Source organism: Sphingomonas sp. DBB INV C78, from assembly GCF_042693015.1.
Lineage (GTDB): Bacteria > Pseudomonadota > Alphaproteobacteria > Sphingomonadales > Sphingomonadaceae > Sphingomonas_E.
The window spans coordinates 502481-1425226 of record NZ_CP170544.1 but is presented as its reverse complement, the minus strand read 5'-3'; the positions used below and the strand labels follow the sequence as shown (position 1 = coordinate 1425226).

At 64.2% G+C, this 922746-nt stretch carries 830 protein-coding genes, 6 tRNA genes, 7 pseudogenes and 1 riboswitch (1 of these 844 running past the window's edge); of the genes and pseudogenes, 457 read left to right on the top strand and 386 right to left on the bottom strand.

Going from position 1 to position 922746, the window contains the following annotated elements; genetic code table 11:
* A protein-coding gene (locus ACFB49_RS06815; RefSeq protein WP_380877622.1) for a VOC family protein crosses the window boundary here: on the top strand, positions 1–175 show its 3' end. It extends 278 nt beyond the left edge of the window; the window shows 175 of its 453 coding nt (coding positions 279–453); its start codon lies beyond the left edge, outside the window; it ends in the stop codon at positions 173–175.
* A gap of 9 nt (positions 176–184) precedes the next feature.
* Here ACFB49_RS06815 and ACFB49_RS06810 read toward each other — a convergent pair whose 3' ends face one another.
* Complete coding sequence (locus ACFB49_RS06810; RefSeq protein WP_380877619.1) at positions 185–1444, bottom strand: hypothetical protein; 1260 nt, start codon at positions 1442–1444, stop codon at positions 185–187.
* Between the two features lie 231 nt (positions 1445–1675).
* Positions 1676–2845, bottom strand: a complete 1170-nt coding sequence (locus ACFB49_RS06805; RefSeq protein ID WP_380877617.1) for a sulfotransferase family protein — start codon at positions 2843–2845, stop codon at positions 1676–1678.
* Positions 2846–3237: 392 nt separating this feature from the next.
* Between ACFB49_RS06805 and ACFB49_RS06800 the strand changes: the two genes are divergently transcribed.
* Entirely contained in the window at positions 3238–5535 is a 2298-nt protein-coding gene (locus tag ACFB49_RS06800; protein ID WP_380877614.1) for an arylsulfatase, read from the top strand.
* A gap of 117 nt (positions 5536–5652) precedes the next feature.
* On the opposite strand, the gene ACFB49_RS06795 is transcribed toward ACFB49_RS06800, so the two are convergent.
* On the bottom strand, positions 5653–6786 hold the full coding sequence (locus tag ACFB49_RS06795) for a helix-turn-helix transcriptional regulator (RefSeq protein ID WP_380877611.1): 1134 nt from the start codon (positions 6784–6786) through the stop codon (positions 5653–5655).
* A 68-nt stretch (positions 6787–6854) separates the two neighbouring features.
* Here ACFB49_RS06795 and ACFB49_RS06790 point away from each other — a divergent pair, with 68 nt between their 5' ends.
* The 8 genes from ACFB49_RS06790 to ACFB49_RS06755 all read left to right on the top strand — a co-directional run bounded on the left by ACFB49_RS06790 (position 6855) and on the right by ACFB49_RS06755 (position 13622).
* On the top strand, positions 6855–7790 hold the full coding sequence (locus ACFB49_RS06790) for an alpha/beta hydrolase (protein WP_380877608.1): 936 nt from the start codon (positions 6855–6857) through the stop codon (positions 7788–7790).
* A gap of 154 nt (positions 7791–7944) precedes the next feature.
* Positions 7945–8733, top strand: coding sequence for an SDR family NAD(P)-dependent oxidoreductase (locus ACFB49_RS06785; RefSeq protein ID WP_380877601.1), 789 nt, complete (start codon positions 7945–7947; stop codon positions 8731–8733).
* A gap of 8 nt (positions 8734–8741) precedes the next feature.
* Complete coding sequence (locus tag ACFB49_RS06780) at positions 8742–9491, top strand: SDR family NAD(P)-dependent oxidoreductase (RefSeq protein WP_380879877.1); 750 nt, start codon at positions 8742–8744, stop codon at positions 9489–9491.
* 16 nt (positions 9492–9507) lie between these two features.
* Positions 9508–9963, top strand: a complete 456-nt coding sequence (locus tag ACFB49_RS06775) for a nuclear transport factor 2 family protein (protein WP_380877598.1) — start codon at positions 9508–9510, stop codon at positions 9961–9963.
* Positions 9960–11213 carry an NADH:flavin oxidoreductase gene (locus tag ACFB49_RS06770; RefSeq protein WP_380877596.1) on the top strand — a complete coding sequence of 418 codons (1254 nt, stop codon included), beginning with the start codon at positions 9960–9962 and terminating at the stop codon, positions 11211–11213. The genes ACFB49_RS06775 and ACFB49_RS06770 overlap by 4 nt, the downstream gene beginning before the upstream one ends.
* Complete coding sequence (locus tag ACFB49_RS06765) at positions 11203–11982, top strand: SDR family oxidoreductase (protein WP_380877593.1); 780 nt, start codon at positions 11203–11205, stop codon at positions 11980–11982. The genes ACFB49_RS06770 and ACFB49_RS06765 overlap by 11 nt, the downstream gene beginning before the upstream one ends.
* Positions 11983–12069: 87 nt before the next feature.
* Complete coding sequence (locus ACFB49_RS06760) at positions 12070–13152, top strand: DUF1214 domain-containing protein (protein ID WP_380877590.1); 1083 nt, start codon at positions 12070–12072, stop codon at positions 13150–13152.
* The gene (locus tag ACFB49_RS06755) at positions 13149–13622 is read left to right on the top strand and encodes a nuclear transport factor 2 family protein (RefSeq protein ID WP_380877587.1); all 474 of its coding nucleotides are present in this window, start codon (positions 13149–13151) and stop codon (positions 13620–13622) included. The genes ACFB49_RS06760 and ACFB49_RS06755 overlap by 4 nt, the downstream gene beginning before the upstream one ends.
* Here the strand turns inward: ACFB49_RS06755 and ACFB49_RS06750 are convergent.
* Positions 13588–14517 carry a LysR family transcriptional regulator gene (locus ACFB49_RS06750; RefSeq protein ID WP_380877585.1) on the bottom strand — a complete coding sequence of 310 codons (930 nt, stop codon included), beginning with the start codon at positions 14515–14517 and terminating at the stop codon, positions 13588–13590. The two genes, ACFB49_RS06755 and ACFB49_RS06750, sit on opposite strands and share 35 nt — an antisense overlap.
* Before the next feature lie 100 nt (positions 14518–14617).
* On the opposite strand from ACFB49_RS06750, the gene ACFB49_RS06745 reads away from it, so the two are divergent.
* Positions 14618–15700 carry a Rieske 2Fe-2S domain-containing protein gene (locus ACFB49_RS06745; protein ID WP_380877582.1) on the top strand — a complete coding sequence of 361 codons (1083 nt, stop codon included), beginning with the start codon at positions 14618–14620 and terminating at the stop codon, positions 15698–15700.
* A gap of 239 nt (positions 15701–15939) precedes the next feature.
* Here the strand turns inward: ACFB49_RS06745 and ACFB49_RS06740 are convergent, their stop codons facing one another.
* The 11 genes from ACFB49_RS06740 to ACFB49_RS06690 all read right to left on the bottom strand — a co-directional run bounded on the left by ACFB49_RS06740 (position 15940) and on the right by ACFB49_RS06690 (position 26528).
* Positions 15940–16704 (bottom strand): phosphoadenylyl-sulfate reductase, encoded by a 765-nt coding sequence (locus ACFB49_RS06740; protein WP_380877580.1) that lies wholly within the window; start codon positions 16702–16704, stop codon positions 15940–15942.
* Positions 16697–17122, bottom strand: coding sequence for a DUF934 domain-containing protein (locus ACFB49_RS06735; RefSeq protein WP_380877577.1), 426 nt, complete (start codon positions 17120–17122; stop codon positions 16697–16699). The genes ACFB49_RS06740 and ACFB49_RS06735 overlap by 8 nt, the downstream gene beginning before the upstream one ends.
* A complete protein-coding gene (locus ACFB49_RS06730) occupies positions 17115–18749 on the bottom strand; it encodes a nitrite/sulfite reductase (RefSeq protein ID WP_380877575.1) in 1635 nt (544 codons plus the stop codon). The genes ACFB49_RS06735 and ACFB49_RS06730 overlap by 8 nt, the downstream gene beginning before the upstream one ends.
* Positions 18749–19045, bottom strand: coding sequence for a DUF2849 domain-containing protein (locus ACFB49_RS06725; RefSeq protein WP_380877572.1), 297 nt, complete (start codon positions 19043–19045; stop codon positions 18749–18751). The genes ACFB49_RS06730 and ACFB49_RS06725 overlap by 1 nt, the downstream gene beginning before the upstream one ends.
* Entirely contained in the window at positions 19042–19830 is a 789-nt protein-coding gene (gene cobA / locus ACFB49_RS06720; RefSeq protein WP_380877569.1) for a uroporphyrinogen-III C-methyltransferase, read from the bottom strand. Before cobA (ACFB49_RS06720) ends, ACFB49_RS06725 begins: the two co-directional genes overlap by 4 nt.
* Before the next feature lie 84 nt (positions 19831–19914).
* Complete coding sequence (locus ACFB49_RS06715; protein WP_380877566.1) at positions 19915–20298, bottom strand: GtrA family protein; 384 nt, start codon at positions 20296–20298, stop codon at positions 19915–19917.
* Between the two features lie 2 nt (positions 20299–20300).
* Positions 20301–21299 (bottom strand): glycosyltransferase family 2 protein, encoded by a 999-nt coding sequence (locus tag ACFB49_RS06710; protein ID WP_380877564.1) that lies wholly within the window; start codon positions 21297–21299, stop codon positions 20301–20303.
* Positions 21300–21359: 60 nt separating this feature from the next.
* Entirely contained in the window at positions 21360–22883 is a 1524-nt protein-coding gene (locus tag ACFB49_RS06705) for a hypothetical protein (protein WP_380877561.1), read from the bottom strand.
* A gap of 55 nt (positions 22884–22938) precedes the next feature.
* Positions 22939–24354: a succinylglutamate-semialdehyde dehydrogenase gene (gene astD / locus ACFB49_RS06700; protein WP_380877558.1), complete on the bottom strand. Its 1416-nt coding sequence runs from the start codon at positions 24352–24354 to the stop codon at positions 22939–22941.
* Positions 24355–24510: 156 nt separating this feature from the next.
* Positions 24511–24903, bottom strand: coding sequence for a DUF2501 domain-containing protein (locus ACFB49_RS06695; protein ID WP_380877555.1), 393 nt, complete (start codon positions 24901–24903; stop codon positions 24511–24513).
* A gap of 227 nt (positions 24904–25130) precedes the next feature.
* Complete coding sequence (locus ACFB49_RS06690; protein WP_380877552.1) at positions 25131–26528, bottom strand: protein adenylyltransferase SelO family protein; 1398 nt, start codon at positions 26526–26528, stop codon at positions 25131–25133.
* A 37-nt stretch (positions 26529–26565) separates the two neighbouring features.
* Between ACFB49_RS06690 and ACFB49_RS06685 the strand changes: the two genes are divergently transcribed.
* Both ACFB49_RS06685 and ACFB49_RS06680 read left to right on the top strand, forming a co-directional pair.
* Positions 26566–27429 (top strand): alpha/beta fold hydrolase, encoded by an 864-nt coding sequence (locus ACFB49_RS06685; protein WP_380877550.1) that lies wholly within the window; start codon positions 26566–26568, stop codon positions 27427–27429.
* 61 nt (positions 27430–27490) lie between these two features.
* A complete protein-coding gene (locus ACFB49_RS06680) occupies positions 27491–27793 on the top strand; it encodes a plasmid stabilization protein (RefSeq protein ID WP_380877547.1) in 303 nt (100 codons plus the stop codon).
* Positions 27794–27801: 8 nt separating this feature from the next.
* On the opposite strand, the gene acs is transcribed toward ACFB49_RS06680, so the two are convergent.
* The 3 genes from acs to ACFB49_RS06665 form a co-directional block, all read right to left on the bottom strand.
* On the bottom strand, positions 27802–29742 hold the full coding sequence (gene acs, locus ACFB49_RS06675; RefSeq protein WP_380877544.1) for an acetate--CoA ligase: 1941 nt from the start codon (positions 29740–29742) through the stop codon (positions 27802–27804).
* Positions 29743–29808: 66 nt separating this feature from the next.
* A complete protein-coding gene (locus ACFB49_RS06670; protein ID WP_380877541.1) occupies positions 29809–30783 on the bottom strand; it encodes a bile acid:sodium symporter family protein in 975 nt (324 codons plus the stop codon).
* Between the two features lie 81 nt (positions 30784–30864).
* Positions 30865–31740 carry a class I SAM-dependent methyltransferase gene (locus ACFB49_RS06665; RefSeq protein ID WP_380877538.1) on the bottom strand — a complete coding sequence of 292 codons (876 nt, stop codon included), beginning with the start codon at positions 31738–31740 and terminating at the stop codon, positions 30865–30867.
* Positions 31741–31796: 56 nt separating this feature from the next.
* On the opposite strand from ACFB49_RS06665, the gene ACFB49_RS06660 reads away from it, so the two are divergent.
* The 9 genes from ACFB49_RS06660 to ACFB49_RS06620 all read left to right on the top strand — a co-directional run bounded on the left by ACFB49_RS06660 (position 31797) and on the right by ACFB49_RS06620 (position 37061).
* On the top strand, positions 31797–32549 hold the full coding sequence (locus tag ACFB49_RS06660; RefSeq protein ID WP_380877536.1) for a double zinc ribbon domain-containing protein: 753 nt from the start codon (positions 31797–31799) through the stop codon (positions 32547–32549).
* A gap of 55 nt (positions 32550–32604) precedes the next feature.
* Positions 32605–32862 carry a glutaredoxin 3 gene (grxC, locus tag ACFB49_RS06655; protein WP_380877533.1) on the top strand — a complete coding sequence of 86 codons (258 nt, stop codon included), beginning with the start codon at positions 32605–32607 and terminating at the stop codon, positions 32860–32862.
* Positions 32862–33689, top strand: coding sequence for a carbon-nitrogen hydrolase family protein (locus ACFB49_RS06650; RefSeq protein WP_380877530.1), 828 nt, complete (start codon positions 32862–32864; stop codon positions 33687–33689). Before grxC ends, ACFB49_RS06650 begins: the two co-directional genes overlap by 1 nt.
* Positions 33690–33723: 34 nt before the next feature.
* Positions 33724–34392 (top strand): NADPH-dependent F420 reductase, encoded by a 669-nt coding sequence (npdG, locus tag ACFB49_RS06645; protein WP_380877527.1) that lies wholly within the window; start codon positions 33724–33726, stop codon positions 34390–34392.
* Entirely contained in the window at positions 34392–35165 is a 774-nt protein-coding gene (cofE, locus tag ACFB49_RS06640; protein WP_380877524.1) for a coenzyme F420-0:L-glutamate ligase, read from the top strand. The genes npdG and cofE overlap by 1 nt, the downstream gene beginning before the upstream one ends.
* Entirely contained in the window at positions 35162–36082 is a 921-nt protein-coding gene (gene cofD, locus ACFB49_RS06635) for a 2-phospho-L-lactate transferase (protein ID WP_380877522.1), read from the top strand. The genes cofE and cofD overlap by 4 nt, the downstream gene beginning before the upstream one ends.
* 82 nt (positions 36083–36164) lie before the next feature.
* Positions 36165–36620: a DUF1178 family protein gene (locus ACFB49_RS06630; protein WP_380877520.1), complete on the top strand. Its 456-nt coding sequence runs from the start codon at positions 36165–36167 to the stop codon at positions 36618–36620.
* A gap of 34 nt (positions 36621–36654) precedes the next feature.
* A tRNA-Arg gene (locus tag ACFB49_RS06625) sits at positions 36655–36731 on the top strand.
* Between the two features lie 162 nt (positions 36732–36893).
* Positions 36894–37061 carry a hypothetical protein gene (locus ACFB49_RS06620; protein ID WP_380877518.1) on the top strand — a complete coding sequence of 56 codons (168 nt, stop codon included), beginning with the start codon at positions 36894–36896 and terminating at the stop codon, positions 37059–37061.
* Between the two features lie 6 nt (positions 37062–37067).
* Here ACFB49_RS06620 and ACFB49_RS06615 read toward each other — a convergent pair whose 3' ends face one another.
* From ACFB49_RS06615 to ACFB49_RS06605, 3 genes are all read right to left on the bottom strand, one after another.
* Positions 37068–38240: a sulfotransferase family protein gene (locus ACFB49_RS06615; RefSeq protein ID WP_380877516.1), complete on the bottom strand. Its 1173-nt coding sequence runs from the start codon at positions 38238–38240 to the stop codon at positions 37068–37070.
* 86 nt (positions 38241–38326) lie between these two features.
* Positions 38327–38521, bottom strand: coding sequence for a hypothetical protein (locus ACFB49_RS06610; RefSeq protein ID WP_380877514.1), 195 nt, complete (start codon positions 38519–38521; stop codon positions 38327–38329).
* 22 nt (positions 38522–38543) lie between these two features.
* The gene (locus ACFB49_RS06605; RefSeq protein WP_380877511.1) at positions 38544–38954 is read right to left on the bottom strand and encodes a low affinity iron permease family protein; all 411 of its coding nucleotides are present in this window, start codon (positions 38952–38954) and stop codon (positions 38544–38546) included.
* 279 nt (positions 38955–39233) lie between these two features.
* Here ACFB49_RS06605 and ACFB49_RS06600 point away from each other — a divergent pair, with 279 nt between their 5' ends.
* The 3 genes from ACFB49_RS06600 to ACFB49_RS06590 all read left to right on the top strand — a co-directional run bounded on the left by ACFB49_RS06600 (position 39234) and on the right by ACFB49_RS06590 (position 43887).
* Positions 39234–40697 (top strand): murein L,D-transpeptidase, encoded by a 1464-nt coding sequence (locus ACFB49_RS06600; protein ID WP_380879875.1) that lies wholly within the window; start codon positions 39234–39236, stop codon positions 40695–40697.
* Positions 40698–40711: 14 nt separating this feature from the next.
* Positions 40712–41041, top strand: coding sequence for a hypothetical protein (locus ACFB49_RS06595; RefSeq protein ID WP_380877510.1), 330 nt, complete (start codon positions 40712–40714; stop codon positions 41039–41041).
* A 155-nt stretch (positions 41042–41196) separates the two neighbouring features.
* A complete protein-coding gene (locus tag ACFB49_RS06590; RefSeq protein ID WP_380877507.1) occupies positions 41197–43887 on the top strand; it encodes a hypothetical protein in 2691 nt (896 codons plus the stop codon).
* Here the strand turns inward: ACFB49_RS06590 and ACFB49_RS06585 are convergent.
* Positions 43884–44489 carry a TetR/AcrR family transcriptional regulator gene (locus ACFB49_RS06585; RefSeq protein ID WP_380877505.1) on the bottom strand — a complete coding sequence of 202 codons (606 nt, stop codon included), beginning with the start codon at positions 44487–44489 and terminating at the stop codon, positions 43884–43886. The two genes, ACFB49_RS06590 and ACFB49_RS06585, sit on opposite strands and share 4 nt — an antisense overlap.
* Positions 44490–44632: 143 nt before the next feature.
* Between ACFB49_RS06585 and ACFB49_RS06580 the strand changes: the two genes are divergently transcribed.
* Complete coding sequence (locus tag ACFB49_RS06580) at positions 44633–46162, top strand: M20/M25/M40 family metallo-hydrolase (RefSeq protein WP_380877502.1); 1530 nt, start codon at positions 44633–44635, stop codon at positions 46160–46162.
* A gap of 7 nt (positions 46163–46169) precedes the next feature.
* On the opposite strand, the gene ACFB49_RS06575 is transcribed toward ACFB49_RS06580, so the two are convergent.
* Positions 46170–46562: a reverse transcriptase-like protein gene (locus ACFB49_RS06575; RefSeq protein WP_380877500.1), complete on the bottom strand. Its 393-nt coding sequence runs from the start codon at positions 46560–46562 to the stop codon at positions 46170–46172.
* Between the two features lie 154 nt (positions 46563–46716).
* Positions 46717–46845 carry a hypothetical protein gene (locus ACFB49_RS06570; protein ID WP_380877497.1) on the bottom strand — a complete coding sequence of 43 codons (129 nt, stop codon included), beginning with the start codon at positions 46843–46845 and terminating at the stop codon, positions 46717–46719.
* Positions 46846–46978: 133 nt separating this feature from the next.
* Here ACFB49_RS06570 and purU point away from each other — a divergent pair, with 133 nt between their 5' ends.
* Positions 46979–47842 (top strand): formyltetrahydrofolate deformylase, encoded by an 864-nt coding sequence (gene purU / locus ACFB49_RS06565; RefSeq protein ID WP_380877495.1) that lies wholly within the window; start codon positions 46979–46981, stop codon positions 47840–47842.
* Between the two features lie 2 nt (positions 47843–47844).
* Here purU and ACFB49_RS06560 read toward each other — a convergent pair whose 3' ends face one another.
* The 3 genes from ACFB49_RS06560 to ACFB49_RS06550 all read right to left on the bottom strand — a co-directional run bounded on the left by ACFB49_RS06560 (position 47845) and on the right by ACFB49_RS06550 (position 51561).
* Positions 47845–49146, bottom strand: coding sequence for an MFS transporter (locus ACFB49_RS06560; protein ID WP_380877493.1), 1302 nt, complete (start codon positions 49144–49146; stop codon positions 47845–47847).
* 26 nt (positions 49147–49172) lie between these two features.
* Positions 49173–49994: a 2-keto-4-pentenoate hydratase gene (locus tag ACFB49_RS06555; RefSeq protein WP_380877491.1), complete on the bottom strand. Its 822-nt coding sequence runs from the start codon at positions 49992–49994 to the stop codon at positions 49173–49175.
* Positions 49995–50073: 79 nt separating this feature from the next.
* The gene (locus tag ACFB49_RS06550; RefSeq protein ID WP_380877488.1) at positions 50074–51561 is read right to left on the bottom strand and encodes a UxaA family hydrolase; all 1488 of its coding nucleotides are present in this window, start codon (positions 51559–51561) and stop codon (positions 50074–50076) included.
* Positions 51562–51666: 105 nt separating this feature from the next.
* Between ACFB49_RS06550 and ACFB49_RS06545 the strand changes: the two genes are divergently transcribed.
* The 6 genes from ACFB49_RS06545 (at position 51667) to ACFB49_RS06520 (ending at position 58381) form a co-directional block, all read left to right on the top strand.
* Positions 51667–52695 carry a LacI family DNA-binding transcriptional regulator gene (locus tag ACFB49_RS06545; RefSeq protein ID WP_380877485.1) on the top strand — a complete coding sequence of 343 codons (1029 nt, stop codon included), beginning with the start codon at positions 51667–51669 and terminating at the stop codon, positions 52693–52695.
* Between the two features lie 140 nt (positions 52696–52835).
* Positions 52836–53672: a 5-dehydro-4-deoxy-D-glucuronate isomerase gene (gene kduI, locus ACFB49_RS06540; protein ID WP_380877483.1), complete on the top strand. Its 837-nt coding sequence runs from the start codon at positions 52836–52838 to the stop codon at positions 53670–53672.
* A gap of 9 nt (positions 53673–53681) precedes the next feature.
* Positions 53682–54437 (top strand): 2-dehydro-3-deoxy-D-gluconate 5-dehydrogenase KduD, encoded by a 756-nt coding sequence (gene kduD / locus ACFB49_RS06535; protein WP_380877481.1) that lies wholly within the window; start codon positions 53682–53684, stop codon positions 54435–54437.
* A 13-nt stretch (positions 54438–54450) separates the two neighbouring features.
* A complete protein-coding gene (locus ACFB49_RS06530; RefSeq protein ID WP_380877479.1) occupies positions 54451–55464 on the top strand; it encodes a PfkB family carbohydrate kinase in 1014 nt (337 codons plus the stop codon).
* A 70-nt stretch (positions 55465–55534) separates the two neighbouring features.
* A complete protein-coding gene (locus tag ACFB49_RS06525; protein ID WP_380877477.1) occupies positions 55535–56566 on the top strand; it encodes an aspartyl protease family protein in 1032 nt (343 codons plus the stop codon).
* Positions 56567–56650: 84 nt separating this feature from the next.
* Positions 56651–58381 carry an FAD-dependent oxidoreductase gene (locus ACFB49_RS06520; protein WP_380877475.1) on the top strand — a complete coding sequence of 577 codons (1731 nt, stop codon included), beginning with the start codon at positions 56651–56653 and terminating at the stop codon, positions 58379–58381.
* Between the two features lie 158 nt (positions 58382–58539).
* Here the strand turns inward: ACFB49_RS06520 and ACFB49_RS06515 are convergent, their stop codons facing one another.
* From ACFB49_RS06515 to ACFB49_RS06490, 6 genes are all read right to left on the bottom strand, one after another.
* Positions 58540–60759 carry a hypothetical protein gene (locus ACFB49_RS06515; RefSeq protein ID WP_380877472.1) on the bottom strand — a complete coding sequence of 740 codons (2220 nt, stop codon included), beginning with the start codon at positions 60757–60759 and terminating at the stop codon, positions 58540–58542.
* A gap of 385 nt (positions 60760–61144) precedes the next feature.
* The gene (locus tag ACFB49_RS06510; RefSeq protein WP_380877470.1) at positions 61145–62209 is read right to left on the bottom strand and encodes a cupin-like domain-containing protein; all 1065 of its coding nucleotides are present in this window, start codon (positions 62207–62209) and stop codon (positions 61145–61147) included.
* An 83-nt stretch (positions 62210–62292) separates the two neighbouring features.
* Entirely contained in the window at positions 62293–64992 is a 2700-nt protein-coding gene (locus ACFB49_RS06505; RefSeq protein WP_380877468.1) for a TonB-dependent receptor domain-containing protein, read from the bottom strand.
* An 80-nt stretch (positions 64993–65072) separates the two neighbouring features.
* On the bottom strand, positions 65073–66596 hold the full coding sequence (locus ACFB49_RS06500) for a hypothetical protein (RefSeq protein ID WP_380877465.1): 1524 nt from the start codon (positions 66594–66596) through the stop codon (positions 65073–65075).
* A 220-nt stretch (positions 66597–66816) separates the two neighbouring features.
* Positions 66817–67596: a PDZ domain-containing protein gene (locus ACFB49_RS06495; protein WP_380877463.1), complete on the bottom strand. Its 780-nt coding sequence runs from the start codon at positions 67594–67596 to the stop codon at positions 66817–66819.
* Positions 67597–67654: 58 nt separating this feature from the next.
* Positions 67655–69406: a DUF885 domain-containing protein gene (locus ACFB49_RS06490; protein WP_380877461.1), complete on the bottom strand. Its 1752-nt coding sequence runs from the start codon at positions 69404–69406 to the stop codon at positions 67655–67657.
* 425 nt (positions 69407–69831) lie between these two features.
* On the opposite strand from ACFB49_RS06490, the gene ACFB49_RS06485 reads away from it, so the two are divergent.
* The 22 genes from ACFB49_RS06485 to ACFB49_RS06380 all read left to right on the top strand — a co-directional run bounded on the left by ACFB49_RS06485 (position 69832) and on the right by ACFB49_RS06380 (position 92011).
* Positions 69832–71403 (top strand): hypothetical protein, encoded by a 1572-nt coding sequence (locus ACFB49_RS06485; protein WP_380877459.1) that lies wholly within the window; start codon positions 69832–69834, stop codon positions 71401–71403.
* Positions 71404–71577: 174 nt separating this feature from the next.
* Entirely contained in the window at positions 71578–72141 is a 564-nt protein-coding gene (gene efp, locus ACFB49_RS06480; protein ID WP_380877457.1) for an elongation factor P, read from the top strand.
* A 107-nt stretch (positions 72142–72248) separates the two neighbouring features.
* Positions 72249–73073, top strand: a complete 825-nt coding sequence (locus ACFB49_RS06475) for an inositol monophosphatase family protein (RefSeq protein ID WP_380877454.1) — start codon at positions 72249–72251, stop codon at positions 73071–73073.
* A gap of 61 nt (positions 73074–73134) precedes the next feature.
* Positions 73135–74289 (top strand): SMP-30/gluconolactonase/LRE family protein, encoded by a 1155-nt coding sequence (locus tag ACFB49_RS06470; RefSeq protein WP_380877452.1) that lies wholly within the window; start codon positions 73135–73137, stop codon positions 74287–74289.
* 182 nt (positions 74290–74471) lie between these two features.
* Positions 74472–74849, top strand: a complete 378-nt coding sequence (gene ndhC, locus ACFB49_RS06465; protein ID WP_380877450.1) for an NADH-quinone oxidoreductase subunit A — start codon at positions 74472–74474, stop codon at positions 74847–74849.
* A complete protein-coding gene (locus ACFB49_RS06460) occupies positions 74840–75385 on the top strand; it encodes a NuoB/complex I 20 kDa subunit family protein (protein ID WP_380877448.1) in 546 nt (181 codons plus the stop codon). The genes ndhC and ACFB49_RS06460 overlap by 10 nt, the downstream gene beginning before the upstream one ends.
* On the top strand, positions 75382–76044 hold the full coding sequence (locus tag ACFB49_RS06455) for an NADH-quinone oxidoreductase subunit C (protein WP_380877446.1): 663 nt from the start codon (positions 75382–75384) through the stop codon (positions 76042–76044). Before ACFB49_RS06460 ends, ACFB49_RS06455 begins: the two co-directional genes overlap by 4 nt.
* Entirely contained in the window at positions 76044–77270 is a 1227-nt protein-coding gene (locus ACFB49_RS06450) for an NADH-quinone oxidoreductase subunit D (RefSeq protein ID WP_380877443.1), read from the top strand. Before ACFB49_RS06455 ends, ACFB49_RS06450 begins: the two co-directional genes overlap by 1 nt.
* A gap of 53 nt (positions 77271–77323) precedes the next feature.
* Complete coding sequence (locus tag ACFB49_RS06445; RefSeq protein WP_380879873.1) at positions 77324–77629, top strand: nuclear transport factor 2 family protein; 306 nt, start codon at positions 77324–77326, stop codon at positions 77627–77629.
* Positions 77629–78297 (top strand): complex I 24 kDa subunit family protein, encoded by a 669-nt coding sequence (locus ACFB49_RS06440; RefSeq protein WP_380877441.1) that lies wholly within the window; start codon positions 77629–77631, stop codon positions 78295–78297. Before ACFB49_RS06445 ends, ACFB49_RS06440 begins: the two co-directional genes overlap by 1 nt.
* Positions 78288–79604, top strand: coding sequence for an NADH-quinone oxidoreductase subunit NuoF (gene nuoF / locus ACFB49_RS06435; protein WP_380877438.1), 1317 nt, complete (start codon positions 78288–78290; stop codon positions 79602–79604). The genes ACFB49_RS06440 and nuoF overlap by 10 nt, the downstream gene beginning before the upstream one ends.
* A gap of 4 nt (positions 79605–79608) precedes the next feature.
* Positions 79609–81612 carry an NADH-quinone oxidoreductase subunit NuoG gene (gene nuoG, locus ACFB49_RS06430; RefSeq protein WP_380877436.1) on the top strand — a complete coding sequence of 668 codons (2004 nt, stop codon included), beginning with the start codon at positions 79609–79611 and terminating at the stop codon, positions 81610–81612.
* A 160-nt stretch (positions 81613–81772) separates the two neighbouring features.
* The gene (gene nuoH, locus ACFB49_RS06425; protein ID WP_380877433.1) at positions 81773–82825 is read left to right on the top strand and encodes an NADH-quinone oxidoreductase subunit NuoH; all 1053 of its coding nucleotides are present in this window, start codon (positions 81773–81775) and stop codon (positions 82823–82825) included.
* Positions 82822–83307, top strand: coding sequence for an NADH-quinone oxidoreductase subunit NuoI (nuoI, locus tag ACFB49_RS06420; protein WP_380877430.1), 486 nt, complete (start codon positions 82822–82824; stop codon positions 83305–83307). The genes nuoH and nuoI overlap by 4 nt, the downstream gene beginning before the upstream one ends.
* A gap of 36 nt (positions 83308–83343) precedes the next feature.
* A complete protein-coding gene (locus tag ACFB49_RS06415) occupies positions 83344–83955 on the top strand; it encodes an NADH-quinone oxidoreductase subunit J (RefSeq protein WP_380877427.1) in 612 nt (203 codons plus the stop codon).
* Positions 83952–84257, top strand: a complete 306-nt coding sequence (gene nuoK, locus ACFB49_RS06410; protein WP_010127262.1) for an NADH-quinone oxidoreductase subunit NuoK — start codon at positions 83952–83954, stop codon at positions 84255–84257. The genes ACFB49_RS06415 and nuoK overlap by 4 nt, the downstream gene beginning before the upstream one ends.
* 7 nt (positions 84258–84264) lie before the next feature.
* Positions 84265–86319: an NADH-quinone oxidoreductase subunit L gene (gene nuoL, locus ACFB49_RS06405; RefSeq protein ID WP_380877425.1), complete on the top strand. Its 2055-nt coding sequence runs from the start codon at positions 84265–84267 to the stop codon at positions 86317–86319.
* 7 nt (positions 86320–86326) lie between these two features.
* Positions 86327–87865, top strand: a complete 1539-nt coding sequence (locus ACFB49_RS06400) for an NADH-quinone oxidoreductase subunit M (protein ID WP_380877422.1) — start codon at positions 86327–86329, stop codon at positions 87863–87865.
* Entirely contained in the window at positions 87865–89304 is a 1440-nt protein-coding gene (gene nuoN, locus ACFB49_RS06395) for an NADH-quinone oxidoreductase subunit NuoN (protein WP_380877419.1), read from the top strand. Before ACFB49_RS06400 ends, nuoN begins: the two co-directional genes overlap by 1 nt.
* Positions 89301–90014, top strand: coding sequence for a biotin--[acetyl-CoA-carboxylase] ligase (locus tag ACFB49_RS06390; protein WP_380879871.1), 714 nt, complete (start codon positions 89301–89303; stop codon positions 90012–90014). The genes nuoN and ACFB49_RS06390 overlap by 4 nt, the downstream gene beginning before the upstream one ends.
* A gap of 69 nt (positions 90015–90083) precedes the next feature.
* Positions 90084–91724, top strand: coding sequence for a ribonuclease J (locus tag ACFB49_RS06385; protein ID WP_380877417.1), 1641 nt, complete (start codon positions 90084–90086; stop codon positions 91722–91724).
* 11 nt (positions 91725–91735) lie between these two features.
* Positions 91736–92011, top strand: coding sequence for a DUF1467 family protein (locus ACFB49_RS06380; RefSeq protein WP_380877414.1), 276 nt, complete (start codon positions 91736–91738; stop codon positions 92009–92011).
* A 58-nt stretch (positions 92012–92069) separates the two neighbouring features.
* On the opposite strand, the gene ACFB49_RS06375 is transcribed toward ACFB49_RS06380, so the two are convergent.
* Positions 92070–92366 (bottom strand): YMGG-like glycine zipper-containing protein, encoded by a 297-nt coding sequence (locus ACFB49_RS06375; RefSeq protein WP_380877412.1) that lies wholly within the window; start codon positions 92364–92366, stop codon positions 92070–92072.
* A gap of 59 nt (positions 92367–92425) precedes the next feature.
* Positions 92426–93415: a 2-hydroxyacid dehydrogenase gene (locus ACFB49_RS06370; RefSeq protein WP_380877409.1), complete on the bottom strand. Its 990-nt coding sequence runs from the start codon at positions 93413–93415 to the stop codon at positions 92426–92428.
* A 106-nt stretch (positions 93416–93521) separates the two neighbouring features.
* On the opposite strand from ACFB49_RS06370, the gene ACFB49_RS06365 reads away from it, so the two are divergent.
* The 16 genes from ACFB49_RS06365 (at position 93522) to ACFB49_RS06290 (ending at position 107310) form a co-directional block, all read left to right on the top strand.
* A complete protein-coding gene (locus ACFB49_RS06365) occupies positions 93522–94013 on the top strand; it encodes an SH3 domain-containing protein (protein ID WP_380877407.1) in 492 nt (163 codons plus the stop codon).
* Between the two features lie 313 nt (positions 94014–94326).
* The gene (locus tag ACFB49_RS06360) at positions 94327–94713 is read left to right on the top strand and encodes a tetratricopeptide repeat protein (protein ID WP_380877405.1); all 387 of its coding nucleotides are present in this window, start codon (positions 94327–94329) and stop codon (positions 94711–94713) included.
* A gap of 89 nt (positions 94714–94802) precedes the next feature.
* Positions 94803–95570, top strand: coding sequence for a prepilin peptidase (locus ACFB49_RS06355; RefSeq protein ID WP_380877403.1), 768 nt, complete (start codon positions 94803–94805; stop codon positions 95568–95570).
* Between the two features lie 108 nt (positions 95571–95678).
* On the top strand, positions 95679–96524 hold the full coding sequence (locus ACFB49_RS06350) for a type II secretion system protein N (RefSeq protein ID WP_380877400.1): 846 nt from the start codon (positions 95679–95681) through the stop codon (positions 96522–96524).
* Positions 96521–98767 carry a type II secretion system secretin GspD gene (gene gspD, locus ACFB49_RS06345; protein WP_380877398.1) on the top strand — a complete coding sequence of 749 codons (2247 nt, stop codon included), beginning with the start codon at positions 96521–96523 and terminating at the stop codon, positions 98765–98767. The genes ACFB49_RS06350 and gspD overlap by 4 nt, the downstream gene beginning before the upstream one ends.
* Positions 98764–100299 (top strand): type II secretion system ATPase GspE, encoded by a 1536-nt coding sequence (gene gspE, locus ACFB49_RS06340; protein WP_380877395.1) that lies wholly within the window; start codon positions 98764–98766, stop codon positions 100297–100299. The genes gspD and gspE overlap by 4 nt, the downstream gene beginning before the upstream one ends.
* Positions 100292–101521 (top strand): type II secretion system inner membrane protein GspF, encoded by a 1230-nt coding sequence (gene gspF, locus ACFB49_RS06335; RefSeq protein WP_380877392.1) that lies wholly within the window; start codon positions 100292–100294, stop codon positions 101519–101521. The genes gspE and gspF overlap by 8 nt, the downstream gene beginning before the upstream one ends.
* An 8-nt stretch (positions 101522–101529) precedes the next feature.
* Positions 101530–101991 (top strand): type II secretion system major pseudopilin GspG, encoded by a 462-nt coding sequence (gene gspG, locus ACFB49_RS06330; protein WP_380877389.1) that lies wholly within the window; start codon positions 101530–101532, stop codon positions 101989–101991.
* A gap of 26 nt (positions 101992–102017) precedes the next feature.
* Positions 102018–102551 carry a GspH/FimT family pseudopilin gene (locus tag ACFB49_RS06325; protein WP_380877386.1) on the top strand — a complete coding sequence of 178 codons (534 nt, stop codon included), beginning with the start codon at positions 102018–102020 and terminating at the stop codon, positions 102549–102551.
* Positions 102538–102912 (top strand): type II secretion system minor pseudopilin GspI, encoded by a 375-nt coding sequence (gene gspI, locus ACFB49_RS06320; RefSeq protein ID WP_380877384.1) that lies wholly within the window; start codon positions 102538–102540, stop codon positions 102910–102912. The genes ACFB49_RS06325 and gspI overlap by 14 nt, the downstream gene beginning before the upstream one ends.
* Positions 102909–103532: a type II secretion system minor pseudopilin GspJ gene (gene gspJ, locus ACFB49_RS06315; RefSeq protein WP_380877381.1), complete on the top strand. Its 624-nt coding sequence runs from the start codon at positions 102909–102911 to the stop codon at positions 103530–103532. Before gspI ends, gspJ begins: the two co-directional genes overlap by 4 nt.
* A complete protein-coding gene (gspK, locus tag ACFB49_RS06310) occupies positions 103529–104515 on the top strand; it encodes a type II secretion system minor pseudopilin GspK (protein WP_380877378.1) in 987 nt (328 codons plus the stop codon). Before gspJ ends, gspK begins: the two co-directional genes overlap by 4 nt.
* Positions 104512–105615: a type II secretion system protein GspL gene (gene gspL, locus ACFB49_RS06305; RefSeq protein WP_380877375.1), complete on the top strand. Its 1104-nt coding sequence runs from the start codon at positions 104512–104514 to the stop codon at positions 105613–105615. The genes gspK and gspL overlap by 4 nt, the downstream gene beginning before the upstream one ends.
* The gene (gspM, locus tag ACFB49_RS06300; RefSeq protein WP_380877372.1) at positions 105615–106103 is read left to right on the top strand and encodes a type II secretion system protein GspM; all 489 of its coding nucleotides are present in this window, start codon (positions 105615–105617) and stop codon (positions 106101–106103) included. The genes gspL and gspM overlap by 1 nt, the downstream gene beginning before the upstream one ends.
* The gene (locus tag ACFB49_RS06295) at positions 106103–106822 is read left to right on the top strand and encodes a type II secretion system protein N (protein ID WP_380877370.1); all 720 of its coding nucleotides are present in this window, start codon (positions 106103–106105) and stop codon (positions 106820–106822) included. Before gspM ends, ACFB49_RS06295 begins: the two co-directional genes overlap by 1 nt.
* Positions 106819–107310, top strand: a complete 492-nt coding sequence (locus tag ACFB49_RS06290; RefSeq protein ID WP_380877367.1) for a hypothetical protein — start codon at positions 106819–106821, stop codon at positions 107308–107310. Before ACFB49_RS06295 ends, ACFB49_RS06290 begins: the two co-directional genes overlap by 4 nt.
* Here the strand turns inward: ACFB49_RS06290 and ACFB49_RS06285 are convergent.
* Positions 107307–108950 carry an MFS transporter gene (locus tag ACFB49_RS06285; protein WP_380877364.1) on the bottom strand — a complete coding sequence of 548 codons (1644 nt, stop codon included), beginning with the start codon at positions 108948–108950 and terminating at the stop codon, positions 107307–107309. The genes ACFB49_RS06290 and ACFB49_RS06285 overlap by 4 nt on opposite strands.
* Positions 108951–109269: 319 nt before the next feature.
* Here ACFB49_RS06285 and ACFB49_RS06280 point away from each other — a divergent pair, with 319 nt between their 5' ends.
* Positions 109270–109680: a hypothetical protein gene (locus ACFB49_RS06280; RefSeq protein ID WP_380877361.1), complete on the top strand. Its 411-nt coding sequence runs from the start codon at positions 109270–109272 to the stop codon at positions 109678–109680.
* Between the two features lie 58 nt (positions 109681–109738).
* Here ACFB49_RS06280 and ACFB49_RS06275 read toward each other — a convergent pair.
* Positions 109739–109828: transfer RNA gene (locus ACFB49_RS06275), tRNA-Ser, on the bottom strand.
* 118 nt (positions 109829–109946) lie between these two features.
* Between ACFB49_RS06275 and ACFB49_RS06270 the strand changes: the two genes are divergently transcribed.
* Genes ACFB49_RS06270 through ACFB49_RS06230 form a run of 9 tightly spaced genes read left to right on the top strand, consistent with a single transcriptional unit; the run spans position 109947 to position 118270 of the window.
* Positions 109947–111017, top strand: coding sequence for a lytic transglycosylase domain-containing protein (locus ACFB49_RS06270; RefSeq protein ID WP_380877359.1), 1071 nt, complete (start codon positions 109947–109949; stop codon positions 111015–111017).
* On the top strand, positions 111001–111777 hold the full coding sequence (locus ACFB49_RS06265) for a septal ring lytic transglycosylase RlpA family protein (protein WP_380877356.1): 777 nt from the start codon (positions 111001–111003) through the stop codon (positions 111775–111777). Before ACFB49_RS06270 ends, ACFB49_RS06265 begins: the two co-directional genes overlap by 17 nt.
* A gap of 41 nt (positions 111778–111818) precedes the next feature.
* Positions 111819–112994 carry a D-alanyl-D-alanine carboxypeptidase family protein gene (locus tag ACFB49_RS06260; RefSeq protein ID WP_380879869.1) on the top strand — a complete coding sequence of 392 codons (1176 nt, stop codon included), beginning with the start codon at positions 111819–111821 and terminating at the stop codon, positions 112992–112994.
* An 11-nt stretch (positions 112995–113005) separates the two neighbouring features.
* Positions 113006–113629 carry a dTMP kinase gene (tmk, locus tag ACFB49_RS06255; RefSeq protein ID WP_380877354.1) on the top strand — a complete coding sequence of 208 codons (624 nt, stop codon included), beginning with the start codon at positions 113006–113008 and terminating at the stop codon, positions 113627–113629.
* The gene (locus tag ACFB49_RS06250) at positions 113626–114612 is read left to right on the top strand and encodes an AAA family ATPase (protein WP_380877351.1); all 987 of its coding nucleotides are present in this window, start codon (positions 113626–113628) and stop codon (positions 114610–114612) included. Before tmk ends, ACFB49_RS06250 begins: the two co-directional genes overlap by 4 nt.
* 4 nt (positions 114613–114616) lie before the next feature.
* Positions 114617–116137: a methionine--tRNA ligase gene (metG, locus tag ACFB49_RS06245; RefSeq protein ID WP_380877348.1), complete on the top strand. Its 1521-nt coding sequence runs from the start codon at positions 114617–114619 to the stop codon at positions 116135–116137.
* The gene (locus ACFB49_RS06240; RefSeq protein ID WP_380877345.1) at positions 116137–116925 is read left to right on the top strand and encodes a TatD family hydrolase; all 789 of its coding nucleotides are present in this window, start codon (positions 116137–116139) and stop codon (positions 116923–116925) included. The genes metG and ACFB49_RS06240 overlap by 1 nt, the downstream gene beginning before the upstream one ends.
* A complete protein-coding gene (locus ACFB49_RS06235; protein WP_380877342.1) occupies positions 116922–117686 on the top strand; it encodes an MBL fold metallo-hydrolase in 765 nt (254 codons plus the stop codon). Before ACFB49_RS06240 ends, ACFB49_RS06235 begins: the two co-directional genes overlap by 4 nt.
* Positions 117683–118270, top strand: a complete 588-nt coding sequence (locus ACFB49_RS06230; protein WP_380877339.1) for a TIGR02281 family clan AA aspartic protease — start codon at positions 117683–117685, stop codon at positions 118268–118270. The genes ACFB49_RS06235 and ACFB49_RS06230 overlap by 4 nt, the downstream gene beginning before the upstream one ends.
* Here ACFB49_RS06230 and ACFB49_RS06225 read toward each other — a convergent pair.
* The 6 genes from ACFB49_RS06225 to ACFB49_RS06200 form a co-directional block, all read right to left on the bottom strand.
* Positions 118260–118784 (bottom strand): nuclear transport factor 2 family protein, encoded by a 525-nt coding sequence (locus ACFB49_RS06225; RefSeq protein WP_380877336.1) that lies wholly within the window; start codon positions 118782–118784, stop codon positions 118260–118262. The two genes, ACFB49_RS06230 and ACFB49_RS06225, sit on opposite strands and share 11 nt — an antisense overlap.
* Before the next feature lie 61 nt (positions 118785–118845).
* Positions 118846–119499, bottom strand: a complete 654-nt coding sequence (locus tag ACFB49_RS06220) for a DUF6975 family protein (protein WP_380877334.1) — start codon at positions 119497–119499, stop codon at positions 118846–118848.
* 185 nt (positions 119500–119684) lie between these two features.
* Positions 119685–121712: an RNA polymerase sigma factor RpoD gene (rpoD, locus tag ACFB49_RS06215; RefSeq protein WP_380877331.1), complete on the bottom strand. Its 2028-nt coding sequence runs from the start codon at positions 121710–121712 to the stop codon at positions 119685–119687.
* A 17-nt stretch (positions 121713–121729) separates the two neighbouring features.
* Positions 121730–123589, bottom strand: a complete 1860-nt coding sequence (dnaG, locus tag ACFB49_RS06210; RefSeq protein ID WP_380877328.1) for a DNA primase — start codon at positions 123587–123589, stop codon at positions 121730–121732.
* Positions 123586–123981: an endonuclease domain-containing protein gene (locus tag ACFB49_RS06205; RefSeq protein ID WP_380877325.1), complete on the bottom strand. Its 396-nt coding sequence runs from the start codon at positions 123979–123981 to the stop codon at positions 123586–123588. The genes dnaG and ACFB49_RS06205 overlap by 4 nt, the downstream gene beginning before the upstream one ends.
* A 110-nt stretch (positions 123982–124091) precedes the next feature.
* Positions 124092–124547, bottom strand: a complete 456-nt coding sequence (locus ACFB49_RS06200) for a GatB/YqeY domain-containing protein (protein WP_380877323.1) — start codon at positions 124545–124547, stop codon at positions 124092–124094.
* A 135-nt stretch (positions 124548–124682) separates the two neighbouring features.
* On the opposite strand from ACFB49_RS06200, the gene carA reads away from it, so the two are divergent.
* The 5 genes from carA to ACFB49_RS06175 all read left to right on the top strand — a co-directional run bounded on the left by carA (position 124683) and on the right by ACFB49_RS06175 (position 130742).
* Positions 124683–125855, top strand: coding sequence for a glutamine-hydrolyzing carbamoyl-phosphate synthase small subunit (gene carA, locus ACFB49_RS06195; RefSeq protein ID WP_380877320.1), 1173 nt, complete (start codon positions 124683–124685; stop codon positions 125853–125855).
* The gene (locus ACFB49_RS06190; protein ID WP_380877317.1) at positions 125852–126175 is read left to right on the top strand and encodes a ribonuclease E inhibitor RraB; all 324 of its coding nucleotides are present in this window, start codon (positions 125852–125854) and stop codon (positions 126173–126175) included. Before carA ends, ACFB49_RS06190 begins: the two co-directional genes overlap by 4 nt.
* Entirely contained in the window at positions 126175–129507 is a 3333-nt protein-coding gene (gene carB, locus ACFB49_RS06185) for a carbamoyl-phosphate synthase large subunit (RefSeq protein WP_380877315.1), read from the top strand. The genes ACFB49_RS06190 and carB overlap by 1 nt, the downstream gene beginning before the upstream one ends.
* A gap of 82 nt (positions 129508–129589) precedes the next feature.
* A complete protein-coding gene (gene greA / locus ACFB49_RS06180) occupies positions 129590–130066 on the top strand; it encodes a transcription elongation factor GreA (RefSeq protein WP_380877312.1) in 477 nt (158 codons plus the stop codon).
* A 13-nt stretch (positions 130067–130079) separates the two neighbouring features.
* On the top strand, positions 130080–130742 hold the full coding sequence (locus ACFB49_RS06175; RefSeq protein WP_380877309.1) for a rhomboid family intramembrane serine protease: 663 nt from the start codon (positions 130080–130082) through the stop codon (positions 130740–130742).
* A 117-nt stretch (positions 130743–130859) separates the two neighbouring features.
* On the opposite strand, the gene ACFB49_RS06170 is transcribed toward ACFB49_RS06175, so the two are convergent.
* The 5 genes from ACFB49_RS06170 to ACFB49_RS06150 all read right to left on the bottom strand — a co-directional run bounded on the left by ACFB49_RS06170 (position 130860) and on the right by ACFB49_RS06150 (position 138436).
* Positions 130860–132086 carry a dihydroorotase family protein gene (locus ACFB49_RS06170; protein WP_380877306.1) on the bottom strand — a complete coding sequence of 409 codons (1227 nt, stop codon included), beginning with the start codon at positions 132084–132086 and terminating at the stop codon, positions 130860–130862.
* Positions 132077–133039, bottom strand: a complete 963-nt coding sequence (locus ACFB49_RS06165) for an aspartate carbamoyltransferase catalytic subunit (protein WP_380877304.1) — start codon at positions 133037–133039, stop codon at positions 132077–132079. The genes ACFB49_RS06170 and ACFB49_RS06165 overlap by 10 nt, the downstream gene beginning before the upstream one ends.
* Before the next feature lie 42 nt (positions 133040–133081).
* Positions 133082–135142: a transglycosylase domain-containing protein gene (locus tag ACFB49_RS06160; RefSeq protein ID WP_380877301.1), complete on the bottom strand. Its 2061-nt coding sequence runs from the start codon at positions 135140–135142 to the stop codon at positions 133082–133084.
* 163 nt (positions 135143–135305) lie between these two features.
* Positions 135306–137123: a DUF885 domain-containing protein gene (locus ACFB49_RS06155; RefSeq protein WP_380879867.1), complete on the bottom strand. Its 1818-nt coding sequence runs from the start codon at positions 137121–137123 to the stop codon at positions 135306–135308.
* An 86-nt stretch (positions 137124–137209) separates the two neighbouring features.
* Positions 137210–138436 (bottom strand): cytochrome P450, encoded by a 1227-nt coding sequence (locus ACFB49_RS06150; RefSeq protein WP_380877299.1) that lies wholly within the window; start codon positions 138434–138436, stop codon positions 137210–137212.
* 146 nt (positions 138437–138582) lie between these two features.
* Between ACFB49_RS06150 and ACFB49_RS06145 the strand changes: the two genes are divergently transcribed.
* Positions 138583–139434, top strand: a complete 852-nt coding sequence (locus tag ACFB49_RS06145) for an SMP-30/gluconolactonase/LRE family protein (RefSeq protein ID WP_380877296.1) — start codon at positions 138583–138585, stop codon at positions 139432–139434.
* 35 nt (positions 139435–139469) lie between these two features.
* Here ACFB49_RS06145 and ACFB49_RS06140 read toward each other — a convergent pair whose 3' ends face one another.
* The 5 genes from ACFB49_RS06140 to ACFB49_RS06120 are packed head-to-tail and all read right to left on the bottom strand — an operon-like array spanning position 139470 to position 144436.
* Positions 139470–139934 carry a nuclear transport factor 2 family protein gene (locus ACFB49_RS06140; RefSeq protein ID WP_380877294.1) on the bottom strand — a complete coding sequence of 155 codons (465 nt, stop codon included), beginning with the start codon at positions 139932–139934 and terminating at the stop codon, positions 139470–139472.
* A gap of 11 nt (positions 139935–139945) precedes the next feature.
* Complete coding sequence (locus ACFB49_RS06135; protein WP_380877291.1) at positions 139946–140920, bottom strand: alpha/beta hydrolase; 975 nt, start codon at positions 140918–140920, stop codon at positions 139946–139948.
* A gap of 20 nt (positions 140921–140940) precedes the next feature.
* Positions 140941–142548 carry an acyl-CoA carboxylase subunit beta gene (locus ACFB49_RS06130; protein ID WP_380879865.1) on the bottom strand — a complete coding sequence of 536 codons (1608 nt, stop codon included), beginning with the start codon at positions 142546–142548 and terminating at the stop codon, positions 140941–140943.
* Positions 142548–142961: an acetyl-CoA carboxylase biotin carboxyl carrier protein subunit gene (locus ACFB49_RS06125; RefSeq protein WP_380877288.1), complete on the bottom strand. Its 414-nt coding sequence runs from the start codon at positions 142959–142961 to the stop codon at positions 142548–142550. Before ACFB49_RS06125 ends, ACFB49_RS06130 begins: the two co-directional genes overlap by 1 nt.
* Positions 142961–144436, bottom strand: coding sequence for an acetyl/propionyl/methylcrotonyl-CoA carboxylase subunit alpha (locus tag ACFB49_RS06120; protein WP_380877286.1), 1476 nt, complete (start codon positions 144434–144436; stop codon positions 142961–142963). The genes ACFB49_RS06125 and ACFB49_RS06120 overlap by 1 nt, the downstream gene beginning before the upstream one ends.
* Positions 144437–144588: 152 nt before the next feature.
* Between ACFB49_RS06120 and ACFB49_RS06115 the strand changes: the two genes are divergently transcribed.
* From ACFB49_RS06115 to ACFB49_RS06105, 3 genes are read left to right on the top strand one after another with little or no spacing between them, the layout of a single operon-like run.
* Complete coding sequence (locus ACFB49_RS06115) at positions 144589–145773, top strand: acyl-CoA dehydrogenase family protein (protein ID WP_380877283.1); 1185 nt, start codon at positions 144589–144591, stop codon at positions 145771–145773.
* A 34-nt stretch (positions 145774–145807) separates the two neighbouring features.
* Complete coding sequence (locus ACFB49_RS06110) at positions 145808–147358, top strand: AMP-binding protein (protein ID WP_380877281.1); 1551 nt, start codon at positions 145808–145810, stop codon at positions 147356–147358.
* An 11-nt stretch (positions 147359–147369) separates the two neighbouring features.
* Positions 147370–148218: an SDR family oxidoreductase gene (locus ACFB49_RS06105; protein ID WP_380877278.1), complete on the top strand. Its 849-nt coding sequence runs from the start codon at positions 147370–147372 to the stop codon at positions 148216–148218.
* A gap of 7 nt (positions 148219–148225) precedes the next feature.
* On the opposite strand, the gene ACFB49_RS06100 is transcribed toward ACFB49_RS06105, so the two are convergent.
* Entirely contained in the window at positions 148226–149140 is a 915-nt protein-coding gene (locus tag ACFB49_RS06100) for a DMT family transporter (RefSeq protein WP_380877276.1), read from the bottom strand.
* Between the two features lie 123 nt (positions 149141–149263).
* On the opposite strand from ACFB49_RS06100, the gene ccmC reads away from it, so the two are divergent.
* Genes ccmC through ACFB49_RS06065 form a run of 7 tightly spaced genes read left to right on the top strand, consistent with a single transcriptional unit; the run spans position 149264 to position 154069 of the window.
* Positions 149264–149980, top strand: a complete 717-nt coding sequence (gene ccmC, locus ACFB49_RS06095; protein WP_380877273.1) for a heme ABC transporter permease CcmC — start codon at positions 149264–149266, stop codon at positions 149978–149980.
* Complete coding sequence (locus tag ACFB49_RS06090; protein ID WP_380877270.1) at positions 149977–150108, top strand: heme exporter protein CcmD; 132 nt, start codon at positions 149977–149979, stop codon at positions 150106–150108. Before ccmC ends, ACFB49_RS06090 begins: the two co-directional genes overlap by 4 nt.
* Positions 150105–150566 carry a cytochrome c maturation protein CcmE gene (gene ccmE, locus ACFB49_RS06085; protein WP_380877267.1) on the top strand — a complete coding sequence of 154 codons (462 nt, stop codon included), beginning with the start codon at positions 150105–150107 and terminating at the stop codon, positions 150564–150566. The genes ACFB49_RS06090 and ccmE overlap by 4 nt, the downstream gene beginning before the upstream one ends.
* Entirely contained in the window at positions 150563–152488 is a 1926-nt protein-coding gene (locus ACFB49_RS06080; RefSeq protein WP_380877264.1) for a heme lyase CcmF/NrfE family subunit, read from the top strand. Before ccmE ends, ACFB49_RS06080 begins: the two co-directional genes overlap by 4 nt.
* Positions 152485–153024, top strand: coding sequence for a DsbE family thiol:disulfide interchange protein (locus tag ACFB49_RS06075; RefSeq protein ID WP_380877262.1), 540 nt, complete (start codon positions 152485–152487; stop codon positions 153022–153024). Before ACFB49_RS06080 ends, ACFB49_RS06075 begins: the two co-directional genes overlap by 4 nt.
* Positions 153021–153428, top strand: coding sequence for a cytochrome c-type biogenesis protein CcmH (locus ACFB49_RS06070; protein ID WP_380877260.1), 408 nt, complete (start codon positions 153021–153023; stop codon positions 153426–153428). Before ACFB49_RS06075 ends, ACFB49_RS06070 begins: the two co-directional genes overlap by 4 nt.
* On the top strand, positions 153428–154069 hold the full coding sequence (locus ACFB49_RS06065) for a tetratricopeptide repeat protein (RefSeq protein WP_380877257.1): 642 nt from the start codon (positions 153428–153430) through the stop codon (positions 154067–154069). Before ACFB49_RS06070 ends, ACFB49_RS06065 begins: the two co-directional genes overlap by 1 nt.
* 166 nt (positions 154070–154235) lie before the next feature.
* Here ACFB49_RS06065 and ald read toward each other — a convergent pair whose 3' ends face one another.
* A complete protein-coding gene (ald, locus tag ACFB49_RS06060; protein ID WP_380877255.1) occupies positions 154236–155330 on the bottom strand; it encodes an alanine dehydrogenase in 1095 nt (364 codons plus the stop codon).
* Between the two features lie 109 nt (positions 155331–155439).
* Between ald and ACFB49_RS06055 the strand changes: the two genes are divergently transcribed.
* The 10 genes from ACFB49_RS06055 to ACFB49_RS06010 all read left to right on the top strand — a co-directional run bounded on the left by ACFB49_RS06055 (position 155440) and on the right by ACFB49_RS06010 (position 165146).
* A complete protein-coding gene (locus ACFB49_RS06055) occupies positions 155440–155952 on the top strand; it encodes an Lrp/AsnC family transcriptional regulator (protein ID WP_380877252.1) in 513 nt (170 codons plus the stop codon).
* 116 nt (positions 155953–156068) lie between these two features.
* Positions 156069–157982 (top strand): potassium transporter Kup, encoded by a 1914-nt coding sequence (locus ACFB49_RS06050; protein ID WP_380877250.1) that lies wholly within the window; start codon positions 156069–156071, stop codon positions 157980–157982.
* 30 nt (positions 157983–158012) lie between these two features.
* Complete coding sequence (locus tag ACFB49_RS06045; RefSeq protein WP_380877247.1) at positions 158013–158585, top strand: PRC-barrel domain containing protein; 573 nt, start codon at positions 158013–158015, stop codon at positions 158583–158585.
* 176 nt (positions 158586–158761) lie between these two features.
* Positions 158762–159343, top strand: a complete 582-nt coding sequence (locus tag ACFB49_RS06040; RefSeq protein WP_380877244.1) for a hypothetical protein — start codon at positions 158762–158764, stop codon at positions 159341–159343.
* 407 nt (positions 159344–159750) lie between these two features.
* Positions 159751–160776, top strand: a complete 1026-nt coding sequence (locus ACFB49_RS06035) for an aspartate-semialdehyde dehydrogenase (RefSeq protein ID WP_380877242.1) — start codon at positions 159751–159753, stop codon at positions 160774–160776.
* A 14-nt stretch (positions 160777–160790) separates the two neighbouring features.
* Positions 160791–161429 carry a DUF2238 domain-containing protein gene (locus tag ACFB49_RS06030; RefSeq protein ID WP_380877240.1) on the top strand — a complete coding sequence of 213 codons (639 nt, stop codon included), beginning with the start codon at positions 160791–160793 and terminating at the stop codon, positions 161427–161429.
* The gene (locus ACFB49_RS06025; RefSeq protein WP_380877237.1) at positions 161426–161869 is read left to right on the top strand and encodes a GFA family protein; all 444 of its coding nucleotides are present in this window, start codon (positions 161426–161428) and stop codon (positions 161867–161869) included. The genes ACFB49_RS06030 and ACFB49_RS06025 overlap by 4 nt, the downstream gene beginning before the upstream one ends.
* 47 nt (positions 161870–161916) lie before the next feature.
* Positions 161917–162672: an alpha/beta fold hydrolase gene (locus ACFB49_RS06020; RefSeq protein ID WP_380877234.1), complete on the top strand. Its 756-nt coding sequence runs from the start codon at positions 161917–161919 to the stop codon at positions 162670–162672.
* A 64-nt stretch (positions 162673–162736) separates the two neighbouring features.
* Positions 162737–164563 (top strand): M2 family metallopeptidase, encoded by a 1827-nt coding sequence (locus ACFB49_RS06015; protein WP_380877232.1) that lies wholly within the window; start codon positions 162737–162739, stop codon positions 164561–164563.
* Positions 164564–164612: 49 nt separating this feature from the next.
* Positions 164613–165146 carry a 2'-5' RNA ligase family protein gene (locus tag ACFB49_RS06010; RefSeq protein WP_380877229.1) on the top strand — a complete coding sequence of 178 codons (534 nt, stop codon included), beginning with the start codon at positions 164613–164615 and terminating at the stop codon, positions 165144–165146.
* Here ACFB49_RS06010 and ACFB49_RS06005 read toward each other — a convergent pair.
* Both ACFB49_RS06005 and ACFB49_RS06000 read right to left on the bottom strand, forming a co-directional pair.
* Positions 165115–165522 (bottom strand): DUF3775 domain-containing protein, encoded by a 408-nt coding sequence (locus ACFB49_RS06005; protein ID WP_380877226.1) that lies wholly within the window; start codon positions 165520–165522, stop codon positions 165115–165117. The genes ACFB49_RS06010 and ACFB49_RS06005 overlap by 32 nt on opposite strands.
* Before the next feature lie 64 nt (positions 165523–165586).
* Positions 165587–166819 carry an NAD(P)/FAD-dependent oxidoreductase gene (locus ACFB49_RS06000; protein ID WP_380877224.1) on the bottom strand — a complete coding sequence of 411 codons (1233 nt, stop codon included), beginning with the start codon at positions 166817–166819 and terminating at the stop codon, positions 165587–165589.
* Between the two features lie 136 nt (positions 166820–166955).
* On the opposite strand from ACFB49_RS06000, the gene ACFB49_RS05995 reads away from it, so the two are divergent.
* The 3 genes from ACFB49_RS05995 to ACFB49_RS05985 all read left to right on the top strand — a co-directional run bounded on the left by ACFB49_RS05995 (position 166956) and on the right by ACFB49_RS05985 (position 168662).
* Positions 166956–167032 (top strand) — tRNA-Met (locus ACFB49_RS05995).
* Positions 167033–167332: 300 nt separating this feature from the next.
* Positions 167333–167593: a hypothetical protein gene (locus ACFB49_RS05990; protein ID WP_380877221.1), complete on the top strand. Its 261-nt coding sequence runs from the start codon at positions 167333–167335 to the stop codon at positions 167591–167593.
* Positions 167594–167699: 106 nt separating this feature from the next.
* Positions 167700–168662 carry a radical SAM/SPASM domain-containing protein gene (locus ACFB49_RS05985; RefSeq protein WP_380879863.1) on the top strand — a complete coding sequence of 321 codons (963 nt, stop codon included), beginning with the start codon at positions 167700–167702 and terminating at the stop codon, positions 168660–168662.
* Here the strand turns inward: ACFB49_RS05985 and ACFB49_RS05980 are convergent.
* Positions 168646–169629 (bottom strand): NAD(P)H-dependent flavin oxidoreductase, encoded by a 984-nt coding sequence (locus ACFB49_RS05980; RefSeq protein WP_380879861.1) that lies wholly within the window; start codon positions 169627–169629, stop codon positions 168646–168648. The two genes, ACFB49_RS05985 and ACFB49_RS05980, sit on opposite strands and share 17 nt — an antisense overlap.
* Positions 169630–169658: 29 nt before the next feature.
* Positions 169659–170924, bottom strand: a complete 1266-nt coding sequence (locus ACFB49_RS05975) for an aspartate kinase (RefSeq protein WP_380877218.1) — start codon at positions 170922–170924, stop codon at positions 169659–169661.
* Between the two features lie 71 nt (positions 170925–170995).
* Between ACFB49_RS05975 and ubiG the strand changes: the two genes are divergently transcribed.
* Positions 170996–171724, top strand: coding sequence for a bifunctional 2-polyprenyl-6-hydroxyphenol methylase/3-demethylubiquinol 3-O-methyltransferase UbiG (ubiG, locus tag ACFB49_RS05970; RefSeq protein WP_380877214.1), 729 nt, complete (start codon positions 170996–170998; stop codon positions 171722–171724).
* A gap of 51 nt (positions 171725–171775) precedes the next feature.
* Here the strand turns inward: ubiG and ACFB49_RS05965 are convergent, their stop codons facing one another.
* On the bottom strand, positions 171776–172963 hold the full coding sequence (locus ACFB49_RS05965; RefSeq protein WP_380877211.1) for a TIGR03118 family protein: 1188 nt from the start codon (positions 172961–172963) through the stop codon (positions 171776–171778).
* 231 nt (positions 172964–173194) lie between these two features.
* Entirely contained in the window at positions 173195–173866 is a 672-nt protein-coding gene (locus ACFB49_RS05960) for a glutathione S-transferase family protein (protein ID WP_380877209.1), read from the bottom strand.
* Between the two features lie 204 nt (positions 173867–174070).
* Between ACFB49_RS05960 and ACFB49_RS05955 the strand changes: the two genes are divergently transcribed.
* The 3 genes from ACFB49_RS05955 to ACFB49_RS05945 are packed head-to-tail and all read left to right on the top strand — an operon-like array spanning position 174071 to position 177122.
* Positions 174071–174892 carry an NAD(P)-dependent oxidoreductase gene (locus tag ACFB49_RS05955; RefSeq protein ID WP_380877205.1) on the top strand — a complete coding sequence of 274 codons (822 nt, stop codon included), beginning with the start codon at positions 174071–174073 and terminating at the stop codon, positions 174890–174892.
* A gap of 5 nt (positions 174893–174897) precedes the next feature.
* Positions 174898–176355, top strand: a complete 1458-nt coding sequence (locus tag ACFB49_RS05950) for an aldehyde dehydrogenase family protein (RefSeq protein ID WP_380877203.1) — start codon at positions 174898–174900, stop codon at positions 176353–176355.
* Entirely contained in the window at positions 176352–177122 is a 771-nt protein-coding gene (locus tag ACFB49_RS05945) for an SDR family oxidoreductase (protein WP_380877200.1), read from the top strand. The genes ACFB49_RS05950 and ACFB49_RS05945 overlap by 4 nt, the downstream gene beginning before the upstream one ends.
* A 4-nt stretch (positions 177123–177126) precedes the next feature.
* Here ACFB49_RS05945 and ACFB49_RS05940 read toward each other — a convergent pair whose 3' ends face one another.
* Together ACFB49_RS05940 and ACFB49_RS05935 are read right to left on the bottom strand one after the other, a co-directional pair.
* Positions 177127–178110, bottom strand: coding sequence for an LLM class flavin-dependent oxidoreductase (locus ACFB49_RS05940; protein ID WP_380877197.1), 984 nt, complete (start codon positions 178108–178110; stop codon positions 177127–177129).
* 14 nt (positions 178111–178124) lie between these two features.
* Positions 178125–179051 carry a helix-turn-helix transcriptional regulator gene (locus tag ACFB49_RS05935; RefSeq protein ID WP_380877194.1) on the bottom strand — a complete coding sequence of 309 codons (927 nt, stop codon included), beginning with the start codon at positions 179049–179051 and terminating at the stop codon, positions 178125–178127.
* A 237-nt stretch (positions 179052–179288) separates the two neighbouring features.
* Between ACFB49_RS05935 and ACFB49_RS05930 the strand changes: the two genes are divergently transcribed.
* The 4 genes from ACFB49_RS05930 to ACFB49_RS05915 are packed head-to-tail and all read left to right on the top strand — an operon-like array spanning position 179289 to position 184349.
* The gene (locus ACFB49_RS05930) at positions 179289–180113 is read left to right on the top strand and encodes an SDR family oxidoreductase (RefSeq protein ID WP_380877191.1); all 825 of its coding nucleotides are present in this window, start codon (positions 179289–179291) and stop codon (positions 180111–180113) included.
* Positions 180110–180478, top strand: a complete 369-nt coding sequence (locus ACFB49_RS05925; protein ID WP_380877188.1) for a carboxymuconolactone decarboxylase family protein — start codon at positions 180110–180112, stop codon at positions 180476–180478. The genes ACFB49_RS05930 and ACFB49_RS05925 overlap by 4 nt, the downstream gene beginning before the upstream one ends.
* A gap of 11 nt (positions 180479–180489) precedes the next feature.
* Positions 180490–182643 (top strand): molybdopterin-dependent oxidoreductase, encoded by a 2154-nt coding sequence (locus tag ACFB49_RS05920; RefSeq protein WP_380877184.1) that lies wholly within the window; start codon positions 180490–180492, stop codon positions 182641–182643.
* A complete protein-coding gene (locus ACFB49_RS05915; RefSeq protein WP_380877182.1) occupies positions 182640–184349 on the top strand; it encodes an FAD-dependent oxidoreductase in 1710 nt (569 codons plus the stop codon). The genes ACFB49_RS05920 and ACFB49_RS05915 overlap by 4 nt, the downstream gene beginning before the upstream one ends.
* A 1-nt stretch (position 184350) precedes the next feature.
* Here the strand turns inward: ACFB49_RS05915 and ACFB49_RS05910 are convergent, their stop codons facing one another.
* The 4 genes from ACFB49_RS05910 to ispH form a co-directional block, all read right to left on the bottom strand.
* A complete protein-coding gene (locus tag ACFB49_RS05910; RefSeq protein WP_380877180.1) occupies positions 184351–184986 on the bottom strand; it encodes a thioredoxin domain-containing protein in 636 nt (211 codons plus the stop codon).
* Complete coding sequence (gene rnhA / locus ACFB49_RS05905) at positions 184983–185444, bottom strand: ribonuclease HI (RefSeq protein ID WP_380877177.1); 462 nt, start codon at positions 185442–185444, stop codon at positions 184983–184985. The genes ACFB49_RS05910 and rnhA overlap by 4 nt, the downstream gene beginning before the upstream one ends.
* The gene (gene thrB, locus ACFB49_RS05900; RefSeq protein WP_380877174.1) at positions 185441–186400 is read right to left on the bottom strand and encodes a homoserine kinase; all 960 of its coding nucleotides are present in this window, start codon (positions 186398–186400) and stop codon (positions 185441–185443) included. The genes rnhA and thrB overlap by 4 nt, the downstream gene beginning before the upstream one ends.
* A gap of 107 nt (positions 186401–186507) precedes the next feature.
* A complete protein-coding gene (ispH, locus tag ACFB49_RS05895; protein ID WP_380877171.1) occupies positions 186508–187467 on the bottom strand; it encodes a 4-hydroxy-3-methylbut-2-enyl diphosphate reductase in 960 nt (319 codons plus the stop codon).
* Positions 187468–187578: 111 nt separating this feature from the next.
* Here ispH and ACFB49_RS05890 point away from each other — a divergent pair, with 111 nt between their 5' ends.
* The 9 genes from ACFB49_RS05890 (at position 187579) to ACFB49_RS05850 (ending at position 195253) form a co-directional block, all read left to right on the top strand.
* Positions 187579–188220, top strand: coding sequence for a hypothetical protein (locus tag ACFB49_RS05890; RefSeq protein WP_380877169.1), 642 nt, complete (start codon positions 187579–187581; stop codon positions 188218–188220).
* An 84-nt stretch (positions 188221–188304) separates the two neighbouring features.
* A riboswitch (glycine riboswitch) is annotated at positions 188305–188409 on the top strand.
* 164 nt (positions 188410–188573) lie between these two features.
* Positions 188574–189695: a glycine cleavage system aminomethyltransferase GcvT gene (gene gcvT / locus ACFB49_RS05885; protein WP_380877167.1), complete on the top strand. Its 1122-nt coding sequence runs from the start codon at positions 188574–188576 to the stop codon at positions 189693–189695.
* 3 nt (positions 189696–189698) lie between these two features.
* Entirely contained in the window at positions 189699–190070 is a 372-nt protein-coding gene (gcvH, locus tag ACFB49_RS05880; RefSeq protein WP_380877164.1) for a glycine cleavage system protein GcvH, read from the top strand.
* The gene (locus ACFB49_RS05875; RefSeq protein ID WP_380877162.1) at positions 190067–190834 is read left to right on the top strand and encodes a class I SAM-dependent methyltransferase; all 768 of its coding nucleotides are present in this window, start codon (positions 190067–190069) and stop codon (positions 190832–190834) included. Before gcvH ends, ACFB49_RS05875 begins: the two co-directional genes overlap by 4 nt.
* 1 nt (position 190835) lies before the next feature.
* Positions 190836–192203 carry an aminomethyl-transferring glycine dehydrogenase subunit GcvPA gene (gcvPA, locus tag ACFB49_RS05870; RefSeq protein ID WP_380877159.1) on the top strand — a complete coding sequence of 456 codons (1368 nt, stop codon included), beginning with the start codon at positions 190836–190838 and terminating at the stop codon, positions 192201–192203.
* The gene (gene gcvPB / locus ACFB49_RS05865) at positions 192200–193768 is read left to right on the top strand and encodes an aminomethyl-transferring glycine dehydrogenase subunit GcvPB (RefSeq protein ID WP_380877157.1); all 1569 of its coding nucleotides are present in this window, start codon (positions 192200–192202) and stop codon (positions 193766–193768) included. The genes gcvPA and gcvPB overlap by 4 nt, the downstream gene beginning before the upstream one ends.
* Positions 193769–193865: 97 nt before the next feature.
* Positions 193866–194249 (top strand): hypothetical protein, encoded by a 384-nt coding sequence (locus ACFB49_RS05860; protein ID WP_380877154.1) that lies wholly within the window; start codon positions 193866–193868, stop codon positions 194247–194249.
* A 38-nt stretch (positions 194250–194287) separates the two neighbouring features.
* Positions 194288–194713, top strand: coding sequence for a VOC family protein (locus ACFB49_RS05855; RefSeq protein WP_380877151.1), 426 nt, complete (start codon positions 194288–194290; stop codon positions 194711–194713).
* Between the two features lie 3 nt (positions 194714–194716).
* Entirely contained in the window at positions 194717–195253 is a 537-nt protein-coding gene (locus ACFB49_RS05850) for a GNAT family N-acetyltransferase (RefSeq protein WP_380877148.1), read from the top strand.
* On the opposite strand, the gene ACFB49_RS05845 is transcribed toward ACFB49_RS05850, so the two are convergent.
* The 15 genes from ACFB49_RS05845 to ACFB49_RS05775 form a co-directional block, all read right to left on the bottom strand.
* Positions 195250–196608, bottom strand: a complete 1359-nt coding sequence (locus tag ACFB49_RS05845) for a PQQ-dependent sugar dehydrogenase (RefSeq protein WP_380877145.1) — start codon at positions 196606–196608, stop codon at positions 195250–195252. The genes ACFB49_RS05850 and ACFB49_RS05845 overlap by 4 nt on opposite strands.
* A gap of 32 nt (positions 196609–196640) precedes the next feature.
* Positions 196641–197531, bottom strand: a complete 891-nt coding sequence (locus tag ACFB49_RS05840) for a hemolysin family protein (RefSeq protein ID WP_380877142.1) — start codon at positions 197529–197531, stop codon at positions 196641–196643.
* An 86-nt stretch (positions 197532–197617) separates the two neighbouring features.
* Positions 197618–198127 (bottom strand): rRNA maturation RNase YbeY, encoded by a 510-nt coding sequence (ybeY, locus tag ACFB49_RS05835; RefSeq protein ID WP_380877140.1) that lies wholly within the window; start codon positions 198125–198127, stop codon positions 197618–197620.
* A 12-nt stretch (positions 198128–198139) separates the two neighbouring features.
* Complete coding sequence (locus tag ACFB49_RS05830; RefSeq protein WP_380877137.1) at positions 198140–199135, bottom strand: PhoH family protein; 996 nt, start codon at positions 199133–199135, stop codon at positions 198140–198142.
* Positions 199136–199355: 220 nt separating this feature from the next.
* Positions 199356–200087, bottom strand: coding sequence for a transporter (locus ACFB49_RS05825; protein ID WP_380877135.1), 732 nt, complete (start codon positions 200085–200087; stop codon positions 199356–199358).
* Between the two features lie 135 nt (positions 200088–200222).
* Entirely contained in the window at positions 200223–201554 is a 1332-nt protein-coding gene (miaB, locus tag ACFB49_RS05820; protein ID WP_380877132.1) for a tRNA (N6-isopentenyl adenosine(37)-C2)-methylthiotransferase MiaB, read from the bottom strand.
* Entirely contained in the window at positions 201551–202285 is a 735-nt protein-coding gene (locus ACFB49_RS05815; protein WP_380877129.1) for a lysophospholipid acyltransferase family protein, read from the bottom strand. The genes miaB and ACFB49_RS05815 overlap by 4 nt, the downstream gene beginning before the upstream one ends.
* A 27-nt stretch (positions 202286–202312) precedes the next feature.
* Positions 202313–202735 carry a Fur family transcriptional regulator gene (locus ACFB49_RS05810; protein ID WP_380877128.1) on the bottom strand — a complete coding sequence of 141 codons (423 nt, stop codon included), beginning with the start codon at positions 202733–202735 and terminating at the stop codon, positions 202313–202315.
* Positions 202736–202914: 179 nt separating this feature from the next.
* Complete coding sequence (locus ACFB49_RS05805) at positions 202915–203328, bottom strand: MucR family transcriptional regulator (protein WP_380877125.1); 414 nt, start codon at positions 203326–203328, stop codon at positions 202915–202917.
* Between the two features lie 114 nt (positions 203329–203442).
* The gene (rimI, locus tag ACFB49_RS05800; RefSeq protein ID WP_380877122.1) at positions 203443–203931 is read right to left on the bottom strand and encodes a ribosomal protein S18-alanine N-acetyltransferase; all 489 of its coding nucleotides are present in this window, start codon (positions 203929–203931) and stop codon (positions 203443–203445) included.
* An 8-nt stretch (positions 203932–203939) separates the two neighbouring features.
* Positions 203940–204560, bottom strand: coding sequence for a tRNA (adenosine(37)-N6)-threonylcarbamoyltransferase complex dimerization subunit type 1 TsaB (gene tsaB, locus ACFB49_RS05795; protein ID WP_380877119.1), 621 nt, complete (start codon positions 204558–204560; stop codon positions 203940–203942).
* Between the two features lie 3 nt (positions 204561–204563).
* Positions 204564–205154, bottom strand: coding sequence for a malonic semialdehyde reductase (locus ACFB49_RS05790; RefSeq protein ID WP_380877117.1), 591 nt, complete (start codon positions 205152–205154; stop codon positions 204564–204566).
* Positions 205155–205179: 25 nt separating this feature from the next.
* Entirely contained in the window at positions 205180–205752 is a 573-nt protein-coding gene (locus ACFB49_RS05785) for a NifU family protein (protein WP_380877115.1), read from the bottom strand.
* A 48-nt stretch (positions 205753–205800) separates the two neighbouring features.
* Positions 205801–207111, bottom strand: coding sequence for a M20/M25/M40 family metallo-hydrolase (locus ACFB49_RS05780; RefSeq protein ID WP_380877112.1), 1311 nt, complete (start codon positions 207109–207111; stop codon positions 205801–205803).
* A gap of 210 nt (positions 207112–207321) precedes the next feature.
* Entirely contained in the window at positions 207322–207642 is a 321-nt protein-coding gene (locus tag ACFB49_RS05775) for a GIY-YIG nuclease family protein (RefSeq protein ID WP_380879859.1), read from the bottom strand.
* Positions 207643–208055: 413 nt separating this feature from the next.
* Between ACFB49_RS05775 and ACFB49_RS05770 the strand changes: the two genes are divergently transcribed.
* The gene (locus tag ACFB49_RS05770; protein WP_380877109.1) at positions 208056–209375 is read left to right on the top strand and encodes a DEAD/DEAH box helicase; all 1320 of its coding nucleotides are present in this window, start codon (positions 208056–208058) and stop codon (positions 209373–209375) included.
* 83 nt (positions 209376–209458) lie between these two features.
* Positions 209459–209668, top strand: coding sequence for a hypothetical protein (locus ACFB49_RS05765; RefSeq protein WP_380877107.1), 210 nt, complete (start codon positions 209459–209461; stop codon positions 209666–209668).
* A gap of 3 nt (positions 209669–209671) precedes the next feature.
* Here ACFB49_RS05765 and lepB read toward each other — a convergent pair whose 3' ends face one another.
* Positions 209672–210481 carry a signal peptidase I gene (gene lepB / locus ACFB49_RS05760; RefSeq protein ID WP_380879857.1) on the bottom strand — a complete coding sequence of 270 codons (810 nt, stop codon included), beginning with the start codon at positions 210479–210481 and terminating at the stop codon, positions 209672–209674.
* Positions 210482–210643: 162 nt separating this feature from the next.
* Here lepB and pgi point away from each other — a divergent pair, with 162 nt between their 5' ends.
* The 3 genes from pgi to cofH all read left to right on the top strand — a co-directional run bounded on the left by pgi (position 210644) and on the right by cofH (position 216624).
* Positions 210644–212146 (top strand): glucose-6-phosphate isomerase, encoded by a 1503-nt coding sequence (pgi, locus tag ACFB49_RS05755; RefSeq protein ID WP_380877104.1) that lies wholly within the window; start codon positions 210644–210646, stop codon positions 212144–212146.
* A 104-nt stretch (positions 212147–212250) separates the two neighbouring features.
* Entirely contained in the window at positions 212251–213597 is a 1347-nt protein-coding gene (gene gor / locus ACFB49_RS05750; protein WP_380877102.1) for a glutathione-disulfide reductase, read from the top strand.
* Positions 213598–213699: 102 nt separating this feature from the next.
* The gene (gene cofH, locus ACFB49_RS05745; protein WP_380877100.1) at positions 213700–216624 is read left to right on the top strand and encodes a 5-amino-6-(D-ribitylamino)uracil--L-tyrosine 4-hydroxyphenyl transferase CofH; all 2925 of its coding nucleotides are present in this window, start codon (positions 213700–213702) and stop codon (positions 216622–216624) included.
* Positions 216625–216628: 4 nt separating this feature from the next.
* Here cofH and ACFB49_RS05740 read toward each other — a convergent pair whose 3' ends face one another.
* Together ACFB49_RS05740 and ACFB49_RS05735 are read right to left on the bottom strand one after the other, a co-directional pair.
* Positions 216629–216985: a YbaN family protein gene (locus tag ACFB49_RS05740; protein ID WP_380877097.1), complete on the bottom strand. Its 357-nt coding sequence runs from the start codon at positions 216983–216985 to the stop codon at positions 216629–216631.
* A gap of 2 nt (positions 216986–216987) precedes the next feature.
* The gene (locus tag ACFB49_RS05735) at positions 216988–219456 is read right to left on the bottom strand and encodes a PAS domain S-box protein (protein ID WP_380877095.1); all 2469 of its coding nucleotides are present in this window, start codon (positions 219454–219456) and stop codon (positions 216988–216990) included.
* 100 nt (positions 219457–219556) lie between these two features.
* Between ACFB49_RS05735 and msrA the strand changes: the two genes are divergently transcribed.
* Positions 219557–220099, top strand: coding sequence for a peptide-methionine (S)-S-oxide reductase MsrA (gene msrA, locus ACFB49_RS05730; RefSeq protein WP_380877092.1), 543 nt, complete (start codon positions 219557–219559; stop codon positions 220097–220099).
* A gap of 312 nt (positions 220100–220411) precedes the next feature.
* Here the strand turns inward: msrA and ACFB49_RS05725 are convergent, their stop codons facing one another.
* Entirely contained in the window at positions 220412–221374 is a 963-nt protein-coding gene (locus ACFB49_RS05725; RefSeq protein WP_380877089.1) for an L-threonylcarbamoyladenylate synthase, read from the bottom strand.
* A gap of 52 nt (positions 221375–221426) precedes the next feature.
* Here ACFB49_RS05725 and ACFB49_RS05720 point away from each other — a divergent pair, with 52 nt between their 5' ends.
* Positions 221427–223151: an acyl-CoA dehydrogenase gene (locus ACFB49_RS05720; RefSeq protein WP_380877086.1), complete on the top strand. Its 1725-nt coding sequence runs from the start codon at positions 221427–221429 to the stop codon at positions 223149–223151.
* Between the two features lie 138 nt (positions 223152–223289).
* Here the strand turns inward: ACFB49_RS05720 and purB are convergent, their stop codons facing one another.
* The 5 genes from purB to ACFB49_RS05695 all read right to left on the bottom strand — a co-directional run bounded on the left by purB (position 223290) and on the right by ACFB49_RS05695 (position 230607).
* Entirely contained in the window at positions 223290–224603 is a 1314-nt protein-coding gene (gene purB, locus ACFB49_RS05715) for an adenylosuccinate lyase (protein ID WP_380877084.1), read from the bottom strand.
* Positions 224604–224906: 303 nt separating this feature from the next.
* Positions 224907–225407, bottom strand: coding sequence for a CAP domain-containing protein (locus tag ACFB49_RS05710; protein WP_380877082.1), 501 nt, complete (start codon positions 225405–225407; stop codon positions 224907–224909).
* Positions 225408–225449: 42 nt separating this feature from the next.
* On the bottom strand, positions 225450–226607 hold the full coding sequence (locus ACFB49_RS05705) for a hypothetical protein (RefSeq protein WP_380877079.1): 1158 nt from the start codon (positions 226605–226607) through the stop codon (positions 225450–225452).
* 208 nt (positions 226608–226815) lie between these two features.
* Positions 226816–228105: a class I SAM-dependent methyltransferase gene (locus ACFB49_RS05700; RefSeq protein ID WP_380879855.1), complete on the bottom strand. Its 1290-nt coding sequence runs from the start codon at positions 228103–228105 to the stop codon at positions 226816–226818.
* Between the two features lie 600 nt (positions 228106–228705).
* Positions 228706–230607, bottom strand: a complete 1902-nt coding sequence (locus tag ACFB49_RS05695) for a serine hydrolase (RefSeq protein WP_380877076.1) — start codon at positions 230605–230607, stop codon at positions 228706–228708.
* On the opposite strand from ACFB49_RS05695, the gene ACFB49_RS05690 reads away from it, so the two are divergent.
* Complete coding sequence (locus tag ACFB49_RS05690; protein WP_380877073.1) at positions 230606–231034, top strand: GAF domain-containing protein; 429 nt, start codon at positions 230606–230608, stop codon at positions 231032–231034. The two genes, ACFB49_RS05695 and ACFB49_RS05690, sit on opposite strands and share 2 nt — an antisense overlap.
* 281 nt (positions 231035–231315) lie before the next feature.
* Here the strand turns inward: ACFB49_RS05690 and ACFB49_RS05685 are convergent, their stop codons facing one another.
* Positions 231316–231801, bottom strand: coding sequence for an Lrp/AsnC family transcriptional regulator (locus ACFB49_RS05685; RefSeq protein WP_380877070.1), 486 nt, complete (start codon positions 231799–231801; stop codon positions 231316–231318).
* 118 nt (positions 231802–231919) lie between these two features.
* Between ACFB49_RS05685 and alr the strand changes: the two genes are divergently transcribed.
* The 4 genes from alr to mazG all read left to right on the top strand — a co-directional run bounded on the left by alr (position 231920) and on the right by mazG (position 235749).
* A complete protein-coding gene (alr, locus tag ACFB49_RS05680; protein ID WP_380877066.1) occupies positions 231920–233059 on the top strand; it encodes an alanine racemase in 1140 nt (379 codons plus the stop codon).
* Positions 233056–234315 carry a D-amino acid dehydrogenase gene (locus ACFB49_RS05675; RefSeq protein WP_380877064.1) on the top strand — a complete coding sequence of 420 codons (1260 nt, stop codon included), beginning with the start codon at positions 233056–233058 and terminating at the stop codon, positions 234313–234315. Before alr ends, ACFB49_RS05675 begins: the two co-directional genes overlap by 4 nt.
* Positions 234316–234340: 25 nt before the next feature.
* Entirely contained in the window at positions 234341–234688 is a 348-nt protein-coding gene (locus ACFB49_RS05670) for a RidA family protein (protein ID WP_380877061.1), read from the top strand.
* 278 nt (positions 234689–234966) lie between these two features.
* Positions 234967–235749: a nucleoside triphosphate pyrophosphohydrolase gene (gene mazG / locus ACFB49_RS05665; protein WP_380877058.1), complete on the top strand. Its 783-nt coding sequence runs from the start codon at positions 234967–234969 to the stop codon at positions 235747–235749.
* On the opposite strand, the gene hflX is transcribed toward mazG, so the two are convergent.
* The 7 genes and pseudogenes from hflX to dusB all read right to left on the bottom strand — a co-directional run bounded on the left by hflX (position 235706) and on the right by dusB (position 244880).
* Positions 235706–237004 carry a GTPase HflX gene (gene hflX, locus ACFB49_RS05660; protein WP_380877055.1) on the bottom strand — a complete coding sequence of 433 codons (1299 nt, stop codon included), beginning with the start codon at positions 237002–237004 and terminating at the stop codon, positions 235706–235708. The two genes, mazG and hflX, sit on opposite strands and share 44 nt — an antisense overlap.
* Positions 237001–237495: pseudogene (hfq, locus tag ACFB49_RS05655) on the bottom strand (RNA chaperone Hfq); the annotation flags it as partial. The pseudogene hfq and the gene hflX, both read right to left, overlap by 4 nt.
* A gap of 126 nt (positions 237496–237621) precedes the next feature.
* Positions 237622–239007 (bottom strand): sigma-54-dependent transcriptional regulator, encoded by a 1386-nt coding sequence (locus ACFB49_RS05650; RefSeq protein ID WP_380877052.1) that lies wholly within the window; start codon positions 239005–239007, stop codon positions 237622–237624.
* The gene (locus tag ACFB49_RS05645; protein WP_380877049.1) at positions 239008–241275 is read right to left on the bottom strand and encodes an ATP-binding protein; all 2268 of its coding nucleotides are present in this window, start codon (positions 241273–241275) and stop codon (positions 239008–239010) included.
* 70 nt (positions 241276–241345) lie between these two features.
* A complete protein-coding gene (gene ntrC, locus ACFB49_RS05640) occupies positions 241346–242794 on the bottom strand; it encodes a nitrogen regulation protein NR(I) (protein ID WP_380877046.1) in 1449 nt (482 codons plus the stop codon).
* Positions 242791–243906: a nitrogen regulation protein NR(II) gene (locus tag ACFB49_RS05635; RefSeq protein ID WP_380877043.1), complete on the bottom strand. Its 1116-nt coding sequence runs from the start codon at positions 243904–243906 to the stop codon at positions 242791–242793. Before ACFB49_RS05635 ends, ntrC begins: the two co-directional genes overlap by 4 nt.
* On the bottom strand, positions 243882–244880 hold the full coding sequence (gene dusB / locus ACFB49_RS05630) for a tRNA dihydrouridine synthase DusB (RefSeq protein WP_380877041.1): 999 nt from the start codon (positions 244878–244880) through the stop codon (positions 243882–243884). The genes ACFB49_RS05635 and dusB overlap by 25 nt, the downstream gene beginning before the upstream one ends.
* A gap of 83 nt (positions 244881–244963) precedes the next feature.
* On the opposite strand from dusB, the gene ACFB49_RS05625 reads away from it, so the two are divergent.
* Genes ACFB49_RS05625 through ACFB49_RS05615 form a run of 3 tightly spaced genes read left to right on the top strand, consistent with a single transcriptional unit; the run spans position 244964 to position 247231 of the window.
* The gene (locus ACFB49_RS05625) at positions 244964–246124 is read left to right on the top strand and encodes a bifunctional 2-C-methyl-D-erythritol 4-phosphate cytidylyltransferase/2-C-methyl-D-erythritol 2,4-cyclodiphosphate synthase (RefSeq protein WP_380877039.1); all 1161 of its coding nucleotides are present in this window, start codon (positions 244964–244966) and stop codon (positions 246122–246124) included.
* Positions 246121–246711 carry a hypothetical protein gene (locus ACFB49_RS05620; RefSeq protein ID WP_380877037.1) on the top strand — a complete coding sequence of 197 codons (591 nt, stop codon included), beginning with the start codon at positions 246121–246123 and terminating at the stop codon, positions 246709–246711. The genes ACFB49_RS05625 and ACFB49_RS05620 overlap by 4 nt, the downstream gene beginning before the upstream one ends.
* Position 246712: 1 nt before the next feature.
* Positions 246713–247231, top strand: coding sequence for a CinA family protein (locus tag ACFB49_RS05615; protein WP_380877035.1), 519 nt, complete (start codon positions 246713–246715; stop codon positions 247229–247231).
* On the opposite strand, the gene ACFB49_RS05610 is transcribed toward ACFB49_RS05615, so the two are convergent.
* Complete coding sequence (locus ACFB49_RS05610; RefSeq protein WP_380877032.1) at positions 247177–247653, bottom strand: type II toxin-antitoxin system RatA family toxin; 477 nt, start codon at positions 247651–247653, stop codon at positions 247177–247179. The genes ACFB49_RS05615 and ACFB49_RS05610 overlap by 55 nt on opposite strands.
* Positions 247640–248560, bottom strand: a complete 921-nt coding sequence (gene lipA / locus ACFB49_RS05605; RefSeq protein ID WP_380877029.1) for a lipoyl synthase — start codon at positions 248558–248560, stop codon at positions 247640–247642. Before lipA ends, ACFB49_RS05610 begins: the two co-directional genes overlap by 14 nt.
* Before the next feature lie 66 nt (positions 248561–248626).
* Here lipA and ACFB49_RS05600 point away from each other — a divergent pair, with 66 nt between their 5' ends.
* Positions 248627–249262, top strand: a complete 636-nt coding sequence (locus ACFB49_RS05600) for a carbonic anhydrase (RefSeq protein ID WP_380877026.1) — start codon at positions 248627–248629, stop codon at positions 249260–249262.
* Positions 249263–249341: 79 nt separating this feature from the next.
* On the top strand, positions 249342–249809 hold the full coding sequence (locus ACFB49_RS05595) for a hypothetical protein (protein WP_380877023.1): 468 nt from the start codon (positions 249342–249344) through the stop codon (positions 249807–249809).
* Between the two features lie 68 nt (positions 249810–249877).
* Here ACFB49_RS05595 and ettA read toward each other — a convergent pair whose 3' ends face one another.
* A complete protein-coding gene (ettA, locus tag ACFB49_RS05590; RefSeq protein WP_380877020.1) occupies positions 249878–251557 on the bottom strand; it encodes an energy-dependent translational throttle protein EttA in 1680 nt (559 codons plus the stop codon).
* A gap of 355 nt (positions 251558–251912) precedes the next feature.
* Here ettA and ACFB49_RS05585 point away from each other — a divergent pair, with 355 nt between their 5' ends.
* From ACFB49_RS05585 to ACFB49_RS05575, 3 genes are all read left to right on the top strand, one after another.
* Positions 251913–253286 carry a M28 family peptidase gene (locus tag ACFB49_RS05585; RefSeq protein ID WP_380877018.1) on the top strand — a complete coding sequence of 458 codons (1374 nt, stop codon included), beginning with the start codon at positions 251913–251915 and terminating at the stop codon, positions 253284–253286.
* A gap of 155 nt (positions 253287–253441) precedes the next feature.
* A complete protein-coding gene (locus ACFB49_RS05580) occupies positions 253442–253681 on the top strand; it encodes a hypothetical protein (RefSeq protein ID WP_380877016.1) in 240 nt (79 codons plus the stop codon).
* A gap of 116 nt (positions 253682–253797) precedes the next feature.
* On the top strand, positions 253798–255789 hold the full coding sequence (locus tag ACFB49_RS05575) for a S9 family peptidase (protein ID WP_380877013.1): 1992 nt from the start codon (positions 253798–253800) through the stop codon (positions 255787–255789).
* Here ACFB49_RS05575 and ACFB49_RS05570 read toward each other — a convergent pair.
* Positions 255764–257041 (bottom strand): amidohydrolase family protein, encoded by a 1278-nt coding sequence (locus ACFB49_RS05570; protein WP_380877010.1) that lies wholly within the window; start codon positions 257039–257041, stop codon positions 255764–255766. The two genes, ACFB49_RS05575 and ACFB49_RS05570, sit on opposite strands and share 26 nt — an antisense overlap.
* 76 nt (positions 257042–257117) lie before the next feature.
* Between ACFB49_RS05570 and ACFB49_RS05565 the strand changes: the two genes are divergently transcribed.
* The gene (locus tag ACFB49_RS05565; RefSeq protein ID WP_380877008.1) at positions 257118–258506 is read left to right on the top strand and encodes a M20/M25/M40 family metallo-hydrolase; all 1389 of its coding nucleotides are present in this window, start codon (positions 257118–257120) and stop codon (positions 258504–258506) included.
* A 39-nt stretch (positions 258507–258545) separates the two neighbouring features.
* Here the strand turns inward: ACFB49_RS05565 and ACFB49_RS05560 are convergent, their stop codons facing one another.
* Complete coding sequence (locus ACFB49_RS05560; protein ID WP_380877006.1) at positions 258546–259136, bottom strand: TetR/AcrR family transcriptional regulator; 591 nt, start codon at positions 259134–259136, stop codon at positions 258546–258548.
* 78 nt (positions 259137–259214) lie between these two features.
* Here ACFB49_RS05560 and ACFB49_RS05555 point away from each other — a divergent pair, with 78 nt between their 5' ends.
* Complete coding sequence (locus tag ACFB49_RS05555) at positions 259215–260399, top strand: aromatic ring-hydroxylating dioxygenase subunit alpha (protein ID WP_380877003.1); 1185 nt, start codon at positions 259215–259217, stop codon at positions 260397–260399.
* Positions 260396–262009, top strand: a complete 1614-nt coding sequence (locus tag ACFB49_RS05550; protein ID WP_380877000.1) for a phytoene desaturase family protein — start codon at positions 260396–260398, stop codon at positions 262007–262009. Before ACFB49_RS05555 ends, ACFB49_RS05550 begins: the two co-directional genes overlap by 4 nt.
* On the opposite strand, the gene ACFB49_RS05545 is transcribed toward ACFB49_RS05550, so the two are convergent.
* The 6 genes from ACFB49_RS05545 to ACFB49_RS05520 form a co-directional block, all read right to left on the bottom strand.
* A complete protein-coding gene (locus ACFB49_RS05545) occupies positions 261996–263297 on the bottom strand; it encodes an amino acid permease (RefSeq protein WP_380876998.1) in 1302 nt (433 codons plus the stop codon). The two genes, ACFB49_RS05550 and ACFB49_RS05545, sit on opposite strands and share 14 nt — an antisense overlap.
* Positions 263298–263331: 34 nt before the next feature.
* Positions 263332–265773 carry a TonB-dependent receptor gene (locus tag ACFB49_RS05540; protein ID WP_380876995.1) on the bottom strand — a complete coding sequence of 814 codons (2442 nt, stop codon included), beginning with the start codon at positions 265771–265773 and terminating at the stop codon, positions 263332–263334.
* A 118-nt stretch (positions 265774–265891) separates the two neighbouring features.
* Positions 265892–267805: a sulfotransferase gene (locus tag ACFB49_RS05535; protein ID WP_380876992.1), complete on the bottom strand. Its 1914-nt coding sequence runs from the start codon at positions 267803–267805 to the stop codon at positions 265892–265894.
* Positions 267806–267875: 70 nt separating this feature from the next.
* Entirely contained in the window at positions 267876–269195 is a 1320-nt protein-coding gene (gene hmgA, locus ACFB49_RS05530; RefSeq protein WP_380876989.1) for a homogentisate 1,2-dioxygenase, read from the bottom strand.
* 26 nt (positions 269196–269221) lie between these two features.
* A complete protein-coding gene (gene hppD, locus ACFB49_RS05525; protein WP_380876986.1) occupies positions 269222–270295 on the bottom strand; it encodes a 4-hydroxyphenylpyruvate dioxygenase in 1074 nt (357 codons plus the stop codon).
* 43 nt (positions 270296–270338) lie between these two features.
* Positions 270339–270788: a MarR family winged helix-turn-helix transcriptional regulator gene (locus ACFB49_RS05520; protein ID WP_380876983.1), complete on the bottom strand. Its 450-nt coding sequence runs from the start codon at positions 270786–270788 to the stop codon at positions 270339–270341.
* A 253-nt stretch (positions 270789–271041) separates the two neighbouring features.
* Here ACFB49_RS05520 and ACFB49_RS05515 point away from each other — a divergent pair, with 253 nt between their 5' ends.
* From ACFB49_RS05515 to ACFB49_RS05460, 12 genes are all read left to right on the top strand, one after another.
* Positions 271042–274131, top strand: coding sequence for a CHAT domain-containing protein (locus tag ACFB49_RS05515; protein WP_380876980.1), 3090 nt, complete (start codon positions 271042–271044; stop codon positions 274129–274131).
* Positions 274132–274135: 4 nt separating this feature from the next.
* Positions 274136–276181, top strand: a complete 2046-nt coding sequence (locus ACFB49_RS05510; RefSeq protein ID WP_380876977.1) for a CHASE2 domain-containing protein — start codon at positions 274136–274138, stop codon at positions 276179–276181.
* Positions 276168–276935, top strand: coding sequence for a hypothetical protein (locus ACFB49_RS05505; protein WP_380876974.1), 768 nt, complete (start codon positions 276168–276170; stop codon positions 276933–276935). The genes ACFB49_RS05510 and ACFB49_RS05505 overlap by 14 nt, the downstream gene beginning before the upstream one ends.
* Before the next feature lie 280 nt (positions 276936–277215).
* A complete protein-coding gene (locus ACFB49_RS05500; RefSeq protein WP_380876971.1) occupies positions 277216–279036 on the top strand; it encodes a ShlB/FhaC/HecB family hemolysin secretion/activation protein in 1821 nt (606 codons plus the stop codon).
* A gap of 53 nt (positions 279037–279089) precedes the next feature.
* Positions 279090–289088, top strand: a complete 9999-nt coding sequence (locus ACFB49_RS05495) for a hypothetical protein (RefSeq protein WP_380876969.1) — start codon at positions 279090–279092, stop codon at positions 289086–289088.
* 83 nt (positions 289089–289171) lie between these two features.
* The gene (gene cysS, locus ACFB49_RS05490; protein ID WP_380876967.1) at positions 289172–290704 is read left to right on the top strand and encodes a cysteine--tRNA ligase; all 1533 of its coding nucleotides are present in this window, start codon (positions 289172–289174) and stop codon (positions 290702–290704) included.
* Between the two features lie 127 nt (positions 290705–290831).
* Positions 290832–292481 carry an acetolactate synthase large subunit gene (locus ACFB49_RS05485; RefSeq protein WP_380876965.1) on the top strand — a complete coding sequence of 550 codons (1650 nt, stop codon included), beginning with the start codon at positions 290832–290834 and terminating at the stop codon, positions 292479–292481.
* 14 nt (positions 292482–292495) lie between these two features.
* Positions 292496–293932: an aldehyde dehydrogenase family protein gene (locus ACFB49_RS05480; protein WP_380876962.1), complete on the top strand. Its 1437-nt coding sequence runs from the start codon at positions 292496–292498 to the stop codon at positions 293930–293932.
* A gap of 160 nt (positions 293933–294092) precedes the next feature.
* On the top strand, positions 294093–295517 hold the full coding sequence (locus tag ACFB49_RS05475; protein ID WP_380876959.1) for a multiheme c-type cytochrome: 1425 nt from the start codon (positions 294093–294095) through the stop codon (positions 295515–295517).
* Positions 295517–297535, top strand: a complete 2019-nt coding sequence (locus ACFB49_RS05470; protein ID WP_380876956.1) for a heme-binding protein — start codon at positions 295517–295519, stop codon at positions 297533–297535. Before ACFB49_RS05475 ends, ACFB49_RS05470 begins: the two co-directional genes overlap by 1 nt.
* 6 nt (positions 297536–297541) lie before the next feature.
* On the top strand, positions 297542–299617 hold the full coding sequence (locus ACFB49_RS05465) for a hypothetical protein (protein ID WP_380879853.1): 2076 nt from the start codon (positions 297542–297544) through the stop codon (positions 299615–299617).
* A gap of 5 nt (positions 299618–299622) precedes the next feature.
* Positions 299623–303864, top strand: a complete 4242-nt coding sequence (locus tag ACFB49_RS05460; RefSeq protein WP_380879852.1) for a hypothetical protein — start codon at positions 299623–299625, stop codon at positions 303862–303864.
* 51 nt (positions 303865–303915) lie between these two features.
* Here ACFB49_RS05460 and ACFB49_RS05455 read toward each other — a convergent pair whose 3' ends face one another.
* On the bottom strand, positions 303916–304488 hold the full coding sequence (locus ACFB49_RS05455; RefSeq protein WP_380876953.1) for an XRE family transcriptional regulator: 573 nt from the start codon (positions 304486–304488) through the stop codon (positions 303916–303918).
* Between the two features lie 129 nt (positions 304489–304617).
* On the opposite strand from ACFB49_RS05455, the gene ACFB49_RS05450 reads away from it, so the two are divergent.
* Positions 304618–305265: a murein L,D-transpeptidase catalytic domain family protein gene (locus tag ACFB49_RS05450; RefSeq protein WP_380876950.1), complete on the top strand. Its 648-nt coding sequence runs from the start codon at positions 304618–304620 to the stop codon at positions 305263–305265.
* 312 nt (positions 305266–305577) lie between these two features.
* Here ACFB49_RS05450 and ACFB49_RS05445 read toward each other — a convergent pair whose 3' ends face one another.
* The 3 genes from ACFB49_RS05445 to glmU all read right to left on the bottom strand — a co-directional run bounded on the left by ACFB49_RS05445 (position 305578) and on the right by glmU (position 309315).
* On the bottom strand, positions 305578–305940 hold the full coding sequence (locus ACFB49_RS05445) for an EF-hand domain-containing protein (RefSeq protein ID WP_380876948.1): 363 nt from the start codon (positions 305938–305940) through the stop codon (positions 305578–305580).
* Between the two features lie 140 nt (positions 305941–306080).
* On the bottom strand, positions 306081–307904 hold the full coding sequence (gene glmS / locus ACFB49_RS05440; protein ID WP_380876945.1) for a glutamine--fructose-6-phosphate transaminase (isomerizing): 1824 nt from the start codon (positions 307902–307904) through the stop codon (positions 306081–306083).
* 46 nt (positions 307905–307950) lie between these two features.
* Positions 307951–309315, bottom strand: a complete 1365-nt coding sequence (glmU, locus tag ACFB49_RS05435) for a bifunctional UDP-N-acetylglucosamine diphosphorylase/glucosamine-1-phosphate N-acetyltransferase GlmU (protein ID WP_380876942.1) — start codon at positions 309313–309315, stop codon at positions 307951–307953.
* Between the two features lie 59 nt (positions 309316–309374).
* Here glmU and gph point away from each other — a divergent pair, with 59 nt between their 5' ends.
* The 11 genes from gph to ACFB49_RS05380 all read left to right on the top strand — a co-directional run bounded on the left by gph (position 309375) and on the right by ACFB49_RS05380 (position 320070).
* Positions 309375–310043 (top strand): phosphoglycolate phosphatase, encoded by a 669-nt coding sequence (gph, locus tag ACFB49_RS05430; protein ID WP_380876940.1) that lies wholly within the window; start codon positions 309375–309377, stop codon positions 310041–310043.
* 60 nt (positions 310044–310103) lie between these two features.
* Positions 310104–311405, top strand: coding sequence for an ATP-binding protein (locus ACFB49_RS05425; protein WP_380876937.1), 1302 nt, complete (start codon positions 310104–310106; stop codon positions 311403–311405).
* A 41-nt stretch (positions 311406–311446) separates the two neighbouring features.
* Complete coding sequence (locus ACFB49_RS05420; RefSeq protein ID WP_380879850.1) at positions 311447–312484, top strand: substrate-binding domain-containing protein; 1038 nt, start codon at positions 311447–311449, stop codon at positions 312482–312484.
* A gap of 60 nt (positions 312485–312544) precedes the next feature.
* Complete coding sequence (gene pstC, locus ACFB49_RS05415; protein WP_380876934.1) at positions 312545–313930, top strand: phosphate ABC transporter permease subunit PstC; 1386 nt, start codon at positions 312545–312547, stop codon at positions 313928–313930.
* Positions 313923–315200: a phosphate ABC transporter permease PstA gene (pstA, locus tag ACFB49_RS05410; protein ID WP_380876931.1), complete on the top strand. Its 1278-nt coding sequence runs from the start codon at positions 313923–313925 to the stop codon at positions 315198–315200. The genes pstC and pstA overlap by 8 nt, the downstream gene beginning before the upstream one ends.
* Before the next feature lie 65 nt (positions 315201–315265).
* Entirely contained in the window at positions 315266–316012 is a 747-nt protein-coding gene (pstB, locus tag ACFB49_RS05405; protein WP_380879848.1) for a phosphate ABC transporter ATP-binding protein PstB, read from the top strand.
* A gap of 14 nt (positions 316013–316026) precedes the next feature.
* Complete coding sequence (gene phoU / locus ACFB49_RS05400) at positions 316027–316731, top strand: phosphate signaling complex protein PhoU (protein WP_380876929.1); 705 nt, start codon at positions 316027–316029, stop codon at positions 316729–316731.
* A 5-nt stretch (positions 316732–316736) separates the two neighbouring features.
* On the top strand, positions 316737–317435 hold the full coding sequence (gene phoB, locus ACFB49_RS05395) for a phosphate regulon transcriptional regulator PhoB (protein ID WP_380876927.1): 699 nt from the start codon (positions 316737–316739) through the stop codon (positions 317433–317435).
* A 101-nt stretch (positions 317436–317536) separates the two neighbouring features.
* A complete protein-coding gene (locus ACFB49_RS05390) occupies positions 317537–317974 on the top strand; it encodes a nuclear transport factor 2 family protein (protein ID WP_380876925.1) in 438 nt (145 codons plus the stop codon).
* A 67-nt stretch (positions 317975–318041) separates the two neighbouring features.
* Positions 318042–318941, top strand: a complete 900-nt coding sequence (locus tag ACFB49_RS05385; RefSeq protein ID WP_380876924.1) for an SDR family NAD(P)-dependent oxidoreductase — start codon at positions 318042–318044, stop codon at positions 318939–318941.
* A gap of 64 nt (positions 318942–319005) precedes the next feature.
* The gene (locus tag ACFB49_RS05380; RefSeq protein WP_380876922.1) at positions 319006–320070 is read left to right on the top strand and encodes a hypothetical protein; all 1065 of its coding nucleotides are present in this window, start codon (positions 319006–319008) and stop codon (positions 320068–320070) included.
* Between the two features lie 52 nt (positions 320071–320122).
* On the opposite strand, the gene ACFB49_RS05375 is transcribed toward ACFB49_RS05380, so the two are convergent.
* The 4 genes from ACFB49_RS05375 to ACFB49_RS05360 all read right to left on the bottom strand — a co-directional run bounded on the left by ACFB49_RS05375 (position 320123) and on the right by ACFB49_RS05360 (position 322400).
* Positions 320123–320467: a DUF2794 domain-containing protein gene (locus ACFB49_RS05375; protein WP_380876919.1), complete on the bottom strand. Its 345-nt coding sequence runs from the start codon at positions 320465–320467 to the stop codon at positions 320123–320125.
* A complete protein-coding gene (epsC, locus tag ACFB49_RS05370) occupies positions 320467–321162 on the bottom strand; it encodes a serine O-acetyltransferase EpsC (RefSeq protein WP_380876917.1) in 696 nt (231 codons plus the stop codon). Before epsC ends, ACFB49_RS05375 begins: the two co-directional genes overlap by 1 nt.
* A gap of 76 nt (positions 321163–321238) precedes the next feature.
* Positions 321239–321760 carry a carboxymuconolactone decarboxylase family protein gene (locus tag ACFB49_RS05365; protein ID WP_380876914.1) on the bottom strand — a complete coding sequence of 174 codons (522 nt, stop codon included), beginning with the start codon at positions 321758–321760 and terminating at the stop codon, positions 321239–321241.
* A 94-nt stretch (positions 321761–321854) separates the two neighbouring features.
* On the bottom strand, positions 321855–322400 hold the full coding sequence (locus tag ACFB49_RS05360; protein ID WP_380876912.1) for a peroxiredoxin: 546 nt from the start codon (positions 322398–322400) through the stop codon (positions 321855–321857).
* Between the two features lie 108 nt (positions 322401–322508).
* On the opposite strand from ACFB49_RS05360, the gene ACFB49_RS05355 reads away from it, so the two are divergent.
* The 3 genes from ACFB49_RS05355 to ACFB49_RS05345 all read left to right on the top strand — a co-directional run bounded on the left by ACFB49_RS05355 (position 322509) and on the right by ACFB49_RS05345 (position 324652).
* On the top strand, positions 322509–323414 hold the full coding sequence (locus ACFB49_RS05355) for a hydrogen peroxide-inducible genes activator (RefSeq protein ID WP_380876910.1): 906 nt from the start codon (positions 322509–322511) through the stop codon (positions 323412–323414).
* A 129-nt stretch (positions 323415–323543) separates the two neighbouring features.
* Entirely contained in the window at positions 323544–324068 is a 525-nt protein-coding gene (locus tag ACFB49_RS05350; protein WP_380879846.1) for a fasciclin domain-containing protein, read from the top strand.
* 146 nt (positions 324069–324214) lie between these two features.
* Entirely contained in the window at positions 324215–324652 is a 438-nt protein-coding gene (locus ACFB49_RS05345) for a DUF6628 family protein (protein WP_380876908.1), read from the top strand.
* Positions 324653–324656: 4 nt separating this feature from the next.
* Here ACFB49_RS05345 and ACFB49_RS05340 read toward each other — a convergent pair whose 3' ends face one another.
* The 3 genes from ACFB49_RS05340 to ACFB49_RS05330 are packed head-to-tail and all read right to left on the bottom strand — an operon-like array spanning position 324657 to position 327201.
* A complete protein-coding gene (locus ACFB49_RS05340) occupies positions 324657–325400 on the bottom strand; it encodes a tetratricopeptide repeat protein (protein ID WP_380876906.1) in 744 nt (247 codons plus the stop codon).
* Positions 325397–326728 (bottom strand): AmpG family muropeptide MFS transporter, encoded by a 1332-nt coding sequence (locus ACFB49_RS05335; RefSeq protein ID WP_380876904.1) that lies wholly within the window; start codon positions 326726–326728, stop codon positions 325397–325399. Before ACFB49_RS05335 ends, ACFB49_RS05340 begins: the two co-directional genes overlap by 4 nt.
* Before the next feature lie 41 nt (positions 326729–326769).
* Complete coding sequence (locus tag ACFB49_RS05330; RefSeq protein ID WP_380876902.1) at positions 326770–327201, bottom strand: response regulator; 432 nt, start codon at positions 327199–327201, stop codon at positions 326770–326772.
* Between the two features lie 143 nt (positions 327202–327344).
* On the opposite strand from ACFB49_RS05330, the gene ACFB49_RS05325 reads away from it, so the two are divergent.
* The 3 genes from ACFB49_RS05325 to rsmD all read left to right on the top strand — a co-directional run bounded on the left by ACFB49_RS05325 (position 327345) and on the right by rsmD (position 330402).
* Positions 327345–328664, top strand: a complete 1320-nt coding sequence (locus tag ACFB49_RS05325) for a dicarboxylate/amino acid:cation symporter (protein ID WP_380876900.1) — start codon at positions 327345–327347, stop codon at positions 328662–328664.
* Between the two features lie 440 nt (positions 328665–329104).
* On the top strand, positions 329105–329854 hold the full coding sequence (locus ACFB49_RS05320) for a pseudouridine synthase (protein WP_380876897.1): 750 nt from the start codon (positions 329105–329107) through the stop codon (positions 329852–329854).
* A gap of 2 nt (positions 329855–329856) precedes the next feature.
* Complete coding sequence (gene rsmD, locus ACFB49_RS05315) at positions 329857–330402, top strand: 16S rRNA (guanine(966)-N(2))-methyltransferase RsmD (RefSeq protein ID WP_380876895.1); 546 nt, start codon at positions 329857–329859, stop codon at positions 330400–330402.
* On the opposite strand, the gene ACFB49_RS05310 is transcribed toward rsmD, so the two are convergent.
* Positions 330371–331645: an MFS transporter gene (locus tag ACFB49_RS05310; protein ID WP_380876892.1), complete on the bottom strand. Its 1275-nt coding sequence runs from the start codon at positions 331643–331645 to the stop codon at positions 330371–330373. The genes rsmD and ACFB49_RS05310 overlap by 32 nt on opposite strands.
* Positions 331646–331708: 63 nt before the next feature.
* On the bottom strand, positions 331709–332416 hold the full coding sequence (aqpZ, locus tag ACFB49_RS05305; RefSeq protein ID WP_380876889.1) for an aquaporin Z: 708 nt from the start codon (positions 332414–332416) through the stop codon (positions 331709–331711).
* A 135-nt stretch (positions 332417–332551) separates the two neighbouring features.
* Here aqpZ and ACFB49_RS05300 point away from each other — a divergent pair, with 135 nt between their 5' ends.
* Positions 332552–334813 (top strand): ATP-dependent helicase, encoded by a 2262-nt coding sequence (locus ACFB49_RS05300; protein WP_380876886.1) that lies wholly within the window; start codon positions 332552–332554, stop codon positions 334811–334813.
* A 6-nt stretch (positions 334814–334819) separates the two neighbouring features.
* Here ACFB49_RS05300 and ACFB49_RS05295 read toward each other — a convergent pair whose 3' ends face one another.
* Entirely contained in the window at positions 334820–335584 is a 765-nt protein-coding gene (locus ACFB49_RS05295) for an SDR family NAD(P)-dependent oxidoreductase (protein WP_380876883.1), read from the bottom strand.
* A gap of 144 nt (positions 335585–335728) precedes the next feature.
* On the opposite strand from ACFB49_RS05295, the gene ACFB49_RS05290 reads away from it, so the two are divergent.
* The 3 genes from ACFB49_RS05290 (at position 335729) to ACFB49_RS05280 (ending at position 340520) form a co-directional block, all read left to right on the top strand.
* Entirely contained in the window at positions 335729–336886 is a 1158-nt protein-coding gene (locus tag ACFB49_RS05290; RefSeq protein WP_380876881.1) for an LLM class flavin-dependent oxidoreductase, read from the top strand.
* Between the two features lie 183 nt (positions 336887–337069).
* Positions 337070–339307: a TonB-dependent receptor gene (locus ACFB49_RS05285; protein ID WP_380876878.1), complete on the top strand. Its 2238-nt coding sequence runs from the start codon at positions 337070–337072 to the stop codon at positions 339305–339307.
* 13 nt (positions 339308–339320) lie between these two features.
* Positions 339321–340520, top strand: a complete 1200-nt coding sequence (locus ACFB49_RS05280; RefSeq protein ID WP_380876875.1) for a hypothetical protein — start codon at positions 339321–339323, stop codon at positions 340518–340520.
* Positions 340521–340526: 6 nt separating this feature from the next.
* Here the strand turns inward: ACFB49_RS05280 and ACFB49_RS05275 are convergent, their stop codons facing one another.
* The 6 genes from ACFB49_RS05275 to ACFB49_RS05250 all read right to left on the bottom strand — a co-directional run bounded on the left by ACFB49_RS05275 (position 340527) and on the right by ACFB49_RS05250 (position 346971).
* Complete coding sequence (locus tag ACFB49_RS05275) at positions 340527–341066, bottom strand: nuclear transport factor 2 family protein (RefSeq protein ID WP_380876872.1); 540 nt, start codon at positions 341064–341066, stop codon at positions 340527–340529.
* A gap of 58 nt (positions 341067–341124) precedes the next feature.
* Positions 341125–343446 carry a TonB-dependent receptor gene (locus ACFB49_RS05270; RefSeq protein WP_380876870.1) on the bottom strand — a complete coding sequence of 774 codons (2322 nt, stop codon included), beginning with the start codon at positions 343444–343446 and terminating at the stop codon, positions 341125–341127.
* A 24-nt stretch (positions 343447–343470) separates the two neighbouring features.
* Positions 343471–344223 (bottom strand): glutathione S-transferase family protein, encoded by a 753-nt coding sequence (locus ACFB49_RS05265; RefSeq protein WP_380876867.1) that lies wholly within the window; start codon positions 344221–344223, stop codon positions 343471–343473.
* Positions 344223–344720 (bottom strand): SRPBCC domain-containing protein, encoded by a 498-nt coding sequence (locus ACFB49_RS05260; protein WP_380876865.1) that lies wholly within the window; start codon positions 344718–344720, stop codon positions 344223–344225. Before ACFB49_RS05260 ends, ACFB49_RS05265 begins: the two co-directional genes overlap by 1 nt.
* 185 nt (positions 344721–344905) lie before the next feature.
* On the bottom strand, positions 344906–345610 hold the full coding sequence (hutC, locus tag ACFB49_RS05255) for a histidine utilization repressor (protein WP_380876862.1): 705 nt from the start codon (positions 345608–345610) through the stop codon (positions 344906–344908).
* Positions 345607–346971, bottom strand: a complete 1365-nt coding sequence (locus ACFB49_RS05250; protein WP_380876859.1) for a formimidoylglutamate deiminase — start codon at positions 346969–346971, stop codon at positions 345607–345609. Before ACFB49_RS05250 ends, hutC begins: the two co-directional genes overlap by 4 nt.
* 71 nt (positions 346972–347042) lie before the next feature.
* Between ACFB49_RS05250 and hutI the strand changes: the two genes are divergently transcribed.
* From hutI to hutU, 4 genes are read left to right on the top strand one after another with little or no spacing between them, the layout of a single operon-like run.
* Positions 347043–348245, top strand: coding sequence for an imidazolonepropionase (gene hutI / locus ACFB49_RS05245; RefSeq protein WP_380879844.1), 1203 nt, complete (start codon positions 347043–347045; stop codon positions 348243–348245).
* Complete coding sequence (hutH, locus tag ACFB49_RS05240; protein ID WP_380876857.1) at positions 348242–349765, top strand: histidine ammonia-lyase; 1524 nt, start codon at positions 348242–348244, stop codon at positions 349763–349765. The genes hutI and hutH overlap by 4 nt, the downstream gene beginning before the upstream one ends.
* A complete protein-coding gene (gene hutG / locus ACFB49_RS05235; protein ID WP_380876854.1) occupies positions 349762–350580 on the top strand; it encodes an N-formylglutamate deformylase in 819 nt (272 codons plus the stop codon). Before hutH ends, hutG begins: the two co-directional genes overlap by 4 nt.
* Positions 350577–352241: a urocanate hydratase gene (gene hutU, locus ACFB49_RS05230; RefSeq protein ID WP_380876851.1), complete on the top strand. Its 1665-nt coding sequence runs from the start codon at positions 350577–350579 to the stop codon at positions 352239–352241. The genes hutG and hutU overlap by 4 nt, the downstream gene beginning before the upstream one ends.
* Positions 352242–352253: 12 nt before the next feature.
* Here hutU and ACFB49_RS05225 read toward each other — a convergent pair whose 3' ends face one another.
* The 16 genes from ACFB49_RS05225 to ACFB49_RS05150 form a co-directional block, all read right to left on the bottom strand.
* A complete protein-coding gene (locus ACFB49_RS05225; RefSeq protein WP_380876848.1) occupies positions 352254–352598 on the bottom strand; it encodes a DUF423 domain-containing protein in 345 nt (114 codons plus the stop codon).
* Positions 352595–354370, bottom strand: a complete 1776-nt coding sequence (locus tag ACFB49_RS05220; RefSeq protein WP_380876845.1) for a cation:proton antiporter — start codon at positions 354368–354370, stop codon at positions 352595–352597. The genes ACFB49_RS05225 and ACFB49_RS05220 overlap by 4 nt, the downstream gene beginning before the upstream one ends.
* Positions 354367–354810 (bottom strand): iron-sulfur cluster assembly scaffold protein, encoded by a 444-nt coding sequence (locus tag ACFB49_RS05215; RefSeq protein ID WP_380876843.1) that lies wholly within the window; start codon positions 354808–354810, stop codon positions 354367–354369. The genes ACFB49_RS05220 and ACFB49_RS05215 overlap by 4 nt, the downstream gene beginning before the upstream one ends.
* Before the next feature lie 31 nt (positions 354811–354841).
* Positions 354842–355366 (bottom strand): CvpA family protein, encoded by a 525-nt coding sequence (locus ACFB49_RS05210; RefSeq protein ID WP_380876841.1) that lies wholly within the window; start codon positions 355364–355366, stop codon positions 354842–354844.
* Between the two features lie 522 nt (positions 355367–355888).
* The gene (gene radA / locus ACFB49_RS05205) at positions 355889–357253 is read right to left on the bottom strand and encodes a DNA repair protein RadA (RefSeq protein WP_380876838.1); all 1365 of its coding nucleotides are present in this window, start codon (positions 357251–357253) and stop codon (positions 355889–355891) included.
* Positions 357254–357423: 170 nt separating this feature from the next.
* On the bottom strand, positions 357424–358719 hold the full coding sequence (locus ACFB49_RS05200; RefSeq protein WP_380876835.1) for a dihydrolipoamide acetyltransferase family protein: 1296 nt from the start codon (positions 358717–358719) through the stop codon (positions 357424–357426).
* Positions 358720–358724: 5 nt separating this feature from the next.
* Entirely contained in the window at positions 358725–359729 is a 1005-nt protein-coding gene (locus ACFB49_RS05195; protein WP_380879842.1) for an alpha-ketoacid dehydrogenase subunit beta, read from the bottom strand.
* Between the two features lie 23 nt (positions 359730–359752).
* On the bottom strand, positions 359753–361024 hold the full coding sequence (locus tag ACFB49_RS05190; RefSeq protein WP_380876832.1) for a 3-methyl-2-oxobutanoate dehydrogenase (2-methylpropanoyl-transferring) subunit alpha: 1272 nt from the start codon (positions 361022–361024) through the stop codon (positions 359753–359755).
* Between the two features lie 175 nt (positions 361025–361199).
* Positions 361200–362543 carry an ATP-binding protein gene (locus tag ACFB49_RS05185; protein WP_380876831.1) on the bottom strand — a complete coding sequence of 448 codons (1344 nt, stop codon included), beginning with the start codon at positions 362541–362543 and terminating at the stop codon, positions 361200–361202.
* The gene (locus tag ACFB49_RS05180; RefSeq protein ID WP_380876829.1) at positions 362540–363241 is read right to left on the bottom strand and encodes a response regulator; all 702 of its coding nucleotides are present in this window, start codon (positions 363239–363241) and stop codon (positions 362540–362542) included. Before ACFB49_RS05180 ends, ACFB49_RS05185 begins: the two co-directional genes overlap by 4 nt.
* Positions 363238–363879 carry a hypothetical protein gene (locus ACFB49_RS05175; RefSeq protein WP_380876827.1) on the bottom strand — a complete coding sequence of 214 codons (642 nt, stop codon included), beginning with the start codon at positions 363877–363879 and terminating at the stop codon, positions 363238–363240. The genes ACFB49_RS05180 and ACFB49_RS05175 overlap by 4 nt, the downstream gene beginning before the upstream one ends.
* Positions 363876–365084, bottom strand: a complete 1209-nt coding sequence (locus ACFB49_RS05170) for an ABC transporter permease (RefSeq protein WP_380879840.1) — start codon at positions 365082–365084, stop codon at positions 363876–363878. Before ACFB49_RS05170 ends, ACFB49_RS05175 begins: the two co-directional genes overlap by 4 nt.
* Positions 365085–365152: 68 nt before the next feature.
* Positions 365153–365854 (bottom strand): ABC transporter ATP-binding protein, encoded by a 702-nt coding sequence (locus ACFB49_RS05165; RefSeq protein ID WP_380876825.1) that lies wholly within the window; start codon positions 365852–365854, stop codon positions 365153–365155.
* Positions 365844–367544, bottom strand: coding sequence for an efflux RND transporter periplasmic adaptor subunit (locus tag ACFB49_RS05160; protein ID WP_380876822.1), 1701 nt, complete (start codon positions 367542–367544; stop codon positions 365844–365846). Before ACFB49_RS05160 ends, ACFB49_RS05165 begins: the two co-directional genes overlap by 11 nt.
* A complete protein-coding gene (locus tag ACFB49_RS05155; RefSeq protein ID WP_380876819.1) occupies positions 367544–369007 on the bottom strand; it encodes an efflux transporter outer membrane subunit in 1464 nt (487 codons plus the stop codon). The genes ACFB49_RS05160 and ACFB49_RS05155 overlap by 1 nt, the downstream gene beginning before the upstream one ends.
* A gap of 96 nt (positions 369008–369103) precedes the next feature.
* Positions 369104–370048, bottom strand: a complete 945-nt coding sequence (locus tag ACFB49_RS05150; RefSeq protein ID WP_380876816.1) for a LysR family transcriptional regulator — start codon at positions 370046–370048, stop codon at positions 369104–369106.
* 137 nt (positions 370049–370185) lie between these two features.
* On the opposite strand from ACFB49_RS05150, the gene wrbA reads away from it, so the two are divergent.
* The 4 genes from wrbA (at position 370186) to ACFB49_RS05130 (ending at position 373001) form a co-directional block, all read left to right on the top strand.
* Positions 370186–370785, top strand: a complete 600-nt coding sequence (gene wrbA / locus ACFB49_RS05145; RefSeq protein WP_380876814.1) for an NAD(P)H:quinone oxidoreductase — start codon at positions 370186–370188, stop codon at positions 370783–370785.
* Positions 370786–370862: 77 nt separating this feature from the next.
* Positions 370863–371216 (top strand): hypothetical protein, encoded by a 354-nt coding sequence (locus ACFB49_RS05140; RefSeq protein ID WP_380876811.1) that lies wholly within the window; start codon positions 370863–370865, stop codon positions 371214–371216.
* A 113-nt stretch (positions 371217–371329) separates the two neighbouring features.
* Positions 371330–371977, top strand: a complete 648-nt coding sequence (locus ACFB49_RS05135) for a PEPxxWA-CTERM sorting domain-containing protein (protein WP_380876808.1) — start codon at positions 371330–371332, stop codon at positions 371975–371977.
* 112 nt (positions 371978–372089) lie between these two features.
* The gene (locus ACFB49_RS05130; protein ID WP_380876805.1) at positions 372090–373001 is read left to right on the top strand and encodes a pirin family protein; all 912 of its coding nucleotides are present in this window, start codon (positions 372090–372092) and stop codon (positions 372999–373001) included.
* Positions 373002–373009: 8 nt separating this feature from the next.
* Here ACFB49_RS05130 and ACFB49_RS05125 read toward each other — a convergent pair whose 3' ends face one another.
* The 6 genes from ACFB49_RS05125 to fabD all read right to left on the bottom strand — a co-directional run bounded on the left by ACFB49_RS05125 (position 373010) and on the right by fabD (position 377880).
* The gene (locus ACFB49_RS05125) at positions 373010–373372 is read right to left on the bottom strand and encodes a DUF1622 domain-containing protein (protein ID WP_380876802.1); all 363 of its coding nucleotides are present in this window, start codon (positions 373370–373372) and stop codon (positions 373010–373012) included.
* Between the two features lie 77 nt (positions 373373–373449).
* A complete protein-coding gene (gene mltG / locus ACFB49_RS05120; protein ID WP_380876799.1) occupies positions 373450–374448 on the bottom strand; it encodes an endolytic transglycosylase MltG in 999 nt (332 codons plus the stop codon).
* 25 nt (positions 374449–374473) lie between these two features.
* Complete coding sequence (gene fabF, locus ACFB49_RS05115) at positions 374474–375733, bottom strand: beta-ketoacyl-ACP synthase II (protein WP_380876797.1); 1260 nt, start codon at positions 375731–375733, stop codon at positions 374474–374476.
* Positions 375734–375872: 139 nt separating this feature from the next.
* Positions 375873–376109, bottom strand: a complete 237-nt coding sequence (locus ACFB49_RS05110; RefSeq protein ID WP_010125011.1) for an acyl carrier protein — start codon at positions 376107–376109, stop codon at positions 375873–375875.
* 78 nt (positions 376110–376187) lie between these two features.
* Positions 376188–376928: a 3-oxoacyl-[acyl-carrier-protein] reductase gene (fabG, locus tag ACFB49_RS05105; protein ID WP_380876793.1), complete on the bottom strand. Its 741-nt coding sequence runs from the start codon at positions 376926–376928 to the stop codon at positions 376188–376190.
* A 16-nt stretch (positions 376929–376944) separates the two neighbouring features.
* Entirely contained in the window at positions 376945–377880 is a 936-nt protein-coding gene (gene fabD / locus ACFB49_RS05100) for an ACP S-malonyltransferase (RefSeq protein WP_380876790.1), read from the bottom strand.
* A gap of 184 nt (positions 377881–378064) precedes the next feature.
* Between fabD and ACFB49_RS05095 the strand changes: the two genes are divergently transcribed.
* The 4 genes from ACFB49_RS05095 (at position 378065) to rplI (ending at position 379878) form a co-directional block, all read left to right on the top strand.
* Positions 378065–378418, top strand: coding sequence for a hypothetical protein (locus ACFB49_RS05095; RefSeq protein WP_380876787.1), 354 nt, complete (start codon positions 378065–378067; stop codon positions 378416–378418).
* A gap of 186 nt (positions 378419–378604) precedes the next feature.
* Positions 378605–379030 (top strand): 30S ribosomal protein S6, encoded by a 426-nt coding sequence (gene rpsF, locus ACFB49_RS05090; protein WP_380876784.1) that lies wholly within the window; start codon positions 378605–378607, stop codon positions 379028–379030.
* 14 nt (positions 379031–379044) lie between these two features.
* Positions 379045–379269 carry a 30S ribosomal protein S18 gene (gene rpsR, locus ACFB49_RS05085; RefSeq protein WP_010125005.1) on the top strand — a complete coding sequence of 75 codons (225 nt, stop codon included), beginning with the start codon at positions 379045–379047 and terminating at the stop codon, positions 379267–379269.
* 12 nt (positions 379270–379281) lie between these two features.
* Positions 379282–379878 carry a 50S ribosomal protein L9 gene (gene rplI / locus ACFB49_RS05080; RefSeq protein WP_380876780.1) on the top strand — a complete coding sequence of 199 codons (597 nt, stop codon included), beginning with the start codon at positions 379282–379284 and terminating at the stop codon, positions 379876–379878.
* A 102-nt stretch (positions 379879–379980) separates the two neighbouring features.
* Here rplI and folE read toward each other — a convergent pair whose 3' ends face one another.
* Entirely contained in the window at positions 379981–380574 is a 594-nt protein-coding gene (folE, locus tag ACFB49_RS05075; protein WP_380876778.1) for a GTP cyclohydrolase I FolE, read from the bottom strand.
* A 269-nt stretch (positions 380575–380843) separates the two neighbouring features.
* Positions 380844–381428, bottom strand: a complete 585-nt coding sequence (locus ACFB49_RS05070) for a hypothetical protein (RefSeq protein WP_380880151.1) — start codon at positions 381426–381428, stop codon at positions 380844–380846.
* Between ACFB49_RS05070 and ACFB49_RS05065 the strand changes: the two genes are divergently transcribed.
* From ACFB49_RS05065 to ACFB49_RS05025, 9 genes are all read left to right on the top strand, one after another.
* Positions 381331–382548, top strand: a complete 1218-nt coding sequence (locus tag ACFB49_RS05065; protein WP_380879838.1) for a hydrolase — start codon at positions 381331–381333, stop codon at positions 382546–382548. The genes ACFB49_RS05070 and ACFB49_RS05065 overlap by 98 nt on opposite strands.
* Positions 382545–383561 (top strand): arginine N-succinyltransferase, encoded by a 1017-nt coding sequence (locus ACFB49_RS05060; protein ID WP_380876776.1) that lies wholly within the window; start codon positions 382545–382547, stop codon positions 383559–383561. Before ACFB49_RS05065 ends, ACFB49_RS05060 begins: the two co-directional genes overlap by 4 nt.
* 11 nt (positions 383562–383572) lie before the next feature.
* Entirely contained in the window at positions 383573–384826 is a 1254-nt protein-coding gene (locus ACFB49_RS05055) for an N-succinylarginine dihydrolase (protein WP_380876773.1), read from the top strand.
* Positions 384827–385056: 230 nt separating this feature from the next.
* Positions 385057–385500 (top strand): nuclear transport factor 2 family protein, encoded by a 444-nt coding sequence (locus tag ACFB49_RS05050; protein WP_380876770.1) that lies wholly within the window; start codon positions 385057–385059, stop codon positions 385498–385500.
* A 191-nt stretch (positions 385501–385691) separates the two neighbouring features.
* Complete coding sequence (locus ACFB49_RS05045) at positions 385692–386333, top strand: phosphoribosylanthranilate isomerase (RefSeq protein WP_380876768.1); 642 nt, start codon at positions 385692–385694, stop codon at positions 386331–386333.
* A complete protein-coding gene (gene trpB, locus ACFB49_RS05040; RefSeq protein WP_380876765.1) occupies positions 386330–387553 on the top strand; it encodes a tryptophan synthase subunit beta in 1224 nt (407 codons plus the stop codon). Before ACFB49_RS05045 ends, trpB begins: the two co-directional genes overlap by 4 nt.
* Positions 387550–388374, top strand: coding sequence for a tryptophan synthase subunit alpha (gene trpA, locus ACFB49_RS05035; RefSeq protein ID WP_380876762.1), 825 nt, complete (start codon positions 387550–387552; stop codon positions 388372–388374). Before trpB ends, trpA begins: the two co-directional genes overlap by 4 nt.
* Positions 388371–389219, top strand: a complete 849-nt coding sequence (gene accD / locus ACFB49_RS05030; protein WP_380876759.1) for an acetyl-CoA carboxylase, carboxyltransferase subunit beta — start codon at positions 388371–388373, stop codon at positions 389217–389219. The genes trpA and accD overlap by 4 nt, the downstream gene beginning before the upstream one ends.
* A 46-nt stretch (positions 389220–389265) precedes the next feature.
* Positions 389266–390594, top strand: coding sequence for a bifunctional folylpolyglutamate synthase/dihydrofolate synthase (locus ACFB49_RS05025; protein WP_380876756.1), 1329 nt, complete (start codon positions 389266–389268; stop codon positions 390592–390594).
* On the opposite strand, the gene ACFB49_RS05020 is transcribed toward ACFB49_RS05025, so the two are convergent.
* The 5 genes from ACFB49_RS05020 to ACFB49_RS05000 all read right to left on the bottom strand — a co-directional run bounded on the left by ACFB49_RS05020 (position 390591) and on the right by ACFB49_RS05000 (position 394897).
* A complete protein-coding gene (locus ACFB49_RS05020; RefSeq protein ID WP_380876753.1) occupies positions 390591–392075 on the bottom strand; it encodes a class I adenylate-forming enzyme family protein in 1485 nt (494 codons plus the stop codon). The two genes, ACFB49_RS05025 and ACFB49_RS05020, sit on opposite strands and share 4 nt — an antisense overlap.
* A 34-nt stretch (positions 392076–392109) precedes the next feature.
* Positions 392110–392421 carry a hypothetical protein gene (locus ACFB49_RS05015; RefSeq protein ID WP_380876751.1) on the bottom strand — a complete coding sequence of 104 codons (312 nt, stop codon included), beginning with the start codon at positions 392419–392421 and terminating at the stop codon, positions 392110–392112.
* 76 nt (positions 392422–392497) lie between these two features.
* Positions 392498–393661: an acyl-CoA dehydrogenase family protein gene (locus tag ACFB49_RS05010; RefSeq protein WP_380876749.1), complete on the bottom strand. Its 1164-nt coding sequence runs from the start codon at positions 393659–393661 to the stop codon at positions 392498–392500.
* A gap of 99 nt (positions 393662–393760) precedes the next feature.
* Positions 393761–394249, bottom strand: a complete 489-nt coding sequence (locus ACFB49_RS05005) for a hypothetical protein (RefSeq protein ID WP_380876746.1) — start codon at positions 394247–394249, stop codon at positions 393761–393763.
* An 18-nt stretch (positions 394250–394267) separates the two neighbouring features.
* Positions 394268–394897 (bottom strand): MarC family NAAT transporter, encoded by a 630-nt coding sequence (locus ACFB49_RS05000; RefSeq protein ID WP_380879836.1) that lies wholly within the window; start codon positions 394895–394897, stop codon positions 394268–394270.
* Positions 394898–395454: 557 nt separating this feature from the next.
* Here ACFB49_RS05000 and ACFB49_RS04995 point away from each other — a divergent pair.
* Positions 395455–396144 carry a formylglycine-generating enzyme family protein gene (locus ACFB49_RS04995; RefSeq protein WP_380876744.1) on the top strand — a complete coding sequence of 230 codons (690 nt, stop codon included), beginning with the start codon at positions 395455–395457 and terminating at the stop codon, positions 396142–396144.
* A gap of 393 nt (positions 396145–396537) precedes the next feature.
* Here the strand turns inward: ACFB49_RS04995 and ACFB49_RS04990 are convergent, their stop codons facing one another.
* From ACFB49_RS04990 to ACFB49_RS04955, 8 genes are all read right to left on the bottom strand, one after another.
* Positions 396538–397284: an SDR family NAD(P)-dependent oxidoreductase gene (locus tag ACFB49_RS04990; RefSeq protein ID WP_380876742.1), complete on the bottom strand. Its 747-nt coding sequence runs from the start codon at positions 397282–397284 to the stop codon at positions 396538–396540.
* Entirely contained in the window at positions 397284–398426 is a 1143-nt protein-coding gene (locus ACFB49_RS04985; protein ID WP_380876739.1) for an acyl-CoA dehydrogenase family protein, read from the bottom strand. Before ACFB49_RS04985 ends, ACFB49_RS04990 begins: the two co-directional genes overlap by 1 nt.
* Before the next feature lie 51 nt (positions 398427–398477).
* The gene (locus tag ACFB49_RS04980; protein ID WP_380876737.1) at positions 398478–399575 is read right to left on the bottom strand and encodes a 12-oxophytodienoate reductase; all 1098 of its coding nucleotides are present in this window, start codon (positions 399573–399575) and stop codon (positions 398478–398480) included.
* Positions 399572–401059, bottom strand: coding sequence for an FAD-dependent oxidoreductase (locus tag ACFB49_RS04975; protein ID WP_380876734.1), 1488 nt, complete (start codon positions 401057–401059; stop codon positions 399572–399574). The genes ACFB49_RS04980 and ACFB49_RS04975 overlap by 4 nt, the downstream gene beginning before the upstream one ends.
* 48 nt (positions 401060–401107) lie before the next feature.
* A complete protein-coding gene (gene dmpG / locus ACFB49_RS04970; RefSeq protein WP_380876732.1) occupies positions 401108–402142 on the bottom strand; it encodes a 4-hydroxy-2-oxovalerate aldolase in 1035 nt (344 codons plus the stop codon).
* A 118-nt stretch (positions 402143–402260) separates the two neighbouring features.
* Positions 402261–403202, bottom strand: a complete 942-nt coding sequence (locus ACFB49_RS04965) for an acetaldehyde dehydrogenase (acetylating) (protein WP_380876730.1) — start codon at positions 403200–403202, stop codon at positions 402261–402263.
* Between the two features lie 11 nt (positions 403203–403213).
* Positions 403214–403990, bottom strand: coding sequence for a fumarylacetoacetate hydrolase family protein (locus ACFB49_RS04960; protein ID WP_380876727.1), 777 nt, complete (start codon positions 403988–403990; stop codon positions 403214–403216).
* A gap of 77 nt (positions 403991–404067) precedes the next feature.
* Positions 404068–405276, bottom strand: a complete 1209-nt coding sequence (locus ACFB49_RS04955) for an acyl-CoA dehydrogenase family protein (protein ID WP_380876724.1) — start codon at positions 405274–405276, stop codon at positions 404068–404070.
* A 368-nt stretch (positions 405277–405644) separates the two neighbouring features.
* On the opposite strand from ACFB49_RS04955, the gene ACFB49_RS04950 reads away from it, so the two are divergent.
* Positions 405645–406496 carry an SDR family NAD(P)-dependent oxidoreductase gene (locus tag ACFB49_RS04950; RefSeq protein ID WP_380876722.1) on the top strand — a complete coding sequence of 284 codons (852 nt, stop codon included), beginning with the start codon at positions 405645–405647 and terminating at the stop codon, positions 406494–406496.
* Positions 406497–406590: 94 nt separating this feature from the next.
* Entirely contained in the window at positions 406591–407316 is a 726-nt protein-coding gene (gene mtgA, locus ACFB49_RS04945) for a monofunctional biosynthetic peptidoglycan transglycosylase (protein WP_380876719.1), read from the top strand.
* Positions 407317–407358: 42 nt separating this feature from the next.
* Here the strand turns inward: mtgA and ACFB49_RS04940 are convergent, their stop codons facing one another.
* Positions 407359–408060 (bottom strand): NAD-dependent deacylase, encoded by a 702-nt coding sequence (locus ACFB49_RS04940; RefSeq protein WP_380876717.1) that lies wholly within the window; start codon positions 408058–408060, stop codon positions 407359–407361.
* Between the two features lie 48 nt (positions 408061–408108).
* On the opposite strand from ACFB49_RS04940, the gene ybaK reads away from it, so the two are divergent.
* On the top strand, positions 408109–408582 hold the full coding sequence (ybaK, locus tag ACFB49_RS04935) for a Cys-tRNA(Pro) deacylase (protein WP_380876714.1): 474 nt from the start codon (positions 408109–408111) through the stop codon (positions 408580–408582).
* Positions 408583–408789: 207 nt separating this feature from the next.
* The gene (locus ACFB49_RS04930; protein WP_380876711.1) at positions 408790–410304 is read left to right on the top strand and encodes a PAS domain-containing protein; all 1515 of its coding nucleotides are present in this window, start codon (positions 408790–408792) and stop codon (positions 410302–410304) included.
* A gap of 132 nt (positions 410305–410436) precedes the next feature.
* On the opposite strand, the gene ACFB49_RS04925 is transcribed toward ACFB49_RS04930, so the two are convergent.
* From ACFB49_RS04925 to ACFB49_RS04910, 4 genes are all read right to left on the bottom strand, one after another.
* Positions 410437–410907, bottom strand: a complete 471-nt coding sequence (locus ACFB49_RS04925) for a phasin family protein (RefSeq protein ID WP_380876708.1) — start codon at positions 410905–410907, stop codon at positions 410437–410439.
* Between the two features lie 78 nt (positions 410908–410985).
* On the bottom strand, positions 410986–411162 hold the full coding sequence (locus ACFB49_RS04920; protein ID WP_380876705.1) for a hypothetical protein: 177 nt from the start codon (positions 411160–411162) through the stop codon (positions 410986–410988).
* Between the two features lie 47 nt (positions 411163–411209).
* On the bottom strand, positions 411210–411932 hold the full coding sequence (phbB, locus tag ACFB49_RS04915) for an acetoacetyl-CoA reductase (RefSeq protein WP_380876702.1): 723 nt from the start codon (positions 411930–411932) through the stop codon (positions 411210–411212).
* A gap of 101 nt (positions 411933–412033) precedes the next feature.
* Positions 412034–412708: a response regulator transcription factor gene (locus ACFB49_RS04910; RefSeq protein ID WP_380876699.1), complete on the bottom strand. Its 675-nt coding sequence runs from the start codon at positions 412706–412708 to the stop codon at positions 412034–412036.
* Positions 412709–413003: 295 nt separating this feature from the next.
* On the opposite strand from ACFB49_RS04910, the gene ACFB49_RS04905 reads away from it, so the two are divergent.
* Together ACFB49_RS04905 and ACFB49_RS04900 are read left to right on the top strand one after the other, a co-directional pair.
* Complete coding sequence (locus ACFB49_RS04905) at positions 413004–415139, top strand: TonB-dependent receptor (protein WP_380876697.1); 2136 nt, start codon at positions 413004–413006, stop codon at positions 415137–415139.
* Between the two features lie 10 nt (positions 415140–415149).
* Positions 415150–415980 carry an SDR family oxidoreductase gene (locus ACFB49_RS04900; protein ID WP_380876695.1) on the top strand — a complete coding sequence of 277 codons (831 nt, stop codon included), beginning with the start codon at positions 415150–415152 and terminating at the stop codon, positions 415978–415980.
* Here the strand turns inward: ACFB49_RS04900 and ACFB49_RS04895 are convergent.
* Entirely contained in the window at positions 415972–416631 is a 660-nt protein-coding gene (locus ACFB49_RS04895) for a TetR/AcrR family transcriptional regulator (RefSeq protein ID WP_380876692.1), read from the bottom strand. The two genes, ACFB49_RS04900 and ACFB49_RS04895, sit on opposite strands and share 9 nt — an antisense overlap.
* A gap of 225 nt (positions 416632–416856) precedes the next feature.
* Between ACFB49_RS04895 and ACFB49_RS04890 the strand changes: the two genes are divergently transcribed.
* Genes ACFB49_RS04890 through ACFB49_RS04880 form a run of 3 tightly spaced genes read left to right on the top strand, consistent with a single transcriptional unit; the run spans position 416857 to position 420367 of the window.
* Positions 416857–417630, top strand: a complete 774-nt coding sequence (locus ACFB49_RS04890) for a nuclear transport factor 2 family protein (protein ID WP_380876690.1) — start codon at positions 416857–416859, stop codon at positions 417628–417630.
* Positions 417630–419318: an FAD-dependent oxidoreductase gene (locus ACFB49_RS04885; RefSeq protein WP_380876687.1), complete on the top strand. Its 1689-nt coding sequence runs from the start codon at positions 417630–417632 to the stop codon at positions 419316–419318. Before ACFB49_RS04890 ends, ACFB49_RS04885 begins: the two co-directional genes overlap by 1 nt.
* Positions 419315–420367, top strand: a complete 1053-nt coding sequence (locus tag ACFB49_RS04880; protein WP_380876684.1) for a dihydrodipicolinate reductase — start codon at positions 419315–419317, stop codon at positions 420365–420367. The genes ACFB49_RS04885 and ACFB49_RS04880 overlap by 4 nt, the downstream gene beginning before the upstream one ends.
* A gap of 80 nt (positions 420368–420447) precedes the next feature.
* Here ACFB49_RS04880 and ACFB49_RS04875 read toward each other — a convergent pair whose 3' ends face one another.
* Both ACFB49_RS04875 and ACFB49_RS04870 read right to left on the bottom strand, forming a co-directional pair.
* Positions 420448–421047 carry a hypothetical protein gene (locus tag ACFB49_RS04875; RefSeq protein ID WP_380876682.1) on the bottom strand — a complete coding sequence of 200 codons (600 nt, stop codon included), beginning with the start codon at positions 421045–421047 and terminating at the stop codon, positions 420448–420450.
* Positions 421048–421112: 65 nt separating this feature from the next.
* Positions 421113–421604: a nuclear transport factor 2 family protein gene (locus tag ACFB49_RS04870; RefSeq protein WP_380876680.1), complete on the bottom strand. Its 492-nt coding sequence runs from the start codon at positions 421602–421604 to the stop codon at positions 421113–421115.
* A gap of 80 nt (positions 421605–421684) precedes the next feature.
* Between ACFB49_RS04870 and ACFB49_RS04865 the strand changes: the two genes are divergently transcribed.
* Positions 421685–422632, top strand: a complete 948-nt coding sequence (locus ACFB49_RS04865; protein WP_380879834.1) for a diacylglycerol kinase family protein — start codon at positions 421685–421687, stop codon at positions 422630–422632.
* Between the two features lie 105 nt (positions 422633–422737).
* Here ACFB49_RS04865 and metH read toward each other — a convergent pair whose 3' ends face one another.
* The 4 genes from metH to ACFB49_RS04845 form a co-directional block, all read right to left on the bottom strand.
* Positions 422738–425368: a methionine synthase gene (metH, locus tag ACFB49_RS04860; RefSeq protein ID WP_380876677.1), complete on the bottom strand. Its 2631-nt coding sequence runs from the start codon at positions 425366–425368 to the stop codon at positions 422738–422740.
* A 118-nt stretch (positions 425369–425486) separates the two neighbouring features.
* A complete protein-coding gene (locus ACFB49_RS04855; protein ID WP_380876675.1) occupies positions 425487–426533 on the bottom strand; it encodes a homocysteine S-methyltransferase family protein in 1047 nt (348 codons plus the stop codon).
* Positions 426530–427471, bottom strand: coding sequence for a methylenetetrahydrofolate reductase (gene metF, locus ACFB49_RS04850; RefSeq protein WP_380876673.1), 942 nt, complete (start codon positions 427469–427471; stop codon positions 426530–426532). Before metF ends, ACFB49_RS04855 begins: the two co-directional genes overlap by 4 nt.
* Complete coding sequence (locus ACFB49_RS04845) at positions 427468–428430, bottom strand: ArsR/SmtB family transcription factor (protein WP_380876670.1); 963 nt, start codon at positions 428428–428430, stop codon at positions 427468–427470. Before ACFB49_RS04845 ends, metF begins: the two co-directional genes overlap by 4 nt.
* Before the next feature lie 111 nt (positions 428431–428541).
* Between ACFB49_RS04845 and ACFB49_RS04840 the strand changes: the two genes are divergently transcribed.
* The 3 genes from ACFB49_RS04840 (at position 428542) to ACFB49_RS04830 (ending at position 430189) form a co-directional block, all read left to right on the top strand.
* Positions 428542–429444 (top strand): MlaA family lipoprotein, encoded by a 903-nt coding sequence (locus tag ACFB49_RS04840; RefSeq protein WP_380876667.1) that lies wholly within the window; start codon positions 428542–428544, stop codon positions 429442–429444.
* Positions 429445–429588: 144 nt separating this feature from the next.
* Entirely contained in the window at positions 429589–429828 is a 240-nt protein-coding gene (locus ACFB49_RS04835; RefSeq protein ID WP_380876666.1) for a hypothetical protein, read from the top strand.
* A gap of 139 nt (positions 429829–429967) precedes the next feature.
* Positions 429968–430189: a hypothetical protein gene (locus ACFB49_RS04830; protein WP_380876664.1), complete on the top strand. Its 222-nt coding sequence runs from the start codon at positions 429968–429970 to the stop codon at positions 430187–430189.
* 78 nt (positions 430190–430267) lie between these two features.
* Here ACFB49_RS04830 and groL read toward each other — a convergent pair whose 3' ends face one another.
* Both groL and groES read right to left on the bottom strand, forming a co-directional pair.
* Positions 430268–431920, bottom strand: coding sequence for a chaperonin GroEL (groL, locus tag ACFB49_RS04825; protein ID WP_380876661.1), 1653 nt, complete (start codon positions 431918–431920; stop codon positions 430268–430270).
* Between the two features lie 53 nt (positions 431921–431973).
* Positions 431974–432261 (bottom strand): co-chaperone GroES, encoded by a 288-nt coding sequence (gene groES, locus ACFB49_RS04820; RefSeq protein WP_380876659.1) that lies wholly within the window; start codon positions 432259–432261, stop codon positions 431974–431976.
* A gap of 270 nt (positions 432262–432531) precedes the next feature.
* Here groES and sppA point away from each other — a divergent pair, with 270 nt between their 5' ends.
* Positions 432532–434400 (top strand): signal peptide peptidase SppA, encoded by a 1869-nt coding sequence (sppA, locus tag ACFB49_RS04815; protein WP_380876657.1) that lies wholly within the window; start codon positions 432532–432534, stop codon positions 434398–434400.
* Positions 434400–434936 (top strand): arsinothricin resistance N-acetyltransferase ArsN1 family B, encoded by a 537-nt coding sequence (locus ACFB49_RS04810; protein WP_380876655.1) that lies wholly within the window; start codon positions 434400–434402, stop codon positions 434934–434936. Before sppA ends, ACFB49_RS04810 begins: the two co-directional genes overlap by 1 nt.
* Before the next feature lie 20 nt (positions 434937–434956).
* On the opposite strand, the gene ACFB49_RS04805 is transcribed toward ACFB49_RS04810, so the two are convergent.
* A complete protein-coding gene (locus ACFB49_RS04805) occupies positions 434957–436297 on the bottom strand; it encodes an SRPBCC family protein (RefSeq protein ID WP_380876652.1) in 1341 nt (446 codons plus the stop codon).
* Positions 436298–436447: 150 nt separating this feature from the next.
* Here ACFB49_RS04805 and ACFB49_RS04800 point away from each other — a divergent pair, with 150 nt between their 5' ends.
* Together ACFB49_RS04800 and ACFB49_RS04795 are read left to right on the top strand one after the other, a co-directional pair.
* Positions 436448–437857 (top strand): SRPBCC family protein, encoded by a 1410-nt coding sequence (locus ACFB49_RS04800; protein ID WP_380876649.1) that lies wholly within the window; start codon positions 436448–436450, stop codon positions 437855–437857.
* A 32-nt stretch (positions 437858–437889) separates the two neighbouring features.
* Positions 437890–438465, top strand: coding sequence for a TetR/AcrR family transcriptional regulator (locus ACFB49_RS04795; RefSeq protein WP_380876646.1), 576 nt, complete (start codon positions 437890–437892; stop codon positions 438463–438465).
* Positions 438466–438475: 10 nt separating this feature from the next.
* Here ACFB49_RS04795 and ACFB49_RS04790 read toward each other — a convergent pair whose 3' ends face one another.
* The 5 genes from ACFB49_RS04790 to ACFB49_RS04770 form a co-directional block, all read right to left on the bottom strand.
* Positions 438476–440848, bottom strand: a complete 2373-nt coding sequence (locus tag ACFB49_RS04790; protein ID WP_380876643.1) for a TonB-dependent receptor — start codon at positions 440846–440848, stop codon at positions 438476–438478.
* 258 nt (positions 440849–441106) lie between these two features.
* The gene (locus tag ACFB49_RS04785; protein ID WP_380876640.1) at positions 441107–441700 is read right to left on the bottom strand and encodes a carboxymuconolactone decarboxylase family protein; all 594 of its coding nucleotides are present in this window, start codon (positions 441698–441700) and stop codon (positions 441107–441109) included.
* Positions 441697–443037, bottom strand: a complete 1341-nt coding sequence (locus tag ACFB49_RS04780) for an SRPBCC family protein (RefSeq protein ID WP_380876638.1) — start codon at positions 443035–443037, stop codon at positions 441697–441699. The genes ACFB49_RS04785 and ACFB49_RS04780 overlap by 4 nt, the downstream gene beginning before the upstream one ends.
* A gap of 103 nt (positions 443038–443140) precedes the next feature.
* Positions 443141–443545 (bottom strand): nuclear transport factor 2 family protein, encoded by a 405-nt coding sequence (locus tag ACFB49_RS04775; RefSeq protein WP_380876635.1) that lies wholly within the window; start codon positions 443543–443545, stop codon positions 443141–443143.
* Positions 443546–443557: 12 nt separating this feature from the next.
* Positions 443558–446068, bottom strand: a complete 2511-nt coding sequence (locus ACFB49_RS04770; protein ID WP_380876633.1) for a TonB-dependent receptor — start codon at positions 446066–446068, stop codon at positions 443558–443560.
* A gap of 232 nt (positions 446069–446300) precedes the next feature.
* Between ACFB49_RS04770 and ACFB49_RS04765 the strand changes: the two genes are divergently transcribed.
* The 3 genes from ACFB49_RS04765 to ACFB49_RS04755 are packed head-to-tail and all read left to right on the top strand — an operon-like array spanning position 446301 to position 448700.
* Positions 446301–447104, top strand: a complete 804-nt coding sequence (locus ACFB49_RS04765) for an SDR family NAD(P)-dependent oxidoreductase (RefSeq protein ID WP_380876630.1) — start codon at positions 446301–446303, stop codon at positions 447102–447104.
* A 13-nt stretch (positions 447105–447117) separates the two neighbouring features.
* Positions 447118–447900 (top strand): SDR family NAD(P)-dependent oxidoreductase, encoded by a 783-nt coding sequence (locus tag ACFB49_RS04760; protein ID WP_380876627.1) that lies wholly within the window; start codon positions 447118–447120, stop codon positions 447898–447900.
* Positions 447901–447917: 17 nt separating this feature from the next.
* The gene (locus ACFB49_RS04755; protein ID WP_380876625.1) at positions 447918–448700 is read left to right on the top strand and encodes an SDR family oxidoreductase; all 783 of its coding nucleotides are present in this window, start codon (positions 447918–447920) and stop codon (positions 448698–448700) included.
* A 146-nt stretch (positions 448701–448846) separates the two neighbouring features.
* On the opposite strand, the gene ACFB49_RS04750 is transcribed toward ACFB49_RS04755, so the two are convergent.
* The 3 genes from ACFB49_RS04750 to ACFB49_RS04740 form a co-directional block, all read right to left on the bottom strand.
* On the bottom strand, positions 448847–449146 hold the full coding sequence (locus tag ACFB49_RS04750; RefSeq protein ID WP_380876623.1) for a putative quinol monooxygenase: 300 nt from the start codon (positions 449144–449146) through the stop codon (positions 448847–448849).
* Positions 449147–449193: 47 nt separating this feature from the next.
* Positions 449194–449616, bottom strand: coding sequence for a nuclear transport factor 2 family protein (locus ACFB49_RS04745; protein WP_380876620.1), 423 nt, complete (start codon positions 449614–449616; stop codon positions 449194–449196).
* Positions 449617–449691: 75 nt separating this feature from the next.
* Positions 449692–451203, bottom strand: a complete 1512-nt coding sequence (locus tag ACFB49_RS04740) for a fatty acid--CoA ligase (RefSeq protein WP_380876618.1) — start codon at positions 451201–451203, stop codon at positions 449692–449694.
* Positions 451204–451372: 169 nt separating this feature from the next.
* Between ACFB49_RS04740 and ACFB49_RS04735 the strand changes: the two genes are divergently transcribed.
* The gene (locus ACFB49_RS04735; protein ID WP_380876615.1) at positions 451373–452134 is read left to right on the top strand and encodes an SDR family NAD(P)-dependent oxidoreductase; all 762 of its coding nucleotides are present in this window, start codon (positions 451373–451375) and stop codon (positions 452132–452134) included.
* Positions 452134–452889 (top strand): ThuA domain-containing protein, encoded by a 756-nt coding sequence (locus tag ACFB49_RS04730; RefSeq protein ID WP_380876613.1) that lies wholly within the window; start codon positions 452134–452136, stop codon positions 452887–452889. The genes ACFB49_RS04735 and ACFB49_RS04730 overlap by 1 nt, the downstream gene beginning before the upstream one ends.
* Positions 452890–452908: 19 nt before the next feature.
* Here the strand turns inward: ACFB49_RS04730 and ACFB49_RS04725 are convergent, their stop codons facing one another.
* The 4 genes from ACFB49_RS04725 to ACFB49_RS04710 all read right to left on the bottom strand — a co-directional run bounded on the left by ACFB49_RS04725 (position 452909) and on the right by ACFB49_RS04710 (position 456438).
* Positions 452909–453532, bottom strand: coding sequence for a trimeric intracellular cation channel family protein (locus ACFB49_RS04725; protein ID WP_380876610.1), 624 nt, complete (start codon positions 453530–453532; stop codon positions 452909–452911).
* 210 nt (positions 453533–453742) lie between these two features.
* Entirely contained in the window at positions 453743–455152 is a 1410-nt protein-coding gene (gene ahcY / locus ACFB49_RS04720) for an adenosylhomocysteinase (protein ID WP_380876608.1), read from the bottom strand.
* A gap of 135 nt (positions 455153–455287) precedes the next feature.
* Positions 455288–455785 (bottom strand): hypothetical protein, encoded by a 498-nt coding sequence (locus ACFB49_RS04715; RefSeq protein WP_380876605.1) that lies wholly within the window; start codon positions 455783–455785, stop codon positions 455288–455290.
* A 92-nt stretch (positions 455786–455877) separates the two neighbouring features.
* Entirely contained in the window at positions 455878–456438 is a 561-nt protein-coding gene (locus ACFB49_RS04710) for a YqgE/AlgH family protein (RefSeq protein WP_380876602.1), read from the bottom strand.
* Between the two features lie 167 nt (positions 456439–456605).
* Between ACFB49_RS04710 and ACFB49_RS04705 the strand changes: the two genes are divergently transcribed.
* Both ACFB49_RS04705 and ACFB49_RS04700 read left to right on the top strand, forming a co-directional pair.
* Entirely contained in the window at positions 456606–457088 is a 483-nt protein-coding gene (locus tag ACFB49_RS04705; protein ID WP_380876600.1) for a peroxiredoxin, read from the top strand.
* Between the two features lie 122 nt (positions 457089–457210).
* Positions 457211–458656: an AMP nucleosidase gene (locus ACFB49_RS04700; RefSeq protein ID WP_380879832.1), complete on the top strand. Its 1446-nt coding sequence runs from the start codon at positions 457211–457213 to the stop codon at positions 458654–458656.
* Here the strand turns inward: ACFB49_RS04700 and ACFB49_RS04695 are convergent.
* A complete protein-coding gene (locus ACFB49_RS04695) occupies positions 458634–459077 on the bottom strand; it encodes a hypothetical protein (protein WP_380876597.1) in 444 nt (147 codons plus the stop codon). The two genes, ACFB49_RS04700 and ACFB49_RS04695, sit on opposite strands and share 23 nt — an antisense overlap.
* A 52-nt stretch (positions 459078–459129) precedes the next feature.
* Positions 459130–459816 (bottom strand): DUF2490 domain-containing protein, encoded by a 687-nt coding sequence (locus ACFB49_RS04690; RefSeq protein WP_380876594.1) that lies wholly within the window; start codon positions 459814–459816, stop codon positions 459130–459132.
* Between the two features lie 125 nt (positions 459817–459941).
* On the opposite strand from ACFB49_RS04690, the gene ACFB49_RS04685 reads away from it, so the two are divergent.
* Entirely contained in the window at positions 459942–460265 is a 324-nt protein-coding gene (locus tag ACFB49_RS04685; protein WP_380876592.1) for a YnfA family protein, read from the top strand.
* An 83-nt stretch (positions 460266–460348) separates the two neighbouring features.
* Positions 460349–461359 carry an aldo/keto reductase gene (locus ACFB49_RS04680; protein ID WP_380876590.1) on the top strand — a complete coding sequence of 337 codons (1011 nt, stop codon included), beginning with the start codon at positions 460349–460351 and terminating at the stop codon, positions 461357–461359.
* Here the strand turns inward: ACFB49_RS04680 and ACFB49_RS04675 are convergent.
* The 3 genes from ACFB49_RS04675 to ACFB49_RS04665 are packed head-to-tail and all read right to left on the bottom strand — an operon-like array spanning position 461356 to position 463509.
* Positions 461356–461673 (bottom strand): DUF3325 family protein, encoded by a 318-nt coding sequence (locus ACFB49_RS04675; RefSeq protein ID WP_380876588.1) that lies wholly within the window; start codon positions 461671–461673, stop codon positions 461356–461358. The genes ACFB49_RS04680 and ACFB49_RS04675 overlap by 4 nt on opposite strands.
* Positions 461663–463258, bottom strand: coding sequence for a PepSY-associated TM helix domain-containing protein (locus ACFB49_RS04670; protein WP_380876586.1), 1596 nt, complete (start codon positions 463256–463258; stop codon positions 461663–461665). The genes ACFB49_RS04675 and ACFB49_RS04670 overlap by 11 nt, the downstream gene beginning before the upstream one ends.
* Positions 463255–463509, bottom strand: coding sequence for an iron transporter (locus ACFB49_RS04665; RefSeq protein ID WP_380876584.1), 255 nt, complete (start codon positions 463507–463509; stop codon positions 463255–463257). Before ACFB49_RS04665 ends, ACFB49_RS04670 begins: the two co-directional genes overlap by 4 nt.
* 139 nt (positions 463510–463648) lie before the next feature.
* On the opposite strand from ACFB49_RS04665, the gene ACFB49_RS04660 reads away from it, so the two are divergent.
* The 6 genes from ACFB49_RS04660 (at position 463649) to ACFB49_RS04635 (ending at position 471590) form a co-directional block, all read left to right on the top strand.
* Positions 463649–465994 carry a TonB-dependent siderophore receptor gene (locus ACFB49_RS04660; RefSeq protein WP_380876581.1) on the top strand — a complete coding sequence of 782 codons (2346 nt, stop codon included), beginning with the start codon at positions 463649–463651 and terminating at the stop codon, positions 465992–465994.
* Between the two features lie 324 nt (positions 465995–466318).
* A complete protein-coding gene (locus ACFB49_RS04655) occupies positions 466319–466765 on the top strand; it encodes a nuclear transport factor 2 family protein (RefSeq protein WP_380876578.1) in 447 nt (148 codons plus the stop codon).
* A gap of 62 nt (positions 466766–466827) precedes the next feature.
* Entirely contained in the window at positions 466828–468960 is a 2133-nt protein-coding gene (locus tag ACFB49_RS04650; protein WP_380876577.1) for an FAD-dependent oxidoreductase, read from the top strand.
* 1 nt (position 468961) lies between these two features.
* On the top strand, positions 468962–469705 hold the full coding sequence (locus tag ACFB49_RS04645) for an SDR family NAD(P)-dependent oxidoreductase (RefSeq protein ID WP_380876574.1): 744 nt from the start codon (positions 468962–468964) through the stop codon (positions 469703–469705).
* A gap of 2 nt (positions 469706–469707) precedes the next feature.
* Complete coding sequence (locus tag ACFB49_RS04640; RefSeq protein ID WP_380876571.1) at positions 469708–470436, top strand: SDR family NAD(P)-dependent oxidoreductase; 729 nt, start codon at positions 469708–469710, stop codon at positions 470434–470436.
* On the top strand, positions 470433–471590 hold the full coding sequence (locus ACFB49_RS04635; protein WP_380876568.1) for an MFS transporter: 1158 nt from the start codon (positions 470433–470435) through the stop codon (positions 471588–471590). The genes ACFB49_RS04640 and ACFB49_RS04635 overlap by 4 nt, the downstream gene beginning before the upstream one ends.
* Here ACFB49_RS04635 and ACFB49_RS04630 read toward each other — a convergent pair.
* Positions 471587–472072: a nuclear transport factor 2 family protein gene (locus ACFB49_RS04630; protein ID WP_380876565.1), complete on the bottom strand. Its 486-nt coding sequence runs from the start codon at positions 472070–472072 to the stop codon at positions 471587–471589. The two genes, ACFB49_RS04635 and ACFB49_RS04630, sit on opposite strands and share 4 nt — an antisense overlap.
* A 67-nt stretch (positions 472073–472139) precedes the next feature.
* Here ACFB49_RS04630 and ACFB49_RS04625 point away from each other — a divergent pair, with 67 nt between their 5' ends.
* From ACFB49_RS04625 to ACFB49_RS04590, 8 genes are all read left to right on the top strand, one after another.
* Positions 472140–473255 (top strand): helix-turn-helix transcriptional regulator, encoded by a 1116-nt coding sequence (locus ACFB49_RS04625; RefSeq protein WP_380876562.1) that lies wholly within the window; start codon positions 472140–472142, stop codon positions 473253–473255.
* Between the two features lie 301 nt (positions 473256–473556).
* Positions 473557–475833 (top strand): TonB-dependent receptor, encoded by a 2277-nt coding sequence (locus ACFB49_RS04620; protein ID WP_380876559.1) that lies wholly within the window; start codon positions 473557–473559, stop codon positions 475831–475833.
* A gap of 10 nt (positions 475834–475843) precedes the next feature.
* Entirely contained in the window at positions 475844–477352 is a 1509-nt protein-coding gene (locus tag ACFB49_RS04615; RefSeq protein ID WP_380876557.1) for a carboxylesterase/lipase family protein, read from the top strand.
* A gap of 53 nt (positions 477353–477405) precedes the next feature.
* Positions 477406–477993 carry a HutD family protein gene (locus ACFB49_RS04610; RefSeq protein ID WP_380876554.1) on the top strand — a complete coding sequence of 196 codons (588 nt, stop codon included), beginning with the start codon at positions 477406–477408 and terminating at the stop codon, positions 477991–477993.
* A 12-nt stretch (positions 477994–478005) separates the two neighbouring features.
* Positions 478006–478082, top strand: a tRNA-Pro gene (locus tag ACFB49_RS04605).
* A 115-nt stretch (positions 478083–478197) separates the two neighbouring features.
* Positions 478198–480378, top strand: a complete 2181-nt coding sequence (locus tag ACFB49_RS04600; protein ID WP_380876551.1) for a molybdopterin-dependent oxidoreductase — start codon at positions 478198–478200, stop codon at positions 480376–480378.
* A 27-nt stretch (positions 480379–480405) separates the two neighbouring features.
* Positions 480406–480927 carry an acyloxyacyl hydrolase gene (locus ACFB49_RS04595; RefSeq protein ID WP_380876548.1) on the top strand — a complete coding sequence of 174 codons (522 nt, stop codon included), beginning with the start codon at positions 480406–480408 and terminating at the stop codon, positions 480925–480927.
* A gap of 63 nt (positions 480928–480990) precedes the next feature.
* A complete protein-coding gene (locus ACFB49_RS04590) occupies positions 480991–482607 on the top strand; it encodes a long-chain fatty acid--CoA ligase (RefSeq protein ID WP_380876545.1) in 1617 nt (538 codons plus the stop codon).
* Here the strand turns inward: ACFB49_RS04590 and ACFB49_RS04585 are convergent.
* The 5 genes from ACFB49_RS04585 to ACFB49_RS04565 all read right to left on the bottom strand — a co-directional run bounded on the left by ACFB49_RS04585 (position 482604) and on the right by ACFB49_RS04565 (position 487730).
* Positions 482604–483767, bottom strand: coding sequence for an acetyl-CoA C-acetyltransferase (locus ACFB49_RS04585; RefSeq protein ID WP_380876542.1), 1164 nt, complete (start codon positions 483765–483767; stop codon positions 482604–482606). The two genes, ACFB49_RS04590 and ACFB49_RS04585, sit on opposite strands and share 4 nt — an antisense overlap.
* Before the next feature lie 116 nt (positions 483768–483883).
* Positions 483884–484912, bottom strand: a complete 1029-nt coding sequence (locus ACFB49_RS04580; protein ID WP_380876540.1) for a 50S ribosomal protein L11 methyltransferase — start codon at positions 484910–484912, stop codon at positions 483884–483886.
* Complete coding sequence (locus ACFB49_RS04575; protein WP_380876537.1) at positions 484902–485618, bottom strand: SDR family NAD(P)-dependent oxidoreductase; 717 nt, start codon at positions 485616–485618, stop codon at positions 484902–484904. Before ACFB49_RS04575 ends, ACFB49_RS04580 begins: the two co-directional genes overlap by 11 nt.
* A gap of 67 nt (positions 485619–485685) precedes the next feature.
* Positions 485686–487059, bottom strand: coding sequence for a methyl-accepting chemotaxis protein (locus ACFB49_RS04570; RefSeq protein WP_380876534.1), 1374 nt, complete (start codon positions 487057–487059; stop codon positions 485686–485688).
* 8 nt (positions 487060–487067) lie between these two features.
* Positions 487068–487730, bottom strand: coding sequence for a methyl-accepting chemotaxis protein (locus ACFB49_RS04565; RefSeq protein WP_380879830.1), 663 nt, complete (start codon positions 487728–487730; stop codon positions 487068–487070).
* Positions 487731–488553: 823 nt separating this feature from the next.
* On the opposite strand from ACFB49_RS04565, the gene sdhC reads away from it, so the two are divergent.
* The 6 genes from sdhC to zapE are packed head-to-tail and all read left to right on the top strand — an operon-like array spanning position 488554 to position 493539.
* The gene (sdhC, locus tag ACFB49_RS04560) at positions 488554–488985 is read left to right on the top strand and encodes a succinate dehydrogenase, cytochrome b556 subunit (RefSeq protein ID WP_380876531.1); all 432 of its coding nucleotides are present in this window, start codon (positions 488554–488556) and stop codon (positions 488983–488985) included.
* Complete coding sequence (gene sdhD, locus ACFB49_RS04555; protein ID WP_380876528.1) at positions 488985–489374, top strand: succinate dehydrogenase, hydrophobic membrane anchor protein; 390 nt, start codon at positions 488985–488987, stop codon at positions 489372–489374. The genes sdhC and sdhD overlap by 1 nt, the downstream gene beginning before the upstream one ends.
* Positions 489374–491176 carry a succinate dehydrogenase flavoprotein subunit gene (sdhA, locus tag ACFB49_RS04550; RefSeq protein ID WP_380876525.1) on the top strand — a complete coding sequence of 601 codons (1803 nt, stop codon included), beginning with the start codon at positions 489374–489376 and terminating at the stop codon, positions 491174–491176. The genes sdhD and sdhA overlap by 1 nt, the downstream gene beginning before the upstream one ends.
* Before the next feature lie 9 nt (positions 491177–491185).
* Positions 491186–491971, top strand: a complete 786-nt coding sequence (locus ACFB49_RS04545) for a succinate dehydrogenase iron-sulfur subunit (RefSeq protein ID WP_380876523.1) — start codon at positions 491186–491188, stop codon at positions 491969–491971.
* A 12-nt stretch (positions 491972–491983) separates the two neighbouring features.
* The gene (locus ACFB49_RS04540; protein ID WP_380876520.1) at positions 491984–492430 is read left to right on the top strand and encodes a PaaI family thioesterase; all 447 of its coding nucleotides are present in this window, start codon (positions 491984–491986) and stop codon (positions 492428–492430) included.
* Positions 492427–493539, top strand: a complete 1113-nt coding sequence (gene zapE, locus ACFB49_RS04535) for a cell division protein ZapE (RefSeq protein ID WP_380876517.1) — start codon at positions 492427–492429, stop codon at positions 493537–493539. The genes ACFB49_RS04540 and zapE overlap by 4 nt, the downstream gene beginning before the upstream one ends.
* 161 nt (positions 493540–493700) lie before the next feature.
* Here the strand turns inward: zapE and ACFB49_RS04530 are convergent, their stop codons facing one another.
* The 3 genes from ACFB49_RS04530 to ACFB49_RS04520 all read right to left on the bottom strand — a co-directional run bounded on the left by ACFB49_RS04530 (position 493701) and on the right by ACFB49_RS04520 (position 497166).
* Positions 493701–495116 (bottom strand): SRPBCC family protein, encoded by a 1416-nt coding sequence (locus tag ACFB49_RS04530; protein WP_380876514.1) that lies wholly within the window; start codon positions 495114–495116, stop codon positions 493701–493703.
* Between the two features lie 68 nt (positions 495117–495184).
* Entirely contained in the window at positions 495185–496378 is a 1194-nt protein-coding gene (locus ACFB49_RS04525) for a cytochrome P450 (RefSeq protein WP_380879828.1), read from the bottom strand.
* Between the two features lie 20 nt (positions 496379–496398).
* Complete coding sequence (locus tag ACFB49_RS04520) at positions 496399–497166, bottom strand: SDR family NAD(P)-dependent oxidoreductase (RefSeq protein WP_380876511.1); 768 nt, start codon at positions 497164–497166, stop codon at positions 496399–496401.
* A 184-nt stretch (positions 497167–497350) separates the two neighbouring features.
* On the opposite strand from ACFB49_RS04520, the gene ACFB49_RS04515 reads away from it, so the two are divergent.
* Together ACFB49_RS04515 and ACFB49_RS04510 are read left to right on the top strand one after the other, a co-directional pair.
* Positions 497351–498529 (top strand): aromatic ring-hydroxylating dioxygenase subunit alpha, encoded by a 1179-nt coding sequence (locus ACFB49_RS04515; protein WP_380876508.1) that lies wholly within the window; start codon positions 497351–497353, stop codon positions 498527–498529.
* Positions 498526–499050 carry a VOC family protein gene (locus ACFB49_RS04510; protein WP_380876505.1) on the top strand — a complete coding sequence of 175 codons (525 nt, stop codon included), beginning with the start codon at positions 498526–498528 and terminating at the stop codon, positions 499048–499050. The genes ACFB49_RS04515 and ACFB49_RS04510 overlap by 4 nt, the downstream gene beginning before the upstream one ends.
* Before the next feature lie 154 nt (positions 499051–499204).
* Here the strand turns inward: ACFB49_RS04510 and ACFB49_RS04505 are convergent, their stop codons facing one another.
* The gene (locus ACFB49_RS04505; RefSeq protein ID WP_380876502.1) at positions 499205–502039 is read right to left on the bottom strand and encodes a TonB-dependent receptor; all 2835 of its coding nucleotides are present in this window, start codon (positions 502037–502039) and stop codon (positions 499205–499207) included.
* 280 nt (positions 502040–502319) lie between these two features.
* On the opposite strand from ACFB49_RS04505, the gene ACFB49_RS04500 reads away from it, so the two are divergent.
* The 3 genes from ACFB49_RS04500 (at position 502320) to ACFB49_RS04490 (ending at position 505047) form a co-directional block, all read left to right on the top strand.
* Entirely contained in the window at positions 502320–503684 is a 1365-nt protein-coding gene (locus ACFB49_RS04500) for a polysaccharide lyase family 1 protein (RefSeq protein WP_380876499.1), read from the top strand.
* A complete protein-coding gene (locus ACFB49_RS04495; protein ID WP_380876496.1) occupies positions 503681–504079 on the top strand; it encodes a cupin domain-containing protein in 399 nt (132 codons plus the stop codon). The genes ACFB49_RS04500 and ACFB49_RS04495 overlap by 4 nt, the downstream gene beginning before the upstream one ends.
* Before the next feature lie 209 nt (positions 504080–504288).
* A complete protein-coding gene (locus ACFB49_RS04490) occupies positions 504289–505047 on the top strand; it encodes an OmpA family protein (protein ID WP_380876493.1) in 759 nt (252 codons plus the stop codon).
* A gap of 91 nt (positions 505048–505138) precedes the next feature.
* Here the strand turns inward: ACFB49_RS04490 and ACFB49_RS04485 are convergent, their stop codons facing one another.
* From ACFB49_RS04485 to petA, 8 genes are all read right to left on the bottom strand, one after another.
* The gene (locus ACFB49_RS04485) at positions 505139–507151 is read right to left on the bottom strand and encodes an NAD(P)-binding protein (protein WP_380876490.1); all 2013 of its coding nucleotides are present in this window, start codon (positions 507149–507151) and stop codon (positions 505139–505141) included.
* A 387-nt stretch (positions 507152–507538) separates the two neighbouring features.
* A complete protein-coding gene (locus tag ACFB49_RS04480) occupies positions 507539–508603 on the bottom strand; it encodes a L,D-transpeptidase (RefSeq protein WP_380876487.1) in 1065 nt (354 codons plus the stop codon).
* 91 nt (positions 508604–508694) lie between these two features.
* Entirely contained in the window at positions 508695–509777 is a 1083-nt protein-coding gene (locus ACFB49_RS04475; RefSeq protein ID WP_380876484.1) for a Gfo/Idh/MocA family protein, read from the bottom strand.
* Between the two features lie 77 nt (positions 509778–509854).
* Positions 509855–510391 (bottom strand): adenine phosphoribosyltransferase, encoded by a 537-nt coding sequence (locus ACFB49_RS04470; RefSeq protein ID WP_380876481.1) that lies wholly within the window; start codon positions 510389–510391, stop codon positions 509855–509857.
* The gene (mtnP, locus tag ACFB49_RS04465; RefSeq protein ID WP_380876478.1) at positions 510388–511299 is read right to left on the bottom strand and encodes an S-methyl-5'-thioadenosine phosphorylase; all 912 of its coding nucleotides are present in this window, start codon (positions 511297–511299) and stop codon (positions 510388–510390) included. Before mtnP ends, ACFB49_RS04470 begins: the two co-directional genes overlap by 4 nt.
* A 2-nt stretch (positions 511300–511301) precedes the next feature.
* The gene (locus ACFB49_RS04460; protein WP_380876475.1) at positions 511302–512144 is read right to left on the bottom strand and encodes a cytochrome c1; all 843 of its coding nucleotides are present in this window, start codon (positions 512142–512144) and stop codon (positions 511302–511304) included.
* A gap of 14 nt (positions 512145–512158) precedes the next feature.
* Positions 512159–513445, bottom strand: a complete 1287-nt coding sequence (locus ACFB49_RS04455; RefSeq protein ID WP_380876472.1) for a cytochrome bc complex cytochrome b subunit — start codon at positions 513443–513445, stop codon at positions 512159–512161.
* Between the two features lie 11 nt (positions 513446–513456).
* Positions 513457–514023, bottom strand: a complete 567-nt coding sequence (petA, locus tag ACFB49_RS04450) for a ubiquinol-cytochrome c reductase iron-sulfur subunit (RefSeq protein WP_380876469.1) — start codon at positions 514021–514023, stop codon at positions 513457–513459.
* A gap of 189 nt (positions 514024–514212) precedes the next feature.
* Between petA and ACFB49_RS04445 the strand changes: the two genes are divergently transcribed.
* The 3 genes from ACFB49_RS04445 to ACFB49_RS04435 are packed head-to-tail and all read left to right on the top strand — an operon-like array spanning position 514213 to position 516097.
* Positions 514213–514662, top strand: a complete 450-nt coding sequence (locus ACFB49_RS04445) for a tRNA (cytidine(34)-2'-O)-methyltransferase (protein WP_380879826.1) — start codon at positions 514213–514215, stop codon at positions 514660–514662.
* Complete coding sequence (hemF, locus tag ACFB49_RS04440; RefSeq protein WP_380876466.1) at positions 514659–515501, top strand: oxygen-dependent coproporphyrinogen oxidase; 843 nt, start codon at positions 514659–514661, stop codon at positions 515499–515501. Before ACFB49_RS04445 ends, hemF begins: the two co-directional genes overlap by 4 nt.
* A gap of 5 nt (positions 515502–515506) precedes the next feature.
* Positions 515507–516097, top strand: a complete 591-nt coding sequence (locus ACFB49_RS04435) for a GNAT family N-acetyltransferase (RefSeq protein ID WP_380876464.1) — start codon at positions 515507–515509, stop codon at positions 516095–516097.
* Here ACFB49_RS04435 and ACFB49_RS04430 read toward each other — a convergent pair.
* Complete coding sequence (locus tag ACFB49_RS04430; RefSeq protein ID WP_380876461.1) at positions 516080–516874, bottom strand: hypothetical protein; 795 nt, start codon at positions 516872–516874, stop codon at positions 516080–516082. The two genes, ACFB49_RS04435 and ACFB49_RS04430, sit on opposite strands and share 18 nt — an antisense overlap.
* 107 nt (positions 516875–516981) lie before the next feature.
* Between ACFB49_RS04430 and lipB the strand changes: the two genes are divergently transcribed.
* From lipB to ACFB49_RS04415, 3 genes are all read left to right on the top strand, one after another.
* Positions 516982–517650 carry a lipoyl(octanoyl) transferase LipB gene (gene lipB / locus ACFB49_RS04425; RefSeq protein ID WP_380876458.1) on the top strand — a complete coding sequence of 223 codons (669 nt, stop codon included), beginning with the start codon at positions 516982–516984 and terminating at the stop codon, positions 517648–517650.
* A gap of 88 nt (positions 517651–517738) precedes the next feature.
* Positions 517739–518005 (top strand): hypothetical protein, encoded by a 267-nt coding sequence (locus ACFB49_RS04420; RefSeq protein ID WP_380876455.1) that lies wholly within the window; start codon positions 517739–517741, stop codon positions 518003–518005.
* 186 nt (positions 518006–518191) lie between these two features.
* The gene (locus ACFB49_RS04415) at positions 518192–518848 is read left to right on the top strand and encodes a hypothetical protein (protein ID WP_380876453.1); all 657 of its coding nucleotides are present in this window, start codon (positions 518192–518194) and stop codon (positions 518846–518848) included.
* Between the two features lie 62 nt (positions 518849–518910).
* On the opposite strand, the gene queE is transcribed toward ACFB49_RS04415, so the two are convergent.
* The 7 genes from queE to ACFB49_RS04380 form a co-directional block, all read right to left on the bottom strand.
* Complete coding sequence (gene queE / locus ACFB49_RS04410) at positions 518911–519558, bottom strand: 7-carboxy-7-deazaguanine synthase (RefSeq protein ID WP_380876451.1); 648 nt, start codon at positions 519556–519558, stop codon at positions 518911–518913.
* Positions 519555–520244, bottom strand: coding sequence for a 7-cyano-7-deazaguanine synthase QueC (queC, locus tag ACFB49_RS04405; protein WP_380876448.1), 690 nt, complete (start codon positions 520242–520244; stop codon positions 519555–519557). The genes queE and queC overlap by 4 nt, the downstream gene beginning before the upstream one ends.
* 254 nt (positions 520245–520498) lie before the next feature.
* The gene (locus tag ACFB49_RS04400) at positions 520499–520915 is read right to left on the bottom strand and encodes a DUF3617 domain-containing protein (protein ID WP_380879824.1); all 417 of its coding nucleotides are present in this window, start codon (positions 520913–520915) and stop codon (positions 520499–520501) included.
* A gap of 222 nt (positions 520916–521137) precedes the next feature.
* Entirely contained in the window at positions 521138–522073 is a 936-nt protein-coding gene (locus ACFB49_RS04395; RefSeq protein ID WP_380876446.1) for an Hsp33 family molecular chaperone HslO, read from the bottom strand.
* A gap of 124 nt (positions 522074–522197) precedes the next feature.
* The gene (gene argF, locus ACFB49_RS04390; protein WP_380876443.1) at positions 522198–523127 is read right to left on the bottom strand and encodes an ornithine carbamoyltransferase; all 930 of its coding nucleotides are present in this window, start codon (positions 523125–523127) and stop codon (positions 522198–522200) included.
* Positions 523124–524320, bottom strand: coding sequence for an aspartate aminotransferase family protein (locus ACFB49_RS04385; RefSeq protein ID WP_380876440.1), 1197 nt, complete (start codon positions 524318–524320; stop codon positions 523124–523126). The genes argF and ACFB49_RS04385 overlap by 4 nt, the downstream gene beginning before the upstream one ends.
* 132 nt (positions 524321–524452) lie before the next feature.
* The gene (locus tag ACFB49_RS04380) at positions 524453–525280 is read right to left on the bottom strand and encodes an ABC transporter permease (protein WP_380876437.1); all 828 of its coding nucleotides are present in this window, start codon (positions 525278–525280) and stop codon (positions 524453–524455) included.
* Between the two features lie 63 nt (positions 525281–525343).
* Between ACFB49_RS04380 and ACFB49_RS04375 the strand changes: the two genes are divergently transcribed.
* Entirely contained in the window at positions 525344–526027 is a 684-nt protein-coding gene (locus ACFB49_RS04375) for a GcrA family cell cycle regulator (RefSeq protein ID WP_380876435.1), read from the top strand.
* Positions 526028–526057: 30 nt separating this feature from the next.
* Here ACFB49_RS04375 and prsR read toward each other — a convergent pair whose 3' ends face one another.
* Together prsR and prsK are read right to left on the bottom strand one after the other, a co-directional pair.
* Positions 526058–527416 (bottom strand): PEP-CTERM-box response regulator transcription factor, encoded by a 1359-nt coding sequence (gene prsR / locus ACFB49_RS04370; protein WP_380879822.1) that lies wholly within the window; start codon positions 527414–527416, stop codon positions 526058–526060.
* Positions 527417–527421: 5 nt separating this feature from the next.
* Entirely contained in the window at positions 527422–529509 is a 2088-nt protein-coding gene (gene prsK / locus ACFB49_RS04365; protein WP_380876432.1) for an XrtA/PEP-CTERM system histidine kinase PrsK, read from the bottom strand.
* Between the two features lie 305 nt (positions 529510–529814).
* On the opposite strand from prsK, the gene ACFB49_RS04360 reads away from it, so the two are divergent.
* Positions 529815–530900: a mannose-1-phosphate guanylyltransferase/mannose-6-phosphate isomerase gene (locus tag ACFB49_RS04360; RefSeq protein ID WP_380876430.1), complete on the top strand. Its 1086-nt coding sequence runs from the start codon at positions 529815–529817 to the stop codon at positions 530898–530900.
* A gap of 80 nt (positions 530901–530980) precedes the next feature.
* Positions 530981–531250, top strand: a complete 270-nt coding sequence (locus tag ACFB49_RS04355; protein ID WP_380876427.1) for an osmoprotectant transporter permease — start codon at positions 530981–530983, stop codon at positions 531248–531250.
* 6 nt (positions 531251–531256) lie between these two features.
* On the opposite strand, the gene ACFB49_RS04350 is transcribed toward ACFB49_RS04355, so the two are convergent.
* Positions 531257–532648 (bottom strand): short-chain fatty acyl-CoA regulator family protein, encoded by a 1392-nt coding sequence (locus ACFB49_RS04350; RefSeq protein ID WP_380876424.1) that lies wholly within the window; start codon positions 532646–532648, stop codon positions 531257–531259.
* Between the two features lie 172 nt (positions 532649–532820).
* Here ACFB49_RS04350 and aceA point away from each other — a divergent pair, with 172 nt between their 5' ends.
* Complete coding sequence (aceA, locus tag ACFB49_RS04345) at positions 532821–534101, top strand: isocitrate lyase (RefSeq protein ID WP_380876421.1); 1281 nt, start codon at positions 532821–532823, stop codon at positions 534099–534101.
* 18 nt (positions 534102–534119) lie between these two features.
* Positions 534120–534272 (top strand): hypothetical protein, encoded by a 153-nt coding sequence (locus ACFB49_RS04340; RefSeq protein ID WP_380876418.1) that lies wholly within the window; start codon positions 534120–534122, stop codon positions 534270–534272.
* A gap of 69 nt (positions 534273–534341) precedes the next feature.
* On the opposite strand, the gene ACFB49_RS04335 is transcribed toward ACFB49_RS04340, so the two are convergent.
* Positions 534342–534773: an HIT family protein gene (locus ACFB49_RS04335; protein ID WP_380879820.1), complete on the bottom strand. Its 432-nt coding sequence runs from the start codon at positions 534771–534773 to the stop codon at positions 534342–534344.
* Entirely contained in the window at positions 534770–535831 is a 1062-nt protein-coding gene (locus ACFB49_RS04330) for a CDP-alcohol phosphatidyltransferase family protein (protein WP_380879818.1), read from the bottom strand. Before ACFB49_RS04330 ends, ACFB49_RS04335 begins: the two co-directional genes overlap by 4 nt.
* A gap of 178 nt (positions 535832–536009) precedes the next feature.
* Between ACFB49_RS04330 and ACFB49_RS04325 the strand changes: the two genes are divergently transcribed.
* Both ACFB49_RS04325 and ACFB49_RS04320 read left to right on the top strand, forming a co-directional pair.
* Positions 536010–537353, top strand: coding sequence for a lipopolysaccharide biosynthesis protein (locus tag ACFB49_RS04325; protein WP_380876416.1), 1344 nt, complete (start codon positions 536010–536012; stop codon positions 537351–537353).
* A 53-nt stretch (positions 537354–537406) separates the two neighbouring features.
* Complete coding sequence (locus ACFB49_RS04320; protein ID WP_380876414.1) at positions 537407–538525, top strand: serine hydrolase; 1119 nt, start codon at positions 537407–537409, stop codon at positions 538523–538525.
* Between the two features lie 3 nt (positions 538526–538528).
* On the opposite strand, the gene ACFB49_RS04315 is transcribed toward ACFB49_RS04320, so the two are convergent.
* The 4 genes from ACFB49_RS04315 to ACFB49_RS04300 all read right to left on the bottom strand — a co-directional run bounded on the left by ACFB49_RS04315 (position 538529) and on the right by ACFB49_RS04300 (position 544332).
* Positions 538529–539662 (bottom strand): helix-turn-helix transcriptional regulator, encoded by a 1134-nt coding sequence (locus ACFB49_RS04315; protein ID WP_380876412.1) that lies wholly within the window; start codon positions 539660–539662, stop codon positions 538529–538531.
* 212 nt (positions 539663–539874) lie between these two features.
* Positions 539875–541158, bottom strand: coding sequence for an amidohydrolase family protein (locus ACFB49_RS04310; RefSeq protein ID WP_380876410.1), 1284 nt, complete (start codon positions 541156–541158; stop codon positions 539875–539877).
* Positions 541155–542534, bottom strand: coding sequence for an amidohydrolase (locus ACFB49_RS04305; protein ID WP_380879816.1), 1380 nt, complete (start codon positions 542532–542534; stop codon positions 541155–541157). The genes ACFB49_RS04310 and ACFB49_RS04305 overlap by 4 nt, the downstream gene beginning before the upstream one ends.
* A 19-nt stretch (positions 542535–542553) precedes the next feature.
* Positions 542554–544332, bottom strand: coding sequence for a peptide MFS transporter (locus ACFB49_RS04300; protein WP_380876407.1), 1779 nt, complete (start codon positions 544330–544332; stop codon positions 542554–542556).
* Between the two features lie 129 nt (positions 544333–544461).
* Between ACFB49_RS04300 and ACFB49_RS04295 the strand changes: the two genes are divergently transcribed.
* Positions 544462–545049 carry a nitroreductase gene (locus ACFB49_RS04295; RefSeq protein ID WP_380876405.1) on the top strand — a complete coding sequence of 196 codons (588 nt, stop codon included), beginning with the start codon at positions 544462–544464 and terminating at the stop codon, positions 545047–545049.
* Positions 545050–545082: 33 nt separating this feature from the next.
* The gene (locus ACFB49_RS04290; RefSeq protein ID WP_380876402.1) at positions 545083–545424 is read left to right on the top strand and encodes a GntR family transcriptional regulator; all 342 of its coding nucleotides are present in this window, start codon (positions 545083–545085) and stop codon (positions 545422–545424) included.
* 88 nt (positions 545425–545512) lie between these two features.
* Here the strand turns inward: ACFB49_RS04290 and ACFB49_RS04285 are convergent, their stop codons facing one another.
* Entirely contained in the window at positions 545513–546364 is an 852-nt protein-coding gene (locus ACFB49_RS04285) for a DUF4394 domain-containing protein (protein WP_380876399.1), read from the bottom strand.
* 264 nt (positions 546365–546628) lie between these two features.
* Between ACFB49_RS04285 and leuB the strand changes: the two genes are divergently transcribed.
* Positions 546629–547672, top strand: a complete 1044-nt coding sequence (gene leuB / locus ACFB49_RS04280; protein ID WP_380876397.1) for a 3-isopropylmalate dehydrogenase — start codon at positions 546629–546631, stop codon at positions 547670–547672.
* A 16-nt stretch (positions 547673–547688) separates the two neighbouring features.
* Here leuB and ACFB49_RS04275 read toward each other — a convergent pair whose 3' ends face one another.
* Positions 547689–548234, bottom strand: coding sequence for a glutathione peroxidase (locus ACFB49_RS04275; protein ID WP_380876394.1), 546 nt, complete (start codon positions 548232–548234; stop codon positions 547689–547691).
* Between the two features lie 108 nt (positions 548235–548342).
* On the opposite strand from ACFB49_RS04275, the gene ACFB49_RS04270 reads away from it, so the two are divergent.
* The 3 genes from ACFB49_RS04270 to ACFB49_RS04260 are packed head-to-tail and all read left to right on the top strand — an operon-like array spanning position 548343 to position 550740.
* Entirely contained in the window at positions 548343–549551 is a 1209-nt protein-coding gene (locus ACFB49_RS04270; protein ID WP_380876391.1) for a trans-sulfuration enzyme family protein, read from the top strand.
* On the top strand, positions 549551–549955 hold the full coding sequence (gene apaG, locus ACFB49_RS04265; RefSeq protein WP_380876388.1) for a Co2+/Mg2+ efflux protein ApaG: 405 nt from the start codon (positions 549551–549553) through the stop codon (positions 549953–549955). Before ACFB49_RS04270 ends, apaG begins: the two co-directional genes overlap by 1 nt.
* Complete coding sequence (locus tag ACFB49_RS04260; RefSeq protein WP_380876386.1) at positions 549952–550740, top strand: LysR family transcriptional regulator; 789 nt, start codon at positions 549952–549954, stop codon at positions 550738–550740. The genes apaG and ACFB49_RS04260 overlap by 4 nt, the downstream gene beginning before the upstream one ends.
* A gap of 42 nt (positions 550741–550782) precedes the next feature.
* Here the strand turns inward: ACFB49_RS04260 and ACFB49_RS04255 are convergent, their stop codons facing one another.
* Positions 550783–551703, bottom strand: coding sequence for a DUF2171 domain-containing protein (locus ACFB49_RS04255; RefSeq protein ID WP_380876383.1), 921 nt, complete (start codon positions 551701–551703; stop codon positions 550783–550785).
* 136 nt (positions 551704–551839) lie between these two features.
* Between ACFB49_RS04255 and ACFB49_RS04250 the strand changes: the two genes are divergently transcribed.
* Together ACFB49_RS04250 and ACFB49_RS04245 are read left to right on the top strand one after the other, a co-directional pair.
* A tRNA-Ala gene (locus tag ACFB49_RS04250) sits at positions 551840–551915 on the top strand.
* A gap of 156 nt (positions 551916–552071) precedes the next feature.
* The gene (locus tag ACFB49_RS04245; RefSeq protein WP_380880149.1) at positions 552072–552290 is read left to right on the top strand and encodes a hypothetical protein; all 219 of its coding nucleotides are present in this window, start codon (positions 552072–552074) and stop codon (positions 552288–552290) included.
* A gap of 281 nt (positions 552291–552571) precedes the next feature.
* On the opposite strand, the gene ACFB49_RS04240 is transcribed toward ACFB49_RS04245, so the two are convergent.
* Both ACFB49_RS04240 and ACFB49_RS04235 read right to left on the bottom strand, forming a co-directional pair.
* On the bottom strand, positions 552572–553135 hold the full coding sequence (locus ACFB49_RS04240) for a DUF1993 family protein (RefSeq protein ID WP_380876381.1): 564 nt from the start codon (positions 553133–553135) through the stop codon (positions 552572–552574).
* Between the two features lie 307 nt (positions 553136–553442).
* On the bottom strand, positions 553443–553763 hold the full coding sequence (locus tag ACFB49_RS04235) for a hypothetical protein (RefSeq protein ID WP_380876380.1): 321 nt from the start codon (positions 553761–553763) through the stop codon (positions 553443–553445).
* Between the two features lie 584 nt (positions 553764–554347).
* Between ACFB49_RS04235 and ACFB49_RS04230 the strand changes: the two genes are divergently transcribed.
* Both ACFB49_RS04230 and ACFB49_RS04225 read left to right on the top strand, forming a co-directional pair.
* The gene (locus ACFB49_RS04230) at positions 554348–554671 is read left to right on the top strand and encodes a hypothetical protein (protein WP_380876377.1); all 324 of its coding nucleotides are present in this window, start codon (positions 554348–554350) and stop codon (positions 554669–554671) included.
* Between the two features lie 29 nt (positions 554672–554700).
* On the top strand, positions 554701–555297 hold the full coding sequence (locus ACFB49_RS04225) for a general stress protein (protein ID WP_380876374.1): 597 nt from the start codon (positions 554701–554703) through the stop codon (positions 555295–555297).
* A 79-nt stretch (positions 555298–555376) separates the two neighbouring features.
* On the opposite strand, the gene ACFB49_RS04220 is transcribed toward ACFB49_RS04225, so the two are convergent.
* The 4 genes from ACFB49_RS04220 to ACFB49_RS04205 form a co-directional block, all read right to left on the bottom strand.
* Positions 555377–556591, bottom strand: a complete 1215-nt coding sequence (locus tag ACFB49_RS04220) for an NAD(P)/FAD-dependent oxidoreductase (RefSeq protein WP_380876371.1) — start codon at positions 556589–556591, stop codon at positions 555377–555379.
* Between the two features lie 73 nt (positions 556592–556664).
* Positions 556665–558770: a catalase gene (locus ACFB49_RS04215; protein WP_380876368.1), complete on the bottom strand. Its 2106-nt coding sequence runs from the start codon at positions 558768–558770 to the stop codon at positions 556665–556667.
* 11 nt (positions 558771–558781) lie between these two features.
* Complete coding sequence (locus ACFB49_RS04210) at positions 558782–559174, bottom strand: hypothetical protein (protein ID WP_380876366.1); 393 nt, start codon at positions 559172–559174, stop codon at positions 558782–558784.
* 328 nt (positions 559175–559502) lie between these two features.
* The gene (locus ACFB49_RS04205) at positions 559503–560429 is read right to left on the bottom strand and encodes an NAD(P)/FAD-dependent oxidoreductase (protein ID WP_380876364.1); all 927 of its coding nucleotides are present in this window, start codon (positions 560427–560429) and stop codon (positions 559503–559505) included.
* A 284-nt stretch (positions 560430–560713) separates the two neighbouring features.
* Here ACFB49_RS04205 and ACFB49_RS04200 point away from each other — a divergent pair, with 284 nt between their 5' ends.
* From ACFB49_RS04200 to ACFB49_RS04165, 8 genes are all read left to right on the top strand, one after another.
* Positions 560714–561922, top strand: a complete 1209-nt coding sequence (locus ACFB49_RS04200; RefSeq protein ID WP_380876362.1) for a winged helix-turn-helix domain-containing protein — start codon at positions 560714–560716, stop codon at positions 561920–561922.
* Between the two features lie 361 nt (positions 561923–562283).
* Positions 562284–565148 carry a hypothetical protein gene (locus ACFB49_RS04195; protein ID WP_380876360.1) on the top strand — a complete coding sequence of 955 codons (2865 nt, stop codon included), beginning with the start codon at positions 562284–562286 and terminating at the stop codon, positions 565146–565148.
* Positions 565145–568597 (top strand): DUF6603 domain-containing protein, encoded by a 3453-nt coding sequence (locus ACFB49_RS04190; protein ID WP_380876357.1) that lies wholly within the window; start codon positions 565145–565147, stop codon positions 568595–568597. Before ACFB49_RS04195 ends, ACFB49_RS04190 begins: the two co-directional genes overlap by 4 nt.
* A complete protein-coding gene (locus ACFB49_RS04185) occupies positions 568594–571377 on the top strand; it encodes a hypothetical protein (RefSeq protein ID WP_380876354.1) in 2784 nt (927 codons plus the stop codon). The genes ACFB49_RS04190 and ACFB49_RS04185 overlap by 4 nt, the downstream gene beginning before the upstream one ends.
* Positions 571374–575558 carry a hypothetical protein gene (locus ACFB49_RS04180; protein ID WP_380876352.1) on the top strand — a complete coding sequence of 1395 codons (4185 nt, stop codon included), beginning with the start codon at positions 571374–571376 and terminating at the stop codon, positions 575556–575558. The genes ACFB49_RS04185 and ACFB49_RS04180 overlap by 4 nt, the downstream gene beginning before the upstream one ends.
* Position 575559: 1 nt before the next feature.
* Complete coding sequence (locus tag ACFB49_RS04175; protein ID WP_380876350.1) at positions 575560–577290, top strand: hypothetical protein; 1731 nt, start codon at positions 575560–575562, stop codon at positions 577288–577290.
* A 77-nt stretch (positions 577291–577367) separates the two neighbouring features.
* Positions 577368–578549, top strand: a complete 1182-nt coding sequence (locus ACFB49_RS04170) for a Rieske 2Fe-2S domain-containing protein (RefSeq protein ID WP_380876347.1) — start codon at positions 577368–577370, stop codon at positions 578547–578549.
* A 65-nt stretch (positions 578550–578614) separates the two neighbouring features.
* The gene (locus ACFB49_RS04165) at positions 578615–580939 is read left to right on the top strand and encodes a TonB-dependent receptor (RefSeq protein ID WP_380876344.1); all 2325 of its coding nucleotides are present in this window, start codon (positions 578615–578617) and stop codon (positions 580937–580939) included.
* Between the two features lie 36 nt (positions 580940–580975).
* Here the strand turns inward: ACFB49_RS04165 and ACFB49_RS04160 are convergent, their stop codons facing one another.
* Genes ACFB49_RS04160 through ACFB49_RS04145 form a run of 4 tightly spaced genes read right to left on the bottom strand, consistent with a single transcriptional unit; the run spans position 580976 to position 584152 of the window.
* Positions 580976–581425 carry an SRPBCC domain-containing protein gene (locus ACFB49_RS04160; RefSeq protein ID WP_380876342.1) on the bottom strand — a complete coding sequence of 150 codons (450 nt, stop codon included), beginning with the start codon at positions 581423–581425 and terminating at the stop codon, positions 580976–580978.
* On the bottom strand, positions 581422–582606 hold the full coding sequence (locus ACFB49_RS04155) for a sulfotransferase family protein (RefSeq protein ID WP_380876340.1): 1185 nt from the start codon (positions 582604–582606) through the stop codon (positions 581422–581424). The genes ACFB49_RS04160 and ACFB49_RS04155 overlap by 4 nt, the downstream gene beginning before the upstream one ends.
* A gap of 2 nt (positions 582607–582608) precedes the next feature.
* Positions 582609–583466 carry an SDR family NAD(P)-dependent oxidoreductase gene (locus ACFB49_RS04150; protein ID WP_380876337.1) on the bottom strand — a complete coding sequence of 286 codons (858 nt, stop codon included), beginning with the start codon at positions 583464–583466 and terminating at the stop codon, positions 582609–582611.
* 29 nt (positions 583467–583495) lie between these two features.
* The gene (locus tag ACFB49_RS04145; RefSeq protein ID WP_380876335.1) at positions 583496–584152 is read right to left on the bottom strand and encodes a TetR/AcrR family transcriptional regulator; all 657 of its coding nucleotides are present in this window, start codon (positions 584150–584152) and stop codon (positions 583496–583498) included.
* Between the two features lie 202 nt (positions 584153–584354).
* On the opposite strand from ACFB49_RS04145, the gene ACFB49_RS04140 reads away from it, so the two are divergent.
* The 6 genes from ACFB49_RS04140 (at position 584355) to ACFB49_RS04115 (ending at position 594518) form a co-directional block, all read left to right on the top strand.
* Positions 584355–585230 carry a VOC family protein gene (locus ACFB49_RS04140; protein ID WP_380876332.1) on the top strand — a complete coding sequence of 292 codons (876 nt, stop codon included), beginning with the start codon at positions 584355–584357 and terminating at the stop codon, positions 585228–585230.
* 14 nt (positions 585231–585244) lie between these two features.
* A complete protein-coding gene (locus tag ACFB49_RS04135; RefSeq protein ID WP_380876330.1) occupies positions 585245–585796 on the top strand; it encodes a nuclear transport factor 2 family protein in 552 nt (183 codons plus the stop codon).
* A gap of 5 nt (positions 585797–585801) precedes the next feature.
* Positions 585802–586590 (top strand): SDR family oxidoreductase, encoded by a 789-nt coding sequence (locus ACFB49_RS04130; RefSeq protein WP_380876327.1) that lies wholly within the window; start codon positions 585802–585804, stop codon positions 586588–586590.
* 240 nt (positions 586591–586830) lie between these two features.
* The gene (locus ACFB49_RS04125) at positions 586831–589332 is read left to right on the top strand and encodes an ABC transporter permease (RefSeq protein ID WP_380876324.1); all 2502 of its coding nucleotides are present in this window, start codon (positions 586831–586833) and stop codon (positions 589330–589332) included.
* A 141-nt stretch (positions 589333–589473) separates the two neighbouring features.
* Positions 589474–590568 carry a hypothetical protein gene (locus ACFB49_RS04120; protein ID WP_380876321.1) on the top strand — a complete coding sequence of 365 codons (1095 nt, stop codon included), beginning with the start codon at positions 589474–589476 and terminating at the stop codon, positions 590566–590568.
* 350 nt (positions 590569–590918) lie between these two features.
* The gene (locus tag ACFB49_RS04115) at positions 590919–594518 is read left to right on the top strand and encodes a hypothetical protein (RefSeq protein ID WP_380876319.1); all 3600 of its coding nucleotides are present in this window, start codon (positions 590919–590921) and stop codon (positions 594516–594518) included.
* Here the strand turns inward: ACFB49_RS04115 and ACFB49_RS04110 are convergent.
* Complete coding sequence (locus ACFB49_RS04110) at positions 594502–597594, bottom strand: ATP-binding protein (RefSeq protein ID WP_380876316.1); 3093 nt, start codon at positions 597592–597594, stop codon at positions 594502–594504. The two genes, ACFB49_RS04115 and ACFB49_RS04110, sit on opposite strands and share 17 nt — an antisense overlap.
* A 169-nt stretch (positions 597595–597763) precedes the next feature.
* On the opposite strand from ACFB49_RS04110, the gene ACFB49_RS04105 reads away from it, so the two are divergent.
* Positions 597764–598498 carry a Crp/Fnr family transcriptional regulator gene (locus tag ACFB49_RS04105; protein ID WP_380876313.1) on the top strand — a complete coding sequence of 245 codons (735 nt, stop codon included), beginning with the start codon at positions 597764–597766 and terminating at the stop codon, positions 598496–598498.
* Positions 598499–598563: 65 nt separating this feature from the next.
* On the opposite strand, the gene ACFB49_RS04100 is transcribed toward ACFB49_RS04105, so the two are convergent.
* On the bottom strand, positions 598564–598902 hold the full coding sequence (locus ACFB49_RS04100) for a UrcA family protein (protein ID WP_380876310.1): 339 nt from the start codon (positions 598900–598902) through the stop codon (positions 598564–598566).
* Positions 598903–599447: 545 nt separating this feature from the next.
* On the opposite strand from ACFB49_RS04100, the gene ACFB49_RS04095 reads away from it, so the two are divergent.
* Entirely contained in the window at positions 599448–601880 is a 2433-nt protein-coding gene (locus ACFB49_RS04095; protein WP_380876307.1) for a TonB-dependent receptor, read from the top strand.
* Here ACFB49_RS04095 and ACFB49_RS04090 read toward each other — a convergent pair.
* Both ACFB49_RS04090 and ACFB49_RS04085 read right to left on the bottom strand, forming a co-directional pair.
* Complete coding sequence (locus ACFB49_RS04090; RefSeq protein ID WP_380876304.1) at positions 601871–603178, bottom strand: mechanosensitive ion channel family protein; 1308 nt, start codon at positions 603176–603178, stop codon at positions 601871–601873. The genes ACFB49_RS04095 and ACFB49_RS04090 overlap by 10 nt on opposite strands.
* A gap of 148 nt (positions 603179–603326) precedes the next feature.
* Complete coding sequence (locus ACFB49_RS04085) at positions 603327–605423, bottom strand: TonB-dependent siderophore receptor (RefSeq protein ID WP_380876301.1); 2097 nt, start codon at positions 605421–605423, stop codon at positions 603327–603329.
* 241 nt (positions 605424–605664) lie between these two features.
* Here ACFB49_RS04085 and ACFB49_RS04080 point away from each other — a divergent pair, with 241 nt between their 5' ends.
* The 3 genes from ACFB49_RS04080 to ACFB49_RS04070 are packed head-to-tail and all read left to right on the top strand — an operon-like array spanning position 605665 to position 607819.
* On the top strand, positions 605665–605970 hold the full coding sequence (locus ACFB49_RS04080) for a hypothetical protein (protein WP_380876298.1): 306 nt from the start codon (positions 605665–605667) through the stop codon (positions 605968–605970).
* Complete coding sequence (locus ACFB49_RS04075) at positions 605967–607553, top strand: PepSY-associated TM helix domain-containing protein (protein ID WP_380876295.1); 1587 nt, start codon at positions 605967–605969, stop codon at positions 607551–607553. The genes ACFB49_RS04080 and ACFB49_RS04075 overlap by 4 nt, the downstream gene beginning before the upstream one ends.
* Complete coding sequence (locus ACFB49_RS04070) at positions 607550–607819, top strand: hypothetical protein (protein WP_380876292.1); 270 nt, start codon at positions 607550–607552, stop codon at positions 607817–607819. The genes ACFB49_RS04075 and ACFB49_RS04070 overlap by 4 nt, the downstream gene beginning before the upstream one ends.
* Before the next feature lie 227 nt (positions 607820–608046).
* Here the strand turns inward: ACFB49_RS04070 and ACFB49_RS04065 are convergent, their stop codons facing one another.
* Both ACFB49_RS04065 and ACFB49_RS04060 read right to left on the bottom strand, forming a co-directional pair.
* Positions 608047–608658 (bottom strand): class I SAM-dependent methyltransferase, encoded by a 612-nt coding sequence (locus tag ACFB49_RS04065; RefSeq protein WP_380876289.1) that lies wholly within the window; start codon positions 608656–608658, stop codon positions 608047–608049.
* 5 nt (positions 608659–608663) lie between these two features.
* Positions 608664–610298 carry a DUF6065 family protein gene (locus ACFB49_RS04060; RefSeq protein ID WP_380876286.1) on the bottom strand — a complete coding sequence of 545 codons (1635 nt, stop codon included), beginning with the start codon at positions 610296–610298 and terminating at the stop codon, positions 608664–608666.
* Positions 610299–610412: 114 nt separating this feature from the next.
* Between ACFB49_RS04060 and ACFB49_RS04055 the strand changes: the two genes are divergently transcribed.
* The 3 genes from ACFB49_RS04055 to ACFB49_RS04045 are packed head-to-tail and all read left to right on the top strand — an operon-like array spanning position 610413 to position 612830.
* Positions 610413–611201, top strand: a complete 789-nt coding sequence (locus ACFB49_RS04055; RefSeq protein ID WP_380876283.1) for an SDR family NAD(P)-dependent oxidoreductase — start codon at positions 610413–610415, stop codon at positions 611199–611201.
* The gene (locus ACFB49_RS04050; protein WP_380876280.1) at positions 611198–612244 is read left to right on the top strand and encodes a zinc-binding dehydrogenase; all 1047 of its coding nucleotides are present in this window, start codon (positions 611198–611200) and stop codon (positions 612242–612244) included. The genes ACFB49_RS04055 and ACFB49_RS04050 overlap by 4 nt, the downstream gene beginning before the upstream one ends.
* A gap of 13 nt (positions 612245–612257) precedes the next feature.
* Positions 612258–612830, top strand: a complete 573-nt coding sequence (locus ACFB49_RS04045; protein WP_380876277.1) for a VOC family protein — start codon at positions 612258–612260, stop codon at positions 612828–612830.
* A gap of 85 nt (positions 612831–612915) precedes the next feature.
* On the opposite strand, the gene ACFB49_RS04040 is transcribed toward ACFB49_RS04045, so the two are convergent.
* The 4 genes from ACFB49_RS04040 to ACFB49_RS04025 all read right to left on the bottom strand — a co-directional run bounded on the left by ACFB49_RS04040 (position 612916) and on the right by ACFB49_RS04025 (position 615712).
* On the bottom strand, positions 612916–613416 hold the full coding sequence (locus tag ACFB49_RS04040) for a nuclear transport factor 2 family protein (RefSeq protein ID WP_380876275.1): 501 nt from the start codon (positions 613414–613416) through the stop codon (positions 612916–612918).
* A 2-nt stretch (positions 613417–613418) separates the two neighbouring features.
* Positions 613419–614465, bottom strand: a complete 1047-nt coding sequence (locus tag ACFB49_RS04035; protein WP_380876273.1) for an NADP-dependent oxidoreductase — start codon at positions 614463–614465, stop codon at positions 613419–613421.
* A 106-nt stretch (positions 614466–614571) separates the two neighbouring features.
* Complete coding sequence (locus tag ACFB49_RS04030; RefSeq protein WP_380876269.1) at positions 614572–615276, bottom strand: DUF899 family protein; 705 nt, start codon at positions 615274–615276, stop codon at positions 614572–614574.
* Positions 615277–615346: 70 nt separating this feature from the next.
* Positions 615347–615712 carry a Rieske (2Fe-2S) protein gene (locus ACFB49_RS04025; protein WP_380876266.1) on the bottom strand — a complete coding sequence of 122 codons (366 nt, stop codon included), beginning with the start codon at positions 615710–615712 and terminating at the stop codon, positions 615347–615349.
* A gap of 138 nt (positions 615713–615850) precedes the next feature.
* Between ACFB49_RS04025 and ACFB49_RS04020 the strand changes: the two genes are divergently transcribed.
* Together ACFB49_RS04020 and ACFB49_RS04015 are read left to right on the top strand one after the other, a co-directional pair.
* Complete coding sequence (locus ACFB49_RS04020; protein WP_380876263.1) at positions 615851–616861, top strand: NADP-dependent oxidoreductase; 1011 nt, start codon at positions 615851–615853, stop codon at positions 616859–616861.
* Positions 616862–616989: 128 nt separating this feature from the next.
* A complete protein-coding gene (locus ACFB49_RS04015) occupies positions 616990–617697 on the top strand; it encodes a response regulator (protein WP_380876261.1) in 708 nt (235 codons plus the stop codon).
* A gap of 400 nt (positions 617698–618097) precedes the next feature.
* Here ACFB49_RS04015 and ACFB49_RS04010 read toward each other — a convergent pair whose 3' ends face one another.
* Positions 618098–618454, bottom strand: a complete 357-nt coding sequence (locus ACFB49_RS04010; protein WP_380876258.1) for an EthD domain-containing protein — start codon at positions 618452–618454, stop codon at positions 618098–618100.
* A complete protein-coding gene (locus ACFB49_RS04005; protein WP_380876255.1) occupies positions 618454–619560 on the bottom strand; it encodes an acyl-CoA dehydrogenase family protein in 1107 nt (368 codons plus the stop codon). The genes ACFB49_RS04010 and ACFB49_RS04005 overlap by 1 nt, the downstream gene beginning before the upstream one ends.
* A 212-nt stretch (positions 619561–619772) precedes the next feature.
* Between ACFB49_RS04005 and ACFB49_RS04000 the strand changes: the two genes are divergently transcribed.
* From ACFB49_RS04000 to ACFB49_RS03965, 8 genes are all read left to right on the top strand, one after another.
* Positions 619773–620633, top strand: coding sequence for a LuxR C-terminal-related transcriptional regulator (locus ACFB49_RS04000; protein ID WP_380876252.1), 861 nt, complete (start codon positions 619773–619775; stop codon positions 620631–620633).
* A 145-nt stretch (positions 620634–620778) separates the two neighbouring features.
* Complete coding sequence (locus ACFB49_RS03995) at positions 620779–621219, top strand: Zn-ribbon domain-containing OB-fold protein (protein ID WP_380876249.1); 441 nt, start codon at positions 620779–620781, stop codon at positions 621217–621219.
* Positions 621216–622364 (top strand): thiolase family protein, encoded by a 1149-nt coding sequence (locus tag ACFB49_RS03990; RefSeq protein ID WP_380876247.1) that lies wholly within the window; start codon positions 621216–621218, stop codon positions 622362–622364. Before ACFB49_RS03995 ends, ACFB49_RS03990 begins: the two co-directional genes overlap by 4 nt.
* Positions 622365–622369: 5 nt before the next feature.
* On the top strand, positions 622370–623578 hold the full coding sequence (locus ACFB49_RS03985) for an acyl-CoA dehydrogenase family protein (protein WP_380876244.1): 1209 nt from the start codon (positions 622370–622372) through the stop codon (positions 623576–623578).
* Positions 623579–623614: 36 nt separating this feature from the next.
* A complete protein-coding gene (locus ACFB49_RS03980; RefSeq protein ID WP_380876242.1) occupies positions 623615–624577 on the top strand; it encodes a thiamine pyrophosphate-dependent dehydrogenase E1 component subunit alpha in 963 nt (320 codons plus the stop codon).
* A gap of 17 nt (positions 624578–624594) precedes the next feature.
* On the top strand, positions 624595–625611 hold the full coding sequence (locus ACFB49_RS03975) for an alpha-ketoacid dehydrogenase subunit beta (RefSeq protein WP_380876239.1): 1017 nt from the start codon (positions 624595–624597) through the stop codon (positions 625609–625611).
* Positions 625612–625616: 5 nt separating this feature from the next.
* Positions 625617–627086 carry a 2-oxo acid dehydrogenase subunit E2 gene (locus ACFB49_RS03970; protein ID WP_380876236.1) on the top strand — a complete coding sequence of 490 codons (1470 nt, stop codon included), beginning with the start codon at positions 625617–625619 and terminating at the stop codon, positions 627084–627086.
* The gene (locus tag ACFB49_RS03965) at positions 627083–627736 is read left to right on the top strand and encodes an EthD domain-containing protein (RefSeq protein ID WP_380876233.1); all 654 of its coding nucleotides are present in this window, start codon (positions 627083–627085) and stop codon (positions 627734–627736) included. The genes ACFB49_RS03970 and ACFB49_RS03965 overlap by 4 nt, the downstream gene beginning before the upstream one ends.
* A 7-nt stretch (positions 627737–627743) precedes the next feature.
* Here ACFB49_RS03965 and ACFB49_RS03960 read toward each other — a convergent pair whose 3' ends face one another.
* Positions 627744–628184 (bottom strand): nuclear transport factor 2 family protein, encoded by a 441-nt coding sequence (locus ACFB49_RS03960; protein WP_380876231.1) that lies wholly within the window; start codon positions 628182–628184, stop codon positions 627744–627746.
* Between the two features lie 288 nt (positions 628185–628472).
* On the opposite strand from ACFB49_RS03960, the gene ACFB49_RS03955 reads away from it, so the two are divergent.
* The gene (locus ACFB49_RS03955; protein ID WP_380876228.1) at positions 628473–629315 is read left to right on the top strand and encodes a phytanoyl-CoA dioxygenase family protein; all 843 of its coding nucleotides are present in this window, start codon (positions 628473–628475) and stop codon (positions 629313–629315) included.
* Positions 629316–629660: 345 nt separating this feature from the next.
* On the opposite strand, the gene ACFB49_RS03950 is transcribed toward ACFB49_RS03955, so the two are convergent.
* From ACFB49_RS03950 to ACFB49_RS03930, 5 genes are read right to left on the bottom strand one after another with little or no spacing between them, the layout of a single operon-like run.
* Positions 629661–630458, bottom strand: coding sequence for a sugar phosphate isomerase/epimerase family protein (locus tag ACFB49_RS03950; RefSeq protein WP_380876225.1), 798 nt, complete (start codon positions 630456–630458; stop codon positions 629661–629663).
* Between the two features lie 3 nt (positions 630459–630461).
* Positions 630462–631262 (bottom strand): SDR family NAD(P)-dependent oxidoreductase, encoded by an 801-nt coding sequence (locus tag ACFB49_RS03945; RefSeq protein WP_380876222.1) that lies wholly within the window; start codon positions 631260–631262, stop codon positions 630462–630464.
* 14 nt (positions 631263–631276) lie between these two features.
* On the bottom strand, positions 631277–632038 hold the full coding sequence (locus tag ACFB49_RS03940) for an SDR family NAD(P)-dependent oxidoreductase (protein WP_380876218.1): 762 nt from the start codon (positions 632036–632038) through the stop codon (positions 631277–631279).
* A gap of 29 nt (positions 632039–632067) precedes the next feature.
* A complete protein-coding gene (locus ACFB49_RS03935) occupies positions 632068–632469 on the bottom strand; it encodes a nuclear transport factor 2 family protein (RefSeq protein ID WP_380876215.1) in 402 nt (133 codons plus the stop codon).
* A complete protein-coding gene (locus ACFB49_RS03930; protein ID WP_380876213.1) occupies positions 632466–633788 on the bottom strand; it encodes an SRPBCC family protein in 1323 nt (440 codons plus the stop codon). The genes ACFB49_RS03935 and ACFB49_RS03930 overlap by 4 nt, the downstream gene beginning before the upstream one ends.
* A 167-nt stretch (positions 633789–633955) precedes the next feature.
* On the opposite strand from ACFB49_RS03930, the gene ACFB49_RS03925 reads away from it, so the two are divergent.
* Both ACFB49_RS03925 and ACFB49_RS03920 read left to right on the top strand, forming a co-directional pair.
* The gene (locus ACFB49_RS03925; protein WP_380876211.1) at positions 633956–634705 is read left to right on the top strand and encodes an SDR family oxidoreductase; all 750 of its coding nucleotides are present in this window, start codon (positions 633956–633958) and stop codon (positions 634703–634705) included.
* A 96-nt stretch (positions 634706–634801) separates the two neighbouring features.
* Positions 634802–636859, top strand: a complete 2058-nt coding sequence (locus ACFB49_RS03920; protein ID WP_380876208.1) for a TonB-dependent receptor — start codon at positions 634802–634804, stop codon at positions 636857–636859.
* Here the strand turns inward: ACFB49_RS03920 and ACFB49_RS03915 are convergent.
* Positions 636856–638442, bottom strand: a complete 1587-nt coding sequence (locus ACFB49_RS03915) for a winged helix-turn-helix domain-containing protein (protein WP_380876206.1) — start codon at positions 638440–638442, stop codon at positions 636856–636858. The two genes, ACFB49_RS03920 and ACFB49_RS03915, sit on opposite strands and share 4 nt — an antisense overlap.
* 175 nt (positions 638443–638617) lie before the next feature.
* Between ACFB49_RS03915 and ACFB49_RS03910 the strand changes: the two genes are divergently transcribed.
* Entirely contained in the window at positions 638618–639370 is a 753-nt protein-coding gene (locus ACFB49_RS03910; RefSeq protein WP_380876204.1) for a PEPxxWA-CTERM sorting domain-containing protein, read from the top strand.
* Positions 639371–639388: 18 nt separating this feature from the next.
* On the opposite strand, the gene ACFB49_RS03905 is transcribed toward ACFB49_RS03910, so the two are convergent.
* Positions 639389–640006, bottom strand: coding sequence for a TetR/AcrR family transcriptional regulator (locus tag ACFB49_RS03905; protein WP_380876201.1), 618 nt, complete (start codon positions 640004–640006; stop codon positions 639389–639391).
* A 121-nt stretch (positions 640007–640127) separates the two neighbouring features.
* Between ACFB49_RS03905 and ACFB49_RS03900 the strand changes: the two genes are divergently transcribed.
* Together ACFB49_RS03900 and ACFB49_RS03895 are read left to right on the top strand one after the other, a co-directional pair.
* Positions 640128–642437 carry a TonB-dependent receptor gene (locus ACFB49_RS03900; RefSeq protein ID WP_380876198.1) on the top strand — a complete coding sequence of 770 codons (2310 nt, stop codon included), beginning with the start codon at positions 640128–640130 and terminating at the stop codon, positions 642435–642437.
* A gap of 23 nt (positions 642438–642460) precedes the next feature.
* Positions 642461–643774, top strand: a complete 1314-nt coding sequence (locus tag ACFB49_RS03895) for a serine/threonine protein phosphatase (RefSeq protein ID WP_380876196.1) — start codon at positions 642461–642463, stop codon at positions 643772–643774.
* Between the two features lie 54 nt (positions 643775–643828).
* Here ACFB49_RS03895 and ACFB49_RS03890 read toward each other — a convergent pair whose 3' ends face one another.
* The gene (locus tag ACFB49_RS03890) at positions 643829–645199 is read right to left on the bottom strand and encodes an MFS transporter (protein WP_380876194.1); all 1371 of its coding nucleotides are present in this window, start codon (positions 645197–645199) and stop codon (positions 643829–643831) included.
* Between the two features lie 133 nt (positions 645200–645332).
* On the opposite strand from ACFB49_RS03890, the gene cyoA reads away from it, so the two are divergent.
* From cyoA to ACFB49_RS03865, 5 genes are read left to right on the top strand one after another with little or no spacing between them, the layout of a single operon-like run.
* The gene (gene cyoA / locus ACFB49_RS03885; RefSeq protein ID WP_380876191.1) at positions 645333–646505 is read left to right on the top strand and encodes a ubiquinol oxidase subunit II; all 1173 of its coding nucleotides are present in this window, start codon (positions 645333–645335) and stop codon (positions 646503–646505) included.
* Between the two features lie 15 nt (positions 646506–646520).
* Positions 646521–648521: a cytochrome o ubiquinol oxidase subunit I gene (cyoB, locus tag ACFB49_RS03880; RefSeq protein WP_380876189.1), complete on the top strand. Its 2001-nt coding sequence runs from the start codon at positions 646521–646523 to the stop codon at positions 648519–648521.
* A gap of 2 nt (positions 648522–648523) precedes the next feature.
* A complete protein-coding gene (gene cyoC / locus ACFB49_RS03875; protein ID WP_380876187.1) occupies positions 648524–649159 on the top strand; it encodes a cytochrome o ubiquinol oxidase subunit III in 636 nt (211 codons plus the stop codon).
* Positions 649156–649527: a cytochrome o ubiquinol oxidase subunit IV gene (gene cyoD / locus ACFB49_RS03870; RefSeq protein ID WP_380876185.1), complete on the top strand. Its 372-nt coding sequence runs from the start codon at positions 649156–649158 to the stop codon at positions 649525–649527. Before cyoC ends, cyoD begins: the two co-directional genes overlap by 4 nt.
* 20 nt (positions 649528–649547) lie before the next feature.
* Positions 649548–650234 carry an SURF1 family protein gene (locus ACFB49_RS03865; protein WP_380876183.1) on the top strand — a complete coding sequence of 229 codons (687 nt, stop codon included), beginning with the start codon at positions 649548–649550 and terminating at the stop codon, positions 650232–650234.
* A gap of 3 nt (positions 650235–650237) precedes the next feature.
* Here ACFB49_RS03865 and ACFB49_RS03860 read toward each other — a convergent pair whose 3' ends face one another.
* Positions 650238–652394: a S8 family peptidase gene (locus ACFB49_RS03860; protein WP_380876180.1), complete on the bottom strand. Its 2157-nt coding sequence runs from the start codon at positions 652392–652394 to the stop codon at positions 650238–650240.
* A gap of 198 nt (positions 652395–652592) precedes the next feature.
* Positions 652593–652790, bottom strand: a complete 198-nt coding sequence (locus ACFB49_RS03855; RefSeq protein ID WP_380876177.1) for a hypothetical protein — start codon at positions 652788–652790, stop codon at positions 652593–652595.
* A 229-nt stretch (positions 652791–653019) separates the two neighbouring features.
* On the opposite strand from ACFB49_RS03855, the gene ACFB49_RS03850 reads away from it, so the two are divergent.
* The 7 genes from ACFB49_RS03850 to ACFB49_RS03820 all read left to right on the top strand — a co-directional run bounded on the left by ACFB49_RS03850 (position 653020) and on the right by ACFB49_RS03820 (position 660189).
* Complete coding sequence (locus ACFB49_RS03850; protein ID WP_380876175.1) at positions 653020–654828, top strand: DUF885 domain-containing protein; 1809 nt, start codon at positions 653020–653022, stop codon at positions 654826–654828.
* Positions 654829–655079: 251 nt separating this feature from the next.
* Positions 655080–655940 carry a cytochrome c oxidase subunit II gene (locus tag ACFB49_RS03845; RefSeq protein WP_380876172.1) on the top strand — a complete coding sequence of 287 codons (861 nt, stop codon included), beginning with the start codon at positions 655080–655082 and terminating at the stop codon, positions 655938–655940.
* Positions 655940–657685 carry a cbb3-type cytochrome c oxidase subunit I gene (locus ACFB49_RS03840; protein ID WP_380876170.1) on the top strand — a complete coding sequence of 582 codons (1746 nt, stop codon included), beginning with the start codon at positions 655940–655942 and terminating at the stop codon, positions 657683–657685. The genes ACFB49_RS03845 and ACFB49_RS03840 overlap by 1 nt, the downstream gene beginning before the upstream one ends.
* A complete protein-coding gene (locus ACFB49_RS03835; RefSeq protein WP_380876168.1) occupies positions 657682–658389 on the top strand; it encodes a heme-copper oxidase subunit III in 708 nt (235 codons plus the stop codon). Before ACFB49_RS03840 ends, ACFB49_RS03835 begins: the two co-directional genes overlap by 4 nt.
* Positions 658390–658408: 19 nt before the next feature.
* The gene (locus tag ACFB49_RS03830) at positions 658409–659107 is read left to right on the top strand and encodes a heme-copper oxidase subunit III family protein (RefSeq protein WP_380876165.1); all 699 of its coding nucleotides are present in this window, start codon (positions 658409–658411) and stop codon (positions 659105–659107) included.
* 10 nt (positions 659108–659117) lie between these two features.
* Entirely contained in the window at positions 659118–659486 is a 369-nt protein-coding gene (locus ACFB49_RS03825; protein WP_380876164.1) for a cytochrome C oxidase subunit IV family protein, read from the top strand.
* 4 nt (positions 659487–659490) lie between these two features.
* A complete protein-coding gene (locus ACFB49_RS03820; protein WP_380876162.1) occupies positions 659491–660189 on the top strand; it encodes a c-type cytochrome in 699 nt (232 codons plus the stop codon).
* On the opposite strand, the gene ACFB49_RS03815 is transcribed toward ACFB49_RS03820, so the two are convergent.
* The 7 genes and pseudogenes from ACFB49_RS03815 to putA all read right to left on the bottom strand — a co-directional run bounded on the left by ACFB49_RS03815 (position 660186) and on the right by putA (position 672660).
* Positions 660186–662003: a molybdopterin dinucleotide binding domain-containing protein gene (locus tag ACFB49_RS03815; RefSeq protein ID WP_380879814.1), complete on the bottom strand. Its 1818-nt coding sequence runs from the start codon at positions 662001–662003 to the stop codon at positions 660186–660188. The two genes, ACFB49_RS03820 and ACFB49_RS03815, sit on opposite strands and share 4 nt — an antisense overlap.
* Positions 662004–662033: 30 nt before the next feature.
* Positions 662034–662213 (bottom strand): annotated as a pseudogene (locus ACFB49_RS03810) (hypothetical protein); the annotation flags it as partial.
* Between the two features lie 96 nt (positions 662214–662309).
* Positions 662310–663095, bottom strand: a complete 786-nt coding sequence (cobA, locus tag ACFB49_RS03805) for a uroporphyrinogen-III C-methyltransferase (RefSeq protein ID WP_380876159.1) — start codon at positions 663093–663095, stop codon at positions 662310–662312.
* Positions 663088–665685 carry a molybdopterin-dependent oxidoreductase gene (locus ACFB49_RS03800; protein ID WP_380876157.1) on the bottom strand — a complete coding sequence of 866 codons (2598 nt, stop codon included), beginning with the start codon at positions 665683–665685 and terminating at the stop codon, positions 663088–663090. Before ACFB49_RS03800 ends, cobA (ACFB49_RS03805) begins: the two co-directional genes overlap by 8 nt.
* Positions 665685–666026, bottom strand: coding sequence for a nitrite reductase small subunit NirD (gene nirD / locus ACFB49_RS03795; RefSeq protein WP_380879812.1), 342 nt, complete (start codon positions 666024–666026; stop codon positions 665685–665687). The genes ACFB49_RS03800 and nirD overlap by 1 nt, the downstream gene beginning before the upstream one ends.
* 5 nt (positions 666027–666031) lie before the next feature.
* Complete coding sequence (gene nirB / locus ACFB49_RS03790; RefSeq protein ID WP_380876154.1) at positions 666032–668545, bottom strand: nitrite reductase large subunit NirB; 2514 nt, start codon at positions 668543–668545, stop codon at positions 666032–666034.
* A 242-nt stretch (positions 668546–668787) separates the two neighbouring features.
* Positions 668788–672660, bottom strand: coding sequence for a trifunctional transcriptional regulator/proline dehydrogenase/L-glutamate gamma-semialdehyde dehydrogenase (gene putA / locus ACFB49_RS03785; protein WP_380876152.1), 3873 nt, complete (start codon positions 672658–672660; stop codon positions 668788–668790).
* 154 nt (positions 672661–672814) lie between these two features.
* On the opposite strand from putA, the gene ACFB49_RS03780 reads away from it, so the two are divergent.
* The 4 genes from ACFB49_RS03780 (at position 672815) to ACFB49_RS03765 (ending at position 677668) form a co-directional block, all read left to right on the top strand.
* On the top strand, positions 672815–674440 hold the full coding sequence (locus ACFB49_RS03780; RefSeq protein ID WP_380876149.1) for a class I adenylate-forming enzyme family protein: 1626 nt from the start codon (positions 672815–672817) through the stop codon (positions 674438–674440).
* A gap of 27 nt (positions 674441–674467) precedes the next feature.
* The gene (locus ACFB49_RS03775; protein ID WP_380876147.1) at positions 674468–675766 is read left to right on the top strand and encodes a YceI family protein; all 1299 of its coding nucleotides are present in this window, start codon (positions 674468–674470) and stop codon (positions 675764–675766) included.
* 59 nt (positions 675767–675825) lie between these two features.
* On the top strand, positions 675826–676548 hold the full coding sequence (locus ACFB49_RS03770; RefSeq protein WP_380876144.1) for a glutathione binding-like protein: 723 nt from the start codon (positions 675826–675828) through the stop codon (positions 676546–676548).
* A gap of 157 nt (positions 676549–676705) precedes the next feature.
* Positions 676706–677668, top strand: a complete 963-nt coding sequence (locus tag ACFB49_RS03765) for an NAD(P)H-dependent flavin oxidoreductase (protein ID WP_380879810.1) — start codon at positions 676706–676708, stop codon at positions 677666–677668.
* A 33-nt stretch (positions 677669–677701) separates the two neighbouring features.
* On the opposite strand, the gene ACFB49_RS03760 is transcribed toward ACFB49_RS03765, so the two are convergent.
* Positions 677702–678259 (bottom strand): hypothetical protein, encoded by a 558-nt coding sequence (locus ACFB49_RS03760; protein ID WP_380876142.1) that lies wholly within the window; start codon positions 678257–678259, stop codon positions 677702–677704.
* Positions 678260–678435: 176 nt separating this feature from the next.
* Between ACFB49_RS03760 and ACFB49_RS03755 the strand changes: the two genes are divergently transcribed.
* From ACFB49_RS03755 to ACFB49_RS03745, 3 genes are read left to right on the top strand one after another with little or no spacing between them, the layout of a single operon-like run.
* Positions 678436–678867 (top strand): hypothetical protein, encoded by a 432-nt coding sequence (locus ACFB49_RS03755; RefSeq protein WP_380876139.1) that lies wholly within the window; start codon positions 678436–678438, stop codon positions 678865–678867.
* A 27-nt stretch (positions 678868–678894) separates the two neighbouring features.
* Positions 678895–680151: a hypothetical protein gene (locus ACFB49_RS03750; protein WP_380876136.1), complete on the top strand. Its 1257-nt coding sequence runs from the start codon at positions 678895–678897 to the stop codon at positions 680149–680151.
* A 2-nt stretch (positions 680152–680153) separates the two neighbouring features.
* Positions 680154–681563 (top strand): Dyp-type peroxidase, encoded by a 1410-nt coding sequence (locus tag ACFB49_RS03745; protein WP_380876134.1) that lies wholly within the window; start codon positions 680154–680156, stop codon positions 681561–681563.
* Here the strand turns inward: ACFB49_RS03745 and ACFB49_RS03740 are convergent.
* Genes ACFB49_RS03740 through ACFB49_RS03730 form a run of 3 tightly spaced genes read right to left on the bottom strand, consistent with a single transcriptional unit; the run spans position 681560 to position 687071 of the window.
* Entirely contained in the window at positions 681560–682738 is a 1179-nt protein-coding gene (locus ACFB49_RS03740) for a catalase family protein (protein ID WP_380876131.1), read from the bottom strand. The two genes, ACFB49_RS03745 and ACFB49_RS03740, sit on opposite strands and share 4 nt — an antisense overlap.
* Positions 682735–684582, bottom strand: a complete 1848-nt coding sequence (locus tag ACFB49_RS03735) for a GMC family oxidoreductase (protein ID WP_380876128.1) — start codon at positions 684580–684582, stop codon at positions 682735–682737. The genes ACFB49_RS03740 and ACFB49_RS03735 overlap by 4 nt, the downstream gene beginning before the upstream one ends.
* On the bottom strand, positions 684582–687071 hold the full coding sequence (locus ACFB49_RS03730) for a hypothetical protein (RefSeq protein WP_380876125.1): 2490 nt from the start codon (positions 687069–687071) through the stop codon (positions 684582–684584). The genes ACFB49_RS03735 and ACFB49_RS03730 overlap by 1 nt, the downstream gene beginning before the upstream one ends.
* A gap of 193 nt (positions 687072–687264) precedes the next feature.
* On the opposite strand from ACFB49_RS03730, the gene ACFB49_RS03725 reads away from it, so the two are divergent.
* From ACFB49_RS03725 to ACFB49_RS03710, 4 genes are all read left to right on the top strand, one after another.
* Positions 687265–689976, top strand: a complete 2712-nt coding sequence (locus ACFB49_RS03725) for a hypothetical protein (RefSeq protein ID WP_380876122.1) — start codon at positions 687265–687267, stop codon at positions 689974–689976.
* Between the two features lie 134 nt (positions 689977–690110).
* Positions 690111–691466, top strand: coding sequence for a patatin-like phospholipase family protein (locus ACFB49_RS03720; protein WP_380876119.1), 1356 nt, complete (start codon positions 690111–690113; stop codon positions 691464–691466).
* A gap of 16 nt (positions 691467–691482) precedes the next feature.
* Positions 691483–692697, top strand: a complete 1215-nt coding sequence (locus ACFB49_RS03715; RefSeq protein ID WP_380876117.1) for a clostripain-related cysteine peptidase — start codon at positions 691483–691485, stop codon at positions 692695–692697.
* Positions 692698–692859: 162 nt separating this feature from the next.
* Positions 692860–695313: a S8 family serine peptidase gene (locus ACFB49_RS03710; protein ID WP_380876114.1), complete on the top strand. Its 2454-nt coding sequence runs from the start codon at positions 692860–692862 to the stop codon at positions 695311–695313.
* Positions 695314–695392: 79 nt separating this feature from the next.
* Here ACFB49_RS03710 and ACFB49_RS03705 read toward each other — a convergent pair whose 3' ends face one another.
* The gene (locus tag ACFB49_RS03705) at positions 695393–695710 is read right to left on the bottom strand and encodes a hypothetical protein (protein WP_380876111.1); all 318 of its coding nucleotides are present in this window, start codon (positions 695708–695710) and stop codon (positions 695393–695395) included.
* A 95-nt stretch (positions 695711–695805) separates the two neighbouring features.
* Positions 695806–696519, bottom strand: coding sequence for a hypothetical protein (locus ACFB49_RS03700; RefSeq protein WP_380876108.1), 714 nt, complete (start codon positions 696517–696519; stop codon positions 695806–695808).
* A 112-nt stretch (positions 696520–696631) separates the two neighbouring features.
* On the opposite strand from ACFB49_RS03700, the gene ACFB49_RS03695 reads away from it, so the two are divergent.
* The 15 genes from ACFB49_RS03695 (at position 696632) to ACFB49_RS03625 (ending at position 716475) form a co-directional block, all read left to right on the top strand.
* Positions 696632–697633, top strand: coding sequence for a L,D-transpeptidase (locus ACFB49_RS03695; protein ID WP_380876105.1), 1002 nt, complete (start codon positions 696632–696634; stop codon positions 697631–697633).
* Positions 697630–698217: a M23 family metallopeptidase gene (locus tag ACFB49_RS03690; RefSeq protein WP_380876103.1), complete on the top strand. Its 588-nt coding sequence runs from the start codon at positions 697630–697632 to the stop codon at positions 698215–698217. Before ACFB49_RS03695 ends, ACFB49_RS03690 begins: the two co-directional genes overlap by 4 nt.
* 135 nt (positions 698218–698352) lie before the next feature.
* Positions 698353–699645 carry a putative porin gene (locus tag ACFB49_RS03685; RefSeq protein WP_380876101.1) on the top strand — a complete coding sequence of 431 codons (1293 nt, stop codon included), beginning with the start codon at positions 698353–698355 and terminating at the stop codon, positions 699643–699645.
* Between the two features lie 80 nt (positions 699646–699725).
* The gene (locus ACFB49_RS03680) at positions 699726–700916 is read left to right on the top strand and encodes a carbohydrate porin (protein ID WP_380876099.1); all 1191 of its coding nucleotides are present in this window, start codon (positions 699726–699728) and stop codon (positions 700914–700916) included.
* Between the two features lie 13 nt (positions 700917–700929).
* Entirely contained in the window at positions 700930–702003 is a 1074-nt protein-coding gene (locus ACFB49_RS03675) for a PepSY-associated TM helix domain-containing protein (protein WP_380876096.1), read from the top strand.
* Complete coding sequence (locus tag ACFB49_RS03670; RefSeq protein WP_380876093.1) at positions 702000–702593, top strand: FMN-binding negative transcriptional regulator; 594 nt, start codon at positions 702000–702002, stop codon at positions 702591–702593. Before ACFB49_RS03675 ends, ACFB49_RS03670 begins: the two co-directional genes overlap by 4 nt.
* A 90-nt stretch (positions 702594–702683) precedes the next feature.
* Complete coding sequence (locus ACFB49_RS03665) at positions 702684–704207, top strand: APC family permease (protein ID WP_380876090.1); 1524 nt, start codon at positions 702684–702686, stop codon at positions 704205–704207.
* 4 nt (positions 704208–704211) lie between these two features.
* Positions 704212–705177 carry an alpha/beta hydrolase gene (locus ACFB49_RS03660; RefSeq protein WP_380876088.1) on the top strand — a complete coding sequence of 322 codons (966 nt, stop codon included), beginning with the start codon at positions 704212–704214 and terminating at the stop codon, positions 705175–705177.
* Between the two features lie 157 nt (positions 705178–705334).
* On the top strand, positions 705335–707536 hold the full coding sequence (locus ACFB49_RS03655) for a TonB-dependent siderophore receptor (RefSeq protein WP_380876085.1): 2202 nt from the start codon (positions 705335–705337) through the stop codon (positions 707534–707536).
* A gap of 193 nt (positions 707537–707729) precedes the next feature.
* On the top strand, positions 707730–709160 hold the full coding sequence (locus tag ACFB49_RS03650; protein ID WP_380876083.1) for an amidohydrolase family protein: 1431 nt from the start codon (positions 707730–707732) through the stop codon (positions 709158–709160).
* On the top strand, positions 709157–710422 hold the full coding sequence (locus ACFB49_RS03645) for an amidohydrolase family protein (protein WP_380876080.1): 1266 nt from the start codon (positions 709157–709159) through the stop codon (positions 710420–710422). The genes ACFB49_RS03650 and ACFB49_RS03645 overlap by 4 nt, the downstream gene beginning before the upstream one ends.
* On the top strand, positions 710419–713679 hold the full coding sequence (locus ACFB49_RS03640) for an amidohydrolase family protein (protein WP_380876077.1): 3261 nt from the start codon (positions 710419–710421) through the stop codon (positions 713677–713679). Before ACFB49_RS03645 ends, ACFB49_RS03640 begins: the two co-directional genes overlap by 4 nt.
* Complete coding sequence (locus ACFB49_RS03635) at positions 713676–714098, top strand: hypothetical protein (protein WP_380876074.1); 423 nt, start codon at positions 713676–713678, stop codon at positions 714096–714098. The genes ACFB49_RS03640 and ACFB49_RS03635 overlap by 4 nt, the downstream gene beginning before the upstream one ends.
* Positions 714099–714103: 5 nt before the next feature.
* Complete coding sequence (locus tag ACFB49_RS03630; RefSeq protein WP_380876071.1) at positions 714104–715402, top strand: hypothetical protein; 1299 nt, start codon at positions 714104–714106, stop codon at positions 715400–715402.
* Between the two features lie 47 nt (positions 715403–715449).
* A complete protein-coding gene (locus ACFB49_RS03625; protein WP_380876068.1) occupies positions 715450–716475 on the top strand; it encodes an LD-carboxypeptidase in 1026 nt (341 codons plus the stop codon).
* Between the two features lie 11 nt (positions 716476–716486).
* Here ACFB49_RS03625 and ACFB49_RS03620 read toward each other — a convergent pair whose 3' ends face one another.
* Together ACFB49_RS03620 and ACFB49_RS03615 are read right to left on the bottom strand one after the other, a co-directional pair.
* The gene (locus ACFB49_RS03620) at positions 716487–717437 is read right to left on the bottom strand and encodes an alpha/beta hydrolase fold domain-containing protein (protein ID WP_380876065.1); all 951 of its coding nucleotides are present in this window, start codon (positions 717435–717437) and stop codon (positions 716487–716489) included.
* 66 nt (positions 717438–717503) lie between these two features.
* Positions 717504–718289 carry a helix-turn-helix domain-containing protein gene (locus ACFB49_RS03615; protein ID WP_380876063.1) on the bottom strand — a complete coding sequence of 262 codons (786 nt, stop codon included), beginning with the start codon at positions 718287–718289 and terminating at the stop codon, positions 717504–717506.
* 147 nt (positions 718290–718436) lie between these two features.
* Here ACFB49_RS03615 and ACFB49_RS03610 point away from each other — a divergent pair, with 147 nt between their 5' ends.
* Genes ACFB49_RS03610 through ACFB49_RS03600 form a run of 3 tightly spaced genes read left to right on the top strand, consistent with a single transcriptional unit; the run spans position 718437 to position 720911 of the window.
* On the top strand, positions 718437–718856 hold the full coding sequence (locus tag ACFB49_RS03610; protein ID WP_380876060.1) for a PDZ domain-containing protein: 420 nt from the start codon (positions 718437–718439) through the stop codon (positions 718854–718856).
* Positions 718853–719539, top strand: a complete 687-nt coding sequence (locus tag ACFB49_RS03605; RefSeq protein WP_380876058.1) for a winged helix-turn-helix domain-containing protein — start codon at positions 718853–718855, stop codon at positions 719537–719539. Before ACFB49_RS03610 ends, ACFB49_RS03605 begins: the two co-directional genes overlap by 4 nt.
* Before the next feature lie 10 nt (positions 719540–719549).
* Positions 719550–720911 (top strand): sensor histidine kinase, encoded by a 1362-nt coding sequence (locus ACFB49_RS03600; protein WP_380876056.1) that lies wholly within the window; start codon positions 719550–719552, stop codon positions 720909–720911.
* A 156-nt stretch (positions 720912–721067) separates the two neighbouring features.
* Here ACFB49_RS03600 and ACFB49_RS03595 read toward each other — a convergent pair whose 3' ends face one another.
* From ACFB49_RS03595 to ACFB49_RS03565, 7 genes are all read right to left on the bottom strand, one after another.
* On the bottom strand, positions 721068–721259 hold the full coding sequence (locus ACFB49_RS03595; RefSeq protein WP_380876054.1) for a hypothetical protein: 192 nt from the start codon (positions 721257–721259) through the stop codon (positions 721068–721070).
* 111 nt (positions 721260–721370) lie between these two features.
* A complete protein-coding gene (locus ACFB49_RS03590) occupies positions 721371–722549 on the bottom strand; it encodes a sulfotransferase family protein (protein WP_380876051.1) in 1179 nt (392 codons plus the stop codon).
* Positions 722550–722639: 90 nt separating this feature from the next.
* Entirely contained in the window at positions 722640–722864 is a 225-nt protein-coding gene (locus ACFB49_RS03585; protein ID WP_380876048.1) for a hypothetical protein, read from the bottom strand.
* A gap of 343 nt (positions 722865–723207) precedes the next feature.
* Complete coding sequence (locus ACFB49_RS03580; RefSeq protein WP_380876045.1) at positions 723208–725133, bottom strand: PAS domain S-box protein; 1926 nt, start codon at positions 725131–725133, stop codon at positions 723208–723210.
* Between the two features lie 278 nt (positions 725134–725411).
* Positions 725412–726080 (bottom strand): choice-of-anchor C family protein, encoded by a 669-nt coding sequence (locus ACFB49_RS03575; protein WP_380876043.1) that lies wholly within the window; start codon positions 726078–726080, stop codon positions 725412–725414.
* Between the two features lie 413 nt (positions 726081–726493).
* Positions 726494–726682 carry a hypothetical protein gene (locus tag ACFB49_RS03570; protein ID WP_380876040.1) on the bottom strand — a complete coding sequence of 63 codons (189 nt, stop codon included), beginning with the start codon at positions 726680–726682 and terminating at the stop codon, positions 726494–726496.
* Positions 726683–726833: 151 nt separating this feature from the next.
* Complete coding sequence (locus ACFB49_RS03565) at positions 726834–729077, bottom strand: arylsulfatase (protein ID WP_380876037.1); 2244 nt, start codon at positions 729075–729077, stop codon at positions 726834–726836.
* A gap of 89 nt (positions 729078–729166) precedes the next feature.
* On the opposite strand from ACFB49_RS03565, the gene ACFB49_RS03560 reads away from it, so the two are divergent.
* Entirely contained in the window at positions 729167–729808 is a 642-nt protein-coding gene (locus tag ACFB49_RS03560) for a TetR/AcrR family transcriptional regulator (protein WP_380876035.1), read from the top strand.
* Here the strand turns inward: ACFB49_RS03560 and ACFB49_RS03555 are convergent.
* The 3 genes from ACFB49_RS03555 to ACFB49_RS03545 all read right to left on the bottom strand — a co-directional run bounded on the left by ACFB49_RS03555 (position 729795) and on the right by ACFB49_RS03545 (position 733418).
* The gene (locus tag ACFB49_RS03555; RefSeq protein ID WP_380876032.1) at positions 729795–730703 is read right to left on the bottom strand and encodes a DUF2268 domain-containing putative Zn-dependent protease; all 909 of its coding nucleotides are present in this window, start codon (positions 730701–730703) and stop codon (positions 729795–729797) included. The genes ACFB49_RS03560 and ACFB49_RS03555 overlap by 14 nt on opposite strands.
* 63 nt (positions 730704–730766) lie before the next feature.
* Complete coding sequence (locus ACFB49_RS03550) at positions 730767–731474, bottom strand: Crp/Fnr family transcriptional regulator (protein WP_380876030.1); 708 nt, start codon at positions 731472–731474, stop codon at positions 730767–730769.
* A 321-nt stretch (positions 731475–731795) separates the two neighbouring features.
* Positions 731796–733418 carry a hypothetical protein gene (locus ACFB49_RS03545; RefSeq protein ID WP_380876027.1) on the bottom strand — a complete coding sequence of 541 codons (1623 nt, stop codon included), beginning with the start codon at positions 733416–733418 and terminating at the stop codon, positions 731796–731798.
* A 358-nt stretch (positions 733419–733776) separates the two neighbouring features.
* Between ACFB49_RS03545 and ACFB49_RS03540 the strand changes: the two genes are divergently transcribed.
* Positions 733777–734340, top strand: coding sequence for a MaoC family dehydratase (locus ACFB49_RS03540; protein WP_380876025.1), 564 nt, complete (start codon positions 733777–733779; stop codon positions 734338–734340).
* Here the strand turns inward: ACFB49_RS03540 and ACFB49_RS03535 are convergent.
* Genes ACFB49_RS03535 through ACFB49_RS03525 form a run of 3 tightly spaced genes read right to left on the bottom strand, consistent with a single transcriptional unit; the run spans position 734286 to position 737352 of the window.
* Positions 734286–734921, bottom strand: coding sequence for an FMN-dependent NADH-azoreductase (locus tag ACFB49_RS03535; RefSeq protein WP_380876023.1), 636 nt, complete (start codon positions 734919–734921; stop codon positions 734286–734288). The two genes, ACFB49_RS03540 and ACFB49_RS03535, sit on opposite strands and share 55 nt — an antisense overlap.
* Positions 734918–736081 (bottom strand): acyl-CoA dehydrogenase family protein, encoded by a 1164-nt coding sequence (locus tag ACFB49_RS03530; RefSeq protein WP_380876021.1) that lies wholly within the window; start codon positions 736079–736081, stop codon positions 734918–734920. The genes ACFB49_RS03535 and ACFB49_RS03530 overlap by 4 nt, the downstream gene beginning before the upstream one ends.
* Positions 736082–736140: 59 nt before the next feature.
* Positions 736141–737352 carry an aromatic ring-hydroxylating dioxygenase subunit alpha gene (locus ACFB49_RS03525; RefSeq protein ID WP_380876019.1) on the bottom strand — a complete coding sequence of 404 codons (1212 nt, stop codon included), beginning with the start codon at positions 737350–737352 and terminating at the stop codon, positions 736141–736143.
* A gap of 179 nt (positions 737353–737531) precedes the next feature.
* Between ACFB49_RS03525 and ACFB49_RS03520 the strand changes: the two genes are divergently transcribed.
* Positions 737532–738050 (top strand): VOC family protein, encoded by a 519-nt coding sequence (locus ACFB49_RS03520; protein ID WP_380876016.1) that lies wholly within the window; start codon positions 737532–737534, stop codon positions 738048–738050.
* 6 nt (positions 738051–738056) lie between these two features.
* Here the strand turns inward: ACFB49_RS03520 and ACFB49_RS03515 are convergent, their stop codons facing one another.
* On the bottom strand, positions 738057–738851 hold the full coding sequence (locus tag ACFB49_RS03515) for an SDR family NAD(P)-dependent oxidoreductase (protein ID WP_380876013.1): 795 nt from the start codon (positions 738849–738851) through the stop codon (positions 738057–738059).
* 270 nt (positions 738852–739121) lie between these two features.
* Between ACFB49_RS03515 and ACFB49_RS03510 the strand changes: the two genes are divergently transcribed.
* Positions 739122–740030: an SDR family oxidoreductase gene (locus tag ACFB49_RS03510; RefSeq protein ID WP_380876011.1), complete on the top strand. Its 909-nt coding sequence runs from the start codon at positions 739122–739124 to the stop codon at positions 740028–740030.
* Positions 740031–740068: 38 nt separating this feature from the next.
* Positions 740069–740827: an SDR family oxidoreductase gene (locus ACFB49_RS03505; protein WP_380876009.1), complete on the top strand. Its 759-nt coding sequence runs from the start codon at positions 740069–740071 to the stop codon at positions 740825–740827.
* On the opposite strand, the gene ACFB49_RS03500 is transcribed toward ACFB49_RS03505, so the two are convergent.
* Both ACFB49_RS03500 and ACFB49_RS03495 read right to left on the bottom strand, forming a co-directional pair.
* The gene (locus tag ACFB49_RS03500) at positions 740824–742182 is read right to left on the bottom strand and encodes an SRPBCC family protein (protein ID WP_380876006.1); all 1359 of its coding nucleotides are present in this window, start codon (positions 742180–742182) and stop codon (positions 740824–740826) included. The genes ACFB49_RS03505 and ACFB49_RS03500 overlap by 4 nt on opposite strands.
* A 147-nt stretch (positions 742183–742329) precedes the next feature.
* Entirely contained in the window at positions 742330–744432 is a 2103-nt protein-coding gene (locus ACFB49_RS03495) for a PQQ-dependent dehydrogenase, methanol/ethanol family (RefSeq protein ID WP_380876003.1), read from the bottom strand.
* 83 nt (positions 744433–744515) lie between these two features.
* Between ACFB49_RS03495 and ACFB49_RS03490 the strand changes: the two genes are divergently transcribed.
* Positions 744516–745076, top strand: coding sequence for a carboxymuconolactone decarboxylase family protein (locus ACFB49_RS03490; protein ID WP_380876001.1), 561 nt, complete (start codon positions 744516–744518; stop codon positions 745074–745076).
* 65 nt (positions 745077–745141) lie between these two features.
* Here ACFB49_RS03490 and ACFB49_RS03485 read toward each other — a convergent pair whose 3' ends face one another.
* Entirely contained in the window at positions 745142–747607 is a 2466-nt protein-coding gene (locus tag ACFB49_RS03485) for a TonB-dependent receptor (protein WP_380875998.1), read from the bottom strand.
* Between the two features lie 263 nt (positions 747608–747870).
* On the opposite strand from ACFB49_RS03485, the gene ACFB49_RS03480 reads away from it, so the two are divergent.
* Genes ACFB49_RS03480 through ACFB49_RS03470 form a run of 3 tightly spaced genes read left to right on the top strand, consistent with a single transcriptional unit; the run spans position 747871 to position 750097 of the window.
* Positions 747871–748167, top strand: a complete 297-nt coding sequence (locus ACFB49_RS03480; protein WP_380875995.1) for a putative quinol monooxygenase — start codon at positions 747871–747873, stop codon at positions 748165–748167.
* Entirely contained in the window at positions 748164–749804 is a 1641-nt protein-coding gene (locus tag ACFB49_RS03475) for a class I adenylate-forming enzyme family protein (RefSeq protein WP_380875992.1), read from the top strand. The genes ACFB49_RS03480 and ACFB49_RS03475 overlap by 4 nt, the downstream gene beginning before the upstream one ends.
* A complete protein-coding gene (locus ACFB49_RS03470) occupies positions 749801–750097 on the top strand; it encodes a putative quinol monooxygenase (RefSeq protein ID WP_380875989.1) in 297 nt (98 codons plus the stop codon). Before ACFB49_RS03475 ends, ACFB49_RS03470 begins: the two co-directional genes overlap by 4 nt.
* Positions 750098–750116: 19 nt before the next feature.
* Here ACFB49_RS03470 and ACFB49_RS03465 read toward each other — a convergent pair whose 3' ends face one another.
* Genes ACFB49_RS03465 through ACFB49_RS03445 form a run of 5 tightly spaced genes read right to left on the bottom strand, consistent with a single transcriptional unit; the run spans position 750117 to position 755657 of the window.
* Complete coding sequence (locus tag ACFB49_RS03465) at positions 750117–751496, bottom strand: 2-oxo acid dehydrogenase subunit E2 (protein ID WP_380875986.1); 1380 nt, start codon at positions 751494–751496, stop codon at positions 750117–750119.
* Between the two features lie 11 nt (positions 751497–751507).
* On the bottom strand, positions 751508–752518 hold the full coding sequence (locus tag ACFB49_RS03460) for an alpha-ketoacid dehydrogenase subunit beta (protein ID WP_380875984.1): 1011 nt from the start codon (positions 752516–752518) through the stop codon (positions 751508–751510).
* Positions 752519–752530: 12 nt separating this feature from the next.
* Positions 752531–753502, bottom strand: coding sequence for a thiamine pyrophosphate-dependent dehydrogenase E1 component subunit alpha (locus ACFB49_RS03455; RefSeq protein ID WP_380875981.1), 972 nt, complete (start codon positions 753500–753502; stop codon positions 752531–752533).
* A gap of 9 nt (positions 753503–753511) precedes the next feature.
* On the bottom strand, positions 753512–754843 hold the full coding sequence (locus tag ACFB49_RS03450) for an SRPBCC family protein (RefSeq protein WP_380875979.1): 1332 nt from the start codon (positions 754841–754843) through the stop codon (positions 753512–753514).
* A gap of 28 nt (positions 754844–754871) precedes the next feature.
* The gene (locus tag ACFB49_RS03445) at positions 754872–755657 is read right to left on the bottom strand and encodes an SDR family NAD(P)-dependent oxidoreductase (protein ID WP_380875977.1); all 786 of its coding nucleotides are present in this window, start codon (positions 755655–755657) and stop codon (positions 754872–754874) included.
* A 226-nt stretch (positions 755658–755883) separates the two neighbouring features.
* Between ACFB49_RS03445 and ACFB49_RS03440 the strand changes: the two genes are divergently transcribed.
* Positions 755884–756543, top strand: coding sequence for a TetR/AcrR family transcriptional regulator (locus ACFB49_RS03440; protein ID WP_380875974.1), 660 nt, complete (start codon positions 755884–755886; stop codon positions 756541–756543).
* Here ACFB49_RS03440 and ACFB49_RS03435 read toward each other — a convergent pair.
* Complete coding sequence (locus tag ACFB49_RS03435; RefSeq protein ID WP_380875971.1) at positions 756540–757271, bottom strand: ThuA domain-containing protein; 732 nt, start codon at positions 757269–757271, stop codon at positions 756540–756542. The genes ACFB49_RS03440 and ACFB49_RS03435 overlap by 4 nt on opposite strands.
* A 74-nt stretch (positions 757272–757345) precedes the next feature.
* On the opposite strand from ACFB49_RS03435, the gene ACFB49_RS03430 reads away from it, so the two are divergent.
* The 3 genes from ACFB49_RS03430 to ACFB49_RS03420 are packed head-to-tail and all read left to right on the top strand — an operon-like array spanning position 757346 to position 760089.
* A complete protein-coding gene (locus ACFB49_RS03430) occupies positions 757346–758554 on the top strand; it encodes a CaiB/BaiF CoA transferase family protein (RefSeq protein WP_380875968.1) in 1209 nt (402 codons plus the stop codon).
* Positions 758555–758557: 3 nt separating this feature from the next.
* The gene (locus tag ACFB49_RS03425) at positions 758558–758935 is read left to right on the top strand and encodes a Zn-ribbon domain-containing OB-fold protein (protein ID WP_380875966.1); all 378 of its coding nucleotides are present in this window, start codon (positions 758558–758560) and stop codon (positions 758933–758935) included.
* A 2-nt stretch (positions 758936–758937) separates the two neighbouring features.
* Positions 758938–760089: a thiolase gene (locus ACFB49_RS03420; protein WP_380875964.1), complete on the top strand. Its 1152-nt coding sequence runs from the start codon at positions 758938–758940 to the stop codon at positions 760087–760089.
* Here ACFB49_RS03420 and ACFB49_RS03415 read toward each other — a convergent pair.
* The 5 genes from ACFB49_RS03415 to ACFB49_RS03395 all read right to left on the bottom strand — a co-directional run bounded on the left by ACFB49_RS03415 (position 760086) and on the right by ACFB49_RS03395 (position 765352).
* Positions 760086–760637, bottom strand: a complete 552-nt coding sequence (locus ACFB49_RS03415) for a nuclear transport factor 2 family protein (protein WP_380875961.1) — start codon at positions 760635–760637, stop codon at positions 760086–760088. The genes ACFB49_RS03420 and ACFB49_RS03415 overlap by 4 nt on opposite strands.
* A 12-nt stretch (positions 760638–760649) precedes the next feature.
* Positions 760650–761300: a DsbA family oxidoreductase gene (locus ACFB49_RS03410; RefSeq protein WP_380875958.1), complete on the bottom strand. Its 651-nt coding sequence runs from the start codon at positions 761298–761300 to the stop codon at positions 760650–760652.
* Between the two features lie 109 nt (positions 761301–761409).
* Positions 761410–761598: a hypothetical protein gene (locus tag ACFB49_RS03405; protein ID WP_380875956.1), complete on the bottom strand. Its 189-nt coding sequence runs from the start codon at positions 761596–761598 to the stop codon at positions 761410–761412.
* An 87-nt stretch (positions 761599–761685) separates the two neighbouring features.
* Complete coding sequence (locus ACFB49_RS03400; RefSeq protein WP_380875955.1) at positions 761686–763062, bottom strand: TetR/AcrR family transcriptional regulator; 1377 nt, start codon at positions 763060–763062, stop codon at positions 761686–761688.
* On the bottom strand, positions 762977–765352 hold the full coding sequence (locus ACFB49_RS03395; RefSeq protein ID WP_380875952.1) for an arylsulfatase: 2376 nt from the start codon (positions 765350–765352) through the stop codon (positions 762977–762979). Before ACFB49_RS03395 ends, ACFB49_RS03400 begins: the two co-directional genes overlap by 86 nt.
* A 115-nt stretch (positions 765353–765467) precedes the next feature.
* Between ACFB49_RS03395 and ACFB49_RS03390 the strand changes: the two genes are divergently transcribed.
* The 5 genes and pseudogenes from ACFB49_RS03390 (at position 765468) to ACFB49_RS03370 (ending at position 773041) form a co-directional block, all read left to right on the top strand.
* Positions 765468–767246 (top strand): alkyl sulfatase dimerization domain-containing protein, encoded by a 1779-nt coding sequence (locus ACFB49_RS03390; RefSeq protein ID WP_380875949.1) that lies wholly within the window; start codon positions 765468–765470, stop codon positions 767244–767246.
* Positions 767247–767388: 142 nt separating this feature from the next.
* Positions 767389–769578 carry a TonB-dependent receptor gene (locus ACFB49_RS03385; protein WP_380875946.1) on the top strand — a complete coding sequence of 730 codons (2190 nt, stop codon included), beginning with the start codon at positions 767389–767391 and terminating at the stop codon, positions 769576–769578.
* A 277-nt stretch (positions 769579–769855) separates the two neighbouring features.
* Positions 769856–770195 (top strand): annotated as a pseudogene (locus ACFB49_RS03380) (LysR substrate-binding domain-containing protein); the annotation flags it as partial.
* 245 nt (positions 770196–770440) lie between these two features.
* Positions 770441–771541, top strand: coding sequence for a zinc-binding dehydrogenase (locus ACFB49_RS03375; RefSeq protein WP_380875944.1), 1101 nt, complete (start codon positions 770441–770443; stop codon positions 771539–771541).
* Between the two features lie 66 nt (positions 771542–771607).
* Complete coding sequence (locus ACFB49_RS03370) at positions 771608–773041, top strand: SRPBCC family protein (RefSeq protein WP_380875942.1); 1434 nt, start codon at positions 771608–771610, stop codon at positions 773039–773041.
* 176 nt (positions 773042–773217) lie between these two features.
* On the opposite strand, the gene ACFB49_RS03365 is transcribed toward ACFB49_RS03370, so the two are convergent.
* From ACFB49_RS03365 to ACFB49_RS03355, 3 genes are all read right to left on the bottom strand, one after another.
* On the bottom strand, positions 773218–774198 hold the full coding sequence (locus ACFB49_RS03365) for a DUF6473 family protein (RefSeq protein ID WP_380875940.1): 981 nt from the start codon (positions 774196–774198) through the stop codon (positions 773218–773220).
* Positions 774161–775225 (bottom strand): sulfotransferase family protein, encoded by a 1065-nt coding sequence (locus ACFB49_RS03360; protein WP_380875938.1) that lies wholly within the window; start codon positions 775223–775225, stop codon positions 774161–774163. Before ACFB49_RS03360 ends, ACFB49_RS03365 begins: the two co-directional genes overlap by 38 nt.
* Positions 775226–775326: 101 nt before the next feature.
* Positions 775327–777132, bottom strand: coding sequence for a molybdopterin-dependent oxidoreductase (locus ACFB49_RS03355; protein ID WP_380875936.1), 1806 nt, complete (start codon positions 777130–777132; stop codon positions 775327–775329).
* 198 nt (positions 777133–777330) lie between these two features.
* Here ACFB49_RS03355 and ACFB49_RS03350 point away from each other — a divergent pair, with 198 nt between their 5' ends.
* Genes ACFB49_RS03350 through ACFB49_RS03340 form a run of 3 tightly spaced genes read left to right on the top strand, consistent with a single transcriptional unit; the run spans position 777331 to position 779741 of the window.
* The gene (locus ACFB49_RS03350; RefSeq protein ID WP_380875934.1) at positions 777331–778485 is read left to right on the top strand and encodes a phosphotransferase; all 1155 of its coding nucleotides are present in this window, start codon (positions 777331–777333) and stop codon (positions 778483–778485) included.
* Positions 778486–778497: 12 nt separating this feature from the next.
* Positions 778498–779190 carry a hypothetical protein gene (locus ACFB49_RS03345; RefSeq protein ID WP_380875931.1) on the top strand — a complete coding sequence of 231 codons (693 nt, stop codon included), beginning with the start codon at positions 778498–778500 and terminating at the stop codon, positions 779188–779190.
* 32 nt (positions 779191–779222) lie between these two features.
* On the top strand, positions 779223–779741 hold the full coding sequence (locus tag ACFB49_RS03340) for a nuclear transport factor 2 family protein (protein ID WP_380875929.1): 519 nt from the start codon (positions 779223–779225) through the stop codon (positions 779739–779741).
* Positions 779742–779785: 44 nt separating this feature from the next.
* Here ACFB49_RS03340 and ACFB49_RS03335 read toward each other — a convergent pair whose 3' ends face one another.
* The 3 genes from ACFB49_RS03335 to ACFB49_RS03325 all read right to left on the bottom strand — a co-directional run bounded on the left by ACFB49_RS03335 (position 779786) and on the right by ACFB49_RS03325 (position 784824).
* Positions 779786–780310, bottom strand: coding sequence for a VOC family protein (locus ACFB49_RS03335; protein ID WP_380875927.1), 525 nt, complete (start codon positions 780308–780310; stop codon positions 779786–779788).
* A gap of 84 nt (positions 780311–780394) precedes the next feature.
* Entirely contained in the window at positions 780395–782518 is a 2124-nt protein-coding gene (locus ACFB49_RS03330) for an FAD-dependent oxidoreductase (RefSeq protein ID WP_380875924.1), read from the bottom strand.
* Positions 782518–784824 carry a TonB-dependent receptor gene (locus tag ACFB49_RS03325; RefSeq protein ID WP_380875922.1) on the bottom strand — a complete coding sequence of 769 codons (2307 nt, stop codon included), beginning with the start codon at positions 784822–784824 and terminating at the stop codon, positions 782518–782520. The genes ACFB49_RS03330 and ACFB49_RS03325 overlap by 1 nt, the downstream gene beginning before the upstream one ends.
* 135 nt (positions 784825–784959) lie before the next feature.
* Between ACFB49_RS03325 and ACFB49_RS03320 the strand changes: the two genes are divergently transcribed.
* Together ACFB49_RS03320 and ACFB49_RS03315 are read left to right on the top strand one after the other, a co-directional pair.
* Positions 784960–786021, top strand: a complete 1062-nt coding sequence (locus ACFB49_RS03320; protein ID WP_380875919.1) for a helix-turn-helix domain-containing protein — start codon at positions 784960–784962, stop codon at positions 786019–786021.
* A gap of 91 nt (positions 786022–786112) precedes the next feature.
* On the top strand, positions 786113–786367 hold the full coding sequence (locus ACFB49_RS03315; RefSeq protein WP_380875917.1) for a hypothetical protein: 255 nt from the start codon (positions 786113–786115) through the stop codon (positions 786365–786367).
* 215 nt (positions 786368–786582) lie between these two features.
* Here the strand turns inward: ACFB49_RS03315 and ACFB49_RS03310 are convergent, their stop codons facing one another.
* Complete coding sequence (locus ACFB49_RS03310; protein WP_380875914.1) at positions 786583–787635, bottom strand: glycosyltransferase family 4 protein; 1053 nt, start codon at positions 787633–787635, stop codon at positions 786583–786585.
* Between the two features lies 1 nt (position 787636).
* Positions 787637–789238, bottom strand: coding sequence for an alpha-amylase family glycosyl hydrolase (locus ACFB49_RS03305; protein ID WP_380875912.1), 1602 nt, complete (start codon positions 789236–789238; stop codon positions 787637–787639).
* A 644-nt stretch (positions 789239–789882) separates the two neighbouring features.
* Here ACFB49_RS03305 and ACFB49_RS03300 point away from each other — a divergent pair.
* Entirely contained in the window at positions 789883–790137 is a 255-nt protein-coding gene (locus tag ACFB49_RS03300; RefSeq protein WP_380875909.1) for a DUF6894 family protein, read from the top strand.
* Here the strand turns inward: ACFB49_RS03300 and ACFB49_RS03295 are convergent.
* Together ACFB49_RS03295 and ACFB49_RS03290 are read right to left on the bottom strand one after the other, a co-directional pair.
* The gene (locus ACFB49_RS03295) at positions 790115–790909 is read right to left on the bottom strand and encodes a Crp/Fnr family transcriptional regulator (protein ID WP_380875906.1); all 795 of its coding nucleotides are present in this window, start codon (positions 790907–790909) and stop codon (positions 790115–790117) included. The two genes, ACFB49_RS03300 and ACFB49_RS03295, sit on opposite strands and share 23 nt — an antisense overlap.
* 45 nt (positions 790910–790954) lie before the next feature.
* Positions 790955–791209, bottom strand: coding sequence for a hypothetical protein (locus ACFB49_RS03290; protein ID WP_380875904.1), 255 nt, complete (start codon positions 791207–791209; stop codon positions 790955–790957).
* A 478-nt stretch (positions 791210–791687) separates the two neighbouring features.
* Here ACFB49_RS03290 and ACFB49_RS03285 point away from each other — a divergent pair, with 478 nt between their 5' ends.
* Positions 791688–792476, top strand: coding sequence for an acetyltransferase (locus tag ACFB49_RS03285; RefSeq protein WP_380875902.1), 789 nt, complete (start codon positions 791688–791690; stop codon positions 792474–792476).
* A 389-nt stretch (positions 792477–792865) separates the two neighbouring features.
* Here ACFB49_RS03285 and ACFB49_RS03280 read toward each other — a convergent pair whose 3' ends face one another.
* On the bottom strand, positions 792866–793453 hold the full coding sequence (locus ACFB49_RS03280) for an FxDxF family PEP-CTERM protein (RefSeq protein WP_380875900.1): 588 nt from the start codon (positions 793451–793453) through the stop codon (positions 792866–792868).
* Positions 793454–794677: 1224 nt separating this feature from the next.
* Here ACFB49_RS03280 and ACFB49_RS03275 point away from each other — a divergent pair.
* From ACFB49_RS03275 to ACFB49_RS03265, 3 genes are read left to right on the top strand one after another with little or no spacing between them, the layout of a single operon-like run.
* Complete coding sequence (locus ACFB49_RS03275; protein WP_380875897.1) at positions 794678–795808, top strand: alpha/beta hydrolase family esterase; 1131 nt, start codon at positions 794678–794680, stop codon at positions 795806–795808.
* Between the two features lie 7 nt (positions 795809–795815).
* Complete coding sequence (locus tag ACFB49_RS03270) at positions 795816–796127, top strand: transglutaminase N-terminal domain-containing protein (protein WP_380875894.1); 312 nt, start codon at positions 795816–795818, stop codon at positions 796125–796127.
* Positions 796054–796599: a transglutaminase family protein gene (locus tag ACFB49_RS03265; protein ID WP_380875892.1), complete on the top strand. Its 546-nt coding sequence runs from the start codon at positions 796054–796056 to the stop codon at positions 796597–796599. The genes ACFB49_RS03270 and ACFB49_RS03265 overlap by 74 nt, the downstream gene beginning before the upstream one ends.
* A 670-nt stretch (positions 796600–797269) precedes the next feature.
* Here the strand turns inward: ACFB49_RS03265 and ACFB49_RS03260 are convergent.
* Positions 797270–797527, bottom strand: coding sequence for a GlsB/YeaQ/YmgE family stress response membrane protein (locus ACFB49_RS03260; RefSeq protein WP_380875889.1), 258 nt, complete (start codon positions 797525–797527; stop codon positions 797270–797272).
* A gap of 377 nt (positions 797528–797904) precedes the next feature.
* On the opposite strand from ACFB49_RS03260, the gene ACFB49_RS03255 reads away from it, so the two are divergent.
* The 3 genes and pseudogenes from ACFB49_RS03255 (at position 797905) to ACFB49_RS03245 (ending at position 800188) form a co-directional block, all read left to right on the top strand.
* Positions 797905–798174 carry a hypothetical protein gene (locus ACFB49_RS03255; protein ID WP_380875886.1) on the top strand — a complete coding sequence of 90 codons (270 nt, stop codon included), beginning with the start codon at positions 797905–797907 and terminating at the stop codon, positions 798172–798174.
* A gap of 99 nt (positions 798175–798273) precedes the next feature.
* A pseudogene (locus ACFB49_RS03250) lies at positions 798274–799605 on the top strand (DUF763 domain-containing protein).
* Between the two features lie 269 nt (positions 799606–799874).
* A pseudogene (locus ACFB49_RS03245) lies at positions 799875–800188 on the top strand (hypothetical protein).
* 422 nt (positions 800189–800610) lie between these two features.
* On the opposite strand, the gene ACFB49_RS03240 reads toward ACFB49_RS03245, so the two are convergent.
* Positions 800611–801057: a response regulator gene (locus ACFB49_RS03240; RefSeq protein ID WP_380875883.1), complete on the bottom strand. Its 447-nt coding sequence runs from the start codon at positions 801055–801057 to the stop codon at positions 800611–800613.
* Between the two features lie 315 nt (positions 801058–801372).
* On the opposite strand from ACFB49_RS03240, the gene ACFB49_RS03235 reads away from it, so the two are divergent.
* Together ACFB49_RS03235 and ACFB49_RS03230 are read left to right on the top strand one after the other, a co-directional pair.
* The gene (locus ACFB49_RS03235; protein ID WP_380875881.1) at positions 801373–802266 is read left to right on the top strand and encodes a Ku protein; all 894 of its coding nucleotides are present in this window, start codon (positions 801373–801375) and stop codon (positions 802264–802266) included.
* A 28-nt stretch (positions 802267–802294) separates the two neighbouring features.
* Positions 802295–802528, top strand: coding sequence for a hypothetical protein (locus ACFB49_RS03230; protein WP_380875878.1), 234 nt, complete (start codon positions 802295–802297; stop codon positions 802526–802528).
* Between the two features lie 4 nt (positions 802529–802532).
* On the opposite strand, the gene ACFB49_RS03225 is transcribed toward ACFB49_RS03230, so the two are convergent.
* Entirely contained in the window at positions 802533–802745 is a 213-nt protein-coding gene (locus ACFB49_RS03225; protein ID WP_380875875.1) for a KTSC domain-containing protein, read from the bottom strand.
* A 148-nt stretch (positions 802746–802893) separates the two neighbouring features.
* Between ACFB49_RS03225 and ACFB49_RS03220 the strand changes: the two genes are divergently transcribed.
* From ACFB49_RS03220 to ACFB49_RS03205, 4 genes are read left to right on the top strand one after another with little or no spacing between them, the layout of a single operon-like run.
* Positions 802894–803838, top strand: a complete 945-nt coding sequence (locus tag ACFB49_RS03220; RefSeq protein ID WP_380875873.1) for a GNAT family N-acetyltransferase — start codon at positions 802894–802896, stop codon at positions 803836–803838.
* Positions 803839–803886: 48 nt separating this feature from the next.
* Positions 803887–806394 (top strand): DNA ligase D, encoded by a 2508-nt coding sequence (gene ligD / locus ACFB49_RS03215; RefSeq protein WP_380875870.1) that lies wholly within the window; start codon positions 803887–803889, stop codon positions 806392–806394.
* Complete coding sequence (gene xth / locus ACFB49_RS03210) at positions 806391–807221, top strand: exodeoxyribonuclease III (RefSeq protein WP_380875867.1); 831 nt, start codon at positions 806391–806393, stop codon at positions 807219–807221. The genes ligD and xth overlap by 4 nt, the downstream gene beginning before the upstream one ends.
* Positions 807202–807861 carry a DUF6766 family protein gene (locus ACFB49_RS03205; protein ID WP_380875865.1) on the top strand — a complete coding sequence of 220 codons (660 nt, stop codon included), beginning with the start codon at positions 807202–807204 and terminating at the stop codon, positions 807859–807861. The genes xth and ACFB49_RS03205 overlap by 20 nt, the downstream gene beginning before the upstream one ends.
* A 768-nt stretch (positions 807862–808629) precedes the next feature.
* On the opposite strand, the gene ACFB49_RS03200 is transcribed toward ACFB49_RS03205, so the two are convergent.
* Positions 808630–809109: a pyridoxamine 5'-phosphate oxidase family protein gene (locus tag ACFB49_RS03200; RefSeq protein WP_380875862.1), complete on the bottom strand. Its 480-nt coding sequence runs from the start codon at positions 809107–809109 to the stop codon at positions 808630–808632.
* Positions 809110–809803: 694 nt separating this feature from the next.
* On the opposite strand from ACFB49_RS03200, the gene ACFB49_RS03195 reads away from it, so the two are divergent.
* A complete protein-coding gene (locus ACFB49_RS03195) occupies positions 809804–810337 on the top strand; it encodes a hemerythrin domain-containing protein (protein WP_380875859.1) in 534 nt (177 codons plus the stop codon).
* Between the two features lie 15 nt (positions 810338–810352).
* Positions 810353–811285, top strand: coding sequence for an NAD(P)/FAD-dependent oxidoreductase (locus tag ACFB49_RS03190; protein ID WP_380875856.1), 933 nt, complete (start codon positions 810353–810355; stop codon positions 811283–811285).
* 1 nt (position 811286) lies between these two features.
* Here ACFB49_RS03190 and ACFB49_RS03185 read toward each other — a convergent pair whose 3' ends face one another.
* Positions 811287–813503 (bottom strand): catalase, encoded by a 2217-nt coding sequence (locus tag ACFB49_RS03185; protein WP_380875854.1) that lies wholly within the window; start codon positions 813501–813503, stop codon positions 811287–811289.
* 270 nt (positions 813504–813773) lie between these two features.
* Between ACFB49_RS03185 and ACFB49_RS03180 the strand changes: the two genes are divergently transcribed.
* From ACFB49_RS03180 to ACFB49_RS03155, 6 genes are all read left to right on the top strand, one after another.
* Positions 813774–814520, top strand: a complete 747-nt coding sequence (locus ACFB49_RS03180) for a Crp/Fnr family transcriptional regulator (protein ID WP_380875852.1) — start codon at positions 813774–813776, stop codon at positions 814518–814520.
* A gap of 1 nt (position 814521) precedes the next feature.
* Complete coding sequence (locus tag ACFB49_RS03175) at positions 814522–814716, top strand: hypothetical protein (RefSeq protein ID WP_380875849.1); 195 nt, start codon at positions 814522–814524, stop codon at positions 814714–814716.
* Between the two features lie 467 nt (positions 814717–815183).
* Positions 815184–815729 (top strand): hemerythrin domain-containing protein, encoded by a 546-nt coding sequence (locus ACFB49_RS03170; RefSeq protein ID WP_380875846.1) that lies wholly within the window; start codon positions 815184–815186, stop codon positions 815727–815729.
* 194 nt (positions 815730–815923) lie between these two features.
* Positions 815924–816478: a PRC-barrel domain-containing protein gene (locus ACFB49_RS03165; protein ID WP_380875843.1), complete on the top strand. Its 555-nt coding sequence runs from the start codon at positions 815924–815926 to the stop codon at positions 816476–816478.
* Positions 816475–819591 carry a helicase-related protein gene (locus ACFB49_RS03160; RefSeq protein WP_380875840.1) on the top strand — a complete coding sequence of 1039 codons (3117 nt, stop codon included), beginning with the start codon at positions 816475–816477 and terminating at the stop codon, positions 819589–819591. The genes ACFB49_RS03165 and ACFB49_RS03160 overlap by 4 nt, the downstream gene beginning before the upstream one ends.
* Before the next feature lie 137 nt (positions 819592–819728).
* Positions 819729–819977 carry a hypothetical protein gene (locus ACFB49_RS03155; protein ID WP_380875838.1) on the top strand — a complete coding sequence of 83 codons (249 nt, stop codon included), beginning with the start codon at positions 819729–819731 and terminating at the stop codon, positions 819975–819977.
* A gap of 70 nt (positions 819978–820047) precedes the next feature.
* Here ACFB49_RS03155 and ACFB49_RS03150 read toward each other — a convergent pair whose 3' ends face one another.
* The gene (locus tag ACFB49_RS03150; RefSeq protein ID WP_380875836.1) at positions 820048–820614 is read right to left on the bottom strand and encodes a DUF4142 domain-containing protein; all 567 of its coding nucleotides are present in this window, start codon (positions 820612–820614) and stop codon (positions 820048–820050) included.
* A 191-nt stretch (positions 820615–820805) separates the two neighbouring features.
* Here ACFB49_RS03150 and ACFB49_RS03145 point away from each other — a divergent pair, with 191 nt between their 5' ends.
* Positions 820806–821219 carry a DUF3597 domain-containing protein gene (locus ACFB49_RS03145; protein ID WP_380879808.1) on the top strand — a complete coding sequence of 138 codons (414 nt, stop codon included), beginning with the start codon at positions 820806–820808 and terminating at the stop codon, positions 821217–821219.
* A gap of 10 nt (positions 821220–821229) precedes the next feature.
* Here ACFB49_RS03145 and ACFB49_RS03140 read toward each other — a convergent pair whose 3' ends face one another.
* The 9 genes from ACFB49_RS03140 to ACFB49_RS03100 all read right to left on the bottom strand — a co-directional run bounded on the left by ACFB49_RS03140 (position 821230) and on the right by ACFB49_RS03100 (position 828441).
* Positions 821230–821976, bottom strand: coding sequence for a DUF72 domain-containing protein (locus ACFB49_RS03140; protein WP_380875833.1), 747 nt, complete (start codon positions 821974–821976; stop codon positions 821230–821232).
* Between the two features lie 43 nt (positions 821977–822019).
* Positions 822020–822916 (bottom strand): iron-containing redox enzyme family protein, encoded by an 897-nt coding sequence (locus tag ACFB49_RS03135; RefSeq protein ID WP_380875830.1) that lies wholly within the window; start codon positions 822914–822916, stop codon positions 822020–822022.
* 191 nt (positions 822917–823107) lie between these two features.
* On the bottom strand, positions 823108–823410 hold the full coding sequence (locus ACFB49_RS03130) for a polyhydroxyalkanoic acid system family protein (RefSeq protein WP_380875827.1): 303 nt from the start codon (positions 823408–823410) through the stop codon (positions 823108–823110).
* A gap of 108 nt (positions 823411–823518) precedes the next feature.
* Entirely contained in the window at positions 823519–824505 is a 987-nt protein-coding gene (locus ACFB49_RS03125) for an ATP-dependent DNA ligase (RefSeq protein ID WP_380875825.1), read from the bottom strand.
* 53 nt (positions 824506–824558) lie between these two features.
* Positions 824559–825347: an SDR family NAD(P)-dependent oxidoreductase gene (locus ACFB49_RS03120; protein ID WP_380875822.1), complete on the bottom strand. Its 789-nt coding sequence runs from the start codon at positions 825345–825347 to the stop codon at positions 824559–824561.
* A complete protein-coding gene (locus ACFB49_RS03115) occupies positions 825340–826548 on the bottom strand; it encodes a zinc-dependent alcohol dehydrogenase (protein ID WP_380875820.1) in 1209 nt (402 codons plus the stop codon). The genes ACFB49_RS03120 and ACFB49_RS03115 overlap by 8 nt, the downstream gene beginning before the upstream one ends.
* A gap of 3 nt (positions 826549–826551) precedes the next feature.
* Positions 826552–827124 (bottom strand): SRPBCC family protein, encoded by a 573-nt coding sequence (locus ACFB49_RS03110; RefSeq protein WP_380879806.1) that lies wholly within the window; start codon positions 827122–827124, stop codon positions 826552–826554.
* Between the two features lie 378 nt (positions 827125–827502).
* Positions 827503–828099 carry a hypothetical protein gene (locus ACFB49_RS03105; RefSeq protein WP_380875817.1) on the bottom strand — a complete coding sequence of 199 codons (597 nt, stop codon included), beginning with the start codon at positions 828097–828099 and terminating at the stop codon, positions 827503–827505.
* An 18-nt stretch (positions 828100–828117) separates the two neighbouring features.
* Complete coding sequence (locus ACFB49_RS03100) at positions 828118–828441, bottom strand: hypothetical protein (protein ID WP_380875814.1); 324 nt, start codon at positions 828439–828441, stop codon at positions 828118–828120.
* A 234-nt stretch (positions 828442–828675) separates the two neighbouring features.
* On the opposite strand from ACFB49_RS03100, the gene ACFB49_RS03095 reads away from it, so the two are divergent.
* On the top strand, positions 828676–829806 hold the full coding sequence (locus ACFB49_RS03095) for a hemerythrin domain-containing protein (RefSeq protein WP_380875811.1): 1131 nt from the start codon (positions 828676–828678) through the stop codon (positions 829804–829806).
* Positions 829807–830117: 311 nt separating this feature from the next.
* Here ACFB49_RS03095 and ACFB49_RS03090 read toward each other — a convergent pair whose 3' ends face one another.
* The 3 genes from ACFB49_RS03090 to ACFB49_RS03080 all read right to left on the bottom strand — a co-directional run bounded on the left by ACFB49_RS03090 (position 830118) and on the right by ACFB49_RS03080 (position 832416).
* The gene (locus tag ACFB49_RS03090; protein WP_380875808.1) at positions 830118–830330 is read right to left on the bottom strand and encodes a hypothetical protein; all 213 of its coding nucleotides are present in this window, start codon (positions 830328–830330) and stop codon (positions 830118–830120) included.
* 38 nt (positions 830331–830368) lie between these two features.
* Positions 830369–831031, bottom strand: a complete 663-nt coding sequence (locus ACFB49_RS03085; RefSeq protein WP_380875805.1) for an Arm DNA-binding domain-containing protein — start codon at positions 831029–831031, stop codon at positions 830369–830371.
* Positions 831032–831522: 491 nt separating this feature from the next.
* The gene (locus ACFB49_RS03080; RefSeq protein WP_380875802.1) at positions 831523–832416 is read right to left on the bottom strand and encodes a LysR family transcriptional regulator; all 894 of its coding nucleotides are present in this window, start codon (positions 832414–832416) and stop codon (positions 831523–831525) included.
* A gap of 101 nt (positions 832417–832517) precedes the next feature.
* Between ACFB49_RS03080 and ACFB49_RS03075 the strand changes: the two genes are divergently transcribed.
* The 10 genes from ACFB49_RS03075 to ACFB49_RS03030 all read left to right on the top strand — a co-directional run bounded on the left by ACFB49_RS03075 (position 832518) and on the right by ACFB49_RS03030 (position 841876).
* Positions 832518–833042: a DUF3598 domain-containing protein gene (locus ACFB49_RS03075; protein WP_380875799.1), complete on the top strand. Its 525-nt coding sequence runs from the start codon at positions 832518–832520 to the stop codon at positions 833040–833042.
* Entirely contained in the window at positions 833039–834181 is a 1143-nt protein-coding gene (locus tag ACFB49_RS03070; RefSeq protein WP_380875796.1) for a nitrilase-related carbon-nitrogen hydrolase, read from the top strand. The genes ACFB49_RS03075 and ACFB49_RS03070 overlap by 4 nt, the downstream gene beginning before the upstream one ends.
* Positions 834178–834909: a hypothetical protein gene (locus ACFB49_RS03065; protein ID WP_380875794.1), complete on the top strand. Its 732-nt coding sequence runs from the start codon at positions 834178–834180 to the stop codon at positions 834907–834909. The genes ACFB49_RS03070 and ACFB49_RS03065 overlap by 4 nt, the downstream gene beginning before the upstream one ends.
* The gene (locus ACFB49_RS03060) at positions 834906–835568 is read left to right on the top strand and encodes a hypothetical protein (protein WP_380875791.1); all 663 of its coding nucleotides are present in this window, start codon (positions 834906–834908) and stop codon (positions 835566–835568) included. Before ACFB49_RS03065 ends, ACFB49_RS03060 begins: the two co-directional genes overlap by 4 nt.
* Positions 835565–837133 carry an FAD-binding oxidoreductase gene (locus ACFB49_RS03055; protein ID WP_380875788.1) on the top strand — a complete coding sequence of 523 codons (1569 nt, stop codon included), beginning with the start codon at positions 835565–835567 and terminating at the stop codon, positions 837131–837133. Before ACFB49_RS03060 ends, ACFB49_RS03055 begins: the two co-directional genes overlap by 4 nt.
* Positions 837134–837155: 22 nt before the next feature.
* The gene (locus tag ACFB49_RS03050; protein ID WP_380875785.1) at positions 837156–837530 is read left to right on the top strand and encodes a c-type cytochrome; all 375 of its coding nucleotides are present in this window, start codon (positions 837156–837158) and stop codon (positions 837528–837530) included.
* A 62-nt stretch (positions 837531–837592) separates the two neighbouring features.
* Positions 837593–838504 carry a DUF1838 family protein gene (locus ACFB49_RS03045; protein ID WP_380875782.1) on the top strand — a complete coding sequence of 304 codons (912 nt, stop codon included), beginning with the start codon at positions 837593–837595 and terminating at the stop codon, positions 838502–838504.
* A gap of 241 nt (positions 838505–838745) precedes the next feature.
* Entirely contained in the window at positions 838746–841136 is a 2391-nt protein-coding gene (locus ACFB49_RS03040) for a TonB-dependent receptor (protein WP_380875779.1), read from the top strand.
* A gap of 96 nt (positions 841137–841232) precedes the next feature.
* A complete protein-coding gene (locus ACFB49_RS03035; protein WP_380875777.1) occupies positions 841233–841538 on the top strand; it encodes a DUF1330 domain-containing protein in 306 nt (101 codons plus the stop codon).
* A gap of 32 nt (positions 841539–841570) precedes the next feature.
* Positions 841571–841876, top strand: a complete 306-nt coding sequence (locus tag ACFB49_RS03030) for a YciI family protein (protein WP_380875774.1) — start codon at positions 841571–841573, stop codon at positions 841874–841876.
* Between the two features lie 59 nt (positions 841877–841935).
* On the opposite strand, the gene ACFB49_RS03025 is transcribed toward ACFB49_RS03030, so the two are convergent.
* From ACFB49_RS03025 to ACFB49_RS02975, 11 genes are read right to left on the bottom strand one after another with little or no spacing between them, the layout of a single operon-like run.
* The gene (locus tag ACFB49_RS03025) at positions 841936–842781 is read right to left on the bottom strand and encodes an alpha/beta fold hydrolase (protein WP_380875771.1); all 846 of its coding nucleotides are present in this window, start codon (positions 842779–842781) and stop codon (positions 841936–841938) included.
* Positions 842778–843626, bottom strand: coding sequence for an alpha/beta fold hydrolase (locus ACFB49_RS03020; RefSeq protein WP_380875768.1), 849 nt, complete (start codon positions 843624–843626; stop codon positions 842778–842780). The genes ACFB49_RS03025 and ACFB49_RS03020 overlap by 4 nt, the downstream gene beginning before the upstream one ends.
* A 1-nt stretch (position 843627) precedes the next feature.
* A complete protein-coding gene (locus tag ACFB49_RS03015) occupies positions 843628–844533 on the bottom strand; it encodes a VOC family protein (protein ID WP_380875765.1) in 906 nt (301 codons plus the stop codon).
* Entirely contained in the window at positions 844530–845294 is a 765-nt protein-coding gene (locus tag ACFB49_RS03010; RefSeq protein ID WP_380875762.1) for an enoyl-CoA hydratase/isomerase family protein, read from the bottom strand. The genes ACFB49_RS03015 and ACFB49_RS03010 overlap by 4 nt, the downstream gene beginning before the upstream one ends.
* The gene (locus ACFB49_RS03005; protein ID WP_380875760.1) at positions 845291–846157 is read right to left on the bottom strand and encodes a polysaccharide deacetylase family protein; all 867 of its coding nucleotides are present in this window, start codon (positions 846155–846157) and stop codon (positions 845291–845293) included. Before ACFB49_RS03005 ends, ACFB49_RS03010 begins: the two co-directional genes overlap by 4 nt.
* Positions 846157–846990 carry an SDR family NAD(P)-dependent oxidoreductase gene (locus ACFB49_RS03000; RefSeq protein ID WP_380875757.1) on the bottom strand — a complete coding sequence of 278 codons (834 nt, stop codon included), beginning with the start codon at positions 846988–846990 and terminating at the stop codon, positions 846157–846159. The genes ACFB49_RS03005 and ACFB49_RS03000 overlap by 1 nt, the downstream gene beginning before the upstream one ends.
* A complete protein-coding gene (locus ACFB49_RS02995) occupies positions 846990–847295 on the bottom strand; it encodes an REDY-like protein HapK (RefSeq protein ID WP_380875755.1) in 306 nt (101 codons plus the stop codon). The genes ACFB49_RS03000 and ACFB49_RS02995 overlap by 1 nt, the downstream gene beginning before the upstream one ends.
* Before the next feature lie 16 nt (positions 847296–847311).
* A complete protein-coding gene (locus ACFB49_RS02990) occupies positions 847312–848628 on the bottom strand; it encodes an amidase (protein ID WP_380875752.1) in 1317 nt (438 codons plus the stop codon).
* The gene (locus tag ACFB49_RS02985) at positions 848625–849995 is read right to left on the bottom strand and encodes a phenylacetate--CoA ligase family protein (RefSeq protein WP_380875750.1); all 1371 of its coding nucleotides are present in this window, start codon (positions 849993–849995) and stop codon (positions 848625–848627) included. Before ACFB49_RS02985 ends, ACFB49_RS02990 begins: the two co-directional genes overlap by 4 nt.
* On the bottom strand, positions 849992–851299 hold the full coding sequence (locus ACFB49_RS02980) for an MmgE/PrpD family protein (protein ID WP_380875747.1): 1308 nt from the start codon (positions 851297–851299) through the stop codon (positions 849992–849994). The genes ACFB49_RS02985 and ACFB49_RS02980 overlap by 4 nt, the downstream gene beginning before the upstream one ends.
* Positions 851296–852540, bottom strand: a complete 1245-nt coding sequence (locus ACFB49_RS02975) for an MmgE/PrpD family protein (protein ID WP_380875745.1) — start codon at positions 852538–852540, stop codon at positions 851296–851298. Before ACFB49_RS02975 ends, ACFB49_RS02980 begins: the two co-directional genes overlap by 4 nt.
* A 38-nt stretch (positions 852541–852578) precedes the next feature.
* On the opposite strand from ACFB49_RS02975, the gene ACFB49_RS02970 reads away from it, so the two are divergent.
* Entirely contained in the window at positions 852579–853346 is a 768-nt protein-coding gene (locus tag ACFB49_RS02970) for a GntR family transcriptional regulator (protein WP_380875742.1), read from the top strand.
* Between the two features lie 4 nt (positions 853347–853350).
* Here ACFB49_RS02970 and ACFB49_RS02965 read toward each other — a convergent pair whose 3' ends face one another.
* The 6 genes from ACFB49_RS02965 to ACFB49_RS02940 all read right to left on the bottom strand — a co-directional run bounded on the left by ACFB49_RS02965 (position 853351) and on the right by ACFB49_RS02940 (position 858916).
* Positions 853351–854439: a CaiB/BaiF CoA transferase family protein gene (locus tag ACFB49_RS02965; RefSeq protein ID WP_380875739.1), complete on the bottom strand. Its 1089-nt coding sequence runs from the start codon at positions 854437–854439 to the stop codon at positions 853351–853353.
* 4 nt (positions 854440–854443) lie between these two features.
* Entirely contained in the window at positions 854444–855637 is a 1194-nt protein-coding gene (locus tag ACFB49_RS02960; protein WP_380875737.1) for a CaiB/BaiF CoA transferase family protein, read from the bottom strand.
* A complete protein-coding gene (locus ACFB49_RS02955; RefSeq protein WP_380875735.1) occupies positions 855634–856803 on the bottom strand; it encodes an acyl-CoA dehydrogenase family protein in 1170 nt (389 codons plus the stop codon). Before ACFB49_RS02955 ends, ACFB49_RS02960 begins: the two co-directional genes overlap by 4 nt.
* Before the next feature lie 14 nt (positions 856804–856817).
* Positions 856818–857327, bottom strand: coding sequence for a MaoC family dehydratase (locus ACFB49_RS02950; RefSeq protein WP_380875732.1), 510 nt, complete (start codon positions 857325–857327; stop codon positions 856818–856820).
* Positions 857320–858150 carry an HpcH/HpaI aldolase/citrate lyase family protein gene (locus ACFB49_RS02945; protein ID WP_380875729.1) on the bottom strand — a complete coding sequence of 277 codons (831 nt, stop codon included), beginning with the start codon at positions 858148–858150 and terminating at the stop codon, positions 857320–857322. The genes ACFB49_RS02950 and ACFB49_RS02945 overlap by 8 nt, the downstream gene beginning before the upstream one ends.
* An 85-nt stretch (positions 858151–858235) precedes the next feature.
* Positions 858236–858916 (bottom strand): hypothetical protein, encoded by a 681-nt coding sequence (locus ACFB49_RS02940; protein ID WP_380875727.1) that lies wholly within the window; start codon positions 858914–858916, stop codon positions 858236–858238.
* A gap of 129 nt (positions 858917–859045) precedes the next feature.
* Here ACFB49_RS02940 and ACFB49_RS02935 point away from each other — a divergent pair, with 129 nt between their 5' ends.
* From ACFB49_RS02935 to ACFB49_RS02905, 7 genes are all read left to right on the top strand, one after another.
* Complete coding sequence (locus ACFB49_RS02935) at positions 859046–861547, top strand: TonB-dependent receptor (RefSeq protein ID WP_380875724.1); 2502 nt, start codon at positions 859046–859048, stop codon at positions 861545–861547.
* A 106-nt stretch (positions 861548–861653) separates the two neighbouring features.
* Positions 861654–862901, top strand: coding sequence for an MFS transporter (locus ACFB49_RS02930; protein ID WP_380875722.1), 1248 nt, complete (start codon positions 861654–861656; stop codon positions 862899–862901).
* 1 nt (position 862902) lies between these two features.
* Positions 862903–864462, top strand: a complete 1560-nt coding sequence (locus tag ACFB49_RS02925) for an FAD-binding oxidoreductase (RefSeq protein ID WP_380875720.1) — start codon at positions 862903–862905, stop codon at positions 864460–864462.
* Between the two features lie 4 nt (positions 864463–864466).
* The gene (locus tag ACFB49_RS02920) at positions 864467–865522 is read left to right on the top strand and encodes a nitrilase-related carbon-nitrogen hydrolase (RefSeq protein ID WP_380875718.1); all 1056 of its coding nucleotides are present in this window, start codon (positions 864467–864469) and stop codon (positions 865520–865522) included.
* Entirely contained in the window at positions 865519–866718 is a 1200-nt protein-coding gene (locus tag ACFB49_RS02915; protein WP_380875716.1) for a class I SAM-dependent methyltransferase, read from the top strand. The genes ACFB49_RS02920 and ACFB49_RS02915 overlap by 4 nt, the downstream gene beginning before the upstream one ends.
* Positions 866715–867080 carry a hypothetical protein gene (locus ACFB49_RS02910; protein ID WP_380875713.1) on the top strand — a complete coding sequence of 122 codons (366 nt, stop codon included), beginning with the start codon at positions 866715–866717 and terminating at the stop codon, positions 867078–867080. The genes ACFB49_RS02915 and ACFB49_RS02910 overlap by 4 nt, the downstream gene beginning before the upstream one ends.
* Positions 867080–867811, top strand: a complete 732-nt coding sequence (locus tag ACFB49_RS02905) for a hypothetical protein (protein WP_380875710.1) — start codon at positions 867080–867082, stop codon at positions 867809–867811. The genes ACFB49_RS02910 and ACFB49_RS02905 overlap by 1 nt, the downstream gene beginning before the upstream one ends.
* A 27-nt stretch (positions 867812–867838) precedes the next feature.
* Here the strand turns inward: ACFB49_RS02905 and ACFB49_RS02900 are convergent, their stop codons facing one another.
* The 5 genes from ACFB49_RS02900 to ACFB49_RS02880 are packed head-to-tail and all read right to left on the bottom strand — an operon-like array spanning position 867839 to position 872194.
* Positions 867839–868285 carry a hypothetical protein gene (locus ACFB49_RS02900; RefSeq protein WP_380875707.1) on the bottom strand — a complete coding sequence of 149 codons (447 nt, stop codon included), beginning with the start codon at positions 868283–868285 and terminating at the stop codon, positions 867839–867841.
* The gene (locus ACFB49_RS02895; protein WP_380875704.1) at positions 868278–869711 is read right to left on the bottom strand and encodes an aldehyde dehydrogenase family protein; all 1434 of its coding nucleotides are present in this window, start codon (positions 869709–869711) and stop codon (positions 868278–868280) included. The genes ACFB49_RS02900 and ACFB49_RS02895 overlap by 8 nt, the downstream gene beginning before the upstream one ends.
* The gene (locus ACFB49_RS02890; RefSeq protein WP_380875702.1) at positions 869708–870622 is read right to left on the bottom strand and encodes a polysaccharide deacetylase family protein; all 915 of its coding nucleotides are present in this window, start codon (positions 870620–870622) and stop codon (positions 869708–869710) included. Before ACFB49_RS02890 ends, ACFB49_RS02895 begins: the two co-directional genes overlap by 4 nt.
* A complete protein-coding gene (locus ACFB49_RS02885) occupies positions 870612–871514 on the bottom strand; it encodes a polysaccharide deacetylase family protein (RefSeq protein ID WP_380875699.1) in 903 nt (300 codons plus the stop codon). The genes ACFB49_RS02890 and ACFB49_RS02885 overlap by 11 nt, the downstream gene beginning before the upstream one ends.
* On the bottom strand, positions 871514–872194 hold the full coding sequence (locus ACFB49_RS02880) for an isochorismatase family protein (RefSeq protein WP_380875697.1): 681 nt from the start codon (positions 872192–872194) through the stop codon (positions 871514–871516). The genes ACFB49_RS02885 and ACFB49_RS02880 overlap by 1 nt, the downstream gene beginning before the upstream one ends.
* 86 nt (positions 872195–872280) lie before the next feature.
* Here ACFB49_RS02880 and ACFB49_RS02875 point away from each other — a divergent pair, with 86 nt between their 5' ends.
* From ACFB49_RS02875 to ACFB49_RS02830, 10 genes are all read left to right on the top strand, one after another.
* The gene (locus tag ACFB49_RS02875; RefSeq protein ID WP_380875694.1) at positions 872281–873834 is read left to right on the top strand and encodes an alpha/beta fold hydrolase; all 1554 of its coding nucleotides are present in this window, start codon (positions 872281–872283) and stop codon (positions 873832–873834) included.
* A gap of 13 nt (positions 873835–873847) precedes the next feature.
* Positions 873848–874348, top strand: a complete 501-nt coding sequence (locus tag ACFB49_RS02870; protein ID WP_380875691.1) for a DUF3598 domain-containing protein — start codon at positions 873848–873850, stop codon at positions 874346–874348.
* Positions 874341–875723: a 3-isopropylmalate dehydratase large subunit gene (locus tag ACFB49_RS02865; RefSeq protein ID WP_380879804.1), complete on the top strand. Its 1383-nt coding sequence runs from the start codon at positions 874341–874343 to the stop codon at positions 875721–875723. Before ACFB49_RS02870 ends, ACFB49_RS02865 begins: the two co-directional genes overlap by 8 nt.
* Complete coding sequence (gene leuD / locus ACFB49_RS02860; RefSeq protein WP_380875688.1) at positions 875720–876337, top strand: 3-isopropylmalate dehydratase small subunit; 618 nt, start codon at positions 875720–875722, stop codon at positions 876335–876337. Before ACFB49_RS02865 ends, leuD begins: the two co-directional genes overlap by 4 nt.
* A complete protein-coding gene (locus tag ACFB49_RS02855; protein WP_380875685.1) occupies positions 876334–877263 on the top strand; it encodes a hydroxymethylglutaryl-CoA lyase in 930 nt (309 codons plus the stop codon). The genes leuD and ACFB49_RS02855 overlap by 4 nt, the downstream gene beginning before the upstream one ends.
* The gene (locus ACFB49_RS02850) at positions 877260–878390 is read left to right on the top strand and encodes a CaiB/BaiF CoA transferase family protein (RefSeq protein ID WP_380875683.1); all 1131 of its coding nucleotides are present in this window, start codon (positions 877260–877262) and stop codon (positions 878388–878390) included. Before ACFB49_RS02855 ends, ACFB49_RS02850 begins: the two co-directional genes overlap by 4 nt.
* Positions 878387–880111, top strand: a complete 1725-nt coding sequence (locus ACFB49_RS02845; RefSeq protein WP_380875680.1) for an acyl-CoA dehydrogenase — start codon at positions 878387–878389, stop codon at positions 880109–880111. Before ACFB49_RS02850 ends, ACFB49_RS02845 begins: the two co-directional genes overlap by 4 nt.
* Positions 880112–880901: 790 nt before the next feature.
* Positions 880902–881693 carry an aspartate/glutamate racemase family protein gene (locus ACFB49_RS02840; protein ID WP_380875677.1) on the top strand — a complete coding sequence of 264 codons (792 nt, stop codon included), beginning with the start codon at positions 880902–880904 and terminating at the stop codon, positions 881691–881693.
* Positions 881690–882679, top strand: coding sequence for a zinc-binding dehydrogenase (locus ACFB49_RS02835; RefSeq protein WP_380875675.1), 990 nt, complete (start codon positions 881690–881692; stop codon positions 882677–882679). The genes ACFB49_RS02840 and ACFB49_RS02835 overlap by 4 nt, the downstream gene beginning before the upstream one ends.
* Before the next feature lie 49 nt (positions 882680–882728).
* On the top strand, positions 882729–883286 hold the full coding sequence (locus ACFB49_RS02830; RefSeq protein WP_380875673.1) for a carboxymuconolactone decarboxylase family protein: 558 nt from the start codon (positions 882729–882731) through the stop codon (positions 883284–883286).
* Positions 883287–883527: 241 nt separating this feature from the next.
* Here ACFB49_RS02830 and ACFB49_RS02825 read toward each other — a convergent pair whose 3' ends face one another.
* Both ACFB49_RS02825 and ACFB49_RS02820 read right to left on the bottom strand, forming a co-directional pair.
* Entirely contained in the window at positions 883528–884697 is a 1170-nt protein-coding gene (locus ACFB49_RS02825) for a tyrosine-type recombinase/integrase (RefSeq protein WP_380875671.1), read from the bottom strand.
* A 325-nt stretch (positions 884698–885022) separates the two neighbouring features.
* Positions 885023–885113, bottom strand: a tRNA-Ser gene (locus tag ACFB49_RS02820).
* 101 nt (positions 885114–885214) lie between these two features.
* Between ACFB49_RS02820 and ACFB49_RS02815 the strand changes: the two genes are divergently transcribed.
* Entirely contained in the window at positions 885215–886096 is an 882-nt protein-coding gene (locus ACFB49_RS02815) for a peptidylprolyl isomerase (RefSeq protein ID WP_380875668.1), read from the top strand.
* 6 nt (positions 886097–886102) lie between these two features.
* Here the strand turns inward: ACFB49_RS02815 and ACFB49_RS02810 are convergent, their stop codons facing one another.
* Together ACFB49_RS02810 and ACFB49_RS02805 are read right to left on the bottom strand one after the other, a co-directional pair.
* A complete protein-coding gene (locus tag ACFB49_RS02810) occupies positions 886103–886822 on the bottom strand; it encodes a hypothetical protein (RefSeq protein WP_380875665.1) in 720 nt (239 codons plus the stop codon).
* Positions 886823–886923: 101 nt separating this feature from the next.
* Complete coding sequence (locus tag ACFB49_RS02805) at positions 886924–887550, bottom strand: class I SAM-dependent methyltransferase (RefSeq protein WP_380875662.1); 627 nt, start codon at positions 887548–887550, stop codon at positions 886924–886926.
* A 106-nt stretch (positions 887551–887656) separates the two neighbouring features.
* On the opposite strand from ACFB49_RS02805, the gene ACFB49_RS02800 reads away from it, so the two are divergent.
* Positions 887657–887977: an antibiotic biosynthesis monooxygenase family protein gene (locus ACFB49_RS02800; RefSeq protein WP_380875659.1), complete on the top strand. Its 321-nt coding sequence runs from the start codon at positions 887657–887659 to the stop codon at positions 887975–887977.
* Positions 887965–889239, top strand: coding sequence for an MFS transporter (locus tag ACFB49_RS02795; protein ID WP_380875656.1), 1275 nt, complete (start codon positions 887965–887967; stop codon positions 889237–889239). Before ACFB49_RS02800 ends, ACFB49_RS02795 begins: the two co-directional genes overlap by 13 nt.
* A gap of 127 nt (positions 889240–889366) precedes the next feature.
* On the opposite strand, the gene ACFB49_RS02790 is transcribed toward ACFB49_RS02795, so the two are convergent.
* Positions 889367–891688, bottom strand: coding sequence for a CDC48 family AAA ATPase (locus ACFB49_RS02790; protein ID WP_380875653.1), 2322 nt, complete (start codon positions 891686–891688; stop codon positions 889367–889369).
* A 292-nt stretch (positions 891689–891980) separates the two neighbouring features.
* Between ACFB49_RS02790 and ACFB49_RS02785 the strand changes: the two genes are divergently transcribed.
* A complete protein-coding gene (locus ACFB49_RS02785) occupies positions 891981–892868 on the top strand; it encodes a LysR substrate-binding domain-containing protein (protein ID WP_380875651.1) in 888 nt (295 codons plus the stop codon).
* Between the two features lie 70 nt (positions 892869–892938).
* Here the strand turns inward: ACFB49_RS02785 and ACFB49_RS02780 are convergent, their stop codons facing one another.
* Both ACFB49_RS02780 and ACFB49_RS02775 read right to left on the bottom strand, forming a co-directional pair.
* Positions 892939–893406, bottom strand: coding sequence for a peptidylprolyl isomerase (locus ACFB49_RS02780; protein WP_380875649.1), 468 nt, complete (start codon positions 893404–893406; stop codon positions 892939–892941).
* A 30-nt stretch (positions 893407–893436) separates the two neighbouring features.
* Positions 893437–894465: an LLM class flavin-dependent oxidoreductase gene (locus tag ACFB49_RS02775; RefSeq protein ID WP_380875647.1), complete on the bottom strand. Its 1029-nt coding sequence runs from the start codon at positions 894463–894465 to the stop codon at positions 893437–893439.
* Between the two features lie 231 nt (positions 894466–894696).
* Between ACFB49_RS02775 and ACFB49_RS02770 the strand changes: the two genes are divergently transcribed.
* The 3 genes from ACFB49_RS02770 (at position 894697) to ACFB49_RS02760 (ending at position 898307) form a co-directional block, all read left to right on the top strand.
* Positions 894697–896244 (top strand): DHA2 family efflux MFS transporter permease subunit, encoded by a 1548-nt coding sequence (locus tag ACFB49_RS02770; RefSeq protein WP_380875644.1) that lies wholly within the window; start codon positions 894697–894699, stop codon positions 896242–896244.
* A gap of 234 nt (positions 896245–896478) precedes the next feature.
* A complete protein-coding gene (gene mgtE, locus ACFB49_RS02765; protein ID WP_380875642.1) occupies positions 896479–897885 on the top strand; it encodes a magnesium transporter in 1407 nt (468 codons plus the stop codon).
* 23 nt (positions 897886–897908) lie between these two features.
* Entirely contained in the window at positions 897909–898307 is a 399-nt protein-coding gene (locus tag ACFB49_RS02760) for a DUF1489 family protein (protein ID WP_380875641.1), read from the top strand.
* Positions 898308–898314: 7 nt separating this feature from the next.
* On the opposite strand, the gene ACFB49_RS02755 is transcribed toward ACFB49_RS02760, so the two are convergent.
* Both ACFB49_RS02755 and ACFB49_RS02750 read right to left on the bottom strand, forming a co-directional pair.
* Complete coding sequence (locus ACFB49_RS02755) at positions 898315–899028, bottom strand: head GIN domain-containing protein (protein WP_380875638.1); 714 nt, start codon at positions 899026–899028, stop codon at positions 898315–898317.
* A gap of 81 nt (positions 899029–899109) precedes the next feature.
* Positions 899110–899730 (bottom strand): nuclear transport factor 2 family protein, encoded by a 621-nt coding sequence (locus tag ACFB49_RS02750; protein WP_380875635.1) that lies wholly within the window; start codon positions 899728–899730, stop codon positions 899110–899112.
* 130 nt (positions 899731–899860) lie between these two features.
* Here ACFB49_RS02750 and ACFB49_RS02745 point away from each other — a divergent pair, with 130 nt between their 5' ends.
* On the top strand, positions 899861–900496 hold the full coding sequence (locus tag ACFB49_RS02745) for a DUF4893 domain-containing protein (protein ID WP_380875633.1): 636 nt from the start codon (positions 899861–899863) through the stop codon (positions 900494–900496).
* A gap of 7 nt (positions 900497–900503) precedes the next feature.
* Here the strand turns inward: ACFB49_RS02745 and ACFB49_RS02740 are convergent, their stop codons facing one another.
* Positions 900504–901241: a sugar phosphate nucleotidyltransferase gene (locus ACFB49_RS02740; RefSeq protein ID WP_380875630.1), complete on the bottom strand. Its 738-nt coding sequence runs from the start codon at positions 901239–901241 to the stop codon at positions 900504–900506.
* Between the two features lie 120 nt (positions 901242–901361).
* Here ACFB49_RS02740 and ACFB49_RS02735 point away from each other — a divergent pair, with 120 nt between their 5' ends.
* The 3 genes from ACFB49_RS02735 to ACFB49_RS02725 are packed head-to-tail and all read left to right on the top strand — an operon-like array spanning position 901362 to position 904112.
* Positions 901362–902162, top strand: a complete 801-nt coding sequence (locus ACFB49_RS02735; RefSeq protein ID WP_380875628.1) for a nucleotidyltransferase family protein — start codon at positions 901362–901364, stop codon at positions 902160–902162.
* On the top strand, positions 902159–903079 hold the full coding sequence (locus tag ACFB49_RS02730; protein ID WP_380875626.1) for an FkbM family methyltransferase: 921 nt from the start codon (positions 902159–902161) through the stop codon (positions 903077–903079). Before ACFB49_RS02735 ends, ACFB49_RS02730 begins: the two co-directional genes overlap by 4 nt.
* On the top strand, positions 903072–904112 hold the full coding sequence (locus ACFB49_RS02725) for a phosphatidylserine/phosphatidylglycerophosphate/cardiolipin synthase family protein (RefSeq protein WP_380875625.1): 1041 nt from the start codon (positions 903072–903074) through the stop codon (positions 904110–904112). The genes ACFB49_RS02730 and ACFB49_RS02725 overlap by 8 nt, the downstream gene beginning before the upstream one ends.
* Position 904113: 1 nt before the next feature.
* On the opposite strand, the gene ACFB49_RS02720 is transcribed toward ACFB49_RS02725, so the two are convergent.
* Complete coding sequence (locus tag ACFB49_RS02720; protein WP_380875623.1) at positions 904114–904431, bottom strand: antibiotic biosynthesis monooxygenase family protein; 318 nt, start codon at positions 904429–904431, stop codon at positions 904114–904116.
* 259 nt (positions 904432–904690) lie between these two features.
* A complete protein-coding gene (locus ACFB49_RS02715) occupies positions 904691–906373 on the bottom strand; it encodes a thiamine pyrophosphate-binding protein (RefSeq protein WP_380875620.1) in 1683 nt (560 codons plus the stop codon).
* 159 nt (positions 906374–906532) lie between these two features.
* Here ACFB49_RS02715 and ACFB49_RS02710 point away from each other — a divergent pair, with 159 nt between their 5' ends.
* From ACFB49_RS02710 to ACFB49_RS02700, 3 genes are all read left to right on the top strand, one after another.
* Positions 906533–907243: a CoA transferase subunit A gene (locus tag ACFB49_RS02710; protein WP_380875618.1), complete on the top strand. Its 711-nt coding sequence runs from the start codon at positions 906533–906535 to the stop codon at positions 907241–907243.
* A gap of 335 nt (positions 907244–907578) precedes the next feature.
* Entirely contained in the window at positions 907579–908226 is a 648-nt protein-coding gene (locus tag ACFB49_RS02705; RefSeq protein ID WP_380875616.1) for an acid phosphatase, read from the top strand.
* A gap of 40 nt (positions 908227–908266) precedes the next feature.
* On the top strand, positions 908267–908902 hold the full coding sequence (locus tag ACFB49_RS02700; protein WP_380875615.1) for a 3-oxoacid CoA-transferase subunit B: 636 nt from the start codon (positions 908267–908269) through the stop codon (positions 908900–908902).
* Positions 908903–908930: 28 nt separating this feature from the next.
* On the opposite strand, the gene ACFB49_RS02695 is transcribed toward ACFB49_RS02700, so the two are convergent.
* A complete protein-coding gene (locus ACFB49_RS02695; RefSeq protein ID WP_380875612.1) occupies positions 908931–909161 on the bottom strand; it encodes a hypothetical protein in 231 nt (76 codons plus the stop codon).
* A gap of 210 nt (positions 909162–909371) precedes the next feature.
* Here ACFB49_RS02695 and ACFB49_RS02690 point away from each other — a divergent pair, with 210 nt between their 5' ends.
* Positions 909372–910100, top strand: coding sequence for a hypothetical protein (locus ACFB49_RS02690; RefSeq protein ID WP_380875609.1), 729 nt, complete (start codon positions 909372–909374; stop codon positions 910098–910100).
* A 22-nt stretch (positions 910101–910122) separates the two neighbouring features.
* Here ACFB49_RS02690 and ACFB49_RS02685 read toward each other — a convergent pair whose 3' ends face one another.
* Positions 910123–911100, bottom strand: coding sequence for a Rieske 2Fe-2S domain-containing protein (locus ACFB49_RS02685; RefSeq protein WP_380875606.1), 978 nt, complete (start codon positions 911098–911100; stop codon positions 910123–910125).
* A gap of 115 nt (positions 911101–911215) precedes the next feature.
* Here ACFB49_RS02685 and ACFB49_RS02680 point away from each other — a divergent pair, with 115 nt between their 5' ends.
* Positions 911216–911836, top strand: a complete 621-nt coding sequence (locus ACFB49_RS02680) for a TetR/AcrR family transcriptional regulator (RefSeq protein WP_380875604.1) — start codon at positions 911216–911218, stop codon at positions 911834–911836.
* Positions 911837–911840: 4 nt separating this feature from the next.
* On the opposite strand, the gene ACFB49_RS02675 is transcribed toward ACFB49_RS02680, so the two are convergent.
* Positions 911841–912107, bottom strand: a complete 267-nt coding sequence (locus ACFB49_RS02675; RefSeq protein ID WP_380875601.1) for a hypothetical protein — start codon at positions 912105–912107, stop codon at positions 911841–911843.
* 137 nt (positions 912108–912244) lie between these two features.
* Entirely contained in the window at positions 912245–913018 is a 774-nt protein-coding gene (locus ACFB49_RS02670; RefSeq protein ID WP_380875598.1) for a TlyA family RNA methyltransferase, read from the bottom strand.
* Between the two features lie 138 nt (positions 913019–913156).
* Between ACFB49_RS02670 and ACFB49_RS02665 the strand changes: the two genes are divergently transcribed.
* Positions 913157–913816: an RBBP9/YdeN family alpha/beta hydrolase gene (locus ACFB49_RS02665; protein WP_380875596.1), complete on the top strand. Its 660-nt coding sequence runs from the start codon at positions 913157–913159 to the stop codon at positions 913814–913816.
* Positions 913817–913840: 24 nt separating this feature from the next.
* Here ACFB49_RS02665 and ACFB49_RS02660 read toward each other — a convergent pair whose 3' ends face one another.
* The 4 genes from ACFB49_RS02660 to ACFB49_RS02645 all read right to left on the bottom strand — a co-directional run bounded on the left by ACFB49_RS02660 (position 913841) and on the right by ACFB49_RS02645 (position 917425).
* A complete protein-coding gene (locus ACFB49_RS02660; protein WP_380875593.1) occupies positions 913841–914383 on the bottom strand; it encodes a TIGR02594 family protein in 543 nt (180 codons plus the stop codon).
* A gap of 146 nt (positions 914384–914529) precedes the next feature.
* The gene (gene dxs / locus ACFB49_RS02655) at positions 914530–916455 is read right to left on the bottom strand and encodes a 1-deoxy-D-xylulose-5-phosphate synthase (RefSeq protein WP_380875591.1); all 1926 of its coding nucleotides are present in this window, start codon (positions 916453–916455) and stop codon (positions 914530–914532) included.
* Between the two features lie 88 nt (positions 916456–916543).
* Positions 916544–917011, bottom strand: a complete 468-nt coding sequence (locus ACFB49_RS02650) for a Fur family transcriptional regulator (protein WP_380875589.1) — start codon at positions 917009–917011, stop codon at positions 916544–916546.
* Positions 917012–917056: 45 nt separating this feature from the next.
* Entirely contained in the window at positions 917057–917425 is a 369-nt protein-coding gene (locus tag ACFB49_RS02645) for a MerC domain-containing protein (RefSeq protein ID WP_380875587.1), read from the bottom strand.
* 143 nt (positions 917426–917568) lie between these two features.
* Between ACFB49_RS02645 and ACFB49_RS02640 the strand changes: the two genes are divergently transcribed.
* The 6 genes from ACFB49_RS02640 to ACFB49_RS02615 all read left to right on the top strand — a co-directional run bounded on the left by ACFB49_RS02640 (position 917569) and on the right by ACFB49_RS02615 (position 921197).
* On the top strand, positions 917569–917976 hold the full coding sequence (locus tag ACFB49_RS02640; protein ID WP_380875584.1) for a GFA family protein: 408 nt from the start codon (positions 917569–917571) through the stop codon (positions 917974–917976).
* A 47-nt stretch (positions 917977–918023) separates the two neighbouring features.
* Entirely contained in the window at positions 918024–919076 is a 1053-nt protein-coding gene (locus tag ACFB49_RS02635; protein WP_380875582.1) for a COX15/CtaA family protein, read from the top strand.
* A 10-nt stretch (positions 919077–919086) separates the two neighbouring features.
* Positions 919087–919401 (top strand): divalent-cation tolerance protein CutA, encoded by a 315-nt coding sequence (gene cutA / locus ACFB49_RS02630; RefSeq protein ID WP_380875579.1) that lies wholly within the window; start codon positions 919087–919089, stop codon positions 919399–919401.
* Positions 919402–919520: 119 nt separating this feature from the next.
* On the top strand, positions 919521–920000 hold the full coding sequence (gene rplM, locus ACFB49_RS02625) for a 50S ribosomal protein L13 (RefSeq protein WP_380875576.1): 480 nt from the start codon (positions 919521–919523) through the stop codon (positions 919998–920000).
* On the top strand, positions 920000–920560 hold the full coding sequence (rpsI, locus tag ACFB49_RS02620; RefSeq protein ID WP_380875574.1) for a 30S ribosomal protein S9: 561 nt from the start codon (positions 920000–920002) through the stop codon (positions 920558–920560). Before rplM ends, rpsI begins: the two co-directional genes overlap by 1 nt.
* A 145-nt stretch (positions 920561–920705) precedes the next feature.
* Positions 920706–921197 carry a methylated-DNA--[protein]-cysteine S-methyltransferase gene (locus tag ACFB49_RS02615; RefSeq protein ID WP_380875573.1) on the top strand — a complete coding sequence of 164 codons (492 nt, stop codon included), beginning with the start codon at positions 920706–920708 and terminating at the stop codon, positions 921195–921197.
* A gap of 242 nt (positions 921198–921439) precedes the next feature.
* Here the strand turns inward: ACFB49_RS02615 and ACFB49_RS02610 are convergent.
* Positions 921440–921550 (bottom strand): annotated as a pseudogene (locus ACFB49_RS02610) (PEPxxWA-CTERM sorting domain-containing protein); the annotation flags it as partial.
* A 27-nt stretch (positions 921551–921577) separates the two neighbouring features.
* Positions 921578–922507: pseudogene (locus tag ACFB49_RS02605) on the bottom strand (NF038122 family metalloprotease); the annotation flags it as partial.
* Positions 922508–922746: the final 239 nt, after the last annotated feature.

Below are 922746 nucleotides of genomic sequence, written 5' to 3'. Positions count from 1 at the left end.
CGTGATCCTCGACGATATGGACACCGAGTTCGAGCGGCTGAAGCGCGAGGGCATGACCTTCGTCGCCGACCGGCCGGGGCATGAGGACGGAATGCGCGGCATCTATGGCGCGGACCCGGAAGGCAATGTCATCGAATTGCTGGAATTGCCGCCGGGGCATGTCTGGACGTTGTGACGCGGCGGTTTACGCCCGGCGAAGCAGGAATATGCCGCCACCCAAGGCGAGAACGGGGAGTGCGTGCCACCACGCCACTGGACTTGGCGCGGGATCAGGCGCTCGACATGTCGCCGGGTCGTCATCGCGGATACGTTGCGGAATTTGCGTGAATAACTTCGCAGGGTCGATAATTTCCAGGCTCGCGCCCGATGGTGCCAGTACCGTGCGGACACGATCGGCGTGCGCGGCGTCGGCGACAATCACGAGATCGACGTCCTTCAACTGGCCAGGCCGGATGCGGGATGCAATTCGTTCGATTTCCACGGTGAGGCGGGCAAGATCTGGCGAGCCGATCGCCCTGAGATCATGTTCAACCATCGCCTCTTCGGTAAGCGCATCTTCCAGCCACTTCACCGACTCTCGGAAATCGGCGGCACCGGCAAGACGGAGCACGGTGGTGCCTACACCCGGTGACTCATCGGACCATTTGGTCCGGTACTGGGTTTCGCGAAGATAGTCGTGCCAATCCCGCTCCTTCGCGGTCACTGGCGCGGAGATTGGCGCGTTCCATTTGCTGATCCACTCACGCTCGCTCGCACAGCTTTTCCGTGCCGTGGCGGCTGCTTCGTTCAGCGCGCTTTTCCATTTTACGCCTTCAAGGCCAACCGGAGCGCCGTCGCTCAGGCGGATCGCGAGATCGACCTTCCTGCCTTCACCGAGTGGAAATTCCTCGTCACTGGGCTGAACAACAGGCACGACCAATTCCGTGCCGGAAGTTCGAGGCTTTCCGCGCCAATGGATCGAACTGACGGAGCGCGGAAGCGCCGCCACAAACCAGTCAGGAAACAATTCCTGGAGTCCGAACTTGCGGACAAGACTCCCGTTGCGATCGTAGATGGCGATGGCATCCGGGCCATGGCCGACCGAATGCCAATTGTCGAATGTCGCAAAGCCCTGGCCGTTGTTGGCGACAATCACGTCAACCGGCGCGACTTCATTGTGCAGCGGCTTGCTCCAAGCCTTCGTCCAATGGCCCGAGGCATCACGCAGCTCCAGCGACGCGGTAGCGCTCGTTTGTTTCGAGCTTGCCGGCGCCCCCGCGGGTTCACGACCTTTCACCTTGTCGTCGAAATAGGCGTAGGCGCTTTCCAGATCGCGCGGCGTGACTGTCAGCCGCGCACTTTTGTCCCGCGAAAGGTAGGTTTCCTGCGAGGGCGGCATCCAACTGTCCGCCCAAGCGATGCTGCTCGACAGAAGAAGAACTATAAGAGCGGCGCGCTTGATCATTGGTTGCTTATCCCCCGATTGCGCAACCTAGCCGTCCGCCCAATGATCGCAATAGCCTGAAATATGACGGCGAATGGCTCTTGATGAACAACTGCGCCACTTTTGCTCGCCGAGCTGGCACTCACGGCCCGGTAGGCGGGATTCCGCAGTAAACTTCTCGTGAGTAACCTGAAATCAAAGGGCGCCGGCCCCCCGCGAAGCCGACGCCCCTTCACGTCCTCGTAATCGAAGTCAGGCCGGCACCTTCTCCAGGAACGCCTCGCGATAGGCGCGGAATTTTTCTTCCACCTGCGCGCGGGTGAGGCCGAAATCCTCGAGCGAATATTTGTGGGGCGCGCGGTCCTCGCGCTTGTTGGCTTCAATCCACTCGGCCATGCCGGCCTCGATCTCGGGCGTGACTATCACGCCGGCCTGTTCCAGCACGCGCCGGCCGACCTTGGTCGGTTCCGAAAGCTGCTCGGTATAAAGCACGTCGATGAAGTTGCGGCCGCCCACCTTCTCGCGCTCGGCCATGAAGGTGTCGAGCAGTTCGGCGAGACGATCAAGCCAGACGGCGCCGACCGCGTGCCGGTCCACATCGTCCGACGACATGCCGTAGAGATTGACCATCATGCTGGAATAAGACGGCACGGTCTGCACCGGATCGCGGTGCGTCATGACGATCTTGGCTTCGGGGAAGACCTCGATCACGCCGTCGAGACCCATCAGGTGGCCCGGCGTCTTGAGCACCCACTTGGCGCCCTTGCGGCTGGGATCGGACCATTGCAGCAGCTTCAGGATCTGCTTGAGGTCATGGTAAACGCGAACGCGGTCATGCTCCATCAGCCAGCGGGCGAAGCTGGGGACGAAGAAGGTGCCCTCGATCATCGTCGACGAGAAGAGCTGGCCCATGATGATGAGCTCTTCGTCGGGCTGGTCGATGTCCATCGGATGGATCGACATCAGATCGGGGATCGCCTGGCACATATAATCGAGCAGGACCTTGGCCTCGGCGCGGCGCGGTTCGGGATTGCCGCGCTCCTCGCCGGGGAAGGGGACGTAATTTTTGGTCTCGTACCAGCGGCAGCCGGTCATACCCGGCGCGGCCGCCAGCATCCGGTGGAGCATGGTGCTGCCGGTGCGCGGCAGGCCGACGACGACGGCCGCGACTTCCACCTGCTCGTCATTGATCTCGGGATGCTGCTTGAACATCTCGACGAAGCGCAGGCGGTTGACCAGCGAGGTGACGATGGTGTCCTGCGCATAGGCCGCGCCGGCGTCGCTGAGCTTTGCCTCACCGTTGAGCGCGGGGATCAGCGCGTCGATATGGGCGAAGAACCAGGTATCGCCGAAATCATCGAGCCCCGCTTTGGCCTTCGCCTCCGCGACCATTGTGTCGCGATCGGGCACCTTCGCCGTCATATGCTCTCCTTGCTCCGCATTATGTCAACTGCGGTGGTTGTAAATGGTGATCCTCGTAATCCTGTATGATGGAGAGTGCGCATAAGCGTCAACCGCGCGGTGTTCTTTGATCGGACGCGGATTCATTCTGGGGGACATGAAGGTTTTTGGCGAGTGGTAGCTTGTGCCGATAGAGCCATGGGCCCCAGCCTCCGCTGGGGCGACGGCGGGGGATGGGGTTGCCCTAAAAATAATCACGTCATGCCAGCCTGCGCTGGCATGACGGTTTGAGGGAGGGAAGGATGGTGCCCTTCCGGGAAATCACCCTTTGGCCTGCGGGTTTGCCCCGATGGACGGGATATGCGGCACGCCTAGTTTGGCGGCATCCCGTTTCCGTGGAGTGGAGGCTTGCCGTGCCCGTCGATCGTGCTGCCCAGACGCCCGAAATCCTGCCGCGTCCCGATTTCCATTTCACCGGGGAGGTGGGGCGGACCTTCAAGGATTCCGATCCGGCGACCTTCCCGCAACCGGTGCAGCCGCCCAAGGGCGCGCCCAACATCGTGCTGATCCTGCTCGACGATGTCGGTTTCGGCCAGTTTTCCACTTTCGGGGGCGGCGTGCCGTCGCCGACGATGGACCGGCTGGCGAAGGAGGGGCTGCGGTTCAACTATTTCCACACCACCGCCTTGTGCAGCCCGACGCGCGCGGCGCTGATCACCGGGCGCAACCATCATTCGACCGGGTTCGCCGGGATCACCGAGTTGGCGACCGGCTATGACGGCTATTGCTGCGTGCTCCCACGCAATTGCGGCACTATCGGCGAGGTGTTGCGCCAGAACGGCTATATGACCGCGTGGATCGGCAAGAACCATAATACGCCGACCTGGGAGACGAGCGCCGCGGGGCCGTTCGATCGCTGGGCCAATGGGCTGGGTTTCGACTATTTCTACGGCTTCAATGGCGGTGACATGAACCACTGGAACCCGTTATTGTTCGAGAATCGTGATCTTGTGCCCGCGTCGGACGATCCCGATTATCATCTGACCGAGGATCTCGCCGACAAGGCGATCCGCTGGGTGCGCAAGGTGAAGAGCATCGCGCCCGACAAGCCCTATTTCCTCTATGTCGCTCCGGGCGCCACGCACGCACCGCATCACGCATCGAATGAATGGGCGGACAAGTTCAAGGGCCAGTTCGACGCGGGCTGGGATGCTTATCGCGAGGCGACGATTGAGCGGCAGAAGAAATTGGGCGTGATCCCGGCCGATACCGAGCTGACTACGCGCTCGAAAGGTCTGCCCGCCTGGGACAGCCTGAACGACGACCAGAAGCGGCTCTATGCCCGGATGATGGAAGTCTTCGCCGGCTATGGCGCGCAGGTCGACGTAGCGATGGGCCGCGTGATCGATGCGGTGAAGGAACTGCCCGACGCCGACAACACGATCATCATCTACATCGCTGGCGACAATGGTTCGAGCGCGGAGGGTGGGATCGAAGGATCGCTGTGCGAAAACATGTTCTTCAACGGTTTTCCGGAGAAATGGGAAGACAATATCAAGGCCATCGATGAGCTGGGCGGGCCGAAGCATTTCAATCACTTCCCGTCGGCCTGGGCGCACGCGATGAACACGCCCTTCCAATGGACCAAGCAGGTTGCCAGTCATTTCGGCGGCACGCGCAACCCGATGATCATCTCCTGGCCGGACCAGATCAAAGACAAGGGTGGCCTGCGCGACCAGTTCATCCATACGATCGACATCGTGCCCACGCTCTACGAACTGTGCGGAGTCACAGCGCCGAGTGAGCTCAACGGCATCCAGCAGAAGCCGATCGAGGGCGTCAGCTTCGCGCATGTGTTCGATGACGCGGAGGCGGCGAGCCACCGGAAAACCCAATATTTCGAGCTGGGCGTCAACCGCGGGCTCTATCATGATGGCTGGATGGCATCGGCGCCGTCGTTCGTGCCGTGGCAGCCGGTCCGCTCCGAGGATTGGAGCCCCGACGATCAGGTCTGGGAGCTATACAAGCTCGACGAGGATTTCTCGCAGGCGAAGGATCTCGCCGCCGAACATCCCGACAAATTGCGCGAGTTGCAGGATCGGTGGTGGGTCGAGGCGGCAAAATATAATGTTCTGCCGCTCGACTGGCGCGCGACGATCCGCATGAATGCCGAAGCGATGGGGCGGCCGAGCCTTGTCGGCAAGCGCACCAGCGCGACCTACCATGAAGGCATGGTGGCGCTGCCCGACGCGGCTTGCCTGCCGATGCTCAACAAATCATGGACCATCACTGCCGAGATCGAACTGCCCGAGAAAGCCGAGGGCATGGTGATAACCCATGGCGGACTGGAGGGCGGCTATGGCCTCTATCTCCGCGAGGGCAAACCGGTGTTCGTCTATAATTTCCTCAGCATCGACCGGCCCACCTTCGCCGCGAGCGAAGCCTTGCCCGCGGGCAAGACCACGCTTGTCGTGGACTTCGACTATGATGGTGGGGGGATGGGCAAGGGCGGCAAGATCAGCTTGTCCGCCAATGGCAAGACGGTTGCCGAAGGGCGGCTCGAACGGACGGTGCCGATCCAGTTCTCGCTGGGTGAGGGGCTGGATATCGGCATGGATACCGGATCGCCGATCGACTTCACTTATAAGATGCCGTTCAAATTCACCGGCAAGATCGCGAAGGTTGAGGTGGAGGTGAAGCCGGGGGCTTGAGGGTGTGGTTTGCCCCAATCTCCCGCCGTCACCCTGAACTCGTTTCAGGGTCCATGTGAGCGATTGCTGCCGGTGGCATGCATGGATGCTGAAACAAGTTCAGCATGACGGTTGTGGTTAGGGCAGCCGCGCGTTCAGCAGGTGGACGAGCTGCGATTGCCGTCGCACGCCTGTCTTGGCGAAGATCGCGCGGAGGTGGCCGCGGACCGTGTTGTGGGTGACGCCGAGGCGATCGGCGGCGTCGATCAGCGATGCCCCGTTGGCAAGCGTTGCAGCGAGCTGGGCTTCGGCGGGGGTTAGCTGGAACAGGTCGCGGATTGCCTCCGGGCTGGGGCCGGTGCGGGCGCCGGGTTCGGTGACGAACAAGGCGAGTGCCGCGGCAGTGGCGCCGCGCATGAAGGCGGGGCCAGCGACGGGTTGCGCCACGATCGCGAAATCGCGTTCGCCGGATGGGCGTTCGATGCGCAGACGCAAGGGGGCGACCGCGCGGGGATCGCTTTCCACGTCCAGCGTGCGTAGCATCGCCTCCAGCGCCTTCTGATCGTCGCGGCCGCCCAGCACGAAGCGATCGCCGCTGCGGGAAAGACCGTCGGCACGGGCGAGGAGGTGATCGGCGCGGGCATTGGTGCGCAGGACGCGACCGCCATGATCGAGGATGATGGTGGCCACCGCCATCTGTTCGATCGCGCCCTGAAACACGCCCTGTTCGGTGCCGATCGTCGCCAGCCGCTCATAGAGCCGGACGGCGTTGCGGATGTGGGGAACGAGGCGCTGGAGCGTGTCGCGCTCGGTCCGTTCGAAATCGGGGCGGCTCTGATCGCGGGTGACGCGGATGCGCGCCTCGAAGCCCGATTGGGCGCGCAGATCGACGCCGAGGATCTGGTCTCCGCCTGCACCTTCGAGGAAATCGCGGTGGAAGTCGGCATTCTTGCGCGCCGTCCGGTCGACGAAATCGGCGAAGCGCATCACCTCGCCTTCGGGCAGGCCGATGAACGGATCGCTGGTGAAGAAGCTCGCCGAATAATCCTCCTGCACCTGCGGATCGGCGCCGGGGGTGAGCGTCATGCCGGGGCTGCTGGCGCCGGGAACGGTGAGGATGATCGTGGCGTAGGACGAATCGAGATAGGCCGCGAGCGCGCGGAGGAACGCCTCCCACGGCGTCGCATCGAGCAGGCCGCCATACAGCGCCTCCAGGAGTGCGGAGGGCAACAGCGTTTCGGCGGCGTCGTCCATTTGGATGGGGTTCATCATGGCGCGCTGTTCTATCCTACGGTGACTGAACGGCAAGCGACCGCGAACGAAAGGCGGAGGAGAGAAGAATGGCCCTGGATGCGATGACCCAGCAGATCCTGGAAATGATGAAACAGTCGCCGCTGTGCGTGCCGCCCTTCACCGTCGCCAATGCCCGCGTGGCCGACGATATGCCGATGCCGTTCCCCAAGGCCGATATTGCCGAGGTCAAGGACATCAGCCTGAGCCATGGCGGCCGCACGATGCCGGCGCGGCTTTATCATCCCGAGCCGGGGACGAAGTTGCCGGTGCTCGTCTTCTTCCATGGCGGCGGCTGGGTTTCGGGCAATCTGGAAACGCATGACCCGTTGACCCGCGCGATCGCGGAAGCCGCGCATGTTGCGGTGGTTTCGGTCGATTATCCGCGTTCGCCGGAAGCGAAGTTCCCCGAACCGCTGCTGGCCTGCCACGCGGCGGTGGCAGCGGTGGCCGAGGGGCAGGCCGGTGCCGATGTCGATGGCGGCCGGATCGCCGTCGGCGGCGACAGCGCGGGCGGCAACCTCGCCGCGGCGGTGGCGCTGAAGGCGCGCGAGGTGGGGCCGGCGATCGGCCACCAGTTCCTGCTCTATCCGGTGATCGATACCGATTTCGGCAATGTCTCCTACACCGAAAATGGCGCCGACTATTTCCTGACCGGGCCGATGATGCGCTGGTTCTGGGAGCAATATGTGGGTGCGGACGCGGTCGACAGCCCCGATCCCTTGGCGGCACCGATCCGCGCGGCGAGCCTGGCCGGGCTGCCGCCCGCGACGATCGTCACCGCAGAATATGATCCGCTGCGCGACGAGGCCGAAGCCTATGCCGAAAAGCTGGAGGAAGCGGGGAACACGGTGACGCTGCGGCGTGCCGACGGGATGATCCACGGTTTCGCCAGCATGGTCGGCGTGCTGCCGGCTTCGGCCGAAGCGATCGCGCTGGGCGCGACCGAACTCAAGCGATCGCTGGGAGAAGCCATCCCCGCCTGATTACGCAATAGCGACGCGAACATAATAGATCGCGCCACTTTGCGAATTTGTAACGCCAATTTTCTCGCGCATCCGCTTGACACTGCGGATGCGGCCGGGGAGGATCACGGCCAAGAGCCGGGGCCTATCCCGGCCGATTATGCGCGGAGGGATCATGGGAAGGCTTGAGGGCAAGGTGGCGATCGTCACCGGCGGTTCGCAGGGCATGGGCGAAGCGACGGCGCGGCTGTTCGTGGAACGCGGCGCCAAGGTCGTCATCGGCGACATCCTGGCCGAAAAGGGCGAGGCGCTGGCGAAGGAACTGGGTGACGCCGCGGTCTTCGTGAAGATGGACGTCCGCAACGAGGCCGACTGGGCGAATGCGGTGAAGACCGCAGTCGATCGGTTCGGCAAGCTCACCACGCTCGTCAACAATGCCGCCGTCGTCCACTACACCGCGATCGAGCAGGTTTCGGCCGATGACATCGACAAGGTGCTGTCGATCAACATCAAGGGCGTGATCCTGGGCGTGAAGCATTGCGCGCCGGCGCTGACGGCGAGCGGCAATGGTTGCGTCGTCAACATCTCCTCGGTCGATGGCTTGCGCGGCTGCAACGGCTTGACCGTCTACACGGCGTCGAAGTGGGCGGTGCGTGGCCTTTCCAAGAGCCTGGCGTTCGAGCTCGGCCCGCGCGGCGTGCGCGTCAATTCGGTCCATCCGGGCGCGATCAACACCGAAATGGGCAACCCGACCGGCAAGGCCGGCGGCGCCGAGAATGAGGGCATGGAGCGCATGCCGCTGCAGCGGATCGCCGGGCCGGAGGAAGTGGCGCGCGTGACGGCGTTCGTCGTCAGCGACGAGGCGAGCTATGTCACCGGCGCCGAATATGCCGTCGATGGCGGCTGGTCCTCGGGCTATTTCCAGCCGGTGTTGCCGGGCGCGCCGGCGGGGCTCGGCGCGTGAGCCAAGCCATGCTTGAAGGCAAGATTGCGATCGTTACCGGTGCGGGGCAGGGCGTGGGGCGCGGTATCGCGCTCGCGCTCGCCCGCAATGGCGCGAAGGTGGCGCTGCTCGGCCGGACGCTTTCCAAGGTGGAAGCGACGGCCGAGGAGTGCGGCAACGGATCGCGCGGCTTCCATGTCGACATCAAGGACGGTGAGGCCATCAAGGCGGCTGTCGCGCAGGTGATCGAGGCGTTCGGCGGCGTCGACATCCTGGTCAACAATGCGCAGGAAGTGCCGCTCGGCACGCTGGAGAGCGTGACCGACGAAGCGTTCCTCGCTGGCTTCGAAAGCGGGCCGATCGCGACGATGCGGACGATGAAGGCGTGTCGCCCGTCGATGACGGCGCGCGGCGGCGGGGTGATCATCAACCTCACTTCGTCGGCCACGATCCGCTGGGACATGGCGGGCTATGGCCCCTATGCGGCGGTCAAGAAGGCGATCCAGGCGCTGACCCGCGCGGCGGCGGCCGAATGGGGGCCGGATGGCATCCGCGTGCTCAACATCGCCCCCCATGCCGACAGCCCCGGCCTCAAATCCTGGATTGCGGCGCGGCCGGCGGAAGCGGAAGCCTTTTTCAAGACGATCCCGCTGCGCCGGATCGGCGCTTGCGAGACCGACATTGGCGAGGCGGTGGCGGCTTTGTGCGGGCCAAGCTTCGCCTATCTGACGGGCGCGACCATCCCGCTCGACGGCGGACAGGCGAATTTCGACGGATAATAAGGATAAGCGGGCCATGCATATCGACCGCATCTCCGACATATTGGAAATCCAGGCGCTGCTGACCGATTATGTGTTCGCGCTGGACACGCGGGAGATCGACAAGCTCGACCATGTGTTCACCGCGGATGCGGTGTGCGACTATCGCGCGACGGGCGGCCGGCAGGGAGACTGGGCAGAGATCAAGCCCTGGCTGGTCGAGGCACTGGGCGGCTTCGGCCTCAGCCAGCATCTGATCGGCCTGCCGCAGATCCGCTTCGACAGCCAGGACAGCACGCGCGCGACTGCGAACACGATGCTGTTCAATCCGATGCACATGCTGCCGGAAAAAGGCGGGCAGATCTTCTTCATCGGCGCGACCTATCAGGACGAGCTGGTGCGCACCGCCAATGGCTGGCGGATCAAGAGCCGCACCGAAATCGCGCCTTGGGCCAAGGATGTGCCGGCCTCCGTGCCGAAAGGTGAATCATGACCGTCGATCCTTTCTCTCCGGTCCAGATCGGGCCGATCACGATCCGCAACCGCTTCATCCGTTCGGGCGCGAACGAGACGAAGAACAAGGACATGAACCCCACCAAGGCGCTGCTGGAATTCCACCGCACCTATGCCGAGCATGAGCTGGGGCTGACGACGCTGGCCTATATCGCGGTGTCCAAGGACGGGCGGACGCTCCCCAATCAGGGCACGATGAGCGACGAGAGCGTGCCGCATTATCGCGTGATCACCGATGCGATCCACGCCGCGGGTGGCAAGGCTTCGGCCCAGATCACCCATGGCGGCAGCTTCTGCCAGATCAGGGATCTTTCGACGCCGCGGGCGATGTCCTCGTCCGGCGGCATCGACAAGATGGGCTTCCTGATGGGGCGCTTCTTCCAGCGGGCGATGACGCGCGCCGACATGGACATGGTGCGCGAAGAGTTCGTGGCCGCCGCGCTCCGCTGCGAGCAGGCGGGGTTCGACGCGATCGAGCTCCACATGGGCCATGGCTATCTGCTCAACCAGTTCATCTCGCCGCTGAGCAATTTCCGGCGCGACGAATATGGCGGTTCGGCCGAGAACCGGGCGCGCTTCCCCGCGGAAGTGCTGGCGGCGGTGAAGGCGGCCGTCGGCAGCCGGTTAGCAATCCTGGCCAAGATCAATCTGGTCGATGGCGTGCCGAAGGGCGCGACGATCCAGGACACGATCGTCACCGCGCGGGCATTGCAGGCGGCGGGCGCGGACATGCTGGTGCTCTCCGCCGGGCGGAACATCGAATCCACCTGGAAGATGTTCGGCAGCTCGCTGCCTTATGACGAGATGGCGACGCTGCAGACCAGCATTGCCGGCAAGCTGCAATTCGCCATCCTGAAGATGAGCGTGCCCAAGCTGCCGCCTTTCCATGAGAATTATCTGATGGAAGATGCGCTGACCCTGAAGGCGGCGCTGGGGCCGGACCGGACGGTGAAGCTCTGCTATCTGGGCGGCGTGCAGTCACTGACATCGGCGAAGGCGGCGCTCGATGAGGGCTTCGAGGCGGTGGCGATCGCGCGCGCGCTGATCCACGATCCGACGCTCGTCTCGCAATGGAAGGCAGGGACGGCCGACAAGTCCGGCTGCACCGCCTGCAACCGCTGCGTCGTCGTGATGTACGGCCCGTCGGGCACCTATTGCCCGGAAGTGGGCAATGCGATCGATCCCAAACTCAATCAGATATATGCAGGAGAGCCGGAACATGCTGCTTAAGGACAAGGTGGTCATCGTCAGCGGCGTCGGGCCGGGCATGGGCCAGGCGCTCGCCCGCATCGCAGCGGCCGAAGGCGCGAAGGTCGCGCTCGGCGCGCGCAGCAAGGGATTGCTGGAAGAAGTTGCCGCCGACATCAATGCCAAGGGCGGCAAGGCGATCGCGGTGCCAACCGACATTTCCGATGCGAAGGCCTGCCAAAACATGGCAGCGGCGACGCTGGAAGCGTTCGGGACGATCGATGGCCTCGTCAACACCGCTTACATTCACGGCGCATGGCTGCCGGTCGATCAGGCGGACCCGGAAGATTATGCGCAGGTGTTCGACGTGAACTGCCTCGGCGCACTCCGCATGACGCAGGCTGTGCTGCCGACCTTCAAGGCGAAGAAGGACGGCGCGGTGATCAACGTATCGACCATGTCGACGGTTAACCCGTTCACCGGCGAGGGCGGCTATGCCACCGGCAAGGGCGGCCTCAATGTGCTCAGCCGCCACATGGCGCGCGATTTCGGCCAATATGGCATCCGCGTGAACCATACGCGGATGGGCTGGATCGGCGGCAAGCCGGTCTATGACTTCATCGATCGCGCGGTGGCCGACGGTGCCGATCGCGACACGCTGGTCGGCGAGATCACCGGCCGCATTCCGCTGGGCATCATCCCGCATGAGGATGACTGCGCGAAGGCGGTTTTGTTCTTCCTGTCGGATTATGCCCGCGTCGTCACCGGCGCGGTGCTCGACGTCAATGGCGGCCAATATATGGCTCCATAGCCGCAACAGGGCCTTATCGGGGGCTAGCCGCCGCGCGCGCGCGGGTGCAGCGTGGCGGCCAAGCTGTTGAAATCGGGAGTGCGTGTGATGAGCGAAGACAAGGTCATGTCAGGCGAGGCCTGGCGGGACTTCTGCCGCAGGCTGGAGAAGGCCGGCGATGTGGTGCTGGGCGCCGATGCGGCCAATACGCCGCTCGATCGCGCCGAGGGCTATCGCTATTTGACGCGCCTGCTGCGCGTGGCGCTGGAGATGAACCTGGAGTTCGCCGACCCGGATTTCCCCGGTTTCTATCAGGCGAGCCACCAGACGGCGAAGATCGGCGCCGACAATCCCGACAATCATTATCTGAACGCGACGATCACGTCCGATCGCAGCTACCGGATCAGCGGCAAGCGCGGCACCGTGCCGATCCTCACCTTCGGCACGAAGGCCAACCGCTATGCCATTGATGGCACGATGGCTTCGACCGGCGAGTTGGATGTCGAGGATATGCTGATCGAGCCCGACGGCAGCTTCGAACTGATCGTTTCGCGCGAGCGGCCGGGCAACGGCAACTGGCTGCCGATCGCCGCGGATTCGAGCATGGTGCTGGTCCGCCAGACCTTCGGCGATCGCGCGAAGGAAGAAGCGGTCGACATCAAGATCGAGACGCTGGATGGACCACCGACGCCCGAACCGCTGACGCCCGCGCGTCTGGAAGCGGCGTTGGGCCGCGTCGCCGGCTTTGTCGAAGGCACGGCCAAGACCTTCGCGATCTGGACCGAGAAGTTCCGCGCCGAGAATATGAACGCGCTCGACACCGTCGACCAGAGCCTGTTCATCAGGGGCGGCGGCGACCCGATGATCCATTATCTCCACGGCGCCTGGGAATTGGCGCCGGACGAGGCGCTGGTGATCGAGACGAGCGTGCCCGAATGCCGGGTGTGGAACTTCCAGCTCGACAATTACTGGATGGAATCGCTCGATTATCGCTTCCACCAGATCCACTATAACAACACGACGGCCAAGCTGAACCCGGACGGCACGGTAACGCTGGTGATTGCCGCGCGCGACCCCGGCTTCGGCAATTGGGTCGACACTGCCGGTCACGCCCATGGCACGATGCTGTGGCGCTGGACCGACGCCAAGGAAAAGCCCGTTCCCAATACGAAGGTGATCAAGCTGCCATGAGTGACCTCGAAGCCCGTATCGCTCGCCTTGAAGCGGAGAGCGACATCCGCAAGCTGAAGGCGCGCTACCTGAACGCGTGCGACGCCAAGGATGTCGATCAGATCCGCGGCTGCTTCACGCCTGACGCGGTGATCGACTTTCCGCCGTTGGGCGAGTTCGGGGTGGACGGGCTGATCGGCATCTTCACCGAAATGGCGGTGAAGACGCCAATCACCGACGTCCATCACGGCCATAATGGCGAGATCGACATTGACGGCGACACCGCGAGCGCGCGGTGGAACCTGGGTTATGTGAATTATGACCCGCGCGAGGGCAGCTTCCGCCTGCTCGCGAACTTCTATGCCGACCGTTATGTGAAGACCGCGGACGGCTGGCGGATCAGCTATTCCAAGGCGATCCAGCGCGCGATCGTGACGGGCAAGATCACCGAGGACGTCAAGGCGGAGTGGGTGCCGATTCCGGGCAAATAAGCCGATCGAGGCGGGTCGTCATATCCTCCATGAAGGCCCGTGTCGGTCGATCCATCGGCACGTCGTCTCGCACCAATATCCAGAGATCCGCGCCGAGGCTGTCCTCCACCGGCGCCACTGCGGCGAGGTGGGGCAGCCGATCGGCGATGAAGGTCCAGAGATAAGCGACGCCGACATCGAGCTCCACCGCGCGGCGTAGCGCGGGCCAGCTATCGACCAGCGCCGCGACGCCGACATCGTCACCCAGCGCGGCGTCCCAACGCCGCATCGCCGGCAGGCGCGACCAGCCCGAGCAGCGGACCCAGTCATAAGCGGCGGCAGGCCGCCCATCGCCGTGCCGAGCCAGATAGGCTCTTGAGGCATAGGGTGCCTGGCGCAGCGTGCCGATCCGGCGGCCGCGCAGATGATCGGGCCGGTGATCGGTGAGGCAGAGCCCGATGTCGCTCTTGCGCTGGACGACGCTTTCGGCGGGATCGGCGGTCGACTGGATGCTGACCTGCACCGGGCGATCCGCGGCCGCCGCAAAGGCCGCGATATCGGGCATCAATTCGGTTTCGAGTTCGGCCGCGACCGCGATGCGCAAGCGATCCATCGGCTGCGATGCCTCATCGCGCAGCTCGCCCGCGAGCCCCTCGGTCAGCCGCTCCATCGCGTCCGCAATCTCCAGTGCGCGTCGGCCGGCGGCGGTGGGGTGGTAGCCTTCGGCGCCTTGCTCGAACAGCCGCACGCCGAGTTGGCGTTCCAGCCGATCGAGTTTGCGGCCGACGGTCGTGCGGTCGATCCGAAGCCGTTTTGCCGCTGCCGAATAATTGCCGGCATGAACGGCGGCGAGGAAGACGCGAAGATTGTCCCAATCCATGGCCGACACTGTCGCAGACGGATCGGTCTGCGTCATGTGCAAAAATGCACAGCATGGTGGGCGAACTGCGGGCTTGAGCGTCATGCCCGGAAGGATAATCCTTGCCCGATATCATAATCGCGAAGGAGAGCGGCTGGTGGCCGGTGCGCAGGATTACAAGCTTGGGGCTTTCGCCTTTCCGCGGGGCTGGTTCATGCTCGGCGATGCGGCGACCTTGGAGGCGAAGCCGACGACCTTGCATTTCTTCGGCAAGGACATGGTGTTCTACCGCGGGCAGAGCGGCAAACCGCACCTCGTCCACGCCTATTGCCCGCACATGGGCGCCCATATCGGCAAGAACACGACCTCCTATGTCGTGCGCGACGGCGAACAGGTGCAGGGCGAATCGATCCGCTGCCCCTTCCATGGCTGGCGCTTCGGCGAGGACGGGAAGTGCGACGATATTCCCTATTCGCCCAACTTCATCCCCAAGGCGGCGTGCTTGAAAACCTATCCGGTGATCGAGCGCGCGGGCATCATCTGGATGTGGCACGACCCGGAGGGCGGCCAGCCGGATCATGACCTGCCGGCCTTCGCCGCGTGGGACAAGCAGGATGAAGGCTGGGTCCGCTGGGTGATCGACGATTACGGGACGCTGCCGATCCACCAGGTCGAGATCGTCGATAACATGGCGGATTACGGCCACTTCGTGCCGATCCACGGCAGCCTCGACATCCAATATTTCGACAATGTGTTCGATGGCCATAAGATCGTCCAGCGCTTCGACGCGGGCCACCGCACGCTGACCAGCGCGGAGGCGCCGGTGCTGTCGCTGGACACCTGGTATGAAGGACCGGGCATCCTGCAATCCGAAATGCACGGCGCCTTCCCGTCGCACATGGTGATCGCGCACACGCCGGTCGAGGACGGCACGGTGCGGCTGTGGCACGCGCTGATGGTGAAGCTGCCCAATGCCGATCCCAGCCCGGAGCAACTGGAGATGGCGCGCGCCTTCCAGATCGCCAGCCGCGATGCGCTGGGGCAGGACGTGGAGATCTGGGCCAACAAGGAAGCCTGCATCAACCCGATGCAGATCCCGGCGGACGGACCCTATGGCAAGGTGCGCCTGTGGTATCGCCAGTTCTACAATCCGCTGGCGGAGGCTGAAGCGACCCACAAGCGGATCAACGGCACGGTCGTCACCTTCGGCGAGAAAAGGCCCGATCCGATCGCGGCGTAAGCCAGGGCGACATAATTCCCCTCCCTGGAAGGGAGGGGTTAGGGGTGGGTGGCGGAGCCGATGGGCTCAATGCACGTCGGCGTAGCTTTGCGCTTTCCGAGAGAAGCTCGCTCACGCTCGCGACCCACCCCCAGCCCCTCCCTTTAAGGGAGGGGAGGAAGAAGGGCGATACCCGCTTTCCTTAGAGTCACCGCTTGAAACCCCGACGGCCGTTCACCGTCAGAATCCGCCCACTAGGCCTAGAACACCGGTTCTTCGTCCGGGCCGGGCGTGCGGCCGCCGTGGATGCCGCATTCCACCTTGTCCCAACCGCGCCAGCGGCCCGCGCGGGGATCTTCGCCCGGCTTGACGATGCTGGTGCAGGGCGCGCAGCCGATCGAGAGATAACCCTGTGCCTCCAGCGGGTGGCGGGGCAGATCATGGTCGTGGAAATAGGCTTCCAGCTGGTCCTTGGGCCAATCGGCCAACGGATTGATCTTCAGCCGGCCCTCGTCGATCTCGAAACGGGGGAGCGCGATGCGGGTGCCCGACTGGAAGCCCTTGCGGCCTGAAATCCAGGCGTCGAAGGGGGCAAGCGCGCGGCGCAGCGGCTCGACCTTGCGAATCTCGCAGCAGCCGTCGGGATCGTAGGACCAGCGCAGGCCCGTCTTGTCCTGGTCGGCAAGGATGCGCGGATCGGGGCGGAAGACGCGCAGATCGACGAAGCCGAGCCGTTCGGAAAGTTCATCCCGATAGGCAAGAGTTTCACCGAACATCTTCTGTGTGTTGACGAAAATGACCGGCGTTTCGGTGTCAATCTGCGAAACAAGATGCAGCAGCACCGCCGATTCCGCTCCGAAGGAGGAGACGATCGCGGTGCGGCCGGCCAGTTCGCCGGTCAGCAACTCGCGCAGCATCGCGGACGCATCGACACCGTCGAAGCGCGCGTTGAGGCGCGCCGCATCCTCGGCCGTGAAGGCCGGAGCGGTGTCGATCGTGTCGACGCTGCGCGCCGCATCAGCCATGGCGCAGCGCCCATACCGGCGAACGTCCGTCCGCCGCCTTCTGATAGACATGATCGTAACGGCCGAGCGCGCGTTCGAGCGCGGCAGGATCGACCGAAGCCTCCGGCGCGAAGCTGTCGAAGCCGCAGCGGCGCATCAGGGGAATCTGATCGACCAGCACGTCGCCGGCGGCGCGCAATTCGCCCTGGTAACCGGCTTCACGCAGGATGCGGGCGGCCGAATAGCCCCGCCCGTCGCGGAACTTGGGGAAGGCGATCTCGATCAGCGCAAGCTGGCCGAGCTGGGGGATGAGCTTGCGCGCATCCTCATCCGATTCCAGCCGCACGGCGGTGGCGTTGGTTTGCCCCAGGAAAGCGTCGAGCGTGACGGCCGGCTCCTCATGCTGGGCATCATCGCGGAAGCGCAGGAAATCACCCATAAATCGCCTCCTTGAAGGGGTCCAAGCCAACGCGGCGGTAGGTGTCGAGGAAGCGTTCGCCATCGGTGCGAAGCTCGCGATATTTCTCGACCGTGCGCTCGACCGCGTCGACGATGCCGTCCTCATCGAAGCCGGGGCCGGTGATGCGACCGAGGCTGGCATCTTCGGCGCCGGACCCGCCGAGCAGGAGCTGGTAATTCTCGGTGCCCTTACGGTCGACACCGAGGATGCCGATGTGGCCCGCATGGTGATGGCCACAGGCGTTGATGCAGCCTGAGATCTTGAGCTTGAGTTCGCCGAGGTCGCGCTGGCGATCGAGGCCGGCGAAGCGCTGGGCGATCTTCTGCGCGATCGGGATCGAGCGGGCGTTGGCGAGCGAGCAATAATCGAGGCCGGGGCAGGCAATGATATCGCTGATCAGGTCAAGATTGGGCGAGGCGAGGCCATCGGCGTCGAGCTGCTGCCAGATCGCGTAAAGATCGGCCTTCTTCACATGCGGCAGGACGATGTTCTGCGCGTGGGTGACGCGAAGCTCGTCGAAGCTGTAGCGTTCGGCGAGGTCGGCCATCAGGTCGATCTGCGCGGAAGACGCATCGCCAGGAATGCCGCCGACCGGCTTCAAGCTGATATTGACGATCGCATAGCCCGGTTGCTTGTGTGCCTTGACGTTCTGATCGACCCAGAGCGCGAAATCGGGGTCCGAACGATCGAGATCGTCGGACAGGCCGGTTTCGAACGCCGGGGGCGCGAAGAAGGCGGCGATGCGATCGAACTCGCCCGGGGGCGGATCGAGGCCGAGCGTCTTCACATGCGCCCATTCTTCCTCGACCTGGCGGGCATATTCTTCCGCGCCAAGCTCATGCACGAGGATCTTGATCCGCGCCTTGTAGATGTTGTCGCGCCGGCCGTAGCGATTGTAGACGCGCAGGCACGCCTCGACGTAGCTCAGCAGATCGTCGATCGGCACGAACTCGCGGATCACGGGCGCCACCATCGGGGTGCGGCCCATGCCGCCGCCGACGAAGATACGCGCGCCGACTTCGCCCGCATCGTTGCGGCGAAGCTGGATGCCGATGTCGTGGAGTTTGACCGCGGCGCGATCTTCCTCGGCGGCGACCACCGCGATCTTGAACTTGCGCGGCAGGTAACTGAATTCCGGGTGGAAGGTCGACCATTGGCGGAGCAACTCGGCCCAGGGGCGCGGGTCCGTCACCTCGTCGGCAGCGGCGCCGGCGAACTGATCGGACGAGATGTTGCGGATGCAGTTGCCGCTGGTCTGGATGGCGTGCATCTCGACCGAGGCAAGGTCCGCGAGGATATCGGGCGCGTCGTCCAGCTTGATCCAGTTATACTGGATGTTCTGGCGGGTGGTGAAGTGCCCGTAATCCTTGTCGTATTTGCGCGCGATATGGGCGAGCATCCGCATCTGGCGGCTGTCGAGCGTGCCATAGGGGATCGCAACGCGCAGCATGTAGGCGTGAAGCTGGAGATAGAGGCCGTTCATCAGCCGCAGTGGCTTGAACTGATCCTCGGTGATTTCGCCGGCGATGCGGCGCTGGACCTGATCGCGAAATTCCTCGACGCGGGCGTCGACGATCGCCTGGTCATATTGGTCGTATTTATACATCAGATCACCCAGCTTCCTGCCGCGGGATCGGCGGGCTTGATGTTGAGATCGAGCCGCACGGTGGGGCCGGCGGCGCGGATGCGGTCCTTGATATGGGCGGGGCGGGGGCCGTTGGGCGTTTCCTCGGCATCGATCACATAAGGCGCGTTGACGCGGCGGGCGGCGTCCTCGGCGGCGGCGATCGCCTCGCCATGATTATCGACATCGACCGCGTCGGCGACGTGGCGCGACCAATCGCTGCCCGTCCACCAGACGACATCGCCTGTCCCCAGATCATTGCCCGTCAGTATCTTCAAGAGAGCGCCTCCGCCTGCTTTGCCAATGCCTTGAGCCGGTTTTCGGCATCCGACAGCAATACCACTTCGCCAACGACGATGATCGCCGGGCTTAACACTTTCTCCCGCTCCACCATGCCGCCGAGATCGGCGAGCAGGGTGCGGAGCGCGCGGGAGCCTTCGAGCGTGCCGCGTTCGAGCACCGCCACCGGCATGTCCGGCGCGACGCCGTCCATCATCAGCTTGTCGGCGATCAGGCCGGCGCAGGCGACGCCCATGTAGATGACGAGGGTGCGGCCCTGGCCGGCAAGCCCCGCCCAATTCTGTTCGGTCAGACCCTTGCACTGGCCGGCGACGAAGCTGACCGCGCTCGACCAGTCGCGATGGGTGAGCGGCAGCATCGCATCCGCCGCGCAGCCGAGCGCGGCAGAGACGCCGGGAACGACCTCCACCTTGAGGCCGGCGGCGCGGACGGCTTCCACTTCCTCGCCACCGCGGCCGAAGACGAAGGGGTCGCCACCCTTCAAACGGACGACGATCGCGCCGGTCTTCACGTGGGCGATGATGAGGGCGTTGATCGCCTCCTGCGGCAGCGTGTGCCGCGCGCGCTGCTTGGCGACCGAGATGCGCTGCGCAGTCGCCGGCGCGAAATCGAGCACGCGCGGATCGATGAGGCCGTCATGTACGACGACATCGGCCTGCCGCAGCGCATCGACCGCACGCAGCGTGAGAAGGCCCGGATCGCCCGGGCCTGCGCCAACAAGGATGACGCGGCCGCGCGCGTCGGGATCGAGCAAGGATGACATGAGGCGGCAGATGAGCCTTCATGCCTCTCCGTGCAATGGAAGGATGCTTTTGCGGCGGTTAGGAAAGCTTTGTGCGGCCCGTGATCAGGCGTCGGAGCGCTGCGGAAAGACGAAGCGGTTATGGCCGACGAAGCTGGCCAGGGGCACGAGGATGGTGGTGGTCGCGACGGCCACTGCAGGCGGCAGGCCGAACGTCACCGTGAGCAGGAAAGGGGCGGCGAGCGAAAGGCCCACCCCGAACAGGTTGACCAGCACGAACCGGGGCAAGGCTTCGCTATGCGGGCGGCGCGAGGCGAAGGTGAGGTGGCGGTGGCCAGCGTAGGAGATGACCATGCCGACAAGATAGGCCGCGAAAGAGGCCGCGACGGCATGCAGGCCCAACCGCCCGAAGCCGAGGGCGAGGGCGATATAGGCCAGCGTCGAGGCCCCGCCGACCAGGCCGAAAGCACCGATCTTGCGACCGATCATGATCAGGCGACTTCGGCCGTCCGCGCGAAGATATGCGCGGGCGCCTGGCGGGCTTCGCCGGTGTCGCGCGCAACGATGTAGAGCGGACGCTGCTTCACCTCGCGATGGGTGCGGCCGACATAGACGCCGACGATACCCGTCATCAGCAGATTGATACCCGAGAGGAAGGAAATCAGCACCGCGAGCGAGGCCCAGCCGCTGACCAGCCCGACGCCCAGGATCGCCATCGCGACGACCCAGGCGCCGTAGAGCAGCGACCCGAGCGACACGATTGCGCCTGTCCACAACGCGAGCCGCAAGGGCACGTCGGAAAAACCGACGACGCCGTCGAACGCCAGCCGGACCATGCGGCCCAGCGAATATTTGGTGACGCCGGCCGCCCGCTCGTCCCGATCGAAATCGACGACGGTCTGGCGGTAGCCCATCCAGCCGAACATGCCGCGGACGAAGCGATCCTGTTCGGGCATCGCCCTGAAGGTTTCCAGCGCGCGGCGATCGATGAGGCGGAAATCGCCGACATCGGCCGGGATATCGACATTGGTGAGCGCGCGCAGGCCGCGATAGAACAGGCTGGCGGTCCATTTCTTGAAGCGCGTTTCGCCTGCGCGGCTGCGGCGGCGGGCGTGGACGATATCATAACCGTCGCGCCAGCGCTGGATCAGTTCGAGCACGACTTCGGGAGGGTCCTGAAGATCGGCGTCCATGACGATGACGGCGTCGCCGCCGGCCAGTTCCATGCCCGCGGTGATGGCGGCCTGATGCCCGAAATTGCGCGAGAGGGCGACGTAGCGATAGCGGGGGTCAACCTGGGCACGAGCGGCCAGCATCTCGCCAGAGGCGTCGCGGCTGCCATCGTCGACCATCAGGATTTCGACGTCGCCACCGATGACGCTCATCAGCGCATCGAGACGGATGAACAGTGCCGGGAGCACCGCCTCTTCATTGAACACCGGAATGACGAGGCTGATTTTCGGGCGCCTCAGAGGGGTCATCTGGTTCATCATCTTTCCCTCGCCAGGGTTGGCGTTCGGCAGGATGGCGGCAGGATGGTTAAGAGCTGGTTAGCGCTCGATCCGATAGAGGATGCCACGCTTGCCCTGCCATACCGGCACCAGGCCCGGATCCCGAGGCTGATCCGCCACCGGAAAATCGATCAGCCAGAGATAGTCGAACGCCGCGCGCGGGAGTTTGGCGACGACATGTTCCAGCGTGATACTGTCGGACTGGAGGCACCGTTTCGGCCGTCGCATCTGCGTCGGATCGAGCGCGAAGCCCTTGGCAGCCTCATAGGTGACGGTCAGCAGGCGACCGCCAGGCATCGGCCATTGCCCGTTGACGAAGGCTTCGCGGCGGACGATCGCCATCTGGCCGAGATGCTCCATTCGCGACATGCCCCAGGCATCGAGACATTCGACATTCACCATCGCGAAGACGCGCGAGCCCATCGGGATATGTTCCACCGCCGCCAGTTGGGGCTGATAGCCGCGATCGAGCTTCCAATAGGTCCATGTCTGCACGCCGAGCCGGACAGCGAAGAACAGCAGCCCGGCCAGCGCGATGCGCCGTCGCCATTTGGGGTCTTCGGATTGGGGCGCCAGCGCGAGCACGGCGACTGCGAGCATGTAGGCCGCCAGCCGCATATCGGCATAGGCAGCGCTCATGACGATGCCGGGCATCAACAGGAAGGCGATGAACAGGATGAGCGCGGCGAAACCGAGCCGGGGATCCATCCGGAGCCCGGCGCGGCGCAAGCCCAGCAAGACCAGCGCATAGAGGATGAAGGCGCTGAGCGTGTCGAACCCCCGCGACGTGTTCCGCAAGACGGAGATCAAATGGTAGAGCTTCACCGTCCAGCGCCAGAATTGGCCGGTTCCGCCCTCAGAGCGGTTGAACCACCAATCGGCCATCAGCAGCACGGGCGGGGCAAGCGGCAGGCAGGCCACCCCGCCGCGCCACACGGCTTGTGGCCAGCGCTGCCCTGCCTTGCGCGCAGTCATGATTTCAATCGCGGCGATGATGAGCCCGAACATGCCCCAGGCGACGCTGTGGGCGATGAACAGGATGAAGCTGATCGGCACGAACAGGATGGCGCGCAGGCGCAACTTCCCAAGACGACCCAGCCGGAGCCACAGGCCCACGCCCAGGAACATCAGCGCGATCGCCAGCGTGAAATTGAGGAAGCCGAACTGGAAGGGGTAAGCGTAAGCGAGCGGCAGCGCGAACAATGCGGTCGGCGGAACCCGGCCGTGGATTTCTCGCGCGGTGAACAGCATCCCCGCCACCGTGAGCGGGGGGATGGCGATGGTGATGAGCTTTACTGCCAGCTCGAGCCCGAAGACCCGGGATAGCGGCACGACCAGCAAATCAACGCCGAGATTGCCGACCAGCGCCCAATGATAATCGAAATAATGCGAAAGAAAGGGCGACCGATCGATATCCAGCGCGACCTTGTACCGGCCCATATGGCCCGGGAGATCGGAAAGCGGGGGAAGCGATGGCCAGAGCAGCGGCAAGGCCGCCGCGACCATGAAGATAAACAAGGCGGTGCGGCTGGACCACCATTCTCGATTGCTCGTACCGATCATGGCAGATGCGGTACGACAAGGTGGTTAACGATCCTTTAGCCAGACGCTGGCGGCATCAGCTTTCCCGCAACCCCGTGGCGATCGCCGCGCGGGGCTGATCCGCCTCGACTGAGGTGACCGGATAGGCGCAATAATCCGCAGCATAATAAGCGCTGGGGCGATGGTTGCCCGACAGGCCGACGCCGCCGAAGGGGGCGTTGGAGGGGGCGCCGTTCGTCGGCCGGTTCCAGTTGACGACGCCCGCGCGGACATTGCCCCAGAAGCGATCATAGAGATCGGGGCTGCCCGAAATGAGCGAGGCGGAAAGGCCGAAGCGCGTGTTGTTCGCCTCTGTGATGGCCGCGTCGAAATCCGGCACGCGGATGATCTGGAGGACGGGGCCGAAAATCTCCTCGTCCGGGCGGTTGGCGATGCCGGTGACGTCGATCAGCGCCGGCGACAGGAAGGGGAGTGCCGGATCGGGGCGGGCCATCTGCTTGATCGCGCGGCCGCCCTTCATCATCAGATCGAGGAAGCTCTGCTGCACCTGATCGGCGGTGGCATTGTCGATCACCGATCCCATGAAGGGCTGCGGATCGGCATGGGGATGATCGACGATGATGCGGTCGATCAGACGGCCGATCTCCTCGGTCAAAGCCTCATGCGCGCCATCCTTGACGATCAGCCGGCGCGCCGCGGTGCAGCGCTGGCCGGCGGACATATAGGCGGACTGGACCGCGATCACCGCGGCCGACTGGATATCGGGCGTGTCCCACACGACCAGCGGGTTGTTGCCGCCAAGCTCGAGCGCGAGGATCTTGTTGGGCGTCTCGGCGAACTGGCGATGGAGGGCCATGCCGGCCCGTGCCGAGCCGGTGAAGAGGAGGCCGTCGATGCCGGGTTCGGACGCAAGCGCGCGGCCTTCATCCGGCCCGCCGATCAGCAGGCGGATGACGCCTTCGGGAACGCCGGCGGCGTGGAAGCAATCGACCAGGAAGGCGCCAGTGGCGGGCGTCTTTTCCGACGGCTTGAACACGACCGCATTGCCCGCGAGCAAGGCGGGAACGATGTGCCCGTTGGGCAGGTGGGCAGGGAAGTTGAACGGCCCCAGCACGGCGAGCACGCCATGCGGCTTGTGGCGGACCGCGCTCTTGGCGCCCATCGCCCCTTCGAAACGGCGCTGGGCGGTGCGTTCCGAATAGGCCGTCACCGAAATATCGACCTTGTTGATGACGCTTTCGACCTCGGTGCGCGCTTCCCACAAGGGCTTACCGGTTTCGCGCGCGATCAGATCGGCGAACTGATCCAGCTTGCCGCGCACGACATTAGCGAAGCGGCGCAGCGTTTCGATGCGGACGGCCAGCGGCTGCGCGGCCCAGGCGGGCCAGGCGGCGCGGGCGAGCGCCACTTCGTGCGAGGCATTGCCGACAGCGCCCTGCCAAAGCACGGCACCGGTGGCGGGTTCGGTGGAAATGATTTCGGACACGGACATGGACGATGCGGTTCCGTAACAAGATGGCGGGACGAACGCCCGCACAGGATAAGGGAATACATGGCCGTCCCGGCGATATTTCGCAACTCACCAGACGCGCGAATTCAGCCCTTGTGGCAAGGGCCGAACCGCCGCGTGCGGCCGCCATGACGTCGGTCAGATCAGCGACTTGGCGTGCTTGAGCACCATGTTGCAGGCCTTGGTTTTCATCTTGGGCGGTACGCTGTCCAGCGAGAGCGGCGATTTGCCGCTGGTGGCGATGGTGCCCGCTTCACCCAATTTGTAATCGTCCGATTGCTTGACGTCGGGCTGCTTGGTGAGGCCGCCCAGCACAGATGTTGCGTCGGTGCCGCCGAGCAGCTTGTTCTTCATGCAATATTCCAGCACGCCAGCGGCGTTGCCCGTGCTCATCGAGGACAGATCGGGTGTTCCGCCGAGCATCCCCGCCGCGCCGCCGGATGCTCCGGGAATAGTCGGCATCTGGGCTTGCGCCGGAGCGACGCCGATGATCGAGAACAATGCCAGGGAAATGAGGGTGCGACGGTCCATGATTGCCTCCGGTCCGGGCCTGGAGGGCCCGGGAGGCACAACTCGCGGGTGGAGTTAGCGTTCCCGCGGAAACCGAGCCGCGCTCCACTCCCTAAAAGGGAGGGGTTGGGGATGGGTGGCGAAGCCGATGGGTGCAATACCCGTCGGCGTAGCTTTCTGCCGGAACGAAGAAGCTCGCTCGCGCTCGCTACCCACCCCCTAATCCCCTCCCTGTGAGGGAGGGGAGACTAGGAAGCCATTGCCTCGCCCATGCGGCGGATCGCGGCGACCTTGGCTTCGAGCGCGCTCCAGTCGTCATCCTCGGCGATGCGGGACCAGATCGCTTCGACCTCCTCGATATGCATCGAGCAGGGATCGCGATCGGACCAATAGGGATGATCGGTCGTCGCGACCTTGGGGAAGGCGCCGAGCATCATGCCGAAGGCGGCGAAACTGTCGTGGCGGTAGGCTTCGTCCGCGGGCGAGGGACCGCGACGCTTGCCGCCGCGCCAATCGAAGAAGAAGCGATCGATGGTGACGTCGGTACTGTTGAGACCGCGCTCCATCGCTTCGAGCAAGGCCATGTCCGATTGTTCGTCGAGCGGGGCGATGCCGAGGCGCGCAAAGATGCCGTCGCGGAAGGCGGCCTCGTAGAGAGCCGGGAATGCCTCCAGCGGCGGCGTCAGCGCTTCGGCTTCGGCAAGCGGGCGCAGCGCCACCGCGAGCTGGACGACATCCCAGTGGATCGCCTGCGCCTGACGGCCGAAGGCGTAGAGGCCGTTTTCGTCGAAATAAGCGGCGGTGAAGCCGGGTTCCCAGCGCGGCGTGAAGCGCCACGGGCCGTAATCGAAGCTTTCGCCGGTGATATTGATATTGTCGCTGTTGAGCACGCCATGGACGAAGCCGGCGGCCATATAGGATGCGGCGAGCTTCGCCGTGCGATCGACGACGAGCGAGAGCAGGCGGATTTCCGGGTCATTGCCCGGCTGCTCGCCATAAAGCTCGGTCAGGCAATAATTGACCAGGCGGCGGATGGCGTCGGTCTCGCGAAAATAAGCGAGACGCTGGAAGGCGCCGATGCGGATATGGCTGTGGCTGAGGCGGACCAGCACCGAGGAGCGCGTGGGGGAGGGCTCGTCGCCGCGGTGCAACTGTTCGCCCGTCTCGATCAGCGAGAAGGTCTTGGAGGTGTTGACGCGAAGCGCCTCCAGCATCTCGGTCGCCAAGATCTCGCGCACGCCGCCCTTCAGGGTCAGCCGGCCGTCGCCGAAGCGGCTATAGGGCGTCTGCCCCGATCCCTTGGTGCCGAGATCGAGCAGGCGTTCGCCCGCATCGCGCATCTGCGCGAAGAGGAAGCCGCGGCCGTCGCCGATATCGGGATTGTAAACGCGGAACTGGTGGCCGTGATAGCGCAGCGCCAGCGGTTCGGGCAGATTGTCGGGCAAGGGCTGGAAGCGACCGAAATGCTTTATCCAGGCCGCATCGTCGAGATCGCCCAGGCCCACCGTGGCGGCCCACCGATCGTTGCGGAAGCGCAGCCGCGTTTCGGGGAAGTCGGCGGCCGCGACCGGATCGAAATAATCCGTCCCCAGTTGCAGGATAGCCGGATCGGGGCGGTAGGGTGATGCTTGCGGGCGCGTCGTCATGCGGCGATATGGGGGCGGCCACCACGGAGACGCAAGCATGGCGGAATATAGCGACGAATATTGGTGGTCGAAGGATGGCTTGCGGCTTCATTATCGCGACTATGCGGGTGGCAGCGACGGGCGACCGCCGATCCTCTGCATTCCCGGCCTGACGCGCAACGCGCGGGACTTTTCACCGGTGGCCGAACGGCTGGCGGGCGCGTGGCGGGTGATCGCGGTCGATCTGCGCGGGCGGGGCGACAGCGCTTACGCCAAGGACCCGATGACCTATGTGCCGCTGACCTATCTGCAGGATCTGGAAGCGCTGCTGGAGGAGTTGAAGGTCGGGCGCTTCGTGGTGTTCGGCACATCGCTGGGCGGGCTGCTGACGATGCTGTTGTCCGCCACGGGGCGTGACCGGATCGCGGGCGCTTTGCTCAACGATGTCGGCCCCGTTGTCGAGCCCGCGGGCCTTGCGCGCATCCGCACCTATGTCGGCAAGCAGGCGAACTGGCCGACCTGGCTGCACGCCGCACGCGCCATCCAGCAGACCAATTTCGCCGTCTATCCCGATTATGAGATCGAACAATGGCTGGCGATGGCGAAGCGGCTGTGCCGGCTGACGCCCGCGGGGCGGATCGTCTACGACTATGACATGAAGATTGCCGAGCCGCTGAAGCTGCCGGCGGGGGATGGGGCCATGGACATGTGGCCGGCCTTCGAAGCGCTGGGCGGGCGACCCGTCGGGCTGATCAGGGGCGAGCATAGCGATGTGCTGAGCGCTGCCACCGCGGCGGAGATGGCGCGGCGGGTGGACGGGCTCGATCTCATCACCGTGCCCGGCATCGGCCATGCGCCGGCGCTGGACGAGGATGCGAGCGTCGCGGCGATCGATCGCCTGCTGGAGCGCGTCGCGGGCTGAGCGGGAGCCTGGGCGGGCTCCGATCGTTTCCATCGCTGCGGGGGCAGGAAGGAGACGGGCCATGCCCCAGGGCGACAAGGACAAATATACCGACAAGCAGAAGCGCAAAGCCGAGCATATCGAGCAAGGATATGAGAAAAGCGGCGTATCCAAAAAGGAAGCCGAAAGCCGCGCCTGGGCGACGGTGAACAAGGAATCGGGCGGCGGAAACAAGTCCGGCTCCGGCCGCGGCAAGCCCGACACGCATGTGTCTTCGCGCAAGGGCGGGCGGAACGGCGGCCGCGCCTCCGCCAGCCGTCCCGCCGCAGACCGTTCGGCCGCGGCAAAGAAGGGCTGGGAGACGCGACGCCGGAAGGCGGGATGAACTGAGGTTCAGCCCACCCGGTTGGTGACGAGATCGTCCACTACCGACGGATCGGCCAGCGTCGAGGTGTCGCCTAGCGAGGAGATGTCGCCTTCCGCGATCTTGCGCAGGATGCGGCGCATGATCTTGCCTGAGCGGGTCTTGGGCAGGCCGGGTGCGAACTGGATCGCATCGGGCGTCGCGATCGGGCCGATTTCGGTGCGGACCCATTGCTTTAGCTCTGCGCGCAATTCCTCGCTGGCCTGGCAGTTCGCGTTGAGCGTCACATAAGCGTAGATGCCCTGGCCCTTGATGTCGTGCGGGAAGCCGACGACGGCGGCCTCGGCGACCTTGCTGTGCAGCACCAGCGCGCTTTCCACCTCGGCGGTGCCCATGCGGTGGCCGGAGACGTTGATGACATCGTCGACGCGCCCGGTGATCCAGTAATAACCGTCCTCGTCGCGCCGGCAGCCGTCGCCGGTGAAATATTTGCCCGGATAGGTGCTGAAATAGGTCTGGAAGAAGCGGGCATGATCGCCCCAGACAGTGCGCATCTGGCCGGGCCAGCTCCGCGCGATCACCAGATTGCCCTCGGTCGCGCCGTCGAGCAGCTTGCCATCGGCGTCGACCAATTGCGGTTCGATGCCGAAGAAGGGCTTGGTGGCGGAGCCGGGCTTGAGATCGATCGCGCCGGGCAGCGGGGCGATCATCGCCGCACCCGTCTCCGTCTGCCACCAGGTGTCGACGATCGGGCAGCGGCCTTCGCCGACGACTTCATGATACCAGCGCCATGCCTCCGGGTTGATCGGTTCGCCGACCGTTCCCAGCAGTTTCAGCGTCTTGCGGCTCGTCTTTGTGACGAACTCATCGCCTTCCTTCATCAGCGCGCGCAGCGCCGTGGGGGCGGTGTAGAGGATCTCGACCTCGTGCCGGTCGGCGACTTCCCAGATACGGCTGGCGGTCGGCCAGTTGGGGACGCCTTCATACATCAAGGTCGTCGCGCCGTTGGCGAGAGGGCCATAGACGATATAGCTGTGCCCCGTGACCCAGCCGATGTCCGCCGCGCACCAGTAGATCTGGCCGGGGCGGTAATCGAAAATCATCTCGTGCGTGAAGCTCGCCCACAACAGATAGCCGCCGGAAGTGTGGAGCACGCCCTTGGGTTTGCCTGTCGATCCGCTGGTGTAGAGGATGAACAGCGGGTCTTCCGCGCCCATCGGCTCGGGCGGGCAGGTGTCCGCCACTAGCGCCGCCATTTCATGGTGCCAGACGTCGCGGCCCGGCTCCATGTCCACGGCGCCGCCGGTCGCCTTCACGACGATCACCTTTTCGAGCGACGGGCAATGCGGCGCGGCCTTGTCGACATTGGCCTTGAGCGGCACCTTCCGGCCAGCCCGGCGGCCTTCATCGGCGGTGATGACGATCGTCGAATCGCAATCCTGGATGCGGCCGGCGAGTGCATCGGGCGAGAAGCCGCCGAACACCACCGAATGGACCGCACCGATGCGGGCGCAGGCGAGCAGGGCGAACGCTGCCTCCGGGATCATCGGCATGTAGATGGTGACGCGATCGCCCTTCTTGGCGCCGGCCGCCTTCAGCACATTGGCGAAACGGCAGACCTCGTTGTGCAACTCGGCATAGGTGATGCGGCGCGGTTCTTCCGAGGGCTCATCCGGCTCCCAGATGATCGCGAGCTGATCGGCGCGTTCCTTCAGATGGCGATCGATGCAGTTGGCCGAGACGTTGAGCTTGCCGTCCGCAAACCAGCTGATGTGGAAATCCTTCTCGTCGAAGGACCAGTCGCCGGCGATTTCGGGGCGCTTGATCCAGTCGAGCCGTTTGGCCTGTTCGAGCCAGAAGGTGCCGGGATCGGCGAGCGACCGGCCGTGGAGTTTGGCGTAGCCGGCGGCATCCACCTTCGCTTTCGCCTTCCACTCGGCGGGGACGGGATAGATCGCCGGATCGGTCACGCTGGCATTCTCCTGATCTCTGTGTGGCTGCTTCTTAGGCCGTGAAGGGGAGCGGTTGAAGCCGAATCATGCCCCTTCCGCCTCGTCCGTTTGGGCGGCGTAATGACGGGCGATCCAGGCGCAGGCCATCAACTGGAACTGGTGGAACAGCAGGATCGGCATCAGGATCAGGCCGACATCCGCCGGCGCGAACAGCACGCGCGCCATCGGCACGCCCTGGACGATCGATTTCTTGGTGCCGCAGAACATGATCGCAATCTCGTCCGCGCGCGAGAAGCCGAGCAGGCGGGCGATGCCGCGGGTGAAGAGGAGCGCGAAGGCCAGCAAGACGAGGCAGACGACGACGAGTATGCCCAGCACCGGCAGCGGCAGGCGGCTCCAGATGCCTTCGATGACGGCGGCCGAAAAGGCGCTGTAGACGGCGAGCAGGATGGCGCTGCGGTCGCTCAACGCGATCAGCGGTTTGTGGCGGGCGACCCAGCCGCCGATCCAGGGGCGGGCGAGATGGCCGGCCACGAAGGGCGCGAACAGCACGAGGAAGATGCGGCCGACGCCGGCGGTATCGACCGCACCGCCATGCGTATCGGCGAGCAGGCCGACCAGCGGCGGCGTGAGGAAAATGCCGAGCAGTTGCGATGCGGAGGATGCGGCGACGGCGGCAGCGACATTGCCCCGCGCGATCGAGGTGAAGGCGATCGCCGACTGCACCGTGCCGGGGAGTGCTGCCATGAACAGCATGCCCGTCCACAAGGGCGTCGGCAGCAGGCCGGGCGCCGCCCAGCGCGCCGCCAGCACCACTAGCGGGAACATGATGAAGGTAGAGCCGAGGATGACGAGGTGCAGACGCCAATGGGCCAGGGCCTCAATGATCGCCTCGCGCGGCAGCTTGGCGCCATGGAAGAAGAACAGCAGCACGATCGCGGCCGTGGCGAGAATGTCGACCACGCCCGCGAATCCACCGCTTGCGGGCACCAGGGTCGCCAACGCGACCGTGGCGAGCAGGGCGATGATGAAGGGATCGGGAATCAACCGGCGCAGCATCGGCGTGGGGCTTAGGCGACGGGGGCAGTGAATGCCAAGGCCGGAAACTGTTGGAGGTGGGCCAGATTTGCTTTCGGCGATTCAGCGCGGCCTTGGTTTCAGCGCATCCGCCAGTGAGGCTGTGCCGCTGCCGCGCCGCGCCGGTTGGGGCTGATCGGGGCCGGGGGACCAGGCGGTGAGGTGGATGATCTCGACCTCTTCGGTGACGCGGCCATCGGCGTCGGCCATGCCGGCGAAGGCATCGAACAGCGCGGCGAGGTGCGCGCGGGTCAGCGCAGGCGCGCGGCGGTCGCGCAGGATGTTGGTGGCGGCCATGCCGCGGAGATCGCCGATCAGCCGCAGTGGATCGCCATAACGAATCTGCGCATGATCGACATCGGCGACGGGCAAAGCGAAGCCGGCGCGCGACAGGAGATCGCCGGCGGCGCGCACGTCGATCTGCGGATGGATGCGCGCGGCGACGCCGCCGCTGGCCGCTTCGTCGGCGGCCATCAAGGCGGTGCGCAGCTTGGGGAGCGATCCCGCACCGAAGAAGGCGGCGAGGAACAGGCCGTCGGGGCGGAGGATGCGGCGGATCAACGCTAGCGCGCCGGGCAGATCGTTCACCATGTCCAGCCCCCCGGCCGAAACGACCAGATCGAAGCTGCCGTCGGCGAAGGGCATATGATCCTCGTCGCACTGCACGCCCTGGCCGGCGCGGGCGAAGGCGAACCCGGAATCGGCCGTGACCGTGCTGATGCCGCGCTGGCGGAGCGCGGCCGCAAGCGATCCGTCCGCGGTGCCGAGATCGAGCGCGCGGCCGAAGCTGCGCTTCACCGAATCCAGCCGGTCGACCAGATCCTCGACCATGCGATCGCGCAGGAAGGAATGGGCGGCAAAGCCCGTGGCCGCCCGATCACGACGCAGGCGGCGGACGCGGCGGTCGAAGATCTCGGCAAGGTCGGGCGGTTGGCTCATCGCGGGGGCTTGTGCGCCCGCGCGGCCGCTGGAACAAGAGGTGCATGAGGGGGCTCATGTCGATCGGTGGGAATGCCGCGTCGCGCATCATCGCGCTGGCGCTACCGCCGCGCTGCCCCGGCTGTGGCGCGATCACGCCCGACGACCATCGTTTCTGCCTCGATTGCTGGCAGAGCCTGGATTTTCTGGGCGAGGATGGCTGCGCGCGTTGCGGCGTCGCATTGCCCTTTGCGCCTGCCGGCACGATCTGCGCGGGCTGCATGGCCGATCCGCCAGCGCTGGATGGCGTGCGGGCGGCGGTCGTCTATGGGCCGGTCGCCCGCCATGTCATCATGCGCCTCAAATATGGCGGCCGGCCGGGGAATGCCGAGACCGTCGGCCGGCTGATGGAAAGGCTGGTGGGGGAAAGCGACGCGATCATCGTGCCGGTGCCGCTCCATCGCTGGCGGATCTGGCGACGCGGATATAATCAGTCGGCGCTGATCGCACGGGTTCTGGCGCGACGGCGTGGGCTGGCGCTGGGCGTCGCACTACTTGGGCGAACGCGGGCGACGCCGGTCCTGCGCGGGCTGGGGCGCAGCCAGCGGGCCAAGGCGGTGCGGGGCGCTTTCGCGGTCAAGCCGGCGCGCCGGCAGGACATCAAGGGGCACAATGTGTTGCTGGTCGACGATGTCCACACCACCGGCGCGACTGCCAATGCCTGCGCTCGCGCGCTGAAGGCAGCGGGTGCCAGGGAGGTGCGGCTGCTATGCTGGGCGCGGGTCGACCTCGATGGGGGTGGTGACGGGGGTGGCGATGTTGACAATTGACGCACCGCACCACAGGTCTTGGGGTAAATCGGAGTCCAGCAAGGGAAGGGCCCCAATGCCCAAGATCGAAATCTACACGAAGTTCCTGTGTCCTTATTGCACGCGCGCCAAGAAGCTGCTCGGCGACAAGGGCGTCACCTTCGAGGAATATGACATCACCATGGGCGGGCCGAAGCGCGCCGAGATGCTCCAGCGCGCCAATGGCGGCAGCACAGTGCCCCAGATCTTCATCAATGATCGGCATGTCGGCGGGTCCGACGATCTTGCCGCGCTCGAACGCGCGGGCAAGCTGGACGCGCTGCTCGCCGCCTGATGCGCGTCGCGCTGTTCCAGAGCTGCACGGGCATCGACCCGGAGGCGAACGCCGCGGCGATCGTCTCGGCGATCGATCAGGCCAAGGCGGGCGGCGCCGATATCTTGTTCACGCCCGAGATGAGCGGGCTCCTCGATCGCGACCGCACCCGCGCCGCCGACAATCTGGCCGATGAGGCGCATGATCGGGTGCTGGCTGCGGTGCGCGCGGCGGCGACCAAGGCCGGCATCTGGGTTCATCTCGGATCGCTGGCGCTGTCCGGCGAGCGGCGCGACGGCCGGCTGGTCAATCGCGGCCTGCTGATCGACGACGCCGGCACGATTCGCGCCCGATACGACAAGATCCACCTGTTCGACGTCGACCTGCCGAGCGGCGAGAGTTGGCGCGAGTCGGCCGCCTATGCGCCGGGCGGGCAGGCGGTGGTGGCCGGTACGCCCTGGGGGCGGATGGGCCTTTCCATCTGTTACGACCTGCGTTTTCCCGATCTTTTCCGCACACTGAGCGATGCCGGCGCGGTCATCCTGTCGGTGCCTGCCGCCTTTACCGTGCCCACGGGCCGCGCGCATTGGCATATACTGCTGCGCGCGCGTGCGATCGAGGCGGGCGCCTTCGTCATTGCCGCCGCCCAGGCCGGTGCCCATGCCGATGGGCGCGCGACCTATGGCCATTCGCTGGTGATCGACCCGTGGGGCGACGTGCTGCTCGACATGCAGGGCGAGAATGGCGTGGGGTTCGCCGATCTGGACATGAAGCGCGTCGCGGACGTTCGCTCGCGCATTCCGGTGCTCGCCCATCGCCGGCCGATTGCGCCAGCGACGCTTGCCTGACTAAAGGCAGCGCGACGCATCGACAGGAGAGATCATGGCAGAGGGTAAACCCACGCTCGCGGTTCTGGGCGGAACGGGCAAGGAAGGCAGTGGCTTGGCCGCGCGCTGGGCGGCCGCGGGCTATGAAGTCGTGATCGGCGGGCGCGATGCCGCCAAGGCCGAAGCCGCCGCTGCCGAACTGTCTGCCGAGATTCCTGGTGCGAAGATTCGCGGCCTCGATAATGCCGGCGCTGCCGCGGCGGGCGAGATCGTGGTGCTGGCGGTTCCCTATGCCGCGCAACAGGCGACGGCGCTGGGTGTCGCCGACGCACTCAAGGGCAAGATCCTGGTTGACGTGACCGTGCCGCTGGTGCCGCCCAAGGTGAACCGCGTGCAGCTTCCCGAGGGCGGATCGGCGGTCGTGGCGCTGCAAAAGGCGCTGGGCGAGGAGGTGCGGGTTGTCTCCGCCTTCCAGAACATCTCGGCGCACCATCTGCGCGATCTCGACCACGATCTCGACTGCGACGTGCTGGTGGCGGGCGACGATATCGACGCGCGCGAGCAGGTGATCGTGCTTGCCGAAGCGGCCAAGCTGCGCGGCTTCCATGCCGGCCCGCTGTGCAATTCGGTGGTGGCCGAAGCGCTGACGTCGGTGCTGATCTCGATCAACCAGCGCTACAAGGTGCCGTCTGCCGGTATCCGCATCACCGGCCTCCACGACTGATGGCAGAGGCCGCCCGCGAATTGCTGATCCGTGCGGTTCCGGGCGTGCCGCTGATCGCGGCCGGGGACGATCTGGCCGGGATCATCGCCGATGCGCTCGACGGCGCGGGGCTCGCCTTGCGCACGGGCGACGTGCTCGTGATCGCGCAGAAGATCGTATCAAAGGCCGAAGGGCGGCTGGTGCGGCTGGCCGAGGTGAGGCCCTCGGCTGAGGCGATCGAGCTGGCGCCCAAGGTCGACAAGGACCCACGGTTGGTCGAGCTGATCCTGTCCGAAACGGTGGAGGTGGTGCGGACCCGGCCCGGCGCGCTGATCGTGCGCGACAAACGCGGGCTGGTGCTGGCCAATGCCGGGATCGACCAGTCGAATGTCGACCATCAGGACGGCGAAGTTGCGCTGCTGCTGCCGGTCGATCCTGACGCGAGCGCGCAGCGGATCGCCGAAGGATTGGCCGAACTTACGGGCATCGAACCGGCCGTGGTGATCGTCGACAGCCTTGGCCGGGCGTGGCGGATGGGAACGGTTGGGACCGCGATCGGCGTGCATGGTTTGCCGGCATTGCTCGATCTGCGTGGGCAGGCCGATTTGCATGGGCGGTCGCTGCAAACTTCGGAGCTTGGGTTGGCCGACGAGATCGCTGCGGCAGGATCGTTGCTGATGGGGCAGGCGGATGAGGCTTGCCCGGTCGTGCTGATGCGGGGGCTGCCGGCAATGGCGCGCGGCGGCGCGGCGCGGGATCTGGTGCGGCCGGCGCATATGGATCTGTTCCGATGATCTTGGCTTTGGCAGGCGGCGTCGGTGGCGCGAAGCTGGCGGCCGGGCTGGCGGCGGTGCTGCCGCCGGAGGAACTGGCGATCGTCGTCAATACGGGTGACGATTTCGAGCATCTTGGGTTTGCGATCTCGCCCGATATCGACACGGTCACCTATACGCTGGCGGGGATCGCCAATCCCGAACTCGGCTGGGGTATCGCCGGCGAAAGCTGGGCGTTCATGGAGCAGCTTGGCCGAATGGGCGGCGAGACATGGTTCCGGCTCGGCGATCGCGACCTTGCGACCCATGTCGAGCGCACCCGACGGCTGCGCGGCGGCGAGAGCCTGACGACAGTGACGGCGGCGCTCGCTTCGGCCCATGGCATCGCCCACCGCATCGTGCCGATGGCCGACGATCCTGCGCCGACGATCGTCGATACTGATGAGGGCCGGCTCGCCTTTCAGGATTATTTCGTGCGGCGGCAATGCGCGCCCAGGGTGAAGGCGTTGCAGCTTGCGCCCGATGTCGGCCCGAGCGCTGCCTTCTCTGCCCTGATCGACGATCCGGCGCTGGAGGCAGTGGTGATCTGCCCGTCCAACCCCTGGCTCAGCGTCGATCCGATCCTGGCGTTGCGGGGCGTCCGTAGCCGCCTGCGGGCACGGGGCGTGGCGATCGTGGCGATATCGCCGATCATCGGCGGCAAGGCGGTGAAGGGGCCGGCGGCCAAGATCATGGCCGAACTGGGCGTTCCCGTCTCCTCGGCGGGCGTGGCGGCGCATTATGGCGATTTCATCGACGGGCTGGTGATCGACGTGACCGACCGTGAAGAAGCCATCAACGGGCCGCAATTGCTGGTGACAGAAACGCTGATGCGGTCCCCCGACGATCGCGCCCGGCTGGCGAGCGAGGTGATCGGCTGGGTGCGGCAGTGGAATTAGGCAGACGGAAACACCATTTCGGTGATGAAGGCGTGATGATGAAGCGGAGCATGATCCTGTCCGTGACGAAGCGGGGTGCGCGATGATCGTTTTCGATCTCGCCTGCGCTGGCCAGAACCATGTGTTCGAAGGCTGGTTCGGTTCGACCGACGATTATGAGGGGCAGCGCGCCAAGGGCTGGATCGTCTGTCCGATCTGCGGATCATCGGATGTTTCGAAAGCGGTGATGGCGCCGCGCGTCGCGGCCAAGGGCAATCAGCGCAGCGACGCCCGCCCGGTCGCGCTCGCCAATGACGGGCCGGACAAGATGCGCGAGATGATGCGCGTGCTGGCCGAGGCCCAGGCCAAGGCGCTCGAAGGGTCCGACTATGTCGGTTCGCGCTTTGCGGACGAGGCACGGGCGATGCACCTGGGCGAGACCGAACATCGCGCGATCCACGGGCAGGCAAGCGCCGACGAGGCCAAGGCGCTGATCGACGAGGGCGTTCCGGTGGCGCCGCTGCCGTTGCCGGTGCGGCCGCCCGGCACGGACAATTGACCGCGCCCGCGCGCTTCCCTAACCAGCAGCCAGCGCCCCGGTAGCTCAGCAGGACAGAGCAACGGTTTCCTAAACCGCAGGTCGGGAGTTCGAGTCTCTCCCGGGGCGCCAGACTTCCGTTTTTTCGATCGCATGCCCTGGGGCGGGACGTTACCCGTCGGGGACGACAGGATTCGCCAACGCGGCCCTTACCTGCCATGATGCAGGCCAAGGGGAAGCACGCCGGCAGGTGGCCCCGAGACCGGCCGCCGGCGCCTTCGCAGGAGGTTTGCAATGGCACATGACCGGGATTTCATCTGGCGTCGTTATCTTGAGGAATGCGCGGCCACGTCGGCGGCGAAGGGTAAGGATGCCCGGTCCTCGCACGAGCAGATCGCCAAAAGGTTCGAGGAGCAGATTCGCATCATGGGCACCGGTCGACCGCCCAATCTGGTGATCTGACGCGGTTTAGGCCCGTTCCGGCCAGACGCGCGCGCGATAGAAGGCGTAAGTTTCTGCGATCTCCGCTTCGTTGAGTCCGAAGCGATCGAGATCGTAGCGGTGCGTGGGCCGGCCGTCGCGCGCATTGCCGGCCATCCACGCCTGCATCGCCGCTTCGTCCTCCGGCGTCATCACCCGGCCGATGCGATCGAACACGCGGCGCGCCTGCGCCATCGGGTCCTTGACCGACTCATCGTAGCGGACATCAAGGAAGCGGGCGTCGATCGCCGGGTCTTCCCGCAGCGCATAGAGTTTGCGCAAGCCCGCCGCCCAGCGATCCTGCCAGTGACGGCCGATCGCGGCGAGATCGGCCTCATCCGAGCTCATCCGGTAGAGCGACGACACCATCGAGCAATAGGATGGCACGGACCGCACCGGATCGCGATGCGTCATCACGAAGGTCGCGTCCGGGAAGGCGGCGAGCGCGGCGGCGGTGGCGGTGACATGGTTGGGGGATTTCAGCACCCACACCTGATCGCGCCGGGCGGGATCCTGCCACTGCATATATTTGAGCCACAGGACGAGTTCCGCATAGGCCGGCGCCTGATCCGCCTGCTCGAGCCAGGCGGCGTAGCTCGGTATCCACAGGAAGGATTCGGCGGACGTGCCCATGAAGCTCTGATCGAGCACGGTCAGTTCCTCGTCCGGCTGATCGAGCGACATCGGGTGGATCGACATGAGATCGGGGATCGTCGCCAGCATATGATCGAAGATCTGCTTCGCTGCCGCGCGCCGATCGGACGGATCGCCGGGAACTTCGTCCGGAAAGGCCGCGGGATAATGGGTTTCGCACCAGCGCATCGCGGTGACGGCGGGGCTGGCATGGAGCAGGCGATGCAGCATCGTCGTGCCGGTGCGCGGCAGGCCGAGCAAAACGGCCGCGACCTTCAGGGGTTCGTCATGGATCTCGGGATGGCGGGCGAGCGCGTTGGTGATCCGCAGGCGGTTGGCGAGCGCCCCCACCAGCCGCGCCCGCTGGGTGACGGCGCCGGTTTCGGTGAGGCGGGCTTCTTCGTTGATCGAGGCGAGCTGGATGCGGAGCGGTTCGAGATACCAGTCGTCCTTGCCGAAATCCGAAAGGCCGGTCGCGGCGCGGGCCTCGGCCATCAAAGTCGCAATATCCGGCAAAGTCGCGGCCATCGGTGCCCTCTCGCTTGATTCGTTGGCGGGAGGGTAGGGCGGGCAAGCAGGCGCTCAAGCCAGGCTGCGCAACCGCCGCCCTTTCATCACACGATGTCCTTTCCGGTCACCAGTTTGGGGAGCGGGGAGGAGGGCATGTGCGTGCCGAGCGCACCCGCAAGGACCAGCCGGATCGCCTCGGCCCGCGATGGCCGTGGGTCGTCATGGCGATCGATCCACGCATCGAGTGCGGCGAGGTCTTCTGGATTCAGCGTGACGGGAATGGGGGCGGCTTCGCTCATGCGTCTCGATCCTTCCTTTGGGTCACATGCGTTCGATCAGCCGTTCGACGGTTCGGTGGCTCGCGTCCCGGTCGCTGGCGTCGGAGCCATATTTCTTTTCCAGCGCGTCGACGATCCGCTCCAGTTCCTGCTCGGTCAGATGCTCGATACCGATGAACTGGTTGCGGGCGCCTTCCAGTGCGCGGATCAGTTCGTCGAGCTTGGCCTGCATCGCTGCGGCGTCCCGATTCTGCGAATTCTGGATCAGGAACACCATCAGGAATGTGACGATGGTCGTCGATGTGTTGACGATGAGCTGCCACGTGTCGGAAAACTGGAACAGCGGGCCGGTCAACCCCCAGACGATAATGAAGGCCATAGCCAGCGCGAAGGCGAGCGGCTGCCCCGCAAAGGAGGCGATGCGCTTGGCCAGCGCGGTGAACAGACGATCCATATCGGGCGGGCCTTTCCTTATGGCGACGCCAATCGCCGCAAACTCAACGCTTCAGCCTAGTTGATCGTTTCCCTGCCGTCATGGCTGCCGCTATGGGATGCTTGACCGTGACACGGGCCGGCGGGCTAAATCAGCTTGCGTGAACCAAAGGCCGCGGCGTCGGTTCATCGTGGAGCAGGGTCACCTGGTCCAAGTGTAAAGCGAGTATTCGAAAGGGTGTGTATGGGGAGCAGCGGGGAAGATCGTCGGGCACGAAAGGGGCGGCTGGTGCGTGCGGCAATGCTGTTGCCGATCCTGTCCATCCTGTCCTTCCCGGCCGGTGCCCAGCGCGCCGCCGCGGTGGCGCCCAGTGTCGCGCCGATCATCACGCCGCCACCGGTGCCCCGCGCGCCCGTGCCGATCGCGGCACCCCCGGCCCCGGTGTGGCCGCAACTGACCGCCAAGCAGGCGGAACAACTCGCTGGGCTGCTGAAGCGCGATGCCGTGGCCCAGGGGCTGCGCGAAACCGAAGCCGATCTCAGCGCCGTTCGCGACAATGATGCGCTGGTCCGGGCGGCGCTCGATCATGCCCGCGCGGTGCATTCGGGTCGGCTCGACAAGCCCGATTTCCAGAAGAATTGGGGTCTGCGCCCCTTCTATGTCGATCCGCTTGCGGGCTTCACCGATGCGGTGAAGCGTGATCGGTTGGCGGATTGGGTCGCCAACCTGCCGCCGCCTTATGCCGGCTATGATGGGTTGCAGAAGGGCCTGGCCGATTATCGCAAGCTGGAAACTGCGGGCGGCTGGCCCACGGTTTCTGCCGGGCCGGACCTGAGCTTCGGCATGAGCGGCCCGCGCGTGGCCGAACTGCGCAAGCGCCTCGCGGTCGAGGACAAGCAGGTTTCGGCGCAGGGCGACAGGTTCGACAATGATCTGCTCGAAGCGGTCCGCCGGGCGCAGCGGCGCTATGGTCTGAACCCCAGCGGCCTCGTTTCGACCCAGACGCTCGCCGCGCTCAACGTGCCGGTGTCGGCGCGGGTCCGCCAGATCATGGCGAATATGGAGCGCTGGCGCTGGCTGCCGGCGGAACTGCCCAAGGATCGTGTGCAGGTGAATATCGCTGCCGCCGTGCTCACCGTATTCGATGGCGATGCGCCGGTCGCGTCGATGAAGGCAGTGACGGGGCGACCGGGCGACGAGACGCCGATGCTGGAATCGAACATCCACAGCGTCGTCCTCAATCCGCCCTGGAATGTGCCGACCTCGATCGCGACGGGCGAGCTGTGGCCCAAGGAGCGGAAGAATCCGGGCTATCTGAAGCGCAACAATTTCAAGGTGCTGGACGGCAAGCGGCTGCAACAGGCGGCAGGTCCGAGCAGCGCGTTGGGACGTTACAAGTTCGACTTCAACAACAACTTCTCGGTCTATCTGCATGACACGCCGACACAGGCGACCTTCTCCAGCTTCAGCCGGCTGGCGAGCCATGGCTGCGTGCGGCTGGAGAAACCGGCCGAACTCGCCAATCTGCTGCTGAACGACGATCCGGCCTGGAGCAGCGAGGAGATCGCGGCGACGGTGGCGCGCGGCAAGACGGTGCGGGCGCGGCTGCAGCAGCCGGTTGCGGTCTATCTGCTCTATTGGACGGCCTTCGCCAGCGCCAATGGCCAGATGAATTTCCGCGCCGATCCCTATAGCTGGGATAGCGTTCTGGCAGACAAGATCGCGGCGCGATCCGCCGCCCGGCAATCGCTCGCCGCACGTTGAAGAGGGGAAGGGGAATGGGAATGATGAAGATGGTGGTGCGTTCGGCGGCGGTGGCGACGCTGGTGCTGGTGGCTGCATGCTCCGGATCGTCGGACGAGGTCGCGCCGGAAGCCAATGTCGAGGAGAATGTCGTCAACGTCTCCGACGTGCCCGAATTGCCCGCCGACAATCAGGTCGCGCCCGAGCCCGTGGTCGAGACCAATACCGCAGACGCGACGCCGCCCGAAGCGCCGGTGCCGCCCGACGCCCAGATGCTTGACGATGCGGACGCGACCGGCATGACCGCGCGCGTGAACCGCGACGCTGCGGCCGAGAATGGCGCTGTAACGACCGAGGGCGAATAAGTAACCGAAGCGGCGGACCGCATCCCAAGTGTCGTCCGCCCGACTTTCAGGGTAAACCCCGATTGTCCGGGCCCTTGCGGGGGCCAATGATCCACTCGCCATGCGTCAGCGGCCATTGCTCGCGCTGACGCTCGCGGCGAGGGGAGACCATGGCGATGTCGAAGACCGTCTGGCGGATGATGGCGGCCACTGCGGCCGTCTGTGCTTTGGCACCGGGCGCGGCGGGGCAGGGGGCGCAGGCCGGACAGGCAACGCCCACCGCGACCACCACCGCCCCCAATGGCAAGACGATCGACGCGCGCGCCTGGCCGCGATCCTACGCCGTCGATGGCGTCGAATTCTCTATTTATCGGCCCCAGCTCGATTCCTGGACGGGCAATGTGCTGCAGGGCCGTTCGGTGATGGCGGTCAAGACCGGCGAGACTAAGGGGACGGACGGCAAGCCGATCGTTCAGCAGACCTATGGCGTGCTGTGGCTGACCGCGCGGACCGAAACCGACAAGGATGCGCGCGAGGTGGTGCTGGACGACCTGACCGTGCAGCGCATCAATTTCCCGACCGCCAAGGACAAGGAGGCGACCTATCTGGCGATCGCGAAGAAGGTGATGCCGACCACCGAACTGGTCGCCAGCCTCGACGCGATCGAGGCGCAGCTTGCGATCACCGACGCGCTTTCGGACACGCCGAGCGTCGCGGTGAACAACACGCCGCCGGAGATCATCATCTCGCTGCAGCCGGCGGCCCTGGTGCCGATCGATGGCGAGCCGGTGTGGCGGCCGACTGCCGTCAGCGGCGTCGAGCATGTGCTGAACAGCACGGCGATGATCCTGCGCTATCAGAACAAGGTCTATATCGGGCGCGCGGGCCGCTGGGCGACGGCGGCGTCGCTCAACGACACCTGGGCGCGGGCGACGAGCGTGCCAAAGCCCGTGACCGATGCGCTCAACAAGCTGCTGGCCGGCAGGGCCGCACCACAGGGCGGGATGGCGGAACCGGAAGCGACCAAGTTCGCGGCCATCTATGTGCGGACCAAGCCCGCCGAACTGATCGTCATCGACGGCGATCCGCAGTTCGACGATATCGAGGGCACGGGCCTCAGCTACGTCACCAACACGCCGGCCGACATCTTCCTCGACCAGAGCAACAATTGGTATGCTCTGGTCTCCGGCCGCTGGTTCAAAGCCCAGTCGACCAAGGGGCCGTGGACTTACGTGGCGCCCGACAAGTTGCCCGCGGGCTTTCAGAAAATCCCGAGCGATGGCCCCAAGGGCGCGGTGCTCGCGTCGATCGCGGGCACGCCGGAGGCCAAGGAATCGCTCGTCGCCAATTCGGTGCCGCAGACGGCCACGGTCAACAAGAAGGAAGCAAGCTTCAACGCGCAATATGACGGCGCACCCCAATTCGCGGCGATCGAGGGGACGGCGCTGAGTTCGGCACGGAACTCGCCGACCGCGATCATCAAGATCTCCGCCAACAGCTATATGGCGCTCGATCGCGGTGTCTGGTTCACGTCGACCACCGCCACCGGGCCATGGGCGGTCGCGACCGAGGTGCCGGCGGTGATCTACACCATCCCGGCCTCATCCCCGATCCATTACGTCACCTATGTGCGGATCTACGGATCAAAAGGGGACGAGGTCTATGTCGGCTACACGCCGGGCTATTATGGCACCGCGGTCAACAATGGCGTGGTAGTCTATGGCACCGGCTATACCTGCCAGGCCTGGACCGGGAGCGAATATTATAGCTGCCCGTCAACCTACGGCTATGGCGCCTCGCTGGAATATAGCGAGGTCGGCTGGTCGGTCGCCTATGGCTATGGCTGGTACGATCCCTGGTATTATCCCTATTGGGGTCCCTGGTATTATCCGGGCTATTATCCCGGATATTGGGGCGGCTACGCTTATGGTTATGGCAATGTCTATGGCCGCTGGGGATCGAGCGTGATCGCCGGCAGCGGCGCCGCCTGGGCCAATGCCTGGACCGGCAATTATGGCCGCGGCTATCGCGGCGGATATCATAACATGGCGACGGGCGGGCGCGGCTATGGCTATGCCGGGTGGAACTCGAACGTCTACACCGGCAACTCGGTCGCGGCGGCAGGCGGCATCCGTTACAATCCGCAGACCGGGCGCGTCGTCGCCGGGCGGGGCGGGGCAGCCGGCAACATCTATACCGGCAATGCGGTGGCAGGCGGCAGCCGCACCGCGGTCAACACCGATACGGGCCGGGTGACGAAGTCCGCCGGCGCGATCGGGCGGACGGACCAGGGCGCGGGCGCCGCCGGTGGCTTCAACACCACCGGTCAGGGCGGCGACGCCAAGGGCGCGGGTTATGTCCATTACGATCGCAATACCGGCGACATTTCCAAGGGCGGCGTCGTCGACGTCAACGGCAATGTCTATGCCGGCAAGGACGGCAATGTTTATCGCTACGACAAGGAAAGCGGCAGTTGGGAGTCGATGGGGCAAAGGCCGAGCGGTGAGGGCGAACCCAAGTCCGGGCCGCCCAAGCCTGACTCCACCGGCGATCGCGGCGACCGCGCATCCCGTGGGGATTCGGCAGTGGGTAGGGATGGCCCTCGGACGTCGGACTCCGCGAGCAATCGCGGCGGTGGAGATTCGGTGGTGGGCAGAGATGGCCCCCGCGCCCCGGAATCCTCGCTCAACAAGGAGCGTGCCGCACGCGATCGCGGGTTCGAGAGGGATTCCATGTCCGGTCGCGGCTTCGAGAATCCGGGCGCCAGCCGGCCATCCTATGATCGCGGTTCGTGGGGTGGTGGCTATTCGGGCCGGATGGGCGGCTTCCGCGGCGGCGGCTTCCGGGGCGGCGGGCGCCGCTTCTAGGCGTCCGTTGCTGCCAGTCCGCCGATCAGGAAGGCGACGACCTGGCGCGTGACGCTCGCGACTTCCAGCGGTACGCCGTCGCTGATGTGGCGCAGCGCAAGCTGCTTGATACCGCCGAAGAAGATGTCGCGGACAAGGCGCGGATCGAGTTTGCCCGACACCTTGCCTTCCTCGACCCCTTTGGCGAGCACGCGCAGGAAGACCGAGGAATAGACATGGTTCAGCCGGTTGCCGGCGGAGTCCGCATGGTCATCGAAATTGCGAATTTCGGCGATGAACAGCCGGGAAAGATCGGGATCGTCGGCGAAAGAGTGGACGTGGCGATCGACCAGCACGGTCAGCATGCCGCGGAAGTCCGTCTGCTCTGCAATAGCGCTTTCGGTGCCTTCGATCAGGTTGCGATAGACGCTGTCGATAACCTCGACCAGCAACCCCTTCTTGCCATCGAAATAATGGTAGATCAGTCCGTCGGACGTGCCGGCAATCTGGGCGATATCGTTGATCGCGCTCTGCTCATATCCCTTTTCGGCGAAGACCTGGCGTGCAGCGGCGATGATGGATGCGCGGCGATCCTGCAGCCGCTCTTCGGTAATTCGTGGCACGCAATTCTCTTCTTGGTTCGATCGGCGCGGACCATGAACGCGGTTCAGTATGGCGTCAACCGAAGCGGCGGGGCCAATCCGCTTGATCGCCGGCCATTTCCCTGAGACTTGGGCACAATATTTCGATCGAGGGAATTGAAGATATGCGCGTGCGCGTGGCGATCATGGCGGCAGCGGCTTCGCTGGCAATGGCGGGGCCGGTCTGGGCAAAGACGCCGAGTGCCGAGGCGCGTGCCTATCGCCAGGCGCATGAGGGGGCGATTGTCACCCAGCTTGTCGATCTTGCGCGCGTGCCGAGCGTCGCCGCCCAGCCTGCCGGATTGCACGAGGCGGCAAACATGCTGGCCGACCAGCTCAAGCGGCGCGGCTTTGTCACACGGCTGCTGCAAGGCGGGGAGGGGGCGCCGAAGGTGGTGTTCGGTCAGCTCGACACGCCGGGCGCGAAGCGGACCGTGACCTTCTACGCCCATTATGATGGGCAGCCGGTGACTCCATCGCAATGGGCGTCCGATCCGTTCGTGCCGGTGATGCGGTCGGGTCCGCTGTCCACCAAGCCCGTGGACGTCGACTGGAAGACCGCAAAGGCGCCGCTCGATCCGGAATGGCGCCTGTTCGGTCGTGGCGTCAGCGACGACAAGGCTTCGATTGTCGCCTTTCTGGCGGCGTTCGATGCGCTGAAGGCGGCGGGGCGCAAACCCAGCGTCAATATCCGGATATTCTGGGAGGGCGAGGAGGAAGCGGGCTCGCCCCATCTGGAGGCACTGCTCAAGGCGAATGCGCCACTGCTCGCGTCCGATCTGTGGCTGATCGGCGACGGGCCGGTGCATCAGTCACGCGGGCGGACGGTCTATTTCGGGGCGCGCGGCATGATCGGTTTCGACGCCATGATCTACGGCCCCGTGCGGCCGGTGCATGACGGCCATTATGGCAATTGGGTACCGAACCCGGCGGCGTTGGCGGCATCGCTGATAGCCGAGATGCGCGGCGAGGACGGCGCGATCCGCATCCCCGGCATTGCCGAAAAGGTGCGGCCGTTGACGGAGGGCGAGCGCGCCGCGGTCGCAGCGCTGCCGCCGGTCGAGGCGGGCCTGCGCAAGGAACTGGAGATCGGCCGCAGCGAAGCGAGCGACGGCCTGACCGCCAGCACCTTGCGGCCGGCGCTAAACATCCGCGGCATCCGATCCGGTCAGGTTGGGGCGGCGGCAAACAACGCCATTCCCGTCGATGCTGAAATCTCGATCGATTTTCGGCTGGTGCCGGACCTGACACCCGCCGACGTTCAGCGGAGCACCGAGGATTTCCTGACCGCGAAGGGCTGGACGATCGTTCGCGAGGCGCCCGACGCCGCGATGCGTCAGGCCCACCCGAAGATCATCAAGATCGAATGGGAGCCCGGCTATCCGGGGCTGCGAACCGACATGAACCTTCCGGTCTCGCGAGCGGTGCTGAAGGCGGTGGAGCGGTCGTCGGGCAAGCCGGCGCTCAGCTTGCCGATGATGGGCGGCAGCGTGCCCATCTATCTGTTCGAGGATGTGCTGAAGGCGCCGGTGATCGGCCTGCCGATCGTCAATCACGACAACAGCCAGCACGCGCCCAACGAAAATCTGCGGCTGCAGAATCTGTGGGACGGGATCGAGACCTATGCGGCGCTGATGGCCGATCTCGATTGGTAAGACGGCTTCAGAGGCCCGAATGCAGGCGAGCGAGCGCGATGCCGGCGAGGTTGTGCGAGCGTGCGACATGGCGGATGCGGACGCGGGCAAAGCCGGACGTGAGGCGCTGAAATTCGGCCAGATGGGCTGCACTGGTGCGCGTGCGGCATTTCGCGGCGCCCTTGGCCTGATTGATGACGGCGAGCGCGTCACCGACAAATTCCACGTCGCTGGCGCCGGAAGCGATGGCGATATGGGCGGCGTGGAGCAATGCGAGCCATTCGGCGTCATGGTTGCTGCCGTGGCCCGCATCCGTCTGCAGATGGGGGATGCCGCGCACCACGACTGCGGTTTCCATCGCGCCGGGATTGGGCCGGCAACCGCCATCGAAATAGAGTTTCAGCCGTTTGGAAGCCGTCATGCCGAACTCGTTTCGGCATCCATGTGAGCGCTCACGAGCCCGGACGGCGCTCGCTTTCCAATCCGAGCGCCCGCGGCAGGCGGCGCGCATGGACCCTGAAACAAGTTCAGGGTGACGGGAGGTGAGGAATCCGTGAGGTGAGGAGGCAACGGCATCAGCAGCGCGTCGCCAGCCAGATGACATTATGGGCGCTGGCCAGTCGAGCACGGGCGATCCGCGCCAGTTCCTCTTCCGAGCCACCGCCGGGAATAAGGGCCGTGTCGATCAGGATGCGCGGAACCATGCGCTCCCCTTACAGGCAAATGGTTTCTGCGCGGCCAAGAATATATTGGGTGTGCGGCGGCGCCATTTATCCGATGGGGCGTGCGAAAGGGCAGGGGCGAGAGGGCGTTTCTGCGCGGCGGGAGATTTGAGTGGTGAAGAGCGCCCATGTGTTGACCCTGTCCTGCGCGGACCGGCCGGGGCTTGTCGCGGCGGTGGCCGGGCTATTGGCGACGAATGGCGGCAACATATTGGAGTCGCAGCAGTTCGACGATCTAGAAACCGGTCGCTTCTTCATGCGCGTGGTGTTCGATCTGGGAGCGGCGAGCATCGATGCGGCGGAATTCCGGCAGCGTTTCGGCGAGGAGATCGCGGCGCCTTATGCGATGGACTGGCGGCTGCGCTGCATGAGCGAGCGGCAACGGGTGCTGCTGCTGGTATCGAAATTCGATCATTGCCTCGGCGATCTCATCTATCGAAATCGCATCGGCGAACTGCCGATGGAAATTGCCGGCGTCATATCCAACCATCCGCAGGATGTGCTGCAAGTGGCGCTGCCCGAAGGCGTGCCTTTCCATCACCTGCCGGTTTCCAGCGACACGCGCGCGGTGCAGGAGGCACAGATCAAGCGGATCGTCGAGGAGACGAAGACCGACCTGATCGTGCTCGCCCGCTACATGCAGATATTGTCGGACGATCTGGCGGCCTATCTCAGCGGCCGCTGCATCAACATCCATCACAGCTTCCTGCCGGGCTTCAAGGGCGCCAAGCCCTATCACCAGGCCCATGCGCGCGGCGTGAAGATGATCGGCGCGACCGCCCATTATGTGACCAGCGATCTCGATGAAGGGCCGATCATCGCGCAGGACGTTGAGCAGATCAGCCACGCCGACACGCCCGACGCGCTGGTGCGCAAGGGGCGCGACATTGAACGGCGGGTGCTGGCCCGCGCCGTCCAATATCATCTCGAGGATCGCGTGCTCGTCAACGGTGCGAAGACGGTTGTGTTTCGCGACTGAGATCAGCCGATCGCCACGCGGTCCAATCGTGGCGACAGCCAGTGGACCAGCAGCAGCGCGACCAGATAGGCGCTGCCGGCGACCGCGAACAACGGCGTATAGGTGCCGAAGCTGTCGAGGATGAAACCGGCATATTTGGCCATCAGCATGCCGCCGATCGCGCCCACCGTGCCGCCGATGCCGACGACGGAACCCACGGCGCCCCGCGGAAACAGGTCTGACGGCAGCGTGTAGAGATTGGCGGAAAATGCCTGGTGCGCGGCGGTCGCGATGCCGATCACCAGCACGGCGAGCCACAGGCTGTCGATATACTGCGCGAAGAAGATCGGCAGCACCGCGAGCGCGCAGACCAGCATCGTCGCCTTGCGGGCATAATTGACGCTGCGCCCCGCCTTCATCAGCCGCGACGACATCCAGCCGCCAAAGACGCTGCCGACGTCGGAAAGCAGGTAGATCGCCACCAGCGGCGGGCCAAAGCTGACGAGATCGAGGCCGTAACGCGTGCCGAGATAGCCGGGCAGCCAGAAGAGGAAGAACCACCAGATCGGATCGATGCAGAATTTGCCGAGCGCATAGGCCCAGGTTTCGCGAATGCCGATCAGCCGCTTCCACGCGATCGGTTCAACCGGATCGGCCGGGTCCTGCTCGATCCAGGCGACTTCGGCTGCCGTGACCTTCTTATGCTCGCGCGGGCGGCGATACATCGCCCACCAGACGACCAGCCAGACGATGCTGAACGCACCGGTCAGCACGAAGGCCATACGCCAGCCATAAGTGAGGGTGAGAAAGGGGACGAGCAAGGGCGTGATGATCGCGCCGACATTGGCGCCCGCGTTGAACACGCCGATCGCGAACGCGCGCTCTCGCGCCGGGAACCATTCGGTCACCGCCTTGATGCCGGCGGGGAAATTGCCGGCCTCGCCAATCCCGAGGCCGAAACGGACCGCGGCGAATTGCATCACCGAATGGACGCCGCCATGGGCGATATGCGCGGCCGTCCAGATGATGAAGGCGACGGCATAGCCCAGCCGCGCGCCCACCACATCGACGAAGCGGCCGAAGCCGATGTAACCGATCGCGTAAGCGGCCTGGAACCAGAAGATGACGTTGGCGAAGTCCGTCTCGTTCCAGCCGAGTTCGGCTGAAAGCGTCGGCTTCAGCACGCCGATCATCTGTCGATCGATATAATTGATGACAGTGGCGAAGAAGAGCAGGGCGACGATCGCCCAGCGATATCGTCCGACCCGTGCGGCGGCCCGCTCGACTGCGGCCGTGCCGCCGGCGTCCCCCTCCAACATGCTCATCCTCGCCCTCCAGCTTATTTTATGGCTTATTCCCGATCGCTTGTCGCGGCGCTGATCAGGCATTCCAGCCGATGATCGCTGCCGAAGAAAGTTTCGACCCGCGCGCCGGGCACGACGCGGTGGACGCCGGTGACGGCGCCCGACGAAATCCACTGGCCGGGCTTGGCCTGAATGCCGCGTTCGGCCAGCAGTTCGAACAGGAAGCGCGCGGCGCCGATCGGGCCGTCGGGCATGGCATCGGCGCTGGCTTCACCGGCCTCCACACCGTCGATCATCAGGCGCACCGGCCATGCGGCGAAATCGAGCGAGCGCCAGTCGGGGATCGCGGCGCCGACGACCAGGCCGTTATTGTTGCCGAAATCGGAAATGGTGACCGCGGGGCCGAGATCGTTGATCGCGCCCAGCGGCGAACTGGCGATCTCGATCCCGACATGAACGGCGTCGATCAGGGCGGCCGCCTCGTCGAGCGTGAAGCTGGTCTGCGCGGGATCAGGCGCGGTGCCGACACGCAGCAGATATTCCGCCTCCGCCGCGCCAAATCCGGCATCGAAGACAGCCATGGAAACCGGTTTCCCTTGGGCATCAAAAAAAATCGTGCCGTCGAAGATCGGCCCGGCCAGGCGGTTGGCGCCATATTGGCCGGCGAGCGGGGGCATGATGCGGCCGACCTTCCAGCCAAGAATATCGCGGCCATCCAGCGCAATCGCTTCATCCTGAATGCGATAGGCCTGATCGAGCGAGGTCGGGATCGCGCCGGGATAGCTTTCCAGCCCCCGCGCGGCGCGGCGCGCCGACACGAAGGCTTCGGCGATATGCCGCGACTCGTCCCGGACGGTCGTTTCGCTCACGTTGGCCTCTCCCTACTGGCTTCCCCGAAGCTCTATTGGAAACCGGTGTCATAGGCAAGATGGTTGCTGTGCGGGGGCGCTAAAGCGTCACGCCGCGCTTCCAGATCGCGATTTCCCGTTCGTCATTCCGTTCCGCGGCGGTGGGCTCACCTGAAGCGATGACGGCGAGGCGGGCGATCAGGTCCGTGGCCATGGCGTCGAGGCCGCGGGTGAGGGCGGGACCGGCGTCGAAATCGATCCAGTGTGCCTTGCGGTTCGCTAGATCGCTGTTCGACGCGATCTTGATCGTCGGGACCGGGAAACCGAGCGGGGTGCCGCGTCCGGTGGTGAACAGGATCGCGGTCGCGCCCGCGGCGGCCAGCGCGGTGGAGGATACCGCGTCATTGCCCGGCGCTTCGAGCAGGGTGAGGCCGGGCCGATGCGCATGGCCGCCATAATCGATCACGTCGGTGACGATCGCATGGCCCGCCTTCTGCACGGCGCCGAGCGATTTTTCCTCGAGCGTGGTGATGCCGCCGGCGATGTTGCCGGGCGACGGATTTTCCGAGACCGGCTCGCCATATGCGATGAAGTAGCGTTTGAAGCGGTCGACGAGGCCGAGAATAAAGTCGGCCACTTGGCCGTCGGCGGCGCGTGCGACCAGCAGATGTTCGGCGCCGAAAATCTCGGGTATTTCGGTCAGGATAGCGGTGCCGCCGCCGCGCGTCACGGCGTCGCTGACGCGGCCGACAAGCGGGTTGGCGGTAAGGCCGCTGAAGCCGTCCGATCCGCCGCATTTCACGCCGAGGACGATGTCGGCGAGCGGCAGGCTTTCGCGCTGCGCCTCTCCGGCAATCGCGACCAGTTCGTCGATGAGCGCCAGGCCCGCGGCGACCTCATCCTCGACGCCTTGGGCGGCGAGGGTGCGGATGTGGCCGCGGCGATCGGGCGGGATCAACTCGACAAGTTCGGCCATCTGGTTGGATTCGCAGCCCAGCCCAAGGATCAGCACGCCGCCGGCGTTGGGATTCTGCGCCAGCCCGGCCAGGATTGCGCGGGTGGCCTCGAGATCGGCGCCAAGCTGCGAGCAGCCGAAGGGGTGGGCGAAGGCATGGACGCCGTCGATCCGCCCGGCGTGGCGGTCGCGCGCGGTGGCGGCGATCTTCTCGGCGGTACGGGCGACGCAGCCGACTGTCGGCAGTATCCAGATCTCGTTGCGTGTCGCGACCCTCCCGTCCGGACGGCGATAGCCGAGGAAATGTGGCGCTGCCGCGGCCGTGCCAGCCTGGTCGCCTGCTACCGCACTTATTTCGGTTGCGGTGCCGCTTAGCGCGGTCGTGACATTATGGGTGTGGACATGCGCGCCGGACGCGATCGGCGCGAGGGCAATACCGATCGGAAAACCGAACTTCAGCACCGGTGCGCCGGCTTCGATCGGGGAGAGCGCGAACTTGTGGCCGCGGGCTATCGCTTCGATCGTACGGACCTGCTCGCCGTCGATCGTGACGATTTCATCCGCTGCGATGCCGCGCAGTGCGATGGCAACCGAATCACGCCTGTCGATGCGGATCGCCGCGGGAAGCTGCATCAGTTCGCTTTCGTAATGGAAACCGGTATCATAGCATGGGCGGGCCAAGCATTTTGTGCAAGCCGGGCATTGGCGGGCCCGGACTTCTGCGGTATGGCGGGGTTAATGAAGAAGAGCGCTCAGCCGACGATCAACGACGTCGCCCGCTTGGCCGGTGTCTCCAAGAAGACAGTCAGCCGCGTCATCAACCGATCGCCTTTGTTGAACGACGACACACGCAAGCGCGTGCTCGAGGTCATTGGCGATCTTGGTTATATTCCCAATCCGCAGGCGCGCGCGCTGGCGCTGCGCCGCAATTTCCTGATCGGCCTAGTCCACGACAATCCAAACGCCCAGATGGTGCTCAATGTCCAGCAGGGCATGCTGGAAGTGCTGCGTTACACCGAGTTCGAACTGATCGTCCGGCCGGTCGATCGCGGATCGCCGTCGATGCTCGAAGATGTGCGTCATTTCCTCGAACGGCAGCGCCCGTTCGGCGTGATGCTGCTGCCGCCGATTTCGGAAGATCCGTCGTTGGCCGCGCTCTGTGACGAGATCGGCGTGCGCTATGTCCGCATGGGGTCCGCACCGCTGGACGGCGAAGATCATATGGTCGCGTCGAACGATCGCGAGGCGGTGCGCGACGCGACAAATTATCTGATCGAGGCTGGGCATCGGCGGATCGGCATGGTGGCGGGACCGCGGGGTTTCCGTTCGGCGCACGAACGGCAGACCGGGTTTGAGGAGGCGCTGAAGGGCGCCGGTATCACTCCCGATCGCGGCCTGGTGATTCATGGCGATTATACCTTTGCGTCCGGCATCAAGGCGGCCGAGCGGCTGCTCGATCTTTCGCCGCGGCCCACCGCCATCTTTGCGTCGAATGACGAGATGGCGGCCGGCGTGCTGCACGCGGCGCGGCAGCGCGGGCTGGAAGTGCCGCGCGACCTTTCGATCGTCGGCTTCGACGATACCGCGATCGCGAGCCACCTCTGGCCGCCGCTTACCACCGTGCGCTGGCCGATCCAGTCGATGGCGCGCTCCGCCGCGATCAAGCTGGTCGGCGGCGCGGATGGCGGCGTCGAGGAAAATGAAAGCGCGTCGCTGTTCCTGTCGACCTTGATCCGCCGCGCCTCAGTCGCACCACCGCCCGCCTGATCTTCGCTGCGCAGCATGAGCGAAAAATCAGACATGCCTTGTCTCTGCTTCTGACACCGGTTACCAATGTTTCGACTTCGGTTGCCGGTGGGAGAGGCGTATCTCCCTCGCCGCGGCCTGACGACATCACGGAGCCCGACATGTTCGACAAGACCTTCCACGCCACCCACCCGGACATGATGGACGGCGTCGACAACCAGCAATTGCGCGATCGCTATCTGGTTTCGGGGATGTTCGTGGCGGGCGAGGTGCGCCTAAATTATTCGCACAATGAGCGTTTCGTGATCGGTGGTGCGGTGCCCGTGGGCGCCGATGCGCTGCGTCTGCCCGACCAGATCGAGCCGGCGAGTGCTGCGGGCCACGCCTTCCTGGAACGGCGCGAGATGGGCGTGGTCAATATCGGTGCTCCGGGCAGCGTGACGGTGGATGGTCAGCGCTTCGATCTCGCCAACAAGGAAGCGCTTTACGTGCCGATGGGATCGAAGGAGGTGCTGTTCGCTGGCGATGGTGCGCGCTTCTACATGGCCTCGCTGCCCGCGCATAAAGTCTGCCCGATCAAGAAGATATCAATGGCGGAAGCCAATCCGCTGGCGCGCGGCGATCTCGCCAATTCCAACCAGCGGACGATCTACCAGCTAGTAATCCCCGGCGTGTGCGAAAGCGCGCAATTGCTGATGGGCCTGACGGTGCTGGAAACGGGCAGCGTCTGGAACACGATGCCGCCGCACCTCCATGATCGCCGGTCGGAAATCTATCTCTACTTCGATCTCGAAGGGAATGACCGGGTGTTCCATTATATGGGCGAGCCCGAGGGCATGCGGCACATCGTGATCGGCAATGAGGAGGCGGTGATCTCGCCCCCCTGGTCGATCCACATGGGTTCCGGCACCAAGAGCTATGCCTTCATCTGGGCGATGGGCGGCGAGAATCTCGATTATACGGACATGAACGTCCTCGATATCTGCCAGCTCAAGTAAGGCACCGGCATGGGCAACGCATTCGACCTTTCCGGCAAGGTGGCGATCGTCACCGGCGCCAATACCGGCATCGGGCAGGGCATCGCGATCGCGCTTGCCGAGGCCGGCGCGGATATTGCGGCGGTCGGCCGCAGCACCGCCGACGAGACGGTCGAGCGTGTCCGCGCGATGGGCCGGCGTGCGATCAACATCTCCGCCGATCTTGCGACGATCGAGCCGGTCGGCCGGATCGTCGAGGAGAGTGTCGCGGGGTTGGGCGGGGTCCATATCCTGGTCAACAATGCGGGGATCATCCGCCGCGCCGACAGCATCGACTTCACCGAGGCCGACTGGGACGCGGTGATCGACACCAATCTGAAATCGGCCTTCTTCCTGGCGCAGGCGGCGGCGCGGCGCATGATCGCGCAAGGGCACGGCAAGATCATCAACATCGCGTCGATGCTGAGCTTTCAGGGCGGCATCCGCGTACCGAGCTATACCGCGTCCAAGAGCGGTATCGCCGGTCTCACCAAGCTGATGGCAAACGAGTGGGCGGCGAAGGGTATCAATGTGAACGCGATCGCGCCCGGCTATATCGCGACCAACAATACCGAAGCGCTGCGCGACGACGAGAAGCGCAATGCCGAGATATTGGGCCGCATTCCGGCGGCACGCTGGGGCGATCCGGCCGATCTGGGCGGCGCGGCAGTGTTCCTTTCCTCATCGGCGGCGAATTATGTCCATGGGCATATTCTCGCGGTCGATGGCGGTTGGCTCGCGCGCTGAGGGAAGGGCAGGAATGACTGGCCGCACCGCATTCTTCGGCGAATTGCTGCTGCGGTTGACCGCGCCTGGGCGGGAACTGCTGCTGCAATCGGGGCGGCTCGACGTCCATGTCGGCGGGGCGGAGGCCAATGTCGCGGTCGGCCTGGCGCGGCTCGGCCATGCGACGCGGATGGTGAGCGTGGTGCCCGAAAATCCACTGGGCGATGTGGCTGTGACCTTTCTTCGCGGCCATGGCGTCGATTGCACGCATGTCGTGCGGGGCGAAGGGCGGATGGGGCTCTATTTCCTGACCCCCGGCGCGGGGCTGCGCGCGTCTGAGATCGTCTATGACCGGTCTTATTCGGCCTTTGCAATGGCCGATGTCGACCGCTTCGACTGGCCGGCGTTGCTGGAAGGATGCGATCGGCTGCACCTCTCCGGCATCACCCCGGCGTTGGGGCCGGTCATGGCCGAGGCAGCGATAAGAGCGGCGGAGGCGGCACGGGCGATGGGGCTTTCGGTCTCCTTCGACGGCAATTACCGCGCCCGGTTGTGGGAAGCATGGGATAGCGATCCTCGCGCCGTGCTCACCCGGCTGGTCGGGCTGGCGGACATATTGTTCGGCAATCATCGCGATATCGCGTTGCTGCTCGACAAGCCCTTTCATGGCGACGGGCCGGAGCGGCGGCGCGAGGCGGCGGAGGCGGCCTTTGCCGCTTTCCCGAACCTCAAGCTGATCGCATCGACCGCGCGGCAGGTGGTCGATGCCGACCATAACCGCATCGCCGCGCGCATCGACACGCCGGCGGGCGCGCACCAGACCGCGGAGGTGACGGTGACCGGCATCGTTGACCGGATCGGCGCCGGCGATGCCTTCGCGGCGGGCGTGCTGCACGGCCTGGCCGATAGCGGCGGCGACATGGACCAGGCGGTCCGCACCGGTCTGGCGCTCACCTGCCTCAAGCATTCGCTGCCCGGCGATGCGAGCCTGTTCGGCCGCGCGGACATCGACGCTTTCCTGAGCGGGGAGATGGACGTCCGCCGCTAAACCGGGGGGGCGCGACGGGAGGGCCAAGCCTTCTCGCCCGGATGCTGATAAACTGCGGCGCATGAAGAGGATGCGCTGGCTTCTGTGCCCGGCTTTTGCGCTATTGTTCGGCGCTGGTGCGGCCTGTGGCAAGCCGCCTGCCGTGCCGCCGACCAGGATGCCCGCGCTGCCGCCTGCCATAATCGACGATACGCTCGATATCGGCGGCGATGACATCAACGCGCGCAAGGTGCGCACGCGCATGGCCGTCGAGGTGCGGGTGAACGGCCAGGGACCGTATCGCTTCGTCGTGGACAGCGGCGCCGACAGTTCGGTCATCGGCCAACGCGTGGCTCGCGCCTTGCAGTTGCCGCCGGGCACTCCAGTCACCCTGAACGCGATGACCGGCACGAGCAGGGTCGATCGCGTGCTCGTGGATGAGCTGTTGATCGGGCAGAGTACGGTAAGGGGGCTGGAATTGCCTGTGCTGCAGGAGGTCGATCTGGGTGGCGACGGCATGATCGGCATCGATGCGCTGGTCGAGCAGCGCCTGATGATGGATTTCGAGAAACGGCTGATCAAGGCTGAGGACGCGCGGTTGCCGGCCCCCCGTTATGATGGGGAAATCGTCGTCACCGCGCGGCGACGGCGTGGGCAATTGATCCTGACCGAGGTCCGAGCGGCGGGCCTTCCGGTCGATGCCGTCGTCGACACGGGATCGGAGATCACGATCGGCAATCTGGCACTGCGGAACAAGCTCATCCGCGGAAACAAGGACAAGTTCAGGACGGTCGCGATAAGCGGTGTCACCGGCGTGACCATCAATCTCGAACTGGCCTATATCCGTGAGCTCAAACTGGGTTCGGTCACGCTGCGCCATGTGCCGATCGCCTTTGCCGATGTTCCACCCTTCACGGTGTTCGGCCTTGCCGACACGCCATCGCTGATGCTGGGGACCGACCTGCTGGAGACATTCCGCAAGGTCTCGCTCGATTTTCACAAGCGCAAGGTGCGCTTCCAGCTCAAGCGATGCGGATCGAGCGGAATCATCATCAACACGTCGCCTGCCACGTCGATCACGCGGCTCTCCTCGGGCGACAATGCGCAGGTATGCAGCCGTTAACGGTTCCTGATTTCATCATACCCATTGACCATACTATCAGTCTGCCAATAATCCGGACGCGAAGCAGCAGCGCGCCGGAGGCATATGAGCGAGTGGGACGTCATCGTTGTGGGATCGGGCGCCGGAGCGCTGACAAGTGCGATCCGTGCCCATGATCTCGGCCTGTCGGTGCTGGTGATCGAGAAATCCGACCGCTTCGGCGGCACCTCGGCCTTGTCGGGCGGCGGTATCTGGATCCCGATGAACCCGCAGATCGCGGGGTTGGGCGGCGAGGATAATTTTGCCGACGCATGGACCTATGTGACGACTGCGACCAGGGGCATGGTTTGCGAAAAGCGACTGCGCGCCTATCTCGAAACAGGGCCGAAGATGCTGGGCTGGCTGGCCGAGAAGACGCGGCTGACCTTCAAGGCCTTGCCCAAATATCCCGATTATTATCCTGATCTTGCCGGTTCACGGCCCGGCTATCGCACGATGGAGCCGAGCTTCTTCAACGCGGCCCGTTTGGGCGAGCATTTCGACGAGCTGCGCCCGCCGGCGATCGGCACGCTGCTGCTTGGTCGTGTATCGATGGGGCAGGCGGAGGCCGGTGTCCTCTTTGCCCGCGCGCCCGGCTGGATGGTGCTGACGGCGAAGCTGCTCGCGCGTTACTGGACCGACCTTCCGTCGCGCCTGCGCGGGCGTCGCGACCGGCGGCTGGCGCTGGGGCAGGCGCTGATGGGTGGGCTGCGCGCATCGCTTGCCGACCGCGACATTCCCTTGTGGCTTAATACGCCTTTCACCGGGCTAGTGATGGAGGAGGGGCGGGTTGCCGGTGTCATTGTTCAGCGGGACGGACGCAGCGAGCAATTGACCGCGCGCCGGGGCGTGATCCTTGCGGCGGGCGGGTTCGAGCGCAATCAGGCGATGCGCGAGCGTTATCTGCCCAAGCCCACGCAAGCGACGTGGACGGCCGCGGGGCCGAGCAACACGGGCGACGCGATCGAGGCGGGGATGGCCGCTGGCGCCGCGACCGAGTTCATGGACCGGGCATGGTGGTCGCCGACGGTGCCGATGCCGGGGCAGGACACCAGCTGGGCGGTGATGGTGGAGCGATGCGCGCCGGGCTGCGTGATCGTCAACGCGCAAGGCCGCCGCTTTGCCAATGAGGCGATGCCCTATCTGGAATTCGGCGAGGCCCAATATGCCGACGATGCGGCGGGCCATGGCGCCGTTCCGGCATGGATGGTGTTCGATGCGCGCTATCGCTGGAAATATGCCGCCGGCCCGCTGCTGCCCGCGCAGATATCCCCGGATCGCAAGCTTCCGAAGGAATGGGAGGGGAGTATCTATTTCAAGGCGGACAGCCTTGAGGCGCTTGCGGCCCGGATCGGCGTCGATGCGGCCGGCCTTGCCGCCACGGTGGAGCGCATGAACGGCTATGCGGCGACCGGCAAGGATCTGGAGTTCGACAAGGGCGGCAATGTCTATGATCGCTATTATGGGGATCCGACGAACCAGCCCAATCCCTGCCTTGGCGCTTTGACCAAGGCGCCATATTACGCGCTGAAGCTCAATCCCGGCGATATCGGCACCAAGGGCGGGTTGAAGGCGGACGAACATGCCCGCGTGCTTTCGACCAAGGGCGCCGTCATTCCGGGACTATACGCCATCGGCAATAGTTCTGCGGCGCTAATGGGACCTTCTTACCCCGGTCCCGGATCGACGCTCGGGCCGGCCATGGTGATGGGGTTCCTTGCGGCGGCGCATATCGCGAATGGCTCTGAGGGAGATGCGCGTGTTAGCCGAAGTGAATGGGAAAATTCGGCCGCTTGATGTCGGATAGCTGCGGGGTCCGACCTGAAGCTGCCTGACAGCAGCAATTCAGCAGATAAGGTGAATATCATCCGCCGTTGCGACGGCAGGTTCAATTAGCGCGCAGGCGCGCGGAAATCGACAGGCCCCCGTCGTCGGACGAGGGCCTGCCTGATCCCTCACACTATCTCGAGCGCGAAGGATGCCGTCTCGTGATAGTCATAGGCGTCGATGAACGATCCGCCATTATGGTGCTTTGCATCGACGTGGAGATGCACCGAGAAGGTGCAGCGCCGGTGGGCGTTGTTGCTGGGCGGGAACGGCCCGAGCAGGGTCGCGAAATCCATCGTGTTGGATTCTTCGACCGCCAGTTCGCCCTGATCCGCCGTGCCGGTTTCCAATATGCCCGACGGCCCGTTCAACCCGCGCTGCCATGTCAGCGTATAGCCGCGCATGAAGGAGTTGGTGTCGGTGGGACCGCCGCCGGTCGTCACGCCATCTTCATGATAGGCCCGGAAGCCGACCGAGAAGAGCGTGGTGCCCGGCCCGGACATGAACTGGCATTCGTCCGTGCTGGGGGCGTGGTTCTTGCGCAGATCGAAAATGTCGCCAACCACCGGCGTGTTGTTGACGTTGAAGATGTGCGCACAGTCCGCAAAGGGCACGTTGGCGGTGTCATCCGGCGCTTCCCAGCGGCGGAACTGGAACGCGGCGGCCGCTCCCGGATCCCCCGCGGGCGATCCGTTGGGCTTGATCCGCGCGCCGCCGGGGCCGAACAGCTCGATGATGAGCATGTAGCGGCCATCAGCGAAGTCCGTGGTGTTCCAGCTCTGGTGGAATTGGCCCGACAGCCAGTTCATGCCGTTGCTCCAATAGGGAACGGTGAACAGGCCCGCTTCGCCGCCGACATCCGCCGGATTGGCGGCAAGGCCGGTGGAGGTAGTCTTCACATCGCCGCCGATGAAGACGTAGCGGGACCAGGCGACGGGCGCGTCGAGCACGGTTGGCGTGCCCACCGGATCGCCCGCCGCATCGACCGCGACGACCTTGAGCCGGTAATAGACGACGGTCCCGTCCAGCGACGGCGAGAACCACAGACGGAGACCGAGGCCGCCGCCCCATGGGGCATCGGGGACACCGGCAAAGTCATAGAGGCCGGAGTCCGCGACGAGCGAGGCGACATTCGACAAGCCGGTCTGCACCGGGAAGTTGAAATGGTGGGTGCCGGCGCCGGTGACATGTTCTAGCATGACGAAAGGAATGCCCTCGCCCGGATCGGGCGGTTCCGGTCCGTCGCCGCAGGGCCGCGCCGCGGGATGCGAGGTGTGGAGATCGGCTTCCTCGCCCTCCGCGAAATAATCATGGCCGGCGACGCCGTCATAGACGGTGGTCCAGATACCGTTGATCTGTTGCTTCACGCGATAGGCGAAGGTGGTGAAGCAATGGTGATAGAAGGGCTCCAGCCGGCGCGGGCGCCAGTAGCAGAAATCGAATTCGCCGCCGGGCTGGATGAACACCTCGCCAACCTTGCGCACATTACAGTGGCAGATGAAAGCGCTGAGATAGGGGCGGTCGAGGACGAAGGATTCCACCTCGCTCGGATGCAGGCGGAGCAGCGCCTGATAATCATGATAGACGCGTTCCGAGACGGTGGTCTCTTCGAGCGGAAGCTTGTTCGGAGGGGGGAATGCCGTGCGGAGCGAACCGCGACGCAGCGCCGCCGAGTGGAGCGCGGCGCGCAGCGGTGCGCGGGTGGCGAGGCCCCGCAACGGTCCGGGATCGGGATCGGGCGGGTTCGGCCCGTCGATCGGCACGGGAATGCGTTCCAGCACGTCGCGCAGGCGATCGAGCAGATCATCATAGACGATATGATGGCAGCAGCAGTGCCGTTCATAGACCTCCACCTTGCCATCGCAGAGCGGCAGGCAGCGGAAGGGTAGGATGATGCTCTGCGCCGAGAGATCGCCGACGCGCTGGAGCGCTTGGCGGCGCTGGACGCCGAGCTTGGCGGTGGCGACGGTGGTAACGGCGAGATCATACCACCACGGCCGGCATTTGCGGACGCGGCCGCTGACGCAGATGATGTCGCGCAACAGCACCGACCAGCGATCTTCGGGGATGAAGAGGCCCCGTTCCAGCCAGTCCTGCGCCACCTGATCGGCGCGATAATGGATCAGTGTCGCGGGATCGATGCCCGCGGGATTTTCGACATCGGGGCCGATCGCGATCCGCGAGCCCTTCAGACGGCCGGGATCGACGCCCAGCAGGCCATTGTCGATCGTAGCGACCTTCTTGGTAGGCAGTCCGCCATCATCGATCAGGTAAAGCGCCGCTGCGGGCGCAGGCTCATTGTCACCAAGCCCGACGAAACGGACGGTGATCCCACTCTTGCTGGCCATGGTTCAGGCCTCCTCGCCTTGGGGTTGAAGGCGCGCGGAAGCAGGGCAGGGCAGCTCTATCGCCAGTCTCGACAGATTTCATGGCACGCGCACACCCACGATACTTCACGCACGATGCGGCCCTTGCGACGTGATTTCGGGAGTTGCCCCTGCATGAGTCGCGGGTTGAACTATGAAGGAAATGCAATTCTTCAGTAGTTTCCGTCGACCATCGTGACGTTTGACGCGACGAATGCGTCAGAGAGATATTGCGGATATATTGGTCGTATCGACGCTATATTTATGAAGAATTTCGAATGAGCGGCGGAGGTTGATGACGAAATCGTCGATCGCCGCTCGTGTCAAAATGGATAATGTGGAAGATGATCGCGCCGCAACGCGCCCGTCACATCGCGCCATAGCTTTGGTAGCTGGTGTGAAAATCATTGTCCCACACGAAGTTGGTGAAGGACATGCCGATCGTCGTGTCCAGCCCTTCGACATGATGCCACCAGCCTACCGGAATGAAGAGTGTGTCGCCGGGATGGATGTCGCAGGTGACGGTGGTCGGTCGCTGCGCGTCGGGCAGCGTCGCGAAGGCATCAGGGCCGGGCCACTGGCTGTAGCAGTGGAGATGGTTGAACATGCGCTGCGTTTCCCAGATCGGCACCAGGGTCACGCGCTTGGTGCCGGCGATCTGGACGAGGAAATTGTTGGTGAGATCGTGGTGGAAGGGCGTGATCGTGCCCTTCGGCCCCATCCAGAAGAAGCCGTCGCGGATCGTCGCGGGATCAAGGAAGCCGGGCATGTCACCGATTTCGTCCCACAAAGGTGAAAGTATCAGGCGATTGTGGCCGCCATTATTGGCGGTGACGTAATAATCGTTGCTGGGCTCGCCCGAGCGCAGCCGATCGAGCAGGCGGGCGAGCGGCATCCGCGTCTTGTGCTTGTCCGACCGGATCTCATAGTCGGGGTCGTTCTCGCGGCCGGTCTGCACCTCGATCTCGATATCGCGGAGCGTCTCAAAGCGATCGAGCGTCCAATTGCGCGCGGGCCAATGATCGATCAGCCCACGGATCACGACTGGGCGGCTGGCGGCATAATGATCGCGCAGGAAGGCATCCGGCTCGGGCCGGTCGATCACCGGCACTTCGCGCGGCAGCGCCATGGCGGCGAGGCGGGCCATGGAATCGAGCACCCAATCGCGCTTGGCTAGCCGCGCGGCGACGGTGTTGCCGGCCTGATAGTATGGACTGGTCGATGCGGCGCTGAGTTCGGCCGCGATCACCTCGGCCGGGGCGCCCAGTTCGGCGAGGCGCGTCGCGATCGGCTCCACCGCGGAGCCGAGCAGCAGGTTTTCGGCGATCCAGCGCTGCCATTCATCGTTGATCCGCGGCGTCGGCGCAGTGCCGACGAGCTGGCCGGGACGCTTGGCAGCACTACGCGCCGCCTGACGCTTCAATTTCCGCATTCAGAAAAGCTCCGTCATCATCGCCTTCCCCTGATAGGCGATGATGACGTTACAGTGACAGTCGGCAGGGGAGGCGGCGCCAATCAGAGCTTGATCGTTGCGCCGAGCGAGAAGGCCCGGCCCACATCATAGCGGTTGAGGTAGATCTTGTTGTCGCCCGACTGCTGATATTCCTGATATTTGGTGCCGGTCAGGTTGCGGGCCTCGAACTTGATCTCGAAGTTGGAGCCGAGGAAATCGACCTCCTGACGGGCGACGAAATCGAGGCGGAAGCCGGGCTTTTCGACGATATCCGGCTGGCGCAATTCGCCCTGGATCGGACCGCGGTTGGTGACGCGCTTGCTGGCATAGGTCAGCATGATGGTCTGCTGCGACAGGCCGTCGGTATCCTCGAAGCCGATCTGCAGGTTGGCGATATGATCGGACTGGCCGGTCAGCGGCGCGCCATCCTCGAACAGCACGTTCGCGGGGAGCGGGTTCTGCTGCGGACCGAACACCGTCTCGTCGCCGACCTTCAGCTTCGACTTGGTGTAGGTGTAGTTGCCGGCGATCAGCAGGCGGCGGCTGACCCAGAATTCGCCCTCGCCGAAGATACCGTCGAGCGGGAAATATTTCTGGATGTCGAATTCGGCACCATAGAGTTCAGCCTTCGGTGCGTTGGCGAAGCCGGTGCGCAGCGCGCCGCCGCCGGCGAAGAAGGCCACCGTCTCGATCGGATTGTCGATCTGCTTCCAGAAGCCGGCGACCGTCACGCGCTCCCCACGGCCGAAATAATATTCGTAGCGGGCTTCCGCGTTGATCAGCTCGCTGTCGACCAGCAACGGGTTGCCGGTGAACTGGCGATCGGATTCATAATCCTGGTAGATTTGCTCGGCCAGTTCGCGGAACTGCGGACGCGCGATCGTCTTCGACGCGGCCAGACGAAGCTGCATGTCCTCCGCGAAGTTCCAGGTCAGCGTGCCGCCGGGCAGGAAATAATCATTTTTGAGGTTGGTCTGAACGAGGCCAGGGCCGATCGGCAGCACGGTTTCCTTGGCGTCTTCATAACGGACGCCCGCGGTGGCCGAGAAGCCGCCGCCGAAATCCGCCTCGCCCTGGATGTAGCCGGCGTTGATTTCCAGCGTGGCATCATAGGCCGCAGCGCCCTCCGACGAGGAAACGTCGCGGAGCTGGATGTTGTAGGTGTAGATATTGTAATCGGACACCAGATAATCGGGCCGTTCCTGCGCCACCACGAGCGGCAGCGCGCCATCCGGCCGGAAATATTGATACTGGTAGCGCGACGAGGTGCGATCCGTCTTGGTGTAGGCGTAACCCGCCGTGACGCTTGCCTTCATCGCCGTCGGCAGCGTGTAGGTGAGATCGGCCGCGCCGGCATAGACGTCCTCGTTGAGGTCGCTGAAGGCGATGTCGGCGGACTGGCCGCCCGAGGTGAGGTTGTTCACATAATCGCCGGCAACCGCGCTGTAGGCGTAGTTGAAGCTGCGCTCATAAGGCGACTTGCGCTTCGAGTTGGCATAGGTGCCGCGGACGTCCAGGCCGAAATTGCCGAACTTGAACTCGCCGACAAGCTGGGTGTCGATGAGCTGCCGTTCGAACCAGTAGGTGTTCTGCTGGATCAGCGAGGCAGGCTCGCCCGCGACCGGATCGGAGACATTGCGATCGAAGCCGGCCGAGAGGCGTCCCTGCTTCAAGGTGTCGCGGATATAGAGGTTGGTCCAGCGGATCGCCTGGCCGTCGCCGAATTCATAGCCCAAACCGAGCAGACCGTTCAGCAGGATTCGGTTTTCGGTGATGACCGTCTGGAAATCGGACTGCGGGATGCCGGCGAGATCGGGGTCGAGCGAGCTCTGCTGCAGCACGTCGCGCGTGCGCCAGCTATTGTTGTAGGAGGCCGCCGCGATCAGGCCGAGCTGGCCGTCACCCACGTCCCACGCCTTGCCGCCCGACAGATCGACGCCGAAATTGGCGGGGATATTGTGGTTGCGCTGGAGCAAAGTGGTCGAGGCGTTGCTGAGGCTTGCCGTGATGTTCTGGAGCTCGGCCGCGGTGTAGTTGCCGCCATTGAGCGGCTTGTTGTTCTTGATCGCGCTCTTGATGCCGGCGGGCACGTCGCGGGTGCCATCGTCGAAGCCGGTCCAGTCCGTATCGGAGCCATAATAGGTGTAGCCGAGCTGGCCGGTCGTTTCGGTATCACCGCTGATGCTGACGCCCATTTCGAAGAAGGGCTTGGTCGGCACCGCCTTGGTGGTGAGGTTGATCACGCCGCCGCCGAATTCGCCGGGATAATTGGCGGAATAGCTCTTCTGCACGAGCGCCGAGGCCAAGGCGTTGGTCGGGAAGATGTCGAGCGGGACGACGCGCTTCAGCGGTTCCGGCGAAGGCAACGGGGAGCCGTTGAGGAGCGCGGCCGAATAGCGATCGCCAAGGCCGCGCACATAGACGAAGCCATTGCCGACCACGGAAAGGCCCGTCACGCGCTGGAGCGCGCCGGCGATGTCGCCTTCGCCGGTGCGGGCGATTTCCGCCGTCGACAGCACGGCGACGACTTCCGGCGTGGCGCGGATCGGTTCGGGGATATAGCGGCCGGTGACGACGATGTCGGGGCCGCTGCCGCCGCCGGGGATGGAGACGTCGACCTTCTCCTGATCGCCGCCGTCATCGGCCGGTGCAGGAGCATTGGTGGTGGCCGGAGCTTCCGGGGTCGTCTGCGCAAGCGCGGCCGGCGTGACCAGCGCCGTGGTGAGCAGGAGCATGCTCCCGATGGTGAGCGGCTTTTTCATATATCCCCCGGAATTCCCGATAATCAGTCGGGGGCGGCAACCGTGCGGCGCCGCCCCCTTTGTCAGAAGGTGCGCCGGCCTTAGAGCGCGGTGCAGGAGCGGCTGGTGCTGCCGAACGAGACGTAGCCCGCGTTGCAGGTCCAGCCGGCATACCAGGTGTCGGTCGCGTCGCGGACGGCGCCGATATAGCTGGTGTTGACCATGAAGGTGCCCAGCGTCGAGGCGTTGAACGCGGTGACTGCGGCTTCGTTGGCGCCGTTGATGAACACGCTCGTCAGCGTCGGCGTATAGGCCGAGTTGTTGTTGTTGGTGCCGCTGCCGAAGATCGTGGTGATATCCGTCAGGGCGACGTTGCCGTCGTCACGGAACGGCGCACCGCAAGCCATCACGACCGAGCGGAAGACCGGCGGGCCGGCTTCATCCTTGGCAGCGTCGGCCGGCTGGATCGTCGTGCCCGCCGTCGCGTCGATATCGAGGCAGTTGTTGCCGCCGGTGACGACGCCGTTGACCATCGTATAGTCCGTGCCGCCGCGCAGCAGCATGGTGTTCAGGCCCTGGACGGTCGAACGCTGGACGAAGGTGAAGTTGGCGAGACGCGTGTTCTGACGCGGCTGCGCATCTTCATTGCCGTTCGAGTCGGCTTCGATCATCGAATCGCCGTTGTTGGCGTCGCGCTGCACGCCGATCACGAACTGGATGAAGCCCTTGTAACCGAGATCGGTGTCGAGGCCGTCATCGTCCGCGCCGGTGATGACCAGATATTTCAGGTTCGGACGGCCGCCGAAGATTTCGATGCCGTCGTCCGAGCTGTTGTGAACCTGGATGTGATCGAGCGTGGTGCCCGAGCCGACGCCGCCGAGGGTAAGGCCCTGAAGCTCGTTGCCCGGTGCGATCGCGAAGCCCGAATAACGGATCTGGACGTAGCGGACGACGCCGCTGTTGTCGGTGGCCGTGGCGCCGCCATAGAGGCCGTTGGACGTGCCCTCGACGACGTTTTCGCAGCCGACCGAGCCGCCCGGAACCGCCGCGCTGCAATCGCTGATCGGCGCGCGGCCGAGCAGGATGACGCCGCCCCACAGGCCCTGGCTGCTGTCGGTGGCGGTGCCTTCGATGTTCGAGCGGGCGGTGAAGATGATCGGATCGGTCGCCGAACCTTCGGCGAAGAGCTGCGAACCGCGGTTCACGACCAGATAGTCATTGCCCGAAGAACCGAAGACGGTGACGCCCGGCTCGATCGTCAGGATGGCGGCTTGGCCGCCGGCCTTCGCGCCATCGCCACCGACATCGGTGCCGACATCGACGCGGCCGGAGAGCGAGTAGACGATGCCCGCGGTCTTGCGCAGGATCAGGTTGGACGAGATGCGGCCCTGAAGCGCGCAATTGCGCAGATTGTTGACGATGCCGACATTGGTGGTGCCGGTGGGGCAATCCGCCGGGGTGGGCGTCGGGGTCGGCGTCGGAGTCGGGGTGGGCGTCGGGGTCGGCGTGGGCGTCGGGGTCGGCGTGATGATCACGCCGTCACCCGGCGAGGCGACATCGTCCGCGCCGCACGCGACGAGCGAGAGCGCGCTCCCGAGAAGGAGGATATTCCGGAGATAGGTCATGGGTGCCCCTTTGTAATGGCCAGGTCGCCGGCGTCCCCGAGTCCTAAAAAACCTGACTCGTCAGTGCCGTTGCGAGGTCGCCCTAGAGGCATAAAATGATAGTAATATTACAGACGTTTTAGGATATTTGATGATTTTATACTGTCATATAACTGATATTTTACAGACATAAAATCGAAACATGTTTGAAATTTGAATGTAATCAAATTGTAATACGTAATTACATGTTGGAAGAGTCCATGCGTGCCTCGGCACGCTTGCCGTTGCGTTCATATTCGAAGACGACGGTCGACGAGATCGCGATTTCTCCGGCGAGCTTGTTGACCTCATCCTCGCTGGCGAAAGCGCGGCCGTTAATGCCGGTGACGACGTCGCCGGGCTTCAAGCCCGCCTTGGCGAAGGCGGGCATATCCACGCCGGGACGGATGGCGAAGCCGGTGATGCGACCATCGTCGCGCTTGCGGGCGGTGAGGCCGGTGCGGAAGGCGATCGTCTGGTCGGTGCTGCTCGCGGCCGTGCGCTTCGCGGGTGTCGGCCGCGCGAGGCTGGCGATCTCGGCGCCGGGAAAGGCGATGCGGACTTCGGAGCCGTTCGCAGAGAAAACAGCGGATTGCGGCTCGATGGCGGTGAGCTTCACGCCGGGAAGCACATCGCGGCCGACGGCAAAGCTGCCCTGACGGCCGCCGGGAAACTCGACGATCACCGCGCCAATATCGGCGGCGCCCATCACCCCGCGCAGGACGAGGCCGGAAATGTCGCCGGCTGGCTGGGCTTGTGGGGCGACGGGTGTCGGCGGGGGCGGTGGGGCCGGGGGCGCCATGATCGCGCTGTCCGGTGCGGGAGCCTCGGTGAGCGCGGCGGATTCGTCGGGCGCGGCGGGGCGCAGCAGCGCCACCAAGCCCGCGGACAAAACGATGCCGCCTGCCGCCGCGATGATCCATTCGCGCGCCGACCCATTCGGGCGACGACCGGCGATGGCGGGGAGGGCAGGCGAGCGCATCGCTACCGCTTATGGCGATGCGGTTACAATGGCGTGACAATTGGGAGGGGGTGAGCCCTTACTTTCCGCCTGCCGCAATGAATTCGTGGATGCGCTGCTCGAGCACCGGCAGCGGCACGCCGCCAAGCGCGAGGATCGCGTCGTGGAAGGGACGCTGGTCGAACTTCTCGCCGAGCTTGTCCTCGGCTTCCTTGCGCAGGCGCCGGATCGTCATTTCGCCGAGCTTGTAGGCGAGCGCCTGGCCCGGCCAGCTGATGTAGCGGTCGACTTCGGTCTCCACCTCATGTTCGGAAAGCGCGGTGTGGTCGCGCAGATAGGCGATCGCCTGATCGCGGCTCCAGCCCTTGGAATGGACGCCGGTATCGATCACTAGGCGCGCGGCGCGCCACATCTCGTAGGAAAGCTGGCCGAACTCCTCATAGGGCGTTTCGTAGATGCCGAGCTTGCCGCCGAGCCATTCGGTATAGAGGCCCCAGCCTTCGCCATAGCCCGAGAAATAGGTCTCCCGCCGGAAATCGGGGCGCTCGGGCGCTTCGAGCGCGAGGGCGGCCTGGAAGCTGTGGCCCGGCGCGCATTCGTGGAGGGTGAGGGCGGGGATGTTGTAGAGCGGCCGCGACGGCAGATCATAGGTGTTCATCCAGCACGCCTCGAGCCCGCCGCGGCCTGCCGTCCAGAAGGGGGCGATCGCATCGGGCACCGGCAGGATGGTGAAACGGTAACGGGGCAAGAGGCCGAAGGCGTCCTTGAGCTTGCCGTCCATCTTCTTGGCGACATAGGTCGAATAGCTGACCAGCTCGCGCGGGGTCTTGGCAGTGAATTGGGGATCGGTGCGCAGGAATTTCAGAAATTCGGGGAAGCTGCTCTTGAAGCCGGTTTTCGCCATCACCTTGCGCATTTCAGCGTCGATACGCGCGACTTCGGACAGGCCGATCGCGTGGATCTGCGCGGCGGTGAGATCGAGCGTCGTATATTCGCGGATTTGCGCAGCATAATAGGCCTTGCCGTCGGGCATCGCCTCGGCCGCTAACGTGGCCCGCGCCTTGGGCATATAGTCGTCGCGCATGAAGGCGAGCAGCTTGGTGTAGGCTGGGACCACCGCTTCGTTGAGCGCTGCCTCGCCCTGTTGGCGCAGCTCCTCGCGCGTCGCGGCCGGAATGGTGTCGGGTATCTGCGCGAAGGGGACCATGAAGGGGTTCTTCATGGGATCGGCGCCGATGAAGGAAGCGATCGAGGCGTCGCGGCCGGCGAGCGTCGCGCGCGGAACGCTGAAGCCGCGCTTCAGGCCGGCGCGCATATTGGCTTCATGCTCGGCGAAGTAACGCGGCACATCGCGCATGCGGGCGATGTAGCGGCGATATTCGTCTGCGGTACGGAAGCCGCGGCTGGGGGCGAGATGCGCCCAGAAGCTCGAATCGCTGTTGAAGGGCATTTCATAGCCCTTGAAGCGGACGTCGTTGGCCAGCGCCTCCACACTGGTGCGGAAGACGGCGTAGTTGGTGCGTTCCTCGGCAGAGAGCAAGGATGGTGAGAGGCCGTCGAGCTGCTTCAGGACGTTCGTCCAGTAAACCAGGCGCGCGGCCTGGGTGGCCGGATCGACCCGGGGAAGGTGATCGTCCGTGGCGTTCCAGCCGCTTTCGTCTTTCAGCATGGCGAACTGGTCCATCCGCCAGTCCCATTCGACCGTATATATAGCGCGGAGCCGGGCGTCGGCCTCGGCGCTCCGCGGCGGCGCCGGCACTGTTGCAAAAGCGGGGAGTGGCTGCAGGGAAAGCGTGGCAAGCCATGCAGCGAGCGCGACCGTGCGGATCATGCGGATAAGGCTCCGATAGAAGGACTGCGACGCTTTTAACGAAAAGCCCGGATGCTCCAAGGGGCGGCAGGACCGGCGCGGCCCCGCTGGCGATTCGCCGGTCCGGCGGCAACTTGCGATATTCTACAGGTAATCGGCCGCATTACTTGCGCCCGTCTTCAGGCGGGAAAGTTCCGCGATCCGTCTCTCCATAATACCGGCTCACCGACAATCGTCCTTAAGGCAAGGTGAACAGCCAAACTTTAACCACTCGTTATGACCTGGGCCGGCATTCACAGGCTTCCTGGCGAGTGGGGGCGCCGCCCGGATAGAGGTGATCAATAAAAATGGCACGAGTCGCATCCCAATCCGCTAAAAAGGCGGGCCGTGTAACTATCGGTTCTATATCAGCATTTGCCGTTATTGGCATTGCCTCCGCTGCTACTTTGACTTTGTCCGGCCTGACGGCATCGATTTCTCTGCCGTCACTTAAGCCGACAAGCTCGCCTGTCACGAAGGTTCCGACCGGGAACAATGGCAGCACCCAGCCGACCCCGCCGACGCCGACCGAGCCCGCACGGCCCGATCCTTCCGCGCTGGGCGTCAACCTGTCGTCGCCGAACTATTACATGCAGGACCGCGCGCTGATGAACCTGGCGCAGGGGGCCAGCTTTGGCAGCCAGCGTCCGGGTATCTCCGGCTGGCAGACCTTCAATCCCGCGCAACTCGATGCCAATGGCAACGTCATTTCGCTGCTGACCGGCGAATATGCCCATCTGATGCTTGTGCCGCCGGAAGGTGCGATGGGGGCCAGCGCGACGCGCATCCGCTGCACCTGGACCGGCAAGGGCACGCTGACGCCAGGCGGCTCGGTGAGCGGCATCGCGCGCTCCACCAACGCCTTCGAATTCGATTGGGCGCCGTCGGGCGCCGGCAAGGCCAAGACGGTTTGGGTGTCGATCACCCAGACGGACAAGGCTGATCCGATTCGCCAGATCGATTGTCGCGAGAAGGATGCGTCGGCAACGGCCCTGTTCTCGGCGCAGTATCTGCAGCAGTTGCAGGGCTACAAGATCCTGCGCTTCATGGATTGGCAGAACACCAACGCCAATGCGCCCGTGACCTGGGCGACGCGCGTGACGCCGCAGACGCTGAACCAGGCCGGCACGCTGGGTGTCTCGGTCGAATATATGGTGGCACTCGCCAACCAGACCGATACCGATGCCTGGTTCTCCATGCCGTGGAATGCGGACGAGGACTATATCCGCCGCTTCGCCACCTATGTCCGCGACAATCTCGAGCCGGGCCGCAAGGTCTATGTCGAGATGTCGAACGAGGTGTGGAACTGGGGCTTCAAGGTAACGCTGCAGGCGCGCGACGAAGGTCTCGCCATGGGCCTGTCGACGTCGCCCGGCGACGCCGCGATGTACCGTTACTCGCAGAAGACGTCGTGGATGCAGAAGATTTGGACTGACGTGTTCAAGGCGGACCGGTCGCGGCTGGTTCGCGTGGTTTCGAGCCAGAACGCCAATCCGTGGGTGGCCGAACAGATCCTGAAATATGGCGACACCGCCCAATATGTCGACGCGCTGGCGACGGCACCCTATTTCGGTGGCGGCACCTTCGGCGGCACGCGGGCGACGATCACCGACCTCAACAACATCTTCGCCTATCTGAACGCGGACGTCGACGCGACGATCGCCAAGGCGATCGAGAACAAGGCGGTCGCGACCCGGTATGGCAAGCGTTACATCACCTATGAAGGTGGTCAGCATGTCGTGCATTCGGGCAATGTCGCGCTCGTCACCGCCATCAATCGCGATCCGCGGATGTATGGTCTTTACAAGAAGTATCTGGCCGCGTGGCGGACCCAGGGCGCGGACGCGATGACCTTGTTCAACTCGACCGGCCCGATCAGCCAGTATGGTGCCTGGGGCATGCGCGAATATGCCGGCCAGCCGATGGCCGAGACGCCGAAGCGCCAGGCCGCGGCGGACTATCTCGCCAAGGCTTACTGATGGGGCCGCCCGATCGGGCGAATCCATGACCGAAACTCGATGGCGGCCGGGCGAAATCCCGGCCGCCTTTTTCTCATGCGCAAACGGCCGCCTTTATGCGGCGCTTGCCGGAAAAGCCGCGTGAGGCTAAAGGCCGCGCCTGCTCTTTCAAATCCTGAACACGAGACCTGACCCATGAAGATCAGCGGCGTCGATATCCGTCCCGGCAATATCATCGAATATGAAGGCGGCATCTGGCGTGCGGTCAAGATCCAGCACACCCAGCCCGGCAAGGGCGGCGCCTATATGCAGGTCGAGATGAAGAACCTGCGCGACGGCCGCAAGAACAATGTCCGCTTCCGCTCGGCCGAAACGGTGGAGCGCGTGCGTCTCGACACCAAGGATTTCCAGTTCCTGTTCGCGGATGGCGATACGCTGACCTTCATGGACAAGGAAACCTATGACCAGATCACGCTGCCGCGCGATCAGCTGGGGGATGCCGCCGCCTTCCTGCAGGACGGCATGGACGTGGTGATGGAGCTTTACGAGGAAGAGCCGATCAACGTGCAGCTTCCCGATACGGTTGAAGCGACGATCGTCGAGGCTGACGCGGTGGTGAAGGGCCAGACCGCTTCTTCCAGCTACAAGCCGGCGCTGCTCGACAATGGCGTGCGCGTGATGGTGCCGCCGCATATTTCGAGCGGCACGCGCATCGTCGTCGATGTCTACAGCCAGGAATATGTTCGCCGCGCGGACTGATATTTGCCTTCTTCGGTATCCGGAAGTGGGCGTCCGCATGAAGCGATCGCCCACTTCTTTGTTTATTGCACAGGAACCTTCCGGCAAGCTGGCGGGTGGAGATTGAAATGGTTGCCCATTCCGGCCTGATCACTGTCATGGAACGCGCCGCCCGCAAGGCCGGCCCGCGCCTGCGTCGCGACTTCAACGAAGTCCAGCAGCTTCAGGTGAGCCGCAAGGGCCCGGCCGACTTCGTGTCGATGGCCGACCAGCGCGCCGAACAGACGCTGTATGAGGAGCTGAAGAAGGCCCGGCCCGACTGGGGCTTCGTGATGGAGGAGCGCGGGCTGGTCGAGGGCGATCCCGACAAGCCGCGCTGGATCGTCGATCCCCTCGATGGCACCTCCAACTTCCTCCACGGCATTCCGCATTTCGCGATCTCGATCGCGGTCGAGGATCCGCGCGGGGCGGGCGGCAAGACCGAGATCACACACGGCCTGGTCTATCAGCCGCTGACCGACGAAAGCTTCTGGGCGGAAAAGGGGCGCGGCGCCTGGCTGCAGGATCGCCGGCTGCGCGTTTCGGCGCGGCGTGATCTGCTGGACGCATTGATCGCCACCGGCATTCCCTATGCCGGCCATGGCGACATGAAGCAGTGGAGCGCGATCTTTGCCGCGGTGGCGCCGGAAGTGGCCGGTGTCCGCCGCTTCGGCGCGGCGTCGCTGGATCTCGCCTGGGTGGCGGCCGGCCGTTTCGACGGCTTCTGGGAAAGCGATCTCGCCGTGTGGGATGTCGCTGCCGGCATGTTGATGGTGCGTGAGGCGGGCGGCTTCGTCACCGATTTCCGCGGCGGTGACCGCGCGATCGATCGCAGCGAATTCCTGGCCGCCAACGACACGCTCCATTCCAAGCTGCACAAGCTGGTGGGCGGCGCGCTGAAGGCTCCACGCTGAGATGCGGCGCAGGCTGATCGGGCCTGCGCTCCTGATATTGGGGGCCGTTTGCCTTGGCGCCATGGCGTCAGGTTCACGGGCTCCCTGGCCGGATTCGCCTGCCGAAGCGGCGGACCCCGCGCATTTTCCCGAAAGCGCGATGGTGCTGCGCGGCGCGATCGGCGACGCGATCGAGAAGGGCGACAAGCAGGCCGTTGCCAAGGGCGCAGCCACGCTGGCCGCGATGGGTAGCGGCTTGAGGCCGGAAAGCCGCGCCCGCATCGCGCCCTTCCTTGACCCCGAACAACGGGATGCCCTGTCGCGGCAGTTCGACGACAATGTCGATGCGGTGACCTTGAGCGTGCTGGAGGCCGAGATTCCGGCCGAGCATCGCATCGTCGAAGGCGTGGCGTGGGACGCCAAGACCCAACGCCTGTTCGCGAGCACGGTGATCGACGGGCGGCTGCTGGTGCGCGAGGGCAAGACCTGGCGGACGGTGCCGTTGCAAGGGCCGGTCGGTGGGCTGTTCGGCATGGCGGTGGATGCGCCGCGGCGTCTGCTATGGCTGACATCGGGGCTGGCCGAGCAGGTAGCGAAGCCGGAAAAGGCGTTTCGCGGGCTGATCGCAGTCGATCTCGACCGGCTGACGGTGGTTCGCCGCGTGCCGATTGCCACGGGATCTCCCGGCGACCTGGCGGTCGCGGCCGATGGCTCCGTCTATGTCAGCAATGGCGAGACGGGCGCAATCCATGTCTGCGCGCCGGGTTGCGACAAGGTTCAGGATCTGCTGCCGCCGGGCCGTTTCCGCAGCCCGCAGGGGCTGGCTTTCTCCAGGGACGGCAAGCTGCTCTACATCGCCGATTATGGCTATGGCATCGCCGTCTATGATCTACGGCGCAAGGCGCTGAGCAGGCTCGCCGCGGCCAAGCCGGCGATGCTGGACGGCGTGGATGGGCTGGTGCGCCACAAGAGCGATCTGATCGCCATCCAGAACGGCACCAATCCGCGGCGGATCATCAGGCTGCGGCTGGGATCGGACGGGCTCACCGTTCGTGCGATCGAGATTCTCGGGCGGTCGAATCCCGACTGGCCCGAACCGACCTTGGGCGTGATCGCGGGCGACAACCTGCTTTTCGTCGCCGACGGCCAGTGGGAGCGGTTCGGATTGAAGGGCGTCCCCATCGGCAATGCGCCGCCAAAGCCCACTCCCATCCGGGCGCTGCGCCTGCCGAATTGAGCGCGACGCTGCCGCGACGGAATTGCGAATCATTCTCAGGGCTTCGGAGCCTTGCTTCGCGAGTGCAGCGTGCCTAGAAGCCGGGCCGAAAGGCCGGATTCCGGCCGGTTTTGATTTTTGCCGCGATTTCCGCGCTGACGGTCGCTCCGTCGGATACGGAATCGCACAAGCGGAGATGAATGATGGCGTCGGTTGCCGCCGGATATCTGCCGATCCTGCTCTTCCTGGGCGTCGCGATCGTGCTTTCCGCCGCCTTCGTGTTCCTGCCGATCGTGGCAGCGAAATTCACGGGAGCGGACAAGCCCTATCCCGACAAGCTCACCGAATATGAGTGCGGGTTCCCCGCGTTCGAGGACAGCCGCGCCCAGTTCGACGTGCGCTTCTACCTCGTCGCGATCCTGTTCATCATCTTCGACCTCGAAGCAGCCTTCCTGTATCCGTGGGCGGTCTCGCTGGGCGCGATCGGTTTTGCCGGCTGGCTGGCGATGATGATCTTCCTCGCCGAACTGACTATCGGCTTCATTTATGCGTGGAAGAAGGGAGCGCTGGAATGGGAGTAGAGCTTTCGGCCCAGACCGGCGGCGCTGTGGTGAAGCAGCCCGATCAGGACTTCTTCGTCGATCTGCAGAGCCAGGTGAATGACAAGGGTTTCCTCGTCACCTCGACCGAGGAACTGTTCCAGTGGGCGCGTACGGGTTCGCTGTGGTGGATGACCTTCGGCCTTGCCTGCTGCGCGGTCGAGATGATCCACGTCAACATGCCGCGCTATGACATGGAGCGTTTCGGCGCCGCGCCGCGCGCGTCTCCGCGCCAGTCGGACGTGATGATCGTCGCGGGCACGCTCTGCAACAAGATGGCCCCGGCTCTGCGCAAGGTCTATGACCAGATGTCCGAGCCGAAATATGTCATCTCGATGGGCAGCTGCGCGAACGGCGGCGGCTATTATCATTACAGCTATTCGGTGGTGCGCGGCTGCGACCGGATCATCCCGGTCGACATCTATGTTCCCGGCTGCCCGCCGACCGCTGAAGCCTTGCTCTATGGCGTGATGCAGTTGCAGCGGAAGATCCGTCGCGAAGGGACGATCGAACGGTGAGCCTGTCCTTCCCGAAATATGCGTCCAACGCGGGCGTGGTCGATGCGGCGAAGGCCGCGCTCGGCGATCGCCTGGTCCATGCGCGCGAGGAAGTGGGCGAGATCGCGCTCCACGTCCGTGCGGAAACGCTGGTCGAGGCGATGATCATCCTGCGCGACGAGCTGGCCTATCAGCAGCTCATGGAGATCGCCGGGGTCGACTGGCCGGACCGCAATCCGCGGTTCGAGGTGGTCTATTGCCTGCTCAGCCTGACCAAGAACCACCGCCTGCGCGTGCATGTCGCCTGTGACGACGTGACGCCGGTGCCGAGCGTGACGGGCATCTGGCCGGTCGCCGGCTGGCTGGAGCGTGAGGTTTACGACATGTACGGCGTGCTGTTTGCCGGCAATTCGGACCTGCGCCGCATCCTGACCGACTATGGCTTCCGCGGTCATCCGCAGCGCAAGGATTTCCCGCTGACCGGCTTCGTCGAGCTGCGTTATTCGGAAGAGCATAAGCGCGTCGTCTATGAGCCGGTGAAGCTGGCGCAGGACTTCCGTAGCTTCGACTTCATGAGCCCGTGGGAAGGTGCGGAATATATCCTGCCCGGCGACGAGAAGGCGCAGCCCGAAGCCAAGGGCGCGCCGACGCCGCTGAAGGCCGATGAGGTCAAGAAGTGATGGCCACGACCTATGATGATCTGACCCCGGACACCGCCCAGACGGTCGGCGACCTGGAGATCCAGAACTACACGATCAACTTCGGCCCGCAGCATCCGGCCGCGCACGGCGTGCTGCGCCTGGTGCTGGAGATGGACGGCGAAATCGTCGAGCGCGCCGATCCGCATGTCGGCCTGCTCCATCGCGGCACCGAGAAGCTGATCGAATATAAGACCTATCTGCAGGCGCTGCCCTATTTCGACCGGCTGGACTATTGCTCGCCGCTCGGCATGGAGCACAGCTATGTGCTCGCGATCGAGAAGCTGCTGGGTCTCGAAGTGCCGGAACGCGCGCAATATCTGCGTGTGCTGTTCGCGGAGCTGACGCGCATCTGCAACCACATGCTGAACCTCGGTTCGCACGTCATGGACGTTGGCGCGATGACGCCGAACCTGTGGCTGTTCGAGATCCGCGAGGATTGCCTCGGCTTCTTCGAGCGCGCGTCCGGCGCCCGCATGCACGCGGCCTGGTTCCGCCCCGGTGGCGTCCATCAGGACGTGCCGCTGAAGCTGTTGACCGACATCGGCGACTGGCTCGACACGCGGCTGCCGACCCTGCTGGAAGATGCGATCAGCCTGGTCGCGGACAACCGCATCTTCAAGCAGCGCAACGTCGACATTGCCGTCGTTTCCAAGGAAGACGCGATCAAGTGGGGCTTTTCCGGCCCGATGATCCGCGGCTCGGGCATCCCCTGGGATATCCGCAAGAGCCAGCCTTACGACGCCTATGACAAGGTCGAATTCGACGTGCCGGTGGGCACGAAGGGCGACTGCTACGACCGGTTCATGGTGCGCGTGGAGGAGGTCCGCCAGTCGGCGCGGATCATGAAGCAGTGCCTCCAGCAGATGCCGGAAGGCCCGATCGCTTCGCTCGACCGCAAGGTGGTGCCGCCCAAGCGGGCTGAGATGAAGCAGTCGATGGAAGCGCTGATCCATCACTTCAAGCTCTATACCGAGGGCTTCCACGTCCCCGCGGGCGAAGTTTACGTCGCGACCGAAAGCCCCAAGGGCGAGTTCGGCGTCTATCTGGTCGCTGATGGCACCAACAAGCCCTATCGCTGCAAGATCCGGCCGACCGCGTTCAGCCATCTGCAGGCGATGGACTTCATGGCGAAGGGCCACATGCTCGCCGACATCACCGCCATCCTTGGCGCGATGGATATCGTGTTCGGGGAGTGCGACCGGTGAGCGACGTCGCAACCCTCCTTTCTGCGGACGAGCGTATCGCGATCGCGACCCGTATGATCGAGGTCTATAATGCTCAGGATGCCGACGCTTACGTGACGTACATGACCGATGATGCCTGCGAGGCGGGCTATCGCGGGGCGGTGTTGCGCGAGGGCAGGGAAGGCGTGCGGGCGGGGCTGAAGGCCATGTTCGCGCAATTCCCGCAGAACCGGGCGGACATCATCGGCAGCTGGTGCCTCGGCGAGACCGTGGTGCTGCACGAGAAGGTCGAACGCGCGCCCGATGGCGACAAGTTCGAGGTCATGTCTGTCTATTCGTTTGAGGGCGACAAGGTGTCGCGCGTGGAGTTCATCCGTTAATGGCTGACGCAGCCCATATCCCCGACGAAGCCGAGACCCGCGCCCGCTGGGGCGATTTCGCGTGGTCCGAGGTCAACGAGGCCAATGCCAAGGGCATCATCGCGCGCTATCCGCCGGGCCGCCAGCATTCGGCGATCATGCCGCTGCTCGATCTCGCCCAGCGCCAGGTGGGTGCGGAGACGGATACGCAGGGTTGGCTGCCCGTGCCGGTGATCGAGTTCGTCGCGAAGCAGATTTCGATGCCCTATATCCGGGCGTTCGAGGTCGCGACCTTCTACACCATGTACAATTTGGCGCCGGTCGGCCGCTATCATGTGCAGGTCTGCGGCACGACGCCGTGCATGCTGCGCGGATCGGACGATGTGCTCGACGCCTGTTACAAGAAGGGGTTGAAGAAGGGCCACACCACGCCCGACGGCCTGTTCACGCTGACCGAAGTCGAGTGCCTGGGCGCCTGCGCCAACGCGCCGATGGTGCAGATCAACGACGATAATTTCGAAGACCTGACCTTCGAGACGACGACGGCTGTGCTCGAAGCGCTGGCCCGTGGCGAGAGCCCCAAAGCGGGTCCGCAGATCGACCGGCAGACGAGCTGCCCCGAGGGCGGACCGACCTCGCTTCCGGAGATGGTGTCCGAAAACCACGATTACCGGGGGGAATGGGCATGACCGGCATCACGCCCCTGGCGGACAAGGACCGCATCTTCACCAACGTCTATGGCTTCCAGCCGTGGAACATCGACGCGGCGATGAAGCGCGGCGACTGGGACAACACCAAGAAGCTGCTCGAGATCGGCCAGGACGAGATCATCGAGCGGATCAAGGCGTCGGCCCTGCGCGGCCGCGGCGGCGCGGGCTTCCCGACCGGCATGAAGTGGAGCTTCATGCCCAAGGAGAGCAAGGACGGCCGCCCGAGCTTCCTGGTCATCAACGCCGACGAATCCGAGCCGGGTTCGTGCAAGGACCGCGAGATCATCCGCCACGATCCGCACAAGCTGATCGAAGGCGCGCTGATCGCCGGTTTCGCGATGCGTGCGCGTGCCGCCTACATCTATATCCGCGGCGAGTTCATTCGCGAGGCGGAGACTTTGTTCGCGGCCGTGGCCGAAGCGTATGCCAAGGGCTTCATCGGCAAGAATGCCTGCGGTTCGGGCTATGACTTCGACGTCTTCGTCCATCGCGGGGCAGGGGCCTATATCTGCGGCGAGGAAACTGCGCAGATCGAAAGCCTTGAGGGCAAGAAGGGCCAGCCGCGCCTGAAGCCGCCTTTCCCGGCGGGTGTCGGCCTCTATGGCTGCCCGACGACCGTGAACAATGTGGAATCGATCGCGGTTGCGCCGACGATCCTGCGGCGGGGTGCTGCCTGGTTCTCGTCCTTCGGGCGCGAGAACAACAAGGGCACCAAGCTGTTCCAGATCAGCGGCCATGTGAACAAGCCGTGCGTCGTCGAAGAAACGATGGGCATTAGCTTCCGTGAACTGATCGACCGGCACGCCGGCGGCATCCGTGGTGGCTGGGATAATCTGCTCGCCGTGATCCCGGGCGGTTCTTCGGTGCCGCTGGTGCCCGCTGCGCAGATCATGGACGCGCCGATGGATTTCGACGGCCTGCGCGATCTCAAGTCGGGCCTCGGCACGGCGGCGGTGATCGTGATGGACAAGTCCACCGACATCGTCCGCGCCATCAGCCGGATCAGCTATTTCTACAAGCATGAGAGCTGCGGCCAGTGCACGCCGTGCCGCGAAGGCACCGGCTGGATGTGGCGCGTGATGGAACGGCTGCGCCAGGGCAATGCCGAGCTTTCCGAGATCGACATGCTGGAAGAAGTGACGCGGCAGGTCGAAGGCCACACCATCTGCGCGCTCGGCGACGCGGCGGCCTGGCCGATCCAGGGCCTGATCCGCCATTTCCGCCCGGAAATCGAGCGGCGCATCTACGAAGCCAAGGGCGTCGCCCTTCCCGTGGCGGCGGAGTAAGAAAATGCCTAAGCTAACCGTCGACGGGATCGAGGTCGAAGTCCCCGCGGGCGCCACCGTGCTCCAGGCCTGTGAGGCTGCGGGCAAGGAGATTCCGCGCTTCTGTTATCATGAGCGGCTGTCGATCGCCGGCAATTGCCGCATGTGCCTGGTCGAAGTGAAGCCGGGGCCGCCCAAGCCGCAGGCTTCGTGCGCGCTGCCCGCCGCCGACAATCAGGAAGTCCGCACCGACAGCGCGATGGTCAAGAAGGCGCGGGAAGGGGTGATGGAGTTCCTCCTCATCAATCACCCGCTCGATTGCCCGATCTGCGACCAGGGCGGCGAATGCGACTTGCAGGACCAGTCGGTCGCTTATGGCCGCGGCCATTCCCGCTATGACGAGAACAAGCGGGCCGTGACCGAGAAATATATGGGCCCCATCGTCAAGACGGTGATGACCCGCTGCATCCAGTGCACGCGCTGCGTGCGCTTCGCCGAGGAAGTGGCCGGCGTCGAGGAAATCGGCGCGATCGGCCGTGGCGAGAATATGCAGATCACCTCCTATCTGGAGAAGGCGGTCACGTCCGAGCTTTCGGGCAATGTCGTCGATCTGTGCCCGGTGGGCGCGCTGACAGCCAAGCCTTACGCTTTCGAGGCGCGGCCGTGGGAGTTGAAGAAGACCGCGGGCATCGACGTGATGGACGCCGTGGGCACCAACATCCGCATCGACAGCCGCGGCCGGCAGGTGCTGCGCGCGTTGCCGCGGATCAATGACGACGTGAATGAGGAATGGGCGTCGGACAAGACGCGCCATGCGGTCGACGGCCTCGTCCGCAGCCGCCTCGACAAGCCTTATGTCCGCAAGGGCGGCAAATTGGTGCCCGTCACCTGGGGCGAGGCGTTCCAGGCGATTGCGGCGGTGAATGCGGGGGCAAGCGTCGCGGCGATCGCCGGTGATCTGGTCGACTGCGAAACCATGTATGCGGCGAAGACGCTGCTGACGGCGATGGGTTCGGACATTCTCGAGGGCCGACAGACCGGCCTCGATTATGACTGCACCAATCTGGCGGCGGTGAATTTCAACAGCACGATCGCCGGCATCGAGACGGCGGATGCGATCCTGATCGTCGGTTCGAACGTCCGCTGGGAAGCACCGCTGGTCAACACGCGCATCCGCAAGGCGGTGAAGGCCGGCGCGCCGGTGTTCGTGATCGGCCCCGAAATCGACCTGACCTATCCGGTGACGTGGCTCGGCAATGATCTGTCGTTGCTTGGCAATCTGCCGGCGGAAGTGACCGATGCCTTCACCAAGGCCCAGCGCCCGGCGCTGATCCTGGGTGGCGGCGGCCTGAAGGCCGGTGCGCAGGGCGCGACGCTCGCGCTGGTCGGCCCGCTCGGGCTGATCAAGGATGGCTGGAACGGTTATAACGTCCTCCACATGGCGGCTTCGCGCATGGGCGGGCTGATGCTGGGCTATGCGCAGGCGGGCGGCATCGCGGCGGTTGCCGCGAAGGCGCCGAAGCTCGTCTTCCTGCTGGGCGCTGACGAGCTGAGCGAAGATCGCTTCGCCGGCAGCTTCAAGGTCTATGTCGGCCATCATGGCGATCGCGGTGCGGCTCAGGCTGACGTGATCCTGCCGGCGGCCGCTTACACCGAGAAGAGCGGCACCTATGTGAACCTGGAAGGCCGGGTGCAGCGCGGCGATCGGGCGGTATTCCCGCCGGGCGATGCGCGCGAGGATTGGGCGATCTTGCGCGCCCTTTCCGACGTGCTGGGCCATACGCTGCCGTTCGACACGCTCGACGCGCTGCGCGCGGCGATGGCGGCGGACGTGCCGGCGCTGGGTGCGCTTGGTCTTGCCGCTTATGACTGGGCACCGCCGTCGCTCGACGCTGCGGCTGCGGGCGAGGTTGGCTATCCGATCGCCGACTTCTACCTGACCAACCCGATCGCGCGGGTGAGCGAGACGATGCAGCGCTGCTCGGCCGAACTGATCCACGGCCAGGATTTTGCGGAGGCCGCGGAATGAAGGCGGTTTTCCTTCCCACGCCGTTCTCAGGTGGCTCGATGAGCCGGGCACAGGATGCAAAGGGTGAGCGGAGCGTGTCTCGACTTCGCTCGACACGATCGGGCTTGTCGATGGCGGGCCTGAAAATGCCGGAGTGGATTTTGATGGGGGTCGGTGCGCGATGACCGCTTGGTTCCAGGGCGTCCTCGGCTACGGCTTCGGCTGGTTTGTCGCGACGCTGATCCTGATCCTGATGATCGCGCTGCCGCTGATGCTGGCTGTCGCCATGATCATCTATGCCGATCGCAAGATCTGGGCGGCGATGGCGCTGCGCCGCGGCCCCAACGTCGTCGGCCCGTTCGGCCTGCTCCAGTCCTTCGCGGATGGCCTGAAGGTGTTCCTGCAGGAAACCATCATCCCGTCGGCGGCGAACCGGGGCCTGTTCCTGCTCGCGCCGATAATCACCTTCACGATCGCGCTGATCGGCTGGGCGGTGATCCCGTTCGGGCCGGACATGGTGCTCGCCGACATCAATGTCGGCCTGCTCTACATCCTCGCGGCGTCGTCGCTGGGCGTCTATGGCGTGATCCTGGCGGGCTGGGCGTCCAACTCCAAATATCCCTTCTATTCCGCCATCCGCGCCGCTGCGCAGATGGTGAGCTATGAAGTGTCGATCGGCTTCGTGCTGATCTCGGTCGTGCTGTGGGCCGGGACGTTCAACCTTTCCGGCATCATCGATGCGCAGCGCGCCCACGTCTTCGGCTTCATCAACGGCTTCGGCTTCAACCCGCTGCTGTTTCCGATGGCGGTGGTGTTCCTGATCTCCGCCATGGCCGAAACCGCGCGCGCCCCGTTCGACCTGACCGAGGCCGAGAGCGAGATCGTCGCCGGTTACCAGACCGAATATTCGTCGATGGCGTTCGCGCTGTTCTGGCTCGGCGAATATGGCAATGTGCTCTTGATGTGCGCGCTCAACGCCGTGCTGTTCTGGGGCGGCTGGTTGCCCCCGATCGACTGGGCGCCGCTTTACGCCATCCCCGGCATCTTCTGGATGTTCGCGAAGATCCTGTTCTTCTTCTTCGTGTTCAGCTGGGTGAAGGCGACGGTGCCGCGCTACCGCTATGACCAGCTGATGCGGCTGGGCTGGAAGATCTTCCTGCCGCTGTCGCTGCTGTGGGTGTTCATCATCTCCGGGTGGCTGATGCTCACCCGCTATTCGGGCGTGCTGTCATGAGCCTCGCGCATTACGTCAAAACCTTCACCCTCTGGGAGTTCGTGAAGGCGCACTGGCTGACCTTGAAATATTTCTTCAAGCCCAAGGCGACGATCAACTACCCGTTCGAGAAGAACCCGCTGTCGCCCCGCTTCCGCGGCGAACATGCGCTGCGCCGTTATCCGAATGGCGAGGAGCGCTGCATCGCGTGCAAGCTGTGCGAGGCCGTGTGCCCGGCGCAGGCGATCACGATCGAGGCCGAACCGCGCGACGACGGCAGCCGCCGCACCACGCGCTACGACATCGACATGACGAAGTGCATCTATTGCGGCTTCTGTCAGGAAGCCTGCCCGGTGGACGCCATCGTCGAGGGGCCGAATTTTGAATATGCCACGGAGACGCGCGAGGAGCTGATCTACGACAAGGCGAAGCTGCTTTCGAACGGCGACCGGTGGGAAAGTGCCATCGCCGCCAACCTTGCCGCCGATGCTCCATACCGTTAATCCGCCGCACGAATCCTTGAGGGGCCGCGCAAAACCGTGATCCAGACGATCGCCTTTTATCTGTTCGCCATCATGGTGATCGCCGCCGGCGCGCTCACCGTGACGGCGCGCAACCCCGTGCACTCGGTGCTGTGGCTCATCCTCGCGTTCTTCAATGCGGCGGGCCTGATGGTGCTGGTGGGCGCCGAGTTCATCGCGATGCTGCTCGTCATCGTCTATGTCGGTGCGGTCGCGGTGCTGTTTCTGTTCGTCGTGATGATGCTGGACATCGATTTCGCCGAACTGCGCAGCGGCTTTTCCCGCTACTGGCCGTTCGGCGTGCTGCTGATCTTCGTGCTGCTGGCGGAAATCATCTTCGCAACCGCGGCGTGGAAGGCCGGTGGCATCGAAATGGCCCGTGCGGCCGCCCCGATCCCGGCCGAAGTGCCGAACATCGAGGCGCTCGGCACCGTCATCTACACGCGCTACCTCTACATCTTCGAAGCGGCCGGCCTTGTGCTCCTGGTGGCGATGATCGGCGCGATCGTGCTGACCCACCGCGCGCGTGGCGGCACTCGCCCGCAGAACGTGACCCAGCAGGTCAAGCGGCGTCCCGAGGACGCGGTGCGCAATATCAACCAGCCCATCGGGCAGGGGGTGGAGCTGTGATCGGCATCCAGCATTATCTGGTCGTTTCGGCGATCCTGTTCGTGATGGGGGTGTTCGGCATCTTCCTCAACCGGAAGAATGTCATCATCATCCTGATGGCGATCGAACTGATCCTGCTCAGCGTCAACATCAACCTGGTGGCCTTCTCGGCCTTCCTCGGCGATCTTGTCGGCCAGGTGTTCGCGATGTTCGTGCTGACGGTGGCCGCCGGCGAGGCGGCGATCGGGCTCGCGATCCTCGTCATCTATTTCCGTGGCCGCGGCACCATCGCGGTCGACGATATCAACCGGATGAAGGGGTGATCATTCGGTGATCAAGCTCATCGTATTCCTGCCGCTCTTGGCGGCTATCGTCGCGGGCCTCGGCAACCGCATGATCGGCAATGTCGCTGCGAAAGCGGTGACGACGGGTGCGCTGTTCGCGGCCTGTGCGCTTTCCTGGGTGATCTTCATCGGTTTCCTGGGCGGCCATTCGGTAGCCTATGTCGAACCGGTGCTGACCTTCATCCAGTCCGGCGACATGCTGGTCGATTGGGCGCTGCGCGTCGACACGCTGACGGCGGTGATGCTGGTGGTCGTGACCACGGTCTCCAGCCTCGTCCACCTGTATAGCTGGGGCTATATGGCCGAGGACGACAGCCAGCCGCGCTTCTTCGCTTATCTGTCGCTGTTCACCTTCGCGATGCTGATGCTGGTCACGGCCGACAGCCTGGTCCAGATGTTCTTCGGCTGGGAAGGCGTGGGCCTTGCGTCCTATCTGCTGATCGGTTTCTGGTATCACAAGCCGACCGCCAAGGCGGCCGCGATCAAGGCGTTCGTGGTCAACCGCGTCGGCGATTTCGGCTTCTCGCTCGGTATCTTCGGCACCTTCCTGGTGTTCGGCACCGTCTCGATCCCCGCGATCCTGGAAGCGGCGCCCGGCATGGCCGGTTCGACCATCGGCTTCCTCGGCTATCGCGTCGACACGATGACCTTGCTCTGCCTGCTGCTGTTCGTCGGCGCGATGGGCAAGTCGGCCCAGCTTGGCCTCCACACCTGGCTGCCCGACGCCATGGAAGGCCCGACCCCGGTGTCGGCGCTGATCCACGCGGCGACGATGGTGACGGCGGGCGTGTTCATGGTCTGCCGCCTGTCGCCGATGTTCGAAACGAGCCAGACGGCGCTGCATGTCGTGGCCATCGTCGGTGCGGCGACCTGCTTCTTCGCGGCGACCGTCGGCACCTGCCAGAACGACATCAAGCGCGTGATCGCTTATTCGACCTGTTCGCAGCTCGGCTACATGTTCTTCGCCGCGGGCATCGGCGCCTATGGCGCGGCGATGTTCCACCTGTTCACGCACGCCTTCTTCAAGGCGCTGCTGTTCCTGGGTGCGGGCTCGGTGATCCACGCGATGCACCATGAGCAGGACATGCGTTATTATGGCGGCCTGCGTAAGAAGATCCCCTTCACCTTCGCGGTGATGCTGATCGGCACGCTGGCGATCACCGGCCTCGGTATTCCGGGCGTGATCCTGGACATCCCGGCATTCGGCTTTGCGGGCTTCTTCTCGAAGGACGCGATTTTGGAGGCGACCTACGCTTCCGGCGGCAATGGCCCGATCATCTTCGGCGTCGGCATCATCGCCGCGATGCTCACCAGCTTCTATTCGTGGCGGCTGATGTTCCTGACCTTCTGGGGCAAGCCGCGCTGGGCGGAGTCCGAGCATATCCAGCACGCCGTGCACCATGAGCATGAGGATCGTTCGGAGCCGGACCATGGCCATGAACTCGATCACCATGCGCCGCTGCCGCATGACGGCACGGCGGGCTATCATCCGCATGAAAGCCCGCTGAACATGCTGATCCCGCTGGCGGTCCTCGCGACCGGTGCAGTGTTGGCAGGCCAGGTCTTCCACCACGCCTTTGTCGAGGTGGCTGGCGGTGTGCAGTTCTGGGGCGGCAGCATCGCGTTCAACGAGCATCTGATGCATGCGATGCATGAGGTGCCGGCGTGGGTGAAGTGGGGGCCGTTCACGGTGATGGCGATCGGTTTCCTGATCGCGCTGCGCGCCTATATCTTCGACACGACGATCCCGGCGCGCTTCACCGAGACTTTCCGCGTCCTCTACGACTTCGTCTACAACAAGTGGTATTTCGACCAGCTGTACGATTTCCTGTTCGTCCGCCCGGCCTTCGCGCTCGGTCGCTTCTTCTGGAAGCGCGGCGACGAAGGGACGATCGACCGCTTCGGCCCCGACGGCGTCGCGCATGTCGTGGTTGGCGGTGGCGCGCTCACCCGCCGGCTCCAGTCCGGCTACGTCTATACCTATGCGCTGGTGATGCTGCTGGGCCTTGCGGCCGCGGCGACCTGGGCGATGGCGGGCTGATAAGAATATGACCGGCTTTCCCATCCTTTCCCTGATGATCGCGCTGCCGGCAGTGGCCGCGATCGCCTGCCTGTTCCTGAGCGCGCAGGGCGCACGCTGGACGGCGCTGGCAACGACGCTCATCCTGTTCGTGCTCGGCATCGTCCTGTGGGTCGGTTACGATCCCGCCGGCGCGCAGTGGCAGTTCGTCGAACGGACGCAGGCCAATGTGTTCGGGCGCTTCTCTTGGGCGCTCGGCATCGACGGCATCGCGCTGACGCTGATCATGCTTTCCGTCTTCCTGATGCCGATCTGCATCGGCGCGTCGTGGGAAGCGATCGAGAAGCGCGTGCCCGAGTATATGGCCGCCTTCCTGCTGATGGAGGCGCTGATGATCGGCGTCTTCGCAGCGCAGGATCTGTTCCTGTTCTACATCTTCTTCGAAGCCGGCCTCATCCCGATGTATCTGATCATCGGCATCTGGGGCGGGGCGGACCGGATCTACGCCAGCTATAAATTCTTCCTCTACACGCTGCTCGGATCGGTGCTGATGCTGGTCGCGATGCTGTGGATGGCGCAGGAAGCGGGCACGACCGACATCCCGACCCTGATGGCGCATGACTTCCCGGTCCATGCCCAGACCTGGCTGTTTCTGGCCTTCTTCGCGAGCTTCGCGGTGAAGATGCCGATGTGGCCGGTCCACACCTGGCTGCCGGACGCGCACGTGCAGGCGCCGACCGCAGGTTCGGTGATCCTGGCCGGCGTGCTGCTGAAGATGGGGGGCTACGGCTTCATTCGCTTCTCGCTGCCGATGTTCCCGCAGGCGTCCGCCGAACTGTTCTGGCTCGTCATGGGCCTCAGCATGGTGGCGGTGGTCTACACCTCGCTCGTTGCCCTGGTGCAGACCGACATGAAGAAGCTGATCGCCTATTCGTCGGTCGCGCACATGGCGTTCGTCACCATCGGCCTGTTCGCCTTCAACCGGCAGGGCCTGGAAGGCGCGATGCTGGTGATGCTGAGCCACGGCCTGGTTTCGGGCGCGCTCTTCCTGTGCGTCGGCGTGATCTATGATCGTCTGCACACTCGCGAGATCGCGCGTTATGGCGGGCTTTCGGACAATATGCCGAAATATGCCCTGCTGTTCATGCTGTTCACCATGGCCTCGGTTGGTCTGCCCGGCACGTCCGGCTTCGTCGGTGAGTTCCTGGCGCTGGTCGGCGGCTACAAGGCGAATAGCTGGGTGGCGTTCGTCGCGACGACGGGAATCATCCTCGGCGCGGCTTACATGCTCTATCTCTATGCGCGGGTTTGCTACGGCAAGCTCGACAAGCCCGATGTCGCTGCGATGCCGGATCTGTCGGCGCGCGAAATGGCGCTGTTGGCGCCGATCGCCGCGGCCGTGCTGTGGATGGGCGTCTATCCCGAAAGCTTTCTGAAGCCGATCCGCCGCGACATCGGCATGCTTGTCGCCCGTGTCGAACAATCGGGCTTCCAGGGCGATGCCCATGTCACCGCCGGTAAGCCTGTCATTCCTGCTGCCGCCGCGCACGAGGGGGCGCACCACTGATGTCGTTCATCCACTCCCTCTCGCTGACCCTGCCGGAGCTCATCCTCTCGGTCGGTTCGCTCGTGCTGCTGATGGTTGCGGCCTATGGCGGCGACAAGATGACCAAGGCGATAAGCTGGGCGGCGGCGGCATTGTTCGTCGCGGCGGCCTTCGCGCTGCTCGGCCCGGCCGGCCATGGCGGCGACGCCTTCGACGGCCTCTATCGTGCGGACGCCTTCGCGGCCTTCGCCAAGGTGCTGATCTACATCGCCGCGGCAGTGACGATGGTGATTGCCCCCGCATTCTTCGAGCGGAGCGGTTATGTCCGCGCCGAATATCCGATCCTGATCCTGCTCTCCGCCGTCGGCATGGGCATGATGGTTTCGGCGGCCGACCTGCTTACGCTCTATGTGGGCCTCGAGCTGCAGAGCCTTGCCGCTTATGTGCTGGCGAGCTTCATGCGCCGCGATACGCGCTCGGCCGAAGCGGGCCTCAAATATTTCGTTCTCGGCGCGCTCGCCTCGGGCATCCTGCTCTACGGCATCTCGCTGCTTTACGGCTTCACCGGCACGACCGCGTTCGCCGGCGTGGCGGAAGGCTTTGGCGACGGCCTGAGCATGGGCGAAATGTTCGGCCTGGTGTTCGTGCTGGCGGGCCTGGCGTTCAAGATCTCCGCCGTTCCGTTCCACATGTGGACGCCGGACGTCTATGAAGGCGCGCCGACCCCGGTAACGGCTTTCTTCGCCTCCGCCCCCAAGGTCGCGGCGATGGCGCTGCTGGTCCGCGTCGCAGTGGAAGCCATGGGCGGTGCTACCGATGCGTGGCGCCAGATCATCATCTTCTCGGCGCTCGCCTCCACCATCCTCGGCGGCGTCGCGGCGATCGGGCAGACTAATATCAAGCGGCTGCTCGCTTATTCGTCGATCAACAATGTCGGCTTCGCGCTGTTCGGCCTCGCCGCCGGCACGAAGGAGGGCGTGGCGGCTGTGATGACCTATATGGCGGTCTATGTCGCCATGACGGTCGGAAGCTTCCTCTGCGTGCTGCAGATGCGCGACGAAAGCGGCGAGCCGGTAGAGACGATCGCCAGCCTTTCCGGCCTGTCGCGCACGCGGCCGGCGCTGGCGGCGGCTTTCGCGATCTTCATGTTCTCGCTGGCTGGAATCCCGCCGCTCTTCGGCTTCTGGCCGAAATTCCTGGTGTTCGATGCGCTGGTCAGCGTCGGCCAGTGGCCGCTCGCCATGATCGGTATCGCCACCTCGGTGATCGGCGCCTTCTATTATCTGAAGATCGTCAAGACGATGTACTTCGATGATCCGGCGCCGGCCTATGCGCCGATGGAGAGCAAGGTCGAAGGCGGGCTGATCGCGATTTCGGCGCTGTTCGTCTCGCCGCTCGGCTACCTGGCCATTCCGGCGCTGGGCGCCGCGAGCATGGCGGCAGCACGGGCGCTGTTCTGATCCACACCATCCGTTCGGTAACGTCGACGGCGTCGACCAACGACGATGTCGCCGCCCTTGCCCGGGCGGGCGAGGCGGAAGGTTTCTGGCTGCGTGCCGAGACGCAGACGGGCGGGCGCGGGCGGCATGGCCGCGCCTGGCAATCTCCGCCCGGTAATCTCTTCGCCAGCACGATCATCCGTCAGCGCATCGGCGATCCGCCGCCGGCGACGTTGGCGATGGTGGCGGCGCTCGCGCTCCATCAGGTCGCCGCGGCCTATGGCGATGCGAGCCGCATAACGCTGAAATGGCCTAACGATCTGATGCTCGACGGCGCCAAGCTATCGGGCATCCTGCTCGAAGCCGTGGGCGATGCGATCGTCATCGGTTTCGGCGTCAACCTCGCCCATCGGCCCGAGGGGCTGGACCGCGCGACGGCCAGCTTCGCGGCTGCGGGGCTGGGCGCGCCGGACCCGGCAGCTTTCCTTGAGGATCTGGCCCAGGCCTTCACCTATTGGGTGGGCCGCTGGCGTGGTGAGGGGCTTTCGACAATCCGCCGTGAATGGCTGCTGCGTGCGCATGCGATTGGCACGCCGCTCAGAACCACCGGCGCCGACGGCCAAAGCGTCGAGGGGCTTTTTGAAGGTCTCGATGAAAATGGCGCGCTGCGGCTGCGATTGGCGGACGGCACCATCCATATCCTCCACGCGGGGGACGTTTTCCTGATATAGACGGCCGCGCCGCATGCGCTGCCCGACGCCGGCGATGCCGTGCGCCTTGAGTGATTGGATCCGATTTACGTGACGAAGCCCGGTAAAGAACTGCTTTTCCTCGCCCTTGGCGGATCGGCCGAGATTGGCATGAACGTCAATCTTTATGGCTGCGACGGCAAATGGGTCATGGTCGACCTCGGCCTCACCTTCGCCGACTCCGCGTCGCCGGGGATCGACCTGATCCTGCCGGACCTGGAATTCATCGAGGAGCGGGCGAAAGACCTGCTGGGCATCGTGCTGACCCACGGGCATGAGGACCATATCGGGGCGATCCCCTATCTCGCCGCCGATCTCGGCGTGCCGCTCTATGCGACGCCGTTCACTGCCGGGCTGATCCGCGGCAAGCTGGACGAGGAGGGGCTGGGCAACAAGGTCAAGCTCCACATCATCGATCAGGAAGGCAGCTTCCAGCTCGGCCCGTTCGGTTTCACTTACGTGCCGCTGGCCCATTCGATCCCCGAGGGCAATGCGGTGCTGATCGACACGCCCTATGGCCGGATATTCCATACCGGCGACTGGAAGCTGGACGACGAGCCTTTGCTGGGTACGCCAACGACGGCGGGCGAGCTGGAGGCGATCGGCGATAAGGGCGTGCTGGCGCTCGTCTGCGATTCGACCAATGTCTTCAATGAGGAAGCTTCGGGCTCCGAGGCTGCCGTGCGCGAAGGGCTGGACGGCGTGATCGCGGCGGCGCGGGGCAGGGTGCTCGTCACCACCTTCGCGTCCAATGCGGCGCGGGTGCAGACCTTGGGCCAAGTGGCACTCGATACCGGTCGCAAGCTCTGCGTCGCGGGGCGTTCGCTCGACCGCATCGTCAAGGTGGCGAAGGCCTGCGGCTATCTGAAGGATTTCCCGGAGACGATCGATTTCGACACGGCGATGCGGCTGCCACCGTCCGAGGTGATGATCATCGCCACTGGCGGGCAGGGCGAATCGCGGGCGGCGCTGGCGCGGATCGCGTTCGACAGCCACGCGATCAAGCTGTCGAAGGGCGATACCGTCGTCTTCTCGTCCAAGCAGATACCCGGCAACGAGATCGCGATCGGCCGCATTCAGAACAAGCTCGCGGAAATGGACGTGCTGATGGTCACCGACCGTCAGGCGCATGTCCACGTCTCCGGCCATCCGGGCCGACCCGAACTGGAACTGATGTATAAATGGATCCGGCCGGAGATCATCCTGCCGGTGCATGGCGAGATGCGGCACATGGCCGAACAGGCCCGCTTCGCGCGGTCCTGCGGCGTGCCGCGGAGCATCGTCCAGCAGAACGGCCAGGTGATCCGTCTCGCCCCGAACGGCCCAGAGCTGATCGGGCATGAGCGGACCGGCCGGCTGGTGCTCGACGGCGATGTGATCCTGCCCGCCGACGGCGCGACGATGAACGAACGTCGCAAGATCGCTCTGCATGGCGTGATTGCCGTGACCGTGGTGCTCGACCAGAAGGGCCAGGTGCGGGGCGAACCCGCGATCGCGCTGCAGGGCGTGCCGGTGGAGGAGGACCGCGAGGATTTCCTGGCGGAGGCGAGGGGGGCTGCGGCCGAAGCGGCGTCCAGCGGCGTCAAGGACGAAGCCAAGCTGCGCGAAGGCATCCGTCTGGCAGTACGGCGGCGCGCGACGCAATGGACCGGCAAGAAGCCGATCGTCGACGTTTCGATCATCCGTATCTGAAGAGGGCAAGGATGAAGTTCACATCTGCATTGGCGATCTATTCGCTATTCTGGGCGATGAGCTTCTTCTTCGTCCTGCCGTTCAGGCCGCGATCAAAGGGCGCCCCCGAGCCCCGCGTGCCCGGCCAGGCCGACAGCGCCCCGACGCGCTTCAGCTTCGCCAAGGCTTGTTTCTGGACGACGATCGTATCGGCGGTGCTGTTCGGGCTGTTCTACGCCAATTACCTTTACGGCTGGATCGGCACGCAGCAGCTTGATCTGTTCTCGACGCCCGATCGGCGCGTCTAAAAGAAAGCCCGACGCTCTATGGAGCGCCGGGCTTAAGGCATCCTGTGCTTCTTATTCGCTATCTTTTGTAACGGCGCTGGCCGTTCTTATCGATATAATATTTCCGGCCGTTGCGGTCGGTATAATATTTCTTGTCCTTGTCGAGCGCGCCGACGACGGCGCCGCCAGCAGCACCGATCAGGGCGCCTTCGCCCGTCGAAAGACCAGGGACAACAGCGCCGACCACGGCGCCGCCAGCGCCGCCGATCAATGCGCCCTTACCAATGTCCTTCACGTCGCCCGCCTGGGCCGGCGCGGCGAAGGCCAGCGCGACCGCCAGCACAGTACCGCCGGTCGTCAGGTGGAACTTCTTCATCGTCAGGCTCCTATTGCCAATGGCTTAGCAACGGATCGGGAGCCTGAACGGTTCCGCGGTTAGACCCAGCCTTCGAGCACTTGGTCGGGTGGGCGGTGCCCGTCCCACCAGGCGCGGATATTCGCGATCACCTTCTCGCCCATCGCCTGTCGGCCTTCGAACGTGGCCGATCCCATGTGCGGCAGCAGCACGACGTTAGACAGACCGAGCAGGCGCGGATCGACCGCGGGCTCATGTTCGAACACATCAAGGCCGGCGCCGGCGATGCGATCGTGCTCCAGCGCCGCGATCAACGCGGTTTCGTCGACGATCTCGCCGCGGGCGATGTTGATCAGATAGACATGGGGGCGGAGCAGCGCGAGCCGCCGGGCATCGAGCAGATGGTGCGTGGCGGGCGTGTGCGGGCAATTGACCGAGACGATGTCCACCGCGCGAAGCATATCGTCGAGCGCTTCGTGAAAGGTCGCGCCCAATTCCTCTTCGATCACGGCGGGGAGGCGATGGCGATTATGATAATGCACGGCGAGGCCGAAGCCGCGCGCGCGCCGTGCGATCGCCTGGCCGATCCGGCCCATGCCGATGATGCCGAGCGTCTTGCCGCCGATGCGGTGGCCGAGCATGCCCGTGGGGCTCCAGCCGGTCCACTGGCCCGAGCGGACGAGCTTCTCGCCCGCCGCCAGCCGACGCGGCACCGAAAGGATCAGCGCCATCACCATGTCGGCCGTGTCTTCGGTCAGCACGCCCGGCGTGTTGGTGACGATGATGTTGCGGGCACGGGCGGCTGCCAGATCGATATGATCGACGCCATTGCCGAAATTGGCGATCAGCTTCAGCCCTGGCCCGGCGGCGGCGATCAGGTCGGCGTCGATCTCATCGGTGACGGTGGGGACGAAGACGTCGCAATCCGCCATCGCCGCGATGAGCTGGGCGCGATCCATGGCTGCATCGGTGCGATTGAAGGTCACATCGTACAGATCGGCCATGCGGGCTTCCGTCTCGGGCAGCAAGCGACGCGTGACGGTGACCTTGGGGCGGGCGGGATCGACCATGGCCTCCGCTTGGCCCCGGTGGGCGTACTCGTCAAGCGTCGGTGCTTGATGGCGTGGCCGGCGACGCTAAAACAGGCATTCAAGGGACCGAATGGCGGGGGTGGCAATGCGTAAAATGAAGCGGATCGCGATTGCGGGGATGGCGGCGGTTGCGCTGTGGCCGACGACGGCCTTGTTCGCCCAGTCGAAGAAGGCGGTGCCCTATTGGGTATCCATTTCCGCGCGCGAGGCGCTGCTGCGCACCGGCCCCGGCACCAATTATCCGGCCACCTGGAAATATGTCCGTCCCGGCCTGCCGCTGCGTGTGGTGCAGGTTCATGAGGATTGGCGGCGGGTGGAAGACCCGGAAGGTGAGCGGGGCTGGGTGAAGTCCATCCTCCTTTCGGAACAACGGACCGCGATCGTCGTCGGCGGGGTCAGCCCCTTATATGCCAAGGCCGATGCCAATTCCCGCGTCGACTGGCGGGTCGCGCCAGGCGTTGTCGGCAAGATCGGCCACTGCGCCAGCGGCTGGTGCGAGTTCGACGTGAAGGGGCGCACCGGCCACATCGAGACTCGCCATCTGTGGGGCGTGGCCGAGGATGAAGCGGTCGAATGAGGCAAACCACGCTTCGAGTGTAAGGCGCTCGCCGGCGCCGGAACCACAATATTTCACTCTGCGAATCGTTTTGCGGCGGATTGTCACAAAAGGGCAGGCCGTTTCGCGCGTGGCGGCCCGCCAATTCGCATGGTCGATCGTCGCGGAGCTTGATCTGTAAAAATCAAATAAAATCAGGCGAATACCTTGGAAATACCGAAACGGTCTCGTTCGCATGCGCGCCCGATTGCAAAGTTGGAAATCGGCGCGAGAGCCAATTGTGTGTGTGTGTCATAAGCGTGTAACAATCTTCCCTATCATAAGAAGGTTTTGCATGGAGAGAATGATGCGCGCTTTGCTGCTGCTCCCGCTCATTGCGATGGCCACCCCAGCTCTGGCTGCCGATCGTCATGCCGCACGGATGGAAACAGGCTTCGAGGTTGGTGCCTTGGGCCTTTCGGCCATCGATCGCGGCGATTGGGCCACGGCGGAGCGTCAGTTGAACGCAATGCGCGGCGTTTCCGCCGACGATCCCGCCCGTCTGATCAATTTGGGCCGCGTCTATGCCGCCACGGGCCGCCCAGAAATGGCCGCCGCCGCGTGGCAGCAGGCGATCAATTCACCGCACCATTATCAGGTCGAACTCGGCGACGGCACGGTGTCCACGACCGACGCGGTGGCTCGCAAGGCGCTAGCACAATACAGCTTCGCCGCCCGCTGAGCGGCGATCCGTAAAAATTCATTGGGACGCGACGGCGCGCTGTAATAGGCGCGCCGTCATGATTCGCACGCTCATCGACGATTATTGCGGTGGCTGAGCTGTTGGCCGGCCAGACGATCTGGCCGTGGGCGCTCGCCGGCCTGCTGCTCGGGGCGATCTTCGGCAGTTTCCTCGCAACGCTCGTCATCCGCTGGCCGGAAGGGCGTTCGGTGCTTTCGGGCCGGTCAAGCTGCGATGGCTGCGGGCGTGTGCTCGGTCTCGTCGATCTGCTGCCGCTGGCGGGATACGCACTGCGCAAGGGGCGCTGTGCGACATGCGGCGCAAGAATCGATTTCCGTCATCCTGCGATCGAGATCGCCTGTGCTGGCATCGGCGCGATTTCCCTCAGCGTAGGGCCCGGCATCGAAGGGTTGCTCGGCGCAGCATTCGGCTGGCTGCTCGTTGCGCTGGCGGCGCTCGATGTCGAGCATTTCTGGCTGCCTAACCCGCTGGTCGCGCTACTCGCCCTGATGGGCTTGGCCGGTGGTATCGCGGAGGTCGGGGTCGATCTGCCGGCGCGATTGTTCGGCGGGTTGGCCGGCTTTCTTTCGCTGGCGATCATCGCGCTCAGCTATCGCCTGCTTAGGGGAAAGACCGGAATGGGCGGCGGCGATCCCAAGTTGCTAGGGGCGATCGGCCTGACGCTCGGCTGGCAGGCGCTGCCTCTCGTCATCCTCGGCGGGGCACTGACCGGCTTCCTCCTTCTCGGACTTCGCCATTTCCGCGGTGCCGCGGTTCGCCGCAATCAGGAGGTGCCGTTCGGCGCGTTGATGGCGCTGGTCGCATGGCCGCTGTGGCTCGTCGCGCCGCTGGGTTGACGAGGGCGGTCAGGAATCGTCAATCATCCTCGGTTATCCCGTGGTTAACACGGGGTCACGGACCTGTCATAAAGCGACTGTAGCGGGGCCGGGGGAACGGAATATTTGATGCAGCTTTCTTTCGACCGGCGGGCACAGCGGTTGTTACGCCGGTTGCCACGATACACGGCTTATACTGTTGCGGAGGTGGTGCTGATCGCGCTGCTGGCCATCCAGTCGGCGCGTCTGATCTATGCCGTGGTGACACCGGTCGATCCGGTGGGTGATTGGCGGGCCGAAGATCAATCCACGGCGCCGACCGCCCCTGCAACGATACTCGGCAGCTTTGATCCTTTCTTCCGGCTCAGCGATACACAGGGGCCGGTGGTGGTCACCCAGCTCAACATCACGCTGTTCGGCACACGTGCCGACCAGGCATCCGGCCGCGGATCGGCGATCGTCGGCTTGCCGGACGGCAGCCAGGCGAGCTTCGCCGTCGGGGAAGAGATCATGCCCGGCGTGACGCTGAAGGCGGTCGGTTTCGACAGCATCACCGTGCAGCGCGGATCATCCGAGGAAATGGTCTATCTGGACCAGTCGACGCCGGCGGACGGCGTTGCGCCGGTCAACCCCGCCGGGGCGCCGGGGCCTGGCCTTGCGGGCGTGCCGCCGGGGCTTCCCATGCCGGGTGGGCCGCCGCAGGCGTTGTCGCTGATGGATGAGACGCAGGCGACGCCAAGGCTTCAGAACGGCGCCGTCACCGGCGTGGTTCTGCAACCCAAGGGCGGGGGAGCCGCGTTTAAGGCCGCGGGGCTGCAGCCGGGCGACGTATTGATTTCGGTAGATGGCCAGCGCGTTGCGGATGCCGGCGCGGCCGGCCAGCTCCAATCCAAGCTGGCGCAGGGCGGTGAGACCGCCATAGAAGTGGAACGGGGCGGCCGCACGGTCTCCCTGCGGGTGAAGGCTGGTCAATGAAGCGTTTGATTCTGGTTTCTGCTCTGGCTCTTGCGCTTGCCGCCCCGGTTCCCGCGCAGCAGATGCTCAACCTTCGTGATGCCGATATCCGCGCATTCATCCAGGATGCAGCGCGCGTCACCGGCCGCACCTTCATCATCGACCCCCGCGTGCAGGGCAAGGTTTCGGTGGTGACCGATCGGCCGCTGTCGCGGGCGGAATATCTGGAAGTCTTCCTGTCGACCTTGCGCGCCAACGGCCTGGTCGCCGTGCCGACATCGGGCGGCAGCTTCCGCGTCCAACCGCTCGACACCGCAGCGGCGCAGCCGGGAAGTGTCGGCGCTCGGGGTGCTTCCAACAACAGCTTCGTGACCGAAGTCTTCCGTCTGCAGACGATCGACGCCGCATCGGCGATGGAGACGATCCGCCCGCTCGTCAGCCGCGAAGGATCGGTGACCGCGAACCGGACGGGCAATGCGGTGGTCGTTGCAGACTTCGCCGACAATATCCGCCGTATCCGCGATCTGCTGACCCGGATCGATCGGGATTCCTCCACGACCAGAGTGGTCGCGCTGCGCAACGCCGGCGCGCGCGAGATCGCACAATCGCTGCAGCAACTCGTGGGCGGCCGCGGCGGAGGCGAGGGTGCCGCTGCGACAGCCGGCCCCGGCGTTTCGGTGGTGGCGATCGACAGCTCCAATTCGATCGCGCTGCGGGGCGACCCTTCGACAGTCGCGCGGCTCAGCCAGATTGCCGAGGAGCTGGATCGCCGGGCGGCGAGCGGCAGCGAGATCCGGGTGATCTTCCTGCAGCATGCCGACGCCGGGCAATTGCTGCCCGTGCTGCAACAGATAGTGGGCCAGCCAGTAACGCCGGCGAGCTCCGGTTCGTCGCGATCCTCGTCACGCGGGATGAATGGCGGCAACGGGGGCAGCAACAACGGCGGCGGCAATGGCGGCGGGGGGGACGTCTCGGTTGCGCCGGCGCAGGCAAGTTCCGCCCCGGTCGGTCGCGGTCAGCCCGTGATCGCGCGCTTCGAGGGCGCGAACGCCATCGTCATCGCGGCGACCAGCGACATGCAGCGCACGCTGGGCGAGGTGATCCGCCAGCTCGATACGCGGCGCGAGCAGGTGCTGGTCGAGGCGATCATCGTCGAGATTTCCGACAATGCGGCGCGCAAGCTGGGCGTGCAGTTCCTGCTGGGCGGCGTCGAAGGCAGCGCCATTCCCTTCGCGGCGACCAATTATTCGAACACCGCACCCAATCTGCTGACGATCGCCGGCGCGGTGGCGGCGCAGAATAATGCCCCCAGCGTGACCACGGTGGCGCCGGACGGCACCAAGACCACCGTGCAAGGATCGAGCGACCTCGCCGATCAGCTTGCGCAGGCGGCGGTGAGCTCGATCCTGGGTGCCGGCGGCGGCTTCTTCGGCATCGGCGGCCAGACGGACAACGGCGTCGTATTCGGTGCGATCATCAACGCCGTCCAGAACGACACCGAGTCCAACATCCTGTCGACGCCGTCGGTGCTGACGCTCGACAATCAGGAAGCCAAGCTGCTGGTCGGTCAGGAAATTCCGGTCACCACCGGAGAATCCCTCAGCGACAATTTCGACAATGCCTTCCGCACCGTGCAGCGCCAGAATGTCGGTATCCAGCTTGAAGTGAAACCGCAGATCAACGCGGGCGGCGCGATCAAGCTGTTCCTGCGACAGGAGGTCAGCTCGGTCGCTGGGCCGGTATCAAACGACAATAGCGAGTTGATCCTCAACAAGCGCGAGATCGAGACCACCGTCACGGTCGACGATGGCGAGATCATTGCGCTTGGCGGGTTGCTGGACGACAATGAGCGCAAGACGATCGAACGGATTCCGCTGCTGAGCGATATTCCGGTGATAGGCGAGCTTTTCAAATCCCGATCGCGGTCGCGGGTGAAGACCAATCTGATGGTGTTCATCCGTCCGCGTATCCTCCGCAGCGTCGAGGACGCCCGCGCGCTGGCGACCCAGCGTTACGGCTATATCCGCGGCATGCAGGCGGCCCAGCAGCCGGAATATGAGCCGAGCATCGACGAGTTGGTGCGCGACTATATGGGCGCGACGCCGCCGATCCCCGCTTCGCCGGCGATCGGATCGAACATGCCCGCGCCGGAGCCGGGCACCGCGCCGCAGATCATCACGCCGTCGATGAAGTCTTCGTCAGAGGTCATCCGTCCAGTGCCGATGCCCGATTCCAAGAAGCAAAAGTTCAAGGAAGGCGAATGAAGATCGCGCGTGGCGAGGAGCCCGATGAGGCACCACCGCCGCCGATGCCGGCGCTGACCCCGGTCGCGATTCCCTACGGCTTTGCGCGGCGGTTCGGCGTGGCGCTGACCGGGGCGGCTGATGGGCCGCTGACGGTTGCGTTGAAGGATGGTGGCGATCCCCGCTCGCTGATCGAATTGCGGCGCTTCTTCGGCCGGCCCTTTGCTGTGCAGAAGGTGGCGGCGGACCGTTTCGACCGTATCCTTTCCGAAGCCTATGCCATGGATGGGCAGGCGGCGGCCGATGCGGCGGGATCGCTTGGCCTGGGCGACGAACTGGCGATGCTGGCGACCGACCTGCCGACCGCGGACGATCTGCTCGATTCCGCGGATGATGCACCCGCGATCCGGCTGATCAACGGCATCATCGCCGACGCTGCGCGGCAGGGTGTGTCGGACATCCATATCGAACCCTATGAGACGGGGCTGGTCGTCCGTATGCGCATCGATGGTGTGCTGCGCGAAACACTGCGCATGCCGCCGCATGTCGCGCCCGTGGTCGTCAGCCGCATCAAGGTGATGGCGCGCCTCGACATAGCCGAGCGGCGCGTGCCGCAGGACGGACGCATCGGCCTGACGCTCGGCGGCAAGCTGCTCGACGTCCGTGTCTCGACCTTGCCGAGCCGGGCGGGCGAACGCGTGGTGCTGCGTATTCTCGACAAGGAGAATGCGGGGATCGAGCTCGACGTGCTGGGCATGCCGCCGGCGATCCTCGATCTGTTCCGGGAGGCGATCACCGAGCCGAACGGCATTATTCTCGTCACCGGACCGACCGGTTCGGGCAAGACGACCTCGCTTTATGCGGGCTTGCGCCTGCTCAACGATGGCAGCCGCAATATCCTGACGGTGGAAGATCCGGTCGAATATGCGATCGAGGGGGTGGGCCAGACGCAGGTCAATTCCAAGGTGGGACTGACCTTCGCCGCGGGCTTGCGCGCGATCCTGCGTCAGGATCCGGATGTCGTGATGATCGGCGAAATTCGCGATCGCGAGACTGCGGAGATCGCGGTGCAGGCTTCGCTGACGGGGCATCTCGTGCTTTCCACCGTCCACACCAATGACGCGGTCGGTGCGATCACCCGGATGCGCGACATGAAGGTCGAGCCATTTCTGCTGGCATCTACCTTGCGCGCCGTGATCGCGCAGCGGCTGGTGCGGCGCCTGTGCCAGGTCTGCCGTCATGCCGTCCCCGCAAGCGACTCCGTGGCGGCGCTGATCGGCGTTGCGCCGGGCACCACTGTCTATGAGGCGCGCGGCTGCGAGGCGTGCAACCAGACCGGCTACAAGGGTCGGATCGGCGTCTATGAAGGCGTGCGGATCGACGATGTGGTTCGCGGCCTGATCAATGCGGGCGCTGACGAAACCGCCATTTCCGCGCATGCCTTCCGCCATTCGCAGACGCTGACCAGTGCGGCGCGCGCGCTGGTCGCCGGCGGCATGACGACGGCGGAGGAGGCGGTGCGCATCACCCGCCGCGAGATGGTCGATGCCTAGCTACGATTATGTGGCGCTGGATACCGGCGGCCGCGAACGGCGCGGCAGCGTCCGCGCCGAAACGCCGGTCGAAGGGCGCGCCAAGCTGGAGGCGCGGCGGCTCTATGTCGTCCGCATGGAACAGGGATCGGACTCCGCGCCGTCGCCGTCGCTGCTGTCGCGCGCCGGTACGACCGGGCTGAAGCGGCGGCTTTCGGCCAAGCAATTGACATTGTTCACGCGCCAGATCGCTACCCTGGCGCAGGTGTCACCATTGGAAGAAGCGCTGCGCACCATTGCCCGGCAGTCGGAGCAGCCGCATGTCCGCCGGGTGCTGGACGCCGTCCATTCCGGTGTGGTGGAGGGGCGCCGCCTGTCCGATTCGATGGGGCGGGAACCCAAGAGTTTTCCACCACTCTATCGGGCGATGGTTGCCGCAGGCGAAAGCTCGGGAACCTTGCCGACGATCCTCGATCGTCTGTCGGAATTGCTCGAACGGCAGGCCGTGGTGCGCGCCAAGGTGCTGACGGCCATGGCCTATCCGATCATCCTGGCGGTGGTCGCGGTGGGTGTCGTGTTTGCGCTGATGGTGTTCGTGGTGCCGCAGGTGGTGGCGCAGTTCGACAGCGTCGGCCAGGCGCTGCCGCTGCTGACCCGGATCGTTATCGCCATCTCCTCCTTCCTGCAGGGATGGTGGTGGGCGCTGCTGATCGGGCTGGCAGGGCTGGGCGCGATCGGGTGGCGGGCGATGAAGGAACCGCATATCCGGATGGCGGTGGACCGGTTTACGCTGCGCATACCTTTGATCGGGCGGCTGGTCCGCGATCTGCACGCGGCGCGGATGGCCCGGACGCTTTCGACCATGGTCGCCAGCCGCTTACCATTGCTGGAAGGCCTGACGCTCACGACGGGCACGATCCACAACCGTGCCTTGCGGGCGGCGTCGGCCGATATCGTCGAGGCCATTCGCGGGGGCGGCAGCCTTTCGGTGGCGCTGCGCCGGGCGGGAGTATTCCCGCCGCTGCTGGTCTATATGGCAGCGTCGGGCGAGGCGGCGGGCAAGCTCGATATCATGCTGGAGCGCGCCGCCGACTATCTGGAGCGCGAATTCGACGCCTTCACCAGCGCGGCCCTGTCGCTGCTGGAGCCGGCGATCATCGTGCTGATGGGCGGCATCGTCGCGATCATCGTTCTCGCCATTCTTCTGCCAATCTTGCAGCTCGACACGCTTGCGGGCGTATGAGGATATCCATGGAACATATTGAACAGAAACCCGAAAATATCCGCGGCAAGCGCAAGGACGAGGAGGGTTTCACGCTCGTTGAGCTGATGGTCGTGATCGTCATCATCGGCCTGCTGACCACCATCGTCGCGATCAACGTGTTGCCGAGCGGCGACAAGGCGCGCGTCGAAAAGGCGAAGGCGGATATTGCGCTGCTGGAACAGGCGATGGAGATGTACCGGCTCGATAACCTGACCTATCCGGCGACGGCCGACGGCATCCAGGCACTGGTTGCGCCGCCCGCGTCGCTGACGAGGCCGGAGCGCTATCGTCGCGGTGGCTATGTGAAGAAGCTGCCCGAGGATCCGTGGGGCAATCAGTATCAATATGCCTCGCCCGGCCAGCACGGCGCATTCGACATCTACAGCTATGGCGCCGACGGCCGCGAAGGCGGCGAGGCCGACGATGCCGATATCGGCAACTGGAAATAAGCCGGGGCGCGGAAAGGGATAGGCCGGTGAGGCGGTCCGCCGAGCAGCATATGCGGCGTTCCGCCGAACACGGCTTCACGCCCGTGAGGCGTTTCGCCGAACACGGCTTCACGCCCGTGAGGCGTTTCGCCGAACACGGCTTCACGCTTGTCGAACTGATGGTCGTGATCGCGATCATCGCCTTGCTGACGGGCGCGGTGGTGCTCGCCATGCCCGATCCGCGTGGCGACCTGCGCACCGAGGCCGAACGCTTCGCAGCGCGGGCGCGGGCGGCGCAGGATGCGGCGGTGATCGAGGCGCGGGAAATGGCGCTGTGGGTGTCCACCGACGGCTATGGCTTTGAGCAGCGCGATCGGCGGGGCTGGCGCCCGCTCAACGAAAAGCCGTTCGAGGATCGCGATTGGGAAAGCGGCCAGGCGATCGTCGGCGATGTCGGCCGGGCGCGGGTGATCTTCGACACGACCGGCTTTTCCGAGCCGCTGGACGTGACGCTGGTGCGGGATTCCGCGCGGATTACGGTTCATATCGAGGGCGATGGAACGATCAATGTCGGTTCCTGATCACCTCTCCGAACGTGGTTTTACGCTGATCGAGCTGATGGTCGCGCTCGCGGTGTTCAGCATCGCCGCGCTCGCGCTGCTGCGGCTGGAAGGAACCACGCTTGCCAGCACGGCTACGCTTGCCGATCGCACGATCGGGCAGATCGTCGCCCATAATCTGGCCGTGGAGGCGCTGACCGATCCGGTCGCTCCCAGCTTCGGCGATACCAAGGGGCAGGAAGAGAATGCCGGGCGCGTCTGGCAGTGGACGCGGCGTTCGATCCGCGCGACGCAGCTCAATCTGCAGCAGATCGATATCGCGGTCGTTGACGATCAAGGGCAGCCGGCCGGTGCCCTGACGGTATACAGGCCGATGCCATGACCGCGGATTTCACGCCCGTGAGGCGTTCCGCCGAACACGGCTTCACGCTTGTCGAGCTGATGATCTCGCTGCTGATCTTCGGCATGCTGGCGGCGGCAGGCGTGGGGCTGCTGGCGTTCAGCGTCCGCGCGCAGGAAGCGACGCAGGAACGGCTGGACGAAGTGGCGTCGATCCGCCGCGTGGGTGCCATCATGACGTCGGATCTCGCGCAGGCGAGCCAGCGAATGGTGCGCGACACCAGCGGCGTCCGCATGGTCGCTTTCACCGGAGAGGGCGGCGCGCCGGGCGGGGTGGCGCTCGGGTTCGTGCGGCGCGGGTGGAGCAATGGCGGGTCGGCGGCCCGCGCTTCGTTGCAGCGCGTGGAATATCGTCTGGTCGAGGATCGGCTGGAGCGGCAGACCTGGCCCATGCTGGATGGCGCCGAGCCCGTGCGGCCGGCAATCGTGATGCGCGGGATCACGGCGATGACGGTGCGCTATCGCCGCAAGGGGGAATGGCGCGATCGCTGGGATCCCGAGCGCCCCGATGCCATGCCCGATGCGGTGGAAGTCGTGCTCGATGTCGAGCGTCTGGGTTCGATCCGGCAGCTCTTCGTGGCCGGTACGGGGAACGGCCCATGAGGCGCCCGCCCGAAAAGGAACGTGGCGGTGCCCTGCTGACAGTGCTGCTGCTGGTCGCGATCATGTCCGCTCTGTCGGTCGTCGCGCTGGAACGGCTGCGCCTGTCGACCCGGCTTTCCGCCAATGGCGCTGCGGCGGACCAGGCGCGTGCCTATGCGATCGGCGCCGAGGCGATGGCGCTCGACAAGATCGCGGTGCTTTCAGGCCGGGACACCGGCATGACCACGCTGGCGGGCGGCTGGCACGGCCGGCCCTTTGCGGTGCCGTTGCCGGGCGGGATCGTGACGGCAACGCTGACGGACGGCGGCAACTGCTTCAACCTGAACAGCGTGGTGGAGGGGCTGGTCGCCGGGGATTATGCCCCGCGCGAGGTCGGCATCCGGCAATTCATCGCGCTTATGCGGGCGCTGGGCATCGAGCCTGCCGAGGCGCGCCGTGTGGCGGCATCGCTGGTCGACTGGATCGACGCGGACAGCGCGCCGAATCCCGATGGCGCGGAAGACGATTATTATATGCAGGCCGCCACGCCCTATCGCGCGGCCAACACGTTGCTGGGCGATGTCAGCGAACTGCGTGCCGTGGCTGGGGTTACGCCCGAAATCTACAAGCAGCTTCGCCCGTGGATCTGCGCGCTGCCGAATACCGAACTTTCACCGATCAACGTCAACACCCTCTCGCTGGATCAGGCTCCTCTCGTTGTCATGCTCATTCCCGATCAACTCGATATGCCGCGTGCCCGGCAGATATTGACCGAACGGCCCGCGGCCGGCTGGTCCAGCACCGTCGATTTCTGGAAGCTGCCGGCGCTGGAGGCGCTGACCCCCGACATGGAGGTGCAGAGCCAGACCCAGCTTCGCACGCGCTGGTTCAACCTCGCGCTTGACGTCGAAATCGGGGGCGCGCAGGTGAACGAGACGGCGTTGATCGACGGGGGGCTCGTGCCGGCACGGCTGGTTGCGAGGAAGTGGGGGAGCGACGAATGAGCGACGATCGCTACCTGCTGCTGTTTCCTGGTGACGAGGGCGAGCCGCTGGGCGGCTGGCTGCGGGTCGCAGATGGCCAAGTGGTGGCGCGCGGCCATGATGTTCCGGCGATCGGTGAAGGTGATGCAGACGAGCGCATCGTCGCCGTGGCGCCGGGCCCGGATGTCGCGGTCCACTGGGTCGATCTGCCAGATCTTTCGCAGGCTCAGGCCGTAGCGGCCGCCCGGTTGTTGGCCGCGGATGTGACGGCGGAACCGCTGGATCAACTGCATGTCGCGGTGGGGCCAGCCGCCGATGATGGCTGGCGGGCGATGGCCCTGGTTTCGGGCGCGCGGATGGCTTCGTGGGTGGCGGGCCTCCAGTCATTGGCGCTCGATCCGGATTCGGTGGTTCCGGAAACCTTGCTGATCCCGGCCAATGCGGCCCATGCACGGCGCTGGGCACGGGGCGACCTGCACCTGGTCCGCGGGGAACGCATGGCCTTTGCGGCCGAGGCCGGGGTGGCCGATGTTCTGGTCGAAGGGCCGTCGGTGGAGATCGACGACGCCGCGGTCGAAGCCGGCCTGGCCGAAGCGCTGGCCACCGTGCCGGTCGATCTGCGGCAGGGTTCCTTCGCCAAGCGGCGGCCATGGGCGATCGACTGGAAGCTGGTGCAGCGGCTCGCCTGGATGACGCTGGGGCTGTTCCTGCTCGCCATGGCGATCAACGCTGCCTTGATCCTGCGTTACACCGTCGCGGCCGACGCGCTGGAGAATGAGGTCGAACTGATCGCGCGCAAGGCCTTGCCGCGGGCCGAGCGGATCAACAATGCGCCAGCGCAGTTATCCGAACGGCTTGCGGAACTGCGCGGCGCGGGCAGGGGTTTTGGCGCGACGGCTGCGGCGCTTTTCGCGGCCGTGCGGGACACGGCGAACGTGGAACTGACAGCGCTTCGCTATGATCGCGACGGCAGCGTGCGGGCGACGGTGAGCGCAAGCTCGGCCGGGGACATCGCCGCGCTCCAGCAGCGTATCTCGGCACACGGCTTCACCGCCAATGCCGGCGACGCGCGATCCGGCGGCGGCCGGCAGATCGCCGAACTGACGGTGCGGGGACAGTGATGACCGTGATGGAACGCTTCCGCCCCTGGTGGTCCACCCGATCCCCGCGCGAACGCATATTGCTGTTGGTGATGGGCGGGCTGTTGGCGGTAACGCTGGGTTGGCTGCTGCTGGTCCGGCCGCTTGGCGATGCCCTGGCCGATGCGCGGTCGCGCCATGACCGCGCCATCGTTGCCCGCGCGCAGGCGGGCGCGCAGGTCGATGCCATCGCCGCGCTCGAAACGAGCGGGCCGAAAGCGCTGCCGGCCCCGATCGACGTCTATATCGGCCAGAAGGCGAGCGAGGCGGGCTTCACCGTGGCGCGCGTCGATCCGGTCAGCACGACGCAGGCGACCGTCGTGATCAATGTCGTGCGTCCGCAGGCCTTCTTTGCCTGGGTCGGCGATCTCGAGCGGCGCGATGGGCTGATCGTCGAGGGGTTGAACGCGACCACCAACAATGATGCGACGCTTTCGGTGGAAGCGACCTTCCGGGCGCGGACGAAATGATGCGGATCCGGTTGTCGATGCGCCGCGCGGTGCTGTTCCTGGCGCTGCTGCTGCTGGCATTGATGCTGCTGTTTCCGATGCGGATCATGGTCGGTGCGCTCGGCCTCGGCGATGCGGGCCTGTCCGCGCGCGAGGTGCGCGGCAGCGTCTGGTCCAGCGAGCTTCAGGAAGCGCGGTTCGGCGCGGCGGCGTTGGGCGATGTTCATGCCCGTCTCAATTTCTTTCCGCTGATCGCAGGGCGCGCGCGCGTCAATCTGACCCGCACCGAGGATGGCCCCGGCGCGCTGAACGGGGCTATCAGCGTCACGCGCCATACGCTCGGCATCGACGATGTGACGGTGCGCCTGCCCGCTGCGGCGACGTTCGCGCCATTGCCGGTGAACGCGATCGACCTCGGCGACGTCAGTGCGCGGTTCCGCCAGGGGGCCTGCGAGCGCGCGGACGGCCTGGTCCGTGCCGAACTGCAGGCGGACGTGCCGGGGCTTTCGCTGCCGGGCGGGATGAGCGGCAATGCGCGCTGCGACGGGGCGAAGCTGCTGCTGCCGCTGCAGAGCCAGAGCGGCATGGAGACGCTGGCGCTGCGTATCGATCGGGCCGGGGGCTATACCGCCGATTTCGTCATCCGCAGCTCCGATCCGGCGATCCAGCGGACGTTGCAGGCGAGCGGCTTCGCGCCTTCGCCTGACGGGCTGAAGCTCTCGGTGGCGGGGCAGTTGTGAGGGGCGGGCTGGCCGCCCTGGCGCTGGCGCTCGCCATGACGGGCTGCACCACCGACACCCCGAACCATCGACCTGCCCAGAAGACCTCGCGCGCGGCACCTGCGGCTCAGCCCGACGATGGGTTGCCGCTCGGCACTTTGCCGCGGCAGGATCTGGCTGCCGGGCAATGCGCTCTCTTCCTGTGGAAGGCGGGTAATGAGGCGCGGCTGGTGCTGATGGCGCGAACGGCCCCTGCGGTCGCACGGATCATGCTTGGCGGCCGACTGATGGACCTGGCCCGCACCAACGGCGTGGGCGAAAACCCCGACGGGCTGTTCGCGAACGCGGTTTACAGCGATGGCGCCACGACGGTGACGGTGGAAGCGACGCTCGAACGCCGTCCCAACCTGCAAGGCGGTGCGGTGGTGACGAACGGATCGCTGCGGCTGGACCAGGCCAGCGGCGAGAGCTTCGTGATGCCCGCCGCCGGCCTGCTCGCCTGCCGTTAGGCCTCCAGCGGCCGATCGCGGGTTTCGGGCACCAGGAAGATCGTCGTCAGCACGCTGATCGCGGTGAAGATCACCGGATACCAGAGGCCGGCATAGAGATCCCCCGTCATCGCCACGATCGCGAAGGCAGTGACGGGCAGGAAGCCGCCGACCCAGCCGGTGCCGACATGATAAGGCAGCGACATCGCGGTGTAGCGGACGCGTGCCGGGAACAGCTCGACCAGCATCGCCGCCATCGGCCCGTAGAGCGCGGTGGACGCAACGACCAGCAGCAGCAGGATCGCGGCGATGCCGGCGAAGTTCATCCGCGCGGGATCAGCCTTCAGCGGATAGCCGGCAGCCTTTAGCGCAGCCTGTATCATTTTGGTCTGTTCGGCCTTGAGCGTCTTGAGCTGGTCGGCCGACAGCGTGGCGCCATTGGCCGGGATGATCACGTCATTGCCGATACGGACTTCGGTCGTGGTGCCGGCGGGCAGATCGGCGCTGCGATAGGGAATGCCGCTCGATGCGAGTACGCTCTTGGCGATGTCGCACGCGCTGGAGAATTTGGCCGCACCGACGGGATCGAACTGGACCGAGCAGCTTGCCGGATCGGCTGCCACCACCACCGGCGTGCGGGCGCGGGCATCGACCAGCGCCGGATTGGTGAAGCCGGCCAGCGCGTGGAAAGCGGGGAAGAAGGCGATCAATCCCGCCAGCATGCCGGCCAGCATCACCGGCTTGCGGCCGATCCGGTCCGAAAGCCAGCCGAAGAAGACGTAGAACGGAGCCGAAACGAGCGTCATTGCCATCACGAAGATGTTCACCGTGGTTGGCGCCACCTGCAGCGATTTTTCAAAGAAGACCTGGATATAGAAGAAGTTGCAGTACCAGACGGCCCCTTGCGCACACATCACGCCGAAGAAGGCGAGGAAGACCAGACGGACATTGCTCCACTGGCCGAAGGCCTCGGACAGCGGCGCCTTCGATACCTCGCCCTCGGCCTGCATCTTCTGGAAGGTCGGACTTTCGGTGAGCTTGAGCCGCATCCAGATCGAGATGGCGAGCAGGCCCGCGGATACCAGGAAGGGCACGCGCCAGCCCCAGCTTGCGAACGCTTCCTCACCGATCGAGGTGCGCGTCACGAGCACGACCACCAGCGCCGCGATCAGGCCGAAGGCGGCCGACGCCTGGATCCAGCCGGTCGAATAACCGCGGCGACCCGGCGGCGAATGTTCCGCGACATAGATCGCGGCCCCACCATATTCGCCGCCCAATGCCATGCCCTGGAAGATGCGCATGAGGATCAGCAACGCCGGCCCCCAGATGCCGGCCTGGGCATAAGTCGGCAGCAGGCCGATCGCGAAGGTGGCGCCGCCCATCAGCGATACGGTGATCAGGAAGGCGCCCTTGCGGCCGAGCCGATCCCCCATCGTCCCGAAGATCAGCGCGCCGAGCGGGCGGAAAGCGAAGCCCGCTGCGAACAGGCCGAGCGCGGCGACAAATCCCGCAGTCTCGGTCAATCCCGCGAAGAAGACCTTAGCGATGACCGGAGCAAGCGCGCCGAAGATGAAGAAATCATACCATTCGAACGCGGTGCCGGCAGCGGACGCCACCACCACCCGCTGCATCGACGCCTTCTTGCCGGTCACTTCATGCATTCAGCCATCCCCACCGATCTTTTGCTCTCTCTGCGCAGGTCCGCGGCTCCATGCAAGGTGCCGGATCTATAGGGGATAGGCAGCCAAGCGCTGTGACCCACCGGCATCGAGCCAAAAAGTCGTTAGATCCTCATCATGGAGGATGGGGATCGCTTGACGATCGTCATGACAAGCTAAATCTTCATAATATTTATCAAAAATCCGTTGAGCCGAAATAAATATTCGGATCGCTTTCAAATAAATCAGAAAGGGTGGATATTGCGACTGTCCTGTTCAACGTAGCTTTGCATCAATCACTCGATATTGCGGGAGATGTTGCATGCGAAAGATCTGTTCGGCACTTCTAGTCGGCGCCGCAATCATGTCGGCACCCCTCCATGCCCAATCGAGCGCACCGCGTTCCATCGTGAGCATTTACCGCGCGGCCCCGGGGCAGCAGTTGGCGCTTCTGAAATGGATCGCGCGGCAGGACGAGATCGCCAAGGCGGCCGGGCAGCCGGCCTCGCAACTCTATATCCATCAGGACGGTGCGAGTTGGGACTATGTCTATATCCAGCCGGCACCAACCCCCGAGCAGGACAAAGCCTTCGATGCGGCGGCGAAGAAGATGGGCGTCGACCCCGGCCCGAAGATGGGCCTCGAACTGCGCCAATATATCGCCGAGCACAGCGACACGATCTCGGTCGGCCCAACGACCGCGGCGGATTATCTGAAGCAGGTCGGCAACTAAGTTCGATGGGAAGGGCGGTGTCCCGGCGCCGCCACTCCTCGATCGCAGATGGGCAAAATGGCGGATGGGGTGGGATTCGAACCCACGGTGAGCGTGAACCCACGGCGGTTTTCAAGACCGCTGCCTTAAACCACTCGGCCACCCATCCGGCGGCGCGCTTATCTCCGCGCGGGGGCGTTTGTGCAAGCGGGTGGATCATATTCTCGACAAAGGGGATTCACCATCGCGTCCGGCTGTGGCACGAAGGGACCATTAAGGGGTTCATTATGCGTGCTTCGTTACCGGTCCTGGCGATGATCGCCATGCTTGCCACCTTGCCAGCCGGCGCCTTGGCGCAGGAGGTTGCGGGCCCGGCCGCCAGTGCGGCGGCGGATGAAAATGCCGGTTTTCAGGCCTTTCTGCAGAGCATTCGCGGCCGCGCACTGGCCGCCGGCGTGCGGCCGGCGACGTTCGACAGCGCGATTGCCGGACTGACGTTCAACCCGCGCGTCGTCTCGCTCGATCGGGCGCAGCCGGGTGGCAATCCCAACGCGCCGGCCGCGTCGATCCCGCGCTTTGCCCCTTACAAGGCCAAGCATGTCGATGCCGATCGCATCAATCGCGGACGCAAGCGTTACCAGGATCTCCGCCCACGGTTGGAGAGGATCGAGCAGCGGACGGGCGTTCCCGAATCGATCATGATGGCGATCTATGGGCATGAGACCGGTTACGGCACTTATGTCGGCGATTTCGATCTGATCCGGTCGCTCGCCAGCCTCGCTTATGATGGTCGGCGGCGCGAATTGTTCACGGCGGAACTGATCGCGACGATGCAATTGCTGGATCGCGGCATTCCACGTTCCAAGCTCAAGGGAAGCTGGGCAGGGGCCACGGGCTATCCCCAATTCCTGCCGAGCATGTATCAGCGCCTCGCCGTCGATGGCGATGGCGACGGCCGCGTCGATATCTGGTCGAGTGAGACGGACGCGCTGGCGTCGATCGGCAATTATCTCGTCAATGCCGGGTGGAAGCCGAATGTGCCCTGGGGTGTGGCGGCGATCGTGCCGGCGAGCTTCGAACGCAGCGCCGTGCGGCCGCTGGCGAAATCGCCGCGCTGTCCGCGCGTGCATGATCGCCACAGCCGCTGGCTGACCATCCGCGAGTGGAAGGCGCTGGGCATCACGGTGACGGGCTGGCCCGCGCCGTCGGACAATGAACTCGCGACCCTGCTGGAGCCGGATGGCCCCGGCGCTACGGCCTATCTGCTGACGAACAATTATCGCGTCATCCTCGATTATAATTGCTCCAATTTCTACGCGCTGTCGGTGGGCCTGCTGGCCAATGAAGTGGCGCGCTGAAGCCGCCCTTCTGGCTGCGGCGGCCCTGCTGTCGGCCTGCGCCTCGACCCGGCCGATCAGCGACGGATCGGTCAAGATCGGCAAGCCCTACAAGGTCAATGGCCGCACCTATGTGCCGCGCGACGACCGTGATTATGACCAGACCGGCATGACATCCTGGTATGGGCCGGGCCATCACGGCCTGGCGACTGCCAATGGCGAGCGGTTCGATATGGACGCGCTGAGCGCCGCGCATCCGACCTTGCCGCTGCCATCCTATGTCGAGGTAACGGCGCTCAAGACGGGTAAGACGGCGCTGATCCGCGTCAATGATCGCGGCCCCTTTGCGTCGAATCGCATCATCGATCTGTCGCGCGGCTCTGCGCGGGCGCTGGGCGTGGAGCGGGACGGTGTTGCGAAGGTCCGCGTCCGGCGCGTCTATCCGTCCGAGGCCGAGCGGAACGCGCTGATGCGGGGGCGTGCGGTGCAGACCGCCGCGCGGCCGGTGCCGTCACCCGTGTCGGTTCAGCCCACTCCTGCTACGCCAGCACCGATTGTGGGCAATCGCTACATCCAGGTGGCTGCCTTTGGCGATGGTGATCGCGCCGACGCCACCGCCGCGCGTCTGCGCGATGTCGCATCATCCTCGGTCGCGCCAGGTGGTGATCTCTACCGCGTCCGGCTCGGCCCTTTCGTCGATGACGATGCCGCCTCAACGGCGCTGGCGGAGGTGCGCCGGCGCGGCTATCAGGATGCACATATCGTCTCCGCTTATCCGTGAATCGGATCATCCTTCGAAAGAGCACTGCCGGAATGACCGCGATGACCCGCCATCTTCTCCTCGCCGCCACCGCAACCGCCATCCTCGCCGTGCCGGCTCCCGCCGCGGCGCCGCCGTTCCAGACGGACGCTCCGGTGGCTTATATGAAGGATCTGTCGTCGGGCGCGGTGCTCTACGCCAAGGATGCCGATCGGCGGATGCCGCCGGCGTCGATGGCGAAGATGATGACGGTCTATGTCGCCTTCGATCTCATCAAGAAGGGCGAGTTGAAGCTCGACCAGATGATCACCGTGCGGCCGGAAACCTGGCGTCAGTGGCACGGGCCGTCGGCAGGGTCGACCATGTTCCTCTCGCCCGGCGAGCAGGTGAGCGTGCAGAATCTGCTCCACGGCATCGTCACGCTTTCCGGCAATGACGCCTGCGTCGTGCTGGCCGAAGGCATTGCCGGCACCGAACCTGCCTTCGTCGCGCTGATGAACCAGCGTGCCAAGGCGATTGGCCTCTCCAACTCCAACTTCGGCAATTCGAACGGCTGGCCGGACGCCGGTGTCACCTATGTGACGGCGCATGATCTGGGTGAGCTGGCCGCGCGGACGATCCAGGACTTCCCCGATCTCTACAAGGCCTTCTACAGCCAGAAGGAGTTCACCTGGGGCAAGACGCTGGGTTCCGGCGCGGACATCACCCAGCAGAACCGTGACCCATTGCTCGGCCGCGTCGCCGGTGCGGATGGCCTCAAGACCGGCCATACCGAGGAAGCCGGCTATGGCTTCACCGGATCGGCGGAACAGAATGGCCGCCGTCTGGTGATGGTCGTGGCCGGCCTCACCAGCTTCAACCAGCGCATCGAACAGTCGGTGGCGTTCATGGACTGGGGCTTCCGCGCGTGGAAGGCCGTGCCGCTGGTCGCCAAGGGCAAGAAGGTACAGGACGCCGAGGTTCAGCTTGGCGACGAGCGCAGCGTGGGCCTCGTCGCGCCGCGCGATCTCGCCGTCACCCTGCCGGCCGGCACCACCGGCAACATGAAGGTGACGGTGGTCTATAACGGACCGATCAAGGCCCCGATCAAGCAGGGCCAGCACATCGCCGATCTCGTCGTCCAGACGGGCGACACGCCGTCGCAGATGATGCCGCTCGTCGCCGAAAAGGCGGTGGAGGAAGCGGGCTTCTTCGATCGCATCGCCGCGGGCTTCCGCTGGCTGTTCGGTCTCGCCTGATCCGGGCTGGGGTGGCACGCGGTCGTTTCATCAGCCTCGAAGGCGGGGAAGGGGTAGGCAAGTCGACGCAGTTGCGGGCGTTGGCGGCGGCTCTCCGCGCGCGAGGCCATGACGTCATCGAGACACGCGAACCCGGCGGCAGCGCCGGGGCGGAGGCGATCCGTGCGCTGCTGTTGGATGGCGATGCCGGGCGCTGGACACCGGCGGCTGAAGCTTTGCTGTTTGCTGCCGCGCGCGCCGATCATGTCGCCAAGACGATCCTGCCTGCCGTGGAAGCGGGGACGTGGGTGTTGAGCGACCGCTTTCTCGATAGCTCGCTCGCTTATCAGGGTGGAGCGGACGGGATCGGGGAGGCCGTGATCCGCCAGCTTCATGCGGTGGGTAGCAATGGCTTCCTGCCCGATCGTACCTTGTTGCTGGCTCTGCCCGAGGCAGAGGCTGCGGCGCGGGCGGCGGCGCGGGATCGTGGCGGCGCGGATCGTTTCGGTGCGCGTGACGCCGCTTATCATGGTCGCGTTGCGGCCACCTTTGCCGCCATCGCGGCGGCTGATCCCGATCGTTTCCGGGTCGTCGATGCCAGCGGCAACGCCGAAGAGGTGACGGCTCGCCTGCTGGCAGCGCTGGACGGGCTATGACGCCGATCGGTCATCGCGACCAGATCGCCGCCTTCCGCGAAGCGATGGCGCAGGGGCGGATGCACCACGGCTGGCTGCTCGCGGGGCCGCAGGGTGTCGGTAAGGCGATGTTCGCCGAGGCTGCGGCTGCGCGCTATTTGGCCGACGCCACCGATCGCCCGCCGACGGCGCCGGGCCTCGACGTGCCCGAGGATCATCCGACGACGAAGCTGATCGCCGCCGGCAGCCACCCCGATTATCGGCAACTGGCGCGACTGGCGCGGGACAAGACGGGCGATCTCGCGCGTAACATCACCATCGATCAGGTGCGTGGGCTGCAGCCCTTCTTCTCAGTCACGCCCAGCATGTCGGCGCGGCGTGTCGTCGTCATCGACGCGATCGACGATCTCGAGCGGCCGGCTGCCAACGCACTGCTGAAGAATCTGGAAGAACCGCCGACGGACACGCTGTTCCTGCTGGTCAGCCACGCGCCCGGCCGGTTGCTGCCCACGATCCGGTCGCGCTGCCGCCTGCTGCGCTTCGGCCCGCTGGCAGATGCCGAGATGGCAGTCGCGATGCGGCGGCTACTCCCCGACGCATCCCAGACGGAGATCGAGTCCCTGGTGGCGAGCGGCGGCGGTGCTCCCGGTCGCGCGCTCCGCTTTGCGGGTCTCGACATTGCCGGGCTGGACGCTGCCTTTGCCGCGCTGGCGCGCGAGGGCGACCCTTCGAATGCGGGGCGGATGGCGCTCGCCAAGGCGCTGTCGCTGAAGGCCGCGCAGCCACGCTATGAGGTGTTTCTCGAACGCCTTCCCACCTTCATCGCCGCGCAGGCAAAAGGGCGGAGCGGTGCAGCGCTGACGGCTGCGATTGCGTCTTGGGAAAAGGCCCGCGCGCTGGCCGAAAGCGCCGTGCGGCTCTCGCTCGACCCACAAACCACGGTTTTCGAACTGGCCGGCCTCGTCGCGGCGCTTGCTCCGGGAGCGGACCGCGCTAAAGCCTGAGCGCATGGCTCAACCATTCTACATCACCACCGCAATCTCCTATCCCAATGGCCGTCCGCATATCGGCCATGCCTATGAAGCGATCGCCGCCGATGCGATCGCCCGCTTCCGGCGGATGGAGGGGCGCGACGTTTTCTTCATGACGGGCACCGACGAGCATGGTCTGAAGATGGACCAAGCCGCCCGCGCCCGCGGTATCAGTCCGCGGGAGCTTGCTGATGAGATGTCGGGCTATTTCAAGGAAATGGTCTCGGTTCTCAACATCTCGAACGATCGTTTCATCCGCACCTCCGAACCCGCCCATTATGAGGCGAGCCAGGCGCTGTGGCGCGCGATGGTCGCCAAGGGCGACATCTATGCCGGCCGTTATGAAGGCTGGTATTCGGTGCGCGACGAGGCTTTCTATGACGAGAAAGAACTGGTTGCGGATGAAAGCGGCCAGAAATTCTCGCCGCAGGGCACGCCCGTTGAATGGACGGTCGAGGAAAGCTGGTTCTTCCGGCTGTCGGCTTATGCCGATCGCCTGATCGCGCTTTACGAGAGCAATCCCGATTTCATCCGCCCCGAGGGGCGCCGCAACGAGGTGATGAGCTTCGTGAAGGGCGGGCTTTCCGACCTGTCCATTTCGCGCACCAGCTTCGATTGGGGCGTGCCGGTGCCCGATGCGCCGGGGCATGTGATGTATGTCTGGGTCGACGCGCTGACCAACTATCTGACGGGTGTTGGATATCCAGAAGATACAGAGGCTTATCGGAAATTCTGGCCAGCCGATCTGCACATCATCGGCAAGGATATCGTCCGCTTCCACGCGGTCTACTGGCCGGCCTTCCTGATGTCGGCGGACCTGCCGCTGCCAAAACAGGTGTTCGGCCACGGCTTCCTGCTCAACCGGGGCGAGAAGATGTCGAAGTCGGTCGGCAATGTCGTCGATCCGATGGAGATGGCCGCCACCTATGGCGTCGATCAGCTCCGTTACTTCCTGCTGCGCGAAGTGAGCTTCGGCCAGGACGGCTCCTACAGCCATGATGCGATCGTCACGCGGTCCAATGCCGATCTCGCCAACGGCCTCGGCAATCTGGCCCAGCGCTGCCTGTCGATGATCGCCAAGAATTGCGGTGGCGTGGTGCCGGGCAAAAGCGCGCCGGCTGCCGTGCTGGACGCGGCCGACCTGCTGGCGCGGATCGAGGAGGCGATGGAAGGGCTGGTCATCCACCGCGCGCTGGAGATCATCTGGGAAGGCGTGGCCGAGGCCAATCGCTATTTCGCCGACAGCGCGCCCTGGGCGCTGCGCAAGACCGACCCCGAAGGCGCCGACGCCATCCTCCACGCGACCGCAGAGGCGATCCGCGTGCTGGCGACTCTCGTTCGCTGGGCGATACCGGAGAGCGCGGACAAGCTGCTCGATCAGCTCGCCCAGCCGGCGGATGCCCGCGACTTCGGGGCGCTTGGTACTCCCATCGCGGCGGGCACCGAATTGCCGGCACCGCAGGGCGTCTTCCCGCGTTGGGTTGAACAGGAAGGCTGATGTTCGTCGATAGCCACTGCCACCTGAATTACTCCGGCCTGGTCGAGGATCAGGCGGCAGTGCTCGGCCGTGCCCGCGGGGCCGGGGTGACGACGATGCTCAACATCTCGACCCGCGAACGCGAATGGGGCGAGATCATCGCGACGGCCGAACGCGAGCCCGACGTCTGGGCCTCGGTCGGCATCCACCCGCATGAGGCGGACGCGCATCCCGAGATCGACACCGCTGGCCTGGTCGCGCAGGCCGCCCATCCGCGGGTCATCGCGATCGGCGAAACCGGCCTCGATTATTATTACGACCATTCGGATCGCGACCGGCAACGCGCCAGCTTCCGTTCCCACATTGCCGCCTCGCGCGAGACGGGCCTGCCGCTGATCGTCCATACCCGCGATGCGGAGGAGGACACGGCGGAAATCCTGCGGGACGAGATGGGGCAGGGCGCTTATCCGGGCGTGATCCACTGCTTCACCGCCAGCGCGGATTTCGCCCGCATCGCGCTCGACCTCGGCCTCTATATTTCGATCTCGGGCATTGCGACGTTCAAGAATGCCAAGGACTTGCAGGCGACGGCTGCCACCATTCCTGCGGATCGACTGCTGATCGAGACCGACGCGCCGTTCCTGGCGCCCGTGCCCCATCGCGGCAAGACCTGCGAGCCGGCCTTTGTGGCGGACACCGCCCGCTTCCTCGCCGGGCTCCGCGGCGTCAGCGTCGAGGAACTGGGCGCAACGACCACCGCCAACTTCTTCAAGTTGTTCGGCAAAGCCCAACATTGGGCGAACGGGTGAGGGCGCGACTACTCGGCTGTGGCACTTCTTCGGGCGTTCCCCGTATCGGCAATGATTGGGGCGCCTGCGACCCGAGCGAACCCAAGAACCGGCGCCGCCGCGCCTCGATCCTGATCGAGACGGCGAGCACCCGCCTGCTGATCGACACCAGCCCGGACCTGCGCGAACAATTGCTCGATGCCGATGTGGTCGACGTTGATGCGGTGATCTGGACCCACGACCATGCCGATCATTGCCATGGCATCGACGATCTCCGCCAACTCTTCCATGCCCGCAATGCGCCGGTGGCGGCCTATGCGCGACCGTGGACATTGACCGCGCTTGCGGGGCGTTTCGCTTATGCTTTTGAAGGGAAGGAGGGTTATCCTCCGATCGTGACCGGACACGATCTGCCCGACCGTCTGACCATCGGCGATATCGCCATCACCTGTGTGGACCAACCCCACGGATCGATCACATCGGTTGGCTTTCGTTTCGAGCATGATGGCAAATCTATTGGATATGCTACTGATTTCAATGAAATAACTGAAAAGATGAGAGCAGCTTTCCGCGGACTCGACCTTTGGGTGGTCGACGCGCTGCGGCGCCGGCCGCATCCCACGCACCCGCATCTTGGCCAGACGCTCGGATGGATCGACCAGCTCGGCGTCCGCCGGGCAGTGCTGACGCATATGGACCAGTCCATGGATTATGCGGGGCTGATCGCGGAACTGCCGGCGCATATCGTGCCCGGGCATGACGGGATGGTGGTGGAGCCGTGAACAGCGATCAGGCGCTCCAGATGGTCGCCGCAGGCATGTGCCTGGTGCTGGTCCTGAGTTCGCTCATCGCGCGGCGCCAGCCATTGGGCTCGACCGTCAAGATGGCGCTGGCCTGGTTGGCGATCTTCATCGTCGCGCTGCTGCTTTACTCTTTCAAGGACGATGTCGGCGAGCGGCTGCGGATGGCGCTCTATCCCGAAGATGGCGTGACCAGAGGCGAAACCTTGCGCATTCCGATGGCCGATGACGGCCATTTCTGGGTGAACGCCGATGTGAACGGCGTGGAGACACGCTTTCTGGTCGATAGCGGCGCGACGACAACGGCTCTGTCGCTGAAGACCGCGCGTGCGGCCGGGATCGACCCCGCCGAGGACAGTTTCGGCACCCCGATCACCACCGCCAACGGCACGGTGATGGCGCGGCGCGTGCGGATCGATGAACTGCGCGTCGGGCCGATCCGCCGGTCCGACGTCGGCGCGACGACGGCGGCCGAGTTCGGCGACATGAACGTGCTCGGCATGAACTTCCTGAGTTCGCTCGATAGTTGGGGTGTCGAAGGGCGGACGCTCGTCCTCAAACCCTGAAGCTATCCGGCAGCACATCGTAGGAGGCGTCCGTCGGCCATTTCGCGCCGGATGCGAGGCCCGCCGCGGCGGCGCCCGGCTGGTGCGGCCGTTCGTGGCTCCAGTCGATCACGCGCGTGCGATGCGCGATGCGCCAGCCGGTCTCTGTCCGACGGAAGCGATCGAGATACCGGCCGCCGGCGATATAATCGCGTGCTTCACCGCTCTCCGGCCGGATGACATGGCTGTTGATCGCATAGGTTTCGCCGGTCGCTTCGTCGCCCTGGACGGCGAACAGGCGGTTGCCCATGAAATGATGGCTGATGATCGCCGGCATGGTTCGGCCAATGAAGGCGGCGAAATCGTCCGGATTGCCATGGAACATCGCGCCATGATCGTGAACGGCGTCGTCGGTGTAGAGGCTGCGGAGCAGGGCCAAGTCGCACCGGTCGACAGCGCGGGCATAAGCATCGATCAGGCGTGACAGCGCCATCTGGTCGGCGGTTTCGCGCAACAGCGCCAGATCATCGTTCATTGGAGCCCTCCCGGTCGGGGCGGACTTTGCCGAGGGAGCAAGCGACTGAAAAGAGGGCGCGTCAGCGGCGCGCCTGTTCCCGGCATTCGAGGAGATCCCACAGCCCGCGCTGCTGCAGGAACAATTGCCCGGCGCCAAAGGCGACGGCGCGTTCGAGGGCCGGCGGGATCTGCGCTGCGAAATCGGCGATCGCATCGGCGTCGGGCAGGTTGCAGCGCAAGGGCGGAGCGCCGAGGCGGTCCGCCGCGAGATCGAGGACGACGCGCACCACCTGCCAGTCGAGCAGCATGGCGAGCGCCGCGCCGGTCGCGCAGCCGGCGCGTTCGGAGGTGGCGAGCATTTCGAGCGCATGGCGCTGGGCGAGGACCGCAGCCTCGCATTCCGCCTGGCCCGGCGTGCTGGGAAGCGGCGGGGCGGCCACGGCCAGCCGGGTGATATAGGCGCGTTCCTCGGCAAAGGTCGCGGCGGCCGAGATCATCCACGCCGAAGCCTCGATCGGCGATCGTTCGATGGCGAGATCGATCAAGCCGGGCAGGCGCCCGTGCAGCAGGCAGAGATGGTGGATTACATCGGCCTGGTTGCGGATCGAATCGGCGCCGTCGAGCAGTTCGACCGAGCGGACATAGGGGTGGCTGACGCTGCCGTCGCTCGCCGCGCGGGCGAGCAGCGTGTCGGCAAGCCGGCTTCGTCCCGTGTCGATTGCTGGAAGGGCCATGTCATACTCCTGAAGCCGCGGAAGATCCGCGAACTCCGTCCTGACAGGCGATGTATAGCAAAGGGCGTAAAGGCGAGGTTTATGCCGCGTTAGCCATTCGGATAAGTAGGTTAACATGCCCCCGAAACGAAAACGCCCCGGCAGAGCCGGGGCGTTCGTGGTTCAGAGACAGGTTGAGACAGGAATCACTGGTCGAGGAAGCTCCGCATCTTGCGGCTGCGTGACGGATGTTTCAGCTTTCTCAATGCCTTGGCTTCGATCTGGCGGATACGTTCGCGGGTCACGCTAAACTGCTGGCCGACCTCTTCCAGCGTATGATCGGTGTTCATACCGATGCCGAAGCGCATGCGCAGCACGCGCTCCTCACGCGGGGTAAGGCTGGCGAGGACGCGGGTCACCGTCTCCTTGAGGTTCGCCTGGATCGCGGCGTCCACCGGGATGATCGCGTTCTTGTCCTCAATGAAGTCACCGAGATGGCTGTCCTCCTCGTCGCCGATCGGCGTTTCGAGGGAGATCGGCTCCTTGGCGATCTTCATCACCTTGCGCACCTTTTCGAGCGGCATCGAAAGCCGCTCGGCCAGTTCCTCCGGCGTCGGCTCGCGGCCGATCTCGTGCAGGATCTGGCGGCTGGTGCGGACCAGCTTGTTGATCGTCTCGATCATGTGGACCGGGATGCGGATCGTGCGGGCCTGATCGGCGATCGAGCGGGTAATCGCCTGCCGAATCCACCAGGTCGCATAGGTCGAGAACTTGTAGCCGCGGCGATATTCGAACTTATCGACCGCCTTCATCAGGCCGATATTGCCTTCCTGAATAAGATCAAGGAATTGCAGGCCGCGGTTGGTATATTTCTTGGCGATTGAGATCACGAGGCGGAGATTGGCTTCCACCATCTCCTTCTTGGCGATCCGCGCCTCGCGCTCGCCCTTCTGCACCATGTTGACGATGCGGCGGAATTCAGGAAGCGACATGCCGGTCGCCTGGCCGATCTCGGCGATCTCGCTGCGGATGCGCTCGACGGCGGAGGCTTCCGCTGCCGCATAGGCCGCCCACTTCTTGTCGAGACCGGCGACGCGGTCGAGCCAGCCTTCCTCGGTCTCGTGCCCGACATAGGCATCGAGGAACGCCTTGCGCGGCACCTTGTGGCGTTCGGCCAGGCGGAGCATCTGCCCGCCCAGCGCCATCAGGCGACGGTTGAACGAATAAAGCTGGTCGACGAGATATTCGATCTTCGCGCCGTGGAACTGGACGCTTTCCACCTCGGCGGTCAGGTCTTCGCGCAGGTTCTGATACTTGCGCTCCTCCGCCGCCGGCAGTTCGCCACCGGCGCCCATCGCCTCGAGCCGGGCGACCTGCATCTTGTGGAACTTGCGGTACAGGTCGGTGATGGTCGCGAACTTCTCCAGCGCCATCGGCTTGAGCTGTTCTTCCATCTGCGCGAGGCTGAGGGTGTTGTCCTCCTCCTCGTCATCGGACGGACGGGGCGCGCGGCGCTCCGTCATCGAATCCTCGTCCTCGTCGGCCGAAGCTTCCTCAGGCTCTTCCTCTTCCTTGAAGGACGGACCGGCGCTCTCTTCCGAGATTTCGCCATTCTCGTCCTCGGCGCCTTCCACCTGCTCGGCAGTCGGGCCCTTGGAGAGCATGGCATCGAGATCGAGGATCTCGCGAAGCTGCATCGTGCCTTCGTTGAGCGCGGTCGACCAGTCGATGATCGCGTTGAAGGTGATCGGGCTTTCGCACAGGCCGAGAATCATCGTGTCGCGGCCGGCCTCGATGCGCTTGGCGATGGCGATTTCGCCCTCGCGCGACAGAAGCTCCACCGCGCCCATCTCGCGCAGATACATGCGGACGGGATCGTCGGTGCGATCGACCGTTTCCTTCTTGGTGATCTGGGTGAGGACCGGGCCGCCATCGCCCTCGTCGACGCCGACGACCTCGTCGTCGGTCTGCTCCTCGGGCTGGTCGTCCTCGCTCTGCTCTTCATTCTCGATGACGTTGACGCCCATCTCGTTGAGCGCGGACATCACGTCCTCGATCTGGTCGGTCGACATTTCGCCGACCGCGCCGTTGAGCTCGTCAACGGTGATGTAGCCGCGCTTCTTGGCGCGGGCGACCAGCTTCTTCAGCGACGCCTCGTTGAGGTCGATCAGCGGCGCATCACTGTCGCCCCCGCCGCCAGCCGTCGTCGTATCACTGCCGTTCGTCTTCGCCATTCCGACCAACCTTAAAATTACAACGCGCCGTCTTCGCCCGCTGCGAGCATCGCCAGCGCCTGATCCGCCTCGTCCCGCGCCGCCCGGAGGCGACGCTGTTCCGCAAACCCGGCCTCGTCTGGCGAAGCCATCAGCCGCGCCGTTACCGCTGCCAGCGCCGAGTCGAGCTCGGGCCGTGCCGCCAGCGCCTCAATCACTGCCGCGAGATCGCGCCGCGCGCGCCCCGAATCGGCATTGCCGCGCAGGAAGGAAAAGGCAAGTCTGTTTGGCGCACGAAGCGCTTCCGTCGCTCCAGCCAGACCCACCTGAGCCAATATGGTTCCCAATGCGTCCGAATCAAGCATATCGCCACCAAAAGCGGCGTCGAGCATCGCGTCGCGCAGGCGGGCGAGCTCCGATTCGCTGAAACGCAGCGCTGAAATCGCCTCGGCCAGATCGGCGATCAGCTGGGGGTGGCGATACAATCCCGCAAGCACGGCGCGCCCGATCATCGGATCGAGCCCACCAGTGCGGATCGAGTGCGCCGCGGTCGATGGCGGCGGTTCGGGTGGTTTGCCGCGTTGAAAGAAGCCACGCCCACCACCGCCGCTGCGGGGCTGGAAGCGCTGGGCAGGGGCCGCACGCTCGTAAAGCGCATCGAAGCGCCGGCGGAAATCCGCGAGATATTGGCCGCGGACATCGCCATGGCGGATCGTCGCCGCGTGATCGGCGAGCCGCTTGCGCAGGCCCGCGCGTGCTTCCGGAGTATCGAGCGGGGCGACAGCAAGCTCATGCTTCCACAGCCGTTCGACGAGCGGTTCTGCGGCCTCCAGCACTTCTTCCATCGCCGACGCACCACCCGAGCGGACCAGATCATCGGGGTCCTGGCCGGCGGGCAGGGTCGCGAAGCGCAAGGTGCGCCCCGGTTCGATCATCGGCAGCGCGCGGAGTGCCGCGCGGATCGCGGCCTTCTGCCCCGCCGAATCGCCGTCAAAGCAGAGGATCGGCGTTTCGGCGAGCCGCCACAGCCGTTCGAGCTGCCCTTCGGTGAGCGCCGTGCCGAGCGGGGCGACCGCATCGCCGATGCCCGCCTGGGCGAGCGCGATCACGTCCATATAGCCTTCGACGACGATCACGCGCCCGCTCTTGCGCGTCGCCGCGGCCGCCTTGTCGAGGTTGAAGAGGGTGCGGCCCTTGTCGAACAGGGGTGATTCGGGAGAATTCAGATATTTGGGCTCGCCCGCGCCGATGATGCGGCCGCCAAAGGCGATCACCCGCCCCCGCGGATCGCGGATCGGGATCATCAGCCGGCCGCGGAACCGGTCGTAGGGCTCCTTCTCCTCGACCGAGATGAGGAGGCCCGCTTCGACCAATTTGTCGTCGCCGAAACGGGCGAGCGCGGCCTTCAGCTTGCCCCGCGAATCGGGGGAAAAGCCGAAGTCGAACGCATTGATCGTCGCCGCGCTGAGCCCCCGCTTCTGGAGATAGGCCCGCGCTTCGGCGCCGGCGATGCCGTGAAGCTGTTCGGTGAACCAGGTTGCGGCCTCCGCCATCGCCTCGTGCAGGCCCGATGCGCGCTCAGCCTTCTCGGCGGCGCGCGGATCGGCGGCGGGCACATCCATGCCGGCGGCGGCGGCGAGCTCCTTCACCGCGTCCATGAAGGGCAGGCCCTTATTATCGGTCAGGAAACGGATCGCATCGCCATGCGCACCGCAGCCGAAGCAATGGTAGAAGGCCTTGTCGTCGTTGACGTAGAAGCTTGGGCTCTTCTCGTTATGGAACGGGCAGCAGGCGCGAAATTCGCGGCCGGCGCGCTCCAGCTTCACCGATTTGCCGATCAGCGCCGACAGCAGGGTGCGCGAACGGAGTTCGTCGAGCCATTGAGGGGAGAGGCTCATACCGCTTCGCTCCCCTCCCGCATGCGGGAGGGGTTGGGGGTGGGGCGTTCTGCAAGAGCGTCGCTGATAATCGTCAAAACACCTTCGATCCGCTTTTCGATATCGGCATTGGTGAATCGTATCACGCGATAGCCGGCCGCTTCCAATGCTTCGGTTCTGCGCTCATCATGAGTGATCCGGCCGTCATGGCTGTGACCGTCCACCTCGACGACCAACCGGGCGGAGCGGCACAGGAAATCGCAGATATACGGACCGATCGGCATCTGCCGGCTGAACTTGTAACCGTCGAGCTGGCTGCGGGAGAGATGCTGCCAAAGCGCGCGCTCGGCAGGCGCGGCAGCGTTGCGCAGGTCGCGTGCCCGATTGGTCTGGCGCGGCTTGAATATCGGCATCCCCACCCCCGACCCCTCCCGCAAGCGGGAGGGGAGATTATGCGCCCGACATTCCCCTACCGCTTGCGGGAGGGGTTAGGGGTGGGGATTCGCGCCCCATTCGAGGAAAATCACCCCGCCAACGCCCCCTTCACCAGCCCGCTCGCCTTGCTCATGTCGAGCTGGCCGGCCAGCCGCTCCTTCACCGCGGCCATCACCTTGCCCATGTCCTTGACCGAGGTCGCGCCCAGTTCGGCGACGATCGCGGCGATGGCGGCCTTGGCTTCGTCCTCGTCCATCTGCGCGGGGAGGAAGCTTTCGATCACGGCGAGTTCGGCCTTTTCGGCATTCGCCAACTCAACCCGGCCGCCTTTTTCGAACATCTCGATCGATTCGCGGCGCTGCTTGCCCATCTTCTGCAGTACCTCCATCACGACGACATCGTCGTCGGACGATCCGGCACTGGTCCGCATTTCGATGTCGCGGTTCTTGATGGCGGCCTGGATCAGGCGGATTGCTGAGGTTTTTTCGGCGTCGCGCGCCTTCATCGCGGACACTAGGCCCGCCTTTATGTCGTCACGAATCATGGAGCCTCGGGAAGGTTTCCGGGAAAGCGATCAGCATAGCCTCGCTGGCAGAATTTTAATAGATTGACCCTGCCAAGCCACCCCCCTAGGAACCCCGCCGTTTACCCGCCGCCCAAGCATAAGGAGAGCCCACCAGTGGCCGAGACCGATCACGCGCGTCCACCAGAAGGAGCGACCGGCGTTTTGGTCCTTGCCGATGGTTCCGTGATCTGGGGCAAGGGCTTTGGCGCCGAAGGCGATAAGGTCGGCGAAGTGTGCTTCCACACCTCGATGACCGGCTATCAGGAAATCATGACCGATCCGTCCTTTGCCGGGCAGATCATCAACTTCGCCTTCCCGCATATCGGCAATGTCGGTGCGAACCATGAGGATGTGGAGGCGACCAACCCGCACGCGCTGGGGCTGATCGTCCGCGAGGATGTGACCGATCCGTCCAACTTCCGCGCCGCACTGCATTTCGATGCCTGGTTGAAGTCCAATGGCCGCATCGGTCTGTCGGGCGTCGACACCCGTGCGCTGACCCGCGCGATCCGCATCCAGGGCGCGCCCAACGGCGTCATCGCCCACAATGCCAAGGGCGAGTTCGACATTCCCGCTCTGCTTGCCAAGGCGAAGGCCTGGCCGGGGCTGGAGGGGATGGACCTCGCCAAGGAGGTGTCCTCCACCCAGAGCTATAAGTGGGATGATGGGCTGTGGACGCTGGGCGAGGGTTATGCGACCCACTCCGCGAACCCCGCAGGCCCGCATGTCGTGGCGATCGATTATGGCCTCAAGCGCAACATCCTGCGCAACCTGGTGGCCGCCGGTGCGCGGGTGACGGTGGTGCCGGCGACGGCGACCTTCGACGAGGTGATGGCGCACCAACCCGACGGCGTGTTCCTGTCGAACGGCCCCGGTGATCCCGCCGCGACCGGCGCCTATGCGGTGCCGGTGATCCAGGAACTGCTCAAGGTCGGCAAGCCGCTGTTCGGCATCTGCCTCGGCCACCAGCTCCTCGGCCTCGCGATCGGCGCCAAGACCTACAAGATGCACCAGGGCCATCGCGGCGCGAACCATCCGGTCAAGCGTTCGGATGACGGCCGGGTCGAGATCACCAGCATGAACCACGGCTTCGCGGTCGATGCCGATACGCTGCCGGCGAACGCGCGGACCACGCACGTCTCGCTGTTCGATGGATCGCTCGCCGGCCTCGAACTCACCGACAAGTCCGCGTTCAGCGTGCAATATCACCCCGAAGCCAGCCCCGGCCCGCAGGACAGCCATTATCTGTTCGAGAAGTTCGTGGCGGCGCTGGGGACGAAGGCGTGAACGCCTCTAGCCGCGATCGGGATACCGCCACCCTCAAGGCGTTGCACGAGCACGGCGATGCCGCTGTTATTATGCGGCCGGTTTTCATCTGGATATATGGCGAGGAGGCGGATCTTCGAAAGGTCGCATCCAGACTGGCTGCAACTTGGCAGGATGTAGAGCCGGAGCAAGCCAATTCGGGGTGGGTCATTCGCGCTCAACGTGAGCAAGAAGCAACGGAAGAGGCCATCTTCGCCATGTCCGACGAGATCAACGCCGCTATCGAAGACACCGACGCTGAATTCGATGGCTGGGAAACTTCTGTGGAACGCAGCAACTAATGCCCAAACGCACCGACATCTCCTCCATCCTCATCATCGGCGCGGGTCCGATCGTTATCGGCCAGGCGTGCGAGTTCGATTATTCGGGCACGCAGGCGTGCAAGGCGCTGCGCGAGGAAGGTTATCGCATCATCCTCGTCAACTCGAACCCCGCGACGATCATGACCGATCCGGACATGGCCGACGCGACCTATGTCGAGCCGATCACGCCCGCGGTCGTGGCGAAGATCATCGAGAAGGAGCGGCCCGACGCGGTGCTGCCGACGATGGGCGGGCAGACCGCGCTCAACACCGCGCTGGCGCTGTTCAACGACGGCACCTTGGAGAAATATGGCTGCATCATGATCGGCGCCGATGCCGATGCGATCGACAAGGCCGAGGATCGCCAGCGTTTCCGTGAGGCGATGGACAAGATCGGGCTGGAAAGCGCGCGTTCCGCCGTCGCGCACACGATGGAGGAGGCGCTCGCCGCGCTGGAGCATACTGGCCTGCCGGCGATCATCCGCCCGAGCTTCACCATGGGCGGCACTGGCGGCGGCATCGCTTATAATCGCGAGGAGTTCATCCAGATCGTCACGGGCGGTCTCGATGCCTCGCCGACCACCGAGGTGCTGATCGAGGAATCGCTGCTCGGCTGGAAGGAGTATGAGATGGAGGTCGTGCGCGACAAGCACGACAATGCCATCATCATCTGCTCGATCGAGAATGTCGATCCGATGGGCGTCCACACGGGCGATTCCATCACCGTCGCGCCGGCGCTGACGCTGACGGACAAGGAATATCAGATCATGCGCAACGCGAGCATCGCTTGCCTGCGCGAGATCGGGGTCGAGACGGGCGGATCGAACGTCCAGTTCGCGGTCAACCCGAAGGACGGCCGCCTGATCGTGATCGAGATGAACCCGCGTGTGTCGCGGTCGTCGGCGCTCGCCTCCAAGGCGACCGGCTTCCCGATCGCCAAGGTCGCGGCCAAGCTGGCGGTCGGCTACACGCTCGACGAGATCACCAACGACATCACCGGCGCGACGCCGGCGGCGTTCGAGCCGACGATCGACTATGTCGTCACCAAGATCCCGCGCTTCGCCTTCGAGAAGTTCAAGGGCGCCGAGCCTTTGCTGTCGACGGCGATGAAATCGGTCGGCGAGGTGATGGCGATCGGCCGCAACATCCACGAATCGATGCAGAAGGCGCTGCGCGGTCTCGAAACCGGTCTTGCCGGCTTCAACTTCATCGATGCGCTGGTGGGCGCGCCGCGTTCGGTGATCGAGGCGGAGCTAGCCCGCCCGACGCCCGATCGCCTGCTCGTCGCCGCCCAGGCGCTGCGCGAAGGCTTCACGGTGGAGGATATCCACCGCATCTCCAAATATGATCCCTGGTTCATCGAACGCATGGCCGAGATCGTCGCCGCCGAGAAGAAGGTCGCCGACGAAGGGCTGCCGCGCGATGCCGCGGGCCTGCGCAAGCTCAAGGCTATGGGCTTCTCCGACAAGCGCCTCGCTTATCTGGCGCTTCAGTCGGCGCATCTGCGCGGCATGGAAAGCGCGCACGCCCATGGTTCGGGCCTGGTCCATGATGTCGTGACCGCGATGACCGGCGGCGTGACCGAGAAGGAAGTCCGTGCGCTCCGCCACCGCCTCGGCGTCCGCCCCGTCTTCAAGCGGATCGACACCTGCGCCGCCGAGTTCGAGGCGAAGACGCCTTATATGTATTCGACCTATGAGGCGCCGAGCTTCGGGGTGCCTGAGTGCGAATCCAACCCGTCGGACCGCAAGAAGGTTGTCATCCTCGGCGGCGGCCCCAACCGCATCGGCCAGGGCATCGAGTTCGATTATTGCTGCGTCCACGCCTGCTTCGCGCTGAATGAGGTCGGCTACGAAACGATCATGGTCAACTGCAACCCGGAAACGGTGTCGACCGACTATGACACGTCCGATCGCCTCTATTTCGAGCCGCTGACCGCCGAGGACGTGCTGGAGATCCTGCATGTCGAGATGTCGAACGGCACGCTGGCCGGCGTGATCGTCCAGTTCGGCGGGCAGACCCCGCTCAAGCTGGCGCAGGAACTGGCTGATGCCGGCATTCCGATCCTCGGCACCAGCCCGGATGCGATCGACCTTGCCGAAGATCGCGAGCGTTTTGCCGATCTCGTCACCCGGCTCGGGCTCAAGCAGCCGCGCAACGGCCTCGCCCGCAGCCGGGAAGAAGCGCTGATCGTCGCCGAGCGCGTCGGCTATCCGGTGCTGATGCGCCCGTCCTATGTGCTGGGCGGCCGCGCGATGGAGATCGTCGAAAATCCCGCGCAGCTCGAAACCTACATCACCACCGCGGTGCAGGTGTCAGGCGATTCGCCGGTGCTGATCGACCAGTATCTGCGCGACGCGATCGAGGTAGACGTCGATGCGATCGGCGATGGCACGGACGTCGTCGTCACCGGCGTGATGCAGCATATCGAGGAAGCCGGCGTCCATTCGGGCGACAGCGCCTGTTCGCTGCCGCCCTACAGCCTGTCGGCAGAAATCGTCGCGGAAATCGAACGGCAGACCGACGCGCTGGCGCGCGCGCTCGAGGTTCTCGGCCTCATGAACGTCCAGTTCGCGGTCAAGGACGGTGAAGTCTATCTGATCGAGGTCAATCCACGCGCCAGCCGCACGGTGCCGTTCGTCGCCAAGGCGATCGGCGCGCCCATCGCCAAGATCGCCGCGCGCGTGATGGCGGGCGAGAAGCTCGCCGACCTGCCGAAGATCGATCGGAACATCAGCCATATCGCGGTGAAGGAAGCGGTGTTCCCCTTCGCGCGCTTCCCGGGTGTCGATCCGGTGCTTTCACCGGAAATGAAGTCTACCGGTGAAGTCATGGGAATCGATAAGGATTTTGAAACGGCCTTCTTCAAGGCGCAGTTGGGCGGCGGCACGTTGTTGCCGTCCGGTGGCACCTTGTTCGTTTCGGTGAAGGACAGCGACAAGCCGGCGATCGGCCCGGCGGTGGCCCAGTTGATCGAGCGCGGCTTCAAGGTCGTCGCGACCGGCGGCACCGCCACCTATCTCAAGGGCATCGGCCTGGATGTGGAGACGGTGAACAAGGTCCAGCAGGGCCGGCCGCACATCGTCGATCGCATCAAGGACAGCGGCGTCCAGCTCATCTTCAACACCACCGAAGGTTGGCAGTCGCTTCAGGACTCCCAGTCGATCCGCGGATCGGCGCTCACCGGCAAGGTGCCGTACTTCACCACGGCGGCTGCCAGCGTCGCCGCGGCGAAGGCGATTGCTGCGCTGCAAGAACGAGACCTTGAAGTAAGGCCGCTCCAATCATATTATTCCACTTCGCACGACTGATCCCCACATCATCGATGGACGTGCGGGCGGCGCCGGTTTGGACCGCCCGGGGACAAGAGTTTTACTGAAGGGGTTTTCGCTGATGGCGACCGTCGAGAAGCTGCCGATGCTGGCAGAAGGCTTTCGGATGCTGGAGGAGGAGGTCGCGCGCCTCAAACTCGAGCGGCCGCAGGTCATCGACGCGATTGAGGAAGCGCGCGCACACGGCGATCTTTCGGAAAATGCCGAATATCACGCCGCCAAGGAGCGTCAGGGCCAGATCGAGGCCATGATCAGCGACATTGAGGATCGCCTGAGCCGCGCCCAGGTGATCGATCCGACCACGCTTTCGGGCGACAAGATCGTGTTCGGCGCGACCGTGCATCTGTTCGACGAGGACGACAAGCCGGTGAAATATCAGATCGTGGGCCAGACCGAGGCGGACGCCAAGTCGGGCCGGATCTCTTACAACTCGCCGCTCGGCCGCGCCCTCATCGGCCGCAAGGTCGATGACGAGATCGAGGTGACGGTGCCGTCGGGCGATCGCTACTACGTGGTTTCCAAGATCGAGTTCATCTAAGGAGCCCCGGCGGATGCGCATGCCGCCAGCGCGCGCAACGCTGACCATCCTTGCCGTCACCATCGCCGCCTGGGCGATCGTGACGGCGACGGGTTATGACCAGATTGCGGGCTATGCCGGGGGCTTCATTCCCGCGCGCTTCTCAGGCGAGGCGGTGCCGCCGACGCTTGAGATGATGGTCCGCGGCATCGGTTTCGTGCCGAAATGGCTCACCCCGCTCACCGCGACCTTGCTGCATGGCGGCGCGCTCCACATCGCGTTCAACATGCTGATCATGGGTTTTTGCGGCCGCTTCGTCGAAGCCGCGATCGGCGCCCGCGGGATCATCATCCTTTACATCGCCGGCGCCTATGTCGCGGCACTTGGCCATTATCTCGCGGGGCCGACCGAGGCCTTTCCGATGATCGGCGCCAGCGGCGCGGTTTCGGCTGTGATCGGCGCTTATGCGCTGCTCTATGGCGAGAAGCGCCGCAATTTCGAAAATCGCCGGCTCAACCAAATCGCCAATGTCGCCTGGCTCGCCGGCGCCTGGGTGCTGCTGCAACTCATGGTCGGCTTTGCGGCCTGGGGGGGCACGGGTGGCGGCGGCATCGCGATTGCGGCCCATATCGGCGGCTTCTTCGCGGGGTTGGCGCTGGCCCAGCCACTGTTGCTGCTGCGCTACCGGCGGGCTTGATCCGGCCCATCTCCAATAACCCGTTGGTCCCGAGCGCAGTCGAGGGATCTGCCGCAAGCGTCACGACGACGTGTCTCGACTTCGCTCGACACGAACGGCTCAGGTTTTGTGCCGAGCTTAGCCCAGCGCCCGGCCGCCCTTGATCGTCCGCAGCACCTTGCCCTGAACCGGAAGGCCGTCGAACGGCGTATTGCCGGCCTTGGCCGCCATCCGGTCGGCATCGATCTTCCACGGCGCATCGGGATCTACGAGGATCAGGTCCGCCTCGTCGCCGATCGTGAGCGTGCCGCCGGGCAGGCCCAGCAGGCGCGCGGGGTTGGTCGACAGCAGTTCGAACAGCCGCGGCAGGCCGATCACGCCGTCGCGCACCAGGGTCAGCGACAAGGTGAGCAGCGTTTCGGCGCCGGCCATGCCGGGTTCGGCATCGATGAAGGGCAGGCGCTTGGCTTCGGGCCCTTGCGGGTCGTGCGCCGAACAGAGGATGTCGACCGTGCCGTCACGGACCGCCTCGATTGCAGCCAGCCGATCGCGTTCCTCACGCAACGGCGGGGAGAGGCGGGCGAAGGTGCGGAACAGGCCGATCGCGGTATCGGAAAGCAGCAGATGCGCCGGCGTGATGCCGCAGGTGACGCGCACGCCCCGCCCACGCGCCTTGCGGATCAGATCGAAGCCGGCGGCGGTTGTCACTTGGTGGAAGTGGATGCGCGCCCCGGTTTCTTCGGCGAGCATGAGATCGCGCGCGATTGCCATCGCCTCGGCAATGGCCGGTGCGGCGGACAGGCCCAGCCGCGTCGCGGTTTCGCCGGCGGTGGCGACGGCGCCAGCGGTGAGTGCAGCGTCCTCGGCATGGACGATCACGGCCATGTCGAGTGCGGCGGCGTAACCGAGCAGACGATACATCACGCCCGAATCGGCGACCGAGCGACGCCCGGTGGCGACGGCGCAGGCGCCGGCGGCCTGCATCAGCCCGATCTCGGCCAGTTCTTCGCCGGCAAGGCCGCGGGTTGCAGCGGCGATCGGGTGAATCCACACGTCGGGCTTGCCCGCGGCTGCGGCGCGCTGAACCAGCGCCGCATCGTCGAGCGGGGGCGACTGATCGGGCATCAAGGCGGCGCGCGTGATTCCGCCCGCCATGAAGGCTGGCAGATCGATCGCGAAGCTGCCGACATCGACGATGCCCGGTGCGATCAATGCACCCTTGGCGTCGATGATCTCGGCATCGCCGGCATCCATATCGCCAATGCTGGCTATCACGCGATCGCGGATCAGCACGCCGCCGCGCGTTTCCTGCCCGGCGGGGTCGACGATGCGGCCGTTGAGGATGGCGAGCGGTTTCAGTTCCATCCCGGCACTCCCCGGCGCGCGCGGGTCAGCACGTCAAGGCAGGCCATGCGCACGGCGACGCCCATCTCCACCTGTTCGGTAATGGCGGATCGATCGGGATCGTCTGCGACCGACGAGGCGATCTCGACCCCTCGATTCATCGGGCCGGGGTGCATCACCAGCGCATCGGGCGCCGCGCGCTGCAACCGTTCGGGTGTCAGCCCGTAGAGCGCGTGATATTCGCGTGGGCTCGGCACGAACCCTCCGGCCATGCGCTCGCGCTGGAGGCGGAGCATCATCACCACGTCCGCACCGTCGAGCCCGGCATCGAAATCGGTGAAGGCGGTGACGCCCATCCGCTCGATCGCGGGCGGCAGCAGCGTAGGCGGGCCGACGACGCGGACCTCGGCATTGAGCGCGGTCAGCGCCAGGATGTTGGAACGGGCGACTCGGCTGTGGAGCACGTCTCCGCAGATCGCGACGCGCAAGCCATCGATCCGGCCCTTGCGGCGGCGGATGGTGAGCGCGTCGAGCAGCGCCTGGGTCGGATGCTCGTGGCGGCCATCGCCGGCGTTCAGCACCGGGCAATCGACCTTGTCGGCGATCAACTGCACCGCGCCCGATGCTTCGTGGCGGATGACGATCACATCGGCGCGCATCGCGTTCAGCGTCACCGCCGTATCGATCAGGGTCTCGCCCTTCTTCACGCTCGATTGCGCGACCTGCATGTTCACCACGTCGGCGCCGAGGCGCTTGCCGGCGATCTCGAACGACAGCAGCGTGCGGGTCGAATTCTCGAAGAAGGCGTTGATCAGTGTCAGGCCGGCCAGCCGGTCATCATGCTTGGCCGCGGCCGCGCGATTCAGCGCGATCCACTGTTCGGCTTCATCGAGAAGAAAGGAGATTTCCCACGGTTGCAGGCCGTAGATGCCCGTCAGATGACGGTGCGGAAAGGGGTGCGGATCGCTTGGCATTCCCCGAGCGAATAGAGGGCCGCGCCCACAATCTCAAGCATGTCACTGCCCTTCGGTGGGCGGTTCCGGCTCGCGGGTGGCGGGGGGAAGTGGCGCGATCGTTACGCTTGGGCCTTCATTGGCCGGGGCCCCGCCATTGCCGGCAGGGTTGGCGGACACGGTGAGGCCATCGGGACCGACGGTCAGGCCGACATCCACGTCGCCGATCGTGCCTTCAAGATCGACGGCGATATTGTCGAAGACATCGGGTTCCGGCTCAGGCTCGCGCTCGACTCGGGGCGGGGCTGCGCCGTCGACCACGCGGCTCATGAAATCGCGCCAGATGCGCGCGGGCAGGCCGCCGCCGGCGATGCCGCCCAACGGGCTGTTATCGTCATTGCCGACCCAGACGGCGGCAACGAGATCGCCCGAAAAGCCGACGAAGATCGCGTCGCGATTGTCCTGCGTCGTGCCCGTCTTGCCGAATGCGTCGATCGCGAGCGTCGCCGAACGGCCGGTGCCTTCGCGCACTGCTGCGCCGAGCAGATCGAGCAGCATCGCCCGCATCTCGCCATCGAACTCGCGCGGACGATCCCAGAAGGCGTCGTACCAGCTCTTTTCCCCCTCCGGCAGCGGATGGGGTTTCACAGGATATTGGCCCGCGGCGATCGTCGCATAGGCCGATGTCAGCTCGACCAAAGTCACGCCCGAGGTGCCGAGCGCCAGCGTGGCATCGTCGACGGCGAGCGGGCTGGTGATGCCGAGATCGCGGGCGGCGCGGATCACCTTGTCCATCCCGACTTCGCGGGCGATGCGGACGGCGGCGACATTGCTCGATCGGGCGAATGCCTCGCGCAGCGTGATCTTGCCGCGATAGCGCCCGTCGCTGTTCTTCGGCGCCCAATCGCCGACGGTCAGCGGCTCATCCTCGACAAGCGTATCCGGCGTCATCCCTTCGCGCAGTGCCGCCAGATAGACGAACAGCTTGAAGGTGGAGCCGGGCTGCCGCCGCGCCTGGGTGGCGCGGTTGAACGGGCTGTCCGCATAATTCTTGCCGCCGACCATGGCGACGACGCTGCCGTCCGGCCGCATCGCCACCAGTGCGACCTGGGCCTTGCCGAGGCCTGCGCGACGGACGGCAGCCTCGGCGGCGCGCTGCATCCGGCTGTCGAGCGTGGTCTTCACCTCCTGCTCGGCATAGACGGCACCGGCAGTGTCGCGCGCGCCGGGCAAGGCCCAGTCGGCGAAATAGGTGCCGCTCGGCAGCGTCTTGATCGGCCGCAGGTTGAGCCGGGCGGGCTGGACGGTCTTCGCCTCCGCCTCGGTGATGAAACCGGCGTCGGCCATGGTGGCGACGACCAGCATCTGCCGTTCGCGCGCACCCTTCAGGTTCACGCTCGGCGCCAGGCGGGACGGCGCCTTGAGCAGGCCCGCCAGCATCGCGGCCTGGCCAACCGTCAGCTTCTCGGGCGGACGGTTGAAATAATGGAGCGCCGCGGCGCGCAGCCCATAGACGTTATCACCGAAATAGACGTTCGACAGATAGCGCTGGAGGATCTCGTCCTTGCTGAGCCGCGCTTCCAGCCAGAAGGCGATCAGCACCTCGCGCAGCTTGCGCGCGGCCGTGCGGTCGGAATCGAGGAAGGCGACCTTGGCGAGCTGCTGGGTGATCGTGCTGCCGCCTTCGCGCACGCCGCCGGCGACGGTATTCCGCCACGCGGCGCGGGCGATGCCGCGCGGATCGATCCCCCAATGGCTGTAGAAGCGGCGATCCTCGATCGCCATGAACGCCTGCGGCACATGTTTCGGCAGGTCGGCGATCACTACCGGTTTGTCGATGATCGCCCCCTTGCGGGCGATCGGCTTGCCGTCCGATGAAAGCAGCGTGATGCTGGGCGGCGCGATCGGTTTCAGCGAGCGCGACAGCGGCGCGGTGACCGCGAGCCAGGCGACGAGAGCCACGAACAGCAGCGCGCCCGCCTGGATCGCACGTTTCCAGAACTTCCAGCGTTTCCAGAAAGGCCGGGCCCTGCCGGCCAAATCCCGGGATTCCGCCGCGGAGTCGCGTCGGTCGTCCTCGGGATCGGTCCACTCAAAATCGTCTTGGTCGTCGTCGCGCATCATCGCCGGATCTTGCTGTCATAGCCAGCTAACACAGGCGATGATGCGCGTCGAGAGACCCGTTCCGTCATGCCAGCGAAGGCTGGCATCTCCCTGTTACGGAGCCGCGGCCAAAGCGGGAGATCCCAGCCTTCGCGGGGATGACGGCGATATTTGGGTGGTTGGATCAGGCCTTCCGCGCCGCGATCCGCTCTTTCACCCGCGCTTCGAGCACGGTGAGCGGCATGGCGCCGTCGAGCAGCACATCGTGGAACCAGGGCAGGCTGAACTTGTCGCCCAGTTCCGCCTCTGCACGCTTGCGCAATTCGACCCACTTGTTGTGGCCGACCTTGTAGCTGCAGGCCTGGCCCGGCCACACGCAATAACGCTCCACCTCGCGCTGCGAGCGCGGGCGCGGGAAGCCGGTGTTGGCGACCATATAGTCGGTCGCCTGTTCGCGGGTCCAACGCTTGGAGTGAATGCCGGTGTCGACCACCAGCCGCACGGCACGGAACAGCAGGGATTGCAGGCTGCCGGCGATGCCGAGCTTGTCGTCTCCATAGGCGCCAAGCTCCTCGGCCAGACCCTCGGCATAAAGCGCCCAGCCTTCGCCATAGGCAGAGAAGTAGCTCTGACGCCGCAAAATGGGGATGCCCTTGGTTTCCTGCGCGATGCTGCCCTGCAAGTGATGGCCCGGAACCGCTTCATGATAGGTCAGCGCCGGCAGGCCATATTTCGGCCAGTCATGTGTGTCCTTCAGGTTGATCCAGTAGATCGCGTCGCGCGATCCATCTAGCGCGGCAGGGTTGTAATAGCCGTTGGCGGCGCCATCCTGGATGAAGGGCGGCACCCGGCGAACCTCGATCGGCGCCTTGGGCAAGGTCGAGAAGGCCTTGGGCAGCAGTGCGCTCACCTTCTTGATATCGGCATTGAGGCTGGCGATCAGCGCGGCGCGCCCTGCATCCGTATTATCGTAAAGCTGCTTCGGATCGGCGTTGAGTGCGGTCAGCCGCTCGCCGACGGTGCCGGTCGTCATGCCCTCCGCCTTCAGGATCGTGTCGATCCGGGCGGTAAGGTCCGCCACCTGTTCCAGGCCGATCTGGTGGATCTCGTCGGGCGTCATCGTCGTGGTGGTCGCCACGTTCAGCGCCTCGACATAATAGTCCGATCCGCCGGGCACCTTCCACACGCCTGCGTCCGAGGTCGCCTTTGCGCGCAATTCCTTCACCAGCGCGATCTGTCGGTCGAGCGCCGGGAAGACTGAGGAACTGACGATCTTCTCCGCCTGCGCGGCCCAATCGCCGGATATGCCCTTCTCCTTGGTGCGGCGGACGAGCGATTCCACCAAAACCGTCTCGGCGGCCGGCTTGCCGCGGAGCGCGTTGAGCTGGGCCAGCGTCAGATCGAGCGAGAAATCGGGGGCGACGGCGCCGACCTTGGCATCCGCGCGCTGGCGGGCGCTGTCATTGTCGAGCGCGGTCGCGAAGCCCGCCAGTCGGGCGAGATAGGCATCTGCATCGGCCTTGGTTTCGATGCCGTGCTGCGAATCGAGGAAATCGGGGACGGCCGCGTAGGAGCCGGTCATCTGGCTCAGCGTGTAGGGCGACCAGATGCCGTCGACCGAACCGTAGGAATATTTGGTCAGCCCCTCGATGGGCTTGGCGAGCATATATTTGGTGACGTCATAATTGATCCGCCCCAGCGAGGAGAGGGCGGTGCGATCCACCTTGGCGAGCCGCGCGGCGCGATCCTTGAGGGTCACGAGTTGCTTGGCGCGGCCGGCGATCGAATTGTCGCCGAGCTTGCTCTTCAGCCCCGCGCGCTCGCCCTTGTCGAGGCCCGCGCTGGTGGCGGATTCGGGATTGTCTTCCAGCCCTTCGTAGAAAAAGGCATCGAGCAGCTTGGTCAGCTCCGCATCGGCATCCGTCTTGGCGAACAGCGGTGCGGGCAGGGCGGCAGCAATGGCGACAGCGCCGCTCGACGCCAAAAAGGCGCGGCGGTCCAAAGGCTTGGTCATGTTGTGGGCGACTCCGTGGTCATGAAGGCGCGAGCCTGCATGTTTCACGTCGCGGCGCCAAGTCGTTGGTCGGCTCAGCTCGTGCGTTCGTCGAAAGCAACCCGCAATGACTTGAAACCGTCAAGAAAGATCGACCGCGCCGGCGCCGGCTCTTCAAGCAGCCGCGGATTGTCGATCCGCCGCGCGATCTCGCTCAGCATCACCGTCAGGTTCATCTTCGCCTGCTGGATGCCCAGGCAATAATGCGGCCCAGCGCCAAAGGTGCGCATGTGGCGGCGCGCCAGATTGGGCGGGCGCGTGATGTCGAAACGGCCCGGATCCTCGAACAGTGCGGGATCGCGGTTGGGTGATCCCAGCAGGCAGACCACCTTGTCGCCGGCCTTGATCGGCTGGCCTGCCACCTCCTGATCGCAGCGCGCCGTGCGACGCAGATAGACGACCGGATTGCGGAAGCGCAGGATTTCCTCGACCGCGCCCGCCACCAGCTCCGGATCATTCTGCAGCAGCCGATATTGGTCGGGGTGGCGGATGAACTCGACCATCGCCCAGGCCAAAGTGTTGCGCGTCGTCTCGATCCCGCCGACGATCAGATTGTTGAACAGACGTCCGAATTCGCGGTCGGAGATGCGGTCGCCGTCGGCTTCCGCATTCAATATGTCCATCGTCGTGCTGTCGCGCGGATGGACGCGATGGTCGGCCGCCAGCCGTTCGCCGAACGCGATCAACTCCATCGAAGCGGCAAAGCCCGCTGCGCGATTTTCAGCGAAATCCGGGTCGTCGGCCAGCGCGAGCGTATTGGTGAGATCGATGACACGCGCGAAGTCCGCCTCGTCGACGCCCAGCACATGATACATCACGCGCATCGGCAACTGCATCGCGACCTCGGTCACGAACTCGCATTCGCCCTTGGGCACCACGGCATCGAGAATGCGGGTCGCGACGTCGCACATCATCGGCTCACGCGCCTTCAAGGCGGCCGATCGGAACGCATATTCGACCAGCCCGCGCCAGCGGCGGTGCCGGGGCGGGTCCATGAAGGTCAGGCTCTGCTGCTGCTCAGCCAGGGCCTCGGGCGGAAAATCCTCCAGCAATGGCCCCTGGCTGTTGGTGAACAGGTCGGGGCTTTGCAGGACATGATCGATATCGGCCTGCCGGAACAGCAGCCAGTGGCCGCCCGTCGCATAATCGTCCGGCTCCCACAGGATGCGGTGTTCGCTGCGCAGCGCGTCGATCTGGTCGCGCGGCGTGCCTTGGGCGAAATTGTCGAGATCGAGCAAAGTCCGGTGCGGGCAGTCCGCCATAATCCTCTCCCCGGCCGGATTTTCCGGCTCTTGAAGGGACGTGTATCGCATCCCGGCCGCGCGTCATCGTCCGACTGGACGGTGGCGCTTGCTTTTTGTCCCTATCGCCGGAGGATGCGGTGGCCGAGCATGGAGAGGAGCGGGCGATGATCAGGGAACATCGGGCGATGCCGCTGGCCGACGGGTTCGTCTTCCTCGAAGGGCCGCGCTGGCATGACGGTGCCTTGTGGGTGTCCGACATGTGGGGCCACGAAGTTCTGCGCGTGACCGAGGATGGCCGGCGCGAGACCATATGCGCCGTTCCCGGTCGCCCCTCCGGCCTGGGCTTCCTGCCCGATGGCACGCCGCTGGTCGTTTCGATGGAAGATCGGCGGGTCATGCGCATCGTCGATGGTGAACTCACGCTGCATGCCGATCTCACCGAACTGGCCGGGGGCGATTGCAATGAGATGATCGTCGACGGGGCGGGCCGCGCCTATGTCGGCAATTTCGGCTATGATCTCTTCGGCGGCGCGACGCCGGCCAAGGCCGATCTGCTGATCGTCGAACCTGACGGTCGCGCGCATGTCGCCGCCGCCGCGATGGAATTTCCCAACGGCATGACCCTGGTCGAGGAAGGGCGGATGCTGGTGGTCGCCGAAAGCTGGGCCGGCCGGCTGATCGCCTTCGATCGCCACGCTGACGGCAGCCTTTCCCACCGTCGCGTCTTTGCCGGGCTGGGCGAACGATCGCCCGACGGCATCTGCGTCGATGCGCGGGATGGCGTGTGGGTGGCGTGCTATGACACCAACGAATTCATCCGCGTCCGCGAAGGCGGGGCGATCACCGATCGGGTGCCGGTGGGCGACCGCCACGCGATCGCCTGCATGTTGGGCGGTGAGGATGGTCGCACCCTGTTCTGCTGCACCTTCGCCGGTGATTTCGGCGCGATGGGATCGGGCGCCCGCAATGCCGCGATCGAAACCGTGCGGGTCGACGTGCCAGCGCCGGGATTTTGAGGATCAATCCTCCCTGAGCTTGTCTCAGGGAGGATTTAAGAGGCCCGCGGCCCCGTCACGCCCGCGGGGCCTTGCGAAATATAACATTTGTAGACGCGCGCCTTGACGCGCCAGCCGTCGGCCGTGCGGACCAGATCGTCCTCATACTGTCCCCACATCGAATAAAGCTCGCCGGGATAGTCGCCCTGGCCGCGATGCTCGGCATAATAATGGACCTTGGCCTTCGCCGTGTCGCCATTCACCTGCACGCGAAAATTGCCGACATTATGGTGGGTCGGTCCGCAGTTCGAGTTGGGGCCGAGATTGGCGTGCATCGATGCGATCAGGCTCGCCCGGTTCGGGCTGATCACGCCGGGGCCGAGCGCCTGGGTATAATCGCCTGTCGCGTCCTCGACGAACACCTCGTGCATGTCGTCGAAGGTCTTGCTGTCGACGATCTCGCAATAGCGGATATAGACCTGCTCGATCGCATCCTTGTCGATAAGATATTGCAGCGACATCAATGAGTTCCTTATTCGGCGAGCGCGCGGGCGAGAGCGGCGAGGGCGGCCGCGTTGAAGGAACGGGAAACCTTCGCGTCCGGTGAGAAGCCGTTGAAGCCATGATAGGCACCCGGCACCACCAGCAGTTCGGTGGGCACGCCGGCGGCGATCAGGCGCTGCGCATAATCGATATTCTCGCCGATGAAGAGGTCTAGCGCGCCGCAGCCGATGAAGGCGGGCGGCAGGCCGGACAGATCCTGCGTCCGCGCCGGCACGGCATGGAGCGGCGGTTCGCCCGTGCCGGCGGGGTGGCCGAGCAGCGAAGTCCAGCCGAACGCATTGGATTGCGCGTTCCAGACGAAATCGCCGGCAAAGGGCAGCGGTGGCAAGGTCGATCCCGTGCGATCGTCGATCATCGGGTAGATGAGCTGCTGGTGGCAGATGCGATATTCACCACGGTCGCGCGCAACCTGCGCCAGTGAAGCGGTATGGCCGCCGCCCGCGCTTTCGCCGCCGATGGCGATGCGTTCATGGTCGACGCCGAGGCGATTGGCATTGGCATGGAGCCAGGCGAGCCCCGAGTAGCAATCCTCCACCGCGCCCGGCCAGCGAGTTTCCGGCGCGAGGCGATAATCGACCGACAGGATCACGCAGCCGAGCGCCGCGGCCGTTTCGCGGTTCGAAAGCTCGCCCATCGCCGCATCGCCCAGCACATAGCCGCCGCCATGGATGTGGAGATAGGCGCCGCTCGACCCCGACCGGTTGGGCGGAATGAAGAGATAGCAGGGAACGTCCGGCGAACCGTCATGCGATGGAATGACGATGCGCCCGACCGACACGTCCGCCGCGGCCCCCTGCGGTTTGGGCTGCTCCATGCCGATGCCCTGCGCCCGCATCACCGGCAGCAGTTCGTCCGACAGCGAGAAAGTGGGGAATACGGCCAGCCCGTCGCGGAGCTCGGGATCGACGAGATGCTGGCTGGCGGAATGCGTCTCGACGGTCATCGCGGGTCTCCGGTTCGGTTCTACAATCGGAAGACGCCGTAATGCGGCTCCTCGATCGGCGCGTTGAGCGCTGCGCTGATGGCTATCCCGAGCGCGTTCCGCGTGTCCACAGGATCGAGCAATCCATCGTCCCAAATTTCGGACGTGGCATAATAAGCGCTCTGTTCCTGTTTATAGCCTTCGATAACGGGATCGCGGATAGCATCGATCTGTTCGGTCGTCAGCGTCTCGCCATGGCGGGCGAGCTGACGAATCTTGATGTCTGTCAACACGTTGGCGGCCTGTTCCGCCCCCATCACCGATGTCTGGCCCTGCGGCCAGGTGAACATGAAACGGCTGTCGAAGGCGCGGCCGGACATGCCATAGACGCCGGCCCCGAACGCGCCGTTGCAGTTGACGGTGAATTTGGGGACGGACGCGCCCGACACCGCCATGATCATCTTGGCGCCGTCCTTGGAAATGCCGCGCCGTTCATATTCGCGGCCGACCATGAAGCCGGTGATATTCTGCAGGAAGATCAGGGGCGTGCGGTTCTTGTCGCAAAGCTGGATGAAGTGCGCGCCCTTCAACGCGCTGTCGTTGAACAGCACGCCGTTGTTGGCGAGGATGCCGACCTGATAGCCCCAGATCCGCGCGAAGCCGCAGACGAGCGTCTCGCCATAACGCGGCTGATATTCGTGGAAGCGGCTGCCATCGACGATCCGCGCGATCACCTCGCGCATGTCGAAGGTAGTCCGCGTGTCCTGCGGCAGGATGCCGTATAGCTCGTCCGGGTCGTGATGCGGCGGCTCGGGCTCGGCCCAGTCGATATTGGTCTTTTCCGGCCGGGTGAAGCGGCCAACGATCTCGCGGGCGATCGCGATGGCGTGATGTTCGGACGAGGCGGGATAGTCCGCCGTGCCCGACACGCTGGTATGCATGTCGGCGCCGCCCAGTTCCTCGACGCTCACTTCCTCGCCGGTCGCGGCCTTCACCAGCGGCGGCCCGCCCAGGAAGATCGCGCCGGTGCCGCGGACGATGACATTATAGTCGCTGAGCGCGGGGATATAGGCGCCGCCCGCGGTGCAATGCCCCATCACCACGGAGACCTGCGGCACGCCCATCTTCGACAGGATCGACTGGTTCCGGAAGATGCGGCCGGCATGGTAGCGATCAGCGAAAAATTGCGCCTGTAAGGGTAGGAAACCGCCCGCGGAATCGCAGAGATGCACGACTGGCAGGCGGTTCTCGATCGCGATATCGAGCGTCCGGACGATCTTCTTCACTGACAGCGGATACCAGGCGCCGCCCTTCACCGATGCGTCGTCGGCATGGATGATGACTTCACGACCGGAGACGATGCCGATGCCCGAAAGCTGGCCCGCGCCGGGCACGTCGCCGTCATAGGCCATGTTCGCGGCGAGGGTCGAAAGCTCCAGGAATGGCGTGCCGGGATCGAGCAAGGCTTCCAGCCGGTCGCGCAAGAACAATTTGCCCTGCCGTGCCAGCCGGTCGAGATCGCGCTGGGGCCGTTCCTGCCGCGCGGCGTGCTGCTTCTCGCGCAACTCCTCCGCCAGCCGCAGATTATGCTTGCGGTTGGCGAGATAGGTCGGGCTCATCTTGTCGAGCTTCGAATGGATGCGTCGCATCATGCCGCCAGCTCCAGGCTGACGAGCGCGGCGTCACGCTCGAAGGTCTGGCCGACGGCGACGTGGACCGCATCGACCACGCCGTCTCTTGGCGCCTTGATCGCCGTTTCCAGCTTCATGCTTTCGATGATCATCATCGTTTCACCGGCCGCGACCGCATCGCCTGCGGCCACCGCCACCTGGATCACCGATCCCGGCATGGGCGCGCGCGCGACATCGTCGGCGCTGCCGCCGGCTTCCTCCTCATAATGGGTGATCGCATCCTGCCAGACGAGTTCGTGCGTCTCGCCGTCGAGATGAACCCAGATATGATCGCCATCGATTGCGACGGTGACGCCAGCGACGTCGAAAGCGGCGCCCGGAAGCAAGGCAGCGGGATGCGCGATGCCGTCGATCAGGAAGAAGCCGGGCATCAGTTCCTCCACCCCCCGATGGCCGCATGAAGCGCCGGCACCTCGGCAGCCTCGCGCACCAGTTCGGGCACATGCTGCGCGGCGATCGCGACCAGCCGGGCCAGCAATCCGCCCTCGGGTGCCGGATCGGCGGCAAGTTCCGGCCGCTCGGCGATCAGCCCGGTGTGCATCTCGCCCGCGGCGACACCAGCATCAGCGATCAGCCGGCGGAGATAGGCGCTGTTCGTCTTTAGGCCGAGCAGCACGAGATCGCGCAGTGCCTTGTCCGCCTTGCCCAGTGCCTCGGCCCGGTCGGCGCCATGGACGATCAGTTTGCCGATCATCGGATCGAAGGCCGCCGAAACGCGTCCGCCCTCGCTCACCCCGGCGTCGAGCCGCGCACCTGATGGCGGCACCAGCTTCAGGACTGGCCCGGTGGTCGGCGCAAAATCACGGGCGGCATCCTCCGCATAGATGCGCAGTTCGATGGCATGTCCTTGGCGGGTCACCTGCTCCTGCGTGAACGGCAGCGGCAGGCCGGCTGCGACGCGAAGCTGCTGCTCGACCAGATCGAGCCCGGTAATCTCCTCCGTCACCGGATGTTCAACTTGAAGCCGCGTGTTCATTTCGAGGAAGTAGAATTCGCCGCGGCCGTAGATGAACTCGACCGTGCCGGCGTTCACATAGCCCGCGGCGCGGGCGATGCCGGCCGCTGCCTCGCAGATATTCGTGCGCTCCGCGTCGGACAACGCGGGGGAGGGCGCCTCCTCGACGATCTTCTGGAAACGGCGCTGCAACGAACATTCACGCTCGAACAGGTGGACGACATTGCCGTGCGCGTCGCCCAGCACCTGCACCTCGATGTGGCGCGGCCGTTCGACATAGCGTTCGACGAACAGGCGGCCGTCACCGAAATAGCGCTGCCCTTCGCTGCGGGCACGAACGATCTCCTCGTCCAGCAGCGCCAGATCGCGGACGATGCGCATCCCCTTGCCGCCGCCGCCGGCCGAAGGCTTGATCAGCAAGGGCGCGCCGACCGCCCGCGCACGCTCCACGAAGGTCGCGGGATCATCATCCTCGATGGCGGATGGCGCCACTGGAAAACCGCGCTCCGCCACGAAATTGCGGGCGCGAACCTTGTCGCCCATCAGTTCTATCGCATCGGGGTGCGGGCCGACGAACACGATCCCTGCGGCGGCAACAGCGCGCGCAAAGGCGGCATTTTCGGACAGGAAGCCATAGCCGGGATGGATCGCGCCCGCGCCCATATCCTGCGCGGCGGCGATGATCTGGGCGCTGTCGAGAAAGGCTGCGACCGGCGTCGGCCCATCGATCCAGCGCACATCTTCGGCGATCGCAAGTGCCGGTGCGCCCTCGTCGATGCGGTGCGCCACCAGCAGCGCGCGCAACCCCAGCGCCTTCACGGTGCGGAGGATCCGGGCGGCGATTTCCCCCCGGTTGGCGACCATCACCGAATCGAATGGAAAGGTCGTCATGCGGTGCGGACGATCCGATTAGCGCCTGTCATCACCCCTCCATCGCGCGCCCTGACAAGATTTTCCGGCGCTTCGTTGACACTACAGTGAATGGCGTTCATTTTGTCGTCAAGTGCCCTTGCGAACAGAGAGGGCCGGCAAGGGAGACGGACTTGAGCCTCGGAAATGCTTCGGGCGCCTTCGCGCTGACGGCCGAACAGCAGGAGATTCTCGACACGGCCGACGGCTTCGCGCGCGATCATTTCTGGCCGCTCCAGCAGAAGATGGATGATGAGGAGTGGTGGCCGCCGCAGGCGATGCCCGAACTCGGCCGGATGGGCTTTCTGGGCGTCACCGCGCCGTCGCGCTTCGGCGGTGCGGACAGCGACATGTTCACCGTCGGCCTGATCACGCAGGGGCTTGCACGCTGGAACCATTCGCTGGCGCTGAGCTACATCGCCCACGAAAATCTCTGCCTCAACAACATCGCCCGCAATGCTTCGGATGCGCTGAAGCAGCGCTATCTGCCGGGGCTGTGCGATGGTTCGGCGATCGGCGCCCTGGGCCTCACAGAACCCGGCGCCGGTTCCGATGCGATCGGATCGATGGCGACGACCGCGCGGCGTGAGGGCGACAAATATATCCTCAACGGGCGCAAGCTCTACATTACCAACGGACCCGTAGCCGATGTGCTGCTGGTCTATGCCAAGACCAACAAGGATCGCGGCAGCAAGGGCGTTTCAGCCTTCATTATCGAAAGGCATTTCAAGGGCTTCAAGGTCGCCCAAAAGCTCGACAAGATGGGCTTCCGCGGATCGACCACCGCTGAACTCGTGTTCGACGATTGCGAGGTGCCGGCCGAAAATCTGGTGGGAGAGGAGGATCGCGGCGTCGGCATCGTGATGAGCGGGCTCGATCTGGAACGCGCCGTTGTCGCCATGATCAACCTGGGCATGGCCGAACGCGCGCTCGATCTGGCGGTGGATTATGCCAAGACGCGCCAGCAGTTCGGCAAGCCGATCGCCGAATTCCAGATGGTGCAGGCCAAGATCGCCGAGATGTATGTCGGTGTCGAGACGATGAAGGCGCTCTGCTACCGCACGCTGGCCGCCTGCAACGAGGTAGGCGAAGACGGTGGCGGCCGTGGCGAGATCCACAAGCTCACCGCTGCGAACATCCTCTATGCCGCCGAAACCTGCACCAAGGTAATATCCGACTCGGTCCAGATCCACGGCGGCGTTGGCTATATGCGGGAAGCGGAGGTCAATCGGCTCTATCGCGCATCCAAGCTGCTGGAGATCGGGGCGGGCACCACCGAGATCCGCAAGATGATCATCGCCGGCGAATTGCTGCGTTAAGGCCCGGGAGGCGTATCATGAGCGCAGGCGCATCATGGGGGTAGGCGCATCACTGGCACGCGCGGCGCAGGTCCGCCCCCGCCATCCGGCGACCATCTGCGGGGATCGCACGCGGACCTGGGGCGAGGTGGGTGATCGGGTTTCGCGGATCGCGGGCGCGCTAAAGGCGATGGGCGTGGGCGACGGCGATCGTGTCGCCATGCTCGGCCTCAACAACGATCGTTATTTCGAGTTGTTTCTCGCGACACCCCATGCTGGCGGCGTGGTGGTGCCGTTCAACAGCCGGTGGAGCGAGGCCGAACTGGCCGACGGCATTGCCGATTCCGAGCCGCTGATTCTGGCCGCCGATGATGTGTTTCTACCGATGGCGCGCAGGCTCGCCGCTGGCCGCCCCGGCCTGAAACTGCTGGCAATCGGCGAGGAGCGGCCGGGCGACATTCCGCACCATGAGGATCTGATCGCGGCAGACCCGATCCCCGACACGGGCCGCACCGGCGACGATCTGTACGGCATCTTCTACACCGGCGGCACGACGGGGCGGTCCAAGGGCGTGATGCTCAGCCACCGTAACGTGCTGCGCGGCGCCAATATCGCCCATTGCGAGGGCTATTATCGCGACGATGCGACCTATCTGGTCGCGGCACCCTTCTTCCACGCGTCTGGAAGCTGGCCGATGATCGGCATTACCGCGAGCGCCGGCACCGCCGTCATCCTGCCGGGCTTCGATGCCGGCGCGGCATTGGCCGCGATCGAACGCTATCGCTGCACCGAATCGCTGCTGGTGCCGACGATGGTGCAGATGCTGATCGAGCATCCGAACTTCGCGACCACCGATATGTCGAGCTTTACGACCATCATCTACGGCGCGAGCCCGATTACCGAGGCTTTGCTCGATCGCGCACTCGTAGCATTGCCGCACGCCCGCTTCATCCAGGCCTATGGCATGACCGAGCTGTCGCCGCAGTGCGTGGCGCTGCCGCACGAATGCCTGTCAGGCGATTATCGCGCGCGGGGCGTCCATCGGGCCGGTGGGCGCGCCTGTTACGGCGTCGAGATGCGGATCGTCGACGAGGACGACAATGAAGTGCCACGCGGCCAGGTCGGCGAGATTTGCGCGCGTGGCGAAAGCGTGATGCTCGGCTATTGGCGCCGGCCGGAGGAGACCGCGGCGGCGCTCCGCGGTGGCTGGATGCACACCGGCGATGGCGGACGCATGGACGATGAAGGCTTCGTCTATGTGGTCGATCGGGTGAAGGACATGATCGTCTCGGGTGGCGAGAATGTCTATTCGATCGAGGTGGAAAGCGCGCTTTCGACGCATGCAGCCGTGCGGTCTTGCGTCGTCATCGGCGTGCCCCATGAAAAATGGATCGAACAGGTCCACGCCATCGTCATCCTGCATGACGGCGCCGCGGCCTGCGAGGCGGACCTGATCGCGCATGTCCGCGCCCGGCTCGCCGATTACAAGGCGCCGCGCTCGGTGGAATTCCGCACCGCGCCTTTCCCGCTGTCGCCGGCCAACAAGATTTTGAAGCGGGAGATTCGCGCGCCTTACTGGGCAGGGCGGGCGAGCAGCATCTGTTGAATGGAGTGACGATGACGGAGGTTTACGGCCGCAGCGACGAGGAACTGGCAACGATCCCGATCGCCCTCGCGCCCGGCCTGTTCGATGGCAAGGTCGTCGTGGTCTCGGGCGCTGGCAGCGGCATCGGCCGCGCGACGGCGCACTGGTTTGCTCGATTGGGTGCCAAGGTCGTGCTGTGCGGCCGCAAAATAGAGAAGCTGGAGGCGACCGCAGCCGCGCTCGCCCGCTATGGCGCCGAGACGATGGTGCATCCGCTCTCGATCCGCGATCCCGAAGCGGTGGCGGCCTTGTTCGATGCGGCGTGGGATCGCTTCGGCCGGGTCGATGTGCTGGTCAACAATGCCGGTGGTCAGTTCCCGCAGGCGGCGATCGATTTCGCGCCCAAGGGCTGGGCGGCGGTGATCGACACCAATCTCAACGGCACCTGGTATATGATGCAGGCCGCCGCGCGGAAATGGCGGGATGCCGGCTTGCCGGGATCGATCGTCAATGTCGCCACCGTCATCTGGCGCGGCATGCCCGGCGTCGCCCACACCTGTGCTGCGCGCGCGGGGGTGATCTATGGATCGAAGACGGTCGCGATCGAATGGGCGCCGCTCAACATCCGCGTGAACTGCGTGTCGCCCGGCATCATCGCGACCGAGGGCATGGCCGTCTATTCGGACGAGGCCCGCGCAGACATGCCCAACACCAACCTGCTGCGCCGCTTCGGGCAGGTGGAGGATGTCGCCAACGCCGTCTGCTATCTGGCAGGCGATGCGGGCGGGTTCATCACCGGCGAGGTGTTGACCGTCGATGGCGGCAACCAGATCTGGGGGGATCAATGGACGATCCCCAAGCCGGATTTCTTCCGCGTCTGATCCCAGATCAGCCCTGCGGCGTGGCGGCGACCGATTCGCGGCGCAGACGATGCTCGCGATAGGCGGTGTAGAGGCCGCTGCCCGCGATCAGCGCCGCGCCCGCGATCGTCGCCAGCGGCGGCGCGGTCGACCAGATCAGCCAGCCGAGCGCTATGGCGATCAGGATCTGCAGATAATCGAAGGGTGCGACCGTCCCCACCGGCGCCGCGCGGAGCGATGCGGTCATCAATATCTGCCCCGCCGCGCCCGACCCGGCGCCGATCAGCAGCAGGCCGAAGGTCGCGGCGTCATGCATCTGGCCCCAGATCGCGGTGCCGATCCCGCCTGCGACCGTGCAGCCGATGAAGAACCAGAAGACGATCGAACCGGTCGATTCGGTCGCGCCGAGCTGGCGCAGCGTGATCTGGACCCCCGTCGTGCCGAGCGCGCCGAGCAGCGCCACGACGATGCCGATCGCGGGCAGGCTCGCCGATCCGCCGGGGCGCGTGATCACCACCACGCCGATAAAGCCCACCACCACGGCAGTCCAGCGATGCGGGCCGACATGCTCGCGCAGCAGCATGGCCGAAAGGATGGTAGCGAAAATCGGCGCGGTGAAGCCGATCGTCGTCGCATCGGCCAGCGGCAGCATGATGAGGCCCGTGAAATTGAGGACAATGCTGGTAAGGCCGATCGCGGATCGCCAGACATGGGCCATCGGCCGTCGCGGGCGGATGGTGGCGAGGCCGGGGCCAGCGGCGATCCAGGCAAGGACGATCGGCAGGCCGAACAGCCCGCGATAGAAGACCATCTCGATCGCCTTGGCGCCGTTTTCGCCGGCCAGTTTCATCGCGGCCCACATGAAACCGAACATGATGACCGATGCGATCCGATACAGGATGCCGGCGATCGGCGTATCGGCGGGGGCAGGGCGGGCAGTCATCGGCCGGGCCTTAGGTGGCGGGTGGCCCAAGGGAAACAGATAAAAGCGGCCATACAGCATGATTTGTCACGCGCACGCCCGCTTCCCCCGCGCGGCGACCTGTTCTAATAGCACGCTCGAAACATGCATATCTTCGCCAATCCCAATCGGTTTCTTGGAATCGCCCGTCCGTTGACTCCCTGGCTGGCCTGGGGTGGCGCGCTGCTGGTTGCGATCGCCCTGATTTCCGGCCTGTTCCTGACGCCGCCCGAGCGACTTCAGGGCGAAAGTGTCCGCATTCTCTACGTCCACGTCCCCGCCGCCTGGCTGGGGATGGGGGGCTGGACGGGCATCGCCGTCGCCAGTCTGATGCAGCTTGTATGGCGGCATCCGCTGGCCGCCATCGCGGCGCGCGCGGTCGCCATGCCCGGCGCGCTGTTTACCGCCATCTGCCTCGCCACCGGTTCGATCTGGGGGCGGCCGACCTGGGGTACCTATTGGGTGTGGGACGGGCGGCTGACGTCGATGCTGGTGCTGCTCTTCCTCTACATCGCCTATATCGCGCTCGCCGGGGCGACTTCGGACAAGGGCGGCAACAGCCGCGTCGCGGCGATCTTCGGCGTCGTGGGGGCGATCAACATTCCGATCATCAAATATTCGGTCGACTGGTGGAACACCCTCCACCAGACCGCGAGCATTTCACTGACCAAGAACACGATCGACCCGTCGATCCTGTGGCCGCTGCCGATCGGCGTGATCGGATTTTCGATGCTGTTCGGCGCCATCGTGCTGATGCGGATGCGAACCTTGCTGGCCGAGGCGCGGATCGAGGCGCGGCTCAAGCGGATGGCGGAAGCATGAACCACTGGCCCTTCATCATCGCCGCCTACGCCATCACCGTGGCCGGGCTGGTCGGGCTGACCGTGGCGAGCTTCGCCGCGATGCGCCGTGCGGAGCGGGCTGCCGACGCGATCAGGAAGAAATCATGAAGGCGAAGCATCAGCGGCTGATCCTTGCGCTCGTCGCCGTCGGCGCAATCATCGGCGCGGCATTCCTGGCGATGTCCGCGCTCAAGGATACCGCCGCCCTGTTCCGCACGCCGAGCGAGGTCGCCAAGGGCGACGTCCCGGTCGGCAAGCCGCTGCGCCTGGCCGGCATGGTGGTGCCCGGTTCGATCAAGCGCGATCCCGACGGCGTCACGATCAATTTCGTGCTGACCGACGAGGGCGCGACCGCGCCCGTCACCTTCCGTGGCATCACGCCCGATCTGTTCAAGGAAGGGTCGGGCGCGGTGGCCGAAGGCAAATTGGGCGCAAACGGCGTGTTCGTGGCCGACAATATCCTGGCCAAGCATGACGAACGCTACATGCCGCCGCAGATGGAAAGCGCGATGAAATCCGCAAAGGACCAGTCCGCAAAGGATAAGGCCGCCGAGGCCCGCCCATGATCGCAGAGGCAGGGCTTGCCGCGCTGTGGCTGGCGGCCGCGCTCGCCGGTTTCCAGCTGCTGATGGCGGCCATGGGCCTGACGAAGGGCCGCGACGCGCTGATGAACGGGGTGCGGCCGGTGGCGGTGGTGCAGGGCGTGCTGACTGCGATCGCCTTCGTTTGTCTGATCGTCGTGTTCGTGCAGGTCGATCTCAGCGTGAAGCTTGTCATCGCCAACGATCATTCGGCAAAGCCCTTGCTCTATCGCTTTGCGGGCGCGTGGGGGAACCACGAAGGCTCGATGCTGATGTGGGTGACGATCCTCGCCGTCGCGGGTGCCGCCGTCGCCTTGTTCGAGCGTCGCCTGAACGAACGCACCCTGATCGCGACGCTCGCCGCACAGGCCTTCATCGGCCTCGGTTTCTATGCCTTCCTGCTCTTCGCCTCCAACCCGTTCGAACGGGTGTTTCCGGCGCCGGCGGAGGGTAATGGCCTCAATCCGCTGTTGCAGGACCCAGGCCTCGCCTTCCATCCACCGACGCTCTACCTCGGCTATGTCGGCCTTTCGGTCGCTTTCTCTTTCGCGGTCGGCGCTCTGGTGACGCGCGACGTCGGGCCGGCCTTTGCCCGCGCGATGCGGCCCTGGGTGCTCGCGGCCTGGATATTCCTGACGCTCGGCATCACTGCCGGCAGCTATTGGGCTTATTATGAGCTCGGCTGGGGCGGCTGGTGGTTCTGGGACCCCGTCGAAAACGCCTCGCTGATGCCGTGGCTCGCCGCCACTGCGCTTCTGCATTCGGTGACGGTGCTGGCGACCCGCGACGGGCTGCGCGCCTGGACGGTGATGCTGGCTGTTGTCGCCTTCTCGATGAGCATGGTGGGCACCTTCCTCGTCCGATCGGGCATCCTGACGTCGGTCCACGCGTTCGCGGTCGATCCGCAGCGCGGTGCGTTCATCCTCGGCCTGCTCATCATCTATATCGGCGGTGCGCTCACCTTGTTCGGGCTGCGTGTCGGCACGGTGAAGGAGGGTTCGCAGTTCGAGGCGGTGAGCCGTGAAGGCGCGCTCGTAGTCAACAATCTGCTGCTTTCGGCGATCCTGGGCGTGGTTCTGGTCGGCACGCTCTATCCCCTCATGGCTGAGGCGATGACCGGCGAAAAATTGTCGGTCGGCCCGCCTTATTTCAACTCGGCCGCCGGGCCGATCGCGTTGCTGCTGATCGTCTTCATGGCCGCCGGTCCGCTGCTGCGCTGGCGCCGGGATGATCTGAAGCCGCTGTTGATGCGCCTTGCTCTGCCGGCATTATTGACGGCGCTGGCATTGCTTGCCTTTTCGATCTTCGGCCCGCCGATCGGCATCTTCCCGCTGCTCGGCCTGATCCTAGCCGCCGGTGTAGCAGCAGCGAGCGTCGCGCCCTTGTGGAAGCGCAAGCTGCGCCGCACGCCCTTGTTCATCTGGGGCATGGTGATCGCGCATCTCGGCATCGCGGTCGCTCTGGTCGGTATGGCGTCTGAAACCGCCTTCACCAAGGAAACTTTGGTGGCCGCGCGGCCGGGCGAGACCCACACGGTCGGCCCCTGGTCGGTGCGTTTCGACGGTGTCGATCCCGTCGCCGGCCCGAACTGGACTGCGGTGCAGGCGACGCTGACGGCGACGCGCGGCAACTCCGCACCCAGGACGCTGACGACCGAAGCGCGCATGTTCTACGCCCCGCCCACCGAAACCAACGAGGCGTCGATCACCTCCGTCCTCGACGGGCAGCTCTATGTCGTGTTGGGCAATGCCGACGATCAGGGACGGTGGCAGCTCCGTTTGTGGTGGAAACCCTGGGTCACGTTGATCTGGCTGGGCGGCGGCCTCGTCGCGCTCGGCGGCGCGTTGTCGCTGATCGGCCGCGTCCTGCGCGAACGCCGCAGCCATCAGGCGGAGGCTTGGGCATGAACCTCCGCACCGTGCGCATCATTCTCTGGGTGCCGCTGATCCTGTTCCTGATCTTCGTCGCGACCTTCGCGACCGGCCTGATCAAGCCGGAAAGCAAGATCATTCCGTCGAAGATGGTGGGCAAGCCGCTGCCGCAATTCGCTTTGCCGTCGGGCGCGCCGGGGATGGAAGGCCTGAGCAGCGCCGATTTCGCCAAGGGCGAGCCACGGCTGCTGAATGTCTTTGCGAGTTGGTGCGTCCCCTGCGCGGCGGAAGCGCCGCAGCTTGAGCAACTGGCCGCGGCCGGCGTGAAGATCGAAGCCATCGCCATCCGCGATCGGCCGCAGGATGTCGCCGGTTTCCTGCAACGCTGGGGCAATCCCTATCAGCGGATCGGCAGCGACACGCAGAGCAGCGTCCAGATTGCCATGGGGTCGGCGGGCGTGCCCGAAACCTTCGTGGTCGATGGCAAGGGCATCATCCGTCACCAGCATATCGGCGAAATCCGGCCGGAGGATGTTCCCGCCATCCTTGCCGCGGTGAAGGCAGCGCAATGAGGCGGCTCGCCATCCTCGCCGCCTTGATGGTGGCCAGTCCCGCGATCGCGGATTCGGTGTTGCCGCCGGCCGAGCTTGCCTACACCCAGCTTCCCGACGCGAAGCAGGAGGAGAAGGCGACGGCGCTCATGAAGACGCTGCGCTGCCTCGTCTGCCAGGGCCAGTCGATCGCGGATTCGGATGCGGAGATGGCCGGCGACATGCGCGCTTTGGTGCGGAGCAAGATCGCCGCGGGCGAAAGCCCCGATCAGGTCCGCCACTGGCTGATCGAACGCTACGGCAATTGGGTGACTTATGATCCGCCGCTCGACCGGCTGACCTGGCCGCTCTGGGCGCTGCCGGCGCTGCTGATCCTGGTCGGCGCCTTTCTGGCGCGGGGACGGTTCAAGAGAAGGAAGCACTGATGGGCTGGGCGATCATCGCGGTGATGGCGCTCCTCGCCGTGGGCGCCTTGTGGAAATTCGGGCGGATGCCGCGCGGCACGCTGGAACTGCTCGGCGCTGCCATCTTCCTGGGGCTTGCCGGCTATGCCTGGCAGGGTAGTCCCACGCTCGCCGGCAGCCCGACCCCGCCCAAGGCGGCGGCGAAGCAGCCCGACACGGCGACGGCCGAGGAACGCGCCAAGATGTTCCCGGAGGTCGGCGGCGACGCCATGGTGCTAGAGGCGGCGCAGAACCTGCACGATCAGGGCCTCGACGCTTATGCCATCGCGACCTTGAAGGCGGGGCTGAACAAGAACCCCCGCAGTGCCGATCTGTGGGTCGGTCTCGGCAACGCGCTGGTCGTCTATGCCGATGGCCAGATGTCGCCCGCCGCCAAGCTCGCCTTTGATCGCGCCCAGCAGATCCAGCCCGATCATCCCGGCCCGCCCTTCTTCCTCGGCCTCGCCTTCGCGCAGGCCGGGCAAATCGATCAGGCGGAAGCGGTATGGCGCGGCCTGCTCGACCGCAGCCCCGCCGATGCCCCGTGGCGCGCCGATGTGGAACAGCGCCTCGCCCAGCTCGACATGATGCGCGCGCAGATGGGCGGGGCGTCGGGGCGGTAAATTATCTCGTCGCAATTTCGCCCGCCATTTAATCAATCACCACCGTCACCCTGAACATGTTTCAGGGTCCACTTCTCCACTTGCGACGACGGCGCTTGTGGTGCGGTGGATGCTGAAACAAGTTCAGCATGACGAGGTGATTTGAGTAACGACCGGGCGGTTTCAATCAGTTCAGCGGCAAATCCAGCGCTTCCGCGACCGCGGCGTGGCGGATCTTGCCGGCGGAGACGTTGAGGCCGTTGGCGAGGTGCGGATCGGCCGCCATGGCCGCTTCGGCGCCCATATTGGCGAGCCGTAACGCGAAGGGCAGGGTGGCGTTGTTGAGCGCGAAGGCCGAGGTGCGGGCAACCGCGCCCGGCATGTTGGCGACGCAATAATGGATGATGCCGTCCACCTCGAACACCGGGTCGTCATGCGTGGTGGCATGGCTGGTTTCGAAGCAGCCGCCCTGATCGATGGCGATGTCGACCAGCACCGAGCCACGCTTCATCGTCTTCAGCATGTCGCGGGTGACGAGCTTGGGCGCGGCGGCGCCGGGCACCAGGACGGCGCCGATGACGAGATGGGCGTTCTTCACCGCCGCCGCGATCGCTGCCTTGGAGGCATAGGCCGTCTTGATCTGGCTGGAGAAGAACATGTCGAGTTCGGCCAGGCGATCATTGTTGATGTCGTAGATGGTGACGTCGGCGCGCATGCCGACCGCCATCTGCGCCGCGTTCACGCCGGAAACGCCGCCGCCGAGGATCGCGACGCGCGCCGGCGCCACGCCGGGGACGCCGCCGAGCAGCACGCCGCGGCCGCCTTGCTCCTTTTCGAGATAATGGGCGCCCACCTGCACGGACATGCGGCCGGCGACTTCGGACATCGGCTTCAACAGCGGCAGTCCGCGATTGGCCGAGGTGACGGTTTCATAGGCGATGCAGGTCGCGCCCGACTTCATGAGGCCTTCGGCCTGGGGCTTGTCGGCCGCGAGATGGAGGTAGGTGAAGAGCAGGTGGCGCGGTTCGAGCAGCGCGATCTCGCTCGCCTGCGGCTCCTTCACCTTCACGATCATGTCGGACTGGGCGAACACCTCGGCGGGCGTCGCGACGATGCGGGCGCCGGCTTCGACATAATCCTGGTCGCTGAAATCGATGCCGCCACCGGCCTTGGTCTCGACGATCACCTCATGCCCGGCGGCGGTGAGCTCCGCCACGGACGGCGGCGTCAGGCCGACGCGATATTCGTGATTCTTGATTTCCTTGGGCACCCCGACGCGCATGACCGTCTCTCCATCGTGCATTGCGATGGACCGAGAATATAACTCGATATGGCCGGCAAATCCGTGCAAATATGGGGGTTCATATCCATATCTGACGCATGCTTTCCACATGAAGGCACCCAAAATCGGCGGATTGATGCAAGGAAGCGCGGATGGCCGCGCGGACCGAGTCGATCGGGGCATCATGAAGATGCTGGCGGCCGATGCGCGCACCTCGGTGAGCCGCATCGCCGAGCGGGTCGGGCTGTCGCAATCAGCCTGCACCCGGCGCATCCAGGCGATCGAGGCATCGGGGCGCATCACCGGCTACGGCGTCCGTTTCGGCCTGCGCCGCATGGGTTTCCGCGTCACCGCGCTCGTCGATATCCGCCTCAACACCCAGGCGGAGGAGGATCTGGCGGTGTTCGAACGCGCCGTCGCCAACATCATCGGCGTGGTGGAATGCAATCTGGTATCGGGCGCCAACGACTATCGGTTGAAGATCGTCTGCCGCGACCTTGACGATTATGAACGCATCCACCGGGAACATCTGGGCAAATTGCCCGCTGTGAGCATCATCAACAGCAGTTTCGTGTTAAGATCGATTCCGACGAGGAGCGAAGCGGATGCGTTGCTTGGCTGATCCGGTGGGGGCCGTTGCCCGGATGATTGCCGCGTGCTAGGGCGCCCGCCGATTGCGCACCGCGGGGGCAACGGGGTGGACATCGGTTCCATGGACAGAACAGGGTCCATCCTTCAATGAGCAGCGAAGCCGTTCAGCATCATGCAGGCCATGGGCACGCCCAGTCGGGCCTGCTGAAGCTTTCGCTCGGCGCGATCGGCGTCGTCTTCGGCGATATCGGCACCAGCCCGCTTTACGCCTTCCGCGAAACCTTCGCCGGGCATCATCCACTCACGCCTGACGAACTGCACATTCTCGGTGTGCTCAGCCTCATCTTCTGGTCGATGATGCTGGTGGTGACGATCAAATATGTCTCGATCATCATGCGCGCCGACAACAAGGGGGAGGGCGGCAGCCTCGCGCTCCTCGCGTTGATCAACCGCACCGCGCAGAACAAGCGCTGGACCAAGGGCATCATCCTGCTCGGTGTGTTCGCGACCGCCTTGTTCTTCGGCGATTGCATGATCACGCCGGCGATGTCGGTGCTGTCGGCGGTCGAAGGTCTGACGGTGGTCCAGAGCGGGTTCGAGCCGCTGGTGATGCCGATCTCGGTCGGTATCCTGATCGCGCTTTTCATGATCCAGGCGCATGGCACCGCCCGCGTCGGCATGTTGTTCGGCCCGATCATGGCGGTCTATTTCCTCGCGCTCGCGGTGCTCGGCCTGTTCCATATCGTTGCCGATCCCACGATCCTGCGCGCGCTCAACCCCTGGTATGCCGTCCAGTTCTTCCTGACCGACGGCTTCAAGGCCTTCCTGGCGCTGGGCAGCGTCGTGCTGGCGGTTACGGGCGCCGAGGCGCTCTATGCCGACATGGGCCATTTCGGCCGCAACCCGATCCGCGTTTCGTGGATGGTGTTCGTGCTGCCGGCGCTGATGCTCAACTATCTGGGGCAGGGCGCGATGATCCTGAGCCTCGACGCGGCGACCGCGGCCGAGGCGATCAAGAACCCCTTCTTCCTGCTCGCGCCCGATGAGTTCCGCCTGCCGCTGGTGCTGCTCGCCATGGCCGCCACGGTGATCGCCAGCCAGGCGGTCATCACGGGTGCCTTCTCGGTTACCCAGCAGGCGATCCAGCTCGGCTTCATCCCGCGCCTGCGCATCACCCACACCAGCGCCAGCACGGCGGGCCAGATCTACATCCCGGTCGTCAACTGGACGCTGATGGTGATGGTGATCCTGCTGGTGCTGACCTTCCAGACCTCGTCCAACCTCGCCGCGGCCTATGGCATCGCGGTCACGGGGGCGATGCTGGTCGATACCTGCCTGCTCGCCGTGGTGCTGTTCAGCCTGTGGCACTGGAACAAGCTGTGGGCCGGATTCCTGGTCGCGCTCTTCTTCATTGTCGACATCGCCTATTTCAGCGCGAACCTGACGAAGGTGCCCGATGGCGGCTGGTTCCCGCTGTTCATCGGCTTCGTCGCTTTCACCCTGCTCACCACCTGGGCACGCGGCCGCTTCCTGATGATCGAGCGGATGCGCGAAGCCGCAATGCCAGTGAAGGTGTTCGTAAAGTCAGCGGTAAGCTCCGCCACCCGCGTCCCCGGCACCGCCGTGTTCATGACCTCCACGCCAGAAGGCGTGCCGCACGCGCTGCTCCACAACCTCAAGCACAACAAGGTGCTGCACGAGCGCGTGATCCTGCTGACCGTGAAGATCGAGGACGTTCCCTTCGTCGAAGATGGCGGCCGCGTTAAGCTGGAGGATCTGGAGCAGGGCTTCTTCCGCGTCGTCCTGCGCTTCGGCTTCATGGAGGAGCCGGACGTGCCGACCGCGCTTGCGGCCACCACGGGCTGCGGCCCGCAGTTCAAGATGATGGACACCAGCTTCTTCCTGGCGCGCCAGACATTGCTGCCGTCGTCACGGCCGGGCATGGCGATCTGGCGCGAGAAACTGTTCGCCTGGATGCTCCGCAACGCCGAAAGCGCGATGGAATTCTTCAAGCTGCCCACCAACCGTGTCGTGGAACTCGGCAGCCAGGTGGAGATTTAACCCGCACCGAGCGTGCGGGAGCAGATCAGCATGGAAGATATCGCCGGGTGGGTCGCGCCGATCGCGACGATGATCGCGGCGATGATGACCGCCGCCAATCTCGGCCCCCGCGTCACCGGCTGGGGTTTCGTGGTCTTCTCCGTCGGATCGATCGCCTGGACAGTGGTGGCGTTGGCGACCGATCAGCAGAATTTGCTACTGACCAACCTGTTTCTTGCGCTCGTCAACATCGTCGGCATCTGGCGCTGGCTGGGACGTGAAGCGAGGCTGGAAGACGGCGCGGAAGCCGCGCAGCGGCGAAGCCGGCTTTCGTCACTGCCCGATCTGTTCCCGCTGAATGCGCTGGAAGGCCGGGCGATCGAAGGTCCGGAGGGCGAACGGATTGGCACCGCCGCTGGCGCAATGGCAGAGGCCGATAGCGGACGGATCTCCTATGTGGTCATTCGTACCGGCGGACTGGCAGGCGTTGGGGAGACCTTGCACGCCATGGGATGGGGCAAGCTCATCCCCACCGCGGATGGCTTCAAGACGACACTGACATTGGCGCAGCTGATCGACCTTCCGGCGATCGATCCGGCTGATTGGCCGGCACGGGCCGGCTAGGAATGCGACCGGCCGGCACCCTGCTGTTCCGGCGGGGAGCTCGCGCCGCGCAATGTTAAAGTCAGGTTTCGGAATGACGCCAAAACACGTTAAGTGAACGCATGCGAATCGAAGGTAACTATCGGGAAAAAGGGTATGCGACAGTCAGGGGTTTGATCCCTCCGGAAGTCGCTTCGATGCTCTTCAATCAGATTCAGCTCGACCTGTCTGCGTCGGGAAAATCTTTCGACGCCTTCGCCAAGTCGCATCCCCTGTCACGGCAGCAGACCGTCGACATCTCCGGTCATTTCTATCGGCCGCTGACGACTTTTTTGTGGGGGCTCACGCCGATTGTGAGCGAGCTTACAGGAGCCGACCTGCTGCCCAGCTACGACTATTTCCGTATCTATCAGAAAGGCGATATTTGCCGGGTCCATTCGGACCGCCCGTCCTGTGAGCACAGCATGTCGCTCACGCTCGTTTATGGCGATGGTTTGCCCTGGCCCCTGGAGGTCGGGTCCGTACCGGTGAAGGGTGAAGGGCCATGCTTCGACGGTTTCGGAGACGAGCCCTTTTCCGCGGTCGAAATGCAGCCCGGCGATGCCGTCCTGTATCGCGGGATCGATCTGCGCCACGGTCGAACGCAGCCCAATCCCAATCAGTGGTCCGCACATCTCTTCCTGTTTTGGGTGGAGCGGGGCGGCCCATTCGAGCAACATGCATTCGATGCGCAACGCCTGAGGTCGGAATTGAAGCGTGTCAGCAACCTGGATACCTGAAGGGGCGCGCAGATAGCCGTCATCCAAGTCTTTCCATGTAGGACTTTATCAGTTCTAAACTGACGGATGAAAGCACGCTCCCGTCATTTCCAGGCAACTCCGGCGCGGACCTGTGGCCCAATAGGCGCCTCATTGTCATCTTCGTGCCGCGTCATTGTCGCTTTAATGTCGCTCGGGTGTCGCGTTGCTGTCGCGCCGGTGGCGCGTTGCGGTCGCTTCGACGGTGCTTCGCAGGCGCAAGTCGCGCCAAATGCGCCCGCAACCCTCAACTTCCTCAACTTCGTCGTGCGGACGAGCAGCCAAGCTCCGCTATCGCATCCGATAGGCTGACAGGCTGGACAAACGCGCGCGCTTCCCTAAACCCCGCCGGCCGCATGTGCGGTTGAAGTCCAACTGGAGCGAGTAAAATGGCCTATCGGGTAGTCGTCGTCGGAGCCACCGGGAATGTCGGGCGCGAGATGCTCAACATTCTGGCCGAGCGCGAGTTTCCGATTAAAGAGATTGCCGCGGTGGCATCCTCCCGGTCGACCGGTGACGAGATCGACTTCGGCGAGACGGGCCAGAAACTCAAGGTCAAGAATCTCGAGCATTTCGATTTCGCGGGCTGGGATATGGCCCTGTTCGCTGTCGGATCGACCGCAACCAAGGAATATGCGCCCAAGGCCGCGGCCGCCGGCTGCGTGGTGATCGACAATTCGTCGCTCTACCGCATGGACCCGGACGTGCCTTTGATCGTGCCGGAAGTGAACCCGGACGCGATCGACGGCTACAAGGCGCGCAACATCATCGCCAATCCGAACTGCTCGACCGCGCAGATGGTCGTCGCGCTGAAGCCGCTGCACGATGCCGCGAAGATCAAGCGCGTCGTCGTCTCGACTTACCAGTCGGTGTCCGGCGCCGGCAAGGAAGGCATGGACGAGCTGTTCGAACAGTCGCGCAACATCTTCGTCGGCGATCCGGCCGAACCGAAGAAGTTCACCAAGCAGATCGCCTTCAACGTGATCCCGCACATCGATGTCTTCCTGGATGATGGTTACACCAAGGAAGAATGGAAGATGGTGGTCGAGACCAAGAAGATTCTCGATCCGAAGATCAAAGTGACGGCGACCTGCGTGCGCGTGCCGGTGTTCGTCGGCCACTCCGAATCCATCAATATCGAGATGGAGGAGGAGCTTTCGGCCGAGGACGCGCAGAAGATCCTGCGCGAGGCGCCGGGCGTGATGCTCGTCGATAAGCGCGAGAATGGCGGCTATGTGACGCCGATCGAATGCGTCGGCGATTTCGCCACCTTCGTCAGCCGCGTCCGCGAGGACCCGACCGTCGAAAACGGCCTGGCTTTGTGGTGCGTGTCCGACAATCTGCGCAAGGGCGCCGCGCTCAACGCCGTCCAGATCGCGGAGCTGCTCGGCCGCCGTCACCTCAAGAAGGGCTGAGGAAGCAAACTCAAGTGACCGGTTATCGCGCCGCATGGGCCGCGATGCCGGTCGCCCAGCGCTGGATGATGGCGCTGCTCGGGCTCGCCGTCATCCTCGCCAATATCGCGCAACCCTATCCCTCGGTCGCGCCGATCCACCATATCCCGACGGTGCTGCTGGTCACCGCGGCGCCGTTGCTCCTCCGGCGCTGGCCGCTGTCGAACCGCGCGGTCGCTTTCCTCTTGGCCTTCTGGCTGCTCCACACGCTGGGCGGGCGCTACACTTACTCGAACGTCCCCTATGACGATTGGGCGATAGCGCTGACCGGCAAGTCGATCAGCGACGCGTTCGGCTTCACCCGCAACCATTATGATCGGCTGGTCCATTTCGCCTTCGGTGTCACGGCGACACCCGTGATCGTCGAGACGCTGCGACGTCATGGCTTCTCATTGCGCGCGTCGCTCTACGTCGCCGTCGAATTCACCCTCGCCGTTGGGGCTGCGTACGAGATCTTCGAATGGTGGCTGACGCTTGTGATGGCCGGCACGGATGCTGATCTCTATAACGGCCAGCAGGGTGACATATGGGATGCGCAGAAGGACATGGCACTCGCCATGTTGGGTGCGCTCCTCATGATCCCGATCGAGATCCGGCGCGCGAGGCGAGCATGACGCAGACGATGACCGGCGGCTGCCAGTGCGGCCGCATCCGCTACGAAGCGGAAATCGACAATGACGAAGCCTATCTATGCCATTGCACCTTTTGCCGGCGGGCGACGGGAGGTGCTGCCGCCGCCTTCAAGAACCTGCCGCAAGCCAGGTTGAAATGGTCGCATGAGCCGGAATGGTATCGCTCCTCGCCGATCGGCAAGCGTCCCTTCTGCTCAAGCTGCGGCACCTCGCTGGGTTATGCCTATGTCGATGGCGAGAATATCGACCTCACCATCGGCTCGTTCGATGATCCCGGCTTCTTCCGCCCCACATCGAACTTCGCGGTGGATACCAAGCTGGCCGCGTGGGAGGATACCAGCCACCTGCCGGGATTGCGGGCGGACGAACATCAATCGCTCACGGATCGCTGGATCGCCGCGACGGGCAAGCTTCCCGATTGAAGTTCGCGGGGCTACAGGGCTCCCGAGATCATCAGACCGGGTGACGCATGACGGAAGTGAAGCAAGAGCGATTCCTGGCCGACGACGAGGTGGAACTTGCCTGGCACGAAATGGGCGAGGGTCGGCCGCTGGTCCTGATCCACGGCTATTTCTCCAACGCCTTCACCAACTGGGTCCGCTACGGCCATGCGAAGCTGATCGCCGACGCCGGCTTCCGCGTCATCATGCCCGATCTGCGCGGCCATGGCGAAAGCGGCAAACCCCACGAAACCTCCGCCTATCCGCCGGACGTGCTGGCGGCGGACGGGTTCGCTTTGGTCCGTCACCTCGGCCTCACCGATTATGATCTTGCCGGCTATTCCTTGGGCGGGCGCACCACCACGCGGATGCTGGTGAAGGGCGCGACACCGCGCCGCGCCGTGCTGTGCGGCATGGGGCTGGACGGCATCCTCGATACCGCCGGCCGCGGCACCTATTTCCGCCACGTCCTCACCAATCTCGGCAGTTTCGAGCGCGGATCGAACGAATGGCTGACCGAGGCCTTCCTGAAGACCACCAAGGGCGATCCGGTCGCGTTGCTCCATATCCTGCAGACCTTCGTCGATACCAGCCGCGAGGAACTGGCAGCGATCGGCCGGCCCGTCCTGGTCGTCACCGGCGCCGAGGATGACGATAACGGCTCCGGCGAGGCACTGGCCGATGCGATCCCGGGCGCCCGCTTCCAGTCGATCCCCGGAAACCATATGAGCGCGGTGTTGAAGCCCGAACTCGGCCAGGCGATCCGGGACTTCCTCGCCGCTTGACCGCGGCCGTGATCCGGGTTTCACCTGCACTCAATCAAAAATCAGGATTGAGGGGCTCCATCCGATGAAATCCACGTTCCGCGCGGCCGCTTCCGCTCTCGCGCTCGGCATGGTGGCGCTGTCCGCCGTCGCCATCGCTGCCAAGGATTCTGCGCCCAGCGCCGCGCAGGCCGATCGCTTCGTCGCGGAAGCGGAAAAGGAATTATATGATCTGTCGTTGCCGACCGCGCAGGTCGCCTGGGTCAACGCCACCTACATCACCGACGACACCGATGCGCTGAATACGCTGTTCGGCGCCAAGAATACCGAAGCGTCGGTGCGCCTGGCCAAGGAAGCGGCCAAATATGACAAGGTCGCGGGGTTGAAGCCGGATACCCGCCGCAAGCTCGATATTCTCCGCCAGGGCATCGTCCTACCCGCGCCGTCGACCGCCGGCGCCGCGACTGAACTCAACGCGCTCTCCACCCGGATGAGCTCCACCTACGGCAAAGGCCGCGGCACGTTCGACGGCAAGGAGATCAACGGCTCCGACATCGAGGAGAAGATGGGCACGGTCCGCAACCCGGCCCAGCTTAAGGAGATGTGGGCGAGCTGGCACGACAATGTCGGCAAGCCGATGAAGGGCGATTATGCCCGCATGGTCCAGATCGCCAACCAGGGCGCCAAGGAGCTCGGCTACAAGGATCTGGGCGCGATGTGGCGCTCCAACTATGACATGCCGCCGGAGGAGTTCGCCAAGCTCACCGACAAGCTTTGGCTGCAGGTGAAGCCGCTCTACGACCAGCTTCATTGCTACACGCGAACCAAGCTCAACGAGAAATATGGCGACAAGGTGCAGCCCAAGGCCGGCCCGATCCGCGCCGATCTGCTCGGCAATATGTGGGCGCAGGAATGGGGCAATATCTATGACGTGGTCGCGCCTCCGGGGGCGGGCGACATCGGCTACAGCACCACGGAGCTGTTGAAGGCCAAGGGCTATGATCCATTAAAGATGGTCAGGCAGGGCGAGGGTTTCTTCTCCTCGCTCGGCTTCGCGCCGATGCCGGAGAGCTTCTGGAAGCGTTCGCAGTTCGTGAAGCCCGCGGATCGCGAGGTGATTTGCCATGCGTCCGCCTGGGACGTCGACAATAAGGACGACCTGCGCATCAAGATGTGCATCAAGGTGAATGGCGAGGATTTCACCACCATCCACCACGAGCTTGGCCATAATTATTACCAGCGCGCCTATAACAAGCAGTCCTATCTCTATCTGAACGGTGCCAATGACGGCTTCCACGAAGCGATCGGTGATGCGATCGCGCTGTCGATGACACCCGAATATCTCGTCCAGATCGGCCTGCTAGATCCGGCGCAGGTGCCGTCCGCGGACAAGGACACCGGCCTGCTGCTGCGTCAGGCGATGGACAAGGTGGCGTTCCTGCCGTTCGGTCTGCTGGTCGACAAATGGCGCTGGAGCGTCTTCAACGGCACCATCAAGCCCGATCAGTATAATGATGCATGGACGGCACTCCGCCTGCAATATCAGGGCATCACGCCGCCAGTCGAGCGCGGTGCCGACGCCTTCGATCCGGGCGCCAAATATCATGTCCCGGCGAGCACGCCCTACACCCGTTATTTCCTCGCCCGTATCCTGCAGTTCCAGTTCTACAAGGCCGCGTGCGATCAGGCCGGATGGAAGGGGCCGCTCCACCGCTGCTCCTTCTACGGCAACAAGGAAGTCGGCGCGAAGCTCAACGCGATGCTCGAAATGGGCATGTCCAAGCCGTGGCCCGACGCACTCGAGGCGTTCACCGGCAGCCGCGAGATGGATGGCACCGCGATGATCGCCTATTTCCAGCCGCTGATGACGTGGCTGGAAGAGCAGAACAAGGGCAAGACCTGCGGCTGGTGATCGGCCTTTGAACCGGGAGGGCGGCGGGGCAGGGGCCTCGGCGCCCGCCTTGCCGGCATCGGCCCCGATCATCGTGACGGCCTTGTTCGGGGCTGCCGACGCCGCCTGGCTCGATGGCCTGCGCCGGACCCATTATCCGCCTGAACGGAACCAGGTGCCGGCGCACCTCACCTTGTTCCAGCATCTTGCTCCATCGCTTGTGGAGGAACTGGGACGGCGATTGACGGCGGAGACGCGGGGAGACCAAGCACCGGCCGCCCGGATCGCCGGCATCATCAAATTCCCAGAAGGAACGGCGCTCAGGGTCGAGTCGCCCCAGCTTGAGGCGATCCGCGACCGGTTGGCCGACGCCTTCGCTCCTTACCTCCGCCCGCCGGACGCGGCACCTTGGCGACCGCACGTCACCATCCAGAACCGCGTGGATCGCACGGTCGCAAAGGCGTTGCAGGTGCGGATGGCGGCCGATTTTCGTCCACGGCCCCTAGAGATCATCGGCCTTGCCTCATGGGCCTATCGTGGCGGGCCATGGCAGCCGATCGGCCGCCATTTGTTCAGTCGATCTGGCCGATCCCCTCGCAACTGAGATCGAAGGCGGCGAGACCGGCGTCGAGATAGGCGGCGAGCATCGGCATTTCGAACAGATCCTCGACCGGATTGGCTTCGTCGCCGGCGGCTTCCTCCAGCGCCTCGTCCCACTCGCTCGCCTCATATGTGCCGCGGCCGACCCACGCGAGCGCCAGAACCTCCGCGATCTCGTCCTCGGCCAGGTCCTCGAGGAGGGTGCGGACCTCCTCCTCGACCGCGACATTCGCCTCGTCCTCCAGCACTGCCATCGGATCGTCCGAGTCGGTGGGGTCTTCGCTATCGTCCTCGGTATCGTTCATCGGCACCTGGGCTTCGAGTTCCCGGGCGCGAACGATCAGCCGGCAGACCGTTTCCAGGGGAACCGACAACTCCATGACGACCTCCTTGCGACGCAATGAGCCGGGAACGAGGGGAGAGGCGGGCGGTTCCCCGTGGAAATCAGGCGACGAGCGATTTCAGCGGCACTTCCGTGTCTGCCAACTGGTCGAGCGTCGGAGAGAGGCCGCCGACCACCAGCGCGCGACCCTGGACATAATCCTTGGTCGCGTTGACGCAGTCGAGCGCGATCACCTTGCCCCCCTTCAGATAGACGATCGAGAAGCTTCGCGTCGCGGGGTCGCCGCGCGTCACGATCGCGTCATGGCCGGTCGAAAGACCCACCGTCTGCAGGCGGAGATCATATTGGTTCGACCAGAACCATGGCACGGCGTGATACTGCTCCTCGCCGCCCATGATCGCCTTGGCGACGATGGTCGCCTGATCATTGGCGTTCTGCACCGATTCGAGGCGGATATGGGCGCCGTCGGCGAAATGATTGTCATGCGCGGCGCAGTCGCCGATCGCGAAGATGTCGGGCAGGCTGGTGCGGCACTGGCCATCGACGTCCACGCCGTTGCCGCCCGCGGCGCCCGCCGCCAGCAGCGGCTCGACCGCGGGGATGATGCCGATGCCGACGATGATCATCTCGGCCGGCAGGACGGTGCCGTCCGCCAGCCGCACGCCGGTCGCGCGACCGTCCTTCTCCAGGATGCAGTCGACCGAAACGCCCAGCCGCACGTCGACACCATGGGCGCGATGCTCGGCCTCGTAGAAGCGGGAAAGCGGCTCACCGGCGACACGCGCCAGGACGCGGTCCAGCGCTTCGAGCACCGTCACCTGCTTGCCGAACTTGGCCAGCACCGCCGCCGCCTCCAGCCCGATATAGCCGCCGCCGATCACGACGACGCGGTTGGTCGCTTGGAGTTCGGTCATCATCTGGTCGACGTCGGCGCGGGTGCGCACCGCATGGACGCCTTTCACGCCATGGCCTTCGCAGGCCAGCCGACGCGGCGAGCCGCCCGTCGCCCAGATCAGCTTGCCATAGCCGATGCGCATCCCGTCGGTCAGCGTCACCTCATGCGCAGCCGGATCGACGGCATTGACGCGGCGGCTGAGCAGCAGATCCACATTGCGCTCGCTCCAGAAAGTCGCAGGGCGGATCAGGATGCGCTCGAACGCCTTCTCGCCCGAGAAATAGTCCTTGGAGAGCGGCGGGCGCTCATAAGGCGGCTCGGGTTCGTCGCCGAGCAGGGCGATGCTGCCCTCGAACTTCTGCTGGCGCAGCATCAGTGCTGCCTGGGCGCCGCCATGGCCGGCACCGACAATCAGAACGTCATAATGGTCCACGCTCATCCTCAACCCCGTCCCGTCGATTCTCGGGAAAGCCTGTATCGTGCGATGATGCGCGACGCCAGTTGACCCGTGCCGCGGGCCTGCCTATAGGCCCGCCACGCCCGGCGAACTTCGCTTCACCGGAGGCCCGATCTGGGGCGGAGTAGCTCAGCTGGTTAGAGCAGCGGAATCATAATCCGCGTGTCGGGGGTTCAAGTCCCTCCTCCGCTACCATTTCATTTTAATGACGATTGTATCTGATTATCGATACCTTCGTCCGCTTATTGCAGAACATCGCCTGCATATGATGTCTGCAAGCAAGTATTGGCATCTATTTTTCACGACCTCGTTGCCGAACTCCATTCATCGGATCTGTGCAACGGAATGTCGAATTGGCTTTGGATGTTGATATAACGGGTGCGTGCTAAGATCACGATTTAGAAAATTTTTGTTGCGTGATGCAGCGCGATCGGTGAATGATGCTTGTGCCCGGCGCCGGGGTGGTTTGCGGCGATATTTTCTAGGGAGGAAGATATGCGCTTACCGCGCCTACTAGGATTGCTGGCAGCGACCGCCTTGGTGGCGTCGCCGATCGCCGCTCAGGCTGCACCGAGCAGTGCAGCGAAGCTTTCGCTTGCGTCGGCCACCGGCCGCGCTGGCGCACCGATGCAGAATGTCAGCCGCGGCGAGGGCAATATGACCTGGCTGATCGTTGGCGGCGTCGTTGCCGCTGGCGTTCTGCTCTGGATCATCCTCGATGATGACGGCGGCGATGATGAGCCGGTGAGCAACTAAGAATTCGAGCCCCGGCCTCAACGCCGGGGCTTTTCTTTTGGAACGTCCGTCCATTTCGGTTGAGGCGTTTCATGATTCCACTTGGCGCCTTGGCTAGGGGAAGAGGCTGATCCGCTTCGCCCAGATAGAGCCTACGACGCGCTGCAATTTCACGTGCGGCTTCTGCGTCGGCAGGCACATGCCTCAGCGCGACCTAGCGTGGGATGATTTTCAGGCTTTCCTCCACGCACATCCCGACCTCCGGCATGTCGAATTGCAGGGGGAGGGCGAACCGCTGCTCCATCCCCGCTTCTTCGATATGGTGGCGGCATGTCGCGCGCGGGGCATTCTGGTCAGCCTGATCAGCAATGGCAGCCTGTTGAGCGACGAGATGATCGATCGCCTGCTTGCGGCGGACCTTCGATCGATCCACATCTCTCTTGAAAGCGCTGATCCGGCGCGCTTCCAGCAGATACGCGGCGGCAAGTTCGCCAAGGTCGAGGCCGGGCTGCGGGCTTTGGCGCTACGCCGCGACGAATTGGGTCTCGTTCATCCGAACATCGGCCTTGCTGTCACGGTCCTGCGCGATACGATCGACGATATTCACGCCATCTATCGTTTTTATCACCAACTCGGGCTGGATGGCGGGATCGCCGTCCAGCAATTGCAGGGTATGCCGGCCTATGCCCGCAGCTACGCTCCCACGATGGCTGCGCAGCAGCTTGGCGACGAGATGACACCGCGTTTCAACGCGATGCGCCAAGCGCTCGCTCAGGGCGCACCGGTGCGCACGGCCGAAGGCTTTTTCTACTTCGCTTTGTTCGCCGGCTTCGATCCGGCGCGGCAGACATGCCCCTGGCTAGAGCGGGGGGCGTATCTCGCCAGCGACGGCCGCGTCACGGGCTGCTGCTTCATGAAGGACGAGGCCTCGGCCTTCGGCCATATTCGCGCCGATTCACCCCAAAGCGTCGCGGCACGCCGACACGCACTCATCGCCGAGATGGAAGCTGGAAAGGTGCCCGCGGACTGTGCCGGCTGTCCCACCGGCCACGCTGTCGCGCGAGCACGGAGCCTCAGCCCCGCGCGGTAAGAGCCGCTTCAGCCTCCCCGGCCAGCGCCGCGATGATCTCCGTGACGGGCTCTTCCTTAGTCACCATGCCCACCGACTGCCCGGCCATCACCGAACCATTCTCGACATCGCCGTCGATTACGGCGCGGCGAAGGGCGCCCGCCCAATAATGTTCGATCTGCAGTTGTGCCTCGGCCATCTCGACCCGGCCCTCGTCGAGCGCCTGAGCGACTTCGCGCTGTTTGGCCGTGAACAATTCGGTCGATGAATTTTTGAGCGCGCGGACGGGGATTACGGGCAAGCGGGGGTCGATCTGCACGCTTGCAGTGGCATCGCGTGCCGATGCGCGGATGAATGCCTTCTTGAAGTTGGCATGCGCGATCGATTCGTTGGCGCAGACGAAACGGGTGCCGAGTTGGACACCGGCCGCACCCATTTCCAGATAGGCGGCGATCGCCTCGCCCCGGCCGATGCCGCCGGCAACGAACACCGGCACCTGTTCTGCCACGCTGGGCAGGATTTCCTGCGCCAGCACCGAGGTCGAAACCGGGCCGATATGGCCGCCCGCTTCCATGCCCTCGATCACCAGGGCGTCGACGCCGGAGCGGATCAACTTTTTCGCCAGCGAGAGCGCGGGCGCGAAGCAGACGACCTTGGCGCCGCCGGCCTTGATCTTCTCGATCGCGCCACCCGGCGGCAAGCCGCCGGCGAGCACGACATGGCCCACCTGATGCTTGCCGCAAACCTCGATCAGTTCCTGAAGATCAGGGTGCATGGTAATGAGATTAACGCCGAAAGGCTTCTTCGCGAGCGTCTTGGTGCCGGCTATCTCTGCGTCGAGCAGCGCTGGGGTCATCGCCCCGCACGCGATCACGCCGAACCCGCCCGCGTTGGAGATCGCCGCGACAAGGTGGCGTTCCGACACCCACGACATGGCACCCGCCATAATCGCATATTCGGTGCCCAGGAACGCAGCCCCGCGGGCCATCAGCGCGTTCAGGCGCGGCGTGGAAAGGCTCACGCGTCGGCTTCCTCTTCGGCGTCGAGCCCATAGGCCGTGTGCAGCACGCGCACGGCAAGCTCGGTATAATCATCCTCGATCAGCACGCTGACCTTGATCTCCGACGTGGTGATAGCCTGGATGTTGATGCCGCGATCGGCGAGCGCCTTGAACATCGTCGCCGCGACGCCGGCATGGCTGCGCATGCCCACGCCGACGACGGAGACCTTGCAGACGTTGGTTGCGTGCAGCACGCGCTCGAACCCGATCACCGGCTTCTGCTTTTCCAGCACGTCCAGCGCGCGGGTCAGTTCGGCCTTGGGCACCGTGAAGGTGACGTCGGTCGATCCCGTTTCGTGCGCGACGTTCTGCACGATCATGTCGACGTTGATGCTGGCGTCCGCCAGCGGCGTGAAGATGGTGGCGACTGCGCCGGGGCGGTCGGGCACGGCGACCAGGGTCACCTTCGCCTCATTCTTGTCGTGGGCGATGCCCGTGATGAGCTGACGTTCCATGCTTCCCTCTTCGATCTCGTCATCGCCGACGATCAGCGTCCCGCGATGCCCCTCAGTGTCGTGGCTGTCGTCGAAGGACGAGAGCACGCGCACGCGCACCTTCTCCTTCATCGCCAGGCCCACGGAACGCGTCTGCAGCACCTTGGCGCCGACGCTCGCCAGTTCCAGCATCTCCTCATAGGTGACGCGGCTGAGCTTGCGGGCGCGGGGCACGATGCGTGGGTCGGTGGTGTAGACACCGTCGACGTCGGTATAGATGTCGCAGCGGTCAGCTTTCATCGCCGCCGCCACTGCCACCGCCGAAGTGTCCGAACCGCCGCGGCCGAGTGTCGTCACCCGGTCGCCATCGGCCATACCCTGGAAACCGGGGATGACGGCGACTTCGCCGGTGGCGAGCGCCGCGTTGAGGCGTTCGGTGTCGATGTCGGCGATGCGGGCCGATGCGTGTGCGTCGGACGTGCGGATCGGCAACTGCCAGCCCAGCCAGCTGCGCGCATTTACGCCCATCGACTGGAGGACGATGGCGAGCAGGCCGCTCGTCACCTGTTCGCCGGACGCGACCACCACGTCATATTCGCGGGGATCGTAGAGCGGCGAGGCTTCGCGGCAGAAATTGACGAGGCGATCGGTCTCCCCCGCCATGGCCGAAACCACGACGGCAACCTGATTGCCGGCGTCCACCTCATGCTTCACGCGATTGGCGACATTGCGGATACGTTCGATGCCGGCCATCGACGTGCCACCGAACTTCATGACGATACGGGCCATGGGCAGGATTTCTAGCTCTATCAGGAACCGGCTTGGCGCGCGGTGTGGCGGCCTGATAGGGAGGTGAGGTGATGAACGCAAGCACACCCGACACGATCGACCCGGCCGAGGCGGCCCATTTCGGCGCAATGGCGGCCGATTGGTGGAACCCCAAGGGCTCCTCCGCGATGCTGCACAAGCTCAATCCAGTACGGTTGCGCTATATTCGCGATGCCGTGGACGCGCATTGGCCCGGTGATCCCACAAGCTTCAAGCCGCTGGCGGGAAGGCGTGTTCTGGATGTGGGATGCGGCGCTGGCCTGTTGACCGAACCGCTCGCTCGGCTGGGCGCGGCCGTGACCGCGATCGACGCCGCGCCGGAGAATATCGCCGTCGCGCGGAGCCACGCCGAAGGGCAGGGCCTCGCGATCGATTATCGTGTCGGCGGCGTCGAAACGCTGGCAGGCGAGAGCTTCGATCTCGTCATTTCGCTGGAAGTGGTCGAGCATGTCGCTGATCCGGCTGCCTTCATCGCCGGCCTCGCTGCCGCGCTGGCGCCGAGCGGGTTGATGATCCTTTCCACCCCCAACCGCACGCCGATGTCGCGCCTCGCCCTCATCACCGTCGGCGAGAGCGTCGGCGGCATCCCCAAGGGCACGCACGACTGGCACAAGTTCCTGACGCCGGACGAACTGAAGGCCTTGGTCCAAGGCGCCGGCCTGACGGTCTCGGATATTACCGGCCTGTCCTTCACCCCGCTCCAGGGCTTTCACCTGACCGACAACACCGCGATGGATTATCTGCTGGCCGCGCAAAAATAGGACGGAAGCGGCGCCGATGCATCATCGGCGACGCTTCCATGTTGGTGTGTGTCAGGCGAACTGGACCCTGATCGTGTGGCGCCGTCGCATCGATATGCCGATGGCCCCCATACCGACCAGCATCAGCGCCCAAGTGGCCGGCTCGGGTACCGGTGTTGCATTATCGAACCGGCCGAACAAACCATGCTCCTCATCGCCAATTCCCGCGGTGAAGAAGATGGATTTGGCAGCGTTGCTGCTCGATCCCGGTGCCAGCGCCCACAAATATGGAATGGTGATGGCGTTGCCGTCTGTTCCGAGCAGCGGACCCAGCGAGGACCCGTCCGTCAGGCTGAAAGCGTTGATCTGGCCGAACTCCTCGTTGAAATTGCCGACCAGCAGCGCGCCGGCCAGATCGCCGAAGCTGTCAGGCGCCACCGCCAATCCCCATGGCGACGCGAGCGGACCACCGTCGGTGAGCCTTCTCACGAATGTGCCGTCAAGGTTGAACTCGCTTACAAAACCGCTGCCGAGCTCCGCCTCGTCGCTTTCGGGGCCGGCGATTGCGTAGGTTACGAACAGCCGGTCGCCGATATTGGCAACATTGAAAGGCACCAACCCTTCCGGATTGTCTCCTGGATCGACGAAATTTCCCGCCAGCGTCGTCGGAACGAAGTTGCTGTCGAACACGTCGATCTGTCCGGTCGCGCCGTTGGCGGCATAAAGATGGCCGCTGCCGCCGATCGATCCGAGCGCAAGGCCGGTATAGATTGCGCTGCGTGCATTGGACGCGGCTGGCACCATAACTGTTGCCGCGGTCCCGCTGGATGGGTTCCAGCCCGCTATCGAACCGTCGAGATTGGCGAACAGGAACCGGGCGCTGCCGCCGGTTGGCAGGTCAAATCCACTGCCGCCGTTGAAGACCTGGCCGGTAGGTCCGGTAGGTCCCGTGGCGCTGCCGGGGATGGATACCACCAGCGAAAGCGGCTGACCCGTAGGCTGGTAGAGCGTAGATGTCGCGTCTCCTTGATTTGAAACCCAGAATGGGCCGTTTGGCGCCGCGGCCATGCCCCAGGGATTGATGAGGTGCGGATCGACGAAGCTCGCTGCGGTGAAACCCAGTCCGGTCAGAACCGACTGGTCATCAGTGGCGAGATTGATCTGCGTGAATTGCGCTGCCGATGCCGGCCCGATGGAAAGGCAAAGGGCCGTGCCAAGCGACAGCGCCACCAGCATATGCTGGCGTGACGCCTTGTTCATGGTGATCTCCTGCTACTTGCGGATGGGGCTGGGGTGGGTGTGGTTGCCGCCCCGAGATCAATCGCGCGCACGTCAGCCGCCGCGCGCAAAACCAAATATACGCGCGAAGGTTCCCTTGGCGGCGGGCGGGCAAAACGCCCTTTTTGGCCAAGTTATTGGGGCGGCTCGATTGCCGATTTCGGCTTTGCGCCAGCCCGTTGTTGGTGCGTGATCGACCGTGCTGTCAGGTGATCAGAAGTCGACCTTGTCATAATGCTCGGGCGGACTGACGATCTCCATCCGCTCGGACAAAAGCGGCCGGAAACTCGGCCGTGATTTCAGCGCCGCATACCATTCCTTGGTACGGTCATGTCCGCGCCAGTCGATGCCGCCCAGATAATCGGCGACCGACAGATGCGCCGCGGCGGTGAGGTCCGCCAGGCTCAGCACCGGGCCGCCGATCCAGCGGCGGTGGTCGAGCAGGTAATCGACATAATCGAGATGGCTGTTCGCCGCCTTCATCGCCTCGCGCAGTGCCTTGGCGTCTGGCGTCATGCGGTGGACGATGCGCTTCAGCATCCGCTCGTGCATCAGCGGTGCGACGACTTCGGAATACATGCGCTCATCGAACCAGGCGACCAGCCGGCGGATTTCCGCACGGTTGGCGGCGGTGCCGGGCAGCATCGAAGCCTTGTCGATGGTTTCCTCGAAATATTCGCAGATCGTCGACGAATCGATCAGGATCAGCCCCGCGGCGGAATCGGCCATCACCGGCGTCTGGCCGGCGGGATTCATGTCGACGAATTCGTCGCGCTGCATCCACGGCGATTCGCGGACAAGCTCGTAGCCGACCGCCTTCTCACCCAGGAGAAGCCGGACTTTGCGGGAGAAGGGGCAGAGGGGGAACTGGTACAATTGCCACATGATCGGCCCTTGTTACGGACGCGATGGCGCGGGCGGAAGATGCCAGTTGGCAATTAGAGTAAATAATTCGTCCATCTTCGGGTTTGGGGCCAAATCGTCACATCTGGCCATTTGTTCGATGCCCCTCATTCTCGGATTTCCCTGCCTTCGTTACTGTTTGCCGCGATGAAGGGCGAAATGCCCCCGGGGACGAGAGGAGCGGGCATGACGACGCGGGTGGGCTATATCGGCCTCGGGAATATCGGCTTGCCGATGGCCGAGTGGCTGCTCGCCCCCGGCCTCGATCTCACCGTCTATGACGTGGCGGATGCGGCCGTTGCGCCGTTCCGCGGCAGAGCTGGAATCGCCCCGTCGTTGGCCGATGTCGGCCGCGCGGCTGACCTGATTGGCGTCTGCGTGCGCGACGATGCCGATGTCCAGGAAGTGGTGACGGCGCTGCTCGAAACCATGACATCCGGGCTGATCGCCATTCACAGCACGGTGCGCCCGGCGACGATCGTCGAACTGGCCAAGGTCGCGGCTGACAAGGGCGTGGCCGTGATCGACGCGGCCGTCACCGGCGGGGCGGAAGGCGCGCGCAGCGGCCGGCTGACGGCCATGGTCGGCGGCGAGGCTGCGGCGATCGATCAGGCGCGACCGCTGTTGTCGGCCTATTGCTCCAACATCGTCCATGCCGGGCCGGTGGGGCAGGGCATGACGCTCAAGATCGTCAACAACCTCGTCACCTACATCGAACTGCTGGGTGCGGTGGAGGCATATCGGCTCGCGGCCGCGGCGGGGCTCGATCCGGCCAAGCTCAGCGAGGTGATGACCGACAATGGCAATCTAACGCCCGCAATGCGCGCTTATGTCGGCTTTCGCGGGACGATGAACTCCGATGTCTTTGCCGCGAGCCAGGCAGCATTGTCGACGCTGGCCGAAAAGGATCTGTCGCTGGCCGCTGCACTCGCGGCCGAGAGCGAAGTTTCCGCACCTTTGGGCGAGGCAACCGCCCGCCTGTTCCGCGAATCCGTAACGAGGATCTGAACCCGATGGCCCTATTCCCGACCTCGCAGCTTTATGTGGATGGCGTGCTTCGTGATGCCGAAGCCGGGCGGACCTATGACAATATCGGCCCCGCGACAGCGGCCAAGGTGGGGGAGGCGGCGGATGCCTCGGCCGCGGACATGGATCATGCGATCGCTGCCGCACGCCGCGCCTTCGATGAAAGCGACTGGTCAGCCAATCACGATAAACGACTGCAATTAATTGATAAATTTCGAGTTGCGCTGTTGGAATTGGCGGACGATCACCGCGCCCGCATCTCCGCCGAAACCGGCGCCACCATCGGCGTCACCCGCGGACCCGGTCTAAACCTGCCTATAAACTTCATGGAATGGACCATCGATCTCGCCCGCCGCTACGAATGGCAGCGCGACATCGGCGTCACCTCGACGATGGGCACGCCGACGCGGCGGCTGGTGCTGAAGGAAGCGGCCGGCGTGGTCGGTGCGATCACGCCCTGGAACATGCCCGTCCAGATCAACCTGGCGAAAGTCACGGCCGCGCTGGCCGCAGGCTGCACAATCGTCCTGAAGGCCGCGCCCGACACGCCCTGGGCCGCGACGCTGCTGGGCGAGGCCGCAGCGAAGGCAGGGTTGCCGGCGGGTGTCATCAACATCATCACCGGCGCCGACAAGGCCGGCCTTGGCGAGCAGCTCGTCGCCGATCCCCGCGTCGACATCATCTCCTTCACCGGATCGACCGCCACCGGCCGTCGCATCATGGAAGCCGCTTCCAAGACGTTGAAGCGGGTGTTCCTGGAGCTTGGCGGCAAGTCGGCCAATATCGTTCTCGACGACGCGATATTCCCCGACGCGCTCTATTCGTCACTCGCCGTCTGCTACCATGCCGGCCAGGGCTGCTCGCTCCCCACGCGCATCCTGCTGCCGCGCTCGCGCTATGAGGAGGCTGTCGCGACGATCGCCGCCATGTATGACGCGATGCCGTTCGGCGATCCCAATGCCGAGGACCAGATCCTTGGACCCGTGGCGTCGAAGGCGCAGTTCGATCGCGTGCTCGGCTATATCAAGCTTGGCAAAGAGGAGGGCGCTCGCGTCGTGGCGGGTGGCGCCGCGGCGGGCATCAATGGCGGTTATTATATCAAGCCCACCGTCTTCGTCGACGTCCGCAACGACATGCGGATTGCGCAGGAGGAGATATTCGGCCCCGTCCTCGTCGCAATCCCCTATGAGGACGATGAGGATGCCGTGCGGATCGCCAACGACTCGATCTATGGCCTGGGCGGCGCAGTCCAGTCGGCCGATCCGGCGCGGGCGCTCGCCGTGGCGAAGCGCATCCGTACCGGCACCGTGAACGTCAACGCCGCCAATATCTTCGCGGCAGATTCGCCCTTCGGCGGCTACAAGCAGAGCGGCATCGGCCGCGAGATGGGTGTCGAGGGCTTCGAGGAATATCTGCAGACCAAGACGATCGGGGTCGAGGCATGAGCGCGGCGGGCAAGGTCATCATCGTCACCGGCGCCGCCCGCAACATGGGCTTTCACACCGCGCTTGCCTTGGCGCGGCGCGGCGCGAAGGTCGCGATCTGGGGGCGGAGTGCCGATGCGCTGGCGGAGGCTGCGCAGGCCATCGGTAGGGAGGTTCTGCCGCTGGCGGTGGACATCACCGACGCCACAGCGATTGGTGCCGGCATGGCGCAGGTGGCGGAGCATTTCGGCGGCATCGACGGCATCGTCAACAATGCCGGGGTCGCCTATCCCAACCTCGTCGAAAATCTCGATATCGAGCAGTTGAACGAGCAGACCCGGATCAACTTCCTCGCCCCGATCATGACCTGCCGGGCGATCATCCCCTATCTGCGGGCGCGGGGCGGCGGGCGGATCGTCAACGTCTCCTCTGCGACGGTGCATCGCGAAGGCGCATTCAGCTTTCTCTCGATATACGGCGCGACCAAGGCCGGGCTCGAGCGCTTCACCGATGAACTCCGGCATGAGGTGCAGAAGGACGATATCGCCGTCACCACCTTCATCCCCGGCGATACCGGCACCGGTTTCGGCCAGGGCTGGGACGAAGCGGTCGTGGGTGCGGCTTATGCCGACTGGCTTGAACGCGGCCCGTATTGGAATGGCATGATGCAGGTGGAGGCGGTGGCCGAGCAGATCGCCCACTGCTTCGACCTGCCCGACAAGGCCGCGTTCGAATTCGTGATGATGCGTCCCGTCGGCCGCGAACCGAAGATTCTCGAAGGCGGCTGACCGCCTAGAGCTTGTTCAGCACCTCGTTCACAAACAGCGTCATGCTTTCCCACCCGCGTTCCGGCGCTATCCCGCCGGCCAGCGGGTGCAGGATCGGCCGATAGGGCCGGTCGAGCGCACGGGCGCGGGCAAGGCATTCTTCGGGCGTCAATATCTCGTAGGTGCCGGCGCTCCGCAGCGCCTCGATCGATCCGCTGCCGGCGTCATAGACCCGCTGCACGCCGGCCTTGGTCCAGCGCGCATATTGATCGACTTCCTTCAGGAAATAGGGGCCGAGCTCCGCCCACGCTTTGTCCGGGTCGCGATCCACGAACAGCATCGCCATGTCGGTGAATGTCTCGACGCGGGCGATTTTCCCCAGCTTCTCGCATTCGGCGACGTAGATCGCCTCGATTTCCGGCATCGGCTGGCCGGGAAGGAAAGGCAGCCCCCAGCGCGCCGCCCGCTTCGCCGCCGCAGGGCTCATACCGCCATAATAAAGCGGCGGATGCGGGCTGGTATAGGGCGGCGGCGATACGTGGATGGTCCGGCCTTCATGGTCGAAGGGCTCGCCGCTCCACGCCTTCAGCAACGTATCGATCAGCTTGTCGGTATCGGGCCCGCGCGTTTCGAAGTTGCGGCCCATCACATGATATTCGCTGGGCCGATAGCCCTGGCCCAGCACCATCAGGAAACGGCCCTTGCTCACCAGATCGAGCATAGCGATGTCTTCGGCCAACCGCATGGCATCATAAAGCGGGGCGAGCACCGCCGATCCGCGGATGATGATCTGCTCGGTCCGCGCCGCGATCATCCCGGCCAGAAGGAGGGGGGACGGCAGCCAGCCAATCTCCGCGTCGTGATGCTCCTCGACATTGACGACGGCAAAGCCGGCCTTGTCGGCATATTCCGTCATCGCGATCGCCGCGCGATAGCGATCCGCCTCGGCCGCGCGCGTATCGGCGCGGCCGCTCATGTTCAGCCGCAGGACCGGCTCGATCGTCGCCATTCAGGCCGCCGCGTTCAGGCGGCCATCCTGGTGACGCTTGCGCACTCTTCCGGCGCGCCCGGCCGCATCCGCTTGCGGAACGACTTGGGCGTTTCGCCGCAGGCGCGACGGAAGGCGACCGAGAAGCTGCTGGAACAGGTGAAGCCCAGCTTGAACGCGATGTCCTTGATCAGCAGATCAGTGTCGGCGAGCATGTTGGAGGCGCGATTGAAGCGCACCTGCTCGACATAGTCATAGATCGTCTGGCCGGTGGTCTGCTTGAACGCGCGGCTGAGATGCCGGCGGCTCAAACCCGTGAGCTTGGCGAGATCGCTGAGCGACGGCGTGCCGTTCTGCGTTTCGACATATTCGATGATCTGGCGGTGCGTGCGCCGTGCCAGGCCGCCGCGCTGGATCGTCGAACGCGGCTGCAGATCGTTCACATAGCGCGCGATTTCGACCATCAGCGACGTGCCGAGCGCTTCGGCCAGCACGCGCGAGGCGAAACCCGGCGCTTCGGCTTCATTGGCGAGCCGCGCCAGCGTGTCGGTGATCCGCGGGCTCTTCACGTCGAGGCAGCCGACCATCTCGTTGGGGTGGACCAGTTCGTCGAGTCCCGTGATGCGGGCATAGGCATCCTGGCTGAAGATGCAGCGCACTGCCTGAGTCGGGCCGCCTTCGGCACGAACCTGCAGCGGCACATTGGCGGGGATGACGAGCACCCGGCCGATATCCTCGAACCGCTTTTCGGCGCCTTCCATTAGGTAGCGACCGGACGAGAAGGATTGCTTGCGCTGACGCTGCATCGCGATCGTGTGATGCGGTTCGACATGAGCGAATTCCGCCGGCGATGGGTGAATCATGCTCACGATCTGGATCGTGCAATTGGGGGCGGAAATTGCCGCCTCCACATGGGCCGGGGACGATTGGATGTCCCCTTGCTGGGTTTCGATCAAATGCATGGCGCCTCTCTCCGTTACCCGATCTCCGTTTCCGCATTTTATCGTTTGGACCGTTCGGTCTCTTTGCTATGCGTGGTATGGTCATAGCATTGCTGCGCATCTGATAGAAAGAGGGAAGATGTGCGGTCGAGTTTTCGTCCGTTATGCGAAAATTGTCCCCTATTCATAACATCGATCGCTCGCCGCGGTCGGAGGGCGATGGGAGGATGAGGCGGATAACGGATCAGGAGAGAGCGGATGTCGGTTTGGTCCCACGCGGGCAAGAAAGTGCTGGTTGTCGGCTGTTATTCCGGCATCGGCCGCGCGACGGCGGTGGAACTCGTGCGGTTGGGCGCCGAGGTGCATGGCATGGACTGGAAGCCGGTCGATGGCATCGGCCTATCCGCGTTCAGCTTATGCGACTTGCGCGACCCCGGTTCGATCGACTCCGCGCTCGCGGAGGTGAAAGGGCCGATCGACGCGATCTATTATTGCTCCGGCCTCCCGCAGACGCACCCGGCGCTGGACGTGGTGAAGGTCAATTTCATCGGCGTCCGCTATTTCGTTGAAAAGGCGCGCCCGCTGGTGCGCGACAATGGCGCGATCGCGATCATCGCCTCGACCGCTGGCAATGGCTGGATCATGCGCGCCGATGTGGTGACGGAGTTCGTGACCACGGCGGACCATGCGGCCGCCGTCGCCTGGGCTGAACCTCGCCTGGCGGGGCTGGGCGATCCCTATTCCTTCTCCAAGGAGGCGGTGATCGTCTGGGCCATGCGGGAATCGGCGCGGATCACCGAAAATCGCGGCATTCGCCTTAACCTGCTCAGCCCTGGGCCGACGATCAGCGGCATGACCCCGGATTTCGACAGCTTCGCCGGCCCGAAGATCATTGATGTCTACACCCAGCCGCTCGGCCGCCGGTCTTCGCCGGAGGAGCAGGCCTATCCGCTGATCTTCCTCAATTCGGACGCGGCGACCTACATCAACGGCTGCAACTTCATCACCGACGCCGGTTTCACCGCTGGCATGGCGACCGGCCAGATCGCGCTCGATCAACTGCTGGCCGAGGCAGCGGCATGAGTGGCGGGGATCGCCGCGAGGCCGGCGAGGCCATGTTCGCCCGCGTTTATGGCCCCGTGGTGCCCATTCCGCCGCGGGAGAAGCGCGACGCCTTCATCGACAATACGATTGACCATCTGTTCGGGGAGATCTGGACCCGTGACACGCTCGCCATCCGCGATCGCCGCCTGATGATCCTGGGCGCGGTGCTGGCACTGGGCGAGACCGGCATCCAGGAGGTGCAGCTTCGCGCCGCGCTCGCCAATGGCGAACTGACGGCCGATCAGGCGCGGGAGATCTTGGTCTTCATGGTCAATTATGTCGGCTATCCGCGGGCATCCGGCTTTCAGCAGGTGCTCAACCGGGTGCTGGCGGAGCAGGCTTGAGGAGAAGGCGCATGGCGACGACCGAGCATATCTCCTTCTGCCGGATCTGCATGGGCAGTTGCGGAACGATCGTCACCCTCGACGAAAATCGCCGCATGGTCAGCATCCGCGCCGATCGCGAGGATCCGCAGACGCTCGGTTTCGCCTGTTTCAAGGGGCTACGCGCGGTGGAGGCGCACAACAATCCTGAGCGGATACTTCATCCGCTGAAGAAAATGCCCGATGGCAGCTTCGCGCGGATCGGTATCGAGCAGGCGCTGGACGAGATTGCCGAGAAGTTGAAAACGATTGTCGCCGAAAGCGGGCCGCTTTCGGTCGCCGGCTACAAGGGCGGCGGTGCCTTCTTCACCGCATCGGCGGTGATGATGTTGAACGACTGGCTGCGGGCGCTCGGATCGCCCAAATGCTACAGTTCGGTGACGATCGACCAGTCGGCCAAGATGGTCGCCGCGGGCCGGCTCGGCATCTGGCAGGCGGGCAAGATTCCCGCCCATCGCGCCGATCTGATGATGCTGGTCGGCACCAACCCGATGGTTTCGGTCAACCCGCCCTTCGACACGCGCAATCCGGTGAAGCGGATGAAAGCCGCGCGGGAGAGGGGCATGAAGCTGATCGTCATCGATCCGCGCCACACCGAGACCGCGTCCTTTGCCGATCTCGTCATCCAGCCTCTACCGGGTGAAGATCCCACGCTGATAGCCGGCATCCTCCATGTCGTGTTGGCGGAAAACTGGCACGATGCCGATTTCTGCGCGGCTAATGTCGCCGATCTCGAAGAATTGCGCGCCGCGCTCGCGCCGTTCGACCCGGCTTACGTCTCGGCCCGCGCCGATGTCCCGGAAGCACAGATCAGGGCCGCAGCACGAATGTTCGCAGTCGAAAGCCGTTCGGGCATCACCGGCAGTTCCACTGGGCCGGACATGGGCCCCCATTCCAACCTGGCCGAACATCTGCTGGAGACGCTGAACATCGTCTGCGGGCGAATGCAGCGCGCAGGCGATCGGGTAGACAATCCCGGCATGGTGCTGCCGCGCTATCCACGCCGCGCGCAGGCGATGCCGGCGCCGCGCTGGTGGGAGGATGGGCCGAAAAGCCGCATCCACGGCTATGGTGCCATGAACGACGAGATGATGACCGGCGTGATGGCCGACGAGATACTCGAACCCGGTGCCGATCGCGTTCGCGCGCTGATCGTCCACGGCGGCAATCCGGCCTCCTCAGTCCCCGATCAACGGCATGTCGTGGACGCGCTGCGCAAGCTAGACCTGCTCGTCTGCATCGAGCCAACCATGGGTGCGACGGCACGGCTGGCCGACTATGTCCTGCCGCCCTTCATGCAATATGAGCGGCCGGACCTGCCGATCTGGCCCTACGAATATATGCTGTACCCGGATCAGCCTTACATCCGTTACACGCCCGCCGTCGCCGCGCCGCCCGAAGGCGCCGAACTGGTCGAGGATGCCTATGTCTTCTGGGGCCTGGCGAAGCGGCTCGGCCTGCCTTTGACCTATCTGGGCGAGCTGCTCGATCTGACGCGGGCGCCCTCGACCGATGAGTTGCTGGCGATCGTCACCCGTAACGTTCCGGGCGGGTTCGACGCGCTGAGGGCCGAGGAACGCGGTCTCGTCGATGAAAGTGCCGAGCAATATGTCGAACCGGCCGAGGAAGGCTGGGAAGGGCGCTTCACCCTGATGCCGGACGATGTCCGCGCCGAAATCGGGACCGTCGCGGCCGAGGATTGGCAGGCGTTGGACCGCAGCCACCGTCTGGCCGTCCGGCGTCTTCGCGAGGTCTTCAATTCCGTCGGACGCGATCTGCCGACCACGCGCAAGCGGGTGCCCTACAATCTCGCTTTCGTGAACCCGGACGACATGGCCGCCATCGGCGCCGTCGATGGCGACGAGGTCGAGGTCGAGTCGGATCGTGGTGCGATCATGGCGGTGATCGAGGCTGACCCCACTCTGCGACGGCGCGTGGTTTCGATCGCGCATGGCTTTGGCGGCCTGCCGGACGAGGCGAGCAACGAGGGCTATTATCAGCAGGGCGTTTCGACCAACCTGCTGCTTGATGCCAGCCGGCGCGAGGCGATCAACGCCATGCCGCATATGACGGGTATTCCTATTTCGCTGCGCAAGGTGCGGCAGGTTCAAAGGGTGAGTGCATGATGGAGGGGAAGATCGCGACCAGTTGGGATTATGAAACCGACGTTCTGGTCGTGGGATCGGGGGCGGGCGCGCTGACTGCGGCGATCGTCGCGGCGGACAATCATGCCGACGTGCTGGTGATCGAAAAGGGCGAATTGTTCGGCGGCACCAGTGCCACGTCGGGCGGCGTGCTGTGGATACCCAACAGTCATCTCGCCAAGGCGGCGGGGCAGGAGGATACGCGCGAGGAAGCGATCCAATATATCTCGGCGCTCGCCGGTGAGGTCGATCCCAAGCGGATCGAGGCGTTCGTCGATACGGCGCCCGCCATGCTGCAATATGTCGAGCGCGAAGCCGACGTTCGCTACAATTCGATCCCCTACACCGATTATCATGCCGAATTGCCCGGCGGTAAGCTTGGCTGGCGCAGCCATGATCCGGTGCCGCTCGATGGCCGCCTGATCGGTGAGGATCTGAAATGGATGCGGCCGACCCACGCATCGGCCATGCTGTTCGGCAAGATTTCCTGGACCGCCGCCGAGGCCGCTCCGATGATCACGCGCTGGCCGGGTTGGATCAAGAGCCTGATCAAGGTGCTGTGGCGCTATTATTCGGACGTGGGTCAACGGCTTAAGTCGGATCGTTCGCGCTTCCTGACCGGCGGCAATGCGCTCGTCGCGCGGCTGAAGCTCGCCATGGATCGCCGTAAGGTGCCGCTGTGGCGGAAGGCTCCGTTCGAGGATCTGATCGTCGAGAATGGCCGGGTGATCGGTGCCGTCGTCAACAAGGACGGCCGTTCCCAGCGCGTCCATGCGCGCAAGGGCGTCATCCTTGCGGCGGGCGGGTTCGAGCGGAATGCCGAGCTTCGCGCCGCCAATCTCCGCCGCTCGCCTGATCCCGACGTGAGCGGCGGCCAGCCCAACAATACGGGCGACACGCTGGCGGCCGCCCAGAAGCTGGGCGCGGCGGTCGAGCGGCTGGATTCGGCCTGGTGGGCGCCGACGATCAAGGTTCCGGGCGAGGATCGCGCGCGGCCCTTGTTCTTCGAACGCTCGCTGCCGGGTTCGATCATCGTCAACCAGGCGGCCAAGCGCTTCACCAACGAGGCGGCTTCCTATCATATCTGCGGGCAGGAGATGTTCGAGAAGAACCTGCCCGGTGCGGAGACGACGCCGGCTTATGTGATCTTCGACGCCACTTTCCGGAAGAAATATCCGATGGGGCCGGTGATGCCGGTGTTCCCGGACTTCACGATGCGCGGCGAGGTGAAGGAGATCCTGACCAAGGCCGACAGCATCGCCGAACTGGCGGGCAAGCTGGGCTTGCCGGTCGACGCGCTGGTTGAGACCGTCGAGCGCTTCAACGCCAATGCGCGGCGCGGTGAGGATCCCGATTTCGGGCGCGGGCATCAACCTTATGACCGTTATTATGGCGACCCCAAGGTCCAGCCCAATCCCAACTTGTTGCCGCTGGAAAAGGCACCTTTCTATGCACTTCCGGTCAATCCCGGAGACATTGGTACAAATGGCGGGCTCGTGACAGACTGCGACGGCGCGGTGCTGAACCAGGCGGGCGAGCGCATTCCCGGCCTCTATGCGATCGGCAACACCGCGGCATCGGTGATGGGCCGTTCCTATCCGGGCGCAGGTGCCACGATCGGGCCCGCGATGACGTTCGGCTATGCCGCCGCCCGCGACGTGACGGGGGCGAACCAGCCGGCGGGCTGACCTACTTGGCGGCCTCGCGGAGCGCCCGGCGAAAGCCGGCTTCGTCGAGGCCGCCCCGCACCAGCACCGGGCCGATGAGATAGGCCGGCGTGCCCTGCAGGCCGAGCGCGAAAGCCTCCGTCGATACGCGGGCGAGCGCCGCGTCGATGCGTTTCGCATCGGTGGCGAGATCGGCCTCGATCCGCGCCCAATCGCCACCCGCCTGTTCGATCGCGGTGCGTAATTCCGCTTCGTCGAGACGACCGGAGCGCCGCATCAGCCGGTCGTGGACCGGCGCATAAAGGCCCTGTTTGTCCGCCGCGAGTGCCACTTTTGCAGCGCGCAGCGAACGAGGGCCGAGCACCGGCCATTCCTTGTTGAGGATACGGACATCCTTTCGGCCGGCTATCGCATCGGCCATGGCGCCATAGGATTGGCGGCAGATCGGGCAATCATAGTCGGTATAGACAATGATCGTGATCGCCGCGTCGGCGGGGCCGGTGCGTGGCGCATCGGGATCGGCCAATATGCTTTCGACGGTGGGTGTTTCGCCGACCTTCTCGCCGATCGGCCGGAAATACTGGAAAGTCAGCGCCGCGCCCGAACCGACAAGCAGGGCGGCGACGAACTGGAGCGTGTCGCGCCGCCGCCACGTCATGCCGATCGCCGCATTCCTCCGGCCGCGATCGCGGCATCGCTGGCGAGCTTGTCCGCGCGCTCATTGTCGGGGTGGCCGGCATGGCCCTTCACCCACACCCATTTGATCTGGTGCGGATCGGCCGCCGTGATCAGGCGCTGCCAGAGATCGGCATTCTTCACCGGTTTGCGATCGGCGGTCTTCCAGCCGTTGCGCAGCCAGCCCTTGATCCACTTGGTCAGCCCATCCATCACATAGCGGCTGTCGGTGTGGAGCGTGACGCGGCACGGGCGCTTCAGCGCCTCCAATCCCTGGATCGCCGCCATCAATTCCATGCGGTTGTTCGTGGTCAGCGGCTCGCCGCCGGAAAGATCGCGTTCCGTGCCCACCGCGCGCAGCACGACGCCCCAGCCGCCGGGGCCGGGATTGCCCTTGCAGGCGCCATCGGTGGCAATTTCTACATGCGTGATGTCATTCACAAACCAATCGTCTCCGGAAGGGCGTCGCGATAGAAGTCCAGGCGGCGCAGGAAGGCAAGGGGGTCCTTGCGCGTCACCAGCGCATCGGCCGGTGTATTGAGCCAATCCCAGGCGCGTGTCAGCAGGAAACGCAGGCAGGCGCCACGCGCCAGCGCCGGGAAGGCGGCGCGTTCGGCAGGCGAGAGACCGAAGCTCTCCTCATAGCCGGCGATCAGTGAGTGGGCACGAGCGGCATCGAAGCCGGTTCCGTCATTTTCGAAGCACCAGGCCGCGTGGGTGACGGCGACGTCCCAGGCACGCACCTCATAAGCGGCGAAATAGAAATCGATGATCCCGGAGATCTCGTCGCCCAGCATCAGCACATTGTCGGGAAACAGGTCCGCATGGATCACGCTGCGCGGCAGATCATGGGGCCAATTGTCGGATATGTAACGCAGCTCCTCATCGGCTCGCGCCTTGAGGCCGGGTGCAATCGCATCAAGATCGTCGCCACATCGCGCCGCAAGCTCCGCCCATCCTTCCGGCCCCAGCGCATTGGCGCGGCGACCGGAGAAATCCACGAGCGCGCCGTGCATCCGGCCGAGCGCCGCGCCCGCCGCGCGCGCCTGCGCCGGCGTGGGATGGCTGACCGAAACACCGTTCAGGAACTCGATCAGGCACGCGGGTCGTCCGCATACCGATTGCAACTGCACGCCGTCCTGGTCCTTGATCGTCCGCGGAACGGGCAGGCCCTTATCTGCCAGATGATCGAGCAGGGCGAAGAAGAAGGGCAGGTCGCCCGCGTCCACGCGCTTTTCGTAGAGCGTTAGGATGAAACGGTTTGCCGTCGTGTCGACCAGATAATTGCTGTTCTCCACGCCTTCGGCGATGCCCTTGGCGGAAACCAGCGTGCCCGCATCATAGCGCCCGAGCAGCGCGTCCATCTCCTCGGCGGGCACATGCGTGTAGACGGCCAAAATCTATCCCCCAGTCGAAGCGGCCGATCGGCCCGCGGGGCCTCTCTTCCCGGCGCCGGCGGAAAAGGCAATGCGAGGCCGGCTTGGGCCGGCGCAACATCGGCTATTCAGGCGGCGGCGAGGATGCGGGGAAGCTTGAACACCATGTTTTCGCGGGCAGTTTCCACCTGCTCCTCGGTCACGGTAAAGCGGGTCGCGATAAGGTCGACCACTTCACGGACGAGGATTTCGGGAGCGGAGGCACCCGCGGTGATGCCCAGCACCGATACGCCTTCGAGCCAATCGAAATCGATGTCGGTCGCACGCTGGATAAGCTGCGCCTTGACGCCGGCGCGCTCGCCCACCTCCGCCAGCCGCAGCGAGTTGGACGAATTGGGCGCGCCGATCACCAGCAACGCCTCGCACTGGGCCGCAATTTCCTTGACGGCAGCCTGGCGGTTGGAGGTCGCGTAGCAGATATCCTCGCCGCGCGGCGCCTGGATTGACGGGAAACGGCGCTGCAGCACGGCGATGGTGGCGGCGGTGTCGTCCACTGAAAGGGTCGTCTGCGTCAGGAAGGCAAGAGCTTGCGGGTCGGCCGGCTCGATCGCTTCGGCATCGGCAACGGTCTCGACCAGGGTCATGCGGCCTTCGGGCACCTGACCGAAGGTGCCGATCACCTCGGGATGCCCCTTATGGCCGATGAACAGGATATGGCGGCCATCCGCCACCAGCCGTTCGGCCTGGCGATGGACCTTGGAGACGAGCGGGCAGGTGGCGTCGACATATTCAAGGCCGCGCTCTTCCGCCTTGTGTGGCACCGCCTTGGGCACGCCATGGGCGGAAAAGACCACGGGAACGCCATCGGGCACCTCGTCCAGTTCCTCGACGAAGATCGCACCCTTCGCCTTCAGGCTATCGACCACATAGCGGTTGTGGACGATTTCATGCCGTACATAAACCGGTGCACCATATTTCTGGATCGCGAGTTCGACGATGCGGATCGCGCGGTCGACGCCGGCGCAGAAGCCGCGCGGCGCTGCGATCAGCAGGCGGAGCGGGGGAAAGGGAGCGGAAGCTTCGGCCATGTCGTGCGCTCTACGCGATTGCTTGCCTGCGCGGAAGGCGCTTCCTATGATCCGCGCCGGCCCGTTCGCGGCCAATCGCCGCCGGCCCATAGATTGCAGAGGATTGCCCCCTTGTTTCAACCCAAGACGATCGCCATCAGCCTCGTCGCGCTGGCGCTGGCCGGCTGCGCCAACGGAGCGGAATTTGACGAGACCGGCGGCATCAAGTCCGTTCGCTCTTCCTGCCCCGCCGTGGCGATTCCGGTGAATACCGGTGACGTGACCCTGTTCAACCCGCCGACGAGCCGCGATTCCCGCGCGATCGATGTGGTTGCCACGATCACTAACCTGCGCAACACCTGCGCCGAACAGGGCGATCGCATCGTCGCCGACGCGACCTTCGAGATCCAGGCCCGCCGCAGCGACACCAGCGGCGCGCGCGAGGTGGTGCTGCCTTATTTCGCCACCGTCACCCGCGGCGGCACCCAGATCGTTTCCAAGCAGATCAGCCGCGTTGTGCTGCGCTTTGCCGATGGCGAGGCGCGCGCGACGGCAGCCGGTGGCGGCAACGCCAATATCGCCATGTCTGCTGCCACGCTGCCGCCGGAGATCGAGCAGCAGATCCGTCGCAAGCGCAAGCCCGAGGATGCCGATGCGTCGATCGATCCGCTGGCCGATCCCGCGGTGCGCGCCGCCGTGCGTCAGTCGAGCTTCGAGTTGCTGATCGGTTTCCAGCTTACCCAGGACCAGCTTGCCTATAACGCCACGCGTTAAATTTGCCGCGATGCAGCGCGACCGGCGTTGACTCGGTCGGCGGCTGGGGCCAAGGCTCGATCAGCCGCCGAGGAGAGATTCTCGGACGATCGCGCGGGAGAGTGTGCGGGGTTCGTTGATAGCGAATCTCACACCGCCGAAGGAGCAACCGCCCCGGAATCTCTCAGGCCACGGGACCGCGTGATCGATAAGGCACTCTGGAAAGCGCTCTGGCTTCGGCTGGGGCCACCGAAGGGGTAACCCCGGACTTGTGTGATCCGGGGGAAAGCTCTCAGGTTCCGTGACAGAGGGGGCGACAGGTGCGAAGGCCATCGCGGCCGCTCGCCTTGTCGGCCTTGGCACGGGAGATCCTGATGAGCGACGAATCCACCGACGAAATCCCGCAGACGCTGCCGCTAGATGCCTGGCATCGCAATCGCGACGGCCGGATGGTTCCGTTCGCCGGCTACTGGATGCCCGTCCAGTATGAAGGGATCATGGCCGAGCATCTGTGGACCCGCCAGTCCGCCGGCCTGTTCGACGTCAGCCATATGGGTCAGTTGCTCGTTTCCGGCGAAAATGCCGACGAAGCGCTCGAAGCCTTGATGCCGGGCGACATCAAGGGCCTGGCCGAAGGGCGGATGCGCTATTCGCTGCTGCTGAACGACAGCGGCGGCGTGCTCGACGATCTCATGGTCACACGCACCAAGGGCGACCTCTATGTCGTCGTCAACGGCGCGACCAAATATGACGACATCGCCCATATGCACGAGCAACTGCCTGAGCATGTGACGCTCAACCATATGGACGAGCAGGCGCTGCTGGCGCTGCAGGGGCCGAAGGCAGTCGACGCGCTGTCGCGGCTGTCACCGGGTGTCGAGAAGCTGGTGTTCATGACCGCGGGCGCCTTCCGCTTGGGCGGCGTTTCCTGCTGGATCAGCCGTTCGGGCTATACCGGCGAGGATGGCTTCGAAATTTCGCTGCCGGCCTCGGCCGCTGAAGCGATCGCGACCCTGCTGTGCGAACAGCCCGAAGTGAAGCCGGTGGGCCTGGGCGCCCGCGACTCGCTGCGGCTTGAAGCGGGCTTGCCGCTCTACGGCCATGATCTGGACCCGGACACGACGCCGGTCTCGGCTGATCTCGGCTTCGCTATTCCCAAGCGAAGGCGGGAGGAAGGCGGCTTTCCGGGCTATGAGCGCATCTCGATCGAACGCGCCGAAGGCCCGGTGGTGAAGCGCGTCGGCCTGATCGTCGAAGGCCGCCAGCCGGTCCGCGAGGGCGGCACCGTGCTCGATGCGGAAGGCAGCGAAGTCGGCCGCGTCACCTCGGGCGGCTTCTCGCCCAGCCTGCAGGCGCCGATTGCGATGGCCTATGTGCCCGCATCGCTCGCCGAGGCCGGCAGCGCCGTCACCCTCCAGCAGCGGGGCAAGCTGTTCCAGGCGAAGGTCGCACCCATGCCCTTCGTCCCCCATAATTATGTGCGCAAGGGAGCCTGAGCCATGACGCTCTATTTCACCAAGGATCATGAGTGGATTTCGGTCGAGGGCGATACCGCCACGGTCGGCATCACCGATTATGCCCAGTCGCAGCTTGGCGACGTCGTGTTCGTCGAGGTCCCGCCCGCCGGCACGTCGGTCGAAAAGGGCAAGGAAGCCGCGGTCGTCGAATCGGTGAAGGCTGCATCGGACGTCTACGCGCCGGTTTCGGGTGAAGTGATCGAGGGTAATGCCGCGGTCGAAGCCGATCCCTCGCTCGTCAACACCGCGCCGGAAAGCGATGGCTGGTTCTTCAAGCTCAAGCTGACGAATACCGCCGAGTTGGACGGCCTGCTCGACGACGCCGGTTACAAGGCGTTCGTGGAGACGCTGTGAGCGTCAACCCCACCAGTCGCTGGGAAGCACGGGACTATGCGACGAACGCGGCTTTCGTGCCTGCGCTCGGCGCACCGGTCCTGGCGCTGCTCGATCCGCAGCCGGGCGAGAGGATTCTCGACCTTGGCTGTGGCGACGGTGTGCTGACCGAGAAGATCGCAGCGGCCGGCGCCAGCATATTGGGGATAGATGCAGCCGACACGATGGTCGCGGCCGCGTTGGCCCGCGGGCTCGACGCCCGTGTCGTGGACGGCCAGGCACTGGCCTTCGGGCCGGAGTTCGACGCCGTCTTCTCCAACGCCGCGCTCCACTGGATGCTCGATGGCGCGGCGGTCGCGGCGGGCGTGTTTCGCGCGCTCCAGCCCGGCGGCCGCTTCGTCGGCGAGATGGGTGGCCACGGCAACATCGCGAAGCTGCGCGCGGCGCTCTACGCCGAACTGCGCGAGCGCGGCTACGCGCTGCCGGATGGCGCGCCGCAATGGTATCCGACGCCGGAAGAGTTCTCGGCAGTCTATACCGCGGCCGGCTTTGTCGACATTGAAGCCCAGCTCATCCCCCGCCCGACGCCGCTTCCGGCCGGTGTCGCGGGCTGGCTGCGCACCTTCCGCGCCGGCTTCATGGACGCCGCCGACGTCCCCGATGCCGAACAGGCCGAAGTGGCCGAAGCCGTCGAGAAGCGGCTTGAACAAGATTTCCTGCAGCCCGACGGAAGCTGGGTTGCCGATTATGTCCGCCTGAGATTCAGCATGAGGAAAGCCTCGTAACATGCGCTATCTGCCTCTAACCGACGCCGATCGGAGCGCGATGCTCCGCACCATCGGCGCGCAGACCATTGACGACCTGTTCGTCGACGTTCCCGAAGCCGCCCGGCTTTCCGCGCCGATCGCGGGCCTGCCGGCCCACGCTTCCGAGATCGCGGTCGAACGCCAGCTCAAGGAACTGGCCGGGCGCAACCTCGCCGCTGGCGACGGCCCCTTCTTCCTCGGCTGCGGCGCCTATCGCCACCATGTCCCGGCGAGCGTCGATCATCTCATCCAGCGCGGCGAGTTCCTGACCGCCTACACGCCCTATCAGCCGGAAATCGCCCAAGGCACGCTACAGGTCTTGTTCGAGTTCCAGACGCAGGTCGCGCGCCTGCTCGGTTGCGACGTCGCCAACGCCTCGATGTATGACGGGTCTACCGCGTGCTGGGAGGCGATCGTCATGGCGCGCCGCATCACCAAGCGTGCCAAGGCGCTGATCTCGGGCGGCGTCCACCCGCATTATGTGTCGGTCTGCACGACGATGGCGAAGTTCACCGGCGACGTGCTGGAAACCGCCGTCCCCGAACTGACCGTTGGCGCGCCGGGCGATGACCTCGCCAAGCTGATCGCCGCCGTCGACAAGGAGACGAACTGCGTCGTCGTCCAGAACCCCAACATCCTCGGTCATGTCGCGGATTTGTCCGAGCTTGCCGCGCGCTGCCACGAAATGGGCGCACTGCTGATCGCCGTCGTGACCGAACCGGTCGCTTTGGGCGCGATCCGCTCGCCGGGCGAGATGGGTGCGGATATCGTCGTGGGCGAGGGCCAGGCGCTCGGTGTCGGCCTTCAGTTCGGCGGGCCTTATGTCGGCCTGTTCGCAACCCGCGACAAATATGTCCGCCAGATGCCGGGCCGGCTGTGCGGTGAGACCGTCGATGCCGAGGGCAAGCGCGGCTACGTGCTGACGCTTTCGACGCGCGAGCAGCATATCCGCCGCGAGAAGGCGACGTCGAACATCTGCACCAATTCGGGCCTTTGCGCGCTGGCTTTCTCGATCCACATGACCTTGCTCGGCGAACGCGGCCTGCGCGATCTCGCTGCGCTCAACCACGCCAAGGCGGTCGCCGCTGCCGAACGGCTGGCAAAGGTGCCCGGCGTCGAGCTGGTCAACGACGCCTTCTTCAACGAATTCACGCTGAAGCTGTCGAAGGAAGCCCGCCCCGTCGTCCGGGCGCTCGCCGATGACGGCATTTTGGGCGGCGTTTCGCTCGGCCGTCTCTATCCGGGCGTCGCCGCACTGGAGAACGGTCTCGTTGTTGCGGTCACCGAAACCACGACCGACGAGGATGTCGAAGAATTGGCCGATGCGATTGAGGAGGCGCTGCGATGAGCATCAACCAGAGCGGATGGCGCCCCGAAATGGCGTCGAGCGAAGCCGGCAGCAGCGTCGCGACCTTCACCGGCAACAAGGGCCTGATGCTGGAAGAGGCGCTGATCTTCGAGATCGGCGACACCGAACGCACCGGCGTCGACCTGCCGGAAGCGCCCAAGGTGGCGAGCCGCCTCGGCGGCCTCGAACGCAATCGCTCGTTCGGCCTGCCGGGCCTGGCCGAACCGGAAGCGGTGCGCCACTACACCCGCCTCAGCCGCCAGAATTATGCGATCGATCTCGGCCTCTTCCCGCTGGGAAGTTGCACGATGAAGCATAATCCGCGCCTCAACGAGAAGATGGCGCGGCTCCCCGGCTTCGCCGACATCCATCCGCTGCAGCCGGTGGATTCGGTGCAGGGCGCGCTGGAACTGATCCATCTCATCGGCGAATGGCTGGTCAAACTGACCGGCATGGCCGCGGTTTCGATGAGCCCCAAGGCGGGCGCGCATGGCGAACTGTGCGGCCTGCTCGCGATCCGTTCGGCGCTGGAAGCTCGCGGCGATGCCCGCAAGGTGATCCTGGTGCCCGAAAGCGCCCATGGCACCAACCCGGCGACGGCCGCCTTCTGCGGCTATGCGGTCGAGAATATCCCGGCGACGCCCGCGGGCCGCGTCGACCTCGAAGCGTTGAAGGCGCGGCTGGGGCCGGACGTGGCGGCGGTGATGATCACCAACCCTAATACCTGCGGCCTGTTCGAGCCGGATATGAAGAATATCTCGGATGCGGTCCACGCGGCGGGCGCCTTGGTCTATTGCGATGGCGCCAATTTCAACGCCATCGTCGGCCGGGTGCGGCCGGGCGATCTCGGTGTCGATGCGATGCACATCAACCTGCACAAGACCTTCTCCACCCCGCATGGCGGCGGCGGGCCGGGGTCGGGGCCGGTGGTGTTCTCCGATCTGCTCGCACCTTATGCCCCGCTGCCCTTCGTCGAGAAGCAGGGCGGCCATTATGTGTTGGTCGAGGAAGAGACGGCGGGCGAGCATCATGCGTCCTCCTTCGGCCGCATGGTCGCCTTCCACGGCCAGATGGGCATGTTCGTCCGTGCCGCGGCCTATATGTTGAGCCACGGCGCGGATGGTCTGAAGCAGGTGTCCGAAGATGCCGTGCTCAACGCCAACTATATCCTGCGCAGCCTGGAAGATGTGCTCGAGGCGCCGTTCGCGGCGTCCGGCCCTTGCATGCACGAGGCGCTCTTCTCGGACGATAATCTGCCCGAGGGTTTCTCGACGCTCGATATCGCCAAGGGACTGATCGATGAGGGCTTCCACCCGATGACGGTCTATTTCCCGCTCGTCATCCATGGCGCAATGCTGGTGGAGCCTACCGAGACCGAGAGCAAGGCGGCGCTCGACCAATTCATCGGCGCGCTGCGTTCGGTGGGTGAACGGGCCAAGGCCGGCGATCCCGCGCTCAAGGGCGCGCCGCATCTCGCCCCGCGCCGCCGGCTCGACGAGACGCTGGCCGCGCGCAAGCCGGTGCTGGTCTGGAAGGACGCAGAGGCCGCCGAAGCCGCCGAGTAAGGGAAGGGCGTGGCTGGTGGCGCCGGCCACGCTTTCCAAAGCGGAACAAGGCGAGCATCCTTGTCGTTGAGCCTGCGCTCGATGGCAGGGATGATCGATGAACCACTGGTCGATCGGATTGATGGTGAGCCTGGGCGCCGGCATCCTGTGCGGTGTCGCGGGCGGCTCATTCGCGGTGCGTGGCGCCACACCCGATTATATCCGCCTCGCCGAGGCACGATCCGACACGCTGGAGCCATGGCGCGGCCGTTACGTGCCGGAGCCGCGGGCGGTCGATGCTTCCGAATATGCGCCCCGCGCCCGTAGCGTCGCTTATGATCCGGTCGTGGCCGACTGCCAGGGCTGTTCGGAATATGAACTCGGCTATCGCTGGGCGGCGAGCGGAGCTGCAACCAGCACCGCGGATTGCGAAGCCTATAGCTGGTCCTATGAGCGGGGCTGCATCGCCTGGCTGCGCGAAGGCCGCGACCGCGGCACCTGACGCTTCGCAAGACGGATGGCTTGGGCTATCCGGGCGGCATGGCTGAGCTTCGTCCCTTCCACATCGCCTTTCCCGTCCACGATCTTGCAGCCGCGCGCGCCTTCTACGGCGGCATCCTCGGCTGTTCCGAGGGGCGGAGCGCGCCGGAGTGGATCGACTTCGATCTCTACGGCCACCAGATCGTCGCCCATCTCGATCCGACGATGCGCCGTGTGGAAACGAGCAACGCGGTCGACGGCCATGATGTGCCCGTGCCCCATTTCGGCGTGGTGTTGACGATGGCCGACTGGCAGGCGCTGGCCGCACGGGTGGAGGCGGCCGGCATCCCCTTCGGCATCGCCCCGCACATCCGCTTCAAGGGCGAAGCCGGTGAACAGGCAACGATGTTCTTCCGTGATCCTTCGGGCAATGCGCTCGAGTTCAAGGCCTTTGCGGATCTCGCACAACTCTTCGCGACCGCCTGAGCAATGGCGACCAGCCTGCATCCCCGCCTGCGCGTCTGGCGCGAGGAGGATTTCGCGGCTTATCGCGCACTCCATGCCGATCCGCAGGTGGCCTATTGGTTGGGCGGTGCGCTGACGACCGAGGAGGCGCGGTTGCGTTTCGATCGGATGCGGAGCCGGATGGCCGACAACGGATGGGGCATATGGGCGATCATCGGTGATGATAACGTGCCTGTGGGCGCGGCAGGATTGCAGCCTGTGCCCGAAATCCTACCCTTCGCGCCGGCCATCGAAGCGGCGTGGCGGCTTCGGAGCGATGCGCAGGGCAGGGGCTATGTCACCGAGACGATGGGTCCGGTGCTGGCCGATGGGTTCGCACGGCTCGGTGTCGACGAGATCCTCGCTTTCACCGCCACCTCCAACAGTCGATCGCGCGCGGTGATGGAACGGCTCGGCTTCCGGCACGACACGCCGGGCGACTTCGATCACCCGGCGCTGGCAGAAAGCCATCCGCTGCACCGGCATGTGCTCTACCGGCTGTCGCGGACGGCTTTGCTTTAGGAAGCAGGCTTTGCCGGTGCCGCCACCGGCACGGCAGGCGCCTTCGCGCTCACCCGCCAGATGACATTGCCGACATCGTCTGCCACCAGCAGCGCGCCCGTCCGGTCGGCGACAACGCCCACGGGGCGGCCGCGCGCCTGTTCCTTTTCATCGAGGAAGCCGGTTAGCACGTCGATCGGCTTGCCCGCGGGTTGGCCCTTGACGAAGGGAACGAAGATCACCTTGTAGCCGGAGAAAGGCCGACGGTTCCACGAGCCATGCTGGCCGATAAAAGCGCCGTCAGCGAATTGGGTGCCGAGCTTTGCGTCTTTGGCGAAGCTCAGGCCCAGCGATGCGGTGTGCGGCCCCAACGCATAATCGGGGCGGATCAGATACTGGCGCTGGTCGTCGTCGGGCTGCTCGACGCGCTTATCAATGTAACCGTGCCAGTAATAATAGGGCCAGCCATAGAAGCCGCCCAGCTCGACATGCGTCAGATAATCGGGCGCAAGGTCCGACCCGAGCATGTCGCGTTCGTTGACGACCGTCCAAAGCGCGTTGCTGGTGGGTTCCCACGCCATGCCGACCGGATTGCGCAGGCCATAAGCGAAGACGCGATGATCCTTGGTCTCGGCGTCGATCTCCCAGATCGCGGCGCGGCCTTTTTCGACGTCCAGTCCATTGTCGGCGATATTGGTCGCCGATCCCACCGCAACATAGAGCTTGGAGCCGTCAGCATTGGCGACGACGTTGCGGGTCCAGTGACCGGGCGGATCGAAGGGCAGGTCGACGATCTTTTCGGGCTTCGCATCGATCTTCGTCTGGCCCGGCTTGAATGGCACGCGCACCAGCGCATCGACATTGCCGATGTAGAGATGCTCGCCCGCCAGGGCCATGCCGAAGGGCGAATTGAGCCCGGAGATCAACACGCTGCGCTGTTCGGCCACGCCGTCGCCATCCGCATCGCGCAACAGGATGATACGGTTGGGCGAGGGGACGTCGGCCCCACCGCGGCCCATCAATTGCCGCATGACCCAGCCGCGAACGCCGCCAACCTTGCGCGGCGGGCTGTTGCTTTCCGCCACCAGCACGTCGCCATTGGCGAGCGGCAGCATCCAGCGCGGATGATCGAGCCCGGTTGCGAACGCCTGCACTGCCAGGCCGGCGGCCGGCACCGGCGCCTCGCCCGCCTTCCAGCCGACCGCCTTGGCGACCTTCATCGTCGGCAGCAGCGTCTTCTTGGGCTCGGCGATGGTGGGCTTGTCGCCCATCACCGCTTCGACGCTCAGGTCTGCATGTTCGTTGGTGAGCGCCGTCCAGCCGGCAAAGGCCGCACCGGCGAGCAGGATCGGGATCAGGATAAGGCGTTTTTTCATGACCCTAGTCTAGGCGATGAAAAAGCCGCCCGCTACTCCTCCTCGACGACAGCTTCGACCGGCGGATGCAATCGCAGGCGGGCGACGCGGCGCGCATCGCCGTCGGTCACTTCGAGCCGCCAGCCGCTCCCATGCTCGACGATCTCGCCGATCTGGGGGACATGGCCCGCCAGCACCGAGGCAAGCCCGCCGAGCGTGTCGACATCCTCCTCGATCTCCGCGAGGCGTGGGTCGATCGCTTCGGCTATGTCCTCCAACTCGGCGCGCGCATCGGCATCCCAGATGCCGTCGTCGAGCGGCACGAACAGCGCCTGCGTTTCCTCGTCATGCTCGTCGTCGATCTCGCCGACGATTTCCTCGACGATATCCTCGATGGTGACGAGGCCCTCGGTGCCCGAATATTCATCGAAGACGATCGCGAGATGCGTGCGCGTAGCGCGCATCTCCGCCAACAGATCGAGCACGCCCATCGATTCAGGCACATAGCGGGGCTGACGGATCAGGCTTTCGGTCGTCGCCGGCGGACTGGTGCCCGCAGCGAGGATCGCGAACACGTCTTTGACGTGGACCATGCCGACGATCTCGTCGAGATTTTCGCGATAGACGGGCAGGCGGCTATGGCCGGCCTCGGCAAAAGTCTGCACCAGATCGGCGAAGCTGATTGTCTCCGGCACGGCGATAATGTCCGCCCGCGGCACGCCCACATCGCCCGCGGTCCGCTCCCCGAAATGGAGGAGGTTGCGCAGCATCTGCCGCTCGATCGGCGTCAGATCGCCCTTGGATGGCGCCCCGCCTTCATGCTCCTCGATCGCTTCCTCGATCTGGTCGCGAAGCGTAGGCTCGCTATCTTCGCCGAATAACAGGGCCCGAAGGCCGCTCCACAATCGGCCGCTACTGTCGCCGCTACTGGAATCGTCGGGCATGATGTCGGTGTTTCGGTCCCCTTGGTGTGGGGACAAGATAGCCGCCGGATCGTTACCGAGTCGAGATGTATATCCCGGTCGGCGTCTCAGGCTTCTTCGACGGCATAGGGATCGGCAATGCCGAGCGATGCCAAGGCTGCCCGCTCGATCGCTTCCATCGCCTCGGCCTCGCCCTCGTCGATATGGTCGAAACCGAGCAGATGAAGCGTGCCGTGGACGACCAGATGGGTGGCGTGGATCTCGGTCGCGACCCCCTTTTCCTCGGCCTCGCGCACGCACACGCCATGAGCGAGGATGATGTCGCCCAGCAGCACCTCTCCATCGTCGCTATTGGAAAGGCCCTCGAGCAGGTCGGCCTGCACCATCGGGAAGGACAGCACGTTGGTCGGCTTGTCCTTGCCGCGATAGGCGGCGTTCAGTTCGCGCACCTCATCGTCTTCGGCATAGCGCACCGACACCTCGATCGTGACTGCGTCATCGACCAGCGGCCCGTTAGGGCTGTGGCGAAAAGCCGCGAGCACGGCGTGCTCGGCCAGCTTCTCCCAATCCACTTTCTCGGTCCAGGCAGGTTCAACCTGCACGGCAGTTTCGATCACCAGGGCATCCGATCAGTCATTCTTGCCCTCATAGGCCTCGACGATCCGGCCGACCACCGGGTGCCGCACGACATCGCTCGTGTCGAAGCGGACCGTGGCGATGCCTTGAATGCCTTCGAGCTTGGCGACGGCATCGGCAAGACCCGAACTTCCGGGCACCGGCAGGTCGACTTGCTTGGGATCGCCGCACACCACCATCCGGCTGTTCATGCCGAAGCGGGTGAGGAACATCTTCATCTGCGCGGGCGTGGTGTTCTGCGCCTCGTCGAGGATGATGAACGCTTCCGCCAAGGTGCGGCCGCGCATGAAGGCGAGCGGCGCGATCTCGATCTCGCCCGACGCGATCCGTCGCTCGACCTGCTCGGCCGGCAGCATATCATGCAGCGCGTCGTAGAGCGGGCGGAGATAAGGATCGACCTTCTCCTTCATGTCGCCGGGCAGGAAGCCGAGCTTCTCGCCAGCCTCCACCGCCGGGCGCGACAGAATCAGCCGGTCGACAGAACCATTGATCAATTGCTGCACCGCCTGCGCGACGGCCAGATAGGTCTTGCCGGTGCCCGCCGGGCCGAGGGCGAAGATGATGTCCGACGATCCCAGCGCCTCCATATAGCGGATCTGGGTGGCCGATCTCGGCACGATCGTCTTCTTGCGCGTGCGGATCATCACCGCCGGCGGCTGGCTGACGTCGGTGCGGATGATACCGTCGAGCGTGGGTTCGGCCGACATGGCGATCACCGCGTCGACCGCGCCGGCGTCGATATCCTGGCCCTGGACGATACGGTTGTAGAGGCCGGTCAGCACCTCGCGGGCGCGGGCCGCGGCCTGGGCCTCGCCCTCGATCTGCAAGCGATTGCCGCGCGCGGCGATATAGACGCCGAGGCGGTTTTCGATGGCGACGAGGTTCTGGTCATATTCGCCGAAAAGGCGGCCGAGGAGCTGCGGCTTGTCGAAAAGGATCTCGAGGCGGGCACGGTCGCCGGCCTGGGCGGGTACGGGCTTACGCGACATAAATCTCCCTGTGCGGTCCAGCCGACGCGGCGGGACTCGGCACGGATCAAGGTGGCGATTTCCACATGGATCGGCAATGGGCGATATGCGGCAATGCGCCGCTGCATCCGAACCGATGCAACGGCGCATCACCTGCGCGGGCAAGGCCGGCGAGGTAGCGTCGCTCGATGTGCCGACACCGCCTTTCGAACGCGATAGGGCACGTTGGGCTTGGGCGACGTCAATCGTGGAACGCCAGGCTCATATAGAATGCGTAGCGCCCCGTGGCGTCGCGATGTTCCAGCATCGGCCCGCCGGATGCCAGGATGCTCCACTTCTCGTTGAGGTCGTACACCATGCCGAGCCCCAGGCCCGTGCCCGGCTTGCCGCCAACCTCGTCGGCGGTTTCGTGGTAGATTTCGGCGCCCAGATTGAACTTGTCGGTCAGTTGCCGGGTGATCGCGTAGCCGACCAGCCAGCTATCCTTCGCATCCTTGTTCGGATTGATCGCATAGCCGCCGCCGCCGAACATGCTCCAGGCGCCGATATCCTTCTGCGCCCAAAGCGGAAAGAAAGCGCCGACCTTGCCGCTGCCCAGGCCGTGATGGGCCGTTGGCAGCGTCATCGTCGGGTAGAAGCTGATGTCGGGTACGACAGTGCCATCCTGCTGATGGATGAACATATATTTGGCGCCAAGTTCCACATCGCCAAGGCCGCTCCGCATTTGCCCATCTTCATGTTCGATGGCCACGGGCAGCACAGTCGTGACCTGAAGATCCTTCGCGGCCCCATAATTGATGTCGAAGCCGGTTTCGGCTTCGTAGCTGTGGCTGCGGAAGCGCGTCCCCTCGCCATAGGCGAAGACTTCCCACTTGCCGAGATCGGTCGGCTCGGGATCGTCGGTAACATATGGCGGCCCTGCCAGTGCCGGCGTCGCGACAAGGACAAGAGCGAAGGCAAAAGTGGCGCGCATGAGACTGCTCCTGCCGGAATCAGGGCCGGCTGTTCGCTGCGCCAGTGGCACGACCTATCGGTAGCGACAATCGCCGCCCAGCCTGCGAACCCGTTCGAGAAAGCAATTGGCCCGATCGAACGATCCGCAGCGATTTCAGGCCGCTGCGGACACCCTCGTCAGCGCGCCGACAAGGCTGTTCGGGCCAGAGGAGACGATTTCGACCTCCACCAGCGTGCCGATGTCGGGCCCATCCTCGACGATGACCGACTGGAGCCAGGGCGATTTGCCGATCCGCTGGCCGGGCCTCTTGCCGTTACGTTCGATCAGAACCTTCAGCGTCTTGCCGAGCGTCGCGCGGTTGAAGGCGTGCTGCTGCTCGTTGAGCAGGCCCTGCAGCCGCTGGAGCCGCTCGTCCATCACGGCCGCGGCGATCTGATCATCCATCACGGCCGCTGGCGTGCCGGGGCGCGGCGAATATTTGAAGGAGAAGGCCTGGGCATGTTCGACGCGGGCGATCAGCGCCAGCGTCGCAGCGAAATCTTCCTCGGTCTCGCCGGGGAAGCCGACGATGAAATCGCCGGAGACGGCGATGTCCGGCCGCGCCTCGCGCACGCGATCGATGACGCGCAGATAGCTGTCGACGCTGTGGCTGCGGTTCATCGCCTTGAGGATGCGGTCGCTGCCGGCCTGCACCGGCAGATGGAGGAAGGGCATCAGCGACGCAACTTCCTTGTGCGCGATGATAAGATCATCCCGCATGTCATTGGGATGACTGGTCGTATAGCGGATACGCTCCAGCCCCGGCAGCTTGTCCAGCGCGCGGATCAGTCCGCCCAGCCCCTGCGTGCGGCCGGCCTCGTCCTCGCCTTCCCAGGCGTTGACGTTCTGGCCAAGCAAAGTGATCTCCCGCGCGCCGGCGTCAATCAGCGCCTTCGCCTCATCGACCACCGCAGCCCACGGCCGCGATACCTCGGCGCCGCGCGTATAGGGCACCACGCAATAGGTGCAGAATTTGTCGCACCCTTCCTGAACGGTCAGGAAAGCGGTCGGCCCTTGGCGCCGCCGCGCGGGCAGCGCCTCAAACTTCGATTCCGCGGGCATGTCGGTATCGACCGCCTTGCCGGTTCGTGCGGCGCGGACGAGATCGGGCAGGCGGTGATAGGCCTGCGGCCCGACGACGATATCGACGCTGGGGGCACGGCGGGGAATCTCGGCACCTTCGGCCTGCGCGACGCAGCCGGCAACGGCGATCATCGGCGTCGTGCCGTCCTCGCGACGCAGGCGGCCAATGTCGGAATAGACCTTTTCCGCCGCCTTTTCACGGATGTGGCAGGTGTTGAGGACGACGAGATCGGCTTCGTCGGCGCCAGCAGCCGCGCTGAGCCCCTCGGATTCAAGCAATTCGGTCATGCGCGCGCCGTCATAGACGTTCATCTGGCAACCGAACGACTTGACGTGAAATGTCCTGGGGGCGGGCTTGTTCATGGCGCGGCGCTATAGAGCAACGTGCCGCTTTCCAAAAGTGCGGCCTCGATTTCGGCGCGTGCCTTCGCCGCAATCAGCTTGCGGCCGAGCGCGGGATCGATCGGATCGAGGAAGTGCAAGGTAACGGGAATGGGGCCGGGGGCGGAAAGCACACGGCGGGCATTGGCGCCGGCGCCCTCGCAATCGGTCCAGGCGATTTGGGTCGCGACCGCACCATAGTCGATCGCGACAGGCTGCACGACGACATGCGGCGGCGCGCGATCGAGCGAGGCGAAGAGCGAGGCGCGGAAAGGGAGCAGCGTGGCCCCGTCACCCGTCGTCCCTTCGGGGAACAAGGCCGCTGGCCTGCCCGATGCGAGTGCCGCGCCCAGCGCGTCGGCTTGGCCTTTCACCGCGGCGCGATCGGACCGACTGACGAAAATCGTCCCGCCAATTCGCGCAAGCCCACCGACGATCGGCCAGCGGCTGACATCATCCTTGGAAACGAAGGCTGCGCCGGTGGCACCGCCCAAAGCCAATATGTCGAGCCACGACATATGGTTGGCGGCATACAGCACATGATCGCGCACAGGATTGCCCGCGATCGTCACCCGTAGCCCGAAGGAACGCCCGGCCATCGCCAGAAAGCGGGGAACCCATGGCGATGGCGCCCGGCTTGTCAGGCGGTGGAGCCCATGGCCCGGCAAACTGCCAAGCAAGGCCGCGGTCGCCAGGGCGATGCGGCGTTGCATGCGGAAGGGCATGGGCAAGCTTGCGCGTCAGTGTGGACGGTCGATCGAGACGCCGTAAAGTTCCATCCGGTGATCGACCAAACGGAAGCCCAGCTTTGCAGCGATCTTACGCTGCAATTCCTCGAGTTCGGGATCGACGAACTCGATCACCCGCCCGGTCTCGACATCGATCAGATGGTCGTGATGCGTTTCCGCCGCCGCCTCGTAACGGGCGCGGCCGTCGCCGAAATCGTGGCGTTCGAGGATGCCGGCCTCCTCGAACAGCCGCACCGTCCGGTAGACGGTGGCGATCGAGATGCCCGGATCGATTGCCGACGCCCGGGCGTGCAGCGCCTCCACGTCGGGATGGTCCTCCGATTCCGAAAGCACGCGCGCGATCACGCGGCGCTGTTCGGTGATGCGAAGTCCTTTTTCAGCGCAGAGCGCCTCGACGTCGATCTTCCGCGTCATGATTCCTCTTGGATCTTCGTGGCGCCACAGTGCGGCGCGGTAGGTACAGGACTAGACATTTTTGCCGTGCGGGGAAAGGGCGCAGGCATTATCGCCGCAAGCAACATGGGCCCAAAACAAGATCGGCCGGGAAAGGCACTTTGCCCGTCCCGGCCGATCCTTGCCAAGGGGCGTCGTTATCAGCGCTTACGGCGCTTGGTGCCGAGGCCGATCTTCTTCGCGAGGCTGCGGCGCTGCTCCGCATAGTTGGGGGCAACCATCGGATAATCCGCTGGCAGATTCCACTTGGCGCGATACTGTTCCGGCGTCATCTGATAATGGGTCATCAGGTGGCGCTTGAGCATCTTGAGCTTCTTCCCGTCTTCCAGGCAGACGATATAGTCCGGCTTCACCGAAGCGCGGATCGAAACCGCCGGTTCCTGCTTGACCTCAGGCTCCGCGACTTCGCCGCCCAGGCCGGACAGCGCGTTGTGGACGTTCTGGATCAGGGCGGGAAGATCGGACACCGCGACGCTGTTGTTGCTCACATGGGCCGAGACGATATCGGCGGTAAGCGTGATCAGAGTCTCGGCGAGACCGTTCTCTTCGTTCATTTTGCGAGCCCTTGAATCGAGTTTAACTGGCCGATCGATTTGTGCCGGCCATTACATTTCCATGTAATAAGAACTTTGGGAATGCAACTCGTTTTCGATGAATAACATTCAGGTTTAATCGCTGCGCAATGCTCTGGTCAGGCTTAGGGCATCCAATAGAATGCCGTCGCGTCCCCGATAATAATTGCTGCGATGTCCGACCTGACGAAATCCGTTGCGATGATAGAGCGCAATGGCGTCATTTCCTTGTCGAACTTCCAGGTGAAGATGATGAACATCGCGTGAACCTGCAGTTTCTATCACACGATCGAGCAGGGCTTGGCCGATACCGCGCCTGCGGAAGCGCGGTGCTACGCCAATTAACAGTAGCTCAGCTTCGTCTAGGATCGCGCGGCAAAGCGCAAAGCCCGCGGGCTTGCCGTCTGCGGCCGCGAGGATCAACCACACGCCCGGCATGTCGAGTATGCCCAGGCATTGCTGTGTGTTCCACGCCTCGCCGAATGCAGCGTCGAACGCGGCGTCCATCAATTCCATGACCATGGCGATATCGAAGGCGCTCCCTTCGCGGAGCGTGACAGCGTCCTGGATCGGCGCGGTCGACATGCCGCCGTTCAGGCCGGCGGACGCGCATCGGGCGCGCGGCCGTAGATGGGGGTAGGGGGGCGGGCCGTCAGTTCCGCCGGCAGACTGACGAAGTTTGCGGCTCTCGCTTCGGCCACGCGGGCTTCACCCGATCCCCGGGCAGCGATCACCTGCTCCGCCGCGCTCCCGGCAATTACCGCTTCGGACAGCGTCTCGGCGGCAATTTCGAGTTTCAGGGATGCAACCTCGCTTGCGGGCCGCAGCGGCGCGGTCGCAAAGCGCTGGACGAACAGCTCGCCATGGCCGCCGCCAATCGCCACGGCCAGCGTTGCCGGCGGATCGGCGACATCGGCTGCGATCAGCGCCAATGAAGAGAAACCGGTGACAGGCACGCCCCATCCTAACCCGAGTGCGCGGGCCGCCGCCAGCCCGACGCGCACGCCGGTGAAGCTGCCCGGTCCGCAATCCACCCGGATCGCATCGGCGCGGCCGCCATCGGGAAGCTCGGCGATCATCGGGATCAGCCGCTCGGCATGGCCACGACCGACGACCTCATGGATCTCCGCCACTAGCACTCCGTCCTGCAGCAGCGCGACGGAGCAGGCTGCCGTGGCAGTCTCGATAACCAGTTCTGTTCCCGACTGCGCCAAGCTTCAGACGATCTTGTTGAAATCCTCGAACTCCGGCCGCGGCGATCGGCCGAAGATCGTTGCGGGATCGCCGTAGCCGAGCGTCGAGATGAAGTTGGATTTCACCTTGGTGCCCGCGAAGAAGGCCGCGTCCACGGCATCATTGTTGAAACCCGACATAGGGCCAGTATCGAGGCCCAGGGCACGCGCCGCCATGATGAAATAGCCGCCCTGGAGCGAGGAATTGCGGAACGCCGAAACCTCGGTCAGCTTGTCATTGCCCTTGAACCAGCTGCGCGCATCGGTGTGCGGAAACAGGCGGGGGAGATGCTCGTAAAATTCCAGGTCCATGCCGATAATCGCCGTCACCGGCGCGGCAAGGATCTTGGGGCCATTGGTGCCGGAAGCCAGCGCCGCCAGCTTTTCCTTGGATTCCTGGCTGACGCACCAGACGATCCGGGCGGGCAGCATATTGGCCGATGTCGGCCCCCATTTCATCAGATCCCAGATCGCGCGAAGCTGGTCTTCGCTGACCGGACGGTCCTGAAAACCGTTATAGCTGCGCGCGGTACGGAAGAGGAGGTCGAGGCCCTCCTCCGAAAGCATTTCGGCCATGAACTACTCTCTTGGTCTGGAAGGATCAGGCGGCGCGGACTTCGGTCACTTCCGGAACATAATGCTTCAGAAGCGTCTCGATACCCTGCTTCAGCGTGGCGGTGGAGGACGGGCAGCCAGAGCAGGCGCCGTGCATCGCCAGATAGACGGTGCCCCTGTCGAAGCCGCGATAGACGATATCGCCGCCGTCGCGCGCCACCGCCGGGCGGACGCGCGTCTCGATCAGATCCTTGATCTGCGCGACGATGTCCGCATCCTCGGGATTGTCGGCGAAGCTTTCGTCGTCAGGAATGTGGATGCCGGCCGCGGACCCGGCCGCGAACAGCGGCGCCCCGCTGGCGAAATGATCGAGCAGCACGCCCAGCACCTGCGGCTTCAGGTCGCGCCATTCAGTGCCGGGGCCTGCCGTTACCGAAACGAAGTCGCGGCCAAAGAACACGCCCGTCACGTCGCCCAGGCTGAACAGGGCGGCGGCGAGCGGTGACGCATCCGCCTCATCCGCATCGGCAAAGTCGCGCGTGCCGGCGGTCATCACCGCCTGGCCGGGCAGGAACTTCAGCGTGGCCGGATTCGGCGTCGTTTCGGTTTCGATCAGCATGATGCGCATTTGGGGCCGATGGGCACGCGGATCAAGGGCGAAAGCGGGTCAGCGCTTCTCCCGGCTCAGCCGCGTCATCAGGATTGCCGCGCGCTTGGCCTGTGTCACCATGCTCGGCAGGTCGACCGTTTCGCCCGGCGCGTGGTCGCCGGTGCTGTAGGGGCCGAGGCCGGCGAGGCCGTCGACATCCTTGGCGACGAAGCTGATATCGCCGGCGCCGCGCTTCAGCGGGTCGAGCTCGGGCATTTCAGCCAGGCCGAGATCGCGGTTGACGCCGTTGAGGCTCGCCAGGATCGCGCGGTTACCGGCGGTCGGCGCCATCGAGGGATAACCTTCGTCGAAAGTGATCTTCGCGTCGGTCAGCGGCGCGTGCTGGCTGACGATCGCCTCCATCTTCTGGCGGACGCGGGCGGTCTGATCGTCGGAAAGCGTGCGGAAATCCCCCATGGCGATGGCGACGGCGGGGATGATGTTGGTCTTGCCCGAAGCGGACACGCGGGCGCCGTCTGCCGCTGCCTCGGCAGTCGCACCGCCTGCGATCAACCCGACATTGAAGGTCAGGTTGGGCTCAGGCAATTCCTTGCGGAAGGCGGCGATGATCCGCGTCAGTTCATAGACGGCGCCGTCGCCATATTCACTGTTGAAGATCAGGCTGGAATGGCCCGTCTTGCCCGTCGCGGTGACCGTCCAGCTATTGGAGGAGCGCCGCGCGATCGATCCCATGTCGCGACCATTGTCCCGCACCAGCCCCTCGAAATCGAGCGCTACGTCCGCCCGCTTGCCGGCGGCGACCAGATCGGCGCGGGCGATCTCGATCGGGCTGCCCGACTCCTCCTCGTCGCCGGTCAGCACGATTTCGATATCGGCGGCCTTGAGCGTTCCGGCCGCCTGCATCGCCCTGAGCGCCGCGAGCATCACCACCATGCCGCCCTTGTCATCGCCCACGCCCGGCCCCTCGGCCTTGTCGCCCTTGCGGACGAAGGTCTGGAAGGGGGAATGCGGCTCGAACACGGTGTCGAGATGCCCGATCAGCAGCAGGCGCTTGCCCTTGCCGTCGCCCTTGTGCGTGGCGATGATGTGGCCGGCGCGCCCGGCAGCGGCCATCGGCACCCACTTCACCGTGAAGCCCGCGGCTTCGAGCTCGGTGCGCATCATCTGCCCGACTTGCTCGACGCCCTTCAGGTTCATGCTGCCCGAATTGACGTTCACCAGCTTCTCCAGCAGCGCGATCGACCGCTCCTGCTCGGCCTCGACGGTCGCAGCCATCCTGGTTTCGGCCGCCGAAAGGCGCGCGAAGGCGGGCGAGGGCAAGGCGGCAACGGCAAGCAGCAGGGCGCAACGCAGGGAAAGAGACGACATCGGGGCTTCCTGTGAGGTGGAGATTGCAAGCCTTACAGCGACAAAGCGGAACGGCAAGGCTGGCGATGCGACGCTAGGCCGCGTGAACAATCTTCGAAGGTGAACAACTGTCTGATTTCGGGGCGGCGGTTTTAAGCGCGGAAGGTCAGAAAAGTCGGGGGAAGCTGACATCCCCTCTTCGTCACCCCGGACTTGTTCCGGGGTCCACCGTCACGCGGGCGACGCGGCCAGAGGTTCCAACCCGAACGCTACAGCCAGATCATTCCATGAGGGATTGTCCCGTTCGATCAGGTTCCGTTTCCAGTCCCGCCGCCAGCGCTTGATCTGCTTCTCGCGCAGGATCGCAGCCTCCATCGTGCCTGCCGCCTCCCAATAGACCAGGCATTTTATGCCATATCGCTTGGTGAAGCCGTCAAACATGCCTTCACGATGCTGGGCGACATGGCGAAGGAGATCGAAGGTTACGCCGACATACAGCGTTCCGTTAACGGAGCTGGCGAGGATGTAGACGCAAGGCTGTCGCTCGATCATCGACATCAATGAGTGCCGCACGGTGGACCCCGGAACACGTCCGGGGTGACGAGGGGAGTTCGTATCGTCGACGGCGTCCGCTATGTCGCGTGTCCCGACAGGCAGCAATTGAGCGGAAAACTCCAACAGCGGCCACGGTCCAAATTTGCCCGCTCCCTAGGGTCATGAAAAGTCCCGCCCTTGCTTTGTGACAACGCTTAACCTATGTGCGGCGCAGCGTCGGTATATGGATTGCCATATATCCGGACTGGAGCAGCGTGATCTCCTGCCGCTTCCAAATGGCAGGCCGGCTCCCTCCCTCGAGACGCCCAAGCCCGAGGCTTCCCTATTCACGCGGGTCGTCATGAGAACCCGCTTGCCACTCGTGCGCGCCGATTGCGTCACGGGTGCTTGCTTGATTTGAAAGCAATATTTTGACCCAATTCACCGATCTTGGCCTGCCTGAGCCCATTTTGAAGGCGCTCGCCGCCAAGAATTATTCCACCCCCACGCCCATCCAGTTGCAGGCGATCCCGCCGCTGCTCGACGGGCGCGATCTGTGCGGCATCGCGCAGACCGGCACCGGCAAGACGGCCGCCTTCGCGCTGCCGTCGCTCGCCATTCTTGCCAGCAATCCCAAGCACCGTCCGCCGCAGGGCTGCCGGATGCTCGTGCTGTCGCCGACGCGCGAACTGGCCAGCCAGATCGCCCAGAGCTTTGTCGATTACGGCAAGTTCCTGCGCCTTTCGGTGATGACGGTGTTTGGCGGCGTGCCGATCAACCGCCAGATCCGGCAGCTCCATGCCGGTGTCGACATTCTCGTCGCGACGCCGGGGCGTCTGCTTGATCTGATCGACCAGCGCGCGCTGAGCCTCAAGAATGTCGAGATCTTCGTGCTCGACGAGGCCGATCAGATGCTCGACCTCGGCTTCATTCACGCGCTGAAGCGGATCGACCAGCTCCTGCCCAAGAAGCGGCAGAGCCTGTTCTTCTCGGCGACCATGCCGAAGGCGATTTCGGAGCTTGGCGATCGTTTCTTGAGCGATCCGGTGAAGGTGTCGGTCGCCCCGCAGTCGACGACGGCCGAGCGCGTCGAGCAGTTCGCGACCTTCGTCAATGCGGCGGAAAAGCAGGCGCTGTTGACGCTGCGCATCCGCAGCGAACCGATCGATCGCGCGCTCGTCTTCACCCGCACCAAGCATGGCGCCGATCGCGTCGTGAAACACCTCAAGGCCGCCGGTATCGGCTGCGAGGCGATCCACGGCAACAAGAGCCAGCCGCAGCGCGAACGCGCGCTGGGCATGTTCCGCACGGGCGAGATCAAGATCCTGGTCGCGACCGATATCGCCGCGCGCGGCATCGACGTCGGTGGCGTCAGCCACGTCTTCAATTTCGAGCTGCCGAACGTGTCGGAGCAATATGTTCACCGCATCGGCCGCACCGCGCGTGCGGGCGCAGCGGGCATCGCCATCGCCTTCGTCGCCGATGACGAGCGCCCTTACATGCGCTCGATCGAGAAGCTGACGCGGGTAAAGATGGAGATCCAGCCGCTGCCGGAAAACTTCATCGCCGAAAAGGCGAAGCTGCCCAAGCCGGCCGCGTCGGCGCCTTCGGACAACCGTGGCGGTAACCGCCAGCCGCGCCGTCATGATGGCGAGCGGACGGGCGAGGAGCGGCCCCGCCGCTTCCCGCCCAAGCGCTCCGGCAGCGTCGGTCGCCATGCCGGGGCGGTTCGTCGCACCGGCGGACGCTGATAAAGAAATCAGGGGCTTGCGAACTGGTTTCGCAGGCCCCATTTCTTTTGGCGGGAGGGCGTCTCCTGAAAGGAGGCCGCCAGATGTTGATCCGGGATGAGGTGTTGCAGGCCGCCGCCATGGCGCTGAGCGACGCGGCGCGCGGAGAAAATATCTATCTCCCCTTCGCCAAGGCCCGCCGCATGATCGAGCCCGCGCTCGAAGCGGCCGTCACCATCGCCCGCCAGCATGGCGGATCACCGCGGATGGAAAGCGTCCGTTCGCTGGTCCGCAACAAGGCGGATCATCACTGATCCTCAGAAGCCGCCGGCGATCCGCGACCAGCGCGTCGCGCTGACCCAGGTCCACGGTTTCAGCCATTCGGCATCGCCATCGGTCGAGAAGAAGACGACCAGCGCACGGCCGACGATATTCTCTTCCGGCACCATCCCGATCGCCCCGTTGAGCTGGACCGGATAGCGGCTGTCTGCCGATCGGTCGCGGTTGTCGCCCATCAGGAAATAATGGCCCGCTGGCACCACATAGGTCGCAGTGTCGTCCGCATAGGGAATATGACCAAGGTCGAGCACGTCGTAGCTGCGGCCGTTGGGCAGCGTTTCTCGATAGCGCGGATAGCGGCAGACGCTGCTGCCGTCGGCGACTTTGTCCTCGACGATGTTTAGCGACGGCTCCGGGCGGCAGGGGCTGTTTCCGGTGATCGGATCGATGAAATCGGCGACGCGCACCCGCGGCACCGGCGTCCCGTTGATAATGACCTGCCCGCCCTGAATCTGGATGATGTCACCCGGCAGGCCGATGACGCGCTTGATATAGTCGGTGCTGTTGTCCGCCGGCGTCTTGAACACCACCACGTCGCCGCGTTCTGGCCCACCGCCGAGGATGCGGCCGCTGATCGGCACCAATCCATAGGGGAAGCTGTAGCGCGAATAGCCATAAGGCCACTTCGCGACGAACAGATAATCGCCCACCAACAGGCGCGGCAGCATGGATTCCGACGGGATGTTGAACGGCGCCACGATCAGGCTGCGCAACAGCACTGCGAAGACCAGCAAGGTCACCAGGAAGCGGATGTTCTCGGCGAGACCGCCCTTGGATTTCTTCGGCATGGCGATCGCGTTGCTGGAATCGGAGGCTGGGTCGGGCATGTGCGGGGTGTGCTGCGCGGCCGCTTTCCGGTCAAGCGTTCAATCTTGGCATGGCTGCGGTGAAACGGGTGGCGGGGGCTCGGCGCAACCTGTATCGATTCACCATCAAGGGAGACTGGCTTCATGGTCGATACGACAACGGCTTGGCACGCAATCGAAGGCGCGGCGCGGCCGAAATTGGTCGATCTGTTCGCGGCGGAACCCGATCGCCTGTCGCGGCTGGTGATCGACGAGGCCGGCATCCATTTCGATTTTTCCAAGACCCATCTCGATGCGGCGCTGATCGAGCAGTTCGCGGAGCTGGCCGAAGCGGCAGGTTTCACAAAGGCGCGCGAGGCGCTGTTCGCAGGCGAGGCCGTCAACACGACCGAGGGGCGGGCGGCCGAACATAGCGCCGAGCGCGGGCAGGGCGCCCCCGACAGCGTGGCGCGCGCCCGCCATTTCCACGCCCGGATGCGCGCCCTACTCGACGCGATCGAAGCCGATGCGCTGGGGCCGATCCGGCACGTCCTGCATATCGGCATCGGCGGATCGGCGCTGGGCCCGGATCTGCTCGTCGATGCGCTGGGCCGCGAGGCCGGGCGCTATGATGTGGCGATCGTCTCCAATGTCGACGGCTCGGCGTTGGAGGAAGCGTTTCACCGCTTCGATCCCGCCGCGACGCTTTTGGTCGTCGCCTCCAAGACCTTCACCACCACCGAGACCATGCTCAACGCCCAGAGCGCGCTGACGTGGATGGCCGAAGGCGGCGTCGAGGATCCCTATGGCCAGGTGATCGCCCTTACAGCATCGCCTGACAAGGCGATCGAATGGGGTGTCGACGAAACCCGCGTGTTGCCCTTCTCCGAAAGCGTCGGCGGCCGCTATTCGCTCTGGTCGTCGATCGGCTTTCCCGCCGCTTTGGCGCTGGGCTGGGATGCGTTCGAGACCTTGCTCGAAGGCGCGGCGACGATGGACCGCCATTTCCGCCTCGCGCCGCTGGCACAGAACGCACCCGTGCTCGCCGCCTTCGTCGATCTTTATTACGCCGTCGTTCGCGGCGCCGAGACGCGCGGTGTCTTTGCCTATGACGAGCGGCTCCGCCTGCTGCCCTCCTATCTCCAGCAGCTTGAGATGGAATCGAACGGCAAGGGCGTGAAGCTCGATGGCTCGCCCGTCGGCCGACCGACCGCGCCGATCACCTGGGGCGGCGTCGGCACGGACGCGCAACATGCCGTGTTCCAGTTGCTCCATCAGGGCACCCACCTCGTTCCGGTCGAATTTGTCGCCGCGATCGAGGCTGGCGACCTGCTGGATGAGGCGCATCACCGTGCTTTGCTGGTCAACGCCTTCGCGCAAGGCGCCGCTTTGATGGCCGGCAAGCCGAGCGAGGATCCGGCGCGGGCCTATCCGGGTGATCGCCCCTCGACCACGATCCTGCTCGACCGGGTCGATCCGGCCCGGCTGGGTGCTCTGATCGCCTTCTACGAACATCGCGTATTCGCCAACGCCGCGATCCTCGGCATCAATCCGTTCGATCAGTTCGGGGTGGAATTGGGCAAGGAGATCGCGAAATCGATCGAGGCCGAGGGCACCGACCGTTTCGATCCGTCGACCAGGGCCTTGATCGCTCGCGCATTCGGTTAAGCACGCACGTTCGGCTAAATCGATTAGAGCGATAGTGAGAAGACATTGGCCTTGGCGCCGATGCATCCCTATCTGCGAGCCCGAAACGACCCAGCGGAGCATTTATGGCGAGCTACGACTATGACCTCTTCGTCATCGGCGCGGGATCGGGCGGCGTGCGCGCCTCCCGCGTGGCCGCCGCCCATGGTGCAAAGGTGGCAATAGCGGAGGAGTATCGCGTCGGCGGCACCTGCGTGATCCGCGGCTGCGTTCCCAAGAAACTGCTCGTCTATGGCGCGCATTTCGCGGAAGATTTGCAGGATGCCCGCCGCTTCGGCTGGGACGTTCCCGATTGCCGGTTCGATTGGCCGACCCTGCGTGACAATGTGCTGGCCGAGGTCGATCGGCTGAACGGCCTCTACGAAAACACGCTCAACAACAACAATGTCGAGATCGTTCGCGAACGCGCGACCGTCGCCGGCCCACATGAGGTGAAGCTTGCATCCGGCCGCACCGTGACCGCGGGCAAGATCCTGATCGCCACAGGCGCCTGGCCGACGGTGCCCGATTGCCCGGGTGCGGATCTCGGCATCACTTCCAACGAGGTTTTCCATCTCGAAAGCCTGCCGAAGCGGATCGTGATCGCCGGCGCGGGCTATATCGCCAATGAATTTGCCGGCATCTTCCACCAGTTCGGCAGCCATGTGACGTTGATCAACCGCTCCGACCAGATCTTGCGCGGCTATGACGAGCAGATCCGCGATCGCTTGCTGCAGATCTCGATGACCAAGGGCATCGAATTCCGCTTCAATGCTGCGTTTGAAAAGGTCGAGAAGGTCGCCGACGGTTCGCTGCTGGTCCACGTCACCGGTTGCGATCCGATCCCCGCCGATGTGCTGCTCTATGCGATCGGCCGCACGCCCCACACCAAGGGGCTCGGCCTCGAAACCGCCGGCATCGAGCTCAACGAGCGTGGCGCGATCAAGGTGGACGAGGATGGCCGCTCGAGTTGCGACAGCATCTTCGCGGTCGGCGATGTCACCGATCGCGTGCAATTGACCCCCGTCGCGATCCGCGAGGGGCAGGCTTTCGCCGACACGCAGTTCGGCAACAAGCCCAGCCGGGTCGATTATGGCTGTATCCCCTCCGCCGTGTTCAGTCATCCGCCGCTCGCCGGCGTGGGGCTGACGGAGTCGGAAGCGCGCAACCGCTTCGGCAATGTGAAGGTCTACACGTCCGATTTCCGGCCGATGAAGAATGTCCTGGCCAACCGCAACGAACGCGCGCTCTACAAGATGATCGTTCATTCGGAAAATGATCGCGTGCTCGGCCTGCACATGATCGGCCCCGATGCACCGGAAATCCTGCAGGCGGCCGCCATCGCGGTGAAGGCTGGCCTCACCAAGCAGGCATTCGACGATACAGTGGCCCTTCATCCGTCCATGTCCGAAGAACTGGTGCTGATGAAATAGCTCTGATCCCCTACTGCAAGCTATTGCACCTGCGTTTGCCGCTTGCTGGCGCAAGGTGCATTAGAGGTTCCGTAGGAGGAACCGAGGAAGGGTCGGGCAAGGATGGCGTTTCGGGCTGAAGCCGATATCTGGGCGGTCGTGCCGGTGAAGCGGCTAGATCAGGCCAAGGGGCGCCTTGCCGAGCTACTGGGCGCCGCCCGCCCGGATTTCGCGCTGGAGATGGCCTGCCATGTGATCGCGACGCTGGCGGACAGCGCCGCATTCGCCGGCGTGCTGGTCGTCACGTCGGATGCGGCCGTGGCTGGTGTGGCGCGGGATCTCGGCGCCGAGGTCGTCGACCAGACCGATTCCGGGCTCAACGCCGCCATGTCCGCGGGAATCGCTGCCGCACACGCAATGGGTGCTGGCCATGTGGCGCTCGTCCCGGCCGATCTGGCACTGGTTGATGTGACTTCGGTCGAAAAGGTGCTGGACTATTATCGGCGCGGTGCCGGCGTCCTGATCGTGCCCTGCGCGCGCGGCAACGGCACCAACATGATGGTCATGCCGACGGATACGGCGATCGAGCCGTCCTTCGGCCCCGGCAGCTTCACCCGCCACCGCGAAGCCGCCGACCAGGCCCGTATCCTTGTCGATGCCGCCATCGGTCGGGACATCGACGCTCCATTGGATTTCGCCATCGCTTCCGGCCAGCTTGCCGGTGAGCAAGGCGCGCTGGCCGCCATGTTCGCCGACTATGAGGCGGCGGCATTGCTCGCCTGCGATCCCGTTGAGTTGCAGGAGGCCGCGGCGGCCCTGCGCGACGCCGGCCATGGCGACATCGTCACGTATTCGCCCAAGGTGTTCCTGCCGCTCACGATGCTGTGCCGCGACGTCTGCCGTTATTGCACTTTCGCCAAGACGCCGCGCAAACTCGCCAGCCCCTACATGTCGGTCGACGAGGTTGTCGCGATTGCGGAACGCGGCGCGGCGATGGGCTGTCGCGAGGCGCTGTTCACGCTCGGCGAGAAACCGGAACTGCGCTACGCGGCCGCGCGCGAATGGCTGGATGCCAACGGCTTTGCCAGCACGCTCGATTATGTGGCGCACGTCGCCGCCGCGGTGCGCGACCGAACCGGCCTGCTGCCGCATATCAATGCCGGCTGCATGACCGATGAGGAGGTGGCGGCGCTGCGCTCGGTTTCGGCCTCGATGGGCCTTATGCTGGAAACCATCGCCGATCGCCTGGGTGAACCGGGTGGGCCGCACCATGGATCGCCCGACAAGGTGCCCGCAGTTCGGCTCTCCACGATCGAGGCTGCGGGGCGGCAGGCCGTGCCCTTCACCTCGGGCATCCTGATCGGCATCGGCGAAACCCGCGCCGAACGGATCGCGGCCATCGCCGCGCTGCGCGATCTCCATCGCCGCCATGGCCATTTGCAGGAAGTGATCGTCCAGAATTTCCTGCCGAAGCCCGGCACGAAGATGGCAGCCGCGCCGCCGGCCGACGCCGACGAGTTGCTGTGGACGATCGCCGTCACCCGGCTGATGCTGGGGCCGGAAATGAGCATTCAGGCGCCACCCAATCTGGCGCCCACAGAGCTGCCGCGTCTCATAGCGGCGGGAATCAACGATTGGGGCGGCGTCTCCCCGCTCACTCCAGATCATGTGAACCCGGAGGCTCCGTGGCCAGAGATCGACCTGTTGCGGGCGGCGACTGCGACCGCTGGCAAGGTACTGGCCGAACGCCTGACCATCTATCCCGCCTTTGCGCGCGATGCGGACCGCTGGCTCAACCCCGCGATGCGTCGTCCGGTGCTCGAACATAGCGATGCCGGCGGACTCGGACGCGAAGGCCATTGGCGCGCCGGCCGGTCCAGCGACATGGCACCAGTGCCACGCGGCGGCATCGTGACACGCGGGCATATCGCCGCCACGGTCGATGCCGTGCTGTCAGGGCAGGGGAGTGCCCTCGCCATCACCGACATTGCTGCGCTCTTCGATGCGCGTGGGGCTGACTATCACGTGGTCTGCGAGGCCGCGGATCATCTGCGCGCTAAGGTGATTGGCGATGTCGCGACCTACGTCGTCAATCGCAACATCAACTACACCAACATCTGCACCTATCGCTGCAATTTCTGCGCTTTCTCGAAGGGCAACCGCAAGGCCGCGGGCAACGAGGCTGCCTATCTGCTCGATATGGAAGAGATCGCGGCCCGCGTCATGGAGGCGCGCGATCGCGGCGGCACCGAGGTCTGCTTGCAGGGCGGTATCCACCCCAGCTTCACCGGTGAGACCTATCTGGAAATCCTGCGCGCGGTAAAACGTGTCGATCCGGCCATGCACGTCCATGCTTTCTCGCCGCTGGAAATCAGCCATGGCGCCAGCACGTTGGGCATGGCCTTGCCCGATTATCTGGCGCTGCTGCGTGACGAGGGGTTGGGCAGCCTGCCGGGAACGGCGGCGGAGATCTTGCACGATCCGGTGCGCGCCATTCTCTGCCCGGACAAGCTCAACACCGGCCAATGGCTGGAAGTCATCGAAACCGCGCACGAACAAGGCATTCGCACTACCGCGACGATCATGTTCGGCCATGTCGACACCTATCGGGATTGGGCGATCCATCTTGCAGCGCTGCGGGACCTTCAGGTGCGGACGGGTGGTTTAACCGAATTCGTGCCGCTGGCCTTCGTCGCCCATGAAGCGCCGATCTACCGTCGTGGCGGGGCACGGCCGGGGCCGACCGCGCGCGAGGCGGTGCTGATGCACGCCGTGTCGCGCCTCGTGCTCGGCTTCGACAATATTCAGGCGTCCTGGGTGAAGATGGGCCGCGAAGGGATGCGCGCCGCGCTCCGCGCCGGGGCCAATGATCTTGGCGGGACGCTGATGAACGAAAGCATCACCCGCGCGGCCGGCGCGACGCACGGCCAGGAAATGACGGCGGCCGATATGCGGGCAATGGCGGCCTCGCTTGGCCGGACGCCCGTCCGCAGGACCACACTCTATGGTCTTGCAGACGCTGCGGAAGACTGCATCGCCGCCGAATAGGCTGCTATTCGCTCGGCCGTGTCCAGATCCAGGTGCCCGTGGAAAGCGCGACGGCCGCGGGCAGCATCGACCATGGCCATTGCAGCAGAAGCAGGCCGCCGACCGCGCTTGCCCCGAGCATCGTCAGCGCCAGATATTTGGCGCGCAGGCTGATCGCGCCGCGCTCGCGCCAGCTCCGGATATGATGGCCAAAGTGGGGATGGTCCAGCAGCCTGGCTTCCCAGGCGGGATTGCTGCGGCCGAAGCAGAAGGCGGCGAGGATGTAGAAGGGCACGGTGGGCAGCAGCGGCAGGAAGATGCCGATCGTGCCCGTGGCGAAGGCGGCAGCGCCTGCCACCAGATACAGGTTTCGGCGGACCATGATCAGCTACGGCGCAGCATCGCGCCGATGCGGCTCGCCAGCATCGCCCCGCCAAAAGGTTTGGTGATTAGCGCCATGCCCTCGCTTAGAAATCCCTCGGGGCGGGCGGCGGCATCGGCATAGCCGGTCATGAACAATATCGGCAGTTCGGGCCGCAGCCGGCGCGCCTGTTCTGCGAGTTCCTGCCCATTCATCCCCGGCAGGCCGATATCGGTGATCAGCAGCGCTACCGCTTGGTCCGAACGCAGGATTTCCAGCCCCGGCGCACCGTCTTCCGCGGCGATCGAATGGTAGCCGAGCTCGTCGAGCAGTTCGACGATCAGCGCCCGCACCACGGGCTCGTCCTCGACCACAAGCACCGTTTCGCCCTTGCCGACCGCGGCCTCCGGCTGCGCCTCCTCCGTGGGAGTATCCGCCACCTCGCCGTCATGGCGGGGTAGGAACAGGGTCACCGTCGTGCCCAGCCCGGTTCCGCTATGGATCACCGCCTTGCCGCAGGACTGGCGGGCGAAACCGTAGATCATCGACAGGCCCAGCCCCGTTCCCTGGCCCGATGGCTTGGTGGTGAAGAATGGCTCGAACGCCCGCGCCATGACATCCGTATCCATGCCGCCGCCCGTATCCACCACCGATACTCGCACATAGTCGCCGGGAGCCAGATCCGGCGGCAACGCCCGGCGCTCGCCGTCTTCCGCGACATTGCCCGAGACGATCGTCAACGTCCCGCCCTCGGGCATCGCGTCGCGCCCGTTGATCGCGAGGTTGAGGAGTGCGCTTTCCAGTTGGTTGGGGTCGCAACGCGTGCCCCACAAATCGGGATCGAGCCGATAATCGAGCCTGATCCGCTCACCCAGCGTCTGTTCCAGCAGGCTCCGCATCGAATCGATCAGGCGGTTGGCGTCGGTCGCTCGCGGATCGAGTGGTTGCCTTCGCGCGAAGGCCAGCAGGCGGTGCGTCAGGGCCGACGCGCGATCCGCGGATTCGGCCGCGCCCTGAAGGAAGCGCTCCGCATCTGCCGCCCGGCCGTCCGCCAGCCGCCGTCGCACGATATCGAGAGATCCGGTAATACCCTGCAGCAGATTATTGAAATCATGCGCGATACCGCCGGTAAGTTGCCCCACGATCTCCATCTTCTGCGCCTGATGGAGGGCCGCTTCGGTTTCGGCGAGAACGCGCGCCGCCTCGCGTTCGGCAGTGATATCGCGCGCCACGCCATAGATCAGCCCGTCGATCAGAACCGATGTCCAGGACAGCATCCGATAGCTTCCGTCGCGCGCTTGGAGCCGGCATTCGAAGCGTCCGCTGCTCTCGCCCCGGCCGAGCCTTCCGACCTCGTCCAGGATGGTCTGTCGGTCATCTGCGTGGATGAAGTCGGCCGACGGCGTCGAGAGCAGTTCTTCCTCGTTCCAGCCCAGCGCGAGCGTCCAGGCCGGGTTCACCGCCAGCCAATGGCCGTTCCGGTCGGCGACGAGCAGCAGATCGCGCGAGACGTTCCAGATCCGGTCGCGCTCGCGCGTTCTGACCGCGACATTCTTCTCGAGCGCGGCATTGCGCTCCAGCAGCGCGTCGGCCTGTCCACGTTGGTCGTGAATGTCGGTATTGGTACCGATCCAGCGCACCACCTCGCCTTCGGAGTCGCGTGTCGGCAGCGCGCGGGCGAGGTGCCAGCGATATTGGCCCCTGGGGTCGAGCAGACGATAGGTATGCTCGAACGCGCCCTGATCGGTCAGTGCGACCTGCCAGGCGTCGAGCATCTCCTCGCTGTCTTCGGGATGGACCAGCGGCACCCATTCGCCATTCAGTTCCACGCCATGGGGAGAGCCCACGAAATCATAGACGCGCGAATTGAACCAGCTGAAATTGCCGTCCGCGTCCGCCATCCAGATATGGTGCGGCACGGCCTCCGCGAGCGTGCGGAACTGCTCCTCGCTCACCTGCAACGCACTTTCCGCCGCCTTGCGCTGCGTGCAGTCGATCGCCGTGCAGAGCACTCCCTCGATCACTTCCGCACCGCCAAGCGGCGCGTAATAGAGGTCGAACCACAGGGGCTCTGGCCTGCCGCTGCGCTCGATCATCAGGCACTGGTCGAGTGCCGCGATCGACTTACCCTCGAACACTTGGGCGAAGACCTCACTGCACCAGATACCCCACAATTCGGGCCACACTTCGCGCGCCGTCCGGCCGATCGCCTGCGGGTGCCGGTCGCCCAGTATCTCGGCATAGGCCTGGTTGTAGATCATGTGCTGGCGGGCGACGTCCCACACCACTGCCATCGGCATCGGTGAGGCGAGGATCACGTCCACTGTAGAGCGGAGGAGGGGAGGCCAGCCCGCCATCGGCCCAAGCTCTGTCGCAGCCCAATCCTTGGCGCGGACGAGCCCTGTTGTCTCGCTTTTATCCAGGCGACTGCCTTCAGGCGCTTTCACATCGCCCACCCCGGTCGCGGCCGACCACGTTTTACGCTGCCCCACATCCGTCTGCATAGTGATGCAGCGCGGCCATTTCGGCAATGACATTGATCAATCTGCAAGCATGACTATTTCGCGTCGGAAAGACGGAAAGGAAATATCGGTGGCCGAACAACTTGCGACATTAGCGGGCGGATGCTTCTGGTGTGTCGAAGCGGTTTTTGACGATGTTCTGGGCGTAAGCGCCGTCGAAAGCGGTTACATCGGCGGTCAGACCGCAAATCCCACCTACAAGCAGGTTTGCGGCGGGGACACGGGGCATGCCGAAGCGGTTCGCCTCCATTTCGATCCGGATATGATCAGCTACGGCGATCTGCTGGACATCTTCTTCCATGTCCATGATCCGACCCAGCTCAACCGTCAGGGCAATGACATCGGCACCCAATATCGCTCGGCGATCTTCCCGCATTCGCCCGAGCAGGAAGCCGAAGCCCGCGCCGCGATCGCCCGCGCGCAAGTAGAGCAGAACAAGCCCGTGGTCACGACGATCGAGCCGCTTGCTCCCTGGTATGTCGCCGAGGATTATCACCAGGAATATTTCGAGCGCGAAGGCTCCTCCAACCCCTATTGCATGGCAGTGGTGGCGCCCAAACTGCAGAAATTCCGCAAGAGCTACGCCGCGCGGCTCAAGAGGCAGGAGGCGTGAGCCCCATAAACGACGTCAAATGAGACCCCGACTTTCGCCGAAATGATGGCTATTTAGTCGGTGTGGGCATTAGTCCGTGTGGGTAAATTCCGATGGTGAACGCCCGTCGGTTTGGATCGCGAAACCGCGGCTATGTCGGGGGAAGCGTCGTTCTGTTCCTCCCCGAGCTTGTCTCGGCGAGGGGGACCATGCGCAGCATGGTGGAGGGGTAATTCCACCGTTGCGTCATGCCCTTCCACCGCCCTTCGGGCAGTCGCCCTCCCCAAGCAAGCTTGGGGAGGAATTTTATGTCGCCCCTGGAACGCTCCGTCATCAATCGCGCGGCGCGGCGGCGCGGTGGAGGCGATCGTTTATGGCGAGCCCGAGGCCCTCGTCCGGCACGGGCGCCACCGCGATCGCGGCGCGACCCGAAGCATCGGCCTCATGCAGCGCGGCGAACAGTCGAGCGGCCGCCTCGACCAGATCGCCCGAGGCGGAGAGCGTAGCATCACCCAAGATTGCGCCAAAGCCGATCAGCCATTCGCCGTCGCGACGCTCGGTCGCTTCGAGCCGCAGCGGTCGGCTCGGCGCATAATGGCTGGCGAGTTGGCCCGGCGCCTCGATCCGATCCGATCCCGACGCAATCACCGGCCGACCGGCGACCTCGGCAATCTCGTCCGGTGAAATCGGGCCGGGGCGCAGCAGGCGGATACCCTCGTCGCCCACGGCAATGATGGTAGATTCGATGCCCCGCGCCGTCGGGCCGGAATCGACGACCAGCGGGATACGACCGTTGAGCGAGGCGGCGACATGCGCCGCGGTGGTTGGGCTGATCGATCCGCTGGCATTGGCCGAGGGCGCGGCGAGGGGCCGATCGGCGGCTTCCAGCAGAGCCCGCATTGCAGGATGTGCCGGCATTCGCACCGCCACGGTCGGCAGACCCGCCGTCACCAGCGGCGCGACAGGCGATCCGGGGGCGAGCGGCAGCACCATCGTCAGCGGCCCCGGCCAAAAGGCATCGGCGAGCGCAAGGGCAACCGGGCTGAGTTCGGCCACTACCGCGGCGGCCTCCAGCGTCGATACATGCACGATCAACGGGTTAAAGCTCGGCCGTCCCTTGGCGGCGTAGATGCGCGCCACCGCCGAATCGGATGTGGCGTCGCCGGCGAGGCCGTAAACTGTTTCAGTGGCGATCGCGACCGGATCGCCGGCCCGGATCAGATCCGCCGCCCGCGCGATGGCGTCCGTGCCGTAGCGGCAGGTTTCGGTCTCGATCGGCGGGTTTTGCTGGCTCACGAGAGGGCGCTATAGCCGCCGGCGGAAACATACAAGCTACCGAGTGAGAGCGATGACCTACACGCCCGTCGTCAACGAGCAGCGCTTCCTGATGCAGCATGTCGTCGGCATCGACGAACTGGCCGCGCATGAAGCCTTCGCCGCCGCAAGCCCCGATCTGGTGGATGCCATCCTCGAAGGGGCAGGGGCCTTCGCCGCGGGCGAATTCGCGCCGTTGAACCGCACCGGCGATACGATCGGCGCCAAATGGACGGCCGATGGCGTGAAGATGCCCGAAGGTTTCCACGCCGCCTATCGCGCTTATGTCGAAGGCGGCTGGGGATCGCTCGCCGCCGAGCCGGAACATGGCGGGCAGGGGCTCCCCTTCGCCTTGGCGACCGCGGTTCTCGAAGATCTCGGCACCGCCAACATGGCCTTCTCGCTGATCATGATGCTGACCCCTGGCGCGGTCGAGGCGCTCACGACCCATGGTTCGGCGGAACAGCAGGAAGTCTGGCTGCCGAAGCTCATCACCGGCGAATGGAACGGGACGATGAATCTCACCGAGCCGCAAGCGGGATCGGACGTGGGCGCGCTCCGCACCCAGGCGACACCGGCGGGTGACGGAAGCTGGCGGGTCAAGGGCACGAAGATCTTCATCACCTTCGGCGATCATGATCTGACCGACAATATCGTCCATCTGGTGCTGGCCCGCACTCCAGACGCACCGCCAGGAACGCGCGGCATCTCTTTGTTTCTGGTTCCGAAATTTCGTCTGGATGGCACCGTTAACGATGTCCGCTGCGTATCCATCGAACATAAGCTCGGCATCCACGCCTCGCCCACCTGCGTCCTCTCGTTCGGCGATCAGGATGATTGCCATGGCTGGCTGATCGGCCCCGAACATGCCGGCATGCGGGCGATGTTCACGATGATGAACAATGCGCGCCTCAATGTCGGTCTGCAGGGCGTGTCGCTGGCCGAGCGGGCGACGCAAGCGGCGGTGGCTTATGCGCGCGAGCGGGTGCAGTCGGCGCGGGCAGGGGGCGCATCGCGCGATCCCGTCGCCATCATCGAGCATCCGGACGTCCGGCGGATGCTGCTCCGCATGAAGGCGCTGACGATGGCCGCCCGCGCGCTCATTTATTACGCCGCCGGGCAGGCCGATCGCGCCCGGCTCGGCGACGCTGCGGCGCAGGCGCGGCTCGATCTGCTGACGCCGCTCGCCAAGGCTTATGGCACCGACGTCGGCTGCGAGGTGTCCAGTCTCGGCGTGCAGGTCCATGGCGGCATGGGCTTTATCGAGGAAACCGGCGCCGCCCAGCATTTCCGCGATGCCCGCATCACGCCGATCTATGAAGGCACCAACGGCATTCAGGCCGCCGATCTGGTCGGCCGCAAGCTGGGGCTGGAAGGGGGCGGGGTGTTCGCCGCGCTGCTGGCGGACATTCGCACCGAGGCGGCCGCAGAGGCCCGGCTGATGGCGCTGGTCGATGCGGTGGAGCTGGTGTCGGCGCGTCTTGCGGGTGCCAATGCGGACGATCGCCTCGCGGGCAGCTATCCGCTGTTAACCATGCTGTCGGTCGTGGTCGGCGGTTGGCTGCTGGCGCGGCAGGCCAAGGCGGCCGAGGCGGCCGAGGCGGAAGAGGGGCTCGACCCGGATTTCCGCGCCATGAAGCTCGCCGCAGCCCGCTTCTATCTCGATCGGATCGTGCCCGAGGCGATCGGCCTAGCCGAAGGCGCCACGGCCGGGGCCGAGGCACTCTATGCGGTGGGAGTGGAGGCGTTCGCGGCCTGAGCCGCGTCCCGGCCCCAATCCGTCATCCCAGCGAGAAGAAGTCGACCGTAGGTCAACGCTGGGATCTCCCTCTCTTGTAGCGATTAACAGCGGAGAGAGATTCCAGCTTTCGCTGGAATGACGGGATAATGGGGTGTCTTAGCTGCCGAACACCCGATCGAAGATCGTATCGACATGCTTCAGGTGGTAGCCGAGATCGAACTTCTCCTCGAGCTCCTTCGCGGAAAGCTTCGCCGAAACCTCGGGATCGGCCTTGAGCAGTTCCAGTAGCGAGAGCTGGCCGTCCGATTCCCACACCTTCATCGCGTTCTTCTGGACGAGGCGGTAGGAATCCTCGCGGCTGATGCCCGCCTGGGTCAGCGCCAATAGCACGCGCTGCGAGTGAACAAGTCCGCCCATCTTGTTGAGATTCTTGTCCATCCGCTCCGGATAGACGAGCAGCTTGTCGATGACGCCAGTGAGGCGGGCGAGGGCGAAGTCGAGCGTGATGGTGGCATCCGGGCCGATATAACGCTCGACCGAGGAGTGGCTGATATCGCGTTCATGCCATAGCGCCACATTCTCCAGCGCCGGCGTCACATAGCCGCGGACCATGCGGGCGAGGCCGGTCAGGTTCTCGGTCAGCACCGGGTTGCGCTTGTGCGGCATGGCCGACGAGCCCTTCTGGCCGGGCGAGAAATATTCCTCCGCTTCCAGCACTTCGGTGCGCTGCAAATGGCGGATCTCGGTGGCAAGGCGCTCGATCGACGAGGCGATCACGCCCAGCGTCGCGAAATACATCGCGTGGCGGTCGCGCGGGATCACTTGGGTCGAGGTCGGTTCGACAGAAAGATTCATCTTTTCAGCGATATGCGCCTCGACCTTCGGATCGATATTCGCGAAGGTGCCGACTGCGCCGGAAATCGCGCAGGTGGCGATGTCGGCCCGTGCCGCTATCAGCCGGGTGCGGTTGCGGTCGAACTCGGCATAGGCTTGGGCGAGCTTGAGGCCGAATGTCACCGGCTCGGCATGGATGCCGTGGCTGCGGCCGATCGTCGCGGTCAGCTTATGTTCGTAAGCCCGGCGCTTCAGCACTTCGAGCAACTTGTCCATGTCGGCAAGCAGCAGGTCGGTCGCCTCGGCCAATTGCACCGCAAGGCAGGTGTCGAGCACGTCGGACGAGGTCATGCCCTGGTGCATGAACCGCGCTTCGTCGCCGACATTCTCGGCGACCCAGGTCAGGAAGGCGATCACGTCATGCTTGGTTACGGCTTCGATCGCGTCGATCGCGGCCACGTCGATGGTCGGGTTGGTTTTCCACCAGTCCCACAGCGCCTTGGCCGCGCTCTTGGGCACGACGCCGAGTTCGGCCAGCGCTTCGGTCGCATGGGCCTCGATCTCGAACCAGATGCGGAACTTGTTCTCGGGGGTCCAGATGGCGACCATTTCGGGCCGCGAATAGCGGGGGATCATGCCGGGCGTCCTGCGTTGGGGATTTCGTCGCGCGGTTAGCAGAGGCAGCGCGCGGCATCAAATCCGGCGATCCTTCTGCCGAGATTTCCGGCGGGGGAGCTTGTTTCCTCTGTCTCGACCCAGGATAGTCCCACCGCGGAAACCAATCTATATTTTACATAATGTATATTATCAGACTTTGATTTTCGAGAGGCTTGGCCTGATCGTCGAATGAACGACATGTCGGCGCGTGCGGTCGGGCGCATCGTTCCCAAGGGGCATCGTGCCGAGGCGCAGGTAAGCGAACACCAAGCTACTGTGCCCTCAAAACGGCTTTACGCCAACGACGTTTCCGCCCTCCATGTAGCGGCATACCATGACCTCATCACCGCCAGTGGCATCGGCGACGGCACAGCCGACGAGCCTTGTCGTGCTCCACACAAGCTGCGTGTAATGGCCCACATCTTCAAAGTCGCCGGTGATACTCGCATCGGGAACGGCGTGACCATTGAACGCCTTTTTCTCGTCGATCCACAGTTCGACCATATCTTCCGGGGTGTAGGAACCTTTGGTTCCTCGCCATAGATTCTCCCCCTCCACATCGATCGAATTGTCATGCTCCAGATCTGGCAGCATCGCGAGGTGGGCAGCCCATTTCGATGCGTTGGCCTCAAGCGCATCGCTCCAAATCAACTGATGCAACCCGAGCGAGGCGCGCTCCCCGTTGTGCACGGCGAGCACCCGCCCCTTGAAATCGGCGAGCCTCGTGTCCGGTGAAGCCGCCGACAAAGCGCTGCCCAACGAGCACGCGGCGCCCGCTGCCACAAACGCTCCTCTCAGCAATCGTGTTTTATCCATAGCTCGACCTCATCCAGTCCGGTCGCGACGGCCCTTCTTGAAATTTTCGAGGAGATATTGAGAGGTCCAGCCATTGCTGGCTCCAATCGGGTACCGGATCTTCCTGCGGCTCGCGAACATGAGCTGTCGTGAGAGCCCGTCCGCGAGCGCCGCGCCTGCAGCAATCTGATGCGGATTGAATATGCTGCGGATCGTCGATCGGATTTTGAGCAAGGAAGCGCGCTGTGTTTGCGTCAGGTCGTCCGGGACGATCCCGTAGGGAGTGCCTGCTTCGACAAAACTTCTCATCCGGGCAAAGGCATCAGGAGAGAAGTCAATCCACCGGCGATTTGCCACGATCTCGTGCGGATACAGAATGACCGCCGCAGCCCTGACGATGTTCCCGGTCAGGACAACGTCCGGCATCTTGAGCGTTGCCGCGATCTCCTGCGGTCGAGATGCCAGCGAGGTGAAAACAGCATCTGCATAATATTCCGCTGCGCGGGCCGGGAAATCGAACGTGCGCACGTCGGGCCACCGCGCCTTTACCGCCGCCGCCAGCGTCTTTGTCCCAAAAGGTACAGAGACGTCGAAATAGCGCCCCGCCCTTCCCGGATGGTCGAAAAAGCCGCCCCGGCTATTGCCGCCACCGATCTCCAGCTGGAAAACTTGGCCGCGTAGCCGAGGAGGGACGACCCAATCGAACTGAAGCCGTCCCTGCTCGCGCGCGCTGAGCAGGTGGAGATCGACGCCGGTTCGAAGGCGCAGCATATCGCCCAACTTCGCGACCAGCTGTCCGGCGAACGCATCAAGCCCGCTAGAGACCAGTACGATAATATCAGAGCGTGAGATCCCCCTTGCGAGTAGCACGTCGACGCGTGAAGCGATGATATCGGCGGTCGAAGCAACCGTCGTTTCATCAGCTCCAGGGACCAGCGGGGTTCTGATCGGCGCCGGTATGTCCGCGACACGGATCGGATCGAGGCGCTCATATCCGCTTAGCTGACCCGCATCAGCGAGCATTGTCTGGGAAAGTTTGTACTCCGACACGGTCAGCCCGTTGGTCGAGAAAGCGATCAGGCCGAAGCGTTTCACATCTGATGCTGCGGCCCAGTGGGATCGAGACAGCCATGCGCTCACGCCGCAAAAGGCGAGGTTTCGCATGATGTCTCGGCGATCCAGGAGCATGGCCCACCCCGGTGCGCATATGATACGCTCCTGCAACGATACAGCGCGCCGCCGGCTCCCGCAACGGCGCTGTGGCTGACCTCGCAATGGAATGAGGTTCAGTCACGCACCCAAAGCAGTTGCGAGCGCTGCCTGTAGCAGCGGCAAATCTCGGCAGCAGTCCCGTGCGGGAAATGACTGAAAGTGGGTAGACGTCGCCGCTGGCCGTCTATTCGGCAGCAACCTTCGTTTCGGGGGTCAGATGCCAAACGGGGGCGATATCGCTTTCGCGCAGCCGGGCGCTTTCCTCGTACATGCAATCACGTGTCATCGGAATGGCGTCGCGCCGCTTCACATACTGGATCTGCCAGTTGACCATGCCGCCGTGCCGGAAGGCCTGCTCCGCCCCGGCAAGATAGAACTCCCACATCCTGTAGAACCGCTCGTCGTACAGACCGACGATCCTTTCACGGTGCAACTGGGTGCGGCGATACCATTCCTCCAGCGTGTGCGAGTAGTGAAAGCGCATCGCCTCGACATCCATGATCTGCCAGCCGGCCTTCTCGCTTTCGGTCACCAGCTCGGAGAGAGCCGGAATATAGCCTCCCGGAAAAATATACTTCCGTGTCCAGGCGTCGGTCATGCCCGGCCCCTTCGCGCGTCCGCAGCAATGCGAGAACATGACGCCGTCAGGCTTGAGCAACCTATGGGCATGCTGAAAAAACACAGGATATTGCGGCTTGCCGACATGTTCGAGCAGCCCGACCGAGGTGATCCGGTCAAACGCTCCCTCGACATCGCGATAGTCCATCAGCTCGAACTTCACCCGATCGGCCACACCTTCGGCCCTGGCTCGTTCGCGGCAGAATTCGATCTGGTCCGGCGCCAGCGCCACGCCGAGCACATCGACGTCATAATGGCGGTGCAGATAGAGCGCGAGCCCACCCCAGCCGCAGCCGATATCGAGCACGCGCATGCCCGAGCTCTTCCCAGCCTCGAGGTTCAACTTGGCGGCGATATGAGCTTTCTTGTCGAGTTGTGCCTGCTCCAACCCATTCGCGGGATCGCGATGGTATCCCATCGTGTATTGCCGGTCCTCGTCGAGAAACAGCTCATACAGTTCGCGCGTGAGATTATAGGTGTGCTCGGCATTTCGGCGAGCGGAGCGACGATCATTGTAGCTGTCGAGACGCGCGGCAGCGCGGACAGCGAGCTTTCTCCAGGCTCCATGCGGTCCAAGATTTGCCCTTCCCTCTCCTTTGCCGTTTCCAGTGATGAAGAGCACGAGATCGCGGATATCGTGTGGCGGCTCAACGACCAGTCGACTGTCCATATAAGCCTCGCCGGCACCCACCCGTGGATCCTTGGCGATGTGGAAGCTGGCCCCCTTGTCGGTCAGATGAACGCGGATCGGATGATCGGACCCCGGCCCGTAGCGATATGCCTTGCCGTCATAATCAATAATTATCAGTTCGCCCGTGCGGACCACTTTCCTCAACATCTTGTCGAGCAGCCACATCGCCATTTCTCCCCAGGCTCCGAACCATGACCATGCACGCCACCATACAAGGAAGTTGAGTTTTATCGTGCGGAGCAAAGGGAACTGTCAACCAAAAGCATTATGCATATCCCGGGCGGCGATTTCTGCTTCTATCAACGAAGAGATGTTGATCAAATCCGATGAGATGCGACGGTGAATTGAATAGAACCCGTCTCAGCAAGAGCGATTTGGCAAATCTTGCAAATTCCAGCGGTCAACCGGGCCATGCCTTGCATTGAAACTATATGCGGCGTGGGTCCGTCGCCCAAGAACGGGTAAGAAACGGTTAACGCACGCAATTCTCGGGATGTAGACCAAGTAGTCCTAGGCAGATTTGAACCGTTCAGGCCGCCGCCGTCTGCTTGGGCCCAGCTGCCCCATTCAATCTGAACGGGCGACAGCTTTGGGGACTTGTCGAAGGCCGCCTCACTCGCTCACTCGAGCGGGTTCAACAGCGTTGTCAGCCGAGCGCGAAAATTGGTGTCAACCCAGCAACCGTTCGGCGGCAAATATGGCCTGCGCCTCGAAGGCGAACAAGGGATCGCTGCCTCTGCAATGACGCCTCCCCTCTGTTCGAATCTACCGCACCGGGACCAGCTGGAGATGCTGAAAATCGAAACTGAAATCGGCCAATGGAGAGAGCGCCTTCATTGTGACCGACGAGATGCGGCCGGCTTCGATTTTGAACTGGACCACGGCATCCTCGCCCACACCCGGGGCGAAGCGGGTGCGGAACGCATCTTTGCCCCAGGGTTCAAGCGCGCTCTTGAAGGCGGGCGTTCTGGTGAAGTCGATCGAAAGACCGTTCGCGGTGCGCATGACCACCACATCGCCATACCATGGGTCGCGGTAGCGGCCGGCATAAACGTCAAGCGCGAGGCTGGGGCCGCCGGGCGGTGGCGTCCGCAGTGCGGCGCCCATTTCCTTCAACGCTTCGCCTTGCTCCTGCGCGACATCCTTTGCACGTGCCGCGACCCAGTCAAAAGCGGGGGCGCCGAGCAAATGATCCAGGATCGCATTGCGCAAGGCGCGGGCGGTCCGCTCCTCGACATTGGAATAGACTGCGACACCAAAGCCACGGTCGGGCAGCAGCGCATGTTCGGTGGCCTGCCCGGTCAGCCCGCCCGAATGCGAAATGAGGCGCTGGCCTCGATAATCATGGACGCCCCATCCCAATGCGTAGGCACCGAGCACCGACCGGCCCGGGTTCGACAGGTCGGGTCCTTTGCCGTTGCCATTGAGCAAGGTGCGCGGAGTCCACATGGCGTCGGCCTGGGCTTCACTGAACAACCGCTTTCCGTTTGAGAGGCGGCCGCGATCGAGCTGGAACTGCAGCCAGGCAGCGGCGTCGTACGCGCTGGCGTTGATTCCTCCGGCAGCGCCAATCTTGTCCTGTTCATCCGGCGCGACCCGTTGCATCGGCCCCATGCCGCGCAATGGCGGGCCAAGTCGCGCGTGGCGTCCCGCGACATTAGCGGTACGGATGCGCGACAAGACGGGGACGCTATCGGCCATGCCGAGAGGCCTCAGGATACGCGCCGCGATGAAATCTTGCCAGCTCATGCCCGAGGCGCGCGCGATCACCTCGCCAGCGACAATATAGAGGACATTGTCATACGCGTAGCGGGTGCGAAAACCCGTTTCGAGCGGCAGGTAACGCAGACCATGCACGATATCCGCGATCGAATGGGTGGTTTCCGGAAATTGCATCAGGTCGCCCGCGCCGAGCGGCAGACCACTGCTGTGGACCAGCAGATCCCGCACCGTCATCATCGCCGTGACCGCCGGATCGCTCATGGCGAATTCGGGGATATAGCGCGTGACCGGCGCTTCCCATTCGACCTTGCCGTCATCAACCAGCATGGCGAGCGCCGTGGCGGTGAAGGCCTTGCTGTTCGAAGCGATGGCGAACAGCGTGTGCTCGTCGACCTTATCGGTCTTGCCTAAGGTGCGAATACCATAGCCGCGCGCGATCGGTGGCTTACTGGGGCGGAGGATGGTGATGCCGAAGCCGGGGACATCGAAGCTATTCATGAAATGTCCGACCAGCGGGTCTAGCCAGGAAGCATCGTCATAGATGTCGGCAGCGATGGCGGGAAGAGCGAAAGATGCGATAGCTCCTGCGCTGGTGAATTTTAGTATTTCACGTCGATCGATCGTCTGAGCCATATCTTCCCCCTCATGATCAAATGCGGGTGTAATGGGATAGGATGGTCCTGTCATTGGAGATATTGGGCAATGCCGATTGGAGCGGACTTTATTGGATGGCGTCGCCGACGCAGGCTTGAACGACCGGAATGGCGGCGACAACTGCCAACCCTCATATCGTTGCCTTGCTGGCCCAATGGCAACGCTGGACATTGCGCCCTCGGGGCTCCAAGCGAAGAGCATGCAGGACAGCCTGAATGCACAGTCCGTGGTAGACGGGGATAGTGATGCAATTCGCGAGATACTCGCGGATGTATGTCGTCTTACCGACATGGGTTTCGCCGCCGTCGCGCGGGTCACCGAAGACCGATGGATCGCTTGCCAGGTGCTCGACAAAATCGAATTCGGGCTGACTCCCGGCGGCGAGTTGCAAATCGCCACCACCATTTGCAGTGAGATCCGCGGAAACGGACTCGCTGTCGTGTTCGACGACGCGACGATCGATTTGGAATGGCGCACCCATCCCGTCCCTATCCTCTATGGATTCAAGAGCTACGCCTCTTTCCCGATCCTCCTGTCGAACGGCGAATTCTATGGCACGCTTTGCGCCATCGACCCTGCACGCCGGAAAGTGAGCACGCCGGAAGTCGTGGCGACGTTGCGCGACTTTGCTGATCGAGTAGCCCAAATTCTCGAGCGCCGAATGGCAACGCGACCCGCCGGCCGATTGCTCTCTACAGATGATCGATCCGCAGGCTGATGCGACAGCATCGCGATGCAACGCTCGCCAATCGCCTGCATTTTCTCAACACCTTGGAAATCGGACCGCAAGAAAGGCATTCTGGTCAGGTCCGCGCTTGCGTCTGACCGACGGCGCGAGCCCTGACACGCTCGCCCTATGCCCTCGCCGGGAAAAGCGGACTCAATTGTCTGTCGATCAACTCCCCCGCAATTCGGATCGATAGCGGTCGAAACAGCGCGCACCGCATGGATGTCGGCTATGGCGGTGGCCCCCGCCCCCGCTGCATTCCCTAGACCGTGCTATCGGGCCTTACCGCTATGCAATCGCCCCGACGAGCTCACCGGGTGCAACACGTTCCGCATCGCGATGCTGGAATGAATCCGCACCACGCCCGGCAGGCGGGAGAGGATTTCCTTATGTATCGCCTCATAAGCAGCGGCGCTGGGTGCGGAGGCGCGCAGGATATAGTCGGCGTCTCCCGTCATCAGGAAGCACTCCTGAATCTCGGGATGTGAGCGGACGGCGGCCTCGAAGCGGTTAAGGTAGGCTTCGGTCTGTCGTTCCAGCGTGATCCGGACGATGGCGATGATGCCTTCATCCGCGGCGCCGGCGACGATGGCGGTATAGCCGCGGATGACGCCGCTCGCCTCGAGATTGTTTATTCGACGCAGGCACGCCGACGGCGACAGCCCGACCTGCTGCGCCAATTCGCTGTTGGGCATGCGGCCGTTGAGACGCAGCAACCGGATGATGTTGCGATCGATGGCGTCAAGTGACACAATCATTCTCCATTTGATACGCATATTATTGCACTGAAGGAGAATTTTTGAAATCTCCTATCAACAAAATGCCATTTCTTCGAACGATGATGGCCTAGCCTCCAGTCCCGGAGGGTTTAGAGCGATGTTCGACGATGACGGCTCTGCGATTGCGGGAGGGCGGCTGCGGATAGACCTGCGGGCGCTGGTGGAAAATTACAGTACGCTCGCCGCGCGCGTGGCGCCCGCGCACCTTGCCGCCGTGGTGAAAGCCAACGCTTACGGGCTGAGCGCTGCGCGGGTCGCGCCAGAGTTGTTCGAAGCTGGTTGCCGGAATTTCTTCGTCGCGCATTTCGTCGAGGCGCTTGAACTGCGTCCCTGCCTGCCCGACGCTGCGACGATCTGGGTGCTCAACGGATTGATGCCCGGCAGTGAAACGGCCTGCGCGCGTAGCGATATTGTCCCCGTCCTCAATTCGCTGGACCAAGCTCGCCGATGGCAGGAAATCGCCCGATCTTTGGGGCGCTCTCTGCGTGCGGCTCTGCAGGTGGATACCGGCATGTCAAGGCTGGGGCTCGCACCACAAGAAGCTATCGGACTTGCCGCCGACGCGCGCTTCGGATCAGACGTGTCGCTGGAACTCATCATGAGCCATCTCGCCTGCGCCGACACACCCGATCATCCGGCGAATGCGGCGCAACTCGCCCGTTTCGAGGCACTGGCAAAGCATTTTCCGAACGTACCCCGATCGCTGGCAAATTCCGGCGGCGCATTCCTCACGGCAGGCTTCCATTTCGATCTCGCCCGTACCGGCGTCGCACTCTATGGCGGCGCGCCCGATGACGCGGCGGAGAACCCGATACGTCCCGTGGTGACCCTGGAGGCCCGTGTGATCCAGCTGCGCAATATTCCTGCGGGTAGCGGGGTCGGCTATGGCCTCAGCTTTAGCGCGGAACGCCCGTCCCGGGTCGCTACTATCGGCGTCGGCTATGCCGATGGGCTGCCCCGTTCGCTGGGCAATCGGGGCGCGGCCTGGTTCAACGGTCATCGGCTGCCGATCGCGGGGCGCGTGTCCATGGACAGCATTACCCTCGACGTCACGGAACTGGCGGAAGGCGAACTCGCCCCCGGTGACTGGATAGAACTGATCGGCCCCAATCAATCGATCGACACGCTCGCGCGTGACGCAGGTACAATTTCCTATGAGATCCTGACGAGCCTCGGTGCGCGCTATCATCGCAGCTATTGCGAGACCGTCGGAGCCTCCGAAGCGAGGGCTGCATGAAGATTGTAATTCTCGGCGGTGGCGTCATCGGCGTCACATCGGCCTGGTATCTCGCAAAGGCCGGGCATGAGGTTGTCGTCATCGACAGACAGGCCGGACCGGCGCTTGAGACCAGCTTCGCCAATGCCGGCGAAGTCTCACCGGGCTACGCGTCTCCCTGGGCAGCGCCGGGTATTCCGCAAAAGGCGATCAAGTGGCTGCTCATGGAACATGCCCCGCTGATCCTGCGTCCGCAGATCGACCGCGAGATGCTTGGCTGGCTGTTCGCTATGCTCCGCAACTGCACGAGCGCGCGCTATGCCGTGAACAAGGGCCGCATGGTCCGCCTCGCCGAATTCAGCCGCGACCGGCTGATCGACCTGCGCGCGGAAACCGGCATCGCCTATGACGAGCGGATGCAGGGCACGCTTCAGCTGTTCCGCACCCAAAAGCAGCTCGACGGCATCGCCAAGGATGTCGAGGTGCTCCGCGCCGGCGGCGTGCCGTTCGAGATACTCGATGCGGCCGGCTGCGTTGCTGTCGAACCGGGCCTCGCCAGCGTCCAGCACAAATTGACCGGCGGCCTGCGTCTGCCCAATGACGAGACCGGCGATTGTTTCAAGTTTACCAATGCCCTTGCCGGGCTGGCGGGCTCCAAGGGCGTTGCCTTCCATTATGGCGTGAACATCGAGGCGATCGAGACCGCAGGAGGCAAAGTGATTGGTGTGCGGACCGACCGCGGCCACTTTGTCGCCGACGCCTATGTCGTGGCGCTTGGCAGCCATTCGGCGCGGCTGGTGCGACCGTTGGGTATGGGGCTCCCAGTCTATCCCGTGAAGGGCTATTCGATAACCGTCCCCATCATCGATGCGGCGCGCGCGCCCGTCTCAACGCTGATGGACGAGACCTTCAAGATTGCGATCACGCGGCTGGGTGATCGCATCCGCGTCGGCGGCATGGCCGAGATCTCCGGCTACAATAATATCCTGCCCGAACGCCGCCGCGCGACGCTCGCTTATTCGGTGGGAGACCTGTTTCCCGGCGCCGGCGACATTGCGGCGGCGAGCTACTGGTCCGGTCTGCGGCCGATGACACCCGATGGAACGCCGGTCATCGGACCGACTGCGCTTCCCAATCTCTTTCTCAACACCGGCCATGGAACGCTTGGCTGGACGATGGCATGCGGCTCCGGACATGTGCTCGCCGACATCGTCAGCGGCAAGGCGCCGGCGATCGACACCGATGATCTTTCGATCGCGCGCTATGGCAGAGCCTGAACTCCCAACCCGAAAGGAAATAAAGATGACCATCCGCCGCCTTGAAGCTGGCCCCCGCATGAGCCAGGCCGTCATTCACGGCAACACCGTCTATCTCGCCGGTCAGGTCGGCGCGCCGGGCGAAAGCGTGACCATTCAAACCCGGGCGGTGCTCCGCGAGATCGACGATCTGTTGGCCGAGGCCGGCACCGACAAGTCGAAGATTCTTTCTGCCACCATCTGGCTCGCTGATATGGCCACATTTGGCGAGATGAACGCGGTGTGGGACGCGTGGGTCGATCCGGCCAATGCACCGGCACGGGCGACCGGAGAGTCGAAACTGGCGACGCCCGATTACAAGGTCGAGATCATCGTCATCGCGGCGCTCGACTGACGTCTTCGGTCGGATTGCATGTCGGAGGATGGCGGGAGGCTTCCGCCTCCACAAGCACGGCATCGTTGATCGAGAGTCCTGGCCACGATCGATCAAACCGATGCGCAGGGCTCCATAGCGCCACCGCCGCCAGCGCTTTGATCCGCGCGTCGGTGGTGGCATGGAGGTTTCTTGAAGCGTTGCGCTCCCAAGCAATTGGCTTGAGAGTCTCATTTCAAAGTGGCGCTAACAGATTTGTCGCGATCCAACCAAACTCGACCAAAACAGGTGCTTGTCCCATGCTCGATCGTCTCGTCGCCATCATGGAACGCCTCCGCGATCCCGAAACCGGCTGCCCCTGGGATCGGGTACAGACCTTCGAGACGATCGCCCCTTACACGATCGAGGAAGCCTATGAAGTGGCCGATGCCTGCGCCCGCGAGGACATGGCATCGCTCAAGGACGAACTCGGCGATCTCCAGTTGCAGGTCGTCTATCACGCCCGCATGGCCGAGGAACGCGGCGCCTTCGCAATTGATGACGTTATCGCCGCGATCTGTGACAAGATGATCCGCCGCCATCCCCACGTCTTCGGCGACAGCGCTTCCCCCGGCTGGGAGACGATCAAGGCCGAGGAAAGAAAGGTTAACAGCGATGGATCGGCGCTCGCCGGCGTCGCGCTCGGCCTGCCCGCCTTGCTCCGCGCCGAAAAGCTTCAAAAGCGCGCCGCCCGCACCGGCTTCGACTGGCCGGATACCGACGGCCCCCGCGCCAAGATCATCGAAGAACTGGAAGAGGTGCAGACCGCGCCCGACGCTGAAGCACTGACCGAGGAATTCGGCGACCTGCTCTTCGCGGTGGTCAATTGGGCGCGCCATCACGGCGTCGATGCCGAGGCCGCACTGCGCTCAGCCAACGCCAAGTTCGAACGCCGCTTCCGCGCCATGGAGGCGATCGCTGGCGCCGGGTTCGAAAGCCTCGATCTCGAGGGTAAGGATGCGCTGTGGGATCAAGCCAAGGCGGCTGAGCGCGGCGGGATCAGCGCGCCTGGAAGCGCGCCCAGTCGGGCTCGCTCAGCTTGACCTCAATCGCCAGCCTGTCGTCCTGCAATTCCTGCGACAGCACCTCGCCATGCGCATGCAGCCAGGCGATCGCGCTGCCGTCGGCTGGGTCGACAAGCAGGCTGTAACGGCGACTTCCTGCGGTCAGCCGTGATGCGATCGTGCGGGCGAGACTATCGACGCCCGCCCCGGAAAGCGCCGAAATAGCGACGACATCTTCGCGACGGGCAGCCTCCGCCTGCACGCGCTCGACCTCTTCCGGCGGCAGTGCATCGATCTTGTTCCAGGCTTCGAAGACGGGGACGCCCCCTTCCCCGCCATTGATACCGATCTCCTCCAGCACCGCCGCGACATCCGCCGCCTGCGCTTCGCTGTCGGGATGCGAGATATCGCGGACATGGATGATGAAGTCCGCTGCCGTCACCTCTTCCAGCGTAGCGCGGAAGGCCGCGACAAGCTGGGTCGGCAGATCGGACACGAAACCCACCGTGTCGGACAAAATGGCCTTGTCGATGCCGGGCAGCGAGATCTGTCGCATCGTCGGGTCGAGCGTCGCGAACAGCAGATCCTCCGCCATCACGGTTGCGCCGGTCATCCGGTTGAAGAGCGTCGATTTGCCGGCGTTGGTATAGCCGACCAGCGCTATGATCGGCCAAGGCGCGCGCTGGCGCCGCGCGCGGTGGAGACCGCGGGTGCGCGTGACATGCTCCAGTTCGCGCCGCAGCTTCGCCATCCGGTCGCGGATCAGGCGACGGTCGGCCTCGATCTGGGTTTCACCGGGGCCGCCGAGGAAGCCGAAGCCGCCGCGCTGGCGCTCAAGGTGGGTCCAGCTCCGCACCAGCCGTCCCGCCTGGTAATCAAGGTGCGCAAGTTCGACCTGCAACCGCCCCTCGGCCGTCGCGGCGCGCTCGCCAAAAATCTCAAGGATCAGGCCGGTACGGTCGATCACCTTGGCGTCGAGCGCCTTTTCCAGATTACGTTGTTGGATAGGCGTCAATGCGCCATCGATGATCACCAGTTCTGCATCGGCCATGCGCCGTGCAGTGGCGATCGCCTCCACCTGGCCCGAACCGAACAATGTCGCCGGCTTCGGATCACGCAGGCGGAACGCCAGCTTTTCGATGACATCGACACCGATGGCGGCGGCAAGCCCTGCGGCTTCTTCCAGCCGAGCATCGGCGTCACGCCCCGTGCCTCCGCCGCGATCGGGCAGAGCCACGATCGCCTTGGCGCCGCGGCTCAGCCCGTCGTCTTCATCGCGATTGAATACGCTCAATCTTCATCCGCATCATTGTCGACACCGCTCAGATTGAGCGGATTTGCAGGCTGCACTGTCGAGATGGCGTGCTTATATACCAACTGGCTCATGCCGTCGCGACGCAGCAGCATGCAGAACAGGTCGTAGGCCGCGATTTCGCCCTGCAGCATCACGCCATTGACCAGGAACATGGTGACCGGTTCGCGAGTCTTTCGCACCGCGCTCAGGAAAATCTCCTGAAGCAGCGTCGCCTTGCGCTCCTCGGCGAACGTCTTGTCGATCTCCGAAAGATCGAGCGGATGGGCCGGCATCACGGTCGAGATCGCGTGCTTGTAGATCAGCTGCGACTGACCGTCGCGGCGGAGCAGCACGGAAAAATTGTCGAACCAGGTAATGATGCCCTGCAGCTTCACGCCCTTCACCAGGAACATGGTGACAGGGGTTTTCGACTTGCGCAGCGTGTTGAGGAAGATGTCCTGAAGGTTATTGACCTTGTCGGCCATAAGTCCGGTCTCCGGATTCGTGGCGGGACATTACCCGCGTGAGCGCCTTGGCCGGCGTCGTGCTCGCCCGCCGATCGCGGGCTTAGAGAGACTTACCGCAGGTGCGAAGAGAGGTCCATGCCTCTCTTGCCGTCATTCCTCCCCATCTTTGGGATCGGCCAGGCCCAATGTCTTCAATTTGCGATGGAGCGCTGATCGCTCCATGCCGATGAAGGTGGCCGTGCGGGAGATATTGCCCGAGAAGCGTCGAATCTGGACACGCAGATATTCCCGCTCGAACGTCTCGCGGGCTTCCCGGAGCGGCGTTCCCATGATCGACTTGGCCGCATTGCCCGGTACGATCCGTTCCTGATCGCTCAGCACTTCGGGCGGCAGCATATCGACATCAATCACCCGCAGCCGATCGCCGGGCGCGAGAATGATGGTCCGTTCGACGACATTGCGAAGCTGGCGGACATTGCCCGGCCATTCATAGGTCTGGAGCGCCGCCACCGCCTCCGGCGACACCGCGGGCGTCGTCACGCGGCGCTCCGATGCGAAGCGCGCAACGAAATGGTCGACCAGCGCCGGAATATCCTCGCGCCGCTCGGAGAGCGCCGGCAGATGTACCGGCACGACGTTCAGCCGGTAATAGAGATCCTCGCGGAACCGTCCTTCGGCGATCTCGACCGCCAGATCGCGTGCGGAGGCCGAAACCACGCGAACATCGACCTTCACCGTCCGGGTGCCACCGATCCGCGAAAAGCTCTGATCGGTGAGCACGCGCAGGATTCGGCCCTGGGTGGTCATCGGCATGTCAGCGATCTCGTCGAGAAACAGCGTACCGCCATGGGCCTGTTCCAACAGGCCGGGACGGACAAGTTCGCCGCCCTCCTCCACCCCGAAAAGCTCTTCTTCGACACGCTCCGGCGTCATGCGGGCCGCAGACACGACGATGAAGGGAGCCGATGTGCGGGGACTCCACATATGCAGCAGCCGTGCCGCAACCTCTTTGCCCACGCCCGCAGGACCGCTGATCAGCACCCTGCTTCCCGTCGGTGCCACGCGCTTCAGCGTTGCGCGGATGGTGTTGATCGCCGCCGAATTGCCCGTGAGTTCGTCCTCCTGCCCGATCTGCGCCTTGAGTGACGCGACTTCGCGGCGCAGGCGTTCGGTTTCGGTGGCGCGGGCAACGAGCAGCAGCAGGCGCTCTGCCTCGAACGGCTTTTCGATGAAATCGGTGGCACCGCGGCGGACGGCGGCGACGGCGGTGTCGATATTGCCATGGCCGGAAATGACGAGCACCGGAATGGAAGGATCGCGACGCTTGATTTCCTCAAGCAGATCCAGCCCATCGAGGCGCGAACCCTGCAACCACACGTCCAGCAGCACCAGCGAAGGGCGCCGCTCGGTCAGCGCCGCAAGCGCGCTGTCGCTGTCGGCGGCCGTCCGCGCCTCATACCCCTCATCCTCGAGCACGCCGGCGACCAGTTCGCGAATGTCCTGCTCATCGTCGACGATCAATACGTCCAGGCTCATTTATCCATCACTTTTCTGGCGGGTCAGGGCAGGAAGCGCCGCCGCGTCACGGTCGGCAGGTTCGACATCATTGGCATGGTCGAGCGGCAACAGGATCGCCAAGTCGAAGCCGAGGACAACCACCGTGCCCCCACCTTCACGATCCGAAAATGTAATTGTTCCAAAATGTTCCTCGACGATCTTGCGAACAATCGCGAGACCGAGACCGGTCCCCCGCGCGCGCGTCGTCATATAGGGTTCGGTGATCCTTTCGCGTTCTGGCGGCAGGCCGATGCCATCGTCGGCGACGCTGATCGAAAGCCGCCCGCCGTCTTCCGAGATGGCCATCACGATCGCCCCGGGCGTGCCCTCCCCCTTCGCGTCGATCGCTTCGACGGCATTCTTGACGATGTTGGTCAGCGCCTGCCCCAACTGGCGTCGATCGCAGACCATGATCAAGGCATGATCCGGCGCGTCGAGCGTGAAGCGGATCGCAGGATGCGCCACCTCATGCAGGAAGAGCGCCTGACGCGCGATATCGACGACGGAGTCGGACCGGAAGATCGGCTTCGGCATCCGCGCGAAAGACGAGAATTCGTCGACCATCCGGCGAAGGTCGCCGACCTGCCGGACGATCGTACCCGTCAATCGCTCGAACACGGCCTTATCGGACTGGACTTCCTGGCCATAACGGCGCTGGAGCCGCTCGGCCGCGAGTTGGATCGGCGTCAGCGGGTTTTTGATCTCATGCGCGATACGCCGCGCGACATCCGACCAGGCGGCGCGGCGCTGATCGAGCAATTGCTGTGTGATGTCATCGAAGGTCAGCACCTGCCCATTGTCGGTACGCACCAGCTTGACGGCGAGCGTCCGGGGTTCGCCGCCGCTGGCGAACTGGATCACGGCCTCGCGGTCCTTACCGTCCAGCAGATCCCCGAATTCGGGCGCAACATCCGAAATCGGCCGGCCCACCGGGCTTTGCTCGCCGGTCTTGAGGAGTTCGGCGGCGGAGAGGTTGACCAGGCGAATGATCCCCTCGCCGTCGACCGAGATCACCCCGGCGCTAACGCCCGACAGCACAGCTTCGGTGAGTGCGCGTCGGTTGTCGAGCAATTGGTTGGCGGAAACCAGCGCACCCGTCTGCTCCTCGAGCTTTCGCGTCATGCGATTGAACGCGGCGGCGAGCGTGCCGATTTCATCATGCGATCGTGGCAATGTCACCCGAGCAGAAAGATCGCCCGCCGCCACCTGCCGCGCCGCGCCGACCAGATCGGCAACTGGCCGCACAAGTCGATCCGCCACCTTCAGGGCGATAAAGATCGCCGTTGCGACAATGAGCAGCGAGACGACGAGAAGCGCCGCATTGAACTGGAGTTGCAGCGACCGCGACCGAGCGAGCAACGAGGCATAGTCGCCCCGCGCGCTTCTCGCCCGCGCCACCGACTGCAGCACCGTGGGATCGACGCCGCGCGAGGCATAGAGATAGACCTCCGCCTCCGGATCCAGACGCACCACGGTCTCCACACGATCGCCAGCATCGGTGACGACACGAGCGCGCCCCTGCCGCAGTTCGGCAATGGAGGCCGCGGGCAAACGAAGTTCGAGCGGTCGATCGTCGAGATTGGCCCCTGCGATCAGCCGTCGAGTGCCATCGGCGCCGATGGTCACGACTGCGGCTTCCGATAGATTTCGCGCCGATACCTGCCATGCCAGGCCTTCGGCAAAGCGGGGTGAATCGATTCCGAATTCGGTGGCATAGCCATTCACGTCGCCGCCCATGGCGACGACGTCCGCGACGATGCGCTGCTTGTTCTCCTCGACATAGGCCTGGGCCACGCTGTCGGCATTTTCGAGAACCGTACGCGCGCGATCGGAAAACCAGAATTCGACGCCATATTGGAACAATAGCGATGCGAAGATCACGACCAGCAGTGTCGGAACGCTGGCGATCACTGAAAATACGGCGACCAGACGGACATGCAGGCGGCCATTGCCGCCAACCGGGGAGCGTGCGGCCCTGCCCTTCGCAATCCGACGCGCCAGCAGCACCAGCAACGCCATCACCGGTACCAGATTGGCAACCAACAGCAGTGCCACCAGCGGCGGCGTCAGCAATCGCGCCGGCGTCCCTCCACCCGTGATGATGAAATAGCTGACGGTGGCGATCGCGATGGCGGCGGCCAGTGTCGCCATCTCGATGAACGGCATCAGCCGGCGGCGCGTCAGCAGGCCGGCGCGCCTTATCCAGGCGGAACCTTCGTTGCGAGTTGGAACCGACGACGCTGGCATCGTGGCATCACTACCACGATCGCGTTGCATTCAAAACACAGTTACGACATTTGCAATCGCTGGGCCGCCGCTATCCCATTTTCCGTAAATCGGAGGGGTCGATCCCACGCTCGGTGAGCTTTTTGCGCAACGTATTACGGTTAATTCCGAGAAGCTTCGCCGCTTTGAGCTGGTTGCCCTTCACCGCCGCCAGTGCCAGCGTCAACAGCGGTCGTTCCACTTCCGCCATGACCCGATCGAACAGTCCGTCGGGCGGAAGGTCGCGGCCGAAGGTTGCAAAATAGCGGGCCACATGATGCTCGACAGCGTCCGCCAGGCCGCCCGCCGTGGCGATCGCCGGAGCCAATCCATCCATGGTGTCACCGCCGAACTGCTGATCGATAGCGGCGGCGGTGATCCACTCGTCGCGGCTAAGGGCGGCCAGACGGCGCATCAGATTCTCGAGCTCACGGACATTGCCGGGCCAATTGTGCTGCCCGAGTCGTTCTACGGCGGCGCCATCAAGGCGCTTGCGCGGCAGGCCATCGGCGACGGCGCGATCGAGGAAATGATTGGCCAATTCGCCAATATCCTCGATCCGCTGGCGCAGCGGCGGCAGGCGGACCGGGACCACGTTCAGCCGGTAATAAAGGTCTTCGCGAAAGGCATTGTCGGCGATCAGCCGCGGCAGATCCTTATGGGTAGCGGCAATGATGCGGACATCGGTGCGGATCGATCGGGCGCTGCCGACGGGATTGATTTCGCCGGTCTGGAGCACGCGCAGCAGCCGCGTCTGCGCCTCGAATGGCATGTCGCCGATCTCGTCGAGGAAAAGCGTGCCGCCCTGGGCCTGCTCGAAACGTCCCGCCGTTCGCGCCGCCGCGCCGGTAAAAGCACCCCGTTCATGGCCGAACAATTCGCTTTCGATCAGTTCACGCGGGATGGCCGCCATGTTGATCGCGACGAAAGGCTTGCCTGCGCGGGAGCCGAGATCGTGGATCGCGCGCGCAACCAGTTCCTTGCCGGTGCCCGATTCGCCGAGAATCAGCACGGTAAGATCATTTGCCACCACCCGCGCGATGGTCCGATACACCTCCTGCATCGGCGCCGATCGACCGATCAGCGGGAGATCCTCACCTTTCCCGGCCTCAGCTGTGTCACGCCCCGCCGCCGCGCGTGCGGCAAGCGCATCGCTGACAGCTCGCGCGAGCTCTCCGAGATCGAACGGCTTCGGCAGATATTCGAAGGCACCCTGTTCAGTCGCACGGACGGCGGTGGTCAGCGTATTCTGAGCCGACAGCACAATCACAGGCATGCCCGGATTGGCTTCCAGCATCTCGGGCACGAGATCGAGACCGTTGCCATCGGGCAGCACGACGTCGGTCACCAGCACCTGCGGCATGAAATCGCGCATCTTGCGGCGCTGCTCGGCGACGGTCGCCGCGGTTTCGACATTATGGCCTTCGCGACGCAGCGCTTCGCGCACGACAGTGCGAATCGCAGCGTCATCGTCGACGACGAGGATGCGGCCGACGGTCATGATTGCCCCGCGCGCGGCAGCAGCAAGCGAAATACCGTTTTCGGCGGCGTGCCCTCGCGCGAATATTCGATCATCCCCCCCTGGTCGGCGACCAGCTTGGCGACCAGAGCAAGCCCGAGGCCTCCCCCCGATGGCTTGCTGGTCACGAAAGGCTCGAACATATGATCGGCAATCTCCTCCGGCGCGCCCGGCCCTTCATCGATCACACAAACCTCGATCGGCAGTGAGCGTTTGCCGTCGCCGCCGCGCAGCCGCACTGAAACGCCATGACGATAGGCCGTTCGTAAGGTGATAACATTCCCTTTGTTTTTCATGGCTTCAGCGGCATTTTTAACCAGGTTTATAAGAATTTGCACCAGCGAGTCGCGGTGACCGAGGACGGGCGGCAGCGAAGGATCATAATCCTCGCGAATCGTGAAATCGCTGGCAAAGCCTTGTACGGCCAGCTCGCGGGCGTGGCCCAGCAAGGCGTGGATGTTCTGCGGGGCCAGAACAATCTGCCGCGTATCGGTAAAGCCTTCCATGCGATCGATCAGCGCGGCGACGCGATCTACCTCGTCGCGGATCAGACGCGTCAGATCGCGCGCGCCCTCATCCACCGAGGTTTCAAGAAGCTGGGCAGCCCCTCTGATCCCTGAAAGCGGATTCTTGATCTCGTGGGCGAGCATCGCTGCCGCACCGATTGCGGACAGGGCTCCGCCCTCGCGGTCACCGCGTCGGCCGATCAGATGAGCGGGAGGAAGCCCGTGGATGGTCAACACCCGCCACCCAACACGATCCGGCATCGGCCCAACCATCAGGTCAATGCGCTGATGCCGATCCGGCGGAAGAACCACCTCCAGGTCGTAGGCGGCAAAGGGCGCATCGGCGGGCATCGATGTCAGCGGATGGCCTATCAACGCTTCGATCTCGCGGCCGATGATCGCGCCACGGCCAAGGTTCAACAGCGTTTCGCCGGCGCCGTTGACATCGCGCACGATCCCCTGCCCATCGATCACCAGCATTGGCGTTGGCAGTGCCGCGATCTGTTCCGCAGGATCGGGTTTGACGGCGGTCGGCTGTTCGGCGGCGCGACGGCCGAACCGGATCAAGCCGCTGCCCGGCAGAGCCATGGCGCGTAAAACTCTTCGAGCATCGCCAACACGGTGGCGGCTTCGGGTTCCTGGTTCACGCGATTGCGGAACTCGGCCGATCCGGGCAGCCCCTTGGTGTACCAGCCGATATGCTTGCGGGCCATGTTGACACCGGTAAACTCGCCATAATGATCGAGCATGTCACGATAATGCTTTGTGATAACGCGATATTGTTCGTCGATGGAAGGATCGGACACGCGTTGTCCCGTCTCCAGCCAGCGCATTACCTGGTGGAGCAGCCACGGCCTGCCATAAGCGCCGCGGCCGATCATGATGCCGTCCGCGCCTGACTGTTCGAGCGCCTTGTCGGCATCCTCAATCGAGCAGATGTCGCCATTGGCGATCACCGGGATCGAAACGGCGTCCTTCACCTTGCGGATGAAGGCCCAGTCCGCCGATCCCTTGTACATCTGGCAGCGGGTGCGGCCGTGGACCGTGATCATCTTGATACCGACATCCTCGGCGATCCGGGCCAGTTCGGGCGCATTGAGGCTGTTATGATCCCAGCCCATCCGCATCTTGAGCGTCACCGGCACCTTCACCGCGCCGGCCACGGCCTTGACGATCGCAATCGCCAGATCAGGCACGCGCATCAGCGCAGAGCCGGCATCGCCGTTGACGACCTTGCGGACGGGGCAACCCATATTGATGTCGATGATTGCGGCACCGCGATCTTCCGAGAGCTTGGCGGCCTCGGCCATCTCCACCGGGGTGCAGCCGACGAGCTGCATCGACACCGGCTCCTCGATCGGATCCCAAGCGGCCTTCTGCACCGACTGACGCGTCTCGCGGATCGCCGCCTGGCTGGCGATCATCTCGGTGACGTTGAGCCCCGAACCATATTCGCGAACGACCTTGCGGAAGGGTAGATCGCTGACACCCGTCATCGGCGCCAGGATCACCGGCGTGGCGATAGTGACGTCACCGATCTGGATGGGGTTGAGCCGCGACATTCTGCAATCTGCCTAAAAAACCGGCAGTCGCCCTACTAGCAAAGACGCTGGCGGGCAAGGCCGCGCTCGGCTAACGGGCCGCCATGACCGGAGGCACGCATATCGTCGCGCTGATCGTCGCCGCCGGCAAAGGCGAGCGCGCGGGCGGGGATTTACCCAAGCAATATCGTATGATCGGCGGACAATCGGTGCTGGCTCACGCGGTTGATGCCTTCCTTCGCCATCCGGTGATCGATGAAGTTCAAGTCGTGATTGGTGCCGGCCAGGACGAACTCTATCGCACCGCCATCGGCGATCGTCCGCTTCAAAAGCCAGTGATCGGCGGTGCCACGCGGCGCGAATCGGTGCAGCGCGGGCTCGGCGCGATCGCCAAGGCGAGTCACGTGCTGATCCACGACGCAGCCCGCCCTTTCGTGTCCGGCGTGGTGATCGATCGCCTCGTGGCGGCGCTCGACGATCGTCCTGGCGCGATCCCCGCTCTGCCAGTGGCGGACACACTGGCTCGCGCCGGGGATGCGTTGGGCGATGTCGTGCCTCGCGACGGCCTTGTCAGAGTGCAGACACCACAGGCTTTCCGCTTCGATGCGATCCTTGCTGCCCACAATGTCTGGCCGGAGGGGCAGGACGCCACCGATGACGCCCAAATCGCCCGCGCGGCCGGGCATGCGGTGGCGATCGTCGCGGGCGATCCAGCGCTCGACAAGATCACTTTCGGGGAGGACGTCATGACGGCGGAAGACCGCCTCGCGGCGCGGATGATCTCGCGCACCGGCCTCGGCTTCGACGTCCACGCTTTTTCCGACGGCGCGGAACTGTGGCTGGGCGGCCTGCGCATCGATCATCCACGCGGGCTTGCCGGGCATAGCGACGCCGATGTCGCGCTCCACGCCATCACCGATGCGCTGCTCGGCGCGGTCGGCGATGGCGACATCGGCAGCCATTTTCCGCCGTCCGATGCGCAATGGCGCGGTGCCGCCTCCAGCCGCTTCGTCGATCATGCGCGGGATCTGATCGCGGCGCGCGGCGGCATCATCGATCATGTCGACCTGACGATCATCTGCGAGGCCCCCAAGATCGGCCCGCATCGGGACAGCATCCGCGCACGCGTGGCCGGCCTGTTGCGAGTGCCCGAAGCCAGGGTTAGCATCAAGGCGACGACGACCGAACGGCTCGGTTTCACCGGCCGTGGTGAGGGCATCGCCGCGCAGGCCGTCGCGACGGTGCGGGTGCCGGCAGATCTATGAATTTCAAGGCTGAAAGGATCGACGTGCGGACCACCCTCGCCACGCTGACACTGATGCTCGCCATCGCCGGCGCCACTCCGGCGCTCGCCGAGAAGGTGACGCGGCAACCGGCCCCGGCCAAACCCGGCACGCCCGGCACCTGCATCACGCGCCCGCAGCTTGAGGCGTTGATCACCTATGCCTTGCCCGCGCTGATCGATGGCGTCGCCGACAAATGCTCCGCGACGCTTGCCCCCGATTCCTTCCTCACGCGTTCGGGCCCTGGGCTGGCGCAACGCTATCGCGCCGAAAGTGATCGGCATTGGCCTATGGCGCGCAGCGCCGTCGCCTCCATGGCTGGTGAGGAATTGGGCCGACTTGGCGAAGCCACGCAGAAGACGATGGTGTCGACGCTCGTCGGTGCCGCGATCTCCGAGGCGATCAAGCCGAAGGACTGCCCGGCCGTAAACGAAGCCGTGGAACTGCTGAGCCCCCTGCCGGCCGACAATCTCGGCCGCCTGACCGCGATGCTCGCGATTCTGGGCTCCAAGGACGATAAGCCGGGCGAAAGCCCCTTTCCCATCTGCCCCGCGCCGGGAGCCCCCTGATATGGTCGATACGACCCTCCCTGCCGAGCTTGTCGAGGCAGCCCGACGCGTGATCGACGCGAACCGCGCCGCCGGCAAGACGGTCGCGGTGGCAGAAAGCTGTACCGGCGGCCTGGTATCGGCAGCGCTGACGGAAATTCCGGGTTCTTCGGACGTGTTCCTCGCCGGCTTCGTCACTTATTCCAACGAGGCCAAGCTGGGCGTGCTGGGCGTTAGCCTGGATGTGCTGGAAACCTTTGGCGCGGTGTCCATCGCCGTCGCCTGGGCGATGGCGCGCGGCGCTCTGGAGCGCGCCAATGCCGACACCGCCGTTGCCATTACCGGCATTGCCGGCCCGGATGGTGGTAGTGAGAAGAAGCCCGTGGGCACCGTCGTCTTCGCGCGCGCCGAAAAGGGCGGCGATGCGAAGGATGTGACCGCCGACGCCCACGAATTCGGCGATCTCGGCCGCGGCGGCATCCGCCTTCAGGCGGCGCTGGTTGCGCTCGAACTGCTGATGCCGGATGCAGCCGTCCCGTAAAGCTGGGCGGCCCGTTCCTCGAAAGCGTTGATCATCTTGCGGAGCGCACGATCGAACACCTGCCCCGCCAGCATCTCGAAGATGGCCGATCGGAAGGCGAAATCGACCGAAAAATCGACGAACGTACCGCCCTGCCCATCTGGCCGGAACGTCCAGTCGTTGTGGAGATATTTGAGCGGCCCATCCACATATTCGACGCGGATGGAATCCGGCCGCTTCTTGTGGACAAGCGACGTGAAATTCTCGCGCAAGCCTTTGAAGCCCACAACCAGATCCGCGACCATTTCGGTATCGCTGTCGGAGCGCACCCGAACCGCCGCGACCCAAGGCAGGAAATCGCGATAGCGCGGCACATCGGCGACCAGCTCGAAAAGCTGCTCCGATGTGTAGAGCAGGTGACGCGTCTCGCTATGCTTTGGCAAGCTGGGCCTCGCGGGCAGCGCGGAGCTTCGCGAAATCATCGCCGGCATGATAGCTCGACCGCGTCAGCGGGCTCGCTGCGACCAGCAGGAAGCCCTTGGCGCGCGCGATCGCGGCATAAGCCTGGAAGGTCTGCGGCGTCACGAACTCCGCCACCTTCGCATGGCGCGGCGTGGGTTGCAGATATTGACCGCAGGTCAGGAAATCGATCCCGGCCGAACGCATGTCGTCCATCACCTGGTGGATTTCCATCCGCTCCTCGCCCAGGCCCACCATCACGCCGGATTTGGTGAAGATGGACGGATCGAGCCGCTTCACCGTTTCCAGCAGGCGCAGCGATGCATAATAACGCGCGCCCGGCCGGATCGTCGGATAGAGCCTGGGCACAGTCTCGAGGTTATGGTTGTAGACGTCGGGCCGCGCGGCGACGATCGACTCGATCGCTGCATCCGCCTTGTTGCGGAAATCCGGCGTCAGGATTTCGATCGTCGTATTCGGCGTAGTGCGGCGCAGCGCTTCGATCACCTTTACGAACTGCGAAGCACCGCCGTCGGGAAGATCGTCGCGATCGACCGAGGTGATGACGATATGTTCGAGGCCGAGCTCGGCAGCAGCATCGGCGACATGCTGCGGCTCCGTCGCATCCACCGCGCGGGGCATGCCGGTCTTCACATTGCAAAAGGCGCAGGCACGCGTGCATGTATCGCCGAGAATCATTACGGTGGCGTGCTTTTTCGTCCAGCACTCGCCGATATTCGGGCAGGCGGCTTCCTCGCACACGGTAGCGAGATTCAGACGCCGCATAAGCTGGCGCGTCTCCGAAAATGCCTCGCCCACAGGCGCGCGAACGCGGATCCAGTCAGGCTTGCGGGCACGGGGCGAAGCGGCGGAAGCGAGCGGCTCAGTCATGCGTCGCCAGATAGCGATGCTTGGCCGGACTTGCCAGCCCTCACGTCTGGACGCTACGGCGCAGGCATGAGCGACTTTCAGAACATGATCGAGGGCTATCGCCGCTTCAAGGCGGGTGAATGGTCCCGCGAACGCGAACGCTGGGCGCAGCTTGCCGAAGGCCAGAGCCCCAAGGTGCTGGTCATCGCCTGTTCGGACAGCCGGGTCGATCCGACCCGAATCTTCGATACCTCACCCGGCGAGATGTTCGTCGTTCGTAACGTCGCCAATCTGGTCCCGCCGATGGAAATCGGCGGTGGCCATCATGGCGTTTCGGCTGCTTTGGAGTTCGCGGTCACGCAGCTCGAAGTCTCTGAAATCGTGGTGATGGGCCATGGCGCCTGCGGCGGTTGTTCGGCATCCCTCAGCCAGCGCTTCAAGGATATGCGTCCCGGCGAGGGCGGGTTCATTTCCGACTGGATCGATCTGCTGCGTCCCGCCCGCGATGCGGTGGTGGCCGAACATGGCGCGGAAGGCCCAGCAGCCCACCGCGCGATGGAGGAAGCCGCCGTCAAGGTGAGCCTCGCCAATCTCCGCACCTTTCCCTGCATCCGGTCGCGCGAACGCGAAGGCCGTCTGCGGCTCCACGGCGCCTATTTCGCCATAGCCGATGGCGTACTTCACATCATGGATGCCGAAACCGGGCAGTTTCGGCCGGCCTGAACCCTTCGGAACGGCGACGGCCGCGAATCGTTCTTTTCTCCTGCCATCCGCGGTCGAGCGGGATGGAAGGAGAGAAAGAATGTACGGAAAAGTTTCACTTATCGGGCTCGCCGCGATGCTAGCGCTGCCCGCTGCGGCGCAGGTCGCCACCACCCCTTCCCCGCCGTCGACAGATCCTGCGCGCGAGCTTCCTTATGACCGGGGCTATGACAAGCAGACGCCCAAGCATGACGCAGTGGACGCCGTCGAGAAGCCGGTCACGGAGCAATTGAACACCGGCGCAGCGGTCGAGGCGTCCGGCAATCGTGCGGCGACGGAAACGGTCAATGCCACCAACGAGGCGCAATATGAGGCGGACATGGCCGCGTATCGCGCGTCGGTGCAGAGCAAGGCACAGGTCGCGGCGGCCGACGAGGCGCGCTATGAGACACAACAGCGGGCCTATGCCGATGCGATGGCGGTTTGGCGCGAACAGAAACGCGCCTGTGATCGCGGGGTGATGAAGGCTTGCAAAAAGCCCACGCCCAACCCTGCCGAATTCTATTGAGCCGCTTCAGCCTGCCAGAATGACGGCACGATCCGAAGGGTTTCCTCGGATCGTGCCGCATCGAATGGTCAGCGGGTCAGCTTCTTGTAAGCAAGCGCGGTCGGACGATCCGCCGCGTCGCCCAGACGGCGGCGCTTATCTTCTTCATAGGCTTCGAAATTGCCCTCGAACCATTCGACATGGCTGTTGCCTTCGAAGGCGAGGATGTGCGTCGCCAGACGATCCAAGAAGAAGCGATCGTGGCTGATCACCACGGCGCAGCCCGCGAAATTTTCGATCGCCTCTTCCAGCGCGCCCAGCGTTTCGACGTCGAGATCGTTGGTCGGTTCGTCGAGCAGCAGCACGTTGCCGCCGCGCTTCAGCATCTTGGCGATGTTGACGCGGTTGCGCTCACCGCCCGAAAGCTTGCCGACATTCTTCTGCTGGTCCGCGCCCTTGAAATTGAACGCGCCGACATAGGCACGGGTCGACTGGTCGTGCCCGTTGATCTTCATGTAATCGAGCCCGTCCGAGATTTCCTCCCAGACGTTCTTTTTGGGATCGAGGTGATCGCGGCTCTGGTCGACATAGCCGAGGCGCACAGTGGACCCCAGGTCGATCGTGCCGGTATCCGGCTTTTCCTGGCCGATGATCAGCTTGAACAAGGTGGACTTGCCGGCGCCGTTAGGGCCGATCACGCCGACGATGCCGCCCGCGGGCAGCGTGAATGAGAGATTCTCGAACAGCAATTTGTCGCCATAGGCCTTCGAGATATTGTCGACCTCGATCACCTTGCCGCCGAGGCGCTCGGGCACCTGGATGACGATCTGGGCCTTGCCGGGCGTGCGGTTCTTCTGCTGCTCGACGAGCTGCTCGAACTTGGCGATACGCGCCTTGGATTTGGTCTGGCGCGCCTTGGCGCCCTGCCGAATCCATTCGAGCTCGTTCTTGATCGCGGTCTGGCGGCCCGATTCCTCGCGCTCCTCCTGCTCGAGGCGCTTCGACTTCTTTTCGAGATAGGTCGAGTAATTGCCCTCGTACGGGAAATATTTGCCGCGATCGATCTCGAGGATCCAGCCCACCACGTTATCCAGGAAATAACGATCGTGGGTGATCATCAGCACCGCGCCGGCATATTCCTTGAGGTGATTTTCCAGCCATTCGACGCTCTCGGCATCAAGGTGGTTGGTCGGTTCGTCGAGCAGCAGGATCGAGGGCTTCTGGATCAGCAGCCGGGTAAGCGCGATGCGGCGCTTTTCACCGCCCGACAGGTTCGCGACCGGCCAATCCGACGGCGGGCAGCGCAACGCTTCCATCGCGACTTCGAGCTGGTTGTCGAGCGTCCAGCCATCGACCGCATCGATCTTGGCCTGGAGATCGCCCATTTCCTCCATCAGCGCGTCGAAATCGGTGTCCTCTTGTGGGTCGCCCATTTCGGCCGAAATCGCGTTGAAGCGGTCAACCAGGTCGGCCGTCTCGCGCGCGCCTTCCTTGACGTTCTCCAGCACGGTCTTGGTCGGATCGAGCTGAGGCTCCTGCTCAAGATAGCCGACGGTGATATATTCGCCAGGCCACGCCTCGCCGGTGAAATCCTTGTCGACGCCAGCCATGATCTTCATCAGGGTCGACTTGCCGGCGCCGTTGGGGCCGACGATGCCGATCTTGGCGCCCTGATAGAATTGCAGGTTGATGTTGCTCAGCACCGGCTTGGGGGCGCCGGGGAAGGTCTTGGTCATGTCCTTCATGACGAACGCGTATTGGGCGGCCACTGGGAGGTCTCCGGATATTCGGTCAAAGCTGCTGAAAAATTCCCGCCGCACCTAGCCGAGCGGCGGCCGCTTGGCAAACCGGCTCGGGCGTTGGGGCGTTGTCGGAAAAGTTTACATTCAGATGGGATGAGCTCGCCCATAATCAAGCAGTTGCGCCGCTGGCACAGGATTTGCTCGATCCAATTCGTCCTTTTCGGACCGCGGCAGCGCGCGGCCTGTTGATCGCATATCGGCAGGATCGCAGCACGCCCGACGGGGTCCCGGCTCTTGGGGGCGAGCCGGGGCCCCTATTGTTTTACGGCCCCCATTCCGTCACTTGGCAGTATCAACGGATCGCCAAGGAGCAACCCCACTTATGCGCCTGCCCGTCGCATTGCTTGCCGCCACATTTTTAGCATCCCAGGCCTCGGCCCAATCGGTCGACGTCGCCGCGCTGCGCGATGCGGCGCTGAAGGATGAAATGGCCTGGGACATCACGGAGGGGTTGACGACCGAGGTCGGCCAGCGCCTGGCCGGCACCGAGGCCGAGGCGCGCGCCCGCACATGGGCGATCGCGAAGCTGAAGGCGATGGGCTTCTCCAACCCGCGCATCGAACCGTTCGACATGCCCGTCTGGGTGCGTGGCGAAGAAACGGCCGAAATCGTCGCGCCCTTCCCGCAGAAGCTGGTGCTGGCAGCGCTCGGCAATAGCGGCGCCACGCCGGCCGAAGGCATCACCGCGGAAATCATCGGCTTTTCCTCTCTCTCCGAGCTCGAGGCGACCGACAGCGCCAAGGTTCGCGGCAAGATCGTCTTCGTCGATCATGCCATGGGCACCACGCAGGATGGGTCGAGCTATGGCGCGTTCGGCGGTGCCCGCCGCAAGGGACCGTCGATCGCCAGCAAGAAGGGCGCGCTTGCCATCGTCATCCGCTCGATCGGCACCGACTTCCACCGCAATCCGCATACCGGCGTGCAGCAATGGTCGGACGGCGCGACGCCCATTCCTGCCGCCGCGCTCACCCTGCCTGATGCGGAGCAGCTCAAGCGCATCCTCGCCCGCGGCAAGCCGGTGAGGATGAAGCTCGTGCTCACCCCGCGCAATATCGGCACCCGCCAGTCGGGCAATGTCATGGCAGAAGTGCCTGGCCGTGATCCGAAGGCCGGCATCGTCCTGGTCGGATGCCATCTCGATAGCTGGGATCTCGGTACGGGCGCGATCGACGATGCCGCGGGCTGTGGCATCGTCGCAGCCGCGGCGAAGCGGGTGATGGACGCCGGCAAGCCGCTGCGTACGATTCGCGTCGTCTGGTTCGGCGCGGAAGAGGTCGGAATCCTTGGCGGTGCGGCCTATCGCGACGCTCATAAGGGCGAAAATCACGCCGTTCTTGCCGAATCCGATTTCGGCGCCGACCGCGTCTATCGGTTCGATACTTACGTGAACCAATCGGCCAAGCCGGTCGTGGGCCGACTGGCCGAGGTGCTGGCCCCGATCGGCATCGCCAAGGGCAATAACGAGGCGCGCGGCGGCTCCGACATCGGGCCGCTGGCGGCAACCGGCGTACCTGTGATCGCGCTCCGCCAGGACGGCACGCGCTATTTCGATCTGCACCACACACCCGATGACACGCTCGACAAAGTGGATCGCAGCCAACTCGCGCAGAACGTCGCCGCCTGGACTGCGATGATAGCCACAGTGGCAAATGTAGAGAGTGAACTTGGGCCTGTTGGGCCGCCGCGGGACGATTGATCCTACGAAAATCACTTGTGCGAAGCAGTTCCAATCGGCAGAACTGCTTAACCCTCGCTGAATTTTGGCGTTGACGCTGACGGGGGCGACGCTAATGGGGGCCGCTGGGACGGCGTTCGGGCCGGCCCCTGATAAGAACTATGGGAGCTGCTCGAATGAAGAAGCTTAGCTTTGTTCTCGCTGCCGCCGGCCTGATGACCCTGGCCGCGTGCAACAACTCGGCGACGGAAACGGCCGTCGAGAATGCGGCTGACAATGCCGTCGAGACGATTGAAGCCACCGCGGACAACGCGACGGCCGCCGTCGAGGCGACTGCCGACAACGCGACCTCGGCTGTCGACAACGCGGTGGATAACGCTGCCGCCGCCGTCGATAACGCGACGAACGCGATGTAATTCGCTTATGCGCTCGGTTTTCCGGGCGTATGCGAAAGTGGCGGGCGCTCCTTTTGGGGCGCCCGTTTTCTTTTGAACCACTTGCGCAGGACCCGAGCTGCGGCAAATCTGCCGGAATGAAGCCGATTCACCTGCTCGCATCCGCGGCCCTGGCCGCTCTTCCCGCCAATCTCGTCGCTGCCCCATTCGTCCCCGCGGACATTGCCCGCGACGAAGAGATCGCAGCACCGGCTTTCTCCCCAGACGGCCAATGGATCGCCTACAGCCTGGAAACGGCCGATCCGAAGCATGATGAGGCAAACACGGACATCTGGGTCACGCCCTGGCGAGGCGGGCCGGCCAAGCGCCTGACGCGCACGCCCGATATCAGCGAAAGCCGCCCCACCTTCACCCATGATGGCAAACGCATCGCTTTCCTCAGCGATCGCGGCAAGGACCAGGAGACACAACTCTGGGTGATGCCCGCAGGCGGCGGTTCGCCGCGTCAGCTGACGCGAATCGCCGGCGGGATCAGCGACTACAGCCTCTCGCCCGATGGCCGGAGCGTGGCCGTCGTCGCCGAAATCGGCGGCCGTGTCGGCGCCAAGGATGATCCGACGCCGCCGCCGATCGTCATCACTCGCTTCCAGTTCAAGGAGGACGGGCGCGACCGGCTCGACGCCCGCCGCACCCATCTTTTCCGGATCGACATCGCCAGCCGCAAGACCATCCAGCTTACCAGTGGCGATTTCGACCATTGGCTGCCGAGCTGGTCTCCGGACGGACGATCGATCGCCTTCGTTTCCCGCCGCGACAAGGATGCCGATCGCGGCTTCAATTACGACGTCTTCGTCCTGGCGGCCGAAGGCGGCGAACCACGACGGATGGGCGCTTTCTCCGGCGCCGATCAAAACCCGGATTGGGAGGCCGGTCGCCCCGAATGGTCGCTTGATTCCCGCCGGCTTGCCTGGGTTCGCGCCGGCGATGACAAATGGCTCTGGTATACGCCCCACCAGCTAGCAATCGGCGACGTCGCGACCGGGACTGTCACGCTGCCAGCCGATATCGATCGCTGGACCTACAAGCCACGCTGGACGGCGAACGGCCAGATCGTCGCGCTGATCGAACTCGATCGCGATACCTTGCCGGCCAGAATCGATCCGGTGAGCGGCCAGATCAGCTATCTCGTGCAGGGACCGCGCTTCGCCAGCGATTTTACGCTGGGGCCGGATGGCAAGATCGCCCTGCTCGACGGAGATGTGCGGACGCCCGCGGCGTTGCGCACCTCGGATGGAAGAACGCTGACCAGCCACAACGCCTGGCTCACCGATCGTACGCTGGGCGAAAGCCGCGACGTGAGTTGGTCGAGCGGCGGCACGACTATCCATGGCATATTGACGCTGCCAACCGGCTATCGCACCGGCCAGCTTTATCCGTTGATCGTCCGCCTGCATGGCGGCCCGGTCTATCAGTTCAGCCACGAATTCATGGCCGACTGGCAGGTCTATGCGGCAGCGGGTTATGCCGTTCTCGCGGTCAATCCAAGGGGTTCGTCCGGCCGCGGCTTCGAATTCGCGAACCCAATCTTCGCCGATTGGGGCAATGTCGACGTCGCCGACGTCAAGGCCGGCATCGACCATATGATCGCGAGTGGGATTGCCGATCCCAAGCGCATCGGCGTCGGCGGCTGGAGCTACGGCGGCATCCTGACCAACTATATGATCGCCAGCGATCCCCGCATCCGCGCGGCGGTGAGTGGCGCGGGCATCGCCAACATCTTCGGCGGCTACGGCGCGGACCAGTATAGCCGCGATTATGAGCTGGAACTGGGCACGCCCTGGGCCAATCCGGACGTATACGCCCGCGTCAGCTTTCCCTTCCTCCACGCCGACCGGATCAGGACGCCCACCCTGTTCCTTTGCGCGGAAAAGGATGTGAACGTCCCCTGTCTCGGCGGCGAGCAGATGTTCCAGGCGCTCAGATCACGCAATGTGCCTACCGAACTGGTGATCTATCCCGGCGAAAATCACGGACTGACGGTGCCGAGCTACCGCGTCGACCGGATGCAGCGGCATCTCGACTGGTATGCCCGTCATCTCGGGCCTAGCGCACCAATTCCCCGCCCTTAATGACATGCTGTACCTTTTCGAGCAGGCGGATGTTGGCGATCGGGTCGCCCTCGACCGCGATCATGTCGGCGAAGCGGCCAGGCGTGATCGCGCCGACATCCTTTTCCTTGCGGATCAGCCGGGCGGATTCGATCGTCGCCGACTGGATCGCCTGCATCGGCGTCATGCCGTTGGCGACCATATAAGCGAACTGCCGGGCGTTGAGCCCGTGCGGATAGACCCCTGAGTCGGTGCCGAAGGCAATTTTCGCACCGGCAGCGACGGCCTTGCGAAAGCCCACCCGCTGCTCGTCGGTGGTTTCCCGGTTCTTGCGCAATATGTCCGCGGGCCAGCCCTCCTTGGTGCCCATCTCCTCGATATAATCGCCGTTATAGACGTCCATGACGAGCCAGACGCCCTTCTGCTTGGCAAGCGCGATGCCTTCGTCATCGATCAGCGAGGCGTGCTCGATCGAACGGACGCCCGCACGGATCGCGGTCTTGATGCCCTCCGCGCCGTGGGCGTGGGCGGTGGCATAGCCGCCGTTGCGGGCGGCTTCCTCCACCGCCGCACGGATCTCCGCCTCGCTCATCTCCAGCGCGCCCGGCTCGGTGCCCTGCGCCAACACCGCGCCGGTGGCGATCAGCTTCAGGAAATCCGCGCCGTGCTGGAAGATGTAACGCGCTTTCTCGCGCACCTCGTCCGGGTTGCGGGCGACGCCGCGGCGCATGTCCTCCGGCACCTGCACGTCGGGTGCAAAGCCCGTCACTTCGCCGCCGCCGCCAGGGACGGTGATATAGGCACCCGCCACCGTCATCCGCGGGCCTTCGACGATCTCCTTGTCGATCGCATCGCGCAGCGCGACATCGCCGAAGGCGCGGAACACGCCGACATCGCGCACGGTCGTGAAGCCGGCGCGTAGCGTATCGCGGGCGTTCTTGCTCGATAGCAAGGCTGTCTCCGCCACCGAATGCAGCAGCGGTTCGGCGAAATTGTTGGTCTGGCCGAAGTCGGCGAGATGAGTGTGCATGTCCATCAGGCCCGGCAGCACCGTATAACGGGACCAGTCCGTCACCATGCCGTCGGCAGGAGCGTTCTTATAGGGCTCGACCGCGGTGACACGACCATCGACGATGCGAATGAGCTGATCGTTCAATACCTTGCCCTGCACCGTATCGACCAGCTTGCCCGCGCGGACATAGCTTGTCTCGGCAAGCGCGCCCGTCGGCGCCAGCAAAAGCAACAAAGCGATGACGCGCAAGCGGATGGTCATTTCTGGGTCCCTTGTTATACATCCGAATAACAAGCGATGATGTGCCATCGCTGGGTCGCCAACGAAAGGACAATTGATGCGGCTTGGATTGTTTGCCTCCACCCTTCTCCTCGCAGCCACGGCCATGCCCGCCGTCGCCGCCCCCGCTGCGCAGGGAGAGGCGGCCCAGAATAGCGCGGCGCTCGATATTCTCGTCAAGTCGATCGGCTACCGCACCGTCGCCGGCCAGGGCCAGGTGCCGGCCTATGCCGAATATCTGGCGGGCGTCCTGAAGGCTGCGGGCTTCCCGGCTGAGGACATCACGATCCAGCGCCGGGGCGAGACCGCCACGCTGGTCGCGCGCTATCGCGGCACGGGCAAGGGCAAGCCGATCATTCTTTCCGGCCATATGGATGTGGTCGAGGCCAAGCGCTCCGATTGGGAACGCGATCCCTTCGTTGCGGTTGTCGAGAACGGCTATGTCTATGGCCGCGGCTCGATGGACAACAAGGCCGGCGTCACCGTGATGGTGCAGACGCTCGCGCGGCTGAAGCAGGAAGGCTTCCGCCCCGGCCGCGACATCATCCTCGCGCTTTCAGGCGACGAGGAAACCGGCATGGAGACCACTGCCGCGCTCGCCAAGGAACTGGCCGGCGCCGAACTCCTGATCAACAGCGATGCCGGCGGCGCGCTCCTCGATGAGGCGACCGGCAAGCCGCAGGTCTATGGTATCCAGGCCGGTGAGAAGACCTATGCGGACTTCCGCATCGCCTTCACCAATCCCGGCGGCCATTCGAGCCGGCCGTCGAAGAGCAATGCCATCTACGATCTCGCCAAGGCGATCGATGCCATCGCGGCCTATGATTTCCCGGCGCAGATGAACGAACTGACCCGCGCTTCCTTCACTGCCGCTTCACTCAAGACGCCGGGAGCCACGGGTGACGCGATGAAGCAGTTTGTCGCCAACCCTGCCGACACCAAGGCGGCAGCGACGCTCTCCGCCGATCCCGAGTGGATCGGCTGGGTGCGCACTACCTGCGTCGCGACAATGCTGCAGGGCGGCCACGCGCTGAATGCGCTGCCTCAATCCGCTGGCGTGGAAGTGAACTGCCGTATCTTCCCCGGCGTCGAGGTCGAGACGGTGCGTGCAAAGCTCGCCGAACTCGCCGGCCTCAATGCGACGATCACCGTGCTCGGCCATCCGCGGTCCAGCGATGCCTCGCCGCTTCGGCCTGACGTCATGGCGGCAACACGCAAGGCGATCGACGCTCGCTCGCCCGGCGTGCCGATCGTCCCGCATATGTCAGCGGGCGCCACCGACAGCCTCTATTTCCGGGCCGAAGGCGTGCCGAGTTACGGCCTCGGCGTTACCTACATGAAACCGAGCGACGATTTCTCGCACGGCCTCAACGAACGCGTGACGGTGGAATCGATCACCGGCGGCCTGAAGCAGTGGTATGTGCTACTGAAGGAACTTGCGAAGTAAGCAGCCATGCAGCGATCCTCCCCCTCGTGGGGAGGATCCTTACAGAAGCGCGTCCAGCCAACGCTCGGCCATCTCCGCCGCTTCGTCTGCAGTGAAGGCGTCGGGCGCGAGACACAGTTCCAGCCACAGCCCGTCGACCAAAGCGGTGATCGCAACCGCCTTCATCCGCCGATCGGCCGGGGCCACGCCATTTTCGGCGAGCAGTCCTTCGATGCCGTCGCGATAGCCGCTGTAGATGTCGCCATGGAGGGTAGCGATGCCGGGATCGCTTTTCACCAGGCTCCAGAAGGCGATCCAGGTGGCGAGCAACGCCGGGTCCGCGATCGGCGGACGGAAGCTGGCGACGACATAGGCCGACAGCCGCGTGCGGGGCCCCTCCCCAGCCTCCTCCACCGCGGCAGCGAGCGCAGTCGCGACGCGTTCGCCAACGGCCTGATAGGTGGCACCAATCAGATCGTCGATGCCCTCGAAATAATGGCGGAGCAGTCCGGGGGAGACTCCCGCCTCCGCGCAGATCGCGCGCACCGTCGCGCCGGCCACGCCGTCCACCGCCAACCGGGCGGCACAGGCATCGATCAGGCTCTGGCGACGGGAGTCCGCTTCCTCGCGGGTGAAAGTGGCGCGCGTCATTGCCTCTGCCATAATGCAAGGCCGCTTGCGGCGATACCCCGCTTGTTATACATTCGTAAAACAACAAGGGATCGCGACATGGCTACCGCATATAAGACGACCGCCCCGTCGGCCGCCGCCGGCGACGACAATCTCAGCCTGCCGGCATGGCTCTATAATGACCCGGAATTTTTCGCGGTCGAAATGGAACGTGTGATCCGGCCTTCCTGGCAGGTCGTCTGCCATGTCAGCGATGTGCCCAATCCGGGCGACTATCACGTCCTCGATTATATCGGCGAAAGCGTGATCGTGATTCGCGGCGACGATGGCGAGATCCGCGCCTTCGCCAATGTCTGCCGCCACCGCGCCTCGCGCCTCGTCGATGGGCCCAGCGGCTGCGCGAAGAAGCTCGTCTGCCCCTATCACGCCTGGACCTACGACAATGACGGTCGCCTGACCGGCGTGCCGATGAAGAGCGACTATCGCGGGCTCGATCAAGGTGCCCACGGCCTCGCCCCTGTGGATATCGATCTCTGGCGCGGCTTCATCTTCGTGCGGCTGGCGGGCGATGGCCCGCGCGTCGCCGAGATGATGGGAGACTATGACGCCGAATGCGCACCCTATCGTTTCGAGGACATGCGCGCGATTGGCCGCGTCACGCTGCGCCCCCGCACCGTGAACTGGAAGAATATCGCCGACAATTATTCGGACGGCCTCCACATTCCGGTCGCCCATCCGGGGCTTACCCGCCTGTTCGGCCGCGACGGCTATCGCATCGAGGCCGCTCCCCATGTCGACAAGATGTGGGGCGTGGTGGTCGATCGTCTCTCGTCCAACCCGTCCGAGCGCGCTTACCAGACCATGCTTCCCAAGGTGGATCATCTGCCTGACGAGAACCAGCGGCTGTGGCTTTATTACAAGCTGTGGCCGAACTTCGCGTTCGAGATCTATCCCGACCAGATCGATTTCATGCAGTTCCTGCCGCTGACGCCGACCACGTCGCTGATCCGCGAGATCAGCTATCGCCTGCCCGATGACAACCGCCGCGAGATGCGCGCCGCACAATATCTCAACTGGCGGATCAACCGGCAGGTCAACAGGGAGGACACGCAGATCATCGAGCGCGTCCAGCAAGGCATGGCATCGCCCAGCTACACCGTCGGCCCGCTTGGCGAGAGCGAAGTCTGCCTCGCCAGCTTCGCCCGCAAGCTCCGCCATCTGATCCCGGAGGCGAGCCTCCCCGAACCGCCGGCTGCGGGCTGGAGCCGGAAGGACGCAGCATGACCCAACGTTACGACGCAATCATCATCGGCGGCGGCCATAACGGCCTGGTCTGCGCCTTCTACCTCGCCCGCGCCGGCCTGAAGGTCCGTGTGCTGGAACGCCGCCATATCGTCGGCGGCGCCGCGGTTACCGAGGAATTCCACCCCGGCTTCCGCAATTCCACCGCCAGCTACACCGTCAGCCTGCTCCGGCCCAAGGTGATCGCCGACATGCGGCTCCACGATCACGGCTATCGCGTGATCGAACGGACGATCAGCAACTTCTTCCCACATGAAGACGGCTATCTGAAGCTCGGCGGCGGCATGGAGCGGACGCAAGCCGAATTCGCGCGCTTCTCCAAGAAGGACGCCGAAACCTTCCCGGCTTATGAGGAAGCGCTGGAAGGCGTGGCCGAAGTGCTGCGCGATCTCGCGCTCAAGACCCCGCCCAACGCCGGCGGCGGCATCCATGCGTTGCTCGCCGCCGCGACGCAGGGCCGCCGGCTTGCCAGCCTGACGGTCGAACAGCAGCGCAACGTGATGGACCTGTTCGCCAAGAGCGCGCGCAGCTTCCTCGATAGCTGGTTTGAGAATGAATATGTGAAGGCCGCCTTCGGCTTCGACACCGTGGTCGGCAATTATGCGAGCCCCGATACGCCGGGCTCCGCCTATGTCCTGCTCCATCACGTCTTTGGGGAGGTGAACGGCAAGAAGGGCGCGTGGGGCCATTCCGTCGGCGGCATGGGCGCGATCACCCAGGCGATGGCGGCCGCCTGCACCCAACTCGGCGTTGAGATCAGCCTGGAGGCGCCCGTCGCCAAGTTGCTCGTCGATGGCGGCAAGGTTTCCGGCGTGCGGCTGGAAAGCGGTGAGGAGATCGTCGCGCCGATCGTCGCGGCCAATGTCGGCCCTGCTTTGCTCTATCGCCAGCTTGTCGATCGTTCGGATATGCCGCAGGAATTTGCGCGGCGGATGGACCATTACAAGGCCGGCTCCGGCACCTTCCGCATGAACGTGGCGCTCTCGGAATTGCCCGATTTCACCGTATTGCCGGGCAAGGAGAAGGCCGAGCATCATAGCTGCGGCATCATCATCGCGCCGACGCTCGATTATATGGATCAGGCGTTCACCGATGCGCGGGCCTTTGGTTGGTCCAAGCAGCCGATCGTCGAAATGAAGATTCCCTCGACCGTGGACGACAGCCTTGCGCCTCCGGGGCAGCATGTCGCCAGCCTGTTCTGCCAGCAGTTCGCGCCCGTGCTGCCCGACGGCCGCAACTGGGATGATGAGCGCGAGGCGGCGGCCGACCTCATCATCGATACGGTCAATCAGCATGCCCCCAACTTCAAGGCATCGGTGATTGCCCGGCAGATCCACTCGCCGGTCGATCTGGAGCGCAAGTTCGGGCTGATCGGCGGCGACATCATGCATGGCCATATGTCGCTCGATCAGCTTTGGGCCGCGCGGCCGATGCTGGGCCATGGCGATTATCGCGGGCCGATCAAGGGGCTCTACATGTGCGGCGCCGGCACCCATCCGGGCGGTGGCGTCACCGGCGCGCCCGGCCACAATGCCGCGCACGAAATCCTCGCCGATCGGTCGGTGATCGGGCGGCTGTTCAGGCGGGCGTGACGGCCCGGCGGCGATTGACGATCAGATAGATTGGGAGCCCGGCGAGCAGCAGCACGCCGCCCCATTTGATCGCTTCCTGGCCGCAGCCATAGAGCGTCCACAGCGCGAAGATGGCAGCCAGCGGGGCGATGATCTTGATCAGCCGATCCTGCGGCAACAGCTTGAGCGCGGCGATCGCCGACGCGAAGTAAGCGATCAGGCCCGCGGCGATCGACACCAGGGCGATAAACGCGAACAGGTCCGACATCGACCGGCTGTAATTCATCAGCGTCACCACCGTCAGCAACGTGCTTGAAACGAGATGCGCGCGCGCTGGGGTGCCGCGCTTGCTGCTCTTGCCGAGCCAGGCCGGAAAGACGCCGCCACGGGCCATGGCCCAGGGCATTTCGCCCTGCACCAGGATGAAGCCGTTGAGCGTGCCGAAGGCGCTGATCGCGGCGAACAGCGCGATCACGTCGGCCGCATTGCCGCCGAAGCGCAGGCCGACAAATTCCGCGATGGGTGCAGGGGATTTGGCCGCCACGTCCGCCGGCATCAGCAAGGTCACGGCCGAGCAGACGAGGATATAGACCAGCCCGGTGAACGCCGTTCCCCACAGCGTCGCGCGGGGGATGACATTGCCGGCATCCTCTACCTGATCGGCCGGAACGGTGGCGGATTCGAGACCGAGAAAACCCCAGAAGGTGAGTGCGGCGGTGGCTGCAACCGCGCTGATACCGATCTGTTCGGGATGCCAGGGCGCAACGGCGGCCGTCCCGTCGCTCGACAGGATCATCAGCGCGACGATCACCACTGCCACCATCGGCACAAGTTTCAGGATCGTCGTCACCACCTGCACGCGGCCAGCAGCGGCCACACCCCAGATGTTGATGCCGGTAACACCCCAAACTAGGGCAACCGCCATCAGCGCGGGCAAGCCGGGCGTGGCTCCGATCTGCGGCACCAACAGCCCGATGCTGCTGACGACCGCGACGGCGATCGCGCCATTGCCGGCCCACAGCATCACCCAATAGCTCCAGGCGACGACGAAGCCGATTGTCGGCCCGAAGGCGGCGTCCGCATAGGCATAGGGACCGCCCGCCCGTGGCATCGCCGCCGACAGCCGGGCAAAGACGAAAGCGAGGCAGAGCGCACCGGCGATGGTGACGAACCAGCCGAACAGTGCGTTCCAGCCATAAGGCGCCAGGCTCGCCGGCAGCAGGAACACGCCCGAGCCGATCAGATTGCCGACGACGAGCGCCAGGCACATCCAGAAACCAAGCGCGCGGGAGGATGGGCGTGTCGTCATGCGCCCATCCCTAGCCCGCTTTCCGTCGAGACTGTCAGAACTTTGTGCCGACCTTCAGGCCGATCGTCCGCGGCTGCGTCGGGTAGGTATAGATCTTGCCGCCGATCGTGGTCAGGCCATCGGGGTCACCGCAGACGAATTCGCCGCACTGGATGGTCTTGCCGACCGCGCCATTCACGTCGAACAGGTTGCGGACGAAGGCTTCCACCGAGAACCGCTTGCTGTTCGCGCCAAAGCTGAAATCGACCGTCGTATAGTCCGGCAGATCGCCGACGATCGGACGGACGGCGGTGCGCAGATCGGTTGTGCGCTTGCCTTCATAGACCGCACCGGCCTGGAAATAGGCATTCCAGTCGCCGCTGACCGGGAAGTCGTAGCGCGCGACGATATTGCCCTTGAACTTGGCGGTGATCGGCAGTCGCGTGCCGGCCGGCGCCAGCAGTTCGTTCGGATCGCCAATGCCGTCAGGATCGCCGTCCGGGCCGGTGATGTCGGGGCCGGGGATCGAACAATCGAAGGCAAGGTTGGCGAACTTGCAGAAATCCTCGGTTATCTTGGCATCGTTATACGATCCGCCCGCGCTGATCGTCAGGCCGTCGATCAGCTTCAAGGCCAGGTCGAACTCGGCGCCGCGAATGCGGGCGTTGCCGGCGTTGCGGATTTCGGTGAGGCCGTTGGCGCCGAGGAAGCTCAGCTGAATGTCCGTCCAGTCGAGCTGATACACCGCCAGGTTGAAGCGCACCTTCCGATCGAACAAAGTCGATTTCAGGCCGATTTCATAATTGTCGATGAAGTCGGGCTGATAGGGCGGCAGCGTACCGCGACGGTTGATGCCGCCGGGGCGGAAACCGCGGGAAACCGTACCATAGACCAGAACATCGTCGTTGAACTTGTAGGTGACGTTGATCCGGTGCGTGAAATCGGTGTCCTTGGTGCCCTTGTCGAGATTGGTGCAGGGCGAACCCGATACGACGGGCGGGCCGAAACAGGCTGCTTCGCCTGTGCGGGAACTATAGCCCGCCGCATAGCCGAAGAATCCGACCAGATCATTGTCGTAGCGGAAAACGCGCGCGCCGAGCGTGACGGTCAGCTTGTCGGTCACGTCCGCGGCAATCTCGCCAAAGATCGCATAGTCGCGATCGGTGCGAAGCTGCTTGGTCAGCCAGATATTGCTGTCGGTCCCGCTGACGGTGATCGAATCGGCAATATTGTCGATGATATAATTCTGTTCGATATTATGCTTCTGGATCTGATAGAACAGACCACCGATAAACCGGACGCGATTTTCCGCCGGCGAAGAAAAGCGCAATTCGTGGCTTTGCTTGGTAAAGGCGTCCGTCGAAACAATATACTGGTTCGGGTTCACCAGATTACCGTCATTGTCGACGAAATAGGCGCCGTACCCGGATAGCGCATCATAGAAATAGGCGTAGTCGGAATAATCCGACTGACCGTCGACGGTGCGCTTCAGATAGGATCCGGCATAGGTCATATCCCAGCTGCCGATCTTGCCTTCAAGGGTCAGTGAGGCCTGGTACCAGCGGTCATTGAACCGCTCGGGGTTGAACTGCTGGACCTGCAACTGCTTGAGGCCCGACTCTTCGGCGAAGAAGCCGTGGCTGACCTGCTTCTGGCCCATGATCTGGGGGGTGACCGTCCAATTCTCGTCGAGATCGATCTTCAGCGCGGCGCGGCCGCCATAGGTTTCGACGTCGTTATAATCCTTCTCGACGAACTCATCATTGTTCATCGTGATGCCCGATGACGGGAAGGTCAGCGATCCTGGGATATTGTCGATGAAGCCCGCATCCTTCTTGTACCAGCCGACGACGCGGATGGCCGCATTGTCGCTGATCGGGGCGTTGATGAAGCCTTCGCCGATATAGCCTTCGCCGCCATGGGCGACAGTGTTCACTTCGAGATCGGCGCCGCCGTAGAAGGATCCGGTTTCGGGCTTGTTGGTGATGATGCGGATCGTGCCCGCCTCGCTCGATGCGCCATAGAGCGTGCCCTGGGGCCCGGCCAGCGCCTCGACGCGGGCGATATCATAGATATGGATGTCGAGCGCGCCCTGGATCGTCGTGATCGGCTGCTCGTCGAGATAGGTGCCGACCGACGGCAGCGATGCCGAGTGGTTGGCGATTTCGCCCGAGGCGACACCGCGGAAATAGACGTTCGATCCGCCCGGACCGGTGGTCTGATAGGAAAGACTCGGCAGGTAACGGGCATAGTCGTCGAAATCGGTGACCTGCAGCTGTTCCAGCTTCTCGGTGCCGAACGCAGTGATGGCGATCGGCACGTCCTGAAGATTCTCGACACGCTTCTGGGCGGTCACGACGATCTCGTCGAGCGCCGCCGGCGCGGCCGCCTGTTGCGCCATTGCCGCAGGGGAAAGCATGGTCGACGCGAGCAGTGCGGTGCCTGCCGGTACGCCCTTCACAAAGATATGATTCAGCCGCGAAACGCCGATGGCCATCGTCTCTAACCCCCAATGCTTGAGCCGACTATGTGCTGCTTTAAGCGCAGCTTTATGGGGGGAAGCTCCATCTTTAATCGACGGTCGTCAATCACCCTTTGTTGCAGGGCAGCAACAGTCAGATGACAATCTGGGGATAAGTATCCGCAAGCCCGCCCAACGCCGCCCGCAACGGGCCGAGATGCCGGTCGAACGCCTGCCATTGTTCGACGCCGGAACGGAAGATGGGCTGCCGCACCTGCTCCGAACTCGCGGTGCGGACGGCGCGATCGGTCTCATGAAAATGCAAGCAAGCGGGATCGAACGGAACGCCGATATGGTCCAGCAACCGCCGCACTTCGGCCTCGGTGTCGTCGACCATGGTCTCATAATGGACGCGGTGCACCCGCCCCGGCAGCGCGGCGTCGATCGCCGCCATCAGCCGCACATAATCCCGATAATATCGGCCCATGTCGTCGAGTGAGTAGCTGAAGGCCTGGCCGCGGGCGAAATGCTGCTTGAAGTTCGAAAAACAGCAGCCGAGCGGATGACGCCGCGCATCAATGATCTTCGCATTGGGCAGGATGAGGTGGATCAGCCCCGCATGCAGCCAGTTGTTCGGCATCTTATCGATGAAATAGGGCCGGTCGGTCTTGCGGTGGATGCGGGTGCGTTCGAGATATTCCTCGCCCAGCGCCGCGAGTGCTGCGGCATCCAGATCGGCAAGTATTTCCGGGTAGCGCCCCTCGCTCGATCGGATCTTATCGCCACCGATACGGCGCGCCATGCTGATGATATCGGGAAGTTCCTGCGTGCCCTCGATCAGCGGGTGGCTGGCCAGGATCTGCTCGATCAAGGTCGATCCCGCGCGCGGCATGCCGAGCACGAAGATCGGGTCGGGCGCAGTGCATCCCTGCCCTGCCCTCGCCGCGAAGAAGTTCGGCGTGAACATCGCAATGCACCGATCCACCGAAAGGCTCGTTGCATCGACATCATAATCGAGCTGCTCGCGCCGCAGCCGATTGCCCTCCGCATAATAAGTGAAGGCCTGGTCGGCGTCGCCGGCATCCTCATGCGCCTTGCCGAGCGCGAAGTGGAGGTGGAGGCGATCGTCCACCGCCAGTGCTTCGGTTTGCGCCGCTGCCTCCATCGCCGCGACATCAGCCGCATCGAAGCGCACCGTCTTCAGATTGGCGAGGCTCCACCATACCTCGCCCAAGGTCGGCGCCAGTGCGAGACTGCGACGATAAGCCGCAATGCTGTCGGCCTGGCGCCCCACCGTCTTCAACGAATGGCCGTAGCTCATCCAGATCTTCGGCTCGTCGGGGCGGGCCGCCAGCACAGCCTCAAAGTGGATCAAGGCATCGGCATAATCTCCGATGCGGCCAAGTGCCGCGCCCTTGAGATTGCGATAGGCGGGATTGTCGGGCTCAGCGACAAGCAGATGATCGAGCTCCGCAATCGCCTCGACCGGCTTGTTCTGGCGGTAGAGCACGGTTGCCAGGTTGAAGCGCGCCGCGGTGAATCCGGGCGCCAGCTCCACCGCTCGGCGGAGCAGGTTTTCGGCGTCGCCATAGCGGCCGATCCGCCCCGCCAGTTCGGCCAGCATTCTGATGGCGGCAACGTCGGTGGGGAATTGCTTGAGATGCGGCTTGAGGATGCGTTCGGCGACACCCAACCGATTATCGCACAGCGCCTCGGCCGCCTCGCGCAGCCGCGGGTCGTTGATCGACGACCGAATGTGCTGCGCATAGGCCGCATCCGCAGCCTCATTGTCGCCCGTCAGGATATATTGGTCGCCCAGCGTCCGCCAGGCATCCGCCGAACCACGATCGTGGACGACCACGCGGCGCAGAACCGCAATCGCGTCCTCGCTACGACCCAGTGAGGCCAGCGCACGCCCAAGCAGCGTCAACGCCTTGGGATGCTCCGGCACCACTTCCAAGATCGCTTCCGCCTGTTCGGCCGCCAGCGACGGGTTGGAGCGCAGCAGCTCGCGGCCATGGGCGAGTGCATCCCCCAGCTTCGCCGTCGATTGCACTGCGCTCGCCATACCCGGTCAGCCCCTCATCCCGTCCAAGGCATGAGTTGTGGCGGGAAAGATGTCGGGCTTCAAGCGGCGCTCAGGGGAGTTTCGCCTTGGGAAAGCCCTGCCAGCAGGCGTCATAATCCTGCTGGAGCGTGTCCAGCTCCATCGCATGGGCCGTGGGCGCGAAGGGCCAGCGGCTTTCGAACATGAAGGCCATCGTGCCGTCGATCTTGTGCGGCGCAAGCACTGCCTCGCTCGCCGCAGCCCAGCTCGCAACGTCAGGCCCGTGGCTCGACATCAGATTGTGGATGCTAAACGCGCCCGGCGCGAAACCTTCGGCCTTGGCGTCATAGGCACCGTGGATCAGGCCCATGCACTCGCTCATCACGTTGCGGTGGAACCAGGGCGGGCGGAACGTATCCTCCGCCACCATCCAGCGCGGCGGGAAGATCACGAAGTCGCAATTGGCTGTGCCGGGCGTGTCGGACGGCGCCGTCACGACCGTGAAGATCGACGGATCGGGATGATCGAAACTGACCGTGCCGATCGTATTGAAGTTCGCCAGATCATATTTCCAGGGCGCGAGATTGCCGTGCCAGGCGACCACGTCGAGCGGCGAATGATCGAGCGTCGTCATCCACAATCGCCCACGATATTTCTGGATCAGTTCGAACGGCTCGTCGCGATCCTCGAACCAGGCCTGCGGCGTCAGGAAATCGCGTGGATTGGCAAGGCCGTTCGAGCCGATCGGCCCGAGATCGGGGAGGCAGAAGCCGGCCCCATGATTTTCGCCGACATAGCCGCGCGCCGCGCCATCCGGCAGTTCGGCCCGAAAGCGCACGCCCCGCGGGACAAGGCCGATCTCGCCCGGCGCCAGATCCAGCATGCCAAGCTCGGTCAGCAGTCTCAGCCGCCCCTGCTGCGGCACGAACAGCATCTCCGCATCGGCATTGAAGAAGGCCCGCGCGGCCATGTCGCGATCGGCACGATAGAGATGGACCGTCACGCCATCCATGCCCGCCGGATCGCGATTTGCCGCCATGGTCGTCATGCCGTCGATCAGGTCAGCGCCGACACCGTCGACCGGCAATGGCGACCAGCGGAGCCGATTGGGTGCCAGCGGCGCGTCCCAGCCGTCGATGGTGAAGGCGCGCGCGCCCGTGTAAGGCCGATAGGCGCCATGCTCCCCGCTCGGCCGCAGCCGATACAGCCAACTCCGCCGGTTTTCTGCCCGCGGCGCGGTGAAGGCCGTGCCCGAAAGCTGCTCGGCATAAAGCCCAAAGGCGGGCCGCTGCGGCGAATTGCGCCCGTCCGGCAACGCACCGGCCACGGCTTCGGTGCTGAAATGATTGCCGAAGCCAGGCTGGTAGCTGGCCGTCACCACTGCACCGGCACGCTCAACCTGCTTAAGCATCCATTCCTCCACGTCGGCCGCGCTCGTCAGGCCTCGACCTGCCCAGGGATCACACCGCGGCGGATCTGGTCGAGTTCCAGGCTTTCGAACAGCGCCTTGAAATTGCCCTCGCCGAAGCCATCATTGCCCTTGCGCTGGATGATCTCGAAGAAGATCGGCCCCACCATATTTTCAGTGAAGATCTGCAGCAGCAGGCCGCCGCCCGTCTCCGGCGCGCCGTCGATCAGGATGCGGCGCTTGCGCATCTCCTCGACATCATGGCCGTGGCCCGGCAGGCGCTTGTCGATCATGTCGAAATAGGTATCGGGGCTGTCCTGGAAGCGAATGCCGTTGGCGCGCAGCCGATCGACCGTCGCGAAGATGTCGTCGGTGGCGAGCGCGAGGTGCTGGATGCCCTCGCCCTTATATTCCTTCAGGAATTCCTCGATCTGGCTGTGCTCGTCCTGGCTTTCGTTGAGCGGGATGCGGATCTTGTCGTCGGGCGCGGTCATCGCCTTCGAGAAGAGGCCGGTCGCCTTGCCCTCGATGTCGAAATAGCGGATCTCGCGGAAGTTGAAGATACGCTCGTAGAATTCGGCCCAATGCGCCATGCGGCCGCGATTGACGTTGTGGGTCAGGTGGTCGAGCGTATGCAGCCCGACCGAGCGCTCATCGCGCTTGGCGCCCGGCACCGGCTTGAAATCCACGTCATAGATTTCCTGCGCACCATAGCGATCGACGAGATAGAGGTTCGATCCGCCGATCCCTTCGATCGCCGGGATGTTGAGTTCCATCGGCCCGACGGGCCCCACAACCGGCTTCGCGCCGCGCTTCACCGCTTCCTCGAACGCTTGGGCGGCATCATGGACGCGGAACGCCATGGCATTGGCCGACGGGCCATGCGCCTCGCGGAAATCGGCGACCTGGCCGATAGCATCCATGTTAAGCAGAAAGTTGATGTCGCCTTGCGCATAGCGCCGGACATTCTTGGAGCGGTGATCGGCCAGATGGGTGAAGCCCATCGCCGTGAACAGGGCCGCTAGCGCTTGCGGATCGGGGCCGGTGAACTCGACGAATTCGAACCCGTCGAGACCCAGCGGATTGTCATGCGCGTCGGCCATATCACTCACTCCTGAAACCAGACCAATATCGTATCAGTTGAAACTATGCACCACAAGCTTCGGCGGCGGCTTCCACCCGGCGAAGCAGGCTTTCCAGCGCACCGCGTTCCCACTCGGCAAAGCCTGCCAGCAACCGCGCTTCCAGCGCCAGCGCCTCGGGCGCAACGGTCTCGTAAAGCGTGCGGCCTTCCGGCGTCAGCATCAGGCGGTGCGATCGCTGATCGCTGTCGTCGGCGGAACGCGCGATCAGCCCCCTATCCTCCAGTGCCTTGGCGGCTCGACTCACCGTCACCTTGTCCAGTTTGGCACGTGAAACGATACCGCGCGGGGCAAGCGGAGCGCCTTCGCCGAGGATTGCGACCACCCGCCATTCCGGGATGCTGATGCCGAAACGGCGCTGATACAGCGTGGCGATAACCGCACTCGCCGCATTCGCCGCCACCGACAGACGATAGGGTATGAAGCTGTCGAGCTGGAGCGGTTGCGCGGCCATGAACCCATCATGCCTCAATCATCTTATAGTTTCAATTGAAACATTATCAGGGTTAAGCGGCCCTAGCCCTTCGACACGGGCGCAACCCGGCTGTATCTTGTTGGCGATTCGGGAAAACATGCAGGGTCGCGCCGCATCGCAACGGATCATCGCCGCAACCCGCGGTCCGACTAATCCGTAAATGGCGTAACAGGCGCACAAGCGCGCCCTGAAGCGATCCGGAGGCCCGATGGGCTGGGGTGGGGAGACGGAATTGCGCAGCTTTCTTGGGATTCGTTCGGTCCTCGGCGCGGGGGCGGCGCTGGTTGCGCTCGCCTCCCCGGCACTCGCGGCGCCCGGTGGCCGGCCCAGCCTGCAGGACAGCTTCCGCCTGGGCGGCCAGCAGGGCGCGTTGTGTCAGATCCAGTCGACTGCAGTCGATCCTGCCATCGTCGGCATGTTCGATCGCGCTTACGCCATTGTCTGCCGCGATGCCGCGACCCCCATCGGCCGCATCTATGCGCTGCGCACCAACGAGGGCGATCCTGCCGCCCGCCTCCAGAAGATCCGTGCGGAACGCAGCACCTGCGGGGCGGCGACGGGCCAGGCGACACTCGACGATGTCGGCGCGGTTTCGGTCAGCGATTGCAAGCTCAAGGACAATGATGTCGAATATCGCGTCTATTCGGCGCCGCGCGCCAAGACGCTCTACGTCGCCGAGGGCCTCACCGGCTATGACAGCGCGCTGACGCTGGGTCTGCGCACCATCGCGACCGACCGGATGATCGAAGGCACGGTCGACGTCGCCACTACCGCCGTTTCCGATCCCGCGGCCTTCGCCCGCGTCCAGGCCGGCACGCTCGATCTCGAAAGCGCGTTGGCGGAAGGCTATCGCCGAAACAATAGCGGCTCCTATGCCGAGGCCGCGGAGTTCTTCGACGCGCTCCTCCAGCGGGCCGAAGGCGGCAAGATCAGCCAGGCCGCGCTCGGCGAATATGTCATCAATCGCGCGCTTCAAAAATCCAACCTCGGCGAATTTGCCGAGGCCGATGCGCTGTTCGATCAGGCCGCCAAGATTCCGACGTCCGATCCGGTCCAGCTTCGTCTGCGCCGTAATTTCATGGCGATGCATCTGATCAACCAGCGCAAGCTCGCCGAGGCCACGGCCGAACTCGAACGCCCGCTAGCTCCGGTCGGTCGCGCGCTCACCGTCGCGGCGCCGGGCGAGATCGACGTCGACGCAGCCGCCGAGCTCAACAGCGGCGTACCGCTGGTGCGGCAATTGGGCGGCACCGAGGCCACCACGCTTACCCTCGCGGAAAAGGCTGCGATCCTCGACGCCCAGGCACTGCAACTGCGCGGCACGGTGCTGCGCCTGCAGGGACAGCCCGGCCTCGCGCGCGAAGCGTTCACCACCACGCTTGCGCAATTGATGGCGATCCGCGAGGGACGCGTCACCTCGATCACCCGCCTCCGCGCCCAGACGATGGCGGAGCTGTCCGCCGTGGCCGAAGCCGCCGGCAATTATGGCGAGGCAGAAGCCTTGCTGCGCGACGGGCTTGGCCTGTTGCGCGCGGAATATCCCCGCTCGATCGCCGTCTCCGCGTCCGAAGCGCGGCTAGCCGCTTATCATACGCGTCGCGGACAGAATGACACCGCACTCGGTCTCTATCGCGACGTCATCAACTCCGTCACCGAAAATGGCGGCACGACGTCGGGCTTCGAAAATCTGCTCGGTCCCTATTTCGCGCTGCTCGCGGGCCTGATCCCCAAGCAGCCAGCGTTGGTCGAAGATTTCTTCCTCGCGAGTGAAACCCTCGTCCGCCCCGGCGTTGCCGACACGCAAGCCATTCTCGCCCGCGAATTGAGCGGTGGCAGCGACGATGCCTCCCGCCTGTTCCGCCAATCGGTGACGCTGACCCGCGATATCGAGCGGGCCCGAGTCGAATATGCCCGCCTGGCCTCGCTTGCGGCGCCGACGCCCGACGATCAGGCGCGGATGGCGACGGTGCAGGAAAGTCTGCGCGCGCTGGAGGCCGATCAGGTCGCGACCCAGGCGAAGCTTGGACAATATCCGCGCTATCGGGCGGTTTCGACGCAGGCCATGGCGCTCGGCGAGTTGCAGAAGGCACTGCGGCCCGGTGAGGCCTATCTGAAGCTCGTGCTCGTCGGTAATGCACTCTACGGCATCTGGGCAACGCCGACCGAGGCTACGGCCTATCGCGCCGGGGTGAGCGCCAGCGATCTCGACCGCAAGGTCGATCGGCTGCGCAACACCATCTCGGTTGAGGAGAATGGCGAGCGGCTGACCTACCCGTTCGATCTGAAGCTGGCCCGCGAACTCTATGTCGAGTTGATGTCCCCGATTGGCGATCGCCTCACCGGCGTGAACCATCTGGTCTTCGAGCCAGCGGGCGCGATGCTGCGGCTGCCGCCCTCGCTGCTGGTGACCGAGCAGGCCGGGGTCGATGCCTATTATGCGCGGCTGAAGAAGCCCAAGGCCGACGATTTCGATTTCCGCGATGTCGCCTGGCTGGCGCGCAGGGCGGAAATCAGCACCGCGGTCTCCCCTCGTGCATTCCGCGACGTGCGCGCCGCTGCCCCGTCGGCTGCGAAGCATGAATTTCTTGGGCTCGGCCAGAATGCTCCGGTCAATCCGTTCGTCCAACTGACGTCCAGCCGCAGTGTCTCGGCCGAAGGCGCGGTCAATTGCGATTGGCCGCTCGAAGCGTGGAATGCGCCGATCAAGGCCACCGAGCTCAAGACAGCGGAATCGATCATCGGCGGCGGCGAGTCGGCGGTCATTACCGGCGCGGCCTTTTCCGACACCGCGGTGCTCGCGAAGCCCGATCTCAACCAGTATCGCATCCTCCATTTCGCGACGCACGGCTTGGTCACCGCGCCGCGCCCGGAATGTCCGGCACGCCCGGCTTTGCTCACCTCCTTTGGCGGGGAGCAGTCCGATGGCCTGCTGACGTTCAAGGAAATCTACGATCTGCGGCTCGATGCCGATCTCGTGATCCTTTCGGCCTGCGACACCGCCGGCAAGGCGACCGTGGCAGCCACGCGGGAGGCGGGCGTCACCAGCGGCGGCGGCAATGCGCTCGACGGGCTGGTGCGCGCCTTCATCGGCGCCGGCGGCCGATCGGTTCTGGCGAGCCACTGGCCCGCGCCCGACGATTTCCAGGCGACCGAACGGTTGATCGCTGGCCTTTACGAGGCCAAACCCGGCACCTCGATCGCCGGCGCGCTCAAGACTGGCCAGTTGATGCTGATGGCGGATGCCGCGACATCGCACCCATATTATTGGGCGGATTTCGTCATCATCGGCGACGGCGCCCAGCCCGTCCTCAAACCGCGCTGACGGCATGGCCACCGGGGGGGATCTGGCCGCGGCGGGCGCGACCGAACGGCTGACGCGATCGGCGTCCGGCCTGTTCACGCGGCTGCGCCAGAGCCTGCGCAAGATCGGCCCTTGGCGACTGGCCGTTACCTTCCTGATCCTCGGGTTGGCGCTGTTCATCGCACGCTATAGCTGGGAAAAGGTGCCGCTTGCCTCCGACATTGAGCGGATGCTTTACGACGTGCGCGCCACATCGTCGGCGCCGCGCACGGAGCAGGATGATCGCATCGTCATGGTCGTGTTCAACGATCAGACGCTGATCGAAACCGGCCGCCGATCGCCGCTCGATCGTGCGACGCTCGCAAAGGCGCTGGCCAAGCTCGATACGCTCGGCGCCAAGGCGATCGGCATCGATATCCTGATCGACCAGGCTACGCCCGAGGACAATCAACTCGTCGATGCGTTCAGGGCGCTCAAGACGCCGACCTATCTCGCGCTGGTGTCCGCCGAAACCAATCCCGATTTCGTGGAATATGGTCAGGAGGAATTTCTCCGCGCCTTCCAGCAATCGATCGCCGGTGGCGCCGTCAAACCGGCTAGCGTGCTGTTCGAATCTGATCTGTCGGACAATGTGATCCGCGGCTGGCCCAACCAGCCGGCCAGCCTGCCGCCGCTGCTCGCCAATGCGCTGACACCCGTCCACCCCGAGTTCCGCCAATATACCGGCGCGATCCGCTTCCGTTATCCGGTCGATCCCGAACGGCCCGTCTTCGCCAAGCTGCCGATCCAGCTCTTCACCGGCGATTTTCCGGCCGAGGCGCTGCGCGATCAGATCGCCGGGCGCTATGTTCTGATCGGTGGTGACATATTCGATGTCGACCAGTTCGAAACACCGGCCACACGCGTCATCGGCGGCACCACGATCGGGCTGGAGGTCCACGCCCATATGCTCGCCCAATTGCTCGATGGCGCGATGTTCAAGGGCGTGCCGTCCTGGATGCTGTGGGCGGCCGCGATCCTGGTGGTCGCCGCGGGATCGCTGACCGCGATGCTCGACGTGCGGCCCTGGCTGCTGGCGCTGATCCTCGCCATCCAGATCGCGATCATCCTGCTCATTCCCTACTGGGCGCAGGCGCAGGATGTGGACACCCAGCATCTGCCGGTCTTCGGCTGGATTGCCGGCTGGTTCCTTGCCTTTGCCGCCGTCGGCACCGCGGCGCGCGCGGTCGGATCGGAGCAGCGGCGTTTCGCCCAGTCGGCGCTCGGCAAATATCTGCCGCGCGACGTCGCCAACCAGATCATGCGCGATCCCGATCAGCTGGCGCTGCATGGCGAAAAGCGCGAGATCTATGCCCTGTTCACCGATCTCGAAGGCTTCACCAAGCTCAGCCACGCGATTGCGCCGGAAATGGTCGCCTTCCTGCTCAACCGCTATCTCGATGTGTTGAGCGAGACGGTGCTGCGCCATGGCGGGACGATCGACAAGTTCGTCGGCGATGCCGTCGTCGCTTTCTGGGGCGCGCCGATCAGCCGGCCCGACGACCCCGATCGCGCAGTCGCTGCCGCGCTCGCCATGTATGAGGTGGGCGAGGAGTTTCGCCGTTCCGCCCCCGAAGGCGTGCCGCCGATCGGCTGCACGCGCGTCGGCCTGCATTTCGGCGAGGCGATCGTCGGCAATTTCGGTGGCGAGGGCCGCATCCAATATACCGCGCTCGGCGACAGCATGAACACCGCCGCGCGGCTGGAAAGCGCCAACAAGCAGTTGAAAACCACGGTGCTTGTCAGCGAAACCGTGGCGAAGCGATCGAAATTTTCGCACTTTCGTCCGATGGGGCGCGTCGCGGTACGCGGCCGATCGACCCCCTTCTCCGTATATGAACCAGTGCCGCATCTCTCCGAAGATGATGTGGCGCAACTCGCTGCGCTGGTCGCACGGTTCGATGAAGGAGATGAGCGTGCGATCGATGAGTTGGAAAGATATGCGTCAGACCATCCGGAGGATGCGGCAATCGCCAATCTGGTGTACCGTCTGCGTGAGGTGGGACCGGGAGGTAACTTTGTCTTGGACTGATTTTATCAAGCCATCAGCGGCGGTTGCGGCGCTGGTGATAGCGACTTGCGGTGTCGGTGCATCGGCGGCCACTCTGGTCGTCCGGTCCAGCGGCCCGTCTGCCAAGGCCTATCCGGCGGGCAAGCAACTGGCCGATAACGGCCAGATCGCGCTGAAAGCTGGCGACCAGGTCGTCATTCTCGACAGCAAGGGCACGCGCACGCTCAAGGGGCCGGGCACGTTCAGCCCGACGGTCTCGTCCAACCAGGCGAGCGACTCGCGCGAGACCTTCGCCCAGGTTTCCAGCCGACGGGCTCGCCCGGGGGCGACGCGCGGCATTCCGCCGCAGGCCACCGCCGTCGCGCCGGCCTCCACGGATGCGGCGCGCAGCCCCAACATCTGGTTCGTCGATGTCGAGCGCTCGGCAACCGTATGCGTAGCCGATCCGGCGGCGGTGACGCTGTGGCGTCCCGAAGGCGGGGCGGCGGGAACCGCGACGCTCACCAACGTCGGCACCGGCAAGGCTGGAACCGTGCAATGGACGCAGGGCCAATCCAAGGCCCCGTGGCCCGCGTCGCTGCCGGTTTCCGAAGGTGCTCGCTACAAAGTTAGCTGGGCCGGACAGGCGGCGCCGACCGAGTTGCGCTTTGCGCTGCTGGGCGCCGAGACCGCTGGTCTTGAGGACATGGCGTCGAAGCTGATCACCAAGGGCTGCACCGCCCAGCTCGATATGCTGATCGAAATGGTCGCGATCCCGGACTCGCCGGCCAGCTAATCGCGGTTTTACGGCCCGGTCGCGCTTGAAATGGCGGGGCCGGGCTGGTAGCCAAAATATTGTACGGGATGGGGGAAATCCCCGGCCGCGGCATGCCTCGGGCGTGGCTTGCCGATATGCACAGGCCGGGTGATCCCGTCTTCGTGCTGAGCCATGACGGCAGCATGCCGCTTCGAATTGACCCGGCTTTTTCGGCATCGTCGAAGGGACGGTTCGGGCGGCGTTTCTGCCGGCCGGGGGATAACCCTCGGCATTGTCAGGATGCGCAAGGGGAGCGCGGATGAAGGCCTTGGGCGGATCTACAGGATCGCTTCTCGTTCTGGCACTGCTCGCTACGGCAGCGCCGGCCTCCGCACAGGTGCGGGCTGGCCCGACGCGGGAGGAGATCACACGCCCGCCGGTGGCGCCCGTGCCCGCCGCACCCTCGCGGCTGACGGTCGAGGGCGGGGTCGAACGGGCCCCCTGCCCGCTCGCCGACGAGAAGTTCAAGGACATCACCGTCCAGGTATCGGAGGTCCACTTCGACAATCTGCGCGTCGTGGCGCCGGGAACGCTGCGGCCCGCTTATGAGGCCTATCTCGGCAAGACCGTGCCGATCGCCACCGTCTGCGAGATTCGCGATGCGTCCGCGACGATCCTGCGGCGCGCCGGCTACCTCGCCGCCGTGCAGGTGCCACCCCAGCGCATCGAAAATGGCGTCATCCATTTCGATGTGCTGATGGCGAAACTGGTCGCGGTCCAGGTCCGGGGTGACGCCGGCAAGGCCGAAAAGCTGATCGCCGGCTACCTCAACGAGATCAAGGGGCGCGAAGCCTTCAACGAGAAGGAGGCCGAACGCTATCTCCTCCTCGCGCGCGACCTGCCCGGCTTCGACGTCCGGCTGATGCTCCGCCCCGCCGGCACCGCTCCCGGCGAGGTGATCGGCGAGGTTTCGGTCGAGAAGATTCCCTTCGTCATCGACGCCAGCGTCCAGAATTTCGGATCGCATGATGTCGGCCGCTGGGGCGGCCAGTTGCGCGGCGAATTCTACGACCTCCTCGGCCAGGGCGATCGCGCGACCCTGGGTTTCTACGCGACGCCCCAGATCGACGAGCAGCGCGTGCTCCAGCTCGGCTATGATCTGCGCATCGGCAGCGAAGGGCTGACGCTCGGCGGCCGCTTCACTTATGCCTGGTCCGAACCCGATCTCGGCGACGATGTTAATGGCCGCATCAAGTCCGAAACCATGGTTGCCGGGCTGGAGCTCGGCTATCCGCTTGTCCGCCGGCAGGATAGCAATCTGCGCGCGGCGCTGGGCTTCGAACTGATCGACCAGGACGTCCGCTTTGGTAACGATAGCGGCTTCCTGCCGCTGACCCGCGATCGGCTGCGCGTGCTTTACGGGCGGCTCGATTTCGACATGATCGATCCGCAAAGCCTGATGAGCGTCGGCGGTTTCAGCATCGGCGAGCCCCGCTGGCGTTTCGCCGGCTCGCTGGAAGTCCGCTTCGGTCTCGACATGTTCGGCGCGTCCGAGGGGTGCGGCGGACCTCCTTATCTCTCCTGCTTCCTGAATGGTGCCACCCCGCCCAGCCGTATCGAAGGCGATCCCACCGCGTCGCTGGCGCGCTACACGATGGTCGGCGAATTCCGGCCGGTGCCGAACATCACCTTCTCCTTGTCGCCACGGGCTCAGTTCACCAACAGCGCGCTCCTCAGTTACGAGGAATTCTCGGCCGGCAATTATACCGTCGGCCGCGGCTATGATCCGGGCGCGCTGATCGGCGACACCGGCGTCGGTTTCCAGGCCGAGCTCCGCTACGGCCGGATGGCGCCCAATGCGCGGGACGATCTCACGTTCCAGCCTTTCGTCTTCTTCGACAAGGCGTGGATCTGGAACCGTGATCAACCGACCGCGCCGTTCGTGGCCGATCCGCAGGAATTGTCCTCGGCGGGCGGCGGCGTCCGGCTGGTTTACGGCGATCGCGGGCGGCTCGATGTGACGCTCGCCAAGGGGCTGGAGAAGATCCCGACGGCCACTTCGGCGGGCATTGCGCTGCACAAGCCCGACGCTCGCCTCCTCATATCGCTGACGACGCGGCTTTACCCCTGGCTCCAGTGATCATCTGCTGAAGCCATAGACGTAACAGAGTTCGAAAGTTCGAGAGGTTGATTATGTCCGGTACGGTTTTGCATCCGCAAGCACACCGCAGGCAGTCGCGCCTCCCGCTGCTTTCGTCCTGCGCGCTGGGCACGGTGATGGCGGCGCTCGGCCATCAGCCAGCCGTGGCGCAATCCTTTCAGGGCAGCGTCATCGGCACGCCGACCGGCGCGACGGTTTCCACCGCGCCGGGGCAGACGATCGTCACGGTCAACGCGCCCAACGCCATCGTCAACTGGCGGCCTACGGACACCGGCGGCGGCACAGCCCCCATCCAGTTCCAGCCGGTCGATACCACCGCCACCTTCGAAAGCACGGGTGGCAATTACACCGTGCTCAACCGCATTCTGCCCGGCGGCGCCGCGGCCGGCAGGTCTGTGTTGCTGAATGGCGGTATCGAAAGCTTTGTCGGCAGCCGCGATGGCGGCCCGCGCGGCGGCGCGGTGTGGTTCTACAGCCCGAATGGCCTCATCATCGGATCGCAGGCGTCGATCGACGTCGGCAGCCTGCTTCTCACGACGCGCGATCTTTCCGACGCCGATTTCCTGGATGGCAACGGCATCTATAATTTCGGCGCGACCGATAACAGCCGCTCCACGATCAACATTCAGGCCGGCGCGACGATCAACGCCCTGCACGATGCCGATCTTGCGACCAGTTCCTACGTGGCTCTCGTCGCGCCGCGCATCGTCCAGGGCGGTGACGTCCGCGTCGATGGCTCCGCCGCTTATGTCGCGGCCGAGCAGGCGAGCATCACGATCAACGGCAGCCTGTTCGACATTCAAGTGCAGAGCGGCAGCGACGCATCGGCCGGCGATGACGTCACCCTCGATCACACCGGCTCGACCGGAGGTGTGGCATCGACCGGAGCCAGCGATCCGCAGGCGATCTACATGGTCGCCATCCCGAAAAATGTGGCGATCACCATGCTGGTGGGCGGCAATGTCGGCTATGATGCCGGTTCTGCCGGGATCGACAACGGCGTGGTCGTGCTGTCCGCCGGCCAGAATGTCGGCCAGACCACCGGCATCACCGCAGGGCCGGCGAGCGGTGTCGGCGCGAACTTCACCGTCACCGCCCAGCAGCTTTCGTCCGACACCACCATCGTCGCCCGCACCAATGCGCTCGTCGATGTGGCGGACCTGTCTTCGGGCACCGATCTTGTCGCGGGCAATCTCGTCATCCAGGGCGGTGCGAGTTCCACGCTGCAGATCCGCGACGGGGCGTCGGCGCAGTTCATCGTCCCCGATACCGACTTGGACGGCTTCGGCCTCATCGTCCGAACCTCGAATACCGACGACAGCAGCGTGCGCATCCGCGGAACGGCCGCGGTCCAGCTCGGGACGAACGCATCGCTGGAAACAGATCGCGGGCTGAACATCTCCGCCCGCGTCGACGATAATGGCATTGCGCGGGGCGGCTTCGCCAATCTGACCGCGGGCACCGGCTCCTCGATCCTGGTGGATAACGGCCTGTTCATCGACGCCGCCGGTTCCAGCCAGCAGGCCGATGCATTTGGCGGCAATGTCCAGGTGCAATTGACCGGCGCGACGCTCACCGCCGGCTCGCTCTTCGTCGATGCGTCCGGCGGGGCAGGCTTCGGCCCGAATGGCGCGAACGCTACGGGCGGCACCGTCACGGTCTCCGTCAACAATTCGACGATCAGTGCCGTCAACGGCATCGTGATCGACGCCGGAGGCTTCGGCGGCGGCGCATTTGATGGCGGCGTGGGCGGTATCGGCCGGGGCGGCAGCGCCAACCTGACCGTCAGCGGTGCGGCGAGCTCTATCAGTTCGCTCGCCAATCTGGAGATCAGGGCGGCCGGCTTCGGCGGCGGGGATGCCACCGACGGGTCGGGCAACGGCATAGCCGGCGGCGACGGTTTCGGCGGATCGGCAAGCTTCATCCAGCAGGACGGCTCGGTCTCTGTCGACACGCTCGTGGTCGACGCCGCCGGTCGCGGCGGCAACGGGGTGGATTCGGAAGATCTGGCGGTCCGTGGCGGCGCCGCAGGGCAAGGCGTCGGCGGCACCGCGACCCTTACCACCACCGGCGGATCGCTGGCGGCAGACACGTTCGACATCCTCGCGTTCGGCGAAGGCGGCGATGGCGGTGCCGGCGTCGAGGCTGGCGAAGTCGGCTATGGCACCGGCACCAGCCCGGACGGCGGCGATGCAGGTGCGGCAACCGGCGGCACGGCGATCGCCTCGATCGGCAGCACGCTGAATGGCGTTGTCCTCAACGTCAACGCGAACGCCATCGCCGGCCAGGCAGGTTCGTCTGACTTCGGCGACGTCGGCAATGGCGCAGACGCCTTTGCAGGCGGTGCGGCGGGCGCTGGCGGCGCGACCCTGGCCTTCACCGGCAGCACGACGACGACGCTGACCGCAACCAACGTCACCGCCAGCGCCGTCGGCAGCGGCGGGCTGCGCGGTGGCACGGCATTGGGCGGCGATGCGGTGATTTCGCGCGCTGGCACCGGCGTCGCCCGCCTCGGCACGACCAGCTTCGACGTTTCAGCGACCGGTGGCAGTGCATCGCTTGATGGCGCGCAGGCAGGTGACGCTTCGGCCGGTGAAGGTTCGATCCTGGTCAGCGGCGGTCTGCTCGAGTTGGATACGCTCGATTTTCAGGTGGATGCTGTCGGCGGGTCGACCTTCTTTGGCGGCGCTGGCGGGATCGGCGGCGACGCCACCGGCGGCATTGCCACGATCGACGTCGCCGGCGGCTCCTTCACGCTTGCGACCAGCCTTGCCGTCCAGGCCGACGGCCAGGGCGGCGGCGGCGTCACTGCCGGCTTCGGCCGCGGCGGGCGCGTCGATTTCGCGGTCGGGCCGGGCGGCTTCTTCTCGCTCAACGATGCCAGCGATCTTCTTCTCACGGCATCGGGCACCGGCGGCAACGGATCGGGCAGCCAGATCGCCCGCCCCGCCGAAATCGGCGGTGATGGCTTTGGCGGCACGGTTACCTTCCAGGTCGCGTCCGCCAGCATCGACATCACCGATGATCTGCGCTTCGACGCATCGGGCATCGGCGGCTCGACGACGGGCACCGGCGGCAATGCGACCGGCGGCACCATCACGGCGTCCGTGGTCGGCGGCGGATCGGTGACGGTCGATGGCGAACTGGTCGTCAATGCCGTGGCGATCGGCGGCAATGCAGTGATCGGCGGTTCGGCCGATGCGGGCGATATCGACCTGTCGGTTTCCAGCAATGGCATCTTCCAGGTCGCCGATTTGACGACCATCCGCGCGAGCGGCTCCGGCGGCCTCGGCGCCTATGATGGGGATGGCGGCGCGGGCAGCGGCGGCAGCTTCGCGATCACCGTGGCAAGCGGCTCGACCGGCAGCTCGATTGCCCTCGATGGCGGCCTGGATGTGGCGGCAAGCGGCTTTGGCGGCGGATCGCAGCAGCAAGGCTTCAGCGGCACCGGCAATGGCGGCCAGGGCGGTCTCGGCACAGGCGGATCGATCAGTCTGCGCAATGCCGGCGGCTCGCTCTCGGTCACGGATGTTACCACCCTGCGCGCTGAGGGTTTTGGCGGCGACACCCGCGATATCGGCGATGCCGGCGCGGGTGCCGGCGGCTCGATACTCGTCGATGCTGCCGCCGGCACGTCGGATCTCGACAGTCTCCTCCTCAGCGTATCCGGGTCAGGCGGTGTGGCCGGCGAATTCGGCTATGGCACGGGCGGAAATGGCGGAACGGGCACGGGCGGCAGCGCGGTCATAACCGTCGGCACCGGCAGTCTCGGCACGACCGGGATCACCCTTGCCGCCGGCGGATTCGGCGGAGACGGCGGCAGCGGCGATCTGGACGGCACGCTCGGCCTGATCAATGGCGGCCGGGGTGGCGATGGAACGGGCGGCACCGCCAGCATCACCATTGCCAGCGGCACCTTGACCAGCGGCAGCGTCAACCTCTCGGTCGATGGCGATGCAGGCAATGGCGGCAATGGCTTCAGCGGCGCGACCGCCGGTGTCGGCGGTGTCGGCACGGCCGGCGGCTTTGGCGGCGGTCCTGGCGGCGCGACGCTGGCGATCACCGGCGGCGGATCGTTCGAATCGAGCGATCTCTTCCTCAGCGCCTTGGGATCGGGCGGCGGCGGCGGCTTTTCCGATGTTATCCAGCCGGATCTGCCCAGCGGTGCCGATGGCGGCGCGGCGTTTGGCGGCCTTGCCCGCATCACCGTTTCGGATGGCAGCCTCACCACCACCTTTACGACGCTGGACGCCCGCGCCTTCGGTGGCAATGCCGATTTCGGATCGTCCACAACTCCGCCGGCGATCGGCGGATCGGCTACCGGCGGCACTGCGGAACTGCTGGTCGGCGCCGCCGGCAGCGCAAGTTTCGACAGCCTGTCAGCGACATCCTTCGCCAGCGCCGGGGGCTTCTTCTTCACGCGCATCGGCAACGCACAGGGCGGCACGTCCCGAGTTTCGATCGACGGCGGCACGCTTGTCGTCACCAGCTTCCTGGATTTGAATGCTGGAGCGGAAGGGGAACGCGGTATCGGCCTTGGCCCCACGATCGCCGGCGGCACCGCGATATTTGAAGCGTTGAACGGCGCGACCGTCGATTATAGCGGCAACCTGCGGATCGACGCTTCGGCGACAATCTTCTCCGGTGAAGGCGGCTTCTTCCAGGCGCTTTCGGGTGACGACATTGGCATACTCGGCGTCGGCGACGGCACGGCGGTGGGCGGCACCGCCACCATGACGCTGGATGGCGTCAGCCTCGATCTGGGTGGAGACCTCACCCTCGATGCCAGCGGCTCGGCCCAGGCGCCGGGGGCTTCGGCGCAGGGCGGCACGGCGACATTGGTCGTCCGCAATGGCGGCGCGCTCACGGTGGGCGGTGATACCGAACTCGACGCCTCCGGCTTCGGCGCGGATGGGGATAGCGGCGGCAGCGGTATTGGCGGCACCGTCACGCTGCGCGCGGACGCCGGCACGATCGCGGCGGGACAGATATTCCTCGATGCCAGCGGCACGGGCGGTTCCTCGTTCGTTGCCGCGCCCGGCGGTTCGGCCAGTGGTGGCGCAATCCTGATCGACATCGCCTCTTCGGCCACCCAGGCCGGATCGATCAGCGCCGGCAGTCTCAATGCGTCGGCTGGGGCAGAGGGCGGATCGGGCGATATCGATACGTTCGCCGACACTTCGAGCACCAGCGGCGGCGACGCCACCGGCGGCTCGATCACCGTCACGGCCGCCGGCGCGCTGACGGTTACGGACGGCATCATTCTCGACGCAGCGGGCAACGGCGGCGCGGCTTTTGCCGGCGGCGTCGGCGGCACCGGCACGGGCGGCACGATCGCCATCACGACGAGCGTCAGCGGGGCCGGCGTCGGCAACATCAGCGCCGCCGCGATCGATCTCGCTGCGTCCGGCACCGGCGGCGTCGCGATCGATCCGAGCGAATTTACCGAATCCGACCTCGATCTCACCGCGGCCAGCGGCGGCACCGGTATCGGCGGCGGAGTCACGCTCACGCTTGGCGGCGGCTCGATCACCGGCGCCATCAATGCGTCGATCAGCGGCACCGGCCAGGACGGTGCGGCATCGCTGGATGGCCAGGGCGGCGCCGGTGGTAGCGCGACCGGCGGTTCCTTCGCGCTCATTCGCAGCGGCGGAACGCTTGCAGGCGGCTATACGGCGGATATCGGCGCGACAGCCGGCAATGGCGGCGTCGGGCGTCTTGGCGGCGCGGGGGGCGCCGGCGGCAGCGCCGTGGGCGGCTCCTTCAATTTCAGCCTGATCGGCGACGGGCAGAGCTTCACCCTCGCCGATCCGCTCAACCTTATCCTTGCAGCCGTGGGCGGCGCGGGTGGCGACGCCATCGACGGCACTGTAGCCGGCGGCGCGGGTGGCGCCGGCGGCTCCGCAACCGGCGGCAACCTGATCCTGGCGGTCAGTGGCGATGGCGCAAGCCTGACGCTGGCCGGCCTCAGCCTTGATGCCACCGCAACCGGCGGCGTCGGCGGCAATGGCGGCGGCGGAACGCAGGGCGGCGCCGGTGGCGCTGGCGGTCTCGCGACAGGCGGTACAGCCCTGCTCTCGGCCGATCTGGGAACGCTCACCATTGCTGATGGCGGCCGTGGTACGACCATCGATGTCAGCGCGACCGGCGGCCTTGGCGGCACTGGCGGCAGCGCTACCGATGGTTCGGGCAGCGTCGGCGGCACGGGCGGCAATGCGCTCGCCGGCAATATCGACGTTCGCGCGACCGGCGGCAGCATCGTGGCCGACACGCTGGCCCTTACATCGGTCGGCCGTGGCGGCGATGGCGGCGTCGGCGGCACCGGCGGCGCGTCGGGCACCGGCGGAGCCGGCGCGGGCGGCAGGATCAGGCTGGCGACGCTCGACGACAGCGATACCGGCGCCACGGGTTCGATCACCGCCGGCTTCACCAATCTGGTCGCGTCGAGCATCGCCGGCAGCGGCGCCCTCCCCGGCCAGGAGACGGCCGGCCGCATCGAAATCTACCAGCAGAGTGCCGCTGCAAGCGGCTTCATCCAGTTCGCCTCGCTCAATGCGACCGCTCAAGGCACGTCGCTCGACAGCGCGGTTTCGGCGATCGACCTGCTTGCGGATGGCGGCACGATCCGCGTGACCGACTCTGCCTTCCTTGATGCCGGCGGCTATGTCTTCCTGCGCGCCAACGGCGCGGGTGTGATCGTGGGCGATCTGCTTGCCGTATCCTCCGATCAGTTCATCGTCGGCAGCCACAGCCAGCCAAGCGGATCGGGCGATACGATCCGCGCGCGCCAGGCCTTCTTCTCCGCCGTTACCGATGTCGATCTTGGCAACGGCACGACGGTCCGTGCCGGCGATATCACCGCCTCCGCCGGCCGCAATATCGTGCTGGCAACGGCCATTGCAGATAATGACATCGATCTCTCCGCCGCCGGCGCCATCACCGCCACGACGTTGCGGGCGGGTGACGATATCATCGTCAATGGCGGCAGCATCGCGATCGGATCGGCCACCACGACCGGTCTCGGCGTCGATGACGAAACCGGCTATGGCGGCGATGGGCTCGGCAATGTCTACCTCACCGCCACCGACGGTATCCTGTTCGACGCGAGTGCCGGCGATGGCGTGGATGTCGACGCCTTCGGCCAACTCCTGTTGTCGAGCGGCGGCGATACCGCTTTCGGCGAGCTGGTCTCGGCCGACGCAGGCATGGATATCATTGCCCAGGGCCGTATCGACGGCGCGGCAGCGTCGCTCGTCACCGGTGGCGCGGCGCGCTTCTATGTCGGCGATGGGAATCTCACCCTCACCAGCCTTGACGCGGGCAGCCTCGCGACGCTTGATGCCGAGGGCGGCGAGATCGTCGGCAACGGGCTCGCCCTTGCCGGGGCGGTCACCATCACCGATCTGCTCAGGCTGCGGAACGGCGACATCCTCGTGTCAGCCGATCAGGGCATCACCATCGGGCGGGCAGAGGCGCAATCGGGCGCAGCGCTGACGCTCGCTTCCGCCAACGGCACCGTTTCGCTGACGTCCAACGGCGCGATCGGCGGCGGCCTGCTCGAAGCCATCTCGATCACGGGCACCTCGATCTCGACGGGTGATCTCGCCGCGGCGGACAGTATCGCTATCACGGCAACGGCAAGCGATTATACCGCCGGCAGCCTGACGACCGCCACGGGTGACATCACCGTGCAGGCCGCGGGCCTCGTCACCCTCGATACCGTCAGGGCGGGCGGCGACGTGTCGCTCACCTCCACCAACGGCCTGGTGGCCGTGACCACCGATCTTTCGGCGGGTGGCCAGATCGATGCCATCGGCACGTCCGTCACGCTCGTGTCGCTTGGCGGCCTCAATATCGATACGCTGCGGGCGACCGATGGCGATATTCTCGTCCAGGCGGGCGGCGCGATTGCGCTGGGTGATCCGCAGGCGACCGGCAACATCACCATCACCAACGGCGTGGGGATGGAGGGTGATCCCGACGCAGCCCTGACGATCACCGCCAATTCGCTGAATGCCGGCGGCAATGTGCTGGTGAGCGGCCAGGGCGACATCGCCGTGCAGAGCGCCAATGCCGGCGGCGATGTCGTGCTGAGCACCGCGTCTGCCGCCTCGCTCGACAGCGGCACCGCGGGACGCGATCTCGTGATCAACGTCCAGACTGCGATCGCCGCGGGTGATCTCGTCGCGGGCCGGGATCTCGAACTCGTCACCCGGCTTGCGGGCGGCGACACGCGCATCCTGCCGCGCAGCATCACGCTCGCCTCGGGCCGGGCCGGCGACGACATCATCCTGGCGGGCTTCGGTCAGGTCGAGGCGGGCACGCTCGTCACCACGGGCACCGGCGAGGATGCCGGCGGGCTGCAATATGGCAATCCAGTCGGCAGCAGCGTCTACATCATCTCCGAAATGGGCACCGCAATCCAGGTCGTGAATGCCGCGGACAATATCGAATATTTCAACACCGCGGAGACCCGCGACGGCTTCATGGTGTCCGACGGCAGCGGCGGCATCACCGTCGGCCGCCAGACGGCGGGTGGCAATATCCGCGCGCTCAACACGCATAGCGGCATCGACTTCCAGGACGTGATCGCAGGCGGCACCATCTCGCTCGATGCCGGCCAGTCGCAGGCCGCCGACGTCCGCCTCGTCACCGCGCAGGCGGGCCAGTCGATCGGCGTCACCGCCCGCGGCCTGGTGACGCTTGGTGGCGATATCGCCGCGCCAGATATCAGCGTCGCGTCGCACGACATCACGCTTTTCTCCGGTGAAGGGGGCACGCGTATCGGCATTGATACCGACACGATCACGCTCACCAATATCGGCCCGCGGCGCAGCCAGATCGGCGGGGCTGCGGCCGGCGATGCCTGGTCGCTCTCCAATGACGAATTCGGCCGGCTGAGCGCGCACACGATCACGCTGGCCGCCGATACCAGCGACATCACTGTCGGGCAGCTCGATATCATCGGGTCCGCCGGTCAGGACACCGCCACACGGCGCCGCAACCTGACCGGCAGTGATCTCGTCATCCGCTCGGAAGGCGTCGTGCTGGTGAACGGCGCCGTATCACTGATCGGCGCCGGCGCCGACGACCGACTGACCCTCAGCGCGGGCAACCGCGTGATGGTGGATACCGCCGGCGGCTCCGTCAGTCTGACCGGCCAGGGCGGCGCCCTTGGCGGCACACTGATATTCGATGCCGGCACCATCTTCGTCGGCACCACGCAGGCCTGGGCGGACATACAGGGCATGAGCGATATCAATGCCAAGGACGAGCGGCTGGGCAATTCGGACGGCATCAACAATCCCGAAGGCTTCATTCGCGCCAATGGCCTGGAATTCCGGGCCAGCAACGGTGTCTATATCCAGAATACCGGCACGGATCGGAATCCTTCGGGCGAACGCGCCGGCTTCACCGCGGGCTCGGGCGGCGTCACCATCGTCAGCAAGGGCGATGGCGCCCCGATCGAGATCGTCATCAACGGTCGCCAGCTTCTGGCCGACGGCAGCTTCGCCAGCGGTGCCGATCTTATCCCGCTGCTTATCCTGCGTGGCGAAGGCGACGCGACGATGGCCAGCTTCAACCCGCGCTCCACGGCCAATGGCTGTCTGATCGTTGGTTTCAGCTGTCGCTTCGATCTGCCCGAACGCATCGGCATCCCGCAGCAGGACATCATCACCGCACTCGATCCGGAGGAGGATTTCGACGGCGAGACCGGGCTTGTCCGCGCGATCAACCAGCCGGTCATCCAGTTTGCCGAGGCCACCGGCCTTTCCAGCGAGCCGGTGATCGAGGAGCCGGTGACCGGATCGGGCAATGAGGATCTGTGGACAGGCGGCGGCGCCGATGGCGGCACCGAGATCCAGCAGCAGGTCACCGGCACGCGCAAGGATGACGAGGATGAGGGCGCCGACGACGCCTCGACCGTCAACCAGCAGGTCACCGGCACCCGCAATGAAAATCTGGACGAACAGGTGACCGGCACGCGCAACGAGGCGCAGGACGATGAAGAGCAGCCGAAGCCGCAATGACGCGGGATTGGCGGAGGGGCGATCGATAGGTTAGGAGCGCCCTTCCCCCTTCACGGGCTCAAGCTTTCCGGGTGATCCGTTCGATGTCGCATTCCGCCCCCGCCGGCCAGCCGCTGGTCCTGTTCAACAGCGTGACGCGCGCGACCGAGACGTTCGCGCCGATCGATCCGGCGATGGCGAAAATCTATTCGTGCGGGCCGACCGTCTATAATTTCGCCCATCTCGGCAATCTGCGGGCCTATGTGTTCACCGATACGCTGCGTCGAGTGATTAACTGGAAGGGCTGGAACGCCACCCATGTCATCAACATCACCGATGTCGGCCATCTGACCTCCGATGCCGATGAAGGTGACGACAAGATGGAACTGGCGGCGAAGGCCGCGGCCCGGACGATCTGGGAAGTCGCCGCTTTCTATACCGACGCCTTCAAGAACGACATCGCCCGGCTCGGCATCCTTTCGCCGACGATCTGGAGCGTCGCCACCGATCATATCCAGGACATGATCGCCTTCGGCCGCCGCATCGACGATGCGGGCGCGACCTATGAGCTCGACTCGGGCCTCTATTTCGACGTCACCAAGGTGCCCGATTATGGCCACTTGGCCGGCGCACGACCGGATGAGGTGGTGGGCCGCATCGAAACGGTGGAAGGCAAGCGCAACTCGGCCGATTTCGCGATCTGGCGCAAGTCGCCGGACGACAGCACCCGCCAGATGGAATGGGCATCCCCCTGGGGCGTCGGCGCGCCGGGCTGGCATCTCGAATGCTCGGTGATGAGCATGAAATATCTCGGCGAGCAGTTCGACATCCACACCGGCGGCATCGACCATCGCGAGATCCATCATTGCAATGAGATCGCCCAGAATCAGGCTTTCACCGGAACCTCAAAGACCGGCGCCAACATCTGGATGCACAATAATTTTCTGGTCGATCGCGGCGGCAAGATGTCGAAGTCCAAGGGCGGCTTCGCGACCCTGCAATCGCTGGTCGATCGCGGCGTCCATCCCCTCGCCTACCGCCTGCTCTGCCTGTCGGCGCATTACCGCTCGGAACTGGAATTCTCGCCTGAAAATCTGGGCGCGGCGCTCACCCGGCTAAAACGCCTGCTGATCTCGGTTGCGCAGCTTCGCGACAAAGCCGGCGAACTGCCGTGGGCGCGCGTCGTGACCGATGCGGCGATGACCAAGGGCGCTTCGCTCGCTTATCAGCGCAGCGTGATCGAGGATGGCCTGCCCCCCGACGCGACCGCGCTCGTCGCCCGCTTTGACGAGGCGATCTCCGCCGATCTGATGATCCCCCAGGCGCTGCCGATCCTTGAGGAAGCAGTGGCGAAGAAGGCCTGGTCGGCGGACGTCCGCCTGCGCCTCGTCGCAACCTTCGATCTCGTCCTCGGCCTCGGTCTGCTGACGCTCGCGCGGGAAGATCTGCGCGTTCGGCCCGCCGATATCGCGATCGAGGATGCCGATATCGAGGTCCAGCTCGCCGATCGCCAGGCCGCGCGCGCGGAGAAGGATTTTGCCAAGTCCGATGCCATCCGCGACGCGCTGGCGACACAGGGTGTCGAACTGATGGATGGCGATCCGCTGCGCTGGGAATGGCGGGTCTCGCTAAGCTAGTTTCGCCTATGCCGCGGCCCGCAAATGCCGTAGCAAGTGCAACGAAAACATAAATGGTCGCGTATATTAGTCCGGAATTCGGAGGTTAGCGGCACAAGGCCGTCGCCTCCAGTTGGGGGAATGCGACATGGCTACGAAGGCGTCCGATCTTTTCATCCAATGCCTGGAAGAGGAAGGCGTCGAATATATCTTCGGCGTTCCGGGCGAAGAAAATCTCGACATGCTGGACAGCCTCAGCCGATCCAAGAAGATCAAGCTGATCCTGACGAGGCATGAGCAAGGCGCGGGCTTCATGGCCGCCACCTATGGCCGTCACACCGGCAAGACCGGCGTCTGCATGGCGACGCTCGGGCCGGGCGCGACCAATTTTGTCACCGCCGCGGCCTATGCTCAGCTTGGCGGCATGCCGATCCTGATGGTGACCGGGCAGAAGCCGATCAAGAAATCCAAGCAGGGCCGGTTCCAGATCCTCGACGTCGTGTCGATGATGAGCCCGATCACCAAATATACCCATCAGCTCGCCAGCGCCGACAATATCCCGAGCCGCATCCGCGAGGCGATCCGCCTCGCCGAAGAGGAGAAACCCGGTGCCACCCATCTCGAATTCCCCGAGGATGTCGCCGACGAGCATACCGACAGCAAGCCGCTGAAGCCGAGCCTCGCCCGCCGCCCCTCCGCCGAGCCGAAGGCGGTGCGTGCCGCGGTCGAGAAGATCGAAAAGGCCAAGGCGCCGATCCTCGTCATCGGCGCGGGCGCCAACCGCAAGCTCACCGGTCGCATGCTCCTCCAGTTCATCGAAAAGACCGGCATTCCCTTCCTCACCACCCAACTCGGCAAGGGCGTGATCGACGAGAACCACCCGCTATTCCTGGGCTGCGCGGCGCTATCGGCGGGCGATTTCGTCCATCGTGCGGTCGAGGCCGCGGACCTCATCGTCAATGTCGGCCATGACGTGATCGAAAAGCCGCCTTTCTTCATGCAGAATGGCGGAACGCAAGTGATCCACGTCTCGACCCGCTCGGCCGAGGTCGATCCCGTCTACTTCCCGCAGATCGAGGTGATCGGCGACATCGCCAACGCCTTCTGGCAGATGAAGAATGACATCGTGCCGTCGGGCAACTGGAACTTCGATGCGATGCTCAAGGCGCGCAAGGCGGAGCTCGACCATACCCATTCGATCGAGAACGATGCCCGCTTCCCGATCTTCCCGCCTTTCCTGGTGAAACAGATCCGCGATGCGATGCCGGCGGACGGCATCATCTGCCTCGACAATGGCGTCTACAAGATCTGGTTCGCCCGCAATTATTGCGCGCGCCAGCCCAACACCGTGCTGCTCGACAATGCGCTCGCCACGATGGGTGCAGGCCTGCCGTCTGCCATGGCATCGGCGATGGTCTATCCCGATCGCAAGGTGATGGCGATCTGCGGCGACGGCGGCTTCATGATGAACAGCCAGGAGATGGAAACCGCGGTCCGCTTGGGCCTCAACATCACCGTGCTGATCCTCAACGACGGCAGCTACGGCATGATCCGCTGGAAGCAGGCGAATATGGGCTTCGAGGATTGGGGCCTCACCTACGGCAACCCCGATTTCGTGAAATATGCCGAAGCCTATGGCGCCAAGGGCCACCGCGTCGAAAGCGCAGACCATCTGCCGAAACTGCTCAAGGAATGCCTCGACACGCCCGGCGTCCACCTGATCGATTGCCCGGTGGATTATTCGGAGAACGATCAGATCCTGAACAAGGACATCAAGGAACTGAGCAAGAAGTTCTGATTGCGAGGCGCGTGATGCAGTTGAAGCCGACCTACCCGCTCTACCTCGCCAACGAGGCGCAGCAGCCCAACACCGACCTTGCCGTGACCGACAAGTTCACCGGCGAGGTCGCAACCCGTGTGGCGTTGGCCGATGCCAAGACGATCGAAGCAGGCATTGCGGCTGCCACCGCAGCGACCGAGCCGATGGCGCAGATGGCGTCCTATGAGCGGCAGGCAGTGCTCCAGCATTGCGTCGATCGCTTCAAGGAGCGGGCCGACGAACTGGCTTTCGCGCTCTGCATAGAGGCTGGCAAGCCGATCAAGGACAGCCGCGGCGAGGTCGGCCGTCTGATCGACACCTTCCGCATCGCCGCCGAGGAAAGCGTGCGGATGACCGGCGAGGTCCAGCCGCTCGACATTTCGCCCCGCGCGCGGGGCTATCAGGGCATCTGGAAGCGCGTGCCGATCGGCCCCTGCTCCTTCATCTCGCCCTTCAACTTCCCGCTCAACCTGGCCGCGCACAAGGTGGCGCCTGCCATCGCGGTCGGCTGCCCCTTCGTGATGAAGCCGGCGAGCCGCACGCCGCTTGGCGCGATCATCATGGGCGAGGTGCTGGCGGAGACCAATCTCCCCAAGGGCGCTTTCTCGGTGCTCCCGGCAAGTCGCGACGGCGCGGACCTGTTCACCACCGACGATCGCCTGAAACTGCTCTCCTTCACCGGATCGCCCGACGTGGGCTGGGATCTGAAGGCGCGCGCCGGCAAGAAGAAGGTGGTGCTGGAACTCGGCGGCAATGCCGCGGTCATCATTGATGCCGACGCCGACCTCGACGATGCGGTGGATCGCACCGTGTTCGGTGCCTTCTACCAGTCCGGCCAGTCGTGCATCGGCGTCCAGCGCATCCTTGTCCACGACAAGGTCTATGAGGCGTTCCGCGACAAGTTAGTGGCAAAGACAAAGACCTTGATCGCCGGCAACCCGCATGACGAGGATACCTTCGTCGGCCCGATGATCGACGTGAAGGAAGCGACCCGGCTCGATAACTGGATTCAGGAAGCCACCGCCAAGGGCGCGACCCTGCTGTGCGGCGGCAAGCGCGATGGCGCGATGCTCGAAGCGACTTTGCTCGAAGGCGTGGCGCGCGAAACCAAGCTCAATGTGGAGGAAGCCTTCGGCCCCGTCGCCTTCCTGATCCGCTTCTCCGAGTGGGAAGAGGCCGTCCACATCGTCAACGACAGCAAGTTCGGGCTGCAAGCCGGTGTTTTCACGCGCGATATCTTCAAGGTGCTCGATGCGTGGGATCGGCTCGATGTCGGCGGCGTAGTCGTCAACGATGTGCCGAGCTATCGCGTCGACAATATGCCTTATGGCGGCGTCAAGGATTCCGGGCTGGGCCGCGAAGGGATTCGCTTCGCGATGGAGGACATGACCGAGATCCGCAATCTGGTGATCCGTCGCCGCGCGCCCTGATCTGCGGCCAAGTGCTATCATTGTCGAAGGAAATCGCAGATTTGTCGCATTGGCGACTTGCCTAGATTGGCAATAACGAACATAAATACGGGCAAATAATAAAGGTCGCGTCACAAGGGGTAGAACAGCGATCCGGCCAGGAGGCCGGCGAGGGAGCGCCATGTCAGGGGGAACGTTGGCGGGCAGATCTGCTTGGCTGGTGAGCACGCTTGGGCTTGCTGCACTGGTTGTAGCGGTATTTGCCCTGCTCGTGCTGGGGATCGGCGGAGCCGGCGTCAGTGCGCCCGCAGTGGCATCCACCTCATCGCGATCGAGCGCGGCCATGCATCTTGGCGTGGCGTCCTGTTCGGGCTCCACCTGCCACGGCCGCAGCGAGAATGACGGCACCGTCGTCCGCCAGGACGAACTCATGCGCTGGCAGGAAGAATCCTCCCCCTCGGGCGCGCACAGCCGCGCCTATCGCATCCTTTCCGAACCGCGCAGCCAGGCGATCGCGCAGCGGCTCGGCCTCGGCTCGGCGACGAGCGCCCCGATGTGCCTCGGCTGCCATGCCGATCCCGCCGCTGCCGGCCAGACCGGCCCGCGCTTCCAGATCGGCGACGGCGTCGGCTGTGAAGCCTGCCATGGCGGCTCGTCCAACTGGATTTCGAGCCATTATGCCGTCGGCGCGACCCATCAGGGCAATGTCGCGGCTGGCCTCTATCCGCTGACCAACCCACGCGCGCGCGCCGAAAAATGCCTCGATTGCCATTTCGGCAGCGACCGCCCCGGCCAGTTCGTCAATCACCGCATCATGGCCGCCGGCCACCCGCGCGTGTCGTTCGAGCTCGACCTCTTCTCGACGCTCCAGCAGCATCATGACGAAGACGCCGATTATGTCCGCCGCAAGGGCAAGGTCAGCAATGTCCGGATGTGGGCGGTCGGCCAGGCCGCGGCGCTCCAGCGCGCGCTGTCGCTCTATTCCAACGCCAAGATCGGCCAGGACGGCATCTTCCCCGAATTCTATTTCTTCGATTGCCACACCTGCCATCGCCAGATTTCGGACGAGGCGAATTTCCGCGCGACCTGGACGCCCAATCCGGGCCGCCCGATCCCGTCCGGCATGCCCGCCTTCAACGACGAGAACATGATCATGCTGAGCGCCGCGGCGCGGGCGGCAGCGCCCTCGCTCGCCGGCCGGCTCGATGCCGAGAGCCGCGCCTTCCACGCCGCGCTCGCCACCGATCGCGCCTCGGCCATCCGCGCCGCCGCGAAACTCCGCGCCACCGCCGAGGCACTGGCCAACAGCTTCGCCGGCACCGAATTCACCCGCGCGCAGACCTTCGCGATCGTCGATGCGGTCACCTCCAATGCGATCGCCGCGCGCTACACCGATTATGAAGGCAGCGTGCAGGCGGTGATGGCGACGGACACGTTGCTCAACGCGCTCGTCAATTCCGGCCAGGTGGGTGCGGGCTCGGCCACCGCCATCCGCGGCGACATCAACCGCGCTTATGCGGCGGTGCGCGATCCCAATGCTTACCGTCCCCTCGAATTCCGCGCCGCGCTTGGCCGGGCTGCCGGTGCGATAAGGGCCCTTCGCTGATGCTTCGTAGCCGTGTAACCGCGTTCCTCGGCGGCGCCTCGCTGCTCGTTTCCGCCTGTGGCGGCGGCGGTGGCAGCAGCACGCCCACCCCGACACCTACCCCCACGCCGACGCCCACCCCGACGACAAATTATGACGTGCCGGCGCAGGAAGCGCTGACGACGGCCGACGTCGAAGGGATATTGGCGCGCGCGATCGAGGAAGCCGCGGCGCGCGGCAAGCCGGCTGTGATCTCGGTCGTCGATCGCGTCGGCAATGTGCTCGCGGTCTATTCCATGGCCGGCGCACCGACGAGCCTCCAGATCAAATCCCCGCCCGGCGGCCGCACCGTCGCGCAGACCGATGTCGAGGACCGCACCTTCGCCAATGCCATCGCGGCGGGCGCGATCGCCAAGGCCGTCACCGGCGCCTATCTCTCGTCGGGTGGCAATGCCTTTTCGACCCGCACGGCCAGCGACATCGTTCAGGAGCATTTCCCGGTCTCGCCGGCGACGATCGGGCTGGAAAGCGGCCCGCTGTTTGGCGTGCAGTTCAGCCAGCTTCCCTGTTCCGATTTCTCGTCGCGCTTCACCGGTGCTGCCGGCGCGAATGCGATGATCGGGCCGAAGCGGTCGCCGCTGGGCCTCGCCGCCGATCCCGGCGGCATTCCGCTCTACAAGAATGGCGTGCTGGTGGGCGGCATCGGCGTCATGTCCGACAGTCTCTACAGCTATGATCCCAACTATCAGGATATCGACGCCGACCCGGACGAATTCATCGCGCTGGCGGCAAGCACCGGCTTCGCCCCGCCCGCGACGCTACTCAGCGGTCGCTTCACCCGGATCAGCGTCGACGGCACGCTCCTGAAATTCTCGGACGCGCTGGCGGCAGGGCTGCAGTTCACCGGCACCGCCCGCTCCTTCGCGTCGCTCAACGTCCCCGCCATCGGATCGCTGACCGCGGTGACTGGCTACACCAACGGCACGATCATCGCCGGCACGCCCTATGGCGCGGAAGCGTCGGGCATCCGCAAGTCGACGACGAGCGAGTTCAGCAACCCCGACGCCTTCGTCTTCACCGATGGCGCCGGTGGATTACGCTATCCGATCAAGGCCGCCACCGATGCCGGCGACGTCGCCCAGCCGCTCACCGCGGCCGAGGTGCGCGCGGTGCTGGAAGAAGCCTTCCAGATCATGACGCGCGCCCGCGCCCAGATCCGCAAGCCCGATGACAGCCGCGCCCAGGTCTCGCTCTCGGTAGTCGATACGCGCGGTTCGATCCTCGGCATCGTCCGCTCGCCGGATGCGCCGATCTTCGGTTCGGACGTGTCGGTGCAGAAGGCCCGCACCGCCGCCTTCTTCTCCAATGCGCAGGCCGGCGCCGATCTGCTGGCCGAACCCGGCCCGATCTCGCCGGCGGTAGCGCCCAACGTCACCGATGTCCGCTCCTATGTCGGCGCCGCGCGGACCTTCCTCAATGATCCGACCGCGCTGACGGGCAAGTCCGCCATCTCCGCGCGCTGGTTCGGCCTCCTTACCCGCCCCTATTTCCCGGATGGAGAGGTCGCCAAGCCGAACGGCCCCTTCTCGCAGCCGATCGGCAATTACAGCCCCTTCTCAACCGGCTTGCAGACGGCGTTGATCTTCACCAATCTCGCCCAGCATGTCCTGTTCGTGACGGGTCAGTCGGGCACCGACACCGCCCAGCGCTGCACCTTCCTGCCCGATCACGGGCCCAGCCAGAACCGGTTGCAGAACGGCATCCAGATCTTCCCCGGCGGCGTGCCGATCTACCGCGGCAATGTGCTGGTCGGCGCGGTCGGCATTTCGGGCGACGGTATCGACCAGGACGACATGATCTCGTTCCTGGGCACGCATAATGCCGGCCTGCGGGTCGGCGGCATCGGCAACGCGCTGCCCGCCGCACGCGCCAGCGCCATACCCTTCCCGTCCACCGGCGGCGGCTTCCTGCCTTATGTCCAGTGCCCGTTCGCACCTTTCCTGGGCAGCCAGGACCAGAATGTCTGCCAGGGGAAATAGCCGGTGGTGCTGATCTCCGCCTCGCTCGTTCAGTTTGCCGCGGTGATGGCCGGTGCCAACCCGCCGACGCTGCCGCCTGTCGATGCGTCGGGCGGGGACAATGGCCCGGCGGAGGTCAAGCAGACCGAGCCCGTGCTCGAACTGACCCAGGCGATGGTGGAAACGGCGCCCGGCGCGGACGCGCCCGCGCCGGTGGCGGAAGATCCGTCGGCCCCGACGCCGGAAGCTGCTGCCACGGAACCGCCGCCCACCGATGCCGCCAAGCCCGAGACTTTGGTGCTGACGCCGCAGGACAAGGCGGCGCTCGATGCGCAGGCCGGCATCAATGCCGAAGACGCGCTGATCGACGGTCGCCGCCGCCCCGGCATCCAGGAAAAGCTGCCCGAAGCGATCGTCCAGGAAAATGAAGGCGCGGTCCGCCCACCGCCGCCGGAAGCCTTTCCGGTCGATCAGTTCCCCGTTCCCGATCGCTGGCGGCTTGTGCAGGCGCTCTGCCCAGACAAGAATTTTCCTGGTGTTCAAGTTACTTGTAAGTCGATCTTCGACCCATATAATCAGAATTTCCTGAAGGGCGATCGTCCTATCGACTTGAAGTCGAAGCCCAAATGGCTGCCGATCACCGGCGATGACTGGTTCTTCGTGGTCAACGGCATTTCGGACACGGTGGTCGAGCCGCGCTCCTTCCCGCAGCCGATCAACCGCCAACTCAACGATCATCCGAACAATAATGACGTGTTCGGTCGCACCGAGAGCATCGTCGCGTCGCAGACCTTCATTTTCGGCGCATCGCTCGTCAAGGGCTCGACCGCTTACAAGCCGCCGAACGTCGAATATCGGGCGATTTTCGCTTACAATATCAACTATGTGAATGTCGGCGAGCGCCGCGTCCTCAACGTCAAGCCGTCGAAGAAGAGCGATCGTCTCGATTCCTTCCTGGGCGTCCAGGAACTCTTCATCGACTATCACTTCCGCAACGTATCGGACCGGTTCGATTTCGATTCCGTCCGCGTCGGCGTGCAGCCCTTCAACTTCGATTTTCGCGGCTTCCTGTTCCAGGACAACCAGCTCGGTGTCCGCTTCTTCGGCAACCGCGATAATAACCGCTTCCAATATAATATCGGCGCAATCTGGCGGCTGGAGAAAGACACAAATTCCGGCCTGAACAGCCTGATCGATTCGCCGCGCCAGGATTATATCTTCTACGCCAATGCCTTCCGGCAGGATTTCCCCCTGCCCGGCATCACCAGCCAGGTCAGCGCGACGCTCAACATCAATCGCGAAGACGAGCTGGAGATCGACGATAACGGCTTCCCGGTGCGCCCGGCCCTGCTCGGCACGCTTCGCCCCCGCCATTATGATGTCAGCTATCTCGGCTATTCGGCCGATGGGCGCATCGGCCGCATCAACGTCTCGGCCTCGCTCTATGGCGCGCTCGGCGAGGATCGGAACAGCATCTTCACCGACAAGCCAGCGGACATCCGTGCCTTCTTCGGCGCGGCAGAGCTTAGCTATGATTATGATTGGATGCGCTTCCGCCTGTCCGGTCTCTACGCCTCGGGCGATGGCGATCCTTATGACAATAAGGAAACCGGCTTCGACGCGATCTTCGAAAATCCGCTCTTTGCCGGCGCGGACACCAGCTACTGGATTCGCCAGACCATTCCCTTCGCGGGTGGCGGCCGCGTCATCGGCATCCAGGGGCGCAACGGCATCCTCAATTCGCTGCGCTCGTCCAAGGAACAGGGCCAGTCGAATTTCAACAATCCGGGCACGATGCTGCTCGGCGTCGGCGGCGATTTCGATCTGACCCCGCAATTCCGCGTCTCGGCCAACGTCAACCATCTCTGGTTCGAGAATACCGCGACACTGCGCGCGCTGCGCATCGAAGGCAGCATCCCGAAAGAGATCGGGTTCGATTATTCACTGGCCGCGATCTGGCGCCCGGCAGCGGTGCAGAATGCGGTGTTCCGCCTGTCGGGCGCAATCCTCGATCCGGGCAAGGGCTTTTCCGATCTCGTCACCAACAATCAGGGCGACAACCGTTATTATTCCGTCCTGTTCAACGCGATTTTGACATTCTGATGGGCATGGGGGCGAACATCCTGACGCGCGCGTCAAACCGCATGGGCCTGAACCGCATCGGCCTGGGGGCACTCGCGCTCGCCGCGGCCGTCGGCCTCTTCGGCGCCGCCCAGGGCCTCGCCTCTGAAGGCGAAAAGCCCCGCAACATCAAATATGCCTTCACGCCCCCGGCCCCGCAGAACCAGGGCTGGCCGGAAGCGGACAGCAAGAGCGCGGGCTGCGTCTCCTGCCACACCGCCAGCGATCAGAAGACGATGCACCGCTCGCCCGCCGTCGTGCTCGGCTGCGTCGATTGCCATGGCGGCGATGCGACGGTGATGGGCAATGCGGCGCTGCCGCACAATGCGCCCGAGTATGTCGCCGCGCGCGACAAGGCGCACGTCCTGCCCCGTTATCCGGAGAGCTGGCACTGGCCCTCCTCGGCCAATCCCAAGCGCAGCTACACGCTCCTCAACCGCGAAGCGCCGGAATATGTGCGCTTCGTCAACCCGTCCGACTATCGCGTCGCGCGTGAGGCGTGCGGCGCCTGCCACATGGAAGTCATTGAGGCGGCCGAACGCTCGCTGATGGCGACGGGCGCGATGCTGTGGGGCGGCGGCGCCTATAATAACGGCATCGTCCCCTACAAGAATTACATGTTTGGGGAGGCTTATACGCGCGACGGCCAGCCCGCGCAGATCAAGTCGCCCGGCTCGCCCCCCGGCACCGTGACGGAGGCCGAGGCCAAGCGCGGCGCGATCGCCACCATGTATCCGCTGCCGACCTGGCACGTCATCCCGCCGGGCGACATCTTCCGCGTGTTCGAACGCGGCGGCCGCAATATCGGCACGCAATTCCCGGAAATCGGCCTGCCCAATATCGGCGGCACCATCCAGCGGCTCGAGGAGCCCGGCCGCCCCGATCTTCGCCAGTCGAACCGCGGCCCCGGCACGGGTCTGCGCGTGGCGATCCCGGTGCTCAACATCCACAAGACGCGTCTCAACGATCCGTTCATGTGGTTCATGGGCACCAACGATCAGCCGGGCGATTATCGCAACTCGGGCTGCGCGGGCTGCCACGTGGTCTATGCCAATGATCGCGAGCCGCGCCACAGCCTGACCTGGGCGAAATATGGCCGCGACGGCCAGACCGCGACGGTCGATCCGACGATCGCCAACAAGCTCGAGCCCGAGCATGGCGATGACGGCCATGGCGGCGGTCATGGCGATGCCAAGGCGGCCGAACATGGCGAGGACCACAGCGCGCTCAAGACCAAGGCGAACAAGGGCGGCGGCGCGGACAGCGTGCCGCATCCGATCGGCACCGGTGCCAAGGAGAAGGGTCACCCCATCCAGCACGCCTTCACACGCGCGATCCCGACGGCGCAGTGCATGAACTGCCACATGCACCAGCCCAACATCTTCCTGAACTCCTATCTCGGCTACACGATGTGGGACTATGAGTCCGACGCGCCCCTGATGTGGCCGAACCCGGAAAACCCGCTGCCGCCTCCGCACGGCAAGCCCGCCGACTATTACAAGAAGCAGAAATATCCGACCGCGGCCGAGGTTCACGCGGTGCTCGATCGCAACCCGGAGGGCGCGTCTCCCCGCGGCCTGTGGGCGGACGTCGATTTCCTCCGCAACGTCTATGACAATGTGAATTTGCGGGCGAAGGACACCCAGTTCGCCGATTATCACGGCCATGGCTGGAACTTCCGCGCCATCTTCAAGCGCGATCGCGAAGGCAATCTGCTCGACGCCTCCGGTAACATCGTCAAGTCGGACGATCCGGAGAAATTCCGCCTCTACCGCAAGAATGCGGGCGGCCAGTTCGTCGACGAACATGGCAATGTCGTCGATCCGTCCGATCCGGATCTCGATCTCAAGGCCAAGAAGCTCTTCGCCGATGTCGGCGAACAGCCCGGCAAGGCGATCCACATGATGGATATCCACGCCGAAAAGGGCCTGCAGTGCGCCGATTGCCACTTCGCGCAGGACAGCCACGGCAACGGCCTGATCTATGGCGAGGTCGCCAACGCGATCGAAATCGGCTGCAAGGATTGCCACGGCACCGCCGACGCCTATCCGACCCTGCTCACCTCTGGCCCCGCCGCGCGGCCGGGCGGCAATAATCTGTCGCTGCTCCGCAATTGGGATGGCAAGCGCCGCTTCGAGTGGGTGGAGAAAGGCGGCCAGCGCGTCCTCATCCAGCGCTCGATCGTCGATCCCAAGCTCGAATGGGAAGTCAGCCTCGTCAAGGATGCGGTGACCGAGGGCAATCCGCATTTCAACCTGAAGGCCGCGCGCGCCAAGCTGATGTCGAAGGAAGGTGCCGAAACCGGCAAATATGCTTTCGGCCCCGGCGTCGCGATGGAGGATCGCGCGCACAAGGACCCGGACATGGCCTGCTTCACGTGCCACCTGTCCTGGACGACATCGTGCGGTGGCTGCCATTTGCCGATCGAGGCGAACTGGAAGACCAGCAGCCACAAATATGATGGCATCGAGACGCGCAACTTCGCTACCTACAACCCGCAGGTCGCGCGCGACGAGATGTTCCAGCTCGGCCGCCACCAGACCACCAAGGGCAACCAGATCGCGCCGGTCCGGTCGACCTCCGCGCTGGTGCTGTCGTCGACCAACATCAATCGCGAGCGGATCTATATCCAGCAGCCGCCGATCTCGGCGATCGGCTTCTCGTCCCAGGCCTTCGCCCCGCACTTCCCGCACACCGTGCGCAAGAATGAGACGAAGACCTGCACCGACTGCCATTTGTCGGCCGCGAACGACAATAATGCGATCATGACGCAGACGCTGCTGCTCGGCACCAACTTCGTCAATTTCGTCGGCATGAACGCATGGACGGGCCTCGAAGGCGGCTTCCAGGCGATCCGCGTGACGGAGTGGGACGAGCCGCAGGCGGTGATCGGCTCCTACCTCCACAAATATGCCTATCCCGATTACTGGAAGGCGCATCAGGATCATGGCCGCGAACTGATCGAATGGCGCCGCGGCAAGCGCTTCGACAAGAAATTGTCGGGCGAGACCCACGCCATGGAGGAGTTCGCCAACACCCACCAGGGCACCTCGGATGGCGTCCGCTGCCTCCAGCTCCGCGGCGAATATATGTTCGTGGCACAGGGCAAGGGCGGGTTCGAGGCCTATGACGTCGCCTCGATCGCCAACAAGGGCTTCTCCGAACGGATCATCCGCGCGCCGGTCTCGCCGCTCGGCCAGGATCTCCAGATCAAGTCGCCCAATGCCACCTGCATGGCGATCCCGACGATGCAGGCGATCGCGCCGACCCGGAACACCGAGGAGCTGCGCAAGCTCAACCAGGAACAGCCCTTCCACCCGATCTATCACTATGCCTTCGTGACGGATGCGGTGGAGGGCCTGATCGTCGTCAATGTCGACACGCTGGCCGATGGCGAGCCGCGCAACAACTTCTTCAAGCGCGATGCGGTGTGGAACGAGAATGGGGTGCTGAAGGGCGCCCGCCACATCACGCTCGGCGGCCATTACGCTTATATCACCGCCGATGCCGGCCTGGTCGTGGTCAATATCGACGATCCGCTGAACCCGAAGCTTTCGGCGGTGCTACCGGTGCGCGACGCCCGCGCGTCCGCCATCCAGTTCCGCTACCTCTGGGTGTCGAGCGCGGACGGCGTGCTGCTGTTCGATGTCACCAACCTCGCCTTGCCCCGGCCGATCCCGGAAGCAACGGTGCCGCTCGCCAACCCGCAGCGCATCTATCTGGCCCGCACCTATGCCTATGTCGCGGCCAAGCAGGACGGGCTCGTCATCCTCGACATCAAGAACCCGGAAAAGCCAGCGATCTTCCAGAAGGTCACTTTCGCCGGCACCGCGCACGAACTGAACGATGCTGAGGATGTCGTGGTCGGCACCACCAACGCCTCGCTCTTCGCTTATGTCGCGGACGGGCGGAACGGCATGAAGGTGCTGCAACTCACCTCGCCGGCGAGCCAGCCCAATTTCTACGGCTTCTCGCCCGCGCCGGTGCCGGAACTGATCGCCTGGGCCAAGACCAATTCGCCCGCGCTCGCCATGTCGAAGGGCCTCGATCGCGACCGCGCTGTCGATGAAAGCGGTGGCCAGATGGCCATCTTCGGCCGCTTGGGCTCGCGCCCGTTCACCCGGCCGGAGATGGAGCGGCTGTTCCTCAACCGGAAGGGCTTCCCCTACAAGGTCGTCGACACGCCGTCCTTCACCGATTGGCTGCCGGTGCGACGGGCGGCGCGCTAACTAAATCGAGACGGCGGGAGCAGGTTTGCTCTCGCCCCGCTCCCTCAGCGCCTAGGCCGCATCCTCGTCCGCCTCGACGATCCTTGCGTGGGCGAGGCTGTCTCCCTGCGTATGGATCAAAGCGACGCGCTTCAATCGCTTGTGGCGGAATGGCGCCTCGTCGCTGTCCAGCGATGGGTCCGCAATCATGATCAGCGCATCGAACGCGCTGCGGGCGCTGCGCAATTCGTTCAGGATCGACAGCAGTTCGCGCGACGTGATCTTCGTCCCGCCCTCACTGTCGGGCGACTGCTTCTCGATGATCCGGTGGAGCGCCTCGACGATCGCCAGGGTCGGGTGCAGTTTCTCGATCGACGAAGTGACGGGATGGGATCGCGTGCCGGCCAGCGCCAGGAAGGGATCGATCGCCCCCGGCCCAAAGGCCCGCTCGACATTGGCGAGCGTCACGGCATCCATATTGGTCGCCCGGTTGCGGGCATTCTTGACCGTCCCGGCCGAACAGGAGATCCGCTCCGCCAATTGGCTGTCGCTCAAGCCATGGGTCTGCTGGATTCGCCGGACGATCAGTGAAACCGCCTCCCGATAGGCGCTGTTGGATACCGGCGATCTGGCGCTGTCTCGCATGCCACCCTCCGCAAAGGCCCTCGCCGTCAAGGCATGACGGCAGGTCGAGCGCCGCGCAAGACTTTGCGCGATGATCCGGACATCCGGCAAAGACCTTATCCCGCCCTGGCAGCTATTGCGCCGGGCACTATGGATCTTGATCGCCGCCGCTTTCTGTTCGCATCGTCCGCGCTCCTCGCGGGCGCAGTCGACACCGCCTGTGAGTCCGCCTCGATGCTGGCGCAGACCGCAATGCCGGCAACGCCTCCTGTGGTGAAGCTTCCCGCCGGCCTTGCCCCGGATCTGCTGGCTCAGGCCCGCGCCGCGATGGATCGGCACAGCGAAATCCGCAACCGCAATCGCCTGGCGCTGGTCGATTTCAACGCCGCCTCTTCGGCACCGCGCTTCCACCTTGTCGATCTGATCAGCGGAAAGACCGACTCCTATCTGGTCGCCCATGGCAGCGGATCGGACCCCGATCATAGCGGCTGGCTCGAACGCTTTTCGAACCAGCCCGGATCGAACGCGTCATCCTCCGGCGCGTTCGTGACAAGCTCTTATTATGTCGGAAAGCACGGCCCGTCGCAGCGCCTGATCGGCCTCGACCCCACCAACAACAACGCCCTTTCCCGTGCGATCGTCGTTCATGGCGCATGGTATGCGGAACCGGGCATCGCCACGGCACGCGGCAAATTGGGTCGAAGCCAGGGCTGTTTCGCCGTCGGCGACAGCGTCAAGACCGAAGTCATGGCCAAGCTGGGCGAGAACACGCTGATTTACGCCAGCAAGCTCAGCTGAATTAGGCGGCATGAACGAATTCGGGTAGCGACTGCCGGGGCTGCATCCGCATAATCTGCCGAATTCCTGCCTGTCGGGACGCAACGGCTTTGCAGACATCCATCCCCGTTTCCGTCATCCCGGACTTGTTCCGGGGTAAGTCCGGGGTGACGAAAAGGTCGTGTCCGCCTTCCCCGGCTAAGCCGAGGTTAGACGCTCCGGCACGGCCTCCCGAAACCCGACGGTCGATCACCATCGAAATTCCCACCCCGCCTAGAAAAAACTCAAGGAACCCGCCCCGGCTGGCGGGACGGGCTCCTTCCAAAGTCAGGCCTAGGAACCCTTCTTCGCGGCCATCGCCGCATGATGCTCGGCCTGCGAGATCGTGCCGTCCTTGTCGGCGTCGGCCTTTGCAAACCAGGCTGATTTCTTGGCCATATATTCGTCCGCGGAAATCTGGCCATCGCCATTGGTGTCGGCCGATTTCCACTTGGCCGCATGATCGCCGGCTTCGGCGGCCGAAATCTGGCCGTTGCCGTCCTTGTCCATCTTGGTCCAATCGGCCTTGGCCGAGGCATCGAATTCGGCCTTGCTGACCTTGCCGTCGCCATTGGCGTCGGCGGTATTCGCGTCACCAGCCAGAGCCGGAACGGCCATGGTCAGGGCGGCGCAGGCAAGGATCGCTGCATATTTCATGTGTCTCTCCTGTCGATAGATTGGTCGCAGGCCGCGCATTTCCCTGCGCGATTTTCCACACGACCCCGCATCAACCAGCGGAGAGCGCAAAATATCCTATAATTCGTGTCGGCGAACGCGAAATCGCCTGCCGGCGCCGATCACTCCACGGTGACGGACTTGGCGAGGTTCCGCGGCTGATCGACATCCGTGCCCTTCGCGACCGCGACATGATAGGCCAGCAACTGCACCGGCACGGCATAGACGAGTGGGGCGATCAACGGATGGACCAGCGGCATCTCGATCGTCGCGACAGTGCCCTCGCCCGCCGCCGCGATGCCCGCCGCGTCGGAAATCAGCACCACCTTGCCGCCGCGCGCCTGCACCTCCTGCATGTTCGACACGGTCTTGTCGAACAGCGGCCCTGAAGGCGCGATCACGATCACCGGCACATGCTCGTCGATCAAGGCGATCGGCCCATGCTTCATCTCGCCCGCCGCATAACCTTCGGCGTGAATGTAACTGATTTCCTTGAGTTTTAGCGCGCCTTCCAGTGCCATCGGATAATCCGGCCCGCGACCGAGATAGAGCACGTCGCGCGCCTTGGCGATCAGCGGCGCCAGCGCCTCGATATCCTGGTCATGGGCGAGTGCCGCGTTCATCGCCGCCGGTGCCTCGGCAAGATGGCGGACGATCTCCTGCTCGTCTTCCTTGTTCATCCGCCCCTTGGCGCGGGCGAAATTGGCGGCCAGCGCGGCCAGCACCGCCAACTGGCAAGTGAAGGCCTTGGTCGAAGCCACGCCGATCTCCGGCCCGGCATGGGTGGGCAGCAGCAGGTCCGCCTCGCGCGCCATCGAACTCGTCGGCACATTGACGACAACGGCAATCTTCTGCCCGGCAGATCGGGCGTGTCGCAGCGCCGCAAGCGTGTCCGCCGTCTCCCCGGACTGGCTAATGAACAGGGCCAGCCCGCCTTCCTCCAGCACCGGCTCGCGATAACGGAATTCGGATGCGACATCGAGATCGACCGGAACCCGCGCAAACTGCTCGAACCAGTATTTTGCGACCATGCCAGCGTAAAAGCTCGTCCCGCAGGCGACGATCGTGACGCGGCGGATCTGGGCGAAATCGAATTCGGGGATCGGCAGCGCCACTTCGCCGGCCAGCGGGCGGAGGTAGGAGCCCAGCGTCTGCGCCACCACCACCGGCTGCTCAAAGATCTCCTTCTGCATGAAATGGCGGTGATTGCCCTTGTCGATCAGCGCCCCGGTCAAGCCGGAAAGCGTCGCCTCGCGCTTTACCACCTCGTTGTCACGGTCATGGATCGTCACGGCGTCGCGAGTCAGCACCGCCCAGTCGCCCTCTTCCAGATAGGCGATCTTCTGGGTGAGCGGCGCCAGCGCGAGCGCATCCGACCCCAAATAGGTCTCACCCTCGCCATAGCCGACAACCAGAGGCGCACCGAGCCGGGCGCCGATCAGAAGGTCGGGGTGGCTGCGGAACAGGAAGGCAAGCGCGAACGCGCCATGCAGACGCGGCAACACCACCTTCACGGCTTCCTCGGGGCTCACGCCGCGCTGGAGCTCGCGGTCGACCAGATGGGCCACCACCTCGGTATCGGTCTGGCTGGCGAAGGTGCGTCCCTCCGCTATCAGTTCGTCGCGCAAAGGCTTGAAATTCTCGATGATACCGTTGTGGACCAGCGTCACCTCGCCGACGATGTGCGGATGCGCATTGTCCTCGGTCGGCGCGCCATGCGTCGCCCAACGGGTGTGGGCGATGCCGACGGTTCCAGTGAGCGGCGTCGCCGCCAGCTTCTTCGCCAGATTGTCCAGCTTGCCCTCGGCACGCTGTCGATCGAGCACGCCATCATGCACCGTCGCGATGCCGGAAGAGTCATAGCCGCGATACTCCAGCCGCCTCAGCCCGGCCAGCAGCCGGTCCGCCACATCTTCACGCCCGATGATACCGATGATGCCGCACATAGATGCTCGCTCGTCCCCGCATTCTTGATTGTAACCAGGCGCGGCGTCAGCCGGCCTTCTTCTTCGCCATGGCCGCGCGGAACCTTGCCGCCCAGCCCGGCTTCACCTCCTGCGCCCCGCGCGCCACGCCCAGCGCATCGGCGGGCACGTCGCGCGTCACCACCGATCCCGCGCCGATGATCGCGCCGTCGCCGATCGCCACCGGAGCCACCAGCGCGCTGTTCGATCCGATGAACGCGCCGGCGCCGATCTTCGTCGGATATTTGAAATATCCGTCATAATTGCAGGTGATCGTGCCCGCACCGATATTGGCGCCCTCGCCAACCTCGGCATCGCCCAGATAGGTAAGGTGGTTGGCCTTTGCACCCTTGCCGAGCTTCGCCTTCTTCATCTCGACGAAATTGCCGACCTTGGCCTTTTCACCCACGTCAGCACCAGGGCGCAGCCGGGCATAAGGTCCGATCTCCGCGCCCTCGCCCACGGTCGCACCCTCGATATGGGAAAAGCCGTGGATGCTGACGCGATCGCCGATCGTGACGCCGGGACCGAAGAAAACCTGCGGTTCTACAACCACATCACGGCCGATCTTCGTATCATGGCTGAACCACACCGTCTCCGGCGCAATCAGCGTGGCGCCATCGGCCATCGCCAGTGCACGCCGCCGCTGCTGCCATTCGGCCTCAACCGCAGCCAGTTCGGCGCGACTGTTGACGCCGGCGACTTCCCAGGCCTCGGCCTCGATCACCGCCGAACGCCGCCTGTCGGCCAACGCCAGCATCACCACGTCGGGCAAATAATATTCTCCCGCTGCATTGTCGTTGCCGACGCGCGCGAGCAGTGCCCACAGATCCTTGGCGCGAACCGCCATCAGGCCGGAATTGCAGAGCGTTACCGCCCGTTCCTCGGGCGTCGCATCCTTATATTCCACCATCTTGGCGATCACGCCGTCGTCCGCGATGATCCGGCCATAAGCCAGCGGATCGGCGGGGCGGAAACCCAGCACCACGCATGCCGGCGCATCGGCCGCATCGAGCCGGTCGAGCATCCGCGCCATCGTCTCGGGCCGCACCAGCGGAACATCGCCGTAGAGCACGAGAACGTCACCGTCGAAATCCAACAGCGCCGGCTCGGCCTGTTGGACTGCATGGCCGGTGCCGAGTTGCGGCTCCTGCACCACCACCGCGATTTCAGTCTCGACCTGGCTCTCGACCTGCTCCCGCCCTGCACCGACGACAACCACCTTCGCCACCGGCCCCAACGCATCCACCGAAGCCAGCAAATGGCTCAGCATCGGCCGCCCCGCGATCGGGTGGAGCACCTTGTGAAGATCGGATTTCATCCGCGTCCCCTTGCCGGCGGCAAGGATCACGGCAGCGAACGGGCGGGATGACGCGCGGGCAGTGTCGATCATGGCCGCTCCCTGCCACAGCATGCTTGCCAACGCCATAAGCCTCAGGCGAAAGGGATCGCATGACCGATTTTCCCTTCGCCGTCGTCGCCTTCGATCTCGATGGCACGCTTGCCGACACCGCGCCGGATCTCACCTCCGCGCTTAACCACGCGCTAGGCCAACTCGGCCGCCCGCCGATCGCGGCGGAAGAGGTGCGCCACATGGTCGGCCACGGCGCCCGCGCGCTGCTGCGCAAGGGGCTGGCTGCTACCGGCGACGTCAGCGAGGATCTGATCGAGCAGGGTTTCCCTATCTTCCTCGAATATTATGAAGCGCATATCGCCGATCACACCCGCCCCTTCGAAGGGCTGGAGGCAGCGCTGGACCAACTCGCCGCACGCGGGGTGAAGCTCGCCGTCTGCACCAACAAACTCGAAGGGCTGAGCCGCGAACTGATCGACACGCTCGGCTGGAACCACCGTTTCGTTTCGCTCGTCGGGGGCGACACGCTCCCGGTCCGCAAGCCTGATCCGGCTCCCTTGTTCGAGGCGATCGCCCGCGCCGGCGGCGGCCGCGCTGCCTTTGTCGGCGATTCGATCACCGACACCGATACAGCGCGCGCGGCCGGCATCCCCTGCGTCGCCGTGACCTTCGGTTTCTCGGATCGCCCCGCTAATCAGCTTGGCGCGGACGCGCTGATCGACCATTTTGATGATCTGATACCGGCACTTGAGCGCCTCGGCGGTTAAAGCGCAGCAATCTTAATTCACTGAATGGCACGTGTAACAAACCCGCCATAGGATGCGGACATGCCTGCACCTGCACCGATCCGCATTCTCTTTTCCCTTCTCGCTGCCGGTGCCGGATTCGGCCTGGCCTGGGCGCTTGGCGCCGGGGGTGAGCCTGCCGGGCTGACGGCCGCCATTGCTGCGCTGGGCGCATGGTTCGCCTGGCACACCTCCACTCCTGAAAGCACCCGTCAGCCGGAGCCGGAGGAGACGCCGCAACCCAGCCTCGAAGAGGTGATGGAGGCGATCGACGATCCCATGCTGCTGGTCAGTGGCCAGATCGTCACGATCGCCAACAGCGCTGCCCGTCTGATCCTCGGCGATCATATCGTCGGCGAAGACGTCCGCCTTGCCATCCGTCATCCCGCTGCCACCGATCGCCTGACACTGCGGGGTGCCGAGACCGACGCCGTCGATGAAGCACCGGTCGAACTGATCGGCCTCGGCGAGCGCGAACGGCGCTGGGAACTCGTCGTCCACCCCATCTGGGGCCGCGGGTTACTGGTCCGCCTCGCCGACCGCACCGGTACCCACGCCGCGGAAAAGATGCGCGTCGATTTCGTCGCCAATGCCAGCCACGAACTCCGCACCCCGCTCGCCACCCTGCTAGGCTTCATCGAGACGCTGGAGGACGGAAAGGCGGCCGAGGATGCCGCCACCCGCGGCCGCTTCCTAAAGATCATGTTTGGCGAGGCCAAGCGGATGCAGCGGCTGGTCGAGGATCTGATGTCGCTGTCGCGGATCGAGGCGGAGAAATATTCGCTGCCGCAGACGCCGATCACTCTCACGCCTTTGATCGCCGAAGTACGCGGCGCGCTCCACAATGGCATCCAGCCCGATGAGGAGCGCGTGATCGTCGAGGTCGCTGCAGATGTCCCGCCTATTGCCGGCGATCGGGCGCAGATCTCGCAACTTCTCCACAACATCATCGGCAACGCCCTGAAATATGGTCGCGCCGGTTCGCCGGTCCGCGTCTCGGTCAAGCCGGCATCCGGCAACATGGTCCGTGTGTCGGTGCGCGACGAGGGCGAAGGCATACCTACCGAACATATCCCGCGACTCACCGAACGATTCTATCGAGTCGATCCTGGTCGCAGCCGCGCGCTTGGCGGCACCGGACTCGGCCTCGCCATCGTGAAACATATCGTCGAGCGTCATCGCGGCCGCCTGGAAATCCACAGCGAAGTTGGCCGTGGCACCGTCGTCAGCGTGCTTCTGCCTGCTGCAACCGCTCCCGCGCCAGGGGGCGTGTCATCAAAGAGTCACGCAAGTGTCACAGAGGGCACGCCGAACCGCACTAGCGCGCAAATCGACCCGGCTTGATGCCGGCTTCGAGGGAGGACGAATTGGCCAGAGTTCATTTCATGATCGGGATCGCCGCACTGGCGCTCGCCGGTTGCCAGAATCAGGGTGATACGGGCGGTGACGCCGGCGGCGCCGCGCGCGACCAGATCCGCGCCGTGGGCTCGTCGACGGTCTATCCGTTCACGACCGCCGTCGCTGAACAGTTCCCCCGCAAGTTCCCGTCCTTCAAGGCACCGATCGTCGAATCGACTGGCACCGGCGCGGGCCTGAAGCAGTTCTGCGAAGGCGTCGGCGCGCAATTTCCGGACGTCGCCAATGCCTCGCGCCGGATCAAGAAGTCCGAGCTTGAGGATTGCACGAAGAACGGGGTGACCGAGATCGTCGAGATCCAGGTCGGCATCGACGGCATCGCGTTGGGCGAAAGCAAGGCGGGCGCTGAAATGGCGCTGACCGAAGAGGATATCTACAAGGCGCTCGCCGCCAATCCCTATGGCAAGCCCAACACCGCCAAGACCTGGAAGGATGTGAACCCGGCATTGCCCGCGATCGCGATCAAGGTGTTCGGCCCGCCGCCGACCAGCGGCACGCGCGATGCCTTCGCCGAACTCATCCTCGACAAGGGCTGCAACGCCAATGCCGAGATGAAGGCGCTCAAGGACAGCGACAAGGACAAGCACAAGGAATTGTGCACCAAGGTCCGTGAAGACGGCGCCTATGTCGAATCGGGCGAGAACGACAATCTGATCGTGCAGAAGCTCGTCGCGAATCCGGATGCGCTCGGCATCTTCGGTTACAGCTTCCTCGAGGAAAATCTCGACAAGGTCCGCGGCGTCAAGCTGCAGGGTGTCGAGCCGACCTATGAGACGATCGCCAGCTACGAATATCCGGGCGCCCGCCCGCTCTACATCTACGTGAAGAGCGCGCATCTGAAGGCGATCCCGGGCCTCAAGGAATTCGTCGGCGAATATGCAAGCGCCTGGAACCCCGACGGCTATCTGAAGCGCCGCGGCCTCATCTCCGCGCCGGACGATGTCCGCGCGAAGAATCTCGAGATCGCGACGAAGCTGACGCCGATGGACCCGGCCTCGGTCAACTAAGCTCAACTCCGCTCCGGTTTCGGCCGGGGCGGCCCTTGTCACGATAGGGAAGGCCGCGCCTTGTCCACCCTTGCCATCCTGTTCCTGGTGTTGGGCCTCGGCCTCGTCGCGTGGTTTACCGCGCGTGCGAAGGCGGCGGGCTTCCAGCCGGTCAACGGGATCCGGCCGCACAGCCGGCCCAATCATCATGGCTGGTATGTCGCCCTCTGGGCGCTCGCACCGGCGCTGATCTTCATCGCGACCTGGAGCAATATCGCGCCGGGCCTGACCATGCGCGCGGCAATCGAAAGCCCGGCGGGCGCGGAACTGCCGCCGCCCGGCATGGAGCGCGCGGCGATCCTGTCCGAACTGCGCGGGCTTGCCGTCGGGCGCGTTCAGGGTGGCTTCTATCCGCAGGCGCAGGAGATGCTGCCCACCTACAAGGCCGCGCAGACCCGCTATGGCCTTGCCGGGGCCGCGCTCGCGGTGATCCTCGCGCTGGCCGGTGGGGCCTATGCCTTCACGCGGCTGCGCCCCGATTTCCGCGCCCGCACCCGCGTCGAACGCGTGGTGATGATCGGTCTGTTGGTCGCCTCGCTGATCGCGATCCTGACGACGATCGGCATCATCGCCTCGCTCCTGTTCGAAACCATGCGCTTCTTCGCCAAGGTGTCGCCGGTCGAATTCCTGTTCGGCACCACCTGGAGCCCGCAGACCGCGATGCGCGCGGATCAGGTCGGTTCGTCGGGTGCCTTCGGGGCGATCCCGCTCTTCTGGGGCACGATCTTCATCGGCGCGATCATCGCCATGATCGTCGCGATCCCGCTCGGGCTGATGAGCGCGATCTATCTCACCCAATATGCCGCGCCCAAGGTGCGTGCCTGGATGAAGCCGATCCTGGAGGTGCTCGCCGGCGTTCCCACCGTCGTCTACGGCTATTTCGCCGCGCTGACGGTGGCCCCCGCGATCCGCGATTTCGCCGCCTTCGTCGGCATCCCCGGCGCGTCATCGGAATCGGCGCTGGCCGCCGGTCTCGTCATGGGCATCATGATCATCCCCTTCGTCTCCTCGATGGCGGACGATTCGATCGCGGCCGTGCCGCAGGCGATGCGCGACGGCAGCCTGGCGATGGGCGCCACGACCTCCGAGACGATCCGCAAGGTGCTGGTCCCCGCCGCTCTCCCCGGCGTCGTCGGCGGCGTGCTGCTCGCCGTCAGCCGCGCGATCGGCGAAACCATGATCGTGGTGATGGCCGCCGGCCTTGCCGCCAACCTCACCGCCAATCCCTTCGCCAGCGTGACGACGGTGACGACCCAGATCGTCCAGTTGCTGACGGGCGACCAGGAATTCGACAGCCCGAAGACGCTTGCCGCCTTCGCGCTCGGCCTCGTCCTGTTCATCGTCACGCTGCTGCTTAACATCGTCGCACTGCGCGTCGTGAAGAAATATCGGGAAGCCTATGAATAGCCCCCTGCCCGCGACCGCGTCGCCGCGCGTGCCGACCGACTGGAAGGGCGCCGTGATGCAGAATCGCATCCGCCGTCGCTACGCCGCGGAACGCCGCTTCAAGCTGCTCGGCCTGTTCTCGATCCTGCTGTCGGCCGCCTTCCTCGCCTTCCTGCTGATCGTCATGGTCGGCAATGGCGCGCGCGGCTTTACCCAGACAGAGATCAAGCTGCCGATCGACTTCCCCAAGTCGTCGCTGATGCTCGACCCTGCCGCCCTCAAGGGCTTCGGCGCCGATAATGCACTCGCGGGTGCCGATATCGAAGGCGCGGTCGCCGGCGCGGCGGATGCGGCCTTCGGAGAGGGCGGTTCGCGCCTGCTCTCCGATGGCGCCTGGCTCACCGTGCGCAACGCAATCAAGGAAAAGCCCGAACTGCTCAGCGGCAAGGGCGATTTCTGGGTGCCCGCCGCCACTTCGATCGACCTCGCCGCCAAGGGCGATGCCACACCGGAGGCCGAGGCCGCGTACCAGAAGCTTAAGACAGCCGATGCGGTCAAGACGAGCATCAACCTCACCTTCCTGACCGCGGCCGACTCCACCGATCCGACGCTGGTCGGCATCTGGGGCGCACTCAAGGGATCGCTGGTGACGATGTTCGTCACGATCCTGATCGCCTTCCCGATCGGCGTCCTGTCCGCGCTCTATCTTGAGGAATATGCGCCGAGGAACGCCTGGACGGACCTGATCGAGGTTTCGATCAACAATCTCGCCGCGGTGCCGTCGATCATCTTCGGTCTGCTCGGCCTGGCTGTGTTCCTGAACTTCATGCACCTGCCGCGCTCGGCTCCTTTGGTCGGCGGCCTGACTCTGGCGCTGATGACGATGCCCGTCATCGTCATCGCCGGCCGCAACGCGATCAAGGCCGTTCCGCCGTCGATCCGTGATGCTGCGCTGGGCATCGGGGCGAGCCGCGTCCAGGTCGTGTTCCACCACGTCCTGCCGCTCGCTCTGCCCGGCATCCTTACCGGTACGATCATCGGCATGGCCCGCGCGCTGGGTGAAACCGCGCCGCTGCTGATGATCGGCATGCGCGCCTTCCTCGCTTCGCCGCCCGGCGGCATCACCGATCCGGCGACGGTGCTGCCGGTCCAGATCTTCCTCTGGTCGGACGAAGTCAGCCGCGGTTTCGTGGAAAAGACCTCCGCCGCCATCATTGTCCTGCTGGTGTTCCTGCTCGCCATGAACGGGCTCGCCATCTATCTCCGCAATCGCTTCGAAAGACGCTGGTAATGAACGATCATTCTCTCAACGAGATCGCTGCGCATCAGCACGTGGCGGATGGCGAGACGCTGAAGATGACGGCGCGCGACGTCAACGTCTTCTATGGCGCCAAACAAGCCATCAAGAACGTGTCGATCGACGTCACGCAGGAAAATGTGACTGCCTTCATCGGCCCGTCGGGCTGCGGCAAGTCCACCTTCCTGCGCACCTTGAACCGCATGAACGACACGGTTTCGTCGGCGCGGGTGGAAGGCGAGATCACGCTGGATGGTGAGAATATCTATGCGCCGTCGATGGACGTGGTGCAGCTCCGCGCCAGGGTCGGCATGGTGTTCCAGAAGCCCAACCCTTTCCCCAAGTCGATCTATGAAAATGTCGCTTACGGCCCCCGTATCCACGGGCTCGCCACGGCCAAGGCCGACATGGACCTGGTCGTGGAAAAATCCCTGAAGCGCGCCGGCCTGTGGGACGAGGTGAAGGACCGCCTTACCGACAGCGGCACCGCGCTTTCAGGTGGCCAGCAGCAGCGCCTCTGTATCGCTCGCGCCATCGCGGTCGATCCGGAAGTGATTCTGATGGATGAACCCTGCTCGGCGCTCGATCCGATCGCCACCGCCAAGATCGAGGAACTGATCCACGAACTGCGCGGCCGCTACGCGATCGTCATAGTCACCCACAACATGCAGCAGGCGGCCCGCGTGTCGCAACGCACCGCCTTTTTCCATCTCGGCACGCTCGTCGAATATGGCGACACGTCCGAGATCTTCACCAATCCCCGCGAAACGCGGACCAAGGATTACATCACCGGCCGTTACGGCTGAGGAGAGGCAGGCACATGGCCACTACCGGGCATACCGTTAAGGCATTCGACGAGGATCTCGGCCAGCTCCGCGCATTGGTCGCGGAAATGGGCGGCCGCGCCGAGGCTGCACTTGCTGGCTCGATCCAGGCGCTCGTGCGGCGCGACCTCGACGCCGCTGCGAAAATCGTCGAGGACGACAAGAAGATCGATACGCTCGAAGCCGAGATCGAACGCCAGGCGATCCGCCTCATCGCGCTGCGGGCGCCTATGGCGGACGATCTGCGCGACGTTCTCGCCGCGATGAAAATCTCGGGCGTGATCGAACGGATGGGCGATTATGCGAAGAATATCGCAAAGCGCGTCCCCGTCCTCAGCGACACGAAGGGGATCGAGCCGATCTCCATCCTGCCGGCGATGGCACGCTCGGTATCGGACATGGTTCATGCCGTGCTCGACGCTTTCGCGCGGCGCGATCCGGAAGGTGCGCTGCACGTCGCCGAAAGCGATCGCACGGTGGATGATTTCTACAACAGCATCTTCCGCGCGCTGCTCACGCACATGATGGAAAATCCGCACACCATCACCGCGTCCACGCACCTGCTGTTCATCGCGAAGAATCTCGAACGCATCGGCGATCACGCCACCAACGTCGCCGAGATGGTTTATTACGCCGCGACCGGCCAGCAGATGGCGGAACGCGCCAGGGGCGGCGACCCTCTCGCCGCCGAGGAGGAGTGATAAGCATGGCCCGTGCCCGCCTGCTGCTGGTCGAGGACGATGCCGCCCTCGCCGAATTGCTCGTCTGGCATTTCGAGCGTGAGGAGTTCGAGGTCGAACATACACCCGATGGCGAGGAAGCTTTGCTGCTCGCCCAGGAAAGCCCGCCCGATCTGGTGCTGCTCGACTGGATGATCGAAGGCCTGTCCGGCATCGAGGTCTGCCGTCGCCTGCGCCGTCTGCCCGATACCGCCAATGTGCCGATCATCATGCTCACCGCCCGCGGCGAGGAAGAGGATCGGGTCCGCGGTCTCGAAACGGGCGCCGATGACTATGTCACCAAGCCCTTTTCTCCGCGCGAGCTGGTCGCCCGCGTGGGTGCGGTGCTGCGCCGTGTCCGCCCGGCGCTCGCTGGTGAACGGCTGAACTATTCGGACATCGAGATGGACACAGTGAGCCACAAGGTCCGCCGCGACGGCGCGACCGTGCCGCTGGGGCCGACCGAGTTCCGCCTCCTCAAGCATTTCCTTGAGCATCCGGGCCGCGTCTTCTCGCGTGAGCGGCTGCTGGATTCGGTCTGGGGCCGCGACAGCGACATCGAGCCGCGCACGGTCGACGTCCACATCCGCCGCCTGCGCAAGGCGATCAACGATGGCGGTCGCCCCGACATCATCCGCACCGTCCGCTCCGCCGGTTACGCGCTGGACATGGAAGGGGCGCTCTGATCGCACTTCGCGTAGTCATATCATAACGCTGCTACGCATATCATCGACAGCCAGCTTCTCCTCATGCTAGCCCTCGGCTCAAAGGCATAAGGAGAGCTGGCATGAAGGCGACACCGGAACAGGTCCGCAAGGGGCTGGAAAATTATATTCGCGCCTGGGCGACCAAGGATAAGCAACTCCTCCTCGATACCTTCGCCGAAGATGGCGTGCTGGAAGATCCGGTCGGTACGCCCCCCTTCTCCGGCCACGCCAATATCGGCCGCTTCTGGGACTTCGCCTGGTCGGATAGCAGCCGCAAGGTGACGCCGGTGCTGGAGGAGATCCGCGCCTGCGGCGATCAGGGCATACTGCGCTTCACCATGCAGGTCCGCGTGCCCGATCAGAATGCCGGGCTCGACCTTTCCATCATCGAGCACGCCCAGTTCAATTCCGAAGGCAAGCTCTGCCATCTGCGTGCATTTTGGGACGAGAATTCCGTAGGACAGCCCGAAGGCATGGCCCTGTTCGCGCCCAATGTCGACGAAGCCTATCAGAGCTGACCGCCCCCTTCCCTTCACGTCAACCTTCGATTAGTTGACGTTCACGTAAGGCACGGGAGAGAGCGGAATGACCATCAGTTTTGAAGGGCGGGTTGCGATTGTCACGGGCGCCGGCGGCGGCATCGGCCGCGGCTATGCGCTGGAATTGGCGAAGCGCGGCACCAAGGTGGTCGTGAACGATCTCGGCGGTGCGCGCGACGGGACGGGGACGTCGGATTCGGCGCAGAAGGTCGTCGAGGAGATCCTCGCCGCTGGCGGAACCGCCATGGCCAATGGCGGCAGCGTCACCGATTCCGCCCAGATGGAGGAAATGGTCGCCAAGGCGAAGGAAGCCTGGGGCGGCGTCCATATCCTCATCAACAATGCCGGCATCCTGCGCGACAAGAGCTTCACGAAGATGACGATGGACGAGTTCCGCTTCGTCGTCGAAGTGCATCTCAACGGCTCGGCGGTGGTCACCAAGGCCGTCTGGGATATGATGCGCGAGCAGAATTACGGGCGCATCCTGATGACGGCGTCGTCGACCGGGCTTTACGGCAATTTCGGTCAGTCGAATTACGGCGCGGCCAAGCTGGGCCTCGCCGGGCTCACCAAGACGCTGCATCTTGAAGGCGCGAAATATAATGTCCGCGTCAACACCATCGCACCGGCGGCCGCGACGCGGATGACCGAGGACATCCTGCCGCCCGATTTCCTCTCGGTCTTCGCGCCGGAAAAGATCGCTCCAGCGGCGCTTTACCTTGTGTCGGAGGATGCGCCCTCCAACATGATCGTCAGCGCGGGCGGCGGCGTCGTCCAGGCCGCTTATATCACGCTAACCCAGGGTGCGGTGCTGTCGCCCGATCAGCAGACGCCCGAAGGCGTCGCCGCGGCGTGGGACAAGATCATCGATCGCACCGGCGAGATCGTTCCGCAGAATGGCCTCGAACAGTCGATGCTGATCGCGTCTCGCCTTCAGAACGGCTGAACCGCCTTACCGTATTGCATCACTAATACACGAGTGCTACCTTCCTGCCTGGGAGGTAGCCTGTATGTATACCGACACTGACATTGACGGCGCGGTAGAGCGGGGGATCTTCACCCCCGCCGCCGCGACCGCGTTCCGCACCTATGTCTCCGGCCAGCGCCATACCTCGCTGGTTGATGAGGAGCATTTCCGGCTCATCACGGGTTTCAACGACATCTTCGTCACCATCGCGGCGGTGCTGCTGCTGGCGGCGGTGGCGTGGATCGGCCATGCGATCCCCTTCGTCCGGGCGATCGAGGGGCCGAGCCTGCTGAGCGGCTTGTTCGTGGCGATCGCGGCCTGGGGGCTGGCCGAATTCTTCACCCGCAAGCGGCGCATGGCGTTGCCCAGCATCGTCCTGCTGCTCGCTTTTGCCGGCGGCGTCTTCGTCACGATGATCGCGGCCGTGGGCAACGGAAATCACGAGGGCTTCGATCGCGGCGTAGCGCTGATGCTGTCGCTGGTGACCGCCGTGACCGCCGCCGCCACCTGGCTGCACTGGCGCCGATTCCACGTGCCCATCACCGTTGCGGCCGGCACGCTCGCGCTCGTCGGCCTCGCGATCGGGCTCCTGCTCGCCGCGATACCTGTAATGGGCGACTGGCTCTATGCCGTGCTTCTGATGACCGGCATCGCCGTCTTCGCCTTCGCGATGCGGTGGGACATGAGCGATCCGACCCGCACCACCCGCCGCTCCGACGTCGCCTTCTGGCTGCACCTGCTGGCAGCGCCGCTGATCGTCCATCCGATCTTCGCGTTGCTAGGCCTGCTCGATGGCGGCGCAAATGTTGGAGAAGCAGCGGTCGTCCTCGCCCTCTATGTGATGATGGGCCTGGTCGCGATCGCGGTCGACCGCCGCGCGCTGCTCGTCTCCGCTTTGGCCTATGTCCTCTATGCGTTGAGCACATTGTTCCGGGAGTTCGGCGCAGTCAGTCTGAACCTGGCACTCACCGCGCTGGTGATCGGCTCGGCCCTGCTGCTGCTCTCCGCCTTCTGGCACAGCGTCAGAATCCGGGTGCTGGCGATGCTGCCGGTGGATCTGCGGCATCGGCTGCCCAATTCGGATCAGGGGCTCGCCGCCTCAACCTGACGCACAACCAGAACGGATTTCACTGGGGCGGGCCTGATGGTCCGCCCTCTTTCTATTCGCTGACCAGTTTCAGCAGCCGCCGCTCGATCGGTGCCAGCAACGGCACGAGTTCATGGCCGCGTTTCAGCACCGCACCATGCTCCCCGATCAGCGCCCACATGCCCTGGCGCTGGCGCAGCGCCGGGCGCTTCTCAATGCAATATTCGGGGCGTTCGGCCGCCCGACGAAAAGCCGAGAAGGACGCCGCCTCGCGTTCGAGCGCGATGGCATAATCCCGCCAATGCCCTGCCGCGACCATGCGACCGTAAAGGTCCAGGATGCGCGTCAATTCATGCCGATCAAAGCCAATCTGCGTCGGGCGCGTGACGATGGCAGGGAACGGCGTGACGACGCTCATCAGGCGCAGTCGCGCTCCTCGTCGCCGCTCTTGGTGCCGCGCTGTTCGATGAGTTCCGCAAGCTTGGCGCGCAACGATTCCACCTCGCACTTGAGCAGTTCAAGCTGTTGGGTCGCCGGATCGAACCGTTCCGAGCATTGCGTGCCATAAGGCAGGAAGCTCTTCTGATAATCGGCCGCCTCTACCAAAGTGGGCCGCGCGGGGATTCCGACCATCGACGCGCCCTCGGGCACATCCTTCGTCACCACCGCATTGGCGCCGATGCGCGATCTCCGTCCGACGACGATCGGCCCCAGCACCTGCGCGCCCGATCCGATGATCGCATCATCCTCGATGGTCGGGTGGCGCTTGCCGGGGACGCCGTTGGCGGGGTTGGTCCCACCCAGCGTGACACACTGGTACATGGTGACATTATCGCCGATGATCGCCGTCTCGCCGATCACGCTGAAGCCATGATCTATGAAGAAATTGCGGCCGATCTCCGCGCCGGGATGGATGTCGATCGCGGTCAGGAAGCGGGAGATATGGTTCACCGCCCGCGCGAGGAAATAGAGCTCGCCCTTGAACAGCCAATGCGCGATGCGATGGAAACCCACCGCCCAAACGCCCGGATAGAGCAGGATTTCCCAACGCGTCCGGGGCGCGGGGTCGCGCGCCTTGATCGAGTCGAGATATCCGACAAGCGCGTCGAACATGCATTATCCCCAGGTCGGTCTTATCTGTTTGTCGGCCGAATGTAAGCCGCCGACCCGGGGATTTCCAGTAGGGGCGTCAAACTGCCGTGGCGTGGACCGTCGCGACAGCTTTCAGGATCGCACCGACACGCGCCGCGGTCTGGATCACGTCGGTCGCAACGCCGTGGCCGCGCAGCACCTTTTCGTGGCTGTCGATGCACATGCCGCAGCCGTTCATCGCGCTAACCGCCAGGCTGAACAGTTCGAAATCATCCTTCTCGATGCCGGGTGATCCGATCACGTTCATGCGCAGCTTCGCGGGCAGCGTGCTATATTCCTTGTTCGAAGCGAGGTGGACGAAGCGGTAATAGACGTTGTTCATCGCCATCACGGCAGCGGAAGCACGGGCGGCATTCGCCGCTTCGGGCGAAAGCTTGCCCTCGGCCTCGGCTTCGGTCGCATCGACGAGCGGCTTGTAGCCCGTGCCATGGGCGCAGGCGAGCAGCAGGCCATATTTGCGCTGGTCGGAAAGCGTCTGGTCATTCAACAGCGATCCGACGTTCAGCCGGATGTCCTTGGCATAATCGGGCAGCGTATCGGCAAAGGCCTTCAGCGACATGAAAAGCTCCTGATCTGGTCAAACAAAAGGGCGCGGAGGATTTGACCCTCCGCGCCCCATGTGCCGCACATCATGCGGCGTGGCGGGTGGAGGCTCAGGCCGCCGGCTTGAGGACTTCTTCGCCTGCCTTCCAGTTGCAGGGGCAGAGTTCGTCGGTCTGCAGTGCGTCCAGCACGCGGATCGCCTCGGCCGGGTTACGACCCTGGTTGAGGCCGTTGACCGTCACGTGCTGGATCACATTGTGCGGATCGACGATGAAGGTGGCGCGTAGCGCAACACCGGCGTCCTGGTGGACGATGCCGAGCGCATCCGCGAGTTCCTTCTTGTTGTCCGCGATCCACGGGAAATCGCAGTTCGCCAGACGCTCGTCCGACTTGCGCCACGCGAAGTGGACGAAATCGGTGTCGGTCGACGCGCCGATCAACACTGCATCGCGATCGGCGAAATCCTTCACGAGGTCACCATAGCCGATGATCTCGGTCGGGCAGATGAAGGTGAAGTCCTTCGGCCAGAAGAACACGACCTTCCACTTTCCGTCCGTCTTCGACAGGTCGATCGTTTCACCGGCCGGAAGCGCGGAAACACCCTGCTGAACCGGAACTGTGATGCCGGGGAACTGATCGCCAACGGTAAGCGCCATAAAACACTCCTTCGAGAGGTGGTTGGAAACTGACGAGGGCCATATGAGGGGATGGCATAAAAAGAGCAAATAGATTATTTGCCGTTCATTGATCGATTGAGGCGATGAATGAGCACCTATCTTCCAACACTCAAGCAGCTTCAATATCTCGTGGCCCTGCGCGACCATGGCCATTTCGGTCGGGCGGCGGAGGCCTGCTTCGTTACCCAGTCCACCCTGTCGGCGGGCCTGCGCGAACTGGAATCGCTGATCGGCATCATGCTGGTCGAACGCACCCGGCGCGTCGTCCGCTTTACCCCGCTTGGATTACGGATTGCGGACAAGGCGCAGCGCGTGCTTCGCGAGGCGGAGGAACTTGCCGATCTCGCCCGCGCGGCGGGCAAGCCGTTGTCGGGCGAACTGCGCATGGGGGTGATCCCCACCATCGCTCCCTTCCTGCTACCGCGAATCCTGCCCCGACTGCGCACCGAATGGCCCGATCTCAAGCTCTATCTGCGCGAGGAAACGACAAGCGCCGCCTGCGATTCGCTTCACCGCGGCCATGTCGACTGCGTGCTGCTCGCCCTCCCTTATCATTGCGGTGACATCGAATATGAGGATCTATTCGACGACCGGCTCTTCGTCGCCTTCCCGGCCGGCGAGGCGCCCAGCGCCAATGGTGATGTCGAAGCGAATGTAATCGACGAACGTCGCCTGCTGCTGCTCGAAGATGGGCATTGCCTGAAGGATCATGCTCTCGCCGCCTGCAATCGCCCAGAATTGCGGGCGGAGGCGGCGATGCTCGGCACATCGCTCCACACCCTCGTCCAGATGGTCGACAACGGGTTGGGCGTCACTCTGCTGCCGGAAATGGCGATCGAGTCCGGTATTCTCGACAATACCAACATCGTCGCCCGCCCGCTCGATGCGGAGAATCCCGCCCGTCGGATCGCCATGGTCTGGCGCAAGGGATCACCGCGCGAAAAGGAATTCCGCCTGCTCGCTGCCGCGCTCTCAAAGAGCCACAGCGACTGACGATTTCATCGCGGATGCAACGATCCTGACGGGCGCTGCGTAACTCCCACAGCCGCGAACGCGCTTTGCGGCTTCTAGGGAGAGAATTTCATGACAAGCCAGTTCCGCCGCGGCGCCATCGCAGCCGCCATGTTCGTCATGGTCGGCGGCCTTTCCGCTGCCAATGCCAAGACGGACTATCCGATGGTCGGCGGCGCCGCCATGTATCCGACCAAGGATATCGTCGATAACGCCGTCAATTCCAAGGACCACACGACGCTGGTTGCCGCCGTCAAGGCCGCGGGCCTGGTCGATACGCTGAAGGGCACCGGCCCCTTCACCGTCTTCGCGCCCACCAACGCCGCGTTCGGCAAGCTTCCCACCGGCACCGTCGACACGCTGGTCAAGCCCGAGAACAAGGATCAATTGACGTCGATCCTGACCTACCATGTCGTGCCCGGCCGCATGACCGCCAAGGATATCGCCGCCGCCATTGCCGCCGGCGGTGGCAAAGCCGAACTCACGACCGTCCAGGGCGAGAAGCTGTGGGCGAGCATGATGGGTAAAACGATCATGCTGACCGACGCCAAGGGCGGCACGGCCCATGTGACTCAGGGTGATGTGATGCAGTCGAACGGCGTGATCCACGTCGTCGATACGGTGCTGATGCCCTGAGCCCGCGGGGCGGCGGCTGTCCCCTTGCCGCCGCCCCGGAATATCCTGTTTCCGTAGCGTAGCTTATCCCAATAGTCATTTATTGCGATTGACTTGCAATAGCGTCAATGCTTTCCTCCGACTCCCTGACGCCGGGAGAGGAACGCATGGCCCACAATCTCGTCGACCCGACCGAACTGCTGCCCCACGCCGCGCCTGCCACAGAAAGTGCGCGATTGCTGCTTTTCACGATGCGGCGCGTGGCGGCGCATGGCCTCGACGATGCGCATGCCGCGCATGCCATGCTCTGCGCCTTCGGCATGAGCTTCCGTCGCCCGCTGGTGCTGCTGCGGGCGTTGATGGCGGAGGCTTCGCGGGTTTCCAGTCGGCGCATCCTTGTCGCCCCCTGCTGCTGCCCGCGTATGACGGATGCAGAGGCAAACCTGATCGGCGCGGTCGCCATCGCGCGCCGCGACGCGCATGGCGCTCATGCGATGTTGAACGGCATCCTCGGCGTGAACGACTGCCTCGGCGCGCTGAGCAGCGCCCAGGCGCTCGGCCAGGCATTTGAGGATCTGGGAAAGCCGTTGGCCGAACTGGCCTGACCCATCAGGCTCTCAATTCTTGAAGAGTGCGCTCGGCCCAGTCGTACATATCGGCCTCTGCCGCGCGGCGCGCCCGATCGAGTCGGCGCATCCGCTCCTCCACCTCGGTCAGCACGTCACGCGCTCGTTCTTTGGCGCCCAGGGAAATCAGCAGAGCTGCATAACGGCAGCGCGCCTCTTCGCCGGGGAAGCGCGTGACGATATCCTCATAGATGGCCAGCGCTTCCGCGTTGCGCCCCAGATGCTCCAACGCACGAGCGCGGAGCAGCGCAGTCCGATCGGCATCGCCGATCGTCGAAGGAGCCGGAAGCTTTTCGATAATGGCGAGCGTGCCCTTAGCGTCACCCGCTTCGAACAAGGCGCGTGCCAGCTTCGCTTCGGTCCGGTGATCAGCCGGAAAGCGATCGAGCGCCTCGCGATAGATGGAAATCGCCTCGTTCCAGCGTTCGAGCCCGGCGAGCGCATCGCCCACGCGGATGCGCGCATCCACCGTATCCGCTAACTCGAGACGATCGCGCGCGACACGCAATTCACGTTCGGGATCGATCGCATGAACCGCAGCCGCCCTGGCGGCGCGCACATGGCGATTGCCCATCATCGCCGGTGCGACTTCCATCAGGAAATAGGCCAGGCCGCCCGCCAGCGGCAGCATCATGATCGCCATGATCCAGGCCTTGTTGCGGCCCCGCTTCACGACATGGGCAATACACAGAATTTGAACGAGAAGAATGAAAGCGAAATAGATCATCCAGCCTCCCCCGAAGCCTCCGTCCCCGCAGTGCCGATCGACTGATCGATGAGCCCCGCCCGCATCATCATCCAGAAAAGCAGGATACCGGGCAATGCCAGAAGCGTGGTGAGCAGGTAGAAGTCGACATAACCCATAACTTCCACCATCCAGCCGGCGCCATATTCGGGATTGCCCGTCAGCAGCCGCCCGACGATGCTCGCCGCCGCGGAGATCAGCGCATATTGCGCGGCCGTGAAACGGAGGTCGGTCAGCGCCGAGAAATAGGCGACAACGCAGACGCCGCCGACGCCGCTCGCGAAATTCTCGAAGCCGATCGCCCCTGCCATGCCGATGTTGGAGTGTCCGGCCGATGCAAGCAGCGCGAAGCTGAAGTTGGAAACGCCCATCAGGATCAGACTGACCAGCACCGATCGCTTGAGCCCCAACCGTGCGTAGAGCAAGCCGCCGACGAATATCCCCACCATCAGCGCCCAGAAGCCCACGCCGATATCGTAGATCGCGATCTCATCATTGCTGTAGCCGAGATCGTTGAACAGCAGGCGGAGCGTAAGGTTGGCCAGCGTATCGCCGATCTTGTGGATCAGAATGAATAGCAGGACGAGCCAGGCACCCGCACGCTGGAAGAATTCCACGAATGGCCCGATGATCGCCTGACCCAGCGCACCGATGGATTTGCGTTCGGCAACTTCGCGATGGCGCTCCGGCTCGCCATACAGCAGCGCCACAATCATCGCGGGCAGTGCGAAGACGGCGCAGACAATATAGGCGACGGACCAGCCCATGCGAGCCGCCACCACAAGCGCAAGGGCGCCCGCCGCCGCAGATCCGATCCGCCATCCATATTGCGACATACCGGCGCCTACGCCGAGCTGGCGGGGTTGGAGTTGCTCGATACGATAGGCGTCGATCACGATGTCGTAGGTGGCGCCGGCCACGCCCACCAAAATGGCGGCCATGGCGGTTGCGAAGATGTCGGCCGCGGGATCGACCAACGCCAGGTTGATAATGGACGCGATCACCAGTGAACCCGCGAACAGCATCCACGAAACTCGCTGCCCCAGCCGACCGATCAAAGGCAGTGGCACACCCTCGACAATCCACGCCCACAGGAATTTGAAATTATAGGCCAGGAAGACCAGTGCGAACGTCGTCACGCTCTTCTTGTCGATGCCATCCTGCGCAAGTCGCGTTGTCAGCGTCGCGCCGATCATCGCGTAGGGAAAGCCGGACGACATGCCGAGAAACAACGCCGCCAGTGGCGCGCGTTCGAAATAAGGTTGCATGGAAGCGAGCAGGCCGGGCCGCGGCGAAATGGTATTGGTCATCGCGCGGACAATAACGCCACATCCGTCCGCGCAAAGCGGATTCAGGCGTCCGCGCCGTAGAGCGTCAATCCCGCCGGCACGCGCTTGCGCTTCGCACCCTGCAGCCGTCCTTCCACCGCCTCGATCGCGGCGCGCAGGCTACGGTGCGAATGGGGTTTGGCGAGGCAGGCAACCGCCAGGTCACCAACGTCGAGGGGTGGCGTGCCGGTGACGATCAGGACGGGGATGCCCTGCGTGGTCGCAGCCCGGGCGACATCCAGGCCATTGCCGCCCCCCGAAAGCTTGATGTCGGTCAGCACGAGATCGACCGGTTCACGCCGCAGCACGGCCATTGCGTCGGCGACGCTATCGACGGTCGCGACCACGGTGTAGCCAGCCTCGACCAGAAAATGCTCATTGTCGAACGCAACCAACGGCTCATCCTCGACGAGCAGCAACCGTCTTATCGTCCGATCCCGCTTGCCGAAGAGCATCGCGCCCATTCTCCCTGTCGAATGACAATAATGACGCAGGATGGCGGTGCGTTCCATCGGGAGTCGCACGCATGGCTTGACCGCGTCACACTTTCCGTCAACGAGTGGCCGCTTTACCTCACCTGGACTACCTGGAGATAATGGTGGCCAAACGCCTCACCCTGTTCATTCTCATCGCCATGGTCGCCGGCATCGTTGTCGGCCTCGCTATCAACGCGATGGTGCCGGATAAGGCCCAGGTCGCCACCATCACCGGCTATTTTTCGATCGTGACGGATGTTTTTCTCCGCCTGATCAAGATGATCATCGCGCCCCTCGTCTTCTCCACGCTGGTCGCGGGCATCGCCCATATGGGTGACACCGCCGCGCTCGGGCGTGTTGGCGCGCGCACGATCGCCTGGTTCCTGTGCGCCAGCCTCGTCTCGCTCACGCTAGGCCTGATTCTCGTCAACATCTTCCAGCCTGGCGCCGGCCTCGCTCTGCCGCTGCCGGACGTCACGGCTGCCAGCGGCGTCGAGAAGGGCGCCTTCACGCTCAAGGATTTCATCACCCACTTGGTGCCGAAGTCGATCTTCGAGGCGATGGCGACCAACGAGATCCTGCAGATCGTCGTCTTCTCGGTCTTCACCGGCGTCGCGATCACCGCGATCGGTGAGAAAGCGGCGCCGCTCGTCCGCGGCATCGAGGCGCTCGTCCAGGTGATGCTGCAGATCACCGATTATGTGATGCGCTTCGCCCCCTTCGCCGTCTTCGCTGCGGTGACGAGTGCGCTCGCCAAGGAAGGCGCGTCGATCCTCATCACCTTCGGCTATTTCATGGGCGGCTTCTATATCGCGCTCATCCTGCTCTGGTCGCTGCTGTTGCTGGCCGCCTTCGCGATCGCCGGTGGCCGCGCGAAGCTGCTATTCCAATATATCCGCGATCCGATCCTGCTCGCTTTCTCCACCGCCTCGTCCGAAGCCGCTTTCCCGCGGACGCTGGAGGCGCTGGACCGCTTCGGCGTGCCGCGGCGTATCGCCAGCTTCGTCCTGCCGCTGGGCTATTCGTTCAACCTCGACGGCACGATGATGTATTGCACCTTCGCGACGATGTTCATTGCGCAGGCCTATGGCATCGATCTGTCGATCGGGCAGCAGGTGACGATGCTGCTGCTGCTGATGGTGACGTCGAAGGGCGTGGCCGGCGTGCCGCGCGCCAGCCTGGTGGTCATAGCGTCCACGCTGGCCTTCTTCGACATTCCCGAAGCCGGGCTGCTGCTGATCCTCGCCGTCGACCATTTCCTCGATATGGGCCGATCCGCCACCAACGTCGTAGGCAACGCGGTGGCGAGCGTCGTCGTCGCCAAATGGGAGGGCGCGATCGAGATGATCGAATCGCCGATCATCGAGCCGGCGAAGGCGCCGAGCCATACGCCGCATCACGGCACGCAAGGGCTGGAGATCGATCCGGACGCCAATCGCTGACGGCAATGCTGGCTTGAAAGCGCGAACGGGGTTAGGGGGACGCGATGCGATCTCCCCGCCCTCCTCGCGACACCGGCCGTCCCGGCCGCCCCGCCCGCGCCAAGAGCCCGTCGGCATCGGCGCGTGACGCCCGGCGCGCCGCCGACCATGCGTTGCTTACCGGCAAGCCCGTGAGCAAGGCTGGAGGCAAGCCCACAGGCAAACCCCGAAACGAAGCCGCGCCGACCGAGCGTGCTGAGCGCCCGTCCCGTGATGGGCAACCCATTCGTGCCAAACGGCCGCACCAAGACGCGCGCCCCGCTCGCAACGAACGTACGACCAAGGTCGAGCGCCCTGCTCGGCCGGCCCGTGACGAACGACAGAACCGGGATGAGCGTCCCGCACGCGTCGAACGGCCGCGCCGGGGTGCCGGCCGACTAGGCCCGGCGCCCGCACGGGCCATGATCAAGCCGACCGTTCCCGTTGCGCCCGGCGAAGGTGAGCGCTTGGCCAAATTGCTCGCGCGCGCCGGCATCGCCTCGCGTCGCGAGATCGAGCGGATGGTGGCCGAAGGCCGCATCGCGATCGGTGGCGAGGTGATCGAGACCCCCGCGACGATCCTCAAGTCGCTGGCAGGCGTCACCGTCGACGGCAAGCCGGTCGCTCCTCCCGAACATGCGCGCCTTTTCCGCTTTCACAAGCCGACTGGACTGCTGACGGCCGAGCGCGATCCCAAAGGGCGCCCGACGATTTACGATCGCCTCCCGCGTGACCTGCCGCGCGTCGTGCCCGTTGGCCGACTCGACCTCAATACCGAGGGGCTTTTGCTGCTCACCACCGACGGTGGCCTCAAACGTCAATTGGAACTGCCCGCCACTGGCGTCGAGCGCACCTATCGCGCCCGTGTCTTCGGCGAAATCACGCAGGCCATGCTCGAGGATCTGATCGAGGGGATCGAGATCGAAGGTGTGCGTTACGGATCGATCGACGCCAATCTCGAACGGCGCACCGGCCGCAACGCCTGGGTTGAAATGAAGCTGCGCGAGGGCAAGAATCGTGAGGTTCGTCGCGTTCTCGAACATCTGGGGCTTCAAGTCAGCCGGCTGATCCGCACCAGCTACGGCCCGTTCCGGCTGGGCGATCTTGCCCCCGGCGACGTCGCGGAAGTGCTCCAGCACGATCTTGTCGCCTTCCGCAAGACGCTGAAATAGTCATGCGGATCATCGCGGGAAAATGGCGTGGCCGCCCGATCTCGGCACCGGCGGGGGATTCGACCCGGCCGACGAGCGATCGCACGCGCGAAGCCCTGTTCTCCATGCTGGCGAGCCGGCTGGGCAGCTTCGAAGGGCTGCGTGTTGCGGATCTGTTCGCAGGCTCCGGCGCGCTGGGGCTGGAAGCACTGTCACGTGGCGCCGCTTATGCCACCTTTGTCGAACAGGACCGCAAGGCGAGCGACGTGCTGCGCGCCAATGCCGCAAAGCTCGGCGCGACCGTCGATGTGCGTACCCAGGCCGTCGCGACGCTCGGCGCTGTCACCCAGCCCTTCGATCTGCTGATGTTCGATCCGCCCTATGGCAGCGGCGGCGCCGGTGCGCTGCTCGAACGCCTTAGCAGGCTTGGATGGGCGGCGCCGGGGGCCTGGGCCAGCGTCGAAACGGAGCGGGATGAAGACGTCTCCGCCCGCGGCTGGACTGTGGATGCGGAACGTACCCACGGCAAGGCCAAGCTCAGTCTGCTGCGGCGCGACGCAGCGGAATAAGCCCGATCAGGCTGACCAGCGCCGCGGCCGCCAGATAGAGGCCGACCGGCACCAACCCATGCCGTTCCGACAGGCCCTGCGCCAGCGCGGGGGTCAGCCCACCGCCGATGATACCGCCGACATTGAAGGCCATCGACGCGCCGGTATAGCGCACGCGCGCCGGGAACAAACCGGGCAGCCAGCCGCCGAGCGGGCCGTAGACGAAGCCCATCACCCACAAAGCGAGCGCCAGAAAGGCACCGACCAGCCACAGATTGCCGCTGCCGAACAGCGGCGCCATCAGCAGGCCCGTCGCCACGGTCGCAACGCACCCGCCCATCAACACCCGCCGCGCATCATAGAGATCGGCCAGCCAGGCCGCGGCGACAATCCCGCCCGCCATGAACAGGATCGCAACAAGCTGCACGCCGAGAAATGTCTCGCGGCTATAGCCAAGCGTCGTCGTGCCATAACCCAGCGCGAAGGCTGTCGTGAGATAGAAGATGGCGAAGCAGGCCACGGCCGCGAGCGTGCCGCCGATCGTTTCGACGGCGTGATTGCGGAACAGCTCAGCGATCGGCACGCGCGGTGGCGGCGCTTCCTTCAGCGATGCGGCAAAAGCCGGCGTCTCGGTAAGCTTCAACCGAATCCACAGGCCGAGCGCCACCAGCGCGGCGCTGGCGATGAAGGGGATACGCCAGCCCCAATCTTTGAACTGCTCGGGCGTCAGCGTCAGGCCGAGCAGAAGGAACAGGCCGTTAGCAGCTATGAAACCGACCGGAGCGCCAAGCTGCGGCGCCATGCCGAAGCGCGCGCGCCAGCCTGGCGGCGCATTCTCCACCGCCAGCAGCGCCGCCCCACCCCACTCCCCGCCAAGGCCGAAGCCCTGACCGAACCGCAGCAGGCACAGCAAAGCCGGCGCGACCCAGCCGATCATCTGATAGGTCGGCAGGAAGGCGATCGCGGTCGTCGAACCACCCATGATCAGCAGCGATGCGACGAGCGTCGACTTTCGCCCCACACGATCGCCGAAATGGCCGAACGCCACGGCGCCCACAGGCCGCGCGACGAAAGCGACGGCAAGGCTCGCCAGCGACAGCAATTGCTGGATGCCGGGATCGGAGGCTGGAAAGAAGAGCGGACCAAACACCAGCGCCGCGGCCGTCGCGTAGATGTAGAAATCGTAGAACTCGACCGCCGTGCCGATTAGGCTCGCCCCCAGCACTCGCCGCGCCGAGGGTGTATTCACCAGCATTCCCGTCATTCGGCCCATCCCGTCTTAAGCGGGCGGGGATTGGGCCTTGATCGGGATGGCGTCAAGCCATGGTCAACGCACCGGTGGAACGCCGGCAACGGCCCGATAGACGAAGCCGCCCAGCAGGCCACCTATGATCGGCGCCACCCAGAAGACCCATAGCTGGTGGAGCGCGAGGCCGCCCACCAGCAATGCCGGGCCGGTGCTACGCGCAGGGTTCACCGACGTATTGGTCACCGGAATGCTGATCAGGTGGATCAGGGTCAGTGCCAGGCCGATGGCAATCGGCGCGAAACCGGCCGGCGCCCGCGTGTCCGTCGAACCCATGATAACAAACAGGAAGCCGAAAGTCAGCACGATCTCGATGACAATGCCCGCCCCCAGCGTGTAATGGCCGGGCGAGTGTTCGCCGACGCCGTTCACGGCAAGCCCGGTCGGCCCGAGTTCGAATCCCGGTGCGCCGCTGGCGATATGCAGCAGGATGAAGGCTGCGATCACCGCACCCACCACCTGAGCAACGATATAAGGCAGGATGTCCTTGGCCGGAAAACGCCCGCCCGCCCACAGTCCGATCGTGACAGCCGGATTGAAGTGGCCGCCGGAAATATGCCCCACCGCATAGGCCATGGTGAGCACGGTAAGACCGAAGGCCAAACTTACGCCGAGCAGGCCGATGCCCACTTCAGGAAAGGCGGCTGCAAGAACCGCGCTGCCGCAGCCCCCGAATACCAGCCAGAAAGTGCCGATCAGTTCCGCCACAAGTCGTTGAGTCAAAGGCATCTCGACCCCCATTTGCCGTCCTGGGTGAGCGGGAGGCTATCATTGTTCACCGGCCGCACCATCGGGAAATACCCGCACTAGCCATTGCCCCGGCGCACGCCGTTCCCTAACTGTTCACGGGTGAATCAGCCCATCATGACACCCGCTTCCGAGCCTCCCTATCTGCGCGGCCTCAACCCTCCGCAGCGCGATGCCGTGCTGACGACCGAAGGTCCCGTGCTTGTGCTCGCCGGCGCAGGCACAGGAAAGACCGCCGCGCTGACTGCGAGACTGGCGCATCTTGTCGCGACCCGTCTGGCCTGGCCGTCGGAAATTCTGGCCGTCACCTTCACCAATAAGGCCGCACGCGAGATGAAGGAGCGCGTAGGCCGCATGCTGGGTGATGCGGTGGAGGGGATGCCCTGGCTCGGCACCTTCCATGCAATCGGCGCGAAGATGCTCCGCCGCCATGCCGAACTGGTCGGCCTGCAATCCAATTTCACCATCCTCGATACCGACGATCAGCTTCGCCTGATGAAGCAGCTCATCACCGCCGCCGATCTCGACGAGAAACGCTGGACGGCGCGGATGCTCGGCGGGTTCATCGATCGCTGGAAGAATCGCGGCTGGACGCCGGCGGACCTGGACGCCGGCGAGAACGAGCTGTTTGCCAACGGCCGCGGGCAGGAACTCTATCGCGCCTACCAGGACCGGCTGCGCGCCGTGAACGCCTGCGATTTCGGTGATCTTCTGTTGCACATGCTGGTGATCCTGAAGACGCACCGCGACGTGCTGGAGCATTATCAGCAGCGCTTCCGCTACATCATGGTGGACGAATATCAGGATACCAACAGCGCCCAATATCTCTGGCTTCGCCTACTCGCGCAGACACGCAAGAATATCTGCTGCGTCGGTGATGACGACCAGTCGATCTATTCCTGGCGCGGCGCGGAGGTTGCCAACATCCTGCGCTTCGAGAAGGATTTTCCCGGAGCCAAGATCGTCCGGCTCGAGCAGAATTACCGCTCGACGCCGCATATCCTGGCCGCTGCCGGCGGCGTCATCGCGCATAATGGCGGTCGCCTCGGCAAGGAATTGTGGACCGAGGTGGACGAGGGCGAGAAGGTCCGCGTGATCGGCGTGTGGGACGGGCCCGAGGAAGCCCGCCGCGTCGGCGACGAGATCGAGGCGTTTCAGCGCGGCGGCGGCAGGCTGGAGGACACCGCGATCCTCGTCCGCGCCCAGTTCCAGACCCGCGAGTTCGAAGATCGCTTCATTGCGATCGGCCTGCCCTATCGCATCGTCGGCGGCTTCCGCTTTTACGAGCGCGCGGAAATCCGTGACGCGCTCGCTTATCTGCGCGTCATCCATCAACCCGCCGACGACCTTGCCTTCGAACGCATCGTCAACACGCCCAAGCGCGGCCTGGGTGACAAGGCGGTCGCCAAGATTCACCAGCTTGCGCGCGCGGAAGGCATCCCGCTGACGCTGGCCGCCGCGCGCATTCTCGATACGGACGAGATGACGCCACAGGCACGACGTGCGCTCGGCAATCTGATCGGCGACATCGCCCGTTGGCGCGACCGGCTGAACGATCTGCCGCATGCCGAACTGGCGCGGCTGATGCTCGATGAATCCGGCTACACCGCGATGCTTCAGGCGGAGCGGACGACCGAAGCCTCCGGCAGGCTCGAAAATCTGGCCGAACTGGCCCGGGCGATGGAGGAATATGAGACCCTCCCCGCCTTCCTGGAGCATGTCAGCCTCGTCATGGACAATGACGCCGACCGGGAAACCGAAAAGGTGACGGTCATGACGATCCACGCCGCCAAGGGTCTGGAATTCGACACCGTCTTCCTGCCCGGTTGGGAGGAGGGGGTGTTCCCCTCCCAGCGCGCACTCGATGAAGGCGGCATCGCCAGCCTGGAGGAAGAGCGCCGCCTTGCCTATGTCGCGATCACACGCGCACGCCGATTGGCGACGATCATCCACGCCGCCAATCGCCGCATCTACGGCCAATGGACCTCATCCATCCCGTCCCGTTTCGTGGCCGAACTGCCGCCCGAGCATATCGAAAGCGAGACGACGATGAGCGGCGGCGAGAGCCTGTGGCGGGCGCAATGGTCCGAACAGAGCGATCCGTTTCATCACGTCGGGCGCGGCATGGGTCGTGGCCCCGGCTGGCAGCGCGCGGCGGCTTCGGGCTACGATCTCACGCCCAAGCGGGTTGTCGAAGTGCGCGCCTCAGCCGCCACCTATGCCGCCAAGCCGCGATCCGACATCAGCGTCGGCCAGCGCGTGTTCCACACGAAGTTCGGCTATGGCGCGATTGCAGAGATCGAAGGCAACAAGCTGGAGATCGATTTCGAGCTGTCCGGCCGCAAGCGCGTGCTGGACAGCTTCATCACCCCGGCCTGAGCGGCCTCATTCGGGGTTGGACTCTCCGAAATCCGCGGTGAAGGCCGCGTCCACGGGAACGGCAAGGCCGTTGATGCCTGCAGCGCGACGGCTGGCCAGGAACAGCGCCACCTCGGCAATATGCTGCGGATGGAGATCGCCACGATAGGGTGGCGCTTCCAGCGTATCGGGATCGACCAGCGGCGTGGCTTCGGTGACGCCCACCATTGGAGTCAGCACGCTGCCGGGGCAGACCGCATTCACGCGCAGGCCATGGCGGGCATAGGGCGCCGCCAGCGACTTCACGATGCCAAGCAGGCCATGCTTGGCGGTCGAATAGCCAATCGCGGGCGGCAGGCCGAGGAGACCGGCCAGCGAGGCCGTCACCACCGCCGCCCCTCCCGGCCGCAGCACCGGCATCGCCGCCTTTAGCCCAAGGAATGTGCCGCGGAGATTGACCGCTAGCATCCGATCGAACGAAGCCGTCTGATATTCCTCGAACTCGGCCCAATTATCGAGAATGCCGGCGTTGAGGAATGCCGCATCGAGACCGCCGAAGCGGTCACGGCAGGTCGAGAACAAGACCTGATTGGCTTCATCCGACGCGATGTCGACCGCCACGGCGGCGGCCTTGCCACCGGCGGCGATGATGGCGCCCGCGACGCGCTCGGCACCGGCGATGTTGAGATCCGCCACGACGACGGTCGCACCTTCCTGTGCGAAGCGCAGCGCCGCCGCTTCGCCGATGCCCGATGCGCCGCCCGTCACCAGTGCCGTCTTGCCGCCGAACATGCGCCCTCCTTTTCATCGTCAATTGGTTCGCCGCCACCCTGCCCGGCCCGTCCTTTTGGAACATGGTCCAAATGGACGATGCCCGCCACCGCGCCCGGTCCCATCATCCTCGACAAAGCCCATGTGGAGAGAGGAACGAGTCGAATGAAATTCTCGATCATTTACGAAGCGCAGATGGCGGACCCCTCGCGCGAGTCCGAGCGTCGCTGCTTCGAGGAGATCGTCGAGCAGGTGTTGCTTGCCGAGGAAATGGGCTTCGACAATGTCTGGGCGGTCGAACACACCGCGCTCACCCAATATGCCCATATGTCGGCGCCGGAGACCTTCCTCGCCTACATCGCCGGCCGCACCACGCGGATCGGCATCGGCCATGGCGTCGTCTGCCTGCCGCCGGCGATGAACCATCCGGTGAAGGTTGCGGAGCGTATCGCCACCCTCGACATCCTGTCCGGCGGCCGCGTCCATTTCGGCATGGGCAAGGGCGGCACCCAGCAGGAAGCGGGCACCTTCGGCTATGACCTCGCCGAGTTGCAGCCGATGATCGACGAGAGCATGTACCTCATCCCGAAGATCCTGAAGGACGGTCATGTCGAGCATGACGGCACCTACATCAAGATCCCGTCGCGTCCGATCCACCCGAGCCCGGTTCAGGATCCGCACCCGCCGATCTATTATGCCTGCACGCGTGAATCGACGCTTCAGTTGGCCGGTGACCGCGGCATCGGCGCGCTCGTCCTCGGCTTCTCGGGCCCCGATGAAATCGCCCGCAAGAATGCGATCTACCGCGAGCATTTCAAGAACCGTAAAGCCGAGGATCAGGTCGGTTTCCGTCCCAACGAGCATCTTGCCGCCTTCTGCGCCGCCTGCGTGCTCGACGATCGTGACGAGGCGCGCCGCATCGGCCTCAAGGGCCAGCGTTTCTTCGCTGAAGCCATCTCTTATTGGTATCAGGGTGGCCCGAAGCCGACCGCGCATATCGAGTCCGCTGAGGATAATGAGGTGGCGCTGGGCCAGGCCCGCGAACATGTCGTCGCCTATATTTCCGAAGAAAAGATCGTCGACGGCGCCGACGCAATGACCAGCAACTACACCGTCGCGCAGGACGCCTATGGCAATGCCGACGATTGCATCCGCTATGTGACGCGGCTGGAGGAAGCCGGTGCCGACGAGGTGCTGTTCCTCTTCCAGATGGGCACCGTGCCGCATGCCGCGATCCTGGAGACGATCCGCAACATCGGCCAGAAGGTGATCCCGCACTTCCGCGCCAAGGCGGCGGAACGCGAAGCCATCGCAGCCGAGTAAGCTTCTTCGACCCTCCCTCCTCACGGAGGGAGGGTCGAAATACCGCTTATCTACATCAATTGACATTTAGCGACGCAAAGTGAGTGCATGACGTTCTCGTCATGTTGATCAACAGTCGCTGGAAGGCATAGCCCTGTCCCTGCAAAGACGGCGCAAAGCCGCTGACTTTCAGGGGAGGTTACCATGACGATCCGCACGCGCGCCTTGCGCGCCGCTTTCTTGATCTCCGTTTCCGGCACCGCCTTCACCATTCCCGCGACCGCTCAGGCACAGGATAGTGCCGTCGCCGAAGACAGCACGGACATCGTCGTCACCGCCCGCAAGCGCGAGGAAAAGCTGCAGGACGTGCCGATCGCCGTCACCGCGGTGAACCAGGCCGGGCTCGACTCACGCGGATTCGATGCCGTGACGGACGTTCAGGAAATCGCCCCCAACCTCAATTTCACGCCGGGCCAGGGCGGCAATAGCGGTGGCATCGCCGCCTTCATCCGTGGCGTCGGCGAGAATGATTTCATCATCACCGCGGACCCCGCCGTCGGTCTCTATATCGACGGCGTCTATGTCGCCCGCACCTTCGGCGCGACGACCGAACTGCTCGGCATCGACCGCATCGAAATCCTGCGCGGACCGCAGGGCACATTGTTCGGAAAGAACACCATCGGCGGCGCGATCAGCGTCGTCAGCCGCATCCCAGACGGCACCAACGTACTGCAGGCCGATCTCCGCTACGGCTCCTACAACACCGTTCGCGCCCGCGCGAATGTCGAGGCGCCGCTTTCCGATGGCCTCTCGATCGGCGTGTCCGCGCTCGGCGAGTGGGGCGAAGGCTGGCAGAAGATTCCGTCGGGCGACAATCTCAGCAACAAGAATGTCGTCGCCGGTCGGGTGACGCTGCATTACGATGCCTCGCCCTTCGACGCCGTGCTCACCGTCGATGGCCTGCGCCGCCGCCAGAATGCGCGCGCGCACTCGATGCTGAGCTTCACGCCGACCTTCTTCTCGGGCCTCCAGTCCGCTTTCCTGGCGCCCTGCTGCACCGCGCCGGACCGCATTGACCGCACGGACAGCACGCCGGAGCTCAACCACGACAACACCGACGCCGCCAATGTCGGCCTGACCCTGTCCTATGACGTCGGCGAAGGCACCATCAAGTCGATCAGCGCCTATCGCTGGGTCGAGGCCCTGTTCGGCCGCGACGGCGACGCATCGTCGACCATCAACTACGCCGGCGACATTCACGACGAAAAGGCCGAACAGTTCAGCCAGGAACTGCAATATGTCACGCCGCTATTCGGCGACCGCGCCAACCTGTTGGTCGGTGCCTATTATTTCCGCGAAAAGACACGCGACAACACGACGCTGTACGTCGCCGACGGTCTCTATCCGGCGCTGATCGCCGCGGGCTTCGATCCCGCGTTGGCGACTGCGCTCGATTTCAACATCGATTTCCGCAACCGGCAGAAGACGACCAATTATGCCGCCTTCGCGAACCTGACCTTCGATCTCACCGACGCGCTCAACCTCGAGCTGGGTGGCCGCTACACCTATGAGAAGAAGACCTTTACCCAATCGGCGACCCGCATCTACAGCCAGCAGCCACTGATCCCAGGCTTCAACCCCTACACCCTGTCGGACAATTGGGATGCGTTCACGCCGCGTGCATCGCTGTCCTACAAGTTCACGCCCGACATTCTGACCTATGCCTCCTTCTCGCGGGGCTTCCGCAGCGGCGGTTTCAACGGGCGGCCGACCGTGGCGGCAGAGATCGGCTCCTATGATCCTGAATTCCTGAACGCCTACGAAGTCGGCCTGAAGACCAGCTTCGACGGCCTGGTGACGATCAACGTCGCCGCGTTCCGCAACGACTATAAGGATCAGCAGTTGCTGGTCTCCAGCGTCGGCGCGGGCGGCATTCCGGTCGTGACCATCCAGAACGCCGGCAAGTCGCGCATCCAGGGCCTTGAGGTGGAATTCGACGCGCGCGTCTCGCCGCAGTTCCGCGTCAGTGGTTCGATCGGCCTGCTTGACGCCAAATATCTCGAATATGAATCGGGTGGCATCGACCTCACCTTCCGTGAGCCCAAGCAGGCGCCGGAAATGACAGGTAGCCTCAGCCTCGTCTACACCGCGCCGATCACCGACGAACTCGACGCCGTTTTCCGCGCGGATGGAACGTATCGCAGCAAGACCTTCATCGACGTCGAAAATTCGCCACTCCGCTCACCCGATTATGCTTTGCTCAACCTGAGCGCCGAGTTCGACCTGCCTTGGCGGGGCACCTCGGTTCGCTTCGCGGTCGACAATGTGACCGACAAGCAGGTGCTGGTGGCAGGCTATGACGGCTCCGGCGCCTTCGGCTTCATGGAGGGCTTCTTCAACGATCCCCGGCGCTATTCGGTCACGCTGGCGATCCGACGCTAGAAACGAGGGGCATATGGACAGGCGGCACTTCATCGGATCCTTGGGAACGCTGGGTGCCGCCGCACTGGCACCCGCGACGGTCGGGGCCCAGACGGCGCCCGCAGCGCTGCAGACGCAATCGCGGGTCGCCTTCGGCGAACTCATCGCCCTCCTCCAGCAGCTCGACCATGATTATCTGAGCCCAGCACGTCGCATCGCCGGCGTGACCGACATTTCGGACGGGCACCGCCAGATCCTCCACCACCTCCATGTCGCCTTATCGCTGATTGCGGAGGCCGATCCGGACCGGCCGGCATTCCGCCGCACCGCCGATATGGTGACCAAATTCCTCGGCGATAATCCCGACGCACTCTATTACACCGCCTTCATCGACCCGGCCCGCACCTACCGGATCAGCGGCAATGTGGGCGGCGCAGACTTCACCTCGTTCAGTTTCGAACGTGCGGGCGTCGATGGCGTACCGTCGAAGGGCGTAGCGCTGGTCGTCGACGATCGCGCCATGAAGATTTCGCGCGACGGCGACTTCGAATTCCTCGTCGGCCCCGATCAGAAGTTCAAGCTAGAGCCCGGCGTCGGGATGATCCAGACGCGCCATTTCTTCGAACGCGCAAAACCCATTTGCGCAGACCCCGTAAAGCAGATCCCGCTCCGCATCGAAGCGGTGGAACCTGCCTCACCGCGCCCAGCACCCGACGACGCCTGGATCGCAGCGTCGATCCGTCGCGTCATCACCTTCCTGCGCGAAACCACGATCGGCATGCCGATGATGCAGCCTGACAAGATCCCCGCCTGGGTCTCGATCATTCCCAACCGCTTCAATCCGGCCCAGATTCCGGCGGGCGACATCGGCTTCGCCAATCGCAGTTCGGCCTATTCCATGGCGCCTTATGCGCTTGCGCCCGATCAAGCCTTGGTGATCGAGGGACGCTTCCCCAAATGCCGCTTCGCCAATGTCGTGCTGTGGAACCGTTTCCTGCAGACCTACGACTACGAAACCCACACCATTTCGCGGAACGGCAAGTCGACGAAATTGCTGCCTGATGGGCGCTTCCGCATGGTGCTGGCGCATCGCGATCCGGGCGTGCCGAACTGGATCGACACGCAGGGGCGGCCGACCGGCATGGTCTATTGGCGTTTCGTGCTGCCCGAGGAGACGGTAGCGCCACTCGAAGCGCGGGTGCTGCCGTTTGCCGATCTCAAGGCACTCGGCTGAAAGCGCTCAGGCTCCGCGTTTGATCAATCGGAAGAAGCCATAGGATGGATCGGCCGGCCCCGGCTTGCCGATCTTGGCGCCCTCCAGGAAGGGATGTTCCAGGTCGATGATCGACGGCGAATGGATATTGGCCCAGTCGGCCACGATCGCGCGGTGCAGGAATTTCCAGCGCCCGTCACGCTTGGCATATTTGTCGAAGTAGCGGCCGCCCACCAGCACATCCATCGGCCCGTCCGGCGTCTTGGCGCGGTGGAGCGCGAGCAGATAGACCTCGCCTTCCGCATAATCGCCGTCAATCGCGAGGTTGATGGTCGTCACATTATGGTGGAGGATTTCCATCGGTGCCTGGATTTCCGGCAGCTTGTCGATGAACTCCATCGCGGGCCCGCAGAACATCGCGCCATGATCGTCGATCGCATCCTCATGATAGAGGGTGCGCAGCTTCTCATGGTCGTGCCGGTCGGACGCCTGGCAGTAGACGGTGATGAGCTGGCGGATCTCCTCGCGGTCCAGCAATTCCTGCAGGCGGGCTTCCCGGTCGCTCATATCGTCCTCGTCAAATGAAAACCCCTCCCTGGATAATCCAGGAAGGGGCTTGTCGTCCTTAGAACTTGATGCCGGCAGTGATGCCGAAGGTCCGCGGATCGGGGTAGTAGGCGACCGTCAGGCCGCCGAAGCTCGGTCCGAAGTCGATGAAGTTCTGCGGGTTGTTCTCCTTGAACAGGTTCTTCACCCACAACGAGAATTGCGCTTCCACGCCACCCAACGGCACTTCCGAAACCACGCCGCGCAGGTTGACGATCGTGCGGCCCGGCGACTGCGTCGTCTTCGCCGTCTGGTCCGAAGGATTCGGCACATCGATGGCGAACGGATAGGTGTAATATTTGGAAACGTAGCTCAGGTCGCTGATCAGGTTGAACCGACCCCAATCACCTTCAACGACACGCCAATCCATACCCAGCGAAGCCGAATATTTCGGTGTGTGCGGGAAAGCGCGGTTGTCGGCGACGTCCTGGCCGCCATCGAGATAGCTCTTATACTTGGCGTCGAGCAGCGCGAACGAGCCGTTGACCGTGAACCAGTCGGCCGGGCGTGCCAGCCACTCAAGCTCGAGACCGCGGATACGCGCAGCAGCCGCATTGAACACGACCGAGCCAGCAGCACCGGAACCCCGGAATACCGAAAGCTGGATGTCCTTGTGATCATCCCAGAAGGCGGCAAGGTTGAGCTGCAACTTGTTGTCGAGAAGGCGCGACTTGAAGCCGATCTCGTAGCTGTCCACCTTCTCCGGCTTATACGGGTTGCAAAGCTCAACCGCACCGGAGGGGCACTCCGCCGTCGCCGGAAGCACCACGTTGGTTTCGCCGTTGAAACCGCCCGACTTGAAGCCCTTGGCATAGCGCGCATAGACGTTGATGCGATCGGTGATCTCATAACGCAGCGTCGCCGCCGGGCTGACATCATTATATTTCGCGTCGGGCACGTCGCCATAGCCAACGTCGATCTGGGTGGCTTCAGCCGGCGTGCCGGGCTGGGCAACCAGAAGGCGCATGATGTCCTTCTTCTCATGCGTGTAGCGGATGCCGCCCGTCAGGATCAGCTTTTCGGTGATCTTGAAATCAGCCTGCGCATAAGCCGCATAGGCTTCCGTATGCGAACCATAATCGGATTCGAACGTGCTCGCCCCGAAGAAGAAGGACTGCGGTCCGAGTGTCTCGGCCTTGTCCTTGAAGTAGTAGAGACCGGCGACATAATTCAGGCGATCGTCGAACGCCGTGCCGGTGACCTGCAATTCCTGGCTGAACGAATGATAATCGGTGTCGCGGCCCGTGACGGCCACTGGCAGCGGCGATCCATCGAGATCGAGCAGATCGTTGAAGTCGAGCGTGCGATAGGCGGTGATCGACTTCAGTTCGGCGTTGCCTAGGTCCAGAGCGATGGTCAGCGCGTGGCCCATCGTCTTCGTGCGCTCGAACACGTCGGTGTCGAGCGTCGCCGTGCTCTGGCGATCCTTGTTGGCGTAGAGGAACAGCGGAATGCCGGAATAATTGGCCGAATTCGGGTCGAAGATGTCGCCCGGCTGGCCATTCTGGTTGACGCTGTAGAGCTGCGCATAGTCGGGGCGTTGATCGAACTTGCTGTAATCGAAGGCATAATCGATCGTCAGATTGTCGCTCGGCTGGGCACGGACCTGCACCATGAAGCTCTTGTTATCGAGATCATTGGTGTCCTTGAGCGGCGGATTGGTGCCGATGAAATCGGGCACCACCTTGATGAAGCCGTCGCGCTTCTGGATCTGGCCGGAAACCTTGGCCGAGAAGATCCCCATCTGCGGCAGATCGAGGATGGCCTTGGCCTTCCAATAATCATAGTCGCCATAGGTGATCTCCGCGGAACCGCCGAGCTCACCCGACGGCTTCTGCGTGACGAGATTGACGGCGCCCGCCAGCGTGTTGCGACCGTAGAGCGTGCCCTGCGGGCCACGCAGAACCTCGACGCGCTCCAGATCGGCAATATCGAAAATCGAGCCCTGCGCCTTGGCGATATAGACGCCGTCGACATAGAGGCCGACCGCCGGCTCCCAGGTGATCGCGGGGTTGATCGTCACCGAGCCACGGATCGCGATCTGGGTGATCGTCTTGTTGGACGGCGCGCGCTCGATCTTCATGTTCGGCGCGATCGTGCCGAGTTGGTCGATCGAGGTGATGCCGCGCGATTCGAGATATTCGGAGCTCACCGCGGAAATCGCGATCGGCACTTCCTGAACATTTTCGGCGCGCTTCTGCGCCGTGACGACGATGTCCGCGATGCCGCCGGTGTCGGCCGGTGCTTCGGCAGCAGCATCCTGCGCCAGCGCGGGCGCCGAGCCGATCATCAGCGACAGCGCGAGCAGGCTCGCGCCGCGATTCAAACGGGTGATTTGCACTTGGTCTTCCTCCGGGGCAGTCGTTCAGGCCGTCGTTGCGGCACTCAGATTGGCGGCGTGGTCATGACGACCACGTCCGCAGAAACGGTCAATTGCATCGCCATCGGCGCGGCCGAAGGCGGCAATGTCATCGGGCAGCAGGCCATCGAGCGCCGCGATCGCGCGCTGCGATGCCGGGCGGGCAAGGCCGGCGTCGAACCAACGCCGCAGCGCCGGGAACTGTGACCAGTTCCCTTTGTCCTGGAACAGCGGAAAGATGCTGTCCGCCGTGCGGATCCACGGCAAAGTCGCGACATCGGCCAGCCCATAATCCTCGCCGGCGATATTCGCGCTCTCGGCCAGCCGCCGCTCGAGCACGCCAAGGATACGCGCAGCCTCGCTCTGATAGCGACGCACGCCATATTCCCGCTCGCCTTCAGGCGCGTAACGGAAGAAATGGACATATTGGCCGAACATCGGGCCGACGGAAGCCGTCTGCAGCATCAGCCAAGACATCGCACGCGACCGCAGATGGGCATCGGTCGGCATCATCTTGCCCGATGTTTCTGACAGATAGAGCAACGCCGCCGCGCTCTCGAATACCGCGAACGGCTCCGCACCGCGATGATCGATCAGCACCGGCACCTTGTTATTCGGGCTCATCGCCAGAAAGGCGGGATCGAACTGCTGGCCGGCGAACACGTCGACATGCCGCAGGCGATAGTCGAAGCCGCATTCTTCCAGCATCAACACCAGCTTGAGCACATTCGGGCTGCTCATGCCGAGAACTTCAAACATCACGCGGCCTTCCGCGCGGCATAAAGCGCCTCGGCCCGCGCCTTGAGCGCGATCGCCGTGTCATCGAAGGCGCGCTTCACCCAGTCACCGCAGAAGCGCATAACATGCGTGCCGACCTCGCCGAAAAACGCATCCGTGCTCAGATAGGCACAGCGGTCTTCACCCAGTTTCTCGATGATCTGGTCACGGCGTGCCGGATAGGGCCAGATCTCCATATAGGGGAGTTCCCAGGAGATCATGCGCTCGGGCTCAATCGCGCAGATATATTCCACATTCTCCACGACCTGGCCGGGCATGGTGTAGCTGGCGAGCTTCATGTTCACGGCAGCGCCCATTTCGAGCTTGCTGTCGCATTCGATGCAAAATGGGTTCCACGCCTTGTAATTGGTGAAATCGGTCAGAACTTCCCAGACGACGCGCGCGGGTGCATCGATCTCGATACGCTCCGATCGCACGATATTCGCGGGATCGAGGGCCATGCCGTCGGTCTGGGCCATATCCGTCTCCTGATAGATATTGGCCCTTCTTGTTCGCCATGGCGTGGGGCCTCACCTGCCCTCTGGCAGCGAAACCCCGGTCTCGTCAATGCCCATATTACGCAAACTGACGTTGCATAATACGAAATATGTCAGCTTGCGGATCGACTGTTGCCGATTTGCCATGCGGAACGTCTGCGGCGAAATCAGGATTTCGGCGTGAACCGCGCGACCAGATCATAGTTCGAGCCGGGGAATATCTGCCGGACATGGGTGACGTCCATATCCTCCTTCCAGGTCCGCCGCTCGATCGCGAGGCAGGCGGTGTGCGGCGGCACATCGAGCAGGCCCGATACATGCGCATCTGCGTTGATGGCGGCGATGCGATGCTCCGCTTCGGTCCAAGGCACCGCATCGAGCAGCCAGGTGCCGGGCGGGATTTGGCTGAAATCGACATCGACTGCAGCGGGCGCGGCCGCCAGCCCGATCAATCGCTCCTCCAGCGCGAACGGTCGATCGTCGGCGAGATGCAGGCATTCCAGCACCAGCAAATGGCCGTCTCGCGCCAGTTGCCCCTCGATCGGGCTGTGGTCCAAGGCTTTCCGACATTTGCGCGACAGCAGGCGGAGGCCGTAACGCTGCCCTCGCGCCTCCACCTCTGCGCGAATGTCCGGCACCGCCAGCACCGGCGCATGAACCCTCGGTTCGGCCACAAACGACCCGCCGCGACGACGACGCACGATCAGGCCGGCGTCGACCAGCGCCGCGATTGCCTTGTTCACCGTCATCCGCGCGCAGCCGAACTCGGCCATCAGTTCATGTTCGAACGGGATACGGTGCCCCGGCGGCCACGCGCCCGAAAGTATGCGTTGCTCGATATGCTCGCGGATTCGTCGGTTGAGTGTCGTCATGCGGTGAGCAGTCGTTGCATCACCGCAATATAACGCGCGGTTACCACGTCGCGGTGATGATGAACGCCGCCCGTCACCAACCGTCGCCCACCTAGCCACACGCCATCAATGAGACGTCGGCCCGCGGCAAAGATGAAGCTGTCTAGAATCGCGTCACCGGTGCGGCCCACAAGCGCCGGATGATCGGCATCGAGCGTGATCCAGTCCGCCGGCAGGTCAACCACCAGGCCCGCTTCCGCCCCCAGCGCGCGTGTCCCACCTGCCAGTGCCTCAACGAACAGCGTCCGTCCGACCGAGCCGTCGACCTCCGCCAGCAGGTTGCGGCCGCGATGGTGGAGCCGCTGCCCATATTCCAGCAGCCGCAACTCGTCGGCGAGGTCGATCGCCACATTGGAATCCGTCCCGGCACCCCATGCACCGCCGGCCTTGCGATAATCGACCGCCGGAAACAGGCCATCGCCAAGATCTGCCTCGGTAACAGGGCACAATCCCGCCACTGCGCCCGATGCGGCAAGACGAGCGCTCTCCTCGGCCGTCATGTGCGTCGCATGGACGAGGCACCAACTCGCATCGACGGGCGCATGATCGAACAGCCACTCGACCGGACGTTGCCCGCTCCAGGCGACACAATCCTCAACCTCGCGCACCTGTTCGGCGATGTGGATGTGGATCGGATGGGCATCCGCCAGCGGCAACACCGCCGCCAGCGCATCGGACGTCACGGCGCGAAGGCTGTGCGGCGCGATCCCGACGATCGCGCCAGTCAGCGGTGCCATCGCCCTGCGGCTCGCCTCGATCAGACGGGTATAGCTGTCGGGATTGGTCAGGAAACGCGTCTGCCCCTCGCCCGCCGGCACACCGCCGAAGCCGCCTTGGGCATAGAAGACCGGCAAAAGGGTGAGGCCGATGCCTGCGGTCTGCGATGCGGCGCCGATACGCACCGCCATTTCCGCGGGATCGACGAAGGCGTGACCGCCAATATCGTGGTGCAGATAATGGAACTCGCCGACCCGGCCATATCCGGCTTCGACCATCTCGACATAAGCCAGCGCCGCGATGGCCTCGACATCATCCGGCGTCAGCTTGGCGACAAAGCGATACATCCATTCGCGCCATGTCCAGAAGCTGTCCGCACCCGGCCCGCGCAGGCCGGTCAGCCCCGCCATCGCGCGCTGGAAGGCATGGCTGTGCAGATTGCCCATTGCCGGCAGGCCAATCGCGATTCGCTCGTCGCTCGGCTCAGGCGCGACGCCGATATGGACCGCCGAGATCGTCCCGTCGGCCACGCTCACGCGCACGTCCGAATGCCAGCCCTGCGGCAGCAGGGCAGTTGCGAAATGGAAGGCGGTGCTTTCGACCACTGGACAGGCTCCCTCGTTCACGAATATGTATAGACATTATTGAGGACAGACGGAAGGAGGCGAATGTGACGCTGTGCGATCGCATCTGGCGCAATGCTCGCCTTGCCACTCTTGCGTCCGGCAACTCCGGCCTCGGCGAGGTGGAGGACGGACTGATCGCGGCCCGCGACGGCATGATCGTCTATGCCGGCCCGGCCTCCCAAGCGCCCACACTCGACGCCGCGGAGGTCATCGATTGCGAAGGCCGCTGGATCACCCCCGGTCTGATCGATTGCCACACCCACCTCGTTTACGGCGGCGATCGCGCGCATGAGTTCGAGCTCCGACTTGCTGGCGCTTCCTACGAGGAGATCGCCCGCGCCGGCGGCGGCATCATCTCGACCATGAAGGCGACCCGCGCCGCCAGCGAGGCCGAATTGGTCGCTGCCACCCTTCCCCGTCTCGACGCGCTCATTGGCGAGGGCGTCACCACGGTCGAGATCAAGTCGGGCTATGGCCTGTCGCTGGTGCATGAGGCGAAACAGCTTCGTGCCGCCCGCGCGCTTGGCGACCAGCGACCTATATCCGTCCGCACCACTTTCCTCGGCGCGCACGCCTTGCCGCCCGAATTTTCCGGCGACCCCGACGCCTATATCGCCGAAATTGCCGACAGGTTGATCCCCGCCTTTGCGGCGGAAGGGCTGGCCGACGCCGTGGACGCTTTCTGCGAAGGAATCGGCTTCACGCCCGATCAGGTCCGCCGCGTGTTCGAGGCCGCCCGTGCGCAGGGCCTGCCGATCAAGCTCCACGCCGAACAGCTTTCCAACCTTCACGGTGCAGCGCTCGCAGCCAGTTTCGGTGCCCTTTCCGCCGATCATCTCGAATTTCTGGACGAAGCCGGCGTCGCGGCGATGGCGAAATTCGGCACGGTTGCCGTGCTACTACCGGGCGCCTTCTACTTCGTCCGTGAGACAAAGCTGCCGCCGATCGAGGCATTACGCGCTGCTGGCGTTCCGATCGCACTCGCCACCGACTGCAACCCCGGCACCTCGCCCCTCACCTCGCCGCTGCTGGTGATGAATATGGCGGCAACCTTGTTCCGGCTGACCGTGCCCGAATGCATCGCCGGCATAACGCGGGAAGCCGCCCGCGCGCTTGGCCTGCTCGATCGCATCGGCACGCTCGAAGCCGGCAAGGCCTGCGATCTTGCGATCTGGGACGTGGAACGCCCCGCCGAACTGGTTTATCGCATGGGGTTCAACCCGCTCCATGCCCGTATCTGGAGTGGTCGATGACCGAAATCATTCTCAAGGCCGGCGAAGCGACGCTGGCCGACTGGCGCGCCATCTATCACGGCGCGAGCGCGCGGCTGGACACTTCGACCGCGCCCGCCATCGCGGCCAGCGCCGCGGCGATCGAACGGATCCTGGCCCACGGCGCCCCGGTCTACGGCATCAACACCGGTTTCGGGAAGCTCGCCAGCGTCCGCATCGAGGCGGAGGATCTCGCCACGCTTCAGCGCAATATCGTGCTGAGCCACGCCGCCGGCGTCGGCGAGCCGATGCCCGTGCCGATCGCGCGACTGATGATCGCGTTGAAACTCGCAAGCTTCGCCCATGGCGCATCGGGCGTGCGGCCTGAGACGGTGGCGATGCTGGAGGCAATGCTGGCGAAGGGGCTGACGCCGCTCATCCCCTGCCAGGGTTCGGTCGGCGCCAGCGGCGACCTCGCCCCGCTTTCGCATATGGCCGCGGCGATGATCGGCGTGGGCGAAATCTATGTTGGCGGCAAAGTATTGCGCGCATCCGACGCCTTGACGTCAGCCGGTCTCGTGCCCCTTACGCTCGGCCCCAAGGAAGGGCTGGCGCTGCTCAACGGCACGCAATTCTCCAACGCCAATGCGCTCGCCGGGCTGTTCGAGACGGAAAACCTGTTCCGTTCCGCCCTCATCACCGGTGCGCTTTCCACCGAAGCGGCCAAGGGATCGGACGCGCCCTTCGATGCCCGCATCCACCAGCTCCGCCGTCACGCCGGCCAGATCGAGGTGGGGGAGGCGTTGCGCGAACTGATGGCCGGCTCCGCCATCCGCGCCTCGCACCTCGAAGGCGATGCGCGCGTGCAGGATCCCTATTGCCTGCGCTGCCAGCCGCAGGTGATGGGCGCGGCGCTCGATCTGCTGCGTCAAGCCGGCCAAACGCTCGCCACCGAAGCCAATGGCGTGTCGGATAACCCGCTGATCTTCGCCGATACCGACGAGGCGCTTTCCGGCGGCAATTTCCACGCCGAGCCGGTCGCCTTCGCCGCCGACATGATAGCGCTCGCCATCTGTGAGATCGGGTCGATTGCCGAGCGCCGCATCGCCATGTTGGTCGACCCTGCACTGTCCGGCCTGCCCGCTTTTCTGACGCCGCATCCGGGGCTCAATTCGGGCTTTATGATCCCGCAGGTGACGGCCGCTGCGCTCGTCTCCGAAAACAAGCAGCGCGCTTATCCGGCGAGCGTCGATTCGATCCCGACCTCGGCCAATCAGGAAGATCATGTGTCGATGGCCGCGCATGGTGCTCGGCGGCTGCTGGCGATGGCGGAAAATGCCCGTGCGGTGATCGGCATCGAATATCTGGCGGCCGCGCAGGGTTGTGATTTCCACGCGCCGCTCACCTCCAGCACCACGCTCGAATCCGCCCGCGCGCTGCTGCGCGGCGTGGTGCCGACCCTGGGCGAGGACCGCCATTTCCATCCCGACATCGCCGCTGCCACCGCATTGGTCGCGGACGGCAAGGTCGCCGCCCTCGCCGATCTACCGGGCATCGCATGAGCGACTGGCTGGAAATCCACCGCGGCACCGCGCCGCTGATCGTCAGCTTCCCGCATACGGGAACTGATATCCCGGCGGATATCGAAGCGACGCTCGCCGATGCGTGGCTGGCCCGCAAGGATGCCGATTGGTGGATCCACAAGCTCTACGCCTTCGCGCGCGATCTCGGCGCGACGACGATCCGCACGCCCTTCTCGCGCACCGTGATCGACGTGAACCGCGATCCTTCGGGCGTGTCGCTCTATCCCGGTCAGGCGACCACCGGGCTTTCCCCAGTCGAAACCTTCGACGGCGAACCACTTTATTCTGGGGCCGCGCCGGACGAGGCGGAGATCGCGCGGAGGCGCAGCCTCTATTTCGATCCCTACCACGCGGCGATCCGCGCGGAGATCGAGCGGCTGCGCGGGCTGCATCCCGCCATCACTCTCTACGACGCCCATTCGATCCGCAGCCACGTGCCGCGCCTGTTCGACGGTGAGCTGCCGCAGTTCAATATCGGCGATAATGGCGGCACAACCTGCGGTCCGGCCCTGACCGCCGCTATCGAAGCCGCCTGCGACGCCTCTCCCTTCAGCCGCGTCACCAACGGCCGTTTCCGGGGTGGCTGGATCACCCGCCATTATGGGCAGCCGGAAAAGGGCGTGCACGCGATCCAGATGGAGCTCGCCTGCCGCGGCTATATCGACGAACCGGCTGAACCCTTCACCCCCGCCAACTGGCCGACACCCTTTGACGCCGCCCTCGCCGAGCCGCTCCGCCACGTCCTCAAAACCGTGCTCACGGCCGCCATTGCCTTCGCCAAGGAACAAGCATGACCCGCATCGACAATAGCCGCGTCATCCGCCCCGCCACCGGCACGGAACTGTCCGCCAAGAGCTGGCTCACCGAGGCCGCGCTGCGGATGCTGATGAACAATCTCCACCCCGACGTGGCGGAACGACCCGAGGAGCTGGTCGTCTATGGCGGCATCGGCCGTGCCGCGCGCGATTGGGAAAGCTATGACCGGATCGTCGAGACGCTGAAGCGGCTGGAGGACGATCAGACCCTCCTCGTCCAGTCGGGCAAGCCGGTCGGCGTGTTCCGCACCCACGCCGATGCGCCGCGCGTGCTGCTCGCCAATTCGAACCTCGTGCCGCATTGGGCGACGTGGGAGCATTTCCACGAGCTCGATCGCAAAGGCCTCGCCATGTACGGCCAGATGACCGCCGGATCGTGGATCTATATTGGCAGCCAGGGCATCGTTCAGGGAACCTACGAAACCATCGTCGAGATGGGCCGCCAACACCACGGTGGATCGCTAACGGGCAAGTGGCTGCTCACCGCGGGCCTCGGCGGCATGGGCGGCGCGCAGCCGCTGGCTGCGGTGATGGCCGGCGCATCCTGCCTCGCCGTGGAATGCCAGCCCTCGCGGATCGAGATGCGGTTGCGCACCGGTTATCTCGATCATGCCGCGACGACCATCGAAGAAGCGATGGCGATCATCGACAAGGCTTGTGCCGAGAAGAAGGCCGTCTCGGTCGGCCTGCTGGGCAATGCTGCCGAGATCCTGCCCGAACTTTACGCCCGCGGTATCCGCCCCGATCTGCTGACCGATCAGACCTCCGCCCATGATCCGGTCAACGGCTACCTCCCCGTCGGCTGGACGCTGGAGCAGTGGGCCGAGGGTCGCGAGCGCGATCCCACCGGGGTTGCGGCGGCGGCCAAGCAGTCGATGGCCACCCATGTCCGCGCCATGCTCGATTTCCAGGCGGCCGGTGTGCCAACGGTCGATTATGGCAACAATATCCGCCAGATGGCGCTGGAGGCCGGCGTCGCTAACGCCTTCGACTTCCCCGGCTTCGTGCCCGCCTACATCCGCCCGCTCTTCTGCCGCGGCATCGGTCCCTTCCGCTGGGCAGCGCTCTCGGGCGACCCCGAGGACATCTACAAGACCGACGCCAAGGTGAAGGAGCTGCTGCCGGATAACGCGCACCTCCATAACTGGCTCGACATGGCGCGCGAGCGCATCCACTTCCAGGGCCTGCCAGCGCGGATCTGCTGGGTGGGCCTGGGCGATCGCCACCGGCTTGGCCTCGCCTTCAACGAGATGGTGGCTAAGGGCGAACTCAAGGCGCCTGTCGTCATCGGCCGCGACCATCTCGACAGCGGATCGGTCGCCAGCCCCAATCGCGAGACCGAGGCGATGGCCGACGGATCGGATGCGGTGTCGGACTGGCCATTGCTTAACGCGCTTCTTAACACCGCCTCCGGCGCGACCTGGGTGTCGCTCCACCATGGCGGCGGCGTCGGTATGGGCTTTTCGCAGCATGCCGGCATGGTGATCGTCGCCGACGGCAGTGAAGCTGCGGCGAAGCGGCTCGAACGCGTGCTGTGGAACGATCCGGCAACCGGCGTGATGCGCCACGCCGACGCGGGTTACGAGATCGCCAAGGACTGCGCCCGCGAAAAGGGGCTCGACCTGCCCGGCATCCTTTGAACGCCGGTGGCGCTACTTCCTGAGCGCCACCAGAGCAAGCAGCAGCCAGCCCGCGATCATCCCCAGCCCACCCAGCGGCGTCACTGCGCCCAGCCAGCGCGGGGCGCCGAACGCCATCGCGTAAAGCGTGCCCGAAAAGATCAGTGCGCCGAGCAGCATCAGCAGCGCAGGCCCCCGTCCCCTCGGCAGCGTCAGCGCCGCGATGGCGGCGGCGGCATGGACAAGCTGGTAGGTCGCCCCGGTCCGCAGCCATTCGGCCGCTTTGCCCTCCGCCCCGTGCGCGCCGAACGCGCCCGCGGTCACCGCAACCGCGCCGGAAAGCCCCGCCAGCGCCGCCACTCGCCCAACCCGCTTCATTTCTGTTCCAGTCCTTCCATGGGATTGCCCGGCCGAAACATCATGTCCCTAGCCGTGCGGAGATCGCCGGACTTGCTCTGCAGCTCCAGCCGGATCGTGTCCCGCTCGCGATATTCATGCTCGATACGGTCGACATCTTCGGGCGAGGCGCCCACCGCCTCCAGCGCCTTGCGCCCCATCAGCACCGCGGATTCGAACATTTCGCGCACCGATCCGGCGATATCGAGGCCATCAAGACGCATCAGCGATTGACGATCATAAGCGCGGACAAGGATCGCCGCCTGCGGGAAGGCCGCCATGACCTGTTCGAGCATATCCTTGCCAAGCGTGCGATCGTCGATGCAGAAGATGATCGCGCTCGCTTTCTCAGCGCCCGCCTGCCGCAGCAGATCGAGGCGGAGGCCGTCGCCATAATAGACCTTCATGCCGAAATCGACGCCGCGCTCGATCGTCGAGGGCGCATTATCGATCAGCGTCACATCGACGCCCTTCGCCATGAGCATCTGCGCGACCGTCTGGCCGAAACGCCCATAGCCGACAAGGATTGCCTCTCCCTCTGGGCCCGCGGACGGCCCTTCCAGATCGGTGCGCTCGACCGATTTCTCCTCGGTGAAACGCCGCGAAAGCTTCATCAGGAACGGCGTGCTCGCCATGGACAGCGTCACCACCGCGCCGAACAGGCTTGCGGCCTCCGGCGCGACGAGTTGCGCCTCCGCCGCTTGGGCGAACAGCACGAAGCCGAACTCGCCGCCCTGACTCAGCAATAGGCCGAGCGCGAAGGCTTTGCGTGTCGAGAGGCCAAACAGCCGCGCGAGGCCGAATATGACGCCGGTCTTGATGATCACCACCGCGGCCGCAAGCGATAGCACGAACACGGGCCGCGTCATGACCGCGTTCAGATCGAGCAACATGCCGACAGCCAGGAAAAACAGGCCGAGCAGGATGGTGCGGAACGGCTCGATATCTGCTTCCAGCTCGTGCCGGTAAGGCGAATCCGCCAGCATCATGCCGGCGATGAACGCACCCAGCGCGGTCGACAGGTGGAGCGCCTCCATCACCGCCGCGGAGGTGATGACGGTGAACAGACCGGCGGCGACGAACAACTCGCGTTCGCCGAGATTGCCGATCAGGCGGAATAGCGGATTGATGATGAAGCGCCCCGCCAGCACCAGCCCGACGATCGCGGCGACCGTGTAGATCGCGAGCAGCCAGCCCGGCGGCGCGGAGGGGTCCGCGGGTGCGCGGGAAAGTGCTGCGATGATCGTGATCAGCGGCACGATCGACAGATCCTGGAACAGCAGGATCGAGAAGCTCTTTTCCCCGAACGGCGTGTTAAGGCGACCTGCCGACCGCAGCATCGGCAGCACCTGCGCGGTCGAGGACAAAGCCAGCGGCAGGCCGAGCGCGATCGCGGCGGCCGGGGAAAATTCCGTCGCAACGGCTAGGAAAGCGGCCACTGCGACGCCGCACAGAACGACCTGGGCAAGCCCCAGTCCGAAGATATCCCGTCGCAGGCGGATCAACCGGGCGGGATTGAGGTCCATGCCGACGATGAACAGCAGCAGCACGATGCCCAGTTCGGCGATGCCGAGCTTGCTTTCGGCGTCGCCGACCAGACCCAGCCCCTGCGGCCCAATCAGCGCGCCCGCGACGAGATAGCCGAGCACCGCGCCCAGCCCTAGGCGGCGGAAGACGAGGACGAGGACGAGCGCCGCGCCGAGGAGAATCACGCCATCCTTCAGCAGCAATGTGGTGACATGCTCCTCGTTCACGCCACCGCCTCCGAAGCGCGGGCGGCGGCCTCCGCCACGGCTTCGAAGGCGAGCCGGATCGATGCGTGTCGCGCCTTGTGCGGGCGCGCCGGCGCGAAAATGCCGAGTCCCGGCCAGTCGCCGGGATCGTCCCGTTCTCCTGCCAGGAAGGCCGTCAGCGCATCGCGGGCATTCGCGAGTTCGTCGACGCTGCGGCCGATGGCATGCCCACCCATCAAGGCGGCGGATGCCTGGCCGAGCGCGCAGGCGCGCACTTCCTGGCCCAGAGCAGCGACCCTGCCTTCTGGGTCCATGCTGACGTCGACGGTGATACGGCTGCCGCAGACGGGAGAGCGCCGTTCCGCGCTCGCCTGTGGCTGATCGAGCCGTTGCTGGTGGGGGATGGCCGTCGCCAGCCGGAGGATTTCGGTATTGTAGAGCGCGCCGGACATGGCCCCCATTTAGGCGGCGATGACGCCCGGCAACACCCCCTTAATCACCGGATTTCTTTTCTGCGGCCTTGGCCCGCATCTCGACGAAATCGACGATAGCGCGGCTGCTGGCGTTGAGCAGCGGGAAAGTTCGCGATGCGCGCAGCCATTCGGGCCGCTCCGCCGACGCGCCATACCAGACATCGCTCGCAAGGTTCACGGCCAGGAACAGCAAGGCCGACAGAATCAGGCCCTTGATGCCGCCGAATCCGAAACCTAGCGCGCGATCCACCGGCCCGAGCACCGATTGGCGCATCTGCCGCCCCATCCTGACCGCGAGCAGCTTGCCGGCCACGAACACCAGGATGAAGATCAGCGCGAAGGCCAGCACCGCTGCGCCCATATGCGTTCCCACCGGCCCTTCGAGCACCGCCGTCACCGGACCATGACCGATCTTCACCGCCAGGATCGCGGCCACCCAGGCGAACAGCGAGAGCATTTCCGCCGTGAAGCCGCGAAAGGCGCCCAGCACGGCCCCGCCCCCCATCAGCAGCAGGACGACAATATCGAGCGCAGTCAGATTCATGACGGGCTTGCTAAAGGACAATGAGGGTTGGGGAAACAGGCTCTTTGATACTTGTGCGGTGAGTTGTGGAGAAGCACCCGCAATCGGCCGAAGTTGAGGAAGTTGAGGGTTACCAGCGCATTTTTCCACTTCCTCGCAAAATGGCGATCCCACGATGGGAAGGAGCTGAGAACGGCGAAAATCCGCGCCCTTCGCATGATTATACGGATTTGAGGCGCTGTAGGACAGCGTGAGGCGAACGCCACAGGCGCGCGACACTGACGCGACGGCATCGGAACGGGAAGCGACCGCCACGCGACGATAAGGCGACGGTAGCGCGCCAGTGAAGCAACAATGCCGCCTCGACCACAAAACCGTCATGCCAGCGTAGGCTGGCATCCATGGCTTTCTCCATCTGCGTTACCGTTTGCCGTGATAGCCATGGACCCCAGCGTAGACCTACGGTCGACTTCGTCTCGCTGGGGTGACGGTTTAGGGAGGTAAGCGAACGGAGCGCTATGCGCTGTTCCGCTGGCTGGTGCCCTACCCCCGCCCCAACATGTGATCGACCAGCGCGCCGAGCGTCGTGAACGCCGATAGCCGCAATTGATCCGCCTCCACGCCGCGCGGGACAAGGCCGCGTTCGAAGCCGAGCTTGGCGGCCTCCTTCAGGCGGAGATTGCCGTGGGCGACGGGGCGGACCTCACCAGACAATGCGACTTCGCCGAAGATGACGGCATCGGGCGCCACGGGCCGCTCGGCGAGCGCGGAGATGAGCGCGGCGGCGACGGCAAGGTCCGCCGCAGGATCGGACAGGCGATAACCGCCCGATACGTTGAGATAGACTTCCGCGGTCGAGAAGCTGAGGCCGCAGCGTGCCTCCAGCACCGCGAGGATCATCGCCAGTCGCCCGGAATCCCAGCCTACCACCGCACGGCGTGGCGTCGCCCCGCTCTGCAGGCGGACGACGAGCGCCTGGATCTCGACCAGCACGGGCCGCGTGCCTTCCATCGCCGGGAAGACGGTGGCGCCGGCAATTTCCTCGCCGCGATGGGTGAGAAACAGGGCGCTCGGATTGGCAACCTCGTCCAGCCCCTTTTCCGCCATCGAGAAGACGCCGATCTCGTCAGTGCCGCCGAAGCGGTTCTTGATGGCGCGGAGGATGCGATATTGGTGGCTGCGCTCGCCTTCGAAGGCGAGCACGGTATCGACCATATGTTCGAGCACGCGGGGGCCGGCGATCGTGCCGTCCTTGGTGACATGGCCCACAAGGATCAACGCGGTGCCGCGTTCCTTGGCGAAGCGGATCAATTCCTGCGCCGACGCGCGGACCTGGCTGACGGTGCCGGGCGCGCCTTCGATCAGGTCCGAATGCATCGTCTGGATCGAATCGATCACCAGCAAAGCCGGCGGCGCGCCTTGCGACAGGGTCGTCAGGATGTCGCGAACCGAGGTCGCAGAAGCGAGTTGGACGGGCGCGTTGCCCAACCCCAGCCGGCGGGCGCGCAACCGCACCTGATCGGTCGCTTCCTCGCCGGAAATATAGGCCACGTCGCGGCCGGCCAGCGCCAGCTTCGCCGCGGCCTGAAGCAGCAGGGTCGATTTGCCGATGCCCGGATCACCGCCGATCAGCGTGGCGGAACCGGATACCAGTCCGCCGCCCAGCGCCCGATCGAATTCGGCAATGCCGGTCGCCATCCTCGGCGGCAGCGCGACTTCCGTATCCAGCCCGACCAGTTCGATGGAACGGCCACCGCCGCGCAGATCATGCTTGGCGGAAAAGACCGTGATGTTCGACAGTTCCTCGGCAAGCGTGTTCCACTCTCCGCAATCGACGCATTGGCCCTGCCACTTGCTGGTGGCACTGCCACAGGCCTGACAGACATAGCGTTTTTGCGGTTTGGCCATGGGGCTCCGATCCTGAACAGATCGGGAACATAGCGATGAGCACGAGCGAGGGCAATGGCCCCTTTCCCGTCATGCTGAACTTGTTTCAGCATCCACCGCGTCACAAACGAGGACTTCGCAAGCGGTAGGGTGGACCCTGAAACAAGTTCAGGGTGACGGAGTGGACTTGGTCAGTCGACGAACATCAGCGCCGGCGTTTCCACCAGCCGCTTGATCGCCTGGACGAAGCTCGCTGCGTCCCAGCCATCGACGACGCGATGATCGCAGGAGATGGAGAAGTTCATCAGCTTGGCGACCGCGATCTCGCCATCGCGGATCACCGGGCGTTCGACCACCTTGTTGGGGCCGAGGATAGCCACTTCGGGCCGGTTGATGACCGGCGTCGTCGCGATACCGCCCAACGGCCCGAGTGAGGTGAGCGTCAGCGTCGAGCCCGAAAGCTCCTCCGATTTCGCCTTGCCGGTGCGGGCGGCCTCCGCCAGCCGGCGGATTTCAGTCGCAAGCTGCCAAATGTTGCGGCTTTCGGCATCGCGAATCACCGGCACCATCAGCCCCGCATCGGTTTGCGTCGCGATGCCGAGATGGACGGAGCCGTAGCGCGTCACCACGCCCGCTTCGTCATCATAGCGCGCGTTGATCATCGGAAATTCGGGCAGCGCCTTGCAGATCGCGACGATCAGCAGCGGCAGCATGGTGAGCTTCGGCCGGTCCCCGCGCGTCGCGTTCAGGTCGCCACGCAGATCCTCCAGCTTGGTGACGTCGAACTCCTCGACATAGGTGAAGTGCGGGATGTGGCGCTTGGACGCGGCCATATTCTCGGCGATGCGACGGCGCATACCGATGACCTTGATCGCCTCGTCCGCACGCTTGCCCGCGGCCGGGCGATAGGACTGGTTGTAGCTGAGGAAGGCATCGAGATCGGCATGGCGCACGCGATCGCCCTGCGCGGGCTTCACCTGCGCGAGGTCGACGCCGAGAGCCCTGGCGCGTTCGCGGACGGCGGGGGATGCGAGGACGCGACCTTCTCCCCTCCCTGAAAGGGAGGGGTCGGGGGTGGGTTGTGAGCGTAGCGAACTTTCTTCGGTCGCCGCGGGACCGTCGCTTGCAGCGACGGAACCCACCCCCAGCCCCTCCCTGTCAGGGAGGGGCACGGGCTCCGGCTTCACCACCTGCGCCGCCTCATTGGGCGCGACTTCGACCACCGGCTCCTCAGCCGCATCGTCGCCTTCCGTCGCAAAGACGGCCAGCGCCGATCCGATCGGGATCATGTCGCCAACGGCACCGGCGATCTCCAGAACCTTGCCGGCGACAGGCGCGGTCATCTCGACAGTTGCCTTGTCGGTCATCATGTCGGCAAGCGGCTGGTCCTCCTCGACCACATCGCCCACCGCCACATGCCAGGCGACGATCTCCGCCTCGGCAATGCCTTCGCCGATGTCCGGCAGCTTGAACGTGAAGCGTCCCATCATCCTCAATCCTGCATGACGCGCTTGAGCGCTTCGCCGAGCCGCACCGGCCCCGGAAAATAAGCCCATTCGAGCGAATGGGGATATGGAGTGTCCCAACCGGTGACGCGCTGGATCGGCGCTTCCAGATGATGGAAGCAATGTTCCTGCACGATCGCGGAAAGTTCCGCGCCGAAGCCCGACGTCTTGGTCGCCTCATGGACGATGATGCAGCGGCCGGTCTTCTTCACCGATGCCGCGATCGTCTCCATGTCGAGCGGAACCAGCGTGCGCAGGTCGATCAGCTCGGCGTCGATCCCTTGGTTCTCGATCACCGCGGCGGCGACATGGACCATCGTGCCATAAGCGAGCACCGTCACGTCCTCGCCCGGCCGGACGATCGCGGCCTTGCCCAGCGGCACCTTGTAATAGCCCTGCGGAACCGCGCTGGTCGGATGCTTGGACCAGGGCGTCACCGGGCGATCATAATGGCCGTCGAACGGGCCATTATAGATGCGCTTCGGCTCGAAGAAGATGACTGGATCATTGTCCTCGATCGCGGAGATCAGCAGGCCCTTGGCGTCATAGGGGTTGGACGGGATCACCGTCTTCAGCCCGGCGACATGGGTGAAGATACCCTCGGGCGATTGCGAGTGCGTCTGCCCGCCGAAGATGCCGCCGCCGAAGGGCGAACGCACCGTGATCGGCGCGGTATATTCGCCCGCGGAACGATAGCGCAGACGCGCCGCCTCCGAGACGATTTGGTCCAACGCCGGATAGATGTAATCGGCGAACTGGATCTCCGGCACCGGGCGGAGGCCATAGGTACACATGCCGACAGCGACGCCGATGATGCCGCATTCGGTGATCGGCGTATCGAACACGCGGGTCTTGCCGTGCTTGGCCTGCAGCCCTTCGGTCGCCTTGAAGACGCCGCCGAAATAGCCGACGTCCTCGCCCAGCACGACGATGTCCTGGTCGCGACCCATCATCACGTCCAGCGCGCTATTGATCGCCTGGATCATGTTCATGGTCTTGGTTTCGGTGGCGTCGCTCATATGCCGGCCGCCTTCCGCTCGGCGGTCATCTGCTCGAGCTGTTCCTTCAGGTGCCAGGGCATTTCCTCGAACACATCCTCGAACATGCTGTCGAAAGGCTGCTTGAGGCCGTCATGCAGGATGCCGAGCTTCTCGGCCTCCTTCTGCGCGGCCCGAACTTCCTCGGCGACTTCCTTGTCCATCGCGGCGTGGCGCTCCTCGTCCCAGGCGCCGATCGCGATCAGGTGCTGCTTCAACCGCGCGACGGGATCGCCCAGCGGCCATTTCACATTCTCTTCGGCCGACCGGTATTTGGTCGGGTCGTCGGAGGTGGAATGCCCCTCGGCGCGATAGGTGAAATGCTCGATCAGGGTCGGGCCATAATTGCTACGCGCCCGCTCCGCCGCCCATTCTGTCGCGGCATAGACCGCGAGGATATCGTTACCGTCGACGCGAAGGCCAGCGATGCCGTAGCCGATCGCGCGGGCCGCAAACGTCGTCGCTTCGGCCCCGGCAAAGCCCGAAAAGGACGAGATCGCCCACTGGTTGTTGATGACGTTCAGCAACACCGGCGCGCGATAGACGGAGGCGAAGGTGCAGGCCGAATGGAAGTCGCCCTCGGCCGTCGATCCTTCACCACACCAGGCGGCGGCGATGCGGGTGTCGCCCTTGGCCGCGCTTGCCATCGCAAAGCCCACCGCCTGCGGATATTGGGTGGCGAGATTGCCGGAGATCGAGAAGAAGCTGGCGCCCTTCGCCGAATACATGATCGGCATCTGCCGGCCCTTCAGCCGATCGCCCTTGTTCGAATAGACCTGGTTCATCATGTCGATGATCGGCCAATCCCGCGCGATCAGGATGCCCTGCTGGCGATAGCTGGGGAAAACCATATCATCACGGTCAAGGGCGTAAGCCGCGCCGATCGCGGTCGCCTCCTCGCCGGTGCATTTCATGTAGAAGCTGGTCTTGCCCTGGCGCTGGGCGCGATACATGCGGTCGTCAAAGGCCCGCGTCAGCGCCATATGGCGGAGCATCCGGATTAGCCGTTCGGGCGCGAGCTTCGGGTCCCACGGGCCGACGGCCCTGCCCTCCTCGTCCAGCACGCGGACCAGCGTATAGGCATGGCCCGCCATCGCCGTCGGGTCGGCATCGATCTCCGGCCGCGCGACCGATCCGGCCGCCGGAATATCGAAATCACCGAAATCAACTGCATCACCCGGCCGGTATTTCGGCTCGGGCACATGCAGGCTCAGGGGCCGCAAATTGGGCCGCCCGTTTTCGCTGCTCATCCTCGTCCCATCCTTCGTCCGGACTCGGCGCCAGGAAGCGCGCGCCGGCATGGTCCCCTTGCTTCGCCGCGCCGTCAACGCCGCGGACGAATATTATCAGGATGTGTAATATAATTTCTCGGACGCTGACAAGTCCCCAGAGCCGGACGGCCGCAAAAAGAAGCGTTATGGCGCCTCAGTCGCGCGTTGGAATATGGCAGACAGCCTCAAGCCCGCCGCCCGCGCGGTTGCGCAAGGCGAGCGTGCCGCCATGTTCCTGCACGATCGAACGCGCGATCGTCAGCCCCAACCCGATTCCCCCGGTTTCGCGGTTGCGCGAAGGATCTCCCCGCTCGAACGGCTGAAACAGGCGCTCGATCTGATCGTCGGGCAGACCGGGGCCATGGTCCGCGATCGTGACCACGGCATCGCGCCCGTCGCGCACCGCCGACAGCTCGACGCGACCGCCATAGGCCACGCCATTGTCGATCAGGTTCTGGAACAATCGGGCCAGCGCCAGCCTGTCGCCGCGGACGCGGAGTGGATCGATCTGTCCGACGGTCACGGGGCGGCCCATATCGACCTCTTCCCGTGCCAGCCCTGCGATCAGCGCGCCCAGATCGACATCCGTCGCCTCGTGGCTGCTGGTCGATCCGCGAACGAAGCCGATGGTCGCCGCGATCATCGCGCGCATCTGTTCGATATCCGCCTGCACCTTGTCGCGAACTTCATCCGGCGCGCCTTCGATACGGAAGGCGATGCGGGCCAGCGGTGTCCTGAGATCATGGGCGATCGCGCCGATCATGGCCGTCCGTTCGGCGACATAGGCGGCGATCCGCTCCTGCATCAGGTTGAGCGCATGGGCGGTCTGGCGCAGCTCGGCGGGCCCCTCTTCGGCGACCTGGGGTGCCAGCGGATCGCGTCCCATCCGTTCGGCGGCATCGGCGAAGCTGCGGATGGGGCGCGTCAACCGCCGCGCAAACCACCAAGCGAGGGGAACGAGTGCAAGTGCCGAAAGCGCGAACCACAGCAGCATCCGTTTCTGCCAGCCCGCGATGAGCGGGCGGGGCGGAGTCTTGACGACGCGCCAACCGTCCGCCGTCTCGATGCCGGCAATCACGGTATTGAAGAAGATCGGTTCACCGCGTCGCAGCGGAACGAGCCGGTGGTTATGCCGCCGTCGATCGTCGCCAAAGGCGGCACGTTGATCGGGTTCGAAATACAGGCGCACTTGTTCTACCGGCTGGCCGACGCGCTCTGCCAGCCGACGGGTGAAGGCCGGATCGCTGGTCATACCTTCGCCCGGCGCTGGCGCTTCTCTGGCCTGCCGCACAAGCAAAGCCCGCTCGCGTTGGCCGCGCTCACCACGGCCGCCCACCAGAGCATCGGCAACGTCGCCCAGGCGGTTGAAGTCCGGCCGTGGCGGGTCCATCACCGCGAACATCGCGATCGTCACAAGCTGCGACGCAGCAAGGCTGGCGAGGACCAGCAGCAATGTCTGCCAGAAGATCGGCAGTCCCCGCGGCACGCCGAGCTTCATTCGTCGCTGACCTTGAGCGTGAACATATAGCCTTCGTTGCGGATGGTGCGGATCGGGTCGTCCGGCCCCAATTTCTTGCGCAACCGGCTGATGGTGACGTCGATCGCGCGATCGAACACGTCGCTGTCGATGCCCTTGCCATGTTCGATAAGCTGGTCGCGGCTCAGCACCCGCTGTGGCCGATCGAGAAAGGCGTTGAGGGTGCGGAACTCCGCGTCTGTCAGCGGCGCGGATGAATGGCCACGCCGGCCGACGCTGCGTTCGACCAGATCGAGTGTCCAGTCGCCGAAGCGGCGCACCGGCCCCGTCGCGGCGCCCGATTGCTCGGCCCGGCGGCGCAGCACCGCGCGGACACGGGCCAGCAACTCGCGCGGATTGCAGGGCTTGGGCAGATAATCGTCCGCGCCGACCTCCAGCCCGATGATCCGGTCGGTATCCTCACCCATGGCCGAAAGCATGATGACGCCGGGGCCGCCGGGTTTGCGGAGACGCCGCAGGATCGAAAGTCCGTCCTCGCCCGGCATCATCAGATCCAGCACGACGAGATCGAAGCGCCGCTCGGCCATCAGCGCGTCCATATCCTGCCCGTTGGCGGCACTGGCGACATCCATGCCGTTCGCGCTCAGGAAGTCCGCGACGAGCGTGCGAAGCTCGGCATCGTCGTCGACGACGATGATGCGGGGCGCCGTTTCGGTCATCTTGGTTGCTCCTCCGGCGGCGGCACGACCATACAATTGACGGCCGCGGCCTGCCTCGGCGTCATCGGCAAATCTGCCAGCGTCGGCGTTCCGCCCTTGGCGATTTCCGTGAAACGCTCGCTGGCGGCCGCCCGAAACTCAGCGAGGGTCACTCCGCGATTGAAGTCCGTATCGGCGGCAACCACGGGTTGCGGAATATTGGTGAAGGACCAGCGGCCCGCACCGATCGGCTCGCCATAGGCCGGCGCATCCTTCAGCTTCTTGATCGCCTTCCGGTCCATCGTCTTACGCTCGTAAAGACGGATTTCCGGCGCGATATCGCGTTCATAGCGGATCACCTCGCCGGGGATGATCTCGCCATCCTTGTCCTCGTCCAGCACCGCGAAGAAGCGGTCGGCATCGGCCACCACCTCCGCCTGCGTCAGCCGCCCGTCATGATCCTTGTCCGCCTGGGCGAACCAGCGATCGACCGGATAGGGATCATCCGGCCCGGCGCGAAACGGCTCCCCCATGGGCGAGATGAAGAGTTGCGGTCCCTTGGGCGGACAAGGCGGCAGCTTAGGCTTCGCAACCGCCGGCATGACGATCACCATCAATGCGGCCGCTGCCGCCACGCCTGCCGTCCGCTTTTTCGTCATTCATGCCTCAACGCGTCGATCGGATTGAGCGATGCCGCCCGTCGCGCCGGGAAATAGCCGAAAATCACGCCGATCGCCGCCGAAAAGGCGAAGGCCAGCAGGTTGATCTGCGGATCGAAGAGGAAGGGCACCTGCAGTACGGGCGCAAGCACGAGCGTCGCCGCCAATGCCAGCAACAGACCGATCACCCCGCCCAGGCAGGCCAGCGCGACGGCTTCCACCAGGAACTGCATCAGCACCTCTCGCCCGACCGCACCGATAGCAAGGCGGATGCCGATCTCGCGTGTGCGCTCCGTAACGGACACCAGCATGATGTTCATGATGCCGATCCCACCGACGAGCAGGCTTACCGCGGCAACTGATCCAAGCAGCCCGGTCATGATCGAACTGGTGCTTTGCAGACTTTCGGAAATCTGCGCCGTATCGAAGATGTTGAAATCGTCCTGCTTGGCGCCGGTGATGTTGCGGCGTTCGCGCAAAAGCTGCGAAATCGAACTCTGCACTGCTGCCGAATCATAGGCATCGTCGACCGAAACCATGATGTTGCGGACGTCGCGGTTGCCGGTGAAGCGGCGCTGCACCGTCTTGATCGGCATGATCACGACATCGTCCTGGTCGTTGCCGAAACCGCCCTGCCCGCGCGTCGTCAGCGTGCCGATCACCTCGCACGACACATCCTTGATGCGGAAGCGCTGGCCGATCGCATCCTCGCCACGGAACAGGTTCTGCACCACCGTATTGCCGAGGATGCAGACAGCCTTGCCCGCCTGCTCCTCGGCCGGCGTGAAAATGCGGCCCTCGTTCAAATTCCATTGCTGGGCGGTGAAATAGTCGCTGGTCGTGCCGTTCACCGTGGTCGACCAGTTGGCCGCATTGCGGATGGCGACGCCGGAGGACTGGGCCTGCGGCGCAATGGCGCGGACGCCCGCGATCTGGGTGCGGATCGCCTCGACATCCTGTTCCTTGAAATCGGGCGGTTGCGGCCCACCGCCGCCACGGCCGAAGCCCTGGCCGGGACGGATCTGGAGGATGTTGGCGCCGAGGCTGGAGATGCTTTCCTGCACCGCCGCCGACGCACCATTGCCCAGCGTCACCATCGTCACCACCGACATGACGCCGATGACAATGCCGAGGATAGTGAGGAAGGATCGCAGCAGATGGCGGCGGATCTCGCGCACCGCCAGCGTGATCGAGGTGCCGAGCAGCCGCAGCGGCCCACGGGACCGCTGGCGAAGTTCGGTCGCAGCGCCTGTGATGTCAGATGTGTGCAGGTTCACGCCACCGCCCTTTCGTCGATCCGCTCGACCAGGCCGTCCTTGAAGTGGACGATGGTGCGGGCAAAGGCCGCCATGTCAGGCTCGTGCGTCACCATCAGCACCGTGATCCCGCTCGATCGGTTGAGATCGCTCAACAATTCCATGATCTCGATCGAGCGTTCGCTGTCGAGATTGCCGGTCGGCTCATCGGCCAGCAGCACATCCGGATGCGTGACGATGGCGCGGGCGATCGCCACGCGCTGCTGCTGCCCGCCTGAAAGCTCGGCCGGGGTATGATCCCACCAGTCCGCGAGGCCGACCTTGTCGAGCGCGGCCATGCCCAGCGCGTGCCGCTCCTTCTTGTCCTCACCGCGATAGAGCAAAGGCAGCTCGACATTTTCGAGCGCCGTCGTCCGCGCGAGCAGGTTGAAGCCCTGGAACACGAAGCCGAGATAGCGTCGCCGCAACAGTGCGCGCTGGTCGCGACCAAGCTGCTCGACATGATGGCCGCGGAACAGAAACTCGCCGCTCGTCGGCACATCCAGGCAGCCGAGGATGTTCATCGTCGTCGACTTGCCAGATCCCGATGCCCCCATCACTGCGACGAAATCGCCGGCATTGACCTCCATGTCGACGCCCTTCAGCGCTTGGAACGCAGTCGGGCCGTTGCCGAACGTCTTGGTGACGTTGCGGAGCTGGATCAGCGGTTCACTCGCCATTTGCGCCGCCTGCCGCTTCGCGGGCCGCCCGCCGTTCGGCCCGGCGCTGTTCGCGTTCTTCAGGGGACATGGATTCCCACTGCGCGCGGCGCTCCGCCCGCTCCTCGGCCGTCATCGATGCTTCGCGTTCAGCGCGGCGTGCGGCACGATCGCCGTCGGCGGCATTGGCGGGCGCAACCTGTGCCGCAGGTGCGGCAGGGGCCGCCCGCGGAACATTGCCGGTGCCGGCGGGAACTGCGGTCGCAGCCGCCGGGGCTGCCGCATTGGTCGGCTGCGCCTCATTGCCGCTGCGATCGCCGCCGCGGTCGCGCCCTTCGCCACGATTGCCCCGCTCCCCGCGCTTCTCGTTGGTCTGGCCGGCGGCGAGCTGGCCGGTGATGACCTCCATACCCTGCTTGACGTCGGCGCCCGTTACCTCGGTCTCGCTGCCATTGGTGTCGCCCACCGTCACGCGGATCGGCTTCGGCTTGCCGTCCTCGCCGACGATATAGACGGTCTGCTGGCTGCCACGGCCGATCGAAACCTCGCGATTGGCGCGGTTGCCACGCCGGGGCGGCGACGGCGCGAAGACGCTGCTCAGTCCACCGCGCTGGCCGCTGCCGCCCGATGCGCGATCGGGGGAGAAGCGGAGCGCGGCGTTGGGGACGAGCAATACGCCCTGCTTCTCGGTCGTCACGATATCGGCCGTCGCGGTCATGCCGGGACGCAGCAGTTCCTGGTCGTTGGATACGGTCAGCCGCGCAACATAAGCGACGACGCTGCTGGCGCTCGACGTGCTGGACGAACTCGACGACGACGAAGACGAGGTCGCGCCATTCGCGCCCAGATCGACGCGTTCGATCGTCGCCGGGAAGGTGCGCCCGGGGAAGGCATCGACCTGGAAGCGGGCACTCTGACCCTGCTTCACTTGGCCGACATCGGCCTCGTCCACCTTAACCTCCAGCCGCATCTGGCGGAGATCCTCAGCGATCTGGAACAGCACCGGCGCGTTGAGCGAGGCGGCGACCGTCTGGCCCGGCTCGATCTGGCGCGACAGCACCACGCCGTTGACCGGTGAAACGATCAAGGCCTTGGAATATTGCGTCTGATCGGACGAAAGTTGCGCGCGCGCCTGTGCGACCTGCGCCTCAGCGGTGCGGACGCCCGCGATCGCGCGAGCATTGGCCGCCCGTGCAGTGTCGAGCTCGGTGGCCGACGGCACCTTGCCGCCCGACAGGCGATAGACTTCCTGGAAGCGGGTGAGATTAGCACGACTTTCCTGCGCGGTCGCCTGCGCCTGCATCACGCTCGCCTGCGCCGACGCCAGCGATGCCTTGCTCTGGTTGACGGAATCCTGAAGCCGCGAGGTATCGAGGCGCGCGAGCACCTGGCCCTTGGTCACGCGATCATTATTGTCGACGAAGACCTCGGTGACGGTGCCTGACAATTCCGAGCCCACGTCGACCTGATTGGTGGGTTGCAGGTTGCCGGTAGCGGATACCGTGACGGTCAGGTTGCCCCGCCGCACCGTCTCCGTCGCATAGTTCACGGCGGTGCCGCCGCTGGTGAACAGCCGCCAGACGATCCACAGGACGATCAGCGCCGCGACGCCGATGGCGCCCCATTTCAGATATTTCGCCCGCTGCGACGGCGGCTCGATGCCGAGGAACTCGTCGATGTCATTGGGAGCGGCGGTGGTCGGCTGGTCCATCATGGCCTCATCGAAAGGGCGGTTGCGGGCATCGGCGCGGCTTCCCAGCCACCACCCAGCGCCTTGTAGAGTTGCACGGTCGCAGTCGCCCGATTGGCGCGCGCCTGCGCACGATTGTCCTGCGTGACGAGCAGGCTGCGTTGGGATTCGAGCAATGCCTGGAAGTCGATCAGCCCGGCGCGATACTGGCTTTGGGCAAGCGTGACGGCGTTCTGCGACGCTTCGGCCGCAGCGATCACCTCACGCTCGCGCCGCTCGGCGGAGGTGAGCGTCGTCAGCGCATTCTCCACTTCCTCGAGCGCGGTCAGCACGGTCTGGCGATAGGTGGCGAAAGCCGCATCGGTCGATGCGCGCTGCCCCTCGATCTGGGCGCGGATCTGCCCGCCGTTGAAGATCGGCGCGGTGATGCCGGCGACCAGATTGCCGACCATCGCATCGGGCAGCGCCGACAGGGACGTATCCGATCCGCTGAACGATCCGCTCAGCCGTAGCGCGGGATAGAGTTGCGCCGTCGCCACGCCGATCCGCGCCGTTTCCGCGGCCAGCGTGCGCTCGGCCGCGGCAATATCGGGGCGACGCTGGACGATCTCGGCCGGAATGGCCGCGCCGACAGCCTGCGGCGGCAGCGGCACAGGCTGCTTGGCCTGCATCAGTTCATTCACTGCGCCGGGCGCCTCGCCCAGCAGCACCGCGATGCGGTTGACCGCACTCGCATAGTTGGTCTCGATATTCGGGATCGTCGCGGCCGTATTGGCGCGAAGCTGCTTGGCCTGCTCCAGATCGAGCGAACTCACCAGCCCCGCCTGCACCCGCCATCCGACGATCTGCAGCGTCTCGTCCTGAGAAGCGAGGTTCTGGCGCGCGATGTCGAGCTGCTGCTGCGCGAGCCGCGCCGTCAGATAGTTGAGTCCCACTTCCGCCGCGACGCTCACCTGCGTGAAGTGCAGGTTCGCTTCGCTGCTTTCCATATTGGCGCGATCGGCCTCGATCGAGCGGCGGATGCCGCCGAAAATATCGGCTTCCCAGGATGCGTCGAAGCTGGCGCGGTAAATCTTGGTGTCGCCGCCGCGCGAAACGGCCTGGCCGGTCGTCGGATCGATGAAGACCGATCCTTCATTGCCGATGCTCTGCGAAACCGATCCGCTGGCGCTCACCTGCGGCAGCGCCGAACCCTGCGACTGGCGCAGCGACGCGCGCGCCTGCCGCAGCCGGGCGCCCGCCGCATCGATGTCGAGATTGGCGGCCAGCGAACGCTCGACAAGCTGGGTCAGTACCGGATCGTCGAAGCTCGTCCACCAGCGCGCCAGATCCACCTCCGCGCCCGGCCGATCGGCGACGAAGCGTTCGGGCACCTTGAGCGTGGCGGTCGACGGGGGACGATAATCGGGGCCGACGGTGCAGGCGGACAACAGCGCCAGCACCGTCACGGCCCCCATCGGCCGGCAATAGGATCGCATGGTCATGATCTTCCCACTGATCGCCCTTCTTTGCGGGCATGTTTCAGCATTGAAACCCAATGTCTGCCGATGGCGGGCCGAGCCGCCTTCCGATTGCGTCCGTTACTCATGTTCCTCGGTTGCTTCGTCCGCCAGCCCATGCGCCCAGGGTGCGCGAAGGAAACGCTTGGCAAGGAAATCGATCAGCGCGGTGACACGCGCGGGCCGCAACGATCCCGGTGGCGTCACCACATGCAGCGCGGCCAGCCGCCCCGACCAGCCCGGCAGCAACTCCACCAGCTTGCCCGATCTCAGTTCGTTCCAGATCAGAAATTCGGGCTGCTGGGCCATGCCGATACCTGCCAGGAGCGTCGGCATGATCACGTCGCCGTTATTCACCATCACGCGGCCATTCACCCGCACCGTCACGTCGCCTTCGAGCGGATGGCTGAACTGCCACAGGCTCGGATTGGCGAGGTGCGAATAGAGGATGCCGTGATGCTGTTCGAGGTCGCGGGGGTGCTGCGGCATTCCGTACCGCTTGATATAGGCCGGTGACGCGACCAGCGGCAGGCGGACAGCGCACAAACGCCGCGCCCGCAGTGAGGAATCGGCGAGCACGCCGATCCTGAGGGAAACGTCGATCCCCTGCGCCACCAGATCGATATGCTCGTCGCTCAGCCGTACATCGATCGAAACCTCAGGATATTTCTCCAGAAATTCGGGAAGAATCGATCCGAGATGCTTGATTCCGAACGACATCGGCGCGGCTAGCTTGATCAGCCCGCGGGGTGCCGCGGACCGCTCCGAAATCTCCTCCTCTATCGCCTCGCCCTCGGCCAGGATGCGCGCCGCGCGTCCCAGCGCACCCCGGCCGCTTTCGCTCAGCGACAGTCGCCGCGACGTGCGGTGGAACAATTGCGTACCCAGCCGCAACTCCAGCCGCTGCACCGCCTTGGACACGGTTGCCTTGGATAGATTGAGGTCGGTCGCCGCCGCGGAGAAGGAGCCGAGATCGGCCACCTTGGCGAAGATCGCCCAGGCCTCGAAGTCGGGCAGATAGGCCATGACGAATCCTCAATTCAAAATTCTGAAACGATGCGTTTCGATCATCGCGATTTTCGCAATGATGAAAAGCTCTATGTTCGGTCGGGACAGGGCCGCACCCCGCGACCCACACCAAATGTGATCCCAGGGAGGCTTTTATGGCTAAGGTACTGGTTCTCTATTATTCCACCTACGGCCACATGGAAGTGATGGCGAACGCGATTGCCGCCGGCGCGCGCGAAACCGGCGCCCATGTCGACGTCAAGCGCGTGCCGGAAACGGTCGCCGAAGAGCGCGCCCGCGCCAACCATTTCAAATATGATCAGGACGCCCCGATCGCGACGGTCGAGGATCTTGCCGAATATGATGCGATCATCATCGGCTCCCCCACCCGCTTCGGCCGCATGTCCTCCCAGATGGCAGCCTTCCTCGATCAGGCAGGCGGTCTGTGGGCATCCGGCAAGCTCAACGGCAAGGTCGGTGCGGCCTTCACGTCGACCGGCAGCCAGCATGGCGGCCAGGAAACCACGCTTTTCTCGATCATCACCAACCTGCTTCACTTCGGCCTGGTGGTCGTCGGCCTGCCCTACAGCTTCCAGGGCCAGATGAAGATCGACGAAGTGACCGGCGGCGCGCCCTATGGCGCCACCACGATCGCCGGTGGTGACGGTTCGCGCCAACCGAGCGAGAACGAGCTCGACGGCGCCCGCTTCCAGGGCCGTCATGTCGCGGAAGTCGCCAACAAGCTGTTCGGCTGAGAAGCCGGATCGCGGGCCTGCGCCACTCCCCTCCCCCCATGCGCAGGCCCGCCCCCTTTCCTTCGATGGAGCATGCCATGAACGCGATGACACGGATGGCAGCGGGTTCGGGCAGCCTCGCGCTCGACAGGCTAGAATGGCAGGCACTCGCCATCGGCCTGCGCGAAGCCGAGGCGTGTGGTTGCGGCGGCGTTGCCCCGCCCTCGCGCCTCTCGCGACTCTGGACCTTCCTCACTGGCCGCGAAGCGATCCGCCCGCTGGCCGATCCTCGGCTCGAAACGCTGCGCCGCTTCGTCTGCCGCCTCCACTGGAATTCGCCCGACACCGAAGCGATCGGCCGGGAACTGGTGGCCATGGGTTATAGCCGCAACCAGGTGACAGCCATTGCCGCGCTCGACGGCAGAATTAACATAGATTTATCAAATGCTTGACTGCAACAAAGCTGTAGTTTCAGAGTCATTGCGCTTTCGCCGAGCTGACGGCCAACCGTAGCATTAAGCCATTATTAACCCTCGTTTATTCGGTTCAAACGAGGAGCAACAAGATGAAGAGGGCTTTGATGATGGCTGCCACGCTGGCGGCGACGGCGGTTGCGGCACCGGCTTATGCGTCAACCGTGATCGATTTCGACAATTTCGGCACCTATGCAGGCGGCGCCTATCATGAGGACGGCTTCGTTCTCTCGGGCAATTTCTGCAACAGCACCACCGGCAAGTGCCTCAACGCAGTCGCTCCGGGCAGCAGCATCGATAGCGACGGTGTTTCGGTGCAGAAGGCGAGCGGAGCCGCCACCACCTTCACCATGCAGCGCGAAGACGGCGCCGCCTTCCAGTTCGGATCGCTGGAGTTCGGCAAGCTCAGCACCGCCGGCAGCACCTATTCGTCGACCTATCAGTTCTTCTTCACGCTGGCCGACGCCGACCAGACGGTCGTGACCAAATATTTCACTTTCCTGCACAGCAACCCGACCCCGATCACCGCCCATCTGGCGACCTTCGACGGCTTGGGCGACATCCTGAAATTCACCTTCCGCAACCAGAGCACGGCGGGCCAGTTCGACAATATCACGCTGCTGCCGGCGACCGCCGCGGCGGTGCCCGAGCCCGCCACCTGGGCGATGATGATCAGCGGCTTCGGCCTGGTGGGTGGCGCCATGCGCCGCCGCGCCAAGGTGCAGCCGCTCCACGCATAAGCCGCACACCATCGACAAGGGGGCGGCGGGTGCGAATCCGCCGCCCTTTTCATTGGGCAGAAGCCGGTTCAATTGCGCTAGGATAAGCAAGCGCGTCGCAATGGAGCAAAGCATGACCGACCTGCCCGATATCGAACATGTCATCCTGCCGCCGGTCCGCGACCTCGGCGACGGCTTCCAGGTCCGCCGTGCGCTGCCGTCCGCCAAAAAAAGGATCGTGGGATCGATGGTCTTCTTCGATCAGATGGGGCCGGCGACTTTCAACGCCGGTGACGGCCTGGACGTGCGGCCCCATCCGCATATCGGCCTGTCGACCGTCACCTATCTGTTCGACGGCGAGATTCTTCATCGCGACAGTCTCGACTCGGTCCAGCATATCCGCCCCGGCGCGGTGAACTGGATGACCGCGGGTAGCGGCATCGTCCATTCCGAACGCACGGGTGATGAGGTACGCACGTCGGGGGGCTCGCTCTACGGCATCCAAACGTGGGTGGCGCTGCCGAAGGCGCTGGAGGAAACCAGCCCAGCCTTCTCGCACCATCCCGCCGACACCATTCCGCAAATCGACGGGGACGGCCTGACGATGCGCCTGATTGCCGGTGCCACCGAAGGTATCCGATCGCCCGTGCCGGCGCTGACCGACATGGTCTATGGCGATCTGCAGATGCAGGACGGGGCACGCTATTCCTTCCCCACTGAGCATATCGAACGCGCGGTCTATATCGTTTCAGGCAGCATCTCTGTTGCCGGGCAGGACGGCCGCTTCGAGGAACATCAACTCGTAATCTTCCGCCCCGATGCCGAGATCGTCGTCACCGCCCATGGCCCCACCCGACTGATGATCGTCGGCGGCGAGCCCTTCCCGGAAAAGCGCTACATCTACTGGAACTTCGTCTCGTCCGATCCCGACCGGATCGAGCAGGCCAAGGCCGACTGGCGCGAACGGCGCTTCGCCGACGTGCCGGGCGAGACCGAGTTCATCCCCCTGCCGCCGGAACCGGAAGCGCGCGTGCGCTATCCATAATCAGCCACTCAATCCTTGGCCTCTTCCGCGCGCACCTTTCCCCGCTCGCGCAGAGTCTCCATGTCGCGGTCGAGAAAGAAGTTGAGCGCGGTTCGAATCGCGGCGATCGCCGCCAGCTTGCCGATATCGTCCCAGCTTGGCGCCAGCGTCGTCTCGACGATGTCGGCGGCAAGCTGGAAGGTCAGGCCAGCGACCAGCCACCGCCCGAAGGCAAGCCATACGGGGCGCAACTCGTCTTCGTGCGCCTTGAACAGCAGGAGCCGGCAAAGGCCGATCGCGCCCTGGACCGATCCGATGGCGATGGCGCCAATCGCGAGGATATTGACCCCGAGCGCGATATATTCCGCCAGCGCATGTGCGATTTCCGCCACATCCCATCCTCTTGCCCAGGGGAGGAAAGGTGGAGGCGGCTTTAACGCCTGCCAATCAGGACAATTGCTGAGGCGAACTACATCTCACCGCGTTCGCGGCGGATCTTGTACCACTTCTGCACATTGGAATTGTGCTGTTCGAGCGTGTCGGCGAACACGTGGCCGCCCTTACCGTCGGCCACGAAATAGAGCGCCTTGCTCTGCGCCGGATCGAGCACTGCCTCAATCGACGCGCGGCCGGGATTGGCGATCGGCCCCGCAGGCAGGCCAGCAATCGCATAGGTGTTGTAGCCGTTAACAGCGCGCAGTTCCGACTGGCGGATGCGGCGGCCGAGCGGCTTGCCCTTGGTGATCGGATAGATCGTCGTCGGGTCTGCCTGCAACCGCATGCCGATCCTGAGGCGGTTCGAATAGACCGCCGCCACCGTCCGCCGTTCGGATGCAACCGCGGTTTCCTTTTCGACGATCGAGGCAAGGATGATCGCCTCGCGCGGGCTCTTGACGACCGTGGTCGGCTTGCGCGCCTTCCACGCCTCCGCCAGCGCCTCGTCCATCGCCGCCTGCATCCGCTTCAGCACCGCCGCGCGCGTCTCGCCGCGCTGGAAGGCATAGCTGTCGGGCAGCACCGATCCCTCGGCCGGGACGGCAACCTCGCCCGTCAGAAGGTCTTCCTTCATCAGCCGTTCGCGCACGAGGATCGACGGCATGCCTTCGGGGACCGTCACGAAGCGCTGCTTGACCTTGCCCTCCTGGAGCATCTCCAGGATCTGCGCGCCCGTGGCATGGGCCGGCACTTCGAACTCGCCGGTCTTGATCGGCGCGTCGGATCCGAACAGCTTGGCGAAGCGCAGGAATGTAGAGGCGGAACGGATCGCGCCCTTTTCCTCCAGCGCCTTTGCGGCGGCGGTAAGGCTCGATCCTTCGGCGATCGTCACCGCGACCGGCTTTTCGGCCGGGCCACGAATGCCCCAGTCATACCAGAAATAGCCCGCCGTCCCGATCGCGACGGCGAGAACGATCAGGAAAAGGCAGCCGATCCGACCGCCGCCGGAGGAACGCTTGCGCTTGCGGGCCATGCCCTTTTCCTCCGGCGATCTTGGGTCAGACGGCGCGCATCACCAGCGACGCATTGGTGCCGCCGAAGCCGAACGAATTGTTCAGCACCGCCTTCACCGACCGCTTCTTGGCGACATGCGGCACCAGGTCGACGCCCTCGCAGCTCTCGCTCGGATTATCGAGGTTGAGCGTCGGCGGCACGATCTGGTCGCGCAGCGCGAGGATGCAGAAGATCGATTCGACCGCGCCGGCGCCGCCCAGCAGGTGGCCGATCGCGGACTTGGTCGACGACATCGACAGACCGTTGATCGAATTGCCAAACAGGCGGCGAACCGCACCCAGTTCCAGCTCGTCGCCGAGCGGGGTCGAGGTGCCGTGGGCGTTGATATAGTCGATGTCCGACAGCGCCAGGCCAGACTTCCGCATCGCCATTTCCATCGAACGGAACGCGCCCGAGCCCTCGGGATGCGGCGCCGTCACATGATAGGCATCGCCCGACAGGCCGTAGCCGATCACTTCGGCATAGATCTTGGCACCGCGCTTCTTGGCCCGCTCATATTCCTCGAGCACGACCACGCCGGCGCCCTCGCCCATGACGAAGCCGTCGCGATCCTTGTCATAGGGGCGCGAAGCCTTTTCCGGCGTGGCGTTGAAGTTGGTCGATAGTGCCCGCGCCTGCGCGAAACCGGCGATACCGATCGGGCAGACCGTGCTTTCCGATCCGCCGGCCAGCATGACATCGGCATCGTCCATCGCGATCATGCGCGCGGCATCGCCGATCGAATGCGCGCCCGTCGAGCAAGCGGTGACGACCGCGTGGTTCGGGCCCATCAGGCCATATTTGATGCTGACCTGGCCCGAGATCAGGTTGATCAGGCGGCCATGGACGAAGTGCGGCGAAACGCGGCGCGGCCCTTTTTCATAGAGCACGATCGATTCGCTCTCGATGCCCGGCAGGCCACCGATTCCCGAGCCGATCGAGCAGCCTGCGCGGAAGCGTTCTTCCTCGCTCATGTCGGTAAGGCCGGCATCTTCGAGCGCCTGGCCGGCGGCGTCGATGCCGTAGACGATGAAGGGATCGACCTGGCGCTGGACCTTATGGTCCACCCGCTTGCCCGGATCGAAGCCATAGGCATGGTCGGCGGGCTTCACCTCGCACGCGATCGTGCAGGGAAATTCGCTGGCGTCGAAACGGGTGATCTGCCCCGCGCCCGATTTGGACGCGATGATATTCGCCCATGCCGTTTCGACATCCGCGCCCAGCGGCGTCACGAGCCCCAGTCCGGTCACCACCACGCGCCGCATGGCATCCTCCACAAAAACGTCAGAAAAACGAAGCGGCTCCGCGCCCCCTTGTGTCAATACCCGGGGTCGGGGAGCCGCTGCTTGTCTCGGCCTAGCCGGATCGATCCGGCCGGTTCCGCTGGCTCAGCCCAGCCGGGCCTCAGCCCTTGTTCGCGTCGATGTAGCTGATCGCGTCCTTGACGGTGGCGATCTTCTCGGCCGCATCGTCGGGGATCTCGACACCGAACTCTTCTTCGAACGCCATCACCAGCTCAACGATGTCGAGGCTGTCGGCGCCCAGATCGTCGATGAAGCTCGCTTCTTCGTTCACCTTGTCGGCTTCGACGCCGAGATGCTCGACGACGATCTTCTTCACGCGCTCGGCGGTCTCGCTCATATTCCCAACCTTCCTTAGGGTCTGTTTGCCGCTGCCTAACCGGGCGGCTGCAAGCTTGCAAGCTTGCTTTGTTCACATTCAGATCATCGCCATGCCACCATTGACGTGCAAAGTCTGTCCGGTGACGTATCCGGCCTCCTTGCTGGCAAGGTAAACCACAGCCGCGGCGACATCGCCACCTTCGCCCAGCTTGCCCGCCGGGATCTTGCCGAGCAGGGCTTCTTTCTGCGCATCGGGCAGCACTTCGGTCATGGCGGAAGCGATGAAACCGGGCGCAACGCAATTTACCGTGATGTTGCGGCTGGCAAGTTCCTGCGCCAGCGCCTTGGACATGCCGACCAACCCCGCCTTCGACGCAGCATAGTTCGCCTGGCCCGGATTGCCGGTCTGTCCCACGACCGACGTGATGGAGATAACACGGCCGAAGCGCGCCTTCATCATCGGCTTGGCCGCGGCGCGGATCAGTCGGAACGCGGCTTCCAGATTGACGCGGATCACCTGATCCCATTCCTCATCCTTCATCCGCATGGCGAGATTGTCGCGCGTCACGCCGGCATTGTTGACGAGGATGTCGAGCTTGCCGCCCAGTGCCTCGACTGCGCTGGGCACCAGCCCGTCGACAGCTGCCGCGTCCGAAAGATTGCAGGGCAGTGCGACATGATCGCCGCCCAGCTCCGCGCGAAACGCCTCCAGCTTCTCGACATTGGACCCGGAAACCGCGAGCCGGGCGCCTTGCGCCGCAAGCGCCTTGGCAATCGACGAGCCGATCCCACCCGAAGCGCCGGTCACCAGCGCAGTCATGCCTGTCAGGTCGAACATGTTCTTTTCTCCGTTCTCAGATCGACTTCAGCAGCGCTTCGATATCGTCCATCGATATCACGCTCGTCGCAGTGGCGTCCGGTGCGATGCGCTTGACCATGGGGCCGACGACCTTGCCGCCAAATTCCACGAAATCATGCACGCCGGCGTCGAACATCGCCGCGACGCTCTCGCGCCAGCGCACGGTGCCGGTCACCTGCTCCACCAGCAGCTTGCGAATCGTGTCGGGGTCGGCGACCGGCGCGGCGGTGACATTGGCATAGACGGGCACCAGCGGCGCACGCAGATCGGCCGCGGCGAGCGCCTCAGCCATCGCATCGGCGGCGGGCTGCATCAGCGGACAGTGGAAGGGCGCGGACACCGGCAGCAACACGCCGCGCTTGATGCCATGCTCCTTCACCAGCGCCACCGCGCGATCGATCGCGCCCTTGTGGCCGGAAATCACGACCTGGCTGGGATCATTGTCATTGGCGACGGTGCAGACTTCGCCCTCGGCCGCCACATCCGCCAGTGCGCGTGCCTTTTCGACATCGGCGCCGAGCAAGGCCGCCATCGCGCCCTCACCCACCGGCACCGCCGCCTGCATGGCCTGGCCGCGCAGCTTGAGCAGCTTCGCGGTGGTCGCAAGGTCCAGCGCCTCGGCCGCACAAAGCGCCGTATATTCGCCAAGCGAGTGGCCGGCGACGAAATCGGCCTTGTCGGCCAGCCGTATGCCACCTTCCCGCTCCAGCACGCGCAGCGTCGCGATGGCATTGGCCATGATCGCCGGCTGGGCATTTTCGGTAAGCAGCAGATCGCCTTCGGGCCCTTCGGCCATCAGGCGGAAGAGGTGCTGGCCCAGCGCCTCGTCGATCTCCTGGAACACCTCGCGCGCCACCGCGCTGGCTTCGGCGAGCGCCTGGCCCATCCCGACAGCCTGGCTGCCCTGCCCCGGAAAGATGAATGCGCGCATAGCGTGCCCCCTGTTCTGCTATATTCTCGATGCCGCCGCGTTAGAAACTGCGCCGCTCCCATGCAAGGCCGGACGACATATCTGCATGGTTCGTCGCATCGCCATGCCCTTCATTATCAGTGCCATGCATTTGCCATCCACATCTGTTAGAAGCCTCCTGGCGGGGGCGCAGTGGGAGAGTCTGATGGCCAGCTACCGCCTGTTCCTGTGGTCCAGAACGGAAAACCGGCTCCGCGAGAGCGATCTTGCCGCCGAACCCGGCGCAGACGGTGCGGAGCTGCTCGAAGCCTTCGATCATGTCGGCCGCTGCGCGCTCCACGCATCGGGCAGCGAATTGCCGGAACTCGATAACCTGCCCGTGTTGAGCAAGACGGCCCGCGCCCGCCAGCATCTCCGCGCCGCCCGGCGGCTGCTGGAGGATCTCGGCGAATATGTGCTGGCGGCCCGCACCGCGGTCCCGCTCGCGGAACTCAACCGCCGCGGCTCGGACGACGGCGATCGCGACCAGCCCCGCTTGCTCCCGCATCTGCCAGCCTGACCTCGGCACCCGGATATACCGGCTCCGCCCCCGCTGACTTGCGTTTCCGGCCGATCTGCGTCATAGGCGCGCCAACGATGCGGGCGGAGGCTTGTCCTTCCGCCCTTGTTGTTTTCAAGAAAGCCGGAGGGGCGGTCGCGATGGGCGCGGTCGTCAGCGATCGGCAGAAACTGAAGGACACGCGACATGCCTCTGTACGAGCATGTGTTTCTCGCGCGTCAGGACCTCGCTCAGGCGCAGGTCGACGCGTTGGCGGAAACCGCCACCAAGATCATCGAAGAAGGCCAGGGCAAGGTCGTGAAGACCGAGACCTGGGGCCTGCGTGGTCTCGCTTATCGCATCGCGAAGAATCGCAAGGCGCACTATGTCATGCTCGAATTCGACGCGCCTGCGCCCGTCGTCGCCGAGCTGGAGCGCCAGACCGCGATCAACGAAGACGTCATCCGCTACATGACCATCAAGGTCGATGGCCATGAAGCCGGCCCGTCGGCGATGATGCGCCGCAACGAGCGTTCGGAGCGCGACGGCCGCCGTGGCGACCGTGGTGATCGTCCGCGCGGCGACCGCGAAGACCGTCCCCGTCGCGACCGCGACGATCGTGACGCGGCCTAAGGGAGAATAGACACATGGCACGCCCCTTTTTCCGCCGTCGCAAGAGCTGCCCCTTCTCCGCGAAGGACGCTCCCCGGATCGACTATAAGGATGTCCGTCTGCTCCAGGGCTTCGTGTCCGAGCGTGGCAAGATCGTCCCGAGCCGCATCACTGCGGTTTCCGCCAAGAAGCAGCGCGAACTCGCCAAGGCGATCAAGCGCGCCCGTCACATCGGGCTTCTCCCCTACATCGTGAAGTAAGGAGCTCCGAACATGGAAGTCATCCTGCTCGAGCGCGTCGAGAAGCTGGGCGCAATTGGCGATGTCGTCACCGTCAAGAACGGTTACGCCCGCAATTTCCTGCTTCCGCGCAAGAAGGCGCTCCGCGCCAACGAAGCGAACAAGAAGGTGTTCGAGGCGAACAAGGAACGCCTGATCACCGAGAACGCCAAGCGTCGTGAAGGCGCCGAGGCCGATGCGAAGGGCGTCGACGGCAAGACCGTCCAGCTCATCCGCCAGGCTTCGAACGTCGGCCACCTCTATGGCTCGGTCGCCGCGCGTGACCTCGCCGAGGCCCTGGAAGCCGATGGCGTCAAGATCGCCAAGAGCCAGATCGTGCTCGATCGTCCGATCAAGACGATCGGTCTGCACGAAGTGAAGATCGCGCTCCACCCGGAAGTGTCGATCACGATCAAGGTGAACGTCGCCCGCAGCCCCGAAGAAGCGGAGCTGCAGGAACAGGGCGTCGACGTCATGGCCTCGATGTTCGAGCGTGACGCCGCCGGCTTCACCGAAGATTATGATCCCAATGCCGAGCCGGGCGAAATCGCCACCGACGAGGCTCCGGCCGAGGAAGAAGCGGAGGGCTGAGCCTTCCGCTTCGGCACCGACCGATAGAAAAAGGGCCGTCCGGAGCGATCCGGGCGGCCCTTTTCTTTAGCTTTACGATCTGAGCCGTAAACGCCCGAAGGCTCAGTAGCCCATCAACTTCAGCACTTCCGCGCGCGACCGTTCGTCATCGCGGAACACGCCCATCATCCGGCTAGTGGTCATCACCACGCCTGGCGTCTGCACGCCGCGCGCCGTCATGCACGCGTGGGTCGCCTCGATCACCACGGCCACGCCATGCGGCTGCAGATTGTCCCAAATGCAGTCCGCCACTTCCGCCGTCAGCCGTTCCTGCACCTGCAATCGACGCGCGAACCCGTGGAGCACGCGGGCGAGCTTGGAGATCCCGACCACCCGGTCCTTCGGCAGATAGGCGATCGCCGCCTTGCCGATGATCGGTGCCATATGATGTTCGCAGTGCGACTGGAACGGGATGTCCTTCAGCAGAACGATCTCGTCATAACCGCCCACTTCCTCGAAAGTGCGGCTGAGATGCTGGGCGGGATCATCGCCATAGCCGGCGCAATATTCCTTCCAGGCGCGCGCAACGCGCTTCGGCGTATCGATCAACCCTTCGCGCGAAGGATCGTCACCGGCCCAGCGGAGCAACGTGCGGATGGCGTCTTCGACATCGTCGGGCACCGCGATCTTCGCGGGGGGTTCCATCATCTCGCCCATGGCGACTCCTATCCTCGCTTCGCTATCCTTGCGGACGCGCCTTGCGGATAGCGCCTAGACAGGCAGGCTGCGCTTGCCAAGCTTTGCGAAACGGTCCTTCCGCCCCGAAGCCATAGAAAAAGACGCAAAGTGAAAAGCTTTCACTCCGAAGCCGCCATAGCCTGTTCGCAACGAAACGCGCTCAGCCGCCGGTGGAAGTCACACGAAACCACCTTCGGGGAGGAGCGGCAATTGCTATGACTCAGCGCTCAACCGGGGCTCGCAGCGAATCAGTCGATTCGCGCAACCTGCAGCGTTTCGGCAGGCATTACGCGGGCAAGATCGGTGCTGATGCGGCGTGCGCCCGCCTGGTTGCCACCCACGGCGCGGATCAGTTCGGGGCAGCCGACGACGATGGTCTGAAGTCCACCCGCTTCGGCGCGAACGCGCGCCAAGCCGTCTTCGTTTTGCAACATTTGCTTGGAAATTGAGCCGGTTGCGGCCGGCTCCCCGAGACGATCTGCAACGACATGGCGGACAGCGATGGCGTCGACGCCATTTTCGACAAGGAGGCGATAACCCTGATCCTGCGCTGATGCAGGCGCCGCAAGCGATGCCGCCGCGGCACAAATCAACAGTCCACCGATCGAAGCAATGCGCATCCCGTAACCCTCTCTCCACACCCATTGACGCTTTGCGCTCTTTTGGGTTCCTGGAACCTGCACCGAAGGCAGGGGGTGACGCAAGCCCGCACGACAAGCTAGGATCGCCGCCGTGATGAATGTCGCCGCGATCGCCCCAGATGAAGCCATGGCGTTGGAACACGCGACCGCGGCTCCGATGCTGGCCCAGGTGGAGCGCTGGGCGGCGATCAACAGCGGCTCGCGCAACCTTGCCGGCCTTGCCGCCATGGCCGGCGAACTGGCAAATGCCTTCGCGACGCTTCCGGGCGATCTTTATCTCCTCGATCCCACCCCTGTCGACGCCGTTGCGCCGGATGGCGCCCGCGTCGATCTCGCCCACGGCCGCAACCTGCATCTCAAGGTGCGGCCGGAAGCGCCGGTGCAGGTGCTGCTCACCGGCCACATGGATACGGTGTTTGGCGTGGATCATCCCTTCCAGGGGCTGAATTGGATCGATGCCGGCACGCTCAACGGCCCCGGCGTCGCCGACATGAAAGGCGGCATCGCGGTCATGCTTGCCGCCCTTGCCGCCATCGAAGCGAGCCCGCTGTGCCGGCGCCTCGGCTATGAGGTCGTCCTCAACAGTGACGAGGAAGTCGGCTCTCCCGGCTCCGCAGCCCTGATCGCCCAGGCCGCGCGCGGCAAGGTCGCCGCCCTTACCTACGAACCCTCCGCTTTGCCCGATGGCACGCTTGCCGGCGCGCGGCCGGGCAGTGGCAATTTCTCGATCATCGTCACCGGCCGCGCCGCCCATGCCGGGCGCAACCCGGAAGACGGCCGCAACGCCCTCGTCGCCGCGGCCGATCTCGCGCTCCGCCTCGCCCGCACCGCCGGTCCCGGCCTGTCGGTCAATCCGGCGAAGATCGACGGCGGCGGCCCCAACAATGTCGTGCCCGATCATGCCGTGCTCCGCGTCAACATGCGACCGATGACGCCGGAGGATGAGATCCGCGGCCGCGCCGCGCTTGATGCCGCGGTCGAGGAGGTGGCAGCACTCCATGACGTCAGCATCCATGTCCATGGCGGGTTCGGCCGTCCGCCCAAGCCGATGGATGCCGCGGCCGAGCGCCTCTACATATTGGTCAAGAATTGCGGCGCCGAACTTGGCCTGCCGATTGGATGGCGAGCCACAGGCGGCGTGTGCGACGGAAATAATATCGCTGCCTGCGGGGTGCCCGTGGTCGACACCATGGGCGTCCGCGGCGGCGCAATACATTCGGGGGAGGAATATCTGATCGTCGAGTCCTTGGGCGAACGCGCCCGCCTGTCCGCACTCGTGCTGCTTCGTCTCGCCGCCCGGGGCCGGCCATGAGCTTCGTCATCCGGCCATCGCGCCCCTCCGACATCGATTCGCTCTATGACATGGCGAAGCTCACCGGCGGCGGCTTCACCAACCTTCCGGCGGATCGCCCGTCACTGACCGACAAGCTGGCCCGCTCCGCCGAAGCCTTCGGCAAGACGGAGGAAAGCGGCGGCGACGATCTCTACGTTCTGATCCTGGAGGATGTATCGACCGGCAAGGTCGCGGGCACCGCCCAGATCTTCTCGCAGGTCGGGCAGCGCTGGCCCTTCTACAGCTACCGCCTCGGCGTGCTCAGCCAGACGTCCAAGGAGCTCGACCGCACCTTCCGCGCCGAGATGCTGACGCTCACGACCGACTATGAAGGCTATTCGGAAGTCGGCGGCCTCTTCCTCCACCCGCGCGAGCGCGCCGGCGGCCTCGGCCTGCTGCTCGCCCGCAGCCGCTATCTCTTCATCCGTCAGCATCGCGCCCGCTTCGGCAATCGCGTGCTTGCCGAGCTGCGCGGCGTCATCGACGAAGCCGGGGGATCGCCCTTCTGGGACGGACTCGCGGGCAAATTCTTCGGCATGAATTTTCAGGAGGCCGACGCCTTCAACGCGGTCCACGGCAACCAGTTCATCGCCGATCTGATGCCCAAGCACCCGATCTACACCGCCATGCTGCCCGAAACCGCGCGATCGGTGATCGGCCTGCCCCATCCCAGCGGGCGCGCGGCGATGCGGATGCTGGAAAATGAAGGGTTCCGCTACGAAGGCTATATCGACATCTTCGATGGCGGGCCGACCATGGCGGCTTCGATCGACGACATCCATGCGATCCGCGACGCCGCCGATGCGACAGTTGTAGGCACCAACGCGCAGGAGGGGCTGAACGTGCTGGCCGCCACCGGCCGCCTCGCCGATTTCCGTGCCTGCTACGCGCTCGCCGATGTGGATACGGACGGCAAGGCCGGCGTCGACCGCGCCGCCGCCGATCTGCTCGGCGTCAATCCGGGTGACACCATCACCTTCGTCGCACGCTGAACGGGCCGGATATGCAACTGACCGAAATCAACTTCGACGGCATCGTCGGCCCCACCCACAATTATGCCGGCCTCAGCCTGGGCAACCTCGCCGCCACCAGCAATGCCGGCCAGACCTCGCAGCCGCGTGCGGCAGCACTTCAGGGCATCGCCAAGATGCGCGCCAATATCGCGCTGGGGCTGCGGCAGGGCGTGTTCCTGCCCCACCGCCGCCCGGACGGCGCCTGGCTGGAGACCCTCGGGACGCGCGCCGAGGATGCCGACGCGGCGCTGCTCGCCAACGCCTTGTCCGCATCGCCGATGTGGGCGGCCAACGCCGCTACCGTCTCGCCCGCGCCGGACACGGCGGACGCGCGCTGCCATCTGACGGTCGCCAACCTCGTCACCATGCCGCATCGCAGCCATGAGTGGCAGGGAACGCTTGCCCAGCTTCGCCTCGCGTTCCACAGCGAAACCCATTTCGTGGTGCATGGCCCCATCCCCGCCCCCTTTGGCGACGAGGGCGCCGCCAATCACATGCGGCTTGCCGCCGGCCACCGTTCGCCGGGGATCGAGATCTTCGTCTATGGTGAGAAAGGCGGCCCCTTCCCCGCCCGCCAGCATGTCGAGGCGAGCCGCGCGGTCGCCCGCCGCCACCAGCTCGATCCCGGCCGCGTGCTGTTCGTCGCCCAGTCGGAAGAAGCGATCGCCGCCGGCGCCTTCCACAATGACGTGGTTGCGGTCGCCGACGGCCGCGTGCTCTTCGCCCACGAACAGGCCTTTGCCGACAAGGACCGCTTCTACGCCGATCTCCGCCGCGTGATGCCAGACGTCGAGATCGTCGAGGTTCCCGCCAATCGCGTCAGCCTGGCCGACGCCATCCGCTCCTACCTTTTCAACGCCCAGCTTGTGACTCTGCCGACGGGCGAAAGCGCGCTGATCCTGCCGACCGAGGCGCGGGAAACGCCCGCCGTCTGGACCTGGCTCAACGAGATGGTGGCGGGCAACGGGCCGATCCGCCGGATCGAGTTGGTCGACGTGCGCGAATCCATGTCGAACGGCGGAGGCCCAGCCTGCCTGCGCCTCCGCGTCGTCGCCGATCCCGCGACGATCGACCCGCGCTTCCTGGTCGACGACGCGAAACTCGATGCGATCGCTGCCGTCATCGCGCAGCACTGGCCCGATACCATCGCCCCCTCCGACCTCGCCTCGCCGGAGTTGTGGAAGCAGGCGGCCGAAGCGCGCGCCGCACTGCTCGAAACGCTGGGATTGGGTGAACTGATCTGACTTCTCCCTCTCCCGCTCTCGCTCTCGCGGGAACTTCGGGTCGGTCATGCCCCCGGCATGACCTGAACAGCACGGGGTGCTGTTCACCCGATGTTGGTCGGGGTGAGAGTCTTCTTCTTGAATCCGGCACACCGTTCTTGAACGCGGCACCCAGCCTCGACAGGAAGAAAGAAGACCCTCATCCAAACCTTCTCCTGCGAAAGCGGGAGAAGACTTCAGAAGGCATACCCATGTCCGATCTCCAAACCCTGCTCGATGAGCGCGCCATCTACCGTCAACTCTGCCGTTTCGCGGAGGCGATGGATCGGCGGCAATGGCAGTGGCTGGATGATGTGATGCTGGCGGATGCGCAGGCGGATTACGGCATCGGCCGCCGCTTCGGCCGCGCCGCGATTGTCTCCGAGATGCGGAGTTTCCTCGATGATTGCGGGCCGACACAGCATCTGCTCGCCAATGTTGTCATCGACGTGGCGGGCGATCGTGCGACGAGCAGCGCCTATGTCGCGGACATGCATGTCGGCACAGGCGATCGCGCCCACCTGACCTTCCGCACGCTCGGCGACTATCAGGATCGCTGGGTCCGCACCCAAGCCGGCTGGCGGATCGAGGAGCGGATCAAGCACAACCGCGCCCATGTCGGCGACATGGCAGTGCTGGGATCGGGGCCGGACTGAGCCCATCTCTCCTTCCATCGTCATGCTGAACTTGTTTCAGCATCCACCCTGCCACCAGCAAAGGCTTCGCAAGTGGAGGAGTAGACCCTGAAACAAGTTCAGGGTGACGGAGAGAAAATTCGCAGGACACTCCAGCTTGGCTTCGTCCAGTCCTTGGCTTACGGCACCGGTCTTCGACGAAGGACCAGCCCTTGCCCGTTCAGACGAAGATTTGCGGCCTTTCGACGCCTGAAACGCTGGGCGCGGCGATCCGCGGCGGCGCGAGCCATGTCGGCTTCGTCTTCTTCGCCAAGAGCCCGCGCAATCTCGATTTCGACAAGGCGGCCGCGCTGGCGGCGCTCGTCCCCGCCCATGTCCGCAAGGTCGGCGTGGTGGTGAATGCCGACGACGCCTTCCTCGATCGCGCCATCACCGTCGGCAAGCTCGACGCACTCCAGCTTCACGGTTCCGAACCACCCGAGCGTGCCGCCGCCCTGAAGGCACGCCACGGCATAGAGGTCTGGAAGGCCATCCCGGTCAAGACGCGCGCCGATCTCGCCGCCGCCGCTCGCTATCGGGCTGCCGTCGATCGTATCCTTTATGACGCCAAGACGCCCGATTCGGCCGATCTACCCGGCGGCATGGGGCTGCGCTTCGACTGGAAATTGCTCGACGGTTTCGCCCACCCGCTCCCCTGGGCCTTGTCCGGCGGGCTCGACGCGCGCAATCTGGCCGAAGCCGTCCGCATCACCGGCGCCCCGCTTGTCGACACATCCTCCGGCGTCGAGAGCAGTCCGGGCGTCAAGGATGTGGACAAGATCGCCGCCTTCCTCCAATCGGCATCGCAGCTATGACCGCAGCCCCGACCCTTCCCAACTCGCTCCGCACGCAGCCCGATGCGCGCGGCCATTTCGGCCAGTTCGGCGGACGCTATGTCGCCGAAACCCTGATGCCACTGATCCTCGATCTTGAGCGCGAATATCGCGCGGCCAAGGCGGACCCCACCTTCCAGGCCGAATTCGACGATCTGATGAAGCATTATGTCGGCCGTCCGAGCCCGCTTTATTTCGCGCCGCGCCTGACCGAGCATCTCGGCGGCGCGAAGATCTACCTCAAGCGCGAGGAACTGAACCACACCGGCGCGCACAAGATCAACAACTGCATCGGCCAGATCCTGCTTGCCAAGCGTATGGGAAAGACGCGGATCATCGCCGAGACGGGCGCAGGCCAGCACGGCGTTGCCACCGCAACGGTCGCAGCGCGCTTCGGCCTGCCCTGCACGATCTTCATGGGCGCGGTCGACGTCGCCCGCCAGCAGCCCAACGTGTTCCGCATGAAGCTGCTGGGGGCGGAGGTCCACGCCGTCACGTCGGGCGCGCAGACCTTGAAGGACGCGATGAACGAGGCGCTGCGCGATTGGGTCGCCACCGTCGACAACACCTTCTACATCATCGGCACCGCGGCGGGTCCGCATCCTTATCCTGAGCTTGTTCGCGATTTTCAGTCGATCATCGGCAACGAAACCCGCGAGCAGATCATGGAGGCTGAGGGCCGCCTGCCCGACACGATCATCGCGCCCGTGGGTGGCGGATCGAACGCGATCGGCATCTTCCATCCCTTCCTCGACGATGCAGAGGTTAAGCTCATCGGTGTGGAGGCAGCCGGCGAAGGGCTGGAAACGACCAAGCATGCCGCCAGCATTGCCGGCGGCGTGCCCGGCGTGCTCCACGGCAACCGCACCTTCCTGCTCCAGGATGAAGACGGCCAGATCACCGAGGCGCACTCGATTTCCGCGGGCCTCGATTACCCCGGCATCGGCCCCGAACATAGCTGGCTGCACGAAATCGGCCGAGTGACGTACGAACCCTGCACCGATGCCGAGGCGCTGGCCTCCTTCCAGACGCTCTGCAAGCTCGAAGGCATCATCCCCGCGCTCGAATCCGCCCACGCGCTCGCCGTTGCCGAGCGGATCGCGCCAACCATGGGCAAGGACCAGATCCTCGTCGTCAATGTCAGCGGCCGGGGGGACAAGGACATCTTCACCGTCGCCAAGGAACTGGGGGTGGAGCTGTGAGCCGCCTCACCGCCACTTTCGCCGCCTGCGCCGCGCAGGGCCGCGCCGCGCTCGTCACCTTCGTCACCGGCGGTGATCCGACGCCGGCTGCCACGGCCGCGATCCTCGATGCGCTGGTCGCCGGCGGTGCCGACGTGATCGAACTCGGCATGCCCTTCACCGATCCGATGGCCGATGGCCCCGCGATCCAGCGCGCCAATCTGCGCTCGCTGGGCGCCGGCACGACGACAGCCGACATCGTCGCCATCGCCCGCGATTTCCGGGGCCGTCATCCGAACGTGCCCTTGGTGCTGATGGGCTATGCCAATCCGATGGTCCGCCGCGGGCCGGAATGGTTCGCACAAGCCGCCGCCGAGGCCGGCGTCGACGGCGTGATCTGCGTCGACATTCCGAGCGAGGAGGATGACGCACTCGGGCCGGCGCTGCGTGCGGTGGGCATCGACCTGATCCGTCTCGCCACGCCAACCACCGATGCCGCGCGGCTGCCCGCCGTGCTCGAAGGCGCATCGGGTTTCCTTTATTATGTCTCGGTCGCGGGCATCACTGGCCAGCAGCAGGCCGCGCAGGCGAGCATCGAGGCGGCCGTCGCCAAGCTCAAGGGCGCCACGAAACTGCCGATCGCCGTCGGCTTCGGCGTGCGCACGCCCGAGCAGGCAGCCGCCGTCGCGCGCGTCGCGGATGGCGTCGTCGTCGGCTCGGCGATCGTCGAGGCGGTGGGCGCCGCGGCTGCGGATGGCCGTGCGGCGGAAGTAGACGTAATCAATATTATCAAAGATTTGAGCGCCGCAGTTCATAATGCGCGGCAGGAGCAGGCAGCATGAGCTGGATCGATCGCGTCCGCAAATCCATCCCCTTCATCGCCAAGCGCGAGACGCCGGACAATCTGTGGCACAAATGCCCCGGCTGCGGGCAGATGGTGTTCCTCAAGGAATATGAGGAAAACCAGTCGGTCTGCCCGAAATGCGATCATCATGGCCGCATCGGCCCCGACGCGCGTTTCAACTCGCTGTTCGATGGCGGCATGTATACTTTGCTGCCCGCGCCGACGGTGCGGGAAGACCCGCTGAAATTCCGTGATTCCAAGCGCTATACCGATCGCATCAAGGCCGCCCGCTCGGCGACCGGCGAGCAGGACGCGCTGGTCAACGCCAAGGGCCAGATCGAGGGCAAGCGCGCCGTCGTCGGCGTGCAGGATTTCGCCTTCATGGGCGGATCGATGGGCATGGGCGTGGGTGCCGCCTTCGTCGCTGGCGCCGAGGCCGCGATCGCCGATCGCTGTCCCTACATCATCTTCACCGCCGCGGGCGGCGCGCGGATGCAGGAAGGCATCCTGTCGCTGATGCAGATGCCCAAGACCACCGTTGCGATCGAGATGCTGCGCGAGGCCGGCCTGCCCTATATCGTCGTCCTCACCGACCCGACGACCGGCGGCGTCACCGCATCCTATGCGATGCTGGGCGATATCCAGATCGCCGAGCCGGGCGCGCTCATCGGCTTTGCCGGCCAGCGCGTCATCGAACAGACCATCCGCGAGAAGCTGCCCCCCGGCTTCCAGCGCGCCGAATATCTGCTCGAACATGGCATGATCGACATGGTCACTCACCGCCACAAGTTGCGCGAGACGCTGGCGACTTTGATCGACTATCTGGTGCCGGTGGCAGCCTGATCGCATTTGCCCTCTCCCGCCAAACGGGAGAGGAAGAAGGAACCCAATGGCCGATCATGCCGTCTCGACGGATCCGGAGGTCCAGCGCCAGCTCGATCGGCTGGACAAGCTGTCGCCGGGCCGCGACGTGTTGGGGCTGGAGCGGATCACCACCCTGCTCGATCGGCTGGGCAATCCGCAGCATGATCTGCCGCCCGTCTTCCATGTCGCCGGCACCAACGGCAAGGGATCGACCTGCGCCTTCCTGCGCGCCGCGATCGAGGCGGCAGGCCATTCCGTCCACGTTTATACCAGCCCACATCTCGTCCGTTTCAACGAGCGTATCCGCGTCGCCAGCCAGTTGATCGAGGATGCGGTGCTGGCCTCCCTGCTCGCCGAAGTGCTCGATGTCGCGGACGGCATAGAGCCCAGCTTCTTCGAGGTGACGACCGCGGCTGCCTTCCTCGCCTTCGCTCGCACGCCGGCGGATGCCTGCATCATCGAAGTGGGCCTGGGCGGCCGGCTCGACGCCACCAATGTCATCGAAAAGCCGGCAGTCTGCGGCATCGCCCAGCTCGGTATCGATCATCAGGCATTCCTGGGCGACCGGATCGAGGACATCGCCGCCGAAAAGGCGGGCATCGCAAAGCCCGGCGTAACCGTCGTCACCCAGCATTATCCCGCGCCCGTCGCCAATCGTATCGGCGAAGTGATCCGTGGCAGCCTGGGCCATTGGTTGCCCAAAGGCAGCGAATGGGATTCGGTCAGCTACCAGAACCGCATCCATTACAAGGATAATATCGGCAAGCTCGACCTGCCCTTGCCACGCCTGCCCGGTAGCCACCAGGCGATGAACGCCGCACTGGCGATCGCCATGCTCCGCCATCAGGATGCGATCCCCGTGCCGACATCCGCGCTGCGGGCGGCGATGGGCTGGGCGGAATGGCCCGCGCGCCTGCAGCATCTCACCAACGGTGCCCTCGTCGATCGCCTGCCCGCCGGTTCCGAACTCTGGCTCGACGGCGGTCACAACCCCGCCGCAGCGCGCGTAATCGCCGATTTCTTCCGCGGCCGCGTGCCGGCGGGCCGCCCCTTCCACGTCATCCTCGGCATGCTGGAAAACAAGGACCCGATGGGCTTCCTGAAACCCTTCAGTGGCCGCACAGCCACCTTCCACGCCGTTCCCGTCCCCGGCCATCCCCATCACCAGCCGGCCGCTTTGGCCGCGGCCGCGCGATCCGCGGGCCTCGGCGCGATGACCGCGAGCGATCCGGTCGATGCCTTGTCCTGGATCGCCCGCCACGCCGACCGCGCCAATCCGCCGGTCGTGCTGATCGCCGGCTCGCTCTACCTCGCCGGCACCGTGCTCGCAGCCAACGGCACCCTGCCAAGTTAAGCCGCGAATTCCTCGCGGATGACGCGACGGAGCAGTTTGCCGGTTTCGTTATAGGGCAAAGCTTCGACGAAACGGATCGCCTGCGGCACGCGGCTCGATCGCAACCGGCCGCGCACCAGCGCCTGCAATTCCTCCACGCTCACCTCCGCGCCCACCGCGATCACGACCGCCGCGGCGACGCCCTCACCCCATTCGGCGTCAGGCATGGCGACGACCGCACATTCCGCCACCGCCGGATGGCCGCCAAGCACATCCTCGATCTCGCCGGGGGAGATATTCTCGCCGCCGCGGACGATCACATCGTCGGCGCGGCCGTCGAGGAAGAGATAGCCTTCCTCGTCCACCCAGCCGCGGTCGCGGGTGGGGAACCAGCCTTGCGCATCGGTCTGGCTGCCCAGCCCATGATATTCGCCCGCCACCTGATCGCCGCGCACGAACACCAGCCCCGCCTCACCGGGGCTGACGGGTCGTCCATCCTCATCACGGATCACCAACTCGATCGCCGGCAGCGCCCGCCCGACCGAACCAAGCCGCCGCCGCACTGCGGGATCGTCGGAAGCGACAGCCGCGCGATGCGCCGCGGGGTCGAGCAGGCAGATCGTGCTGCTCGTCTCCGTCAGGCCGTAGGCGTTGGTGAAATCCACGTCCGGGAACAGCGCCATCGCCCGCTCGATCACCGCAAGCGGCATCTTGCCCCCGCCATAGGCAAGCGCACGCAGCGCCGGCAGCGCCGCCGCACCATCGCCCGCATCCAGATGCTCGACGATACGCTGCAGCATCGTCGGCACCAGGAAGGCATTGGATATGCCGTGCCGCCGCGCGAGATCGAGCCAGGCGCCGGGCTCGAAATTGGGCAATTGCACCATCCGCCGCCCGGCATAGACCGAGCTCAAAACCGCCGAGATGCCCGCAATATGATAGGGCGGCACGGTCACGATCGCGGCGTCGCCCTCGTCCGCGCCCATGAACTCGACCGAACCCAATATGTAGGCGAGCAGATTATCGTGCCGCAGGATTGCCGCCTTGGGGACGCCGGTGGTGCCGCTGGTGAACAGCTCGACCGCGATGCCGCGATCCTCATCGGGCGCGACCAGATCCTCGCCGCCGCCAGCCTGCGCCCTCGCCAGAAAATCGGCCGGCGTGATGCGGCTGATACCTGCAGGTGCCTCACCGCTCTCACAGATCAGCAGGGCCGGGCTGACGCGTTCGAGCAAAGCCGCGATCTCGGGCGCGGTCAGCCGGTAGTTGATCGGCACATAGGGAATGCCCGCCAGCGCTGCGCCGAACAGAGCGACCGGCGCCGCAAGCCCGTTGATGTCGAGGAAAGCAAGCCGCAACGCCCCGCTCGCCTGCGCCAACGCAGCAGCCCCGCGTGCAGCGACCAGCAGTTCGCCATAAGTGAGGCTCGCATCGCCCGAAACCACGGCCACGCGATCGCCCATGGCGTCCGCCGCCATTTCCAGCATCATGAAGATGTTCATCGGTCGATCCCCACCGAAATCTCAGTCGCCGAAATCAATCCGACGAAGGCAGCGCCTTGGCCTGCTTGATGCCGATCTCGCGGCCGGCGACGGTGATCGTCCCCTCACCACCCTTGGTGCAGAGAAACTCCATCGTCTCGTCCGCGTCGGTGTAGCGCTTGCCGGTCAGCGATCCACCCGCCAGCGCCGGATCGATGGTTGCGCCGTCGCTGCTTTCATCGCTCACCAGCACGGCCGCGCCGCCGATGCGGATGTCGAGCGGATCGGCAGGCACGCGCAGCACCATGATCTGCGTGTCGCAGACCGCGCTCTTGAGCTTCATCCCCGCCTTGAACTGCCTCTCCATCCTCGCCTCTCACTCAAACTGAATCGGATTCAGTGTAGGCGCGGCAGCGACGGGGTCAAGGGGGCTTCAGGCGCCCCTAGAGGTCGCCCCGCGGCTCCCGCGGCAGGCCCAGCCCGCGCTCAGCGATGATGTTGCGCTGGATCTGGCTGGACCCGGCATAGATCGTGTCCGAACGGCTCATCAAATGGGCGTGGACCAGCCCCTCATAGCGATAATCCTCGCCACCGATCTCGCCCGCAATCCCCAGCACATCCATCGCCAGATCGCCGAGATCGCGGTGCCAGCGCGACCAATAGAGCTTGGACGTCAGCGCCGCATCCTCAAGCTGCTGGCTGCCCGCATCGCTCAACATCCGGAGCGCGTTGAAGCGCATGATCGAAAGCCCGATCCAGGCGTCCGCAATGCGCTGGCGGAGCAAAGGATCGCCACCGCGGCCATTGGCCTTCGCCGCCGCGATCAACTGGTCCATCTCGGTCTGGAAATGCATCTGCTGGACGAGCGTCGAAACGCCGCGCTCGAAGCCCAGCAGCCCCATCGCCACGGCCCAGCCATCTCCCGGCCGGCCGATCATATCGGCATCGGCCGCCACTGCGCCGTCGAAGAACACCTCGGCAAACTCACTCTCGCCGGTCATCTGGCGGATCGGTCGCACCGTCACGCCCGGCTGGTCCATCGGCATCAGCAGAAAGGACAGGCCCTTCGGCCCCTTGCTCCCCTCCTCGCTCCGCGCGACGACGAAGATCCAGTCGGCGATCGACCCCATCGAGGTCCAGATCTTCTGGCCATCGACGATCCATTTGTCGCCATCCTTGCGGGCACGCGTGCGGACATTGGCAAGGTCCGAACCGGCATTGGGCTCCGAATAGCCTTGGCACCAGATCGCCTCGCCATTGGCAATCCCCGGCAGATGCCGCGCCTTCTGCTCGTCACTGCCATAAGCGATGATGGTCGGGCCGGCGAGTTCGATACCGATATGGCCGATCCGTGACGGCGCATGGGCGCGGGCATATTCCTCGGCAAACACCACCTGTTCGGCGATCGAGGCGTCCCGGCCGCCATGTTCGCTCGGCCAGCCGATACAGGAAAGCTTCGCGCGGCCCAGTTCCTGTTCCCAGGCGCGGCGCTCAGCGATCGCATCGACATGGTTGTTCAGACCGCGCAGCGCCTTGAACGGCCCGCTCAGTTTTTCTTCCAGCCAGGTCCGCGTCTCTTCCCGGAAATTTTCAAGCGAAACCGCCATCAAACGCCTCTCGATACCGATGCCATTTTGCTCGAGCGATGCGGCATCCCATACGCCTTGTCAAATCCCGACCACGCTATGCGTAGCACATCTTGCCCATCATTCCGCAAAGCGATGCTTGACCGGTGGGAACACCAGATCCCTACACTGCTTTTCCGCCAATGTTGCCGGAGGCGCGGTCTCGCCTTCCGGAATGGCGCGAGCGAAGGTGAAAGTGGCCAGCAACGGGGGCTTCTTCTCGTCGAATATGTCCTCGGGATAGGCATGGACGTCCGCAACCACGTCGATCGCGGCGGGCGGATAAAGCGATCCCGCTATCCCCCACCCCGATTTCGGCTCGCCCGCGGTAAGCCCGAACGTGCCGCTGGACGGGGAGTTGAAATAGCCCGATCCGTCGCTCAGCCCCTTGCCGCCGATGGCGTAGAGGAAGGACACATCTTCATCGGCCTCGAACCAGAGCTTCACGCCCCGCGTCTGTTCGTCCTCGGCGCCCTCCAACGTCTCGACCATCCAGGCGCAGAAGCGCGTGGCGTGCGCGGGCATCGCTGCGAAAAGGATCGGTATCAGCAACAGACCGAAGGTTCGCATGGCCCCCTCTCCGCGCGATCAATTATGCGGGATGTTGTAGAAGTCGCTGATCCCGGTCAGCAGGAATTGCATGCCGATGCTGATGAGCAGGAAGCCGAAGATCCGCGTCATCGCGTCGATACCCGCGGCCCCCATGAAGCGCATCATCGCGCCCGCGGCCCGAAGCACGAGGTAGGAGAAGACCAGGGTCAGCGCCATGCCGACGACGACCCCGGCAAAGACCACCTGCCACTCCTGCGGAAAATGGCTGCGGATCTGCGCGGCCGAGCTCAACACCACGGAGATCGATCCTGGGCCCGCCAGGCTCGGCATGGCGATCGGCGTGAAGGCTACATCCTCATCCTGCGCCGCCAGTTCCGATCCCGGTGCCGCCACCGGTGGCGGGCTGGGGAACAGCATGCGGAAGCCGATGGTCGAAATGATCAGCCCGCCCGCCACGCGGATACCGGGAACCGAGATGCCGAAAAACTGGACGATCGCCGATCCCAGCAGCAGGAAGGTGACGAGGATTCCGAAGGCATAGATGCAGCCCATGATGGCCTGCTGCTTGCGCCGCCTGTCGTCCATCCGCGTCGTCAGCGACACGAACAGGGGCGCCGTGCTGAACGGGTTCATAATGGGGAGAAGCGAGCCGATCGTCAGCGCGATCGCATCAAGAAAGATTTCGATGGCTTCCTCCTGTTACAGCGAGGGCATCGGGACCATCATCTTATGTTCTGGGGCTTGCAAATATCATCGCGGCAAGGCCGGGCCAATCAGGCAAAACCCCCATTCCTCTTGCATCCTTGCCCCGGCGCAGGCCGCGTCCGATTTCAGAAGTTGCGGTCGGCTGATTCGATTACGAAAAATCCAAGGCTTGTGGTTGTCGTGGCTCATGAAGCCGATGACAGCTTCCGCGACCATTTATCGAAAAGCGGACTGTCGGGACGCGCCGACTTAGCGGACATAAACCCTTGCGTTTTCCTCTCTGCCGCTTCCATCCTGATCAACGACAATGCGATAAGGCGAGGGGGCACGTCGATGGCGATTTGCGCTCTGACGAACGGGGGGTGTTAGTGAAGCTCGCGATTAGGTTGCTAGCGATTGCGATTTCAATTCAATCCGCTCGACCCGCGTTCGCGGAAATATCTGCGGAATCATCTCTAGCCCCTTTAGAAGCAATAAAAGACTGTCCCGAATGTCCCGCGATGGTCCGATTGCCACCAATGACCTACGCAAATGGAACCAAACATTCTTTTTATGCCGCCCGCACAGAATTGACTTGGCGAGAATATTTGCTTTCCGCTCAAGATGGCACGTGCAAAGCGCCCTACGCCGACTATCCGAAACGGCTACACGATGTAACCGATGCAAAATTGGCGGATAATCATCCTGTTACTGGCGTTCCGATTGCTGCGATCAATTGCTACGTCGGCTGGCTAAAACAAAAAACAGGGAAGATATACCGCCTACCCACTAGCGATGAATGGGAATTTCTCGCTAGGGCGGGCGCTCAAACGCAATATCCTTGGGGCACTGAATTGGGAAACAACAATGCCATTGTAGAAAAGCATTTTGATCGCATCCGATTTCGAGCCCCAAACTGGTCGGTCAATGACCCGCGTATGTCGGTATGGTCTGGCTTGGTCTACCCCGTTGCTCAGTTGCCGCCTAATGCGTGGGGACTTTACGACGTGGTTGGCAATATAAGCGAAGCTACGACTGAGCGCGTGCCTGCCACTGAAGGATGCCTTAAGCGCGCCCCGAGACTAGGCCTGAGTCCTGCGGACTGTGAACTCGTCGTGGCGCGAGGGGGGGACACATGGGTGCTCAAGTCCGACGCAAATCCATTTGAATATCGCGTCAAATGGCTGGCCGCCTCGCCGACATTCGGCTACCGGCTCGTTCGCGATTAGCCCGGCGAGGAGTGCCCGCTTCCCCCCGACTTTTCGGTCGTTGCCATGGCTGTGGGGGCACCCCGATTCCGGACAGGCAGGAATTAGGCGGGCGGAGGCCAGCCCGGTATGGCCCAAAGGTCGGGGTTAGCGGACGTTAGCCTCTCTTCCTCCCCTCCCTGGAAGGGAGGGGCTGGGGTGGGTTGCGAGCGACAGCGAGCTTCTTCCAGCGAGGCGTAAAGCTCCGCCGACGGGCATCGAGCCCATCGGCTCCGCTACCCACCCCTAACCCCTCCCTTCCAGGGAGGGGAATTAGGTCCGCAATGTCGGCGTGTCCTGACAGTCAGGAATTCGGCAGAAAATGTGGATAACCGCCGTTGCCGCGGCCAGTTGAATTTCCTCACAAGTCTCGCCCTATCGGCAGACGGCAGCCCCATCCACCGCCATACTCTCCCCGCTGACGAAGCTCGCCGCGTCGGAGCAGAGCCACACCGCCGCCGCCGCAATCTCTTCCGGGCGGCCCATGCGGCCCATCGGCACGGTCGAATCCATCAGCTTCTGTCGTTCGGGATCGCCGCCGATCGACTTTTCCATCATCGGCGTCAGCGTCGATCCGGGGCAAACGGCGTTCACGCGGATGCCGCGCGTCGCATATTCCTTGGCCGCCACCTTGGTCAGCCCCAGCACGCCATGCTTCGATGCGGTGTAATGCGGCATCCCCGGCGCCGCGATGAAGCCCGCGCCGGACGAGATGTTGCAGATCGCGCCGCCGCCCTGTTTCAGCATGATCCGCGCCTCATGCTGCATGCACAGGAACACGCCCGTCAGATTGACGGCGATCACGCGATGCCATTCGTCGAGGGGAAAATCCTCGAACGCGCCCCAATTGCCGCTGACGCCCGCAGCATTGACTGCGCAGTCGATGCGGCCGAAGCGGGCTAGCGAAAGGTCGAACAGTTCGGCGACGGTCGCCGGGTCGGAGAGATCGCCACCGAAGGCGAGGCCCCTCTCCCCCAGCTTCGCCGCGGCTGCTTCCGCTGCTTCGCCGGAAATATCCGCGACGATCACATTCGCGCCCGCCGCGCCGAATTGCTCGACGCAGGCCAGGCCGATGCCGCTCGCGCCGCCCGTCACCAGCGCCGTCTTGCCCGCGAAGGTCATCAGATCGACCGCGACACGACCAGCTTCATGATCTCGCTGGTGCCGCCATAGATGCGCTGGACGCGGGCATCCCGCCACAGCCGCGCGATAGGATATTCGTTCATGTAACCGGCGCCGCCATGGAGCTGCAGGCAGGCGTCGACCACCTCCCACTGCATCTCGGTGTGCCAGAGCTTGCTCGCCGCGCCCTCATATTGGTCGAGTTCGCCGGCGACATGGCGCTTCAACGCCCAGTCGAGATGTGCCCAGCCCACCTGCAGCTTGGTCTTGATGTCGGCGAGGACGAACTTGGTGTTCTGCTGATCGAAGATCGTCTTGCCGAACGCCTCGCGTTCCTTGACATATTTGACCGCCTCGTCGAACGCGCGCTGCGCCGCCGCCTGCGCGCCGATCGCGACCGACAGCCGCTCCTGCGGCAACTGGTTCATCAGATAGACAAAGCCTTGCCCCTCCGCGCCGATGCAGTTGGTGATTGGCACGCGGACATCCTCGAAGAACATTTCCGACGTGTCCGCGCTATGCTGGCCGATCTTGTCGAGGTTGCGCCCGCGCTTGAAGCCTTCACGGTCGGCTTCCACCAGGATCAGGCTGATGCCCTTGGCACCGATCGTCGGATCGGTCTTGGCGACGACGATGATGAAATCGGCGTTCTGGCCGTTGGTGATGTAGGTCTTGCTGCCGTTGATGACATAATGGTTGCCATCCCTGCGCGCCGTGGTGCGCACGCCCTGCAGGTCGGAACCCGCACCCGGCTCGGTCATCGCGATCGCGGCGATCGCCTCGCCCGACACCATCTTGGGCAGCCACGCCTGCTTCAGTTCCTCGGACGCATAATCGACGAGGTAATCAGCGGCGATGTCGGTGTGGAGCGGCAGGCCGGCGGTCGACCCTGAATACCACAATTCCTCGTCGACGATCGCGGCATAGCCGAAATCGAGGCCCAGCCCGCCATAGGCTTCGGGCACCTGTGGGCAGAGCAGCCCCGCCTCCCCGCATTTCAGCCAGAAATCGCGGTCGACGATCCCGTCCGCTTCCCAGCGATCGAGATTGGGGGTCAGTTCGCGCTCGAACAGCTTGCGCACCGTCTCGCGGAACTGCTCATGCTCGTCAGTATAGGCCGTGCGCCCGGCGACAGTCAGCATCCCATCCACTCCTGCTTTTCCACGCTGGACTGAATTGGATTCATTTTGCTGTCAATGCAGCGCGGCCATATATTTGGGATCGAAGCCGACAAGCTCCGCCGCCCGACCCTCGCGCACCTTGTTCGCCCAGTCGGGATCAGCGAGCAGCGCGCGGCCAACCGCGACCAGATCGAACTCGCCCGCATCCAGCCGCCGCTCAACCTCGTCGAGCGCGCCCGGCGCGAGTGTAGCGAACAAAGGCGCCTTGGCCGGCACGTCGAGACCGACGGTGCCCACCGCAATCGTCGGCAAACCGCTGATTTTCTTGACCCAGCCGGCGAAGCTCAGCTCCGAACCCTCAAACTCCCGCCGGCTGAACCGCGCACCGGAACAATGGAAGATGTCGATTCCAGCCTCAGCCAGGGGCTCAACCAGCAGCCCGAGTTCCGCTGGGCTATTCGCCAGCCGGATCGACCCATCGGGCGACTTGTCCTGCGAAATGCGGATCAGGATCGGGAAGTCCGGCCCCACCCCGGCACGCATCGCCTTCACCACCTCAAGGCCGAAGCGCGCGCGCTCTTTCAAGCTGGGGCCGTTCCAGCCGTCGCTGCGCAGGTTCGTCGCGTCCCACAAGAACTGGTCGATCAGATAGCCATGCGCGCCGTGGATCTCCACCGCGTCGCAGCCCAGCGCCTTCGCGTTGGCCGCGCCCTCGGCATAAGCCGCGATGGTATCGGCGATCGCGGCATCGGTCATTGGTTCGGCCACCGTCGTTCCTGGCCACGGCATGCCCGAAGGGCTGTCGATCGGCGCGTCGGGCAATTCCTTGGTGGTATCATCGCTCCGCGCGCCGACATGCCAGAGCTGCGGCGCGAACCGCGCGCCCGTGGGCTTCACGCCGTCGACGACGTGGCTCCAGCCAGCCAGCGCCTCATCCCCGAAGAAATTGGGGACCGACTTGTGCGTGCGTGATCCGTTGCGGCGGATGCCGACACCTTCGGACAGGATCAGCCCGACCCCGCCTTCGCCCCGCCGCCGATAATAAGCCGCGACATCCTCGCCCGGTATGCCGCCCGGCGAATGCTTGCGCGTCATCGGCGCCATGACGATGCGGTTGCGCGTCTTGAGCTTGGGGTGATCGAACGGCCGGAACAGCGGGGAATCGCTCACTCCGCGGCCTCCACCAAAGCGGCCGAACCGGCGGTCGCCGCCTGCCGTCCTGCCTGCCGGCCAAAGAAGGTGCAGTCGGCCAGGCTCATGCCCGAGCTGTAACCATGCCCCCAGCGCGGCAGGCCCGAAGTGGCACGGCCGGCGGCAAACAGCCCTGGCACTGCCTTGCCCGCGCTGTCCAGCACCTCGCCCGTGGGCAGCGTGCTCAGGCCGCCGAGCGTGAAGAAAGAGAAATAGCTGTCCCGGAAATTGAGCTCGAGCGCCACGAACGGCCCTTCGTTCAACACCTTCAGCCATTGCGGATGCTTGTGGAAAAGCGGGTCCTGCCCTTCGGTCGCATAACGGTTGAAGGTGTGGACGGTGTGGGCCAGCGTGCCTTCCGGCATCCCCAACTCGCTCTCCACTTCCTCCCAGGTCTCGCCCACTGCCGCGATTTCGATGCGGGCCAGGTCGATCGGCCGCTCGAAGATCGCATTGTCGGCGAGCAGGAAGACGCGATCGCCCGGCTGGTCGATCATCGTCCGGCTGACGCGGCCGTGATAGCTGTCCTCGTTGATGAAGCGCTGGCCGCGCTCGTTGACGAAGATGCCGTAGACCAGCGACGGCGGCATGATCCACGGGCAGGTCGTGAAGAATTCGTCCATATGGATCGCATCGCCGCCCGCGCCCATCCCCATCAGGATGCCCGATCCATTGTCATTCTCGCCGATCGGATCGGAGAGGCGCAGCGCCTGCGGTGCATAGCGGCGCAGCATGTCCTGGTTCATGCAGAAGCCGCCGGTGCAGAGCACGACGCCCTTGGTCACGCGAACGAACAGCGGCTTGTTGTCGATCTTCACGACTAACCCGGTGATCGTGCCGGACCGATCCGCGATCAAAGACAGCACACGCGCATCGCAGCGCACATCGACGCCCAGTTCGCGCGCCTTGGCCTCCAGCGTATCGACCAGCCGGCGCCCGCCGCCCCAGCCCATATGCTGGATCACATGGCCTCGCGGCGCGGGCTTTGCCTGCTCGCTGAACGGCCAGGCTTCCTCGCTGCCCGACCAGATCAAGGTGTCGTCGGTCGTCGGCTCGATGATCTTGCCCGGAACGAAGGTGCCTTTGTAGGGCACGCCCTGATCCTTGAGCCACTGGAAGTGGTTCAGGCTTTCGCGCGCGTAGAGCGAAACCTTGGCGGCATCCGCGGCCGGGCCGCCCGCCGCCATCAGATAGGCTTCGAGCGCTTCTGCGCTATCCTCGAACCCCGCCGCCTGCTGCGCATCGGTGCCGCCGCCGACATAGATTTCGCCACCTGAAAGCGCCGAAGCGCCGCCGCTGCCCGATCCCATCTCGAAAATCGTCGTCCGCGCGCCAGCGGCCGCCGCCTCGATCGCGGCGCTAGCGCCGCTGGCCCCGAACCCGACCACCGCAACGTCGGTTTCCATGTCCCAATGGGCCACGTCCTCATGGGCGAACGGACGGGCGGTGGTGAAGTCGGTCATGTAAGCAATCCTCCCGGGCCCGTGCCTTTTGGCCTCGGGCGATCATCTTCAAGCGGCGTCGCGGGCCTTGATCATGTCGAGGGCAACGTCGACGATCATGTCTTCCTGCCCGCCGACCATCTTGCGACGGCCGAGCTCGACGAGGATCGCGCGGGTATCGAGGCCGTAATCGGCTGCGGCCTTCTCGGCATGACGCAGGAAGGACGAGTAGACCCCGGCATAGCCCAGCGCGAGCGTCTCGCGATCGACGCGGACCGGGCGGTCCTGCAGCGGGCGCACCAGATCCTCGGCGGCGTCCATCAGCTTCATCACGTCGCAGCCATGGTTCCAGCCCTTGCGGTCGACCGCGGCAATGAACACTTCGAGCGGCGCATTGCCCGCGCCCGCGCCCATGCCGGCGAGGCTGGCATCGATGCGGATGCCGCCTTCCTGCACCGCGACGATTGAATTGGCGACGCCCAGAGACAGATTGTGGTGCGCGTGCATGCCGCGCTGCGTCTCGGGCTTGAGCACCCGGTCATAAGCCTGGAAGCGCGCCCGCACACCATCCATGTCGAGTGCGCCGCCACTGTCCGTCACATAGACGCACTGCACGCCATAGCTTTCCATCAGCAGCGCCTGTTGGGCGAGCTGCTCCGGCTCGATCATGTGGCTCATCATCAGGAAGCCCGACACGTCCATGCCGAGATCGCGGGCGATGCCGATATGCTGCTTGGAAACGTCGGCCTCGGTGCAATGCGTCGCGACGCGCACCGAACGGACACCGAGATCATAAGCGCGCTTGAGTTCCTCGACCGTGCCGACACCCGGCAGGATCAGCGTCGTCAGCACCGACTTGGTCAGTACCTCGGCCACGGCCTCCAGCCATTCCCAGTCGGTGTGCGCGCCGAACCCATAGTTGAAGCTCGCGCCCGAAAGGCCGTCGCCATGGGCGACCTCGATCGCGTCGACGCCCGCTTCGTCCAGCGCCTTGGCGATCGAACGGACATGATCGAGACCATACATATGGCGGATCGCGTGCATGCCGTCGCGCAGCGTCACGTCCTGGATATAGAGCTTGGTGGTGGTGGGATCGAAGGTCATTGTCTGTCTTCCCGACAAATATTCTAACTCGTCATCCCAGCGTAGGCTGGGATCTCAGGCGAATTTGCCGCGCGCCTGCCGCACGAGATCCCAGCTTTCGCTGGGATGACGCACTGGCTTACGCCGCCGCCCGCCGATCGAGCAGCTTGCGCGCCATCAGCTCACCGGTCGCCTTGGCGGCGGCGGTCATGATGTCGAGATTGCCCGAATAGCTCGGCAGATAATCGCCGGCGCCCTCGACCTCGAGGAAGATCGAGGTCTTGATGCCGGTGAATTCGCCGCGGCCGGGGATCTTCAGCTTGTTGTTGTCGCCATAGCGCTCGAACTGCACTTCCTGCTTCAGGCGATAGCCCGGCACATATTCCTGCACCTTGGCGACCATCGCCTTCACCGAGGCGCGGATCGTCTCTTCATCCGCACCTTCCGACAGCGTGAACACCGTGTCGCGCATGATCATCGGCGGTTCGGCGGGGTTGAGGATGATGATCGCCTTGCCCTTCTCGGCGCCGCCCACCTTCTCGATCGCGTTCGCGGTCGTGCGGGTGAATTCGTCGATATTGGCGCGGGTGCCGGGGCCGGCCGAGCGCGACGAGACGGAAGCGACGATCTCGGCATAATGGACCTTCGCCACCTGGCTGACCGCCGCGACCATCGGGATCGTCGCCTGTCCACCGCACGTCACCATGTTGACGTTACCCTGGTCGAGATGCTCTTCCATGTTGACCGGCGGGATCGTGAACGGGCCGATCGCGGCCGGGGTCAGATCGACCACCAGCTTGCCGTCGGCACGCAGAGCGGCATCATGCACCTTGTGGGCATAGGCCGAGGTCGCGTCGAAGACGATGCCGATCTCGGGATAGACCGCCATCGCCTTCAGGCCGTCCAAACCCTCATGCGTGGTCGCAACGCCGCGTTCGCGCGCCATCGCCAGGCCTTCGGACTTCTCGTCGATGCCGACGACCGCCACCAGCTCCATATTCTGCGGATATTTGATCATCTTGATCATCAGATCGGTGCCGATATTGCCCGAACCGATGATTGCCGCCTTGACCTTGGTCACGCCTTCACTCCTCATACGAACCGGGCGACGCAGCGCCCGATCCCATGTAGTTCCATCTCGAAAACATCGCCCGCGACGGCCGGTGCCAGCGGCACGAGGCTGCCCGACAGGATCACGTCGCCGGCATTGAGCGTCACGCCGTGCGCGCCGAGCGTATTCGCCAGCCACGCCACCGCTTGCGCCGGCGAACCCTGCACCGCCGATCCATAGCCTTCGGACAGCGGCTCGCCATTCTTGGTGACGGTGACATGCAGCGCCGGCAGGTCATGATCCCGCGGATCGGCGCGCGCATCCCCAAGAACGAACACGCCGCAGGACGCATTGTCAGCCACCGTATCGACGATGCCGATCTTCCAGTCCTGGATGCGGCTGTCGACGATCTCGAAGCAGGGCGCGATGCTCTCGGTCGCGGCCAGCACGTCCTCGGCGGTGACGCCGGGGCCGTTGAGATCGGACTTCAGGATGAAGGCGATCTCGGCCTCGGCGCGCGGCTGGATCAGCCCTGTCGCCGCGATGTCGATATCACCTTCCACCCACATCCGGTCGGTCAGGAAACCGAAATCAGGCTGATGGACGCCCAGCATGTCCTGCACGGCCTTGCTGGTGACGCCGATCTTCTTGCCGACCACTTTCTCGCCATCGGCCTGCCGCCGGGCGAGCGCATCGAGCGAGATCGCATAAGCGTCATCGATCGTGAGCGTTGCGTCGCGCGCGATCAGCGGCACAACCGTCCGCCGTTCGCGCAACGCCGCGTAAAGTTCCTGTCCGTATTGCTCAGCCTTGCTCAAATTCCGACCCTCTTCAGCCGCCCGTCCCGGCGGCCGGATCGTGGCGCGGCCGCCGTCGCGATGATTATGCTCCGCCCTTACAGGAAGAAGAAGCTCGGCCCTTCACCCAACAGCCCATTGGTGAGATCGGGGCCCATATTGTTGGGGTCGTTCGCAACGTGCGCACGCGCCGCGTTGAGGTCGAGCCAAGGCTGAACAATCGGGCTCGAATTATAGATCGCCCGGCCGCCCAACAGCGGCATCAGATCGTCGACCAGATCGGCGCAGCGCCGTACGACGCTTGACGACTGGAAGCGATAGAGCGTGCGCTTGTCCATCGGGATCGGCTCGCCCTTTTCGGCAATCGCAATCAGATCGTCGAAGTTGCGGCGCAGGACGAGCTCCATCTCGTCGAGCTGGGCAAAAGCCTTGGCGATCGCGTTCAGCAGCACCGGATCGCTCTTGGATGACTTGCCGGTGTTGGTCGACACGCGATCCTTGGTGATCTGCACCGCCGCGTCGATGCCCGCACGCGTACCGCCAAGCGCCGCCGATGAAACCAGCCGCAGAAACACCTGCGCCCAGGGCAAGCGATAGAGCGGGCCGTCATTCTCGACCTGGCCGGGGTTGGTGCACATGAAGCCGTCGACCGACTTGTGGGTGCGATGTTCCGGCACGAAGGCGCGATCGACCACGATGTCGTGGCTGCCCGTGCCCTGCAGGCCGAACACGTCCCAAGTGCGTTCGATTGTGTAATCGGTACGCGGCACCAGGAAAGTGCGCATGTCGGGCGCACCCCCCGCCTCCGCCGGCGGGATCAGCGCGCCAAGCAACACCCACTGGCAATGTTCGCTGCCCGAGGAGAAACCCCAGCGGCCGGACAGATAGAAGCCGCCCTCGGCGCGCTCCACCTTGCCCACCGGCTGATAGGAGGAGGAAACCAGGATGCTGTCATCCTCGCCCCACACGTCCACCTGCGCCTGGTTGTGGAATAGCGCCAGCTCATAAGGATGGCCGCCGACGACGCCATATACCCAGCCGGTCGACATGCAGCCCTGCGCCAGCAGCTTCTGCACCTCGAAAAAGACATTGGGGTGCATTTCATAGCCGCCCCAGCGCTTCGGCTGTAGCACACGGAAGAAGCCCGCCTCCTGCATTTCGGCGATCGTCTCGTCGGGTATTTTCCAGTCCGCCGTCGCCTGCCGGGCGCGCGCCTTGAGCGCTGGAATCATCGCGCGGGCGCGTTCGATCAGCTCCTCGGGTGTCGGAATCACAGCGGAGCCTTTCGATTTCAGTGCGGTGGCCATTCAACTCTCCAAAAGCACCCGTCGGGAGAAGCAGGCGTCCGCCAGCGGGTTTCAGCTTATTCGTAGCGAAACTAGCAGCGATTTACGCAAGTCGTCAATACGACCAGCTTTTGATTCGCTCCACTGGCGAACGGAATGGCGCGGACGCACATATTGCGCAACAAGCCCATGAGTTTCGCAGGCTTCCGGCCACGGCTCCGCGCCGATCCGGCCCCTGTCGCCGCCCCATCGCAGTTGCGGAACGATCCGGGCGACCGTCCATGCAAATCGGGCCATGATTCCATATGCGCAAAGATTCGCTCTTTACGTTACGCATCCTCTATGTTGTGTGACGCCCCGAAAAGCGGAAACATCAAGGAGATTGAGGCATGGCTGACAAGGTCGCGGTCGTCACCGGCGCGAGTCGGGGTGCTGGCGCAGGTATCGCACGGGCGCTGGGTGCCGCTGGCTACAAGGTCTATGTCACCGGCCGCACCACCAAGGATGGAACGGCCGAATTCCCCGGCACGATCCACAGCGTCGTGAAGGAGATCGAGGCCGCCGGCGGCAAGGCCGTCGCGGTCGCCGTCGATCACGCCAAGGACGATCAGGTCGAAGCTCTGTTCAAGCAGGTCGAGGCCGACGAAGGCCGTCTCGACATCCTCGTCAACAATGTCGCGCACATCCATGACGAACTGATCACGCCCGGCGGCTATTGGGAACGGCCGCTCGGCCTGGTCGACATCCTCAATGTCGGGCTGCGCTCGCAATATGTCGCGAGCTTCTACGCGACCCCGCTGATGATCAAGACGGGCGGCGCGCTGATCGTCTTCACCTCCTCCTTCGGCAGCGTCTGCTACATGCACGGGCCGGCCTATGGCGCGCAAAAGGCCGGCGTCGACAAGTTCGCCGCGGACATGGGCGTGGACCTGAAGGACGAGGATGTCGCCGCGGTCGCGGTCTGGATGGGCCCGCTCGTCACCGAACGCACCCGCCGCGCCGCCGACGAGCGCCCGGACCAGTATACCGAGTTCCTGAAGATCGGCGAAAGCCCCGAATTCACCGGCAAGGTGATCGCCGGTATCCATCAGGATCCAAAGCGCATGGAGCTTTCCGGCCAGACGCTGATCGTCGCCGAACAGGCGCAGGTCTATGGCATCGAGGACAATGGCAAGACCCCGCCCTCCTATCGCGAGATGCTCGGCGAGCCGCGCATCCCACATCCGGCGATCGTCCGCTGATAAATCCTCCCCGAGCTTGCTCGGGGAGGGGGACCGCTCGCAGAGCGGTGGAGGGGCATTGCCACGCTGCCTCCTCCCCCGCTAAGCGGCGAAAATGGCGCGGGCGAAACGGACAAAAAAGCGAACATCGACAGGGCAGAGCTGGCCACGGCGCATCTGGCGCTGGATGTGGCGCGGCGCGGTCGCGTTCGTCACCATCTCCTTGCTGTGGGTTTTGATCTACAAGTTCGTGCCGCCGCCCGTCACCTTCACGATGATCGGCAATGCGATCGGCGGCAACGGCATCACGAAGGACTGGATGAGCCTCGACCGCATGGACCCGGACATGGCCCGCGCCGCGATCGGCGGCGAGGACTGGAATTTCTGTTCGCACCACGGCTTCGACTTCAAGGCCATCCAGCAGGCCATGAAAGAAAATTCCGATGGCGGCCGCATCCGCGGCGGCTCCACGATCAGCCAGCAGACCGCCAAGAACGCCTTCCTCTGGCAAGGCGGCGGCTATTTCCGCAAAGGGCTGGAAGCCTGGTTCACCGTCCTGATCGAGCTGATCTGGGGCAAGGAGCGGATCATGGAGGTCTATCTCAACGTGGCCGAGACCGGCATCGGCACCTATGGCGCGAACGCGGGGGCGCAGCGCTATTTCAAGCATGACGCCTCGAAGCTGTCCGCCACCGAGGCCGCCCGCATCGCCGCCGTTCTGCCCCTCCCCAAGAAGCGCGAGGCGATCTCCCCCGCCGGCTTCACCCGCCGCCACGGCAACAAGATCGCCGGCCGTATCGGCGTGGTGCAGCGGAGCGGGCTGGATCGCTGTTTGCGGTAAACGCCTCAACCGTCATCCCAGCTTTCGCTCGGATGACGCCAGTTAACTCAAAATCTCCGCCACCCAAGCCGGCACCAATTCCCCCGCCGGCCCGATCCGCGTCTCGTGGAAGAAATGGCTTCCGGCCGAAGGATCGAGGTTCAGCTCCAGCGTCCGCGCGCCATAATGCCGCGCCGTCTGGACGAACCCTGCCGCGGGATAGACCGCGCCCGACGTGCCGATCGAAACGAACAGGTCCGCATCCTCCAGCGCCGTCTCGATCCGCTCCATCTGGTAGGGCATCTCGCCGAAGAAAACGATGTCGGGCCGCAGCCCGCCCGATGACGCGCATTCCGGGCAGGTGGGTCCGTCGATCAGCGTCGCTTCCCACGCCGATCGCCCGCCGCAACGCCGGCAGAGCGCCGATTTCAGTTCGCCATGCATGTGGAGCATGCGACTGGCCCCTGCCCGCTCATGCAGGTCGTCGACATTCTGCGTGACGATCAGCAATTCGCCCGGCCATTCCGCGTCGAGCTTCGCCAGCGCGCGATGCGCGGCATTGGGCTCGACGGTCGCCAGCGCGGCGCGGCGCGCATCATAAAAGGTCTGCACCAGCACCGGATCGCGCGCGAGCGCCTGCGGCGTGCAGATGTCCTCCACCCGATGCCCCTCCCACAGCCCGTCAGGCCCACGAAAGGTAGCCAGCCCGCTCTCGGCGGAAATGCCGGCGCCGGTGAGGATGACGATATTCTCGATTTCGCGCATGCCGGCCGTCCCTCGCTTTGTCGACGGCACCGCAATAGAAGCCGGGCCATGTCCAGGTCCACACCCGCCACGACCGCGCTCACCAAGGCCGGCATCGCCTTCGAGCTTCACACTTACGATTATGATCCAGACGCCGCGAAGGTCGGCCTTCAGGCGGCGGAGGCGCTCGGTGAACCGGCCGACCGCGTGTTCAAGACGCTGATCGCCCTGCTCGACGGCAAGCCCGTCTGCGTGATCGCGCCGTCCGACAGCGAGGTCAGCATGAAGAAGCTCGCGTCCGCACTCGGCGGCAAAGCGGCGAAGATGATGCCGCCCGCCGATGCGGAACGGATCACCGGCTACAAGGTCGGCGGCGTCAGCCCCTTCGGCCAGCGCCGCAAGCTTCCCACCGCGATCGACGAAAGCGCGCTGAGCCAGCTTTATATCTTCGTCAATGGCGGCCAGCGCGGATTGCAGATCCGCTTGTCTCCCGATGACGCCCGCATAACGGCCGCAGCGGTGGTGGCGTCTCTCACGGCGTGAAAGCGGTTACGGACCAAAAATGCCGGCGAGTTCGCGCAGACATTCAATTCCCACGGACAATCTCGATTTTCCGGCAGATTCGATAACGGCCTTTCGCCGGCACGAACCTCGCGGAATCTTGCCCCTGACGCAGCCTCCTCGTTTGCAACCAGGCCCTCCACTCCCCACCTGCTTCAAAGTTGTGCAAAGGAGCGGAGGATCGTCGACATGTCGTCAATCGCGCCTTCCGAAAACTGGACGCAGGCCCCCGATTCAAAACGCCTTCTGGAGACGCTCTCGGTCGCGGTCTATGTCACCGACGAGCAGGGGCGACTGACAGGCTATAATGGAGCGGCCGTTCGCTTATGGGGGCGTGCGCCCTCTCTGTTCATCCGCGACTGGTGGACATCGTGGCGACTGTTTCGTCTCGACGGCACGGACCTGCCTTTCGAACTTTGCCCCATGGCCCTTGCGATCCGTGAAGGTCGTTCGATTCGCGGCGAGGAGGCGATCATGGAGCGCGCTGACGGCTCGCGTGTGCCTTTTCTCGCCTTCGTCGAGCTATTTCATCAGTCGGACGGGACTGTGGGCGGCGCGGTCAACACGCTCGTGGATCTGACGGAGGCGCGACAATCGGCCTTGGCCCTCCGGGAGCGAGACGAACATTATCGTCACGTGGTCGACCTCAATCCGCAATTGCTTTGGGTATCGGACGCCAGAGGGAGTGTGATCGATGTGGGCGGACGATGGCTGGCCGCGACGGGCCTCGATCGATCCCAGGCGCTGGGCGATGGCTGGCTCAGCATTTGCCACCCGGACGATGTTCCACGTATCAGCGAGGTGCGACAGCGCGCGTTTGCTGCAGGCAAGCCGTTCGATGCCGAGTATCGGGTCCGGACCGCCAAGGGCGAATATCATTGGGTCCACTCGCGTGCATTTCCGCGTCGCGACAGCCATGGCGCAATCATCTGCTGGTACGGCACCACTGAGGACATCGACACGCGAGTGCGCGCCGAACTGAAGCGCAATCAGCTCGCGATCGAGATACGCCATGCGACCCGTGTCAACGCGATGGGCCAGATAGCCGGCATGCTCGCCCACGAACTTTCCCAGCCGCTCGCGGCGGCCGCCAACTATGTCGACGGCTGCGAGCGCCTGGTCTCGGCGGGTGCGAAGGCGGCATCCGACAATATATTCCAGGGTTTGCACCAGGCCAGACGGCAGATCGACCATGCCGCCGACATTGTCAGCCGCCTGCGTCTGTTCATGCGCAATCAGGCGCCAAAGGAGCAGCCGACAAGACTGAACCAGGCAGTCGCCGACGCCGTCCAGCTGGCGACCGTCGGCAATGCAAATCGAATGGGAATCTCCCTCGCACTCGACCTCGATCCGCGTGATCCTGTCGTCTGCGTCGATGCGGTCGAAATCCAGCAGGTCGTCTTCAATCTCGTCCGCAATGCTATCGAAGCCATGGAAGACCAGCCCATGCGGCATTTGCATGTCGCAACCCTGATGCAGCAAGATGCGGCGCAGATCATGATCCGTGACACGGGGCCCGGCTCCGCCATGGGGCTGGACGAGATGTTCGAGCCGTTCCTCACGACCAAGCCGACCGGGCTCGGCCTTGGCCTTGCCATCTGCCGGCGGATCGTCGAGCGCTATAGAGGTCGTATCTGGGCAGAAGCCAACGGAGATCGCGGCATCACGATGCGGGCGAGCCTCCCGCTCGTGGACGCAGAATGAGGGGACAGCCCGTTCGGGACGATCTTACCAGATAAAAAAATACCCCGCGGCTTCGGTCCGCCCCGGCAGGCGGGTCGCAATGTCTGCCGGGGCGGATCGGAGGCCACTGGCGGGGTCAGGTAAGCCCGGGGGTCAGGCGCGTGCGCCAGCCTTCTGAAAATGCTCTACGGTCGCAAGTAAGGGATCCGACCAATGCGCAATCAGGTCCTGGCTGGTCTTGTGAATAAGGTCGCCGGCCGTCGACAGGCTTGTCGCCAGCACCGCGGCATAGGCGCTGAACAGGCTCTGCTGCGAGGCGAGAAACTGCTCTGGCGTCCTGGCCTCTAGCGCGCGGCCGACGCCTTCTACCGTGCTTTCGAAAAGCTTCCGGGAATCCTCGGCGGTTTTCTGGACGAGCACTTGGGCGCTTCGGGTCGCAACTCCGCCAGCCGCCAAAGCCACTTTGGCGTTTTTCTGAAGAAGCGTGCCGGCTTCGGCAAAGGCCCGCGAGTTGCGATCGAATTGCGCGGAGAGAAGTGCAGCCCCATTCGGTGATGCTGGCGCGGTTGCGGCGACATCTTTGGCCGGGGGCGCAGGCGGAATGTCGCTGGCAAGATTTGTCATTGGGTCAATCCTCTTTCTGGTTCGAAGAGCGCATCGGCCTGGCCGGGCACCGGCCCGGACGCCGGCAAGGGATGATGATCAAACAATCGGCACGAAACGGCGCCTGCTGGCGTCCCGCCAGCGTTGCGTCGAGATCGCTGCCGGCTGCGCGAAGAGCTCGCCCGCGGCCGTAATCCTGTGGCCGTAGACAGCTTCCGCCGCGCAGCGGAGGGAGACCGGATATTTCCGGATATCCCCCTGATCGGGGTTGGACATCGGACTCTCCTGAAGTCGTGATCGTTGTGAAACGGCCGCCGGACCGTTCAGTACATGTGCTGGCCGCCGTTGATCGACAGCGTCGATCCCGTGATGAAGCCGGCCCGTTCGGTGCACAGGAATGACACGCCGTCCGCGATCTCCTCGGCGCGGCCCAAACGGCCGACCGGAATGCGCGAAACAATTTTCGCGAGCACGTCAGACGGCACCGCGGCGACCATGTCGGTATCGCAATATCCTGGCGCCACGGCATTGACCGTGATGCCGAACCGGGCGCCTTCCTGGGCGAGTGCCTTGGTCAGACCATGGATGCCTGATTTGGCCGCCGCATAGTTGCTCTGGCCGTACTGCCCAGCCTGGCCATTGACCGAGCCGATATTGACGATGCGGCCGAAGCTGCGCTGCTTCATGCCCTCGAACACGGCCTTGGCCATATTGAAGCAACCGCCCAGATTGGTCTCGATAACACGGCGCCATTGCTCATAGGCAAGCTTCAGCAGGGTGCCGTCCTGGGTGATGCCGGCGTTGTTGACGAGCACATCGACTGGTCCAACCTGCTCTTCGACCTTGCGGACACCTTCGAGGCAGGCCTCATGGTCCGCCACATCCCATCGGAATACCTTGATCCCCGTCCGCTCTGCGAACTCATCGGCATTGGCGTCGTTGCCATTGTAGGTGGCCGCGACGGCCATGCCCATTTGCTGAAGCTTGCACGAGATCGCCTGGCCAATGCCACGCGTTCCACCAGTCACTACCGCTACACGCGTCATTCAGTACTCCCCACAGATGGACTGAAACGTCGTCGTCGCCGGCGCATTCTGGACTTGCGCCTGCTCTCACGATGCTAAGGAGCGACCGCATTCAGCGATACTTAGGGCTGGCCCTTACGTTGCAATGCACTATTTCTATTAAACGAGCGACTTAGCTCCGTCGCCGTTTGAGCCATCAGGCCGACGCGCAACATTTCCGAAAGCGTTGACGCGCCGAGCTTGGCCATGATTCGGGCCCGGTGGACTTCTACCGTCCGCGGGGAGATTTGAAGATCGATCGCGATCTGCTTGCCAAGCTTTCCGGCAAGGAGCTCGTCGAACACTTCCCGTTCGCGCTGTGTCAAGGCTTCGACACGAAGGGTGGCAGATGCTGCCTCCCGCCTGAGGTGGGACTGCCGGCCCGCATCATCGAGCGCGTGTCGGACGGCGCTCGCTATGGCACCACGGGCAAATGGCTTCTCGATAAAGTCCTTCGCGCCAAGCTGCATGGCCTTCACCGCCAGCGAAACGTCTCCCCGCCCCGTGACGACGACTGCTGCCAGGTGATGGCCACGCGCAGCAATTCCCTGGAGCACTTCAAGGCCCGACATGCCCGGAAGGTTGACATCGATAATTGCGCAGCCTTCGGCTTCGGGGGGCACGCCACCAAAAAAGGCCTCGCCGGTTTCGTAGCCGGTGACATCATAGCCGTGCGACTGGAGCTGAAATATCAGCGAGGCGCGCAAATCGAGTTCGTCCTCGACAACATATATCCTCTGGTCGGATCTTCCGCGCACGCGCCGAACCTCCCGCTGAAGACAACATACCAAATCGGACGGGCACCGTCTCGCTTCGGATCGTTCAAATCATGCGCGAGATGAATTTTCAGGGCGATTGTGCACAATTATCCGCGACCTAGGTTAGGTGCGGTGCGTCATAACGGACGACATCCCTCTTGCCGCCAAGGATACTCACAGCCGCAATGGATTGATCGTGCACGACCATCGCACCGACGACACGCCCCGCATTCTCTCACATTCTTATTGACCATTTAAGGCATATTTGGTCATATAGAAAAAAGGGGAGGATTAGATGCCTGGACCGGACATGCGCCGCTTGAAGGCGCGGTACGCACACTTTCTTCTGCCCTGCCTCGCTCTGGGGCCGGCGGTCGCTCAGGCGCAGGAAGGCGAATTGAGCGAGATCATCGTCACAGCCGAGCGCAAGGCCGAAAGTCTACAGGACGCGCCGATCTCGATCATCGCCCTCGACAGCACGGCACTCGCCAAAATCGGCGCGACAGGCCTGTCGGACATCACCAATTCCGTCCCCAATCTGCAGCAGATCACGTGGGGCGTCGGCAACACGACGCTTCGCTTCTACATCCGTGGCGTCGGCCAGACGGACAACCAGCTGCTCGCCGATTCCGCGGTCGGCGTATATGTGGACGGCGTCTACATCGCCCGCACTTCGGGCCTTGCCACCAACATTCCGGATATCGATCGCATCGAAGTGCTGCGCGGCCCTCAAGGCGCACTCTATGGCCGCAACACGACCGGCGGTGCGATCAACATCATCACCAAGCGGCCCAATGATGAATTGTCGGCGCTGCAGACTCTGCGGCTCGGAAACTACGGCTATGTGAAATCCACGACCGTCGTGAACCTGCCTTTGGCTGAAGGCCTCGCGGTCCGGGGATCGTTCCTGTTCGACAAGCGCGATGGCACGACCACGAATGCCGGCGTCGGCAACGACTTCAATGAGCGAAACAACAAGGCCGCGCGTTTCGATGCCCGCTGGCAACCCACGTCCACGCTGACTGCTGACTATGCCTATGACTATTCGAAATATCGCTCGACGGCGGATCTCTATTATATCGACGTCGTCAGCCCCGGCTTTGCCGGCATCCTTCCGGAACAGAAGCATCGGGTCAGCGTCGCCCAGCTTCCGTCGCCGGTGCAGGACAGCCATACCAAGAGCCAGGGACATGCGCTGACCTTGACGCTCGACACAGACGTCGGCACGCTGAAATCGATTTCCGCCTATCGCAAGCTCAATTTTCAGGCCTATCAGGACTATTCTGGAAACTCGTTCCTGAATATCTTCCGGAACCTCGACCTTCGCAGCAAACAGAAGCAGTTCACGCAGGAAGTCAATCTTGTCGGCGAGACGAAGGACGGAGCTTTCAGCTATGTGGCCGGGCTATATTACTTTCGCGAGACCGGCGAGGAATTCGCAGTCGACGAAATCGGCCTCATAAACCTGCTGTCACCGCGTCACATCGGAGCGCGCAACACGGCGTATGCCGGCTATGCGACGCTCGGCTGGCGCCCGAATGGCACCTCTCCCTTCTCGATTACGGTTGGGGGGCGCTATACCAAAGACAAGCGCGAAGCGGACAATCACATCGTTCCCGAGGTTTCCAGCAGCTACAGCAAATTTACGCCGTCGATCGTCGTCGATTATCAGATCGCCGAGAACGCCTCGGTCTACGGCAAGATCGCGACCGGCTACAACGCTGGCGGATACAATATGCGCGCGGCCGATTTCACGAGTCCGTTCGGCCCAGAATCGCTGACATCCTATGAACTGGGCCTCAAATCCGAACTGTTCAATCGAAGGCTGCGGGTCAACGCCGCTGTTTTCTATTCGGATTACAAGGATATCCAGTTCACCATAACCGTTCCCGATCAACCCGATCCGGCCTTCACCCAAACGCTGAACGCTGGCAAATCGGCGATCTATGGCGCCGAACTGGACGTCAACCTGTTGATTACCGACGATTTGATCGCGTCATTCTCCTACGGCTATCTCGGATCGGATTATAAGCAGGTCCCGCTGGGCGACAGTACCGATCTCTACCACGCCGCCAACGCGCCTAAACATTCCCTGCGCACTTCGCTCGACTGGAAATTGCTGCACCTCGACGATGGCGAGGTGAGTCTATTCATGGACTACACCTGGCAGGACAAGACTCACACCAGTCCACGCGACGCCTTTCCAGGGGTTGATCTCATCCCCGCTTACGATCTCGCCAACGCGCAAATCCGGTTCGATCGGGACATCGGCGCGAAAAGCAAGATCAGCTTTTCGCTGTGGATGAAGAACATCTTCGATCAGGAATATTACGTGGATTCGCTGAACATCTTTCAGGCGCTCCACGCCTACAGCATGGTCCGCTACGGCGATCCGCGTACTGCGGGCATCGAATTCGAGTTCCGCTTCTGAAAGGCAGATAATGACTGGGGTCACGGGAAACGGCAGGCTCGCGGGCAAGGTCGCGCTCGTTACCGGCGCTGCGCAAGGCACGGGCGCCGGCATCGCCGAACGCTTCGTGGAAGAAGGCGCCAAGGTCGTTTTGGGCGATATATTGGTCGATAAGGGCGAGGCACTGGCCGCGAAGCTTGGGCCGTCCGCCCGATTTGTCCGCCTCGACGTGTCGAATGAAGCGGACTGGGAGGCGGCCGTTCTGGCAGCGCGGGAAGCGTTTGGCGACGTTTCGATCCTGATCAACAATGCCGCCGTGCTGGTAATGGCTTCGATCGAGAATACGCCGCTTGCCGACTATGAAAGGGCGGTTCGGATAAACCAGATCGGCCCATTCCTGGGCATCCGCACGGTAGCGCCGATCATGAAGGCGGCAGGCGGCGGATCGATCGTCAATATAGGCTCGACCGATGGCGTATTTCCGGGCGACCAAGGCCTCATCGCTTATGCTGCGACCAAATGGGCGCTGCGCGGCATGACCAAGGTCGCCGCGGTGGAGTTGGGTCGATACGGCATCCGCGTGAATGTCGTAAATCCCGATGCGGGCAACCCGATGATCGGGCGCCCCTTCCTCCCGCCCGAGGTGAGCGACGCGGATCTGATCAAGCTTGGCGACGCCATGGCCTATCGCATCCTCAAGCGCCTCCATCCCGAGCGCAAGCGGATCGATGAGGTGGTGGCGATGGTGCTGCTGCTGGCATCAGACGAAGGCTCGGGCTGCACCGGCGGCGATTACGCGGTGGACGGCGGCTATAGCGCTGGCACCGTCGGACTCGCCGATTTTCTCAGCCTGTCAGATTGAGGGCGGGTCAGCAGGCCCGGATGCGGGGTCAAGCAGACCGCGCAGCATCAACTGCAACGCTGCCTCCATGCGCTTGGCATCATATTCGACGCCATCATTCTGGATCATTTCCTCCAGATACAGGCTCTGGATGTCGTGAATGATCCGCGACGTCAGGAACGGATCGATATCGCGCCTGAAGACGCCCTGGGTGATCCCCCGCTGCAGCACATTGGCGAACCGGCCGCGCCAGTCGCGGACGATGCGGGGCAGACTTTGCAGGCGCTCCTGGATCGCCCGGTCCTGCTTGTCCATCAGCACCCGCAGCATCGGCGAATGTGTCGCGAACTCGAATGAGCCGCGGAACATGCTCGCCAGTTCCAGCGCCGGATCGTCCTGATATTGCGCAGCCTGATGCTCGGCGAAGCCGGTCCAGGTGACAAGGGTCTGTTCGATCACCGCATCGTACAGCCCGTCCTTGTGACCGAAGAAGGCGAACACCAGGCCCTTCGAAACGCCCGCCTCCTCGGCGATGAGGTCGACGGAGGTCTTGCGGAAGCCGCTGGTGCCGAACGCCTTGTTCGCGGCTGCAAGGATACGGCGACGGCGCTCCATCGACTGGAGCTGGCGCCTGTTCTGCACTGAAGATGGTTCCGGGGTTCTGGTCTTCATGTGTCGCCAGCAACTCCATCGAGACGGCAGGTCAAGCGATCCAAAGCAATCGCCCCACGAACGTCGTTCGCCCGCCATTGGCCACCCGTCCGGTCCGTGTCAATCGTCGGCCAACCCGTTCCGACCAGTTCGCCGACCACCATAACCCTTCCAGTGTCTCCAACGTGATATTCATTGACCATATATGCATTTTATAGTCAATTAGAGTAAATGAAGGGGCGAGTGGTGCATCATACCGACGAAGATTATCGCCACCTCGCAGTGGTGCAGGCACATCTTTCACTTCTCGCTGCGGTCACGCGCGATCCCTCCCGGACGGACGAGCTCGCGGCCCTGCTGGCGGAGGATTTCACCTGGCAGACCCCTTCGATCGATCCCGCCCGCGGCCAGACGAGAGATCGCGCGTCCTATCTCGCCCTGTTCGCCAACCCCGCCCTGGTGCCTGCGGCGGAACGTCTCGTCGAACTGGAAGTGGAACTCCTCGCCGTTACGGTCCAGGGCAAGCGCGTTGCTGGCGAAACCCTGTCATCCGGTCGGCGAGGCGACGGGATTGCCTACGGCAACCGCTACCACCAGCTCTGGCTGTTCGACGATAATGGCCAGATCGCGGAATATCGCATCTATGCGGACACCCTTCAGGTCGCCGCGCTTCACACCGCCGGCCACGAGCTTGTCGCCCGTCGCTTGATCGACGGACTGGCGTGCGGCTCCGCCGACCGGGTTGTCGATATTCTGGGTGCCGGGCTGCGTTGGCAAATCCACCGGCCCTCGGGCGAGGTGGAGATATTTGACCGGACCGCCGCTTTGTCCCGCATCACCCACGAGCCACTGATAAGCCTCGCACCGATCAGGGACACGATCCTCTCCCAGGGCGAGACAATGGTGGTCGAGACCGCCCTTCCCTCGGGGCAGCTTCACCTCTTCTTTCTGACCTTCGAAGCCGGCCTGATCGCCGTCGTCCGCGAATATCAGCTCCAGACCACGGGTAGGGCCGTTTGATGCCTGATCATCAGACGGACGTCCTGGTCATCGGGTCGGGCGCCGGCGGCCTAACCGCCGCCCTCGCGGCGGCACAGGCCGGCCTTAAGGTGATCGTCGCCGAAAAGAGCGCTTGGTGGGGCGGTGCCTCGGCAACATCGGGCGGCTTCATCTGGATCCCCGCAAGCCCGATGGCCGCGGCAGCAGGTTCCGACGATAGTGTCGAGGAAGCCTTCGTCTATATCCGCGCACTGACCGACCCTGACGTGCCAGACGCCAATATCCGCGCCTTTCTCGATAACGGACGCGAGATGTTGGCCTGGCTGCACGGTTCCACCGAGGTGCGCTGCCGCTCGCTCCAATATGCCGATTATCGGCCGGGCAGTCCCGGCGCGAGGCTGGGCTTCCGCACGCACGATATCCTACCGATGGACGGCCGGCGGCTGGGTGCCGAACTGAATAGGATGCGCCCCTCAGCTCCTGCCGCTCTGCTATTCAACCGCCTCGCCTTCACGATGGAGGAGGTCCACCCATTACTGCATCGCACGCCGGGTTGGCCGCTGGTCCTGGCGAGGGTGCTCGCCCGCTATTATCTCGATATCGGTCAGCGGCTGCGTTCGCCCCGCAATCGTTTTCTCGCCGCAGGCAATGCGCTCCTCGGACGCCTCAGATTGTCGATGGCGCCGGATGAAGTACCTATCTGGTTGAACTCCCCTCTCGTAAAATTACTCGCCGATGCGGAAGGCACTGTCATGGGCGCGGTGCTGCGGCGCGATGGACAGGATGTCGAAATCCGCGCCCGTGCGGTCATCCTGGCCAGCGGCGGTTTCGAGGCAAATGCAGATCTCCGTCGGCAGCATCTTCCCGGCGCGTGGGAAACGACCGCCAGCGGTTCGATCGAAAGCAATTCCGGCGATGCTCTTACCATAGCCGCGGCGGTGGGGGCGGCGACGCGCAATCTGGATTCGGCCTGGTGGGGCCCGATGCTGAAGCTTCCCGACGAACGCCGCGCACGCCTGCTCACCTTCGAACGTGCTCTACCCGGCAGCATCATCGTCAACCAGGCCGGCCGGCGTTACATGAACGAAGCGCTGGCCTATGATCTCGCCGGCAAGGCGATGATCGACGCAGATACCCCGCGGGCGCGCACGACCCCTTCTTACTTCCTGTTCGATGAGCGCTATCGGCAAAAATATCCGATCGGCCCGATCAATCCGGGCATTCCGTTATGGATGCATCAGAAAGGCGCGCGACAGATGCTGATCCGCGGCAGCACCTGGCAGCAAATTGCGCGGGCAGCGGATCTTCCGCCGGGTGAGCTCGAAGATACCATCACCCGCTTCAACACCTCCGCCCGTAATGGCGCAGACCCTGAATTCGGCCGTGGAGATAGCGCCTATGATCGCTTTTACGGTGACCCCAAAGTGACGCCCAATCCCACTCTGGCGCCGCTCGATCGGCCCCCTTTCTATGCCGTGCCGATCGTTCCGGGCGATATCGGCACCAATGGCGGGCTTGTTACCGATGCAGATGCGCGGGTGCTCGACAGTTCCGGGGAGCCGATCCGCGGCCTCTATGCCACAGGAAATGTCACGGCCAGCGTGATGGGCCATTCCTACCCCGGCGCCGGCGCGACGCTCGGCCCGGCGATGACCTTCGGCTATATCGCGGCCCGCCACATAGCGAGATCGAATGGAGATCCGATATGACCTTGCGTGTGGTTCATTGCGGCACGGGCAATGTCGGCATCGAAGGGCTGCGCGGCGTTCTCCATCATCCCGATCTGACATTGGTGGGGCAGTTCGCCCGCTCTCCGGAAAAGATCGGGCGCGATGCCGGTGAGATCGCAGGGGGCACTCCGGTCGGCATCGTCGCCACCGACGACTGGGAGGAACTGCTCGCACTCGACGCCGACTGCCTCTGCTATTGCGGCAACAGCATCGGCCGGGAAATGGATGCGATCCTGGACATATGCCGCTTTCTGGAGCGCGGCACCAATGTCGTGACCATCGCCAATTTCCCCCTCGCCTTCCCGCCCGCGGTTCCCGAAAAATATCGGGCACCGATCGAGGCGGCATGCAGCAAGGGCGGCTCCAGCGTGCTCTTCACCGGTATCGATCCCGGCTGGGCCACCACCGATCTTGCGATCAACGCGCTGGCATGTGCGGATCGCGTCGATTGCGTGAGGGTAATGGAACTCGGCTGGTGGGGCGATTACACAGCCGAATATCTCTGCCGCGAATATTTTGGGTTTGGGCAGCCGCCTGGCTATCAGCCGCTCCTCGTCACCGGCGGTTTCATCCAGGAAATGTGGGCGCCGACGCTGCTTCATATCGCATCTCACCTCGATGTTCCGGTGGAAAGCTGGGTGACGCTTTACGAAACGGATTCGCTCGATCACGATATCGAAACCGGCTTCGGCACGGTTTCCGCTGGAACGGCGGCCGCAGTGCATTTCGAACTACAGGCGATCTCGGGCGGCAAGCCCATCGCGATCGTCGAGCATGTCGATCTCGTCGGCCGCGGCGCCGGCAAAAAATGGGCAGCCCCATTCGGCCCCAAGGAACTCGCCTACCGCATCGAGATCGAAGGCGACCCCAGCTATTCGCTGGAACTGAATTTCGACTATCCGGCGAGCGGAAAGGTGTCCGCCATGCCAGCGGTCAACGCGATCCCAGCCCTCTGCGCGGCCAGGCCCGGATTATTGTCTGCCTTTGACATTCCCCGCTATTGGAGCCGCAATATCCGGCGCGGCTAAAGGCTGGACAGTTCAAGACCAAGGTGGACGGATGGCAGCACGCCCGTTCGTTTCCGGCTCGGCCCCACTTTTCCCGGCGATCAACGCGCGTTCGGTGGCGTCTTGTATGGCTGGCGAAGCGCTACGAAGGCACGGACGAACTTGTCGACCGCCGCCTGCGATTCCTTGAGCCGGCCCTGCGGGAATTCGACGCGGCCGCGCACGCTCCAATAACCGCGGTCGAAGGTCCAAAGGCCGATGCCCACCTTCTGCCCTGCGTCCTCCGCATTGAACATGCCCATATAGCCATCGACACCCTTGCCCGGTCGTTCATAGGGGCCGGCAGAAACCTCCTCCACATTGGCGAGGTCTTTCAGCACCAGCGGCTTGGCGATGATGAAATGCTCCATGGCGGTCATGCCGACGATGTGGACGATCGCGATGCGGATCGTCACCGGCGAGCCATCGTCCAATGCGCCACGATAAGCGACGCCGACATATTCGCCCGAACCATCGAACGCCGCCTGCCCGGTCCGTTCGAATCCACCCAGTTTCTTAGGGAAGCGGGTACCGCTCTCTACATGCACCAGAGTCCGCCCGTCCGGCGCCGTCGTGAAGGCGCTGGGCACCGGCGCGGGGGCCGATTGCGCCGCCACGTTCAGCATCAGCAAGGGGGCCAGGCAGAGGGGCAGTAGGCGCATCACTCATCTCCCGCTACGAACAATCGGACGTCTAGCAGCCGTCGGCCCGAACGGAAATGCTTCCTTCACAACCAGCCAGGCGCCTCATGCCCCGCCCCCCGCGGCGTCGCGCCCAGCGGATAATCAGCCCCTTCGATAACGGCGGGATTGCCCTCCGCCCACAAGGCGGTGCCGGTGCGCAGCGTGATACGCCAGCCATCCGCTGTGCGGACAAGATCGTCATCATACCAGCCGCCGATCATCAGGCCGGTCGGTGCCGGCGCCAATGCGTTGCGGACATGGTTCGCCATGAAATAGCAGCGCGAATGCGCGCGATCGCCCTCCACCGCAATCGCCGGCAGGCTGAGATGGTGGAGCGTCGCGTCCAGTTTCGGCAGCGCGTCCCGGCCCACGGCGATGTAGGAATCGACCGTCAGTTCCGGCAATCCCGCCAGCCGGATCGCGGCATCGGGTGTAAAACAGTCTCTTAACAGGTCCGGCGTCCGCGTATCGATCGCGATCACATAGCGCGCCAGGATCTGCTGGATTGCAACGACGTCCTCTGCGGTGCCAGCCATGTCTCTCTCCCTCGTTTCCCGGCGAGCCTATGGGCCGCTCCGGCCCTCGACAAGGAAAGTGCATGGGTAAGCTTGCACTTATGGCGCTTCTCGTGCGTTCTGGCCCGGTGACCGAAGCCGTGACCGAACCCATATCCGCCAGCCGGGCCCTGCCGCGCTCCGCCGTCCTCGTCGTCAACGCGAAGTCCCGTAAGGGCCGCAAGCTGTTCCGCCGCGCGGTACAGGGGTTGCGCGCGGCCGGGGTGGAGATCATCGCCGCCCACGCGATCCGCAAGCCGAAGCTGCTCGCCCCCACCATCAAGCAGGCCGTCGAATCGGGCGCGCCGATGGTGATCGTCGGCGGCGGCGATGGATCGCTCTCCTCATCGGTCGACTATTTCGTCGGCAATGATTGCGTCTTCGCGCTGCTGCCGCTCGGCACCGCCAACAGCTTTGCGCGCACGATGGGCGTGCCCCTCGATCTGGAAGGCGCGATCGAGGTGATCGCGACGGGTCAGCGCCGCCGCATCGATCTCGGCATGATCGATGGCGATTATTTCGCCAATTGCGCGGCGATCGGCATTTCGCCGCTGATCGCGGAGACCGTGCCGCACGGCTTCAAGGCGTGGGCTGGCCGCGTCGGCTATCTCAGCTGGGCGATGCTGATGATGTTCCGCTTCAAGCCCTTCAAGCTAACGGTGGGCGAAGGCGATACGGCGGAGACGATCGACGCGCTCGAAGTCCGGATCGCCAATGGGCCCTATCATGGCGGCACCGAACTGGTGGACGACGCCGCGGTGGATAGCGGCGAGATCGTCGTCCAGGCCGTCGTCGGCCGCGCGATCCCCTATCTCGGCTGGAGCTGGCTCACCAGCATACTCCGCCTCCCCGCCCGCCGCCACACAACCCGCGAATTCCACGGCAAGGCGCTCCGCGTCGTCACCGATCCGCCTTTGGCCATTTCGATCGACGGCGAGGTATTGGCGAAGACGCCGGTAATGGCTCGAGTGGCTCAGGGCGTGATCGAGGTGGCAGCGCCGGCTTCCTAACTCTCCATCCGCAGTTTGTGTCGAGCGAAGTCGAGACACGGCCCCAAGCGTGGTCTCAACGTGTCTCGACTACGCTCGACACAAACGGGAATGGAAGTGGACGCCTCAATCCAGATTCGGCCGCAGCCAGCGTTCCGCCGTTTCCAGATCCACTCCGCGCCGCACGGCATATTCCTCAAGCTGGTCGCGGCCCACGCGCGCCACGCCGAAATACTGGCTGTCGGGATGGCCGAAATAGAAGCCGGAGACCGCCGCGGTCGGCAGCATCGCGAAGCTTTCGGTCAGCGTGATGCCGGTATTGTCGGTCGCCTTTAGCAGATCGAACAGCATCGGCTTTTCGCTATGGTCCGGGCAGGCCGGATAGCCGGGCGCCGGGCGGATACCGCGATATTGCTCGCGGATCAGCGCTTCGTTGGTCAGTTGCTCGCCCTCGGCATAGCCCCACAGCTCGGTCCGCACATGCTGATGCAGGCGCTCGGCAAAGGCTTCCGCCAGGCGATCGGCCAGCGCCTTCAGCAGGATGTCGCGATAATCGTCATGATCCGCCTTGAAGCGGGCGAGATGTTCCTCGATCCCGTGCCCCGCCGTCACCGCGAAGCCGCCGATCCAGTCGCCGGCAGGATCGATGAAATCGGCCAGGCACATATTGGCGCGGCCTTCGCGCTTGGCGATCTGCTGACGAAGGAAGGGCATTCGCACCTCCGCTCCGTCGACCTCGATCACCACGTCATCGCCCTCGCGCCGGCACGGCCACAGCGCGGCGACACCCTTCGCGGTCAGCCATTTCTCGGCAATGATCGTGTCGAGCATGGCATTCGCGTCGGCGAACAGGCTGCGAGCGCTTTCGCCCACCACCTTGTCATCCAGGATCGCCGGATAATTGCCCGCCAGTTCCCAGGCGCGGAAGAAAGGCGTCCAGTCGATATAGTCGCGCAGATCCTCAAGCGACCAATCGGGGAACACATGGACGCCGGGCTTCTTCGGTGCCGGCGCTTTCTGGGCATAGTCGGTCGGGAAAGCATTGGCGCGCGCCACCTCCAGCGTCACCAATTCGCTCTGGCCCTTGCCTTCGCGCGCCTTCCGAACCGCATCATAGTCCGCCGCCGTCTTCTCCACGAAAGCGTCGCGCTGGGTGTCCGACATCAAGGTGGAAGCCACGCCAACGGCACGGCTCGCGTCCAGCACATGCACCACCGGCCCCTCATAGGCCGGCGCGATGCGAAGCGCGGTGTGAACTTTTGAGGTCGTCGCCCCGCCGATCAGCAGCGGCATTTCCATGCCGGCACGCTGCATCTCGGCCGCCACCGTCACCATCTCGTCAAGCGAGGGCGTGATCAGGCCCGACAGGCCGATAATGTCGGCGTCATTCTCGTTGGCGGCCTTCAGGATTTCCATCCAGGGCACCATCACCCCGAGATCGATCACCTCATAGCCGTTGCACTGGAGCACGACGCCGACAATGTTCTTGCCGATATCGTGGACGTCGCCCTTCACCGTCGCCATGACGATCCGGCCCTTGGCACGCGCCCCGGCCTCTTTCTGCGCCTCGATGAAGGGCAGCAGATGCGCCACCGCCTTCTTCATCACGCGGGCCGATTTCACCACCTGAGGCAGGAACATCTTGCCCGAACCGAACAGATCGCCGACGACGTTCATGCCGTCCATCAACGGCCCTTCGATCACCTCGATCGGCCGCGCGAACATCTGGCGCGCTTCCTCAGTATCGTCGACCACATAGGCGTCGATGCCCTTGACCAGCGCATGTTCGAGCCGTTTGACGACGTCCCAGCCACGCCATTCCTCGGCCGCCTTTTCGGCCGCCGCGTCCTTGCCCTTATATTTCTCGGCGATCGTGATCAGCTTTTCGGTCGCGTCGGGATGGCGGTTGAGGATCACATCCTCGCACGCTTCGCGCAGTTCCGGGTCGATCGTGTCATAGACGTCGAGCTGGCCGGCATTGACGATGCCCATGTCCATGCCCGCGGGAATGGCGTGAAACAGGAATATGGAATGCATGGCGCGCCGCACCGGCTCATTGCCGCGGAACGAAAAGCTCAGGTTGGAAAGCCCGCCGGAAATATGGACATGCGGGCAGCGTTTGCGGATCTCGCGCGTCGCCTCGATGAAGTCGACGCCGTAATTGTTATGCTCCTCGATCCCCGTCGCCACCGCGAAGATATTGGGATCGAAGATGATATCTTCGGGCGGAAAGCCGATGCCGACCAACAACTTGTAGGCGCGCTCGCAGATTTCGATCTTGCGCGCCTGCGTGTCGGCCTGGCCCACCTCGTCGAACGCCATGACGACGACCGCAGCGCCATAGGCCATCACCTTGCGGGCGTGCTTCAGAAACTCTTCCTCGCCCTCCTTCATGCTGATCGAATTGACGATCGGCTTGCCGGAAACGCATTTCAGCCCCGCCTCGATCACGCTCCACTTGGAGCTGTCGACCATGATCGGCACGCGGGCGATATCGGGCTCGGCAGCAATCAGCTTCAGGAAGGTGGTCATCGCCACCTCCGCGTCGAGCAACCCTTCGTCCATGTTGACGTCGATGATCTGCGCGCCGTTCTCGACCTGCTGGCGCGCAACCTCGACCGCCTTAGTATAGTCGCCCGCCATGATCAGCTTCTTGAACGCCGCTGAACCCGTGACGTTGGTGCGCTCGCCGATATTGACGAAGGTGGCGCTGGCGGGCGCGGGTGTCTCGTCGGGGGTGATCGCTGCGGTTGCCACTATCTTCTTTCTTTCTCGTCACCCTGAACCTGTTTCAGGGTCCACCGTGCAGCGGGAGAGGTCGTGCCGGTGGATGAGTGGATGCTGAAACAAGTTCAGCATGACGTTGATTCTGGGACTACGCCGCCAGCACCATCGGTTCCAGCCCGGCCAGCATCGTCCGCACCGGCGGATTGGCCAGAGCGCGCGGCGTCGCGCCATGCACCGCGTGCCGCATCGCCGCGATATGGCCCGGCGTCGTGCCGCAGCAGCCGCCGACCACGTTGATCAGACCGGTATCCGCCCATTCGCGAATGAAGCCGCCGGTCGTGTCCGGCTCCTCATCATATTGGCCGAGATCGTTGGGCAGGCCTGCGTTCGGATAGACCATCACCAGCGTATCGGCGAGGCTGGAGAGCGCCGCGACATGCGGACGAAGCTGCGGCGCACCGAAGGAGCAGTTGAGCCCGATCGTCAGCGGCCTGGCATGGCGCACCGCCGCCCAGAACGCCTCGATCGAATGGCCGGAAAGGTTGCGGCCGGACATATCCGTCACGGTGAAGCTGATCATCAGCGGCACTTCCACCCCGCGCGCATCGCCTGCCTCGATCGCGGCCATGATGCCGGCCTTGGCGTTCAGCGTGTCGAAGATCGTCTCGATCAGGATGAAATCGACCCCGCCATCCAGCAGCGCATCGATCTGGTCGCGATAGACGTGCTTCAGTTCGTCGAACTCGATCGCACGATAGCCCGGATCGTTCACGTCCGGGGACAGCGACAGGGTCTTGTTGGTCGGGCCGATCGCGCCCGCCACGAAGCGCGGACGCCCGTCCTTGGCTTCGGCAGCGCGAGCGGCGTCGCGCGCGATCTGGGCGGCCGCGACGTTCATGTCGCGCACCAGATGTTCGGCGCCATAATCCGCCTGGCTGATCGTGTTGGCGTTGAAGGTGTTGGTCGAAACCATGTCCGACCCCGCGTCCAGATAAGCCTCGGTGATCTCGGCAATGACATGCGGCCGCGTGAGCGCCAGCAGGTCGTTATTGCCCTTCTGGTCGAAGCCCAGCTCGAGCCCGCCGCGATAATCCTCCTCGGTCAGACGATAGCCCTGGATCATCGTACCGAAGGCGCCATCGGTCAGCAGAATGCGCTTGGCGGCTTCTGCGCGGAAACGGTCGGCGGCGGTCATGCGGCCTTCTCCTGGGATTTGCTGGCGGGCCTGAGGCCCAGCAGATGGCAGATCGCGTAGCTCAGCTCGGCGCGATTCAGCGTGTAGAAATGGAAGTGGCGCACGCCACCGGCATAAAGCTTGCGGCACATCTCGGCCGCGATCGTCGCGGCGATGAGCTGGCGGGCGGCCGGATGATCGTCCAGCCCCTCGAACAACCGGTCCATCCATGGCGGGATGGCGGCGCCGCACATGGCCGCGAACTTGCGCGTCTGGGCGACGTTGGAAACCGGCAGGATGCCCGGCACGATCTCCGCATCGATGCCTGCCGCCTCTGCGGCGTCGCGGAAACGGAAAAAGGCCTCGGGCGAGAAGAAGAACTGGCTGATCGCCCGGTTCGCACCGGCGTCGATCTTGCGCTTGAGGTTGTCGAGGTCCGCCGTCACGTCGGTCGAATCCGGGTGGCATTCGGGGTAAGCGGCGACCGAAATCTCGAACGGCGCGACCGATTTCAGCCCCGCCACCAGCGCGGCCGCATTCTCGAAGCCCTGCGGGTGCGCCACGAAACTCTCGCCCATCCGCGGCGGATCACCCCGAAGTGCCACGATGTGCCGCACGCCCGCCGCCCAATATTCGCGGGCGACGTCCAATATCTCCTCACGGCTCGCATCGACGCAGGTGAGGTGCGCAGCAGCCGGAATGCTGGTCTCGCGGGTGATGCGGGCGACGGTCGCGTGCGTGCGCTCGCGCGTCGATCCGCCGGCGCCATAGGTGACGGAAACGAAACGCGGCCCAAGCGGCGCCAGCGTTTCGATCGCGCTCCACAGCGTCTCTTCCATCTTCTCCGTCTTGGGCGGGAAGAATTCGAAGCTCACCTGGCAGTCGCCGGCAAGGTCGGCGAACAGCGGCGCATCGAGCGCGCGACGGGCCTCCTCCATCTGGGCGAGTGAAACGCTCATGCCGCAATATCCTCATGGTCCTCGGCGGAGGCGCGGCGCCCCAGCCATAATTTCACGGTCAGTTCGCCACCGTCGAGCGGCTCGACGGCCTCCATGTCGAGGCCCGCTGCCGCGAACCATCCCGCCATCTGCTCATCGTCGAAGCCCAGGCGGACATGCGCGTCGCGCGTGCGAAGATCTTCCCTCTCGTGGCGATCGAAATCGACGATCAGCAACCGGCCGCCATTGCCCAGCAGTCGCCCAGCCTCGGCAATCGCCGCCGCCGGCTGGTGCGCATAATGCAGCACCTGATGGATGATCACGGTATCCGCCGATCCGCTGGGGAGCGGCAGCGCATACATATCGCCCTGACGCAACTCCGCCCGGTCGAGCCCCGCTTCGGCCAGTTTCGCGCGGGCCATGCGCAACATTTCCGGGCTGCGATCGACACCGAGCGCGCTGGTTGCACTCGTGCCCACCAACTCGATCATACGCCCGGTGCCTGTGCCGATATCCACCAGGCGACCGATTGGCGCCGTGCCCAGCACGCGCTGAATAGCGATCTCGACCGCACTCTCGGCCACGTGCAGCGAACGGATGGCATCCCATTCCACGGCATGGGCGGCGAAATATTCTTCGGCCGCCGCGGCGCGGTCGGCACGCACCGCTGCCAGCCGGGCGATATCGGCCACCGCCCAATGATCCCCCGGCTCGTCGGCGGCCCATGCGTCGACCGCAGCCAGCAGCGGCGCAACGCGCCTCTCATCGCCCAGGGTCAGGAAAACCCAGCTTCCCTCCTTGCGGCGATCGGCCAAACCGGCATCGGCAAGGATCTTCACATGGCGCGAAACGCGGGGCTGGCTCTGGCCGAGCACCTGTGCCAATTCGCCGACCGAAAGCTCCATTGCGCGCAGCAAGGCAATGATCCGCAACCGCGTCGGATCCGCCAAGGCGCGGAAGGTATCGAGCATCCGTCTCATAAGGAATAAGGATATAAAGATATCTTTATATCCGTCAAGCAACTTGTTCCCCCGCCGCCCCTATGGCAGGCGCTCCTCAAGGGCGGAGAATCGTTGCAAGAGGCCGTTTCCATGCGTGTTTTCGTTACTGTCGCCGCTGCTGCGCTGCTCGCCGGCTGCGCCACCACGCAAAGCGCTGATCCAGAGGCTCAACGCGATCCGCTGGAAGGTTTCAACCGCGCCGCCTGGGGCTTCAACGATGCGATCGATACCGTCGCGCTGAAGCCGGCGTCGGTCGTCTACCGCACCGTCACTCCGCGCGCGGCGCGGCGCGGCATCCTCAATCTGTTCGACAATCTTACCGAGCCATGGTCGTTCATCAACAATCTGCTGCAGGGCAAGCCCGATCGCGCGATGAACAGCCTTGGCCGTTTCGTGATCAACACCACGATCGGCGTCGGCGGCCTCGCCGATCACGCCAGCGATCTCGGCCTCAGGCCGACGCGTGAGGATTTCGGCCAGACACTTGCCGTCTGGGGCGTGAAGGACAGCGCCTATCTCGTCCTGCCGCTGGTCGGCCCCTCCACCGTGCGCGACGGCGTCGGCGTCGGCGTCAACTTTCTCGCCGATCCGGTTGATATGTGCCTGCGCCGCTGCACTGACCTCACCTTTTGGGAACGGCAGATCCCGCGCGCCGTAAACCTCGCCAGCCAGCGCGCCTATCTGACCGATTCCGGCGCGGATACCTTGCTCAAGACCAGTCTTGATCCCTATGCGGCCGCCCGATCGGCCTTTTTCCAGCGGCGCGCCGCGGAAATCGCGGATCAGGAAGAATCGATGGAAGGCGGCAGCGACGCCGATGTCGATGCCGCGATCAAGGATCTGGAAGCCGAGGTTCCGGTCGAGACGCCGGACGATGCCGTGCAACCGCCGGAGGCAGCTTCTCCGGAAACGCCCACGCCCCAGCCGGAAACTCAACCCGAGCCGCAGCCGGACGGCGCCGAAACGGCCCAGCCGGAAACTGCGCCGAAATGATGAGTCTACCGGAATAAGAGAGATTGCGTGCCCCATTGGAACTCGATAAAGGATGCGTCGCTGGTTTCGGGGGAAACACGCCTGATCGTTGATTAAGCGGCATCCACGCATCCATCAGCTATTGCCACCTGGAGGGTTTAGCCCATGAAGAAGATCGTTGTTCTCTCGCTCGCCGCCGTTGCTTCGCTCGGTCTCGCCGCCTGCTCGAAGGAAGAGGCCGCTGTTGCGAACGACACGGAAGTCACCAACGCTGTCGACGCCAATGCGACCGTCGAAGAAGCCGTTGCTGACGTGAATGCGACTGCGGACAACGCCGTGGCCGACATCAACGCCACCGTTGAGAACGCCACCAACGCTGTCGAGAACGCCACCAACGCTCAGTAATGGCGTTTTTCGCGCGCCGTCCGCGGCGCGCGATGGCACATCGAGATCAGGGGCCGTATTCCTTCGGGGATGCGGCCCCTTTTCTTTGGGCATCAGCCGGAGCTAGATTCCGCGCAGTTCCAGGCTTCGGAGCAGGCGCATGTCGGGATTGGTTCGACCATCAACCTTGATCGCAGCGGCGCTGGCGCTTGCCGCGTGCAGCTCATCCACTTCGCCCACACCGGCCGTGGACAATCTGACGCAGGCTACTCCGCCTGAAATCGAAGACGTATCGTCGGACGGCCTCACCCTCTCGCCGAACAGCATTCACGACCGCGAGAGCATGGGCGCCATCAACAACAATGGCGAAGACGGCCGCTAGATCCTGATCCTCGCCGCACGCAAAAAGGGCCGGGAATCACTCCCCGGCCCTTCTTGTCTTGGTGATGGAAGCCCGGACTTAGAAGTCCATGCCGCCCATGCCACCCATACCGCCCATGCCACCGGGCATGCCGCCCATGGCCGGCTTGTCTTCGGGCACGTCCGAGATCGCCGCTTCGGTGGTGATCAGGAGACCGGCCACCGAGGCCGCATCCTGAAGCGCGGTGCGGACGACCTTGGTCGGATCGATCACGCCGGCCGCAACCAGGTTCTCATACACGTCGGTCGACGCGTTGAAGCCCTTGGTCTCGTCATTCTCGCGCAGCAGGTTGCCCGAAACGACCGCGCCATCATGGCCCGCATTCTGGGCGATCTGGCGGACCGGGGCAGTGATCGCCTTGCGGACGATGTCGATGCCACGGGTCTGGTCCTCGTTCGCACCAGTCACGCCCTCGAGCGCCTTGGTGGCGTAGAGGAGAGCCGTGCCGCCGCCGGGAACGATGCCTTCTTCGACAGCCGCGCGGGTGGCATGCAGGGCATCGTCCACGCGATCCTTGCGCTCCTTGACCTCAACCTCGGTCGCACCGCCGACCTTGATGACGGCAACGCCGCCAGCAAGCTTGGCCAGACGCTCCTGGAGTTTTTCGCGATCATAGTCGGACGTGGTGTTCTCGATCTGCTTGCGGATCGCTTCGACGCGGCCCTTGATCGCATCGGCATCACCGGCGCCATCGACGATGGTGGTGTTGTCCTTGTCGATCGTGACGCGCTTGGCAGTGCCCAGCATGCCGACGGTAACGGTCTCGAGCTTGATGCCGAGATCTTCCGAGATCAGCTCGCCCTTGGTCAGGATCGCGATGTCCTCGAGCATCGCCTTGCGGCGATCGCCGAAGCCCGGCGCCTTGACGGCCGCGACCTTCAGGCCGCCGCGCAGCTTGTTGACGACGAGCGTGGCGAGAGCTTCACCCTCGATGTCCTCGGCGATGATCAGGAGCGGGCGGCCCGACTGCACAACCGCTTCCAAGATCGGAAGCATCGCCTGCAGGTTCGACAGCTTCTTCTCGTGGATCAGGATGTACGGGTCGTTCAATTCGACCTGCATCTTTTCCGGGTTGGTGATGAAGTAGGGCGACAGATAGCCGCGGTCGAACTGCATGCCTTCGACGACGTCGAGCTCGAAATCGAGACCCTTCGCTTCCTCGACGGTGATCACGCCTTCCTTGCCGACCTTTTCCATGGCTTCGGCGATCTTCTCGCCGACTTCACGGTCACCGTTGGCGGAGATGATGCCGACCTGGGCGATCTCGCTCGTGCCGGCAACCGGCTTCGAACGCGACTTCAGGTTCTCGACCACCTTGGTCACGGCGATGTCGATGCCGCGCTTGAGGTCCATCGGGTTCATGCCGGCCGCGACCGACTTCATGCCCTCACGAACGATCGCCTGGGCGAGAACGGTCGCAGTGGTGGTGCCGTCGCCAGCGACGTCGTTGGTCTTCGAGGCCACTTCGCGCACCATCTGGGCGCCCATGTTCTCGAACTTGTCCTTGAGTTCGATCTCCTTGGCGACGGTCACGCCGTCCTTGGTGATCCGCGGAGCGCCGAACGACTTGTCGATGACGACGTTGCGGCCCTTCGGGCCCAGGGTCACCTTCACCGCGTCGGCGAGGATGTCGACACCGCGCAGGATGCGCTCGCGGGCGTCACGCGAAAACTTGACGTCTTTCGCTGCCATGATCTGTGTTCCTCTAATCTAATTGAATCTGGAAAAGGTCAGTCGAACTATCTTCAGCCAACGATGCCGAGGATGTCCGATTCCTTCATGATCAGCAGGTCTTCACCGTTGATCTTGACCTCGGTGCCGGACCACTTGCCGAACAGGATGCGATCGCCGGCCTTGACGTCCAGCGGGGTCACCTTGCCATCTTCCGACTTCGCGCCGGCGCCGGCGGCGACGACTTCGCCTTCCTGCGGCTTTTCCTTGGCGGTGTCGGGGATGATGATGCCGCCGGCCGTCTTTTCTTCGGCCTCGACACGACGAACCAGCACGCGATCGTGCAGCGGACGGAAACTCATTGCGCGTCACCCTTTCAGGTCTGGCGCCCACGGAACCCGCCTCCCTGAGGTCGGTCGAATCCGCGGTGCGCGGTGGGAACGAATGATCTGTTAGCACTCACGCGTGGTGAGTGCCAGCCGCCATATGGGGCAGCCATTTCCACCGTCAAGCACGACCGGGGAGATTTTTTCCACCGCCATTCCGCCACCTGTGTCCGGCTTGCGGCAATCGCCCCTTTCAAGCGGGCAACGAACAGGATAGCCCCTGCATGTTTCAGCTTGGGGACGATGATGCGGTTGCTGCGCGGCTTCTGGAAGATTCTTGTTGGAGTCAAGGACGCGCTCGTCCTGATCTTCATGCTGCTTTTCTTCGGCGGCCTATATGCACTCATGTCTGTCACGCCCAAGCCGGTAACGGCGGGCAGCGGCGCACTGGTGATCGATCTCGACGGGCGACTGGTGGAACAACCCGCCCAGCCCGGCACGCTCGATGCGCTCACCGGCGGCGGGCCGGAATCACGGGAATACCGCCTCCGCGATGTGATCCGCGCACTCCATGCCGCCGCGAAGGATTCGTCGGTGAAGGCCGTCGTCCTCGATCTCAACAATTTCTCCGGCGGCGGACAGGCGACGCTGGCCGCCGCCGCCAAGGCGCTCGACAAGGTGCGCGCCGCCAACAAGCCGGTGCTGGCCTATGCCACCGGCTATAGCGATGACAGCTACCAGCTCGCCGCCCATGCCAGCGAGGTGTGGGTCGATCCGTTTGGCGCGGTGCTCCTCACCGGCCCAGGCGGGTCAAACCTCTATTACAAGGGGCTGCTGGACAAGATCGGCGTCGAGACCAAGGTCTATCGGGTCGGTGAGTTCAAGTCGGCGGTCGAACCCTATACCCGCACCGATCAGTCGCCGGAGGCGCGCGCCGCCAATCAGGCGCTTGTCGATGCGCTGTGGGCGACCTGGCAGGCCGATGTCATCCGCGCCCGCCCCCGTGCGCGCCTGGCCGCCTATATCGCCGCACCTGAACAGGCGATCGCAAGTGCTGGCGGCGATATCGCCACGGCCGCGCTCAAAGCGGGGCTGGTCGACAAGGTCGGCGACAGCGTCGCGTTCGGCAAGCGCGTGGCGCAGCTTGCGGGCGATGCCGATGATCGGGAAGCCGGCGACTATAAGGCGATCCCGCTCGATAGCTGGCTCGCTGCCAATCCCGAGGCATCGTCCGGCCAGATCGGCGTACTGACGATCGCGGGCGAGATCGTCGATGGCGAGGCCGCGCCCGGCCGCGCTGGCGGCGACACCATCGCCAAGCTGCTGCTGGACGAACTTGCCAAGGATCGCATCAAGGCGCTCGTCGTCCGCGTCGACTCGCCCGGCGGCTCGGTTACCGCGTCGGAGCGGATCCGCGAAGCGATCATGGAGGCGAAGCGGAAGAAGCTGCCGGTCGTCGTCTCGATGGGCACCTATGCCGCATCGGGCGGCTATTGGGTCTCTACCCCCGCCGACGTCATCTTCGCCGAGCCCGCCACTGTCACCGGATCGATCGGCGTGTTCGGGCTGCTGCCCAATTTCTCGGGCACGCTCGCGAAGGTCGGGCTGACGTCCGATGGCGTGAAGACGACGCCGCTCTCCGGCGAGCCCGATCTGATGCGCGGCACCTCGCCCGAATTCGATCGGCTGATGCAGGCTGGCATCGACAATATCTACCGCCGATTCACCGGCCTGGTCGCGCAGTCCCGCAAGCTGCCCGTCGCGCGGGTGAACGAGATCGGCCAGGGCCGCGTCTGGGCCGGCAGCACCGCGCTCGGCCTGCGCCTCGTCGACAAGACCGGCGGCCTGGAAGACGCCATCGCCGAAGCCGCCCGTCGCGCGAAGGTCGCGCCGGAGGATGCCCGCCCGCTGTTCATCGAACGCAACGCCAGCTTCCTGAGCTGGCTGCTCGCCGGCATGGTCCAGGGCGAAGAAGCCGCCGAGCCGCGCGACGTCTACACCCGCGTCGCCCGCGCGCCGGAACGGCAGATGCTACGCGCGTTCCACGATCTCAAGGCGATGGCCGAAGGCCCGGTGATCCAGGTCCGCTGCCTCGAATGCCCGCTGGGCGACGCCCCCTCCCCGCGCACGCGATCGGGCTTCGTCGAACTGTTGCTGGCCCGCCTCGGCTTCTGATGGGCGATCTTCGCCTTCGCGCCGTCACGCCCGACGACGCGGAGGCGATTGCGGCGATCTACGCTTACTACGTCACCGATACCGCCATCACCTTCGAGGAGGAGGCACCGGACGCCACGGAGTTTCGCCAACGAATCGCGGCCGTGACGACGCGCTTCCCCTGGCTCGTGGCGGAACGAGACGGCGCGATCCTTGGCTATGCCTATGCCGATCTGTTCCGCACCCGCGCCGCCTATCGCTGGGCGGCGGAAACCACCGTCTATCTCGCACGGGGCGCAGAAAGGCAGGGCATCGGCCGCGCGCTCTATCTACCTTTGCTCGATGCTATCCGGACACAGGGCTATGTGACGGCCATCGGCGCCGTCACCCTCCCCAACCCGGGGAGCGCGGCGCTACACGAGGCGCTCGGCTTCCGCCGGATCGGCACGTATCACGGTGTGGGCTACAAGCTCGACCGCTGGCACGATGTCGGTCTCTGGCAATGTGACCTGACCCCGCGGCCTGCTATGCCCAAGGAGCCGATCGCACAGGTTTGATGCCTTTGCCTTTCGCCGGCTTACCGCCTTCCCTCCACATAATCGTTCAGCACCTCGTGGAAGCGGCGGACGCGGCCTTCCTGGCCGCTGAGATAGGGATCGGAATAGCCGCGCGAGTGGAAGCCCTGTTGCTGCGCCACCGCGACGGAGAGATCCTGGTCGATGAAGTCGCCGAGATGGTGGCCACCGGAGCTTTCGCCATAGGTGGAAACTTCATGCTCCGCCTCCTCATAAGGCCGCATTCCATAGACGGTCGCCACCTCGTCGCGGCCGGCGATCCGCGGCACGAAATACCAGTAGTCGAAGGTGCACCATTCGGGGTCGCTCGCCAGCGGCTCGGTTCGGAAGAAATGGACACCGTCGGGGGTGCCGGTGATCGTCACGTTCGGGAAGATGGTGTGGTGGAAATAGTCCGTCAGTTCATCGTCCGCGAGACGATCGAGATAGGCCATGCCGCGATCCGCCGCGCCTTGCCGCTTGGCCGCCTGCAGCGCCAGCCGGCCATCGCGGGCGCGGCCTTCATAAGCGGCGGGATCGAGCCCCCATTCCTCCAGCATCATCTCCCACACCGGCTCCACCATGTTGGGAAAGTCGGCGCGCATAGAAGGCTGACCGCGCTCGATCATGCGGTTGTGGCCGTTGGGAAACATGTCGAAGACGGTGTTCTTGTAATCCTCGTCGATCATCTGCCGCATCTGCGGATGGACCGTCGGCAGGTGATAGCTCTCGTTGAAATTGTCGGGCGAGAATTTCCAGTTGGTGTTGACCTTCACCGTCCGCCAGACGACGCGGACGAGATCGTCGAGGCCGCGGCCCGCCAGCAGATCCGGGATGGGATGGAGATAGTCCAGCAGCGGCTTGGCTTCCGGGTCCATCGAATACCAGACGAAGCCGCCCCAGACGGCGCAGGGCACTTCCTTCAGCTTCAGCTTGCCGCAGGGTGAGCCTTGCGGAAAATCGTCCGGGTCCTGCGCGTCGAGCAGCACGCCATCCAGCCCCCAGAGCCAGCCATGATAGGAGCAGGCGAGGCCGCGAGCGACGCCGCCCGCCTCGCCCCAGACCAGCCGGTTCCCGCGGTGCTGGCAGCTATTGTAGAAGGCGCGGACCGATCCGTCCTGCTGGCGGACCATGACCACCGATTCCTTCAGGAAATTGTGGACGATGAAATCACCCGGCTCCTCAAGCTGGACCATCCGGCCGCCGATGTGCCAGACGCGCGTCCACATTTTCTGCCATTCGGCATCGGCCCATTCAGGCGAGAAATAGCGTTCCGCGGTGATCGGATCGCCGCGTAGCTCGATCACGCCGCATTCGGGCACGGTGGGATATGAGGCGGCTTCCGGCGGCGTGGTCTGCAGCATGGCTCTCTCCGTCTCGCCGGCTATCGCGGCGCTCCGACAAGCTTAATCGTCCCAACCGGATCGACGAACAACTCCACAAATCACCAGCTTTTCAGCCGTCGAGTTACATGACATTTGTCATAAAAAGAGATAGCCCGACGGAGAGACGCGATGAATGCACCCGAACGCCTGCATACCCCCGACCTCAGGCCCGGCGACGCCCGCTGCCCCGGCGCGCCCACCGTTCAGGAGGTACTGCGCGCCGATCCTGACGCCGATCGGCAGCCGCCATCCTATCGCATCGATTCCTACCGCTTTCTCGGCGACGCCGACATTCCGTTCGAGCGCTATACCGATCCCGCCTTCTTCAAGGCCGAGATGGACCTGATGTGGCCGCGGGTGTGGCAATGGGCGTGCCGAGAGGAGCATATCCCCGAAGCGGGCGACTTCTACGTCTATGATATCGGCCCATGGTCTCTGGTCATCACCCGCACCGAAAGCGGGGAGATCAAAGCCTATTACAATGCTTGCCTGCACCGTGGCACCAAGCTGAAACCCTCCTTCACCCAAGGGTGGAGCCCCAAGCTCGCCTGCCCCTTCCACGGCTGGACCTGGGATCTCGACGGCAAGCTGATCGAACTGCCCTGTTCCTGGGATTTCCCTCATGTCGATCACGACAAGGCGCGACTGCCGGAAGCCCGAGTCGGCACCTGGGGCGGCTTCGTGTTCGTCTGCATGGACGATGATGCGCCGTCGCTGGAGGAGTATCTTGCACCCCTGCCCGATCATGCCGCCCATGCCGAGCTCGCCGACCGTTATGTCTCGCTCCACATCCAGAAGGAGCTGCCGTGCAACTGGAAGGTGGCGTCAGAGGCGTTCCTCGAATCCTATCACACCCATGTCACCCACCCGCAGCTTCAGAACGGCACGGGCGACACCAACACGCAATATGACACGTTCAGCCCGCACATTAACCGGCTGGTGAGCCTGGCGGGCGTCGCCAGCCCCTATAGCGGCGGCAGCGTATCCGAGGAGGAGATATTGGAGACGATGGTGCTGGGCGATCGCAGCTCGCTCAGCGAGCCGCTGACGGTGCCCGAGGGCGGATCGGCCCGCAGCGTGATGGCCGATTATTTCAAGGCAGCGATCAAGGCGGGCGGCAAGGATCTCGACGATCGCAGCACCGCCGAGATCATTGATACGGTCGGCTATTTCGCCTTTCCGAACGGGCACTTCTTCTTGGCCCCGTCCTTCCCGATCATCTACCGTTTCCGGCCGTTGGGGATGGATCATACCCGCGCGCTGTTCGATCTGATGCTGCTCGCACCGATCCCGCCGGGCGGCAGGCCCGATCCCTATGAGCCGGTGCGGATCGGCGTCGAGGACAGCTATGGCAGCGTGCCCGGCGTCGATGCGTCGCTGGGTCAGATCTACGATCAGGATACCGGCAATATGGGCTGGATGCAGGAAGGCATGGGCGCCGCCAAGAAGCGCAGCGCCACCTTCGCCAATTATCAGGAATCGCGCATCCGCCACATCCACCAGACGATCGACATGTATCTCGGCCTCGCAACAGGATGACGAAGCGAGATCAACGCGCTAACTGATCGGCGATGCCAAGGATCGTCGACCATGAAGCCCGTCGTCGCGATGTCGCGCGGATCGCCGCGCGGCTGATCGCGGCCGCGGGCCTCGACGGCGTGACGGTGCGGGATATCGCCCGCGAGGCCGGGTTCAGCACCGCGGTCGTCTCGCATTATTTCCAGAACAAGCGCGAATTGCTGCTGTTCGTCTATCGCAATGCGATGCTGGAAACGGTGGTCCGCGTCCGCAAGCGGCGCGACCGCGGCAACGATATCCAGAAATGCCTGGAGGCGATCCTGCCGCTCGATCGCAGCCGGCGCGACAATTGGAAGGTCTGGTTTGCCTTCTGGGGCATGGCGCTGGAAGACGCGCATTTCATGGCCGAGCAGTTGCAGCGCGGGCGCGAGGCGCGGCAACTGATCTACGAACTGCTGGAAACCGCCTCCAACGTCCCTGCCCGTTCGCCCGAGGAGCGCGACATGCAGGCGCGGCGGCTGCTCGCGACCGTCACCGGGCTTTCGAGCCAGTCGACCTATGACCCGGTCGACTGGCCCCGCGCGCGGCTGTGCGCGCTGCTGGCGGCGGAGATCGCCGCGCTCGGCTGAAAGGCCTGCGTCAGAATTCGACCTTCACCGACGCGCCATATTCGCGCGGGGGCGCATAGTTGGTGAGGCCGAGCGTCCCCGGAGAGTCGAACACGCTGGCGATGTAGCGGTTGTCGAGCAGGTTGCGAGCCCAGAGACCGACCGTGAAGGTCTCGCCGGTCGGCATCCAATCGAGGTTGGCGTTGACGAGATGGGTCGGCTGCACCCGTGCGCGTGGCGTATCGACGATCGACGTCAGCAGCTTTTCGGACGTGTAGCTGTAGAGGACGTTCGCGCGAACCGATCCCTGGCCGACATCGAACTCATAGGTCGCGCCCGCGGCGGCCGCCCATTTCGGCGCGTTCTGAAGCCGCTCGCCATCAAGATCGAGGGTCGAACCGTCGGGCTGCGAATAAGGGAAATTCTTATATTTCGCATCGAGATAGGCGACCGATCCGGTAAGCGTCAGCCCATCGACCGGCAGCGCCGTCACATCCAGTTCGAAGCCCTTGATGCGGGAGCTTGCGGCATTGAGGATGGTGTTGCCCTGCACCAGGCTGGCGCCCGATCCGACGAAATAGATCTGGGCCAACTGCATGTCGCGATAATTGGTGTAGAAGACCGCGAGATTGGTGCGTAGCCGGCGATCGAGGAAGTCCGCCTTTGCGCCGACTTCGAACGTGTCGACCTCTTCCGGATCATAGGGGCCAAGATCCTGAGGGATGCCGATGCGGCCGGTGAAGCCGCCCGACTTGAAGCCGCGCGCCCAATAGCCATAGATCATTGCGCCGGGCGCCACCTCATAATCGAGGCCGATCTTCCAGCCGACATTGTCCCAGCTCTTGGAATCGCGCGGCGGCGCGACATTGCCGATCAGGATGTTGGGCGTGCCATCGGGCGCAGTGCCATCGAAGGTGGTGACGCCACCCGGCGCCAGCGTGGTCAACGTCGACGCCTCCATCGTCGTCTTTTCATGGGTGTAGCGGATGCCGGCCTGAAGACGGAGGCTGTCAGTCAGGTCGATATAGCTCTGGACGAACAGCGACCCCGACCAGTTATCCTGATCCTGCAGATTCTTCTGGAACAAGCCCGGCAGGCCCTTGGTCACTGTATCGGTGGCCAGATCATAGGTGACGCCGCCCGCGAAATCGATCCGAAGATCCTGATAATGCTTGTAATGATCCTTGAGGTAGAAGCCGCCGACGATGACGTTGATGGAATCGGAGAAGTCGATCGACGTCCGCAATTCCTGGCTGAACTGCCAGCCCTTCGTCCCGCGGCGCGTATCGATCAGGAAGACGGGCGTGCCGTCCTGATCGGTAAATTCGAACAGCTTGAAATCCTTGTAGGCGGTGATCGACGTGATGTCGCCGATGCCGGTGTTCGCCCAGTTGATCGTGAGGCCGGCGCGGAAGGTATCCATGTCGCTCTTGTCGGGAACGCTGTCGTTGGCGGACAGATATTTGTCCGGCGCGTCGCAGCGCGTGCCCGGAGGCAAGCAGGGCGATTCATACATGTTGCGGAAGCCCGCGGGCACAAACTCCGCCTCACCCGGAATATCGCCCGCCACCACGATCGGCGATCCGTTGCGAGCCATGACATATTCGGTCATCAGCGTCGCATCGAGATCATCGGTCGGCGCGAATTTGAGCGCGGCGCGGAACTGCGTCACATCGCGCTTGCCCATGTCGGAGCCGTCGACGACATTCGTCACCCAGCCATCGCGCTGATCATGGTTGAAGACGAAGCGGCCGGCGAGTGTATCGCTGAACGGCGTGTTGACCGCGCCACCGATCGTGAGATGGTTCCAATTGCCGTAGCTGGCGTCGAACTTGCCCGCAAACTTGGTCAGATCGGGCTGGACGGTGACGACGTTGACGACGCCACCGGTCGTGTTCGCGCCAAACAAGGTGCCCTGCGGGCCGCGGAGAATTTCGACGCGATCAATGTCGTAAACGTCGAGCAGCGCACCCATCGAGAAATATTGCGGCACGCCATCATAGACGATCGACACGGTGTTGCCGGCATAAGGGTCCGGCTCGATGATGCCGATGCCACGGATCGTGAAAACGGCCGTGTTCGGCGTATTGGAAAAATTGTTGATCTGGATGTTGGGCGTGACGCCCTGCAAGCCTTGCAACGTCGCGATATGCGCGTCGGCGATGGCCTGGCCGGTCACGGCGCTGACGGCGATCGGGACGGTCTGGAGATTTTCGGACTTCTTCTGCGCGGTGACGATGATGTCCTCCAGGCCGCCTTGGCTTTGCTCGGCACTCGCGGTCTGCGGTGGGGCGGCGGGCTCCGGCGGAGGCGTTTCCTGCGCGTGAAGCGGGCCGATGGCGGCAAGACCTGCCAGCCAGCTTGAAGCCAACATACGCGTCGACAATCGCGAAATGCGAGACATCTCTCCACCTCCCCAGCGACCGAGCCACCCGGTCAATTCGATCCGGCAGACTCGCCAGATCGGTTGGAACGACTGCCCTTTGGACAGTTCTTTTTCTTACGACTGTCACATTACGGACGGAGGGGATCGAGACGCACCTGTTACTTTGCGTAGTCCCCTTTTCCGCTAGGGAAGACGTGCCTCGCGGGCATCGTGGTCCGCCGATCACAAGCGTCGGAAATGGACGGACAACCAGCCCATTTGGCTATCCGGCCAGGATCAGCGAACGATGACGGGCTCTCCGCTCCAGGGGGTGATCGGCGCGCCGCCGCGGGCACGATAGGCTTCGGGCAGTTCCTCCACCATGTCCCATGTCGCGCCGAGCCGGCCGAAACCGACACAGAAGGCGACCCAGCACCCGAGTTCGACGATCTGACCCTCGTCGAAATGCTCGCGCAGCCGATCATGCACGCCATCGTCGATCGACAGATGGTCGGTTGCGAAGCGATCGGCATAATCGAGCGCGGCCCGTTCGGCGGGCGTGAGATCGGGCGCGTCGGCCGGGCGCTCCAGCGAGCAGACCAAGGCCTCGTCCACTCCGTCCGCCACGGCATCGCGATAGCGGATCGCCAGGCAGCTCCGGCACTGATTGTGCCAGGCGATGCGCAGGCGGACGAGCTCGATCAGCCGTTCGGGCAAGGACCGATCCTGCTTGATGCCGGCGCCCAGCGCGATGATGCCATTTGCGATCGCGGGGCGGTGCGCGAACATCCGCATCGTCCCCTGCTCCAGCGGCGTCGCCTGATCGGCGGCGAAGGTCTCGCGCAGCTCGGCGTCCCATTGATCGACGCCGAGCTTGGCGATCCGGCTCACCGGCGGCCCTCGATATAGTCGTTGAGCACCTCGTGGAAGAAACGGACGCGGGTTTCCTGGCCGGTCAGATAGGCGTCGCGATAGCCGCGCGAATGCATACCGCGCTGCTGGCCTTCGGCGAGCATCATGTCCTGATAGACGATCTGCCCCTCGATCTCCGGCACGCCGCGACCATTGTCGAAGGCGCGATGCTCGAACTCGGCTTCGCGCATGGGGCGCGGGCCGGCCATGATCGATTCCACCTCGGTCTGCCCCGCCACCGGGAACGCCATGCACCACAGATCGAAGGTGCATTTGTTGGGATCGTCCGGGTGCGGCTCGGTGCGGAAGAAGATGAGATTATCGGGCAGGAACGAGATGGTGACATTGGGAAAGATCACCGTGTGCGGGCTGTCCGTGATCTCCTCATCATCCATATGCTCGTAATGGAGGTAGCCCCGTTCCTGCCACAGCCGACGCTTGGCGGCCTTGAGATCGAGCCAGCCCTGCATCGCCCGGGTTTCGTAATCGGGGTAGGAATCGGGATCGATATCCCACTGCCGCAGGATGAAATCGAACGGGTGCGGCACGCCTTCGGGCAGGCGATCGGATAGCGAAGGCCGCATCGGCTGCACCGTCCGGCCATGGCCGCCCGGATACATTTCATGCCGCGCGGTATCGACATCCTGATCGATCCATGGCGGCACCTGCGGATGCGCGGTGCGGGTGTGGTAGCTCTCGCTGAAATTGTCGGTCGCGAACTTCCAGTTGGTGTTGAGGTCGATCTTCATCCAGAAGACGCGGACCGCGGTATCCATCGGGTAATTCTTGTAGATTTCGGGCATCGGCGCGAGGAAATCGGCCAGCGACGGCGCATCCTCGCTCATCGTGTACCAGACGAAACCGCCCCACGTATCGCAGCGCAACTCACGAAGCTTCAATTTGCCGCAAGGGTTGCCCTGGGGGAAATCATGCGGGTCTTGCGCGTCCTTCAAGACGCCGTCCTTGCCCCACAGCCAGCCATGGTAGGGGCATTGGAAGCCCCGCATCACGCTGGCGCTGTCCCACACCAGCCGCTGCCCGCGATGGCCGCAGACATTGTAGAAGGCCTTGATCGATCCATCCTCCTGCCGGACGCAGAAGACGGATTCGTGCATGAAATCATGGACGATATAGTCGCCGGGCTCCTCCAGCTCGGCGGTGCGGCCAGCAACGTGCCAGATCCGCGTCCACATATGATCCCATTCCTTCCGGGCGAAGTCCTGCGACCAGTAACGGTCGCCGGTGATGGGATCGCCGCGCAGATTGGCGGCATCGCGGCCATCAAGCGTGAGGGGATGGGGAATGGGGGTGGTCACGGGCATGGCCTCCGAACGCGAAACGGCAGGATCGGGGCTATCCTGATCCTGCCGCCTGCCCTTCGAAACTGGCGCATTCGCCAGCCTCGCAACGTAACGAATTTCAGGCCGCCTCGACTGCCGGCCCGGCAGCCTGCGCCACTTCCGCGGTATCGAAATAATAAGGCGTGATGCCGCTGATCTTGTCGCCGCGCAGATGGAACACCTCGGCCACCTTCATCGCCAGCCGCTGCCCCGTATGGCGGGACGTGGCGTTGATGGTGAGCAGGCCGATCGCATTGTCGGCCGAGGTGACGATATCGTGCATCTCAATCGACGGATCAGCCCAGAACGCGAACACCTTGGTGTAAAGCCTCTGCAGCGCATCCTTGCCTGCGTAGGTGCCGCCAAAGGGCAGGCTGTTCGCCTCGACGATCTTGAAATCGTCGGTGAGCTGCGCCTCCACCTCATCCCACTTGCCCGCAGCGGTGAGCGCGTAGAGATTTTCGATGCGTTGCCGGGTATCCATGCGCTTCTCCAATCAGAATTTGGTGCTGACCTGCAGCATCACCGTGCGCGGCAGGCTGCCGAAGCCGAGCTGATCGGCATGCAGCCCCGGGGGCGAACCCGCCGGCGGCGTCGACGGACCATCGACCACGCCGGTCACGTAGAACTGGTTAGTCAGATTCTTGCCGATCAGCGCCACCTGCCACTTTTCGTCCTCAGAACCGAAGCGGATGCTGGCGTCGAACGTCGCATAGCTGCCCTGCTTCGAATCCGGGTTGTTGAAGGCAGAGGCGAGATAGGAGTCGCTGTAGCGGACATCCGCCGAGAGGCCGAGCTTGTAGCCGTCGCCGATCAGCGTGTCGTAACCGACGCCGAAATTGCCGGTCCATTCAGGTGCGACCGACAGCGGCGCGCCTGAAAGATCCTGGCGGGTGAAGGTGCCGGTGGGATCGGTGACGACGATGTTGCAGCCCTCCGCCGCGCTCTGGCCCGCATAGCAAGGCGCCGCCGGGAAGCTGGTGTAGCGGGCGCGGTTATAGTTGATCGAGCCGTGGACGTTCAGGCCGTCCAGCGCGTGCGGCGCATATTCGAACTCCAGCTCCACACCCTTGGTCCGTGCATCGGCCGTGAGCGTCTGGAAGGCGAAGATTGGCGAGTTGAAGAAGTCGACCTGAAGATCGCTATATTTGTAGGTGTAGGCGGTCAGGTTCAGGCGCAGCTGGCGATCGAGCAGGGTTGTCTTGACGCCGACTTCGAAACCGCGCGCCTTTTCCGGATCGAAGGTGAGATCTTCGACCGGCGAGGCCGAGAATTTCGAGTTGATGCCGCCGTTGGAGAAGCCGCCCGACTTGTAGGCGGTCTTGTAGGCGCCATAGACGAGAATATCGTCCATCGGCTTCCAGGTGATCGTGGCTTCCGGCGACCAGTTGTTGAAGGTCTGGTTGGCCGTCACCTCGCCAAGCCCGTCCGGATCGTTCTGATCGCGGAAGATGCTCTGGACCGCGATGTTGTTGTACGGCTGGGTGAAGAAGCTGTCCTTGGTTTCATGCGTGTAACGCACGCCCGCCCCGACTTCGAGCGTGGGCACGACCTTCCACGTCACCTGGCCGAACCCGGCCAGCGTCTCGCCATCGGTGAAGCTGGTCTTGGTCGTCGCGAGATAGCGATAGGAGTCGGCAACCCGGCTGTCCTCGATATTCGCGAACATGATATATTGTTCGAACTTGCGCTTGGTCTTCTGGTAAAGGCCGCCGACCATCAGGTTGATCGGGCCGTCGAAGGTGGTGAGCGCGCGAAGTTCGCTTGAAAAGGCGTCGAACGACGAGTTCTCGGTCGCCCAGGTCCCGGCCGCGCTCGACTGGAAATCGCAGGCGCAGGCCCAGCGATTGTTGTTCCAGTTATAGTTGGTGACGGACGTTATCGTCACATCATCCATCTCGTAATTGATCGTGCCCGTCGCGCCCCAGGACCGATAGAGATTGTAGAGATCGCCATCGGACTTCGAGAAGGGGAAGGTCGCGGCAATATCGGTCGGGATATTGTTCTGGTGGGTGACGAAATCCTTTTTGCACTCGAAACCGTTGAGCTGCGATGATCCCGTCGGGCAGGCATAAGCGACGTAATTCCACGAGGAATTGTTGACGCTGTTGCGATCGACGGACGCCTTCAAGGTCGCGGTGAGGCCGTCGACCGGCGCTTCCCACTTCAGCGTGACGCGGCCGATGAACTCCTCCTCGCCCGGAGCATCGCGCGCGGCGGGTGTTGCGACATGCGGCGTGACGGCGCCGGTCGCGATGTCCAGGGTCGAATACGTGACCGGATCGGCGACATTCTTGTAATAGCCGCCATACATCTTCGATGCGCGTACCGCGACGCGCACGCCCAGCGTGTCGGTCAGCGGGCCGGAGGCGATGCCTTCAAGCTGGATCTGCTCCGCATTGAATTCATACGACGCCCGCGCGCGATATTCGATTTCGTCGGTCGGATCGGCGGTCGTCAGCGAAATCACGCCGGCTGTGGCGTTCTTGCCGAAGAACAGCGCCTGCGGCCCCTTCAATATCTCGACCCGGCCAAGATCGAAAAAGCCTTCGTTGATGATGCGCCCTTGGCCGTAATAGACGCCGTCCACGACGATCGCGACCGACTGTTCGATGCCGATCGACGTCGAGGACGAACCGATGCCGCGCATCGTGAGCTGGGCGCCCGAGCCGTTCGAGGCGCGGCCGACGGTGAAGTTCGGCGTGCGCGCTGCGACTTTCTCGAGGCTGGTGAGATCCTGTTCCTGGATCGTCTTGGCCGAGATCGCCGTCACGGCAACCGGAATGTCCTGCACGCTTTCCTGGCGCTTGCGGGCGGTGACGACGATATCCTCAAGCCCACCCGTAGTGGGCGCTTCCGCGGTGGCGGGCGCGGCAGCCGGCGGCGGGGCCGCGGCCGGATCGGCAGGTGGTGTCTCCTGCGCCGCAGCGGGGTTGGCCCCTGCCAGCGCAAGAGCGATCACGCTGCTCGCGCCGAACCAGAGCGGAGAGACCTTACCATGATGCATTAGATTGCCCTTCTCCCTGTATCCGCGGCGTCTATCGGCGCACGGATCATCCAGCCTGAGGTCGCCCCTCTTCTTTCAACATGCGTGGAGGCTGTCCTTTGCCGTTCAATGCGCCCACGGTCCGATCGCGTCACCCTGTCGAATCCAGCAGGTGTGAAGTGGCCGGCCGAGCGGGAAAACAGCGTCGAGATAGAACGCCGCCGCCGGGCGCCGCTGCGAAGAGGATGGATAGATGGGCAGAAGGCTTGAGGGGCGGACCGCCCTGGTTTCGGGCGCATTGCGAGGCATCGGCCGCGCGATCGCGGAATGCCTGGCGGCCGACGGCGCCACGACGATCATAACCGATCTGGATAATGAGGACAGCGCGGACGCGACCCAGGCGACCGCCACTATCGAGAATGCCAGCTATATCCGCCTGGACGCGACCAGCGAGGGCGATTGGCAGGCCGCGCGGGACCGCGTCGCAGCGCAGTTCGGCCGGCTCGACATATTGGTCAACAATGTCGGCGCCGACCTGACCGGCAAGGTGCAGGATCTGGCGCTGGAAGACTGGCGCCGGCTGATGACGCTGAATGTCGACACCGTCTTCCTCGGCACCAAAACCTTCCAACCGCTGCTGGCGAAAAGCGGGGCCACGACGCCTTATGGGTCGAGCATCATCAACATCAGCTCGATCATGGGGTTGGTGGGGATGAGCGAGGTTTCCGCCTACAACGCGTCCAAGGGCGCGGTGCGGTTGCTGACCAAATCGAACGCGCTCGAATTCGCGGACGACGGCGTGCCGATCCGCGTCAACAGCGTGCATCCGGGCTTCGTCGAGACGCCGTTGCTGCACAAGGGCATGGCCCGCTGGGCCGAGCGGGACGGCACGGTCACCGCGCAGCAATTGATCGATGGCATGGCCCAGACGACGCCGATTAAGCGGCTGGCCCAGCCGGTCGAAATCGGCAAGGTCGTCGCCTTCCTGGCGAGCGACGATGCGAGTTACATGACGGGCAGCGAGGTCGTCGTCGACGGCGGCTGGACCGCACGCTGAGAGGGAAACAGGCATGTCCATCTTCGATCTTTCGGGCACTGTCGCCCTCGTCACCGGCGCGACCGGCGGCATCGGCAGCGCAACCGTGAAGGCGCTGGCCGATGCGGGCGCCAAGGTGATCGCATCCGATATTGCTGCGGAGGCGATGGTTGCCGGCGCGGCACAATATAAGCGGCTCGACGTGACTGACGAGGGCCAGTGGACCGACCTGATCGCCGGCATCGCCGCGGAACATGGCCGGCTCGATATCCTCGTCAACAATGCCGGCATCTCCGTCACCAACAGCATTGCCGAAACCAGCCTTGCCGAATGGCGCAAGTGCCAGGCGGTCAATGTGGAGGGGCTGTTCCTCGGCACCAAGATCGCCGCCGATCTGCTGCGGCAGAGTGGTGGAGCCCGCAAGGGCGGCTCGTCGGTCGTCAACCTTTCGTCGGTCGGCGGCCTCAATGGATCGGCCTATATGGCGGCCTATTGCGCCAGCAAGGGCGCGGTGCGGCTGTTCACCAAGAGCGCGGCCGTCGAATATGCCATGCTGGGCTGGCCGATCCGGGTGAACTCGGTCCATCCGGGCGGCATCGACACCGGGATGATGGACACGATCTACGCCCGCTATGTGGAAGCGGGGCTGTTCCCCGACGACAAGACGGCGCGGGCGACAGTTTCGGCCGGCCATGCAATGGGCCGGATGGGCGAGCCGGACGAGATCGCCAGCGGCATCGTCTATCTCTGCACGCCGGCCGCAAGCTTCATGACCGGATCGGAACTGGTGATCGACGGCGGCATGACCGCGCAATAGGACGAGGACAAAAGAACATGACGCAAAGGCTCGCAGGCAAGGTCGGGCTCGTCACCGGCGGCACCAACGGCATTGGCGAGGCGGCCGTGCGCGGCTTTGTTGCGCAAGGTGCGAAGGTCGTCTTCACCGGCAACAATCAGCAGGCCGGTGACCGGATTGCTGCCGAAACCGGCGCAACATTCGTGCAACATGCGGTGCAGGATGTGGACGGATGGGCGCGGGTTTCGGCTGCCATCCGCGACACTTATGGCCGGCTCGACATCGCCTTTGCCAATGCCGGCACGAATAGCGGCGACAGCGATATCGAAACCGTGACGATCGACGGCTGGCGCAACATCGTCGACATCAACCTGACGGGTTCGATGTTGACCTGCCAGAATGCGATCGCGCTGATGAAGGCCAATCCTGAAGGGTCAAGCGGGTCGATCATCATCAACAGCTCGATCAACGGCATCCTCGCGCTGGCCGGCGACGTGACCTATTCGACAACCAAGGGCGCGCTAAGATTGCTCGCCAAGTCGGTCGCGGTGCATTGCGCCAAGGCGGGGCTCAACATCCGCTGCAACACGATCCATCCCGGCGTCATCGAAACGCCGCTGATCCTGGGTGCGATCGCCGGCGCCCCCGATCCTGCGGCGGCGCGGACGATGCTGGAGAATGTGGCGCCGATGGGCCGGCTCGGCCGCACCGAGGAGGTGATCGCGCTGGTCACTTATCTCGCGTCCGACGATGCCAAGTTCGTGACCGGGGCCGAGATGGTGATCGACGGCGGTTCGACCGCGGGGTTGCCGGGGGTTTAACAACAACTCGTCGCCCCAGCGTAGGCTGGGGCCCATGGCTCTCTCCATTTTCGATGCCATCGCGGGCTGAGAGAGCCATGGATCCCGGCCTGCGCCGGGATGATGTGCTTTTTTGGGGGCTGGTGTTTCGAGACAAACAGGCCCGATCAGACCGCCATCTTCTGCGACGACGACACCTCGTGAATGGTCACATCGTTGCGGAACTTGCCGTCGAAATCGGCGAGCAGCTTGGCGATCGACGGCAGCGAAAGATGCTTTTCGAGCGCCGCCTGATCGCGCCAGCCCTCCATGGCCATGATGGTGCCGTTCGCTTCATCCTCCATCGCCATATGGTAGAAGATGCAGCCGTCCTCGGCGCGGGAGGGTTCGCATAGCGACTTCAGCCGCGAATAGAGCGCAGGCAGGGTTTCCTGATCGGTGAAGATCTGGCCAGTGATGACGATCATGGTCGGTCCTTGTGCAATTGGTCGGAATGTCGGGCAGCAGAGCCCGATCAGGTCTGGTGGACGATGTTGAAGATGCGGCTCTGCAGGAACCATTTGCCGTCGCGCTTGACGAGCTTGTCGCGATAACAGGCGCGCGCGCGCTTGTCCTTGAGCGTGCCGGGCTCCTCATAGACTTCGGAAAACCAGGTCCGCGCTTCGGCCTTGTCGCCGTCGACCTTGATCGAGCCGATCGTAACGAGAAAGCTCAGCTTCGGATAAGCGGGCATGGACTGCGCCCACATGTCGACGATGGCCTTCTTGCCCTCGACGATGCCGATTTCGGGATAGTGGGAGAGATCCCAATAGCTGTCTTCGACCCACAGGGAGGCCCAGGTTTCCTGATCGTAGCAATTGACCGCGTCGGCATAGGTTTCGATCACCTCGCGGATGGCGACGCGATCTTCCAGCGGTCCGGTGAAATTGACGGTCATGCGCCTCTCCGGTTGTCCTATCTGGTTCGAGGCTAGGCCGTTCGCGGCGGCGGCGGACCTGCCGAAAAGGCGAGGTCAGCGATATTCGTCGCGCAGCAGCCGGCGGAGGATCTTGCCCGAGGGATTGCGCGGCAGCGTGTCGCGGAAATCGACCGACTTGGGCGCCTTGTAAGCGGCGATCCGCTCCCGCGCCCAGGCGATCAAATCTGCGGGATCGGGCTGCTCGCCATCTACCGGCACCACGATCGCCTTCACAGCCTCGCCCCACTTCGGATCGGGCACGCCGATCACGGCAACGTCGCTCACCTGCGGGTGGCTGTAGAGCGCATTCTCCACCTCGGCCGGATAGACATTCTCGCCGCCGGTGATGATCATGTCCTTCATCCGGTCGGCCAGGTAGATATAACCGTCCGCATCCATGCTGCCGGCGTCGCCGGTGCGCAGCCACCCTTCCGCGTCGATCGTCTCCGCGGTCGCGGCGTCATTGTTGAAATAGCCGGCCATGTTGGCGGTGGAGCGCGCGGCGATCTCGCCCACCTCCCCGCGCGGCACTTCATTGCCCTCGGCATCGACGATCTTCACCTCGACACCGGGCAGCGGCCGGCCGACGCCGCGCATCCGGGCATTGCCGGCGGGGTCATGATCCTCGGGCGGCAAGCCGACGATGGTGCCGGCGGTCTCCGTCATCCCGTACATCTGCGCAAAGCCGCAGCCGAACACCGCGATCGCCTGGCGCAGCAGATCGAGCGGGATCGCCGATCCGCCGTAACAGATATATTTGAGGAAGCTGAAATCAGTGCCCGCCGCAGCGGGATGATCGCAGACGATGCGCATCGCCGTCGGCACCATCATGATCTTGGTGATGCGATAGCGGGTGATGAGATCGAGCACCTGATGCGGATCGAATTCCCGCACCACCACGCCCTTCGCGCCATGCTGCAGGGTCCACAGACCCCAGCCCGCCCCGCTGATGTGGAAATTGGGCATGGCGATCAGGCTGACATCGTCCGGCCCCCAGCGGTTCCATTCCGCCACCTCCTCCGGCGAGCGCCCCGTGCGCAGCGAAAGCAGGCTGCGGTTGGTGAGCATCGCGCCCTTGGGATGGCCGGTCGTGCCCGATGTGTAGAGCTGGAGCACCGGATCGTCATAACCGGCGTCGCGATGCGGATCGCTGTCGGACTGAGCGTCGCGCCATGCGGCGAACTCGTCCGAGCTCAGGACGCGATAGCCCTGCCCCTCATCCAGCCGATCGAGGAAATCGGCGTCGCTCAGCACGAATTTCGGCGTGCAATTACCGATCACATAGGCAACCTCCGGCGGAGCGAGCCGCCAGTTGACCGGCACCAGCACCAGCCCCGCCTTGGCCGCGCCGATCCAATATTCGAAATAATGGTCGCTATTCTTGCCGAGGAAGGCGACGCGGTCGCCCTGCTGCAGCCCGGCCGCGATCAGGCCATTGGCGATCTGGTTGGTGTGGCGGTCGAAGTCGCGATAATTGGTCTCGCGCCCTTCGAAGATCAAAGCCGTCGCTTGAGCGCGCTCGGCCGCCTGCTTGCGGACCATATCGGCCAGAACCGGCTGCTCCATGACGTGCCCCAAGCGCTCCTCTCCAGTCTTCTTGGCAACGGGATAATGGAGCGCGTGCCTCCCCGCCCCTGTCAATTCCCATAAGTCGGGCCGCCACTGACGGAAACGCCAGTGCAGATTGCCGCGCCCAGGCTTAAATTGCCGTCCACGAAACGAAGAGGAGGACGCCATGGATCTCGGGCTCAAGGGCAGGAAGGCCATATTGGTCGGCGCGAGCCATGGCATCGGCCTCGCGACTGCAAAGGTGCTGGCGGGTGAAGGCTGCGACATCGCGCTCTGCTCGCGCTCCCAGGAAAGCGTCGATGCGGCCGTCGCGGCCGTGGGCCAGGCGGGCGGCAAGGTCGTCGGCGGCGCGGTCGACGTGATGGACGGGCCGGCGCATAGCGCGTGGATCGCCCAGGCGGCCGATCAGCTTGGCGGCTGCGACATCTTCATCCCCTTCACATCCACCAATACCGGCGTCGATGACGAAGCCGGCTGGCGCGCGGTGTTCGAGGCCGATTTGCTGCCGCTCCAGCGCGGCGTGCAGGCGGCGCTGCCTTTTCTCCAGAAATCGGACGCCGCATCGATCGTGACGATCTCCTCGACTGCGGCGCTGGAGGAATTCATGGGGCCGGGCGCCTATAATGCGCTGAAGGCCGCGGTCATCAACTACACCGCTGCGCTGGCCCAGAAGCACGCGCCCCAGGGCATCCGCGCCAACTGCATCTCGCCCGGCCCGATCGAGATGGAAGGCCGCGCCTGGGACCAGATCAAGGGCGCGATGCCCGATTTCTACAAGGGCATCCTCGCCCAGATCCCGACTGGACGGATGGGCAGCGGCGAGGAGGTCGCGCGCGCCATCGCCTTTGTCGCATCGCCCGCCTGCCGCTTCATGACCGGCGCGAACCTGCTGATCGACGGCGGCTTCACCAAGGGCGTGCAATACTGATGGCTGCGGACCAGCCCAAGCGCATCAACTGCGTGCTGATCGCAGGCGGGCTCTACCACGACTTCGATTTCGCACGGCTGGAGCTGCTAAAGCTGCTCGGCGAGGACCAGCGCGTCCGCACCCGCGTGTTCGAGGATTATTCAAATATCGAGGCGATCCGCGCCGCGGATTTCCTGATCACCTACACCTGCGACGTCACCCCGCCGCTCGACGTGCAGGAGGCGTTGCGGGATTGGGTGAAGGGCGGCGGCCGCTGGTACGCGCTTCACGGCACCAATTCGGTGCTGCGACTGTTCGACAACGGCCTCTATGGCAGTCCGCGCTGGGCGCCCTTGTTCATGGAGACGCTGGGCAGCCAGTTCATCGCCCACCCGCCGATCGCCCCCTACCCCGTCACCGTCGCCGATCCGGATCATCCGCTGACGCAAGGTATCGAGCCGTTCGAGACAACCGACGAACTTTACCTGATGGAGCGCCACGGCGACCTCCATGTCCTCCTCAAGACCGAATTCGGCGGCGCCGCCACCGGCTTCGACGAACATGAGTGGGAACATGACAGCCATCCCGTCCTCTACATCAAGAAGCAGGGCGAAGGCGCCGTCCTCTACAACACGCTCGGCCATTGCCGCGGCCATTATGACATGCAGCCCGCGCTCGACTGGTGGCCGAGCGTTGACCGCTGCGCGTGGGATCTGCCGGTGTTCTACGAATTGCTGCGACGGGGTATCTCGTGGGCAAAGGAGCCGGCGGCCTAGGAGCTCGAAGTCTCCCCTGTTATCCCCGATAGCTCGGCAGCCCCAGTCCCCGCGCGATTGCCGCAGCCCTCAACGCAAAGCCCGCAACCGCACCGACGCCCGCCGCTATCGGCAGCCCGACGCCCAGCAGCATCAGCCCGACGAACAGCCCAGCCGCCAGCGCGGCCGCGGTCACATAGATTTCCGGGCGCAGCAGGATCGAGGGCTCGCCGGCCAGCACGTCGCGGATGATGCCGCCGCAGCAGCCCGTCACCACCCCCATCATCGCCGCCTGCAAGGGTGGCACGCCGAACGCCAGCGCCTTGGACGCGCCATAGACGGCATAGGCCGCCAGCCCCACCGCATCGAACCAGTCGAGCGCGCGCGGCCGCCACCAGCGCACCGGCGTCAGCCATACGGCGGTCGCCATGATCAGGCAGACGGCGAGCGCGCGATTGTCCTGCATCCAGAAGACCGGCGCGCCGATCAACAGGTCGCGCAGCGTTCCTCCGCCCGTCCCCGTAATCACCGCGAAGAAGGCGAAGGTGACAAGCGTCTGCTGCGCCCGCGCCGCCGCCAGCGCACCCGATGCCGCGAACACCGCGATGCCGGCCAGATCAAGCCATTCCGGGGCCTGGGCAAGGATGGGCGTGTTGATCGGCATTGCGGCTCCGTTGGGTGACGCCGCATGCGGCCTTGGCAGTCCCTAGCCCAACACAGCCAAACTCGTCATGCTGAACTTGTTTCAGCATCCACCGTGCTACATGCGACGCAGCGCGAGAGGAAAGGTGGACCCTGAAACAAGTTCAGGGTGACGTAAAAAAAGGGCCGCCAACCTGTTGGTCGACGGCCCCTTTTGGAATGTCCTGTCGGATCAGTAGCGATAATGATCCGGTTTGAACGGGCCTTCGGCGGAAACGCCGATATAAGCGGCCTGCTTCGGCGTCAGCTTGGAAAGCTTCACGCCCAGCTTGTCGAGGTGGAGCGCCGCCACCTTCTCGTCGAGATGCTTCGGCAGCACATAGACGTCGTTCTTGTAGGTTTCGGACTTCGTCCACAGCTCGATCTGCGCCAGCACCTGGTTGGTGAAGCTGGACGACATCACGAAGCTCGGGTGGCCGGTCGCGCAGCCCAGGTTGACCAGGCGGCCCTTGGCGAGGACGATGATCTTCTTGCCGTCGGCGAACTGCACTTCGTCCACCTGCGGCTTGATCTCGGTCCACTTCATGTTGCTGAGGCCGGCAATCTCGATCTCGCTGTCGAAGTGGCCGATGTTGCACACGATCGCCATGTTCTTCATCGCGCGCATGTGATCGACGGTGATGACGGCTTCGTTGCCGGTCGCGGTGACGAAAATGTCGGCGCGGGTGGCCGCTTCTTCCATCGTCACGACTTCATAGCCTTCCATCGCCGCCTGCAGCGCGCAGATCGGATCGATTTCGGTCACAAGCACGCGCGCGCCGCCGTTGCGGAGCGAAGCGGCCGAACCCTTGCCGACATCGCCGAAGCCGGCGACGACCGCGACCTTGCCGGCCAGCATCACGTCCGTGGCGCGGCGGATCGCGTCGACCAGCGATTCCTTGCAGCCATAGAGGTTGTCGAACTTCGACTTGGTGACGCTGTCGTTGACGTTGATCGCCGGGAAGGGAAGCTTGCCCTTTTTGGCGAGCTCGTAGAGGCGATGGACGCCGGTGGTGGTCTCTTCCGACACGCCCTTGATCGCCTTGACCGTCTCGGTCAGGTAGCCCGGACGCTCGGCCAGGAAGCGCTTCAGGGTCGCGACGAAGATTTCCTCTTCCTCATTGCCGGGCGTGAACAGTTCCTCGCCCGCCTCGACGCGCGCGCCCCACAGCGCGAACATGGTGGCGTCGCCGCCATCGTCGAGGATCAGGTTACAGGTCGTATCACCCCAATCGAAGATGCGGATGACATAATCCCAATATTCCTCCAGCGTCTCGCCCTTCACGGCGAAGACGGGGATGCCGGCGGCGGCGATCGCGGCGGCGGCGTGATCCTGGGTGGAGAAGATGTTGCACGAAGCCCAGCGGATTTCAGCGCCGAGCTCGATCAGCGTCTCGATCAGCACCGCGGTCTGGATCGTCATGTGCAGCGAACCGGTGATCCGTGCGCCCTTCAGCGGCTTGGCCGTGCCGAATTCCTCGCGCAGCGCCATGAGGCCGGGCATCTCGGTCTCGGCGATCTCAATCTCCTTGCGGCCGAACGCGGCGAGCGAGATATCGTGGACCAGATAATCGGTGAAGCTTTCGGCAGGCAGGGTCGCCACGTCGGTTCTCCTTGGGGGACACGTAAAGGCCGCGCGAAAAGGCCACGCGACGGATTGCCGGCGCGTTTACCCGCGACCGGCTCCCAAGGCAATTCCAAATATAAAGATTTCTTTATGTCCCGTATTCGGATCGCTTCAGCGCGCCGCCACCTTGACTGCGCCGGTGGGGCAGACTCCACCCGGAAGCGGCGGTGTCAGCTTGTTGCGGTCGGCAACCGCGAGCAGTGCCGGCACCGATCCGCCCGACGTCGTCGCCTCGCGCGCCAGCATCGCCACCTGCCCGCAATTTTCCGTGACCACCGGCACGCGGGCATATTGCCCTGCCACTGCGTCGAGGAAGCTGTCCAGCCGGGCACGCCCCTGTTCCGGGCCGTAAGCGGTGAAGAAGCGCGCCTTCAACCGCTGGTTGGTGGCGGAAACCGCACCGCGATTGGCAGCCGCATAAGCCTCATACGCCTGAGCGCCGACAAGCCCCGCTGCCACGCAGCGCTGCGACAAATCGGTCAGCAGGATATCGAGGTCGCGCACCTTGGCCGCGGCCGTATCCTCCCGGCTCCAGCAAGCAGGCGCGGCATGGCCCGGCATGGGCGACACCACGGCCAGCACGGCGGACAGAAAGACGATCTTGCGCATCACGGGCATCCTTGCAGACTCACCCCGTAACGATCCTCCTCCGAAGTGGGTAAGCAGCCGGTGAAGCGATGCGGTTAACCCGCCGCTAGCCTTCAGGCGTGGCCGATTTCCGGGGCGAGCAATCGCACATCGACACCGGCCGAGGCAAAGGTCGCGGCCCAGCGCTGGTCCACCGGCGTATCGAACAGCAGCGACTCGGTGCCGTGCGTCGCGAACCAGGCGTTGCCGGTCATCTCCTCGTCAAGTTGGCCGGGCGCCCAGCCGGCATAGCCCAGCGCTACCAGCCAGCGCGAAGGCCCCTTCCCCTCGGCGATGGCGCGCAGCACGTCCAGCGTGGATGTCAGTCCCCAGCTGTCGCCGACATGCAGCGTGTCCTGCCCGCTCCAATCCAGACCGTGGAGCACGAAGCCGCGTTGCGGCTCCACCGGTCCGCCCATATGGATCGGCGCGTCTGGCGCGAGGCCCGGCTCGATTTCGAGCTGTTCGAGAAGCTTGTGCAGCCGGATTCGCGGCATCAGCTTGCCGATGCCGATGCCCAGGGCGCCTTCCTCATCATGCGCGCACATTGCGATGACGGCGTGGGCGAAGCGGGGATCGCCCATGCCGGGCAAGGCGAGCAGCAACTGGCCGCTGAGATAGACGGGATCATCCATCCCCTCATCATAGATGGCGGCGATGGAAGGTCCACCGTCCCCGCGTCGATCCGGCGCATCTTCCGCACCGATGGCGCGCTTGTGCCACACTCCACCCGACCGCGCTTCAAACTGCCATCGCACTCGCGTAGAGGGTTGCGACTCTCAGGCCAGAAAAGGATGCCCATATGACGATCAAGGCAGGCGACACGCTTCCCGAGACCACCTTCACCAAGCCGACCGAAAGCGGGCCTGAGGCGGTTACGAGCAGCGATTTCTTCAAGGGCCGCAAGGTCGCCCTCTTCTCCGTGCCGGGTGCGTTCACGCCCACCTGCTCGGCCAAGCACCTCCCCGGCTTCATCGAGAAGGCCGCCGAGCTCAAGGCCAAGGGCGTCGACGAGATCGCCTGCACCGCCGTCAACGATGCGTTCGTGATGGGTGCGTGGAGCAAGAATGCCGGCGCGGGCGAAACCGTGACGATGCTGGCGGACGGCAATGGCGAATTCGCCAATGCGATCGGCCTCACCATGGACGGCAGCAAGTTCGGCCTCGGCACCCGCGGCCAGCGCTTCTCGATGATCGTCGACAACGGCGTCGTCACCGAACTCAACGTCGAAGCGCCGGGCGAATTCAAGGTCAGCACTGCGGAGCATATGCTCGGCCAACTCTAACATCCCCGACCTCCGTTCGTGTCGAGCGAAGTCGAGACACGCAGACGCGCCGGCTGCGGCACGTACCTCGACTTCGCTCGGCACGAACGGAAGGGTTGATTGGCCAGAACGGAGAAGCCCACATCGCCACCAATGCGAGCCTCGCCATCGTCGACCAGCTCGACGCCCTTTATTCATCCTCGGTCGAAGCGTTGCGTGCCGCGCTCGGCCGCTACATCGCGAACGGCGAACGGCCGGATGCGGCCGCCCGCGCGGCTGGCGCATTCGCTTACCCCGAACTGCATCTTCATTATGACGGCGGCTCGGCACACCATCCGATGCGCGCCTTCGGCCGGCTCACTGCCGCCGGCCATTATGCCGTCAGCGTCACCCAGCCGCGCATGTTCCGCGAATATCTCGCCGAACAGATCGACCTCCTCGTCGCCGATTTCGGCGCGCGGGTGGAGGTTTCTCGCGGCCGGCAGGAAATCCCCTACCCTTATGTCCTCGATGCGGGCCACGACGTCGATCTGACCGGCGCGGCAGCGACCGAGCTTGCCCGCATCTTCCCGTCCAACGAACTGGTCCATATCGGCGACGAGGTGGCGGACGGTCTGTGGCAGGCCGACATTGGCGGCGCGCGGCCGCTGGCTTTGTTCGATGCGCCGCGGGTCGATTTCTCGATCGCGCGCCTGCGCCACTATACCGGCACGCCGACCGCGCATGTCCAGAACTACATCCTGTTCACGAACTATCATCGCTATGTCGATGAATTCGTTCGCTGGGCCTGCACCCAGCTGAGCGAGGACGGCCCGTATCGCCGCTTGAGCTGCGCTGGCGGGCTGGAACTGACCGCGGCCAATGCCGATCCTGATCGCGCGATCGCCGATAGCGCCTGGCGCAAGCACCAGATGCCAGCCTATCACCTCGTCGGCCCGAACCGCTCCGGCATCACCTTGGTCAATATCGGCGTCGGCCCGTCGAATGCGAAGACGATCACCGATCACCTAGCGGTGATGCGGCCGGAAGCATGGCTGATGATCGGCCATTGCGGCGGCCTGCGCCCCAGCCAGCGGATCGGCGATTATGTTCTCGCCCACGCTTATCTGCGCGACGATCATGTGCTCGATGATGTGCTGCCACCCGAAATCCCGATCCCGGCCATCGCCGAGGTTCAGGTAGCGCTGAGCGCCGCCGCCGAGCAGGTCTCGGGCGAGCCGGCGGAACAGCTCAAGCGGCGCCTACGCACCGGAACCGTCGTCACCACCGACGATCGCAACTGGGAACTGCGCTACACCCGCTCCGCGCTCCGCTTCAACCAGAGCCGCGCCGTCGCGATCGACATGGAGTCGGCCACCCTCGCCGCTCAGGGCTATCGCTTCCGCGTCCCCTACGGCACGCTGCTGTGCGTCTCGGACAAGCCGATCCACGGCGAGATCAAGCTGCCCGGCCAGGCCAACCGTTTCTATGAACGCGCGATCAGCGAACATCTCCGCATCGGCATCGCCGCCATCGACGAACTCCGCCGCACCGGCGAGCGGCTCCACAGCCGCAAGCTCCGCGCCTTCAACGAGCCGCCGTTCCGGTAAAACCCACTTGGCTGCCGTTCTCGACCGCCGCCTTCCGCCCATGGCGCCACCAGGATCGCGCAGCCGTGGCGCCGCTTATCCCCCCGATCAACGCCATCATCGGCGTCGCGCCGTATCGCGACAGGGCGATGATCGCCAACGGCAGCAGGAAACCGATCACAGCCCCGCTCCAGCGATAGGCTGCCTCGCTTTCCCGGCCCGCCCTCCGCAACAGCAAGGCGACGGGGATGGCCAGCAACAGCATCGAAAACAGCGCGAAGGCCAGGCTGCCCGCCAATATGATGAGCACGGCCCCTCCGGCCATCTTCACGGCATTCTCGGCAGGCGACGAAGACAGGATGCTTATCGGCAGGAATAACGCCGGCAAAATCGCCGCGGTCAGCGCCCACACCAGCGTCGCGCGCAGGAAAGCCTTGAGCATGCGTCGATGGTGCACCGACGCGAGGTGGACGGCAATAGCCCCACACGCATCGTCAATGTCGCAGGAACAGGCTCACCGACAGCACGTGGTTCACGCGCTGCTGGCCGCCGCGCTGGTTGATGAGCTGATTCAGATAGCCAAGCTCGATCGTCGACGCTCCTCGCAACCCGATCTCCGCGCCTGCAAACACCCGCAATTGATCGAAGCCGCTCTTGGCGCCCCAGTCGGTACTGTTGAGCGCGACGAAGCCTTCGGCATAACCCAGCGCCGCGGTTTTACCGCCGGCGGCCAGCGGCACTTCCAGCCGCGCCATCTCGCGCAACCGCCAGCCCATATCGTCGCCATCCGATCGCCAGCGTTGCTCCAGCCGCGTGCGGCTGGAAAACTCACCGCCCCAGGGCCGCGCCACGATCCAGCTCAGTTGCTGGAAGCTACGATGCTCGCGAATGTCGGCACCGTCATCGACCGGTGAAATCACCCGCGCATAGCCCTGATAGGCGGTGAGATTCGGGGCGAGCTTCCACCCCACCGCGGGGCGCAGCAACAACTGGTCCAGCCCGTCCGCCCGATCCCCCAGGCGCGGCTGGATCTCCGCAAAATAGACGAGCTTGCCGCTAATCGACCCCTGCGCCGTCAGGTTTACCCAGAGCTGTGCATCATGATTGGTGCGCGCCGCGGCGGGCATGGCGCCAAGGCAGAGGATCGACGCGGCGAGCATCGCCAGCGGCATTTTCAACATCACGGAAACGGAACACCTGTCGAAGCAATATGGAGATGCCGCTGCTATCCCGTCCGAATGTCTGCTCCATCGCCGGACGGCATCGAACTATTGCCGCCCTCGCCGTTCGGTGCGAGATCAGGTTGATGACCGCCATCGCCTATCTCTGTGCAGCGATTGCCGAAATCGCCGGATGCTTCGCCTTCTGGGCGTGGCTGCGGCTCGATAAATCGCCATGGTGGATCGCGCCGGGCATCGCCTCGCTCTGTCTGTTCGCCTACCTGCTCACCCTGGTCGATGCCGAACATGCCGGTCGCGCTTATGCAGCCTATGGCGCCGTCTATATCGCGGCGGCCATCGGCTGGCTGTGGGTCGTCGAAAGCGCGAAGCCCGATCGCTGGGATCTGATCGGCGCCGCGATCTGCCTGCTCGGGTCGGCGGTTATCCTATGGGGGCCCCGGCCCGCATGATACCAGATGCCGCCTCCATTCCCGTAGAACTGGAATGCAAAGTCGAACGCACCAGAATCTGAAGATCAGCCGGAGTTGACGTCATGACGCTTCCTACCCGCCGCATCGGCCCGCTCACCGTCTCCGCGATCGGCCTCGGGTGCATGAACCTGAGCCACGCTTATGGCCGCATGCCCAGCGAGGAGGACAGCGCCCGTCTCCTCAACCACGCGCTCGATCTCGGCATCACCTTCCTCGACACCGCCGCGCTCTACGGCCATGGCGGCAATGAACGGCTGATCGGCAAGCATGTGATGCACCGCCGCCGCGAATTCACCCTCGCCAGCAAATGCGTGCTCGACATGTTCAACGGCCAGCGCGGGCTGGATGGCCGGCCGGAGGCGATTGCCAGCACGCTCGATCAGGCGCTCGGCCGGCTCGGCACGGACCATATCGATCTTTATTATCTCCACCGGCTCGATCGGAACGTCCCCGTGGAGGATTCGGTCGGCGCGCTGGTCCGCGCCAAGGAAGCCGGCAAGATCGGCGCGATCGGCCTGTCGGAAATGTCCGCCGCCACCATCCGCCGCGCGCACGCCGTCCACCCGATCGCCGCGATCCAGACCGAATATTCGCCCTGGGTCCGCAACCCGGAAGTGGCGGTGCTCGACGCCTGCCGCGAACTCGGCATCGGCTTCGTCGCCTTCTCGCCGGTCGCGCGGGGTTTCCTGGCCGACGCGATCAGCAGCGACCGTTATGAGCAGGACGATATCCGCGCCGTCATGCCGCGCTTCGTCGAACCGCAACTTTCGCACAATCTGAAACTGCTCGATCGCTTTCGCGAGCTTGCCGCCGCCGCCGGCTGCACGCCGGCCCAGCTTTCGCTCGGCTGGGTGCTGGCGCAGGGCGGCGACGTGGTCCCCATCCCTGGCACCCGCAGCATCGCCCATCTCGAGGAGGATGTCGCCGCGGCGCATATCCGCCTCGACGACGAGATCATCGCGCAGGTCGACGCGATCTTCACACCCGGTGCGGTCGCCGGCCCGCGTTACTCGCCCGCAATGCAGGCGATGATCGACACCGAATTGCTGCCGGAAGAGCTGGAGACGGCCTAAAAAGGCGCGGACAGGACGGCCAGCACGATCGCCGCGACCCCCGTTCCCAAAGCGGCACGGGGCCAGCGCGAAAGCAACAGGAGCAGCACGATGCCGGCAAGGCTCAGCATGCCCGCCCACGCCACCCAGCCCTGATAGGGCCCGAAATGCCGCACCGCCCGCCAGGCGGCGACGCCCAGGATCACCACGGCCGCCACCCGCAGCACCGTCGCTGCCGGCAGACCGGACATGGCGACATTCCGGCGCAAGCGGGGCGTCGACAAGGCCCAGCAGGCCAGCCCGGCGTAGGAGATCAGTGCCGGCTCAAGCTGCATCGGCCATCTCCCGCAGGCCCGCGACCGGAGCGTCGCTGCGCCTCTGCGCGCGCGCCGCCTTCGCCGTCTTCACCGCCACGCGCCACGCCGCAAAAGCGAGCAAAGCCCCCGTCGCTAGCATGGCGATGTCGAAGGCGACGAACAAACTGTCCCCCTTGGTGATCGAGGCGAACAGCCCGCGATCGGTGGTGAGCGCATTAACCAGCGGGATTGCGAAGAAAGCCGCCGCGGACAAGCCCAGCGTCTCGATCCAGGCCCGCCGTATCGGCCGCAGGCAGGCGAGCGCCGCCAGCCCGAACCACACCCAGAACATCGCGCTCACCTCCAAGTCGCTCCGCCCCGGCATCGCGGCGGGCAGCAGCCGGTTGGCGAGCAGGAAGGCGGCCATGCCCGCCGGCAGGCAGGCGACCGCCCCGACATTCAGCCGCTCGACGAGCCTGATACCGAAGAAGGGCGCAGCATTGGGCCGCTTGCGCTTCACCGTCCACAGCACCAGCCCGGTCCCCACCATCGCCGTGCCGGCCAGCCCCAGCAGGAAATAGGTCCAGCGCAGCACCGGCCGGGCGAATTCGCCCATGTGCAGGCCAAGCATCACCGATGCGGTCTCGATCGCCGGGCCCTGCGGCGGCGATGCCGAAAGCTGGCGGCCGTCCACACCCGAATAAGTGATCGATCCACCCCGCGCGCCGAGCGTGTCGCGGCCGCTGCGGATCAGCTTGATCGTCGCATTCGTATCATTGGGATTGCGGATGACGACGGTCGCTGGCGGCGTCCCGCCCCATATCCGCGTGGCATCCGCAATGATGGGCGCGACCGCCACCAGCACCGCCGCCCGCCCCGAAGCCTTCACGTCCGGCGCCTCGCCATAGGCCGCGGCATCGAAGGTCGCCGGATCCTTGTAGGTCGCGTTGATCGGCCACGGCATATACATGAACATCAGTGTGATCAGGCCGGTGTAGGTGATCATCGCGTGGAACGGCAGGGCGATCACCGCCGTCACATTATGCGCGTCGAGCCAGCTCCTCTGCCCCTTGCTCCAGCGCAGGGTGAAGAAATCGACGGAGATGCGCTTGTGGGTGATCACGCCCGAGATGATCGCGGCGAGCATCGCGATCGCGCACAGCCCCGCAAGCCAGCGCCCCCAGGGGTGCGGCAATTGGAGCTGGAAATGGAAGCGGTAGAAATGCTCGCCTCCCTTCGTCTCGCGCGCTTCCAGTCTCTCTCCGGTCTCCGGGTTCAGCCGCAATTCCGGGCGGCGCGGCTTGGGTGTCGCCTTGGGATCGGGATTGGGCCGTTCGCGGATGAAGATCCGCGTCGCTGCGGTGCGATCGTCGGGCAGATAGATGAACCATTGCTCGGCATCAGGCGCGACCTTCTGCAGATGATCGACCGCCACCTTCGCCGCCGTCGCTGCCGGCACGCGTGGCAGATCAAGCTCGGGCTGCATCCAGCGCGTGATCTCCGGCCGGAAATAGCTCGCCGTGCCGGTCAGGAACATCGCGAACAATATCCAGCCGGCCAGCAGGCCCAGCCAGCCGTGGATCCAGGCCATAGACTGGCGCAGGCTCGGCACTTCGGGCGTCATGCCGCGGTCCCGAGCAGCCAGGTGCTTCCGCCCGCCAGGATCGCCACGCCCCAGATCACCGCCATCACCCGCAGCAGGCGACGTTCGTGGAACGCCCACAGCAGCAGCCCGGCATAGATCAGGAAGGACAGGATCATCGCCCAGACCACCGCCTCGGGACGGCTGATCGGCGCCAGCCGCGCGGCCAGCGCAGCCATGCCCGCTACCGCCGCATAGCCGCCGACGAATGCCGTCACGACACGCGCCGTCATCACGCCATGTCTCGTCCCTCGCACGCTCGCCATATGCCCCTTTCACGCAGACTCGGCCGCTAAGTCCCTTGCCCTAATCACTTTGCCCGACTAATCGCAACTGCGAATCTATCGCATTAGCAAAAGGGGCACAATCATCATGCGTTTCTCCGCCGTTCTCCGGCGCCGCCATCATGCGGCCTTGTTCGGTCTTTCGCCACTGGCGCTGGCCGCAGCGGCGGCGATGATCGCGGCCCCGGCTTATGCCGAAGATGCAGTGGCGGAAGCGGCGGAAGCCGAGAATGCGGCCGACACCATCCTCGTCACCGGCGTCCGCGAAGAGGGTGTCGCCTCGGGCACCAAGACCGGCACGCCGCTGATCGAAACCCCGCAGGCGATCACCGTCATCGACGGACGGGAACTGGAGCGCCGCAACGCCATCTCGCTCAACCAGGCGGTCGGCTATGTCGCCGGCATCTCCGCCAACCAGCGCGGCGGCACGGTTTCGCGTTATGACCAGATGTTCCTGCGCGGCTTCGCGCCCGGCCTGTATCTCGATGGCATGCGCCTGATCGCCGGCCCCTATTCGACCCCGCAGACCGATTTCAACCGCATCGACCAGATCGATATCCTCAAGGGCCCGGCCTCGGTGCTCTACGGTAACGGCACGCCCGGCGGCCTCATCAACCTCACCAGCAAGATGCCGGAGGCCGAGGCGTTCGGCCGGTTCGAGGGGCAGATAGGCAATTATAACAGCCTGCGTGCCGTGGGCGACGTCAACCAGCCGCTCGATGCGGACGGCAAGTGGCGCGCGCGCGTGGTGGGCGGCTGGCAGAAGGCCGACGGCTTCACCAAGATGGCGGAGGCCGAGCGCTATCATGTCAGCCCGTCGCTCGCCTTCGTGCCGGACGAGAAGACCAGCATAACCCTGATCGCCTCCTACCAGCACTCGCCCTCGGGCGGCGGCTATTCGGGCGTGTCGGCCTATGGCTCGGTCCTGCCCAACCCCAACGGGCCGGTCGCCTATAATATCAACACCGGCGATCCCGCTTATGAGGTCTATGACCACAAGCAGAAGTCGATCGCCGCGATCGTTCGCCACGAATTCAACGATCACCTGGCCTTCCGCTCGAACTTCCGATTCCAGAACAACAAGCTGACCTACCGCCAGCTTTATGTGGCGGGCTTCCGCACCACCGGCACTGGCCTCAACATCAACAGCGATTTCTCGACGATCATCCGCGGCGGCGGCGGCGCGGACGAGGATTTCGACACGCTGACGATGGACAACAGCTTGAACGCGAAGTTCGAAACCTGGGGCATCGAGCATGACGTGCTCGTCGGCCTCGATTACCTCAACATCACCGGCGAGAATGTCCAGCAGTTCAACACGGGTCAGACCGCCAATCCGCTGACCAGCGTCCCCAATCTCAACCTCTACAACCCGGTCTATGGCGGCCAGATGCCGAGCATGGACCTCACCGTCCTGTCGCCCGCTTATGTCAACACCTACACCAAGCGTGATCAGATCGGCCTCTACATCCAGGATCAGATCAAGATCGGCCGCCTCGCGCTGATCGCCAGCGGCCGCTGGGACTGGTATGATCAGAACACGCTCAACAAGAAGAACAATGCGGTGACGCCGCTGTCGCAGAGCGCCTTCACGATGCGCCTCGGCGCGCTCTACGAGTTCGAATTCGGCCTGTCGCCTTATGTCAGCTATTCGGAATCGTTCGAGCCGCAGGCCGGCGCCGATTATCTCGGCACCCCCTTCGATCCCACCACCGGCAAGATGTTCGAAGGCGGCCTCAAATATCAGCCGCGCGGGCTGAACGCGATCTTCACCCTCGCCGCTTATGAGTTGAAGCGGCAGAAGGTGCCCGTCGGCGATCCGCTGGCCGGGACCGCCGGCCGCCCCAGCAATGCGCAGGTCCAGATCGGCGAAACCCGCGTCCGCGGCGTCGAGCTGGAGGGCCGTGGTGAAGTCAGCCCCGGCTTCGATGTGATCTTCGCCGGCACCTACACCGATGCGGTGATCACCCAGGGCACGCCCGCCGTCCCCGCCGCCGCGTCGACGCTGACGCGGCTCGGCACCACCGGCATCCCGTCGACCACCGGCACCAAGGCGCTGGGCGTGCCGGAATGGCAGGCATCGGCCTTCCTTTCCTATGATTTCGGCAAGGGCGGCGCGGGCGAACAGCCGCTGGGCGGCCTCAGCCTCGGCGGCGGCTTCCGCTATGTCGACGGCTCCTGGGGCACGACGAGCTACAAGGTCGTCAACAGCGTCACCACCTTCGAATCCTTCAAGACCAAGGGCTTCACCCTGTTCGATGCAGTGATCGGCTATGATCTCGGCTTCGCCAGCCCTTCGTTGCAGGGTCTCAGCGTCGCGTTGAACGCGCAGAACCTGTTCAACAAGAAGCACATATCGGCCTGCCCCTTCACCAACAGCTGCTATTTCGGCGCGCTCCGCACCGTGGTGGGGTCCGTTCGCTACAAGTGGTGATCTAGTCTGCTTTGTCGGAGAGAACGGACGTCACTTCAGAGCCCTCTCCCGCCTTCGCGGGAGAGGGTTGGGTGAGGGGCTTCTTCTCGGTTCGGGGTTGAACGAAGAAGAAGACCCTCATCCCCCACCGCCTGCGGCGGCGGGCCCCTCCTTCTCCCGCGAAGGCGGGAGAAGGCAGTTTTGTCGCTTGTCCTGACAGTCCGCACTCAAGCCCGAAAACCGCAATAACGGCCACAAACCGGATTTGCCCCCGCAGCCTAATCCAAACCGACTAGGCACGGCCCGCAGCCAGCGCGCATAACTCTCCGATAAATGGAGAGGTGAATGACGACGCCGGAAAATCGCGCGCTGTTCCTGAAGATGCTCGATGCGCTCGGGCAGAAGGATTTCGATACGTTCCAGGCGTGCCTGGCCGACGACGTGTTGCTCGAATGGCCTTTCCCGGTGATGGAAGGCTTCCCGTCCGAGGCGCGCGGCGCCAAATGGTTCCGCGACAGCCTGGAAGCGAGCTGGGTCGATTTCGCGCCTTATGCCTATCGCATCGTCGCAGTGCACGACATGGCCGATCCGAACGCGCTGGTAGCCGAATATACATCGCACAGCACTTACCTGCCGACCGGCGCGCCCTATGAGAACGCCTATGTCAGCGTCGTCGAGTTCACCGATGGCCGCATCAGCCGCTGGCGTGAATATCTGAACCCGCAGGTGATCGCCCGCACGCTGACGCCCGGCGCGGCCTGGACCGAGGATCGCGGGCCGGTCGCGGCCTGATCCCGCCCGCCCCACAGAAGGCCAGCCCGAAACCGGGCCGCACAAGAGGAAGATACCCCAAGATGGCGCAGAGTTTCGCGCACCTGCTGAAGCCGGGCCGCATCGGCGCGATGGAGCTTCGCAACCGCATCTTCATGACGCCGATGGGCTCGAACCTCGCGGACGAGGACGGCGTCACCGGCGATCGGCTGCGGGCTTATTATGTCGAGCGCGCCAAGGGCGGCACCGCACTCATCACCATGGGCTCGGTCTCGATCGGCTACCCGGAAGGATCGGGCAACTGGCGCAACGAGGCGATCGCCGACGATCGCCACATCCCCGGCATTCGCGCACTCGCCGATGAACTACACTCCCATGGCGCGAAGCTCGCCGTCCAGCTCCAACATGCCGGCCTGGTTGCGATGAACGACATGCGCGACGGCCGCCCGCTCTGGACCCCCTCCGAACCGCTGATCGGCAAGGACAGCGGCGACATGATGGATGGCTTTCTGGAGGAGGAATATCGCATCTTCACCGCGCCGATGGCGGCGATGGGGGAGATCCGCTACCGCGTGATGACGGCTCAGGACATCGAGGAACTGGTCCAGATGTTCGCGTCCGCCGCCGTCCGTGCGGTTTCCGCGGGCGTCGACGCGATCGAGCTTCATGCCGGCCACGGCTATCTCATCTCCTCCTTCCTCAATCCGCTGATCAACCGCCGCACCGATGATTATGGCGGCTCGATCGAGAACCGCGCGCGCCTGCTGTGCGACATCATCCGCGGCGTGAAAAAGGCAGTGGGCTCCAATGTGCCGGTCTGGCCGCGGCTCGACAGCCAGCATTTCCTGATCGACGGCGGCGTCACCGTGGAAGACGCGATCGTCACCGCGCGCCTCGCGGCCGAGGCCGGTGCGGACGCGATTCACGTCACCGCAGACGGGCATCCGGGGCGTGGCGCGACCTATTCCACCGGCCATGCGACCGACAATCGCAACGCCTTCGTCCCCGCCGCCGCCCGCATCCGCGCCGCCGCCGGCGTGCCCGTGATCTGTCCGGGCCGGATCGAGCCCGCCGATGCCGATCGCTTCATTGCGGACGGCAAGCTCGATTTCGTGACGATGGGCCGCAAGCTGCTCGCCGATCCGCACCTTCCGGCCAAGCTCGCTGCGGGCAAGCCGGAAAGCGTGCGGCCCTGCATCTATTGCTACACCTGCATCAGCCAAATCTTCTTCAGCCGGCCGGTGAAATGCGCGGTCAATGCGGAGACCGGCTTCGAACGCGAACGCGCGCTGACGTCCGTCGAAAAGCCCAAGCATGTCGCCGTCGTCGGCGGCGGCCCCGCCGGCATGGAAACCGCCCGCCGCCTCGCGAAGAAGGGCCATCGCGTCACCCTGTTGGAAATGTCCAACCGCCTCGGCGGCACCGCCCGCTTCGCCTCGATCGCCTACGCCCCCAACCAGGGCATCGTCGATTGGCTGAAGCATGAACTGGCCGGATCGGGCGTCGCCATCCGCCTTGGCACGCGCGCCACGCCGGAACTCCTCCGATCGCTCAACATCGACGAAGTGGTAGTCGCAACCGGCGCGAAACGGGCGATGCCCCCGATCCCCGGCGCCGACCTCCCCCACGTCTTTTCCGGCGACGACATGCGCCGCCTGATGCTCGGCCTCGATCTCGATACGCTGACCGACAAGACCGACTGGACGACCCGCACCGCAATGAAGCTCGGCGCGCTTACCGGCCTCACCGCGCGCCCCGCCTTCATCCGCGCCGCCAGCGAATATTGGATGCCGTTCGGCGGACGGGTCGCGATCATCGGGGGCGAACTGGTCGGCCTCGAACTCGCCGAATTCCTGGCGAAGCGCGGCCGCAAGGTGACGGTGCTCGATGATGCCGCCAAGTTCGGCGCCGGCCTCCAGGTCGTCCGCCGCTGGCGCGTGCTCGATGAGATCCGCGAACTCGGCGTGACACTGCTGCCCGAGGCGCATGACGTCGAAATCCTCGAAGGCCAGGTGCGCTACACCAACCCCAACGGCCAGCAGCGCACCATCGCCGCCGATCAGGTAATCGTCGCCAAGGGCGCGACCGGCGACGAGAGCCTCGCCGACGAACTCCGCGCCGCCGGCTTCACCGTCCACACCGCCGGCGATTGCACCGGCGTCGGCTATATCGAAGGCGCGATGCACGACGCCGCCGAACTTGCAGGAAGGATCTGAAATGGGAGGAAGGCTCGACGGCCGCGTGGCGATCGTCACCGGCGCGGCATCGGGGATCGGGCGGGCGACCGCCCAGCGGCTGGCGCGCGAAGGGGCACGCCTCGTCCTCGCCGATCTCAACCGCGACGGCCTTGCCGCCGTTGCGGCGGAAACCGGCGGGGACATCTTCGCTTTCGATGCCGGCGACGCGCAATCCTGCCGGGATCTGGTGGCGCAAGCGGTTGCCGCAGCCGGCCGCATCGACATCCTCGCCAACATCGCCGGCATCATGGATTGGGGTCCGATGGCCGATTTCGGCGATGATCGCTGGGAACGGATGCTGCGCATCAACCTGTCGGGCGTATGGCACCTCAGCCGCGCAGCACTCCCGCACCTCGTCGAGACCAAGGGCGTCATCGTCAACATGAGCTCGGCCGCCGGCCTTGTCGGCATTCCCTATACGACCGCTTATTGCGCGTCGAAGGCAGGCGTCGTCGCGCTCACCAAGTCGCTTGCGATCGAGTTCGCCGCGGCCGGCGTCCGCATCAACGCGATCTGCCCGACGGGCGTTAAGACGGCGATGCACGGCGCTGTCGCTCTGCCCGAAGGCGTCGATATGGATCTGGTGATGCGCAACTCGCCCAAGCTTGGCGACCTTTGCGAGCCGGAGGATATTGCCGCCGCCGTCGCCTTCCTCGCGTCGGACGATGCGCGCAAGATCACCGGCATTGCGCTGCCCGTCGACGCCGGCCAGACTGCGGGATGACCATGCACGGCATCAGCTTCGATTTCACTGGCCGTCGCGTGCTGGTGACAGGCGCCACCAGCGGCATCGGCGCGGCGATCGCGCGAGCCTTCGCCGATGCGGGGGCCGAGGTCATCTCGACCGGCACAAAAGCATCAGCCGCCGATTATGATGCACCGCCGCCGGGCGAATATCGCCAGTTCCTGCTCGGCAACGCCGCCAGCACCGATGCGCTCGCCGCCTCGCTCGATCGGCTCGACATCCTCGTCAACAATGCCGGCGCGACCAGCCACCCGGAGGATTTCGGCGAAGCGGTGGACGTGAATCTCAAGGGTGTCCATCGCCTCACCACCGCGGTCGCACCGCTGCTGGAGGCGAGCAGCCATCCCGGCGGCGGCGCGGTCGTCTCGATCATTTCGATGATGGCGGTGTTCGGCAATTCGATCTTCCCCGGCTACAGCGCCGCCAAGGCCGGCCTCGTCCTGATGACCAAGTCGCTCGCCCAGGGCTGGGGCCAGCGCAGCATCCGCATCAACGCCGTCGCCCCCGGACCGGTGCGCACGCCGATGACGATCCGCTACGCCGACGACCCGGCTTACGGCCCCGCCACGGCCCAGCGCATGGCGCTCAACCGCTGGGGCGAGCCGGAGGATATTGCCGGCCCGGTCCTGTTCCTCGCGAGCTCCGCGGCCGCCTTCATCACCGGCGAATGCCTGGTCGCAAGCGGCGGCTATATGATCGCCGAGGCATGAGCAGCCACCCGCTCCGTTTCCTGACCGCGCTGGCTGGGCCGGCCCTGGTGTCGCTGATCCCGATGGCGGTCGCTCCGGCACTGCCGGCGATGGCGGCGGAGTTTGCCCACGGCCATGACGGCGCATTGTTCGCGCAGATGATCATGACAATGCCGGCGATCATGCTGATCCTCGGCGCGCCGCTGGCGAGCCTCGCCTGCGAGCGGATCGGCATCCGGACGACGTTCCTGACTGCCGCGGCCCTGTTCGCCATCTCGGGCGGAGCAGGGTTGCTGGTCGAGGGCTTCCCGGCGCTTGCCGCCTCACGCCTCGCACTGGGCCTTGCGGGCGGCGCGATCCAGACCTGCACACTGGCGCTGGTCGGCCGCTGGTATGACGAGGATCAACGCCACGCCGTGCTCGGCTGGATGGTGAGCCTCGCTTCGGCCGTCGCCATCGGCGGATTGGTGGTGGGCGGCTGGCTGGTCGATGTCGCGGGCTGGCGCGGTCCCTTCGCACTCTATCTGCTCGGCCTGATCCTCCTCTTGCTCGGCGCGGTCGTGGTCGAACGCCATGCGCCCGGCGAGCGGGTCGCAGAAGAAGGCGGCTTCCGGCCGTTATTACCGCTCTGGCCCTTCTATCTCGCGATCCTCGGCCTCACCCTCGCCATGTTCATGCCCGGCATCCAGGGGCCGTTCCTGATCGCCGAACGCGGCTCCAGCAGCGCGACGCTGGCCGGTATCATCGTCGCCGCGAGCCCGATCGGGGCGGTGCTCTCTTCGGCCGGTTTCGCCACGATCCGGCGCCACCTTTCCGAACGCGCCGTGCTCGGATTGACGGCGCTGCTGCTCGGCGGCGGCTGCCTGGTCGCGGCGACGGCGGGCAGCACCGCCGGGATCGTCGCGGGCTTCTTCATCACCGGGCTCGGCGCAGGGATGGTGGAGCCCAATATCGGTTCGATCATCCTCGGCCGCAGCCCGCACGCCCTTCACGCCCGCGCATCGAGCCTGATGATCAGCGCGATGTTCCTCGGCCAGTTCCTCAATCCGCTCGCGGCCGATCCGCTGCGCACCGGCTTCGGCACCGCCGGCGCTTTCCTTGGGATTGGCGGGGCGACGGTGGCCGCGGGACTGGCCTTGGTCCTGCTCGCCAGGCGACGCCCGCTTCCCGCCTAGCCTGCCAGCGGTTTCGCCCCATTGGCCCGCGTCGGCTTGATCGTGCCGAAGTCGCGGCCATGGCGGGAAAGATCGCCGACGATGTCGTTGCCCATCGTCCGTTCGACGATCCGCCAGCGGCCGTCGCGTTTCTCCAGCCGGTCGAGATAATCACCGCCGATCACGGGCGCCAGCGGACCGTCCTCGGCCTGCTGGAAGACCATCACATAGGATGAAACCCGCGCCCGATCCTCGCCCTCCGGCACGATCATCACATTGGCGAGCATGTGTCGCGTGCGCGGCGTGCCATCGGGATAGGTGATAACCCAGTTGCGGAATGCGGCGGCCACCGCGGCCGGATCGCGATCCGCCATCACCGCGCCGCCGCTATAGACGATCGCATCGCCCAGCAATTCGCCCACCGCATCGAAATCCCCGGCATCAAGCGCGAAAGGATAGCTGAACAGGACATTCTGGATGGCGAAATAGTCGTCGGCTTGCATCACCGTCTCCCGGCCCGATTGCGGCTTCTGCATATCATCCTAGAGTGGCCCGCGGAGACGCCAAGCGATGAACCGAGCCACGAACGATATTGAGGACTTTTCCCGCCTGGTGCGGGCGCTCTACGCGTCGCTCGTGGCCGAACAGCCATGGCATGGCTTCCTCACCGAATTGCGCGACCAGTTGAACGCCCAGTTCGCGACGCTGATCGTATCCCGCGCCGCCAGCTTCGCCCCGAGCCTGATGGTCACGCCGCTGGGCAAGGCCCAGGACATTGCGGACTATTGCGACCATATGTTCCGCATCGACCCCTTCACCGATCTGCCCGAAGGCAAGGTGGTGTCGCAGTTCGAGCATCTGACCGAGAAGGGTTTCAAGCAATCCGCCTTCTACCGCGACTATCTCCAGTTCGAGGACACATCGCACATCCTCGGCTTCGACCTGCGCACCGGCGGCTTCGTGACGGCGATCCGGGTGACGCGGACCAGCGGCGGCGAACCTTATACGGCAGAGGAACGGACGCGGTGCGAGCGGATCATCCCGCATATCCGCCAGGCCATGGACATCTACCAGCGGCTCGAAACCTCGCGCTCCGAACATCAGGTCTATTCGGGCGCGGTCGAGCAGTTCGCGCTCGGCGCGGTGATCCTGGACGAGCATAACAACATCATCCGCTGCAACCCGATCGCCGAGGCCATATTGGAGGAAGCCGACGGCATCGGCCGCGCCGGCCGCCGGCTGACCCTGGACAATGCCGCTGCCGATGCCGATTTCCGCGCCTTCCTGAAGGATGCACGGGCCGCATCCGGCCATGTCTTCCGGATCGAGCGACCGTCGGGCCGCCGCGACATCGGCATCGTCGCCCGGACAATCGCGACACCCGATTATCTCCACGCCGGCAGCGCGCCCGCGCTTGCCCTTTATCTCGGCGATCCCGAGCGGCAGATGCAGGTCAACGCCGAAGCGCTCCGTGAACTGTTCAACCTGACGCCGACCGAGGCGGCGATCTCGGCCTGCGTCGCCAACGGCCTGTCGGTGCAGGAAAGCGCCGAGCGGCTCGGCATCGCCAGCAACACGGTGCGCGCGCATCTGCGCTCGATCTTCGCCAAGACCGGCGTCGCGCGCCAGTCGCAGCTCGTCCACCTCGTCCACACCAGCTTGCCGGAGCTTGCCGCGCGGCGTTGAACGGCCCATCCGCGGCCTGGATCGCCTCACGAGGAGAGGCCCGAAGGCCCCTCCCCGATCGGACACCGGAGGAGTCGAGTTTGCGTCACGATTCCCGGTGCGGCGACAGATATATAAGCAGGCGAAGCTAATGCAACTGACTCGCATTACCTTAATCCATGTTCGGATACGTTATGCCCGACGCCGCCTAATCCATTTCGACTAGTTGATATGAAGGTGTCGGCCCTGTCCCGTCCCCCGCACACTCCCCGTCCGAGAACGACCCGCACCGACAAGTGGGCGATCCGAGGGGAGATGACTGATGAGGAAGCTGCGTCCGTTCCTGCTTGGCTGTGCTGCCCTGGCCGCATTGCACCCGCTGCCGCTGGCGGCACAGGAAGCCACCCCGACCGCGTCTGAAAGCGGGCTTGGCGATATCGTCGTCACCGCGCGCCGCGTGGAGGAAAATCTGCAGAACGTGCCGGTCGCGGTCACCGGCTTCAATGCAGAGATGCTTAGCAACCTCAACATCGCCAATTTCGGCGATCTCGGCGCGACCGTGCCCAATCTCGACGTCCAGCGTCAGTTCGGTTCGGCCTCCGCCCCGCAATTCTATCTGCGTGGCGTTTCCACTGGATCGCTGAAGTTCGAAACCGACGCCGGCATCGGCCTCTATATCGACGGCGTCTATCTCGGCCGCCCGGCGGGCACCGCGTTCGACCTTGCCGATATCGAGCGGGTGGAAGTGCTGCGCGGTCCGCAGGGAACGCTGTTTGGCCGCAACGCGACGGGCGGCGCGATCAACTTCATCACCGCAGCACCCCGCGGCGAGCTAAGGGTGAAGGCCGAAGGCACCATCGGCAATTATGATCGCTACAAGGGCCGCGTGTCCGTCGACTTGCCGGCCTGGGGCCCGCTCTCAGTGCGGTTGAGCTATCTGCACGACGAAAATAGCGGCTATGTGAAGAATCTGACGCCGGGCCGCACCTTCACCTTCACCGAACCGTTCGGCACGGTGAAGTCCGCCAAGGATTTCGGCCGCGAGAATACCGATGCCGTCTCGGTCGCCGCCCGCCTCGATTTCGATGCGCTGAAGATCGACTACAAATTCGACTATACCGACAAGACCAGCACCCAGCTCGGCCAGCAGCTTCTCGGCTTCGATCCGAGCTTCGCGGGCACCGCGCCCTTCTTCTACAGCGATCCCAGCATCGTCGTCGGCCCGTCGACCAAGCGGCAGAAGGCGCTGGCGCTCGATTTCACGACGCCGTCGCATCTGAAGATTCAGGGCCACAGCCTGACCGCCGCTTATGACTTCAACGACCAGATCACGCTGAAGAGCATCACCGCCTATCGCAAGCTGGACGAGTTCGTCGGCGGCAACGATATCGACGGCGGCGCGCTCGTCGTCGGCGGCCTGCCCTTCACCCCGATCTCGTCCATCCAGGATCGCCATCAGGACCAGTGGAGCGAGGAACTCCAGCTTCTCGGCAATATGGGCCAGTTCGAATGGGTGGTCGGCGGCTTCTGGTTCAAGGAAAAGGGCAATGACGACAATCCCGTCTTCATCGGCACCCTGTTCCCGCCCGTCACGCTGGAGCCGAGCCGCGGGCCGGGCACCGGCACCACCGTCAACATCTTCGGCGTGCCGAGCGACTATCTGGCCGGGTCCGACGCATCGGTGCGCAACAAGTCGCTTGCCGGCTATGCCCACCTGACCTGGCGGAGCGACGCCTTCGAGCTGGCCGGCGGCATCCGCTACACCAAGGACAAGCGCCGTGAGGAGTTGCGCGCGGCCGGCCTCATCCCCTTCGTCACCCCGGCCGAGACGTTCAACGCATCGAGCGACCATTGGGATTTCGACGCGACCGCGACCTATATCGTCAACCCGGACGTGCGCTTCTACGCACGATTTGCGACTGGCTATCTGTCAGGCGGCGTGCTGGGCGGGGTCGAGTTCAAGCCCGAGACGGTGAAAAGCTATGAAGTCGGCTTCAAGGGCGACCTGATCGACAACACGCTCCGCATCAACGCGGCGCTGTTCCACACCGATCGCAAGAATGTGCAGACCCTGGCCTTCAACGCGGCGTCGGGCACCTTCATCCTGTCCGCACCCAAGGCGGAGGAGAATGGCTTCGAACTGGAAGTGATCGCCGTGCCGACCGAAGGGCTGACCTTCAACACTTCCTTCGGCTATCTCGACGCCAAGCTTGCCGACAATCCCACCTTGGGTCCGGTCAATTCGCTCGCGCCCAAATATACGCTGAACGTGGGCGGCCAATATGATGCGCCGCATTTCTCCAACGACAGCTATCTCTCCTTCCGCGTCGACGGCGCCTTCAAGGACAAGCGCCTGAGCGATCCCGTGCAGAACAGCGCCACCGCGCAACTGACGACTTTGCCGTCGCGCTTCGACATCAATGCGCGGCTGTCGCTGGTCGACATGCCGATCGGGGGCACCAAGGCCAAGGTGAGTGCCTGGGTGCAGAACCTGACCGACAATCAGAAGCTGGAATTTGCCCGCAACCTCAGCACGAGCGTGATCGGCGTGTTCCAGGTGCCGCGCACCTACGGGCTCGACGTCGGCTTCGAGTTCTGAGGCGCGGGTGATGGTGATGCGGGGCATGGTGGCGGCCTTCACACTGGCCGCCGCCGTGCCGGCCGCGGCGCAATCCGTGACGATCGACACGGGCCGATTGCAGGGGAGCGCACAAGACGGCGTCACCGCTTTTCTTGGCATCCCCTATGCGGCAGCACCCGTCGGCGCGTTGCGCTGGCGGGCACCCCAGCGGCCCGCGCGATGGGCCGGCGTGCGCGATGCGATGCGGCCGGGGCCGAGCTGCCCGCAGGTTCTCTCCTCCCCCACCCAATTGTCGCCGCTGGGCGAAACATCCGAAGACTGCCTGTTCCTGAACGTCACCGCACCCGCCGCACGCGGCACGAAGCGGCCGGTGATGGTTTGGGTCCATGGCGGCGGTTTCATCGCGGGATCGGGCAGCGAGGCGCATTTCGACGGGCGGGCGCTCGCGCGGCGCGGGGTGATCCTCGTCACCGTCAACTACCGCCTCGGCCGGCTCGGTTTCTTCGCGCACCCGGCGCTGGAGGCCGAACAGAAAGGCGAAGCACGCGGCAATTACGGCCTGATGGATCAGATCGCAGCGCTTCAATGGGTCAAGCGGAACATCGCCGCCTTCGGGGGCGATCCGAATAATGTCACGCTGTTCGGCCAGTCCGCCGGCGGCATATCCACGCTGATGCTGACGGCCAACCGGCAGGCGCGTGGCCTGTTCCACAAGGCGATCATCCTGTCCGGCACGACGCTGCAACCGCCGCGCGACATCGCCGTCGATCGCCCCGACAAACCCGCCGCGCTGACGCTCGGCAAGGCATGGGCGCGCCGGATCACGGGCGAAGCCAACCCGACCGCCGCCACGCTACGCGCCCTGCCCGTGGAGAAGATCGCCCCGCCTGCCCCCGCCATGGCGGACGTGATGGAATTGCTGGCGGCCGCCAGCCCGATGATGGACGGCCAGCTGATCGTCGAAAGCCCCTGGACGACGCTGACGCGCGATGGCGTGCGGGTGCCGCTGATTGTCGGCAGCACCAGCCGCGACACTTTGGTCTGGAGCTTCGCCGACGGCAAGGCACAGACATTCCCCTTCTGGTCGCCCCCGCCGAACCAAATTCCCGCCAACATCACAGATCGCGCCGGCTTTGCCGCCGACCTGCTGTTCGGCGCGGGCGCGTTCCGTCTGGCCGAACTGGCCGCACGCGGCCGCGGAGCCTGGCTCTATCACTTCGACACCGTGCCCGCCCCCTTGCGGGCCACGATCGACGGCAGCCCGCACGGCACCGAACTTTTCTACGCCTTCGGCACGCTCGATCGCTTTCCCTACCACCCCGAACAGATCGACGCGGACGACCGCAAAGTTTCGGACGCGATGCTCGATTTTTTCACCGCCTTCGCGAAATCGGGAAAGCCCGCCTCACCTGCAATATGGCCAACCTTCACGGGCAACGCGCCCCGCTACATGCACTTCACGCCGCCGGAAGTCCGCGCCGTGCCGGTGTCGGACGCGGCCGCGCTTCGATCGATCGTCCAGGCGTCAAACCCATAGACCCGCGCAAAGCGATCCCGCAGGATCGGCGTCCGAATTCTGCGTGGGACGAGATGGGCAAGGTTCAAACACTTCGCGCCGCGAACAGGGTGGCGATGCCGTGGAAGAATGGCGGCGGCGTCACCCATGAGGTCGCCATCTTCCCGAACGGTGCGGGCCTCAACGATTTCCAGTGGCGGCTGAGCATGGCCGAGGTGCGCGAGCCCGGCCCCTTCTCCGCCTTTGCCGGGATCGATCGGGTGCTGGCCGTGCTGGAGGGACGGCTGCGCCTGTCCGGCGAATCGGTGGGCACGGTTGAATTGACGGCCGCGACCGCGCCCCTCGCCTTCCCCGGTGACGCCACGATCCAGGGTGAGCCGCTCGACGGCCCGGTGCTCGATCTCAACGCCATGACTCGACGAAACGAGTGGCGCACAGAAATGATCGTGTTGGAGCCCGGCGAACATGCGGTAGCGGCATCCCGCGCGATCCTCGTCGCGACGGCGCCGATACAATGCGCGGCAGACGGCCGATCCCAACCGCTCGAACGGCTGGATTGCTTGCTGCTGGAGGATGTCGAACGGCTGCAATGGAGCGCCGGCACGGCCATCCTCGTCCGCTTCCTGCCGATCCCACTTGCGTTGGCGCCAGCCAAACCCTAGGGAAACCGCCGTCGGGGAGTGGCGCAGGCTGGTAGCGCACCTGGTTTGGGACCAGGGGGTCGCAGGTTCGAATCCTGTCTCCCCGACCACTTAACCCTTATCGGCGCCCGCTTTGTGGCCATATCGCGCAATATGGCCCATGACATGCTTGTTGTGCATGTGGGCCGGCCATAGCCTGCGGCATGATCCCTGCCGGAGGGTGCGATGGCGCAAAGCGAAGCGAAATCCTTCTGCCGTATCTGCGTGGGGCTGTGCGGCATGATCGTGACCACCGACGAGGACGGTCACATCACCGAGATGCGCGGCGACCGCGATGACAGCCAGACCTTGGGCTTCGCCTGCTTCAAGGGGTTGCAGGCGGCCGAAAGCCACAACAGCCCCGATCGCATCCTGCACCCGCTGAAACGCATGCCCGACGGCAGTTTCGTGCGGATCGGCACCGAACAGGCGCTGGACGAGATCGCCGCCAAGATCGCCGAGATCCATGGCCAATATGGCGGCGATGCGATCGGCGGCTACAAGGGTGGCGGCAGCTTCTTCACGTCGTCGGCGTCCTTCCTGATGCGGGATTTCTTCAACCTGCTCGGATCGAAGAAGGTCTTTTCCCCCAACACGATCGACCAGTCGGCCAAATATGTATCGGTCGGCCGGATTGGCGCGTGGCCGGCGGGCCGGGTGCCGTTCGACCAGAGCGACGTCTTCATGATCGTCGGCGGCAATCCCTTGGTTTCGGTCGCCTCCCCCGGCTTCGACACGCGCAACCCGGTGAAGCGGCTGAAGGAAGCCAAAGCGCGCGGGATGAAGCTGATCATCATCGATCCCCGCCGCAGCGAGACCGCCAAATTTGCCGATCTGCTGCTGCAACCGCTGCCGGGTGAGGATGTGAGCGTGCTGGCCGGCCTCATTCGCATCATCCTGAGCCAGGGGTGGGAGGACAAGGCGTTCGTTGCCGAGCATGTCGGCGATATCGAAAAGCTGCGCGCGGCGGTGGAGCCGTTCACGCCCGATTATGTGGCAGCACGCGCCGATGTGCCGGCCGACAAGCTGTTCGAAGTCGCGGACATGTTCGCACGGCAATGCCGGCGCGGGCCGGTGACGAGTTGCACGGGTTCCAACATGGCGCCCCATTCCAACCTGGCCGAGCATCTGGTCGAGACGCTGAACATCGTCTGCGGGCGCTATCTCCGCGCGGGCGAGCGGATCGGCAATCCCGGCGTGCTGACCCAGCGCTTCCCGCGCAAGGCGCAGGTGATCCCCGCGGCGCGGCCGTGGGAGGATACACCCAGGAGCCGCATCGGCGGCTTCGGCATGATCGACGACGAGATGATGACCGGTATCATGGCGGACGAGATGCTGGAGCCGGGGCCGGGCAAGATCCGCGTCTTCATCAACCAGGGCGGCAATCCGGCCTCGGCCGTGCCCGATCAGCGCAAGGTGGTGCGCGCGTTCCGATCGCTCGATCTGCTCGTCAGTATCGAGCCGTTCATGACCAACACGGCCCTGCTCTCCCACTACATATTCCCGCCTTACATGCAGTATGAGCGCGCCGATCTGCCGCTCTATTCGTTCGAGACGATGACCTATCCGACCGAGCCCTATGTCCGCTACACGCCCGCGGTGGCGGCGCCGCCCGCGAATGCGGAACTGAGCCACGAGATCGATCTTTTCTGGGGGCTCGCCAAGCGACTCGGCCTCGCGCTCGATCATTGGGGCGTGCCGATCGACATGGATCGTCCGCCGCAGATGGACGATTTCCTGTCGATCATCGCGCGCCATTCGCCGATCAGTCTCGACGAGATCAAGCGCCATCCCGGCGGCCTCGTCGTCGATATGGAACCGCAATTTGTGGAGCCAGCCGATCCCGACAATCAGGCGCGCTTCACGCTGATGCCCGATGACGTGTTCGCCGAAATGGCGGAGGTGGCCGGCGAGCGTATCGGCCTGCAGGGCAAAGCGGTGACGGGTGACGCCTTCACGCACCGCCTGGCCGTGCGGCGCACGCGTGAGTTGTTCAATTCCATGTATCGCTATCTGCCGGGCACGCGGAAACGTCTGCCCTATAACCGCGCCTTCATGAATCCGGACGAGATGGCCGAGCTTTCGATCGCCGCAGATGACTGGATCGAACTCGCGTCCGACACCGGCGCGATCCGCGCCATGGCGGCGGCCGACCCCGATCTCCGTCCCGGTGTCATCTCGATCAGCCACGGTTTCGGCGGCCTGCCCGACGAGGTGGATTATCGGAACGGCGGGGTTTCCCCCAACCTGCTGATCTCCACCGATCGCGATCTCCAGACGATCAACGCGATGCCCCGCATGTCGGCGATCCCGCTCGCCATCCGCCGCGTGAACAGCGAGCAGATGGACGTGGCGGAGGCGGGATAAAGAAAGCCGTGAAGGCGTTGTCGGTCCATGGCCATCCGCTTCGCATCGGCATTCTGCCTGCTCCTCGCATGGTCTGCGCCCGCATCGGCCGATATGATCTGGATCGGCGCCTATCAGCATGATGTCCGCCTGTCGCAGGAGAAGTTCGAGAGCGGGCAGGATCTGAAGGCCGGCTGGATCGGCAACCCGATCAAGGCGCTGCGGGGCATCGGCCGGCCGGCACCGCATGTCATCATCTCCACGAACCTTGATGGCGGCACCGATTATATCGCGGCCGGGCTCAACTGGACCTTCGGCTCCAAACTCTATGTCCGCCCCGGCATCGGCATCGCGGTGAACAATGGGCCGCGCAGGGCCTATCGCAACGGCCGCCGGGTCGATCTCGGCTCACCCGTCACCTTCGAACCCGAACTGGCTTTGGGTTGGCGCATCAGTGATCGCATCGCCACCGAGGCATCCTGGATCCATCTGAGCCACGCGACATTGTTCAGCGAGCAGAATCGCGGACTGGATTCGGTCGGCCTGCGCCTGCTGCTGAAGCTGCCGTGACCGTCCGGCTTGCGGCAAGGAGGCCGCGTGCTAACCTTCCCCCATAAGCGGGGAGGAAGACCGATGTTGCCCGGTTTGATGCAGACCGCACCGCTGCAGATCAGCCAGATCCTGAGCTTCGCAAGCACCGCGCACGGCGGCCGCGCCATCGTATCGCGCGCCGTCGACGAGCCGATCTGGCGCTATGACTGGGCCGGCTGCGAAGCCCGGTCCCGCCAGCTTGCCAATATGCTGCGCAGCATGGGCGTAGCCGCGGGCGATCGCGTCACCTCGCTCGCCTGGAACACGCACCGCCATCTCGAACTGTTCTTCGCCGTGCCCGGCATGGGCGCCGTGCTGCACACCGCCAACCCGCGGCTCAGCGACGAACAGATCGCCTACACCATCAACCATGCCGGCAGCCGCGTGCTGCTGTTCGAAAAGAGCTTTGTCGACCTGATCGACCGGCTACGCCCCCACCTGACGAACATCGAGCATTTCGTGCTGCTGACCAGCGCCGACAATCTGGCGACCACGTCCTTCGAAGCGGCCGGCTATGAAGCCCTGATCGCCGTCGAACCCGCGACGTTCGACTGGCCCGTGTTCGACGAGAACAGCGCCGCCTTCCTTTGCTACACGTCGGGCACGACGGGCGATCCCAAGGGCGCGCTCTACAGCCACCGTTCGGTCGTGCTGCACGCCATGGCGGGCGGACTGAACGGCGCGCTGGGGCTTTCGGCCTTCGATGTCGTGATGCCCTGCTCCTCGCTCTACCACGCGACCGCCTGGGGCCTGCCCTTCATCGCCGCGATCAATGGCTGCAAGCTGGTGCTGCCCGCCGATCGCATGGACGCGGCCGGGCTGGACGAACTGATCCGGGATGAGGGCGTCACCTGCTCTGGCGGCGTGCCGACGATCTGGACGATGTATCTCGCTCATCTGGAACGCACTGGCGGCAATACGGGTGCGCTCCGGACGCTCACCATCGGCGGATCGGCGGTGCCGCGGGCGATGGCCGAGAGCTTCCAGCAGCGCCACGGCGTCGCCGTCCGCCAGCTTTGGGGCATGACCGAAACCAGCCCGATCGGCGTCGTCGCCACCCCTACCCCGCTGCTGGCCGCGGAGGGCGACGAGGCGATGGACGAGGTGATCTGGACCCGCCAGGGCCGGATGCAGTTCGGCATCGAGCTCCGCATCGTCGATGAGGACGGCAAGCCGCTGCCGCACGACGGCGAAACCTCCGGCAACCTCATGGTCCGCGGTCCCTGGGTGATCGCGCGTTATTTCCGCCATGAGGAACCGGCCACCGACGCCGACGGCTGGTTCGACACCGGCGACATCGCGACGATCGACCGCTTCGGCTTCATGCGGATCACCGATCGCGCCAAGGATGTCATCAAGTCCGGCGGCGAATGGATCAGTTCGATCGACCTCGAGAATATCGCCTCAGCCTGCCCCGGTGTGCGGATCGCCGCGGTGGTCGGCCTCTACCACCCGAAATGGGAGGAGCGCCCGCTCCTCCTCATCGAGCCGCATGAAGGCGAGGTCGTCACGCCCGAGCAGATCCTCGCCTTCCTCGAACCGCGGATCCTGCGCTGGTGGATGCCCGACGCGGTGGTGATCGCTCCCGTGCCACTCACCGCCACGGGCAAGATCGACAAGAAACTGATCCGCGACCGTTATCGCGATCATCTCACCTAGAGCCGTTCGACGATCGTCACATTGGCGACGCCACCGCCTTCGCACATCGTCTGAAGACCATAGCGCCCGCCCCGCGCCTTGAGCGCGTGGAGCAAAGTCGACATCAGCTTCGTGCCGGTCGCGCCGAGCGGATGGCCCAGCGCGATCGCACCGCCATTGACGTTGAGCTTCGCCGGGTCCGCGCCGATCGCCTGCAACCACGCCATCGGAATCGAGGCGAAGGCCTCGTTCACCTCGAACAGGTCGATGTCATCGAGCTTGATGCCCGAACGCTGCAACGCCCTGCGCGTCGCGGGGATCGGCTCTTCCAGCATGATGACGGGATCGCCGGCGGTGACCGTGAGATTCACGATCCGCGCGATCGGCTTCAGGTTGAAGCGCTTGATCGCTTCCTCGCTTGCCACCAGCACGCCGCTCGCGCCGTCGGTCATCTGGCTGGCATTGGCCGCGGTGATGGTGCCGCCTTCGGTCAGCGTCTTGACCGCCGCCATGCTCTCGGCCGACGCGTCGTAGCGCACGCCATCGTCCTGGTCGAAGATGCCGTCGGGCGTGGCGACCGGCACGATCTCGGCCTTGAACGCGCCCGACTGGATCGCGGCCGCCGCCTTGCGATGGCTTTCGAGCGCGAAGGCGTCCATCGCCTCCCGGGTGAAGCCATATTTGGTGGCGATCGCCTGCGCCCCGTGGAACTGGCTGAATTCCTTGACGCCATAACGCTGCTGTACGCTGCTCGACCAGGGCCCGTCGCCGATGCCGGCCTGGGCGTGCAGCGTGAAGTTGGAGCCCATCGGCACCCGCGTCATGCTCTCTGCGCCCGCCGCGATCACCAGATCCTGCGTGCCGGACATCACCGCCTGCGCCGCGAATTGCAGCGCCTGCTGCGACGATCCGCACTGGCGATCGATCGTCACCGCCGGCACGCTGTCCGGCAATTTGGAGGCGAGCACGATATTGCGGCCAAAGGCGAAAGCCTGCTCGCCCGCCTGGCTGACGCAGCCGACGATGACGTCATCGATCGCCGCCGGATCGACGCCGGTGCGCTCGACCAGCGCATTCAGCACCGTCGCGCCGAGATCGGCGGGGTGGACGCCCACCAGCCCGCCCTTTCGGGCGCGACCACCGGCCGTGCGGACAGCTTCGACGATATAGGCTTCGGCCATTACGAGACACTCCTTGGCGCGGCGCGATGCGGACCGCGCCGTGGAAAGGGCTCCCTTGGCAGCTCAGTGCGGGCTTGGCGATAAACGATTCTGCGAGTTGTGCGCAGATTCGCGCGTCACCGGCCCCGCCGCTTCACCAGCCTGAGCGTCGGCCAATCGCCGCGGACGATGCTGTCGGCGAGGCGCAGGCCCTGCCGACGATAGGCCGCAGCAACGCGATCGGCCTGCGTGTCGAGCAGGCCGGCAAGGATCAGCGATCCGCCCGGCAGCAGCGCCGCGGAGAAGATCGGCGCCAACTCGATCAGCGGACCAGCAAGAATATTGGCGATGATCAGGTCATAGGGCGCTCGCGCGCGCAGCCGGTTGTGCGCAAGCCCCGGCGCGGTAATCAATTCGACCTTGCCAAGCCCCCGGCCGGCCATGCCCTGCGCCCAGGGAATGTCGTTCACATCCGCATTCTCGGCGGTCACCTCGATCGAGACGGGATCGATATCCGATGCCGCGATCCGCGCGCCGGGCCATACCGATCGCGCCGCGAAGGCGAGCAGGCCGGTGCCGGTGCCGACATCGACGATATCGGTGAAGCGGCGGCCGTTGCGCTTGAGCCGATCGATCATCAGCAGGCAACCGGTGGTCGTCTCATGGTGGCCGGTGCCGAAGGCGCGCCCGGCTTCGATGGTAAAGACCGTCGCATCCACTGGCGGCGTTTCGGCCGACGCGGGCGTGCGGACATAGAAGCGGCCGGCCCGGATCGGCTCCAGCCCCGCCTGCGACAGCGTCACCCAATCCTGTTCAGCGATATGCTCGATCACCGGCTCGATCCCGGCCGCGCTCGGCACTAGGGCGCGGACAGCCTCGATCACATCGCGATCAGGCGCAGCCTCGAAATAAACGTCGAGTTGCCAGTCGTCGGGCCGGGTGGGATCGGGCTCGCTGGTCATGATCGTCGGCGGGGGATCGAAAAGCGCCAATTGCGGCACTTCATCCGCCAGCATCTCGGCCTCGGCCTTGGTGCAGGGCAAGGTCAGCTTCCAGCTGCCTTCACGGGCCGCGTCGAAGGGAAAGCCGGTGATGCCGTCGCCCTTCGGCTCGTTGCCGCGCGAATGCGCCTTGCGCCGGGGTGCGGCGCCTTTCCTAGCGGACATAGCTCGCTCCATTGATGTCGATCACGGCACCCGTCATCGATGCGGGAGCCTCCAGTGCCAGAAAGCGTACGGCGGTGGCCACCTCTTCGGGCATGGCCACGCGGCCCAGCGGAATATCTGCCAGCAGCTTGTCGCCGCCGCGGCTCGCCAGATAATCGTCCACGGCGCCCGTCATCGTGAAGCCGGGGCACACTGCGAAGGAGAGGATGTTCTGCGCGGCATAGCCCCGCGCGATCGTCTTGGTCGTTGCGAGCAAGCCGGCCTTGGATGCGGCATAATGCCAATGATCGGGGCTGTCGCCGCGATGGGCGGCGCGGCTCGCGATATTGACGATCCGGCCGGGCGCGGCGCGATCCTGCCAGTGGCGCACAGCAAGGCGGCACAACTCCACCGATGCGAGGAGATTGACCTGCAGCGTGCGGTCCCAGGCGGCACTCCACTCGGCATCCGGCAGGCCGATCGGCGCGGCCTCGAAGATGCCGGCATTGTTGATCAGCACGTCGATGCGGCCGTCGAGCCGATCGAGCGCCTCTTTCCAAAAGATCGAAGGCGCAGCCGGATCGGCGAAATCGGCTGCCAGCAGATCAGCGGCGGATGCGCGGGTCGCCTGGCCGACAACGCGGACCTCGGCTTCCTGATTCAGGCGCTCCCGGATCGCGCCGCCGATGCCGCGGCTCGCGCCGGTAAGAAGGATATGTAGTGCCATGACCCCGCCGATAGGCGGACAGGCCGAGTCTGGAAAGGGTCGAGAGGCTGGTTGATATTCTGCGCGGTCAGGCCGCGTGGATCAGGTTGATGAACTCTCCGGCCGCGCGCGACAGGCTGGACATCCGCGCATCGGCCGCCTTCAGGCCGGATTCGAGATGGTCGATCCGCTGCGCCACGGCTTCGGTATCGACATGGATCAGCGCCATGGTCCGCGCCGACGTCTCCGCGGCCAGCGCGGTCTCGTCCACGGCGGCGGTGATCGAAGTGACCGTCTGCGCCTGCACTTCCATGACCGTCTGGATGCGGCGGGCCGAAGATTGCACTTCGCCCACCGTGTCGCGAATCGAGCCGTTAGCATTCAGTGTCTGGGTGGTCGCCGCCTGGATCGCGGCGATCTTGGCCGCGATGTCGTCGGTTGCGCGCGCCGTTTGCGACGCAAGGCTCTTCACTTCCTGCGCGACCACGGCGAAGCCGCGACCGGCGTCGCCGGCCCGCGCGGCCTCGATCGTCGCGTTGAGCGCCAGCAGGTTGGTCTGCCCGGCGATGTCGCGGATCAGGCCCAGGATCGATTCGATCGCCTTGGCATGATCGGACAAGGCCTGCGTCACTGTCACCGCTTCGGCGGATTGCGCCGCAGCGCGGGTGGCGACCGCAGCCGCCACTTCCACTTCGCTGCGCGCTTCCTCGATCGCGCGGATCAGGCCAGCGGCGGTGTGCGCGGCTTCGCGCATCGCGGTGGCTGATTGTTCGGCCGCAGAAGCGACCTCGGAAGCCTTGCCCAGCATATCGCGTGCGGCGTGGGCAGCATCCGACGCGCCGACGCGCAGCCGTTCACCCTCGGCCGAAGCCTGTTCGACCTCCGAACCGATCCGGCTGCGGAACAAGGCAGCGCCCGCATTGCGTTGCTCGGTGCGATCATGATCGCGGATGGCGGTCACCGTTGCCGTCATGACTTCAGCTTCGAGGACCGACAGCCGCATGATCGCGTCAGCAAGGCGCGCAAAGCGGGCGCGGTCTTCGCCGGCCACCTCGAAAAGTATCTGGTTCGTCCGGCGATGCGCGGCGGACAGCGCCGCCAGCACATTCGTCAGCGCTATGCCGCTCGAGTGGGCGAGCCAGGCGTGATCGCGCGCCATATCCACCCACGCCTGATCGGTCGGTGCTGCATATTTGGCACGGGTATAAGCAAGGCTGCCCGCCATGGCACGCCGCACCTTGTCCGCCGGCCAATGAACCGCCGCGCTGGTCGACTGGATATAATGATCCCAGAAAACCTTGGCGATCTCGCGCTCGCGCCCCTTGATCAGCGCCCACAGCTCCGCTCCGTCCTGCGCCAGCGTGCCATCGCGATCGAAGTCGGGAAGGCGATCGGCCAGCGGCACCGCGGCTTCGCGTGCGGCCGTGGATTTTACGCCGAAGGGGTTGGGAAACGCGTTCATGGTGGGCCTCAGGCAGCGAAGCGCGACACGAACTCGCTGGTAGCGACCTCGAGATCGGAGAGCCGGGCATCGACGGTCTGGAAGCCGGTTTCGAGCCGATCGATCTCGCCCGCCACGGCCACGGTATCCGAACGGATCGCCGCGATCGTGCTGGACATCGAATCCGCCGCGAGCGCGGTCTCGTCGACGGCTGCGGTGATCGAGGTGACGGTCTGCGCCTGAGTTTCCATCGCCTGCTGGATGCGGCGCGCCGAGGTTTGGACTTCGCCGACCGTATCGCGAATCGATCCATTGGCCTGCAAAGTCTGGTTGGTCGCCACCTGGATCGCCGAAATCTTGGCGGCGATATCGTCGGTGGCCCGCGCCGTCTGCGATGCCAGGCTCTTCACCTCCTGCGCGACGACCGCGAAGCCGCGACCCGCGTCGCCGGCGCGAGCGGCCTCGATCGTGGCGTTGAGTGCCAGCAGGTTGGTCTGCCCGGCAATGTCGCGGATCAGTCCGAGGATCGATTCGATCGCCTTGGCGTGGTCGGATAGCGCCTCGGTCACAATCACCGCTTCGGCCGACTGGGCGGCGGCGCGGGTGGCGACCGCAGCCGCCGATTCGACCTCTCCGCGCGCTTCCTCGATCGCACGGATCAGGCCAGCGGCCGTATGTGCCGCCTCACGCATCGCCGTGGCCGACTGTTCGGCCGCCGCCGCGACCTCCGAAGCCTTGCCAAGCATACCGCGCGCGGCCGACGAGGTGTGCACCGTCTTGCTCTTGAGATCGCGGGCATTGGCGACCGTATCTTCCAGAATCGTGACGACGGTGCCCTTGAACCGGCTGCTCGCATCGGCGCGCTGAAGCAGTGCCGCACTGCGTTCGAGATGCGTGACCTGGGCCAGGATCACCTCCAGTTCGACGCAGGTCATCCGATGCATGATATAGACGGCGCGACGCCGCTCCTCACGATCCTCGATACCATGGCGAAACTTGTCGGCAGCAATTTCGGCGAAGGCCATCAAGCCTTCGATCACCCGCGGCAGCTCGATATTCAGATGATAGATTTCGCGCGCCGGCTGGGCGGCGTGACGGACCCACTCCCGGTCCACCGGCATCGTATATTTCTGGGTGATATATTCGACGAAGCGGTCCGTGCCGCCACTGCCGCCGAATTCGCCTTCCCCATATTCCTTGGCTGCTTCCAGCAACATCGGCTGGGCCTTCGCCCAGAGAAAACGAAGATCGCCTTCGAGCCGGCCGTCCCGATTATAGGCGGCGAGCCGCTGTGCGGCGTCCTCATCCGACATAGGAATATGGACCTCAGCGGGTGTCTGCTGCGAAAAATAGCCGCTCACCGTCTTCTCCCCTGCACGCAACGCGCGATTTTCAGGGCCTATTTACGCGCCAGTTGGTAAATGCAGGGTTATTCGGCCATCCGAATCTCGCCCAAGGTTGCATGACGATGCGGTTCGGTTAAAGGGACGGCGCATATCGATTAGGGGGACTTCCATGTCTCGTAATGCCGCACGCCCGCTTTCTCCGCATCTCACGATCTGGCGGTGGGGTCCGCACATGCTGGTCTCGATCCTGCATCGTGCGACGGGCACCGCACTCGCTTTGGGTGCGGGAATTCTGTTCACATGGTGGCTGGCTGCCGCTGCCAGTGGGCCGGAATATTATGAGTCCTTCCGCTATTATGCGGTGGAAGCGGCCGACGGCGACACGTTGGGCGGCATCGTCAACCTGCTCGCCAAGCTGGTTGCGATCGGCCTGACCTGGAGCTTCTTCCAGCATCTTTTCTCCGGCCTTCGCCACTTCGTGCTCGATACGGGCGCAGGTTATGAGCTGAAGACCAACCGCACCGGCGCCATCCTGACGATCGTCGGATCGGTCGCCGTCACCGCCCTGATCTGGGCCTATATCTGTTTCGTGAGGGGCTGATGGGAACGGGAACCGGCATCGGCCGCGTCCGCGGCTATGGATCCGCAAAGCACGGGTCGCTTCACTGGTGGCATCAGCGGCTGACGGCTGCGGGCAACCTCATCCTCGCACTTTGGTTCGTCGTGTCGATCTTCCGCCTGCCGGTGCTCGACTATGCGACCGTCACGGCATGGATCTCGTCGCCGTTCGTTGCAGTCGCGCTTGTGCTGCTGACGGTCTCGGTCTTCTGGCACCTGCGCATCGGTCTGCAGGTCTTCATCGAGGATTATGTGCATGACGACGGTTTCCGCGTCGCCGCACTCCTCGCGCTCAATTTCTATGCGGTCGGTGCGGCCGCGCTCGCGATCTTCTCGATCCTGAAGATCGCGTTCCACGGAGTTCAGGGCTGATGTCCGAAGCCTATAAGATCATCGACCATGTGTACGACACCGTGGTCGTCGGCGCCGGCGGCTCGGGCCTGCGCGCGACCATGGGTGCGGCGGAAGCCGGCCTGAAGACCGCGTGCATCACCAAGGTCTTCCCGACCCGCAGCCACACGGTCGCAGCCCAGGGCGGCATCGCCGCTTCGCTCGGCAACAATAGCCCGGATCACTGGACCTGGCATATGTACGACACCGTCAAGGGGTCGGACTGGCTGGGTGACCAGGACGCGATCGAATATATGGTTCGCGAGGCGCCGGCGGCGGTTTACGAGCTGGAACATGCCGGCGTGCCGTTCAGCCGCAACGACAATGGTACGATCTACCAGCGCCCGTTCGGCGGCCATATGCAGAATATGGGCGCCGGCCCGCCCGTGCAGCGCACCTGCGCCGCCGCGGACCGCACCGGCCACGCCATGCTTCACGCGCTCTACCAGCAGAGCCTGAAATATGATGCGGACTTCTTCATCGAATATTTCGCGATCGACCTGATCATGGAAAACGGCGAATGCCGTGGCGTGATCGCGCTCTGCATGGAAGACGGCAGCATCCACCGCTTCCGCAGCCAGGCCGTGGTGCTGGCGACCGGCGGCTATGGCCGCTCCTATTTCTCAGCAACGTCGGCCCACACCTGCACGGGTGACGGCGGCGGCATGGTGCTGCGCGCCGGCCTGCCGCTCCAGGATCTGGAGTTCGTCCAGTTCCACCCGACCGGCATCTACGGCGCCGGCGTTCTCATCACCGAGGGCGCGCGCGGCGAAGGCGGCTACCTCACCAATTCCGAGGGCGAGCGCTTCATGGAGCGCTATGCTCCATCGGCGAAGGACCTCGCCTCGCGCGACGTCGTCAGCCGTTCGATGGCGATGGAAATCCGCGAAGGCCGCGGCGTCGGCCCGAACAAGGATTACATCTACCTGCACCTCGATCATATCGATCCGAAGGTGCTGGCCGAACGCCTGCCGGGCATCACCGAAAGCGGCAAGATCTTCGCCGGCGTCGATCTGACGCGCCAGCCGCTGCCGGTCTGCCCGACGGTCCATTACAATATGGGCGGCATCCCCTGTAACTATCATGGCCAGGTGGTGACGAAGGTCGGCGACGATCCCGAAGTGATCGTGCCCGGCCTCTATGCGGTCGGCGAAGCGGCCTGCGTGTCGGTCCATGGCGCGAACCGCTTGGGCTCCAACTCGCTGATCGACCTTGTCGTGTTCGGCCGCGCGACCGGCCTGCACCTCAAGGAAACGCTGAAGCCGAATGCGGCGCAGAAGGAACTGCCGAAGGATTCGGCCGATCTCGCGCTCGGCCGCGTCGACAAGTATCGCAACGCCGCCGGCGGCTCGTCGACGGCGGAAATCCGCCTCGATATGCAGCAGACCATGCAGAAGCACGCCGCGGTGTTCCGCGACAGCGCGCTCCTGGCCGAAGGCGTCGAGCAGATGCAGACGGTCAACAAACGCCTGCAGGATGTCGGCCTCACCGATCGCTCGCTGATCTGGAACACCGATCTGATCGAGACGCTGGAGCTCGACAATCTGATGTCGCAGGCCGTCTGCACCATGGAGAGCGCGAACAACCGCAAGGAATCGCGCGGCGCCCACGCGCATGAGGACTTCCCCGATCGCGACGACGCGAACTGGATGAAGCACACCATCTCCTGGTTCGAAGGCTGGGGCGGCACCGGCGGCAAGGTCACGCTCGATTACCGTCCGGTGCACGATTACACGCTCACCGACGAGGCCGAATATATCAAGCCCAAGGCGCGGGTTTACTGAGGACCGATCATGGCTGAATTCTCGCTTCCCAAGAACAGCAAGATCAAGTCAGGCGGCAAGGTCCACAAGGCCCCGTCGGACGCCAAGAACGTCAAGACCTTCAAGGTCTATCGTTACGATCCGGATTCGGGTGAAAACCCGCATTACGACAAGTTCGAGATCGATCTCGACAATTGCGGGCCGATGGTGCTCGACGCGCTGCTCAAGATGAAGAATGAGCAGGACGCGTCGCTCACCTTCCGCCGCTCGTGCCGCGAAGGCATTTGCGGCTCCTGCTCGATGAACATGAACGGCTCGAACGGCCTCGCCTGCACGACCGCGATCGAGGACTGCAAGGGCGAGGTGCGCATCACCCCGCTGCCGCACATGGACGTCATCAAGGATCTGGTGCCGGACTTCACGCACTTCTACGCGCAATATGCGTCGATCCAGCCCTGGCTGAAGACCGTCACCCCAGCGCCCTCGGGCAAGGAGCGCCTGCAGTCGCCGGAAGACCGCGCGAAGCTCGACGGCCTCTACGAGTGCATCCTGTGCGCCTGCTGCTCGACCTCGTGCCCGAGCTACTGGTGGAACAGCGACAAGTTCCTCGGACCAGCGATCCTGCTCCAGGCCTATCGCTGGCTGGCGGACAGCCGTGACGAGTTCACCGGCGAGCGGCTCGACGAGCTGGAAGATCCCTTCCGCCTGTATCGCTGCCACACCATCATGAACTGCGCGAATGTGTGCCCCAAGGGTCTCTCCCCGGCGCGCGCGATCGCGGAGATCAAGAAGATGGAAGTCGAGCGCCAGATCTAAGCGCCGGCGACCGTGGAGCCCGTCTTCTCCAGCACTCCAGACCCGGATTTTCCGGGCTGGAACCGCTGGGAACTGCATGACAGCGGCCGCTTCCTCGATACGCTCGGCCGCGTGCTGGTTCGCGTCGAGCCCGAAGGCAAGGCGCGGGTGCGGATGTTCCCGGAACGCCAGCATTCCAACATGCTCGATGCCGTGCATGGCGGCGCTTTGCTCGGCTTCATCGACATCGCTCTGTTCGCCGGTGCCGAAACCTGCGGCGCCGCGGCGGCCGGCAACGGCGTCACGCTCGACTGCAACACCCAGTTCCTGAGCCCCGGTTCGCTGGCCGAGCCGCTCGATGCCGTGGTCGAGGTGCTGCGCGAGACCGGCCGGCTGATCTTCGTCCGCGGTCTCGTCGAACAAAGCCACGGTACGGTCGCCGCCTTTTCCGCCACGCTCCGCAAGGCCGGCAAAAGATGAGCACGGTCAAGGACCGCTACGCCGATCTGCTCGCGACCGGCCAGCTCCGCCCCGATCCCGATCAGGCCCGCACCGTCGAGCGACTCCACACGCTGGCGGAAGAACTGTCGGTCCAGCCCGAAAAGGGCAGCGTGCTGTGGCGGATGCTGCGAAAAGCGCCGCCCCCGCCGCGCGGGCTCTACATGTGGGGCGGGGTCGGACGCGGCAAGTCCATGCTGATGGACCTGTTCTTTGATTGCGTGGCGGTCAGCCACAAGCGCCGCGTCCATTTCCACGAATTCATGATCGAGGTGCATGATCGCCTGCGCGTCGAGCGCGCGAAGGAAAAAGGCGATCCCATCGCCCCCGTCGTGGCCGCGCTCGCCGAGGAAGCTAAGCTGCTCGCCTTCGACGAGATGGTAATCAACAATACGGCCGACGCGATGATCATGAGCCGGCTGTTCACCGGTTTGATCGACGTGGGCGTCGTGGTCGTCACCACCTCCAACCGGCCGCCGAAGGATCTCTACAAGGACGGCCTCAACCGCGAGCATTTCCTGCCCTTCATCGCGCTGATCGAAGCGCGGCTGGACGTCATCACGCTCGACGGCCCCGTCGATTATCGCCTGGAACGCCTGGGCGGCGCGCCGACCTGGTATGTGCCCAACGGCCCGGCGGCGACCGAGGCGGTGCGCGCCGCCTTCTTCCGTATGACCGATTTCCCGCCCGAGGATTCGATCCATGTGCCGAGCGCGGAACTCGCCATCCATGGCGGCCGATCGATGCATGTGCCGAAAAGCCTGAAGGGCGTCGGCGTCTTCTCCTTCAAGCGGCTATGCAGCGAGGCCCGCGGCGCGCCCGATTATCTGGCGATCGCGCGCAATTATCACACCGTCATCATCGTCGGCATTCCCGTGCTGGGGCCGGAAAAGCGCAACGAGGCCGCCCGCTTCAAGACGCTGATCGACGCGCTCTACGAACATAAGGTCAAGCTGATCGCCACCGCCGACGCGGAACCGGCCAACCTCTACCCCGCCGGCGACGGCGCGTTCGAATTCGAACGGACGGTGAGCCGCCTGATGGAGATGCAGTCACGCGACTATCTCGCCATGGGCCACGGCGCGGATTAGGGCGCGTTCAGACCTGAATGATTGTCGGGTCCCGACAGGCGGCACTTTTGAGAAGGCGCCGCTATCGGCCGTGATCTGCATATCCCCACGCATCTGAGACACAAACGGAAAGGGCGACCGGATCACCGGCCGCCCCTCGCTGTTCCCGCCGGCGGATGCCGTCAGGAATTGATATATTTCATCAGCGTGTTCTGGAACTGGCGGAGCTGGATCTCCTGATAATTGGCGAGCTGGATTTCGCCCGTCTTCGACGCCTTCAACCCTTCCTGCACGAAGGGCAGGTTTTCCATATCCTGTTCGAACACGTCGCCCAGCACGCCCAGTTCGGGCGCCTCGGTCCACTTCTGCTCCTTGGTCAGGAAGTGCATCGGCACGCCCTTGGGCATCGGCTCGCCAGGCGGCACGCGGGTCAGGATGCGGACTTCCATCAGCGCATGGTCCTGGTCGGGCCAGGGCCGCCAGCGGTAGACGATGTTGGGCTGGAAACCCGCCCACGGGCTGAAATTGGGGAACACGTCGTAGAGGATCGCGTCCATCATCTCGCTGTCCGACGCGAAGCTCACGTCATGGCCGAACGCCTTGGTGGTCGCGGCGCGGAGGCTTTCGCCCAGGGCCGCACGGGCCGTCAGGCCATCGGGCACGCGGACGTTGAAGCCGCCGGCGTCGTCCCCCTCGCCCGGCTCATAATTGTCCGTCGAACGGCCATTATATTTGACGAACTCGTCGACGATCCACTGCTGCGCCCTTCCCTCGGGATCGAGGTGGGGTGACATCACGCCGAATGGCGTCACCGTCAGATTCACATTATCGCCATAGATATTGTAGAGCGAGTTGCAGTCGCCGGTGAAGGGCAGGAGCTGCGGGTGGGTGATCACCGTGTGCCAGCTCTCCATGAAGGCTTCCATCACCGCCTTCCAATTGGCCGGCACGACCTTGCCGACCCACACCGCGGTCACGCATTCCTCATGCTTCCAGCGTTTGAAATGTTCGGGAAGCGGCGCCAGATATTCCTCGAGGCTCGGCCCCTCGGCGCTTTCGCGGATGAACACATAGCCGCCCCAGCGGCCAACCTGCGCTTCGGGCAGGCGCATCTTCTCGTCGGACAGATGCTTGAAATCCCAGCGACAGGGCATGCCCTTCAGCGATCCGTCATTGTTCCAGGTGAAGCCGTGGAACGGGCATTGCAGCTCAGCGGTCCAGCCATCCTCGGTCTTCAGCTTGCGGCCGCGATGGAGGCAGACATTGTAGAAGGCGCGGACCGAAAGATCGGGCTGGCGCACCAGCAGGAACGACCGGCCGACATTTTCATAGACGACATAGTCGCCGGCCTCGGGAAAATCCTCCTCGCGCGCGGCGAACTGCCACACGCGCGGCCACATCTTCTGCTTTTCCAGCTCGAAGAAGGCGGGGTCGGTGTAACGCGCCGCCGGGATCGGGTCCGACCCCAGATTTTCGTACACATCCTCGTACAGGAACTCAGGCACCGGATTGGTATCGGCCAAGGCCATGTCCCGGAAGGAAATTCCCGGGCAGCGGGGCAATGGTTCGCCTTTGATCGCGGGATCGCGGTCGGCCATAGAGTGATTCTCCTCTTCCTTGCCGACAGGTTAGCTCGATCGCCGGGGCCTTGGACCTATGGATTGCGTCAGGCCGTCCGCCAGCGGAGCGGCAGGCTTTCCATCGTGCCGACAATCCCGCCATGCATCCGCGGCGGGCCATCCCCGGCATATTCGAAAGCGGGTATGCGCGCGAACCAGGCGTCGAGCGAGATGAGGATTTCGGTCCGCGCCAGATGCGCGCCGGGACAGCGGTGCGGGCCGTTGCCGAAGGTGGAATGGGCGATATCGCGCCGGCTGAAGTCCAGATCCATCGGGCAGGCATTGGCCGCGGGATCGAGGCCGTGCGCCATGGTCGGCATCGCCACCACATCGTCGGCACGGATGGTGACGCCATCGACATGGATATCCTCGAGCGCCAGCCGCGCGATCGACACCATGGGAAAGCGGCGGATGATCTCCTCCACCATGCCGGTGCGGTTGTCGGCCGTGGCGATCCGCGCCTGATCCGCCGGGTTGAGCGCCAGATGATACCACACGAAGCCGAGCAGATTGACCACCGTATCGAGCCCAGCAATCAGCACCTGCATCGCCAGCATGATGGCGCTTTCCTCCGACATCGGCGCGCCATCCACCTCGCCTGCCATCAGGTCCGACAGCAGATCATCGCCCGGCGATGTGCGGCGGGCACGGACGATCGGAACCATATATTCGCCCAGCAGCAGGGTGGCCTCTTCGAATGACAGGTCCGGATCGGGCCGCACGATCGCGTCGCACCAGCGCTTCAGCTCGTCCTTGTCGTCGTCCGGCAGATCGACCAGCGCCATGAAGATCCGGATCGGGAAGATGCTGCTATATTCGGCGATGAAGTCGCAATGGCCGCGTTCCGCAAATGCGTCGATCAGCTCGACCGCCGCCCCTTCGATCTGCTGGTGCATCCGCCTGACGGTGCGGGGCGACAATGCGTTGTTGAGCAGCCGCCGGTAAGGGGTGTGCTCTGGTGCGTCGAGCGTCGTCGGGATCAACTTGTGCAGTTCCGCCGTCGCACGCGGCACGAACAGGATGCGGTTGGACAGCCGCTCGGGCGAGGCAAAGAATTCGCTCAGCAGCGCGCCGTCGGTGACGATCCAGTGCCCACCATTGCGATCGGTCCATTTCAGCTTGTGCGGGCTCGATGCCACCAGCCCGTGCCAGCTTTCGTGGAAGCCGCCCTCCAGCCCCGGCGGCGCATTGACGTCGAAATCGACCACGCGATCGGCGGGAACATGGGCAGGGCGGAGCATCGTCGCCAATGGCCGCACTCCTATTGCGCGGTCATGCCGCCATCGACGGTGAACTCGGCCCCGGTGATATATTTGGCGTCGTCCGAAGCCAGGAACGCCACCATCGCGCCGATATCCTCCGGCTGGCCAAGATGGCCCATCGGGATCGCATTTTCGATGATGTCGAACTGTTCCTTGTTGTCGGCGATCGCCACCTTCTGCATGTCCGTCCAGATCGAACCCGGATGGACCGAATTGACCCGGATGCCTTCGCGCGCGGCCTCCAGTGCGATCGCCTTGGTCATCAGCCGCACGCCGCCCTTGCTCGCCGCATAGGCCGCGGTGCCCGGCACGCCGACCAGCCCGGCGATGGATGAAAGGTTGACGATCGAACCCCCGCCGCCTTGCTTGCGCATCTGATCAAGCCCCGCCTTGCAGCCGAGATAGACGCTGTCGAGATTGACGCGGAGTTGCCGGTCCCAATCGGCCTTGGTCATCTCGCTCATCATCTTGAGCACGGCGATGCCGGCATTGTTGACCAATATGTCGATCCGCCCGAACGCGCTCACCACCGCATCGATCGTCGCGGCCCAGGCGGCCTCGTCGGTCACGTCCTGGCCCATCGCCTGCGCTTCATGGCCGGCGGCACGCAGATCGGCGGCGCGGGCCTCCACGCCTTCCGCATTCAGGTCGGTCAGGAACAGCCGTGCGCCCTGCCCGGCCATCTTGAGCGCGGCGGCGAAGCCCAGCCCCTCGGCAGATGCCGCCCCCGTAACCAGCGCCACCTTGCCCTTGAGGTCGATCATCATCCGCTCGCTCCTGACATCTTTCATGGTGGCGAAAAGAACCGGTCGCCCGCCTTGCGGCAACTGGCGCTAGTCAGAGGAAATCCGTCTCGGCCCGCAGACCTATGAACATACCGAGTTTCTGGGCAGGCCGGCGGCGCGTATTGATCGGCGGAAGCGCGCACGAGGGCAATGGGAGAGTAGAGGCATGGGCTATCACGAGACGATCGGCAACGAGGCCGCCAGCCTGCTGGAATTTGTCGAGACGGGCACGACCGATAGCGCCGAAGCGCCGATGGAAGTCCCCGCCTCCGCCTATCTCGACCCGGCCTATTTCGCCGCCGAGATGGAACATATCTTCCACAAGCTGCCTATCCTGGCCGGCCTGTCGGCGGAAATCCCCAATCCGGGCGACTACAAGGCGTTCGATCTGATGGGGAAGCCGCTTCTCCTCACCCGCAAGAAGACCGGCGAAGTCGCGGCGATGCTCAACGTCTGCACGCATCGCGGGATGATCGTGGCGCCCGAAGGCCATGGCAATGCCAACCGCTTTTCCTGCCCCTATCATGCCTGGACCTTCGCCAATGACGGCAAGCTGCTCGCGGTTTCCGACGCGCAGAAATTCGGCACGATCTGCAAGGAGGATCGCGGGCTTACCCGGCTTCCCTGCGTCGAGGCCGGCGGCATCATCTGGGTGGTTCTGACGCCCGGCGCCGAAATCGACATCGAGAAGCATCTCGGCAGCATGCTGGCCGATCTCGATGCCTATGATCTCGGCAAATGGCATTATTGCGGATCGCGCCAGATCAAGGGTGCGAACTGGAAGATCGCCTATGACGGCTATCTCGAAGGCTATCATTTCGCCGCCGCGCACCCGGAAACGATCCACCCGCGCACGATGAACAATATCATGCACTTCACCGCACAAGGCCCGCATATGCGGGTCGGCTTCCCGCAGGTCGGAATCAAGGAGTCGCTGGGCGCCGTGCCGCGCGAATTGTGGGGCGAAAACGAAAATCACGGCTATGATTTCGTCCGCACCATCTTCCCCAATGTCAGCATCTTCTTCGCGCCGGAAATCACCCAGGTTGCGCAACTGATGCCGGGGCCGACGCCGGAGGAGAACACCACCAACCTGCTCTTCATCCGCCGCGAACCGCCGAAGGATGCGGAGGATCAGGCCGCGATCGAAGGCATGATGAACTGGCTGCGCGACGTGGTCGATAAGGAGGATTATGGCGTCGGCCTGAAGGTGCAGAAAGGCCTGTCCTCAGGCGCGATCAAGTCCGTCGTCTTCGGCAAGAATGAGCGCGGCAACCAGTATTTCCACAAATATGTCGATTATTTCGTGAACCAGGATCCCGACGGGAAGCCGCCCGTTCTGTGATCCGCCATCCGATCCGGCAGGTGGCCTATCTGGTGAATGATGTGCGGGCGTCCGCGCTCGCCCATCATCGCCTGTTCGGCTCCGGCCCCTATTTCGTCGCCGACAATATCCCGCTGCGCACCTGCCTGCACCGCGGGCGGCCGGCCCCGCTCGATCACACATCGGCTTACGGCCAGTGGGGCGACCTGATGATCGAGTTCGTCCAGCAGAACAACGAAGGCCCCTCGGCCTTTCGCGACCTCTACGCACCCGGTGAGGAAGGCTTCCACCATGTCGCGCTGATCGTCGACGATCTGGCGGAAACGCGCGCGCAATTCGCCGCCGATGGGCTGGCGGAAGCGCTCTACGCCGAAATGAATGACGGCTTCGCCTTCGTGATGGTGGATGGCGTCGCGCGCTACGGCCAGATGATCGAGCTCTACGAAGGGCGCCCCGCCCTCACGGGCTTCTACGCCATGGTCCGCGATGCCGCCGCCGGCTTCGACGGCAGCGATCCGGTGCGGACGATCCGGCTCGGTTGACGATCTGCCATTGACCAAAAAAACCACGTCGCCCCAGCGAAGGCTGGGGCCCATGGCTCTCTCCACTCGCGATGGTGTCTCGGGTTGTGAGAGCCATGGATCCCTGCCTCCGCAGGGATGACGTCGATCTTTTGGTCGGTCGAACGCTCCTCGCCTACAGCTTGAACCGCGCCCCGAAATAGAATTGCCGGCCAGTATGGTGATAGGTGCTCAACCGGTCCGCCGCGCTGTCGATATACTGGTCGACATATTCGTCGGTCAGGTTGATCACCTCGGCCGTCAGCGAGACATTCTCGGTCACCTTCAGCGATGCCGACAGATCGACATTGATGCTGCCATGCGTACCTTCGACATCGTTGAAGGTGGGCTGGCCGGCATTGGGGTTGAAGTTGGGCCCATTGCCGGGCGACACGCCGTTGCGGCCCGGCACCATCGTCAGGAAACCGCTGCGATAGGACACCGATCCGCGCAGCATGAAGCGCGAGTCCTCATAATAAAGCGTGCCGTTGGCGCTGTGCTTGGACAGGTTCACCAGCGGCTGCACGATCACCGGCGCGCCGGCGGCCGTCGACAGCGGATATTCGATGTTCGACTTCACATAGGTGTAATTCGCCTGCAGACCGATATTGCTGAGCGGGCCGGGCAAGAAGTTGAATAGCGTCTGGAAACCGAATTCGACACCCTTCACCGTGCCGCCATCGCTGTTGATCGGTTGGGTGACGGTGAAGAGGTCGGTCGGCTGCACCGTAGTGCCGTCGAGCAGCGAAGGCGGCAAACCGAGTTCGTTGAACGGAATCTGCTGTGTCGTATTCGCGACGAAGCTGCTGATATCCTTGTAGAACAACGCAACCGACAGCACCGAACTGCGCGCGAAATACCATTCGGCCGAGACGTCATAATCCCAGGCGCGGGTCGGGCCGATATCGGGATTGCCTCGCGTGAAGGTGCGGTTGCCACCCGAGATCGAGAAGGCCCCGCCCGGCGTCAGCTGGTTGAGGTTGGGGCGCGACATCACCTTGGCAATCCCGGCGCGCAGGATCAGTTCATCGGTGATCTCCAGGCCCACATTCGCGGACGGCAGCCAGTCGTCATAGGTCTTGTTGGCGATGATCTGCTGCGGGTTGGCGGCGCCACCGACATAGCCGGTCGAACTTTGCTTGGTTTCGACATAGCGGAGGCCGGCATCGGCCTTCAGCGGCATTCCGCCGATCTCGCCATTATAGACCGCCTGCAGATAGCCGCCCAAGTCGCGCTCGCTCACCGTCGTCCAATTGCCCTGGGCGCTGTTATTGTTGATGCCCGTCAGCGTGTAGATGCCGCTGTTGGAATAGATGCCAAGCTCATCGGCGAAGGCATCGATGTTCGGCACCACGAAGGTCCGCACCGTGCCGCCCATCGGCGTGCCGGGGCTGAACGAATAAAGATCGGACAGCCCGGCAAGCTGGCCCGGCGCGAGCGTCGGCACATTGGTCTCGCTGGTCCGGCGATATTCGCGCGACGCGTAATTATATTTCTTGTAGTCGAAGCCACCCTTCAACCGGATAGTTTCGCTCGCCTCGAACTCCAGCTCGGCGCGGCCGATCTTGAACTCATTGTCTACGAACTGCGGGCGCAGGCGGATTTCGGAGAGCGTGAAGGCATTGGGATCCTGCACGTTCAGATTGCCATAGCCGAAGGTCGGGTTGCGGCCGTTCGAGAAATCGTAGCTGTAACCCTGGACGTTGTTGGCATCGAGCGTGACGGTCGTCTGGATCGGGTTGTCGAACGCCGACTTGGAATAGCCGCCCAGCGCGCGGAGTTGGACGCGCTCGCCGAAATCCTGGCGCAGCGACAACGTATATTGCTGGAACTCGGTCTCCAGCTTGTCGAAGCGCGATTCCACGCGGATATCGACATTGTTGAACGTGCCCGAAACCAGGCTGTTGGTATCATCGACGACCGCGCCCGGCAGGATCACCGTCTGCGGCTTGCCGGTGCCCGAACGGCTGAACGACAGTGCCTCCAGATATTGTTCCGCGCGGTCCGATTTGAAATCGGCATAGAGCGCGTCGAAGGTGAGCAAGGTGCTGTCGGTCGGCTCGAACTGGATCGATCCGGTCAGGCCCAGGCGCTTAGTCTTGTAGCGATAGCTGTCATAGCGCGGGATGCGCGGGTGGAAGAAGGCGGTGCCCGCGGTGGCGCCGGTCGGCAGCGTCGATGTCGGCGCAAAGCCGCCATTGTCGCTGCTGCGCTCCCAGCGGACGGTGCTCGGCCCCTCTTCCAGGATGCCGCGCTCGCTATAGGCGGCGGACACCAGGATGCCGAGGCGGCCGTCCATCAGCTTGGTCGAAAACAGCGCCGAAAGCTTGGGGTCGATCGCATTGGAAAGATCGTTGAGGCCTACCTGCGCCGACGCCGCGACCGTCATGTCGTCGCTATAATCGAACGGGCGAGAGGTCTCGAGATCGACGGTCGCGCCAAGCGACCCTTCCTCGACATCGGCCGACGCGGTCTTGCGCACGGTGATAGAGTTGAACAGCTCCGACGCGAAGACGTTGAAGTCGAACGCGCGGCCGCGATTCGCGCCGCCCGACGCGTCCGAGCCGCCGGTCGTCGACAGGCCTTCCATGCCGTTGATGCGGACGCGGGTGAAGACGGGGCCGAGGCCGCGGACGGTGATGTTGCGGCCCTCGCCCTGGTCGCGCGTGATGGCGACGCCGGGAATGCGCTGGATCGACTCGGCGAGGTTATTGTCCGGAAAATCGGCAATGTCCTCGGCCTTGATGACGTCGACGACGCCGATCGCCTCGCGCTTCACATTGAGCGCGGAATCGAGCGACGCGCGATAGCCGGTGACGACGATATCCTGTTCGACCGCAGCGGTCGGGGTCGCGGTCGCGGGTGCTTCCGCCGTCTGCGCCTGCGCGCTGCCAACCGCCAGTACCGCCAGCGATACGGCGCCCAGATATTGCCCCGCCTTGCGCTTCATGCCCCCTTCGATCCTCCGCATCTCCATCTCCCTTTAGCGCCTCCGCCGCGCGGGCGGGACAGTTTCGTTTACCGGTTATGACACCGGTTGCATTCCTTGATGCAAAGCGACGAATCCCGTCGTTTTGCATCTCAAGATTGGGGGATTTGCTGGTCAGGTCGGCGCAATGCGGCCCGCTCCATCTCCCCTGCCGCCGTATTTCCTACGGTCTGCACCGCTGTTTACGCACTAAGTAACCGGTGTCATAGAGACATTGAGACCAAGCCGCACTCGTGTCAAGAAGGCTTGGCGGAGGGGATATATGCGTCTGCTTTCGATTCTGATCGCGCTTGCCGTTTCGGCCACACCCGCCTTTGCGGCCGGTTCCCCGCCTTTTCCGGGCGCGGTCGGCTGGGCGGCGGACGGCACCATCGGCGGCCGCGGCGGCCGCATCATCCGGGTGACGACGCTCGCGGCGGACGGCCCCGGCAGCTTCCGCGCGGCGCTCGCTGCAAAGGGACCGCGCATCATCGTGTTCGAGGTCGGCGGCGTGATCGATCTCGGCCGCACGACGATCGATCTGACCGAACCCTATGTCACGATCGCCGGCCAGACGGCCCCCTCCCCCGGCATCACCCTGATTCGCGGCGGGATCGACGTGAAGACGCATGACGTGATCGTCCGTCACATCCGCATCCGCCCCGGCGTCGACGGCCAGGCCAGGATGAGCGGCTGGGAAGTGGACGCGCTCTCCACCGTCGGCGCCCATAATGTCATCGTCGATCATTGCACGATGACCTGGGCACTCGACGAAAATCTCTCCGCCTCCGGCCCGCGCTTCAAGGGTTCGACGCCGGAGGAATGGCGCCGCAACACCTCCCACGACGTCACCTTCTCCTACAATCTATTGGCGGAGGGGCTGGCCAATGCTAGCCACCCCAAGGGCGAGCATAGCAAGGGGTCGCTGATCCACGACAATGCGACCAACATCCTGATCTACCGCAATATCTACGCCCATAATGTCGAGCGCGCGCCGCTGCTGAAGGGCGGCGTCCATGCCGCGGTGGTCAATAATCTGATCTACGATCCCGGCCGGCGCGCGGTGCATTACAATCTGATGGCGCTCGAATGGGCGGGCCAGCCCTATCAGGACGGCGAGCTTTCCGCCGTCGGCAATGTCATGCGCGGCGGCCCGTCCACCGAGGACGGCCTGCCCTTCCTGATGCTCGGCGGCGACGGTGATCTGCGCTATCACGGCCGCGACAATATCGCGGTCGATAAGCATGGCGTGTCCCTGCCGATGTTCGGCCGTTATGGCGAGACCCGCGCGAAGCTGATCGAGGTCGCCACGCCACCCACCTGGCCCGCCGGCCTCGACGTTCTACCCGCGCGCGATGTCGAAACCCATGTGCTTGCCAATGCCGGCGCGCGGCCATGGGACCGCGACGATCACGACATCCGCGTCCTTTTCTTCGTCGCCGAGGGCCGCGGCGAGATCATCGATGACGAACGCCAAGTCGGCGGTTACCCCCACCCCGCCGCAACCCGCGCGCCCTTTGTCGAGGCCGACTGGGATCTCGCGACGATGGAGCCGAAATCGGGCCTCTATCCCGGCCAGAAGGGGCCGATCCAGGAAAGCCTGTCCGCGCGCGACCGCGCCATGCGCAGCCCGGAGAAGCGCCAATGATCGCCCTCGCCTCACTCCTGCTGGCAACCGCCGCACCTCCGGCGGTGATCATCGACGAAACCAAAGTCGTCCGGCAGGAGCCGCCGCCCCACGGCGCGATCGGCATGAGCACCGCCTATCGCATCAGCGACGTCGTGCCGCAACGGCTGATGGAGTTCCGCAAGCGCGTGCTCCACCCCGGCGCCGCGATCGGCGAACATGTCATCGCCCATGACGAGGTTTATTACGTCCTCTCCGGCGAGGGCGAGGTCATGTCCGACGGCCGCAAGGCCGCACTCAAGCCCGGCATGGCCGCTTACCTCTATGACGGCGCCAATGTCGGCATCCGTCAATCGGGCAAGGAGCCGCTCGTCCTGATCATTTCCTATCCGCTGGCGAAGCGCACCGGCAATTAGAAGAATTATCGGGCTATAATCCTAGTTTAACCGCTGGATACGGATCTTTTCCAGATCAATCCCTCGCAGAGGCAACGGGATATTCGGTAATAACCCCCATCCGGCATCCTGAATTATCTCTCCGCTAATCAGTAGAGTTACCGATGCCGTTACGGAGCCTTATCAAATAGACATGGCTTGGCGATTGTACCTCCAATTAGGAGCATCACATGCAAGTCAAGCATGGCCTTGCGGCCCTTGCCGTAGCACTCATGGTCTCGACATCGGCCTTCGCCGAAGAGGTGAAGAAGGAAGCCGTGATCGTCTCGATCGGCGATAGCGGCATCAGCGCCCGATCCAAGGAAGGGCCGCTCAACGTCGTTCTCACCCCCGATACCAAGATCAGCGAGACCAGCGGTCTCGTCCAGAAGAAGACCCGCGACGTCAAAAGCCTGATCCCCGGCCTGATCTTCACGGCCAAGGGCGAATTGCAGGGCGACACCATCACCGCCAGGGAAATCGAGTTCAAGGATCGCGATTGGCGCTCCGCCGTGGCCACCAAGGCCGGCACGACCGCTGAATTCGCCGAACTGCGCCAGGCGATCATCGACGGCCAGGAATATGCGATCCGCGAAGAGGCGACCGTCTATTTCGCCACCGGCAGCTCGACCGTTGGCGCCCAGTATAAGGAACAACTCAAGGCGCTGGCGCAGAAGGCCCCAGGCTACGGCAATTATCGCATCTCGATCCTCGGCTTCGCGGATTCGCGCGGTGATGCCGAGGCGAATGAGCGCCTCAGCCTCAAGCGCGCCGGTGCGGTCAGCAATTATCTGCGCCAGACCGGCCTGATCCAGCCCGGCCGTGTCCTCTCGCCTTCCGCGATGGGTGAAGGCACGACGGCCCCAGGCGAGGCCGCTCCGGCCAGCGACGATCAGGCCCGCCGTGTGGTGGTCCGCATCGTCACGCCGAAGGGCCAGCTCTCCAAATAGGTCTCTCCGCTCCGATTACCCTTATCGGGGCCTGCCGGGTCGGTGCCGCAAGGCGTCGGCCCGGCTCTTTATCTGGGAAACGGACGCACGCTCAGGTCAGCGGAGGATAATCCACGGGCAGCCCCGCGGTATCACTTTCCGACCAGAAGTAATTATAAACCGGGCGAACCACGTCGTTGACGATCTCGCTCACCGCGCGGCGGCTCTGGTCGAAGGCGGCATTGGTCAGCGACACCGCCGCTGCATCCGAATTGGCGATCGCGATCCGGCCGAAGCGCTTGCGCCCCACCACCCATGGCGCGTCCGTCCGGTGCGTCCAGTCGGGATCGAACAAGGTGTTGGTGCCGCCGGCATAGCCATGCGCCCAGCGGCAGACGGTGATGCCGGCAATGTCCCGCCGCGAATCGAACCCCGCCGGCCCCAGCACGCGATCGAGCTGCGATCGGACATTCTTCTCGAACGTATTGAAGCTGATCGTCTCCAGCCGCGCACGCCCGGCCCGCCACTGATCGCGCGGCGGCAATCCCGATCCCGGCTCGCCCAGCACATGGTTGGCAAGCTCCATCAGCACGATGACGGGTTCGTTCGGCCCCGTCGCCTTGCGATAAGCGCCACCGACCGCCGATTGCTCCCATTGCTGGATCGAAAGGAAGAACATGCCGGGGCAGGCGATGGAATCCACGCCCAATTTGTAGAAGGCCGCCGAATTGCGGAACGCCACCCAGGTCTGCACCAGCGGCTTGCGCACCGCCATGCGCAGGCCCGCTTTCTGCTCCTCGGGCAGTTCGGGCACGAGATGGGGGATGATCGCATTGAAGCATGCCAGCACCACCGCGCGCGATCGCACCTTGTGCGCCCGCCCGTCGCGGACATAGCTGACCTCCACCTCCCGCGCGCTTTCGGGCGTGCCCAGATGCTTCACGTTGGTGACCATGCTGGACAGGCGCAGCCGGACGTCATTGGCAGGCAGATCGAGCTTGTCATAGGCCATCGGCGCGCGGATCGAATCCTCCATCGTCGCGCCGGGCAGCGTGCCGGGGATCAGCCAGCGCACCAGCAGCCGCGCGACGCTGGCATTGCCATCGGGAAACTGCACCCATTTGCCCGGCTTGTTCGTCAGGGTGGAACGATTGTGGGGCGGGCGCTCGCCCAGACCGGCAAAGCCGCTCTCGCCGCGTCGCCACGCATAGAATGCGCTCATCGTATCGATGCTCGCCGCCTGGCTGCTCTCCATCGGATAGTTCATGCGGGACGCGAGATCGATCGCGTCGGGGTGGATGCCCGCCACATCCTTCAGATAGGCCGCATAGGATATGCTGCTCAGCCGGCGCGCTTTCTCCTGCGCCGAAAGCCCGGCCAGGTGGTCGGTCTTGTCGGTCTGGAGCTTCGCAAAGCCCGCCTTCGCCCCGTCCGACAAGGGCGCCGTCGCAAGGTCCGCGCGCCACTGTTCGGCCGATCTGTCGGTGGAGATATCGGCGACCAGATGATCCCTGCCATAATGCTCTTTGGCCAGGAACATGCCGGTCGGCGCCCTTTTCCCGCCGGGCAACTGGATGGCGGGCTTGTCGGCCTCCGCATAGGTGTTGAAACGATTCACATCGACGCCGATATCCTGCAGCAACTGCATGGATTCCGGGGAATATGTCTTGGGGCCAGCCAGGGCGATGGTGCCCCCCGGCGCCAGCACCTGCCAGCCCCCGACATCGAACTCCACACGCCGGGCATGGCCACCGAAATCGTCGCTGCCTTCCAGCACCAGCACCTTCGCACCGGGAATCTGCTTGCGGTAGAAATAGGCCGCCGAAAGCCCCGACATGCCCGATCCCACGACGACGAGATCATAGACCTCGCTTGTGTCCACCACCGGCCCCGCGACCTGCCCGTCACGCACGGCATGCCCCGCCGCCATGGCATTGTTGTCGAAGCCCCGCAGTCCCTGAAGCGCCGGCGGATAGTCCGCAGCCGCAGCCTTTTCCGCGGCAAGGGCCGGCCCCGAAACCGCCGCCCCGATCGCCGCGCCACCGATGGTCAGCGCCACGCCGTCGAGAAAGTCCCGACGCGTAATGTCATTCCTTCCGCCAGTTTCGCGGTCCTGCTCGGGCATGTTTGCTCGCTCGCCAATATGGGATCATCTGCCAGCCGAACTGGCGCGCCAAGCAAACACCACATCACGCGTCGGGAAGACGCTAACGAATTACCCGCCCGCGATGCAAGAAACGCCATCGGCGGCATTCGTATTGAATCGAGAAACTTCGCGTTGGATCGCGTGGACAATTCCGGGAGGACAATGCCCACTCTCGGGCAACAGGATGGCGGACGCGAGTGTCCGGGATGTCGGGGAAACGGAGGCCAGCGTCTCTTCCTCCCCACCCAGCAAGGGAGGGGAGCCAATTGTCCGCTCTGTCGTCGCATCCCGACAGGCAGCTTGTGGGCAACGCGCAGCCCTCCCGAACCCCACCACCGGTTCATCATCGGAATTCGCCCACCCCGCCTAAGGCGTTGAAATAGGCTCCGGCCCATCGGTGCCGCTCATCACCGCCAACCTCGTGCCGGTCGTGGCGCCATTCACACGAGATTGCGTCACCAGCACCGTCGCACCAGGGGCCAGCACCGTTCGGATCGCGGCCATGAACCCATGTGGAGCTTCGACGCGGGCCATGACGGCGCTGTCGAGCACCCGGCCCACTTCACCGGCATGGCCGGGCACGCCGACATAGATCCAGCTTTCGCCGCCCTGGGCGTTGCGGGTCAATGTCAGCACATGGGTGGCAAAGTCCTGATCGGGAATGGTGATCCGCGCCCGGCCGATCTCGATCCCGTTGCGCAGCACGATGGCACGCTGATCCGATTTCGAAAGGATCACCGAAACCGGCCCCGCGGGGGACGCCTCCGGGGTCCAGCGATAGCTTTCATTTGGCGACAATGGCTTGCTTCGGCCATCCGCCTTGGCGACGGACGATGCCGCCAGCACCCCGGCGTCCTGCACATGCACCGCCGATCCGGCGCTGCCGGCGACGACCACTGTGCCGCCAAGGTCGGTCACCCCGAACAGCAGCTTGGCAAAGGCGTAAGGCAGGTGAACGCAGCCATGGCTCTCCGGGTATCCGGGCAGTCCCCCCGCGTGGAGCGCGACGCCGTCCCATGTCAGCCGCTGCTGAAACGGCATCGCCGCATTGTTATATTTGCTCGAATGGTGCGCGGCATCCTTCTGAAGGATCGTGAAAACGCCGTCAGGCGTCTCATGCCCCGCTTTGCCGGAAGACACCGTCGAAACACCGATCCGCACGCCGTTGCGATAGACGGTGGCAAGCTGCCGCGACAGATCGACATAGACCAGCATCGGCCCGGCCGGCGCGACTTCCGGCGCCCATACCCAATCGCCGGGCTTCAGCGCGTCGGCCTTCTGCACAAGCTCGACCGCCGAGCTGACTTTCGATCCCTGCGCTGCTGCCATTCCCGGCATGGCGGCCGCGGCCAGAAGCAGCAGCCCGCCCGTCCAACGCGCCTTCATCCCCACATGCGCCTCCCACTGGTCATCGCGGCGATTTTTCCGCATGGCGATCCTTCCGTCCAGAGCGCCGCCCAATTTTTGGGATTCAAATCCGACAAATGGGTGAGGACAATCTCGGAAGCGGCAGAAGCGCACCTCAAGCCGCGAGGCGCACACCCAACACTTCGCTCATCTCCACGGCGCGCTTCTCACGTGCGCTGATTTCGGCGGCGACGCCCATCGCCACCGCGCGCAGGCCGTCCTCAGCCGTCACTTCCACCGGCCCCTCGCCTTTGACCGCGCGGGCGAAGGCGAGATGCTGGTGCCAGGTCGCGCCGAAATGCTCGCCCGCCGCCAGCGCGGCCGCTTCCACGTCGACATGCTCGCGCACCGCCTGCTTGGCGTTGCCATAGCCGACGCGCGGGCTGAAGATGATGTCGCCCGGCGGCACCATCAGGTCGATCCGCGCCGTGTCACCAGTCGCGCTGATCTCCTCCTGATGCTCGGCGCCGTCCGCGAACATGCAGAGATCGAGCATCGCGCGGACACCATTGTCGAAATCGACCACGGTATAGCTGTTATCGATGATGTCGGGCCGTTGCCCCTCGATCCGCTCGTCGGCATGGTTCACGTCCACCCCGCCCGAACAGAAGACCCGCACCGGCTCGGCGCGGATGATGTGGCGCATCAGATCGAAGAAATGGCAGCATTTCTCCACCATCGTCCCGCCGGTGTTGCGCGACAGGCGGTTCCACTGGCCCACCTTGTCCAAGAAGGGGAAGCGATGCTCGCGGATCGCCAGCATCACCAGCCGCCCTGCCCGGCCCTCATGCACCTGCGCGATGAAGCGCCGGGCGGGCGGCATGTAGCGATACTCCATGCCTGTCCAGAACGGCGCGGGATGGCGGCGGGCGCGGTCGACGATCCAGGCGGCATCGGCCACCGTCGTCGCGATCGGCTTCTCGCACAGGATCGGCAGGCCGCGCGCGAACAGCGGCTCCAGCACTTCACGATGCGTATGGTTGGGGCTTGCGACGATCACCGCGTCCACGTCCGCCGCAGCGGCGAAGCTCTCGGCATCGGTGAAGTGCGCGGCATCGCGGCAACCGGCGGCGATTAGCGATGCCGGCTCAGGATCGGCGATCGCGGTGATGCGGGCGCCGGGCAGCAATTGGATGTTGCGGATATGCTCCTGCCCCATCAGCCCCGTGCCGATCACGCCATATCGCAAGCCCGTCATCAATCGCCCTCGCCGGAAAAACCCGCCCATCCAGCGAAATCCAACAGACTGCAAGCCCTGGTTGACGAAGGTAGTGTTCAGTGCCCCTCGAACGCCACCAGAGTGCCCACCGCCACGCCTTCGTCGGCGATCCGTGCAGCACCGCCCAGATCGGGCAGATCGATTACGAACGCCGCCGCCGTCACTTCCGCGCCCGCCTTCCTCAGCAGCCGGATCGCTGCCAAGGCGGTGCCACCGGTGGCGAGCAGATCATCGACCAGCAGCACCCGGCAACCCGGAACCAAGGCATCCTCATGCATCTCGATCCGGTCCTCGCCATATTCCAGCGCATAGTCGATGCCGACGGTCCGCCCCGGTAGTTTGCCGTCCTTGCGGATCAGGACAAGCCCGACGCCCAGTCTGTGTGCAACAGCCGCCCCGAAAATAAAGCCCCGCGCCTCGATCCCCGCCACCATGTCGAACGGCCCGTCATGCAGCGCCGACAGCCGCTCGATCGTCGCCGCCAGCCCCTCGGCGTCGAGCAGCAACGTAGTGATGTCGCGGAACTGGATGCCGGGCTTGGGAAAGTCCGGGATCGTGCGGATCAGCGCGGCGAGATCAGCGTTGTCGGTCATGCGAAGATCCTGGGTGCAAGGGTTGCCAGCCGTTCCCGTGCCGCATCCGGCCAGGCGTCCCGCGCGGTGATGATCGCAGCGTCCAGCGCATGATTACACCCCTTGGGGCACGTCTCCGGCGCCGCGCCGCCCGCCGCCACCTCGGCTACCAGCGCCTGCGCATTGGCGGCATTCTGCCCGAGCACCCGGATCACCTCGGCCACATCGACCGCGCCTTTGTGCCAGGCGTCGAAGTCCGTGACCATCGCGATATTGACGTAGCAAAGCTCCGCCTCCCGCGCGAGCCGCGCCTCGGGCAACCCTGTCATCCCCACCACGTCCATTGCCTGCGCGCGGTAGAGCCTGGATTCGGCGCGCGTCGAAAATTGCGGCCCTTCCATCACCAGCATCGTGCCGCCGACCCGATGCGGCAGGCCAAGCGTGGTCAGCGCCTCCGCAACCCGGCTCGCCAGTCGCCCGCAGGCGGGATCGGCAAAGGCGACATGCGCCACCACGCCCTCGCCAAAGAAGCTGCGGCCGGCGCGGATCGTGCGGTCGACATATTGGTCGACGATCACGAAGGTGCCGGGCGGCAATTCCTCGCGATAGGAGCCGACGGCGGAGACCGCGATCACCTCGGAGCAGCCGAGCGCCTTCAGTGCGGCGATATTCGCCCGCGCGGGTATCTCGTCCGGCGCCAGCACATGGCCGCGGCCGTGGCGCGGCAGGAAGGCGATTTCGCGTCCGCCAAGCGTGCCGACCAGTATCTCGTCTGAAGGTTTGCCCCAGGGCGTTTCCACCGGCGTCCAAACGGCATCGGCGAGAGCGGCCATCCGATAGAGGCCACTCCCGCCGATAATGCCAAGGCGGCCTGAACCGCCTTCCCTGATCCGGGGCGACCGGCCCGAAGACACGGCCGCCCCCGTCATTGTCAGTGCTTCATGCCCGACCAGACGTTGCGGTAGGCCATGAACGCCAGCCCGGTTGCGATGATCAGGAAGATCACCACAGCAACGCCGGTACGGTGGCGGCTCTCCAGCTTCGGTTCGGCCGTCCACACCAGGAACGCGGACACATCCTTGGCCATCTGGTCAACCGACGCATTGGTGCCGTCGGCGTAGGTCACCTGTCCGTCGGCCACCAGCGGCGGCGGCATCGCGATGTTCAGGTTCGCGAAGTACGGGTTGTAGTGCAGGCCAGTGCCGGTCTTGGCGTCCGGGAACTCCTGGAGGAGCTTCGCCGGCTGATTCTGGTAACCGGTCAGCAGCGAATAGACATAGGCGGCGCCGTCATGGCGAGCCTTGGTCATCAGCGACAGATCCGGCGGATTGGCGTTGTTGTTCGCCGCGCGAGACGCAACCTCGTTCGGATAGGGATTCGGGAACTTGTCGGCGGCTTCCGCCTTGCGCGTCGCGGCTTCACCCGTGTCCGGGTTCACCGAAGGCACTTCGATCGCCCACTGCTTGGCAATCGCCTTCACTTCCGGCTCGCTGAAACCGAGATCGTGGAGATCGCGGAACGAGACGAAGTGCAGCGAGTGGCAGGCCGCGCAGACTTCCTTGTAGACTTGGAAGCCACGCTGGAGCTGCTGACGGTCGAACTTGCCGAGCGGGCCATTGCTGGCCAGTTCGAGCTTCTTCGGGTGGAGGTGGAACTCATGCTCGACAGTCGGGGCGGGCGGCTCCTTGATGAAGTTCACCGCGCCCGTGATGAGCGAGAAGAGCAGGACGAATACGAAACCCAGCCCGACGAGGGCACCGATGGGACGGACCATTATCAGTTACCCCCTTATTCCGCAGCCACGGGCTGCGCGCCGGCGACTTCGCCATGCTTGGCCAGCACCGCCTCGGTGATCGAACCCGGCAGCGGCAGCGGCCGCTCGATGCGCGAGATGATCGGCAGGATGATCAGGAAGTGGGCGAAGTAGTAAGCCGCGGCCAGCTGCGAGATCATCACATAGGGCTCTTCCGCCGGCGCGCCGCCGCAATAGCCCAGGATGAGCACGTCGATGCACAGAATCCAGAAGAACATCTTGAACGTCGGGCGGTAGTTGCCCGAGCGAACCGGCGACTTGTCAAGCCACGGCAGGAAGAACAGGAGCAGGATCGACGCAAACATCGCGATGACACCCCACAGCTTCGCCGGCAGGATGAAGTCCACCGTAAACGCACGCAGGATCGCGTAGAACGGCCAGAAATACCATTCCGGAACGATGTGCGCCGGCGTCGAGAGCGGGTTCGCCGGGATGTAGTTGTCCGCGTGGCCGAGATAGTTCGGCGCGAAGAACAGCATGAGGGCGAACAGGATCAGGAACACGCCGAGCCCGAAGCCGTCCTTGGCCGTGTAATACGGGTGGAACGGAACGGTATCCTGCGGACCCTTCACGTCCACACCCGTCGGGTTCGACGAACCGGGGATGTGCAGCGCCCAGATGTGCAGGATGATCACGGCCGCGATCACGAACGGCAGCAGATAGTGCAGTGAGAAGAAGCGGTTCAGCGCGGCATTGTCGGGGGCGAAGCCACCAAGCAGCCAGGTCTGGATCGGCTCGCCGACCAGCGGGATCGCGCCGAACAGGCCGGTGATCACCTTCGCACCCCAGAAGCTCATCTGGCCCCAGGGAAGCACGTAACCCATGAAGGCGGTCGCCATCATGAGGAGGAAGATGACGAGGCCGAGCAGCCACACCATTTCGCGCGGCGCCTTGTACGATCCGTAGAAGAGGCCGCGGAAGATGTGGAGATAGACGACGATGAAGAAGAAGCTCGCGCCGTTGGCGTGCGCATAGCGCAGCATCCAGCCCGAATTCACGTCGCGCATGATATGTTCGACCGACGCGAAGGCGATGTCGCCGTTCGCCGCATAGTGCATGGCGAGCACGATGCCGGTGATGATCTGGATGGCGAGCGCCGCACCCGCGAGCACGCCGAAATTCCAGAAATAATTCAGGTTGCGCGGCACCGGATAGCCGGCACCCACCGCGTTATAGACCAGACGCGGCAACGGAAGCCGTTCGTCGATCCACTGCATCGCCGGATGCTTCGGCGCATAATGATTAGCCCAGGGAAAGCTCATCTCAGTTCACCTCAGCCGATCTGCACGACGGTGTCGGATTTGAAGGCGTAATCCGGAACCTGGAGGTTCTTGGGCGCAGGGCCCTTACGGATACGGGCGGCGGTGTCGTAGTGCGAACCGTGGCAGGGGCAGAAATAGCCGCCGAATTCACCGCGGTTTTCGCCCTCGCCAGCGCCCAGCGGCACACAGCCGAGGTGGGTGCAAACGCCCATGGTAATGAGCCACTGCTCCTTACCTTCCTTGGTCCGCTCGGCCAGCGTCTGCGGATCGCGCAGCGTATCGGCCGGCACGGCATTCGCCTCGCCGATCTCCTTGGCCGTCAAATGACGGATGAAGAGAGGCTGCTTGCGGAAAATCGTCTTGATCGCCTGACCTTCGGCGATCTTGGACACGTCGACCTCGATCGAGGCCAGCGCCAGCACGTCGGCCGAAGGATTCATCTGGTTGACCAGCGGCAGAACCACTGCAACCGCGCCCACGCCAGCAAAGCTGACGGCAGCGATATTGATGAAATCACGGCGTCGAACGCCCTCGCCCTCAGGCGCGTCTGATGGTTGTACTTGCTCGAGCGTCGCCATTCCGGAACCCTTGCGCTGCCACGAAATAAGCGCCCGCAAGGCGACCACCTGTTGGCGAGCACCCCGCATAGACGCGACCGCCTGTTATTCCCCCGGGCGGTTGGCGCGCTGATAGACTCGCACCCAGCCATTGCCAACAGCAATTTACGCAGTCTTGCGGCGACGCGACATAATCGCATAGCGGGAACCATGCGGATCGCGCTTTTCCAGCCGGACATAGCCGGCAATGTCGGCACCATTTTAAGGCTTGCCGCCTGCTTTGGCGTCCCCGTCGACGTCATCGAGCCGTGCGGCTTTCCTTTTTCCGATCGCAGCCTGAAGCGCGCCGGCATGGATTATGCTGCAGGCGCGGAGCTGCGGCGCCATGCCGATTGGGACGCCTTCCGCGCGGCGACGAACGGACGCCTGGTGCTGCTCACCACACGGGCGGAGACACGGTTGCCCGACGCTCATTTTGCGGAAGACGATATTTTGTTGCTGGGTTCCGAAAGCACCGGCGCGCCCGATTTCGTTCATGATGCGGCGGATCTGACCGTCAGGATTCCGCTGCGGCACGGTTTCCGATCCTTGAATGTGGCGGTCGCGACTGGCATCGCGCTCGCCGAAGCCATGCGTCAGACGGGGAGCTTACCGGAATGATCGAACTCGATGCCGAACAGGCCGCCGCACGCGTCTGGTTCGAATCGCTGCGGGACCGCATCTGCGCGGAATTCGAAGCGATCGAGCGCGAGGCAGGCAGCGACGCATCGTTCGAATATACTGCCTGGAATCGCGACGATGATCCCGAAGCCAAGGGCGGCGGGGGCGTGCGCGGCGTCATCAAGGGCAAGGTATTCGAGAAAGCCGGCGTCAACGTCTCCACGGTCGGCGGGGAATTCTCGCCCGAATTCGCCTCCACGATCCATGGCGCTGCCGAAAACCCCAGCTTCTTCGCGACCGGCATCAGCCTGGTGGCGCACATGGCCAATCCGCATGTGCCCGCGGTCCACATGAACACGCGCTTCCTTGTGACCAGCAAGCGCTGGTTCGGCGGCGGCGCGGATCTCAATCCGCCGCTCCCGGTGGAGCAGGATACGGCCGATTTCCACGCCCGGATGAAGGCCGCCTGCGATCCGCACGACGCATCCTATTATCCGCGCTTCAAGGAATGGGCGGACGATTATTTCTATATCCCCCACCGCAAGGTCCATCGCGGGGTCGGCGGCATCTTCTACGATCATCTCGAAGGCGATTTCGACGCCAACTTCGCCTTCACCCGCGATGTTGGCGAGGCGTTCCTGGATATCTTCCCCAAGATCGTCCGGCGGCGCATGAACGACGCGATCAGCGATGCCGATCGGGATCAGATGCTCGGCTTTCGTGGCCGTTATGCCGAGTTCAATCTCGTCTATGACCGCGGCACTTTGTTCGGCCTCAAGACCGGCGGCAATATCGACGCGATCCTGATGAGCCTGCCCCCGGTCGCCACCTGGGCCTGACGCCCATGTCGCTCGATCCCGTCCCGCCGGGCCAGCTCGCCGCGATCGTCACCTCGCTGGAAATGCTGGCGAGGCCGCGGCCTGCCCCGATGCCCATGTCGGCGCTGCGGCTCTCGCGCTGGCAGGCACCGGCGGTGCAGGCCTACCGCACCCTGTTCCGCCGCATCGGCGAACCCTGGCTCTGGTTCTCGCGGCTGGCGATGAGCGATGCCGACCTCACAGCGATCATCCACGATCCCGCGGTCGAGATATTCGCTGTCGTTGATGCCCAGGGAATCGAGGTCGGCCTTCTCGAGCTCGATTTCCGCAGCGCAGGCCAGTGCGAGCTCGCCTTCTTCGGCCTGATCCCCCAACTCACCGGCAAGGGCCATGGCCGCTGGCTGATGGCCCACGCCCTCGCGCTGGGCTGGCGCAAGGGCGTGACGCGAATGTGGGTCCACACCTGCACGCTCGATCATCACGGCGCGCTCGGTTTCTATCGCAAGGCCGGCTTCACGCCTTTCGCCCGGGCGGTCGAGATATTCGCCGACCCCCGGCTGGCCGGGCTGCTGCCGCGGGATGCCGCGCCGCAGATCCCCTTATTCGATCCCGCCTGAGGCGCCCTGCCCGGCAAGCTGCCGATAGATCATTGTCAGCGTGGCGGCGAAGTATATGGAAAGCGTGGCGTTCACCGCGCCAGTGAGCAAAGCGAGCAAGAGCTTGCCAATGGGCTCGAAGCCCAGCAGCCTGCCACCACCTACCAGCACGGCGCCACCCGCCAGCGACACCGCGCCGCTGATGATCAGCAGCGAGGCCCCGAACAGCAGCATCACGCCCGCCAGCTTGCCGACATGCCCCCGTGTCACGGCAAAGCTGCGCTTCAGCGCCGCGATCACCCCGGTCGGCTCGCGCATCACGACGACGTTCAGCAGCAGCAGCCGGACGCTGAAGTAGAAAACGGCGGCGACCAGGACCAGCATATAGAGCTGCAAGGCGGGAGACACGGGCCCGACCGCCGGCCCGCCGGGGGTAGGAATGGTCCGCACCACCGGCAAAAGCGCGATCGCTGCCACAAATGCCGGCAGCAGATTCGCTCCCAGCGCCACCGGCAGCCTGCGCATCGCCGCGGTCAGCGCCTCGCCGACCGAAACTCCGCCGCCCATGGCGAGACGCACGGTCGCCAGCGATCCGACCAATGTGAACAGACCGATGATCGCCATCGACAATAGCCAAAGGTTCGATGTCGCAGCTTCTGCGGCGTTTTGCGGCAGCGCCAGTTCCGCCAGCGCGCCCGGCACGACCATCAGCGTCAGGCCAATGGGAATCAACAACGCGGCCTCCCGCGCGACGAAGCGGCGGGCCTCGTCCCAGGCGGTGGTGATCGATAAGGCCATGAATGCTCCCGGTTCGGCGTGGCTGCCGCTGGCCCGTCTACAAGGGCGGAGCCCACCCGCGCAATCGCCGCCTTGATCCTCCAGCGCTTCCGCCCCAATTGGAGCGGATGAACAGCTCCGATCCTTCCGTTGAGTGGCAGGTTTCTCCGGGCCTCACGCCCTATCCCCTGGCGCTTGAGGAAATGCAGGCCCGCGCCGCTGCGATTGCTGCGGGCGAAGCAGGCGAGCAGATCTGGCTCGTCGAACATCCGCCGCTCTACACCGCCGGCACCAGCGCCGATCCGGCCGAGTTGCTGACCGAAGATCGCTTCCCGGTCTTTCGCGCCGGCCGCGGTGGCCGTTACACCTATCACGGGCCGGGCCAGCGTACCGGTTATGTCATGATCAACCTCGGTGCGCGCGGCCGTGACGTCCGCCGCTTCGTCCATCTGCTCGAGGGCTGGCTGATCGACACGCTGGCCGATTTCGACATTGCCGCGCGCCGCGCCGAGGGTCGTATCGGCATCTGGGTCGACGATCGGGACGGGCGCGAGGCAAAGATCGGCGCGATCGGCGTCCGCGTTACCAAATGGGTCACATTCCACGGCTTCGCCATGAACATCGCGCCCGATCTCACGCATTTCGGCGGCATCGTGCCCTGCGGCATCGCCGAATATCCGGTCACCAGCTTCGCCGCGCTCGGCAAGCCGGTCGCGATGGCTGATTTCGATGCCGCGCTTCAGCGTCGCCTTCCCGCCTTCCTCGACGCGCTTCCCCTTCCCTGCTGCAACGCTTGAGGCATGCCTGCTTTGCCGATACTGTCCGCCGGGATTTGGATAGCAAGGCCAATTAGCTGCGCCAGATCAACCTACTAGGGAGCCAATGATGCGTGACACCTTTTCGAAGCTGCTGACCGGGGCGATGGTTGCTGGCGCGGCGCTGCTCGTCTCCGCCTGCGGGGGCGACAAGCCGGCGGCTGATACCAATACGACGGAACTCAATGCTGCCGAACCGTCGATGGAAGGATCGGTGAACGACGTCACGGCGGTCGATGCGGCGGGCGCGAGCGACAATTTGGTCATGGACAATGGCGTCACCGCCGACAACGCGACCACGGACAATGCTGCTGCCAACGCTACCAACGCGATGTAATTTCGCGCCGACGAAGGCTTTTGCGGCAAGGCCGTCCGGAAACGGGCGGCCTTTTCCATGTCGTCAGGCCACGGCAACGCGCGTGTCGACCGAGTCCCAGGTGCAACAGCCCGCCGCAAAACCGATCTTGGCCCTTTATCTCCGGGACGCATTAATGTTTAACAGCCGCCAAATGCGGAGGGTCTGATGTTCAAACGCGTCGGGTGGCTGGGTGCCGCCGTGATGGCGACTATGGGGATGGTGCAGGCGGTGCCTGCATCGGCAACCTATCTCTATTGGGTGAAGCCAACCTTCACCGGAGAGCCTGTGCGGGGTGATGAGCCCGGCATCGGTGTTGTCATCCCCAATGCCAGTCCCAAGGAATTGCAGGCGCATCTCTTGTGGAACATGCGGGCCGGCCTGAACGTCGCGGCGTTGCAGTGCCAGTTCTCGCCATCGCTGATGACGGTGCGCAATTACAACGACATATTGCGCCATCATGATCGCGAATTGAACGAAGCCTACAACACGATGGGCGCCTATTTCAAACGCACTGCCGGCAAGACCTGGCAGAAGACGTTCGATCAATACACCACCAAGACCTATAACGGCTTTTCCACGCTCCACGCCCAGCTGAGCTTCTGCGAGACGGCGGCGATGATCGGCCGCGACGCCATTGGCCGGCGCAAGGGCGATCTGCACCTGACCGCCGAAACCAAGATGCGCGAATTCCGCAACAGCCTGGTGCCGACGTCGGACGGCCTGTTCGCGACGCGCCAGCAGCTCATGCCGCGCACACTCGTCAGTCTTGCCCCGCAATGCTGGGACAAGAAGGGCCGTTATGTGGAGAAGAAGTGCGGCTGAAGAGCGATTTCAAACTGGGCGGTAACCCCCAGTGGCTCCGAAATCGCGACAACAAAGCTGCTTCAGCGCACGCCGATCAGCTTGTGCGCCTGAACCGATAGCCGCCAGCGTGGATGGGCCAGAACGAAGGCGATCGTGGCTGCGGTCGTCTCCGCGATATCGAGTCCATCCATCGGCGACACGAGGAAATGGTCGAACGCCCATTCCGCCATCGCCTTATGGTCGTTGCCTGGCTGCGGCCACACCAGTTTCAGCTCATTCCCCGATCGCTGGACGATCTCCGTCCCGGCCTTGGGGCTGACGCAGATCCAGTCGATCCCCGCGGGCGCCGCGATCGTGCCGTTGGTCTCGACCGCAATCTCGAAGCCGCGCTCGTGCAACGCGGCGATCAGTGCCTCATCGACCTGCAGCAAAGGTTCCCCGCCCGTCATCACCACAAAGGGAATGGCACCGGCGCTGTCCAGCGGCTCGGCCGCCCACAATTCCTGCACCTTGTCGGCCAGCGCCGCTGCCGTCCGGTAACGACCGCCATGGTCGCCATCCATGCCGACGAAATCGGTGTCGCAGAACTGGCAGTCGGCGCTCGCCCGATCCTGCTCGCGCCCGCTCCACAGGTTGCAGCCCGAAAAGCGCAGGAACACGGCGCGCCGCCCCGCCTGCCGGCCTTCGCCTTGCAACGTCAGGAAGATTTCCTTGACCGCGTAGCTCATGGCGCGGCGGCGTAGGTGGTCGGATCGGGAATGCCGGCCTCCTCATATCCCTTGCGGCGCAGCCGGCAGCTATCGCACAGGCCGCAATGCAAGCCTCCCGGCGCGGGATCGTAGCAGGACCAGCTCTGCCCCGCGTCCAGCCCCAGCCGCTCGGCCTCCAGCGCAATGTCGGCCTTGGTCATGTGCAGCAACGGGCTGTGGATCGTGAAACGCTTGCCCTCGACGCCGGCCTTGGTGGCGAGGTCCGCCAGTTCCTGGAACTTCTCCACGAACTCCGGCCGGCAATCGGGATAGCCCGAATAATCGAGCGCGTTGACGCCCAGGAAGATGTCATGGGCGCCGCACGCTTCCGCCCAGCCCAGCGCCAGCGACAGGAAGATCGTGTTGCGTGCCGGCACATAGGTGACGGGGATCTCGTCGCCGACACCCGTCTTCGGCACGTCGATCGCGTCGGTCAGCGCAGACCCGCCGAACAGCGACAGATCGAGCGGCAGGATGATGTGGCGCGCCGCATCGAGCGCCGCCGCGATCCGCCGCGCCGCCGCCAGTTCGACCAGATGACGCTGGTTATAATTGATCGTCAACGCATTGATCGCGAAGCCCCGCTCGCGCGCAATACCCGCCGACACCATGGAATCGAGCCCGCCCGACAGCAGTACCACCGCGCCCGGCTTGTCCTGGCCCATATCGTCTTCCTCGTCTCTTCGCGGGCGCCACCGGCATTGCACACGCATCCCGCGAAGGTGCGGGGTCGGCCTGGCCCGGATAAATGGATCAGGCGCGATCTAGCGGATTTTGTGCAGATGCGAAAGCACGCTCCCAAAAGGACGGGCCGCCCTTTTGGGAGCGGCCCAGTTGGGCCCTCGCGGGCCTCTAGGGAGGGAATGTGCCAGACACCGACACATCGGCATCATATAGCGCAGTCGCGGTAAACTCTGGCTTAACGGGGCAGATTGGCTCTGTTCAGGCTCGCGCTCTTCGTCGGGCAATCGCCCATGCGGCGCGCGTCGGCCGTGAAGGCGAAGGGAGCGTTGGCGGCGATTCCCTGCGTGTCTAGGGTCACCGAGCGCGGCGTTACCATCTTCACTGTCGTCCGCCCCCAGCCGGCGCCGGGGCAGCTATAGTGCACCGTCGCGCTCGATTTCTGATTGGCGATGACAAGCCGGCTGCAGGCCGTGCCCGCATGCCGCACCTGAACCAGCGCGCCGGTGTCAGGCCCGACGCAGATCTTGCGCGGCGCTTCACCCTCGGCCTGCAGCTGCCACAGGCCCGGCTCAAGGGCGCTGGCAACGGCCAGTTGCGTCGGCTGGGCATGGGCAACACAACCCACGCCACCCGCCAAGGCGAATGCAAGCATACGCAACAAGAACTTCCGGTCAAACATTGTAGTTAACCTCAAATCCCACCGCGGCGGCTGATAAACTTTAAGCCCCGTTCAGTTGTGATCTTCTAACGATTTCACGTTAACGGTTATACAACGGTCAGGTCTTCACGACGACCCTTGTGAGGCCCTGATTACGCCCCTTTGGTCGAAGGGTCTGTGAGCTTCGTCACTTCGTCGCGCGATTCTTCACTTTCGTCAGGATGCAAAATCCGCAAGCGCGAAGCTGTAACGGCGCGAACAGAATTCGCAGTCGACGTGGATCATGCCATCCGAATCGGCCATCTCCGCCCGTTCTTCCGCCGGGAAGCGGGCGATCACCGAACGGATGTGATCGGCGTTGCAACGGCAATTGCGTGAAAGCTTGATCAGCGGAAGAACGCGGACCTCGTCCTCCTCATGGAACAGCCGCCAGGCGATCTGGTCGAGCGGCAATTCGGGATCGAGCAGTTCCTCGTCGCGGATCGTGTTGGCAAGCGCCGCGACATGCTCCCAGGCCTCGCGATCCTCGCGGACATGGAGGCGCACATTGCCCTCCTCGCCCTCGGCCAGATACTGAACGAGGATGCCGCCGGCGATATGGCCGCCCTCGCCATTGTCGGCAGTCGCCAGCCGGACGAGGCTCGGTAGCTGATCGGACTGGTTGAAATAATTCTCCGCCGCCGCCGCCAGCGAGCCGCCTTCCAGCGGCACGATCCCCTGATAACGCTCGCCGGTCGCCGCCTGATCGAAGGTGATGGCAAGATAGCCGCGCCCAAACAGTGCGAACAGCGACGGATCGGTCGGCATCTCCGCCAGCCGATCGGCATCGTGGCGGACATAGCCGCGCATCTCGCCGCCCTTGTAATCGCAGACGAGCAGATCGACGACGCCGCCTTCGGTCTGCGCCTGGATGGTGAGCTGGCCGCCGGCATCCTTGAGCGTGGTTCCCAGCAGCGCGGTCAGGGTCAGGGCTTCAGCGAGTAGCCTGCCGATCACCGGCGGATAGCCGTGCGCCGCAAGCACGCCGTCCAGCGCCGGACCCAGCCGTACGACACGGCCGCGGGCATGGCGTTTGGGGATGGTGAAGCCAAGTGCCTGATCGACGTGGCCGATGACGAGCGCTTCGCCCTTTCCGTTACCGTTGGTAGCCATAAAACTCCGCCGTCACCCTGAACTTGTTTCAGGGTCCACTTGATCATCCGCACTGTCCGTGCGGAGGCACGGTGGATGCTGAAACAAGTTCAGCATGACGAACGATTATTTCAAGGGTGGTGATTCAGCCGATCAGGCCGAAGCACCACAGCAAAACCGACTTCTGGGCATGCAGGCGGTTCTCCGCCTCATCCCAGATTGCCGAGTTCGGGCCGTCGAGCACCTCGTCGGTCGCTTCCTCGCCGCGATGCGCGGGCAGGCAATGCAGGAACGCCGCATCGGGCTTGGCGTGCGCCATCAGCGCCGCATTCACCTGATAGGGCGTCATCGCCGCCAATTTCTCCTCGGCATGGTCCTGGCCCATCGAAATCCAGGTGTCGGTGACGACGACATCGGCATCCTGCACCGCAGCCAACGGATCGCGCAGGATCGGCACCGTCATGCCGCGCTTCAGCGCCGCGTCCAGCACCTCCATCGACGGTTCGTAGCCCGCCGGGCAGCCGACCCGCACGTCGAAGCCCAGCAGGCTGCCCGCCTCGATGATCGAATGCAGCACATTATTGCCATCGCCCAGCCACGCCCAGCGCGTGCCCGCCAGCGCCTTGCGGCGCTCGATCACGGTCAGCATGTCCGCCATGATCTGGCAGGGATGGCTATGATCGGTCAGGCCGTTGATGACCGGGACGGTCGCATGTTCAGCCATCTCGATCAGCTTGGAATGATCGTCGGTGCGGATCATGATCGCGTCGACCATGCGGGAAAGCACGCGCGCCGTGTCCGCCACCGTCTCGCCACGACCGAGTTGCATCGATCCGCCATCCATCACGATGGTCGTGCCACCCAACTGACGCATGGCCATGTCGAACGAGACGCGCGTGCGTGTGGAGTTCTTCTCGAAGATCATCGCCAGCGTGCGGCCGGCCAGCGGAGCATCGGCATCCGCCTTGCCCTTCGGCCATTCGGCCCGCGCCGTCTTCCGGTCGATCGCATCGTTCAGCATCGCCGCGATCGCGTCCCCGCCGGCATCGGCGAGGTCGAGGAAGTGCCGGCTCACGCGGCGGCCGGCGGAGTGTAGCTCCGCGCGCCTTCCGAAAGCTTCTGGATGCATTCGGCGATATGCTCCTCGCCGATCACCAGCGGCGGCAGCACACGGAACACATTCTCGCCCGCGGCCACCGTCAGCAGCCCGTGATTGTCGCGCAAATGCGCCACGAAATCGCGGCTCACCGCCGCCTCCTTCATCTTGATGCCGAGCATCAGGCCCTTGCCGCGGATCTCCTCGAACAGGTGATCATGGTTCGGGATCAGTTGCTCGAAGGCGGCGCGCAGGCGCTCACCCATATTGTTGACATGCTCGAGGAAAGCCGGTTCCAGCATCACGTCGAGGATCGCCTGTCCGGCCGCCATCGCCAGCGGATTGCCGCCATAGGTGGAACCGTGCGTACCGATCACCATGCCCTTGGCTGCTTCCTCTGTTGCCAGGCACGCGCCGAGCGGGAAGCCGCCGCCGATGCCCTTCGCCGCGGTCAGGATGTCGGGGGTGATGCCGTAATGCTCGTAAGCCCACATCTTGCCAGTGCGGCCGTAACCGCACTGGATCTCGTCGAGGATCAGCAGCAAGCCATGCTCGTCGCACGCCTTGCGCAAGCCCTGGATGAACTCGGGCGTGCCCGCGGTCATGCCGCCCTCGCCCTGCACGGTCTCGACCAGGAAACCGGCGGTCTCATCGTCGATCAGCGCCAGCGCGCCCTCAAGATCGTTGAACTTCGCATAGTCGAAGCCCGGCAGCAGCGGCTCGAAACCGTCGCGCATCTTGCCCTGATCGGTCGCGCTGATCGCGCCCAGCGAACGGCCGTGGAAGGCGTTCTTGAAGGTGATCAGCTTGTGCCGCCGCGGGTTGCCGTTGACATAGTGATAACGGCGGGCGGTCTTGATCGCACACTCGATCGCTTCGACGCCCGAATTGGTGAAGAACACCGTGTCGGCAAAGCTGTTGTCGACGATACGCTGCGCCAGCGCCTCACCCTGCGGGCTACCGTAGAGGTTGGAGACGTGCATCAGCGTCGCCGCCTGATCCTGGATCGCCTTGGTCAGATGCGGATGGCCATGGCCGAGCGCGTTGACCGCGATGCCCGCCGCGAAATCCAGATAGCGTTCGCCGCGCTCGCCGATCAGATAGCAGCCCTCGCCTCGCACCGGCCGCACGCCGCACCGCGGGTACACTGGCATGAGTGGGGTGATGGCCATCTGAACTGCTCCTTCAACGAAAAAGTTCGGGAAAACTCCGGAAACGCAAAAAGGCGGCCCAGTTCGGCCGCCTTGTTCGAAGCGCGCTTTTATCGTTGGAACGGGGACGGGACAACCCCCGTCGCGGGCAGGTCAGTTCTTGAGCTTCCAGCCCTTCGTCAGCGCGACGTAACAGATCGCGCCGAGCACTATGTTCACGCCGAGCAGCACCAGCGCGCCCGCGGCAATCGGCGAATCGGCGATGCCGATGAAGCCGTAGCGGAAGCCTGAAATGACATAGAAGAACGGGTTGGCGTGGCTGATCGTCTGGAAGGTCGGCGCCAGCGCATCCACCGAATAGAAGGTCCCCGAAAGCAGCGAGAGCGGTTGGACGACGAAATTCGTCACCGCCGCCGCATGGTCGAACTTTTCCGCCCAGATCGACGTCAGGACGCCCAGGAACGAAAGTAGTGCCGATCCCATCAGCCCGAACCACACGACCGCCCAGAAATGCTGCGGGATCACCTCGACACCGGGCCAGAAGCACATCGCCAGCCATACGGCGAGCCCGACCAGCACGGCGCGCGTCATCGACGCCGCGACCAGCGCGAACAGCACTTCGCCCGAAGAAAGCGGCGGCATCAGATAGTCGACGATCGTGCCCTGGATCTTGCCGACCAGCAGCGAGAAGCTGGAATTGGCGAAGGCATTCTGCATCATGCCCATCACGATCAGGCCGGGCGCGATGAAATTGGCGAAGTGAATACCCATCACCATGCGCCCGCCGCCGCCCAGCGCGACGGTGAAGATCACGAGGAAAAGCAACGTCGTAATGGCCGGCGCCCAGATCGTCTGGAGCTGGACCTTGAAGAAACGCCGCACCTCCTTCACATAGAGCGCGCGCAATCCTCCCCAATTGACGAACGGGATTACCGGCACGCCGGGGTTGGCGCGCACCAAGTTTTCGGGCTGGTCGGTCATGGCACAAGCGACTATCGACTGGCACGCCCGCCCGCAAGCGCGGGAAAAGTTTAAGGACGACGAATGGCCTGGACGGACGAACGGATCGAACAGCTTAGGCGGCTCTGGGAAGCGGGCAACACCGCGAGCCAGATCGCCGAGGAACTCGGCGGGGTCAGCCGCAATGCGGTGATCGGCAAGGCGCATCGCCTGGGTCTGCAGTCGCGCCCGTCGCCGGTGCGCGGCGGTGACAGCAGCAACAGCAATAGCGAGTCGACGCCGAAGCAGGCAGCGCCCCGTCCGGAGCCCGTCGCCGCGACGCCAGCCCCGCCGCCGCCCGCTCCGGCCCCCGCGCCTGCTGCGGCCAAGCCCGCCGCGCCGGCACCGGTGGCGACGCCCGCGCCGGCTGCTCCTGCCACAAGCGCGCCTCAGCAGGTCTTCCGCTCGATCGGCCCCGGCGGCTTCCAGCGCCAGTCCCCCGGCGAGCAGCAGCCTCCCTCGACGCCCGCACCGCCGCGCCGGCTGGTGCCCGCGAAGCCGTCTGCCGATATGGCGGGCAAGACGAGCCTGCTCGAACTGAGCGACAAGATCTGCAAGTGGCCGATCGGCCATCCCGGCGAGCCGGATTTCCATTTCTGTGGGCAGCCGATCAATCCGGGCTTCCCTTACTGCCTGAATCATTGTTCGGTCGCCTATCAGGCGCAATTGCCGCGCCGCGACCGTCGCCCGCCGCCGCCGCTGCCTTATGGCGGCCCCCGCGTCCGCTAAGCTTCCCGGCCTGGGGGCGCCGAGGCGTCCTCAGGCTTGAAGGTCGTACTGCTTGAACAGGTCGTAGAGCGTCGGCCGGCTGATGCCGAGCAGCTTCGCCGCATTCGACACATTGCCCTCCGTCCGCGCCAGTGCCTGACGGATCGCGCGGCGGTCGGCGAGTTCGCGCGCCGCCTTCAGGTTGATGAGTTCCGCCCCGTCCGCCACCGATCCGAGATCGAGATCGGCCGCGGTCAGCATCTTGCCTTCAGCCATGATGACCGCCCGCTTCATGCGGTTCTCAAGCTCGCGGACATTGCCTGGCCAGGGCCAGCTATTGAGCACAGCCAGCGCATCCGGCGCGAAACCGCGGACCTGCGGGTTCATTTCCTTGGCGAAGCGCGTCAGAAAATGCTTGGCGAGCAAAGTCGCATCGCCATGCCGTTCCGCGAGCGTCGGGATGTTCACGACAATCTCAGCCAGCCGGTAATAAAGATCCTCGCGGAAACTTCCCGCCGCGATCATAGCCGGCAGATCCTGGTGCGTGGCGCAGACGATGCGCGTGTCGACCGGAATGGCGCGTCGGCTGCCGATCCGCTCGATCACGCGCTCCTGCAGGAAGCGCAGTAACTTCACCTGCAATGGCAGCGGGATGTCACCCACCTCGTCGAGGAACAAAGTGCCGCCCTCGGCCATCTCGATCTTGCCTTCGGTCGTCTTGACCGCGCCGGTAAACGCCCCCTTCTCGTAGCCAAACAATTCGGCCTCGAGCAGGTTTTCCGGGATCGCCGCGCAGTTGATCGCGACGAACGCGCCCTTCGCCCGCCCACTTGCATTGTGGACGCCCCGCGCGAGCAATTCCTTGCCCGTCCCACTCGCACCCAGCAGCATCACCGATACATTGGCGTTGGCGACGCGTTCGATCGTGCGGGCGACCTTCAGCATTTCCGGGGCGCCGGTGATCATGCCGCCCAGCACGGTGGCGCCGCCCGTTTCGGCCGTCGCCAGCCGCGCATTCTCCTTCTCGATCGCATGGAGGTGGAAGGCCCGCGCGACGATCAGGCCGAGCGTGTCGATATCGACCGGTTTTTGGTAGAAATCATAGGCTCCGGACGCGATGGCTCGCAGCGCGCTTTCGCGGGCGCCATGACCGGACGCGACGATCACCTTGGTATCGGGCTTCAGCCGCAGGATCTCCTCAAGCGTCGCGAAGCCCTCGGTCACGCCATCGGGATCTGGCGGCAGGCCCAGATCGAGCGTCACCACCGCCGGCTCGGTCGCGCGCAAGGCGTCGATCGCCCCGGCACGGTCGCTCGCGACGATGACGTCATAATCCTCATAGGCCCAGCGCAATTGACGCTGCAGCCCTTCGTCGTCCTCGACGATCAGGAGTTTCGGCTTTTCGGACATTTGGCTCATGATGGGTCCAACGCATTAACGAATCGCTCAGCATCCGCGGTGATCTGCGTCACTGGCAGCACGATTGAAAAACGGGTGCCGGATCCTTCACGACTTTCCACCTCCAATCGCCCTCCCATGGCCGAGATCAGGCTGCGGGCCTCGAACGCCCCGATTCCGAACCCACCGGCCTTGGTGGAGGCGAAAGGTCTATAGAGCCGCGTGCGGATGAACTCGGCGGACATGCCCTCGCCCCGATCGACCACGGTGATCACGGCCTCCAATCCGCGCCTTTCAATATGAACCCACACTGGCTCGCCCTGTGGGCTGACGTCGATGGCATTCTGGACGATATGGCCCAACGCCTGTTCCAGGCGGGGCGGGTCGGCCGCGGCGATGATGTCGCCCGCTCCCTCCACCCGGACGATGTGCTGCTGCGCCCGGCCGCTGGCGACCGCCTCGGCGATCGGCTTCAATGCAACCGGCCGCGGCTCGGCAGCCCGGCCGGTATGATGCTGCGACAGGCGGGCGAGCAGATCGTTCATCTTCGCCGTCGAGTTTCGCAGCGTGGCAATCATGTCCGCGCGAAAATCGGGATTGTCGGCATGACGCTCGGCATTGCGGGTAAGCAGGCTCAACTGGCTCACCAGATTCTTGATGTCATGCATGATGAAGGCGAATCGGCGATTGAACTCGTCGAACCGCCGCGCCTCGTTCAACGCCTCCTGCCCGCGCGCCTCGGCCAGGTAACTCGCGACTTGCCGCCCCGCGACACGCAGCAGATCGAAATCCTCCCAATCGAGCCCCCGGTCGACCCGCGGCCGCGCCAGCAGGACAAGACCGACCAGTTGGTCGAAGTGGATCAGCGGCACGCCGGCCCACGCCCTTTGCTGCGCCAATATCCACTCAGGCGTCACGCTGGTCTCGTCCGCATCGCCGTTGCGGATCGTATCGAATTCCAGGATGCGGCCCGTGGCCTGCACGGCCCGCACGAATGCGGAATCCGCGGCCACGGCCGGCACTTCTGCAGCCGGCCAATTCCATTGCGCTGCAAGCGCAAGTCCGGCGCCGCCGTCCGGCACCAGCAGCAGCCCGCCAGGCGCCTCCATGATATCGGCGATCGCCTGGATCACGCGCACGTCGAGCGGATCGGCCCCCTCATCCGGTCGCCCGATCGTGTCGGTGAAACGCATCCACTCGACGCGATAGTCATAGCGGTGCTGAAACAGATGCTTGGCGACCTTCACCTTCAGCCACGCGCTGATCCGCCCTGCCGGAAGGAACACCAGCGCCGCGATCGACATGCCGAACACCGCCGTCACCTGCGCGAGCTGCGCATAATCGCCGCCGATCAGTTCGATGGCGCGTGCGACGATCACCATCGCGATCAGGTAGAAACCGATCGCCATCAGCGACAGCGATTGGAAGGTGACCGTACGCGAAATCCGCATCTTCCACCGCGTATTGCGGCGGCTCGCCAGCGCGAAGAGCGGCGCCAGCAGCAGCATGATGACGCCGCGGCCGGCGTAGAGCGAGATCGGCCAGCCATGGCCGAGATAGGCCACGGTGTAGAGATTGAGGTCGTAGGTCCACATCGATGCCAGCGCGATCATCGGCAGGCGAATGCCCCAGCGCGCATCCGGCGTGGCAGCCGTGTAGAGATTGTGGACCAGCACCAATGCGCCAACCGCAAAGGTCATTCGCAACAGCAGGATGGCGAAGAACAAGGCCTCGACGGCATCGGGATCATGGCTGGTGAACCGATTCGCCAGGAAATCGACGCCGACCTGGGCCAAGCCCACTCCGGCCAACACGCCATATAGGGCAGTGATCGTGGAACGGTTGGCAACGCCGGCACCCTGCCGCAAAAGCCCGAACATGAAACCCAACCATGCCAGGTTCCGCGCCGTCTCGCCGATACGTGCGGCCAGATCGCCCGGTCCGGCGAACACCACCGCCGTTGCCCAGCCGGCGGTCATCGCAAAGGCCAGGGTCAGCGTCCGGCGCTGCATGCCCCCGCGGGGGCCTTGCACCTGCCACAGTGCCAAGGCCGCAAACAACACTGCGGCCACGACATGGCTCCAGACGCCGATCGCGTCAGTCATTATTCGATCTGCTCCCCCGAGCTGTATGTTCCATGTGGCTCAGATCTCGGGCCAAAGAAAGGCGAAGCTACGGCCAAATTCGGCTGAGCATCGTTCGGCACGGCGTTTGACAGCTAAACCCATGAAGTTGCACAATCCCATCAAAAAATTGATGATCGTAAAATTTTTCGACGGGCAGGTGTCGCCCAAATTGACAAAAAAATGCTGAAACCTTGTCATCGATTGCGGATTTAATGGGCATCTCGCGACTTGCCATGCAATCACATGGATAAGCTACCATCATCGCCACGGATTTACGGAGGCCCATGACCACGCCCCGGAACAAGATAACGCCCGTCATCCTTTCCGGTGGCAGCGGCACCCGGCTCTGGCCGATGTCACGCACCATGCGCCCCAAGCAGCTTCTGAGCCTCATCGCCGATCAGACGATGCTGCAGTTGACCGCGTCCCGGACGATCGACACGTCGCGCTTTGCCGCACCGATGATCGTCGCCAACACCGCGCACGCCGACGAGATCGAGCAGCAACTCGGCGAAATCGGCGCGGAGCCGGCCGCCGTCATCCTCGAGCCTGTTGGCCGCAATACCGCACCAGCCATCGCGCTCGCGGCGATCGCCGCCCCGGCCGATGCCATCCTTCTGGTGATGCCCAGCGATCATGTCATCCTCAACGTCGCCGCCTTTCATGCCGCGATCGATGCCGCACTGCCGCTGGTCGAACAGGGTTGGCTCGCGACCTTCGGCATCACGCCCGACGCCCCCGAAACCGGCTATGGCTATATCCACACCGGTGCCGAGATCGCGCCCGGCGTCCACAAGGTCGACAAGTTCGTCGAAAAGCCGGATCTCGCGACGGCCGAGGCATATCTCGCCGAAGGACATTATGTCTGGAATGGCGGCATCTTCCTGTTCCGGGCAGACGCCTATCTCGCCGCGCTCGAAAAATACGCACCTGCCATGGCCGCAGCGACGCGGACGTCCATGGCAGGCTCCGTCCATGACGGCGCACGGGTTCATCCCGAAGCGGAGGCTTTCACCGCCTCTCCCGCGGATTCGATCGATTATGCGGTGATGGAGAAGGATGATCGTGTCGCGGTCGTTCCGGTCGAAATGGGTTGGTCGGACATCGGCAGCTGGGACGCGCTCCATTCCATCATCGGCCCCGATGCCGCCGGTAATTGCCATCAGGGCGACGTTATCGCACTCGACACCACCAACTGCCTGATCCGGTCCGATGGCCCGCTTATAGCCACCGTGGGGGTCAGCGACCTCATTGTCGTCGCCACGGGGGATGCCGTGCTGGTCCTGCCGCGCGGTGCCAGTCAGGATGTCCGGCGGATCGTCGATGAACTCAAGCGCACGGGTCATGTCACGCTCGACCGGCTGACCTGATCGGGCGGACCGGCCCGCCCTCGCTTGTCTCGCTTTAACTGTCCGTGTCGAAATGTTACTTTGGCGCGGTGACCTTCTGGTTGCTCTTCGCATTCGATGCGGTACTGGCCGCCGTGCTGTTGCTGTTCTTCTTTGTGGGGATCACCGACAATTCGGTTTCCGGCTCCAATATCGGCCTTTGGCTGGCGATGCTGGCCGGGGCGGCTTGCATCCTCGGCGGCGGCTGGTGGCTGCGCGCCCGCGCCCATGGGCCGGCAGCAACCGGCCTTCTGCTGGTACCTGCTCTCCCGGGCCTCATCTATTTCGGCTTCGTGCTGATGATGGTGGTGATGCAGCCTAGCTGGCGCTGATCGCCCTCAATCTCCAGCGAAGGTGAAGGGGGTAAGCCCGCGCTCGCGATCGTTCAGCAACAGCACGCGGCCGATCGGCGGCTCCGCACGCTGCGGGCAGTCCGCACGCGCACAGCGGCGGCAGCCCAACCCTACCGGCGTCGCGTCGTCGCCGTTGAGATCGAGCCCGCGCGCGTGGGCGATCGGCGCAGCATTTTCTGCCGCCACGCCCAGCCCGATCGCAAATTCCGCTCGTATCCCGCCAGGCGAACGGACCTGCGAACGCACCGTCCGCGCCATCGTGAACCAGCGGCTGCCATCCTCCAGCGCCACCAATTGTCGCACGATCTCGCCCGGTCGGTCGAAAGCTTGGTGTACCTGCCACAAGGGGCAGCGCTCGGGGCCGGTTGCCAGCGCTGAGGCGGAGGCGCCCGCATAGCGTTTCGACGCCTGTCCGGCGCGGTCGATCCGCACCATGAAGAATGGCAGCCCCCGCGCGCCGACACGCTGCAGCGTCGTCAGGCGGTGGGCCACCATCTCGAACCCCGCATTGAAGCGCCGCTGCAGCAGTTCGAGATCATAGCCGGTCGCCTCGCAGGCGCGCAGGAAGCGGCCATAGGGCATCATCAGGGCCGCAGCGAAATAGGACGTCACTGTCCGCCTGAACAACCGCTCCGCGGTCCGTTCGCCAAAGGCTGCCCCGGCGACCAGCGCATCGATCTCTCCCCGCGCTTCGAGCTGGGCGAGCTGGAAGGCCGCCTGAAAGGTGCGCGAAGCCGGGTCCAGCATCTCGGATAGCTGCACCTGCCGGGCATGGAGGTCGAGCCGCCGCAGCCGATCGGGCATCGTCTCCACCGGCAGTATCCGGATCGTAAGCTGGTGCTTCACGCGCAGGCGCTCGGCGATGGCGCCATAAAGATCGGCAGCGCCCAGCCGCAATTCGTCGGCCAGCGTTTCGGCCGCCGCATCCAGGTCAGGATAGTGATTGCGCCAGCGCTCCGTCTCGCGGCGAACCGCTGCGGTGGCGCCGTCCTCTTCGCTGCTCGCAGTCGCAGCCCCTTCCCGCAGCCGATCGAAAGCGCGCGCAAAGGCTTCGGCCCCGCCGGGTGCTGCTGCCAGCCATTCGTCGACCTCCGCGCGATCGACGCCGATATCGGCAAAGATCGGGTCGGCCAGCCGTCGGCGAATGGCCTCTGCGCCACCACCCGGCCCATCGGCCGCCAGCATCCGCGGGTCCATGTCGAAACGATCGCCCAGCTTCAGCATTAGCGCCGCCGTCAGCGGCCGCTGATTGCGCTCGATCAGGTTGAGATAGCTCGCTGAAATGTCGAGTGCGTCTGCCATGGCCAGTTGGGTCAGCCCGGCGACGCGCCGCAGCCGCCGCACCGCATGCCCCGCAAATATCTTTCGTTCGGCCATTTCGACCTCATTGTAAATATTCATACTATTTTACAACATAAACTGCCTCTTCGTCCACATCCTGACATCATTATCACGTCAGCCGGCATCCCAATCCTCCCCTCTAGATGGCAGATTATCTCCATCACCGGCGACGGTGCTGAAAATATCGACTTGTAAAGGGATGGACAGAATGGCCGACTTCACCGACCTTGTCACCGCACCGAGAGGGCGCTTCGACGGCATCCGACGGACCTATACGGTCGCCGATGTGGAACGGCTTCGCGGGTCGGTCACGATCGAGCACAGCCTTGCCCGCAAGGGCGCGCTGAAGCTGTGGGAGTTGCTGCAGTCCGAACCTTACATCAACGCGCTTGGCGCGCTTTCCGGCAACCAGGCGATGCAGATGGTCCGTGCCGGGCTGAAGGCGATCTACCTATCGGGCTGGCAGGTCGCCGCCGACGCCAACACGGCCGGCGCCATGTATCCGGACCAGTCACTCTACCCGGCCAATGCAGGGCCGGAACTCGCCCGCCGTATCAACCGCACCCTCCAGCGGGCCGACCAGATCGAGCATAGCGAAGGCGGTGCGAAGCGCGACTGGTTCGCGCCGATCGTCGCCGATGCCGAGGCCGGCTTCGGCGGCCCGCTCAACTGCTTCGAGATCATGAAGGCCTATATCGAGGCGGGCGCCGCCGGCGTTCATTTCGAGGACCAGCTCGCGTCGGAGAAGAAGTGCGGCCATCTCGGCGGCAAGGTGTTGATCCCCACCCAGGCGCATATCCGCAACCTCAACGCGGCCCGGCTCGCAGCGGACGTCTGCGGCGTGCCGACCGTGCTGGTCGCCCGCACCGATGCCGAGAGCGCGAAGCTGATCACCTCCGACATCGACGAGCGTGATCATGAATTCTTGACCGGCGAGCGGACACCCGAAGGTTTCTTCCGCCTGAAGGATGGTACGGGCGTCGATCATTGCATCAAGCGCGGCATCGCCTTTGCCGAACATGCCGATCTCTTGTGGTGGGAAACAAGCCACCCGAACCTGGAGGATGCCAAGCGGTTCGCCGAGGCTGTGCAGAAAGCGCACCCGGGCAAGATGATGGCGTACAACTGCTCGCCCAGCTTCAACTGGGAAGCCAAGCTCGACAAGGAGACGATCGCGAAGTTTCAGCGCGAGCTGGGGGCGATGGGCTACAAGTTCCAGTTCGTGACGCTGGCGGGCTTCCACCAGCTCAACCACGGCATGTTCGAGCTGGCGCGGGGCTACAAGGATCGCGGCATGGCGGCCTATTCGGAGCTGCAACAGGCCGAGTTCCGGTCGGAGAAGGACGGCTACACCGCCACCCGCCACCAGCGTGAGGTCGGCACCGGCTATTTCGATCTGGTCGCGGAAGCCGTGTCAGGCGGCCAGGCGTCCACCACCGCGCTCGCCGAATCCACCGAAGCCGATCAGTTCGCCGTCGCGGCTGAATGAAAGAGGAAGGAGAGAATGATGACCGAACCCACACGGGCCCGCCCCGTCTTCTCGACGGAAGATTTCCAGCTCCTGAAGCAGGCTGTCGCCCACTATCTGCGCGAGGTTCAGGACAAGCCTGAATCGACCAAATACAGCAATCTCTATCACCGCCTCGGCCGTTTCGGCTGAAGCCGTCGACGATTTTCCCTGGAGAGGAGAAGGCGCCCGCCGGGGATCAGCCCGGCGGGTGTTCCATATTCAGCGTCGCCAATGGCCCTTGATCCAGCCCGCGAGCCGCTTCACCTGATCGGTGTCGAGTTTCACCGCCTCGCCCAGCGCCGGCACCTTCGGCCAACCGGCGTCGGCGATCGTCAGCCCCTCGGCGCTGCGGCTTCCCGCATAGCGCGGGATGACATGATAATGGACATGAGGGTCGACCATCATCAGCATGAGATAATTGATCTTCTCATAGGAAACGGCCCGGCTCAGCGCCGCTTCGATATGCGCCGAAACCATGCCCAGTTCGGCATAGGCCTCCGCCGGCAGCGATCCGAACGCCTTGGCCTCGCTGGTCGAGGCGAGCACCAGGCTGCCGAGCGTCGGTTGGTCGGGACGCAGCAGCACCATCCAATGGCGATAGTCCGCGATCAGGGTCGCCGGATAGCCGAAGCGCAGGATGGTGTCGTTCATGCTAGCCATGAAGCTATCTCCCGGCCTCGCGCCCGCGCAACCATCGCCTGGACGAGTTGGACGCCATGAACGACGAACGAGATCACCGTCCACCACGCGACCACGATCAGGCCGATATCGGGCCGCTGGAACAGCATGGCGACGAACAGGATCACCATGTTCGGGTTGCGGCGCGCGGTGATCAGCCGGAACTGCGAGTCGACCTTGCGCCAGACATGGATGTGCATGCCGTAAAGCCGCATGAACGCACCCTCGACGAAACGCTGGAGGATATAAACGCCAACGATCACGGCGAGCAGCAGCCATAATTCTCCCTGCGGCAGCGGCCGTCCATAGGCCGTCAGCCCGACGCCCCAGGCCCACCACCAGAAGGGCGGATGCACCAGATCGATGCCATGGTCGAAGATATTGCCCCACCAGGAGGATGTGATGGTGCAGCGGGCGAGCTTGCCGTCCACCGTATCGAGCACCATGAACACCAGGCCCATCGCCATGCCCAACCAGTAATGGCCGTGCCAGAAGGCGATGGTGGCCGCGACGCAGAGCGCGGCGCCGATCCCCGTCACCATATTGGGCGTCATGCCGATCCGCGCGGCGATCCGCGTCAGCACCAGCGCCCATTCGGGCCAGAGATATTTGGTGAGGAGGTCGGTCACGCCCTTGTATGCGCCGAAATAGCTCGCGCGTTCGGCCGCCTTCACCGTGTCTGGCCGGAGCGGCATGGCGAAGGGCCGCTCGCGCTTGCGCAGTGCCTCGTTGACGATCTCCGCCCCGTCTTCATAGGCGGTGACGGCGAGCGTGCCCCTCACGCCAAACGGCGTGCCCGTCGCCATGGCCTGCGCCACCGCTTCACGCTCGGCGGCGTTGCGCACATGCGCGATCACCGGCACCCCGCCGATCGTCAGCACCGCGCCAGGATTGGCGGCATGATGGCGCAGCCAGGGCGGATCGAACACGAAACCGCGGTTCACCATCAGGGCCGGGCTGTCGCCTACAGCCTCGCCGAACGGCAGCTTCGCCGCAGCCGCCATGCGCCGCGTGCGTTCGTCGATGCTCATTCCCCAGATACGGGTGGGGTTTTCGCCGACGAGGATGATCGTCGGAACATGTTCGGGCAAGGGCCGGATCCTGTGCGGCTGATGGAATGCGCCCTAAATATCCTATCCTTGCGTCTGCGCAACGGCAGCGATCCATGCTTCGCAAGCTTGCCCGATCGTTCTATGGCGCTGGACACCGATGACCGAACCTGCCCCCCTTCGCAGCGGATCGCTGCGCGCAATCCTCCTCAACACCGGCTGGATGCTGGGCGGCAAGGGCTTCGGCGCAGTGCTGAGCCTGATCTACATCGCCATCGTCACCCGTTCGCTGGGGCTGGAGGGGTTCGGCCAGTTCGCGCTGGCGCTCGGCGTCGGCCAGGCGACCGCCACCTTCGTCACCTTCCAGAGCTGGCAGATCATCGTCCGCTACGGCATGCCGTTGCTGCATGACCACCGCACCGACGCGCTCGCCCGGCTGGTCCGCTTCACCATCACGCTCGACGTGGCGGCGGCGCTTGCAGGCGTTGCGCTCGCGACCCTGGGCACGCTCCTCCTCGCCAATCATTTCGGCTGGACGCAGAGCTTCGCCTGGCAGGCGATCGGCACCAGCGCCGTGCTCGTCCTGTCGACGCACTGGACGCCGGTCGGCGTGCTCCGCCTCCATGATCGCTTTGCCACAGCCGCCGCCTGTGACTCGGTAACGGCGATCGTACGCTGCGGCGGCGCCATCGCCGTATGGCTGATCCACCCAAGCGTAATCGCCTATCTGGCGGTCTGGGCCGCCGCCGAAGCCCTGACCGCGCTCGCTTACTGGATCGCCGCGCACAAGGTTCAGCCCTTCCGCTGGCCCAGGGCGAAGTGGCACGAAATGCTCGCTGAAAATCCCGGCATCGGCCGCTATTCCGTCGTCACCAACCTCTCCTCCTCGCTGGGCGTGGGCGGCAAGGAATTGGCCGCGCTCATCATCGGCCTCGTCATCACTCCAGCGGCTGCCGGCAGCTTCCGCCTTGCGCAGCAGTTGGCACAAGGCCTCGCCAAGCTGTCCCAGATCCTCGCCCGCGCCATCTTTCCGGAACTTGTCCGCAGTGGAACTGCCGCCGGCGAGGATGAATTCGATGCGCTTCTCGCCCGCACGCTACGGCTGACCGCGATTGGCGGCGGTATCGTCTTCGCTCTGCTGCTACTGATCGGCCGCCCCGTCATCGGCCTGATCGCCGGCCCCGAATTTCACGGCGCCTATCCGGTGCTGCTCGCGCTCGGAACCGCCGCCGCGGTCGATTTCGCCGCGGTGGGCTTTGAGCCGGCGCTCGTCGCCATGGGCCGCGCCGATCTGTCGCTCAAGCTCCGTATCATCTCGACGATCATCCTGATCGTGCTGATCGCCATCCTGCCCGTCTATTTCGGGGTGATCGGCGCGGGCGTCGGCGTGCTCATCGCCTCGATCATTTCCATCTGCCTGCTCTGGCGCGCGCTTCGCATCCATCGTCGGCGGCCCGAGCCGAATGCGGGACCGACCGAGTCCGCCGGAGTCCCCGGTCCATAGTCCTGAAAGCCGTTGAGGCGCATAATCCGGCCATTCGGGTGGAGGAGCGTCTTATGCGGAAATCGGGGGAATGGATCACGGGCTGGCGACTGCTGACGCCGATGGCGCTGGTCGTGGCCGCGGCTTGCGTTGCCCCGACCGCCCAACCCGTTGCTCCGATCGCCCGTGCTCCTGCCCCGCTGCCGCCTGCGCCACCGGCGCCGCCACCCGTTATCCGCGCACCCGCATCGCTCGAAACACGCATAGCCGAGCTTGGCCGCAATTTCTCCGGCAGCGTCGGCATCGCCGTGCAGGACGTCTCCAGCGGCTGGACGGTCGGCTACAACGCCGCCCGGCCGATGCCCCAACAAAGCGTGAGCAAGCTGTGGGTGAGCATGGCGGTGCTCGATGCGGTCGATCGCGGCACCATCCGCTTGAGCGAGCCGGTCGTCGTTCGCCGCGAGAATCTGACGGTCTTCCACCAGCCGGTCCGCGCGATGATGGGCAAGGAAGGCTTTTCGACCACTTATGGTGAGCTGATGCGGATCGCGCTCACGCAGAGCGACAACACCTGCAACGATATGCTGTTGCGCCGTGCGGGTGGCCCCGATGCGATCCGCGCGATGATTCTCGACAAGCGGCTCGGTCGCATCGCCTTCGGCCCCGGCGAAACCCTGCTCCAGAGCGGCATCGCCGGCATGGAGTGGCGTCCCGAATATTCGTCCGGCAATGGCTTCCAGATCGCGCGTGCCGCTCTGCCCTATGCACAGCGCCAGGCCGCGATGGATCGCTATCTCGCCGACCCGATGGATGGCGCCTCGGCAGAGGCGATCGCGGCGGCCTTGGCCCGCCTCCAGCGTGGCGAGTTGCTGTCACCGGCCTCGACCAGCCTGCTTCTCGGTACGATGCGCGACAGCCGCACCGGCCCGCAGCGGCTGCGTGGCGGCCTGGCCCCTGGCTGGACGCTCGCGCACAAGACGGGCACCGGTCAGGATCTCGGCGGTATGGTCGCCGGCTATAACGACGTCGGGGTCATCACGTCGCCCAATGGCCGCAGCTACGCGATCGCGGTGATGATCGGCAGCACGCGTCAATCTATCCCGGTCCGTCAGCGGCTGATGAACGATGTGGTTCGCGCCGTGGTGGCCGCCGACGCCTGGGCGCCGCGACAGCCTACGATCGCCGCATTCTGATCGTCAGCCGCCGTGAATGATCGGGGCGAGCCGGGAAATCAGCTCGACTTCGCGGTTGACCTCCAGCTTGGCGAAGATCGCCTTGATCTGTGCGCGCACGGTATCGAGCGAAACCCCGCGCGCCGCGGCAATCGTCTCACGGCCCTCCGCATCCAGCAGCCGAAGCGCCACATCCGCCTCGGCCTGCGACAGGCCATAGGCCGCCATCAGCGCGTCAACCATGTTTTCGGATCGCGGCTTACGGCCCTTCACTACCACCAGCACGCGCGCACCTGCGCCGAACGTCCAGGCATTGGTCGGCAGCCGCGCGATCTCCGCCAGCAGTGGCATTTCTCCCGGCGCGCCGCGTAGCATCACCGTGGATGATGGCGGTGGCGGTTGATCGGGCGGGACGGTCGCTACGCGGTTGATGGCGCGGCGCAATTTGCCGCTTTCGTCTTCGATCGAGGCAAGCAGCACACCACCCGATAGCTTCAGCCGTCGTTGCGACAGCAACCTGTCCGCCGATGGCGTGTGCGAAACCACCTTGCCGGCGCCGTCGCACAGGAAAGCCGCCACGCCCATCGTCTCGAAAGCGCCCGCCACCAGCTTTGCGCCCTGCTGCTCCAGTGCGACCTGCAGCCGCACCGCAGCGCGCACATGGGGTACGATGCGGGCAAAGGCTGCGCGATCCTCCTCGCTGGTGGTGCCGTCTCGCGCCGTGCGCAGCACCGCGAGGCCGACCATGCCATCCGCGCCCTGCCCGATCACCGCCTGGCAACCGTGTGGAATGTCGTGGGTCGCGCTGAAATCGGCATAGATGCTGGATTTCAGGTGGGGGCGAACCGCGTCATAATGCTTCTCGAAGACGACCTCGTCGCTCGGGAAGCGCGCCGCGGCCGCGACTCGCGGGTTGATTGCGGGATTACCGCCGTCGATCGCCACGAATTCGGCCAGTGCATCGTCGGGAAAGCCCGTGACCCAGTTGAACGGGATGGCTGCCGGTCCGCCGATGCCGACAAGCTGCCCGCGTGCGGATCGCGTGGCGTCCGCCAGCGACTGCAAGGCAGGAAGCCAGTTCGACGGCTCCAGCGCCGCCGCGCCGAACCGGTCGATCGCCTCCAGGCTGATTTGATCGCGCCCCCTCATCGTCCCCATCAGAACCGTGCCCGGCCAGCTGGCCGGGGTCCCCTCACGTCCGATCATTATTACGTTGGTCGCCCGCATTGCGTTGCAATGCAATCCGAATTGGAGATGATTTTGAAATTTCTACCGCGATTGGGGGATGCGTGGTCCGGGCGGCTGCGCCATCGGCAGCGATGCGACCCTACTGGCGGCGACGGGGCATACCGTCGCCGCCTCTTTGCTGCCTATCGTTCGTATGCCTTCGGCAAGGCGCCTTCGGTCGCCTGGCGATAGCGGTCGCGCAGCTTGTCCTGACGGGTGCGCAGTGGCTGCTCGACCCCGTCGATCCATACCGACAGAGCCGCCGTCGACAGTTCCAGCGGGTCGCCGTCCCAGATCACGACGTCGGCACGCCGGCCCGGCTGCAGCGATCCGATCTCGCCGCCCAGCCCCAGCGCCTCCGCCGGCTTCGACGAGATCGTGGCGAAGGCCGCGCCCCAATCGAGCCCGGCTGCTCCCGGAATCTTGCCGAGCGCCACCAGATTGCCGGCATATTGCTTGATCAGCCGGGCCTGCCGCGCCTCGTCGTCGTTGATCATGCCGATGCCGACGGGCACGCCGGCATTCTTGAGCCGGCCGATGTTCGACTGCGTAGCCGCCAGCGATTCGAACGAGGCCGGCAGATCCGCGAGCGCCGAAGCCAGCACCGGCACGCCCGATGCCCGCACCTGCTCCGCGACCGTCCACGCCTCGGTCGCGCCGACCAGGACCATCTTGAGCGACGGGAACTCCTTCTTCAGCTCCAGCGCCTGCAGGATGTCGATCCCGCGCTCGACATGGACGAGCAACGGCATCTGGCCGTTGACCACCGGCACCAAAGCCGCCGCATCGAGCCGGGTGAGCAGCGCATCGTCACCACGCCTCCCGGCCGCATAATCCCGCGCCTCGGCCAGCGCGTTGCGGAACGCCGCATAGGCCGCTGGACGACTGCCGCCCGCCTGCGCTGCGCCGCTTTCGCCGAACTCGACGAACTGGAACGCCTTGGCCTTCTGGACGGCGTTCATGTCGGCGCCGAGATCGATGATCGCCCCCTGCCCCGCGAAGATCGACCCCGCACTCTCTGGCGCCACCACGGCGCGGGTGATCCCCTCCGCCCGGTTGAGAATGATCGCCGATGTCCGCGGGTTGACCGCCGGCGCGACATCAAGCGCGGCGTTGAACGGCGACTTGCCGGCCGAACTGTCGTTGGTCTGGCTGACCCCGTCGACCTCGACGATGCCCATCCGGGTGAAGCCGGCGACGAGGCCCGGCGTCACCCATTTTCCCTCGGCATCGATCACCCGCGACGCACTGGCGGGCGGAGCCATGCGCCCCGCCGCGACGATGCGGCCGTCCCGCATGACGACCGTGCCATTGTCGATCGGCGCGGAACCGTCACCGATGACGAGCTTGGCGTTGGTGATCGCCACCGTCTCGGCGGCGGCGGGCGCGGCGATCAGCGCCGCTGCGGCGAGCAGGAGCGCCTTCACTTCACATCTCCTTCGCCGGGCTGGCCCAGCTCGAAATCGGATACCGGCCGACGCTTGGGATCGAGCGCGTCATACAACAGCGCCCCGTCGATCCACACCTTCTCGGGCCGCGTGTATACGCTGAGCGGATTGCCGTTCCACAGCACGACATCGGCCATCTTGCCGGGCTTCAGGCTCCCGGTCTTGTCGGCGATGCCCATCGCCTTGGCCGGGTTGATCGCCAGCCAGGTCCAGGCCACCTCGTCGGGGATATCGATGCCAATGCGGCGGCCGTCCGCCAGCGCCTTGGCGGCCTCCTGGTTCAGCCGCTGGATGCCGTTGGCGTCGTCCGAATGGACGATCGCGCAGGTGCCCTGGCTGTGGACCAGCGGGATATTCTCGGTGACGGCGTCATAGGACTCCATCTTGAAGCCCCACCAGTCCGCCCACATCGCCGAGCAGATGCCTTCCTTCTTCAACAGGTCGGCGATCTTGTAGCTTTCGACCGCATGGTGGAAGGCCGCGACCTTGTATCCGAACTCATGGGCCATATCGATCACATTGGCCATCTCGTCGGCGCGATAGCAGTGGTTCTGGACGAGGATTTCGCCCTTGAGCACGCCCACCAGCGTCTCCATGGCGAGATCGCGCGAGGGCACCTCGCCGCCGTCCTTTTCATATTTGTCCCACTTGCGGCGATAGTCCTGCGCCTTGGCCCAGGTCTGCCGGTCGACCGCCATATTGCCCATACGCGTGCCCGGCGCCTGGTTGCGGCCGCCATAGACGCGCTTGGGGTTCTCGCCGCACGCCATCTTCAGGCCATAAGGCGCGCCGGGAAACTTCATCCCCTGCATCGTCCGCGCATAGACATTCTTCAGCGTCACCGATCGGCCACCGAACAGGTTCGCCGACCCCGGCAGAATCTGCAGCGTCGTGACCCCACCATTGGTGAGCGCGCGGCTGAACCCCGGGTCCTGCGGCCAGATGCTGTGCTCGGCCCACACCTGCGGAGTCACGGGCGATGTCACTTCATTGCCGTCCGAATTCGCGGCCACACCCGGCGAGGGATAGTCGCCGAGATGGCTGTGAATATCGATCACACCCGGCGTCACCCACTTGCCGGTGCCGTCGATCACGGTCGCGCCCTGCGGCGCCTCGACCGTCTGGCCGACGCCCACGATCTTGCCGTCGGCGAACAGCACCTGTCCCTTGTCGATCCGTCCGCCCTCGCCATCATAGATGGTGACGTTGGTGACGAGCGTCGGCACCCCCGGATAGGCGCGATAGGTCGAAGGGAACGGGTCCTTCGACGGCAATTCCCGCGGCGCGCTGGATGAAGATGCGGTGCGCGGCTTGCTTTCGGCGGCCGTGCAGGCCGCCGTCGCCAATCCCGCCATCAACGCGATGGCGAACCTCTTATTGAACACCGTGCATCCACTTCTTGATGACTGGGGAAAGGAGGACCAGCAGGATGCCGATCCCGATCGAGACCAGCCCGATCGTCCAGAACACGCCGACATAGGTGTCGAGGCTGACCTTGAGGTTGGTCACCTGCCCGCCCACGGTCTCGACGCTGGCCACCTGTGCGACCATGCCGGCGACATATTGCGCCACCGAGATCGACAGGAACCACAGCCCCATCATCATGCCGACGATGCGAACGATGGAAAGCTTGGTGATCATGCTGAGGCCCACCGGCGAAATGCACAGCTCCGCCATCGAGTGGATCAGGTAGAGCAAGGCCAGCCACCAGATCGTGACCTTGAAGTCAGCGCCCACATAATTCGCACCCCAGACAAGCGCGAGAAAGCCGAGGCCGACACCGGCCAGAGCGACGCCGAACTTCACCGGAATGGAAGGTTCGAAACCCCGCTTCGCCAGCGCCGTCCACATGATGCTGAAAAATGGCGCCAGCGCGACGATGAAGAAGGCATTGAAGAACTGCGTCTGTCCCGCCGTCATCGTGAACAGCCCGAACACGGAAAGATCGGTGTTACGGTTCGCGAACAGGGTCAGCGATGATCCGGCCTGCTCGAACAACGTCCAGAACACAACGTTGAAGATGATCAGCACGCAGGCCGCAAGCATCATCTGGAACTCGACCTTGGTGCCCACGCGAGCGGACCAGATCAGGATCAGCGGCACGGCGATGATGAAGGTGCCGAACAGCAGCTTGCCCATCAGCGGCAGCGCCAACAGATATCCGACGATACCGGAACCCTCCTGCGCGGCCGGCGCATTCATCAGGTTCACGAACAGGAACCAGACCACCGGCACAGCCAGGATCGACAGCGCATAGATCATCAGCGAGCGGTCCTTGCCCGAACGCTGCGGCGGCTCGCCATATCCGGCGAGGCGGCCACCATCGAACTGGATCAGCGACCAGGAGAAAAGCATGCCAAGCGCGGCGAGGCCGAAGCCCGCCCACCAGCCGACGGCGACCGCCAGCCAAGGGCAAAGGAGCTGCGAAAACAGCGATCCGAGATTGATGCCCATGTAGAAGATCGTGAAACCGGCATCCCGCCTGCGATCGCCCACCGCATAGAGCGTGCCGACCATCGTCGAGATGTTGGGCTTGAAGAAGCCATTGCCCACCGCGACCATGCTGAGTGCGATCAGCATCACCATCGTGTAGAAATGGCTGCGCTCGCCGCCGGCCTCGAACTTGCCCTTGTCGACGGTGCGGGCGACGGACCCGTCCGGCGCGGTCAGGGTGACGGTGCCGTCCTCATTGCCCTTGATCGCCAGGCGTTTGTCGCCATCGATCACATATTGCTGCTTGGCCTCGGTCGATTTGTCGACCTGCACTTCGTATCGCGTGCCGTCGATGACGGCGTAGGGTTTCGCGGTCTGGCCACCGAAGCAAAGCGTGAAATAGCCCAGCGACATCAGGATCGCGCCGAACTTCACCGATCGCTTAGAACCCAGATAGCGATCCGCCAGCAACCCGCCGACCAGCGGCGTCAGATAGACGAGCGCGGTGAAGCCGCCATAGAGGCCGGTCGTCGTCGAATCGCTGAACAGGAAATGCTCGGCCAGATAGAGCGTCAGCAGCGCCCGCATGCCGTAGAAGCCGAACCGCTCCCACATTTCGGTGGTGAAAAGCCGTGCCAACTGGCGCGGGTGGCCGAACCATGTCGGACCGGCAGATGCCGAACTCAGCTCCGGAGTCGCATCGGCTGCGGGTTGAACCATCAAGGTCACTTTCAAATATGTGGTGGTGGGCGCTGGAGGCCCGACCCGGATGGGCCGCCAGACTAGCGCCGATATTTCCGCTGTGAAGAAGATTGTTGCGCGACGATGACGCTGTTACCGCAACACGCCATGTTCAACGACGCCTCCTCCCCCATCGCCCTTCTCGCCTCGCGCCGCTCGGGCAAGCCCCGCGACATGGTCGCGCCCGGCCCCGATTCGGCTGAGCTTCGCCAGATATTGGAGGTGGCCACCCGTACGCCGGACCATGGCAAGCTCGCCCCGTGGCGCTTCGTGGTCGTGGCAGCCGAGCAGCGCGAAGCCTTCCGCGAGGTGCTGCGCCGTGCCTATCTCGACGGCAAGCCCGAGGCCGGACGGCTGGAGCTGGAAGCGATCGACCAGTTCGCCCTTCAGGCCCCCACCCTGATCGTCGCGCTGTCGAAGCCCGCGCATGCCAGCCACATCCCTTTGTGGGAACAGGAGCTTTCGGTCGGCGCGGCGTGCATGAACCTGCTCGCGGCCACCCATGCGCTCGGTTTCGTCGGCGGCTGGCTTACCGGCTGGGCGGCTTATTCCGATGCCGTGCGCGATGCTTTCGGCGCCAAGGACGAGCGGATTGCGGGCTTCATCTTCATCGGCTCGCCGTCGCGGCCGCTGGAGGAACGCCCCCGCCCGGAATACGAAGCGGTCGTTTCGGATTGGCAACCAGACTTTGCTTGACGCGCGGTGCTGTATTATTACAGCATAACGCCTATGACTCAGGAAGCCCGCCCCGTCTATCTCCGCCTGCGCGATCATATCGCGGCCGCGATTCTCGACGGCACCTATGCCGATGGCGATCCGCTGCCTTCGGTCCGCGCTTTCGCCGCGGCCCATGGCGCCAACCCGCTCACCGTCGCGAAGGCCTATCAGAGCTTTCAGGATGACGGGCTGGTCACGGTACGGCGTGGGGTCGGCATGTTCGTCGCGGAAGGCGCCACCCGGCGGCTGCTGAAGGCGGAACGCGACACGTTCATCAGCGAGGAATGGCCCCGCATCGCCGAGCGCATCCGCCGCCTCGATCTCGATCCTCGGGAATTGCTCGAAAACGTCTGAACCGTGCTTCATCACCAGAAATGAAAGAGGTTCCGGCCTCCGCTGGAATGACGAAGTTGGTGAGAAGCGGCGCGCCCCTGCCCGCGCCTCAAACCATCTGCCGCGATCGATTGTCCCGGCGGCGGATCGAAAAGCCGACCACGGCGAACCCCACCAGCATCATTGCCCAACCGGTCGGCTCGGGCACGGCAAAGGCCGTCAGGCTCGATAGAGTGCGATCGGTAAGCCCCAGCAGCGTCAGCGCGCCGGTCGCCAGATCGACCTTGTAGAGGCTTTCATCCTCCAGCGCGAAGGCTTCGCCGTCGAAGCTGATCTCGAAGCTGCTTTCGGCCAGATCGACACCGATCGAGCCGACCGTCGTCAATATCCCGCTATTATTGGCCTGCTTCACCAGCAGGTCGTTCAGCGTGTCGATGCCGTAAAGCTGGGTCGTCGTGCCCGGCTCGCCCAGGCTGGACGGCGTATAGGCCGATCCCGTCACGCCCGGAATCGCGCCGAAATTCGGATCGACGACGGCATAGGAAAGGTCGGTCGCGGCAAGCTGGATCTGGCCGGTATGCGGGTTCAGCACATAATTATGGCCGGTGTCGGTCACCACCCGGATGCGATCGATCGTCGGGTTGAAATCGAAGCCGAAGCTGTTGCCGCTCAGCGCCAGCGGCCCGGGGCTGATGGTGGTGGCGACTCCGGTCAGATGATCGATCTGAACGAGTTGCAGATCGTCCGTCAGGCCGTAGAGCTGGTTGGTCAGCGGGCGGACGTCGATCGCTTCCAGGCCGCCCGTCAAGCCGCTGATCGGCACCACGCTCAGCGTCGTGGCCGGGTCCGCACTGTCGAAGCTGATGAGATTCTTGTCGTTATCGACGCCATAAAGCACCGTCGCATGCGCCGATCCGAAGAAAATCGGCGCAGCCATCATGATGGCCAGCAACTGCTTCACGAAACGCCCCCTCCAATCACCCAAACAACGGAGATTGCAGTCCTTGGGTGCGACCCCTTTCGACTCCAGCGACTCTGGCTATTTTCTACCAGAACGCCCGTGTCTTGTCCCCCGATACGCTGGGCTTGTGCGGGAACGTCCCGTAATGGGCCACTTCCTTTGGGCGACCGATCCGGTCCCGAATATGTCGCGCGGCCAATTTCGGGCTTCCGTCGCGCGCAATCAGGCGGCATGGGCTGCCGCGATCACGAAAGGGAAACATTCATGCTCATCGCATTGCTGCCCGGCGACGGTATCGGCCCCGAAGTCACCGAACAGGCCGTCCGCGTTCTGCGTGCCGTCACCGGCGACCTGCTGACCTTCCAGGAAGCCCCCGTGGGCGGCGCGGCCTACAAGGCGGCGGGCCATCCGCTGCCGCCGGCGACGCTGGAACTCGCGCGCAAGGCCGATGCGATCCTGTTCGGCGCGGTGGGCGATCCCGATTGCGATGCGCTGGAACGGCATCTGCGCCCGGAACAGGCGATCCTCGGCCTGCGCAAGGAACTCGGCCTGTTTGCCAATCTTCGCCCGGCCAAGCTGTTCCCGGAACTGGCCGATGCCTCCGCGCTGCGGCCGGAAGTCGCCGCCGCAATCGATCTCGTCATCGTCCGCGAAACCAATGGCGACGTCTATTTCGGCGAGAAGGGCCATCGCAAAACCGCCGATGGCCTGCGCGAAGGCTATGACGTCATGTCCTACAACGAGGCCGAAGTGGCCCGCATCGCCCGCGTCGGCTTCGAAACCGCGCGCGCCCGCCGCGGCAAGCTCTGCTCGGTCGACAAGGCCAATGTGCTGGAAACCTCGCAGCTCTGGCGCGACGTGGTGATCGAGATTTCGGCCGACTATCCCGATGTGGAATTGAGCCACATGTATGTAGACAACGCCGCGATGCAGCTGGTCCGTAATCCGGGTCAGTTCGATGTCATCGTCACCGGCAATCTCTTCGGGGATATCCTTTCAGATCAAGCCTCTATGTGCGCCGGATCGATCGGCATGCTGCCGTCCGCCACGCTCAACAGTCTAAACCTGGGTCTGTACGAACCGATCCACGGCTCCGCGCCCGATATCGCCGGCCAGGGCAAGGCCAACCCGCTCGCGACGATCCTCTCCGCCGCGATGATGCTGCGCTATTCGCTCGGCCAGCCGGCCGAAGCCGATCGCATCGAGGCCGCCGTCGCTCAGGCGCTTGCCGGCGGTGCCCGCTCGCCCGACCTCGGCGGCGCCATGTCCACATCCCAAATGGGCGACGCGGTGCTGGTGGCGCTTTAAGCGCCGCCGCCCTCACTCACTTAGCGAGTTCGCGTTCGATGGCGGAACTGACCTCCGGACTCTCCGGGGTCATTTCCGGCGTGAAACGAGCGACCACATTGCCGTCACGCGCGATCAGAAACTTCTCGAAGTTCCATAGGATATCCGTGGGGTTTTCCCGCTTGAAGCCATAGCGTGAAAGCTTCTCCTCGAATCCTTCCCCACTCGTTTCGGCATCGGGCTTGGCCGCGATCAATTCCTTGTAGAGCGGATGCCGGTCCGGCCCGTTGACGACGATCTTGGCGAACATCGGGAAATCGACGCCGAAGGTCGCCGCGCAGAATTCCGCGATCTCGTCATTGGTGCCCGGCTCCTGCGCGCCGAAATCATTGGCGGGGAATCCCAGCACCGCGAATCCCTGATCCTTATATTTTTCGTAGGCCGTCTCGAGGCCCGCATATTGCGGCGTCAGGCCGCATTTCGACGCGACATTGACGACGAGCAGCACCTTTCCCGCATGATCGCCCAGCGAGGCATCGACGCCCGTAATCGTCTTCAACGGAATATCTTGAATCTTCGCCATAATGTCCTTCTCCCGGTCTCGAAGAACAAGATATTCGAGGTGGCGCACCATGCAAGCCCGGCACTCGTGGATTGACGGACATTGCCTGCCCGTCGCAAAGCGGGCGCCATGAAGAAGCTTACCGGACAGGACCGTTCCATCACCTCGCGCTGGCGCCCGGCCACCCAGGCCGTTCGCGGCGGCACCGCGCGCTCGCATTATGGCGAAACCAGCGAGGCGCTCTTTCTGACGTCGGGCTATGCCTATGATTGCGCTGGCGACGCGGCGGCCCGGTTCGCCGGCGAACAACAGGGCATGACCTATTCGCGCCTGCAGAACCCGACGGTCGAGATGCTCGAACAGCGCATCGCCCTTCTGGAAGGCGCCGAGGCCTGCCGCGCGATGGCCAGCGGCATGGCGGCGATGACGGCCGCCCTTCTCTGCCAGCTCAGTGCCGGCGATCATATCGTTGCGGGCCGGGCCGCCTTCGGTTCCTGCCGCTGGCTGACCGATACGCTGCTGCCGCGCTTCGGCGTCACCAGCACGATCATCGACGCGCGCGACAATGATGCGTGGAAGGCGGCGATTCGCCCGAATACCAAGCTCTTCTTCTTCGAGACCCCCGCCAACCCGACGCTCGACATCGTCGATCTCGAGGCGGTGTGTCGCATCGGCAAGGACGCCGGCGTTACCACTGTCGTCGACAATGCCTTCGCCACGCCGCTGCTGCAGCGGCCGATGGATTATGGCGCGGATATCGTCGCTTATTCGGCCACCAAGATGATGGACGGCCAGGGCCGCGTGCTGGCGGGCGCCGTATGCGGCACGCATGAATTCATCGAGAACACCCTGCTCGCCTTCACCCGCAACACCGGGCCGACGCTCTCGCCGTTCAATGCCTGGGTCGTTCTGAAGGGCCTGGAAACGCTCGATCTCCGCATCCGCCGCCAGAGCGAGAATGCGCTCAAGGTCGCGAGCTTCCTCGAGAGACGGGTTCCTCGCACGCTCTATCCAGGCCTCGCCAGCCATCCGCAGTACGATCTGGCAATGAAACAGATGGGTGCGGGCGGCACGATCATCGCGCTTTATCTGGACGGTGGCCGCCCGCAGGCGCACGGCCTGCTCGACGCGCTCGAGCTCGTCGATATCTCGAACAATATCGGCGACTCCCGTTCGCTGATGACCCACCCCTGCTCCACCACCCACGCCGGCCTGACCGCCGAGGTGCGCGCGGAGATGGGTGTCGAGGAAGGCATGCTGCGTCTCAGCGTCGGCCTGGAAGATCCGCAGGACGTGATCGACGATCTCGATCGGGCGCTACGGACCGTGGGGCTCTGATGGCCTTCGACGCGCTCTTCCGCTACAGCGCGACAACGCGCGAAGTGGTAGTGCGCGTCTCGGTCAGCTTCCTGCCGGAACAGTCCGAACCCGCCAGGGGCCGCTGGTTCTGGACCTACCATATCCGCATCGAGAACCACGGCACGGCCGCCATTCAGCTCCTCCATCGCCACTGGACGATTGTCGACGGCCGCGGCGGGAAGCATGAGGTGCAGGGCGAAGGCGTCGTCGGCGAACAGCCAGTGATCGAAGCTGGCCGTAGCTATGACTATGTATCCGGTTGCCCTCTCCACACTCCTACGGGCGCCATGGAGGGCAGTTATCGGATGGTCGGCGAAGATGGGTCGAGCTTCGATGTCCGAATTCCACGCTTCCAATTGATCGGGCCGGCAGTAACGCAATGAAGAGAACGCATCTCCCCTTGAATGGCTTGCGGGTACTAGACGCCGCTGCCCGTCACCTGTCCTTCACCCGCGCGGCGGACGAACTGGCAGTGACACCCGCCGCCGTCGGCCAGCAGATTCGCGCGTTGGAAGATACGCTGGGTGTCGTGCTGTTCCGCCGTACCGCTAAGGGGCTCGAACTCACGCCCGAAGGCGCCGCCGGCCTCGAAGCGTTGCGCGCCGGCTTCCTGCAGTTCGAGGAAGCGGTGCGCGCGATGCAGGCCGGCCAATCCTCCAAGACGCTGACGATAGCGGCCCCGCGCGATCTGACCGCAAAATGGCTGAGCGCCCATCTATCCGCTTACGGGCGCACGGACCCGGACCTTCGCTTCGTCGTCGTTGCGGCGGATGATGAATTGGACTTCACTCAAGCCAATCTCGATCTAGCGATTAGGCTGACGGAAGGCCCGGGCGAGCATGAAGGCGCGGCGTTGCCCGCTTCCGGCTTTGTCACCGTGGGCATCGAAGGCGGCGGTGAAAACCGCATAGGGTGGCCCGGATGCCCGCAGAGCGAAGCATCCCCCGTGATGTTGACGGTGGCCGATGCCGGACTGGCGATAGACGCAGCTGCAGCCGGTTTCGGACGCGCTTGCGTTCCGGCTCTGCTCGCCGCTTCCGACATAGCGAGCGGAAGAGTTCGCTCCTATGGAGAGCAGTTGGCGGGCGTAGGTTATTGGCTGCTCGCGCCACTCCCGCAATGGCGTCAGAAAAAGGTCAAGTCCCTGGTCGCGGCGCTGCTTCAATAACGATAAAGGAGCGCCAGTTTCCCGGCGCTCCTTCAAACCAGCTTAGAATGCGCCGTACGTGCGGCGACCGAAGTTTCGATCCCTATCATCGTCGCGGTCGCGCCAGCCAACCGCGTCGCCGCGCTCCTCGTCCTTCCAGGCCTGCTGGGCCTGTTCGGCTGTGCGATTGAGAGTCACACGGCCATCTTCGACGCTGCTGATCCAGCCGCACGGGATGGAATGATGGCGCCCGCCAGCTTCCGCATCGCTCTTCGTCAGAATGATACGGTCACCACGAACCTTATCCACCGTGCCGACATGACTGCCGTCGGAGCCGACAACATCCTGATGTTCGCTGGCACGATTTAACGCATCACGCTGACCGAGGCGCTGTGTCCGCCAGCTGCCGAATTCGCGGTCGAAATGCGACTGGTTCTCGTTCCGATAGTCGGCATAATCGCGATCGAGCGCGTCGATCTGGCGGCGACGCCACGCCTGATACGGATCATGGCCCCACGTAGCGCGATCCTGGCCAGCACCTAAGCCCCAATTGCCGGTGGCGCCGGCCCCGCGCCCAGCTCCGTAATCGGGGTTGGACCAGCCGGCACGGCCGACGCCATAAGCGATGCCCGGCCGATATTCCCGTTCATATTCCGCTTGCGCGTAGCGCTCATCAAGGCGACGGCGGCGTTCTGCCTCCTCGTCCCCGAACCACGAACGAACCTCGTCGCCGGCGCGATCGAAGAAGCCCCGATCGTCATAGTCATAGTCGGCGGGCTGCCTGTTCTCATAACCGTAGCGGCGGTCGGAACCGGCACGATACCGACCGTCATCGTAATTGCGGTTGCGGTTTTCGCGATAGCCATAATCGGCGTCACGACCGTAGCGGCGGTCGCTGCGTTCATAACCCATCGATATCTCCTGCGTCTGGATCGGCGGCGCCGTCATGCGCCGCACGCAGAAGAAAAAGGGCAGAACGGTCACTATGGTTCCGTCAAAGCCGCCCCAGCACTTGGCACTTCGCGACGAACCGTCTGTCGCAAGCGAAATGTTTGCGAAAAAGCACGCACGGGCCGTTGCATCGCCCGAAACCTGTCGCTAAAGGGGCCGCCTCGGGCGAGGGGCTGTAGCTCAGATGGGAGAGCGCTGCAATCGCACTGCAGAGGTCAGGGGTTCGATTCCCCTCAGCTCCACCAGCCCCGATGACATTGATATTCCCGGCAATTTTCTCGTCCGCTGAACGCAGGAACTGCGCATCATTGCCGAGTGCAATATGCTCAGGACCGTAATATTTGACATAATCTGTGACGGCGCGCCGTCACAGCCGCCCCCAGCGCTCCGTAATCCGCACATTGGAGGACGAGATCGACCGGGCGCTCCGTGCGCGCGTCACCAATCCATGCTGGCAAAACATCTCGCCAAAAAAGCTGCTTTCGAACCGGCTCGGCGAGTTGGCGTTGCCAGTGCAGCAGGCCCGGTCGGTGCGGTGGTGCGGCCGGTACGAATTCATCCTGCGCCGGCTGCTGATCCCGCTGCAGAACACCGCGCAGCGGCTGGGTCTGGTCGCGTGACCGACGCGACCGAACCGTCCGGGGCGGCTGCCATGATGGCTGCCACTTCGATACCGTTGGTTGCGCTTGCGGGTCGCTGCTCGGCACGCCCTGCACGCGAGTAATCATGTCGAACTTGGATTGTGATCTTCGAAGATGCTGCGGCAGCGCGCCTTCAATCTGGCTTCCCAAAACGCGAGCGCCGATCCCCGCCCCGGATCCTCATTTTGAACTGACGGCGGCTTTCAGGCGAGGCCCGTTGCAACGACCGCCATGTCTGCGAGCGCGGTCCGTTGCTCCAATCAGGAGGGCATCGTCCCGGGGCGAAGGTAGGCGAATAGGTGGGCAACATAGTCCGCCTTACCGAGATCAACGCCCTCGGCGCGCAGAATGGCGTAGGCGATCATTACGTGGAAGTAAAACTGAGGCAGCGCCCAGTCGCGCGCATACTGCTCCGCCGTGAAGTCGAAGACCATGCCGGAGGGCAAAGCATGGGCAATTGGCGTCGCAGGATCGACGTCGAACGCCTCGGAGGCGACCGCCTCCACGACCGCTATCGTTTCGTCGATCCGCGCGCGGGCGTCGGTCATCGAGCCGGGGAATTCGATCGCGGTTCTCCCCTCATTCAGCAGCGCTTCCAGTGACGCCGGGAACTCCTGACCTTTCAATCGGAATACACCCTCTTGGGCCTGCACGCAGGCGAAGCGAATCTGGGTAGCTAACGGGAACATGTCAGGAGCGAGGCGAGCGGTCAGGAGCGCCTCCGATCCGCCGTCGGGTCTCTGCGCCTCTGCCTTGCCGAGCCACGCAGAGAGTGCCTTCAGCATCTGCAAGTAGGTTGGCTCGAGGACATTAGGCAGTGTCACGATGACTCCTTTCCGCGCGAATTGAACACTTTGAATCAGAAATCGTGTAACCGAGGTTGTCCGTGAGCGCCACGGATTGGAAGCCGCCTCATCCGACTTGCATTGCTTGACGCATGGTGAGGGCGGCTTGAATGGCGACGGCAAATGGCCCCACGGGACACGGCGCCGGCGTCCAAATTCGAGCTAGCTGTAAACGACAGCATTTAATCGGTTGCGAGTATCCATCCGGATTGGAAGGTCGTTCGACCGTCCCAATGACATAAAAGTCGGCGGGCTCCAGTGCGCGCCGTCCCACGCCGGCTCTCGACTAATTGCCGTCCGCGTCAACCATAAACACCATGGGCTTGCCCCGTGATGCGGGCTCCCACCCAGCCCGTAATGCGGCGCGAATTCCGCGAGAAACGGTAGCGTCGCTGACTTGGAGACGGCCCCGTTTCAGTCCCTTCATCAAGCGTTTCGGCGGCGGAAATTCCAGTAACGCTGCGCGCTGTGTGTCTTTCTGCCGCAAGGCAATTGTCATGCCCTTCCAGCCTTCGGACTCGCCCCACTGTGGTTCACTCCGGAGTTCCCACTCATATTGGAGCCCGTCCACGTCGACGATACCGGCAAGCCTATGGATGTTAGTCATATCGATACGCTTAGCATGCTTATGGCCGCGAACGCGCTCAGCAAAGAACGATGTTTATCCTGAAGTGGCTTACGACCGGCGCGGCCTCCCATGTGAGCGCCAGCATTCTGTTCCTTTCGACAACAACCCAACAATGACCCGCTTCAGCCTTCACTCAACTCCAACGCACCAAAAGGGTTCTCTCGCGCAGCGTGTGGCTTGCCGGTCGCTCTGGGTGGAAGCGGGCGCCGTCGGTCGTCGACCATCCAAGGAACTGCCGCTGGCCTCCGCCGTTCCTAGGCGTTCGACAACAACCAGCACGTGGAGGCGATCATGGGCAAAGGACTGATCTTATGGCTGCTGGGCGTCCCGGGAATCATCATCGTGCTCTTGTTGCTGTTCCGCGTGATTTGAACCCCGGCGCCCGCGTCCAGTTCCTGACCACGGCACCACTGCCGTCGACCTCGTCCCGCGCTGACCGGGGCGGACCGGACAAGGGGCAGTCTGCTCTCGCTCAACCTGTCCCGTCTTAACACCGATCAGAATTTTCCTCGCGACCAATGTCTGTCTGGCGCGTTTTTATCGCACCAATCTGGAGACCCTCAATGCAGTTCAAAATAATCGTCGCGACGCTTGCCGTCGCGCTGGGGAGCACTTCGGCCTTCGCCCAGTCGGCCCCGGTTGCGCAATCCGACGCGCCGGCCAATTCTGCGCTCAAGGATGCCGATGTCGAGACGGCGGCTGTCGCCGCGAGCGGCGCCAATTCCTTCACTGAAGAACAGGCCCGCGATCGCATCGCGAAGGGTGGCTTCACCGACATCTCCGGGCTCACAAAGGACGATAATGGTCTTTGGCAGGGCATGGCGAAGAAGCATGGCAAGAGCGTCCATATCGCCCTCGATTACAAGGGCAATATCGTAACGAAGTGAATGCTTTGCGTTCGGCAGGAGCCATTACCATGACGAAGACACTCACAAAGCTGTACGACAATTATTCGGATGCGGCGGGCGCAGTCGGAGAACTCGAACGCATCGGCGTGCCGCGCGATGACATCAGCATCGTTGCGCACCAGTCCGGCCATTCGGAAGCAGCCGAAGATGCCGGCAAGGGCGCAGGCGCCGGTGCCGTGATTGGCGGTGTTGGTGGTCTGCTGGCGGGACTTGGCGTGCTCGCCATCCCTGGTCTCGGTCCGGTCGTTGCGGCCGGCTGGCTCGCCGCTACCGCGGTCGGGGCCGGCGGTGGCGCGATCGTCGGCGGTGCGATCGGCGGCGTGGTCGGCGCAATGCAAAAGGAAGGCGTCAGTGAAGACGATGCCCATGTCTATGCTGAAGGCGTGCGCCGTGGCGGCACCCTGGTCAGCGCCAAAGTGAGCAATGATCTTGCGCCCCAGGCCGAGGCGATCCTCGATCGTTACCGCGCCGTCGATCCGACCGAGCGCGGGAGGTTCTACCGCGATGTGGGCTGGTCGCGGTTTGACGAAACTGCCGCGCCTTACACGCCGGAACAGATTGCCGAGGAAAGGGATCGTCTGCGGCGGACCGATCGGGTCCTGTAAATTCTAGAGAGCCCCCCGGGAGCAGCGCGTCGGAACGGCGCGCTGCTCTTTTTGTTGAGCCAGGCTGGATGATCGCCCGTTAAACGTGGCGATACGGATCAAACAAGACGGCTCCGGGGGTCGCCTCACCCGCAAAGTGCTCGACAATCAAACTGGCGGCCAGGCTCGCAAAGCTGATGCCGTTGCCGCCAAATCCGTATGCCAGCCAGATGCGTTCGGCATTATGCGCCCGTCCGATCGCCGGAAGACCGTCTGGTGAACCCCCGAAGGTCGCCGCCCAGGCACAGTCGGCCTCGAGGCGATCAAGCCCCAGCAGGGCTGCACCCTTGGCCTCCAGCAAACCGCTTTTGGCGGACAGAATGGCATCGCGCGTCTCCGGAGCGAATTGATCTTCATCTTCGCCACCGACGATGATCCGGCCATCCGCGGTCGCGCGCGCATAGAGATAGGGGCTCGCCGCCTCCCAAATCAGGGCATTCTCCCGCCAGGCCGGTGCGGTGCCCGGAGCAGTCGCAATCGCGAAACTCGACGCGAGGCTGAACGCAGCCGGCAAATACCAGCGTGCCGCTTCATAGCCGGTGGCCAGGATCAGCCGCCTCGCATTGATCGTGCCGTCCGTGGTGGTCAGCCGTACCGAGCCCGCCTCTTCAGCGATACGCGTCACGTCGATGGGGAAGCTCAGCGAAGCCCCATGGTTCCGCGCACGGTGGAGCAGTGCCAGAGTCAGCGCGACCGGATCGACCCCGAAACTGTTTTCGGAAAGCAGGCCCGCGCGCTCCGGCAGATCGAAGCGGCGCGCAAGCATCTCCGACGCTAGGAAAGAGGAAGGCAAGCCGGCTGCCCGGCGGATCCGTCCCTCGGCCTCCAATCCGGCTTCGTCGAGCAGCGATCCGGCGAGATACAGCTCCGGCCGCGCACGCCAGCTGCAGTCGATCCCTTGCCCTTCAATAAGCTCGGCAAGATCGCAGACTGCGCGATGAACTCTGCGCCAGGCCTGCGCCGCCTTGTCCGATCCGATGCGCTGCGACAGCATGGACAGCGGCACGTCAACTGCCCACATTACCAGCGCAGTCGAGGCAGCCGTTGCGCCGAGGGCCGGCGGGCGACGATCGAGCAAGGCAACGCGATGTCCGTCGCGGCTCAGTCTTTCCGCCACCATGGCGCCCATGATACCGGCGCCGACGATGGCGACATCGACTGTGGATGGCAGCGGATCCGCCTTGACCTTATCATGTGCGGCATCCCGCCAGCACGGGCGACCGCCGCGCAGGTCCAGCCGTTCGGTCAGATCCATGGGCTTGCCTTGTCAGCCGTGGAGGAAAGCGCGCGCGAGGAAACAGCCTACCGGCGGGCGACACACGAATCGTTCAAGCGAGCATCCGCACTTCAGGCTCTCGGGCAAAGAAGCGCCTGCCCGCCGCGGCAATGAAATCCTTGCCAAGACCCGTAACGCCATCGGAGGCTTCGACACCCGCCTTGGAGAGCAATGCCTTGGCGCCGTCACTCGCCCCGATGGCCTTGAGATGCCCGAAGGCATCCATCACGAACTGCACGGCCGCCGCATCCTTCGCCAGCGCCGCGGCACCGTCCGCCGACAGCACCAGCGCGATGGCGTCAACGATGACCGATGGCGTGCCGGCAAGCTGACCGTCGGCGGCGAGCAATGTGCCGTCGTTGAGCTTCGCGCCGCCAACCTTGGGCGAAATCAGCACGGGCTTGCCCTTCGCCGCCTCCACTGCCTTGCGGACGGCCGCCACCTCGGCCCCGTCCGACCCATCGGCATAGAGGATGCCGACGGCGCGGCCTTCCAGCGTCTCGCGCTGGCGTGGTCCCTCAATGATCCTGAGAGCCGGCGATGGATCGAAGTCGCGCGGCGCGGCGGCCGCCAGTGACGCCTTGGGCACGGGCATAGCAAGCCCCTCCGCCACGCGCTTGGCAAGGCCAGCATCCACATTGACCAGGTTCGACAGCATTCGGGTGCGGACATGGACGAGGCCGACCTTCGAGAGTTCGAAGACAAGGGCCGATGCCAGATGCGCCTGCTCGGCCTCATGAAGCGACCGGAAGAACAAGCGCGCCTGGCTGTAATGATCGGCAAAGCTTTCGCTCCGCAGCCGTACCTTATTCGCGCCGATCTCACCGACGCTGTCCGCCCCATCGAACGACGAAAAGCCGGTTGCTGGACATTCGCGCGGGCCGGTCACCTCGCCTGCCTCATTGAGGCTGTTGGGCTCGTAATTGGCGCGGCCTTTGGGCTGCAGCATCTGCATCATGCCATCGCGCTGGAAGTTCATGACGGGGCATTTGGCCGCATTGATTGGGATCTGGTGGAAATTGGCCGTACCAAGCCTGCTCTTCTGCGTGTCGAGATAGGAGAATAGCCGCCCTTGCAGCAGGGGATCGTTGGTGAAATCCAGCCCTGGCACGATGTTGGCCGGACAATAGGCAACCTGCTCGGTCTCCGCGAAGAAGTTATCCGGCCAGCGATCGAGGACCATGCGGCCGACGATGCGGACGGGCAGCACTTCTTCTGGAATGATCTTGGTGGGGTCGAGCACGTCGAATTCAAATTTCTCCGCGAACGCCTCGTCGAACAATTGCAGGCCCAGTTCCCACTCGGGGAAATCGCCCCTGTCGATCCGTTCAAAAAGATCACGGCGATGGAAATCCGGATCGGCGCCTGCGATCTTCACCGCCTCGTCCCAGATCGTCGACTGGACGCCCAATTTCGGCTTCCAGTGGAACTTCACGAAGGTCGAATTGCCCTCGGCATTGATCATCCGGAAAGTGTGGACGCCAAACCCCTCGATCATCGCAAGCGACCTCGGAATGGTGCGATCGGACATAGCCCACATGATCATGTGGGTGGATTCGGGCATTAGCGAGATGAAATCCCAGAAGGTGTCGTGGGCTGATGCAGCCTGCGGATAACCGCGATCCGCCTCCATCTTGACCGAATGCACGAGGTCGGGAAACTTGATGGCATCCTGAATGAAGAAGACGGGGATATTGTTGCCGACCAGATCCCAATTGCCCTCCTTCGTGTAGAATTTGACGGCAAAGCCGCGGACGTCACGTGGCGTATCGACCGAACCCGCGCCACCTGCGACCGTCGAGAAGCGCGTGAACAACGGCGTCTTCTCACCCGCGCGCTGGAAGATGTCGGCTTTGGTGATGTCCGACAGCGACTCATAAAGCTCGAAATACCCGTGCGCCGCCGAGCCCCGTGCATGGACGATCCGCTCGGGAATGCGCTCATGGTCGAAGTGGAAGATCTTTTCGCGCAGCGCGAAATCCTCGAGCAGCACCGGGCCACGTGCACCCACCTTGAGCTGGTTCTGGTTGTCGGAGACGCGAATGCCCTGATTGGTCGTGAGATGGTCTTCGCCGTCATGCGGGCCTTTGGCGGGAACATGTTGATGGGTCTCGCCGCCCTCGCCGCGGTCGGTGGTGAAGGTCGATTTGTCGGCCATTTCGGATCTCCTCAGCGCTTGGCGTTTGATCGTTTCAGTCTCTTTTGATTGGCGGTCACGGTCTTGTGGACGGGTGCCAGCGCCCGTCCGGCTGAAACAGAAGCTTCAGTCGCAAGCTTTCCCGAGCGACGGATGACGCGCTTCACGACCCGTGGCTTCGGTCTCGCGCCAGCCATCGCGATCGCGCCCAGATCCTGCATCTGCGCAAAGGCGTCGGCCTGAAGGCGCCAGAACTGCATGGTCCAGGCGAGACCGGCGCGGGAGAAGGCATCCATCTTCTCGGGCACGAAGCGCCCGAGTTCTGCGAAGTCAGTCTCCATGGGATTGCGGATCGCCGTATCGAGGGTCCGGCTGCGGCTTGCCAGCACGGATTGCGTTGCAGCGAGGGTCTCGCCAAGGCGCATCGCGGTCGACCAGACATTCAGGCCGATCGCGAAATAATCGGAAGCTAACAACATGGTGCGACAACGGATCAACCAGCCGATCGTTGCCGGTCAGTCCAAATGATTACAGATCCTGTCGCGGCCCCGTGACAGTGTTGACATCATTCTCAAGAGAGGCGGCAAACGTCGACGAACTTGCAGGGGCCAATGGGTCCTTTGCCTAGGTTAAGAATGGACGCTTGAAGCTCATCGGACTGTCCAATCGCTCGCACAACTCGCGGCAGCATTCCCGCAAAATGGCCCATAACTAGAATCCTTACCACACGCGGTCGGAGTTCCGGCGCCTGCGCTATCGTCTGAGCGGTCGCCATTGCGCGACGTCGTTGCGGATGGTGGTCGCTGCCACGCCGCCTTCCCCCATGGCGTGGCTGATCTGGTCGAGCCCGAGCACGACATCGCCCGCCGCATAGAGACCTGGAATGTCGGTACGCTGGTGGGCGTCGACCAAGAGACAACCTTCCGGGCTCAACGAAGCGCCGACTTGTCCGGCGAGTTCGGAACGAATGTCGGAGCCGAGGGCGGGATAGAGGCAGTCAAAGCGCTGCGCTCCCTCTGCCAGACGAAGTTCGATGCCACGATCCACGATCCGCATTGAAACGCACTGCTCGCGCAGCGTGATATCGGCGGCGGCCAACGCATCGCGGTCTTCAGCGTCGATATCATGGCCTCCGTCAGGTGCAACGAGCGTCACATCGGCCGTGAAGCTCCTGAGGAAGATCGCCTCATCGCATCCTCTCCGTCCCGTCCCGAACACGGCGACCTTCCTGTCGGTCACTTCATAGCCGTCGCAAATCGGGCAATAGCGGATGAGACCCGCGGCAAGTGCTTCGCCATGCCAGCCTGGCTCGATAAAGCTCGGCCGGCGGTTGACGACGCCCGTCGCCAGAAGAACGGTCCTTGCGCGCCACGAGCCCTCCTTCGAACGCGCAATGAAGCATTGGCCTTCGGCGGCCAGGGAATGGATCATCTCATGTTGGATGGCGACGCCATAGTTTCTGGCTTGCTGGCGCATGCGCGACAGCAGTTCGCTCCCGGCGATCCCGTCCGGAAACCCTGCATGGTTGCGGGTAAGCGGGATGAGCGCTGCGCGACTATGGCCAGCGTCAACAAGCACTGTGTCAAGATGGAAGCGAGCGAGATAGATCGCCGCGGTCAGCCCAGCCGGCCCGCCACCGACGATCAGGCAATCGAATGTGGCTTCGGGCTCCGCATTCATCGGGCGATGCTGCACTTCAACGATTTGGCGCGATCAGAATGAAGTTGTTGTCGACGTGGATGCGCAACAAAACGATGCAGGCCGTCGCGATCATGCAGAAATGGTGAGAACTGGATTGCGGTCATGCGCTGGTCGCTCCACCCGATTCACGCGAATGCCATTAACGACCCCATCGCGAAAAGGACCCACAGCTCTCTCGATAGTCTACGTTACTTTTTCGATCGCAAAGGTGCCTCAGCCCGCGACGGTTGACGCCTCCTGAAGCCACCGCCAAGCAGTCATTCGTGACCACCCCCGTCTCCCTTCAAGAAGCCCGGCGGATCGCGCTCGCCGCGCAGGGCTTTGGTACCCGTCACCCCGAACAGCCGTCGATCACGCATCTGCGTCGAGCAGTCGATCACTTGGGACTCCTTCAGATCGATAGCGTCAACGTGTTGGCCCGCGCACACTACCTTCCCGCTTTCTCGCGCCTCGGCAGCTATGATCGAACGCTGCTCGAACGGGATGCCTGGGGCTCGCGGCAACATCGGCGCCTGTTCGAATATTGGGCGCATGAAGCCTCGCTTCTACCGCTCGATCTCCATCCGCTGCTGCGCTGGAGGATGGCCCGGGCCGAGCGGGGCGAAATCGGTTATCAAGCCTTGAAGCGCTTTGCGACCGAGCGTCGCCATGAGGCGCAAGCGGTACTCGACCGGATCATCGCCGAGGGGCCGATGGCGGCCGCCGATTTCGAGAATGGATCGAGCAGAAGCGGTTGGTGGGAATGGAGCCACACCAAGCACGCCCTCGAATGGCTGTTCTGGTCAGGCCAGATCACCACCGCCACACGTCGCGGCAGCTTTGCGCGGATCTATGATCTGCCCGAACGCGTGCTGCCGAAGGCCGTGCTCGATCTCCCCACGCCGGATGCCGCAGGCGCGCAACGTGCTCTGATCGAACGCAGCGCCCGAGCGCTTGGCATCGCGACGGCAGCCGACCTGCGCGATTACTATCGCCTCAAGCCGGAAGAAGGCGATCGTGCGATCGTTGAACTGTCGGAGGCGGGCACGCTCATCCCGGTGCGGATTGAAGGCTGGAGCCAGAGAGCCTGGATGCACCGCGAAGCCCGCACGCCGCGCCGCGTGAATTGTGCGGCACTGCTCGCCCCATTTGACCCCCTGATCTGGGAGCGCAGTCGGACCGAACGACTATTTGGATTTCGCTACCGCATCGAAATCTATGTGCCGCAGGGCAAGCGCATCCATGGTTATTACGTCTTGCCCTTCTTGATGGATGAGGCGCTCGTGGCTCGCGTCGATCTTAAGGCTGACCGCCAGGCAGGTGTGCTGCTTGCACACCGCATCACCCTTGAACCGAACGCTCCCGCCGATACTTCGGAACGGCTCAGGATCGAACTCGATCGGATGGCATCCTGGCTTGGACTCGCAAGCGTCCGGATTGGTGCGACGGTTCGGTGTGCCCGGCTCGGGCTCAACGAGACGCCATCTATCTGACGCGCTGCGATACCACGGCATCCACTACACCTTGATCCAATAGCCAGCCTGCGGATGAATCGGCCAATGCCGAGGCAATCTCTATGTTTGCCAGTGCGGCGGCGCGGTCGGAGGCATAGCAATTTCTGGATCGGCGGTACGAAGAAGTGGCCGGCAACGCGCGCCAGGCTCGTGGCATGCTGACATGACATGGCCGCGACATTGCCGAGATCGTCGGTTGCGGCACGCACGACATCGCCGATCAAGTATCCATCCGGCTCGAAATCCCGCATTTCCGCCTCATCTGAGCATTTTGGGGTGACTCCCGTCGTCACCGGACATAGGATGGGGTCGGCTTTTTTTTCGGCGTTTGAGGTACGCCATGGATCTGCCGCTAGTTCTCGCCGGACCGATCTTGCGCCGGGTCGACGCGGGCCTGGTGGCGGTGTGGATGGCCTTCAGCGCCCCGGCCGACCTTGAGTTGCGGGTATGGGAAGGTCGGGTGGCCCAGGACACCACCAACCCGGTTTTCGTCAGCAGCGACGATCCTCCCGATCCCTCAGCCCCCCCGCCCCGCCCCGGCGCCGAAGCCATCCGGATGGGCGAGCACCTGTATATCGGCATGGTCACAGCGCGGATTCCGCCGGCCTCGGGCAAGAGCTTCCTGCCCGACCGGCTCTATTCCTATGACGTGCTGGTCACCGCCGAGGGAGAGACCCGCGGTCTCGGTGAACTGGGCATGCTTGAGACCCGACTCGTGAGCGGTGTCGAGGTGCCGCCGCTCGGATATGCCGATCGGATGCTACCCAGTTTTGCGCTGCCGCCGTCCGAGCTCGACCATCTGCGCATCGCTTATGGGTCGTGTCGGCGCCCCTCCTACGATGACGGCGACGCGCTTGCGTGGATCGATGAGCTGCTGGAGTCGAGCGTCGGCGATCCGCGCGGGCGCATCCATCAGCTCTTTCTCGGCGGTGACCAGATTTATGCTGACGATGTCGCCCGGCTGATGATGCCGCGCGTTATCGAGCTGGGCGTGGACCTGATTGGCCGGGACGGTGCCACCGGCCCACCGATCGAGCGGATCAAGGTCGACCAGGTGCAACGGCTACGGGTTCCCGCGCAGCCGCCCGACCCCGTCACCCCCAACGGATCCTATCGCAACGAATTGGAGGACGAGACCGCCGAGGATGGCGACCTCCCTGCCGGCGGCGAGCATTTTCCGCCCGGATACCGCCTCAAACTGACGCAGCGCAGCGCCCAGTTCACCAGTATCGACGGGGACAACCATCTGATCTCATTCGGCGAGTTCGCAGCGCTCTATCTGATGGTCTGGAGCCCGGCCTGCTGGGGTGAAGAGGTTGCCGGCGCAACCGTGCAGATGGGGGACGATAAGACTACCGCCAAACCGCTGCGCTGGCTCGACGAACTGACCGACGCGCAGCGGATCATCTACACGGATTTCACTTACCCGACCCGCATCCCCGAGCACCTGTCGCTTCCACCCGTTCCGAAGAAACCCGAGGAGATGACGGAGGAAGAGAAGAAAGCGGACGCGAAGCAGCATCGCTCCCGTCGCCGCAGCCATCAGGTCCATCGCGACTTCCTGCTCGGCCTCGGCCGCGTCCAGCGGGTGCTGGCCAATGTGCCCACCTACATGATCTTCGACGACCATGATTTGACCGACGACTTTTTCCTCAGCCCGCTCTGGCGGCACCGCGTGCTGGGCACGGCGCTCGGCCAGGTCATCCTGACCAACGGAATGCTCGCTTATGCGCTGTTCCAGGATTGGGGCAACGATCCACGGCGTTATGATCAGGCGACCGATGCCGCTCACCCCGATCTCGGCGGCCAGCTTCCCGGTGACCTTTTGGTCCGGGCGCCGAACTACTTCGCTGCCGGCCAGAAAGTCGGCCCCGACCCCGGAACCTTTACCAACCTGGCGAGGATGTTCGGACATCAACTCGACAACCCAGCCGATCCGGACGGTCGTTTCCGCGCCGTGCGGCCGGCGCTGACATGGCACTTCAGCATCGATGGGCCGAAGCATCAGGTGGTCGCGTTCGACAATCGCACCCGCCGATCCTACGCGTCCGAGGTGGGGCCGCCCGGCAACGTGTCGCCGGACGCACTCGTCGACCAGTTGCCGCTGCCGCCGCTCGCGGCGGGCCGCGAGGTTCTGATCGTCATCGCGCCGCTTCAGGTGATCGGACCGGGCGTGCTCGACGAAATCGTGTCGCCAGCCATCTACCGCATCTTCGACATGGCCCACTCAGGCAAGCTCGCCGACGATAAGGTGAGCGGTTCGCGTCAGATGCCCGGCACCAACCCCGACGCGCTGGAGACCTGGGCGCTCGAGCCGCTTGCCTTCGAACATCTCCTCAAGCGCCTCGCCGAATTCCAGCGCGTCGTATTGCTGTCCGGGGACGTCCACAATTCAACCGGCAATGTGATGAGCTATTGGCGTGGCGACGCTGCGCGACCGGCGCGTATCGCCCAGTTCACATCCAGCGGCTTCAAGAATGTGATGCCGGTTTACCTGCGCGCGCTCGATCGCAGCGCGATGCTGCTGCAGGGCCTGTTGCGATCGCGGCTTGGCGTCGAGCGCTTCGGCTGGGATCGCCCCGCCGACAATCTCGTGCTGCTGCCCGAGGGTCGGAGCGAGGATGATCTGGTCGCGTCCACGCGGTCCAGACTGTTGCGCAGTCCAGTGCTGCTGCCCGCCCATGGCTGGATCGACGACAACGAGCCCGGGACGCCCGTAAGGCCGGAGCTTACGACAAGGCTCAACCCAGCCGTGCCGCCCGACTGGCGTTGGCAGGTGACGCCGCTGCTCGACGAGCGACCTGATAGCGAGCGGCCGACGCCGATCCGGGCGCGATTGATCGACGACGCGGCCGTCGAGGCTCAACTGGCTGACCCCGGTCAGGTGTTTGCGGCGCTCCAAACGGTTGCGGCCCGCCACCAATCGGCGCTCGATCGGATGCGCAACACCCGCCAGATGATGTTCCGCTCGAACTTCGGCATTTGCCGCTTCACGACCGATCCGGAAGACACGAACCCACAGCGCGCAATCAACGCCGTCCATGAGGTCTACACGCAGGCGAAAGACCCCGAGACCCAGGTGCCGATACTGGCTCCGTATATGGTGCAAGTCGCGCCACTGGGGCCGGTCGACGAGCCGCCGCCCGAGCGCTTGCGGGTCGCCGCCATCGAACCCGTGCCGATCCCGGCACCGCCGCAGCCATGAGCGAGCGCTCGATCCTCCAGCGGCTGGCCGGGCTAATCGCGGATTTCGCGTCCGACATATCCGACCTTGGCATTCCCGAAGTGCGAGCAGCGGTGCTGGCCGACCTGGGGGGTAAGCCCGGCACGAGCGGCAACGTCGAGCTGCCGCCGACGGCACTCAGCGCGGTCCTTCACTATCGCGACGCGTTGGATCCGGACGCGCAGGCCGAGGCCGAAGCCATCGGTAACATCGCCATCCTGCTCGGCGCGATCATCGACCAGATCGAGGCCTGGGACGCCGACTGGCCGGCGCGCGGCGATGCGTTTATCTATGCCCTGTTCGACCTGCTGGCGAGCAACTATGCCCGCAGAACCTGGCCCAAATTGTTCCTCATCCTGCAGGCGATCGCCTCGGCTATCGAACTGACCGAGACGCACGGCCCCGGTGAACGAGCGCACGCACGCTTCGTCAACGCCTTCATGACGATCTTCGCGTTCGTTTGGAATCCGGGACGGACGCTCGACGATCTCGACGACACAACCGAGGGCGCCAGCGGCGGCACGCTGGAGACGGCCCGCGACAAATCCTTCCTCGTCGTCGACGGGGCGATGCGGGGCCTCCTCGCTACGCTCGCGGTCATAGACCAGATCAAGGACGAGTTTAGCGACAATATCCTCGGCGACGTCATCGTCGGTTGGGATGCGAGCGCGCTCGATGTCGATTCCCGGGCACGACCGACTGCGGCCGATCTGGTTGCCAGCCGGATGGTTTCGGCGGTGATCCACCGCGGCGATGCCGATGATGAGGAACAGCTGCGCGTCAGCTGGTTATACCTTCCCCGCCGCCTCGGCGTTCCGCCCCGGCCGCATCAGCTGTTCCTGACGCTCGGCGGCGAGCTGACGATCGATCAGGTGATCAACCCGGATCGCGCCCAAGGCGACCCCGCATGGCATTTCCGCGCCGATATCCGCAGCGATACCGGCGCGTCCTGGCTGATCTCGGGCACGGACTCGAAAGTCAGCGCGACGGCGGAAACCTCGCAGGTCTCGGTAGGCTGGACCGCCATGCCCAACGAAGCGGGCATATCCTACACGATTCATTCCTGGCCACGGAGCCTCGGCGTCCGCCTTGAGCTGGGGTCGATTGCTACCGCACTGACCTTGTCGGGTGCAGGGGCGCGGATACTGTTCCGCACCGATCGTTCGGCGATCGTCATCGACGGGGAAAGCAGGGACTCGTTCGTCCGCAAGCTGCTGGGCGGGCGCCCCATCCGCTACGCCTTCTCCTTCGCGCTCGGTTATGATTCCCAGCTCGGCTTCATCCATGAAGTGCACAAGCCGTCGAGCACCGACGCGACGGGCGCCGAGCCACCCTTCGATTCCTCCGGTCCCGCCGGTCCGTCGGACCTCGACATGACCCTGCCGCTGGGCGGCGGCGGCGTGCTCGGTATCAACGTCCACGAAATCGTGTTGAGGCTGGCCTATCGCAAGGCCACGGCGCCAGAGACTGGCCGGGCGGTTGCCGCCGGCGTCCTGATCTCGTTCAGCACGACGCTGGGGCCGGTCTATCTGCGCGTCGATCGGCTCGGGCTCGCCGCGACCGTCGATACGATGACCCCGTCGTCCGACCGCAACCTGTGCCTTGTCCAAGCCGGAGTCGACGCCGCCGCGCCGCTCGGAATTGCGATACAGGTCGATACCGGGCCGATCAGCGGCGGCGGTACGATCCAGCACGACCCGGCAAGCGGCGACTATGTCGGCGCGCTGGTGCTGCGCCTCGGAAAGCGGATCACGCTGACCTGCGTGGGGCTCGCGTCGACGAAGGACCGGAACGGTACCGCGGAATCCTCGCTGATCCTGATCGGCACGGTCGAGCATCTCGATCTGCGGGCCGGTTTCGTGACGTTCGACGGCTTCGGCCTGATCTATGCCGCCGATCGGCGGATCGACGAGATCGCCGTTCGGGCAGCGCTGCCGACCGGCCAGCTCCGCCACATTCTCTTCCCCGCCGATCCGGTGAAGCACCTGCCCGAACTGGTAAGCACGCTGCGGACCTTCTTCCCCGTGCAGGCCGGCGTGCACAGTTACGGCATCCTGGTGAAGCTGCTCTTCGGCGCCGGCCACCCGCTGATCCGCGCCGACCTGGCCCTACTACTCGAACGCGACTCTGTTGCCGACCGCTCGCGGCTGATCGTGTTGGGGCGGATTTCGTCGGCCCTGCCGCAGGACAAGGACGCGATCCTGCGCCTCAACCTTGACGCGATCGGCGTATTCGATCTCGATTCCGGCGAAATGGCGGTCGACGCCGTGCTGTATGAATCCCGCTTGTGCGGCCGCTTCGTGCTCACCGGGGCTGCGGCCTTCCGGCGCACGCCGGGCGAAGGTTTCGCGCTGGCGGTCGGCGGCTTCAATCCCCGGTTCCAGCCGCCGACGGGCTTCCCGATCGTGCCGCGCGTGACGATCGCGCTGACGGCGGGCGACAATCCGAAGCTGATCGTCCAGGCCTATTTCGCGCTTACGTCCAACACCGTCCAATTTGGTGCCCGCGCTTCCCTCTATGCGGCCGCCTACGGCTTCAGCATCGAAGGCTATGTCGGCTTCGACGTGCTCATCCAGTTGTGGCCGCCCCATTTCATCGCCGAGTTCCAGGCGGGCGTGCAGCTCAAGCGCGGCAGCCACAACCTGTTCAAGGTCGACGTCCGCGGTATGCTTGAAGGGCCCGTGCCGCTGCGACTGGCGGGCAAGGCGACCTTCGGCATCCTGTGGTGGGACTATACCGTCGGCTTCGACCGCACGTTGATCGGCGGCTCGCAAAGCGTCGCGACCGAAACGCTCGACGTGCTGACCGAACTCGTGACCCGATTGTCCAACCCGACCAGCTGGCGCGCCGAGCCGTTGCCGGCAGCTGCCCAGATTGTCAGCGTGCGCACAGGCACCGCCGGCGGACCTTCACTCCTGCTGCATCCGCTGGGCCGGCTGGAAGTGCGGCAAGGGGTGGTGCCATTCAATCTCGACCGCGACATCGACCGTGTCGGCGCCTTCGTTCCCGCCAACGACACGCGCCGCTTCGCCATCACCTCCGCCACCGTCGGCGGATCGGGCGTGGGAACCGAGCCCGTGTTCGACGACTTCCCGGACGGCCAGTTCTTTGACCTTTCAGACGCCGAACGGCTCGCCGCGCCCGACTTTGTGCTGCGGGAAGCCGGCGTGGCCTTCGGTCTCGATCAATATCGCACCGATACCACTACGGCTGTGCCATCGCCCGTGGCCTATACCGAAATCACCGTCGGCGACGACGGCGTGCCGGTGGTGGCCCCCGATCCCCAGCCGCCGCCGCTCGACATATTCGACATGGGCTTCCGGATCGGCGCGGCGGCACGTGCCGAGATCCGCACCGGCCGGGCCGAACGCTATGCCGAGGCCGTGCTGGCCGACGCGCCACGGGTCGATGCGCAGCGGAGGCGGGCATGAGCGATCCTGCGCTTATCTTCCTCCCCTGGGTTGATCGCGGCGGCACCGTCGAGCAACCGCCGGACCAGCGGGACACGCATCCCGCCAGCCGGCTCTCCGCGATCGCCGAGGTGATGATCAACAAGACCGCGCCGGCCAGCATCGCGGTGCAGTTGATGGGGCCGGGCGACGTTACCGGGCTGATCCCGCAACAAGTGATCCGCACGGAGCCGGCACCCGGCACGCGCACCTTCGAATCCAATTATCTGGCCGCGATCGAATTCGACGAGCCGGCGCTGCCCTGGCTGTTCACGCCTGCTTCGGCGAGCGACGCGCGGCTGCGACCCTGGCTCTGCCTCATCGTCGTGAAAGTCGGCCCTGGCATCCGGCTGGACGTTCCCACGACCGGCTCATTGCCGGTGGTGCGTATCGGGACGCCGGCTTTGCCCGAGAATGAGCTGCCCGACCTGGCCGACTCCTGGGCCTGGGCGCACGGCCAGGTCGCGCCCCAGGCTCCGGCCAGTTCCGCGGCCATCATCGACACGCTCGGCCGCGATCCGGCGCGCAACCTTTCGCGGCTCATCTGTGGGCGGCTTCTTGCCGAGCAGACGGAATATCTGGCGTGCGTGGTGCCGACGTTCGAGGCCGGTCGGCGGGCCGGGCTCGGGCTCGATCCAGAGGGCGCGGAGGGGCCAGCCTGGACGCTTGCGCCGAGCATGCAGCCGATCGAGCTGCCGGTATATTTCCACTGGCGCTTTGCAACCGGCCCGACCGGTGATTTCCAGTCGCTGGCGCTGGCAATCCGCGGTCGGCCGCCGGAAGAGGGGTTCGGCTCACGCCCGATCGACCTGTCGAACGCGGGCCTCGGCCTGTCCGGCACCGACGACGCTCACGTCCGGCTCGGCGGTGCGCTGCGTCCGCTCGACATCGCGCCGGCCGCCTGGAGCGACCCGGCACTTCAGCCCCGCTTCGGCGATGCTCTAACCGAAATCCTCAACACCCCCGATCACGCCCCGGCCGCGGCACCGCTGCTAGCGCCGCCGCGCTACGGTGCCGCGTATCGGATACAGGTCACGCTCGGGCCAGCCAACTCGACCAGTTGGTATGAGCAACTGAACACCAATCCCGCCAACCGCATTGCCGCCGCGCTCGGCGTCCAGATCGTCCAGAGGGATCAGGAGGCGCTCGTCGCCTCGGCCTGGGATCAGGCCGCAGACATGCGTGTCGCAACCACGTTGGGGCGACTGGCCGATGTCGGCGTCGCCGTCGCTCAACGGATTTTCACGCGGCACCTCCAACCGCTGGCGCCGGAATCGGGTATATTCGTGATCGCGCCGTTGCTGCGCCGCCTGCGGCTCGACGCCACCGCGGATGGAGCCACCGGTGCCGGGCTCCTGCCCGACGGCGCACTGACGGCCGATGTCTTCAGCTCCACGATCCGCCGGGTCGCCAGGGTGCGCGGACCGGCCGTGCGCCGCGCGGTCCGACGAACGTCTGGCTTTCCTAGCCTCAAGCTCGCGACCCGCATGACGGCGGTCGCGAGAGCCACTGGCGCTCGCCTAGATGTGGGCTCTCTGGCCACTTTCCAGTTGCTCGGTGGCGCAACCCCAGCGTCGCTCACGGGCGCCTGGGCAAGCATCCGCCCAGAAGCTTTTGCGGATGTCCCGCCTCGACCGGGCTTCGGCATCAGCCCGCTGAAGCTTCCGGACAGCGGCTCGACCGGCGGCATCTTCAATCCCATCCGGCCGGACACCGCGACCCGGAGCGATGCAGAGCTTGCGCGGGCCCGTCCCCGCCCACTTCCCGGCGATCCACCCGATATTCCCGACTTGCCCGATCCGCCCACGCCGACGCCGCATCCCCCGCCGCGTCGCGACAGTGTCCAGGCGGCAGCTTTCCGAGCGCTCGCGCCCCGCCACCTGACCAGATTTCTCCCATCGATCAATCCCGACAACCCGACCGGTTCGACCGTCGATCTCGGCGCCGCGTTCGGCCAGATCATGGCAATGGCAGCTCCCCGCGAGACTTTCAGGGTTGCGCTCGGCCGAATGCTGGTCGCTCCCGAACCGACGGACGATCTGCCTGGGACGGCAGGCAATCCCGAGCCCGCGCCTACCATCCCCACCAATCTCAGCCCGCGCTTCGCCGCGCCGATGGCGAACGCGCTGGCGGAATTGGGCCAGGAATGGCTCTTGCCCGGACTGGAAGGCGTGCCCGCCAACACGGCGATGGCGCTGGTGACGAACTCCTCGTTCGTGCAGGCCTTCATGATCGGCCTCAATCACGAGTTCGGCCGCGAGCTGCTATGGCGCGAGTTCCCGGCCCCGCTCAACGCCACTTTCTTTCAGCGCTTCTGGGACAGCGCCATCGACCCGACGACGCCGGTCGACCTCGAACCGCTGGCAGCGCGTGGCGACCGCTCGCTCGATGAAGATGCGACGCCCGGTGACCAGTTCGTGCTGCTGCTCCGCTCCGAACTGTTGCGCCGTTTTCCCGATGCGACGGTCACTGCCGTGCGCGGCGGCGAATCCCGCCTGCCCATGTTCACCGGCGCCATGGTTCCGGACGTGCGCTATTTCGGTTTTGCGATCCCCGAGGGCGAGGCCGCCCAATGGTCGGTGGTCATCGCCGAGCAGCCCAGCGCTCCGCGTTTCGGCTTCGAGGTTGGTGAGGTGCCCCAGGGCGTGAGCCACGCACCCGCTCCTGATCCGACGTCTGCGGCCCTGGCGCATCGACTTCGCCAACTCCCGGCGCGAATTACGACCCCCGTGTCCGTACTTTTGCGGAAGCCGACGGCATGAGCGAGGCGCTGATCGATCTCGGCCCGCTGATCGCGGATGGCGGCTCGGCCAACCCGGCCTCGGCAGCGACGCTGGGCGGTGGCAATCACCCTCTCCTGCTATTGCCGGTGCGGCTTGAAACCCGCTTCGTGGACACCGCAGGCGGTGCCACCGAATTGCTGGTGCGCATTTACCCTGACCAGGTGCATGTCGACGCTCACGATCCCCGGCTGACATCCAGTGAAGTCGCGGCAGGACAGGAGTTCTGGCTCGCTGACTGGCGCAGCGGGAACGATGCCGAGCGACGTAAACGGGCCTGGCGGGCGCTGGCCGAACGCCTCGATCCAGGGCGTGCAGCCTGGGTGGTCCGGGCAACGCAACCCGAAAATGCCGCCGCCCGATCGGATCAGCCTGTGGCCGACGGCGATCCGCCGGCGGTCGCCCCCGTCTTCGGCGCCAATGAGATAGCGGAGCGCCCGGCCACGCCCGTGGCGCGCCTGCTGCCGAGCGCGTGGACGGCCACCGCCTATGCTGGTGGGCAGAACATTGCCATCGCCACTGGTCGGCCGATCGCCTTCGACCCCGCCGTCGGGCCGGACCTCGACGCGCCGCTCGTCCATCCTGCCAGCGAAGACGACGAGAATAGCGAGGTAGCGGCGGTCGACGAGGGCATGAACTGGCTCGTCGACTTTGCTGCGGCCGAGGCAATCGGCATGGCACTCCGCTTGCCGGTATCGGAGCCGGTCGATCTGTTGTTGGTCTCGGGTGTTCGTGGCGACGCACCGGACGCCGGCGCCGAGCGTCTGGCTGGGCTCCTCGATGCCCAGCGTTTTACCGCCGGGCTCGGCTTCATCGCCCCCGGAACGCCGACGAACAACGCCGCCGACACCCCCGCCGGATGGTCGAGCGCGGAGGTCGGAAAACTCGGCGTGATTACCAAGGACGACGGCGCCGTGGTTGCCCAGCCGGAAACCACAGCCGCCCGCACCGCACTCGCCTTCGGCATCGGTGCTGATCCGGTGATCGGATTGCCGGGCAGCGAGTGGAATGACGGAGAAGCACTGGCATCCGCCACGTCCCGGGCGATGTGGCCTGCCACCTGGGGCTATTGGCTGACGCAGTTCGTCGGCATCGGCGCGGGCGGCTTGAGCGGCGATGATTGCGACTGGATCCGCGATCATGCCGGACGTTTCGTCCGCCCCGGCGGCCCCCTGCCATCGGTCCGTGTCGGCCGTCAGCCTTACGGGATCCTGCCCGTTACCGCACTGACCCGCTACCGCGGCGATCCGCGCGAAACCCGTTTGAGCGCAATCATATCCGGGTTGATTGCAACCGGCTGGCGCCCTGCCCTCGGCAAAGTCGCCCGGCTTGGACGCGACGACCCTGCCAATGATCTGGTCGAGATACTGCGAAGCGACGCAGTGTCGAACGGAGTGACGATGCGCCGCGCCTTTGGCGCGACATTCGCCGCTAATGCGTTCAACTTCCTGCAACAGCCAGTGCCGGTGGATGACTGGCGCGCTTTGGCGGCACGGACCCGAGCGCTCACCCAGGCGGCAGGCGTGCCGGCCGAAATTGCCGCTGCGCTGACGCTCCATGACCCCACCGAATGGCCGGTTAACTTGCCCGTGATCGGCGACGATCACGCCAACACGCTCACAAATCTGTTCGCTGCCGACGTCGACACGCTCGCCGCAAATATGGACGCGCGCCCGGCGTCATTGCTGGCGGCATTGATCCGTCAGGGTTGGCTGCGCGAACACGCCGTCGCCGCGGCCAGGCTGATCGGCGATCCGGCCATGGTTTCGGCTCGCGACGAGGAGTTTTACGGCTTCTATGCCGGTCCGCTGGGTTGGGCGGCCCAGCGCGAGCAAAATGTCGGCGGATCGACCGTCCGCGAGCGGCTGGCTTCGGGAGCCGATCCGGCGGGGGCGGACATGGCGGCGTTCCGCACGGCTACGCTCGCTCTAGCCGCGGCGAGTGCAGAACAGCTTGGCCCAGAAGTGGCCGGCACGCTCGACGCGGCGTCTCATCGGATAGACGCCTGGGCAACCTCGCTGGCGACACGCCGTCTCGCGGAACTGCGCGTTGCGGCTCCGACCGGATTGATGGTTGGCGGATATGGCTGGGTCGAGGGGCTGACCCGCGAGATCACCGAGCCAGTCACCGGCGCGGTCACCGGCGAACCGGATGCGCTGCGGCTGGCTACCGACGACCCGGGCTTCCTCCACGCCCCGTCGATCCAACAGGCCCAGGTCGCGGCGCTGTTGCGCAACGTCCATCTCGCCCATGGCGGCGGCGACGATGACCCGTTCGCGATTACCATTACGTCTCAGCGCGTTCGACTGGCGCAACGCATCTTCGATGGCGTCCGCGCTGGCCGCAAGCTCGGCGCGGTGCTCGGCTATCTCGTCGAACGCGACCTGCACGAGCAGGGGCTCGACGCTGCGGTCGATAACGCCCGCGAGGTCGCGCCGCTTCCCGGACAGGAGATGCTCCCGATCCCCGCGCGCCGGCTCGACGGCCTCGCCCTGCACAAGCTGTGGGCCGACAGCGAAGACCATGCCGTCGATCACCTCGTCGCGGGCAGCGCCGATCCGGCCTTGCGCAAGAAGGCAGCCGGCGTGCTGCGCCGGCTCGGCGTCGCGATCGACGCCGCCGCCGACCTGCTCCAGGCGGAGCAGATGCACCAGTTTGCTCGGGGCAATCTCACCGCGGCGGTGAACACCCTCGGCGACATAGATCGGGGACTTACCCCGCCTCCCGATCTCGATTTCATCCGCACGCCCCGAAGCGGCGTCACCGTCACGCACCGCGTTGTCATCCTCATGACCGCAGACGGCCTTCCGCCTGAAGGATGGGCCGAAGCGACCGCCTCACCGCGGGCCGAAGCCGAGCCGGCGCTCGACACGTGGCTCGCGCGCTGCCTCGGCCCGGCTTCTGCCTACAATCTCGGCCTGGTGGATCGCGATGGCGCGACGCATTCGGTGCCGCTTGCGGACCTTCGGCTGACTGCCTCGGATTTCGTGCGTCTTGCCGCCGGCGGCGATGCCGGTCTGGCGGAATTGGCGGCGAGAGGCGTGCGTGCGACGTCTGTTCCTGACCGGTTCGAGCGCCCCAAATTGCTTGCCGAGAGCGACCTGGTGGACTTGCTCGAACTGGGCCGGTCGCTGGGCCTGCTGGTCGCCGCTGCCAGATCGCTCGATGGTTCGAAACTCCAACCACCCCATGCCGATCCGCTTCCGGGAATCGATCTCGATGAGCTGCTCGCTCGGACATCGCGGGCCGAACAGCTTGTCCGATCTAGCCTTGCAACTCTCGACGCTGCATTGGCCGGCACAGACGCCAGCGCCATCGACATTGCGCTTGCCGGCAGTTGGGCGTTCGCATTGGGCGATCCCGCGATCCCGGCGGTTCGCAATGAGGAGTCACTGCGGGCGGCAGCCGTTCGGGCACGCCAGGCTCTGGAGATTCGTCTGAGCGGTGTCGACACATCGCTTTCGCCCGCCGACGGGGCCAACAAGCTGATCCAGCGCATCCAGGCTCTGCTCGGGCCAGGCACTGTCGTGTTGCCGCGCTTCCTCCCGCCCGATGCCGCCGATCTCGTCGCCTCGCGGAACGACCCCGCGTTGGCGGGCGATGATCCGCTGTTTGCCGAAACCTGGCTGACGCGAGTGGAGCGGGTGCGCGAACCCCTGATGCGTCTCGGAATCGCGCTGCGGGAGGCGGAAGCGATGGGCGGCGCATCATTGGCGCTGGACCTCGCCCAGGTTCCGCATCGCCCAGGCGCAGCATGGAACGGGCGCCCAGCACCGGCCTATGTGGATGGCGCCGCATCACTGGTGCTGCTGGGCGGCAATCTGATCGATCCCGCCCGGCGGCTTGCCGGTCTTCTCATTGACGAGTTTACCGAGATCGTACCGTCGCCGACCGAAAGCACCGGCGTGGCATTCCGTTACGAGCCGCCGCCGGCGATGGCAGCGCAGGCGATGCTGCTGGCAGTGCCCTCGGTCATCGGCGAGCCGTGGACGGTGGGCAGCCTCAACCAGGTCCTGCTCGAAACGCTCGAACTGGCGCGGGTCAGGGCGCTCGATCCCGAGGATCTCGATCTCGTCCGCCAGTTCCTGCCGGCGACGATGCTGGCTTTCAATACCGAGGGTGACGTTCCGTCGATCAACCCCAACGCGCTGAGCGGAGGATAGGATGGCGTCGATCACCACATTTTCCCGCCTCGAACCACAATCCCGCTCCGGTGGTCTGGAAGTCGGGGCATCGGCGCAGGTGTACGATCCGCTGTGGATGCTGGCCCGGCAATGGCAGGTCGGCGAGTTTGCGGGTCACGACGGCGGCAATCCGATCGTCGCCCGCTGGCGCGGTGTCGCAGCGCCGCCGACGCGCTTTGTTGCCGGGCCCATACCGCCCAACACGATGCTGGGCGCACTGCGCTTTGCGACAGACAGCGCACCGCTGGAGTCGGTCATCGAGCGCGTCACCGTGCCCTTGGAACCCGCGACCGACGGTCCTGCCGGCCTGCGTCTGGCAATCGATGCAGGCCGCCACTTCCTTGCACTCCTCGCGCGGCAAAAGACAGCGCAGGACTATCGCGCCGATTTCCGGGCGCGCTACGCCCTTGAACCCCTGCCCGACGCGCAACTGGCGACGCTCGACCCCGCCACCGCTGCTTATGCCAGGCTGCATTCGGGTCGCAGCATCGACGGTCGCCGCCTGCTTGCCGAACTTGCCGGCCGTGACGTGCCCCGGCTCGACCGCACCATCGACCCGACGGACGTCGCCGAAGTGGCACGCGCAGCCGCGGCGTGGTTGGTCTGGCTGGAGACACTGTTCGACTATGCCGATCCCGAAGCCACATGCTGGCAGCCGGCGAGATTCGAATATACCGCCTCCATGGCTGGTCGCCGCTCGGCCGACACATTCGGCGAGACCACGCTGACTGCGCCCCGCTACGATCACGACGCCATCGACTGGTACGAATTCGACGTGAACGGTGCAGTGAACCTCGGGACCGGCGCTGCCGAAGCAGGGGCGATGGTCACCCGAACCGTCGTCCCGGTTCCGGTAACGGCCCCCGGCCTCCCAGCCCCGCGTTTCTGGGAGTTCGAGGACGGGCGCCTCAACATCGCCGCCATCAAACCTGCGAGTACGGATCTGGCGCAGGTGCTGCTCGTCGAGACGCTGGGCGGTTTCGGCAATGACTGGTTCGTGATCGGCGTCGATCTGCCGGTCGGCCGGCTGGTCGAAGCGAGGTCGCTGACAATCATCGACACGTTCGGCACAGCGACGCTGCTGAAACCCGCTGGCGCCAATGGTTCGAGCCGCTGGGGGCTTTTCCGTCACGCGATGCCCGTCGACGGCGATGAGGCCGAAGGGGTGCCGATCAGCAACCTGTTGTATCTTGCGCCGCGTCTCGACCAGTCACTGATCGGGCCCGTGGTCGAGCAGATCACCCTTGCCCGCGATGAGCAGGCCAACATCGCCTGGGCCATCGAGCAGATTCTGGAAACGCCATTGCAGGTGGGCATCCCGCTTTCAGACACGCGGCCGCCCGATTCGCGCGGCGATCCGCAAGCGCTGCCCCAATACAAGCTTTTCAATCGGCCACCGCCGCATTGGATTCCCCTACTTCCGGTTCGGACCGGACCCGCCGCACAGGTCATGCTCGCCCGCGGCTCGATCAGTGACCAAGCCGGCGGCGGCCACCTCGTCGGCAGCATGACCGCAATGCTGGTCGGCGGCAGCGACGGCGCGCTGTTGATCCCAGAGGAAGAAGTGCCCGACGACGGCCTCGTGGTGCAACGCCACTATCAGGCGGCACGCTGGATCGATGGCTCGCTCCACATATGGGCGGCCAACCGGACCCGGCCGGCCGGTTCCTTGTCGTCGGCGGGGCTCCGGTTCGACACGATCATCGGCTGACGCGGCGCTTCGCGCGCACATAGCGTCGCATTTACCGTGATAGAGCCGGCCTCGGAACGCCGTCTTCGGCTTCGGTCATGATGATGACGTCACCGCACGAAATCGATCTTCCTTTACCACTCGCGACGGCATCACTCGCAGCCACCCGCCACTTCCGATCACTACGACGGTTGGCAATTCACATGATGTTGCATCATGATGGTTTAATATGTAACATCATATTGAACCATATTAATTGCGGTGGCTACGGACGGGTTATGAATCAGCACGATGCGGTTCCTGATTGGGCTTCTGGCAGAGTTTTTGACTATCCGCGCGGCTGGTTCGTGGTGGCAACGCCCGAGAGCATTCCTGCTAGTGAAGCCGTCGCCCTGCCCTTTTTCGGACGCACGCTTGTGGCCTTCCGGGGGGCGGACGGGGACGTTGCTATATTGGATTCGGTTTGCCCCCACATGGGCGCAAGCCTCGCAATAGGGGGAGTGGTGGAAGAGGGCGAGGTACGTTGCCCCTTCCACCATTGGCGCTTCGGGCCCGACGGACGCTGCAGCCATATCCCTTATTCCAAGCTGATCCCGCCCCAGGCGAAGGTCCATTCGTATCCCGTGCGCGAGCAGAACGGTCTGGTATTGCTGTGGTTCGATCCGGAGCACGGCGCGCCCGATTATGAAATCCCCGATCTGGACGATTATTACGACCAGCAATGGGTACCCTGGGCGATCGTCCGGCGCGACATCCGCACCGTGCCGCTGGAGATCGTCGACAATATCGCCGACAGCGCCCATCTGGGGCCGGTCCACCAATCCTGGCCGCGAGTCTTCGAGGTCGAATTCGACGGCCACCGGGCGATCCAGACGCAGTTCGCCAGTCATGAGACGCTGACCGACATTCCCGGTGGGGAAATGAAGACGGTCGCGACCTATCACGGCCCGTCTTATCTGCTGACCAGTATCGAGGGGCGTTACCGATCCTGGATGCTGCTCGCGCATACTCCGATCGACCAGAGCCATGTCGCCGTCTGGTACGGCCTGATGATCCGTTCGGACGATGGCGTCACGCCCGAATTCCAGGAGATCGCGCGGGAATATGCCGCCGCCGGCCAGGTCTCCGCTTATCAGGACGTCGACATCTGGGAGAATAAATCGCTGTCCGAGCGGCCGGCGCTGTGCCGCGACGACGGGCCGATCCTGGATGCACGCCGCTGGTACACGCAGTTCCTGAAGCCGCGCGCGCGGGCGGAAACTTCGGAAATCACGCAATGACATGAACCTTATGGCGGATCGGGGCCGAAGACGCGCGACCGCTTCAACCGGGGAGGATTTTGGCGATGAAGGGCAGTTGCTTTGGCTTGCGCGGTTTAGGCCGCAATATTCTGATGGCGGGATTGTCGACGACGGCGCTTTCCACGCATTCTTTGGCACAGGACGCCCCGCCGTCCGGCGCGGAGACGGCATCCGAAAGTGGTGGCCTTACCGATATCGTCGTCACAGCGCAGCGGCGTGAGCAGCGTCTGCAGGATGTGCCTGTCGCGATCACCGCATTCGATGCTGGTGCGCTCGAAACCCGCAACGTCACCACGCTCGTCGATCTCGAAGGCCTGGCGCCCAACACCAAATTCACCACCGGCGGCGGCTACGTCGCCTCGACGGTCATCTCGATCCGTGGCGGCTACTCGCCCAATCCGGTGCCCTACAACGAGCCGCCGTCAGGCATGTATGTTGACGGCGTCTATATCGGCAAGTCCAATGGCCAGCTCTTCGCCATTGCCGACCTGGAAAGCGTGGAGGTGCTGCGCGGGCCGCAAGGCACGCTGTTCGGCCGAAATGCCCTGTCCGGCGCCTTCAACATCGTGACCAAGAAGCCGACCGGCGAATGGGGCGGCTATGTGAAGGCGGGCTTTGGCAATTTCGAGCAGCGCAGCCTGCGCGTCAGTCTCGATCTGCCGCGCTTCGGTGATTTCAGCGTCAAGCTGTCGGGGCTGATCGACCGGCACGAAGGCTATATCCAGAATGCCGCGACGCCGTCCGACGCGCCCAGCGTCATCCCGGCGCGCGCCACCACCAATGATCGGCTGGACGCCACAAACGACAAGGCGGGACGGATCGCCGTCCGTTACCAGCCCACCACCAACTTCACGATGGATTATGCTTTCGACTATAGCCGCACGCGCGCTGTGCCGCGCTTCTCTCAGCTCCTGAATGTCGATCAGGGCAGCATATTCGACCAGAATTCGCCCATCTATGCCGGCATTCCGCTGGATGATTTCGTGCTCGGGCTCAAGCGTTCCGGCCGCGGCTTTTCGAACGGATCGGTCAATAATGAGGATCTGTACGAGCGCGTGAAGGTGTCGGGCCACAGCCTCACGGCAACGCTCGACCTCGAGAACGTCACGCTGAAGTCGATTACCGCCTATCGCGAAATGGACTGGACGGCGTCGATGGACCTCGACGGATCGCCCTATCCGATCGCGTCGATCATCCAGACCTTCGACTATCATGCTTTTTCGCAGGAACTGCAGGCCATCGGCAAGATCGGCGATCGGCTGAACTATACGGCCGGTCTGTTCTTCTTCGACGATGGCGGCCCCAGCGAGAACCCGCAACAATTCTTCGGCGACGCCTTCTACACGGACTCGCGCTACAGCACGTCATCGACGGCCTATGCCGTCTACAGCCAGGTGGATTGGGTGCCGCCCATTCTTGACGACAAGCTAACGCTGACAGGTGGCATCCGCTTCAGTTGGGAGAAGAAGGGCACCAAGCGCTATCTCGCCACGGTCGATTCCGCGACCGGCAATCCGGTGGGCCCGCCCGCCATTCCCGAGACCAAAGCGTCGTCGCGCTTCAAGGGCGTCACCCCCACGATCATCGCCAAATATGACGTCAGCGACGATCTGAACGTCTATGCCAAATATGCGCAAGGGTATCGGAGCGGTGGCTTCTCCGGAGATGCGACGACGCTTCAGGATACCGTGACGCCGTTCAAGTCGGAGAAGCTCTATTCCTATGAGATCGGTCTGAAGGGCCGCTTCTTCGACGGGCGGCTGTCCATCAATGCGGACTATTTCTGGAACCAGCATCGCCGCATGCAACTGTTGGTGTTTACCGGCTTCCAGGCCGGAACCGCGGCGACCGCGATCCGCAACGCCGGCAGCGCGGACATCCATGGCCTGGAGGTCGAGGTTCAGGCCCTGCCCGTGGACTGGCTGCGCCTGTCGGGTTCGATCGGCACCCTCGACGGCAAATATAACAGCTTCATCGAAAATGGCGTCGACGTGAAGGACGATCGGGTCCTGCCCTCGACACCGAAGCTCACAGGCAGCGCGAGTGGTGACATCCGCTTCTTCCAGAGCGATCGATACGGCGAGTTGCATCTGGTGGTCGATTACACCCACCAGGATTACAATTATAACACGCCCACCATCAGCCCGTTCTTCGCCAATGACGCGCAGAATATCGTCGACGCCAACCTGCGGCTGACCAACATCCCTGCGGGCAGCGGCACGATCGAGATGGGGTTGTGGGCGCGCAACCTGTTCAACACCTTCCACCGCACCTGGTCGATCGATTTCGGCGATAGCTTCGGCGGCCTGGCCGTCGGCTATTACAACCCGCCGCGCACCTATGGCTTCGACATGACCTATCGGTTCTAAGCGATTTCCCCTCCTTCCTCGCAAGAGGAGGGAGGGTCAGCCTGTCGTGGCGCGCAGCACCTCCACCCGCGCCTTCAGGGCCAGCGCCACGGAATCGAAACCACGCTGCACATAATCGCCATGGTTCACATAGTCGGCGACGCCATCGCCGAACCAGCGGTCGGTGCTGTGGTAGGCGCAGCGATCAGGGCCAAGTGGCGTGACGATCTGTTCGCGCAGGGCATAATCGGGAATGCCCCAGGCCAGCAGCTTCGGCGGCTCGAACGTCCTCAGATATTCGTCAAACTCGAACAGTTCGTCCGATCCGTTGGAATCGGGCACGGTCAATCGCACCGCGCCACCAATGGCGAAATCCGTGACGACCTTGCGGGTGAACGGATTCCATTCGGGATAACGTGGGACGTCCGTCAGCACGTCCCAGACGAAATCGGCCGGCGCGTCGATCTCAACCGTGATGGACTGGATGAAGGGGTCCATGTCGCTCATGCTGCGGCTCCAGAAACCGGCTGCGCCGCGAAGCCGAAGCGCTCGCGGTAGAAAGCGAAATCGCGCTCGATATCGGTGCGGGTGAAGCCGAAGCGGTCGGCGCGATACTGATGGGGCGGTCGCTTGTCGCGGGCATTGTCGGCCACGACATCCGCAAGAGCCGCTTCAACCTCGGGCGTCATCACCTCGCCGAGATGCGTCATGATGCGACGCACCTGCCCATCCATGTCGCGGGTGAGTTCGCGATACTGAATGTCGATGAAACGCTGTTCACCGATGGCGTCGCGATGCCGGATATAACTTTCCAGCAATCGCCGCAGCTTGGCATACCAGTGCGCGCCGATCGCGACAGGATCGACGCGATCGGAGGCGATGCCGTACAGCGTCGTCTCCATGCTGCAGTATGAGGGCAGCGTCTCCACGGGATCCCGATGCTGCATGATGATCCGCGCCTCTGGAAAGAGCGTCGTCACCTCGCGGAGCGCGCTCAGATGGCCCGGCGATTTCAGGATCCAGCGTTTGCCGCGTCGCTCGGCCGCCTGCCATTGCAGACATTTGAGCGCCGTCACGAGTTCCCGATAGGATGGTGTCTTGTCGGCCGCTTCCACATAAGCGGAGAAGCCGGGCAGATAATGCATCCCCTCCCAGCCCGAGAAGAGGAAGGATTGATCCATCAGCAGCAGTTCCTCATCGGGCTGATCGAGTTCGATGGGCGTGATGGAGGTCAGCTCCGGCGCACCGCGCAGCCATGCCTGCATGATCTCATTGGCGGCAGCGCGACGACCCGTGCGGCCGCCATCTCGGCCATCGGGATGGGGGAAGGGATATTGCAGTTCCCACCACAAAATCCCGGTGAAAGGCGGCATGGTGCCCAGCAACCGATGAAGTAGCGTGCTGCCGGTGCGCGGCAGACCGACGATGAAGGCCGCGACATCGACCTTCTCATCCTCGATCTCGGGATGGCGCCGGATCAATTCCCGAAGCTGGAGCCGGTTGGAGAGCGCACCGACCAATTGGCCGGCCAGCGCCTCGCGCCCGGACGGGCTCAGCTTCGCCTCATCATCCAGCCCGGCGAGCAAGTGGTGAAGCGGTTCGAGAAACCATGTGTCACCAAGCGCGTGGAGGCCAGTGCGATCACGGGCGGCGGCGATCAGCGCGTCGGCTGTGGGCAGGCGTTCCATCGTCAGGCCACCGCGTCGTAGATCGGCCCGCCGAACAGCGCCCGGTGCGATTCCGGCTTGTTGCCGTCAATATCCTCGACGCCATATTTCGCCGCGAGTTCCGCGGTCCAGTAACTGCCGCCCGAAAGCGCAAGCCGATCCGGATCGCGCCAGATTGCATCGATCAGCCGCCCCGCGAATTCGGGCGTCTCCGCCTTGGAAGGGCCGCCGAGCGTCTCAAAGACGTCAGGGTGCTTCGCATAATGATCGCGCGTCCGCTGGGTCAGGATCAGCCCGTGCCAGAAAGCGAGCACGGTGACGGGATGGGGCTTCAACTCGTGCGCCATGTCGAAGGCAAGCTTGTCCTGCCCGATCTTGCCGATGCCGTAAGGCAGCGTATGGAGATAGGCGTTGCCGCCGGGCGAGGAGGTGTTGACGATCAGCCCGCCGCCGCCGCGGATCATCATCCGCACCGCAAACCAGCTCGCGACATAGGAACTGCGCAGCCCGACATCGATCATCTGTTCCCAGGCATCGAGCGGCCGTTCCCAAAAGGGACCGGGCTCGGCCGCCTCCTCACGCATCCCGAAGGCATTGTTCACCAGGATGTCGATCCGGCCCTGTTCGGCCTCGACGCGATCGAACAGGGCCTTGGTCTGTGCGTCGTCGCGATGATCGCAGCCGACGGCGATCCCCTTGCCACCCCGCGCCGTCACCTCTTCGGCGGTGGCCTGGACCGTGCCCGGCCAGGCGGTCGAGTTCGAGGCGCCATCGCTGCGGCCGGTGACGTAAACCGTGTCACCCAGCGGGCCCAGCGCCAGGGCAATACCCCTGCCCAACCCCCGGCTGGCGCCGGTGACGACCACGATCCTGCCTGCCATCCGCCTCTCCCAATTCTTCTGTTTGTCGATCAGCCGCCGCCTTCGGCGAGCACGAGAAATTCATGAATGAGAGCCGCCATCGCCGCGATCATCACGCCTCGCTCGATCGGCCAGTTGCGGATGCTCATCGCGTAGGAGAATTGGTCGACCTGGAGCAGCAACAGCAGCGCGCGGGCCCGCGGCACCGCGCCTTCGTCGCCGAGCCCCGGCACCCGCGCGGCCATCACCGCCAGCAGATCATTATGATAGTCGAGCACCCTCTGCTGGGCGCGGACCTCGATCGCATCCACTTCGCGCAGGACGCCGATCAGCACGCGGTTCACCTCGAGCAGATCGACATAGGCGGTGACCCAGGCGACGACGTCGGCCAGCCCCGGCCGTGGGATGGCGAGCAGTTCCCGCCAACGATCCTGCACTTCGGGAATCAGTTCCGAAAACAGCGCCTGCGCCACGGCATATTTATCGTCGAAATGGCGGTAGAAGGAGGTGCGGCTGACCTCGGCTTCCTCGACGATCATATCGACCGATGTCGTGGCGTAGCCATTGTCTGCGAAGACGGCATGTGCGGACGCGAGCAGCTTCTGCCGCGTCGCCTCCTTCTGGCGGCGCTGCAGATCTCCCTGCCGATTGCGACGCGGGCGAGCGGACTTTTCCACGGGATCAGTTGGCGGCGACGCGACGGGCATAGGGTAGGGACCTCCTGTGTCGATGAAGCCGGGTCTTAGCATCGACTGGCGGGCCTGAGCATATTTCTGCCACGGATGCGGCGCGTCTGATCAACATGGCGGCCACGCTATGATGTTACATATTGACCTGTCAATAAGTGCCACGTTAAGCCCTCTCCTCGATAGGCGCCGCGACAGACGGTAGCGAGTATCGGAGGGATAGATGGCGGCACGTTTCTCGCATCGCGGCATCTGCGTGGCCGATATCGACGCATCGGTCCGGTTCTACCGCGATGCCTTGGGTTTCGAGGCGCAGGAAGATCATCCCCGTCTTGAGGGGGCATGGCTGGACGCCGGCACCGATATCAGCGGCGCAGCGCTCCGCGCGCAGATGCTGCGGAACGCGGCCGGCATCACCATCGAGTTGCTTTATTTCCATGCCCCCGCAGCCACAGGCCGACGCACCCGCCGCGCGCTCAACCAGTTCGGCCTCACCCATTTCGCGGTCAATGTCGACGATATGGACGCCGCGATCGAGCGCATCGTCGCGGCCGGCGGACAGGTGCATCCGGCAACCCGCGTCTATTACGACGTCAACGATGCGGAGATCGTCTATACGAACGATACGGATGGCGTGCGTATCGAGTTGGTTCACTCTCCCCGCCTCACCGCCGGCTTTTCGCATTCGGGTATCTGCGTTGCCGATCCCGCACAGGCAGCGCGCTTCTACGCCGTACTCGGCTTCCTGCCAGCCGACAATGTCGTGCTGCTCGATCACACCGCCTGGCTCGCGCCGCTGACCGAGGCGGAGGATGCGCGGATTCGCGCCACCGTCGTGCGGGATGATCAGGGCAATGCCATCGAACTGATGAGCTTCGCCACACCCGACAGTTTCGGCAGCCGCGAGCGCCGGCCGCTCAACCAATATGGCCTGACCCACCATGCCTTCTGGGTCGATGATATCGACGCAGCGGCGGCAGCACTGGTGGAGGCCGGCGGGCGGGTCTTTCCGTCGACGCGCAGCCGATATGGGGATTGCGAGATGTTGCACCTTGCCGATGTTGACGGCGTTCGCGTCGAATTGATGCAGCAGCTCTGAGGGGGATAGCGGATATGGCCGACAAGGATCTGGCAGCCGAGGTCGCGGAACTCCGCGCGGAGATCCGCAGGCTCGCCGACATCGAGCAGATACGCGATCTGCAATACGGCTATTGGCGCGCGATCGACCTGAAACAGCCCGAAGCCCTGCGTGATCTGTTCGCGCCAGGCGAAATCCTGATCGAGTTCGAGGACATGCCCGTGTGGCGGGATCGCGATGCGTTCGTCCAGTTCTTCATCGATCTCGGCATGGACCCCAACCGCCAGGAAAATCATTTCGGCCTGAGCCCGGCCATCCGCATCGAGGGGCCGGACGATGCCTCGGGCACATGGCGGCTGCACATGTTCGCCTATAATTTCGACAGCCGCATCACCATCCGCATCTCGGGCCTATATGACGCGCGCTATGTCCGTCGCGATGGCCGGTGGTGGATCAGCCAGCTCGTCTTCCGCCGCCATTCCCTGTTTAGCGAACAGGTCGGTGCTGACGGAGCGGTGACCGCACCGGGCTTCGGCAATGTGGCATCGGATGCCGCAGCCCATCTTTTCGGCGAAGCGAAGGATTGAGGTTCATGCTGCTCAAGGACAAGGTCGTCATCGTTTCGGGAATTGGCCCCGGCCTCGGCCAGGCGCTGGCGACGCTGGCCGCACAGGAAGGAGCAAGGCTGGTCATCAGCGCGCGCACGCCCGCCAAGCTGGACACGGCCGAGGCGGAAGTCGCCGCGCTCGGGCTCGACACCGAAGTGCTGAAGGTGCCGTGCGACATTTCCGTGGCCGCGGAGTGCGAGGCGCTGGTGGCCGCTACGATCGCCCGCTTCGGCCGCGTCGATTGCCTGATCAACTCGGCCTATACGGCCGGCAAGCTCACCCTGATGGAGGATAGCGACCTCGAGGATTGGCGTCATACGCTCGACACCAATCTGTTCGGATCGCTCGCCCTATGCCTGGCCGTGTTTCCGGCGATGAAGGCGCAAGGCGGTGGGGCGATCGTCAACGTCAACACGCAGGTGACGCGCAAGCCCCTGCTCTGTCAGGGCGGCTATGGCGCGTCCAAGGCGGCGCTCGCGCACACCACTGCCCAGCTCGCGCTCGAATGGGGCCAATATGGCATCCGCGTGAACTCGACGTTCATGGGCTGGATGTGGGGCTCATCGGTCGAAGCCTATATCGCGGGCCTCGCAGCCGAGGGCGGGCCGTCCGTCGAAGAACAGAAAGCCGAGGTCGCAAAAAATGTCGCGCTGCGCGTTATCCCGCCCGATCGCGAATGCGCCAAGGGCGTCATCATGCTGCTGTCGGACTATGCATCGATGGTGACCGGAGCGAGCCTCGACATCAACGGCGGCGAGTTCCTGCCGATCTAGGACCGACGTTCGCGCTCGGCTGCCGCCGGCTGAGAGGTTGAAGCGAAAGCCCTCAGTGTCCGCAAGTGAACAGTCACAATGTCCGATACCGGACAATACTCTCTTTCCCATCGGCCTGAATCCGCGCTTTCCGGCTGGCACGATGCTTGCTCCGCTCGTGCACATCTTTGTGGCGAACCGCGAGTCCACGGATTCTGCACGGCCCCGCGCCGCCTGAAGTCGAAGAAGGGGAACGGGCCCATGTGGCGCAACTATCTCACCGTCGGCATTCGCTCGCTGGGGAAGAGCCGCGCTTATGCGCTCATCAACATACTCGGCCTCGCGATCGGCATGGCGGCCTGCCTCATGATCCTCCTCTTCGTCCGTTACGAGTTGCGCTACGATCATTGGCTGCCCGGCGCGGAGAATGCTTACCAGTTCCAGGCCTGGTATAAGAGCGACATCACCGGCGACGACACGGGCGAACTCCAGATGACGGCCTATGTCTCGGGCAAGGCGCTTAAGAAGGATTTCCCGCAGGTCGAAAAGGAGGTCTACGTCCTCGGCAGCCAGCCGGTGTTCGTCAAGGACGGCCAGGTCTCCTCCACCGAAAACCTCTTTTATGTCGATGGCGACCTGTTGGACGTGCTGCATCTGCCGATGGCGAAGGGAGATCCCCGCACGCTCGACAAGGTGGGCGGCGCGGTGATCACCGAGTCCGAAGCCATCAAGCGTTACGGAACCGATGACGTCATCGGCAAAACGATGACGCTGATCAGCAAGGGCGTGAAGCGCGACTACCGCATCGGCGGCGTGCTCCGCGACATTCCGAAGAATTCGCACCTCAAGATCAACATGATCGTGCGGATCGATATGGTCGCCTTCTTTGCCCAGGAACCCGATTTCCTGACCTGCTGGGGCTGCCAATCAGGCTGGGTCTATCTTCGCCTTAAGCCCGGCACAGATCCCGCGGCGATCGAAGCTCAGCTAAAGGCGTGGGAAAAGCGCAACACTCCGGATCAGAATGCCGGCGAAGCCCGCTACAATGCCGGCGATGATCAGGACTGGCGTGTCGTCAATGTCCGTGACGTGCATCTCGGCAAGGCACAGGGCGGCGCAATGACGCCGGGCAATGACCGGCGGACGATATCCACCTTCGCGGTGATCGCGCTTTTGATCCTCGGGATGGCCTGCGTCAATTTCACCAATCTCGCGACCGCGAGGGCCAGCCAGCGCGCCCGTGAAGTGGCGCTGCGCAAGGTGCTGGGCGCAAGCCGCAAGCAGTTGATCTTCCAGTTCATCGGGGAATCCGTGCTGGTTGCAGCTATTGCGATGCTGCTTGCCCTTGCGTTGGTCGAGCTTCTGATCGGTCCCTTCTCGACCTTCCTCAAAGCCGATCTGTCCGTGACCTATTTCGGTGCGGATGGCATCATTCTTCCGGTCATTGCCCTGGTGCTGTTCGTCGGCGTGCTCGGCGGGCTTTACCCGGCCTTCTTCCTCTCCCGCTTCCAGCCGGCCGAAGTGCTCAAGGCGAACCGTTCGGCTGCCGAAACTCCCGGGTCGGGGCGATTGCGCAACATTCTCGTGGTCGGCCAATTCGCCGTCTCGATCGGGCTGATCATCTGCACCGGCGTAATCTATGCGCAGACGATCTTCGCCCGGACGGTCGATCCGGGATATAAGCGGGATCATATCCTGCAGGTCGACAATCTGTCGCGCTACCAGCTTCTCCAGCAGGGCGAGATGATCGCCGACCAGGTCCGTCGCGTTGATGGCGTGATCTCGGTCGGACGCACCGACATCGGCGTCGCGACGACGAATAACAGCAACACCAATGTCATGGTGCCGGGCAATCCGAAGCCCGTGCAGATCGGCCAGTACCGGATCGATGCGGGCTTCTTCGATGCGATGGGAATAGAATTGCTCGCCGGCCGCAGCTTCGATCGCAAGCGGCCGATGGACGATTCAACCCTGCCTTTCCCGGAAGACAAGGAAGCGGAGCGGCTGTTTGCCGCGCGTGGCACCAACATCGTCGTGAATGAGCTGGCCACCAGGCGAATGGGCTTCAAGCATCCGGCCGATGCGATCGGCAAGACCGTTCGCCTCGCTTATGTGGCCGAGGAATTCGGGCTGGTGCCGGCAACGATTATCGGCGTGGTCAAGGACGCGCGCTTCCGCTCGATCCGCACTCCGCTCGAGCCGATCATGTTCTTCAACGTCCTTGCGTCACCGAGCACCATGGTCGTCCGCTACCGCGGCGATCCCGCGGCTGTATCAGCCGGAGTGGAGCGGGTGTGGAAGTCGATCACGACCGAAGTCCCTTATGAAGCGAAATTCAGCGAGGATATCGTCAAGGACCTATATGAGGCCGAGGAGGCCCGCGCGGCGACGTTCGGTGCTTTTGCGGTGCTTGCGGTCATCGTTGGCTGCCTCGGCCTGTTCGGGCTCGCCACCTTCACCGCCGAACGCCGCACCAAGGAAATCGGCATCCGCAAGGTGCTGGGCGCTCGCACCCGCGACATCGTCCAGTTGCTAGTCTGGCAGTTCAGCCGGCCCGTGCTGATCGCCAATTTGATCGCTTGGCCGATCGCATGGTGGCTGATGCGCGATTGGCTGAATGGATTCGACAGTCGCATCGCGCTCGGGCCGACGCCTTTCCTGCTCGCCGGCCTGCTCGCACTGCTGATCGCGGTCGCGACGATCGGCAGCCATGCCTATCGCGTCGCGCGGGCGAACCCGGTCCACGCGCTCCGGTACGAATAGGGCGGTTTGCGACGGTCTGTCGATTGGCAGGCGCTTGGGCCGGCTTCACAATTTGGGCCACGTTCCGGCTCGAGAACATTGCCGTCCTTGTTTGCTCAGAGGCATCGTCACGCAAGACGCTGCATCGACTGAGGACAGTACATGGCCAAGCTCATCGTCGCCGGATCGACCGGAGTGACGGGAAATGCGATGATGCGGCATTTCTCCCGGCTGCCCGAGTGGGAAGTCGTATCGGTTGCCCGCCGCTCGCCGGCGTTAGCCTTCGACGGCGTGAACCACATCAACGTCGATCTCTCGGACGAGGGCGCGTGTCATGAAGCTTTCGGCGCGATGTCGGATGCCACCCATCTGATCTACGCGGCGGTCAACGAGAATGATCGCGACATCATCGCCGGCTGGGCTGATGAAGCACAGATCGAAAAAAATGTGCAAATGCTGGCCAACATCGTCGAGCCGCTCACACAATCAGCATCTGGCTTCCAGCAGGCCGTGCTCGTCCACGGGCTCAAGGCATATGGGTCGCATCTGCCACATATCACGACGCAGCTGCCCTTTAAGGAGAGCGATGCCTCTTACCGCGACCTCAACTTCTATCATCGCCAGCAGGAATATATCGTCGATCGACAGCTCGGCACTGAATGGTCGTGGACGATCCTGCGTCCCGGCGGGACGATTGGTGTTGCGATCGGCGGCAACATGAACTGGTCGCTGGTACTTGCCGTCTTGGCCGCCTTGTGCGCGGAAGCCGGGGAGCCTCTACCCATGCCGGCTGGCAACAGCGGCATTTTCGAGATGACGGATTCTGATCTTATCGCTTCGGCGAGCGAATGGGCGTTCGCAACGCCAGGGGCGCGGAACCAAGTCTTCAACGTGACGAACGGCGATGTCTTTGCCCTTCACGATATTTTCCCGATCCTGGCCGACAGCTTCGGCATCGCGCTCACCGAACCTCGCCACGTCGACATTGCCGGCGAACTCACGCGGCTCGCCCATCATTGGCCGACCGTCGTAGACAGATTTGGCCTAGTCGCACCCCGCAGCCTGGATGTCCTGCTCGGTGCCACGCCGCAAATTGTGTCTGCGTGGGGCGAAAGCATGCCGCCCGAACGCAAGCTGATGTCCGGACTTACGAGCACTATCAAGCTTCGTCACGCCGGCTTCGAAAACTGTGCCGACTCCGCCGATACGATCCGCAAATATGTCGACCGTTATCGGGAACTTCGTATCCTGCCCTAGTCGCAGACCAATCACGACAGTCATCCATTCCGACGTCGACCGCACCCCGGCGGCGGCAAAGATATATCGAAGGCTGCGCCCCCCTTTCACCGATTACAAGCATATCTTTTAAAATTCAGCGCAATAGCACAGCTCGGCACGCGCCATACCCAGGTCGTGCATCACATAGTTATTTGTGATTTTTGTCACATACATAACCTTTGTATTGAATTTATTTCATGAATCGTAATTTCCAAGAATTGTGAAAGATAAATCGCTCGATTTATTCGAGTAGCAATGCGTAGCGCACCGCGCATCCGCCCACTGTTTAAAAAATTAAGCGGAGATGACCTTCCTATGGAGTGAGTCCAATGGAACGATCCAGCAACAATCATCTCGAAGGCATTGGTGATCTTGTCGTATGGGCGCCCGTCAGGACCGGCTTCGTGGAGGCTTTCGAGTCCGCCACCTTTGAAACGCGGCTCCGTCTGACGCTTGAGGCGCTCTTCAAGATGCGATCGACGGCGCGCGAATATCTGAAGATCAAGCCGTTCGCCGATGCGGCCGAACGCATCCAGTCACTCCTCGACTTCCGCATCGCGATCGTTTCTACGCCGCCTGGTCATACGCTTCTGCTGACCGCGACGTTCGATCGGCCATGGGAACCGTATATCCGTTTGATCTGGGATCCTCTCGGCTCGTTCCTGGATCTCATTTTCTGCAATTGTGAAGGCTATGTCGGTGCTGTCGACAGCGGCTTTCAGGCCTATGCGGATTGGGTCAACAATCATCAGATCGAGAGCAAATTCTTTTATGCTGCAACCGGCCTTACCGTGGCCGACTTCGCCTATCTGGCTAAAGCGGAACAGCTTCAGCGCGAAGCATCCGACGCCGAGGCCAAGCTCGTCCAACTGATGGCCGATGATCCAAACGTCGTCGCCAAGGCATTTCGGACGAGCGTCACGCATTCCGCGGACATAAAAGCGCAGTTCGAATATAATGATGTCGCGCTCGAGGCCCTGGTGGCGATCTACAAGCTGGCGGACTTCTATCCGCCCGACCGCTTGACGGGCGACGGCCGATTTCTGCTGCGCGCAGCCCAAGATCTGCTCGGAGGATGGGATCCTACGGTCCTGTCGGCTGCCACGCAGGCACGCTTTGCGGATCAGATCGGCTGGTGGACCACCCGCCTCACTCCCCGCAATCCCGTCCGCTATGACGCGCCGCGACTGGAAAGGACTCAGGTCCAGGCAGGGATCCTGTCGAGCTATGACCTGGAGGCGGCGCCGGTCACCCACGGCTGCCTGCTCCTCATGCGCATCAGCGAGGATCATCTAGCCCGAAAATTCATTCGCGACCTGCCGATCAGCTATGGAGAGAGCGGCCTCGAAGACGACATCATCCACAATATCGCCTTTAGCTATGAAGGCCTTCGCCATCTAAATATCTCTGATGCCGATCTTGCCGCGTTTCCTCGAGAATTCAAGGAAGGCATGGCAGATCGCGCTGGACGAATTGGGGATATGTTCGCCAATCATCCGCGCCGCTGGCAATTGCCCGGTCGCTGGCATCCCAAGGGTTCTACTGCGACCATAGCTCCCCCCGTCGACCTTTCTGAAGTCGATTTCATTATCCAATTGCGGACGCGCGCACCCGCCTACGAGGGATATGATATTGGCGATGCGGCCCACCCGCTCCACCAAGTGATTAACGAGCTTACCGGAAAGGCCGCGGCTTCCGGTGTCAGTCTCCTCGCCGTCGAAGGCATGCGTAAGGCGTCGCTCGATCCGGCCGGAAGAACCGATCATTTCGGTTTCGTCGATGGTCTCAGCCAGCCCGATCCGGTCGAAAACTTCAAGGCAGCTTCATCCGCCGAAGCCGCCTACACAGACGAAGTTCCGTTGGGCGAACTGCTTTGCGGCTATGCCAACGAGCGCGGCGATCCCGCTCCGGCGCCGGACACCTATCTCGACAATGGCAGTTTCCTAGTCGTCCGGAAGCTGCGCCAAGACTGGAAGGGTTTGAAAAAATTTGCGGCCGATTGGGCCGTGAAAACGCCGGGTGCCACGCCGGAAGACCTGCTCAATCGCATGATTGGCCGCGACGAACACGGCAAACCTCTCGTCTCGCCCGCATCGAGCGACAATCTATTCGATTATTCCGCGGATCCCGGGGGCAAGAAATGCCCCCTGCAGGCGCATATCCGGCGCGCCCATCCGCGCACCCGATCCTTTGGTCGCGGCATGCCCCGGATCGCTCGGCGTGGATTGTCTTATGGACCCGCGAACGGGGATCCGGCCGAGGCGGAGCGGGGCATCATCTTCATGGCTTATAATGCGAGCATCGCCGAGCAGTTCGAAGTGATCCAGCGCTGGATCAACGGCGGCAACAGCACCGGCGTCGCGAGTTGCCAAGGCGATCCGCTGATCGGCACGGCCCGCCCCGGGGATAGAAGAACCTTTCGCTTCATGTTGAACGACAAGGTGGAACGCGTCGACATTCCCCAGCCCTTCGTGTCGCTCTTGTGGGGCCTGTACCTCTTCGCGCCATCGCGGGCGGCGCTTGCAAGTCTCTCCACGCAAACCCGCTCCCGCGCGCCGACCGTGGAACAGAGGGGCCAGGAGATCATCGACGAGATTTCGGCGCTTCCCGAAGAAGAAGCCCTGCTCCGGTGGAAGATATGCCTTCAGGATATGGATTCAAAGGATCCCAGCGAACGCGCCGACTCCTTTGCGATCTGGGCCACTATCCGCAACAATTATGGCGGCATTCTCGACACATCTTACGGCGTTCTTGTCGGCAGCAAACAGCTCGTCATGCAAGTCTTCGGAGACGACGAGAATTATACGGTTGCGGGCCATGTTCCTCGCATGGAAGCGTCGTTCGGGCGGATATATGTCGGGCTCGATAGCGGCCCCCAATATGATCGAGAGGCCGACGACACCAACAGGATCCTTGGCCAGCGCACGGAGGCCGATGTGTTCCAGGTGGCCAGAGCCGCCGCCGACGCCATATTGGAAACCTGGCTGACGGCCTTCGAGAGCCTGAACACGCAATTGGGCTTGTCCGAGCCCGGAGGAAAGATCGATCTGAAACGGGATTTCATTACGCCCGTACTGGCCGCCGTTTCGCGTCATTATTTCGGCATCCCCGACGGGCTCCCTTCAAATCCGGCCGCTGCCGATCCCGATGCCGACAATTCCCATTTCGATCCCGGCGGGTGGGACTGGCGCCCCGTCACCGGCCGCAAGCCTCGGTGCCCCGGCGATTTTATGGCCCCGTCGCGGAGCATCTTCTACCCCCATCCAGAAAGAGCGGTGGCGGAATATGGCCAGTCCCAAGGCAAGCGCCAGCATGATGCCGCGGTTGCCTTGTTCCAACAGCAGCACAAGGATAGCGCCATGGCGCCGATCACGAAAGCGATCGCCGCTGCCTTCACGAATTCTGCTGGCGAGGTCGACTTCAACCAGGTCGCGCTCAACGTCATCGGTGCGATGACGGGCTTCCTGCCGCCAACCGACGGCAATCTGCGCGGCGCTCTCTATGAGTGGATCAAAGATGAGCGGTTGTGGCGCATCCAGCAGGATCTTCTGACTGCGAAAGGCGAACCTTATGATCGCGCCAAAGCGGCACTTTTCAAACCTCTCGTGCAGTCGATGCAGCGGCGTCCGGCACCCGATCTACTATGGCGCCTGGCAAAAAAAGATCATCGACTGGCGGGTCTCGACATCGCCAAGGACCGAATGGTCGTCATCGGCGTGGTCTCCGCGACTATGAGTGATCAGGAAGCGGGCGTCGTCGATCCATCGCCGATCTTCGGGGGCACGCGCGTGCCTCAAGGTTCGCCGACCCACGCTTGCCCCGCTTATGGCTTTGCCATGGGCGTAATGCTGGGCCTGCTTAGCGCGTTGCTGGAAAAAGGACGTATCCAGGCGCTGCCGGCGCCATTCGTCATCAGGATAAGCCGGTAGAGCGGAGCACGCCGGCCAGGCGGTCCGCCTTGGCCGTGTGGAGTGGCATATCCATGCGGACCAGTTCCGTCGCGGCCGCTTCAAGGGCCGATGTTGCGCCAGCGCGGTTGCCGGCATGGACTGCCAGTTCAGCCTGACATAGCTGGATTTTGGCCAAATCATGGCCTGAGTGGCGGAAGGCGGCTGATGCGAGGGCGCGACGGATATAACGATCGGCCGCCTGCCAGTTGCCAGCCGCCGCGGCTGCGCGTGCCATGGCCCGACAGGCCATGGCTTCGCCCAGCCGATCCCATTTGCGCACGCGCATCATGGCACGCGCTGCATAGTGTTTCGCCTTGGCGCTCTCCCCCGTCTCGACCATCGCGGTCGCAAGCCATCCATAGTTCATCGAGGTAAACTGGCCGCGATCGCTGGCACCCAGCCACTCGGTGGCATCGATCAGCACCTGCAAGGCAAGCGGATTCCGATCCAGCGACCATTGAGCAAAGCCCGCCAGCGCACGGCTCATCATGTAGGCGTAGCGGGCTTTGACGCGTGCTGCGACCATTTCGGCCTGATGCGCAAATTCCAGCGCCTCCTCCATGCGGCCTTGCCAGACGCAAATGGCGCTGCGACGCGACAGGACGGATGATCGCACCTCATGATCACGTCCCGAGACATGCGCATCGGCTTCCACGTAACAGCGATGTGCACCATCGAAGTCGCCCATATCGGCCAGGATGAATCCTTTGCAGGCAAGCGAATACACCAGCGTCACCGGAGCATGAGCCTCGTCCATCTGATGACGCTTGGCTTCGATGGTTTCTTCTAGAAGCGGCAAGGCCGCGTCATAATCGCATGCCGCGGCAAGCGAACGTCCCAGGATGGCTTTGATATTGTTGTCAAAATTCGCAGTGATCGTCGTCTCTTTGCTCCAGGTGAGAGCGAGATCGGAATGGGCAATGGCGGCCCGGGGTTCGCCGAGCGCATAATATAGGCACCCCAGCCAGTAATTTGCCCATGCCGCACCCACGCGATCCTTTCGCGACATGGCCGACTCCCTGGCCCGCAGAAATACCGCGAGTTGTTGCCGGGAAGGATCGAACCTGCTTGCCAGGCCATAGCTTCGCAGGAGCTGCGTTGTTCGATCGAGGACCGAGGACGAAATAGGCAACTTGTCGAGGCAATCGAGTGCCGCCCGGTATTGCGCTTGCGCGCGATCGAGCGCGGAGACTGCTGCCGCCCGGTCGCCAGCGAGCTCAGCAAAGTCTGCGCCCTGCTCGAAATCTCCGCCTGCCTGGTAATGATAGGCAAGCGGGGCATATTGGTCTTCTATGCCATGTGCCGCACCGAATGCCGCCAGATGGCCAGCGATCTTCAAGTGAAGCTCGGTTCGTTCGCGGCGGCCTACGGCTTCATAGATCACATCCCGCGTTATGCCATGTTTGAACCGCAATATCCCAGGCATATCGCTCTCATGGATGAAGTCATGTCCGGAGAGACTATCGACGATCAGATCGCCGGCAGTATGTCCGGTGAGTTTTTCCAGAAGCCAGGATGGCACCATATTGCCGATGACGGCCGCCATCCGCACGAGTTGCGCCTGCTCGGCGGGAAGGCGCGCGCACCGCGCCTGGATAAGACTTTCGAGCCAGGCTGGACCTCCCGGTCGGGCGCGTCCGCGCTCGTCATAAGCCAGCGAGTGACAAAGCTCCTCTACAAACAAGGGAATGCCACCGGATCGGTCCACTATGCGCGCAATGACGAAGGGATCGGTTGCGGGCGACAAAGCGCGTACTGCTGCACCGACTTCTTCAGGCGTGAAGGGTTCGAGACGCAGCGTGGCCGTGGGCATTTCGTTTCGATCGGCGAGCGGGTGTGCCCGCTCGCTCAAGAGGATCAAAAGGCCGGATAGATTGGCGGCGTGGAGAGCGCTTAACATTTCGCGCGATGCTTCGTCCGCCGATTGCCAATCGTCGATGAACAGAATGATGGGGCTCCGCTCGGTCAGCCGGCGAAAAAGGGTGACGGCCGCAGAGAGGCGCTTGTCCTCGGTCGGATTCCAGGCAGTGCCAGCTTCACGGCGTGCCGGGCCAAGCGATAGGAGCCGGGCAACATCGGGCCAGAGATCCGCCAGGCGCGCGTCGATCGCCAGCAGATTCTTCCTTGCCGCGGCGACAAGACGGATCTTGGTCTCCGAAGCCCGCATCCCCAGGATCGACCGCAAAATCTGCAGGAAAGGCTGAAGCGGCTCAGCACCCAGATAAGCCTCGCAATAGCCCCGATGGACGGTCACGCCGGCGCTCGTCGCAGTATCGATGAAGTAGTGGGCCAAACGCGTCTTGCCGACGCCCGGCGCACCGATGATCCGTAAGAGACCGCCTTTCCCTTCGGCGAGATCGTCGAGTGCACAAGCCAGCTTCTCACGCTCCACAGTGCGGCCGATGAAGGGAGTCAGGCGGTTTGAAAAGCAGAAGTCGGATGGATCGCGTCGGATGATCCGGTAGGTGGCTACTGGCATCGCCTTGCCCTTGAGGCGCATAAGACGCCGCGGACCGGTCCGGAAATGCATCAGGTGCGGTCCCAGCGTTTCTTCGGAAACAAGTATCTCGCTGCCATTGGCCTTGGAGGCGAGCCTTGACGCCACATTCGTGGCGTCGCCGAGCATTTCGAATCGACCTCGGACGATGTCGCCCGGATTCAGGAGCACCAGGCCGCTATGAATGCCGATATGCAGCTTCACGGCGCCCTGCCCGAGTTCGGGCCCGCCAATTTCGCGCATGGCATCCCGAAGCTCTAGCGCGGCCTCGGTTGCCCGCCGGCCATCATCTTCATGGGGATCGGGATGCCCGAAGAGCACAGCCGCTCCATCGCCATCGATCCGCACGAGCATACCTCCGTGCCTCGGAATGACTCGATCAAGCACCTGACGGACTTTGCCGAGTAACTCTGCGAAATCCTCGGCATCCATACCCGCGGCGATACCGGTTGAATTCGCGATGTCGGCGAATAGCACGGTCATGTAGCGGCGCTGGGCGACATCAGGAGAGGCGAACGGTGCTTCGTCAGCGGAGTGGAAACTCGGCTCGTGCGACATCAGCGGACCCCCTATCGACATCGTCACTGTCAGGTCGCGTGCACAGCTAGGCCCTGGCATCATAGCAGCACTTACACGCCAATGTGAGCGCAATACTTGAGCCCGTGGTCAATTTGATTGTTCGATGGTCACGGGATATCATGGTCGAAGGGCGATGGGGGCATCCATCATGAACCTGCTAAACGGCTATGCGTCGGCCTTTAAACCGCTTCCCGAAGCACTTCGCGTAGAATTGGATCCTCATCTTACCCAGGTACGGGCCCGCGCGGGTCAGACGATTCTTGCGCTCGGCGCGTCTTCCACGAGCGTCTATCTCGTTCTTGAGGGCCGGGTTCAGGTCGCCATCTATTCGCTCGGTGGCCGGGAGATCATCCTGCGCAACCTTTCTGTCGGCGCGATGTTCGGCGAATTGGCGGCAATAGATGAACGCCCGCGTTCCGCATCCATCGTCGCGCTCGATCCCAGCGTGCTGGCGAGTATACCGGGGGCAATCTTCCGCAAATGCGTCAGTGCTTCGCCTGACGCCGCCTTATGGATGATGCAGCGCCTCTCGAGCCAGGTGCGTGATCTCACCGACAAGATCCTGGAGCGCAATGCGCTGCGCGTCACCGGGCGCCTGCACTGCGAGTTGCTGCGATTGTGTGGCTCAAACCACTCGGGTCGCGAGCATGTCGAAATATCGGGGTTTCCCACGCACGCTGAACTTGCCTCACGCATAGGCACAAATCGCGAGGCTGTTTCTCGGGAAATGAGCTATCTGCAGCAACAAGGAGTTGCCAGCAAACGGTCGGAAAAGACGATGGTGATCGATCTGTCCGCCCTTACGGCGCTCGCACAGCAAAGCGCCGGCGACTTTGCGGCACATATCCTGGCATCTGCAATCGATCAGGCCAAGTCAGACTGAGCGCGACATCTTTTAGGGGGGATGGCGACCGTCAGGCACCATCCCCCTAGCGAGCACTTGCTGCTTCACAGGACAGGCAGTGCCGACGCGACCTGGATCTTCTGTGCGCGTTCGACAGCGGCCAGGACCTGCGGCCGGGCAAGTTCAAGAGCGTGCCGGCGGCAGGAGGTTTCGCGATGATCGGGTGCCATTACACATACCCGGCGCGCCGCGCGACTAATACGCCGATCGAGCGTCGCGCGACCTTCCGCAGTGCTCAGATTAAGGTCGGCATAAGAGACACGCGCCGTCGCAAACTGTTCTTCGACAGGTCGGATAGATGCCGTCGACGGAGTGGTGACGAGTAGGATCGCCCCTATCGCGCCCAGTGAAGGAACGCGGACAAGTAGAAGTGGCTTCAGCATGTGATCCTCCAATATTTGCTCCCGCCCGCAATCCGCCGCGACGGCGCTACAGCTGGCAGGACCGATCCCTTCTCGCGATCGGTATGCGGAATTTGGAGATTTGCGGTGTCAGCGTCCGTGCGGCCGGCCACGGCGGGGCGGTGACATTTATCACGCAGACCGGCGTGATCCGGACCATTGCTATGAGCCTCGATCGCCAGCAGCTCAAGACGGCCTCTGTTTCGCCTTCATTATCCCGGCTGGTTCATCGTCGGATCGATCATCGCGCCGGACGAGTACGGAGCTAAAGTTCATCAAAGTCTACTAAAACAATTATTATATTTGCACAGAAATATCAAATTTTATCGATGCTTAGGCGAAATCCTGTGCGATTTAGCAATCTATTGTCACGGGCTAGATACATAACAGACAATCGGTCCCTTCAAGTTCGCCCCGCACGTCGAGCCGTGATCGTGGGCACTCCGGCATCCTGAAAAGCCAAATCGCCTCCGCCCTCGGTTTCGACCCAAATTTGTCTACTGATTTAAGAGAATTTGAGGGGCGATATGAAAAGATTGAATGCGCGGCCGCTGCTCGTGGTTTCGATGATGGGAATAGCCTGGTTGCCGCTGCCAACCTATGGCGCGGAAAGTGTCGAGCCGGCGCTGGAGTCAGGCGGACATGGCGAAATCCTAGTCACCGCGCGGCGGCGTCAGGAGGCTGCGCAGGACGTGCCGTTGGCGATCTCGGTGCTCGATTCCCGCGCCATTGAGGGGACGGGTAGCTTCAATGTCGCCCGCATCACCCAGCTTCAACCTTCGCTGCAATTCTATTCGACCAATCCGCGCAACTCGGCCGCCAATATCCGTGGCTTGGGCGCGCCGTTCGGACTGACCAACGACGGCATCGAACAGGGCGTCGGCGTCTATATCGATCAGGTCTATAACAGCCGCATCGCCGCCGCGACGTTCGACTTCCTGGACGTGGAGCAGGTGGAAGTGCTGCGCGGCCCACAGGGCACACTCTACGGCAAGAATACGACTGCCGGCGCCATCAACATCACCACGCGCGCGCCCAGTTTCGATTTCGAGGGCCGCGCCGAGGTGACGGTTGGCAATCTGGAATTTGTCCAAGCCAAGGCGTCGGTTTCGGGGCCGCTGGTGGAGGACAAGCTCGCGGTGCGCCTTGCAGCTTCGAAGGGCAGCCGACGCGGAACGATCTACAATGTCGTCACCGATCGCTGGGTGAATGAGCAGGACAATCTCGGCCTGCGCGGAGCGCTGCTGTGGCGCGCCACAGATAGCCTCGATCTCACCCTATCGGCCGATTATAATCGCCAGGACCCGGAATGTTGCGCGCAGATCTATGTCCGCACTGGCGCGACGCAGCGGCCGCTGAGCCGCCAGTTCGCAGGGCTCGCTGCCGCCTTCGGCTATGCTCCACCCAGCACCAATGCGTTCGATCGGCTGACCGATCTCGATTCCGCGCTGGATGCCTATCAGGAGATTGGCGGCGCATCGCTGCGCGCCGAATGGGATTTCGGCCCCGGCACGCTCACGTCCGTCTCCGCCTGGCGTTTCTGGAACTGGGGCCCATCCAATGACCGCGACTTCACCGGCCTGCCGATTACGACGGTTTCGGCTAACCCGTCCAAGCAGGACCAATATTCGCAGGAGTTCCGCTATGCGGTGACCGGCGATCGGCTGGATTATGTGGTTGGCCTGTTCGCCTATCACCAGCGCCAGCACACGACCGGCGCGCAGGAGCAGGGGCCGGCGGCCAGCCGCTGGCTGCTCAACCCCACCAGCGCCAATGCCAACAATCCTGCGGTGCTCGAAGGGCTGCGGTCTGAAAACGACATCCTGCTCAAGACGACAAGCCTTGCCGCCTTCGGCCAGTTGAGTTGGCGTGTCACTGACCGGATCAAGGTGCAGCCGGGCTTGCGCGTCAATTATGACAAGAAATCGGGTAGTTACGAAGCTGTCGTTCGCACCGGCAACGGCGAGCTGCTGGTCTGCAACCCGCCGCCGACGAGCAGCGTGACGCGCGATCAATGCGCGACACTGCCGCCGCAAAGCTATTCGCCCAAGTTCAGCGACTGGAACATCTCGGGCGACCTCACGGTGTCCTACGAGATTTCGGACGATGTGCTGGGCTATGCGACCTATGCCAAGAGCTTCAAATCGGGTGGCATCAACCTGGCCGGCCTGCCCCTGGATGCAAGCAATAATCCGATCCTGAGCGCCCAGACGGTCAAGCCGGAGGACGTCAATCATTTCGAGATCGGTCTCAAGACCCAGTTCTGGGACAGCCGTGCGACCTTCAACCTCGCCGGCTTCTGGACCGAGATCAGCGATTATCAGGCGACCGTCACCAACGGCCAACTTGGCGTACTGCGCGGCTATCTGGCCAATGCCGACAAGGTGCGTGTGCGCGGTATCGAGGCGGATTTCAGCGTGCGGCCGAATGAGCGCCTGTCGCTCTATGCGAGCAGCGCCTTCACCGATCACGAATATGTGCAGTTCGTCGACGCCCCCTGCCCGCCTGAGCTTGCCGGCGGCACCACCGCGCAACCGGGCCAGACGCCAAGCGCGCCGGGAACGCCCGGCGGCATCAGCCCAGCCAATTGCGACATCTCCGGCCAGTGGTTGCCCGGCATCTCAAAATGGGCCTTTTCCTACGGCATCGAATATCGCCTGCCCGTGGAATTGCTCGGCAATGACGGAGAGGCCTATGCGGCGTTCGACGGCAATTACCGGTCGAAATTCTCGTCCAACCCGTCGCGTTCGGCCTATACCGACATTGCCGGCTATTCGGTCGCCAATTTCCGGTTCGGCTTCCGCAAGGATGATCGCTGGGATGCGTCCTTCTGGGTTCGCAACGCCTTCGATGAGAAGTATTACGAGATCCTGGCCACCCAGTCGGGCAGCACCGGCCTGGTCGTGGGGCAGCCGGCCGATCCCAGGACCTATGGGCTGACGATCAGAACTCAGTTCTGATCGGGGCGATCGTCCGAACGCAGATTGGCATTGCCTGCCCGATGTCCGGAGACATGGTGCAGATGCACGTCCTGCTGCGGGTACGGCAGGCCGATCTGATGTTCGCGGAACAGAACCCATAGTCGATTGAGGATGTCGGACTGGACATTGCCGACACCCTGTTCGGGATCGAGAATCCAGACCATGATGTCATGTTCCAGGCCCCGCTCCCCGAAGGAGAGCAGCCAGACACTGGGTTCGGGCACCGGCAACACGCGACGCGACTCCTTCGCCGCCTGGATCATCAGCTTCTGCGCGAGCTTCAGGTCACTGTCGTAAGAGATGGTGACAGGGATGTGGATGCGAACGTCGCGGCTGGAGAAGGACCAGTTTTCGACCGCCTGGGTCATCAACTGCTCGTTCGGGATCAGATGCTCCTTGCCGTCGCGCGTGATGACCGACACGGCGCGGACCCCGATCTTGTTGATCGCGCCAAAAGTATCGCCGACGGCGACGACATCGCCCGGCTTCACCGATTTGTCCATCAGCAGGATCAGGCCAGCGATCAGGTTGCCGAACGTCTTCTGCAGGCCGAAGCCGACGGCCAGGCCAAGGGCGCCGGAAAAGACGGTGAGCGTCGTGAGGTCGATGCCGAGCACGTCGATGCCGAGCAGGATCGCGAGCAGCACCACGGCGAGGCTGCCGAGCTTCTGGACCAGTGCGCGCTGCGAAAGATCGAGCGCGGTGAGGCTGCCGACGGCGTGGGTGAGTATCTGATTTCCGATCCGGGTGGCCGCGTACAATATCGCTGCGACGAGCAGGAAATTGACGAGGCTCAGAAGCGATATGCGCCGCGTGCCGACATTGAGCGCGGTCGCATCAAGGCTGGCGTCGAGCGGCGCGAGGCCGCCGAACACGCCGGTCACGACGAGGACGAACAAGGCGAGGCCCAAGAGGACGCAGGTCCAGACCGGCAGGCCCGAAAGGCGCAGCAGGTTGCCGAGCAGCATTGCGAGCGCGGCGCCGAGGCCGGTCGCGACGACGATCGTCGCCGAGGTCTGGAACGGGAGCAGCGAGAGCGGGACGATGAGGAACAGGGCGGCGGTTGCGTAGCGGAGCAGGCGGGGCAAGCGGCGGCCGATCGCTGCGCCGCGTTCGCCGGGCCAGGCCCTAGCCCATTTGCGGCAGACGGGGCCGCCCCAGCGGGCTGCGAGGTGACCGGCCAGTGCCGCCAGGGCGACGAGGATCGCGGCGATGACGATCTGGCCCAGTGGCGAGGTCCAGCCGATTGCCAGGAGCCAATCGCGAAGATCTGTCATCAATGGCGACCCGATCAAGTTCAGTGTCTGGTTTATACTGAAAAAGGGGGCGCTGGTAACAACTTGTTCGTTTCGGAAGGCATGTAGGAAATATCGGAACAAATGTTGGAAATTCCCGGCCGCATGCCCTGCGGCCGGGGGACATCATTCAGAAGCGGTAGCCGACCGTACCCATCACGTTGCGCGGTGCGCCCATGAAGCAATCGCCGCGGGCCAGGCAGGAGGCGTAATATTTGTTGTTAAGCAGGTTCGTGGCGTTGATCGCGAAGCGCCAGTTCTGCCAGTTCACTTCCGCCAGCGCGTCGACCGTGGTGTAGGACGGCGTGACGACAGTGTAGAGTTCGCCCGCGGGAATGGCGGGATTGAGGCCATAGGGATCGATCGCGCCGGTCGACTTGCGCTTGCCGGCATAGACGACACCCGCACCCAGGCGCAGTTGGGCATCGTCGACCAGCCCGAAGGTCTTGGTTGACCAAACGGAAGCGGTGTGGCGCGGCATATATTCGAGGCTGCTGTTCACCTCCGACTTGACCTGGTTGTAGCCGTAATTGAGCAGCAGCTCGAAATCGCCGGGCAGCGTGTGGCTTGCCTCGAACTCGATCCCCTTGGTCGTCAATTCGCCTGACTGGGCGATGACGTTGCCCGGCAGATAGAGAACGCGGTTCCGCTCCTTGATGTGGAAGGCGGTGACGGTGACCAGCGTGTTACGCTCCGGCTGCCACTTCACGCCCGTTTCGAACTGCTTGCCGGTTTGCGGCTTCAGGCCATCGCCGTTGCTGTCGCTGCCCGCGAGCGGCAGGAAGCTTTCGGTATAGCTGAAGAAAGGCGAGAAGCCGGCGCCCAATTCGCCGATGATGCCGGCGCGGAAGGTGGTGGCATTATCCTTGTTGCCCGCCGAGGACGTCACGCGGTCGCGGCGGGCGCCCAGCACCACCGAAACGCGATCCCAGAGGCGAATCTGGTCCTGCACATAGATGCCGAGCTGCTTCTGGCTGTCATAGGTGAAGGGGCCGCTGGGGTCGTAGGTCAGCAGGGCATCATAATCGATGTCGTACAGATCGATCACCTCGAAGCCGAAGACGCCGCGCTTGCCGACCTTATTCCAGCTATAATCGATACCAACCAGCAGCTTATGTTCGATATCGCTGCCGGTGTTGAAGTTGAACTGCAGGTTATTGTCGGTCGAGAAGACGTTCATCTTCGCGTCGCTGGCGTCCGCGTAGAGGCCAATGGTCCGGCCGTCCGTGCCGTAAACCGAATAGGGATCGGTGGGGTAGGTGTAGCTGTCGGCATAATGGGTCTTATATTCAAGGTCGCTGTCGATATAGCGGGCCTTGAGGCTCAGCCGGATATTGTCCGAGAAGCGATGGGTGATGGAGCCGCCGCCCTGGAGCGACCGGCCGGCATAGCGATCCCAGCCCGGCTTGCCGACGAAGGTATATTGGTCAAGCTGCCCTGTCGGATTGGCGGGATTGGGCCGGAAGGTGCCGACGATCGGCAGGAACTGCGAGGTCGAGCCGGTGTCATCCTCCTGATAGAGGCCGACCAGCACGACGTCCGTGTCAGGCGTTGGCTGCCAACGGATCGAAGGCGCGAACATCACCCGGTCATCGGGCACATGATCGACATAGGTGTCGGCATCGCGCACGCGGCCCACGGCGCGGATCGCGAACGTATCCGACACGGCGTAATTGACGTCGCCCAGCAATTCCTTGCGGTCGTAGCTGCCATAGACGGCGTTGAATTCGCCGCGCGTCTCGAAATCGGGGGTCTTGGAAACGAGGTTGACGAGGCCGCCGATCGAACCCTGGCCGAACAGCACAGACGCCGGGCCGCGCACGATTTCGACGCGCGAGAAATTATAGGGGTCCGCCGTGATGCTGGCATAATAGCTGAAGATGTCGCGCATGCCGTCACGGAACTGCAGCGCATCAATGCCGCGCACGTTGAACCCGTCGACGCGGGTGTCGCGGCCATAGGGGTTGGCAAGGACGTTCGCGGCATATTTCACCGTGTCGCTGATGCTGATCGCGCCCTGCGAGAGATATTGTTCGGACGTGATCACCGTGATCGGCTGGGGCAGTTCGATGAGCGGCGTTTCGGTCTTGGTGCCGGCATTCGCGCCGGTGACGATGATCTCGTCGCTGCTGACGTCCACCGCATCGGCGGCTTCCGCCACCTCGGCCGCCGCGATCTGCGGCCATAGGATGAGGGCCGCTCCGGCCAATGCGATTGTCTTCTTCACGAATTCCCCCTCGATCGTCCAATATCACTGTCGGCGCGGCGCATAGAGCTATTGCATTCTATTCGCAATAGCGAATGGGCAACCGGGATGCACCCGTCCCAATTCCGGCGCCGATGGACGAAGGGCAAGCGAACGGGAGACATTAGTTCAGCCGCTCGATGCTTGCGCACGGGCATTATTGCTAATAACGACTCGCAACAGCACTGGTCCGGCACATCGCCCATCGACCAGCAGGAGGACGATGTCGCCGAGCGCTCGCAAATGGCTGCGGATATTCTTTGCCGGACCGGGTGCCGTGATCATCGCCATGGTGATCATGGCGGGTTCTACATTATGGTTGCCGCGCGGCGCGGCGGGCATCGATAATCTGGTGCTGCCCTTGGTGCTGGTTCCGCTGATCTGGGCCGGGCTGTTCTTTCACGCCTGTCTGGATTCGAAACTGGCCCGTGTCGCGATCGTGGCGATCGGCCTGCTGGCGATCCATGGCGGGCTGGTGGCACACAAGTTCATGACCAAGGCACCGCCTGCTGCGGAGGAGCACCAATGATCCATCTGCCGAAGGAAGAAACCAAGCTGATGGTCGCCGTCCACGGCTGGTCGGGCATCCTGCTCGGCCTGCTGCTCTATGCGGTGGTGCTGACCGGCATGACGGCCGTGTTCGCAGAGGAGATCGGCGCCTGGTCCGCCGGGCATGTCGAGAAACAGTCGGCATTCGAGCGGCCGATAGACAAAATCGTTCGCGATCTCGGCGCGCGGACGCCCGCGAAATATCATGAGGGCGCCGACATCTTCGAGATTGGCGACCATAATCTCGGCGTCTTCTTCCATCGGCACGAGACCGACCCCGACGGCACCTTCGTCAGCCGTGGCGTCTATTATCAGATGGACAAGGAAGGCCGCATCGCGAGCGAGCAGCATGGCACCGGCGAAGAGATTTTCGGCCCGCGCAACGATGACGCGCTGAGCCATTTCCTGGTCGACACCCATGTCCGCCTGCACGTCCCCGATCCCTGGGGATTGCTGCTGACCGGCATATTGGGCCTGGCGATGCTGGTCGCCGCCATTTCCGGCCTGCTGATCCACCGCCATCTGTTCAAGGATATCTTCACGCTGCGGCGGAAGGCCAATCCCGTGCTGGTCGATCGCGACCGGCATAGCGTGGCCGGCACCTGGAGCCTGCCCTTCGCGTTCATCCTCGCCTTTACCGGCAGCTTCTTCTCCTTTTTCGGCACCATCGGCGTGCCGACCGTCGCGATGGCCGCTTTCGGCGGCGACGTGGCGGCGCTGAACGACGCGGTGTTCGGCAATCCGGCCAAACCCGACACGCGGCCGGTGGCGGTCGGCAATCTCGACCGGATCGCGGCGGATTCCATCCAGCGGACGGGCGAGGCGCCAATCTTCGTCGCGATCGAGAATTTCGGCCGGGCGGATTCCCAGATCAGCAGCTTCCACAACCCTAAGGCCGGCGACATCGAGCCGATCACCCTGCTCTACAAGGGCGCGACGGGCGAGTTCGAGCGCACCAAGCCTTCGATCGGCACCAGGCCATCGGCCGGCGGCACGCTGGCGGCGATCATGTCGCCGCTCCATTTCGGCAATTTCGCGGGCATGCTTTCCAAGGCGATCTGGTTCGGGCTGGGTTTCGCGATGTGCTATGTCACGCTGACCGGGCTACGGCTGTGGCTGGCGCGCCGGCGTGAAGGCAGCCGATCGCTGGAATGGCTGGAGCGGACGGTGAGCGTGATCGGCTTCGGCCTGCCCTTCGCCTTGCTCGTCTGCGCCGCCGCCTTCTTCATCGCCATGCCGCAGGGCAGCGCGGTGTTCTGGACGCCGACCGCCTTCCTGATCGCATCCGCCGTGGCGATCGTCGCGGGCATATTGCTACCGTCGCGTGTGGCGCTGGATCATGCGTTGCAGATCGGCATGGGCGCGGTGATGATTGCGCTCCCCGCCCTGCGGCTGGTGATGGGCGGTCCCGGCTGGGCGCAGGCGCTCGGCGCCGGCCAGCCCATCATCGTCGCGCTCGACATCGCCTTCGTGCTGGCCGGCGGCTGGATGATCTGGCGGTTGTTGGCCGCCCGCACCCAGCGCGAAGACACCCCTCCCTCTTTGTTGCAGCCGGCCGAATGACCGCCTTGACCCTTGCCGCGATCGCCTTTTCGACGATCATCATCGTCCTGTTGTGCAGCGGCGACCCCAAGCGCCGGCGCAGCGCACGGCTTGACGGCGCCGGCCAATCCACGGGCACACGCCGCCTGCTGGTGGCTTTGCTCTGCCTGCCGGGGCTGGGGTTCGCGCTGATCGGCGATGCCGCCGCCTTCCTGATGTGGCTGGGCGCCTGCGCGGCAATCGGCTGGCTGGTCGCGATGTGGTTCAGCCGTGTTGGGACAGCGTAGACAGTTCCGATCGCGACCTTCGGGTTTGAGCCGATGCCGTTTTCTCCGTCACCCCGGGCTTGACCCGGGGTCTCGCTTCTTCTGATCTTTTGTCACGGTGCCCGATGCGGCGGTGGCGATACCGCTGTAAGCCTCTCGGCTCAAGCTCCCGTAAAAGCGGGACCCCGGGTCAAGCCCGGGGTGACGAGAAGAGTTGGTGAAGTCCAGCGCCGGAACGGGAACAAGCTTCAGCCGCTGACGGGCCGGCGCAGCATCCAGATGCGGCGTTCCACCGTGAAGGGAATGCCCAACGCCTTGCAGAAATCGTCGATCGTCCAGAGGACGTCGGGGTGGGTGCGGGCGCAATCGTCCCCACACAGGATGCCGCCGGGCTTCACCCGCGGATACCAATGGGTGACATCGGCGTGGAAGCCGGGATTGTGGTGCAGCCCGTCGAGGAAGACGAGATCGAGGCTGTCGAGCGGCCAGGCCCCGAAATCCTGGGGGCTGTGCCCGCGGATCGCGGTGATGTTGGGGCAATCGCTCGTATAGAAATCGAAATTCTCGCGCGTGCCCCAATTGCCCTGGAAGCGCGTGCTCTTGCCGAAATCATCGTCGGACGCCTCCCCCGCTTCGGATTTGGAGGGCGGCGAGAAGGGATGCTCGACCGGGTCCCAGATATCGACGCAGGTGACGGAGACCGTCGGATCGACCGATTTCGACCAGCACCAGGAGGATCGCCCGCAGAACGGCCCGACCTCCAGCATGGCGCCACCCGGCGGGATCGTGCGCGCCAGCCGTTCGAGTATCTTGAGTTCGGGCTCCGGCATCCAACCGGGTATGTCGAGATTATAGGGCATCGCGTTCAGACCGGATGGGTGGCGTAGAAGTCATTGGGCCAGCGGAAATTGGTGTGGGTGAAGGTGATGCTGAAATCGAGCGCCGTCACCTGATGCCACCAGCCGAGCGGGATGAAGAGGGTGTCGCCCGGCTCCATCACCACCTGATGCACCTGCAGCCCTGAAAGCTTGGGGAAGCGTGCGACGATGTCCGGTTCGGCCAGGTCGCGGATCTGGCTGTAGACATGATAATCATTGTAGAGCCGCGGCGTTTCCTGCGGCGGGACCAGCAGGATGCGTTTGCGGCCGACGATCTGGAACAGCAGATTGTTGGTGAGATCATGGTGCAGCGGGGTGAAGGTGCCCGCCGAGCCGATCCAGGGCATGCCGTAGGGCGCGTGCGCCTCTCGGTTTAGCAATTTATCCATGAAGCCGAGATCGGCCTTCAGCGGCTCCAGCGCCGCCTCGTTCGACGCGCTGTTATAGGCGGTCAGATATAGATCATTGCCGTGGTCGGCCCGCGTGATCCGATCGATGAACTGGTCGAAGGGCATGCGGATGCGATGATCCGCCATGTTGCGTTCGAAATCCGGGTCGGCGCCGCGGTTGGACTGCACCTCGATCTCGCGGCTGCCGATGAGCTGTTTCAGATAATCGGGAGTCCAGCGATCGAGCGCGGGCCAGTCGGTGAGTTCGCTGTCGAGTATGACCGGCTGGTTCGCGGCATAATGCTCGGCGAGGAAGCTTTCGGCCGTGATGTCCGCCTTGCGCTCGATCACGCGCGGGGCGAGCGCGCGGAGTTGCTCCATGCTCGCCAATATCCATGCGAGCTTGGCGGCCTCGCGACTGTCCGCCGGTGGCGCGGGCGCGGCTTCATGTTGCACCGGGCAGGCGGGGGCGGCGCGCGCCTCGCGATGGAAGCCGGCGGCACCATCGAATTCGGCGAGGCGGAGCTTGGACTGGTGATCGGGAGCACCCGGCGTCCCATCCGCCCGCGCGCCGCGATAATAGAATTTCTGCCATTTATCGCTGGGATTGTCGGGCGGATTGCGCCCCATTTCGACATGGAAGGCGTCGCGCGAGCGGCTCCATTGCTCGAACTGCTGCTTGAGCTCCTCGTCGCCCTCGATCGGCAGGATGCGCGGGGTGACGGCTTCGAGCAGGCGGCGCTCTACGGGGAAGAAGAAGCAGAAGGGTTCGTTCTCCTCGAACCGGACGACATGGTTGGGCCGGGTGAAGCGCCAGTTCATCGTGAAGCTGTAGGGTGACCAGTCGGTCTCGATCACCCCGCCCAGCGGGGCGACGCCATCCTTGGCGTGATTGGGCGAACCGCCGACCCAGAGATTATAACCCTCCGGCGTCCGCAACAGGCCTTCGATATGGAAGGTGAAGGTGCCCTGCCCGAACAGCGACACCGGCGCGACATGGGCGGGCGTGCCGGGGTCCGGGCGGACCTCCACGTCCGCGACGCCATTGCCGCCCTTCCAGACCGCCTCGAACCCGCAGGGGCTCAATATCTCCCACCCGTGCGCATTGGCGATGTTGAGCGGCAGGCAACGGTAAGCGAAGCGTTCGGGCGTGCCATCCATCCATTCGCGCCGCGAGGATGCCGCCCGAATGCGCGGCTGCCAGCCCTGATAGACATAGCATCTGAGGTCCATGAGGAGGCAGCCTATCGCCCTCGCCTGCCAAATCCTAGCCGCACCTGCCGCAAGTCACAGATGACCCCAGATTTCCGACGGGCATAGTTCGCGCAACGATAGAGGGAGGATGGCGTGGGAACGCTCAAGGACAAGGTCGCCATCGTCACCGGCGCCGGCCGCGGCATAGGCCGCGCGATCGCGCACGCTTATGGCCGCGAAGGCGCGAAGGTGGTGGTCGCATCGCGCACGCCGGCGACGGTCGAGAAGGTCGCGCAGGAAATCCGCGATGCGGGCGGCGAGGCGATCGGCGTCGCCTGCGATGTCGGCAAGCGCGAGGATGTGATGGCCTGCGTCCAGAAGGCCGTCGACACCTATGGCACCGTCCATATCCTGGTGAACAACGCGCAGGGCTTCGGCACCGAGGCCAATCCCCAGCCCTCCACCGTCTTCGTCGCCTGCGAGGATACGGACGAGGCGGAGTGGGAATATACGCTGCGCACCGGCCCGACCGCGAGCCTGTGGTTTATGAAGGCGGTGTTCCCGCACATGAAGGCGCAGCAATACGGCAAGATCATCAACTTCGCCTCCTCCTCCGGCCAGATCGGGTTCGAGGGCAACACCTGCTACAACGCCGCCAAGGAGGCGATCCGCGCATTGAGCCGCACCGCGGCGCGCGAGTGGGGCCAGCACGGCATCAACGTCAACATCATCAACCCCGCGCTCGACACCCGCGCCTTCGACGCGTGGCGCGCGGCGCGGCCCGATTTCGTCGAGGCGCTGAAGGAGAAGATCCCGATGCGGCGACTGGGCGATCCCGATCGCGACGCCGGGCCGCTGGCGGTTTTCCTGGCAGGACCGGGATCGGATTATATGACCGGCAGCACCTTTATGCTCGAAGGCGGGATGCACACATTACCGTGAACGCGCCCGTCAACCGCCGCTGGCAGGTCGCCCGGCCTGCCGATGAAGGCGCCGCCAACGCCGCGGGCCTCGCGCTGACGGCGGACATGTTCGCGAAGGGCGAAGCCGAGCCGCCCGAACCCGGCCCCGGCGAACTGCTGATCCGGTCGGTCTATTTCTCGCCCGATCCGATGAACCATGCCTGGGTGCGGGGCATGCCCGGCAAGTTCGATCCGATCGCAGTGGGCGATGCGATGAAGGGCGGCCTTGCGGGGCGCGTGGTCGCGTCCAACCATCCCGACTGGAAGGTGGGCGACGGCGTCACCGGCTTCCTCGACTGGCAGGATTACAACGTCTCTGGCGGCACCGACCATATGGGCGCGCCGCTGCAACGCGTGCCGGCCGATGTGGCGCTGGCAAGCGGGCTTGGCGTGCTCGGCATGACCGGCTTCTGCGCCTGGTTCGGGCTGACCGAACTCGGCAAGCCCAAGCCCGGCGATACGGTGCTGGTTTCCGGCGCATCGGGGGCGATCGGTTCGATCGCTGGGCAGATTGCGCGGCTGGCGGGCACGCGTGTCATCGGCATTGCCCGTGGCGAGGCGAAATGCGCGCTGGTGAAGGGCCTCGGCTTCGACGCGGTGATCGACGCGAGCGGGGGCGATCTCGCCGCGCAGATCGGCGATCATGCGCCGCGGGGCGTCAACCTCTATTTCGACAATGTCGGCGGGCCGATGCTCGATGCAGCCCTGCTCAACCTCGCCCATGGTGCGCGGATCGTGATCTGCGGGGCGACCGCGCATTATGGCGGACCGACCGCGATCACCAACCATCTGATGCTGGCGATGCGCGGCGCGAGCATGGCGGGCTTCTTCTACTTCGATCACATCGCCCGCTGGGCCGAGGCGCGCGAACGGCTGCGCGGCTGGCTGGTCGACGGGTCGATCCGCGAGGCGCTGGACATAGCGGAGGGCTTCGACGCCGTGCCGCAAGCGGCGCTGGGCCAGTTCGCGGGCGGCAATATGGGGCGAAAGCTCGTGCGCATCGCCGATGATCCCTTCGGCTGAAAGGACGAACAAGATGACGGAAACCCGCCGGATGTTTCAGGAAGCCTATTTCGTCGCCAGCATCGACGAGGCCGCGCAATCATGGGCCGATGCTTACGGAGCAGGCCCCTTCTTCATGGTGCGTCACCATGAGACGGAGGAATTCTCCTACCGCGGCACGCCGGTCGAGGCCGATGTCTCCTACGCCTTCGGCTATCTGGGCGAGACGATGATCCAGTTCATCGAGCAGCATGACGACAAGCCGTCGATCTACCGGGACATGTATGCCGCGGGCGAAACGGGCTTCCACCATATCGCCTATCTCGTCTCCGATTTCGCCGCGGAACGGCAGCGTTGGCTCGATCTAGGCTATCAACTCGCCACGGAATTGTTCGCCGATGGCGTCAATGCGGCCTATTTCGATACGCGCGAACTGAATGGCGGCTTCACCGAGATCCACGGCGATCCGCCGCACATCATGGGCCTGTTCGGCGTCTGGAAACGCACCCACGACGCCCGCGACGACAGCACGCCGGCGACGATCGAGATCGGCGAAATGCGGACCTACGAGACGGCGCCGATGATGCCGTTTGTGGAGGTGGGCTGAGGCATTCCGGTTTGGCCCGAGGGGCATCTGGATATTGTCGTCATCCCAGCTTTCGCTGCCAAAAGAAGGGGGCGCCCCTTCGCCGTCACCCCCGCCAGGCCAGCGCATGCTCCGGCGATAGCCCGTCCCCGAAGTTCATCGGGCCGCCCCGATCATCCGCAGTCCGTTCGATCCGGTCGTAGAGGTTGAGGACATAAGTGAGGCCGGTCAGGCGCCATTCTCCGTTGCGCTGTTCGGCCCCGAAGAGGTAGCGGCCCCAGAAGATGTCGTCGATGCCCGGCGCGGGTGCGTCGGTGCGGCAGACCGTCACCGAGCCGGCGTCGATGCGGGCGCGGTCTCCGGCGAGCATGATGGTCGGCATCGCGAACATATGGAGACGGCGGGCATAGCCCTCCTCCAGTTCGGCGACGAAGCCGCGGAAGGCAGCCAGATCACCCTTGAACATACCGAAATCGAACTGCGCGTCGGGCCAGAACAGGGCGTCCAGCCGGCCCCAGTCCAGCCAGTCGATCAGATTGGCATAGTCGGCGACAAGCTCGCCGAGCCGGGCCTTCGCCAGCAAAGCGGTGATCGCGGCATCGGCCATCGTCAGGCGCCCTTCCAGCCGGCGAGCGTCGAAACGCTATCGTCCAGCCGCACCAGCGTCTTGCCGGTCGTCTCGCCCGACATCAGGCGGATGAAGGCCTGGGGCGTGCTTTCGAGTCCGGTCGAGACATTTTCGGTCGCGATCAACTCGCCCGAGCGCACCCAGCCGGCCAGCGCATCCTCCGCCTCATGCACCATATCCGCTGCCTCGAAGGCGAGGAAGCCGCGCATGGTGATGCGGTGGACAAGCACCTGCCAGATGTTGCGCAGCCGATAGGGATCGGTCTGGTGGTTATAATTGGCGATCATCCCGCACACCGGTATGCGCCCGAACGCCTTCATCCGCGGCAGCACGGTATCGAGCGTCACGCCGCCGACATTGTCGAAGTAGAGGTCGATGCCATCGGGGAAATGCTTGCGGATCTCGGCATCGAAATCGGCGCAGTCGCGATAGTTGATGGCACCGTGGAAGCCGAGCGTATCGGTGACGATCCTCGCTTTCTCGTCCGAGCTGACGGTGCCGACCACGCGGCAGCCCGAAAGCCTGGCGACCTGCCCCGCAACGCTGCCGACCGCGCCGGCCGCGGCGCTGATAAGCACCTCATCGCCCGACCGCATCTCGCCATAGCGCTTGAGGCCGACATAAGCGGTGATGCCCGACCAGCCGACCGCGCCCATATAGGCGGTGAGCGGCAGATCATCCTCGACCCGCACATTCTCGAACCCGACGCTGCCGGGGTTGAGGACCGAATATTCCTCCCAGCCGATGAAGCCGCGGCCATAATCGCCCTCGCGGAAATCGGGATTGCGCGATTTCACCACGCGGCCGAGCACCATCGTCGGGATCAGCCCACCGATCGCCACCGGCGGCATATAGCTTTCGACATCGTCGAGCATGCCGCGCACCGCCGGGTCGATCGCGAAGACCCGGTTTTCGAGCAGCACCTGCCCGTCCTCCAGCTCCGCGACCGGATTTTCCTCGATGCGGAAATTCTCGGGGTCGGGCACGCCATCGGGGCGCGATGCGAGCACGATGCGGCGGTTGATCATGGCGGTCCTCTCCAAATTCGGGAGGGACGCTAACAGCCGTTCGTCCGCGCGGATGACTGGCAGTTTGGAGAGGTGAAGGGCGAACGCGGCTGCGACCGCCAAACCCTCAATAGCTCAACTTGGGATACCAGTCCGTTCCGCGACCTTCCGGCGTGAAATCGAGGATATTCCACAGCGGGGCGATGTCGATCGGTCCGCGCGGATCCTGCCCCGGATCGGCGGCCGCGGCCGGCATCTCGCCTGCATAAAACAAGCGGATCGTGTCGCCGTCCCGGCGATAGACGGTAAAGGCGGGGTCTTCAAAACCCTGGTCGTTCAGCAGCCCGAGATCATGGGCATAATCGTCGCCGATGGTCTGGACGAAATCGAGATCGCGCCAGCCGCGTTCGGCGGCAAACGCTTTCTGCCTGTCCACCGGGCTGCGCCCGAGGATTTTCAACGCCGCGCGCTGCTTGATGTCTTTGGCATTGCCATCGACGCCGCCAAGCCAGTTGGTGCACATCGGGCATGGCCGTTCACGTTGCGGGCCGAACATCCAGAAATAGGTGATGAGCGTATCATGATCGCCGAACAGATCGGCGAGGCCGACATCCTCGCCCTTCTCGTCACGGAAGCGATAATCCTTGTCGATCACCGGCCCCGGCGGCAGCGCCTGGCGCTGTTCGGCAAGACGCGTCAGGTGGCGACGGACCTCTATCTCCTCGGCCATCAGCGCCCGGCGGGCGGCGGCATATTCCGCGCTTTCACCCGGAAAGACGGATTCGCGTAGCGCGGCCAGTTCCTCCGCGGGCTTCAAGGGGGTCGCGGTCATTTATCTCTCCGGCTGTCGACGGACATGCGTCCGACAACCGGGGATCAACTCTTCGGTTCCGCAAAAGCCGTCAGTTGAGCGGTTTCACCGGCAGATGCTCGGCGCCGGGCGCGGCATCGGGGACGGCGACTTCGATCCAGCCTTCGGCATCTTCGCGGAAGGGGAAGAGCATCAGCGGCTTGTAACCCGCCCCGCCCAGGCATTCGCCGGTATCGAGCTTGAAGCGTGCGCCGTGGAGCGGGCACATCACCGATCCCCGCCGCACCCGGCCTTCCGGCGCGAGCGCGGAGGCGGCGTGCGTGCAGCGGTTGATCATGACATGGAGCTTGCCTTCTTCCCGGCAGACGAACAGCGGCCAGCGGTTGACGACGAAAGGCAGCATCGCCTTTTCCTCGACCTCATCCACCTTGACCACGCGATGAAAAGTCTCGCTCATCCCCGGAACCGCCCGCCTCTCCGCCATTCTTGTCGTCTCCGACGCTGAAGCCTTGCGCGCCGGGCCACAATTGATGCTTGTCATAGCTGCCACAGACCGGCGGCAGACGCCATGGTCCCGGCCCGGAGGAGGACCCGAATGGCCGAGACGAACCGTTACTGGCAGCTTGCCGCGCACCCCGAAGGCACCGACTTCGCATCGGCGATCAAGCTGGTCGAGGAGGCGATGCCCGAGCCCGGCGACCGCCAGATCCTCATCCGCAACCTGTGGCTCTCGCTCGACGCCGGCACGCGGATGTGGATGACCGCGCGAGAGGACAGCTACATGGCCCCCACCCCGCTCGGCAGCAAGGTGATCGGCTTCGTGCTCGGCCGCGTCGTCGCGTCGCGCCACCCGGATTATGCGCCGGGCGATCTCGTGCGCGCTTATGGCCAATGGGCGGACCATTCGGTGCTGATCCCCGATCTCGGCGACATCTGGAAACTCGAGACGATCGCCGACATGCGCCAGCATTTCGCGGTGCTCGGGCCGAACGGCTGGACGGCCTATGTCGGCCTCAACGAATATGGCCGGGTGCGGCCGGGCGAGACAGTGCTGGTGTCGGCCGCCGCAGGCGCGACCGGCCTGCTCGCGGCGCAGTTTGCGCGGGAGATGGGTTGTCGCGTGATCGGCATCGCCGGCGGGGCGGAGAAATGCGCGATGCTGACGGGGCGCTACGGGCTCGCGGCGGCGATCGACTATAAGGCGGAGGATGTGGCGGCACGGCTGGCCGCCATCGCGCCCGCTGGCGTCGACTGCTATTTCGATTGCGTCGGCGGGCCGATGCTCGACGATGTGCTGCCCAACATGGCGATGAACGGCCGCGTGGCGGTGTGCGGGCTGATCTCAACCTATGACCAGGCGGAACGATCCGGCCCCAAGACCTTCGATCTCGTGCTGATGAAGCGGCTGACGATCGCCGGCTTCTTCTCGCCCGATTTCTATTTCCGGGGCGAAGAGATCAACCGGTTGACGCGGCCCTGGCTGGATGCGGGCCGCGTGGGGATGGAGTTCGACGTGACCGACGGCCTGGAAAACACGCTCACGGCTTATGGCAAGCTGTTCAGCGGCGGCAATGTCGGCAAGACGATGGTGCGGCTGGCCGAATAGGACTAATCCCGACCGCCCCTCCATACTAATCTGGATCAAATTTCGCAGCAAATACACTCGCGATCAGGGCTTTTCCTGATGGCGGCAAGGCCGGCCGAGGCCCAGCATCTTCCGATGGCGGCAACGTCATGACGAAAGAGGTGAAACAGGCTGTCGATGAGCTGGCGATGAATATCCGGGTGCCTTCAACCCCGCGGCGCATCCTGATCGCGGACCGGCAGGAAATCCTGCGTAAGGGTGTGCGCACGCTGATCGGCGGGCGGGGGGATTGGCAGATAATCGCGGACACATCGGACGGCGAAGCTGCGTTCGAGTTCGCGCTGGCCTATAGCGCCGACATCGTCATCACCGATTATGCGCTGCCTGGCATCAATGGCCTGGAGCTCACCCACCGGTTGAGGGAGCATCTGCCCGATATCGAGATACTCTTCTACACGCTGGACGAGCGCAATTATCTGATGTTCCAGGCCTTGCGGGCGGGTGCGCGCGGCTATCTGCTAAAATCGGAGCCTGAAGGCCATCTGGTCGACGCCGTCGAGGCGCTGGCCGCGCACCGGCCCTATCTCTCGCCCAGCGTATCGCAGACCATGCTCGATTGCTGGATGAGCGCGCAGAGCGGGGCGCAGGAACGCAACCGCCTGGAACTGAGCAGCCGCGAGCGGCAGATCGTCCAGATGATCGCCGAGGGGCGTCAGAACAAGGAAATCGCCAGCCTGTTGAGCATCAGCAGCAAGACGGTGGAAACCCATCGCGCCATCTGCATGCGCAAGCTGGGCATATCCTCGACGTCGGACATCGTCCGCTACGCGATCCGCAGCAATCTCATCCAGGCTTGATCGGGTCGGTAGGCTTCCGGCCGCCGAGGGGGGGATTGGCGACCGGAAGCACCGGGGGTCACCAGGCTCGCGGCGCTGGTGGTAAAGCATTATCCACAGGAATGGCCTCGCAATCAAATGTCGAATCGTTGCGAAGCGAAAAATATTAACTGACACCAATGAAAATAATGACATCTGCCGGCCGCCAAGGCAGCAGCAGTCAATAAGCTTGGGATATCAGTCAGCTCCCGAAGTGAGCGAATATCACTTTTACTTGAAAACAAACAAAACTGTCTGCGATTTTCTTGTGAAGATGCCGATTTCCTTTACGGAATCCGGATATTTTGGCCCGCTCCCGAAACGATGATGCGGAGCTGCATAAACATGCGGTGCGCGGAAAAACGGACGGACCGCGTTCCGCTCACAGCATGGATTCATGCTCTTCGACGAAGAAATGGCGGTGCATCATGCGATCGAACACGCGCTCTTCATCCTCGGCGATCTCCGCGGCGATCGTGGGCGTGGCGAGATAGGCCATGGTCGCGTCGAAGGTCGCGCGATCGGCGAACCATATCTCCATGATCACGTCATGATCGGGCTCGTCCGCCTCGCCGGTGATCGGATTGGGCATGGGCTGGACGTAGCGCCGCATATAGCGCAGCGCCCTTCCCTTCAGATATTTCTCGCCGATGCGCCGGTGGTTGCGTTCATAATAATCGATGAATTCGGCCCTGCTCATGCCCGGACGGCGTTTGAGCAGGGTGACGAACTTCAGCATCAGTGCCGGCTTGCCGAAAGTTGGACATAACGGCGCAATTCCCAATCGCTGTCGCCGAGCAGCGAAGCCAGCAGCAGCACGCGCTTGAACGCCTGCCCCACCATCAGTTCCTCAGTCGTGCCGATACCGCCGTGGAGCTGGATCGCATCCTCGCCCAGTTCGATGGCGCGAGCGGCGATGAAGGCCTTGGCGCCGGCCACGGCCTCCGCATGTCCGGGATCGGACGGCGCGATCGCCGCGGCGCGATAGAGGTGCGAGCGGCTGAGCTCCAACCGCGAATAATTGTCGGCCATGCGATGCTGGATCGCCTGAAACTGGCCGATCGCCTGGCCGAACTGGTTGCGCGTCTTCACATAATCGAGCGTCGCATCGAACATCATGTTCATCAGCCCGACCAGTTCCGCGCTGATCGCCAGCCGGGTATCGTCGAGCGCGCGTTCGAGCGTGCGGAGATCGCCAGGCAACGGCTCGGCCGCGACCTGGCGGAAGACGAGGTCGCTCGCGGCGGAGCCGTCGGCCATCCGATAATCCCGCCGTTCCAGCCCGTCGGCATCGGCGGCGACCAGATAGAGGCCGACGACACCCTTTTCCGACCGTGCCGAGACGATGAAGGCATCCGCGAACGGACCGCCGAGCACCATCTGCTTGCCGCCGTCGATCCGCGCCTTGCCGCCGTTCGCGGCCACCCGCGTCGCGACCGACAGTTCGTTGAAGCGGGCATTATGTTCGGCATGGGCGAGCGCCACGAAGCCGCTGCCATCGATCAGCCGCGGCAGCCATTCCGCCTTCTGCTCGTCCGATCCGGCGCGCGCGAGCACTCCGCCGGCCAGCACGATCACCGGCAGCACCGGTTCGGTCATGGCGCTGCGGCCCACAGCCTCCATCACGGTGATCAGCGTATCGCTGCCGCCACCGAGGCCGCCAAGTTCCTCTGCAAAGGGAAAAGCGAGCAGGCCGGTTTCGGCCATGAGCTGCCAGCCTTCGGCCGAAAATCCCCGCGCTTCCTCCACATAACGCAATCGCTTGACCGCGTCGTAGCGATCGCCGGCATATCTATCTATCAGGTCGCGGAGCAGCCTCTGCTCTTCGCTCAGGTCAAAGTTCAAGCGTCCTTCCCCCAGGCTGGGCTGGCCAGACAGGCACGGCCCCCGAGTTTCTGATCCGGAGATAAGCCCGTCGCGACGGGGCGGGTGCCTGCCCTTTCCGATAGTTTGCCCCGGAGGCTCGACACGAAACCTGTGATTAGTCGTAGGTTCCGGTCTATTGTCGCCCCCCGGCCCTGCGAGTATCGTCAGGTTTGGAGAGGACAGGCGACGCAATGATCGCCTGCGAAGATCGGGGTCACGCGATGGAACAGCAGACCGACTTCGTGCCGCGCAACAGCATTGGCACTACCGAAATTCAGAATGCGGCGGATATCCGCCTGGCGGCCGAGGCGCTGCGCGACATCGCCCGCGATTTCGGCAACTTCCGGGTGGCCGCCTGCGACAATATCGCATCTAAGATGCCGATGCATGATGCTGACGGCAATGTGCTCGCCTTCGATATCTTCGGCTGGCCGGAATCGAAGGAGCAATGGTGGAAGAAGCCGCTTCTGGCGCTGACTTCACCGCTGCCGATCGCCTGCCGCTATGAGGCCGATCCCTTCTGGGCCAATGCCGACGGCATCCACACCCGCGGGCCCAACCCGCTGCTGGAATCGATCGACCTCAGCCATTTCGCCGACATGGTGAATGCGCGCGCGGTGATCACCGTGCCGATTCACCTGCCTTTCGGCCAGATCGGCGCAGTCAGCTTCTCGCCGATCGACGACACGCGCACCGATCTGTCGCGCGAGTTCGAAACCTATGTCGATCAGCTCGAATATCATTCGCGCCGTTTCATCACCGGCTATTCGCGGGTGATGAGCCGCCGGCCGTGGATCCCCAAGGATTGCCGCCTGTCCAAGCGCGAGGTGGAATGCCTGCGCTGGGCCGCCGTCGGCAAGACGGACGTGGAGATCGCGATGATCATCCGGCGGAGCTGCGCCACGGTGCGCTTCCACATCCATAACGCCGCGACCAAGCTGGAGGCGGTGAACCGCAGCCAGACGGTGTTCAAGGCGACGCAGCTCGGCTTCCTGGGCAGCGTTGCGGTGATGCCGACGGAATCCGACATGGGGCTTATCCACCACGCCTGACGGCGCTCTTCGGGTCGAAAATCAAAGCTACCGTCACCCCGCAATTTGCGGGGTGACTTGCGTTGGGCGCTGCGCATCACAGGGTTTCGACCGGCAACCTATGCTTTCTTACAGAAGAATAAGCCGGGGCCTTTTCCCATAGTCGATGACATCAAGTTCATCCTCGTGGAGCAATCCCATTTCCGATCATCTCGCCATCGCCGACGGCCTGTTCACCGAAGAGGACGCCCCCTGCCTGATCGGCGGGCGCGACCGGGCGACGAGGAAGATCACTTTCCCCTGCCCCGACGATATCGAGCGGTTCGAACCGGTGAAGCTGCCGCGGCAGGGCAAGATCTGGTCGTGGACGGTGCAGCGCTTCCGGCCCAAATCCCCGCCCTATATCGGGCCTGAGGAGTTTAAGCCCTTCGCGGTCGGCTATGTCGAGTTGCCCGGTGCCGTGATCGTCGAGGCGCGGCTCGCCAATATCGCTTTCGATGAACTCAAGATCGGGCTGCCGGTGGAAACGGTGCTGATCCCCTTCGCCAGCGATGCGGCGGGCAAGGCGCTGATCACCTACGCCTTCCAGCCTGTGGGAGGTGCATGATGGGCGACGTGTTCATCGTCGGCGCGGGCATCCACCCCTTTGGACGCACGGACGGTCGGAGCGGCCTGCAGCAAGGTGCTTTTGCCGTCCGTCAGGCGCTGTCCGACGTCGGGCTCGACTGGAGCGACGTGCAGTTCGGCTATGGAGGCTCCGATGCTTCCGGCAACGCCGACACGATCGTCAACGAATTGGGGCTGACCGGCCTGCAGTTCATCAACGTCAAGAATGGCTGCGCGACCGGGGGGTCCGCACTGTTCGGCGCGTTCAGCGGCATCGCTTCGGGCCAGTTCGATCTGGGCGTCGCGATCGGTTTCGACAAGCATCCGCGCGGCGCCTTCAATGCGCTGCCGTCCGAATACAGCCTGCCCGAATGGTATGGCGAAACCGGGCTGATGCTGACGACGCAATTCTTCGCGATGAAGATCAACCGTTACATGGAAGCGCATGGAATCAGCCGCACGTCGCTGGGCCGTGTCGCCGAAAAGGCCTTCATCAACGGCGCTTCGGCGGAGCATGCCTGGCGGCGCGATCCGGTGGAGATCGAGACGATCCTGGGCAGCCAGATGGTGAGCGATCCGCTGACCAAGTTCATGTTCTGCTCGCCTGCAGAAGGCGGCGTCGCCCTGATCCTCGCCAGCGAGAAGAAGGCGCGCGAATTGGGCCGCGATCAGATCCGCATCAAGGCCGCTTGCGTGCGCAGCCGGCCGCCCGGTTCGTTCGAGGTCTTCTCGCCGAGCCTCGACATCGAACGCGGCGTATCGCCGACCGTGATCGCCTCGCGCGCGGCGTTCGAAACCGCCGGCATCGGGCCGCAAGACATTGATGTCGCGCAGATCCAAGACACGGAGTCCGGCGCCGAAATCATGCACATGGCCGAAAACGGCTTCTGCAAGGATGGCGAGCAGGAGGAATGGCTGGCCGAAGGCTGGAGCCGGGTGAACGGCAAGCTGCCGATCAACACCGATGGCGGTTGCCTGGCCTGCGGCGAGCCGATCGGCGCATCCGGCCTGCGCCAGGTCTATGAGAATGTCGTCCAGCTTCGCGGCGCCGGCGGCGGGCGGCAGGCGCAGAACGATCCCAAAACCGCTTATACCCATGTCTATGGCGCGCCCGGCGTGTCCGGCGTGACCATCCTGGAGCGCTGACGGCCGTGGAACTCGCTTTCTCCCCCGAAGACGAAGCCTTCCGCCAGGAAGTCCGCGCGTTCCTCGACGAGCATCTGCCCGAACATCTGCGCGCGGGTATGCGCGCAACGCCATCTGTATTCGTCGAGCCCGATATCGGCGGCGAATGGCAGCGCATCCTCAACCACAAAGGCTGGCTGGCTTATAACTGGCCCAAGGAGTGCGGCGGCACTGGCTGGACGCCTGTGCAGCGCTACATCTTCGAGAAGGAATGCGCGCTCGCTGATGCACCCGGCCTGCCGGTGCTGGGCCTGAAGCTGCTCGGTCCGGTCATCTGCCGCTTCGGCACCGAAAAGCAGAAGCGCGAAATTCTGCCGCGCATCCTCAATTGCGACGATTATTGGTGCCAGGGCTTCTCCGAGCCGGGATCTGGATCGGATCTTGCCAGCCTGAAGACCCGCGCCGAGAACCGCGGCGACCATTATGTCATCAACGGCCGCAAGCTGTGGACGACGCACGCCCACCATGCGACGCACATGTTCTGCCTCGCGCGCACCGATCCGGCAGCAAAGCCGCAGCGCGGCATCAGCTTCATCCTGATCGACATGCGCCAGCCGGGCATCGAGGTGCGGCCGATCCGCGGTCTTGCCGGCGACCATGAGGTCAACGAGGTTTTCATCGACGATGCGATCGCGCCGATCGAAAATCTCGTCGGCGAGGAAGGCAGCGGCTGGACCATCGCCAAGTTCCTGCTGGAAAATGAGCGCGGCGGCGCCTGCCATGCGCCGAAGCTGCTCTCTGACCTCGCCAAGCTGCGCAAGGAAGCGGCGCGCGAACCCGACGGCATGGGCGGCACGATGGCGCAGGACGGCGCCTTCATGGCGGACCTCGCCCGCACCGAACTGGAGGCGCAGGCGCTAGAGATGACCGAACTGCGCATCCTTGCCGAGATCGCCAAGGGCCTGCCGCCCGGACCGCAGACATCGCTAACCAAATTGGTTGCATCCGATCTGCGCCAGGCCGTCGACGGATTGGCGGTGCGACTGTTCGGTTATGCCGGCCTGATGCTGGAGGGCCAGCGGCCGCTATACGGCAATGAAAGCCCGGAACCGCTCTACGGCAAGGCGGCTCAGCTTGCCGCGCCGCGCTATCTCAACAGCCGCGCCTGGTCCATCTTCGGAGGAACCAATGAGGTTCAGCGTGGCATCATCGCCAAGACCGTGCTGGGCCTGTAGCCTGACGCCAAAGAACACGCTGGAGAGGAAAGCGACATGCAACTCAGCCGGGAAGCCCTGCTTCAGGCCTATCGCCAGATGAAGACGATCCGCGCGTTCGAGGATCGGCTGCACGACGAGATCCAGACCGGCGAGATCGCCGGCTTCACCCACCTTTATGCGGGCCAAGAAGCCTGCGCCGTCGGGGTGTGCGAGAATCTCGGGCCGAAGGACTTCATCATCTCCACCCATCGCGGCCATGGCCATTGCATCGCCAAGGGCTGCGACGTGATCGGCATGATGAAGGAGATCTACGGCAGCCGCGAAGGCCTGTGCAAAGGCCGGGGCGGATCGATGCACATTGCCGATGTTGAGGTCGGCATGCTCGGCGCGAACGGCATCGTCGGCGCGGGCGCGCCGCTCGCGGTGGGCGCCGGCATCACCGCCAAGAGCAACGGCACCGTCTCGATCGCCTTTTCGGGCGACGGCGCGTGCAACCAGGGGACGACCTTCGAGGCGATGAACCTGGCGGTGGTGCTCAAGCTGCCGGTGATCTTCGTGTTCGAGAACAACCATTATTCCGAGCATACCGGCGTCGCTTATGCGGTCGGCGCGGAGAATATGGCGGTGCGCGCCCGCGCCTTCGGGATGCGCGCGGAAATGGCCGACGGCATCGATTTCTTCACCGTCCATGACGCGATGCGCGAGCTGATCGAATATTGCAAAGCCGGCAACGGCCCCGCCGCGATCGAACTCGATACCGAGCGCTTCTACGGCCATTTCGAAGGCGATCCGCAGCGTTATCGCGGGCCCGGCGAGCTCGATCGCATCCGCGAGGAACGCGACAGCCTGAAGGTGTTCCGCAAGAAGGTGACGGAAGCGGGCCTGCTGGAACATGCCGACATCGACCAGGTCGATGAAGAGGTGATGGCGCTGATCGACCGCGCCGTCGAGGAGGCCAAGGCTGGCGAACGGCCCGGGCCAGAGCACGTCGTCGAAGACGTTTACATCAGCTATTGAGCGGGGGACCGACGACCATGGCAACCAAGATGATCCGCGAAGTCATCGTCGAGACGATCGACGCGGAAATGGCGCGCGACCCCGATGTCATCATGCTCGGCGAGGATATTGTCGGCGGCAACGGATCGGCCGGCGGGCCGGAAGCGATCGGCGGTATCTGGAGCACCTCAACCGGCCTGTGGGGCAAATATGGCCCGGACCGGGTGATCGACACGCCCATTTCGGAAAGCGCCATCATCGGCGCCGCCGCAGGTGCGTCGCTGAGCGGCAAGCGCGCCATCGCCGAGATTATGTTCGCCGACTTCATCGGCGTCTGCCTGGACCAGATCTGGAACCAGGTCGCGAAGTTCCGTTACATGTTCGGCGGCAAATCGCGCTGCCCGGTAACGATCCGCATGGTCTATGGCGCGGGCTTCAACGCCGCTGCGCAGCACAGCCAGTCGATCCACGCGATGGTGACGGCGATGCCCGGGCTGAAGGTGGTGATGCCCTCCACTCCCGCCGACGCCAAGGGGCTGCTGACCGCCGCGATCCGTGACGATGATCCGGTGATCTTCCTCGAGCACAAGGCGCTCTACGCCACCCGCGGCGATGTGCCCGACGGCGAATATATCCTGCCCTTCGGGCATGCCCGGCAGGTGACGCAGGGCGACGACGTCACCGTCCTCGCCACCGGCCTGATGGTCGGCTTCGCTGAGCGCGCGGCCAAAAATCTCGCCGAGGAAGGCATCGGCTGCGACCTCATCGACCTGCGCACCACCAGCCCGCTGGACGAGGAGGCGATCCTCGACAGCGTGGAACGGACCGGCCGGCTGATGATCGTCGACGAAAGCCCGCCCCGCTGCGGCCTCGCCACCGATCTCGCTGCGCTCGTCGCCAGCAAGGCCTTCGCTTCGTTGCGTGCGCCGATCGAGCTGGTCACCGCGCCGCACAGCCCGATCCCCTTCGCCCGCGAGCTTGAATCCGCCTACCTCCCCTCCAGCGACAAGATCGAGGCCGCTGCGCTTCGGCTCATGTCCTACCGGCGGGGATAGAAAAGATGGCCAAGCTCCGCGCTTTCACCATGCCCAAATGGGGCATCGAGATGACCGAAGGGGTCGTCGCCGAATGGATGGTCGAGGAAGGCAAGCCCTTCGCCAAGGGCGACCTCCTCGCGCTGATCGAGACCGACAAGATCACCAACGAGGTGCAGGCCGAATATGACGGCGTGTTCCCGCGGCTGGTGGCGGTGACGGGCGAGACCTATCCGGTCGGCGAACTGATCGCAGTCGTCGCCGATCCGGGCGACGCGCCCGGCGCGGCCGAGGTTGACGCTTTCGTGGCGGACTTCAAGCCGGCAGGCACGGCAACTGCGGCCCGTGCTGGCGGTAGTGCCAAGGCACCCGCCAAGCCCAAAACAGAGGAAGCCCCTGCGGCCCCTGCTCCGGCCGCCAAGGCGATCACCATCCCGGCCGATGCCAATATCAGCCCGATGGCCCGCACGCTGGCGGAAGAGCGCGGCATCGACATCAGCGGCATCAAGGGATCGGGCCGCGAGGGCCGGATCACCTATCAGGACGTTGCCCAGGCCGGCCTGCCGCCGGTCGAGGTCGGCGGCGAGCCGGTGGACATCACGGCCACCGCCAACCAGCTCGACAGCATCTATGCCAGCCCGCTCGCCCGACGGCTGGCGGTGCAGCATAAAATCGAACTGAAGGGCCTATCGGGCACCGGCCCGCGCGGCCGCATCTGCAAGGCGGACGTGCTTTCGCAGGTGAAGGCGCCAGAGCCTGTTGCAGCACCAGCGGCCGCTGCGGCTCCTCCGTCCAGCTTTGCGCGGCCGGCAGCGGGCACCAGTGAGATCGTCAAGATGTCGCCGATGCGCAAGGCGATCGCCAAGGCGCTCAGCCATTCCAAGTCGACGATCCCGCATTTCTACCTGCGCAGCCGCGTGCGGATCGATGCGCTGCTGGGCCTGCGCGCCCAGGCCAAGGCCGCGACTGGCGAGGCGCCGAGCGTCAACGACTATATCGTCCGCGCCTGCGCGCTGGCGCTGGCCCGGCACCCGGACTGCAATATCCAGGTGCATGGCGACGAGATCCACCGCTTCGGCAGTGCCGACATCGCGGTGGCGGTCGCGACCGACAAGGGCCTGATCACGCCGATCGTGAAGGGCGCCGATACGCTTTCCGTCGCCGCCATATCGCGCGAGATCAAGGCGCTGGCGGAGCGGGCGCGCGCGGGCAAGCTGCAGCCGGAGGACTATCAGGGCGGCAGCTTTTCGGTCTCCAATCTCGGCATGTTCGGGCTCGACCAGTTCGATGCGATCATCAACCCGCCGCAGGGCGCGATCCTCGCGGTCGGTGCTGGCACGCGTCAACCGATCGAGATCGGCAATGCGCTGGCCTTCGCCACGATCGTCGAACTGTCGCTTTCCTGCGACCATCGTGCGATCGACGGCGCGGTCGGCGCCGAATTCATGCGGACGCTGAAGGGGCTGATCGAGGAACCGGCGCTGCTGATCGGATGAGCGACCTTCTGCTCCTTGCGTCCGGCGACGGCGCGCCCGAAGCGCTTGGCGAAGCCCTGCGCGCGGCGAGCGACGGACTGCCGGGCGTGGAGCGGGAATTGGCCGTGCTGATGCCCGCCGATGCGCTCCCCGCGCTCGCCCATGCTGCGACCGCCGATCCGGCATTGCCCCACGCGATCCTGACGCTGCGGGGTGACGCGGCGGCCGCCGCGATGCGCATAGTGGTCGAGCAGGTGGGCGACCGGATCGATCCGGTGCGCAGCACGGTGCTCGCCACCACGCGCCACGCCATCCTGCCCGGCGTGGACGCGATCCGGCTGTTCTTCGGGTTGCGACGGCTGGAACGGCTGAGCCAGGCCGAGTTTCAGGACTATTGGCTCAATCGTCATGCCGATTTCGGGCGACGGCTGATCCCGCCTTATACCTATCATCAGCTCCACGCCGATCCGCAGGCGACAGGCGAGGTCGCGGCCGCAACCGGCCTCCCTGCCTCCACGTTCGACGGCGTGGTGGAGGTGCATTTCCCCGATGTGCCGGCGCTCGTCGCGCAGCTTTCTCGACCTGATGTTGCGCAAGACGCGCTCGCCGACGAACGCAATTTCATCGACCATGCGCGGTCGATCTTCTGGGCCTATCGGACGATCCTGTAACCCCGCTTCAGGGGATGCGTGTCACCTGGATATGAACGGCCTGCCAGCGGCCATCGACGCGGCGGAAGGTATCGGCAAAACGGAAGCGGCTGGAAAAGGCCTTGCCGCCGGACACGCCTCTCAGCGTCGTCTCCGCACTGACGACCGCACCGTCCGCACCGAGCGCGATGATCTGGCGATCGACCAAGGTGATCGGCTCATAACGGTCGCCGGGCGTCGTCCATCCCGCGATGAACTCCTTCTTGCCCTGGCGCCGCCCCGATCCGTCGATGAACACGAGATCGTCGGCGATCATGCGATCGAGCGCGGCCCCGTCCTGCGCGAGCTGTGCGCGATCGAAGGCATCGGCGAAGGCAGTGATCGCCGCGACCGCCGCGGGGTCGGCCCGCGCGGGAAGCGAGGATGTCACTGCGACTAGGGCGAGCATGGCAAGGGCGAGTCTCGGCACGATGATCTCCCGGTTTGCGCGCCACTTATACTCACTCCCCTCCCTGGAAGGGAGGGGTCGGGGTGGGTAGCGAAGCCGGCGGGCTCGATGCCCGCTGGCGAAGCTTGGTGTCGCACGCGGAGAAGCTCGCTGACGCTCGCAACCCACCCCCAGCCCCTCCCTTCCAGGGAGGGGAGAAAGAAGCAGGCCGTTTCGGCTGTGAAAAGAGAAGCAATTGCCGATTGGCCGAAGCGTTGATGCGCGCGCCAGAGGACGCGATCGGGCAATATCATCGGCAGGAGGCCGAAGATGGACGATCGAGCAGCCCTGAGGGACGTGACCGACGAGGAAATCGCCACCTTCTGGCGCGACGGCGTGGTCTGCCTGCGCGCGATCATGCCACCTGCCTGGCTGGAGGTGCTGGCGGAAGGCGTCGAGCGCTATCTGGCATCGGATGCCGCGTTCAGCCTCTCAGCCTTTGGCGCGGAACGGCCGGAGACGGGCAAGCGGAAACCGAAGGCGCATTTCTACGGCGGCACCGATCATTGGAAGGTCGACGAGGCCTGCCGCCGCTTCGCCTGCGAATCCCCTTTGCCCGCCATTGCCGGGCAATTGCTGCGGGCGTCGCGCATCAATCTCTATGAAGACAGCATATTGGTGAAGGAGCCGGGGGCGATCGAGAAGACCGCCTTCCATCAGGATCTTTCCTATTTCCATGTCGAAGGCAGCCAGATCTGCACGACATGGGTGCCGCTCGATCCGGTGAAGCGCGAAACCGGCGCCTTGCAGTTCGTCCGCGGCAGCCATCTGTCGCGCAAGCTGTTCCGTCCCAATTTCTTCGTGTCGACCGACGCGATGCCCGATACGGAGGGCGAGATCGTCCCCGATCTCCATGCCGATCGCCGCGACGCCGAGATATTATGCTTCGACACCGAGCCCGGCGACATCACCATCCATCATGCCCGGACCTTACACGGGGCCGACGGCAACCATTCGGCGACGATGCGCAGGCGGGCGATGTCCGTCCGCTATTGCGGCGACGATGCCCGCTACAAACTCCGTCGCGGCGCCCCGCGCAAGCCGCACCATGAAGAGGTGGCGGAAGGCGCGGTGCTCGATCATGCGGATTGTCCGGTGGTGTGGATGGCGTAGGTGACGCCGGTAACTAACTGCCGCTCAAATGTCGGCCATCGAGGGAAAGGGGATCAAGATCCTCCCCAAGCTTGTCTTGGGGAGGGGGACCACCCGGAAGGGTGGTGGAGGGGTAGTCGCGACGGTGGAATTGCCCCTCCACCATGCTACGCATGGTCCCCCTCCCCGAGACAAGCTCGGGGAGGATTGGAGCGCCCGCCTCCCCCACATAATCGTCATGCCAGCGGAGGCTGGCATCCATGGCTCTATCCACATACGACGGCTTTTGCCGCGATAGCCATGGACCCCAGCCTCCGCTGGGGTGACGATTCAATGGGTCGTGAGTGTGAAACTACTTGCGCAGCCCTACGCCCCTTCCAGAAACGCACGGCTGCGTTCCAGCACAACCTTCGCCCGCTCGTTGAGATCAGGATAATCGTCCCGTAGCGGCTTGGACCGTTGCTCGATCGCGAAAGGCAAGGTCGCGGGCAGCGCCGCCGCGAGGCCACGCAGGGGCAGGCCGCCTTCGCCGAGGAACATCCGTCCGTCGATGGCTTCCTCCAGGATGGCCGCATCATCCCTGGGGTCCGGCCCCTGCTCCGGCGCGTCGCAGAATTGCGCGTAACTCAGCCAGCGTGACGGCAGCGCGGCGATGTCCTCCAGCGTGCCGCCCGATCGCGCCCAGTGGAGCGCATCGACGAGCAGGCCCGCGGCCGGCAGGTCCAGTTCCTGCAGCAGCGCGCTTGCCGCGTTGATCGTCTTGACCTCGGTGAACAGCCCGAATTCCAGATTGACGCGGATGCCGGCGCGGTGGCCGAGATCGATCAACCGGCCGAGCTTGTCGCGCGTGGCGGAGCGATCGGGATCGCTGGAGACGCACAGCACATTGCGCGCGCCCAACTCTGCCCCGATCTCGACAATACGGTCATGATCCGGGTTGTGCGGGCCGGGCTTGATCCAGACGACCTCGACATCGAGCAGCTTCAGGCCTGCGTCACGCAGCGCCGCCTTAACGTCGCGCGTCGTCTGGATGGTCCAGTCGTCGGGTTCGATCCACATGCCGCCAAAGTCGAACCCCGCGCGCGCAGCCGCCTCGACGAGCTGGAGCGGGGTCGCTTCCGGCATGATGCCCGACGCCATGGCGATGGCGTGGCGTTTGGCCATGGTTCAGGCCGCGGCGGAGGTCGACATGGCCCGCGCTACTGACGCCTCGATCTCCTCCTTGTTGGGATTTCGGCGCAGCGTGAGGCCGCCATTCACCTGCAGGTTCTGGCCGGTCATGAAGCATTCGTCGCTGGCGAGGAAGACGCAGCCGGCGGCAATATCGTCCTTGGTGCCGATGCGGCCCAACGGATAGCCGGTGGCGAAGGCGTCCATCACGCCGGGAACCGATCCCGCCTCCGCCGTCATCGGCGTCTCGGTCACACCCGGCGAAATCGAATTCAGGCGGATGCCCTGCGGCCCGAATTCATTGGCGAGCGCGCGGATCAGATGATCGGTGCCCGCCTTCGTCGCCATATAGGCATAGTGATCGTGGAACAGGATCGTCGCCGTGGCGGAACTGATCTGAATGATCGACGCGCCCTTGCCCATCCGCGGGATCAGGGCCTGGAAAAGCTGGAACGGCCCGCGAAGCTGGAGCGCATACATGCGATCCATCTCCTCCTCGGTCGTTTCCAGGAAGGGTTTAAGCAGCCCCCAGCCGGTCGCGTTGACGGCAATATCGAGGCCACCCAGCCCCGCGTCCGCGGCGGCCACCATCGCGTCAATGCTGGCCCGCTCGCCCATGTCGCCTTCGACGGCGACGCCGCCGATTTCGGCCGCGAGCGTTTCGAGCACATCGCGATGCCGCCCCGCGACCGCGACCTTCGCGCCCTCAGCAGCGAAGCGGCGGGCGATGACCTGGCCCATATTGTCGCGGCCGGCAGCGCCGACGACGAGGGCGCGTTTGCCTTGTAACCGTCCCATAAACCCCTCCCCCTTCAGGCGAATTCGCTCGCCAACGGCACGCGGCGGAGCGCCTGGCCGGCGGTGATGTCGATACGCTGGCCGGTGACAAAAGCCTCGTCGCTGGCGAGCCACAAGGCGACCTGGGCGACATCCTCCACGGTCGGAAAGCGGCCGAGCGGCATTTCCTTGATGAACGCCCGCGTCACCGCCTCGACGCCGAAATGGCCCTCGGTCATCGCGGTCTTGGTGAAGCCGGGGACGATGCTGTTGACGCGGATGTTGCGCTCGCCAAGTTCGTTGGCGGCGACCCGCACCGCCACGTCCGCGCCGCCCTTGGCGCCGGCATAGGCCGCATAGCCCGGCGCCTGCGCCAGCACGGTGAGCGAGGAGGTGGTGACGATCGACCCGCCGTGCTTCATCGCCAGCGCCATCTGCTTCATGAACAGCACGGTGCCGACGAAATGGACGTCGCTCGATGCCCGCAAGCCTTCGGGCGTGGATTCCAGGATGCTCTCGCCGATGTCGATGCCGGCATAGTTCACCGCCGCATCCAGCCGGCCATAGGTGTCGAGCGCCGTCTTCGCGAGCGCGGCGAGATCCTCCTCCTTCGTGATGTCGCAGGCGACACCCACCGCGCCAAGCTTCGCGGCGACCCCTTCCACCGCCTCCTTGCGGCGCGCGGCGAGCACGAGTTTCGCGCCTTCCGCCGCAAAAAGCCTCGCCGTTGCTGCACCCATGCTGCGCTCATCCGAAGCGCCCAATATCACCGCGACCTTGCCGTCGAGCCGTCCCATATTATGTCCTCTCCCCGCGGTTCAGGCGGTCAATATTCCTCCATGCGGAGGATGGTGAACTTGCGTGAGGAAAAGCCCCATGTGCCGTTCCGCTTGCGATATTCGTCTTCATAGGTGCCGTAGACGCGCATCTTCTTGCCGTCGGCAGTCTCCGCCACCTCGCTGCTGTAGGATCGGCCCTCGGCGCGTTCTCCGTCGATCGCGACGCTGCCTTGCGAGACGTACATGACGACGAAGGGAAAGCCCTCCATCGCCTGCTTCCATGCGGCGACGATCGCATCCCGGCCCTTCACCGGTTCCGGATCGAACAGCACCCATTGGGCGTCCTCGTCCCACGATCCGCCCCACAGATCGACGTCGCGGCGGTTCACCCCGTCGGCATAGCGGGCGAGCGCGTCATTGATGGCGACGCGGTCCTCCCACTCGCTCATTCGATCTCACCATGGATGCCGCAGGCATCGTTCAGCAACTCGTGGAAACGCTGGATGCGCTTTTCCTGGCCGGAGATGATCCCGCCCTTATAGCCCATGCTGTGCAGCCCCTGCTGCTGGCCGACCGCGACGGACATATCCTGATCCGCGACGTAGCCGAGCGTCGCTTCGCCGTAGATCACGGTCTCGCGCTCGGCATGGGCGAAGGGACGCATCCCCACCGGCGTCACCACCTCGGTCCGGTCCTTCATCGGTGGCATCAGATACCAGTGATCGAAGATGCACTTTTCCGGGTCGGTCGGGTGCGGTTCCGACCGGAGGATCTGGAAGCCGTCCGGGCTCATCGTGATCGTCGTGTTGGGCCAGAGCGTGTAGTGATAATAATCGGTGAGCTGGCTGTCGGTCATCGTCTCGAAATGATGGCAGCCGCGCTCCGGCCCCAGCCGGCGCTTGGCCTGCTGGATGGCGGGGCGCGCCTCGGTCACCCGTCCTTCGAAATCAGCGGGGTCGAGGCCCCAGTTGCGCAGCTCATCCTCGACCAGCGGCTGCATCGCATCCGGATAATCGAGCCGTTTCGACGGGTGCGATCCCTTCTGCACCATGCGGTTATGCCCGCTCGGATACATTTCGAAGCTGGTGTCGGTATATTCGTCGTCGATGAAGCTCGCGAGCTCGGGGTGGAGCGTCGGCAGATGATAGCTCTCGTTGAAATTGTCGCGGATGATCTTCCAGTTGCACGGCACGATGCAGCGCACGTCTAGCACCTTGGTCATCGTTTCCATGCGATAGCCGGCAAGCTGTTCGGGCAGCGGCGCCAGCCATTCGTGGAGCGGCTGGGCGGTGAGGTTCATGTTGAACCACACGAACGGCCCCCAGGTGTCGCAAGCAATCTCGGTCAGGTGGGCCTTGCCGCAGGGGTTGCCGTTCGGGAAATCCTCGGCATCCTGCGCGAAGACGAGCGTGCCGTCCTTGCCATATTGCCAGCCATGGTAGGAGCAGGTGATCCGCTCGCTCGATCCCACGTCGGACCAGAGCAGCCGGTTGCCGCGATGGACGCAGGCGTTGAAGAAGGCGCGGATCGATCCGTCGTCCTGACGGATCATGAAGACGCTGTCGCGGCCGATATTATGGGTGATCCAGTCACCCGGTTCCTCGAGATCGGCGAGCAGGCCGCCGATGTGCCAGATCTTGGTGAAGACGTGCTTCCACTCCGCCTTCGCCCATTCCGGCGAATAATAACGTTCGCCGGTGATCCGGTCGCCGCGGACGGGCGGATCATAGGCTTCCAGCGTGCGGCCGAGAAAATGTTCCTTCGTCACCGGGGACGCTCCTCCTGCTTCCCGTTTGCCGGGAGTCGATCGATCCTGGACAACTCTACAAGCCGCCCAAATCCGGCAAACTCGGCTTTCTGCTAGTGCGCCTGTGGGAAGTGGCAGGCGGCCCTGCCCGCTTGCTCCGCTAGCCTGTCCGCCAAGGGAGAAAGCGGATGGGATTGCTGGACGGCAAGGTGGCGCTGGTGACGGGCGCCGCGCAGGGACTGGGCGAAGCGGACGCACGCGCACTGGCCGCGGAAGGCGCCCGCGTCGTGCTGACCGACGTGAAGGCGGAGCTTGGCGAGCAGGTCGCCGCCAGCATTCCCGGCGCGATCTTCATCCAGCATGATGTCAGCAGCGATGATGGCTGGCGCGATGTGATCGCCCGTGTCGATCGAGAGTTCGGGCGGCTCGACGTGCTGGTCAACAATGCCGGCTTGGTCCGCTTCGCCTCGATCGAGGATTGCAGCTTCGCCGACTGGCAACTCCATATGCGGGTGATGGCCGACGGCACCTTCTTGGGTTGCCACCACGCCATCCCGCTGATGGCACGATCGGGCGACGGCGGATCAATCATCAACATGTCGTCGGTCGCGGCGATCAAGGGCGTGGGCGTGATCCCGGCCTATACCGCGGCCAAGGGCGCGATCCTGTCGATCACGCGCTCGATCGCGGTCCATTGCCAGGAAAAGGGCTATGGCATCCGCTGCAATGCGCTGGTGCCGGGAGCGCACGACACGCCGATGACGGCCTCCGCGATCGCCCAGCTACCGCCCGAAGAAGCGGGCCTCGCCCAGATCCAGGGACAAGGTCAGGGCAAGCCCGAGGACGTGGCAAACCTCGTCGTCTTCCTTGCCTCCGACAAAGGCAAGCAGATCAACGGCACCCATATCGTCATCGACAATGGCGAAACGATGGGGTGACCATGAGGCGGGTGTGACGGCCCCACCCTGACGATGCCCCTTGCCAGAGCCCCTTCGCACGGCCTTTATCGCGTCAGCGCGGGGGAGGGTCCGGCCATGCGAATGGGACAGGCGTGCTGTGCATCATTGGCGCTGCTCGCGCCCGATCTCGCCGAGGCAGAGTCCGCCGCTCAGCCGCCCCTCGCCGACATCATCGTCACCGGCGAACGCGTGTCGCGGACGATTGCCGAAACCGCATCGAGCGTCGCTGTCGTCACCGGCGAAGATATCGACGCGATGGCAGCGCCTGACCGGATCGATCAGTTGCTGGCGCGTATTCCCAATCTCCAGCAGGGATCGGGCACCGAGGGCGTGGCGATACGGGGGCAGGATTCGACTGGAGTTCTGCGTGAGCTTTCCGCCTTCCTGGGCGGCACGCGGCCACGCGTGACGCTGCAGGTCGATGGCCGCGCGCTCGGCTATTACGAATATGTCTTCGGCGCCAATTCGATCTGGGATGCAGATCAGGTCGAAGTGTATCGCAGCCCGCAAACGACGACGCAGGGCCGCAATTCGATAGCCGGCGCGATCTTCATCAACACCGCCGATCCCACCTATCGATGGGAAGGCCGCGCCCGGGCGCTCGCCGGCAATTATGGAACGCTGCAAGGATCGGCGGTTGTATCCGGCCCGATCGTGGCGGACGAACTGGCCATACGCCTGTCCGGCGACATCCGCCGCGCGCGCAATTCGAGCGAGATGGCGGATGCGATAGTCGGCGCCAGCCTTGACCATGACGATGCCGGCATCGGTCGCGTGAAGCTGCTTGCCGAGCCGTCGGCGCTTCCCGGCCTGCGCATCCAGGCATTCTATGTCCACGCCGAATCGCAGGCGCCGCAGTTCGAAGGCGTGACCGCGCCGTTCCGCGACAGAGAGATGCCCGCGCCGGAACGCACCAACGGCGTCTATCGCATCCGATCGGACTCGCTGACCGGCCTGATCGATTATCGATTGGCCGCCGGCCTCACCTCGCGGGCCACCCTGTCCTGGGGCGATGTGCTGAGCAAACGGTTCGGCCTGCCAGGGCTAGGCCGCACACAGGTGGACTCGCAGGACTTCTCGGCCGAAGGCGTGCTCGACTGGCGCCCGGACGACGCGCCTGTCGAAGCGACCGGCGGCGTGCATTGGCTGAACGTGCGCCAGCGTCAGTCGATCGATGTCACCGGCCTCGGCCTGGGTCTCGGCGACTTCACCGATCGACAGACCAGCCTCGGTTTCTTTGGCGAAGCAAGCTGGCGGCCCGCATCCGCGATCAAGATCATCGCCGGGCTCCGCTACCAGCGCGACCGGCAGGATCGTGACGGGCAATTGCGTGCGCCCGGCTCACCCGTCCTGCTCGATTACGACCGGACGTTCAGCGCCTGGCTTCCGAAAATATCGATCGCCTGGGACGTGATGGACGGCGAGACGATCGGCATCATGGCGCAGCGCGCCTATAATCCCGGCGGCACGACCATCAATCTCAGGACCGCCGCGCAGGACGAATTCGTCGCAGAACGGCTGTGGAATTACGAATTCTTCGCGCGCGGCAGCTTCGATGGCGGTCGGGGCACGATCACCGCCAACATCTTCTACAACGACATTCGCGACGCCCAGCGTACCCAGAATGTCCGCTTCGTGCCGCCAGACAACATCCCGATCATCACCCAGGAAACCGCCAACGCGCCACGCGCCGAAAGCTATGGGGCCGAGCTTGAACTGAACTGGCGCGCGGCCCGCCGCTTCTCGATTGGCGCGGGCGTCGGCCTGCTTCAGACACGGATCAAGCAAACCCAGCTTCCCGATGATCCGATCCTCGGGCGGGAATTTCAGCGCGCACCCAACTTCACCGCGGCCGCGTCGGCCGAATGGTGGCCGATGGATGGACTCAGCCTGTCAACGCAAGCGCGGCTCAACAGTGGATATTTCAGCGACGATGCCAACACGACCGCACGGCATATCGCCGGCGCGACGATCGTCGATGCCCGCGCCGCCTATAGCTGGGGGCGGATCACGCTTTTCGGCTATGCCCGCAACCTGTTCGACAATTTCTACCTTACCTATCTTTTCACGCCGTCCTTCGGCACCGCAGGCGATCCGCGGGAGGTCGGCATCGGGCTGGAGGCCCGCTTCTAGGCAGGCTGCTTCAGATAATCGGGCATGATTCCTCGCTTGCGCCAATAATCGGCGAGGCCCATCGCCTCCATCAGCCCTGCGAAACGCGGATCCCGCTGCATCGGTGCGGCAACCGGCACGAACAGCATGTTCGTCTTCCGCCGGCGCTGATCGTTGACGACGGGCTGACCGGGCCGCCACTGCATGGCCGCGAGAATGGGTCCGCGTTCGAGATAATAGGCTTCTGCAAGATGAAACGCTTGATCCAGATCGCCGAGGATATTGAGCAGCATCATCCCGTTGATCACGGCCGCGGGTGATTTGCTGGCCTGCGCAAGGATCTGCTGCGCGGCATCGGCTCTCACGGCTTGTCCGCCGGCCGCAGCCGCCCGCACGGATGCGGCGAGCGTCGCAACCATTGTCGGCGGCAGCGGCGGCCGCGCAGTGGTGTCCTGGATATGGGCCAGCGCCCGATCCAGCCGGCCGGTGCAGGCAAGCAGCCAGAGCTTGCCGAACCAGACGCCGGGATGCCGCGGCCACAATTCCATGGCCCGGTTGGCGACCCGATCCGCCTCCTCAACCCGGCCCAATATCCAAGAAGCATAGATCAGACGAAATTGAAGCCCCGCATCGAGCGGCTCGTTGCGGCTGAACGCAATGCGATCGGACGATCCTTCTCGCCACCGGCCCACTGCATTCAGCAGGAACGCCCGCGCATCGCGCATCGCGACATGGCCCGGATCGATCGCCAGCACCGCATCAAACTTGCGTTCGGCAGCCAGCCAGTCGCCATAATAAGGCACCAACAACGCCATCGCGGCATGCGCGTCCGCATTGCGCGGATCTCGACCAAGCGACTGGCGCACCGCATTCTCGATGGCCGCGCCGCTCCTCACCGGATCGGGCGGCGCGCTATGTTCCTGCGCACGGGCACGCGCGAGCGCGAGCTTGCCCCAAAGCGCCCCGTCATCACCACGCAGCCGGACCGCCTTGTCGAGCAATGCGATCGCCTGGCTGTCTCCTTCTGGCGTTGCCAGGCGGAGCGCCTGCTGGCTCTGCGCTGCCAGAATATCGGCCTCGCCGGATGCGGCGTTCTGGCGATACCACCACAGGCCGCCGCTTATTCCTGCCGCCGCCAAACCGGCCGCCATGATCGTCCGACGTGACAGCGCAGGTCCGCCGTCCGCCGGCAATACGGATGGGCCGTGCGCTTCCCCGTCCACCATCAGTCGATAGCCGATGCGGGGGATCGTCTCGATCCCGAAGCCAGCGGAGGTCTCGCGCGCGATCCGGCGCACTTCCGCGATTGCCCGGCTGATCGAATCGTCCCCGACGATCCGCCGATCCCAGCAGGTCCGCACCAGATCGTCGCGTGTCAGCACCGCGCCCCCCGCATCGGCGAGCGCGAGCAGAACCTGCATGACGCGCGGCTCTGCCATTGCGCTGCCGCCAGGCCCATCCACCGTCCTGACCGAGGGGCGCACGGTAGCTGCGCCGAGGGTGAAATCCCCGCGCCGGGCGAGCGGCACGGCGCCGTCAGGCACGCCATTGCCGCCATTGCCGTCCGCCATCGGCGAAACATCGGACAAAGATCGGTGCGCCATCATTCACGTTTCCCATCCGCCGATGAATGGTTGGCGGATCGCGAACGCCGCGATTGCAGCGGAGAATATCAACATTCGCGGGCCGCGTAACTGCCCCCGTGATCGCGGCGTCGCGCGCTTCGCCGGCGGCTTGACCGGCCGCCCCCGGAGATCGGGTTACAGGAGGAGAAAACCCATGAAGATCAGATATCTCGGCGCGCTGCTTGCCGGATTGTTGCCGATGTCCGGGCTCCACGCGCAGATCGCCCAGGTCGATTATGCGACGCTGACCGGCACCGAATTCATATCCTTCGATAATGTCGTGTCCGGCGCTGCGCCGGGGACGAACTATGAAGGGGTGATGCTGATCGACGGCGTTTCCTTCGGCGAACGCTTCGCCGGGCAGACGCTGACGCCGTTGGGCAATTTCGATCAGCTTGGCGGCACGCCGACCGCCAGCCTGACCCTGCTCGCCGGCGACGTCGGCCGCAATCTTACCTTCTTCGACAGTCCGGCCGGAAAAGTTCTCAGCGGCAACGGCCCGACCGGCTTTCCCGATTTCGACGCGATCGGCGAAGGCGCGGTTTCGCTGATGTTCGTCAACGACCAGTCGGAATTCGGCTTCCGCCTCGCGGGCGGGCATGGCGGAAATGCCAATGTCAGCTTCTTCCGCGGCGACGGCAGCCTGATCGACACGATCATCCTGAGCAGCCTGCCGCTCACCTCAACCTATGGTTTCACGCGCGATGGCGGACTCAGGGATATTCGCGGCATTTCCATCTGGAACGATGATTTCACGGGCATCGGCCTCACCGGTTTCCGCCACGATGTCGCAGTTCCCGAACCCGAAACCTGGGCGCTGATGCTGATCGGCTTCGGCGCGATCGGCTATGCCACACGCAAGCGCAGAGTGGGGGAATGGACCGCCCTGTCCCGTCTCCGGGCCTAGCCCCCGGCAGGGATGCCTTCAGCAGCGGAAGATCAGCTTCAGGATGTTGCGAACGAAGTGTTCGTCGACCGGCTCCAGCAGCATGTTGGACCGATATTGCACCGCGCCGACCAGCACATGGATAAGGTCTTCCACCGGCAGATCATCGCGCAGCAGGCCGCGTTCGCGAAGCAGTTCCATCATTTCGCGAAGCGGCTTGCGGCGGTCATAATGGTGCGCCTGCGTCAGCTTGCGTAGCGCCTCATCCTCATACATCGCGGCCGATACCGAGATGCTGACCGCGCTGGCGCGGCGTTCGCTGACGATTGCAGCGAAGGCCAGCCCCATCTGCTCGAACGCGGCCACCAGCTCCGCATCGCTGAGCTGACCGAAGCTCTGCCGCACGTCCAGCGGACCGGTATCGACCCGCATCACATGGTCCAGCGCCGCCAGCAGCAATTCTTCGCGATTGCTCCAGCGCCGGTAGATGGCCGGCCGCGTCGTGCCCGCCGTGCGCGCCACCGCATCGAACGAAAAGCCGCGATAGCCCTGGCGCGCCAGTACGGCGCAGGCCGCCTCCAGAATAGCCTCGTCGAGATCGCTGCTCATCGGGCGACCGCGGGTCGCGGGTTCGGTGCCTTCATCCTGCATCGTCATTCTCTTAGCCGCCACACGCCTTTCACAAAACTGTCTCGGCTTTCCAATACAGCCCCGCATCGGAATTAATAACGATACATTGTTGTATTGCAATTGTGACGGTTTGGTGAAAGGATCTTCCGTGTCGCTGTTGAATATTCGGGTTTCCCATCTTGCACTCGCTTTCCTCTCATCGACGCTTCTGGTCTCGCCCGCACATGCGGAGCCCGACGCGGCGGCGGCCGACGCGCCAGGCGACGTGATCGTCGTCACCGCCCAAAAGCGCGAGCAATCGATCATCGACGTGCCGCTCAGCCTGTCGGCCTTCGACGAGAAGACGCTCGACAATATCGGCGCGGATACGCTGGAGGATGTCAGCCTCTACACGCCCGGTTTCGAGGTGCGCGAACAGAGCGTCGGCGCGCCCGGCTTCGTCATCCGGGGCATCACCTCCGACGGGATCGGCGAACAGCGCGTCTCCATCTATCTCGACGGCGTATCCACCTCCTCGGTCGCGGCATCGAGCTTCGAGCTTTACGATGTCGAACGGATCGAGATCGCCAAGGGACCGCAGTCGACGCTGTTCGGCCGCGGCGCGCTGATCGGTGGCGTCAACATCATCCAGAACAAGGCCGACGATGATTTCCTGCTCAGGGCGACCGCGGGCTTCGGCGATTATGGCTATCGCCTGGCCGAAGGCGTCGCCAACGCGCCGCTGATCGACGATGTCCTCTCCATCCGAGTCGCCATGCGGGCGCGCAAGCGCGACGGCTATATCGAGGATCTGGCCGGCGGCACCGACTATAACGCCATGGAAACGCTCGCTTATCGCGGTGCGGTGCGTTTCCAGCCCACGGCCGGCCTCCGCTTCGACCTGATCTATAATCGCGAGGAAAATACGCCGGACGGCGGCACCGGCTTCAAATCCAACACCTTCCTGCCGCGCGATCCGGTCAGCGGCGAAGTGCTGGGCGATCTCAAGCCCGACAGCGGTGTCGTCCTCCGCGGCTTCGGCGGCCTTGCCGGCGATCGCCTCTTCATCAATCGCCACATCGACGATTATACCCTGCTCGGCGGCTGGGAATTGAGTGACAAGCTGACACTCAACTCGATCACCAGCTATCGCAAATATCGCAACACCGAATCCTTCGATCCCGATGGCACGTCGATGCCGATCATCGCCGGCGTCGGCGAGAGCTGGGGCGACCAGACCACGCAGGAACTGCGCCTCACCTATGACGATGGGGGCGCGTTCAGCGGCGTCGTCGGCGCCTCCTATGTCGATCTCGCCAATAATGACCGCTACATCTTCCAGTTCGATGAACGCGGCGCGGCGCTGCTCCTGTCGGGCAATCTGCTGCGGACCGCGCCGATGGGGCTGACGCAGGCCGAGATCATCGCGGCACTCGGCCCGTTGGGGGCGGTGCTGAAGCCCGTCCACCGCGACGATTCCACCTTCGGATCGCAGCAGGAAACGGTCGATCTCTATGCCGACGGCACGTGGAAGGCGACCGATCGGCTGTCACTGACGGCGGGCCTACGCTGGACGCATGACGACAAGACCGCAACCGTCGTCGGCACACTGCCGACCGGGCCAAGCCGGCTGACCGGCGGCGGCATCTTCTTCCAGCCGACGCCGAATGGCGAAACCCTGTCGACCAGCGACACTTTCAGCGGCTTCAGCTGGCGCCTCGTCGCGGGGTATGAGCTGGCGGATCAGGTCAACGCCTATCTTTCCTATAATCGCGGCCGCCGCTCGCCCGCGCTCAACATCTCGGCGACGGCCGGCGCATCCACCGCGCCTGCGGAGATCGTCGACTCCTATGAGTTGGGCGTGAAGGGCGCGGCGCTGGACGGCCTGCTCAGCTTCGACGCGTCGATCTATTATTACGACTATCGCAACTTCCAGACCGTGAAGACGATCGACGGCACGCTGACGACGGTGAATGCCGGCAAGGCGGAATCCTATGGCTTCGAAGGACAGGTGCAGGCGAAGCCTACGACCTGGGCCACGCTCTTCGCCAATTACAGCTACAATCACGCCCGGCTCACCAGCGGCGATTATGACGGCAACCGCTTCCGCAACGCGCCCGATCACACCTTCTCACTGGGCGCCTTCCTGAGCGCGCCGGTTGGCGGGACGGAGATCTATTTCAATCCCGCCTATAGCTGGCAGTCGAAGTTCTTCTTCGACGACGACAATGACAAGAGTGCGCTGCAGCCAGCCGACTTCGCGGTCGACGAGTTCCAGAAGGGCTATGGTCTGCTCAACCTCCGGCTCGGCGTCCGCCAGGCCGATGATCAGCGCTGGGCCGTCGAACTCGCGCTCAAGAATGCGCTCAATGAAGATTATGTCATCGACGCCGGCAATACCGGCGATAATTTCGGCATCCCGAGTTTCATTGCGGGGCAGCCGCGGATGTTCAGCGTCGAATTCAAGTTCAAGCTTTGAGGTCTCAGGAGGGAATGAAACAGATGGCATTTAGCACCCGATTCACACGTCGCGCATGGCTTGGAACGGCACTCGCTCTCACGCTGACGGCTATGCCTGCATTCGCGAAGGAGGCGGCGCCGGACACCAGCTTCACCATCGCGGTCCTGCCCGACACCCAGAATTATATGGATTACACCCACCAGAAGGCCGAGAATTTCCCGTTCGATGCGAACGAGATGTTCTTCGCCCAGATGCAATATGTGGCGGACAATCTGGAAAGCGCGGGCGGCGACATCGCCTTCGTCACTTCGCTGGGCGACGTGTGGCAGCATCAGACGTTGGATATGGACCCTGGCCATGCCGCGCGCGGCTTCAAGTCGGTCGCCAATCCCGTCTTCGGCGCGCATTTCGCGCCTACGCCAAAGGTGCTCTCGGTCGAGATGCCCGCGGCGAAGAAGGGGTTCGAGATGATCGCCGGCAAGGTGCCCTTCTCGGTCGTGCCCGGCAATCATGATTATGACGCGATGTGGACCGACGCCAACCATCCGCCGGCCGCCAAGATCGACCCCAGGGATCTGACGACGATCGGCATGTTGCATCCCGGCGGGCTCAACAATTTCCGCTCGGTGTTCGGCGCGGACACGGCCTTCTTCAAGGACAAGCCGTGGTATGTCGCCAGCCATGATGGCGGCGCGGACAGCGCGCAGATCTTCGAGGCCGGCGGCTATCGCTTCCTCCATATCGGCCTGCAGTTCGATCCGCCCAACGCCTCGCTGGAATGGGCGGCGTCGGTGATCGCGAAATATCCCGGCCTGCCGACGATCGTCTCCACGCATGATTATATGGACCAGAAGGGCGCACGCGTTTCCAATCCCGTCATCGACGGCCACGCCGTCGATCCGCAGGACAACAACCCGGAAATGGTCTGGCAGAAGTTCATCAGCCAGCATGACCAGATCTTCCTTCTGCTCTGCGGGCATGAGCATGGCCAGGCCTTCCGCACGGACAAGAACAAGTTCGGTAACCCGGTCTATCAGGTGCTGTCCGACTATCAGGATCGCGGCCAGACCGCGATCGAGGCCGGTGTGAAGTCGGCATGGCCGGTGGGTATCGGCGATGGCTGGATGCGGCTGATGAAGTTCGATCTAGGCGCGGAAAAGCCGGCGATCCGCGTCAGCACCTATTCCACGCACTACAAGAAACTGAGCGCCGATACGCCGGATTATGCCAAATGGTATCGCCCGCACGAGCAGCCGGAAATGACCGACGCGCAATTCCGTGCCGCCGACGACTTCGTCATCGAACTCGCCGATTTCCACAAGCGCTTCAAATCGGCCGCCGCGGCTCGTCGCTGAGGCGTCAATACCTGCCGGACGCCTTGATCAGGCGGCCGGCAGGCGAAAGGCGTATCAGACCGGAATGGCGTGGCCGCTTTGCTCGGGATCGGGCTCCCGCGTCTGCTTTGCCCATTCCTTGTTCATTCCCAAGGCCGCCAGGGTGCAAGCCGCACCCGAAAGCAGATAGGCGCCGATCGACCAAAGCCCAAAGTTGCTGGCCAAGGCGAGCGCCACCAGCGGGGCAAAGCCCGCGCCGATCAGCCATGCCGAATTGGCGACGATCGCGGCCCCGGTATAGCGATATTCCGAGGGGAAATTCCCGTTTACCGCCCCGGAGGATTGGCCGAAAGCGAGCCCCAACAACACGAAGCCGCCAAGCATATAGAGGATTTCGCCAAAGCTGCCCGCATTCAGCAATTGCGGCGCGAAGCCGCTATAGGCGCCGATCAGCACCGCCGAGACGCCGAGGACCGCGCGACGGCCGACCCGATCCGCGATCAGCCCCGAGGCGAGCATCGCGAGTATGCCAACCGCAGCGCCGACGATCTCGATCACCAGGAAACGCACGGGCACGTCCGTGCCGTTCAACGTGACCCACGACAGCGGGAACACCGTGACCAGATGAAACAATGCGAAGCTTGCCAGCGGCGCGAACGCGCCCAGCACGATCGTGCGCCATTGGCTGAACAGGGTGGCGAACGGCGGCGATGGCTGGAGCTCGCGATTTTCGAACAGGCGCTCGAACTCAGGCGTCGCCACCAGACGGAGACGCGCGAAAAGCGCCACGACGTTGATCGCGAACGCGACGAAGAAGGGATAGCGCCATGCCCAGGACAGGAAATCCTCTGCCGAAAGCGTCGCGAGGAAGAAGGCGAACAAGGCCGCCGCGACAATCAAGCCCAGCGGGGCGCCGAGTTGCGGGATCATCGCATACCAGCCGCGCCGGCTATGCGGCACGTTCAGCGACAGCAGCGACGGCAGGCCGTCCCACGCCCCGCCCAGCGCCACGCCCTGGCCGATGCGGAACAAGGCGAGCAGCCAGATCGCCAGTGGCCCGACCTGATCATAAGCAGGCAGGAAGGCCATCGCCATGGTCGAGCCGCCGAGCAGGAACAGCGCGATGGTGAGCTTCACCCCGCGACCATAAGCAAGGTCGACAGCGATGAAGATCAGGGTGCCGAGCGGGCGGGCGAGAAATGCCAGCGCAAACACGGCGAAGGAATAGAGCGTCGCCGTCACCGGATCGGCGAAGGAGAAGATCAGCTTCGGAAACACCAGGACCGAAGCGATCGCATAGACGAAGAAATCGAAGAATTCGCTCGTCCGGCCGATGATCACGCCGATGGCGATTTCCCCCGGCGCGATACGGTGGCCACGTGCATTGATGACACGCGCGTCGCGTTCCAGTGGAGTCGATGTCGATGCGGCGGTGGGTGCACTCATGCGCAGGGCTCCAGCAGCACTTTGATTTTCAGGATATTGCGTTTGAAGCCCCGTTGCATCAGAAAAGCGTCAGGCGGGGGCATGAAAGATCGTCCAATGTCGGCGCGGGGCGCGCCGGAACAGGCGGAGAGCCATGCAGGCAAGCAAGTCGACGTCCACGACATGCAGAATCCTCGCGCTGCTTTCGCTCGCGACCCTGCTGTCGGCCTGCAATCGTGCGGTCCTCGATCCCGCCGGCGACGTCGCCCTGCAACAGCGCGATATCATCTATATCTCAACCGGCCTGATGCTCCTGATCATCGTGCCGGTGATGGCGCTGATCATCGTCTTCGCCTGGCATTATCGGGCGGGGAACAAGGACGCGACATACGATCCCGAATTCGATCATTCGACGGCGCTCGAACTCGTCATCTGGTCGGCGCCGCTGCTCATCATCATCTGCCTGGGCGCGTTGACCTGGTGGAGCACCCATCTGCTCGACCCCTTTCGTCCGCTCAACCGCATTTCCGCAACGAAGCCCATCGATCCCGAGGTGAAGCCGCTGACGATCCAGGTGGTGTCGCTCGACTGGAAATGGCTGTTCATCTATCCCGAACAACAGATGGCGACGGTGAACGAGCTGGTCCTGCCGGTCGATCGCCCCGTCCGGTTCGATCTCACCTCCACCAACATGATGAACACCTTCTACGCGCCCACCATGGCCGGGATGATCTATGTCATGCCGGGGATGCGCAGCACGCTTCACGGCGTGCTCAACCGCCGGGGCAGCTTCGAGGGCATGTCGGCCAATTATAGCGGAGCCGGCTTTTCCGACATGCGCTTCAAGCTCCACGGCGTCGACCAGGCGGGTTTCGACGGATGGGTCGCGAAGGTGAAGGGGCAAGGCAAACCGCTCGACACGAACGCCTTCCTCGCGCTCGAGCAGCCGAGCGAGAAGGTGCCGATCATCTATTTCGCCAGCGTGCAGAACGATCTTTTCGATCGGGTCTATAATCGCTGCGTGCGGCCGGGCACGCCCTGCATGACCGATATCATGCGTCGCGACCAGGCCGCAGGCGGAGGCCATCGGCACGATCCGCGGGCCGGCTCGGGCATGCCTTCGGGACACGGCACACCGCCCCCCGCGGGCGCGGATACCGAAGGCGCGATCTTCAAGGAAGGCGAGGAAAAGGGCGTCGGCCCGAACATCACCAAGCCGAGGCCACCCAACGCCCGCGACAACATGGATCCGCCCGCGCACGACAATCACATATCCTTCCATCTGCCTGTCGTCGGGCGGGCGCCAGCTCGCCATGGCACCGCCTGAATCGACGGAGCGATCATGTTCGACGAACATCTCACCAAGGCGATCTTCGGCCGGCTAGGCTGGGAATCCTTCCCGGTGCACGAGCCGATCCTGCTGGTGACGTTCATCGTCGTCGTCCTGCTCGGCCTGGGGATCGTCGCTGCGGTCACCAAATATCGCCTATGGGGCTGGCTGTGGCACGACTGGCTGACGAGCGTCGACCACAAGAAGATCGGAATCATGTATATGATTCTGGGCATCATCATGCTGCTGCGCGGCTTTGCCGACGCGCTGATGATGCGCGCCCAGCAGGCGATCGCCTTTGCAGGCAGCGAAGGATATCTGCCGCCGCACCATTATGACCAGATCTTCTCCGCGCACGGGACGATCATGATCTTCTTCGTCGCGATCCCGCTGGTCGTGGGGCTGATCAACTATGTCATGCCGCTGCAGATCGGCGCGCGCGACGTGGCCTTCCCCTTCCTCAACAATCTGAGCTTCTGGCTGACGGTGGCGGGCGCGGTGCTGGTGATGATCTCGCTCTTCGTCGGCGAATTCTCGCGCGGCGGCTGGCTCAATTATGTGCCGGTGACGAACCTCCAGAACAGCCCTGATACCGGGCCGGATTATTATCTGTGGGCGCTGCAGATAGCCGCCGTCGGCACCACCCTGTCCGCGATCAACATGGTGACGACGATCATCAAGATGCGCGCGCCGGGCATGACCATGATGAAGATGCCCGTCTTCTGTTGGACCGCGCTCTGTTCGAACGTGCTGGCGATCGCGATCTTCCCGGTGCTGACCGGCGCCTTCGCGCTGCTGATGCTCGATCGCTACGTGGCGACCAATTTCTTCACGAACGATCTCGGCGGCAATCCGATGATGTATTGGAACCTCGTGTGGATCTGGGGCCACCCCGAGGTTTATGTGCTCGTCCTTCCGGTGTTCGGCATCTATTCGGAGATCACCTCCACCTTCACCGGCAAGCGGTTGTTTGGCTATTCGTCGATGGTCTACGCGACGGTGGTCATCACCATCCTGAGCTATCTCGTCTGGCTGCACCATTTCTTTACGATGGGTTCCGGCGCCAGCGTCAACAGCTTCTTCGGCATCGCAACGATGGTGATCTCGATTCCGACGGGCGCGAAGATCTTCAACTGGCTGTTCACCATGTATCGCGGCCGCATCCGTTTCGAGCTGCCGATGATGTGGGTGGTGGCCTTCATGCTCACCTTCGTGGTCGGCGGCATGACGGGTGTGCTGCTCGCGGTGCCCCCCGCCGATTTCGTGCTGCACAACTCGCTGTTCCTGGTCGCGCACTTCCACAACGTCATCATCGGCGGCGTGGTGTTCGGGCTGTTCGCCGGGATGGATTACTGGTTTCCGAAGGCGTTCGGCTTCCGGCTCGATCGCTTCTGGGGCAAGGTGACCTTCTGGGGCTGGGTGATCGGCTACTGGGTCGCCTGGACGCCGATCTACATCGTCGGGCTGATGGGAACGACGCGGCGCGTGAACCATTTCGACGATCCGACGCTGCAGCCCTGGTTCGTGGTCGCGGCGATCGGCGCGCTGATCATCCTGGTCGGCATCCTCGCCTTCGTCATCCAGATCGCCGTGAGCATCAAGAATCGCGATCAACTCCGCGACACCACTGGCGATCCCTGGCATGGCCGCACGCTCGAATGGTCGACATCGTCGCCGCCGCCCGAATATAATTTCGCGCACACGCCGGTCGTGCACGATCTCGACGCCTGGTACGACATGAAGGCGCGTGGCGCGGAACGCCCGGTGGCCGGTTTCGCGCCGATCCACATGCCCCGCAATACCGGCGCGGGCGTGATCCTGTCGGCCTTCGCGCTGGCGCTCGGCTTCGGGATGGTCTGGTATATCTGGTGGCTCGCCGCGATCTCGGCGATCGCTCTGCTCGTCTATGCGATCTACCACACCTTCAACTATAACCGCGATTACCACATCCCGGCGGATGTGGTGGCGCGAACAGAGGACGCGCGCACCCGCCTGCTCGCGGCGGGTGCCTGATCATGGCCTCGGACATCGTGAACGAACAAGCGACGAGCGACCCGACCTTCTATCTGGTCGAAGAGGAGCATCACCACGAGCCCGGTGGTGCCACGATGCTGGGCTTCTGGATCTACCTGATGAGCGACGCGCTGATCTTCGCGACGCTCTTCGCCACCTTTGGCGTGCTGAGCACCAGCTATGCGGGTGGGCCTGCGCCAAGGGATATCTTCGAACTGCCGCTAGTGGCGGTGAACACTGGCCTGCTGCTGGTATCATCGATCACCTACGGCTTCGCGATGATCGCGATGCAGGAAGGCAAGCTGCGCGGCGTGCAGTTGTGGCTGGTGATCACCGGCCTTCTCGGCGCCGGTTTCGTCGGCATCGAGCTCTACGAATTCGCGAACCTGATCGCAGAGGGCGCGACGCCCCAGCGCAGCGCTTTCCTCTCCGCTTTCTTCACCCTCGTTTCCACCCACGGCCTGCACGTCACCTTCGGCATCATCTGGCTGTGCGTGATGCTCGTGCAGCTCGGACAGCGCGGGCTGCACCCGGAAAATCAGCGCCGGCTCTTCTGCCTCAGCATGTTCTGGCATTTCCTCGATGTCGTCTGGATCGGCGTCTTCACCTTTGTCTACCTACTGGGGGTTCTGCGATGACCGACGTCACCCACGGTCAGGCCGCGCACGACGAGGGCCATCTGCACCCGCATCTTTCGCGCCGCGGCTATCTGATCGGCTTTCTGCTATCGGTTGTGCTGACGGTCGTGCCCTTCTGGCTGGTGATGACCGGCAGGCTCGACGCCCAGGCGACCACGGTCATCATCATCGCTCTGGCCGTCGTCCAGATCTTCGTCCACACGGTCTGCTTCCTCCACGTCAATGCGCGGAGCGAAGGCGGCTGGACGCTGATGGCCTATATGTTCACCGCCGTGATGATACTCATCGTGATCGCGGGGTCGCTGTGGATCATGTACCATCTCAACACCAACATGATGCCCATGACGGAGGCGGGAAACCCGCCCTGAACGGCCGCGCCAAATGGGCGATGCTGCTGGCAATCGCCCTGTTCGCCACCGCGACCTTCCTCGCGCTCGGCGTCTGGCAGATCGAGCGGCGCTCATGGAAACTCGACCTGATCGCCCGGGTGAAGGAACGGGTCCACGCGCCGCCTGCGCCTCCGCCCGCGTTTGCCCCATGGACAGAGGCCGAGGCGCGACAACAGGAATATCGCCACGTCGCGCTCACCGGGACATTCCGTCACGATCGCGAGACATTGGTCCAGGCGCTGACCCTGCGCGGCGCCGGCTTCTGGGTGCTGACGCCCTTGCAGACCGCGAACGGCCTCGTCCTCGTCAATCGCGGCTTCGTTCCCCCCGACAAGCGCGATCCGGCCACCAGAAAAGCTGCCCAGGCATCAGGGCAGGTCCGCGTCACCGGATTGCTGCGGTTGAGCGAACCGGGCGGCGGCTTTCTGCGCGTAAATGATCCAACCGCGAACCGCTGGTATTCGCGCGACGTGGCGGCGATCGCTGGCGCCCGGCATCTTCCCGCCGTGGCGCCCTATTTCGTCGATGCCGACGCGGCGCCCAATCCCGGCGGCTATCCGGTCGGCGGGCTGACCGTGGTCAAGTTCTACAATCAGCACCTCTCCTACGCGCTGACCTGGTTCACCATGGCCATATTAAGCGCGGCGGCATCCTTGTTGGTGCTGACGCGGGGGCGGGATCGATGATTGTCAGGGTAGCCGGACACCCAGGCTCAGGATCGCACCGGTCGAAGCGTCGCGGACATCGTGCATGACGCCCAGCCACACATTGGCAATGGCGGTCGCCAGCGCATAGCCCGCGGTCAATGTGAAACGGCGCTCGCCGGATAGTGGCACGTCGACATTGGCGAAACGCAGCGTCTGCGTGGTGACGTCATAGCCCGATCCAAAGGTTAGGTGGGCGGTGCCGCTTTCGATCATCAGCGGCTGCGCAACGCCAAGGCTGAGCGCCCCGCCAAGCGCCGGGCGCGTCGCCTGGACGCCGAAGCGGTTGCCGATCAGCGGCGTGGCATCGGTAATCAGCGAAGCGCGGTCGATCTTGAGCTGGGTCGCGCCCACCGAGGCATAGCCTTCCACGCTCCACTCGCCGAGTTCAAGCCGATGATGCGCTTCGATCACGGCCGTCGTGGCGCCGCGCCCGAGCTTGAGCGCACCGCTGGACCGAGCGCCCAGCACCGCCGCCTCCTCATCGATCAGGCTGACCCGCAGCTCCGTCGCACCCCGCACCAGCGATGCGGTGATGGCGCTGGCTGTTACGCCATCCATGCCGCCATTCGAGAAAGTGAAGCCCACCCGGCCCACCGCCATCGCTCGATCGAAGCCGGCGCTGGCGTCGATCTGCGGCGCATAAGCGAGCACGGCGTTGGATACCGGCGCTAGACCCATGATGTCACGCTGCAGCGAGTCCTGAGCGTTATAGGCCGCGTGAAACGTGGTGCGTCCGGCTCGGAACGCCACTTCCCCCGTCGTCATCGCCGAACGCCGGTTTCCTTCGGGATCGACAGGGCTGCTGGTATAGCCGAAGCTACCGCTCAGCGGACCGGCACTGATCGCCGCCTGGCCGCCCCCGGCAAGGCTGCGGATCCGCCGGCGCAACCAGCGCGCATCCCGGCTATCGGGCTTGACCACCATCCCCGACAGCGACGCCGCATAATCGCGGCCGTAAGCATCGAGCAACGTCACATCAGTCAGCGCCGTCTGGATCAGCGTCGGATCGATCGCTTCGGGCACCATCATCGCCGCATCGCCAAGCGATGTCTGCGTGATCCCGTTCGAAAGGGTGGGGTTGACCGGTGACAGCGCGGCGCGGAAATCGACGAGGCCATGTCCGTAGATGGCATCGACTCCGGGTGCACCCAGGTCTTGCGCGGTCGTCAGGATGATGTCGCCGGCCAGCTGGCCGGTGAGTTGAGGCCATTTCGAAAGGATGTCGGCGGCGAGCGCACTCACGACGGGCGCGGCCGAGCTGGTGCCTGAGAACGGAGCGGCCTGGCCGTCGACGCCGGTCGTGATGTTGGAACCGGGCGCGACGACGAAGCGATCCGCGGCACTGCCCGCCCGGTTCGAATAATCGGCGATGGTGGGCGTCCCGCCGCTGCCGATCGCCCCGACAATGATCCAGCTCGCGCGATTGGCGGCCGTCAGATTGGGCGCCTCGGTGGGCTCGGGCTCTCCGTCATTGCCCGCGCTGTTGACCAGCAGGCCGCCGGTGCCGGCATAACGCTCCGCCGCCGCCGCGAATTCCGGAAAGTCCCCGCCGGCAAGCGATCGGTTGACGACCTTGATGCCCCGCGCCGCGGCGAAATCCAGCGCTTCGATATTGTTCCCCCCGTCGAACAGCTCGCTGCCGTCCGTGTCGACATCAGTGATGCGCAGCACCGCGATCCGCGCCTTGGGTGCGAAGCCGACGGTGCCCGCCCCGTCATATTTGCCGGCGATGACGGTCGCCACCTGCGTGCCATGATCGGATTCGCTGTCGCCGATCGCATTGCGGCGCTGGCCGGTGGCCAGCCGTTGCCCGAAGTCCCGCGAATTGGCGGTATCGATCTGGCCGGCAAGGTCCGTGGTGGCAACCGCACCGTCATCCATCACGCCCACGGTGACGCCCTGCCCCTGCCAGCCGGACGTGAAGATATAGGCGCCATTCACCGCGGCCGCGCTCGCATCGAAATAGCGCATCTCGCGGGTATCGGTGGGCGTCGGGGTCGGAGCTGGCGTCGGGGTCGGTGTCGGCGTGCCGATCGTCCCGCCGTTCGATCCCGCACTATTGACGCCCCCGCCGCCCCCACAGGCGCTCAGCGACGCGGCGAGGATGAGAGCTGAACCGGTACGAAGAGGGTGAATCATGCGGGCTCCTTCGTCCCGCAGATGGATTTTCTTAGTTAACGACCCGCTAACGATGCGACGAGCATCCGCCGAAGCTGGTCGAAGCCAGCCATACGCCACCCTTTGGCGTTGCACGCGCCATCCGCGGCCGATCAATCGGCGACGATCACCAAGTCACGCAACAACGCCCCGGAACAATGCGCCATCAACCGGCGACGGTCAGACGAATTCGTTCAGTTCGGGGGTCATCGCGTGCTGGAGCGGCAAAGCCGTACCGCAGAAGGCACATTCCGCGCTCTTCCGTCCGACGAACCAATGCATCTTCCCGCATCCCGGGCAGTGATTCACTTCATTCGCACGATAGACGAGCCGATAACCGACATTTTCGAGTTCTGTCCGAGAGAAATGCTTCGTCATGGACGTTCTCCGATGCTGCCGCGTGTAGTTGCTCCCCCTGATGAGCAAGTTCCGCGACGCCGCGGAACGGCTCGTCGACGATATAGCACCTATTATCGACTAAACCGATTGCATTGGCGGCATGGCAACGCTTGTCGCGCGGCCTGTTGCGAAAAGGCCACGCCCCTTCGCAATGGACAGTCGAGGGGCGGCCCACTAGCCAAGGGCCATCACCGATAAGGAAAATCAGATGGATCGCCGTTCCTTCATGTCCAGCGCAGGCGCGCTTGCCCTTTCCGCCACGCTTCCGGGCACCGCCTTGGCCCAGACGGCCGGCGCCGCGGATGCCCGGCTGAAGACACTGCTGGACAAGATTTTTTACGCCCGCATTGATGACAGCCCGGAACAGGCGACGCGGCTCGGCCTCGACACCGGCGAGCGCGCTGTCCTGCGCTCCAGGCTCGACGATGAATCCGCCGCCGGCCGCGCCCGCCGGGCCGCTCGCGCCAAAAGCGAGCTTGCCGCGATCAAGGCCATCGACCGGTCGAAGCTCGGCAGCGCGGCCGCCGTCGATTATGATGTCGTCCGCTATCAGCTCGAACGCGACATCGGCGCGACCGACCGTTTCCAGTACGGCCAGTCCGCCGGCCGGCTCGCGCCTTATGTGCTGAGCCAGCTTACCGGTGCCTATCGCGATGTCCCCGATTTCCTGGATTCGCAGCACCGCGTCGCCAACCAGGCCGATGCCGAAGCCTATCTCGCCCGTGTGACCGCGCTCGCCAAGTCGATCGACGACAATACGACGCAGCAGCGCGAGGATGCGGCCAAGGGCGTATTCGCGCCGGACTATATCCTCGATACGACGCTGAAATTGCTGTCGTCGCTGCGCGATCAGCCGGCGGCGCAGACGGTGCTGGTCAGTTCCTTCGCGGGCAAGCTCAAGGGCGCGAGCCTGCCCGCCGATCTCGCCGCCAAGGCCGAGGACATCGTGGCGAAGCAGGTCTTCCCCGCGCTCGATCGCCAGCGCGCGCTCGTCACTGAGCTTCGCGCCAAGGCGACGCATGATGCGGGCTGCTGGCGCCTGCCCGATGGCGACGCTTATTATGCGGCCGCCGCCGAAGCCGCGACCACCACCAAGCTCAGCGGCGACGAAATCCACAAGCTCGGGCTCGAGCAGGTCGCCGAGATCAGCAGCCAGATCGACGCGATCCTCAAGACGCAGGGGATGAGCCAAGGCACCGTCGGCGAACGGATGGTCGAGCTCAACAAGCGCCCCGACCAACTTTTCGCCAACACCGACGAAGGACGCGGGCAACTCCTCGATCTGCTCAACACCCAGATCAAGGCGATGTATGCGCGCCTGCCCGAAGCTTTCTCCACCCTGCCCAAGGCCCCGGTCGAGGTGCGCCGCGTGCCCCCCACCATCCAGGCGGGCGCACCGGGCGGCTATTATCAGAACGCCCCGCTCGATGGCTCGCGCCCGGCCATCTATTTCATCAACCTGCGCGACACCTTCGATCGGCCGAAGTTCGGCCTAGCCACGCTGTCCCACCATGAAGCGGTGCCCGGCCACCATCTCCAGGTGACGCTCGCGCTCGAATCCGCGGAAATCCCGCTCATCCGCCGCCGCGGCTTCTTCAGCGGCTATAGCGAAGGCTGGGCGCTCTATTCGGAGCAGCTTGCCGACGAGATGGGCATGTATGAGGGTGCCCCCTTGGGCCGCGTCGGCTACCTCCAGTCGCTGCTGTTCCGCGCGACGCGGTTGGTCGTCGATTCCGGTATGCATGTGAAGCGCTGGAGCCGCGAGAAGGCGACCGATTATCTCATCGCCACCACCGGCATCGCCCGCGGCCGCAGCCAGGGCGAAATCGACCGTTACACCGTCTGGCCCGGCCAGGCGTGCAGCTACAAGATCGGCCACACCGTCTGGAACCGCCTGCGCGAAGAGACCAAAGCGAAGCAGGGCGCGAATTTCGATCTGAAGCACTTCCACGATGTGCTGCTGCTCGGCGCGATGCCGCTCACCGTGCTCGAACAGATCGTGCGGTCGCGGGCATAGTTTTTACGTACGCGTAAAATCTCCTCGTCACCCCGAACAAGTCCGGGGTGACGATGGAGAGCGTCCAGGAGCAACCCCCGTCCCAAAGCGGGAACCGCGCTCTCGCCCGCCATCCCAAAGCGCCGCTTCCCAAAGGCCGGCCGATCTATATACTGTCCTCATAGAGTTGGTCGGTTTCCCGCGTGCCGGGTTGAACCATTTAAGGCTCCACCTCGGCATCCCGGGCGCCCAAGCCACGGACGGGATCGAGGATGGTTGTGGCAATCGTCATTGCCCTGCTGGTGCTGGGCTCGATCATTTTCCACTTGGCAAGTCCATGGTGGCAGACCCCGCTTGCGTCCAACTGGGGCTCGATCGACACCGCACTCAACGTCACGCTGTGGATCTGCGCTGCCGCATTCGTCACGCTCAACCTGTTCATGGCCTGGTCGATCTATCGCTATCGCCATCGGCCCGGCCACACCGCCCATTATGAGCCCGAAAACACCCGGCTCGAAAAGCGGCTGACCTTCTGGACCGGCATAGGCATCGCCGGGATGCTCGCGCCCGGACTGGTCGCCTGGCACGAATATGTCACGGTGCCCGCCAACGCCGCGGTGGTCGAGGCGACCGGCCAGCAATGGCAATGGGGTTTCCGCTTCCCCGGCAAGGATGGCGTGCTCGGCACCACCAATGTGCGGCACATGAGCCCCGAAAACCCTTTTGGGCTCAGCCCGCGCGATCCGCACGGGCGTGACGACATATTGATCGAATCTCCGGACCTGCGGCTCCCGATCGACCGGCCCGTAAAGATGGTGCTGCGGTCAAAGGACGTGCTCCACGATTTCTACGTGCCGCAATTCCGCGCGAAGATGGATCTCGTCCCCGGCATCGTCACCTATTTCTGGGTCACGCCCACCAAGATCGGCACTTACGAGATCCTCTGTGCGGAGCTGTGCGGCACCGGCCATCACATGATGCGCGGCACCGTGACGGTGGTGAGTGGGCGCGAGTTCGACAGTTGGCTGGCCGAACAGCCGACCTACTCGCAGTTGCTGGCGCAAGCGCGGACCGACGAGACCCGTCTGGCTCAGGCTGACCCGACCGGCAGGGTAGCGAAGGGAGTTCGTTGATGGCAACCGTTACCCTCGCCGACGATCTCACGCCGCTCCACCATCCGAAGACATGGATCGGCAAATATGTCTGGAGCCTCGATCACAAGGTCATCGCCGTCCAATATTCGCTGACCGCGATCGCAATCGGCCTTGTCGCGCTCGTCCTCTCCGGCCTGATGCGCCTCCAACTCGGTTTCCCCGATACCTTCCACTTCATCCAGCCGGAGCAATATCTCCAATATGTGACCATGCACGGCATGATCATGGTGGTGTATCTGCTGACGGCGCTGCTGCTCGGTGGGTTCGGCAACTACCTGATCCCGCTGATGGTGGGCGCGCGGGACATGGTGTTCCCGTTCGTCAACATGCTGAGCTACTGGGTCTATCTGCTCGCCGTTCTGGTGCTGGTATCGAGCTTCTTCGTCCCCGGAGGGCCCACCGGAGCGGGCTGGACGCTCTATCCGCCGCAAACGATCCTGGAGGGCACGCCCGGCCACCAATATGGCATCATCCTGATGCTGGTGAGCCTCGCTTTGTTCATCGTCGGCTTCACCATGGGCGGCCTCAATTATGTGACGACCGTCCTCCAGGCGCGATGCAAGGGCATGACGATGATGCGGATGCCCTGTTCTGTCTGGGGCATCTTCATCGCCTCGATCATGGCCCTGCTCGCCTTCCCGGCTTTGTTCGTCGCCGCGATCATGATGCTGCTCGATCGCATCGTCGGCACCAGCTTCTTCATGCCGGCGGTCCTCTCGATGGGGAAGGAACTCGGCTATCAGGGCGGCAGCCCGATCCTGTTCCAGCATCTCTTCTGGTTCTTCGGCCATCCCGAAGTCTATATCGTCGCGCTGCCCGCCTTCGGCATCGTCTCCGATCTGATCAGCATCCACGCGCGCAAGAATCTGTTCGGCTACCGGATGATGGTCTGGGCGATCGTCATCATTGGCGCGCTCAGCTTCTTCGTCTGGGCGCACCATATGTATGTGTCGGGGATGAACCCCTATTTCGGTTATTTCTTCGCGACATCAACGCTGATCATCGCCATCCCGACCGCGATCAAGGTCTATAACTGGCTGCTGACGCTCTATCGCGGCGACATCCATTTGCGCGTGCCTATGCTGTTCGCGATCGGCTTCCTCTTCACCTTCATCCATGGCGGGCTGACCGGCCTGTTCCTAGGCAATGTCAGCGTCGATGTGCCCTTGAGCGACACCTTCTTCGTCGTCGGCCATTTCCACATGGTGATGGGCGTCTCCCCAATCCTGGTGATCTTCGGCGCGATCTACCACTGGTATCCGCTGATCACCGGCCGGATGTGGAACGAGAAGCTCGGCAAGCTCCATTTCTGGATCACGATCCTCGGCGTCTATTCGATCTTCCTGCCGATGCACTATCTGGGCTTCCTCGGCGTCCCGCGGCGCTATTATGCGCTGGGCGAGACTGCCTTCATCCCGCAGTCCGCGCACACCGCGAATGAATCCATCACGATCGCCGCTTTGATCGTCGCAGTCGCGCAGATCATCTTCTTCGTGAACATGTTCTGGAGCCTGTTCCGCGGGCCGAAGTCCGAACGCAATCCCTGGGGCGCCGCGTCGCTCGAATGGCAGACGCCGGATATGCCGCCCGGCCACGGCAATTGGGGGCCGCGCCTGCCGGTCGTCTATCGCTGGGCCTATGATTATAGCGTGCCCGGCGCACCGCGCGATTTCATCCCGCAGAACGAGCCGCCTGCCGAAGGCGAGCGGCGGCACCCGACATGAGCCTGATCGCCACCCTAACCGAAAAATCCTGGGAGACGCCCGGCCTCGATGCGGCCGCCATCGCGCGGGATGATCGCGAAGGGCCGTTCGATCCCGGCATCTTCATCGGCGTGTTCCTGTGCGTGGTCGCGGTCATATTCCTGCTCGTCACCTCGGCCTATTTCATGCGGATGGGCGTCCACGGCCCGATCGGCCACGGCGCGGGCGATTGGGGTGCGATCACCGAACCGCCCTTGCTCTGGGTCAACACCGCGGTCCTGATCGTGAGCAGCCTCGCTTTCCACGCCGCACAGACGGGCGCGCACCGCAACCGCTCGTTCCTGCTCCGCTTCGGCCTGCTCGCCGGCGGTGCGCTCGGTATCCTGTTTCTCGTCGGCCAGGTGACATTGTGGCGGCAACTGGCGGAATCCGGTTATTTCCTCGCGCTCCACAGCGGCATCTGCACCGTTAGCGGCGATCCGCTGACCGCGCCCGCCAACCAGTTCCTCAGCGGCAATCCCGCGATCGCCTTTCTTTACCTCATCACCGGGCTGCACGGTGTGCATATCATCGGCGGGCTGGTCGCGTGGGGTGTTACCGCCCAGCGTGCCTTTGCCGCTGCCGTACCCATGGCGGTCGAACGCAGCGTCACGCTCTGCGCCCGCTACTGGCATTTCCTGCTGCTCGTGTGGCTAGCCATGTTCGGATTGATGCTGATGACCTGACCGGCGGAGGCTGGGGACAATGTCGCAAACCGTATTGACCAAAACCGATCCTGCCGATCCCGTGCCGCCGTCGCTGCGCGAGCTGGGGGCGGATTGGGCCGCCGATCAGGAGGTGTTCAAGGCCGTCCACTGGGGAAAGGCCATGATGTGGATCTTCCTCCTGTCGGACACCTTCATCTTCTCCTGCTTCCTCACCTCCTACATGACGATGCGGTCTTCGGTGACGGTGCCCTGGCCGAACCCGAGTGAGGTGTTCGCCCTCACCATCTTCGGCCACCATATCCCGTTGATCCTGATCGCGATCATGACCTTCGTGCTGATCTCGTCGAGCGGCACGATGGCGATGGCGGTCAACTTCGGATACCGCCGCAACCGCAAGGTGACCGCGCTTCTGATGCTGGCGACCGCCCTGCTCGGCGCCACCTTCGTCGGCATGCAGGCCTTCGAATGGACGAAGCTGATCTTCGAGGAAGGCGTGCGCCCCTGGGGTAACCCGATGGGCGCGGCGCAGTTCGGCGCATCTTTCTTCATGATCACCGGCTTCCACGGTCTCCACGTCTCGGCGGGGGTGATCATGCTGCTGATCGTCGCGTCGAAGGTGGCGCGCGGCCATTATGACCGGCGCGGCGACTATTCGGCGGTCGAGATCGCCGGCCTTTACTGGCACTTCGTCGATCTCGTCTGGGTCTTCATCTTCGCATTCTTCTATCTGTGGTGAGAGGGCGGCCATGAACCACGCAACGCATCACGATCATGACGAAACGCTCCCGCCGGCCACCAACGAGCCTGGGCAGCAGCATCCGTTGGGCGTCTATTTCAAGGTCTGGGGCTATCTATTCGTCCTGAGCGCGATGTCCTATGCGGTCGATTATTTCCAGGTCCAGGGCATCATGCGCTGGGTGCTGATCATCACCTTCATGCTGCTGAAAGCCGGGCTGATCGTCGCGATCTTCATGCACATGGCGTGGGAAAGGCTGGCTTTGGTCTATGCCATCCTCGTCCCGCCCTTGTGCCTCGCGACGCTGGTGGGGCTGATGCTGATCGAGTCCAACTACACCTTCTGGACCCGCGTCCTGTTCCTCGATTTCGGGGGCTGAGGCGATGAACCGCTGGAAATGGACCAATGTCATCGCCGCCGTCGCGCTGGCCGTCGCCACCGCCGGCGGCGCGACGATGTTCGCCAAGCGGCTGTTCCAGCCCATCTATCCGGGCGATCCGGCCTATGCGCCCGCGGATGTTGGCGATCCGGTCGATCTCGCCGATCTTCAGCGCGGCTGGCCGCAGGGGCTCGATACCCGTGCGGCCAAGGCGCGGCTCGCCGGTTACATGACGAATGTCGAGCGCGGCACTGTCGTCATGCCCGCCATGTCGGGGGCAGCAACACCCGCCGCCCCGCCGCCCGATCTCGGCACGCTGCTGGCCTCGGCCAATGTCGACAAGGGCAAGGGCAGCGCAAAGGTCTGTCTCACCTGCCACACCTTCGAAGCCGGCGGCCCCAACCGCACCGGCCCGAACCTGTGGGCCGTGGTCGGCCGTGATATCGGCTCGCACGCGGGCTTTGCCTATTCCGCGGCCGTCGCCGGCAAACCCGGCGCCTGGACCTATGAGGAACTGGACAAATATCTGACCGCCCCGGCGCGCGAGATACCCGGCAACAAGATGGCCTTCGCCGGCATCCGCAACCCCGCCGACCGCGCCAGCCTGATCGCCTACCTCGCCAGCCTCAGCCCCAAGCCCCTGCCCTATCCGCCGCCCAAACCGGTCGTTGCCGCGGCGCCGGCCAAGACGGCAGCGCCTTAAGCTGGAATGACTTCGACGGCCAAAGCCGTCATCGCTGGCTGGCCCGTAAGCGGATCGACACGACGGGCGGTCACCAATGTCGCCGTGTTTGTCGCCGGCCAGCCGTGCGCAAGTGCAACCCCGCCAATCGGCATCGACCGATCATGCTCGGCTCTCGCCAGAAGTGACCCATCGTCTGATTTCAGGGTCGCAAGCTGGCCGTCGGCAATTCCGAGATTTGCGGCATCCGCCGGGTTGATGTGAATGGTCGGGCGTTCACGACTTTTTGCCGATGGAACGTAGCCGGTCGAATTGACGCGCCCGATCTGCCGCCCGCTCAGCAAGTGCAAACCCGCGGCGGCGGGCGGCCGACCAATCAGATCGCGCAACCGCGCCAGGAAAGCCGGTGACGCAATCCGCCAGCGATTGTCCGCCAGCAGCCCGTGTCGCACCCATTCGGGCCGTCGCGCATGAGCGATGCCTTCCGGTCCCGCAGCTTGCAGAGCAGCGAAATCGCCATGCCCCGCCTCCACCAACAACCGCATGGCATCCTCGTCCGTCAACTCGGATGCGTTCCTGCCTCCGAAGATGCTCGTGCCCATCCTCTCGCCAAGTTCCGCAAGCACGCGCCACGATGCTTTTCGCGATCCGACGGGCGGGACCACCGCGGGCGCCAGCATCGTGTGGCTTTCGACAAGCACGTCGGCGCGCTCCAATTGCCCCGCGACCGGCAGGACGTGCGTGGCAAGTTTCCCCAGCGGCGTATCCAGAATATCCAGCACGATCAGCGCGTCGAGCTTGCCCAGCATCGCGATGGTGCGCTCCGGATCGGGCAGCGCCGTCAAGGGGTTGCCGCCAAGCACGATCAGGCATCGAATGCGGCCGGCAGCGATCTCGTCTGCTATGGCAACGGACGGAAATTCACCGAACACGCGCCGCAAGTCCGGCCGGCTTTTCGGGCCGTCGGCCACCGCGTCCGAATGGGCTTGTGCAGGCGGGCGGCGATCGAGCGCATTGAGCCAAAGCGGGTCGAACATCATCCCGCCGGCGCTGTCGAGCGAACCGGTGACGGCAAGGATCGCCCATCTCAGCCATTCGACGAGCAGCGCGTTGGCCCCCAGCGTGATCCCGGTGCCGGCGACGATGGCAAATTGCCGCGCATCCCCCGCCTTTTCGACCAAATCGCAGATCGTGTTCGGCGTCAGACCCGTCTCGTCCACCACCCGGTCAAGCGTCACCTCCTGGGTGGCGTCTTGCAGCGCGCGAACATCATCCGCCGTCACGCCCGGGGGCGTCTCGCGTCCGTCGCGCAGCAATTCGCGCAGCAGCCACGCCAGCAGCCAGGCGTCGCTGGCTGGCCTGATCGACAGATGCCGATCCGCTGCCTTGGCCGTCCGCGTAACTTTCGGGTCCACCACCCACAGTGCGCCACCGGCCGCCTGGAAGCTGCGGATCCGGTCGGCCGGGTTCGGCAGCATCGTCACATAGCCATGTGAAACCAATGGGTTGAAACCCAGGAACAGGGCAAATCGGCAGGTCCGATTTTCGGGCGTCCAGACAGGCAACAGATCCGGCCAGCCCGTCACCGTTTCGGCGGCCACCAGCGCCGGCGCCACGTCCACCGTCGCAGCCGAATAGAATTGGATGCCCGGCATTTGCGCGACGAGATCCGCACGCGCCTTCATGCCCAGGCTGTCGAGCACGTGGCCCGTCCCCTGATAGATCGCGATCGACTCCTCGCCGCCTATGGCCAGAGCGTCCCGCAATTTCGCGCCGGCATCGTCGAGCACGGCGCGCCACGCCGACGGCAAGCCGTGAAGTCGCGGATGCAGCAAGCGACCATCCTGGTGATGGAATGCCGGCAGCGACGCACCCTTTGGACAGATATAACCGCTCGATCGAGGATCGAGGGGATCGCCGCGAACGCGGAGAATTTCGTCGCCGACCGCCTCGACAACGATACCGCAAACCGCCGAGCAACATCGGCAATGCGTTCGCACCGATCGAACCGCAGAATTGCCCGCTACAATGCTGTCTTGCGCCATGCGATGCCTTTTTCGTCCAACTGGCATATAACATGACAAGCCGACATGGCGAACCGATAGAATGTCGCGAGGCTTTTGCCGGGCGGAGGTCGCAACTCAGACCAGTGAAGCAGGCTCCGCCGCCGTCTCCCGTATGATCGTGGCGAGATCGCCGCGCCCCACCGCCTCGCCTATCAGCAGCAAGGTGGGATCATCGTCGCTCACCGTCTCCACCAGAAAGGCGAGCGCATCCAGCCGCCCGCGGATCAGCCGCTCGCTGGGCAGCGACACATCGACCGCGACCATCACCGGCGTATCGGCAGCCCGTCCCGCCGCGATCAATCGGCCGGCAATCTCGCCCGCCGCCGCCCGGCCCATATAGACGGCCAGGGTCGCATCGGGTGCGGCCAGCGCCTGCCAGTCGAGATCGAGTGCTTCCCCGGCGCGCGCGTGGGCCGTCACAAGCGTCAGCCGCCGCGCCATGCCGCGCAGCGTGAGCGAGGCGAGCCCGCTGGCCGCTGCCGCGCTCGCCGCCGTCACGCCGGGGCAGATGCGCACCGTCATGCCATGCGCTTCCAGATGCTCGATCTCCTCGGTCGAGCGGCCGAACACCGAGGGATCGCCGCCCTTCAGCCGCACCACTCTCTTGCCCGCCTGCGCGGCCGCGAGCAGCAAATCGTTGATCGTCTCCTGCGCCTTGGAATGGCGGCCCGATCGCTTGCCGACGCTCACCTGCTCCACGCCCGCCGGGATCAGATCGATGATGCCCGGTCCAACCAGTGCGTCGTAGAAGACGATGTCGGCGCTCGCGATCAGCCGCTCGGCCTTGCGCGTCAGCAGATCGGGATCGCCCGGCCCCGCGCCCACCAGCCAGACCGTTCCCGGCGCGAATTCCTCAGCCATGTGCGGCCTCCTTACGAGTTTCGGCGATCAGGCGTGCGATTGCGGGGCGGCACGAGCCGCAATTGGTGCCCGCGCCGAGTGCCGCCCCGACTGCGCCGACATCCACCAGATCCTGCGCCGCGATGGCCGACACGATCGTCTTCATGCCGACATCGAAACAGACGCAGACGATCGCGCCCCGATCCGCCTGCGCACCCGGCGCGCGGCCGGCGAGCACCGCCGGCCCCTGCGGCTGATCGAGCTGGCCGATCAGCCAGTCGCGGGACGGCAGTTCCCCCGATCGCGTCAAGAACAGCACCGCGACCAGCCGGCCATCGCGCAGCACGGCAACGCGCCGCGTGCCGCGCGCTGGATCGGACGCCTCGATCCGCTCACCTTTTGGCAGGCAACGCTCGACACTAGAGGGATCGCCCTGCCCGCCCAATTCCCACAGCGCGCCGCCGGCCACCGTTACGCGCGTCGCCCACAGTGCCGCCGGCTGGGCTTCCGCCTCGCCCCGCACGATCAGGAAACCGCGCCAGTCGAGTGCGACGGGCTCGATCCGCGCCGGGGTCGACTTGAAACCGGGCTGGCCCGAATGCGGATCGACCAGCGCCCGGGCGAGCCGTCCCGTGCGGCCGCCGGTCGATTGCTGGTCGGTCCAGTGGATCGGCGTGAATATCTCGCCGCGTCGCTGGCCCTCGCTGATCGTCACGCGGAACAGGCTCTCCCCCTGCGGCGTCGCCACCCTCGCGATCGCGCCGTCCGCCAGCCCGATCGTGCCCGCATCCGCCGGATGGACCTCGACCAAAGGTTCCTCGCGATGGCGGGCAAGCTTTGGCGACAGTCCGGTTCGCGTCATCGTGTGCCACTGGTCACGGTAACGCCCGGTGTTGAGCGTCAAAGGCCAGTCGCGCAGCGGATCGGCGAGCGGCATCTGCTTCACCGGCACCAGCCGGGCGCGGCCCTCCGGCGTCGGGAAACGGCCGTCGGCAAAGGCTTCGCCGCCCCAGCGGAACGGCGCCATCGCATCATAGGCGTCATTGCCGATTGCGGCGTGCGCGCGCAGGTCGAACAGCCGCGCTCCGTCATTCTGATAGGCCGAAAGGCGCGCATGTTCGCGCCAGATGTCCGCCGGGCGATCAAAGGCAAAGGCGGTGGGCCATCCCATGCGCCGGCCCACTTCCTTGACGATCCACCAGTCGGGCTTCGCTTCGCCCGGCAGCGGCAGGAAACCGCGCTGGCGGCTGATCGTGCGATCCGAATTGGTGACCGTGCCGTCCTTCTCGCCCCACGCCGCGGCCGGCAGGCGGACATGGGCGTCGACCGAGCTGTCGGTCTGTTCGATCACGTCGGAGACGACAAGGAACGGGATTTTCGCCAGCGCATCGCGCACGCGGCCCGCATCGGGCAGCGAGACGGCGGGGTTGGTCGCCATGATCCACAGCGCCTTGATCCGCCCCTCCTCGACCGCGCGAAACAGATCGACCGCCTTCAGGCCCGGCTTCGTCGCCATCCGCTCCGCCGCCCAGAACCGGCCAACGCGCGCGACATTCTCGTCCGCGAAATCCATATGCGCCGCCAATGTCGAGGCAAGCCCACCCACCTCTCGCCCGCCCATCGCATTGGGCTGGCCGGTGATCGAGAAAGGCGCCGCGCCCGGCTTGCCGATCCGGCCCGTGGCGAGGTGGACGTTGACGATCGCATTCACCTGATCGGTGCCGCGGATCGACTGGTTTATCCCTTGGCTGAACAGCGTGACCGTGCGCGGATTGTGCGCAAACAGATCGAAAAAGCGCTGCACATCGGCCGCCGGAAGGTCGCAGGTCTTCGCCACCGACCAGAGGTCCGAGCCCGTGTCGAGCTGGCTCCAGAAATCCTCCGGCATCGCCACGCTCGCATCGACGAAGGCCTCGTCGATCACCCCCTCGCGCCGGCAATGCGTCAGCAGCCCGTTCATCAGCGCGACGTCGCTGCCGGGCCGCAGCGGCAGATGCAGGTCGGCATCCTCGCACGTCTCGGTGCGGCGCGGATCGATGACGACCAGCTTCGTGCCCCGCGCCGCCCGCGCCGCCTGGATGCGCTGATAGACGATCGGGTGGCACCAGGCGGCGTTCGATCCGACGAGCACGATCAGGTCGGCCTGGTCGAGATCGTCATAGCTCGCCGGCACCACATCCTCGCCGAACGCGCGGATATGGCCGGCAACCGCGCTCGACATGCACAGCCTTGAATTGGTGTCGATATTGCCCGAGCCGATGAACCCCTTCATCAGCTTGTTGGCGACGTAATAATCCTCGGTCAGCAACTGGCCCGAGACGTAGAAGGCGACGCTGTCCGGCCCGTGCCGCGCGATCGTGTCGCGAAAGCGTCTGGCGACAAGATCGAGCGCCTTGTCCCAGTTCGCGCGCTTCGCCCCGATCATCGGGTGGAGCAACCGTCCCTCCAATCCCACCGTCTCGCCGAGATGCGTCCCCTTCGAACAGAGCTTGCCGCGATTGGCAGGATGATCGCCGTCGCCGCGGATCTCGACCGATCGCTCGCCGGTGCGCGTCGCGAGGATGCCGCAGCCGACGCCGCAATAAGCGCAGGTGGTGCGGGTCGCTGCCACTACGCCGCCTGCGCCAGCGTCGAGGCGCGGCAGATCAGCACGCGGCCCGCATCCACCTTCACCGGCACCGTCGGCGTGCAGCCCTTGTCCTCGCCCTGCGCCTCGCCGGTCTTGAGCGAGATCGCCCAATTATGCAGCGGGCAGCTTACCGAATGGCCGTGGATGATGCCCTGGCTGAGCGGCCCGTGTTTATGCGGGCAGCGATTGACGAGCGCGAACACCTGATCGTCGCCGGTGCGGAACACCGCGATCTCGGGCCCGCCCGCGACGGGAACGGTGCGCGATCCACGCAGGGGAATCTGATCGATCGGCCCGATGTCGAGCCAGTCTCCGGTGAACATGGGCATCACTCCGCTGCCATCATTGCAAGGGGCCGCACTTCGCCGAGATGCGCGTGCAACTGCCGGTCCGCACCCTCGGCGCGCTCGGCCCACGGGTCCTTCTGGCAAAAGCTTTGCGAGAACAGGAACCGCGCGGTCAGCGCCTCGCGGCGAACGTCGTCCTCCGCGATCCGCTCGCGGATATATTCCACGCCCACCCGCTCGATCCACGGCGCGGTCCGCTCCAGATAGCGCGCTTCCTCGCGGTAGAGCTGGATGAAGGCGGCGCAATAATCCATCGCCTGCTGCTCGGTCTCGACCTTGCAGAGCAGGTCCGTGGCGCGAACCTTGATGCCGCCATTGCCGCCGACGTGGAGCTCATAACCACTGTCGACGCACACCACGCCGAAGTCCTTGATCGTCGCTTCCGCGCAGTTTCGCGGGCATCCCGAAACGGCGATCTTGAACTTGTGCGGCATCCACGAGCCCCAGGTCATCCGCTCGATCTGGACACCCAGCCCGGTCGAATCCTGCGTGCCGAAACGACACCATTCGGAGCCCACACAGGTCTTCACCGTGCGCAGCGACTTGCCATAGGCATGGCCCGAAACCATGCCCGCCGCGTTGAGATCGGCCCACACCGCGGGCAGATCTTCCTTCTTGATCCCAAAGATGTCGAGCCGCTGGCCGCCCGTCACCTTCACCATCGGCGCGTTGAATTTCTCGACGACATCGGCGATCGCGCGCAGTTCGCGAGGGTTGGTGAGCCCGCCCCACATCCGCGGCACGACCGAATAAGTGCCGTCCTTCTGGATGTTGGCGTGCATCCGTTCATTGACGAAACGGCTCTGCTGGTCATCGACATAATCGCCGGGCCATGCGCACAGCAGATAATAATTGAGCGCGGGCCGGCAGGACGAGCAGCCGTCCGGGGTCGACCAACTCAGCCGCTGCATCACCTCGGGGATCGACTTCATCGCCTGCGCCACGATCTCGCGGCGGACATCGTCATGGGTGAAGCTGGTGCATTTGCACATCGTCTTCGGCCCGGCCTGCACCGCGTCGCCCAGCGTGACCGCGAGCAGATTCTCGACCAGCCCGGTGCAGGAGCCGCAGCTTGCCGATGCCTTGCAGCCGGCACGCACGGCATCGAGGCTGCACGCCCCCTTTTCGATGCAGGCGACCACCTGCCCCTTGGACACGCCGTTGCAGCCGCAGATTTCCGCATCGTCGGAAAGCGCCGCAACGGCCGCCTTAGGGTCCGTCGCGCCCCCTCCTTGGGCGAAGGCCTGGCCGAAGATCAGATTGTCGCGGATGCCGGAAACATCCTCGCTTTTCTTCATCAGGTCGAAATACCAGTTGCCGTCGGCGGTATCGCCATAGAGCACCGCACCGACCACGCGGTCGTCCTTCACGATCACGCGGCGATACTGGCCGCGCGCCGCATCGCGCATCACGATATCTTCTGCGCCGTCACCGCCGGAAAAGTCGCCGGCGGAAAAGACGTCGATGCCCGAAACCTTGAGCTTGGTGGAGGTAACCGACCCCTCATAGCCGGTCGGCCCGGTCGTCAGCCCATCGGCGAGCGCCCGGCACATCTCCCACAAAGGTGCGACCAGACCGTAGCAAAGCCCGCGATGCTCGACGCATTCGCCCACCGCCAGCACGTCCGCGTCAGACGTCACCATATGATCGTCGACCTGGATGCCGCGTCCCACCGCAAGGCCCGACGCCTGCGCCAGCCGCGTGTTGGGGCGGATACCCACCGCCATCACCACCAGGCTCGCCGGGATCTCGCGTCCGTCCTTCAGCCGCACGCCCTCGACCTTGCCGTCGCCATAGATTTCGGCCGTGTCCGCGCCGGTCAGGATCGTCTGGCCACGCGCCTCCAGCGCATTCTTCAGCAGCCAGCCCGCCGCCTCGTCGAGCTGACGTTCCATCAACGTCGACATAAGATGGATCACCGTCACGCCCATGCCACGGAGCGTCAGCCCGTGCGCCGCTTCCAGCCCCAGCAGGCCGCCGCCGATGACGACGGCATGGCCGCCATTCTCGGCCGCGCGCAGCATGGTGCCGACATCATCCATGTCGCGGAAGGTGACGACGCCCGGCAAATCCTTGCCCGGCACCGGAATCACGAACGGATCGGAACCCGTGGCGATCAGCAATTTGTCATAGGCGATGGTGCGGCCCGACGCGCTCGTCACCGTCTTCGCCTGCCGGTCGATCGCCGTTACTGCATCGCCGGCGACCAGCTCGATGCCGTTGCCGGCATACCAGGCCTCGTCATTGATGACGATGTCGTCGAAGCTCTTCTCGCCCGCCAGCAGCGGCGAAAGCATGATGCGGTTGTAATTCACCCGCGGTTCCGCGCCGAAGATGGTGATGCGGAAACGGCTGGCATCACGCGCCAGCACCTCCTCCACCGCGCGGCACCCGGCCATGCCGTTGCCGATCACCACCAGATGCGGCTTGCGCGGCGTCGCGGCGGGGACGGCTGCCCCTTCGTCCGCCTGTTCCAGCTTGCCCGTAAACTCCATCGCCCCATCTCCGAACACGAAAAAAGCCGCCTTCAACCTGCCCCGGATGGGGTGGTCGAAGGCGGCTTTGCCTCTTGGCGCTGCCGGTGTTGGGCCGGCCGCTACCCTGATCCCCGTCTATGGGGTTCCGGGCCTATTTTGCGCGGACATCCTTGCCCGCTGGATCAAAAGATGCGTGATTCTCCACGCATCTGCAAGTGTGTTTTGTGCACTGCGGAAAATTCCCTGTTCTTGAGTCCTGCTCAGCCGATCGCCATCAACGTCGCATTGCCGCCCGCGGCCGCGGTGTTGGTGCTGATCACTTTCTCTTCCAGCAGCAGATCGAGATTGTAGCCCGATCGGCTGGAGAAGAGGTCCGCGGCCGTCGCGCCCTGAACGATGACGATACGGCCTTCGCGTTCGGCCACGGCTGCATTGACCGCGATCAACGCGTCGGCGTCGCCTTCGAACAATACGCCGCCGAGATCGGGCTCGGTCGCCCAGGAGGCGCTGCGGTGGACGCGCTTGGCAAGTGGGGGCGGCAACCCGTCCAGCACCGGCAGCGCGGGATGGCCGGCCTCGACCACGGCGTCATTGCCGGTGGCGAACACGGCGCCGAGCTGGATCAGCAGGCCGGTGGTCGACGACGCCAGCAGGGCGACGCGCCCGCGCGGCTCCAGCCGGTAGAGGTTGCGTTCACCCACTGGCCCCGGCAGTTCGGACACCGCACCCAGGGGAATGCCGACCGCCTGGCCCTTGCAGGCGAACAAAGCCTCGCCATGGCCCGCATCGCGCAGCCAATCGACATAGGTGTGGAAGGGCGCGAGCTGGGCCGCATCGGCAACCAGCGCCGGCTTGTCCTCCGACGGGCGCACGGCCAGCAGCCGTGGCACATAGAGCGGACCGCCAGCCTTGGGGCCGGTGCCCGAAAGCCCCTGCCCGCCGAACGGCTGCACGCCGACGACCGCGCCGATGATGTTGCGGTTCACATAGACGTTGCCGGCATGGCTGCGATCGGACAGGCGCGCGATCGTTTCGTCGATGCGCGAGTGGATGCCGAAGGTGAGCCCGTAGCCGGTAGCGTTGACCGCATCGATCACCGCCTCGCGATCCTCCCGCGCATAACGCAGCACATGGAGGACGGGGCCGAACACCTCCTGTTCGACATCGGAGATCGCGTCGATCTCGATCATCGTCGGCGGGACGAAGGTGCCGTGGCGCGCCTCATCGGGCATGGGGAGCGCGCGGACATTGTGGCCCTTGGCGGCCATCGCCTCGATATGGCTGGCGATCCGCTCGCGCGCTTCGGCGGTGATGACGGGGCCGACATCGACCGAGAGACGATCGGGATTGCCGACGCTGAGCTCGTTCATCGCGCCCCACAGCATTTCCAGCGTGCGATCCGCAACATCGTCCTGAATGCAGAGGATGCGCAGCGCCGAGCAGCGCTGGCCGGCGCTGTCGAAGGCCGAGGCGATGACATCGCCCACCACCTGTTCGGCAAGCGCGGAGCTGTCGACGATCATCGCGTTCATGCCGCCGGTTTCGGCGATCAGCGGGATCGCATGGCCTTCCGGCGTCACCCGCTTGGCGACGGTGCGCTGGATGATGCGGGCCACCTCGGTCGATCCCGTGAAGACGACGCCGCGCACGCGGGCATCGCCGGTGAGGAGGCCGCCGACCTCGCCAGCACCGGTGACGAGTTGGAGCGCATCGGCAGGAACGCCGGCTTCATGCAGCAGGCGCACGGCTTCGGCAGCGATCAGCGGAGTTTCCTCGGCCGGCTTGGCGAGCACGGTGTTGCCGGCGGCCAGCGCCGCAGCGACCTGGCCGGTGAAGATGGCGAGCGGGAAATTCCACGGGCTGATGCAGGCAACGGGACCGAGCGGGCGATGCGTGTCCGACGCGTAATTCTGCGCGGCATCGGCATAATAACGCAGGAAATCGACCGCTTCGCGGACCTCGGAAATGGCGTTGGGCAGCGACTTGCCGGCTTCGCGGACGATGAGGCCGAGGAGCACGGGCATCCGCGCCTCCATCAGGTCCGCCGCGCGGCGCAGGCAGGCGGAACGCTCCGCCGCCGGGGTCGCGCCCCATACCGCCTGTTCACGGGCGGCGCGGGCGAGGCTCGCCTCGACCATGACGGGCGTGCAGTCCCAGACGGTGCCGACCACATCGCGCTGGTCGGCGGGGTTGTAGACCGGGCGCTCGATGCCGCCGGCGTCCGCGGGTTCGGCCCGCCAGCCGATCGCCGCACTCGTCAGCAACGCAGCCGACAGCGAGGCGAGGCGCTGTTCGTTGGCGAGATCGAGCCCGGCCGAATTGGGCCGCGACGCGCCGTAAAGATCGCGGGGCGACCGGATCGCCGGGTGCGAGGAGCCGAGCGGCTCGATCTTGCGCGCGGCATCGACCGGATCGGCGATCAGGCTCTCGATCGGAATATCCGCATTGCCGATCTGGTTGACGAAGGAACTGTTGGCGCCGTTTTCGAGCAGGCGGCGGACGAGATAAGCCAGCAAGGTCTCATGCGTGCCGACAGGCGCATAGATGCGGCACGGACGGCCCAGCTTGGCCGACCCGACGACCTCTTCATAGAGCGGTTCGCCCATGCCGTGCAGGCACTGGAATTCGTACTGGCCGGCATAATAATTGCCGCCGGCCATCGCCATGACGCTCGCCAGCGTGCGGGCATTGTGCGTCGCGAATTGCGGGAAGACCGCGTCGGGCGCCGCCAGCAGCTTGCGCGCGCAGGCGAGGTATGACACGTCGGTGTGAATCTTGCGGGTGAAGACCGGGAAGTCCTCCAGCCCGTCCACCTGGGCGCGCTTGATCTCGCTATCCCAATAGGCGCCCTTGACCAGACGGATCATCAGCCGGTGGCCGGTACGGCGCGCCAGATCGATGACATGATCGATCACATAGGGACAGCGCTTGGAATAAGCCTGGATGACGAAGCCGATGCCGTTCCAGCCCTTGAGCTCCGGCGCGGCACACAGCCCTTCGAGCAGGTCGAGCGAGATTTCGAGGCGATCGGCCTCCTCCGCGTCGATATTGACGGCGATGTCATAGCTGCGGGCGAGGATGACCAGCGCCTTCAGCTTGGGGAAGAGTTCCGCCACCATCCGCTCATGCTGGGCGCGCGCATAACGCGGGTGGAGCGCCGACAGCTTCACCGAGATGCCGGGGCCTTCGTAGATGCCACGACCGCCGGAGGCCTTGCCGATCGCGTGGATGGCGCGTTCATAATCCGCATAATAACGCGCAGCATCAGTCGCGGTGGTCGCGGCTTCGCCCAGCATGTCATAGGAATAACGGAAGCCCTTGGCCTCCATCGTGCGGGCGTTGGCGAGCGCTTCCCCGATATCTTGGCCGGTGACGAACTGTTCGCCCATCATCCGCATCGCCATGTCGACGCCCTTGCGGATCACCGGCTCGCCGCCGCGGCCGATCAGCTTGGTGAGCGCCGAGGACAGGCTCTTTTCGCTGGCGGTGGAGGTGAGCTTGCCGGTGACGACCAGACCCCAGGTGGCGGCATTGACGAACAAGGACGGGCTGCGGCCGACATGCGATTGCCAATCACCGGTCGAAATCTTGTCGCGGATCAGCGCATCGCGGGTGGCGCGATCGGGGATACGGAGCAAAGCCTCGGCCAGGCACATCAGCGCCACGCCTTCCTGGCTGGACAGCGAATATTCCTGGATCAGCCCTTCGACGCCGCCGCCCTGCCCCTTTTCGCGGAGCGCGGTGACGAGCTGGGCGGCGGTGGCATCCGCCACCTTCTTCTGCTCCGGCGTCAGCGTCGCTTCGGCAAGCAGATAGGGCAGGCATTCGCGTTCGGGCAGGCGATAAGCGGAGGTGATGCGGGCACGCAGCGCACCTTGCGGCTGCACATTCTGGGCAAAATGGATGAAGGGTGCGGGCGGCGCTTCGGCATTCGGCGTGAAATGAACCTCGCCATCATCGACGATCAGGCTTTCATCGGCGATCGACCGATCGCCCCGCTCGATCGCCTCGATCGCGCCGATCAGCGATTTCTTGGCGAGCCAGTGCGGCGTGCGCCCAATCTCCCCAGCGGCATCCTTCAATCGCTGGCGAAGATCCTCGCTCACCTTCACACCGATCGTCGAGTCCGCCATGGGTTGCACCTATTTCACTATCTGGTTTCACCTTGAAAGTAGCACAACGATTTAGACGGTGAAACCCCCGCCCGCAGCCGGTTCCCCGTCCATTTGAATATTGTCGCCGCGACTCGCACGCGCGATGCTGCGGCAAAATACAACGGAGTAGGGGATGACCACGAATCCATATGCGGCAAAGCCGTGGCTGAAGCTGTTCGCCGACGGGCAACCGCATGATCTGAAGGCAAGCTTTCCCGACATGCTGACGGCGTTCCGCGCGACGGTTGCCGCGGCGGGAAACCGACCGGCGATCCGTTACGAAGGCTGGACAATCAGTTGGGCCGATCTCGACGCCAGCAGCGAGAAGCTGGCGGCCTGGGCGCGCGACCGTGGTGTGGCGCAGGGCGACCGCGTCGCCATCATCCTGCAGAATGTGCCGGCCTTCGCGATCGCGGCCGTCGCCGCCTGGAAGCTGGGCGCCATCCCCGTCCCCGGCAATCCGATGTATCGCGCAGCCGAGATCGCGCGCCAGTTCGCCGACAGCCGGCCCACCCTGCTCATCTGCCATGACGATCATGAAGCGACGGTGCGCGAGGCGCTGGCGATCGTCGGTGACGACCGGCCGGTGCTGACGACGCCCACTCGCGGGACGGGCGGAACGATCGAGGCCGCGATTGCCGAGGGTGGCGCGGCGCTGCCGGCTGTTGCCATTTCCCCGGATGATCTCGGGCTGATGCTTTACACGTCGGGCACCACCGGCGCACCCAAGGCGGCGATGATCACGCACGCCAGCCTGGCATGGAACAGCGAGGCGATGGGCACCTGGTTCGAGGCCGACGGCGACAGCCGCCTGCTGTGCATCGCCCCCTTCTTCCACATCACCGGTTTCGCCGCGCAACTGACGCTGGCGATCGTTCGGCGATCGACGATGATCCTGTTCGGGCGCTTCGATCCCGCTTTGACGATCGACGTGATCCGCTGCGAGCGGCCGACCTGGACGGTGGGCGCGATCACCGCCTTCAACGCGCTCGCCAGCCTGCCCGACGTGACGTCGGCCGATTTTGCGAGCTTCCACCGCGTGGATTCGGGCGGGGCGCCGATCGCGCCGGCACTGCGCGAGACGATCGCCGAACGCATCGGCCACAAGCTCTACGCCGCTTATGGCATGACCGAGACGGCATCGGTGACGCATAGCTGCCCGCCGGGGCGCGCGGTTCCGGTCGACGCCGCGAGCGGCGCCTTTTCGGTCGGCATCCCCTATATCGGCACCGAGGCGATGGTGGCGGACGAGGCCGGCAACCCCGTGCCGGTGGGCGAAGTCGGCGAAATCTGGATGCGCGGGCCGCAGGTGATGACCGGTTACTGGCAGAAGCCCGACGAAACCGCCGCGACGCTGCATGAAGGCTGGATGCGATCGGGCGATGTCGGCTTCATGGATGCGGATGGCTGGTTCTATCTCGTCGATCGCAAGAAGGACTGCATCATCGCCTCCGGCTTCAAGGTCTGGCCGCGCGAGGTGGAGGATGCGCTGCACGCCCATCCGGCAGTGCGCGAGGCGGCGGTCGTCGGCGCGCCCTGCGTTTATCGGGGCGAGACGGTGATCGCGCATGTCTCGCTGCGCGTGGGCGCGACGGCGGACGAGGCCGGCCTGATCGCGCACTGCCGCGAGCAGCTTGCCGCCTATAAGGTGCCGCGGTCCATCCGCATCGCCGACGAACTGCCCAAGACCGCGACGGGCAAGATCCAGCGCAACGTGATCCGCGAAGTGGAGGCACAGGAAGCCACGGCATCGACATGAGGCGATTTGGGCGTTAGCCCTAAGTGCATGGGACCGGCCCGCTATTCTCGCGCGGCGATCGCGCTGCACTGGGCGATTGCGCTTGCGATCGCCTTCCAGATCATCCTTGGCTGGCGGCTGGAGACGCTGACCGCGGCGACGGGGCAGTTCCACGCCTTCCAGCTCCACAAGTCGGTGGGCATCACCATCCTGCTGCTCAGCCTGGCGCGGGTGGGCGTGCGGTTCTGGAAACCGCGCCCCCCGGCGGAAGCGGATAAGGGGTGGGCGAAAACGGCGGCGGGGGCGGTCCATTTCCTGCTCTACGCCTTCATGATCCTGGCGCCGCTTTCGGGCTGGGTGCTGGTCTCCACATCCAAGATCCAGGTGCCGACCCTGCTCTATGGCGTGGTGCCCTGGCCGCATATTCCGGGGCTGGACGGGGCGATGCGCGGCAACATCCACGAGGCGGCGGAAGCCACGCACAGCGCACTCGTCTGGATCGCCATCAGCCTGTTCGTGCTCCATGTCGGCGGCGCGCTGCGCCATCAATGGCTGCTGAAACAGCGGATGATCGAACGGATGCTGCCGGTCGGCCCGCAAACGCGGTTCGGCTTTTTCGGCAGCCTGTTCATTTATGGGACCGCGCTTTTCATCCTGTGGCTGGCCATGGCCTTCGCCTGGTTCGTGCCGGTGACCGGATCGCCCCCCGCGACCGCCACGCCCGCAGCGGCGCCGGCGGCGATCGAGGCACCGCTGGCGGCTGAACCTGCCGAGACGGCGGTGGAGGCGAATGTCACCGAGACGGCCGACAACGCCACTGCGGCCGCCGAGGAAGAAAAGGATGTGAAGGCGGCCGAGTGGAGGGTTTCGTCCGGCGGCCATCTGGGCTTTACCGCGAGCTTCACCGGATCGCCGGTCTTCGGCACCTTCAAGCGGTGGGACGCCGATATCCGCTTCGACCCCGAAGCGCTCGACAAGTCCGACATCCGCGTGTCGATCGACATGGCATCGGCCGACACCGAGGACGCGTCGCGCGACGAGACGCTGAAGGGCGGCGATTTCTTCGCGGTGACGGAGCATGCGCGGGCGACCTTCCGATCGACCAAGGTGACGGCACGCGGCCCCGGCCGTTACCGCGCTTCGGGCACGCTGACCCTGAAGGGCGTCAGCCGGCCGGCAGTGATCGACTTCACGCTCAAGATCAATGGCGACCGCGCCGACGTGACGGGCAGCGGGGCGATCGAACGCAATGATTTCGGTGTTGGCACCGGCGAATGGCAGGCGACCGATCGCATCGCCGGCCGCGTCACGATCGACTTCCGTTTCGCCGCTATACGAAAGGATTAGTTGCCGGCGGCGGCCCCGCACCCAATGTGCCGCACTCCAAAGCTTCGGGAGCGGATAGCATGATCGACCTGCATTACTGGCCCACCCCCAACGGCCACAAGATCACCCTTTTCCTCGAAGAGACGGGCCTGCCCTATCGCATCGTGCCGGTGAATATCGGCAAGGGCGAGCAGTTCGATCCAGACTTCCTGAAAATCGCGCCCAACAACCGCATGCCGGCGATCGTCGACCATGAGCCGGCCGACGGCAGCGCGCCCGTCTCGATCTTCGAATCCGGCGCGATTCTGCTCTATCTCGCGGAGAAGACGGGCAGGTTCATTCCCGGCGACGTGCATGGCCGCGTCGAAGTGCTGCAATGGCTGTTCTGGCAGATGGGCGGCCTAGGGCCGATGGCCGGCCAGAACCATCATTTCAGCCGCTATGCGCCCGAGACGATCCCCTATGCGATCGACCGCTATGTGAAGGAAACCAACCGGCTCTATGGCGTGCTGAACAAGCGCCTCGCCGACCGCGAATTCGTGGCCGGCGACTATTCTATCGCCGACATGGCGGCCTATCCCTGGACCGTCATGCACGAAGCGCAAAAGCAGGATCTGAACGACTTTCCGCACCTGAAACGCTGGTTCGAGGCGATCGCGGCGCGGCCGGCGACGGTTAAAGCCTATGCGCTGGCGGAGCAGTTCCAGTCCTCCGGCATCCAGACCGAGGAGCAGAGGCGAATCCTGTTCGGCCAGACAGCGGCGTCGCTGGACCAGGGCGCGCCGGCAGCGGCCAAAGCCTAAAAAAAATTCCGGGCGCGGGCGGGTCGAGGTTGCCGTTACGGATCAGCCTCGCTCCCGCCCCGGCCCGACTTTCGCCAGCGCGATCATGCGGCGATCGGGCCGCAAGATGAACCGCACTCCACTGGACGAGAAGGCCGGTTGCGGTAAGAAACAGGGCATGACCCTGCCCGCCATCTTCGATCGGCTCTCGCTGCCGGCCATCGCATCGCCCATGTTCATCGTCTCCGGCGTCGATCTTGTGATCGCACAGTGCAAGGCGGGGATCGTCGGTTCCTTCCCGGCGCTCAACGCGCGGCCGCAGAGCGAGCTGGACGAATGGCTCCACCGCATCACCGAGGAACTGGCGGCGTGGGACCGGGACCATCCCGAAAGCCCGTCGGCACCGTTCGCGGTCAACCAGATCGTCCACAAATCCAACGCGCGGCTAGAAGAGGATGTCGCAACCTGCGCCAAGTGGAAGGTGCCGATCGTCATCACCTCACTCGGCGCTCGTGAGGATCTGAACCATGCGGTGCATGGCTGGGGCGGCATCACGCTGCATGACATCATCGACGATCGCTTTGCGCGGAAGGCCGTGGAAAAGGGTGCGGACGGGCTGATCGCGGTCGCTTCGGGCGCGGGCGGCCATGCCGGGCGGCTTTCGCCCTTCGCGCTGATCCAGGAAATCCGCGACTGGTTCGCCGGCCCGCTGATCCTTTCGGGCGCGATCGCCAGCGGCCGCGCGATCCTGGCGGCGCAGGCGATGGGCGCGGATCTCGCTTATATCGGATCGGCCTTCATCGCATCGACCGAGGGCGTCGCGACTGACGCATACAAGGAAGCAATCGTCGCGGGGCGGGCGGACGACATCGTCTATTCGGATCTCTTCACGGGGGTTCACGGCAATTATCTGCGCGGATCGATCCTTGCGGCGGGGCTCGACCCCGAGAATCTGCCCAAGGGCGATATCAAGTCGATGGATTTCGGCGCGTCGATCACCGCCAAGGCCTGGCGCGACATCTGGGGCTGCGGCCAGGGAATCGGCGCGGTCCACGAGATCCTGCCGGCGGGCGAGCGGATCGCCAGGCTGAAGGCGGAATATGCCGCTGCCAAGGCGGAGTTGGACGCGAAGTTTCGATAGCCTCACCCACCCCGGCGAATGAGCGCCGAGGGCCTACCGCTTCGCCCGGAACGCCCAGGAATAATTCCCGGTACTGCATTCGCCCGCGATCGTCCGGCTATCGGGCAGCAGATCGCCCTCGCAATTGCCGCGCTCTTTCTCGCTGACGAAGGTATAGCGCAGCTTGCGGCCTTCGATGCGGCCCTGTCCGCCACCGATCACCACGCCGTCCTTCGACTGGACATAGGTGATCTCCGCCCCCTGCTGCTGGACGGCATAGTCATAGCCGTCGGTATCGCGCCAGCGGCCGGAAACATCAGTCACCTCCTGCCGCGCCTGGTTCGCGCCGTCGATCTGGCTGGCGATGTCATCGAGCGCCGCCGTGCTGGCGTCGAGCGCCCGTTCCTGCGCCTTGCCGAGTTGCTCGGCCGATTGCGTCGGTGGGGGCACCGTCGCCACCTGCGCGGCTGTCGCCGCCTCGCTGGGCGTCGTGCCGCCCTGCCTGCCGATCACCTTGTCCCAGTTGCCGAACAGCGCCGCGGCGATCGCGCCGACCAGGCCGATGACCGCCACGATGATCTGGGTCGTGTGTGCGCCTCGATCCTCCGCCATCCACGCGCCTTCCGATACCGGTCCTGCAAGCATGATGCTGCCGCCATTCTAGCACAGGTGGAACGCCGCGACACGCGCCCACGCGGCGGCAATTGCGGCGAAGCGCAAACAGGCGTAACCTCGGCCCCTACAAGCGAAAACGGGTCGATCGCATCCTTCCACCCAAGGAGTGCATGATGGCGATAACCGTGGCCGATCTGCTCAAGATGGAGCAGAAGCAACTCGACGACCTGTTTTCCGCGCATGAGGCCGGGCCGATCCCGGATGGCGAGGCGCGCGGCACCGCAATCATCGCGCCGGGCACGTCCTTCAGTGACGAAATCGCCAAGTTCGTCAGCATCTTCGCCTGGCAAGGCAAGGTGTTCGATGGCGAACATGGTTTCCTGCGCAACAACATCCTGCCCTTCGGCCTCAAGGCGATCGTCGCCAAGGTCTACAAGGATGCAAGCTGGCTCGATCAGAAGGAGTGCATCGTCCTCGATTATTCGGAGACATCACTCGTCGCGCAGTGGATCAGGGATGAGATCAGGATGATCGAACCCAAGCTCTATCTGGGCAAGGTTTACTGGAACAAGACCCGGCTGATCGATTTCGCGCTCGAATTCTGACGCGCCATGACGCCGCAGGACGAGTTCATGATCGTCGCGCCGCTCAAGGCCGGCGCCGCCGATCCTGTCCGCGCCCTGCTGGCGACGATGGTGAAGCAGCCGGGCTTCGCCGATCCCCAAAATCCGTTGATCCCCTTCGTGCGGTTCGAAACGATCCATGTCGCACGGCTACTGGTGCTCGACGATCCCACGCTCGGCGATCGCGATGCCTATCCCGACAACGCGATCGATGTTGGACCATCTCTCGCCCTCCTCGGCTATTGCGACGGCTCCGCGGACAAGCTGCTCGATCGGCTGGCGGCGGAGGCGGAAACCGGGCTTCGCGCCATCTTCACGCATTGCGAAGGCTTTGACGGCGCCGCCGACCTCCGCGGCTGGATGGCCCGCCACCGGATCCGCCCGGCCATCGCCTATATCAATTGGGTGGGCCGCACCGTGCACCAGGTGCGCGAGGAAGCCGCCCTCCACGCGATGCTCCAGCAAGAGATCGGCGACATGCCCGTGGCCCCCCCACAGGCCGTGGCGAGCGAGTTGCGCGATGCCGTCCGCCGCCGCGCCCCTACCCTCACCCGCGCGCCTCACACGCCGATCGGCTGGCGGGTCCGCAATTTCCTCCATCTGCTCAGTCTGCCCGTGGCGGTGCTATTGCTCTGGCCGCTACTGCTCCTCGCCACGCCCTTCATCGCGATAAAGCTGCGCCGGCGCGAGAAGCGCGATCCGATCCGCTGCCCGCGCCCCACGCCCGATCGCCTCGCCATGCTCTCGCGCTACGAGGATCATGACGTCACGAATCCGTTCAGCGCGATCGGCTCGATCAAGCCTGGCCGCTTCCGTCGCTGGCTGACGATCGTCATCCTGTGGGCGATCAACTGGACGACGCACCACATCTACACGCGCGGCCGCCTCGCCCGCGTCGGCACCATCCATTTCGCCCGCTGGGTCTTCCTCGACGACAAGAGCCGCCTGTTCTTCGCCAGCAATTATGACGGCAGCCTCGAAGCCTATATGGACGATTTCATCAACAAGGTGGCGTTCGGGCTCAACCTCGTCTTCTCCAACGGCATCGGCTATCCCAAGACGGACTGGCTGATCATCGGCGGCGCGCGGCGCGAACAGGATTTCAAGGCATTCCTGCGCCACCACCAGATGCCGACGGACGTCTGGTACAAGGCCTATCCCGGCCTCACCACCCACGATCTGGCCCGCAACTCGCGGCTGCGCGACGGCTTCGAGCAGGGCTTCGCCGATGCCGATGCCGCGCGGCGCTGGCTGGCGGAGATCTAGCCATGCTGAAGGCGACACCCGGCCCCGTTCGCGACACCGTCGACATCCAGGCGCTGGTCCGCTCCGGCTTCGGGCCGCTCGGCGGCGCATGCTTCCTGCTGCTCAATGTCACCGACAAGGCGGCGGCCCGCGCCTGGCTCGGTGCAACACGCCCCACCAGCATCGCCGATCTCGATGGCGGCCACGTCGCCCGCATCATCCAGATCGCGATCAGCGCCTCCGGCCTCGCCGCGCTCGGCGTCGATGTGGATGCCGCCCATGGCTTCGCGCCGGAATATCTGCAAGGCATGACGGGTGATCCCGGCCGCTCGCAGCGCCTTGGGGATCAGGGCGCCAACGCGCCCACTCATTGGCGCTGGGGCGCTGCCGGCGAGCCCCATCTGCTCGTCGCCCTCTATGCCGAACAGGACGATCTTCCCGCCTTTCGTGCGGAAGTGGAGGCCGCACTCGCACCCGGCTTCACCATCGTCACTCCGCTCGAAACCGGCGGCACGCCGGGCCGCGAACCGTTCGGCTTCGTCGACGGTGTCTCGCAACCCACGCTCGATTGGGAAGGCAATCGCAAACCCGGCACCAGCGCGGATCAGGATTTCACCAATTTCATCGCGTCGGGCGAAGTGCTGCTCGGTTATCCCGACGAATATGGGCTGGTGCCCGATCGGCCGATCCTCGGCGACGACGATCTCGGCCTCAACGGCACCTATCTCGTGCTGCGCAGCCTGGCGCAGGATGTGGACGGCTTCTGGAACTGGACGAAGGCGGCCGCGGGCGAGGCCGGATCGCAGGCGCTGGCCGAGGCTATGGTCGGGCGGCGGATCGACGGCCGCCCGCTCGACGGCCTGCCGGAAGTGGACGTGCCCGGCATCAACCAGAAACAGCTCAATGGCTTCACTTATGATCGCGATGGCGACGGCCATATCTGCCCGTTTGGCGGCCATATCCGCCGCGCCAACCCGCGCACCGGCGATCTGCCCGGCGGGCGGCGCGGCATCATCAACGCTTTGCTCGGCACGCTCGGTTTCAAGGGCAGCGCGCGCGACGACGCGATCGCCTCCACCCGCTTCCACCGCATCCTCCGCCGCGGCCGCGCCTATGGCGATCCGGGCGGCGAACAGGGCCTGCACTTCATCTGCCTCAATGCCAGCCTCGGCCGGCAGTTCGAATTCGTCCAGGGCGCCTGGCTCGCCAACGCCAAGTTCGCTGGCCTAGCGGACGAAGCCGATCCGATTGTCGGCAGCCGCGAACCGCTCCCCGCCGGCGGCGCGACCGACCACTTCACCCGCCCCAACGCCGAAGGCCCCTGCGCCCGCTTCGCGGGTCTACCCCGCTTCGTCACCGTTACCGGCGGCGGCTATTTCCTGCTGCCGGGGCTGAATGCGCTTAAGCTTATCGCGCGGGCAAAGCAGGGCTAACCGAACACCTCATCCCCGGTCGGCTCGACATGCTCCACGCCGTTCACCCGTTGCCGGAACACCGCCAGATCATGATACATCCGCCGCCGCGCGCGGCTCTGGTTGCCGAGCGGGCGGTGCTCGGCGATGCAGTGCCAGGGGTTGAAGCGCAGGTTGCGGCAGAAAGCGAACTGCGCCTCGCTGGCAAAAATCTGCTTCGGTATCTTGATCGTCGCGACCGGGATCGGCGGGGATAGCTTCTCCGACCACAGCACCCCGGCATGTTCGATCGGCATCCGGTGCGAATCGGTCTGCAACTGCACCACCATCTCGATCTCGACATCGGTCTCGTTCAGCGTCCGCACCATATTGTCGCGGAGGTAGTTTTCCGCCGGGCGGAACGGCAGGCCGTGGATCTTGCGATAGACCTCGGTCTTGGGCCGGAACGCATATTTCATCGCCTGCCCCTCCCCCAGCAAATAGGGCACGCAGCTATAGAAATAGGCACCGAGCGGGTTGCTCTGAGTCTCGTTCCACAGCCCCTGCATGATGAAATCCAGCAAGTGCGGATCGCGCGGGTTGAGGAAATACCAGATCGGCAGATGCTGCCGGCTCCATTCCTGCAGCTTGGCATTTTCGCGCGTCGTCGGCGTCACGAAGGTCGGCGTGCAGACCGCGGTGAAATCCTGGGTGAAGCGCTCCTCGTCCATCAGCTTGGGGCCTTCCACCCCCATCAGCTTCACGCTGATGCTGACGAAGCCGACATCGTTGATATCGGGTTCGACATGCGGGCCCGGCCCGGAAAAGCGCACCCACGCCTTGAAGCTGCGCGGTTCGGCGAACACGCCCTTGCGCAGATGTTCCGGCAGATTGTCATGAACCACCAACTCCGCGCGGACGAGGCCGTGCGTCTTGGTGTTGCCGCCCCGCTCCATGCCCCCCGGCGGGAAATCCTGTTCCAGATGCACGCGGATCGCGTCGATCATCCCTTGCAGGCTCGCTTCCTCGTCGGGGTCGATCCGCTCCTCGGCGATCGCAAGCCCCTCCTCGCGCCGCTGGATATTGATCCCCCATTGCGCGATCGCCGCGACCGGCTTGCGGAACACGGCGTTCACAGCCGGCCGGAAAAAGGGTTCGAAGCGCCGCTCGAGATGGAGGCCGCTTTCGAGCAGGCGGTGCAGCCAACGCAGCTTCATGTCCCACCCTCCGCAGCATCGGCAAGGATCATGTCGGCCGCTTTCTCCGCAGCCATGTAGATGGCGCTGGCGATGAAGAAGCCTGGAATGCGCGGGAATATCGACGCGTCCACCACACGGAGCCCCGGCACGCCATGCACGCGCAACCGGCTGTCGAGCACGCCGTCCTCTGCCACCGGCCCCATCGCGCAGGTGCAGCTTGCGTGATGCCCCCAGGCATTGTCGCGCACCCATTGCTCCAGCGCTGGGCCGGTGACGTCCGCGCCCGGCACCATCTCCGCGACGACCACGCCCTCGGCCGCCAGCGGCGCCACCGCCGCCCGCGCCGCCTCCACGCCGGCGACCACAGCGCGCAGATCGGCGCCTTTATCGTCAGTCCCTTCCTCGAAATAATGGAAGCAGATTTCGGGCGGATCGCATGGGTTCCGCGACCGCAGCGTCACCCGCCCCGCGCAATTGGCTGTCCGCGCCTTCAGGATCGACCAGCTCAGCACATCCTTCACCTGCGCAAGCTTCTGAGAATAGCCGCTATAATAGCCGTCGAAATGGCCCATCAGCGCCATCAGGAACAGGTCCGCTTCGGGCAATGCCGGGTCCGACTTGCGCGTCACCGCCAGCGCCGCGCCGTTAGAGATATACATGCCGCTGCGCTGTTTACTCCACGCCGCCGCCACCGGATCGTCCGCCGCGAACCGGGCATCCGCCAGCGACTCCCACGGCCGCGCCATCCGGGAAAGCACGCACACCTCGTAACGGTCCTGTAGATTGCGGCCGACACCAGGCAGATCCACGCGCACGGCTATGTCATGGCGCCGCAATTCCTCGGCGGGGCCGATGCCCGACAGCATCAGCAGTTGCGGTGTGTTGAACGCACCACCCGCGACGATCACCTCGTGCCGGGCGATGATATGGCATGCCGCGCCCTCCTTCGCAGACGGATCGCAGGACGCACCGTAAAGCCGCGCACCCTTTAGATAATCGACACCGATGACTCGCCCGTCGGCATTGAAGCGTAGCCCCGTCGCCAGCGCATCGAGTTCGACGCTCAGCTTGGTCCGCCCCGCCACATCGAGCAGCCGGTCGCGCGTCCCGTATCGGCAATGCCGGTCGGTCGCGAGCGGCACATAACAGATGCCCTCGCTGCCATTGGTCCGCCGGTCATTCGCGTCGGCCGCCCCGATCAGCCGCCGCAGGAAAGGCAGCACTTGCCGCCGGATCGCGCGGGTCGAGACAAAGGCGCCATATTTGACCGTCCGCATCAGCGCCCGATCGGAGAAGGCCCGCCGCGGGATAGCCCGCTCGACCGGCAGCCAGCCGGCCCAGCCATGGCCGGTGCGATCGATCCCGAACCGCGCCACCCATTTCCACACCGGTCGATGCCGGCACGCCTCCAGCTTGCGCCAATAATGCCCCATCGCCGCGGCCGACCAGCCGGCGTCGCCCGTCGCCGCAGCAATCCCGTCCCAGTCGGACGGCTGCGGCGCGACAAGGATCATGGCGTTATGGGCCGTGCAGCCGCCCAGCGTTCCCGCGCGCGGATAGAGCAAACCTTGCTCCCCGCGCTTGGTATCCCGCACCGCCTTCTGCCCGTCGGCATAATGTTCGACCCGATAATTCCACGCCATCGCCGGATTTTCGGATGCGAACGGATGGAAGGCGGGGATGTCATAGTCGCAAGGAAAGCGCTCGCCGCCTGCGCCGCGTGGGTCTCCGCCGGCTTCCAGCACCACCACATCCATGCCCGCCTCGGCCAGCCGCGCTGCCACCGTGCCGCCGCCCGCCCCCGATCCGATCACCACATAATCGCAGATGATGGGCCCGCGGCAGGGCGCGCCATCCTCCATCACAGGGTCTTGAGGAAGGCGATCAACGCACGCTTGTCATCGTCGCTCAGCACCGGTTCTGGTCCCCAGGCGCGCTCCTCCTGCGTCAGCGTCGCGACATTGTTGAACTCCGCCGTCCCAAAATAATGGCCGCGATTGACCACGAAATCGGGGCATTTGTTCAGCGCCATCAACGGTTCGCGCAGATTGGCGAAATAGCCGCGCAGCCGCAAATCGCTCTCGCCCGTCGGCACTCTGATCAGCGACGCCTTCAGCTTGGCGAGAAGCGTGATGAGCTGGCCATAATGCTTCGCCACCGCCGCCGGGTCCTTGCTTTCCGCCAGCGGTTTCAGATTCGCCAGCAGGTTGACCGGCATGCCCTTGGGGATCGGGCCGATGACGATATCGCCATTCTCGTTGATCAGCGATTTCAGCGCCCTTTCCTCGGCACCTTCCAGCTTACCCGGAAGATCGGGGACGAAACCCTTGGGAATGAACAGGTAACTGCGCCGCGTCGTCCGATCGATCACGCCGCCCACGGCCGCGCCCAGTTCGGGATCGAATTCGCGCGGTTTCAGCAGCAGCATCTGCTGGATCGCGTCGTCGAACGCTGCAAGTCTGCCCGCCACCGACGGATCCTGATTGAACAGGCCGACGCTGTTGTTGAGCAGGAACGGCGCGGTCGACCAGGCCGAGATCAAGGACGGCGGCCGCGTATAGCCCCGTCCGCCACCCGGCATCTGGTAATAGACCGGCTTCGCCGTGAACGGATCGCGCAGCGAAATATGGCCCACACTCGGCAGTGTCTTGTAGGATTCGGACGAGAAATTATCCCAGATATTGCCGCGCAGCGCGTTGGTAGCGAGCGGGCTGCACGCGTTGGTGCGCAGTAGGGTCAGCGGAATGCGCTTCTCGCTCGACAGATAATTGTTGGTCAGAAAATCCGGCTGCGCCACGATCGCGCGCATCTGTTCCTTGAAGTTGGTCGTCTGCGTCCAGCGCCACCAGCGGCCGAAGCAGCCGAGATAATTTGGTCCGTTGCACTCGGCGATGCTCACCTCGGGCGGTGGGATCGGCGTCTTGCTCGAATGGCAGCGCGCGCAAGTGTCGGCAAAGACCTGGCGTCCCCGCTCCAGCACCGCCGGCGGCGCCGCGACCAGTGCCGCGCCGCCCGGCGCGTCGGCCAGCCGATCGGGCCGGCCTGCCTTCAGGAAGAACAGGGCCGTTGCCGGCGTGCCGGCCTCGGTCGCGCGCCAATAAGGCGAATGCGCCTGCGCGACCGAAATCTCCATGGGCGAGATCGGCTTGCCGCCCGCGACCGCGTTGAAGTGACGCAGCCATTCCTCGCTGAACAGGCCGATATTCAGATAGACGCGGTTGAGCGCGCCCAGTGCGCCGACCGAATCCGATCCGTCCTTCAGCACCCGCGGCGTGAAGCTTGTGTCCGGCGCCTTGAAGAAGGCGGTCATCGGCCCGTCGGAGAAATAGTCGTTGAACTGCTTGTTCTTCAGGCCGCCGCCCGACAGCACTTCCTTGCCGGTATGCTTGGCGATCTCCAGCCGGGCACCCAGGCTGTAGATCGCGTTCATCGTCCGCGGATTGTTGATATTGTCCGTGGAAACCAGCGACGTATCCATCGCCCCGGGCCGGAACGTCTTCACCCACTGATACATGAAATTGCGCTCGTTCGGCTGCCAGAAGAACAGCCGGTCGACCCACATATATTGGGCGCCCACTGTCGAGCTGAGATTGGCCCATTGCGGCCGTGCGGGGTCGGCCGGCGGGTTCACCGGGCTCGGCCCGACATGGCAGAAACCGCAGGACATGCCGACGCGATAGGGCCGCACCAGCTTGGGATCATTGTAATAGGTGGGGTCGGTGTAGAAGCGCTTCGCGTCCCACTTCTTCGCCGCGTCCGCATTGAATTCGGGATTGGTGAACAGCCGCAGCCCGACGATGCCCGTCGGCCAGCCATAATAGGAACCGACGGGAAACACGCTCCCGTCGGGCAGCTTCTCGCCGCGCGCACCCAGCTTCACGCCGGGATATTTCGTCTCGTCGGCAAAGGGATCGGCCGGACAGGCCGGATCGCGCACGTCCAGCCACAGGCCGAACCGCTTGGGGTCTGGTCCGGTGGGTTCGCCGAAACAGGGCTCGTTGATCAGCCCCAGATCCTTCCAGCGGGCATCGCGCCGCGCGACACCGCCCGCCGGCATCGGCGCGATAATCTTGAGCAGGTCGAAGCCGCCATAAGTGGGCCTCGTCATATAGTCCCAGAAACGATCGTTCCCGCCGGACCAGACGAGCCACATGTTGCGCCCCTTCACCTCCTCGGGCGAAAGCGCGATGGCGCCGTCCATATCCTTGAAATAATCCTCGCCGGCGTGGCGGAAATGGCTCTCGTCGAGGCCGGCGACGGCCGCCTCGTCCTCAACCTTTTCCCCGCATCCAGACAGGATCAGCAGCAGCGCCGCAATCGACGACAGGCGAGTCAGCATCGGTCCAGTCACGGCCCTGCCCCCTCTCATTCGGTCGAGCCGTCCTGCGGGGCATGGTTATTCGCGACGCACGGGGACGCACCAACCTGGAAGGCACAACATCCGCGAAGAACAGCGGATCGTCAAGTGGATAGAGATAGAGTAACGTCGACCAATGTCGCTGGATGCGTTACATTAGCAGCGTCAGTGTAAGGGGGGTGCCGGCGTGAAGGACGGTGACGCCTATTCATCGCTGGGGGCCGATGAAGCGGAACTCATCCGCCATCGACGCGCGGCGCTCGGGCTCGATACTGCCGATGCACCGCCGCTTTGCGGGCTCGCACTTTCGGGCGGCGGCATCCGCAGCGCCACCTTCGCGCTCGGGCTGATCCAGGGCATGGCGCGCACCGGCTGGCTGGCGCGCGTGGACATCCTCTCCACCGTCTCCGGCGGCGGCTATACCGGCGCTTTCCTGCGCAGCCTGTTCATCCCTCAGCGCCTGCGCTTCGCCCCGCCGAGCCAGGCACGGAACGTCGCGGATGGGCCCGATTTCCGCGAACGCCATGATTGGGCGATGCGCGTGCTGGCGGCCCCCGCGGGGCGCAAGCGCCTCTATGGCGATCTTGCCGATGCCGACGCGAACACCTTCCTCACCGCACGGACGAAGGGTGAAAGCCAAGACGAAAATGGCGTGGCCACCACCGCCAATCCCTTATGGTGGCTCAGGGAACATGGCCGCTATCTCACGCCCAATGGCGGCGGCGACTATATCTTCGCCTTCGGCTATCTCGTCCGCGCCTGGGTGGCGATGCAATATGTCGCGGTCGCACCGCTGCTGGCGATCTTCCTGTTTTTCAAACTGTTGAACGCCTTTGTTTATGTCGAGGTGCAAACGCATTTCACGCGGCTCGACATGGCGATCCGCGCTGTCGTCGCGCCGTTCGGGCAGATGTGGTTCAAGTTCAGCCCGCTGATGCTGCTTTCGCTGGCGACGATATTCTTCGTCCTCGCGCCCGTCTCCACCAGTTTCTGGATGACGGCCACCTCCACGCAATGGCAGCGCAGCCCCGTCAAGGCGCGGATAGCGGCAGCCATGCTGGTGCTGGCCGCATTGTTCGCGGCTTTGCTGCCCTTCGTGGAAACGCTCGACACAGCGATCGGCGATTATGCCTGGGCCGGCCCCTATTTCACCTTCGTCCAGGTCGTCGCCGTCATCATCCTGGTCTTCGCCTACAAACATGCCGGCCCGCCCAAGCAGGAAATCTTCAATTCCGAGGTTCGCCGCCTGCTGACCGAATGGCAGGCGATGGTATTGAAAATCATCTTCTTCCTTGTCGCCCTGGGCATCGTCGACAGCCTTGCGCTCAGCATCGTCCACGCCATGCGCGAAACCGCGGGCACCGGCGTCATCCGCATCGGCGGACTTGCGGCACTCGTGCCGATCATCGTCTGGATCGTCCACAAGCTGCAGGCCATCCTGCCGCGCTTCGTGAAGCTCCACCGCGAGGCATCAATGTTCTCTCGCGCGCTTCCCGGCCTGCTGCTCGCCTGCGGCGTCCTCGCTTACGGCATCATCGGCGTGCTGTGCGCGGCTGCCGCCTATCTGATCGTGTGGGACGGCGTGCCGTTCCGGCAGGACAGCCAGCCTTTGTTCGCATCCGCCACCGCCCTGTTCGTGATCGTCACCCTGCTCACCCTGGTCGTCGGCTTTTCGGTGCGCTTCCTCAACCTCTCGTCGCTCCACTACATCTATGCCGGGCGGCTGACGCGGGCCTATCTGGGCGCGACCAACGCGCGCCGCCTCGCCGAATTCGGCCAGACCAGTGACAAACGCTCGCCCGCCAATGTCCGCGAATATGACGAGGCGGACGCGGTGGCACTGTCCACCTACCACCACAAGGCGATCCTCGCGCCCGTCCACCTCATCAACACGACCGCGAACGAGACCCGCCAGGCCAATTCGCAGCTCGTCCAGCGCGACCGCAAGGGCAATAATCTCTGCGTCGGGCCGGGCGGGATCAGCCTGGGCGATGAACAGCGCAACCGCTCCGAACTGGCGGCACAACGGGCGGAAAATCTGTCGATCGGCAAATGGATCGCCATATCGGGCGCCGCGGCGTCGAGCGCGATGGGCCAGGCGACCTCGCTCGGCACCGCCATGCTCCTGACCTTCGCCAATGTCCGGCTGGGCTATTGGTGGTATGCGCCGGAACTCGCCGGCCGGCTGGATATCGATCAGGTCCATGGCAATATGGCGCGCCATCGCGCCGGCAAGCGGCGGCGGCGCGGCGAGGTGTGGCGGCTGCGCGACCTCTTCGAAACGCAAAGCTATCTGCTGAACGAGGCAGCTGCCGAATTTTCGCGGGTCAACCGCCGCCGGCTCAACCTTTCGGACGGCGGCCATTTCGAAAATTGCGGCGCCTATGAACTGGTGCGCCGGCGCCTGCCGATCATCATCCTCAGCGATGCGGCCGCCGACCCCAATTATGATTTCGAGGATTTCAGCAATCTCGCCCGCAAGGCACGCATCGATCTTGGCGCCGAGATACGCTGCCTCGATCGTACCGAGCTTGCCGGCCTGCCCGGCGGCATCGCCGATCTGTGCGGCCTACCGGAAGATTTCCGCAAGGATCAGGCCAGCGATCAGCGCTGCGCCCTGCTCTGCCGCATTACCTATGTCGATGGCTCGCCGCCCAGCCTGATGGTCGTCATCAAGCCACGCGTGCCGCATAACGCCCCGCCCGACATCGCCGCCTATCACCGCACCTGCTCGCGCTTCCCGCAGGAACCCACGGTCGACCAGTTCTTCGGCGAGGCGCAGTGGGAAAGCTATCGCATGCTGGGCGAGGTGATCTCGGAACGCATCTTCGGCCCAAGCGGCGTGGATCAGTTGATGGCGCTCGTCCGAAGCTGGCAGTCCCCGCCCGTCGCACCGTAAGTCGTTTCCGTCGCGCGGGCTTTCTGATGGGCCGGCGATGCCGTATATTCACCGGCATCGGTCGCCAATCGCCGCCAGATCAACAGGATCGGCGAACGGACAGCAAGTAACTCCTGAAACGGGGGGCGTCTGTCATGAAGACCGTAGCGAACATTGCCCGCATCAAGCGCACCCTTGCCGGAGGCGTCGCGATTGCCGCAGCGCTGCTGCTCTCGGCCTGCGCGAGCAATCCGATCACGGCGCCACCCGGCCTCAGCTGCGGGTCACTGCTGCCGCTGAAGGAACAGGTCACGCCGGCCAATGCCCAAGCCGCCGCCCTGCTCGACGATGTGATCGCGGCAAAGCGGGCGGCAGCGCCCGGCCAGCCCGTCACCATCTCGATCCTGGCGATGAGCGGCGGCGGCAAATATGGCGCCTTCGGTGCCGGCTTCCTCGCCGGCTGGTCGGATGCCGAGCGCCGCCAGCAGCTCGTCCCGATCCGCCGCGAGGAGATCGACATCGTCACCGGCATCAGCACCGGATCGCTGTTGGCGAGCTATGCGGCGGTCGGCAATCTTTCGCCCGCACAAGGCGGGTCGGACGAGATGCGCCGTCAGGCGGATGCCGATGCGAAGGCCGCCTATGAGGTTTCCGACCGCGATCTCTTCCGCAAGCAGGGCTTGATCGCCGCCGTCACCTCCAACGGCCTCGCCGATCCCACCGGGCTGCTCGACACCCGCATTTCGCAGATGGTCGAAAAATATAGCCCGCTCGTCGCCCGCCTGCCCGCCGATCACAAGGTCTTGGTCGGCGCCGCCAACCTCACCAACGGCAAATTCTACGTCGCCGACATGCGCGAAGTGGCCAACAAAGGCGCGGCCGCCAACGCCTGCTACAGCGAATGGCTGCTCGCCTCCTCGGCAGTGCCGGCACAATTCCCGCCGCGCTACATCGACGATCATGGTTATGTCGACGGCGGGGTCCGCTTCGGCACCTTCCTCGGCAACAATGTCCAGCGCGTCGTGCGCCGCACCCGCACGCCCGGCGACCCGATCGACACTGTCGACGTCAAGATCAACCTGATCGCCTTGTTCAACAATCCGCTCACCGCCAACAACCCGGCGAAGGACCCCGCAGCGGCGCTCGCGTGCGACCAGTCGACGCTGGAAACCGCGCATCAGCTCTGCCCCGACCGCAGCAATGATCTGCTAGATATCGTCACGCGCTCCGCCGGCGACATCATGACCCACCAGCTTTTCCTGGATTCGCTCTACCGCCTGCAACGTGAGTTGGAGGCCGCTGGCGTGCTCGGCATCAGCAAGTTCATCTACGCCGCGCCCGAACGCATCGCCGGCGAACAATGCCGGGCCGTTACCGGCGACACCTTCGACCGCGGCTATATGGATTGCCTCTACAAGCTCGGTTTCAAGACGGCCGGCGACGTCTCGCTCTGGCAGGATTTTGACGAGGTGCCCAAGAGCGCCCGTGCCCTGCCCCGGCGCGGCAACTGATCGAGGGAGAGGTCCGATGCCGACGCCCGAACCCTTCGCCGTCACCCGCACCGATCCCGCTTATGTCGTGGTCGAGATCTTCGCGGGCGACAACAACCTCGCCAATTTCGTCACCCGCGATCTCCAGGAAACCTTGCAGGGGCTGGGCGACGACGGCGCGATGCTGGCGCTGGTCGACCATGCCTCGCGGCCGACCGAGATATTGGAGATCAGCGGCAGTCACGCCCGCCAGCTCCTGCTACCGGGGGAGATCAACACCGGCGATGCCGCCACCCTCACCGATTTCCTCGCCCGCGCGCTCGTCACCTATCCAGCGTCGATCCCGCTTGCGATCGGCTTCTGGGATCATGGCAGCGGCGTCGTCGACGAACAGGACCCGGACGAGGCAATCGTCACCCTCGGCATAGGGACAGAACCGAGACCGCCCAAGGATCGCCGCCTGCGTCCCTCGGGCCGCCTCTTCGGCCCCGCGATCGAGGCCGATATCGGCGCGGAGGCGATGCTGCATGACGATACCGATCTCGGCGTCCTCACCACGCGGGAGGCGGGGTCGGTCGTCACCACCGCGCTGCGCCGGGCGGCACGCGGGCCGGTCGCCGCGATCTTCTCCGACACCTGCCTCAACGGCATGGTGGAGGTGCTGCACGAACTGGCGCCCGCGGCCGATTGCATAATCGGTTCCGAAGCGCTCGAACCCGGCGACGGCTGGGATTATACCCGCTTCCTGCGCCTGCTGCGGGCACCCTATGACGCCGCGGCCTGGGGCAAGGCGGCGGTCGATGCCTATGGCGAATGCTATCGCACCCGCACCGACGATCATCCCTGCACGATGGGCGCCTTCCGTTCGACCAACGCGATGGTTCCCGCTTTCAAGGCTTTGGTCGCCGCAGCCAGCGCCGCCGGCAAGCCCGCGTTCGACATTCTCAACCAGGCGCGCAGTGCCACCACCGCCTTCGACCGGCGCGACGTCTACGACCTGATCGAATTTGCCGGCCATGTCCGCGCCGCCGCAACCGGCCCGCTCGCCGATGCCGCGCAGCAACTGGAAAGCGCCGCCACGGCCGCCCGCATCGGCAATGTCGCGATGGGGCCCACCGTGACGCGGGCGCAGGGTCTGTCCTTCTGGTTCCCGCGGTCGACCTCCTCCTTCCAGGCCGATCGCACCACCTACGCACGGCTCGCCTTCGATCGCGATACCGGCTGGACGCAATTGTTGGATCAGCATCTGTAGGGAGCGGGATGGTTCCAATGTTGAATCCCCCTTTCCGTTCGTGTCGAGCGAAGTCGAGACACCCTTCGAGCGAAAGGCGAGAAGCCCTCGGCTGCGCTCGGGCGCTCCCTCGACTTCGCTCGGGACAAACGGGTCAAATTATCAAACTCTAGGAGAGCGATAATGGCACGTAAGCCCGGCCCGAAGGCATCGACACCAAAGCCGGCCAAGGCTGCGAAAGCCACCAAAGCCGTCAAGGCCGCCACACCGGCCTTCGTCTCGACCGCGCTCGAAACCGCTTCCACCGCGCCGCGCGCGATCGGCGGCAAGACGGCGCGGACCATCGTCTACATCCACGGCATCGCTAACAAGCCGCCCGCAGACGTGCTCAAATGCCAATGGGACAAGGCCCTGTTCGGCAACGAGCTCGGCGACCGCAGCCGCATGGCCTATTGGGTCAACCGCGAATATTATCCGGTCCCGCTCAAGGAAACCTGCGCCGACGCCGATCAAGTCCGCATGGACGATGACGAGGCATCGACCCGCGCGATCATGGCGCTCGCCAGCGGCGAGGAAGGCAGCGAGCCCCGCGCGATCCAGCACGAAATCGACGCGCTCAGCAAAAGTGACGATCAGCGCCGCATATTGGAATCGATCGCCGCCAAGATGGAGGCGAAGCAGGATCCGGCCGCCGCGGCCGTCCTCGCCGCCGATGTCCAGGTCAAGATACTCCCCGGCTTCCTCCGCAACATGCTGGTCGGTAAGCTGACCCGCGCGCTGCTGCGCGACGTCAATGATTTCCTGTTCGTGCCCGAACGGCGCGCCGCGATGGAAAATTCGCTGCTCGATCGCCTCAAGAGCGGCGGCGGCCCATTCGTCGTCGTCGCGCACAGCCAGGGCACGATGGTCGCCTATAATCTGCTCCGCCGGCTCGACCCGGCTGAATATGATATTCCCCTGTTCGTCACGATCGGATCGCCGCTCGGGCTGGCCGAGGTGCAGGACCAGCTTCGCAAATGGACCGGCCAGGCCAAGCCGCCATTCCCTCCCTGCGTGAAGCGCTGGGTGAATGTCGCCGAGCAGTTCGATCCCGTCGCCTTCGATTCCGACATTTCCGATGAATTTCAGGGGAAGATCGAGAATTATCGCGGCTTCCGTCTCAATCCCGATTGGCTCCGCCACCCCCATTCCGGCACCGGCTATCTCAGGACGAAGCAGGTGCGGCAGCCTATCTATGAAACGGTCGGCAACGCCTTCGGCCAGGCCATCGCGCCTTTCGTGCTCGCCAAGGATCTCGTCAGCGACATCGAGCGCGGCCAGGCGGAGGAACGCCACCCGGTGCTGATCCAGCTCGTCAACGAAGACAGCAGCGATGTCACCAATCTCGATGCCTCGGCCGAAGCGATCACCAACAAGCTCAACGATCTGATCCGCACCCAGGGCGGCGACCCGGCCATCGCGGAGATCGATCGCCTGCGTCGCTTCCTGTCCGCCAGGCTCACCCGCAGCGAGGCCGAGGTGCTGCGCACGCTCTACAAGGAGCTTTCGATCAAGACGATCTGGCGCAACGGCACCAAGCAGGCGCTGATCGTGGATTCGACAAACACGATCCAGGCTCGCCCCGCCAATCTCGGCTATGGCGCCGACGGGCATGAAATCGCCTGGGCCGTGCTCGATACCGGCATCCGCGGCGATCATCCGCACTTCATCGATCCTGCGACCAAGCGACCCATCATTGTCGAGCAATATGATTGCATGGAGGTCGGGCCACCGCGGCGGCTCGTGCCCGGCGATGCGGACTTCGCCACGCTCGACGGCCACGGCCACGGCACGCATGTCGCCGGCATCATCGGCGGCGCGGCCAAGGTGCTCTACAAGGGCGCGTCCACCGCCTTCCGCGGCATGGCGCCGGTCTGCCGGCTCTACGGTTTCAAGGTGCTGGGCGATGACGGGCGGGGCAGCGACGCCGCAATCATCAAGGCGCTCGATATGATCGCCCAGATCAACGAACGCGCCGGCCGCCTCGTCATCGCGGGCGTCAATCTCAGCCTTGGCGGCGCCTTCGATCCCGCCGTCTATGGCTGCGGCCACACCCCGCTCTGCCAGGAAATCAAGCGGCTGTGGCGCCAGGGCGTGCTCTCCATCCTCGCCGCCGGCAATGAAGGCTATGCCGTGCTCCGCAGCGATTCCGGCGCGATCCAGGCGAATATGGACCTGTCGATCGGCGACCCCGCCAATCTCGAGGAGGCGATCGCGGTCGGATCGGTCCACAAGACCAATCCGCACACCTACGGCATCTCCTATTTCTCCTCGCGCGGCCCGACCGCCGATGGCCGCGTCAAACCCGACGTGGTGGCGCCCGGCGAACGCATCATCTCCGCCCGCCACGACTGGACATCGGGCGGCGGCGACGTGCCGCCGCTGGAGGATCTCTATGTGGAAATGAGCGGCACCAGCATGGCCGCCCCCCATGTCTCGGGCCTGCTCGCATCCTTCCTGTCGCAGCGACGGGAATTCATCGGCGAGCCGGATCGGGTGAAGCGCATCCTGCTCAACGGCTGCGTCGACCTCGCCCGCGATCGCTACATGCAGGGCGCTGGCCTGCCCAACCTCATCAAGATGCTCGCTCTCGAATAAGCGATGTTACCTTCTCCCGCTTTCGCGGGAGAAGGAGGGACCCGCCGCGACAGCGGCGGGAGGATGAGGGTCTTCTGCCTTACTTCGCCTTCAGCTTGCTCAGCGCGGCGTTGACCGCCACCAGCTTCTCGGGCGTGATCTGGCCGCCGGACATCGGCGCCATGTCCTCAAGGCTCATGCTCTTGAACATCGCGAACATCTCATGAGCCGTCAGGCCCGGCAGTTCCTGGTCGATGACGGCCTTGGCGGCGGGATCGGCGACCAGCGTCTCGATCGGCGTCTTGGTGCTGTAGCCGCCAGCTATGGCAGCCGCAGCCGGCGCGTCGGCGGCCAGCGCGGGGCCGGCCTGCATCATCACCGGCAGAATGGCGAGCATGGCGATGCGATGAAACTTCATTCCTCTTCCCCTTTCGGCGCCATCCTCGCGGCGCGTTGTCGGCATCGGGGTTGAAGCCTGAAACCCGGCATCAGATCAAGCAAATTGAATCATCTTCAGCTTTCGCGCTGCAGCGATATCCACGTCGCCACACTCGCCGCGATCAGCCGCCCGTCAGCATCGTGCAGCGCCGTGCCCGCGTGATGCTTGCGGCCGTCACTCGCGATCGGCCAGCCGGTCACGATCACCGGCTCGCCAACGCGCACGCGGCCATGTTGCACCACCCCCATCCGGCCCAGCACCGCCGGCCCTGAACGCGCCTCCACTGCGAAGAATCCGGGACAATCGAGCGCCGCCCAGATGAATTCCGGGCGAACCAGCCCGGCCTCATCTCCCAAGCTCTCGTCGGGCCGCCAGACCGTCGCGACCTGGCTTCCGACATTGTCGATCGCGCCGGGAAATATCCGCAGGCCATCCCCCGCCTCTCGCTCAGGCCCGCACACGAAGCAGCCGGGGAAATGATGGTGGCGAAATCCGGTGAAGCGCGTCTCCGCGGCCACGGCCGTATCCATGTTCGGCGGGGTTGGAACCTCCACCTCGATCTCGGTCGGCGTAGCGGAGGCAACAAGCTCGTCCCCCGCCAGCAAAGCGACGCCGCTGTCGCCGCGCTCCAGCCGCATCACCGTGTCGAGCGGCGGCGGCTGCCGCAGCGTCACCACGCACCCCGATCCGCCCAGTGCGGCCGCAACACAACCTGCAACATAGCCGCCATTGCCGCTGCCGGGTGGACCGCGAAAGCGGCGATCGATGCGCACTTCGTCCCCGACCATCACCCTCTCCTCCGATCGCCCGAGCATCGCGTTACGCCGCCGCGACTTGCGGCGCACGGAAATATTCTTGCGCAGCCGCGTTCGTTAGTCAGGTTCAACAAGAAGGTGTGCCATGAAATTTCGGGTCGCGCTGACAGTCTCCGCCCTTTTCGCCTTTCAGCTCTCCGCCGCGCCCGTCGCCGCGCAAGCGCCAACGCCCGTCGATATCTCGGTGATGCACGCCCAGGTCATCCTCGATCGTCTCGGCTTCTCCCCTGGCGTCATCGACGGCAAGGAAGGCCAGTCGCTCACCCTCGCGCTCAAGGGCTTCCAGACGGCGCGCGGACTGAAGGTGACGGGCGATCTCGACCAGCCGACCTTGAAGGCGCTGAGTGCCTGGCGCTCGATCCGCCCCACCGTCATGCTGCGGCTCACCGCCGCCGATCTCGCCGGCCCGTTCTATGGCCGCCTGCCCAAGGATCTGGGCAAGCAGGCCGAATATCCCGCGCTCGGCTATGCGAATGCGATCGAGCAACTGGCCGAGAAGTTTCACACCACGCCCGCCACCATCGTCGCGCTCAACAAGCCCGGCACGCGGCTTCGCGCCGGATCGGCGCTGCGCCTGCCCAACGCGCTGCCCGCGTCGCGCGATTATCCCGCCGATCTGACGGCCGAATGGCGCAAGACATTGTCCGACCTCAACGTCGATGCCCGGCAACCGCAGGCCACCCGGATTGTCGTCGACAAGTCGGATGGTGTGCTGCGCGCTTTTGACAAGCAGGACAAACTGGTCGCGCAGTTTCCCGCCACGATGGGCAGCGAATATGATCCGCTCCCGATCGGGAACTGGAAGATACAAGGCGCGGCCTACAACCCGCCTTTCCATTACAATCCCGATCTGTTCTGGGATGCCTCATCGAAGGATGAGAAAGCGAAGCTGCCGCCCGGCCCCAACGGCCCCGTCGGCGTCGTCTGGCTCGACATCAACAAGCCCCATTACGGCATCCACGGCACCCCCAACCCCGAAAAGATCGGCCGCACCGAAAGCCATGGCTGCATCCGCCTGACCAATTGGGATGCCGCGCGGCTGGCCTTGATGGTCAAGCCCGGCACGCCTGCGAGGTTCCAGGATTGAACCGGCTCGGCTGGATCATCCTGGCGCTGTTCGCTTTGGTCGCGGTCGGGGTCGCCAGCCGCGTCCGCATCGTCGATCAGATGGCGCCGACATCGACCGATCCCGCCCAGCAGCAGGCGGCGCCCGCCGCGGCTAAGGCACCCGTGGGCGGCCTCCTCGTCCCCGTCGCCGGCGTGGCGCCCGCCCAGCTTGTCGACAGCTTCGGCGATGCCCGCGGCGGCGGCACGCGCGGCCATGGCGCGCTCGACATCCCCGCGCCGCGTGGCACCGCTGTGATCGCGGCCGCGCCCGGCACCATCGAGAAGATCTTCGAAAGCGAGGCCGGCGGCCATACCGTCTATGTCCGCGTCGATGGCGGCGGCTGGGTGCATTATTACGCCCATCTCGACAGCTACGCGCCCACGTTGCGCGAAGGCCAGCATGTCGCCCGCGGTGATACCCTCGGCACCGTCGGCTCGACGGGCAATGCCGATCCCTCCGCACCCCACCTTCACTTCGAGATCAAGCGCATGGCGCCCGGCGAGAAATGGTATCAGGGCACCGGAATAAACCCTTGGCCGCTGCTGACCACCCCAGCCCGCTGATCGGGTTATTCAGGCGGGTCTAATTCTATGGCAATCAGGCCAAGGGGCTTCAATTGTAAGTTTTTATGACAGAAATGCCCGTGGCAAATGCGATGCGGCTTCGCGTCGATCGCGCTTGGCTTCGGGAGATTCAACGTGTCCATCCTTATCCAGCGCAAGGCGTTCACGCGCCTCAGCCTGCTCGCCGCCACCGCATTGACCAGCGGTATCGCCCACGCCCAGGCAGCCGACCCTGTCGCCGAGCTTAGTCAGCAGGTCGAAGCACTCCGGGCCGACCAGCAGCAATCCGCCAAGCGCATCGCCGATCTCGAAGCCGCGCTGGCCCGTGCCAATGCGCAACCTGTCCCGTCCACGGCGGTCGCCGCCGCGCCCCCGGCCGCGCCCGCGCCCAGCTTCGCCAGCGCACCCTCCCGCCTTCAGATCAACGGCGACGTGCGCGTCCGCTACGAAAGCAATTTCGGCGACAAGGATGCGCGCGATCGCGATCGCGGCGTGCTGCGCGCACGGCTCCGCGCCAATTATGCGATCAACAACTGGCTCACGGTCGGCGGCCAGCTTTCGACCGGTGATCCCGATGATCCCAACAGCGCGGACATCACGCTCGGCAATTTCGACGATGATCTCCAGATCAGCCTCGATCAGGCGTGGATGCGCGCCACCTTCGGCAATCTGCAGATCCATGCCGGCAAGATGCCCCAGCCCTTCGCCCGCACCGAACTGGTGTGGGACGGCGACGTCAGCCCGCAGGGTCTGAGCGCTAGTTATCGCGTGCCGCTGGATGGCGGCGCGCTGGTCAAGGCCACCGGACTCTATTTCCTCGTCGATGAATCGGTCGCCGGCCCGAACAGCGACATGATCGGCGGCCAGCTCTCGATCGAAACCGATCCGCACGCACCGCTGCGCGCCGAACTTGCGGTCGGTTATTATGATTATTCGCTGCGCAGCATGGCCGGCGGCGACGTCGGCGATTTCCGCAGCAATGTCATCGTCAACGGCCGCTATCTTTCCGATTTCGATCTGTTCGATGTCATCGGCGCCGTCACCTGGAATGGCCTGGGCGAACGCTGGCCGATCCGGCTCACCGGCGATTATGTGAAGAATTTCGGCGCCGCGCCCGGCATAGGCGATCAGGGCTTCGGCGTGGACCTCCTCGCGGGCCGCATCGTCAAACCCGGCGACTGGCGGATCGGCTATGGCTATGCCGAAGCGGGCACCGATGCCGTGCTCGCCGCCTTCAGCCAGGACAACACCAATATCGGCACCAATTACCTGCAGCATACGCTCAGCGTCGACTATGTGCTGGTGCCCAACCTCATCCTCAACGCGACCTATTATCACTATCGCCCCAAGGACGCGTCACAGGCCGGGCTCAACGATCCCCGCGACTGGCTCGATCGGTTGCGCCTGAACCTCCTCGCCAACTTCTGATCCGCCCTGACGGAACAGCCTCTGGCCCGGACGCGTCAGCAGCGCGCGGGCCGCAGGCCTATAGTTTCCGCATGGGATGTATGTGGAATGGGTTGGCGCGGACGACGCGATCGACGTGGCGCGGGCTGGCCGCAGCCTCGCTCGGCGCGCTGAGTATGGAGGCAATGGCGGCCGCGGAAACGGCCGAGCCTCCCGTCCGCCTCGGCGGCTCCTATGTCGCTGACGCGCTTTCCAACACCAGCGGCGGCATCGAACGCGGCACCGCATATATGGGCAAGCTGGAACTGACGGTCGAAGCGGACGGAGCGGTTATCGGCCTCGACGGCGCACAATTCTATGCGTCGGCCGAACAGGTCCATGGCCGCCAGCTTTCGGCCGAACTGGTGGGTGATGGCCAGACGGTCAGCAATATCGAAGCCGTGCCCGCGCTCCGCCTGTTCGAAGCCTGGGTCGATGCCCCGCTGGGCGATCATGCCTCCGCCAAGCTCGGCATGATTGATCTCAACTCCGAATTCGATGTCCAGAATGTCGGCGGCATCTTCCTCAACTCGTCGCACGGTATCGGCCCCGAATATGCGCAATCGGGGCTGAACGGCCCGTCCATCTTCCCCACCACCGCGCTCGGCCTCGTCACCCGCGTCGGCGCCGGGGAATGGAGCGCGCGCTTCGCCGTCTTCGATGCCGAGGCCGGCGATCCCGATCATCCCAAGCGCACCGTGATCCGCTTCCCGCCAAAGCATGGCGTGCTGCTCGCCGCCGAAGTGGAACGGGCTCTCGGCGAGGCGTCCGCCGTCAAGATCGGCGGCTGGGCCTATAGCTCGCATTTCGACGCCATCGACGAGGTCGACGCCGCCGGCGATCCTGTCCGCAAGCGCGGCAGCCGTGGCCTCTATGCCACGATCGAGGGACGGCTGGCTGGCTCCGCCGAACGCGGCGCGTTCGATGGCTGGCTGCGCGTCGGCATTGCCGAGGACGAAGTAAACCCGATCGGCAGCTATTTCGGCGGCGGCGTCAATTACGGCACCGATGCCTCGCGCTTCGGCTTTGCGATCTCGCACGCGCGCCTGGGCGATCCGGCGATCCGCGCTGGGATCGACGCGGGCGATGATCCGAAGCGCGCGGAAACCGCGCTGGAACTCACCTGGGCGCGTCGCGTCGCCCCGTGGCTGACGCTGCAACCCGATCTGCAATATGTCATCAATCCGGGGTGGCGCGCCGATCTCGGCGATGCGTTCGTCGCCGGCGTGCGTTTCATATTCGAACTGCCGTAAGGGGGCTGGCGACTTGAAGATCAAGGCCACATTGATCCGCTGGCACCGCTGGGCCGGCCTCGCCGCCGCCTTGTTCTGGTTCATCCAGGCGCTCACCGGCACGCTCATCGTCTTCCATTGGGAGATCGAGGACGCGATGATCGCCGGCGCGCATCACCCGACCGATCTCGCCGCGATCGAACGGAGCGTGGATCAGCTCGCCCCGCCCGGCTCCGGCGCGTCGGTGGGCTCGATCTGGACGACGGCTGGCGCTGCCGATCGCTATGATGTCAGCGTCGAAGGGGACGCCCCCGGCGTTTCGCGCAGCGTCCGCATCGACGGCGCCGGCAATGTGCTGCGCGACGGCGATCAGCCGGGCAAGGGCGGCTGGGTCGAAACCCTCGTCCTTATTCACCACAATCTCCTCGCCGACGATGCCGGAAGCTGGATTGTCGGCGTCAGCGGCATTCTTCTCTTCACCAACATCCTGTCGGGACTCGTGATCGCCTGGCCGAAGCGCGGGATGTGGCGCCGTTCGCTGGCGCCGCCCGCCGCCGGCCCGCCCGCCGCACGCCATTATGGCTGGCACCGCGCGCTCGGCCTCTGGGTCGGCATTCCTGCTCTGGTGATGGCCGGCGCAGGCGTGCTGCTGACGTTCGAGAGCACGGTCGAAGGCGTGGTCCAGCCGGCGGAGGTGTCCGCACCCGCCGACGCCCCCGTTGGCCCCGCGACCATCGGCCTCGCCCGCGCGACCCAGACCGCGCTCGATGCCTATCCCGGCGCGAAGCTCGCCGCGATCTATCCGCCCGCCGCCGACAGCCCTGTTTGGCGTATCCGCGTCACCCAGCCGGACGAGGTTCGCCGCGCATATGGCGCCACCAATATCTATGTCAGCGCGGTCGACGGCCGCATTCTCGCCCGCTTCGACGCGCGCAAGGCGTCGCCCGGCCGCGCCTTCATGGACGGGCTTTTCCCCTTCCACACCGGGGAATTGGGCGGTCTCGCCGGCCGCATCGCCGTCGCCGCGATCGGCGTCTGGCTGGTCACCATGATAATTGTCGGCCTCGCGCTCTGGTTGGCGCGCCGCCCCCGCAGGAGGAAGGCATGAGCCTGTTTGTCCCTTACGATCCCGCCGACGTGCCGGCGCTGATCGCCGCCCACCCGCTCGCCTGGGTCGTCTCCAACGGCGCCGCCGGCTTCGCCGCGACCCCGCTGCCGCTACTCGCCGAACTTGACGAGGACGGCCGTATCGCCGCCCTTTTCGGGCATTGCGGCCGCGCCAACCCGCAGGTCGCAGCATTGATGGCCGATCCGCGCGCCACCATCCTGTTTCAGGGGCCGCAAGGCTATATTTCGCCGCGGCTCGTCTCCAACCCCACCTGGGGCCCGACCTGGAACTATGCGGCGGTCCGCTTCGACGTCGAGATCGCCTTCGTGCCCGATGAAACGCGCGATGCCGTGATCCGCCTCGGTGCCGCGCTGGAGGGCACCGCGCCGGATGCCTGGTCGATCGAGCGGATGGGCGATCGTGTGGAAGGCATGCTCACCCACATCATCGCCTTCCGCGCCCGCGTGCTATCGCAGGATGCCCGCTTCAAGCTCGGCCAGGATGAGGCGCCGGGCACCTTCGACGAGATCATCTCGGGTCTCGACGATCAGGCGCTCGCCACCGCGATGACGCGCGCGACGCGCGGCTAACCGGCCCGTGGCGGACAAGGCTCGGCCCGATCGCGCAAGCGGGCCACCTGCACCAGAGCTAGGCTCGCCGGCGAATATGGGGAATTGTTCATGGCCCGCACGCCCAATCGCTTCCTGATCCGCAAGCCGCTCGCCGACGTGCGCGACGATGCCGCGCACCACGGCCTGCACCGCGCGCTCGGGCCGATCCATCTGGTGCTGATCGGCATCGGCTGCATCATCGGCGCGGGCGTCTATGTGATGACGGGCACGGCCGCCGCCAATTATGCCGGCCCCGCCGTGATGATCTCCTTCGTGATCGCCGGCCTCGCCTGCGCCTTCACCGGCCTCTGCTATGCGGAACTGTCGTCGACGCTGCCGGTGTCCGGCGCATCCTACAGCTATGCCTATGCCGCGCTGGGCGAGGCTTTCGCCTGGTTCCTCGGCTGGATGCTGATGCTGGAACTGGGGCTCGCCGGTTCCGCGCTGGCGGTCGGCGTGTCGGGCTATCTCACCAGCCTGCTCGGCGATTTCGGGCTCCACATCCCCGCCATGATCGCGACCCCCTTCATCCGCCCGGAGGCCAGTGAAAGCGGGCTGCATTTCGTCACCGGCGGCGGCGTCAACCTCGTCGCGACGGCGGCGCTGGCTTTCTTTGCCTTCATCCTCGTCCGCGGCGTGTCGCAGTCCGCCACAATCAACGCGATCATGGTGACGGTGAAGGTCGGCGTGCTGATCGCCTTCATCATCTTCGGCGTGCCCCATATCGACCCCGCCAACTGGCACCCCTTCATCCCTGAAAACCAGGGTGGCTTCACCTATGGCTGGCAGGGCGTGCTGCGCGGCGCCTCGATCCTGTTCTTCGCCTATCTGGGGTTCGAGGCCGTGGCGACCGCGGCGCTCGAAGCGAAGAAGCCCCAGCGCGACATCCCCATCGGCATCCTCGGCGCGCTCGCGATCGCCACGATCATCTACATGGCCGTCGCCGCGGTGCTTACGGGCCTCGTCTCCTATCGCCTGCTAAACGTGCCCGATCCCGTCGCCGTCGCGGTGGAGGCGATCGGGATGCCGGTGTTGAGCGTCATCATCAAGGTCGGCGCGCTCACCGGCCTCTGCTCGGTGCTGATGGTCAACACCTATGCCCATTCGCGCGTCTGCTACGCGATGTCGCACGATGGCCTGCTGCCCCCCTTGTTCAGCCGCATCCACAGCCGCTTCCGCACGCCCCACCAGGGCACCTGGTTTGTGGCTCTGGTCGCCGGCGTCGCCGCCGCCTTCCTCCCGATCTCGATGCTGGGCGATCTCGTCAGCCTCGGCACCGGCTTCGTGTTCATGACGGTGGCGATCAGCGTGATGTGGCTGCGCACCACCCAGCCCGAACTGCCGCGCCCCTTCCGCGTACCCTTCGGCGGCGTGCGGCTTGGCGGCATGTGGATCGGCGTCGTCCCCGCCCTCGCCCTTTTCTTCTGCGTCCTGATGATCGGCCCCGTCGTGCTCGACATCATTCACAAGGCGCTCGTCGGCGAGTGGATTCCCGCCGCGATTTTGGGAGTTTATCTGTGCTTCGGCCTTGCCTTCTATCTTCTCTACGGTGTTCGCAACTCGCGGCTCGCCCGCTCGCTGGCCGGGGCCTGATCCTGTGACGGAAAGCCCCGCAATCGCCGACGATCTCGATCCCGATATCCGCCGCTTCCAGCGCGAGATGGCGGCCTCCTACGGCCGCTACCCGGATTTCGAGCAATTGAGCCTGCCCGAACGCCGCCGCATCGCCGAAGAAGTGCGCGCGCCGTGGACGTCGGGCGGCCCCGTCATGCACCGCACCGAGGAACGCCTGGTCGGCCCGCTCGGCGTCCGCATCCGCATCCATCGGCCGGACGACAAGCCCGCGGCGCCCGTCCTCATCTACGTCCATGGCGGCGGCTGGACGATGTTCAGCCTCGACACCCATGATCGGCTGATGCGCGAATATGCAGCGCGCGCCGGCGTGGTCGTGGTTGGCGTCGATTACAGCCTCTCGCCCGAGGCCAAGTTTCCCGTCGCGCTCGACCAGATCGACTCCGTCATCGGCTGGCTGCGCTCCGAAGGCACGGCCCACGGCATCGACCCCGCCCGCATTGCCATCGGCGGCGACTCGGTCGGCGGCAACATGACGGTCGCCGCCAATCTCCGCCTGCTGGCCGCGGGCAAGCCGCCGCTTGCCGCGATGCTGATCAACTATGGCGCGTTCGACAGCCGCCCGGCGCATCCCAGCTACCAGCGCTACGACGGCCCGGAATATAATCTCACGATCGCCGAAATGGCCGTGTTCTGGGATAATTACGCCCGCACCCCGGCGGACCTCGACAATCCCTTCGCCTCGCCGATCCGCGCCGATCTCGCCGGCCTGCCGCCCGCTTTCTTCGCCATCGCCGAATGCGACGTGCTGGCTGACGAGAATCGGGTACTGGCGGGACGGATGATCAAGGCCGGGGTGTCCGTCGATCTGAACGTCTACATGGGCGCCACACACAGTTTCGTCGAAGCTGTGTCCATTTCGCCACTGGCAGATCGTGCTTTGTCAGAGGCTTCCGCCTGGCTTGCGGCAAGGCTCAAAAGCCCCGCTTGAACGTCAGGATTTTCTCGCTATCGCGATTGAGTCGCAAATTGGCCCGATCGCGATAGGAATAGACCTGAGCCGAAACGCGGTCGGCAGACACACTCGGTAATCTCCCAGACATAATCGGGAGAGGTTCGGCAATAGAATGTCGCAAAGGGGGATTGTAATGGCTGTTTATGACACGACGCTGAAAGCGCTGCTGCTGACAGGCGCCGCATTTGCCGGTTTCGCCGCAGCTCCGGCCCTGGCCCAGGAAGCCGCCGCAACGGATGCGGGCGGCCAGACGCTCGAAACCACCCGCACCACGGTCGACGGGCAGGACGTGATCGTCGTCACTGCGCGCAACTACGTGCCGGAAGGCAGCGTGACCGCCAGCAAGACGAACATCCCGCTCATTGAATCCCCGCAATCCATCTCGGTCGTCACCCGCGACCAGATCGACCTGCTGAACTTCGTCGATGCGCAGCAGGCCGTCCGTTACACTGCCGGCGTGTTCGGCGAGAATTACGGGCCGGATCTCCGCTTCGACTTCTTCACCGTCCGCGGCTTCACGCCGAAGCAATATATCGACGGCCTCGCCGCGCCGATCACCACGACGATCTTCTCGGTCGGCGTCGATCTCTACGCCTTCCAGTCGCTGGACGTGCTCAAGGGCCCGGCCTCGGTGCTCTATGGCAGCGCCCCTCCCGGCGGCATCTATAACCAGACCAGCCGTCGTGCGTCCGACGAATTCGGCGGTGAGATCAGCGCCAAATATGGCAATGACGATTACAAGCAGATCGCGGGCACCGTTACCGGTCCGGTCGCCGATGGCGTCTCGGTGGCGATGACCGGCCTCTACCGCGATCGCGATTCCGAGATCGACTTCACCAAGGCGAAGCGCGTGATGCTATCGCCGACCGCGACGTTCCAGCTCGGTGACAACACCAAGCTCACCGGCCTGTTTTACTACCAGTATGACAAGGTTCAGGGCGGCTCGGGTGGCTTCCTGCCGGTCAATGGCACGCTGCTGGACAATCCGAACGGCAAGATTTCCCGTCACACCAATTCGGCCAATCCGGATGACGTCTATGTCCGTCACCAGACCGGCATCGGCTGGGATTTCGAGCATCGTTTCTCCGACGCGATCACCTTCCGCTCGAACACCAAGTGGAGCGATTACAAGGAAGAGACGCCCACCGGCGTCTACAACAGCGGCAACTTCGTCAACACGACCGATCCGTCGCTGCCGAACTATTTCCGCGAAATCCTCCAGTCGAACTTCACCTACAAGGAAGAGGTGGAGAGCTTCGCCACCGACAACCGGTTCGACGTCAATCTCGAAACCGGATCGGTCAACCACAAGATCCTGGCCGGCGTCGATTATCGCAGCGTCCGCAACGATGCCGATTTCGGCTTCGATTTCGGCTCGCACTCCATCGACATCTACGATCCTGTCTATGCTCGCGCCGATGCGACGCTCGGCTATCCGTTCGCCTATAATCATCAGCGCCTGAAGCAGACCGGCGTCTATGGTCAGGACCAGCTCCAGTTCGGTGATTTCTTCCTCACCCTGGGCGGTCGTTATGACTGGGTGAAGATCAAGAACTTCATCAGTGATGACACCGTCAAGCAGGACAAATTCACTTGGCGCGTGGGCGCGAACTACGTCACCGAAAGCGGCTTCGCGCCTTATGTGAGCTACGCGACCTCGTTCGAGCCCGTGCTCGGCACCGACGATCAGGGCAATACCTATGATCCGTCGACGGCAACCCAGATCGAAGGCGGTATCAAATATGATGCCCGCGGCCTCGGCGATGACGTCAAGCTGTTCGTCACGGCAGCGGCGTTCCAGATCAAGCAGAAGAATCTGGTGACGTCGCAGGTCGGATCGACCGGCGCGCCGATCGGCAGCACCCAGTCCGGCGAAGTCGAAGTCTGGGGCGGTGAACTCGAGCTGGTTGCTCGTATCCGCGAGCAGATCTCGATCAACGGCTCCTACAGCTACAACAACAGCGAAGTGAAGAAGTCGGATGTCGTCGCTGAAATCGGCCGGCCGCTGCCGGTAACGCCGAAGCACAAGCTGTCGCTGTTTGCCGACTACACGATCCAGCAGGGTTCGCTGGGCGGCCTCGGCTTCGGCTTCGGTGGCCGTTACACCAGCAAGAGTGCGGGCAGCCTGCCCGGTCCTTTCAACCCGGTCGTGTATAATGGCGAAAGCGCGACGTTGTTCGACGCGATCATTCACTACGACACGCCGGATTGGCGCTTCGCGATCAACGGCTCGAACATCTTCGACAAGGGCTATGTTGCGCGCTGCGCAGGCGTGAACAACTGCGTCTATGGCGCCGGCCGCCAGGTCATCGGCACCGTCACATACAAGTTCTGATCGGGCTTCGGGGCGGTACTCAGCCACCGCCCCACCCTCGCTTGGAAAAGCAAACGTCGCCCCAGCGCAGGCTGGGGGCCATGGCTCCCTCCATTTTCGACGGCATCTCGAGTGGAAACAGCCATGGATGCCAGCCTCCGCTGGGATGACGGGACTTTGTGGGTAATCTTATGGCAGACGGCGGACGGCAAGGATGAACCAGAGGCCGACAGCAACTCATAAGTTCCGCAAGACCGCGCTGGCACTCGCCATTGCGCTGGCCTTCACCACTCCCGCCGGGGCCAAGAAAAAGAAGGAGCCAACGCTCCCGACCGACGTCCCGTCCTTCACCGCCGATCCCTGGCCCAGCACCTATCACCCGCTGCCCCGCGCCGACATGCTGATCACCGGCGCGACCATCCTCGATGGCGCCGGCAAGCGGCTCGACAATGCCGACATATTGGTGCGCGAAGGCAAGATCGTCGCGGTGGGCCAGAATCTCGATCGCACCAACGTCACCCCTGTCGACGGGCACGGCAAATGGCTCACACCCGGCATCATCGACGTGCACAGCCATGACGGCACCTTCGTCGTGCCGCTCACCTCGATCGACGATCATGCCTCGGACGTCGCCGAGATCAGCGATCCCAACGTCGCCGACACCTGGATCGAACATGCCGTCAACCCGCAGGACGTGGCTTTCGGCCGCGCGCTCGCGGGCGGCGTGACGACGCTCCAGATCCTGCCCGGCTCCGAACCCTTGCTCGCCGGTCGCTCGGTCGTGCTCAAGAATGTCCCCGCCACGACCATGCAGGGCATGAAATTCCCGGATGCGCCGCAGGGCCTGAAGATGGTCTGCGGCGAAAACCCCAAGGGCCATTTCGGCGAAGCCGGCCGTGCCCCCAACAGCCGCGAGGGCGAACTTGCTTTGCTCCGCGCCGCCTTCCTCTCCGCACAGGATTATGCCGAGGAATGGCGCGAATATGCCTCCGGTGAGGAGGATGATCGCCCGCGCCGCAACCTCAAGCTCGAAACGCTCGCCGCTGTTCTGAAAGGCGATATCCGCGTCCACACCCATTGTTATCGGGCGGACGACATGGCGATCATGCTGGGCCTCGCCAAGGAATTCCATTTCCGCATCGCCGCATTCCACCACGCCACCGAAGCCTACAAGATCCCCGGCCTGCTCAAGGAAGCCGGCACCTGCGCCGCGGTCTGGTCCGATTGGTGGGGCTTCAAGATGGAAGCGTCCGACGGCATTCGCGAAAACGCTGCCTTCGTCGATGCCGGCGGCGCCTGCGCGATGATGCATTCGGATTCCCCGCAGGTCGGCCAGCGCCTGATGATCGAAGCCGCCAAGGCCGCCGGCGCCGGCCGCCGCGCCGGCCTCACTTTGCCGCCTGAACAGGTGATCCGCTGGGTGACGAGCAACCCGGCCAAGGCGCTCGGCCTCGATGATCGCATCGGCACCCTCGCCGCCGGTTACAATGCCGATCTCGTGCTGTGGTCAGGCGATCCGTTCAGCATCTACAGCCACGCCGATCGCGTTTATGTCGATGGCGCGCTGGTGTTCGATCGCGCCAATCCCGCTTATCGTCCGCGCGCGGATTTTGAGCTCGGCCGTCCGGAGATCGCCCCGCGATGAAGCGCTTTGCCCTTCTCCTCGCCGCTCTGGCCGCCCAACCCGCCAGCGCCGAAACCGTGGCGATCGTCCATGCCCGCGCCTGGACGATGACGGCGGATGCGCCGGTCGAAAATGCAACTATCATCGCCCGTGATGGCCGCATCGTCTCGGTCGTGGCCGGCGGTGCCGCGCCCGCGGGCGCCAAGGTGATCGACGCCGCCGGCCGCCCCGTCACGCCGGGCCTGTTCAAGGCCGCAACCCAGATCGGCCTGACCGAAGTCACCGCGGCCCGCGAAACCAATGACCAGGCCGTCGCCACCGGTCCGCTCGGCGCGGCTTTCGACGTCGAATATAGCGTCAACCCGAACTCCACTTTGGTCGCCCAGGCGCGTGCCGACGGCGTTGTCGAAGCGATGGTCTATCCCGGCGGTTCAGCCGGTGCGCCCTTCTCGGGGCGTGGCGCGCTCCTCCATCTCGTCGAGGGCGAGGATATTCTCGATCGGCCGCAGGCAGCTTTGTTCGTCGCGGTCGGCACGGCAACCTCGGGCAAGGTGGGCGGTTCGCGGGCGGCACAATGGTCGCTGCTGCGCAACGCGCTCGATGAAGCGCGTCTCGGCGCCGCCCTCGATCCGCGCGAACGCCTGCTCAACCGGCTCGATCGGGCCAGCATCACGCCCGTCATCGAACGCCGCGTGCCATTGGTGATTTCCGCGGACCGCGAATCCGATATCCGTCAAGCAATTGGTCTTGCTAAAGAATATAATATCCGCATCGTCATCCTCGGCGGTGCCGAAGCCTGGCGGGTTGCCCCGCTGCTCGCCGCGCGCCGCATCCCGGTGATCGTCGATCCGATGCTCAACCTGCCCCTCAACTTCGATCAGCTTGGTTCCCGGCTCGATAATGCCGCCCTCCTCGCAAAGGCCGGCGTGACCGTCGCCTTCACCGTCCCCGGCTTCGGCATTCACCTCAGCTACAATGCCGGATCGGCACTCCGCGAAGGCGCCGGCATCGCCGTCGCCAATGGCCTGCCTTATGCTGATGGACTTCGCGCCATCACGCTCGGCGGTGCGCAGATCTGGGGTGACGAGGATCATCACGGCAGCATCGCGGCCGGCAAGCTTGCCGATCTCGTGATCTGGGACGGTGATCCGCTCGAACCCGCCTCCGGCCCGGCCATCGTGCTGCTCGGCGGCAAGCCCGTCTCGCTCGTCACCCGCCAGACCGAGCTTCGCGATCGCTACCGTCCCGGCCGCGACGATGCGCTGCCGCCGGCCTATCGGTGAAGCGCCTTGCCCTCATTGCCGCGGGGCTGATCACCTGGCCCGTCTTCGCCCACGAACCGGGCGAACTGGGTCTGCCCTGGCTTTCGCCGAGCACCACCGCCGGCGCCGCCGCCCCGGATGCGCCCGCCGTCCAGCTGCCCGGCCAGACGTTGCCGATGAAGCCCGCGCGGCACATCCGTTTCGAAACAGAGGCGGCAAGCTGGGCGTCGCTCTCGGTGTCGCCGGACGGCCGCAGCATCGCTTTCGATCTCCTCGGCGATCTCTATGTCATGCCCATCGCCGGCGGCCGTGCGAAGCCGATCGCACAGGGCCTCGCCTTCGATACGCAACCCGTCTTCTCGCCCGATGGCCGCTGGATCGCCTTTGTCAGCGATCGCTCGGGCGCCGAAAATCTCTGGGTCATGCGGCCGGACGGCTCGGGCGCCCGCCAGATCAGCTTTCGCGACGACGACACACCGCTGACCTCGCCGGCATGGAGCGCGGACGGCAAGGCCATCTTTGTCAGCCGCTTCCGCGCCGATCTCAACGGCTACGAACTGTGGCGCCACGATCTGTCGGGCGGGCAGCAGTTGCTCGCCCCCGTCCGCGCGAGCGCCGATCAGGCGCGCTCCGCCTTCACCAGCAGCATCGGCGCCTCCGCCTCGCGCGACGGCCAATATCTCTATTACGCCCGCCTCATCGGTGCGCCCGATTTCGACAAGCTTTCGCAATGGACGATCCGTCGCCGCGATCTGGCGAGTGGCGCGGAAACCGAGCTGCTCCCCGAACCCGCATCACGCCGCGGCGCCCCCGCCGGCGCCTTCTTCCGCCCGATCGTCTCGCCCGATGGCCGCTGGCTCGCTTATGTCACCCGCTTCGACGTCGAGACCGCGCTCCGCCTGCGCGAACTCGCGACCGGCGCGGACCGCCAGCTTGCCTTCCCCGTCCAGCATGATCAGGCCGAAGCGTCGAACTGGCAGGACATCTTCCCCGGTTTCGCCTTCACGCCCGACAACCGCAGTCTGATCGTCGGCCGCAACGGCGCGATCGAGCGGATCGACATCGCCACGTCCGCCGTGACGCCAATCCCGTTCACCGCCGCCGTCGATGCCCAGCTCGGCGCGCTCAAACGACCGGACATCCGCGAGGAAACCGGTCCCGTCCGCGCGCGCTTGATCCAGACGCCCGAACTGTCGCCGGACGGCAGCCGCATCGCCTTCTCCGCGCTCGGCCGCATCTATGTGATGCCCGCCGACGGCAGCCAGCGCCCCCGTCGCCTGACGACGGCGGGCGATCCCGAATTCCATCCGACCTGGTCCCCCGACGGCGGCAGCATCGCTTTCGTCAGTTGGACCGCCAAGACGTCCGGCCATGTCTGGATCGCCCCCGCCGACGGTAGCGCCCCGCCCCGCCGGCTGACCGAAACAACGGACTTCTACACCAACCCCAGCTTCACGCCCGATGGCCGGTCGGTGCTGGCGCTCCGCTCTCCGCAAGCCGCGCGCCTCCTCACTTACATGGAGTTCGGCAATCAGCGCGAGGCGACTTTGGTCAGCCTCCCCCTCGATGGCGGCCCGGCTCGCGCGATCCTGTCGGCCAAGATGGGTGGCAAGCCGCACTTCGCCGCCAATCCCACCCAGGTCTATCTGAAATTCGCCGACGGCCTCAACGCGGTCGATCTCGCCACCGGCCAGCGGCGGCTTGCAGTCTCGATCGTCGGGCCGGGCTATTATTTCATCGAAGGCCCTGACAGCGCCGACGATGTCCGCATCAGCCCCGATGGCCGCCACGCGCTCGCTTTGATCGCCCAGCAACTCCATCTCGTCGATCTGCCCGCGGCCGATGGCGCCACCATCGACCTGTCCAAGCCCTCGCCCGATCATCGCCGGCTGACCGACGTCGGTGCCGATTTCTTCGGCTGGGCCGATGGCGGCCGCACGATCATCTGGGCCGTCGGCTCGACCATCTACCGCCAGCCGATCGACGCGAAGGCGCCAACCTCCGTCGAGGCCGTGGTCGAGCTTCCCCGCGACACGCCATCGGGCAGCATCCTGCTCCGCGGCGCCCGCGCGCTCACCATGAAGGGCGATCAGGTGATCGAGGATGCCGACATCCTCGTCACAAACGATCATATCGCCGCGATCGGCCCACGCGGGTCGCTCGCTATGCCTGCGGGCACCACGATCCGCGACGTCGCCGGCAAGACGATCGTCCCCGGCTTCATCGATACGCATGATCATGTGGCGGACGTCCGCCGCGACGTGCTCGACATGGAACCGTGGGGTCCGGCCGCGCGGCTGGCTTATGGCATCACCACCGCCTTCGACCCGTCGACCCTCACCATCGACGGCCTCGCTTATCAGGATCTCATCGACGCCGGCCTTGCGATCGGTTCGCGCATGCCGTCGACCGGCCCGGCGCTCTTCTCCTACAACCGCTTCGCCTCGCTGGACGAGGTGCGCGCCGTATTGCGCCGCTATCGCGATCATTATCGCACGTCCAACATCAAGGAATATCGCGCCGGCAACCGCCGCGTCCGCCAATGGGTGGCGATGGCCGCGCAGGAAATGGGGATGCTCGCCACTACCGAAGGCGCACTGTCGCTCAAGTTGGAACTGAGCCAGATCCTCGACGGCTATGGCGGCAGCGAACACGCGCTCCCCGTCATGCCGCTGGGTGACGACATCATCCGCTTCGTCGCGCAAAGCGGCACCAGCTACACCACCACCCTCCAGATCACCAATGGCGGCCCGCCCGCGCAGGACCAGTTCGTCGCGCGCGACAACCAGCATGACGATCCCAAATATCGCCGCTTCACCCCGCATTTCGCGGCCGACTTGAAGATGCGCGATCGCCCGTGGCACATCCCGTCCGACTACAGTTTCCCCGCCGTTGCCGCGGGCGCAGCCGCGATCCAGCGTGCGGGCGGCCTCGTCGGCATGGGCGCGCATGGCGAACTGCCCGGCATCGGCTTCCATTGGGAGATGGAAGCGCATGTGATGGGCGGGATGACACCAGCCGAGGTGCTGCACGCAGCCACCATCGGCGGCGCGACCACGATCGGCCGCGCGGCCGAATTCGGCAGCCTTGAGCCCGGCAAATATGCCGATCTCGTCATCCTCGATGCCGATCCGCGCGTCGACATCCGCAACAGCCGCCGCGTCTCGGCGGTGATGAAGAATGGCCGCCTCTACGACGGCGCGAGCCTGGATGAACTGTGGCCGCGTCAGCGCCCGCATCCGGCGCCATGGTTTCAGGAAAAGGGGAATACAAAATGAAGTTTCTTGCGCTGTTGCTCGCCGCCGCCTTGGTCACGCCCGCCGCGGCCCAGGCAGCCGAACCGCCCAAAAGCTTTCCGAAGACCCTGGTCGAAATCTACCGCATCGTCCCCGGTCAGCATGAAGCCTTCCTGCGCTATGTCGCCAAGCTCGACGCGGTGAATGCGGAGGCCGGTCTGCCGCCCCGCCAGCTTTACGTCCACAGCGACGGCGAAGGCTGGGATTTCATGCTGATCCAGCCGGCCGAAACCCCCAAGGACAAGCAGGCCGCGCTCGACAAGGCATGGGAAAAGGCCGGCCTGCCCTCCGGCGCGGACTTCTTCTTCGAATTCCGCCAGTTCATCGCCGATCATAGCGACACCTTCGCCAAGGGCCCGATTACGGCGGCCGATTTCCTCGCCACGTCCAAGGCGAAGTAAATCCGATGCGGTTCTGGCGCGCGCTTCTGCTGCCGATGCTGACCTTGTTCTGCATCGCCGCAAAGGCCGCGCCGGAACCCATGGATGCGCTCGCGGAAAGCTATGTCCGCCTCGTCCTCCGCGTCGCCGCGCATGAACCCGCTTATCTCGACGCCTATTTCGGCCCCGAAAGCTGGAAGGCCGATGCCGAACGCACCGCCGGCACGCCGCAATCGCTCATCGCCGATGCCGATCGCCTGACGACCAGCCTCAAGGCCCTGCCGCAGGGCAAGGGCATTGAGGTCCAGCGCCGAGCCTTCCTGCTCGCCCAGCTTGGCGCTGTCCGCACCAAGCTCGCGCAGATGGCCGGCGCGAAGCCCTTGCCTTATGCGGACGAGGCCCTCGCCTTTTACGGCATCTCGCCCCCCGCCGGCACGCTTGCCGATCTCGATCCGGCGCTCGCGCGGATCGACGCGCTGCTGCCCGGCGAAGGCCCCCTCGCCGATCGCGTCGCCGCCTTCCGCAAGCTATATGAGGTAAAGCCCGATCGGCTCGATGCCGTCGCCCGCACCGCCGTCGCCGAATGCCGCCGTCGCACCCAGGCGGCGATCGGCCTGCCCGCTGGAGAGGATTTCCGGCTCGAAATCGTCCATGACAAGCCATGGGCCGCCTACAACTGGTATCAGGGCAAGGGCCACAGCCTGATGCAGTTCAACACGCGCTATCCGCTGGCGCTGGATCGCGTGCTGGAAACCGCCTGTCATGAGGCTTATCCGGGCCATCATCTCCACAACAGCCTGCTCGATGCCGAACTGGTGCAGAAGCGCGGCTGGGTCGAATTCAGCATCTATCCGCTATCGACACCCTTCTTCCTGATCGCCGAAGGCATCGGCAATGTCGCGCCGGAACTGGCCTTTACGGAGGCCGATCGCATCGCCTTCGAACGCGACACGCTGAACCCGCTCGCGGGCCTCGGCGCCACCGCCGATCCCACCCGCTACCGCCAGGTCGCCAGGGAATTGCAGGCGCTGAAAGCCGCCGGCCCGCTGGTCGCCGCCGACTATCTCGACGGCCGCATCGACCGCGAAACCGCAGTGGAAAGGATAAGCCGCTACGCCCTGCTCGATCGCCAGCAGGCCGAAGCCAGCGTCGATCTGATGCCGAAGTTCCGCAGCTACGGCCTCAACTACACGCTCGGCGAACAACTGGTCCGCACCTATGTCGAAGCCGCCGGCCCCGACCGCACCGCCCGCTGGGCCGCGCTGCGCCACCTGCTGACCGAACCGGTGACGCCTGCCGAACTGCTGGCTGTCGCAAACCACTAGCGCGAAGCGCCTATGCGAAACCGCTCAAAAAACTATATAGGTCGTCCATGCTTAGCAGGCGATCGACCCTCGGCGGTATCGGAGGGCTTTGGGCCGCCCTGGCACTTTCGCCGGGCCATGCCGCACGGCCGCCGATCAAGCTCCCCCGCCTTCGCATCGGCGATACGGTCGGCCTGATCGCCCCGGCCAGCGTGGCGGACGAGCCGTTCAACCTGGAGCTTGCGCAGAACAGCATGCGCGGCATGGGGCTGGTGCCGAAGCTCGGCCGACACGTCTCCGACCGGTTTGGCTATCTGGCCGGTACGGACCGGGACAGGGCGGCCGACATCCACGCCATGTTCGCGGACAAGACGGTTCGGGCCGTCTTCGCGCTACGCGGCGGCTGGGGCGGCGGGCGGCTGCTGCCGCTGCTGGACTGGGATCTCATTCGCGCCAACCCGAAGCTTCTCGTCGGGTTCAGCGACGTCACCGCACTCCATCTGGCCTTTGCGGAGCACGCCGGCTTCCCCACGATCCACGCGCCCAATGCCGGCAATCGCTGGGATGTGATCAGCTGGAACAGCTTCTGGCGGATGGCCTTCGCCGGCCAGGCCCCGCTTCTCAATGGCGCGGAGGGGCAGGACATCACGCAGGATCGCTGGCGCACCACGACCATCCGGCCCGGCAAGGCGAGCGGGCGACTGCTCGGCGGAAATCTGACAGTGCTGTCGACGCTGATGGGCTCGCCGTGGCTGCCGGACTTCGATGGGGCGATCCTGTTTCTCGAAGAGGTGGGCGAGGCGGAATATCGCATTGACCGAATGCTCAACCAACTCGCGCTGGCAGGCATACTCGGCAAGGTGGCAGGCGTGGTCTTCGGCCAATGCTCCCGCTGCACCAGCAATGTCGCCGATTATGCGGGCTTCACCGTTCCGCAGATCCTCGATCAATATCTATCGCCGCTCGGCATTCCTGCCTTTTCAGGCGCCAATATCGGTCATGTCAGCAATCAGCTCAGCCTTCCCGTCGGCGCGCAGGTGCGTATCGACGCCGAAGCGGGCACCATTCTGCTCCTCGATCCCATCGTCGCCTAAGCCCAAGGCCTTCAGCCCAGTCGCTCCCGCACCCAAAGCGCGCCGTCCTCGATCGCCTCAGCCGCCACCTTGGCCACCGCCACGGCCTCGATGAAGCTGTGCGTCGCGCCCGGATAGGTCTTGGCGCGAACCTCGACGCCGGCCGCGAACAGGGCGCCGCCCATCGCCGCGCTCTGTTCGGCCAGCACGTCGCATTCGGCGATCACCAGGAAGGCCGGTGGCAGCCCTTCCAGATCGGCCAGGATCGGGCAGGCGAACGGATCAGCCCGATCGGCAGGACCGCTCACATAATTGCTCCAGAAATATTCGACCTCGGCCCGGCTCAGGATCGCGCCCTCGCCGCCATGCCGCGCCTCCGCCGCATCCGAACATTCTGCGCCGAAACCGCCATAATTGAGCAGCATCGCGTGCAGGCGATTGCCGTGCCCGGCGTCGCGCAGCCGCAGCGCCGTCGCCACCGAAAGATTGGCACCGGCGGAATCCCCACCGATCGCGATGCGCTCGGGGTCCATGCCATAAGCCGGGCCGTGCGCCACCAGCCACAGCGCCAGATCCTCGATCGCGTTCAGCGCAGCCGGATATTTCGCTTCGGGCGACAAGGGATAGTCCGCACCAACAACGACGAAGCCGCCGCGCGCCGCATATTCGCGCATCACGCGGTCGTGCGTGTCGATGCTGAACAATGTGAAACCGCCGCCGTGCAGATAGATCAAGGCCGGCGCCGGGGCGCCCACTTCGGGGTGATAGAAGCGCACGCGCATCTGGCCCGATCGCGTTGGGACCATCAGCGTTGCGATGCGCGCCATCTCGGGTCCGCCCTTGGCCCAGGGCGCGCGCACCGCCTCCACAACCCGGCGGGCCTCGGCTACGGGTAAGTCGGCAATCGGCGGATGCTCGGCATAGGCCGCGGCAACCTTGTCGGTGAAGGCGCGGATTTCCGGATCGATGTTCGGGCGGGTCATGCGGGCACTCCGGCGATTGAAGCCGCATTCTAGCGACTTACCGCGTGGCCGCCTTTCTACACCGGATCAATGATCGTCGTGTCCGGGCCGCGTCCAGGCGGTCGCATACTGGCTCGGCGGCACGCCGAAGGAGCGATGAAACATCGCCGTGAATGCGCTCGGGCTTTCATAGCCGACGTCGAAGGCGACATTGGTGATCGACGCGCCCGATGCCAGCAGCGACAGCGCTTCCATCAGCCGCACCTGCTGGCGCCACGTCGCCAGCCCCATGCCCGTATGCTGCTTGAACAGCCTCGTGAAAGTCCGCCGGCCCATGCCCGCGATGTTCGCCCAATCGTCGATGTCCCGCGGGTCGGCGGGGTTGTCGAGGATGATCTGGCAGACCCGCAGCAGGCGCCGGTCCTCCGGCATGCGCACCATCACCGGGATGTTCGGCATGCGCTCGATCTCCTCGATCAGCAGCCTCACGATCCGCCCCTCCCGACCGCCTTCGTCATAGGCCGGCTCGAAACCGAATACTTCCTGGATCAGCGCGCGGACCAACGGCGAAACCTCGAACACGCGGCATTCGTGCGGCAGGCTTTCGATATTGGGATCAATGAAGAGCGTGTGGATGTTCACCGGCCCGCGGCAGATGGCGGTGTGGGTGGTCCCCGCGGGTAGCCAGATCGCCCGGCGCGGCGGCAGCACGAAGCTAGACGTCTCGGTGACAACCAGCATCACGCCCGAATTTGCGTAGGAAAGCTGGGCGCGGTCATGCGCGTGCGAAGGATCGACGAAGCCCGCCGGATAATCATCCTCGAACCCCATTACCGGCCTGATCGCCAGGGGGTAATCCAGGCTTCGCTTCACTGGCCCATCTCCACCGATTTCGACCAATATAGCCGATGCGGGCCAGACGCTTCAATACGGCTTGAAGGGTGCTGTCGACCACGCTCATGAACTATCTGTCATCTGCGCATCATCTCACTGACAGCCGCTGCACAGTAGGAATGGCGCATGGGCGGATCTTCACTTCCGGGCCGCCGGCAACCATTCCTCCTGCTAGCGGTCGCCACCGCATTGACGACCGTCGCTGTCACGGCATGGCTGCTGCTCAGCCCCTTGCGGCAGCCGCTCTGTCGACTGGAAGGCAATCGGGCCGCCGCCGCACCCATGCTGACGGACCTCACCTTTGGACCAATGCCCGGCCGCCACGCTCTCGTCGTCACCAGCCTGCGGTCCTCCGGCGAAGCCGAGCAAGCGGGCGTCCGCGTAGGCGATCAGCTGGAAGCCGTCACCCACCGCCGCATCGACACTATCGAAACGCTGCGGCGCGTGGTGAAGGCGAGCGCCGGACAGATGGTATCGGTTCAGTTGCGCCGTGGTAATGAACACTACGCGATCGAGCTTGATCCCAGCGTGCAGGGCTGCCCATGACCCACAAGATCCTGGTCGTCGAAGATGATCCCGCGGCGGCCGCCTATATCATCAAGGGTTTCAGCGAAGCGGGCTTCACCGTCGACCATGCCAGCGACGGCCGCGATGGCCTGTTCCATGCGACCGACGGCCGCTACGACGCCATCATCCTCGATCGCATGCTGCCGGGGCTGGACGGCATGGCGGTGCTCGGCGCGCTTCGGGCGGCAAAGATCGAAACCCCCGTCATCATTCTTTCCGCGCTCGGATCGGTCGACGATCGCGTCGGCGGGCTGACCGCCGGGTCGGACGACTATCTGACCAAGCCCTTCGCCTTTGCCGAGCTTCACGCCCGCATCAACCTGTTGCTGCGCCGCCGCGGCTCCGGCACCGCCCCCGAAATCCGCCTGGCCTGCGAGGATATGGAAATGGACCTGCTCGGCCGGCGGGTGAAACGCGCGGGCCGGTCGATCGACCTCCAGCCCCGCGAGTTCCGTCTGCTGGAATTCCTGCTGCGCCATCGCGATCAGGTGGTGACGCGCACGATGCTTCTCGAAGGCGTCTGGGACTATCATTTCGATCCGGGCACCAATGTCATCGACGTACATATCAGTCGGCTGCGCAAGAAGATCGACGACGGTTTCGATCGTCCTTTGCTTCATACGGTGCGCGGCGCCGGCTATCGCCTGGGCGGGGAAGCCTGATCCGGTGCGCGTGCCGGGCTTTCTCCGCTCCTCGACGTTGCGCTTCGTCGCTTTGGTCTTTGCCCTTCAGATCGGGTCGGCGGCGCTGCTGTTGCTCGTGGTTCATCACCGCACGTCCGAAGAACTCGAACAGATCGCGCTCGATGAAGCGACCGAACTGCGGGACGACCTTGTCGCCAGCTTCGACGAAGGCGGCGTAGCCGCGATCCGCGCTTTGGCACTCAGTCGCGTCGCCAGATCGCAGCGCGATGAATCCGTCATCCTCGTCGTCGGGCCGCATGGGCATGTCGTGACGGGCAATCTCGGCGCCTGGCCGCCGGACCTGAAGCCCGATGGCCGCTGGCACCAGATCACGCTCTATCGCGTCGATTCCGATCGCCCTGAACGGATGATCGCATCGGTGACGCGCCTGTCGGACGGATCGCGCCTGCTCGCCGGCCATGTCATCGAAGGCAGTCTCCAGCTTCGCGCCGTGGTCGAGGAAGCGATGTTGAGCGTGCTGCTCCTCGCCTTGCCGGTCGCCTTGCTGGGCGCGATGATCGCGGGCCGTGTCATCAATTCACGGGTCAGCGGCATTGCCGCCACCGTTCAGTCGGTGCGAACAGGTGATCTTTCCCGCCGCGTCAGACTGGATGGTTCGGGTGACGCATTCGAGGCACTGGGGATCGCGATCAACGCGATGCTCGACCGGATCGAAGCGCTCGTCACCGAACTGCGTATCGTCACCGACGGCCTCGCCCACGACTTGCGCTCTCCCCTCACCCGTTTGCGCGCCAGCCTCGACCGTGCCTTGGCCGACACCCAGGACGACACCGCCCTTGCCGCCCTGCAGTCGGTTTCCGTGGAGGCGGATGGGTTGCTGGCGATGCTTTCGACCGCGCTTCAGATCAGCCGCGCGGAGGCGGGCATCGGCCGCGATCGCTTTGTGGCTGTCGATCTCCCGGCGATGCTCGCCGACCTCGCCGAACTCTACGGTCCGCTGGCGGAAGAACGGGGCTTCACGCTGGAGGTCGCCGCAGACGACGACATCCAGCTATCCGCCCATCGCGAGTTGCTCGGTCAGGCGCTCGCCAATCTGATCGACAATGCGATGAAATATGCACGGCCCGACAGCCGTATCCGGTTGCGGGCGGCCATGGCGGGTTCGACCATCGAACTGGGTGTGGCCGATGATGGGCCAGGCATTCCGGCCGAACGGCGTGAGGAGGCTGTTCGCCGGTACGCGCGGCTCGATCCATCGCGTCACATCGCCGGGGCCGGCCTGGGGCTTTCGCTCGTCGCGGCTGTGGCGCGGCTGCACGGCGGCGCGATGATCTTGCGCGATCTCGACCACGGTTTTGAAGTGGTGCTGCGCCTGCCCCCCAACCTTTGATCGAGGGGGGAGGCCCGATCGACGCGTTACTGGACGCCTGCGTCGATCGGGCCCGGCCAGGGGCGCATGCGAGTCTGGCGCGGCCCGGCCTGGGAGGGATCGGCGGCGACAGGGGGAGCCGGTGCCGATCCGTCCATTGTGGCGCGTCGGTTGGGTTTAGTTGGTCTTCTTGGCGGTCTTGCTGTGGGCGGCCTTGGCCGGCTTTTCCGCCTTGGCATGCTTGGCCGGCTTTGCCGCCTCGGTCTTCGTGGCGCTGGTGGTCGCGGCGCTTGCTGGGGCAGCGGCGATACCGAAGGCGGCCAGGCCCGAAAGCAGCGCGGCGGACATCAGGCGATAATGCGTGTTCATGATCTATCTCCATCCATCGCCACGGAGGTTCCCGTGTGACAGATGCACTTGTGCCACCCGCCGCCCGACGGGGCCGTGGATGCCACATGAAACTTCGGTAAGATGCGCCGCTTATTCGGGCCGCAGGTCGAACCGCGCGATATAAGGCTGCAGCCGTTCGCGCACGACTTCGGGCACGATGCCATATTCCTGCGGCTCATACCGATGTATGCCGTGCTTGCCCTGTGGATTGTCGGCGATGAACGCCTTCATCCGGGCCGCGCCCTCTTCCGTCATCGGCAGGTCGAACGCATCGTATATCTTCTCGATCACGCCGAACTGATCCTGCACGAAATCGCTGAACATCACGTCATAGAGGATCGCTTGCGGGTATTCGCGTTCCGCCCGCAACCGCATGACATTCTCCAGCACGCGCTTCAGCCGCGCGGTCCAGTCCTCGGCGATCTCGGCGCGGTCGACATGGTCGCTGCCCATCGAACGGACGAGCGCCGTCAGGCTCGCATAGGATGTCAACGACTTCACCGGATCGCGATGCGTGAAGACGATGCGTGCATCTGGATAGGTTTCCAGCAACCGCTCAAGCCCCCACAGGTGCGCGCCGGTCTTCAGCACCCAGCGATCCAGTTGGTGGCCGGACTGGAGGTGCTGCAATTGCGCGTGGTGGAAGTCGTAGACGTGGTGCCAATCCGCGTCGCGGTCCACCCAGTCCTGATAGGCCGGCACACGGAACTGGTTGTGGAACAGGGGCGTGCACATCGTATCGCCCATCATCACCACGCATTCCTGCGACAGCTCCGCGCCCATCGGGTGCATCGCCTTGAAGAGGGTCCGCCGCGCATCCATCGGCGGGAAGCCTGCCTCGCACTGCGCGATCCGCCGGTCGCTGGCGAAGCTCGCCGTCTGCGGCGGCGGCGACGGGAAAGTGATCTCCCACGTCAGTGGCGCGCGATTGGATGGATCCTGTGCCAGGATATCGTGCAGGATCGTCGTCCCCGTCCGCGGAAAGCCGATGATGAAGACCGGCTTCTCGATCTTCTGCTCTGCAATCTCCGGGTAGAGCTTGCGATCGTTCACATAATGAAGCCGGTTGACGATATGGCCCAGGCAGCGTTCCTGCGCGATATATTTGCCGATGGGGTTGAGCCGCCCTTCTTTCTCCAGCGATTTCACGAAGATCGAAAGCGGCTCCACGAACGGCCCGCCGCCGACATCATCCAGGCCGGCGGTTCGCCGCCGCGCCTCGTCCAGCAGCGTATCGACATCGAACGGCAGCACGAAATCATCGCCCATCATCCCCTCCGATCCTCATTTCTTCGTAGACAAGGAATCGAAGGCCGATGTTGAACTCAATTCAATATAAGTAAAGGGTATGTCGGCCAGCTAGATCTCAAGCTGACGGGACAACCATTCCAGCTCCGGTCCTGCCAGCGTCGTGACCGACCGGCGCTGGTTCATGGGAATTTCCTCGCTGACCGCAATCACCGTCAACTTCCGTTCCTCGCAATCCATCGCGCGCCATTGCTCGATCAGGAGCCGCAGGGGCCCATGATGGAGGACATATTGGGCGTCGGCCAGAATGGCCTTGGCGTCCCACGGTATCTCCACAACGCTACCTTCCCTCAAAAAAAAGGGGGTGTACCGATCATTGACGATTATGCGTGACTAACGTCGCTAACCCTTTCTTGTTCACCGTTCTCGTCGACGCCCGCGACAGTCTGCCAATCATTGTGTCGATGAATCCAAGGCCTCGTGAGACCTCGTCCCATCAATTTCTCCAGCAGCGTGAATAGTTACTTTTGTTTTCAGCAATATCACCGCCAGCAACTCCAGGTCGGCGCATGAATTCTCGCTATCACCTCAACCCGCGATACCAGATTGGCACGTTACGACCCGGTAACGGTATCGGGCAAAATCTGTAGGAGTCTCCGGGGAAACCCTAGGGACGCAGTTATGGAAGCGCGTGCGGCAGGTCGCGATCCCATCCCTCATGCAGCACATCCGCGATCGCCGCGGCCAGGGTCTTCGGCCCATAGGGTTTCTGGACAAGCGCAAAGTTCATCGCCTCGCCGCCCGCTACTTCGGGGCTGTAACCCGTCGCGAGCAGCACGTGCTGATCCGGCCGGGTCTCGCGCAAGGTCCGCGCGAGGTCGAGCCCGGTCCGGCCCGGCATAACGATGTCGGAAAAGACGAGATCGAAACTGCGGTCGGCCAGCACCCCCAAGGCCTCGTCGGCCGATCGCGCCACCGTCACCGTGCAGCGCATCTCCTCCAGCAAGGTGCGTGCGAAGCGGCGGACATGATCATTGTCCTCCACCAGCAACACATCGAGATGATCCCAGGCCGCGTCCCCCGTGCGCTCGTCGACCTCGGGTATCGGGGCGGCCTTGGCGAGCGGCAGGATCAGGCTGATCGCCGTCCCCTTCCCTACTTCGGACTTGATCGTCGCCCGCCCCCCGGTCTGCGCCGCAAAGCCGTGGATCTGGCTGAGGCCCAGCCCGGTTCCCTTGCCCTCCGGCTTGGTGGTGAAGAAAGGTTCGAACACGCGCTCCAGCAGTTCCGGGGGAATTCCTGTCCCCGTGTCGCTGACGGTGACGCAGACCGCCTCCTCCTCGCGCACATTATGCGCGGCGATCCTCAGCGTCCCGCCATCGGGCATCGCATCGCGCGCATTGACGGCGGCGTTGAGCAGCGCCGTTTCCAGCTCCGCCGCATCGGCATGGATCGCGTCGAGCTTGTCCTCGATCTCGATCGCGACGGTGATGCGGCTGCCCAAGGTGCGCGCCAGCACCTCGCCCAGCGCGTCCAGCCGAACGCCGAGATCGATATCCTCCGGCTTCAAAGCCTGCCTCCGGCCGAAAGCGAGCAGGCGTGACGTCAGCGTCGCCGCCCGATCCGCCATCTCGACGATCGCATCCACATAGCGCCCCTGCCGGTCCGGGCTCAGATCCGGTTTCTTCAGCAGTTCGGCCGATCCACGGATGACCGTCATCAGATTGTTGAAGTCATGGGCGATGCCGCCCGTCAGTTCGCCCAGTGCCTGCAATTTCTGCGATTGAAAAAGCTGCGCCCGGGCGTCCTCCAAATCCTCCTGCGCGCGGCGTTTTTCGGTCACGTCACGCGTGATCTTGGCAAAACCGATCGCTTCGCCAGCCTCGTCGAAAATAGGGTCGATCACGACATGCGCCCAGAACAGCGTGCCGTCCTTGCGGACCCGCTGGGCCTCGCGCTCATAGCGCCCCTCGCGCATCGCCGTTTCCAGCGCGCGCTGGGGTTCGCCCGCCGCACGATCCTCTTCGGTGTAGAAACGCGAAAAATGCTGCCCGACGATTTCCTTCTCGGAATATCCCTTGATCAGCGCAGCGCCTGAATTCCAGTTGGTGATGATGCCATCGCGATCGAGCATATAGATCGCATAGTCACGCACGCCCTGCACCAGCAGGCGGAACCGCTGCTCGCTTTCGAACAAGGCCCGATCGGCGGCGCGCTTCAGGGTGATATCGCGGGTGATCTTGGCGAAACCCAGCAATTCCCCCTTGTCGTCGCGGATCGCATCAACGACGACATGAACCCAGATTTCGGTACCGTCCTTGCGGACCCGCGGCCCTTCGCTCTCATAGCGTCCCTCCGCGGCGGCGATGCCCAGGATGCGCTGCGGCATCCCTGCCGCCAGGTCCGCCGCGGTAAAGAAGCGGGAGAAATGCTCGCCGATAATCTCGTCGTCCTGATATCCCTTGAAGCGGCGTGCGCCGGCATTCCAGGTCGCGATCCGACCATCGGGATGAAGCATGTAGATGGCATAGTCGCTGACCGAGCTTACGAGCAGTTGGTAACGCTGTTCCATCGAGAGCAGGGTGAGCGGAGACGGATCGGTCACTATCGACTTTCGGGCAATGGACGATGGATACGCACGCGGCACAGGTGACGACCGTAACCAGTCTTGCACAGGGCAGGCGGCGGATAGATGGATCGCGCCCACTCGCTTCGGCTTAACACGGGTGAGCGTAACAGAAATTGGCAGCCGCGATACAACCAAGATTAAGCGGATGACGCCGTTGCCCGCGGTCGGCGCCGTTGCCGATCGCAGGCGGGGACAATGGGTCAGCAATACATATCGGACACGAAATCGGCCTTATGCCAGGCCCCGCTTATGTTTCACGCCATCTGGCGCGGTCGACGAGAATGACGGCGGCGCATTGCGGCTCCCACAACGCCGAACCCGACCATCGCCATCGCCCATGTCGAAGGTTCGGGAACGAGATTCTGGCCACTTGCCGCAATCGATACGGCGTCGAGCGCCGTCCCGAACGCGCCCTCGCCGGCATTCGACGTAAAGCGCAAGGTCGTCGTCGCTCCCGCCGCCGTGAACTGGAAGGTGTTCAGCAAATATTGCATGTCATCGCGCGACGCGCCTTGCAGGCCGGTGATTGTCGAGCTCGCGACGACCGTGGTGCCATCGATGGCGGCAATGATCGCCTGCTTGGCCTGGTCGCCACCATCGGGATTACCCGAAAGCCAATAGTTGACGGTGTAGAGCTGGCCCGCGACCGTATCGATCGTTTGCTCGATCGCACCCGGCTCGTTTCCTGCCAGATCGATGCTGTGGGTGCCGTCCTGGGCCTGCCAATATTCGTTGATCCAGTCGATCGACCCGCTGACCACCGTCCACCCCGTGACATCGGTATTTCCGACTCCGAGGGTGTTGAATGATCCGGTGGCGGGCTGCGGGTCGCCAAGCTCGAAACTGCCGTTGATCAACACAGCGGCATTGGCGGCGGGTGCTGCAAGCAAGGTCGCTAACAAACCAGTCACGATCGGACGCATGGCCTTCTCCTCTCCTGTCCCCGCTCATGTGCGCGCCCGTAACGTGGGCGCGCGGATTCCGCTTCCGGACGCGAAGACCGAAAGAGGAAAGCCGGGCCATTGCGACTGGCCGATATGCTTGAGATGGTGCTTGTCGGCCCGCGGCCAGCAAAGCACGTCTTCGTCACCGGACGGCGTTCGCCTCGGCCATTTATCTCATTGTAACTCTGATATTTTTATGACGACCCTCTATATCAGGATGGCTGTCCGATATCGGCGATCCACCCGACTTTTCGTGAACGACAATTTCTATTGTTCGCCGCAAAACGCCGAACCGCGCGAATTGTTTCAACAATATTTTCGGGCATGAACCGGTTCGACGGAAGCAAGCGTGACACGTGTCGCAACGGCAATAGAATTCGGCCTTCCGGCGACTATGCCGCCTTGCTGCTGGTCGCGGATTGCTCGGCCTCTTCGGGTTCGCCGTAAAGCTTGTCGAGATAATGGCCCGCGAGCAGATAATGGGCACGGACGGCTGCCGGGTGCGTCGCCGATTGCGCCAATTCGATCTCCTGTTCCGCCCGCTTTTCGAGGTAATACGGGTCATCGGAAACTGCGCTCATCTAATTGTGTTCCTTGATTTCCGTTAATGCGATGGCGCTTCCCATACGAAGGGACTGGACAAAGGTTCCTGCCCCAAAAGGCAGGCCGCCGCCCAATGCGCTCAGCCTGTCGATCGGCTGGCGCAGCAGACGGGCAAGCCGGGCCCGACGCTCATCGCCGCGGTGGATCTCGCGTGATCCGCACGAACTCGATCGCACCCGGATAGACGAACGGCGCCGCATAACCCCGCCCCGCCGGCGTTCCGCAGGTGCGGCCGACACACAGCGCGCCGAGATAGGAGGGCAGCGCCAGCTTCGCGATCCTTGTCTCGCCGACCAGGGTGCCGTCCACCGACAGCCGCCCGATCGCATCAGGTCCGCGCGCCGTAAGCTCGAACGTCAGATCATGCACGCCCGGCGCCAGCGGCTGCGCGCTGCGGATCTCGTCCCAATGCTTGCCACCGACATTGTTCTGATAGACCAGCCGGCCGTCCTGCACGAACAGCGCGAAGCCCCCTTCGCGCGCGCCGTTCGAAATGATCGTGCCGTCCGCGCCGCCCGCCGGCACCGTGATGCGCGCGGTGATGCGGTGGGGTCCGAACAGCAAAGGCGCTCCCGTCAGCGAAGGGATCGGCGCGCCGTCGCGATGGAAGACGAACTCGGTGCGCCCCGCCTCGAGCGAAGGCTTGGTCGTATCGAAGCCGATATTGGTCACCATCGGCAGCACATCGTTCTGCTCGGCTTCCTTGAGGAACAGCGCCTTCAGCTCTGCCAGCCGCTCCGGATATTTCGCCGCAAGATCGGTAGCCTGGGAGAAATCGCGCGTCAGATCATATAATTCCCATTTGTCGTCATCGACCGAGAGCGAACGTCCCGCCAATTGCCACGGCAGACTGTGCCGCGCGCTCGCCATCCAGCCGTCGCGATAAATGGCGCGGTTGCCGAACATCTCGAAATATTGGGTGCGGTGCGGCTGCACGACCGGCTTGCCGGTCAACGTCGCAGCAAAGCTCACGCCGTCGAAGCTCTTCTGGGGCACGCCGTCCACGGCTTCCGGCGGCGTGACGCCCGTCAGTTCGTAGATCGTGGGCGCAATATCGTTCACATGTGCGAATTGCGGACGCAGCGCGCCCTTGTCGGCGATGCGGCCGGGCCAGGAAATCACCATCGGGTTGCGGATGCCGCCCAGATGCGACGCGATCTGCTTGGTCCACTGGAAGGGCGTGTTGGTCGCCCAAGCCCAGGGGATGGCGAAATGGTTGTCGAGCGCGTCGCTGCCCAGCTCGTCGGCACGCGCCAACTGCGTCTTCACATCGTCCGCGCCGAGCCCATAGAATATGTCGGCGAGATTATGGTCGGACCCGTTCATGCCGCCTTCGGCCGATCCGCCATTGTCGCCCATGATGTAGATGACCATCAGATTGTCGCCGTCGGGCGCCTTGCGCGCAGCATCGATGACGCGGCCGATCTCGTGGTCGGTATGGGCCAGGAAGGCCGCATAGACCTCCATCTGGCGGGCATAGAGCCTGCGTTCTTCAGGGGAACGGCTGTCCCACGACGGCAGTTCCGCGGGCCGCGGCGTCAGCTTCGCATCCTTGGGCACCACGCCCAATTTCTTCTGCCGGGCGAAGATCTCCTCGCGCAGCCTGTCCCATCCCTGATCGAAACGGCCGCGATATTTCTCGATCCATTCGCGCGGCACCTGATGCGGCGCATGTGTGGCACCCGGTGCGAAATAGAGGAAATAGGGTTTGTCCGGCGTCAGCGCCTGATGCGTGTGGAGCCAGCCCGTTGCATCGTCGGCAATGTCTGCGGTGAAATGATAGCCAGGCCTGGCCGGCGTCGGCGCGATCACTGTGTTGCGATAGAGGATCGGCGCCCACTGGTCCGCCTCACCCGCCATGAAGCCGTAGAAATATTCGAAGCCAAGCCCGGTGGGCCAGCGATCGAACGGGCCGGCCGGGCTCGCTTCCCAATTGGGCGTGTTGTGCCATTTGCCGAAGGCCGCGGTGCTGTAACCGCTCCGCCGCAGCACATCGGCAACCGAAGCGGTCGATTTGGGCCAAATGCCGGTATAGCCCGGCTGCGCGACCTCGCTCCCTGATGCGATGGCGAAGTTGACGCGATGCTGGTTGCGGCCGGTCAGCAATGCGGCACGGGTGGGCGAACAGACGGCGGTGGTATGGAACTGGTTGAAACGGAGCCCCTGGTCCGCAAGCCCGTCGAAGACCGGTGTTGCCACCGGCCCGCCAAAGGCGCCCGGCGCGCCGAAGCCGACATCGTCGAGCAGGATCAGGATGATATTGGGCGCGCCGCGCGGCGCGGTCGCCGGCCGCTGCCACGGGTCCGCGGCGGCCGCCGGCTCGGCGGCGAGTGCCGGCATCGCCGCGCTCATTCCCACGATCAGGGCCGCCATCGCGGCTCCACGCCAAGCCATTGCCACCATCTCTTGCTCTCCCATTTCACCCAATTAAGTGTTATCACTTAAAAATGGAGTCAAGCGAGTTGAACAGCACAGCCGGGACAAAGGCGGCGAAAGCGCCACGCCGCGCCGCGACGCGCGAGCGGCTGATGGCGTCGGCCGAACAGTTGATCGGGTTGAAGGGGATCGACGGCGTTTCGCTTGAGGAGATTGCGAAACATGCCGGCCAGGCCAACAAATATGCCGTGCAATATCATTTCGTTAGCCGCGAAGGGTTGATCCAGGCGATCCTCGACACCCGCATCGCCGCGATCGAGCAGCGGCGCAGGGCGTTGTTGGATCACATCGATCTTTCCAGTGTAAACGAGATACTAAACGCCTTCGTCCTGCCGCTTGCCGAGCAAGTCGACGAAAATGGCGAATGCGCCTTCGCCCGCTTCCTCCTCCAGTTCGCGACACAGTTTCAGCCTTGGTCTGGCATCGTCCATCCGCTGGTGAGCGCAGGCGAGGACAGCGCATCCCACGCTCTCAGCCGCGCGCTCGCCACGCTGTTTCCCCACATCCCGGAACCGGTGTTGGGCCAGCGCCTCATCCTGCTGATGCACCTGCCGCTCCGCGTGCTGCTGCCCGACGAGCACCAGTCCGCCGTCACCCGCGCCGCACGCCTCGACGACACCGTCGCCATGATTGCAGCAGCCCTTGCCGCTCCGCTCAGTCGAGCTTGATCCCGGGTCGCCATCCGCTGTTCGCGAGAAAGGCCTTGGCGTCCTGCATCTCGATGATATCTCGCACCGCCGCCTTCTTGTCGCGCGCATGGACATAATAGGCTTTGGCGATGCGGTAACCGACCCAATAGCCCAGATCGCCCGGCCATTCCGGCGTGCCGACGCCATTGTAGAGCCAGCGGGATTTCAGCGCGACCTGATCCTGCTCCGCGGCGAAGGCGGTTTCCAGTTCGAGTTCACGTCCCTTGGTCGCGGTCTGCAGGTGCGTGTAGCTCACCGATCCTGAAATCAGCTCGCCGATAAACTCCGCCCCGCCTTCGATCAGCGCGGCCCTCAGCACCTTCTCTTCCGGATTCTCGATCTGCGCCGCGGGCTGCTGAACATGCACATATTCGTGCGCGATCAGGTGGACGAAACGATCCTCCAGATTGGGGTTGAGGAAATCGACCGCGCACAAGGTCTCCAGGCCGACCATCACGCCCGATGTGTTCGCGGTCCCGCCGGTCCTCCCCCGCCCGATCGCCAATGTCACCGGCGGATAGATGGCCGCAGGATAGAGCTTTCCCAGTTTCGCCAGCATCGGCGAAAGCCGCGTCTTCACCGCGGGCAGCACCGCGGCGCAGCGCCGCGCATCGGCAAAGACGGCGGGCCGCTCCTCGATCGCCTTGGCCATGCTTTCGCCGGTGAAGCGCCTGAGCTTGGCGAACTCGGCTAGCCCCGCCGTACCCTTGTCGAGATAATTGCGCTGGATCGCCTCGGCCGTCGGCTTGCCGCCCGCAGCATCATAGACCGCATAGAAGCGCTCGACATCCTCGCTATGGATTTCCGGGCTGCGGGCTGCGGCTCCGCCGAGAGCAAATGCGGCGGCCGCCACGAACAGGATCTTGTGCTTCATGCCACCCCGCATAATCCGGCGGAGCCGCGCAAGCCATTGGAAACTAATTGCGGCTTGGCTAGCTCAGCGATCGGGAAAGGCAATGGCTTCCAGATGCCCGCGATCCAGGATCGTGCAATCCCGGTCGCCTCGCGCATAGGTGATCGCACCCGCCGTCTTGAACAACGTGAGCTGCCGGCTCACCGTCTCGATCGTCATGCCCAGATAATCAGCCATTTCGCCGCGGCTGATCGGTACATGCACGCGGATCGTGCCGGTCTCGTCCCGGCTACCCGTGCGATCCGCGACTTCTAGGAGAAAGCTCGCCACCCGCTCCCTGGTGCTCTTGCGTCCCAGCGAGAGCATTCTTCCCTGCGCCTCCTGCAGCGACGCCATCGTCCGTTCGAGCAGCATCCGCTCCATGCGCGGATGTTCGTCCAGCACGCGTTCGAAACCCGCGCGCGGAAAGACGCAGAGGTCCGTGTCGACCAGCGACGTGATGGTCAGGCTCGTCTGGTCGGTGAAGATCTGGCCTACGAAGTCGCCCGGATAGAGCAATCCCACGATCTGCTCGCGACCATCCGCGGTGGAGGCGGTCAGCTTCAGCGCGCCGCTAACGACGTTGGCACAACTCGTGCTGGCATCTCCCGCCCAGTTTACCACCGCCCCGGCATGAACCACTCGCCGCCGGCCGATCTCGCTCAATGTCGCGAGTTCCTGGTCGTCCATGCTGGAACAGAGCGCCGTATCGCGGACAAGGCAGTCGAGACAACGCTGGGGAAACCCACTCATTCCCCAGCCTGTCTCACAAATCGGCCTGCTTGTCAGCACGATGGGCCGTGCCCGCTCGGCGGCGATCAACCTTTGCGGAACGCATCCGCGATCGACACGAAGCCGAGCCCGCCCATGAACAGCGCCACTTCGGCAATCGCAATATATATGAACCAGTTGCCACTCATCGGAACCTCCTGACCGAACCAAGTGACATCTGCTTTGCCATCGGTGCCGGCGGAGGCTTTGACATTCGTCAAATGATGCAAAAAGGGCAGCCAGCTTGCGCCGGCTGCCCTCGAGCTTACGAAACGGAAGTGCCGGAAAGCCGGCGCATCAGCTTCAGAACGCCTTGGCGATATAATCCATCGCGGCCTTGCGCTTGGGCGTCTCGGTCAGCGGCTGACCGGTATATTCGCGCATGCCCCAGGCACCATATTGGCTGATCGGCCCCGTCGAATTGAACAGGGTCATCGCGTCCGCACCCTGGGCCCGCCAGGCGGTCAGATACTTCTTGTAGAGCGTATACATCCGCGGATCGCGGTTGATCGCAGTGACAAGCGGGATATTGCTCGCGTTCACTACATGCTGACCGCCTTCATAGGTGATGTACCGCTTGCCGTAGCGGCGGGCGACCACCTTATTCTCAATGGCCTTCGCAACGGTCGCATCGACGTCGGCGTTCAGATACGTGAAGATGTTGGTGAGGTCGGTGATCGTCGCCCGCGTGCCGCCGAACGTGCCGCCGCCGAAATAGGGCGCCGTCGCCAGCGCATCGACGTTGGCAGCGGTGTCACGATACTTCAAAATCTGTTCGGCAACCCACGGATTGGCGTTCTGGCTCGAAACCACGCGCACCAGTCGAGCCGGAGTGGCCTTGAACACGTCGGCCCAGATCTTCTGCATCGACACCGTCTTCTGGGCGTAGCGGTACATGGCGGCATCGCCGGGGGACGTGGAGAGACCCATGGCGAGGCCCTCGTCGCGCGCCTGCAGCGTCACCGGGAAGCCCCAGTTCCACACCTCGTTCGACATCTCGACATAGACCTTGCGGCCCGAAGAGAGATTGTCGCGGACATAAGTGGCAAAACGGCGCACGAAGTCATCATCCGCATTCCACGGCATGGAGAACCAGGGGTCCGCGCCGACCTGATTGGCCAGCGCGACCATATGTTCTACCGAGACACCCAGCTTGCCGGCCTGGGTCTGGTTCTGCTGGGTAACGCGCGTGGCCCAGGTCACCGAAGCATTGGCGTTGGTGTTCTGCCAGTCCATGAAGCGCAGGACCTTGTAACCCTGCAATTGCTGCAGGAATTGCGGCGAGAACAAAGTGGTCGCCGACGCGCTCTTTTCACGACAATCGATCTGGCGCAGCGGATCCGCTTTGTCGGTCACGCTCAGCGACACCCAGACGCTCTTGGTCTTGGGGCTGCCCGCCGGCGCCCAATCGAACTCGAAGCTGTTGCCGCTGCGGGTGATGCTGCTCACCGAGCCGCCAGGCGCCAATGTGCCCTTGCCCAGCCATGTGCACCGAATGCGCGTCGCGCTCGATCCCATGGCGCCTTCTGGCGGCACCAGGAGCAGATGGGCGATCTCGCCGGTGGTCAGCGCAGTCACGTTGCCGTTGACGTCGAGCTGCGCCGGATTGAAGGTCTGCCAGCCGGATATGCCCGGCTTCTGGCTTCCCCAGCCGGAGCCCTGCGCCAGGTTCATCAGCGCGCGGTCCTGCATGTAATAATTTGGCGCTGCCAGGTTCACGCCCAGCGTCGCAGGCTCGGCCGTTGGCGGCGAAGGGGGCGTTGGGGTGGGGGTCGGCGTAGGGGTCGGAGTCGGGGTAGGAGTCGGCGTGCCCGGCGCCCCGTTAGCGTAAGAATCGGAATCCGTGACGATCGACGAAATGTCGAAATCGATGTCATCGCCGTCGATAGCGAGCGCGGCGACGGCGGTTCCCGTCAATATAATCATAGGGATAGCAAATATAGGAGCACGAGCCGCCTTGCGGGCGGCGGGCTTTGCGACTTGGGACATTGTTTTCGTTTCGCTTTCTTTTGACCGACACCCCCATGCCGGCCTTGCGTTGACGCGTGCGTCCACTGCATGCGGTTCAATAAAAAGCGATAGCTAGCCTTTCGACTTATCGGATTTATTTACCTTATCTCGACGATCCGTTTCCCAGCTGCGACCAAACGTGATGCGCGCCGAGTATTCTCGGCTTGAGATCGCCGCGAGCGGCAATCACAGGTAAATTAATTAATTACCTGAAATTTCAATGATACTGTCGATCCCACCGCTTGCTGGCTGAACGCTTGCCGCATAGGAATTGTTGGACGCGGATGAACTCCCTCGAACTTCAGGCCCCAGTCCCATGACCCCACTCCCCTCTGAATCTGGCTATCAACCGGTCGGACCTCGTCGGACGTTCGAAGATCTCGTGGCGGGCGAATTTCGTCGATCGCGCTCGATGCTGGTCACGCAGGATGAGATTCTGGAGTTCGCCCGGCGCTATGACCCGCAATGGTTTCACAGCGATCCCGAATTGGCGCGCGGATCTGTGTTCGGGGAATTGGTTGCCAGCGGAATCCACATTCTTGCCATGTGGCGACAGCTTGATCATGAGATCAATTCGGACGTGGATTTCGTCTGCGGCGTGGGCTGGGACGATCTGAGATTGAAAAAGCCGGTGAAGGCCGGCGACAGCCTCCACGTCACTTCCGAAATCCTGGATCTGCGGCCATCCACCAGCGGCACGGACCGCGGCACTGCGATCACCCGTTATGAGGTGGTCAACCAGCGGGGCGAGACCGCGGTCAGCTTCACCAGCATCAATCTGGTCTATACGCGCTCGGGACGCGACAAATCGCGCGCGACTGCGTCCGCCTCCGCATAAGCAGCCTCCATCACCGGATCCACCATCGCCGGATCGCCGAAGGTGGGCTTGATGCGGACGGTGCGGATATCGGTGACGCCGATGAAGTTGAGCCAAGCGGCCAGATAGGTGATCTGATGATCCAGCGCCTCCAGCGCATTATCGGGGCGGATGTCGAGCGCGCCCGAAGCGATGATGATCGCCGTCCGCCCCGCGGCCATCCCCTCGACATTCCCGGCCGCATCGACCCCGAAGGCGAGGCGCGGTTGGGTGACGAGATCGACATAATGTTTGAGCGGATAAGGAATGCCGAAATTCCACATCGGCACGCTGAACAGCCAGATGTCGAAACCGAGCAGATGATCGACCATCTCCCCGATTCGCTCCCATTCCGCTTTGACCTCCGGCGCCACGTCTTGCCCCTCGATCAGCGCATTACGGCCCTCGATCGCAGCGCCGTCGAAGGCCGGAAGGCGGACATCGAACAGCGCCAATTCCTCAATCTCCATACCATCGAGAGCCTGAATGATCCGGCGCGCGATCGCGGTAGAGCGGGATCGTCGCCCTCGTGGACTCGCGATGATATGGAGGAGCCGCGTCACCGCCGCTGATCGAAACGGCGGCCGAGCATGGCGCCGGCGATATTGGTCTTCTGGATGTCGATCGCGCCGCCGGCGATCCCCCAGCCCCAGGAATCCCGAAGCCGTCGCTCCATGGGGAATTCCTTGGAATATCCATAAGCGCCCATGAGTTGCAGGGCGTCCCCCGTCACCTCACGGGCAATGGTGTTGGCGAAGCATTTGCCGACCGAGCTGTCGAGCACCGAAGGCAGGCCATCCTCGGCATTGGCAGCGGCGCGCCAGATGAGCAGCCGCGCGGCATCGCACTTCATCTGCATTTCAGCGAGCTTCAATTGCACGGCCTGGAACTCGACAATCGGCTTTCCGAACTGCTGGCGCTCCTGCACATAATGGCAGACATCCTCCAGCGCGCCCGATGCCTGGCCGAGCGCCATGGTGGCATTCCCGCACCGTTCCAGATCAAACGCCTCCATCAGCTTGCGGAAGCCGCCGCCGGCCGAGACGACCACGTTCCCGATCGGCACTTCGCAATCATCGAAATTGAGGTCGGACGAGGGAATGCCGCGGAAACCCATGAGTTGTTCGGCCGGGCCGAAGGAGAGGCCCGGCGTACCCTTTTCCACCAGCACGGCACCGATGCCCTTCGCGCCCGGATCGTCGGACAGGCGGCAATAGACGAGATAGGCATCGGCATGGCCACCGCCCGAGCACCAGCGCTTGGTGCCGTTCAGCACCACCTTGTCACCGCGGATCTTCGCCGTCGTCTTGAGATCGGTGAGCGCGCTTCCCGCGTCCGGCTCCGACATGGACACCGCCACCACCATCTCGCCCCGGCAAACCGCGGGAACGATCCGGTCGCGCAAGGCGGGCGGCGCGAAATGCTCGATCGCGCGGACAGGGCCGACCGAGGATTCGAAGATCGGGAAGGCCACGGCCGACGAGACCTTGGCAAATTCCTCCAGCACGACGAGTGCTTCGATATTGCCGAGCCCGAGGCCGCCAAGGCTTTCCGGCACGTTGATGCCGAGGAAACCCATTTCCGCATAGCGCCGGATCAGTTCATGGCTGGGCGGCGTGTTCGACCGCTCCAGTTCCGCGGCAATGGCGGGCAGTTCGGCACGGGCAAATTCGCGGGCCGCCGCCTGCAACTGCAATTGATCAGACGTCAGACGGAAATCCATCGGCACTCCCCTTCATCCCGACCAGGAGGGCCGGACCTGTGGCTCATCTCGTTGTTTTGTCAGGCTTCGACCCAGGGCTGCAACACCTGTTCGACACGGGTTTCGGGCGGCACCTGATTCAGGCCGATGCGCCGATCCAGTTCCTCATGCCAATGATAGATGCGCCGTTCCTGATAGTTGAGCGGCATACCGCGGAAGCCGCGGCTTTCGAGGGATTCCTGGATCTGCGGCGCGAACTGGAGGTCCTCGTAGAGGATGCGTTCCCAATTCTTGATGCGCGTTTCCCATAACGGGCTGGGATCGGCGGGATCATAATCGGGCGCGATCCAGCTCGATACGACACGGCAGCTTTTGTCGGAGGTCGGCCAGAATTGCAGGATCGGGATGCCACTGTCGGACGGCGGCATCACGAAATTGGGATAGATATGATAGCTGACATTGTTGTCGGCCGGGATCTCCGTCACCGTCGGGATCTTCGGCATCCCGATCGTGCCGGGATCCTTCCAGTCGGGCCGACTGTTCGGCGTCACCATGCGGCTGTGGCCGTTGGGCCAGAGCGTCACGAACATGCCGCGATGATCGAGGAAACGATCGACCGTCCGCTGGTGGATCGACTTCAGGTGATAGACCTCGAGGAAGGCATCGAGCAGCACCTTCACATTGCATTCGACGTCGTAGCTGCGGGCCTCGACGAAGCGCAGTTCATCGAGCGCATATTGAGCGAGTTCGTCGCGCATCGGCCCGAGATGATCGAGCAGCGCCTCCGCATCCGCATCCTCATTGACGAAGATCAGGTTGCCGAGCAGTTCGCACCGGACCGAAACCAGCGACCGGCAGGAGAAATCGAGATCGACGAAGTCGCGCCTGTCGCGGACCGCCGTCAATTTGCCTTCGAGCGTGTAGCTCCAGCCATGATAGCCGCAGACAAAACCACGGGATTCGCCCGACATTTCGGTCACGATCGGAGCGCCGCGATGCTGGCAGGTGTTGTAGAAAGCCCGCACCGTCCCTGAGAGATCGCGGACGACGAGGATGGGCGAACTGAGTTCGCGCGTCAGGAACCAGCTTCCCGGATTCGGCAACTGATCCGTATGCCCGGCATAGAGCCAGGCGCGGCGCCACATCCGTTCCCTTTCCAGCGCCAGAAATTCGGGATCGACATAACGCGCGCCGGGAATGTCGGCGAGCTTGGGGAACCCCTCGGGTGGCCCTGTGCGATCGCGCTCAAAAGCCATCTGCTGCTTCGCATGGAGGGTGGCTGCTTGGTCCATCACGGGGTTCCTGCTTCCGATTGACTTCGCCCTAGCACAGCCTAGAATAAAAACAATCATGAATGCCTTTTTATTTGCGAGGCGTGACCCATCATGGCGTCAGGGAATGGCGGTTTCCCGCCATCCCATGCCAAGGATGAGGGCCACATCTCGCGCAATCGCGAGGATCGATGATGCCATTGGCCCGACCTGACATAATCCAATATGCCTGGGTGGTGCCGCGGCTGGAGGATGCGATCCTGCACTGGCACCGCACGCTCGGCGTCGGCCCGTTCCTGATCAATCGCGACATCAGGATCGGCCAGCAACGCTATCGCGGCGCGCCGAGCGCGACCCGCTTCTCGACCGCGGTCGCCCAGTCGGGCGGCGCCCAGATCGAACTGGTGGAGCAGATCGACGATGGCCCCTCCGCCTATCGCGACACCGTGCCAGCGGGCACCAGCGGCTTCCACCATGTCGCCTTCATCGCCGATGATTATGACGTCGCCCTGGCCCACCAACTCGGCACCGGCGCCGTCGTCGCGTCGGACGGCCTGTTCGGCGACATGCGCTTTGCCTATGTCGATACCGGCCAGGCCGGGCCGATGATCGAAATCCTGGAGGACAAGCCGGGCATCCGCGCCTTCTTCGGCGCGATCCGCAAAGCCGCCGAGCAATGGGACGGATCGCCGGCCACGCTGATGCGCGAACTCGGCTGAGCCTTCTCAGCCGCGCGCCGCCCTCGCCGCCTGCACCGCCGCCACGATCTCGGCATTGCGGGGGTTACGGCGCAGGGTAACACCGCCATTCACCTGCAGCACCTGGCCGGTCATGAAGCATTGATCGGATGCCACCCAGACGGCGGCATTGGCGATATCCTCGCTCGTGCCGATCCGCCCGAGCGGATATTCCCGCTTGAAAGCTTCCACCACCGCGGGGTTGCGCGAAGCCTTGGCCGTCATCGGCGTCGCGGTGAAGCCCGGCGCGATCGAATTGGCGCGGATGCCGCGATGGCCGAACTCGTTGGCGATACAGCGGATCACATGATCGGTGCCCGCCTTGGTGCCCATATAGGCGGCATGATCCTCCAGCATGATCGAGGCGGTGGCCGACGATATCTGGATCAAGCAGCCGCCATCGCGCATCTGCCGCAGCATCGCCTGATAGAACAGCAAGGCACCGGTGAACTGGAGCGCGGTGATCTGCTCGATCTCTTCCCGCGAGGTTTCCAGGAATGGCTTGAGCAGGCCCCAACCCGTGGCGTTGACGGCAATGTCGAGGCCCCCGAAGCGATCGACGCACGCATCGGCCAATCGCGCCAGCCCGGCATCGTCGGTGATGTCGCAGCCGACCCCGAGACCGCCGATTTCCTCGGCCAGTTCGTCCAGCGCCGCTTGCCCGCGGCCCGCCACCACGACTTTCGCGCCCTCGGCAGCGAAGCGTCGCGCGATTGCCTGCCCCATATTGTCACGACCGGCTGCGCCGATGACGATAGCGACCTTGCCCGCAAGCTCCTCCACTTGTCCTTCTCCCGCACCTTACAAGCAATGATGACTGCTTTTTGTTCGCGCCTTCGCAACTAAGGATGATCGCATCAATCTCAGAAGATCGCGCCGTTCGAGCGATTCCTTCGCTTCCTCAAGGTGATCATCCGCCGGCGATACCGCAAATAAAAAAACATTCATATTTGATTGTTTTTTTCAACGCCACTGCTACGGTTCGATCTAAGGTCGGAGACAGTTTATGAGTATCAGGGCACCCAACCCTGGCCTTTGCGGGACGGGGAATGCATGAAAATCGACGAGGCCCACGTCCGTCCGGACCCCGATGATCCCACCCGCCCCAAAAGAGGTTTGACCGAAGACGCGCTCGCGACGCGCGCGACGGTCTATCGGCCGGATCTGCTGGCTGGACAGACTGTGTTGATCACCGGCGGCGGCAGCGGCATGGGCAAGGCTGCAGCCTTCCTGGCGGCACGGCTTGGCGCCAATGTCGCAATCTGCGGTCGCCGTGAGGAGAAGCTGGTCGAGACAAGCGACGCCATCCGCGCTGCCACCGGCGCGAGCGTCCTGACATGCCCGATGTCCATTCGCGACCCGGCAGCCGTCGAAGCGCTCATCGCACGGGTGCACGACCAATTCGGCGGGCTCGATACGCTGGTGAACAATGCCGGCGGGCAATTTCCGCAGGACGCGATCGATTTCAGCCGCAAGGGCTGGCTGGCGGTGATCGACACCAATCTCAACGGCACCTGGTGGATGATGCAGGAGGCCGCACAGCGCTGGCGGGCGGACGGCAAGCCCGGCAACATCATCAATATCGTCGCCAATGTCGAACGCGGCATGCCGCAGGCGGCGCACACCTGCGCGGCGCGCGCGGGCGTGATCTATCTATCGAAGACCGTCGCTACCGAATGGGCACCGTTCAACATCCGCGTGAACTGCATCGGCCCGGGCGTGATCGAGACCGAAGGCTTCGGCGTCTACCCCGAAGAGGCATTGCGACGCTTCCACCAGGCCAACCCGATGAAGATCCGCGGCGACGCCTGGGACGTGGCCGAAGCAATCGCCTATCTCGCCTCCCCCGCCGCCCGCTTCGTCAATGGCGAGCTGATGATCATCGACGGCGGCCAGGCCCAATGGGGCGTCGTATGGCCGGGGGGCATGCCCGATTATTTCGACGAAGGCGGCGCGGCCTGAGCATAGCGACCGGACAGACCACAAACGGAGCGGACAGGATGGGACGGGTTTCGGGGAAGATTGCGCTCGTCACCGGGGGCGGATCGGGGTTGGGCGCCGCCGACTGCGAACTGCTCGCGCAGGAAGGCGCAACCGTCGTCGTCACCGACGTGCGGATCGAAACCGCCGAAGCCGTGGCGCAGCGGATCGGTAGTGGTGCGATCGCGATCGCTCTGGACGTCGCTTCGGAACAGAGCTGGATCGCGGTGATCGCGGAGATCGACCGCCGCTTCGGCCGGCTCGACATCCTGGTCAACAATGCCGGCGTCGTGCTGGTCGCCGATGTCGAGCAGACGACGCTGGAACAGTTCCGCTGGGTGAATGCGATCATGAGCGAGGGCGTGTTCCTCGGTTGCCAGCATGCGATTCCGTTGATGAACAAGGGCGGCGGCGGATCGATCATCAATATGTCGTCGACCGGCGCGCTGCTCGGCTATCCGATCTACCTTGCTTATTCGGCCGCCAAGGGCGCCGTGCGGTCGATGACCAAGTCGGTCGCGGTGATGTGCCAGGTGAAGGGGTACAAGATCCGTTGCAATTCGGTGCATCCCGGCGCGATCGAAACGCCGATGGTGCAAGAAGCGGAAGGCCGTATCGGCATCGAAGAACAGGTTGCCGAAGGGGTGCTGCCGCCCGACGCGAAGGGCCATCCCCGCGATGTCGCCAATATGGTGCTCTATCTGGCGAGCGACGAATCCCGCTTCGTCACGGGCGCGGAATTCGTCGTCGACAACGGGCTCACCATCCGGCCATTCTAGCCACCCGCATTTTCCGCCATCTGCCGATCGAGTTCGGCATGGAAATGGCGCAACCGCGCTTCCTGTTCGCTCCATAACGGCCCGCGGAAACCGCGCGACCGCGCGCCCGCCTGGACGATCGGCAGCAGTTCCGAATCCTGATCGAGCACCTCGCCCATCCCCGGCGGCTCGCCGAGGCCGGTGCGGATGATGTCGGGCCGGGTATTGCCGGTGAGGTCGGTGTCCTCGGCCAGGCCCATCCACGCCGGCGCCGCATAACCGGGCGCATTGATGTACCGGAACAGGATGCAGGTATCGTAGGTGAACTGGTTGGGATCGGTCGGGTGCGGAATGAAGCGGTGGAGGAACACCGCTTCCGGATGGCAGCCGATCTGCACGTTGGGAAAGACGCTGTAGATCGTGGAATCGCTGAGCTGCGTATCGCTGAACTTGTCATAGCCCAGCCCGAACCGGCGGCTGCGGTCGCGCTTCGCCTGCTGGACGGCGGCGCGTGATTCATGGGCCGTGCCTTCGAACTGCGCCGGATCGATCCCGGCGTCGCGCAACATCAGTTCGATGCCAGGATTGACCGTTTCCTGATCGGCATAACGACGGCTGGGCTGGGCGAAGGGCACGAACTGGCGGCTGAACCCGCCCGGATAGAGATCGATCTGGGTGCGATCGTCCATCAGACACTGCGTCTGCGGGTGGACCGCATGGAGATGATAGGTCTCGGCAAAGGCATCGACACCGCCCTTCCAGTTCGATCCCCAATCCGAACGGCGGTGCTGGACCACGTTCATCTCGGCAATGTCATAGAGTTCGAGCTGGCCGAGGATCGGCGCCAGCCACTGTTTCAAGGGCTGAACATCCGGGTCCATCGAGATGAAGACGAGGCCCGCCGCGACCTCGCAGCGCACCGATGTGAGATTGCGATCGTGGCAGAGCACTTCGGGCCGGAAGGTCTCCGGATCGGTGACGGCGACATTCTCGCCCTCCAGGTTGAACTTCCAGCTATGGAACGGACAGGTGAAGCGCGGGAGCGAGCCGGTGTCGGACTGCACCAACTGGCTGCCGCGGTGCGGGCAGACATTGTAATGGGCATGCACATCATCATCGTCGCCGCGGACGATGATGAAGCTTTCCGGGCCGATATCGAACCGCACGAAATCGCCGGCCTCGCGAATGTCGGAGACGGGGCAGGCGAGCAGCCAGTTGCGGGCGAAGACGCGTTCCCATTCGAGCCGGGCGAATTCGGGATCGTGATAGCGGTCAGGCGTCGGGCGCGCCGTGCCATTGTCGATCGACGGCCCCCGCGCGTTGAACGGATGGGGATCGCCGACATGGATCTCCCACGGGAGATGGGGATAGTTCATCGTCGCTCTCCTCGACTCCGCCCGGCCTTATCGGGTCTCGCACCATAAAAAGACAATCATGATTGTTTTTCAAGTCGGCATTTCGATACGGTCAAATTGCCGATCAGCCCAGCATTTCGGCCGAAATCGGATCGGCACGGCAACAAATTATCGAGCGACTATACTCTCTTTTGCGCGGGTCCGCAGATATTGGCGCAGATCATCGCGATCGCCCGGTGACAGTTCGGAAAAGCGGGGCATGCCCTGGCCGACCAACATGCCCTCCCCCAGGATCGCAGCGAAGGCGTCCGGCGACAGGATGGCACCCGACGCGCGCAGATCCGGCGCGGGGCCCGCCGCGATTGCTTCGCCGCCATGGCAGACGACGCAGCGCGCATTGTAGATCGCCTGACCGCGATCGGCGGATGCGCGGTCCGCGCGGTAGTCGGCATCCTCGACGGGCGCGAAGACATATTTGGCCGGGGCCGGCAGCACCGCCTTGCCGTCGATCGCGAAGGTCAGCACGCGGCGGGCCTGCTCGCGATAACCGATATTGTAACGCGCCAGCAGCGGCCCGAGGAAACCGCCGCTGGTGCCGTTGCCGGTGAGCACGGTGACATATTGCTGGCCGCCGGCGCGATAGGTGATGGGCGGCGCGATGACTGGCGCACCCGCGGCGAAAGACCATAGCCGCTTGCCGGAGCGCGCATCATAGGCATTGAACAGGCCGTCCATCTGCCCCTGGAAAACCAGATTGCCGCCCGTCGCCATTACGCCACCGTTGAAGTGGAGGGGCGTTGGCACGCGCCAGGCCTGTTTCTGCGTAACAGGATCCCACGCCACCAGCGCGCTCAGGCTATCCCCCGCGCCCTTCGGCACCGACACGGCGGACGACACCGCATAATCGAGGGCCATGCCGGGCTTGCGCTTCCAGTTGGCCGGCGTGATCCCGCGGTCATCAAACGTGACTTCAAGCTCGATCGCCGGGATGTAAGCGAGCCGGCTGCTTTCACTGAAGGCCATCGGCAGCCAGCTATGCGCCCCGATCGGCGTCGGCGAGAAAGTGACGGGGCCCTTTTCATAACGGATATTGGGCATCTCCACCGGTCGCCCGGTGGCAAGGTCGATCCGCTTGGCCCAGGTGACCTTCACGAACGGTTCGGCCGAGATGAGCTTACCGTTGGTGCGGTCGATCACGTAGAAGAAGCCGTTCTTCGGCGCGGTCATCACCACCTTGCGGCGCTGGCCGGCGATGTCGAGATCGGCAAGTTGCATGTCCATCGCGGCGTTGAAATCCCAGCTTTCGCCAGGATTGATCTGGTAGTGCCATTTATAGGCGCCGGTCTTGGCGTCGACCGCGACGATCGAGCAGAGGAAGAGATTGTCGCCCTGGCCCGCGCTGCGGATCTTGTGGTTCCAGGGCGATCCGTTGCCAGTGCCGAGCAGGATCGTATCGGTATCGGCATCATAGGTGATGGCGTTCCACACGGTGCCGCCGCCGCCATGCTTCCAATACTCGCCGGCCCAGGTCTTGGCCGCCATTTCCATCGCGGGATTTTCGAAGCCGTCAGCGGGGTTGCCGGGCACCGTCCAGAAGCGCCAGAGTTGCTTGCCGGTTTCGGCATCATAAGCGGTGACATAGCCGCGGATCGCCGCTTCGTCCGCGCCGGCATTGCCGATGATGATCTTGCCGTCGAACGCGCGCGGCGGGCCGCTTATGAAGCGAGGGTCGTCCGCGCCCATCGTCATCGCCGACCAGACCGGCTTGCCGGTCCGCGCATCGATCGCGATCAGCCGGCCGTCTTGGGTGGCGGTGTAGATCTTGCCGTTCCACCAGGCGATGCCGCGGCTGCCCCAGCCTTGGCGCAGTTTCTGCCCCGACGCCTCGGGCGCCTTGGGATCATAGGTCCACAGCAATTTGCCCGATTGCGCATCGAGGGCGTGGACCAGGCTGTAGCGGCTGGCGAAATAGAGGATGCCGTCCACCGCGATCGGGCCGGTGACGGAATTGCCGGGTTCGAGATCCATCGACCATGCGAGGCCCAGTTTGCCGACATTGCCGTCGTTTACGTCCTGAAGCGGGCTGTAATGCTGTTCGCCATAGGTGCGGCCGAAACCGGGCCAGTCGTCGCCGCTGCTGTTATCGCGCAGTTTCGCCGCGCTTGCCGTTTCTTGCGGTGAAGAAGAATCGTTCGTCGCACCACACGAAACCACAAATATAGCTGCAATCAAGCAAGCGATATTCCGGCGATAACGATAGTCTTTCGTCACCGCATTCCTCCCACAATTTTATTGTCACTGTATATTGTCAGCGATCTCGGCTATCAAATCTCCCGCAATTCAGGAGATGGCTTATGGCACGAGTCGCGATACCGGATTCTGCTGCACATGATCCGCTGGGATATGCGCTTTCCAATCACGCGCCCGAGATCGGGTCCGCCGGTGGTCAGTTCGCCAAGGCGGTCTACCAGTCGGCGCGGCTGCCGCTCCGCGTGCTCGAGGCCGCGCGCTACCGGACGGCGCAGATCAATGGTTGCCTGATCTGCCAGGGGTTCCGCGCGGCAAGCCATGTCGATGGCTATCTGGAATCGGTCGGCGGCGATGCCTCCCGATCGATCGTCGCGCGGGGCGGCGAGGCGCCGGACGAGGCGTTCTACGCCGCGGTCGCCGACTGGCAGGACGCGCCCGAGTTCAGCGAGCGCGAGCGACTGGCGATCGAACATGCCGAACGCATGGGTGTCGATCCCCACGGCTTTGCCGAGGACGCTGCTTATTGGGCGCGGCTCCATGCCGCCTTCACCGATGCGGAGATCACGGAGCTGACCCTGGCGATCGCCGCGTGGATGGCGATGGGCCGCGTCGCCCATGTGCTGGAACTGGATACGGTCTGCATGGAAGACATGCTGGCGCACTGACGCCGAGCCGCGCGACGGGAATGATCCCGTCGCGCGGCCCGATGCGAAGCGCCCTTCAGCCTTGATCACTGCGAGAATTTCAGGCCCAGCTCCACGCCGTAGTAACGCGGCTGACCATATTGCGAGTTCGCCCAGAGCCCACCGACGACCTGCGATGCGGTGCGATACCGTTCGTCCGTGAGGTTGCGGCCGACCGCCCGGACATAATAACGGTCCTCCGCCTCGGCAAGCGTGATCGACGCATTGAGCAGCGTCCGCGCGTTCAGATAGGTGTTCTCGTCCGGGCTGGTGATCGACTGGGTGAACAGGTTGCGGTCGACATAATTGGCGTTGCCGTTGAAGACGAGCTTGTAGTCGCCGATCGGCACCGCATAGGTCGCGTCGATCGTCCACTGCCATTCGGGGCAGCGATCGAGCGGCGCTGATGCCAGATCATAGCCCGCCGGGATCGGCGTGACATATTCGTCATATTTGCCGTCCTGATAGCCCAGCACCCCGCGCAAGGTCAGGCCGTCGATCGGCACTGCAGTCAGTTCGGCCTCGATGCCCTTCACGGTTGCCTTGGCAGCGTTGAAGAAGCGCGTGACCTGGTTCGGCTGGCCGCCGACCGTGATCGGCACGACGATCTGCTTCTGCAGGTCCGAATATTCGACATAGAAGCCGGTCAGGTTGAAGCGCAGGCGGCGATCGAACAGTTCGGTCTTCACGCCGGCTTCAAAGCTGTCGGCCTTTTCCGGCTTAGTGGCCGTGGCCGCGTCGGCGAAGGCCGCATTGTCATCGGAGCCGTCCGCATTCACGAACGGGTGGAAGCCCCCGATCTGATCGTTGAAGCCGCCCGCCTTGAAACCGCGCGAATAGGTGGCGTAGAGGAAGGTGTCCTGCGTCGCCTGATAGCTCAGGCTGATCCGCCAGGTCGGTTCGTCCGCCTTGTCCTTGATCTTGATAACGCCCGCCGGAAAGTCGAACACGTTGGCGTCGATGGCATCGTCGATCGAGATCGTGGGATCGAAACCGCCATTGAGCTGGGCGATGAACACCTGCTGGCGGCCATACCAGGTCTTGTTTTCCCAGGTATAGCGGCCGCCGACGGTGAGCTTCAGTTCCGGCGTGATATCGTAAGTGCCTTCGACGAAGGCCGCGGTCGATTTCGCCTTTTGCGCGTTGCACAGAATATAGGGATTCTGGTTCCACGGCCCGAACGGCAGCGGCCCTCCGGTGAGATCGAGGAAGCCGAGCACCTGCGCAACGCAGAAACTCGTCTTGTCGTGCTGATAGAAGCCACCGCCGACAAAGTTGAACGGCCCATCGAAATCGGATGCGAAGCGGATTTCCTGCTGGAAGGTTTCGCGGTCGTCCGACCGGTTGGCATCGAACAGCGACAGCACCTCGCCATCCGCCGCGACGGGCGCCTGGCCGGTATAGGTGTTCGGCAGGCGTGACCGCTGATCGCGATAGCCGGTCACCGACGTAAAGGTGCCGAAGCCCGCATCATAATTCATGTTGAGGTAGATGCCGTCGACATTGACGATCTGCCCCTGCCCCATCTTGATGAGCGCGTCGCTGCGGTTGGTGATCCCCGCGTTCTTCACCGGATCGCTGTTCGCCGGGTTCGGCGCACCAACGCCCAGCGTGTCGAACAGGAAGGCCGGTGAGTCAGGCGTTTCATTGACGGTCGGAATGCTGTCAGAACGATCGCGCAGGATTTCATACTGGAGCAAAGCGTCGAAACTGTCGCTCGGCTCCCACAGCAGCTTGGCCCGCCCGTTCCACACGTCTTTACCACCCAGCTTGCCGCCATCGCCGCAGCCAGTCCGCCCGGCGAACTTCGATGGCGCGAAGGCCCCCACGGGCCCGTAGCAGGCGCCATTGCGGTAATAGCCGTCGCTACCCTCGTGGCCAATCACGCCACGGAAGGCGAGCGTGTCGCCGATCGGCACATTGACGGCGCCCTGAAGGATCGCCGTCCCGAAGCTGCCGAACTGACCGCGCGCCTCAGCTCCGATCACGCCCAGTTCGGGCCGCTTGGTCCTGACGGTAACCGCGCCGCCGGTCGTATTCTTGCCGAACAGGGTCCCCTGCGGTCCGCGCAGCACTTCGACCTGGCTGATGTCGAACGTGTCGAGCAACTGGGTCTGCACGCTCGGCATGACGAAATCGTCGACCAGCACCGCGACCGGCGGTTCGAAATAGACGATGATGCTGTTCTGGCCAACGCCGCGGATCGAGAAGGAGGCCGCGTTGAAGCCGGTTATGGTTGCGGCCGAGAAGTTCGGCACGAACACCGCGAGATCGCCGATGTCGCGCGGGCTCGACTGCTGGATAAGCTGCTGATCGACGGCCGAAACCGCGATTGCCGTGCGTTGAAGATCCGACTCGCGACGCGTGGCCGTCACGACGATATCGGCAAGACCGCCGGACGTCGTCTCCGCCGCGGCGGCTTGGTTCGCCTCCTGGGCATAAGCCGGCGTGGTAGCAAGTGCTGCCGCCAATGCCGTGGACGCGACTGTGACGTGGAAACCCCTCAAGCTCATGAGCCCTCTCCTCCACCAGTGCGGCACGCTCTTCGAGGCGCGCTCGCCGAATGACAGCGCAGATTTAATCCGCGTCGACAGCAAAAAGCAATCAGTCATGTTTGTATTTTTTTGATATAACCCCGCACCGTTGCTCCGCAGCCATAGGTCCGCATGGAAAGGGCAATTCAGCGCGCATAATCCGCTTGAAAAAGCAGTCATGATTGTTTTCTATTCGCGACGGCGGCGCGCTTCACAGCGCGACAAGACCGAGAGGATTCCCTGTGGCCTATAGTTTCCTGTCCCGTTTCCGAATCCGTGCCGATCGCGAAGCAGCGTTCATTGCCCTTGCCCGCGACATGGAGAACCTGGTCGATCGCGAGCCCGGGACGCTCGCCTTCAAATTCTTCCGGCTGGGCCAACCCGGAATGTTCGCCGTTTACGAATCCTTCGTCGACGAGGCGGCGGACAAGGCGCACATGGAAACCGAGCATGGCAAGCCGATCATCGCGGCGATGCTCGATTGCATGGACGGTAGCTACGAACGCGAAATGCTCTACGATCTGGAGCCTGGCCGATGAGTGCGCCGATCTACACGATGGGTGCTATGCTCCGCACGTCCGCTGTTGCGCGACCGGATGCCGACGCCCTGATCTTTCCCAATTGCCGCCGATCGCACAGCGAGTTGAACCATGCCGCAAGGCTGTGGGCTAAGACCTTCATCGCCATGGGCATCACGCCCGGCCAGAATGTGGGCATATTGCTGACGACGCGCCCCGAGTTCGTCGAGATCCTGTTCGGCGTGTTAATGGCGGGTGCGGTCGCGGTTCCGGTCAACGCCCGTTATCAGGCGGGAGAACTGGCTTTCCTGTTGCGGGACGCCGATCTGGTTACGCTCGTCACGACCGGGCGCGTGGCCGACACGCTGGATTTCGGCGAGCGGCTGCGGGAAGCGCTGCCGTCACTCGCCGGCAGCAGTGATCCGCGAAACCTGGCGCTGTCCGAAGCGCCGATGCTGCGCAACATTATCTGCCTCGATCCGCCCTGTGCGCCTTGTCTGCTGGGCCGCGAAAATGCGCTCGCCATCGGCGGGCCTATCGACGACGAAGCGCTGGATGGACGCATCAATGCCGTGTCGGACGAGGACATCGCCTTCATCCTCTACACCTCCGGCACGACGGCCAATCCCAAGGGCGCGCTGATCGCGCATCGCGCGATCGTCGGGAACAGCCGCAACCTCGGCCGGCGCTACCATGTGAGCGCAGAGGACAAGGTATGGTCGCCGCTGCCGATCTTCCACATCGCCGGCATCCTGCCAATGACGATGATCCTGGATGCGGGCGGCGCCTATATGACGGTGCCGCATTTCGACGCCGGCACCGCGCTCGAAATGCTGGGGCGGGAGGCGGCGACGGTCGCCTATCCCAGCTTCGTCACGATCATGCAGGATCTGATCACGCATCCAAGTTTCGCGACGACCGATCTTTCACGGCTCAGGCTGATGAATTCGAACTTCGCGGTGCAACCGGCCTGGATCAAGGAAGCGATGACCAAGGCGATGCCGCATACCGTGCAGGTCGGCACCTATGGGTTGACGGAGGGTGCTGGCACGATCTGCACCAGCCGCACCGACGACAGTTTCGAACTGCGCACCGGGCGCCTCGGCGTCCCACTTGACGAGTGGGAAGTGCGGATCGTCGATGTCGAGACCGGACAGGATTGCCCGCTCGGCGAGCGCGGCGAGATCGTCGTGCGCGGGCCGAACATGCTCCGCGGCTATTATAATGCGCCCGAAAAGACCGCCGAGGTGATCCGTGGCGGCTGGTTCCACACTGGCGACATCGGATCGTTCGATGAGAGCGGCCACATCATGTTCCACGGGCGCACCAAGGACATGCTGAAGGTTGGCGGTGAAAATGTCGCCGCGGCCGAGATCGAGGCCGTGCTTCAGACGCATCCGGCGGTGAAGCTGGCGCAGGTAGTGGGCCTGCCTGACGATCGCTATGTCGAGGTGCCGGCCGCGTTCGTCGAGCTGGTCGAAGGCGCGAGCGTGGCCGAAGCGGAGTTGATCGCGCACTGCAAAGGCAAACTCGCCAGCTTCAAGATTCCGCGCCATGTGCGGATGGTGGACGAATGGCCGATGTCGACGTCGAAGATCCAGAAGTTCCGGCTTTGCGCGCAATTGATCGAGGAACTGGGCAAGGGAGCGGCGGCATGAGTGGCAAATCCTTCGTGGCGCAACTCCGCACCAAGCCGGAGGCGCGCGAGAAATTGATCGCGCTACAGACCGAACTGAAATCCCTCGTCAGAGAACAGGAGCCTGACGCACTGGTCTATGAACTGTTCCAGTCGGACGCCGATCCGGACCTGTTCCTGTGCATCGCGACCTTTCGCGACGATGCCGCGTTCGATCATCATATGCAGATCGACTTCCACGAACGGCTGGTGCCGCCGATCCTCGAATGCCTCGCCGAGGATATGAAGCTCGACTTCTACCGGTCGCTGGGCTGAGGGGGAGGCCCCTCACCTCTCACATCAGCAGGCGCGGACGCTCGATCAGATCGGCAAGCGCCGCCAGGAAGCGGCCACCATCCGCCCCGTCGATCGCGCGATGATCGCAGGAGAGCGAGAGGTGCAACACTGGAACGATGCGGATCGCACCGTCATCGTCGATCGGCTCGGGCCGGGCCGCGCCAACGGCGAGGATGGCGCCCTGCGGCGGATTGATGATCGCGTCGAACTGCTCGACGCCGAATCCGCCCAGGTTCGATAGCGAGAAGCTGCCGCCGCTGATCTCGTCCGCCTTCAGTCGTCCCGCGCGGGCGCGTTCGACAAGCTCGCGTGACCGGCTGCTGATCTCCGCCACGCTGAGTGCATCCGCATTGGCAAGGATCGGCGTGACCAAGCCCTTGTCCGTCGCCACCGCGATCGCGATGTGCGCATGATCGAAGCGGTGGATCGCCGTTTCGTGAACCTGGATGTTGAGTGCTGGCACTTCCATCAGCGCCAGCGCGCAGGCGCGCACCAAGAGATCGTTGACCGTGGGGCGCTCGCCTTCGAAGGCCGGGCGTATCGCCAGCAGCCGATCGGCCCGGACGCGGCGGCGAACGTAGAAATGCGGGATGCTCTGCTTGGCTTCGGTCAATCGCCGCGCGATCGTCCGCCGGGTGGCCGTCATCGGCTGGATCGTCATTCCTGAGCCGTCCGGCCCCGGAGTCTTCGCCGTCTCCCCCACCGGCGCCGGCGCCTTCACCAGCGCCAGCACGTCCGCCTTGCAGATCCGTCCGCGCGGACCGGTGCCTTGCAGCGTTTCGAGCACAATGCCGTGGACCGACGCTAGCCGCCGCGCCATGGGCGAAGCGAAAGCGGAGCTTTCAGGCGTCGCCGAATAAGGGCCGACCAATGCAACCGAGGGCGCCGGGCGCGCAACCTGATCGACGTCCTGAACACTGATCCGGCCGCCCCGCCCTGTGCCGTTTATCGAGGCCACATCGATCCCGGCCGCGGCGGCCCGAGCCCGCGCGACGGGACTGATGTCGAGATCGTCGGGGACCGGAGCAGGTTCGCTTGCCGGCTCCGGGTTCGAGCTGTCGTCGCCGGTAAAACTCGTGTCGGCGGGCTTGAAGCCTGCGATCAATGCGTCGATTTCCGCCGCGCCGACTTCGTCGCCATCCGAAAGCACCGCCAGCAGCGCCCCGACCGGATAAGTTTCCCCCGCCTGCGCGATGATGCGGACGAACCTGCCGGGCGCTTCCGCCTCGACATCATTGGTGATCTTGTCGGTTTCGATCAGCGCCAGCAGCGCGCCCTTCTCGAAGGCTGCGCCTTCCGCGACCATCCATTCCGCGATGGTCCCCTCGCTCATCTCGATGCCCCATTTGGGCATCGTGAACGCCTTGATTTTCGCCATGATCCGCCTCCTCAGCGGAAGGCGAGGACTTGGCGAACCGCATCCTCGATCTTCTGGGGAGACGGCAGCCACGCGCGTTCGAGTTCGCGCGCGAAGGGGATGGGCGAATGTGGCCCCGTGACCATCACCGGCGGCGCCTTCAGGCTGGTGAAGGCCCGGCCGGTAACGATCGCGGAGATGTCCGCCGCGAGGCTGCACCGGGGCGGGCTCTCGTCGACGATGACCAGACGCCCCGTTGCCTCGACGGAATCGACGATCGCTTCCTCATCTAGCGGGCTCGTCGTCCTGAGATCGATCAGGTCGACGCCGATCCCTTCCGCCGCCAACTTGTCACACGCCTTTTCCGAAAAGCCCACCATCCGGCCGCAGGTGACGAGCGTGACATCGCCGCCCTCGCGCACCATCCGCGCCTCACCGAAGCGCTGAACATGGTCGCCGTCGGGCACCTCGCCCTTCTGGCCGTAAAGCGCCTTATGTTCGAAGAACATGACAGGATCATCGCCGCGCAGCGCCTGCGTCAGTAATCCCTTGGCATCCGCCGGGGTTGCCGGCAGCACCACCTTGAGCCCCGGCATCGCGGTCAGCATCGCATAGACCGACTGGCTGTGCTGTGCGGCGCTGTTCATGCCGGCGCCGTAGATCAGCCGCACCACCGCCGGGCACTTCGTCTTGCCGCCGAACATGTAGCGGAACTTCGCCATCTGATTCCAAAGCTGGTCGAGGCTGACGCCGACGAAATCGGCGAACATGAGTTCCGCGACCGGCCGCTTGCCCGCCAATGCTGCGCCCGCGGCCGCGCCGATGATCGCGCTTTCGGAAATCGGCGTGTCGATCACCCGGCCGGCGCCGAACTTGTCGTAAAGCCCGCCGGTCGTTCCCCAGATGCCGCCGATCGCTTCCTGTCCGCCCGCCGTGCCGGCGCCGCCGACCACATCCTCGCCCAACACGATGACGCTCGGATCACGTTCCATTTCGGCGTGGAGCGTGCTGTTGATCGCTTCGCGGATATTCATCACCGCCATGGCCACGCCCCCTCAATATTCCACATAGACATCTTCGGCGACGGCAGCCGGATCGGGCGGCGCGGCGGCGCGAGCCTCGGCCGTGGCCTCCTCGATCAGCGCCGCGACCTCCGCGTCGATGGCGTCGAGTTCGGCGATATCGAGCACTCCCGCCTCACCAACGCGGGCGCGGAAGATCTTCAGGCAATCGCGTTCCTCGCGCAGCCGTTCGATCTCACCGGGGCCGCGATAGCGCTGGGGATCGCCCTCGAAATGGCCGTAGAAGCGTTCGGTATCGAGCTCGATTGCGGCGGGGCCGTGGCCAGCGCGGACATATTCGAGCAGTTCGCGCATCGTCTCGTAGGTATCGATGAAGTCGCAGCCATTGGCGCGCCACGCCTTCATGCCGAAAGCCTCCGCGCGGCTGGCGATGTCGCCCGCAGTGCCAACCGCATAATCCACGCCGGTATGTTCGGAATAATGGTTGTTTTCGAACACGAAGATCGCCGGCACCTTCAGCACGACGGCGAGGTTCATCGCCTCGAAGGTCGTGCCCTGGTTGCAGGCGCCATCGCCCGAAAAGGCGATCGCCACCCGTCCCTTCCCGTCGAGCCTGGCCGAGATCGCTGCGCCCACCGCCTGCGGCGCGCCCGCCCCGACGATACCGTTGGCGCCGAGCATGCCCACCGAAAGATCGGCGATGTGCATCGAACCGCCCCGCCCTTTGCAGAGGCCGTCGGCACGCCCGTAAATCTCCTTCATCATCCCCTTCACGTCGCAGCCCTTGGCAATGCAATGGCCATGGCCGCGATGGGTTGAGACGATCAGGTCATCGACGGTCAGATGATCGCAGACGCCGACCGCGGCCGCCTCCTGCCCGCAATAGAGATGGGTGAAGCCCGCGATCTCGCCGGTCTTGATCTCGTCGTGCAGCCGTTCCTCGAACTGGCGGATGGTGGCCATGCGGCGATAGGCGCCGAGCAGTTCGTCGCGTGACAATTGCATGCTTACCCCTCAGATATCGCCTGGTTGGCGGCCGTCCGGCCCGTAGACAAAATCGTCGATGACCTTGTGGAAGTGGCGGATGCGAAGCTCCTGCTCGCCCAGCCACAGCCCCTTGAACGCATCCGAATGCATGCCCCGCTGGACGGTCGGCAGATTGAACGCGTCCTGATCAAGCACCTGACCGATCGTCTTGTCGCCATGCCTGAAGCCGCGGTGCTGCGGCCGTTCTGGCCACTCCTCCCCTTCGGCCACCAGCTCGAACATCCAGATGTCGTAATACATCTTGTTGGGATCGGTGGCGTGCGGACGCTGGCGGAACATCATCACATCATCGGCGTGGACGTTGAGGGAGACGTTCGGGAAGATGAGGTAGTGATAATCGTCGGTAAGCTGATCGTCGTTCAGCTCCGAATAGTCCTTGCCCTGCGCCTTGCCATGCTTGCGCTTGAACAATTGCACGTCGCGCCGGATCGAACCCACGCCGCTATCATATTCGGCCGGGTCCATGCCCGCCTTCACCATGATCTCATAGATCGCCGGAGGAATGGCGGACGGCATAGCGACGCGCGGACTGATCGTCGCGAAGGGGATCAGATAGCGACTGTGCCGGTCGTAGCAGTCGATCTGGATGTTCACGTCATCCAGATACCATTGCAGCTGCGGATGGATGCCCTGCACATGGTAGGATTCGTTGAAGGCATCGACGCTGGTCTTCCAGTTGCAATCCCATTCGACGGTGATGTCGCGTGTCCAGGCCATCCGTTCGACATGATAGGGATCGAGGTGCGCCGGCATCGGATCCAGATAGCGCTCCAGCGGCTCGACATCGGGGTTCAGCGAGAACCAGACGAAGCTGCCCCATTCCGTGCAGGGATAAGCCGGCAGCCCACCCTGTGGTGGTGCGCCCTGCGGAAAGGTGTCGAGATCGGGGATGCGTTCGAGGCACCCGTCGAGGCCATAGGTCCAGTGATGATAGAGGCAGCGGAACTTCTCGACATTGCCGCGCCCTTCCGGCCGCAGGCGGTTGCCGCGGTGCAGGCAGAGATTGGGAAAGGCGCGGATCGAGCCGTCCGCCTGCCGCACCAGCAGCACGGACTCCTTGCCGATATCGGTACAGACATAATCGCCCGGTTCGGGCAGGTCGTCGGATCGCGCGCCGAGCAGCCAGACCTTCGACCAGATCCGATCCCATTCCAGCTTCATAAACGCTTCGCTGTAATAGCGTTCGGCCGGAATGATCTCGTGACCGAGATCGGGATCGGGCGCCTTCCCCGCTGGCGTGCCCGCCGGCCAGTCATCGGGATCGACCCGGATGATGTCCACCTTGCGCTTCACGTCCATCGACCGGTCCTCGGGCCCAGCGCGCAGATCAGAAATGGGTTCGGTTGGTGAAGCCACCATCGACGACGAGGTGGGAACCGTTGCACCAGCTTGCCGCCGGACTGGCGAGGAAGGTGATCGCACGCGCTACCTCCTCCGGCGTGCCAAGCCGGCCGCTCGGCTGCTGGCGGAGCTGGGCGTTATAGAATTTCTCCATCGTCCCCTTGATCATGTCCCAGTTGCCGCCTTCGAACTCGACAGGGCCAGGCGACACGACGTTGACGCGAATGCCGTCCTTGCCGTGGGCGAGCGCAAGCTGCTTGCCCCAGGTGATGAGCGACGCCTTCATCGCGTTATAGGCCTGCGGCCCGCCCATCGCCTCGCCCGCGGAGGTTGTAGCGATCAACACGATCGATCCGCCCTGCTGCTCGACCATCGTCGGCAAGACCGCCTCGACCGCGCGAACCGGCCCCATCACATCGACCTCGAACGCGTTCGTCCAATATTTCTCGCTTCCGATGCCGCCGCCACTCGACGGGATCGGGACCAGCACGTCACAGCCGCCGAGTTCGTTGAGCGCCCAGGCCAGCCAGGTCTTGTAGTCGTCGGGCTTCTTCACATTGACGGCCTGGCCGACGACATTGGTGCCATAACGCTTGAGGCTGGCGACCGCGTCCTTGACGCCATCTTCCGATCGGGCGGCGATCGCCAGATCACAGCCTTCGCGCGCCAGCACCTCGGCGGTGGCCAGCCCGATCCCGCGCGCGGCCCCGACAATGATCGCCTTCTTGCCCTGTAATCCGAGATCCACCCGCCGGCCCTCTCTCAAGCCCATGCGCCACTGCGCGGCGCTTCTGCAACGTCACTTCGCCAGAGTTCTGAACCAGCAAAGCGAATTCGGCAAGTATGAAACAATCATGATTGTTTTATTTTTGGGCAGCCACCAGTGGCCGCTAAACGCCGCTTGCAACCTAGCCTTTTCGTCGCCGCAAACATCCGGTAGCACGGGGTTGACACGCCAATGATAAAACAATCATGACTGTTTTTCGAAAGGATCGTCCATGGCCCGAGCGGCAACCTCGAATCGCACACCCCGGCAGGCCAAGGCGGCGGGAACCAACCCTCCCACGCTCCAGTCGCTCAAGAGCGCGCAGACCCGGGCGAAGCTGATCGAGGCGACGATCCGCTGCATCGTCAAGGCCGGCTATGCCAATACCACAACGCCGCAGGTTGCGGCAGAGGCCGGCCTGTCGCGCGGCGCGATGCTCCATCATTTCGAAAATGGTTCGACCTTGATCAAGGCGGCGATCGTGGAGTTGCACGAGAAGCGCCTGCGCGCCTTCCGCCGGGCGGCCGACACCGAAAATCACGACACCGCGACGCTGGTGCGCACCTATTGGAAACAGTTGCAGAAGCCCGCTTTCGTGGCATTTCACGAACTTGCCCTCGCAGCCCGCACCGATCCCGAATTAGCGCGTATTCTCCAGCCGCTCCAGGTCGAGTTTCGCGAGCGCTTCAACGCACAGGCGGTTCTGCTCTTCCCCGAATGGCAGGGCGATCGTCGCAGTTTCGACGTCGCGATGACGCTGTCCCAAGTCATGCTCGAAGGGATGGCGATCCACCTTCTCACCGGCGCGATGGACGAACAGATGGTCGAACCGATGCTGGTAGTATTGGAAGAGAAGATCCGCGCGATGAACCCGGCGCTCAAGAAGGCCTAGGTAGCTTGCGGCCGTCCCCACGCAATGCCGCGACGCAGAAGCTCGTAGAAGATGGGATAATTCCATCCGCAGCGCTGGGGATGCGGCCAGAAGCTCGCCAGGGGTTCAAGGTCATAATGGCCGCGACAATGGCCGAGCGTCAGGTAGAGAACAGCCCCCCGGCCGACCTTGCGCTCGTAGAGGACGGGGACTTCGGCCTCGTCCCAGTCTGCGTCGCGAAATTCGGCGCAGTGGCCGGTGAAGCTGGTGTGGAGCAATACGTCGAGGTCCGCAGTGCGGCGGTTGAGGTAAAGCTCGTCCTCGATCCTGAAGTCACGCAGCCCCTCGGTCATGACATGGTCGCCGCGGGTGACGAACACCTTGAACGGCTCGATCGGCGGGTGCGCGGCGAAGCGCGATCCCAGCAACGCCATGAACTCGGGCGCTTCGTCCGGCGTGTCGACGATGCCGTCGGAGGCGAAGCGCAGGATGGCGTTGGTGCCGTGCAGGGCCAGCCAGCGGCCGCCGCGTTGCAGGAAGGTCTTGAGCGTCTCCGTCTGCCGATCGTCCGGCACCAGATCGCAGGTGTAGGTGATCAACAGGTCTGCCGCGGCCAGCCGATCGAGATCGGCATAGTCGGACGATACCGACGTCCGGACTTCGGCATGCTCCGCCAGCAGCGTCAGCAACTCCAGCCGTGCGAAATCAATGTCATGATATTTGCCGGCCGCGATCAGATGGACCTTCATCACCAAGCCTCCCCCATGCGTACACGCGTGAGGCTAACCCCGGACACCCTCTTGGCAAGCGAAGAGGTGCGGGCATGAGCGGGAAGCAGCAAGGGCCGCTGGCGGGCGTCCGCATACTCGATCTGACGAGCGTGCTGATGGGGCCCTACGCCACCCAGATATTCGCCGATCTCGGCGCCGACGTGATCAAGGTCGAAAGTCCGGAAGGCGACACAACCCGCTATCTGCCCCCCGGCCCCGATGCGTCACGCGGCGGCATGTTCCTGAACGTCAACCGCGGCAAGCGCAGCATCGTGCTCGATCTTAAGCGGCCGGAAGCGAAGGATGCGCTGCTGGCGATCGCCGGCACTTGCGACGTCTTCGTCCACTCGATGCGCGCGCAGGCGATCGCGCGGCTCGGGCTGGATTATCCTGCGATCAGGGCTGTCAACGAACGGATCATCTACGCCAACCTCTATGGCTTCGCGCGGTCAGGCCCCTATCGCGACTATCCAGCTTATGACGATATCGTTCAGGCCGCATCCGGCCTCGTCGACCTGCAGGCCCGGCTCTCAAATGGCGAGCCGACCTATCTCGGCACCGTCGTCGCGGACAAGGTGGCTGGGCTCACCGGTGCCTATGCCGTTATGGCCGCACTCTTCGCCCGCGAACGCACCGGCATCGGCCAGGAAATCGAGATACCGATGTTCGAAACATTGGTGTCGTTCGCGATGGTCGAGCATCTCTGCGGCTCGCTCTTCTCCCCGCCGCTCGGCCCGCCCGAATATCCGCGCGTCACGTCACCCGCGCGACGCCCCTATGCGACGAAGGACGGCCATATCGGCGTGATGATCTATAACGACAAGCATTGGCGCGCCTTCTTCGATGCGATGGGGAATCCCGAATGGTCGCGCGATCCGATGTTCGCGTCGATGCGATCGCGCACGGAGAATATCACCCGCGTCCTCGCCCGTGTGGCAGATGTGATGGGCGAACGGACCACGGAGGAATGGCTGGATCTGTTCCGCGACGCGCATATCCCGGCGATGGCGATCGCCAGCACCAGCGATCTGCTGCATGATCCGCATCTCGTGAAAACGGGCTTCTGGCAGGAGCAGGAGACGGACATGGGCACGCTGCGCTTTCCCGGCATCCCGACCAGCTTCTCCGAAACGCCCGGCGCGATCGGCGAGCCCGGCCCGGCGCTTGGCGCGCATAGCCGGGACATTCTGGCCGAAGCCGGCCTCGATGCGGCATCGATCGAGCAGTTGATCGAAAGCGGCGCCGTCAGGACGGACGGCTAGACGATGTCAGAACCCGGCGGCCCCGAAATCGTCTGGCGATCGGCCCTCAACGAAGGGCGGCTCCTGCTGCAACGTGCGCAGGGCAGCGGCACGGTCTTCTTCCCGCCCCGCCTCGCCGAACCGGGCGTGGGCGAAGAGGCGCTCGAATGGATCGAAGCGTCGGGCATGGGCACGGTCTATTCGGTCACGGTGATCGCGCAGAAGCCGCCTATGCCGGCTTACAATGTGGCGCTGATCGATCTCGATGAAGGGCCAAGGCTGATGAGTCGCGTCGAAGGCGTTGCGCCCGATGTGGTGACGATCGGCATGCGCGTCCGCGCCATCATCGGCGAAGAAGATGGCGCCGCCATCCTTCTCTTCGAGCCGGTATCGCGGGGCTGACGATGGGCGGTACATTCCCTCGCGGGCGCACCGCCATCGCCGGCGTCGCCACCTACGGCATCGGCGAGATGCCGGGCCATTCCTCGATGGAGCTTGCCGCCAAGGCCGGCCTGCTCGCGCTTGCCGATGCCGGGATGGCGCTTGGCGAGGTGGACGGGCTGTTCATCTGCCTGCCCGACGATCTGCTCGCGGGTCTCAGCTTCGCCGAATATCTCGGCCTTGCACCACGATTCACCGATAACAATCGCACTGGCGGATCGGCGTTCATGAGCCACATGATCACCGCCGCACTCGCGCTCGAGGCCGGCTACATCGACGTCGCCCTGATCGCCTACGGATCGAACCAGCGATCGAGCGGCGGGAAGCTCGCTACGCCGATCCGGAGCAACCGCTATGAGGCGCCCTATCGCCCGATCTTCCCTCTCTCCTCTTACGCCCTGGCCGCCGCCCGCCATATCCATGATTTCGGAACGACCCGCGAACAGCTCGCCGAAGTCGCCGTGGCCGCCCGCTTATGGGCCAATGGCAATCCCGAAGCCTTCGCGACCGGCCCGCTGACGATCGAGGACGTGCTTTCGTCCCGCATGATCAGCAGTCCGATTTCCGTGCGCGACTGTTGCCTTGTCACCGATGGCGCCGCGGCGATCGTTATGACCCGGCTCGATCGCGCCCGCGACGCGCGCAAGCCGCCGATACCGCTTCTCGGCGCTGCGGCGGCGACTTGGTGGAACGCGATCAGCCAGGCCGACGACATCACAACGACGGCGGCCGCGGAATCCGGTGCACGTGCTTATGCCATGGCCGGGATCGGCCCCGGTGACGTGGACGTCGTCCAGCTCTATGACGCCTTCACGATCAACGTGATCCTATTCCTCGAAGATCTCGGCTTCTGCGCCAAGGGCGAGGGCGGCGCGTTCGTTTCGGGCGGGCGCATCGCGCCCGGCGGTAGTCTTCCCGTCAACACCAATGGCGGTGGGCTCTCCTGCTGCCATCCCGGCATGTACGGACTGTTCGCGATCGTGGAGGCCGCCCGCCAGTTGCGCGGCGAAGCGGCCAACCAGATCGGCGGAGTGGAAGTCGCCCTCGCCCATGGCAATGGCGGCACCTTGTCCAGCCAGGCGACGGTCATTCTGGGAAATATGGCGACGGTCTAGCGGTCGTCCCGCTTTTCCTCATAGGCCTGCCAGCTTGCCAGTTTCTCCGGAAAGTCAGCTTCCTTGGGCTCGGCATAAGCGCGGTTGCGCCGGGTGGTCCCCAGGATGCCGGGATATTGGTCGATCGGCACATAATAGAGAAAACTGATCAGGCGATCGGCGAACAGCCATTGCCCACCTTCGCGCCTGTAGACGTCGTCATAGCGCAGCGCGGCGACCATCATCATGCCGTTGCGCCAAAGCTCCGCATGACCTGACACCCGACCATGCACCTCATCCGGCCGGTCGTCGAAGAATTCGAGCGCGATATCGTGCATGAAATGCTGGCCGGGGCCGAGCACGCTGAAACGGCCGCGATACTGATCGATGATCGCGGCCTTCCCCTGTGCGAACATGACCCCGTCTGCCGAGCGGACGGTAGCGTCGGTCGCAAACAGAGCATCCACGCCACCGAGATCGCGGTCGTCGATGGTGAAGCAATATCGGGCAACGAGCTGCCGGATCTGTGCTTCCGCCTCCAGCCGATCGATCCTTTGCGCGATATCCATGCGCGCTCCCTCTCAGGCCGCTTCGAGGGCGATTTGGCGCAACGCCTGCTCGAACGCCTCTGGCGGCTGCCCGCCGGAGATCAGATAACGCCCGTCGATGATGACCGCCGGTACGGCGCTGATGCCCCGCTCCCGCCACAACTGTTCGGCGCGGCGTACCTCCCCGGCATAGCGCCCCGACGCCAGCACCTCGCGCGCCGCCGCGTCATCCAGACCGACTTTCTCGGCCGTCGCCGCCAGCACCTCATGGTTCGACGGGTTCTGCCCCAGCGTGAAATAGGCCTCGAACAGGGCCTCCTTCAGTTCCTGCTGCCGGCCTTCGATCCCCGCCCAGTGCAGCAGACGATGGGCGTCGAACGTATTGTAGATACGGCGCTCCTCGGACATCGCCATCTCAAAGTCGAGCGCGGCCGCGCGATCATGGATCATCTGCCGCGTCGCAGCCGATTGATCGGGCGTCGTCCCATATTTGCCCGCGATATGCTCGACGATATTCTCGCCCTCGGGCGGCATGTCGGGGTTGAGTTCGAACGGCTGAAAATTGATCCGCGCATCGATCACGTCCGTCGTCCGTGCAAGCGCCTCCTGCAGGCCACGCAGGCCGATGACGCACCAGGGGCAGGAGATATCGGAAACGAAGTCGATCGTCATCGTCCGGCCCATGAACACGCTCCCATCGATTTAGCGGACGCGATCAACGGCCGCTTCTGCGCTCGATACAGACACGGATGGGGAAATATGCAAGCCGAAAGCCGGCTGATCGCAACCGAAGCTACGATCCAGGTTTTTCGGCGCAATCGTTCGTCTCGCCGGTGGCGCCGGATGCCGTCGGAATGGCATTGAGGATCGAAACCAGGGCGTCAAGCTCCTGATTGAATGAGCCCGACGAATAGCAAGACTGCAGCGCCTGCGCCAGGCCGGCGAGACGCGTATCGTGGGAATGAATATTCGCTGCGGGCATTTCGCCCGCCCGCCTGTCCGACAACGCCCCCTCCCATCAATTCATCCGGCCAGAAAGAACGATCCACTTGGCAAGAGGTTCATTCGCTTAGATTACCGCATAGCCGCGCAGGAACAGTCGCGCTCCCTCGCGCGAGAATTGTCCGCGCTGCTCATCAGCCGGCATCTGCTGAACGGTAAGGAACCGGACCGCAAACGTAGCGAGCGCATAGAATGACCGAGTTGCCGATGCATCGGGCCGCGGCCATCCATGGGCGGCGAGAAGCCGGTGCAACGCCCGCCCCAGGACGGCGACGCGCACATCGTGATATTGCTCGGCAAGATCGGGCACCAGATCGCTCTCCTGGATCAACAGGCGATGCATGCTGATATTCCAGGGCTCGAGGTGCCAATCCAGCGCCTGGCGCGCCAGCGCCGCTACGGCCTCGTCCACGTCACAGGCGAGATCGGCCACGAAATGCGCACGACTGGACAGGAAGATCACGCGCCGGATGATGAAGCGGAACAACCCCTCCTTGCTGCCGAACTGGCGGTAGATCGTTGCCTTGCTGGCCCCGACGGCGATGGCGATGCGGTCGACGCTGGCTCCCGGATAGCCCTTGTCGAAGAATTCGATCATGGCCGCATCGATCAGCCGGTCAAGCTTGTCGGGTGAGAGCCGCAACGCTGCCGTCCCTTCCAACGCGGGCTCGGCAACGGTGTCGAGGATCGATAGTGAATCGCCCGCATCCTCTGTGATCTGGCGCCCATAGCCGTTGAGGAAGAGATCGATGGCAGCCCGCACCATGACGGCCTGGACCTCACGTCCCGGCAGCGGCGTGCCGAGGAAATAGCGGCTCCCTCCGACTGCCAGGCCACCGAAACGGATCGCGGCCGACAGCGGATCGATATCGGCGACCAGCCGAAGATCTGCCTGAAGCGCCATGAGATAATCGGCGACGTTCCGCGACATCGCCAGGCGCAGCGCGTGCAGATCGTCGGCAAGCTCGGGGATCTGATTGGCCGCGACGATATTCGCCCGAAATAAGCCAAAACTCGCCGGATCGAGGAAGCCGCGGAACAGCCGCAAACCATATTCGGCCAGCGTTTCGGCAATCCCGCCGCTCGGATCCACCGACGCCAGATTCTTTTGCGCGGCCTCCAGTGTGCGCCGCACGGCGGCTTCGAAAATCGCCATCTTGCTGGGGAAGGCATCATAGATGCTCTTTTTGCTCATGTGCGCGGTGGCCGCGATCATGTCGATGCTCGATCGGGCGAAGCCATTTCGGAAGAAGACTTCGCCCGCCGCCTGCAATATCTGTTCGCGCGGATCGTGCCGCTGATCGGAAGATGGGCGTCCCGTGCGGTTCAATCGCTGTCCTTCCGCATCCCGAACATCGTCACCGCACTCCCCCCGCAGCCCCCAGCCGGCCGACGTCCACGTCGACCTTCGCGATGTGACCGGTAAACCGGCCGCCCGGAGCATAGTCGTCGGTAACCGGTGTATCGGCATCAAAGCCGATGTCGAGGGTGTCCGTCATTTCCGGCAGCTTGGAGATCGTCCGGGCAATCCGTCCGCGGCCGATTTCGCGGCCATTGGCCAGAATCACCATCTCCCCCCCGCCATTGATACCGCCGCCATATCGGAAGTCGAAAATGAGCTCGGAACTGCCGAGGCCCAGGCGCTCCGCGGCCTCGACCCGCGATTGATCGCCATCCTGCTGCGAGGCCGCCATGAGCGCGACGGGGCGGCCATCCTTCAGATAGAAGCTCCAGCCGCCGAACCGGCTGCCAAGCGCGAGGACGACGCCGTTGGCGGGAGCGTCGGCGAGATCCAGCGCCGCGGTGATCCGGAAGCTGCGGGTCGTGATCGGCGCCGCACGCGCCACCGGTACGCTGATCCCCGCGCCCCAGTAGGTGTAGGTGTCGCGCTTTGGGAACTGCCCCTGTGCCGCCATGAAGCGCGCGAGATTCAGGCGATTGTCGAGCGGGAGCACATTGTTGCGCTCGGCTTCCGTGCGGAACAGCGCCTGCATTTTCCGAAGCTTCTCCGGCTCATGCGCAGCCACGTCCTTCGACTGCGAAAAATCGCGATCGAGATCATAGAGCTCCCAGCCATAATCGCTGGGCAGCTTCGCGCCATCAGCCGCCTTCCACGGCGCATTGGCAGGCGTGGTCGAGGCCAGCCAGCCGTGATGATAGATCGCACGATTGCCCATCATCTCGAAATATTGGATCTGGTGCCGTTCGGGTGCCGCCGGTGCGTCGAAACTGTAGGCGAAGCTGACGCCGTCGATCCGCTGCTGGGCGACGCCGTTCACGCTGGCGGGCGCGGGAATGCCCGCCGCTTCCAGGATCGTCGGCATCACATCGACGACATGGGTGAATTGCGGGCGCACGCCACGCGCCTTGATGCGATCGGGCCAGGAGACGACGAAGCCGTTGCGCGTGCCGCCAAGGTGCGAGGCATATTGTTTGAACATCCGGTACGGCGCGTTGGTCGCCCAGGCCCAGCCATAGCCATAGTTGGAAACGCTATCCGGCCCGCCGATCTTGTCGAGATTGGCGAGTAACGTCGCGTCGTCCTCGCGCATGCCATTGGCGAAGGCCGCCATCGGATTGGTGCCGCCATTGGGGCCAGCTTCCGCCGCAGCGCCATTGTCGCCTTCGATGAACATGACAAGCGTGTTGCCGCCTTCACCCATCCGGTCGATCTCGTCGAGCACCCGGCCGATCTGCGCGTCCTGATAGGCGAGCATGGCGGCATAGGCTTCCATCATCCGCGCGTTGATGCGGCGCTGATCGGGCGTCAGATCCTTCCACGCCTTGATGCCTTCGGGCCGCGCCGTGTTCACGGTGCCGGCGGGGATGATGCCTCGTCGGATCTGGCGCCCGTGGGTTTCGGCGCGGACCACATCCCACCCCTTGTCGAACTGGCCACGGAATCTCGCGATCCAGTCCGCCGGCGCCTGCACCGGCGCGTGGGCGGAGCCAGTGGCGTAATATAGGAAGAAGGGCTTATCGGGCGTCACTGCCTTCTGGTTGTGAATCCAGTCGATCGCGTCGTCGGCGAGCGCCTTGTCGAGCACGCCTTCCTTCAGCGTCGGCACCGGCTCGGTGCCGCGATAGAGCGCGGGCGTGAACTGGTTGGTCTCCGCCGCCATGAAACCGAAGAAATGCTCGAACCCCAGGCCGGTCGGCCAAAGATCGAACGGGCCGGCGGGCGAGACATCGGCTTCTGGCGCGTTATGGTGCTTCCCCACCATCGCCGTGTTGTAGCCATTCTGGCGAAGCACCTCGGCCACGGTCGCCGCGCTCTTCGGCAACATGTTGTTATAACCCGGGAAACCTGTTGTAAGGTTGGCGACGATGCCGTTGGCGACGGCATGATGGTTGCGCCCGGTCAACAAGGCGGCACGCGTCGGCGAGCACATCGCCGTCGTGTGAAAACGATTATAGACGAGGCCCCGCGCCGCCAGCTTATCGAGATTCGGCGTTGGAATGGGACCACCGAAGGTCGACGCCGCACCGAAGCCGACATCGTCGGTTATGATCAGGAAGACGTTGGGCGCGCCCTCCGGCGCGGTCACAGGCTTCGGAAACGCCTGCACGCTATCCTTATAGGTCTCGCCCATCTTGCCCGCGAAGGGCGCGGGTGCGGAAGGCAGGATCACTTGCGCGGATGCGGGCATGGATGCCGTCATGGCAGCGCCAAGCAGCAGAAGCGCCTTCGGGCGCCGCCCCCTCGATACCGTGCGCTGGCCCGCAATCCGCATGTGACTTCCTCCTCCTGTGTCGCGGGGACTTGTGTACGATCCCGTTTCGTACAATACAAGGCCCGCCGGAGCCCGCGGTTTGCGCCTCCGTCCAATAGCCTTCCGGAGACCGAGAATGCGTCTTTCCCTGCCCGCCGCTCTGCTGCTCGCCGCCACGCCGGTGGTCGCCCATGAGCCGATGGCCCCGACCGCTCTTGCGGTGCCCTTCTCCGCCCCAGCCAATTTCACCGCCCATGCCAGGCTGTTTCAGGAGCGCGTGACGCGAGTCGGCGGCACGCCCGTGTGGCAGATCGAATTCCAGGGCATGAACATCGTTGTCATTGAAGGCACGGACGGCCTGATCATCCTCGACACCGGCATGAACAAGGATATCGCCAGCGCCGCGCTGGCAAAGATCCGCGCCCAGATCTCGACCAAGCCGGTCAAGGCGGTCGTCTACACGCACCACCACCCCGATCATGTGAACGGGGCATCGCTATTTGTCGATCCCGCCGATGTGGCGAGCGGCAAGGTGCCGGTCTTTGCCGCCGCGAACTTCATCAAGGAACTGTCGGACGAGGGCATCGCGACCCTGCCGATCGTCGCCAACCGCGCTGCCTATATGTACGGCTTCAGCCTGACCGGAGAGGAGGCCGCAAACTATCATGTCGGTTGCTGCGGCGGACTCAACACGCCGGGCAAGAACGAATCCGGCTATATACCGCCGACCCAGTTTGTGGATATGGACGGTGCGCGCGACGTGGAAATCGCCGGCGTGAAGCTCCACCTCTTCCACACCGGCGGCGAGGCCGCATCACACATCGCGATCTGGCTGCCCGATTACAGGATTCTGGTGTCTGGCGACGAGGTTCAGGGGCCGACCTTCCCCAACCTCCACTCGATGCGCGGCACCAAGATGCGCGACGCCAATCGCTGGATCGGTGCACTCAGGCGAATGCAGCAGTTCGACAGTGCGTATATAGTACCGATGCACGGGCCGGTCGTTGCGGGAGCTCCGGAAATCAAGGCTCTCCTCGCTCGCTATGAGGATGCGATCCAGTACACCCATGACCAGACGATCAGGCTGATGAACAAGGGCGTGAGCGAAAACGAATTGCCCGATGCGATCGGCCCCCTCCCTGCTTTCCTGCAATCGGAGCCTTATACGACCGAATATTATGGCACTGTCGCCGATGCCGCGCGCAGCTATTATGTCGGCTATATCAGTTGGTTCTCGGGTGACGCGACCGACCTTGCGCCGACGCCTCGTGCCGAGCGGGCCAAGCGCGAGATAGCAATGATGGGTGGCCGCGATCGGGTGCTCGACGCTGCGACCAAGGCGTTTCAGGCCGGTGATCCGCAATGGGCAGCCGAACTTGGCACGATGCTGATCGCTATCGACCATCAGGATATGGACGCGCGCCGCATCAAGGCTGCGGCCTTCCGGAAGCTCGGCTATGCCACCTACAACTCCAACCGCCGCGGCTTCTATCTGATGGGCGCGCTGGAACTCGAAGGGAAACTCGATCCGAGGGGCCTCACCGCACGCTACATGAATCCGGACAATATCCGGAAGATGCCAGTGCCGCTGATGCTGGATTGGGCGCGTTATCGCGTCGATCCGAAAGTCGCCAGCACCGGGGATTATCAGGTCGCGCTCCTGCTGCCCGGGCAGCAGGACGCCTGGCTGCTGCAACTGCGCAACAGCACCTTCAAGAGCCGCAAGGGAGCCGCTGGAACCATGTCCACGGTGATGCTCGATCCCACGGCTCTTGGTGACCTGGTCGCGGGTGCCGCAACGGTCGATGAGTTGGCGAAGGCCGGTGTCATCCGAGGCGAGGGCATCTCGGCCCTAGCTGGTATCTTCGCGGCGCTCGATCTCAAGGCACAACCGATCGACCTAGTCGTCCGGTGAAGGCAGCCAGCGTCGACTGTCCGATCCATTTGGACGTCGAATTGTACGAAACGGACTAGTATCCACATTTAATGCCCGCCTCGTCGGGGAATTTAACACAAACATGGCGCCAAAGCCGCGCCACTTTCAGGGGAGAGAATTGATGTTCAGTGGCCTTGCTTCGCGGCGCGCGATCGCCGCCTGTCTGATTGCGTGCGCGACGCCCGCCTTTGCGCAGGATGCGGCTCCCGCCCAATCAGAGCCGGGCAGCACCGCCGACCTCGAGGCTCAGGGCCTGGAGGAGATCGTCGTCACCGCCCAGAAGCGCTCCGAATCCCTGCAGAAGACGCCGATCTCGATCATGGCGATGACGTCTGCCGACATCGAGAAGAAGGGCATCGTCGACATCACCGATCTGCGCTCGCAGGTGCCCAGCCTCCAGGTCACACCGCATCCGAACAGCGCCACAACCGCGCGCGTCTTCATCCGCGGCGTCGGCAACAATGACGATCAGATCACCGTCGATCCCAGCGTCGCCGTCTATCTCGACGGCATATATTTCGCGCGCGGCCAGGGCCTTTCGGCCGAGATCGCCGAGATCGAGCGGATCGAGGTGCTGCGCGGTCCGCAGGGCTCGCTCTACGGCCGCAACGCGACCGGTGGCGCGATCAACTACATCACCAAGGCACCGGACCTTGGCGAATTCTCGGCCAAGCAGACCTTCACCGTCGGCAATTATGATCAGTTCCGCACCCGCACCCGCATCAACGTGCCGGCAGGTGACAAGCTGGCGGTGGAGCTTGCCTATCTCCACAGCGAGAAGGACGGCTTCGTCGACAATCTTGGCACTGGCGTCGCCAGGTTCGGCGATCAGCGACGCGACGCCTATCGCGCCGCCCTGCTGTGGGAGCCGATCGACACTGTCCAGATCCGCTACACTTATGATCGTTCCGACATCAATGACACGCCGGCCTTCCTGGTCGCGGCGCCCTTCTATCCGGCCGTCGCCGACCGCCCGACCGAAGGGTCGCCTGCGGTCCGGAACCTGCTCCGCAACGATGTCACCACGCAGGGTCATAACCTGACGGCGAGTTGGGAAGTGGCGGACAACGTCACCATCAAGTCCCTGACCGGCTATCGCAAGCTTTCGAACCAAACCCATCAGAATTACCTGACCGGCGTCGTCGGCCCATTCCCGGTGTTCCTGACCAACTTCGACCAGAAGCAGGATCAGTGGAGCGAGGAACTGCAGGTCATCGGTTCCGCGTTCGAGGATCAGGTCGAATATGTGTTCGGCGCCTACTGGTTCGATGAAAAGGCTGACAGCCAGGATCTCACCGTCCCAACCGGCCGCTCGTCGCTCGATCGCACGGCCACCGTGCACAACACCGCCTATGCGCTCTACGGCCAGGCAACCTTCCGCCCGAATTTCGCTGAGGGCCTCTACGTCACGGGCGGGCTGCGCTGGTCGCGCGACGAGCGCAAGGCGACGCTCGAACAGACGGTGCTGCCGGTCGGCGGCGGCTCGATCGTGCTGGCGCCGGGCGAAGGCGATAATGATTTCGAGGATGTCAGCCCCAGCCTGATCCTGGGCTACAATGTCACGCCCGAAGTCAACGTCTACGCCAAATATGCCAAGGGCTATAAGACAGGCGGTTACAACCTGCGCGCCAGTACCATCGAGCGGTTCGAGGAGGGCTTCGGCCCCGAGACGCTGGATTCGTTCGAGATCGGCATCAAGTCGAGCTGGCTCAACAATCGCCTGCGTGCGAACCTCGCGGTCTTCCGGTCGAACTACAAGGACATCCAGACCAACGTCCAGACGGACGAAACCAACCCGGCCATCACCGACGTGTTCAACGCCGGCAAGGCACGCATCCAGGGCATCGAGCTGGACCTTACGGCCAAGCCCACGCAGAGCCTGACCTTCTCCGCGAACTACGCTTATCTTGACGCCAAGTTCGAGAAGATCGTCGATCCGATCAGCGGCGCCGACATCACCTCGCGCTTCACCTTCGTCGAAGCGCCAAAGCACACGCTGACGACCAGCGCGGAATATCACTTCCCCGAAATGTCGATCGGCCAGCTGAGCGCGAGCGTCGATTATTTCATGCAGAGCAAGAAATCGACGTCGACCGCCGATCCGCGTTACATCATCGGCGATTACGGCCTGCTCAATGCCCGCCTCACCTTGTCCGACATTCCCGTCGGCTTCGGCAACTGGCGCCTGTCCGCCTTCGGCAAGAACCTGACGGACAAGGAATATTATGTCGCCCACTTCAACGGCGGCCTGCCCGCGGCGATCTTCGGCGAGCCGCGCACCTACGGCCTCGAGCTGACGTTCGAATATTGATGTCAACCGGCGCGGCGGCCTGGCTGGATCGGGCCGCCCGCCGACCGTTGCGATTTAGGATCTTCAGGAAAACAGGAACGCAGGAAGCTCATCTGCTTCCATGTTCGCAAAGGCGGCGGAGCGGGGGCGTTGTGGTCGCGAGCATGGCTCCGCCGCCAATCCGCGCGCAAGTACGTACCGCCAATAAACGCGGCAGCCGATGACAGCAGGAACACCATCGCAGCCAAAACGTGTGAAACCGAGCCTGCACGCTGCGTCGAAATGGGCTCCCAATATTTATGACCGCCTGCATGTCGTTCCGCTGTTAGGCAAGTTCTCACAGATCCATCCGGACATGCTCGTCGACATCAATCTCAGCGACAGGCTTGTCGATATTGCCGGCGGGTAGGCCGACGTCGCCCTTCGCTTCGGCCCGCTCGCGGACAGCACCCTGACGGCGCGCAAGCTGGGCAAGCGTGGCCGGTTGGTTCCGCTGCTCGAGAAATTCAACCGCGGCGATATCGAAGCGGTCAGCGCCGTCTTCGTGGGCGGCGGCGACCTGCCTGCGCGCGCGCGTCTTCGTCGATTTTCTTGTCAAGCCTTGGTCAGGCCCCTTTGCTGCAGTAATCGCCGGATGATGCCGCGATCGCAGCAGGGCGCCTCAATCCGGCGCGCAAAGGCCTTGTCTCCACATGAAATCTAGCACGAGCACTGCATCAGCAGGCTAGGTGCAGCGCAACTGCAGGCAAAGCCCACCTTCGCAAAGTGCCAGGCGGGGTGATAGTTTGCGCAGCATAAAGCGTGGACAAGCGTGCTGGCCGATCACCGGCGTGGCTGCGCCCGGGTTCAACGATAATCGACAATTTTAGGTCAGGAAAAGAATTTGCCCATAACATCCCGTGCCGCGATCGCGCTCGCGCCGAACCAGCCGCTCATCATCGACAAGGTGAAGGTCGATGCTCCGGGGGAAGGCGAAGTCCTGGTCGAAATCAAGGCAACCGGCCTTTGCCATACCGACCTGACGGCGCTTTCGGGCAAGATGGGGTCACTGATCCATTTTCCGGGCGTTCCCGGCCATGAAGCGGGCGGCGTCGTTGTCGAAGTCGGCCCCGGCCTCACCGGGCTCGAAGTCGGGGATCACGTCATCCCTTATATCTGTTCGGAATGCGGCGAGTGCGACTTCTGCCACTCGCCAAAAACCAATCTCTGCGCGGAAATGTTCACCGGCCACGACCTCAAGACGCGCGCCGAATATGAAGGCACCCGGCTACACTCCTTCCATGACCTCGGCACATTCTCGAATTTCGGGGTCTATCGCGAGATCAGTCTCGCCAAAGTCCGCAAGGATGCTCCCTTCGAGCAGATCGCCTATCTCGGATGCGGAGCCACCACGGGACTTGGCGCCGCGCTGATCGAAACGCAGATCGAGGCCGGGTCGACCGTGCTGGTGATCGGCATGGGCGGCATCGGCTTGAGCGTGATCCAGGGTGCCCGGATCAGCGGCGCCAGCCGCATCATCGCGGTCGATACCAATCCGGCACGAGAGGCCATTGCCGGCAAGATGGGGGCGACCGAATTCGTCAACCCGAAGACGCTCGACAAGGAGCTTGGCCCCTACATCGTCGGGATCACGGGGGCGGGCGCCGACTATGTATTCGAATGCGTGGGGACGATCGCGACCATCCAGCAGGCGTTTGCCGCCACCCACTTTGCCTGGGGCGTCTGCACCGTCGTCGGCCTGCCGCCGGACGGCGAACAGCTGACGATCCCGCCGGCCGATCTCCTGTTCGGCAAGACGCTGAAAGGATCGTCCATCGGCGGCGCCAAATGTCGCACGGGCCTGCCGGTTCTGGTCGACCGCTTGATGAAAGGCGATTTCGATCTGGAAAGCCTGATTACGAACAAGATCTCGCTCGATCGGATCTCGGATGGGTTCGAGATGATGAAGCGCGGAGAAGGCATTCGCACCATCGTGATGTTCTGAACCTTCAAATAGTCCATTCAAATCGGAATTTCGCCTGAGCGGCGCACAATATCTGGAGTTTACATCATGAACGAGCCCGCCATCGATATCACCAAATATGGCAACAAGGATTATGTTCGTGCCGTGCACGGCACGCAATTTCCTGACATGCCGCAATATGCAGATTTCATTGCTGCGGCAGGTGAGGAAGTGCCATGGACTGCCGCCGAGCGCGGGACGCATCGGCCGAACAATAAGCCGCTCGCTTATGACTATTACCTTGATGCCAAATATGTGCCGGAAGAGATCGAGAAGATCTGGAAGAAGAAGTGGCAGGTGGCCTGCCGCGAGGAAGATATTCCTGCAGTCGGCGACCGCGTATCCTATGACGTCGGCCCCCTCTCCTTCCTGATCGTTCGTTCCGGCGAGAACGAATTTAAGGCATTCTGGAACAGCTGCCGGCATCGCGCGCGCCGTCTGTGTAGCGACACTCCCCAGTCCGGCGACATGATCCAGTGCCCGTTCCATGCCTGGAGCTATGACCTGAGCGGCCGGCTGACCTGGGTTCCGCGCTGGGAGGAATTCGATCAGGCGACGCCCAAGAATTACAGCCTTCGCCCCGTCCAATGCGACACCTGGGGCGGCAACGTCTTCATCAATCCCGATCTGGAGGCCGGCCCGCTTTCAGAGGCGCTGGGCATCATGCCCCAGCATTTCCTCGATTGCCCGCAGGAAGATCGCTACACCGCGATCCGCATCAAGAAGAAGGTCAAGATCAACTGGAAGTCGGGTCTGGAGGCTTTCCTCGAAGGCTATCACGTCCTCACCACCCACCCGAGCGGCATGCCGATCTTTGGATCGACCTATACCCAGACCGATTGCTGGGAGGACGACAAGGCATCTGTCAGCCGCCTGATCACGCCAGCGCTGATCCCCGATGGATGGGTCAAGGATGACATCTCACCGCGCACGTCGCTGGAGTTGTTCTGCAACACCTACGGCCTTCCCGTCCCCCCCGAAGGCGTCGGCAACACGATCGCCGAAGCGCGCGCCTATGCCGCCGAGAAGACCATCGAGTTGCACGGGGCCGAGGCCGGTGTCGACTTTACCGGTCGCTCGATCTCGTACCTGGTCGACATGCATCAATGGTATGCATTCCCGGCATTCTTCCCCTGGTGGGGCGAGGGCTTGTCCTGGTGGTATAATTTCACTCCGCTGGGTGAAAGCCCGGACGAATGCGTGATGGAAATCCGCTGGCTGCGCCCCCTCGTCAAGGGAGCGGCTCACCCCAAGTTGCCGGAAACCCACTGGATCGAGTTCGATGAACAGGGGCGCGACTTTCCGGCGACCGGCCAGGTTGGCTACATCATGGACGAGGATATGGAGAATATGGAGGAGGTGCATCGGGGCATGAAGGCCGCCGATCCCGCCGTGGCCCGTCCGATCCTGGCGAGCGAGCAGGAAATCCGCGTCCGCCATTTCCACGAGGCCTACATCAAGGCGATGGGCATTCAGGACTAAGCCTTTTCGGGCAGTTTTCTCTGGACCGACTACCGGCTCGATCGACCTTCCGATCGGGCCGGTTTCGTGTGCTGTTCCGCTGTTGAATGGGGAAGTTGGCGCTGTCGCAAGCATCTAGTGCGTCGTTCGCACCGCCCGCGGAGCCAAATATACTGAGCGCGGGCGCGGCTGCAATCTCAAGTTTCGAGCAGCATCTGACGCACTACCGGAAGTAAGGCCGCGCAGGCATCTTCGTGCATTTCCGCCGAAGGATAATAAATGTTCCGGGTCTGATGCATATCGACATACTCCTTCCCCAGCGCGGCAAAGGAAATGTCGTGAATCGCTTGCCCGGTATGGCGATTGTATAGCTGCTGCCCCATCCCGCGATCGCTCAGACACTCGACATAGAAGTCGCATAAGCCGGCAGCGGCCCGGGCGGCTTTACCATCGACATAATGCGGAAAATCACCGGACAGTCCGTCGATAAAATGGCTCTCGTCCTTGCCCTGGGCGCGACGCAGGGCCTGCTCACGGATTGCATCCATGTCGATCTCGTAGTCGGCCTTCCGTCGCGAAAACCAGAAGAAGATCACCGGAACGGTGAGTTGGTCGATCAGGGCCTTGGTCGTTGCGACCCAATTTCTGCGGACCTCCTCGACGCGCTGCATCGCCTTCTCGGGTTCCTCGTCGATGATACGCTGCCAGGCGACTGCCGACGTGACGCTATCGCCCCTGACCCTGTCGCGGACGAACTCGACATAGCCGTCCGCTTCGAACCGCCCATTGCTTTCATGCCGCGCCGCCATGGCCTGGAGAATGACGAAGCGGCCGCGGTTCATGGCTTCGATCAGCGAAGGATATTGAAGATAGAAACCAGGGCCGGTGCCTCCGACAGCGAGATTGAGTGCCGGCATTCCGAGAGATCGCGAGAGCAGATCGGGGAAGGGATGTTCATAATAGCAACCATAGGTCTGGGCAGCGCCCAGACAGGTGAAGAACGACCCTTCCGGCGCTGCGAAGGGGTCAAAGCCAGGACCGCGAAACTTCACGTCGCAATCGCGGACCTGAAATTCGCGATAGTCGACGATGTCGGCGTCTCGGGTCTGGTAGTCGGGATACCATCGCTGCATCGGCCTCTCAGTCCCTTTCCCGTTCGATCTGATATCGCTCGACATAATCGGCGAACATGGGTTCGAGCGCCGCACGCGACAGGCCGTAATCCTCGAGCCGATAACGATGGGCGCCGTGGGTGTTTCGCACCGCCTCATGCTCGATCAGCGCACGCTCCATCCGATGGGCGATGTCGGGCGGCAAATCCCTTTCGATAAACGCGTAAAGCCTATGGATCGCGGCCATCGGATCGGAAACGAAGGCCGTGTAATGGAGATCAAGAAACGGCACGTCGGCATGATTGTCGCGAGCCTTCAACATGCGCTCGGCCGAGAGCGCCACTAGTTTCGCCGTCTGGTATCCGATCGCTACCCGATCCACTGTCCTGTTCTGCTGGGCCATGATCTGGTCCACCAGGCTGCAGCTAGACCCGACAGGTTTGATGGGGTCGCGATGCGTGAACACGAACCGCGCATCCGGATAGACCTTGAGGATCGCCTCGACGACCAAGGCGTGCGAGGGCAGCTTGAGTGTCCACCAGCCAGGAGCTTGCGACTGCAGGACCTGGAGCACCCGGCGATGGTAGCGATAGGCCTCGACCATGTCCGCTTCATGGACAAGCCATTCGAAATAGTTGGGCACGTGCGTCTGCACGAGCCAGGGATAGGCCTTGAAGTCCTGCCCGAGCGTCCAGATGCACTCTGTCGGTTCGTCGCCGAGCTCCACATGATGGTTGCGCGGCAAGGCGCCACTATCGAGCATGGCCTCCACCTCCGCCACGCGCAGCGCGATGCGCGGATCGTCGTGAAGGCGCGCCCGCTCGACGGGCGGGATCTCGCGGTTGCCCTCCCAGTGCCAGAAGACCCGCCTGCGCGGATCTAAGCACAGCATGTTGAAAAGGAGGGTTGTGCCGGCGCGCGGCATGCCAAGGATGAAAAGCGGTCGCTCAACCGGCTGCCGCCCGATTTCGGGATGGCGAGCATGCCAGTCCTCCACGCGCAGACGGGCGACAAGCGTGGCCACGACGAACTGGGTGATCTGGTCACGCGCGCCGTCCTTCAGGGTCGCGGAGGCCGCGATGTCGTCCAGCAATATCGGCAAGGTCGGACGGAGACCTTCGAGGAAGCTGGCATCGATACCAGCTTCCCCAGTTGCCCGTTCGACGAGCGCGTCCGCGTCGAGCACCATCGACTTCAGCGCAGCGGGATGATGTTGACCGGGACGGCGCTCATGTGCGGCATCGCGTTCACCGCCTCGAAATGGCGATCATTGTCGATGAGCGCATTGACCGCAGTGCCCGTGACGGCGGGATCCTCGTTGCTTCCCGGCAAGCCGCCCCAGGCATGGGCGATCGAAACAACGCCCGGCTTGATCGTCGCATCCTCGTCGGCAATCGCGACGACCCGGCCAAAGGCCGAAACGATCTCGACCCGGTCCCCCGCTGCAACGCCAAGCGCGGCAAGATCATCGGGATGGAGAAACGCGGGGTTGTAAGGGGTGCGCTTTCGTACCGTTCTCACGAAGCGGCCGTTGCTGTTGAACAGGTCGCGCATACGGCGCGTGGACAGGAGGTGAGTGAACGCCTGCCCATCGCGCATGAATCGCCCAGGCGCGCCGTCCGTCGCGAGGAACCGGTCCAATTCCTCCTGAACGTCGTCTGGCATGAGATCGAACCAGCCGGTCGCGTCCGGACGCGGAGGCAGCACGACTTGGTCGCCGATATCCGCGAACAGGCCGTGGGGATGGTCCCTGAGTTCATCGAGGGTGACCGGTGCGCCGTGCATGACCAGTTCGATGAGTTCGTCGGTTGATGGCACTCTGTCCGTATCGAGCGGCCTGACACCGTTATAGACAATCGTCTTGCCGAGGTTCTTGGCCACCTTCCAGAAGATGTACCAATCGTCGACCAGGTCCGACCCTTCCGGTGCGGGCACGATCGGCGGCGTATACTGGACCCAGCCGCCAGGCCAGCAAGCATAGCCTGGAAGGTTCATCGGAAGATCGGCCCGCTCATATTGCATGAAAGGCGGGAGAATATAGTGGGCGAAACTTGTCGTCGGCGTGGGCCAGGGATCGATAGAGACCAGCAGTTCAAGATCCGCCATCGCCCGCGCGGCCTTGCGCTGATCGGGAAAGGAGGTCAGCGGATCACCACCATCGACGAACAGGACACGGATGCGCCCCTTGCCAGGCGTCAGGATTTCATCGGACAAGGTGCCGCTCGGGCGCTCGCCATAGAGCAGGCGCGTTCCGCGGATCCGGCTCGCGCCGCCCGCTTCCCAGGCGCGCGACGGAGGATAGGCCTCGGCATGGACCGGGCCGTTCATGCCCATCCCGTTGATCCGATGGACGGGTTCGCCGGCACGCAGGAATCGACCACAGATCACGTTGATGCAGTCGGCAAGATGCTGGGTAAGGTTGGAGAAAGGTGCCATTGAGGGGCCGGTGGCGACGGTCACGCTCCCAACCTTGCTGTCGCGCGCGAACAGTTCGGCGACGGCGCGAATTTGCCCAGGCTCAAGCCCGGCCCGCGCTTCCACGACGTCGGGTGTCAGCGGATCGACCGCCCTGCGCAGCGCATCGAGCCGCTCCGCCCCGACATAGGTTTCGCAGAACTCCGCGTCTTCCCAACCGTCCTCAAGGATCACCCGGAGGATGCCGCCTGCAATCGCCGCGTCCTGACCGGGGAAAGGCTGCAGAACGAGGTCGGCGTTGCGTGCCGTCTCGGTCATCCGCGGATCGATGACGATCAGCTTCAGGCCATTGGCGCGCGCGCGCTTCAACCGCTTGACGGGGTCGTTCTGTAGGAAGCCGAGCGAACCGTGGGAGACCAGCGGGTTGGCGCCGAACAGCAGCGCCACCTCCATCTTGTCAAAATCGGGAAAGCCCGCGCCCCACGCGCCCAAGCGGCCGGCCGATACATATTTGGCCGACTGATCGATCGTCAGCGTCGAGAAATACTGGTCCGATCCGAAAGCTTCGAGGAAGCCCTTGTGCATGAAATAATATTATTATGTCGCATCGACCGACGTGCCGTTCACCGGCGGCGCGGCCGGCGGATCGGTTGGCGTCCTCGCCGATCGCTATGCCTCGGTCAGCCGCGGTCGCGAGCTCATGTTGCGGGCAAGCTACCACTTCAAACAATAGGTCAGTGAAAAGGAGGGGCGCCCGCGCGCTCCTCCTAACCGGAGAGAGTCATGGCAAGTTCTGCGGAAAAGATTACGGCGATTTTCGAAAAGGAGCAGCATGACGCCAAGGTAACCAAGGCGACAGAAGTTCCCACTTCCTATGACTCGATCACCGACGCATGGCTGACCGACGTGATCTGCGACAGCACGCCAGATGCTGCCGTGGTCGCCCATCGCCTTGACGCCCGCGATGATGGCTCCTCAAATCGCCGCCGCATCTTCATTGATTATAACGAGGCTGGCCAGCGTGCCGGCCTCCCCACCACGGTTTTCTGCAAGGCTGCGGAGACGCTGAACAACAGGCTCGTTCTCGGCATTTCCGGTGCGGCCCAGACCGAAGTCAATTTCTACAATCTCGTCCGGCCCCGCCTGGGCATCGAGGCCCCGGTCAACGTCTATTCGCGTTTCGACCCCGACAGCTATGCCTCGCTGATCATGCTCCAGGATCTCGGCGGCAAGGTCGAATTCTGCGACGATCGAACGGTGATCGATTGGGACCGCGCGACCAGCCAGGCGACCACGCTGGCTCGCCTCCATTCGCCCTTCTACCAGAGCCCCGAACTCGGCTCCGCGACGCTGCCCTTCCGGACCTGGTTCAAATGGTGGCGCGACATGATGACGGCGTCGCCCCAGTTTGCCGAAAGCTGCGACATCGCCTTTGGCGATTCCGAAGCGCTGATGCCGGCCCGACTGTTCAAGCGCCGCGCCGAGATCTGGCCGGCGACGGACCTCTCCATCGCGCGCCACGAGGTGCTGCCGCACACCCTGATCCACTGCGATGTGCACCTCAAGAACTGGTATGTGACGCCCGAAAATGTGATGGGCCTGAGCGACTGGCAGATCATCTCGGTGGGCCACTGGTCGCGCGATTTCGTCTACACGATGACGACCGCGCTCACGATCGAGGATCGCCGCAAGTGGGAGAAGGATCTTCTCCGCTTCTATCTCGACAAGATGGAGGAATTCGGGGTTCCCAAGGTCTCCGAGGACGAGGCGTGGAAGAATCTCCGCCAGCAGCTCATGACCGCGCTCGCCTTCTGGACGATCACGCTCCACCCGGCGCCGGGAATGCCCGACATGCAGCCGGAGCGGACCACCCACGAATTCCTCCGGCGCCTTTATGCCGCCATCGACGATCATGATGCGCTCGACAGTTTCGATTGACGGAGACCTGGCATGGCGAACGGCCTGAGTGCGACCTGCATCGCGCTACTGGCGTTCGCCATCGCTCCCGCCGCCCCCGCGGACGAAATTGTCTACCCTGCCCTGCAAGAGCCAAGACATCGGCCGGTTCTCCACGACGACCGGTTCGACGTTTATGATGTTCAGCTTTCCGGTGGCGAGCAGAGCTTCTACCACAGGCATGAGCGCGACCAGCTCGGCATCGTGATGTCGACCTCGACAAGTTACAATCAGCAGCTTGGCGGAGCGGAGATCCGGACGACTGCGGACCGCGGCACCATCTCCTACATCCCGCACTCGACGCTGGGCGGCTACACGCACCGCGTCCGCATCGAGCCGGGTAATCAGTTTCGCGTCATCGGCATCGAATTCGCCAAATCCGCCGGCGCGCAAGGCAAGCGCCTGGTTCTGCTCCCTGGACAATCGCGGCTCGCCTTCCCGCAAGGCACTATCGCCAGGGTGGAAATCCCGCCGCGGAGTAACCTGGCTGTGGAGGGCGACCTCCTCGTCGCAATGTCTTCCGGCTCGCTTGCCGGCAGGGGCTCGCGCTGGGACTTCAGTCCGGGCGACGTGAAGCCGATTAGCCCCCGACCCGATCGCCTTGAAAATCCTGGTCCCGACACGGTCGCAATATTGGTGCTGAGGTTGGCGCCCGAGGCGGGCGAGGCTCAAGATCAACGGGCGTAGGAACGCAACGCACAGACTTTCTGGAGGAAATAATGAGCGGCACTCCCGACCCGAAACAACTGGTGCTCGACTATTTCGCCTGCTGCGATACCGAGGGGATGCGCATCGCCTTCGATCGCTATCTCCACCCCGATGTCATCAAGTGCGACACCGGTCTTGGCGCCAATCTCGGCCTGGAAATGGTGCAGGTGGGGCTCGATGCCTATCTCGAGATGTTCGACCGCCCCTATGTTCATTGCGACATCAAGAATATCGCGGCATCCGGCAACGTCGTGTTCGCCGAACGGGTCGAGACGAACTACAACCGCGAAACCGGTGACAAATTCGTCGGCGAGCTTGCCTCGGTGATGGTGATCGAAGGCGACAAGATCATCCGCTGGTCGGATTATTATGACAGCTCGGAATATAAATATGGCCGGGCCATGCCGCGCACGCCTTCGATCAAGAAACTGATGAAGATGCTCGGCGGATTGAAGGAGAAGGGCATCAACATCCGCTCGCGCCTCTGGGATTTTGCCGACGAAAGATATTTCGGAAGTTCGTCGCAATAGATCAGGCGCACATTTCCCTCATCGAGCCCGTGGACCACGACAGACTATGGATGCCACCGGTCCGCAAAGTCTTTATTTCCAGCGGAAGAGTCTATTTCGTCGGACAAACTGGGACGCGAGCCATGCCTGGGTTCAATCCTGGCGAGGCTGACTGTAAAGCCGCATCGTTCGGCCGTATCCAAGGTGAACTCCTGGTATCTGCCAAATAGCCCACCCAGATGTTGGTCGATTTCGGCCTGAGTATAATCCAGGGAGTGAAGGGATCTGTGTCCTTCACGGGCCGCACGTTCCATCGCCGCAACGCCGTCACCCACGTTGAAGAACACGTTCATTAAGCCTTCTCCATGCGTAGCCAGAAACGCGGACACAGCGCTGTCTTCTTCCCGACCGGCAAGAGGCGCGCACAGCTCGATCCCGGCATCCCATGCGATGGATACACTTATGCCGAAGGGCTCTCCGGTCCAGTGGGCATCCACAAAAGTCGCGCCCAGAAGGTCGTGATATCTTTGCTTTGCACTTTCCAGATCGCGCACGGCAATCATGATGCGGTTCACTCCCTTGACGCCCACCGACCTCTCCCCTCCAAATATTTGCGATACTGATCATTTTTAATGAAGAGCACGCCCCGTAGCGCTACCCTTGGTTCCCCACGGTCACAGGGTTCGCGCCACTGTCGCAGCACTCCGCATGGCGCCTTCGACGAAGCCGATGCCCCCGGCATCGCCAATGATATGCGGAGTGAACCCACCCGCCCGGAACGCCTCGGCCAGCCGATCATCGCTGCCCGCACCCTTGGCCACGAGCACGTTATCGGCCCGCCACTCGAGGTTGGCGCCTTCGACGGATTCGGCGCGGACGGCATCCTTGCCGATTTGGATGTTGCGAACGGACGGGTGGAAATTGACTCCGGCGTCTCTCAACTCATCCAGAATGCGCCATCGGCGAACTACCTGGAGTCCTCGCCCGAACTTCGCCGCCTCATCGATGATCGTGACGCGACGCCCCCGATGGGCCAGAAACTCCGCGAGTTCGAGCCCGACCAGATCGCCGCCAACGATGACGATCTCGTCGCCGAGTGGCATCCAGGTCTTCGTGGCTGCACGAACCACCGATGGGAGGGCCGTGGCGCCGGTGGCGGAGGCAAGCTTCGCCGCCGCCCGTGCTGACCATCCAAGCTTCTTGCGCCCCGGTGCAGGCGCTTCGCCCAGCATCAGGCGCCTGAGATCGTCGCCGTTGAGCACATGCGGCAGATCGTCGCCGGGAAGCCGACAGAGATCGCGGCGGGCGCCGCTCGCGACCACAATCTCGTCGATGCCCAGCGCGCGGACCGTCTCCACGGTCGCTTCCGTGTTCAGGCGGGCATCGATGTCCGCAGCCTCGACTTCACGGATAAGCCAATCGAGCAGACGCTCATTGGGGTCGTAGGCGATCGAGGCGAACCGCAACGTGCCGCCAAGCACCGCTGCTCGCTCGAATAGAGTGACCCTATGGCCCCTCAGGCGCAACCGGCGCGCAGCCTCAAGCCCTGCCGGCCCACCGCCGATCACTGCGACATGTTTGGGGTTGGCTGTCGGTTCCAGCCATGCGTCCTGCTCGAAAGCGGTTTCAGGATTGACCGCGCAGCGCACCGAGTCTCCGAGATAGATCGCGCTGATGCAGGTGTAGCAATAGATGCAGGGCAATATGCTCTCGGCTCGTCCATTGGCGACTTTGGCGGGGAGACTGGGGTCCGCCAGCATCTTCCGCCCCATGGCGAGGAAATCGGCCTCACCACGAGCGATGATACTCTCCGCGACCGCCGGCTCGATCCGGCCCGATACGATCACCGGCACCGATACCGCCGCCTTGATGGCTGCGGCTTTCGGTATGTTGAGGCCAGGCTCATGAGGAGTGTGAGAGCCCGAGTGAAGCGCGCCCCGCGACGTTTCGTGATTGGCGGTGACGGTGATCGCCTGGGCCCCGGCGGCCTCGGCAAGTCTCGCCGTCTCGAGCGCGTGGTGGAGCCGGATACCGCCTTCGCGTTCATATTCCTCGGTGTCGATCTTGCACCAGACGGCGATTTCCGGTCCCGCGCCTTCCCGCACCGCGCGAATGATCTCGACGAGCAGCCGCGCCCGGTTCGCGACACTGCCACCATATTCGTCGTCGCGCCGATTGGTGGCGGGGGAAAGAAAGGACGAGATGATGTAGCCATGGCCGGCATGGATCTCGATCCCGTCGACGCCGGCCTCTCGGGCACGCGTTGCCGCCGCGCCGAACATCGCCACAAGCTCGGCGATATCCGCACGGGTCATCACCTTGTACCGGACATCACTGAGCTGGAAGAACGGCGCGACGGCCGCTTCCTCCTCCAGAAATCCCGCCATCATGTCCCCGTCGATCATGACGGGCAGCGAGGGCGTCCATGCCGGCCGGCCCGCCAGCATGTCCTCCATCGCGACCAGGCCACCGAAATGGAGCTGAACCGCAAATCGCGATCCGTGCGCCTGGACGGCCCGGGCAAGCTGCGCCAGGCCGGCAATATGCCGGTCCTCGGACAAAGCCGGTTGGCCCTTCATGTTTGAACCGATCGGCCAGCCGACGCCCACGACGCCCAGCGTGACTAGGCCGATGCCGCCTTCGGCCTGCCGGCTGTGAAAGGCCCGCAGGCGCTCGCCACATGTCCCATCGGCTTCGGCAAGGCCAGCCCCCATCGCCGTCAGCAGCATGCGGTTGGGCAGGACCATCGGCCCGATCCGGCCGCTCGACGTCAAATGATCGTAACGAGGTGCAGCCATTAGAACTTCACCCGCAGATCGATGCCATAGGTTCGGGGCTCCGCGTAGCTGACGGTGGCGAAACCCAGAGAACCAAAGTCAACGCCGCCGAGGAGGTAGTTCTCATCGGTGATGTTCTTGCCCCAGAGCGAAATTTCGGCCGTGCCGCTGCCGAGTTTCAGCTGCGAAAGCGTCACACGCGCATCAAGCCGCCCGACGCCGTCGTCCGCGATCACATCGTTGAATGGGTTCAGCAGCGTTCCCGCATGCCAATACATGCTGCTTCGGTAGGAATAATCGAGGCGCGCAGCGAGCTGTCCGAAGGCGAAGGGATCAAAGCGATATTCCAGCCCAAGGTTTGCCGTCGTGTCGGGCGAATAGATGAAATGGGCATCATCGGCGATGTCGACGATCTGGTCGGTCAGCGGATTGCGAATCTCGAATTTCTTGTAGTCGCGATGCGTGTACCCGACGTTGCCGGTCAGGATGATGTTGTCGGTGACGAGCGCCGTGAACTCGGCTTCGACGCCATTGTAATGGGCGTTGCCGGCGTTGACGGTGATGCCGACCGAGCCACCGGATCCGGCCAGGAACTGGCCTACCTGCACATCCTTGTGAACGGCATGGAACAGCGCGACATTGAACCGCAGGCGGCGATCGAAAAGCTCCGTCTTCAGCCCGATTTCGTAAGAAGTCAGATCCTCCGGATCGAACCCCTCGTTGATCGAGCGCGCATTGAAGCCGCCCGCTTTGTATCCGGTTGCGACTCGCGCATAGGCCATGATGTCGTTGGGCCACTGATAATCGAGCGTGAGTGCCCAATTGAAATTGTCGAAGCTGCGATCGAGATTGCGCGCCGTGGGGAGCGTCTGATCGAGATGCTTGTCGTCCCAGGTGTAGCGAGCGCCTGCGGTCAGATTGAGCCGATCCGCCAAGGGTGTCGTGATCTGACCGAACACGGCCTTCGACCGCGACTTGTGGCGATAGATGAAATTGCTCGCCAGATTAACGCCGAAGGAATCCACGCTCACCGTCGGCGTGACCGGGATAGGCGTCGGCGACGGAACGATGAAGGTCAGGAAAGTCGGATTTTCTTCGTGCGCGACCTCTTCGAAATAGAAGGCGCCGAGCACGAATTCGGTCCGATCACCGATCTTGCCGAGCAGATTGAATTCCTGGGTCCATTGGTCCTGATCGCGCTCGAAGGTGAGATGGAACAGGCTGATCGGCTGGACGCCGAGCGGGATGAAAGGGCCGCCCGCGAACAATATCGGATCGACGACGAACCCGACCAGTCCGCCGTTGCCGTCCTGATCGTTGACGACCGAATTGTCCCATTTGCGATAACCGGTCAGCGAACGCAGTGTCAGATTGTCGCCCAGGTCGATCTCGGCAGTGAGCGCGTGTCCCTGGACCTTATCGCGAATGGGGCCATCATGATCGAGGATCAGACGATCGATCCGGTTGCGCGATATCTGGGGCGCGTTCCCGCCCAGCGCGGATGACGCGTTGATGTACGCCGCAATATCCGGGCGCGCGACCGCCAGCTGGTTCTGATTGGCGACGCTCCGCCGGTCATTATAGTCGTAAGTGTAATTCAGGCGCAGCGGGCCGCCCTGATCATAGGCGACCGATAGCCGGAAGGCGTCGACGTTATAGGCGCCCGGATCAGCGCTGTCCTTGGCAAGCACATTGTCGGCATAGCCGTCGCGCTGCTTGTGCAGATAGGTGAACTGTGCGCGAATGCCGCTGTCGCCAAGCGTGCCTGTGTTGAGACTTGTCTTGGCCTGGATGTAATCGAAGCGCCCGTAACTCAGCCATTGTTCGATGCCGAAATCGGCCGTCGGCTTCTTGGAAATCAGGTTTACCGCACCGCCAATGGTGTTGCGGCCGTACAGCGTGCCTTGCGGCCCCCGCAGCACTTCGATCCGCTCGAGGTCGACAAGATCGAAGACGGCGCCGGAGCTCCGTCCGAGAACGATGCCATCGACATAAAGGCCGACGGGCGAATCCACCGTCAGGATCGTCTCGCTCTCGCCAATGCCACGGATGAAGAGTGCGATATTCGATGTCGAAGCGCCGGTCGTCGTGATGCTGAGGTTGGGCGCAATCGCCGTAAGGCTGGAAACATCGGTGATGCCGCGCTTGTCGATCGTGTCGGCCGTGACCGCGCTCACGGCCAGCGGTGTGTCCTGCAAGTTCTCGGTGCGCTTCTGCGCCGTGACGACGATGTCTTCGAGCGACACATTCTGTGCGGTTTCCTGCGCATGTGCGGTGCCGCAAAACAGACACGCACTCCCGGCAAGCAGCCAAGCGCTCCTGGTCATTTTCCTCTCCCCCTTCATTCTTGTTGAGCAAACCTACGGGGACAGAATCCGGCAGAGGGGGGCATAAGCGTGCGAATTAGGGGGTATTATCGCGCAGTTCGGCTATTGTCGGATCAAACCCTCTGGAGACGTCAGATGCGTCAGCCGGTGCCGGCCGTACCCAGTTCAGTTCCCGCGGCCGCGATGGCGGTATTGCTCGACACGCTTGAGGAAATCGGCGGCGATGTCCCGGGCGCCCTCCGGCGATCTGGCCTGACGTTGATCGAAGCGGCCTTGAGGGAGGGCCGCGCGCGCCTGGTTTCCAGGGCTGCGATCGCGCGTTTGGCCGGGGAATGCATTCTGGCCTTCCATTATGAAAGCTGCCGCAAGAACGGGATGAAGCCGTTTCCGGTTCGGAACCATCGCATCCTCCTGTTGGCCATGCTCGGCTGTCCGACCTTGCGCGAGGCGATCGGCGTCATGACCGATTTCTATGCGATGCTGGGCGACCGGGTCGCCGAGTGGACGGTGTCGGAAGCCGGCAATGTCGTGCGATTCACGATCGACCGGCGGACGCGCGAGAAGAGCGTGCCTGAGTTGCTCATCTCAATCTTCTCGCTGGCAAGCTATCATCGCATCCTTGGCTGGCTGATCAGCGCGGAAGTGCCGCTGATCGACGTGACCGTGGCTTATCCCGCCTCCTTGCGCCACGCAGCCCTCCCTGAATTGTTCAGCATCAGCCCAAGATTTGGTCAGGCCGGGGACAGCTTCGCCTTCGCCAGTCATTTTCTCGATCGGCCGATCGCCCGCAAGCCGAGTGAACTGGACGCCCTGTTCGCCTTGTTCCCCTTCGATCTGCTCCCTCCCGATTACGGCGACGAGAGTTTGAGTTCACAGGTCATCGCCGCCATTCGCGCGGCCCTCTCGCTGGACGGGCAAACGCCTGGCATCGATACGCTGGCGCGGATGTTCGGTATGACCTCGGCGACGTTTCGACGCCGACTGAAGCGGGAAGGATCGTCTCTCGTTCAACTCCGCATGCAATGTCGGCGCGATCTTGCCTTCGAATTGCTCCGCGGCACGACGCTCAGTGTTCGGGAAATTTCCGCCCGTCTGCAATATGTCGATGTTGCCACCTTCAGGCGCGCCTTCACGGCGTGGACCAACATGCCGCCCGCCGCGTGGCGCCTGGCGGCAAGCAGTCCTACCGCCGTGTGATCCTCAAAGGCAGATAAGGGATCGGCGCACCGCTTGAACCGGAGCAGTTCCCGCTATTGCGAGTTATTTGCATCGTTGCTAGCAGATTGGCGTGACTGCCGCGACCCATTCCGATCTGGATGCGATCTATCGCACACACGCCAGTTGGCTACTCAACTGGCTGGCAAACCGCGCGCGTGCGAGCGATCTGGCGCAGGAGACCTTCTGCCGCCTGGCCGAGCAACCCGCGCTTCGCCTGCGCGAACATCCGCGCCGCTACCTCGCCACCGTCATTGACGAGCCACCCGAGAATGGGTTTGCGCAAACCGCGGGACAAGCACTCGATCGACGAACGACGTTTACGTAATTTTCCGCTCGCGTCGCCGCTTCGAAACGAGAGAATGCGCGGAGACGGCGGCAAACCAACAACGCTGACGCCTTTGGACCGCTGGACGCCTCCAGAAGCTGGTCATTATTCCAAAACTGAATTGCCGGCGGCTTTCAGGCGTCGACAGAAGCCCCGCTAAAGTCAGCCATGTCGGCGGTTGCGGCCGAGGCTGATCGAGCGGTCGCAGTCTCTTTTCACACTTTCGCGCGTAACGAGCCTCTCAACGCGTAGTCGTCCCTTTGAACCAGGATCCATTCGTAAAGTCTCAGATAGGCGTCAGCCATCGCGTCGACAGTGAAGCGGCGTGCTGCAACGCGCCGCACCGCGGCGCGATCTATCTCGTCGATCCTGGATATGGCCCCCACCGCCTCCTCGTGCGAGTCGACCAGAAAGCCGGTAACGCCGTGCTCGATCAGTTCGGGCATGGAGCCTCGCCGTGTGGCGATGACAGGCGTTCCGCAGGCCATGGCTTCGATCACGGAGAGGCCGAACGGTTCGTCGAAATTGACCAGGTGAAGCAAGGCTCGCGCGTGGCCGAGGGCTTTCAAGCGCTCAGTGCCGCCGACCGACCCGTGATAGACTACAGCCAAGCCGTCGCTGATATGCGCCACTTCACGCAGGAAATAATCCTCATCCTGGACGATGCCGTACATATTGAGGCGGCGTCCGGAATCTTGCGCCGCGCGTATTGCCTCGGCCGCCCCCTTGTCGGGATGGATGCGCCCGAAAAAGAGCAGGTCGTCGGACCCTGACGGATCAAAGGGGAAATCTTCGAAGGGAATGCCGTGATGGATTGTCGCGGCGTAGCGCAGGTCGGGATGGCGGTCCGCGGCGCTTATCGCGACATAATGCACGCGATCCTGATAGGGCGCATACATCGGCAGGATACGTTCCGAGGAGAAGCCGTGGATCGTCGTGACGATTGGTGTGTCGACGAGTCGCACAAACGCGTGGGCCGGAAAGTCGGCCTGGTTGTGAATGATGTCGAAGCGATCTGCCTGCTCGAACAGATGAGCGAGATGTCGGAATTCCCAGACCTTCGCATCGATCGAAGGATTATCATTATAGGGTGCGGGTACGACGCCATCGAGCTTTGCCGCGGTCACACTGTCAAGCGTTGCGAACAAAGTGACATCGACACCGCGTGCGACCAGCGCTTCCGTCAGCAGGCTGGTGACGAACTCCCACGGCCCATAATGGCGCGGTGGGGTCCGCCAGGCGATCGGCGCGAGCATTGCGACCCGCATCTCAGCGCGCCCCAAGCACGCGAAATACGAGCCCTTCATTTGGGGCGAGTGTTCCGTCCACGGCTCGCATGGTCAATGTCGATGCGAGCAATTCGACGCCGGGCAGTCGGGCCGGCATCAGGAGCGACCGCTCGCTTCCGCTCAGATTGAGCATGATCAAACACCGCTCGGAACCGTGCCGGCGTTCATAAGCGAGGACGTCGGTATCCGCGTCCAGAAGTTCTATGATACCGATCGCCAACGCGACTTGGGTTCGACGTAACGCCAGCAGCTCGCGATAGAGGCTGAGCATGGACTGGGGATCCTCTTCCTGTGCCGCGACATTGCGCGTGCGCCAATCGGGATTGAGGGGAAGCCATGGCTCGACAGCACTGAACCCCGCGAAGCGAGATGCGTCCCAAGGCATCGGCGTGCGTGAGCGGTCGCGGCCGAGCCCGAGACCGGGTTCGCGCAGCTCGGATGGATCGCGGACGCGATCGGGCGGAATGACGACTTCGCCGATACCGATCTCGTCTCCCTGATAGAGCGTCGGCGTGCCGCGCAGCGTGAGCAGCAGCATTGCGGCCACGCGCGCCTGTGCCTCGCCCAGCCGTGCGGCGATCCGCGGTGCATCATGGCTACCAATCACCCAGTTGGGCCAGCCAAACGCCGGTAACGATGCTTCATAGTCGCTGATCAGCTGCCGAATGCCGGCTGCGTTCCAGCTGCCTTCGATCAATTGGAAATTGAAAGGGAGATGGACCTGCGGGCGCTCGACCGTGCCGAACCACCGTGCATGGCGATCGTTGGGTAGGAAGATTTCCCCGACGAGCAGCTTCTCGCCATAACTGTCGGCTAATGCGCGCATATCGGCCGAGATCGCATGGGCCTCGGGCAAGTCGGCGGTATGCAGCTGGACGAGCCGGTCGCGATCGCGGATGCCGGGTTGCCAGGCGGGGTTGGCCGGATTGTCGGGCATGTCTTCCGCCTTGACGATGTACCATAGGACATCGATCCGGAAGCCGTCGACGCCACGATCGAGCCAGAAGCGCAGCACCTCCAGCATGGCGTCGCGAAGACCGGAATTGCGCCAGTTGAGATCCGGCTGTTCCTTGAGGAACGTGTGCAGATAATATTGGCCGCTGGCATCATCCCACTCCCAGGCCGAACCGCCAAAATCGCTCATCCAGTTATTGGGCGGACCACCGTCAGGCGCCGGATCGCGCCAGATGTACCAGTCCCGTCTCGCGCTGTTGCGACCGCTGCTGCTCTCGATGAACCAGGGATGCTGGTCAGAGCTGTGGTTGGGAACGAAATCGAGCAACAGCTTCAGGCCGCGCGCGTGAATGGCCGCCAGCAGCCGATCAAAAGCAGCAAGATTGCCGAAGGTCGGCTCGATGCCGCAATAGTCCGCAACGTCATATCCGAAGTCGGCCATGGGGGAGGGAAAGATCGGCGACAGCCAGATGGCATCCACACCCAGACGGGCGACATGGTCCAGCCGCCCCTCTATCCCGGCAAGGTCTCCGACGCCGTCGCCATCGCTGTCCTGAAAGGATCGCGGGTAGATCTGATAGACTACGCCATGCTCCCACCAGGGTCGCGACGCTGCCGATTCCGTCATATTCCGAGCCTCCTGCCCACACGCAACGCTAGTGGCGGCGAAAAGGAGCCCGCGATGTCGACGAAAGGCCTCCTCGCTGCGGGAGTGAGATTCCCACGCCGGATCCCCCTTTTTCTGTCCTGCCAAGCCAATAGCATGTTGTTTCCAACGTCCGGTTTCGGGGAGCTGCCTGCTGGTCGATATCCGCTTTGGCGGCATCGCCGTCGAATTCTGGGATTCTACGTAATGGCGTTCACCGCAGCGCTCATAGAAGTTGGGCGTGCCTCCGGTTGATGCCCCGTCAGCCGGTTGATAGCGGGAGCCACCTCCCCCCACACATCCCTGGTGCGCTCCCGCGTAGCGATGGAGGCCAACGCTTGCTGCCTTCTTTCCCGCTAGCCCGGTAATTTGGCAGCCCGGCAACATGGCACCCTGATGCATCTCCGATCACCGTGTTTGGAAAGCCGGCGGATATCGCACGACGGCTATCCGATAACTTAAACGCTCTCGTGCAAGGCGGGTTCGTCAGCGGCTGTCGGCACTTCCCTACCCCGTTGGGGGTACCGCACGGACCCGATTGTCGCGGAAACCTCCCGTTCTGAAACGCCAGCTGGGAATTACGCGCAAATTGATGTGGATCGAAGACCGGCTTGTCATCCGATGTTATGATTCCGGCCATGCGCTACTTCATGCATTTTGGCGGCGAGAGCGAGTTCGTCGCGGACGAAGAGGGGCGTGAATTGCCCAATGACGTCATCGCCCGGAACGAGGCTGTCGCGGCGGCCCGCGATTTGATGGCGGCCGATGTGCGAGAGGGGCACCTTGATCTCACCTGCTTCATCGCCGTCGAGAATGAAGCGCATGACTTGTTGTTCAGCGTGACATTCGAGAACGCTCTCACGATGAAAGTGCGGGCCTGATCGGTCGATCTGCCTCGGTCTCGTCGGCGGGCGCGCCATCGGTTTCGGGAAGATGGAGGTAAGCCGGATCGAAGTCGGCAACATCGAGCAATCGCGTCCAGTCCAGGATCCGGATGGTTCCGGACCGGACATCTACAACTTCATCATCCCGTAACCGCTTCAGCATCCGGTTGACGTGAACCGGCGTCAGTCCGACCATGTCGGCCATCTGGCCTTGCGTGACGGGAAACGGAACGAAGAGGCCGACGCTATGGCCCGCCCCCTCGATGCGATAGGCGATTTCGCAAATCAGATGAGCGAGGCGCCCCCGAGCGTCCCGACGTCCGACGTTTACGACCCACTCTGCAAGGACTGCCGCGTCGACAACGCACTCGCGCCAGAAGGCCTCGGCGATCGCTGGATGAAGCCGGGTCATCTCGCGTAGTGCCACATGCGGAACACGAAGGATCGTCACGACTGACAGGGCCTGCAAAGCTGAACTTGCCTTGGGCACGACGACCGAATGCAGGTCGACCATGTCCGTCGGAATATGGACGGCCGTAATCTGGCGAAACCCATCCCTGTTCAGGCCGATCCGGCCTACGAGGCCCGCTACGATGAAGCAGGCATGATGAACCTGCTCGCCCAGGCGAACGAAATCATGGTTCGGCTGAACCTGAACGGCGTGCGCCGGGAGGGCGAGCATGGCCTGTTGCTCGACGGCACCAAGCCGGGACCGCGCAGTCAGCTTGTCGATGAAGGGCTTCAGCGGAGCAGGATCGGAGAGGCTCATGGCACGGCTCCAGCGTCGCAAGCGGGAGCATGACAAAAAACACTCTCAGTCGCCGATGCCTGCAGGCGGAACATCGGCAATGATCTTCTCTAGCACATCCAGAGCAATCTGCCCTTGATCTGCATCATCTCGATCTTGCGGCAAAACCATGACGGCCGGTGCACTTTCACGCGGCGGTAAGGCTTTGCCGTCGGGTGGGAGCAACGGAAGGGATTTACCAAATCCAGAACGTGGAAGGTGGATCTTATGCGCGAAACCCGGAGCGCTCAGACGAGCCAGGCTGCGATCCGCCAAACGCATGGCATGATCACCCGCACCCGAAACCGCTTATCCGTATCCACCTCTACCCGCCAAAATCCATGGGCACTCTCGATATGATTCGGCCAGCAAGCTGGCCGCAATGCTCCTGACGATAAATTGTTCCCGTCTAGGTTTGTGCGCGACCATGCCGTATCAGCCGGCCAGACGTCACCGGCTTCTTTTGGCTGTTCGGTCAAATATTTAGTCCACATCGTCGGCAAAATGTGCGCCGCTAGACGTTCGACTGAGCGACGACATCGGCCGGTTCGTCTCACTTCCCGTCAATATCGGCGCACCTGGAGCAAGTTAAGCGTGCGCTCTTTCCGGTGCAAACGGGCGCTTCCACAACACGGCTAATCTCATTTTCGAATCCAAAGGGTATCCTTTGAATATCTCACCAGCAAATGGCGAGATCTCTTAACCAAAAGCGCTCAATCATTTCGGTATCATTACAAAATGTCGCACGTGGGGACGAAGCATGTCTATACATTATGACTGTGAAAGCAGTTTCGTTTCGTCACCAATTTCTATTATTCCTTCTTCCGACTATCCGCCGCTTTTTTCGGGCAAATTTGCGAATGATTGCAATCGTCTTGATAGCAGGCTGGACGTCGACATCATCGATATGGCGAGCCAATCCATTCTTGCCTGCGATCTCCTCAACAGGATGTATAGCTGGCGGGGTTATGGAGATGATCACAAGCTTTCCTCCAGCAAGTCTTCCTCAACGTTCCTCGCATCCACGGGTGACGACGTCGTGGGCACGCTAACGCTCACGGTTGACTCTGCGGCGGGGTTGGCCGCTGATAAGACATTTGCCGATGTTCTTGACGAAGCCAGGTCCTATCCCGGAACGAGCCTCTGCGAAATTACGAAATTTGCGAGCCGACCATCGAATGACTCCAAACATGTTCTCGCTGCCATGTTTCACACCATCTTCATCTATGGGAGCGAGCGATATAAATGCTCCGACCTCTTTATTGAGGTAAATCCTCGGCACGTACGTTTCTATGAAAGCATGCTGGGCTTTGCCAAAGTGGGAGCGCTCCGCACTAATCAGGCTGTCGCCGCGGCCTCCCAGCTGATGCGTCTCACGGTGTCAGACATAGGCAGATATATCGAGTTCTACGCCCACGGCGGTGACCGCGTCGCTGGCCGCTCGCTTTATCCGCTTTTTTTTTCGAGGGAAGTCGAGCAAAGGGTGCGAAATAACGTCAACTGCCGTTTCCTGCCGGCCATCACTTCCCGGAACCGGATAACGAATTGAGGTCGCTGGCGAGAGAAGCTCCCAAGCCAGGCCGGCAAATGGCGGCCGGAATCTGCGGATGCCGCAAATATTTTGAGATGAAGCTGCCGTTCGGGCGCAAAGCGGCGGCGGTCCGATGGCCGGTACGAGTTCCGGAACGCCTATCCCGACTGAGAGATATCGGCGCGCCAGGAGTTCTCGTATCCCGTCTCTGGCCGCGCGACCACCTCGGCGGAGCGCGCTGAAGAAGCGTTTCGATAATTTGACAATCGGGCGTGATAACCCCGGGCAGGCGCAAATGCTGGAAAAGCTGTTCGCGAGCGCCCGGGGCCAGAGTTTTGATCGACGTCGGAGCCAAAGCCGACATCCGACAAGATGCCGGATGCGGCCTCTGGATCAAAGGCGCTGGCTCAACTGTGCGACGCGTCGAGGAGCACCTGTCTCGTGCGCTTGCGCAAGACAAATCCAATTGCCCCAAAGCCGAGGATCATCTGCAGCCAGATCGCTGGCTCCGGCACTACGGCCGACGGTGTGAAAGATAATGTTCCGCCATAGGATCCCTGACCACGCGCCGTATAATTGATCGTGAGGATATTCTCGAGACCGGAGAAGATCGGGACGTCGCTGAGCCCTGCGAATTCCTGTTTCCCCAAAGTGGATACCGGCACAATGAAGGTATCCACCCCGTTGAAGAAAGTGACCTCACCGAAATCCAGATCGTCCACACCCCCGGCCAGGCCGGAGAAGATCGTGGTGATCGAGCCGCTTCCCAACCCAATCGGGTTCGCGCCCACAGGACCGATCGTAAAGATGAAGCGGTCGAAGTCGGTCCCATCAAGCCCCTCGTTTCCGATTGAGGCAGATACTGCGTCAGTGCCCGTGAACGGCTTGCCTGACACCGTGAAGTTCGGATCGCCGGGAAGGAAATCCGCCGCAATTGCACCTGGAGCAAATGCAATTGCCGAGGCCAGCGCCAATGCGGAAGCAAGTTTTTTCATATTAGGCTCCTGTGTCGAACGTCGCGCCGATGCCCTTGCCGGGAAGAGAAGCGCGCTTGAGGCGAGCGACGACGATCCGAGAAGGCTCGAGGCGTCGGGCAAAAGCCTGTTTTTTCACGCTACCCCCTTTGGATTTGGGCAATCACAACACCACTCTCGGCGAGGACCACGCAGCTGTTACGCAACCCGCCAGATCGGCATCGAGATGCAGTATAAACTCCGATTTGCCTCTATTTGCCCCACGCTATTTGCCAGAATTTCAATTAATTCAAATTCAATTTGGGCAATATGACCGAAAATACATATATCATCTGGATATATATACGTCATCTCGGAAGCGTAATGGACGGAACTCCGGAGAATAGTCCCATTTTGGGACATTTTCAGCTGACATTATATTATAATCCATGTTAATTCAGTAGACTTAGATTATCATTTGTTAAGTTTATATTTGATTGGCACTGAAGGCGTGTGCCGCATCCGACCTTTTGATGACAATGGTTTCCCGTCGTCCGGAGGCACGCCGGTCGTGAGGAACGGCGTGTCATGATGGAATTTCTAGAACCCGGCCTTGGAGCGCTGCTCCCGTCGATTCCGCCGCCAATCTGATCCTTGTTTAACCTGTGCGTCGCCTGGGCGTGGAACCGAGCAGACACCGATCCGACCGGCCTCGCGAATTGGCAGCTATGCGGGATCCGCCATTGCCTTAATGAAGCGGAAGATGAGCGGCCTTCCACGGCGAAACTGGCGGGTCTGTGCGGTGTTAGCCGGTCCTATTTATCCCGTTCCTTCGCGCAGTCGTCGGGGCTCACCCTTGTGAAATTTTCTAATAATATAGGGATGGAGCGCGCTGCGTCTTTGCTTGCGCAGCGGGGATATGGCCGGCTTTTTTGTCGCCGGGAGGGCGCTAGAACTTAACTGCCCCGCCTTTGCTTGAGGCCAACAAGGACAAGCTGAATGACCGGCAGGTGTTGGGTCGCTCCATTTGCGGCTTGAACGCGCGCAAAGTCGGCGGATGCAGCCAAAGCGGGCCTCGAACGTCGACGGACCAAGGTGGGGGGTGCCACGCCGGGTCCTTCACAAGCTGAAGCCCTGATCGGGATCATTTCTCGCACAAACGACCGGACGCGTGCGCAAAGGATTTTATTGTGCGGCGCAGCAACGATGGTGGTGCAGGCGCGTTCATAGCCCCGCAAAGGCCTCCGCCGGCGCTGGAGACATCTCATGGACCGGCTGGGTGACACAATCGCGGGATTAGCGAAGCGCAGGGTTCTGCGCGCTACTGCAAGCGGCAGGAATGGCGGGGACCGCTTAATGGACTTGGTCGGATACGGGTCAAATCCCGGCGCCCTTCGCTCGAAATACTATGTTCCTGACACCCTGGATAAGGGCGCCCCCCTGGTCGTCATCCTCCATGGATGTACCCAGAGCGCCGCGGCATACGACCATGGTTCCGGCTGGTCGCAGCTCGCCGACGAGCTTGGCTTCGCGCTCCTTTTCCCGGAGCAGCAGCGCAGCAACAATCTCAATCTCTGTTTCAATTGGTTCGAATCCGCAGATGTCCGGCGCGGCAGTGGAGAGGCTCTTTCGATCCGGCAGATGATCGCGGAAATGTCTGCCAGGCATGACGTCGATCCGAACCGGATTTTCGTGACTGGCCTATCGGCCGGCGGGGCGATGGCTTCGGGCATGTTGGCCACCTATCCTGAGGTCTTCGCAGGCGGAGCGATTATTGCCGGCCTGCCTTTTGGCTGTGCAAGCTCGGTTCGCGAAGCGTTCGTCCGGATGCAGGGACATGGGTATCCCACCGACAAGCATCTCGGAACCCTGGTCCGGGATGCGTCACCACATCGCGCGCCCTGGCCTCGCATTTCGATCTGGCAGGGCGATGCCGACACGACGGTAGATCCGTCCAATGCAAAGCGGCTCGTCGGCCAGTGGCGTGCGGTGCATGGATTGGATGGTCGACCATCCGAGCTGGACAAAGCCAAGGGATATTCTCGTCAGATCTGGCGAGATGATGCGGGGCGTCCCGCGATTGAGTTCAATACCATAATGGGCATGGGCCATGGTACGCCGGTCACCACGGTCGGCCCTGATGCCTGTGGCGCAAGTGGTCCATTCATGCTGGAGACCGGTATTTCGTCGACCAGGCACATTGCCGGATTCTGGGGTTTGACTGCCGCCGCCCCGATGCGCGCACCGCCGCCATCTGCTGTCGCGTTTTCCCCAGAGCCGGCGCACGTCCCCGTCCCGCTTGCTGCCGACATGGCTCCAGGGACACCCACCCGCACTGCGAAAGGCGTTGGCGCGATCATCGAAGACGCCTTGCGGGCAGCGGGCCTTATGCGGTGAGGGAAATGTGAGAATTCGGATCGAGCATAATACGCGATACCGCTACAGGCGGCCCGTCACCCTTCTCCTGCATCGTCTGATGCTCATTCCGCGTGGCGACCATGAGCTTCAGCTTCTGGCCTCCGGAGTGGCCTGTTCACCCCGAGCCGAACATACCTGGTCGCAGGACATATTCGGCAACCTCGTCGCCACGGCCAAGTTTTCCGAACCTCGCCCGCGAGCTGCTGATTTCCAGCGATATTACCGTGGAACAGTTTGCGGCCGAATGGCCGGTGTTCCAGATCGCGCCACATGCGCACAGCTTTCCCTTCTCCTATGAGGCCGGGGATCATGCGGACCTGTACGCTCTGCTCAAACCCCAATATCCAGACCCGGACGGGGTGCTCGCGGCCTGGGCGCGAAGCTTCGTGGCGGCAGAGCCGACCGATACACTTTCGCTGCTCAAGGACATCAATGCCGGCATGCTCGCGCGCGTAAATTACCGCGTACGGGAGGAAGACGGCACCCGGTCGCCCCTGGAAACGCTGTCTTTAGCCAGCGGCTCGTGCCGGGACATTGCAGCACTCTTCCTCGAGGTGGTTCGACACCTCGGTTTCGGGGCGCGCGCCGTCTCCGGATATCTCCACGCTCCCGGAGCGGGCTTTGAAGATGCCGGTTCGACACATCCCTGGGCCGAAATCTACCTACCGAAGCTGGCTGGATCGCTTTCGATCCGACGCATGCCCGCGTCGGCTCAGCGGGGCTTCTGGCGGTTGCTTATGGTCGCTGCAACAATCGCATCATGCCGGTGACCGGCGGCTATTCGGGCGACGCAGATGACTTTCTGTTCATGCATGTCTCTGTCCGGAATGAAGAAGTGCAGACTTCTGGCCCGCCGCCAGGTGGCTCGGTCTCGACTTAACCGCTCGATGTCCACCTCCGGCTGTCCCTAAGACCGCCGGAAGGTCTTCTCTGTGGGTGTAAGCAGACCTTCCAGACATATGTCGGACCCGCGCGATTGCCGGGATCGGCGCTGTGCGTTGGCGACTTCGTTCATCTGCGTGCGCGCAACTGTGTCTTCAGGCGCCATCGCCTCCCATGTCATCGCCGAGCGCTCGTGCATCACGCCGCGGGTTGGGGAGACTGGTCTTAGCGGCTGCCTCACCCTGCGCGGCGGCCGAAGCAGGACAGGATTCGATCAGGGAGATCGCAAGCTCTTGATCCAGTCTAGACCCCGGTCGAATTTCCTGCCCGCAGTCGCTTCGCGGCGCGCTTTCGGACCGAAGCGCAAGTCCGCTTTCAGGCATCATCATTCGGGATCAGAATGGCCGGTTTTGTCGGCGATCGCGAACGAAACTGGAGCATCTTCAAAACGGGTCAACAGTCATCGCCCAAATCGGACTGTGTTCTGGCCGACCTCCCGGCCGTCCCTGCCAATAAGGCAGCCGACCGGGCCGGAAGGTGGCGAGATACAAAGCGCGCTTAGCGCACAGTTCCGCGGCGAACGAGATTGACGATTCCGAGGAGCACCAGTGCGCCGATAAAGGATGCGATAAGCGAGCGCGTGTCGATACCCGCATTGTTGATCGAACCGCCCACGACCACGAGCCCGGCGAGGAACGCCCCAACAATACCAACAACGATGTTCAGGAAAATGCCCTGCTGCGCGTCGGTTCGCATGACAATGCTGGCAAGCCAGCCGAGAACACCCCCGATGACCAGCCACAAAATCAAACCCATGGTTTCCTCCGTTTGAGATTGAGAGAGCGCCTCCCTCAATACATCCGCCGCTCGATGGTTCCGCAGGAGCGCACCCGGCCGTCAAATCCCGGCGATACCGGCCGTTCAGCGACCTAATTTTTTCAGGCTACCCGCCTAAACGCCTCAGAAGCTCCGCAACGCTGTCCACGGCAAGCGCTTCAATCCGCTGAATTTCCAGTGGCACCCGGAGGCCAAACCTATATCGAGCACCTTTGGCAGACGCGGCAGATCCCCGCTGGATCACATGTCCAGACGTCAGACCCGGAAGGAGAGACCAGCATATTGGACGGAAGGATCTGCGACCGAACTTTTGCGTTGAGGCGCGATGTGCCGCACCGGAGCTTTAAGGAAATCCTATGATCGCGTTCCCGGTTGCCGTTCTGCTCACGACCGGTTCGACCGAACCCGTCTCCATGACGGAGATATGCCAGGCCGATGTTATCGAGAAATTCGCAACGAGCACCGGTCGGCTGAAAGTCCAACCTGCTGCGCGTCGCGCCGATGGTAGCTGGGCTATCACGGGAACGGTCGATCGCCCGGGCAAGGCTGCTGCGGCATTTCAGTGCGAGATTGATGCCAAGGGGCGTTTTCTCGGCGCAGCGGAAACGGGGGCTGCCGAAAGATGATCAAGGCCGGCGCGCCCGATGACAAGCTTAATTGCCGGACGTATCGAAGCTGACGCACATGGGCTCCGAGCAGGATAATGTTCGCTTTTCGTTCCAGATATGATAGCGAGAAATGATGCTCGGCCACCTCTTCTTTCCGCAACGGCCTGCGACGCGCCCCTGATGGCGCATCGATCCGGCAGCGCGGACATGCCCCTTCATGGAGGCCGGGTGCCAGCCTGGCTCGGGGATCGCATGACACGGCTCGGTACGGTCATCTCCCAGGCGATTGTCCACGAATATGGCCGCGACGAGCTGCTGCGGCGCCTCGCCCATCCCTTCTGGTTCCAGTCGTTCGGTGCTGTCATGGGCATGGACTGGCATTCGTCGGGTATCACGACGAGCGTTCTGGGTGCGCTCAAGCGAGGGTTGACGCCACTGTCCGGCGAACTGGGCATTCACGTCTGCGGCGGCCGCGGCAAACACTCCCGCAAGACTCCAGATGAGCTGATCTCGGTTGGCGAACGCGTGGGTGTCGATGGCGCGGCCCTGGCAACATCGAGCCGGCTCGTCGCCAAGGTCGACAGCGCGGCCGTCCAGGACAATTTCGACCTTTACCTTCACGGGTTCATCGTCACTGACGACGGTCGGTGGGTCGTCGTCCAACAGGGAATGAATGGCGATCGGCGCCAGGCAAGACGCTATCATTGGCTGTCGGAAGGTCTAACCAGCTTCATCGATGCGCCCCATGCGGCGATCGAAGGGCATGCGTAGGGAGTGATCCTCAACCTCACGGACGGGCGCGCAAAGGCCTCACGTCGCAGCCAGCTTGAGCTGTTGGGAACGCTGGGCCCGGATGGGATCGCCAGCGAACTCGTCTGCATAGAGAGCCGGCGGTCGAAGGCGGAGGCCGAACCCGACCAGGCGGTTCTGCCGCATCTCGTCATGCCCGATCATCATGACGTGCGGCCTGAGAATATCGTTGCCCGACGCCTCCGCGGAAACCTCGCCGCGGCCGCCGATCGTGCGCCCGTGGATTTTGCCGAGCTGCTGATGGTGCCAGGCGTAGGTGCAAGAACGGTGCGTGCGCTCGCGATGGTCGCTGAGGTCGTGCATGGTGCACCGTGCCGGTTCAGTGATCCGGCGCGCTTTTCGCTCGCCCATGGCGGCAAGGATCGCCACCCCTATCCGGTGCCGATCAAGGTCTATGACCATACGATCGGGGTCATGAAAAATGCTATTCGAAGGGCAAGGCTTGGCCAGACCGAGGAACTGGCAGCGATCCGGAGACTGGACGAGCAGGCCCGCAGTCTGGAACGCGATGCTGCCGGCCCATCGGTCGAGGCGCTCATCGCGCAGGAGCGGGCCAGCAGCCATTCCTTTGGCGGCAGAAGCGTGTTCGGACATGAGCCCCTGTCAACGGATGCGGTAAGTACGGACCGTTCCCATTAGGCTTTCTCCAGGATTGCCGGCATCGTCCCCCAGCCAGGATCGGCTCTGGCGTCGATAGGTTGAGGGTGCGCGGTCCGACCATTGGCGCGGAACCCCTCGTGCGCTGGTGGTTTTATCTCCGTTGAAGGAGACGACGATGGCGGACGACGCGACGAAGACGGCCGGGTCGGATGGCATCGGCCGGGAACAGGCCTCAACGATGGTAAAGCGTCTGCAACGATCGCAGCGCGCGCAATACGGCTGCCACTAAGCTGAGGAGTGCCTGAGCCGTGGACATCGCAAAGACACCGGCGCTCGAGAGAATCGCGCGCGTTCTGGCGGGCCAGCGGCTGAGCGCCAATGCTGGCGGGCTCGAACCGTCGCCGCCCCCGACGTCGATGCAGCCTAGACTGATTATTGCGACGACGCGGTCGCAGTGCTCAAGACGCTGCGCGAGCCTGACGGATCCATGGCAGCGGCAGGCGATCCAGCGATCTGGGAGCGAATGATCGCGGCAGCCCTCGGCAATGAGATCGCCCCCCTCGCCCGCGAGACGTTCGAGCCACCCGAACCGGGCACCGACCCGCTTCACGAAGGCCCTTGAACGCGACTGCCGCTGCGCGAGCGCCTGGATGTTCTCGCAATCGGGTCCTTTCGTGACAGGTGCAATCCCGCACCCGAGACGCAAATGGCGGCCCGGCGAAACCTGGCGCCTGCCGGAGGCCCGACACATGATGTTCCGGCCTACAGCACAGCCCGGCTCACGCAAATTTCATGGTAACGTCCACGGCCATTGGCATGGTGTAACGCTGCCGATGCACCTTGGAAGCCCGTTCGCGCGAACGAGACCGCAAACCATGCTGCACGGATAGACGATTTCTGACGGCCGATGGAGTGCGCTCGCCGTCAGACCAATCAGCTGAAAGCGTCATTCGACCTGTCTACGGGTCGTGGCTGTGACGGTCCATCACCACCATCGCGTTGCCTGCGCACCATCAGTGGATCGGCCCCCACCCTGGCATACCGTCAGACGTCAGATGCCACTTGCGAGTTCTCGCCATAATCCCGGGCGCGTTCGACCGCGCGGCCAATCGACTCTCGCAGAGTGCCAAGCGTGAAGGGCTTGGCCATCAGGTAGGAATAAGGGAGAAGATCGCGCGGCATATCAGGGTCGCCGAGTATGTAGACGACAGGGATTACCTTGTCGGCGCAGATCTCCTTGACCGCATCGATCCCCGAACCCTCCACCAGCCGGTCGTCCGCCGTGATGAGATCGGGGCACTTCGCCTGGGCGGAGCTGACGGCATCTTTATGGCAATTCACGATCGCAACCGAGTGATAGCCCATGTCGCCAAGCTCGTCCTCGATAAGCGCTGCAATCAAATACTCATCTTCGATTACAAGAGCGTGCATTCTAATTTCCTTGATGGACGTAGCATCCTGCGTGTTGGCGCTCAGGCAGGCGGCGCGCATCCTGCTATCGGGACGCAGCTCCATTGTCGACGATTAGCATCATCCCTCTGGCGCAGGGCTGTGACGGCCCGGACGCCAGGATCTTTGCGTCTCTATGTCTGGACGGCGGCAACGGAACGGAGCAGCGATCGATCCACGTGACCCTGGATCAGATGCCCCTTCGGAGTGCAACAGAGACCGGTCGACGAGCGCTGGCAGGTCGCCGGTGGGCAAATCGACAGTGATTGCCGTCGCTAATTTTCACATCCTGCACATTGCTGCGGAACGAGGCCGGGCACCAGGGATTGAGGGAGTTCTGCGCCGAGGAGACGATCAATGGCTGCGCGCCCCTACTGGAGAGGCCAGATTCGACTGGCCCTGGTATCCATACCCGTCGAGATCTATTCGGCGACAAAGAGCGGAGCCACGATCGCCTTCAATCAGATCCACGAACCTTCGGGCAAGCGGATCAAATATGAGAAGGTGGTCCCGGGCATCGGACCGGTCGACGTCGACGAAATCGTCAAGGGCTTTGAATATTCCAAAGGCGAATATGTGCTGCTCGACGAGAAGGAGATCGAGGGTGTGAAGCTCGAGAGCAAGAAAACTCTCGAATTGACCCAGTTCGTCGATGCTCATGACATCGACGCGATCTATTTCGAGAAGCCATATTATGTGGTCCCCGCCGACGACCTTGCAGAGGAGGCGTTCATCGTGCTGCGCGAGGCGCTTCGACGCACCCGCAAGATCGGCCTTGGTCAGCTCGCGATGCGTGGCCGCGAATATGTCGTCAGCATCAAGGCGTGCGGACGCGGCATGGTCATGGAGACGCTCCGCTACGCCGATGAGGTCAACAAGGCGACGAGCTATTTCCGCGACATTGGCGATGCCGATCCCGACGAGGAGCTCTTGGACCTCGCCACAACGCTAATCGACAAGAAGACCGGCAGGTTCGATGCGAATGACTTCCATGATCGCTACGTCGATGCGCTGAAGGACCTCATCGAGCGCAAGAAAAAGGGCAAGACGCTCAATATCGATGCCGACGAAAAGGATAGCGACCCGCGGGGCTCAAACGTCGTCGACCTGATGGCAGCCCTCAAGAAGTCGCTGGGCGGCTCGGCCAAGGCGCCGGCCAGGAAGCCGACGGCGAAAGCGGCCACGAAACCGGCTGCCAAAAAGGCTGAAACCAAAACGGCGGCCAGGGCTCCCGCACGCAAGCGGGCCTGACCCCGTGACCGAAGGATCGGCACACGGAATGGCGAAAGCGGATGATGATGCCGCCTTCGCCGAGGGCGCCATCACGATCTGGGCCAACTTGCTGACGCTGATCGGCACGCATCTTCGGGAGACCGGCACACCGCGCCACGAGGTGCTCGATATGCTGACGATGCTCCACGAGACGAATGAGGAGACGATCCGATCGCCCAGAGCCCGCGCAAGTGCCTCGCGCCATCTCATGTCGGTCTATCGTGCACTCGGAGAGGATTGAGCAATCAGCCATTGGGGCCGAAGCGCCGCCGTTCGGGGTCGCGCCGGCATCGAAAATGGCCTTTGATTGTCTCGTTGAAGAAGGTCCCGACCGATGGCGCGGCGCAAAGTGCCTCGAACATCGCGGCCGGCACATCATGATAGATATATTTGCCGGTCTCGCGAAACGTGATGCACAAGGTGCCCGCCTTGTCGTCGAAGGTGACGCGATCGATCATCGAGGATTGCTTGAACCGGCATGCACGCATGGCAGGAAGAGCGCTCGCAGGAGTCACCGGTTCCCGCTGCGGCGCCGGACCGAGTCGCGATTGCGCCGGTTGGAGGCCGACCTCGCCGATAGGCCCTTCCCCCCAGGACGGGCCTGAGATGGCGAACGGGATCAGCGACGATCAGCTGCGCGAAATGGCCCAGCATCGAGGGCTGAAGCTGCTCAAATCGCGCAGACGCAAACCCGGCGTTGGCGACTATGGAAAATTCGGGCTGACCGACCTGTCCGGAAAAGCGCTGCTCGGCATCGCCGAGAACGGCCTGACCGCCAGTGCCGCGGATATTCAAAACTATCTGCGCACCAGCGAGCTCAGCACATGGCAGCAGTCCGCCGCGACGACACCCGCCCGCCCCCCTTCCCGGAAACAGTCGCTCCCGCCTGAGCCCGGTGAGGAGGAGGACGCGCCTGTTCGACGCCGCTCGAAACTGGCGCCCGCGAGACGCCTTGGCCCCGCTCTCCGGCAAGAGCCACTGCCCCACCAGCGCAAGCCAGACCGGAACAGCCGACCGAAACCCGCGCCGACGCTCGTGTCGCGGGCCGAACCTGCCCGCGAGCCAGAGGCCGAACCGGTGCACGAGCCGGTATTGGGTGTCCGCGCCGCAACCCCGGCCGATGCCGAAGCGCTTTCGAACCTGCTGGGCAAACTGACGGGCATGAATGTCGATCCGGCGGAAGTTTCCGCCAATCTGGCGAAGTCGCGCAAACTCAAGGCTGGCATGGTCGTAGCGGAACTGGGCGCAATCATCGGCTGCTGTAGCTGGGCCGTAATTCCCACCGTGCACCGGGGTGCGATCGGGCGGCTGACCGTGCTTCTCGTCGACGAGACGCATCGCCGCCGCGGCGTCGGAACCGCCTTGCTGGCCACGGCGGAAAAAGCGCTGGCGAAAGCCGGGTGTCGTCAGGTCGAGGCGATGAGCGACATCATGATCAACAACAGCCATAATTTCTTCCGCGCGCTCAAATTCGAGCAGGCGAGCTACCGCTTCGTTCGTGGCGTCGGCGACCAGACGCCCAGGGAACGAGTCCGGGGCCACGCGGATTGAAGGGAATATTGATTGGAACCCGGCATGGCGCGCGCGACAACAGCCAAAATGAGATCTGTAGAGGAGCGCCTCGGCCGATATCGCGAGAAGCGCGATTTCGCGCGCACCGCCGAGCCGTCAGGGACAACCGAGCGGACGCCGGGAAACGGCTTCGTCGTCCAGAAGCATGCTGCATCACGCCTGCATTATGACTTTCGTCTCCAACTCGACGGCGTGCTGGTCAGCTGGGCGGTCACGCGCGGGCCGAGCAATAACCCCGACGACAAGCGACTGGCGGTCCGGACCGAGGATCATCCGCTCGACTATGCCCGGTTCGAAGGCACGATCCCCAAGGGGGAGTATGGCGGCGGCACGGTGATGCTGTGGGATAACGGCACCTGGGAATCCATACCCGGCAAGGATCCCCGCGAGACGCTGGCGCAAGGCCATCTCCATTTCATTCTTCACGGCCGGCGCATGCAGGGCGAGTGGATTCTGTTCCGCCTGAAGCCGCGCGGCAAGGAGAAGGGCGAAAACTGGATCCTGCGCAAGGTTCAGGACGAATATGCCGGCGGATCGGACGACCTCATCGGCACCTATCTCTCCAGCATCGACACGGGCCGCACGATGGAGGAGATCGCAGCCGGCAAGGCGCCGGCGAAACGGAAGGCTGGCACGAGGTCTGCGGCCGTCGCGGCTCCGGTCGACAAATCTCCAGCGAAGATATCTCCGGCCCGGCGCCAGAAGTCGCGTGCCGGCGGAAAATTGCCACCATTCCAGCCTGTGCAGCTCGCCACGCTGGTCGACCATGTCCCGCCTGGTGACCGTTGGCTCCATGAACTCAAATATGATGGCTACCGGACGCTCATCGCCATCGGCGGCGGCAAAGGCCGCGCTTATACCCGCTCGGGCCTCGACTGGTCCGATCGCTTTGCCGGTCTGATCACCGGGGCCCTGAGGCTCGAGGTCGGCAGCGCGCTGATCGACGGCGAGGCCGTGGTGATGCTGCCCGATGGCCGCACCAGTTTTCAGGCTTTGCAGGCCGCGCTCAAGGGCAATCCCGACGCGATCATATATTGCGCGTTCGATCTGCTTGAGCTCGATGGCGAGGATCTGACGGCACGCCCGCTTTTGGAACGCAAGGAGAAGCTTGCCGCGCTCATCGGCGACGTCCAGGGCCCGATACGTTATTCCGACCATATTGTCGGCCAGGGCGAGCAGTTGTTCGAGCGCTTCTGCGGGGCAGGTCTTGAGGGCGTCATCTCCAAGAGGGTCGATGCGCGCTATAGCGGCTCGCGCGGCGGAACCTGGGTCAAGACAAAATGCATCCGGCGGCAGGAGTTCGTCATCCTTGGCTGGACGCCGTCGGACAAGCAGCGCGGATTTCGCTCGCTGCTGCTGGGCGTTAACGAGAACGGCAAGCTGCGATATGCCGGCAAGGCCGGCACCGGCTTTACCGGCGACGAAATCGAGCGACTGATGGCGATCATGGCGCCGCTCCAACGCAAGGATCCGACCGTCGAGGCCCCGCGCGCCGCGGTGCGCGGGGCCCACTGGATCGAGCCGAAGCTGGTCGCCGAGATCGCCTTCATTGAATTCACGGATGACGGAGTGCTTCGCCATCCGAGTTATCTTGGCCTGCGCGAAGACAAGAAGCCCGAGGCCGTCATTCTTGAAGCCGAGGCGCCCGTGGCGATTGCCACCGCACCTGTCGCAAGCACCGTACATATCACCAATCGCGAGCGCGTGATCTTCCCCGAGGGCAAGCTCACCAAGGGTCAGCTCGCCGACTATTACGAGATTGTGGCCCCGATCATGCTGCCCTGGGCAGGAAGCCGCCCGATCAGTCTCGTGCGCTGTCCACAGGGGCGTGCGAAGAAATGCTTCTTCCAGAAGCACGACGCCGGCAGCTTCGGCGATGCGGTCAAGCATGTCGCCATTCGCGAGAAGGACGGGCATGAGGAGCCTTATCTTTTCGTCGACACCGCGGCGGGTCTGCTTACCTGCGTGCAGATGGGCACGATCGAGTTTCACGGCTGGGGTGCGCGGATCGAGGATGTCGAGAAGGCGGATCGGCTGGTATTTGATCTCGATCCTGACGAGGGGCTAGACTTCAGCGATGTGGTGTCGGCCGCCTTCCACGTCCAGGATGTCCTGGCGCGGATGGGGCTGACGACCTTTCCCATGGTGACCGGCGGTAAGGGCGTGCATGTCATCGCCCCACTCACTCCTGCGGCCGAGTGGCCGGCGGTCAAGGATTTTGCGCATCGCTTTGCCATGGCTCTAGCCCAGGCGGAGCCCGCGCGTTTCACCGCCGCACTGGCGAAGGCCAAGCGAACGGGCCGGATCTTCATCGACTATTTACGCAACCAGCGCGGTGCAACGGCGGTCATGCCCTATAGTGCGCGGACCCGCGAGTTCGCGCCCATCGCGGTGCCGCTGACCTGGGAGGAACTGCGCGACCTCGACAAGCCCTCGCACTGGCATATCGGCGACGGCGCCGAGATGGTGAAGCGGGCAGCATCGAAGAACCTCATCCATTGGGGGCGCGCCGACCAGGTGCTGCCCGACCTATGAAGATCGCCACGTTCAATGTGAACGGCGTGAACGGCCGACTGCCTGTCCTTCTGCGCTGGCTGGAAGAAAGCGCGCCAGACATTGTCGTCCTACAGGAGCTGAAGGCGCCCCACGAGAAATTTCCGGAACGAGCGATCCGCGACCTTGGCTATGACGTCATTTGGCACGGCCAGAAGAGCTGGAACGGGGTCGCGATGCTAAGCCGCGTGGGCGAGATCCACGAGACACGGCGCGGACTGCCACAGGACCCGGACGAAACGCAGAGCCGCTATATCGAAGCCGCGGTCAACGGCATCCTGATTGGCGGGCTCTACCTGCCCAACGGCAATCCGCGACCAGGCCCGAAGTTCGATTACAAATTGCGCTGGTTCGACCGGCTGATCGACCATGCAGCCGAGCTGCTCGGCTCGGGGCTTCCGGTGATCCTTGCCGGCGACTTCAACGTGATGCCGACCGACCTCGACGTCTACAAGCCCGAACGGTGGCTGGACGATGCCCTGTTCGCTCCAGAAGTGAGGGCCGCCTATGTCCGGCTGCTGGAGCAGGGCTGGACCGATGCGCTGCGTGCGCTCCACCCGGGAGAAGTGATCTACACCTTCTGGGATTATTTCCGGAATGCCTATGCACGCAATGCGGGCCTCAGGATCGATCATCTGCTGTTGAGCAAGTCCCTGGCAGAGCGTCTCGTCGATGCCCAGGTCGATACGCATGTCCGCGGTTGGCAGAAGACCAGCGACCATGCTCCGGTCTGGGTTCAACTGGCCGACAGGCCAAGAAGGAAGCGATCACGGAAAGAGAGCGACGATCATGCGGTGGCTTCGCGATAACGGACTGACGATCGTCCTGCTGCTGCTCTTCGGCGGAAGCATTTTGGGCCAATGGGTGGCGGGCTGGCATGTCGCCAACGAGGATGCGCTCCGCCACGATCTGCCGCTCATGAGCCTGTCGGCTTATGCGGCCAGCCCGGAATTCCTGTCGTCGGTCTTCGAGAACTGGGAAAGCGAATTCCTGCAGATGTCGGCTTATGTCGTCCTGACTGCGATCCTGATCCAGCGAGGATCAGCTGAATCGAGGGATCCAGACGAGAGCGACCTACGCGACGATCAGCTGGAGTTGCAGGCCCACAAGCCGGATGCACCATCGATCCTCCGCTGGGGGCCGGTCTGGCGCGCACTCTATGCGCGATCGCTCGGGATCGTGCTTGGGCTATTGTTCCTTCTTTCGTTTCTCATCCACTGGACGCAAAGCGCGAAAGTCGCAGCGCAGGAAGCGCTCGCTCATGGCGAAGCTGCCCCGACCACGCTCGCCTTCCTTTTCGACGCGCAACTCTGGTTTGAGTCGTTGCAGAACTGGCAAAGCGAGTTCCTTTCGACGGCGGTGCTCGTCGTGCTGTCGATCTTCCTGAGGCAGAGAGAATCCCCGGAATCCAAGGCGGTTGCAGCGCCCCACGCTCAAACCGGACCTTGAAATAGAACACATTGCCGTCGGCCATCGACAAGGGGGGTTCCTTCCAGCCACGTGGCGCCGGCCTTTGACCGGCCACCCTGGTCGCAAATCATAGTTTCCCCGGCGCCGCGGCCCTTGGAAAAGCCGGCCAAGCGTCCCATCCGGTCCGACACAGTTTTGATCGGAGTATCACAGGCCTCGCTTCACCGGCTCACACGCTGCCTTCGGCTCGCATGGTGAACCGCCATAACAACCATGGTGATACGCCGGCCCTGCGCAGCAGCGTTTTCGAATTGAGCGCTACGGCATTCGATGGCCATTGCAAAATCCGGAACCTGGCATAGCCTTGCACAAAGCTTTGCGGGTTATCTGGTATTAAGGGTCGTTACATCAATGACATGGCGTTCCGATGAGTATTTTGAAAACCACGTCCTCTATTTGAAATAGTGAGCAAATTAACTATACCAGATCAATCTTCTATTTGCGATCAATGGTATATGATTTGTCATCGTCCGCTGACTGGGGCACCGGACGCTCGTCGCTCCGCCACCCCCCGGGGACCGGGAGACTGCGGGTTGTTTCCAGGCTTCTCGCAGATAAGCCGCGCGCCTCAGAAATGCGGCGCGCGGCTACCCTTGGAGCCTATCCTCAGGCTGAACCATACAGCGCGTGGAGTGGACGACCGAATGTTGTGGCCTGAACCGAAGAGTCAGGTCGCTTCGCTCCCCCGTGCATGATCTCACAGATCACGATCGATGCTTCGCGGCAACATTGGTGCAGATATTGCGATCAAATCGCCGTGCTCGCCACTTTGGCGTGACTTCCCTCCTCATCCGCCCGAATCTTGCCGCCGAACAGCATCTTGAGCTTGCCGCTGAGGGACATGTCGGCCTCCCACAATTCGGCCTCGTCAATGTCGAAGCGCAATAGTGCCAGATCTGGATCATTCTTGCCGCCAGGAAACCAGGCTTCGACGGGCCTGGACCAAAGCTTGTCGATCATCCGGCGATCGTTATCGATAGCCACCTGACCTGAGAGACAAGCGAAATAATCCTGCCCCTTCGAAACGAACTGCGCCATTGCGCTGCCGCCTCCGGCCAGCCGATTGTCCTTGCCGACGAAAAAGTAGATCCGGTCGACCTGATCCTTGTCCAGCTGCGCGGTCAGGGGCTCTGCGTGGCTCCGTGGTTCACTCAGACCGACCATCATGACCGGTCCGTCAGTAAGCTTTTTCCAGAGATGTTCCTTAAGTTTTCCAACATCCGGCACGGTTTACTCTCCTTCTGGATGACCGCCTGAGAACGCAGGGGTAACCTCCATGGTTGCGCGCCCCGTCACCCATCGGAGGCAATAAGAAAACTTTTGCGCCGCGGCTCGCGCTGGACGGATTGCTGTCCCGCCAGACCTAGCAGTGATTGCTGCGGGACCGGAGGGGCGAAAAGTTCGGGCGCGCTTGTGGCCGGCGCGCCAAGGTCAGCGCATTCGGCACCTGATTATTCGAACCTTCGGTTCTCGAGGAAAGCGGCAGCGAGCGTCTGTCACCCTTCGACGCTCGAATCGACGCTCGAATCCTCGAATTCGATTGCAGCGAAACCAATGACACCCGAGTCGCGATTCAGCGGCAACAGAACACTCTCGTACGAGGGGACCGTGAGCCTTGCCAGATTGCTTCCCGGCGCTAGCCCCAAGGGCGTGGCTTTGCGCGCGACGGCTTCGCGTTCGATCTGACCGAAGATGAGGCGCTCGGGCACTTCTATACGAAAGTCGATGATTGTCTGGGCGGGCTCGACGTCGCCGTGGTCAATGCGGCGGCGTCGAGATCTTGCCGCTGCTCAAGCGAGACCGACAATCGCACTGACAGAAGTTAATTTCGGGGAGCGGAGGCGGGTCTTCTTCAGGCCTGCAGAGTTCTCTCATCACATCTCTCCGCCCTTTCCGGGCAAGTAGCGATTGGAGAAACATCATGGCCGCCACGCAGACCGCAACCCGGTCTCCCGATCTCAAGCCGTCATCCAGGTCGGCTCGCAAGACAGTCCGCGCGGCAGCAAAGCCCGCAGATGCGATCAAGTTGCTCAAGGACGACCACAAGGAAGTGAAGACCTATTTCAAGCAATATGATGCGCTTGAGAAGGATGCGGACAAGCAGGTGCTAGCCGACAAGATCTGCCTCGCGCTCACTGTCCACGCGCAGATCGAGGAAGAGATTTATTATCCCGCAGCCCGGGGTGCGATCGACGACGATGACCTCCTCGACGAAGCCGAGGTAGAGCATGCCAGTGCCAAGCAGTTGATCGCCGAAATCCGGGCCATGAAGGCGAGTGACCGGCTGTTCGACGCCAAGGTGACGGTGCTTGGCGAGTATATCAATCATCACGTCGAGGAAGAGGAGACCGAGATGTTTCCGGAGAGCCGCGACAGCGATCTCGACCTCAAGGCCCTGGGCGCCCAGCTTGCGGCTCGCAAGGCCGAGTTCATGGCCGAAGTGGGCCTCGCTTGAAAACCATGCGCTCTGATGCGCGAGACTAGAGACCCCACCGCCCGCGACTGTCTGGTCGTCGGCGGTGGTCCCGCTGGACTGACAGCCGCCATCTATCTTGCGCGCTTTCACCTTTCCGTAACCGTGATCGACGACGGACAAAGCCGGGCAGCGCTGATTCCGCGCACGCACAATCATGCCGGCTTTCCCGACGGCATATCCGGCCCGGAGCTTCTCGAGCGCATGCGGCGCCAGGCCGCCATATATGGCGTCGGATTTCGCACCGGGTCCGTGACCGCACTCATCCGCGCTGCAGACAACAGATTTGTTGCCCGAACCGCGCATGGGGCGGTGCGGGCGCAGACGGTGCTGCTGGCGACAGGAGTCGTCAACCGCCGGCCGGCAATGCTGGACGCTGAACCGCATGATCGGGCACTCGCCGCCGGCCTTCTGCGGTATTGCCCGATCTGCGACGGCTACGAGGTAACCGACCGACGGGTGGCCGTGCTCGGAACGGGCGAGCGGGGAACCAACGAAGCCCTGTTTCTCCGCGGCTATACGGCGGACATCACGCTGGTGGCACCGGGCGAGCGTCATGAGCTTTCCTCAGACGAGCGAGCTTCATTGGTCGAAGGGGGGATCACGATAGCCGAAGGCTGCCGCGCGATCCGGCTCACCGCGGACCAAATCAAGCTTGATTTCGATCAAGGGTCCGCGGACTTCGATACCCTTTATCCCGCCTTGGGATCCGACATCCGCTCGGAGCTCGCCGAACAGGTGGGCGCCAATCGCTCCGAAGAGGGGTGTCTCATGGTCGATGCGCACCAGCGCACTAATGTCCCGGGCCTGTACGCCGCGGGGGATGTGGTACTTGGGCTTGACCAGATCAGCCACGCGATGGGCGAAGGCGGTGTCGCCGCGACCACGATCCGTAACGACCTGGCCGGACAGACACCGCTTCGCCGCTAGCTTACGCGTCGAGATCGACCGCCAATTCCCGCGGCCAGAAGCGCAGGTCGCGGCAGGCTTCGATAAAGGTCTGAGCATCTTCTGCCTTGCCCAGCGGCAAACAGGCCTGGTCAAGATCGTCTGCCATGCCGGCTGCAACGAAGATTGCTTCGGCCTCGGCGTTCATCCCGATGAATTTGCAATGCGCAAAAGCGTCGGTGACGAAATCCTTTGCCGTGGCATCGCGCGACAGCAATGACGCGCCGTCGATTGAAACCACGATCGCGACCGCGTCGAACAGAACGGACGGTCCGCCGTCGATCTTGTGCTTGGCCGCAACCTTCGTTCCGTCCGAAAGCGTCACGCCGCCAATCTTGGGGGCAACGACCTCATACACTGCGCCCTCGGCGTCGACAGCCTCGATCAACGCCCTGAAAATCACGGTGTCCGCGCCATCGCTCAACAGAATGCCCAGCTTGCGGCCCTTGAAGCTCATGGGTCCATTCTTGACGATGCTGAGCCTGTCGGATTTCGGCAAGTCGGTGATGGTCTTGCGGGCGGCAGCCGCGGGATCGGGCAACGTCAGGCCCAGGCCATCAGCCACGGTGGCAGCAAGTGTCGCATCGATGTTGAGCAGATGCGAGACCGTTCGCGACCGGATGTCCGGCCGTTCGACCTTGGAGAGTTCGAACACCAGTGCATCGCCGATATGCTTCTGCTCGATCGGCGTCTGGCTGACGAAGAACTGACGCGCCTGGCTGTAATGATCGGAAAAGCTTTCTGATCGCACCCGCTGCTTGGGTCCGTCGGCGTCTTCCGCAAAGCTGGTGAAGCCGCGCTCCGGATCCTCGCGCGGACCACCCTGGGTCGCTCCCCAGCTATTGGGTTCATAGTTCACACGACCCTTGGGATTGCGCATGGCCATGTGCCCATCCTGCTGAAAATGGGCCATCGGGCATTTGGGCGCATTGATCGGGATGTGCGTGAAGTTAGGGCCTCCCAGCCGCTTAATCTGGGTATCGAGGTACGAGAAGTTGCGACCCTGGAGCAGGGGATCGTTCGAGAAGTCGATGCCGGGCGGCACGTTCTGCGTGCAGAAGGCGACCTGCTCGGTTTCGGCGAAGAAATTGTCGACTACCCGGTCGAGCACGAGCCGGCCGACAACGCGGATGGGCACCAGTTCCTCGGGAATGATCTTGGTCGCGTCGAGCACGTCGAAGTCGAAGCTGTCGGCGAACGCATCGTCGAAGAGCTGAACGCCCAGCTCCCACTCCGGAAAGTCGCCGCCATTGATCGCGTCCCACAGGTCGCGACGGTGGAAATCGGGATCGGCCCCATTGATCTTGACCGCCTCGTTCCAGACGACCGATTGCAGTCCCTGCTTGGGTTTCCAGTGGAATTTGACAAAGGTCGACTTGCCGTCAACATCGACCAGGCGGAACGTGTGGACGCCGAACCCTTCCATCGTGCGGAAGGAGCGCGGGATGGCGCGATCCGACATCGTCCACATGATCATATGGAAGCTTTCGGGGGTCAGGCTGACAAAATCCCAGAAATTGTCATGCGCGGACGCGGCCTGCGGGAATTCGCGGTCGGGTGCAGGTTTTACCGAATGCACCAGATCCGGGAACTTGATCGCATCCTGGATGAAGAACACCGGGATATTGTTGCCAACCAGATCCCAGTTGCCTTCCTGGGTATAGAGCTTGACCGCAAAGCCGCGCACGTCGCGGGCGAGATCGAACGAGCCCTTGGCACCGGCGACTGTAGAGAAGCGCACAAAGGCGGGCGTGCGTTCGCCGACACGTTGAAAGATGTCGGCGCGGCTGACATCGGCAAGACTGTCGGTCAGCTCGAAGACGCCGTGAGCTCCGTAGCCGCGCGCGTGGACGACGCGCTCGGGAATGCGCTCATGATCGAAATGGAAGATCTTCTCGCGGAAGTGGAAGTCCTCGAGCAGGGTCGGACCGCGGGCGCCTTGCTTCAGGCTGTTCTGGTCGTCGGCAACCGGAATGCCCTGCTGCGTGGTAAGCGTTGCCACGTCGCCCTCGACGACCTGATGCGTCTCGCCCCCGCCCTCCTGTGCCTCGGAATAGGAAAAGGAAATCGCGGCGTCGTTGGGAACTGGCGACGCCTTTTGCGTGGATTCCCCTCCGATATCCGCGCCGGCAAGCTCCGGTCGCGTCGGCTTGGCAACAGATTTTGACGACCCTGTCGGCGCTGCGGGTTTCTGGGCCATGAAATCATCCTCATCGGTAAAATGGTGATCGATGTTGAAAGGAAGGCCTGGCCGGGATTGCTCCGATCAGGCAGCCGCGACGCAAGGCGGCAGATGCGAAGGCAGAACCCGGGCGACGGCCCGAAGTTGCCCGCTACTCGCCGAAATTAACCTGCGTCAGCACGATTTTGCGAGGACAGGCGCAACGCCGCGGACGGCCACCCGTTGTGGTCATGCGCAGGAGTCTTACGGGGGCGTCGCAGCCCCGCCCAGGAATGGAGTTGGTCCGCCTTGTTCACCGAACGCTTCTTGAGGGATCGCAAAGGGGTCAGCCTCGCGCACGACGAGCGCGAGAGGCTCGAGGAAGCGATCAGCGAGATACGGACGCTCGGCCCTCGAACGACCCTCGTTCGTGCGGGGGAGACGCTTCACCAGAGCACGTTGCTTCTTGAAGGTATTATGTCGCGCTATATCGACGATCGGAACGGCCTCAGGCAGCTGGTCGCGGTGCATGTGCCGGGAGACTTCGTCGATCTCCATGCCTTCCCGCTGAAAGTCCTCGATCATGATGTCGCGACGATGACCGCGGCAACGGTGGCGATCGTGCCTCATGCCGAACTCGATGCCATCACCCGGGAGATGCCCCAGCTGACGCGCAAGCTCTGGTTTGCGACCCTCGTTGACGCCGCGATTCACCGGGCTTGGCTGTTTCGACTTGGACGCCTTGATGCGATCGGCCGGGTGGCCCATTTTCTCTGCGAGACGAACGCACGCCTCGTCTCAGCGGGCTTGAGCGACGGCCACCGTTTCGCGCTGGGGTTCACCCAGACCGATCTCGCCGAGATTTGCGGTCTCACCAACGTCCATGTGAACCGGGTGATGCGCTATCTGCGTGGCGAGCGTCTATGCGTATTTCGCTCATCGCTCGTCGAGATCATCGATCCCGAACGCCTTGTGGCTCGCGGACAGTTCGACCCGGCCTACCTTTACATTGACGACCGGGCAACGAGCCCCAGCCCTGTCTATCAAGGCCAATAATATGACCGTGACGCCGTCCATACCGCAGCCACAGACCGATCCCGGTATTGCCAGCGCCGAAGATGGCGTCGTCGTTCTCGACGGCCCGGACGGGGTGGCTGTGACGATGACAGCTAACGCAGCGGCCCAGACCGGACAGAGTCTGATCACTGCTGCCGCGATCGCACGCGAGCAACTGAATGACCGGGAGCCTTAATGGTTGGGGGCTGCCGGCGTCACGGAGACCAGGCGCAAAAACGTGAGGACCCTTGGTCCGTGCGCAAAACTTGCTGATCAATTCCCGAAGCCGGTGATCGCGCGACCAGGAATCCTGTCGAGTGATGCGATCCCTCTTGCCTGTGGCTATCGCAAAAAGGATCAGTCACGAACGGTTGCGCATCGCCCAGGCCTGTCGGCCTTTGCGATGCGATCGATCAAGAAGACCCTGCGATCGACGGAGCCGCCGCGCCTTCGCAGGCCATTGTGCCGGCGCCCGGCGCGACGGCCAGTGCCAAGGGACTGAACGCCGATCGACGTTGATCGGTTTTCCGGGCCAGCCGGCTCATTTTCCGGAATTCGTATTGATCCCTGTTGATTTCACCAAGCCGGGCGGAACACGGCGCATGAGCGCAAGTTGTGGAAGGCAATCACGAATAGCGCTCACGCTCTCCCCGGAGACAATCCATGTCCGTTCTCGATCGATTGATCGCCGCCGTCACGCCTCCCGAAAGCGCGGAAGCCCGGTACGAGGCACGAAAGAAAGCAACCGAAGCCGCCATGCCGGGAGACTGGCTGGACCTGATCCTCCAGCACCATATGGATCTTGAGGATGCGTTTCTCGAAGTGCGGTCTGCAGGAGGTGCAACCGCGCGAAAAATCGCGCTCAAACAACTCGGCGTCCTCCTCACTGGCCACGCGATTGCCGAGGAAGCGGTCATCTACCCGGCGCTCGCCGATGAAGGCGAGAAGACACACGCAACCTTGGGCTATGATGAACAGGCGATGGTCAAGGTGCAGATGGCTCTGCTCGAAAAACTGGAGCCCATGAGCAAGGATTTCACCGACAAGCTCGAGCATATCGAGGGAGCGGTTCTCCATCATATGTGTGCGGAAGAGGGCAACTGGTTTCTTGACCTGAAGCAGACCGCGTCGGCCGAAGATCAGGTGAAACTCACCAGGCGCTATGCCGAGGAATATAACAGATATGTCGGCGCCGATGCGCCGGTCTGACCCGTCCCGATCCCCAGTACGGCGATGATACTCCCGTGCGTCTGGCGCGAGGCCGCTGATGTCGCTTTTCAGACGGCCTCAATCTGACGTGGCAGGCGCCGCCGCTTGAAGACGCCGAGTAGCGACGCTTTGCGATACCGGAAAAGGAATTTGCACTGGAGACGATCGCTGGGTGGGTCGCGCCGATCGCGACGATGATCGCCGCGATGATGACGGCCGCCAATCTTGGCGCGCGGGTGACAGGCTGGGGGTTCGTGGTATTCACCGTCGGATCGATCTGCTGGTCGATCGTCGGATTGACCAGCGATCAGACCAATCTCGTCGCAACAAATGCCTTCCTGACCCTCGTCAATGGCGTGGGCATCTGGCGATGGCTGGGGCGCCAGCGCGCCTATGAGGACGGCGGACAATCTGCGATCAGCGCAAGTTGCCGATCTGCCGCCCCCACATTGTTCACCGCGACCGGCGTGGCCGGCATGGCGGTCGTTGATGTCCAGGGCGCAGACCTCGGGCAGGCCGTGGAGGCGCTGATTGAATGCGCGACGGGGCATGTCAGCTATGTTGTCATCGCCTCGGGTGGTGTGGGCGGCATCGATGAAACATTGCGCGCCGTGCCACATGACTGGATTGAATTTCACAGCGATCGGCTGTGTGTGCAGGTTGAGGAAAAGGCATTTCTCCGACTGCCGGAACTGTCAGCGGGGAATTGGCCGGCCAGGGCTCCGTACCGTCAGGAGCTTCACGCATGACGAGTACCACCTGGACCGCCACGAAGATCGCTGACCTTATCGAGGCAGAGGACGTAGTCTACCTCGCCGATGATGACCAGCAGGCCGAAGCTTTGGCCGCGGCGCTGAAGGCCCTTCGGCCCGACACCCCGGTCTTCTTTCTGCCATCGAGTGATGCTCTCCCGGGGGATGTCGCTCCCGCCTCGCCAGCCAATGTTGGCGCCCGCGTTGCCGCACTCCGCGGGTTGCGCCTCCTCCAGCAATCTGCGGATCGCAGCCCCCTCGCTTGCATCCTGAGCGGCGAAGCGGCTGCGCGGCGCTATCCCCCACCCGAAGCCTTCGGCCGCGCGCTGCCACGTTTGGCGACGGGGGATGCGATCCTTGTCGAGCAATTTTCCGATATTCTCGAGGACATCGGCTATTTTGCCGATGACCGTGTCGATGAGCCCGGCGAGATGGCCGTCCGCGGGGATGTGATCGATATCTTTCCGGCCGATACAGGGCTGCCTGCCCGGATCGATGTTCTGGACGGGAGGATCGCTGCGATCCGGTCCTACGATCCCGTCACCCAGCGCAGCATTGGCGATCTTGCGGCGCTCCAAATTGGTCGCGCATCGGAACCACCGCTTGAGCGCGCGACTTCAATCCTCGCGCATTTCGAGGGTGGTGCACTCGCATTTTCTGAAAAGGCGGAATCGCGTCGACTGCGCTTCGTCCAACTCGCCGCCGACGCTGCACGCGGCCGAGCATCAGATGTGGATGCGGTCGATCAGGCGGCATGGGAAGCGGCAATTTCGAGCTGGCGTATAGTTTCTCCCGACCCGTCTTTCTCCGCCGTGCCCCGCTTTGCCGAAACAAGCTCGCCACTCGCCGCACTTGCGCGCTTTGCAAAACCCCTGATGGACGAGGGACGCGCCGTCATCCTCGCGGGCAGTCAGCGGGACCTTCGTTTCCTCCGCCCCAAGGTCAGCAAACGGCTCGGCCGCGACCTCTCGGTCTTGGGCCGTTGGAGCGAGATAGTAGCGCTGACGCCGGGGTCGGCAGGCACGATCGAAATGCCCGCCGATCGCGGCTTCGTCGATGATCGTCGCATCCTGATTGCGGCGGCCGACTTGCTCGGCAGTCGGGCAATCATCGGGGAAGCAAGCGGAGTCGCCGCGCAATCATGGTCCGTTGGCGGCGAAATCCGTCTGGGCGATGTCATCGTTCATGAGGACTATGGGGTCGCAGTCGTGGCGGGGTTGGAGCCCGCGCCTTCGGGCAGTGAAACGGGCGAGATGATCGCGCTCGAATATGCCGGAGGCGCCCGTCGCCTTATTCCTTCCAGCGACGCAGACCGAATATGGCGCTACGGGGCGGATGCGGACGCCGTAGCGCTGGACAAGCTCGATGGTTCATCCTGGCAGAAGCGTCGAGAGGCGATCGACGCGGCGGTCGCTGAAAGTGCGAGGGGGCTCACTGCGCTGGCCGATGAACGTGCGCGCCTCGTCGCGCCGATCCTTGACCCTGACCCGGCCGCCTATGAACGGGTCGCCAACGGCTTCCCGTTCAACGAAACTGCCGACCAGGCCCGGGCAATCGCTGCTGTACGCGACGATCTCGCCCGCGGACGGCCAATGGATCGGCTGGTTGTGGGCGATGTCGGATATGGCAAGACGGAGGTGGCGATCCGTGCCGCCGCCCTCGCAGCATTGGCAGGTTATCAGGTGGTGATCGCCGCGCCGACCACAGTACTGGTTCGCCAGCATCTCGCCAGCTTCCGGAGCCGCTTCGAAGCATCAGGCATCAAGGTCGCCGGGCTTTCGCGATTGTCCAGCGCCCCCGAGAAAAGAGCCGTGAAGGCAGGACTTGCGGATGGCTCGATCCAGATCGTTATCGGGACCGGGGCCGTGATGGCCAAAGGTATAAACTATGCCAGTCTCGGGTTGGTCGTCATCGACGAGGAACAGCGGTTTGGCGCCGCGGACAAGGCCCGCCTTCGTGGTGCCGGGGACGTCCACCTCCTGACGTTGACCGCAACGCCAATCCCGCGAACCCTTCAGATGGCGCTGGTCGGCCTCCAGCAGATCTCGATCATCGCGACACCGCCGGCGCGGCGTCAGCCGATCCGGACCAGCATCGACGAATCTGACGACGGCCGCATCCGAACCGCCTTGCTGCGCGAGAAGGGACGTGGCGGACAAAGCTTCGTCGTCGTTCCGCGGATCGAAGATATGGCGAAGCTGGCAGAAAGGCTGGACCGGATCGCACCCGCTCTCAACCTCGTCAAGGCACATGGAAAGATGGCTCCTTCGGATATCGATGCAGTGATGGTCGGCTTCGCGCAGGGGGATGGGGATATTCTGCTAGCGACGAACATCATCGAAGCGGGGCTCGACGTTCCGCGCGCTAATACGATGATCGTCTGGCACGCGGACCGATTTGGTCTGGCGCAATTGCACCAGCTGCGGGGACGCGTGGGACGGGGCAACCGCCGCGGCCAGGTCCTCCTGATCGCTGACAGCGAGACGGCTATCAGCGCCCGCACCATGAAGCGCCTGCGGACGCTGGCGACTTTCGACCGGCTCGGCGCAGGCTTCGACATCAGCGCACAGGATCTTGATATGCGCGGAGCCGGGGATCTTCTTGGCGAAACCCAGGCTGGCCACATGAAGCTGATCGGCGTCGATCTCTATCATCATCTCCTGGGCGGGGCGCTCCGCGCAGCGCGTGGCGAGACTGTCGAGCGGTGGACCCCGGAACTCAATCTCGGACCGGGCGGCATGCTGCCGGAAACCTGGATCCCGGAGGCCGATGTGCGCCTTGCGCTCTATGTCCGGTTGGCCCGTCTCGAAAGCGAGACCGAGGTGGCCGCCTTTGAAGAGGAACTGGCCGACCGCTTCGGACCATTACCGGAAGCAGCGGAGCAGATGATTGTCCAGGCGCGGCTGGGTCTGGTTGCCCGGTCGGCCCGCATTGCCCGGGTCGACGCCGGGCCGGTGGCGATCGCCCTGACCCCCCGTCGGGACTTCAGCGGTGACGCGGCGGCCCATGGCTTGACGCGGAAAAAGGATCGGTTCCTGCTGGTTGAAGCTGTTCCGGCACAAGATCGACTTGATCGTGTTCAGGCGTTGCTCGACGCGCTGGCGGCCTGACACCGGGACATGTGGCTCAACCGGATGACTGCGGCCTATTGTTACGCGGCGCGGGGCTTCATGGTGTGGACGCATACGCGCTGGCCAAGGTCGTTCCAGACGTTACGACCACGCACCTCGGGACGGGGACCACGGACGTGATCGCGCTTCAGGCCAGGCGCAACGCCTGGAACCGATTTATATTGGCGGAGTTCAGCCGCGATCGATGGGAGATCCCGGTTTCCATGAACGAGCGCCTGCATCAGTTTTTCATGTCCGAACTTGAGCGTCTCGACGTTTTGCACGCGATCGTAGCAAAGGATCTTCGACTCGCGCGACGAATGTACCGCCTGCGCGTGCGCGCGTGCGAAGATTTCCTCGACATGGTAGGTGCCTCCGGACCGTGACGGTGGAAATCGTCACTTCCGCGCGTCCATGCACGCGCCAAGGCGTTCGATCGACGCGCAAAAGATGCTCTCAAGGCTTGAGCGACTTCGCCATGTTCAGATGGGCCGCGACAACAGGCGCCATTGCAGTCGCAAACGCGCCGAGCGCAGGTACGTCAGCGCTCGCCGAATAGCTGCGCAATGCATCGAGAGCGGCCTGATGGGCGGCAACCTGCTCGGTGGCATAGGCTTGATCGAATTCCGCACCGGACTTGCCTTCGAGCGCCGTTAGTTTTCCCTGCTGCGCCGGGGTCAGCGTCGCATCAGGGGTGATCGCCGGTGAAGCGCTTCCCGCCGCCGCCTTCAGCTTGGCGGTGGACTCGGTATGGGCCTTCACCATCTGCTGCGCGAATGTCTTGATTGTCCTGGACTGCGCCTTCTCCAGCGCGAGGTTCGACGTCGCAATCTCGAACGCGTCGCTGGACGCCGCCGTATTGGCGAAGGCCTGGCCCGGAGCCACCACCGGCGCGACCGGGGCTTCCACGACATTCTCGAGACTTGTTTCAACCGGTTCCGCCGTGGGCTCGGTCTTCGTGCCACATGCAGCAAGCGAAAGCGCGGTCGTCGCCGCCGTGAACGAAAGCAGGTAGCGTTTCATGGCACTTTTCCCAGCGTCGAGGATGATGCCAGACAACGTGTAGCCCGAGCGGGACGTTCCTTCGGCACCGACCGTAAAAGTCGATCGATCAGCTATCAGGGATCGGACCTTTCACGGCAGGGCGACGTTGATGCGGCAACCCTGCGCACTCGACGAATTCCCCTTACCTCCATTTGTTCGGAAAGGCCGTCATGAGCATCTTTGGCAACATCCTCGACAAGATATTCAAGCACAAGCCAGGCGCCGCGCCTGCTGCGGCGCAAGGTCAGGCCACACCTCCGCCGGCGGCTCCCACAATTCCACCACCGGTCTCGCCCGCTGCGGCCGCGCCCGCGCCTCAGGCGCAAATCGTGGACGTGGAAGCCGTGCTCGTTGAAATGGCTTCCCTCAAGGGCGGCGGTGGGAACTGGCGCGTATCGATCGTCGATCTTCTCGCCTTGCTTGACCTCGAGAACAGCATGTCAGCCCGCCATGATCTTGCCGAAGAGCTCGGGGTCCGCGCTGGCGCCGACGGAACAGCCGAACAAAATATCGCGCTTCACAAGGCGGTGATGAAGAAGCTCGCAGAGAATGGCGGAGTCGTCCCGGATAATATGCGCGATTGAAGCTCGACGCCTAGGTCAGGTCCGGCGAACCAGATTTTTGAAGACGGTGGAGCAAAATATGCGCGTCCGACGTCGCTGCCCCTGTCGCGGTGTTATCGAAAATGCACCAGGTCTGGCGGCCCATCGCCATCTCCTGCACGATGCTACCAGCATAGCCCTCCAGCCGGTCTGCGCCATAAGGTGAACGGTATATTTGTGGTGAGCCATGCAAGCGCCAATAGGCCAGTTCGCTCCATCCGCCGGGCACCGCCGCAGCCGGCACGCAGGCCGGATCGGCGGCCGCGCGCGCTACGCCCAGGCGCTTGAGCGCGCGATCGGGTTCGGGTTCGAACCAGCTCGCATGGCGCGGTTCACATACGATCCCGGCGCCGGTCGCCGTGCGCAATCGCCCCAGGAAATCCTCGACGAGGCTGGCCTGATAGGCGAATTTGGGCGGCAACTGGAGCAACAGGACGGAAAGCTTGTGGCCGAGATGGGCGATCTCGTCGAGGAAGCGATCGACGAGATCGTCACAAGCGACAAGCTTTCGCTCATGGCTGATGGCTTTTGGCATCTTCACAGCGAAACGAAAGCCCGCCGGAACGCTGGCACTCCACCGCGCCCAGGTTGCCGGCCGATGAGGCCGATAGAAGGTGGAGTTGATTTCCACACCGCCAAACCGCGCGGCATAGCGCTCCAGCACAGTGCCATCTGACGGAAAGCTGGATGCCTGCTCGCCGGGGATGCTCCAGCCTGCGGTACCGATGATGGGACCCATCAACCGTCAACACGGAGGTGCCGGAGAGGATCCCCCCATCCCTTCAGCCCCAAAGCTCGCTGCGGTAGCGGTCGAAGCATCGTGCGCCGCAGGTCAGGCGCATCAGCGCACCTTCCGCAATCGCGGTTGCGCGTCCGGGATCTTCCGCCACGAGTGGACGCAGCGCCTCGCGATTCCAGTCGGCGCTATGCTTGACGTCGAGCACGGCGTGCAGGTCGAAATAACGACGCTCCTTGTCGCTCAGGCCTATCCGCCTCAAACCCTGCGCAACCATCGCAGAGCGGCCGGGTGCGGTCAGCTCGATGACGCCGAGGGCCCCAATCGAATGCCACGCAAAGCGACGACCCGTCGCCATTCCGGTCATGGCGTTGGCAAGAGCGAGGCTTTCCCAAACCGTATTCTCTATGACCGGATGGACTGCGAGCGTCTCGACGAGCGTATCGAGCATCGGGCCATGCATGCCCCTGGCATTGCCCCGACCCATCTCGTCCCAATAGTTGCGCGCGAGTTCGAGCTTCGCTGCGGTGGGCAGCTTGACTTGCGTGTAAGCGACCAGATCATCGAACCCCGCCTCGCCCGCCGCTTCCTGTTCAAAGAACCATCGCAACTCGTCTCGCGAGGCCTGCTCGGCCAGCCAGGGAAATAACGTGTCCCCCTGCCCGGGGCCAACATGCCGCAAATTTTCGAACCAGGCTATGAGCCCGTCGGGATCGGTCGGCGCGCGGGCCGCTTCCGCACGAATTTCGTCTCGCAACTCCTCAAGGAAGCCGCCCTCGAGCCGAAGCATCCGGGTATCGCGCTCCAATGTCGCCTGCCAGTCCTCCATGGGAAATTGCGGAGCAAGCCGCTCGCGGTTCCAATGCGCCAAGCCTCGCTGAAAACTATTGCTCAAGAATTGTGATTGGCGTTCATGCTTTTCTACACCGAAATGATTTACCATATATCCGCCTGCTCAAGATTTTCATGGAGAACCTTTTGAACAGCGCTCGGGTTCCTGGCTTTCATATTGATATGAATCAGTATCGGTTTGACACCACCATATTTGAGTTGGCCGATAAGCGAGCATCGCGTCCGGGTTATCTATCGAACGATTGCTCATTCCGCTCGGCCAGCCGCCTCGTTCAGCCCGCATTATCGCAGCAATTTGGTGCCGCGATCCATCAGGCTCGCTTGCAATCTCTTCGCTGCCAAAGCCAGGATCGGCGGCAGGTCGATTGTCGCGTGGACCTTGTCGTCAAATATTTCGAGCCGGCTCGTTATACGCTGTCCGAGCGCCTCCAGGGAGAAGGTCAGGACGTCATCGTTCCATTGGCGGCTTGCGATTGTGCCTCCTGGCACGATTGCCGCGAGTTGCTCGAGACCCTTGTCCAATCTCAGCCTTGCTTCTGAACGGCCGACCTGGTGCGGAATATCGACAGTTATGGGTTGGGCCATATCCGCTAAACGCACGATTGCGTTGCGGTATCCAGTCGCGCTAGCCCCAGCGGGCCGGCGTCAAGTGTGTTGATCCAGATGATCAGTCTCATGAACGCTGCGCCCTGTTCAAATCTCACCGAGCTCTGATGGGCGAAGGTCATATTTCAATTGCTCCATCCGACACTGCCGCGGCGCCTTGTCGGGGCGCCAACGCAATAACCCGGTGCCGTGCCGAAACCGGTCACCGGTGACCTGGTCAAAGGTCACCTCGACAACCAGCTCGGGCTTCAACGGCACCCAGTCCTGTTCGGCGCCATTGTTCCAGCGACTGGGGCCACCGGGAGCCTTGCCGGTAAATCCGGGCGGCCCGACGAGCGTCTCGAGCTTCGCGGTCAGTTTGGACTTGTCCTCGTCGCCCAGCGCGGACGTGAAGCCGACATGGTTCAACATGCCCGCTTCGTCGTACAGGCCGAGCAGCAAGGAGGCGACCAGAGGCCCGCTTTTGGAGCGGCGGAACCCACCAACGACACAATCCGCCGTTCGGTGTTGTTTTACTTTCATCATCGCCCTCTCGCCGGCCAGATAGGGCGCGTCGCGCGGCTTGGCGATTACGCCGTCAAGAGCGCCACCGCTCCTCTCGAGCCAGGCGTTCGCCTCAATCGGACATTCGGTCGTGGGCGAAATAAGGAGAGTCGCATTGCCTTCGGATCGATGAAACAGCTCAACCGCTTCGCGCCGCCGGGCGAGCGGTGCGCCGACCAGTTCGGTGTCGCCCAGTGCCAGGCAGTCGAACATCATAAATTGGGCGGGCGTTTCGACGGCCAGTTTTGCAATTCGGCTCGCTGCCGGATGGAGGCGCGCCTGAAGTGCGTCGAACGACAGAACCTTACCTACGGGAAGTATCAGTTCGCCATCGACGACGAAGCTTTGCTCTCTGCAAGCTCGGAGAACTGCGACGACCTCGGGGAAGAAGCGGGCGAGCGATTTGCCCGATTTGGACATGAGCTCGACCCTATCGCCCCATCGCGAGGCTATGGCCCGGAAGCCATCCCATTTGGGCTCGAATTGCCAGCCGGCTCCCTCGGGCAGCGCGTCGACCAGTCTGGCCTCCATTGGGGCCGTTGCAGCCAGTGGATGGGATCCCGTCATGACCCAGGGACCGGCGTTCAGCTCTTTCCGGCGGATCCTGGCTCCGCCATCTTGCGGTGCTGTTCGGCCAGCACGGCGGCAGGCGTGACATGGGCCACGGCGGCCTGCACCTTGTTCTTCCAGCCAGAGACGATGTGCGCCTCACCCTTCATCAACGCATCCCAGCCATCGCGGGCGACATCGGTCGGATCGCTCTTCTTTTCAGAAGCGCCGACGTTCGTATCGAGCATGTCGGCACGCTCGAAAAACTCCGTCTCGACCGGCCCTGGCATCAGGGTCGTCACAGTCACACCCTTTGTCTCCTTGATTTCGTTCCGGATCGCGTCGGCAAAGCTGTCGATGAAGGCCTTGGTGCCGTTATAGACCGCCTGGAAACTGCCGGGGATGAAACCCGCGATCGACCCGGTGATCAATATCTTGCCATCGCCGCGGGCGACCATTTCCTTCAATACCTTTTGCAGCAGGTAGATCGTGCCTGTGACATTGGTGTCGATGACCCGGCGCCAGTCGGCGACATCCTGGTCGAGGAAGCCATGGCCGAGGCCACGGCCTGCATTGGCGCACACCAGGTCGATCCGGCGCCCCTTGGTTTCGGCGAGCAGGCGGTCCACGCCCTCGATCGTGGCCAGATCGGCCTCGAGAGCACGCACCGCGACGCCATGTCGCTTGAAGTCGGCAGCGGCCGCCTCGATCAGCGGCTCGTCGGCGACAACCAGCAAATCATAGCCATTTTCAGCAGCGATGCTGGCGAGTTCGAATCCGATGCCTGTCGAAGCGCCGGTGATGATCGCGAATTTGTCAGCCATGGGAGGTCTCCTGATCGGCAGCGACCGCAAGACCGGGCTTGAGCACGACCTTGGTCACTTCGTTCTGGTTGTCGTGGAACATCCTGTAGCCGTCGGGCGCCTGTTCGAGCGGCAGCCGGTGGCTGATCAGGAAGGTCGTATCGATCTTGCCTTCGACGATCGCGTTGAGGAGGGCCGGCATGTAGTGCTGGACGTGGGTCTGACCGGTCTTGAGCGTCAGTCCCTTCTCCATGAACGCGCCCAGCGGGAACTTGTCGACGATGCCGCCATAGACCGCCGGCATCGACACGCGCCCGCCCTTGCGGCACGCGACGATCGCCTGACGGATCGAATGAATGCGATCGGTGCCGAGGAAGGTTGATGCCTTGATCTGGTCGATGACATTGTCGACGAAGAAGCCATGGGCTTCCAGGCCCACAGCATCGATGACGGCATCCGGACCGATCCCGCCCGTCATCTCCATCAGCGCTTCATAGGTCTTCGTTTCCTCGAAATTGATCGTCTCGGCGCCAAACTTTTTCGCCAGTTCGAGCCGGTGCGAAAAATGATCGATCGCAATCACCCGTTCGGCGCCCATGAGGAAGGCTGATTGCACGGCAAAAAGTCCTACCGGGCCGCAGCCCCAGACCGCGACGGTGTCGCCTAGCTCGATATCGGCATTCTCTGCCGCCTGCCATCCGGTCGGGAGGATATCGGAGAGGAAAAGAACCTCCTCGTCGTCCAGTCCATCGGGAATGACGATTGGCCCGACGTCGGAAAACGGCACACGAACATATTCGGCCTGGCCGCCGGCATAACCACCGGTCAGGTGGCTGTAGCCGAACAGGCCGGACATCGGCTGGCCGTAGAGCTCCTGCCCGATATCCTGATTGTCAGCAGGATTTCCATTGTCGCAGGCGGAATATTGGTGCTTGCCGCAATGGTAGCAGCTCCCGCATGCGATCGTGAAAGGCACCACGACGCGCTGACCCTTTTTCAGCGTGGAGCCCGGTCCGGTTTCGACGACTTCTCCCATGAACTCGTGGCCGAGGATGTCACCGGCCTTCATCGTCGGGATATAGCCGTCATAGAGATGAAGGTCTGAACCGCAGATCGCCGTTGCGGTGATCCGGATGATCGCATCGCGGGGATTGAGGATTTCGGGATCGTCGACCGTGTCGACGCGGACGTCATGCTTTCCGTGCCAGGTTAGCGCTCGCATGGACTATTCCTTCTCTTCGGCGAGCTGATTGGCGGTGCGCGCGGAGGTCGCGATCTCTCCGGTTTCCATGAGCTGCTTGAACCGCCTGAGATCCCGTCTCGCCTGGATGGCCGGTTCTCGCTGGAAGAGCTTTGCGACGATCTTGCCGACGACACCGGCCGGGGGATCGTAGAGGATCGTCGCCGTGACGATCGTGCCACGACCACCTTGAGCTTCACTAAATTCGATGCGCCCGCTGTTCGGAACATCCGCGCCGTCGGCGGACGTCCAGGCGATCAGCTCTCCGTCCACCTCTTCGGTGATGAGCGCGTCCCATTCGACCGTCTTGCCCGCCGGCGCCTTCACCAGCCAATGGGAGCGCTCGGCATCGAGCACGTCGATCCGTTCGACATTGTCCATGAACGTCGGCAGGTTGGTAAAGTCGCGCCAGTAGTTGAACAGCTCAATTCGCGGACGGTTGATTGTGACCGAGCGCCCAATGACCTGAGCCCCTTTTGCGTCGGGCAAGGCCGCAGCCTCGCTTCCGGAGGACGTTTTGGAAGTCGTAAGCGGAGCGTCGTCCCGAGCAATAGCCATAAGTATCTCCACGCCGGATGCACGAGCCAAGAAAATCTCACCGAAGCTTAATCACTGGTTGACGAGACGACGATAAGCGTTGCCTGACCGCGCCCGTTTGTCGGGGTCCACGCTGCAGTCTGATGATCGAGCTGGAGAGCGGAGTAGCTTCTGATCTGGACGGCCCGGAAGTACTCAAAAGCTTCGGCCACTATTGTTTGGTTGTGTTAACTTGTCCAAACAGGCTGTCACCTTCCGAATTGTGGAATTCCACGTCCGCGCAGTGCACGCCCATTTGATAATCTGCCTCAAGATGGGACTCACTGCCGAATTTCGAGAGTGAAGACCGCTTTTCTAGAAGCCGGGGCGGCGCGTCTGGACGCGCTGCCCGGGCCGCAATCAGATGACGGTATCGCCGCGCTGATACCGCGCCCGCTCCTCCGCAATTTCCTGGGGAGAATAAGGTGCGGCGTTCTCGTCGAAGCGAGACCAGCCGCTGTCGCGGTAATGACGGCGACGCTGGGCAGGGTCCACAGAACCGTGCGCGGCAAGAACGTCTTCGGCCTGGGCGACCAGATCATCCTTGACCCTGACGCTGACCAGCGAGCCGCCGCGGCGAACGCCCTCTGCATAGACATGGGCGTCGTCTTCGCTGACGCCTTCCTTCTCCATCGCCCCGATCACGCCGCCTACCGCGCCTCCGACAATTGCGCCACCACCTGCGCCTACCGCTGTCGCTGCGAGCCATCCGGCGGCCACGACGGGTCCGAGCCCCGGTATCGCAAGCATGCCGAGCCCAGCGAGCAAGCCACCGACGCCTCCTACGATCGCTCCGGCGCCTGCGCCCTTGGCAGCATCCTCGGCCACCTCGGAGTGCGGCGAATTGCGCGAAATGATGCTGATGTCGTCACGCGGAATACCGATCTGCTCGAGCTCCAGTACGGCGGCGGACGCATCACGATAGCTGTCGTATAAATGGGTCAGGGTCTTGTCCATTATATTGCTCCCGATCACTTACTTGCTGATCACGTTGCCCTTGTAATCAAGGGCAATATGCACGGACCGGCCGTCCTTGCTTGCCGTGCCCTGCCACAGGCCATTCTTGTCCTTTGCAAGTCCGGAGATTTCAGCAAAGCCGGCCTTGGCTATCCGTTCTCGCGCCTGTTCTTCGGTGAAGGAATTGGCACCTTCCGCGGCCACAGCAGCGGTCTCAACTCCGGGGTCCTTGATCGCTGCGTTTGCCGCGGCCTCCGGATGGGCAGCGGGCTCGGACTGCGCATAGGCCGCACTTGTGCTTAGCGCGACGGCCACCGTCGCTCCAAAAAGGATCGAATACATTGAAAATCTCCTGGTCAGTGGCTCAACAACGCTTCAGCCGTCCATTAGGCCCGCATAAAAATCCCAATCTGAATCAAGTTGAGCATCGCACGTACGATCTGGTCGCACGCACGATCTATTTGGCCTGAGTTTGGACGCGGAGGCGCACCTGCGGTTTTAACACGTGCAAACAGGACGTCGGGGGAACTGCCCAAGTCGTGCGCGGTTGTGCGCCTGTCAGTAAGGGAGCCTCGCATGTCGGACGACCCCACGAAGCGTGATCAATCAGATCGGAACCAGGTCGCAGCGGGCGAACACTATGAGGTCGCGCATTTCGCTGAGAAGCACGGGATCAGCGAGAGCAGGACACGCGCCTTGATCGCTCGACTTGGCAACGATCGCGCTACGCTCGATGCGGCGGTTTCACGCGATGCGCCCAAGGCTTCTGCAACACCGTCTCCCACGAGAGGATCGCAAAGATTACGCTCGTCCCCAGGCAACATGACCTCTCAGAAGTCACCCCTGGCCAAATCTGGCGATCCCGCGAGGTCGGCGGGCGTGGCAAAAATACGTAAGCGTTCCTCCAGCAAGGTCAAGTCCAGAGGACATTCGACCACGGTTGCAGGTGCCGCTGTCGAGACAGGAACCGCGGGATCATCCGCTCGGACCGCTCAGACCCCCGCCAAGTCCAGTCGTCCGCAGGCTGCACGAACGAACATGTCTTCGAAACCGAAGACGAAGTCACGTCGCTCTTCGTCGACCGGTCGAACCGCGACTTCGGCAGCGCCGGCCAAGGCCGCAAATAAACGCCTGGGCTTCGCGACCGGCATCGTGGAGGCCGCCAGGAGCCGCGCCGCCGCCGTTATAGGTGTAGCCGCCGCAGGTCTGGTCACGGGCCTGGCCCTCAATTTTGGCCGCAAAGCAGTAGCACAGGCTTCGACCGTCATGGCGGGCGACTGGTTGGAGGCGCTCAAAGCGGAGCACAAGGTGGCGATCGCCCTTTTCGACGACCTGGAGCAGACGAGCGACGACGATCCTGCCCGGCGCGCGCACCTTCTCGCCCAGCTCAGATATGCGCTCGGCAAACATGCGTTCACCGAGGAAAATGTCATCTACCCCGCCCTGCGCGCGTGGGGCGACAAGGCCGACGCCGACAAGCTTAACCACGACCATGGTTATACCAAGCAGCATCTCTACGAGCTTGAAGCGCTCGACAAAGCGGCGTCAGGTTTCGCGGCCAAGGCAGCTCATTTCCGCGCGGACCTCGAGGCGCATGTCCGCGAAGAGGAAGACATGATCTTTCCGCAATTGCACGCGGCGCTGGATGAAGCGGCGAATGCCAGGCTCACGGCCCTTGCCAACAAAGAGGCTTTCACGCTCGCCTGACCGACCGTCGCGACAATTATCGGGCGAATTCCCTGGAAACTTCGAGGAAATGATCCGACACCAGCACAATTTGCCAGAAATTCCACTGGAAAGGCCGAAAGTTTTGTTCACATCCGGCTATACGCGCGATTTCATCATGCGCGATTGCAGGCTTGAGGCTGGAGTAGACCTGCTTTCGAAGCCCGTCACCTATGCAACTTTGGCCTCAAAGGTTCGCGAGTTGCTGGATCGTAGCGACCTATGATCTCCTCCTCGAGGCCAGACCGCGTACGGGACAGTTTGCCAGTCTGCTGATCTTGCGTTCCCGCGCGTCAAGAAAGACCGCCGGTTTGAACCTGGGCTGCGAGGCGGCCAGCCTGACGAGCTTCAGCGGCCATACGGTCGCGCAGGCTGATGGCCTGCTGAGCATAGTGGTCGGCAAAGCGCAGATACTCTGTTCTGATGGTCGGCTCGGCTACCGTGACAGCCGTGGCCCGGCATTCGGCTTCTCGCTTTTTCAGAAAGTCGATGCGGCGAGCATTCATAACTGACCCCCTACCGACCCCTTTTGCCTTTGCAGGCATCAAGTCGCCAACTCTGCAAGAAGCTCAACGGTTCCACATCCCGGGCGTCGCCAAATGGCCGCCTTAGGGCAGACCAAAACGGAAACGGAATAACCGACGGCTATGTCGGCGGTTCCGGAATTATCGCTGGTCTGACACGCTTGCCTGGTCAGCGACCATCTCGGCGTCCAGGCGCTAACCGATACCATGTGACCCAGCGATGAAAGCACCTCGCGCCCACTCGCTGAAGGCCTGACGGGGTAATCGTAAGTCAGCCTGGTACCCGGTACTTCAGCCACCTGGAGTCTTGAACGGTGGGCCTTGAGCGTGCTGGTCCATTGCTGCGCGTGCTTGGCACTCTTCCACCCGGGCCTCAGTCGTTCGATCACGCAGGTGGCGGCTTCGCCGAAGGATTCTGGCGTCCACACAACGCGAAGATCGACACCCTCGAAGATTTTTATTCGCAATATTGAGGCGGCTTGCCGGGCTTCCGCCAGCGATACTCGACTGAGAGGTCCGAGCCCCATTTCGTGGCGCTTGCCGCGCCCCTGAAATACAAAGACCCAGGATCGCGTCCCGCTAGAGCGGACCTTGAGATAGAGGCCGTCGCCATCGGCATGCATGCCCGGAGCTTTGATTGTAGCAACGCCGCGCGCCGTCAGCCGGTTCGTCGTCCTTGCCAATCTGTCGCTCCATTTTCAGGACCGGGCATCCGAAACCCTGAAACATAACCATCAATGGCAGAGCGAGGAAATATGGGAGCGTCACGCCGTGACGAGTCTCTAATCCGGCCTCGCGGCTTGGCCGCGAATGCCGGAATTTCGGTCCTAAGTCCGGTCCTAAAGCCAGACAGCGTGTAGCGCCTCCAACCAGACATCCATCGATACCAAATCTGGAAAATAGTACTTATTTATCAAAAGATTATTTCAAGTCTCCGGTCAGCGCGCATTCACCGCGAACGCAAATCTCCTCCAAATTTATAATTATTTTTCAATGAGTTATTGGAATTGGCGGAGCGGGAGGAATTCGAATTATCCAATTAACACATTGTTTTCACATCAATATTTATTTAAGCGCGACGCCAACCCTAAGATCGCCCCTAAAAGCTGGGTCGCATCCGTACCTTGCCCCGAGCACACGGGCTCCGGCGAGCCGACCTTAAAGGCGAAATGCGTCAACGCATCGCCGCGACGAGGTTCTCCATGAACGCATCGACGACCGGGGGCTTGGGCGCACGCACACGGGTCGCAACGATAAGCGAGCGGGTCCACGGTTCGGCATCGACATCGATCCGCACGAGCCGTCCTATTTCCAGGTCACGGGTCACGAGCATCTCGGGCAGGATTGCGAGATGCGTGCCGGCATCGAGCATCGCCAGCGTGAAGATCACCGAAGTAGTCTCGATCTCCGGTCGCGGGCGCGGCAGGCCTTCCGCCCGGAAGCTTGCCTCGATCGCATGCTCCACCGCGCCGATATTCGCCCCCGCAAGCCAGCGCGCGCCCTTCAGTTCGCCAAGCTTCAGAGGGCCACGCCCTGCAAGGGGATGGCTGGCGCCGGCCAGCACGACATAGCGGATGTCGCCAAGCGCCTCCTCGCGGATCAACGGATCGTGCCGGTCGACCTGGCGCACCGCGACGATGACGTCGAGTTTCCCGAGCAGCAGATCGTTGACCATCATCTCGTAGATGCCCGCCATCGCGCTCAGCCGGACATTTGGCCGTTCCGCCAGAAGCGCCTTGACCGCCGTAGCGACGACATCGGCCGCCGCGCTCGGCCCCACCCCGATCCGCAGCCGGCCGTGCCGTCCACCCAGCATATCGCCAAGATCGGCGCGGAACCGGTCGGTCTCGGCAGCGATGGTGCGCGCGTGTGGCAGGAACAGTTCGGCATAGCTGGTTGGCCGCACCCGCCGCCCGTCGCGTTCGAACAGTCGCACGCCGAGCTGCGCCTCCAGCCGCAGGATGCTCTTGCTCACCGCCTGCTGGCTCAGCCCCAGCATTTCCCCGGCTCCGGCGAACGTACCGCTGTCATAGGCGGCAAGAAAATGGCGAACCTGACGCGATTCCATAAGCTTGCAAATACACAAACACTGGTTGTTGAAAAAGACAATTAGTTGTTGGTTCGCCGAACCGCCACCGCGCAATGATTGCAGCACAGAGCGGAGGCCACATGCAGATCATTACCGAAAAACAGCCGATCGTCGCCGACCAGGCGGGCGTGTGGGAGGGCGAATATGTCCACCTCGACCCCGATCACAACATAATCGATCGGCACAAATCCCGCCTCGTCTGCCGCCTCGTCGACGGCCCGGACGGCGTAGCCAAGCTGAGCCAGACCAACATCTACAGCTGGGCCGACGGCACCCAGGAGATCCGCTATTTCGAGGGCACTTTCGAGGGCGATCGCGTGTGGATCAGGAACGAACTGATCGACGGCTTCGTCGGCGCGCTCAACTATGACGAGACCAACCGCACCATCATGGTTGGCTGGACGCGGACGCATGAGCCCGATTTCCGTTACTATGAAATGATCACCGTTGCCGAGGATGGCGAGGCCAAGAACCGGACGTGGCACTGGTACCGCAAGGGCCGCCTGTTCCAGCGCACCGTGATCAACGAGAATCGGATCTCGCGCGACTGGCAGGCCTATGATGACCCCAGCTATTACAGCTACCGCCCGCGGGCGGCGCTATGAGCCAAGCGGCGCTTTCACGCCGGGGATTGCTGAGTGCGGCGGGAGGCCTTGGCCTCTCCGCCGCTCTCGGCGTTTCGGGACAGGCGGTCGCCGCCTCCGCGCATGACAAGGCCTATGTGAAGCCGAGCCCCGACGGGCGCTATCCCGTCGTGCCGCTCGTCAAAGAGAGCTGGACGCTGGGCGTGGCGCAGGCCCGCTCCATCCCCGTCGACCTCGGCCGCGTCGAGGCCAGCCGGCGCGACAATCTCGATCATATGCTCGGCCTGATCGACGCAGCTTTTGCCTTCGGCGCCGGGCCGGACCTGCTGTTTTTCCACGAATTCCCGATCACCGGCTTCGGCGCGGGCTGGACGCGCAAGGACGTGCTGAAGGTCGCCATCGAGATCCCCGGCGCCGAGACCGTGGCGATCGCGAAGAAGGCGAAGCAATACGGCATCTATATTGTCTTCGGATCCTATGCGCGGGATCCCGACTGGCCGGGCCACGCGCTGTCGATCACCACGGTGATCGGCCCTGACGGCAGCATCCTCGCGCGCGACTGGAAGGCCCGCAACATCAAGGGCGCGTTCGGTGGCGAGATCGAACTGTTCACGACGACGATCTACGACGTGCTCGACCGCTTCGTCGAAATGTATGGACGCGACGCGATCCTGCCCGTGATCCGGACCCCGATCGGCAATCTCGCCACCAGTTCCGTCCAGCGCGAACCCGAACTGTTCCGCGCGCTGGCGATCAAGGGCGCCGAGGTGATCCTGCGCACCGCGACGGGCGGCTTCGTGCCCGCCGACATCGCAGCGACCTCGCTCTACAACGGCGTCTACACCGCCGTCAGCAACAACGCGGTGTCGCCCGGATCGCCTTTCTTCGAGGATACTAATGCGGGCGGTTCGGCGATCTACGGGCCTGATGGCGAGCCGATGGCGATCGCGAAGTCGCCCAACGAGACGCTGGTGATGGCGCGCATCCCAATCGGCGCATTTCGCGGCCGGCATCGCCAGCCAACGATCCATCCGCAGCTCTATATGGACGTGCTGAACGGCTACACGCCGCGCTTTCCGCCCAATCTGTTCGATCAATATCTGCCGGGCGACCTGAAGGACGCCGGGCGCTACCTGCGTGACAAGGGTGTGTGGAAATGAGTGGAGTAGTTCGCAGCGTAACCGGTACGATCCTCTATACCAGCACCAAAGCCGAACGGATGGGCCAAGGCCGCGGTCGCGAGCATTTCCGCATCGATTTCCACGCCGATGGCTGCCGAACGATCGCCGCGCACGGCGAGATCGACGATGCGCCCGCGGTGGTGCGCGACGTCAATCTGCGGGTCGACGCCGATGGCCGGCCGCAGGAAAGCTTCGTGCGGATCGCCGTTGGGGGTGAGTTCCGCGGATCCGGCTGGTTCCGTTTCTCCGACACGATCGCCGAATGCGAGGCGATGACCACCGTCGAGGGACGCGTGTCGCAGCGCATGGAACTGAAGTCGCCGCTCGTCGCCTTCGGCAATCATGCGATGATCAACGACGGCTTCCTGCTCAACCTCTATGACCTGTCACAGGGGCCGGACGTGCAGGTGTTCCGCAACATACTGCTCTCGTCACCCGATCATCGGGGCGCGACCGGCCCGATGCTCTTCCCGATCGACCTCGCCATCGAATTCGTCGGGCGCGAGACGCTGAGGGTGGCGGCAGGCAAGTTCGATGCGCTCCACTTCCGCTTCACCGACATTCCGGGCCTGCTGCTCGAGCATCCGTCCTATGATCTTTGGTGCACCGACGACGGCGACTATGTACTGCTGAAGGCGGCTGTCGGCGGCTATATGCAGACCGCCTATGAACTGACCGCCTATGACCGCACCGGGGCGACGGTATGATCGCGTCCTGGCTGTTAGCTGCGCACATTGCGGTGCTGGGCTACTGGCTCGGTTCCGAATTCGTGATCAACAGCACCTATCGCTACGTCTCCTACAGCGATCGCATGCCCTTCGACGAGCGGTCGCGCCTGATGGAGCATGTGATGCATGTCGATCAGCATGTGCGCTATGCGCTCGTGCTGCAGGCCAGCCTTGGCCCCGCGGTCGCCGCACACTACGGCTATATCCCGGGCGGCGATGCCACCGCGATCGGCTTCGGCATCTTCGGCGCCTTCTGGTTAGGCTTCGTCGAGCTGGTCCACCGGCTGCGCCACAGCGGCATCGGCAAGACTCTGGGCGCGATTGATCGTGGATCGCGGTACGCGCTGATGATGCTGCTCCTCGCGATCGCCACCGGCCTGATCGGCGGCGCATGGCCCATGCCCGAATGGCTGCGCTGGAAGCTGGCGATGTTCGCTTGCGTGATGATGTGCGGCGTCGGAATCCGGCTCGCGCTCATCTCCCACTTCCGCACTTGGGCGGTGATGGCACGTGAAGGGCCGACGGACGAGACCAATACCATCATCAAGCGCACCTATGTCCGCGCGACATCGGTGTTGTTGCTACTCTGGGTGTTCATCACCGCGATCGCGATCATCAGCGTCTGGAAGCCTGCGTGAGCCACGCCGAACTCCTCGATGCCCTCGCAGCAGCCGTCGGAGCGGACGCGATCCGTACCGATGAAGCCGCACTCGATCTCGCCGCGAGCGACGTTCATGTGACCGGCCATCGTCCGGCCGCTGTCGCGCGCCCGCATGACGCGGCCGGTGTTGCCGCGGCAGTCTCGACCGCGACGGCGCTTGGCTATGCGGTGCTGCCACGCGGCGGCGGTCTGAGTTACACCGGCGGCTACGCGCCTCCCGCCGCGAAGGCGATCACGATCGACATGCGCGGGATGGACCGCATCCTCGACATTTCCGAAGAGGATATGACGATCACCGTTCAGGCGGGCGTGACCTGGAAGCAGATCAACGATGCGCTGAAGCCGCGCGGCTTGCGCCTACCCTTCATCGGCACCTTTTCGGGCGCGGGCGCGACCGTTGGCGGTGGGCTCGGCCAAGGCGCGCTGTTTTTCGGTTCGGCACGTTACGGATCGGCGGCCGAGAATGTGCTGGGGATCGAGATCGTCCTTGCCGACGGCACACTGCTGCAGACCGGACAGCGGGCGCTGGCGCGGGCAAGCAGGCCGATCCTGCGAACCTTCGGCCCCGACACCACCGGCCTGTTCACGCATGACGGCGGCATGTTCGGGATCAAGACCGAAGCAAGCTTCCGCCTGATCCGCGCGCCCGCGGAACAGGGCTATGCGAGCTTCGCTTTCGCCTCGCTCGAGGAGGCGGCCGACGCGCTGTGCGAGATCGCGCGCGCCGATCTGGCGGAGGAGGTCTATATCCTCGATCCCAGCGTCGCGGGCGCGGTGCATACGGATACCGTGACCATGGCGAAGACCGCCGTGTCGGTGGCGCGCGATGCCGGCGGCGCCATCAAGGCGGTCAAGGCCCTCGCCTCTCTGGGCAAAGGCGGCACCCGCTTCATCCCGGAAGGCCATTTCTCGCTGCACCTTTGCGCTGCGGGCCGCTGCGCCGCGGCGGTCGCGGCCGATCTGGAAGAGGCGCATCGCATCGCCACGCACGCAGGCGGCCAGCCCGTCGCGCCGACCATTCCGCGCGTTGCGCGCGCCGAACTGTTCGCCAATCTGAACGGCGTCCTCGGCCCCACCGGCGGTCGCTGGGCTGCGCTCAACGCCAAGGTGGCCCATTCGGATGCGCGCCGGCTGATTGCCGCTTTCGACGCCATGATTGCGCCGCACGCCGAAGAAATGGCTAGGCATGGCGTGACCTTCACCCGGCTGGTGTCAGCACTCGCCAACCATTGCTTCAGCTTCGAACCCGTCTTCCACTGGCGCGACACATGGCTGCCACTGCATCGCGAAGCCCCGGAACCCGAGCATCTGGCGGGATTTGTCGAGCCGTCGTCTAATCTCGGAGCACGCGCGCTGGTCGACAGGCTGCGTGCGGAGACGGTCGAGCTGTTCCGCTCCCTCGGCGCCGCATCGAACCAGATCGGCCGCACCTACCCCTTCCGGGCTGCGCTTTCGCCGGCGCCCGACCAGTTTCTGTCCGCCATCAAGGCCGCACTCGATCCCCGGGGGTTGATGAACCCCGGCGTGCTCGGCTTCGCATGACATCAATCGAGGAACGATCAGCATGAAACCCGTCCGATTTTCGATCCTCGCCCTGGCCGCGTTGCCCCTCGCCGCTTGTGGAGGGGAAAAGCAGGCGGGGCCGGCCGACGCCGTCGCCATCTGCGCGACGTGCCACACCTTCAACAAGGGCGGAATGAAGCGGACGGGTCCCAACCTCCACGGCATTGTTGGCGCCACCGCCGGCAGCCAGCCGGGCTTCACCTATTCCGGCGCCATGAAGGATAGCGGCATCACCTGGACGCCCGAGACGCTCGACGCCTTCATTGCTGCACCCGGCAAGCTCATCCCCGGCAACCGCATGGGCTTTGCCGGGGAGCCGGACGCTGCGAAGCGCAAGGCGATCATTGCCTGGCTGCGCGACGAAAGCACCAAATAGACACCCGAAACAAGATGCTGGGCGCAGCGCGAGCGACGGCAAAAATCAGCAGGGGAGACATCGTGTTCAAGACCATTCTGCTCGGATGCAGCGCACTCGGAATGCTGGCGGCGACACCCATTGCGGCGAGGATACTCGACCCCGACAAGCCCGAGGATGCCGTTGAAATCATGAAGCGCGCGCAATGCGGCGCGAAAGACGGAACGCCCGCGGTCTATCACTGGACGGGCAAGGTCTATTCGCGCGTCGAAGGTGAACCGGATCGGCTGCTCTTCACGGGCGAAGGCATGAACATCCGCCAGTGCATCACCGTGGCCGATGCAAAGCGCGGCAAGGGCTACCGCCAGGTCAGCCGCGAGGTGATGGTGTTCACCGATCCCAAAACCGGCGCGATCGTCCGCAACTGGGCCAACCCCTGGACGGGCGAGACGGTCGAGGTGATGCAGATCGCCAACGACCCGGTCAACGTGCCGGCCGCCTTCCCTTATTCGGCTGATGGCATGCCGTTCAAACCGGGACACAAGCGGATGGGCCAGTGGCTCGCCATGCCGCTTGAGGTGCCGCTCTTCTACCATAATGTGCTGGCCGGCGAGTATCAGGACTATATCGGCGGCAAATACCACGCGATGGAGATTTTCGACTTCATCGCGCGGGCCGACGAGATCCTCGACACGAAAAACGCCACCGCGCATCCGTCAATTTCATGGGTCCGCATTTCCGACTGGATGCCGTGGATGAAGATGCGCGGGCGTCAGGGCCAGCTCGTCTTCAACGCCGTCGGCACCAAGCTCGACAACTTCGATGAGTTGCCGACGCTGCTGAAGGACGAGATCGCGGCGAACTATCCGGCCTACCGGCAGGCGCCGCCCATCGACGACGCGCGTCCCAACGAGACGACCTGGACCACCTTCCGGAAATGGGCGGATGAACACCGCAAGGCTGCGCCAGCCGGGGATTCGCACCGGGCCCATTGAAGCGGCGCCGGGCGCCGCAACCATCGCTGAAAGAGTGCGCGACAAGGATTTCGCGCCACGATTTCTGGCGCCAAATCTGCCTAGCATTTCTTGAGATATATTTGCCACATATCTTAAAAATTTAGTGTTTTTATTACGATTTGTCCGGACATTTAAACACAATTTGTCTGGACAACTTTAGGCGGCTTCCGACATTGGAGGCGTCTTGCGGTCACAACCGCTGTTGAGGGGGACAATCACAATGCGACGTTCAGAATTCCCGGCACTAAAGCTGGCGCTTCGCCTGTCCGTTGCCGCCATGGCACTCGGCGCGATGCCCGCGCTGGCGCAGACGGACACCGGACAGCCCGCCGCCGAAGAAGACACCGGCGACGCGATCGTCGTCACCGCGCGCAAGCGTTCGGAAACCCTGCTCGAAGTGCCGATCGCGGTCAGCGCGTTCAACGACGCCTCCATCAAGGACAAGATGGCGCAGGACATCACCGACCTCGCCGACTACACTCCCGGCTTCCAGATCCAGGAAGCCTTCGGTCGCGAAGGCGACCGCCCGGTGATGCGTGGCGCGTCCAACATCCTGTTCAGCGACGGCAAGGTCGGCATCTTCCTCGACGGCGCACCCTATTTCGGCGACTTCTCCTCACTCGACCTCGCTAATGTCGAGCGCGTCGAAGTGATCAAGGGGCCGCAGTCCGCCGTATTTGGCCGCGGCACGCTGAGCGGTGCGATCAACGTCGTGCTGAAGCGTCCAACCAATGATTTCGAAGGCAGCGCCTCGGCCACGATCGGCAATTTCGACCGCCGGGAAGTGAGCGCCGCGGTATCGGGCCCGATCGTCGACGGCATAGGCTTCCAGGCAGGCGTGAAATTCTTCGATATCGACGGTCAGTGGCGCAACAACGCCGTTCCCGGCGAACGTCTTGGCGACCAAGACACCAAACAATATACGGCGGGGCTGTTTTTCGATCCCACCGTCGACATCAGCGCTTCCGTGCGCTGGCTGCATCAGGAGGACGATGACGGCCATTTCGCAATCGGCCTACAGCCGTCGAGCGCGAACAACTGCTTCCTTACCACCCGCCCCTATTATTGCGGTGTGGTGCCGGCCCAAAAAAGCTTCGGGCTCAACACCGATCGCCTTTTGCGCCCGGGCCTCTATCGCAATGCCGATCGCTTCATCGGCGACATCAACTGGGACATCGCCGGATCGGGTTACGAAGCGTCGTTCCAGTCAGGTTACAGCGACCTGACCGAGGTCAATGGCGTCGACCAGACCTATGACGATCGCGGTTTCTATTTCCTGCCGCCGGCGCTGTGCGGCACGTCCTTCTTCGCGCTGCCGAACCAGGATTGTAGCAAATCCAGCTTCGAGACGACGACCGGCACCCGCCGCAAGACCGAGACCTATGAAGCCCGCCTCACCTCCCCGGGCGGCGACCGCTTCCGGTGGCGGATCGGCGCGTTTTACAGCTATGACAAGCAGCGCGGGATGACCGAATATCTCGAACTGAACGAGGTTGGCCCCGAACTGCTCGACGACACGAAGCGCGTGAAGAACACCGCTTTCTTCGGCGGCGTGGATTTCGACGTCAGCAGCACGGTGACGATCGGAGCCGAGCTCCGCCACCAGATCGACAAGGTCTACAGCGACACGCCGTCCTACCGTGTCGGCGACGTGTTCGACCCCGCTTATCTCGCCACCGTCACGCTGCCCAATCCCGACCAGATCGTCGGCGTCGAGGGAACGCGAAAGGCGACCTTCAAGGCCACGCTGCCGCGCATCACCGTCAACTGGAAGCCGCAGCGCGACCTGTCCTTCTACGCGCAATATTCGCAGGGCAACTCGCCGGGCGGCTTCAACAAGGCGAGCGCCCCCGAGCCCACCTATGACGAGGAAAAGCTGATCAACTACGAGATCGGCATGAAGACGTCGAAGTTCGGCTTCGATTATCTGAATTTCGCCGCCTTCTGGCAGGACTATAAGAACCAGGTCCTCACCAACACCTATATCGCCGGCAATGTCGTCGATTCCTACAGCGTGAACATCGGCCGCACGCGGATCCGCGGCATCGAGATCGACGGGCAGCTTCCGCTGGTCGGCGATATCCTGAAGCTCCAGTTCAACTACAGCTTCCTCGACGCCGAGATCCGCGAAGGCGTGGAAGCCGAAAAGGCACTCCAGACGATGGGCCGCGCGTGCAAGACCGGCTCCGCCGTCAATCTGGATCTGCCGGGCTGCCGCGAGGCGGCGTCAATCGCCGGCAACCGCCCACCGCTCGTTTCCAAGCATACGGGCACAATCGGGCTGCGGTTCAAGCACGATTTCGGCAACGACTGGACCTTCTTCTCGGGCGCCGACGTGATCTACCGGAGCAGCTATTACGCGCAGGTCTTGAACCTTGCCGAGAGTGGAGATTCGACCAAGCTGAACCTCCAAGTCGGCGTGCATGACGACAATGGGCTGCGCATCACCGTCTATGGCAAGAATGTGCTGGGCGACGAGACGCCCCTCGGCATACTGCGCTATCTAGACTTCCCGGCACCCCGGACGCCGACGGGTGATTATGCCCGAGCATTCGCCATCACCCCGGCGCGCAAGGCCGAGTTCGGCCTGACGGTCAGCAAGTCCTTCTGAGGATGTGTTGACCGGACATGGGAGAACGGGATGCGCCATCGACCGCGCAGCCCGTTCCCCTCACCCGTTTTTGGATCAACATAATCGGAGCCTTCGATGCCCGCTTACCTCATCGTCATCGCCACCATTTCGGACCGCGAGGCTTTTCTTGCGCGCTACGCGCCCCGGGCCGCGGCGCTACTCGAGCAATTCGGCGGGCGATACCGGATGCGAGCGCCAGGCGCCGAGCTCCTTGAAGGCAGTTTCGGCAATGGTGGTTCGGTCGTTATTTCCGAGTGGGCGAGCAAGGAGGCCGCGCTCACCTTCTGGAACTCCTCCGAATATCGTGAGGTGCGGGCGCTGCGCGAGGGCATCAGCGAATGCCAGGTCGTGTTGATTGAAGCGCCCGATATTGCCGGCTGAGCAGATTTAGACGTCCCACAAAGGAGCCCGAAATGCCCAAACTCTACACTATCATCACCAAGGACAAGCCCGGCGCGACGGCAACGCGCATGGAAAAGCTGAAGGAGCATCTGGCGCATGTAGAAACGAACCTCGATCGGCTCGCCGTCGCTGGCCCGCTGCGCGACGAGGACGGCAATTTCACGGGTTCGCTGCTAGTGGTGAAGGCCGATAGTGAAGCCGATGCGCGCGCGCTGTTAGAAACCGATCCCTATTACAAGGCGGACATCTGGTCCGACATCGAGATCCGCGCGTTTAACGCGGCCGCTGGCGAATGGGTTGGCGGCAAGACCTGGTAGGGAGGACATGGCACGCGTCGCACAGATAGCATTTACCGGCGCCTCTGAAGTCAGCCGCTTTAACGATGTCGATCCGCGGATAGGAATCCGCGGATCAAGGCCGCCCGCCTGATACGAAAATCGGCGGTATCGCCGCGCGGCAACATCACAAAGCGCCCATCATCCAGCAGCGGCGCCACTGACCGGGTGGCTTCGATCAGCGGGTCATTCTCTGCCGCGAACACGAGCGTCGGCCGCGTGATCTGCGGCAGACGCTCCCGCGCGTCCCACCGGAACGCCGCATGATAGTTCAGATGATAGGTGTCGTTCGCCTTGAGCAGTTCGACGAGCCAGGCATGGATATCCTCTGCACGCCCGAGCCCGCCATCGCGACGCCCTGCACAGTCGCGGCTATACCAGGGGAAGAAGAGATACTGGTCGCGCAGGAAATTGAAGGCGCGGATCAGATAGGCGCCGTCGAGGTCGGGCGAGAACGGCTTGGCATAGTGCGTGAGCACTTCCTCTAATTCCTCGGACGTGAGCACGCTGATCCCATCGAGCACGAGCCGATCGATCCGTTCGGGCGCCAATATGGCCAACTCGCCTGCAATGGCGGCACCGGTATGCGATCCGTAGAGATCGACGCGCTCCAGTCCGATACTGTCGATAAATTCGAGAGTGGCGCGGGCCAGGTCCACAACCTCGGGGCGGTCCAGTGGCAAGGGTGTGCTGTCGCCATTGCCGGGCGTGTCCGGCGCGATGACGCGCCTGTCATCCGCCATATCCTCAATCAGTGACAATAATTGGCGCGAACTGCCCGGTGACGCGTGGAGCAGCAATAGCGGCGCGCCCGCTCCGGCATGGCGATAATGGAACTGCCCGTGGCCGACATCGGCAAAGCCGCGCCTGATCACGACATCATTCACTGCCGGGCGCTTGATGGCACGCGGATCGCGCCGAACGGGGCGTCGTCCGCCGCACCAAGGAAGCTCAGCACCAGATCCGCCGCATCGTCGGCAAAGCCGTCGAGAAAGCCGTGCCCCCAGTGCGGCAGCTCGACGAGGCGGCCGTGGCGCATCAGCGCGGGCGCGCGCCGGCTCTGTTCCTGCAGATCGTCATCGGTGCTCAGGATGAGCATCGGCTGCGTCACTTCGGGAATGCGCATGTCGGGCACGAACGAGAAGGCGGCATTGTGCCCCCACCATTCGCGATTGCCTGCGAGAAGCCCTTCGGGAAACATGTCGTTGAGGTCCTCGATCGACAGGCCACGTCCGAGATTCCAGTGGACAAAGCCTTGCCACCGCTTGAGCAAATGGCTGCCATCCGCGTCCGGCATATGCGGCGCATAGAGCCGCCGCATCTCCACAAGTTCTTCCGACGTGAAAATCGGCGCCGACACGCAGACCAGCCGACGCACCAAGTCGGGCCGGTCGGCAGCGAGATCGGCTGCGATCATCGATCCGGTGTGATAGCCCATCAGGTCGACCAGCCCGACAAAACCCAACGCCGCGATGGCCGCCTGCATCGCCCGGCTATAATCGGCTATACCGGGTGGCGACGACGGCGGATCGGACATGCCGAAGCCCGGTGTGTCGATCGCGACCGCCATACGCCCCTGCGCGGCCAGCACCGCGAGGAAGCGTTCGTAGATGCGCCCGCTCATCGGGCTCATGTGAAAGCAGATCAGCGGCGGATGCTCCCCCGGCTCTCCCGCGACGCGCACATGCATCTGACCGAAGGGACCGTCGACATAGGCGCGCCGCACCTCCATCTCAGCCCCCGATCTCGATGAGTTCGATCAGTTCTCCGGCATATCCGCGCACTGTGGCCGCACGGCGCCCCTCATAGACCGGGCCGTCACGCTCTACCGGCGGTGCGATGAACGCGACGTCGAGCGCGTCGAGATCGTCGATCGCAAGCGTAATCATAGCATTGCCCGGCGGCAGCATCTCGGGATCTCCCTGCCGCACGGCTGCCTCGGCGGGATAATCGTCGACCTCGATGATCGGCAGCCGCCCCTTCTGCACCATGGTGATCGTGGTGCGGTAATCGCTGCCCAGCCCGAAGGCGTTGTTGATCATCGAATAAGCGAGCGTATAGCTCGACGAGACATCGAGCTTCAGCGCTTGTTCGAACCATTTGAGGCTCGCCTCGCGATCGGGGGTCGCGAGGATCACGATGAAAATATGATCGGTGAGCGAGTTCGCCTTTGGCAGATCCGAGGTCGGCGTGTTGTCCGCCACCTCGTTGAGATAGATCATCTCTCGCCCGCGCCCCGTCACCTGCATCGGGATGAAATAGGGCAGCCCTTCAAGCGCCTTCGGGGGGCCGACAATATCGAAGCCGCTGCCTTGCAGACGATCCGGCCAGCCGAACACGTCCTTCACGGTCAGCTCGTAAGCTGCCCAACCGAAGGTTCGCGTTGGTTTGAAATCGTCAGGCAAGGGCGCCTCGACCAGCCGGACAAAACAATGCGCGCCGCTCTGCGGCTGGAGCGTCGCAAAACGCGCGCCCGCGCTTTTGGGGCAGCCCCAGCTCGCGGCGAGACCGGCGTCGAGCGTGCCTTGTTCGACCACAGCAAGGCCAAGGCAGCCATGATAATCGGCGAGCGCCGCATCGAGATCGGGGGTCGAGACTACACCGCCCGCGATCCGGCCATGTGTGAGATAATCGCTCATTTGAACACGGCCTTGCGCTTTTCGAGAAATGCCGAGACGCCCTCCCTGAAATCCTCACCGGTGAAGGCCGAGCCGAACAATGCGTGCGTCTCCGCGTCGTCATCGGCCTGCCCGTCGAGGATGCGGCGAACGATCTTCTTTGTATTGCGCACGCTGTGCGACGACGCGGATGCGATCGCCCCGGCCAGCGCAGTCGCAGCCGCAACGGGATCCTCGTCGAGGATCTCGATCAGCCCGATGCGCTGCGCCTCTTCAGCCGGCAGGAGTTGCGCCGTGAACAGGATACGCTTGGCCTGCGCGGGGCCGACCAGATCGACGAGCAGCTTGGTATCGTGTAGCGAATAAACGAGACCGAGCTTCGCCGGCGTGATCCCGAAGCGCGCACGCGGCGAGGCCACACGCAGATCGCACGCGATCGAAAGCCCACAGCCGCCGCCGACGCAATCGCCGTCGATCGCCGCGATCACCGGCTTTTCGGCGCGCGCCAGTTCGTGCTGTGCGCGGCGGATCGAATCCTGGTTCTTAGCGCGCCACTCGGGATCGAGCGCCCCTTCGCTGAATTCAGCGATGTCCGCACCGGCGCAGAAGGTTCCCGGCTCGGCCGAGCGGAGGATCACGACCTTGATCGCGTCGTCCGCCATCGCATCGGCGAGCAGTCCGGGCAGCGCCTCCCACATCGCCTGCGTGAAGGCGTTGCGCTTCACCGCACGGTCGATCAGCAGATGCGCGATCGCACCCTGTTTTTCGAGGCGAACGCTCACGCCGGATCGACCTTTGCAAGATGTTGCGCGATCTGGTGGCGCGTGGTGATCCACACATCCTTCTTCGCGTTGACGTGGCGAAAGAATTCCTCGAGCGCCCAGATCCGGCCCGGCCGACCGATGATACGCAGATGCAGGCCCAGCGACATCATCTTGGGATTGCCGGCCTCGCCCTCGCGATAGAGCTGGTCGAAGCAGTTCTTCGCATATTCCAGCCATTGCGCCGGCGTCATCGCCGGATCGGTCCACATCTTCATGTCGTTGGAATCGAGCTGATAAGGCACGATTGTGATCGGCTTTCCGGGCACCGTCTGCTTATCCCAGAACGGCACGTCGCCCGAATAATCATCCATGTGATAAGCGAAGCCCTCCTCGATCAGCAGGCGCCGCGTATTGTCCGTGTGGAAATAGCGGCTGAGCCAGCCATAAGGACGCACACCGACGGTTTTCTCGATCGAGGCGACCGCCTTGCGGATGAACTCGCGTTCCTGCTCCTCGTTCATCTTGAACTGATGCACCCAGCGCCAGCCATGGCTGACGGGTTCATGGCCAAGCTCCGCAATGGCCGCTGCGATTTCGGGATGGTTTTCGAGGCTCAGCGCCGCAACCGTCCAGCTCGCCATGATGTTGTAGTCACTCAGCAGCTTCACGACGCGTGGCGCGCCCGCCTTGATGCCGTAGAGATAATTGGATTCATTACCGTAATTGCGGATCGGCGACTTGATATGGATACCGAGCTCATCGACCGGCTCCATGCCGCGGTCGCCCCGCGCCACGGTCATTTCCGACCCTTCCTCGACATTGACGACGACCGACAAAGCAAGCTTCGCGCCGTTGGGCCAGTCGATCCGTTCCTCGATCATCAATGCATCTCCTCACCGCCCGAGACGTTGAGCGCCTCGCCGGTCACGTAAACTGCGTCGTCGGAGGCCAGCCACGCGCAGGCGGCGGCGGTGTCGCTGCCAAGACCCGGACGTCCCATCGGGTTCTTGCGCTTCATGTTGTCGATATAGGCTTCCACGGTATCGAACCCGAGCAGCTTCGAGAAATACTCGTTCTGGCGCGCACCAAGGCCGGTGGTGACATGGTTGGGGCAGACCGCGTTGACGGTGATGCCATGCTGGCCGAGCTCGATCGCGTTGGAACGCGTAAGGCCGACCATGCCGTGCTTGGAGCTGGTATAGGGCGCCATGTGCGGAAAGCCCGTCTTCGCCGCCTGGCTGGCGATGTTAATGATCCGCCCGCCTTTGCCGCCGGCGATCATCGCTTTCGCGGCGGCCTTGGTGCCATAAAAGGCGCCCGACAGATTGACGCCGATCACCGCTTCCCATTCGCTCGACGTCGTTTCGAGCAGTGGCTTCATGATATAGCCGATACCTGCATTGTTGACCCAGATGTCGAGCGATCCGAAAGTCTCGACCGTTTTCGCGACGAGCGCCTCGCAGCTTTCCTCGGAACGCACGTCGCACGGGATCACCGCGACCTTCGCGCCACGCTGCCGCAGTTCCGCGGCCACTGCTTCCATCTCGTCGGTGGTGCCGATGTCGCTTGCGCCCATATGTTCGGCCGGCTTGCCCAAATCGGAGACGACACAGTTGGCGCCTTCGTCAGCGAAGCGCTGCAGGATCGCCTGCCCCAAACCCTTGTCCCGGCCCGAGCCGGTGACGACGATCGTCTTTCCCTCGAAGCGACGCATCACAGCGTCTCGGTGAGGATGAACTGCGGATTGTCCGCAAACTGCTGGAATTGGGCAGCGACCTTCTGCACCGCCTCGCTCGACACGTCCTTACCGAAGGCATCCATGTCGGCGACGTCGATCACCTCGAAATATGCGAAAGGCGATGGCGCGTCGCTGCCGAGTACGCCGGTCGCGCGATGGACCTGGAAATCCTTGACGGAGCCCAGCGCGTTCACGCCCGGAATATCGGTCGTGCGTGCCCAGTTCTCATAGGCAGCGGGATCGACGCCAGGTTTCAGGTTGAACAGCACGATGATCCGCATGGGGCTCTCCTTCTTCTCAAATCAGGGGGGACGGTACGAAACCGGCAAGCCCGGCATCGATCCTTCGGGCCAGCGCGATCAACGCGGCCTCGCTGTTTTCGGGGCCGACCAGTTGCACCGCCACAGGGAGGCCGTTGGCATCGAGGCCGGCGGGGATGCTAACCGCCGGCAACCCAGCGATATTGGCGAACGCCGTGAATGCAGACTGGGTCGCCGGTGGGCGGGTGCTATGCATGAAGGCCGCCTGCGGGGCCGTCGGCATCAACAAGACACCGTCCCTGCCCACTGCGTCACGTACCGCACATCGGGTGCGGGCTATGACAGCTTGGGCGCGTGCGACATCGGCTTCGGTTCGACCATCGGCATAATCGAGCATGAATCGAAGTTCGTCCGACAGCTTGCCCTCGGCATCGTGGCGCGCATTGCCCAGATGGTCGGTTAGTTCGCGCGCTGCGATGACAAAACCGGCGAAGCGCACGTCTCCGGCGTCGTCCGGTATCGCCAATGTTGTCTTCGGCATGCCCGCCAGAAGCGCGAGCGCGCGTTCATAAGCGACAAATACAGCAGGTTCACAATCAAGATCATCGAAACTGTCGAGCACGACGACACGCACCGGTGCGAGGACCTGTTCCATTGGGTCGCAAAGCACCGCAAGCAGTGCGTCAAGATCGTCGAGCGAGCGTGCGATCGGGCCGATGCTATCCAGCCATTCACTGAGAGGTACAAGCCCGACGTCCGGGATCGCGCCATGCGTCGGCTTGATACCGTAAACACCGTTATAGGCCGCCGGGATACGGACGGAGCCCAACGTATCGGTGCCCAGTGAGGCGACGCAAAGCCCCGCCGCGACCGCTGCTCCGCTGCCGCCCGATGAGCCACCGGGCGTGTAGCCTTCGCGGTGCGGATTGATCGTGCGGCCGAACCAGACATTGTCGGTCGTCGCACCCAGCGCTGCCTCGTGCATGTTGAGCGTGCCGAGGATGATTGCACCCACCGCGCGCAGCCGCTTTACCGCCTCCGCATCTTCGGTTGCGGTGATGCCGCGCCGTGCTTCCATGCCCGCATTCCAGTCGAGCCCTCTGACAGCAATGTTCGCCTTTACCGCCACGGGCACACCTTCGAGCGGACGAGCGGTGCCAGTGGCAAAGCGCGCGCCGCTTTCCTCCGCCGCTGCGCGCGCAGCGGCGCGATCGATCTCGATATAGGAACGGATCGCGGGATCATGGGCGTCGATCCGCGCAAGATAATGATCGACGACCGCAGCGGGTGTGGTTTCGCCCGCCGCGTAGGCCGCACGCAGCCCAGCTATGTCGAGCTGGTGCAGTTCGATCACAGCTTGCGCCCGTCGATCAGCCGGATCGGCTTCTGGCGCACATCGATCTGCGTCGCAGCCGCGGTTTCGCCGACGCCGACCAGCGTTACCGAAACCTCGACGCCCAGCCCCTGACGCAGCAACGCGGAAAGCTGCGCGTGATCGGTGCCGCCACGGCTTTCCAGGGTGACGCACATATCATCGCGGCCCGCCGCATCGCGCGACAGGTGACAGACATATTCGCCAGTCAGGTCCGCGCGGTTCTCGATCAGCGCGCCGATCGCATGCGGGAACACGTTGATGCCGCGCAGCTTGACCATATTGTCGCTGCGGCCCTTGAAGCCAGCGATCCGCTTGAACACCATGCCCGTCTGGTTGGCGCCGGTCAGTTCATGCGTGATGTCGTGCGTGTTGAAGCGAATGCAGGGAGCGATATCGTCCTTGAAGAGGCAGGTGACGACCATATCCCCGGTCTCGCCAGTGCCCACCTTGGCGCCGGTATCGACGTCCAGCAGTTCGAGAAATTGCGCGTCCTCCCAGACATAGAGGCCGTCACGCTCCGGCCCCTCGCCCGCGATCGAACCGGTGTCGCCCACGCCATACCAGTCATAGGCCTTGGCCCCGCCCCACGCCTTTTCGACGCTGGCGCGATCCTCGGTGCCGAGATGGCCGCAGATCATCTTGATGTTGATCCGGTCCAGCAGCCCCTCGGCCTCGGCGGTCTCGGCGAGCTTACGGATATAATCGATGAAGCCGACCAGCACCGAGACGTTGAAGTCCGCCATCAGGCCGACCTGATTGACCGAACGCGTCTCGATCCCCGTGCCCGCCGACAGGAAGATCGAGTTGGTGAAGTGGGTCACGGCCTCGCGGATATAGTGGCCGCCATTGATCATGCCATGGCCATAGACTGACTGGACGACGTCCGACGGGCTTACGCCCTGCCAGCGATACATGCGCCCGACGAGGAGGTTGGTGATCTCGCGCCCCTTGGGACCGAAGAGCAGTGCCTGCGGGCGACCGGTGGTGCCCGACGTCGTATGGAAGATGGTCGGCGCCCGATCCGGCCCACCCAGTCCGCCGAAATCGCCATAGGGCGGATGATCGGCAATCGAGGCCATCAGATCTGTCTTGTCGTAGACGGGGAGTTTCGTGATGTCCTCCAGCGCGCGAATGTCGCCCGCCTCGATGCCCTTGGCGCCCCAGAGCCGCTGGTAGAAGGGGATCTCCCAGCCGCGCTTCATCAGCTTCAGGAAGCGCTCGTTCTGGAGCCCGTGGAGTTCGTCCCTGCTCATCGCGGTGTAGCGCGCGGTGAACGCATCCCCGACCGGATAGTCCTGGAGCATCTGCCTGGCGTCGAAGGCTTCGAAATAGGTCGGGAAAGTCATGCTGGCTCCGGACGTGTGAAATAGGAAAGCGGATCGGAAAACAGGCGCGGATCGGGCTCGCTTGCGGCGAGTTCACACGCCAGGTCGCGCTTGGTCCTCGTCTGCGCGGGGCTCATCGCAGCCTGCGGGTGCCCCAGCGTGTTGGGAATAGCGCGCTCAACGACCGAACCGTCCGTGCGCGTCACCACCAGTCGCTGTGGCGACAGCGCGTTGGGATCGGGATTGCCGTCGAGCGAGATCGAAAGCTTCGCCGCCAGTGCCCCGATCGCGGCATCAGCAAAGGTGGCGGACGTGAAGCGCCGGGGATCGATACGCCGGTCGGTCAGCATCAGCGCGACGAGCAGCGGCAGGCACAGGCGCGCATAAGCAGGCGTCATGTCGGGCCTGAGTAGACGCCCCACCAGCCGCTCAATCAGCGGCGGGACGAATGCCTCGACCTTCGCAACCGATGCGGCGTCGATCGTCCCCTCGCGCAGCAGCGTGTCCAGCGTCGCCAGCACGCCATGACTGGCGCGGCCCGAGGGGAAGGGCTTGATGCTCACCTCGCCAATCCGCCACACGCGGCCGAGCGTCTCAGCATAAGCGGCAGGATCGCCCTGATCGAACAGCCGAAAATAGCCGAACGGCCCTTCCAGCGCATCATGCGGGCCGGTCAGCCCGGCTTTCACAAGATCGACGGCTGCGATCGCTGCCCGAGCCGCGCCGGCGATCTGCAAAGGGAGAGCGATAGAGCCCTCGACATGCGCCTGCATCGTGCCCGCGCATTGCGAATAAGCGAGGCCGAGGACGTCCTCGAGATTCTCGACGCCGTCGATCCGCGCCACAGCGAGCGCCGAGCCGATGCAGCCCGCGGTCGCGGGGCGGAAGAAGCTGAGCGGCGTCGTTGCGGAAATGCCGAGCCCGCTGGCGATGTCGACGCCTACGGCAAGTCCGACCAGCGCCGTTTCCGGATCACAGCCGCCACGCCGGTCGATCGCCGCCATGACGGATGCGGTGACGGTGGAAAGCGCATGCACGACCGCGGGTTCGTGGACCGCATCCCATTCGAGGCAATGGATCTGGAAGGCGTTGACGAACGCCGCACCCACTGCCGGCAACCGGACGCCGCGCGCGATCACGCGGGCGTCACTCCCCTGCCCCCAGCCGCTCGCTGCTGCCAGCACGCCATCAGCGCCCGGGGCAGTCGATCCCGCCGCTCCGGTTGCAAGCGTGTCGCCGAGGAGGTGGATCGCCGCATCCCGCACTTCGGTTGGGAGCCGGTGTTCCGCGCGCGCAAAATCAAGAATGCGGCGTGTCGCGGTCACAGCCAGCCCTCCAGTATCCGGTTGATGTCGGACACTCGCTCGCCTTCGAGCACCGTCTCTATCGCACTCTCCGCTTCGGAGACCCCGATGCCGCCCCAAGCCATGAGCGCCCGTGCCTTCTCAATCACGCCCTCCTCAGATAAAGGCCGCTCGGGATCGCCGCGTGTATCGACGATCGAAACCGTGCCCTTCCCGGTCGAAACGGAGGCGCCGAAATGCGCCGGGTAGGCAGCCGTGAATTCCGGCCCCTCCACGACACGCACAAGTGCGCGTGCCCAAGCAAGCGCCGCGATCGCGTCGGGCTCGAAATCAGCAAGCTGCGGCACGCCGCGCTTCATCACGATCGCGACGGCATGCTGCAGAGAGAATTTGGCGTCGATCACGGTCTTCGGATCAGGCCGATCGCAGAAGACGAGGGCATCCCGATAGGTCGACACCGTCACCGGCCCGCCCAGCGCACCCTTCGCCTTCAGTTCCAGTGCGGCATCGATGACGGGATGAGCATGGCGACAGGCGCCCCAGGGTTTGAAGCTGACTTCGCCGATCCGCCAGCCATCAGGTAGTTCGAGCGGCTTTGGCGCCTCACAGGTCGCAGCGAACAGCCCTTGCGGTCCTTCGAGGATGAAGCGCGGGCCGGTGATGCCAGCCACCGCCTGCCGAGCAGCCTCGCTGCCCGTCCGCATCGCATGTGCCAGATGCCATTGCTTGGCCATGACTGGCTCATGCCGCATCTGCCAGAAGCCGCCCGTCACCGAGCCTGCTAGCCCGAGCGCGGAAACAAGCTGGGCTTCGCTTGCGCCCAGCCTGAAGCCGGCCGCAGCAGCAGCGCCAAACCCGCCCGCCGTCGCGGTATTGTGCCAGACGGCGTAATGCCGGCCATCGAGCATCGCGCCAATGGCGATCATCGCCTCATAGCCACGAACGGCAGCGTCAAGCGCGTCGTCCAGCACGTCCGCCCCGGCTGCCAGTACCGTCGGCCAGACCACCGGGCCGGGATGCAGGATCGCGGTGCGATGGACGTCGTCCATCTCGAGCACGTTGCCCAGCCACGCAGCCTTGTATGGCGCCGGATCGGCGCTAAACCCCGCCTCGATTCGAGCGATTTCCGAGCGTCTTGCGCCGGCGACGCAGCCCAGCCAGTCCAGCAGGTGCAGCCGCGATCTTGTCCGGACAATATTTTGTATCGGGCGCTGCAGATGCTTTGCAAGCTGTTCGATTAGGCTATGATTGTCGACGCTCACAGGAAGAATTCCGAAGCGCAACGACTTGATAGGGGAGCGTGCTTTTGTCGGCTACAGTTGAAAAGGCCACGGGAAATGGGAGCAAGAAGCCGCGCTACCAGGAACTTGCCGAAGATTTGCGCGCGGGAATATTGCGCGGAGACTATCCCGATCCCGCTCATTTCCCGACCGAAAGTGTGTTGTGTTCGCGCTATGGCGTCAGCCGCTTCACCGTTCGCGAGGCGTTGCGCTCGCTCCAGACCGAAGGCCTGATTCAGCGCAAGCGCGGGTCCGGCACCGTGATCCAGCCCGCCTCGGCGCGCGGCGGCGCGCTGCACCAACCGCTGTCGAACGTCGGCGAAATCCTTCAATATGCGCGCGACACCAAATATCTCTTCACCGCGCAGGGCACCACCTTGCTGCCCAAGAAACTCGCCGCGCACATCGCCGAGCCGGTGGGTGGGCGCTGGTATCATTTTCGCGGCCTCCGTACCCGGCAGGGCGCCGCCGAACCGATCGCCCTCACCGACGCTTACATCCACCCCGATCTCGGGGATGTAGCGCGCGAGATCCGGCCGAACGAGGACACGATCTTCCGTCAACTCGAACGTCTTTCGGGCGTCAAGATCGCCCGCGTGACGCAGGACATCCAGGCGGTGCCGGCAAGCGGCCCTGTTGCGGCCGAGTTGGGCGTTCCGCGCCGCAGCCCGTGTTTGCGGATCATGCGCTGCTATCTCGACGCCACCGGGCGCATCCTCGAGATTTCGGCGAGCCACCATCCCGGCGACCGCTTCGCCTACACCATGCATATCGAGGTCGACGCCTGACGGATCAGCCATCGGCGCCGAGCTCCGGCGCCGCATCGGGCTGCCATGCCACGTCGCCTGCAAAGCGGATCGGTGGCGCGATATGGTGCGCGCCGCCCGCCTCGACCACGAGCCCCCGCTCCGCGACATGTGGTGCGACCATCGCTTCACGAAAATCAAGGACTGGCGAGAAGGCAACGTCCTTGTCGGCGAACCATTCCACCCATTCATCGCGCGTACGCGCGGCAAAGGTTTCGCGGAGAAAAGCGACCAGCGGCGCCTGCCCTTCGCCGGGCGCCTCGCTGCCCAGCGCAATCAGATCAGGCCGTCCGAGCGCATTGAGCAGGTTCGCGACAAACTTCAGTTCGCGACCGCCGAGCACGACGTGTCGACCATCAGCGGTCTCGTAAACATTGTAGAAGCCGGCCCCGCCCAACGACCGCTGGGTGGCCGATCGCGGCGGCTCGCCACCAGCGATCGATGCTCCTGCAATATGCGCGCACCAGGGCAGGAGGGAATCGAACATGGCGACGTCGACATAGTCGCCCTTCCCGCTCTGCGCGCGACCGATCAGGGCCATCAGCACCGCCGACAAGGCGGTCAACCCGGCCGCCATATCGGCGGAAGGCGCGCCGGGCACCACCGGCATTCCATCACCCCCGTCATTGACGGAGAGGAAGCCCGCCATCGCCTGTACCGCAATGTCATGCGCGGCGTGGTGCGCGAGTTTCCCGGTCTGGCCGAAGGCCGAGATCGAGCAATAGATGATGCCGGGATTGCGCGCCGCGACCGCCTCATAGCCGAAGCCAAGCCTGGCAGTGACGCCGGGGCGAAAGCCCTCGACGAACACGTCGGCATCGTCGATCAGCTTCCACAGCGCCTCACGCCCCGCGTCGCTCTTGAGATCGAGCACAACGCTTTTCTTGCCCCGGTTGAGATTGCGGAACCAGATCGACTGGCCCGCCTCGAACGGTGCCTGATCGCGCGTGGGATCCCCCGCGGCCGGCTCGATCTTGATCACCTCGGCGCCCTGATCGGCCATCATCACCGACAGCATCGGCCCCGGCAGGAACTGCGACAGATCTACGACCTTGATACCGGAAAGCTTTCCCATCGGATCAGACGACACCCTTTTCCTTGAATGCGGCAATCTCGCTCGCGTCGAAGCCGGCTTCGGCCAACACCGCATCGCTATCCGCGCCGAGCAGCGGCGCCGCCCGATTGGGCAACCGCTCGCCGTCGAGCCGGATCGGATTGGCGAGGACGCGCATAGCATCGCGATCGGGATGCGAGACCGTGTCGATCATGCCCGTTGCCTGCAGATACGGATTGTCGAGCGCCTGATCGAGGCCATAGACCGGCGAGACGGGCATATGGCCGGCCAACAGCTCCACCCAGTATGCCACAGGCTTCTGGCTGAAAATGCCATCCAGAATTCCGGTCAGCGTATCGCGATTGGTCAACCGGTCGGCGGGCGTTGCGAAACGCGGGTCCGTCGCCAGTTCCGGATGGCCGATGCGCGTGACGAGGACGTCCCAGAACTTGGGAAGCTGTGCCATCACGAACACCCAGCCATCGGCCGCGCGGAACATCTGGCTCGGCGTCACCGAAGGATGCGCCGAACGCGGCACGCGCGCCGTGACGTCGCCCTCGTTGAGATACCAGACCGCGGGATAGCTGGTCTGATGCACAGCGGCCGAAAGCAGGTCGACATCGACGTCGCGCCCGATGCCCGAACGCTGCGCATCAACGAGCGCGCCGAGCAACCCGATCGCCATGATCGTGCCAGTCATGAAGTCGACGAGCGACAGCCCCGCGCGCGTCGGCGGCGCATCGGGTTCACCAGTCATCGCCAGCCAGCCCGCCTCGGCCTGCATCAGATAATCATAGCCCGGCCAGCGTGCCCGCTCATTGTCGCGGCCGTAAGCCGACAGGTGCGCGCACACGATTGCGGGATTCGCATGCTTCAACTGCGCATAGGTCAGCCCGATCTTGTCCGGCAGATCGCCGCGAAGATTGTTGACCATTGCATGGCTCGACGCCGCCAGCCGGTGGAGGATTTCCTTGCCCTCAGGCGTGTTGAGATCCAGCGTCAGCGACCGCTTGTTGAGGTTGAAGCTCTGGAAGTAGAGGCTCTCGCCCTTGCGCAGATAATGCGGCCCCACCGCCCGTGCAGTGTCGCCTGCCTTGGGCGGTTCGATCTTGATGACCTCCGCGCCCATCTGGGCGAGGAACATGGTGCCGTACGGGCCAGCGCCATATTGCTCCGCAGACAGGATCCGGAAACCGGCCAGTGGAAGTCTGGCCGTCACAACGGGTTCCTCTTCAGCCACTGCTTGGCGATGATCATCCGCTGCATCTCGTTGGTGCCCTCGCCGATGCACATCAGCAGGGCATCCCGATAGTAGCGCTCGATCTCATATTCCTTGGAATAGCTGTATCCGCCGAAGATGCGCATCGCCTCCTCCGAATTGCGAACCGCGGATTCGGAGGCGAAGAATTTCGCCATGCCCGCTTCCATGTCGCAGCGTTCGCCGCGATCATAGGCCTGCGCCGCCTGCTCAACCAGCAAGCGTGAGGCTTCGGCGCGCGTCACCATCTCACCCAGCTTCAACTGGATCGCCTGATGCTGTGCGATCGGCTTGCCCATCGTCTTGCGAAGTTGCGCATATTCGGTCGCGAGCCGCAGCGATCCTTCGGCGAGGCCCACGCCGCGGGCCGCCACGTTGATGCGGCCCAGTTCAAGCCCGCCGGTCGCCTGGAAGAAGCCATCACCTTCGACGCCACCGATCAGGTTTTCGGCCGGAATGCGATAATTGTCGAAAATCAGCTCGGCGCTGTCGATGCCCTTGTAGCCGAGCTTGTCGAACTTCTTCCCGACGGTGAAGCCCTCGCCCTTGGGCGCAATGAAGAAGCTCATGCCCTTGTAGCGCGGCTCGGCCTTGGGATCGGTCTTCACTAGCAGGGCAAAGCAGCTTCCCTTGATGCCGTTGGAGATCCAGGTCTTGGTACCGTTGATGACATAGTCATCGCCATCGCGCACCGCGGTGGTACGAATGCCCTGCAGATCGGTGCCCGCGTCGGGTTCGGTCAGCGCGAGCCCGCCGCGAATTTCGCCACTGGCGAATTTGGGCAGCCAGGTCTGCTTCTGCGCTTCGGTGCCGAAGCGCTCGACCGCGGCGGCCATGATCAGGTGTGAATTGACGATACCGGTGATCGCCATCCAGTAGGACGACACGCGGGTGATGATCTTGGCATAGGTCGTGGCCGGCAGCCCGAGGCCGCCATATTCCTGGCCGATCGTGGCGCCGAACAGCCCCATTTCCTTCATCTGCTCGACGAGCTCGGCAGGCCAGATGTCGTTATGGTCGTGGTGCATGACGACGGGGCGCACGTCGCGCTCGATCCAGCGATCGATCGAATCGAGCAGCGCGGCTTCGTCGTCGGGGGCGATGTGCCTTTGGACGTGTTCGGACATGTCTTTTCTGTTCCTCAATCGTCCGTCGGGCCGCAGCCGCGCTTCCACACGAGCACGGACCGCTTGTAATGACTCACGATCGTGCCATCCTGGTTCTTGCCGACGGTCTTGAACGTCACGATCCCCTGATCGGGCCGGCTTTTGCTCTCGCGCTTTTCGAGCACTTCGCTCTCGGCATAAAGCGTGTCGCCTACGAACAACGGATGGGTCATCCGCACTTCGTCCCAGCCCAGATTGGCGATCGCCTTGCCACTGGTGTCCGACACGCTCATCCCAGTCATCAGCGCGATCGTCAGCGGGCTGACCACGAGCGGCTTTCCGAACTCCGTCTTCTTCGAGAATTCATAATCGAAGTGCGCCGGATGCGTGTTCATCGTCAGCAGCGTGAACCACACATTGTCGGCATCGGTGATCGTGCGGCCGGGACGATGCTCATAGATGTGCCCCACCACGAAATCCTCGAAGTAGCGTCCCTGCACCTCGCGGAAACGTCCGGGAGCGACCTCAATCACTCCGTCACGCATCGTGCTTGCTCCGCATTGCCAATATCCTTTGATAGCGCCGCATGATCGGTGCTTCGAGCATGCGGCCGTTGAACCGAACCGCGGCGCCACCGGCCGCGTCGAAAACTTTTTGCGCCTCTTCAGCCTCGACGATCTCTTCCGCGGAGGGGCGGAACAGCGCGTTGATCGCGTCCACCTGAGCGGGGTGGATCGCCGCCTTCCCCGTGAACCCCAGCGCTTTGGCCGCTGCGGCTTCGACATGAAGCCCCTCTGCGTCGTCGAGCGCAATGAAAGGCACGTCGATCGCCGGAATGCCTGCGCCGGCGCACGCCATCACGAAGGCACTGCGCGCCGCCAGCAAGGGCTCCCAGGCGAGCGCCACACCGAGTTCGGCCGCAAAGTCGCCACCGCCAAACATCATCGCGACAACGCCGGGCGCGGTCGCAATCTCGTGCGCTACGCGGAGCCCCTTCACGGTCTCGATCAGCGGCACGATGCCGGGCACACGATCGCCCAGCACCGACACGATGATCGCGATCTGCGCCGGGCTTTCGACCATCGGAACGAACAGCAGTGCGGGCAACACCGCGGCGTCGGCGAGCGCCAGGATATCTTCGAGGCCGGCACGCGTGGCGACACCGTTGATCCTCAGGATCAGCCGGCGATCGCCCTCGCCAATCGCCGCGATCGCCGCTGCCCGCGCCCCGGCCTTGCCCGATTCGGGAACCGAATCTTCCAGATCGATGCACACCGCCGCAGCGTCGCTCGACAGCGCTTTTCCATAACGTTCCGGCTTCGAGCCAGGCACGAACAGCATCGATGAAAGGCCGAAGGCCGCGTTCACGAAGAACCTCCCCTGTTGACGGTCTAAAGAATTTGTCCGGACAACTTATAAGTCAAGCGCAAAAGCGCTGATCCGTACTTTTCCGTCAGAAAGGCTTCACCGCACCAAGGTAGGAGGTGACAATCAGCAGGGCGTAAACGATGAAAACCCACACGCGGGTGCGGTCCATGGTCCTGCGAAGTGGCACCTCGGTCTCGTCACTCGACCCCTCCTTGAGCAGGCGACCGAGTTGTGGGCCGACAGGCTTGAAGGCCACGTCGATCATGATCGCGGCGACGAAGATCAGGCCGAACAGCAGCGCTTTGGCGGCCAGCCACTTACCTGCAAGCGGCGCCCCGGTGACGAGCGAAACCGCGCCGAGCCCGAGATATCCGACGGTGATCACATTCTTGAGCCAGAACTCGATTCGCCGGTTGCGCGCCGCGCGGGGCGTCATGTCGTGAAAATGCGCATCCCAGACAAGCCAGAGCCAGGCCAGCCCGACGATCCACGCACCCACGAGTACGGCACCCGGCACGGCCCAGAAACCGCCCAGACTCACCACGGAAAGCGACACCGGCACCATCAGCGCCCATGCGGTCCGCGGCGTCATGTCGATCAGCACAAGCAGCTTCAGGAGCACGATTCGCTGGTCAAGCGTATAGAGCTGGCGCTTGCGGAAATGCTGACCGGCCAGGAACACGCCGACGTCCCCGCCCAGCCACATCACGAACAGAAACAGGTGGATATAGACGAGGCTCGGATAGGCCAGATCGCTCAGTGTCATCGCAAATTTCTCCTCCGGCCCCAAGGCCGCTTGACACTGTGACAGTTACATGAAAATTTGTCCGGACAAATCACAAAAAAATGTCCGCAGGCAGAACTGCCAGAAATCCGGATCACGAGGGAGAATAAGATGAAGCGCCTTCTGCTTGTCGCGACGACCGCGCTGTCGGCGAGCCTTTCGATTGCACCACTCAACGCACAGACCACCGACTCCGCAGCGCCAGCCACGAGCGCGGAAGAAACAAGCGGTGGCATCGAGGACATCGTCGTTACCGCGCAGCGTCGCAGCGAAAGCTTGCAGAACGTTCCGATCGCCGTGTCGGCTTTCACGGCCGATCAGCTTCGCAATCAGGGCGTGTCCAATACGCTGGAACTGGGGCGCTTCGTTCCCAACCTGGTGTCGATGAACAACACCGGCATCGGCACCGCCAACGCTTTCTATCTGCGGGGTCTCGGCAATACCGAAACGATCCCGACCTTCGACCCGCCGGTCGGCACCTATGTCGACGACATCTATTTGAGCCGCCAGAACGCCAACAATATCAACCTGTTCGACGTCGAGCGCGTCGAGGTGCTGCGCGGCCCGCAGGGCACGCTGTTTGGCCGCAACACCACTGGCGGCGCCGTCAACGTGATCCTCAAGGAACCAGGCAACGAATTCGGCGGCTTCGCCGAGCTCGGCTATGGTCGCTTCGACAAGAAGGTGGCGCGCGGATCGGTCGATATTCCGCTGGCAGACACCTTTGCGATCAAGGTCAGCGGCTATTGGCAGAATGACGATGGCTATGTGAAGAACGTGACCACCGGCCAACGCCTCAACGACGACGACGGCTGGGGCGCCCGCCTTGGCATTCGCGGCGAACTGAGCCCGTCGATCCGCTGGAACGGCTCCTACGCGCACATCATCGCCAACGGCGAAAACATCCTGAACTTCCAGTGCAATCCGGCCGATCCGACGGACTGCAAGGGCCGGTTCGCCACGACGGGCATTCCTTCCGGCAAAAGCTCGGAAGACTCGCCCTTCTCGACACTCCCGATCACGGGCCGCAAGAAGAACTTCCTCCTCGGCAACTACACCACCACCGATCTGGTGACGTCGAACTTCGAATTCGACGTGGCGGACCACACCACGGTCAGCCTCATCACCGGCTATGTCAGCCAGGACCAGACATATGCGCTGGACTTCTATGACGGCCGCAGCGGCCCCTCGCTCGCCAACCCGATCCCGCCGGTTCGTGGTTACGAACGTGGCGGCTTCGCTATCCTGACGGACGGCCAGCATGAGCAGTTCAGCCAGGAAGTGAAGGTCAACGGCCGCCTTGCCGACGGCCTGATCGACTATGTCGCGGGTGCGTTCTACCTCGTCGAGAACAACCGCACCGATTTCGCCGACACCTTCACGCTGTCGCCCACGACCACGCTCGTGCTCGCAGACCGTCTGCTCCGCAACAAGACCGAGGCGCTGGCCGGCTATGCGCAGGTCGACGTCAACGTCACCGAGCAGCTCAAGCTCACGGCGGGCATTCGCTATACGGACGAAACCAAGACGCTGGACGTCCATGACAACCGCGCGAGCTGCAACGACGGCACGCTGGAAGCCACCTGCCTCGACACCTCCAACCTTGTCGGCCCTTCGGGTCTTGCGGTGCCGGACAAGCTGAAGGCCAAATTGTGGACACCGCGTTTCGCCGTCAACTACAAGGTTACGGACGACGTCCTGCTCTTCACCTCGGCAACGCGTGGCTTCAAGTCGGGTGGCTGGAACGCGCGCGCGACGGCGGCCAATGCCTTCCTGCCGTTCGGCCCGGAAAAGGTGTGGAGCTATGAGGCGGGCATCAAGTCGGATTGGTTCGACAATCGCGTCCGTGCCAACCTGACCTTCTTCTACGCCGATGTCAGCGATCTGCAGACGCCGTCGGCGCTGGTCAATCCGAACGGCTCCGCCACCTTCATCACTCGCAACTTTGCCGATTTCACCAACAAGGGTATCGAAGCCGAGTTGACGGTCGTGCCCGTCGATGGCCTCCACCTCTATGTCAACGCGGGCTACCAGGACGCCAAGTACAAGATCGATCGCGATGCGCCCGATTTCGACGAATATGGCATCCAGTCGGTCGCCGCGCAGCAGCGAGCCTGCCAGGCACTGCTCGCGGCCGGGAACATCCCCGGCGGCACCGGCACCACCGCGGCCTGCGGCGCCGGCATCGTGACGCCCGAGGGCGAGATCGCCGATCCCACGCGTACGCCGAACTGGACCGTGGCCTTCGGCGGCAGCTACGAGCTTGAGCTGGGCAGCAGCGGCATGTCGCTTGTTCCCTCGATCAATGCGAGCTACCGCAGCAGCCAGGAAACCAACGCTGCCAACTACACGATCTATTCGGGCGGCATTACCGGCACCAACGGCACTTACCCCTCCAACCCCTATGATGGTGACATCATCACAGGTTCTTTCTCGCCGGCCGCCTGGTTCGTCAACGCCAATCTGGCGCTGAACGGCGCGGACAAGAAGTGGCAGTTCTCGGTGTCCTGCACCAATTGCTTCAACGAGACCGCCGCCAACACCTCGCTCGTGAACACCCGTTACATCGACCCGCCGATGACCTGGATGGCGCGCGCGCGATACAACTTCTAGTAACCTCACTGCCCGGGATTGCGCCATCGCGCTCTCCCGGGCGGCACCTTGGAGAGCTTCCGAGATGTCGCGTCAAGACAGTGTAGTACAAGGAAATTTCTCCACGATGGCAACCGCGGCGGGCGCGCGCTCTGAATTCAAGCTAGGCGCGAAGCCGCTCGCAGCGGCCTTAGTCGGGGTGGCCTGCGGGGCCTCCCCCCTTCCCTTCAATGTCCTGCCCCTCGTCATGGGGCCGATCAGCACCGAATTCGGCTGGGACTTTGCCGAGGTCAGCGCGGGCGTCACCGTGTTCGGTATCATCGCCGCACTGATGGCGCCGCTTTATGGTGGCCTTTCGGATCGTTTCGGCGTCCGCCCGGTCGTGCTGTGGTCGCTCTTCCTGTTCGGGGCCGTATTCGGCTCCTTCTATTTCCTCCCCGCGTCGAAGACCGGCTATCTCCTTTTCTGGGCGGCGCTCGGCGCGATCGGCATCGGCTCGACCCCGGTCACCTGGAGCCGTGCGATCAGCCTGTGGTTCAACAAGCATCGCGGCCTCGCGCTCGGCATCATGCTGCTCGGCACCAGCCTTGCGGCGATGGTAGTGCCGCAGATCGCCCAAAAGGCGATCAGCGCGGGCGGCTGGCGCATGGCCTTTCCGATCGTGGCGCTGCTGCCGCTGATTGTCGCCATCCCTATCGCCTTCATCTGGTTTCGCGAACCCCGGCCCGAGGAGTGCCCGGAGGGCGTGGCCGATGCGAGTGGCGCCATCTTCGGCGTTTCGCTGAAAGAGGCTGTCGGCGGTTATCGCTTCTGGGTGCTGCTTGCCTCAATCCTCCTGACCGCCTTCGCTTATGGCGGTGCCCACATCCACATCGCCCAGATCGTCGGCCTGCACGGCTTCAAGCCCGAGGTTGCGGCGAGCGTTCTCGGCGTCGTCGCGATCGGCATCCTTACCGGCCGGCTGCTCGTCGGTTTTCTGTTCGATCGCTTCTGGGCCCCTGGCGTCGCCTTTCCCGCACTGCTGTTGCCCGCCATCGCCTGCTGGCTTCTGATGGGGACCGAGGCCACGCTGAGCCACGTCATCATCGGCGGCTTCCTCCTCGGCTTCGCGGCGGGAACCGAATCCGACGTCATCGCCTATCTCGCCGCCAAATATTTCGGCATGGCACATTATGGCCGCATCTATGGCGTGCTCTACATGCCCTTTGCGATGGGTTCGGCCATCTCGCCGATCGTCTACGGCATGGTCCGCGATCGCACCGGCAGCTATGATCTGATCCTGGGTGTCGCGATGGGCATGTTCGCGGCTGGCGGTGCGCTGCTGCTGGCGCTGGGCCGCTATCCCGATCCCAAGACCCTTCCTTCAGGAAATTGACATGGCAACGCTGGCCCCCACCAACGACACCGCGCTTTCCGCGATCATCGCCGGGGTCGGCGCCGAGGCACTGATCACCGACGCGGCCGAGCTTCGCTATTATTCGCAGGACGTTTTCAGCAGCGGTCCGACCGTCCTTGCGGTCTTCCGCCCGACGGACAAAGAGATGCTGGCACGCGGCATCGCGGCCGCGACTGCGGCAGGCGTCGCGATCGTCCCGCGCGGCGGCGGCATGAGCTACACCAGCGGCTATCTTGCTCCCGAAGCCGGCGCGCTGTTGATCGATACCGGCTCGATGAACCGCATCCTCGACATCAACGAAGAGGATATGACGGTCACCGTCGAATCCGGCTGCACGTGGGACAAGCTCCAGCGCACCTTGAAACCAAAGGGGCTGCGCGCGCTCGCCTGGGGCACGCTTTCGGGCATCAACGCCACGGTCGGCGGCGGCATGAGCCAGAATGGTGTGTTCTGGGGCGCATCGGGCGGCACCGTGGTTGATGCGGCGCTGAGCTTCGAGGTCGTGCTGGCAGATGGCAGCATCGTTTCGACCGGCAGCAATTTCTTCCGCCCGTTCGGTCCCGACATCACAGGCTTGTTCGCCGCCGATTGCGGCGCGCTGGGCGTCAAGGCGACGATCACGTTGAAGCTCGTCCGCGAAGGCACGGCTTTTGCCTGTGGCTCCTTCTCCTTCCCTGACGCCGCAGCATTCTTTGGCGCGATGAGCGAGATCGCGCGCGAGGGCCTGGCGTCCGAGAGCTTCGGCTTCGATCCCTATCTCCAGTCGCAGCGGATGAAGCGCGACAGCCTGACCAAGGACGCCAAGTCACTCGTCAACATGATGAAGGCGCAAGGGTCGGTGCTGAAGGCACTGAAGGAGGGCGCTAAGGTAGTCGTCGCCGGCCGTTCCTTCCTCGATGACGTTCCCTTCTCGCTCCACCTGATCGCCGAGGGCCGCTACCAGAGTGCCGTCGATGCTGACATGAAGGCGATCGAGGCGATCGCCGTGAAGCATGGCGGCAAAGCGATCGAGAACACGATCCCCAAGATCCTGCGCGCAAACCCGTTTCCGCCCGTCAACTCGATGGTCGGTCCCGAAGGCGAACGCTGGGTTCCGGTCCATGGATTCCTGCCCCACAGCCGGCTCGTCGAGGGTTGGAACCGGGTGCAGGCGCTGTTCGACGCGAACAGGGCCGAAATGGAGGCGCATAGCGTCGCCGCCGGCGCTATGCTCGCCGCCGTCAGCCGCTCGACCTGCCTGATCGAGCCCGTCTTCTTCTGGCCCGATGCGCTTGAGGACATTCATTGCCGCTCGCTGGAGGCGGATCATCTCGCCAAGCTCAACCGCTTCCCGCCCAATGCGGCATCGCGCGCGTTGGTCGATCGCCTGCGGGCCGAAATCGTCCGCATCTTCCGCGATCTGGAAGCGACGCACCTGCAGGTTGCGCGCACATACCCGCTTCAGGAAGCTAGCGATCCCCGGGCCTGGGCGTTGCTCCGAGCTGTAAAGCAGGCCGTCGATCCAAAGGGGCTGATGAACCCCGGCAGCCTCGGGCTCTGACGCGATGGCCGCGATCAAGCCTTACGCCGCGCTGGCGCTCCAGATCGCCGCACGCTCGGTCGAACGCCTGCCCGATCGTGCGGCGGCGAACGCGCAGATGCTGGCGATGATCGAGGAGATCGGCGTGAAGCTCCGCGCATCCTCGATCTTCATCCAGCAATATGGCGGCAGTCCCGTGCGTCTGGCGGTGCTGCCCGAATATTTCCTGACGAGCTATCCGGGGCGCATCTCGATCCCCGATTTCGCCGAAAAGGCAGCGCTCGACATCGACGGCCCCGAATATGAAGCGCTCGGCAAGATCGCGGCTGCGCAGAGCCTGTTTCTTGCGGGCAATGCCTATGAGCGCGACCCGCATTTCCCGGGCATCTATTTCCAGACGAGCTTCGTGGTCGCTCCCTCGTCCGAGGTTGTACTGCGCTATCGCCGCCTCAATTCGATGTTCGCCCCCACGCCACACGATGTCTGGTCGAAGTATCTCGATATCTACGGTCTCGACGGCGTCTTTCCCGTGGCGAAGACGGATATCGGCAACCTTGCCGCGATCGCATCCGAGGAAATCCTCTATCCCGAGATCGCGCGCGCACATGCGCTGCGCGGCGCCGAGATCTTCGTCCATTCCTCATCCGAAATCGGCTCGCCGCTAGCCACGCCCAAGCAGATCGCCAAGCGTGCGCGGGCGTTCGAAAACATCGCCTATGTCGTCTCCGCCAACACCGCGGGGATCGAAGGGACCGCTATGCCGGCCGCCTCGGCGGATGGGAACTCCATCATCATCGATTACAAGGGCAATCCGCTCGCGGAATCGAGCCCGGGCGAAACCTTCACCGCCTTTGCCGATCTCGATCTGAATGCGCTTCGGGCACAGCGCCGGAAGCCCGGCATGACCAATTTCCTCGCCCGCCAGCGGCTCGAGCTTTTCGCACCGGTCTATGGCGGCGAAGCGCCCCAGCCGGCCAACAGCCTGATCGCCGACGGGGTGGTCAAGGTTCCCGATCGTGACCATTTCCTGCGGGTGCAGGAACAGGTGATCGAACGTCTTTCGAAGGAGGGACTGATATGAAACAGGATGTGCCCCCGCCCTATACCGCCGTCGCGCGCCACGCCGTCTTCCCGACGCCCACGCATGACGAGGCCGCGCGCTACAACTTCCTGACCGCCTTCAACAAATATCTGTCCAGCTCGATCGGCGCGGGCAACAAGATCGCCTATGACACGCGGGTTCTCCCTGCCTTCCAGGCCGAGCATGGCCGCGATCCGCAGGACCGTTTCGAGATCCGCGACGCGATGAACCAGGATCCCTGGCATCGCTACTGGTCCGCGCTCAAGCGCAACTCGATGGAGATGCGCCAACAGAATGGCCGCTCGATCACGCTGCGCCAGATCGACGAGCTTTCGGCGAAGGTGCGTCAGTTCAACGAGGGCCGCGACACGCTCCAGCTCGATCCGGACCTGCCGCTGCCGCATTATATGGACGCCGTCGATATCCACTGCATGCCCGGCAGCTATCATGGCGAGGAACGCCCCGGCGACATGTCCGCGGGTGCCAATTATGACAGCGGCCTTTTCGCCACCACCGGCGGCGGCCTGGGTGCGCTGTCGGACGGCGGCGGCCAGGCGCTGGTCGAATGGATCCGCAAGGAGCGTCCCGACTGGAAGCCGCGGCGTATTCTCGATCTCGGCTGCACCGTCGGCCACAATATCGTGCCGCTCGCGCTTGCCTTCCCCAATGCGGAGGTGATCGCGATCGACACGGCCGCGGCGGTGCTGCGCTACGCGCATGCCCGCGCGCAATCGCTGGGTGCGAAGAACATCACCTTCATCCAGATGAACGCCGAGGATATGAGCCGTTTTGCCGACGGCCATTTCGACTGGGTGCAGACGACGATGTACCTGCATGAACTGTCGGGCAAGGCGCTGCCGAAGATCATTCGCGAAAGCGAACGCGTCCTCGCGCCCGGCGGCCTCATGTTCCACCTCGAACAGCCACAATATAGCGATGACATGCCGCTCTACGAGCAGTTCATCCGCGACTGGGACGCCTTCAACAATAACGAGCCCTACTGGTCGGCGATGCACGCGCTCGATCTGAAGCAGGTGATGGAGGAAGCCGGTCTTCCCCGCGACAGGCAGTTCACCGCCCGCGTGCTGGCCGTCGTCGACCGCACGATCTTTCCGTCAGCCGCCGAGGGCGCGGAAGAAGACCATGGCCGCGCGGCTGCCTGGAATGCCTATGGAGCATGGAAACCCGAAGCATGAGTGACGAAAGCATAGACCCGATCGCCCGCGCCGGCACGCGGGCCAAGGGCAAACGCCCGAACACGCTCCACGATTTCAATGCCGAACGGACGCTTTCGATCGTGATGGCGCTCGCCGCCGAGGTCTCCGTGGTGAAGGAACGCCTCGACACCGTCGAACGCCTGCTGGACGCCAAGGGCACGATCAGCCGCGCCGACATCGACGCCTGGCAGCCAACGGGCGAGGCAGCCTATGAGCGCGCGGCGATGACCAAGGAATATGTCGCGCGGATCATGCGCGGCGTTCAGCAGGAAATGGAGGCCATGCAGGCCGCGCCCGAGCGCCCCATGTCCGAACTCAGCATCGAATTGAGGGATAGTTGATGCAGCATCGCACGGTCAGCGGACGCATCCGCTACACCTCCAAGAAGCCCGAGATGCTCGATCAGGAGCGCGGGCGCGAATGGTTCAGCTTCACGCATCATGGCGACGGCAGCACGATCTTCCGCGCGCGCTGCGAGATCGAAGAGCCCTCGCCCAGCGTGCTGCGTGACATCGTCTACGTGCTCGACAGCAAGGGTCGTCCGCAGGATCTCCACGTCCATCTGACTGTGGGCGATGCCTATATGGGTTCGGGCTGGCTGCACCACACGCCCGGCGACAATGGCGGGCTCATCGAGTGCGAAAGCTTCGGTCCCACGATCGGCCGCCTGTCGCAGAAGATGCCCTATACCGGCACCATCGACGGCTTCGGCACCCATCCGATCGCCGGTGATGGCTTCACAACACGTTGCATGGACCTCTCCAAAGGCCCGCACCGGCGCAAGATCCGGGTCTTCCTCCCCTCCCCCGATCATCGCGGCGCCACGCCGCCCATGATCGCCGAGGTCGAGATCGGCCTCGAATATGTCGGCGAAGATACCGTTACCGTCGCGGCAGGCACCTTCGACTGCCATCATTTCCGCTTCGTGGATGACGAAGGCCCGGGCATGGGCGGCACACCACACCCGCATTACGACATGTGGGTGACCGCGGACGTGGACTCTATCTTCGTCCAGGGCGGCGTCGGCGGCTATATGCAGACCTGGTACGAGCTGGTCGAGCTGGAGCGCTGATCCGAAAGGCGGGAACCGGCCCGCCGTTCACCCTGTCCGCCACTCATCGCACAGCGTTCGCCGGACGGGCGTGCCGTTGCGGAACCATTGCCACGTCCGCGCCCGGTTTTGCCCATCCTCGCTGAGCTCGATCATCTCGGTGAAACGGAGCGCGGCTTCGCTCTTGTGGACGAGATTGAGCATGACGATGCCACCCTCAATCTCGTGGCCATAGCCCTCCAGCCTTTCGGTGTTCCACCACAGCCGCCCGTCGCGGAACGTCGCCCCGAACGCGCGTTCGAGGGTGCGACCGTCGGGCCAACGCAGCCAATTATGTTGAAGATATGCGTAAGGCCCGGCCGTGGGGAACTCGCAAAAGGTCCGCATGTGATGATGCTCGGTCAGCGTGCCGTCGCGTTCGATGACGCGATACTCGCCTTCCCACCATCCGGCATGGCGCAGCATATTCGGCATGCAACTGGTGAGATCAGCCACGCAGCGCTTCCTCGGAATAGGCTGAAAGCGGCAGCGCGCTGGCCGACTGGCGAATAATTGCCTGCTTGCGGAAGAAGCGCAGCAGGCCGCTCTCGCCCATGCGGGAGGGGCCGAGCCCGCTCTTGCCGAAGCTCGATTTTTCGGCTTCCCACACCAGCCCGGTCAGCGACCCGTCATTGATCGAGACACCCCCCGCCTTGAGCCGTACCGCGACGGTCTCGGCCTCCTCGGTGCTGCCGGCAAGCACGGCAGCAGAAAGGCCGAAGATGCCACTGTTCGCGTGTCGAACGGCTTCATCGACGCTGTCGACGATCGTCACCGGAATGACCGGGCCGAACGTCTCTTCCTCCATGATCGCCATATCCGCTGTGACATCCACCAGCACTGTCGGGCGGAGATACTTGCCGCCGCCCAGCGTCTCGACCTGTCCGCCGGCGAGCACCTGTGCGCCCTTCGCCACGGCATCGTCGATCTGAGACTGAACGATCTCGGCCTGCCGCGCGAAGATGAAGGGACCGATGTCCCCTTTATGCACGTCGGGATAATTGAGCCGGGCCGCCTTCGCCCCCTCGACGAGCGCGGCGAGGAAAGGCTCTGCGATCTCGCGTGCCACGTAAACTCGCTCGATCGACTGACACGCCTGCCCGGTGTTGAGCACCGATGCCCGCAGCGCGGTTTCAGCCGCCTTCGCCGGATCGGCGCTGGCAAGCACCAGCATCGGATCCTTGCCGCCAAGCTCGAGGCTGGCCGGGATGAAAGCGCGGGCGGCCACCTCGCCCACCTTGCAGCCCGTGGCGACAGAGCCGGTGAAGGCGATGAAATCAACATGTTCGACGAGTGCCCCACCCGTCACGCCATCGCCTTCGATCAGCGTCAGCACTGCTGCAATCTGGGGCACTTCGGCGATCGCGGCCATCAGCGGCCGGATGAAGCGCGGCGTGACTTCGGAGGGCTTGATGATGACCGCCGATCCCGCGGCGAGCGCGGGGATCGCGTCGATCAGCGCTAGCGTCAGCGGGAAGTTCCACGGGCTGATCACGCCGACGAGCTGGTATGGCACCAGTCGCGTCGTCGTGGTGATCGTAGGGATGGCCGTCTGCCGGTCACGCACATGCGCTGCCGCAATCACCGCCGGGGCATGGTCGGCCCAGCGGATGAAGGTTTTGGTCATCGCCTCGACCTCGATGGCCGAGATTCCTGCACGCCCCGTATCAGCGGTCAGCGCGGCAACCAGCGCGTCCCGCTGGCGTCCCATCGCCGCCGCGAGTTTGCGCAGCGCGTCGCCACGCACCTCGGGCGTCAGTGCCGCCCACGCCGGCTGCGCCTGTCGCAGCTTCGTGGTCAGCGCCGCGATCGCGTCCCCATCCAGAGGCTCAATGCTGTAATCAGCCTCGCCCGTGCGTGGATTGACGACTGCAAGGCTCATTGCTGCGCCTCCCAGCTCGCGACGATCTCCTCGCCTGTCGCGAACCACGCCTCCGGGCGTGCAGCGAGCGTCTGAAGCAGCGTTTCGAACGCGCCGATGCGATAGGGCAGCGCCATGATGTAGGGCGTGATGTGCAACGGCAGCACGCGGCCGCCGTGCGTCCTCGCCTCATCCACCAGCCAGCCGAAGGCATCGACCATCTGTTGGGCGTAGCTGTCGGCCGATTGCTGCTGCACCGTGATGATCTGCCGGTCGGACAGCTCATGATTTAGCGGGAGATTGATCAGGCCATTGGCGAAACGCCAGGGCAGTTCATCATTCGCCCAGTCGCACGCATAACGCAGCCCCGCCTCCTTCAGCAGATCGGGCGTGTCCCAGCTTTCGGACCGCGCGATCGACAGCCAGCCGGTCGGGCGTCTGCCTGTCGCCTTTTCCAGCGAGGCGATCGACTGCGCGATTAGAGCGCGTTCGTCCTCGATGGGCAGTCCCGTCGCGATCGTGCCGTTCATGTCGGTCGAATGCGCGATGATCTCGTGCCCGTCCGCCACGATATCCGCGACGATCTGCGGATAGCGGTCGGCGATCGCGCCGTTGGTAGCGACCGAAACGCGCACCCCTGCCTTTTTGAAAGCGTCGAGCAAGCGATAGAAGCCTATCCGCGTGCCATATTCGCGTGCCGTATAATGGCGGTAATCTGGATAGCTGGTCTGCATGTGCCCGGGCGCGCGGAAGGGCTTGTCTTCCGGCATGATCGGAAACCATTCGAGGCTGACGCACACCCAGACCGCGACCGGTTTGCCATCGGGCCACGCCACGGGTTTGCGATCGAAGATGGAGGACCAGGCGTAAAGATCATGGTCATAACCTTCGCGGCGCTTCGGATATTCCAGATAAGCGGGATCAAGCGCCACGGGCGGCCTCCGCATAATGATGTTCGTAATAATGGTCGGCAATCTCGCCAGCGCGCGCGATCCAGGCGCGACCATCTTCGGCGATGTGACGCAGCACTTCCGCAAAGGGTCCGATGCGGTGCGGCTGACCGATCAGGTAGGCGTGAAGCGGAATGCACATCACCGTGCCTGATTCCTCGCCTTCTTCCGCTAGCCGTTCATATTGCCGGATCAGCGTATCGGCATATTCGCGCGGGCTCATATTGTAGACGAAGAAGCCGTAATGGTCGTTGACCTCGAGGCTGTAGGGGATCGAGATCAACTTCCCCGATTGCACCTTCACCGGCTGCGGCTGATCGTCATGATAGAGATCGCAGGTGTAATCGAGACCATATTCGGCGATCAGATCGAGCGTGCGCGGCGTGTGCGTCAGCGCCGGCGCCAGCCAGCCGCGGATCTGCTGCCCGGTCGCCTCGCGCACGGTGCGGATCGAATCCTCGATGATCGCGCGTTCCTGTGCCTCATCCATGCCGTAGCTGTAGCGGGTGTTGTAGATGCCGTGGCTGAAGAACTCCCAGCCGCGCTCGTTAGCGTCCCGAACGACATCGGGATGATGCTGGCACAGCGCGACCGAAAGCGAGACCGAACCGGGAAAGCCATATTTCGACATCGCCTCGGCCATGCGCCAGTGCGACACGCGGTTCGAATGGTCGCGGTGCGCAAAGCCCACCACATCGGGGTGCGGCTTCGTCCAGCTCTTGCGCAGCGGGTTGGCGGGCGGATCGATCTCATAATATTCAAGATTGGGAGCCACCCAGACGGCGACCTTCTTGCCGCCCGGCCATGTGATCTTCGGGCGACCGCGCCACGGAACGAAATCATAGAGGCCGGGATCGGCTTCACCTTCGCGCATCAGCGAGCCTCCAGCCAGTCGATCACTGCCTGCACCGGCTCGACATCGGCATATTTGAGCTGAAGGTCGGTCAGATTGGCGAAGTGATAGCTCTCATGCTTGTCGGCGCAGGTTTCGATCGGAACGATCGTGCGGAAGCCATAGGCAAGCGAATCGACCGCCGTGGCCCGCACGCAACCCGATGTGCTGCCCCCCGTCACCACCACCGTATCCACCTTGTGCCAGCGCAGATAGGAATTGAGCGGCGTTTCGAAGAAGGCGGAGGGCATCCGCTTGGTATATTGCAGGTCATCGGCGCCAATTTCGCAACGCGGATCGAAGGCGTGGCGCTCGCTGCCATATTTGATGTTCTGCAGGGAATCGGGGGTATTGGTGCGCGTGCCCCAGACGCCGGCATCGCCGGCATCGTCCTTGTAGCCAACCCTGCTCCAGATCACCGGCATGCCGCATTCGCGCGCCAGGCGGGATATGGTGTTGGTATATTCGATCTGCTTCGGATCGGTCTCATAAGCGGTCTTGAACATGTCAGTCCGGGTATAAGCCTGCTGGAAATCGACGTTCACGATCGCCAGTCTTTCTCCGAATCCGAATTTGTTGCGCGCCGGGTTCGCCATCACTTCCTCGAAAATCTGGCGAGCAGTCCGGCCGTCGCAGACCATCCGGGTACCGATCAGCGTCATCACAAAACTCCTGCAAAATCGTGATTCGCACGATAGTTTACGAAAAGGACTTGTCGAGCTGAATTTGTCCGGACAAATTAGGCGCCATGACGATCACCCGCCACTTCATCCGCGTCGGCAGCCGCCGGGTCCATTACCGCAAGGCAGGATCGGGACCGACATTGCTCATGGTTCACCAGAGCCCGCGCAGTTCGGCCGAATATGAACCGCTGATGGAAAAGTGGGCGCAGCACTTCACCTGCATCGCCCCCGACACCCCGGGATTCGGCCAGTCCGATCCGCTGCCGGGCAATCCAGAGATTGCGGAGTTCTCGGCCGCGCTGGTCCAACTGCTCGACGCGCTCGGTATCGAGAAGACAGCGGCCTACGGCTTTCATTCGGGCGGCATCATCCTGGTCGGCGCGGTCAAGCGCCACCCGGAACGCTTCACCGCGCTGGCGACCGGTGGCTATGCCGTCTGGACGCCGGAGGAAATGGCGATCTTCGACAAGGATTATCTGCCGCCCTTCCAGCCCAGCAGCTATGGCGAGCATCTGACCTGGGTCTGGAACCGCATCATCGAACAGACATGGTTCTTTCCCTGGTTCGACGTCCGTGACGGCGCGCGGATCAGCGTGGCTCATGACGATCCGGTGAAGACCGATGCGGTGGTTCGCGACATGCTCGACAGCGGCGATGCCTATCGTGCCGGCTATGGCGCGGTACTCCGCGCCCCGCGCGATATTCCTGCTACCGATGCCGAAACCGTTCCAGTCCTGATCGCGGCCTATAATGGCGATCCGCTGCAGGCACATATAGCGCGGCTCGGCGATATGCCGCCGAGCTGGCGGGCCGAGGCGGTGGCGACGCCGGCCGATCTGGAAGATGCCTGCCTTGCGCATCTGCGCGCCGCAGCCGCGCTCCCCTGCCCCACCATCGCCGAAAGCAGCGACGGCGGGTTCGTCCGGGTTGCGGGCGCGGGGTTCGACGGGCTGATCCACTGGCAGGGCAATCCGGCCACAGAAACCGTCCTGATCCATGCGCCCGGCCGCGCCGCCGAACTGTTGGGCGCCAGCGGCGCGCTCGCGATCGACCTGCCGGGGCACGGTCTTTCGGACGACTGGCAGGAAGGGTTCACCCCGGATCTCGAGAATTGGAGCGCGATCACTGCCGCCGCAATCGCCGCGATCAGCAAAACCCAGACCCCGGCGATCATCGGCGAGGGTTTCTCTGCGTTGCTCGCCGCCACCGTCGCCCGGCAAATCGGCGCGCCTGGCTGGGGCGCTGTCGACGCGCATATCCCGGTTGCCGAGCGCACCCCAGACTGGGCGGACCGCGCCATCCCCGATCAGACACCCGATCGCCACGGTGCCTATCTCAATGCGGCATGGAGCGCAGTGCGTGCCGGCCATTTCTTCTGGCCGTGGTTCGAGGCGAAGGCCACCAACGCCATTCCCTTTGCCTCCGGAGACATCACGCCCGAGGCACTCGCCACCGAACATCGCAGCCTGATCCGCGCCCGCGCGGGCCGCGCGCTGCTGGGCACGCTCGCTCACGCCGATCGCGATGCACTGGTCAACGCCGCCCCTGCCATCGTCCAATGGGACAAGGCGGACTGGGCCGGCGCGCGCGCCGATATCTGGTCACCACAGGGTTTTTGAGAAGGGGAGTAGAATGGGTATTCGCGAAGATATGCCGCTGCTGGCACGCCACGAGGGCGTGTGGGATGGCGTCTACACCTACTACAACGCCGCCGGCGAGCAGATCGACGAGCACAAGTCGCGTCTGTTCTGCCGCTTCCCGGATGGCGGTGAATTTCCCTATCACCAGACCAATTATTACACGTGGGACGATGGCCGCACCGACGTCCGCGATTTTCCCGCCGCCTATCGCGACAAGCGAGTGTGGTGGGACAATGATCTGATCAAGGGCTGGGCGGCCGAAGTCGGCCTCGACGAATATAACCGCACCGTCATGCTCTACTGGCAGCGTCAGGGCGATCCGAGCCTCTATCTCTACGAGATGATCCAGCTTGCGGACGATGGCCAGACCCGCTGTCGCACCTGGCACTGGATCCGCAACGGCCTGCTCGAAACGCGCACCGCGATCCAGGAAAAGCTGGTCAGCCGCGACTGGGCGGCGTTCGACAAGGAAATGGAGGCACAGGCTGTCTGATCCGCAGACCCTGTTCGGAAAGATCTGGGACCGGCACGTCGTTGCCGGTCTCGGTGGCGGCGCAGAGCTGATCGCCATCGACCGGATCTTCCTCCACGAGCGTACCGGCGCTGCTGCCCTCAACAGCCTGAAGGCTGCGGGTCGTCCGGTCGCCGATTCCTCGCGCGTGTTCTGCGTGATGGACCATATCGTCGACACGCGCCCCGGCCGTGGCGACCAGACCTTGATGCCCGGCGGACAGGCCTTCATCACCGAGACCCGCGCCGCGGCAACCGAAGCGGGGATCACCCTGTTCGACGTGACCGACCCCGATCAGGGCATCGTCCATGTCGTGTCGCCGGAACTCGGCATCGTGCTGCCCGGCTGTACGCTGATCGCACCCGACAGCCACACCTGCACGCAAGGCGCTTTCGGTGCGCTCGCCTGGGGCATCGGCTCGTCGGAGGCCGAGCATGCGATGGCGACCGGCACGCTGCGCCTCACCCGCCCGAGGACGATGCGTGTCACATTCACGGGCGGGCTGACGAAGGGCGTGACCCCGAAGGACATGATCCTGACGCTGATCGCGCTTCACGGCGCGGGCGGCGGCAAGGGCCATGCGATCGAATTTGCAGGCGAGGCGGTCGTCGCACTCGACATGGAAGGGCGGATGACGCTCTGCAACATGGCGACCGAATTCTCGGCCATGACCGGCATGATCGCGCCGGACCAGACGACATTCGACTGGATAGCCGGCCGCCGCTACGCGCCGGAAGGCCCGATGCGCAAGCGCGCGATCGCCGAATGGCAGGCGCTCGCCACCGACGACGACGCAACGTTCGACACCGAAATCGAGATCGACGCATCCGCCATCGAACCGATGGTCAGCTGGGGCACGTCGCCTGAACACAGCACCGGCATTTCCGGTCAGGTTCCGAACGAAGCTCCCGAACGTCCGCTCGCCTATATGGGTGTCGAGCACGGACAGAAGATCGCAGGCATGCCGATCGACGCCGCCTTCATCGGAAGCTGCACCAATGGCCGCCTTTCCGATCTCCGCCGCGCCGCCGCACTGTTGAAGGGGCGTCACGTTGCGCCCGGCGTGAAGGCCCTCGTCGTCCCCGGATCGATGGCCGTGCGCCGCGCGGCCGAAGCGGAAGGGGTCGACACCATCTTCGTCGATGCCGGCTTCGAATGGCGGATGAGCGGCTGTTCGATGTGTTTCTATGCGGGCGGCGAAAGCTTCCCTGCCGGATCGCGCGTCATCTCCTCGACCAACCGCAATTTCGAAGGACGCCAGGGTCCCAATATCCGCACGCACATCGCCAGCCCGGAAACGGTGGCGGCAAGCGCGATCGCAGGGCGCATCGCCGATCCGCGGGAGATCGCGGAATGACGCCTTTCACCACGCTCACCGCAGTCGCGGCGCCGCTGATCCGCGACAATATCGATACCGACGCGATCATCCCCTCGCGCGAGATGAAGAGCACCGGCAAGACCGGCCTCGCCGAAGGGCTGTTTGCGCCATGGCGTTATCTCACCCCCGGCGGTCGCGATCCCAACACCGAGTTCATACTCAACCAGCCGGCTTATGCGGCAGCGCAGATGATCCTTGGCGGCAATAATTTCGGCTGCGGGTCGAGCCGCGAGCACGCCGTCTGGGCGCTTGCCGAATATGGCATCCGTGCGGTGATCGCGCCCAGCTTCGCGCCGATCTTCGCGGGCAATTGCACCCGCAACGGCATCGTCCCCGTCGTCCTTCCTGCCGAGGTCGTCGCGGAGATCGCAGCCGACGGCGGCCCCGTCACCGTCGATCTCGAACAGCAGCGTACCAGCCTCACCGACGGCCGGGTATGGCCCTTCGAGATCGGGGCCGAAGCACGCGCGATGCTCCTCGAAGGGCTCGACGCCATCGACCTTACATTCAAGCACCGGGCGGACATTGCCGCCTTCCAGGCCGCCGACCGCACGGCACGGCCCTGGATCTATCTCGGAGACGTACCCGCATGACGCGCATCCACATCAGCGAGGTCGGCCCGCGTGACGGGCTGCAGAGCATCGACCGGGTCATGCCGCTCGAAGCCAAGAAGGCCTGGATCGTGGCCGAGGCTGCAGCGGGCGTGCCCGAGATCGAGGTCGGGAGCTTCGTGCCGCCCTCGCTCCTGCCACAAATGGCCGACACCGCCGAACTGATCGCCTTTGCCCGGACGATCGAGGGCCTCGCGGTCGCCGCCCTCGTCCCCAATCTCAAGGGAGCCCAGCGCGCGATCGAGGCAGGGGCCGAGAAACTGTCGATCCCCTTCTCGATGTCGGAAACGCACAGTCTGAAGAATGTCCGCAAGGATCATGCGGCGATGATCGCCGAAATCCGTGCGATCGCCGATCTGGTTGCCGCCCGGCCGGCCGAGGCGCGCCCACATTTCGAGGTCGGGCTCGCTACCGCTTTCGGCTGCACGATCGAAGGACCGGTGAGCGAAGACAATGTCGTCCGCCTCGCGGCTGCCGCCATTGCAGCGGGTGCCGTCGAGGTCGGCCTGTCCGACACGACGGGTTATGCCAATCCCGCGCAGGTAAAGCGCCTCGTCCGCCGGGTGAAGGCGGAGATTGGCGCCAACAAGCTCAACACGCTCCATCTTCACAACACCCGGGGCCTCGGCCTCGCCAATGCGCTTGCCGGGCTTGAGGAGGGCATCACCACGCTGGATGCGTCGCTGGGCGGGCTTGGCGGCTGTCCCTTCGCGCCGGGTGCATCAGGCAATATCGTCACAGAGGATCTGGTCTTCATGCTCGCAGCCATGGGTTATGAAACAGGGATCGATCTCGAAAAGCTGCTGAAGGTGCGCGAGATTGTCGCCGCAGCCCTGCCGGGTGAGCCGCTCTACGGTTTCACGCCCGATGCGGGCCTACCGCTCGGCTTCACGCAGGTGGCGGCATGAGCACTCCGCAGCCGCTCGCCGGCATCCGCGTCGTCGAATTCACGCACATGGTGATGGGGCCGGCCGCGGGCGCGATCCTCGCCGCGCTAGGTGCCGAAGTCGTCCGCGTCGAACCGGCGGAGGGCGACAAGACCCGCACGCTGCTGGGATCGGGCGCCGGCTACTTTCCCATGTACAACCGCCACAAGAAGAGCATCAGCCTCGACCTGAAATCGGCCGACGGCCTCGCGACCGCCAAGGCCCTCGCCGCCGATGCCGATATTTTGATCGAGAATTTCCGTCCCGGCGCGCTCGACAAGCTTGGGCTCGGCTATGACGCGCTCTCCGAACTCAATCCGCGACTGATCTATTGCTCGGCCAAGGGCTTCCTCCCCGGCCCCTATGAAAAGCGCACCGCGCTCGACGAAGTAGCGCAGATGATGGGCGGCCTTGCCTATATGACCGGCCCGCCCGGCCGCCCCCTGCGCGCGGGCTCGAGCGTTATTGACGTCACCGGCGGCATGTTCGGCGTGATCGGCGTGCTGGCCGCGCTTGAGGAACGCCATCGCACCGGCAAGGGCAAGCTTGTCCAGGCATCGCTGTTCGAAACCACCGTCTACCTCGTCGGCCAGCATATGGCCCAGCTCGCGGTCACCGGAAAACCGGCCAGCCCGATGCCCGCGCGCATTTCGGCCTGGGCGATCTACGACGTTTTCGAGACGAAGGACGATCCCGTCTTCATCGGCGTCGTCACCGATGCGCTGTGGGAGAAATTCTGCAAGCTCTTCGGCCTTGATGATCTCTGGGCCGACGAAAGCCTGCGGAAGAATAACGAGCGCGTCCTTCAGCGCGACCGCATCCTGCCGCAGATCCGCACGCTGATCGCCGGCTTCACCCGCGCCGAAGTGATCGATCGCCTTGAGGGCACTGGCCTTCCCTTCGCTCCCATCGGCAGGCCCGAGGACATGTTCGATGACCCCCATCTCGCCGCAACCGGCGCGCTCGAACCCGTGACGCTGGCCGATGGAACCGAAACACGTTTGCCGACCATTCCCATCGCCTTCGATGGCGCCCTGGTCGCACGTCCTTCGACACTGCCGGCGCCCGGCGCGGACAATGATCTCGTGCGTGGGATTTCCGGTCGATGAGCTATGCCGCGCCGGTCGCCGAGCAACGTTTCGTTCTCGATCATGTCGTCCGGATCGGTGAACTTGCCGCCCACGACAAATATGCCGCCGCCTCCCCCGACATGGTCGACGCCATCCTCGAAGGCGCCGGCCAGTTCGCCGCGGGCGAATATGCGCCGCTAAACCGCGCGGGCGACGAGATCGGTGCGCAATGGAAGGATGGCACGGTCACCATGCCGCCCGGCTTCCGGGAGGCCTATCAGGCCTTTGTTGAAGGTGGCTGGGGCGGCATCGACGGCCCCGAAACCTTTGGCGGGCAAGGGCTTCCGCATGTACTCGCGACCGTCATCATGGAGGATCTCGGCACGGCGAATATGGGATTCTCGCTGGTCAACATGCTGACGCCGGGGGCGATCGAAGCGCTTCTTGCCTATGGCAGCGACGAACAGAAGGCCGTGTGGCTGCCAAAGCTCATCACGGGCGAGTGGCCGGGCACGATGAACCTGACCGAGCCGCAGGCGGGTTCCGACGTCGGCGCACTGCGGGCAACGGCAACTCCTGTAGGGGACGGTAGCTTCCGCATCACGGGCACCAAGATATTCATCACCTTCGGCGAGCATGACCTTGCCGATAACATTGTTCATCTTGTACTCGCCCGCACCCCCAGCGCGCCTGCCGGCACGCGCGGCATCTCCCTCTTCCTCGTGCCCAAGTTCCGGCTCGACGCAACAGGCAGGCCCGCCGAGCACAACGACGTCCGCTGCGTCTCGATCGAACACAAGCTCGGCATCCACGCATCGCCCACATGCGTTTTGAGCTTCGGCGACAATGACGATTGCATCGGCCACCTGATCGGCCCTGAATTCGGCGGCATCGCCGCGATGTTTACAATGATGAACAACGCGCGCCTCAATGTCGGGCTGCAGGGCGTCCAGATCGGCGAGCGGGCCACACAGCAAGCCGTAAGCTATGCGTTTGAGCGCCATCAGTCATCGCGTGCGGGCAGCCCTTCACGCGAGCCCGTACCGATCATCCAGCATCCCGATGTCAGGCGGATGTTGCTTCGCATGAAGGCACTTACCCAGGGCGCGCGGGCGCTCGCTTATTATGCCGCAGGTCAGGTTGACCGCGCCCATCTGGGCAGCGAAGCGGCGAAGGCGCGCCTCGATTTGTTGACACCATTGGTCAAGGCTTACGGAACCGATGTTGGCTGTGAGGTGGCGTCGCTCGGTGTCCAGGTGCATGGTGGCATGGGCTTCATCGAGGAAACGGGTGCCGCGCAGCACTATCGCGATATCCGCATCGCCCCGATCTACGAGGGGACCAACGGCATCCAGGCGGCGGATCTGGTTGGGCGCAAGCTTGGGCTGCGTGATGGCGAGGCGCTGGCATCGCTGATTGCCGATATGCGCGCAGAGGTTGCAGGTTCGGCATTGCGCGATCTGCTCGACGCTATTGAGGCCGGCGCCGCCTATATGGCGACCGCCAGCGCTGACGACCAGCTGGCGGGCAGCTATCCCTATCTTACTATGCTGTCCGTGGCTGTAACGGGCTGGCTCATGGAGAGACAGGGCCGCGTCGCGGCTGCTAGTGAGGGCGATCCCGCCTTCCTCGCCATGAAGCGCGCCGCCGCTCAATATTATGTCGAGCAGATCGTTCCGGAAGCATCCGGCCTGCTCGTCGCCGCGACATCCGGAGCGAGGCCACTATACGAATTAAACGATATCGATTTTGCTGCTTGATGCGCCCATCCAGACCTGCGGAGCGGACCCAGCCAAACGTCGGAAACCTGCGCAACTTGTCTCACGCGGTCGTTACGATATCCATTCAGTTGTGGCACGTCGCTAGACTGCGGTTGAGCCGCCATGATGAGCAAGTGACAATATGATCAGCACGATGAGAAGACCCGCGACCATCACGCGATAGCCATATGCCAGTGGTTCAACACGCTGCGGGGGAACGCATCTGGGGCACGGATGGCGGATGCATCCGCCGTCACAACAAAGATTGATCGTCCCGGCGCCCTCGCAAGCGGCGCAATTCGGGATCTCTGCTCCTTTTGCCCATATCACCGGGCCCCTCCCTACACTTACCTCAAGATCGCACAACATAGTTGTACGGACAACTTTTGCAACCTTGGGGCGCCATCTTCTGTTGAGACAGCTATGTTGTGGCAAACGCCCTCCCCGCAATTGCTATTGTGCGAGCTCGCATACCATCAAGCGCGGACAAAAATCCCTTGACCCGCCAGAATTGTCCGGACAACTTTATCCAGTGGATTCCTGGGAGCGCGTCCTTGCCTGCAGCTCATCTTTCGCCTCTGATGTCTGTGCCGCCCTCCTCGCGGATCGGCCAGACACTGGCCAGCGGCTCCGACACGACGTGGCTTGAACCCTATGATTCGGCGCCGGTCGAGGCAAAAGCAGCCGCGCGCCGAAGCGCTCAAGTAGATTGCTCTTCGCACAAAAGCTTGCCGGTCGCCGCTACGCTCGAAGGCTTACACAACCTGCTCGAACACGTGGAGATCGCATCATGAAGATTGGCCTGATCGGCACGCCATTCGATCCGTTCAACCGTGGCGCGCCCGCTGGCGAACTTGCATCGCTGCTGCCGAAAGGCACTATGCTCACCGCCTGGCCCTCGCGCGTTGGTGCCTTTCCCTACACTCCATTCGAACGAGCGATGCAGGTGATCGGCCATACCGAGGCCGCCCTGACCGCCGCCGAAGGTGACTGTGACGCGGTCGTGATCGATAGCGTCGGCGATTATGGCCTGAGCGCGATGCGCGCGGCCCTGCCCATTCCCGCGATCGGATCAGGACAGGCGGGTATGGCGGCCGCCGCCGTGCATGGCCAGTTCAAGGTGGTGACCGTCTGGCCTCAATCGATGAACTTCATCGTCTCCGATCTGCTGCACGAATATGGTCATCGGGACGCCTGTCTCGGCATCGACAATGTCGGACAGGAAGGCGATCTCGATCGCCTGGCGGGGCCTGATGGCTATCTCGCCGATGTAAAAAGCGGCAAGGCCGCGCTGCTTGACAGGGTTCGCGCCGCCGTCGCCCGCGCGGCTGACGAGGGTGCCGACGCCGTGCTGCTCGGCTGCACCTGCATGTCACCGATCGCCCGGCACCTCGCCGAGGCGGCTTCAATCCCCGTTATCAATCCGCTTGCCGAAGGGGTGAAGGCTGCGCTCGCCTCCGCGCCGCCCGAGGGAGCACCGCCCTTGAGAGAAGGACGAATTGAGATGCTCAGAAACATGGTCGCGTCGGTCGCCGATGCCCCGATCGAGGATTGCCCGGTCTGCGTGGGCGAAACGCTGTGAGCTCGATCATCCGCGAAGTCGTGCTGCGCCACGCCATCACCGATGCGCCTAAAGCAGGCGATTTCGAGATCGTCGAGCGACGCCTTCCCGCCACGCCGCCCGCCGGCACCGTGCAGGTCCGGCTGCTTTGGCTCGGTCTGGATCCCTATGTCGGACAGGTGCTCCGTAACCGGCACATGGGTGAAAGCGCCCCCGCCCCTGGCGAGCCGCTTCTGGGCGAGGGAATTGCAATCGTTCTCGCGTCCAACGATCCTGCCTTTGCGGCCGGGGACCATGTTGTCGGCAATTGCGGTTGGACGGAGGAGGCGATCGTCCCCGCCACCAGGCTCCGCCGCGTCGATCCGACCATCGCTATCGCCGAGCATCTCGGCGTGCTCGGCATGCCCGGACTGACCGCCTGGGCGGGCATGACCCAGTTGGCCAAGGTTCGTGCGGGCGACATCTTCACTGTCGATGCCGCCGCCGGGGTCGTCGCGGGCACCGCTGGCCAGATCGCAAAGATCGAGGGAGCGACAGTCATCGGCGTCGCGGGCGGTGTTGACAAATGCGCCATCGCCACCGGCCGCTACGGCTTCGACGATTGCGTCGATTACAAGCTCGATGGCTGGGAGGAGAAGCTGCCGAACGGCATCACTATCCACTTCGAAAATGTTGGCCAGCGCGTGCTCGATGCGGTGTTGCCGCGCCTCGCCACCAATGGCCGCATAGTGTTGTGCGGCCTTGCTCAGCATTATGGCGACGGCAGCGTCGCACGGCTTCCCGTCGGCCCGATCATCGGCAAGCGCGCGCAGATATTCGGCCTGGTCGTCTATGACTTCTTCGCCCGTCGCGACGAATGGGTGGCCTATGCCGCCCCACATATCCGCGAAGGTCGACTGGTCGAGTTCCAGGACGTGGCTGACGGTCTTGAGAACGCCGGCGCGCAGATCGAGCGTGTCGCGCTCGGCACGACCCAGGGTCGCGCGCTGGTGCGGGTGAGCGGATGACCTCCGCCACCGTCGGATCGTCAATCAACTAACTATAGGAGAGCGGCCAATGCTGCCTGACACGCCCTTCAATCGTGTTCCGCGCGAAGCGCTCGATACCGCCCTCGTGCCGATGTGGGATGCCACGAAGAAGTTGCACGGTGACACGACCTTTGTCGAAGTGATGGGCAACGCCCCCGATGTCGCCAAATGGTATACGGACCGCTTCTATGGCGACCTGTTTTATTCGGGCCGCGTCGACAAGAAGGTGCTCGAGCTTGTGCGCCTGCGTCTCGCGAACGTCCACGGCTGCGCCTTTTGCAATCGCAGCGACCGCATCGCCGCACTCTCCGCCGGCATAAGCGAGGCAGAGGTCGATGCGATCGGCGACTATGCCGCCGGCCCTTTCGACGATCGACAGAAAGCGGCACTCGAACTTGCAGATGTCATGGCGCTTACTAACGCGAAAGGTGCGGTCTCAAAACCACTCTACCATCGTCTGAAGGCGCATTTCAGTGACGCCGAGCTGGTCGAACTGGGCGTTGTGATGGCGGTATTGACGGGCATGGCAAAGTTCATCTTCGCCTATGACCTTGTCGAGAAGGAAGTTTATTGCCCGCTCGCCTGATGCTTATGGTCCAAGGCCATCCGGCTTGATCCGGCAAGGCCAGCTCCTGCCGATTTCGGGGCGCCGATTGGCCCCATACCAGTATGGAAGTGGCAGTCTCCGATGATGGCAAGCCCATCGATGTCATTGCCTCAATCCACCCACCGAAGTGCTCCGACACGGGCTTCTTATCGACGGTACGGGACGGGTCTATTGGCCGGATGAGAAATTGCTCTCACGATACGCCAGTTAAGCGATCCGATCAGCAACCCGTATCCATCGCCGCCAAAAAGGCTTCCCACTCCCGCATCATCTGTCGCCGCTTGGCGAACCCATCTCCGCGGCGATAGGCGCGGTCCACTTCATCGCCAACAGCGTGCGCCAGCGCCGCTTCCGGGATGTCTCTCGGATAGTTGGTCAACTCGCTTGCCCAATCGCGAAACGACGACCGGAAGCCGTGAACGGTGCAGTCACTCTCCTCCATTCGCCGGAGCAGCATCTCCATGGCCATGTTCGAAATCGGCTGGTCGGGCGCTCGACCGAAGAAGACGAACGCATCCGCTTCATTGCCCAGAAGCGCGGCTTGCTCGAGGATCCTCAGTGCAGATGGTACGAGCGGGACACGGTGCTGGACACCCAACTTCATTCGCTCGGCTGGAACGACCCAGACCGCATTATCCAGATCGACTTCGCGCCACTTCATCTTCAGCGTCTCGCTAGTCCGCGCGGCAGTGAGGATCGTGAATTCGAGCGCCCTGGCTGCCACAGCAGATCGCTTGCGAAGGCGCCGCATGAATTCCGGTACTTGCTCATAAGGCATGGCCGGGTGGTGCCGACGTGCCGTCAGGCGTCGCTTCGGCAGCAACAACTCGAGGTGCCCGTGCCAGCGAGCCGGATTTTCACCTTCCCGCCAACCAAGCACCTTTGCAGCATCGAGCACGCGCTCGATCCGCCCCCTGACGCGAGAGGCCGTTTCAGGCAGTTCGGACCAGATTGGATCGAGGCATTTGACCACATCCTCGGTGGAGATCGACGCCACCGGCTCGTCCCAAATCCTGGCGGCGTGGGCCTTGAGCGTGCTGGTCCATTGCTGCGCGTGCTTGGCGCTCTTCCACCCGGGCCTCAATCGTTCGATCACGCAAGTGGCAGCTTCGCCAAAGGATTTTGGGGTCCGCGAAATGCGAAGATCGACATCCTCGGAGACTTTTCTCCGCAATATTGAGGCGGCTTGCCGAGCTTCCGCCAGCGAAACTCTACTGAGAGGTCCGAGCCCCATTTCGTGGCGCTTGCAGCGCCGCTGAAATACGAAGACCCAGGATCGCGTCCCGCTAGAGCGAACCTTGAGATAGAGGCCGTCGCCATCGGCATGCATGCCCGGCGCTTTGATTGTAGCAACGCCGCGCGCCGTCAGCCGGTTTGTCGTCCTTGCCAATCTGTCGCTCCATTTTCAGGACCGGGCATCCGTAACCCTAAACATAACCAGCAATGGCAGAGTGAGGAAATGGTGGAGCGTCACGCCGTGACGCATCTGTAATCCTGCCTTACGGCTTGGCCGCTATTGCCGGAATTTCGGTCCTAAATCCGGTCCTAAAGCCGGACAGCGACTGGCGTCTCCGACCAGACGTGAATCGACACCAAATCTGAAAAACAGTTCCTATTTATCAAGATCTTATTGAAAATCCTCGATCGGGCAGAGCAGGAACCTCGAACGCGAGCGCTTCAAATATTATGCTTATTTTTCAATGACTTAAGAGAAGTGGCGGAGCGGGAGGGATTCGAACCCTCGATACGCTTTTGACGTATACTCACTTTCCAGGCGAGCGCCTTCGACCACTCGGCCACCGCTCCGCATGCTCTGGAAGGCACGCCCCTAGAGGCTCAGGCGCGACCGCGCAAGATGGTCTGACAGGGGACTATGCCTGTTGTCCCGGCCATGCCACGATACGGGCATGAAATATTTCGCTCTGCTGCCCGCCGCGGCCCTATTTTCCGTAACCGCCGCGCCCGCTGCCAATCCGCTGACGCCGTCGCAGATCCTGGCCGCAGCGCCTGCGGGCGACTGGGCGGACGTGCCCGCGGAAAACCTGCTCGTGATGGATCTCGCCGGCGGCGGCCGCGTCGCGATCGAGCTCGCGCCCGATTTCGCGCCCGTCCATATCGCCAATATCCGCACACTCACGCGCGCCGCCTGGTTCGACGGGACGAGCATCAACCGCGTGCAGGACAATTATGTGACGCAGTGGGGCGACGCGACCGAGCGCAAGCAGCTCAGCATCGGCACCGTGGCCAAGCCGCCCGCCGAATATGAGCGGCCCGTCGCCGGCACCGGTTTCGCCGCCCTTCCCTATCGCGATGCTTACGCTCCCCAGGTCGGCCACGCGAAGGGCTGGCCGGCGGCGAGCGACGGCAAGGCCGCCTGGCTCACCCATTGCTACGGCATGGTCGGCGTCGGCCGCAACCTGGCGCCCGATACGGGGACCGGCGCCGAGCTCTACACCGTGATCGGCCACGCACCCCGCCATCTCGATCGCAACATCGCCGTGGTCGGCCGCGTGGTCGAGGGGATCGAGAAGCTGTCCGCCTTACCGCGCGGCACCGAGGCGCTGGGCGTCTATGCCCGCCCCGATCAGCGGCTGCCGATCGGCAGCATCAAGCTCGCTTCGGACATGCCCGCCGCCGAACGCCCCGCTTTCCAGGTGCTGCGCCAGGGATCGCCCAGCTTCACCGCCTGGGTGAAGGCGCGGGCGAACCGGCAGGACGATTTCTTCATCCTCCCTGCCGGTGCCGCCGACATCTGCAACCTTCAGGCGCCGGTTCGCCGCAAACCCTGACGAGGCTCAGTCGGGCCGCGCGCTCGAACTCCGGCCCTCACGCCCGCCGCGGCTCTCGCGAATGGCTTGGCCGGAACGTCCGCCCGGTGCTGTTGCACGCGGCGCAGCCGTGGGCCGCGGCGCAACACTGCGCTGCGGCGCCGTGGTCGGGCGCTGGTTGGCATTCGGACGCTGGTTGACCTGCGGGCGATTCCCGCGCGGCACCGCTCCCCATACGCCTTCGCCCCGCGCCGCCTCGCGCCGCTGGCGCCATTCCTCACGGTCGCCACGATTGGGCCGACCGGCGCCATTGCCCGGCCTATCGGGACGATCTGGACGGCCCGCGCCGTCGCCCGGACGATCGGGGCGCCCTACCCAGCCGCTGCCCGGCCGATCGGGGCGATCCGGCCGGCCGTTCCAGCCGCCGGGGCGTCCCGGTCCATCCGGCCGGCCGGCATGCTCGCGCCGGCCTTCCCAATAGCGGCGATGCTTGTCGCTCCAGCGGTGACGGTGGCCGCCGCGGTCGTACACATAATAACCGTTTCCGGGGTAATAGAAGCCGTCATACCAGCCATAGCCTGGGTAACCGCCATAACCCGGATAATAATCGTCGTAATAACCGCCGCCGCCGCCATAGCCGACGGACAACCCGCCATATCCATAATCGTCATAGGCGCAGGCGCTCAGGCTCACGCCTGCCATGGCGACGAAGCCGATCATGGTAAACCGTCTGGCGAAACTCTTCATGACATACTCCGCCCGCAAGATAGTGCTTGGGGGTAGAACGCCACAAAGCGATTGAATGGCCCGTGAATTATCCTGAAGGCCGCCGTTAATCTCGGGCGGTCTTAATCCTTCCACCCCCAGTAAAGCTGGCACGGTGGAATGTTCACCCATTCGATTTCATGGTCGATCCGCTCGAAATGCGGCGCGATGAAATCATGCACTTTCGGGCTGAACTGATAGACGAGGAAGGCGCCGCCCGGCCGCAAGGCCGCTGCCGTCTCCCCGGCAATGCGGGGCGCCACGCCCGAAGGCAGCGTCGAGAACGGCAAGCCAGACAACACGAAATCGGCATGGGCGAAGCCACGCTCGGCCAGGATCGCGCGCACGTCCGCCGCGGAACCGTTCACCGGCACGAAGCGCGAGTCGGTGATCCGCGCGCTCAGATAATCGATGAAATCGGGGTTGGTATCGATCGCGATCAGCGTCGCATCCGGCGCCATGCGTTCGAGGATATGGCCGCAGAAGGTGCCGACGCCCGGCCCATATTCGACGAAAACCTTGGTGTTCTTCCAGTCTACCCGCGAAAGCATCCTGTCGATGGTTCGCTTCGAGGACGGGATGATCGATCCCACCATCACCGGGTGCTTCAGAAAGCCGAGGAAGAACATTCCCAGCGGACCCAGATTGGCAGGATGCAGGCGGCCCTTGCGGGCACGGGCCAGCGCGGTTTCGCCGGGAGAGACTGTCATGCGGACTCCAACAGACCGACATAGAAAGGAGTTCCCGTCGCAAAAGCGCAACAGAAACGCAAGCGTGCCCTTTGCCGATGCGACAAGGCGGGCGTAATAAGCCGCCATGGACAGCATTCCCACCGGCACGATCGCCGTCATTTTCGTCAATCGCCGCACACCAGACGACGACTCAGGTTATGAGATCGCCGCCCAGGCAATGGCGGAGGAAGCCAGCCGGCAGCCGGGTTTTGTCGGCATCCACAGCGTCCGCAGCGCCGATCGCGAAGGCATCACCGTCAGCTATTGGGCGGATGAAAATGCTGCGCTCGCCTGGAAGCAGCATGTCGGCCATGCTGCGATCCGCGAACAGGGCCGCAAGAGCTGGTACGAATATTATCATCTGATCGTCGCCGAGGTTCGCCGGGATTATCAATGGCGGCGCTAGGGCTGAGCGGCGAACGGCGCGATTTCGCGCTGCTGTTCCTCGTAATGTTGACGATCGCGGCCGGCAATACCGCGCTGCAATCGGTGCTGCCTGCGATCGGCCGCCTGTTGGCGCTTCCGGACACCGTGGTTGCCCTCACCTTCTCCTTCTCGGCTCTGGTATGGGCGCTCGCCGCCCCCGGCTGGGCAAGGCGGTCGGATCGCAAGGGCCGCAAGCGGATGGTGCTGACCGGCCTCGCGGGCTTTACCTTGTCGCTCGCCCTTTGCGCCGTCGCGCTGACGGCCGGCATCGCCGGCTGGGTCACGGCCATGCTGGCCTTCGCGGGCTTCGTCGCCGCGCGGATGATCTACGGCTTCTTCGGCGCAGCCGCGCCGCCGGCTGCACAAGCGCTGGTCGCGTCGCGCACCAGCCGCGCGCAGCGAACGGCTGCGCTCACCATGCTCGCGTCCGCCTTCGGCCTCGGCACCATCCTCGGTCCCGCGCTCGCACCGTTCTTCGTGCTACCGTGGGTCGGCCTCGCCGGCCCGGCTTATGTCTTCGCCTTGTTCGGCCTGGTCGTGCTGGTCGCTGCCTATCGGCTGCTTCCCGATGATGGCGCGGAGGCAAAGGTCCACGGCGCGGCCACGGCCGAACCCAGCATCGGCGGTGAGCCGAGCGGGGCATCGGTGATCGCCGCGCTCAATGAACAGACCTCCCAGCGCCTCCGCTGGAACGATCCGCGCCTGATGCCGTGGATGGTGAGCGGAGTGATCGCCGGACATGCGCAGGCGATGGCCGGACAGGCGATGGGCTTCTTGGTGATGGATCGGCTGCACCTGCCTCCCATCGCCGCCCAGCCGGTGATCGGCCTCGTCCTGATGGCCGGTGCCGCGGCCGCCTTGCTTGCCCAATGGGGCATCATTCCACGCCTGAAGCTGCCGCCCCGCGCCATGGTGATCTGGGGCGCCCTGATCGCCGCCGCCGGCTGCGCGATGATTGCCGCCGCCAGCGACGTCCACGGCCTGGCCGTCGCCTTCGCTCTCTCCTCGCTCGGTTTTGGCTTCCTGCGGCCGGGCTTCACGGCCGGCGCGTCGCTCGCCGTCGGCACGCGTGAACAGGGCGTCGTTGCTGGCCGCGTCACCTCGGTCAACGGCGCCGTGTTCGTCCTCGGCCCGTCGATCGGAATCGGCCTCTACCAGATCGCCCCGCCCTTCCCCTATCTGCTGGCGGCGGTCGCGCTGCTGCTAAACGCGGTCTATGCGGCACGGCGGCTGCGGGGATAGGCGCGCCCTCAACCATTCGCGTCGCCCCAGCGGAGGCTGGGGCCCATGGCTCTCTCAATTCCAGATGCCGTCGCTAGCGGAGAGAGCCATGGATCCCAGCCTTCGCTGGGATGATGGTAAATGGGGTCTACTCCCCCTTCTGCTCATTCCTGGGTTTCAACATCCCCGGCGAGACGAAGCCGATCGGCTGTAGCGCCAGCGCATCCTGCTTTATCTTCGCTGCGATCTGCTCGTACTCGCGCTCGATCTCAGGGGTCACCGTCGCACGCGTATCCTTCAGCGCCTTCTCGAAATGCGCCGCGGTCACATGCTCGTTGTCGAGTGAATCCCGCAGCGCGAACAGGCCCGCCCGGCGCACCAGATCCTCCAGATCGGCACCGGTGAACCGATCCGTCCGCCGCGCCATGTCATCAAGGTCGACATCGGCAGCCAGCGGCATCCGCGCCGTATGGATATCCAGGATGCGCCGTCGCCCGCCCGCATCGGGCACGGAGACATAGATCAGCTCATCGAACCGTCCAGGACGCAGGAGTGCCGGATCGATCAGGTTGGGCCGATTGGTCGCCCCGATCACCACCACCGATTGCAGTTCCTCCAGCCCATCCATCTCGGACAGGATGGTGTTCACCACCCGCTCGGTCACCTGCGGTTCGCCCATGCCGCCGCCACGCGCCGGCACCAGACTGTCGAGCTCGTCGATGAAGATCACCGTCGGCGCCACCTGGCGGGCACGCGCGAACAGCCGCGCGATCTGCTGCTCGCTCTCGCCATACCATTTGGACAGGAGATCGCTGGATTTGGTGGCGATGAAATTCGCCTCCGCCTCGCGCGCGACCGCCTTGGCGAGCAGCGTCTTGCCGGTTCCCGGCGGGCCATAGAGCAGGAAGCCCTTGGCCGGGCGAATGCCGAGCCTGCGGAAGGCATCGGGGTTCTTCAGCGGCAGTTCCACGCCTTCCTTCAGGCGCGTCTGGGCGTCGTCCAGGCCGCCGACATCCTCCCAGCGGACATTGGGTTTCTGCACCATCACTTCGCGCATCGCCGAAGGCTGGACGCGCTTGATCGCCTCCTGGAAATCCTCGCGCGTCACCGAAAGCGTGTCGAGCACCTCGGGGGGGATTGTCCGCTCCTCCAGGTTGAGCTTCGGCATGATCCGCCGCACCGCCTCGATCGCGGCCTCGCGGGCGAGCGCGGCCATGTCGGCGCCGACGAAGCCGTAGGTCTGCCTGGCAAGCTCGTCGAGGTCGACCTTGTCGCCCAGCGGCATGCCGCGGGTGTGGATGCCGAGGATTTCGCGCCGACCGCGCTCGTCGGGCACGCCGATAACGATCTCGCGATCGAAGCGGCCGGGCCGGCGCAGCGCCTCGTCGATCGCCTCGGGCCGGTTGGTCGCGGCGATGATGACGGTGTTCTGTCGCGCTTCCAGCCCGTCCATCAGCGTCAGCAGTTGCGCGACAAGGCGCTTTTCCGCCTCGCCCTGTACCTGGCCGCGCTTGGGCGCGATCGAATCGATCTCGTCGATGAAGATGATCGACGGCGAAGACTTCGCAGCCTCCTCGAATATCTCGCGCAGGCGCTTCTCGCTCTCGCCATAAGCGGAGCCCATGATCTCGGGTCCGTTGATCAGGAAGAAGCTGGCGTCGCTCTCGTTCGCCACCGCGCGGGCCAGCCGCGTCTTGCCGGTTCCGGGCGGGCCGTGCAGCAGCACGCCCTTGGGCGGATCGACGCCCAGCCGCTGGAACAGTTCAGGGTAGCGGAGCGGCAGCTCCACCATCTCGCGCACCTGGTCGATCGTCGATCCCAGCCCGCCGATATCGTCATAGGTCACATCGGCACGGCGCTGATCGCCCTGCCCCGCCTGATATTCGGCGCGCAGCTCGACCTCGGTGTCCTGATCGATATGGACGATGCCCTTGGCCGGCACGGTCGAAACCACGACCAGCCTGATCTCCTGCAAGGCGAACGCCGGCGCATTCAGCATCTGGCGCAACTGCGGCGGCATGTTCGCCTCGTCGATGCGCTGCTGGCCGGCGGTCGCGACCACATCGCCTGCGGTCAGCGGCCGCATGCCGAAGCTGCGCTTCAGCGCCTCGCCCGATCCCTGCAGCCGCAGATTTTCCTGCGCCGGCGCGAACACCACGCGTTGCGCGGGCTTCGATTCCGCCTTGCGCACCTCGACGAAATCGCCCGAACCCACGCCTGCGTTTGCACGCTGCAGGCCGTCGAGACGTAATATCTCGAGTCCTTCATCCTCCGAATAGGGCAACACCGCCCGCGCCGCCGTGGTGCGCTTGCCGGCGATCTCCACCACGTCGCCCTCGGCCAGCCCCAGCGCCGTCAGCGTTGCGCGAGACATGCGTGCGAGCCCGCGGCCGCTATCGTCGGGCCGGGAATTGGCGACCTGGAGCTTGCGGCCTCCGTTTGCGGGTTCGGAATTTTCTTCTTCTGCCATGTCATCGCTCTCCGCTCGGGGACGACAGACATAAGGGCTCGAAACCGGATTTCGATCCGGGGCAGCAACAAAAAAAGGCCAGCCCGAAGGCTGGCCGTGAAAGTTTTTAGGAGAGGATGCCTGAAAGGCCCGCTCCCTTTGCGTTCGGCAGACTTATTGTGCAAATGCGAAATGGGCGATTGCGCTTGCATTTTTCGCAATCGTGAGCCACGTTTTTTCGCGATACTCCGCCTTCGCTCTGGCGGAACGCGTCATTGCAGTGCACAATAATCGCCGAGGATTGGAGGCGAAATTGCGTCGATTGCCACCGCTTACAGCCGTCGAGGCCTTCGTGCAGGTCGCACGTCTGGGTTCGGTCAAGGCGGCGGCGGAGGAACTGGCGCTGTCGTCACCCGCGCTCAGCCGGCGCGTCCAGGCGATGGAACGCTTCGTTGGCCGTTCGCTGTTCGAACGCCGGCACCAGGCGATGCTGCTCAACACTGACGGAGAGATGCTGCTCGCCCGCCTCGCCCCAGCGCTCGACTCGCTGGCCGAAGCGATCGAGATGACGACCGGCGATTCCGAACTGCTGCGCCTGCGTCTCGCCGTGCTGCCGCTGTTCGCCTCGCAGCGGCTGATGCAGCGCCTGCCCGAGCTTCGCAACCGCCATCCGGAACTGCATATCGATATCGACACCGCCGCCCATGGCCTTTCGCGCCTTGGCGAGGGGGTGGACGCGGCGATCGTGCTGGCCCGCGATGTCGAACCCAATCTCTATTCGCGCCGGCTCGATCGCAACAAGGTGGTGGCGATCGGCGCGAAGCGGCTGCTCGAAGGCCGCAACGCGCTGCGCGTCCCCGATGATTTGCGGCGGATGACGATCTTCCTCCACCGCGACATGCCCGAAACCTTCAATTCGTGGCGCGAGGCGCTCCGCCGCCCCGATCTCGAACCCGCGGCGGTCGACCATTTCGACTCCGGCCACCTGATGCTCGATGCCGCCGCGCAGGGCCTGGGCGTCGCCTTCATGCTCGACAGCCATCTCCACGATTCGAACGACGAGCGGCTGGTCGAGCTGTTCGGCGATGTCGATGTCGACAGCCAGTATAGCTACTGGTTCGCCTGCCGCCGCTCCGCCCTCTCGCGCCGCCCGGTGCGCCTGTTCCACGACTGGCTGTTCGAATCCATCGCGCGGGATTGAGCGCTCTCCCAACGAAAACGCCCCGCCAGCCATCGGGCCAGCGGGGCGCTATCAGTGGTAGCTTAACCGATCAGGCGTCGGCTTCGATCTTCGCCTTGATGATCTTGCCCGGCGTGCGCGGCGGCTCGCCCTTGGGCAGCGCGTCGACATGCTCCATGCCTTCGCGCACCACGCCCCAGGCGGTATATTGGCGATCGAGGAAGGTCGCGTCGTCGAAGCAGATGAAGAACTGGCTGTTCGCGCTGTTCGGGTTCTGCGCGCGCGCCATCGAGCAGACGCCGCGGACATGCGGCTCGGCGTTGAACTCGGCGGCGAGGTCGGGCTTCTTCGATCCGCCCATGCCGGTGCCGGTGGGGTCGCCGCCCTGCGCCATGAAGCCGGGGATGACGCGGTGGAAGACCACGCCGTCATAGAAACCCTCGCGGGTCAGTTCCTTGATCCGCTCGACATGGCCGGGCGCGAGATCGGGGCGAAGATCGATGACGACGTCGCCGCCGCTGTCGAGCGAAAGGATCAGGGTGTTCTCGGGATCGGCCATCATGGTCTCCTGCGAAAAAGTTTGGCCCAACTACGCGGCAGCGGCGATCTCCGCCAGCCCATATTCGGCGGCGACCAGTTCATAGCTGCGCCGCCGCGCGTCGTGATCGGACATGATGTTGACCAGCATCATCTCGTCCGCGCCATATTCGGCCGCCACCGCATCCACTTGCGCGCGCACCTCGGCGGGCGTGCCAAGGATGGTGCGGCGGTGGCGGCGGTTGCCGTCGCCATGTTCGGCAAGCCAGGCCAGCGCCTTTTCGATCGGCGGCACCGCGATCAGGTCGCCGCGGACGAGATGCGCGAACATCATCGCCGCCGGCGCCGCCAGCGCGCGCGCCTCCTCGCTCGTCGGCGCCGCGATCGCCCAGCTCGCCGCCATCACATAAGGCTTGTCCAGCCACTGCGACGGCCGAAACTGCCGGCGATATTCCGCCGCCATCTCCGCGCCGGCCGGGTTGATGAAGTCGGCAAAGCAATAAGGCAGTCCGCTTCCCGCCGCCCAGATCGCCGAATCCATCGACGATCCCAGCAGCCATGGGTCGGGCGATCCCTCGCCCCCCGACGGCAGCGATTTCACCAGCGGCGCAAAGGCATGGTCCTCGGGCATGGTGTCGCTGATATAGGCCAGCAGCTCCGCCAGATTCTGCGGAAAATCGTCGGACGGCATCCGCCGCGAACGATCGCGCTGCAAGGCGTAAGCCGTCCGCCCGTCGGTCCCCGGCGCGCGCCCCAGCCCCAGGTCGATCCGTCCCGGCGCCAGCGCCGCGATCATCCGGAAGGTCTCGGCAATCTTGAAGGGCGAGAAATGCGGCAGCATGATCCCGCCCGATCCGACACGGATGCGCTCCGTCGCCAGCGCCACCGGCCCGATCAGCGCCTCGGGCGCGACTCCGGCGATCCCCGGCGAAGCATGGTGCTCCGCCAGCCAGTAGCGGTGATAGCCCAGCCGGTCCGCCGTGCGGGCGAGATCGAGCGTGTTGGCAAGCGCGTCGGCCGCGGTGGAGCCTTCGGCGATCGGGGACTGGTCCAGAACGGACAGGCGATAGGATCGGGTCATGGATAGACCATATGGGTATTCCGTAGCGTCTTGAAACCCATGACGCGCCGGTCTAGCGCCTGTCCCGTTCGGGACAGGTATCTCTTTCCCGTTTGTGTCGAGCGAAGTCGAGACACCTCTTCGAGCGAAGCCGAGAAGCCCTCCGCTGCGCTCGGGCGGTCCCTCGACTTCGCTCGGGACAAACGGATCGGAATCTTACCCGGACATCGTGAAATCTAGTGGCGGAAGATCATGGAAGCGCACGCCCAGCCAGCATCCGCCCTGCCTTCTCCCGCCAAGCGGCTCGCCATCACCATCACGGTGATGGCCGCCACGCTGATGCAGGTGCTCGATTCGACGATCGCCAATGTCGCGCTGCCGCACATGCAGGCAACGCTGGGCGCCACGCAGGAATCGATCGCCTGGGTGCTAACTTCCTACATCATCGCCGTTGCCATCGCGACGCCGGTCACCGGCTGGCTGGAATCGCGTTTCGGCCGGCGGGAGCTGTTCGTCACTTCGGTCGTCGGCTTCACCCTGGCTTCGGCCGCCTGCGGCCTGGCGCCGACGCTGGAAACAATGGTGGCGGCCCGCATCCTGCAAGGCGTTTTCGGCGCATTCATCGGCCCGCTGACGCAGGCCGCGATGCTGGACAGCTATCCCAAGGAAAAGCACGCGCAGGCGCTCACCATCTGGGGCATGGGCGTGATGATCGCGCCGATCATGGGGCCCGTGCTCGGCGGCTGGCTTACCGATCAGTGGAACTGGCGCTGGGTGTTCTTCATCAACGTGCCGTTCGGCATCGTCACCGCGGTCGCCAGCTGGATATTGCTGTCATCGGCAAAGCTGCAAAAGACCGCGCTGGATATCACCGGTTTCATCCTGATCTCGATGATGCTCGTCGGCTTCCAGCTCACGCTCGATCGCGGCACGCATCTCGACTGGTTCGAATCGACCGAGATCATCATTGAATGCGGGATCTTCGTGGTCGGCCTGTGGATGTATGCCGTCCACAGCGCCACCACCGCGCATCCGCTGATTCCGCTGGCGTTGTTCCGCGATCGCAATTTCCTGATCGCCAACCTGTTCATGTTCCTCGCCAGCGGTATCAGCATCGCCGGCTCCGCGCTGATGGCGCCGATGCTGCAGACCCTGCTCGGTTATGATGCCTATGGCGCCGGTCTGCTGGTCGCGCCGCGCGGCATCGCGATGATGGCCTCCATGTTGGTCGCCGGCATCCTCGCCAAGCGGATCGATGGCCGCTTGATGATCGGTTTCGGCCTTACCCTGATCGCAGCGTCGCAGATGGTCATGGCCGGTTTCGATCTTCAGATGGGCGCCTGGCCGGTGATCTGGGCCGGCGTGGTCCAGGGCTTCGGCACGGGCTTCGTCATCCTGCCGCTCAACCTCCTCGCCTTCGCCACGCTTGCGCCCTATCTGCGCACCGAAGGCGCGGCGCTCTACAGCCTATCGCGCAACATCGGCTCGTCGGTGGCGATCGCCGTCCTTTCGGCCCTGCTCGCCCGCAACCTGCAGGTCAGCCATTCGGACCTGTCGACGCATATCAACGCATCCTCTTTGCCTTTCCTTACGCCCGCCGTGATCGAGAAATTCGGTGAACAGGGCGAAGGCGTGCTCAGGATGATCGACGCCGAAATCAACCGCCAGGCGCTGATGATCGCCTATATCGACGATTATTGGCTGATGGGCTGGGCGGTCATCGTCCTCCTGCCCTTCGTGATCCTGATGCGCGGGGCGAAGTCGAAGCCCGGTGACGAACCGCCACCGATGATGGAATAGCCTTTTCCCCTCTCCCGCTTTCGCGGGAGAGGCCGGGTGAGGATCTTCTTCTTTCTTCTCCCCTCACCGTCATCCCAGCGTAGGCTGGGATCGCAAGCGGCTTGTGTGGTCGATTTGCCGCACGAGATACCAGCTTTCGCCGGGATGACGCTTGCGCCTCGCCCAAGGGCTGACATCCGCCATCGCCGCGCCTAGAAGGCACTGGAATCCGAAGCGCGCCAATGGTGGGGGCCGATGAGCGAAACCGAAATCGATCCCGCCACCGAAGCCGTTCCCGAAACGAGCCTCGACGAAGACGACCGGATGAAGCCGGAATTCGTCTCCAGTGTCCTCGCCCATGTCGAGGCGGGGGATGATGAAGGCGTCCGCACGCTGGTCGCGCCGCTCCATCCCGCCGACATCGCCGATCTGTTCGAACTGGTGCCGGGCGATATGCGCCGCCCGCTCGCCGCCGCCATTTCCGACATGCTCGACGGCGACGTGCTTTCGGAAATGAACGAGTGGGTGCGCGACGAGCTGATCGACGCGCTCGCCCCCCACGAAGTGGCCGAACTCGCCACCCAGCTCGAAACCGACGACGCCGTCGCGATCATCGAGGAGTTGGAGGAGGACGAGCAGCGCGCCGTCCTCCGCGCGATGGAGCCGGATGATCGCGCCGCGATCGAAGAAGCCCTGTCCTACCCGGAGGAATCCGCCGGCCGCCTGATGCAGCGCGATCTGATCGCGGTGCCCGAACATTGGACGGTGGGCGACGTCCTCGATTATCTCCGCTCGAACGAGGATCTCACCACCGATTTCTGGGAAATCTTCGTGGTGGATAGCCGCCACCACCCGGTCGGCACCTGCAATCTGAGCTGGATTCTGCGCACCCCGCGCGGCATCGCCATCGCCGATGTGATGAAGCGCGAACAGACCCTGATCCCGGTCGACATGGACCAGGAAGAGGTCGCCCTCCGTTTCCAGAAATACGCCCTCATCTCCGCCGCCGTGGTGGACCAGTCGAACCGCCTCGTCGGCATGATCACCGTCGACGACGTCGTCCACATCATCCAGGAAGAAGCCGGCGAGGACATCCTCAAGCTCTCCGGCGCCGGCGACGGCGACATTAACGAGCCCGTGCGCGACAGCTACAAGGCGCGCGTCCGCTGGCTGCTCGCCAATCTGCTGACCGCCCTCGTCGCCTCCACCATCATCGGCATCTTCGAAGGCACCATCGCCAAGATGGTCGCGCTCGCCACGCTGATGCCGATCGTCGCCGGCGTCGGCGGCAATGCCGGCACGCAGACGATGGCCGTCACGGTCCGCGCCATCGCCACCAACCAGCTCACCCAGTCGAACACGATGCGCGCCATCGTCCGCGAAATCCGCATCGCGCTGCTGAACGGTGTGACGGTGGCCGCGGTCATCGGCTGCGGCGTCGCCTTCTTCTTCGGCAATCCTGCGCTGGGCGGGGTGATTGCGGCGGCGATGATGACCAATATCGTCATCGCCGGTCTCGCCGGCGTGCTCGTGCCGGTGGCGCTCGACCGGATGGACGTCGACCCCGCCGTCTCCTCGTCGATCTTCGTCACGATGACGACCGACTCGATGGGCTTCCTCGCTTTCCTCGGCCTCGCCACCGCCACCGGGCTTGCGGGCTGAGCGCCACACCCCACATCGCCCACATGCTCCACATGACCAAGGTCGCGGTTGGCTGCTCCAGCGTGGAAATCCTGCGCGACCGCATCACCGCGCGCGCCACGAATGGCACGACGACGATTCACACCCGCTACCGCCCTACGCGCGCGGCCGAGATGGTCGGTGGCTCGCTCTACTGGATCATCGCCCACCGCCTGATCGCGCGGCAAACGATCCTCGGCTTCGAGGAAGGGGAAAACGGCCACTGCCTGATCCGCGTCGACGCCCGCGTCGTCCCCGTCCGCGCTCGCCCCAAGCGCGCCCACCAGGGCTGGCGCTACCTCAAGGCCGATGATGCGCCGCAGGATTTCGACGGCAGCGACGCGGACGTCGCCGCCATGCCCAAGGCCATGGTCGACGAACTATCCGCGCTGTCGCTGATCTGATCGCGGCTTAGCCGCAGCGGGCGTCGCCCGACCCCATCTTGCGGACCGTGCATTTCGCGCCGCCGGTCACGGTGGCGTCACCCGACCCCATCAGCGATACCGAGGCGCTGGTCCGCGCACCGACATTGATGTTGCCCGATCCCATAACGGAGAGCGACGCCGTGTCCGATTGCAGGCCCGCGGCTTCGATATTGCCCGAACCTGCGATCGAACCGCTCACCTTCTGGGTGTGGCCGGCGACCGTGATGTTGCCCGATCCCGCGATCGATAGGTCCGCCGCCTGGGCTTCCAGCGCCGCGACGGAAAGATTGCCCGATCCCGCGACCGAGCCATCGAAGCTGGCGGCCTTTACGCGATCGACCGTCATGTCGCCCGAACCGTCGATCGATGCCCCGGTCAGCACCGGCAGCGTCACCGTCACCTTCGCGGTCCCGCGCGTGCCGTTCCAGTTCGACTGGTTCTTCTTGCGGCTGACGCGCAGTTCGTTGCCGACCACGGTGATTTCCAGCCGGTCGAGGATCGCGGTATCGCCCTCGGCACGGACCGACGCCGCCGGGCCGACGCGGACGGTCACGTCATCGGGGCCGCGCAGGTCCACCTTGTCGAAACCGGAAAGGGCGAAGTCCCGGCTTCCCTTGACGCCACTCTCCGCCTCCGCCTGGACGGAGCCGCTGCAGGCGGCGAGCAGTGCGAACGGAACGGAAAGAAAGGCGAGGCGCATCCTGAAGTCTCCTACTGTATTACAACACCGATACAGTAATTGAAACAGCGCCTCAACCCTTTCCAGTCTAAACCTGTCTCTCTACCTGACCCGGATCCGCGGCTCCGGCGCGCCCCGCCGCATCCGGTTCAGGAACTCGCCCAGCGGCGCCAGCTCGGCCACTTCGGGCTCATCGGATTGCGGCGGATTGGCCCAAAACTCCTTCCACGACGGCCACAGCGCATGGAAGCTCCCCTCATAAGGCTCGCGCCCCGGCCAGCGCATCTTCATGTTGCCGATCGGCGGCTTGTTGAGGTCGGTCGCATACCAATAACAGGGCAGCCGCCGCCGGAAATACCAGCTCCCCTCGATCCGCTCATAATTGTCCCAATAGAGCATCTGCATGATCACCCATTCCGGGCCAGTCTCATGCTCGTTCTTGGAATAGACCACGCCATGCGCATGATCGGCGTCGTCGAACTCGATGATATGGTTGCCGACATGGTGCGATGTGCCGGTGAACTGCAGGCGAAGCGTATCGTCCAGCCACCGCTTCAGATGGCTCCGCCCCACCTTGTCGCGGCTGACCCGTATATCGTGGGCAAACAGGTTCACATGCGCATCCAGGTCGCGCATGTCGAGCGACAGCGAGTAGCGCGAAACAAGCTGGCGGATGGCCTCCGTGGATTCGAGCCGGTCGATCCGGGCTTCCAGGTCGCTCATCTGCTTGTCTCTCCTGCCGTTTCGGGGAACAGTGTCGACGCTCGGGCGTCGAGCCCCCACACGGCTTCCGTTGCCGCGATTATGGACTGGCGTCTAGAGTGAGCATGTTGCGCTGGAGGACTATCGTTTGTTGAATTGCGCCAGATGGCCACTGATTTTCCTGCCGCTCGCCGCGATGGGCTGCGCTGGCGGCGATGGCGCCAGGGCCGAAGCGGGATCGCCCGCCGCCGTCGCTGCCTGGCGGACCATGGCGACGACCACCGATCGCGAACGGGTGCGCACCTGGCGCGATGCCTGGACGCAGGCCCTTACCCAGATCTCCGCTGCAGGCGAAACGGCGAAGCTCACACCGCTGGGGTCGCTGATGCAGCCCGATGCGGCGCTCCCCTCCCCCGTGCCGCCGCCGGGCGATTATGTCTGCCGCGTCTACAAGCTGGGCTCGCGCAATCCCGGCGGCCCCGTCTTCACCGCCAATCCGGAATTCACTTGCCGGATCACGCAGGAAAAGGACATGCTGAGCCTCGCCAAGCTCGGCGGAGCGCAAAAGCCGGTGGGCTTCCTCTTTCCCAATGACGAAAGCCGGATGATCTTCCTGGGCACGATGATGCTGGGCGATGAACGGCGCGCGCTCGATTACGGTTCCGATCCCGAACGCGACATGGCCGGCGCGCTGGAACGGGTCGAACCCAAGCGCTGGCGTTTGATCCTGCCCTTCCCGCACTGGGAATCGACGCTCGACGTGATCGAGCTCGTCCCCAAGAGCTAAGGGGGGATCAGCCTCGCTCGGCCCGCCACTTCGCCGTCAGCGTCTGGGCGGCGTCCAGGTCGGGCATGAAGTCCACCTCCTGCCACTCCATGCCGTGGATCGAGGTCGTCGAGACGATACCGAGCGGCGCGAGCTGATCGATCAGCTTCAGATACCAGCTCTTCACGCCTTCCGGCCCATGCATCAGCGCATCGACCGCGTCGACGAACACCGCCGGGCCCTGCCCGCGGAACGCCAGGAAGCCGATCGACTCGGCGTTGCATTCGGTGATCGTCTTGCCGATCCGCAGCAGCCGGTCGCCGTCGCGCAACACCTTCATGTCGTCATCGTCATAGGCCGGCTTCTCGTCGACCGTGATGGTGATCGGCGCCGTCGCGTTGGCGATCACCTTCTTCACGATATCCGGCCCGATCAGCGTGTCGCCGTTGAGGATCAGGAAGTCCTGCTTCATCTCCTCGCGCGCCATCCACACAGATCCGGTGTTGTCGGCGACATGATAGAAGGGGTTGTAGAGCGTCCGCGTCCGCCCATCCGCGCGCGAGGAAACCAGCGCATCGACCAGATCCGAACGAAAGCCGGTGACGATCACCGCTTCCTCCACGCCACCCGCATACAAGGCGTCGAGCTGCCATTCGAGCAACGTCTTCCCCGAACAGTCGAGCAGGCATTTCGGGCGGTTCTCGGTGAGCGGCAGCAGGCGGGAACCCTTGCCCGCGCTCAGGATGACGGCCTTCTTCATAGTCATGGGTCGATCGCGCTTTCGGATGCGAAACTGTTGGCCCGCGCCTATCGGCCGCAATCGTGACTTTTCCGGGGCGAGGGCTATAGACACGGCCTTTGAAACATTGCGGGGCCGACCGGAAGCGTGGACGACAAGGGCAAGTGGACGGCGATTCTTCTCGCAGGGTCACGACCGGGCGGCGATCCGTTCGCCCAGGCGCATGGCGAGCGCTATAAAGCGCGGGTCGAAATCGCCGGCGAGGCGATGATCGCGCGCGTCGTCCGCACGCTGGCGGCGGTCGACCGGATCGGCCGCATCCTCATCCTCTCGCAGGAACCCGACGCCGTCGTCGCCGGCGATCTCGCCTGGATCGGCGATCATCCCAAGATAGGGCTGCACGCAAGTGGTGCGGGCATTTCCCACAGCATCGCCAGCGTCGCCGGCACGCCGGATGCACCCTGGCCAGTGCTGATCACCACCGCCGATCACCCTTTGCTCCGCCCGTCCGATGTCGAATCATTCCTGGACGGCGTTGCCGATGCGGATGTCGCGGTGGCGATGGTGCCGCAGCATGTGCTGCTAGCCGCCTATCCCGAAAACAAGCGCACCTGGCTGCGCTTCCAGGACGGTGGTTTCACCGGCGCCAACCTGTTCGCGCTTACCAGCGATCGTGTCGCCCCGGCCCTCGAACTCTGGGCATCGGCGGAAAAAGACCGCAAGGTCGCCGGCAAGCTGATGATGCGCTTCGGCCCTTGCCTCGCAATCCGCGCGCTGACCCGTACCATCTCGCTGGGCGACGCCCTCGCTGCCGCCGGGCGTCGGCTCGGCCTGCGTGCCAAACCGGTCTTGCTCGATCGCGCCGAAGCCGGCATCGACGTCGACAAGCCGAGCGACTACGAGCTCGTCTCGCAAATCCTCCGCAGGCTGGATAGAAAAGAACAATGAACCTCGATCCGCTGCTCCGCCAGCTTCCGCCGGGCTTTGAAATCGTCCTCGCCGACGTCGGCTCCGCCGGCGGCCTCAAGGATCGCTGGGCACCCGTGCGCTCGATCACGTCGGCCATGCTGTTCGAACCGCGCGAGGGCGCTGCCGAGCCACAGCGCATCGGCCGCGACACGCTCTACCCGGTGGCGCTGGGCAAGGTGGCCGGGCAGGAGACGCTCAACATCACCGCCCTGCCCAACATGTCGTCGACGCTCGCTCCCAATGCCGAGCTTCTCGGCGGTTTCCGCAAGAAAGGCACGCACACCCAGATCACCTCCACGCTGGAGATGACGGTCGACAGCCTTGATGCGATCGCCACGCGCGAGGGGCGCGTGATCGATGCGATCAAGGTCGATACGCAGGGTAGCGAGCTCGGCATTCTCGAAGGCGCGGCAGGCACCATCGCCAACTCGGTGCTGTTCGCCGAGATCGAGGTTTCGTTCCTAGAACGCTATCGCGGTCAGGCGCTTGCCGGCGACATCATCGCCTTCATGGCCGGACATGGCTTCGATCTGATCGACCTCTACCGACTGAAGCGCTATCGCGCGCTCAATTCGGCCAATGTCGGCAATGTCAGCCTGGGCGGCGGCCAACGCGCCGGCCGGCTCGCTTATGGCGACGCCTTCTTCCTGCGGCGCGAGGAGGATCTGCTGGCCCGCGTCGCGCAAGGCGGTGAGACAGTCGCGCTGAAGGCGATCCTCGGTCTGCTCATCTATGGCAAGGCGGACATGGCCGCGCGCCTGCTCGATCTGTCGGGAAGCGCCATTCCCGAGGCACGCCGAGATGGCATGCAGCGTTTCCTGCGCAAGGCCGGCAAGCGCTGGCTCCGCACCGGCGGCGTCCACCACGCGCTCGATTATCTGGCACGACGTGCCTAAGCCGATCGCCGGGGGGTGGGTTCACTTTGGCGGTCCCGATCGACCGCCGCGCCTGCTCCGCGACCTGCTCGCCCGCCGCATCGAAGCCGTGCCCGAAGGCGGCGAGATCGCCTGGGCCACCTATTATTTCCGGGATATGGCGCTGGCCGAAGCGCTGATGGCCGCGTCCGATCGCGGCGTGCGCGTCGTGCTGCATGTCGAAGGCGCACCACGCCGCCGGTCCGCCAATGACGCCGTCGTCACCCGGCTGGAAAAGCATGGCCTGAACGGCGGCCTGAACGTGCATGAACCCTTGCTCGAAGCACTCGCGCCCTTCCATGGCCATCTTCACGCCAAGATCTACGCCTTCTCGCACCCCGAGCCGACGGTGCTGGTCGGCTCCTTCAATCCCTCGGGCAACGATCCCGAAGATCCGGACGTGATCGCAGAGATCGGCGATCAGGATCGCGGCCACAATATGCTGGTCGAATATCGCAACCCCGGCCTCGTCGCGACGCTGCGTCGCCATGTGCTGGAGCTTGATCGTCCCGCGCCACGCTTCCGCCCGCATGAAAATCATGTGTTCGAAGGCGCCTTCGCTTCGCTCTATTTCTATCCGCGGCTGCGGACGGGCATCATCGACAAGGCGCTGCACGGCCTCGGCTCCGGTACGACGATCCGCGGCGTGATCTCGCATCTCAAGCCCGGCTTCCTTTCACGCGGACTGGCGAAGGCAGCGCGGGCGGGTGCGGAGGTGCGATTGATCGTCCATGATACCGAGCGCCGCGTGCCCGAAGCGATCATCGACGAGCTTGCCGAGGCGGGCGTCGCGATCGCGCGTTACCGCCATCCGCAGGCCCTGCCCGTCCATTCCAAATTCCTGCTGATCGACAGGATTGGTGGGCGCGCGGCCTGGTTCGGCAGCTTCAACTACAATCCCCGGTCGCGCTGGCTGAACCGGGAGATATTGCTGCGAAGCGAAGATCCCGCACTGCGCGAGGCGCTTGCCGAGCGGTTCGATCTCATTGCGGGGGAAACCGCCGGCTTCGGCTGACCTAATCGCCGATCAGCAGATTCATATGCTCCACCCGCGGCGGTTTGGCGAAGCAGGGCCCCGCCAACCTGCGCCATTCGATGAACGCATCGGAATTGCGGAAGCCGATCATATGATCGTCCAAAGTCGCCCAGCGCACGAGCAGCCGGAAACGATGGGGATGCTCGATTGATCGCCCGATCCTTATTCCCAGGCATCCTGGCGACTGCAGGAAAAGCCGGGATGCCTCCTCCAGGATCGCTTCAAAGTCCGGCTCCTTGCCGGGGAGGATGTCGATTTCGGCGAGTTCGAGGATCATGGGCCGACAATAGACCAGCATTTTGTCGCAAGCGAGCCGCCTTCTGCCGACTTTTCCGGTCACTGACCGAGTGTGGCCGCGGTGCATCGTCGGCGAAGCCGCGGACAATCTGCCCGGGCCTTGAAACTCATTTCGCTGCCGCGAGTTTAACGTGAGTTACAATGCAGTTTACATTGGCGTCAGCAAACGGCAGATATTGCAAACTGGTTTTGCGGTTGCCCGTCAGGGTCGCGGGGAAGCGCTCGTCCGGTCAGCTGGACGAGCGCTTCCTTTTTTGAGTTCAGCCGCCGCGTAGCGCGCTCACCGTAACCGCCGGCCCGATCTGCTCGATATCCGTCTTGAGGTGCAGCAAGGCGACGCCAGGCTGCTCCTGTGCGCGGGCAAGCGCGGCCGCAAAGTCCGCCGTCTCCGTCACCGTTTCCGCCCAGGCGCCGAAGGCGCGCGCATAGGCCGCGAAGTCCGGGTTGACGAGATCGGTGCCGGATATCCGCGCCGGATAGCGCCGCTCCTGGTGCATGCGGATCGTGCCATAGCTGCCATTGTCGATGATCAGCACCAGCATCTTCAGGCCATAGCGCACCGCTGTCGCCAGTTCCTGCCCGTTCATCAGGAAGCAGCCGTCACCGGCCAGCACGATCGTCTGCCGATGCGGTGCGCGCAGCGCCGCGGCGACGCCGGCGGGCAGGCCGTAGCCCATCGCGCCAGCGGTCGGCGCAAGCTGGCTCACCGGGCCGGAATAATGCCAGAAGCGGTGCCACCAGCCGGAGAAATTGCCGGCGCCGTTGCAGATGATGCTGTCCTCGGGCAGCAGATCGCGCATCAGCGCCACGCAGGCGCCCAGGTCGAGCTTCTGGCCATTGGGCTGGGGCGTCGCCCAGGCTTCCCACTCAGCATGCGCCTCGCGCCCCGTGGTAAAGCGCGGGAAATGCTTGCTCGAAGGCACACCAGCCTCGCCCGCGCGATAGACGGCTGCCTCCAGCGCCAGCGCGAAGCTATTCACGCCTGCGCAGATCGCCAAGTCTGTCGCATAGACGCTACCCAGCTCGTTCGGGTCGGGATGGACGTGAATCAGCTTCTGGCCGGGATGTTCGGGCGTGATCAGCGTATAGCCGTCCGTCGTCGCCTCGCCGAGCCGCGGGCCGACCACCAGCAGTAGGTCAGCTGCCTTCACCCGCTCCAGCAGCTTGGGATTGGGTCCATAGCCAAGATTGCCGGCATAGACCGGGCAGTCATTGGCGATCGCATCCTGGCGCCGGAAGGCAACGGCGACGGGGAGCCCCCAGGCTTCCGCCACCTTGGCGAAGCTGCGTGCCGCGGTATCGGTCCATCCCGCCCCGCCGACGATCGCCAGCGGTCGCTTCGCTTCGGCCAGTAGATCGGCGATCTGGCCGATCATACCGGCGCCCACCGCCTGAGCCGGCCGCTCGACCCGGACGCGATCGACCGCGTCCGCCACGTCGGTCAGCATGTCCTCGGGCAGCGCCAGCACCACCGGTCCCGGCCGACCCGACATTGCAATGGAATAAGCGCGCGCGACATATTCGGGGATGCGCGCCGCATCGTCGATCCGTGACGCCCATTTGGCGATCGGCGAGAACATTGCCGTGAAATCGATTTCCTGGAACGCCTCGCGATCACGATCGCCCCGCGCGACATCGCCGATGAACAGGATCATCGGCGTCGAATCCTGCATCGCCACATGGACGCCGATCGAGGCGTTGGTCGCCCCCGGCCCGCGCGTGACAAAGGCGATGCCGGGGCGATTGGTCATCGCCCCGTCCGCCTCCGCCATGAAGCCGACGCCGCCTTCCTGCCGCGCGACGATCAGTTCGATCTCCGGCGTATCGTGAAGGGCGTCGAGGACGGCGAGATAGGATTCGCCGGGAACGCAGAAGATGCGGTCGCATCCCTGCGCGAGAAGAGCATCGACCAGGATACGGCCGCCAGTGCGCTTATTGTTCATTGCGCATCCATAGCGGGCGGCGATGGGCGGAAAAAGGCCCCTTCAATCTGCACGCATGGCAAGCACGATTGCACGGGAAGCAATCGGGACGAGCTTTGATTGACGGCCATCCCCACACCCCTCTATCTGGCGGCAAAAGGTCAGTCAGCGGAGTGGGGCATGGCGAACAAGATATATCCCGATGCGGCATCGGCGCTCGATGGGCTCCTGTTCGATGGCATGACGATCGCCGCTGGCGGGTTCGGCCTGTGCGGCATTCCCGAGAGGCTGATCGATGCGATCCAGGCGTCGGGCGTCAAGGATCTGACGGTCGCCTCCAACAATGCCGGGATCGACAATGAAGGCCTCGGCAAGCTTCTCCGTACGCGGCAGATCGCCAAGATGATCTCGTCCTATGTCGGCGAGAACAAGGAGTTCGAACGCCAATATCTCGCCGGCGAGCTCGAAGTGGAATTCTGCCCGCAGGGCACACTCGCCGAACGGATGCGGGCCGGCGGCGCCGGCATTCCCGGCTTCTACACCAAGACCGGCGTCGGCACTTTGGTGGCCGAGGGCAAGGAATTGAAGGAGTTCGACGGCGAAACCTACGTCCTCGAACGCGGCATCCGTGCCGACCTTTCGATCATCAAGGGCTGGAAGGCGGACGAGGCCGGCAACCTCATCTTCCGCAAGACCGCGCGCAACTTCAACCAGCCCGCCGCCACATCCGGCCGGATCTGCGTCGCCGAGGTGGAGGAAATCGTCCCCGTCGGCAGCCTGGATCCCGACGGCATCCATGTGCCCAGCATCTATGTGAAGCGTCTCGTCCTCGGTGCGCCCTACGACAAGATGATCGAATTCCGCACGACGCGCGCAAGGGAAGCTGCGTGAGCCTTCGGGCGGCGCTGGCAATGACTGGCGCCGCAGCGCTGCTCTCCGGCTGCGCCGCCGCCATCCCGCTCGCTGCGGGGGGCATGATTGCGCGTCAACAGGCCAACAAGAATAGTGGCGCGGCCACGCTGGCACAGCCGCCTCTATCGCGGGTGGCGGAAGCGCGGCCAACGATACCGCCTGCTAAAACGCCTCCGAAACCTGCCAAAGTTCAACCCGAACGTCGTGCTGTTGAGCGTCGCGCGGCCATGCCGGATCGTTCGGAATCCAGGCCCAAAATAGCTCTGACAGGCTTAACCTCCCTTCCGCCGCCATCCGCCGCGGCGAGCGGGCAATTGGGCCAATATCAGCCGCTGGTAGCATATCTGGCCGAACAGGCTGCGGCGCGGGCGTCCAGCGCCACGCTGAGTTCTGTTGTCCTGACGCCTGGCTCACGCCTTGACGCGCCCGCCTTCGATCCATGCGGGCAGAAGCCACTGGCGGTAATCTTCAATCTGGACGAGGCCGAGACGGCCAATGGCGATCCCGACGCCCGGTGGCGACGCTGGAAAGGAGACGGCAGTGACAGCGTCGTCGTGGCGCGGGGCGCGGTCGAGGCAGTTGCGGCCGTCCGCCGCAGCGGCGTTATCGTCATCTACGCCTCTGCCCGATCGCCAGCAGGCGCCGCAGGCATCACCGCTTTGCTGGACCATCTCGGTCTTGGTCCAGCCGAACTGGGCAACACGCTGTTCCTCCATGCCGACAGCAAGACGGTCGGCATTGATGACGCTGTCCGCCAAGCCATCGCCGCTCGTTATTGCGTGATCGCAATTGCCGGCGATGAAAGCAGCGATTTCAGCAATCAGATCGGCATTGGCGGCGGCAGGGCAATCACGCCCCGGGCCGCGACGTCCGGCACCCGGCTCACTTCGCTGTGGGATGCCGGCTGGTTCATGCTGCCTAACCCCATTCGTTCGACCAATATTGCGGCAGCGGCCCAATGATCGCTACCGCGCTCCTTCTCACGCCTTGGAGACATGCATAATGCCTTGGGATCGCAACCAGATGGCCGCCCGCGCGGCGAAGGAATTGCAGGATGGCTTCTATGTCAATCTAGGCATCGGCATTCCAACGCTGGTGGCGAACAATATCCCCGCAGGCATGGAGGTCACGCTCCAGTCCGAAAATGGGATGCTGGGCATCGGTCCCTTCCCTTATGACGATGAAGTCGACGCCGATCTGATCAACGCCGGCAAGCAGACGATCAGCCAGTTGCCGCAGTCGAGCTTTTTCAGCTCAGCCGACAGCTTCGCGATGATCCGCGGCGGCCATATCGATCTCACCGTGCTCGGCGCGATGGAAGTGGCGGAGAATGGCGACATCGCCAACTGGATGATTCCCGGCAAGATGATCAAGGGCATGGGCGGCGCGATGGATCTCGTCGCGGGCGTGAAGAAGATCATCGTCGTGATGGAGCACAACGCCAAGGATGGCAGCCCCAAGTTCATCCCGGCCTGCACGCTCCCGCTCACCGGCCAGAATGTGGTAGACATGATCGTGACCGACCTCGCCGTCTTCCAGCGGCCCGATCACCAGTCGCCATTCAAGCTGATCGAGCTCGCCCCCGACGTCACCGCCGACGAGGTCGCCGCCAAGACGACGGCGCACTATCTGAGCTGAGGGCGCGTCGAGCGCGCCCAAATGCGCTTCAGAAGCGGAGGAACCTGTTCATCGCCTGCATCGCACGGTGCATACGGAGAAACGGCTTTGCGCATGCGGCGTGATAAAGGCCGTTGAGGCTTTCCACGTCATGATTGGGGTCAGGGTCGAAGCGCACCATTTCGGTCGGTTCACCCTGACGGATTACGCCCTTGCAGCTATGGCAATATTGGTGCTGCGGCTCACCTTCGAATCGGTCGGCATTCAAATCGAGAAACATCAATCACTTCCTTCGGGCCGGTATCCAGCCGGCGGATCTCCCCTTCTGGGATCGCCCATGATGGCATGTGGAACGGTTAAGAGCGACTGAACCAAGCGCCAGACACAGGCTGCCCCGTCCATCGCGCGACCCGCCGCTTTCGTCGCGGCATTCTGGTTACGCCAGGGCAACGATGCTTGATCCGCTGCCAGCTTTTCCGAGGAGGTGGCCTTGGCCAGCCAGGCAATCGCGGCGCGCAGGCTCGCGCCCGAACAGATCTTCTATACCGGGCTCGCGGCGTCGATGCTCGCCGCAGTGACGATTGCCTTCGCGCCGACCTATTATCTCGTACCGGTCAACGGCCGCCCCGATTTCATCGTGCCGCCGACGCCGCTGGTACACGCGCATGGCGCAGTCTTCACCGGCTGGATCCTACTGTTCATGGCGCAGACTTCGCTGGTGGCGGCCGGCAGACCGGACATCCACCGCAAGCTCGGCCTTGTCGGCCTGCCGATCGTGATCTCGATGATCGTGCTCGGCACATTGGCCGGCCTGCACGGCGTCACCCGCGCTTCCGGCCCGCCCATCGTGCCACCGCCATCCTGGGCGGCCATCCCGCTGTTCAGCGTGCTCGGCTTCGGCGGCCTGATCCTCGCCGCGCTGTGGAACCGGCGTATACCCCAAACGCATAAGCGGCTGATGGTGATGGCGATGGTCGCGATGATGGGCGCCGCCTTTGGCCGCATGCCCTGGTTCGCCGGGCTTTTCGGTATCGTAGCGATGCCCTGCATCTACATTGCCGCGCTGGCCTTGTGGGACATGGCGACGCTGCGGAGGATTCACCCGGCCACCTTGTGGGGCGGTCTTTACGCTTTTGCGGCGATCAGCGTGCCGGTCCTCGTCTGGCAGACGGATGCCTGGCTCGCCTTCATCCACTGGGCGACGGCGCTGGTGGTTTGAACCTCCAGCGCCGCCTTTCTCGTCAGACGTAATATTGCGCCGCGTAATTGCGGAACTTCATGATCGGCCCGTCGCCCGCGCACAGGCGCGGATGCGTGAGGTGCTTCTTGTAATCGAGCACCTTCAGATCCTGCTCCACCTCGAAGCAGAAACGCTCGACGAAAGCCTTGCCGATCTGGTCGATGATCTCGCGCGGCCCCTCATCCTTCAGGAACAGCCGGGCGCGCTGAACGACACGCTCCTCGTCGATCGGCGTGAAGGAGATCACGAACAAAGCGGTGAAATGAACGCCCTTGTAGAACTGGGTCAGCAGCGAAATGCCGCTCAGGTTCATCTCGAAGCCCGAAATCGGCGTCTCTTCGCCCGCATTGGGATCCGTCGTGTATTGGACGTGGAGGCCATAGTCGCGCGGCTCGAACAAAGTGATATCCGGCAGCGCCGCCGCATTGTGAAGCTGGGTCACATGCGCGGTATCGAAGATATTCTCCAATATATCGCGGAACGGGCAAGTCATCTCCCAGCTCTTTTCCGCATAGCGGATCCACTTGGCGTCGCCGCGCAGATGGCTGGCGTCGAACGGCTCGAACGTGGGCTGGCCGCCCGACGGATCGTGCCAAATCAGCACCATCCCTTCCGTTTCGCGGGTCGGGTAGAGCGTGAGGCGCACGCTCGCGGGCACCGGCACGTCGGTATAGGGAATATGCTCGACCTTGCCGGTCGCGCTGTCGAATTCCCATTTATGGAAAGGGCAGGTGATCCGGCCTTCGCATAGCTTGCCGTCATGGCTCGCCAGATGCGCACCAAGATGGGGGCAATAGGCGTCGGCCACCTGCGCCTTGCCGTCCTTGGTGCGGTAGACGATCATTTCCTGCCCGAACCAGCTCACCGGCAGCATCTTGTCGCCGGTCACATCCTCCGCTTCGGCGATGCAGTACCAGCCTTTGGGAAAATCCTTGTCGGCCGATCGGTGGCGCATGGGAATCGGGCTGATCGCGTTCATGGAGCCTCTCCTTGTTATGGTTCGACGGAGAGGAATATCACGCAGCATACGCCCGTCAATATTCCATACATATGTATGGCCTTGTTTTCGTGTCCGGCTCGATTAGGGATGGTGTATGTCGATCACGCCGCGCATCGTGGAACCATCGCATTCGCTCTCGCTGCGCGAACAGCAGCGCCGCGCGACACGCACGCGCATCGTCGAAGCCGCGCTGCTCGTGTTCGAAAAGCGTGGTATGGGCGCCGCGACGATCGAGGAAATATTGGTCGCCGCCGGTGTGTCGCGCGCCACCTTCTACGCTCATTTCACCGGGAAGCCCGATGTCGGCCGCGCGATCCTGGCGGATATGTGGGATCGGGCGACCGATCTCTACACGGCTTTTACCGCCTTGCCCGATTGGTCGCGCGCGTCGATCCGCCGTTGGCTGGCCCATGTCGGTGAAGCCTGGCGCATCCATCATGATGGGATGCGCACTTTGCTGCGCGAAATGCTGGCTGAGCTATCCGCGGATTCGCGAGAGCATCAGGCCGATTTCGTCGCCGCCCTGATCGGCGATGGGGCGCGTTGGTCCGCCTTCTCGGCAGCGGAAGCCCAACGCCGCGCGCAATTGCTGATCTTCCAAGTCGAACGATCGATGATGGCGGTCCACATCGAAGGGTGGGACACGGATTTCGAAGCGCTGCTCGACACGCTCACTGACATCTGGGCGGGGACGCTCACGCCCACGTCACGCTGAGCGCCTATTTGTCGAAATAATTGTCCCATTTGTGTCGCCGCTTGCGGCCGGCCTGCCATGCCGATCGCACGGCGAAAGCAATACCGGTCAACAGCAGCAGCAGCGCCATCGCCTTTTCTCGTCCGCCCCCGCCGAAGAGGAACATCAGCCCGAGCGCGGCGATGCAGATGATGCTGAACAGAGCCCAGGCGGCCACCACAAGCTTTCGCTGAAAGGTAGTTTTCGGCCGGCGCGCAGATGCCACGAGCAATGCGGCGGCGCCCAGCAGCATAGTCGCGGAACTGAGGGGATTCATCGTGTGCCGGGCAAGCCCGAAACCAAAATATGCTGCAGCCAATAGGCCAACGATCAAAGCGAAGAAGCGAGGTAGAGCCACGTTTTTCCTTTGCGACCGTTCTGCCCTAATGACTACCGTCTCTCATCCTTCCGGTCAAAGGCATCCGTGGTTAGCAACGTCGCGCCGATCAGGAATTCGACATTGCCTTCCGGCCCCGTGATCGGGCTGATCGTCACGCCCTCGACGACCCAGCCGACCGATCGCAACCAGGCCGCCACCTCCTCGCAAACCCGCGCGTGCACCTCGGGATCACGGACGACGCCGCCTTTTCCGACTTCGGCTCTGCCCGCCTCGAACTGCGGTTTGATGAGCGCGACGAGATGCGCACCGGGTCGCGCGAATTTCAGCGGCGCTTCCAGCACCTTGGCAAGCGATATGAAGCTCGCGTCGCAGACGACGATGTCGATCTGCTGCGGAATATGCTGCGCGGTCAGATGCCGGGCATTGGTGCGTTCATGCACCACGACCCGCGGATCCTGGCGCAGCTTCCAGGCTAGCTGGTTCGTTCCCGAATCCACCGCATAGACACGCTCCGCACCGTTGGTCAGCAGCACGTCGGTGAAACCACCCGTGGACGATCCGACATCGACCGCAATCGCCCCTGTCACGTCCCAGCCGAAATGCTCCAGCCCATGGGCAAGCTTGACGCCGCCGCGCGATACCCAGGGATGATCGCGTCCGCGCACGTCGATCGCGGCATCCGGCGGCAATGCCTGCCCCGCTTTTTCCACCTTGCGATCAGCCACATAGACGAGCCCGGCGAGGATCAACGCCTGCGCCCGCGCGCGGCTCTCCGCAAGGCCTCGCTCCACCAATAACTGATCTGCTCGCACGCCTTTTGCCATAGCTCGTCCATGGCCGATCGGGCTGCCGCAATAAAGCCATAATTCGGCTTGCGCCCTATTGCCTACTATATCACTAGAGTTATCTTCAACACAGATTCGCACGCACTCAAGCTGTGCGAAGGGATCGGGAGACGGTGCATGGCGCAAACAATCTCCGAATTTGGCGGCCGGCAGCCGCTGGTCCTGACGGTGCCGGGCCTCGGCGGCTCTGGCCCGGCGCATTGGCAGAGCCTGTGGGAACAATCGCGTAGCGACACAGCTCGCGTCGAGATGGGCCTGTGGGATTCGCCCCGCCGCAATCCGTGGGTCACCAAACTTGATCAAGTTATCCGCACGGCCGAAAAGCCCGTGGTGCTGGCGGCGCACAGCCTCGGTTGCCTTGCCGTCGCCTGGTGGGCCGAACTGGCCGGGCAGCCTTGGGGTTGGCCTGTCGCCGGCGCACTACTGGTGGCGCCACCGGATATCGGCCATCCCGATGCACCCGGCGAGCTTGCCGGCTTCGCGCCTGCACCCCGGACCAGCCTGCCCTTCCCTTCGATCCTGGTGGCCAGCGAGGATGATCCCTTCGCGTCCATCCAGCGCAGCTTCGATATGGCGCGCGATTGGGGCAGCCACTTCGTCAATATCGGCCATTGCGGGCATATCAATGCCGCCAGCGGCATCGGCCTCTGGCACGATGGCCAGCGGCTGCTCGACCATCTGGTCGGCGCGGCCGAGGGCTCCCTCGCGCAGGGTGAAGGCCTCAACGAGATCCTTGCCGCCGCGGAGCGCAAGGAGGCCGGGCTGCGGGCGATCTGAGCAGCCGCCTGCAGCCCGGTCGTATCAATCCTCGTTGGCCGAAAATGTCCCGCTCGTCTGAAGGACATAGGGTTTAACGGTCGTCGGCTGGTTCATGTAGAGAGGTCTGCGCGCTCCGCGCAGCCTCTCCTTGCCGATCTCCAGGAAACAGACCTTGTCGGACTGGTTGCCGCCCAGCACATGATAGCTCTTGGCGCTTTCGCCGATATAGAGTGCGACGTGCCCGCCCCCCGGCCGGATGAAGGTGAGCACGTCGCCCAGCATCGGCTGGCCGGCATCCACGCCGAACTTGCCCCAGTTGAGCGCCCATAATGGATCCTTGACCGGAGTCTTGCTCGCACGCTTGGCAACGATCGCGATGAACAGCCCGCACCACGGTACGGAATCGGCGGTGTAGCCGCGCCTGATCGACGGGTTATCGAGCTCTTTCACCCACTGCATGATCACCGGATTATTGCCCGGTCCGGGCTGCTCGCGGGTATCGAACAACTTCAACGCCTCCTGCACCATGCGGGGCAGCGGGCTCAAAGCTTCGAGGAAGCGGTATTTCTGGGGCAGTTGCGGCATTCGTTGCTCCTTTCGCGGCTTCAAAGCCGTCGACTGCAGGAGCGACCCATCCGGTCAGGCCCAAACAAGCCCGCCGTAGCCAGCGATTATAGCGAAATTCCGAATGTAGGACAGCCGCCTATCAACAGCGGCAGGGACTACGGAGATCAGGCCCGTGCGCCCTCGATCACACCCACATTGTTGCGCCGCAACGCCGCCAACACCGTCGCCACGATCGCTTCGGCGTCCAGCCCCGCTTCCTCATATTGCCTTTCGGGCTTTTCATGGTCCTGGAAGACGTCCGGCAGGCGCATCGTCCGCAGCTTCAGGCCACCGTCGATCAGCCCCTCGTCGCTGGCAAGCGTCAGCACATGCGCGCCCAGCCCGCCGATCGAGCCTTCTTCGATCGTCACGGCAACCTCGTGCGTGGTGAGAAGCTGCCGGATCAGCGCCTCGTCCAGCGGCTTGGCGAAGCGGAGATCGGCCACACTGGTGGAAAGGCCCAGCGCCTCAAGCTGATCGGCCGCCTTCTCGGCCTCCGCCAGCCGCGTGCCGAGCGACAGGATCGCCACCGCCTTGCCTTCGCGGACCAGCCGCCCCTTGCCGATCGCGATTCGCTCGGGCGTCTCGGGGATGGCCAGGCCGGTGCCATTACCGCGCGGATAGCGCACCGCGATCGGCCCGCTGTCGTGGAGCGCCATGGTGTGGACCATGTTGGTCAGCTCGACCTCATCGGCGGCCGCCATCACCACGAAATTGGGGAGCGACGCCAGATAGGTGACGTCGAAGCTGCCGGCATGGGTCGCGCCATCCGCACCGACCAGGCCGGCACGGTCGATCGCGAAGCGGACCGGCAGGTTCTGGATCGCGACGTCATGGACCACCTGGTCGTAAGCGCGCTGCAGGAAGGTCGAATAGATCGCGCAGAAGGGACGATAGCCCTGCGCCGCAAGGCCGGCCGCGAAGGTCACGGCATGCTGTTCGGCAATACCGACGTCGAAGCTGCGCTCCGGGAAGGTCGTCGCAAACTTGTCGAGGCCCGTGCCCGAAGGCATCGCCGCAGTGATCGCGCACACCTTGTCGTCGCGCTTCGCCTCGGCGATCAGCGCGTTCGCGAAGACGCCCGTATAGCTCGGCGGTCCCGGCGGCGCCTTTGCCTGCACGCCCGAAACCACGTCGAATTTCTGCACGCCATGATATTTGTCGGACGCGGCCTCGGCCGGGGCATAACCCTTGCCCTTCTTGGTCACGACATGGATCAGGATCGGACCCTCGGCCGCGTCCCGCACATTTTCCAGGATCGGGATCAGATGGTCGAGATTATGGCCGTCGATCGGGCCGACATAATAGAAGCCCAGTTCCTCGAACAAGGTGCCACCCATCGTCATGCCGCGGGCGAACTCGTCGGTCTTGCGCGCGGCATCGTGCAGCGGGCGCGGCAGTTTGCGCGCAAACCGCTTGGCGAGATCGCGCAGCGACAGGAAAGGCCGGCTCGAAACCAGTCGCGCCAGGGACGCCGAAAGCCCGCCCACGGGCGGCGCGATCGACATGTCATTGTCGTTGAGGATGACGATCAGGCGGTTGCCGGCGGCTTCCGCATTGTTCATCGCCTCATAGGCCATGCCGGCGGACATCGCCCCGTCGCCGATCACCGCGATCGCCTTGCCCGGCTGGTCGGCCAGCTTATTGGCGACGGCAAAGCCCAGCGCCGCCGAGATCGAGGTCGAGCTGTGCGCCGCCCCGAACGGATCATATTCGCTTTCGGACCGCTTGGTGAAACCGGACAGGCCACCGCCTTGCCGCAAGGTGCGGATGCGATCGCGGCGTCCCGTCAGGATCTTATGGGGGTATGCCTGGTGGCCGACATCCCAGATCAGCTTGTCGTTCGGGGTGTCGAAAACATAATGGAGCGCGACTGTCAGTTCGACGACGCCCAGCCCCGCACCCAAATGGCCGCCCGTCACCGACACGGCCGAGATCATCTCTTCGCGCAATTCCTTCGCCAGTTCGCCAAGCTGTTCAGGCTTCAGCCTGCGCAGGTCCGCTGGCGTGACAACCGTATCAAGAAGCGGCGTATTCGGGCTTTCGGACATGTAAGCGGACGATCCTTTCAAACCACCCCCGTAGTCCATCTATCCGCGAAGGTGAACCATCGCAGATCAAGATACGGAGGAGATTCGGTCAGCCTTTATCGCAGTCGGCGCACGTCCCGTGGACTTCGACGATCGGGCGCTTCACCGAAAAGCCAGTTTTTTCAGCGGCTCGGCGGACATTACCGCTCAGGCTGTCATCGTCGATATGGGTCGCCTGCCCGCAATTGTCGCACACCAGGAAGATGCAGTCGTGCTGACAGTCGGGATGCGCGTTGGCGACATAAGCATTCACGCTTTCCACCCGCCGGGCGAGGTTCGACGCCACGAACAGATCGAGGATGCGATAGATGCTGTTGGCGGCGATCCGCCGGCCCTCGGCCTTGGAAACGGCCTCGGCGATGTCATAGGCGGATGCCGGACGCTCGAACTTGGCGAGCGCGTCGAACACGGCAGCGCGCATCGCCGTCCATTGCTGACCCGATTTCTCGAGCGTGTCGCGCGCCGCCTGCTTGAGCGACGCACCTTCATGCATGACATGGGAATGCGCGTGGGCCATGCGGCAAATCTAGGCGTTGCCTGCCCTTTCGGCAAGCAGCGGAGGTTAGATCAGCGCCCGGCGGTTGAGATCATGGCCCAATGCGACAAGCGCCACGCCGATGATCGTGTAGATCACCTCCCCCGCATTATGGGGCATGGAGAGCGCACCGGCCATCACGCCGATGCCCAGGCCACCGATCGCACCCGGCATCATGAAGCCATGGCTCATCACGCCGCGGCCGAGGCCGAGCACCGCAAAGCCGATCGCCAGCACAAGGCCGGCTTCGTGAATCGAATGATGGAGCAGGATGCCACCGGCCGAGGCCAGCAGCGCGACCAGCACGGCGGACGCAATGCAATGCGCGAGGCAAAGGCCCGAAAGGCCGATCGCCAATCGGTCAAACCAATGACTGCGTCCCGCAAACTCCGGCACGATCCCGAATCCACTCCTCTGGTCGGCGTCCGCAATGGCATGATCCGGAATAAGATACAACATATCATTTCGACATGTGACATCATCGCCTCGCGCCCGATCTGCTAGGGTCCGCCAGACAATCACGACTCGGGGAGACGGAAATGCCGACCGGTGGATGCCAGTGCGGAGCGGTGCGCTATGAAATGGGCGACGCGCCGCTTCATCACGCTTATTGCCATTGCACCGATTGCCGCCGCTCTGCCGGCGCGCCTTTGGTGTCCTGGGCGATGTTCCCGGCCGACGATGTGAAGCTATTGTCGGGTGAGCCCAAGGTCCACGCATCGTCCGAACATGGCCGCCGCCATTTCTGCAGCACCTGCGGAACCGGGCTATTCTATATCAACGAAGAGATGCTGCCCGGCATGATCGACGTTCAGACCGCGACGCTCGACGAGCCCGACGCCTTCCCTGCCCCCGATGCTCACATCCAGGTCGCCGACCGCATTGTCTGGATGAAGGATGCGCATCGCAAGCCGGAGTTCGATCGCTACCCGCCGATGGACGACTGACGCCCCGCCCCTTGTTTAGCCCGGCGGCGGCAGGCATAGGCGCGCGCATGTCGCTTTCCACCACCGTGGCGGCCAGCCGGCCCGCCGCCCAGCCGCAGCCGGCGCGCATCGCCCGCTGGCTGCTCGTCGTCGCCCTGATGGTCTTCACCATGGTCGTTGTCGGCGGAATCACCCGCCTCACCGAATCGGGCCTGTCGATCACCGAATGGAAGCCAGTAACGGGCGCCATCCCGCCGCTCAACGAAGCGCAGTGGATGGCCGAGTTCGAAAAATACCAGCAGATCCCGGAATATCAGCAGATCAACCGGGGCATGAGCCTTGAAGCGTTCAAGCACATCTTCTTCTGGGAATATGTCCATCGCCTGCTGGGCCGGCTGATCGGTCTGGCCTTCGCGCTGCCGCTCCTTTGGTTCTGGGTGCGCAAGCAGATCCCCGCGGGCTACCTCCCCCGCCTGCTCGCCTTGCTCGCGCTCGGCGGCCTGCAGGGCGCGATCGGCTGGTGGATGGTGACTTCGGGCCTCACCCACCGCACCGATGTCAGCCATGTGCGGCTCGCCATCCACCTGCTCACCGCCTTGTTCACGCTCGGCGGCCTGGTGTGGACCGCGCTCGACCTGTTCGATCTCCAGCGCAATCCCGCCGCCCGACCGGCGCGGCTGACCGGGCTAGCCGCAGCGGCGCTGCTCATCCTCTTCCTCCAACTCCTGCTCGGCGCCTTCACCGCCGGCCTCGACGCCGGCTACGCCTTCGCCGAATGGCCGACGATGGGCGGGCGTTTCTTCCCCGAAGGCGTCGCCTTCCTCGAACCCGCGTGGCGCAACCTCGTCGACAATCCCATTGTCGTGCAGTTCGTCCACCGCTGGTTCGCCTGGCTGACGGCCGCCGTGCTGCTGGCGCTCGCATGGAAGGCGCACAATCTGGGCGTGAAGGGCCCGGTCCACGCCATCGCCACCTTCCTCTTCCTTCAGATCGGCCTCGGCATCGCGACTTTGCTCACCGGCGTCGACATATATGTCGCCGTCGCCCACCAGGCCATCGGCGCGCTGCTGGTCGCGAGTGCCGCCTGGACCGCCCATCGCGTCGGCGCGCGTCAAGGATAAGGGCAGGCGCATGACCGCCATCGCCACCGTCTATGCCGTATTCGCGGACGAGGCGGAGGCGGAACGGATCGGCCGGGCGATGGTGGAAACCGGCCTCGCAGCCTGCGTGAACATCCTCGCCCCCTGCCGCTCCATCTACCGCTGGCAGGGCGCGATCGAGGAAGCGACCGAAGTCCCCGCTTTGTTCAAGACGCGCGCGGACCAGGCCAACGCCCTGATCGCCGCGATCGCCGCCAAACACAGCTACGATGTGCCCGCCGCCGTAGCCTGGCCGATCAGCGCAGCGCACCCGGCCTATGAGGCCTGGGTCAGAGATGGTATCTAGATACCCCTCATGAAACCCGCCATTTTTCTTGACTCTGACCCCCCTCATCGCCATTAGGCCCCTCGTCTGCGCCGCTCCTCGTTGGGCGGCGTGCTTTGTTTTCGAAAAGGTCCGAGCCAATGAAAGCGCTCATGAAGACCACCAAGTCGGCAACGCCGTACACGGTGGAAAAGAAGTGGCTGCTGATCGACGCCGAAGGGCTCGTCGTCGGCCGCGTCGCCAGCATCATCGCCAACATCCTGCGCGGCAAGCACAAGCCGAGCTTCACCCCGCACATCGATTGCGGTGACAATGTCATCGTCATCAATGCGGACAAGGTGCGCTTCACCGGCAAGAAGCTGGGCCAGAAAATCTATTACAAGCACACCGGTTATGCCGGCGGCATCAAGGGCGTCACCGCCGCCAAGGTGCTGGAAGGCCGCTTCCCGGAGCGCGTTCTGGAAAAGGCCGTTGAGCGCATGATCCCGCGCGGCCCGCTCGGCCGGCAGCAGATGCGCAACCTGCGCATTTTCAACGGCACCGAACATGCCCATGGCGCGCAGAACCCCGAGGTTCTCGACGTCGCCTCGATGAACCGCAAGAACAAGGTGGGCGCATAATGTCCGACAATCGCCAGTCTCTCGCCGATCTCGCGGCCCTGACGAACGCCGCGCCGGCCCCGGCTCCGGCCGCTGCGGCCGCCCCGGCTTCTGACGAAGCCGGCTACGAAGTCGCCGCTCCGATCGCCCCGGCCCTGCCGACCACGCCGCTCCGCGAACAGCAGATCGACGCGCAGGGCCGCGCCTACGCCACCGGCCGCCGCAAGGATGCCGTTGCCCGCGTGTGGCTCAAGCCCGGCACCGGCAAGATCACGATCAACGGTCGTGACCAGGAAGTCTATTTCGCGCGCCCAACGCTGCGCCTCGTCATCAACCAGCCGTTCGGCGTCGCCGAGCGTGATGGCCAGTATGACGTCGTCTGCACCGTCAAGGGTGGTGGTCTTTCGGGCCAGGCCGGCGCGGTCAAGCATGGCATCAGCCAGGCGCTGACCCGCTACGAGCCGATCCTGCGCGCCCCGGTGAAGGCCGCCGGCTTCCTGACCCGCGACAGCCGCGCGGTCGAGCGTAAGAAGTACGGCAAGGCGAAGGCCCGCCGCAGCTTCCAGTTCTCGAAGCGCTAAGAAAACGGCCTTTGGGCTTACGGAAAGGGCGTCCCTGCGGGGGCGCCCTTTTTGTTTGTGCCATCGCCAGTTTTGAAAGCAACGGACGGGAAGCGACAATCTTCAACATGGCCTAGATCGGCTGTCAGGACGAAGGAGATGAGACATGGCTTACGCCTACAAGACAGTCGCCTCCCCGGTCGGGGCATTGAAGATCATCGCAAGTAGCGAAGGGTTGGCCGCGATCCTGTGGGAGAATGATGATCCCAAGCGCGTGCGGCTGAACCCACTGGTCGAGGATGCCGACCACCCGATTCTGACCCAAACAGAAAAGCAGTTGTCCGAATATTTCCGCGGCACCCGTCGGGCGTTTGACCTGCCGCTCGATTTCAAGGGCACCGATTTCCAGAAGAGCGTCTGGCGCGCGTTGCTCACAATCCCGTTCGGCGAGACACGCAGCTACGCCGATATCGCGCGCGCAATCGGCCGACCGACCGCCTTTCGTGCCGTCGGCGCCGCCAATGGCAAGAACCCGGTCTCGATCGTGGCGCCCTGCCACCGCGTGATAGGCACCAACGGCACCCTTACCGGCTTCGCAGGTGGGTTGGAGGCAAAGCGACACCTGCTCGGGATCGAAGGCGTGAGGAGCGCCGCTTGAACTCCTCTGGGGGTCGCACCGTGACGTCGAGCTGCCCCGCCTCCACACTGAGTTCGTTGAGCGAATGCCGCGCATCGCGCAGCGTTTCGCCACGGCCATCGTTGCCCTTCTTGCCCATCAGCGGGTGATGGCAGGCGACGATCGCCAGAAGATCGGGCGGGCAGTCACGAAGCCGCTCGACAGTCTCGACGATAAAGGGGCGTCCCGCGAGGGGCGCCCCTTTATCTTTGGCCATGCTACCGTTAGGCCGGCACGCGACGCCGCTGTTCTCCCCGCCGGCGGAGACGCATGGCGCCGCCCGCCATCGCAAAGCCGGTGATCATCATCGCCCAGCTTGCGGGTTCGGGCACGTCCTGCGGCCCGGCGAGATCCCAGCCGATGGCATCGAAGCCCAGCGCATCGAAGCTGCTGATCGACAGGAATTCGCCGGTCGCAGCTGTCGGGTCCATGATGCCGATGCCGAGGCTGTCCTTCCAGTGGCTGGCCTGCCGACCATCACCGAAATTCACGCCCGTCGAAAACAGCGGTCCGGCCGTCGCGCCGCCATCGAGTGAGAAATATTTCGCCCGCGTGTCCGCGGTCCAGTCGATCACCCCGGCCGCGCCGCTCGCATCCGAATAGCGGAACATGTCGAGCGGGCTGACGAAAACGAACTGATCGGCCAGGAACGGTCCGCCCAGCGGCGGACTGTTGATATCGAGAATATCGACACCGCTGATAAAGCCCAGCGCGTGGCCGATTTCGTGGGTGGCGATCCCGACAAAATCATATTCGCCCACAGAAATGCCGTCGGTCGGATCGTAATCGAATGCAAAGTCGCTGTTGAACTGGATGCCGGCGTCGCAATTGGACGTGCAGATCCCAACCGTGCCGCTGCCCGCATTCAATCCCAACGCTCGGGCATTGGCCGCGGTCATGTTGATGGTGCTGTTGTTCGCCCCGCTCGAATCCACATAGGGCGTCGCCGAACCGGCGCCATTGGGACTGTCAGAGGTGCGGTTGATCAGCATCCCGAAGCTGCTGCCACCGGCAAGATGCGACACTGCCGAGGTGTCAGCCGCGCTCTTCGCATCAGCCGCCAGCGCCGTCTTGAAGTCGGTATAGCTGAAGCTCACCCGCCGCGACGCCGCCTGCCCGAGGATACCCGGCGCCAGCGAGGCCGTGCCGACGGTCAGATTGACGGTGGCATTGTCGCTGAACAGCGTGGACCAACGGTTACCGGCGTCGATAAAGGCCTGCTGCGCCTGGGCGCTGGTGCCCGCAGTGAAGGTGAAGTTGAACGTCACCGCGGCTTCCGCCGGTGCACTCATCGCCAGAATGGATGCAAGCGTGGCAACGCCAAGCATGGTTGTTGCAGATCGTCTCATCGCACCCCCCAATAACAAAGGGATCCGCCGCTAGAAGCGGATCAGAGAAGGCCAAAAAATGCGAGTCGGAGAACGAAATCTCTATTACCCTGAATCGAAGATCGACCCCAATATGGGAGTCCCTCGTTACTGTCCCAATGTGAAACTATATTTCTATTGACTGGTCAAATTTGTCCAATAGA

What these genes read in the sequence shown, in the direction of transcription:
- gspM (WP_380877372.1), top strand. Translation starts at nt 105,615, where the DNA reads ATGACCGTGATGGAACGCTTCCGCCCCTGGTGGTCCACCCGATCCCCG.
- ACFB49_RS06750 (WP_380877585.1), bottom strand. Translation starts at nt 14,517, where the DNA reads ATGACGCAGACCGATCCGTCTGCGACAGTGTCGGCCATGGATTGGGAC.
- ACFB49_RS02995 (WP_380875755.1), bottom strand. Translation starts at nt 847,295, where the DNA reads ATGCGGATCATCGTGCTGTTCAACCTGAAACCTGGCGTCGATCCCGCT.
- ACFB49_RS02800 (WP_380875659.1), top strand. Translation starts at nt 887,657, where the DNA reads ATGGACAGCATTCCCACCGGCACGATCGCCGTCATTTTCGTCAATCGC.
- ACFB49_RS03320 (WP_380875919.1), top strand. Translation starts at nt 784,960, where the DNA reads ATGCGTCAGCCGGTGCCGGCCGTACCCAGTTCAGTTCCCGCGGCCGCG.
- ACFB49_RS06100 (WP_380877276.1), bottom strand. Translation starts at nt 149,140, where the DNA reads ATGACTGCCCGCCCTGCCCCCGCCGATACGCCGATCGCCGGCATCCTG.
- lepB (WP_380879857.1), bottom strand. Translation starts at nt 210,481, where the DNA reads ATGCCGAAGAAATCCAAGGGCGGTCTCGCCGAGAACATCCGCTTCCTG.
- ACFB49_RS04485 (WP_380876490.1), bottom strand. Translation starts at nt 507,151, where the DNA reads ATGCCCGAGCAGGACCGCGAAACTGGCGGAAGGAATGACATTACGCGT.
- ACFB49_RS03455 (WP_380875981.1), bottom strand. Translation starts at nt 753,502, where the DNA reads ATGCAATTGTCACGCGACGAACTGCTCGGCGCCTATCGCCGCATGGCC.
- ACFB49_RS03450 (WP_380875979.1), bottom strand. Translation starts at nt 754,843, where the DNA reads ATGGACGTGAAGCGCAAGGTGGACATCATCCGGGTCGATCCCGATGAC.
- ACFB49_RS04150 (WP_380876337.1), bottom strand. Translation starts at nt 583,466, where the DNA reads ATGGCAGGCAGGATCGTGGTCGTCACCGGCGCCAGCCGGGGGTTGGGC.
- ACFB49_RS03990 (WP_380876247.1), top strand. Translation starts at nt 621,216, where the DNA reads ATGATGGGCGACGTGTTCATCGTCGGCGCGGGCATCCACCCCTTTGGA.
- ACFB49_RS04165 (WP_380876344.1), top strand. Translation starts at nt 578,615, where the DNA reads ATGAAGGGCAGTTGCTTTGGCTTGCGCGGTTTAGGCCGCAATATTCTG.
- ACFB49_RS04275 (WP_380876394.1), bottom strand. Translation starts at nt 548,234, where the DNA reads ATGGCGAAGATTCAAGATATTCCGTTGAAGACGATTACGGGCGTCGAT.
- ACFB49_RS04395 (WP_380876446.1), bottom strand. Translation starts at nt 522,073, where the DNA reads ATGGCTACCAACGGTAACGGAAAGGGCGAAGCGCTCGTCATCGGCCAC.
- ACFB49_RS04870 (WP_380876680.1), bottom strand. Translation starts at nt 421,604, where the DNA reads ATGGCTGGCACCGCAGAGGACGTCGTTGCAATCCAGCAGATCCTGGCG.
- ACFB49_RS05780 (WP_380877112.1), bottom strand. Translation starts at nt 207,111, where the DNA reads ATGTCGTCTCTTTCCCTGCGTTGCGCCCTGCTGCTTGCCGTTGCCGCC.
- ACFB49_RS04880 (WP_380876684.1), top strand. Translation starts at nt 419,315, where the DNA reads ATGACCTTGCGTGTGGTTCATTGCGGCACGGGCAATGTCGGCATCGAA.
- ACFB49_RS06140 (WP_380877294.1), bottom strand. Translation starts at nt 139,934, where the DNA reads ATGTCGCTGCAATATCTTATCGACAAGGATGCGATCGAGCAGGTCTAT.
- ACFB49_RS05950 (WP_380877203.1), top strand. Translation starts at nt 174,898, where the DNA reads ATGGCCCTATTCCCGACCTCGCAGCTTTATGTGGATGGCGTGCTTCGT.
- ACFB49_RS04110 (WP_380876316.1), bottom strand. Translation starts at nt 597,594, where the DNA reads ATGTCGCACGAGCCGAGTTTCCACTCCGCTGACGAAGCACCGTTCGCC.
- ACFB49_RS06615 (WP_380877516.1), bottom strand. Translation starts at nt 38,240, where the DNA reads ATGGCCGCGACTTTGCCGGATATTGCGACTTTGATGGCCGAGGCCCGC.
- ACFB49_RS02845 (WP_380875680.1), top strand. Translation starts at nt 878,387, where the DNA reads ATGAGCTATGCCGCGCCGGTCGCCGAGCAACGTTTCGTTCTCGATCAT.
- leuB (WP_380876397.1), top strand. Translation starts at nt 546,629, where the DNA reads ATGCTCATCGCATTGCTGCCCGGCGACGGTATCGGCCCCGAAGTCACC.
- ACFB49_RS04420 (WP_380876455.1), top strand. Translation starts at nt 517,739, where the DNA reads ATGCGTGACACCTTTTCGAAGCTGCTGACCGGGGCGATGGTTGCTGGC.
- ACFB49_RS03390 (WP_380875949.1), top strand. Translation starts at nt 765,468, where the DNA reads ATGCGTCTTTCCCTGCCCGCCGCTCTGCTGCTCGCCGCCACGCCGGTG.
- ACFB49_RS02750 (WP_380875635.1), bottom strand. Translation starts at nt 899,730, where the DNA reads ATGAGCGACCTGGAAGCCCGGATCGACCGGCTCGAATCCACGGAGGCC.
- ACFB49_RS03475 (WP_380875992.1), top strand. Translation starts at nt 748,164, where the DNA reads ATGAGTGCGCCGATCTACACGATGGGTGCTATGCTCCGCACGTCCGCT.
- ACFB49_RS03530 (WP_380876021.1), bottom strand. Translation starts at nt 736,081, where the DNA reads ATGGATTTCCGTCTGACGTCTGATCAATTGCAGTTGCAGGCGGCGGCC.
- ACFB49_RS03820 (WP_380876162.1), top strand. Translation starts at nt 659,491, where the DNA reads ATGAACCGCTGGAAATGGACCAATGTCATCGCCGCCGTCGCGCTGGCC.
- ACFB49_RS03460 (WP_380875984.1), bottom strand. Translation starts at nt 752,518, where the DNA reads ATGGCGGTGATGAATATCCGCGAAGCGATCAACAGCACGCTCCACGCC.
- ACFB49_RS05175 (WP_380876827.1), bottom strand. Translation starts at nt 363,879, where the DNA reads ATGACGAAAAAGCGGACGGCAGGCGTGGCGGCAGCGGCCGCATTGATG.
- ACFB49_RS04340 (WP_380876418.1), top strand. Translation starts at nt 534,120, where the DNA reads ATGACCGAACCCACACGGGCCCGCCCCGTCTTCTCGACGGAAGATTTC.
- ACFB49_RS05695 (WP_380877076.1), bottom strand. Translation starts at nt 230,607, where the DNA reads ATGTCGGTAAGACGACATACATCCGCGAGTATCTCGCGAATTGCATCA.
- ACFB49_RS04105 (WP_380876313.1), top strand. Translation starts at nt 597,764, where the DNA reads ATGAACCTGCTAAACGGCTATGCGTCGGCCTTTAAACCGCTTCCCGAA.
- ACFB49_RS03620 (WP_380876065.1), bottom strand. Translation starts at nt 717,437, where the DNA reads ATGACCCGCCCGAACATCGATCCGGAAATCCGCGCCTTCACCGACAAG.
- ACFB49_RS02920 (WP_380875718.1), top strand. Translation starts at nt 864,467, where the DNA reads ATGGCCGCGATCAAGCCTTACGCCGCGCTGGCGCTCCAGATCGCCGCA.
- ACFB49_RS03490 (WP_380876001.1), top strand. Translation starts at nt 744,516, where the DNA reads ATGGCACGAGTCGCGATACCGGATTCTGCTGCACATGATCCGCTGGGA.
- ACFB49_RS05565 (WP_380877008.1), top strand. Translation starts at nt 257,118, where the DNA reads ATGCGGCTTGGATTGTTTGCCTCCACCCTTCTCCTCGCAGCCACGGCC.
- ACFB49_RS06130 (WP_380879865.1), bottom strand. Translation starts at nt 142,548, where the DNA reads ATGCGACGCATCCATTCGAAGCTCGACAAGATGAGCCCGACCTATCTC.
- ACFB49_RS03035 (WP_380875777.1), top strand. Translation starts at nt 841,233, where the DNA reads ATGCCCGCTTACCTCATCGTCATCGCCACCATTTCGGACCGCGAGGCT.
- pstA (WP_380876931.1), top strand. Translation starts at nt 313,923, where the DNA reads ATGAATAGCCCCCTGCCCGCGACCGCGTCGCCGCGCGTGCCGACCGAC.
- ACFB49_RS03970 (WP_380876236.1), top strand. Translation starts at nt 625,617, where the DNA reads ATGGCCAAGCTCCGCGCTTTCACCATGCCCAAATGGGGCATCGAGATG.
- ACFB49_RS03710 (WP_380876114.1), top strand. Translation starts at nt 692,860, where the DNA reads ATGGCACGTAAGCCCGGCCCGAAGGCATCGACACCAAAGCCGGCCAAG.
- rsmD (WP_380876895.1), top strand. Translation starts at nt 329,857, where the DNA reads ATGCGGATCATCGCGGGAAAATGGCGTGGCCGCCCGATCTCGGCACCG.
- ACFB49_RS04445 (WP_380879826.1), top strand. Translation starts at nt 514,213, where the DNA reads ATGCGGATCGCGCTTTTCCAGCCGGACATAGCCGGCAATGTCGGCACC.
- ACFB49_RS04325 (WP_380876416.1), top strand. Translation starts at nt 536,010, where the DNA reads ATGACCGAACCTGCCCCCCTTCGCAGCGGATCGCTGCGCGCAATCCTC.
- ACFB49_RS04305 (WP_380879816.1), bottom strand. Translation starts at nt 542,534, where the DNA reads ATGGCGGGATTGGCGACGGCGGCCTGCACGGCCGCCGAAAGCAAGCCG.
- gcvPA (WP_380877159.1), top strand. Translation starts at nt 190,836, where the DNA reads ATGCGCTATCTGCCTCTAACCGACGCCGATCGGAGCGCGATGCTCCGC.
- ACFB49_RS03525 (WP_380876019.1), bottom strand. Translation starts at nt 737,352, where the DNA reads ATGGACCAAGCAGCCACCCTCCATGCGAAGCAGCAGATGGCTTTTGAG.
- ACFB49_RS06570 (WP_380877497.1), bottom strand. Translation starts at nt 46,845, where the DNA reads ATGGTTCCGCGCATCCTGATCGACACGGCCCTTATTCCCGGCGGTGGC.
- metG (WP_380877348.1), top strand. Translation starts at nt 114,617, where the DNA reads ATGGCTCAACCATTCTACATCACCACCGCAATCTCCTATCCCAATGGC.
- ACFB49_RS04015 (WP_380876261.1), top strand. Translation starts at nt 616,990, where the DNA reads ATGACGAAAGAGGTGAAACAGGCTGTCGATGAGCTGGCGATGAATATC.
- ACFB49_RS02795 (WP_380875656.1), top strand. Translation starts at nt 887,965, where the DNA reads ATGGCGGCGCTAGGGCTGAGCGGCGAACGGCGCGATTTCGCGCTGCTG.
- ACFB49_RS02910 (WP_380875713.1), top strand. Translation starts at nt 866,715, where the DNA reads ATGAGTGACGAAAGCATAGACCCGATCGCCCGCGCCGGCACGCGGGCC.
- kduI (WP_380877483.1), top strand. Translation starts at nt 52,836, where the DNA reads ATGTTCGACAAGACCTTCCACGCCACCCACCCGGACATGATGGACGGC.
- ACFB49_RS03340 (WP_380875929.1), top strand. Translation starts at nt 779,223, where the DNA reads ATGAGCGGCACTCCCGACCCGAAACAACTGGTGCTCGACTATTTCGCC.
- ACFB49_RS03975 (WP_380876239.1), top strand. Translation starts at nt 624,595, where the DNA reads ATGGCAACCAAGATGATCCGCGAAGTCATCGTCGAGACGATCGACGCG.
- ACFB49_RS03300 (WP_380875909.1), top strand. Translation starts at nt 789,883, where the DNA reads ATGATTCCGGCCATGCGCTACTTCATGCATTTTGGCGGCGAGAGCGAG.
- ACFB49_RS06590 (WP_380877507.1), top strand. Translation starts at nt 41,197, where the DNA reads ATGTCGAAGACCGTCTGGCGGATGATGGCGGCCACTGCGGCCGTCTGT.
- ACFB49_RS06380 (WP_380877414.1), top strand. Translation starts at nt 91,736, where the DNA reads ATGAAGTTCACATCTGCATTGGCGATCTATTCGCTATTCTGGGCGATG.
- dmpG (WP_380876732.1), bottom strand. Translation starts at nt 402,142, where the DNA reads ATGACCTTCGATCCCACCACCACCAAGCTCTATATCCAGGACGTGACG.
- ACFB49_RS05275 (WP_380876872.1), bottom strand. Translation starts at nt 341,066, where the DNA reads ATGAGCGACCGGGAAGCCCGCCTGCAGGAATTGCTGGACCGCGAGGAG.
- ACFB49_RS04025 (WP_380876266.1), bottom strand. Translation starts at nt 615,712, where the DNA reads ATGAGCGAGACTTTTCATCGCGTGGTCAAGGTGGATGAGGTCGAGGAA.
- ACFB49_RS02870 (WP_380875691.1), top strand. Translation starts at nt 873,848, where the DNA reads ATGGGTATTCGCGAAGATATGCCGCTGCTGGCACGCCACGAGGGCGTG.
- ACFB49_RS04705 (WP_380876600.1), top strand. Translation starts at nt 456,606, where the DNA reads ATGACGATCAAGGCAGGCGACACGCTTCCCGAGACCACCTTCACCAAG.
- ACFB49_RS04765 (WP_380876630.1), top strand. Translation starts at nt 446,301, where the DNA reads ATGGGCAGAAGGCTTGAGGGGCGGACCGCCCTGGTTTCGGGCGCATTG.
- phbB (WP_380876702.1), bottom strand. Translation starts at nt 411,932, where the DNA reads ATGACGCGTGTAGCGGTAGTGACTGGTGGAACGCGTGGCATTGGCCAG.
- ACFB49_RS06595 (WP_380877510.1), top strand. Translation starts at nt 40,712, where the DNA reads ATGGGAATGATGAAGATGGTGGTGCGTTCGGCGGCGGTGGCGACGCTG.
- ACFB49_RS06175 (WP_380877309.1), top strand. Translation starts at nt 130,080, where the DNA reads ATGCGCATGCCGCCAGCGCGCGCAACGCTGACCATCCTTGCCGTCACC.
- ACFB49_RS05135 (WP_380876808.1), top strand. Translation starts at nt 371,330, where the DNA reads ATGAAGAGGGCTTTGATGATGGCTGCCACGCTGGCGGCGACGGCGGTT.
- ACFB49_RS03355 (WP_380875936.1), bottom strand. Translation starts at nt 777,132, where the DNA reads ATGCACAAGGGCTTCCTCGAAGCTTTCGGATCGGACCAGTATTTCTCG.
- ACFB49_RS03565 (WP_380876037.1), bottom strand. Translation starts at nt 729,077, where the DNA reads ATGGCGGCCCTGATCGTGGGAATGAGCGCGGCGATGCCGGCACTCGCC.
- ACFB49_RS04645 (WP_380876574.1), top strand. Translation starts at nt 468,962, where the DNA reads ATGGGAGGAAGGCTCGACGGCCGCGTGGCGATCGTCACCGGCGCGGCA.
- ACFB49_RS06260 (WP_380879869.1), top strand. Translation starts at nt 111,819, where the DNA reads ATGACCCGCCATCTTCTCCTCGCCGCCACCGCAACCGCCATCCTCGCC.
- ACFB49_RS04330 (WP_380879818.1), bottom strand. Translation starts at nt 535,831, where the DNA reads ATGAGCATCGACGAACGCACGCGGCGCATGGCGGCTGCGGCGAAGCTG.
- nuoG (WP_380877436.1), top strand. Translation starts at nt 79,609, where the DNA reads ATGCCTAAGCTAACCGTCGACGGGATCGAGGTCGAAGTCCCCGCGGGC.
- ACFB49_RS03140 (WP_380875833.1), bottom strand. Translation starts at nt 821,976, where the DNA reads ATGGGTCCCATCATCGGTACCGCAGGCTGGAGCATCCCCGGCGAGCAG.
- ACFB49_RS05190 (WP_380876832.1), bottom strand. Translation starts at nt 361,024, where the DNA reads ATGAGCAGCGAAAACGGGCGGCCCAATTTGCGGCCCCTGAGCCTGCAT.
- ACFB49_RS05810 (WP_380877128.1), bottom strand. Translation starts at nt 202,735, where the DNA reads ATGACGCGGAAGATCGACGTCGAGGCGCTCTGCGCTGAAAAAGGACTT.
- ACFB49_RS03095 (WP_380875811.1), top strand. Translation starts at nt 828,676, where the DNA reads ATGTCGGACGACCCCACGAAGCGTGATCAATCAGATCGGAACCAGGTC.
- ACFB49_RS06710 (WP_380877564.1), bottom strand. Translation starts at nt 21,299, where the DNA reads ATGAACCAGATGACCCCTCTGAGGCGCCCGAAAATCAGCCTCGTCATT.
- ACFB49_RS03655 (WP_380876085.1), top strand. Translation starts at nt 705,335, where the DNA reads ATGGCTGTTTATGACACGACGCTGAAAGCGCTGCTGCTGACAGGCGCC.
- ACFB49_RS02695 (WP_380875612.1), bottom strand. Translation starts at nt 909,161, where the DNA reads ATGTTTCTCGATTTGAATGCCGACCGATTCGAAGGTGAGCCGCAGCAC.
- ACFB49_RS03115 (WP_380875820.1), bottom strand. Translation starts at nt 826,548, where the DNA reads ATGCGAGCGCTAACCTGGCACGGAAAGCATGACGTCCGCGTCGACACG.
- ACFB49_RS04740 (WP_380876618.1), bottom strand. Translation starts at nt 451,203, where the DNA reads ATGGAGCAGCCGGTTCTGGCCGATATGGTCCGCAAGCAGGCGGCCGAG.
- cyoD (WP_380876185.1), top strand. Translation starts at nt 649,156, where the DNA reads ATGACCGACGTCACCCACGGTCAGGCCGCGCACGACGAGGGCCATCTG.
- ald (WP_380877255.1), bottom strand. Translation starts at nt 155,330, where the DNA reads ATGCGCGTCGGGGTGCCCAAGGAAATCAAGAATCACGAATATCGCGTC.
- ACFB49_RS05765 (WP_380877107.1), top strand. Translation starts at nt 209,459, where the DNA reads ATGTTGATCCGGGATGAGGTGTTGCAGGCCGCCGCCATGGCGCTGAGC.
- ACFB49_RS05420 (WP_380879850.1), top strand. Translation starts at nt 311,447, where the DNA reads ATGATCGGGATCGCCGCACTGGCGCTCGCCGGTTGCCAGAATCAGGGT.
- rpsR (WP_010125005.1), top strand. Translation starts at nt 379,045, where the DNA reads ATGGCACGCCCCTTTTTCCGCCGTCGCAAGAGCTGCCCCTTCTCCGCG.
- ACFB49_RS03220 (WP_380875873.1), top strand. Translation starts at nt 802,894, where the DNA reads ATGGCGAACGGGATCAGCGACGATCAGCTGCGCGAAATGGCCCAGCAT.
- ACFB49_RS05540 (WP_380876995.1), bottom strand. Translation starts at nt 265,773, where the DNA reads ATGGCCATCGGCGTTTCGCGGCTGAATCATATCTTTGTGAAGGGCGTA.
- ACFB49_RS04205 (WP_380876364.1), bottom strand. Translation starts at nt 560,429, where the DNA reads ATGAATGCGGAGCCCGAAGCCACATTCGATTGCCTGATCGTCGGTGGC.
- ACFB49_RS06370 (WP_380877409.1), bottom strand. Translation starts at nt 93,415, where the DNA reads ATGGTCGATCCCGCCCGCCCCAAGGTCACCGTCACGCGTCGCTTGCTG.
- apaG (WP_380876388.1), top strand. Translation starts at nt 549,551, where the DNA reads ATGGCCTTCGACGCGCTCTTCCGCTACAGCGCGACAACGCGCGAAGTG.
- ACFB49_RS04060 (WP_380876286.1), bottom strand. Translation starts at nt 610,298, where the DNA reads ATGGACCTCAGATGCTATGTCTATCAGGGCTGGCAGCCGCGCATTCGG.
- ACFB49_RS03190 (WP_380875856.1), top strand. Translation starts at nt 810,353, where the DNA reads ATGCGCGAGACTAGAGACCCCACCGCCCGCGACTGTCTGGTCGTCGGC.
- ACFB49_RS05055 (WP_380876773.1), top strand. Translation starts at nt 383,573, where the DNA reads ATGCAACTGACCGAAATCAACTTCGACGGCATCGTCGGCCCCACCCAC.
- ACFB49_RS04130 (WP_380876327.1), top strand. Translation starts at nt 585,802, where the DNA reads ATGCTGCTCAAGGACAAGGTCGTCATCGTTTCGGGAATTGGCCCCGGC.
- ACFB49_RS04640 (WP_380876571.1), top strand. Translation starts at nt 469,708, where the DNA reads ATGCACGGCATCAGCTTCGATTTCACTGGCCGTCGCGTGCTGGTGACA.
- ACFB49_RS02850 (WP_380875683.1), top strand. Translation starts at nt 877,260, where the DNA reads ATGAGCACTCCGCAGCCGCTCGCCGGCATCCGCGTCGTCGAATTCACG.
- ACFB49_RS05150 (WP_380876816.1), bottom strand. Translation starts at nt 370,048, where the DNA reads ATGGCCTATCTGCCCGACTTCGAGGCCTGGGCGATCTTCGCCAAGGTG.
- ACFB49_RS06120 (WP_380877286.1), bottom strand. Translation starts at nt 144,436, where the DNA reads ATGACGACCTTTCCATTCGATTCGGTGATGGTCGCCAACCGGGGGGAA.
- gcvH (WP_380877164.1), top strand. Translation starts at nt 189,699, where the DNA reads ATGACGCTCTATTTCACCAAGGATCATGAGTGGATTTCGGTCGAGGGC.
- nirD (WP_380879812.1), bottom strand. Translation starts at nt 666,026, where the DNA reads ATGTTCACCGGAGACTGGCTCGACATCGGGCCGATCGATCAGATTCCC.
- ACFB49_RS04585 (WP_380876542.1), bottom strand. Translation starts at nt 483,767, where the DNA reads ATGGCCGAAGCCTATATCGTCGAAGCTGTCCGCACGGCCGGTGGTCGC.
- ACFB49_RS02985 (WP_380875750.1), bottom strand. Translation starts at nt 849,995, where the DNA reads ATGACTTTCCCGACCTATTTCGAAGCCTTCGACGCCAGGCAGATGCTC.
- ACFB49_RS04630 (WP_380876565.1), bottom strand. Translation starts at nt 472,072, where the DNA reads ATGCAAGCCGACGACTATTTCGCCATCCAGAATGTCCTGTTCAGCTAT.
- ndhC (WP_380877450.1), top strand. Translation starts at nt 74,472, where the DNA reads ATGGCGTCGGTTGCCGCCGGATATCTGCCGATCCTGCTCTTCCTGGGC.
- groL (WP_380876661.1), bottom strand. Translation starts at nt 431,920, where the DNA reads ATGGCAGCGAAAGACGTCAAGTTTTCGCGTGACGCCCGCGAGCGCATC.
- ACFB49_RS04830 (WP_380876664.1), top strand. Translation starts at nt 429,968, where the DNA reads ATGTCGGGATTGGTTCGACCATCAACCTTGATCGCAGCGGCGCTGGCG.
- ACFB49_RS03275 (WP_380875897.1), top strand. Translation starts at nt 794,678, where the DNA reads ATGGACCGGCTGGGTGACACAATCGCGGGATTAGCGAAGCGCAGGGTT.
- ACFB49_RS02895 (WP_380875704.1), bottom strand. Translation starts at nt 869,711, where the DNA reads ATGAGCCTTGCAGTCGTCAATCCACGCACGGGCGAGGCTGATTACAGC.
- ACFB49_RS04865 (WP_380879834.1), top strand. Translation starts at nt 421,685, where the DNA reads ATGGCGCTTCTCGTGCGTTCTGGCCCGGTGACCGAAGCCGTGACCGAA.
- gspE (WP_380877395.1), top strand. Translation starts at nt 98,764, where the DNA reads ATGAAGATCGCGCGTGGCGAGGAGCCCGATGAGGCACCACCGCCGCCG.
- ACFB49_RS05930 (WP_380877191.1), top strand. Translation starts at nt 179,289, where the DNA reads ATGTCGGTTTGGTCCCACGCGGGCAAGAAAGTGCTGGTTGTCGGCTGT.
- ACFB49_RS04775 (WP_380876635.1), bottom strand. Translation starts at nt 443,545, where the DNA reads ATGGATACCCGGCAACGCATCGAAAATCTCTACGCGCTCACCGCTGCG.
- ACFB49_RS04475 (WP_380876484.1), bottom strand. Translation starts at nt 509,777, where the DNA reads ATGACGGGCTTGCGATATGGCGTGATCGGCACGGGGCTGATGGGGCAG.
- ACFB49_RS04950 (WP_380876722.1), top strand. Translation starts at nt 405,645, where the DNA reads ATGGCTGACAAGGTCGCGGTCGTCACCGGCGCGAGTCGGGGTGCTGGC.
- ACFB49_RS03125 (WP_380875825.1), bottom strand. Translation starts at nt 824,505, where the DNA reads ATGGAGGCCAGACTGGTCGACGCGCTGCCCGAGGGAGCCGGCTGGCAA.
- ACFB49_RS03015 (WP_380875765.1), bottom strand. Translation starts at nt 844,533, where the DNA reads ATGAGCGATTATCTCACACATGGCCGGATCGCGGGCGGTGTAGTCTCG.
- ACFB49_RS05570 (WP_380877010.1), bottom strand. Translation starts at nt 257,041, where the DNA reads ATGACCATCCGCTTGCGCGTCATCGCTTTGTTGCTTTTGCTGGCGCCG.
- wrbA (WP_380876814.1), top strand. Translation starts at nt 370,186, where the DNA reads ATGGCTAAGGTACTGGTTCTCTATTATTCCACCTACGGCCACATGGAA.
- ACFB49_RS03295 (WP_380875906.1), bottom strand. Translation starts at nt 790,909, where the DNA reads ATGAGCCTCTCCGATCCTGCTCCGCTGAAGCCCTTCATCGACAAGCTG.
- ACFB49_RS04610 (WP_380876554.1), top strand. Translation starts at nt 477,406, where the DNA reads ATGGGCAAGGTTCAAACACTTCGCGCCGCGAACAGGGTGGCGATGCCG.
- ACFB49_RS04845 (WP_380876670.1), bottom strand. Translation starts at nt 428,430, where the DNA reads ATGAGACGGATGCTCGATACCTTCCGCGCCTTGGCGGATCCGACGCGG.
- hutU (WP_380876851.1), top strand. Translation starts at nt 350,577, where the DNA reads ATGACCCGCATCGACAATAGCCGCGTCATCCGCCCCGCCACCGGCACG.
- ACFB49_RS04315 (WP_380876412.1), bottom strand. Translation starts at nt 539,662, where the DNA reads ATGGGGACGATGAGGGGGCGCGATCAAATCAGCCTGGAGGCGATCGAC.
- ACFB49_RS06020 (WP_380877234.1), top strand. Translation starts at nt 161,917, where the DNA reads ATGACGGAAGTGAAGCAAGAGCGATTCCTGGCCGACGACGAGGTGGAA.
- ACFB49_RS05485 (WP_380876965.1), top strand. Translation starts at nt 290,832, where the DNA reads ATGGCTACGAAGGCGTCCGATCTTTTCATCCAATGCCTGGAAGAGGAA.
- ACFB49_RS03145 (WP_380879808.1), top strand. Translation starts at nt 820,806, where the DNA reads ATGAGCATCTTTGGCAACATCCTCGACAAGATATTCAAGCACAAGCCA.
- ACFB49_RS03890 (WP_380876194.1), bottom strand. Translation starts at nt 645,199, where the DNA reads ATGAGTGCACCCACCGCCGCATCGACATCGACTCCACTGGAACGCGAC.
- ACFB49_RS02950 (WP_380875732.1), bottom strand. Translation starts at nt 857,327, where the DNA reads ATGCGTGACGGAGTGATTGAGGTCGCTCCCGGACGTTTCCGCGAGGTG.
- ACFB49_RS04660 (WP_380876581.1), top strand. Translation starts at nt 463,649, where the DNA reads ATGCGTTTCTCCGCCGTTCTCCGGCGCCGCCATCATGCGGCCTTGTTC.
- ACFB49_RS04220 (WP_380876371.1), bottom strand. Translation starts at nt 556,591, where the DNA reads ATGGATCTGACCGAACGGCTGGACCTGCGCGGCGGTCGCCCGTGCTGG.
- efp (WP_380877457.1), top strand. Translation starts at nt 71,578, where the DNA reads ATGAAGATCAGCGGCGTCGATATCCGTCCCGGCAATATCATCGAATAT.
- ACFB49_RS05050 (WP_380876770.1), top strand. Translation starts at nt 385,057, where the DNA reads ATGTCCGATCTCCAAACCCTGCTCGATGAGCGCGCCATCTACCGTCAA.
- ACFB49_RS02855 (WP_380875685.1), top strand. Translation starts at nt 876,334, where the DNA reads ATGACGCGCATCCACATCAGCGAGGTCGGCCCGCGTGACGGGCTGCAG.
- ccmC (WP_380877273.1), top strand. Translation starts at nt 149,264, where the DNA reads ATGCATATCTTCGCCAATCCCAATCGGTTTCTTGGAATCGCCCGTCCG.
- ACFB49_RS05720 (WP_380877086.1), top strand. Translation starts at nt 221,427, where the DNA reads ATGACCTACACGCCCGTCGTCAACGAGCAGCGCTTCCTGATGCAGCAT.
- ACFB49_RS04695 (WP_380876597.1), bottom strand. Translation starts at nt 459,077, where the DNA reads ATGCTCAAGGCTTTCCTGCGCGCGACGCTGGTGTGGGCGCTGACCGCG.
- ACFB49_RS02740 (WP_380875630.1), bottom strand. Translation starts at nt 901,241, where the DNA reads ATGACTATGAAGAAGGCCGTCATCCTGAGCGCGGGCAAGGGTTCCCGC.
- ACFB49_RS03735 (WP_380876128.1), bottom strand. Translation starts at nt 684,582, where the DNA reads ATGGAGGATGGCGCGCCCTGCCGCGGGCCCATCATCTGCGATTATGTG.
- carB (WP_380877315.1), top strand. Translation starts at nt 126,175, where the DNA reads ATGCCCAAACGCACCGACATCTCCTCCATCCTCATCATCGGCGCGGGT.
- ACFB49_RS05470 (WP_380876956.1), top strand. Translation starts at nt 295,517, where the DNA reads ATGCTTCGTAGCCGTGTAACCGCGTTCCTCGGCGGCGCCTCGCTGCTC.
- ACFB49_RS06695 (WP_380877555.1), bottom strand. Translation starts at nt 24,903, where the DNA reads ATGGACCGTCGCACCCTCATTTCCCTGGCATTGTTCTCGATCATCGGC.
- ACFB49_RS04460 (WP_380876475.1), bottom strand. Translation starts at nt 512,144, where the DNA reads ATGGTCCGTCCCATCGGTGCCCTCGTCGGGCTGGGTTTCGTATTCGTC.
- ACFB49_RS06445 (WP_380879873.1), top strand. Translation starts at nt 77,324, where the DNA reads ATGATCGAGGTCTATAATGCTCAGGATGCCGACGCTTACGTGACGTAC.
- ACFB49_RS03905 (WP_380876201.1), bottom strand. Translation starts at nt 640,006, where the DNA reads ATGACGATGCAGGATGAAGGCACCGAACCCGCGACCCGCGGTCGCCCG.
- ACFB49_RS03445 (WP_380875977.1), bottom strand. Translation starts at nt 755,657, where the DNA reads ATGGGCTTGAGAGAGGGCCGGCGGGTGGATCTCGGATTACAGGGCAAG.
- ACFB49_RS05280 (WP_380876875.1), top strand. Translation starts at nt 339,321, where the DNA reads ATGGACAGGCGGCACTTCATCGGATCCTTGGGAACGCTGGGTGCCGCC.
- ACFB49_RS04725 (WP_380876610.1), bottom strand. Translation starts at nt 453,532, where the DNA reads ATGCCGATCAACACGCCCATCCTTGCCCAGGCCCCGGAATGGCTTGAT.
- ACFB49_RS04010 (WP_380876258.1), bottom strand. Translation starts at nt 618,454, where the DNA reads ATGCTGAAGTTCGTCACCCTGCTCAAACGCCGTCCGGGCATGAGCAGG.
- ACFB49_RS03465 (WP_380875986.1), bottom strand. Translation starts at nt 751,496, where the DNA reads ATGGCGAAAATCAAGGCGTTCACGATGCCCAAATGGGGCATCGAGATG.
- ACFB49_RS02660 (WP_380875593.1), bottom strand. Translation starts at nt 914,383, where the DNA reads ATGCCGCAACTGCCCCAGAAATACCGCTTCCTCGAAGCTTTGAGCCCG.
- ACFB49_RS05110 (WP_010125011.1), bottom strand. Translation starts at nt 376,109, where the DNA reads ATGAGCGAGACCGCCGAGCGCGTGAAGAAGATCGTCGTCGAGCATCTC.
- ACFB49_RS04065 (WP_380876289.1), bottom strand. Translation starts at nt 608,658, where the DNA reads ATGCCCTATAATCTCGACATACCCGGTTGGATGCCGGAGCCCGAACTC.
- ACFB49_RS05130 (WP_380876805.1), top strand. Translation starts at nt 372,090, where the DNA reads ATGACCGACCTGCCCGATATCGAACATGTCATCCTGCCGCCGGTCCGC.
- ACFB49_RS03995 (WP_380876249.1), top strand. Translation starts at nt 620,779, where the DNA reads ATGACATCAAGTTCATCCTCGTGGAGCAATCCCATTTCCGATCATCTC.
- epsC (WP_380876917.1), bottom strand. Translation starts at nt 321,162, where the DNA reads ATGTTCGACGCGCTTGTCGGATATCTCGACTCGATCAAGGCGCGCGAC.
- ACFB49_RS04840 (WP_380876667.1), top strand. Translation starts at nt 428,542, where the DNA reads ATGCGTGTTTTCGTTACTGTCGCCGCTGCTGCGCTGCTCGCCGGCTGC.
- ACFB49_RS05460 (WP_380879852.1), top strand. Translation starts at nt 299,623, where the DNA reads ATGGGGGCGAACATCCTGACGCGCGCGTCAAACCGCATGGGCCTGAAC.
- ACFB49_RS05580 (WP_380877016.1), top strand. Translation starts at nt 253,442, where the DNA reads ATGAAGAAGCTTAGCTTTGTTCTCGCTGCCGCCGGCCTGATGACCCTG.
- aceA (WP_380876421.1), top strand. Translation starts at nt 532,821, where the DNA reads ATGGCCGACTTCACCGACCTTGTCACCGCACCGAGAGGGCGCTTCGAC.
- lipB (WP_380876458.1), top strand. Translation starts at nt 516,982, where the DNA reads ATGAACAGCTCCGATCCTTCCGTTGAGTGGCAGGTTTCTCCGGGCCTC.
- ACFB49_RS03325 (WP_380875922.1), bottom strand. Translation starts at nt 784,824, where the DNA reads ATGACCAGGAGCGCTTGGCTGCTTGCCGGGAGTGCGTGTCTGTTTTGC.
- ACFB49_RS02710 (WP_380875618.1), top strand. Translation starts at nt 906,533, where the DNA reads ATGGCGAACAAGATATATCCCGATGCGGCATCGGCGCTCGATGGGCTC.
- ACFB49_RS02830 (WP_380875673.1), top strand. Translation starts at nt 882,729, where the DNA reads ATGCTGCCTGACACGCCCTTCAATCGTGTTCCGCGCGAAGCGCTCGAT.
- ACFB49_RS05380 (WP_380876922.1), top strand. Translation starts at nt 319,006, where the DNA reads ATGTATACCGACACTGACATTGACGGCGCGGTAGAGCGGGGGATCTTC.
- hmgA (WP_380876989.1), bottom strand. Translation starts at nt 269,195, where the DNA reads ATGCTTAAGCAGGTTGAGCGTGCCGGTGCAGTGGTGACGGCCAGCTAC.
- ACFB49_RS03405 (WP_380875956.1), bottom strand. Translation starts at nt 761,598, where the DNA reads ATGCCCGCAGCGAATATTCATTCCCACGATACGCGTCTCGCCGGCCTG.
- zapE (WP_380876517.1), top strand. Translation starts at nt 492,427, where the DNA reads ATGAGCACGGTCAAGGACCGCTACGCCGATCTGCTCGCGACCGGCCAG.
- hutC (WP_380876862.1), bottom strand. Translation starts at nt 345,610, where the DNA reads ATGACGACACTCAACCGACGAATCCGCGAGCATATCGAGCAACGCATA.
- mgtE (WP_380875642.1), top strand. Translation starts at nt 896,479, where the DNA reads ATGAGCGAAACCGAAATCGATCCCGCCACCGAAGCCGTTCCCGAAACG.
- ACFB49_RS04230 (WP_380876377.1), top strand. Translation starts at nt 554,348, where the DNA reads ATGCAGTTCAAAATAATCGTCGCGACGCTTGCCGTCGCGCTGGGGAGC.
- ACFB49_RS05960 (WP_380877209.1), bottom strand. Translation starts at nt 173,866, where the DNA reads ATGTGGCAATTGTACCAGTTCCCCCTCTGCCCCTTCTCCCGCAAAGTC.
- cyoA (WP_380876191.1), top strand. Translation starts at nt 645,333, where the DNA reads ATGCAGGCAAGCAAGTCGACGTCCACGACATGCAGAATCCTCGCGCTG.
- ACFB49_RS06170 (WP_380877306.1), bottom strand. Translation starts at nt 132,086, where the DNA reads ATGGAACTGAAACCGCTCGCCATCCTCAACGGCCGCATCGTCGACCCC.
- ACFB49_RS05335 (WP_380876904.1), bottom strand. Translation starts at nt 326,728, where the DNA reads ATGACCAATACCATTTCGCCGCGGCCCGGCCTGCTCGCTTCCATGCAA.
- ACFB49_RS03120 (WP_380875822.1), bottom strand. Translation starts at nt 825,347, where the DNA reads ATGGCTGACAAATTCGCGATCATCACCGGCGCTTCGACAGGCATCGGA.
- nuoF (WP_380877438.1), top strand. Translation starts at nt 78,288, where the DNA reads ATGGGCATGACCGGCATCACGCCCCTGGCGGACAAGGACCGCATCTTC.
- ACFB49_RS05475 (WP_380876959.1), top strand. Translation starts at nt 294,093, where the DNA reads ATGTCAGGGGGAACGTTGGCGGGCAGATCTGCTTGGCTGGTGAGCACG.
- pgi (WP_380877104.1), top strand. Translation starts at nt 210,644, where the DNA reads ATGGTCGATACGACAACGGCTTGGCACGCAATCGAAGGCGCGGCGCGG.
- ACFB49_RS03090 (WP_380875808.1), bottom strand. Translation starts at nt 830,330, where the DNA reads ATGAATGCTCGCCGCATCGACTTTCTGAAAAAGCGAGAAGCCGAATGC.
- ACFB49_RS04600 (WP_380876551.1), top strand. Translation starts at nt 478,198, where the DNA reads ATGGCGCAAAGCGAAGCGAAATCCTTCTGCCGTATCTGCGTGGGGCTG.
- ACFB49_RS05355 (WP_380876910.1), top strand. Translation starts at nt 322,509, where the DNA reads ATGAGCACCTATCTTCCAACACTCAAGCAGCTTCAATATCTCGTGGCC.
- ACFB49_RS05805 (WP_380877125.1), bottom strand. Translation starts at nt 203,328, where the DNA reads ATGAACGAAGAGAACGGTCTCGCCGAGACTCTGATCACGCTTACCGCC.
- gspG (WP_380877389.1), top strand. Translation starts at nt 101,530, where the DNA reads ATGGAACATATTGAACAGAAACCCGAAAATATCCGCGGCAAGCGCAAG.
- ACFB49_RS03285 (WP_380875902.1), top strand. Translation starts at nt 791,688, where the DNA reads ATGTCTATACATTATGACTGTGAAAGCAGTTTCGTTTCGTCACCAATT.
- ACFB49_RS03895 (WP_380876196.1), top strand. Translation starts at nt 642,461, where the DNA reads ATGGCATTTAGCACCCGATTCACACGTCGCGCATGGCTTGGAACGGCA.
- ACFB49_RS04590 (WP_380876545.1), top strand. Translation starts at nt 480,991, where the DNA reads ATGTTGCCCGGTTTGATGCAGACCGCACCGCTGCAGATCAGCCAGATC.
- ACFB49_RS02815 (WP_380875668.1), top strand. Translation starts at nt 885,215, where the DNA reads ATGAAATATTTCGCTCTGCTGCCCGCCGCGGCCCTATTTTCCGTAACC.
- ACFB49_RS06520 (WP_380877475.1), top strand. Translation starts at nt 56,651, where the DNA reads ATGAGCGAGTGGGACGTCATCGTTGTGGGATCGGGCGCCGGAGCGCTG.
- ACFB49_RS02810 (WP_380875665.1), bottom strand. Translation starts at nt 886,822, where the DNA reads ATGAAGAGTTTCGCCAGACGGTTTACCATGATCGGCTTCGTCGCCATG.
- purB (WP_380877084.1), bottom strand. Translation starts at nt 224,603, where the DNA reads ATGATCCCCCGCTATTCGCGGCCCGAAATGGTCGCCATCTGGACCCCC.
- ACFB49_RS03835 (WP_380876168.1), top strand. Translation starts at nt 657,682, where the DNA reads ATGAGCCTGATCGCCACCCTAACCGAAAAATCCTGGGAGACGCCCGGC.
- ACFB49_RS02880 (WP_380875697.1), bottom strand. Translation starts at nt 872,194, where the DNA reads ATGACGCTGATCGGTACCCGGATGGTCTGCGACGGCCGGACTGCTCGC.
- ACFB49_RS03750 (WP_380876136.1), top strand. Translation starts at nt 678,895, where the DNA reads ATGATCGTCGCGCCGCTCAAGGCCGGCGCCGCCGATCCTGTCCGCGCC.
- ACFB49_RS06730 (WP_380877575.1), bottom strand. Translation starts at nt 18,749, where the DNA reads ATGTATAAATACGACCAATATGACCAGGCGATCGTCGACGCCCGCGTC.
- ACFB49_RS05855 (WP_380877151.1), top strand. Translation starts at nt 194,288, where the DNA reads ATGGCTGAGCTTCGTCCCTTCCACATCGCCTTTCCCGTCCACGATCTT.
- fabD (WP_380876790.1), bottom strand. Translation starts at nt 377,880, where the DNA reads ATGCGCGCATTCATCTTTCCGGGGCAGGGCAGCCAGGCTGTCGGGATG.
- ACFB49_RS04090 (WP_380876304.1), bottom strand. Translation starts at nt 603,178, where the DNA reads ATGACAGATCTTCGCGATTGGCTCCTGGCAATCGGCTGGACCTCGCCA.
- ACFB49_RS04115 (WP_380876319.1), top strand. Translation starts at nt 590,919, where the DNA reads ATGGAACGATCCAGCAACAATCATCTCGAAGGCATTGGTGATCTTGTC.
- ACFB49_RS04270 (WP_380876391.1), top strand. Translation starts at nt 548,343, where the DNA reads ATGAAGAAGCTTACCGGACAGGACCGTTCCATCACCTCGCGCTGGCGC.
- ACFB49_RS06160 (WP_380877301.1), bottom strand. Translation starts at nt 135,142, where the DNA reads ATGATGCGCGACGACGACCAAGACGATTTTGAGTGGACCGATCCCGAG.
- ACFB49_RS03030 (WP_380875774.1), top strand. Translation starts at nt 841,571, where the DNA reads ATGCCCAAACTCTACACTATCATCACCAAGGACAAGCCCGGCGCGACG.
- ACFB49_RS04895 (WP_380876692.1), bottom strand. Translation starts at nt 416,631, where the DNA reads ATGAAGACCAGAACCCCGGAACCATCTTCAGTGCAGAACAGGCGCCAG.
- ACFB49_RS06225 (WP_380877336.1), bottom strand. Translation starts at nt 118,784, where the DNA reads ATGAACGATGATCTGGCGCTGTTGCGCGAAACCGCCGACCAGATGGCG.
- ACFB49_RS05065 (WP_380879838.1), top strand. Translation starts at nt 381,331, where the DNA reads ATGAATGTCGCCGCGATCGCCCCAGATGAAGCCATGGCGTTGGAACAC.
- ACFB49_RS03280 (WP_380875900.1), bottom strand. Translation starts at nt 793,453, where the DNA reads ATGAAAAAACTTGCTTCCGCATTGGCGCTGGCCTCGGCAATTGCATTT.
- ACFB49_RS05330 (WP_380876902.1), bottom strand. Translation starts at nt 327,201, where the DNA reads ATGCTCTTCGGCAAGCGGGATCGGACGATAAGACGGTTGCTGCTCGTC.
- ACFB49_RS03050 (WP_380875785.1), top strand. Translation starts at nt 837,156, where the DNA reads ATGAAACCCGTCCGATTTTCGATCCTCGCCCTGGCCGCGTTGCCCCTC.
- ACFB49_RS04320 (WP_380876414.1), top strand. Translation starts at nt 537,407, where the DNA reads ATGCGGAAATCGGGGGAATGGATCACGGGCTGGCGACTGCTGACGCCG.
- hutG (WP_380876854.1), top strand. Translation starts at nt 349,762, where the DNA reads ATGAGCGACTGGCTGGAAATCCACCGCGGCACCGCGCCGCTGATCGTC.
- ACFB49_RS03765 (WP_380879810.1), top strand. Translation starts at nt 676,706, where the DNA reads ATGACCCTGCCCGCCATCTTCGATCGGCTCTCGCTGCCGGCCATCGCA.
- ACFB49_RS06780 (WP_380879877.1), top strand. Translation starts at nt 8,742, where the DNA reads ATGCTTGAAGGCAAGATTGCGATCGTTACCGGTGCGGGGCAGGGCGTG.
- sdhC (WP_380876531.1), top strand. Translation starts at nt 488,554, where the DNA reads ATGTCTCGTAATGCCGCACGCCCGCTTTCTCCGCATCTCACGATCTGG.
- ACFB49_RS05935 (WP_380877194.1), bottom strand. Translation starts at nt 179,051, where the DNA reads ATGCATTTGATCGAAACCCAGCAAGGGGACATCCAATCGTCCCCGGCC.
- ACFB49_RS06510 (WP_380877470.1), bottom strand. Translation starts at nt 62,209, where the DNA reads ATGCGGAAATTGAAGCGTCAGGCGGCGCGTAGTGCTGCCAAGCGTCCC.
- ACFB49_RS04955 (WP_380876724.1), bottom strand. Translation starts at nt 405,276, where the DNA reads ATGGCCACCGCACTGAAATCGAAAGGCTCCGCTGTGATTCCGACACCC.
- sdhD (WP_380876528.1), top strand. Translation starts at nt 488,985, where the DNA reads ATGGGAACGGGAACCGGCATCGGCCGCGTCCGCGGCTATGGATCCGCA.
- ACFB49_RS03830 (WP_380876165.1), top strand. Translation starts at nt 658,409, where the DNA reads ATGTCGCAAACCGTATTGACCAAAACCGATCCTGCCGATCCCGTGCCG.
- ACFB49_RS02680 (WP_380875604.1), top strand. Translation starts at nt 911,216, where the DNA reads ATGTCGATCACGCCGCGCATCGTGGAACCATCGCATTCGCTCTCGCTG.
- grxC (WP_380877533.1), top strand. Translation starts at nt 32,605, where the DNA reads ATGCCCAAGATCGAAATCTACACGAAGTTCCTGTGTCCTTATTGCACG.
- ACFB49_RS03070 (WP_380875796.1), top strand. Translation starts at nt 833,039, where the DNA reads ATGAGCCAAGCGGCGCTTTCACGCCGGGGATTGCTGAGTGCGGCGGGA.
- cysS (WP_380876967.1), top strand. Translation starts at nt 289,172, where the DNA reads ATGTCGCATTCCGCCCCCGCCGGCCAGCCGCTGGTCCTGTTCAACAGC.
- rpoD (WP_380877331.1), bottom strand. Translation starts at nt 121,712, where the DNA reads ATGGCGAAGACGAACGGCAGTGATACGACGACGGCTGGCGGCGGGGGC.
- folE (WP_380876778.1), bottom strand. Translation starts at nt 380,574, where the DNA reads ATGGGCGAGATGATGGAACCCCCCGCGAAGATCGCGGTGCCCGACGAT.
- ACFB49_RS03290 (WP_380875904.1), bottom strand. Translation starts at nt 791,209, where the DNA reads ATGCGTTTGGCGGATCGCAGCCTGGCTCGTCTGAGCGCTCCGGGTTTC.
- ACFB49_RS03645 (WP_380876080.1), top strand. Translation starts at nt 709,157, where the DNA reads ATGAAGCGCTTTGCCCTTCTCCTCGCCGCTCTGGCCGCCCAACCCGCC.
- ACFB49_RS06200 (WP_380877323.1), bottom strand. Translation starts at nt 124,547, where the DNA reads ATGATTCGTGACGACATAAAGGCGGGCCTAGTGTCCGCGATGAAGGCG.
- ACFB49_RS04160 (WP_380876342.1), bottom strand. Translation starts at nt 581,425, where the DNA reads ATGAGCGACATGGACCCCTTCATCCAGTCCATCACGGTTGAGATCGAC.
- ACFB49_RS03965 (WP_380876233.1), top strand. Translation starts at nt 627,083, where the DNA reads ATGAGCGACCTTCTGCTCCTTGCGTCCGGCGACGGCGCGCCCGAAGCG.
- ACFB49_RS06400 (WP_380877422.1), top strand. Translation starts at nt 86,327, where the DNA reads ATGACCGGCTTTCCCATCCTTTCCCTGATGATCGCGCTGCCGGCAGTG.
- queE (WP_380876451.1), bottom strand. Translation starts at nt 519,558, where the DNA reads ATGAGCTACGCGGTCAAGGAAATCTTCCTGACGTTGCAAGGCGAAGGC.
- ACFB49_RS02635 (WP_380875582.1), top strand. Translation starts at nt 918,024, where the DNA reads ATGTCGCTTTCCACCACCGTGGCGGCCAGCCGGCCCGCCGCCCAGCCG.
- ACFB49_RS02780 (WP_380875649.1), bottom strand. Translation starts at nt 893,406, where the DNA reads ATGGCCGATCCCGAGAACACCCTGATCCTTTCGCTCGACAGCGGCGGC.
- phoB (WP_380876927.1), top strand. Translation starts at nt 316,737, where the DNA reads ATGGCCCGTGCCCGCCTGCTGCTGGTCGAGGACGATGCCGCCCTCGCC.
- ACFB49_RS03500 (WP_380876006.1), bottom strand. Translation starts at nt 742,182, where the DNA reads ATGAACTATCCCCATCTCCCGTGGGAGATCCATGTCGGCGATCCCCAT.
- ACFB49_RS03400 (WP_380875955.1), bottom strand. Translation starts at nt 763,062, where the DNA reads ATGCTCCGGGCGGCCGGTTTACCGGTCACATCGCGAAGGTCGACGTGG.
- ACFB49_RS05010 (WP_380876749.1), bottom strand. Translation starts at nt 393,661, where the DNA reads ATGGCGGTTTCGCTTGAAAATTTCCGGGAAGAGACGCGGACCTGGCTG.
- ACFB49_RS04145 (WP_380876335.1), bottom strand. Translation starts at nt 584,152, where the DNA reads ATGCCCGTCGCGTCGCCGCCAACTGATCCCGTGGAAAAGTCCGCTCGC.
- prsK (WP_380876432.1), bottom strand. Translation starts at nt 529,509, where the DNA reads ATGACTGACGCGATCGGCGTCTGGAGCCATGTCGTGGCCGCAGTGTTG.
- ACFB49_RS02925 (WP_380875720.1), top strand. Translation starts at nt 862,903, where the DNA reads ATGGCAACGCTGGCCCCCACCAACGACACCGCGCTTTCCGCGATCATC.
- ACFB49_RS06775 (WP_380877598.1), top strand. Translation starts at nt 9,508, where the DNA reads ATGCATATCGACCGCATCTCCGACATATTGGAAATCCAGGCGCTGCTG.
- ACFB49_RS06075 (WP_380877262.1), top strand. Translation starts at nt 152,485, where the DNA reads ATGAACCTCCGCACCGTGCGCATCATTCTCTGGGTGCCGCTGATCCTG.
- ACFB49_RS03225 (WP_380875875.1), bottom strand. Translation starts at nt 802,745, where the DNA reads ATGATCGATCGCGTCACCTTCGACGACAAGGCGGGCACCTTGTGCATC.
- ACFB49_RS02640 (WP_380875584.1), top strand. Translation starts at nt 917,569, where the DNA reads ATGCCGACCGGTGGATGCCAGTGCGGAGCGGTGCGCTATGAAATGGGC.
- cobA (WP_380877569.1), bottom strand. Translation starts at nt 19,830, where the DNA reads ATGTCATCCTTGCTCGATCCCGACGCGCGCGGCCGCGTCATCCTTGTT.
- ACFB49_RS03770 (WP_380876144.1), top strand. Translation starts at nt 675,826, where the DNA reads ATGATCGACCTGCATTACTGGCCCACCCCCAACGGCCACAAGATCACC.
- petA (WP_380876469.1), bottom strand. Translation starts at nt 514,023, where the DNA reads ATGGCGACGCTCGAGCAAGTACAACCATCAGACGCGCCTGAGGGCGAG.
- ACFB49_RS06490 (WP_380877461.1), bottom strand. Translation starts at nt 69,406, where the DNA reads ATGATCCGCACGGTCGCGCTCGCTGCATGGCTTGCCACGCTTTCCCTG.
- ACFB49_RS03195 (WP_380875859.1), top strand. Translation starts at nt 809,804, where the DNA reads ATGGCCGCCACGCAGACCGCAACCCGGTCTCCCGATCTCAAGCCGTCA.
- ACFB49_RS05560 (WP_380877006.1), bottom strand. Translation starts at nt 259,136, where the DNA reads ATGACGCGCGCCACTTTCACCCGCGAGGAAGCGGACTCCCGTCGCCAG.
- ACFB49_RS06065 (WP_380877257.1), top strand. Translation starts at nt 153,428, where the DNA reads ATGGGCTGGGCGATCATCGCGGTGATGGCGCTCCTCGCCGTGGGCGCC.
- queC (WP_380876448.1), bottom strand. Translation starts at nt 520,244, where the DNA reads ATGGGCCAGGACAAGCCGGGCGCGGTGGTACTGCTGTCGGGCGGGCTC.
- ACFB49_RS02770 (WP_380875644.1), top strand. Translation starts at nt 894,697, where the DNA reads ATGGAAGCGCACGCCCAGCCAGCATCCGCCCTGCCTTCTCCCGCCAAG.
- ACFB49_RS06600 (WP_380879875.1), top strand. Translation starts at nt 39,234, where the DNA reads ATGCTGTTGCCGATCCTGTCCATCCTGTCCTTCCCGGCCGGTGCCCAG.
- ACFB49_RS04380 (WP_380876437.1), bottom strand. Translation starts at nt 525,280, where the DNA reads ATGACCGACCAGCCCGAAAACTTGGTGCGCGCCAACCCCGGCGTGCCG.
- ACFB49_RS05700 (WP_380879855.1), bottom strand. Translation starts at nt 228,105, where the DNA reads ATGTGGCTGCTCGACAAGATGTTGAGGAAAGTGGTCCGCACGGGCGAA.
- ACFB49_RS05965 (WP_380877211.1), bottom strand. Translation starts at nt 172,963, where the DNA reads ATGAACAAGGCGTCACGCCAGCATATGCTGGTGGCGCTGTCGCTTGGC.
- ACFB49_RS06280 (WP_380877361.1), top strand. Translation starts at nt 109,270, where the DNA reads ATGCGAAAGATCTGTTCGGCACTTCTAGTCGGCGCCGCAATCATGTCG.
- ACFB49_RS05705 (WP_380877079.1), bottom strand. Translation starts at nt 226,607, where the DNA reads ATGCTCCTGGATCGCCGAGACATCATGCGAAACCTCGCCTTTTGCGGC.
- ACFB49_RS05180 (WP_380876829.1), bottom strand. Translation starts at nt 363,241, where the DNA reads ATGACCGAAACGGCGCCCCGCATCATCGTCGTCGACGACGATGCCGAG.
- ACFB49_RS04180 (WP_380876352.1), top strand. Translation starts at nt 571,374, where the DNA reads ATGAGCGAGGCGCTGATCGATCTCGGCCCGCTGATCGCGGATGGCGGC.
- ACFB49_RS03305 (WP_380875912.1), bottom strand. Translation starts at nt 789,238, where the DNA reads ATGACGGAATCGGCAGCGTCGCGACCCTGGTGGGAGCATGGCGTAGTC.
- ACFB49_RS03505 (WP_380876009.1), top strand. Translation starts at nt 740,069, where the DNA reads ATGGGACGGGTTTCGGGGAAGATTGCGCTCGTCACCGGGGGCGGATCG.
- ACFB49_RS04190 (WP_380876357.1), top strand. Translation starts at nt 565,145, where the DNA reads ATGAGCGAGCGCTCGATCCTCCAGCGGCTGGCCGGGCTAATCGCGGAT.
- ACFB49_RS06605 (WP_380877511.1), bottom strand. Translation starts at nt 38,954, where the DNA reads ATGGATCGTCTGTTCACCGCGCTGGCCAAGCGCATCGCCTCCTTTGCG.
- ACFB49_RS05550 (WP_380877000.1), top strand. Translation starts at nt 260,396, where the DNA reads ATGACCCAACGTTACGACGCAATCATCATCGGCGGCGGCCATAACGGC.
- ACFB49_RS02715 (WP_380875620.1), bottom strand. Translation starts at nt 906,373, where the DNA reads ATGAACAATAAGCGCACTGGCGGCCGTATCCTGGTCGATGCTCTTCTC.
- glmS (WP_380876945.1), bottom strand. Translation starts at nt 307,904, where the DNA reads ATGTGCGGCATCATCGGTATCATCGGGCGTGAAGATGTGGCGGACCGG.
- ACFB49_RS05185 (WP_380876831.1), bottom strand. Translation starts at nt 362,543, where the DNA reads ATGAAGCTCGGCGTGCCGCGGGGACTGCCGATCTTCTGGCAGACATTG.
- ACFB49_RS03330 (WP_380875924.1), bottom strand. Translation starts at nt 782,518, where the DNA reads ATGGCTGCACCTCGTTACGATCATTTGACGTCGAGCGGCCGGATCGGG.
- ACFB49_RS02790 (WP_380875653.1), bottom strand. Translation starts at nt 891,688, where the DNA reads ATGGCAGAAGAAGAAAATTCCGAACCCGCAAACGGAGGCCGCAAGCTC.
- ACFB49_RS03670 (WP_380876093.1), top strand. Translation starts at nt 702,000, where the DNA reads ATGAGCCTGTTTGTCCCTTACGATCCCGCCGACGTGCCGGCGCTGATC.
- ACFB49_RS04835 (WP_380876666.1), top strand. Translation starts at nt 429,589, where the DNA reads ATGAAGAAGATCGTTGTTCTCTCGCTCGCCGCCGTTGCTTCGCTCGGT.
- gcvT (WP_380877167.1), top strand. Translation starts at nt 188,574, where the DNA reads ATGAGCGACGAATCCACCGACGAAATCCCGCAGACGCTGCCGCTAGAT.
- gor (WP_380877102.1), top strand. Translation starts at nt 212,251, where the DNA reads ATGGCGAGCTACGACTATGACCTCTTCGTCATCGGCGCGGGATCGGGC.
- ACFB49_RS04930 (WP_380876711.1), top strand. Translation starts at nt 408,790, where the DNA reads ATGTCGTCAATCGCGCCTTCCGAAAACTGGACGCAGGCCCCCGATTCA.
- ACFB49_RS04625 (WP_380876562.1), top strand. Translation starts at nt 472,140, where the DNA reads ATGAACCGAGCCACGAACGATATTGAGGACTTTTCCCGCCTGGTGCGG.
- ACFB49_RS05625 (WP_380877039.1), top strand. Translation starts at nt 244,964, where the DNA reads ATGACCGGAGGCACGCATATCGTCGCGCTGATCGTCGCCGCCGGCAAA.
- ACFB49_RS06040 (WP_380877244.1), top strand. Translation starts at nt 158,762, where the DNA reads ATGCTCTTCAATCAGATTCAGCTCGACCTGTCTGCGTCGGGAAAATCT.
- ACFB49_RS04650 (WP_380876577.1), top strand. Translation starts at nt 466,828, where the DNA reads ATGGCGCAGAGTTTCGCGCACCTGCTGAAGCCGGGCCGCATCGGCGCG.
- ACFB49_RS03165 (WP_380875843.1), top strand. Translation starts at nt 815,924, where the DNA reads ATGATCGCCGCGATGATGACGGCCGCCAATCTTGGCGCGCGGGTGACA.
- ACFB49_RS04790 (WP_380876643.1), bottom strand. Translation starts at nt 440,848, where the DNA reads ATGTCTCGCATTTCGCGATTGTCGACGCGTATGTTGGCTTCAAGCTGG.
- ACFB49_RS06270 (WP_380877359.1), top strand. Translation starts at nt 109,947, where the DNA reads ATGCGTGCTTCGTTACCGGTCCTGGCGATGATCGCCATGCTTGCCACC.
- ACFB49_RS05825 (WP_380877135.1), bottom strand. Translation starts at nt 200,087, where the DNA reads ATGCGCGCCACTTTTGCCTTCGCTCTTGTCCTTGTCGCGACGCCGGCA.
- ACFB49_RS04430 (WP_380876461.1), bottom strand. Translation starts at nt 516,874, where the DNA reads ATGGCCTTATCGATCACCACCGCCTGGGACGAGGCCCGCCGCTTCGTC.
- ACFB49_RS05775 (WP_380879859.1), bottom strand. Translation starts at nt 207,642, where the DNA reads ATGATCGAGCGACAGCCTTGCGTCTACATCCTCGCCAGCTCCGTTAAC.
- ACFB49_RS06630 (WP_380877520.1), top strand. Translation starts at nt 36,165, where the DNA reads ATGATCGTTTTCGATCTCGCCTGCGCTGGCCAGAACCATGTGTTCGAA.
- ACFB49_RS05945 (WP_380877200.1), top strand. Translation starts at nt 176,352, where the DNA reads ATGAGCGCGGCGGGCAAGGTCATCATCGTCACCGGCGCCGCCCGCAAC.
- ACFB49_RS05940 (WP_380877197.1), bottom strand. Translation starts at nt 178,110, where the DNA reads ATGGCGACGATCGAGCCGGTCCTGCGGCTGAACATGAGCGGCCGCGCC.
- ACFB49_RS05670 (WP_380877061.1), top strand. Translation starts at nt 234,341, where the DNA reads ATGACCATCCGCCGCCTTGAAGCTGGCCCCCGCATGAGCCAGGCCGTC.
- ACFB49_RS02670 (WP_380875598.1), bottom strand. Translation starts at nt 913,018, where the DNA reads ATGGCAAAAGGCGTGCGAGCAGATCAGTTATTGGTGGAGCGAGGCCTT.
- ACFB49_RS05980 (WP_380879861.1), bottom strand. Translation starts at nt 169,629, where the DNA reads ATGGCCCGCGGGGCTGCGTTCCTGGGCACCGAATATGCGATTATGGCG.
- ACFB49_RS04905 (WP_380876697.1), top strand. Translation starts at nt 413,004, where the DNA reads ATGCCTGGACCGGACATGCGCCGCTTGAAGGCGCGGTACGCACACTTT.
- ACFB49_RS04580 (WP_380876540.1), bottom strand. Translation starts at nt 484,912, where the DNA reads ATGTCCGCTAGGAAAGGCGCCGCACCCCGGCGCAAGGCGCATTCGCGC.
- ACFB49_RS04730 (WP_380876613.1), top strand. Translation starts at nt 452,134, where the DNA reads ATGGCTGCGGACCAGCCCAAGCGCATCAACTGCGTGCTGATCGCAGGC.
- ACFB49_RS06660 (WP_380877536.1), top strand. Translation starts at nt 31,797, where the DNA reads ATGTCGATCGGTGGGAATGCCGCGTCGCGCATCATCGCGCTGGCGCTA.
- ACFB49_RS06055 (WP_380877252.1), top strand. Translation starts at nt 155,440, where the DNA reads ATGAAGGCACCCAAAATCGGCGGATTGATGCAAGGAAGCGCGGATGGC.
- ACFB49_RS05225 (WP_380876848.1), bottom strand. Translation starts at nt 352,598, where the DNA reads ATGAAGCGGGTTGGGCGAGTGGCGGCGCTGGCGGGGCTTTCCGGCGCG.
- ACFB49_RS04690 (WP_380876594.1), bottom strand. Translation starts at nt 459,816, where the DNA reads ATGTTGAAAATGCCGCTGGCGATGCTCGCCGCGTCGATCCTCTGCCTT.
- ACFB49_RS05585 (WP_380877018.1), top strand. Translation starts at nt 251,913, where the DNA reads ATGCGCCTGCCCGTCGCATTGCTTGCCGCCACATTTTTAGCATCCCAG.
- ACFB49_RS06765 (WP_380877593.1), top strand. Translation starts at nt 11,203, where the DNA reads ATGCTGCTTAAGGACAAGGTGGTCATCGTCAGCGGCGTCGGGCCGGGC.
- ACFB49_RS02760 (WP_380875641.1), top strand. Translation starts at nt 897,909, where the DNA reads ATGCTCCACATGACCAAGGTCGCGGTTGGCTGCTCCAGCGTGGAAATC.
- ACFB49_RS06665 (WP_380877538.1), bottom strand. Translation starts at nt 31,740, where the DNA reads ATGAGCCAACCGCCCGACCTTGCCGAGATCTTCGACCGCCGCGTCCGC.
- rplM (WP_380875576.1), top strand. Translation starts at nt 919,521, where the DNA reads ATGAAAGCGCTCATGAAGACCACCAAGTCGGCAACGCCGTACACGGTG.
- ACFB49_RS06295 (WP_380877370.1), top strand. Translation starts at nt 106,103, where the DNA reads ATGCGGATCCGGTTGTCGATGCGCCGCGCGGTGCTGTTCCTGGCGCTG.
- ACFB49_RS05675 (WP_380877064.1), top strand. Translation starts at nt 233,056, where the DNA reads ATGAAGATTGTAATTCTCGGCGGTGGCGTCATCGGCGTCACATCGGCC.
- ACFB49_RS05545 (WP_380876998.1), bottom strand. Translation starts at nt 263,297, where the DNA reads ATGACGACACGCCCATCCTCCCGCGCGCTTGGTTTCTGGATGTGCCTG.
- ACFB49_RS02905 (WP_380875710.1), top strand. Translation starts at nt 867,080, where the DNA reads ATGCAGCATCGCACGGTCAGCGGACGCATCCGCTACACCTCCAAGAAG.
- ACFB49_RS04290 (WP_380876402.1), top strand. Translation starts at nt 545,083, where the DNA reads ATGACTCAGGAAGCCCGCCCCGTCTATCTCCGCCTGCGCGATCATATC.
- ACFB49_RS04080 (WP_380876298.1), top strand. Translation starts at nt 605,665, where the DNA reads ATGTCGCCGAGCGCTCGCAAATGGCTGCGGATATTCTTTGCCGGACCG.
- ACFB49_RS02935 (WP_380875724.1), top strand. Translation starts at nt 859,046, where the DNA reads ATGAAGCGCCTTCTGCTTGTCGCGACGACCGCGCTGTCGGCGAGCCTT.
- ACFB49_RS06580 (WP_380877502.1), top strand. Translation starts at nt 44,633, where the DNA reads ATGCGCGTGCGCGTGGCGATCATGGCGGCAGCGGCTTCGCTGGCAATG.
- ACFB49_RS03700 (WP_380876108.1), bottom strand. Translation starts at nt 696,519, where the DNA reads ATGGTCGGGGACGAAGTGCGCATCGATCGCCGCTTTCGCGGTCCACCC.
- radA (WP_380876838.1), bottom strand. Translation starts at nt 357,253, where the DNA reads ATGGCCAAACCGCAAAAACGCTATGTCTGTCAGGCCTGTGGCAGTGCC.
- ACFB49_RS03000 (WP_380875757.1), bottom strand. Translation starts at nt 846,990, where the DNA reads ATGCGTCGCTTCGAGGGAAAGACGATCGTCGTCACCGGCTCGGGCCGG.
- ACFB49_RS05320 (WP_380876897.1), top strand. Translation starts at nt 329,105, where the DNA reads ATGATCAAGCCGACCGTTCCCGTTGCGCCCGGCGAAGGTGAGCGCTTG.
- mtnP (WP_380876478.1), bottom strand. Translation starts at nt 511,299, where the DNA reads ATGACGGGGGCGGCCGTGTCTTCGGGCCGGTCGCCCCGGATCAGGGAA.
- ACFB49_RS06250 (WP_380877351.1), top strand. Translation starts at nt 113,626, where the DNA reads ATGACGCCGATCGGTCATCGCGACCAGATCGCCGCCTTCCGCGAAGCG.
- ACFB49_RS02775 (WP_380875647.1), bottom strand. Translation starts at nt 894,465, where the DNA reads ATGACCCGATCCTATCGCCTGTCCGTTCTGGACCAGTCCCCGATCGCC.
- ACFB49_RS04750 (WP_380876623.1), bottom strand. Translation starts at nt 449,146, where the DNA reads ATGATCGTCATCACTGGCCAGATCTTCACCGATCAGGAAACCCTGCCT.
- ACFB49_RS03855 (WP_380876177.1), bottom strand. Translation starts at nt 652,790, where the DNA reads ATGACGAAGCATTTCTCTCGGACAGAACTCGAAAATGTCGGTTATCGG.
- ACFB49_RS03945 (WP_380876222.1), bottom strand. Translation starts at nt 631,262, where the DNA reads ATGGGACGGTTACAAGGCAAACGCGCCCTCGTCGTCGGCGCTGCCGGC.
- gcvPB (WP_380877157.1), top strand. Translation starts at nt 192,200, where the DNA reads ATGAGCATCAACCAGAGCGGATGGCGCCCCGAAATGGCGTCGAGCGAA.
- ACFB49_RS03005 (WP_380875760.1), bottom strand. Translation starts at nt 846,157, where the DNA reads ATGATCGAGGAACGGATCGACTGGCCCAACGGCGCGAAGCTTGCTTTG.
- ACFB49_RS06550 (WP_380877488.1), bottom strand. Translation starts at nt 51,561, where the DNA reads ATGCAGCTTCCCGCGGCGATCCGCATCGACAGGCGTGATTCGGTTGCC.
- ACFB49_RS06715 (WP_380877566.1), bottom strand. Translation starts at nt 20,298, where the DNA reads ATGATCGGTCGCAAGATCGGTGCTTTCGGCCTGGTCGGCGGGGCCTCG.
- ACFB49_RS05650 (WP_380877052.1), bottom strand. Translation starts at nt 239,007, where the DNA reads ATGAGCCTGGACGTATTGATCGTCGACGATGAGCAGGACATTCGCGAA.
- ACFB49_RS04040 (WP_380876275.1), bottom strand. Translation starts at nt 613,416, where the DNA reads ATGGCCGATGCCGCGATCACCGCTTTGCTGGCGAAGGCCCGGCTCGGC.
- fabF (WP_380876797.1), bottom strand. Translation starts at nt 375,733, where the DNA reads ATGCGGCGCGTGGTGGTGACCGGACTGGGGCTCGTGACGCCGCTGGGC.
- ACFB49_RS03135 (WP_380875830.1), bottom strand. Translation starts at nt 822,916, where the DNA reads ATGGTAAATCATTTCGGTGTAGAAAAGCATGAACGCCAATCACAATTC.
- ACFB49_RS06240 (WP_380877345.1), top strand. Translation starts at nt 116,137, where the DNA reads ATGTTCGTCGATAGCCACTGCCACCTGAATTACTCCGGCCTGGTCGAG.
- ACFB49_RS05285 (WP_380876878.1), top strand. Translation starts at nt 337,070, where the DNA reads ATGACGATCCGCACGCGCGCCTTGCGCGCCGCTTTCTTGATCTCCGTT.
- ACFB49_RS04885 (WP_380876687.1), top strand. Translation starts at nt 417,630, where the DNA reads ATGCCTGATCATCAGACGGACGTCCTGGTCATCGGGTCGGGCGCCGGC.
- nuoI (WP_380877430.1), top strand. Translation starts at nt 82,822, where the DNA reads ATGAGCCTCGCGCATTACGTCAAAACCTTCACCCTCTGGGAGTTCGTG.
- ACFB49_RS02730 (WP_380875626.1), top strand. Translation starts at nt 902,159, where the DNA reads ATGAACCTCGATCCGCTGCTCCGCCAGCTTCCGCCGGGCTTTGAAATC.
- ACFB49_RS03575 (WP_380876043.1), bottom strand. Translation starts at nt 726,080, where the DNA reads ATGCGTCCGATCGTGACTGGTTTGTTAGCGACCTTGCTTGCAGCACCC.
- ACFB49_RS03425 (WP_380875966.1), top strand. Translation starts at nt 758,558, where the DNA reads ATGTCAGAACCCGGCGGCCCCGAAATCGTCTGGCGATCGGCCCTCAAC.
- ACFB49_RS03060 (WP_380875791.1), top strand. Translation starts at nt 834,906, where the DNA reads ATGATCGCGTCCTGGCTGTTAGCTGCGCACATTGCGGTGCTGGGCTAC.
- ACFB49_RS04415 (WP_380876453.1), top strand. Translation starts at nt 518,192, where the DNA reads ATGTTCAAACGCGTCGGGTGGCTGGGTGCCGCCGTGATGGCGACTATG.
- ACFB49_RS05555 (WP_380877003.1), top strand. Translation starts at nt 259,215, where the DNA reads ATGGCTACCGCATATAAGACGACCGCCCCGTCGGCCGCCGCCGGCGAC.
- ACFB49_RS04435 (WP_380876464.1), top strand. Translation starts at nt 515,507, where the DNA reads ATGTCGCTCGATCCCGTCCCGCCGGGCCAGCTCGCCGCGATCGTCACC.
- mazG (WP_380877058.1), top strand. Translation starts at nt 234,967, where the DNA reads ATGCTCGATCGTCTCGTCGCCATCATGGAACGCCTCCGCGATCCCGAA.
- ACFB49_RS06135 (WP_380877291.1), bottom strand. Translation starts at nt 140,920, where the DNA reads ATGACCGTCGAGACGCATTCCGCCAGCCAGCATCTCGTCGATCCCGAG.
- ACFB49_RS05850 (WP_380877148.1), top strand. Translation starts at nt 194,717, where the DNA reads ATGGCGACCAGCCTGCATCCCCGCCTGCGCGTCTGGCGCGAGGAGGAT.
- ACFB49_RS03345 (WP_380875931.1), top strand. Translation starts at nt 778,498, where the DNA reads ATGGCGAACGGCCTGAGTGCGACCTGCATCGCGCTACTGGCGTTCGCC.
- ACFB49_RS04985 (WP_380876739.1), bottom strand. Translation starts at nt 398,426, where the DNA reads ATGCTGACTGTCGCCGGGCGCACGGCCTATACTGACGAGCATGAGCAG.
- ACFB49_RS04680 (WP_380876590.1), top strand. Translation starts at nt 460,349, where the DNA reads ATGACGCTTCCTACCCGCCGCATCGGCCCGCTCACCGTCTCCGCGATC.
- ACFB49_RS06265 (WP_380877356.1), top strand. Translation starts at nt 111,001, where the DNA reads ATGAAGTGGCGCGCTGAAGCCGCCCTTCTGGCTGCGGCGGCCCTGCTG.
- ACFB49_RS04940 (WP_380876717.1), bottom strand. Translation starts at nt 408,060, where the DNA reads ATGCGCGAAATCGAGAATATCGTCATCCTCACCGGCGCCGGCATTTCC.
- ACFB49_RS03235 (WP_380875881.1), top strand. Translation starts at nt 801,373, where the DNA reads ATGGCTGCGCGCCCCTACTGGAGAGGCCAGATTCGACTGGCCCTGGTA.
- ACFB49_RS04760 (WP_380876627.1), top strand. Translation starts at nt 447,118, where the DNA reads ATGTCCATCTTCGATCTTTCGGGCACTGTCGCCCTCGTCACCGGCGCG.
- rplI (WP_380876780.1), top strand. Translation starts at nt 379,282, where the DNA reads ATGGAAGTCATCCTGCTCGAGCGCGTCGAGAAGCTGGGCGCAATTGGC.
- ACFB49_RS04795 (WP_380876646.1), top strand. Translation starts at nt 437,890, where the DNA reads ATGCCAAGGATCGTCGACCATGAAGCCCGTCGTCGCGATGTCGCGCGG.
- gspI (WP_380877384.1), top strand. Translation starts at nt 102,538, where the DNA reads ATGTCGGTTCCTGATCACCTCTCCGAACGTGGTTTTACGCTGATCGAG.
- gspJ (WP_380877381.1), top strand. Translation starts at nt 102,909, where the DNA reads ATGACCGCGGATTTCACGCCCGTGAGGCGTTCCGCCGAACACGGCTTC.
- ACFB49_RS04595 (WP_380876548.1), top strand. Translation starts at nt 480,406, where the DNA reads ATGGCCATCCGCTTCGCATCGGCATTCTGCCTGCTCCTCGCATGGTCT.
- ACFB49_RS03550 (WP_380876030.1), bottom strand. Translation starts at nt 731,474, where the DNA reads ATGAGTGGGTTTCCCCAGCGTTGTCTCGACTGCCTTGTCCGCGATACG.
- ACFB49_RS05425 (WP_380876937.1), top strand. Translation starts at nt 310,104, where the DNA reads ATGCCTGCACCTGCACCGATCCGCATTCTCTTTTCCCTTCTCGCTGCC.
- ACFB49_RS04565 (WP_380879830.1), bottom strand. Translation starts at nt 487,730, where the DNA reads ATGCGTGAGGCGGCACATACGGCCGCTGGCCTGATCCGTGCGATCGAG.
- ACFB49_RS04070 (WP_380876292.1), top strand. Translation starts at nt 607,550, where the DNA reads ATGACCGCCTTGACCCTTGCCGCGATCGCCTTTTCGACGATCATCATC.
- ACFB49_RS03255 (WP_380875886.1), top strand. Translation starts at nt 797,905, where the DNA reads ATGATCGCGTTCCCGGTTGCCGTTCTGCTCACGACCGGTTCGACCGAA.
- ACFB49_RS04675 (WP_380876588.1), bottom strand. Translation starts at nt 461,673, where the DNA reads ATGCAGCTTGAGCCGGCACTGATCTCCTACGCCGGGCTGGCCTGCTGG.
- ACFB49_RS06795 (WP_380877611.1), bottom strand. Translation starts at nt 6,786, where the DNA reads ATGATGAACCCCATCCAAATGGACGACGCCGCCGAAACGCTGTTGCCC.
- ispH (WP_380877171.1), bottom strand. Translation starts at nt 187,467, where the DNA reads ATGGCCGAAGCTTCCGCTCCCTTTCCCCCGCTCCGCCTGCTGATCGCA.
- ACFB49_RS04360 (WP_380876430.1), top strand. Translation starts at nt 529,815, where the DNA reads ATGACCACGCCCCGGAACAAGATAACGCCCGTCATCCTTTCCGGTGGC.
- ACFB49_RS06740 (WP_380877580.1), bottom strand. Translation starts at nt 16,704, where the DNA reads ATGGCTGATGCGGCGCGCAGCGTCGACACGATCGACACCGCTCCGGCC.
- ACFB49_RS05265 (WP_380876867.1), bottom strand. Translation starts at nt 344,223, where the DNA reads ATGTTTGAAGTTCTCGGCATGAGCAGCCCGAATGTGCTCAAGCTGGTG.
- ACFB49_RS04235 (WP_380876380.1), bottom strand. Translation starts at nt 553,763, where the DNA reads ATGACTAACATCCATAGGCTTGCCGGTATCGTCGACGTGGACGGGCTC.
- ACFB49_RS06440 (WP_380877441.1), top strand. Translation starts at nt 77,629, where the DNA reads ATGGCTGACGCAGCCCATATCCCCGACGAAGCCGAGACCCGCGCCCGC.
- ACFB49_RS05450 (WP_380876950.1), top strand. Translation starts at nt 304,618, where the DNA reads ATGGATCTTGATCGCCGCCGCTTTCTGTTCGCATCGTCCGCGCTCCTC.
- ACFB49_RS03920 (WP_380876208.1), top strand. Translation starts at nt 634,802, where the DNA reads ATGCGAATGGGACAGGCGTGCTGTGCATCATTGGCGCTGCTCGCGCCC.
- ACFB49_RS02840 (WP_380875677.1), top strand. Translation starts at nt 880,902, where the DNA reads ATGAAGATTGGCCTGATCGGCACGCCATTCGATCCGTTCAACCGTGGC.
- ACFB49_RS03100 (WP_380875814.1), bottom strand. Translation starts at nt 828,441, where the DNA reads ATGTATTCGATCCTTTTTGGAGCGACGGTGGCCGTCGCGCTAAGCACA.
- ACFB49_RS06070 (WP_380877260.1), top strand. Translation starts at nt 153,021, where the DNA reads ATGAGGCGGCTCGCCATCCTCGCCGCCTTGATGGTGGCCAGTCCCGCG.
- ACFB49_RS06470 (WP_380877452.1), top strand. Translation starts at nt 73,135, where the DNA reads ATGGCGTCAGGTTCACGGGCTCCCTGGCCGGATTCGCCTGCCGAAGCG.
- ACFB49_RS05340 (WP_380876906.1), bottom strand. Translation starts at nt 325,400, where the DNA reads ATGATCTATTTCGCTTTCATTCTTCTCGTTCAAATTCTGTGTATTGCC.
- ybaK (WP_380876714.1), top strand. Translation starts at nt 408,109, where the DNA reads ATGTCCAGGTCCACACCCGCCACGACCGCGCTCACCAAGGCCGGCATC.
- ACFB49_RS06375 (WP_380877412.1), bottom strand. Translation starts at nt 92,366, where the DNA reads ATGAAGAAGTTCCACCTGACGACCGGCGGTACTGTGCTGGCGGTCGCG.
- ACFB49_RS02885 (WP_380875699.1), bottom strand. Translation starts at nt 871,514, where the DNA reads ATGCGCGAAGGTGAAGCCGATCCCGGCCTCTATGATTTCGTTCCGTGG.
- ACFB49_RS06350 (WP_380877400.1), top strand. Translation starts at nt 95,679, where the DNA reads ATGCAGCTTTCTTTCGACCGGCGGGCACAGCGGTTGTTACGCCGGTTG.
- ACFB49_RS04755 (WP_380876625.1), top strand. Translation starts at nt 447,918, where the DNA reads ATGACGCAAAGGCTCGCAGGCAAGGTCGGGCTCGTCACCGGCGGCACC.
- ACFB49_RS03740 (WP_380876131.1), bottom strand. Translation starts at nt 682,738, where the DNA reads ATGAAGCTGCGTTGGCTGCACCGCCTGCTCGAAAGCGGCCTCCATCTC.
- ACFB49_RS05445 (WP_380876948.1), bottom strand. Translation starts at nt 305,940, where the DNA reads ATGAAATATGCAGCGATCCTTGCCTGCGCCGCCCTGACCATGGCCGTT.
- ACFB49_RS05060 (WP_380876776.1), top strand. Translation starts at nt 382,545, where the DNA reads ATGAGCTTCGTCATCCGGCCATCGCGCCCCTCCGACATCGATTCGCTC.
- groES (WP_380876659.1), bottom strand. Translation starts at nt 432,261, where the DNA reads ATGAGTTTCCGTCCGCTGCACGATCGCGTGCTGGTTCGTCGTGTCGAG.
- sdhA (WP_380876525.1), top strand. Translation starts at nt 489,374, where the DNA reads ATGTCCGAAGCCTATAAGATCATCGACCATGTGTACGACACCGTGGTC.
- ACFB49_RS03150 (WP_380875836.1), bottom strand. Translation starts at nt 820,614, where the DNA reads ATGAAACGCTACCTGCTTTCGTTCACGGCGGCGACGACCGCGCTTTCG.
- ACFB49_RS06690 (WP_380877552.1), bottom strand. Translation starts at nt 26,528, where the DNA reads ATGACGACGCGCCCGCAAGCATCACCCTACCGCCCCGATCCGGCTATC.
- ACFB49_RS02755 (WP_380875638.1), bottom strand. Translation starts at nt 899,028, where the DNA reads ATGCGCCTCGCCTTTCTTTCCGTTCCGTTCGCACTGCTCGCCGCCTGC.
- ACFB49_RS04620 (WP_380876559.1), top strand. Translation starts at nt 473,557, where the DNA reads ATGAGGAAGCTGCGTCCGTTCCTGCTTGGCTGTGCTGCCCTGGCCGCA.
- hppD (WP_380876986.1), bottom strand. Translation starts at nt 270,295, where the DNA reads ATGGCCGACGCGCATGACAATCCGCTGGGTCTCGACGGGTTCGAATTC.
- ACFB49_RS04095 (WP_380876307.1), top strand. Translation starts at nt 599,448, where the DNA reads ATGAAAAGATTGAATGCGCGGCCGCTGCTCGTGGTTTCGATGATGGGA.
- trpB (WP_380876765.1), top strand. Translation starts at nt 386,330, where the DNA reads ATGACCGCAGCCCCGACCCTTCCCAACTCGCTCCGCACGCAGCCCGAT.
- ACFB49_RS05015 (WP_380876751.1), bottom strand. Translation starts at nt 392,421, where the DNA reads ATGGAGAGGCAGTTCAAGGCGGGGATGAAGCTCAAGAGCGCGGTCTGC.
- ACFB49_RS03665 (WP_380876090.1), top strand. Translation starts at nt 702,684, where the DNA reads ATGGCCCGCACGCCCAATCGCTTCCTGATCCGCAAGCCGCTCGCCGAC.
- ACFB49_RS03755 (WP_380876139.1), top strand. Translation starts at nt 678,436, where the DNA reads ATGGCGATAACCGTGGCCGATCTGCTCAAGATGGAGCAGAAGCAACTC.
- ACFB49_RS03595 (WP_380876054.1), bottom strand. Translation starts at nt 721,259, where the DNA reads ATGAACACGCATTATCGCCTGATGTCCGCCGCGCTGCTTTCGGGCCTG.
- ACFB49_RS05300 (WP_380876886.1), top strand. Translation starts at nt 332,552, where the DNA reads ATGACACCCGCTTCCGAGCCTCCCTATCTGCGCGGCCTCAACCCTCCG.
- ACFB49_RS04155 (WP_380876340.1), bottom strand. Translation starts at nt 582,606, where the DNA reads ATGGAACGCCTGCCCACAGCCGACGCGCTGATCGCCGCCGCCCGTGAT.
- ACFB49_RS06205 (WP_380877325.1), bottom strand. Translation starts at nt 123,981, where the DNA reads ATGCCGATATTCAAGCCGCGCCAGACCAATCGGGCACGCGACCTGCGC.
- kduD (WP_380877481.1), top strand. Translation starts at nt 53,682, where the DNA reads ATGGGCAACGCATTCGACCTTTCCGGCAAGGTGGCGATCGTCACCGGC.
- ACFB49_RS06035 (WP_380877242.1), top strand. Translation starts at nt 159,751, where the DNA reads ATGGCCTATCGGGTAGTCGTCGTCGGAGCCACCGGGAATGTCGGGCGC.
- ACFB49_RS03860 (WP_380876180.1), bottom strand. Translation starts at nt 652,394, where the DNA reads ATGATTCACCCTCTTCGTACCGGTTCAGCTCTCATCCTCGCCGCGTCG.
- ACFB49_RS02915 (WP_380875716.1), top strand. Translation starts at nt 865,519, where the DNA reads ATGAAACAGGATGTGCCCCCGCCCTATACCGCCGTCGCGCGCCACGCC.
- ACFB49_RS05195 (WP_380879842.1), bottom strand. Translation starts at nt 359,729, where the DNA reads ATGAACATGATCCAGGCGATCAATAGCGCGCTGGACGTGATGATGGGT.
- ACFB49_RS04000 (WP_380876252.1), top strand. Translation starts at nt 619,773, where the DNA reads ATGATCGCCTGCGAAGATCGGGGTCACGCGATGGAACAGCAGACCGAC.
- ACFB49_RS05140 (WP_380876811.1), top strand. Translation starts at nt 370,863, where the DNA reads ATGAACGCGATGACACGGATGGCAGCGGGTTCGGGCAGCCTCGCGCTC.
- ACFB49_RS04975 (WP_380876734.1), bottom strand. Translation starts at nt 401,059, where the DNA reads ATGACCGACTTCACCACCGCCCGTCCGTTCGCCCATGAGGACGTGGCC.
- ACFB49_RS03395 (WP_380875952.1), bottom strand. Translation starts at nt 765,352, where the DNA reads ATGCGGATTGCGGGCCAGCGCACGGTATCGAGGGGGCGGCGCCCGAAG.
- ACFB49_RS05160 (WP_380876822.1), bottom strand. Translation starts at nt 367,544, where the DNA reads ATGGACCAGCCGACCACCGCCGCTCCCAATGACATCGACGAGTTCCTC.
- ACFB49_RS06560 (WP_380877493.1), bottom strand. Translation starts at nt 49,146, where the DNA reads ATGAGCATGTTGGAGGGGGACGCCGGCGGCACGGCCGCAGTCGAGCGG.
- ACFB49_RS05955 (WP_380877205.1), top strand. Translation starts at nt 174,071, where the DNA reads ATGACGACGCGGGTGGGCTATATCGGCCTCGGGAATATCGGCTTGCCG.
- ACFB49_RS03175 (WP_380875849.1), top strand. Translation starts at nt 814,522, where the DNA reads ATGACCGTGACGCCGTCCATACCGCAGCCACAGACCGATCCCGGTATT.
- ACFB49_RS02875 (WP_380875694.1), top strand. Translation starts at nt 872,281, where the DNA reads ATGACGATCACCCGCCACTTCATCCGCGTCGGCAGCCGCCGGGTCCAT.
- ACFB49_RS04035 (WP_380876273.1), bottom strand. Translation starts at nt 614,465, where the DNA reads ATGATCAACCGCCGCATCGTGCTCGCATCGCGCCCCGATGGCGTGCCC.
- ACFB49_RS06495 (WP_380877463.1), bottom strand. Translation starts at nt 67,596, where the DNA reads ATGCGCTCGCCTGCCCTCCCCGCCATCGCCGGTCGTCGCCCGAATGGG.
- gph (WP_380876940.1), top strand. Translation starts at nt 309,375, where the DNA reads ATGACCGATTTTCCCTTCGCCGTCGTCGCCTTCGATCTCGATGGCACG.
- ACFB49_RS05495 (WP_380876969.1), top strand. Translation starts at nt 279,090, where the DNA reads ATGTCCGGTACGGTTTTGCATCCGCAAGCACACCGCAGGCAGTCGCGC.
- ACFB49_RS05915 (WP_380877182.1), top strand. Translation starts at nt 182,640, where the DNA reads ATGATGGAGGGGAAGATCGCGACCAGTTGGGATTATGAAACCGACGTT.
- aqpZ (WP_380876889.1), bottom strand. Translation starts at nt 332,416, where the DNA reads ATGCCTTTGACTCAACGACTTGTGGCGGAACTGATCGGCACTTTCTGG.
- ACFB49_RS03605 (WP_380876058.1), top strand. Translation starts at nt 718,853, where the DNA reads ATGACCCACAAGATCCTGGTCGTCGAAGATGATCCCGCGGCGGCCGCC.
- ACFB49_RS06165 (WP_380877304.1), bottom strand. Translation starts at nt 133,039, where the DNA reads ATGCCAAGCGATCCGCACCCCTTTCCGCACCGTCATCTGACGGGCATC.
- ACFB49_RS04735 (WP_380876615.1), top strand. Translation starts at nt 451,373, where the DNA reads ATGGATCTCGGGCTCAAGGGCAGGAAGGCCATATTGGTCGGCGCGAGC.
- ACFB49_RS05350 (WP_380879846.1), top strand. Translation starts at nt 323,544, where the DNA reads ATGTTCGTCATGGTCGGCGGCCTTTCCGCTGCCAATGCCAAGACGGAC.
- ACFB49_RS04350 (WP_380876424.1), bottom strand. Translation starts at nt 532,648, where the DNA reads ATGGCCGAACGAAAGATATTTGCGGGGCATGCGGTGCGGCGGCTGCGG.
- ACFB49_RS05155 (WP_380876819.1), bottom strand. Translation starts at nt 369,007, where the DNA reads ATGACCATGCGATCCTATTGCCGGCCGATGGGGGCCGTGACGGTGCTG.
- ACFB49_RS05815 (WP_380877129.1), bottom strand. Translation starts at nt 202,285, where the DNA reads ATGCAACGCCGCATCGCCCTGGCGACCGCGGCCTTGCTTGGCAGTTTG.
- ACFB49_RS06045 (WP_380877247.1), top strand. Translation starts at nt 158,013, where the DNA reads ATGGAAGATATCGCCGGGTGGGTCGCGCCGATCGCGACGATGATCGCG.
- ACFB49_RS03020 (WP_380875768.1), bottom strand. Translation starts at nt 843,626, where the DNA reads ATGGAGGTGCGGCGCGCCTATGTCGACGGTCCCTTCGGTCAGATGCAT.
- ACFB49_RS03610 (WP_380876060.1), top strand. Translation starts at nt 718,437, where the DNA reads ATGGGCGGATCTTCACTTCCGGGCCGCCGGCAACCATTCCTCCTGCTA.
- ACFB49_RS05005 (WP_380876746.1), bottom strand. Translation starts at nt 394,249, where the DNA reads ATGCGAACCTTCGGTCTGTTGCTGATACCGATCCTTTTCGCAGCGATG.
- ACFB49_RS03545 (WP_380876027.1), bottom strand. Translation starts at nt 733,418, where the DNA reads ATGATTATATTGACGGGAACCGCCGTCGCCGCGCTCGCTATCGACGGC.
- ACFB49_RS04515 (WP_380876508.1), top strand. Translation starts at nt 497,351, where the DNA reads ATGGGCTATCACGAGACGATCGGCAACGAGGCCGCCAGCCTGCTGGAA.
- ACFB49_RS02720 (WP_380875623.1), bottom strand. Translation starts at nt 904,431, where the DNA reads ATGCTGGTCTATTGTCGGCCCATGATCCTCGAACTCGCCGAAATCGAC.
- ACFB49_RS05020 (WP_380876753.1), bottom strand. Translation starts at nt 392,075, where the DNA reads ATGAACATCTTCATGATGCTGGAAATGGCGGCGGACGCCATGGGCGAT.
- ACFB49_RS04260 (WP_380876386.1), top strand. Translation starts at nt 549,952, where the DNA reads ATGAAGAGAACGCATCTCCCCTTGAATGGCTTGCGGGTACTAGACGCC.
- ACFB49_RS06525 (WP_380877477.1), top strand. Translation starts at nt 55,535, where the DNA reads ATGCGCTGGCTTCTGTGCCCGGCTTTTGCGCTATTGTTCGGCGCTGGT.
- ACFB49_RS03630 (WP_380876071.1), top strand. Translation starts at nt 714,104, where the DNA reads ATGCGGTTCTGGCGCGCGCTTCTGCTGCCGATGCTGACCTTGTTCTGC.
- cyoC (WP_380876187.1), top strand. Translation starts at nt 648,524, where the DNA reads ATGGCCTCGGACATCGTGAACGAACAAGCGACGAGCGACCCGACCTTC.
- fabG (WP_380876793.1), bottom strand. Translation starts at nt 376,928, where the DNA reads ATGTTCGACCTGACAGGCATGACTGCGCTGGTGACCGGCGCTTCGGGT.
- ACFB49_RS05600 (WP_380877026.1), top strand. Translation starts at nt 248,627, where the DNA reads ATGAGCGACTTTCAGAACATGATCGAGGGCTATCGCCGCTTCAAGGCG.
- gspF (WP_380877392.1), top strand. Translation starts at nt 100,292, where the DNA reads ATGCCTAGCTACGATTATGTGGCGCTGGATACCGGCGGCCGCGAACGG.
- ACFB49_RS03780 (WP_380876149.1), top strand. Translation starts at nt 672,815, where the DNA reads ATGACCACGAATCCATATGCGGCAAAGCCGTGGCTGAAGCTGTTCGCC.
- ACFB49_RS03570 (WP_380876040.1), bottom strand. Translation starts at nt 726,682, where the DNA reads ATGAGCGCAGTTTCCGATGACCCGTATTACCTCGAAAAGCGGGCGGAA.
- cofH (WP_380877100.1), top strand. Translation starts at nt 213,700, where the DNA reads ATGGCGTTTCGGGCTGAAGCCGATATCTGGGCGGTCGTGCCGGTGAAG.
- ACFB49_RS05620 (WP_380877037.1), top strand. Translation starts at nt 246,121, where the DNA reads ATGAATTTCAAGGCTGAAAGGATCGACGTGCGGACCACCCTCGCCACG.
- ACFB49_RS04990 (WP_380876742.1), bottom strand. Translation starts at nt 397,284, where the DNA reads ATGACCTTCGCGGGCAAGACGGCGCTGGTGACGGGCGGCGCGAGCGGC.
- ACFB49_RS05910 (WP_380877180.1), bottom strand. Translation starts at nt 184,986, where the DNA reads ATGACGTGGCGGCGGCGCGACACGCTCCAGTTCGTCGCCGCCCTGCTT.
- ACFB49_RS03840 (WP_380876170.1), top strand. Translation starts at nt 655,940, where the DNA reads ATGGCAACCGTTACCCTCGCCGACGATCTCACGCCGCTCCACCATCCG.
- ACFB49_RS03705 (WP_380876111.1), bottom strand. Translation starts at nt 695,710, where the DNA reads ATGAAGTTTCATCGCATCGCCATGCTCGCCATTCTGCCGGTGATGATG.
- ACFB49_RS06015 (WP_380877232.1), top strand. Translation starts at nt 162,737, where the DNA reads ATGAAATCCACGTTCCGCGCGGCCGCTTCCGCTCTCGCGCTCGGCATG.
- ACFB49_RS06610 (WP_380877514.1), bottom strand. Translation starts at nt 38,521, where the DNA reads ATGAGCGAAGCCGCCCCCATTCCCGTCACGCTGAATCCAGAAGACCTC.
- ACFB49_RS04455 (WP_380876472.1), bottom strand. Translation starts at nt 513,445, where the DNA reads ATGAGCTTTCCCTGGGCTAATCATTATGCGCCGAAGCATCCGGCGATG.
- ubiG (WP_380877214.1), top strand. Translation starts at nt 170,996, where the DNA reads ATGAACGCAAGCACACCCGACACGATCGACCCGGCCGAGGCGGCCCAT.
- putA (WP_380876152.1), bottom strand. Translation starts at nt 672,660, where the DNA reads ATGGCGGACTCGACGATCGGTGTGAAGGTGAGCGAGGATCTTCGCCAG.
- ACFB49_RS04575 (WP_380876537.1), bottom strand. Translation starts at nt 485,618, where the DNA reads ATGGCACTACATATCCTTCTTACCGGCGCGAGCCGCGGCATCGGCGGC.
- ACFB49_RS02805 (WP_380875662.1), bottom strand. Translation starts at nt 887,550, where the DNA reads ATGACAGTCTCTCCCGGCGAAACCGCGCTGGCCCGTGCCCGCAAGGGC.
- ACFB49_RS05575 (WP_380877013.1), top strand. Translation starts at nt 253,798, where the DNA reads ATGAAGCCGATTCACCTGCTCGCATCCGCGGCCCTGGCCGCTCTTCCC.
- ACFB49_RS04215 (WP_380876368.1), bottom strand. Translation starts at nt 558,770, where the DNA reads ATGGCCGACAAATCGACCTTCACCACCGACCGCGGCGAGGGCGGCGAG.
- astD (WP_380877558.1), bottom strand. Translation starts at nt 24,354, where the DNA reads ATGTCCGTGTCCGAAATCATTTCCACCGAACCCGCCACCGGTGCCGTG.
- ACFB49_RS04125 (WP_380876324.1), top strand. Translation starts at nt 586,831, where the DNA reads ATGTGGCGCAACTATCTCACCGTCGGCATTCGCTCGCTGGGGAAGAGC.
- ACFB49_RS04525 (WP_380879828.1), bottom strand. Translation starts at nt 496,378, where the DNA reads ATGCTCCGCCCTGCCCATGTTCCCGCCGATCGCGTGGTCGATTTCGAC.
- ACFB49_RS05210 (WP_380876841.1), bottom strand. Translation starts at nt 355,366, where the DNA reads ATGAATCTGACTGCGCTCGATATTGTCGTCCTGCTGCTGATGGGGGGC.
- ACFB49_RS04925 (WP_380876708.1), bottom strand. Translation starts at nt 410,907, where the DNA reads ATGACAAATCTTGCCAGCGACATTCCGCCTGCGCCCCCGGCCAAAGAT.
- rpsI (WP_380875574.1), top strand. Translation starts at nt 920,000, where the DNA reads ATGTCCGACAATCGCCAGTCTCTCGCCGATCTCGCGGCCCTGACGAAC.
- ACFB49_RS03910 (WP_380876204.1), top strand. Translation starts at nt 638,618, where the DNA reads ATGAAGATCAGATATCTCGGCGCGCTGCTTGCCGGATTGTTGCCGATG.
- ACFB49_RS04375 (WP_380876435.1), top strand. Translation starts at nt 525,344, where the DNA reads ATGGCCTGGACGGACGAACGGATCGAACAGCTTAGGCGGCTCTGGGAA.
- ACFB49_RS06530 (WP_380877479.1), top strand. Translation starts at nt 54,451, where the DNA reads ATGACTGGCCGCACCGCATTCTTCGGCGAATTGCTGCTGCGGTTGACC.
- ACFB49_RS04490 (WP_380876493.1), top strand. Translation starts at nt 504,289, where the DNA reads ATGCAAGTCAAGCATGGCCTTGCGGCCCTTGCCGTAGCACTCATGGTC.
- greA (WP_380877312.1), top strand. Translation starts at nt 129,590, where the DNA reads ATGGCGACCGTCGAGAAGCTGCCGATGCTGGCAGAAGGCTTTCGGATG.
- ACFB49_RS06460 (WP_380877448.1), top strand. Translation starts at nt 74,840, where the DNA reads ATGGGAGTAGAGCTTTCGGCCCAGACCGGCGGCGCTGTGGTGAAGCAG.
- leuD (WP_380875688.1), top strand. Translation starts at nt 875,720, where the DNA reads ATGACGCCTTTCACCACGCTCACCGCAGTCGCGGCGCCGCTGATCCGC.
- ntrC (WP_380877046.1), bottom strand. Translation starts at nt 242,794, where the DNA reads ATGACCGTCGGCCGCATCCTCGTCGTCGACGATGACGCTGCGATTCGC.
- ACFB49_RS06475 (WP_380877454.1), top strand. Translation starts at nt 72,249, where the DNA reads ATGGTTGCCCATTCCGGCCTGATCACTGTCATGGAACGCGCCGCCCGC.
- hemF (WP_380876466.1), top strand. Translation starts at nt 514,659, where the DNA reads ATGATCGAACTCGATGCCGAACAGGCCGCCGCACGCGTCTGGTTCGAA.
- ACFB49_RS04545 (WP_380876523.1), top strand. Translation starts at nt 491,186, where the DNA reads ATGGCTGAATTCTCGCTTCCCAAGAACAGCAAGATCAAGTCAGGCGGC.
- ACFB49_RS04770 (WP_380876633.1), bottom strand. Translation starts at nt 446,068, where the DNA reads ATGCATCATGGTAAGGTCTCTCCGCTCTGGTTCGGCGCGAGCAGCGTG.
- ACFB49_RS05975 (WP_380877218.1), bottom strand. Translation starts at nt 170,924, where the DNA reads ATGGCCCGTATCGTCATGAAGTTCGGTGGCACGTCGATGGCCGGCATC.
- ACFB49_RS05290 (WP_380876881.1), top strand. Translation starts at nt 335,729, where the DNA reads ATGAAATTCTCGATCATTTACGAAGCGCAGATGGCGGACCCCTCGCGC.
- ACFB49_RS06505 (WP_380877468.1), bottom strand. Translation starts at nt 64,992, where the DNA reads ATGAAAAAGCCGCTCACCATCGGGAGCATGCTCCTGCTCACCACGGCG.
- ACFB49_RS04210 (WP_380876366.1), bottom strand. Translation starts at nt 559,174, where the DNA reads ATGCGCCTTGGCGAGACCCTCGCTGCAACGCAATCCGTGCTGGCAAGC.
- ACFB49_RS06770 (WP_380877596.1), top strand. Translation starts at nt 9,960, where the DNA reads ATGACCGTCGATCCTTTCTCTCCGGTCCAGATCGGGCCGATCACGATC.
- cofE (WP_380877524.1), top strand. Translation starts at nt 34,392, where the DNA reads ATGGCAGAGGCCGCCCGCGAATTGCTGATCCGTGCGGTTCCGGGCGTG.
- ACFB49_RS05025 (WP_380876756.1), top strand. Translation starts at nt 389,266, where the DNA reads ATGGCCGATCATGCCGTCTCGACGGATCCGGAGGTCCAGCGCCAGCTC.
- ACFB49_RS06285 (WP_380877364.1), bottom strand. Translation starts at nt 108,950, where the DNA reads ATGCATGAAGTGACCGGCAAGAAGGCGTCGATGCAGCGGGTGGTGGTG.
- ACFB49_RS06050 (WP_380877250.1), top strand. Translation starts at nt 156,069, where the DNA reads ATGAGCAGCGAAGCCGTTCAGCATCATGCAGGCCATGGGCACGCCCAG.
- ACFB49_RS03185 (WP_380875854.1), bottom strand. Translation starts at nt 813,503, where the DNA reads ATGGCCCAGAAACCCGCAGCGCCGACAGGGTCGTCAAAATCTGTTGCC.
- ACFB49_RS03680 (WP_380876099.1), top strand. Translation starts at nt 699,726, where the DNA reads ATGTGGAATGGGTTGGCGCGGACGACGCGATCGACGTGGCGCGGGCTG.
- ACFB49_RS03590 (WP_380876051.1), bottom strand. Translation starts at nt 722,549, where the DNA reads ATGGGCGATGATTTCGTGCTGCCGTTCGATGTCGATACGCTGCTGGAC.
- ACFB49_RS03310 (WP_380875914.1), bottom strand. Translation starts at nt 787,635, where the DNA reads ATGCGGGTCGCAATGCTCGCGCCGATCGCCTGGCGGACCCCACCGCGC.
- ACFB49_RS04530 (WP_380876514.1), bottom strand. Translation starts at nt 495,116, where the DNA reads ATGGCCGACCGCGATCCCGCGATCAAAGGCGAACCATTGCCCCGCTGC.
- rimI (WP_380877122.1), bottom strand. Translation starts at nt 203,931, where the DNA reads ATGTCGACCGCGCCGATCCAGGACGCTGTCACGCTCCGCGAAGGGAGC.
- ACFB49_RS04505 (WP_380876502.1), bottom strand. Translation starts at nt 502,039, where the DNA reads ATGCGGAGGATCGAAGGGGGCATGAAGCGCAAGGCGGGGCAATATCTG.
- ACFB49_RS06025 (WP_380877237.1), top strand. Translation starts at nt 161,426, where the DNA reads ATGACGCAGACGATGACCGGCGGCTGCCAGTGCGGCCGCATCCGCTAC.
- ACFB49_RS04075 (WP_380876295.1), top strand. Translation starts at nt 605,967, where the DNA reads ATGATCCATCTGCCGAAGGAAGAAACCAAGCTGATGGTCGCCGTCCAC.
- hutH (WP_380876857.1), top strand. Translation starts at nt 348,242, where the DNA reads ATGACCGAAATCATTCTCAAGGCCGGCGAAGCGACGCTGGCCGACTGG.
- xth (WP_380875867.1), top strand. Translation starts at nt 806,391, where the DNA reads ATGAAGATCGCCACGTTCAATGTGAACGGCGTGAACGGCCGACTGCCT.
- ACFB49_RS03385 (WP_380875946.1), top strand. Translation starts at nt 767,389, where the DNA reads ATGTTCAGTGGCCTTGCTTCGCGGCGCGCGATCGCCGCCTGTCTGATT.
- ACFB49_RS03110 (WP_380879806.1), bottom strand. Translation starts at nt 827,124, where the DNA reads ATGGCTATTGCTCGGGACGACGCTCCGCTTACGACTTCCAAAACGTCC.
- ACFB49_RS04500 (WP_380876499.1), top strand. Translation starts at nt 502,320, where the DNA reads ATGCGTCTGCTTTCGATTCTGATCGCGCTTGCCGTTTCGGCCACACCC.
- ACFB49_RS06810 (WP_380877619.1), bottom strand. Translation starts at nt 1,444, where the DNA reads ATGATCAAGCGCGCCGCTCTTATAGTTCTTCTTCTGTCGAGCAGCATC.
- ACFB49_RS06150 (WP_380877299.1), bottom strand. Translation starts at nt 138,436, where the DNA reads ATGGCGGACTGCCCGCACCGGACTTTGCTCGATCTCGACAATTTCGCC.
- ACFB49_RS03845 (WP_380876172.1), top strand. Translation starts at nt 655,080, where the DNA reads ATGGTTGTGGCAATCGTCATTGCCCTGCTGGTGCTGGGCTCGATCATT.
- ACFB49_RS06680 (WP_380877547.1), top strand. Translation starts at nt 27,491, where the DNA reads ATGCCCCAGGGCGACAAGGACAAATATACCGACAAGCAGAAGCGCAAA.
- ACFB49_RS05500 (WP_380876971.1), top strand. Translation starts at nt 277,216, where the DNA reads ATGAAGGCCTTGGGCGGATCTACAGGATCGCTTCTCGTTCTGGCACTG.
- ACFB49_RS04100 (WP_380876310.1), bottom strand. Translation starts at nt 598,902, where the DNA reads ATGCTGAAGCCACTTCTACTTGTCCGCGTTCCTTCACTGGGCGCGATA.
- ACFB49_RS04920 (WP_380876705.1), bottom strand. Translation starts at nt 411,162, where the DNA reads ATGTCCAACCCCGATCAGGGGGATATCCGGAAATATCCGGTCTCCCTC.
- ACFB49_RS03410 (WP_380875958.1), bottom strand. Translation starts at nt 761,300, where the DNA reads ATGGGCCGGACGATGACGATCGACTTCGTTTCCGATATCTCCTGCCCC.
- ACFB49_RS03915 (WP_380876206.1), bottom strand. Translation starts at nt 638,442, where the DNA reads ATGGCGCACCGATCTTTGTCCGATGTTTCGCCGATGGCGGACGGCAAT.
- ACFB49_RS05840 (WP_380877142.1), bottom strand. Translation starts at nt 197,531, where the DNA reads ATGCCCGACGATTCCAGTAGCGGCGACAGTAGCGGCCGATTGTGGAGC.
- ACFB49_RS04185 (WP_380876354.1), top strand. Translation starts at nt 568,594, where the DNA reads ATGAGCGATCCTGCGCTTATCTTCCTCCCCTGGGTTGATCGCGGCGGC.
- mtgA (WP_380876719.1), top strand. Translation starts at nt 406,591, where the DNA reads ATGGCGCGGGCGAAACGGACAAAAAAGCGAACATCGACAGGGCAGAGC.
- ACFB49_RS04195 (WP_380876360.1), top strand. Translation starts at nt 562,284, where the DNA reads ATGGATCTGCCGCTAGTTCTCGCCGGACCGATCTTGCGCCGGGTCGAC.
- ACFB49_RS04665 (WP_380876584.1), bottom strand. Translation starts at nt 463,509, where the DNA reads ATGACGGCGCGTGTCGTGACGGCATTCGTCGGCGGCTATGCGGCGGTA.
- ACFB49_RS03650 (WP_380876083.1), top strand. Translation starts at nt 707,730, where the DNA reads ATGAACCAGAGGCCGACAGCAACTCATAAGTTCCGCAAGACCGCGCTG.
- ACFB49_RS04900 (WP_380876695.1), top strand. Translation starts at nt 415,150, where the DNA reads ATGACTGGGGTCACGGGAAACGGCAGGCTCGCGGGCAAGGTCGCGCTC.
- ACFB49_RS04135 (WP_380876330.1), top strand. Translation starts at nt 585,245, where the DNA reads ATGGCCGACAAGGATCTGGCAGCCGAGGTCGCGGAACTCCGCGCGGAG.
- ACFB49_RS03160 (WP_380875840.1), top strand. Translation starts at nt 816,475, where the DNA reads ATGACGAGTACCACCTGGACCGCCACGAAGATCGCTGACCTTATCGAG.
- ACFB49_RS03865 (WP_380876183.1), top strand. Translation starts at nt 649,548, where the DNA reads ATGCTGCTGGCAATCGCCCTGTTCGCCACCGCGACCTTCCTCGCGCTC.
- gspL (WP_380877375.1), top strand. Translation starts at nt 104,512, where the DNA reads ATGAGCGACGATCGCTACCTGCTGCTGTTTCCTGGTGACGAGGGCGAG.
- ACFB49_RS06705 (WP_380877561.1), bottom strand. Translation starts at nt 22,883, where the DNA reads ATGATCGGTACGAGCAATCGAGAATGGTGGTCCAGCCGCACCGCCTTG.
- ACFB49_RS03470 (WP_380875989.1), top strand. Translation starts at nt 749,801, where the DNA reads ATGAGTGGCAAATCCTTCGTGGCGCAACTCCGCACCAAGCCGGAGGCG.
- ACFB49_RS05260 (WP_380876865.1), bottom strand. Translation starts at nt 344,720, where the DNA reads ATGGCCCAGACCGACGGCATGGCCCTCGATCCCGCGAATATCGTGCGA.
- ACFB49_RS03130 (WP_380875827.1), bottom strand. Translation starts at nt 823,410, where the DNA reads ATGGCCCAACCCATAACTGTCGATATTCCGCACCAGGTCGGCCGTTCA.
- ACFB49_RS06805 (WP_380877617.1), bottom strand. Translation starts at nt 2,845, where the DNA reads ATGACGGCGAAGGTGCCCGATCGCGACACAATGGTCGCGGAGGCGAAG.
- ACFB49_RS03260 (WP_380875889.1), bottom strand. Translation starts at nt 797,527, where the DNA reads ATGGGTTTGATTTTGTGGCTGGTCATCGGGGGTGTTCTCGGCTGGCTT.
- ACFB49_RS05845 (WP_380877145.1), bottom strand. Translation starts at nt 196,608, where the DNA reads ATGAAAAAACGCCTTATCCTGATCCCGATCCTGCTCGCCGGTGCGGCC.
- ACFB49_RS02685 (WP_380875606.1), bottom strand. Translation starts at nt 911,100, where the DNA reads ATGAACGCGATCAGCCCGATTCCCATGCGCCACCGATCGGCCGACAAG.
- ACFB49_RS05365 (WP_380876914.1), bottom strand. Translation starts at nt 321,760, where the DNA reads ATGTCGCTGAAGGCCTTTGCCGATACGCTGCCCGATTATGCCAAGGAC.
- ACFB49_RS05215 (WP_380876843.1), bottom strand. Translation starts at nt 354,810, where the DNA reads ATGGGGGCCATGTCCGGCGCGCTCTACAATACCGAAATCCTCCGGCTG.
- ACFB49_RS04300 (WP_380876407.1), bottom strand. Translation starts at nt 544,332, where the DNA reads ATGGTTCAACCCGCAGCCGATGCGACTCCGGAGCTGAGTTCGGCATCT.
- ACFB49_RS05635 (WP_380877043.1), bottom strand. Translation starts at nt 243,906, where the DNA reads ATGGCTCTGCCGGGCAGCGGCTTGATCCGGTTCGGCCGTCGCGCCGCC.
- ACFB49_RS04875 (WP_380876682.1), bottom strand. Translation starts at nt 421,047, where the DNA reads ATGCGCCTACTGCCCCTCTGCCTGGCCCCCTTGCTGATGCTGAACGTG.
- ACFB49_RS02700 (WP_380875615.1), top strand. Translation starts at nt 908,267, where the DNA reads ATGCCTTGGGATCGCAACCAGATGGCCGCCCGCGCGGCGAAGGAATTG.
- ACFB49_RS05295 (WP_380876883.1), bottom strand. Translation starts at nt 335,584, where the DNA reads ATGTTCGGCGGCAAGACGGCACTGGTGACGGGCGGCGCATCGGGCATC.
- ACFB49_RS03695 (WP_380876105.1), top strand. Translation starts at nt 696,632, where the DNA reads ATGAAATTTCGGGTCGCGCTGACAGTCTCCGCCCTTTTCGCCTTTCAG.
- ACFB49_RS04335 (WP_380879820.1), bottom strand. Translation starts at nt 534,773, where the DNA reads ATGAACGACACCATCCTGCGCTTCGGCTATCCGGCGACCCTGATCGCG.
- ACFB49_RS04810 (WP_380876655.1), top strand. Translation starts at nt 434,400, where the DNA reads ATGGGCGATCTTCGCCTTCGCGCCGTCACGCCCGACGACGCGGAGGCG.
- ACFB49_RS03635 (WP_380876074.1), top strand. Translation starts at nt 713,676, where the DNA reads ATGAAGTTTCTTGCGCTGTTGCTCGCCGCCGCCTTGGTCACGCCCGCC.
- cutA (WP_380875579.1), top strand. Translation starts at nt 919,087, where the DNA reads ATGACCGCCATCGCCACCGTCTATGCCGTATTCGCGGACGAGGCGGAG.
- lipA (WP_380877029.1), bottom strand. Translation starts at nt 248,560, where the DNA reads ATGACTGAGCCGCTCGCTTCCGCCGCTTCGCCCCGTGCCCGCAAGCCT.
- ACFB49_RS03370 (WP_380875942.1), top strand. Translation starts at nt 771,608, where the DNA reads ATGAACGAGCCCGCCATCGATATCACCAAATATGGCAACAAGGATTAT.
- ACFB49_RS05165 (WP_380876825.1), bottom strand. Translation starts at nt 365,854, where the DNA reads ATGGCGAGTGAACCGCTGATCCAGCTCCGCAACGTCACCAAGACGTTC.
- ACFB49_RS06790 (WP_380877608.1), top strand. Translation starts at nt 6,855, where the DNA reads ATGGCCCTGGATGCGATGACCCAGCAGATCCTGGAAATGATGAAACAG.
- pstB (WP_380879848.1), top strand. Translation starts at nt 315,266, where the DNA reads ATGACGGCGCGCGACGTCAACGTCTTCTATGGCGCCAAACAAGCCATC.
- ACFB49_RS06650 (WP_380877530.1), top strand. Translation starts at nt 32,862, where the DNA reads ATGCGCGTCGCGCTGTTCCAGAGCTGCACGGGCATCGACCCGGAGGCG.
- ACFB49_RS06785 (WP_380877601.1), top strand. Translation starts at nt 7,945, where the DNA reads ATGGGAAGGCTTGAGGGCAAGGTGGCGATCGTCACCGGCGGTTCGCAG.
- ACFB49_RS02650 (WP_380875589.1), bottom strand. Translation starts at nt 917,011, where the DNA reads ATGGCCCACGCGCATTCCCATGTCATGCATGAAGGTGCGTCGCTCAAG.
- ACFB49_RS06685 (WP_380877550.1), top strand. Translation starts at nt 26,566, where the DNA reads ATGGCGGAATATAGCGACGAATATTGGTGGTCGAAGGATGGCTTGCGG.
- ACFB49_RS04480 (WP_380876487.1), bottom strand. Translation starts at nt 508,603, where the DNA reads ATGCGGAAAAATCGCCGCGATGACCAGTGGGAGGCGCATGTGGGGATG.
- ACFB49_RS06545 (WP_380877485.1), top strand. Translation starts at nt 51,667, where the DNA reads ATGAAGAAGAGCGCTCAGCCGACGATCAACGACGTCGCCCGCTTGGCC.
- ACFB49_RS04120 (WP_380876321.1), top strand. Translation starts at nt 589,474, where the DNA reads ATGGCCAAGCTCATCGTCGCCGGATCGACCGGAGTGACGGGAAATGCG.
- ACFB49_RS04170 (WP_380876347.1), top strand. Translation starts at nt 577,368, where the DNA reads ATGATGATGACGTCACCGCACGAAATCGATCTTCCTTTACCACTCGCG.
- ACFB49_RS03435 (WP_380875971.1), bottom strand. Translation starts at nt 757,271, where the DNA reads ATGAAGGTCCATCTGATCGCGGCCGGCAAATATCATGACATTGATTTC.
- ACFB49_RS05595 (WP_380877023.1), top strand. Translation starts at nt 249,342, where the DNA reads ATGTACGGAAAAGTTTCACTTATCGGGCTCGCCGCGATGCTAGCGCTG.
- nuoH (WP_380877433.1), top strand. Translation starts at nt 81,773, where the DNA reads ATGACCGCTTGGTTCCAGGGCGTCCTCGGCTACGGCTTCGGCTGGTTT.
- ACFB49_RS04520 (WP_380876511.1), bottom strand. Translation starts at nt 497,166, where the DNA reads ATGATGATCGACCTCAAGGGCAAGGTGGCGCTGGTTACGGGGGCGGCA.
- ligD (WP_380875870.1), top strand. Translation starts at nt 803,887, where the DNA reads ATGAGATCTGTAGAGGAGCGCCTCGGCCGATATCGCGAGAAGCGCGAT.
- ACFB49_RS03440 (WP_380875974.1), top strand. Translation starts at nt 755,884, where the DNA reads ATGGCCCGAGCGGCAACCTCGAATCGCACACCCCGGCAGGCCAAGGCG.
- ACFB49_RS05920 (WP_380877184.1), top strand. Translation starts at nt 180,490, where the DNA reads ATGGCGACGACCGAGCATATCTCCTTCTGCCGGATCTGCATGGGCAGT.
- ACFB49_RS03760 (WP_380876142.1), bottom strand. Translation starts at nt 678,259, where the DNA reads ATGGCGGAGGATCGAGGCGCACACACGACCCAGATCATCGTGGCGGTC.
- ACFB49_RS06735 (WP_380877577.1), bottom strand. Translation starts at nt 17,122, where the DNA reads ATGGGTGATTTCCTGCGCTTCCGCGATGATGCCCAGCATGAGGAGCCG.
- ACFB49_RS02615 (WP_380875573.1), top strand. Translation starts at nt 920,706, where the DNA reads ATGGCTTACGCCTACAAGACAGTCGCCTCCCCGGTCGGGGCATTGAAG.
- ACFB49_RS03420 (WP_380875964.1), top strand. Translation starts at nt 758,938, where the DNA reads ATGGGCGGTACATTCCCTCGCGGGCGCACCGCCATCGCCGGCGTCGCC.
- ACFB49_RS03105 (WP_380875817.1), bottom strand. Translation starts at nt 828,099, where the DNA reads ATGGACAAGACCCTGACCCATTTATACGACAGCTATCGTGATGCGTCC.
- ACFB49_RS04995 (WP_380876744.1), top strand. Translation starts at nt 395,455, where the DNA reads ATGACCTACGCAAATGGAACCAAACATTCTTTTTATGCCGCCCGCACA.
- ACFB49_RS02675 (WP_380875601.1), bottom strand. Translation starts at nt 912,107, where the DNA reads ATGCTGCTGGGCGCCGCCGCATTGCTCGTGGCATCTGCGCGCCGGCCG.
- ACFB49_RS04685 (WP_380876592.1), top strand. Translation starts at nt 459,942, where the DNA reads ATGACCGCCATCGCCTATCTCTGTGCAGCGATTGCCGAAATCGCCGGA.
- ACFB49_RS03950 (WP_380876225.1), bottom strand. Translation starts at nt 630,458, where the DNA reads ATGGCCAAACGCCACGCCATCGCCATGGCGTCGGGCATCATGCCGGAA.
- ACFB49_RS06450 (WP_380877443.1), top strand. Translation starts at nt 76,044, where the DNA reads ATGGCCACGACCTATGATGATCTGACCCCGGACACCGCCCAGACGGTC.
- prsR (WP_380879822.1), bottom strand. Translation starts at nt 527,416, where the DNA reads ATGTCCGAAAAGCCGAAACTCCTGATCGTCGAGGACGACGAAGGGCTG.
- ACFB49_RS06575 (WP_380877500.1), bottom strand. Translation starts at nt 46,562, where the DNA reads ATGACGGCTTCCAAACGGCTGAAACTCTATTTCGATGGCGGTTGCCGG.
- ACFB49_RS04715 (WP_380876605.1), bottom strand. Translation starts at nt 455,785, where the DNA reads ATGCGCAAGATCGTCTTTCTGTCCGCCGTGCTGGCCGTGGTGTCGCCC.
- ACFB49_RS04020 (WP_380876263.1), top strand. Translation starts at nt 615,851, where the DNA reads ATGGCCGAGACGAACCGTTACTGGCAGCTTGCCGCGCACCCCGAAGGC.
- cobA (WP_380876159.1), bottom strand. Translation starts at nt 663,095, where the DNA reads ATGGCTGAGGAATTCGCGCCGGGAACGGTCTGGCTGGTGGGCGCGGGG.
- ACFB49_RS03940 (WP_380876218.1), bottom strand. Translation starts at nt 632,038, where the DNA reads ATGGGACGGCTCGACGGCAAGGTCGCGGTGATATTGGGCGCTTCGGAT.
- ACFB49_RS03955 (WP_380876228.1), top strand. Translation starts at nt 628,473, where the DNA reads ATGGACGATCGAGCAGCCCTGAGGGACGTGACCGACGAGGAAATCGCC.
- ACFB49_RS05310 (WP_380876892.1), bottom strand. Translation starts at nt 331,645, where the DNA reads ATGACGGGAATGCTGGTGAATACACCCTCGGCGCGGCGAGTGCTGGGG.
- ACFB49_RS03715 (WP_380876117.1), top strand. Translation starts at nt 691,483, where the DNA reads ATGCCGACGCCCGAACCCTTCGCCGTCACCCGCACCGATCCCGCTTAT.
- ACFB49_RS05685 (WP_380877070.1), bottom strand. Translation starts at nt 231,801, where the DNA reads ATGATTGTGTCACTTGACGCCATCGATCGCAACATCATCCGGTTGCTG.
- ACFB49_RS03510 (WP_380876011.1), top strand. Translation starts at nt 739,122, where the DNA reads ATGAAAATCGACGAGGCCCACGTCCGTCCGGACCCCGATGATCCCACC.
- ACFB49_RS05645 (WP_380877049.1), bottom strand. Translation starts at nt 241,275, where the DNA reads ATGCCAGCGTCGTCGGTTCCAACTCGCAACGAAGGTTCCGCCTGGATA.
- ACFB49_RS05615 (WP_380877035.1), top strand. Translation starts at nt 246,713, where the DNA reads ATGGTCGATACGACCCTCCCTGCCGAGCTTGTCGAGGCAGCCCGACGC.
- ACFB49_RS04385 (WP_380876440.1), bottom strand. Translation starts at nt 524,320, where the DNA reads ATGGCCATCACCCCACTCATGCCAGTGTACCCGCGGTGCGGCGTGCGG.
- nuoN (WP_380877419.1), top strand. Translation starts at nt 87,865, where the DNA reads ATGTCGTTCATCCACTCCCTCTCGCTGACCCTGCCGGAGCTCATCCTC.
- ACFB49_RS03555 (WP_380876032.1), bottom strand. Translation starts at nt 730,703, where the DNA reads ATGAAGCACAAGATCCTGTTCGTGGCGGCCGCCGCATTTGCTCTCGGC.
- ACFB49_RS06220 (WP_380877334.1), bottom strand. Translation starts at nt 119,499, where the DNA reads ATGGCCCTTCCAGCAATCGACACGGGACGAAGCCGGCTTGCCGACACG.
- sppA (WP_380876657.1), top strand. Translation starts at nt 432,532, where the DNA reads ATGCGGTTGCTGCGCGGCTTCTGGAAGATTCTTGTTGGAGTCAAGGAC.
- ACFB49_RS03980 (WP_380876242.1), top strand. Translation starts at nt 623,615, where the DNA reads ATGCAACTCAGCCGGGAAGCCCTGCTTCAGGCCTATCGCCAGATGAAG.
- ACFB49_RS03065 (WP_380875794.1), top strand. Translation starts at nt 834,178, where the DNA reads ATGAGTGGAGTAGTTCGCAGCGTAACCGGTACGATCCTCTATACCAGC.
- ACFB49_RS03075 (WP_380875799.1), top strand. Translation starts at nt 832,518, where the DNA reads ATGCAGATCATTACCGAAAAACAGCCGATCGTCGCCGACCAGGCGGGC.
- ACFB49_RS06515 (WP_380877472.1), bottom strand. Translation starts at nt 60,759, where the DNA reads ATGGCCAGCAAGAGTGGGATCACCGTCCGTTTCGTCGGGCTTGGTGAC.
- accD (WP_380876759.1), top strand. Translation starts at nt 388,371, where the DNA reads ATGAGCTGGATCGATCGCGTCCGCAAATCCATCCCCTTCATCGCCAAG.
- ACFB49_RS05455 (WP_380876953.1), bottom strand. Translation starts at nt 304,488, where the DNA reads ATGCGAGACAGCGCCAGATCGCCGGTATCCAACAGCGCCTATCGGGAG.
- dusB (WP_380877041.1), bottom strand. Translation starts at nt 244,880, where the DNA reads ATGTCGCGGCTCAACCCCATCCAGATCGGTGACGTCACTATCGCCACG.
- ACFB49_RS05480 (WP_380876962.1), top strand. Translation starts at nt 292,496, where the DNA reads ATGCAGTTGAAGCCGACCTACCCGCTCTACCTCGCCAACGAGGCGCAG.
- ACFB49_RS03350 (WP_380875934.1), top strand. Translation starts at nt 777,331, where the DNA reads ATGGCAAGTTCTGCGGAAAAGATTACGGCGATTTTCGAAAAGGAGCAG.
- ACFB49_RS05535 (WP_380876992.1), bottom strand. Translation starts at nt 267,805, where the DNA reads ATGGCGAGCGCAGTGCAATCGACGGCGAAGCTGGGGGATGCACTCGCC.
- miaB (WP_380877132.1), bottom strand. Translation starts at nt 201,554, where the DNA reads ATGAACAAGCCCGCCCCCAGGACATTTCACGTCAAGTCGTTCGGTTGC.
- ACFB49_RS02930 (WP_380875722.1), top strand. Translation starts at nt 861,654, where the DNA reads ATGGCAACCGCGGCGGGCGCGCGCTCTGAATTCAAGCTAGGCGCGAAG.
- ACFB49_RS05860 (WP_380877154.1), top strand. Translation starts at nt 193,866, where the DNA reads ATGAACCACTGGTCGATCGGATTGATGGTGAGCCTGGGCGCCGGCATC.
- ACFB49_RS05390 (WP_380876925.1), top strand. Translation starts at nt 317,537, where the DNA reads ATGAAGGCGACACCGGAACAGGTCCGCAAGGGGCTGGAAAATTATATT.
- ACFB49_RS03040 (WP_380875779.1), top strand. Translation starts at nt 838,746, where the DNA reads ATGCGACGTTCAGAATTCCCGGCACTAAAGCTGGCGCTTCGCCTGTCC.
- ACFB49_RS05385 (WP_380876924.1), top strand. Translation starts at nt 318,042, where the DNA reads ATGACCATCAGTTTTGAAGGGCGGGTTGCGATTGTCACGGGCGCCGGC.
- ACFB49_RS05345 (WP_380876908.1), top strand. Translation starts at nt 324,215, where the DNA reads ATGGCCCACAATCTCGTCGACCCGACCGAACTGCTGCCCCACGCCGCG.
- ACFB49_RS05690 (WP_380877073.1), top strand. Translation starts at nt 230,606, where the DNA reads ATGGGTTTCGCCGCCGTCGCGCGGGTCACCGAAGACCGATGGATCGCT.
- ACFB49_RS05785 (WP_380877115.1), bottom strand. Translation starts at nt 205,752, where the DNA reads ATGCTGATCGAAACCGAAACGACGCCGAATCCGGCCACGCTGAAGTTC.
- ACFB49_RS04295 (WP_380876405.1), top strand. Translation starts at nt 544,462, where the DNA reads ATGTTCAACGACGCCTCCTCCCCCATCGCCCTTCTCGCCTCGCGCCGC.
- ACFB49_RS06110 (WP_380877281.1), top strand. Translation starts at nt 145,808, where the DNA reads ATGGGGGTAGGCGCATCACTGGCACGCGCGGCGCAGGTCCGCCCCCGC.
- ACFB49_RS03415 (WP_380875961.1), bottom strand. Translation starts at nt 760,637, where the DNA reads ATGGATATCGCGCAAAGGATCGATCGGCTGGAGGCGGAAGCACAGATC.
- ACFB49_RS02940 (WP_380875727.1), bottom strand. Translation starts at nt 858,916, where the DNA reads ATGACACTGAGCGATCTGGCCTATCCGAGCCTCGTCTATATCCACCTG.
- phoU (WP_380876929.1), top strand. Translation starts at nt 316,027, where the DNA reads ATGGCCACTACCGGGCATACCGTTAAGGCATTCGACGAGGATCTCGGC.
- ACFB49_RS04635 (WP_380876568.1), top strand. Translation starts at nt 470,433, where the DNA reads ATGAGCAGCCACCCGCTCCGTTTCCTGACCGCGCTGGCTGGGCCGGCC.
- ACFB49_RS05360 (WP_380876912.1), bottom strand. Translation starts at nt 322,400, where the DNA reads ATGGCGCTTACCGTTGGCGATCAGTTCCCCGGCATCACAGTTCCGGTT.
- ACFB49_RS05375 (WP_380876919.1), bottom strand. Translation starts at nt 320,467, where the DNA reads ATGAGCGTCGTCACGCCGTTCCCTGCCATCGTCACGCGCCCGACGCAG.
- ACFB49_RS03080 (WP_380875802.1), bottom strand. Translation starts at nt 832,416, where the DNA reads ATGGAATCGCGTCAGGTTCGCCATTTTCTTGCCGCCTATGACAGCGGT.
- ACFB49_RS04045 (WP_380876277.1), top strand. Translation starts at nt 612,258, where the DNA reads ATGACGGAAACCCGCCGGATGTTTCAGGAAGCCTATTTCGTCGCCAGC.
- ACFB49_RS03625 (WP_380876068.1), top strand. Translation starts at nt 715,450, where the DNA reads ATGCTTAGCAGGCGATCGACCCTCGGCGGTATCGGAGGGCTTTGGGCC.
- cofD (WP_380877522.1), top strand. Translation starts at nt 35,162, where the DNA reads ATGATCTTGGCTTTGGCAGGCGGCGTCGGTGGCGCGAAGCTGGCGGCC.
- ACFB49_RS05790 (WP_380877117.1), bottom strand. Translation starts at nt 205,154, where the DNA reads ATGGCCGAAATGCTTTCGGAGGAGGGCCTCGACCTCCTCTTCCGTACC.
- gspK (WP_380877378.1), top strand. Translation starts at nt 103,529, where the DNA reads ATGAGGCGCCCGCCCGAAAAGGAACGTGGCGGTGCCCTGCTGACAGTG.
- ACFB49_RS04225 (WP_380876374.1), top strand. Translation starts at nt 554,701, where the DNA reads ATGACGAAGACACTCACAAAGCTGTACGACAATTATTCGGATGCGGCG.
- glmU (WP_380876942.1), bottom strand. Translation starts at nt 309,315, where the DNA reads ATGATCGACACTGCCCGCGCGTCATCCCGCCCGTTCGCTGCCGTGATC.
- ACFB49_RS05200 (WP_380876835.1), bottom strand. Translation starts at nt 358,719, where the DNA reads ATGGGACGCTTCACGTTCAAGCTGCCGGACATCGGCGAAGGCATTGCC.
- ACFB49_RS04030 (WP_380876269.1), bottom strand. Translation starts at nt 615,276, where the DNA reads ATGACCGCGACCCCCTTGAAGCCCGCGGAGGAACTGGCCGCGCTACGC.
- ACFB49_RS06005 (WP_380877226.1), bottom strand. Translation starts at nt 165,522, where the DNA reads ATGGAGTTGTCGGTTCCCCTGGAAACGGTCTGCCGGCTGATCGTTCGC.
- dxs (WP_380875591.1), bottom strand. Translation starts at nt 916,455, where the DNA reads ATGTCCGAAAGCCCGAATACGCCGCTTCTTGATACGGTTGTCACGCCA.
- ACFB49_RS05830 (WP_380877137.1), bottom strand. Translation starts at nt 199,135, where the DNA reads ATGTCGCGTAAGCCCGTACCCGCCCAGGCCGGCGACCGTGCCCGCCTC.
- ACFB49_RS03430 (WP_380875968.1), top strand. Translation starts at nt 757,346, where the DNA reads ATGAGCGGGAAGCAGCAAGGGCCGCTGGCGGGCGTCCGCATACTCGAT.
- ACFB49_RS04570 (WP_380876534.1), bottom strand. Translation starts at nt 487,059, where the DNA reads ATGAACGCGTTTCCCAACCCCTTCGGCGTAAAATCCACGGCCGCACGC.
- ACFB49_RS05520 (WP_380876983.1), bottom strand. Translation starts at nt 270,788, where the DNA reads ATGGCCGCGCAACCGCTCCAGCTCGACAGCTTCATACCCTATCGTCTG.
- metF (WP_380876673.1), bottom strand. Translation starts at nt 427,471, where the DNA reads ATGAGCGTTTCACTCGCCCAGATGGAGGAGGCCCGTCGCGCGCTCGAT.
- nirB (WP_380876154.1), bottom strand. Translation starts at nt 668,545, where the DNA reads ATGGAGTTTACGGGCAAGCTGGAACAGGCGGACGAAGGGGCAGCCGTC.
- ACFB49_RS06670 (WP_380877541.1), bottom strand. Translation starts at nt 30,783, where the DNA reads ATGCTGCGCCGGTTGATTCCCGATCCCTTCATCATCGCCCTGCTCGCC.
- ACFB49_RS06500 (WP_380877465.1), bottom strand. Translation starts at nt 66,596, where the DNA reads ATGACCTATCTCCGGAATATCCTCCTTCTCGGGAGCGCGCTCTCGCTC.
- ACFB49_RS03850 (WP_380876175.1), top strand. Translation starts at nt 653,020, where the DNA reads ATGGATCGCCGTTCCTTCATGTCCAGCGCAGGCGCGCTTGCCCTTTCC.
- ACFB49_RS03485 (WP_380875998.1), bottom strand. Translation starts at nt 747,607, where the DNA reads ATGAGCTTGAGGGGTTTCCACGTCACAGTCGCGTCCACGGCATTGGCG.
- mltG (WP_380876799.1), bottom strand. Translation starts at nt 374,448, where the DNA reads ATGGCCCGCAAGCGCAAGCGTTCCTCCGGCGGCGGTCGGATCGGCTGC.
- ACFB49_RS05510 (WP_380876977.1), top strand. Translation starts at nt 274,136, where the DNA reads ATGGCCACCGGGGGGGATCTGGCCGCGGCGGGCGCGACCGAACGGCTG.
- ACFB49_RS03230 (WP_380875878.1), top strand. Translation starts at nt 802,295, where the DNA reads ATGGCGAAAGCGGATGATGATGCCGCCTTCGCCGAGGGCGCCATCACG.
- ACFB49_RS04615 (WP_380876557.1), top strand. Translation starts at nt 475,844, where the DNA reads ATGGTGATGCGGGGCATGGTGGCGGCCTTCACACTGGCCGCCGCCGTG.
- ACFB49_RS03745 (WP_380876134.1), top strand. Translation starts at nt 680,154, where the DNA reads ATGCTGAAGGCGACACCCGGCCCCGTTCGCGACACCGTCGACATCCAG.
- ACFB49_RS04175 (WP_380876350.1), top strand. Translation starts at nt 575,560, where the DNA reads ATGGCGTCGATCACCACATTTTCCCGCCTCGAACCACAATCCCGCTCC.
- ACFB49_RS04400 (WP_380879824.1), bottom strand. Translation starts at nt 520,915, where the DNA reads ATGCTTGCATTCGCCTTGGCGGGTGGCGTGGGTTGTGTTGCCCATGCC.
- ACFB49_RS03170 (WP_380875846.1), top strand. Translation starts at nt 815,184, where the DNA reads ATGTCCGTTCTCGATCGATTGATCGCCGCCGTCACGCCTCCCGAAAGC.
- ACFB49_RS06755 (WP_380877587.1), top strand. Translation starts at nt 13,149, where the DNA reads ATGAGTGACCTCGAAGCCCGTATCGCTCGCCTTGAAGCGGAGAGCGAC.
- ACFB49_RS06125 (WP_380877288.1), bottom strand. Translation starts at nt 142,961, where the DNA reads ATGCCCGGCTTCTTCCTGATCGACGGCATCGCGCATCCCGCTGCCTTG.
- gspD (WP_380877398.1), top strand. Translation starts at nt 96,521, where the DNA reads ATGAAGCGTTTGATTCTGGTTTCTGCTCTGGCTCTTGCGCTTGCCGCC.
- cyoB (WP_380876189.1), top strand. Translation starts at nt 646,521, where the DNA reads ATGTTCGACGAACATCTCACCAAGGCGATCTTCGGCCGGCTAGGCTGG.
- ACFB49_RS02955 (WP_380875735.1), bottom strand. Translation starts at nt 856,803, where the DNA reads ATGTCCGAACACGTCCAAAGGCACATCGCCCCCGACGACGAAGCCGCG.
- ACFB49_RS03205 (WP_380875865.1), top strand. Translation starts at nt 807,202, where the DNA reads ATGCGGTGGCTTCGCGATAACGGACTGACGATCGTCCTGCTGCTGCTC.
- ACFB49_RS03935 (WP_380876215.1), bottom strand. Translation starts at nt 632,469, where the DNA reads ATGAGCGAGTGGGAGGACCGCGTCGCCATCAATGACGCGCTCGCCCGC.
- ACFB49_RS06105 (WP_380877278.1), top strand. Translation starts at nt 147,370, where the DNA reads ATGACGGAGGTTTACGGCCGCAGCGACGAGGAACTGGCAACGATCCCG.
- ACFB49_RS05990 (WP_380877221.1), top strand. Translation starts at nt 167,333, where the DNA reads ATGCGCTTACCGCGCCTACTAGGATTGCTGGCAGCGACCGCCTTGGTG.
- ACFB49_RS06620 (WP_380877518.1), top strand. Translation starts at nt 36,894, where the DNA reads ATGGCACATGACCGGGATTTCATCTGGCGTCGTTATCTTGAGGAATGC.
- ACFB49_RS03825 (WP_380876164.1), top strand. Translation starts at nt 659,118, where the DNA reads ATGAACCACGCAACGCATCACGATCATGACGAAACGCTCCCGCCGGCC.
- ACFB49_RS03925 (WP_380876211.1), top strand. Translation starts at nt 633,956, where the DNA reads ATGGGATTGCTGGACGGCAAGGTGGCGCTGGTGACGGGCGCCGCGCAG.
- ACFB49_RS03240 (WP_380875883.1), bottom strand. Translation starts at nt 801,057, where the DNA reads ATGCGCGCCGCCTGCCTGAGCGCCAACACGCAGGATGCTACGTCCATC.
- ACFB49_RS04745 (WP_380876620.1), bottom strand. Translation starts at nt 449,616, where the DNA reads ATGACCGTCAATTTCACCGGACCGCTGGAAGATCGCGTCGCCATCCGC.
- ACFB49_RS05095 (WP_380876787.1), top strand. Translation starts at nt 378,065, where the DNA reads ATGGCCAGCTACCGCCTGTTCCTGTGGTCCAGAACGGAAAACCGGCTC.
- ACFB49_RS03775 (WP_380876147.1), top strand. Translation starts at nt 674,468, where the DNA reads ATGGGACCGGCCCGCTATTCTCGCGCGGCGATCGCGCTGCACTGGGCG.
- ACFB49_RS04670 (WP_380876586.1), bottom strand. Translation starts at nt 463,258, where the DNA reads ATGACGCCCGAAGTGCCGAGCCTGCGCCAGTCTATGGCCTGGATCCAC.
- ACFB49_RS06760 (WP_380877590.1), top strand. Translation starts at nt 12,070, where the DNA reads ATGAGCGAAGACAAGGTCATGTCAGGCGAGGCCTGGCGGGACTTCTGC.
- ACFB49_RS04495 (WP_380876496.1), top strand. Translation starts at nt 503,681, where the DNA reads ATGATCGCCCTCGCCTCACTCCTGCTGGCAACCGCCGCACCTCCGGCG.
- ACFB49_RS04470 (WP_380876481.1), bottom strand. Translation starts at nt 510,391, where the DNA reads ATGACCGACAACGCTGATCTCGCCGCGCTGATCCGCACGATCCCGGAC.
- ACFB49_RS04855 (WP_380876675.1), bottom strand. Translation starts at nt 426,533, where the DNA reads ATGACCGCCGCCGACCGTTTCCGCGCAGAAGCCGCCAAGCGCATTCTG.
- ACFB49_RS04805 (WP_380876652.1), bottom strand. Translation starts at nt 436,297, where the DNA reads ATGCTGCAGACCACGCCGCCGGAAGCCGCCTCATATCCCACCGTGCCC.
- ACFB49_RS02965 (WP_380875739.1), bottom strand. Translation starts at nt 854,439, where the DNA reads ATGGGAAAGCTTTCCGGTATCAAGGTCGTAGATCTGTCGCAGTTCCTG.
- alr (WP_380877066.1), top strand. Translation starts at nt 231,920, where the DNA reads ATGTTCGACGATGACGGCTCTGCGATTGCGGGAGGGCGGCTGCGGATA.
- ACFB49_RS04140 (WP_380876332.1), top strand. Translation starts at nt 584,355, where the DNA reads ATGGCGGCACGTTTCTCGCATCGCGGCATCTGCGTGGCCGATATCGAC.
- rpsF (WP_380876784.1), top strand. Translation starts at nt 378,605, where the DNA reads ATGCCTCTGTACGAGCATGTGTTTCTCGCGCGTCAGGACCTCGCTCAG.
- npdG (WP_380877527.1), top strand. Translation starts at nt 33,724, where the DNA reads ATGGCAGAGGGTAAACCCACGCTCGCGGTTCTGGGCGGAACGGGCAAG.
- ACFB49_RS03720 (WP_380876119.1), top strand. Translation starts at nt 690,111, where the DNA reads ATGAAGACCGTAGCGAACATTGCCCGCATCAAGCGCACCCTTGCCGGA.
- ACFB49_RS06080 (WP_380877264.1), top strand. Translation starts at nt 150,563, where the DNA reads ATGATCGCAGAGGCAGGGCTTGCCGCGCTGTGGCTGGCGGCCGCGCTC.
- ACFB49_RS06000 (WP_380877224.1), bottom strand. Translation starts at nt 166,819, where the DNA reads ATGAGCGTGGACCATTATGACGTTCTGATTGTCGGTGCCGGCCATGGC.
- ACFB49_RS02665 (WP_380875596.1), top strand. Translation starts at nt 913,157, where the DNA reads ATGGCGCAAACAATCTCCGAATTTGGCGGCCGGCAGCCGCTGGTCCTG.
- ACFB49_RS04800 (WP_380876649.1), top strand. Translation starts at nt 436,448, where the DNA reads ATGAATGCACCCGAACGCCTGCATACCCCCGACCTCAGGCCCGGCGAC.
- ACFB49_RS06360 (WP_380877405.1), top strand. Translation starts at nt 94,327, where the DNA reads ATGGAGAGAATGATGCGCGCTTTGCTGCTGCTCCCGCTCATTGCGATG.
- ACFB49_RS06090 (WP_380877270.1), top strand. Translation starts at nt 149,977, where the DNA reads ATGAACCACTGGCCCTTCATCATCGCCGCCTACGCCATCACCGTGGCC.
- ACFB49_RS04655 (WP_380876578.1), top strand. Translation starts at nt 466,319, where the DNA reads ATGACGACGCCGGAAAATCGCGCGCTGTTCCTGAAGATGCTCGATGCG.
- ACFB49_RS05740 (WP_380877097.1), bottom strand. Translation starts at nt 216,985, where the DNA reads ATGGTCCGCCGAAACCTGTATCTGGTGGCAGGCGCTGCCGCCTTCGCC.
- dnaG (WP_380877328.1), bottom strand. Translation starts at nt 123,589, where the DNA reads ATGAGCCTCTCCCCTCAATGGCTCGACGAACTCCGTTCGCGCACCCTG.
- ACFB49_RS06145 (WP_380877296.1), top strand. Translation starts at nt 138,583, where the DNA reads ATGATCAGGGAACATCGGGCGATGCCGCTGGCCGACGGGTTCGTCTTC.
- ACFB49_RS06365 (WP_380877407.1), top strand. Translation starts at nt 93,522, where the DNA reads ATGCGTAAAATGAAGCGGATCGCGATTGCGGGGATGGCGGCGGTTGCG.
- ACFB49_RS03365 (WP_380875940.1), bottom strand. Translation starts at nt 774,198, where the DNA reads ATGTCGAGCGATATCAGATCGAACGGGAAAGGGACTGAGAGGCCGATG.
- ACFB49_RS04710 (WP_380876602.1), bottom strand. Translation starts at nt 456,438, where the DNA reads ATGGATGATCCCGTCTATCTCAGCGGCCAGTTGCTGCTCGCCTTGCCC.
- ccmE (WP_380877267.1), top strand. Translation starts at nt 150,105, where the DNA reads ATGAAGGCGAAGCATCAGCGGCTGATCCTTGCGCTCGTCGCCGTCGGC.
- ACFB49_RS05925 (WP_380877188.1), top strand. Translation starts at nt 180,110, where the DNA reads ATGAGTGGCGGGGATCGCCGCGAGGCCGGCGAGGCCATGTTCGCCCGC.